We start from the raw sequence: 695,259 nt of genomic DNA on the forward strand, positions 1-695,259 counted from the left end.
CCTCGTGACCATCCACCCCTCCTTCCTTCTGCGGATTCGCGACCAAGAGGATGTCGCGCGCCAGCGTGCAAATTTCATCGCGGACCTGCACCGCGCTGTCCAATATCAAGGCAACTAGAACGAGTTGTTGCCTATAAATATTGCAACGCAAAAATATTCCGGATTTACTTGCCAAATCCCCTTGAAACCGGACCCATTGTCTGGAACCTTTTCAACAGTATCGCGTTCGGACGACGGCATGTTGTGACTGGAGATCAGCGATGGCAGAAACTCGGGACGAGTGGATAAAAAAACGTGCATATGCCCTCTGGGAAGAAGAGGGACACCCAACGGGACGGGATTCGATCCATTGGGAGCAAGCACGGGTCGAGCATGACGCACTCAAGGGGGCTTCAAAATCCTCAAACGGTAAGGAAGTGAAACCTCGGACGAAGCGGACGGTGGCGGCCAAGACGGCGGCACCGGCAGCAGCGGCTGAGGTCATGAATGGCGGTGAAGACAAGAAACCTGCCAAACGGGCGGCGACAAACACAAAAGCTAGCGGCATCGTCAAACCGGCTCCGAAGCGCCCAGCCGTACGCAAGTCGGCTTCCTGAAAGAGCAATATTCACATTTAACGAAAAGGGCGCCTTCAGGCGCCCCTGAGGCTGTTTTGTCATAAGTTTGAATTAGTTGCGTGATAGGAGGCTTATGGAGCGACAGCTTCTGCGCGGGGGGTGAACACAAGCCGAATGAAACGTCTGTCCGGACATCTTGGTAAAAAGCTGCGTCCACCTCTCGAAACGGGGAACAAGATTATCTTTCAGCTGTTTATGGGCAAACAGGGGAAGTTGCCGTGAACCGCCATTTCGCTTATGCCCTTGCTACCTCAGTTCCCGCGGCTTTCGGCCCGGTTTTTTTGGCACCGGTGTGAGGATGGAGATGTCGCTTCTTCTGGTCGCTGCCTTGCTTTATGTCGGTTTCGCACTGGGGCTTATCCTATTCGTCGACAATATAGTCGGCGTTTTCTTTCGCGACCCGCGAAAGCCCATTCAGCTTCGTTCCTTTGCTTCGAGCCGCGCTTTTGTCACCTCGCAAAAGCTGGATCAGGAATAACAAATATAAACAGCTTCATCGCAAGTAATCGGTCTCTTGCCCGGATAACGATATTTGCACCTCACTCTTTCCCTTATGCTCCAGGCCTCTATTTGGGGACATGGATCGGCAAGCAGCCCGGTGCAGACTATACCGAATAGGAATGAAAGCGATTTTTGATGGCACGGTTTGGGGGCCGCTGGCCGGAAGGCGATAGCGAAATCGGAAATTTGCTGCGCCGGAAGGGCTTAGATGCGGCCGGCGTCGGGCCAGTCGAAACATGGCCGAGTTCACTGCGGCATATCGCGGAAATGGTCGTCAACTCGCGTCAGCCGAAATTCGTCGCCTGGGGTCCCGAACTGGCCTTCATCTATAACGACGCCTATATCGCGATCTTTCCCGAACGGCATCCTGCCGCCCTCGGAAAACCGTTTCAGCAGGTCTGGTCGGATATCTGGCCGCAGTTCGAACCGATCGTGAAGGCGACGCTCAACGGTCAATCGCAGCTCTACAAGGAACTGCGCGTTCCCATGTGGCGCGAGGGGCAGACGGAAGATACCTGGTTCACCTTTTCCTACACGCCGCTACGGGACGACGACGGCAAGGTCGCCGGCATCCTCTGCGCGACCATGGAAGTGACGGACCAGGTGCTCGCCAAGCGCCGGGAGCGCATCGCCCTGGATGAGGCGCGGGAAAAATCAGCAACACTCGCTCTCGTCAACCGCGCCGGCTCGGCGATTACCGCTGAGCTCAATGTCGATCGCCTGACACAGATCGCCGTCGATGCCGGCGTAGCGTTGACCGGCGCCGAATTCGGCGCCTTTTTCTACAATGTCGACGACGGCGAAGGCGGCAGTTACATGCTTTATGCGCTGTCGGGGGTCGACAGGAAACATTTCGACAGGTTTCCGATGCCGCGTAATACGAAGGTCTTTGAGCCGACTTTCAGCGGCGAGGGCGTCGTGCGCTCCGACGATATCCTGCTTGATCGGCGCTATGGACAGAATGCGCCGTATTCAGGCATGCCGAGCGGCCACCTTCCCGTGCGCAGCTATCTCGCCGTGCCGGTCAAGTCGCGCGACGGCAACGTCATCGGCGGACTGTTCTTCGGTCACAGCCAGCCCGCACGCTTTTCAGATGCGGCCGAGGCAAGCCTCGTCAGCCTGGCTGGCCAGTCTGCCGTCGCAATCGACAACGCCCGGCTCATCCGCGCCGCAGAGATCGAAATCGCTCAGCGTCGTGAGGCCGAGGACCAGCTCCGCAAGCTGAACGAAACGCTTGAAATCCGTGTCGCTGCCGAAATTCTCGACCGCCAGCAGGCGGAAGCAGCCCTGCAGCAAGCGCAGAAGATGGAATCGATCGGCAAGCTCACCGGCGGCGTCGCGCACGATTTCAACAACCTGCTGCAGGTCATTTCAGGTAATCTTCAATTGCTCAGCAAGGACGTGGTGAACAACGGCCGAGCCAAAGAGCGCATTTCCAACGCGCTGTCCGCCGTCGAGCGCGGGTCGCGGCTCGCCAGTCAGCTTCTCGCTTTCGGCCGCCGCCAGCCATTGGAGCCGAAGGTGATCAATATCGGCCGCCTTGTCTCTGCGATGGATGACATGCTGCGCCGCGCGCTCGGTGAGGAAATCGAGGTGGAGACCATGGTTTCCGGCGGCCTTTGGAATAGTTTTGCCGACCCGGCCCAAGTTGAGAACGCACTGCTGAACCTTGCCATCAATTCGCGCGATGCAATGGATGGCGCAGGCAAACTGACAATCGAAGTGGGCAATGCCTTTCTCGATGATTCCTATAGCCGCACGCATCCGGGGGTCGCAGCCGGCCAATATGTGGTTCTTGCCGTCACCGACACCGGCTCTGGCATGCCGCCCGAGATCGTCGAGCAGGCTTTCGAACCGTTTTTTTCCACCAAACCGGAGGGCAAGGGCACCGGCCTCGGCCTTTCCATGGTCTACGGCTTCGCCAAGCAGTCCGGTGGCCATGTGAAGATCTATAGCGAGGCCGGCGACGGTACCACGGTGAAACTTTATCTTCCCCGCTCCTTCCAGAGCGAGGACAGAATAGCCACTGGCGACAATGTCCCCGCAACCGGCGGCACCGAGACGATATTGGTCGCTGAAGATGATGAAGGTGTGCGTGCAACGGTGGTCGAGATGCTGACCGACCTGGGCTATTACGTGCTGAAAGCCAAGGACGCCCAGAGCGCGTTGACCGTGATCGAGAGCGGCGCGCATATCGACCTGCTTTTTACCGACGTGGTCATGCCCGGTCCGCTAAAAAGCCCCGAGCTAGCGCGGATGGCCCGCGAGCGCTTGCCGAATATCGCAGTGCTTTATACGTCAGGCTATACCGAAAACTCGATCGTTCATGGCGGCCGGCTCGACCCTGGCCTGGAGCTCCTTTCCAAGCCGTATACACGGGAGGCCCTGGCGCGGAAAGTCCGCCACGTCCTCGTCAATCAGGCTCAACGCCGCCTGACCAATCCGGTGCCATTGCCGGCCAACGGACAGCCGCGTGACATCGTCCAGGCCAGGCTGAAGCTTCTCCTGGTCGAAGACGATACCTTCATCCGCATGGATACTGCCGAAATCCTGCGAGATCTCGGATATGACGTAATCGAAGCCGACAGCGGCGAACAGGGCATCGAACTGCTGCGTGGCTCGGAGGCGGGTATAGATATCATCATCGCCGATGTCGGCCTGCCGGGCATGTCCGGCCCGGCCTTCGCAGCGCTGGCGCGCGAAGCTTTCCCTTCGCTCGGTCTTATCTTTGCGACCGGTAACAGCAACCTTCCGGAGGCGAGCCGTTTTTCCGGTTCGGTGCTGCTGCCAAAGCCGTTTACGACCGCAGCACTCGACCGCGCGGTAAAAGTCGCCGCCCAACAGCGCCCCATCGCCTAGACCTGGGCCACCTGGGAACCGTCTAGTTCCGTATATTTTTGAAACAAGGCCTCGCGATTTGTGCAGCCGTCATGGCGAGCCCTCAGGTCGACCGACAGGGTGTCGCCGACATCGAGCCGATCGCCAGGGGGTGATAGGGAAACCGCGCAAATACAGCCTTGCTCCAGGTTTCGATCTCTTGGCCGCAGAGCGGAAAAGGCCGGAACTTTTACGAGAGCAGCCAGTTGAGCCTCATTTAAACCAGAGGAGGCAGTCATGCCGAAAGGTGACAAATCTGCTTACACAGACAAGCAAAAGAGGAAGGCTGAGCATATCGAGGAAGGCTATGAGGATCGCGGCGTTTCTCAGGACGAAGCCGAGCGTCGCGCCTGGGCGACCGTCAACAAGGAAAGTGGCGGCGGTAATAAATCCGGTTCGGGCCGTGGCAAGAAGGATACGCACGAGTCCTCCGAAAAGGGCGGCCGCATCGGTGGACAGGCTTCTGCATCCCGTTCGAAAGAAGAGCGCTCAGCATCAGCCAAGAAGGCCGCTGCCACGCGCAAGCGTAACGATCAACACGCCCAACACTAATAGACCTATTATCAGGGCAGAGCGGGAGGCAGTCCGGCTTGCCGCTCCTGCGAAGGAACTTCACCATGACGAAGAAGAAGAAAAAATGGTCACAGGGCGTGACCGAAAACAGCGACGCTATGGATCTCAAAGAAGGCGTCTTCAAATCCAACGATCCGAAGAGGATCGCCGATTCATTGAAGCAGGCGGCAGAGAGCAGCCATCGGCGCAAGTCCAGCCCCTTCCGCTCGGCAATGTCGATGCTGAATTTCTACGTCAACCGCGCCGGAGATCAATTGCCGAAGAAGCAGAAGGGCACACTTGACAAGGCGAAGGATGAGTTGCGCAAGGATTTCGGACGCGAAACCAGGCACTGAGGATCACGAGGGCAGATGACTTACGAACTTTATTACTGGGACGGCATTCAGGGCCGTGGCGAATTCGTGCGGCTGGCACTTGAGGAAGCTGCCGCCGACTATATCGACATCACCCGCCAGTCGGGCCGCGGACACGGCACCGGCGCGATGCTTGCCATCATGAAGAGCGACAGCGAGGCGCAACTACCCTTCGCCCCACCCTTTCTGAAGGATGGCGATCTCATTATCTCGCACGTCGCCAACATCCTCCTTTATCTCGGCCCTAAACTCGGGCTTGCGCCTGACGAGGAGGGGCTGCGTTACGTCGCAAATGGCCTGCAGCTCACCGTCACTGATTTCGTTGCCGAGGTGCATGACACACACCATCCGATCGCAACTTCGCTCTACTACGAAGATCAGAAGGAAGAAGCCAAGGCTCGGTCGGCCGCGTTCATCAAGGAGCGGATTCCAAAATTTCTCGGCTATTTCGAACGCGTACTGAAACAGAACCCGGCGGGTCCGGGCCATATTGTCGGCGATACGCTGACCTATGTCGATTTGTCGCTGTTCCAAATCATCGAGGGTCTCGTCTATGCCTTCCCGAAAGCGATGAGCAATTATCGCCGCAGATATCCTCTGCTTGCCGCTTTGCATGACAGCGTCGAGCAGCGCCCGAACATCGCCCGCTATCTGAAATCCGACCGTCGGCTGGCGTTCAACACAGAGGGAATTTTCCGTCACTACCCGGAACTGGACACGGACGTTTCCTGAGTTCTTCCCGCAATTTTCTTGGAACGATCGGGGGCGCCATCGGTTTTGCTTTTGATCCCGAATTCGACATGAAGGAAAGGAGAAGCAATGTCTTCCATCAAATCCGCAAAAATTCTGATCCTCGCCACCGACGGCTACGAGCGCTCCGAGTTGCGCGTGCCCTTGGACGAACTGAAGAAACGCGGCGCATTCGTTAAGATCGCTTCTATCAAGGAAGGTGAGATCAAGAGCTGGGACAAGACCGATTGGGGCGATAGCGTTCCTGTCGACATGCAGGCCAAGGATGTAAAGATCGAAGATTTTGACGCGCTGGTGCTGCCGGGCGGCCAAATCAATCCTGACAAGCTTCGTATAGACGACAACGCCGTGAGAGTCGTCCGCGAATTCGTCAAATCCGGCAAGGTCGTCGCCGCCATCTGTCATGCCCCCTGGCTGCTGATTGAGGTTGATGCCCTTCGTGGCCGCCAGGCAACCTCCTATTGGTCGATCAAGACCGATGTAAAGAATGCCGGAGCGACATGGAAGGACGAGAAGGTCGTTACCGACAAGGGCATCATCACCTCCCGCTCACCAGACGATCTTGAAGCGTTCGTCAACAAGATCGTCGAAGAGGTCGAGGAAGGCCGCCACGAGAAGCGCGCCGCCTGACGCTTACGCTCCTGTTAAACTCGAAGCCCGCGGTGTCAGATCACAGCCGCGGGTTCTTTTCGTCACCCGGGGACCGAGTGGCGCTCTAAAAAATCCAACATGCGATTTTCGTCTGCCCGAAGCCCGCGCAAGAGCTCCACCTCACTTTCTTCCAGTGTTTCGTCGGAACCTGAAAGTGCGATAATCGCCGGGTGAATATAGCTGGAGCGCGAAATCGCCGGCGTGTTATGCAGAGCCTCTGCTGCAGCCTCCGACATTTCCTTCACGCTCGGCCGCCGTCCCGCTGATTTGGCTTTGCGTGCCGCGCCGAAAGCGGCAAGCGAGCCGGCCCATGTGCGGAACGTCTTGGCCGAAATGGCGATGCCTGAAATCTCGGCCAGATAGGCATTCAGCCGACCGGAATCGATTGGCTTCAGCGCGCCGGTCTCATCCTTCCAGACGAAGAGCTGCCGGCCCGGCAGGTCCGCGATCTCCTCCAGAATTTTCTGCAGCCGTGGATGTTTGAGACTGCGTTGTACGCGCTTGCCGCCTTTGGCACGGAACTTCAGTTCGATGCGGCCATCGACGATCTTCAGATGGCGCTTGAGAAGCGTCGTCGCGCCGTAGGTACCGTTTTCCTTGACATAGGCCTGGTTGCCGACACGCAGATGCGCCTCGTCAAGCAGTGTCGTCAGCGCCGCGAGTACGCCGTCGATATCATCGGCGCCGGTGTCAAGATGGCGTAAGACCGTTCGCCTGATCTTCGGCAGCGCCCGGCCAAACTCTATGAGCTGATGGAACTTGCCGGCGCTTCGAAAAGACTGCCAATCCTTGTGGTAGCGATATTGTTTGCGTCCGCGCGCGTCATAGCCCGTCGCCTGCAAATGGCCATTCTCGTAGATGCAGATCCAGACATTCTCATAGGCCGGCGGCAACCCGAGCGCCTGTATGCGAGCCCTCTGGGATTCGTCGGTGAGTTTAGTACCGTCCGGGAGCTGATAGCTGAAACCCTTGCCTTTCCTTCGCCTGCGGATGCCCGGTTCGGTGTCGCTGACATAAACAAGGCCAAGCTCGGTGATGACTTCTGCATTCATTGCTGGTTATCGACCCGTCACCTACCCCGCCGGCCGAAGTGGAACCATCTGCGTCGTTCCGCCTTGGTTGCGTCTTCTGGCGGTTTGGTCTGTCCCCTCGGTGCAAAGACTGCGATGCTTTGGGCATAAACCATGACCGGGCTCTCCTGCTCATGGAGCTTGAAAGCGTCGTCCTCGGCACCTGTATCGAGCACGCGCGCCCATTTCTTCAGCCCATTGACCTCCGGCAGATGCACCTCGCAGTCTCCACCGGCATTGAAGACTAGGTAGAGATCGTCCATCTCCTCGGTGTCGGGAGAATGCGCACTTTTCGACAGATAGACTCCCAGTACTTGAAGTGCGTCATCGTTCCAGGCGCCGTCATCCATGAAACTGGCGTCCGGCTTGTACCAGGCGATTTCGATACGGCCGTCTTCGGTGCTGTCGCCCGTCAGAAAACGCTCTTGCCTGAGCACAGGATGCGCCTTGCGGAACGCAATGGCTTTGCGGCAGAAATCCAGAAAGGGGTCATCGAGACCATCCCACTTCGTCCAGCCGATCTGATTGTCCTGACAGTAGGCGTTATTGTTGCCGCCCTGGCTGTTGCCGACCTCGTCCCCGGCAAGGATCATCGGCACGCCTTGGGAGAGCATCAATGTTGCCATCATATTGCGGCGTCGGCGCCCACGCAGCCTGTTAATGTCCTCGTTATCGGTTGCGCCTTCGGCACCCATATTATCTGAATGATTGTCCGAATGGCCGTCCCTGTTATCCTCGCCGTTTGCCTCATTGTGCTTGTCGTTGAAAGAAACAGTATCCATCAGCGTGAAGCCGTCATGAGCCGACAGGAGATTGATCGATGACGTCGCACCGCGATCCGAGTGATTGAACTGGAGTGCGGAGCCGGTGATGCGCTGAGCGATTTCGGACACCATGCCGCCGTCTCCCTTCCAGAAGCGCCGTACATCGTCTCGAAACTTGTCGTTCCATTCGCGAAAAGGATGCGGAAAGCCACCGACCTGATAGCCACCGGCACCGACATCCCAGGGCTCGGCGATCAGCTTGACGCCCGCAAGGATCGGATCCTGACGGATGGCGCCAAAAAACAGTCCCTGCCGGTCGAATTCCAGATCCTGACGTCCAAGGGTGCTCGCAAGATCGAAGCGGAAACCATCGATATGCATCACGCCTACCCAATAGCGCAGACTATCAAGCACCATGCGCATGACCATGGGATGAGCGACGTTCAGAGTGTTTCCGGTGCCTGTCGTATCGAAGGTATGGCGCGGATCGTCGGGCGAAAGGATGTAGTAACTTGCATTGTCGAGGCCGCGGAAAGACATCGTCGGACCTTTCTCGCTGCCCTCGGCCGTATGATTATAGACGACGTCCATGATGACTTCGATACCGGCCGCATGGAACTTCTTCACCATGGTCTTGATCTCGGTGATCCTGTCACCCGATAGATAACGTGATTGCGGTGCGAAAAAGCCGAGCGTCTGATAGCCCCAGTAATTCGTCAGATTCTTCTCTTCGAGATAGCGGTCGTTAGGAAAGAACTGGATCGGCAGCAGCTCGATCGCGGAAATTCCGAGCTTGACGAGATGATCGATAATCGGATCGCTGCACATGCCGAGGAACGTGCCACGCAGTCTCTCGGGCACTTTCGGATGCAGCATTGTCAGCCCGCGGACATGAGCCTCATATATGATCGTCTCAGGCCATGGCCGCCTTATTGCTTCTTCACCCGCCCAGTCGAAATCGGGGTCCTGAACGACACCCTTGACCATATGAGGCGCACTGTCACGCTCATCGAAGGAGAGGTCGTCTTCGCCGATCGTATACCCATAAAGCGCGTCGTCCCATTTGAGGTCGCCAAGGATCTGCTTGGCATAGGGATCAAGCAGCAGCTTGTTCGGGTTGAACCGATGGCCATTCTTCGGATCGTAAGGGCCATGGGCGCGGTACCCATAGACCGTGCCCGGCCCGATGCCGGCAATATAGCCAGACCAGATGTCGCCTTCTCGCTTCGGCAGCGGCAGCCGGGCGACTTCCCTTTTCCCATCGGGAGAAAAAAGACAGAGCTCAATCTGTTCGGCATGGGCAGAAAAGACTGCGAAATGCGTGCCTGTGCCGGTGTATTCCGCCCCCAGCTCCGGTTTCAGGAAGTCGAGTTCGGAAAAGGAAAAGCTCATGACGCCCCCGCTTGATGAATGGCATGCGGGAAACGTCATTATGGTGCGAAAGTTCCGTAAACGACGATCTTTCGGGCCCGTCAGGGCATTAGCTGACCGCCATTGACCTCGATGATCTGACCGGTGATGTAGCCGGAGAGCGTCGGCGAAGCGAGGAAAAGATAGGCGCCGACACAGTCTTCCGACGTGCCGACAAAACCCATCGGAATAGACTTGCGCTGCAATTCCATCTGCTCGTCATTCGTATAGCGCTCATGGAACGGCGTTGCGATGACGCCCGGCGCGACCGCATTGACACGGATCTTGTCGGCGACGAATTCCTTGGCGTGACCATGAGTGATCGTCGAGACGAAACCCTTGGAAGCCGCATAGAGGATCGCGCCGTTGCCACCGCCATTGCGCGCCGCAATCGAAGTCGTATTGATGATGAAACCACCCTGCTTCTTCAGCCAGGGATGGGCAGCACGCGTTGCTGCAAGCACCGAGCGAGCGTTGAGATTCATGACCTTCTCATAATGCTCGTCGGTATATTCTGCAGTCGGCTTGCGGCCGAGCATGCCGCCGGCATTGTTAATGAGGCCGTCGAGATGGCCGAAGGTCTTAGCCGTCTCTTCGACGACGCGCTCCGTCTCCCCTTCCCGCGATACATCACCATGCACCAGATACACAGTGCCGCCGGCTGCTCTGATCTCATCGGCAAGCTTTTCGGCGGAGTCGCGGCTGGAATTATAGTGCACGCCGACTTTGACGCCCTGCGCGGCGAAAGCGCGGGCGACGGCCGCACCAATGCCCGTCGAAGCGCCAGTAATCAGCACCGCCTTGCCGGAGAGGTCGGGAATTTTTATGGATGCAAGCGATTGTGCAAGATCTGCCATGACGACGATAGCCTCCCAAAAACCAAGGACATAGGTGATGAAACGATATGGGCCAGTCTTAGCAGGCGAGATCGCAGAAGGGCAATGCACGAAAAAGCGAGATGGGGCAGCTGCGGAGCGGGTGCTGCCGCAGACCAACGACTCGCAAGCCCTTCAAGGCGAGGGATAGCGCCTTTGAGGGAAGGCATGCTCAAGCCTGAGATGGCCGCTCTTCCTGCCCTTGCCCTCAACGTTTCCGTTTGATCAGATGCTTACAACCGTGTCGCGCTGTCAGGCCTGGCGTCCTCTGCTTTCCCGCGACGCAGGCAGTGTCGTGCTTTCCCAATGCCACTCGACATTTCCGGGCACGAAACCGAGCTTGAGGTTTCTGCGACCAATAATTCGGCGACTTCCGGTGTTCGGCGCCAAGTGGTCGATATCCGTTAGAAAGGCGTCAAAACTCTCGCGCCAGCGTGGATCGATGTGGTGATCGGACGCAAGCATGCGTCGATACTGTTCCCGAAGGAACTTGTGCTTATGGTTTTTTGGCATGGCGCTCAGATGGGAATGCTGGGAGGTGGGAGCAATAGTGAGCGGGCCGTATAATTTGAGTTTGCGTTCGTTGTAAAGTGCCTCTTGTCGGCAAAGCAGATTAACCGTCACTTTCATCCGGCTCGTTGCGACTGGCGGAACCCGGACGTGAAGCGACATAGGCAGCGCAGGCCAGGATCAGCGCACCGGCAATGATCGCGGGCGGAACAGACGGCTTGGAGATAACGAGGAATATTGCGTATCCCGCCGACATCCCCATCAAGGCCAAGCTCTTGGACTTGCGGGAAATCGCGCCGTTCTCGCGCCAGTCACGCAGCGAGCCGCCAAATCGACTGTTCATCAGATAGGCCTCCAGGCGCGGAGATGACCGGCTGAAGAACCATGCGGCCAGGATCAGGAAGATCGTCGTCGGCATGAGCGGCAGAATGGCGCCGACAACTCCAAGGCCAAGCATCAACAGACCGAGGCAAAGGTAGACAGCCCGTCGGAACGAAGGGCGCGATGGACCTGGCGTAGCATTCAATTCACACACTCCTATCGGGTCGTAAGGCCCCGGAATAATCGGGCCTATTCGCTATCCATTCACGGAAGCATCAATTTTGACGTCGACGGTCGCCCAGCTGACGCGTAAGTTCGCCGAACCACACGACCACCTTGCGCAATATATCCAGACATCCGAGCGGAACCTCTTACCATGACGACCCACGATTTCGTCGCGACTGCCTTTTACAACGTTATTGGTACCTTGCCTCCTGCTTTGAAAATCATGAGCGGCGATACGGTCGTAACCCGCACGCTCGATGCAGGGGGGTACGACGAGAATGAGGTTCAACGGGCGCACGGTCCAAATCCCATGAACGGGCCGATCTTCATCGAAGGCGCCGAACCCGGAGATGCCCTCAGGGTCGAGATTTTGTACATGAAGCCAACACGGGATACGGGCTTCACGCGCAGTGTGCTGGCGGCAAATGTCATCGACCCCGAGGCGGCTCGCGATCTTCCGAGGTCCGAAAAGACGCTGTGGGACATCGACCGGCAAGCCATGACGGTGATGCTGAAGGAGCAGGTTGCCGGCATCGAAAACCTTGTCCTGCCGCTATCGCCGATGATCGGATGTTTCGGCGTGGCGCCGAGCCATGGCCAGGCGATTTCAACGGCGACCAGCGGCGCGTATGGTGGAAACATGGATTATCGCCTGCTCGGTCCAGGCGCGACGATCTGGTTTCCGGTCTTTGCGCCCGGCGCGTTGTTCTTTCTCGGCGATTGCCATGCGGTCCAGGGCGACGGCGAAATCGTCGGCACCGGCGTCGAAACGACATTCGAGGTCGCAGTCCGTCTGACCGTCGAAAAGGCAAGGCCGATGTCCTGGCCGAGGGCCGAAATTGCCGATGACATCATCACCATCGGCAATGCAAGGCCGCTGGATCAGGCTCTGCAGCATGCGACGACCGAAATGCTGAAGGTACTCGCAGCGGACTACGGCCTGACGAAGGTGGCGGCCAGCCATCTGCTCGGCCAGGTGGTCCGCTACGATATCGGCAACGTCTTCGACCCTGCCTATACGGTCGCCTGCCGGGTTGCGAAGAAATGGCTTCCGGCACGCTGAGCAATCGCCGGCCGCACAAGGGCCGCGATCGGGACCTCACCCAATCATTGATCCGGCAACCGAACTTCTGAGCCACGATGAAGGAGCCAGATAAGTCCACGCGAAAGCGATTTCGTCAGCGGCTTCGCCCGCGGCCTCAAGGTGATCGAAGCTTTCGGTGACATGCATCGGCGCCTGTCCATCACCGATGCGGCGAAGCTCACCGGCCTCGACCGCGCCACCGTGCGCCGCTCGCTGCTGACGCTCGCCGAACTCGGCTACGCCGATTACGATGGCAAGTTCTTTACGCTGACACCGAAGATCTTGCGGCTCGGGCATGCCTATCTGGAGGCGACACCGCTGCCGGTGCTGATCCAACCGCATCTCGATGCCCTCTCCGAGAAGGCGGGCCAGAGCGCATCCGCTTCGGTGCTCGACGGCAGCGAGATCGTCTATATCGCCCGCGCCTCGCAGCGCCGCGTCATGTCGATCAATCTCACGCCCGGCAGCCGTCTTCCCGCCTATTGCGCTTCGATGGGCCGCGTGCTGTTTTCCGCCCCTGAAGCCGAGGCACGGGCGGTTCTTTCCCGAAGCGAGCTGAAGGCGAACACGCCGAACACGAAGACCGATCCTGGGGAACTGATAGCCGAGTTCCGCAAGGTTCGCGCCCAGGGCTATGCTCTCATCGACCAGGAGCTTGAGATCGGCCTCTGCTCCATCGCCGTACCGGTCGAGAACGATCGCGGTCAGACGGTGGCCGCCATCAATATCGGCGCACCGGCCGCCCATGTGCCGGCGTCCGAGATGGTCGCGCGCTATCTGCCGCTGCTCAAGGAAACGCAAACCGCACTGCGCACTGTGCTGCGCTAAAGCATGAATTGCTCACGGCGCTTACGCTTGCTTACGCAAATTTTGTAAGCGCATTTCAATAATGGTTTCAATGGTTTATTGCTCCGCTTACGGACTTACGAAGATAGTGATGAACTCAGGTGGAGAGACGGCCGGTATTCCAGGGCTGTTGGCTATCCCCATGAGAGTTTGAGACGAGCCGTAATTTCGTAAGTTCGTAAGCGCAGCCGTTAAGTTGCTGATTTTGTTAGATAAGCGCGCTTACGACATTTGTAGATGCAGGGCAGCGCTTACGAAATTCGGCAAGGCCATGAGCCGTCACTCCGGCCGGCGCGAAATGCGAAAGACGCTGGCAGGCGGAATATTCAGGCGCACCCGGCCGAGCCTCTCCGCCCGCAGGCCCAATTCCGCAAGCACATCTGGAGGAACGGAACAGGATTGGCCGTAGGTGAACTGGTAGAAGGCACCGCCGCGTTCGAGCAGGCTGAATCCGCCGCCGACAATAGCACTGATAACCTCCACAGGCATGTTGCGGAACGGCAAGCCGCTGACGATTGCCGCCTGCGGCCCGAGATCTGCCTTGCAGGCGGCAAGCTCGCGCGCATCGCGCTGAAGTATCGTTACATCTGGAAAGCGGTGTCGCAGCGGAGCGATGAAGCGGGTTTCAAGCTCAACCAGCGTGAGGTTTCGCGCCGGCAGGCCGCGCTTCAGAAGCGTCTCGGTGAAAACTCCCGTGCCGGGGCCGAGTTCCAATACCTTGCCTGTGGAAGGTTCAATTTCGCTGGTCATCAGTCGCGCAAGCTGCCCTCCCGAGGGTACGATCGCGCCGATTTTCCTGGGTTCGGCGAGAAGCGCGCTAAAGAAGGCGGCCAGTGGCGGCTGTTGCATGCGGGTCTCCAGCATCGATCAGTCGATGGCCGATATTCCTTTTTAAAATGATGCGAGCATGACATGTGCCGGTGCCATGCAAAAGATTCACGCGGGCTGGACCGTCGATTCGAAGCTCATGTTGAAGCTTGCCCCGCCGCCGGCCGCATCCGATACCCAGACGCGCCCGCGATGTATTTTGACGATTTCGCGCACCAGATGGAGCCCGAGCCCGATACCCTGGCCGCGCCCATTGGCGCGCTGGAAGGGCTCGAAGATCCGCTCCCGGTCTTCGGCTGCAATGCCCGGGCCTTCATCGCTGACGGAGATCTGCGCCGGTCGCTCCACGGCGATGGTAATCGTACCACTCCTGCCGCCGTGCTGGATGGCATTCTGCACCAGATTGGCAATTGCTCGCTCCAGCCCCGTCTCGTCGCCGAGAATACGCTCCGGCATCGAGCGCAGCTCAAAATTCGCCTGATAGCCCGCGGCAATGATCAGTGGCGCAAGTTCCGCGGCCTGCCGACGCGCGACCGTCGCAAGGTCGATCGAGCAATCCGGCACCGGCTCCTGATTGAGCCGCTGGAGGTCGAGCAACTGCTGGGCCAATGTCGAAAGACGGGCGACATCTTCCAGCAGCCGGTTGGTCGCCTCCGTCGGCGGCATGGTTTCCAGCCGGTTCTGCAGGATAGCGATCGGAGTTCGCAGTTCATGAGCGGCGGCCAGCATGAAGCGCCGCTGCTTGTTGTGGTCGTCGTCCAGACGCTGCAGCGTCTCGTTCATGGCGATCACCAGCGGCGCCACTTCCTCCGGCACGTTTTCGAGCGGCAGGCGATACCCGCGCGTCGTCCCGTCGATTCCTTGGGCTGCCTGCGCCACCTCGCTCAATCCACGGTGAATGCCGCGCGCCACGAAGGGTGTGACCGCCAGTGTTATCAGACCCGTCAGCAGAATGACCGGCAAAACGACGCCGGAAGCGATCGCCACGAAGACGACGAGAAGCTTACCGGCCGGAAGGCTGCCCTGCCGGCCGACGATGACGAGCAACTCGCCGTGATCGGTCTTCACCTTCTGCAGGCGCGCAGCAATCGTCGCAGGGTTGTCCTCATCCCCGTTGAAACGCGCCTCAGCGATGTCGGTGCCTGAAGCGGCGATGGTGAGATATTGCGCAGGCACATTGCCGTCGGTCAGCACATGGCCCTGCTCATCGCGCACCAAAAACCAGAAATCGGCCGCCTTGTCGCGCTGGTAATCCAGATCTCTGGTATTGGTGATGCGCATCGAACCGTCAGGGTCCCATACAATCGACCCTGCCGCAGCGTCGATTGCATGCTCGTCGGGAGCGAATATTCCGCTCATGCCTGAAATCCAGAAGACGAAGGCAAAGGCGATTGCGATCAGCACCAGGGTCGCAGCCTGCAGCGCCACCAACCGGCGGATCAGCCGCCATTTCAGCGAATAGAACTTCATCGTCTTCATGACCGGGCCTGCCGGATCAGATAGCCTACTCCACGGATCGTATGGATCTCGACCCCCGCGCCTGCCGCATCGAGCTTGCGACGCACGCGCGAAACGTGCGCATCGAGCGCATTGGACTGGATCTCGTCATCCATGCCGTAGACGGCGTCTTCGAGACTGGAGCGCTCCACGGTGCGGCCGGCCCGTCGCATCAGTGCCTCCAGCACCAGCAATTCGCGGCGCGGCAATTCGAGCGCCATGTCGCCGACGCGCGCCTCACGGTTGCGCAGGTCGAAATGCAGCCGGCCGAGGCGCAGGCTCTCGATCTCGATATTGCCTGGGCGGCGCAAAATGGCCCGCAAACGGGCCATCAGCTCCTCGACCGCAAAGGGTTTGGCGAGATAATCGTCGGCGCCGAGATCGAGGCCTTCGATCCGGTCCTTCAGATCGCCGCGTGCCGTCAACATGATGACTGGAACGGCCGGCCGGATGCGGCGCGCGTCGGCAATCAGCTCAAGCCCATCACCGTCGGGCAGGCTGCGGTCGAGCAACAGGGCATCATAGCTGTTCAGCCGCACGGCCTCCTCGGCTGCCTCGATGGTGGAAACGTGGTCCGTGATGATATTGTTGCAGCGGAGCGCCGCTACAAGCACGGCGGCCATTTCCGGTTCATCTTCCGCCAGCAAGACGCGCATTTAACCGTCCAACTTCAAAAGCCGCTCTCTGCACAGGCAAGATTGCGTCAGCATGACGCGAAAGGCCAGACCGGTTTGGTGTTCAGTCGCCAAAAGGCTGGCCGAGCGCTTCCGTTCGCACTTCAAGCGCGCGGATGACAGCCGCCATATCCTCGCGCCCGAACCCCAGGCTTTCGGTTTCGGCATAAAGTGCATGGCAGGCATCGAGCAGCGGCGAGGCAATACCTGCCTGCCGCGCCGCCTCGGCCACAAGCCTGTTGTTCTTCAACACGTCAGCGATCGCCGCCTGTACTGTGAAATCCCGATCCACCAGCTTACCAATCTTGATGCGCGATATGCCGCTCGCCATCTGGCCGGCATCGACGACTGCCCTGAAAACTCCCATATCCAGCCCCTGCCTGCCGGCAAAATGGGCCGCTTCCGCCAACCCCGTGACCGACGTGATGAGAAAGATGTTGACGGCGAGTTTCATCAGGAGCGCATTCGGCACGGCACCGCAGACGACCACCTCCCGACACATGGGCATTAGCGACGCGCGGACCTGCTCGACCACACTGGCCTCTCCCGCAAGCATAGCCACAAGCTGGCCCTCCTCCGCCGGTCGGCGCGAGCCGGAAACGGGCGCCTCGACATAGCGACCGCCGGCCGCGCGGATATCCGCTTCAAACCCTTTCGAATAGGCCGGCGCCGTCGTTCCCATTTGGATGACCACATGCCCGGCGACACGTGCGGCAAAGTCAGGCGTGCCACGCCCGAGAACCGTGTCAATCACAGCTTCAGTCGCCAGCATCAGGATCACGGTTCCGGCCTTGCAGAACACCGCATCCACATCGGCAGCCACCTCAGCGCCGGCTGCCCGCAACTGCTCCGCACTTTCCGGCGAACGGTTCCAGACGATGAGATCCGTGCCTGCCCGTGCGAGATTGAGCGCCATCGGCGTGCCCATAACGCCGAGACCGATGAAGCCTGTTGTCATTGCTTTCGCCTCTCTGGATGCCCGAGGTACGAGTCTACGAGCAAATGAGATGTCTGTCTTGAAGGTTCGTGCGCAGGTGCCGGTTAGCCTGAAATTCTCCGGCGCCGCCGCGCGGATCGTCTCCATGAGGATTGAAAGCAGCAACGAGCGAGAGGCCGGCTGCACAGTGCGCAACCATCAGTCCGACTAGTCTCTTCGTCTCGCTCGTATCACCCCTTGAGTTATTGGAAAGCCGGCAAATTTCACCTACTTAACCGGATCAACTCGCCCAGTTCGCGTGTGGAGGAGATTTAAAGTGCAGTTTGCCAGTATCAACGGCGTAACGATCCACTACCAGCTCATCGGCGCGCCTGCTGATAGGCCGATTATCGTCTTTGCCAATTCACTTGGTACGGACTTCCGCATCTGGCGAGATGTGATCGTGCGCCTTGCCGGCGACTATGCCATTCTCCTCTACGATATGCGGGGCCATGGTCTCTCCGACATCGGCCAGGTGCCCTACGCCATGGAGGACCATGCCACCGATCTGGCCGGCCTGCTTGATCTGCTTTCGGTGAAGGACGCCGTCATCTGTGGGCTATCGGTCGGCGGCCTGATCGCCCAGTCGCTGTACCAGCGCCGCCCGGATCTGGTGAGAGCGCTGATCCTTTGCGGCACTGCCCACAAGATCGGCACCGCCGAAAACTGGAACAGCCGCATCGCCGCCGTCGAGAAAAGCGGCATTGCCGGCATCGTCGACATGGTGATGGAACGATGGTTCACGCCGGCTTTCCGCCGGCCAGAAAACATCGCTTATGCCGGCTATTGCAACATGCTGATCCGCCAGCCGGTTGAAGGTTATGTTGCCACCTGTGCGGCGGTCCGCGACGCCGATTTCACCGAGGCCGCGGGCAGGATCAAGGTGCCGACCATCTGCATCGTCGGCGATCAGGATGGCTCGACGCCGCCGGATCTCGTGCTCTCGACAGCCAAACTGATCCCCAACGCACGCTACGAAGTGATCAAAGATTGCGCTCATATTTCGCCCGTCGAACAGCCGGAAGCGCTGACGGCGATCATCCGCGCCTTCCTTTCATCCATTGAAGAAAAGAGCTCGTGAGCGACACCATGTCCGAACGCTTCAGGCAGCGGCACGACAACCCGCCGCGGTTGGCAATGGAACTGGTCGGCCATACCCAGGCGTCTAGGCACCTGATCGCCTTTGCAGGAAAGCGGTAACCGGCTATGCAGAGGTGTTGATTTCAGGAGTGATCCCGTGACCTTTTCCCTTTTCGATCTTTCGGGCCGCCGCGCGCTCGTGACGGGCTCCAGCCAAGGTATCGGTTATGCACTCGCCCTCGGACTTGCCGAGCATGGCGCATCCGTCATCATCAATGGCCGCAACGCTCAGAAAGCGGAGGCGGCGGCCGAGACGATCCGCGAAAAGAAATGCCATGCGGTCAGCGCCGCTTTCGATGTGACGGATGCGGAGGCCAGCAAAACCGCCATTGCTTATATCGAGGCAGAGATCGGCCCGATCGATATCCTGGTCAACAATGCAGGGATGCAGTTTCGTACGCCGTTGGAGGAGTTTCCGGTCGAAAAGTGGGACGAGCTCTTCCGCACCAATGTCTCCAGCATCTTCTACGTCAGCCAACCAGTGGCACAGACGATGATCGGCCGCGGCCGCGGCAAGATCATCAACATCGCGTCGGTGCAGGCTGAACTCGCCCGGCCAGGCATCGCGCCCTATACGGCAACCAAGGGGGCTGTGCGCAATCTCACCCGTGGCATGGCAACCGACTGGGCAAAGCATGGACTGCAGATCAACGCCATTGCGCCCGGTTACTTCAGGACACCGCTCAATCAGGCGCTTGTCGACGATCCGAAATTCTCCGCATGGCTTGAAACCCGGACACCGGCTGGCCGATGGGGCAATGTGGAAGAGTTGGTGGGTGCGGCCGTCTTCCTGGCGTCGGACGCATCGTCCTTCGTCAACGGCCATATGCTGATGGTCGACGGTGGGATTACGGCGTCGCTCTGAGGTTAATCGCCTCCACCGTCACCACCGCCGTCGCATCCATCATCTCCTCCATCATTGAGATCAAAACTCACCTCGATGCCGCCTTCGGCTTGGCCACGAACGGAACGCCCTGGGAAACGAAACTGCGCCCACCAGGGAGGATTCCAGGACAAGAAGACGGCAAATGCAACGATGAGGATGGAAACAGCCGAGAGGCCTATGAGGATCTCCGTGACTGGAGACATGTTCACTCCAAAGGTTGTTCAAGGAAATCATCTTAGTAATTTCCGCAGGAAACAAGACCAACTCGATCTTGAGCCCACCTCGATCCGCCACAACAAAGACGAGCTTTCGCTGCCGGCCACCTCCGACGCGGTTTCCCTGCCGTTCGTGGCTTGAGCACCGCCAAAAGCAACGAATTTGCATTTTCGGTCGCGCGAAACCATTTAAGATGCACGATCCCGCGGGAAATATCGCAACCTCGCATATGCCGGAACGTTTACAGAAAACGAACCATACCGGCTTGCATTCTGAGCCAAAAGCCGATTGCTTAGGAAAATCTACTTCTTCTTCGGTTAGCCGTTGGAAGAGTGCGAGGGGATATAGGCAAACCCGTGGAATTCTGCAGCTTCGCATCGGGAGCGATGGTGACTACGATGGCGGAGCGGGAAAGCTGGTTTGAAGGAAGATGAGTAACGATCTGTTTAAGGTAAAATTTTGGGGCGTACGGGGAAGCATTCCCGTGTCAGGCCCGGAATTCGACCGCTATGGAGGCAACACCTCCTGCATTGAAATCCGCTGCGGCGAGCACCGGATGCTGTTCGACGCGGGCTCTGGCCTGCGTGAAGCCGGCCTGTCGCTCATCGCTGATGATGTCCACGATGTCGATCTCTTCTTCAGCCACTGCCACTATGATCACATCATCGGCCTGCCCTTCTTCAAGGCAATCTACTACCCGTCGATCAACGTCAACATCTGGTCCGGCCATCTGGACGGCAACATGACCACGCGCGAGATGGTCGAGCAGTTCATCAGCCCGCCCTGGTTCCCTGTAAAGACCGATATCTGCCAGGCGACGATGAATTTTCGCGATTTCCACGCAGGCCAGACGCTGACCCCGCATGATGGCCTCGAGATGCAGACCTACATGCTGAACCATCCGGGCGGCGCGATCGGCTATCGCATCCATTGGAAAGGGCGCATCATATCGCTGATCTACGACATCGAGCATACGCCGGGTAGCTACGATCCGGTGGCGCTGGAGATGATGAAGGACGCCGATCTCGTCGTCTATGACTGCACCTATAATGAAGACGAGATGCAGCGCTTCAAAGGGTTTGGCCATTCCACGTGGCAGCACGGTACCGAACTTGCAAAAATGGCGGGCGCGAAGCGCTTCGCCTTGTTCCATCATGCGCCCTCGCGCACCGACGACCAGCTTGCTGTCATGGAAAGCCAGGCGCAGGCCGCCTTTGCCGGTGCCTTCGCCGCCCGTGACAATCAGGTCATCGACATCTGATCCTGCACGAGTGCGGCTGCCGGAACCCATTCCACCGCAGGATGGCCCGAAGTCGCCTCGAAGAGCTCGGCAAGGAAGTCCCACGCCGCCGCATCATGCACCAGATGATGCGCGAGCACGCCGATCGGTTCGCTGCTGCCCTCGAACCTGTCCTGCAATTCGGCAACCAGTTCGCCGATCAGGTCTACCATCGGCCGGCCGCCGCGCGTGCCGTGCCAGTCCATGAGATCGACATGGGAATTGACGATGGCGAGCGGGCTTTTTCCCTTGACGCGTCCGTAAGTCGAAAGGGATTCGAAGCCGAGCGCCGGCAACTGGGGAATGAGATCCTTGTCGATGCGGTTCCAGGGCGGAACCAGCATGGCTAGAAAGCGTGTCGGGTAAAGACCCTTCAGCTTCAGGAAGCCTTCGTAGAGCTCACCGAGAATGGTTTCTTCCAGACGCGCTCCGCCGAGTTCCTGCTTCTTGTCGTCGGGTCCAGCATGATTGTGATGCGCCCAGCCGTGAACCGCCACGCTGACATGTGCCTCATCTGCAAGCCGCTGAGCCAGCGCCTCTCCAGTCGATGCCGGGATGACCGCCAGCGTCACGGGGATGCCGTAGCGTTTCGTCTCGGAGAGTAATCGCTCCAGCGCCGCGGTCGGCTCGATCGCATCGTCATCCCGCAGCCAGAGCCGTGCGACGCGGCCAGCGTCGCGCCAGCGCTCCAGCTCCCGATACAACGGCTCGCGGATGCTGCTATCGATCATGTGCTGCTCCTGCATGATTGCGTAGGATCAAATCCAATTGATGTGACGCGCCGGCAAGTGAGCGCTCGTCGATGACGAAACGGCGGGCGGCGGATGCCATGGCGTCACGGCGCCCGCGCTCCTCCAGCAGTTCGGCAATGGCCCGCGCATAGGCTTCCGTATCGCCATCCGGCGTCAATAATCCGGTCATATCGGCCTCCACCACGGCAGGTACGCCACCAGTCGCCTGCGCCACGACAGGAAGGCCCGCCGCCTGCGCTTCGAGATAGGCAAGTCCATAGGCTTCACCGCAACCCGGCCACACATATATGCCGCTCTTCGAAAGCAGGTCGGCTATTTCTTCGGGCTCCCGCTGGCCGAGCCAGTCGATACGACCGGGGTCAAAACCGGCAAACAGCGCTTGCACATCGGTCTTTAGCGGCCCGTCGCCAACGATGCCGAGCGTCCAGGGCCGATCCTCGATCATGCGTAGTGCCGCTGCGAGCATCTTGTAGCTCGCCATCTTGTCACCGGCCCGCATCATGGCCACGGTTATCAGGCGTTGCGGATCGGGAGTGGGCGTTATCGCCTCGAAGAGCGCTGTGTCGATGAAAGGTCTTACCTCGGCGATACGCGCTTTAGGAAAGACGTCTTCCAATCCTTTCCGATCGCGTTCGGTAAAGGCGATGTTGATCGCCGCCTGCCGGATGGCGTCAGCTACCGGTTTCTGGAGGGAGGCCCAGCCCATCCCGTCGCGCTTGCGCGAATAAGAGGCTTCCGCCGTGACATAGGGAATGGCGAATTGCTCCGCGATGGTGGGACCGAAGAGATCCGGAGACTTGTAATAGGGATGGTAACAGAACCAGAGTTCCGGCTTCGGCTCGTCCCGCCATTTACCTTGCAGCCGTTGAAGCTCATCTTCCGCCGTCACCAGCACATCCGCCGCTTCCTCCGGCGTGCCGGCATGAACACGGAACCGGGACACGACCTCGACCGAATGGCCGGCCATTTCCAGCGCTCGGATCAACAGCCGCGCCATCAACCGATCGCCAGAGGGCACGGGATGATCAGGCGATTTCATCGGCGCGTAGAAAGCGATCCGCATCGCGACACTCCGTTTGTGACAGTGTGTTTCCAATCGGCGCTCGCGCCGCAAGCGAAAATTTCCGCTATTGTCACTATCCTTGAACGATGCAGGCAGGCATACCGAAGCGGTCGTGATTAGACGAGACGATAATTCCGCCCTTTTTCGTCTTCTCTAGTGCATTTGCGATTTGAGCTTCAAGAACAGGAATTGATGACGACGGTCTGGGCCACAGGGATTTTTTCGGAGCGCACGATCAGGAAGGCCAGGCTTGGTTCCGGCCTTGTCATGTTCGTCTTCATCATCCTGCATATGTCGAACCATGCGGTGGGGCTCGTTTCGCTGACGACGGCCGATGATGCGCGCCGGCTGTTTCTGGCGATCTGGCGCAATCCGCTGGGGACCCTGCTCTTTTACGGCTCGGTCCTCGTCCATATGACACTGGTGCTGCGGGGGCTCTATATGCGCCGCAGCCTCGTTATGCCGAAGAACGAGATGGCACAGATTGTTCTCGGCCTTCTGATTCCGCTGCTCCTCATCGATCATGTCGTCGGCACCCGCATCGTCCATGCGCTCTACGGCTATGCCGACAATTACGAAACGATCGTTCGCACGCTCTGGATCAACTCGCCGCAGAACGGCGTGCGCCAGACTTTCGCCCTGCTTGCCGTCTGGATCCATGGTTGTATCGGCATCCATTTCTGGCTGCGCTATCGGCCATGGTACGACAATTCCTCATCGCTCCTTCTGGCGACCGCCATCCTCCTGCCGGTGCTGGCGCTGCTCGGTTTCGTCGAGATGGGCCGCACGCTGTCCGATCCCTCGTATATCGAAGCCGAAGCCGGACATTACGAAGAAACGATCAATACCCGCTATGACAACGATCCCGAGGCACGCGAGCAAATCGCGACGATCCGCGCCGGGCTCTACGGCAGCTTCTCCGCGGCGCTTGCCCTCGTCATCCTGGCACGGGCGCGCCGCAGGCTAAAGGAGCGGGCGAATCAAGTCGCGGTTCACTATCCCGGCGGCGAAACCGTGCGCGTGCCGCGCGGCTTCACCGTGCTGGAAGCAAGCAGGCTTGGCGGCCTGCCGCATTATTCGGTCTGCGGCGGCAAGGGCCAATGCTCCACCTGCCGCGTACAGATTCTTGGCGACTTTTGGACCCTGCCGCCACCCGACAAGCTGGAGCAAACGACGCTGAAACGCATCAATGCGGCAGCTGATGTGCGCCTCGCCTGTCAGCTCCGCCCGGACAAGGACCTGACCGTCGCGCCGCTGCTCGTGCCGCAGACGGAGGCGGCCCTTCCGGCCAACAGCCAGGAAACCAGTCCCGGCCGAGAACGGGAGATCGCCGTGCTCTTCTGTGACATGCGTCATTTCACAGCGCTGACCGAAACCCGCCTGCCCTTCGACGTCGTCTTCCTGCTCAACCGCTATTTCGGGATCGTCGGCAAGGCGGTGGAACAGGCCGGCGGACGGCTCGACAAATTTATCGGCGACGGCGCCATGGCACTCTTCGGCCTCAACACCACGCCTGAGGAAGCCTGCCGGCAGGCGGTAGCAGCCGCGACCGCGATTGTTGCCGAGGTGGAGAAGCTCGCCGCCGAACTTTCCCATGAACTGCCTCTGCCGCTGCAGATCGTTATCGGCATCCACACCGGCCCGGCCGTCGTCGGCACGATGGGCTATGGACGCGTGCGCAGCCTGACGGCCGTCGGCGATACGGTCAATGTCGCAAGCCGCCTGGAGACGGCGGCCAAGGAGCTCAATGCTGCGATCGTCATTTCCGAGCCGGTCGCGATGCGCGCCGGCATTGACGCGAAGACGGTCGAAAGCTGCGAAATCAATGTGCGAGGCCGGGCACTCCCCTTGAAAGTCTATGTCATTCCGAGAGAGATAGCCGCCGAACCGATCAAGGAACGACAATGATGTCCGGCCAAGCATGGCTTACTGGCAAATATTGGAAGCGCCGCTTGCGAAAGGCGCGCAATGCGCTGGCCACGCGTTTCTTTGACACCCGTACCGGCCGCCGGCTGCTGATCGAGAATATCGGGCCGCGCGTCACCTCCATGACGGTCGACGCCGGCGATCACCTCATGAGTTTCTCACCTGCCGACTATATCGGCCGCAAGGTTTTCCGGAAGGGCCATTTCGAGCGCGAGGCGGTCGACCGGCTGCTCGTGATCCTGCGCCAGCGCGGCCTGCTGAAGAAGGACGGCGTGCTGCTCGAGATCGGCGGAAATATCGGCACACAGACCGTTTATTTTGCGCTGGCCCGCGCATTTGCCGGGATCGTCAGCGTCGAGCCGGACCCACGCAATTTTCGCCTTCTGGAACAGAATATTCGCCAGAACGGCCTTATCGACACGGTGCACCTCGTTAACTGCGCCGCCGGCGAAGATGAAGGCGAGATCGACTTTTTTCTAAACCACGCCAATCACGGCAAGAGCAGCGCAGTTCGCCAGAGCATCCGCGACCATAAGATCACCGTTCCGGTGAGGCCGGTGACCGGAATTCTCGATGGGCTCGGTATCGACCAGACTGCCATCAGCCTCGTCTGGATGGATATTGAGGGTTACGAGCCGGTAGCCTGCCGCTCGATGCTGCCGCTGCTTGCCCGCCGCGCCCCTCTTTATATGGAATTCACGCCGCTCTTTTACGGCCCGGAGGGCACGAAGGCCTTCATTCGCACGCTCGCCGGCTTCTACGAAGATTGCCTCGTGGTCTTCGAGGACGGCGAGAAGGAGATGAAAGTCCGTGATCTGCCGACAGAATTCGATCAATATGACGTGCTGTTCCTGCCTTAGACCGAAGACGAGCTATCGGGCGGACTGCATCACCAGCGATTGATGGCAATGCACGCCTGCGAGCACGCCTGAGGCGGACGCGAGCGTCGCATTGTGCATGGCGCTTGCCGCATCGCCGGCGGCAAAGACACCCTTGACGGTGGTTTCCTTGTTATCGCCGGTCCGGATGACCGGGCCGAACGGACCGTCGTCGAAGACACAGCCAAGTTGTTCGGCAATCGGGCTCGCCATCGCGGTTTTCGGAGCGACGAACATAGCGTCCAGCTGCACGACCCGGCCATCGGCAAGGCGAACGGCTTCAAGCTTGGGACGATCGCCTAACAATTCCACGACAGGGCTGCGTTCGATGCGTACGCCGCGAGACGTCAGCCGTGCGAGTTGTTCTTCATCGGGCTCAAACAGCGCTTGCGTGAAATAGGTCGTCTCTCCCCAGTCGGGAATAAGTGTGGCCGCATGTGCCGACAGCGGATGGTTTGCGAGCACACCGAGCTTGCCGCCGCTCACCTCATAACCATGGCAATAAGGGCAGTGCAGCACGGAGCGGCCCCATCGGTCCCGCAGGCCGGAGATGTCAGGCAGGGTGTCGCTTATGCCGGTTGCCACAACGACGCGCGCGGCCCTTTCCTGGCCACCACCCTTGATGTCGATCACGAATTCGTCGCCATCGGCACGCGCCTGAACAACTTCCCCGTCGCGAATGGTGATGTTCGGATAAAGCGAAAGTTGCCGCTTCCCCTCCCGCATGATCGCCGCAGGCGTCTGACCGTCCTGGCCCAGAAAGCCGTGCGACGCCGGCGAAAACCGATTGCGCGGCGTGCCTGCATCGATCAGCAGAACGCGGCGTCGCGCCCGGGCAAGCTGCATGGCCGCGGACAGGCCCGCGAAATTTCCGCCGATAACGATAGCCTCGAATGACATGGAGCCCTCCTTTGGCGCTGCCGCAATCACGACTCAACATAAGTTACATGAAATAACGCGGTCAAGCATCATGTTACTTGTCTTGTTACGATCCGCTTGTGATAATGGCCGCTCGATCGACAGGAATAGAATCATGCGCAATGACAGCCGCCTTTCACGCATGCTGCACGTGCTGATCCACATGGATCGCCATGAGCATTCCGCAACCTCCGAAATGATTGCAAAGATGCTAAACACCAATCCCGTCGTCGTCCGCCGCACCATGGCCGGCCTTCGAGAACGGGGCTATGTCCGTTCCGAAAAGGGGCATGGCGGGGGCTGGACGCTGGTGCGCCCCTTGTCGGAAATCACGTTGCTCGATGTCTACAACGCCATCGGCGAACCGCACCTTTTTGCCATCGGCCCGGCCGATGACCAGCCGAAATGCCTTGTAGAACAGGCCGTGAATGCCGCCCTTGAGGACGCGATGAAGGAGGCACAGGCGCTGCTCCTGCGGCGATTGAGCAGCGTGACGCTGGACGAAATCGCGGACGACTTCGAGGCGAAATTTTCAGCGCTGTCGGCTGCGTCCTATTCCTGCGCCTCATAAGCGCGGATCATGTCCTACGGTAGAGAAAATAGCGCCCCTCCTTGATGCCGCCGGGCAGAGGCAGGGGCAAAAGCTCGGGATGTTCCAGTGGCAGACCGCTGACGGCGATGCCATGGTGGGTAAGCACGCCAGCCATCAATTGCGGCAGCCAGGTCAGCGTCACGGCGTCGATCTCGTCATGGCCGGTGCCGATATCGGCATGGGCGAGCGCAGCATTGATCCCGAGGAACGCCTGGCCGGTATCGCGGATATTGCCCGTCACCATATTTTCGGCTTGCGGCGTGGAGGCGGAATAGGAGCGTATTTCCCAATCGAAGGCGATAATGCGGCGGTCGGGGAAATGCTCGCGCAGATGGTCGTAGGTGCGGCCGTTGCCGAGGCCGAATTCGAGCACCGGCCCCTTCACCCCTTCCACCAGATCGATGATGGCATTGAGAATATCGCGTTGAGCCGTCAATCGGCGAATGAAGCTGTCGAGGCGGCTCATCTTGTCCTGTCCGTCATAAAAATATGTCAGTGGTCCTAACATATCGATGCACTGTAAGTCGATTGCCGTAAACGCAAATTGCCGTTGCAGCGGCAACACGGGTCTGTGATAAACTCGGCTTCATGAACGAGATGTCCAACGACGCATTCTTCGCCAACGTGCCTGTTTTCAGTGACTTCGAAGGCGTGACCGATGAGAGCAATTACCAGCCGCTGCCCGAAGGGTGGGTGCTGGCAATGGCCGATATTGTCGGCTCGACGAAAGCGATTTCGGGTGGCCGCTACAAGGACGTCAACATGGCCGGCGCCAGCGTCATTTCCGCGGTACTGAACGCCGTCGGCAAAGGCGACTATCCATTCGTCTTCGCGGGCGACGGGGCGCTGATCGCCTTGCCGGCTTTGTTTGAGGAAAAAGCGCGAGCAGCGCTTGCCGCGACACAGGTCTGGGTGAAAGAGGATCTTGACCTCGATCTCCGTATCGCCATCGTGCCGATCGCCGATATCCGCGCGGAAGGTCTCGACGTGCGTGTCGCCCGCTATTCGGCCAGTCCCTATGTCACCTATGCGATGTTTTCCGGCGGCGGCACGATCTGGGCCGAAAAGAACATGAAGATGGGCCGGTATGGCGTCGAAAAGGCCGCACCCGGCACCCGTCCGGATCTGACGGGCCTATCCTGCCGCTGGAGCCCGATCGAGGCCCGCAACGGCGAAATCGTCTCGATCATCGCCGTCCCCGGCGAAGCTGGTCCCGGCCCGGAATTCCAGGCTCTCGTCACCGGCATCGTTTCGATCACCGCCGAGCAGAACCGCAATGGCCATCCGGTGCCGGAAGACGGGCCGGAGTTTGCCTTTTCGATGAAGGGCATCAATCGCGAGGTGAATGCGACGGCGCCCAAAGGCAAACGGCTGCGGCAAAAGCTGTTTATCTTCCTGCAGACCGGCTTGATCGTTTTCCTGCACAAACTCGGCCTCACCTTCGCTCATTTCAACGCGCGCCGCTACAAGAAGGACATCGCGGGCAATTCGGATTTCCGAAAGTTCGATGACGGACTGAAGATGACTATCGACGTCGATGCCGCTCATCTCGCCCGCATCGAGACGCTATTGAAGCAGGCGCAGGAAAGAGGCGTGGCTCGCTACGGCCTGCACCGCCAGTCATCGGCACTGGTGACATGCTTCGTGCCTACGCCACTGTCGCGCGACCACATGCACTTCATCGATGGTGCCGCCGGTGGCTATGCGGTCGCTGCCAGCCAGATCACCGGCAAGCAGCTTTCCGGCGCGCTCGTTACGCCTTGATGACGTGATCGGCCGAAAGGCCGAGGCGGCTTAAGACATTTCGGGTATCGACAATCAATTTGGCGTTCTTCAAGAGAACAGCATAGTCGATCATGTCGTGATCGGTCGCAATGAGAACCGCGTCATATGCCGCAATGGCTTCAGGCGTCAGGTCGATGGATTGCCGGCCCTTCAGCGCCTGATATTCACGGGTCGGCGGAATCTCCGCGACGAAGGGGTCGTGATAATCTGCCTTGCCGCCGCGCTCTTCTATGATTTCAATCAGGCGCAGTGACGGACTTTCCCTGATATCGGCGACGTTCTTTTTGTAGGCGAGGCCAAGCACGAGGACGCACGAGCGGCTGAGCGCTTTGCCGGCGCGAATATCCAGCGCCTCGGCCAGCTTGCCGACGACATAACGCGGCATGGCCGAATTGATCTCGCCGGCAAGTTCGATGAAGCGGGTCGGCAGCTCGTATTCGCGCGACTTCCAGGTGAGGTAGAAAGGGTCGATCGGAATGCAGTGGCCGCCGAGACCAGGGCCGGGATAGAAGGGCATATAACCGAACGGCTTGGTCTTGGCAGCGTCGATGACTTCCCAGACATCGATGCCCATTGCCGCATAGACGGTCTTCAGCTCGTTGACGAGCGCGATATTGACCGACCGGAAGATGTTTTCGGTGAGCTTGACCGCTTCCGCCGTCGCATTGGAGGAAACCGGAACGACGGTCGAAACGGCAGCACCGTAGAAAGATTTCATTAGCGACAGGGCCTGCGCGCCGTCGCCTGCAACAACCTTCGGGATCGTCGCGGTGTGGTAATGCTGGTTGCCGGGGTCTTCGCGCTCCGGCGAGAAACCGACGAAGAAGTCAGAGCCGGATTTTAACCCCGTCCCTTCAAGGATGACCTTCACGATATCGTCGGTCGTGCCGGGATAGGTCGTCGATTCCAGCACGACGAGCTGGCCCGGCCGTAGGTGGGCGGCGATCGACCGCGACGTCGCTTCCACGAAGGAAAGATCGGGATCGCGATGTTTGGTGAGCGGCGTCGGCACGCAGATGACGATCACGTCGCAATCCGAAAGTCCGGCGAAATCGGTCGTCGAGGAGAACCGCCCCGCATCGATCTCTGCCGTCAACGCCTCATTCGTCACCGCATCGATATAGGAGCGGCGGGTATCCAGCGCGACGATCTTCTTCGGATCGATATCGAAGCCGGTCACGGCGAAGCCGCTACGCGCCACGGCCATCGCCAGCGGCAGGCCGACATAACCGAGACCGATGATGCCGGCACGGGCGGTGCGCGTCTCAATCTTTTTTGAAAGCGTCCCGAAGGTGGAAGAGCGTGCGTCCAAGGCCATGCCTCTTGCGAAAAGTGAATCCGAACGCTGATCTAATGCATGATCGCGGCAAATTAAACCCGGCCTCTTTCATAGCGCCTGACTGTACCAAACTCCTGATTCATTAGCCGGCTGTGACGGAAATGACCCGGTAGCCCCAATTCGACAACCGGGGCGCACAAAAAAATTCCTGATGCCATTGTTTCGCACTTTCAGCGTGCCTATTTTGGCAGATGATAATGAACCACTTTGCAAAGATTGCTCGCCAGTTTCCAGGAGGTCGGAAGCCGGCGGGTGTCACAGCCGGCCGTCGGCAATCGTTGACACGATAATACCGCTCGTACATCCTGATTTCTTTGTGATCTGCTCGTCGTGAATGGGCAGGTCCGGGTAATTTTTGCCTTTCGGGATGGACGTGCGACATGAGGATAATACCGAGAATGAGCACGATCGAATCCAGCGTATCCTCCATTTTGTTGGACCGTGTTGCTGAATGGCTGACGAATTCTTCGCTGGCCGGAGACGACCTTGAAAATATTGTGCGGGGTTTCTGCGAACGGCTTGCGGCCGCCGGACTCCCACTTGCGCGCGTGCATCTGACCTTCTCGATGCTGCATCCGCTCTACGACGCACTGAGCTTCACCTGGAAGCGCGCGAGCGGCGTGACCATCGAAGGCTTCCGCATGCCGGCCGGCCAGAAGCCGGACCGTTTCCTGCAGAGCCCCTATTTCTATCTTCTCGACAACAATCTGCAGCATATCCGCCGCCGCATCATGCCTGACGGCCCGAGTGAATTTCCTATCTTCGAGGATCTCAGGCAGGAAAAGATCACTGATTACCTCGCCTTCGTGCAGCCATTCGGTGACGGCTCGGTGCAGGGCATGATGGGTTCATGGTCGACCGACAGCCCGGCCGGTTTCTCCGACGACATGATCGACGCGCTGCTGCGCATGCAGAACCATCTGGCGGTCGCCGCCAAGATGGCCGTGCTTGCAAAGCTCGCCAACAACATGCTGACCACCTATCTCGGTGGCGATGCCGGCAAGCGCGTGCTGAACGGCCAGGTTCGCCGCGGCGACGGTGAAACGATCCGTGCCGCTCTGGTCATGGCGGATATGCGCGAATCGACCATGTATGCCGAGAAGGAAGGCCGGCAGGCATATATCGATACGCTCAACCAGTTCTTCGATGCGATCGCGGCACCCTTCAACCGCAACGGCGGCGAAATCCTGAGCTTCCTCGGCGACGGTTTCCTGGCCGTCTATCCCTGCGGTCGCCACAAGGATCCGTCCAAAATCGCCTGCGAGGCAGCGCTTTCCGCTGTGCATCATGCGCAGGCGCGCGTTGCCGAACTCAATAAGGATCGCGAGGCGAAGGGGCTTCCGAAGATCGGCTACGGCATCGGCCTGCATGTCGGCAATGTCATGTTTGGCAATGTCGGCCTGAAGGACCGCCTTACCTTCTCCGCCTTCGGTTCTGCAGTGAACGAGGTGCAGCGCCTGCAGGTATTGACGAAGAAATACAGCCGCGAGGTCGTCGCGAGCCAGGCCTTTGCCGGCTATTGCGGCGGCGAATGGATCACGCTCGGCGAGGAAAAGCTGCGCGGAATCCGCCAGAAGGTGACGGTGCTGCAGCCGCGCGCGCCCGCATCTGCCATTCATGTCGACGACGGTTTCCGCGAAGCCGTTCAGAACGGCCTTTCGGAAGCCGAACAGGTCATCATGCTTCACCGCGACAAGAAACAGGTAAAACGTACGCCAATCGAGAAATTCATTCAGTAATTACGCGCGAACATTGCAGCCGCTTTAGCAGCTGCACCGTATATCAGAACCCTCGCATCACGCGCCTTTAATACAGGCGCCATGCGCCGCTTTTCCTCATGCCTGTCATCAACTGGACACCCCGTTTACGGTACGGTAGTGTGCCTTAACGGGAACACATAAAGACTGGGGAATTTCGTTGGTATGGCGTCAGCAGCCGATTTGTTGCGTATTGAGAATCTGGACGTCGCCTTCTCCGTTTTCGGCGACCGGCTGCGTGTCGTAAAGGAAGCCAATCTCCGCATTCTGCCAGGCAAAGTGACTGCCTTGGTTGGCGAAAGCGGCTCCGGCAAATCTGTTATCAGCCAGGCGATCATGGGCATCCTGCCGGCACCCGCTCACCCGAGCGGCCGCATCCTGTTTACCGACCCACTGGATGGCAAGGCGACGGATATAATCTCCCTGTCGCGTGACAGCGCCGAAATGCGCGACCTGCGCGGCCGCCGCATGGCGACCATCTTTCAGGAGCCGATGACGTCACTCTCGCCGCTCCACACGGTCGGCAATCAGATCAGCGAGGTTTTGCTGATCCACACGGACGCCGACAAGAAGGAAGCGCGCGAGCGAACCGAGGAAATGCTCGGCCTCGTCGGCTTTTCCAATCCGAAACGCACCTACGACATGTATCCGTTCGAGCTTTCAGGCGGCATGCGCCAGCGCGCCATGATCGCCATGGCGCTGATCTGCAAGCCGGCGCTGCTGATCGCCGACGAGCCGACCACGGCGCTCGACGTGACGATCCAGGCCCAGATCCTCGAACTCTTGCGCGATCTGCAGGCCAAGCTCGGCATGGCCATGCTGCTCATCACGCACGATCTCGGGGTCGTCGCCAATATGGCCGATGAAGTGGTGGTGATCTATCACGGCGAGATCATGGAAGCCGGCCCGGTCGAGGCAATCTTCCGCAATCCCCAGCATGCCTATCTCAAGGCTCTGATGGCCGCTGTTCCGCATTTCGATATGAAGCCCGGCGAGCGGCTGAAAGCCCTGCGGGAGGTTCCGGTCAATCTGGAATCGCTGATCGGCAAGAAGAAGCCGGTCGAAAAGGAAGCGCCCGGCATGCTCCTTTCCGTCGCCAACCTTTGCAAGACCTTCAAAACGCGCAAGCGTAGCTTCTTCGGCGGCCAGGAAGCCACCATCGTGCACGCTGTCGACGATGTCAGTTTCGATATCCGCCGCGGCGAATGTCTGGGGCTCGTCGGCGAATCCGGCTGCGGGAAAACCACCGTCAGCAAGATTCTGATGCGCGCGATCACACCTGATAGCGGTGCGGTCGTCTTCAACGACGGCAAGGATGTCATCGATGTCCTCTCCGTCAAGGGTTCGGAACTGCAGGATTTGCGCACCAAGATCCAGATGGTGTTTCAGGACCCGGTTTCTTCGCTTTCACCGCGCATGACGGTGCGCAATATCCTCAGCGAGCCGCTCGAAATCCATGATCGCGGCGACAGTGCCGACCGCAAGGCCAAGGTCGAGGCGCTGATGGGCGCGATCGGTCTCGACCGGCGCTATCTCAACCGCTATCCGCACAGCTTCTCCGGCGGCCAGCGTCAACGTATCGGCATCGCCCGGGCGCTTGCGCTCGGCCCCAAGCTCGTCATTCTTGACGAACCAGTCTCGGCTCTCGATGTCTCGGTGCAGGCTCAGATCCTCAATCTGCTGAAGGATCTGCAGAAAGAACTGGGGCTCACCTATCTCTTCATCTCGCACAATCTTGCCGTCGTCGACTACATGGCTGATCGCATCGCCGTCATGTGCAAGGGCCGTATCGTCGAGATCGCGCCGCGTGAGATCATCCTGCGCAATCCGGTTCACCCCTATACGAAGTCATTGCTTGCCGCCGTTCCCTTCCCGGATCTCGACCGGCCGCTCGACTTCAAGGCACTGCAGGAAAATGGCGCGGCCGACAAGCAAAATTGGGGCCGTGTCTTCAGGGCAGACCATGACGATGCCTCCGAACTCGCCTATGCCGATCTCGGCGGCGGCCATCTGGTGCGTGCCCGCAAGGGCGCCGATGCGAAGGAGCTGGTCTGATGGTGACGCGCCGTGTCTTTCTCGGCGGCCTGGTCGGCTCGACCATCGCCCCTTCGGTGCTCGTGGCTCAGCAGATCGCCGAGCCCGAATTTTTGAAGGCGAAGCTCGCCGACGGCAGCCTGCCGCCGATGGCCGAGCGCATTCCTGCGCAGCCGCGCATCATCAACCTCAAGGAGATGGGCCGCGTACCCGGCACCTATGGCGGTAGCGTGCGTACCATCATCGGCGGCGTGCGCGACATCCGCTACATGACCGTCTACGGCTATTCGCGGCTGGTCGGCTACGACACGAAGCTGCTATTCCAGCCCGATATCCTGCGTGACTTCACCTCGGAGAATGATACGGTCTTCACCTTTCGTCTGCGCGAGGGACACAAGTGGTCGGACGGTCATCCCTTCACGGCCGAAGCCTTCCGCTACTGGTGGGAAGACGTCATCCTCAACAAGGACCTCACGCCTGGCGGCGGCGCGCTTGAGCTGCGTCCCCACGGCTCCCTGCCGCGCTTCGAAGTGCTCGACGAACTGACAGTGCGCTACAGCTGGGACAAGCCCAACCCGGTCTTCCTGTCATCGCTCGCCGGACCTCTGCCGCTCGTTATCTACGGCCCCGGCCACTATTTGAAACAATTCCACAAGGGTTTTCAGGACAAGGCCAAGCTGGAAGAGCTGATGAAAAAGAGCCGCGCCAAGAAATGGGCCGACCTGCACATCAAGATGGCGCTCGCTTCACGGCCGAACAATCCCGACCTGCCGACGCTCGATCCCTGGCAGAACCGCACGGCTCCGCCGGCCGATCAGTTCATCTTCGAGCGCAACCCCTTCTTCCACCGCGTCGACGAAAACGGCGTGCAACTTCCCTATCTCGACCGCTTCATCCTCAACGTCTCGTCTTCCTCCATCATCGCCGCCAAGGCGGGTGCTGGCGAATCCGATCTGCAGGCGACTGGTATCGACTTCAACGACTACACCTTCCTGAAAGAGGCGGAAAAACGCTTCCCGGTGAAAGTCGATCTCTGGAAGATGGCACGCGGCTCGCGCGTGACGCTCTTGCCGAACCTCAACGTCGCCGACGAAACCTGGCGCGTACTCTTCCGCAACGTGCACTTTCGCCGGGCCTTGTCGCTGGCAATCGATCGGCATGAGATCAACATGGTCGCCTTTTACGGTCTCGGCAAAGCGAGTGCCGATACGGTGTTGCCCGAAAGTCCGCTCTTCAGGCAGGAATATGCCGATGCCTATGTGAATTTCGACCCCGACACGGCCAATAAGCTGCTTGACGAACTCGGCCTCGACAAGCGCGACAGCGACGGCATCAGGTTGCTTCCGGACGGTCGCCGCGCCGAAATCACCGTCGAGACTGCCGGTGAAAGCAATCTCGACACGGACGTTCTGGAACTCGTGCACGATCACTGGGCCAATGTCGGCCTGGCGCTCTTTACCCGCACTTCGCAGCGCGACGTCTTTCGCAATCGCGCCATGAGCGGTTCGATCATGATGTCGATCTGGTACGGGCTGGATAACGGAGTGCCGACAGCCGACATGTCTCCTTATGGACTAGCCCCCACGCTTGACGACCAGCTTCAATGGCCGCTTTGGGGCATGTACTATCTTTCGGCCGGCCAGGAGGGCGAGGCGCCCGATCTGCCGGAGGCGGCCGAGCTCGTGGATCTTCTCAACCAATGGGGCGCCAGCGCCAAGATGGAAGAGCGTGAGGTCATCTGGCACAAGATGCTGGCCCTCTATACCCAGCAGGTCTTTTCGATCGGCCTCATCAACAGCACGCTGCAGCCGATCCTCAGGTCCGCCAAGTTGCGGAATATGCCGGAGCATGCGCTCTACGGCTTCGATCCGACCTCGTTCCTCGGCGTCTACATGCCGGATACGTTCTGGTTCAAGGAGGCCTGAGCGATGATCCGCTATATCCTCTGGCGCATTGCCGCCATGGTGCCGACCCTGCTCGTAATATCGGCTCTGGTCTTCGTCATCATCGAACTGCCGCCCGGCGACTTCTTCGAAAGTCAGATCGCCGAACTGCGCGCCCAGGGCGAGACCGCAAACCTGCAGGAAATCGAAGAACTGCGCCATCAATACGGCTTCGACCAGCCGGAGATTGTGCGCTACTTCTACTGGGTCGGCGGCATGCTGCACGGCGATTTCGGCTATTCCTTCGAATATCAGCTGCCGGTTTCCGACGTGGTGGGCGACCGCCTGTGGCTGACGATCCTCGTCTCTTTCTCCACCATCCTTCTCACCTGGCTGATCGCCTTTCCGATCGGCATCTATTCGGCGACCCATCAATATAGTTGGAGCGATTACGGATTGACCTTTCTCGGCCTGCTCGGAATCGCCATCCCCAACTTCATGCTGGCGCTGATCCTCATGTATTTCGCCAATGTCTGGTTCGGGCTCTCGATCGGCCATCTGATGGACCAGCAATATCTCAATCAGCCGATGAGTTGGGAAAAAGCCAGATCGATCCTCGCCCATCTCTGGATTCCGGTCATCATCGTCGGGACGGCGGGGACAGCCGGCATGATCCGCCGCTTGCGCGCCAACCTGCTCGACGAGATGCAGAAGCAATATGTAACGACGGCGCGCGCCAAGGGCCTCCATCCGGTAAGGGCGTTGGTCAAATATCCGCTGCGCATGGCGCTCAACTTCTTCGTCGCCGATATCGGCTCCATCCTGCCGTCGATCATTTCGGGTGCCGAGATCGTCGCCATCGTCTTGTCGCTGGAAACGACGGGACCAATGCTGATCAAGGCGCTGCAGAGCCAGGACATGTACCTCGCCGGCTCATTCCTGATGTTCCTCGCGTTCCTGAACGTGATTGGCGTCCTGATTTCCGATGTCGCGCTCGGCTTCCTCGATCCACGCATCCGTCTGCAAGGCAGGAGCACCAAATAATGTCGCCCCTACCCGCTCCCGGTGCGCCGCTGCCGCATTATGTTTCGACCGCCCCGTTCGATCCGATCGCAACGGAGACGATGACCTCGGCCCAGTCGCGTATCCATCTCGCCTCGCAAAAGCAGCTCATGTGGTGGAAGTTCAAACGCCACAAGCTGGCGCTTGCATCCGGAATTTTCCTTGCCGCCATCTACCTTATGATCCTGATCGTCGAGTTCCTGGCGCCGTATGGGCTTCATACCCGCAACGTCGATTTCATCCACTCGCCGCCGCAGCGCGTCCATCTTTTCGACAGCGAAGGCAATTTTGTCGGCCCCTTCGTCTATGGCCGGCAGATGACGCTCGATATCGACACCCTGCATCGGCTCTACAGCGACAAGAAGAACGACATCCAGCCGATCCGCTTCTTCTGCCGCGGCGATGACTACAAGTTCTGGGGGCTTGTCTCTTTCGACTATCATCTGATTTGCCCGGCGATCGGCGGACAGATGTTCCTGCTCGGCACTGACCGGCTCGGCCGCGATGTGCTTTCACGCATTCTCTACGGCGCCCGTATCTCGCTGACCATCGGGCTGATCGGCATTGCCATCAGTTTCGTGCTCGGCATCGTCATCGGCGGCCTCGCCGGTTACTGGGGCGGTATCTTCGATCTCATCGTGCAGCGCCTGATCGAAGTGCTGCAATCACTGCCCTCGCTGCCGCTCTGGATGGCGCTTGCCGCCATCATGCCGGTAACGTGGAGCCCGATAGTCATTTATTTCGGCATCACCGTCATTCTCGGCATCATCGACTGGACGGGGCTTGCCCGCGCCGTGCGCTCCAAGCTTCTGGCATTGCGGGAAGAAGATTATGTCCAGGCAGCCCAGCTCATGGGTGCCAGCACGCCCCGTGTCATCGGCCGGCATCTGGTGCCGGGCTTCATGTCGCATCTCATCGCATCCGCGACCATTTCCATCCCCGGGATGATCCTCGGTGAGACGGCGCTCTCCTTCCTCGGCCTCGGCCTGCGGCCGCCGATCACCAGTTGGGGCATCCTGCTGACGGAGGCCAAGAGCGTGAGCGTCATCGCCTTCTACCCGTGGCTGCTGTTTCCGATCGTTCCGGTAGTGCTGGTAATTTTGGCGTTCAATTTTCTGGGAGACGGCTTGCGCGATGCGGCAGATCCCTACAAATAGCGTCGAGTTCGGCGGTGTGCTTCGCCTCCGCCGGATCGTGGCCTCCGACTTCCGGGGGTGGTAGAAGTATGTCGTCCACCTCAGAGGGCACACCTATGGCCAGACGTCTCGAAGATGCACGCATCCTCATGTACAGCCACGACACATTCGGCCTTGGCCACTTGCGCCGTTGCCGCACGATCGCTCATGCCCTCGTCGAGGATTATCGCGGCCTGAACATCCTGATCATCTCGGGCGCGACGATTGCCGGCGCCTTTGACTACCGCGCCCGAGTCGACTTCGTGAAAATCCCGAGCGTCATCAAGCTTCGCAACGGTGAATATACCTCACTCGCCAGCCATATCGACCTTCAGGATACGCTGAAGATGCGCGAAGCGAGCATTCGCCACACCGCCGAAACCTTCCAGCCCGATATTTTCATCGTCGACAAGGAGCCGATGGGCCTGAAGGGTGAGATTGAGGAAACGCTTGCCTATCTGAAGGCGCGCGGCACCACTCTGGTACTTGGTTTGCGCGAGATCATGGACGCACCGCATCTGCTCGAAGCCGAGTGGAAGAGAAATAGCGTCATGCAGAAGATCGATCAGTATTACGATAGCATTTGGGTCTATGGGCCGCCGGATTTCTACGATCCGCTTGTTGGCCTCGACGTGCCGCCCAGTGTCCGTCGCAAGATGGATTTCGTCGGCTTTCTGCAGCGCAGCGTTTCCAAGGGCAAGAACTCGGTGAACGCTCGCAAGGACGACTACATCCTGGTCACGACGGGAGGCGGCGGCGACGGCTCGGATCTCGTTCACGATGTCATGAACGCTTACGAGGCCGACGAGACCCTGAGACAGAAGGCGCTCGTCGTGCTCGGACCCTATATGCCGGCGGCCGAACGCGCAAAGCTCGTCAGGAAAGGCGAGAAAATCCCCTATATCGAAGTGATCGAGTTCGACAACCATATGGAAGAGCTGATCGACGGCGCCACCGCCGTCGTCGCCATGGGCGGCTACAACACCTATTGCGAGATCCTCTCCTTCGACAAGCCGGCGTTGATCGTGCCCCGCGTCGCCCCCCGCGAAGAGCAGCTTTTGCGCGCCCGCCGCGCCAGTGAGCTTGGCCTCATCGACATGCTGCCGCCCGAGCAATCAGCCGACCCAGCCATCATGGCTGAAACGCTCAAGCAGCTGCCGTCACGGCTGCCGCCGTCGAAAAGCGGCAGCAATATGCATCTTGAAGGACTGAACCAGATTTCCCGCACCGTTGGCCGATGGCTGGACAGCCGCGGACGCCATCTTTCGCTTGTCGGCGCAGAATAAAGAGCCGTCCTTTGCCGCCACGCCGCAAGATCCTCGTCGTGCTGAAAGGCTATCCCCGCCTTTCAGAAACCTTCATCGCTCAGGAATTGCTCGGTCTCGAAAAGGCCGGCTTCGACCTGACGCTGATTTCCATGCGCCGGCCAACCGACAAGAAGCGTCATCCCGTGCATGACGAGATCAAGGCGCGCGTCGTCTATCTGCCGGAATATCTGCACGAAGAGCCGATCCGCGTGTTGAAGGGCCTTTTCGCCGGCTTTTCCAAACCAGGTTTCGGCGCGGTGATGAAACGTTTCTTTGCTGATCTGCCGCGCGATATCTCCCGTAACCGCTTCCGCCGGCTCGGCCAGGCGCTGGTGCTGGCACGCGAATGGCCCGACAAGGGCGAATGGCTGCATGCCCATTTCATCCACACACCCGCCTCGGTGACGGAGTATGCGAGCATCCTGACCGGCACGCCATGGACATGTTCCGCCCATGCCAAGGATATCTGGACATCGCCCGACTGGGATATCAGCCAAAAGCTCAAAAACGCCCGTTGGGCAGTGACCTGCACGCGAGCCGGCTATGAGCATATGAAAACGCTTACGGACCGTAAGGATGCCGTGCATCTGAGCTACCACGGCCTCGACCTCGCCCGCTTCGGCCATTTCGCAGGCGAGCACTCCAACCGCAATGGCAGCAACCCCGCCGACCCGGCCTTCATCCTCAGCGTCGGCCGCGCCGTGGAAAAGAAGGGCTATGATATACTGCTGCGTGCCCTTGCCTTGCTGCCGAAAGAACTGAATTGGCGCATGGATCATATCGGGGGCGGCGAGGCGCTTCCGACACTGAAGAAGATCGCCGCTGAACTCGGCCTTGCCGAGCGCATCAACTGGAAAGGCGCACTAGCACAGGAAGACGTGCTCGACCATTATCGCCGCGCCGATCTCTTCGCGCTTGCCTGCCGCATCGCCGCCAATGGCGACCGCGACGGATTGCCGAATGTGTTGGTCGAAGCCTCCAGTCAGCGGCTCGCCTGCCTCTCCACCAATGTCTCAGGCGTGCCGGAACTGCTGAGCGATGGCGAGAACGGCCTGGTCGTGCCGGCGGAAGATCCGGCAGCCCTTGCAAAAGCACTCGAAAGGGCGATCCGCGATCCCGATCTGCGCAAGAGGCTGGGCGACGCTGCCGAGGAGCGCGTGCGCAGCCATTTCGATTATCACTCCAGTATCCGACAGTTGAGCTCGCTGTTCGAGGCAGAATGGCAGAAAGCGTCATGACAGCTCCCCGCATCTTCTTTTATGTCCAGCATCTGCTCGGCATCGGCCATATTGCGCGTGCGAGCCGTATCGCCAATGCGCTGGTGAAGGACGGTTTGGAGGTGACGGTCGTCACTGGCGGACTGCCCGTACCGGGCTTTCCGGGCGAGGGTGTCAGAACAGTCGAATTGCCGCCGGTCGTCGCCAGCAATGTCGGCTTTTCCGGCCTGGCCGATGCAGATGGACAGGCGGCGGGCGAGGAATTTCTTTCCGGGCGGCGCGACCTGCTTCTGCAAGCCTTCGAGGAAACGAAGCCAGATGTCGTCATCATCGAGGCCTTTCCCTTCGGCCGCAGGCAGATGCGCTTCGAACTGCTGCCGCTGCTCGATGCGGTCGAAAGGGCCAGTCCGCGGCCGAAGCTTTTGAGTTCCGTACGCGACATCCTGCAGGAAAATCGCAAACCCGGCCGCGACGAGGAAACTGTCAAACTCATCAAAGACCATTTCGACGCCGTACTCGTCCACGGCGACCCGGACTTCGTACGTCTGGAGGATACCTTTCCCCTAACCGCAGCGATCGCCGACCGGCTGCGCTATACCGGTCTCGTTGCTCCGCCGTCCGCGCCGGAACCGGCCGAGACGTTCGACATCATCGCGTCGGCAGGCGGCGGCGCCGTCGGGCTGGAACTGATCCGCGCCGCACGCGGTGCGGCAGCATTGCTGCCTGCCGATATCAGCTGGCTGCTGATTACCGGCCCCAATCTTCCCGCGGCCGATTTTTCCGCATTGTCGGAAGATGCGCCTGCCAATGTAAGGATGGTGCGCTTTCGCAAGGATTTCCCCTCGCTCCTGGGCGGCGCTAAAGTCTCGATCTCGCAGGCCGGCTATAACACGGTGGGTGATCTCCTGCGCACACAATGCCGCCCGATCCTCATCCCTTTCGTGGCCGCCGGTGAGACGGAACAGACGGTGCGCGCCGAACGGCTGCAGGCGCTTGGCGTTGCCGAAATCCTGCCGGAGGAGGGGCTGACGCTCGACGATCTCAAGGCTGCTGTCGAACGGGCACTTGCAGCACCATTGCGTCCTGCCACGTCCCTCGATCTCGACGGGGCTGCCAAAAGTGCAAGCATCATTCGTTCAATGATCGGTTGAAACCCTCGCCTATTCCAAAATTCCTGTGATATAAGAAAAATTCCGGCGAGAATCGGCGTTTCGACATCAGTCCGCTCCGCCTTGTTTTCGTTGCGATATCGGCGGTCTGACTGCATGGTCCTGTACTCGAAGATTCCCTCTTCCTCAGCATCAGGGTCGCTGTCCGGACTTTTCCAACAGTCTGACGGTTAGCCATGGAAAAAAGCCTCGCGCGCTACATTTGGAAGAACACGCGATTGCAGCAGCTCTGGATTCTGCTGGTCGTCGCAGCTTCCATGGTGCCCTATTTCCTGTCCTTCGACCTGCCGAAGCAGATCGTCAACGGACCTATTCAGGGTGACGGCTTCGAAGGACCGGGCGCAAGACAGACCTTCATGCACATCGCTTACGATATACCGCTCATCGGTCATGTCGAATTCTTCAAGGGCCTGGAGCTCAACCGCCTTCAGATGCTGATGGCGCTGAGCCTCGTCTTCCTGGCGCTGGTGGTGCTGAACGGCCTCTTCAAGTTCTATATCAATACGTATAAGGGCCGGCTCGGCGAGCGTATGCTGCGCCGCATCCGCTTCGAGCTCATCGATCGCGTGCTGCGCTTCCCGCCCGCCCATTTCAAGCGGGTGAAGTCGGCCGAAATCGCCACCATGATCAAGGACGAGGTGGAGCCGATGGGCGGCTTTACCGGGGACGCATTCGTCTCGCCCGCCCTTCTCGGCGGCCAGGCGATAACCGCGCTTGCCTTCATCATCATCCAGAATTTCTGGCTCGGCATGATCGCGGCTGCCATCGTCGGCGTGCAGGCGGTCGTCATCCCCCGCATGCGCAAGCGCCTGCTGGAACTCGGGCGTCAGCGCCAGCTGACCGCACGTGAACTCTCGGGCCGCGTCGGCGAGATCGTCGACGGTATCGGCACGATCCACGGCAACGACACCTCCAACTTCGAACGCGCCGATATCGCAACCCGCCTCGGCCGTATCTTCTCGATCCGCTACGACCTTTACCAGTGGAAATTCCTGGTCAAATTCATCAACAACTTCCTCGCCCAGGTCACGCCCTTCCTCTTCTACGCGATCGGCGGTTACCTGGCGCTGCAGGGCCGGCTCGACATCGGTCAGCTCGTCGCCGTCATTTCCGCCTATAAGGACCTGCCCGGCCCGCTGAAGGAATTGATCGACTGGGACCAGATGCGCCAGGACGTGCAAGTCAAGTATGCGCAGGTCTACGAGCAGTTCAATGTCGAACCGCTGATCGATAGCCGCATCCAGGAGCTCGCCACAGCGCCGGTCGCACCGCTGACGAGCGCCCTCGTCGTCACCAATCTCTCCGTCAGCGACGATAGCGGCGCGCGCCTCGTCGATCATGTCTCGGTCGAGATCAAGCCGAACGAGACGGTTGCGATCGTCGGGCCGAACGGGAGTGGCGCGGAAGCCTTCGCCGAAGCCCTCGGCCGTCTCGTCTGGCCGGATTCCGGCCGCATTACCATCGACGGACAGGATCTGTTGGATCTGCCGGAATCAGTCACTGGCCGGCGCATTTCCTATGCCTCTGCCGAGAGTTATTTCTTCCACGGCACGCTGCGCGACAATCTGGTCTACGGCCTCAAGCATGCGCCGATGAAAGAACCAGAATATGACGGCAAGGCAGCGCAGGAATACAAATGGCACGTTGCGGAATCGCAGAAGGCAGGCAACCCCACGCTCGATCTCAACAGTGATTGGGTGGACTACAACGCTGCCGGCGCCAACGGACCCGAAGATCTTCTGAAGGCGATCCGGCCGGTGCTCGACGCCGTGATGATGTCACAGGACATTCTGGATCTGGCGCTGCGCTCCACCGTCAATACCGAGGTTCACACGGCGCTCGGCAGCCATATCGTGGAACTCAGAACATCGTTGCGCGAACGCCTGACCGCGGAAAATCTCGACGCCATCGTCGTGCCATTCGATTTCGACACCTACAACACGCAGGCGACCGTCGGCGAAAACCTGCTCTTCGGTACGATGAAGCGGCCGCTGATGAACAACCGCCGGCTTGCCGGCCATCCCTATTTCCAGCAGCTCTTCCGTGAAACCGGGCTGAGTACCGACCTCTACACGATGGGGCTGGAAATCGCCGAAAACGCAGTGGAACTCTTCCACGACCTGCCGCCGGACCACCCTTTCTTCCAGCAGCTTACCTTCATGACGGCGGATGACATTCCGACCTATCAGGCACTGCTGCAGAAGCTCCAAGGCAAGCGTTTCGAGGATGCCACACCGGAGGACCGGGCAAGCATCATCCGCTTAAGCTTCGCCTATATCGAACCGCGGCATCGCTTCGGTCTCTTGACCCAGACGCTGACGGACAAGATCGTCAGCGCCCGTAAGCAGTTCCACGAGAACATCCCCAGCGATCTGGCCGAGCTGATCGAGCGTTATGACATCAATCGCTTCACGGCCTCGGCAAGTCTGATGGACAATGTGCTCTTCGGTCGCATCGCCTATCAGCAGGCCGATGCCTCCGACCGCATTCGCATTATCATGGGAGAACTCTTCGATGCGCTCGATCTTTATGACGACGTATTGTCAATCGGGCTGGAATTCGATGTCGGCACCGGCGGCAAGCGCCTGACCGGGGTGCAGCGTCAGAAGCTCAATCTCGCCCGGGCTCTGCTCAAGCGCTCCGACTACTTCATCTTCAACCGGCCGATTCCGGCGCTCGACCAGCGTATCCAGGACCAGATCACTCACAACATCATCGAAGGCCTGCACGAAGAAGGCAAGCGCCCGGCAATCATCTGGGTGCTGTCCAATGCCAAGCTGGCGGAAATCTTCGATCGAATTCTGCTCTTCGAGCGCGGCAATCTTGCTGAGGCGGGCAACTATCCGGAACTTTCCGAGAAAAACGGGATGTTCAAGGAACTGTTATCGTAATATTCTATTGGGGCGGCAGAGACGGCGCCCGCAAGGCGCTTGAGTTGGTTTTTAGCGCATGATCAAGGACCATGCGGCAGGGAGTTGTAACGCTCATGCTGTTGAGAGATGAAGTCGAAATGCTGCGGCGGGTGCCGATCTTCTCGAGGATCGCACCAGCAAAGCTCAAGCTTTTGGCTTTCACCTCCGACCGTATGACATACCGGGCCGGCCAAAACCTGTTTCGTCAGGGCGATGTCGGCGATGCCGCCTATGTGGTACTGTCAGGCACGGCCGATATCCTCGTTGCCTCTCCTGCCGGCGAGATCAAGGTCGCCGATGTCGAAGTCAATTCCATCGTCGGGGAAATCGCCATCCTCTGCGACGTCTCGCGTACCGCGACCGTGCGCGCCACTTCACCGCTTGAAGTCCTGCGCATCAGCAAGGAACACTTCCTCAAGCTTCTGAGCGATTTTCCGGAAATGGCGGTGGAAATCATGCGCGTGCTTGCTGACCGTCTCAACCACACGACCGCCGAACTGACCGCTGCGCGCGCTTCCAAGCAGCCGCAGATGGCGCAGTGAATTTAAAAATAGATTCCGAATGAAAAGGCCCGCCCGGTTTCCCAGGCGCGCCTTTCTTTATGTCTCCTGGACTATTCGCGCTGTTCCAGCGCCCTATTGAAGGCGAGAGCCGCCAGCGTGCAGATCGCTCCCGAGAGCAGGTAGTAGCCGACGAAGGTCAGGCCGAACTGGCTGGACAGGCTGAGCGCCACCAGCGGCGCGAAGCCGGCACCGACCAGCCAGGCAAGATCCGACGTGAATGCGGCTCCCGTATAGCGATAGCCGCGGCCGAAACGCGACGAGATCGAACCTGTCGCTTGGCCGAAGGAGAGGCCAAGCACGCCAAAGCCGATGATGACGAAGGCATCGTGGCCGCTGTTGCCGGCACCGATCAGAAGCGGCCCGACAAAGCTGAAGATCGCGATCAGAATGGCGCAGATCGCCAGTTGCTTCCGCCGGCCGATGCGGTCGGCGATCATGCCCGAGGCTATGATGGCAACGATACCGACCATGGCGCCGATGACCTGTACCACCATGAAGGCGCCGATCGGCTGGTTGCCGTAAAGGCTCATCCAGCCGAGCGGGAAGATGGTAACGAGGTGGAACATAGCAAAGCTTGCGAGCGGCACGAAGGCCCCGATAAGGATATCACGCCCGTGGACGCGCAGCACGTCGAGGATCGGCGCTGCTTCAAGCTCATGCTGCTCCAAGAGCGTGCCGAACTCCTTGGTCATGACAAGCCGAAGGCGGGCAAAGAGAGCAACGACGTTGATCGCGAAGGCGACGAAGAACGGGTAACGCCAGCCCCATGAGAGGAAGTCTTCCGAAGAAAGGTTGGCGACGAAGTAACCGAATAGGATGCTTGCCAGCGCAAAGCCGATGGGCGCGCCAAGCTGCGGGATCATTGCGTACCAGCCGCGATGATTCGGCGGCGCGTTGAGAGCAAGCAGCGACGCAAGGCCATCCCACGCTCCGCCGAGCGCGAAACCTTGGCCAAGCCGGAAGAGGGCCAACAGCGCAATCGCCCAGTAACCGATTTCATCATAGCCCGGCAGGAAGGCAATCGATGCCGTCGAGCCGCCGAGCAGGAAGAGCGCGATGGTGAGTTTGGTGCCACGTCCGTAGAAGCGGTCGATCGTCATGAAGACGACAGAGCCTACGGGACGAGCGAGGAAGGCCAGCGAGAAAATCGCGAAAGAATAGAGCGTGCCCGTCAGCCGGTCCGGCGCGAAAGGAAAGATGAGCTGTGGAAAGACGAGTACGGATGCGAGGCCGTAAACGAAGAAATCAAAAAACTCGGACATGCGACCGATCACCACGCCGATGGCGATGCTGCCGGGCGAAACCGGCTTGTCATCGTGAATGCGCCGCGCATCCCGCTCCAGCGATGATGATGATGGTCCTAAATGTGTGGCAGCAGCCATATGAAACGCCTCCCTCGTTTAAGGTGCCCTTTGCAAAGCACCTCAAGCTGATCTTGTTCCATATTTGCAGCTTATCAAGTCCCGATGACGCAAATAGTTGGCGCCGAATTCAAAAATCGATGCGATGGAAAAATCGCGTGATACCTGCGTCAACTTATTCCAGAGTTTTATTGGGCAAGGCCTTGCTTTTCGGCTATATACGTGGCGGCGCCGGAAAATTTCCTTCTGACTTTTATCAGGATTTGTGGGCGCCGTGGAAGCTGACTTCTCCCGCGGTGCAAAATGCATGTTGCACTGCGACCAAAGACCTCATATCGCTCATCGTGCCAGTGCTTTAGTCGGCAATCGAACGAAACAAAAAGAGCTTAGAGACGTGCCAAAACTGCAGAAGTTTTCCCGCCTTCTATTAATCTTGCCGCTGTTTTTTTTGGCAGGATGCAACATGGTGGTCATGTCGCCTTCGGGCGACATCGCAACCCAACAGCGCGACCTCATCGTCGTCTCGACGGTCCTGATGCTTTTGATCATCATTCCGGTGATCTTCCTCACGCTGCTTTTCGCCTGGCGCTACCGGCGCTCCAATACGGCCGCGACCTATGCACCGGAATGGCATCATTCGACCCGCCTCGAAATCGTGATCTGGTCGGCGCCGCTGGCCATCATCATCGCGCTCGGCGCGGTCACCTGGATTTCCACGCATAAGCTCGATCCCTACCGTCCACTTGACCGCATCGATGCGGACCGTGCCATTCCGGCCGATACCAAGCCGTTGACCGTCGAGGTCGTGGCACTCGACTGGAAGTGGCTATTCTTCTATCCCGACCTCGGCATCGCGACCGTCAACGAGCTCGCAGCACCGGTCGATGTGCCGATCAATTTCAAGATCACCTCCTCTTCCGTGATGAACTCCTTCTACATCCCCGCCCTTGCCGGCCAGATTTACGCTATGCCGGGTATGGAGACGAAGCTGCACGCCGTCATCAATAAGGAAGGCGAATATGATGGCTTCTCCGCAAATTACAGCGGCGAAGGCTTCTCACATATGCGCTTCAAGTTCCACGGCCTGAACCAGCAAGGCTTCGACGCTTGGGTGGCGCAAGTCAAGCAGCAGGGCACGATGCTGAACCGCGACGCTTACCTGAAACTCGAAAAGCCGAGCGAGAAGGAACCGGTGCGCTACTATGCCGGCGCCGATGCCGAGCTCTACGACGCGATCCTCAACATGTGCGCCACGCCCGGCAAGATGTGCATGAACGAGATGATGCACATCGACATGATGGGCGGCGGCGGTAAGGAAAGCGAAGAAAATCGCGAAAGGCTGACCTACGACAATCGCCATGCGGACGAAGGCATCGTTGCGCCTGCGGCGACCGTGCCCGCAACGGGCGCACCCGCACGCAGCGAGCCGGCCGAAAGCACCGATGGCAACAGCATGCAGAACATGCCCGGAATGGACATGCAGCATGACGGCCATTCGATGCCCGGTATGGGCGATGGCAGCGATCCGGCGCCGGCGCAGCTCAACAACAACAATTAACCTGGCGCTTTGCGTCGCAAGACATAATGAACGGGTTGTTCCATGTTTTCCAATCCTGACCTCCTGAAGTTCATCTTCGGCCGGTTGACCCTCGACGCGATCCCGTACCAGGAGCCGATCCTGGTCGTCACCTTCATCGGCGTCGCTATCGGCGCCGTCGCGGTGCTCGGTGCCATTACCTATTTTAAATTCTGGGGTCCGCTCTGGCGCGACTGGATCTGCAGCGTCGATCACAAGAAGATCGGCATCATGTATGTGATCCTGGCCGTCATCATGCTGTTGCGCGGCTTTTCGGATGCGATCCTGATGCGCGTGCAGCAGGCAATTGCCTTCAACGGCAATGAAGGCTACCTGCCGCCGCACCATTACGACCAGATCTTCACGGCGCATGGCGTCATCATGATCTTCTTCGTGGCGATGCCCTTCGTCACGGGTCTCATGAACTTCGTCGTGCCGCTGCAGATCGGCGCGCGCGACGTCTCATTCCCGTTCCTCAACAACTTCTCGTTCTGGATGACGACGGCGGGCGCAATTATCATCATGCTCTCGCTCTTCATTGGCGAATTCGCCCAGACCGGCTGGCTCGCTTATCCGCCGCTGTCGGGTGCCGACTATAGTCCAGGTGTCGGCGTTGATTATTATATCTGGGGCCTGCAGGTCGCCGGTGTCGGCACGACGCTGTCAGGCATCAACCTGATCGCGACCATCGTGAAGATGCGCGCGCCGGGCATGACCTTCATGAAGATGCCGGTCTTTACCTGGACGGCACTCTGCACCAACATCCTGATCGTCGCTTCCTTCCCGATCCTGACTGCAACGCTCGCTCTCCTGTCGCTCGACCGCTATGCCGGCACGAACTTTTTCACGAACGACCTCGGCGGCAATCCGATGATGTACATCAACCTCATCTGGATCTGGGGCCACCCGGAAGTCTACATCCTCGTGCTGCCGGCATTCGGCATCTTCTCGGAAGTGGTCGCGACCTTCTCCGGCAAACGCCTCTTCGGCTACGCCTCGATGGTCTACGCCACCTGCGTGATTATGATCCTCTCCTACCTCGTGTGGCTGCATCACTTCTTCACGATGGGTTCAGGCGCTTCCGTCAACTCCTTCTTCGGCATCACCACGATGATCATCTCGATCCCGACGGGGGCGAAAATGTTCAACTGGCTCTTCACCATGTATCGCGGCCGTATCCGCTACGAGGTGCCGATGCTGTGGACGGTCGGCTTCATGGTGACCTTCGTTATCGGAGGCATGACGGGCGTCATGCTTGCCGTGCCGCCTGCCGACTTCGTGCTGCACAACTCACTCTTCCTGATCGCCCACTTTCATAACGTGATCATTGGCGGCGTTCTCTTCGGCATGTTCGCCGGTGTGAACTACTGGTTCCCGAAGGCCTTTGGCTTCAAGCTCGATCCCTTCTGGGGGAAGATGAGCTTCTGGTTCTGGCAGATCGGCTTCTGGTTCGCCTTCATGCCGCTCTACGTGCTCGGCCTGATGGGCATCACCCGGCGGATGAGCCAGTTCGAAGATCCGTCGCTGCAGATCTGGTTCATCATTGCCGCCTTCGGCGTCGGCCTGATCGCGCTCGGCATCGCGTCCTTCCTGATCCAGATCGTCGTATCCTTCATGAAGCGTGAGGAACTGCGCGACGATAGCGGCGATCCGTGGGATGGCCGCACGCTGGAATGGTCGACCTCCTCGCCGCCGCCGGACTACAATTTCGCCTTCACACCGGTCGTACACGATCACGACAGCTGGTACGACATGAAGAACCGCGGCTACGAGCGTCCGCTCGGTGGCTTCAAGCCGATCCACATGCCGAAGAATACCGGTACCGGCGCGATTCTGTCTGGCATCAGCGTCGCGCTCGCCTTCGGCCTGATCTGGTACATGTGGTGGCTCGTCGTCGTCTCCGCCATCACCCTGCTCGTCGTCGCGATCGGCCATACGTTCAACTACAAGCGTGACTTCTACATTCCTGCGGACGAAGTCACCGAAACGGAAGGCAAGCGCACAAAGTTGCTTGCCGAACAGGTGTAAGAGACCATGAGCGATCATACTGTCGACACGGCCCAAAAGCCTGAATTCTACCTCACGGAAGACCATCATCCGGAGAACAGCACCAATCTCGGCTTCTGGCTCTATCTGATGAGCGACAGCCTGATTTTCTCGGTGCTGTTTGCCACCCATGCCGTGCTCGGCCGCAGTTACGCCGCCGGCCCGTCGCCTGCCGATCTCTTCGATCTGCCCTTGGTCGCCATCAACACCTCGATGCTTTTGCTCTCCTCCATCACTTATGGTTTTGCGATGCTGCAGATGGAGCGAAACGCAAAGGCGGAAACGCTGTTCTGGTTGGCAGTGACCGGCCTGTTCGGCGCGGCCTTCATCGGCCTTGAGCTCTACGAGTTCGTACACCTCATCCACGAGGGCGCCGGTCCGCAGCGCAGCGCTTTCCTGTCGTCTTTCTTTACGCTGGTCGGTACGCACGGTCTGCACGTTACCTCCGGCATCATCTGGCTGATCACGCTGATGGTGCAGGTTTCTATGCATGGCCTGCATGAAGCCAACCGCCGCCGTCTGATGTGCCTTTCCATGTTCTGGCACTTCCTCGACGTCGTCTGGATCGGCGTCTTTTCCTTCGTTTACCTGATGGGAGTTCTCGGATGAGTTCGCAAGCACCCGCACATGAGGATGCCCACGAGGCTCACCACGGCCACAGCCATGGACACCAGGCCGGCCACGGCAGTTTCAAGAGCTACGTGACGGGCTTCATTCTATCCGTCATCCTGACTGCCATCCCCTTCTGGCTCGTCATGGGGGAGGTCTTCGACAATCATGTCGTGACCGCCATCTTGGTGATGGTGCTCGGAGCCGTCCAGATCGTCGTTCATATGATCTTCTTCCTGCACATGAATACGAAGTCGGAAGGCGGCTGGACGATCATGGCACTGATCTTCACGATCATCATCATCGCGATTGCTCTCTCGGGCTCGCTCTGGGTCATGTATCACCTGAACACGAACATGATGCCGATGAGCCCCGAAATGATGAAGAACATGCCATAGCGGCAAAGGAACGGGCGGCGGCAATGCCGCCCGTTGCGGTTATCTATGACCGATATCTCTTCCGGCCAACAGAACAGGCCGCGTTCGGCCGTCACGCTTGCGATCCTTGGCATCGGCCTTCTCGCCCTCGCCGCCGCCTTGATCGCGCTCGGCACCTGGCAGGTCTATCGCCTTTCCTGGAAGCTCGATCTGATCGCCCGCGTCGATGCGCGCGTTCACGCCGAGCCCGTCGCCCCGCCGACTCGCGCCGACTGGGGCAAGGTCAATGGCGCCGATGACGAATACCGGCGAGTGACCGCAACAGGCACCTTCGAAAACGACAAGGAAACGCTGGTCGCCGCATCGACTACGCTCGGCGCCGGGTACTGGGTGATGACACCCCTCAGGCTCGCGGACGGCAGCGCGATCCTCATCAATCGCGGTTTTGTTCCACCTGACCGTCGCAATCCGGCTGCGCGGCCGGATCGCGAGCTCGGCGGACAGGCCAAGGTCACCGGACTGATGCGCATGACGGAGCCGAGGGGCATGCTGCTGCGCTCCAACGATCCGGCTGCCGACCGCTGGTATTCCCGCGATGTCGCAGCCATTGCCGAAAAGCGTGGTATTGCGGACGTTGCCCCCTTCTTCATCGACGCGGACGCGACACCAAATTCCGGCGGCTTGCCCGTCGGAGGGTTGACGGTCCTCGATTTCCTGAACAACCACCTTGTCTATGCGATCACCTGGTATACGCTGGCGCTCATGGTGGCGGGATTGCTGGTCTATATCGCACGGAGCGAAATCAGGGTCCGCAGAGCTTCTCCCTGAGTGATCTATTGCGCGATGCGGCTGATCGCCTCGGCAAGTTGCGCCTGTGAAAAAGGTTTACCGAGGCGCGGTATATCGGTGATGCCTGCGCCCTCGGGAATCTCGGCAAAACCGGTCGCGAGAATGATTGGCATGTCCGGCCACTCGCCTCGTATTGCGAGCGCAAGCTGCGAGCCTGTCATCCGCGGCATGGCGTGATCAGAGATAACGAGATCGACGTTTTCGTGGCGAAGAATGTCGAGCGCGTCGGCGCCGGCCGTCGCCTCGATCACGGTGTGGCCGAGATCCTCCAGCATCAGCGCTGTGTTCATCAGAACCAGCCCGTCATCGTCCACTGCAAGAATGCGCAGCGGTCGTGAGCTATTTGCCGCTGCAGACACGGATTGTCCGGGCTCTTCAACGGCGCTTTTGGCTTCCGTGACCGGAAACCATAGCTCGGCAGCAGTGCCTTCACCCAGCCGGCTGTTCAGTATGAGCCTGCCGCCGGACTGGCCGGCGAGTCCTTGCACCATGGAAAGGCCGAGGCCCGTTCCCTTGCCGACGCCCTTGGTCGTGAAGAACGGAGTTACCGCCCGTTTCAGCGTCTCCTCGTCCATGCCTTCGCCCTCATCGGTAACGGCGACGCGAACATAATGACCGGCCGCCATAGTGCCACCGTCGGGCACGATCTCTTCAGTGGCTTTGATCCTGATAATTCCGCCGCCGGGCATGGCGTCACGGGCATTGACGACGAGATTGAGCACCGCCGTCTCCAGCTGAGTCGGATCGGTAGCGATCGTCGGCAGGCTTTCGGGGAATTCGGTTTCAAGCGAGGCGATCGGGCCGATGGAGCGAGAGACCATCTCCATCATGCCACGCAGGAGCTCAGACACATCGATCCTCTCCACTTGCAGCTCCTGGCGACGGGAAAAGGCGAGCATGCGTTGGGTCAGCGCCGCGCCGCGCTGTGCGCCTTGTATGGCATTGTCGACAAGGGGCGACAAAACAGGATCCTGCGGCATGCGCTTCTTGAGGATTTCGAGGCTGCCCAGCACCGCCATCAGCAGGTTGTTGAAGTCGTGAGCGATCCCGCCGGTCAATTGGCCGATCGCCTCCATCTTCTGCGCCTGGAAAAGTTCTTCGCGGGTCCGCTCCAGCGCGCGCTGCGTCTCCAGCTTCTCGGTGATGTCGCGGGTGATCTTGGCAAAGCCGATGAGCCCGCCGGAATCATCCCTAATCGCATCGATCACGACGCTTGCCCAAAAACGTGACCCGTCCTTTCGCACGCGCCAGCCTTCGCGTTCGAACCGTCCGTCGCGGCTAGCGGTGGTCAGTGCCAGCTGAGGCAACCCGTTAAGGCGATCCTCATCCGTGTAGAATGTGGAAAAGTGCCGGCCGATGATCTCTTCCGAGCGATAACCCTTGATTCGTTCGGCACCGGAATTCCAGCTCGTCACGTTGCCCTCCGGGTCGAGCATGTAGATCGCGTAATCGGAGACACCTTGAACGAGAAGTCGAAACTGCTCTTCGCTGCGCTTCAACGCGTTCTCGGCCGCCCTGCGCTCCGTCAGGTCGCGGATGATCTTGGCAAATCCAAGCAGCTCGCCGGAGGCATGACGGATCGGATCGATGATGACGTGCGCACAAAAACGCGTGCCATCCTTGCGCTGGCACCAACCCTCTCCCTCGAAGCGTCCTTCCGTCGCCGCGATTTTGAGCGCCCGGGCGGGCAGACCGGCCTCCCTGTCGGCATCGAGATAGAACCGGGAGAAATGCTGGCCGAGGATTTCGGAAGCGCGATAACCCTTGAAGCGCTGAGCGCCGGAATTCCAGCTCGCCACGTAACCTTCAGGGCTCAACATGTAGATCGCATAGTCGGTGATCGCATCGACGAGCACTCGGAAACGCCCCTCATCCTCAAGAGAGGTATCATATCTATCCACAGCTTCCATCTGCCCCTCTAAACGAATTACCAGCGCATTATAACGCGGGTTCGCGGGGATGGTTCCAGAGAAGGGCTTCGAATTACCTCAGACGGCTTGGCTGTGCGGATAGAAGCGTTCCGCAATACGTTCTGCCGCCGAATAGGCCTGGGTGACGATCTCCGGCACGAGATCGATGTCCGGCAGGCTGCCGAGGCCGAGCGGACCGACCGCAAAAACCCCGTCGATCGACGAGCCGTCGTCCAGGAACGTTTCGCCGCAGGCATTGACCGCCAGGCCGAGCGCGAGCTCGTCAGGCATGGCGAGACGCGCTGCAAACAAGCTCTGAATCAGAGGAGCAGAAAGATCCGGCGCATGGCAGCGGCAATCGATGATGCGTTCGGCATGAATGACCTCCTCGCTCGAGGAACCGGACGGCGTGAAGAACAGCCCGCTGAGGCCCCGACGCCCGGCGCGGCCGCGCCTGAGCACCGTGCGGCCCTCGGCAAGCTCCCGCTTGAGGCGCAGATGCATGGCCTCCGGCAGACGGTTGCGGTGACTGTCATAGATTGCCCGCAGATGCCTGTTGAATTGGCGCTTCTGACCCGCCGGCAGCGATCGCCAGAGCGAACGGGCGTGCCTGCGAAGGCCGTTCATGACCGACTGCCAGCTTCGCCCGTCCTCTTCCGCTTCACGGCAGGCCTGGCGGATGAAGCTGACGATGTCAGGCAGGCTTTGCGGTAGCGCCTCGGCCGGGAAGACCGGATCGGCGGAGTTCGGCGTATGGCTCTGCGGCAGGAAACCGTGCCGCGAAATGATCGTTATCTGGCCGGTGTAACCGGCATCGCGAAGCTGCAGCAGTTGGTCCACGACGCGAATGCCGCTGCCGAGCAGAACCGTATGCGGCCGGGCGACCAGACGCTGCGCCCTGACCGGTGAAGCCTCCGGCTCTTCGTGGGGTCGAGGCAGGCCATAACCTGTCGCGAGAATCACCGTATCGAAAAGCGGATTGGACGGATTGGCACTTTCAAGCAGGAACCGGCTGCCATGGCTCCTGCGAATTGCCACGACAGGATCATGGCAGACTTGTACGGTGATGTCCCGGCGCGCAGCAAGCGCTTCCGAAAAGCGCTGGTAGACGTAGTCGCTGAAAATTTCCCTCGGCACGAAGATCTGCCGGAAGCCGGGGATTGCCGCCGGAACGGCGGCACGGAATTCAGCATTGCTACAGAGCCAGTCATTGAAATCGTCGGGATCGCCGAGTGAAACGGAGAGATCACGCACACGCGTGTTGAGAATGGTCGAGGACCTTACAGACGCCAACGCCTGTCCGCCATTGACCGTAGAGTTCGGATCGAACAGCTGAAGGTGAAATGGCGTGCGCACGGTGCGCATCAGTGCCACTGCCATCATCATGCCGGAAAAACCGCGACCGACGATCGCAATGCGCGGCACGGCTGAAATCTGGGCCGCCGCATTCGCCTTGCCGGAAAAAAGTCCCTGAACCGTCATCTCAACTCCCTTGCGGCTCATCCGCATGTGTCTCGATCAAGGTTTCAACGCAGGATGTCTGAAGTCATGCGTTGGGCAGGTTCATGCGGCTATTCAAAACGTTCGCCGCCAAATCTGGGTCGGAAAAGGCATCCTCGTCCCCACCCCATAGTCTATCAAACTAGTCGTGTATGAAAGCGCGAAAAGCACAAGGTGGCAAGAAGTTTATTTTACCACCCGCCTAACTCATTGATCCAAAACGGAAAACGCGACTGGCCTATGCGAGGATTTCGACAGTGAAGGAAAAGCGTGCGGTTTCGCCCGATGCAAGCACCTTCGTGTAGGGGCGGCCCTCCAGATCGTCCGGACCGCCGTTTTCGGCGGCCGTCCCATGCCAGGGCTCGACGCAGAGGAAGGGAGCGCCGGGCTTGGTCCAGAGCGCCAGATTGGGCAGGTTCTCAAAGCTGAAATGCATGGACGGACCGCCTTCAGCCTCATAACGCAACCCGGGGCCAGCGCCTTCCGGGAAAATCATCGCATCCTCCTCGAACATAGAATGGTCGAGCACGAGGCTGCCGGATTTGAAGGGTGAAGCAAGTTTCTTCGGCGATATCAGACCGCCTTCGAGCCGGACGAGTGCCGGCTCGGCGCCATTGTCCAGAGAGACTGTATGCGGCCTGTTCGCAGCATCCGGCAGCGGCCAGACGAAAGCCGTATGAAAGCCGAGACCGAAAGGCATCGACCTGATGTCGCGGTTGGTGACTTCGGCGGCAACGGTCAGCGCCTGACCTTCGACGCTATGGATAACGGCCAGCAGGAAATCGAAGGGATAAACCGCCTTCGTGGCCTCTGAAGCGGCGAGCTCGTAACGGCAGCTCGTTTCGGATGAGGATGCCAGCGCAAATTCGCTGCGGCGGGCAAAGCCGTGCTGGGCCATCGACGCGCTGTGACCGCCAACCTTCAGGATGTCATTCGGGGCCTTGCCCACCATCGGGAACAGGATCGGCGAACGGCCGCTCCAGAAGGCCGCGTCACCGTTCCAGATCCAGGAGCGGCCGTCGCTCGATGTCAGCGCCTGCATTTCGGCGCCGAGCGAGGAAACGTCGACGGTGAGAAATTGATTTGCGATCCGGACCGTGGATGACATCGAACGCCTCTTCGTGCTGGTTGGCGAGCGGACCATACATGCCTCGCAGGCGGATTTCCACCGGCGTTGCGCCGCTTCCAAATTTTCGTCTTCCGGCGAAAATTACGCCCACTGCGTGTAGGCCAGGCGCGTCAACGCAACGTCATCGGCCAATGCGAAGGAGGCTCACGTAAAAATAACCGACTGGTGAATTCTTTACTTGAACCCCCTGTTGGAATCGGCAAAAGTGGATGCGCTATCAATCCCTTCATGGATTTGCCGTCTTTCCGGGCCACCTGTGTCCGAGCACACATCTATTGGAAAAATACCGTGAGCAGCGATGCGTCCATACGCGCGATGAAGCCTTCGGCTTCGATGGCGCTTGCAACCGCGGCAGGGTGGGGCAAAGGCCTCTACACGCTGTTCCGCATCACCGTAATGGCCTTCCGTCATCCCTGGCAAGCAGGCCTCGCCATCGGCGCGACCCTGATCGCCTCCACCTTCCAGCTTCTGATCCCTCGCCTGCTCGGCCAGGCGGTCGACCATACGCAGGTGGCGCTTCACGGCGGCACAATCGGGCAGCAGGCGCAGGATGCGCTTCTGACGACGGCGCTGCTGCTGCTCGGCGCCAGCGTGCTGCGCGGCATCTTCACAATGATCCAGAACTACTACGGCGAAGCGGTCGGCCACCACTTGGGCTACGAACTGCGCCTCGCCTGCTACGAAAAGATCCAGCGTCTCTCCTTCTCCTTCCATGACAGCGTGCATTCGGGCGACTTGATCACGGTCGGCTTGCTCGATCTGGAAGGCGTGCGCATGTATTTCTCGACGGCGCTTGTGCGCGTCTTCCTGCTGACCATGCTGATCGGCATCGGCGCATACATGCTGCTCTCGACCGACGTCCTGCTCGGCCTGCTGGCGCTCTCCTTCGTGCCGTTCGTCGGTTGGCGCTCTTCTGTGACCCAGCTTCGCCTGCGCGCCACCTGGCTCGATTTGCAACAGCGACTTTCGGTGCTGACACGCATCATGGAGGAAAATCTCGGCGGCATCCGTGTCGTGCGCGCTTTTGCGGCCCAGGACCACGAACTGTCGAAGTTCGACGAGGCATCGAAGAATGCGCTGGAACTTGCCCACCAGCGTGTCGGCATCCGTGTCATCAATACCAGCGCCATGACCTTTTCCTTCTTTTTGGCCATGGGGCTGGTGCTGTGGGTCGGCGGCGGCAAAGTGCACTCCGGCGAGATCACCGTCGGTACGCTTGCCTCCTTCCTGACCTTCATGACAATTCTGCAAATGCCGGTGCGCCAACTCGGCTTGATGGTCAACGCCTTCGCCCGTGCTTCGACCTGCGGCACGCGCCTATTCGACCTGCTGGATCTTGAGATCGCCGTGCGCGACGCCCCCGATGCCAGGGAGTTAAAGGTGACGGAGGGTACGCTGCGCTTCGAGAATGTCAGCTTCGCCTATCCGAGTTCACCGATGCACGAAGTGCTGCATGGCGTGAGCTTCGAGGCGAAGCGCGGCGAGACGGTCGGCATCGTCGGGCCGCCCGGCAGCGGCAAGTCGACACTCGCGCACCTGATCCCACGCTTCTACGATGCGACCGGCGGTGCGATAACTATCGACGGGCAGGATATCAGTAAGGCGACGCTGCAGTCGCTGCGCCGCTCCGTCGCCGTCGTGCAGCAGGATTCCTTCCTGTTCACCACGACGATCGAAAACAACATCGCCTATGGCGATCCCTGGGCCAAGGAAGGCCGCATCGAGCGCGCCAGCGAAAGCGCGCAGTTGCACAACTACGTGCTCGGCCTGCCGACCGGCTACGGCACTGTTGTCGGCGAACGCGGCGTTTCGCTCTCGGGCGGCCAGCGACAGCGGCTTTCGATCGCCCGCGCGCTGATGCTCAAACCCGCCGTGATGGTGTTCGACGACTCGACCGCAGCAATCGACGCGGCAACCGAGCAGCGCATCCGCAGCGCCATGCGCCGCTACGCCGCCGATCGTGTGACGATCATCGTCGCCCATCGCCTGAGCTCGCTGATGCATGCCGACAAGATCCTTTTCATCGAGGACGGACGCATCGTCGAGCAGGGCACGCATGAGGAGCTCCTGGCGCTCGGCGGACGATATAAGGCACTTTACGATTTGCAGGTGCGACCGGGCGACGACGCTTTGAGCGCGTAAAAAACCGGCGCAGGAGGAAACGAGATGGCCGAGGAACTGGAAACCGAACGCCCCGACGTTCGCGAGGACGGCAGACGCCCGCCAAGGGCAGTCGTCGGCTCGCAGCGCGTCGAAGAGGAAATCTTCGGCAAGGTCTTCGATTCCAACATCGTCAAGCGTATCTGGGCCTTCGTGCATCCCTACCGGCGCGATGTCATCCTGTCGGTGATTTCCGTGCTGGTCTTCACCAGCATGCAGCTTCTCATTCCCTTGATCATCCGCTACGCCATCGACCATGGCATGCAGCCGGATGACAGCAGCCGGGCACTGGTCTTGGCGATCGTGGCCTTCCTGATCGCCATCCTCGTCAACTACTGCGCCAGCTATTTTCAGGAAACGCTGGTCGGCGGCGTGGCGGAAAACGTGCTCTTCGATATCCGCAGAGCGATGTTCTCGCATCTCCAGCGCGTGTCGCTCTCCTTCATGGATAAGACTGAGGTCGGCCGGCTGATGTCGCGCCTGCAGGGGGACGTCAATTCGATGCAGGAATTCCTGGAAACCTGCGTGCTGTCTGTCGGCGATATCTTCCTGCTCTTCGGCATCGTCTTCGTGATGCTCTATCTCGATTTCAAACTCGGCCTCCTGACGCTGTCCGTGCTGCCGGTACTCTTCGTCGTACGCCTGTTCTGGTTGCCGCTCGCCCGCAAATCTTTCATGGCTGCGCATGAGACGAATTCCGTGGCGAACGGCGCGTTGGCCGAGGCGATCCATGGTGTGCGCGCCGTTCAGAGCATGGACCGGCAGGACGTCAACTTCACACTTTATGACGATAAGGCACATGCCAACCTGCTGACACATCTGACGGCGGCCCGGTACGCGCAGATCATGGTACCGATCGTCGATACGCTGACGGGCATCGCCATGGCGCTCGTCATCGTCGTCGGCGGTGCGCGCGTGTTGAACCAGGCGCTCGACGTCGGCGTGCTCGTCGCCTTCCTCTTCTACATCCAGCGCTTCTTCGACCCTATCCGCTCACTCACACTGCAATATTCGGTCATGCAGCGCGCCATGGCCTCAGGCCAGCGGCTGACCGACGTGCTCGACGTGCCGATCGATATCAAGGATGCTCCGGATGCCAAGGTGCTCTCGCCCGACATGGACGGCTCCGTCGAATTCCGCGATGTCGTGTTCGGTTACAATCCCAAGCAGCCGGTGCTCAAGCATGTGAGCTTCAGGGTCAATCCCGGCGAGACTGTTGCCCTTGTCGGCCCGACCGGCTCGGGCAAGTCGAGCTGCATGTCGTTGATCCACCGCTTCTACGAAGTGCAGCAGGGACAGGTCATTGTCGGCGGCCATGATGTGCGCGAGTTGACGCAGGATTCGCTTGGCCAGCAGATCGCCATGGTGCTGCAGGAACCCTTCCTCTTCACAGGCACCGTTTTTGAAAACATCCGCTATCATAAGACGGAAGCCACCCGTGAACAGGTGATCGAGGCCGCCAAGGCCGTAGGTGCGCACGACTTCATCATGCGTCTGCCCCAGGGCTATGACAGCATGCTCGGCGAGCGCGGCGGCAACCTTTCGCTCGGCCAGCGCCAGCTTCTCTCCTTTGCCCGCGCACTGGTGGCTGACGCCAAGATCCTCGTGCTCGACGAGGCGACGGCCAATATCGACAGCTATACCGAAATGCTGATCCAGAAGGCGCTGGTGAAGCTGCTCGAAAACCGTACCGGCCTCGTCATCGCGCATCGGCTGGCGACGATCCGCGAAGCCGACCGCATCATCGTGCTGCAGAATGGCGAGATCGTCGAAAGCGGCAATCACCAGCAGCTCATGAAAAAGGGCAAGCTTTACTCGAAGCTCTATAACCTCAACTACGCTTCCTTCGACGATATTCCCGAGGACGTCTTGTGTAGGGAGCCACCGGTAATGTCCTAACGTCAAAAAAACGCCTAGTATTAATTTGACTATAAGGCCTCATGGGAAGGCAATTCAAGACATTCGGATAGATGCGCTTGCCTGCTTGTAAAACATTACTCATTTTCTATTAGCTTTAAATGCCCTGAGTCACGAATGCCACATTTCAACCTTTGTCGATTTTCCACCCTTTATTACGACAACGAGGATTTTTTTAGTTTCTTCGAAGAAAATACTTATTAACTTTCCGCCAGCGACAGTGCGTCAACAGGCCCCGATTAGTTGACCCGCACTCGATCAAAGTGTTCTGCCAAATTGGTGGATGATCGCTGTTTTGAGAATCTGGTGGCGCTCAGTGGCTTCCAGCGGGCTTTGCGCCTGGTTCCGTCAAAAGACGGTCTTATTTAGCTTGGAAGAAAGATGCTATCCATACGAAGGAAGCATTTTCCCCGAGGATACATCATCCACGTGCGCACGAAGGATTGCCGCTTCCACTGCTTGGTCCGTGCGCAAAACTCGCCGCAAAAGGTGCATATTCACAAGAATACCCGGCTCATTTCTGCTCGTCGCCAGCATCTCCATTACGAATGAGCGCTTGAATGAAATGCCGAAATAAATGTGACACTTCGTTCTACTCCAGGTCGGATCGAGAACTCTGCCGTCAGCATCCACAAGCCAAGCATGCTGAACCGGAACTGTTAATGCTGGTTCAAGTGCGTAGCCTTCAGCATAAAATACATCATCTCGCGCTGCTGCGTATGCGGTCGCATTGTAGAAACACGCCCGCTTCAGACCAATTTTCAACCACTCGGGTTTTTTTTCGCGCGGCAGGGCATATCGACCATACTTTGACAGCGCCGTCGCATGGCCGAATGTCGGCTCTGTGGATCTAAGAAATTCGATATGTCTACGCAGCTCCTCAGCCAGCCCATTCTCTGTCGTTTCCGTGTCTAGCAGCAAAGGGGCCTCCTTCTCGTTCGAGGATTGATAATCAGACGATTTACTTAGCCCCACAAGCAGCCACTCGCACATTTCTGCGAGATGAGCGTCCTGAGTTCCCGTTGCGCCGGCGAGGCGGCCCGTCTTGTGGTATGCGATTGACCAATTTGACAGGTGAATCCAGCCAACCGCTATTGACGGGACATAGATCCCGGCGTCCAATAGATGGATCAATAAGAGTTATCATTCATGAAGAAGGTAGACGACCGCCTCACCGCGGCCTCTCGGGTTACGCTTGACGTTGCAAGCGAGCGCCTCAGACAAGCGTTGGAGTCCGTCGGTGGCCGTTTCTCGAAAATCACCCGAGAGAACTGCGCTGATATCCTCTCGCTTTACCTCGCTGCCGGCGCCCCAACTGCGGGAACTCGATCAATTGGCGACGCCGATGGTTGTCGAAGACGTAGCCAAAATTAGCTGTCTCGACCAATCTCGCTTGGAGGCGTGCAGATACCGCTACCTCCTAGTACTTTCGCGGATATCCCTCAGTGGTTGCGACCACCCCCCGGCAGCCCCCTGCTCTAATTGCACTTAGTTTCCATCCTCCAGCGGCCGAGCCTGGCTGGCACATCATGCACTGGGCCAGATCATGGATGTGGTCTGAACCTGTTATAAGCTCAACCGTCGCCCGATGGTTCGGTTATCGGTTATCGACACTGCTCGACAGGTTTTTCCAACGTACCTAGTTTCGGTCCTTTTGGTCCATCTGATTTTTTTCTCAGATAACGGCCTCTGCTAAGCCGGCGATACGAAAAGTTTTTTTTGGAACACAGGAGTTGCATGCGCCCACTTCGACAGGACGACGTGGGCGACCGCGGCAGTAAACGATGGCCTTGTCGGCCTTCCTGGATGGACATCAGAAGCATTCCTCACGCGAATATGCTCGACCCTGGTTACCTCACAACCTTGGCATCCGCCCGCCGAACATAAAATTCCACCGGCGAAAATCAACTTGCTTCGATCAGCGCCATCATAGGGCCAAGGGCTCGCAAGAATGGTGGAACGTTGGGTTATTGGGATACCGCAGGCAAATCGGACGAATGGTACACGCCAAAGCATGTCTTCGAAGCGCTTGGGTGCCGCTTCGATCTCGATGTCGCTGCACCGCGAGACGCCACAACACATGTTCCGGCATCCAACTTCATAGCTGAAGGCGGCTTAGAGCGTGCGTGGTCGGGATTCGTTTGGATGAACCCCCCATTTGGAGGCCGGAACGGGTTGAAGCCCTGGCTGGACAAGTTCTTCCAGCATGGCAACGGGATTGCTTTGACGCCCGACCGAACCAGCGCGCCTTGGTTTCATGAGGCTTGGACGAAGGCGGACCAGGTGCTATTTACTCCTAAGCTTCGCTTCATCAGGCCGGACGGCACCGAGGGCAAATCTCCTTCGAACGGAACTGCGCTCTGGGCTACAGGAGAGCAAGCATCGGTAGCGTTGCTGAACGCAGCGGCTAAACGGCTTGGCATCCTAGCCAGCCCTTTACGGATAGTCTCTAGCGTCGTCTCTAATTAGAGGAACTGCCAAAACCTCCGCAGGAAAGCGCTAGTCGTCTCTGGAATCGCGAGACATTACGTGCGTGTGCCCCCGACTTTTGACCTGACACTCAGCATCAGCAGGAGGGCTCAAGCACAGGCTTGAGGATACTGATGACTAACGAGTTTCGACAGGTTGGCCCTGATGATAGGTGACGTCCGGCGGAGACGCTGGAATCGCGCTGAAAAGGCACACTCGTGCCCGATAACTTCTCGCGTTCCTTCGGCGCGTGCGAAAGGATCATGAAGGAGCGGTATTCAAGGCGGCAAGAGGGAGCCAGTTCCAAGCTCTCGTTCGAGGCGCACCGTAGTTCGGACTTGGCGGGGTGCCTAACGGAGCGCACGCAGTTCTCATCGCATGTGAAGCACGCCGGCTCAACTGCCTCTGGCCATATGATCGGAGATGATTTTCAAACGCACGTCAGTGGCTGTGTCGCGTCCTGCGCTGAGCTTGAGCGTTGCCAATTTCGGCCTTGCGGCTGCCAAGAATCCGGACAACCATTTAGTCATCGATGACGAGATGGAAGCAGGCAATGACAGATTTCCTTGAAAGTACTGCAATAAGAAAACTAACGAATGCACTGCTGACCTTCGAAAATGATTGCGAGTTTCCCATGTACGTCTATGGGAAATACGAGGATGCGCATCGGATAGTCTCGGGTCCGACCCTATCAGTTGCGCTCACGCACGCCCTTCCATTCTTGGCGAAGGGACTGGGTCATTCACGTGCAGTATACGGAGCGAGACAGATGCCGGAGTCCGGCAGGACTTACGGCTGCCTTGAAGTTGAATTTCCCGATGAGGATGAACGCCCGTCCGATGGCTACGCCGAACTCGGGATTCGTAGCTCAGTGACTTTCGATGACAAGATAGAAGTATTCGATGTTCTGTCCGAGTTCGATCACGCGGAGGGCTTACTTCGTTATCGCGCCCAGGAAATGGGTGATACCCCCAACGAACGGGCTTCTATCAAGGATGCCGTCGACGAATACGTAAAGGGCTGCCAACCAGCTGATGCTATGGGATCCCAAAGCGCGTTTCGACTTCAGGCAGGGACTGGACGATCTTTTCAAGGAGCGTGACTGGACGCCATTCATATCCACTGGCGCATTTGCCGTTCCAAACGTCGACATCTCGAACGTGGAAGTGATCTTCAAAGATATCGATGATGACTGGCTCGTGAAGTTTTTCTATGTCAACGGCGACGTCAGTGGCTGGGAACTTGAGTACGCAGAGCTTAAAAAGGGAAAGATGTTCATTCGACGGGATGGCTATAGCGCGCTCAGATCCGCGTCGCCTGCTTTCGATGGTCAGCAGCTTCCCCAAGTATACGATGCGCTACAGCATGCAATCGAGCAGTTTTCAAATCGTTGATCAGTTGGCGATTGCCTTTAAGCAAGTCGCCATGCCGACCTGGCGTACGGAACACAACTCGCGATCCTGCAGATCTGATAAGTAGTGTCAGAGTGAAAGACGTTCGAAAGTCGCCGCTAGGACCCAATGGGACTTTTCTCCACGCTAGCGCTATAAATCTGCCCGATCGCGCGCCCTAGGCTGGAATCGAATTCCGCATCAGTCATCGTTGCCTTGAGATCTTCCGTCAAGGCTCGTGAAAAGCTGGCGATCATGCCTTGGTTGTGGGTGAGCTTTTCGCAGGCTTCGATGCGACTGTAACCACCAGAAAGAGCCACCACGCGGACGACTGATTTGTGGTCGATCAGCGGTTTATAGAAATCGGGAACGGTTGGAATCGAGACTTTGATCATGACTTGCTGACCGGACGCCAAGCCGTCGAGTTCACGGATGATCTCATCCAGGAGGATTGCCTCGGCTCCCTGCTTTGTAGGGCTTTTGACGAGAACCTCAGGTTCGATAATCGGAATTAACTGGTGGTCGAGGATCCGTTTTCCGATTTCGAACTGTTGCCTCACGACAGAGGCGATTCCCGACCGGTCGGCATAAGCAATCACCGACCGCATTTTGGTTCCGAAGATTCCCCTTGAAACGGCACGCTCAAGGAGAGCGTCAAGGTCAGGTATCGGCTTCATCAGCTGCACCCCGTTCGCCTCCGCCGCCAACCCCTTATCGACCTTCAAAAATGGAACGATGGCCCGGTCTTCCCACAGGTACGACGGGACCGCTTTGCCGCCTACGTCGCCATCCATTGTTTTCTCAAAGAGGATTGCGCCGATCACCTTCTCGCCGGAAAAAGATGGCGTGGTCATGATCCGAACACGCATACTGTGAACCAAACGAAACATTTCTTCGTCGCCACTATAGTCGGAGTCTGCAATGCCATAGAGGCGCAGAGCGGCTGGTGTGGAACCTCCGCTCTGATCGAGAGCTGCGACGAAGCCCGCCTTGCTCGTCATCTGCGACATCATTCTTGCATCTGGTGCCATTATATCCCTCGTGTCATGGCGGTGATCGCCTAGACTTTAGTTCCGCCTGCACGTCCATGTTGATCGACCACCCCTTGGCCGATGCCCCGACGTTTGATCGTTGCTTGAAAGATCACCCACCCGTAACGCTCATATGCCGGGCGACAGCGGGCCGCTTGTGGGTGCGATCGATAATGAAATCGTGGCCTTTGGGCTTGCGGGTGATCGCCTCGTCGATCGCCGCATGCAGCAGGCCGTCGTCTTCGGTGGCGCGCAGCGCTGATCGCAGGTCGGCGGCGTCGTTCTGGCCAAGGCACATATAAAGCGTGCCGGTGCAGGTGAGGCGCACGCGGTTGCAGCTCTCGCAGAAATTATGGGTGAGCGGCGTGATGAATCCGAGGCGGCCGCCGGTCTCTGCGACGCGGACGTAGCGCGCAGGGCCGCCGGTCTGGTAGTCGATATCTTCGAGAGTGAATTGCCGTTCGAGACTGGCGCGCAGTTGTGAGAGCGGCAGGTATTGGTCCGTGCGGTCTTCCTCGATCTCGCCCATCGGCATGGTTTCGATGACGGTCAGATCCATTCCGCGGCCATGGGCGAAACGCAGCATGTCTGGTATTTCCGTCTCGTTGAAACCTTTCAGCGCCACGGCATTGAGCTTGATCTTCAGGCCGGCCTTCTGGGCGGCATCGATACCCTCCATGACCTTGGCGAAATCGCCCCAGCGGGTGATCTTTCGGAATTTTTCCGGATCGAGTGTGTCGAGCGAGACGTTGATGCGGCGCACGCCGCAGTCATAGAGCTCCTTGGCATGGCGGGCGAGCTGCGAACCGTTGGTGGTGATCGTCAGCTCGTCGAGGCCGGAGCCGATCTGCTTTCCGAGCTGGCGCACCAGATGCATGATGTTCTTGCGCACCAGAGGCTCGCCGCCGGTCAGGCGGATCTTGCGCACGCCCTTGGCGATGAAGGCGGAACAGAGCCGGTCGAGCTCTTCCAGAGTCAAAAGGTCCTTCTTCGGCAGGAACGTCATGTTTTCCGCCATGCAATAGGTGCAGCGGAAATCGCAACGGTCGGTGACGGAGACGCGCAGATAAGTGAGCGCTCGTCCGAACGGGTCGACCATCGCTGGTGATGGGTTGCCTTCTGAGCTTGATAAGTCTCTCGCAAACAACGTCACTTCCGCACTCCGGGAATCGATCGACTAAAATTACTGTGATCGTAGCGAGCTGCAACCATCCCAGAGTATAGGGTTGAAGAGCAGTCGGGTCGCTACCCTCTTGGCGAGATGACACCCCGCAGCAGATCATCCGACCGGAATTTTAGCCGCAGTCATAGGCGCGTGGTGAGATTCCGGAGCAAATCCCGCGCGAGGATGTGATATTGGATCTCTCATTTTTCGCTACGGATCTTGCGCAACAAATCTCTAGAAAATGTTCGAAGCGGGCGGCCCATCTCGTACACAACCGGAGTGTGAACCCGATTGTCTTTGAAGCGCGGATATTTCAGCGCCCGAGTGAGCAATGTGGGCACACGAGTAACTGTCACAACAAAATCCGCGTCGCTCAAATCACAGTCGGCCGCAAGAGAAGCATCGACTACGTGAATGACGCCTCCAAGCCGCTCTAAGGATGAGGGGCTCATGTTCTTTAGCGGGATCAGTCGCCAGTCCAGGCCGTCTTCCGACACATCAGCCCGCAGTTTTTCTGTAAAGCGCTCGATGTCAATTTCGTCACTTACAATGATGACGCCGTGAGCTTCGACTGGTTCGTGCCGAATGGCTTCCATGAGTTCCAGTTCCGTTTGGATCTGGACCGTTTGGGCTTTCTCCACAAGCTGGTCTTTCAGAGCTTCGCTTAGAGCGTACCGAAAATCGAGATCATAATTCTCAGCTGGAACCTCCAGAAATTCCCAATCGGCTTCGAATGTGAGCCGGAACGTCGTGCCGAAGGCTTTGCGGAAGCGCTCACCCATTTCACCACGCCTCGATCGCAGCGTATAAGTGACGAGGCAGTTCAAGCTCCGGCTCAAACGAAGAGCAGACCTCTCCGGTGCATTGATCCAGAGCGATAGCGCCGACGCAGTGACGATCTCGATCCGCGCATGGCTTGGTCGCGCCCTTTTTCCCCGGGGTGGGAATGCAACAATGCTCGGACCGAAAGCCTCCGTCAGACGGTCTTGAAGCTTATCTCGCTCGGAAGAGGTATCGACTACGATCAGCACGTCGCCGAGCAAACCCGCCTCTTCGTACCGCTCTAGCAGTGCGGCAAGAAGAGCTGAGCGACCAGTTCCCGCCGGCATGCTAACCTTGACCTCCGGGACACGAGCTTCTTTTCCAATGAATTTCACCACGTCTTCAACTACCGCACGATGGAAGTGCGAGGGTAAGTAATGGCCTCGTCGCTTCAGCAACTTCTTATCACGAGGCCATTTCACGCCGCCAACTGTCGTACGGGTGAAGATGGCGTTTGCGGTCTTCGCGCGGCTAAGATCTGCGCCTGTCATATCCGCCAGAGTGAAGTCGAAACCGCTGAGGTCTGCACAGCCGAAATCTATGTGTCGCAAGTCGACATTTCGGAAGTCTTTGGACGGATCCATCTCGGCTATCCGTACGAGATCTTCGAAGCTTGTAGCAGTCGAGTCACGAAGGAGTCGAAGTGATCGGGCGGCCTTAGGGTCAATCATTGATGTCATCCTGTCGCAGTTCCGCTTGGCTGAAGATCACTTCACCTGTCGTTTCGTCCAACAACGCTTTCTGAACGACGATCGCCATAAGTTTTTCCTTCAAACTTCCACGGTCCTCAGCCGGGAGATCAAACTCGCAGTTCACGTCCTTTGGTGACACCAAGACTTTGACGGTAACATCCGCCATAGTCGACGGAGGTGTCTCGATCTGACAAATCGGCGCAACCCCCAGAGCACGATGTCCGAGAGTATCGCCGCCGCCCGGATCTGTTACGATCCACATTCCCCCGGCCGTTGGCTCCAGCCCGGCGACCTTAGGGTTGTCGCCCAGGCGCTCGCCAAAAATTCGCCCTGTTGTCGATGAGACAGCAACCTGCGCACGGCGCAAGGACAACTCGACCTTCATATCGTCAAGCACGAGCGGCTGCTTTCCAAACCAAAGATCAGCTTGGACATCAAAGCGCTCGGGCGTGCTTCCCTGGTTCTCCGACAGAGTGAGCTCCACGCATCTGGGGAAGAAATCCTTCTTTCCGCTGTTAAAGTGCCTCGATGGTGCATTCGCGCTGGGCGTCTTCCTTGCTGGTAGCCCTGGTTCTCTTCGTGGGTCGATGGCAGACAAAAAGGCTTCCGCGGTGTGCTTCCAAGTGCACCCTTTCTCGGTCTTCAATCGCTCTCTAAGACGGATGGCATCTTGTTTCGCCAATGGCAGGTCCTTGGCGACTTCGACGATTGCCTCAGCTATCGCGTCTACATCACGCTGCCTACCAACCCCACCTAGCATATCAACCGAATGGATTTCGCCTCTTCCAACTTGGCTGCTGATAAACTTGAAAAGTCCCGTTTTCCTGCCGAGTATGAGGGGTACCTCGCAGCCGATCGCTTCCCAGCCAAATAATCCAAAGCCTTCATGAAACGACGGAACGATGGCCAGATTCGATTGCTTCAAAACGCTCACTACGGCGTTCGGATCGTCGTTGAACGGGCGAGGAACAATGTTAACGTGACGGCCTGCAATACGGCTGGCGAGTGTTTCGAGCTTCGCTTCGCGGATCCGATCTCCATCCACGCCGATGATGAATACCGTCGGGTCTTCCAAAAGCTTCACTGTCCAGGCGGCATCGCGAATCGCCTTTCCAAGTGCCTCTATTGGAAGCGCGGCCTGTTTGAGTGGCTCTTGGTCGGGAGTGAACCTCCCCGCGATCGCGATCCTCAGTTGATTGTTGAGGGCTGAGTTTCGCTCGAACTGTTCAGGAAAGCCGGGGATCAGCACATGCGGTTGTTTCCCCCCCAAGCTCCCAGCCTTCTCGGCCAGATAAGTGCCAACGCCGAAGACCGTTGCGTGAGGGGTTTCGAATAGTTGCTGCTGGCGATCGAAATTCAGCCCCGTTTTCTCGCCAAGACCACCACGAAGGTTTTGGTACTCTTCATATGCCATGTGGTGAATGAGAGCGACACGACCACCGCATCTTTCAGCCGCCTTCACGGCGACTGACCCGGTGACGATATCATGACCTATGAAAACCGAATCCTGCCGGGGATCGAAACCGTTTTTCGTAAGCCATTCTACGATTTCATAAGAGCTGGCGTCCGTCGGCCTCCCATTCTCGACGCCAGACACTCGCAGGACATGAACGCCTTTTTTCTCGGCATCGTGACGCTCGTCGTTGTTCACGTCAGTGACGACGCACACCAATTTGTGATCCAGCCGGAGTGCGGAAAGCCCTGAGAGAAAGGAATAGTTAAAGGAATTGATTCCGCCCTCGCGGTTACCCCAAGCTGTAGCCACAGCGACGATAAGCATGATGTTCCCCCAGCTGATTTCGCAACTTCTAGTACCCGGGCAATGAAAGACCGGTTAAGATTGGGCGCAATGTTTGACATGGGAAAAATAAATAAATAATGTCTGTTTTATCGAGAATGTTCATGGGGAGCCGAATGTTCGAGCCCGAGTTGGTCCGCGCGTTTGTGACGGTGATCGAGAGCGGCGGCTTCAGTCGGGCCGCTGAGCGGCTTAACGCCACCCAGTCGACAATCAGCTACCAGATAAAACGGCTTGAATCCCAAGCGGGGCGGACGTTCATCAACCGCACGACCCGTTCCGTCTCACTGACTGAAGACGGAGAGGTATTCATGGGCTACGCCCAAAAATTCCTCCGGCTCGTAGACGATGCAAAGCAACACTTCGGTGCGCCCAAGCTTGCGGGCACTGTTCGCTTTGGTGCCTCTGACGACTTTGCGACATATTGCCTGCCAGAACTCCTGGCCCGCTTCAGAAGAATTCATCCGGACGTCACCCTAAGCGTCGAGATCGGCATTAGCCGCAATCTGGTTGACCGCCTCTACGACGGCGATTTCGACCTGGTGCTCGGCAAGCGCGCTTTGGGGGATGACGGAGGCGAGCTCGTTTTTCGTGAACGGATGAACTGGGTCGCGGCTCACGACTACGATTTCAATCCCGAAGAGCCTGTCCAGCTTGCGGTGTTTCCCCAGCCTTGCATCTACCGTGCAACGGCATTGGAAGCTTTGGGCTCAGCCGGACGTCCGTGGCACATTGTTTACACCTGTCCGAGCCTTTCCGGCGTACGCGCTGCCGCCCTTTCTGGCTTCGCGATAACGCCCCTCGCCTCCGACTTTGTTTCGCCCGAGTTGCGGGTTCTTCCGGATTCGAGTGGGCTTCCGCCGATGCCTGAGATCGAGTTTGCCCTCTACTGGGGCAAAGGCGGCGATTCAGCGGCCGCGCGGGCGTTTGGCGATCTCATTCGCACTGACGCTGGCGGGCTTCAACAGGCCTTCAGGGTGGCTTCGTAACGGGACGTAATTTGCTGCGGAACCTGGTTTCGTGGGCTTCCGAATTGTGTAAACGCGCCTAAATATCGAGGACGATTTCCCCTCCGTGCGCCCTCGATACGCATGGCATAAAGAATTGGAAGCGGTCATCCTCGGTCAAGACCATATCTCTGTGGTCTGCATCGCCAGTGATCAGCCGCACCTGGCAGGTCCCGCATGTCCCGGTTTCACACGAACTACGCGGATGGAGCCCGTTCGCACGCAACACCTCGAGGATCGTCCTGTCAGCTGGCACATCAAAAACTTCGCCGGTAGAGACGCGCCTCACCTTGAAGGGCGCACTATTGACGTCGATCGCGCTGACCCCGGAGAAATCCTCGAAATGCAGCTGCGATCGGGGCCAATGTATGGTCAGCAACCGGAGCGTTTCCATCAGGGCGCTCGGACCGCAATAGTAAAGATGGGTGTTTGCAGGAGTAGCGACTAGCGGCCATAGATTGAACCTGCGACCGCGGACGGCGGAGTGATGGACGGTCAGGCGATCGGAGGGAACTTCGAGCAGTTCTTCCAGGTAAGCAGCATGCTCGGGTGCACGGCTGAGGTAAACCAGGTGGAAGTCAGGGTGGTGTTCGCGAGAGAGTTTTCTGAAGATCGAAATCATCGGCGTGATACCGACACCGCCAGCAATGAGGAGATGGCGGTCTCCATTCACGATCTCGATCTCGTTCGCCGGCTCCGTGGCTGATATCAACGTCCCCTTCACCGCGGCCTGATGCATGCTAGCCGAGCCGCCGCGGCCGGCGCGTTCGTGTTTCACCGCGATTGTATACCGATCTCGATCCAGCTCGTCGTTTGTCAGCGAATAGCTACGCACATCTCCGCTGGGTGTTTGCACTTTAATATGCGCTCCGGCGCGGAAGGGAGCGAGAACGCCCCCGTCTGGTCTGCGGAGTTCAAACTCGCAGATGTCTTCCGTCAAGTTGCGACGGGCGGTTACGACGAGATTCCGTTCACCAAGCATTCTACTGTCCTTAAACCTTGATCACATCGCCCGAACGAACCGAGCCGGCTTCAAGTACTTCGGCATAGACTCCCAAATCGGCGTGGCTGTAATGCTGCATGAGCAGGCGGGGCACGGGAAGATCACGCAAAGCACTGACGGGATTCACCTCGGTTGCGGCGCAGCGACGTGTTTTTCTCACGATCCGCAAGCGAGCGGTCCCGATAGAGAACTCCGTCCCGACCAAATCAAGCTCTGAGAATGGAGGCCACCCGTCGAAATAAATATTTGCCCGAAATCGCAGAGGGTCGACCGCTCTTCCCACCTTGGCTTCAAGGTCGCGGACTGATGCCAAATTGATCAGGGAAACCGCATTCATCAGTTCCTTCGACACAACGGACACGTCGGTAAAGCGGTGAACGCCTGCGTATGCGAAGATCGGGCGCTGTTGCACTCCGAGATCGAACATCGTCGCGAAGAAATCCACAGCAGCCGACACATCGGCGCTTTGATGGAGGTTCCCCTCGAACGCCGTGTGCCCCTGTATTTTCATCGTCAACTGACGGGTCGACGGATCGAGATAAGTCTGGAGACCGGCGAGGCGGTCTTCCTTCACCAGCACCAAAAATCGGTCTTTTGGCAGCGGTTGCGGGTTTACCGGATCAAATCCGCTGTCGTATCTCGCGAAACCAAAAACACGGTCATTCGGAAAGCCTTCGGCAACCTGCAGATCGACACCCGGAATACCCTGTGGGCTCAGGCCTTTGATCGGGTAGTAAAACAGGCTCTCTATATTCCCTTGCATTGCTACATCGACCTTCTGGGGGACTGAGTGCAGGAGCAACATTTGCTCCGCCTTTTCAAGGATGCTCTCGCGACAAGGCCGCGATTGGCGGTTCTGGCAACCGAGAGCGTTGACGTTTTTTCTAGAGGAACCTGTCCAGTCGTTCCATCAGAAGTTCAGGCACTTCTTCAGCGAGGAAGTGTCCGCACGGAAGCGGTTCTCCTTCGACCTTGTCGGCGCGGGTTTTCCACACTCCGAGGACGTCGAAAGAATTGCCGACGACTCCCCTCTCCCCCCAAAGAACGAGCAATGGCTGGGACACCCGCCTCTGACCGTCTTCGGCATCATGTTTGAGATCTATTCCCGCGGCTGCCCGGTAATCTTCACAGGCCGAATGTATCGCGGCCGGGTCGGAGAACGCACCGATGTATTCCTCCATCACTTCTTCGGGGAACGAGTCCGGTGTCTTGCACCACGCATTGAGCGTCTTCCGCAGGTAGTATCCGGGGTCCGAATTGATAAGCCGCTCCGGAAGATCGTAGGGTTGGATCAAAAAGAACCAGTGATAATAGGCGGTGGCGAATGCCTTGTCGGTTGCGCCATACATCGTATCGGTGGGCGCGATATCCAACAGGACCAGCTTCTCCACGACGTCGTCGTGATCGAGTGCCATGCGGTGGGCGACCCTCGCACCTCTGTCATGGGCGACAACGCTGAAACGGTCGAAACCAAGCTTTCGCATGACTTCCACCTGGTCCTTGGCCATGGCGCGCTTCGAGAAGTTTTCGTGGGCTTCTCCCCCGGCGGGTTTCTGCGATTTCCCGTAGCCGCGCAAATCCGTAGCCACGACAGTGAAGCGCCTGGCTAGCGTTGGTGCAATCTTGTGCCACATCACATGCGTTTGCGGATAGCCGTGGAGAAGAAGGAGCGGCGGGCCGCTCCCTCCAATCCAGGCTTGAATGGTGACGTCCGACGTGACGATCGACCGCTCTTCGAAGCCTTCGAAAATAGGCACGAAAAACCTCCCTGTTTTTTCGACCATTCCCATGACGGCTTACCGATTGACCTGCTCGTACGCGTGGCCAGCACGCAGAACAGTCGCATCGTCAAACGAGCGGCCGGTGAACATGAGCCCGACAGGCAAGCCCTTCACGTCATGGCAGGGTACGGAAATGGATGGATTTCCGGTCAGGTCGAAAGCAGCGCAGTTGCCGACCATGCTCATCGCCATCCGCACGAACGACTTGCGATCTTCCTCGGGACTCTTGGGAACGGAGTGAGCCGTCTGCGGAGTCGTCGGCATGACTACGAGATCGTACTTTTCGAAGACCTTGTTGTAGATCTTGGTGAGCGCGTTCGCGAGATTGCGAGCACGACCGTAGAATACGCCCTGGTATTGCTCGGCCATGTAAGCCGCTACCAGGATGCCAGCTTTCGCCGTCGGGGAGAAGTCGCCGCCATGGCTCTTGATCCCGCGTCCCATGGCCGACATCAGACGGGTGTCATACCAGCCTTTGTTCTGCAGGCTGTGGTGACCAGCGTAGAAAGTCGTCACGCCGCCCTCGCCCGCGATGGAGTTCCATATGAACGGCACATCAAGGTGCTGGGGAACTGAGATTTCTTCGACGGTCGCCCCCAGCGAAGGGAGGAGCCTGATTGCCTCGCGAACGGAATAGTTCACATCTTCGCCGGCGAAAGGCATTTCGAAACCTTCCTTGACGACCGCGATCCTGAGACCGCGGAGGTCACCCGTTAGCGCGCCGAGGTAATCCTGCACTTCGATCGACGACGGCTGACGGGGGTCGACGACATCGTGGTCCTTGCCAGCGATTACGGACAGCATGAGCGCCGAGTCCTCGACAGTGCGGGAATGCGGGCCGATGTGATCAAGAGTTTGGTCGAAGCCAAGGATACCCGTGTATGGAACCAGTCCGTGCGTGGGCTTATGGCCGACGGTACCTGTCCAGGCAGCTGGGATTCGAATCGAGCCGCCTTGGTCCCCGCCCATGGCGATGTCGACCAGCCCCGTTCCCACTGCAATGGCCGAACCACCAGAAGAACCTCCGGCGGTGTATTCGGGGTTTGCCGGGTTGAGCATGATCCCATTGGCGCTGGTATGACCCGCGCCAGAAAAGGCAAAATCATCCGTATTGAGCATCGCGGTGATGTGGCCGCCTGCTTCAAGAATTCGGGTGACGATGGGTGCGTCCATCGTGGGCGTGAAGTCATAGAGCACCCTGGATGCGCCGGACATCGGAATGCCCGCGACCGTAATCGTGTCTTTGATGCCGATAGTCTTGCCGCTGAGCTTTCCTTTGACACCGGGCAGCTGAACGGAGCACAGCCGTGTTACGGCATTATAGGGGTCATCCTTGGGCTCGGGACGAACACCGATCGTCCTGATGGCCGGGACGCTTTCCCGGATTGGTTCCGGCGTCTGCTCGAGCCGGTCATAAAGCGACATGTTCTCGCAGACGAGTTCGTACATATCGTCAACCTCAGCCTCCGTGAGCTGGAGGTGGCGACGGTTACCCAGTTCGATGATGTCTGCTCTGGATGGGCGGCGTACAGGCATTGTACTGTTCCTTCTCTGGTTTTTTCTGGTTGGTTAGATTGTCAGGAATGACTTCACGTCCTCGACATCGACATCGTGGCACTTGGCAGTGCGCACAATGCGTCCTCGGTCGATCACGTGGAGCGTCTCGGATAGGTTCAGAGCAAAGCTGAGAACCTGTTCGGAAAACAGAATGGCGATGCCAAGCTCCCGGCCCAGGCGGCCAAGCGTTCTGGCGATCTCCTTGGTGATGGAAGGCTGGATACCTTCGGTCGGCTCATCGAGAATGAGCAGCTTGGGCTTGGAAACAAGGGCCCGTGCGATAGCGAGTTGCTGCTGCTGACCGCCTGAGAGCAGCCCGCCTTTGCGGGACCGCATTTCGGCTAGAACCGGGAAAAACTCATAGACGAAATCGGGGATGCTCTTGTAGCGACCGGTCTCGAGGCCCGTGCTGATGTTTTCCTCCACGGTAAGGCTCGGAAAGATCATTCGTCCCTGTGGAACGTAGGCCATTCCGGCCCTGACGCGACGGTAGCTCGGTTCCTTGGTGATGTCGTTCCCATCGAAGATGATGTTACCGCTCCGAACCGGCATCATGCCGATAACCGATTTGAGCAAGGTGCTCTTTCCCATGCCGTTGCGACCGACGATGGCAGACGTCCCGGTTCCTTCGATGGTCAAGGTGACACCTCGAACGACGGTGCTTCCACCATAACTGACTTCAACGTTCGAAAGCTCAAGCATGGTGGTCATCTCCAAGGTAAACATCGATGACTAGCGGGTCGCGTTGGACCTGCTCGGCGGTCCCTTCGGACAGGACGCGCCCCTGATGGAGGACCGTGACTTTGGACGCTATCGAGGCAACGAATTCCATGTCATGCTCGATGACGATCAAGGTTCTGTCTGTCGCGATTTCTTTGAGAAGCTCAGCGGTCAGCTCGCGTTCGCGCGGAGACATACCTGCGACCGGTTCGTCCAACAGCAGGAGCTTGGAGTCCTGTAGCAGTAACATAGCAATCTCCAGCCATTGCTTTTGGCCGTGAGAGAGTTCGCCGGCATTTCTGGACAGGTCGGATGTAAGCCGCGCTCTATCCGCGACTTCAAGCACACGTCTTCGCACCTCGGCCGTACGGCGGTAGAAGAGCGACTGCCAGAGGCCATGGGTGTTCGGAAGCGAAATCTCCAGGTTCTCCGCTACCGTCAGATCTTCGTAGACGCTTGGAGCCTGGAATTTCCGTCCCACCCCGGCTCGTACGATCTGATACTCCGGCATCCCCGTGAGCTCCAAGTCACCGAACTTGATGCTGCCGGTAGTGGGGCGCGTCTTCCCGCAGATCATGTCGAGCAAGGTGGTCTTTCCCGCACCATTCGGCCCGATAACGACGCGGAGCTCATTTGGCGCGATGTTCAGGGAAAGGTCCTCGACGGCGCGAAACCCGCCGAAGGAGACGCCGAGGTTTTCGATAACCAGCGCGCCGGCGCGCGCAGCTATGGCATCCGTTCCAGCGATCATCATCGGCATGTCCATATTGCTGAAGGCTTGAATTGCGTCCGACATGGCTACGCCTCCTGCCGTTTGAAGAGCCGAGCTGCCAAGTCACGCCACAGGCCGGCGATCCCGTTCGGCATGAAAGCGACGACAGCAATGAAGCAGCCGCCGAGGAAGAACAGCCAGGCCTCAGGGAACTGCTCCGAAAGGTACGACTTGAGAAAGCCGACCAGGACAGCGCCGGCAACGGCACCAACCGCAGACATCCTTCCGCCGACGGCAGCATAGATGACCATTTCCACCGAAATGACAGTACCGACGATGGTTGGCGTTACCAAACCCACCTGCAGGGTAAACATCGCTCCGCCGATGGAAGAAAGGAGTGCGGCGAATGCGAAAACTGCGGCTTTCATCAGGGCCGTATCGTAGCCCGAGAAACGAACACGATCTTCTCTGTCGCGAATTGCGATGATGATCTTACCCAACCGTGTCTTCACCAGACCGATTGATGCTGCCATGGCCGCCAGCAAGAGCATCACTTGGATAGAGTACATCACAAGGACGGTCTCGTCCGAGAAGAGGTCGTAGCCAGCGATCGTGGAGAAATCGGTGATACCGTTAGCGCCTCCGGTCACGGCCTGTTGGCCGACCAGGAGGATACTCGCCGTCAGCGCGAGCACGAGCGTGACGATCGCGAAATAGACCCCGTTAACCCGCTTTCTGAAAAGGAGGAAGGCGAATGGGAAGGACAACAGAATCGGCACGGCAACAATCATGCAAATGGTGAATGCCAAGCTTTGGAATGGCCGCCACCAAAGCGGCAGCGTTTCGATGCCGCTCCACCCCATGAAGTCCGGCAGTTCTCCACCTGTCGCCTCCAGCTTGAGATATATGGCCAACGCGTAGCCACCGATGCCGAAGAAAATGCCCTGCCCCAGGCTGAGGATACCGCAGTAACCCCAGGTGACCACGATGCCGAGGGCGACGAACGCGAAGGCAAGGTACTTGCCCAGGTTCTGGAGCCAAAATGGATCCAGAATGAGGGGCGCGAACCCGAGAATCGCGGCAGTCAGAATCACCGAAACGAAATCGGCTTTGATTTTTGTCGGTTCCATGGCCTAGCTCCGCGTCTTGGGGCTGAACAGGCCACTTGGCCTGATGTAGAGCGCGAACACGACGAGAGCCAAAACGGCGACCTTCGCCATGGTATTGCTGGTCACGTACTCCAGCACGGTTTGGAACTGGGCGATTGTGAAACTCGATGCGACAGTACCAACGAGACTGGCGACGCCTCCAAAGACCACAACGACGAACGCGTCGACCACATATGCCTGCCCGGTTCCCGGGTTCGTTGAGCCAATCATCGTGAACACTGCCCCGGCGATACCAGCAAGACCGGCTCCAAGAGCGAAGACCGTTGCATCCACTTGGCCGGTGTTGATACCGACGGCAGAACTCATCGCCCGGTGTTGTGTTACTGCCCGCGCCCTCAGGCCGACCCGCGTTCGGAAGAAGAGCAGATAGACAAGGAACGCCACTACCAGCGTGAGTCCGACGATGAAAATCCGATTGATGGGCAGGTCGAGACCCGGCATTGGCTGCCATGCTCCCGCGAGCCACGGTGCCAATGGAACCGATACTTCCTGAGCTCCGAAGACTGAACGGTAGGTTTGCTGAAGGATCAGACTCAATCCCCACGTCGCCAGCAAGGTATCGAGTGGCCGTCTATAAAAAAACCGGACGAAGCCACGTTCCAGACCGTATCCCGCCGCAAAGCAAACTACAAATGCCAGCGGGATTGCGATGAGCAGATAGTAGTCCATCCATCCTTGGAGAAACTGCCCGAAAAATCGGGCAGTGAGATAAGTGGTGTAGGCACCCAAGGTCATGAGTTCGCCGTGGGCCATGTTAATGACGCCCATCAGGCCGAAGACGACAGCGAGACCGAGCGACATTAGCAGCAGGATCGTGAATAGGCTTAGCCCGTTGAACGCCTGCGTCAGAAAAATGAAAACGTTCATTCGCTTCCCTTTCTAGATTTAGCCAGACGCTTTTTGCTTCAGCTTTTCAGGAAGGGGTTTGGCTCCATCGGCTCGGATTCGAGGATGATGTCAAACTGGCCGTCGCTCCTGGAGCGACCGACACGGATGCGTTTGATCATGTGGTGGTTCGTCGGGTGAATCTTGACGAGACCCTCCGGTGCGTTGAACTCCAGGCCCGACGACGCCTCAACTACGGCCGAAACGTCGAACGAACCTGCTTTCTCGACGGCGAGCTTCCAAAGATAGACAGAGCTGTAGGCGCACTCCATCGGATCGCCGATGACACGGTTCTCGCCGTACTTCGCCTTGAAGGCAGCCACGAACCGCTCGTTTTCGGGGTTCTTCACGCTCTGGAAGTATCCCATGCAGGAGTAGATGCCTTCGGCGTTCTCCCTGCCAATGCCGTCGATCTCGTTTTCGGAGATGTTGTTCGAGAGGATATTCTGGACGGTGCCATCGAGGCCCGCTGCTTTCAATTGCTTGCAAAGCGCCACGTTGCTGCCGCCGACGACGATCGAGTAGATCCAATCGGGCTTTGCTTCCTTGATTTTCGTGACGATGGAGGAAAACTCACCGTGGCCAAGCGGAACGAAGTCCTCGCCCACAACCGTTCCTCCGAGCTCCTTAATCTTGTTCTTGGCGATCTGCGCGCAGGTCCTCGGGTAGTCATAGTCGGAACCGATGATGAAGAAGGTCTTTCCGTTCTGCTTGGACATGAACTCGACGGAGGGGATGACGGACTGGCTCGCTTCTTGGGAAGTGTAGAACACCCGGGGATCTTCCTCTCGACCCTCGTAGAAGGTCGGGTAATAGAGCAAGCCTTTGTATTGCTTAACCGCCGGAAGGATTGCCCGGCGCGACGCGGATGTGTAGCACCCGACTATCGCTGCCACCTTGTCACGCTGAAGCAGTTTACGAGCCTTCTCCGCATGGGTAGGGAAGTCGCTGGCACCATCCTCGATCACGGCTTCGATCTGCCGACCAAGGACGCCACCATTCGCGTTGATTTCGTCGACGGCGAATTTCTCCGCCTCCATCAGGGCCACCTCGGAAATGGCCAAGGTTCCCGTCAGTGAATGCAGCAGACCGAGCTTGACCGTGTCGGCAGCGCGGGCGATTTGGGGCAGAAGGCCAGTTCCCGCTGTCGCGGCGAAGACCGAGGCGGAAAGACCGGTTTTAAGAAGATTACGGCGAGTGAAGGTCATCGATATGTTCCCTTGTTGATCTTTTGATGCTCACGGTAACGACGACCTCGCTCGCAGCCGCGGGTGCGGCTTCGCTGCATGGACTGTCGTCCGCCCCGCTTCCCAGTTTTTTTGTTCGAGGCTGGATTTTGTGAAAGCAATGTGACGGTAGCGACGACCTATTTATTTAACAAATGATTTGTTACCATGGGTCCTATGAAGCAATCCGATAATTCCTTAAAGGTTGCATATTCACACTGCAGGGCACAGACAATGGACTTCGACCAGTTGCGGGCATTCGTCGTTATTGCGGAGGAAGGGCACCTCGGAAGAGCCTCCGATAAGCTCAACCTAACTCAATCCGCCGTCTCCAAAAGATTGAAATCGCTGGAAGATATTGCTGGAAGACCCCTTTTTCTGCGGTCGCGGGAAGGGATGACGATTACCGCGTTCGGCACTGCTCTTCTTCCACACGCACGGCACGCGTTGGAAGCCATGCGCAAAGTGCGGGATCTTGTGGTTCCCGCAAAAAGCGTAGTCAGGGGCATCGTCGATATCGGCACTATCATCGATCCAGAGAGCTTGAGGCTCGGGCCGCTCCTGAGGTTGATGGCCGAACTACATCCGGAGCTCACGGTGCGCGTTGTGCACGGCACGACTGGAGACGGGATCAAAGGGGTGTCTTCCAAGAGACTGGATGCTGCGTTCTGCCTCGGAGAGATCGACGACGCGCATTTAGCGACGATACCGCTTTCTACCGAGCGTTATGCGGTTGCGATACCCACACGATGGCTAGGCAAGCTTCCCCATAACACAGCCGAAGAAATCGCCGCGTTACCGTGGGTCGGCGTGTCGGAAGGCAGTTCGCAGATCGCTCTCTTTAAGAGGTTGTTCGGCCCGACCGGAATGCCGATCTTTGCCGCAGAGGCCGATCAGGAGTCATCTATTATCAGCCTTGCACGGGCAGAAGTCGGCGCATGTTTGATCAGGAGGAATTTGCTTTCTGACCCGACATTCGCGCAGGGGCTCTCGATCCTTCCGCAATTCGAATTATTCGCCCCGTTAAACATAATCGTACGCGCCGGGGACAGGAAGCGAGCGGAGATTGTTGCGCTCGCCGCATCACTTTCGAGAATCTGGAAAGCGGAAGCGGAACTCTAAGCGAGCGATGCACCCAGCTTGAGCACTGCCGCGATATTTCTGGCAGCCGAACGGATGTTCCATGGTGCCTCCGCCAACGCCTCGCTAAGCAGGCATGGCCGCGTCACACTTGCAAAAGTTCCCGCAACCCCACTTGTTAAAACCTGATCCGCCCCTGCTCCAAGCGAACCAGAAAGGATGACGACGGGGACTCCCATTTCAAGGGCGATCGAGCTCACGCCGACCGGGGTCTTCCCCATGACGGACTGCCCGTCGGTACGTCCCTCGCCGGTTATCACCAGATCAGCGCCTCTGATCTTCGACGCCAGATTGACAGCATCTGCGACGACCTTCCAACCCGGCCGCACATACGCATTTAAGGCGGCAATGAAACCAGCCGCTAGTCCTCCGCCTGCGCCACCGCCAAGTATAGCGCTAACATCCTGGCCGAGGTCACCGTTGGCGATAACGGCAAATCGTTGAAGCGAACGTTCAAGTGTCTCGACAATTTCGGCGGATGCACCTTTCTGCGGCCCGAACACGGATGATGAACCTTGGGGACCAAGCAGGGGAGCAGTAACATCCGTCGCAAGCTCGATCTTGCAGTTCTTCAGGCGCGGATCCATGTATCTGATGTCGATATGTTCGAGGATAGACAATGAGCCCCCACCCGGTGGCAAATCCTGTCCGAGGCTGTCTAGGAAACGGATCCCCAGAGCCTGAAGCGCGCCCGCTCCTGCGTCGTTGGTGGCGCTTCCCCCCACGCCGAGGATTATGTGAGAAGCACCCAGATCGAGAGCGTGTCTGACAAGTTCGCCAGTGCCGAACGACGATGCTCGCGCCACGTCTCGCTCCGCAGCCGCAACCAACTCCAGTCCGCTGGCGGCAGCCATTTCGATCACCGCAAGTTGCCGATCCTCGACAAAGCCGTAACTGGCCCAGATTTGCCTACCCAGCGGGTCGGTTACTGAAACCGTTTTGATGCGTCCACCCAGGACTGTGGTAACGGCATCGACGGTTCCCTCCCCTCCGTCGGCCATCGGAACCAAAATATAGTCCGCATCGGGAAAGACCTCTCGAAAGCCGGCTTCAACAAGACTTGCGACGTCGCCGGCCCGAACGCTCTCTTTGAACGAATCTGGTGCTATGACGAACTTCATCGACGTCCTCCCATGCGATTGAATGAGAGCTATCGCCGGACGTTCCGCTTGAAAATTGAATTTAGGGAAAGCGTGAGTTTCCGATCTGGCAACGGAGCGAAACCACGAAACTGAACCCTACCTAACTGGCTAGCTGGAGCGCCGGCAGATCTGCGAGCCACTTAGGCCGATGCATCCGAGCTGCGGTTGTCTTAGTTTCGCTCATAAACGAATGCTTTAGTTTAAGACGACGCCCGAGGGCACTGTCTCTGGGACAAAGTCTGATGGCAACCGGGACAAGGGCCGAAAATCTCTAGCGTCCAAATCATGTCGCCTGGAGAACCGCGGACGAACTAATCCGCGAGCGTTGCGTCGCTCAAGGCAGAGTAACGCAAAGGCCTCTGACCAGCCGCCCCCTCAGTGAAGCGTTCCTCGAGTTACGATCTCAAGCCTCGCTTCTAGACATGCCGCGATGAAGGCTTCTCGAGCGACGTTCTGCGATACCCGCCTCTCGATCGCTTCATGGCACGTCCTAAGCGCTTGCTCATACTTCTCGCCGTCCTTAAATGGCCATTCGTGCTCAAGAAAATCGGCCGCCTCGTTTGGGCTGTCAAACCGCCGCTCAAGGCCACTGTGCATCCGAACCTGCAAAGCGTTCGACCACGGCGCTACAGTAAGCTGCATCATCTTTCTCCTGAAAACCAACACCTGAGCGTTGGTAATCTGGGGGGCGCGGGAGTTCAATTCGCGCAAATGGATTACAGGAAAATGCGCGAGCGGGCTGGAAAACACAAGTATCGCGCAAAATGAGCTCACGGATACATCAATGCGCAACGGGCGACTACTACTACGGGGGAGCTGAAATTAAGCAAAACCACTCCGGTTTCTGATATTCTCGTAAATTCTGCGCGGCAAATTCAAAGCATCAATACTATCTATCTACTTCCTTTTGGTAGATCACTTCCTTTGCGATCGCTGAAACTCGGCGGCAATGTCGCCTGGTTCGCAACGAACATCGCAGATCTGATGCTACTCACGGTCGACACAATCCCATAATTTCTCAATCGCTTCTGCGGAATCAGAAAGCTTGGTTTCGATCCGCTTCTTCCCTGTTCTAAAGGTAAGTTTCGAGCTGTTTTTTACCGGCGCTTCAAGGCTCTCCTCTTCGGCACCAGCTTCCAAAGTAAGTATTTGTTCGTTTCGTACGCTGATGCCGCTCAACGGAAAAAGCTTGCCGTCAAAGGCTAACTCGCCCGTCACTTGAGCATCCGACCCGAAATTCCAATCTCTGTTGAAGATATTGATTGTGAACGCCTCGTTCTTGTTGGCGTAGAGCATTACCGCCGTCTTGCGATCGACCTGCTTGGTGACGAGACAGCCGCGATCAGGGTCGTCAGCCATAGCGGACCCGACCCACTCTCCCACCGCGAAGGCGGTGCCTGCTCCGTCCTTCCTCGCATCAAGGGCCGGTTTCCTCAAATCCGTCATTTTTGGCGGCGATCCATCGGATCTGAATTGGAGCAGATATGCCTCTCCTTTGCTGCTTGTCGCCTGACAGCTGATGGTCATCGGCCCTTTGTATGGATTGCTGTACCCGCACCCGCCTTTCACTGCCGTCGTGGTCGGCGGAACACCTTCAATCCCGAGGTTAAAGATGACCATGTCGAGATCTTGCAATTGCGTGTCGGCGTCCGGCTTCGCGCCCTCTAGGCCGGAAAAAGTAGCGACCGTTCCCTTGTCCCCTAACGTGACGGTGAAGCCAGTGCGTCCGTTGTTGTAGATCGAGTGAATGATCTGCGAACCGCAATGGTCGCTGAAGTCCCTGCCAGCCATGATTAGCTTTTCGCAGGAGCCTGTTAGGGCCGCCATGCCGTTCAGATTTGATAGATCCTGGGCTCGAGACGGCAGCGCACAGGAAGCAATCCCGAGAGCCAGCAGCGAAGTAGTTACTGAGAAGCGCATATGTTTTTCCGCCCTAATGCGACGCGGCATCAGCGGCCGTATCGATTGCGGAGACTAACACCAAAAGTTGAATCTAAAGTATATCGACCCGGCCTGATGTGACGCTCATCGACCCGTTGATCTCGTAAACAGTGGCTGCTCGCGATCGATCCAGCTCCGATTAGCGCCAACGCGTCTACGGAGCGTCGTCGGAGGCAACACTAGCTGCGTCGCCTCCGACATGTCTTACTCTGCAGCCTGGCGTAGCGGCGTAAAGCCGATCTGCCGGCGTTGGGGGCTTTCTTGTTTCAGCGTCCGTAACATCTCTTCGTATTCCATCTCGACCTCCGGGGTTACCGATGGACGGACTTCCTGAAGTGCCTTGGCGAAGTCTTCTTTCGACACTGTCGATGCGTCCAGCGATTGGCGGAGCGCAATCAACCCCGCGCGCCGCGTCAGATCTTCAAGATCCGCGCCAGTGAAACGTACCGTCTTGTCTGCAAGCTCATCGAGGTCGATGTCACCCGCCAGCGGCATCTTTCTCGTGTGAATACCGAGAATTTTACGGCGGGCCTTCAAATCCGGAACGGGTACGTAGACCAATTCGTCGAAGCGACCCGGTCTCAACAGCGCCGGATCAAGCAGGTTAGGTCGATTGGTTGCCGCCATGACGACCACGCCCTGCATGTCTTCCAGGCCGTCCATTTCGGCCAAAAGCGTATTCACGACACGCTCGGTCACCGCGGGTTCCCCCATGCCTCCTCCGCGCGCCGGGGCCAAGGAGTCTATCTCGTCAATGAAGATAACTGTCGGCGCAACCTGGCGAGCGCGTTCGAACAGCCTGGAGACCTGCTGTTCGGATTCGCCGTACCATTTCGACAGAAGATCTGAAGATTTGGTGGCGACGAAATTCGCTTCGGCTTCCCGCGCAACGGCTTTCGCCAAAAGAGTCTTGCCTGTACCGGGAGGACCAAACAGGAGGAAGCCCTTGGCTGGACGAATACCCATGCGCTTGAAGGATTGCGGCGCGCGCAGCGGAAGTTCTACCCCTTCCTTGAGCTTCATCTGCGCTTCGTCCAGGCCGCCGACATCGTCCCAGCGCACGTTCGGTGCCTGGATCATGATCTCGCGCAGCGCGGAAGGCTGAATTCGCTTCATCGCAGACAGGAAGTCATCTTGTGAAACCGTAAGCTTCTCAAGGATCTCACTCGGGATACCTTCCCTAAGATTGATGTCCGGCAGCACGCGCCGCAAGGCGTCCATGGCGGCCTCTCGAGCGAGTGCACCGAGATCGGCCCCGACAAAACCGTAGGTCGTCCTGGCGATTTCATCGAGATCGGTACCGTCCGCGAGCGGCATGCCACGGGTGTGAATGGCGAGAACCTCCCGGCGTCCGTTTTGGTCCGGCACGCCGATGACAATCTCGCGATCGAATCGGCCTGGACGCCGCAATGCCTCGTCGATGGCGTCGCGCCTGTTAGTCGCGCCGATAACGACAATATTCTGACGTGGCTCCAGGCCATCCATCAACGTCAAGAGTTGCGCGACGATGCGGCGTTCCACTTCACCCGTGACGTCCTCTCTCTTAGGCGCGATCGAGTCGATCTCGTCGATAAAAATAATGGAAGGAGCGTTTTGCGACGCCTCCTGGAAAACCTGCCTCAGCCGTTCTTCGGACTCTCCGTACCGGCTACCCATGATCTCAGGGCCGGCGATATGGTAGAAGTTCGCTTCGGTCTCGTTCGCAACCGCGCGGGCTAGTAGCGTTTTGCCCGTTCCGGGCGGCCCATAGAGCAGGACGCCCTTAGGTGGATCGATACCCAAGCGCTGAAACAGTTCAGGATGGCGCAAGGGAAGCTCGACCATTTCACGAACCTGATCGACGGAAGAACCAAGACCGCCGATATCGTCGTAGGTTACATCCGCTCGGCGCGCTTCCTTTGGTTCCTCAAATTGCGGACGAAGCTCGACCACTGTCTGCTCTGTCATCTGCACGATGCCGCGCGGCTGGGTCGAGACGACGACCAACCTAATTTCTTGTAGGCCGTAAGCCGGAAGGTTGAGGCGTGGGTCACTTATCCGCTGCTGCACAGATGTCGACACGACATCCCCCGCAACCATCGGTCTCTGGAGAAAAGTTCGCTGCAGCGCCTCACCCGATCCCTGGAGCACGAGGTTCTTCTGTGCCGGAGCTAGGACGACTTTGGTTGCTGGACGAGCCTCGGCTTTTCGGACTTCTATATGATCCCCGCTTGTAGCACCGGCATTGACGCGCTGCAGGCCGTCAAGCCGCACGATATTGAGCCCTTCATCATCGGGATATGGCCGCATCGCGATCGCAGCGGTGTGACGTTTGCCGATCAGCTCGATGAACTCTCCCTCACGTACGCCGATTTTTCCCATCGCGGCGCTCGAAAGTCGCGCGATGCTTCCACCCGCGTCCTGCGGCCTCATGTTCGCTACCTGCAGTGTGAGCACCTGGTCGTCCGAGGCAGACATGATCCCTCCAAAAACTGACAACGAAAAATGAGCAAGTTATATCAAAGCGCAATACGTCCAGCGCCCCACTGGTCGAGTGAGACCGAGCTATGGGACGCGAACGCATACTTTGGATCAAGGCGAAGAAGCTTGCGGCCAAGCCATTGAAACGAAAACAAGCCTGAGCGTTGCAACACCTCGATCCATTGCTTCGTAGGTGCCGAACGTTCTCAATTAAACCTATACGCGGGTATAATTACCGCCTTGAGCGGTTTCCGTTAGGCCGGTGGCCAATCGGACAGCATCCTGACTGTCTCGCCACCCGCCATCTCCATCGAGAACCAATCATGCTCAATGTACCCACCCCACCGTTATCGGGCGGCATCAAAACGACTTCGACTCATAACTACACGGCACCGCTAGTCGCTTTGACCTCGCTGTTTTTCATGTGGGGTTTCATCACCTGTCTCAACGACATCCTGATCCCGCACTTGAAGAGTGTCTTTCAGCTCAATTATACCGAAACGATGTTGATCCAGCTTTGCTTCTTCGGGGCATACTCGATCATTTCGCTGCCTGCAGGCGCGCTGGTGAAGCGCATCTCCTACAAGTGGGGCATCGTTACCGGACTTGGCGTCGCGGCTATCGGATGCGCGCTTTTCATCCCGGCAGCGACCTATCGCGTCTATGCGATCTTTCTCGGAGCGTTGTTTGTGCTCGCTACCGGCGTAACGGTTCTGCAGGTTGCGGCCAATCCATACGTGACTGTCCTCGGAAAACCGGAAACGGCCGCGAGCCGCCTCAACCTGACACAGGCATTCAATTCGCTGGGAACCACCCTTGCGCCGTTGTTCGGCGCTCTTCTGATCCTGTCGGCTGCTACGGCCGCCGTTACGAATGCCGCTCCCGAACAGCTCGACGCCCTCCGTTCGACAGAAGCGGCCGCGGTCAAACTACCCTACCTGATACTCGCCCTGGCATTCCTTGTACTCGCGATCGTTTTTGCAGCGTTGAAATTGCCCAACGTCCAGGAAGAGGAAATCGAGGGTGAACAACTGCCCGGAAACTCGGCGTGGGACTACAGGCATCTTGTACTCGGCGCTGTCGGCATTTTCGTGTACGTCGGTGCTGAAGTCAGCGTAGGCAGCTTCCTCGTGAACTTCTTCTCGGAGCCTACGATAGCGAACCTGTCGGAAGCCGACGCGGCTCATTACGTGGCCTATTTCTGGGGCGGAGCGATGGTCGGAAGGTTCATAGGTTCTGCAGTCATGCGCTATGTAAATGACGGAAAGGCCTTGGCTTTCAATGCTGTGATTTCGGCGCTGTTGCTAGCGATCACCGTCGCGAGCAGCGGGCACGTAGCAATGTGGGCAGTCCTTTCGATCGGCTTATTCAATTCGATCATGTTTCCGACCATCTTCAGCCTCGCCCTCCACGGATTGGGCAGGCATACCAGCCAGGGTTCAGGGATACTTTGCCTGGCAATTGTAGGCGGGGCGATCCTTCCGCTGGTCCAGGGCGGCCTTGCCGACACAGTCGGAATCCACCTGGCGTTCGTCATGCCAATCTTTTGCTACATCTACATCGCGTACTACGGCATTTCAGGTTCGCGCCCTTTCCCGCTGGCGAAGTTCTGAAGTCATGGGAGGATCCTTCGGGTCCTCCCATGCTCGCTGCAGGAGGTCGTTGGACCGCACATTCTTGGTGTCCTCCTGCAATCCGCCGTCCCTGATGGGAGCGCTATTTCTTCGCGGCAAGCTTCAGTAGATCCTGCTCGCAATCCGCGGCAATTCGATTGGCGAGCGATTCCAGCTGTTCTCTGAGATCGGTTGGGAGACCCTGCATGTAGAAATACAGAGTCAGGCGGCCGTTGGTCTGTGCCGCCGGACTACATCCCTTGAGCCAGAGAAATTTATCGACGAGACGTTCGGGTGAGAGGTCGCGGAACGGGCTATCCTGAAACAGCGGTCGGGCCTTCTCGATGATCGACTCGAATCCACGCGACGACAGAGCCGTGAAAAATCTCTTCGCGCGCTCCACGCTCGCCAGGTCTTTGCGTATGCCAGCACCGTGAGCTGCAAGCCTGTCGAACATCGTCCAGCACGTTGGGGCAAAGAACCAAATGAACTTGCTTGTTCCGGAGACGAATTTCAGCTTCGCTTCGTCTACCCCTAGGTTCATCGGCATGCGTCTGAGGATTGCGAGAAACTGCTCGAATTTGTCATCCAAGGTCTTTTTCTCGGCGAATTTAACGAAGTCGGTGCTGTTCAGCACGTTGGCGACGGCTGCCGCAGTTCTGTCGTTTGTCTTATCTTCATCCGCGTCGATGTTGCGGTTGATGCCATAGGCTTTCGCTATGGTGCGCACCGTTTCGGCACTGATCTTTGTTTCCAGCCGTAGAAGTTGGAGATAAACTTGATCGTGAGCAAGCCACCACCGATAGTTCTCAATCGTTGCCCAATAGGCCAACGGCTTTTGCTCCAACGCATGAAGGAGATCTGACTTCGAAGTCATGAGATACACGCCTGCTCCCGGTTATAGATGCCGTTAAGTTTGAGTGTGGAAGGCACGAGCGACCTGTAGATGGTTGAACGAGAAGGCAGCGCGTCAGGCAGCGGGTGCTCTGACCAACATCAAAGTCACCGCAACGGCCCCCAAAGCGACACCCGCGACCTGTGCGGTGCTCAGCCGCTCGCCAAACCATACCACCGCGATAACATTGATGATGACGAGCTGGGCGACCGACGAAAGCGATATTGCGAGGCCGAGTCCGTTATCCCGCATCAACCGGATCATCACCAGATTGCCCAGACAGTATAGTGCTAGCGCAACCACGAGCCACAAAAGGCTGGATGTGAGCACGTATACTTTCGAAGCCGATGCGCCCCCGATGAAAAGCGCGATCGCCACCCCCAACAGAATCAACATTTGGCCTCCCGTCTCTAATCCACGTGGAAGTGGTTTAGGCCGAGATCGTCAACATTCTACCTATGCCGGAGTATAGCTGCGGGCATTGTGCCGAAATGCATGCGTGTGCTTCCACGCCCGCTCGTATCGTTCAAGACCATCCCGTTGCACACGCTTATTGATCGCTACCATGCACCTAAACGGAGCTTTGTATGCGTAGAGATCATGACGATCATCCAGCCGATCGGTACTATACGGGATTTCCGCTAACCGTGATTGGCGGGGCTATGGTCGCCATTATCACGTACCTGATTATAGGCGAGCACATACTGGAAGATCGGCGCAATCAGGCGCGGGTCTTCGTGCCCATCGCCACGGAAGCCGTTATCGCCAGGAGGTAAACCTTGCGTACCAGGCTCGCGCGGCGGATTCAAAACAAGGAGAACGAAATGCACATCACCTACCATGTGGGGTTTCACGACGGCGGCATCGCCTATCGTCTAGGCGATGTCTGGTCGGAGCCTTTCCGCACCCACGACGCTGCCTTTCAAGCGGCTAAAGTCGCGGCGCGTCGGCAGCAGGTTGAAGGCGTCGATACCGAGATAACATACCAAACTCCGGATGGACTTTGGCACAGCGAATACGTTCGCGGCGGTGACCGCCCCGAAGCCGACGTCGTAGACGGCTGAATGAGCCGCATCGCGCAACGGGGTCGTTGCTTAGAGATGGTCCCTAACCATCTCTATTCTCCTGATGAGCTCGATAATCGAATTCGATCTCATCTTTTTCATCATGCTTCCCCTATGGAGCTTCACGGTGATCTCGCTCACGCCGAGCATGTAGGCGATCTGCTTGTTCAACAGACCTTGCGCGACGAGGTCCATCACCTCCCGCTCCCGAGGAGAAAGGGAGCGGACCATCGCAACAACTGCGTCGAGCCTGGCGGAAACTTCGCGCCGTGCGATGTCCCTGTCGATCGCGCGCTGGACCGCGATCAGCAAGGCTTCGGATTCGATTGGTTTCGACAGAAAGTCTACCGCGCCGGCCTTCATGGCGCGGACGGAGGTCGGCACGTCTCCGTAACCAGTGATGAAAATGATCGGCATCTGCTGATCGATTGCCAGCAGGTGCTCTTGGAGTTCCAGTCCAGAAAGATCCGGTAGTTGGACATCGAGAATGATGCATCCCGGACGGTCATCCAGTGGGTGGCGTAGAAACGCCTGCGTCGACCCGAACGTTATGCATTCGATGCCATCGCTTCTTAGGAGATCTGCAATGGCGTCTCGAAGACCGTCGTCGTCGTCGACAACGATTGCAAGAGGTTCCTCGGTCATGCGACCGCATCCTCTATCCCCTGCACGTCGACGCAAGGAAGTGTGAACTCGACAACCGCTCCGCCGGATTGCGAATTGTGCGCGCGTATCGTGCCGCCGAAGCTCTCGACTGTTTTTCTGCAGATGACCAATCCCATCCCCATGCCGTTCGGCTTTGTGGAGACCAGTGGCGTAAATAGGCGTTTCTCGACCGCTCCGTCGAAACCTGGGCCGTTGTCCGATATCCGCACACTAAGCCCGCCGTCGCGCGTACCCAACACCCGAACCCGTATCCGCCCCCCGTTCGTTCCAGACTGACGGAGCGATTGTACGGAGTTCATGATCAAATTTATGAGCACTTGCTGCAACTCAACTCGAATGGCTCTGACGGGACAACTGACACCCGAGCTATCGATTCCGACAGCAACGCCTCCGCGTAGCAGATCGTCCTGTAATAGCGACAGGGTGTCCCGGATGAGAACATCGATATCGATGTTCTCCGGAGTGAGGTTCTGGTTAGTCAGTCTTGCCTTTGTGGCTTTGACGATTTCCCCAGCCCTCCGAGCTTCGGTGACTGCCCTTTCGGCAGCGCCCGCTGCCGCTAGAACATCGCGACTAGGCCCAGACAACCACCTGAGGCATGTTTGAGCACTCATAAGCATCGCCGCGATCGGCTGATTAAGCTCATGGGCGATCGAAGCCGACATAGCTCCCACCGCTGCAAAGCGCGATGCGGCCGCCAGCTCGCTTTGCAGCTTTCGAATTTCCGCGAGCGAACTCTCTCTTTCGCTTATATCGACCATTGCAATGACCACACGGTCGTATTCTTCAGAGACCTCGGGGAATCGGATCGCCAGTAGGGCATGGCACACGTGACCGCCCGGGCCATGCATCCTCGATATCCCCTCGAATCGGGGCTTTCCATCGAGAAGCGCCTGAATGACAGCTACGAATGTGGCAGACGATGTCGGAATAAACCGGCCGAGGCTTCCGTTTAGCTCCTCCGGACAACCCGCATCGAGTAGATCCACAGTCGCTTGGTTCACCACCTTCGTGGTAATCAAGGAAGCGCAATGTTCGACGAAACCCGGATGTTCTCTCGAGTACCGCGAGATATCTGTGACGCCCAGCTTCCTCAACATCTCGACCCGATGCATCAACTGACTGTAGTCCTGCTCCCAAAGAGAAATGAGACTTTGATCGAAAATGCTTCGATATCGCCGTTCGCTGCCCAGCGCCTGGTTTCGCGCTTCCATAAGCATGGTTCGAGTTCGGTGATGTCGGCGGACAAGGATCGTGGTCATCCCGATCGAAGCCAATGCGGCACATAACCTGAGGCCGTTGAAGAACTCCGCATCAATTCCGAAGGTTGCGACAAACGATACGGACGAAAGAACGCCACATACGAACGAAACCCACAGAACGCCCTTCCCTTCCCATGCGTCGGCTAGCAAGAGAATAACTACAACATAGAGGACGGCGACTCCCGTCTCCGTGGACAGCGCGGTATCGACTGTGAATATTCCAGTCCCCAACGCAATAGACACGGCGGTCAACAGCGCCTTCATAGACAAAGGCCGGCTCTGGTCTATCTTTGTTTCGGTATCGAAAACAGTCATTTACATCCCCAGAGCGACCGCACGGCCGGAGCATTCGGAACCCGCGAAATCGGGAATCCGTGCCTGCCCGCTGCTCAGGACAAGTGCCGCCGGCAATCGGAATGAGTAGACCGGGGGCGGCACATTTTGTCTGAACTGCGGCGGCGTGTTTGGAACGAAGCATAATCACCGCAGAGATCGGGTCTTGGATTCTAGAACCCGTTTTTGGATTTTTTGCCGACCCGGTCCCGGATAGCGTCAGGCGGTAGCATTTAGGCCGAATTCATTGGGCCGGGGCGGGAACGGGAGCCGCAGCCGGTTGTGCGCCACCTAACGACTTGAGATAGGAGATTACGTTCTCGCGATCTTCCGGTTTGGGAACGGAAATTGTCATCCTGGTACCGGGGACCAATTTCTTGGGGTTTTCGAGAAAGGCGTCCAGGGTCTGCTCGTCCCACGTCAGATTTGAGGACGCAAGCGCCGGCGAATATTTGTAATCCGGAGCGGTTCCGGCCTTGCGTCCGACGACACCGCCCAGTCCCGGGCCAACTCGGTTCTGATCGTTATTGGCGTGACAAGCCGCACAACGCTTGAACACGTTCTGGCCCTTCTCGGCGTCGCCCTCGGCCGCCGCAGGGGCGGTGTGAACAGCGAACGAAACGAAAAGCGCGCAAGCTAAACCGTATGCATATTGCATCTTAAACTCCTTGGTATCGAGCGTATCGACCTGAGCGACAGCCATGAGCCGACGCGATGAAATCGTGATTATCCGAGGGCGATGGGAAGCTGCCTGACGCGCTTTCCGGTCGCCGCAAAAACGGCGTTCGCGACGGCCGGTCCAATTCCCGAGGTACCGGATTCCCCGACGCCAAAAGGGGCGTCTCCACTCTGGATCAGGTGAACCGTCACGATCGGAGCTTCGTCCATCCTCACGGCCGAATAGGTGTCGAAGTTTGTCTGATCGACGCGACCGTTGGTGAACGTGATTTCCCCGTACAGGGCAGCAGACAGACCGAAGATCGTCCCACCCTGGATCTGGGCTTTGACGGTGTCGGGGTTTATGATGCGACCGCAATCAACTACGCAAGTGACCTTGGTCACCCGGACCGCTCCATTTTCGCCGACCGTCACTTCGGCGATGTGGGCAAGGATTGTGCCTCCGAAGTCACGCAAAAGACTGATACCGCGGCCCGATCCGGCGGGCAGCGGCTTGCCCCAATCGGACAGTCGCTGAGCAGCTTCCAGAACGGCGAGTGCGCGCGGCTCCGCGTCGACGTGTTGTCTGCGATATTCCAGCGGGTCAATACCGGCTTTTGCCGCCAACTCGTCGATAAAACTCTCAACGATGAAGACGTTGTGCGTCGTTCCTACACCGCGCCAGAAGCCGGTCTGGAACGAATGGTCCTCATAGCGCACGTAGTCCACGTGTACGTTCTCGAACTTATAGGGACCTAAAGTACTTGTGACGGCATCGGGATCGAGCCCGTTCTGGACAGCGGCGGGAAGCCAACGGGCAAGAGGGGACGGACCGACAACTCGGTGGCTCCAGCTTGATATGCGGCCTGATGCATCAAGGCCCGCGCGCAGCCTATTGAAATAGGCAGGCCTGTAGAAATCGTGCTGGATATCCTCTTCCCGGCTCCAGATGATCTTGACTGGATAGTCTAGCTGGCGGCCGATCAGAACCGCCTGGGTAACGTTGTCGGCCTCTGCGCGACGCCCGAACGAGCCACCCAGATATTGGTTATGGATGGCGACCTTTTCGACGGGAAGTCCCAAAGCCGTGGCCGCGGCAACCTGGGCCCTTGTTGACGCCTGCGTTCCCAGCCACACGTCGCAGCGATCGTCATTTACGTGCACGGTGCAGTTCAAGGGCTCCATGGGCGCGTGAGCCAGTATTGGAAGTCGATAGTCAGCTTCCACCTTAGATGCCGCGTTCGGAAAGGCTGTGCGCTCATCGCCGATGGATACAGCAACAACGCCTTCGGCGTTCACGGCATTCTCGAGATTCTGCTTGTGCTGTTCGGTCGAGAACCCCGCATTCGGGCCGTCGTCCCATTGGATAACGAGGAGATCCAGCGCCTTTTTAGCGGCCGCCCAGTGATCCGCGATTACGGCTACGGCGTCGTCGATCCGGATGATCTCCCGAACACCCGCTACCTTACGAGCTTCGACATCATCGACGCTTTGCAGCCTCCCACCGAGGACGGGCGAGGCAGATACCGCCGCGATTTTCATGCCCGGCACTTTCATGTCGATGCCGTATTGCGCAGTTCCTTTAACCTTAGCCGGCGCATCCAGTCGCTTCTGAGGCGTTCCGATGAGTTTGAAGGAGGATATATCTTTAAGGGGCACGTTCTCGGGCACCGGCAGACGAGCCGCAGCTTGAACCAGGTCGCCGTAGATAGCCCTGCGCCCGCTGGCCTGATGAATGACGTACCCATCTTCCGCGTGACATTGAGCTGCGTCGACCTTCCATCGAGCCGCCGCCGCCTGGATCAGCATTACGCGGGCGGTCGCCCCGGCACGACGCATAGGTTCCCATGCAACACGCATCGAAAGCGATCCGTCAGTCTCCTGCCTTCCCATTATGGGATTCGCGTAAGTGTTCTCATCCGCAGGAGCGTGCTCCAGAACTACTGACGAGAGCGAGATCTCAAGTTCCTCTGCAATCAGCATCGGCACGGAAGTATACGTGCCCTGCCCCATTTCAACGTAGGGCATTATAAGGGTTACCGAGCCGTCGGTAGCCATGCGGATGAACGCGTTGGGCGCGAAGGGTTTAATCATTGCCTCTGCGGAGGCGGGATCGGCCAGCGAAACTCCCAAAAGCAAACCTCCGCCAGCGGCTGCAGCGGCAGAGAGAAACGACCTGCGGGTTAGATCAAGTGCGGCTGTCATCGAGCGCTCTCCGAAGAATTGGCCTGCGAAGCAGCGGCGTGCTTAATCGCCTCGCGAATGCGATTGTAGGTGCCACACCGACAGAGATTGCCCGACATTGCTTGATCGATGTCCGCATCGCTCGGATTGGCGTTTTCGTTCAGCAGCGCTGTTGCAGAGACCATTTGACCTGGCTGGCAGTAACCACACTGCACGACCTCGAGATCCAACCAGGCCTGTTGAATTTTTTCACCGGCCGCGAATCGATTGATTCCCTCTATCGTCACGATTTTTGACGTCCCAACACTCTCGATGGGGGTCTGACAGCCGCGGGTCGCAACGCCGTCCAACATTACGGTGCAACATCCGCAGAGTCCGGCTCCGCAGCCAAACTTCGTTCCGGTGAGACCAAGAATATCTCTCAAGGCCCAGAGCAGCGGCGTATCACCATCCGCGTCCACGACTTTGCTCTCGCCATTGACATTCAGGCTGTAGGGCATCCCATTTTCTCCGATGGTGCAGCGTTGATCCAAAAACGACGCACCCGCGTTCAACCGAAAGGGTTGTGGAGCCCGGGTGCAGACCCGGAGTTAGAGAGCTGTGGCGGGGCGAACAATCATCGAGATATGACAACTGAAGTCACAAATATTGAACAAGAGCCCAAACATTTGGACGTTTTCGTTCGTTGATGCCTTCGAAATTTCTTTCCGCATTGAGGCCGGATCGCGGCTCGCGGCCTATGCGTTGGCTCCCCCATCGATCTGTAAAACGCTGCCGGTGGCGAACCCATTGCGGACGAGGAATAGGATCGCATCCGCGATTTCATTCTCCGTTCCGACCCGACCGAGCGGAAGCGCTCGCCCCATGTCGACCATTGTTTCCTGGCGAACGTCCTGCTCGAGGAAGTCCCAAGTGGAGCTCTCAAAGGCACCCGGTGAAACCACATTCACCCGCATCGGCGCAAACTCCAGCGCAAGGGTGCGAGCCAAACCGTCGAGAGCTGCATTAGCCATCGCGATCGCAGCACCGCCTGGGACTGCCTTATATGCAGCGGATCCACTTACAAAGGTCATGGATCCATGCGTCGAAAGCCTGGATGCGAAATGTCTGGCGAGATAAATCGGCCCCCAAAGCTTGGCCCCGAGTGACCGGAGAATGTCCTCATCGCTGAGTTCGGGAAAGGGTTTGAAGGCGATTTCGGCGGCAGTCGATACAAGGTGGTCGATATGTCCGATCTCGTCCGCGAGCGCGGCCACCTGCGCTTCGTTGGTTATGTCAGCTACATGGGGGCGAACGTTTGGGCTGTAAGTCCGCGCCTTAGCAAGTCGTTCTTCCGAGCGGCCGACGACATGGACGATCGCGCCTTCCGCGGCAACTTTCCTCACGAAAGCTAGACCCGCGCCTGATGTACCCCCGGCGACCAAAATCTTCTTCTTTTCAAGCGACATCATTCCATCTCTCCTACTGTCAAGAAGCCCGAGTCCCAGCCTAGCGGCCGTGGATTTGAAGCTCCGGTTCGTTCAGCGGACAAGGGCAGAGCGAGTATCGGTTCAGTCTTGAAACAAACCGCAGTGGGTTGAAGATTTTGTGTTTTTTCGTTTCGGGCGACAAAGCGAAATCAAGTCTCCTGCATTCTCGGAGCGGCTGCGAATTCAACGAAGTGCCCGTTTATTCAAGACGTCCCCCAACGCTGTAGCCAAAGTTAAGCGGACGTCGATCGAATTTACGCACCAGCAAGCAACACAGGGATATTGAAAACAATTAGTCGATGTGCTAATTGTTAAATCATGGAAGATTTCATCGAGAAGGTATCCGCCCTGGCGAGTCCCAATCGGCTCCAGATACTCGAATGGCTCAAGAATCCAAAAAGCCACTTCGGGCCTGAGCATCCCGTGGACGAGAGCGAAGGCGTCTGCGGTTTGTATATCGCGGAAAAACTCGGCGTGACGCCGGCAACGGCGTCCGTCCATTTGAAGATCCTTACGCTCGCAGGATTCATCCAGCCCCAGCGTATCGGGAAATACACGTATTTCAAACGAATCGAACCCGCGTTCGACAAGCTGGCGCACGAGGTTTCGAGGATCTAACCGCGCACCGAGGGGTCGATGCGTCCAAACAACTAAACAGAAGAGGGACTGTCATGGGCACCGTGACGGCAGCTGCGTACTCGCGCGAAAATTTCGGCCGATGGACTGTCGTCATACTTGGCTTCGTGACCCTTGCCTTCTCTTTCACGGTGCGTGGCTCCTTGTCTCTGGCGATGCCGAATTGGCAAGCCGAGTTCGACTGGTCGCGGAGTTCGATCTCTGGGATCGCCGCGACTGCTATGCTGGTAATGGCAGCTGTTGCCCCGTTCGCAGGGAACATCGCGGACCGAAAGGGTCCAAAGGGACTGCTTACGTTCGGCCTGGCCGCGATTGGCTTTGGTATGATCCTCGTAATCCTCGCCGGACCGGGATCCCGCTCGTGGCTCTTGCCACTTGGTTTTGCTGGAATTGCGGCTTTCGGTTTCGGCTCGATCGCGCAACACGTTGTCGCCGCCGCGATCGCCCAGCGATTTGACCGGAACAGGGGTCTTGCAACTGGCGTAGGGACTGCGGGATCGACTGGCGGCCAACTGATGCTCATGCCCGTCCTGGCGGCGATGATGCAAGGCGGAGACTGGAGGTCGGCTTTTGTCCTCCTAGCCGTCGGCTGCTTCCTACTCATCCCCTTCACATTGGTGTTGCTTCGAGCTCCCGTCGATGCAGTTGGCGGCTCTGCCGAAAACCACGGCGGCGAAAGCGCTCCGTTCGGCCAGAGCTTTGTAACCCTGGCGAAGAGCCCCGTCTTCCATGCGATCTTCTGGAGCTACACGGTGTGCGGTTTCACCACGAGCGGTGTGATTGAGACGCACCTGATGCCGTACGCTTCGTTTTGTGGATTCGGCCCGGTTCCGAGCGCGACCGCCTACGGTGTGCTTTCCGGTTTGAATCTTGTTGGCATGATCGCCGCAGGCTGGCTCTCTGACCGCATGCACCGACCGCTTCTGCTTGCCGTGATCTACTTTGTCAGGGCAGGCACCTTCGTGCTGCTGGGCTTCATCGGTGACAGCTATCCGTTGCTCATCCTTTTCTCGGTCCTGTTCGGGCTTTTCGACTATTCGACCGTTCCAGTCACCGCAAGCTACGTCGCCAGCCGGATGGGCGTGCGGGTATTAGGCCTCTCCATGGGCCTCCTTTCGGCGGGACACGCCGTCGGCGGTGCCGCCGGGGCTTGGGCTGGCGGTCTGATCTTCGACTGGAACCAAGCTTACGGCATTGTCTGGCTTGTCTCCGCCCTCTCGTCCCTGGGGGCCGCTGCATTGGTCGTAAGCCTCAAGGATGGGAAGGAACTGGATACCCGCGGCCGTCCCGATCCACATATATCTGAAAGGACTGTGCCGTGAATTCATGGCCCAATAATCGAATCCTGGACCTTTTCGAAATTGAATTGCCTGTCATTCAGGCACCAATGGCAGGTGCATCTGATCCCGAAATGGCTATCGCTGTATCCGAGGCAGGCGGCCTGGGATCTCTCCCGAGCGCGCAATACTCAGTGCAGCAGCTCCGGGATGCGCTCACGTCCATTCGGGCGGCGACAAAGAAACCCATCAATCTGAATTTCTTTTCGCACACGATGCCGCCGCACGATCCAGTGGCCCAGATGAGATGGCGAGCACTGTTAGCACCTTATTACGTGGAATTCGACCTCGATCCCGCTACCACACCGCCTACCGCAGGCCGATCACCGTTTGACGAAGCCTATTGCGCCGTCGTCGAGGAGTTCAAACCCGAGGTGGTCAGCTTTCACTTCGGGCTCCCGCATAAGTCCCTCCTCGACCGCGTGAGAGCTGTCGGTTCTAAGATTATCTCCTCCGCGACCACCGTCGCCGAAGCGCGATGGTTGGAAGAGCGCGATGTAGATGCGATTATCGCGATGGGTGCGGAGGCGGGAGGCCACAGAGGAAACTTTCTGAGCCACGACATGTCCACCCAAGTCGGCACGATGGCGCTCGTCCCGCAAATCGTTGACGCGGTCGGGGTTCCCGTCATTGCCGCAGGCGGAATTGGCGACGGTCGCGGAATTGCCGCAGCATTCATGCTGGGTAGCGCCGCAGTCCAGGTTGGAACCGCCTATTTGTTCTGCCCCGAGGCCAAGATACCGCCAGTGCACTTGAGCGCGCTGAAATCGGCACGTGACGACAACACCGCAATCACAAACGTTTTCACGGGCAGACCGGCACGAGGAATCGTTAACCGCATCATGATGGAAATCGGACCGATGAACGACGCAGTTCCGGCCTTCCCAACCGCGGGAGGCGCGCTGGCTCCATTGCGCAGCCACTGCGAGCGGAGCTCAAATGGCGACTTCACCAACTTATGGGCAGGGCAGTCCGCGCATCTGGCCGGCCAACGTGCCGTCTCCGCTTCGGAGCTGACAGTCACGTTGGCAGCCTCTGCACTCAAGTTGCTGGTAGGCTCGTAAGAAAAACACGACCAAACCGTTCGAAAGTCCGCGAGATGGCGCGCCACCTGTGTGCGCCGGAGGCAAATCCATGACAGTCTTTCTTTCCTTTCCCGCCTCTTCGAGACGTCGAAAAGGCACCCTGCCCTCGCCTATTCTGATTGCCGTTGCCGGAGCAGCTTCGCTCGCTGTCGCCATGGGAATTGGGCGCTTCGCTTTCACTCCCTTGATGCCGATGATGCTGCACGATGGCGTGTTGGATATCGGCGGAGGCAGTTCTCTGGCAAGTTCCAATTACCTTGGCTATCTTGCCGGTGCCATGCTGTGCATGGGTCTTCCCAAAGTGTGGTCGAGTACGACGCTGATCCGGTTGAGTCTGCTGGCAACCATCCTGCTCACGCTTGCGATGGCCATCCCGCTGCAAGGCCTCTGGCTTGCATTCCGTTTTCTCGCAGGTGCCATCAGCGCAATCGCTTTCGTCTACACGGCGGGTTGGTCATTGACCGAACTATCACATCGCGAGGCTTCTCATCTTGGCGGGATCGTCTTTTCCGGCCCTGGGGCCGGCATCGCGTTGTCGGGTATTGTCGCGACGTCAATGATCGCCGCCGGCTGGACGTCGCAACTCGGCTGGGTGGGCTTCGCCCTGCTGGCGTTTGTTATCTCCGGTACGGTCTGGCCAGTGTTTTCGGTTCGCACCAGGGGACATGCACAGCCTGCGGTTCACCGAGAACCTGTCAAACAGCATCCCGCTGAAATGATGGTATTCGCGCTCGCCTACGGGCTTGCTGGCTTCGGCTATATTATCACGGCGACGTTTCTGCCTGTAATGGCCCACGAGGAACTGCCGCCATCCATTTGGCTGGACATGTTCTGGCCTATTTTCGGTCTCGCGGCTGTCGTCGGATGTTTCATCGCAACCCGCGTAGTCTCCCGTTTCGACCCGCGTCTACTTCTTGTCGGCGCGTACCTGCTTCAGGCCCTCGGGGTGATCCTTGTCCTCCCGTTTCAGACGGTAAGTGGATTTGCCATGAGCAGCCTGTTGGTCGGCCTACCTTTCACCGCGATCAATTTCTTTGCGATGAAGGAGGTTCAGCGCCTCAGACCTCATCACGTTGCCAGATTCATGGGAATGTTAACCGCGTTGTATAGCATCGGTCAGATTGCGGGACCTCCGATCGTGTCGCAATTCCTCAAGGCTACCTCGACACCGATAGAAGGATTTGATCTCGCGTTGACCGTTGCCGCGTGCGCGCTCGCATTGGGAGCGGCATTGTATGTGTTCATGTTCTTCGCGTGGCCAATGGGGCCTAATGCTCCGGAATCCAAAACACCGCAAATCCCATAAATGTCGAAAACGTAAAACGATCTGCCAACGCATCCAATAACGCGCCCCCGATCGCGACTACGGTTCGTGCCATTGCAACTTCTTATGGCGGGACACGTGCGGAAGCGAGTTTGGGCGTCAATTGGATTAGTAGCGGCGGCGGGATTGGTCAGCGCCGCCATCGCCTATAGTTGGGAACCGGCACTGCCGGAGATTGCGGAAGCGGGTCCTTTCGCGCCCGAGGCCATAGCGCGCGGCGAGATGCTCGCACGCGCTGGCTATTGCGGAACCTGCCACACCACTGATCCCACACGGCCGTTCGCTGGTGGGAGAGGCCTAGAAACCGGCTTTGGCACGATCTTCACGACGAACATCACACCGGACCGCGACACGGGAATCGGTGGCTGGTCCGAAGCCGCGTTCGACCGCGCCATGCGCGCAGGCGTCAGCCGCGACGGCTCACATCTCTTTCCGGCGTTCCCCTATGACCATTTTTCCGGGTTATCGGACGGCGACGTCAAAGCACTCTATGCCTACTTCATGACTCGCGCAGCGGTCAGCGCGAAAAACAAAGACGACACCATTCCGTTCCCGTTGAATATCCGCCTCCTTCAAGCAGGATGGAAGTTCCTTTTCTTCCACTCTCAGCGTGTGGACAGCGATGTCGCGGGCGGTATCGGTCGTGGACGCTATCTGGTTGAAACGCTCAGCCATTGCGGCGCATGCCATACGCCCCGTAACTCTCTCGGCGCGGAAAAAGCGGATGCGAAGTTTAGCGGGGCAAGTATCGACGGATGGTACGCGCCACCGCTGACATCTGCCAATCCGTCCCCCATCGCCTGGTCCGCGGAGGAATTGTACGCATATCTGCGATCGGGCGGCACTCCGTACCATGGCAGCGCGGGCGGTCCGATGTCACCGGTCATCCACGGGCTCGACGCACTTCCGGACAGTGACATCGAAGCGATCGCCGAATACATTGGTTCGTTGAAACCTCAGCAAGCCAAGTCGCCGGAGGAAGCTGAACGGAACGCGCTCGAGCTTGATCGCAAAACGTCCATCTCCACCATATCCTCAACAGGGGAGCGCCTGTACGCCACGGCTTGCGCGACGTGCCACTACAACGGTGCGGCTGGCGTCAACGTTGAGCGACCCGAACTGGGTCTGAATACAGCTGTCTTCGCTGACACTCCGGACAACCTCCTGCACGTCATCCTCGAGGGGATCAGCACCCAAGACGGTTTGAAGGGCGTGGCCATGCCCTCCTTCGCGAACGGTTTGAGCGATGCCGACATTGTTTCGATTGCCCAGTATCTCCGTTCCACCCGGACACCGCTGCCTCCTTGGCCGGACCTGGAAACGAAGGTGAAAAACATCCGAGCCTCAGGTACCAAACATGACTAGCGACGACACCGTCAGCATATCTTTTGAAATCAACGGCAAGGACGTCGCGATCGACGTCGAAGGCGACACCCCGCTCCTGTGGGTCATCCGCGACGAAATCGGGCTGACCGGAACGAAATTTGGCTGCGGAATCGGAATGTGCGGCGCTTGCACAGTGCATGTGGGCGGACGTGCGGTCCGTTCCTGCGTTACGCCAGTCTCCGATGTCGAGGGTGCGTCGATCACAACGATCGAGGGATTGGGAATGGAACAGCCCCATCCCCTCCAGGTGGCCTGGAAGGAGCTGCAGGTGCCTCAATGCGGCTACTGCCAGTCGGGCCAGATTATGCAGGCGGCTACTCTCCTTGCGGACTTTCCCACGCCATCCGACGAAGACATCGATCGAGTGATGGCCGGAAACCTCTGTAGGTGCATGACGTACCCGCGGATCAGGGAGGCGATCAAAAGCGCCTCCGAGCTCGCCAAACAGGGTGGTTCAAATGGCTAGACTCGGCGATCGGTCACCGTCCACGATATTACGGAGACGGTCGTTTCTTATTGGCTCCGCCGGCGCGGCGCTTGCCTTCGCGTTCGGCGACGTCGCCGACGCCTCGCAGGTGTTTCCGCCTTCGAAGCACGATACCGGCGATACATCGTTTGCTCCGACGATGTGGTATTCGATCGATCCTGACGGGATCGTGACCATCAACATCATTCGCGCCGAAATGGGGCAGCATGTGGGAACGTCTCTAGCCCGGATTTTGGCAGACGAACTCGAAGTCGACTGGACAAACGTCCGGATCAACCACGTCGACACAGATCCCAAGTGGGGGCTGATGGTGACCGGGGGAAGCTGGTCGGTTTTCCAGACCTACCCCATCTTCAGCAAAGCGGGGGCCGCAGGCAGACTCGCCCTGATCGAGCGCGGAGCCGAATTGCTCTCCGTTCCGGTGGATACCTGTGTCGCTCGGGACGGGGCCGTCGCGAGCGGCGTCAGATGGATCACGTACGGCGAGATCGTTAAGGCCGGAATCAATCGAAGCTTCACACCGGAGCAATTGGATGCGTTGCCAATAAAGGCACCGGCCAAAAGACGTCTTATCGGGAGAAAGGTTGACGCGCTCGACATCCCCCAAAAAATCGATGGTACGGCGCGCTACGGCATAGACGCCCACAAAGACGGAATGGTTTACGCCCGTCCGATCTTGCCCCCTACTCGTTATGGCTCGAAGGTTATCGCTGTCGACGATTCCGCCGCGCGAAACATCAAGGGCTACCTCTCGGCGGTTATTCTCAACGATCCTTCCGATACGGTGCCAGGCTGGGTGATGGCCATCGCCAAAACCTATCCTGCGGCGATTAAGGCTGCGGACGCGATCGTCGTACAGTGGGAATCCGGTCCGACTGCGTCGATTTCCGAAGCAGACCTCCAAAATCGGTCGCGCGAGTTGATCGCCGATCCTTCGACGGGATCAATTCTCGATACGGGCGATACCGATACCGAAGCGGTCTTTAAGACAGCGTCGAGGACGTTTGAGCAAACCTATACCAATGCTACCGCCCTTCACTTCCAGCTCGAGCCGACGAACGCTCTTGCGTTCGAGGAAAACGGAACCTTCGAGATCCACACGGGAAACCAATGGCAGACATTGATCCTTCCCACGCTTGCGATCGCTCTTGGCAGGTCTGAGCCGTCGATCGTGATGCGGAGTTACATGCTCGGCGGAGGGTTCGGACGTCGCTTGAACGGAGACTACGCCGTTCCGGCCGCCCTGGCCGCCAAGGCGTTGGGTAAACCCGTGAAGATGATCCTGACTCGTGAAGACGAATGTAGATTCGACTCCGCGCGATCGCCCGCGGTGCAGACACTGCGCATGGCTTTTTCCGCGGAAGGCGAAGTCATCGCCATGGAGCATCACGCCGCCGCCGGCTGGCCAACGGAGGTGCTGGCCCCCTCGTTCATGCCGATGGGCGGCAACGGAGTTCCCTACGATCCGTTCTCGATCAATGGCGCAGATCATTGGTACGAGGTCGGTGCTCAGAAGGTTCGTGCCATTTCCAACGACCTCGCGAAGAAAACCTTCCGTCCCGGCTGGCTCCGATCGGTCGGCCCCGGGTGGACAAATTGGGCCTTGGAGAGCTTCATGGACGAAGCCGCCCACGAGGTCGGCAAGGATCCTGTCGAGTTTCGACTTTCGCTTCTAAAGGCGGCAGGTCGAAACGCGGGCGTCGCTCCGAACAGCGTCGGAGGCGCGGCTCGCCAACATCACGTCGTGGAAACCGCGGCCGCACGTGCTGGGTGGGGAGAAAAGCTTCCCGCCAACCACGGCCTGGGAATCGCCACCAGTTTCGGTCAGGAGCGCGAAATGCCGACCTGGGTAGCTTGCGTCGCCCATGTCGAGGTTGACCGCACCACGGGCGAGGTGCGGGTTCACAAACTCACCTCTGTCGTCGACGCCGGGACGATCGTCGATCCCGGCGGAGCAATGGCCCAGGTCGAAGGAGCAACGCTCTGGGGTCTGAGCCTTGCGCTGTTTGAGGGAACTCAGTTCGTGAACGGACAGGTCGAGGACCGAAATCTGGACACGTACACGCCTCTGCGCATCGGCGGGGTCCCAAAGCTAGATGTCACGTTTGTCGAGACTTCCGAGCCCCCAACGGGTCTTGGCGAACCTCCTACCACGGTGGTCGGCCCAGCGATCGCGAATGCGATCTTCGCTGCCGTTGGCATTCGGTTGCGTCACATCCCAATTCGGCCCGACGCGGTCTTAAACGCCTTGTCGTCTTAATTAATCAAAAATCGAAGGAAACGATTATGACCCTATTGCTTTCACTGCTGATCGGCGTTGTCGCGGGATTGCGCGCCATGACCGCGCCCGCCGCCGTTGCATGGGCTGCTTCGCTTGGCGTAATCGACGTATCCAACACACCTCTCGCGTTCATGGGCTATCAGTGGACGCCATGGATCTTCACGGTGCTGGCAATCGTCGAACTGGTCACGGACCAACTGCCCAGCACCCCGTCTCGAAAAGTCCCGGTCCAGTTCGGGACGCGTCTCGTGATCGGTGCTCTGACCGGAGCGACGATTGGAGCTGCTGCGAATGATCTGTTGGTCGCACTCGTGGCAGGTGTCATCGGTGCGCTGGTAGGTACACTGGGTGGTGCCGCTGCCAGAGGTAAGCTTGCGGCATCTTTCGGCAAGGACAGGCCCGCGGCGATTATCGAAGATGCCGTTGCGATTATCGGCGCAATTCTGATCATGGCGGCCGCGTGATGCGGACCTTTGACGCGATCTTCGTCGGAGCGGGCCAGGCAGGCCCCTTCCTCGCGGCCCGTATGGCTGCCGAGGGGCAAAAAGTAGCGCTAATCGAGCGAAAGTATCTTGGCGGGACATGCGTGAACGCAGGCTGCATGCCAACCAAGACGATGGTTGCAAGCGCACGGGCCGCTTTTGTCGCCCGATCTGGTGACCGGTATGGTGTGAGGATTGGCGGCTCCATCTCGGTCGACATGGAAACCGTTCGCAGCCGTGCACATGCGGTGACCATGAATTCACGGAACGGGCTAAGAGACTGGTTCGCCGGCTTGGAAAACATGACTGTCATTTCCGGCCATGCCACCTTCGTGGACAGCCGGACTGTCTCGGTCAACGGCGAAGAACTGCACGCGTCACGCATCTTCATAAATGTCGGTGCGCGGCCGACAGTGCCTGCAATGCCGGGTATTGAGGATATCGATTATCTCACCAGCACTACCATCTTGCAGCTCGATTCCGTCCCTGCCCGTCTTGCTATCATCGGCGGCAGCTATATCGGTCTCGAGTTCGCGCAGATGTTCCGGCGCTTCGGCTCGGAAGTGACGGTAATCGAGAAGGGCCCGAGACTCGCCCCCCGAGAGGACGAGGACGTCTCCGCCGCTATCGCGGACATTCTGACCGATGAGGGGATTGAAGTTCACACGAACGCTAACACCATCTCCTTTGCGCGGGACCCGAGCGCGATATCGGTGCGGTTTGGCGACCCAGCCATCGCCATTTCCGTTACTCATGTCCTTGTCGCTACCGGTCGAAAGCCGAATACTGATGACCTCGGATTGGACAAAGCGGGCGTCAAGGTAGATTCCCGTGGGATAATCCCGGTAGATGACGAACTGCGTACCAACGTGGACGGCATTTGGGCCCTCGGTGACTGCAATGGCCGGGGCGCGTTCACCCACACCTCGTACAATGATTTCGAGATTGTTGCGGCCAATCTCCTAGATGGCCAGAAGCGTAAAGTGAGTGACCGGATCCCGGCATATGCTCTGTATATCGATCCGCCGCTCGGCAGGGTGGGTATGACGGAGAGCCAGGCTCGGCAAGCAGGCTACTCGATCCTGGTTTCGAAAAGGCCTATGGCCCGCGTCGGTCGAGCCAATGAACGTGGCGAAACGAATGGGTTTATGAAGGTTATTGCCGACGCTGATACTCAGCAAATCTTGGGGGCGGCGATCCTTGGTATAGAGGGCGATGAGGCCATCCACGGTTTCATCGACGCAATGCACGCCAAGGTCCCCTATCCGGTCCTGAAGTGGGCGGTACCCATCCACCCAACCGTATCTGAACTCATCCCTACGCTCCTTGGTGACCTTAAAGCGTTGGCACATAAGTAAGGGGCACGGAGGATGCTGGCACGCAAAGACTGGGAAACCTCCTCCGAGGAGGCTCTCGATTTTATCGAGGACGATCCATGGGCGTTGGTGATCAGCAACGCACGTGAGGTTCCTCTCGTCACCGCGACACCGATATTGCTGGATCGAGGTCGAGGCGAGATGGGAACCCTTGTCGGACACATCGCCCGTGCCAATCCCCAGGCGGACATCCTTCGCAACGGTGGGCGCGTGCTGACACTTTTCCAAGGGCCACGGACGTACGTTAGTCCGAGCTGGTATCCTGGCCGTAACATGGCTCCGACCATGTACTATGTAATCGTCGAGGTTGAGGGTGTTGTGACGCTACAGGACCCGGACACGATGAGAAAGTGGGTTGAGCGCCTTACCCATCGCTACGAGACGCACAATCCCGATGCCTGGTCAATGCATGAACTGTCCGAAGATGGCATCGCACGGCGAATGAAGGCAATCGTGGGCTTTGATATCGAAATCAGGGCGATCCGGGGTAAAGTCAAAGTCGGCCAGGACGAGCCGAGGCTAGACGCGCTTGCTGTTGCGTCGAAGCTCGCAGGCTCGGAGAACGCTGCCGATGTGCGTCTCGCGGAGCTGATCAAACGAAAGAAACCGCAATCCGGGTGAGGCGTTATCCGCCTAAGCTGCGGCAGGGCAGAAGGCGAAAGCAGGTATCGATGCAGGCTTAGCGGTACAAGAAGGCTGAAGCAGGCCATCTGAGACATTCACGGTGGAGCTTGAGTCGGCAGAAACCGCATGGGGTTCACTGGACTGGCGTCCTTTCGAACCTCAAAATGCAGCTTGGAAGTCCAGGTATCGCCGCTCGTTCCTGAGGACGCGATACGTTCACCACGTGCCACCTTCTGTCCGCGCTTGACGAATAAGGCATTGTTGTGCCCGTAAACGGTAACCAGCCCGCTGTCATGGCGTACCAAAATTGTTGCGCCGAGTTCCTTGAGCCCCTCGCCTGCGTAAATCACGACTCCGTTCTGGGCTGCTAGTACCGGCGTTCCCTCTGACGCCTGGATATCAATGCCGCTGCCTCGTACTATTGTGACTACGTTCTTGTCTTCCAACGCAATTGGCCATTGAAAATCGGCTTCCTCTGTGCCGGCAACAACGTCGGCAGTCTCCCATCCAGCATCAGCCTCATAGACAAAGTCTTGTTTTCCGTCTGGATTGACTGCACGATGATACAATCGTGTTAAAATGGATTGTTTTATAATCTCGTGACCGCTATTGCTCAGGGTCTCAGCTTCAGAGCGAGCAAGCATTTCAAAAATGTTTTCGCTATTGTCACGACGCTGTCGCAAAAGATCGAGGTCTTGGACAAATTTGCCAACATGCCACTTTTCTCGATAATTGGTTCCCCGACAATCCGGTTTCAAATCATACTTTCGCCCGTAGAAAAGCCAGTATTGCGCCTCGATCAAATTCTCGCACGGAACATTCAAGCTTGAGTTCAATGCATCGATGTACCATCTGAATTTGTCCTGGAAATTCTCAGATGATGGATAGAGATATACAGCCTGCATCGTTGCGAAATAGGTTCCTGTATTAGGACCATATCGCCGTTCTCTTTCTCTGGACGCGACAAATACCTTTTCTGCGAGCGCGTGACGCTCCGATAAGATCCGCACTTTCTCTAGGTTGCGTTCCCCGCCCGCGAGCGTCCAAAGGCGAACAGCGTCGTTAAACATTCCTCCAAAATAGTACTGATCGCCAACCAGTGTTAAGAAGCGTGTGTAGTCATTTGTCATTTCAAATTGATAATAAAATGCTCGATGTTTCGCATAACGCACAAAGTCATACCGTAACAACCACGTTGTTCCAAAAAAGAAGAATAACGCCATTGTAATAAATGCAATGCAGGTTCTCGTCGACCTCGTTGAGGTGAAGCCAACAATGACGTCGAAAAGCGAGCTGAAGAAGTAGATGAATGATAATATTATTACTACAAGTGCGATGTCATAACGGAACCGATGGGCCATAAACAGATAATAGGACTCAGGTTTGTCGAAGAACCCGCTCGTGCTTAAAGCGAGAATGGCAGTACCAAGTAAGCCGAGGGCACCGGCCACATATTTGACAAAGCTCATTGAGCTACATCCTCGCTAGGCGTTGGTACCTGCAGCGCTGGATATTCACTTCGTGTAATGATGTCATCGGAGGCGGACGCACCTGCTCCCTCCATGTCGGTGCTGCTCAACTTCCCGTTCCAACGTGCCGCTCTAACTGCGTTGATCATAGTCTGCAGATCGTCACGCAGGTTTTTATTTACGTGAAGGGTTATCCGGTCGACCGCATGTAGGGTTGATTGCCTTAGGCGCATATACTCAGCCGCAGTCGATGAGGGCTGTTCGTCGCATATTTCTTGTGTCTTCGAATTTGGCCTCGTGACGCAGCTCCGAGATAGAAGATCGGCTACAAGTGCCTGATAGTTGCCGAAATCTGCCCACTCCTTGAAAAGCGGACGTTTCATGCAGCTCACATCTGACTGTAATGTATTCGAACGCTCGTGCGCCTCAGCGAAAAGCTGCAGTCTCGTCGCTCGCATTAAACTAATATACTGTAGCGGGCAGCGAAACGCGGCATAACGGGTGCCTCCGACAGAAGGTGAATCTTCGTCAATAGTCCATGGCCCACCTGGGGCGTCGCCCCAATAGAGACCACGTACGTAGCTGTAAAGGTCTGTAAATTCTTGCTGGTTTCGTAGTATAGTATCGAGGTCGTCCGTCAGAATTTCCAGTACGAATATTTCATTCGCGCGGCTCTCAAAACCAGAATCCGTTTTTATATTGAATGCGCGCATCCAATTGGCTAAGCGCGCTACAATTTCACGTGCTTCAATAAGACGGCCTTCTCGAACGTAGACATCGACCGCGGCCATCTTTCTATCTGCCACCTCATCAAATAGCCTATTTAGGTTTGCCTTTTCTACCGACGCGGAAAAGTCTACATCCGTGTCACCCTTCGTGTCTGTATTGGTCGCAGGCTCGATGGTGGATTTCTCGACGGTATTGTGCTTCTCCAAAAAATCATTGAATGCACCGCCGCTGTTAATGGCCTCGTGGGGGTTGGAAAGACTTAGCCAACTTAGAAATACTTCATCGGACTTCCGGGTGTCATACAAATCCGTGAGATGGAAAAAATTCCAAAGACTGTTAAATCGCTCGTCCCCGGTAATTACTTTTGCGTTTCGCAGAGCAGAAACCACTGGCGACTCTACAATATCATCGGAATTAAACTTCCAGTGGTAGTACTGTGCCACGGCGAGAGGAAACTCATAAATCTGGTCCGCGATTATAACCTTATTATCTACTACATCGCTGTGAGAGAAGAAGGTATTTGCGAGACGCTGTTGTTGCGCAGTGTCCGCCAAACGTATCATCGAATAAAAATAACAAACCGCCAATATTAACAGAAATATAGTGAACAGTCCGAACTCGAGGACGCTAAATGGTTTCTTGATGTCTGGCTTAGACACGACCCCGTTCGCCAGGGCTGGCCCCTTCGGCAATGGAAGTTCTGTTGAGCCTTTGTCCTGCGCTGTTTCTCGTTCTTTAAGCAGCAAGTCTTGCTCGGAATTCCGTACGAAAGCATTTGGAGTAGTCGATTGTTCTCCGCGAATTAACCAAGCCGGCAGTGGCGCGTCGGGATTGCCCCAAGTCCAATCGATCCCGATATGATCGGTCGGATCGGGTGGGGGGTGCGATCTGCTATCCACTTCAGCCAGCTTGCGACTACGCCGCTTGCTTTGCGGTGGTGACGTACCACTGGCCGGTTCCGGTGGTTCCAGATCAATGTCCTTTCCGCCTGATTTCGCTTCGCGCTCTTTCACGACAACTACCCGAGTAGCATTGCAACTCTGGATGCCTCAGCGCAGCAAAAATCCTTTCGGTTCGTACGCCGCCTCCCTAATAAAAGGATAGCATAGTACTAAAGCCCGTCAATGTTCGGAACCATCTGACTGAAACAATCCAATCCATGGTCGAGCAAGCGATCAATATATTGTCTGATTTAATGCGGCTGCTCGCGCCACCTTGATGACACGTATCTTGTTTCCGATCTACAAATTGTATTTCTTATTGGCTAGTATGTTGGAGGGTGGTAGGCGTTATGCATTTGGATAACCCAAGTTCATGGTTCTGCCCTGGGTCGACTACACCGGGGGGCAATGGCAATTATTATCCAGCGTGTGAACTTCTGGTAGAGGACGCACGTAACTTCGATCGCAGTGGAAAGATTATTCTCTCAGACTTTTCGTTTCCTAGCGCTGATGCTGTCTATGACGATCGGTCAAGGACTATCTCCAAGCAGTTCCTGCGTGAGTACCTTTCTTATCTCGAGGTGCTCGTCCTTTACGACAAGCTCCTCGTCGTCAAGCAACCTTACGTCGTGACGGCCGAGGATTACGAAGACAAAAGCTCTCCGATCCACACGGGCTTTGCCTATTTTGACTACGCGGGCGACGCCAACTTGAGAGAATCTCTCGACAAACTGCGCGCGCAGGAAAGTTGGATCATAAATACGACGTTCGATTTACCCGATGTCGAGTTTCAGCCGACGGCCTACGCCGCTCAGACGCTCGCCTTATTTGGCATAAATAAATCCGATGACGGCCACATGCTTCACGCTGCGGATCTCTACGAAGCGGTGTTTCGCCTCGGACAGCCGTATGCCGCCTTTGAAGTAGCCCGGCACTTTTCGCTGCCCTTTTATGGCCCTAAAATTGAATATCACCCGCTTGTCCTTCAGATGGAAAAGGATGTCACAGTAGCGGAACGTCACATCGCTCATCACTTCAAGAAGCATTTGGATGCAGGCGCGGCCGCTGTCTTGTCTGAACTGCAAAAATATCAAGAGACCATTTCATTCAGCGCAAGCCCTATCGGAGCTCTGATACTGACTAAAGCTACCAAGCCGGCAGAGATGCTCACTGTCGCATTAGACTTGAGAGATACTTATGAGCCTTTCAGGAAGCACTGTCAGGAACTCGAAAACGCGCTTTTCAGCCCAGATACATCACCGCGTGACAAGCTCAAGATTGTTGCCGAGATAAACCGTATCCTTGAAAAGCTATGGGGCCGCGGAGAGGGTGGAATTGAGCGGCATATCAAATCTTCTGCCAATCTCGTGGACTACGCCATCGATGCTTCAGAAGGTGTATTCAGCGCCAAAAAGTCGATTGAACTTCTGGTGTCAGCGCCGGTCAAGCACGTTATCGATCGCATTCGGGATCGAAAATATCGTTTGCTGTTCGACGCAAAGAACAGCTTTCTCAAACAGAAATCGGTCGAGCAGGCTGTCGCGAAGCTTTTCTCGACGGGTAACAATTTGGCCGAGGTGAACTTTCAGGAGATCACTTGTGAGCACTGGTGGGGCTATCATCCCGATAACGTCGCTCACGACGATAGTGAGCCCGATCTCTTCTCATAAAGCGGGACGGCAGCAAGTTGCGGGGCGCTGTCTGGTCTTGAAACGACTGTGGCAGCCGGCCGTTTTTGGTCACCAGTGTCACCACGGACGTGCGTTGCCAGCGCGAAGCAGCCGTGCGATTGCAGGCCATTTCCCCATGCACTCAATGGCCCAATCAACAAACGGAAGTCAAAACTCACCTAGGCCGCAGGGTCCCTTGCTTGTAGCTGAGCTAGGGAGCCTCTGATCCTGCAGTCGAAGTCACTCGGGCTGGGTCGCATGTATTTCGGCTATGTAACCACCCGGAAACCCCACGATCGCCGACTTTCGCTTCCCGGCCAGAACGGGCGGAACTACGACGCTTGCACCGCTCGCGGTCGCTTTCTCAAGCGTAGTGTTCAAGTCATTGACCTCGTATCCGGCAACTTCCCAGCCGTAGGGGTATGGAAGATGGCCGTCTGTTGCCATGACGGCCAGTCTCCCGAAGTCCGACTCGATCCTGATCCGATGAAATGGCTTGCCGGGTTGCCCGATTTCGTTTCCATCCGCCTGTGTTTCATCGGAAACTACTCGACCATGAGAAAATGCGAGAAAACCGCGGACGAACGCGGCCAAGCGCTCTTTCGAAAGGTAGACCCGGTTTTCGGGCAGCGTTGCGAAAGGCTCGTAGGTAGGCGGGGTCTTGTGCCAGTAGAGTTGCATCTTCACGCCGCCTGGCCACTGGATCACAGCGTCCCGGCCGATGGGATCATCGAACGGCGCGACGATGACTTCCGCTCCGTCGCTGACCGCAGCGGTCACCGCCTTGTCAAGGTCTGTTACCAGATAGCCCGTCCTTTCGTGACCGAACGGATAAGGGATGGGGGAAGTGAAGCCGAAAAGAGAAACCGTTCCGGCAGGCGTTTGCAACAACTGAGATGTCGTACTGCTGTCCGTTGGCGTAACGGTGGCTATGACTTGCTTTGTACTCTTGCCGCCAAACGTCGCAAGAAAGCTCTCTGCGAATTTATCCACATCGTTCGGCGCAACGTAAACATGCGTCGTACTGTATTGTGATCCAACCCCGACCCGGGCGGTTGCGGCGGATGCGGTGTTGGTGGCGAGGAACGTGGCGCTAGCGACCATGCCCCAAATTAGCGCGGAACGAATAGCCGGCATTAAATCTCTCCATTGGCGAACCGACTGCCAGGCAGCACGTCGGCGTACCGCCACTACTTCTTGATGAACTCGAGCACGTCGGCGTTGAACTTCTCCGCCTGCGTTTGTGCGAGACCGTGCGGTGCGCCCGGATAAACTTTGAGTTCGGCGTCTTTGACGATCTTCACGGATTTCAACGCCGATGCTTTGATTGGTACGATCTGGTCGGCGTCGCCATGGATTATGAGAGTGGGCTTGTCGATCTTTTCGAGATCGGCGCTGTAGTCCACCTCAGAGAATTCGTGGATGCAATCGTAATGCGCCTTGATGCTTCCGAGCATGCCCTGGAGCCAGAACGAGTCACGGAGGCCTTCGTTAACCTTCGCGCCCTCAAGGTTGAACCCGTAGAACGGGATGGTGAGGTCTTTGAAAAATTGCGACCTGTCTCCGGCAGTGCCCTTTCGAATACCATCGAACGCCTCGATGGGGGTACCTTCGGGGTTTGCATCGGTTTTTAGCATCAGCGGCGGGACCGCACCAACCATAATAATCTTGGCCACTCGCTTCGTGCCGTGACGTCCGATGTAATGCGCGACCTCGCCACCACCCGTCGAATGTCCAACGAGAACGACATCGGTAAGATTTAGATGCTCAATCAGCTCCGCTAGATCGTCAGCGTACCGATCCATATTGTTGCCGTCCCAGGTCTGGTCGGAACGACCGTGACCGCGGCGATCGTGAGCGATTACGCGATAGCCCTGCAGCCCGAAATAGAGCATCTGGACATCCCAGGCGTCTGAGGACAACGGCCAGCCGTGGCAAAATACAATCGGCTGGCCCTTTCCCCAATCCTTGTAGAAGATGTTCGTTTTGTCTTTCGTCAAGAGGAAAGCCATTGTTGCTGCTCCTAGTTCTGGATGACTGAGTGCCGCGGAAAGCGGGCCGGGAAGAGATAGCCACGTTGCGAGCGCTCCACCTGCTAGCAGCGCATCGCGACGGGTGACATTGATGGAGTCCTTCATTTTCGCTGCTCCAAGTTTAAGCGTTGGGGACGGCTTTAGTGATTTCGGTGCTCCGGACCGTGACTTCCCCTAGCGCGCGAAGGCGTTTGTCGAGCTTTCTATGGAGATCCTCCCACGCCACCAGAACAAAGCCGCCGACCAGTCCGAGATGCTCGAAGAAAGCATTCATAGTCATTGTTCGCTCAGGACCTACGGGCAGCTCCCAGAATCGAGCCGCGAGAAAGGTCGCAATCAATGTGAAGACCGCCAGAAAAAGGGCGGCAAGCCAGCGATAGACACCGGTCAAGATCATCGCCGACATATTAAGCTCGAAGATGATCACGCCAGCAGCAATGAATGCTGCAGGCTCAAGGCCGAAATGCTCCATCTCAAGGATCGCACTTTCGAAGTCGAGCAGTTTGACGACAGGACCCTGAATGTAGGCGCTGCACAGTGCCACCAGACCCAGGAACCGAGCCACTTCTGTTGTAACGACGCGTCGGCGATAGCGGTGATGACGCGTCTCTAATCTTGAACGTTGCATGTGACCTCAAACGGCCCAGCAGGCGCAGCCGAGTGCACCCCAGAAACTCTTGAGGTCGGAAACAGGCGCTTTCGAGCCCCAGGCATCGGCATGGGCATGGCCATGGACATTGCAATCGTTGGCGCATCCGCACGAAGCAATCAGGCGGCGATGCAGCGAGTTCTTGCCGGCGCCTTCAGGCTCGCCCCAGGCGGCATAACCCTTGAAGCTGCGCACCGGCGACCAGTCGGGCATGGCGGGCGGGACCGGGTTTTCATCGAGGTTCGCGAAATCGCCTGATCCATAGACGATCCTTCCGCCGACCATGGTCAGGTCCGAGGTGAGGAAGGAGATCTCCTCTTCAGCGCAAGCAAAGAAATCCTTGTCAGGCACGATGAGGTCGGCGAACTGGCCCTTCTCGATGCGGCCTTTCTTGCCTTCTTCGTTGGAGAACCAGGTGACGTTTTCCGTCCACATGCGCAGCGCCGTCTCTCGGTCCAGGCAGTTGCGGCGCGGATAGATCGCCATGCCGCCGACAGTGCGGCCCGTTATCATCCAGGATAGGGAGACCCAGGGGTTATAGGAGGCGACGCGGGTGGCATCGGTGCCGGCGGAAACCTTGACGCCCTTTTCCAGCATGCGGGCGACGGGGGGGGTCGCCTCGGCAGCACCCACGCCATAACGCTCGACGAAATATTCGCCCTGATAGGCCATGCGGTGCTGCACGGCGATGCCGCCGCCGAGAGCTGCGATACGGTCGATCGACCGTTCGGAAATCGTCTCCGCATGGTCGAAGAACCAGTTGAGGCCTTCGAGCGGGATATCCTGATTGACCTTTTCGAAGACATCGAGCGCGCGGCTGATCGTCTCGTCATAGGTGGCGTGCAGGCGCCAGGGCCAGCGGTTCTCAGCAAGCACGCGCACGACCTCTTCCAGCTCGCCTTCCATTTCCGGCGGCATGTCGGGACGCGGCTGGCGGAAATCCTCGAAGTCGGCAGCCGAGAAGACCAGCATTTCGCCGGCGCCGTTATGGCGGAAATAATCGTTGCCCTGCTTGTACTTCACTGAAGCCGTCCAGTTCAGGAAGTCTTCCTTCTCCTGCTTCGGCTTCTGAGTGAAGAGATTATAGGCGAGACGCACGGTCATCTGTCCGTCATCGGCAAGCTTCTGGATGACGGCATAATCATCAGGATAGTTCTGGAAGCCGCCGCCGGCATCGATGACGCCTGTCACGCCAAGGCGGTTCAGTTCGCGCATGAAATGGCGGGTCGAGTTGACCTGATAGTCGAAGGGTAGTTTCGGACCCTTGGCGAGCGTCGCATAGAGGATGCCGGCATTCGGTTTGGCAAGCAGCAGGCCGGTCGGATTGCCGTTGGCATCGCGGGTGATCTCGCCGCCGGGCGGGTTCGGCGTGTCCTTGGTATAACCGACGGCGCGCAGGGCCGCACCATTCAGCAGTGCGCGGTCATAAAGATGCAGGATGAAGACAGGGGTATCCGGCGCGATCGCGTTGATCTCTTCGATCGTCGGCAGGCGCTTTTCCGCAAACTGGTGCTCGGTAAAGCCGCCGACGACACGAACCCATTGCGGCGCAGGTGTTGCCGCCACCTGGCGTTTCAGCATGTCCATCGCGTCGGCGAGCGAGCGAACGCCATCCCAGCGCAGTTCCATGTTGAAGTTCAGGCCGCCACGGACGACGTGCGTGTGGTTGTCGATGAGGCCGGGAAGGACGCGCTTACCCTTGAGGTCGACCACCTTCGTATTCGGCCCCTTGAGCGCCATGATCTCGGCGTCATGGCCGACGGCGAGGAACCTGCCGTCTTTGACGGCGACAGCACTGGCTGTCGGATTGGAGCGGTCGAGCGTGGTGATCAGGCCATTGTAAAGGATGCTATCTGCGGCACCGGACATTAGTCATTCCCCTGAATTGCTATCGTTGTTCGTCTTTTCAGTCGTCCCTCCCTGGCCATCCGGCATTTGCCCGAACATGTGAGAACTGATCTGGTCCCACCAGGAAACGGGAGATGGATGGGCCGCAAAGGCCAGCACCAGTGGCGGGATCTGTTCACCGACCAGAATGCCCAGCAAGCCGACAAGCGCTATTACGGGCGGTGCTGGGGAGCGAACATTGAGCACCCCGTATATGCATCCGACCAACACACCCACCGCCAGTGAAAGCAGATAAACCCGCATCTATACCTCCGTTGGAAAGGCCGCCCCTTGCGGGACGGCCTTCCTTGTTTACTTGCGATTGAGGCTGCTGATGAGGTTGCCGTAATCCGGGATATGTTTCGCGAAGAGGGCGGCCAGGCCCTCCATGCCATTGCGCCAGTCGCGCTGGAGTTCGCAAGCTACAGCGAACCAGTTGATCAGCTGAGCGCCGGCGTTTGCCATGCGGACGTGGGCGGAGTCGCGCGCAACCGGGCTGAAAGTTCCCGACGCGTCAACAACGACGAATACCTCATAGCCTTCAGAGAGGGCCGACAACGTTGGCATGGCAACGCAGACGTCGGTCACGATGCCGGCGACAATGATCTGCTTGCGGCCCGTTGCCTTGAGCGCCTTTAGGAATTCCGGATTGTCCCAGGCGTTAATCTCGCCGGGGCGGCGGATAACCGGGGCATCGGGAACGACTTCCTTGAGAGCCGGCAGAAGGGGACCGTTCGGACCTTCGTCCATGCTTGTTGCCAAGATGGTCGGCAATCCGAAATATTTAGCTGTGGCGGCGAGCGCCAGAACGTTGTTGCGGAACTCGTCGGGCTGAAAATCACGAACAAGCGAAAACAGGCCGGCCTGATGATCGAGCATGAGGACGACGGCGTCGTCCTTGCGGATGAAGCCAGGGGCTTTCGACATAATGAAATCCTCTTGAGATGATTTTAGGAGACACGGCTTCTTGCCGTGGGGCGAGCCAAACGTATGCGGGCACACGAGGGCGTTATTGAATTGGGGAACGGATCGTAGAAGGTTTTCAGCGGGCCAACGACGATCCACCCCCCTATTTTTGATCGGTGAACCGCATTGAGCTGGCTGCGTCGCTAGCCGGGAAGCTCTCATCTAGAGCCTCATCCAGAAGCGCGTTGATCTCTTCGGCAGACTGAGGCAGTTCCCCGCTTCTCCGCTGCGGCTTTTTTTTGGAGGCTGCATTTGAGTTTAGCGGGGAATTCTTTTCGTTTTTCGACATTGATCCATCTCCTGAACAGGCCTTTAACGGCCGCAGGCTAAGACCACACACCTGCGGAGAATTGAACGGATTCAACGGCCATGGAACGAGCCCTAGCGCCGCGCGATCCGCCACATCCCGGGCGTCATTCCGGTCGCGGTCGCGAACGCACGGGTAAAATGGCTTTGATCGGCATAACCGCATGCGGCGGCGACATCGCGTAGGGATGTCTTGCCCGCGAAAAGCAATCCCTTAGCTTTTTCAATCCTCTGAAGCTTGACCCATCCGGCTGGTGTCTCACCGGTCGTCCGTTCAAATGCCTTGACGAAACGCATTGGGGGCAAGCCCACGAACTCAGCGATTGTTTCCAGTGGAAGGACGGGGCACAGGGAAAGCAATGCTTCCTTGGCGGCGCGTAGCCGATCCGGTGTGAGGCGCTCTCCCTCAGCCTCGAACGGGCAATCTGCCAATCCGTATCGGTTCAGAATGTGCCATGACAGGGCTAGCATCACATGCTCGAAGAATAGGTCGTCAGCGCTCTCGCCGGTTTCGAGAAACGGTGCGATGATCTCGCAGAGATGAAGTAGCTGCGCATCCTCCTGAACAGCCGCGGTATTTATGCACGCCGTAGCGCGTCCACCCTCCCGCTCAACAAGCGTTCTCAGAGCCGCTCTGGGTAGATAGATGTGCGCCGTATCGAAAGAGCTCTCCAGGAGAGTTGTCGGGTCTTCCGAAAGATCGACGATCATCGTCGACGATCTGGACAAGCTTCCTTTGAACTGACTGGTGCTCCCAAGCCAGGTTTCGTGATGCGCCACACGCCGAAACTGCACTGCCACATTGTATGCCGGAAGGGGCTCGAGATGCAGGCTCCGCTCCTGACAGGGAAAACCGTGCCTGAGGCGAACGGCAGCGATATTGGAATTGCCTGCCGAGCGGGCCCCGACCAAAGCGGCTGCATCAAGATGGAACGCTTTTGCAAGCGCATTCCCGTAGGAAGCTCCGATATCAGCTCCGACGGCTTTCGGCTCGGACATGACGACCCCCATAGACTTGTCCAAATGTCTCACATCGACGGACCGGCCTCCACCTGTACGCGGGTATAAGTGGACAGCGCGCCAGCACCGAATTGATAAGGGGCAAGAAAGGAGAGCCCAAATGCATCACGGTGCCTATGGTGTTGAACTGGCGCGACGCTTCAACAAGGATGACGCGCCCTTTCTTAAAACCACGACCCTCAGATCAGCCCAACTTGCCGCGACGCGCGTCACGACCGGTTCCAAAGGTTCTGGCCTCACCGACTACATTCCGATCGAGAAGGCGTATATCGTTACGGTGAGACTTCAACCGATCGCTAAATTCGAGTCCTGGCGGGCCGGAAAACTGATGTTCAATGGCTCGTGCCCCGCTGGATCCATTAGCATCATGAATTTGCAGGATGAACCAAAGCTCAACCTGCCGACTTTCTACGACTGTGTGAAATTTTACATTCCGGAGGTGATTTTCCGCGAACTGGGCGAACGGGAAGACATGCCCCTCATCACCGACCTCCGATATTCGGTGTCAGCACCTGATCCGGTAATGTTCGGGTTTGCCAACGTCCTCGCTCCGCTCTTTAATAAGCCCGTCGAAGACCGGTCGCTGTTCTTCGACCACCTTTCGTTTGCGGCTTATCTTCATCTGGCGAAAACCTACGGAGGCGCGGAGCAGCCCCCCGTTCCTATCGGCACGTTGTCGGAGTGGCAACTTCGTCGCGCAACCGAGATGCTTGCCGCTTCCGTGGAAGAGGGTTGTGACCTACTCGCGCTCGCATCAGCTTGTGATCTTCCCCTGGAGCGATTCTTGCGGGCGTTTCGCAAGAGCACCGGAATGCCACCTCATCGTTGGCTAAGGGACTACAAGGTGAAGCGTGCGACTGAGCTTCTCCAGATGGGAAACCTTCCGATTTCGGAGATCGCCTATGCCTGCGGCTTCTCAGATCAGAGCCATATGACCAGGGTCTTCGTGTCGATGAAAGGATGCACGCCGGGCGCTGTTCGCCGTGCGGCCGGACTATCTGCTGAGTTCGATTCGTAGCTTATCGACGATCTCTTCGTCCTCAAGGACCGACGACCAATGGGTTCTGTATAGGCCCCGAGGATCAATGAGATAAGTCAAGGATGTGTGGGGCATGCTGTAGTTTCCGGCGCTTTCATCGACCCGGCGTGCAAATACACCAAAGTTCGCCTTGACCGCTTCGATGGCCTGCTGACTGCCTGTCAGTCCCGTGAAGTGCGGGTATCGTTCGGACAGGAACTCTCGGAGCACATCCGGCGTATCCCTGGCAGGGTCAACCGTCACGTATAAACCTCGAACGTCATTGGCCCCCTCGCCTAGTCTGTCTAGGGCCGACGATAATCGTCCCAACGTCCTCGGACAGACGGAGCGGCAGTTCGTGAACCCGAAGAAGAACAACATCCACGAGCCACAGTAGCTGAGTTCGCTGACTTCCTTGCCGTTGTGATCGGTCAGTGCGAATTCCACGTTCTCGACGAGCATTTTGCGGCCTACTGAATCTTGAAACGGAAGGAATGCGAGGCCCCGTAGGAGCTTGGGAACACAAGCATATTTTCGGATACCGCTATTTCGTCGCTGCTCGCTTGCGTTATCTCGGCCCCTGCTCCGGACGCCAGCTGCCTCGCGTCGCATGAGAAAGTCCAGGAACGCCCCTTCTCCATCGGGCCTATTGCGACCGATCCGGTTCCACGACGGTTCTCTAGGCGTCTTACCCGCAAATGCAGCGTGGCCTCCTCGGCGTCAAAGTATGCCTGTGAAATCTCGACGTCGTCTGCCACTTCGCGTACCGCAGGTGTTGCGAACCGGTCGCGGGACCACGGTTTGTTGTAGAGGGCCCATAGTCCGTCGGGAACATTCAGCCTGGCATATCCAAGCAGGACGTTGCCTGTTTGGGGTTCAACCAGGAGCCTGTTTCCGTACTCATCGAATTCAGTGTCGTTACGCGGATAATACAGGCCGCCGTTTTGCCAGGTCGGCGCGAAAAATCGGTCGGCGTATGCCATCAGGCCGGCCAATGTCTTCGCGTCTCCCATTTCAGACGCCCAGGCAGCAACCCATCCGAAATCACAGTCGTCGTTTACGACCGTTTCGCCCTTGATACTTGGCCTTGCTACCGACTTTACCGAGAGGAGCCCGGCATCGGCTTCGACGAGGTAGTCCTTCACTTGCGTGGGGTAGTTCTCCTTCACGAAATCGCGGTTCCACATGTTCATGAGAGTTCCCAGCCAAGCGTCGACCCACGCATAGGGTGCGCCGTTCTGCCTTGCGATCCGAGAATCTTCCGACAGCATGATATGATAGTGGCCGTTTTCTCCCGTGCGGCCGAACTCCTTCCATGCGGCCTCGTATTCCCTTGTCACCTGCGAGGCCCGATCGCCGCCATGCAGCAGGTCATGAAGACGGAATCCCAAGATCGCAGGCTGGTTGCAGATCTGGAATACGCAATTGGGCTCGCAAGCGACGCCGATGTACCCGCTTTTGACCATCAACGAATAGAGGTGCTCGTTCAGCGAATTCTGGTCGTACTTGAATTCCTTGGCATCTCCGCCCCAGAAGTAGGACCAGTGGCGGAAGGTCAACGAGCCCGGCTCGGCGTAGAAGTGATCGTCGAAAAGATAGTCGTAAAGTAGCGTAAGCGACTGGACGTACGCGCTATACATGATGTTGTCGCGCCCGACCGGGTCCCACTCCTCCTTGTACTTTCCCGCCAGATGGGCGTTGAAAACGCTCCCGCCACGGCTGACGTTGTGCCAATACATCCAGACCTCGGGCAGAAGGAGCTTCTCGATGAGGCGCTTGAAAATAGGCTGGAAGACCGCCGGCGCTGCCGGCAGTCGATGGTAGTGGGTTAGAGCAAGTGCATACGCCATGTACGAGAGCTGGAAACGATATCCACCGAAATCGTCCTGCCCGACGCCCCGCCCTTTCATCAGGGACCAGTCGTTGGGAAGTTGCCTGGATAGGTTATCGAAATGGCGCAGATGGCCCAGCTGCAACTCGTCCAAGCCCCGTTTGGCGTATTCGCTCATGCTATCTCTCCACCTGAAGTACCGCCTTGATCGTCTTGCCCGAAAGCTGGTGCGCGACCGCTTCGTTTATCTGATCGAAACGGTATTTCGTCACGAGTTTGTCGAAGGGGAAGCGACCCTGCGCAAAGAGATCGATCATCCGGGGAATAAAGATGTCGGGGATCGAGTTCCCCTCGACAAAACCGCGGACAGATTGCCCCTGCAACAATGTGGGGAACCAGGGTAATTCGAGCTTGCGGTCGACCGCCGGGGGAACCGCGACCAGGGCAAGAACGCCGAGCTTTCCAAGAGCAAGCAGTGAAGCCGTCATGAGGCCCGCGTTCCCGGCGCAATCAACAATGTAATCGAATCCTCCGGGCGCGGCGGCAATGAGTTCAGTTCCCAGATCAGGCGTCACCGACGTGTTGATCGGGTTTGTGGCACCGAGCTCGCGTGCGAGTTCGAGCCTGCTTGCCACCCGATCCACTACTGCGATCGTTCCACACCCGCTGACCACGGCCCCCAATACAGCAGCGAGACCGACCGCCCCGCCTCCGAGGATGGCTATGCTTGAGCCGGGTTCGGGACGGAGGCCATTCATTACCGTCCCTGCACCAGTCTGTATCCCGCAACCGAGAGGTCCGAGAATTTCGAGCGGCACGTCGTTACGGACCTTCACGGTGTTGCGCTCCGACGCCAGGGCATAGTGTGCGAACGAAGACTGGCCGAAATACCGGAGGGCGGCCGACGTCCCGTCCGAAAGCTTGGCTGCCCTCTCGGCCGGGTCGGTCTGAAAATTCAGATCAGTGAAATGCTCGCAGTACATCGGCTGACCGGATTGGCAATGTTTGCACGTTCCATCCGAGGCAGGAGCGAGTACGACGTGGTCGCCCTTTTTCAGTTTTGTGACCGCCGGACCTACACGAAGGACAACACCTGCTCCTTCATGACCGAAGACCGCAGGAAACGGCGCACCCAGCGTCCCATCGCGGCTAGCCAGATCGGTGTGGCAGATGCCGACACCCCGGATCTGAACGAGAACTTCATTTCCTACTGGCTCGGGCAGTTCGATCTCCTCGATCGAAAACGGCTCTTTCGCTTGCCTCGACACTGCTGCAACGGTCTTCACTGCGCTCTCCGGGTTTTCTGATGAGAAAATTTGTCTGCTCAAGACGCTAAAGCCGGAGAGCGCGCGAAATATTGGATGGTTTGGGCGTTCATTGAACGGGTGCCGCACCTTCAATGGTTCGGTGAATTGTTCAATACCTGTCGCGTGGCCTCCGCCAGTCTCCCGCAAGCTTCCTTGCCCCCACCCATAGAAAGGAAAGACATGCGGATCGTAAGAACGGCTTCTGTTGCCTGGAAAGGCGGAATGAAGGACGGCGTCGGATCAGTTTCCACCCAGAGCAAGGCCCTTGCCGATCATCCTTATGGCTTCGCCAGCCGCTTCGAAGGTGTCGCCGGGACCAATCCCGAAGAACTGATCGGTGCGGCACACGCCAGCTGCTTTACGATGGCGCTCGCGATGATCCTGGAACAGGCGGGGCATCCTGCAAAGCACCTGGAGACGACCGCGAAGGTGACGCTCGAGTCCGTCGATGACGGTTTCGCTATCACGGGGAGCGCGCTGTCCCTCAAGGCATCGGTTCCAGGTCTGGATGTTGGCACGTTCACCGAGCTCGCGACGAACGCAAAGCAGGGTTGCCCGGTATCCAAGGCGCTCAGCGTGCCCGTTACACTCAGCGTCGAGCTGGTCTGAGCGGAGCAGGAGATGGCCGGAAATACCGCAAGAACCTCCGAAACTGGCAAGGGTCTGTTCCAGGCCGTCGTCGATACAGGTGGAATCACCTTCCTGGCCGATGAGCCGACAGAAGTCGGTGGTCTGGGCACAGGTCCCGGTCCCTACGAGCTGCTATGTGCCTCGCTGGCGACATGTACGTCGATGACTATCCGTTTTTACGCACAGCGTCATGCGATCCACGTCGGGCCGATCGATGTAGTCGTAAAACATGCCAAAAACACTGACGGGAAGGACGTCTTCGATCGGAAGATCGAACTGGCCGACGTCGCAGGCCCGGCTCAGCGCGACGCGCTGCTAAGGGCAGCAAAGGGATGCCCTGTTTCCCGAACCCTGGAACAGGGCTCCATCATCAATACCGAACTCAAGTAACCCAAACGAGGAAACACCAATGAAAATCCTAATGGTTCTCACGTCCCACGACAAACTCGGCGATACCGGTAAGAAGACTGGTTTCTGGCTGGAAGAGTTTGCTGCCCCCTACTACACTTTCCTCGACGCCGGCGCTCAGATCACTGTCGCGTCGCCCAAGGGCGGACAGCCGCCGATCGACCCCAAGAGCGACACGCCAGAAGGCAAGACTGAGCTTACGGAGCGCTTCAAGGGAGACGCGGCAGCGCAGAAGGTTCTGGCAACGACTGTAAAGCTTGCTGACGTTTCGGCACGGGACTTCGACGCGATCTTTTATCCGGGCGGCCACGGCCCGATGTGGGACCTGTCCGAGGACCAGACGTCGATCAAGCTGATCGAGGACTTCTACAACGCAGGAAAGCCCGTTGGCGCTGTTTGCCACGCCCCTGCCGTGCTTCATCGCGTTGAAATAAACGGACAGCCACTGGTCAAGGGCAAGCGGGTCTCCGGCTTCACCAACACCGAAGAAGAAGCCGTGCACCTGACTAATGTCGTGCCGTTCCTGGTCGAGGACGAACTCAAGCGCCTCGGTGGCAAGTACGAGAAAGTCGAGGACTGGGGCGTTCTGGCGATCACCGACGGCCATCTCGTCACGGGACAGAATCCGGCATCTTCCGCCGAGGCCGCTCGGCAACTGCTCGCTCTCATGAAGTAATCCCAACGCCGACGGTGAACTCGTCGGCTTCCCCCTTGTCAATTTGAACAGGAGATCAGAATGCTGACCAAATCACCGTCGACTTATCCGGTCACACACCACCGCACCAAGACCATCAAGGACATCGATATCTTCTATCGAGAAGCCGGGTCGCCTTCCGCTCCGGCGGTGGTGCTGCTGCACGGTTTTCCAACTTCGTCGCATATGTTCCGGAACCTCATCCCTTTCCTGGCGGACGAGTACCACGTTATCGCACCCGACCTGCCCGGCTTCGGCCTGTCGGGCATGCCGCCGAGGGAAGACTTCGAATACAGCTTCGCCAATTTCGCCGACATCGTCGACGAGTTGCTGGAGACGCTCGAAGTGGACCGTTACGTCCTTTACGTGATGGATTATGGGGCACCGACCGGGTTCCGCCTCGCTCTGAAGCATCCGGATAGAGTAGCAGGCATCGTCACTCAGAACGGCAATGCCTACGAGGACGGGCTCCAGGGCTTCTGGGATCCGATCCGCGCCCTATGGAAAGAAAACTCTCCGCAAAACAGGGACGCGCTCCGCCCGTTCATGTCTCTGGAAATAACAAAATTCCAGTACCTCGATGGCGTCGCAGACCAATCACGCATCGATCCGTCGAACTGGATTGTCGACCAGCATTTCCTCGACCGACCTGGCAATGAAGAAATCCAGTTGGACCTCTTCTACGACTATCGGAACAACGTCGCCTTGTATCCCAAGTTCCAAGAATACTTCAGGGAATACAAGCCCCCAATGCTCGTCGCCTGGGGCGCTAAGGACAGCATCTTTCCGGCCGCAGGGGCGAACGCGTTTCTGCGCGACAATCCGGATGCCGAATTGCATCTTCTCGACAGCGGCCACTTCGCTTTTGAAGACAAGGCCGACGTCATCGTCCCGCTAATGAGGGATTTTCTGGGACGCGTGTACTAACGCGGCCTCAAATTCATTCGATTTCTCAACAGCACCGCGGGGTAACCTGCGGGCGCAATCTGCTGGAGTAAAGCAAGTGAGCACACAAAACAAAGTCGTCCTCGTGACGGGTGCATCTCAAGGTATTGGCGCTGGCATCGTCGCAGGTTACCGCAAGAAGGGCTTCAACGTTGTCGCCAACTCCCGAAACATCGACAGTAAGACTTATGGCGATGACAAGGGTGTTATCGCGGTCGCCGGTGATGTCTCAGACCCTGAAACCGCAAAGCGGATGGTCGAGGCTGGCGTCGACAATTTCGGCCGCGTCGACACCCTCGTCAACAATGCCGGCATCTTTATCGCAAAGCCGTTCACCGAGTACAGCGCCAGCGATTTCGAGCGGAAGATCGCCGTCAATGTAGCGGGCTTCTTCTACGTCACCCAGGCTTTTATCGCACGGCTCCTGAAGCAGGATACGCCCGGCCACGTGGTCAGCATCACCACGACGATCGTCGACCAGCCGATCAACGGCGTTCCGGCCGCCCTGGCGTCGATCACCAAGGGAGGTATCGACGCTGCCACGCGGTCGCTCGCCATCGAGTACGCGAAGAAGGGTATCCGCGTGAACGCCGTATCGCCCGGCATCATCAAGACGCCGCTCCACGCTCCCGAAACACATGAATTCCTGGCAGGTCTGCATCCGCTTGGCCGTATGGGGGAAGTCAGCGAGATCGTGGATGCCATCCTCTACCTCGAAGACGCGGGATTCGTTACCGGCGAAACGTTGCACGTCGACGGCGGCCAGCACGCCGGGCATTGGTGAGGTGTGACATGCCATACATCAACGTCAAGTTCACCAAGGGCAGCGCCACACCCGAGCAGAAGGCCAAGATCATCGAAGGCATGACCAATGTCCTGCGCGATGTGATCGACAAAGCACCAGCGGCAACCTGGGTCGTAATCGACGAGGTCGAGTACGAAGATTGGGGCGTCGGCGGACTGCCGGTGCTCGAATACTGGGAAAAGAGCGGCGTCAGCGCCTCAGCCAGCAAGAACTCTAACTGAGGTCAACTGGCAGGTTCAGCCTCAGCAGAGCGCCGCACGCGTTAGCGCGTGCGGTTTCGGTTCAACGGAGAACGATTCAATGAGTGACGCTCTGTCGGAGATCCGCGGAAACGAGATCGTTCGTGATCACACGTCCGCGCTGGCAGCCTTGGTTCGGTTCTATCGCGCCTTCAACGAGAGGGATATCGAGGCCCTGGAGGCGAATTGGGCGCAGTCGGACGAGCCTAGCATGGACAATCCGATCGGCGGGATTCGCCGAGGATGGGGATCGATCCGAGCCGGATACATGCGGCTTTTTCAGGGGCCTGCGACAGTAACAGTGACGTTTCGCGATTTCACGCTCCACAATGGAACCGACTACTGTCTGTTCGTCGGCCGTGAAGCGGGATCCTGTGAGACCCCGGACGGCATAATTGACCTCCGCATACGGACAAGCCGGCTTTTCGTCCGATCGCAGGGCAGCTGGCGGCAACTCCATCATCACGGTTCTATTGATGAACCCGCAATGCTCGCGGAATATCAGCGCGCGATTTTTGGCGCGAACGCCTAGACTCGAAGCAGCGGGGCCTGCTCCGCGATCTCGCAGAACAGAGGTGAGTTCGGGATGAAGTTCACTCTAGGCGACTTACTCGCCAAAGCCTCAAGAAACAGGCGGCCAAAATTCCATCAAGCGGCCGCGATATGTTTGCGTACCTCCGGGTCCGGAACGCCTGAGGCTCTTCTGATTACGAGTCGGGAAACGGGCAGGTGGATCATTCCAAAAGGCCACATCCGAAAACGGGAACAGACGTTCATCTGCGCGGAGCGCGAAGCCTATGAAGAAGCCGGCGTGCAGGGCAAGATCACGAGAGCGCCGCTAGGCCACTACACATACGTAAAGGATCGGGAGAAGCTGCTTTCGGTCGCGGTACACGTCCTTCGCGTTGAGACGGAAGTCTATTGGTTTGCCGAACGAAACGAGAGATCGAAAGTTTGGCTGCATCCCAAAAATGCGGCTTTGATGGTCGAGGAACCAGAGCTGAAAACTTTGCTCCGGTTCCTGGGCACCGACACTGAACAATCGCCGCTTCCAACAACTGAACAGCGCTGAGGTGAAAATGGCCGACAGAGCCGGCCATTTGGATCTTAGCTTTCCCACTTGGAATTAAGGATCGTGTCGACGAAGTTCCAACGCTGGTAGGTCGGATCCATCTTTTCCAGCACATCTGCCTTCACGTTACCCATCGTGGTCTCTGGCTTCTTGATCGTGCCGTAGCAGAATGCCGACAGAATGCCGTGCTTGAACTTGAGGCCGCGGGGATGGCATTTGCATACCTCCTCGCGTTGGTCCTTGGTGAAGTCGTCATATGCGATTCCAAGAACATCCATTTCTACGCCTGCTGTCACCAGGGCGACCGTCGGCCGCTTGTGCTGCGGAATCCCCGGCGTCGTGTGGAGCGCGATCGAATCCCAGACGTCGTCGACATCCCGCTCAGAGACGTCATAGGACTTGAGAAAGTCGCGGGCGGCGTTGGCACCGTCTACCTCAAACCGCTCTGTCTCGCTGGCGTAGGAATCGATGAGCCCCATGTCGTGAAACATCGCACCGATGTAGAGGAGTTCGGGATCGTATCTGAGCTTCTTGCGGTCGCCTGTCAGCGCGCCGAAAAGGAAGACGCGGCGAGAATGGTGATACAGGAGGTCGGTTTCGGTATCACGGACAAGCTCGGTTGCAGCCTTTGCCATCGTGCTGTCCGGGACCCTGATGCCTGCGATCGTCGATGGTGTTTCCGTCATGCTATTTTCTCCTTCTCTTGGGTTATTCAGTCGTGGATGCCCATTGCCTTCGCCACGCCTGCACCGTAGGCGGGATCGGCCTTGGCACAGTTCGAGATGTGCCGGCGTTTCACTTCTTCGCTGGCTCCGTCGATCGCTCGAGCCGTATTTTCGAAAAGCACCTGCTGTTGAGCCGGCGACATCATCCGGAACAGGTTGCCAGGCTGTGAGTAGTAGTCCTCGTCGGTGCGGTGATCCCAATGTGCCGCTGGACCATCGATTTCCAGCGGGGGTTCCGAGAAATCAGGCTGGTCCTGCCATTCGCCGCTGCTGTTCGGGAAATAGCTGGTCGCTCCGCCCATATTCCCATCGGTCCTCATTTGGCCATCGCGGTGGTAACTATGGACAGGGCATCTCGGGGCGTTGACGGGGATATGGTTGAAGTTGACACCAAGACGGTAGCGCTGCGTGTCAGCATAAGAAAACAGACGCGCCTGCAGCATCTTATCGGGCGAGAAACCGATGCCGGGAACGACGTTCGCGGGTGAAAAAGCGGCCTGTTCGACTTCCGCGAAGAAGTTGTCAGGGTTCCGGTTCAGCTCCATCACACCGACCTCGATGAGCGGGTAGTCGCCGTGCGGCCACACCTTCGTGAGGTCGAAGGGATTGAGGTGATAAGTCTTGGCTTCATCTTCCGGCATGATCTGAACGTACAGCGTCCAGCGGGGAAATTTGCCGTCCTCAATGCTGTAGTAGAGATCGCGCTGGTGGCTTTCGCGATCTTTTGCGATCACGGCTTCCGATTCCGCGTCGCTCAAGTTTTCGATGCCCTGCTGACTCTTGAACGTGAACTTCACCCAGTAGCGCTTGTTATCGGGGCTGATGAAGCTGTACGTATGGCTGCCGAAACCATGCATATGGCGGAATGTCTTGGGAATCCCTCGCTCACTCATCACGATCGTAACTTGATGAAGAGCCTCGGGGAGAAGTGTCCAGAAATCCCAGTTGTTCTGGGCGCTGCGCATCCCCGTGCGGGGGTCACGCTTGATGGCGTGGTTGAGGTCAGAGAACCGCAGTGGATCGCGGAAGAAGAAGACCGGGGTGTTGTTTCCGACGAGGTCCCAGTTCCCCTGCTCGGTGTAGAACTTCATCGCGAAACCGCGAATGTCGCGTTCCGCGTCGGCAGCGCCCCGCTCACCAGCGACGGTCGAGAACCGTACGAACATCGGCGTTTTTTTGCCGATTTCCGAGAAGACTTTCGCCTTGGTGTACTTCGTGATGTCATGCGTCACGGTGAAAGTGCCGTACGCTCCGGCACCCTTTGCATGCATACGACGCTCCGGAATGACTTCACGGTCGAAGTGCGCGAGTTTTTCTATAAGCCAGACGTCCTGAAGAAGTGCTGGGCCGCGGGGACCTGCGGTCAGGATATTGAGATTGTCCGCAACCGGCACACCGGCAGCAGTCGTTAGTAGTTTCGGGTCTTTCTTGTCTGACATGGTCCGTCGCTCTCGTTGCTTGCGATGCAAGCACGAAAGCAGGCGTGGGCCGTAACAGTCTTGAATAAAGCCAGCTGCCGTTGAACGCGAAGATTAGACCGATGGCCCGAATTAATTTCAGTGTCTTTTGGTTTTTATTAAGGTCTTTTGCGCTACCACAGGATGCATTACTTAGGTAACCGCCGTGACCACTGAACGAACGGATCTCATTGACAAAATAACGAAATCAGCACGGTCCCAGCTTCCGAACGGGTCCGTCGTTTCGCCGAACCCCGACCACCCTCTGCTGTTGTCTGGGCCCGACATTCTAGTAGGGTCCGAGGGCGTCCTTTTCGCGATTTTCGTTGCAAAGAAAAGCGAGACTAACCGTCCGAAGGAGCTTACGGCGCGCCTGACAGCGACACGCCTAGCATTGCCGGATCACGCGAGATGTCTGGTTGGCGGAGACGGCATACCGGCCGGCTACGGCGTACATTTTGACGGCGATATCGACCAGCGGCTTTCGCCCGCACATCTATCCGATGCCCAGGCTAAAGCTAACTTACCCCTAGCCAAATACACGGAGCTGAATCAAGCGCGCGCACTCGCTTTTTCCCGGTATGCAGCGCTCCAGCATATTCGACGCATGTGGGAGAGTTCAGCCCCTCGAACAGTGTCATTGGAAGCCAAGCCGGACCTTCAAGCGGACACGAAGCGATGGCATGGATCTCGAGGTATCAAAGAATATAAGGGCGTGCTGATCGGGTTAAAGAAAACGGAAGGCTCCAGGAACCTGCGATCCGCCTTGCACGAGTATACCGTGCAAGCCTTCAGCGAAAACTATGATCTAATCGAGGGCGTACCCCAACCACGACGACAGAAGTTCGATCTCGCAGCGATCGACGCCCTGCCGAAGCAACGTCTAGACCCCGACAAGCCAAACCGCGTCGCCGCCTTCTCTGGGTGGTTGTTCACCGACCGCTCAGAGCTCTCAAATCTTGATGAACTGGTACCCAGCACAGAGCGCCTTTACGCCAAGACGCTGGATCGTCTGGAAAAAATGAACCGGCGGAGATTTACGAGATGAGTTTCCACAAATCCCGTGTCGATACTATACGGGCACTTCTGGCGGGTTCCCCCGCGATCTCGAAGCACGCTTCGTTCGGGCCGATCTGCAGTGAGCTCGAAGAGGTCAAGAGCTTGATCGCGATTGCAAAGCTGAATCGCAGGCATCTGCTGGCGGTGCTTCATAGCAGCCGGGCTCTGGACGACGCGCTCAAGGCATTCCTGATCGGGCGAGGTCTCGGAACAAGCAAAAGTCTTGGTGGCTCCCTCACTGCCTTGGCTTCCGCTCCTCCGGGTAAATTAAGCGCTCCTTTCACGATGAGGACGGCATTCCAGAATTCGATTGTCAACGTTAGAAATCGCTACATGCACGAATCCGGTGCTTTCCCAGCCAACGACTATGAGATCCGCACTTTGCTCGGTGAGATCGAGAGCTGTGTCGGTGTGGTGCTATCTCTCGAGTAAACTCTCATCGAGCAAGTTCATGAAAATGCGCGCCGCGTCGTAAGATGACGCAGGGTTTTGTCCGGTTACGAGAGTTCCATCTGCGATAGCCAAAGGTCGAGCGACGCCGGCGGATTGATAAAATGCACCCAATTCCTTGAGTGCACTTTCAAGCGAAAACGGCATCTGATCCACGAGATCTGCACTGGCTTCCTCGGCATCCGAAAAAGCAGTTACGCGTTTGCCATGTACGAATGGCACGTTTCCGATGCGCACTCCGAGAAGTGCAGCGGGAGCGTGACAGACCGCACCGATGTATCTACCCGTCGTCGCGAAAGCATCCAGAAGCGCAATCGACTCTTCATTCAACGCGAGGTCCCACATCGGTCCGTACCCACCCGGGAAAAAAACCGCGTCAAACTCATCCGAGCGAAGATCGGCTAATTCAACGGTGTGAGCTAGAACCGTCTGAGCAGCCGGATCTCTTCTAAATCTCATGGTGGCCGCGGGGGCAACTTCCGGGTCGATACTTTGGGGGTCCAATGGTGGAAGCCCGCCGGCTGGCGACGCTACGGTCACGATCGCTCCGGCCGATACAAATACGTAGTAAGGAGCGGCAAATCCCTCGAGCCACAGACCGGTTTTTCGGCCTGTGGCTCCGAGATCAGAATGCGATGTCGCCACCATTAGAATGTGTGGCTTTCGGGCCATGAAACCTACCCCTTCGCGATTTGTTGCTTGCGGAATTCCTCAACGGGCAGTCCCCCCACGCCCCAACTGTCCATCTCGACTTCTTCGATCACCACGAAGGTCGCCGATTGAGGCTTGGCGAGGACATCGAGGAGCAGATCGCTCACACCCTTGATCAACTTCGCCTTCTGCTCGGCAGTCGTTTGAGTTGCACCGGGAGCGGTGCCTTCGCGGGTCACCTGGATTTTGACGTACGGCATCTTTTCTCTCCTCTAACGGTGCGGCGGAGCACCCGCCGCACCGACTGCCCCTTCGATTACCAACGGCCTGCGTGCTGGCCACCATCCACGTGCAGCGTCTCGCCCGTGACGAACCCGGCGTCCTCGAGGTAGAGAACGGCGTGTGCAATTTCCTCGACCTCGCCCATACGACCGACCGGATGAAGGTTCGAGAGGAAGCCATGATTTTCGGCGGGATGCATCGGGGTCTTGATGATGCCAGGAGATACGGCGTTCACGCGGATGCCCTTGGAAGCATATTCGATAGCGAGAGAACGCGTTGCGGCGTCCAGACCACCCTTCGTGAGGGACGCGAGAACCGACGGAACGCCGGAGATTGGCTGGTCAACGAGCGTGGTCGTGATCTGCACGATGTGACCGCTGCTGCGCTTCAACATTTCTGCCGCGGCGAATTGGGTTACGTAGAAGAAGCCGGACAGGTTTACGTCGAGGACGTTCTTGTAATCTTCGATTGTGTAATCGGTAAAATTCTTGGCAATGAAAATGCCGGCATTGTTGATCAACGTATCGACGCGACCGAAACGATCGACGGCGGTCTTCACCACTCGCTCGGCGACCGAACGATCCCCGATGTTGCCATCTACGGCGACGATATTGTTGTCTGCCGACTGCTTGATATTGCGTGAGTTCGCGACGATGGAATAACCGCGGTCGCGGTAGGCCTTGACGATGGATGCGCCAATGCCCTGCGATGCACCGGTGATGATAGCGACTTTGTTTTCGGCACTCATTTCAATTTCTCTCTATAAGACCGGGGCACACAGAGGTGCTCGCGGCGGCGACGCCGCCGGCTCTTCGGTCGGTTGTCTTGTCGGTTCATGGCGGGCGAAACATTGTCGCCTCGTCGAAGAGAGATTTACGCTCTTGCGAACCGCGTATGAATATGTAGCCTGCGTAAGTCAGTATTTCGCCAGGCGAAAAAATCCATGGACCGCATAGATGCAATGAAGGTCTTCGTTTCCGCACTGGACGAAGGAAGCCTTGCCGGAGCAGCACGGAAGCTCGACAGATCCCCCGCCGCTATAACCAGAGCGATCACGTTTCTCGAGTCTCACGTCGGAGTGCAGCTTCTCCACCGAACGACCAGGACAATGAAGCTGAGCGAGGCTGGGGAACGCTACGCGGCCGCCTGTCGCCGCGTCCTGACAGATCTTGAAGAGGCCGACCTCCTCGCAGCCGGCGAAACCAAGGCTCCTCGCGGCGTTCTTACAGTAACAGCGCCACTTATAAGCGGCGTCGGAATTCTCCGGCCGATCCTCGACGAGTTTCTCGACCAATACCCCGAAGTAAAGGCAAGGCTGCTTCTACTGGACCGAACGGTCAGTCTGGTAGACGAGGGAATAGATGTCGGTCTTCGCATTGCGCATCTAACCGACTCGAACATGGTTGGCATCCGCGTGGGAGAAGTGCGACGCGTGCTCTGTGCCGCGCCATCCTACCTTGAACAGAATCCCACGATCAAAAGTGTCGCCGATCTAACCGAACATAGTTGCGTTGCTCTCGCGCAGTTCGGACAGGATAGCTGGTCGTTCCCGGCATCGCAGAACGGCGGCGCGCAACGACTCGTTCATATCACTCCGAGGCTAGTGATCAACGGCGTCGCGGGCGTGATAGATTCAGCGGTAGCTGGGTATGGCGTTACCCGCGTGTTCTCGTATCAGATCGCCGACCATGTAGAGCGGGGCGAACTTAGGATCATCCTGAGAGACGACGAGCCCGCTCCTTTGCCGGTGCACCTCGTTGCACCAGAGGGACGCTTGTCCGTCCCGAAAGTGCGCGCATTCGTAGATCACGCGGTTCCTCGGTTGAGGGCCGAATTTTCCCGAAGATCGAAACTCTGCAATTAAAAAGGCGGCCTTTCGCTCGGGGGCGGACGAGCCGAGCGAAAGGCCGCGAGTGCCATGGCTTGGCGTCCATGGCAGGGGGAACCCAACGTCGACTATGAGGAAATCGGCGTGGTGACAGTATTAGTAGCTGATAGACACCATACCTTCTTGGATCTCGCGGAGCTTTTTTGAAGATTTCGGACCATTAGCGAGCGGAAGTTCCAACAAATCGGCTGAATTCTTCCAGATATTCCAGTAGCTGAAGTCTTGCCTTCTCGTCGGCAAGGCGACCGGCTGGATCGAATGCGTGCTGCGCGCGAGAAAGCAGAAAGCGACTTCTGGTAAAGATGTTCGTCTGAAGTGCTCGAAGCACCGGGAGCCAAGCCGTCTGGCTATTGATCGTGCCGAACCCCGTCGCCGATGCGCCGAGGATTCCGGTTGGCCTTCCTCTGAAAACGCGGTGTGCATCCGCATCCGGGGAGCTAAGCCAGTCGATCGCGTTCTTGAATACTCCGGGAAGGGAGTTGTTGTACTCGGGAGTGAAAAGCAGCAATCCATCCGCGCTCGCGATCAGGTCTTTCAACGCGGCAACTTTCGTGGGCGCAGCAATTTTTTCCTCGTCCGTGTTGTAGAGGGGAATGCCGTTAATTGTCTCCGGGATGATCGTCATTCCTTCCGGAGCAATCGAAACGGCTTCCCTCATCAAGGCTGTGTTGTACGACCCTGCCCTCAAACTACCTGATATTGCGATGATTTTCATGGTGCTCTCCTTTTGCTGTAACCAGGTCTAGCTGCGTTCGGCCACCCGGTCTTGGACGTGAGCCCCCCGCTTGGCATGCTCGGACGATGTTGCGAGATCGCCGTCGAACTGCGCGTTACTCGTCTGGTTCAACGATGTGGGATTCCGTTCAATATCAGCTCGATTTCAAGCGGTATCGCGGATTCACAATGCAGCCGACCTCAATAAGCGCGTCTAGGACAGATCCGAGATCAAATCTCGGAACACCGCGCCAGTCCGGTTTGCGAGCGAGTCGTCAGGAGGCGTAGGGATGGTTCCCCCCGCAAAAACAATCACTCTCCCAAGCAGATTTCGAGCCGCAGAAACGTTTGCCAGGCTCGAGCGCGCGGTCATCGACCAGGGACTGTGGGTTTTTGCAAAGCTCGATTTCACTGCTGACGCCGCCGAGGTGAACTTGGACCTGGGACCCACATTCGCAATTCTCATCGGGAACCCGCGAATGGGAACGCAGCTCTTGCTGGAGAACCAGCTGGCGGCTCTCGAGTTGCCCTTGAAGATCTTGGTATGGACCAACGCACGCGGGGAAACTTGGATCGCATATGACGACCCCCTGCACATTTCCCAACGTCACGCGGTCGACGTCACCGGCGAAAAGGCGATCACCAAAATGCAGCGGGTCCTCACGCGTGTGACCCAGATGGCGGCCGGCGATATCGAATGGTCAGAAATCGAAACGCGATAACGGTCTCCGGTGCGGACGAGACATCCGAAAGCTCCACTTTCTACTCACTGAAGGATACATCAATGAACCGAAACCAAGTCGAGCAGAGGCGCGAAGCGCCGCTCAACACGCCAACGGAGCTCTTGTCGAACGCGGTAACCGACCTCGCTGCGGCGTTGAACGGTCTGTTGGCTGATACCTTTGCGCTGTACCTGAAAACAAAGAACTTTCACTGGCACGTCTCAGGACCACATTTTCGAGACTACCATCTGATGCTGGATGATCAGAGCGGGCAGCTTTTGCAGATCGTCGACGCCATCGCGGAGCGCGTGCGCAAAATCGGGGGCACGACCCTCAGATCTATCGGTGACATTGCACGTCGCCAGCGGATCGCCGACAATGATGCCGACTTCGTAACGCCATCCGACATGTTGGCGGAACTTCGCGAGGACAATCTCGCCTTTATCGCCAGCCTCAAGCGCGCGCACGAGCTGTGCGACGACCACGGTGACATCGCGACTGCGAGCTTGCTGGAGGGCTGGATCGACGAAGCTGAAGGCCGCGTGTGGTTCCTTTTCGAGGCCACTCGGGGCGCTGATCGGTAGAGCTGGACCGTCGTGAGCACGCTAAGCACCACCGCCTTACCTGTTGTCCCTGTGCAGGCTATGATCACGCAAAGCAACGAAGAGGTCATCCGCTTTGCGACCCAAGGCCATGAATCGGGGACCACATCTGCGTTGGTAGCGCTCGTTGAGATCCGAGGAGGAGCCCCGCGCCCTCTCGGCTCACTGTTGGCGGTGCGTGAAACCGGGCTTTATTGCGGCTATATCTCGGGCGGGTGTGTCGAAGCAGCCGTTGCAACGGAAGCGATCGCCGCGATCCACGCTGGGCAAGACCGCATGCTCAAATTCGGCGAGGGGTCACCCTTCTTCGATATCGTCCTGCCGTGTGGCGGCGGAATCACCGTTGCGATCCATATCGTTCGTGACGCGAAGCCGTTGAGAACGGTCCTTGCCGAACTCAACGCACGAAGGTGCGCGTCGCTGGACTACGATGCTCGCCTGCAATCCTTGACCGCGGTGTCTGACATCCAGAGTGTCGGCTGGACCGGTGACGTGTTCCGCGTCCGGTTCCGCCCCAAGTGCCGCGTGGTTGCAGCTGGCCGGTCGATCGAGGCAGACGTTACCGCAAGGGTTCTGCAATCATCCGGATACGAGGTGATTTCAACGGGGCTGAGGGATGAGCTTGATTTGAACTGCATCGACCCGGATACCGCATTCATCACGCTCTCACATGACCTGGAAAACGAAGTTCCGCTGCTCGCCCGGGTCTTGAGCTCCACGATACCATTCTACCTCGGTGCATTGGGGGGAAAGCGGACGCACGCGCGTCGAAGCGAGATGCTACGCAGTCTCGGGTGCTCAGATATGGATATTAACCGGATCGTGGCTCCCATTGGCCTACTGCCACAAGCCCGAGATGCAAGTACGTTGGCCATTTCGGTTGCAGCCGACATCGCAGCTTCGCGGCACGCTCTCGTCCACATATGACCGAATCCCCAATCCCTTACATCCCGCGTCGCGCATGCCTCCATGCGGCAGGTGTTAGGCCAGTGGCGGCGGAGAATGTGCGCGTGAAATGGCTCTGATCGGCGAAGCCACATTCCTCTGCGACCTCGCGAAGCGACAACCTTGCCTCAAACAAATGGGCCTTCGAGATCTCGATCCTTTGGTTCTTTGCCCACTTCGCCGGAGACATTCCCGTCGTCCTCTCAAAGGCCTTTACAAACCTCACGGGTGTGAGGCCGACCTGCTCGGCTATATCGTCGGTGTTAACCGCATTAGCAGGCATCAACGAGAGCATCTCCTTTGCACGCTTCAGCCGATCAGGGCTGAGAATCTCGCCCAGCTGTTCCCAGGCGTTTTGCTTTCCACCGTAGTTCTGCATCACGTGCCATGCCGCTGCGGACGTCATGTGATCGAAGAGAAAGCGATCTGTGATGTCCGAAGGATCAAGTGCCGGAAGCATCATGGCGGCAAGTCTATTTAGGGTTTCGTCGACGTGTCCCGCTTTCGCGTGCAATGAAAGGGACGACGATCCGCCCTCGGCCTCGAGCATGCGACCAAGCGAAGCCTTCGAAAAATAGAACATGACTCTATCGAAGGGCTGGGGAAGATACCCGACAGGGTCGTTTTCGAGGTCAATGATTGTGACGCTTGCAGTTTGCAAGGATTGTTTAACGACAAGCGTCTCGCCGTACCACAGCTCGTACAGGGGCATTTGACTCATCTGAGTCATGACGAGAAATGCGTCTTCGCTAGCGATGCGGTCGGTTAGGCCGATACCGCTTGAAATTGCCTTTTGGCGCATTACCGAGTTTGTGCCGTCACTGACAACGAAGGTCTCAAGTGATGACTGCTTGGAGTCGATAAATCTTCCCCAAGCACGTTTTCCAAAGGTCGCCGCGGGCGATACATCCGACATCGTTGCGCTCCGAGTTTCTTCAAACGCGGATATGTAAACTTTGGGAGCCGGCGGCTTCCATCTATACGCGAGTATGGGACACCGAATATCTGGACTAAATCAGTTCGCCGGTTAGAAACTGGGCTCGTCCCATACCGAACGACCAGTCTTCGTCGCTGTTAGTTACAATTGTTACGATCAGGTCTTCTGGTCGGATACCCATGTGCGCGGCGAGTTTACTTGCGATGGACGCGTAGAGGGCTTCCTTTTTATGGCGTTCGCGTTGTCGCGAGACGATCTCAACCAGAACCCGCCGTGCGGAACGAACGAGGCCTAATCCGGTATCGAGAGCCTTGAACGAATCGGGCGCATATTCCGACAGCAACTGATAGCGATCAGTCTCGGGAACTTCGAAGCTTTGCACGACGGCTTCGTGGATAAGGTCGAGAAGGGTTTCCTTCTGGCGGGCAGGCCATCCAGCGGTAATGTGAACTTTGATGAGAGGCATAATTGGGTCCTTTGACGTTGATGTGCGTCTACTCAAAGAACCGCTAGGCGTTCGCATCTAGAGCAAACACCGTGTCCGTAGAACATTTCCATCAAATCAAAACGGTCGGGTGATATTCGCCGCCCGCTCCTGGGACACGCCGCTCCATCCAAGTCGCTCCCCTAGATTCCTGCGGTAGCGAGTCGCTCAATCCCCTGCTACGCAGCTCTCAGCCAAAGCTTTAGGACTGTCATGCAACTCAAGATGCCAACGCCGAACGGCGGCTTAGCCATTGAAGCTGTTCCCGGAAAGCCGATCATTTTCTTGGGACCAAATGGAACAGGCAAAAGTAGGCTCGGAATCTATCTTGATGATCTCGACAGCTCGAGCCCCTCACATCGTATCAGTGCCCAGCGCTCTCTCGAGCTCCCTGATGAGATATTCACCGATAGATACGACCGCGCCATCGAAATGCTTCGCCGAGATAAAAGCGTTAAAAGAACGCGAACCTCTCCGGGATCGATGGAATTCGACTACGATCAACTCCTGATCGCGCTATTTGCTGAACGACGCCGAGCACTCGAACAAGCACACGAAAAATCTCAGGGGAAGACAAAATCGGTCCGGCCGGTTACGGCAATCGACAGACTTCAGCTTCTTTGGACGGAGCTTGTACCCCATCAGAAATTGCAGTTCTCCGAGTCAACGGTGCTGGCGCTGAGGACGGACTATCACGATGAGGCCTACGAAGCGTCAGAGATGAGCGACGGTGAAAGGTTCGTACTTTACCTATTAGGACAAGTACTTCTCCTTGAGCACGCTGGTCTCATCATTGTGGATGAACCCGAGCTTCACATGAGCCGCGCGCTTTTGGGGCGTCTTTGGGACCTGGCCGAGCAATGCCGTCCCGATTGCGCTTTCATTTATATAACGCACGACATCGACTTCGCGTCGACCCGGCGGAATGCTCAGATGTACGCGGTATTGAATTACATGCCACCGACATACGAAGAAGTGCGCGTTCGAACTCGCACCAAGCTCGTTGAAGCGACCCCGCCGATTTGGACAATCCACGCACTTCCGTCAATCACGGATTTGCCGCGCGACGTGTTGGTGCGCATGGTGGGCAGCCGCAAGCCCATACTCTTTGTCGAGGGTAAAGCCGGCGGGCTGGACGAACTCCTGTACAAGTCTGCATACAGCGATTTCACGGTAATAGCGACTGGCTCGTGCGCCCAGGTGATCCAACTCGTCCGCAGTTTTCGTGGGCAGAGTTCCCTGCACTGGCTTCACTGCGCTGGGCTCGTCGATCTCGATAATCGGACGACGGACGAGTACGGAGCAATAGATGACGCGATCTATGCCCTCCCGGTTCAAGAGGTCGAAAATCTTTTGCTGGTTTCCGAGGTCTTCCTCGAGCTGGCAAAAGCCCTGTCCTTCGATGCCGACGACGCTGCTCGTCAACTCGAACGTCTCAAGATTGACGTACTTTCGTCCGCAGCAAGAAGAGCGGACGCCATCAGCCTCAAATACACAAGTCACCGCATTTGGGAAGCAGGTAAATCTATAGGATTGAAAGCGCAGACAATCGAAGAACTGGCAAAGCTACACTCCGACATAACCGCTCGTACGGATCCTACCGCAATTTACAACGACTTCAGAGCAAGCTTCGAGGCGGCACTCACCGAGCGCAATTACACAAAAATTCTCGCCTTGGACGACAACAAAAACGGCCTGCTCGATCTGCTCGGTAAGTCTTTGGGTTTGCAAGGAAGATCGGCGATAGAGAGCTTTATCACCAGAACGTTAAACTCGCCAGCAGGCGCGGGGCTCGTCCAGGCGCTGAGGTCTCAATTGCCGGGGATCGACGCAACGGCGCTTTAATTAATATCTCAAACCAAATTCCCCCAGACAGCCGTCATAGAAATTCTTTCGCGGCACGATAAAGAAATTGTGCGCTCACTGACGCCGCATACTCCTGAAAATCGTCGTCCTTTTTCTCGTCAGCGAAGTCGCTAACTCCCTTGATTACGAGGAATTTGGGGCGTGGTCGGGCACTTCCTTGCGCAGCTGCAGCTACCGAGTAAACCTCCATATCGACACCTAAGATTCCGCGATGTTGATCAAGCAGGGCGTCGAATGCTGGCTTGTGAGCAACGACGGCTGCGCCTGAGACAAGTGGACCAACGTGCGCAGTCAGATCGGTTCTCGGCCTGTTGCCGCTAGCAGAACGACGGACCTCACTGAGAAGAGCGCCGTCCTTCGCAAGCATCTTCATCAAAGACGCAGTGTCTGGGTCAAGATCCAACTGGTGCGGCGAGGGCAAAAATTTAGGTTCGCCATCCACCGAAACCACCTTGCCGCTTCCCCAGTCCCATGTGGGCTCCGCGATGATCAGGTCTCCGATGCTGACCTTGTCCGCTCTGCCGGCGCAAATTCCGACCATGGCCAGATATCTCGGCCGAAACTGATGGATAATCTTGGCGCTTAGGATTGCGGAAGCCGCAATACCCATCCTCGGTGCAGCGGCAGCAATTATGCTCTTCGTGCCATTCTGCGTGTTCAATGTACCAGATTGATAACGAGTTTCGTCATGCTGCAACCGAAGCGGCTCCCAGCTCAAAGGCAGACGTAGAACCGCTTCAAATTCCACGGTATCGAGTGCGGTGATGATCGCAAGATCGCACCCGTAAGTTTCACCATCGCTAAAATTACGGGAGCGGTTTGCCGCTTGGATGTAATTCACTTTGACTGAAAGCTGAGAAATCCACTGATCAGACGCCTCGCTGTAGTGAACCAGGGACCACAGCTGGTCTTGAAAAGTCGGTCCAAATTCGGCGACCACATCTTCAAAGGCGGTAAGCCCGACGATGTAGGTCGGGCGACGTAGCTGGCTCTCGCGTCCAAGTTCTCGGAGCAGATCAAGTCCCCCGCCTCTTCGGCTGACCTCTCCGAGACGTCGGGGAATATTTACGTCCAGGAGCATCAAATCGAACTGAGTGCGTCTCAAGTGCTCGAAAGCCGGCGCGGCAGCGATTACATGCGTGATCTCGTCTGCTGACACGCCGGCTTGCTCCAAAACGGCATGCACGCGATTGTATTTTTCATTGTTATCTTCGACGACCAGCACTTTCAATTTTCTATCTCCGTAGGAAAGCGATCGCCAATCAAGGTTCTCAACTGGCCCTTCCAATTGTCGGCATTCGAGCGGTAGTGGACGATGCCCAGATAATCCGGAAATCGCGATCGCAGTTCGGCTTCCAACTCCGCCAACGTCATGGCCTCCGACTCCTCGCCAAAGCGGCCGAATTGCGTGAGGACGATGACCGGGAGATGAACACCCTCTCTGAGAAGCTGCCTCAGTATTTCGCGCCCAGCAAAGGGGTGAGGACGTCCACCATCGTCTTGAACGGATCGGTCAAAGTTTGTCATGGTCATGTCGAGCAGCAGAAGGTCAAAGGACTGCTCAAGCGCGGCTCTGAGCCCCGTCTGGAACGATCGTGCGATGTTGGTACTTTCCGGGCGATAGGTCGCCGTCATGAACTCCGACACCCGGCTTGCCTTTTCTTCGTCATCCTCGACTATCAGAAGCTTCATTTAAGATTCCTCCGGTGGGAAGTAGTATCTCGACACTGAACTCGTTGTCCGCAGCGGCGACGTAAAGGTCGTGATCTCTGCGCAGATCGGTTCGCAGAAGCTTCCAGATCTTAGGATATCCAGACCCGCCCTCTTCCGATAGCAACTCCATTGCTCTTGCTTGACCGTAGTCGCGATTGATCTCGTCGACGCGCTTTCGCAGCTCCGTTCTGTCGTGATCCTCAGGCAAGTCGTTAGTCGCCTTGATGAAAAGATAGCCATCTCGGACCTCGACCGTCATGGAGATGCGCAACGTAGATCGATTCCTGGCTCCATGTGTTGCGGCGTTATCCAGGATCAGGAAGAACAGCCTCACGAAGATTGGCAGGCACCAACCGTTCATGACAATTTCGCGGTCCGACTGATAATTCTCACTGATAGAGAGATTTCTGAAGTACGTCTTGACCGTGTTCATACCGGCTTGAAACGCGATCGCAAGATCGAAATCCTGATACTCGTGATTGCTTGAAAGGGTAAACCAGCTAGCTACGCGATCGATGGCGGCGCGCATCTCCGTTTGAACCAACGTGATAGCATGGTCGAGATCAGGCAAAGCCTCCCCGAGTCCCTCGGCCGTCAGATCCTGGCTGAAGTTAGTCAGGCATTCGATCAACCCAGATAAGACGGAGGTCGTAAGGGCGAACCGGACCTGGACAAGGTTTCTTTGAGTACCGTCCCAGAAGACGGCAAAAACAGCGTCTACGAATTCGTCGAAGCTCTCCTTCGAGGACCATGTCGTAGCGTCTCCCGCCATGATCACTGAATCGGACAACGTGTATTTGAATAAGCCTTCCGGAGTCGCCTCGGACTGTATTCGGAGAAGTTGACGGTTTAGCCGGTCGATCTGGTCGTCGATCTTTCCGGAGAACCGATCTAGGAGGTCGGAGAGCCGTTGTCGCGCGGAAATGTCGGCTTCGTCAAGTCTCTCCAGCCAAAACTTGTTTTGGAGATACGAACCCTTATCGGTGTCCTTGTTGGTAATAAGATTTCGGGCGAGGAGAGGCCCTCGAATCTCTCGTTCGACGTAGCCGTGTCTGATATTGGTGCTGAGGTTTGAATTCAGTCCGAACTCCTTGTTCATCGTGAATTCGTCCCGAAGCGTGTAAATCATGCGCTTCAATATCGCGAACCGCTCGGTCGGGTTCGTTATGATGATGGTTCTTACCGGGTCGGTCTTTTCGCTTCGAACCTGTTCGAGAATGTCCAACAGCGTCTGCTCGAGTCCTTCGTTCATCAGTCGATAGCGATTCCAATCGTCGCGCATCGTCACGTCGATCGAACGACGTATCCCTTCCACGTTCACGTAGATCTTGCTTTGATCGAGACGAAGGGTCGTATCTCGTACGACCTGCTTCGTCCTGATTTCTCGAAGCTCGTCTTTAATTGCGGCCGGAGCCTTGCCTGCAGTGAGTTCACTAATCAGCAGCAAAATTGCGACACGCTCGTCTTCCACGGCGCGAGAAGTCTCAAGAGCGAGCGATTGATCGAGAACGTCAGGAACACCGACGAACCGTAGAAAATAGACGAGCTCGGGCACGGCGAAACGGTCGAGAACCTGGTCGAGTTCAGAGGCCTTGCGTACACCGTTAGCTCGAAGGACATCCTTGAAAGCGTCAGCTTTCTCCGCATCGTATTGTGATGAGAAGAGGCGCGAAAAAACATCAAAAACGATCGCGACGCTTAGTTTTCCCCGAGTGGGCGACGAAGAAAGCGGCTGGTCATGCCATAGCAGCAGTTCGGTTACCAACTCCCGGATCGGCAAGATCGCTCCGAAAAATCCGGAGCGAACCAACAATGTCGCCGTGATATCCGCCATCTGCGGGATTTGGCGATTTTGCCAGTAAGCGTTCGCCTGAAGCTTCAGTGCCTCCAGCTGGATGTTTCGTGGACCACTACGGGTCGATTGCTCTTCCAGCTTTTGAATTGCTTCGGCAACCTGTCGACGTCGGAGCAGAAAGATAGCATCGTCGACGCCGCTGCCGTTTTCAGGAGCCGTAGTCTGACTAAGGTCACAAAGCCGTGCCAGTAATTCGACATTGAGGCTTCGGGGGTGATTTAACAAATTCCGCTGGATCGCCCGTTCTCGCGCCGGCCCGGCGGGAAGTGTAAGCACAAGCGCGGCATGTTCGACGGTGCTTCGAAGACCAAGAACTGTTTGCACGTGAGTAGGCTCGAGAATTCTTTCATCGTGCGATTGGCGTTCCAGAATTAGTCGGAGCGACGCGGCCCAAGTCGCGTTACATGATGAGAGGATAATCTTCTGCAGCCGGGCACGCGCCTCAACCCCCTCCTCACTGAAATCCAGTATGGCTCCGAGGTCGGCTTTGATATCGTGAAACGGACTTTTGCTTTCAATTTCTGTAGAAGGCTGCTCCTCGGAACTTCGTAGCATCATTCTCGATCGCAGGAAAATTTCCAAGACTTCAATCGGGCTGCTCGATTGAGAGCCGAAGGCCGCGGCAATCTCTGCATGCTGGCCATTGATGTAATCGTTCTGTAGGGCGAGAACATGATGATCCAAATCGATTTCGATGTCCGCGCCGAAAGCACGAGCTATCCGATGAAGCTGCAGGTCTGGCAGGTGCTCGCAAAGGTCTGCAAGTATGCTCCTGAGATGTTCCTCTGCCCAGGATTCCAAAGTGGCACTCGCGAAGAGGCACTGCAAAGTTACTAGAAATACTTGATACCGATCGACCAGTGGAAGGACGTCGCTGTAATTGAGCATTTCCGCAGCGCCGTTTTGATCTATCTGCGGATATCGGCCGTTAAGTGCGAAAACAAGATCAGCAATCGGCGAAGGCTGCTTCGCCATCTCTTCCATTAGGCGTTCAACTTCACCGGCGGACACCCCTGCGCCGGTGCGATAGACATACCAGCTGATGATATAGTTGTAGAGAGCCGGATTCTCAGGCTGCCAAATAGCCTGGGTGTATCGACTCTTGCTGGCCGGCGCGCCGACAAGATCGAAAAGTCCGATGCGGTTCTCTACCAACCAAGCGGATTGGCCGAACAACGATTCCGCTTGAGTGAGGAGGCTTTCGAGTGCCCCAATTTCCCCGTGGAGAAAGGCCAGATCGACACGATCTCGAAGCTGCACGAACGACTTGATCTCCGAGGAATACGCTTTCACAAGGCTCGCTAACCAAGCGAACTCGCTCAAAAACGCCCCTATGTTGTGGAAGCCCTGTTTGGGTAACTCCGACGCTTTCTTCGGGAAAGGCGTCGGCAGCGCAAGGCCACGATATGCGGGGTGTCTAGCGAACATACCAGCAAGGCGATAGATCCTCGCCGGATGCTGCTCTAGCCGAAACCGTTTGAGACCCAGAGCAGTGTTCCCTTGGTTTCTGATCTTGGCTCTCACGCTTTCGAATTCGTCGACCGCTGTCGTGTTTCGCCGCGCTTTGGTGGCTCTCTGACTCAATTCCAACTCCCGAATCGGGACCCAGCCCCGACAATCAGGAGAATCTACAAACCGCAACCCAAGGTGCAACGTCGAACGATTTCTAACTGCAAACCTTACCGAACATTTTTTGGACTTTTAGCTCGCAGCCAAATCTTATGGGATTACCTATTGATCCAGGCGCGGCCCGCTAAGGGAAGCTTGCGCTTTTTTCGATCCACCAATTTCACGATCACGAGGCCCTACGAATAATCCGGACACCCAATCTACAAACAACCTCACCGTAGGCGATAGATGCCGGGATGTTGGGTAAAGGACCGAAATCGGAACTTCGTCGGTCGCGTATTGCGACAAGACCTCTACCAAACTTCCATCCTTTAGATGCGGCTCGACGATATAGTCGGCTAGCCGGATAATTCCGAGACCATCCAGGCCTAGCCTCAAATACGCTGAGGTCTCGTTCACAGCTATCTCGCTCTTCACGGGAACGGTTTCAAGCAACTGTCCTTCAATTCCGTAAGCCCATCGCTCCTGGCCCGGGCTTCCAGAAAAGTATCCCACCACGGCGTGCTCGGTGAGATCGGTAGGCGTCTCCGGCACGCCCTGTTTTGCAAGGTAGGCCGGGGCGGCACAGGTGATCCAACGGTAGGAACCGATCTTTCTCGCGATGAGGCTGGAATCCCCAAGCGAGCCGGTTCGGATGACGCAGTCTACCCCCTCCTGAATCAAATCCACCCGTCTGTCATTTAGGCCCAGCGCGATTTCGATGCCCGGGTATTCTTTCCTAAATTCAGCGATCCGAGGCAAGATGACAGATGTCGCGATAGACCCCGGCATATCGACCCTCAGCCGGCCCTTTGGGGCCTTGAGACTATGGCGCAGGCTCTGCTCGGTAGCCTCCACTTCAGATAGGATTTGACTGCACCGTTCGTAGTAGGCCCGACCGTCTTCAGTCAGGCCCAAGCTACGAGTTGTTCGTTGAAGCAGGCGAACGCCGAGATACTTCTCCAACCTTTGTAAGGTCATCGTGACGGAGGAACGAGGCACCCCAAGGGTTTGAGCAGCTTTCGACAGGCTACCCGTCTCCGCGACTCTGACGAAAACCTCCATTGCTTTCAGCCGATCCATCCACCACTCCGATTAAAACTCCGCTGTATCCGGGTCAGGACCTCGTCTACCGGTCGCGCTATCAAGGGCACGAATAGCCTCCATGTCATCGGGGTCCAGTGAAAAATCATAGAGAGCGATGTTTTCGCGCACGTGGAGCCTGTTGACGGAGCGTGTCAAGGGGACCAGACCCTCCTGCAGATGCCAGCGTAAAACCACCTGCGCGGGCGTCTTCCCATGTTTGAGAGCTACTCGTTGGATCACAGGCTCCTGGATTGAAGGAACGCCATTCTTCCACATTCCAAGCGGCGACCAGGATTCCGTGACGATCCCATGCCGGTCATGAAACCGCCTCACTTCCTTTTGCTGGAATCGAGGATGCAGCTCGATCTGGTTTACTGCCGGCACGACACCAGTTTCCCCGATAAGCCTGGCGAGTTGCTGAACCGAGAAGTTCGAAACGCCAATCGATTTGATCAGCCCCTCTCGCTTGAGATCAATAAGTGCTTCCCAGGTCTCGACGTAAAGATCCCTGACGCGAGACGGCCAGTGCAGCAGATATAGATCGATTACGTCGGTACCGAGTCTGCGAGTGCTTTCAGCGAATGCCTTTATCGTGGTGTTTCGGCCGTGGTTCGTGTTCCAGACCTTGGTAGTGAGGAAGAAGCTGGAGCGAGGCAACTCCGAGCGTCGAAGTGCATTTCCGACTTCTGTCTCGTTGTAGTAGGCCTCGGCGGTATCAATGGAACGGAAACCGGCTGAGATTGCCGTAGTGACAGCCTCTTCAGTCTGTTCCGGCGGGACCTGCCAGACACCGAACCCGATCGAAGGTATCCGGTGTCCATCCCGCAGCACGTGCGTATCTTTGGAGTTCATTCGTAAGCCCTCATTTTAGTTTCGGACCTCCAAATGGTCTCACCCGGCGCTGAACTCAAGGTATTATTGTTCATCTAATTTGAACATATCTGTCGATAAGAGCGCCATCCCGATTGAATTCTTGAACCGCCATATTCGCCTCATCCAACAATCATGAGGCATAAAATGTCCATCGAGCTAAAGCATGTAATCGTTCCGGTCGCGTCGGCGATGGTCCTCGCAGGAGGCTTCACCTGGCTGGGATTTAAGGACGCCAAACCTGCCCGAGCGCAAGAATCCGCCTCCGCTCCAAACGTGGAGGTTAGCCTCGCGCGGAAAGAGCAGATCACCGAGTGGAAATCCTTCTCGGGCCGAATTGAGGCAGTGGATGAGGTTGAAGTGAGGCCGTTGGTCTCAGGAGCAATCACCGCAATTCACTTCAGCGATGGCGACCTCGTCAAGAAGGACGCTCCGCTCTTTACAATCGACCAAGGTCCATATCGCGCGGAGCTCGATCGGGCTCTCGGTGAGCAAGCCGCGGCTGAGACCGCTGCGGAGTTTGCCCGTACGGATTTCGAGAGGGCGGAGAAACTCGTGCGAACAGCAGGCCTTTCTCAGCGCGACTTCGACCTTCGGAAACAGGCGATGCAGGAGAATGTCGCAAAGTTGCTGATCGCGAATGCGGCGGTGGCCTCTGCCAAGATTAACCTCGATCGTACGGTCATCAGGGCTCCGATCGAAGGGCGCGTCTCCAGAGCCGAGCTTACCGTGGGGAATGTTGTTCAAGCGGGCAATATGACCGCGCCGCTGACACGGATCGTATCGGTCTCCAAAGCATATGCGGCGTTTGACGCGGATGAGCAGAGTTATCTCACGTTCATGAAAGGACGGAACGGTCACCCGGTGGAGGTTCAGCTCGGCCTCGCTGACGAGGGTGAGTTTCCTCGCCGAGGCATAGTCGTGTCCGTCGACAACAGTATGGACGTCAAGACGGGAACGATCCGTGTTCGAGCACTCTTCGACAATTCAGACGGCGTTCTGATCCCGGGACTATACGCAAAGATCAGAATGCCCGCGGGCTCTCCCTCCGAAGCCGTCCTCGTTTCTGCGAAGGCAATCGGGACGGACCAAGACAAGAAGTACGTGTTCGTCGTCGATGACAAGAACACGGTTTCGTACCGGGAGATATACCTCGGCTCTGAACAGGGCACCTATCGAATAGTCCGTCAGGGCCTTGCCGAAGGCGACCGGGTGGTGGTCGCCGGCGCGCAAGCTGTCCGTCCCGGCGAGACTGTCACGGTTGAGCAAAGCGATGGAGACAACCAATGAATATCTCGCGATTCTTCATCGACCGCCCCATATTCGCGGCAGTCCTTTCTGTCGGGATTCTGCTTGCGGGTATCCTCGGTCTGACCCAGCTGCCGATCTCGGAATACCCCCCGGTGGTCCCTCCCTCTGTTGTTGTCCATGCGCAATACCCTGGAGCCAATCCCAAGGTAATGGCAGAAACCGTAGCCGCCCCGCTCGAAGAATCGATCAACGGGGTCGAAAACATGCTCTATATGCAATCGCAGTCGAGCAACGACGGCCACATGTACATCACCGTGACTTTCAGACTTGGGACTGACGCCGACAAGGCTCAACAGTTCGTTGAGAACCGCGTCTCGCAAGCTCTGCCTCGGTTGCCGGAGGATGTTCAACGGCTTGGCGTCACAACGATCAAAAGTTCCCCGAACATCACGCTGGCAGTCAACCTGACGTCGCCGAACCACCGCTATGACATCAATTACCTAAGCAACTTCGCCATCCTCAAGGTGAAGGACCAGTTGGCCCGTATCCCCGGCGTAGGCCAGGTGACGTTGTGGGGTCCTGGCGGCTACGCGATGCGTGTCTGGCTCGACCCGGAAAAGGTGGCAACACGCGGTCTGACCGCCACGGACGTCGCCGACGCGATCCGCGGGCAGAATATCCAGGTCGCAGCGGGTGTCGTCGGAGCGGCACCAAGCACGAACGACGCAGAACTCCAGATGTCGATCAATGCGAAAGGAAGGCTTCAGACTCCGGAAGAGTTCGGCGACATCGTCATCAAGGCTTCGGCGGATGGTGCAATCACGCGCCTACATGACGTTGCACGCGTGGAACTGGCCGCGGAATCCTATGGTGTAAGGGCGTTCCTGGACAACGAGCCAGTACTGCCACTTGCCATCATGGAAGCGCCAGGAGCTAACGCGTTGCAGATCGCCGACCAAGTCCAGGCCACCATGGAGGAACTAAAGAAGTCCTTCCCTGAGGGCATCGAATACGGCATGGCGTACAATCCAACCCGCTCGGTACGCGCTAGTATCGACGCCGTCGTTCACACGCTTTTCGAAGCCATCGTTCTGGTCGTAATCGTCGTCTTCCTTTTTCTCCAAACATGGAGGGCATCAATCATCCCATTGCTGGCGGTTCCGATCTCCATTGTGGGTACAGCAGCGGTTCTCCTGGCCCTTGGCTTCTCGATTAACGCGCTGTCCTTGTTCGGTCTCGTGCTGGCAATCGGCATTGTCGTCGATGATGCGATCGTCGTCGTAGAAAACGTCGAACGCAACATCTCCACCGGGCTAAGCCCGCGCGAGGCGACCTATCAAGCCATGCGAGAAGTCAGCGGACCTATTGTCGCCATCGCGCTGGTCCTTGCCGCAGTGTTCCTACCGCTCGCGTTCATGAGCGGTCTGACCGGTCAGTTCTATAAGCAGTTCGCCGTGACGATCTCGGTTTCGACCATTATCTCGGCCTTCAACTCTTTGACTTTGTCACCGGCCATGGCGGCACTTTTGCTGAGGGACCATCACGGGAAGCAAGACTGGCTGACACGTGCCATGCATGCCGTTTTTGGCGGCTTCTTTAAGCTTTTCAATCGCGGCTTCGACAAGGGATCAGAAAGCTATGGGCGAGCAGTAGGAGCGATCGCGGCAAGAAAGCTGATCGTCTCCGTGGTCTATATCGGCCTGATCGCTCTTACCGGCTATCTTATGAACATCGTCCCCGGCGGTTTCGTACCGGGGCAAGACAAGGAGTATCTCGTCAGCTTCACCCAGCTGCCCAACGGGGCATCTCTGGACCGAACGGAACAGATGGCAAAGAAAATGACCGAGATCGCATTGAAGCATCCGGGCGTCGCCCACGCATTCGCCTATCCTGGCGTCTCTATAAACGGGGTAACGAACAGCTCCAGCGCAGCCTTGGGTTTCGTCCTTCTGAAGCCTTTCGACGAGCGGCACGACCCGTCCCTCTCGGCCGATGCGATAGCTGCGGAGCTGAACGCGGAGTTCTCGAAACTAAATGGCGGTTATGCAGCGGTCTTCCCTGCTCCACCGGTCATGGGTCTCGGAACGCTGGGTGGCTTCAAGCTACAGATCGAAGACCGGGCATCACTGGGCTACGACGCACTGTACGAGGCAACGCAGAAGTTCATCAAGAAAGCAAAGGAAGCACCAGAGCTCGGCCCATTGTTCTCTACCTATGAGGTCAACGTACCCCAGCTCGACGTTGATCTGGACCGAGTAAAGGCACTCCAGTTGGGTGTATCGGTCACCGATGTGTTCAACACGCTTCAGGTCTTCATGGGCTCACTGTATGTGAACGACTTCAACAGCTTTGGCAGGGTCTACCAAGTGCGGGTCCAAGCCGATGCAAAATACCGGGCGCATGCCTCCGACATCCTGCAGCTCAAGACACGCAATGCGGACGGTGAAATGGTCCCGCTGGGATCGCTCGTAAATGTAAAGGAGACTTATGGTCCGGAGCTTGTGGTTCGTTACAATGGATATACGGCGGCCGATCTGAGCGGCGGCCCGGCACCTGGCTATTCCAGCGATCAGGCGCAGGCAGCAATTGAAAGAATAGCCGCGGAAACCTTGCCACCGGGGATGTCTTTCGAATGGACTGACTTGACGTACCAACAAATCATCGCAGGTAACTCGGCCCCGATCGTCTTCGGTGTTGGCGTCCTCCTGGTGTTCCTCGTTCTTGCGGCACAATACGAAAGCCTGACGCTTCCACTCGCCGTGATCCTGATAGTTCCGATGGGCATCCTGTCTGCCTTGGCGGGCGTATGGATGATGGGCGAAGACAACAACATCTTCACCCAGATCGGGCTAATCGTGCTCGTTGGTTTGGCTTCAAAGAACGCGATCCTCATCGTCGAATTCGCGCGCGAGCTGGAGCATAGGGGAGCTTCGCCGAGAGAGGCGGCCGTTGAGGCGAGCCGCTTGAGACTGCGGCCGATCCTCATGACTTCAATCGCCTTCATCGCCGGCGTTATCCCGCTGGTGGTGGCCACCGGAGCTGGCGCTGAGATGCGCCATGCGATGGGTGTCGCGGTTTTCTTCGGGATGCTGGGCGTAACACTGTTCGGTCTCGCGCTCACGCCGGTATTCTACGTGGCACTTCGATCGATAGGAAAATCGCGTTCCGCGGACACGGCGCAAGAAGACTCCCGAGAAGGAAAATCGATGGTGGTGAAGCTTCGCCCCTAAAAAATCAATATCATTATCGATGTCGCGGGGCCCCCTTTGCCGCGGCATCGCCTTCCTTAGGCATTAGGTTCGAAGAAGAAACGAGAAATCGAAGAGCTTCCATTGATTGCCCTTGATGCTTTGGCACCTCGGTTGCCTTCGAACGAGATCGATCGTCTGATCCGGTTACTTCCCCAAATCATCGTGCATTGCAATGTTGCCATTCGCCACCACGCGACACTAGCGGCGCGTGCATAGCGATAACGGGCCACGCCCCTCATGAGCTCTTTTCGACAGTCTCCTCTAATTTTGACTTGGTCGGAAACGCAGAAGCCCCACCGCAGTTCTGCGGGGGGCTTCTGGAGCCCGACAGGCCGCCCTGGGTCGGGCTCGCTACCTTCGAACGCTCAACCCAGCGTCCGCCCAAGGAAATCCTTAATCAAGGGAATGATTTCATCGGCGCGGTCTTCCAGCGCGAAATGTCCGCTGTCGATAAGGTGGAATTCGGCGTTCGGAATGTCCCGCTTGAACGCCTCCGCTCCCGGCGCAGGGAAGATGCTGTCATTTTTGCCCCAAGTGATCAACGTCGGAGGCTGCCGATCACGGAAGAACGCCTGGAATTGCGGATAGAGAGCGACGTTCTTGCGGTAGTCGTAGAAGAGGTCGAGCTGGATCTCAATATTTCCGGGCCGGTCCAGGAACTGCTGGTCATAAACCCAGTTAGCTGGATCGACCCGCGACTGATCGCTCACTCCATCAAGGTACTGAAACTTCGTTACGTCCAAAGACATCAACGGCCGAAGAGCATCGCGCGCTTCCTTTGAATTCGTTGCCCAATAGGCCTTGAGCTGATCCCAGAATGAAGACAAACCATCTTCGTAGGCATTGCCGTTTTGAACGATCATTCCGGTAATGCGCTCAGGATGGCGCAGTGCCAACCGGAACCCTGTCGGAGCGCCGTAATCCATCACGTAGATCGTATACGACTTGATGCCGAGCTTGGTGACGAGTGCGTCCACAATCTCCGCAAAGCGCTCGAAGCTGTAGGGAAACTCTTCGCGGGACGGCATCGAGCTGAGGCCGAACCCCGGATAGTCAGGCGCAACGACGTGGTACTTGTCCGCCAGAGCCGGGATCAGGTTGCGGAACATGTGCGATGATGTTGGGAAACCGTGAAGCAGCAGGACCGCGGGCGCATCGACCGGGCCGGCTTCGCGATAAAAGATATCCAGCCCGTCGATTTCGGCTGTCTGGTGGCGGATGACAGGGAAATTGTACTTGTTGATCGACATCGTTTCTCTCCGAAAGTGTGCGTCGTGCAAGAGCGCCTCGACTGGAGATAGATGTACAGAATTGCCGTTTTCGATTGAATAGACGCGATCTGAAAGTCAATATCTCGAATTATGCAAGAATCACCATTGCCGTCGTTAGGGCCAATGCGCAAATAGCGATGCCTACCGCCAAGTGCCGATGTGGCCGCTTCGCGAAATCCGCCTTCTCTAAAAGATAGCGTTCGAAACTGCTGTCGTGGTGTTGTGATTGCTGACGCATGGTATCTCCTGCGCCAGCAGATAATTCATGTCCGGTCTAAGGATTAGAGCCGCAAGCTTGAGCACTATGGTCACCGCTGATGAACAACCGTTCCACGATCATTAACGCCCTTCAATACGCTCCGATCCAAGAATGAGATTCCTCTGCGGGCCCACAAACAGAACAGGACCGCATCAGGAGAGACCGATGATCACACAGCAAACCGCTGAAAGCGCCAAGTCGACCGCGCCGCAGGTCGAAATTATCCGGCATTCGCCCGAGTATTGGAGGGTTAACCTGAACAACCCACCCCTCAACATCATGACGCCCCAGATGGTTTCGGAATTCTCGGCGATGGTGACAGCCGTCGAGACGGACGCAAATCTGAAGGTCGTGGTAATCGGCAGCAACAATCCCGACTACTTCATGGCTCACTATGATGTCCTGCGCGATGCCGCGGAGTCGATCAACATGAAGCCAGGCCCCACGGGGATGCACCCAGTGCCGGACGCATTCGTTCGTCTGAGCCGGGCACCAGTCGTCAGCATCGCATCCATTCGAGGTCGAGCGACAGGTTCCGGCAGTGAGATCGCCTTGGCGTGTGACATGCGTTTCGCGAGCCGGGAAAATGCCATACTCTCCCACTGGGAGGTCGGCGCGGGTTTCGTTCCGGGTGGCGGTCCGATGGCTCGGATGCCAAGGCTGATGGGCCGTGGACGCGCACTTGAGGTACTTTTAGGAGCCGACGATATCGACGCGGAACTGGCCGAACTGTACGGTTATATAAATCGCGCTATCCCAGACGAGTCGCTGGACCACTTCGTCGACTCCTTCGCGCGGCGCATCGCGTCCTTCAACAAAGAAGCGATCGTTCGTACCAAGAAGTTTGTCGACGATATTAGCCTTCCTTCGGACGCGGAAATGCAACCCGCGTGGGACGCATTCGTCTCCACCGTCGTCAAAGCGCCCGCCCAGGCCAAGCTTGGCGAATTGGTGAAACTGGGCCTTCAACAACCTAGCAATGTAGAGCGGATGCTCGGCTATTATGTCGGGCCGAGGGATTGAGAGGGCACGCCTCTCTTTCCCTGCAAACAATGCACAAACTCAAAACCAAACGCGCTCAAGCCGCACTTGCGGCCATCCCGGAACTGCGATCATTCGCAAACGCGATTCTCGGGCCGGTAGGATGCGTCGACAATCTCATCCACGGAAGCATTGTCGATTGCTGGGGTTCCCCCGAAACAAATACCTTTCGCTTTCATCTGTTTCGATCGTTGGTATCGGCGATCCGCGAGTATCTGGGACGCGAAACGAACAACGAAGGAACCGTGCCCTCCGCTTCGGAAAAAGGCACATCGATTTCGGACGTGCTTTCGGACCTCCCGTATGAACAGCGAGAAGCGTTTACATTGGTAGGCTTGGCAGGCTTTTCGGTCTCTGAAGCCGCGGCTCTCACCGGGCACAGCGTGACGGAGATGGATCGGCTTGCGAAGGAAGGGGCGAGGCTCGCCTATATGGCATGGAGACGAGTGATCCATTAGCTAGTTGCGCATCGCCTCGGGGATTTCTAGATTTGGCGAACATCGGACCCAGGAGACGGAACGGCTTGACTGAAATCGCATCTCGTCAGCTTCTGCAGGTGGATCTCGGCCTCGCTCTTTTCCGCGATGGTGATTCGGCCTCGAGCAGACTTACGCTTGAATTGTTAGACCCCACGATGTCGGGGCCCGCCTTGGCTCGCCTCGAAAACGAAATCGCCGTTTCGTCACACCTCATGCCCCCGTACGCCCCTGGCAACAGGGTGGAAACGTCAGCTGAAGACGTAAAGTCTCTGGTAATGGACGATCCAGGCGGGATTCCTCTTAGACAAGTCGTTGACGGACCGATCGACCTCCCGAAATTTCTCCGCCTGGCGATCGCCCTAACGCGCACGGTAGGTGATCTTCACGATAGGAGGATTGTCCACGGCGATATTCGCCCGGAAGCATTTCTTTTGGACGGCGAAACCCTTGCTTGCCTCATTGGATTCGGCTCGGCACGCCGGACTTCGGACCTACAGGAAACACCGCTGTCTCGGACCATAGAAGACTCACGTCTTCCTTACGTAAGTCCGGAACAGACGGGGCGCATGGACCATCAGCCCGACTATCGCAGTGATCTCTACTCGCTCGGCATCACCTTCTACGAGATGCTTAGTGGCAGGCTTCCATTCGTGGCATCGACAAGCACGGAGTGGATTCATGCACATTTGGCCCGGCAGCCGCTGCCGCTCGGGAGATGGGTGCCGAATGTCCCGGCCCCCATTGCGGCCATCATATTCAAGCTCCTTTCTAAACAGCCTTCGGAACGATATCAGACAGGCCGCGGTCTCCAGGCCGATCTCGAGAGGTGTCTCGCCGACTGGGATCAGCTCGGTTTTCTACAAGCATTTCCGCTTGGGGAACGCGATGCACGCGATCGGCTGCTGATACCCGAACGATTGTACGGGCGCGAAATCGAATTGAGCCGCTTGAAGAGCGAATTCCTCCATGTGAAAAACACCGGCCGATCCCGCGTTGTACTCGTGTCGGGCTACTCCGGTGTCGGTAAGTCCGCGTTGGTGAACGGCTTTCGAAAGACCTTGGAGACGGCCGACATCGTGTTTGCCGCGGGCAAGTTCGATCAGGTCAAACGCCAGGAGCCTTTTTCAACGCTTGTCGAAGCCCTTACAGACGTTATTACAGACATCTCGGGCCTTGAAGGTCCTGTTCGCGCGAACTGGTGCGCGCGCTTGAGCAGCGCCGTCGGAAATAACGGCAGCCTCATAGCAAAACTTGTCCCCGAGATAACGAAGCTGATCGGCGCTCAGCCTGAGCTTCCTTCTTTGCCTCCTGCCGAAGCCCAGGGGAGATTCCGCTTCGTACTAACGCGGTTCCTTGAAGCCTTCTCGAGACCGGGAAATCCGCTGGTGCTGTTCCTCGACGATCTCCAATGGGTGGACAGTGCGACCCTTGAGGTCATGGACCGCATTGTCACCTCGGCCGACGAAAACATCCTCCTGATCGGTGCCTATCGCGACAACGAAATCTCCGCGGGACACCCGCTATTCGAATGGCTTGCCAAGGTTGGAAGGAACGGCGACGAGCTCGAGAGCCTCACACCTCTTCCGTTGGATGAAGACGTCGTCACACAACTCGTCGCGGACGCGCTTGGATGCCCTACCGGGACGGCCGAGACATTGGCCAGGGTCATCCATTCAAAATCCGGTGGCAACCCACTCTTCGCTACCCAGCTTCTCACATCCCTGGTCGATGGGGGCAAGGTGTGTTTCGATCCCGTGGCAAGACAGTGGGTATGGAATGCGGACGACATTGAACGGGCAGCCACCGATGACATCGTCGAACTGATCTCCGCAAAATTGCTGCGACTTAGCCCGGATACGAGATCCGTCCTGAACACGATCGCATGCCTGGGGAACGTCGTATCCGACAGGTTGTTGCATTTCGCATTTGGTGAAACCGCCAAGCTTGATGGCTCTCTGAGGGAAGCCATCATCGCGGGCTTGTTGTATCGCAGAAAAGATTCCTACGCGTTCTTTCACGACAGAGTGCAGGAGGCCGCTTATCGGCTAGCGTCGCCGGCCGAGTTGATCGAAACGCACCTGGGTCTCGGGAGACGGCTTCACGAGACGATACCGCACGATCAACGAGAGGGCCTAATCTTCGATATCGTCAATCAGTATAATCGCGGTTTCTCGCTGATTGACGAGAAAAAAGAGAAGCTAGCGCTTGCGGAATTAAACCTGCAGGCGGCAAGGAAAGCCGAGCAATCCGCGGCCTACTCCGTTGCCCAGGCGTACCACGCGTTTGGAACCCGTCTCGCAGACCTCCTGACTTGCGGCCGCTCGCGCAGACTGTTGTTCGAATTCGAGTTGGGGCTAGCGGAATGCGAATTCATTGGCGGTCAGGGCGAACAGGCGCAGGCTAGATTAGATGCTCTCGCAGCCCGGACGGAGAACCCGGTAGATCGAGCTCGCATAGCCTATTCACAGATCACGCTTTGTACGGCCTTGGGGCAGTTAGGGAAGGCGATTGAAATCTGCCTGTCGTTCATGCGCGAAAACGGCGTGGACTGGGAGGCGGCCCCAACGCGCGAACAGGTGTTGGCGGAATTCGAACCAATTCGAGCAGAAATCGCAGAGCGACAGGTCGAATCCCGATTGTCGCTCCCGGACGTTGAGGAGCCTGCAATTCGCGGGCTGCTGGAAGTGCTGGCGGCGTCTTTGCCTCCTGCCTTTTTCTCCAACGAGAACTTGGTCTGCCTGATCCTGTGCCGCATGGCAAATCTGGCAAAAGCGGCGGGCAACACCGCCGCATCCCCGCTTGGTTATGCGTATCTTGGAATGGTGCTTGGGCCGTACTTCGGAGACTACGCCGCCGGTTATCGTTTCGGCAAGCTAGGCCACGAAATGTCGATGAGGCCCGGCTTCGAGCGTTTCAGAGGCAGGGTCGCCATGACGTTCGCCTACCACGTCCTGCCGTACTCGGAGCCGATCCGCGACGGCAGCGAGCTGTTGAAATCTGCGCTCCAGATTTCCCAGGAATCCGGCGATTTAACTTACGCCGGCTTTTCGACTTGTACGACTGTAAGCTCCATGCTCGCCGCCGGCGACAGCCTGGCGACTGTCGAGCGACGTGCGGGCTTCGGCCTTGAATTTGTACGATCGATCAATTTCGGTCTCATCGCCGATATCGTGACGTCACAGCTCATGATGGTCCGTTGCCTCCAGGGACTGACGTTTTCCCTGGATTCGTTTGACGACGGTGAGTTCGATGAGGGTAGCTTTGAGAGCCGCCTTATTGCGGAGCCTGGTCTATCGATCGCTCGGTGCTGGCATTGGATACGGAAGCTTCAGGCGAGCGTCATATCCTCCGACTTCAAATCGGCGGTGGCTTTCGGGCAGTTGGCAGAGCCCCTGCTTTGGACAACGGGCGGCCATCTTGAGCTGCCGGAGTTCTACTTCTACGACTGCGTGGCCCGCTCTCAGGTATTCACGACTTCGGCAAACGATGCTTCGGAGCAAATCGGTGTGGTCGAAACCCGGACACAGAAGCTCTCCGAGCTGGCACAGAATTGTCCGGAGAACTTTTCGGCCCAGGCCGCCTTGGCCGAAGCCGAATTGGCGCGCATCAAGGGGCGCAGTTTCGAAGCCCTAAAGGGCTACGACGCGGCGATCGAGCTGGCCGCAACTCACGGATTGCCTCATATCGAAGCTCTCGCCAACGAACTGACCGCGCGCTTCTGCACACGAGAGGGCCTATCGACTCTCGCAAAGGCCCATTGGGAGCGAAGCTATTCAGCCTATCGGAAATGGGGAGCCAACGGCAAACTCCGAGCTCTTGAGGTTGTCTTTCCTGATCTGCGACCGTCACAGACTTCGATCGCCTCGGCTATCGTAGACGTGGCGTCACCGTGGGGGAGCGTCGACCTCGAAACAGTCGTCAGGACGTCGTCGGCTGTTTCTGAAGAGACTGTTCATTCCCGAATGATCCGTACTCTGATGATCATCGCACTGGAAAGCGCGGGGGCCCAGAGAGGATTGTTGCTGTTGCCGCGCAACGACTCGATCTGGATAGAGGCTGAGGCCAAGGCAGAAGGCGAAGCGGCTGAAGTCACGTTCAGGCGTGAATTACTGTCGGGGGATGCCGCACCTGCAAGAAGTATTCGCGAGGCTTTCCGGTCCCATGAGCCCGTAATCTTTCAAAGCGATGGCGGTGAAGGACAGAATTGCGCGGCTCTAGCGCTTCCGTTGGTCGCCCGGGGCAAGGCAGTCGGGCTCTTGTACTTGGAAAACAAACTCAACTCTCATGCCTTTTCGCCGGCACGCATAGCGGTGCTCAAACTACTCGCGGCACAGACGGCAATCTCGATCGAAAACTCCTCGCTAGATGAAAAGGAATCACTGCTTAGGGAGGTTCATCACCGCGTAAAGAATAATCTTCAGCTCATCAGCAGCCTGTTGAACCTCCAAGCTAATCGCATCGACGACCCGTCGGTTGCCGAACTCTTCGCCGAGAGCCGCAATAGAGTACGCTCGATGGCTCTCGTTCACGAGAACCTCTACAGGGCGGGCAGTTTCGCACGCATTGCCATGGGCTCGCACATCCAGACTCTGTGCTCGCACCTTGCCCGCGCCTATGTCAGTCGCGAGAAGAGAATCTCGATAGAAGTCGAAGTAGATGACGTTGACCTTGATCTGGATCGCGCGATTGCGTGTGGCCTGATCGTAAACGAACTCGTCTCCAACGCACTGAAACATGGCTTCTCGGAATTACGCGAGGGTGTCGTCAATGTCGCGTTGCGCTGGGAAAAGCCGAATGATTACATACTGGTGGTGCGAGACAATGGCGTTGGCTTGTCGAGTGAGTCGGGGAATAACGACACACTGGGCTTACAGCTGGTTCGCGATCTGGTCGATCAATTGAGAGGTACAATGGAAGTTCGGAACGCCCCCGGTGCTGGTTTTACAATTCGATTTAGCGTGAACGCCACCGGGAGCAGGAAATGACGCCTGCTTCCGTTGTGGTTGTCGAAGATGACAGGATTGTCTCCCGGGATATCCAGCATCAATTGAAACGGCTTGGATATACGGTTGTCGGGACCGCGGTTTCCGGAGAAGAGGCGGTGTCAGAGGTCGCACGCACGAAACCGGATATAGTCCTGATGGACATTCGCCTCGAAGGCGACGTCGACGGCGTGGTTGCCGCGGACACCATTCGGGAACGCTTCCGCATTCCGGTGATATTCCTCACTGCGTACGCCGACGACGAGACGGTTTCCAGAGCGAGCCGATCCGAACCTTTCGGTTACCTTCTCAAGCCGTTCGAGGAGTCGCAACTACGAACCGCAATCGAGATGGCGCTCTACAAACACGCGGCCGAGCGTCGGCTCCAGCAAAGCGAACGACGTTATGCGACGACGCTGTCGAGCATTGGCGACGCAGTGATTGCTACCGATGCAAACGCCAGGATCACATTTATGAATCCGGTGGCGGAAGCATTGACGAAATGGCCTTTGGCAGACGCGGCGGACAAACCGGTTGTCGAAATCTTCCGTATCATCAACGAGGATACAAGGCAGACCGTAGAGGATCCCGTCGCAAAAGTACTGCGCCTGGGAACGATCGTCGGCCTTGCTAATCACACATTGCTCATCGCTCGGGATGGCAGCGAAATTCCGATCGATGACAGCGGTGCGCCGATCATCGATGACCATGGCGAAATATCGGGTGCCGTCCTCGTGTTTCGCGACATCAGTCATAAGAAGAAGATGGACGATGCCCTTAGGCAGGCCCAGGCGGACCTCGCGCTCGTCGCTAGGCTAACGCGGCTTGGAGAATTGGCGGCATCGATCGCCCACGAGGTCAACCAGCCCCTCACTGCAATCGTGTCCAACGCAGAGACGTGCCTCCGATATATCGAAGAAGCCAAAGCTGCTGCCGAGAGGATGGCGGAGAACAGCCACCGCGCTGGAGAAGTAGTCCGCAGCATCCGAAGCCTTGCTAGTCAGACACCGCGCGAATTGTCAGAGGTCGACCTCAACAAGGTGATCACCGAAGTAGTCGAACTCCTTCGTGGGGAGGTCCGCCGACACGCGGCGACGCTCGAAACCAACCTGCGCCCGTCCTTGCCGACCGTCGTCGGCGACCGCGTTCAGGTGCAGCAGGTTGTTTTCAATCTTGTGATGAATGCACTTGAGGCGCTGGATGCGGTCCCCGCGGAGGCGCGCAAGATCGTCGTCTCATCCTTCAATCTCCGTTCGGAAGAAATCCAGATCTCGGTCGCCGACACGGGGCCCGGCTTGTTGGTTGAAGAAGTCGATAAAATCTTCGACGCGATGTTTACGACGAAGCGGGAAGGTATGGGACTAGGCTTATCAATATGCCGTTCGATCGTCGAAGCTCACCGCGGACGGATCTGGGTTTCGGTCGACGAGAACGGAACACCGGGCGCGACGTTCAATTTCACGATCCCGGTAGCTCGCGATGAATGATAATGCCATCCAGAGAAAGCGCGCGGGGACACGCCGCGTCCTGATTGTTGATGACGACAGGGATATCCGCATCGCTTTGGAGGCCCTGCTCAAATCAATCGGCTTCGACATCGAGACGTTCGCATCGGCGGAAGACTTGATAGAACGTGGTAATATTGAAGATGCCGGGTGCCTCGTCCTGGACGTCCGACTAACCGGCCAAAGTGGATTGAGCCTTCAAAGTCATCTCCTGAAACACAAATTCGAAATCCCGATCGTATTCATCAGCGGGCATGCCGACATTCCGATGGCCGTGAGAGCGATCAAGTCCGGAGCCGTTGAATTTCTGACCAAACCTGTTCGTTCGCAGGACTTGATCGATGCAATCCATGTCGCCTTTGCGCGTGACGAGGAGAGGCGAGCCCGTGTCGTCGCCAGCGAACGTACGACTACGATGTATTCTACGCTAACGCCGCGCGAGAGGGACGTCATGGCCCTTATCGTGGAAGGGCACGGAAACAAGCAGGCGGCGTTCCTTCTCGGGATAAGCGAGCCGACGGTAAAGGCTCACCGCGGCCAGGTCATGCGCAAGATGAGCGTACAGACGCTACCGGACCTGGTTCGCCTTGCAGATGAACTCGGCCTCGGCAAGCGCAACGAGCGAACCCCTACCATCGTAGGGGGCGATCATACCGATATCCAATAGATAGCCTCTGCTACCCCGACTAATTTAGCGCGTAGATTCAAGCGTTGTTGGGGATTGAATTGGCAGCCCACGGCAGCCAGATGGCTAGGTACATTGGTTCGGTGAACGTCGAAAGCAGGCAGTCCGGTTCCGGTCACCTGTTCACCGCGACGCACATCGTATCCAAAGGCCTCGGTCGTGAGATGACCTCACCTATTCCCGTTGAGGCTTCATATATAGCGAGCGTTCAGATCAAACCGATCACCCGTCACGAGCTCTGGAAGTCGGGGAAACTTTCCAATTCAATCCCATACCTCAAAGATTCTCTAAGCGTCGTGCATCTCGCGGAAGAACCCCGGATCTATCTTCCGGAAGCATTCGAATGCTTGCAACTGCATCTACCCGAAAGCGCGCTTAGATCATATGCAGAGGCGAACCACGACACACGCACGACGGATATCGAGGTAAAGCCCGGAGAAATCGACCGCGTACTCGCACATCTTGCCCAGGCCCTTCTACCATCCCTCCACGACAAGGGGCGCGTTGGCGACCTTTATTTCGAACAACTAACCCTGGCGATGGTTTCACAAATCCTCAACGGTCATACGGTTCCGCAGACCCTGAAATCCGCTTCGTTTCTCTCCCGCGCACAACTTTCGAAGGCAAAAGAACTGATGGCTCTTACGCCACAGATTTCACTCCTGGACATCGCCCGCGAGTGCGATTTTCCAGCAAGCAGATTTGCCACGGCTTTCCGCGCTGCGGAGGGCGTTTCGCCAAGCCAATGGCAGCGCCGCGAACGCCTTGAACAGGCCAAGCAGCTTTTGACAGGTTCTTCCTTGTCACTGAAAGCCATTGCGGAAAGATGCGGATATGCCGACCAGGGGCATTTCACGCGCGCATTCTCATCAGGAACGGGAGTAACGCCCGGAGCATGGAGACGTGATCGATGAACCACCAAGCAACGCAAGCGGCGACAGGGGCACAGATCGCGAAGTTGTTCGGTGTCTCCGATTTCCAGACGCTAAGATCTTCCGGACTGCGATCCGAACAAATCACGGTAACCAGGCTTAGAAGTTCCAACGGCGGAACCGGGATGACCGATACCATTCCGGAGGAGAAGGCATCCGTCATCAGCTTCCAACTCGAAAATCTACAGCATCATGAGCTTTGGAAGAACGACAAGCTGTTCTATGCAGGCGGCTTTGCGGCGGATACAACAAGTGTAGTACATCTTTCCGAGAGTCCGAGGGCGTATCTCCCCGTCAGTTATGATTGCCTCCAGTTCCACATACCAGATCTCGTGTTGCGAGAGCTCTCGGAGCAGGAGGACTTCCCGACATTTGTCGGGTTGGGTGGAAAGGAAGCTAAGATCGACCCTCTCGCCGCGCATTTAAGTCGATCACTGTTACCCGCACTCGCAAACCCGGCGGCAGCCGGTCGGCTTTTCTTCGACCATGTTGGGGTCGCATACTGCATGCACCTCCTGCGCAATTACTGCGGAGACGCCAGACCGCCGAGTAAGAGTTCGAGTCTTTCGGATCGCCAGGTCCGCGTAGCGCAGGAATTTCTCGAAGCGGGCATGCAGGACGAGCCGTCGCTGATGATGGTGGCTCAAAACTGCGGCATGTCAGTGAGCGTATTTATCAAGGCGTTCAGGCAGTCCACCGGCTCCACCCCACATGAATGGCTGCGTATGAGGAGGATCGAAGTAGCGCGCGATTTGCTTGGCACAACAAGCGATACGCTTGCCGATATTGCCTATGCCTGCGGTTTTGCGGATCAGAGCCATATGAACAGACTATTTGTCTCGCTCACAGGAGAAACACCCGGTCAATACCGCACTAGAATGCGAGGCTCGCTTAGGTGATCTTCACCGCGGAAAGGGCAATACTAGACCTGCGTATAGCTTTCGCCTCAGTATATACAGTGTAACATCTACTCATGCTTCAAATCTCCTCCCTTGAAGCACCAAGCATAGAACCTCGGCGTCCTCCCCTCCACCGAGGTCTGCGGATCCCTGATCCGCCAGGCCGCCTCACTACGCTGGGGCGGCCTCTCATGCGTGTATCGGCAAGCTATACCCGAGCATAGGTCGCGCAAATCGCCGCCGTTGCTATGGTTCCGCCAACAGCACGGCACTAGGCTTGGAACCAGTCTATCCGTAGCTGAACGCACCGAGTAACTGCTGGGGAGAAACATGGGCCTTGGGGTTCTGCTCAACCAACGGGCATCGCACGACAGTCTTCCGCATGACCTGGTGTTAGCCTTGGGCGCTGCAACACTTTGCGTATGCGTATTTTACATAGATTCATTCACGAATATTGAGAGCGCGATAGCTGTTCTCTACGTCGTGGTATTGATGATGTCATCGCCAATCCTCAACGGAAGCGGCCTTGCATTGCTGGTGGTTTGGTGCACGTGTTTGACCCTGTTTTCGTTCGTTTACGGCCACGGAACGTCTTCGGACATTTCAGTCGTAGTCAGACTCATCGTTTCCCTTTCCGCTCTCTACCTCACGTTCGGACTTTTGGTTAAAAACGATGCATCGCGTATCGCATTGTTCCGCGCCAATTCTAACCTTCAAGCGAGCGAAGCTCGCTATCGGGCGATATTCGAACAGAGCCGCATCGCCTTATGGGAGCGAGATTACACGGGGTTAAGAGAATTTGTACTTCAGCTCAAGGAGGAGGGCGTGGAGGATCTGCGAAGTTATTGCGCCGAAAATCCAGCCGTCTTTCCCCAGGCAACCGCGCTGATCAAGACGATCGATGCAAATCGCGCAGCTATGGAACTAATCGATGCAACGGGCATCACCAATGCATCCGCGATCGTTCACGATTTCATAGCGCCGGACGATAACGCCTTCCTTGAGCTGATGACCACCATTTTCGAGGGGAGGAGATTTTTCGAAGGAAAAGGCACGATAACAACTCGCGCAGGAAGGGTTCGCCACGTTTTAATCAGCCTGGCATTCCCAGAGCGATCCGAGGATTTCAACCGAGTGGTTGTCGGCATGATCGACATCACGGAACGAGAAATAGCGGAGAAGGCGTTGGCAGAGGCCCGCGCAGATCTGATGGGTGCCTTGCGGCTAAGTGCCGTGGGCGCTTTGACCGCATCCTTGGCACACGAGCTCAACCAGCCTCTAGGCGCGATCGTAATGAACGCACAGACACTTGACCGCTGGATCGACAGAACTCCGCCCGACATCGAGTCGGCAAAACGCTCGATCGACCGGATCGTGCGCGACGCTCAGAGGGCGAGTAACATCATCGGAAACACTCGATCGAAGATACGAAACCAACCGCCGCTCCTGGAGAATTTCTGCCTCGCGACAATGGTGGAGGAAACCCGCGCACTTATGGAGTACGAGCTGCGGTCGGCAGGCGTTAACATGGAAATCGCCGTCAGAAACCGTATACCTCCCGTTTTCGGAAGCAGGATTGAGCTGCAGCAGGTGCTGATCAATCTCGTGACTAATTCGATCCAGGCGTTCGAGGGCTCCCAAGCGTCGCGACGTTCTATCAAAGTCGACGTTGAACAAGAGGCAAGCAACGTCCTGATTTCGGTCACGGACAACGGACCAGGTATTTCCCAGGCGGTCCGAGATAAGCTGTTCACCCCCTTCCAAACGACCAAGAAAAACGGGACGGGGATCGGTCTTTCGATATGTCGCTCCGCAATGGAAGCGCTTGGCGGTGGTCTGAAGGTTGCGACGGAGGGTGACGTTGGAGCCAGTTTCCAGATGCGGATACCTTTGCGAGCTTCCTATGTCGGCTGATCAATCGGATGGAGTGACTGTGCTGATTATCCACGGTGTCGACACGATACGAAATTCGCTGGAACGGATGCTGACGTCCAGAGGACTTCCGGTTTGCACGTACGCGACTCCCGCGGATGTCCGAGGTGAACTGCGCGATGCAAAGGGCTGCCTGTTGTTAGACGAGGCGTTCGCCAGCCACGACCATTTCGCCTCGCTGGCAGCTGCTTCGTTCTCGATACCCGTTGTCTTGATTTTGGCTGGTGAAGCCCGCTCCCGAGTATGCGTCGGCAGAGATGTCGTCGGTTCTTTAGCCCTGCCGTTGGTCGAAACGCAGGTCTTGGAAGCTGTGGCAAACGCTCTCGCGGAAGACGCCGGTCGACGATTGCAGCTCTCCATGCTCGAAGAAGCTCGCGTTTCCTTCGCGCAGCTTGATGCAGAGGAGCGTGCCCTCCTTACTCGGCTGATTAACGGAGGCGGCACCGAGCAGCCGGTGGCCGTATCGCAAATCGCTGTCCACAGGGGTCTTTTGCGGAAATTGAACGCCGGGTCGACCAGTGAGCTTTTCAGAAAACTCGAGCTGCTGAAGGAATTCCTCTGGGCAGACCGCGGCGCGCCTATTTGAGAAGCCGGAGAGTCTCGAGATCCGCATGGCAATCCCTCCCTCCTCTCAACCTCGCATCGCTGTCGTGGATGACGACCGCTCGATACGGGAAGCACTCCAGGACATGCTGCAATCATACGGCTACAGCTGCAGCACATTTGACTCCGCGAAGGCCTTTCTCGGTTTCGACAGTGCATCGGATTTTGACTGCATCATCCTGGATGTCAGCATGCCGGAAATCGACGGGCTAGAGTTGCAAGCTAGTCTCAGGACGGCCGGATTGAATGTTCCGATTGTTTTCGTGACTTCACATGATGATGACAGGACCAGGGACGCCGCACTCGCCGGAGGCGCTTTGGCGTTTTTAGGAAAGCCTGTTGACCTGGAACGGTTGCTCCATTTCATCAGTATCGCAATGTGCCGCTAGCATCAGCGAGCTGTCAGCGGTGTGTTTCTAGAGCCAGGTTTGCCATGAGCCTCCGAAGGGCGGCCGTAAGGGCAGTTCGCGATGTTTCTAGGAGTGAACAGGGCGTGGTTCGACGACGCAGAGCCGATGGACATATCCGGAATCTAAAAAGGGGTTCGCGGGGGAGCCTGCGAACCCCTCTACACGATTGGGGCGGGAGGTCTTAGAACCCGTCCCAGCCGCGTGCACGCATCAGCTGGGAAGATCAGAAACTACGCTGGAGACGCACGAAACCGTCCACGAAATCGTTGTCGTCTTCGTCGTGGTAATTGACCGCCACCTTGGTCGCGAGGTTGGAAACGATCTGGTAGTCAACTGTCAAGCCAGCGGTCCAGGCGTCACCTCCATGAAAACCCGAGCCGTCAGCGTCGAGATCGATCTTGCCGAAATACTGAAAGCCGGGTGTCACGGAAAGCTTGTCGTTGACAGCCAATTCATACTGAGTTCCGACGCTCCATTCGGAAGTCTCGTAGTAGTAGTTCGCGCCGCTAGCCCAGACGCCGTAAACAGTGAATACACCGGGGCCGACGTCCGCATTCACGATTGCGCGGACCGCGCCCTCCTCGTTATCCGTGTCATAGCCGCCGAGAACATAAGCGCTGAATGCACCCATCTTCGCCGATACCTGACCCGAAACACCGAAGTTGTTGGGGCCTTCGCCGGGCTTTTCGGCGTATCGGTCCTCAAGCTCGTCGAGCGATACGCCGACAGCGTAGCTATCCGTCTCGTACTGGTAACGAATTGCATTCCAACGTGTGTCGTTCGTGGCGAGCAAGTCGGTCTCGCCGCTCGGATCATCATCCCACCAGCTATACTGCATACCAACGCGCAAACCAGCGATGTCGATGTAGCCTTCGTTGAGGAAGGTCGACCCCTGCGAGGCGTTCTCGGCATTTGTGCGAAGCGTGATGACGCCCGTCAACGCACCCCACTCCGTGTCGCTTTTGGACGTGAAAGTCACTTGTCCACGGGTCCAGAGAGACCAGTCGGACGTGCCGGAAAGGTCAGGCCCGAACCGCGCCTCGGTACGGATGTAACCGCCGATCTTGAGACATGTGTCCGAGCCCGGGATATAGAAAAAACCGGTGCCATAAGCGTCGCACACCCGGACGTATTCTACCGGCTCGGGCTGTGCGGCGACTATCGCGTCTGCCGCCTGCACCCCCGACGTGGCCGCAAGGGCCGCGACCGATGCCACCAAAACCATCTTCAACTTCATCTTCTCTCCATTCGACTGCTGGTCAGTAATTAGTGTCGCCTTTCAGTGGCAAGCGCCGCGGAATCGGCTCTTCATCATCGTCCACCGCCCGCGTTGGATACGGCAGCATCGGGCGGGCGGGCAGGTATGTCCGCGTGACATTAGAGTTCACATGTTTTGAACATCACCGGACCTGAAAGCGGCGTCTCTCAGCGCGTAGACCGCGATGGGTTCCCCGATGCCCTTCAGCGGAAACGAGCCCATAAATTCGGTGAGTTCGAAACAGTCGGCGATTTCGATGAATGCCCTCGACATCAGCACCGAGCGGCCAAGCTCCTTCGTCATGCCTTCCAGTCTGCTGGCCACGTTGACGGCTGGTCCGATTACGGTGAAGTCCAGTCTGCTTCTGGATCCGATGTTCCCATACATCACCTCGCCGACATGGACGCCCATTCCATAACGAAGTACGTCGAGTCCGCGACCGCTTATCCTCTCGTTGAGAACGTTCATCCGATCCCGGGCTTCAGCGAGCGCGAGCATGAGATTCATGCAGGCGTCCGGCACGCTGAGCGGGAAAATCGCAAGCAAGCCATCACCGAGGAACTTGAGGATCTCGCCCCCGTGGCGAGTGATCGGCTCCGACATCGCATCGAAGTAATCGTTCAACAGTTCGATGACGTCATCACGGGGCCAGACATCGGAGATCGTCGTGAAGTCCCGAAGATCGCAAATGACGATGGCGGCATTCAGCGTCACCCCGCTCCCGCGCGTTGTCGCGCCGGCGAGGATCTGCTCGCTGGCATGGGGCCCTACATATGTTTCGAGAAGCGTTCGGGCGAGGCGATTTTTCACCCTGATTTCGCTGACAAGAGAGAATACCGGAAGGATATCCTTCAATGCCAACAGGTGGCCTTGCCGGAAACCGCGTTGGCGCTTTGTGGCGAAAGTCATGACATGCCGCTGGCCCAGGGTATGTTCGAGCGGCCAGGCGATGTAGTCTACGTATCCCTGATCGCGCAGATCACGCAGAACTGCCGGCAAAGTGTCACGCTTGGCCTCGGCAAGCCGCTGGCGGTACCGCGAAGAGCCGTCGTTTATGGCTTTGACGGGACTGCCGACGTAGTCGTCGTTTTGTTCGATCTCATAACCGAATGTCTTGATCTCGGCCTCGGTCAGCCCGTTCTCCCACATGATGCGTGCGCCGAGCCATTGAGGGTGATGAGTACGGATATGTATGGTGGCGCGGTCCACTGGGACCCCTGCCTCGGACAGCCGTTCGCATAGCTGCACAAGGATATTGTCGATGTAGCGCTCGCCACGGGTGTCGTTGACAAGCCAGTCAAGCACCGGGCTCTTGCGGATCGGCCAACGTCCGCCATGCTGTTCCAATTCGCTGCTCCAAATTGTGGCCCCCCTGGCTCACGCGTCCCCGGCCTATACTCGGGTATAGCTGTGCTTCGGGGGTGTGCGAGTATTACCTCTCTCGCTGCCGCCCATCCCTAGCTCGGGCGGCACTCAGGGCGTCGGGCCTGCCATCAGCCGGGCAGGCCCGATACAACCTATTCGGATTAGCTGGAGGCACTAACGTTGGCGAAGAGCATTCCCAAGCCTTCCGAAATGGTAGGATGAGCGAGGATCGCGTCGCGCAGGACCGGATAGGGAAGCCCTCCGAGCATCGCCATCTGAACGACGGACATCACTTCGCCCGCGTTGACGCCGAGCATGCTGAAACCGAAGATCTCGTCGGTGTCGGCCGAGACGATCGCCTTCATAAAACCTTGCCGTTTCGACATCGTCCGGGCGCGCGGGATTACGTCCATGGCGAGCTTAGCGACCCGGTACTCCAGCCCTTCCCGCTTCGCATCCTCTTCGTTGATCCCAACTCTCGCGAATTCGGGATCGATGAACACCACATAAGGAACGAGACGCCCATCCGTAGAGCGGAAGCCTTCTTCAAGGCTGCTCTTGACGACGCGGTAGTCGTCCAGCGACGCGTGCGTGAACATTGGGCTGCCTGCTACCTCGCCCATAGCCCATACGCCTTCCGCCGAGGTCCGTAGCTGATCGTCGACTTTGATAAAGCCACGTTCGTCTACGTCGATGCCTGCCAAATCCAATCCTATCCCGGCAGTTCGCGGGGTTCGCCCGGCAGCTACCAGCAGATGCGAGCCTTCGAATTCCCCCCCGTCGCCTGTTTTCACGACTACGCGCTGACCGGATGTCCCCTGTACCGTCAAATCCTTGCAATCAAGAGCGACGCAAATGCCTTCATTCTGAAGTACGTCTGTGATGCCCTTCGATGCGTCGAGGTCTTCGCGGGGCGCTAGCCTCGAGCCACGCTCGATAATGGTCACGTCCGCACCCAACCGGCGAAACGCCTGACTCATTTCCATGCCGATGTAACCGCCGCCCAATACGAGGAGCCGCGTCGGCAGATCGCCTAGTCGCAACGCCTCCTTGTGGGTTAGCGGCTGCGCCTCCTTCAACCCCGGTATCTCCGGTATCGTCGCTACGGTTCCGAGATTGATGAAGATCTGCGGAGCAGAGAGGCGGCGAATCGAGCCGCTTGCAACAACTTCGATTGTCTTGGGCGCGATGAATTTCCCAAAGCCGAGAACCAGATGTAATCCGCTCGCGTCGAAACCGGCCTGGTTTGTCGCAACCATTTCCGCCACGACCTTCGCAGTGCGGTCGCGAACGGCGGGGAGGTCTGTACGGACATTCTCGATGATCGTTCCGAAAGCCGAAGTAGTCCGTGCCTCATAGGCGACTTCCGCGCTTCGGATCAGCGTCTTACTGGGAATGCAGGCCACATTGATACACGAGCCGCCAATCATCCCCTCCTCGACGACCGCGACCCGCCTGCCCGCTCTGGCTTTTTCCATCGCGAGCGTCTTCCCGGCTTTACCGCCACCGAAGACAATCATGTCAAACGTTTCGATATCAGTCATAACGGCTCCATGTCACAGACTACGTGAAGCCAATCATCATAGGGCGGCTGGGATAGTATTGAACGACCTCGCAATCCTTTGACGCCGAGCCGTGCGCTGCTGTTGATTTCGTGAATTAGAACGCGTCGCGGTAGGCAAAGAGGCCGGGCGTCCCGCCGGTCATCAAGAAGAGAACATTGCTGCCTGGGGAAACAATGCCGGACTTGATATCTGTCAGAAGACCTGCGAACGCCTTGCCTCCGTAGACAGGGTCAAGCAGCAGACCCTCCTGTCTGGCCATCAATCGAACCGCGTCCACCATTGCCCTTGTTGGAATGCCGTATCCGTCACCAAAATGTGCATCCGAGAGATTAACCTCATTCGCCGTTAGCGCGGCCGGCCTGTGCAGGAGCTCGAGCGTTGCGTTCACCTTTGAAACTGTGTCGGCAATCGCCTTTTCTGCATTGCCGAGAACCGAATGGGCACGCACCGATTTTGGATCCTGGTCCAGCAGTATGGCACCAGCAAGCAAACCGGCATGCGTGCCGCCGCTCCCGTTCGGCAAGATTGTAAGATCGAACTCAACGCCGAGGTCTCGCGATTGCCGATGAATTTCGAATGCACATCTCGCGTAGCCAAGGCAACCCACAGGAGTCGACCCACCGAGCGTCGCGACAAATGCTTTTCTCTTAATCGCAGCAAGTTCAGCGACGCGCTTCTCGATGAACTCAATAGTGTTCGCTCCCTCCGGCAACGCATGAACCGTCGCACCGAAGAGCTCATCAAGCATCACGTTCCCGCTACGCTGGTATGCTTCCGAGTTATTGGGCACCATTTGCGTCAGAACCAGCTCGCAGGACAATCCACGGCGCGCCGAAGCTGCGGCTGCAAGTCGGGCAAAGTTCGACTGGACACCGCCAACGGCAATAATGGTATCGCAATTTTCGTTGGTGGCTTGTCCAAGTAGGAATTCGAGCTTTCTTAGCTTGTTACCACCACCGCCAAGCGTCATGTGATCGTCACGCTTCGCCCAGATCCGCGTTCCTCTTAAATCAGCTCCTAAGGCGTCTTCAATTCGAAAGAGGCGTTCAATTGGAGTCGCGTGCTCCATTAGCGTAACGCGGGGAAATATGTCGAAGGGATTACCCGAAGTTGGCATGGCGAAACCCGTTAATTCGAAAGCAGTTGCTGTCGGTGGTTGTGGGCTTAAAGTATAGAACGCCGCGTTATCTTTTTGTATTTTTCGCCGTAAATTCTGGGTCTTGATCCCTCATCGCTGCTGGTCTCTCCCCTAATTATGAGGGGTCGCTTTAATAAACGCTATAATATTCATAGTTGCATAACTGTTGCGACTTACGGTCCGGCCGACGACAGCGGGAGACCGGCGCATGGGTCAGAAAATGGCGAATGATCAAGTCGATGATCTGGACATTCAGGAGGAGCTACGAGGATGGAAGCAGCGATACATCGAGCTTCAGCAGCGTTATGAATGGCTTGAAGCCATGATCAACCACGTGCCTGATTACATATATGCGAAAGACCGAGAGGGTCGCTTTCTTTTCGCGAACGATGCCATTGTGGTGAACAATGGGTTTGCTCATGTCGATGACCTAATCGGCCTTACCGACGCGGATATCCACCCTAGTTCGACCGCCGAGGAAATTGCACTTGTGGAGCGCAGGGTGATCGAGACTGGTGAGCCCGATCTCGGGGTAGAGGAACGTCGCCTCAAGGGCGATGGTTGGCTCATGATGTCTCGCGTTCCACTGCGAAACCCCGACGGCGCGACAATCGGGGTTGTTGGTGCTTCCCGCGACATCACCGCGCGCAAACGGGCGGAAGCGCTCATGAACGCACAGTCGAAATTGCTGCATCAGGTAGCTCGAGGCGTCGATCTTGACGGTTTCCTTGCGGATGCAAGCGCCTCGCTCGACGAATTGGTCGGTCTTGGACAGGTAGTAATCATCCTCGATACCGGGGCCGATCCCGCTTCCGCGCCAGCGCGAGAATTTCCGATAAATTCACGAGATGGGCGAAGGCATGGCAACTTGATCGCACCGAATGGGATCCCGAATGAGCCGAACGTGGAGGAATTCCTCGAAGGAGTCGCCCAGACGATAGGAATCGCGATCGACCGCGACCGGGATGTGGCCAAAATAGCGTTCCTCGCAGAGCACGATGCTCTCACCGGGCTGCCGAACCGAGCAGTGCTCGATCGCAAGATAGAAGCGATGCTCCGGTCCTCGCCTTGGTCATCCGTCATTGTCGCCTTCGTCGACCTCGATAACTTCAAGCTTGTGAACGACAGTCTTGGGCATGCCGCGGGCGATCAACTTCTGCAGGTGATTGCCAGGAGAATTTCCACTCAAATCGGAAGCGACGGAGTTGTTTCACGTATCGGCGGCGACGAGTTCATCGTCGTCATGCAGGACGAGCCCGAGGTGGCGAGTGAAAAATTCCGCAGCATATTGGCAGCCACGGCCGAGCCATTGACTGTCGGCGGCGTCGAGATGCGGATCACCTGCAGCATCGGCGTTGCCTGTCGTGGGCTCCACGGGGAGACGGCATCCAAGCTGTTCGCAAACGCGGATATGGCGCTCTACAAGGTCAAGGAGCGCGGACGCAACGGTATGCAGATGTTCAGGTCTGAGATGGCGGACGAGGCTAGGGACAAGCTCGGCCGGATCGAGGAATTGCGTCGGGCGATCGAACTTGAGGAATTCGTTGTCTACTACCAGCCGCAAACAAGCGTCGCGACGGGTCGGATAACGAGCGTCGAAGCCCTTGTGCGTTGGCAGCACCCCTATCACGGATTGCTGGCTCCGGATCGCTTCATTCCTCTTGCCGAGGAAACCGGGCTTATCGTTGCCATCGGCGAGATCGTTTTAAGGAAGGCCTGTCGGCAGGCTATGGAATGGCAAAGGCGCGGGCTTCCACTCCGTGTTGCGGTAAACGTATCGGCCAGGCAATTTCTCGAGGCGACGCTAGTAGATCAGGTGGCATCGGTGCTCGCCGACACCGGGTTATCCGCGGAATGGCTCGAACTCGAAATTACCGAAAGCCTAATCATGCAAGACGCCAAGCGGGCGGTCGAGCGCATGCATGAGCTAAAAGTCCTGGGTATGAGTTTGTCTATCGACGATTTCGGCACGGGTTATTCCAGCCTGAGCACGCTCAAAAACTTTCCTATCTCCAGGCTCAAGATCGACCGTTCGTTCATAAGGGAGATTCCACATGATACGAGTGACATGGCGATCACGTCGGCGATAGTGTCGCTCGGAAGAATTCTCGGATTGGAGATCGTCGCCGAGGGAGTGGAGACCAACGAGCAGGCCGAATTTCTCGCACAATCCGGATGCGACATTTTCCAAGGATATCTCATCTCACGCCCACTCCACGCAGCAGGCTTGGATGCACTATTCGCAGCACATTCATCTTCGACACTGCACGCGCCGTACGGGCACCCCATTAGCCGCGACGCGGCTTAGCCGTCAATGTCAATAACTACGCGGCCCATCATCCACTGAATCAAGCCACTGCTGTTCGCCAGACTATCGGAGCGGGCGTCGTCGAGCTTGCGAATGCTATTGAGGAAATCCATTGCTGGATCATCGCCGAGAAAAACCGGTTCCAATGATGAGAGCACTTTTGGTTTCATTTTAAGTCCTTCCAAGAAAGCTTCGTCTCCTCGGAAGATCCAGCTTCCGCCCGTCTGTTCAGTCGCGGTGAACCAATTTCCAGCGGCGTGAGGCGGAGTAGTGCGCATGTTGTAACCGCATTAAGCCGGTCAAGATTGTTCGTTTCCGCGTTTTATTGACAGTCCGTAACCCAGCCAGTGTCTGCGGCGAGGCTTTTTGAGGGCTCGCGATCCCCATATAGACAACCATCAGAAAACTGCTTGACCGCGGTGGTGCAGCGAGTGGGGACATGCGACAGAGTAGCCGTTCGAAATTAGATAACGAGAGGGACAAGCAAAGCAGCATAAGGGTGTTCGAGCGCGAACTTTCCCTTATAATCGCGAGTTATGACCTCCAGTATTTTATGGCCGGTCACTTCCCCTCTTTAGGGCGACCCGGCTTCACCGAGAACCTGATCGCGACAAACTGGCCCTACGCGCTGCGAGCCAGATACGCAGAAACCGACATCTATGCTCAGAGCAAAATCGTCGCGTCGCTAAGAAAATCGATCGTTCCTGTGCAGCACGATCTATTGCACGCGAAAGTGGACGATGAGCAACTCGGGTCCACGGTCTGCGATATGTTCTGCGGCAGAGGCTTCCGCAGAACGGTCGGCCTGTCACTCTACGACGCAAACAGAGCTCAGTACCTCTTTGTCTTTTCGGGGCATAAACCAAGTATAACCGATGATCAAATTCGCGGAATTCTCCTCGACTCGCTGAGAGCGCTGGACAGATTGGGGGCTAGTTCCTCGCAGGCTGTGACGCTAACGCAGCGCGAGACTGAATGCCTGAAGTGGGCGGCTGCAGGAAAAAGCAGCGATGAAATCTCTGTCATACTTTCAATTTCGACGCACACGGTGAATGGCTATTTGAAATCCGCAGTCGCCAAACTGGATTGCGTTTCAAGAACGCATGCCGTGGCGGAAGCATCTAGGCTAAATCTCATTTGACGAGCGGCAACGAGATACGGGCCAATGCTTCGGCTTGAAGCCAGCGGGATACGCAGTTTCTACGAATAACTCACTGCCGGGTTTGGCTGTCGATAACGCGAAGGTCAAGAAAGCAACACAAACGGGCCACCAATCGTAATAAGCAGTGTTATCCTCGCGGCCGCCTTCCGATCACTCACCTGTAGCTTGGAGCGAGCTAATTGCGGCTCGACATAAGATATCAATGCCGATTGGCAGTGCGGCTTCGTCGACCCTGAATTTGGGGTGATGGAGGGGGAAAACGCTCCCGACCGCCTCATTGCGAATACCCAGTCGAAAATAAACGGAGGGCCTTTTGGCGCTGTAGAACGCGAAATCGTCTGCGGCCGTCCAGCCTGGCAACGGAAGAACATTCTCGGAGCCGATGATAGAGCCGGCGGCGTCGGCGAGAATTCTCGTCATTGCTGGATCGTTGATGACAGCTGGTTCGCCTGGTGTTAACTCAAACCGAACGATCGCCCGATGGGCCGCTGCGATTCCTTCAAGGATCTGCAGGATCCGTTCCGTCGCCATTTTCCGGGTGCTGTTATGCCCACTTCGGACTGTCCCCTTGATATGCACCGTGTCGGCGAGAACGTTGTATGCCCCGCCGCCCTGGATTCCAGTTATAGAAACCACCAGTGGGTCATATGGATCTATTTCGCGGGAGACTATCTTCTGCAATTCGGAGACCATCGTACATGCAACGGCGATTGCATCGACGCCTTCCGAAGGCTTGGCGGCGTGCGCCGGTGAGCCGGAAACGGTGACGTCGAAGATATCGGAGGCTAGACTGTAGGGACCCGCCGCCACTCCCATCTTTCCGGTCGGTGTGTAGGGGTCGACATGGATGCCGATGGCATTGTCAATATCGTCAAGCAGCCCCTCTTCGATCACGCGGCGTCCACCGAGAGGTTCCGCTTCTTCCGCGGGCTGAAAGATCAGTCTCACAACCCCGGCGAAGGAATCCCGGATGGAATGCAGGTGCATCGCCGCGCCAAATACCATGGCCGCATGGGCATCGTGCCCACACGCATGCATCACGCCATCGTTCTGCGACGAGAACTCGACACCAGAGGTTTCCACTATCGGCAGAGCATCGATGTCCGCCCGAATCGCGACCTTGCGATTGGAATTGGCCGCAGCCCCGACGATGTCGACGGCCAGACCAAACCCCGCGACTTCGCGGACATCTTCGATTCCATTCTCGAGCAAGAGCGATTTTAGGTAGCGTTGCGTCCCGCGTTCCTCGTTGGACAACTCCGGATTCCGATGAAGGTACCTGCGGACATCGACAACTCGCTGCGCGAGCGAGGTGTTGATCCTTTGAACCTCTCCCCCATCACTCCTTGACATGGATTTCCCTCGGGAAGTTCGTAAGCGTTTCACACCCCGTCTGGGTGACCAGGATAGTCTCGCTTACTTCGATGCCCCAGCCATCCATCCACATTCCCAGGATAGAATGCACGACGTTGCCAGGTTGCAGGATCGTCTTGTCGCCGGGCCGCAGGCTGATCGTGTGTTCGCCCCAATCCGGCGGATACGCGACGCCGATCGAGTATCCAATCCGGGATTCCTTCTTGAGACCGTACTTGGCGATCACGGCTCTCCACGCACCCTCGACGTCTTCGGCGAGAACGCCTGGACGGATGCTATCCAACACCGCGGACATGCCCTCGATCACCGCGTCCGATGTCGTCCTAACTTTCTCCGGCATTTTTCCGAGCTGGAGCGTTCTGGCGAGGCCGGCCGTATAGTGCCTGCAGGCTCCTGCAAGCTCGAGCGCGATCGTCTCGTTTTCCCCGAACCTGCGATCGCTCCACATGATGTGCGGTGCCGATGCGTTCTCGCCTCCGAGAATGGTGGGTGGCAACGCGGTGATGTCACCCGCGAAACCGGGCTGCGAAGCGACCTGCGCTTTTTGAATGGCCGCAATCGCATCGCATTCGCGCACACCGGGAACGATGACGTCATAGGCCGCCTGGACCGCGGCCTCCGCGATTCGCGATGCCTTCCTAAGGTATTCGATTTCGGACGGTGATTTCACGCTTCGGATCCAATTCACCAGAAGATCGGCATCCTGGAACTTCGCGTTTGGCAGTCCCGCGATTAAACGAGCGTGCGCTTTTGCGGAATAATAGTAGGCCTCAAGCTCGATGCCTATTGTCGCACTGCCCCAGCCGCGCTTTGCGATTTGCTCGGCGATCCAATCCATTGGATGGCGATCGGCTCGTTGGACGTAGTCTTCCGGGAAGCCGATGATGTTCGTCGGAGCCATCCACGCGGTCAGGAGGCCGCCGGCGGCGTCCATCGCGCGGCCAATCCACAACGGCTCCTCATCGGCGAGCGGCACAATGACGACTTGAGGTGTATAGAATGACCAGCCGTCGTAGCCCGTAATATAATGCTGGTTGGCAACATCGTTGACGATCAGAAGATCGTAATTCCGGCGCGCCATCTCCTTGCGGATGGCATCCAGCCTGCTCTTATACTCGGTTCGGGAAAACGGCAATTCGACCATATAAAACATCCTGGCTAAAGCAAAAACAACGCGAGGCCTGGTCTATTGGATTGAGGTCCAAAAGCTGGCCCAGGGGCGGACGACGGATAAAGGTGTGCTATCATAGAACCCGCTGGGGGCCCATCTTCCGGCACGTGATGCGCAGGATTGTCCGCGGGGATTGTGATGCCGGCATATATGATCCCATGGTCGGTGCTTCGGCCGCGCTCTTGTTGCCGCTATTGCGCGAAGCAAGCACCATAATAGGAACTGCGTTTTACCTGTCCCTGCAAATATGAGCGTTTCGGCGCTGGAATCCTGCAAAAGAACGCTCATTTTGCAGAATATCTGCACGTGACATCAGCGACGGTCTGTGCTCGTCACTTTCAACTGGACCTTGCCGAGGCTTCCTACGACGATCTAAAGGGGTCGTGGGCATCCCTTCCCTCCAAAACTCAAACTTATTGCGATCAGGTCGCCCGCACGACGAAGGGGTCCTATACAATCCTCAAGGGATGCATAGACATGGAAGCCGACGTCGCTTCGAGCACGCCGGGATTCAAATTTTAGGGCGCTCGTCCTCGACTTTTGCGCGCAAGACCCCCCGAGCTACCGGGTAACTCGTCCGCCGGCAGCCACGATGGCTTCTGCGGTGTCGACGTCTAAACCCGCCGCCTCTCCCAGCTCGACCTCGGCGATCGCAATCCCCGAAGCTTTTATGATTTCCTTTGCCCCCACGTCGCCGGTGAGGGTACGAAGCTCTCCGTAGAGAACACTCGGAAGTATCACCGGATGTCCCGGCTTGCCGTTGGATGTAGCGCGCACAATGCGGTGAGGCTTGCTTCCTTCGAATATCTTGATGAGCCGGTCGATGTCCGAGGGTTTGATCCGGGGCATGTCCGCCAACAAGATCATCACGCCGTCGGCATCAGCGGCCGAGACGCTGACGACACCTGCCGCCAATGAGCTGCCCATTCCGGACGCATATTCCAGGTTCTCTATGATCTGCAAGGGCAAGGCCGTCAGCGCAGCTCTCATCTCCTCTTGTCGATGGCCGACAACGATCGCGACTGATTTGGCCATCGATCGCAAGGCGCTCTCGGCCGCAACTCTGATCAGTGGCACGCCGTCGAATTCCGAGAGAAGCTTGTGATTGCCGCCACCCATTCGGCTTGAGGTGCCGGCCGCCAATATGAGGATGGCGACGCTAGAAGTGGCGTCGTCAGGAGAGATCATTGCGTTCACCAAACGATTGACGGAGACTACCGTGAATTGCTGTGCGCGCTTGCACCGTTAGAACTGGGCTAGCTACGCAAAAAATCAGGCTAGCCCAATGATGTCTCGGTATCTCATCTCCGGACGCAGGGATGCTGACAGAAGATTGTAAACAGCGGGTAAGCATCCGGAACTCTAGTGAACGCCCCAATACCAAGCCGCCCCATTGTCTTATTGGCAAACACGAACCGTTTCGGTGTGCCACCCACCATCGTAGGCATTCGCGACCTGACGATCTTCATACCAGCATCGCGGAGCCGGAGGTGGTGGAGGATCGATGTAACGCGGACCATTGTTTCCGTTTGCGAGCGCGCCGCCGATTAAACCGCCAATGATGCCGGCGGCAACGCCACCCGCTATCGCGCCGCCGTTGTTATGGTGATGATGACGGCTTGGTGGTGGCGGCGGACCATCGTCGTAGTGGCGTCTCCACTCCTGGGCAGAGGCGGTCCCGGTTGCAACAGCCGACACGATGAGTGCCGTGGCAGCCAGATACGAGGTAGAATATTTCATTGTCTTTCCATCGATAACACCGGAAGGGAAACTCGAAGGGATTGGCACCCTGTGAACTCCCCTAGAGCATTTGTTGGCCGTGGTGAGAACCCAGCTCGAGGTATAGGTTGTTCGCAGATCCAGCGAAGTGCTTCAGCGCATCGGAGTCGATGGCCTCTCCTTCGTTCCTCAAATCCGGCGATGCTTGAGCCAAGCCCGGTTATTAGCCTAAAATTGAGGCCTCGGCGATTTGCTGTTAAACGTCCGGAGATCGACGGCTGCCTCGCCGTTCACTTCAACTTATGAGACTATCGAAAAGGCAGCGGCGTCGCTTGGCGATCAAGAGGCGGTGGGGTGAACCAGGACGGAATCCCAACCCATGTTAATATCGGGTATCACTCGGACGTGATCATTGGGACACCCGATAAGTTTGACGAGAAGACCGGACTGTGAGGTTCATTCCCCTGACGTCGTTTCGGCCGCAGCCAAGCCGTTGGGTAAACCTTTGGGCAGTTTGATCATCTGCTCACCGTCCGCCTCCGTCGCTTAGAGCGCTACGAAGAAAACCACCGAAAAGCGGTTCCTAAGGTCTCGAGCCACGTGGCGCGGATGAAACACTTGCGCTCGCGCATGACAGAGATAAGGCGATGCAACCGCCAGGATTCATTCCGGGGTGACCACTATGTTGGGAAACAACGTCAATGATCCCTGGAAGCGCCGGTTGGCTCCGCCGAGGAGATCTTGAACAGTATTGCCCTCAGGGGGCGGGACGGTGAACAACGTGCTGATCTCACCGTCCCGTTCGACGTATGCTTCAAACGCCGGGAATGCATCCAGCGTGACGTCCCAGTCGATTTGGACGATGTCTCCGCCCTCACTTGGAGAGGACGTCAAGGTGAAGGTACCTTCGTAATCGATGTCCGCTGCCGCTGAAACGAGCGGATCGTATGCAGCGGCCTTGAGATAGAAAATCTGGGTGAACGGTACGCCAGGTTCGGGCTCCGAAATCGCTCCCCCCGCCCAAGCGCACCGGTCCAATTCGGCTCGCCCAAAGTCCAGGCGCTCACCTGTATCGATGTCGACTTCTGTCGTGCCTGACGTCCGGTGCTCGCCGATAAAGCTGTCTCTAAGCTGCCAACCTGCAGGAGACCTAACAAGATCGGCGATCGACTGCATACGGCAACTAGCAGAGATATCGGTGTCGAAACCCCTCTGATCCGTGAGGTAGCGGCACCTAGTGGTTTCCCGAGATTTAAAGGATTCAACCGGGCCACCTCCGGAAGCGGGATCGCCGTCAGTCCGGTGAACTCGCCATCAGGAATGGGAACGGTGTAGCCTGGAACTTCAGACGGAATGAATGCATTGAGCCATATCTTCATTGTTTTGCTCACCTTCCATCGTTGTAATGTCTTCGCGACATGGATTTAAATTGTCTGAAAGAGCCGCACCGTTCTGTGCCGCCTTCACAAGGGCGGAAGTGACGGAGGCACTTGGCACAACCACGCGATTACTTGATGTCCCGCTCGTGCCAAAGAACCCGAATGAAATGTCGAGGCGGCGATGCAGAATGGGCCGAGGCTCGTGCTACGCGGCAGCGTCGCGAGATCTGCATCGCTCCAATTTGCCGATATCGCGAGATTTTTGACAACAAGCATGCCGACGGTAACCAGAGTCAGCGGGTCCTTTGGTTGGCTGGCCTTGCCGCTGCTAAGCTCACCCGCTCCGTAACCGGAAAGCTGCCAATCTCGCCTCGACAGAAACATGTCGTCCCACCAAGGACGGTCAAAGCGAACCAGGCAATAGTCGAACTGGACGGAGAATTTGCTTGACGACGGTCTCGCCGATGTAGTTGAGGCGAGGACTGCCCCAGACGCTGAGACCCCATTGTCCGCCACCCGGCCCAACGACGGCCTCCAGCGACGTAGAACGCTTGGATTTTCGAAGGGGTCGTTCTCCAGCGCGGCGGTATCAACCGGAGGAGCGGCAGAAATCGCCGTGAGTAACCGTGACCGGATACCGCTCACTGCCGAAGAGAGAGGCCGAACCTGCAAATGATGCTGATTTCGAACGGCGGACCCGATAGTCGCAGCGCGACTCAGATCGAGGCCCCGTGGGTGCGACCGAAGATGCCCCTCCCGAGTGAGTTCCGTTTGCAGTTCCGCCTCGGTTGCAATGCGGACATACTCCGTCAGCTCGGGATGGGAGGGAGCATAAATCGGTAGGTGATCGTGACCGGGGAACGGATCAGCATCAAGAGCCCGTGCTTTCCGATACCAAATAGGAGGCTTCGGGGCATACCATGGGGGATCGGCTCGCTGTGGAGGGTCATCCCCCGCATCGACCTTGTACACTTGCCACACGTCGGATTCGTCGGCAAACCAGTCTACGGGAACCATTGATGTGGAATAATACATGTCATCGGTTCCGGCTGGCTGAGTTGAGCCGTCGGGGCTCGAAACTAAGACCAGTTCGTTGTTCGACAAAGCTCGCTGCGCCGCCACTTTTGCTGCATCGAAATTGGCCCGGCCCGCGCCGTCGGCGGGCGAGCCGCTGCTTCCGTCGACGACGCCACGGTACCAGCGCGAAAGCTTGCTGCCTCCCCGTGGCAGATAGGTGCCACCTAGAAGGGAACTGGCGGACGGGAGTTGGTCCGCAAGTTCCGCCGCCCGTTGGTGTGCGAGCAGGTCGCCAACGGGGCCGCCGCCATCAGGTCCGAGGAACTCCCTCGTGCTCAGCGGAAACCCAAGAGGGTCGAAGATCAGGAGCAGGCTTCCCGCCCCCCCATCTCCGCCCAGCGGAAATTTCGAGGCAAAAAACTGCTGCAGGGAGGAGGCCAAGTCATCGATTGTCGTCGGCATGGCGGCAAATCCTACTCCTGTGGCAGGCTCTCGTCGTCCTGCGGAGGGCAAAACGGGATGATCTCGCCAAGAAAGGCCACGATCTGCGCCCCGTTGATGAAAAGGGTGTCTCCCTCGAAGTACGCTCCGAAATCGTTACGGACATCGCTCCCGCTCTCGTCGCGAAAATCACCCTGGTAATGGGAGTCATTACGCGAATATCCTCCCGTGAGGGAAAGCGGTCCCCATACCGGAATGCTCACATTGCCGTTGATCGAGCTTCCGCCGCTGCTATCCGATCTTCCGTTAGCGTTCCAGTAGCTCTGGAGCGTGTCGCGGGTGGTCCCCCATTTGCTTGTCGTGATCCGAACGTTTCGAATAACTAGAACCGCGGTGGGGATCATTGGCAGTTTTCGATCTGCATCTTGCAATTGATCATCGATCTTGCCAGTGCTGATACATCCCTTCCGCTCACCCGGAATATACCAATTCTTCAACTGGAACAGGTCGGTGACCATCCATGGGCGCGCGATTTCACACAGCCCGTACTGCAGTTCGATTGACAAGTCTGTGGCATCGTCGCGGAATTTGCTGCCGTCGGAAGCGGTGCTGGAAAAGTTCGCGTGCGATTGGCTGTCCCATTCCGAATACGAACCAGCGAAACCGAATCCGCACACGCCGATACCCGCACTGCCGCTACTTGACGAGGAATTTCCAGCCCACTCGCCTGAATTCAGATTGTATCCGTGCTGCTCAAAATGGCTCCGGTAAGTGCGGGCATCGTGCTTCAAGGTCGTCCAGCCGATATCGTCTACCTCGATCTGTGCCCACTCGCTCGGGAAGATGAACGTGTAGGGCATTTTCGCTGCCTCGAGGCCAGCCAGTCCCGGAAGGTCCACCTGCCACGACTCACGAATTTGCTTTGCGCGTTCAATCGCGCCTTGTTCCAGAGGAATGCCGATCGCCGCCCGCGCGGCAAGCGCCGCCTCGACCTCGGCTGCGCCTTGTGTCTTCCATTTGTTGAAGGCCTGGTTGAGTTTTGCCGAAAGCGGGCCGAGCAATACGGACGCCGATGCGGCTCTTTCCGGGTCGTTTAATATTGTTATCTCCGCGGCGGCCTTCGCAGCGCGTGCTTCCGCATACGCTTGCTGATTCCGCTGGTAGCGGGCGTAGACAGGGGTGTCGTCGCCGTTCTCGTCGTAGAGAACTGCCAGAGCGGCATCGATACGCGCTTGTTCGGCGGCAGGTCGAGGTGGCGGCGGCTTTGCGGACATCGCGTCCAGTATCATGTTGTACTGGAAGCTCAGGTGCCGGCCGCCTCCCGAATAAAACTGTGTTGTACCGTCGTTGGTGACCAGCAGCAACTTGTCGAACATCGAGAACGTTTTAAACGCTGCCTCGTAGGCGCGTCGTGCGATCACACTTGTGGGTTCTCCAGGTTGGGTGGAGCCGTCTGGCGGGCGCTGCCCGGAACTTAACCCGGCGATACCTCCGATTGGGCTCCAAGGCTTCGCGAAGTCACTGGGACTTACCATAAGACCTGGCGACATCTGGCAATAGACATAACCGGTGGTTGCGGTGCCGTCCGTTCGAGTCGGCCGTGATTGCTTGATAAAGGTGATGATCTCGCTAAGTACGCTCGCGGCGAGTACCCGAGGTTCACTATCAATGCTCATTTCAGCACCCCTCAGTGGACGGTCGAAATAGTGGCAGTTGGCGTGGTCAGCCTCACGTGCGGCTATTGATCCAAGAAGACGCGTCGCTCCGCATCCCCAAGATTGGGGAGAAAATCGCGTTCTACTGAGCCCATTTCCTGAAGCAGGTCCCATGCGACTTTAACGTGACAATATGGCGTGCTAGATTGTGCGCATTAGTTGTGCTCATTTGTATCGGGTTCTGGGCAATGGTGGCTAGCAACGCGCTCTCCGATCTCATCGGAATGATCTACGACTGTTCGATCGACGCCGCACAATGGGACTCAACTTTGCGCCGAATGGCGTCCGTTCTGGGATACGATCGCCTCTTGCTGACTTTGAACGATCTACGCCAGGATCGCTTGTTGATTTGCCGAAGTGTCGGCTGGGACGCAAGGTGGCTCGAAGAGCGGAATAAACACCTCCCAGAAATTCACGGAAAGCTGGCGCACTGGCTCTTGCACAGGACCTCCCTGGACGGTCCCTTCGTTGCTACTCGGGAAATTCCGGCCCACGAACTTAGCAAATCCAGCTATTACAATAGCTGCCTTCGTCCCCAAGGAATCGGTGACGTGATGCACTGGTGCCTTCTTGTTACCCGGTCGCACTTTTCGGAGGTTGTGCTTACAAAACAAGCTGCGCAAGGAGCGATCACCGACGAGGAGATCGAGGTCAGTTCGTTCCTTATACCGCATCTGCGGCGGGCCATGACTATCGGCAATGCGGTGGACCTGCAATCGGTTGAGTTGAGCATGATGTCGGGAACCCTGGACGCGCTTAAAAGCGGCGTACTTTTTGCCGACGCGCGGAGAAATGTTCTCCTGGCGAACAGGACGGCGGCAACCTTGCTGCGGGAGAACACCATTCTGTGCCTCCGCGATGGTCGACTTAGCGCAGTCTGCAGGCGGGCCAACGATGAACTCAAGGCCGCAATCGAATTAGCCACCACTGGTGGCGATCCGGGCGAAGTCGGAATCTCCATCAACCTGACCGACACAGGCCAACCAATCTTTGCACATGTCCTTTCAATGACGGGCACGGAGCTCAGATCGAGGCTGAAACCATCGTCGGCCGTGGCCGTTTTCGTCGATGCCAATCGAGATGCGAGTACCATCCCACCTGCGTTCGCAGCCGCGTTTCGCCTAACACCGACGGAAGGAAAGGTCCTTGAAGAATTAACAATTGGGCATGCACCGGAAGAAATCGCAAGCGGGCTTGGAGTAGCCATTTCCACGGTGAGGACTCACATAAAGAACCTGTTTGTGAAGACCGGAGTGAGCCGCCAGTCCGATCTCATACGCCTTGCGATCCAATCGGTACCGCCAATCAAATTGACGAGTGACACAGCCACTGACCGAGCTTTTCCCTGATGCGGTTTGCCATTCCCGCCCAACTCTATCGTGCCGAGGCCAAACGCGCATTATTTCCTCGGCGAATTGATCCAGCCGCAGCATGGGCCATGTCGTACCCCCCATATCTCTGCGCAGCTCTGTGACATCGACGAGGACGGCCTATCCCATGTGACGGGCGGGAAGTTTGCCGCGATCATCCGGCCTCGGTCCAATTCAACCGAAGCCTACCGTGTCTGAGGGTTTAGCTTGGATACCAACGTGTATAGCGCCGGGTGAGGTTGCGGACATCGCCGGGTTGAGGCTTCGGCACGATCACGCGGGCCTGCTGGATCAGCGTGAATTCCAAGGCATCTTTGCCTTGAACAATCCTTCGCAAGTTCCCCAGGAACACACCCACGTCACCGAAGTAGTTCGGGTAGGTACGCACCAGGTTCTCGACGCGCGAGACTTCTACGGTGACGACCTTTGATCGCGTAAGACCATCCTCGATTTGCCGCTCGATTATCGCGAGACGCGCCTGAAGCGCCAATATTTCAGAGAACCTCTCGACGGCTACGGTGTGATCTTCGTTGTTATAAACGATCAAGAAGAACTTGCCGTCGCCATAAAGGTGCGTCTCTGCATAGGTGGTGGCTGTTCGAATATTCTCCAGCGTGGAGATCGCGTCGAGCTTCGCTTCCAATGCTTTGATTTCAGAAATACGGAACGGTCGGTCAGGCACGCCAGGACCGACCGGGCAACCCTCGACGTAGGCGAATTCTCCCGACATAAGCTTGAACAGACGCAGCCATTCGGCGCTGCCACGATGATGTTTCAAGTCTTCGCCGTTGAACAAACTCACCGCCTCTACTGCGGTCGCCCATGAGTGTTGAAGGCGTGTACGGATTTGAAATTCTACGCGGCGACCGGCGAAGACCGACTGCTCCTTCGTTCGGGGGCGGAACTCGAAAGAGACGTGGTGACTACGATAGCCATCCTCCTTGGGCTCATCGATGTAGGGCCACTGTCGCCTGTCATGATGAGGAAAATCTTCATTGATCTCGGCGAGCATCGATCGAACGCCAGCGATGTCGTCAAGAATGGCGCGGCAGCCTCCGATATCCTGCATGCGGTCCAGGTGGATGTCGGAGTCGCGGAGTTTCCGTCGAATACTGGCCATCCGTTTTGGCCGAGCCGCCATATCACCTTTGATGCCAATCTTCCGCATGCGATACGCGACAGAGAGATAAACAGAGCGCATCGGGAAGAAATGGCTGTCGCGCCATGAATTGGCGACGGCGAATACATGGTGGGCATCCCGCCAATCGACGTCGGGCGTCAGGCGAAGGTCGTCCTTCAGCCTTTTTCCTGCTGCTCGCACTTCATGCATGCTGAATTGAAGTTCGGGATAAATCGGCATGACGAATCAGTCCAAAGTGTCGCTCGGTATTTTAGCATTTGGCTATGGCGCAATCATCGCCCCGAAAGCGAAGTACACATTTCGATACTCCGAAAGTCCGCCATAGTGACGCCATAGAGTTCGGACCAATACCGCTTGTATAACGAGCGGATGCTGAAAAATGAGACTGCTGGCTCTTCTTGCTGTGGCCGTTTTGCTAACGATGGTTCAAGCCAAAGCCCAGGCTTATTCGTAATCGCCACGCGCGAGCACACACTTGTTTACACGACAGCAAGCGGAGAGCAATTCGCTTACCCCATCGCTGTTGGCCGTGAAGGGAAGCAATGGTACGGCACGACCCGCGTGGTGTCGAAGCGCGAGCATCCCGAGTGGCGGCCGACGGCCACTATGCGCCAGAAGAACCCACGGCTTCCAGCGGTCGTGAAGGCTGGCCCCGCAAACCCGGGGACACGAGTGATCGTCCAGCGGTAATCGCATCGGTAAGCGTCGCTGACCCAGCATTGTGTGCCGCGCGAAAACTTCAGACTATACCGTGGCCTACGAGTTCTCGGCCCTGTTGCAGACGAACGCGATCGTGTCGCGGTCCAGATTGCGCACGCACGCATGCTCCCCACAAGCCTTCGCTCTGGCCGCCCTCGTCGACCCAACCGGAGCGAATGAGCTTGCCACCTGCTTGAGAGTGGGGTGCAATTTTCTCTAATATAGCTGAACTCCAAAACTGAAACTGAAATAGTTCGCGATAAACGGGAATCATTTCCCAATTTTAGATCGCTTTTATTTTCCGCTTATCACAGTTTGTCCCATCAATTCAAACGTTTCATATGCTCGATACATGACTCCTCGCAGGTTGCGCTTTTAATCGGTAGCCGAGAATGTCTCGACCGCAGTGCTCGCGTAATTTACCCAAATGGGAGGGAATATGCGCAGGAAAAGTGGAGCAGTACAGCGCGTCGGCTTCCTCGCCGTTGCGATTGGGCTGATCGGTTTTTCTGGTTTCATCAACGTGCTCGGCTTTACCGGCCCGTTGTTTATGCTGGAAGTCTATGACCGGGTGATCCCCAGCGGCAGCTTGCCAACGCTCGTATCATTGTCGTTTTTAGCAGTAGGTCTCTATGGCTTCTCTGGCGTTCTCGACGTGGTGCGCGGCAGGATGCTGTCGAGAATAGCGGGTATCGTAGACCTGTCGCTATCGCGCCGAGTGCTCAGCGTTATTGCTGGAGCGTCACTTCGAACGCAAATGAATGGCGATATCCTGAGGCCTGCGCAGGAAATGGATCAGATCCGCATGTTCCTTAGCGGTGCTGGACCTGTTGCCCTTCTCGATCTTCCATGGGTGCCGGTCTATCTGGCCGTTTGCTTCTTTCTTCACCCTTTGATCGGCGGCCTTGCTGCATGTGCGGTCGTGATCCTGGTCGGGCTGACGGTTGCAACTGAGATCTTGGCGCGAGCACGGACCAAGCAAATCGCAGGTGCCGTAGCGACACGCAATCGGCTTGGCGAAGCAGCGCATCGCAACGCAGAAGCAATTTTGGCAATGGGCATGCAGAAGCATGTGGAAAGGCGTTGGACAGATGCGCACGGAGTCCTGACCGATCTGTACCGGCAGAACGGCGACGTCGCCAGTCTGTTTGCCACTACATCGAAGACGCTTCGGCAGGCCGTGCAGTCGGGGTCTTTGGCAGTCGGTGCTTATCTTGTCGTCCACGGCGACATGAGCGGCGGTATGATCATCGCCGCCTCGATCGTCGTCGCGCGTGCACTGCAGCCAATCGAACAGGTGATCAGCTGCTGGCGAGGCATGATCGCCGCGCGACAGGCATGGCAGCGGCTGCAAGAGGCTTTCAAGCTATTTCCCGATCCCGCGAAGCGAACCGACCTTCCTGCGCCTAAAATGTCGCTTTCGGCCGAAGGTGTATTCGCGGCACCTCCAGGCGAACGACAAAGGATGACGGTGCAGAATGTTAGCTTTGGTGTCCAGGCCGGAACGGTCGTCGGGATCATCGGACCAAGTGCTTCCGGAAAATCCTCCCTGGTTCGCGCCATCACCGGTGTCTGGCCTTTGGCACGCGGAAAGGTAAGCCTTGACGGTGCCAGTCTCGATCAATGGGCGGAGGAAAAGCGTGGCAGGCATATCGGTTACATGCCTCAAAGCTCCGATCTTTTTCCTGGCACGATCGCTGAGAATATCGGACGTCTTTCGGATATGCCCGATGATCGAATGGTGATTGCAGCGGCCAAAATGGCCGGCATACACGAGATGGTCGTAGCTCTGCCTGATGGTTACGAAACCGACGTGGGCGACGGCGGGCTTAACCTCTCCGCAGGCCAACGTCAGCGGATCGCTCTCGCCCGGGCTCTCTACGGCGATCCATTCCTTGTTGTACTCGATGAACCGAACTCAAACCTGGACGCGGATGGCGACAAGGCATTGGCGGATGCCATGTCAGCGGTCAAGCTCCGCGGCGGGATCGTCATTGTCGTCGCGCACCGTAACAGTGTGTTGGCACAACTCGACCTCCTGCTGGTGATGGAGAACGGTGTTGCCAAGGCCTTCGGCCGACGCGACGAGATTCTCAAGACGCTGCAGCAGCAAAAACCGCGAGTGTTGCGCCCGGCGACTTCTCCCAACCTGACCCTGATCGAAGGGGAGATGCAGTCATGACCAGCGATCCGACGACGCTTCTTCTTCGCTCGCTGCGCCGCAACCTTGTAGCTGGAACGATCAGCATCGCGGTCATCTTCGGCGGCATGGGTGGATGGGCAGCCACGACCGAGCTATCGGGTGCGGTGATTGCGAACGGTATCTTGGTAGTCGATGGGAATGTCAAAAAGGTGCAGCATCCGTCGGGCGGTATAGTCTCGGAACTTCTGGTAAAGGAGGGCCAGCCCGTCGTAGCAGGGGATGTGATCGTACGACTAGACGCTACGGTCGCACTCGCCAATCTTTCCGCCATATCGAAGAACCTCAACTACCTTTACGCCCGCCAGTCGCGCCTCGAAGCCGAGCGAGACAATCTTCCCCGTGTCGAAGTCCCCGCATTTCTTCTTCAGCGACTCTCGGGCGAAGAGGCCCGGGTGACGATGGTGAGCGAGAACCGGCTTTTCGAGGAGAGGAAGGAGTCGCGAGACGGTCAAAGGGCACGGCTGCGGGAGCAAATAGCGCAGCTCCGCGAGCAGATTAGCGGCCTCGACGTTCAACAGGAAGCTAAAGGGGAGGAGATCGGGCTCGTTGGCAAAGAACTGGAGGGCCTGCGTCGGCTGTTCGAGGTCGGTGGTATCACTATGAGTCAGGTCAACGCCCTGGAGCGCAATGCCGCGCGCTTGCGCGGAGAGCGCGGCCAATTGATCGCCTCAATGGCCGCAGCCCATGGCCGCATCGCGGAGATCGAGCTTCAACTTCTTCAGGTCGATCAGTCTATGCGTGCCGAAGTGGCAGCTGAACTGCGCGATGTCGAAAACGAAGAGGCAAAACTCATCGAGCAAGAGGTCACGGCTAGTGACCAACTCCGACACATTGATATTAGGGCCCCAGTCGATGGTGTTGTCCACGAATTGTCGATTCATACAGTCGGGGGCGTGATAACACCTGCCGAGACGCTCATGACGATCGTGCCGCAGCACGACAATCTTACCGTCGAAGCGCGTGTCGCTCCGAAGGACATCGATCAATTGGCGGTCGGTCAGGGGGCGAGGCTCATGCTGACTGCATTCAATAGAAACACCACCCCGGAACTGCAGGGTTCGTTGGTTCGCATTTCAGCGGATTTGGAGACCGACCAACAGACCGGGGCCAACTTCTACCGTGCCTCGGTTTCCATACCTCAAACCGAGCTTGAGCGCTTGAAAGGCTTGGCGCTGTTGCCTGGCATGCCTGTCGAAATCTTCATACGCACGGGCGACCGCACGGTGCTGTCCTACTTCGTAAAGCCCATACGGGATCACGCCAATCGCGTTTTCCGTCAGGACTAACAACTACCGAACATAGCGGTCTTTTCAAAGATCGCACCGAGACGCGGACGCGGCAAACGAGACCGTTTGTGGCTCAGGAATGCCGTGTCCGCAAACAGGCCGACGAATGGTTTGTCGGCATAATAGGAGCACGAAAATGGCTGATGTATACGGCACCCCCTTGGGCGACTTCCTGATCGGAACGACCTATATGGGGGTGGACCTAAGCGACAACATCTATGGCTACGGTGGCAATGACACCATCGTCGGCGGCGGCGGCAGCGATCAAATCTACGGTGGGGAAGGCGATGACACTATTTACGCCAGCTACCCTGAAATGGACGTCTCGGCTGGCGGCGTCGATGTCGTCTACGGTGAAGCAGGCAACGATACCATCTATCTCGGCCCCGGCTTCAATTCCGTCTTCGGGGGAGCCGACAACGATATCTTCGTGTCCTATGGCGTAGGAAACGGAAACTACGATGGCGGCAGCGGCAATGACGCTATCGTCCTCCTAAACTACAACGGCTGGGACGGCGGACACCCGTCGGAATCTCTGCTTCAGATCGGCACGATCACCGATGTCGAACTGATCCAGAGCCAGAGCACCCTCCCGTCGTATATCGTCCTCACTGGCGGCACTGTCGACTTCACTCATAGCACGATCATCGACTTCGACGGAATCCGCGGCGATGACACGCTTGGAGATACCATCTATGCGTCCCGCTTCTATAACAGTGCCACGAACACTTTTTCTGGCGCGATCGTCGATGGTCAGGGTGGCGATGATACGATCTTCGGTTCTATCTTGGGCGACACCCTTCGTGGCGGAACCGGAAACGACATCCTCCTCGGCGGCGCGGGTAACGATTCCCTCTATGGAGGCACAGGCGCGGACTGGTTTTGGTTCGAAGTAGGTCAAGGTATCGACACCATCTATGATTGGGCCGATGGTATCGACAAAATCGTCGTCGGCTCGTCCGTCACGCTCGTGAACCTCTATAACTCTGGCGGCTCCGCACTTCTGCAGTTCGATGATGGAAGCGCACACTATACCTACGCCCTTCTGAACGGTGTCTCGCCGACCGCGATCGACGGCTCCGATCTGCTCTTTGCATAAGAGGAATTGAAGAGGCCCAGATCGATTTCGAACTGGGCCTCTTTCGCGAATACTCCAGGATTTAACTGGGCCTCAAAAGCCAAATGCGTCTCGCCACTTGTCATTCCAAGCTGCGAAGTCCTTCGACGCTTTTCCAAAATTGCTGTTGTTCAGCATTGCGGATGCCGCTTTCAGCTCATCCGTATTGCTCCCATCCGACCTGCTGATGATCATCCCCGCCTCGATCAGTGAGGACTGGGCCGTCTTCAATCCCGTCATAAGGGTCTTACTGGTGCTGTTTCCATTTTTGTCCTCGATGTTCGAGATGATCGCGCCACCGTTTCCAAGCTGGAAGCCGATCACGAATTCGCCGTCGCCGAACTTGGATCTGTTGTCGCGGATCAGGCGCTGAATGGCATTGGCGATCGCATTGTCATCGCTGATACTGGGATTCTTCGCCTTTTCGGCTTTGACTAGCGAGGCAAATTTATCTCCATCGTCATTGATGAGCTTCTTGATGACGTCGGCGACGCCGGCATCGCTAGATTTGAAGCTCCCCGAATCCAGGAAATCAAGCGCGCTCGAGACAATCCCGTCATTGCTCTCTTTGACGTCGAGCAGCGCGTTGTTGATAGTCGACGCCGCCTGGGTCTTTACGGCGCTTGTTTGACTGGAAATGCCGTTAGCGATGGCTGCGATAGCGTCGGCAGCCGATTTCCCGGCTTGCTGTTTGTTGGGAAGCAGCGATGCGTTCGTCTGCTGCAGGATGAGCAGTGCCGCATTGTTCGCTGAAGAAATCGCGGTCATTTTCGTTCCTCTGGTACCGGAACTCCCTCCATCGGAATTCGCGACACGGAAGAGCTTGGGGCATCATGCCTGAGCAACGTGAGACGTTAGTTTTCACAACTTTGAATTTTGCGTGTTAACAAAACGCTTACTCCGCGAGCTAAATCCTGAACCCGATAGCTACGGACACAGGATAAAGTTGACGCGCGATGGACATTGCCCAACCGCCAATTGTTTTACAATCTCCGAAGATTCCTATGTTTTTAACCAAGCGTTTACCACCAAGCCCAGGTGACAGCGATAAAATTGGTTCGAGAACGGCCGGGGGCTAGGCGCAGGCCAGGTCGAATATGGAACTCAGAGGCCCGTCAGGCGCAAGCAACCCCAGGCTCGCCATCAGCAGCATGCGTGAATTCGTCGATATCAGCCTCAGATCGAGTGCCCGCTTCACAGCTTCCGCCTTTGTGCGGCAACCAAGTCTTGCCTGAGCATTGTCGAGATGCATTCGCACTGTGTGGATGGAAAGGTTCGTCATCCCTGCGATCGCCTTGGGGGCATGTCCTTGCGCAAGGAGGGACAAGAGGCGCTTGCCTTGAGGTGTCAATCGCGGTGAAGACACGGGATTTTGGTTGATGGAATGCACTTTGACGTGCAAACGCTGGCCGAGAAAGGCCAGGTCAGGTGCTCTCCTTTGAGAAAAGCGTCTCCAGTTCTCGTCATCTATGTGGTCGGCGGAGAAAGCCAGAACTCCGAATTCACCTTCGGCACTGAAGCACGGGATCGAGTACCCGCGTCGCCCAAATCCGAACTTATCGAGGTCTTTAAAGTAGCGCCTCAGAACTGAAGACGAGCGGTCCAACTGACCCCAATCAACTGGTAGCGCTGTTTTCCTTACTTCGATGACAGCAGGGTCAATCGATATGTATCCGCGTTCGAGATATCGTTCACGCCAGGCGGGATCTGCTGTGGTTAGGAGTATATTTTCGTCTCCTGAACCTGCCTGTCGCACAGTGTGGTAGGTAAGATGCGCGACGGCAAAGCGATCCCGAAGCTCGTAAAGGACCGCGTGCAGGTCATCGAGTCCGGTAGCTGAATCAATTGCTGACGACCCGAACGACAAGATTTCTTCTCGGTCCATGAACTCTCCCCCACGATTCAGAGGCCGATAAAGAATGCAATCATAGGTCAGTTTCAACCCTAAATTTTAACAAGAAAAAGCACGTTTTGATTGTCTAATTTAGAGCCATTCGACTGCTGTTTACCGTCCGAAACGTCGAAATATGTGTGGAATATCCAAACACGGTCGAACCGAACGGTAAAAATCACGGCGGCGACGGCGCTTCACAAGGTTCCGCCAGCTGCTCGAAGAGACCAATAAGTCGTTTGCAGCACTTCGAAATACCGTCCGTTCTTGGACATGGACCGCCTCAATCTGTGCCGTCAAACTTGAGCCCTCTTCGTGAGACCGAACCAGCATTCGTCCGAGGCGATCAGCGCGCAGGAGAAGCTAGTTCGGGTAACCCGATCTCAGCTGGCTGAACTGAGAAATAAGCACCGCAAGAAGGCAGAGAAACAAGAAGCGACCGAGTCTAGCAAATCATTTTCCATATGATGTTTAGTTTGGGCAACCGCTCAAGGCTGCAGCGATTCTGCCCGCCGCCTGACTCTGATCTCGATACGACGACGCTCCTTCACATCACCCGCCTGCCCTGTCGTCAGGATATCGCCAGGCATCACCAATTGGGCCGCAGACATCGGTAGGACAGTGGCTCCCTTCAGTTTTGGATCGGCCTTGAGCACGTTGGCAACGGCGATGGCTCTCGCAAGGCCAAGACCAGCGTTGTCGGCCGGTTGAAGGGTGGTCACTGGCATTTGGCCGCCGATCACGTTGATAAACGTCTTGTCGAGATTGGATGTGCCTCTAGAGATCGGCTGCTCGTCGGTGTGACCGATTACTTCGATGACATCTACCTGGTAGCGTTGAAGGTTGTCGGCGATCTGGTCGCCGATGGAGGTGCTAAGTTTCGTCTGAAACGCAGGTGTGAGCTCCGCGCTACCAGACGTAAAATAATACCCACCAGCTTCGGACAAATTGATAATCGGCGGCCACTCATGAGGCTTTATGCCGGCCTGGAGAAGCTTTTCCAATTGATCGGCAGCCCTGTCGAGTGGAATATTGTTCGCGGCGAGAACCTTCGCGACCGCGGCTAACGTCGCAAGATCCTCCGGACTGACGCCGTTCATCTTCAGTTGGTCGATGACCTGACGCGCGGAAACCAGTTCCCGCCATTCGCGCTCGAAGGCGGCGCGATCGGCCGCCGATAGGGGCGTTCCCAGTTTCGACTGCATCTCTACCAACTGACTCGAGAGTTCGCGGTTCTGTTCTTCCAGTTGGACAAGACGGCGCTCGGCATCAAGGCGTTGTTTTCGTTCAGCCGTGATCATCGCCGCCGCAACGAGCAAAAGGCAGAAGACCAACAGAAGCATTGATTCCGCCATCGTCAGCCCAAGGATCAAGCCACGATTGTAACCTTTGTGCTCGAGTTTTGGGCTCTCGCCTACCGTGCTGACCATTTGAACCACCGTCGCTTGGGCTCGCCCGCCGCCTCGTAGGATCCCTCGGCTAGTTCATTCTCAGAAAAGACGACCGGCATGGCGTCCGTTTCGACTTTGAAAGCATCGGTAGAAGCAAAGGCTGGCATAATGGGGACATTGTCCGGCTTTGGCTCCGCCCCAACAGCCGGAACGTCGCGCTCGCGTTCGAGCGCCTCGGCAATCCGATCCAGCTTGGTGTCGATGCTCGTGAGAGGCTTCAGGGCTTCATCGACCTTGGTAGACTGGGAACGCGATTCAGCAATGCCCTCCTCCATGCGCTTGAGGTGGGCCTCCGTCATCTCCCTAATGGCGTTGATGGTCGGAGTGAGCTCGACGCGAATCACGTCTTCAGGCGACTTGATCTCCTCCAGTCGGCTTCCCACGCCCTGAACAGCGACACCGAATTTGTCGATGATGGTGGATAATTTATCGGTGGTCTCGGTGAGCTTCCTCGTCGCCTCAGCCGCTTGGTCGGTCACCGACCTATTGTGGTCCTCGATGATCGACGACAGCTTCTTCGCCGCTTCCTGAATGGGGACGATCGCTTCCTTGGAAATAGCCTCGATGGCGTTCCTGATTTGCTCGCCGTTCTTCTCCGCCTGGCGGGCGATTTCCTCGAAACCTTCAGTCAGCATCTGGTTGCTCACGCGGCGGTAGTTCGAAAACTCGCGCGAACAGGAATCCAGCTCTGTCCGGACCCGGCGCGTCATTTCGGCCAGCTCGTGTCGAGCGCTCCTCTCGATATCAAGCGGATCACGGCGCATCTGATTGAACAGAATACGTAGTGTAACGCCGGCAATCGTTGAGGTCACCGCGATGCCAAAGTTCCGAACGATGGTTTCGATCGATGTCTCGCCCGCGAACAGGTAAAGCGACACGCCCAGGCTCGAGAGCGTGAACAGGAAACCCATATAGTAGAGATTGTCGCCAGCCTGCTCGTTATGCAGCCGAAACCCGCCGAACACGATCGATGCAAGGAAGTAGATCCCCATCAAGGCGAGCGGGACGACGGTAACTGCGAAAGTCGACCAAGCAGCGAGCTTTGCCGTCCAGATGAAGATCATGCCTCCGATAGTCACGCCGGCGAATAGGACAATTGGGGCATATTCTCGGAAAGCAGAGCGGCTGCCATCTTTCGTGGACATTACTCAAGTCCCTCCAAACGAGTGAAGCCGGCGAATTCTCCGTTGTTGCCCTCGATCCATGATTTCCAGAATGCTACCAGATCCTCCGTCTTGAACTTCTGCCCTGGACGCTGAAACGCCAGGATTTTAACGCTCACTCCATCCAGTGATGTCCTGAATTTTTCCCGCGCCGGGCTTGCATCGAACTTCGCGATCGAGACGCCATCACGGTAGCTGGAAAAGGAAGGCGTGTGTTCGATCATGTCCGATGCGACGTAGAGCGTTTTCGATGTCGCCGCCGGAAGGCGCTGGAATGCCTCGAGGTTGATCCGCTGGATACCTGCCATGATCGGAGAGAATTCACCTGTGGCCCCTGTGCCCAGTCTGCCCCCGATCTCATCGAGAGGCTTCTGAAATCCCTTCTCCCACCGTTCCTGTACAAGTCTGGGATTGCTGGTCCACTCGTCAGCCAACTCTCCGCTTCCGGGGTTGCACCCGTGGAAGGTATTCACCAGCTTTCCTTCCTTGTCCGTGAGCGCGTAAATGTCGATCGCGCCACCGACCGAGATACCTTCAACGAGCGAACGGAACTGGTTCTTGAGATCGAGCGAAGTGGGCTCCGATATCGGATCGGTGACGTCGAGCAATATGGCCGTCTCGCTTGTAGGCCCGGTCACCGGGCACAGAGACGCCTTATCAAGCGCGACATTCGACATCGCGCGGTATTTCAGCCATCCGAAAGCTCCGATCATACCCAGAGCGACGACCGAAAGCGCTACGGTGGCAATGATCGAACCGACGGAAAAACCGCCTTTCCTGGCGCGACTGTTACGCCGCCTGTTCCGTGCCAACGCCTGCCTCCGGGAAAAGCTTGTCTAGTCTGTGGTATTGTTCGACAGCGGCCTCGAACTCCGAACCGATCTTTCTGATCTGCTCGTTCAGTTCTGTCTGGGCGACCTGGATGCGTTCCGAAAGGACGCGGTCATCCCACTCTTCACTTGTCTTGGTCACCGGCGTCAGCCGCTCCAGTTTGTAAGGAGCAGCGAAGTACTGCGGTTCTGGATCGGTCCGCGCGTTTCGATTGGCGTCCCGGTAGATCGTCAGAAGGGCATTTGCAGTTCGTTCGAGCTGGCTCTGGTATTCAGCGAATAGACCAACCGTCCGAGTTCGATGGGCTATTATCGCGGACGATTCCTGGCGACGGGAACTGAGATCACGAACGATTTCTTCGATTTTCTCGTTATGCTCATCACGGATCTCGCGAAGATTGTCGATGAGATCCTGCTTTCCGCTGATGTAGTGGTCGCGAGCCGCATCGAGGCGTTTTTGAACGCCGGCGAACCCCGGGTATGGGTCGGTCAGCACACACCCGTCGATGAATGCCAGGATCGAAAAGAAAAGCCCGATTGCAAACAGCATCCATGAGTTCAGCTCAACCAAGCCCCACGGATTTTCGCGGATCCGCCGTATGACCTCCGCCCCCGCGCCCTCGAGGATAGTGGCGGATACCTCGCGGTAATGCGCAAGCGCAAGATTCACTGCGACCGCGACTGCCACGTAGAAAATCAGTCCGACGAGGCCACCGAGCTTCATCAACCAGGACCGATGCAAGAGGTTGCGTACGCAGAAGAACGCAAAGAGCAACGCGGCCCCAATATTCAGAATGGCAAAGACGATGGCTTCGGTAATGCCGCCGACAATGCCTTGCTCGCTTCCCTTGGCGAGGAAATTGCCGTTCATAACCACTTCGATCAGGACCAGGACTACGAGCAACGCGACCTTCACGCTCGTGGCTCCAGCGCTCGGCACCTTGGCAGCCCGGTCGAGCCGATGGTTTCGCTTGAAGGAGGCCATCTCGTCTTCGGCGATTTTGAGGTCGCGCCGAAGACCATGAAGCTCGTCGACACCGCTGGCGATCTCCGCCTTGAAGTCCGAGAGACTTGACGCGTTCGCCTGCCGAATTAGGCCGAACTGTCCCTCGAAATCGAGATTACGAAGACGGCCTTCGAACGTCTGGAACTGGTCCTCGAGGATCTGGTACGCGGACGCCTTCTCCTGTTCGACACGGCCCACGATCCGCTGTTCGATTTCATCGAGGGACTGCGCGGAAGCGGCGGGACGATTGGAGGCTCCGTTCTCCGCGCCCTTCTCCCGGACCTCGAGCGTCTGTGCCAGCTTCTCCGTATCGAGGGCCGGGAATATCTCCGTCGACGCACGGAAGTCGTGACTGGATTCTCGAACGTTGTTCCAGAGTTTGTTTAGTGCCTCAAAACGCAATTCGGTCCTCGCCGACACATGGTTGCGATTTTCTTAATTTTGCAATCCCTACCGCACTGGTTGTGCCCGGTCCAGCGGCGATTGAATACGTTTTTTGATAAACGCGGAGGACGGTTAATGTATGTCCTGGCCCGCCGATGAAGCTCGAGCGCGGCTTCCTGCAGCGGGAGCAGTGCACTGTATTGCCGCCCTCGGTCTTACACGCACGCGAAGCTTCATCGAAAATCAATATCAAAAAAAGTCCGTCAATGACCTCGACTTTCGCGTGTGGTATGAGCAATCGTTGATATTCAGCATGCCATCGAGAGTTGCCATGGCGAGGAGACGCCGATCCCGAAAGACACCCAAGTTTACACCAGCTCTGCTCTTTGTCGTGCTGGTTTTGGGCGGACTCGGCTCCTTGTTTGGCCACAAGGAGCAGACTGCATCGCAGCCTTCAGCTCCGGTCGCGCAGACGACAAGTAGCCCCGTTGAGACTCGGTCCGTTGCGGGAAAACAATTGGCATCGGCACCCGTCGAACCGTCCGTTGTCTCCGCGCCCATTGCGGAGCCGCGGAAGCCGATCGAAGTCATTCCGCAGCCTGACTCTATCACCGTTTTCGTAAAGGGGCGCAAAGTGGCTTTACGCGATGGCCCGGGCAAGCAGTTCGGGATTCTCGACAGATTCGACAGCGGTCGCGAAGTAACCTTGCTCCAAACACAGGGCGACTGGTCTCATATACGCGATCCTCTCACACAGCGGGATGGCTGGATTTCCACGAGTCTGTTGACCGAAGAGAAGCCACAGCCGGCAGAGCCAAAAGAAGAAGCGGCTCCACAGAAAAAGACCGAGCCGCCGACGGCTGCTACGTCAATACCGGATTCGCTTATCGTCCAACGGATCATTGCCGAGTCTATTGCGATGTATCCGAGCTCATGCGCCTGCCCGTATAACATTGACCGTGGAGGACGACGTTGTGGCAAGCGGAGCGCTTATAATCGCGGTGGCGGATATGCTCCGCTCTGTTTTCCAGGTGACGTTTCGGCGGACATGATCTCGAGCTTCAGGCAGCAGGCAAGCCGTTAGTGCTAAGCCGCGGGTACCTACGCCGTCTGACGGACCATAGCTCCGTCATGAGCTCCGAGGACACCCGTTAGTGCCAACAGGATAAAACGGTCGTTGTGGCGAGCAACACCTTCTATGAAGCCGCCTCCACGAGACGCCTATGTCCGGCGCGCCACCGATGGCATTCATGCCGGTGATGTCGAAACGCACGACAGCGCGATGCGCGTGGCAGAGGCGCGCTCGTCCCCGGCGGATCGTGACGGGACCAACGATGACCTCGGGGCGACCGCGTTCCTTGGCCGACACTTTTGGAACAGGAGGATCGAAAAGTGGTGCTGCGAACTGTGCGCATCCTCGGGCGCAGGCAAAACCAGGTTGCCCTCTCGCCCAATCGTCCGTCGGGGAACCTCACCTCCAGACTTCCTGGTCGTGAGAACCTCTAATGTTCTCTCCGTGGAGAAACTCCGGTTGCTCGTCCATAGAAAGCGGATCACAGAGTGGACTGCCAATCGCAGCCGATCGCAGGGTTATCCGACCGTCCTAGGAAATAGCCTGTCGCCTAACGCTATTTGAATAGCCTTGTAATCCAGGTTCGTATCCAGCTTAGAATTGCGCCAGACTGCGACCGATTTGCTTCCTTCAGGCGTCTATCGTAAGCCCGACCAGCTTCAATCTGCGCACGGGTCATCGCCGGAGCCCAATCAATGCTGCCGTTCGTGATGAAATAATGTGAGCGGCATGCAAAGTCGTGATTTCCGATAGACGGTCTTAACGTCACCGCGGGACCGTCAACTCTGATCGAAAACTCGGTAGGACCGAGCGGTGTGGAGACTTCCTCTCCACAGCCACAGCAGCAGTTGTGCAAGGCCACACGATATCTTTCCGAAATATAGATGATGCCGTCCTCCAACGTCTCCGGCATTTGCTCGACCATTTGCGGACGAAGACGGTTGATCTTCATTTCTCTGCCTCTCGATTGGAAATGAAGTTACCTTCCACCGTATACACGGACTGGATCTCATTGCGGCTATCCCGATAAAATCCCGCCCAGCGCTTCCAACGCAGCACAGCAAGTGTTGCATTAAGTGCGTTGAGGTCGGCGACTTGAATTGCTGCTTTGTAGATTTGGTCCTCTTCGTCGTCATCGTCGCCAAACGAGAGCAGCCGGGACACCTCTGACCACGGCATGCCTGGAGTGACAAGCGTTGATCGCGTTACTCCATCGAGGCGATCATCCTCGAGACCCAAGCCTATTCCGCAGTCGATAAACGTGATGCCCAGACGCTGGAGGCCGCGGGCAATCAGTTCGCGGGATCGTCCCTTGTCAACGCACACGAAAGCGAAGTCGAAGCCAGCCAACTCGTGGATATTCTCGTCAGTTACCTTGTACGCGTGAGGCCTGATCCCAGTGTGGATCGTCGAATAGATACGCGCGTAGTAGTCGACTTTCATCGGAAACGATGCTGTCAGCTCGGCGACCGGTGCTCCAGGGGAACGAAACAGGTTGTGGTTCAGAACCTGGTCGCCGTCGAAGGTGTAGATCTCCTTGATGTATGTCTTGGACAGCTGATCCAAGACATACGATCCGGTGCCACCGAGGCCTATGATCGCCACCTTCTCGAAAGCAAGTTTTCGGGAGACTTTGCCTAAACCGTAGCGAGAGGAACTGGTGTCCGGGATCGCGAAGGGATTATCAGGCAGCTGCGCTGAAATCTTCTCGCCTGTCCGTGCGTTTGCCGACGGATCGTAGGAACGAGCAGCACCTCCCAGATGTCGTTCGTACGTAACGATTTTCTCATAGTAGTCGACATATTTTCCTGTCGCTTCAGGCTTTGACGAGAAATAGTGATTAACCTTGATCGTTTCGGTCAAAGCGCAATCTGCGCTGTTGTTGATGATCGCCTCCATACGACTTCCGTCGCGGTTGCAAGGAGTATCACCAGCAAAATACATAGTATGCTCCCCGTCCGGCAATGGACTCACGGTATTGCCGTTGGGATCGAGGATGAGCCTGCAGACTAGCATGCCACGGGCCAGCGTTTTGTCCGGCCGCACATATGGCACATGATGGACGAGAAGGTATCCGTCACGGACCTCGAGAACGAAGCCCTCCTCATCCAGTCTGCGAAGATCGGCGTTACGATTTATCAGATCGACGGACATTGAAGACCATACCGTCTTTCACGTTGACGCTCTCGCCTTCGACGAGATCGCCTTCCGTGTGATCATGCTCACCTTTGAAGTAGGTGATCGTATACTGAAATTTCTCGAAGTCGGCGTCGGGATACGCAAGCTTCGCAATATCGCGATAGGTCTGCTTCTTCTCGTAAACGGTGCGCGGACGACCGTTGACGATAAGATCGTAGCTGTTGGGCGGCTTACCTTTTTTGTCTTCCACGCCATCAATGGACATGTGTCGTAACCCCTTTCCGATAAGGATTGTCGATAAACCTTGAAATTTGTTCCCAAATATGGAACGCTCTCTATATGGCACAAAGGAAATGTCTGCGCAATCCACGTCCCACATTTGGGAACTATTTTTTGCAGCTGGGACCGGAGCTATTAATTTCCCGATGCGACTCATGGGAATCGGAAATCTTGGCGAACTGGCGAAGTGTGCGGATGAAACAATCGCCACCGCAGCAAGAGCACTGTGGGCGGAATTGGCCGACGGATCCTGGAAAACCGATGCAGACCTTGCCGAGCACTATCCGACGGCGACGATCGACGGAGCGCAAGTGCGTATCCCGCTCGGCCCCGGACACCATGTTGACCTGTTAGTGAATTATCACGCTGAAATGATGCTCATTGAGTACGCGGGCGTAGCAGATAGCGCCCAACCGCGTCGTGCAACAAAGGGGAAAGCTGCATGACTATTCGACCAATTCGAACCGAGCATGACTACGAGACAGCGCTCAAGCAGGCGCGGCGGTTGATTACTCTCACCGATCAACAATCAATTGACGACCTCGAAATACTCCAGGCCTTAATCGAGCGATGGGAGCAATCTCATGATCAGCTGACCGAGACGTCTCCAGCCGATGCAATCAAGTTTCGAATGAGCCAAAAAGGCCTCAAGCCGCGCGATTTGGAGCCATACATCGGTAGCAAGTCTCGCGTATCCGAGATTCTGAACGGCCAGCGCCAGCCCACAGTCGATCAGATCAGGGCGCTACATACGCATCTCGGAATTCCCGTCGGCTCACTCATTGGCGAGATCAAGCACGAGCCAACGACTGGCCGATCCACGGCTTCGGTAGCGGCGATCGAGAAGCTCAGGAAGCTCGGCGTCATGAAGGGCCGCGAAACGATAGAGGCGTTTCTTTTTCGGGCTTGTGCGATTTCGCCAGCAGTTGCAATGCTCCGGAAGACGAGAACAGAGAGGACCAACGCCAAGACCGACTTCGGTGCACTGGAGGCCTGGTGCGCCGCGGTGATGCTCAAGGCAGAATCCTCTGGCGTTACGAAGAAGCCGATACAAGACGCAACAGCGACCGCGCGCGGGTTGGCGAAGCTGAGTACCTCGCCCCATTGGCACACTGAACTGCATTCATACCTTGGAAACATCGGTATCGTACTGGTTATTCTCGAGCATTTACCCGGTACCTACCTCGACGGAGCAGCAATGCGCAGGGCGGACGGGACGCCGATAATCGCCCTCACGCTACGCCATGACCGAATCGACAATTTTTGGTTCACGCTACTCCACGAGTACGCTCACGTGGTTTGCCATCTCGGTGGCGACAATCCGCTTATTCTAGACGATCTGGAGGTTAGAAGTTCGGACGCCATGGAAACCGAGGCTGATGAGTTCGCCCGCGATGCCCTCATTCCCCCTGAGCTTTGGTCGACGGTTGGTTCTGATGACTTCGATGGTGACGAGCTTGAGGCGTTTGCAGAGAAAGTCGGCGTGCATCCGGCTATTGTGGCTGGTAGATGGCAACATGACAACTCCGATTACCGCAAGTTCGCAAGGCTAGTGGGTAGGGGTCAGGTGCGAAAGCACCTTCTTGCTGACGGTGGCTAGAAGGTCGAACGGCCATTAGATTCAGAGATGAGTTGTGCGCAGTCCTGGCCCTGCTCCAGGCGGGCACGGACATTTGAGGATCTGAAATGCAAGACTGTCTAATCGGGAAGCGTCTGTGATGAGATCAAACGGGGTGACTTTAGAAGCAAGCTCGACCGTCCTCGCGGAACTCATGACGGGATGCATGCCGAAGCTTGCCGTCGCGGGTCCACCTTCAGACGTGCGTCTCGGATCCCGTCCTCGAGGGTACATCAAGCCGCGAAACCGGGGTCAGCGAGGGCGGGACGCGAGGTCTAAGTACCTGCTAGCTCCGCCCTGTCAGCTTCTCCCAAGCCTCGATGACGATACTCTGAAACCAAGCGAGACTCGCATCAGTCCGATGTCTCTTATGCGTTACAATCGAGAGCGCAAACGGTTCCATCGGAAATGGCGGCGGTCTATGTACGAGTCCGAACTTCTCGCCGTGCTCGAGCGCCATCCTCCTGGGCACCATGGAAATCATGTCCGACGCTGCCACAACGGGCATCGCTGTCATGAAGAGCGGGACGCTCGCGGCAACATTGCGCTTTTTCCTGATTGAAAGCAGTGAGCGGTCCGCCGTCCCATAGTGGTCGCCATTGAAGGAAACCAACAGGTGAGAAGCATCTGCGTAATCATCTAGGCTGAGATGGTGGGTCAGCGGATGGCCGACGCGCATAATCACTGCGTACTCCTCTTCCGAGAGCAACACGCTTTCATGGTCGTGAGGAAGAGAATCGAATCTTCCGATTGCCATGTCGACTGCCTCTGACCGGACAAGTTGGAGCGCGCCGGATCCTGTCCCAAACCTAATCGAAAATCGAGCATGAGGAGCATCTTCCAACAGGCGGGCATGGAGTATGGGCGTCAGTGGCGCGGCTATATAGTCCACCGTTACGATCCGAAAATGCCGCCGCGTTTCCCTTGGCAAAAAGTCGCTCGCCCCAAGCGCACGATTTGCCGTCTCGAGTATCTCATCGATCAGCGGTGCAAGTGCAGTTGCTACGCCGTTGGGTACGAAACCATCAGAGTGCCGAATGAACAGCGGATCGCCTATGACAGCGCGCAACCGCGATAACGCATGGCTTATCGCGGGTTGGCTCAAGCCAAGCTGATGGGCGACAACCGTCGCCTTCCGCTGTCGATATAACAGCCGAAACACCAGGAGAAGCGTAAAATCCAAACGCCGAAGTTTCGTGGAATCAATATCCATTATGCACCGAATTCAATTTTTTCGAACTTAACGGACCGTCATACTGCTTCCATCGACAACCAAACGGAAGCAACATGAGAAGGATTTTTGCAATGGTAGTCGCGGCAACTGTCGCCACAGGAGCAGCCGCCAACGAGACGCTAACGATCGAGCAAGCCCGCACGATCATCGCTCCCCTCTATGACGCTCTCAATCAGCCGGCGACCAAGGACGTTGACGCTCTTCTGAGGAAGGCAACGACCGACGATTGGATGACCTGCAGTGCGGAGGGCATCTGCCTCACAAGGGAGAAGTTGGTGGGCGCGTTCAAAGCACGCGGAGAAACCATTCCGGATCTCAAATGGGAAATCCGCGATATCATGATTTCGGGAAATCAGGTCATCGTTCGTGGTGAAGCCAGCGGAACACCGGCGAAAGACTTCATGGGTGTCGCAGCTACCGGCAAGTCGTTCAAGATCATGTCGATCGATATCCAGACTATACGGGGTGGGAAAATCGCGCACTCATATCACATCGAAGACTGGGCAGGTGCCGTTAGACAATTGACTGGCCATTGAAATCCGGACCTCAGCCCCTTACTCAAATGTGGAAGCGATTTGTGGTTTGGTTCCACATTTCTGAGTGACGACTGTTTACGGTCTCAGTCGAGCGCGGGCTCTTGAAAAACCCAAGTCGTTAGGTTCGAATAGTTACGTGCCGCTGGAGTGGGTTGGCACGCAAATTGCGTTTCTTCATGCTCAACTTGGTCACGGCAAACGTGGCGAACTGTTGGTGGAGAGAAGAATGCAGTTGCCAATCGTGCTACAGCGGCATTCGGCTGTTTCTTTGCAATCTCAGCTCATAGGCCAAATCAGAGAGTTCATTGTCCTGGATCGGCTGAAACCAGGCTCAAGATTACCTGGAACCCGCGCTCTGAGCGAGCAACTTCGAATATCACGAAACACCGTATTACTTGCGTATGACAGCTTGGAGATTGAAGGGTACATCAAGACCCTCGAAAATATCGGCACGTTCGTGGTGGGTAAGTCGCCCGATTTGGCACTGAGGGTAGAAGAAAGCCCCAAGTCTCTTAACCTTCTCGCCCATTCCAAGCCTTCCCGCCCCGCGGCGGTCACTGTCGCTCCGGCGAGTGCTCTAAAAAATGAAGTTTGCTATGATTTTGAGCTAGAGAGTTCGGATCCTGATCTTTTTCCCGCAGCGGTCTGGCGTCGCCTGATGAATCGCCACATGCGATCCTCCAAATTTAATCTGACAGGCGATACGAGCCCACTGGGCTTTGAAGCTCTACGTTCGGTTATTTGTGATTTCTTAGGCGCGTCACGCGGCATGCGGATCTGTCCTGAGCAGGTGATCATAGTGACAGGCATCCAACAGGCCCTGAGCATTATAGGTCATGTCTATGTAAACGAGCGAACACCAGTGCTTATCGAAGCGCCGGGCTGTGCAGCGACGGGAGACCTGTTCAGAGGATATGGCGCACAGATTTTGCCAGTGCCGATCGACCAAGACGGATTACTCGTTCACTCGCTCCCGCCGGTAAAGGAGGCCGTCATATTCACGACTCCAGCCAGACAGTTTCCACTCGGTACACCGATGAAGGAAAATCGGCGGAAAGAACTTCTTAGGTGGGCGAATGAGACATCGTCGCTAATCGTGGAAGCCGACTATGATAGCGACTTCGCCTACGACGGTTCCCCGATGCCGGCTCTCTACACTTTGGACGCCGGTGATTCCGTTATCCATGTCGGGTCGTTCGCCACCTCCCTGGGCTCGGGTATCCGAGTTGGCTACATGGTCGTGCCACCGAGGCTAATCGACGAAATCGGCAAAGCCGCGACTTTGTTCAACCACGGCTTTCCGTGTCACGGAGCAGCTTGGATTGAACAATCGATTCTTGCCGAATTCATCGCATCGGGAGCTTTCGACAAACATCTACGAATGGTGAGAAAAGCCTATCTTGAACGCCGGGATACCCTCATTTCGGAACTTTCACGACATTTCGGGCCCGTGGACGTCGGCGGCACTTCATCCGGTACCCACGTTGTCTGGAGGCCACCGAATGAATTGGGGGACGCAAAGACTATTCGGCAGGTGGGCATGTCCTGTGGTGTGGCCGTGTACACTTTGGAAGACGAGACAATTGCGGGCGCGGAGAACCTGCCAGAATGGCAGCGTTACTTGTTCCTTGGCTACGCAGCCATCAAGGCTCCGCGGATCAGGGCTGGCATATCGCTTCTCGCCAACACTCTTCGTTCACCGGCACCATCACTATCAATGGGGCCGGCACTCTAAGTCTCCCCGGTCGAGGTTTAGCTTGCCAACGGTAGCTGCGCGGAAGAACCCGCGATACCCAGATGCAATCGTACTTCATAGGAGATAACCGTGACTGCAATGAAGATAGGTGACTACGAACAGATCATTTCGACAATCGGACACTACCTCGAGGGCGCACGACTGGGCAAAGGTGATGTGATGCGCCCCGCTTTCCATTCCGACGCGACGATCTTCGGGTACGTCGGACCCGATTTCTGGGCAGGTCCGATACAATCTCTCTACGACTGGAATGACAAGAATGGCCCTGCTCCGGAGATTGTCTCCAAAGTTGTCGCTATTGACATCGTTGAGACGATCGCGGTCGCCAAAGTCGAGTCCGACAATTGGACCGGCTATCGATTCACGGATTTCTTCACACTCATCAAAGTCGACGGTGAATGGAAGATCATGAATAAGGTTTTCCACCTGCACGCATAGTGGGGCGTGGAGAGGTTCCTGCCGGCTGGCCGCTATGATCGATTCATTGCGGCTAGCATTTCTTCGACCCGCGTAAACTTTTCGCGCGGCTTCCCACGAATCTGACCGTTTTCTTGCTCGAGTTCATTTAACCTCGTCCAATGCCCATAGCTCGAGGCGTAGGCCGAACGCGAAGAAAGGATCTCGGCGATTGCGGGCGCACCCCGCTTTGCACGACGAGGCATATCTTTCATGTCTTTAAGAAGGCGGTCCACCGTAGCAACGCTACACGCCCGATTCGTGCCAATAATGCCGGTGGCTCCGCGTTTTATCCAGCCTGCGACATACACAGGAGAAGCGACGCCAGTGACCCGTCCGTCAACGTTCGGTATCGTTCCGGTATTGTCATCGAAGGGCAAACCCTTCACGAGTTCTCCCCGGTATCCGACACTGCGTATAATCAGCCCGGCGGGGATTTCGACCTGCTCGCTATTCCCGTCAGCGGACCCGCGCCGCTTGACGAATCTCATCCTCTCCGCCCGATGGTTTCCTGTTATTTCTTCCGGTGAATGGTAAAACTTGATCGCACATACTTTTGTCCCATGCCTTGATGTCGACGCCGATTTCAGAATCTCTAGGTTCTTCGCAGACACCGAACCAGGCGTTACAGGTTGGTCGACCTCAAGGTCATGCAGGTCCAAATGCACGCCCACTTCGGGAATTTCAGTTACCTCCCGCAACTCTTTTGGCGAAAATTTGGCTTCAACAGGTCCGCGGCGTCCGACCAGGACAACCTCTTTGATCTTGCTTGCCGCCAGTGCCTCGAGCGCGCTTGACGTGATGTCCGTACCAGAAAGCGCCTCTGTCGGCTTGAGAAGAATTCGGCAGACATCGAGGGCGACATTACCAAGCCCGACAACGATTGCGCGATCCTGGCTTAGGTCGAAATGCGTATCCTGGTAGTCGGGGTGTCCGTTATACCATCCGACAAATGCGTTCGCTGAATGGATGCCGGGTAGATCCTCTCCGGGAATTCCTAGCTTTCGATCGTCGGAGGCTCCGATTGCAAGCAGTACTGCGTCATAGTGGTCGCAGAGTTCATCGACGAGAACGTCTCGCCCAATCTCGATGTTTCCAAAAAAGCCCAGTCTCGGCGTTTGAGCAATTCTCTCGAAGACGTCGGCGACCGACTTGAGGCGCGGATGATCCGGGGCGACACCGTGCCGTACCAAGCCAAACGGTACGGGGAGGCGTTCGTAAAGATCGACATCGATATCCTGATTTGCGGCAAAGAGCGCTTCGACCGCGTAGAACCCGCTAGGCCCGCTTCCGACCACAGCAACTTTCATCGTATTGCCTCTCATCTTGATCAAAATCCCAGTTGCGCTCGGCGATCGGCTGCACTTGGCAATGGTGGTTGCTTACTAATGATCAAGGGCGTCGCCAGCGCCCGTTCAGCGTTGATCGACACCCAGATTTGCTGGTCATCACTCAGATCACCAGCTTCCGCTATCGCTGAGACCGGGCATGCGGGGATACAAGCTCCACAGTCCACGCAGGCATCCGGATCAATATAGATCCTTGATTCATCCCCATGAAAGCAAGAGACGGGACAGACGGTAACGCAGTCGGTAAACCGACAGGAATCGCAGTTCGCGGTCACTACATGTGGCATGCTTGTCCCCTTTCGCTATCCACCGGTCGCGGCCATGATGCGATCGATGGCCTTCGGATTCGTTATGAAGTCATGTCGGTGAGGTTTGATCAGCATCGCGCGGTCGATGGCGATGTCCAACTCAGAATCAGGTCGTCCCGCTCTCAGTAACGGGCGAAAATCGACTTTGTCATTCTGACCTAGACAAAGGAACATCGTTCCATCGGCAGTCAGCCTGACGCGATTGCAGCTCGAGCAAAAATGGTCGGACATGGGTGTAATGAATCCAACCGTGATCGTACCGTCAGCGGACTTCAGATACTTTGCAGGTCCGCCGGAAGTAGACTCGACATCTTGTAGGTAACGCGACCTCCTCAAACGCTCCCTCAATTCGCTGAGATCGAATTTGCCCGCAGAGCGTCCGGTTTGGCCCATCGGCATTGCTTCTATCAGACGAAGCACAAAACCAGATTTTTGGCAGAACTCGATCATCTCTTCGATAGTCGCCATATTGGTATCCGCCATGACCACCATGTTCACCTTTATGAGGCCGAACCCGGCTGCCCTGGCAGCTTCTAATCCCCGCAATACCGCACTAAGCACATTGCGACCCGCAATCTGCGCGGTCTTTTGTTCGTCAAGTGAGTCCAAACTCACGTTAAGTCGGGAAAGACCAGCAAGGCGAAGTGGCTTTGCATAGGTCTCCAGTTGCGTGCCGTTGGTGCTCATCGAGATGTCGTCCACGCCTAGTGAACTTAATCTGGAAACGAGATCAGGGAGGTTTCGGCGGGTTAGCGGTTCCCCACCCGTAAGGCGAAGGTGCCTCAGGCCCCTCCTCTTCAAGACACTGACAAAGCGAACGATTTCGTCGAACGTCAGCCAATCCGGAGGTTCAGTGAAGTCACGAAACCCCTTGGGAATGCAGTACGTGCAGCGGAGATCGCATCTATCGGTCACCGACAGTCGGAGATAGTCGATCTTTCGCCCAAAGCGATCAACCATCGCTGCCTGACGGGTCGACGCGCTGTGTTCACTGGACATTCGTACCATTACGGAGCCTCGCCATTGCGCTTAACGAAGGCAACATTTCCATATATGCGAATGCGATGAAGTGCCGCTTGCCACAAAAACGATAGAACCGGTTCAGCCGGTACCAACAAATAAACAAAGGCCGGTACTCGACCTTGCCAGGCCTTACCCTCCTACTTTGAAACTCCCGTCGACCGCCTTGAGGCAAGAAAGGAGCCGTCATGACGCAGCAGAATGGAGAGAAGCAGGTTCTCTTTGGGGGGTGCCCACACGACTGTCCCGACACGTGCGCTATGCTCTATTCGGTCGAAGACGGAAAACTTACAAACGTGCGGGGCAACCCGAGCCATCCAATAACCAAGGGTGGCCTTTGCGTTAAGCTGAATGACTTTGCAGACCACCACTACAATCCCGATCGCGTGCTTTATCCGCTCAGACGGGTCGGGCCTAAGGGTTCAAACTCCTTCGAACGAATTAGTTGGGAAACAGCGATCGATGAAATCCAGACCCGTTGGAAGGCCATCATCGAAAACGACGGCGCAGAGGCCATAATGCCGGTCAGCTACCTCGGCAATGAGGGACTGGTACAGGGTTTGAACGTCGGAGATGCTTTCTTCAACCGGATGGGAGCCACGGTCTGCGAACGCACCTATTGCGCGTCCGGCTCTTTGACCGCGTGGTTTCTTACCGTCGGACCCACCAACGGGCTCGATCCCGAGAGTTTTGCGTATTCCGGATACATTATCATCTGGGGCTGCAACACATTGAGCACCAACCTCCACCACTGGCCCTTTGTCATGAAAGCCCGGCAAAACGGAGCCAAGCTGGTCGTGATCGATCCGTACAAATCCCGGACGGCGAAACAGGCGGATTGGCATATCGCTCCCAAACCCGGCACCGACGGCGCACTGGCAATGGCGATGATTCATACGATCATCAAGTCCGGGCTGGTCGATCAGCAATATGTCGACAACTATGTCCTTGGATTCCCCGAGCTTCGCGACCACGCCGAGCATTGCACTCCAGAGTGGGCCGAGGAAATAACAGGCGTTCCCGCCGACGATATCACCAAACTCGCACGAGAGTATGGGTCCGCCCGTAACGCCTCGATCCGCGTTGGTGTTGCTTTGGAGCGTACAGCGGGTGGAGCGCAGGCCATTCGCGCCATTATAGCTATCCCTGCCCTCACCGGCGCTTGGAAGGACGTTGCCGGGGGGATCTACCAAGCTCCACTCTGGGAGTTTCCGGTCAACTTTCCGGCGATATGCCGTCCCGACTGGATACCAGAGGGAACCCGTGTCGTTAACATATTGAAGCTCGGCGAAGCCCTGACCGGGGAAAGCAACCTCGATCCGCCGATCAAGTCGATTATGGTGTACAACACGAACCCAGTCACCCAAGCGATGGATGTCGATAAAATCATCGCAGGCCTGAAACGAGACGACCTATTCACGGTAGTTGCCGATCATTTCATCAGCGATACCGCGGCCTATGCGGACATAATTCTGCCGGCGACGATGGCCGCTGAACATGATGATCTCATGTTCTCCTGGGGCCATTACTATCTTACCATCAATCAGAAAGCGATCGAACCGCCGGGAGAGGCATGCTCGAATGCAGAAATCTTCCGCCGATTAGCATCAGCGATGGGGTACGGCGATCCGGAGTTCCGCCGAAGCGACCTCGAACTCGTAGAGAATGCCATCGATTGGAGCGCCCCTGAGGTCCAGGGGATTTCGCTCGAACGGCTCCGGGAGGAAGGTTTTGCAAAACTCAATCTTGGACCCGCCGGCAGCAGGAGACCGCATGCTGAAGGCAAGTTCAAAACCCCGTCGGGCAAGTGTGAGATCCTGCTCGAGAACGTCACGAATTTTGTGGCTCCCCCCTTCCGACAGCTTTACGAAGCGATGCAGGGCGGAGAGCCTATCGAGCGTCTCCCCGGTTACACGCCGCCGTTCGAGAGCCCATTCTCCACGCCGGAGCTTGCAAAGCAGTATCCTCTAAACATGGTCGCCCCCAAAAGCCATGCATTCCTGAATACCAACTATGCGAACGAGCCCAAGAAACAACGGATGCAGGGTGATCAGTTCGTACTTCTCAACCCTCATGACGCGGCCTCTCGCGGAATTGGCGATGGACACAAAATCGAAGTCCGGAATGCGACCGGAGCTTTTGACGGGGTCGCAAAGGTGACCGAAGACGTGCCAACTGGTGTAGTGGTTGCTACCGTCGGCTACTGGCGCTCTGCCAATCCCAAGGGAACGGTGAACAGCGTCGCAGCGGCACGGTTCGGGGGAATGGGCCATTGCCCGACGTTTTCGGACAATCTGGTCGAAGTGTTTCCTCACGACGAAAGCTTGCTTGCGGCAGAGTAGCGGCCAACGACACTTATGAATCGAGGTAGAACAAGTCGCGTTCAAGGGGCCCTGCGCGACTTGCCTCGTTTTTCCACGCAGGCGGTTGCCGTCCGCCCGGCATTGTGTGTGTTTGGCATGGCGATCAGGTTAAATATGGGGTCCAGTGGCTCACTGCTTCGGCCGACCGACGTACCCGACCTGCAACTTTGATCGAAGACTTGTGCATGTGGCAGAGCAAGCCTGATGAAGACTACAGTAGCGAGTTCCGCTTCCGTGAATTCACGCAAGAAAGCGAAACAGACGGCATCAACCAGCCTTTCTGTTTTGCTGCTGCAATTGCTTGGGACAACAGGATCACGCCCCAAATCGAGCATGGCTGAACACCTACGGTCGCGTGCAGCAGGACAAGCGCCTCCTCAACCTTCGCAAAGCCGCGGAAGGTCTATCGCAGGCGGCCGGATCGCACTCGGAGCGTCGGACGACATTTGCAATTGGATTCCTATCTTCTGGGCGATAGCGCGTGCGACGCTGTCTCGGCACTTTCGGGAACGTTGGATTCCTCTAAGGCGCTCTCTCTGACCAGAGCAAGGTCGTTTTCGACGGCAGAATATTCTTCCTTACAGGAAAATTCAGCCTCGGACCGCGGAAGGTCGCGGGCCGGACCTGGTTCACGAGATCGTGCTGGCTGAAGAACTCGAGCGGCGACTGACGGGCGGCGGACGAGGGTCAGTCTCGTTACACTCGCGCAAGATACCTTAGACCTGACAGCAGCATCCGGTGACGATGCCCCCAATTTCGGTCAATCGGGGGCGGGATTAACTAAAGGAAGCCGATGGAGAACCACGGAACGAACGCAACAATCAGGAGACCGACGACAAGCGCGGCAAGGTATCCGAGGATTGGTCGCATCCCACTGTCCGGGTTAACCTTCCCGATCGCGCACGCGGCATAATAGCCGACTCCGAAGGGAGGAGCGAATAGACCGAGTCCCATAGAAAGAATGACCACCATCGAGTAATGCACTTCGTCAATTCCCATCTTCCGCGCGATAGGGAACAGAAGCGGGCCGAAAAGTACGATCGCGGGAATCCCTTCCAATACGCTCCCCAGAACGATGAAGGTCACAATCGACACGAGCAGGAAGGTGGTGCTTCCGCCGGGAAGCGATCCGAGCGTGTTAGCGAGATCGTAGGAAAATCCGGATTGGGTGAGCGACCACGCCATGCCTGTCGCCGCACCAATGATGATGAGGATCGACCCCGACAGCGCAGCGGTCTCAACCAACATAGGACGCAGACGATGCCAGTCGAACTGCCTATAGACCAACAAGCCCACGGTAGCTGAGTAGACAATCCCAATTGTCGAAACCTCGGTGGCCGTCGCCACCCCCTCGATGACGGCGGCTCGAATGACAAATGGCAAGGCGAGTGCGGGGATTGCGATGACGAGGCGCTTGAGAATGACGCGCTTCGTGCAGCGGATGACGTGCGACAGGTCTTCGTTTCTATAGCGGTACCAAATGACCGAGCATAGTCCGACGGCGAGTAGTAGCCCCGGTAGCATCCCGCCAGTGAAGAGCGCTGCAATTGAAACCCCAGTGACCGAGCCAATCGTAATGAGGACGATGCTTGGAGGGACAGTTTCCGTTTGGGCACCGGTCGCGGCAAGGAGTGCGACGAGATCGCCAGGATCAGAACCCCTTTTCTTCATCTCCGGAAAAAGCACCGGAGCGACGGCTGCCATATCCGCGGCCTTTGCTCCCGAGATTCCAGATACGAGGTACATCGCACCGACAAGCACGTAGGATAGACCACCCCGCACATGTCCAAGGAGACTCGCGAGGAAATCCACCATACTCCGTGCCATCCCTGTCATCTCAATAAGGAGACCGAGAAAGACGAACATCGGTACCGAGAGGAGGATCAAGTGGGACATGCCCTCATCCATTGTCCCAATAAGTACTTCGAGTGGCACCGTTGTCGTCAGGGAAAGGTAGGCGAATGTGGAAAGTCCGAATGCGAAGGCGATGGGCACACCGGCGAAAACCATCGCGGCTACGAGGCCCACAAAGAACACAAGGAGATTCAGGTTTCCAATTGCGACGAGTAATGGCGAGGCGGCGAAGAGAAAAAGTCCAATAAGCGCTACTAGCACAACCCCAATGAAATTCGACCTTGGCAGCAGCATCCGGGATAGCCCCAAGACACCGTGCAAAAGCATCAATCCGATTCCCACAGGAAGGGCCAGGGCTCGCCAGAAATTGGATATCTCCAAAGCAGGCGTGGTGATAATGATTTCGTTCTCGGCGTAGTGGAGTGCCGACGGAAACAAGACCGCGAGAAAGAGAACAGAAACTGCTACGGCTAACGTTTCAGCCATCGCCCTCGTCTGTGGACCAAGTTTCCCGACAATTGCCGTCATACGCATATGCTGGCTTCGCTGAGAGGCGATGACAGCTCCGAGCATCGAGAGCCAGAGGAAAAGGATCGACGCTATCTCGTCGGCCCAGACCAACGGGCTATGGAATACGTACCGGCTGACGACGCCGGTGAACAGGATACCAATCTCCGAGACCACCAGGGCAGCGGCTGCAGGCTCGGTGACCGCCACCAGCACCCTTTCAATGGACGGTATGAGCCGGGAGGATCCCACTGATCCAAACGTTTGACTCGATTTCTGGACTTCGCACTTCAATGACATGAGACTGGCGCTCCTTCAGACTAAAGGCAGGTGCCGGGGTCCTTCGAGACCACCGGCTGCGTGCATTTCCGACCGAAAAGCTAGGCCAGTTTGCCAGCGTACTCTTCTAGACTGCTCCAGGCGTCAGCGCCGTAGCGCTCGGCCCATTGCTGATAGTAGCCGGCATCGCGAAGGACCTGCTTGAAGGGCGCTGCCTCAACTTCGTTCACTTGAATCGAGAGTTCACCGAGTTGAGCGCGGTACTGCGCGTTGCGGGCTTCCGAGTCTTGCCGTTGGAGTACTGCGGCTTCATTGAAGTTGGTGGCAACGATCGCGCGAATATCTTCTGGGAGAGCTTCCCAGGCCCGACCGTTTGCCAGCAACCATGAACCATCCCACATGTGATTTGTGAGGCTGAGAAATTTCTGGACCTCGTAGAATTTCGCGGCGCTGAAGACCGCAATGGAGTTTTCCTGTCCCTCGACGATCTTCGTCTGGAGGGCGGAGTACACCTCGGCGAGGTTGACGCTCGTCGGCGAAGCGCCCAGAGCCTCGAAAAGTGACGTGTAAGCTCGGCTCACCGGTACGCGGATTTTGAAGCCCTTGAAATCTTCCGGCTTCGTGATTGCCCTCGTGCTACTGCTCGTTTGCCGGAACCCAGTATCCCAGCACTTGTCGAGCGCATGGAGCCCCGCCGAGGCAAACGCCCTGCGGACATGGTCTCCCAGGCTACCATCTAGGGCACTCCAGATCGTGGGATAATCCTTGAATGCGAAACCCACCCCGCTGATTGCCGCTAACGGCACAAAGCTCGACACTATGACACCTGCACCGGAATAGAATTGCAGCGCGCCCGAACGAACCTGCGAGATCATCTGGGTGTCGCCCCCTAAGGCGCTATTGCCGTACACCCCAATTTCAACTCTGCCGCCGGTTTCGTTCCGGATCTTTTCGGCAGCTTCTTTCGCTCTGCTATGAACCGGCAGATCTTCCGGATAGGGATGGCCCAGCCGATATCGGAACTCCGCGCCCTGGGCACGTAAGACAGCGGGGGTTGCGAGCGCGAGAGCTGCGATGCCACCCGTTTTCAGGATAGTTCTTCTATTCATCATCATTAGTTCACCTCTGGTTGGTTCTGACGTTGACCGCGCCCTCTAGCGGAGCGCTTCGGTCAAATTGCTTCAGGTTGGCTTTGTTGACTCCATCGATGCTCGGGAAGAGAACCGGTCGAACCAGTCGGCGAGCACAGGCCGTGATGAGCGCCATTGGAGCGCATCGAAGCGGAAATCGAGATATCCGAGAGCCGCAGCTATACTTATCTGACCCACTGTGAGGTCTCTACCTAGACTGGCGGCGGCCTCTTCGAGAGCGTCCAAGCCTTGCCTCATGCGCCGCGTCTGAGCTTCAGCCCACTCCTCCCAAACCCGGTTCTCAAGTCGGGTTTTCTCGAAGCGGATAAGCAATGCCGCATCAACGATCCCATCTGCAGTGGCTTGTTGCCGAAGGGCTTCCCAACGTTCACGGCCGATAGCCGGGAATACCGGCGATAGGGAATGCAAAGTGTCCAGATACTCGCAGATGACCCTCGAGTCGTAGAGTGGGCCGTACTTGACAGTCTGCAGAACCGGAATCTTCACCAGCGGGTTCGCGCCTGACAGCTCATCATGGGCCGAGGTTTTCAGGGGCACATGGGTGCCCACTTCGACAGGCCGCAGCTCAAGACGGTCGTGGAGACCGCGCTCATGCGCAAGAATCAAGACCTTCCGCGAGAACGGGGAGAATCTGGTGTAGAGCAGTTCCATTGCCTCAGCCGACATTGCGCAGCACCGGGCGAGGACGCTCATCGACTGTCAATTGAAAGATATCGGGGCGACTATAGTGACCGATGCCGTCAAAATCGTACCGTGCCCGGAGTAGATCGCGCTTGTCCAACTCAGCAAAGAGAATTGCTTCGCGATCCCAGCAAGCGTCTACAATGACGTTCCCGAGAGGACCCACTATGCAGCTTCCGCCCCGCGACATGATCGTTTCGGGTTCGTTGCCAAAGGGCGTTTCGTACTCAGTGGGGTAGTCGCTGCGCTTGCAGAACTGGTTCGCGGAAAGGACAAAGACACGACCCTCTTGAGCAATGTGCCGCATGCTTGGAAGCCAGGTCTCACGCCCGTCCGCGGTTGGTGCACAGTAGATCTCGACGCCCTTCGCGTACATCGTGGCACGCAACAGAGGCATATAGTTTTCCCAACAGATAACAGCTCCGACCTTGCCGACATTCGTATCAAAGACAGACAATGTCGAACCATCGCCTTGACCCCACACAAGGCGTTCGGAGCCGGTTGGCATCAACTTGCGATGCTTTCCAAGGAACGTGCCGTCAGGGGCGAAGAACATGACGGAGCAATGGAGCGTCGACCCATCTCGCTCGATGACGCCGATTACCAGGTTCACCGCTGAATGGGCAGCGATCTCCTTGAGCCGCTCGAAATCGGGACTCGAGATTTCGAGTGAGCTTTCCGCGTAGAGGCGGTACCACTCGCGACCTTCAGCAGAGCGGGCCCCAATCACCGCGCCGAAATCGAGGCCACGAGGATAAGCCGAAACAAATGCCTCGGGGAACACAACGAGTTTCGCACCCTGTTTGGCAGCGTCGGACGTCAGCGCCGCTACCTTGTCGAGCGTGCGAGCCCGATCGAAAGCCACCGGTGCGGCTTGGACAACTGCCACCGAAAGAACGGGATCGTTTTTGCTTTCATCGGACACGCGCAGCTCCCCTATATCTGGAAATTTGATGGTGGGAGTTTGCGGGCCGACTACCCCGTTGACAATTTCAATGTACCACAGTCAGCTTTGCGCATTACGCAAACCGGACTGATTGTGTGCACTGCAGCAGGAGACATCGATGGGACGGTCCAAGATAGTAGGCGCTCTACCCCGGATGCCGCTGCAGGTCTTGCAGTACGCGATTCAGATAGCCGAGCGCGGTTCGACACTAGCGGCGGCGCACGACGTCAACCTAACCTCTTCGGCGTTGAGCCGACAAATTTCGCAGTTGGAGCATGAACTCGGAATAACCCTTTTTGAGCGCCACTCGCGTGGAATGCGCCCAACGAGCGCCGGAGAGGTGTTTCTAGACGCCGCAAGACAGATGATCCGGCGAATGGAGCGACTTGCTGCGGATCTGGACGATGTCCACTCCCTAAGGCGCGGCCACGTGACGGTTTATGCCTCAGAAGCTCTGGTTCAGGATTTTCTGCTGCCGCTTGTGACAGACATGGCCGTTTCCTATCCCAACATCAAAGTGGAGATTGTCGTTGCCGCCGGGAGGCAAGCGGAGATGGCCTTGCTCGAAGAGCGCGCGGAACTGGCGGTCGTGTTCAATGCGCGAACCCATGCCGAACTGGAGATCGTTGCCGAGAACAAGAACAGTCTCGTGGCCATCGCCAAACGGGGCGGCGTGCTATCCGACCAAAAGGCGATAGCCGCGGAAGATCTAATCGAGGGTCACAGCCTTGCGCTTCCTCCCCGTAGTTATGCCACAAGGGTGGCTTTTGACACACTCCTTCCGCCTGAGAAGACGAGCTTCGTTCCGCATCTGACTATAAACTCTATAGCAGCCCTCAAACATTACGCTGCTTCCGGGGCCGGCGTGGCGGTCGTGCCCGAGCTCTCGGTGTGGCAGGGATCATCTGATCGCGACCGGTTCGACATTCTGCAGATTGTCGGGGCCGGCGAGATCGGAACCAGAGTGTGCCTTTGTAGGCATGGAAGCCGTCCGCTCAGTGCGGCGGCCTCCCATATGCTTGGTCAGCTTATGGCAGCATTCCCGAGCTATACTGAAGGCTTTTAGTGCCTGCCCACGGTTGCACCTCGGATCGTAGGCGGGCCGGCCATTCGGACCAAAACTCGCCGTGCTGCGCCGCAGCATCCTCTCGTGATCGACAGAGAACATTATAAATTCCAATAGCTTGCGCTTCTATCTCGAAAGGTATGGGCCGCAATTGGGCTTGCGGACCGGGTTAGGGCTATCTGACGGTTTGCGTGAAGCGCAAAGCTCGCCCAAGCACATTAGAGTTGTCCCGGTGAGGACTGGCAGCCATTCATCAGCAGCAACGGGTTGATGATGGTGGTCGTCTCAGATGTCGAAGTCATACAGTATTGCAGTGATTCCCGGCGACGGAATTGGCCGTGAAGTGGTCCCCGCAGCACAAGCGGTATTGGACCTTTGCGCTTCACGGTTCGGATTCTCCCTGGAATGGGAAGAGTTCGATTGGAGCTGTGAAAGGTATGTCAAGACAGGCTCTATGATGCCTGAGGACGGATTGGACCGGCTGCGACCGGCCGATGGGATATTCCTCGGCGCTGTCGGTTTTCCGGGCGTGCCCGACCATGTTTCTCTATGGGGACTGTTGATTCCCATACGCCGGGCGTTCGACCAATACATAAACCTGAGACCTGTGAAGTCCCTGAAAGGGGTGCCCGGCGCGCTTAGTTCGCCGTTTGCTGACAAGATCGACCTGTGTGTGGTCCGGGAAAACAGCGAAGGCGAATATTCCGAAATCGGTGGGCGCATCAATCGCGGCAGGGAAGACGAAGCTGCGATTCAGCAATCCGTCTTTACCAGGCAAGGCTGTGACCGTGTGATGCGATACGCGTTTGACCTAGCAGAACGACGTAGCCGCAGGGTCGCCTCTGCGACCAAATCGAACGGCATTATACATTCGATGCCATTCTGGGATGAACGTTTCGACGCGATCGCAAATGAGTATCCGGAAGTTGAGACAAGTCGCTACCACATCGACATCTTAACGGCCCATTTTGTGCGGCATCCAGAATGGTTCGATGTTGTTGTCGCGAGCAATCTATTTGGTGACATCCTGTCAGACCTCGGACCGGCCCTTGTTGGTTCGATAGGAATTGCTCCAGGCGCGAACATCAATCCCGAGCGCCGCCATCCTTCCATGTTTGAACCGGTTCACGGATCGGCACCCGATATCGCGGGACAGGGAGTTGCTAACCCAATCGGCCAGGTCTGGTCAGGCGCGATGATGCTGGAACACTTGGGAGAGCCTGAAGCTGCGCGCTGCGTCGAGGCGGCCATTGAGGAACTTCTCGCAGATCCGTCCGCGCCGAGGACGCGTGATCTCGGAGGCACTGCCATGCTGCGGGACGTAACGTTCGCGTTGAAGAGTATTATTTCACATTGAGGACTATCCAATGAAGAATATGCGTATCTTGGTGCTGGGAGCAGGTGGAATTGGGGGGTACTTTGGCGGAAGGTTGGCTGAAACCGGAGCGGACGTCACATTTCTCGTCCGCGAGAAGCGGCAGGTCGTACTGCGTGAGAAGGGCCTGCGTATAACGAGCCAGTTCGGCGACGCGGCATTGGAAGTGAAGACTATGCTTGCTACCGAACTGCAACCGGTTTTCGACGCAGTCATCCTCACCTGCAAAGCTTACGACCTCCAGGAGGCGATGGAAACAATCGCTCCAGGCTTGGCTCCTACAGGATTTGTGCTTCCCCTGTTGAACGGTATTGCTCAGATGGAGGCCCTTAACGACCGCTTTGGTAAGGACCGCGTACTGGGTGGCTCTGCCAAGATCCAGGTCACCCTGACGCCAGAGGGTGTTGTTCACCAACTGAACGATTGGCGCACGATCACGTTTGGAGAACAATCGGGAGAAATGAGCCCGCGCATTCTGGCGCTTGCAGATCTCTTTAAGGCCACTAAGGGCGTCGATGCCCACGCCGTCCCGGACATCATGCAGAGGATGTGGGAGAAGTTCGTTCATCTAGCAACCGCAGCCGCGATGACGTGTCTAATGCGGGCCAATGTCGGAGAGATTGTTCGAACCCCGGAAGGGGGAAAAATCTTCCTCAAGCTATTACATGACTCGGCAAAAGTAAGCGCCTCTCAGGGCTTTCCTCCAAGTCAGCAATTCATGCAACTGTATGAGGACACGTTCTCGCAGCGGGACTCTCTCTACACGACGTCAATGCTACGAGACATTGAACGCAAGGGTAAAACCGAGGTCGATCACATTCTCGGTTTCATGCTCAGAAAGGCACAAGAGGCAGAAGTTGATCACGAGACGATTCGTCTTGCGTACACGCATGTGAAGGCATTCGAACAGCGGCTCGCCGCTGGCCGGCTACAGTAACATCGCTCCGGCTGAACCAGCTGGCTCTTCGTCGCAAGAGCCAGCTCCATAACTTCGCCGGAAGCGATATCCGTCTTTGAACTACACCCCCACGTCAACGCCCGTCGGGGACATAATGTTGATTGGCCGAAAGGGCGGGTTGTCGTCTAGCTGGGGAAGCATACAACCTCAAAGCCAAACCCGCACCGAGGTGACTTTTTCGCGAAAGCGCGTAATTGTCTGTCTACCGTGACCATTAGGAAAGAGATAGCTCAGGTGACGTGTCCTGCTCTGACATCACGTCATCTGCTCTCTGTAATCGGTAATGCGCCTCGCCTAGAACGCTCCAGAGCTGATCAGGGATTGTCTTGCTATCCAGAAGCTCCGAGATGCCTTTGAATGCGAATTGAACTGCCTTTGTGCTTTCGACGAGCTCTGCAGGTTGGCATCTTGCGATAGCGGTGCAGGCACTCGCCAAATCTATTAGTCGTTGGATCTTCTCTCGTTGGTGGGCGACAGGGACTTCGGGCATGTTGGATTGAAAAGATATAACTTCACTTGTGACGTCCATCATGCTGTCACTCAGGTGTGCATCAGTGCGATCGAACCCGAGCTGTGTGCTCAAAAACCCGAGCGCCTCAAGTTCCCTCTGCTCATCAAGCTCCTGAGCGCTTTTGCGTTCCATAAACTGCGAGGCGTGGATGCGCTTCTCGTCACCTGTTCTGTCGTACAGCGGCAGGTCTGAACACACGCTCCCGGTCAACGTGATGACGACGTACAAGTACCCTTCCCCGCTGGCATACTCCAGAACATCGAAGAGATCGCTTGGAGCGAAGTCCGCGCCGACGCCGTTCTCATCGACGGCTTGGAAGAAGAAGCCCTGGTCGCCAAAGTGCCCGCCGGGGACCGGCCAGTCGATGGCGCGCGTCTGCCAAAGAAACCGTGCGGTTCGCGCAGTCAAATGCTGCTCGTGAAGAACCAGGGTCTCTTCTATTTTCATGCTCTGCGGTCCCCGCCACGTTCGGATATCAATGCGGATTTCTACCGCGCCACCAAAATGGTTGCCCGGAAATGAACGGACCGCAACCCCAAAACTGGACATTGCCAGAAGAAATCGCCGGACCTTTGAGCACTAGGTTTAGACCGGTCGCAAAGTCGGAGTTGCCTCTCGGATACGAGAGCCTGTGTCCGGCAAGCCTTACGTTCAGGGCGTCAGATTCAAACGTACACGATGATTGGCCTGAAACACGCATCTCAAGCAATTGATTTGTCGAGCGTCGGCTTAAACCGAGCGAGAGAGCATGCTAAGATGATCATGCCGTCTCGGAGAGTTCTGTCGCCGAGTGCTGTTCAGACTATGCCTAAAGGAACAGATTGTGGGCAAACAAAAGAACGAGTGGACGCGGGTTGACGCCGAAAAAGGTATCAGCCAGGTTCTGGACGCGGCTAAAAAGGCCGGAGTCCAGCGTGTCAGCGACACCGACGGGACTTTTGAGGTCCGATTTGTGTCATCGAAAGCCAAGATGACAGCGCAAGAATACCTCGTTCGGGGTGGTCCTCTCGAAGAGTAGGTGTTACCCATCGCACGGGAATTGCATTAATTAAAGAACTCCTAAGTTCTGTAAATCGCGCTCCCGAGACAATCGCGATAACCAGCCGCGCTCCCGCCGGATCACACGACTGCCTATCGGTCTTAGCTGAAGCGTAGCCCTTAGCGATTAATGCACACAGCACCCCTGAGAAAATATCAACCTATTAAATGAGCGTTAACTAAAACAGGACAGCCTGTCGCGAAAGCTGCAGGCGCAGCGCAGGAACGCGCGACATGTCAAGCGACACCTTTCTAGTAGATACGAACATTCTGAGCAACTGCCAGAAGAAGTCGCCAGATCATCAGTTGACGGACTGGCTCGCCCAGCAAGAGCAGATTGCGATACCCTACCCCGTCATCGTGGAAATCGAGCAAGGCATAGGCCATTTGTATCTGCGAAACCCAGTCCGCGCGCAGTTGCTCAGGTCCTGGTTCGATGGTTTGCTTGATACGGAATTTCTGTTCCCCGAGATGACTCCCGCCGTCGCTCGTCTCCAGGCGGCCCTATTTAGTTGCCGCCCCCTCAAGCATTTATGGTTCGTTGGTCCCGACAGCGACAAGCGCCCCGGAAACGATCTGGCAATCGCTGCTGTTGCGATCGCCCATCATCTGCCTATTGCGACATGCGATACGTGGGACTTCGGAAAGATTGCCGCCTTCTTTCCTTTGCCGGGCGTCTATAATCCGGTTACGGATGAGTGGGTCGTCAAACAGAGCATGGAGCACCGGCCAATGTCGAATGCCTTGACGGCATCGGGACCGTCTACCATTCGTTTCAAGGCCTCCTGAAAACATTGAGGCTTCCACTTTGCTTATATTAGCCTATTGACATTCACGTTTTGTTCTGCAACCTTCTGACCATGAAAAACACAACTCGCCCGCTCTCGATACGAATAGGTTGACCGCCACCGCGCCTCTCGGCGCTCGCGCAACCATATTTGCTATGAGAGTTTGTGATGAGTATCTTGCAGTCTACGGCTAGAACACGGCGATCAAGTCATCCTTCGGGCGACAAGACTTTCCGTCCTGCAGCTACGGTCAAATGTGTTGGCCGCCAAGTGTTTAGATCGCAGGTCGCAAGGGATGTTGGTTGTCTCCTGGACGTTGATCCGGAAGTCACGGCGTGGTCTTGCATGGCGACCACTTTATCCCTCGGTGATGACTTTCATGTCGCGGACTTCACCGTTACGACGGTCCATGGATACACACTTCTACTCGACGCGCCGGACCGCCGAAACGAACATCTTCATGAGACGATCGCCCAGGCCGCTCATGCCGGCGATCGCGGGTACAGGGTTTTCGATCTGGCTAGTCTCAGAGAGGGATACCGGCTCCAAAACGCCCGTGATCTGTTGAGATATGGCAATCATCAATGTCCACTTGGTGATCGAGTAAGGCTCCTAGCAGCACTGGAAGAGTATGGCTCGATGACCGTCTCAGAGTCCTTGAACGCCTTCAAGGAAACCTCACCGATGGCTGGCCTCGCCACCTTGGCGCTTCATGGATACATAGAAATCGAGCTGGACGAAGGCCCCATCGGCCCTGAGACCATCGTGCGCCGTCTGCGCCGCTAAAAGTTCTTTCTATTCAGGACCAGCTCCATGAAAAACAGAATTCCCGCGGCCGTCGCGCGACGGTCTTTGCCCAACATTATTGCTTTTTGCGCCATCCGGAACGCCCTTAGGCATGTCCTGGACGTCGAAGGGATCTCCTTTGTCGCCGCACTGATCGTCCCTCGAACAGAGGACTTCCATGTCTATGCTGTCACCACCAACGCGCTATGCCGCGGAGATGGAGAACCCTGGGCTTCCCCCGGCCAAGGGACCGATATCATCCTCATTGAGAACGAAGACGATTGCTCCAAGCTCGATGATCGACTTGACACGCTTTATCGGCACCGGAGAGTGGTTCTGCTGTTCGCATCAGACAAATTCGTCAACGAACGTGTCGGGATCGCTTCGGACGTGGTGGCCTATCTCCCCGCGCCGACCGTTGGGCACGTCAAAGGAGCAGTCCGGAAGCTGACCGGCGAGACTCCCAGCAATCGGGAAGCTGAATTCCTTCTCACTCAACCCTGGGAGCGGCTCCAAGACGCATTTCGTCCACAGCGCAGCCTTGGCCGTAGTCTGAGCATCCTTCGCCGCTTGCCGTCGGTGCCAGAGACGAATCCAGACGCCTCGGCGCAAGCCTCACCCTTCGCTTCCCCGGCAACAACTCAAGACGGCCCCACCCTTTCCGACCTCCACGGGTACGGTGCGGCCAAGGAATGGGGCTTTGAACTGGCAAGAGACTTTGCCGATTTCCGCGCCGGCAAGATCGATTGGCGGGACCTGGACTGCGGAGCCTTGCTTTCCGGACCGCCCGGGACCGGGAAAACCATTTTTGCGAAGGCGCTGGCGAAAACCTGCGGTGTACACCTGATCCTAGGTTCGGGAGCTCGCTGGCAGGCGGGAGCACATCTTGGGGACATGCTCAAGCAAATGCGGAAGTGCTTCGCGGATGCCGCGTTAGCGGCTCCCTCGATCTTGTTCATTGATGAAATGGATAGTTTTGGGGATCGCGAGAAGGACGATAGCGGGGCAACATACTGGATTCAAGTTGTCAATGCGTTGCTCGAGTGCATGGACGGGGCTGATCGCAATCGGGGCGTGGTCGTGATCGGAGCTTGCAACAATGCCAGCCGCGTCGACCCCGCCATCATGAGGCCCGGGCGACTAGATCGACACTTCCAAATCACTCTTCCAGACGCGCACGCCCGCCTGCAGATCATGCAATGGCATCTCGGGAGCACGACGGACTTTGATGCACTGAACTTCATGAGAAGGTCCGAGGGCATGACAGGTGCCCAGATCGAGAAAGTCGCTAAGGAAGCCCGCCGCCGAGCCCGCCGTGCAGACCGAGCAATTGCCGGCGAAGACATTGAAGCGAGCCTGCCGAGGAGAATGCCGCTCTCGAAGGACTATCAGTGGGCCGTTGCGGTTCACGAAGCCGGCCACGCGGTCGTCGGCTCAATCTTGGGGAACGATCCCCTCATTTCATTGGCTATCGAAGATAGCATCTCCCTTGAGACCAATGTTCACTCGCTTGGAGGCGCTTTGTTCGAAACCGCACCTGCTCGAAGGCAAACCAGAGCTTATTACCTCGGGCACATCGCTACCCTCTTGGGAGGCATTGCAGCGGAGTTGGTGGTGTTCGGCGATTTTGCCGATGGAGCCGGCTCCTCAATTCATTCGGACCTTCAGCTGGCGACGCAGTTTGCGACGATGGTGGAAGGGCCGCTGGCGATGGGATCGTCGTGGCTTTCGGATGGTGACACGAGCCCGCGAAGTCTCCTTGAAGCCAGATACCGCAACCCTCTTCTGGAACACCGCGTCGAGGCTTTGCTGGCGCAACAGATGAAGATTGCAGTCGAGGTTGTCAGGCAGAGGGAGGAAGTAGTGCGGCGTTTGGCTGCTGAGCTCGTGGAGCGGAGACAGTTGTCGGGGGATCAGGTGAGAGCAGTGATTAGGGAGGTCGCGGTCCGGTCTGATTGAGAAACGGCACAGCCGGTAGGTGCGTCTCAGCAGCGTCTCTGGACGATGCACCAGTACCGATTGAGAACCGAAACCACCGCGATATTAAAGCGGTCGTCGGCTCGGCCCAACGTGAGACTCTCCCGGATTTCGCAGGTGGTTCAAAATCTCTCCAGTCGAAGCCAACGATATCATCTCTGCCAATGCTTCCTGCAGCGCTTCCGGATCGTCGCATTGAAACTCGTAACCATCGCATATCACGGTGCACGGAAAGCCGAGCTCCCCGCGTGCCAGCTCGGCGAGGATGAATTCACTATCCTCTTGCCCCTCTTCCCAGTCCGGTGGTCTAGCCACAATCGCCTCGAAGGATGGCACCTTGTTTCCCGGCTCGCCGGGATCATGAGTGATGTACCCCCCGATGTCATAGAGCAATGCTCTGCAGACGATAACTTGCTCGTCAGTTCCCTCAAATATCTGTCGTGTAAACTCATCGATGACATCATTGATGGCAGCGTTATTGCTGGTCGCGATGGCACCCGATTGGAGCCCGTCTGCAAGCGAAGCTTTGAAATCGTAGGTCATTCGCCAGCCCTTTCGATCGCGGCCAAGATCGGGAGGTGGTCGATCGACGTTTTGGTTTTCGGACCGATCTCGCATATCCCCGGCAGTTCAAAGATCATAGTTCGGTCCTCAGCAAGGTGCCAACTGGAACTCCCGAAAAATGTCGATGAAAAGAGCATTTGGTCCAATATATGCCAGTAATGAGTTTTCCCCCCGGTATAGTAGTAGGTCCCCTGGGGTCGAGCTTCCCGACCATCTCTGGCGTATGGGACGGGGTCTATTAGAAACCTCCAAAAAGGATTGTAAAAGAGGAAATCTTCCTTCTGGGCCATGTGGACATGCCTTGTCGTCAGCAACTTTCTCATCGGCATGTCATTGGGTTCGTCGTTGAAATCTCCAAGCACAATTACAAGCTTTTCGGTGGCTCCGCCGCGGTGTCGTGCGATCGCATTCTGCAGGTAACCAGCCATTTCTGACCGAAGGCCGGTATCTGCGGGGTTGTACACCCTGCTTGGCCAGTGGAGAAAATAGAAGCGGACTGAATCTCCTCCCTGCAGCTTGATGTCGACTCGCTGAGCTATTTTACGGGTGTCTTTGCCATATCTGTGTATGACGCTCTTGAGACTTGAGGAGTTGAGACTCAGTGTTTCAGTATTGTAGGCAGCTGCCAAACCAAAATCGACCTTGCCACCTGACCGAACCAGCCGAAAGCCATCACGCTTCACCAGGGGCCGCAACTCGTTGATAAAGGCGTCCGATACTTCGCCCAGGAATAGTACATCCAACGCATGTCGCTCTTTCATTTCGTGGATCGCAGCCGCCACGTATGAGACATGTAGCTCCGTCGTGTCGAGAGCTTCAGACGCACGAACGTTCCACCAACCAATGCAATAAGATGCTGCCGCATCGTTCATATCAACTTTCCCGTGATCGGGTGGGTCCGATACGGTGTATTTCTTAAATTCTGGTGTCCAGGTGCAGGCAAAACGTGTACCGGTCCCTGGCCGCCGTACGTTGGTGTGCGGAATCTCCCTGTGCGCTATATTATACTTCCACGACCAGTTGCGGCTGGAAGCCGTCATACTCCTCAGGATATCCCGCCGGATTACATAGCACTCTAGTGCTGCCTACGCTGTAGTCACAGGCATGGTGGACATGGCCGTGAACCCAAAGCGTCGGTGTATGCGCCGCAATCAGGTCCTCTAGATCCGACGCGTAGCTGGCAGAGAGGATGTCGTACTTGTACTCGCCGAATATCGATTTAGCCGATGGCGCATGATGCGTCACGACCACGGTTTCTCCGTCGTGTCCTTGAGCGAGGGTCCTCGATAGGAAAAGCCTTGCTTCCTGATGTTTCCTGTAAGCATGCAGTGGCTTGAAAGCCTGATAGGGCGTCTTGGAGAATTTAATCCTCTTATAGTCATTCATCACTTGCTTGGCCGCATCCATTGCTAGAGCGGTGTCATCGCTGTGCAGACGGAAGTCGGTCCAGAGCGTGGTACCGAGAAAGCGAACACCGTCCAATATGACAGCGTCGTTCTCCAAAAAGTGGACGTTAGGGTATCTGGAAGCCGCTTGTTTGGCGGCCCGGATGCTCTCGACCAACGATGCCCCATAGAACTCGTGATTTCCGGCGACCAGAAGCACGGGCATCAAAGGAGCAACAGTTTCAGCTAGCCATTCGAGGCTTGGAACGATACCGTTATCCAGCACGTCGCCGGCGCAGACGAATACGTCGGCGTCAGGTGGATCGAAGGTTGCCTTTGCGCCTTCGAACTCGAGGTGCAAGTCTGAGGCGATCCATAGGCGCACGGGCGGTCTCCGGCTTGATTGTCGTGACGACAGCCAAGCCGGTATAGCTTGCACCGTCAACTTCTCTTCTCTGCACTACCGGTCAAGAGCTTCCATCGCGCGTCGCGATGCAAGCGGAAAGCGCCGACGAAGCGTTGCCTCCCAGCTACCTGGCTTGCTCCCGAGTGCATAGTTCAATGCAATCCCTGCCATGCGTGCGGACGTCGGTCATCTCAATTGCGAGGGAGGCCGCCTTGCCGTTACCAGCTGAGCACAGGCTCATCTCCAACCGCCATGTAACGCATCCTTCTTTCGCTATCGCCGATTTGGAACCAGGGAGTAGCCAGTAGGCAATCATGCGGAAGGCCGGGCTGGCTGTGCAAACGCATCGTCGGCTCTCTGTTCCTCCCAAGGCGCGCTTCGTCGTCGAAACAGTGGAAGACGGATGAGTACGGGTCTTCGTCCGCATCGCTTATCTGCAGCCAATACCCCCTAGCCCTCGAACTATTCGCCAGCTCGGCCACCGTCACGGGTCCGACCGGGTCGGCCCGAAGGCACAGCTTGCCGCCGTGGATGCCAATCGATGTGGACGCGAGCTGGCGGAGCGTCCAGCCTAGATCGTACTCGGCGGAATCGTTCGACAGCAGCCGCGAGTGCTCGTCTAGACGCTCGTAGGCGTTCTGTAGACTGTCGGTGATCGTGCCAAGCGTTTGTGCCTCTGTGAGCGCTTCGCTGAAAGCTATTCGTGCCGAGACGACGGCTGCCTCGTTGGAAACCTCCGGCCATGTATCCGGCCCCTTTAGCTCCTTGAGATATGCCTTCACGCCTGTTGTTCGACTAACGATAATCGGCGCGCACTTTGCATCCCTACCGATGGGAAACCATATGACGCCCTGCAGCGGCTTCAAACCAGATGATGCGTCAGAGCAATTATCCATCCTCGCTAACCGCTCCGCGCGAAACCGGAGTTCGTCAAGCGTCTCATCGATCGTTAACGTGTCGAGCTTGGGTGCTTTGTAGAAACCTTCGCCTGGGTAGTCGTAGTCGAACATCTCTAGTTTGTAGCGTGCGGAATCAATCGGCCCACCGTCCGACACGATGTGGATGATATACGCTTCGAACTTAGGCTTTTCCTCGAAGTCGACGTGATGCCAAACACCCGTGAAAATCACCCTGTCGGCTGCCGCCTTCCTAAGCCTTGCGGCGCGCTTGAGTATCGAAGCCCTGTAGTTGTCTACCAACGCCCTGAAATACGGGTTATCGCAGGGCAGGCCATTCATGAAGATACGTAGCGAGGTTCCCTCGACCTCGATAGCGGCGTCGGGCCCTGAGAACATCAGTTGACCATGATAGGTGAAACCGCCCCTTCTCCGCGCGGCCTCCTCGAACATTGCCGGGAAATGACCGCTCTTGAGTGTGTAAACATCTGACGCTTGGTACATCGGCATTCCATTTTCTAGGCAAGCGCAATCGTTCGTTAAACGGGCGCTTAACGAGGGACCGGATTGCCGGACGGGGAAAGATCGCTGTGTTCCGCAGGTGCGTGAACTCAACTCATGAGTAATGGTTGTCCGGATTTCCGAAGGGCGCAAGCGCCTTTTTCAGCTCCGCTGCATTCAAACAGCGACACCATCTCGGGACCGTTTGGTGTGGCATAAGCCACACCCTTGGAGGCTGAGGGAGAAGAATGAGATTTCCGCGGCCGTACCTTCCTACAAGGGTTGTCGAATTAGATGAGTAGCCCAAGCATTGAATTGAGTGGTCTGCTATGGGAAAGTTGTGTTCCAATCGCCGACAAATATGAGCGTTTCACTGACATGCTGAAAATTCAGCTCCATGACGACGAGACGTTGACGAGCTTCGTTTCACGTCTGGCGCGAGCTAACGGCGTTCAGCGAATGCGGACGTTCTGCATCGATCTTGGCATTGATGTACACAAGCTGAAGCTCGGCGATCGGGATCAACTGGTGATGATCGCTGATTTGACAGGAGTGCCTGTTGAACGCTTGATGTACAGCGCAGCCGAGCGGTCTGCGAAGAGAGAAGTCCGCCTGGGCAACGGTTGGGTACAGCCGTCCAGGCTAAATCGAACCTATCTGCGTTTCTGTCCGCATTGCATCGTCGACGACAATAACAGCGCGGCAGCATTCAAGGGCACTGCTGCATACTATAGAATGCAGTGGTTTCTTCCTCAGCTTACCACATGCGCGAAGCATTGTAGCCTGATAGTTGAGGCCGATGCCCCGAAGGGGCTCGAGACAAATAGCCACGATTTTTGCGCCATCCTCGAACGGCTGGGAGGCCAGGATCTCCTTTTGAAAGCGTCGATCCCCCGCACGCCGACAGCGTTCGAGACCCACCTGTTGAGTCGTATTTCAAGTTCCCCCTCCTCAGCCGGCCCACTGATCGACATCCTTTCTCTGGAGGCGCTCATTGTGATGAGCGAGAGACTTGGGATCGCGGCACTTCATGGGCGAGCGGGCAATCCCCGGAAGTTAACGTCCGAACAGATTCATACCGCTCGCTCGGCGGGCTTCTCGAGCCTGTCGAACGGTATGCAAGGGGTAAAGACCGTCCTCGACACCCTGGTCGACTGCGCACCATACGGTTCGCACTCGGCACATGGTCTCTACGGCACCCTCTATATGGCTCTCCAGCAGAGTTATGAAAATGCCGAATACGATGTGTTCCGCTCGACAATGGCCGAGCATGCGACTGCTACCGGAAGGCTCACGCCCGGCACGCGAATCTTCGATAACAAAGTCACTGTAGGTGCTGTAAAACTCCGCGACTTAGCCACGCGGGTGGGAGTAGACCCAGCAAGGCTGAGACGGGAAATGCGTAACCGCGGTACTCGATCTCCCGTTAGATCTGCGGTGAAATCGAACGATGCCCGCGATATCGAAGAACACTTCGCGTCACTTTGGACATATGCCGAGGCCCGGCGCTTTCTTGGATGCAATCTTCGTGGTCTCCATAGCCTGTTCGACGCGAAAATCATCGACAACGAAACGTACGGGCTTCAGCAAGGTTATTGCCACCGACAGGGCATCTACGAGCTGGCAGCGCGGATCAGGCAACGGGCTACAACTGCGGATGATCTGCACCTAGTGCCCCTTATGGACGCCACTCGCCCCGCGTCATCCTCAGTCGCCGAGGTGCTCAACTATATTCTGGCGGGAAAGCTATCGAGCGTAGCGATCAACGAGAGCCTCCCGATCTTAATGGGAACGAAAATTTCGGTTTCGGAGGTTCGCCAAGCTCACGTTCCCCACGGTTACCTCACAGCTGCAGACGCACGCGCTCATCTGCACCTAAGCCTTACAGGCTTCGCAGCCCTGATTGCGAATGGCATCCTGTCAGCCCGATCGCTGGGCTATCCGCGGCAGGATTGGTGGATACTTGATAACGCGGAAGTAGAGCGGTTTCGCGCGAGCTATATTAGCCTTCAGGAATGCGCAGCGATAACAGGTTTAAGTGCCAACGCCCTGAGCAATCGTGCGAAGCGTGGCGGCCTCGTTCTCGCTATCCCCATCGAACGCGCCGGCCAAGCCATTTATGATCGAAGGCACACTGAGATACTGTGCGGCCGAGAGGCCTAATTGCGCGAGAGATCTGGGACGAAGAGACTTCAGCGCCTGCTTTTCACTCAATAATACCAGGCACGCGGAGATGATACTGCGATCTCTGATGGCAACCGCCGTGCAACGAACCTCGCCTTTCAGAGAGCAGGCGATCTCCACGCGCTAGTCCAGCACGATGTCGCGGGCGTTTCATGGTCAAATTTTTGATAAAATTCTCAAAACGGGACATTACTATTCAATATTTCCGTCATGACGACACGTATTAACCATGAATCTACAATATAGGCTCGCGCTCGCAACAACTTGGGCCGATCCCGTTGACGTGAGCGACAGAACAACGTTAGAAGTTGCATCAGCTTGATACAAAAGGTGCTCAGTTATGACACGAACGACCATACGAATAGAGAATAAGGCCCGCCCTTAAACCTCTGTCTCGGTATGTTCGACCGTGACTGAGATCACGGCAGGCCAACGTTGAAGCGCAATGCTAACGGTTGGAGCCTGAATATGAAGTATCGCAAGCTGAATGGACATCCTTCCGCCCTGAACATTTTAGACCGCGGCAAATGCCGTCAAAAGTACCGCTTTGTTCACCGCGATCGGCACGCTGTTCTTTCCCACCATTCATCCAAGCAGGATCTGGCTCCGGACCGAATACGTCTGGCCAGCGTAGCTGTCGGCTAGTCGGCCGAAGCTAAACCTACCCAATTGGCTCTGGGCTTTGGAACGTCCTCACGGACGGGAAAGGCTTACGAATGGACATCGCGTCCGTGATCCAAATCTTGCACGAACGCCGCAAGGGGTTCGACATCCTTGCCCTCGAATACGAGCGCAAGACCAAATTCGCGATCCCGGTGGACAAGCCCAAGCGCGGCCGCTCGGTGGTGAAACTCGCCGTCGCCGATGAGGACGACGAGGCGTAGGAGTGGGCAAAATGCCCACTCCACTTCTCCCCCAACTTCTTTGGACTAAGGAGCACGTAGGTGAAGTCAGGTCGCAAATATGCCAAGATTATCGTAGGCGCTCGCGATATTACTTTGCGCCAAATTCCCAACAAAAAGCCGCCCGAGGAACGCATGAGCATTGTCTCGTGCCGCGTTCTGTCGAAGTTTCCCGACAACACCGCGCATCGCCTAGAGAGTGGCTCGAGGCGGCTGCGATGGACATGTTCGCAGCTAACCCCGACGTCGTTTCGATCCGTACCCAATTCGGGCCGTTAGCGTTTGTGTTGGATCGCATCGAGCACAAGCACTATGCCGACCTTTGTGTGGATTTTCGCAACGGTGCACGTATCCTCTACGCCGTCCGTGCGAAGGCCAACTTGGGCAACTTGCGCAAGACGTTGCAACACATCCGTAACCAATGCCTCGAGTTGTACGCTCACGAAATCCATCTTTTGACGGAAGACGAGATTTCTAAACCTAAGGTTTACTCCTCGCAGCAAAAAGTTCGCTCACGAAACTTGCGCAACGAGGAGAATAACCGGCACCTTCTAACCGTCCTAAAGGATCTTGGCGGCTCTGCCGTTATCTTCGACGTTTTCAATCACCTCGAAGCGAAAATGACTTTCGCGGATGTGTGGGAAGCTGTCTGGGCGCTGCTCGAGGACGGCCTGATCCGGCACGATCACATTGATCCGGACGCGTCGTTCATGACGCGTCTCTCCAAAATTCGTATGGCATAAAGGGGATCACCATGGCTCAGAAACGTCAGTCTGTTACTCGCTTCGCAATTGGTTCTGACGATCGCGTCTTACTGTTTGGTCGACCATACCGATTCGAGCGCGACTTCGAGGAGGGTATTGTCGTCCGATCGGATGACGACAAGCCCACGGACGTGGTTGCCCTCACCTGGCAGGACATCAACGGTCGTCTGCGCAAGTTTACGCTCACGATTGAAAAAGGCTACTATTCCGTCGCCAACGCGATCAAGCGCGCCTCAGAGAACAAGAAGCGCAAGCTATTCGAGCTGTCTCCTGAAGATGTTCTCCGATCGGTTATGGTACGCGCGTTTCTCGAGGCGGAGGCTGAAGACGAGGCGGCCAAGGAGGCCGCCTCGGTTGCGGTCAAACGTTCCGACGCCAAGATCAAGAGGTTCTATCGCAAATTCGAGATCGAGAATGCTCCCCTCCTGCTGGAGGCTCGGGTTTACAAAAAGGGAAAAGGTTCAAAGCGCGACGTCTTGGTAGGACCGCGTCAGTTTCGTCGGCTGATTGAGCGGTTCGAGAAGACCGATGCGGACGACACGGCCCTGGTTCGTCAACATAGGGGGCGCGTACCCTCCGGCAGCGAATTCACCGAGGAGCAACAGGAGCATTTCGCCACTTATGCAAATTACTATCTGAACTCGGACGAACCGACTGTCCGAGCGGCGTTCACTCGCATGGAAGCAGACCAAGCAGAAAGTATCGCGCAGGGCAAGCCATTCATCGAACTCTGCTCATACAGCACCTTTCTACGGATCGTTCGCGAAATCGATGACGTGATCGTCGATCTGGGTCGTAGCCGTGACAAACATCGCGTTGCACGAAAATACATCATGTCCGGGAAGGGTCTCAAGGTCGACTACCCAATGCAAATCCTCGAGATGGACGAGCATAAAATCGATCTGATGCGCATCTTAAAGAACATGAACCGTTGGAAGCTGCTGCATCCTGATGTGCAGGCCAAAATTGGTGAAATGGGTCGACCTTGGCTGTCGGTGGCGATGGACGCATATTCGCGCTCGGTCTGCGGAATGCGCTTGCTCGTGGGCGATCCCGACGGAGAGGAAGCGGTGGCAACGCTTGCAATGGCGGTCCGTAACAAGGAAGTGGAAACCGCTCTTTCGGGATACAGCATCGAATGGCCGCAGTGCGGAACCCCGGATGCGGTACATACGGATGCGGGTGCCGGCTACATTTCGTCCGAATTTCAGAAAGCTGTAATTGGGCTCACCGGAAAGCATCGAATTCCGCCCTCAAAACACCCGCACCTTCGCGCTCGCGTTGAACGCTTTTTCAGAACACTCAACTCTCGCTATATGCACATGTTTTCAGGACGCACATTCTCCAATGTGCTCGACCGAGATAACTACGACCCCAGGAAGTTCGCGCACCTAACTCATCAAAAGCTTGCCGAACTGTTAATCCAGTTGATTGTCGGGGCGTACCACAACACCCCTCACCGCGGCCTGAATGGTCAGACGCCGTTGGAGGTATGGTATCTTGGCTCCCAGCTAGAACGCCCTGTCCCTCCTCCACCGAATGAGCAGGACTACCGGGACATTTTTGGATTGCAGCTTACGCGTAAGATCGGGAGCCACGGCCTCACGTTCCTCTTCATCCCGTACTGGTCCGACGAGTTGGCAAAGGCTCAAGGTACAAAGTTCGGCGACGAGCTCAACGTAAGGGTCAACGACCAGGACCTCAGCGCCTTATCGTTTCAGGACCCCGCTGACGGATCTTGGAAAGACGCTTTTGCGACGCACGAGGGCTTCAAGAACGTCTCCGCAGCCGACTGGATGGAAACACTCGACTACTGCATGAAAAACAATGGCCCGCGCACGAGAAACTCGCGGCGTGCAAAAGAAATTCTTCTCCGGACTCTCAAGGATGTGCAGGCCGAGAGCGAAAGATCGCGTCTTGCGGCCGGAGTTGCGTCCCCGATGCTCAAGGCCAAGACGGTTGAGAACTTTGAGAAAACGAGGGCTGCCGCCTTTCATTTTTCGCGCCATCTCTGGTTCGACCGCGGGAACGAGGCGGATCCGATCACAGAGGAAGTCAATCCGGTCGATGGAAATGCAGATGAAGATACACCCGCCATCGACGTGATGAATCCGCAGGGAGAATTCAGCAAAGTTGGGCTTATCGAGCCCGGAACACCTGAACCGGTCGGGAGGTCGTCCACATCGAGAAAGGCCAAGAGCACTACGCCAATTCAGCCCGATGACGATGTTGAAGTTGACGACTCTCATATCGTTCTCCGCACGTCAGATAAGGATGATTGAGATGACGGAATACGTGCACACTCCCGCTAAAACGGGTCTCGACCACCTTCGCGCCAACGTCTCCCAGGCAGTTGCAGACAAGGCCGCCCTCATCAATAAGATCGATACCTGGCATGTCGACACCCGATATGACGATCTTTTTCGCTTGGAGATCGACAGAATGCTGGCCAGTATCATTGGCAACAACGCACAAGAGGGTTACGCCGTCGCAGTTGTGGGAAAATCGGGGGCGGGAAAAAGCCACACCATTGGCTTCGCCCTTGACAGACATCCTGCCTTCGCGCCGTTCGACGACGGCTACGGAAATCGAAAACAGATTTTCCTGAAGGTAAGAACGCCGGCAAAATGTAGTACGAAGGCCTTGGGAATCGAAATCCTCCTTCAGGCCGGCTATCCCATCAGAAGGACCACCATCACCGAGATCGAAGTCTGGCGGCTCGTGCGTGAACAGCTACAGCGCAGGGAAATCCGCATTATTCATCTCGACGAGACGCAACACGTTCTCAAGGAGAAAGATCTCCGGGGCCGCACCCACACGCAGAACACCATCAAGTCTCTCATGCAGAACATCGACTGGCCGATTTGGCTGATTATGAGCGGGATTCCCGATATGCTTCAGCTAGTGGAAAATGACACCGATCAGCAGATGGGCCGCCGAACGCGTGTTCTTCACGTAGGTGAAATGGACGATAGCGACATTCCCTTCTTGAAAGCAGTGATGAAGGCCGTGGCGGCCAAGGTAGGCTATAAGTTGGCATTCCCGATCACCGCCAACTTCATGAGCCGATTGCTTCACGCAGGCATTTATCGACAAGGTATGCTCATCCAGTTGATCAAAATGTCAGTGGAAAGCGCTATCTGGGACGAAAAAACGGCGAGAGACAAATCGGTCCTGCACAGCCACTTCGTCGATGGCTATCGACGCCTTTGCAACTGCGCCGACGGGACCAATGTCTTCCTCATCGAAAACTGGGCGGATATTGTTCGTGAGGTCGATGACGAAGGTAAGCTCTCACACGTGATCTAGATTTGGCGGTGTGACAAGTGAGCGGCACTGGGCACGATATGCCCCCTAGCGATTGGGCCGGTGACTATCCGTTGCGAGACGCCCAGCCATCAATCATTTTCAAAGTGAAGTCATATGAGTAGCTTGCTTAAAGTCCCCTTTTTCGATGACGAAACGTTTAACAGCTTCTTGTCCCGCATGGCGCGAGCAAATGGCCGACGGCGGCTGGAAGGTTTCCTGTATGATATCGGTCTGAACCCCGCGAAGCTAAACAAGGGCGCGCTCGATGAAATTGAAGAAGTTGCGCGCATGTTTTCGATGCCTTTGAACCTTCTTACCCACCGGGCGGTACGAGTGGCGGCTGACAAGTCCCTCGATTTTCTTGGCGAGCGCTTCAGTCCACTCTCCCTGCAGCGCGCTCATTTTCGAGTTTGTCCAAGTTGCCTCGCCCAAGATGATAAAGATGAGCGTAGGATGCCGGGGACCCGCCGTTATATCAGGAACGCATGGACGATACCGAGCGTGATGGCGTGCACCCGTCACTCTTGCGAGCTAGTTCTTCTTCAATCGAGATCAACGGACATCCCGGATTTTAACCTCGCATTGGAAGCCGCGGGTGATTTGCTCCGACTTGAGAGGGAAAATGGTGAACCTTTGCCAGCGACACCTTTCGAGCGTTTTGTGGATGATCGTCTAATCGGCAAGCGACAGCATGGCGAACTACTGGACCAGTTGCCGCTCCCGGTAGCTATCGATCTGTGCGAGCTTTTCGGAATGGCAGCGCGACATGGGCGAAATTTCAATCTGCGGTCGACAGGCCCAATGGACCTCAGGAATGCCGCGTCCCGTGGGTTCGACGTGTTTAATTCCGGCGAGCAAGGCATCTATAACCTTCTCGACCGCTTGGTGCAGGAAAAATCTGTGCACTCTACTCGCGGCGGCCGCGGCCTCTACGGTTCTTTATATTTCACGCTCGATAAGCCCTGGAGAGGGGCCGAGTACGACGGTATACGCGAGACCATACGCAAACACGCCCTGGACACACAGGCTGTACTTCCAACATCTCGGGTCTTCGGGAAAACAGACGAGTCTGACTGGCGATCTGTGACCAATCTTCATGCTGGCACGGGCCTCGGCGTGTCAACGATCAATCGATTGCTGGCAAAGCATTACGAAAAACCTTGGCATGGTGGCGCGGACCGGTTGGTTAACGGGAAGGCGGTGGAACGCCTGCTCGAACAGTTTCGTGACGCAGTCTACTTGCCGGAAGTAGCCAATCTACTAGGCTGGAATATTTCTGAATGCCGCCGCCTCGCCGCGCTCGGCATCCTGAAGCCGGTTGTGCCGAAAGTACAGGGTGGGACGATACCCAGATATGATCGAAAAGCAGTGATCGCTTTGAAGGCAAACCTCGTCGTAAGGTCCACCTCTATCGACAGCACATTGGTGTCCCTTAGACAGCTCTCGCAGACCATAGAGTCCGGCCGAGACGAGGTCTTGCGAGCGGTTTTCGACGGCCGTCTCACCCGCCTCAGCTATTCCGAAACGCCATACTTGCTGGAAAGCGTGAAGGTCCATCTGGTCGAGATCATGGAGGTTTTGCCCGACTTAGGGATTGCGAGAAGTTCTTTCATTCGACGGCTAGGTCTTCCCCTAGTAACGTTGTCACGACTGATTCATAACGGCATAATCCCGAGCTTTGGCCCGTCAAATCGCGTATTGAAGGCCGGCGCGATCGCTGCCTTCAACCGAACCTATGTAAGTTCCGCTCTTTTGAAGAGGGAAACAGGTCTAACCCGAGGCCAAGTTACCCGCCTTGTGAGCGTCGGCAGCCTGACATACGCGTTCCCCGTTGCAGAGGTGGGAAGCCACATATTTTTTCGGAGAGATGTGAGCAACCTTGCAAGCGACAATGGCTTGAAGGCTCTTCCGTTCGAGAAAGAACAATGAAGCCAGGCATTGCGGCTCTCGCTTTCAATCTGTCCCCTTGGCGGACTGAACAGCTCTGGCTCCGAGGCCAGTTTAGTTGATAGCCGGCGCGGACGACATCGACACCTCCGGCATTAATCTCCTCACCTTTGTGAGCGCTCGGCCAACCAAGCATTCGATGTCAAAACGATTGGGGGCGTCCACAATCGCGGGGTCTCCCCACAGTCCGAGATCGATCAGACCGTCGTCGACAGTTAGCTCGGCATCGATCCATCCGCAGGCAATGCGAGCGGCGTCCTCTGGTGTCTGCGCGCCTTTCCTTTCGGTTGCCGTAACAACCGTAAGAAAGTAGCCCTCGCGCCCATGGTAGGGCTGACGGACGAAATAAATACCGTCCACGAAATCAAGATCCGAACGACCAACCCTCGTTCCCCCTTCTTTGCCGACATGAACATAGAAAGCGGGATCGGTGATACCCAGATCAGTGATCGTGATGTCTGCGAGGTCAGCAGCAGAATCGGAAAGATCATTGAGATCGTAGATCGAGCCGCCGGCCTGGGCAAAACGCGTAGCGACATCATGCAATACCTGCAGTCTTCCGGACACCGACGGGTCAGCACTTTCAAAGGTCTTGATCACTGGAAAACGATCGGGGTGATAGAGGTTCGGCATCTTTGACTCCTAGCTGAGAATGTTCTCAGGATCGGTGTTTCGATGCAAGCGACAACACTGTCTTGGAAGCCACCTATGGTCGCGGGGCGCCGGTTTTTAGAGGCCCTGTCAGCGAAAGAAATAGATCTTCAAAATTTACTAATAAAATCAGTTATTTGGATGTTTGGGTCATTTGCTTTTGGTGTTTGGGTCGTCAGCATATGATTTTAAGTGCTGTTTTAACCGTCTAATTGGGTCGTTTTTTATGCCTCCCTACATCTTGGAAGAAACGGTGACGGAATCGGCGACCTGATGCCGGCAGTTGCAATGGTGCGTTTGATCCACCGAATTCGCGCTGAAGATTTCAGTGCAAAATATAAATTGAGGCCCTTACGCGTCGTTTCTTGGCTGACTTGCCTCAAAAGGTGCAAGTTTTGAACGAACAAACGCCGCCGTGGAGCATTTTATGTTCGATAGGGGCGATCTGCGACTAAGGAGAATGTCATGAAGAGAATTGTTAGCAGTCTGTTGATCGCGACGGCCCTTGTGGGCTCGGCTATTCAGCCTGCTGCCGCACGTGATCATCACCATCACAACAACACCGGCCGCATCATTGCCGGCGGCGTTGCTGCAGGCGTCGTTGGCGGCCTCATCGGTGGTGCCCTTGCCAACAGCGGTCCTCGTTATGTCGAGGGTCCTCGCTATTACGATGCAGGCCCGCCGCCACCGAGATGCTGGTATGAAGATCGTGATGTCCGCAACCGTTACGACGGCGGCTATCATACCGAAACCGTTCGGGTCTGCGACTAGCGCCCGAGACACCCGCTAGCGCAAATCATTGAAGCGGCGTTGATATGTTCAGCGCCGCTGCTTTTCGCTTTCTCGGCCGAGGTTACAATCGCTATCCCGGCTATGCTCCTCAAACATCGACGAAAACTGCCGATAACATTGCTCGTGGCTCATTCGGCCATGAGAAAAATCCTGCACCTGTCATTCGCCTGCACAGAGTCCCTCAGGCGCTCCGCGGCACAGCATCGTGCTGCTTGCGCGTCATCACCGTGGCGACGACGAAGACGAGCAACGCACCGGCAGCGAGGCAGGCAGCCAGGAAGAACATCGGCGCAATCGTGCTTCCTGTCTCGTCCTTGATCCAGGGCACGACGTTCTGCGCGACGAAGCCGCCGAGATTGCCGACGGAATTGATGGCGGCAAGGCCCGCGGCAGCACCTGCGCCCTTCAGGAAGCGGGACGGCAGGCTCCAGAAGACCGGCTGCGGCGCGAAGATGCCGGCCGCGGCAATGCAGAGGAAGATGAACTGCAGCGTGTTGTTGGGAACGAGCGCCGAAAGCACCAGGCAGGCCGCGCCGATAAGTGCAGGAATGACGATATAGGGCGTCTTTGCCTTCACCTTGTCGGCGGCAGCCGGGACCGCCCAGAGCGCGATCGCCACCAGCATCCACGGGATGATGTTGAGGAAACCGTTCACGGTATTGCTGACGCCGAAAGCCTTCACGATAGTCGGCAACCAATAGCTAAGACCATAGGCGGCCAGCGGAAAGGCGATGTAGCAAAGCGCCATCAACAGGACGCGCGGATCGATCAGGGCCTTGAAGCCGTTTTCGGCATTGTGATCCATGCCGGAATTTTCGGATGCCAACCGATTTGCGAGCCAGCTCTTCTCCTCGTCGCTGAGGAAATCTGCGTCTTCGGGCCGGCCATTGAGATAGAAGAAGGTGACGATACCGGCGACGACGGCCGGAATGCCGGTTGCCAGGAAGACCCATTGCCAGCCGGCATGGCCGAGAAAACCGTCGAGATCAAGCAGCATGCCGCCAACCGGCGCGCCAACGGCATTGGCAAGCGCACTGAAGATCATGAACAGCCCCACCATGCGGCCGCGATAATCCGCCGGGAACCAGAGCGTCAAAAGATAAAGGACGCCTGGAAAAAAGCCCGCTTCGCAGACGCCTAGGAGGAAGCGCAGGATGTAGAACATCGTCGCGTTCTGAGTATAGGAGAGCAGGATCGTGACAATACCCCAGGAAACCAGGATGCGCGCGAACCAGACACGCGCACCGAATTTATCGAGGAACAGGTTGCTCGGCACTTCAAAGAGGAAATAGCCGATGAAGAAGAGCGAGGCGCCAAGCCCATAGGCATATTCGCTCATGCCGAGCGCGTCGACCATTTGCAACTTGGCATAACTGACGTTTTGACGATCAATATAGGCAATAAGATAAAGGATTCCGAGGAATGGCATGAGCCGCCAGGTGATCTTCGAGATCAACTGCTGTTCGTTGACCATTGCAATTTCTCCAAATGATTGTTGCTTTTCTCTTTGATAGATAGCCGCGTCGGGGCAATTATCAATCATCGCGAACGGATAGGGACCGCCATTAGATTGACAAGCGATATCTCGCCAGTCATGCCTAAGAGCGGAAGTCATCCTTCCTGCCGTATCTCCAGAGAGATCATCATGACCTTGTTTTCCCCCCGCGATTTCCTGGCCAGCCTGTTTTCCGCAGCCGTGCGCGCCGCCGATCCGCTGACCGGCATAACCGCGCATCTGCCGAAAAAACCGAAGGGCAAGACGGTCGTGGTTGGCGCTGGAAAGGGTGCTGCGCAGATGGCGCGGGCGCTGGAAAGCGTATGGAAGGGGCCGCTCGAAGGCGTGGTCGTCACCCGCTACGGCTATGGCTGCGAAACGCGGTATATCGAGATCATCGAAGCCGCCCACCCGGTTCCGGATGCAGCCGGCCTCACCGGCTCCAGGCGACTGATGGAAGCAGTCGCAGGATTGGGCGAGGACGATCTCGTCATAGCCCTGATCTGCGGCGGCGGTTCGGCACTGCTGCCTTCCCCGCCCGAAGGCCTGACACTGCAGGACGAGATCCTGCTCAACGAACTGCTGCTCGCCTCGGGCGCGCCGATCTCGGACATGAATGTCGTACGCAAGCATCTCTCCACCATCAAGGGCGGGCGATTGGCCGCCACGACCAAAGCTCGTGTCGTCAGCCTGATCGTCTCCGATATCCCCGGGGACAACCCCGCTCATGTCGCCTCGGGTCCGACCGTTCCCGACAACTCGACCCGGCATGACGCGCTCCGGATCATCCAGCAATACAGCCTCAAGCTGCCGCAGGCGGCCATGGATCATTTGAGCTCTCCAAAGGCCGATGCACCGCGGCCGGACGACCCGATCTTTGCCCGTCACGCACATCACATCATCGCCTCGGCCAGCGTATCGCTCGAAGCCGCTGCCGATTCCGCCCGCGCGCAAGGCATTGCGCCGGCGATCCTTTCGGATTCTATCGAGGGGGAATCGCGCTATGTGGCACTGATGCATGCGGCAATCGCCCGGGAAGTCGCTGGACGGGACCGGCCGTTCAGCAGACCGGTCGTCATCCTCTCCGGCGGCGAAACGACAGTGACGTTGCGCACCGGGGGCGGCAAAGGCGGGCGCAACAGCGAATTCGCATTGGCCATGGCGCTGGCGATCGACGGTTATGACAGCGTTCACGTGCTTGCCGCCGACACCGATGGTATCGACGGCTCGGAAAACAATGCCGGCGCCTTTGCCGACGGCAGCACCGTCAAGCGGCTGCGCGCCGCAGGCTTTGGCCCGCGCCATTTGCTGGATACCAATGACAGCTATTCCGGCTTCAAGGCCATCGGCGACCTCTTCGAAACCGGCCCGACCGGCACCAATGTCAACGATTTCAGAGCCATCCTGATCGTCTGACCGCTCCCCATTGTGCGGCCCACCGATTTACCGATGCGTTCTCGGATAAGGATTCGGTTCCGGCGGCGTCCAGTTGGCGAGTGCAGCAGGATCGGGTTTCCATATTTCGACCTTCAAAGGATAGCAGGCGGCCACATCGCTTGAATGGCCTGTGCCGCAATCGCCGCCCGGGCAGGCCGATAAGACTCCCAGAAGATCGATCTCCGCGAAGAACTCGATGAAGTCTCCGGGCCGCACGGGGCTCGCCTTCATGAAATACTGGTGCGTGTCCCTGGTGAAGCCGGTGCACATGAAGACATTGAGCACGTCATGCACATGCATCTCGGCCTCCTCCAGCGGCATTCCGGTCTCGGCAGCAAGCGCCCGCGTCAGGTTCGAATGACAGCAGTGATGATAGTCGCTACCTTTCAGCAATCGGTTCGTATAGGGATCGCAGCGCGTGCCGATGACGTCGTGAATACCGGCGCCATCGTCGTCCCATCCGTACCAGCCAAGGCTGTCATAGGTGATGGTCGCCATGGGACGCAGGTAGGGAAGCGTACTCCAGAGACGATCACCGACGCCGACATGCGTAGCATGCAACGCCCGTGTCTTGCCGCTGAAAAAACGTTCCGAAAGGTCTGCAGCGTTCCATAGGTTGAGGTCACCGACCTGCGGCCCATCAATGCTGAGGATACGGAAGAAATGCCCCTGCGGAACCTGAAAGCTACTCGCCTCTCGCGGCGGCACAATCACCTCGCTTACCTTCGTCAGCGTCTGGCGGGCGGCCTCAAGCAGAGTAAGATCGGCGGACGGCAGCGTTTCGACGGGATAGACGACCACGGGCGGGGCTGACCGCCGCTCGTCAGCGTCCGCAGGAACTGGCACGATTGACTGCTTCGACATTCTGATATTCCGCTCGGCGCTGGCGATCTCCGGGTGTGGAGCCGGTGACGCGCAATAATTACTGAGCACTCTTAGCGAGGCTGGGGCATTGGGCAACTGAGATGATTCTTGCCCTCTGGCTAAGTTTTGCTTAGTCATCCTGCTATGAGAAACCTTCCCCTCGCATCACTGCGGGCATTCGAAGCCGCCGCGCGTCATGAAAGTTTCGTCAGGGCGGCTGCCGAACTGAATCTGCAACCCGCCGGCATAAGTCAGCATGTCAAGGCAATGGAGAATTGGCTCCGCATTTCCTTGTTTCTGCGCCATAGCCGCGGCGTGACACTGACTGCCGCCGGCAAGGAGTTCGGCGCAGCCGTCACGCATGCACTGGCACATATCGAAGTCGCGGCCCGGCAATTACGACCGGAGGCAAACAGCCGCCCTGTCAGCGTCGCGTGCATCCCTTCCATGGCGGTGCGATGGCTCATTCCGCAGCTGTCGAGATTGCGAGCCGCCTATCCGGATATCAAGATCAACATCGTCTACGCACTCGACGCCAAGACGCCGGAAGCCGCCGGTGCCGACCTGCTGATCTGCCATGGCATTAGGCCGAGTGCCGGCGCCACCAAGCTCCTGAATGCCGAAACCAGACCAACCTGCTCGGCGGAATTCCTCGCCCGGCATGGCCCCTTTCACAAACCGTCCGACCTGCTTGCCTGCGACATCCTGCACGACGAGACGACCGATGCCTGGGCGCGCTGGTTGTCGGCCGTCGGCATCCGTTCCGCACCGAAAGCTGGACCTGTTTTTGCCGACTTCAATTTCATGATCGGCTCGTTGATCAGCGGCCAGGGTGTCGGCCTCTGCCCGACTGCGCTGATCACAGACGAGTTAGTGGCGGGTGTGCTCGTTTCTCTCTTCGAACAGGCTTCAGATACCGACAAAGCTTACTGGCTCATCGAGGCAAAGGGCCTCTCGCGTGAAGCAAAAACGCTTCGCGATTGGCTGCTTACGACCAGGCAGGGCACTGATGGGTCGATCACACCTTTGCCTGCATCGGAATAGGTAGATCTTGAAGTGTCATGGGCCAGGTATTGCGACCGTGAGGTTTGGCGCGATGGAGCGCCCGGTCCGCCTCCTGCATGAGCACTCACCGTGCATTCTGTCGGCGGCGGCAACGCCGATGCTGACGCACAGACAAATGGCCGGAGCCGCATCTTCTCGCCATGCAGGAGATAGCCAAGAGGGTTCGACAAGTAAGGCGCGAGCCTGTCAGCCCGCACGATTGGTACGATTTTTCATGAACAGGCGAACGAAAGAAATAAATAGTCTATAGATTTAATGGATAATTCGACACCCTTCCTGTCATCGCTTCCTGACAAACCTCAAACGGGAAACATCAACGATGACACTGGCAAAAACACTGGGAGCGGTTGCGCTCGGCCTCATCTCCCTTGGCATATTCAGCAACGTTGCAGCGGCAGAGGCAGGAGCACCGCTGCTTGACAAAGTGCCGCCCGGGACGGTTCTGACGATCGGCGATCCCGTGACGCAGAAGGCTCTCGAGGTTTCCGGCCTCGTTAAGGAACTCACCTTCGAGGTCAAATGGGCAAATCTCAGCGGTGGTCCGCAGACCTCCGAAGCCTTCCGCGCACATGCACTCGATGTCGGCTCTGTGGCCGAGATCCCGTCGATCTTTGCAACCTGGAACAACCTGCCCGTCCGCAATATCGCCTATCGCGAACGAAAAGACCCGATTGCCAATCCGATCTATCGTTTCGGCATCGCGCCTGGCGTCGACGTCAAGTCGCTCGCAGATTTCCGCGGCAAGCGCATCGCCTTCAGTCCCGGCCAGGCCCAAGGCACACTCGTGCTTCGTGCGCTCCATGCCGCAGGCCTGACGAAGAAAGACGCGACACTGGTCGAGCTGCCAAGCACCGGCGACGTCTATCCGAAGGCGCTCGCCAGCAAGCAGGTCGATATTGCGCCGCTTGGCGGCGTCAATATCCGTCGCTACGTCAGCCAATATGGCTCCGATGGCGCGACCCTGATCGAGCACGGCCTGCGTGACGACCCCTCCCACCTTTATGCACCGCAATGGGTGCTGGACGATCCCGCAAAGGCAGCCGCCCTTGCCGAATATGTCCGCCTCTGGGCACGGGCAACCGAATGGGTCGATCAGAACCCCGAGATCTGGATCAAGGAATATTATATTGGCCAGCAGGGCCTCAGCCGCGAGGATGCCGAATTTCTCGTCACGCTCTCAGGCACCCAGGTCATTCCGGACAGCTGGGCAGACGTGAAGAAGCGCCATCAGGAAACCATCAACCTCCTGGCTGACGAGCTTGGCTACAAGCCCTTCGACGTCGAACAGATCTTCGACAACCGCTTCGAGAAAATCGCCGCAGGCGCCCTGCCAAGAAGCCAGTGATCGCGCGCCGTTCCATAGCGAAGAGAGGAGATCGCAAGCATGGCAACCACCTGGGATGCAGATAACGTCAAGACATCACTGAGATCGCGGCGCGAAAGCGCCGGCGTAACAGCCACAGCAAAACATCCAGCCTCCCGCGCCCGCCGCCGGCTCGGTCCCGGACGCGAGATACCGTTCGGACTTCAGATCGGCCCGGCATTGCTGATGCTTGTCTGGATTGCCGGATCGACATTCGGATGGATCGATCCGCGCATTCTCTCTGCCCCCTGGACGGTCGTCGAGGCCTTTGGACGGTTGATCGCAGAAGGTCGCCTGCAGGACAACTTCGTGACGTCTGCGACGCGCGCGCTGCTCGGGCTCAGCATCGGCCTCGTCATCGGCACGGCTCTCGCGGTCATCGCCGGCCTGTCCCGCATCGGCGAGGCGCTGATCGATGGGCCGATCCAGATCAAGCGCGCGATCCCCACGCTGGCGCTGATCCCGCTTTTCATCCTGTGGTTCGGGATTGGCGAAAGCATGAAGGTCACGACGATCGTGCTTGCCGTCATAATCCCCATCTACATCCACACTCACAACGCACTGCGCAGCATCGACAGCCGCTACGTCGAGCTCGCTGAAACACTGCGCATGAGCCAGAAGGACTTCATCTTCCAGGTCGTGCTTCCCGGCGCCCTGCCCGGCTTCCTCCTCGGTTTGCGCTTTGCCGTCACGCTCTGCTGGGTGTCGCTCGTGGTGGTCGAACAGATCAACTCCACCAGCGGCCTCGGCTACATGATCGATCTCGCCCGCACCTATGGCCAGACCGACGTCATTCTCGTCGGCCTCGTGGTCTATGTGCTGCTCGGCCTCGTCTCGGACGCTCTCGTCCGCCTGCTCGAACGGAGGGTCCTGTCATGGCGCCGCACTCTGGCCAACTGAAACCTGCCGTGCGCGTCGCAAATCTCGTGCGACGTTTTGCGGCGAAGACGATCCTCGACGGCGTGGAACTCGATATCGGTGAGGGCGAGTTCGTGGCCCTGCTCGGAAAAAGCGGATCAGGCAAGAGCACTTTCCTCAGAGCCCTTGCCGGCCTCGACCACGAGGTCAAGGGAACAGGGACGCTCGAAACGCCGGAAAAACTCTCCGTCGTCTTTCAGGATGCCCGCCTGCTGCCCTGGCGCACGATCATTCAGAACGTCACGCTCGGCCTGCGGGGTGAAACCGGACAAGAAGCCGGACGCAAGGCGCTCGCCGAAGTCGGCCTCGAGGGACGGGAAACAGCCTGGCCGAACCAACTTTCCGGCGGCGAGCAGCAAAGAGTGGCACTTGCGCGCTCGCTGGTGCGGGAACCGGCCCTGCTACTGGCCGACGAACCCTTCGGCGCGCTCGATGCGCTGACCCGGCTGAAGATGCATGATCTCTTGCGGGAGCTTTGTGCGACACACCGCCCTGCCGTCCTGCTCGTCACCCATGATGTCGATGAGGCAATCTCACTCGCCGACCGGATCCTGGTGCTCGACGAAGGCCGTTTCGTGGAGGATCTGCGCGTCGACTTGGCGGTGCCGCGCGACCACGGCGATCCGCGCTTTGCACAGATCCGAACCCGGCTGCTGAGCCGGCTCGGGGTTGATGCCCCCGGCCGCCGCGCCGCCTGAAACCAACGGAGATCGTCATCATGGCAAGTCAGAAGAGACAGATGCGGCTTGGCGCATTCATCATGGCAACAGGTCATCATATCGCCGCCTGGCGCCACCCGGATGCACAGGCCGATGCCGGTTTGAATATCGATCATTATCGCGACCTGGTTCAGACGGCGGAACGCGGCAAGTTCGACCTCGTTTTCGTTGCCGACAGCCCCGCCGGCTGGGAGCGCGCCAAGGATCCGGAAGCATTGCGCCGTACAGCGCAGGGCGCCCATTTCGAGCCGGTGACCCTATGGGCGGCGCTCTCGCAGGTCACAAGCCGTATCGGCTTTGTCGCGACCGCCTCCACGACCTACGAAGACCCCTATCTGCTCGCCCGCAAATTCGCCTCGCTCGACTATATCTCCAAGGGGCGTGCGGCCTGGAATGTCGTCACCACGGGCGCCGATGTCTCCAAGAATTTCTCTATCCCCGGCCACCCGGCCCATGCCGATCGCTATGCACGGGCGGAGGAATTCGTCGATCTGGTGAAGGGCTTGTGGGACTCCTACGAGGACGATGCCTTCATCCGCGACAAGGAAAGCGGCGTCTACCTTGATCCGGACAAGGTGCATCAGCTTGATCACAAGGGCCAGTTCTTCAGTGTCAGCGGGCCATTGAATGTCGGCCGCCCGGTTCAGGGCTATCCAGTCATCGTCCAGGCCGGCGCATCAGAGGCCGGACGCGAGCTCGCCGCACGCACTGCCGAGATGATCTTTACCGCCAACCAGACGCTGGAAGACGCTCAGGAATTCTACTCGGACGTCAAAGGACGTCTTGCCCGCTACGGGCGCAGCCCGGACGAGCTGCTGATCAGTCCCGGCATTTTCCCGGTGCTCGGGGGCACGGAAGCTGAGGCCAAAGCAAATTACGACTATATCCAGTCGCTCGTCCACCCCTCGGTCGCCTGGAATATCCTGTCACGCCACTACAAGGGCGTCGATCTCTCCGCTTATTCGCTGGACGATCCGGCCCCGCCGCTTCCTGACAGCACCGAGCTCAACAAGAGCCGCCTGAAACTGGTCACCGATCTGGTCTCCCGCAACAATATGACACTGCGAGAATTCTACCTGGCGGTCGCCACGGCTCGCGGGCATCGCACGGTGGTCGGCACGCCGGAGCAGGTTGCAGATGCGATGCAGAAATGGTTCGACAATGGTGCTGCCGACGCATTTAACATCATGCCGCCGATCCTGCCGACCGGACTGACCGACTTCGTCGATCAGGTCGTGCCGATCCTGCGCAAGCGCGGTCTTTTCCGGGAAGAGTACGAGGGCGCAACACTGCGCGAGAACCTTGGTCTTCGCCGCCCGCCGAATGGCTTGGCACTCAAGGCGCAGCAGGGCGAAGCGGCCCGGGCGGCCGGGTAATCCATCCATGCAGAAACACGGGACAGCCAGGCTCGCAGGAAGGCTCGGCCGCCCCATTCTTGATGATCCAACCATAGAGAACCGCAGGCGCATCGCATGAGCAATCCGGAATTCCTCTGGTACATCCCCAATGCCGTCAAACCCGGCCACCGCGGCGATTCTGCAGCAGAAAACCACAACAGCCTGGAAACGCTGACGAGCCATGCCAGGGCACTCGAAGAGCATGGCTGGAAGGGCGCACTCATCGGCACAGGCTGGGGCCGGCCGGACACCTTTACTCTGGCGACTGCACTCGCGGCACGGACAACAACTTTCGAGCCGCTGATTGCGATCCGTCCCGGTTACTGGCGGCCGGCGAATTTCGCCTCCGCGGCGGCCTCGCTCGATCATCTCACCGGTGGACGCGTGCGCGTCAACATCGTCTCCGGCAAGGACGATCTGGCGGCCTATGGCGACAGCGAGGGCGATCAGGCGCATCGCTATGCGCGGACTAAGGAATTCATGCGGCTGGTGCGAAAACTTTGGACGGAGGAGAATGTCACCTTTGCCGGCGAACACTTCGGGGTCACCGAATCCACAGTGGTGCCGCGCATTGAGGTGAAAGGCGAGCGTCGCCATCCGAAGCTCTATTTCGGCGGCGCATCGGAAGCGGCCGAGCGCGTCTCGGCCACCGAAGCCGACATCCAGCTCTTCTGGGGCGAACCGCTCGATGGCGTGCGGGAACGGATCGACCGTTTGAAGCGTCTCAGCCGCGATCTCGACCGCGACCTGCCGCCGCTTCAATTCGGGCTGAGGATTACGACGCTGATCCGCGACACGACTGAAGAAGCTTGGGCCGACGCGGAAGCGAAGGTCGCCAAAATGGCGGAGAATAGCGGTGCCGGCTGGCACGACCATCAGCGGGCCGTCGCCATCGGCCAGCAGCGCCTGCTCGACCTTCATCAGCGCGGTGAAGTGCTCGACGACAATCTTTACACCGCGCCCGGAAAATTCGGCGGCGGCGGCGCGGGCACGACCTGGCTGGTGGGTTCCGCTGAGGATGTCGCACGCTCGCTGCGAAAGTACCAGGCGCTCGGCATTACTCATTTCGTCCTCTCCGACACGCCCTATCTGTCGGAGATCAAGCGGCAGGGGAACCAATTGCTTCCTTTGCTGAAAGGCTCCGTGCCATCTGCTGACGCCCTGCCGGAAAGTCGCAAAGCCGATGCCAAGGTACTCACCTGAATGCATCCGGTCGTCTCCGACCGGATGCAAACTGCAGCAGATGATTGGACTGGCAGGCTTGAGACCGGCGCCTCAATGGGCGCCCGCGCCTCCGCCGGCCTGCGGTTTTTTCGTGAGAAGCAGAGCAACTGCTGCCAGCGCGAGCACCATACCAATGACGGCGAACGTATCGCTGAAACCCATGATCAGTGCCTGACGTTTGACGATTTGGCCAAGGGCGACGATCGCCTTCTGCGACGCGACGGCCGGATCGGTGACACCGTGCTGGGTGAAGTAGCCTGACAGCTGAGTCAGGCGGTCGCGGACCTCATCACGTGTCAAGGTGATCGACTGACCGATGATATTCGAGTGGAACTGCTCCCGTTTCGTCAAGATGGTGCCGAGCGAAGCCGTGCCGACCGCACCACCAAGGTTGCGCAGCATATTGGTGAGGCCCGAGGCAGCAGCGGCATCTGCAGGCGCAATGCCGGCCGTGGTGATCGCGGTGATCGGGGTCAGCACCAGTGCCTGGCCGATGGCGCGTACGATATTCGGAATCCAGAACTGGTCCCCGCCATTGTTGGCCGAGAGCGTGATGTTCATGAAGCAGCTGATCGCGAAGATCGAGATGCCGAGGAAGCCTATGTAACGCGCGTCGAAACGCTTCATCAAAACCGGCACCAGCGGGATCAGCAGCAACTGAGGCAGGCCGGTCCAGGCGAGCACGTTGCCAATCTGCTCGGCGTTATAGCGTTGCACCTGGCCGAGATATTGCGGCAGGATGTAGACGGTGCCGAAGAGTGCGACGCCAACCAACACATTGACCAGCACGCCGATGCCGAAATTGCGCTGAGTAAGCAGGCGCAGTTTTACGAGCGGCTTCTTGACCGTGAGCTCGATCCAGATGAAGGCGGCCAGGAAGACGAAGGCTACGATGCCGAGCTTGACGATGAAGGGCGAGGAGAACCAGTCGTCTTTGTTGCCTTCTTCCAGCACGGTCTGCAGAGCGGAAAGGCCGATTGCCATGGTGATGATGCCGGCCCAATCGCCCTCCTTCAAGAGATGAAGCTGCATCGGCTGCTTCTCCAGCGTCAGAGCGAGAGCCGCCACCATGATGAGGCTCGGGATGGTGTTGATGAAGAAGATCGTCTGCCAGCCGTAATTTTCCGTCAGGTAGCCGCCGATCGTCGGACCGATGGCCGGGGCGAACGTGACCGACAAGGCAAAGACGGCAAGGCCAAGCGGCTGCTGGCTCTTCGGCAGCTTGGTCAGCACCATGGTGAAGGCCATGGGGATCAACACGCCGCCGGCAAAGCCCTGCAGGCCGCGCAGCAGGATCATCGTGCCAAGGTCATGTGCGAAAGCACAGGCCATCGAAAAGAGCGGGAAGAGGATGGAATTGACGAGGATGTAGCGGCGGAACGAGAAAACGTTGCTGAAATAGGCCGTCAGCGGAATGACGACGATCTCGCCGATCAGGTAGGAGGTAGAGATCCAGGCGCCGTTATCGACACCCGTACCGATGCCGCCCTCGATATCGAGAAGCGAGGCATTGGTAATCTGGATGTTGAGGATCGCCATGAAGGCGCCGATCATGCCGGCGAGAACGGCAATCCACTCCCTCGCGCTGGCCCTGGTGCTGGTGCGCGGCTGCGGGATGGCACCTGATGTTGCTGCGATACTTGACATGACACGATCTCCTGCTCTCGCCGCTTAGAGGCTGCCGGCATCGGCTTTGGTGTCGATGCTTGGCTGGACGGACATGCCGGGACGCAGATCATCCTTTTCGGCGGCATTGCCATCGAGAACGATCTTGACCGGGATGCGTTGGACAACCTTGGTAAAGTTGCCGGTGGCGTTGTCAGGCGGCAGCAGGGCAAATTCCTGGCCGCTTGCCGGAGCCAGGCTGTCGACATGGCCGTGATAGGTGCGGCCGGGGAACATATCGACCTCGATAGCGACCGGCTGACCGGCGTGGACATCGGTCAGCTGCGTCTCCTTGTAGTTGGCGACGATGTAAGCAGCCGTCGTCGGCACCACAGCCATTAGCTGAGTGCCGGCCTGGACATACTGGCCCACACGCAGCGTACGGTTGCCGACCGTGCCGTCTACCGGTGCGACGATCGTCGCGTAGGAGAGATTGAGCTCAGCCTGATGCGCGACGGCCTGATCATGGGCAAGCGTCGCCTTGGCCTGGGCAAGCTCGGCATTCAGAAGATCGACCTGCTTGGTTGCGGCGTCGAGAGCCGCCGTGTCCCGAACGATCGTTGCCTGGGCGGCCGCAATTGCGGAAGCTGCCTGCTGGGCCGTCTGGACCGGCGCATAGCCGCTGGTGGCAAGATTGGTATAGCGTTTGTTGTTCTGCTCGGCGAAGGTCTCGTTGGCCTTATCGACATCGAGCGTAGCGCGGGCGGCAGCGATGCTCGACTGCTGGATATCGAGCGAGGCCTGCTTGGCATTGACAGTGGCCTCGGCAGCGGCAACATCGGCTTTCGCCTGATCGAGCGCTGTGCGGAAATCGCGATCGTCGATGCGGGCGAGCGGCTGGCCGGCCTTCACCGTTTCATTGTCGCTGACGAGGACCTCGGCAAGATAGCCGGAAACCTTCGGCGCGACCGTCGTGCTGTCAGCTTTGACATAGGCATCGTCGGTCGCGACCTCGAAACGGCCGACCGTCCAGTAATTGTGGCCGTAATAGGCGGCAGCGGCAATGATGGCGATGGCTGCCACCCCAATCAGCAGCGAGCGGCCGCCGCGTTTGCGGACCGGTGCTTCCGACGCCGGAGCGGAGGCGGGATTGTTGACAAGCGGCGTCTTGCCTGCGTCAAGCGTTGCAGGAGTGGTGGCGGCTACCGCTTCTGTTACCGATATATCGGCCGGGGCGACGTTGTTATTCAGGGCATGCAGCGTTTTGGCGGACATCGTCTCTCTCCTGGTGGAAGGTCGCTGTCGTCTCGGCCGCGGCCTTGAAATCTGGCTCAAGCTTAATTTAGGAAACTTGATGTTTTCCAAAATATGAGCTAAAAAAGAGAAGTCAACAGGAATTTGGAAAATTGCGATGGTCCAAAATCACAATATCGAGAAGAAGCCGCGCGGCCGGCCGCAGGTGCGTTGTGACGAGGATACGCGCAGTGTGCTTATCGAGGCCGCCAACAAACAGTTTCACGAGAACGGTTATGCCGCGGCCAGCATCGCCGCGATCGCCCAGGAAGCCGGCGTTTCGACGAAGACACTCTATCGCCTCTTTCCGACAAAGGCGGATCTGTTTTCCGAAATGGTCTCGGATCGCACCGGACGTTTCCTGCTGGCGCTCGACCCCGGCACACTGGCCACGGCCGGGCTTCGCCAGGGTCTGGAGCGCATGTTGATGGCCTATGGCATGCTGACGCTTTCGCAGGACACGATCACGATTACCCGACTCGTCATCGGCGAATCCGATCGCTTTCCCGAACTCGCCACCTCCTTTTACGAAAAGGCGATCGATCGCACCAATGCGTCGATGGAAAACTGGCTGCGCCGCCAGATGGAGCACGGGTTGATTAAGCTCGAGGACCCGCACGCTGCCTGCGGCATGCTGCGCGGCATGATGATCATGGAGCCCCAGCGCGCCGCCATGCTGCGCCAGTTGCCGGCGCCCAACATCGAAGAAATCGCCGCGAGGGCGAAAATGTGTGCCGATATTTTTCTCAAGGGATGCACAGCATAGGACAATGGGGAGCATCCACGCGAGAGACGTGGCCGCTGAAATACCGAGGAACTTCAGCTAGTGGTACAGATACCAATCGCCGGATTGCCCGGCGCAATATCATGAAATCTATGTCGCGCCGGAACACCGCCGCGGGGATCGCGACGGCATCCGGCGAATCTGCGCTACATCAGGCTGCGAGAACTCCCATCTTTTTTGCCGTCCAGGTGGCGATGAAGTCCATTAGCCCGGGCGACAGGCAATCGTAAGGCTCAAGCCCAACTTCCTTGAGACGCGAGCGTACGGCACCCATTTTGCCGGGGTCATATCCGCTTTCGATAATCGACGATACGAAGGCGGCAAAGCCGGGTGCCGCCCAGCCCTTCTCCTGGAACCGTTCGGGATGAACGAAGGAAAGGCCCTGAAAGGCATGGTCGCGCTCGACAGGTCCGTACATGTGGACCCCGCATTCGTTGCAGGCATGGCGCTGGATCAGCGCGGAGGCGTCGACAACCGCCAGCTTGTTTCCGTTCTCCAGAACCTCGACGTTCGCCGTTGGCGCGACGGCAACCACAGAAAAGACTGCCCCCTTCGGCTTCCAGCATTTCGTGCAACCGCAGGCATGGTTGTGGGCAATATCGCCCTTGACGCGGACTTTTACCGGATTGCTTGTGCAGTTGCATACAAGCGTGCCGCCGGCGAATGATGCATCGGTCGCCCGGTATCCCGAATCCACAATCGGGTGGATCGCTACATTGTTCATGCGTTGTCTCCTTCCCTTCCTGGGCCGAAGCGGGATGCCGCGGCCAAGCCTGTGGCATCGCACAAGCCCCTCGGCGGCCAGCGCGAGACCTCCTCCTGGAATGAGTATATCACCACGCCGCCGATATCGTCCGCTCCTCTTCTGCTGATGCGGGCGATCAGCACGGTATCGAAATCGACTTTGGGTCACCCAGCCGGCGGTCGGCGCGACGGTTCAGCCCAAGGCCTGGGCCCCGGAGAAATATAGCAGCCTATGTTGAGAAGATCGGCGGGGAAAGCGGTGGTCGCAATTGCCGTGCGCCGCTTCATCAGCCGTGCTCCCGCGCACTTCAAACGTGCCCTTTTGCGGTTAAGGTTTCGCGCGGTCAGGATGGGCAGCCTGAAAGGCCGGCAGCTTGGAGCACTTGCCATCGATATCGACGATGCGCCTGAAATCGGTCATGTTCACTCCCCAGCGGCGGGCATTGTAGACCTGGGGAACAAGACAGAGGTCCGCCATCGTCGGTGTATCTCCGACACTGAACTCTCCATCGGCTCCGTCAATTATGGCTTCCAGTTTGCGAAGTCCGTCCGTGATGAAATGCTTCATCCATTCTTCGCGGGCGTCGGCCTTGTCCGTTACGGTCATGAGATGCGCCACGACGTGGGTGTTGCATATGGGATGGATGTCCATGGCGACCGCATATGCGAAGGCGCGCACTTTCTGGCGATCGACAATATCCGGCGGCAGTAATCCGCACTCCGGGCGGAGCTCGGCCAGATACTCGATGATTGCCAGCGACTGGGTCAGCGTTTTCCCGTCGATTACCAATGCCGGCACGAACCCCTGCGGGTTGAGTGCCAGATATTCCGGCTTCCTCTGCGCTCCCTCCAACAGGTTGATGGACACTGTTTTGTAGTCGATCGCCAGGAGATTGAGCGCAATACGGACGCGATAGCTCGCCGATGACCTCCAGTAATCGTAGAGAATGACGTTATTCACTGCAGGCCAGCCCCCTGATACTTTTCAACCGTCTGCTCGATCGCTCCGAAGATCGAATGGCCCGCATGATCCTTCATCTCGATGCGGACCTGATCCCCGAACTTCATGAATGGGGTCTTCGGCGCCCCGGTTTCGATCGTCTCGATCATCCGTATCTCGGCGATGCACGAGTAGCCGTCCCCTCCGTCATCGACCGCCCTGCCCGGTCCGCCATCCAGTTTGTTGGACACCGTTCCCGAGCCGATGATCGTTCCGGCCAGCAGATTACGGGTTTTGGCCGCATGGGCGATGAGCTGGCCAAAATCAAATGTCATGTCGATGCCGGCGTTCGCTTTGCCCAATGCCCTGCCGTTCAAGCTCACAAGCAGCGGCAGATGCACCTTGCCGCCATCCCACGCCTTTCCGAGTTCGTCCGGCGTCACCGCGACCGGAGAAAATGCCGATGCAGGCTTGGACTGGAAGAAGCCAAATCCCTTTACCAGCTCGTCCGGTATGAGACCGCGCAGCGACACGTCGTTGACGAGCATCACCAGACGGATGGCATCGCGCGCAGCTTCCGGACCGGAGCCCATGGCAACGTCGCCGGTAATGACGGCAACCTCACCCTCCATATCGATCCCGTAAGCTTCGTCAGCCACCACGATCGGATCACGCGGCCCGAGGAACCCGTCCGAGCCACCTTGATACATCAGCGGATCGGCCCAAAAACTCGCCGGCATTTCGGCGCCCCGCGCCCTGCGTACCAATTCGACATGGTTGACGTAGGCCGAACCGTCGGCCCATTGGTAGGCCCGCGGCAAGGGCGATGCGGCGTCATGTTCGTGAAACCGGGTCGTCGGCTGGGCTCCGGTCTCGATGCCCTCGGCAATCAGTTCGAGTCTTGGGGCCACGTGCTCCCAATCATCGAGAGCCGCCTGCAACGTGCGGGCAATGTGACCGACTTCGGAATAGCAGGTAAGGTCGCGGGAGACGACAACGAGCCGGCCATCTCTCGTGGAGTCTTTCAACGTCGCAAGCTTCATGTCCCATTCCCGTCCCAGAGGATGCTTGGCCGATCTTCACTTGATGCCATCACTTGATACCGGGGGTTCCGTCGAATTTGCGTTCCAGACCGTTCCAGCATTCCAGGTAATCGTCCTGCAGCGTTTCAAGCTCGGCTGCGTATTTTGTCAATTGCTGCGGGTAACGGGTCTCGAACATGAAGGCCATGGTATCATCCAGCTTCACAGGCTTGAGCTCGGCATTGGATGCCTTTTCGAAAGCGAGCGCGTCCGGCCCGTGGGGGAGCATCATATTGTGTAGGCTCATGCCGCCGGGGACGAAACCCTCCTCCTTGGCATCATACTGGCCATGGATCAGGCCCATGAACTCGCTCATGATGTTGCGGTGGTACCAGGGCGGCCGGAAAGTGTGTTCGGCAACCAGCCAGCGCGGCGGAAAGATCACGAAATCGACATTCGCCGTGCCTGCATCCTCGGTGGGCGCAGTCAGCACTGAAAAAATCGACGGATCGGGATGATCGAAGCCGATCGCTCCAACAGGAGCAAACGTCCGTAAGTCGTATTTGAACGGGGCATAGTTTCCGTGCCACGCCACCACATCGAGCGGTGAATGGCCGATATCGGTGACATAGAACTTTCCGCACCACTTCACATGGACACGGCAAGGCTTTTCCTTGTCCTCGAAAGCGGCGACAGGTGTCTTGAAGTCACGCGGGTTCGCCAGGCAGTTCGCGCCGATGGGGCCACGGTCCGGTAGGGTAAATTTCGCCCCGTAATTTTCGCATATATAGCCACGCCAGACAGCCTGCTCGCCGCTGCGCAAGACCTTGAACATCATGCCGCGGGGGATGAGGCATATTTCCAGGGGCTCGACATCCATAATGCCCATTTCGGTGAACACCCTGACGGCGCCAAGCTGCGGCACGATCAGCAGTTCGCCGTCGGCGTTGAAGAAGTAATCGTCCACCATGTCCTGATTGAAGACATAGGCATGGGCTGACATGCCCACTTGGGTGTTGACGTCGCCTGCTGCCGTCATCGTCCTCACCCCCTGAAGAAACGTCAGTTTCTCGGTTGGCGCAGGAATGGGGTTCCAGCGGAGCTGCCCGAGGGGGAGCGAATGTTGGTCCAGGCAAGGCGCGGTTTTCCAGAGCGGATAGGAAACATTCGAGAAGCGGCCTGTGTGGCGCACACTCGGGCGAATGCGATAAAGCCAGGACCTTTCATTCGTCCCGCGCGGTGCGGTAAACGGCGAGCCGGAAAGCTGCTCCGCATAAAGACCGTAATTGCACTTCTGGGGACTGTTCTGGCCTTGCGGCAAGGCGCCGGGAAGCGACTCCGTTTCGAAATCGTTGCCGAATCCCGGCATATATTTCAGCTTGGTTGCAGTAGCGGCTTCACCTTCGGAAGCCTGGATCGAGGTCTGGTCCATGCTCTCTCCTCCCCGAAAACTCGGCGGCGCCGCGCATTTCTTCAGACGCGCGGCCAGCCCTAAGTTTACTCCGCCGCAGTCCCGATGACACCACGCTTGATCTGATCGGCCTCGATCGACTCGAAAAGAGCGCGGAAGTTGCCTTCGCCGAAGCCCTCGTCGCCCTTGCGCTGGATGAACTCGAAGAAAATGGGGCCGATGACGGTCTTGGAGAATATTTGGAGCAGGATTTTCGTCATGCCGCCATTCACCACGCCTTCGCCGTCGATAAGGATACCATGTTTCTTCATGCGCTCGACAGGTTCACTATGGCCGTTCACACGTTCATAGGACATGTCATAGTAGGTTTCCGGCGGTCCCGGCATGAAGCGCAGACCATTGTCGGCAAGCCTGTCGGTTGCCTCGTAGATATCTTCCGTTCCAACGGCGATGTGCTGGATGCCCTCACCTCTGTATTTCTTTAGATATTCCTCGATCTGGCTTGTGTCGTCCTTCGATTCATTGAGCGGAATGCGGATCTTGCCGCAGGGCGAGGTGATGGCGCGGCTCACCAGGCCGGTAATACGCCCGTCGATGTCGAAGAAGTGGATCTGCTTGAAATTGAACAGGTTGCGATAAAAATCCCACCACTTGTCCATGTTGCCGCGGAAGACATTATGCGTCAGGTGGTCGAGATAATAAAAACCGATCCCTTCGGGATGCGGATTGGGCTCGCCCAGCCAGTCGAACTCGGCATCGTAGACCGATCCCTTCGCGCCATAAGTCTCGACGAAATAGAGTAGCGAGCCGCCAATACCGACGATCGCCGGGACGTCGAGCGCCTTGTCGTCTCCTTCATAGGGCACGGCGCCTTTTGACAAGGCGTGATCGAACGCGTGTTTGGCGTCGACCACACGCCATGCCATCGAGGGAGCGCAGGGACCATGCTCTGCGACGAAACGAGCGGCATGACTGCCGGCTTCCGCATTCAGGAGATAGTTGATGTCGCCCTGGCGCCAGACGGTGATGTCCTTCGTCTTGTGCTTGGCGACCGGTACGTAGCCCATACGCGTGAAGAGTTCGCGCAGCTTCTCGGGCTCGGGATGGGCGAATTCAACGAATTCGAAGCCGTCGGTGCCGGCCGGGTTGTCGGCGGTAATTTCCGAGGGCGGCGCATCATGCGGAAAAGGACCCATTTTCTCCTCCTGAGGACTGGACTTCGATTGTGCAAAGTGTCGCCCAAAATCGATGCAAAGTTCTTGCATTCTTCATGCCGGAGGAAGAGATTATGCACGATTTGTGAGAATTTTGGAGATTTTGCGCAATGGATGAACAGCTCGACAAATTGGATTTGCGCCTGCTCCAGGAACTTCAAAAAGACGGCCGGTTGACCAACAACGAACTGGGGGAGCGGATCGCGCTTTCACCGTCGCAATGCTCGCGCCGGCGCACGAGACTGGAGTCCGAGGGATATATTCGCAGCTATCGGGCCTATCTGGATCAACAGAAGCTGGGTCTGGATATGCTGGTGGTCATTTCCGTGACGCTTGCCACCCACAACAGAGACAATGCCCGCAGATTTTCGCAGCTGATCAACGGCTTGCCGGAAGTTCTCGAAGCCTATGCGTTGACCGGTGAAATGGACTATCACCTGAAGGTCGCGACCCGCGGGCTCGCCGACCTCTCCAAGTTCGTCAACGACGTTCTGTTACCCCACGAGTCTGTGCAGCACGTGAAGACCTCGATCGTGCTCGACACGCTGAAAACATTCGAAGGCTTTCCGATACATATGCCGGGTCATTGGCATGGCGACAGCACACGCTGATCTGGCGCCAGGCATCAGAGCGGCAGCTCGGTCGAGAATTTCAGCTCCCGCAACACGAAGCTCGACACGACCGTACGCACATGCGGGTTGCGCATGAGGTAGCGGGTCATGAAGGCTTCGTAGCTTTCCACGTCTCTCGCCCTTATCTTCAGCATGTAGTCGAAGGCGCCTGACAAGGCATAACACTCCATGATCTCCGGCCGCTCCAGCACTACCGACGCAAAAGAGGCTACCGCCTCTTCATGGTGATCCTCCAGCGTCACATGCGCGATGACGCAGAGTTTGAGATCGAGCTTTCCGGGATCGAGCAGCGTCACGCGCTTTCGGATGACGCCATCGGCTTCCAACTCCTGAATCTTCCGCCAGGCCGAGCTTTGCGACATGCCGGCCTTTTCCGCCAGATCTGCCAGCGAAAGGCTTCCGTCGGCCTGGATGAGCTGCAAAAGCGTGCGACGAAAATTCCCAGGTTCTTTCATTTTGAGTATCACTCTCGGGAATATTTTCCACCATTATGGCAATGGCTGCCGGGAAAGAAAAGAAAATCCTCAAAACGTGGATCATAATAGCAAGAACAACACCAGGCCTGGGAGGATCAGTCTATGACCAAGGAAAGCAGCTACACCGCCAAACTGCCCGGTCCGAACGGTATATATTCTTATACCGCCGAAGAAGACGCTATATGGGGCGAGCTCTACCGACGTCAGATGAAGTTGCTTACCGAGACCGCCTGCCGCGAATATCTTGACGGCGTCAAAATGCTGGGGCTGGAGCCCGACAAGGTGCCTCAGCTTCGCGATGTGAACAGACGCCTGAACGAGACCACCGGCTTCGGCGTAGAAGGCGTGCCGGCGCTTATTCCGCCCTCGCGCTTCTATGAACTTCTGTCACAGGGCAAATTCCCGCTCGCAACGTTCCTTCGCCGTCGCGAGCATATCGACTATATCGAGGAACCGGACCTGTTTCACGAGGTTTTCGGCCACTGCCCAATGCTGACTAACCAGAGCTATGCCAATTTCGTCAGGCATTTCGGAGAAACAGCCGTCCGCCTCGGCAAGGGCTATTCGTGGCATTTGTTCCGCATCTTCTGGTTTACCGTCGAGTTCGGCTTGATCAATACGCCTCAAGGGCGCCGCTGCTTCGGCGCCGGCATCGTCTCGTCGCCAAGCGAAGCGAAGGCGGCAATGGAAGGCAAGGCATGCGAATTTCGCCCATTCGATCTCATGAACGTGCTGAGAACACCTTACCGGATCGATATCCTCCAGCCGATCTACTACGTCATCGACAGTTTCGCCGATCTTGAAGCGATTGTGGGCCAGGATATCGAGGGCATGATCCTGAAGGCGAAGTCACTCGGTGACTTCGCCCCCACTTTCGAAGCTAAAGCTTCGTGAAGCCACGATGAACGACGGCAAGAATGGAGCTCGGTCTTCCTCCACCGATCCTCAATCTTGGCGGCGCAAGCGAAGCTTGGCTTTTGTGAGCACAAGAATATCAATCGCTCATGCTTGGAGCGCTCGCACCGGACCGGTGGATTCGCGCAGGATGAGTTCGACCGGCCAAAGCTCGTGAATTTCCAGTGGTGAACGTCCGGCCAGGATCTGCAGCACGAGATCGGCGCACCGCGTTCCGGCTGCGCGCATCGACGAGCGCGTCGCCGACAGCGAAGGCACCATATTGTCGGCCGTCAAATAGGGAAAGACGTCGTCGTGAGCAATAACCGAGACATCGCTGCCGATCTGAAGCCCCAGCGAACGCGCGGCCCGGTAAATGCCGAGCGCCGTCATCATGGACCCCGCGACAAACGCTGTCGGCCGCTTTGGTTGTTCGAGAAATGAGCGGGCAAAGCGGAAGCCGAGTTCGTCGGTGAAATTGCCGTTGACGATCAATTGCGGATCGACTTCGATCCCGTGGCTCTGGAGGGCGCTGCGGTAACCGATGTCACGATGCAGAGCATAGGTCGCGCCCTGGCGGCCATTGATCATCGCAATCCTCGTGTGACCGAGATCGATCAAATGCGAAGTCGCACGGCGCACGGCTCCTTCATTGTCGATATCGAGCCAGGGGTGCGGCACGTCGATATCCGAACGGCCATGAACGAGAAACGGCATTCCCAACTCATGCAGCAAAGCGATGCGCTGATCGTTGGGTCGGGGCGAATGCACGATCATTGCATCCACCCTCTGGCTTTCCGCCAGCCGCCTGTAGAGCTGCATCTCGGCATCGGATTCGGGATTAGCCATCGGAATGACCAGAATATCGGTGTCTTCGGTGATAAGACGCTCCGCCATGCCAGCCATGAATTCCGCAAAGTGAAATTCGCCGGCGCGTCCCATGACAACGCCAATGGCGCCAACCCGGCCGGTTTTCAGTCTGACCGCATTGACATTCGGTCTATAGCCCAGCCGCACCGCTTCTTGAACGACGCGGGCGCGCGTCACCTCGCTTACCTCGGGATAGCCGCTGAGCGCACGACTGACAGTCGTCGGAGATAATCCAAGTTGTTTTGCGAACTCTTTGAGTTTCATTGACCGAAAAGACTTTCATCGCCTGCGCTGCCGGGCATCTATACCATCGGCCCCGCGAATTCCACATTCTATGCCGTCAATTATATTCTCTCAAACCGATTTCAATTTTATGCGCCGCCAGGATAGCTACATCTCCGGCTCGGGAAATCACGATTGATAGCTTTCCCGTTGATTTATAACAATTTTCTTTGCTTTTGCACAAGCATCGGTAGTCGTTTAGAACCCGCCTTGACAGGATCTCGACCTTCTGACACGTTTCCGTCAACCAAATCGATTTCAATTTGGTTTTTTGGGAGGAGAAAATGAAGTTTCGTTTCACCGCGGCTGCCGTCGCAGCTGCGCTTATTGGCGCGTCAGTTCCATCCTTTGCTGCCGAAATCAGCATTTCCGCGAGCTCCACAGGCAAGAACCTCGACCTGTTCCGCAAGCAGCTCGACGCCTTCGAGAAGGCCACCGGCAATACGGTCAAGATCGTCACCATGCCGCCCTCGTCCACCGAACAGTTTTCGCAGTATCGGCTCTGGCTTGCAGCCGGCAACACGGATGTCGATGTCTACCAGACGGACGTCATCTGGGCTCCGCAGCTGGCAGACCAGTTCGTGGACCTGAAGGATGCAACCAAGGACGTCGTCGGCGACTTCTTCCCGGCGATCGTCGGATCGCAGACCGTGAACGGCCGTCTGGTCGCAATGCCGCTTTACACGGATGCGCCGGCTCTTTTCTACCGCAAGGATCTGCTTGAAAAATACGGCAAGCAGCCGCCGAAGACCTGGGACGAGATGGAGGCAACAGCCAAGGAAATCCAGGAGAAGGAGCGCGCCGCCGGTCAGAAGGACATGTGGGGTTACGTCTTCCAGGGCAATGCCTATGAAGGCCTGACCTGCGATGCGCTGGAATGGGTGAAGTCCTCGGGGGGCGGCCAGATCATCGAGACCGACGGCACGATTTCCATCAATAACGAGAGGGCTGCGGCAGCACTCAATCGCGCCAAGGGCTGGATCGGCACGATTTCGCCGAGCGGCGTGCTTGCCTATCAGGAAGAAGAATCCCGCGGCGTCTGGCAGACCGGCAACGCCGTCTTCATGCGCAACTGGCCCTACGCCTATGCGCTGGGCAACGGCGCCGACAGCCCTGTCAAAGGCAAGTTCGACGTGACGACACTTCCCGTTGCCGCAGAAGGCGACAAGCCCTCCTCGACGCTCGGCGGCTGGAATCTCGCCGTCTCGAAATATTCGAAGAACCCGGATGCGGCAATCGAACTCGTCAAATTCCTGACGTCGAAGGAAAGCCAGAAGCAGCGCGCCATCGAGCTTTCCAACCTGCCGACCTTGTCAGCGCTTTACGACGACAAGGACATTGCCGCCGCGCAGCCGTTCATGCCGAACTGGAAGCCGATTTTCGAAAACGCAGTGCCGCGGCCGTCGGCTGTTGCGAAGGTCAAGTATAACGAGGTTTCTGCCAAGTTCTGGACCGCAGTGCACAATACGCTCTCCGGCAACGGTACCGCCGAAGAAAACCTCGAGCTTCTCGAAGCCGATCTGACGACGCTGCAAGGCAGCGGCTGGTAACCGATCGAGGCGGCAGTGTCGGATCTCCCGCCGCTGCCGCTTCCGATAACGCCGTCGTCGATTGTCTCATGAAGCGGATATCCCATGAGTGAAGTTGCAGTCTCCCAAAATCTGCAGACAGGTGCGCTCGCCAAGGCGCCCTCTTCGGATCTGAGTTCGGAACGTGTCCGTTCCGCCTGGATCTTCTTGGCGCCGACCCTTTTCATCCTCGCTGTCGTTGCCGGCTGGCCGCTGTTTCGCACCATCTATTTCAGCTTTACCAACGCATCCCTGACGAACCTTGGCGACGCCAGGTTCGTCGGTTTCGACAACTACCTCTCCTGGGTCACCCTGAAGAGCGGCCGCACGATCTATAGAGGGCTGCTGGCCGATCCCGCCTGGTGGGGAGCGGTCTGGAATACGGCAAAATTCACGCTGCTGTCGGTGACGATCGAAACCGCGCTTGGCCTCATCGTCGCCCTTGTGCTGAACGCGCAATTCGTTGGCCGCGGCATCGTGCGCGCCGCTATCCTCATTCCCTGGGCAATCCCGACCATCGTCTCCGCGAAAATGTGGGCTTGGATGCTCAACGACCAGTTCGGCATCCTGAACGACATGCTTCTCGGCCTCGGGCTCATCAGCCAGAAGATCGCGTGGACCGCTGATCCTCAGACAGCGATGATTGCCGTGTTGATCGTCGACGTCTGGAAGACGACGCCCTTCATGGCGTTGCTGATCCTCGCCGCCCTGCAGATGGTTCCTGCCGACATCTACGAGGCCGCCAAGATCGACGGCATCAACCCTGTCAGGGTGTTCTGGCGTCTGACCCTGCCGCTGATACGCCCGGCGATCATGGTCGCGGTAATCTTCCGCATGCTTGATGCCATGCGCATCTTCGACCTGATTTATGTGCTGACTCCCAACAACGCCCAGACCAAGACGATGTCAGTGATGGCGCGCGAAAACCTCTTCGATTTCGACAAGTTCGCCTATGGCGCGACCGCCTCCACCGTTCTGTTTCTCATCATCGCGTCGGTCACCGTGCTCTACATATGGCTCGGCCGCGTCAGACTCGGGGGGCGCGAACACTGATGCTGCTCACAGCCACAAAGAATACCCTCTTCTATCTGCTGGTCGCCGTCATCGTCATCATCGCGGTCTTCCCATTCTACTACGCGATCCTGACGAGTTTCAAAGCAGGTACTGCCCTCTTCGAGGTCACCTACTGGCCAAGTTCGATCTCACTGGAAAACTATACCGGCGTGCTGACGACGGGCAGCTTCATCCGCAGCCTCGGCAATTCGCTGCTCATCGCCTGCCTCGTGGTCGCCGCCTCTCTGCTGCTCGCCGTGACCGCGTCCTACGCACTTGCCCGTGTGCATTTCCGGGGCCGGGCGCTTTTGATGCTGACCGTCCTGTCCGTTTCGATGTTTCCGCAGATCGCCGTCCTGGCGGGGCTTTTCGAACTCATCCGCTGGATCGGCATCTTCAACACGCCCTTCGCGCTGATCTTCTCCTACATGATCTTCACCCTGCCTTTCACGGTCTGGGTGCTGACCACATTCATGCGCGATCTGCCGATCGAGATCGAAGAGGCGGCCATCGTCGATGGCGCCTCCCCTTGGGTCATCATTACGCAGGTGTTCATGCCGCTGATGTGGCCGGCGCTCGTCACCACCGGCTTGCTTGCCTTCATCACGGCCTGGAATGAGTTTCTGTTCGCTCTGACTTTCACCTCGTCGGATGCGCAACGGACGGTACCGGTAGCGATCGCTCTCCTTTCGGGCGGCAGTCAGTTCGAAATCCCCTGGGGCAATATCATGGCGGCATCGGTCATCGTCACCGTACCCGTCGTCATCCTTGTTCTTATTTTTCAACGCCGGATCATTTCCGGGCTGACGGCCGGCGGCGTCAAAGGCTGAGGAAAGCGCGACATGGCACAAATTAGATTAGACAATATCCGCAAGAGCTTCGGGGCGTTCGAAGTCATCAAGGGCGTTAGCATGGACATCCGCAAGGGCGAGTTCATGGTCTTCGTCGGCCCCTCCGGCTGCGGCAAGTCCACCTTGCTGCGTCTGATCTCGGGACTGGAGGACATCACGTCAGGCACGCTTTCCTTCGATGGTCAGCCGGTCAATCGCCTTTCCCCATCGAAGCGAGGCATCGCGATGGTCTTCCAGTCTTACGCGCTCTATCCGCATATGACGGTCTACGAAAACATGGCCTTCGGCATGAAGCTCTCCGGCCGGACCAGGGAAGAATGCAAGGCGCGCGTCGAACAGGCAGCCGGCATGCTGCAACTCTCGCCCTATCTGGAGCGCCTGCCGCGTCAGCTTTCCGGCGGCCAGCGCCAGCGCGTGGCCATCGGCCGAGCCATCGTTCGTGACCCGAAGGTCTTCCTGTTCGATGAACCATTGTCGAACCTGGATGCTGCGTTGCGTGTCGCCACAAGGCTGGAGATCGCCAAGCTTCACCGTGGCATGCATGACACGACCATGATCTACGTCACCCACGATCAAGTCGAAGCCATGACCTTGGCCGACCGGATCTGTGTCTTGCGCGACGGCGTTGTCGAACAGGTGGGAACGCCGATCGAACTCTATGAGACCCCGAATTCGATCTTCGTCGCCGGTTTCATCGGCTCGCCGAAGATGAACTTTCTCTCCGGTCCGTTTGCAGCACACTATGATGCCCACACGATCGGGGTCAGGGCCGAACATATCGAATTCGCCGATCAGGCCGCAGCTTGGACCGGTACCGTCATCCATTCCGAAATCCTCGGCTCGGACAGTTTCGTCTATCTCGACATCGGCTCTGCAGAGCCGCTTATCGTTCGAGAGACCGGGGTGTCCAGCCATCAGCCCGGCCAACAATTGGGCGTATCGCCGATCAACGGCCGCATTCACCGCTTCGACCAATCCGGACGCGCGCTCGAAAGAGTTCCTTTCAAGGGCGCTGCCTGAACACCCATCAAATAAACAGGATCTGACCGCCTCCCATCGGTTCCGGTCCGCTACTTGCTGCAAAGGAGCACAGTCATGGCCATTCGCACCGTCGTATGGGGTGAGAACATCCACGAGACAACCAATGAGATCGTCCGGGGCATATACCCTGAAGGCATGCACACGACCATCGCCAAGGCACTGAACACCGATCCGGCAATTTCGGCGACGACCGCGACACTGCAGGAGCCCGAGCACGGCTTGAGCGAGGCCCGGCTTGCCGAAACCGACGTTCTGACCTGGTGGGGCCACAAGGATCATGGCGCGGTCTCCGATGTGGTCGTCGAGCGTGTCGCCAAGCGGGTCTGGGAAGGCATGGGTCTCTTGGTGCTGCATTCCGGCCATTTCTCCAAGATCTTCAAGCGGCTGATGGGTACACCCTGTGCGCTGAAATGGCGCGAGGCGGGTGAGCGCGAGCGTTTGTGGACGATCAATCAGCGCCACCCGATCGCCGCTGGCATCGGTGAGCATTTCGAGCTTGAAAACGAGGAAATGTACGGCGAGCAGTTCTCGGTGCCGGAACCCTTGGAAACGGTGTTCATCTCCTGGTTCCAGGGCGGTGAAGTCTTCCGCTCGGGCCTGACTTGGCGGCGTGGCGCCGGTAACATCTTCTACTTCCGCCCGGGTCACGAAACCTATCCGACCTATCACGATGCAAACGTGCAGAAGGTGCTGATCAACGGCGTGAAGTGGGCCTATAACCCGCAAGGCGATCTGAAGAGCATCACCGACGCTCCAAATGTGCCGGTAGAAAAAGCACTGGAGCCGATCGTCGAACGCGGCCCGAGACTGCACCAAGCCGGCGAAGCCGGTTACCGCTGAGGAGAATAGAAATGCGTCTACTCGTTCTTGGTACGGGCATGATGGCCAAGAGCCAAGTTGCCGGCTTCCTCGCGATCGATGGTGTCGAAGTGGTCGGCGCCGTCGATACGGACCGGACCCGGCTCGATGAATTCGCCGATCATTTCAACATCGAAAAACGCTTCGGCACGCTCGACGAGGCGATCGCCTGGGGGAGATTCGATGCTGCCACAAACGTCACGCCCGACCGCGTTCACCACGCGACGAGCCTTGCGCTGATCGCGGCCGGCAAACACGTCTTCTGCGAAAAACCACTAGCAGAAAACTATGCACACGCCCTGGAAATGACGGAAGCCGCCGAGGTGGCCGGCGTCATCAACATGGTCAACCTCACCTATCGCAATGTCGCGCCGCTGCAGCGCGCCCGTGAGATGGTGCTGTCAGGCGAACTCGGCACGATCAAGCACGTGGAAGCCTCCTACCTGCAGAGCTGGCTGGTGTCGCGCGCCTGGGGCGACTGGCGCACGGAGTCGCGCTGGCTATGGCGCTTGTCCACCGGCCATGGATCGAACGGCGTGCTTGGGGACGTTGGTATCCATATCCTCGATTTTGCCGCCTATGGCGCCGCGACCGACATCGATCACGTCTTTGCGCGGCTCAAAACCTTCAACAAGGCGCCGGGAGGCCAGATCGGCGAATACATGCTCGATGCCAATGACAGCTTCACCATGTCGGTCGATTTCGCCAATGGTGCGCTCGGCGTAATCCATGCGACACGCTGGGCGACCGGTCACCTGAACGAGCTGAAGCTGCGCATCTATGGCGAAAAAGGCAGCCTTGAAGTCATCCACCGTCCCAATGGTTCAGATCTCCGGGGTTGCTTCGGCGAAGATATCGAAAGCGCCACCTGGCGTGATATCGATGTGCTGCCGGTTCTGACCAATTATCAACGCTTTGCCGAAGCGGTCAGGACCGGCAAGCAGGATGATCCTACCTTCCGCCATGCTGCCAATCTGCAGAAGGTCATCGACCTCGCGATCGTGTCGGAGAAAGAACGTCGGGAGTTCAATCTGCTGGCCGCTGACACCCCGGAGAGCACGGTCGGCGGCCAGGAGCCGGAAAGCAAGGGCGACGAGCAGGGACCCGCATTGGCACTCGTCGTATGACGGGTTCGTAAAATATCGAAGGCCCGAATGATTGGGCCTTCTTCGAACCGACAGAACTCGCTCTGCTTATTGCACGACCGGCAGCTAGGCTGCCTTCCCAGCCGCACTGACGCCCCGATATGCGATGAGATCCTCGATGGTGATCAAATGGAGGCCATGCCGTTCGGCAAACTGCTCAAGCTCGGGCAGACGCGCCATTGTACCATCATCATTGGCCACCTCGCAGATGACGCCAGATGGTGACAGGCCGGCAAGCCTTGCGAGATCGACAGCCGCCTCGGTGTGGCCGGGGCGAGAAAGCACCCCGTTCGGATGCGCCCGCAACGGGAAGATATGGCCGGGCCGCGCAAAATCCTCGGGGCGGGAATTCTCGTCGATGAGCGCGCGAACCGTCGCGGCGCGGTCAGCGGCTGAAATACCGGTTGTCGTTTCCGGGATATAGTCAACCGAGACAGTGAACGCGGTCTTCAGGAGCTCGGTATTGTTGGGGACCATCTGCGGGATCTGCAGTTCGTCCAACCGCTCACCTTCCATGGCCACACAGATGAGGCCACGGGCATAATTCATCATGAAGGCGATTGCCTGCGGGGTGATCGCTTCGGAAGCGATAACGAGGTCGCCCTCGTTTTCCCGATCGCGATCGTCGACGACGACCACGATCTCGCCCCGTGCAACCGCGGCGATCGCATCTTCGATTTTGGAAATAGCCATTTCTCTGCCTTTCAAGGGTTAGCCGCGTAAGCGGCATTCATGGCCTGTCAAAAGCCACCATTTTCCCTTGGGCGAACAAGCATATGAAACGCCGCGTGCCGAGCGGCGTCCTCTGCGTTGCTCTCTTCCATCCGGACTGTAACCGTCGGCTCCGGCATCTCACCGGATCTGCTGACCCTTCGCTTCCACGAAGGCGCTCGCGGGCTCCGAGTTGCCTCGATACCGCCGGTGGGGAATTGCACCCCGCCCTGAGAACATTGCTTATGTAAATGACGAATGGCTTGTTCTGCAAGAGGTTGGGTACAGATCACCTCGCGCGAATTGCCTTCCGGTGATGAAAGCACCGTTTCCTATTGTCGAACGGCGCTACGACATGATCAGTCCGCCGTCGACATTGATGGTTTGGCCGGTGATATAGGCCGCGTCATCGCTTGCAAGAAAGGTGACAAGGCCGGCGACGTCTTCGCCCGATCCGGCGCGCTTCATCGGGATGCCCTCGACCCATTCTTTCATGAGTTCGCCGGGTGCGTAGTTGCCGAGCAGCTTGCCCCATGCCTGGTCGTTATAGGCCCACATGTCGGTTTCGATTATGCCCGGGCAGAATGCGTTGACGGTGATACCATCGGTCGCGACCTCCTTCGCAAGGCTCTGGGTGATGCCGACGACGCCCATCTTCGAGGCGGCATAATGCGGCGTATAGATGAAGCCGTCGCGTGCCTGGCCGGAGGCGGTGTTGATGATGCGGCCGCCGCGACCATGTTTGCGCATGCGAGCGATCGCTTCCTGGGCACAGAGGAACACGCCCTTGGTATTGACCGCCATGACCTTGTCCCACTCGCCCTCGGTCATGTCCTCGATGCGGGCAATGGTGATGACACCGGCATTCTGGATGGAGACGTCGACAGCGCCGAAGGCCTCCTCAGCGGCGTCATACAGAGCTTTGACGCTTGCCTTGTCGGTGACGTCGCCCACAAAGGAGATCGCCTTTCCGCCATCAGCCTTGATCTGCTCGGCAACACCGTGCACGCTCTCCTCATTGGCGGAGACCACGAGATTGGCGCCCTCGCGCGCGAAACGTTTGGCAATCGCCGCACCGATGCCTCGGCTTGCGCCGGTAATGACCACGGTCTTGTTTTCAAAGCGTTGCATTCTCTTTATCCTTTAACTGGAGCGCGGGTGAGCGCCGTTTTGCATACCGGCGACACTTGCTTCCTCACGGAGACTTCAAACGGCTGCAGAAATGATCCCGGCGAATTCCGATGCCTTCAGCGAAGCGCCGCCGACAAGTGCCCCATCCACATTGCGAAGCCCGAAAATCACCGCGGCATTGGATGCCTTGACCGAGCCGCCATAGAGTATCTTGACCAAATGGCCGTCATCGCCCAGTCGCTCTTTCAGCATCTGCCGGATCGCGGCATGGACCTCCTCGATCTGCTCGCTGGTCGGCACCAGTCCGGTTCCGATCGCCCAGACGGGTTCATAGGCTATGACAAGATGTCGACTGGTAGCACCCTCAGGGACGGATCCACGCAGTTGTTCGCCGACCACTTCGAGTGCCCGGGCTTCGTCGCGCTCATGGCGTGTCTCACCGACGCACACGATCGAGATCAAGCCTGCCCGATGCGCGGCAAGCGCCTTCCCCATCACAATCTCGTCGTCCTCGCCGTTGAGGACACGGCGTTCGGAATGTCCGAGGATGACATAGCGAACGCCGAGATCGGCAAGCATCTCGGCAGAAATTTCGCCCGTATGGGCACCCGACGACTGCGCGTGGCAATCCTGCGCGCCGATGACCAGGTTCGAACCCTTTACCGCCTCCACTGCGCGATCGATCAGCGTGAAGGGCGGGCAGACGACGATATCGCACGTCGCCCCGCCCGTTAGTCCCTTCAGCGCCTCGATCTCAGCTTGGGAGGAGATGAGACCGTTCATTTTCCAGTTGCCTGCGATCAACCTGCGCATCGCATCACCAGCAGCAGAAGCCGCCGTCGACGAGCAGATCGACGCCCGTCACGAAGCTCGCGGCATTCGACAGCAGGAAGACCGCGGGACCGACCATCTCATCGACACTGGCCATGCGCTGCATCGGCGTCTGTTCTTCGAAGAGCTTGGTCTGATGCACCATTTCCGGTCGGGTGTTCATCGGCGTTGCGGTATAGCCCGGCGAAATCGTGTTGACGCGGATGCCGCGCCCGACCCACTCCATGGCGAACGACTTCGACATATGGATCACGCCGGCTTTGGAAGCGTTGTAATGCGCCTGACTAAGGCCCCGGTTGACGATGACGCCGGACATGGAAGCGATGTTGACGATGGAGCCGCGGCCGTGCTTCAGCATGGCGCGCGCCTCGGCCTGGCAGGACAGAAAGATGCCCTTCAGGTTGATATCCATCAGCGTCTGGTACTGATCCTCTTCCATTTCCTCGGCGGGATTGGCATTGGCAATACCGGCGGCATTGACGGCAAGCGAGAGGGCGCCAAGATCGGCCTCTGTTCGGGCGACGGCATCTGCCAGAGACCCTTTGCTGGTCACATCAGCGGCGATTTCGATCGAGCGGCGGCCGGCGGCCCGGATATGGCTGGCGGTATTGGCAAGGCCGTCATCGCTACGGCGATCGAGCAGTGCCACATCGGCGCCGCACTGGGCGAGACCGATGGCGATCCTTTGCCCGATGCCGCTGCCGGCACCCGTCACGATGGCGACCTGGCCGCTGAGATCAAATAGTTTCGGTGCGTTCAGAGAGATGTCGGACACCGCTCTTCCTTTCTGTCTTTGCCTAGATTGTCGCCAGTTCCATGACAGAGACGTCGTTGGCCTCGTCACGCTTCAAAATGCCTGCCTGCTTGCCCTGCGCCAGCACGAGAATACGGTTCGATATGCCGAGAACCTCCTCGAGATCGGAGCTCACGACGATGACTGCGACACCCTGCTTGGCGAGGTTGACGATGATGTCGTAAATGCCGGCGCGGGCTCCGACATCGATGCCGCGCGTCGGCTCGTCCAGCACAACGACCTTGGGATCACGCATCAGCCATTTGGCGATGACGACCTTCTGTTGGTTGCCGCCCGAGAGATCGGAAGCAAACTGTTCAGCACGTCCCTTCACGCCGAATTTCGCCACGGCCTTTTCGGCGAAAACGCGTTTCACGCCCGAGGTGAGCCAGCGCCCGCCAAGCTTGTCGAGATTGGCGTAGATGATGTTTTCGCTGATCTTATGTGCAACGACGAGGCCTTGGTCCTTGCGGTCCTCGGGAACCATCACGATGCCCCTGGCGATCGCATCCGCAGGACTGCGGAGCTTGAGTGCCTCGCCTTCCAGCCTGATCGAACCGGCGCTGACTGGATCGGCGCCGGAAATCGCCCGCACGAGTTCGGTGCGCCCGGCGCCGACAAGGCCGGCAATGCCGAGGATCTCGCCGGCGTGAACGTCGAAGCTCACATCGCGGAAGGAATCGTCCGGCGACGTGAGGCCGGACACCTCAAGCACGGGCCTGCTGGTCGGCTCTGGAAGGGTCGGGAACATGCGATCGAGCGAGCGGCCGACCATGCTTTCGACGATCGTGCGCACCGGCGTCGCGCTGTCGGCAAATTCGTGGACGCGCTCTCCGTCGCGAAGCACGACGATACGGTCGGTGATCTTCTTGATCTCTTCCATACGGTGGGAGATGTAGATTATGCCAACACCCTCGGAGCGAAGCTTGCGGACCTGCTCGAACAAGGCCTCCGTCTCTGCCCCGCCAAGGGCTGCGGTCGGCTCGTCGAGGATCAGGAGCTTTGCATTGAGTGCCAGCGCCTTGGCGATTTCGATGAGTTGCTGGTTGGCGGTCGAAAGACCAGCAACCTTTCGGGTCGCGGGGATGTGCAGGTTCAGCCGCGCGAGCTGCTCCTGGGCGCGGCGGATCATCTGGGTGCGGTCGACCACGCCATTCTTCATCGGCCATCGTCCGATGAAGACATTTTCGGCGATGGAAAGATGCGGCAGAAGCTGCAATTCCTGATGGATCAGCACGACGCCCTTGTCGATCGCCTCGCGTGGAGCGGCCGGGGCATAAGGCTGCCCCAGCCATGTCATCGAGCCCTCGGAAGGTGTACGCGATCCGGCAATGATGCCTGACAGCGTCGACTTGCCGGCGCCGTTTTCACCGAGCAGCGCCACCACCTCGCCGGAATAGACGTCCAGGTCCACGTTTTTCAGAACCTGGAGCGGCCCATAGCGCTTGGATATGCCCCTCAGGGAAAGAACCGGCTCGCTCACAGCACACCTCCTCGAAATTTCGGCTGATTACGGATGGTTGGCGATGAAGCCTGCCACGTTTTCCTTGGTCGTCAGCGTGGCGTCCATCAGTTGGACCGGCGGCACCTTTTCCTTGGCAGCCAGCTTGACCGCGTTCTCCACCGCATCGCGACCCATCTTCTGCGTCTGCTGTGTCGCGGTCACGTCGAACACACCCTTGCTGAGAGCCTCGAGTGCAGCGGTGTCGCCATCAAAACCACCGACCACGATCTTTTGCGATGGATTGGCGACCTTGATCGCTTGGGCCGCACCGAGCGCCAGTCCATCTGCCTGGGCGAAGACGATCGAGACATCCGAGTTCGACTGGAGCATGTTCTGCATGATCTGGAAGCCCTCGTCCTGGCTCCACATGTTGGAATATTGCTCGGCGACGACGCTCACGTCCGGATAGGCCTTCAAAGATTCCAGGCACCCCTTGGTACGGTCCAGTTCAGGTGTGGTGCCCTTCTGGCCATGGATGATGACCATCTTGCCCTTGCCGCCGGCCTCCTTAAGGATGTAGTCGCAAACCGCCTTGGCGGAGGCGACGGAATCGGTCGCCAGGAAGGTATCGCCCGGAGCGCCTTCGGCGTTGCGGTCGACGTTGACGACTGGAATGCCGGCCTGCTTTGCGAGCTTGACCGGCACACTGGCTGCAGCAGCGCCCGCTGGGATGTAGATCAGTGCGTCGATATCCTGGGTCAGCAGGTCCTGGATCTGGTTGACCTGGGTCGGGCCATCGCCCTTGGCGTCTACGGTGACGACCTCGATGCCGCGCTTCTTGGCTTCAGCTTCGACGGACTGCTTGATCTGGTTGAAGAAGTTTGCCTGCAAATTGGCGACGGCAAGGCCGAGCTTCTTGACTTCGGCCGCCTGGGCGGATCCGAGGCTGAGGCCAAGCAGGGCGGCAGACGCGAGCAGAGTGCGCGCAAATTTCATGTCAGTTCCTCCGTTGTTAGTGAACCCTCGGGTATCCTCCCCCTCAGGCAATAGCTCCGCTCCAAAACCCTTCGGAGAGGAATTTCTGGCGGCCCGCATCGTCTGCAGGCCGTATGATCAGGTAGCCCGCCGCTTACGGATCGTTTCCGCACCGACAGCGAGAACGATGACGACACCGATGATGACCTGCTGCAGGAAGGGCGAGACGTTGAGCAGATTGAGGCCGTTGCGAAGCACGCCGATGATCAGGACGCCGATCAGTGTGCCGCCAATGCCGCCCGCACCGCCCGACAGCGACGTTCCGCCGATGACGACAGCCGCGATCGTGTCCAGTTCGTAACCGAAACCGCTGGACGGCTGAACCGAGTCCAGACGGGCAGCAAGAACGATGCCGGCAAGACCTGCGAGCACGGCACTCGCCATGTAGACAAGAATAGTCACAAGCTGGACGTTGATGCCGGCAAGACGAGCAACTTCGGGATTGCCGCCCACCGCATAGAGCATGCGGCCCTCTGCGCGGAAGTGCAGGAAAATCCAGGCAGCGGCGACGACAGTCAGCATCAGGAAGACGGTTGCGGTCAGGATGCCGAAATGGCGGTCAATGGCCAGCATCATGAACCAGTCGGGGAAGCCGACGATCTGCTGGCCATCGGTGATCATGTTCGCCACGCCGCGAGCAGCCGACATCATCGCAAGCGTCGCGATAAAGGCGGGCACCCTGAACCAGGTGACCATGATGCCGACGATCAGACCGCTGATCATCGAGGCAATGAGGGCCACCACAATCCCGACGCCGAGCGGCAGGCCGGCGACATTAGCCGTCCAGCCCATCACCATCATCGCAAGCGCCAGAACCGAACCGACCGAAAGGTCGATGCCGCCGATCAGGATCACGAAGGTCATGCCAACAGCCATGATCCCGAGCACGGTGATCTGGTCGAGAATGTTCAGACCATTGCGGACGGAGAGAAATGCATCGGTGCTGAAGGTCAGGAACAGGCAGAGCAAAAGCAGTCCGACAAGCGGCCCGGTTGCTCCCGTGAGTTTACTGACCCACGCACCGGAGGGACGGCTATGCTCATTCACATCGATCGCCACCATCGATCCTCCCTAAAATTTAGGCCGGCGGCCAATATCTCTTCAAGGCAGAATATTTATTCACGGCTGCTGGAAAATTCATTAACGCCTTGCTAAGATGCTGTCAACCAGCTTTTCGCTTGATACAGGAACTTAGTGATCAACTAGGGACTTGACTAAGCTCGCTCTTGTGCAAAAATATAACTAGATGAATATTTATTCACAAGAGGAAACGATGGAGCCTTCCGAACTTGAACGTGTTGCTCGCCAGATACGTCTGCGCGATCTTCAAGCTGTATACGAGGCAGGTGCTGGCCACATCGGTGGCGAGATGTCGGTGATCGATCTCCTCACCGCGCTGTACTTCCGCGTGCTGCGTGTCTGGCCAGATCAGCCCAAGCACCCCGATCGCGACAGGTTCGTGCTTTCGAAGGGCCATACGGCCTGCGCGCTCTATGTCGCGCTCGCCAAGCGCGGCTTCATTCCGGAAGAGGAAATCTCGACCTTCCTGAAGCCGCATTCCCGGCTGAACGGCCACCCGAACTGTAACAAGGTCCCGGGTGTCGAAACAAATACCGGGCCTCTGGGACACGGGCTGCCGGTCGCCGTCGGCATGGCCAAGGCAGCGAAACTCTCGGGCGCGAAGTACCACACCTATGTCATCACCGGCGACGGCGAGATGCAGGAAGGCTCCAACTGGGAGGCCATTATGGCGGCATACCAGTTCCGCCTGGACAACTTGACGCTGATCGTCGACCACAACAGGTTCCAGCAGGGCGCTTCGCTCTCGGATACCAACGATCTCGCACCGCTTCGACCCAAGCTCGAGGCCTTCGGCTGGGAGGTCAGCGAAATCAACGGCAACGACATGCACGCGATCGTGCCAGCTCTCGAGCATCGCTCCGACCGACCCCATTGCATCGTTGCGCATACCAACAAGGGCCATGGCATCTCGTTCATGCAGGATCGAGTCGACTGGCACCACAAGGTTCCGAACAAGGAACAATATGAAACCGCATTGGCAGAACTGTCGGAGGCACTCTGATGAACGCGCCCGTAACCCCACCGAAGCTCTATGACTGCCGCGATGCTTTTGCCGCGACGCTCGAGCGCCTGGCAGCAGAGAATGAAACCATCGTCGCCGTCTGCAACGACTCGGTCGGCTCCTCCAAGCTCGGCGGCTTCAAGTCAAAATTCCCTAATCGCCTCGTCAACGTCGGCATTGCCGAACAGAACATGGTCGGCGTCGGCGCCGGTCTCGCCAATGGTGGGCGCCTGCCCTATGTCTGCGGCGCCTCGCCGTTTCTGACCGGCCGTTCGCTTGAGCAGATCAAGGCCGACATTTCCTACTCAAACGCTAACGTCAAACTCGTCGGTATTTCCTCGGGGATGGCTTACGGCGAACTCGGCCCGACCCACCATTCGATCGAGGACTTCGCGTGGACGCGCGTGCTGCCAAACCTGCCCGTCATCGCCCCCTGTGACCGGATCGAGACCGCCGCCGCTGTCGAATGGGCCGCAAGCTACAATGGTCCCTGCTTCCTGCGCCTGTCGCGCGTCGGCGTTCCGGATCTGCTGCCCGAAGGCCACAAGTTCGAAGTCGGCAAGGCGAACCTGCTGCGTGAAGGCTCAGATGTCACCCTGATTGCCAACGGCACGCTGACCCACCGCATGATAAAGACCGCCGAAATCCTGGCCGGGCGCGGCATCAAAGCGCGCGTGCTCAACATGGCGACTGTTCGTCCGATCGACGAGGCCGCTATCATTGCGGCGGCCAACGAGACCGGTGCGATCGTGACGGCGGAGGAGCATTCGATCTTCGGCGGCCTCGGTTCCGCCGTCGCCGAAGTAGTCGTCGACAACGCGCCCGTGCCGATGAAGCGCCTTGGCGTTCCCGGTATCTATGCGCCGACGGGTTCGGCCGAATTCCTCCTCGACGAATTCGGCATGGCACCGGCGGCGATCGCCGATGCGGCACAGGCGCTGATCAAGCGCAAATAATCTGATAGCGGTCTATTGAGCCGGGGCGCGCATCCGCCCCGGCCATTCGTTTGAGGAGAAGATGATGCGGGCTATTCTGGCGATCGACCAGGGCACTACCAATTCCAAGGCAGTTCTGGTTTCCGAAACCGGAGAGGTGCTTGCCAGAGGCTCGGCAGCCGTCGGCATCTCCTATCCGCAACCGGGCTGGGTCGAGCAGGATCCGCGCCGCATATTTGCCTCGGTCTGCGAAGCGATCGAGGCCTGTCTGAAGAAAATTTCCGACGTCACTGTTGAGGCGGTGGCGGTATCCAACCAACGTGAATCCGTCGCGGTCTGGGATGCCGAGACAGGCGAAGCGCTGGGTCCGGTACTGAGCTGGCAGTGCCGCCGCACTGCGCCGGATTGCGAGCGCCTGATCGCCGAAGGTCATCTCTACCGCGTGGAAGCGCTGACTGGTCTTCCCCTCGACCCGATGTTTCCCGGATCGAAATTCCGCTGGCTGCTCGATCGCGTCCCAGCCGGACGCCGCGTGCGTCTCGGCACGATCGACAGTTGGCTGATCCATTGCCTGACAGGTGGCAGCCGCCACGTCTGCGATGCCTCCAATGCCGCCCGCAGCCAGTTGTTCGACCTCAATAGGCAGGCCTGGAGCGAGGAACTCGGCCAGATTTTCGGCGTCGATATCGCCTTGTTGCCCGAGGTACTCGACAGTTCTGCCGATTTCGGCACGACGCGCAGCCTTCCCGGCATCCCCGACGGCACGCCGGTCCGCTCCGCCATAGGCGACAGCCATGCGGCGCTTTTCGGTCATGGTGCCTTCAAGCCCGGCGATGGCAAGGTGACGTTCGGAACCGGCTCCTCCGTCATGACGACATTGCCGCGCTTCATCGCGCCGCAAAACGGAATCACCACAACGGTTGCCTGGCGGATCGCCGGCGTGCCGACCTTCGCCTTCGAAGGCAACATCCTCGTTTCGGCCGCAAGTCTTCCGTGGATGGCCGGCATTCTGGGCCTTCCCGATGTGGCCGCCCTCGTCGACCTTGCGGCGACAGCCGAGCCGGGCGGACCGGGATTTGTACCGGCCTTCGTCGGCCTCGGCGCCCCCTACTGGAACTCCGACGCCCGTGCGCTCTTTGCTCAGATCAACTTTTCTACGACCCGCGCCCAAATGGCCCGCTCAGTGACGGATTCGATCGCCTGCCAAGTACACGACGTGATCGCCGCAATGCGCGCCCAGAGCGGCGGCAAACTCGGCGCTCTCTATGTCGACGGCGGCCCGAGCCAGAACCGCTTCCTGATGCAATGCGTGTCGAACCTGATCGAGCATGCGGTCATCCAGTGCGAGGCGCCGGAGGCGTCCGCTCTGGGCGCCGCCTATCTCGCCGGGCTTTCGCTCGGCCTGTGGAAGGATCTCGACGCGATCGAGGCGCTGCCGAGAAGCACCACAGTGATCCGCCCTGAAAAGATCGATCGCGCTGGCCTTCTCAATACATGGAATGATGCGCTGGCCCGCTCGACGTCGCGACCGACACCGGTTAAATGTGAATAAAAATTCAAGCCGGTATCGCCCATGTCCCGCCTCAACGAACTCCGCCTGATCTCCAGGGTTGCCCAGATGTACCACATCGAAGGGCGGCGGCAGGCGGAGATCGCAGAGCACCTGCGTCTTTCCCAGGCGACGGTCTCGCGAATGCTGAAGAGGGCCGAGGCCGAGGACATCGTTCGCACCAGCGTCATCCCGCCGGCCGGCACCTACAGTGAACTCGAAGGAGCGCTGCGACAGAAGTTTCAACTTCCGGAAGCGATCGTCGTCGAGTGCAGCGAGGATCGGGACGGCGCCATCATGGCCCGCATCGGTGAAGCGGCGGCTCATCTTCTGGAGATAACACTCGCGCCTGGTGAGATCATCGGGGTGTCCAGCTGGAGCCAGACCATCTTCAAGATGGTCGAAAACATCCATCCGCAGAAAAGCGCTCAGGTTAAATACGTCGTCCAGACTCTCGGCGGCATGGGCGACCCCTCCGTGCAGACACATGCCACTCAGCTCACCACACGTCTTGCTCGCCTCACCGGAGCCGAACCCAAATTGCTTCCCGTACAGGGCGTGACGACATCGAGGGAAGCCAAGCTCCTGATGCAGTCAGATCCCTTCGTTCGCGAAACCATGGATCTCTTCGGCAGTATCACGCTCGCCATCGTTGGCATCGGCGCGGTGGAGCCGTCCGAATTGCTTGCCCGCTCGGGCAACATCTTTTCGTCGCGGGAACTCGCCGATCTCGCCGAGGCCGGTGCCGTCGGTGACATATCTCTGCGTTTCTTCGACAAGGACGGCAAACCGGTGAAGACGCCGCTGGATGACCGTGTCATTGGCCTTCCGCTCGAGGACCTTGCGCGCGTGGATCGGGTCATCGCTCTGGCTGGCGGCGCGAAGAAGACGGCGGCGATCTCGGGCGCCCTTCGCGTTGGCGTCATCGATATGCTGGTAACCGACAAGTTTACCGCTCAACGATTGATCGACGCTTAGACTCCAGGTCAGGCTGCAGCGCGACCAATTCGCATCCCTGTCGCTCATTTTAGGCGCTGTGTAGTTATAGCATGCCGCGGGTCGACCAATTCGGCGGGTCGCGAAGTTGCGTTGCCAGACTGGCGAGGTTGTCCGGAGCGACGGTCTGAACAGCCTTTGCCGCGCGGCCTTTCGCCGACTTAATCTATCTTAATCGATCTTTGCCCATCTTTGACCGCACAGCATATTCAATCCGATAGACCCCCGTGCATGAAGAACGGGATTGTGAACATAGCGGTGAAACTGGCCTATCCGGAAATCGAGCACCTCCTCGGAGCCGGTCCAAAAGTCGATCCGAACGGAAAGACATGCACGGAAGGTGATGCAGCCGTAGGCCCGGTTAATCACCCTTCTTTCCTATTGCTTGTCCTTGTCCTCGGGGTGGCGATTGCTTGGCCGGAAAGGCCGGCGTTTTCGCAACAGGCCGATGGCGCAGCGCTCACCGTTACGACGGCAAAGCCTATAGAACGACAATGGTCGGAAACAGTGCCGGCCAGCGGCTGGCTCAAGCCTTGGCATGAGGCTATCAGTGCTGCGGAAGTCAGCGGCCTGCGCATAACGGATGTGCTTGTCGATGTGGGATCGGTCGTCGAGAAGGGCCAGCCCCTCGTGCGGTTTTCTGACGAAACCGTGCGCGCTGAGATGCGCAAGGAGGAAGCGGCTGTGGCGACTGCAAAGGCCGACCTGGCCAAAGCGGAAACCAATGCCGAGCGCGCGCGCTGGATGCAGGGAAGCGGTGTCCTTTCGGACGAAAAGATCAACGAATACCTGATCGCCGAACAGACGGCGGCGGCTGGCGCCAATTCGGCCGAGGCTTCGCTGGAAAGTCAGAGAATTAAGCTTTCCCAAACGACCATCGTCGCCGTCGACGACGGATTGATCACCTCGCGCTCCGCCCAACTCGGAGCCGTTGTCGCATCCGGCACCGAGCTGTTTCGCCTTGTGCGCCAACAGCGCGTCGAGTGGCAGGCCGAGGTTTCGGCGCGTTACCGCTCCTTCATGAAGGAAGGGCTGGCAGCGACAATTTCTAATCCAGGCAGCCAGCAAATCAAAGGAACGGTTCGGCTTGTCGCGCCAACGGTCAGCACCGATACAGGTCGGGCGCTCGTCTACGTTTCGCTGCCGCCCGAGGCGCATGCGCCCATCGGCCTTTACGCAACGGGGCAAATCGAACTCGGAAGCAAACCTGCTTTGACCGTGCCGGACACTGCGCTGGTTGCGCGCGATGGCATCAACTACGTCTTCACATTGGATGGAGAAGCGCGCGCGAGGCGCATCCGCGTCGAAACCGGTCGCCGCAATGTCGGCGAAGTGGAGATCCTTTCCGGGCTCGATCGCTCAGCCCAGGTCGTGACGACGGGTGGCGCCTTCCTGTCGGATGGAGCGCTCGTACGCGTGGAAGGAGCCGCACGATGAACTTCTCCGCCTGGTCGATCCGAAACCCGGTCCCCGCCGTCCTTCTGTTCGTCCTGCTGACCGCAACCGGCCTGATCGCCTTCGACCGGCTGTCGGTGCAGAATTTTCCAGACATGGATCTTCCGACCATTCAGATCAACGCCACGCTCGAGGGCGCTGCCCCGGCTCAACTTGAGACTGATGTCGCCCGCAAGATCGAGGATAAACTCGCCTCGCTGAGCCTTCTCGACCACATCGCGACGACGATCACGGACGGGACTGTCGCGATCAATGTGTCGTTTCAGCTCGGCAAGAACAGTGAGGAAGCACTGAACGAAGTGCGCAACGCGGTCGATAGCGCAGGCAGGGAGCTTCCGTCAGCCATGCAGGCGCCGAATGTGACGAGGGACACGGTCCAGGGGTCGACACTCGCCACCTACGCTGTGAGGTCCACAAGGCTCGACCAGGCCGAACTTTCCTGGTTTGTCGACAATGCCATGACGAAGGCGCTGCTTGCCGTTGCCGGCGTCGGAAGTGTCAACCGCGTCGGCGGCATCGACCGTGAGATCCATGTCGACCTCGACCCGCAGCTCATGAGCGCCCTCAATATTGGCGCGGCGACCATCTCTTCGCGCCTGAAATCCATGCAGTCCGACGCGTCGGGCGGGCGGGCAGAGATCGGGAACGCCAAACAAGCAGTCAGGACGCTTGGAGCCGTTTCCTCGATCGAGGAGTTGAAGAAGGTAGCCGTTCCGCTTCCGAACGGAACGCTTGCGCGGCTCGACGAAATCGGCACGGTCACGGACAGCTTTGCCGACCGTTCTTCGATTGCCTATCTCGACGGTGAACCAGTAATCGCTGTTCAGATCAAACGCTCGAATGGCTTTTCGGATACGGCCGTCGCAGCGTCGATCGAGAGGGCGATGAAGGACTTCGCCAAGGCCAATCCCGATGTCGAGATCGTCGAAGCCTACAGTACGGTGGCCCCGATCGTCGAAAATTATGACGGGTCGATGCATATGCTCTTCGAAGGTGCCATCCTCGCGGTTGTCGTGGTCTGGTTGTTCCTGCGCGACTGGCGCGCGACTTTCCTGTCCGCAGTGGCACTGCCTCTGTCCGTCATCCCGACCTTTCTCATCATGTATCTGGCCGATTTCAGCCTCAACACCGTCACGTTGCTCGCGCTTTCGCTTGTTGTGAGTATTCTCGTCGATGATGCGATCGTGGAGATCGAGAACATCGCCCGCCACCTGCAGATGGGTAAGCCGCCAAGGCAGGCGGCACTCGAGGCGGCCGACGAGATCGGCCTTGCAGTCATTGCCACGACACTGACGCTCGTGGCGGTCTTCCTGCCAACGGCTTTCATGAACGGTATTCCAGGTCTGATCTTCCGACAGTTCGGGATTACCGCAGCCGTTGCCGTTCTCGCCTCGCTGCTGGTTGCGCGCCTTTTGACGCCAATGATGGCCGCCTCCATGATGAAGAGATACCTCGCCGAAACCAAGGATGGGCGGATCATGCGCGCCTATATCGGCGTTATCAAAATGTGCCTGCGGCACCGCATACCGACGGTGATCGGCGTCCTGCTTTTTCTCGGCCTCTCTCTGGCGACGATTCCCCTGCTCAGTTCGGGCTTTCTGCCACCGTCGGAGGAAGCACAGACGCAAGTCACCATCACGTTGCAACCTGGCACCACCATCGAGCAGACGGACATGACCGCGCGGCGCGCCGCCGATATCGTCTCCCGCCTGCAGGACGTGACACGCGTCTTCACCGCCGTCGGAAGCGTCTCGTCGAGCGATCTTCTGGATTCCGCCACGACAATCAATACGGCGACTGCCTCGCTTGTCGTCAACTTGAAGAAAATCGACGAACGGAAGCGCAGTCAGCTGGACATCGAAAACGATATTCGACGGGCGCTCGACGTCCTGCCCGGTGCGCGGATCGAGATTGGCACAGGCGGCAATGGCACAAGGCTGGATATTACACTTGCCAGCGACGATCCCGGCGCCCTCGACAAGGCGGCCAACGCGCTGGAGGAACAGTTGCGGACCCTGCCGGGCATCGGCGCCGTGACGTCCAGTGCCTCGCTGCAAACCCCGGAAATCCAAATCATACCGGATCTCGATCGCGCTGCAGCTCTCGGGGTGACCACAGAATCGATTTCCGAGACGGTTAGAGTGGCAACCAGCGGCGACTATTCCCCGACTCTTGCCAAACTCAACCTGCCGCAACGCCAACTCGCCATCAGAGTGCGCTTTGATCCGGCCAATCGAACCACACTCGACCATATCGCCAATTTCCGGGTCGCCGGCAGCAGAGGCAGCGTCGACCTCGGCTCGATTGCCGATATTCGTATCGATGCGAGCCCGTCGGAGATCAGCCGCATCGATCGATTCCGGAACGTCACGATCTCGATCGAGCTCAATGGCCGCATCCTGGGCGACGTCTATCGCGAGGCTCAGGCGACGCCAGCGCTGCGCAATCTTCCCAACAATGTCAGGCTTGTCGAGCAGGGCGAGCTGCAACGCAGCTCCGAACTCTTCGAAAGTTTCGGCCTTGCCATGGCAGTCGGCGTGTTCTGCATCTACGCCGTTCTGGTCCTTCTCTTCCATGACTTCCTCCAGCCTTTGACGATCCTGGCAGCACTTCCGTTGTCGCTCGGCGGCGCCCTGCTTCCGCTCGTGCTGACCGGTACCAGTTTCTCCATGCCGGTTGTCATCGGTCTCCTGATGCTGATGGGGGTGGTGACAAAGAACTCCATCCTGCTGGTCGAATACGCAATCATGTCACGACGTGCGGGCCTCCAACGCTTCGACGCGCTTGTCGATGCCTGCCACAAGCGCGCCCGTCCAATCGTCATGACGACGATTGCGATGGCATGCGGCATGCTCCCCGTAGCGCTCAGCCTCAGTGGCGGCGACGCGAGCTTTCGCCAGCCGATGGCCATCGTCGTCATCGGCGGTCTGTTGACCTCGACTATCCTCAGTCTCGTGGTCATTCCCGTTATCTTCACCTTCGTCGATGATTTCCTCCATGTCCTCACGCGGATTGCAGGTGCAAAGCAAGGCCGGGATTTGCCGGCATGCGGCGAGTAGAAGGTATCGGCTCTATCCGAGCCGCTGTTGCGAAGAGACGCACCGAAGCTCGTACATAAGACCATGCAGGTGAGACGCCGTCTCACGGATGCGGCAAATCAGCATCGCCCCTTCTGATAGACTGTCGAGGAATGCCCAATCCGGCACCTGAGGTGCTGCCGACGCATGGACAAGGAAACATCCGGCATCAGCTTCACGGCAAAAACCGCCGACATCCAAGATGTCGGCGGTAACGGATCATTGCGAATTAAAACAGGATCTGCATGGCACATCAAGCGGCCGATGCATCAGTAGCCGGCCATCTTTGTTACGGCGACCATTGGCCGACGACCGTCGGTCGTTTGTCCGTCCAGGACGGAGGCAGGCCAATTTGCGAGCCCGCGAAGTCCTTCAGGCCGGGCGACCGGCCGAACCGCTCGCAAGCCGGATATTTTGGTCTTCCGCCGAGGCCGGACTTGATTTTCTGGGCAGAAGGGATTTTCGGCAGCCCCTTATAGGGCGTCTTGCCAGTGACGAGCATTTTTGAGAAGTCGCTTCCGAAACTCGACGCGAGTGAGTAGGCGTCGCCGATCTGGGAAACACGTGCACTCGTGGTGATAGCGTTGGCGCCCTTGGCCCAGACCATGGCGCCCACCTGCCTGCCGTCCCTTGTCGTCGCTTCAGCTTCGACCGCCAGGCCTCCGAGGCCTATTGGCAGTCGGGGAACCGGGACGGGAATGACGAACGATGCTCCGAGCGACGTCGCGGTCGACAGGCCGGCAGCCGTGGCGCTGGTCGCCACGATACGGGTGACGGTTGCGTGAACGACGACATCGGCGTTCTCCCTCTGGTCGACGACCTGGAAACGATCGCTGACGCCAACGCAGAGGGCGCGGCTGATCACATTGGCAACAAGGGCCTGGTCGGAAGGCTTCTTGATCGAAAGCGCAGCGGTCGGCGAAACCGTGGTTGGTTCGATATATATCGTCTTGTTCGCCACGAGATCGCCTGGATCGACTTTGAATTTCGCCTTTGTGAATTTGCCGTTGTTCGATGTGAGGCCGTCATAGGATGTTAGCGTGTTGGCCTGTTCGAGCGGCACCGCAGCGCAACTCGTGACAGCCGTTGACAACAGGCAGGCAAACAGGCCCGGCGCGATCCGCCCCCATTGGGGTCGAATGCCCGCCGGACGAATTCCGGAATGCGTCATTTGGTTCTCCTGTGGTTGATAAGGAAGGGAGGGACGGCACGGTTATTGCGTCGCTTGGGCGGACTGCGCGGCGGCGAGATCCGTAAAGATAGGCTTGTCCTTCCACAGACTGCCGCTCGCCATTTTCGCGTATCCGAGGTTGTAGACGGCGCGCATGTAGTCGGTATTGAACGGGTCGGTCATCGTGTAGGGAATCTGCGCATCGATAGAGGCGACGCGGAATCGAATACCGTTCTTCTGGGCGTAGACGTAGGTGGCCACCAGCGCACTGCGTGTCTGCGCCTTGATGAGAGCCGTACTCGCCCTCGCCATGACAGCAAGAGTATTGTTCGTCGTCGTCGAGAATTCAGGCATCAATGCGTTGTTGACGATGACATACATGTTGAGCTTGAGATCCTTGGGCCAGGCGTCATTCTGCGGATTGACCATCCATCCCTCCGGGATCGTCAGAACCTGCGACGATGCCCCCCCGTCTGAGTGCATTTCCTCGAACGCCTGTCCGCCGGCGGTGGCCTTGATCAGCACGGCCGGGAATATGCCGGGTATGCTGGCCGAGGCGATGATGACGTCCCGGAACAGCTTCAGCGCGTCGGGCCGGCCGCTGTTGGCGATGGCCCCCATGTTCCAGATGACCGCTCTTTGGGAATCGAGATTGGTGGTCAGGACAAAAAGGCGCCGTCCCCTACGGTACTCGCTTGCAATTTTTGCCAAAATGTCCGGCGTCAGATGGCGTTCGACCATCCGGCGAAGCGGCGCCTCTTTTAGCAGGCTCGGCCCAAGCAGGCCCTTCGGCAGGAAATCGGCATCGACCAGCGTCTTGGCGACGCCGCTCGTGTAGAGGTCGACGAGGGTATCGTCGTAGGTCCGGCCGAGGAAGGCATAGGGGGCAATCAACGCGCCCGTGCTGACGCCGCTGACGACGTCAAATTCCGGCCGTCCCTTGTCCGACCAGGCTTTCAGCGCCCCGACGCTGAAAGCGCCTGCAGCGCCGCCACCGGACAACACCAGGTAATTGGCATCCTTGCGCCTTGGGATCGTCAACCACGCAGAGCTGTCGAAGCGTGTCGAGTCCGCATAGATGCGGATGTCGCCGAATCCTTCGATATTGGCATTTGCCGCAGCCTTCGGTGTGTAGGCAACTCGGTCCGGCGCCATACAGCCGGCCAGAAGAGCCAGCGTGAAGATGGCTATCAGTCGAATCACGTTTGTAGCCCTGTCCTTCATTCGGCCTTGGCCAGCAGTGCGGCAAGACTGCCGCCGGCCGCGTCGACACGTCCTTTAGGATCGCGTCTGTTGGCATTAATCTGGATTCGCGATTGCCTTGGGTTTCATTATGTTAAGATACGCTGCATCGTCGGCGGCCGACCCGAAAGCGAAGTCATCGTCGAACACTGATATGTCAAAGGCGGCAGATTCTGAATCAATTGAGCCCGCGCTCGCGCATAGGTTCACGCGCACGGGCCTCACCGACTGCTCATCGAGAACCGGTCAAAAGATGTTGCAATCGTAGAATGACGAAGGACGGTATGGGGCCTTGCGGGATCCCACGGCTGGTGGATAGCGCCTGAGCGGCGTGTCTTGATCGTCCTGACGCTACACGAGCCCGTGTGGCACGGATCGATTTCGGCGTAAGCTTGCGACACCGTCCTTGATTTTCTATCCGAGACGGTGAAGACCCTTCTGCCACGGCTCGGAATTGCCCATGAAAGGTGGTTTCAGCGCAGATAGGTATCCGCCGATATGTTCGCCGCCCATTGGCTTGCTAAACAAATAACCTTGGAGTGTGGAACAGCCCATTTCCAGCAAGCACATTGCCTGTCGATGGGTTTCTACACCTTCTGCGGTGACTTTCATTTTAAGTTTCCGCGCCAGATTGAGCACCAGTTCAACGATTGCCAGGCTCGATTCATCCTCAAGCATGGTGTCGATAAAGCTTTTGTCGATCTTGATGATATCGACAGGCAAGCTCCGTAAATGAGTCAGTGACGCATAGCCCGTCCCAAAGTCATCGAGCGCAACAGCCAGGCCTTTTTTCCGCAAACGCTGGAGCGTTGTTGCAACGGTATCTTCCAAACCCTGCAGGAATACTGTTTCCGTCACTTCAAGCACCAGCTTGTCGAAGGGAATGCCTCTCGACGTAAACGCGGCAACAATCCGGCTTTCCAGATCACCTCTCATGAAATCGGAGGCACAGACATTCAGTCCGACCCGCCCGAAATCCAGCCCACGGTCCATCCAGGTGCGGATATCGGTCGCGACACGCTCGAGCATGCGCGTGGTGATGTGATGGGACACGCTTGAGTCCGTAAACGCCTCGTGAAACTGCGCAGCCGGCAGGATTGAGCCATCCGGGCGCTGCATTCTCGCAAGCGCCTCAAATGCCCACACTTGACCGTCAGCGCAGCGAACGAGTGGCTGATAGTGCGGCACCATCCGATGCTCATTGAGTGCCAGTTCCACCTCCCGAACGACCTGAATGCGATGGGCTATCGTCGAACGCAGGCTGGGCTTATATTGGACGTAGCTGCCGCGCCGTGTTTCCTTGGCGTGGTAAAGGGCAAAGTCGGCGTTTTGCGAAAGCGTCGCCGCATCCATTTCACATTCAGAAATCGCGCCGCCTAAGGTTATCATCGGATTTATCGTCGACCCGCCGACTTCCAGGGGGCGGCCGATATATTCGATCAGATGTCGCGCGAGTGACCGCATGCGCCCCGCGCTTGCGGGTCCCTCAAGAATAACGCAGAACTCGTCACCGCCGAGACGAAACACCTTTCCACGCCGTCCGAGGCGCTCGTCCAGACGTGACGCCACGCCTTTCAGCAACAGGTCACCTGTTGCGTGGCCAAGAATATCATTTACCTGCTTGAGACGATCGACATCGATCAGCAACAAACCGATGGATTGAACGTCCGCCGCTGCAAGCCTCTGCATATGCGCATTGTAGGCGGCGCGGTTTGCTAGTCCGGTTAACGGATCGGCGTTTGCTGCTTGGAGCAGACGTTGCTCGTAGCGCACTTTTTCCGAAACATCCTGAACAATGCCGAACAGACGTCTTGGCTCGCCTTGCAGATGCTCGATATCACTGACGACGCGAATCCATCGTTCCTGTCCTTCCGGCGTGATGATGCGATACTCCTTGTCAATGCCGGTTCCGGAGCCATTCAGGATGTCGCGGATCCTGCCCCGGACACTTTCACGTTCTTCGGGAGCGTAACAGGCAATCACCTCCTCCGAGGTCATGTGTTTGCCGATCGGCAGCCCAACCGTGCGGTATATTTGATCCGACCAGATGATCGCACCGGTATTAAGGTCCATCTCAAAGCCTCCGACCTTGGCAGAGCGCTCGGTCTGTTCAAACCGAGCCTGCTTGAGCTGGAGTTCACGTTGCTGCTCTTTCAGCAAGCTTTGCTGACGATGTTCCCGGATAAGCGCTACCACGACGCTCGCCAAACTATAGAGCTGTTCGATGTCGCGATCGCCGAAACGGCGGATCTTCGTGTCAAGGACACAAAAACTGCCGTAACAAGTCTTCCCTTCCGAAAGTGGAACCCCTGCATAAAACTGGACGGAAGAACTTGTGACGAACGTGTTTGCGTAAAAACGGGAGTCTTTGCTGGCATCTTCAACGACGAGCGGTGCCCCTGTTTCCACGACGTGGCCGCAAAAGGAATGCTCACGTGGCGCCTCTTTCAAAGGGAAGCCTTGCCGAGCCTTGAACCATTGCCGATGCTCATCGACGAACGAAATCAAAGCCATTGGCATATCGAACATGCTGCAGGCCAGGCGTACGATAGCGTCGAACTCCGTCGTCGGCGGCGTATCGAGAATGCTGGCCTCGTAAAGAAGGTTCAACCTCTCGTCTTCGGTAAGTGACATGCGACCTTACTCCTCGCAGTGCCGAGTGAGTGAGACCCTTCATGGATCATAGAAGCGGACGAACTTGCCGCCGACGGGGAAAACGACGATATCTCATGGCCGAATATCGCACAGCGACATTCACAGGCGGCATGTCACGAGTCTCTCGTTCCTATCCAATTCCTGAGATGATTTAGAATTCATCCCAATCAGACGTCAGCGCGACAGCAGCCGACCCGCGTTGGACGGATGCGGCGGGCGAGCTACGAACCACTTTGAAAGAAGTGGATGTGGCAGCGTGGCGATCCCCCTGCGTGAGCGTGGACCCGGATTTCGGTCCGTCCTCGAAGCGGAATTGCTCAAGAAGCGCGAAGAGAGCTGCGGCCTCTCGTGCGAGGCCATGGCTTGCAGCAGTCTGCTCCTCGACCATCGCGGCATTTTGCTGTGTACCCTGATCGACGGTATTAACGGCCTGGTTGATCTCGCCCAGCGCGGTCGATTGCTCGCGCGCCGCCTCTACGATCGCCGTGACGTTGGTATTGATTTCGTGGACCTGACCGGCGATTTCCTGGAGCGCGGATCCGGCATTCGTCACGAGAGCGACCCCGTTTGCGACATAAGAACCGGACGCTGTAATCAAGCTCTTTATCTCCTTCGCAGCCTTTGCCGACCGCTGCGCCAGCTCACGGACCTCTTGGGCAACGACGGCAAACCCCTTGCCGGCCTCCCCAGCCCGTGCCGCCTCGACCCCGGCATTGAGCGCTAAAAGATTCGTCTGGAAGGCAATCTCATCGATGACGCCGATGATATTGGAAATTTCACTTGAGGAAGTTTCGATCTGGTCCATGGCAGCTATCGCGTCACGCACGACCTGGCCGGAGTGCTGCGCATGGTCTCTGGTTCGCGCCACGAGTTTGCCGGCTTCCTCGGCACGGCGGCTCGAATCCTTTACCGTCGTCGTGATTTCCTCAAGCGCCGCAGCGGTCTGTTCGACAGATGCGGCCTGCTGTTCCGTGCGCTTTGCGAGATCGTCGGCAGCCGTGCGGATTTCGTTGGAGCCAGCCGAAATCGCCTTGGCATTTTCGGCCACCATTGCCATCGCGCCCTTCAGCTTCTCAGACGCGCTATTAAAGTCGACCCGGAGCCTCTCCAGCGAAGGAATGAAAGGTTTCTGAATCGTCTGCGACAGGTCGCCATCGGCAAAACTGGTCAGGCAACGGGCAAGTTGTTCGACATTTTCGACACGCGCCGTGACGTCGGTCGCGAATTTCACGACCTTGAAAACTCTGCCGCTCAAATCGAAAATCGGGTTATAGGAGGCTTGGATAAAAACCTTCCGTCCGCCCTTACCGACCCGCGTGAATTCATCAGCGACCAGTTGGCCGCTCGACAGCTTCCGCCAGAATTCCTTGTAAGCGTCCGACCTTGCGTAGTCTGCTTCGCAAAACATCGAATGATGTTTGCCCTGGATCTCCGCGAGCGAATACCCGAGAGCGCTGAGGAAATTGTCGTTCGCAGTTAAAACTTCGCCGGCAGGCGTGAATTCAATGATCGCCTGAGCGCGGGACAATGCGTCGATCTTACCCGCATCCTCGGCCGACTTCAGCTTCTGCACGGTGATATCGGTTGCAATCTTGACGACTTTGACCGGTTTTCCGCGCCGGAACACGGGATTGTAGGACGCTTCGATCCAAACCTCGCGTCCGCCCTTGCCGATCCGCTTGTATTGCTGCTGATCGAATTTCCCGGCTGACAGCTTCGTCCAGAAAGCTTTGTATTCCGCCGAAGATGCATAGGATGGATCGACAAATATGCTATGATGTTTTCCAACAATCTCCCCGAGCTCGTAGCCGAGCGCCCTGCAAAAGTTTTCGTTCGCAGTGAGAATCTTGCCCGACAAGTCAAACTCGATCATGGCTTGCGAATTCGATAGAGCGGCAAGAACCGCGACAGCATTTCCACCACGACCAAGAATACTCATGCGAAATCCCCCAGATTTCCCCGCTGCAATCCAGCTATACCGCTAATATTCGCCTATGATCATTAACGCAGATTTAATTGTAAGGTTGATGGTCCGCTCGTGAGGCCGGAATTGTTTGCAGCTGAACATACAGTCAGAACTGCTGTTTAACCCCGGACTTTGACGGTGCATATTTCTTTAGAATGAAAGGAGGCGCTGTGGTTCAGGTTCCACACGTTCAGCGCCACGGCGACGGAGGCAATCCGTCGAGCGATGCACTACAGTCAAGACAGTCAGAAGTCGCCGGCCAGGCGGCACGGATTACGCAGTGACATAGCGGGACAGATTTGGCGAAGGTCGCAAAGTGCTCGGACCGATAGACGACCTTCGCGCGCCGTATCGCGAGCGCTTTTTCCTGACGCTTCATCAGCCTGCGCGGTCTTAATCCTGGTGCGCGCTGACGATACTGGATAGCCAGTTGCGGGCTAGCCTTGAACCCTGCTGACTTCGGGCGTGAATATATAGCCGCCCAGGCGTACGGTCTTGATGAAGGTGGGATCCTTGTAATCGGGCTCGATTTTTTGCCGCACGCGACTGACATGCACATCGATGCTGCGTTCGACCGGGCCGGCAGAACCGGCATGAGTGCGGGCCAGGATCTCCTGGCGGTTCATGACCTGCCGCGGATTCTGGCAAAATACCAGCAGGACGTCGAATTCCGCCGTCGTCAGCGACACGTGCACGCCATCGCTATCGGTCAATTCACGCGTGACCGGATCGATCCGCCAGCCGGCGAAGGTCATTGCTTCCAGGATCGGCTTGACCTGCATTGCATAAGAAGACCGGCGCAGAAGTGCTCTTATCCTGGCCAGGAGCTCTCTGGAATTGAAGGGTTTCGTCACGTAGTCGTCAGCGCCCAGCTCCAGCCCGATGACTCTGTCGACTTCCTTGGTCAACGCTGTCAGCATCAGGATCGGCACCGTATTGGACGACCTGATCCGCCGACAAATGCTGAAGCCGTCCTCGCCGGGCAGCATGCCGTCCAGGATGATGAGCTGAAACTCCTTCTTTTTCAGGGCACGATCCATTTCGACCGCCGATCCGACCGCTTCGGCGCCATAACCCGCCTCTTTCATGAGGTCGATCAGCATGCCGGCAATATCGCGATCGTCCTCGACGATGAGGATTCGAGTTGTTGCCTGCGAAGGAGCGTTGAATGCGATGTTATTCATGATCAGAGCCCGAACTTAAAGAATTCCCTGCTGAAGATGGAGGCTTGTCAGTATGTCTCACATCGTTTTTCCAAGCTGCCGTTCCTGGCGAGCGCGACAGGCGCCCGCACACCAGTCTCATTGACCACCGACCCAACGATCAGCGGAGCGCTTTCGGATACCTCGAAGAATGATAGGGCCAATCGAGCATCTTGAATAGCGACCAGCGGCTTGTCGAATGAGAGCGACCTTGCCCCAGTACGCGCCTCCGACAACGTTCGTTCTGACCAGCTTTCGTGATCGGAGAGGGCCTGTTTGAGGGGCGGCCTTAGAACTTGTAGCCAACGAACATCATGACAGATGGCTGGATTTCCTTCTGGACGATAGGGCTTTTGCGCGCGTCACCGGTCAGGATCCCGAGTTCGGCCTGGCCGCGAATGAACCAGTTCTCGGATGCCAAATAGGTGACGGACGCAGTCAGATCGACACGCTTGAAGCCCGCGCCGGCATCATAGACTCCGAGGCCAGACCTTGCTGACTGCAGCGGAGTGACGCCGAAGTAGGATTTCATGTAGTTCTTGTCCGCCCAAGTGACCGAAGCCCCCGTAGAAAAAATGAACTTCCCGGCAAAACGGGAATATTCCGCACCGAACGTGCCAGTGAGACCATCGCTGCCGCCGATGATCTTGTCGATCCCGGCACTGAGTTCGACCGGTCCGAGCTGGTAGGAAATGACGCCGCCGACCACCGCACCGGTGTCGATGTCCCCCAGCCCCTCCAGATGATCGCTGTCGTCTTCATCACGACCGAATTCGATGCCGCCCTTGGCGCTGACCTTGATGTTATCGACCTTGTAAAGATCGACGAGCAGTCCGGTCGGGCCGATGTGAACGTAATCATTGAAGAACGATGCCGAAATTAAGGGGACAGGGACGACCTTGTAGTCCTTCGACCCCTCAAATTTAGGCGTATATATCGCCCCCGCGCCAAGGACCACGTCCCAATCGTGAAGCTTGCCGCGGACGCCGGCGGGTCGGCTTGATTCTCCCGGTGTGACAGCACCCCGACCTCCGTCGTCAAAGCCATTCACATCTGTGGCTTCTGCCACGCCGCCCATTGAAAGGGGCACAGCCAGCGAAGCGGCGATAACCAGGCAGTATTTTTCACTATGAATGACAATGTTTGCTCCCGCGGCGTTTCGGTGGCGCGTCACGCTGACACCGCGGCGAAAGTGCGGGGAAATCGTTTTGGAATGGATTTTGTGTTGTTAAGAAACATTTCCGAGCGCGCTGCATGAGGAGCCGCGCTGCGGATGTTCAGGTGCCTGAACAGGCATTTCAACGCGATATCCGCGGCGCACTCAATCTGAGCAGACTGCGCGCGCAACAATTCGGCGTACACCTTAACAACACTTAAAGCCGCTCCGTAAGCGAAACAGATAGTCCCAGGCAATTGCGTCATCGACACCCGACGACGCTTGAAATCGTTGCCTGGAGAGATTCATGTTTTCCCACCTGGAACCGCTACGGAAGACGGAGCGTCCCGAAACGGCCCCCTTTCCGGGATTAGCCGCAGCCAGCGCTCGCCCATCGGTTTCGATCATCCTCCCGACCCTGAACGAGGCGGAAAACATCGACCGCACGCTCCGCGAAATCGTCGATCATATCCGGGGCCACTTCGAGTTCGAAATCATCGTGGCGGACGGCGGGTCGACGGACGGGACATGCGAGAAAGTGGCGCGCTGGCAGAAAAACCACCCGGTTTCCCTCATCGCCAATGGTCGGGCCGGTGGATTGGCCAGGGATGTTCTGTCGGCAGCCGCACAGGCGAAGTTTTCGGTCGTCGTCGTCATGGACGCCGACGGAAGCCATCCGGCTTCGTCGATCCGCCAGCTTATCGCCCCCGTCGCTTCCGGCCGCTATGACATGGCGATCGGCAGCCGCTATGTCGATGGCGGGACAACGATCGGCTGGGCCGTTCACCGCCGTGCACTTTCGCGCCTCGGTGCTGCATTTGCCGCGCTGTTCACGGATATCAAAGATCCGTTATCAGGCTTCTTTGCCATTCGCCGGCCCTGCCTGTTGGCCGCAGGCGCCCACACCGAGGGTTTCAAGATCGGACTTGAGGCCATCCATGCGGGCGGCGACCGGCTCGATATTTGCGAGATACCGATCTCGTTTTCCGAGCGGCTGCATGGCAGCTCAAAAATCGGGGCAAGCCAGTTCATTGCCTATCTCGGGCAACTGGCGCGATTTTCAGGGGCGCCAATGATTTCAGGCTCGTTTCAACGCTTTATGATCGTCGGTATTGCAGGCTTCTTCCTGGACCTTCTGGTCGTGTTTTTTCGCAGGCGCTCGGCGCAGGCATCATGGTGGCTCACGTCTCAGGCTTTTGTGTCGCAACCGTCTGCAATTATTTCGGACATTCCAGCTTCTCCTTCGTGGATCGCCCGAAGAGCGGCACGCAGTTCACGCGATTCATTGTCGTTGCGGTGATGGCGCTGGCGCTGCGCGGCGGGTTCATCGCTACAGCAGCGGAACTCGGCCTTCCAATATTGCTGGCGGTGAGTGCCGGCATCATCGGTGGCGGCGTCGTCAGTTACATCGGCAATGAGTTCTACGTCTTCCGGGGCGCTTCCGCTCCTTCGCGCCCGGCACAATGGAAGATGGCGACTGTCGGCCTCGTCGCTTACATTGTCATCATAAGGCTGCTCTATCAGGGCGTCATCGATGTCATGCCGCAGGAAGCTTATTACTGGACCTATGCTCAGCATCCGGCCTGGGGCTATCTTGACCATCCGCCGATGGTCGCGTGGGTGATCGCGTTTGGCACTATGGTCTTCGGCGACACCGAATTCGGCGTCCGCGCCGGTGCTACAATGTCCTGGCTCGTGACTGCTTATTTCATGTGCCGGCTCACGAGCGATCTCTTCGGTCGCATGTCGGCTTTCCTGGCTCTGCTTCTGTTGTCGGTGCTTCCCTTCTTTTTCGCCATTGGCGCGCTGACGACCCCGGACGCTCCCCTGACGGCGGCGTGGTCGGCAGCATTGTATTTCTTGCAGCGTGCGATCATCGCAGATTACCCGAAAGCCTGGCTCGGGGCGGGCGTCTCAATCGGCCTTGGGATGCTGTCGAAATACACGATCGCCCTGCTTGGACCTGCCGCACTCGTCTTCCTGATCGTCGATCCTCGCTCCCGGCACTGGCTTTCGACAAAATGGCCATACATCTGCGCCGTCGTAGCGACCGCCCTTTTTTCACCGGTCATCGCCTGGAATGCCAGCCACGACTGGGCCTCGTTCCAGTTTCAGGGATCCAAGCGATGGATATCCGACGAGATTAACTTTTCGACCCCGACCTTTCTCTTGTTCGTCGCAACCTTGCTCGGCCCTCTCGGTCTCCTCCTCGCCGGTGCTGCCACCGGCAGGATCCTTCGGATTTCCGTCCGAATCGATGTGCACAGAACAACCGCCTTCCTCACTGTCTTTACGGTGGTGCCCCTTGCCGTCTTTGGCGTCTTTAGCTTGGTCCATATGGTCAAAATGAACTGGACCGGTCCGGTTTGGCTGTCCTTGCTGCCGGTCATGGCCAGAATTGTCGCCACTGCGATCAAAGATGGCAGCATGCCGCGTATGGTTGCCGCCGTGAAGGTCGGTGTAGTATCGAGCACCTTGGCTTTCGCGCTGTTGCTGCACTACCTGGCACTTGGACTGCCGTTTATCGGCTATTCGAGCAGCCTTCGTGGCCTGCCGGTCGCCTGGAAGGAATTTGTTGTCGTCGCGGAGCAGATCAAAGCCAAGGTCGCTGCCGAGACAGGCTACTTGCCGATGCTTGTCGGCATGGACAGTTACAGTATCGCCAGCGAACTTGGTTTTTACCGCGGCGGACGCACGGCTCTCACAGACATCACCAGCCAGAACCTCTTCGGACAAGACGGCTTGATGTTCGGCATCTGGGGATCCGCGCGTCCATATGAAGGCAGGGTAGCGATTATGTATGGGCTGAAGGAGGAGAGCGTCGCCGAGGACGGCATTGCGGCATGGTTCGATAGTATCGGCCCGGTAGAAGCGCGCATCGTGCAAAAAAATCAAAGCGACGCAGGCCGTTTTTTCTACAGAATTGGTTATGGCCTGCGCAGCCGTCCCTTGCCTTCTGCGCAGTGATTCTCTCTGGCCTCGCGGGTGCTATTGAGAACGCCTGCTCGTTCAGGAGCGGACGGCGCAATGTCGGCCCAGTGAGCGGCATCTCTCAAGATTCGGACACATTCCGACACAACACCCGTAGAGGGCGCCGTACATGCCGGAGCGCTCAGCGGTCGCTGATTGAACGCAAAAGACCGCGGCACACAAGACTTAACATAACGAAACCCACTTTTGAAACGCGGTCTGTTAGCTTCGCGGCCGGTATCCAATAGGAAACGTCGATGAGCGGCAAGACCCCAGCGTCCAACCTGCAATCGGTTCTCGTCTATATTCCAGGCCAACGAGGATCATATTTCGCGAGCGAAGTCTTGCGAAGCGGTGGCTTCGACGTCAGCAATGCCGCAAACAGGACGGAGCTGGAGCTCGCGCTGGAACGTCTCCCGTGCAGGATCGTCGTGACGGTCACGTCGGCGATCGGGGAGGTTCGAACTCTCTGCAATCTTCCTGTTGTAAACATCCAGGCCTTTGTGCTGCCCAACCACGACCCCGCGACAGCAGATCAATCGGCTCTCTTCGACCGGGAGGCGTTCCTCAAAAGGGTTCGGAGGAACCTCGGCTCTCCTGACGCGGCATTTCCGCCCTCCTCGACGGCGCGCTTCAACTAGGCGCGGGCGGGGCTTGCTTCCCCGCATTTTTTTGCTCGGCAGACCGGCTCCCCCGCCTTAACAAATAAAAACATCTCTCCGAGTGACATCGCTGGGCCTTGCCGCGCATAGTTGACGGATTGAGCTATATGCAAGCAGTTCAGCGACGTTTGTAAATGCTAAGGCTGAAAGTCGCGATGGCTCAGCGGATAACTGATTGTGACAACAGGAAAGCGCGGAATGATACTGGCGCGATTTTTTGCGGGGTCGATCCGCAGGCAGATTGCATTACTTGCGATCGGGCCGGTGGTGCTTTTCGCGATCCTCGGGACTATCAGCGAGCATCTGACGATCAAGGAACCGGAAAGCGTCTCCCAGGCGCGGTCCGTTGCAATGCGCATAGAACTCGTGGTCGACATGTTGCGCGCAGCAGAAACAGCGGGACAGACGTCGACTATCCTCGACACGGTCACTAAAACGGGATTGCTGGTCGAAGAAGTGCCAGCCGTCGAACTGCATGGCCCTGAACAGCCGGTAGAAGAGGATGACTTCCGCCAGGAGATAAAAAACAATCTCTCGCCGACAACAGACGTCATACTTCGTTCAGGGACGGCGACGGGTCATCTGACGCAGGTGCTCGTGGTTGCGGTTGATCACGATCGTGCCCTGGCTTTCTCACCGCCGCCTGCCGTGCATGACTCGCGCATCACCGATCGCGAAATCAGTGATCTTCTGGCGACGATGGCCCTCATCGTGCCGGTCATTCTGCTGTCCCTCTACGGAAGCCGGATGATCGCCTCGCCGCTTCTTCGATTTTCTCGCGCCGCGCAGGATCTCGATCCGGACAAAGGCTCAGAGCGCCCGTTCGAGGAGATTGGCTCACTGGAAGTCAGAGCGCTCGCGAAGTCGTTGAACGACATGCGAAGCCGCATACGTGCCATGATCGATGCGCGCACGCGCATGCTGCACGCAATTAGCCACGATCTCAGAACTCCGCTGACGCGTCTGCGCCTGAGGGCCGAGCGCTCCAGCGAACCGTTGCTGCGGGACGCGCTGCTGGCCGACGTTGACGCTCTGACACTCATGGTCGAAGAGACGCTGGTCTATCTGCGAAAAGACATATCCAGAGAGAACCAGCTCAGGGCGGACCTCCCGAGCATGATCGTGACGGCTTGCAATGACTTTGCCGATATGGGGTATTCGGTGGCATATCATGGACCCGAGCGCTTCGCCTATCCGTGCAAACCTCACGCGCTGAAGCGCGCGATCGCCAATCTTATCGACAACGGCACGAAATTCGCCGGACATGTCGATGTCGAGCTTCTCGTCAAACCAGATCGTACGGTCAGCATCTGCGTCACCGACGACGGACCCGGCATTCCCGCCGAGTTCCAGGCCAACGTCCTGGAGCCTTTCTATAAATTGGATTCGGCACGGAACGACCGGGGAGGATTTGGCCTGGGATTGTCCATCGTCCAGGATATTGTTCAAGCTCATTCGGGCACGCTCACGCTGGCCAACACCGTGCCGCATGGCCTGATCGTAGAGATCGGGCTGCCGCCTATTGAACCGATCGTCTCAACTTCCCGAGAAGAGACGCGCTCGCCGGGGGCCGTGAAAGTGTGAGCGATCGCAAGTGCCGAAATATGCAAGCTTGATCAACCGTGCCTGGCTAGCGACCGAGATCAGCCATCATGCGGTCTTTCGAAGACCGGCGATCCGCTTCAAGAACAGAGGCTTGCATCGAACGAGCACATGCTCGAAACGCCTCTTAACATCACTTCATCCACTTTCGCGAAAATCTGTGGCGTAGTTGGTTTCGTCCACTTGGAACCACCGATGATGACCAGAAAACCGGCCTCGGATAGGTCGTCGATACGTCTCCCTAAGAACTGGCTTCGCACCCGGTTTTCTTTTTCGATCGTCAAGCGAGAGACGATCAGCTTCGCAATATGCGCTCTCGTGCTTTTCCTGGCCGGGGCGAGCTGCATCCAGTTCGCGTTTCTTGCAACACTTTGCACAGGCTCGTGTCTTGCGTCGCTCGGCAGCTGGGATCGTCGGGGAACCAGCCGAAAACGGCGGGCGGCTGCCAACGATTATCTCTCGGCCTGTTTGGCCACGGCACTCTTCCTTGCCCCATGGTGTTATGTCGTCATCGTGGCCCTGGGGGATGTTTTCGGTTCCCATACCGTAATCCTGCGAAGCATTGGCTCTTCGTAAACGTCGCGTCCACCGCAACATCTTGTATCGAGCGTCCAAACGCTTGGCGCGGGTTCTGACGAGAGATCGCCCACATCTCTTAACAAGACTTTATCCACTTTTACCTGGCTGCGTGCCGTAGTCGCGTCCTGTCATTGGGAACAGCGATCATGGCCAACAAAGACCCGAGTGTGAAAGTGAAGCAGATTCAGCAATTTCAGGCGGGTGGCGATTATTCAGCCGATCGCGTGCCACTCGCAACAAAACGCATCCTGCATGTGCTGTTTGCGTCCGAACTTGCGGGATCGGAGCGATACTGCATCGATCTCGCAAACGGGCAAGCCGCACTGGGGCACGAGGTTCACCTTGTCGTACCGCGCGGCCTCCCGGTCGCCGAGCTCGTCAACCGACAGGTCGTGCTTCACCGTTTCACCATGCCGTTTCTGCGGTGCAGGCGCCTGCGACGGCTGATTGCAGCGGCAGGCATCGACACCGCGCATGGTCATCTAAGCTCCGGCTGCAAGGCGCTTGCGACTGTTCCTGATACCGTCACCAGAGTTGCCACTTTGCATGTCGGGTTCAAAGCCAAGCAGCACGCGCGGCTCGACGGGGTGATTTGTGTGAACCGGGCACAGTTGCCGCGCCTCGGCGCCTATACCGGCCATGCGGGTCTGGTTTGGAACTGGTTGCCGGAGGTCAAGCATGGCAAGGCTCTCGACCTGCGCTCCGAGTTGAACATCCCGCCTGGAACCAGGCTCGTCGGTGCGGTCGGTCGCCTTCATCCGAGCAAAGGAAACGACGTTCTGATATCGGCCTTTGTGCGGGCCGCACCTGCAGACGCTGCCCTGGTGATCGCAGGCGAAGGACCGCAGCGCCCAGCGTTGGAAAAGCTTGCAAAGGGCGACAGCCGCATCCATCTGCTCGGCCATTGCAAGAATGTGCCGGGGTTCCTGCGCAATCTGGATCTCTTCGTCTCGCCGTCACGAGAGGAATCGGCGGGGCTTGCCATTCTCGAGGCGATGCATGAGGGGCTGCCGATCATCGCCACGGCGACAGAGGGACCGTCAGAATATCTGCGCAAACATCCGGTGCGCTTCGTCGAGCCGGGTTCTGTCGAAAATCTGTCGGAAGCTCTGGCGGATGCGCTTGGATCCGATGGCGATAACCGTTTGGCGCGTATGGACTACGACATGGAGCCTTTCTCCCGGGCTGCAGGCGTTGCCAAGGTGCTGCAATTTTACATCGAGGTTGCGGCATCGCGACGCGACGCACGTCGCCGCGATGCCGGGCAATCGCACCACATCGACTGAGGCTCAGGTTGATGGCGATGATGACGCCGGTGCATGCGTAGTGATCGAGGAATGGCCTGCCGCCGGCGTCCCGCTCTCAACGCGTTGTATTTTGCGCCGAGCTCATCGAAAGCAGAGCCGGCCAACATCCGCCATCATAGGGTATTAAAAACAAATCGTGGAAAAGCGGTCCGATGCCGTCTACAAGTCTGTGGAATGAATGCAAAAGAGACAGAAGGTAAGCCATGAACGTTAAAACACCGAACGCGATTGATACCTATGTCGGCATGCGCATGCGCAGGCGCAGACAGCTTCTCGGCATGAGCCAGGAGCGGCTCGCCGAACAGATTGGCGTTACCTTCCAGCAGGTTCAGAAATACGAAAAGGGCATCAATCGCATCGGCGCAAGCCGCCTGCAGAAGATCGCCGATGTGCTGCGCACCTCGCCGGCTTTCTTTTTCGAGCAGGATGATTGGGAAGCGCCGAGCCTTGCAGGCCTTGATTTGTCTGCCCCTGTCGACCCGGTCGCAGAATTTCTGCGGTCGAAGGAAGGCCTCGTCCTCAACAGGGCCTTCATGAAGATCGAGGACCGACGCATTCGCGAGACGGTCATCTCGCTCGTCAAGGCGATGGCGCAGGCCGAAAGCGACGACGTTCCGCGGAACGCGTTGAGAATGGACGAACAGGAATCCCGCACAGAGTAAAGTGAATGCGGGCAATACTGTCCGATGTCCTCACATATGAAGAGCGTTCCCCAGGGCTTTCAGCGCCGCTTCCATGACCGCTTCGCTGCGCGTCGGATGCGCATGGATCGTGCCGGCGATATCTTCCAGCCGCGCGCCCATTTCGATCGCAAGCGCGAAGGCGGCCGAAAGTTCGGAGACCTCGGCGCCCACCGCCTGCAGGCCGAGGACGAGATTGGTGTCGGCCCGCGCCACCACCCGCACGAATCCCTCCTCAGCGAGCATGGTCATCGCCCGTCCATTGGCGCTGAAGGGAAACTGGCCGGTCCTGATATCATAGCCCTGGGCGCGTGCTTCTGACGGGGACAGGCCGGCGCTGACGATTTCCGGATCGGTAAAGCAGATCGCCGGAATGCAGCGCTTGTCCCAGGCGCGCTTCTTTCCGGCAACGATTTCCGCCACCATTTCCCCCTGCGCCATGGCCCGATGCGCCAGCATAGGCTCGCCGGTAACGTCACCGATGGCATAGATGCCGCGCATGGATGTGCGGCAGCGATCGTCGATCCTGAGAAAAGGACCGACGCGGTCGAGATCGAGCTCTTCGAGGCCTGAGCCTGCCGTCCTCGGACGGCGGCCGACGGTCACCAGAATACGGTCTGCGGCAAGCACCTGTTGCCGGCCGTCAGGCGTTTCGACGACAAGTCCGTCGCCAGCATCGGAAAGGCCGACAGCCTTCGCCCCGGTCAAGACGCGGATGCCGCGCTCGGTCATCTTGCGCATGACGGGCCGCACGAGATCGGCATCATATTGCGGCAGCACCTGCTGCGTCGCCTCGACCACCGCTACCTGTGACCCCATCTTCGCAAAAGCTGTCCCAAGTTCCAGCCCGATATAACCGCCGCCGACCACGACGAGATTCTTCGGCAATTCGCCCAAAGACAGTGCCTCGGTCGAAGAAATAACACGGCCGCCGAAAGGCAGGTTCGGGAGTTCCACGGCATCGGAGCCCGTGGCAATGACGACGGTCTCGGCACGAATGATCTGCTGGCCGATTTCCGTCTCAACCTCGACAGTCTTGCCGTCGCGAAAACGAGCGCGGCCGTGGACGATCTTCACGCGCGCCTTCTGTAACAGGCCGGAGACGCCACTCGTCAGCCGACCGACGATGCCGTCCTTCCAGGTGATCGTTCTCGCGAAGTCGATGGAGGCACCCTCGACACGGATGCCCATCGGGTTTTTGCCCGCCAGCATGCTTTGCGCAGCATCGAATTCCTCTGCCGCATGAATAAGCGCCTTGGAGGGAATGCAGCCGACCGTCAGGCAGGTGCCACCGGGCTTGCCGGCCTCGACGATGACGGTATCGATCCCAAGCTGGCCGGCACGCATGGCGCAGACATAACCACCGGGGCCGGCGCCGATGACGAGGAGCTTGCAGACAATCTCTTTCATGGCTCAGCCTTCGATGAAAATGAGCGCCGGCGTTTCGAGCAGCGTGCGAATACGCTGCACGAAGGTTGCCGCATCCCAACCGTCGATGATGCGGTGGTCGAAGCTGGAGGAGAGGTTCATCATCTTTCGCGGCACAAATTGTGTGCCGTCCCAGACCGGCCGTGTCGCGATCTTGTTGACGCCAATGATCGCCACTTCGGGATGGTTGATGACGGGCGTAGAGACGATGCCGCCGAGCGCCCCGAGCGAGCTGATGGTGATGGTCGAGCCTGACAGTTCGTCACGCGTTGCGGTGCCCGAACGTGCCGCTTCCGCCAGCCGGCCCATTTCAACTGCGCAATCGAAGATGCCCCGCGCTTCGGCATGGCGCACCACAGGCACGGTGAGCCCCGCCGGCGTCTGCGTGGCAACGCCGATATGCACGGCGCTATGGCGCGTGATGATGCCGGCATCATCATCGAAGGTGGCGTTGACATCGGGCTGATCGGAAATCGCCTTGACGAGCGCCCGCATGAGGAAGGGCAAAACCGTCAGCTTGGGATGCCCGGCCTTGCGGTCGGCATTCATGGTGGCGCGCAGTTCCTCGAGCGCCGTCATATCCACCTCCTCCACATAGGTAATGTGGGGAATACGTGAGGTCGAAAGCACCATCTTTTCGGCAATACGGCGGCGAAGACCGGTCAGTTTGATCTCCTCGGTCGCCGTCTTCTTTGCCAGGCCGGTACGCGCCGGAGCGGGCGCCAAACCCTGGTTCAGGAACTGTTCGATATCTTCGCGCAGGATACGGCCGGCCGGCCCCGTGCCCTGCACCTGCCTGAGGTCCACGCCGCTCTCGCGGGCAAACAGACGTACCGATGGCGCAGCGAGTGGCCTTTCGGCCGGCGGAACTGCCGGCGGCAGTGCCTTCCGAACGGGTTTCGGAGCTTCTGCTTGCACCGGCTCAACGGGCTGCGGCTGAGAAACGGCCTCGGGTTCCGCCTCTCCGGTCGCCGCTGCCGTCTCAATGCGCACCAGCGGCGCCTTGACGGCAATCCGATCGCCGATATTACCGGCAAGCCAAGTCACCGTGCCGTTAACGGGCGAGGGAATTTCGACGGTCGCCTTGTCGGTCATGACGGCGGCGATCACCATGTCCTCGCGCACCGGATCGCCTGTCTTCACATGCCATTCGACAACTTCTGCCTCGGCGACACCTTCGCCGACATCGGGCATCTTGACGATGAATTCGCCCATGGCTCAGGCCTCCATCACTTCGGCAAGCGCGCGTCCGACGCGGCCGGGTCCCGGGAAATAATCCCACTCCTGCGCATGCGGATAGGGCGTATCCCAGCCGGCGACGCGTACGACCGGGGCTTCCAGATGATAAAAGCAATGTTCCTGAACCAGCGACACGATCTCGGCGCCGAAACCCGATGTCAGGGTCGCTTCATGCACGACGACGCACCGCCCGGTCTTGGTGACGGATTTGACGATCGTATCGAGGTCGAGCGGCAAAAGGCTGCGGAGATCGATTACTTCCGCATCGATGCCGGCATCCTCGGCGGCGGCGAGCGCCACATGCACCATCGTGCCATAGGCAACGACCGTGACGGCCGAACCCGTGCGCCGCACTTCGGCCTTGCCGATCGGGATCGTAAAATGCCCCTCCGGTACCTCACCGAGTTCGTGCTTCGACCATGGCGTCACCGGCCGCTCGTGATGGCCATCGAAAGGTCCGTTATAAAGCCGCTTCGGCTCCAGGAACATGACAGGATCGGGATCCTCAATCGCTGATATCAGCAGGCCCTTGGCATCATAGGGGTTGGACGGCACCACCACCTTCAGGCCGCAGACATGGGTAAACAGCGCCTCCGGGCTCTGGCTGTGTGTCTGGCCGCCGAAGATACCGCCGCCGGTCGGCATGCGCACCACGATCGGGCAGGTGAAATCGCCGTTTGAGCGGTAGCGGATACGCGCCGCCTCCTGCGTTAGCTGGTCGTAGGCCGGATACATATAGTCAGCGAACTGGATCTCGACGCAGGGCTTGAGCCCATAAGCCGCCATGCCGATCGCCGTGCCGACAATGCCGGATTCGCTGATCGGCGTGTCGAAGCAGCGCGTCTTTCCGTATTTTGCCTGCAAGCCCTGCGTACAGCGGAAGACGCCGCCGAAGTAGCCGACGTCTTCACCGAAGACCACGACATTGTCGTCGCGCGCCATCGAGACATCCATGGCGCTGCGCACGGCCTCGATCATTGTCATCCGGGCCATATCAATACCCCGCCTTCTGCCGCTGGCGACGGATATGCGGCGGCATCTCGGCGTAGACGCCCTCGAAGATATCTCGCACCGAGGGCTTGCCGCCATCGTGCAACGTGCCGTGCTGTTCGGCCTGCCGCTGCGCCTCGATCACCTCGTCCATGATCTCGGCCTCAGCCTGTGTGTGGCGCTCCTCCGACCAGACGCCCCTGACGATCAGATGTTTCTTCAGCCGCAAGACGGGATCGCCGAGCGGCCAGGCTTCCGATTCCGTCTTCGGGCGATAGGCGCTTGGATCATCGGAGGTCGAATGGGCGCCGACGCGATAGGTGACGTATTCGATCAGCGTGGGGCCGAGATTGCGTCGTGCCCGCTCCGCCGCCCAGCGGGCGACCGCATGGACGGCGAGATAGTCATTGCCGTCGACGCGCAGCGCCGGAATGCCGAAGCCGAGGCCACGGGCGGCGAACGTGCCGGATCCGCCGCGGGCAATGCCCTGGAAGGTGGAAATCGCCCATTGATTGTTGACGATGTTGAGGATCACAGGCGCCTTGTAGGTGGAGGCGAAAACCAGAGCCGAATGAAAATCCGATTCCGCCGTCGAACCGTCGCCGATCCAGGCGGCCGCAATGCGGCTATCGTTTTTGATCGCCGAGGCCATCGCCCAGCCGACCGCCTGCACATATTGCGTGGCGAGATTGCCCGAGATCGTGAAGAAGCCGTGTTCCTTGGACGAGTACATGATGGGCAATTGCCGGCCGTGCAGCGGATCGCTCTCGTTCGAATAGATCTGGTTCATCATCTCGACCATCGAATAGTCGTCGGCGATCAGGAGGCCGGCCTGGCGATAGGTCGGGAAATTCATGTCTCCCTTCCGCAGCGCTTTACGGAAGGCGCAGCTGACCGCCTCTTCGCCGAGATGTTGCATATAAAAGGACGTCTTCCCCTGCCGCTGCGCCATCAGCATGCGGGCATCGAAGGCTCGCAGCTTCATCATGTTGCGAAGCCCGGTCAGCAGTTCCTCATCACTCGATGAGCCAGCCCACGGACCGACGGCCTCGCCGTCGCGGTTGAGTACGCGGATGATCGAATACGCGAGCTCGCGGATCTCCTCAGACGCGACGTCGACCGCCGGCCGTGGCACGGATCCGGCCTTGGCGATCTTGACGTTGGAAAAATCGGGGCGGCCGCCCGGGCGGACGGCGGGTTCGGGGACGTGCAGGCTCAAACTCGCAGATTCCACCATATGGTCTTTTTCCTCCCTTTTATCGGCCCCGCTCCTCTCCTCCAGAAGCCGGGCCTCATTGTTATAGGTTGCGGGCAATTACCATGCGCTGCACGTCGCTTGTTCCCTCATAGATCTGGCAGATGCGCACATCGCGGTAGATGCGTTCGACCGGATAATCGGCCATATAGCCATAGCCGCCGTGGATCTGGATCGCGTCGGAACAGACGCGTTCAGCCATTTCCGAAGCGAAGAGCTTGGCCATCGACGCTTCCGACAGACAAGGTTGCCCGGCCTCCCTCAGCGAGGCCGCATGGAAAACGAGCTGGCGCGCCGCCTCAATCCTGGTCGCCATGTCGGCGAGCCGGAAGGCGACGGCTTGATGTTCGGCAATCGGCTTGCCGAAGGCGCTGCGTTCGCGGGCGTAGTCGCGCGCCGCCTCGAAGGCAGCCTTCGCCATTCCGACGGCCTGGGCCGCAATGCCAATCCGTCCACCTTCGAGATTGGCAAGCGCGATCCGGTAGCCCTCACCCTCCTCGCCGAGCCTGAGCTCGGCCGGAATGCGCATGCCGGTGAAGGCAATCTGGCAGGTGTCTGAGGAATGGAGTCCAAGTTTTTCCTCAACGCGGATAACCTCATAACCAGGCGTATCCGTCGGCACGATGAAGGCGGTGATGCCCTTTTTGCCGGCATCTGGATCGGTGACGGCGAAGACGATGATGACCTGCCCGTTCTTGCCGGAGGTGATGAACTGCTTGGCGCCATCGAGCACATAGTCATCGCCGTCGCGCCGCGCTCGTGTCTTCAGGTTCGAGGCATCGGAACCGGCTTGCGGCTCGGTCAGCGCAAAACCGCCGATCCATTCGCCGCTGGCAAGCTTCGGCAGGAAGCGCTGGCGCTGCCCCTCATTGCCGAATTTCAGGATCGGCACACATCCGACCGAACTGTGCACGCTCATGATCGTCGAGCACGGCCCATCACCGGCGGCGATCTCCTCAAGTGCTGCGGCATAGGCGATGACGCCCGTATCTGATCCGCCATAGGCCTCCGGCACCAGCATGCCGAGCAGCCCAAGCTCGCCCATTTCCTTCAATTCTTCGCGGGGAAAGAGAGATTCCCTATCGCGTTTCGCCGCGCCCGGCGCCAGCCTTTCCTGAGCGAAGTCGCGGGCGAGATCGCGGATCTGCTGCTGAAGTTCGGAAAGGATCATCGGCTCCCCTTCCCTAGTGCCGCTCGATGGCGACGGCGGTTGCCTCGCCGCCACCGATGCAAAGTGCGGCCATACCGCGCTTCAGGTCATAGCGTTCCAGTGCCGACAGCAGCGTCACCAAAATACGCGCACCGGACGCACCGATCGGATGGCCGAGCGCACAAGCGCCGCCATGCACATTGACCCTGTCATGCGGCAGGTCGAGGTCGCGCATCGCGGCCATGGCCACGACGGCGAAGGCCTCGTTGATCTCGAAGAGATCGACCTCGGAGAGCCGCAGGCCGGCGCGATCCGAGAGCTTCTGTAAAGCGCCGATCGGTGCGGTGGCGAAGAGATTGGGTGCCTGCGAATGCGTGGCATGACCGAGGATGGTGGCAAGCGGCCTCAGATGGCGGCGATCCGCCTCCGAGCGGCGCATCAGAACGAGCGCGGCAGCACCATCGGAAATCGAACTGGAATTGGCGGCCGTCACCGTACCGCCGTCACGAAAGGCCGGCTTCAGGGTCGGGATCTTGTCAGGCTTCGCCTTACCCGGCTGTTCGTCGCGGCTCGCAACCTGCTCGGCCTTGCCGGACTTCACCGTAACGGGCACAATTTCGCTGTCAAAATAGCCTTCGGCAATCGCCTTCTGCGCCCGCGTCAGCGAGGTCATCGCATAGGCATCCTGCGCCTCACGCGTAAACTGATAGGCTTCGGCGCAATCCTCCGCGAAGCTGCCCATCAAGCGCCCCTTGTCATACGCATCCTCCAGCCCGTCGAGGAACATATGGTCCACGACCCGCCCATGGCCGAGCCTGTAACCCGCACGGGCACGATCAAGGAGATAGGGCGCATTCGTCATGCTTTCCATGCCACCTGCGACCGCCACCGAAGCGCTTTCCGCCGCCATGAGGTCATGGACCATCATGACCGCCTTCATGCCGGAGCCGCACATCTTGTTGACGGTGCTTGCGCCTGTCGCAAAGGGCAGCCCGGCATGGATCGCCGCCTGACGGGCCGGCGCCTGACCTTGTCCTGCCGGCAATACACAGCCGAAAACGACCTCCTCGATTGCGTCAGCGGCGACACCGCTGCGCTCGAGTGCTGCGCGGATTGCAGCTGCGCCAAGCTCAGGGGCCGCGGCATCCTTGAGTTCACCCTGAAAACTGCCGATCGGCGTACGGGCTGCACCGACGATGACGATAGGATCCTGCAGGGTCATGTTTCCTCCTTCGGGCCAGGCGCTCAGCGCGCGCCCATGCGCAATGCGCCGTCGAGGCGGATGACCTCGCCGTTCAGCATGCTGTTTTCCAGGATATGACGCACCAGCGCGGCAAACTCCGCCGGATGCCCAAGACGCGGTGGGAAAGGCACGCTCTTGCCGAGCGCCTCCCGGACCTCCGTCGGCATGCCGGCCATCATCGGCGTTTCGAATATGCCGGGGGCGATCGACACAGTGCGGATGCCGTGACGCGCAAGCTCGCGGGCGATCGGAAGCGTCATTGCGGCGACACCGCCCTTGGAGGCAGAGTAGGCTGCCTGACCGATCTGCCCGTCGAAGGCGGCGGCCGAAGCCGTATTGACGATCACACCCCGCTCGCCCTCGGCATCCGGTTGCGCAGCCTGGATAGCGGCGGCGGCAAGCCGGATCATGTTGAAGGTGCCGATGAGATTGATGCCGATCGTGCGGGCAAAGCTCTCCAGCCGGTGCGGGCCGTCACGCCCGATCACCTTTTCGGCCGGCGCCACGCCGGCGCAGTTGATAAGTCCACGAAGTGGGCCAAAAGCATCCGCGGCCGTGGCAATCACCGCCGCACCGTCCTCTTCATCGGTCACGTCGGCCTTGATGAAGCGCGCATCCTGTCCCAGCTCATGGGCGATCGCCTCGCCTGCTTCGAAATTAAGATCGGCGATCGTCACACGCCCCCCGGCATCGACAAGCATGCGTGCAGTCGCCGCTCCGAGCCCTGAGCCGCCACCGGTAACGATGAAACTTGCGCCGCGGATTTGCACGGATCGCTCCTCCCTGCCCGGCAGACATCTCCTCCAGAGTCTGCCCGAACAAGGATTCTATTCTCTCGCCCTATTGCAAGCGATGACAGAATTGCCCCATTATTTCGGCCAGTTTTGCCATATTGGTTAGCGGAGTGAAGCAGCGATGGCCGAAATCGAGCGACGTATGATCGCACCGGGTTTCGTCGAGGAAGCGCTCGACAGCCTGCGCCGCCTTGGGAAGCCGACGGCGCCTCTTCTGACCGAGCTCGGCCTGCCGCAGCGGATCGATCTACCGGTTTCAGCTGAAGCCTATGGCGCGCTGTGGCTGGCGATCGCCGCTGAACTCGACGACGAATTCTTCGGCATGGGCGCCCGACCAATGCGCAGCGGCAGTTTCACCCTGCTCTGCCATTGCGTGTTGCATGCGCCGACACTCGGCCACGCCCTGCGGCGAGCCTTGCGTTTCCTCGACGTAGTGCTGGACGATCCGCGTGGCACGCTCGTCGCCCGCGACGGGCTGGCTCAGATCGAGCTTCGCGACGCAGGCGAGCCGCGCTCGGCCTTCGCCTATCGTACCTACTGGATCATCCTGCACGGCATCATCTGCTGGCTTGTCGGCCGGCGCATCCCGATCCGGCTCGTCGATTTTCGCTGCGCAGAACCTGGCCAGGGTGCCGACTACCGGCTCTTCTTCGGCGCACCGGTACGCTTCTCGCAGCCGATCAGCCGGCTCGGCTTCGACAGCGCCCTGCTCGATCTGCCGATTTCGCGCAGCGAACAGGCGTTGAAGCAGTTCCTGCGGGGGGCGCCCGCCAATATCCTCGTGCGCTATCGCTATGATGCCGGGATCGCTGCCGCCGTGCGCCGTCGTCTCTCGCAGACCTCTCCCGCCGCCTGGTCGAGCTTTGAAACGCTCGCCAAGGACATGCGCATGCCGTCTTCGACACTCAGGCATCGCCTGCATGACGAGGGCCAGAGCTATGCCGGCATCAAGGACGATATCCGCCGAGATCTCGCGGTCAACATGCTTTTGAATACGTCGAAGACCATCGGCGAGATCGCCGTGCAGCTCGGCTATTCCGAACCGAGCGCCTTCTTTCGCGCTTTTCGGAAATGGGTGGGCAAGAGCCCCGATGCCTTCCGCCGGGAGGAGGCGAAATCGGCACAGTGGGAATAGGCTTCGTGGGAGCGGAGCTTTGAAGCGGCAGCAACCCGCGCTACATATTGTAGCGGGAGGAATGCCATGTTTGATTTTTCGCTGGGCGAAACCGCGGACGCGATCCGCGAGGCGACGGCGCGATTTGCCGCCGATACGATTGCTCCGCTCGCAGCGGAGATCGATGAAAGCAATACGTTTCCACGCCAGCTCTGGCCACAGATGGGCGCGCTTGGCCTGCACGGGATCACCGTGGAAGAAGAATTCGGCGGTGCCGGTCTCGGCTATCTCGAACATGTCGTTGCCATGGAGGAGATTTCGCGTGCCTCGGCTTCCGTGGGCTTGAGCTACGGCGCTCATTCCAATCTCTGCGTGAACCAAATCCGCCGCTGGGCCACAGCGGAACAGAAGCGACGCTATTTGCCAAAGCTGATTTCCGGCGAACATGTCGGGTCGCTTGCCATGTCCGAAGCCGGCTCCGGCTCGGATGTCGTTTCCATGCGGCTCAAGGCCGAGCGCAAGGGTGATCGCTACATCCTCAATGGCACGAAGTTTTGGATTACCAATGCGCCGCATGCCGATGTGCTCGTCGTCTACGCCAAAACCGATCCGACGGCTGGACCGAAAGGCATTTCGGCCTTCATCATCGAAAAGGGCATGCCTGGCTTCAGTGTTTCGAAGAAGCTTTCCAAGCTGGGCATGCGCGGCAGCGATACGGCGGAACTGGTCTTTCAGGATTGCGAGGTGCCGGCAGAAGCACTGATGGGCCGCGAAGGCGACGGCGTGAAGATCCTGATGTCCGGCCTCGACTATGAGCGTGCCGTGCTCGCCGCCGGTCCGCTTGGCATCATGCAGGCCTGCCTCGACGTGGTGCTGCCCTATGTGAGGGAGCGCAAGCAGTTCGGCAAGTCGATCGGCGACTTCCAGCTGATGCAGGGCAAGATCGCCGATATGTATGTCGCGCTGAATTCATCACGCGCCTACGTCTATTCCGTCGCTCGTGCCTGCGATGCCGGCCGCACGACCCGCTCGGATGCGGCCGCCGCCATCCTTTTTGCCAGCGAAAATGCCGTGAAAGTGTCGCTGGAGGCGATCCAGGCGCTCGGGGGCGCGGGATATACCAAGGAGTGGCCTGTCGAACGCTTCCTGCGCGATGCCAAGCTTTACGACATCGGCGCAGGGACCAACGAGATCCGCCGTTATCTGATCGGCCGGGAGCTCATCGCATCATGACGGTGATTACCTCGGCAATCGATCGCGACAGCGAGACCTTCAAAGCCAATAGCATCAAGAACAAGGGACTGATCGATGAGCTCTACGACCGCTCGGCCAGGACCCGCAAGGGCGGTTCGCAAGCAGCCCGCGAGCGCCATACGAGCAAGGGTAAGCTCCTGCCGCGCGACCGCATCCAGCTGCTGCTCGATGCCGGCAGTCCCTTCCTGGAGATCGGCACGCTGGCGGCGAACGGCATGTATAATGATGAGGCACCGGGTGCCGGCATCATCACCGGTATCGGCCGCGTTTGCGGCCGCGAAGTGATGATCGTCGCCAATGATGCGACGGTGAAGGGTGGAGCCTATTTTCCTCTCACGGTCAAGAAACATCTGCGGGCACAGGAAATCGCCATGCAGAACCGGCTGCCCTGTATCTACCTTGTCGACAGTGGCGGCGCCAATCTCCCGCATCAGGCCGAGGTTTTTCCCGACCGCGATCATTTCGGGGCGATCTTCTACAATCAGGCGCAGATGTCAGCCGAAGGCATTCCACAGATCGCCTGCGTGATGGGAAGCTGCACAGCGGGCGGCGCCTATGTGCCTGCCATGTCTGACGAAACGGTCATTGTGCGTAATCAGGGTACGATCTTCCTTGCCGGCCCGCCTCTGGTAAAGGCCGCAACAGGCGAGATCATTTCAGCCGAGGAGCTCGGCGGCGCCGAGACCCATGGCCGCCGCTCCGGTGTCGTCGATCACGTCGCCGAAAATGACGAGCACGCGCTGCTTCTCGTGCGCGATATCGTCGCCAATCTCAACAGCGTGAAATCAGTCGACATCGACATTCAGTCCCCTCGCGCACCCAAGCTCGATCCCGAAGATCTCAACGGCATTATCCCCGAGGATGTGCGCTCGCCTTATGACGTTCGCGAGGTCATCGGCCGCATCGTCGATGGTTCCGAGCTGCATGAATTCAAGCCGCTCTATGGCGGGACCCTGGTTTGCGGTTTTGCCCGTATCTGGGGCATGCCGGTCGCCATCATCGCCAATAACGGTGTGCTGTTTTCCGAAAGCGCGCTGAAGGGTGCGCATTTCATTGAGCTTGCCTGCCAACGCCGCGTGCCACTGCTGTTTCTGCAGAACATATCAGGTTTCATGGTCGGCGGCCGTTACGAGGCGGGCGGCATTGCCAAGGACGGGGCAAAACTCGTCACCGCGGTTGCGACTGCCACCGTACCCAAGGTCACTGTCATCATTGGCGGCAGTTTCGGCGCCGGCAATTACGGCATGTGCGGCCGCGCCTATCGCCCACGTTTTCTCTTCACCTGGCCGAACAGCCGCATCAGCGTGATGGGCGGCGAGCAGGCAGCCTCCGTGCTTGCCACCATCCGCCGCGATGCGATGGAGGCGCGCGGCGAAAGCTGGCCGGTCGAAGATGAAGAAGCCTTCAAGGCGCCGATCCGCGCCAGCTACGAGGCCGAGGGCAATCCCTACTACGCCACCGCGCGTCTCTGGGACGACGGCATCATCGATCCGCGCCAGACGCGCGACGTGCTCGGCCTTGCCTTTTCCGCCTGCCTGAATGCGCCGATCCCCAAAGGGCCGCGCTTCGGCGTCTTCCGGATGTGAGGTGGCGCGATGATGGAAAGCTTGCTCATAGCCAACAGGGGCGAGATCGCCGGCCGGATCATCCGCACGGCGAAAGCCCTCGGCATCCGCACCATTGCCGTTTATTCGGAGGCCGATGCCAGCCTGCCCTTTGTGGCGGAGGCGGACGAGGCTCTTGCCATCGGCCCAGCGCCTGCTCGCGAGAGTTATCTTTCGCAGGAGCGCATTCTGGAGGCTGCCCGCAGAACAGGTGCGGCCGCAATCCATCCCGGCTACGGCTTCCTGTCGGAAAACGCCGAATTTGCCGAAGCCGTCGAGAATGCCGGCATTATCTGGGTCGGCGCGCCCCCTGCCGCCATCTGCGCCATGGGATTGAAGGATGCTGCCAAGCAACTGATGCAGGTCGCCGGCGTGCCGGTTACGCCGGGCTATATGGGAGCGGACCAGAGCGGAGAAAGGCTTGTTGCCGAGGCCGATGCGACGGGCTATCCCGTGCTTATCAAGGCTGTCGCGGGCGGCGGCGGCAAGGGTATGCGCTGCGTCGATCGGCGGCAAGACTTTGCCGAACTGCTCGCCTCCTGCCGGCGCGAGGCGGCCTCGTCCTTCGGTGACGACCGCGTGCTGATCGAGCGGTATATCGCCAATCCGCGTCATATCGAGGTGCAGGTCTTTGCCGACCGTTTCGGCAATTGCGTCCACCTCTTCGAACGCGACTGCTCGCTGCAGCGCCGGCACCAAAAAGTGATTGAGGAGGCACCCGCCCCCGGCCTCGACGCCGCCACCCGCGCCTCAATCTGTGAGGCGGCGGTCAAGGCCGCGAAGGCAGTGAACTATATCGGGGCCGGCACCATCGAATTCATTGCCGATGCTTCGGAGGGTCTGCGCCCGGATCGTATCTGGTTCATGGAGATGAACACGAGGCTGCAGGTGGAGCACCCTGTCACCGAAGCCATCACCGGTGAGGATCTGGTCCTCTGGCAGTTGAAGGTCGCCGCCGGAGAGCCGCTGCCGAAGGGGCAAGCTGATATCCACATGGATGGCTGGGCTTTCGAGGCTCGCCTTTACGCCGAGAACCCTGCTGCCGGCTATCTGCCCTCGATCGGCCGCCTGGATCATTTGCGCTTGCCGCAAAATGTCCGGGTCGACAGCGGCGTCGAGGAGGGCAACGAGATCACCGCCTTCTACGATCCGATGATCGCCAAGATCATCGCTCACGGCCCAAATCGTGACGCAGCCCTCGCCAGGCTCGCGAGCGCCTGCGAAAGCATCGAAATCTGGCCGGTGAAATCCAATGCCGGCCTACTCGCCCGTATTGCCCGCGACGCGGATTTCCGCGCGGCAAAGCTCGATACGGGCTTTCTCGACCGTCACGGTGAGGCCCTGCTGCCGAAGGAACCCGACGAGACGACTGTCGACAGAGCGGCGACAGCCTTGGCAGCAAAAGACAGAACCGATCCCTGGTCGTCCCTCACCGGCCTGCGAATTGCGGGCACAAGCAATAGCCGCACGCGCGTCCGCATCGGCGAGCATCTCTATTGGGGGCATGTCCGCCCGGAGCTCCGCGCCAATACCGTCAGGTCCGGCGATACCGTAGTTCTCTTCGAGAGCGGCAATGCCTGGCCGATCGGCCTTCCCGTCGCCAGCGAAGTCGAAGCGCATCAGGGCGCCGGCGATGGTGGGATTCTTTCGCCGATGCCGGGCCTCGTCATTTCCGTCGACGTCGCGGAGGGCGATCGTGTTGCCAAAGGCGACAGGCTGCTGACGGTTGAGGCGATGAAGATGGAACATACACTGCGCGCGCCCTTTGACGGCACTGTCGGCAAATTGCCAGTCTCCGTGGGCGCCCGGGTTTCGGAAAACCAGCTCGTCGTCAGCGTCATGAAGGAAGAGCACTGATGGCCGGCCGCTACTTCGATGAATGGACAGTCGGCGACCGGGTTGCCCACGAAATCCGCCGCACGGTCACGGAAACCGACAACCTGCTCTTCACGACACTTTCCCATAATCCGCAACCACTGCATCTCGACGCCGATTATGCGGCGGGTACGGAATTCGGCCGCATCGTCGTCAACGGCACCTTCACCTTCGCGCTCACCATCGGCCTCTCGGTCGGTGACACCACACTCGGCACGCTGATCGCCAATCTCGGCTACGACAAAGTGGTGATGCCGAAGCCGGTGTTCATCGGTGATACGCTTCGTGTGGAAACTGAAGTGACGGAGCTCAGGCGCTCCAGCTCGCGTCCCGATGCCGGGATCGTCACGTTCAAGCATATCACGCTGAACCAGCGAAACGAGATCGTCTGCCAGTGCCTGCGCACGGCCATGCTGCAGGTGAAGCCGTCATGAGGCTGCGCTCGCTGCTATTCGTGCCCGGCGACAGGCCGGAGCGTTTCGACAAGGCGCTCGCCTGCGGCGCCGATGCCGTCATCCTCGATCTTGAAGATTCCGTTTCCGAGAAGAACAAGCCGCTGGCGCGTGACGCCGTGCACGACTTCGTCACGCGCCGCGCAACCGATGCGACGTTTGTTATTCGCATCAATCCCCTCACTACGTCAGCCTGCGAAGACGATCTCGTTGCGCTCGGCGATATCAATCTCTTTGCGATCATGTTGCCGAAGGCCGAAGGCGCAGCTTCTGTGCTCCAGCTCGCAGGCCGCCTGTCATCCGCTGTCCCCATCCTGCCGATCGCAACAGAGACGCCCGCGGCCATCTTTGAAATCGGCAGCTACAGGGGTGTCGCCTCCCATCTCCTTGGGCTGACCTGGGGCGCGGAAGATCTGCCTGCCGCCATCGGCGCTGCCACCGCCCGCGAGCCAGACGGGCGTTATACCGCCCCCTATGAACTCGCCCGCTCTCTGGTTCTGTTTGGCGCGCACGCCGCCGCGGTTCCTGCCATCGAGACCGTCTACCCCGACTTCCGCGATCTCGACGGTCTCGCAGCCTATGCTGCCCGCGCCCGGCGCGACGGTTTCTCGGGGATGATGGCGATCCATCCGAACCAGGTCGAACCGATCAACCGAGCTTTTACACCGGACGCGGCGGAGATCGCCTGGGCGGAAAAAGTCGTGGCTGCCTTCGCCGTTGCATCGGATACCGGCGTCATCCAGATCAACGGGCGCATGCTCGATCTGCCGCATCTGAAACTCGCAAAACGCATTCTGGAGGCTGGAAAACTATCGCATGTAGGGTGACTGGCATTAGGCCAGTCGGGCGATCTGAGAAACTGCAGGTGAAAGACCGGATAGGCGGGCTCGCTGACAACAGGAAGCGCCCAAGAAATAGGCAAAGCGATCTAAGTGTCGTGAAATGAATATTATAAGTCTTTTTTTGCAATTCAACGCACGGCTGTGTAAAGCTATTTCGCAGGTCGAATTCTTCTGAAAGCAGGTCGTTTCTGCTCAAGATTCCCGAGATCTTTGAAATCGCCCCAATAATAACGGCTATCAATAGAATTGAGTAGGCACATCGGCATTTCCTGTTTGAGCTATATTTCAGATGCAAGTGAAATATAGGCAATGCCATCAGTAGAACCCGGGAACATAAGGCACCGGTGTTCAGTAAAAATTAAACAAAATTGGACGGTGAATATTTTGTGACAGAAAATTTCTACTCTGTTCATGTCATAGAAACTTCATTGGTTAGCGCAAATCGAACCAGTTAATAGGGCGTGCGCTCAAGAGGGGGCGCGTCCTATTTTTCGAGGGTTCTCATGCAAGCCAAGCTTCTCGGCGCCGTAGGCGCCCTTCTCGCTTCAGCTTTCGTTGCTGCTGGTCCCGCCGCTGCTGCCGAAAAGACCAAGATCGACTTCTGGTTCGGCAACTCGGGCGATATCGCAAAGCGCGTTCAGGAACAGTGCGACCGTTTCAACCAGTCTCAGGGCGACTACGAAGTCGTCTGCACCAGCCAGGGCTCCTACGACGCGTCGCTGCAGAACACGATCGCAGCCTTCCGCGCCGGCAAGCAGCCGACCATCGCTCAGGTCTCGGACGCCGGCACGCTCGACATCATGCTTTCGGGCGCCTACTACCCGGCCAACAAGCTCATGAAGGACATGGGCTACAATGTTGACTGGAACGACTACTTCTCCGGCATCGCCGGCTACTACGCAACGTCGAAGGGCGAGATGTACTCGTTCCCCTTCAACTCCTCTACAGCTCTGCTCTATTGGAACAAGGACGCCTTCGCCAAGATCGGCAAGGACCATGCTCCGGCGACCTGGAAGGAAGCAGGCGAAGACTTCAAGGCTCTGAAGGACGCAGGCTATGCTTGCCCGCTCGGCTTCGACATCTCCAACAACGAAGTCTGGCAGTACATCGAGCAGTTCGAAGCCGTCAACGGCGAACCGATCGCTACCAAGAAGAACGGCTTTGAAGGCCTCGACGCCGAGCTGGTGTTCAACAAGAACCCGATGCTCGTGAACTTCGTCAAGGACCTTAAGGGCTGGTACGACGCCAAGGAAGCCGTCATCAAGAACAAGGCCGTTGGCCAGACCTTCGTTGAAGCCTTCGCTGCTGGCGATTGCCAGGTCATCCTCACCTCGGTTGGCGACCACGGCAACATCGGCCGTACCGCCAAGCAGGGCATGAACTGGGGCGTTTCGATGCTCCCGACCTATGGCGACGCGACCCGTCACAGCTCCTACGTCGGCGGCGCTTCGCTCTGGGTTCTGAAGGGTCACTCGGACGCGGAGTACAAGGCTGCCGCGGCCTTCTTCAACTTCATCGCAAAGCCGGAAGAAGCCCTCACCTGGTCGACCGTTACCGGCTACATTCCGGTTCGTAACTCGGGCTTCGAGTACCTGAAGAAGCAGGGCTTCTACGACAAGGCTCCTTATGCCGGTCGCGAACTTGCCATTCAGAGCCTGACCGCTTCGCCGGCTGGCGACACGGCTGCCAAGGGCATCCGTCTCGGTGGCCTGCTCCAGGTCCGTACCGAAATCGCTAACGGCCTGCAGGCAATCTTCGTCAACAATGCCGACGTACAGGCTTCGCTCGACTCTGCTGCTGACCGCGGCAATCAGCTCCTGCGTCGCTTCCAGCAGACCTATAAGAACGTTCAGCTTCCCTGATCGACTGATATGAGCCGCACCCGGACCGCTCTGGCGCGCCGGGTGCGTCTTTGTACATTCCCTACCGGCTGCGGCAGCGAGATCGCCGACCGCGCCAGAACCAAACCAGGGCGAAAACGACCACTCATGGAAAAGCGCGTCACTTTCTCCTCGACGACGATCGGCCTTCTCTTCGCATTCCCGATGCTGCTGTTGATCTTCGTCTTCTTCTATTGGCCGAGCGCGCAGGCGCTGTACTGGGCGTTCACGCTTGAGCAGCCATGGGGCGGCGGCAACGCCTGGGTCGGTTTTGACAATTTCAAGCAGCTGCTCAGCGACCCGATCTATTGGGACTCCGTTACCCGCAGCATGATTTTCGGCTTCAGCTCGACTGTTATCGCCATGGGTCTGGCGCTCATCCTGGCGCTCCTGACGGATCGTGAACTGCGCGGCCACAAGATCTACCGGTCGGTCTTCATCTGGCCCTATGCGATTGCCGCTCCCGCTCTCGGTCTTGCCTTCCGCTTTATCCTGGCGCCGGAAGCCGGTCTCTTGTCGGTCATCAACCATGTCTGGCCTGGCCTGTGGAACCCCGCTCTCGACGGCAAGGATGCCATGATCGCCGTGATCGTCGCCTTTTCCTGGAAATATATCGGCTACAATTTCATTTTCTTCCTGTCGGCCCTGCAAGGCATTCCGCGTTCGCTGATCGAGGCGGCCGCCATGGACGGCTCGGGGCCGTTGCGCCGCATGCGGGATATCCAGCTACCGCTGCTGACACCGACGCTGTTCTTTCTGCTCGTCATCAACATCACCGAGAGTTTCCAGGATTCCTTCGGCATCGTCGACGTGATGACCCAGGGCGGTCCGGCGCGCGCCACGGAACTCATGGTCTACAAGATCTATTTCGACGGCTTCAGAGGCCTCGATTATTCCGGTGCCGCAGCCCAATCCATCATCCTGATGGGTCTCGTCATCCTGCTCACCATTTTCCAGTTCCGCTTCATCGAGCGGCGCGTGCACTACAAGTGAGGTCGCGGACATGATCGAACGCACGCCAATATTCAACTTCGTCTGCTACACCCTGCTCGCACTCGGCCTGGTGATTGCGCTTCTGCCTTTCCTGATCGTCATCATCGCGTCGACGCTCGATCTCGAGACCGTCAACCGCGTGCCGCTGCCGCTGGTTCCAAGCAGCCATTTCTGGGAGAACGTGCAGACCGCCTGGGTTCGCGCGGATCTCGGCAACAAGCTGTTTCACAGCGTCATCTTCGCTGCCACGGTCGGTGCCGGCAAGGTCATCCTTTCCGCGATGGCAGCTTTCTCGATCGTCTATTTCCGCTTCCGCGGCCGCTACCTGATCTTCTGGATCATTTTCATCACCCTGATGCTGCCGCTCGAAGTGCGCATCGTGCCGACCTATTCGATCGCCGCCAATGCGCTTCAGCCCTTCCAGGCGATCCTCGACGCCACCGGCATCAGCTGGCTGATCGCGCAGGTTACCGGCATCCAGGTCAAGCTCGAATGGGGTCTTCTGAACTCCTATCCGGGTCTCGTGTTGCCGATGGTCGCCACCGCGACGGGCACTTTCCTCTATCGCCAGTTCTACCTGACGGTTCCGGACGAACTCGCCGAAGCATCGAAGATGGACGGCTCAGGTGCGATCCGCTTCTTCTGGGACGTGCTGTTGCCATTGTCTCGCCCGAACATGATCGCGCTTTTCACCATCATGTTCGTCTGGGCCTGGAACCAGTACCTCTGGCCGCTGCTGATCACGACCGACCCGAATTTCGGCATCGCCGTTACCCAGCTCAAGACACTCATTCCCTCCGAATTCGGCCTGCCCGACTGGAATGTCGCAATGGCCGGAACATTGATCATCATGTCGCCGCCGTTGATCCTCGTCATCCTTATGCAGCGTTGGTTCGTGCGCGGCCTTATCTCCACCGAGAAGTGAAAGGAACAAAGCCTTGGCACCGATCTTCATCCGTGGCGTGAAAAAGAACTACGGCAAGAACGCCGTCGTTCATGGCGTCGATCTCGAAATTCAGTCAGGCGAATTCATCGTCATCCTCGGTCCGTCCGGCTGCGGCAAGTCTACGCTGCTGCGCATGGTCGCCGGCCTGGAAGAGATCACCGGTGGCGAAATCGCCATCGATGGCCGCGTCGTCAACCAGCTCGAGCCGCGTGAACGCGGCTGCGCGATGGTCTTCCAGAACTATGCGCTTTATCCGCACATGAGCGTCGCCGAGAATATCGGCTATGCACTGAAGGTCGCCGGTATACCGAAGGCCGAGCGTGACCTCCGGATCGCCGATGTCGCCAAGGCACTCAGCCTCGAGCCTTTCCTGGAACGCCGGCCGGCCGCTCTCTCGGGCGGCCAGCGCCAACGCGTCGCCATGGGCCGCGCCATGATCCGTGAGCCGAAGGTCTTCCTCTTCGACGAGCCACTGTCGAACCTCGACGCCAAGCTGCGCATCGCCATGCGTGCGGAAATCCGCCGTCTGCATCGTCGGCTCGGCGCCACTTCGATCTTCGTGACACACGACCAGAACGAGGCCATGACACTTGCCGACCGCATCGTCGTCATGAACGCCGGCAATGTCGAACAGGTCGGCACGCCGGAAGAGGTTTATCACTATCCGGCAAGCCGCTTCGTCGCCGGTTTCGTCGGTACGCCGGCGATGAACCTGCTGGAAGGCCGCATCAATGAAAACGGCATCTTCATCTATGACGAGGGCCGAACAGTCACCCTTCCGGCCGAACGCGGCAAGCAGCTTGCCGGCCAGCGCGTCGTGCTCGGCGTCCGCGCCGAAGCCGCTCGCCTCGTCTCTCCGGATGCACCGGGCGCGCTCGTTGCGACCGCCGACTTCATCGAAGAGCTGGGCGCAAGCCGCGTCGTGCATGCCGATTTCGATGGCCTGCCCTTTGCCGTCGCCATGACCGGATCGGTCTCGTTGAAGACCGGTGACCGGATTGGCATCGCGATCGATCAGGATTCGATCCATCTCTATTCGACCGAGACCGGCAAAGTTCTCGTCGCGCCGGCGCGCAACAACGCCATGACCGTCAACGCCTGAGCCTGATACAGATGAAGAGCTTTCCGATCTCGCCACCGGCGGCCACCCGGTCGGTTAAACGTCACTAAGGTTTTGACGATTGGCGGAGGCCGTTGCAGGCGCTCGACGAGGTTGCTCTTGCTTGAAGTGGGATGGCTACGCGTTGCGTGTCTGCCGTCATTTCATTTTCGCTCGGATCGGGAACCTGTCGGCTAAATCGAACGCCTTCGACGGCTCTGATGGCGAACAACTGATGTTTCGCCTTGAGTGGAACCTTCACCTCCCCCGGCAAGTTTTGCCTGCAGATCACAGACGGAGGCGAGCATGCAGGTTCAGGACATAATGACGAGACAGGTGGTAACGGCAGCTCCGGATGCGAGCATCCGAGACGTCGCCATACTGATGTCTGAGATCGATTCGGGTGTCATCCCGGTTATCGACGGCGACTTGCTGGGCATAGTAACCGACCGTGATATCGTTATTCGAGCGGTCGCTGAAGGACTCGATACCAACCGCCCAGTCTCCGAGATCATGACGTCGGGAATCGAAAGCTGCCTTGAAACCGACGAGCTCCGCGAAGCCGCGAGCAGAATGTCGGAACTGCAGATGCGCCGTCTTCTGGTCTTCGATAACGCCGGCACGATCAAAGGCATCATATCCCTCGGTGATATTGCGCTTCTCAATGAAGAACTTGCTGGCGTCGCGCTTGAGGAAATCTCAGACGACGCCTCAAGACAGTAGCCGGCTCCTCCGACAAGCTCTGCAAGTACCGCGAGGTCCCTCCCTCACGGGATTCAGATGCTTTGCACTCGTTGCGGCTACTTCGCCGATCTACGAGAATATCTTCTTTGCACAGCGAGTCCCCTGCTGCTGGATCATGACCTGGAACAGGAAAAGGCGTCCAAAGCAAGTTCCTACCGCAAACAACGGAACAGTCGGATCGAGCCATCGTTATCGTTCCCAGCAATGGAGGACAAAATGTCTAACGTGTCACGAACAGGAAACGATGAGATCAACAACGCGACAAATCCGAACACGTTCGGGCGGTCGGTCGAGAGCAAGGCACAGATGGAAGATTCTGCGGCAGAAAGCTCAATGCGTCTTACAAGAGAACCGCTTGGTATTTACCGGCTTGAACCGATCGCGGCGGAAGACGATCCGAGATGGGAAAATGCCCCGAACCATGGCGTCGTTGTGGTCGCAGCAAGAACACCAGGCGACGCCCGGATTGTCGCGGCCGGGCGCGAGCTCGACTTCATGGAGGTCGACGCCGCTCCCGCCGAGGATGTGACCACGACAAATGCGAGTTCATTTCGTGACGACAAGCTTTACACGGTGGTCGAGATCGATCGGAATCGCACGGATGTCGTGCGAGGTGTAATTGAAGGCGATATCTCGGTTGATACGATCAGGCCTGTGCAGCCCGATTGAGCGGGTACAGATCCAGTGAAGCTGGGATTTGGGAATGCCAGCCTACTAGACCTGCATTCGATTAGACTCTGGTTCAATCCGCTGTTTCACCCAGCGTATCGGCGACATAGGCCCCGCGCATGCCCATGGGGACCGGTTTTCCCGTCGTCGTATCCTTCGCGGTCTGATGTTCGAGTTCGGCATTGAGTTCAGCCCCAACAACCAGGATGGCGACGGAAAGCCATGTCCACACAAGGAAGCCGATCAACGCGCCGAGCGTTCCGTAGGTAGCATTGTAGTTGGCGAAATGGTCGAGATAGACCGAGAAGCCAAGCGACATGAAAAACCAGGAAAACGTTGTCATCACAGCACCCCATGTCATCCACCGGAGACGGGCCGGCTCGCGGCTAGGGCCGAACCGGTAGACGGCCATGCTGGCAACAACAACCACGGCCAGCAGTAGCGGCCATCTGAGAACGAGCGCCATCTCTTCCTGAAAGCGATCCAGCCAGAGGAAGGAAAGCGCCACCGGCATCACAGCAACGAGTGCGAGAAGAACGATCGCCCCGATGATGGCGCATACCGTAAAGCAGAGCGCGATCAGGTTCAGGCGGATCAGACTGCGTTTTTCCCGCTCTTCATATGCGACATTCATGGCGTCGAAGAGTGCAAGCGTGCCGTTATGGGTGCTCCACAAAGCGATAGCCAGACCGATGAAAAAAGTCACGCCCAGCGCATTATCGCGTCGCTCGGTGAGCGAACGGATCTGATCCGACACGAAATCGAAGGCGCCGGGCGGCAGCATCATCGCCAGTTTTCCCAGATGTTCCGACATGGTGAGAGGATCTGCGAAAAGTCCATAAAGGGAGACCAATGCGGCAAGTGCCGGAAATAGGGCAAGAAGAAGATAGAAGGTCACACCGGCGGCAATCAGCGTCACTCTGTCGTCCGATACCTCATGCACGACGCGCCAGAATACATCTTTCAATCCTTGCTTCGGGATAGATTCCGGGACCGACGCGTGACGTCCATGATTGTCGCCGGCTGTCGATAAATCAGCCCGCATTGCCGCATCTCGGCAGATCTCGGCACGGCGCGTCGCAAGCAGAAGGCTGGCGAATGCGACGAGGTACAGGATCGCTGTTGATCTCTGGCTGAATCGAAAACTCATGCGCATCACCTCTCTGCCTCTGCTCGGCATACCGAGAAACGCGCGATCGGCCTGAAAGGTACAAATCCGAAGTCGGCATTGTCGAGGGCAACTGATCGTCTGCAGGACGCCCGTAGGAAACTTCGATTATGTCCCGTTGTTTTCGTCTGGATTGGAGGACCGCAGATGGCATCAATGACGAAAGAAGAGCTGTCCGAGCACCTGAAGAAACTGGATTTCTGCATGTTTTCGACCCGCGGAGCCTCAAACCGGATGACCACTCGTCCGATGAGCAGCAATGGCGACGTCGAATATGACGGGGATTCCTAGTTTTTCTTCCTATACCGACACCCGCAAGATATCCGAGATTCGGAAGGACAATGCGGCACTGCTGACCTTTACAGCACCGCCGCATCTGCTGGGGAAGCCAGGTATTTTCACAGCAGTCGACGGTAACGCTTCGCTTATCGAAGACACCTCGCAGTTCGGGATCATTGGATCCAAGGACTGGAACGATGGTTTCCGCGGCCTCTAATGTCTGAGGATAGTAGTCTGGCTGCAGAGCGCCGGCGCACCAACCGCCTGCCTACAGACGGGCGATCGCCTCCCCAAGCTCTTTGCGATGTTTTTCAAGCCGATCCCGAGCCTCGTCCCTTTGCGCCCGCAGCGCCTTGATCGACGTCTCCTGCTCCGTCAGGTCTTGAAGGAACTGCTGCTTGAGCGGCGTGTCGCCGACAGAGGCGAGCATGCCTGAAATCCTCGAGGATTCCGACGTTGCGTCTTCAATCTCCTGCATGACTGTCGACAGGTCCCTCTCCGCTTCCTTCTGTGCCTTCCTCGCCGTCACGATACCCTGAAGTTTCGAGGCGATTTCCGGCGCCGGCCCTTCATCGAGCCATTGCAGGATCACCGTGTCATCGATATCGGCAATCGCCTGCGTCTCGCTCTCGGCCATGCGCCATTCGATGGTCGTCGAAACCTTCTTTCCTGCGGGGACGATGACAGTTGCCCGCGCACCTTGCGGCGTCTCCTCCACGCCTTCGGACTTAACGAGCTCCCATCCTGCCATGCCCGGGTCTTCCGCGACGAACGTCCTGTCGGCATCCGCGCCCCAGACGGAGAAGGTCTTACGCAGCCGACGCTCCAGTGTGGCCTCGAGATAACCGTCCTTGACGATAACGGTTCGGAAGGAACTGGTGATGGCGCTGGCCACTTCCTGCTCGATCTTCTGATCGGCGGCAAACGTCGCCTTTTCTAGGCCGCCTGGCTTCACATTGCCGACGCGTGCGTCGCCGACATAACGCCCTTTCTCGTCGTAGACCGCCGCCACCGCCGGCGGTAGCGAGGTTCCGGTGTCGTTGGTGAGGACGAGGGCTGCATCCGGATGCCGCGCGCCTTCGCGATAGAGAGCGACGAACTCGGCCTTGATCTCGCGATCGAGGATCGGCACGGAAATCGTCTCACCGCTTTTCAGGTCGTACACGCCGGGAAGATCGAAGTTTGCGACCACGTCGCCCTCGTCGGCAGTCGCAGCGATGGTAGCGGCTGGAGCCGCCTCAACAGGAGCGGGGGCCTCGGTCAGCGGCTTGTTCGCCAGCGCGCCTCCAAACCTGTTCCGTTTGGCGCCTCCAATGTCCAGATTGGCGACATCCACTTCCGGGCGTGATGGCCATGCTCTGGCATACAGTCTCTGGCGAAGCGTCACGGGCTTGCCGGACGTCAGAGAAATGGAAACCCCGTGCCAATCCTCGCCGGACGCATTCTCAAGGACTGCCCAGGCTTGCAACCGCGCTTTGCCCTTAGCGTCAACAAGGATCCTGTAGGACGGCTTCCAGAGCGGGGTCGCCACGACATAGGAGATATCTATGGCCCCCGACGCTTTGCCTTCGAGCGCAATGGTGACGGCGCGAGTTCCCTGCACTCCGTCACTCGACAACCGTTCTGCGGCTCGGGAAATCATCTCGGCGTCTTTGGGATCGTCGAGCTTGTAAGCCATGGCGCCACCGATCTCGGCAATGTCGAAGGCGCCGCTGTCCAGCATCACGATCAGCCGCGCATGTTGCTTTTCGCTCGCAGGCTCCACTCCGACGATGCGGCCCTTCACTCCGTTCGCAGAGACAGGCGCTCCTCTGAGAGACCTTAACACACCGGCGGCCGAATCCAGATCCTGCGGCGTGATCGGAAGCACCTTGAATGTTTCGTCCACCATGTCTGGGCCGGTGGTCGAAAGGCTCCTTACGGGCGCAGGCCCCGATACGACGAGGGTCTTGAGAAAATCATCCATCTGATCTGTCGGCACGTCGATGACAGCATTGCCGTCCTCTCCGACATCAAGACTGCGCACATATTCAGCGACTCCGCCGGAGGACAGCCGGATCGACTTGATCGTCCCAGTTTGTGCAAATGCGGTTGTGGGCAGTACTGCGGTAAGTGCCGCACAGACAAAGGATGCGTATTTCATGGAGCCCCCTCGATTAATCCCGAGTGAGAATGAGCGTAAAAAAGGGGCGGCATTTCGGCATACGATTGCTTTCCCGCAAGCTCGCGCGCAGCCCTTGTCGAGACGCGACCAAGTCTCTGCCGGAGATCTCCATCTTCGATGGGATATCGGGAAAGATGTCGTGAAATTGAGAAGACGAACGCCTATATACGTCGCTCGAGTCTGTTTGAAAGGAAATCCGTCATGACTATCAATGGAAGCCTGCTCGTCGCGGGATCGGAAAAGCGCGGCACGCGCGGCGAGCTCTACGGTGTCGAAGCAGCCACGGGCACGGCCCTGCCCGTCTCGTTCGGCGGCGCCTCCGCCGAAGACGTCGAGGAGGCGACCAGGCTTGCATGGGAGGCCTTCGCTTCCTACCGGGAAACCGATCTGGAAACACGGGCTGCCTTTCTTGAAACCATCGCCAGCGAGATCGAAGCCATCGGCGACGAGCTGATCGTGCGGGCAATGGCGGAAACCGGACTTCCGCGTGGACGTCTCGAGGGCGAGCGCGCCCGCACGATGGGACAGCTTCGGCTATTTGCAAAAGAGGTCCGCGAAGGCCGGTTCCAGGAGCTTCGTTTCGACGGCGCGGATCCCTCCCGCAAGCCGGTTCCGAAGCCTGATCTGCGCCTGCGCAATGTTCCCCTCGGCCCCGTTGCGGTTTTCGGCGCATCGAACTTTCCGCTCGCCTTCTCGGTTGCCGGCGGTGACACGGCATCTGCGCTCGCAGCAGGATGCCCCGTCGTCGTCAAGGCGCATTCCGCTCACCCGGGCACATCGGAACTGGTCGGCCGTGCCGTTCAGCGAGCCGTCGCCAAGGCTGGCCTGCATGCCGGCACGTTTGCGCTTCTCTTCGATACCGGCTTCGAGGTCGGGCAGAAACTGGTGGCCGATGCCAGAATCCGCGCCGTCGGCTTCACGGGTTCGCGCCGCGGCGGCACTGCGCTGATGAAGATCTCTTCCGAGCGTAAGCAGCCGATCCCCGTCTATGCCGAGATGAGCAGCATCAACCCGGTCATCTTCTTCCCCAACGCGCTGAAAACCCGCGCGGCGGAGATCGCAACGACTTTCGTGAGCTCGCTTGTCCTCGGTGCCGGGCAGTTCTGCACCAATCCCGGCCTCATTCTCGCCATCGACAGCGAAGGCCTGGACACTTTCATTGCCAAGGCGCGGGAGCTTCTGCCCGATGTCGGCGCCCAGACGATGCTGACAGGCTCCATCGCCAAGGCGTTCTGTGATGGCGTTGCCCGCCTGGAAAAACATCCCGAGGTCCGGCTCGTCGCCAATGGCAAGCCCGGCAGCGAATTCGAAGGCGCGGCCGCTCTCTTCGAGACGACAGCCACTGCATTCCTTGCGCATCACGAGCTGCAGGACGAGGTCTTCGGTGCGGCCGGCCTTATCGTGCGCTGCCGTGATCTCGCCGAACTCGAGCGTGTCCTCGATGGTCTCGAGGGCCAGCTGACCGTTGCCCTGCACATTACGAGCGAAGACGAACAGGACGCCAGGCGCCTCGTTCCCAAGCTGGAAATGCTTGCCGGACGCCTGCTCGTGAACGGCTTCGGAACCGGCGTGGAAGTATCGCCCGCCATGGTGCACGGCGGCCCCTACCCGGCAACGGCCGACGGCAGATCGACCTCCGTCGGGACGCTCGCCATTTACAGGTTCCTGCGTCCGGTTTCGTATCAGGACTTTACGACGAACCTACTTCCAGCGCCGCTGCGTTGATCGAGCAGAGCGGCCGGACCTTGAACCCAGAGAACCGGCATCTGAAAATCGCACCACGGGCGCTCAGGCGGCCGTGGTGTGTGCATTGCAAAACCTCAGTCTCAAAATCGTCATTTTGCCGGTGACAGCGACGCCATTCTCTGCAAGAAAGAGTGCTGTTGAGAGACAGGGGCGCCGGTTCGCAAGAACTGGCTGAGAAGCACCCTTCGAACCTGAACCGGATAATGCCGGCGGAGGGAGTCGCTCGGGTCGCAGTCTGCTTCATCGCACGATCGTTCCCGCGCCTGCCCCGCCCGAAAGGGGTACTATGGAGAACAAGACACCCGGAGCTCTGTTGACGGCGATGCGCGCGAAGCCGCCGCTCGTGCAGTGCATCACCAATTACGTGGCCATGAACATCGCCGCCAATGTGGTGCTTGCGGCGGGTGCATCGCCTGCAATGGTCCACGCTGCCGAGGAAGCGGGCGAGTTTGCCGCAATCGCCGGCGCTTTGACCGTCAATATCGGCACGCTCTCCACCCAGTGGATCGACGGCATGCATGCCGCGGCAAGGGCTGCAAACGCAAGCGGCAAACCTTGGGTCCTCGATCCGGTTGCCCATTATGCGACATCCTTCCGCCGCAAGGCGGTTGCCGATCTGCTGGCGCTCCGTCCGACGATCATCCGCGGCAATGCTTCGGAGATCATCGCGCTTGCCGGTGGCGAGAGCCGCGGCCAAGGCGTCGACAGCCGTGATCCGGTTGAGCAGGCCGAAGCTTCCGCTCGGCTGCTTGCCGAACGGCATGGCGCGGTCGTCGCCGTCACCGGTGTGGTGGATTTCGTGACCGACGGAGCACAAGCGCTGCGCATCGAAGGAGGTTCGCCCCTGATGCCGCAGATCACCGCGCTCGGCTGCTCGCTGACCTGCCTGACCGGCGCCTTTGCCGCCACTATTCCCGCCGACCCCTTTGCAGCCGCTGTCGCCGCACTTGCTACCTTCGCGGTTGCCGGCGAAGAGGCGGCCAGGGATGCAGCCGGCCCCGGCTCCTTCTCCTGGCGCTTCCTCGATCAGCTTGCCGCGCTTGATGGAGCAAAGCTCGATGCAAAAGTGAGGATCAACGCTGCATGAAACGCTTCGATCTTTCCCTCTATCTGGTCCTCGATCCCGACCTCTGCGCCGGTATCGGCATGGTCGAGACAGCGCGGCTTGCCGTTGCCGGCGGCGCCACGATGGTGCAGCTTCGTGACAAGCATGGCGGGACGGCAAGGATGATCGAGACCGGCCTGGCGCTGAAGGAGATATTGAAGGGTACCGGCGCTTCGCTCGTCATCAACGACGACGTCGAGGCAGCCATCGCGATCGGCGCCGATGGGCTGCATATCGGTCAGGACGATATGGGACCTGCCGCCGCACGTGCGATGATCGGCCCGGACATGATCCTTGGTCTCTCTGTTGAGACTGAGGCGCTGGCTGGGGCAATCGACGCCGAAATTGTCGATTATGCCGGGATCGGGCCGGTATTCGCGACGCCTACAAAGACCGACCATAAGCAGCCGATCGGTTTCGATGGGTTGGCCAAACTGGTAAAGGCTGCGCCCGTTCCAACGGTCGCGATTGGAGGTCTGAAGAGCGAACACGCCGGTTCCGTCTTTGCGGCAGGTGCCGATGGGCTTGCGGTCGTCTCGGCGATCTGCGGCACATCTGACCCGAGGGCCGCGACAGTTCGCATTGCCGAGGAAATCCGAAAGGTCCGCCAATGATCCGCAACGTCCTGTCCATCGCCGGTTCCGATCCCTCCGGTGGGGCCGGCATCCAGGCCGATCTCAAGGCTTTCTCGGCGCGCGGCGTCTATGGCATGGCGGTGCTGACGGCACTGACGGCGCAGAACACCCAAGGTGTAACCGGCGTGCATCTCGTGCCGCCGCATTTCGTCGCCCAGCAGATAAAAGCGGTCTTCGCCGATGTAGGCGTCGATGCGGTCAAGATCGGCATGATCGCCAATGCCGGCATTGCCGAAGCGATTGCCGAAGCGCTGACACCTCATCGCGGTATTCCCGTCGTCGTCGATCCGGTCATGATCGCCAAGGGCGGAGCGGCGCTCCTCGACCCGCAGGCCGTCGATGCGCTGACGCGGCACCTGCTGCCGCTCGCCACACTGCTGACCCCCAATCTGCCGGAAGCCGCCGCATTGCTGGACGAAGAGGTTGCCGAAAGCCGCGAGCAGATGGCGTCGCAGGCCGAACGCCTGCGTACGCTCGGACCCGCGACGGTGCTGGTCAAGGGCGGCCATCTCGGCAGTGTCGAAAGCCCCGACGTGCTGTCGACTGCCTCCGGCCTGCACTGGTTCGAGGCGAAACGCGTCCCGACCAAAAACACACACGGCACGGGCTGCACCCTCTCCAGCGCGTTGGCCGCCGAGCTTGCAAAAGGCGCATTGCCGCAAATGGCCGTGGCAACCGCCAAAGCTTATCTTGCGCAGGCAGTCGCTGCCGCAGACGAACTGACGGTCGGTTCCGGCCATGGACCTGTCCATCATTTCCACGCCCTGTGGAAAAACATCGGGCTCTGAGCCGCATTACATTGCAAGCATTGTGAGACGGCCCCGGTCAAACCGGGCCGTTTTTCGTCTGCCTACCCTCAGTTGAACTATGTGGAGGAGAATATCGCCGTCATACATTCTGGCCAGATCGTCGAATGGGGACGGCGAAGGTGACCGACAATCCGCTGCATCCCCTATACCCGCTGCTGCTCTCTGCCGTGCCGGATCCGATGTGCGCTTCGACGATCCGCGGATGCGCCTGCAGCCGCAGGAAGTCGGTGATATCCGCCGCCGCTCTGCTGTGTCGCAGGAGGATGTCATGGAATACGAGCGCGACCACTTCATGCGCATGATCTAAGGAAGGCTTGCTGGCTTCGACCGTCGCCCTATGCTAGGGGACGGTCCCTTTCAGCGAGACGAAACTGCCATGCTTCCCTGGATCCAGCTCGATTCCGCGACCATTCCCGGCGAAGGCGGGCAATTGCGGCTGAAGCAGCGCGGATCCGAATTTTCGATCATGCTCGGCACCAATGAGCTGATGAACAGCCGCCTCAGCGGCTCGGAAGAAGCACTCGCCACCCTGTCCTTCGAGCGGATCAAATCGCACCCGAAGCCGAAGATCCTGATCGGCGGGCTTGGCATGGGCTTCACCCTGCGGGCTGCCCTTGCGGTCTTGCCCGCGGATGCCGGTGTTGTCGTCGCCGAGCTGATCCCGGAAGTCGTTGCTTGGGCACGCGGACCGATGACGGAGGTGTTCAAGGGCTGTCTCGACGATCCGCGCGTGTCGGTCCATCAGGGTGACGTCGGCGAGGCGATCCGCGCCGGAAAGGCCGCTTACGACGCGATCCTTCTCGACGTCGATAATGGCCCCGACGGCCTGACCCGCAAATCCAATGACCGGCTCTATGACTATGCCGGACTGAAATCCGCTCGCGAGGCGCTCCGCCCCGGAGGCGTGCTTGCCGTCTGGTCCTCGGGGCCAGATCCATCCTTCACCCGCCGGCTGAAGGAGAGCGGCTTTGCTGTCGAGGCGATCAACACGCGCGCCAACGGCAAGCGCGGCGGTGCACGACATGTCATCTGGCTGGCGATGAAGCCCGCCCGCTGATCCGGCGTCTCCGCAAGGCATGTCATCTCGCGTGGCCGCCGGGGAATAAATTGCGCCTTTCTCTCACAAGTCGACGGAAGCGCACTCAAGAGAGCTTGAGATTGATGCGATAATAATCGTATCCCATAGGTCATGGATCGCGAAGACGAGGAGGTCTCGCGGCCGCTCATCGGCTGGAGGCATTTCATGCCAGCCCTCGATTGGATACGAGTATGCGCCTTTTAGACTGCCATAATTTCCATGACTTCCGCCGTCTTGCCAGGCAACGCCTTCCCGGACCGATCTTCAATTATATCGATGGCGCGGCGGACGATGAGGTTACCTACAGGCGCAATACATCTGCTTTCGAGAGTTGCGATCTTCTGCCGAGCGTGCTGCGCGGCGTCAGCGAAGTGGACATGTCGGTTACCGTCATGGGCCAGAAACTCGCCATGCCGGTCTATTGCTCGCCGACGGCCCTGCAGCGGCTCTTTCATCACGAGGGCGAACGGGCGGTCGCGCATGCCGCGGGTAAATTCGGCACGATGTTCGGCGTGTCGTCGCTCGGCACGATCAGCCTGGAAGAGGCGCGTAAGATCAGCAGCGGACCGCAGGTCTACCAGTTCTATTTCCACCGGGACCGCGGCCTGAACAACGAAATGATGGCGAGAGCCAAGCAGGCCGGCGTGCAGGTGATGATGCTGACCGTCGACAGCATCACCGGCGGCAATCGCGAGCGCGACAAGCGCACCGGCTTTGCCATCCCCTTCAAGCTCAATCTGTCGGGCATGGCGCAGTTTGCCGTCAAACCCGCCTGGGCGATCAATTATTTCACGCATGAGAAATTCCGCCTGCCGCAGCTCGACAGCCATGTCGACATGGGCAGCGGCACGATGTCGATCAGCCGCTATTTCACCGAGATGCTCGATCCGGCCATGAACTGGGACGACGTCGCCGACATGGTGAAGACCTGGGGCGGGCAGTTCTGCCTGAAGGGCATCATGACGGTCGAGGATGCCAAGCGCGCCATCGATATCGGCTGCACCGGCATCGTGCTTTCCAACCACGGCGGGCGTCAGCTCGACGGTTCGCGCAGCGGCTTTGACCAGCTTGCGGAAATCGTCGAGGCCGTCGGCGACCGGATCGATGTGATGGTCGATGGCGGCATCCAGCGCGGTACCCATGTGCTGAAGGCCCTATCGCTCGGCGCCAAGGCCGTCGGCGTCGGGCGCTACTATCTGTTCCCGCTTGCGGCGGCTGGCCAGGCAGGCGTCGAACAGGCGCTGCTGCAAATGCGAACCGAAATCGAGCGCGGCATGAAGCTGATGGGCTGCGCCTCGGTCAGCGAGCTTTCGGCCGGCAATCTGCGTTTCCGCGCCTCTTGAGAACTGAATTCTGACCTCGCCGATCCTCCGCGCATGGCCGGATTTTGGCACTGAAAGATTAAGCGTTCACGAGCTCGGCGCAGACCTGGAGCGGTATGGGCGACCTGATCGACGGGATGCAGGACACCATCGGCGGCGGCGCTGTTCTTTGGCCGCCATGGCGACCGCTCTAAGGCGGCCAAGATGATCAGTAACGACCACCGGTAAATTTCGCCATTGAATGCCGCTCGTTCTGACGCTATATAACGTCATTATATATGGCATGGAGAGGAAAGATGGGCCTCGCACAATATGCAGATGGCGGTCTGTTTGCACCGCGCAAAATTGCCGATGCCTTCCGCACGACCAGCGAAGAGATCGCCCGCACCGCCGGGCTTGGCAAGGACGCGATCCAGCGCAAGGATCGGCTCCGCTCCGACAAGACGCAACGGCGCCTCCGCGAAATGATCGAAGTCGTCAACAAGGTCGAACCTCGCTTCGGCTCGACGTTGATGGCCTATGCTTGGTATCGCTCCGAACCTCTGTCAGGCTTTTCGGGCCAGACCGCCATGCAGTTGGTTCGCGACGGACGGGCAGACGACGTTCTGGACTACATCGATGCGATCGACGCTGGCATTCACGCCTAACCCCGGCCATGCACTACAAAGGAAAGCTCTATCGAGCGCTGAACCCTGTTTACGCGCGCGAGCCGCTCTCTGGGCGGGGTGCCGAACTCTATGGTGGCCGGTTCAATCCCAAGGGAATGCCGGCGCTCTATACGTCCCTGTCCGTTCTGACCGCGCTCCGGGAAGCCAATCAGGCCGGCAGCCTGCAGCCGACAACGCTCGTCGGTTACGAAGCTGATGTCGAGCGCATCTTCGACAGCAGGGATGAAATCGCCCTTGAGGAGCAGGGAATGGATGGCGCTGCGATAGCCGCGGCCAGCTGGCGTGATGAAATGAAAGCACGCGGAGAAGCCAGAACACAGGCCTTCGCGCGCAAGCTTGCGTCCGACGGCTATCACGGCCTCCTGGTCAGAAGTTTTGCTCCCGCCGCCAGAAATGATGATCTCAACCTGGTACTCTGGCGATGGAGTAAGACAGCTCCTTGCCGGCTGACGCTGATTGATGACGAAGGCAGATTGTCCTGACTGTTAAGCGTGATCAGCGCCAGCATATCCGCCGGCGCCGATCATAGTGGTGCCTCAGGCGGCGCGCGCCTTGTTCGGTCGCGCCCATTCCGGCAGCCAGTCGCCATGGCTGGCGAGCAGATCGTCGACCAGCGACCAGATCTGGTCGAGGTCGAGCTCGGCAGCCGTGTGCGGATCCATCATCGCAGCATGATAGATATGTTCCGGATTTTCCGTCATCAGCGCCTGGACCGTCAGTTCCTGGACATTGATGTTGGTGCGGATCAGCGCGGTCAGCTGCGGCGGCAGGTCGCCGATATAGGTCGGCTGAATGCCGGAGGCATCGACGAGGCAGGGCACCTCGGCAGCGCAATTTGCCGGCAGAGAGGTAATGCAGCCATTGTTGCGGACATTGCCGTAGATGACCGAGGGCTCTCCGGTCCAGACCGAATTGATGATCGAGGAAGCATATTCCTTCGATTCATTGACCTCGATCTTGTCGGCCGAGCGATAGGCTTCCGCCTGCCCCTTCCAGCGGGCGATCTGCTCAATGCAGCGCTTCGGATATTCGTCGAGCGGAATGCCGAATTTCTCGATCAGATCCTCACGGCCGTCCTTGATGAAGTAAGGCGTGTATTCGGCGAAATGTTCCGAGCTTTCGGTGACGAAATAGCCAAGCCGCGTCAGCATCTCGTAGCGCACCTTGTTCGGGCAGCGCGGATTCCAGCCCGGCTTCGGCGCACGGCCTTCGCGATAGGCGCGTACGAGATCGGGATAGAGGTTCTTATAGGAACCATCCGGCTGACGATGCTCGAACTTCAGGTAAAAGGCCATGTGGTTGATGCCGGCGGAGCGATAGCGGATCTCGTCATAGGGAATATCGAGATCATGGGCGAGCTCCATCGCCGTACCCTGCACGGAATGGCAGAGGCCGACCTGCTTGATATCAGGGAACTTCTCTGAAATCGCCCAAGTATTGATCGCCATTGGGTTCACATATTGCAGCATGATGGCATTGGGGCAGACGGCACGCATATCCTCGCAAATCTTCCAGAGATGCGGTACGGTCCGAAGACCCCGCATGATGCCGCCGACGCCGAGCGTATCGGCAATCGTCTGGCGCAAGCCGTATTTCTTCGGCACTTCGAAATCCGTCACCGTGCAGGGCTCGTAGCCACCGATCTGGAAGGCGACGACGACGAAATCGGCGCCCGACAGCGCCTTGCGCTGATCGGAATAGGTTTCCGCCTTCGCCGTCACGCCAAGCGTCGAAATCAGCTTGTTGACGACGATCGCGCTTTCCTCGAGCCGCTGCGGGTTGATGTCCATGAGCGCGATCGTGGCGCCCGACAGCGCCGGACGCTGCAGGATATCGCCGACGATGTTCTTCATGAAAACGGTGGAGCCAGCTCCGATGAATGCTATTCTGGGATTTGCCATATGAACCTCCGGCATTCTGAAATCATGCTACCTCGAAAGCGGCTTTGACGAGCCGTTCGGTGTAGGGTGTCTTGGGATTGGAAAGGACTTCGTTGACGGGTCCCTCTTCCATTATCTTGCCGTGCTGCATGACGATGACACGGTGGCAGAGGGCGCGCACGACCTTCAGGTCATGAGAAATGAAGAGGTAGCTCAGGCCTCGCTCGTCCTGCAGCTTGCGCAGGAGTTCGATGATCTGCGCCTGGACAGACAGATCGAGTGCCGAGGTCGGCTCATCGAGCAGGATGAATTCCGGCTCCAGTGCGATCGCCCGCGCAATGGCGATGCGCTGGCGCTGGCCACCTGAAAATTCATGCGGGAAGCGCGACAGGATATTGCCCGGCATGCCGGCGGCAATCAACGCCTCGCGGACCCTGTCCAGACGTTCGCCCTTGGTGGCGCCGAGCCTGTTGACGACAAGCCCCTCCTCGATGATCTGACCGATCGTCATGCGCGGATTGAGGGAGGAGAACGGATCCTGGAAGACGATCTGCATGCGTGAGCGCAAGGGACGCATTTCTGCCCGTGATTTGCCGTGGATCGGCTGCCGATCGAAATAGATCTCGCCATTATCAGTGTCGTTGAGCCTGAGAATAGCCTGGCCGAAGGTGGTTTTGCCCGAACCGGATTCACCGACGAGTCCCAGCGTTTCGTGTCGCCGCAGCGTCAGATTGAGACTGTTGACGGCAACCAGTTCGCGCAGTTCCGGCCTGAAGAAGCCACCATGGCGCAGCATGAAGGAGACGCGCACGCCACGGGCATCGAGAATGATATCCGATCCTTCCGGCAGCGGGTTTGCCTGGCCGCGGGGCTCGGATGCCAGCAGATGCTTGGTATAAGGATGCTGCGGATTGGCGAAGAGCTGCTCGGTGACATTGTGCTCACGCATCTCGCCATGCTGCATCACGTAGACATAGTCGGAGAACTTTCGCACGACCGTCAGGTCGTGGGTAATCAGGATCACTGCCATCCGCAATTGCGTCTGCAGATTGCGGATCAGGTTGAGGATCTGTGCCTGGACGGTGACGTCGAGCGCGGTCGTCGGCTCATCGGCGATCAGAACATCGGGATCATTGGCAAGCGCCATGGCGATCATCACGCGCTGGCGCTGGCCACCGGAAAGCTGGTGCGGATATTGCAGCAGGCGCGCCTCCGGATCGGGGATCTGTACCTGCTTCAAAAGCTCCAGCGCTTTGGCATTGGCCTGTTTGCGGCTCATCTTCCGGTGGACACGGATCGCTTCGACGATCTGGCTGCCGATCGTGTAGATCGGGTTCAGCGAGCTCATCGGCTCCTGGAAAATCATTGAGATGCGGTCGCCGCGCAGCCTGCGGCGAGCCTTCTCGGAGAATTTCAGGATATTGTTGCCGTCATATTCGACGCTCGAACGCGGCGAGATGACCGCACGCTTGGAAAGAAGTCCCATGACGGTGCGTGCCGTCACCGATTTGCCGGAGCCGGATTCACCGACGATGGCGATCGTCTCGCCGCGATAGAGCTGGAAGGAAATATCCTTCACAGCTTCGACGGTTCCATGCTCGACCTTGAAATTCACGCCGATATTGCGCGCATCGATAATGGGGCTTTCCTTGCGGCCGTCGTGATCGTGACGGACGGGCGGGGCAAAGGAACTAACGAGAGCAAGAGCCATCTTCGTCACCTCAATAGGGATCAACCGCATCGCGCAAACCGTCGCCTAAAGCATTGAAGGCGAAGACGGTAACAAGCACGAAGGCGACGGGCGAGAGAATCCAGGGATAGGTTCCGATGACGGAATAATTCGCCGTATCCTGCAGCATCAGCCCCCAGGAGATCAGCGGCGGCTTCACGGCAAAGCCGAGGAAGCCGAGGAAGGATTCGAGCAGCACGACGCTTGGAATGTGGATGGTGACGGCGACAATCACGTGGCTCATCACATTCGGTAAAATATGCTGGAAGATGATGCGCCGGTCGGTGGCACCAACGGCCATTGCTGCCCGCACATATTCGATACGCGCCAGCGCCAGCGTCTTGCCGCGCACCTCGCGCGACATCTGTGCCCAGCCAAGCGCCGACATGACGAAGATCACGAAGGCGAGGAAGATGTTGGTCGGCGCTGTGATCGGGATCAGCGATGTCAGCGCGAGATAAAGCGGAAGCTGCGGGAAAGCGAGCACCAGCTCGACGAAACGCTGCACCCAGACATCGAAGGCGCCGCCATAATAGCCAGACACCATACCGACGGTGGTGCCGACGACCGTGACGATGAAGACCACCGTCAGCGCGATCATCAGCGAGATGCGCGAGCCGATAATGGCGCGCGACAGCACGTCACGACCGAACTTGTCGGTGCCGAGAAAATGCACCGGCTGACCATCGACCGTGCCGAAGAAATGGCGGTTGGCCGGGATGAGACCGAGCAGATTATAGTCCGAACCCTTGACGAAGAAGCCGAGCAGACGCGGATTGTCATAATCCAGGCCGACGACCGGCTGGAAGGTAACCGGATCGAGCTCTTCGGAATCTGCCAGCGCGTAGACGCGTGGCCAGACGAGGTTGCCTTCCTTGTCGTGGATGCTGATCAGCTGCGGGGGCGCAAAGCCGACATCGGTCGCCTTCGGATCCATCGGCGCGAAGAAATCGGCAAAGACAGCCATGATGATCAAGAGGCCGACGAGGATCAGGCCGATAATGCCGGTCCAGGAGCGCCGCAGCCGGCGCCAGACCAGCGCCATATAGCTCTCATTGCCATGGCTGGTATTTTTGACCGTTTCCTCGTGTGGTGGCGGCGGTGTGGAAGAGTCGAAGGCAAACATATCAGGCTCCTCCATATTGACGGACCCGCGGATCGAGCATGGCAAGCAGCATATCGGCGATGATATTGCCGACGATCAGCGTGGCCGACAGCACGAGCATGAAGGTCGCGGTGACATAGACGTCACCGATCGCCATCGAGCCGACGATGGCCGGCCCGACAGTCGGCAGGGCGAAGATGATCGCGGTCTCGATCTCGCCAGTCAGCATGTAGGGAAGCACGACGCCCTGATACATGACGAGCGGATGCAGCGCGTTCGGAACGGCGTGGCGCATGACGACCGCGCCGCCCGAAAGTCCCTTGGCGCGCGCCGTCTCGACATATTGGGCATTCAGCGTGTCGAGCAGATTGCCGCGCATGACGCGCATATTGTAGGCGAGCCCGCCAAAGGTGGCGATCGCGACGACCGGCCAGACGTGGCTCACGAGATCCATGAATTTCGCCCAGGACCACGGCGCTCCGCCATATTGAGGCGAGAAGAAGCTGCCGATTTCCGTCACGTTGAACTGGAAGACGAGCAGATAGACGATGATCAGCGCCATCAGAAAGCGCGGCACGGTCATGCCGAGGAAAGAGATGCCCGAGAGCAGGCTGTCGATCCAGCTATATTGGCGGGTCGCTGCCCAGATGCCGAAGGTGATGCCGAGGATGGACGCGAAGATGTGGCAGACCAGCGCCAGGGCCAGCGTGCGCGGCAGGCGCTCGCCGACCACATCGGCGACCGGCTTGTTGTAGAACATGCTGTAGCCGAAATCGCCTTTGGTCACGATTCCCGTGATCCAGTTGACGTACTGGATGACCAGGGGCTGATCGAGGCCATGTTCGACGCGATAGGCTTGAGCCTGGGCATCGGCTTGCGCGAAGGAAGCTCCGCCTTGATTGATCAACTGGGAACGGATGTAATCGGCATAATCTCCTGGCGGCGCCTGGATGATGGCGAAGGTCACCACGCTCAGGATGAAGAGGACGGGGATCGCCGAGGCGATACGCATGAGCAGGAATCGTAACATCAGACGGTTCGCTTCTCCTTGCCGCCAGTCGCTCGTCTCAGCGCGGCCGGCTTGTTGATTCTGACCGGCCGCGCGCAGCACGCGCGACCGGAAGCTCTTGTCGTTCGGGAGGGAGCTCCTCGAGCATCTCCATTTTTCGAACCTTGGAGATGCTCTATCTCTTTGTTCTTACGCAATCCCGGACGCAAAACCGCTGCGCACTTTTGCTGGGAATTGCTCTTAGTTTATCGGACCCTTGTCCCCGGGCTTACCGGGAAGCTGTTGAGGGAAGAGTTCGTATTTGCCCTGCTTATTGGCAGCCACCCACACACGCTCGCGGATGATGGAATCCTCTGCCCAGTTGAACATCATGATCGGCGTACCCTCGGGAATGTTCGAGAAACGCTTGTTGATGATCAGCGCGCCCGGGTATTCGGTCAGGCCGACGGTATCGACGTGTTCGGTCGCCGTCTTCTGATACTGCTTCATGAGTGCCACGCGTTCATCATTGTCCTGGCTCGTGCGGAACTTGTTGACGATGTCGGCAAGCTCCTTTTCGTAAGGCAGGAGGTCGAGCTGATTATCCTTGCCGGCGCGGTGGTGCCAGCTGGTACGCGGGCCGACAGCGGCAAGCTGTTCGGTGTTCTGCACCACGGAGGCGAGCTCGGTTGTGTTGCGCTGAACCAGCCAGTCGAATTGGCCGGCATAGTGCGCGTTATCCCGCTTCGGTCCATCAAGAGCATTGATGATGATCTTGATGCCGAGCTTCTCCATCTGACCGACAACACCTTCGGCAAGGCTCTTGTCGGTCGTGTAGTCATTGTTGACGAGAAGCACGATCTCGACATTCTTGCCGCCAGCTGTTCCGGCTGGGAAGTTCACGAAGCCATCGCCGTCGGTATCCTTCAGGCCGACCTTGGCGAGCAGCGCCTTGGCACCCTTTAGATCGAAGGGATAGTAGACGGTCGAGTTGCGATCATAGAAGCTCGTGCCGGAGGAAAGGCCGCCTGCATAGATTGCCGTGAACGGTCCCTTGACGAGGGAATCGCCGATCGCCTTGCGATCGACCGCCATGGTCACGGCCTTGCGGAAGTCCTCGTTGCGGTTGAGTTCGCGGATCGCCTGGCTGCGGGCGTCTGGGTCACCCCAGCCATTGCCCGACAGGTTCATGCGCAGGTTATAGCCGATGAGGCGCGGGCCGAAGGCGAGACGCGCCGGAGCGGTCTTTTCGGCCGCACGCTTCAGCGAGGCCACGAAGTTCTCCGGCTGCTCAAGGTTCGAAAAGTCGGCAGAACCGGCAACGGCCTGCACGTCGCGGTCGGCCCAGGTCGAGAGCTTGTAGTGCAGCTCGTTGAGATAAGGCAGCTGATTGCCCTTCTCATCGACCTTCCAGTAGTAGGGGTTGCGGCGCATGACGATGATATCGTCAGGCCGGTATTCGACCGGCACCCAGGCGCCCATGACCGGCATGTTCATGAATTCCGGCGGGAAGGCGTTCTTGAACTGGTCGTAGGTGTTCTTCGAATATTTCGGATGCTGGAGTTTAAGGATATGCGACGGACCCGGGCAGAAGTTCGGATAGGCCATCGTATAGAGGTACTGTTTCGGGAAGGCTTCCTTGAAGGTCCATTCGACCGTGTAGTCGTCGATCTTTGTGAGTGTCGTTCCCTCGCCGAAGGCTTCCGGCGATGCGCCGCCACCGAGCGGCGAAACGTTCGGGTCGATGACTTCATCTTCCCAATAGAACATGAGGTCATCGGCGTTGAAGGGCGCGCCGTCGGACCATTTAGCACCCTCGATCAGGTGCATGGTCAGCTTGTGACCATCCTGCGACCATTCCCAGCTCTTGGCGAGGTTCGGCAGCGGCTCGGTATCCTTGGCTTCCACCTGGAAGAGCGGTGCCGTGCGTGTCAGGCATTCGGAGAGGCCGATATCGATGCCGCCCCAGCCCTGCGTCTGGCCGGCACCGTAGTTCCAGCCTTCCGGACGGCCGCCGATGACATGGCGCATCACGTCGCCATAGACGCCCGGACCGTCAGGCATGTTCTCGGTCTTGAAGACCATCGGTTCCTTGGGCAGGCGATCCTTGACCGCCGGCAACTTGCCACTATCAACGAAATTCTTCGTCACCCAGTCCGGCTCGTGATATTCGGGCAGCGCCTTGAACTCCAGAATGGAGTCGCGGGACACATATTTGATCTTGCCTTCCGCCGGGAAAGCCGGCGGTGCCGGCGGTACCGTCGGCTCGGACGCGTAGGCATTCAGGGCCACGACTGAAACGCCAAGCGCCAGTCCGGCCAGGATGCCGATCTTACGGAAATTCCTCATCGTCTCTCCCTCTTGTTCCGGAGCGCCTGCATGCGTCTCCGCTTCTCCTCAAACGACGATGAAGGAAGCCTGTGTACCGGTGGCCTTCCTCCCGAAGAGCCCCCGCAACCTCCCTCATCCTGACTTTAGACAGCCTGCTTCAGCGCCGCCTTTTCGACGCGAAGCTCCTCGATCGAGCGGACATTGCGGCGCGCAGCCCCTTCCCACTCTCGCGTCTTGACCTTGGAGTTTGCCAGCCTCTCCTTGGCGGCAGGAACGGCATCAGCATATTGCGGCAGCCAGCGGGCCTGAGCAACGACCATCTCGTCGACCATTTGCCAGACCTCTTCCGGCGTCGAGACGGCACCGACCAGCGGATCGTGCAGGACGGCGAGCTTCAGGAGATCGATATCGCCGGAAATCGCCGCATGCACCGACATGCGCTGGACATTGATCGACGAGATGCAGGTCGCCGCGCAGGCTTCTGGAATGGTGATACCGGAGACCATGTTGATGCCGAAGCGATCGACGAAGCCGGGCGACTCGATGATCGCGTCGGATGGCAGGTTGGTGATGACACCGGTGTTCTTGACGTTGAAGTGACCGCGATAGACCCGACCGGTTTCCAGCGCCTCTAGAATATGGCTTGCATGTTCGTTGGAGCGCTTGGCCGGATCGATCGGCTTTTCGGCCGAAGCGAGGAATTGCGGGAATTCCGTCTCGAACCAGTTGCGGGTCTCGGTCGAGTGACGCAGATAGCCGCCGGTCTCGCCATGGATCCAGTCCGACATATCGATCCAGCGGGTGATTTCGTCCGGCCGCTTGCGATACCAGGGCAGATATTCGGAGAGATGGCCGTTGCTTTCCGTCGAATAGACGCCGAAGCGCTTCAAGACGTCGATACGCAGCTTCTCCTGCTGCGAATAGACAGGGTGCGCCTCGAAAGCGGCGACCAGTTCGTCCTTGCCGATCTTGCGGCCATTGAGCCGCAGATCGACGAACCAGGTCTGGTGATTGATGCCGGAGCAGATGTAGTCAAGCTCGCTCTGCGACTTGGCGCCCAGTACTTCGGCAATCTGTTCGGCGCCATGTTGGACACCGTGGCAGAGGCCGACCGTATCGACCTTGCCATATTCGATGGCCGCCCAGGTGTTCATCGCCATCGGATTGGCATAGTTCAGGAACTTCGCGCCCGGTGCTGCGACCTCGCGGATATCCTTGCAGAAATCGAGAATGACGGGGATGTTGCGCTGACCGTAGAGAATCCCGCCCGCGCAGATCGTATCGCCGACGCACTGGTCGATACCGTATTTCAGCGGAATTCTGATGTCGTCGGCATAGGCTTCCAGCCCGCCGACGCGCACGCAGCTGATGACATAGCGCGCGCCTTCCAACGCCTTGCGGCGATCTGTCGTGGCCGTCACCTTCGTCGGCAGCTTGTTCGACTCGACGATCTTGTCGAGGATTGCCTTGATCATCTGGAGGTTATGCTCGCTGAGGTCGGTCAGCGCGAATTCGATGTCCTTGAATTCCGGCACGCAGAGAATGTCCGTGAACAGCTTCTTGGTGAAGCCGACGCTGCCCGCACCGATAATAGCGATTTTGAAACTCATATCCTTCACCTCGATCCGATCAAATGCTAGGCAGAAAGAAGGCAAAGGAGGGCCAGGCAGCACGCTTGCGCATGTCGGCTAAAAATACCGAAAAACGATGCTTGCGTTCCTCCCGGCCGTTCTTTCGACCGCAATCTCTTCCTCTTGTGGGAGCGGATTATGCGCATATTCGCAAGAGCGGCCAGAGAAGGATTATGCTTTCGAGGGTAATTTTGTGCTGCATGATTTGATCGCCAACGGCCAGTCGATGAGAACCGTTTCGCTGCCGCGCGGACGCCAGCGTCTGCATGCGATGCCGACAAGCGCCGGTTACGAGGTTCGTGAAAACGAGACCTATGATTGGGACGGCAGAAAGCGCGGTCTGACGCCCTTCACGGTGCTGCAACATACGATCAGCGGCACTGGCCGCCTGCGCTACCAGAATCGCAATTACAAGCTCCAGAGCGGCGACACGATGATGGTGCTTGTGCCGCACAATCACCGCTACTGGCTCGAAAAAGGCGAGCGTTGGGAGTATTTCTGGATTTCGATGAATGGCGAGGAGACGCTGCGCATCCACAAGATGGTGCTGGCGCTCGCCGGTCCGGTCCTCAAACTGCAGCAATCAACCATCGACCATCTGGCCGATTGCAGCCTGCGCCTCGTCAAAGGCGCAAATACGCCGGGCGCGGCCTCGTCGATTGCCTATGAGGCGGCGATGGCTCTTTACGACGATATTTTCGGCTCTTCCGCGTTCATGGCCGAGCAGAGCGCCATGCAGCCGGTGATCGATCATATCAATGCCAATCTGGAAAAATCGCTGCCGGTCAGCGAGCTCGCAGCGATTGTCGGCCTTAGCCGCGCACACTTCTCCCGCAGCTTCGCCGATAGCGAAGGTATCCCGCCGGCCGAATATGTACTGCAACAGCGCTTGCAGCGCGCCGCAAAACTGTTGACCAAGGCGGATTTCCTGCCGGTCAAGGAAGTCTCGATCATGTGCGGCTTCGAAGACGCAAACTATTTCGCCAAGGTCTTCCGGCGCGTTTATGGCATCACGCCGACCGAATTTCGCACGACCGGCATGTATGCGAGCATCGGCCGCAGTCGGTAGGTTCGACTGGAACGAAGCGTCTCGCGCGAGCGGTAAAAGCCGATTTCGGCAAAGCATTTGGGGATTGTTAATCAGAGGTACCTAATATAGAATCCCGACGCGCCGAAGTTGCACTATAGTTGGGTTCCACGGTTTAGGATTCAACTGGAGAAAGCCTTGGATATGCGAAGGAACCGTGCGGCTCGCTCGCCCCTCGAAGATACAGAGGCAAAAGCTCTGCGCCCCGTGGACAGGCTGTTGTTCTTCGATCGCGACTTTAATCCAGTCGAGGATTTGCTAGGCAATGCGCTGCCTGCTGCGGTCAAACCGGCGGCGTCGTTTTGGGAGCATTTTCCAGAGTTAGACAAGTCTGAAATCATGCTTGCCGTTCGTTCGATCGGCGACACTGCCCAACCCTTGCTTATCTCACCGGATCCGGGCACTCCAGGATCGCACGGCATCACGATATACCGGATCGGAGACTTGTTTGCTGTCGTTCGATCTGAGGAACGGAGTGAGGAGGACCTTGCAACCCTCTTGCATCTGGCCACTCACGATCCGCTGACCGGGCTTCCGAACCGACGCCAGTTCAGTGACGATCTCGCCACCTCACTGCGCGAGACGGCTACTTCGGACGAAGCTCTCTCTCTGATGCAGCTCGACCTTGACGATTTCAAACCTGTAAACGACACGCTTGGGCATCCAGCTGGCGACAAGCTTCTCCAGCTTGCCGCGAGCCGCATTCAAGGGTGTCTTACCAGCGACGACAGAGCCTACCGGCTGGCAGGTGACGAATTCATGGTTATTTCCATGGGCTCGGGGCATCCTGCAAAAGGACACCGGCTGGCAGAAACTCTGGTTGATGCGTTCAAAAAGCCATTCACGATAGACGGCATCGCGCTATTCGTCGGTGCAAGCATCGGCACATCTGCTGCTCCGCAGGACGGAATAAGTCCAGAGCAGCTCATGAAGGCGTCTGACGTCGCACTTTATGCGGCGAAGAAAGAAGGACGCGGCCGCGCAAAATCCTTCGATCCCTCAATGCTCGAGTCGCTGGAGCAACGCGAGCTTCTGCGCCGCAGCTTACGCATGGCCCTCGCCCAGCAGCAATTCTTCATCGAGTACCAACCCATCGTCGAAAGCGGCCGCATTTTCGGTTTCGAAGCGTTGCTGAGATGGCGCCATCCTTTGCTTGGAACGATTACCCCGGCGGCCTTCATTCCAATGGCCGAAGCCGATGGATTGATGCCGGAAATAGGGGCCTGGGTTTTGGAGCAGGCATGTCGCGAGGCGATGAAGTGGCCACAGAACTACACCGTCGCTGTCAATTTATCGGCCGCCGAATTCTTGACAAGCGGCCTCACCGACCGGGTATCCCATACTCTCGATTTAGTCGGATTGCCCCCCGACCGTCTGGAACTTGAGATAACGGAAAGCGTACTGCTGGAGCGAACCGTCAACAACATCGACACGCTTAATACTTTGAATGTGCTCGGGATACGGATCTCGCTTGATGACTTCGGAACCGATTATTCCTCCCTCAGCTATTTGAAGACATTCCCCTTCGACACGATCAAAATCGACAGGTATTTTATCACTGATCTCGAAAGCGACCTGAAAAGCCAGGCAATCGTCCGCTGCATCGTTAATCTCGCACATGACCTCCAGATGCGGGTAACTGCCGAAGGGGTCGAGACCCCTGAGCAGGCGAAATGGTTACGCAGCATCGGCTGCGACAGGCTTCAGGGCTATTTGATCAGCAGGCCGCTTTCGGTTGAGGCGATTGGCGAGTTCGTCACCCAGGCCGAGACATCATTAGGCCAGATGCTGCCATAGCGAAGAACCGGTTTTTCGCCGTGCTTTATCTATGGCATGCATTAACCTGGCGCCTGAGGCAAAACGAATGGAGGATGTATTGGAGGAGGAAGCATCCAGCGTCGATGACCATGCATTTGCGCCTATGGTATCGCTGGAAATGAGCATCGGGATGTTCAAATCCCAATGGCAGTTTTGCGACAGGATCACTGAATATCTCTCAGACATTCTCGGCCAAGGTCGCAGCGATCCGGCCCGCTACTCCAATTTTCTTTCCGTTGCGACGAACGAGCTCGTTGAGCTCGCCTTCCGTTCGACGAGCGCGTCGGGCAAGATAAGTTTCGATCTCTGCCGGAGCCCGACATTCAATCGGCTGAGGATTGCTTTCCCCTGCGAGAAAACGGACGAGGACACGAGTGCGAGAGCAAGCGAAGGCCAGCCGGTTCCCGGTGCCGGGTCCGAATTCTTGCTGAAGTCCGATGGGGAGGTTTTGCTCAACGATTTAGCGGCAATATTCCGCGCCGCCATCCGAATTGAGACAGACGGCGCGCTCGGGGTGCGAATCATCGCGGATTTTCCCTTGAACGAGGACTTCCGATGAGCCTGCTCCCCCTACCCTTTGCTGTTCATTTTGACCCGACAAATCAGGAGCTGGTGCTCTCTGGCAAGATGCGGCCCGAAAGCGCCGCTGCGATTGCCGATGCGCTTGAGCTGGTGCGGCAAAGTCTGGAAAAATACAGCGGCGTCGTTTACCTCAACGCCAAACGCCTGACACACATCAACATGACCGCTTTCGCGGCGCTGTCCGACGTTCTCAAGGCAAGCTGCCGGAAAAACCCGGAACGGAAGATCGTCATCATTACGTCGAGTGTCGTGGCATGGTCGACCTCGTTATTCCAAACGCTGGCGGCGGCAGAACCGAACCTGTCTGTCGAAGTCTACGATTCGGCATTCTATCCCGGCCAGACTTTTGTGGAGGACGAGACTTTCATTCCCATTCTGCGCACCCAGACGAAATTGACATGGAGGCATGAACGGGAACTGTTGCCTCGCCACGGCATGCGCAACGGTCTTGTCGTCGCGGATATCTGCTGCGGAATTGGTGATTTCGCGGCCTTGGTTCAGCGGGAATTCGCACCGACGCGCCTCGTCGCGCTGGACCATTCCGTGCGCAGCCTCGAATATGCTCGCCGGGTCGCTGCTGACTTCAACCTGCAGGCTATCGAATATACTTATGGCGATGCCTCGCAAATGCTCCTGCGAGACAATCAATTCGACTTTGTGACCTGCCGACATTCGCTGCAGATTTTCGACCGTCCCGAGATGCTCCTGCGGGAGCTGCACCGCATCTGCAAACCCGGTGGCCGCGTCTACATCACCAACGAAAAAAATTCCCATTGTCTGGGCGAGCCGCATGCGGAAACAATAAAATGGACCTACGAGGAAGTCGCCAAACTGTTCAGGCACTTCGACATGGATGTCGAGATGGGGCCCAAAAGCCGGCATCTCCTCGCCGATGCCGGGTTCGATGACATCAAGGTCGATTGCTTTATGGTAACGAACCTTGACGGAGATCCTCAGGACTTCGCAGATATGATAGAAGCATGGGAAAATGTTTACGCGGGTGAGATGGCCGTGCGACGGGGCGATTCATTGGATTTCATTCGCAGGTTCCGGCAAGGATTCAAAGACCACGTCTTTGCCGCTCTTCACCCTAAGGGTTACGCAGGCTGGCCGATCTGGGCCGCTTCCGGCCGAAAGCCGCTGTAATGGAAGGAAGATCATCGAATAGACCGGTCAGGCTAGGCTCGTTTCGGGCAAAGTTCATCCTGGTCGTCGGTGGCGCTGTTCTCTTTGACTTGCTGGTAAGCGGTGGACTGGCACTTTGGAACGTTCAGAGGCTGTCGCGCGACGCGACGCTTGAGGTCGGGCAGGGTCTTGAAGCTGCGAGCCAGGAATACGTCCGCACATATGCTGATTCTACCGCAGCACAGGTGAGTTTACTCCTGCGGCAGGTCCATAACGATGTCAGCGCCCTAGCAGGCGTGCTCCAGGCACAGATCGACGACCCAGAGCGCAATACTGAGGTCGGCGCGGCGGTTTCTCGTACATCTCCCGGCAGCGTCAGCCTCTCTTACGATCAGAACGGCAAGTGGGCTCAGAACGCTCCCGGCGCCGCATCGGTCGTCAGCGTCTGGGGTTACCTGCTCGAACAGGACCATAAGCCAAAACCGGACGTCGAGACCGATATTCAGACGAGCGCGGTTCTCGACCTTGTCGCACCGAGCTTGCTGCAACATGGTTCTTCAAAACTGCAGATGTACTATATCGGACCTAAAGAACGGCCAATCTTCCGGACGGCGCCTTATACCGACCAAGCTCAGACCTTCGACCGCCTTTATCCGGGCCACAACGAGGCGGATTTCTGGGACTTCTTTTTTCCCGGACTTTATGAGTCCTGGCAGGGGTGGGCTCGGGACAGCAAAACGCGACCGGTCGCGGACGATATAACCCAGACGGCGCCATATACGGATGCAATTACCGGCAAGCTGATCGTAAGCTTCTTTCATCCGCTGTGGACAGCCGACAGGAAGGATGTCGCCGGAACCGCAGGCGCGGATATCACGCTCGACCAGCTCGCTCAGATCGTCGAAAATGTGAAAGTTGCCCAATCCGGCTTCGGATTTCTCGCAATGTCGGACGGAAACGTTGTGGCGATCAACGGCACGGGTGAGAAAACTCTCGGTCTCAGTTCTGCGAGCGATACCGGCGGAACCGGAGTGACCGGACTGCAGCGCTCGCTGAAGCGAAGCTCTCAGCCTGCAATAGCGAGCCTGGCTCTCGACCGCGAACAGGGCATCCAACATTTGTCGTTGCAGCAGGACGGCCACGAAGTCCCATATATCGTTATCGTCAAGAAACTTCCTGCGACCAACCTCTGGTCCACGGGGCCGGTTCGGCAAGAGGCGATGTCGCTCGGAGTAGTTGTGCCCGAACGCGAAATCGACGCCTCCCTCTATGCAGCCCAGGCGAAGATTTCCGACGCGACGAACCGGATCGTAATCTACCAAATTCTGGCGATCTTAATGTCGCTGCTCGTGGTGACCATTGCGGTCTTTGCGGCATCGAAACGAATAACGAGTGGAATCAGCGCACTTGCCGATGCCGCCAAACGGATACAGGCGAAGGATTATTCGGTCAGGGTGGCCATAGCAAGCAAAGACGAAGTCGGCCAGGCCGGCGAAGCATTCAACCGCATGGCCGAACAGATCAGCTATCACACGGAAAATCTCGAGCAACTCGTCGAGGAGCGAACCGCTCAGATCGAAGATGCAAAGGAGGAGATTTCGACACTGAATGCACAGCTCCAGCGAGAAAACCGACGCCTCGGAACAGAGCTGGCCGTTGCCGAACGGATCCAACTCATGGTCCTTCCGCTGCATCAGGAGCTCGAGGCGTTTCAGACCCTCGAGATAGCGGCCTATATGAGACCTGCCGAAGAAGTCGGTGGCGATTATTACGACGTGCTGACGAGCGGGAGCCGGCTGAAAATCGGCATCGGCGACGTCACCGGACACGGACTCGAAAGCGGCGTGCTGATGTTGATGGTTCAGTCCGTAGCCCGTGCTCTGCACGAAGCAGGCAACACCGATGCTGTCAAATTTCTCACAGACCTGAACAGCGCCCTGTTTAAAAACATCGTGCGAACCAAAATCGACAAGCATCTCACTTTGGCGTTTCTCGACTACGACGGAAAGGAAATGGTCCTGTCGGGACAACACGAGGAAGTTGTCGTCGTGCGGGCGAACGGCGAGATCGAGCTTATCGACACGATGGATCTGGGGATACCGATCGGGCTGGAAGCCGATATTTCCTCGTTCGTCAAAACCCATGCAATAGCCTTCGAGAAGGGCGACATCATCCTCTTGCATACGGACGGCGTAACGGAAGCCGAAAACGACGACGGAGAATTGTTCGGCATGGAACGACTTTGCCGGGAAGCGCGTCGCTTGAAAGATCAGAGCGCTGACAAAGTAGTTTCTGAAATTGTGGCAGCATTAATGCTCTTTATCGGCGCCCATAAGATACACGACGACATCACGCTTCTCGCAGTGCGACATAGGTGAGACATGAGATCGACGGTCTACGGTATCGAACCCCTGGCCGGCGTCAGCCTGGATCCTGGTACTCGCCTTATTTTAACCGATGGGCCGCTTCAGCTCGGATGGAAGCATTCAGGAATGACCTCTGACTTCATAGCGGAAGTCATGTCTCTTCCATACTCCCGTTCAAGAAAAGACTATGTTCTGGCGCATCACGACATTGGATACCTCAGCAATGAACTCATAGAAAATGCCGTCAAGTTTCGACAGGCCGGTGAAATCCTTATCGAAGCCTGCATATTCGACGAACTTTTTTTCATAAGAGTGAAGAACCTGATCGATGGCGCCGCCTCGATGCGCTTTCAGCAACTGCTGGATCACATCCAATCGAAAAACGCAGAAGAACTGCTTCTCGAGCAGATCGAAATCAATGCAATGTCGGCAGGAAGCGGTTCGGGTCTGGGTTTGCTTACCCTTCTCAGCGACTATAGTGCAAAAATGGCATGGGCATTCGATGAGGATGATGACGAGCATATCATACTGACGACGACTGCGGCCGTGACGATGCCGCCCTCCTCCAATTTGTGAGCGAAGAATGGAAATCAGCGACGAGAACTTCCGCGTGTGGACGGAACAAAACGAGGTGTATTTCGATGGCGTGTTCCGGCTGGCAGGTCCGGACGCCTATGCGCCGATCCACTCACTGATATCAAGCCTCCTCCATGAGGAGCACAAGCAGGTGACGTTCAACCTGACCGGTCTGGAATTTCTCAATTCCTCCGGCATAAATCTCCTGGCGAAGCTCACAATCGAAGCCAGGAAGATGGACGACCTTCTGCTTGTTATCAAAGGCACGCATCAATATCCGTGGCAGGCCAAATCTCTCCCGAATCTAAAAAAGTTACATCCGCTTCTCGATTTGCGATTGGCATGATCGTCTTCGGCCACTCCGTTCACCGTCACGTCCGAACGCGAGCTCTCTGAAACGATCCGTGCCTTTACTTCGTCAGGCCATTGGCGATGAATCTCGCGTCGGCTCCTTAGCGTGCGTGAGAACCTCCCAACGTAGGTGTCATAGAGGAACTCCTTGCGGCTCCTCCATGGGACGTCGATCACAGATCAGGCGACAACGGGCAACGTGAGACCACAACACCGGTTACGACAAAGCTCTTGAAGCCGCCGTGTCGATTTCGGCCGATCCCCTTCGACTAAGACGGAGCGCCGTGAGCCAGTCAAAGGAGAGACAAGGATGGCCGCCATTGAACATTCCGAACACGTCGAACTACAGTCGCAGCACCTTAGCGTCGTAGGGGTGGTACGCACCTTGCAAGCCGTCTGGATGCTGCTGAACCTTCGGCGAAGGTACCGCAGAAGCCGGAACGAACTTTCGCGGTTTGACTCTCGCCTGCTCCGTGACATCGGCTTGGAGCCACCAGAGATCTCCGCCGGAAAAATCGGAGAATGGCTTCCTCTCCGCCCAAACGATCAGAGGGCAGGAACCGGGAGCCGCCCATCCCGTGCGGCAGGTGGCGGCGGCAGCTGATCCGCCGGCATGAGTTGCGTTTGCCTTCAGCTGCGCTGCTTCATTCGCCCCTCTTTCCGTAGTCGGCGCATGACCGCGCCGGCGATACGGATGCAGTCATACTGACGTATCCTCATCGATCGTGCGTCTCTAGGATTGATAGGTGGAGGTCCCCCTATCCGCTCGCTCAAGCGCAGCTGGAGATTCAAGAATGACGAACAAGCAAAGCTGCAGCTCTCCCCAGCAGAACCGTCAGAATCTTTTTGCTCTTTGTCGAATCGCGATCTCCAAATGCGACTAACATCGACAATCCATGGAGAACCTGATGCGCTACCTTTGTCTCTTCTACATCGATCAAACTCTTGCCGATGCCGCCAGCAAGGAGGAATGGGCCGAGATCGACCGCGAGTCCCTAGCTTCCAATGAAGAACTCAAACGCTCCGGCCACTATCTCGCCTCCAATGCTCTTGCGGACCCAAATACCGCAAAGACATTGCGCGTTCGCGCCGGCAAGACAAGTTGGAGTGACGGACCCTTCGCAGAGACTAAGGAGCATCTGGGTGGCTTCCTGCTTATCGAAGCGAAGAACCTTGCGGAGGCAATGGCGATCGCGGAGCGGGACTCGCTTGCCCGGATGGGGGCGATCGAGATACGAGAGACCGCCGGCTTTTAGATTGGAAGTGCCGGGCGGAAGTGACGACGCCTAAATCAGGTCGCGGATGACGATCAGGCTCCAGCGCTTCCCGGACGACCTTAGAGCGGTTGTGCGCGGACTTACGGCTCGGATCGGTGGGGAGATTGGTGTTTCCGAACCTGATCCGGCGCGAGGCTGATCGATCTTAGTTTCATCGATGCGTATCGACTCCGCCTCCATCCCGTCTGCTGGGTCACGGCAAGCTATTCTTCGCCTGACCCGCCACGAGGACCGCCGGCGGTCCCAGGTTCCTTCACAAGCGGATTGTAGCAAGCAATCGGCCTACCTCTTTTTTGGTAGGTCGAAGCCTATTCTGTGAAGTTGAACGCGATGCAACTTATGGCACCATAAACTCCTGTCACTCGTTTCAAAGGACGCCATCATGCCATCCATGGAAGATCCGAAATTGCCACGGAATACGGCGCGCAGACATTTTCTAGGTGTTGCCGCTGCCGCCGGTGCTCGGCTTGCAGTCGTGGCGGCCTTGGCGACGGCAGTTTCCAAGTCTCCCGCGAGCGCGATGGGGCGGCGTTGGGGGCGGGGCAACTCCGGTGGAGGCAAGAATGGCTCCGGCGGACACGGAGGTCCCGGTGGACACGGCGGCCCTGGTGGTGGAGGAGGTGGCGCGCAGTGCTTCCTGCGCGGAACGGCGATCCTCACGGATTGTGGTGAAAAGCCCGTCGAGGATCTGCGCGTCGGCGATCACGTCGTCCTTCCCGACGGAAGCGCCCGTCCGATCAAGTGGGTCGGCCGCCAAGTCTTCAAGAAGACCGGCGCGCGCTGGCATGACGGTGTCGTACCGATCCGGATCTCCCGCCACGCGCTGGACAGCCGCACGCCACATTCCGATCTCTACCTGTCGCCCGGCCACGCGCTGTTTCTGAACGGCGTTCTGATCCGTGTGAAGGACCTCGTCAACGGCACGACAATCGCACCTGTCATTCCAACCAACGACATGGCGATCGAATATTATGCCGTCCTGCTCAATACGCATGAGATCATTCTTGCCGAGGGCGCTGCGGCTGAGACCTTCCATCTCTTGGAGGGCAATCACGAGAACTTCTCCAATTTTGCGGAGTACGAGCGCCTTTATGCCGATGAACCCACAGCGATGACATCGTTTGCGCCGGTGCTGGGCGAAGAAGGCGGTTGGAAGCATCTGAAAGCGCTTCTCCTGCTTGGCGCTTCGCCATTGGTGCCGATGCGTGATCCCTTCGGGGATGCCTGTGAAAGGATAGACGCGCAAGCCAAGGAGCTTGCTCTGACAAAACGCTGATCTGCCGTAGCTGAGTGCGCTGTTCTTGTGGGTCATGCGCGACGACGCCGCTATTGAGGCGTTGTGGCTGGCGAAACGACATTCGCGCTTTGCTTCAGCGCGCGAATGCCTCGAAAGGGTTGAATTCTGTGAGTTGTCGGAGCATATCCTCGCCCACGCCTGCGGCTTTGAGCGATGGCAGAAGGCTCTCGACAAGATGCGTGTAGGGTCTCGGGGTTCCGCCACGGGGTTGTGCCGGATCATACCAGCCAAGGTCGTGGCTTATGAGCAGTTTCTCGCCCAGCCCGCTTTCGAGGGCGCGCATTACCATTGAGACCACCTCCTCGTCAGGCGCCCTTCCGACATGGTCGTATTCGATCCACGCACCTCGCTCCGCCAATGCGCGGTGAAGCCCGAAGTCCCTTTCCTCCTGCGTGTGAATGGATATGAAGCGCTCTGGTGCGCAGCCCTCTGACTGAAGGATGTCCAGCTGCTCCATCACGACCCTTCCCCGGATCGTATGCGAGCCGATCACCGCATTGGTCCGAACTGACGCTCTTGCCGCTGCGCGGAGGATACGGGCTTCGAGCGGCGTAATCCCATCGTCGCCGGCGCTGAGCTTGATCCATCCCGCCAGCACACCGGTATCCTCGATTCCTTGGGTAAGCTCACTTACCATCCATTCTTCAAGATCGCTTTCATCAGCCTCGGCTACCCAAGCGGGTATCCAGGGTTCGCGATAGTTGCCGGTCGGGACGACGATCGGAAAGTCGGTTGCTTTCGACACAGCGAGGTCTATGTCAGCACGTCTTCCAACGCCACCCGTCGTACACTCGACGAGCAGCGTAATGCCTTGTCTTTTGATCGCCTCAATCTGCGGGACCATCACCGCCACAACTGCGTCTATCTCCGCCTCGGCATAGCCGGGCTGGTCAGGGGTCCTCAGATCGACGAACACATGTTCGTGCGGGAGAATCATGCCGAGTTCGTCGCGGCCCTTCGGTCCCAAAGTTGTATAGATATGCTTCATCGTGAAGGCCTCCTCTCGCAACTGGCAGAACGGCAAGGCTTAAATGCATCTATCGATCCATCTGATCGCATAGGGCGGCAAGGTCAATCGTCGGCCGGATACTCAAGGCGATTGTGCAGCTCTACCGCTTCATTGCGGAGCCACCCCATTGCCCGCAACCTCAATGCCTGTATCCCGGCCGCAAAGCAATGCGGCAGCCTGATTGCCACTTCAGGGCCTATCGGTCGTAATGGAGCCTGACAAGATTCCCCCCTATCGTGACGCAAAACGTTCCGGTCTGAAGGTCGCGAGCATGGGATGCTCTGCGCCCGTCGCAACTTCGTAGGCGAGCAGTTCGCCGACGATAAGGCCGAGCGTCGCACCGCTATGACTGAAAGCGACGTAATAACCGGGAATAGCCTTGAGAGCACCGATTACAGGTTCTCCATCGCCCGGGATCGGCTTGCCGCCGACGCCGATGGAGGCGACTTCGAGCCTCGGATTGCCTTCCATCACCTTGGCAGCCTCAGCCAGAAGCGCCGCAACGACCGCATCGTCGATATCGTAGCCGCCATCCGCGCGTACCTTCACGCCCTCGTCCGCGGCCCAATCCGCATCCAGCGAGAAAGTGCCGCCTGGCGCCGGGCGAACGGCAACGCGCGGCGTGTTGAGGACAGCGCGCAAGGGATGGGCGCGCGGCTTCGTCTGCACCAGCAGGGCGATCGGGGTGTCGTCACCGATCGTCTGGCCGCTTGCCGCAACCATCTTCGGGACGGCCGGCCCCGTAGCGAGCACGACGGCATCGGCAGTGAAACGCGCGCCGCTTGCCGTTTCAGCCGCAACGGCTCGGCCGCCATTGACCACGACCGCTGCTTGCCCCTGGTCTGTGACGAGCCTTCCACCAAGGTCCGCGAATTCTTGGAGCAGCAAAGCGATCAGGCTCGGCAGATCGACCCATCCCTCACCCGGATTGAAAATCGCTCCCGCATCCGTGATGGCGCGCGCGTCCACACCCGGCGTCACACCGGCGATCTCTCCAGCCGAAAGATGCTGGGCGTCGTAACCGATCGAAGTCTCATACCGGTAGGCCGCGGCGATCTCGTTGCTTTCTCCTTCCATATCCCAGGTCAGGCCACCGTCGAAGCGAAGCCAGTTAACGTCTGGATGACGTGCCGCCAGAGTGCGGTAGCGGTCAATGCCGGCCATTCGCAGCCGGTGGTAGGGCTCGGAGCGCATGCGTGCCGAGTTGAGCCAGGAAAGCGACCGACCCGACGCGCCGTTGGCCGGCGGGCCGTCATTGATGATGGTGACGGGAACGCCGCGTCGGGCAAGTTGCACGGCGGTGGACACTCCAAAGATTCCGGCGCCGATGATGACCGCTGAGGTGATGGTGTTGTCGTTCATAGTCGTATCTTTCAATCTGTTGATCATGAGGTTCGAGGAAGGATGTCAGAATATTTCCCAATGGCCGCCGCGATCCCCGCGCAACCAAACACCCCCATCATATCGTTTGTGTCATCGTCATCTCCGTACGCTTGGGATCAGAGCACTTCGGCGAGAAAACGCTGAAGGCGGGGGCTTTTGGGATTGTCGAAGATCGCCTCTGGCGCGCCTGCTTCGACGACGCGGCCCTCGTCCATGAATATGACCTGATCCGCTGCGCGGCGGGCAAAGCCCATTTCGTGTGTGACGACAACCATGGTCATGCCCTGCTTTGCGAGTTCGGCCATGAGATCGAGCACGCCCTTAACCAGTTCGGGATCGAGCGCGCTTGTGACCTCGTCGAACAGGATGACCTCCGGTTCCATCGCCAGGGCGCGGGCAATCGCGACGCGCTGCTGCTGACCGCCCGAAAGTCCTCCTGGCCGGTGATGCTGGCGGCTCGCAAGGCCGACATCGGAAAGCCGTGCCTTAGCGATACGTTCGGCTTCTGCCTTCGGCAGGCCCTTGATCTTCGTCAGCGACAGCATGACGTTTTCGATTGCCGTATGGTCCGGAAAGAGATTGAAGTGCTGGAAGACCATCCCCACCCGCCGACGCAAGCGCTCCGGCTTCATGGCGAGGATGCTCTCGCCGTCAAGAAGAACGTCTCCACTCTTCGGCTCCACCAACCGGTTGAGGCAGCGCAACAGCGTTGATTTCCCCGAGCCTGATGGGCCGATAATACAGGTGACGGTGCCGGCTTTCACTGCAAGGTCGACGCCCTTCAGCACATCGAGTTCACCATAGGCCATGCCGAGCTGGCGAACGTCGAGACTGCCACCCTTGAAGGCCGGTCGAGGCGGACGTCCGATACCGTCGAGCTCGCTCACCTCCTCCAGGCCGCTGGTGATGATTGCTGGCCGCTGCTTACCGAGCCTCAGGCGATTGTCGATGGCATTGACGACATGGGTCAGCGGCACCGTGACAACGAGATAAAAGATGCCTGCAAGCAGAAGCGGCGAAAGATTACCGGTTATGACCGCCTGGTCCTGTCCTACGCGAAAAATCTCGCGCTCCGAGGCGAGCAGGCCAAGGAAGTAGACAAGGCTCGAATCCTTCACATTGCCAATGAACTGATTGACGAGTGCAGGCAGCACACGGCGCACACCCTGTGGCACGACAATCAACCGCATGCCCTGGCCGTAGCTCATGCTGAGCGCCCGGCAGGCTTCCATCTGGCCGCGATCAACGCTTTGAATTCCCGAGCGGAAGATCTCGCCTATATAGGCACCGGCAATCAGACTGAGCGCCAGGATGCCCAGCGGATAGGGCGAAGGACCGAAGAGCTCGCGCCCGATGCGAGCAAAGCCCTGGCCAATCAAAAGAATGGTGACGATAGCCGGCAGGCCGCGAAAGATATCCGTGTAGACGCGGGCGGGAATGCGCAGCCAAGCTGAACGAGAGATACCCATGATGGCAAGTGCCATGCCGACGGCAATGCCGAGCACCGTTGAGCTCGCTGCCAGGATCAGTGTGTTCTTCAGGCCGACCGTAACCATCGTCGGCAGGACTTCGACCATCGCGTTCCAGTCGAGGAAGCTGCGACGCAGATTTTCAAGCCAGTTCATCAAGTGGTCCCTTGCAAGAAAGGCCGGTCCAACCACCGAAGATCGGACCGGAAGGTGGCATCACTGCTTGGGAAGATAGGCATCTGGCATGGGTGTGCCCGGGAACCACTTCTCGTGGAGCTTTTTCCATGTTCCGTCCTGCATGGCGGCATGAAGACCCCGGTTCAAAGCCACGCGCAGCGCCTCGTTGCCCTTGCGCACGACGAAGCCGGCGGGCGCGTCGAAACTCGGGATGTTGACGGCGACCTTCAGCGCCGGGTAGCGCGCGGAATAGTCTTTGGCAGCTTCGTAATCGAGGAAATGTGCGTCGACCGTGCCATTATTGAGGGCTGAAACAGCAGAATTGTTATCCGGAAACTTTACCAGGTCTGCGTCTGCGAAGTTCTTTTGCGCGTAGATTTCCTGCAGCGTGCCCTGAACGACGCCGAGCCGCTTTCCCTTGAGGCCCGCAGCGTCGGCGATGCCGGCATCCGGGGTCAATACAGTCAGGTAGCCCGCCAGATAGCCATCGGAGAAATCGACGGTTTCCTTACGTTTTTCCGTGGTGCCGATGGCGGCGGCTGCAACGTCGAACCGGCGGTTTGCGACCGATGGCATAAGGGCCGAGAATTCCTGGCCGGTAAAGATTATTTGCTCCTTCTTAAAGCCCATGCGCTCGGCCACATCGATGAAGAGTTCGATGTCAAAGCCGGTAAAGCTGCCATCGGCTGTCGTGAAAGCGTAAGGTTTGGCGTCACCCATCGTGCCGACGCTGATGACGGTCGGATCGATCAGGCCGTAAGGATTGTCTCCGGCCAAGGCCGCACCCGCTGAAAGGCCGAAGGCGATCGCAAAGGCAGCGACGCGAATTCTCACGAAGGCGGCCATGACTGTGCTCGGAAATTTCATCGTTTCATTCTCCTCTGGTGGTATTTGCTGCGATATTTCACGACGCAGGGGTCCCATCCGGACGGCGGTAGAAACCGCGCGTCCGGCCCATGCATTCGCATACGTGGATTCAACGATATTATGTATGAGACCGGTCTCTTTTCGATTGAGACCGGTCTCTTTGTCTTTTATCAATTGTTATCTTCGCATTTGCTACGCGTCAATATCTCTTGTAAGGCTACGTCTCATGGATCCGAACTCATCTCAAAGGGCCTCCGTTACGGTGGCCGATGTCGCACGCAAGGCAGGCGTCTCGAAGGCGACGGCTGCGCGTGTGCTGGGGGGATACGGAACCGTCAGCGACAGGGTGCGCGACGCCGTCACGGTCGCTGCCCGCGCGCTCGATTACAGGCCCAACGAGCTTGCTCGAAGCATGACGACTGGGCGCTCCGGCACGATCGGCGTCGTGGTGGGCGATATCGAGAATCCATTCTTCAGCCTCGCGGTACGCGGTATCACCGACATCGCACGGCAAGCCGGCTTTACCGTCATCCTCATCAATTCCGGCGAAGACGTTTCCGCTGAAAAAGCCGCCATCCGCACGCTGGTTGCCAAGCGCGTAGACGGTTTGATCGTTTCGCCGGCCAAGGAAAGCGATGTCGAACACTTGCGTGAAGCAGCCCGCTCCGGCCGACCTCTCGCTTTACTTGACCGCGGCAGCGAAGCCTTCGAGGTCGACACGGTGATCGCCGACGACCGGCACGCGGCGGCGGGGATCACACGCCAGCTTATCGAACTTGGCCACCGCCGGATCGCCTATATCACCGCATGCGATACACCGGATCGTGTTTTCCACACGCCGAACGACATCAATACCGGCTCGGTGCGGCGGCGCGTCGAGGGCTTCCTCGATACATGCCGGGAGGCCGGACTTCCTGCGATGGAGCGGTGGGTTTACATGGGCGCGGTGACGCCCGAGCAAACACGCCAGATCGCAAAGCGCATGCTTGAGGGAAAGAATCGCCCGACGGCGGTCATCGCCTCGGACAGCGTGATTGGGCTGGAGATATTCAAGACGAGCCGGCTGATCGGGCTCGCAATCCCGCAGGAGCTTTCCCTTATCTCCTTCCATGACGCCGATTGGACGGCCGTCACATCCCCACCCGTGACGGTGGTGCGTCAGCCCGTATATCAGCTGGGCGAAACGGCTGCAAAGCTGCTCGTCGAGCGTCTGAACGGCAATGACACGGCTCCGCGCAAGGTCGTCCTGCGGACCGAAGTCGTCGAACGCGCGTCCGTTGCGAGGCTGCTCGAAGATTGATGCGAGCAGCTCATCATCGTTCGTCCAAGGGTACCGGCAAACAGTGGTGCCGAAATCCAAGCGTAATCACAAAGCGCCATCGGCTCTTTACGGAATGGATATATCAACCCATTTGGAGAATGTCGCCGCCTGGCCGAAATCCTGCCCTTCTCCGTTTCGCAGCTGCCATACTATTCCGTCTTCCATCCAAAAGCGGCTCCCTGATTTCGTAACCCGCAAGCCGCGATAGCCGATCATGAAGCCGTTTTGCGCCACCGCGTCGAGCAACGCTTGTCGCTCTGACCGTTCACTCGGGCCGGCGGACAGCCGGGACTGCAGCTTTACGAATTCGCTCCAGCTATAGCCGAACCGCCTCTGTGCTGCGCCATTGGCATAGACAAAGACGGGATCGGGCGCGGTATTATGTGCAAGGACCACAAACGAGGCATCGCCGTAGAGCCACTCCGGCCCCCGATCCCTGGGGAGAAGGTCTCGGCCGACAAGGCGCCGGAAGCTCCCAGTGAGAAGTTCAAAGAATTCGGGATCGTTCGGGTTCAATTCGCCGTTGAACTGCATCTCATTTCCTTCTCCAGTGGCGGCCACTTCACGAACCTGATCCGATCTAGTCACGGGATATGGCATCGATGCGGCAATCCGCACCGATGCGAACAGCTTAATTCGGCAGCAGGTAGTTCTTGCGGACATAAGATGGCTTGAAGCCGGCCTTCGTCAGGTTGGCAAAGGAGATATTCGGTTGATCTTCCCGAGGTTGGACCGTCTCCACCGCAAAGAGAGAGACGCCCTGTGCGAGGCCCTCGTTCAATCGAGCATTGATCAGCGCCTTTTGCGCACCGCGGTTCCGGTACTCAGCAGATGTCGTTCCGCCGCCTAACCAGGCGTATCCGTCTTCAATGAACATAGCCCCGGTTCCGATCGCCGTGCCTTCCAATTCCGCAATGAAGCAGGCCCAGCCTTTCTTGCCGATCAGGCATGACCACAGCGGCTCAAGCTCGGCCGGGAAACCAAAGCCTGCACACGTCAGCTTGCCAAAAATCGGCGCGTCATCGATACCGGCCAGGCGGGCGCGTACAGGCCCTTCGATTGGAAGCGGAGCGGATGGGGCAGGCCGTGTGAGTTTTACCCAGGCACCGTTTTCGACCAGCCCCTGATCCAGTATCCAGCCACGCAGCTCATTGGCGGCAGAGGTTTCGCGGATCTGGACATGCCGCCTGCCTGTTTTGGTCTTCATCCATTCAAATGCGAGATTGAGTTCGTCTCTTTCATTCAAAGCAAGAATGCGATTGAGCCCGACGGCAGGCGCCGTGGGCAGCGAAATGGCGCAGCCGGTGCCCACCGGCATGCAGGTAAATTCGACGCTGTCTTTAAATGGCTGCGGCGTAATCCTGGCCATATCAACGAAAGCCTTGGCCTCGATCACTTCTTCCCAGGCAATTCTGTCCTCTGAAATGCTCAATTTAGTTCCTCTTCCAAATGACGGGCCACGCCAGCCGCTGCGCAGCCCTGGCGGATTTTCCCGTCCCCTTCAGGAGCGCTATCGCAGGCGTCGAGATAGCCCGCATCGCACCCACCAATATAGTCTGCTGCTGGTTAAAAGAGGTTAAGAGCAACCATGGAGAGTGTAGCCAGGTTGTTCGATTGCGCTGCAGACGGCTGCGGCAATCGTCGCGCGCTCGTCGTCCGTCAGAAATAGATCGACATGACCAGATCCTGGTCGAAATCACCAAAGCCCTTGCCGAAAAGGTTCATACCACCTGGATTGTCGGCCTTTTCGTCGATGCCGATGCGGAAGCGGATCGAGTGATGGTCGGGGATACCGAGCGAGGCGATGGTCTGGGTCGAGACCATGGCGCCGTCGATCCAGGTGCCGGTCTCGTCGATCGTCCAGGTCTTAAGCTTGCCATATTGCGAGCCCGACAGCTTCCACCAGGAGGGCGAATACATGCCGCGGCGATCGCCGTAATCACCGGGCGAGGTCCAGTGCCCTGCCTTGATGCCATTAACCCAGATGGAAATGTCGGACGGCCAGTTGGCATTCGTGGCCGGCGTCTCGGAACTCAGCTCGGCCGAGAATTCCACCTTGCGGATTTTCTTGCCGGAAACCTTGGCATTGTTGGGAAACTTGTATTCGACATAACCGCGGGTGAACCACAGCAATGCCGCCTGCATGCGCTGCGGATCGAGGAACACCTCCTGCACATCGAGCATGCCGATGACGTTGTTGACAGAACAGAGGCCGCAAGGCGCCCCCACGTCGAATTCCGTGAAGAGACCGATCGGCATGCTGACTGTCACCACATCCTCGCTCGCCCTGGTACCATTGGTATCGAAACGGATCAGGATTTCGTCATAGATGCTGGAGCAGACCTTCTGATTCCCCTTCGTCGCCTTCATCGTCTGGGTCTGGATGAGACCGGCCTGCTCGAGCGACTTCAGATTGGTTGCCGTTGTCGATTGCGGCAAACGCATCTGCGCCGCAATGTCATTGACATTCAGCGGCCCCTTCTGGCGCAGCAGGTTGAGGATTTCGATACGCGTCGGAGAACCGAGAGCCTGGACAACGTCAACGTCCCTCATCGGATCGACCGTTAGAAGTTTCGTCTCCATACCGTAATACTGGTTCTCCAGTCTTTCTTGCTCGTTTCAGCTGATATCACGGCGTCGTGTCCCATGTCGCCGCCCTTTTTCATGAGCGCCGGTCCGCGCCTCGGGAGAGCTTTCGCGGACCGGCAGGGCCTTCTCACCTCGGCCCGGAAGCAAGTCTCTCATCATTATCCCTTGATGCCCGATGACAGCATGAGGGCCTGCGTTACGCGTTTCTGGAACAAGAGATAAGCAACGGCGACCGGCATGGCAGCGAGGATGGCAACTGCCATATCGCGCGCGTATTTGACGCCGAATGCGTCTCTCGTCTGAGTAATGCCGACGGTGATCGTCATCATATCGTCGGAGTTGGTCACGAGGAACGGCCAGAGGAAGGCGTTCCACGCCATGATGTAGGTGATGATGGCAAGCGCCGTGGTAATCCCCCAGTTCAGCGGCAGATAGAGCTTGAACAGGATCTGGAATTCGCCGCAGCCGTCGAGCTTGGCCGCCTCGCGCAGCTCCTTCGGCACGGAATCGAAGAACTGTTTGTAAACGATGACGACCACGGGAACGATCAGCTGCGGCAGGATGATCCCGCCCCAGCTATTGATCAAATTCAGCGTGTGCATCAGCACGAACTGCGAAATCACCAGCGCCTGCGAGGGCACCATGAAGCTTGCCAGAATGATGCCGTAGAGAAGCTTGCGGCCGGGAAAGACGATTTGCGACAGCGCATACGCGCACATGACGCTGATCAAGATGACGACAACGGTCACGGTCACCGAGGTGACGATTGAGTTTAGATACCACGTCGAAAGCTTCGTCTCGAAGAGCGCGTAATAATAGGCCGAGAAATTGAAGACGTCAGGGAAAAGGGTCGTCTTGTTGACTACATCCTGTTCCGGCTTGATGGATGTCACAATCGCCCAATAGATCGGGAAAGCCCAGGTGCAGGCGATCAGCAGCGTGAGGATCAGAAGTAGCGCGTTGCCGAGTGTCTTGCCGGGCATATCAGCGCTCCCTCACACGCAGGAGCTGATACTGCAGCACCGAGACGACGACGATGATGACGAACAGGATAACCGCGACTGCAGAGCCGAGACCGCCATGGTTCGATCGGAAGGCCTCGCGATAGACAAGCTGCAAGAGCACATAGGTGGAATTGAAAGGCCCGCCTTCGGTCAACAGATAGACCTGATCGAAGATCTTGAGCTGCAGGATGAGCTGCAATGTGAGCACCAGTGCGGTCACCGGCCAGATCAGCGGCCAGGTGATGCGCTTGAAACATTGCCAGCGTGTCGCGCCGTCAAGCATCGCGGCCTCGTAATAGTCATGGGGAATGTTGCGCAGGCCGGCGATGAAGAGCAGCAGGTTGAAGCCGTTGGTCCACCAAACGGTCACGAGCGCCACCATCGGCATCGCCCAGATCGGATCGCGGAAGACACTGATCCGTGAGCCGGTGAAGGCTTCGATGATGAACTGCGCGATTCCGAACTGCTGGTCGAGAACCCATTTCCAGATCTGGGTTACGACGGAAACCGGAAGAATATAGGGGATGAAAAAGAGCACGAGCACCAGGCTCTGCATCCAGCCTTTCAGACGCACGACCATCAGCGCCAGCCCAAGGCCGATCAGCGTGTTCGGGATGACCGTCAGCACAACAAAATAGCCGGTGTTCCAGACCGAGGTATAGAAGAGCTTTTGATGGAAGAGCCTCACATAATTGTCGAAGCCCACCCATTTTCCTTCGCCGACGAGCGGTGCGTCGGTGAAGCTCAAGGCGAACATTTTGTAGACCGGATAGGCAAAGACGATCGCATAGGCGATTAGGAACGGTGCGATCATGACAATCGCCGTCAGCGTCTTGCGCCGCTTTTCAGTGTTGACCACAGATCATCTCCCTGGACGAAGGGGGCTGGCCGGAGCAATCTCCGGCCAGCCTCTTCTTATTGCTGGCTCTGCAGCTCTTCTCGCATCTGATCGATCGCATCTTCAGGATCGAGCTGGCCGTTGAGTGCGGGAACCACGAAGTTCTGGGTTGCCTCGTAGATCGGGCCGGCAACACCTGCGAGCTTGGAGACCGGGTCGAAGACGGCGGTATCGGCAAGTTTCGCGTAGGTGGCGTTCGGCTGCATTTCCTTAAATTCCTTGCTGTCCGTCACCGGCTTGTAAGCGGGGATGTGGCCGGCACTTGCCCAGGAAATGGAGTGCTCGTTCATCCAGGCGATGACCTGCAGCACGGCCTTCAGCTTTTCAGGCGTGATCGGCTTGCTCTCGCTGTTTGGAACGGCGAAGGAATGCGAGTCCGCCCAGGTGGCCTGCGTTCCCAAAAGGTTGGGGATTTCGATGGCGCCCCATTCGAAGCCGAGCTCACCCTTCTTGGCGAGGTCGGTCATCGTCGGCACTTCCCAGACGCCGTTGACATGCATCGCAGCCTTACCCGAGGTGAAGAGCGCGATTGAGGCCTCATAGGAAATCAGCTTCGGCGAATAGCCTGACGAAACCCAGTTCGCCATGGTCTGCAGCGCCTTCACACCGGCATCCCCCGGCAGGATCTGGTCGCCGTCGATGAACTTGGCCCCCTGCTGAGAGAGCAGGGTATAGAAGACGCGCCACATGGAGCCGCCTTCATCCGTGTGCAGCGACAGCGGATATTCCACCTTGCCGGTCGCCTTGATCTTGTCGAGCGCGGCATTGAAATTGTCGAGACCGTCGAGACCCTTCGGCAGACCATCGTCACCGAGCAAGCCTGCTTCCTTCAGGATAGTCTTGTTGTAGTAGAGAACGATGGAATGGACATCGAAAGGAATGCCGTAGACCTTGTTGTCGAAGGTCGCCTGCTTCCAGGCCGCATCGACATAGTTCTCCTTCTTGATCCCAGCGGAAGCGAGTTCCTCATCCGTGAAGGGGCGCAGAATGCCGGTTGGAACGGCCAGCGGATAGCGCGACATGTGATAGGTCATGATGTCGGGCTGCTGGCCGACGGCAGCAGAGGTTTGCACCTTGGTGTAAAAGGGCACGCCCCATTCGAGCGTCGTGGCATTGATCTTGATATCAGGATGGGTATCGTTGAATTCCTTGATGAGCGCCTTCATGCGAACGCCGTCGCCGCCGCTCAAAAAATCCCACCAGGTAATGTCAGTCTGTGCGAATGCGGCTGCCGAGGGCAGCAATGCGATGGCCGCCGAAACGGCGAGTTTTACAAGTCTTCTCACGTTTGTTCCTCCTCTAAAGCATGGATTGGGCCACCCCGGTGGCTTCTCTCGCGAACCTCCTCCAAAGGCGCGCGATCACGTCTCCTGCATTCCTTCCCGGTTTCCGGATTTCAGCTCCGGACCCCGTTCAATCAGCTGAGCCTCCTGCCTTCGGCATCGAAAGCCAGCATTTCAGGCACTCTCAGAGAGAGGCTGATCTTCTCCTTCGGCTGAGGCCTGCTTTCGCGGCACTCGACCGTCATCTCCGCATTGGTTGCGGTCAGCACGTGAAGATAGCCGGTGCCGCCAAGCTCCTCGGTAAACTCGGCGGTGACAGGCAGCGTCAAGCCTCCGTCGCCAGCGCCAAGCCCGATATGCTCGGGCCGGACGCCGACATTGATGGCTGAGCCTTGAGCGACTGGCGTGCGCGTCGGCAGCTCGAAAACCTGGCCCGGCGCGTCATCGAGCTCGATGCGGGCAGAGCCCTGTCCGGCGCCGATGACTTTGCCCTTCAGGAAGTTCATGCCCGGCGATCCGATGAAACCGGCGACGAACATGTTTTGCGGATCGCGATAGAGCTCCAGGGGTGCGCCGACCTGCTGGACGATGCCCTCCTTCAAGACGACGATCTTGTCGGCAAGCGTCATCGCCTCGACCTGGTCATGCGTGACATAGACCATGGTGGCTCCGATCTGCCGGTGCAGGCGGGCGATCTCCATGCGCATCTTCACGCGCAATTCGGCATCGAGGTTGGAAAGCGGCTCATCGAACAGGAAGACGCGCGGCTCACGCACGATGGCGCGGCCGATCGCCACGCGCTGGCGCTGGCCGCCGGACAGCTGGCTCGGCTTATGCTGAAGATAATCGCCAAGGCGAAGGATATCGGCGGCCGCCTTCACCTTCTGCTGGATCTCCGCCTTCGGACGCTTGGCGATCGACAAGCTGAACGCCATGTTCTCGAAGACGGAAAGATGGGGATAGAGCGCGTAGGACTGGAAAACCATGGCGACGCCGCGCTTCGATGCCTCCCTGTGCGTGACATCTTCATTCTCAATGCTGATCTGTCCGCCGCTCGTTTCCTCGAGCCCCGCAATCATCCTTAACAGTGTCGATTTTCCGCAGCCGGAAGGGCCGACGAAAACGGCAAATTCACCCTGGTTGATCTCGATATCGACGCCGTGGATGACCGAAAAGGACCCGAACGACTTCCTGACGTCAGTCAGTTTTATTCCAGACATATATCCTCCCGATAGGCACTCCAGACGGGGCAGCCTCCTCCGCTGCCCCAATGGCCATCAGCTCACGCCGAAGCGACGGAAAGCAGGATGAAATGATAGGACTTCGCCGGCAACGATCCGGTGAGCCTGCCCTCATCTGTGACCTGGAGGCCGGATCCTGCCGTCGGCACGATACGGTTCTGATCCTCGACGGAGTTGCGGGCCTTCAGGTCCTCGCCCGCCATCGTGTGATGCTGGACGATCTTCGCGCCCTTGAAACCCTGCAGGGCGACATCGAGATCGATCGCCTCGTCAAGGCTGCGGTTGATCGCAAAGAGCGCGATGCTCTTGCCATCCTCCTGCAGCACCGCCGAGAGATCGAGATAAGGAACGTCCTGCGCTACATCGCAATCATAGGTCGGGCCGGAGGCCGAAACCGTCAGCGCCGTGCCGCGGCCGTATTTCGATGCGAACTGCAGCGGATAGTAGATCGACTGGCGCCAGGCCGGGCCTCCGGCCTTGGTCAGGATCGGAGCAATAACGTTGACGAGCTGCGCCATGCAGGCGATCTTGACGCGGTCGGAGCGGCGGATGAAGACATTGATCAGCGAGGCGACGAAGATCGCATCCTCGAGATTGTAGAGCTCTTCGAGCAGCGGCGGCGCTTCCGGCCAGTCCCAGTTCTTGTAGCGCTGATCGTCTTCCTTGCGGTCGTGATACCAGACGTTCCATTCGTCGAAGCAGATCTTCACGTCACGCTTGGAGCGCTTCTTCGCCTTGATGTAATCGATGACGCCGCCGATCGTGACGATGTAGCGATCGAGCTCGATCGCCTTGGCGTAGTAATTCAGCGTGTCGTTTTCCTCGTTGCCGAAATATTTGTGCAGCGAGATGTAATCGACGCTGTCATAGCTCGCATCGAGAACCTGTGCCTCCCATTCGGGGTAGGTCTTCATCTTGTCGTTCGACGAGCCGCAGACCACGGTTTCGAGCGTCTTGTCGAAATATTTGAAGGCCTTGCTGACTTCATTGGCAAGCAGCCCATATTCCGTCGCGGTCTTATGACCAACCTGCCAAGGACCGTCCATCTCGTTGCCGAGGCACCAGATACGGACATTGTGCGGGTCCTTGTATCCGTGCTTGGCGCGCAGGTCGCTCCAGTAGGTGCCGCCCGGATGGTTGCAATATTCCAGGAAATTGCGGGCGTCGTTCAGGCCACGCGAACCGAGGTTCATGGCGAGCATCATCTCGGTCTTGGCGAGTTTCGACCAGTCGGCGAATTCGTTGACGCCCATCTGGTTGGTCTCACGGGTCCGCCAGGCAAGATCGAGACGCGTCGGACGCTGGTCGCGTGGACCGATGCCGTCTTCCCAATGATACGCCGAAACAAAATTGCCGCCCGGATAACGCACAATCGGCATATCGAGATCACGCACCATATCAAGAACGTCGGTACGGAATCCGTCCTTATCAGCTTTTTCGTGACCCGGCTCATAAATACCGGTGTAAACAGCACGACCCATATGCTCCAGGAAGGAGCCGTAGACGCGCTTATCGACGGTCGAGATGGTGAATTCCCTATTCAGGGTCGCCTTAGCCCGCATTGATGTTCCTCGTTTATTGAATTTGATTTTTGAGCAAGCTATTCTGGGAGATTTTTTTTATCAAGTATTTTGTTTCATATCAGAAAATCAGTTTAAGTAGGATGCGAGGCGGGCGAAATCTGTGCGAAACCAGGGGTTTCGGGCCCAGTCGCCGTTCTGCGCCGGTCGTGAAAGCGATGATTAACTAACGAATCCCTTGCGCGGGAACAAATTCCGCTCCGCAACGTTTTGGCGCTCGCGACAGGAGGAGGAAAAACAGATGCCAAATGGCCAATGGAGCAAGCCGGTCGAAATCAAGTTCGACAACGCCGGATCTCGGACCGTCAGAGGCCCGTTCGACGCACTCATCTATCTCCACGACATGTGGCCGCGGCGAACGGGAGCGAAATTCGTCAAGGCAAGCAATGCCTGCAAAGGCGCCGTCGAAGGACGCGTTAGTCTGGAAACGGCAAGGGAAGATTTTCTCGCAGCGGCAGCAGAAGCGAGACTGAGCACACATTGAGCCCGAGGGGCGGACGTGCACATGCGGCGTCCGCTCATAGCATATTTCTCAGAAAGGAGGCGGCATGCGCGCCTTGCTGGTATCGTTGCTGACCCTGGCCGTGGCCGCCGGTTCGACAGGCCCTGCCGTATCTGCCGACATGATCCATGGTTATGAACGGCCCCATGTCGCCAAGGATCGACCGAAACCTGTCATTCGTGCACGCTATGTGCAGCGCCGGCATCTCGATTGCACGGATATGATTGTCGAATACCGATACATTCCGCGCACGGATTTCGTGACGGTATGCCATCGTATCTGAGGCCCGCCAGACCGGCCAAGGCTAGGTCAGATCGGCTAGTGCGGGCTGCGACGCCACTGTAATCCACCGGAGGTCGGGGATCCGTCGAGCAGATCGCCTTTGGACTCGGCTTTCGCGATCCCGGCTATTCCAGCCGCTTCTTCAAGAGCCACGTCGGCGAACCGCCTGGCGCCTACCGGCGCATGATCGCCGCATAGTCGCAGAAAGGCCTCGCTTCATCTTTTGCCACTTGACCGTGAGGCATTCGCGATTGAAGCGACAGCCATTCAGAACGCCCGCAACTCACGCGTCAGCGTCTGGAGTTGCTTGAAGCCCTCGTAGCGCTTTGCGTGAAGATCAGCGATCGCACCTTGCGCCGGCTCATAGGTCTTTTCAACGGCCGAGAGTTTCGTCATTGCCGCGCGCATATCGCTAAACAGCCCGTCCGCGACGGCACCGAGGATCGCGGCACCCAGCAGCACAGGTTCCTCGGCCTTCGTCGCGACCACCGGCTTGCCGCTCGCATCGGCAAGCATCTGACGGACAAAATCGTGCTGGCCGGCGCCGCCGCTGATAACGATGTTCTGGATGGTGACGCCCGTATTGGCCTGCGTGTCGATGATTTGTCTCAAGCCATAGCCGATGCCGGAAAGACCGGCGATGTAAAGCGAAACCAGACTGTCGAGACCCCTCTCCATGTCGAGGCCGGCGATGACGGCGCGGGCGTGCGGATCGGCGAAAGGCGCGCGATTGCCGAGGAATTCGGGAACGACATGCAGGCCTGCGACGAGTTTTACGGCATCGGAAGAGTACCGCGCCTTTTGCGCAGCCATATCAGCCAGAAGGACCGGCAGCGGAACGCCGTTGCGCTTCGACAGTTCCCCGGCCTCGCCGGCGGCCGGATGGAAGGAAAGCAGGTGATCGATCGCCGCACCTGCAGCACTCTGGCCACCCTCATTCAACCACATGCCCGGCACCATGGCCGAATAATAGGGACCCCAGACGCCGGGCACAAAAGCCGGTTCCGATGTCGATGTCATGGTGCAGGACGACGTGCCGAAAACATAACCGAGATTGGCCTGCGGACCGGTGCCGACGCCAACCGTTCCGATGCCACCAGCATGGGCATCGATCAGCCCCGCAGCGACAGCCGTTCCCGGAACGAGGCCGAATTCACCGGCGGCAGCCGCTGTCAGGCCCTGCCCGAGTGGCGAACCGGGCTCGACGATCGACTGGCCGATGCGGGTAAAACCTTCGTCGGCCAATACGCCGAGGCCGATCTCATGAAAGTAGGTCGCATCCCAACGTTTCTCGTGGGCGAGGTAGGTCCATTTGCAGGTGACCGTACAGGTCGAGCGCGAAAGGTCGCCGCTTGCCCGCCAAGTCAAGAAATCAGCGAGATCGAAGAACTGCCAAGCGGCATCGAAAACCTGCGGCCGATTTTCCTTCAGCCAAAGCAGCTTCGGCGTTTCCATCTCGGGTGAGATACGACCACCGACATAGCGCAGCACGTCGTGACCAAGCGCATTGATGCGTTCGGCCTGGGGGACGGCGCGATGGTCCATCCAGACGATGATGTTGCGATCCGGATCTTCGGACGGACCGACAGGAAGCGGCTTGCCGCCTTCGCCCAGCACGACGAGCGAGCAGGTGGCGTCGAAGCCGAGACCGGCTACCGAGCCTGGATCGATGCCGCTCGCATGAACGACTTCACGGACGGCAGCGCAGACAGCCGCCCAGATCTCGGTGCTGGACTGCTCGACAATGGAGCCCGGCGCATGAAACAGGGTGATATCCCGCTTGGCGGATGCAAGCATCCGGCCGTCAAGGTCGAATAGGCCGGCGCGGGCGCTGCCGGTGCCGACATCGACACCGATGACATGCTTGGCACCCGCTGATGGCGTGTGTGAAGTGTCGCTCATGATCTCTCGATTCAAATCGGCAGTTTCATGTTCCAGAGCATGTCCGTTTTCTTCGCATAGGCACGCTCTATATCTTTGTCTTCATGCAATTCGGGACGTAAATCGCGGCGCGCTTTGCTGCAATTGCCCTAGAGCAATCCGGAACCGGACCTGTCAACCTCAGAGGTCGACACTGTTCGGCAGGATCACCAGATCGCGGACGGTAACGTTGCGCGGCCGCGATAGCATGAAGAGCACGGCCTCGGCCACTTCCTTCGGCTGCATCAGGCTGCCATTGGCTAGCGCCTCTTCCATCTTGGCTTTCGGCCAATCATCCAAGAGCGCGGTGACAACCGGTCCGGGCAGCACCGCGCCGACGCGCACGCCATGCGGCGCGACCTGGCGACGGGTCGAATGGACGAAGGCCTGAACGGCAAATTTCGAAGCCGTATAGATCGGCTCCCAGACGACGGGCACCACGCCAGCGATCGAGCTTGTGAACAGGATGTCGCCGGACTTCTGCTCAATCATATGCGGCAGCACGGCGTGAACCGAGCGGAAGGCCGCATTGATATTGAGGTTGAGCATCCGGTCCCAGGCATCCGGATCGCCTTCGGCAACCGGCCCGCCGATATAGGCGCCGGCATTGGCGTGGAAAATATCGAGCCGGCCGGCCAACTCCAGAATGCGCGGCAGCATGGCCGAAACCTGCGGACCGTCGAGAAGATCGACGACGAGCGGCAGAGCGCCGTTACCGATCTCCCTGCAGAGAGACTCGAGCTTGTCCTTGGCACGGTCGATGAGCACGACGGTTGCGCCTTCGGCGTGCAGCGTACGGGCGCATTCCAGCCCAATGCCTGATGCCGCACCGGTAATGGCGGCAACCTTGCCTTTCATGAGATCAGTCACGTGAATACTCCTTGAGAATGCGGGTCAGGCGCGGCCGTGGCTGACACGGGACCGACGGGCAAGCGAATCGACGATGACGGCGATGGCGAGAACGGCACCTGTTATCATGTAGCGCAGTGACGAGCTCAGATTGAGAAGCGTCAGCCCGTTGGAAATAGCCTGAATGACGATGATGCCGAGGAGAGCCGAATAGGCGCTGCCACGCCCGCCGAACAGGCTGGTGCCGCCGATGACCGCCGCCGCAATGGCGTTCAGGTTGACATCGCCCGTGCCGGCCTGCTGGCTGGAGGAGGCAAGCCGAGAGGCGGAGAGAATGCCACCGATCGTGGCAAGCGTCGAGCAGAGCACGAAGGCGCTGAGATAGATGCGGCGCACATTGATGCCGGCGCGGCGAGCCGCCTCGCGATTGCCGCCGACGGCAAACATGGAGCGTCCCCATTTCGTCCGCGTCAGCGCATAGTTGAGGATGACGGCGATTGCGACGAAGAGGCCGAACATCCACGGCACGCCACGGCCGAGATTGAGATAGTAAACGGCAAATTCCAGCGCGGCGGTGAGCACGATCGCCTTGAGCGCAAGCGCGCCGACCGGTGGGGAAGAGAGGTTCGAAGCCTGCCGCTGGCGGCGCTTGCGCATCTCGTTGACGACGAGAACTACGCCCGGCAATAGAGCCAGAACGTAGGACAGCCAGTCGGGCATGACGAGGATCTGGCCGAAGCGGACGAGCGGCGAAGCGTAGGGCAGATTGATGCTTCCGGTTGGTCCAAGGATATAAAGCTGCATGCCGAGGAGCGCGAGCAAGCCGGCAAGCGTAGCGACGAAGCTCGGCATGCCAAGCCTGTTATAGAGAACCGCGTAAAGCGCGCCGACGATAATGCCGGCAACGATCGCGACCAGGATCGCCAGCGGGATCGGCCAGCCCATGTTGACCCAGAGCACGCCGAGGATGGCAGAGGAAAGACCACTCATCGAACCGACGGAGAGATCGATTTCTCCGAGCATCAGCACGCAAACGATGCCGAGCGAGATAACGCCGACGGTGGCACAGTCAAACAGCAGGTTGACGAGGTTGTTCGGTGCCAGAAACACCGGATTGAGCAGCGAGAAGACCGTCGATATGACGATCAGGCCGACGAAAACCGGCAGCATTCCGAGATCGCCCGAGCGTACGCGGTCGAAGAAGGCCTTGACCATGCCCATGACGTTGTCGTCGTGGCGGACGCGTTCGTCGCTGCGGTCGAGGGCAGCCGGCCGGCTGATTGTATCGGACATCTTCTGGCTCATGCGGGCCTCCCGCTGGTTTCGTGTGCAGCACCGGTCTTGCGCTCGATCCGCCGGGAAACGGCATTTTCGGTGGCACCGGTGATGGCGGCGACGAGTTCCTGATTGGACGAGTCGGGTGTGAAGACGCCATTGTTCCGACCGAGGCGCAGCACGACGATGCGATCGGCAACGGCGCGCACGTCTTCCATATTGTGGCTGATGATGATGACGCCGAGGCCGCGCTCACGGACGCGCTCGATCAGGTTCAGCACCTCCGCAGTCTGGGCGACGCCGAGCGCTGCGGTCGGTTCGTCCAGCATGATGATCTTCGGATCGAGCAACAGCGAACGGGCGATTGCAACCGTCTGGCGCTGGCCGCCGGAAAGCGAGGCGATCGGCTCGCGCACCGAGGGAATGCGGGCGGCAAGTTCCCGGAGCAAAGTCCAGGCACGCACTTCCATGGCTACCTCGTCGAGACCCCACGGAGAGATTTCATGGCCGAGAAAAAGATTGGCGACGACGTCGAGGTTTTCGCAGAGCGCGAGATCCTGGAAGACAGTGGCAATGCCGAGTTCCAGCGCCTTTCCGGGGCTGTCGAGCGTGACGTTCTGGCCGCAGAACTCGATCGTTCCGGACGAGGGCTGATGCACGCCCGCAAGCACTTTGATCAGCGTCGATTTGCCGGCGCCGTTATCGCCGACCAGCGCCACCACCTCGCCGGCCTTCACCTCCAGTTCGATATCGGTCAGCGCCGACACGGCGCCGAAATTTTTGGAAATATTGCTCAACCGGAGGATCGTCTGACCCTTCTCCGGCATATCCTTCTGATCCCTGCTCATGGGGCAGTCCTTCTTGCCATGGGGGCATCCGGCCGCAACGGGTGCGGCCGGAGTTTACTCAAGCGCGTTTAGTTGGTGATGCCAAGCTTCTTGCAGCCTTCGGCATATTCGCCGGTGCAGATCTGCTCGGGCGTCTGGATCTTCTTGTCGAAGATTTCGGCCTTGATGTTTTCTGCCGTCACGACGGCGGGGATGAAGAGCTGCGACGGCGTATTGTAGAGCGTCGTTTTGGCTTCCGGCTTTTCACCCTTGATCATCTGCACCGCAACATTGGCAGCCGCAGCAGCTACAATCTCCGATGGCTTGGAAATCGTGTTGTACTGGTCGCCGGAGATGATCAGCTGGAGGGCTGCGATCGTGGCGTCATTGCCGGTAACCGGGGGAACCGGCTTGACGCCGGCGGCCTTGAAAGCGGCAATCGCGCCACCGGCCGTGCCGTCATTGGCGGCAACGACACCCTTGATGTCGGCGCCGAAGCGGGTGATCTGGCCTGCAGCCCATTCCTGCGCCTTCGGCGGCGCCCATTCCGGCGTGTCAAACTCGGCAAGCGTCTTGTAGGCGGATTCCTTCAGGCCGCGGTGGATGCCGTCGCGGATGAGACCGGCGGCGGCATCGGTCGGCGAGCCGTTGATTTCCAGCACGCCTGCGCCATCGGCAACGCCTGAGGCCTTCAGATGCTCGACGAGCGATTTTGCGATCGCATAGCCAATGCCTTCATTGTCGAAGGAGACGTAATAGTCCGCCGGCTTATCCGGGATCGGGCGGTCATAGGCGATGACCTTGACGTCCTGGGACTGGGCGATTTCAACGAGGCCGGCTGCAGCAGCGGAATCCACAGGGTCAAGAACGACCACCTTGGCGCCCTGGGCGATGACCGAGTTGAACTGCTGCTGCTGCAGCGCCGCATCGGCATTGGCGTTCTGATAGATGACGGTGCACTTCGGGCACAACTTCTCCATCTCCGCCTTGAAACCAGGGAAATCGTGCTGCTCATAGCGCGTGGATGCCTGGTCGGGCATCAGGAAGGCGACGGTCGCGGCTTCCTGAGCCGAGGCGGCGCCGGCAAGACCCATGAAAACGGTCACTGACGCCATAAGCAAATTGCGATAATTCATTTTCTCCTCCTTGGTGTGATCGAAAGACAGGCCCAGGCATTGCTGGAAGTCACTACGGTTCGCCCGCTCGCCGCCGCCTTCGCCGCCACAAAAACGACGAACAAAGCATCCCTGCAAAGGCACAGCCTCTCCGCGGCTTCTTAGAAATACCTCCCTGCACCGGCTTTTCGAGCCGGCTTGTATCATCGATTGCGCTAGATTGCTCAATCGATGAAGCAAGAATTGCCACTTCTGTCGTTTGATGTCAAGTTACCGCAAACGGAGACGCGCATTTGAGCCAGGTGAAGCAGACCAAGCGGACGACGATTTACGATCTGGCAGAGCTTGCCGGCACATCCGCCAGCGCCGTCAGCGCCGTGCTCAACGGCAACTGGAAGAAGCGCAGGATCAGCAGCCAGCTTGCCGAAAAGATCATGCGGATCGCCGAGGAACAGGGTTATGCGCTGAACATGCAGGCAAGCCTGTTGAGGCGCGAAAAGTCCCACATCATCGGCATGATCGTACCGAAATACGACAACCGCTACTTTGGCTCGATCGTCGAAACCTTCGAGGACATGGCGCGTGCGCGCGGCCTCTTCCCAATCATCACCTGCACGCGCCGTGACCCGCAGTTGGAGGTCGAGGCGGCGCGCACCATGCTTTCCTATCAGGTCGAATGCCTGATCGCGACGGGTGCGACTGATCCTGACCGGATCACTGAAATGTGTGCGGCAGCAGGTGTGCGCAGCCTCAATCTCGACCTGCCCGGCGCCCTTGCTCCCTCGGTCATCTCGGACAATTTTGCCGGTGCGCGGGAACTGACGCGTCGGATATTGAGAAACAGTGAGCAGAGGCTCGGCAAGATGGAGCCGCTGCTCTTCATTGGCGGGCGCGGCAGCGACCACAACACGGCCGAACGTATAAGGGGCTTTCGCGAGGCCCATGCGGATCTCGGCGTTGCCGTGCATGAGGAAAATATCCTTGCCTGCGGGTACGCACCGGAAAAAGCTGAAAAGGCTTTGGACGAACGCGCTCTTGTCGGCCAGACCCTACCCAGGGGCATGTTCGTCAACTCGACGATTTCACTCGAGGGCGTCATGCGCTGGATCCGCCGCTCCGGTCACCTCGACGACCGCAGCCTTGTGCTCGGCTGTTTCGACTGGGATCCCTTCGTCACCCTGCTTGGCAACGGAATCGAGATGGTACGCCAGGACGTGCCGGGCATGCTGAGCAAAGTGTTCGAGCTCATCGAATCCGGAGCCGACAAGCCTGTCGTTATCCAGGTGCCACCGCTCATTCCGGAAGCGCAGGAAGCCTAAGCAGCGCTGTCCGCTACGATGCAGACGACAACCCTGTCTGGGAGGCGCCATCGGAAATCGCCAACGATCTAATGCCTCAAGGTAAGCGTCGACTTTCGCAATACCCTTGTTTTAGGGATGTTGACGCAGGGAAAATCGCTTTCTATGGGAAGCCGTCGACCCAGTGCGGCGGCAATAACAGGCGTTCGGTCATACGAGGTGACCGAACGCCTCTCCTTTGGGGATTAGGCCTATTTCACCGTTTCCGGAGTGAAGCGCGCGTAGAGCGCATGGCGATTTCCGGGATAGACGAAGCGCACATGCGTCACCGGCCCGGACTTGTTCCAGGTGCGTCGTTCGATGACGAGGCAAGCAGTTGCCTCGGGGATAGAGAGCATGGCGCCTTCCTCTTGGTCGACACCAACTGCAAATATCTTATGCTCCGCCGCACTCCACGGAACCAGGCTCAGAAGCCACGGGCCTGGGGCCGTTTCCTCGAAATCCTCGTCTGCAGCTTCCGGCACGGTTTGAAGATTGATCAACCGCTTTTCCAGGCAAAAAGGCTTCGATCCGGCATAGTGCGTGCAGATGACTTCGATCAGGCTGGAATTTTGTTGCAGGTCCAGCATCTGGCGGTCCTGCGCCTGCGCCTTCCTGCGGACACGCTTTGCGACCTTGTACGAATAGGCGAGATTGAGGGACTGGACCTCCGCCTTGATATCGTGAATCTCGAGCACTGCGGCCTGGGCTTGCGGCTGCATGACGAAGCTACCGGATTTCTTGCGGCGTTCGATGAGACCGGCCTTTACCAGCTGAGTCAGGGCCTTGTTTACCGTCATGCGGGAGCAATCGTATTGCTTGGTCAGCTCCACTTCGAAGGGAATGCGGTAGCCCGGCGGCCATTCGCCCGAAACGATACGGCCCTCGATATCACTGAGGATACGCTGGTGTAAGGTCGTTTCCTTGGGCTCACTCATCATTGCGCTCCGGGTTCCCTCCCGCTGTAGCGCCGGGGAAGCGCGGAGGAAAGGTCGTCATGCTGCCAAGAGCTCGTTCATCGCGGCGATGAAGCGTCGGTCGATCAGGTCGCGGCGCAGATGCCGGCCGTTTTCGACCTGCTTGCGGCCGAGCGCCCAGACGCTGTCGACTGCCACATCACCGGCAAAGATCCACTGATCGAGAATCTGGCCTTCGGAAAGATAGGGAACCGCTGTGGTATCAAGCGATACGATGTCGGCATAATTGCCTGCAGCAAGACCCGCCGGTGCCTTTAATGCCGCACTACCGCCGGCAAGTGCGTGTTCGAAGAGCGCTTGGCCGGTGGAACCGCCAGTGGTGGCGATGACATTGCGGGCGCGCAGCTCCAGACGCTCGGAATATTCGAGCTGGCGAAGTTCCCCGGCAATGGAAATCAGAATGTTGGAATCGGACCCGATGCCGAAGCGTCCGGCTTCGGACAAGAATAGCGGCGCCGAAAATGTCCCGTCGCCGAGATTGGCTTCGGTAATCGGGCAAAGGCCGGCGATGGCGCGGCTCCTTGCCGTGCGCCGTGTTTCGTCCGCCGTCATATGGGTTGCATGAATAAAGCACCAGCGCTGATCAACCGGCGCATTCTCGAGCAGCCATTGGACAGGCCTTGCGCCGGACCAGGCGAGGCAATCCTCAACCTCCCTGACCTGCTCGGCGACATGAATGTGGATCGGGCCGTTATCGGCAAGCCCGATGACAACGGAGAGTTCGTCCGGTGTGACGGCGCGCAGACTGTGCGGCGCAACACCGATCTCTGCGCCAGGAAGCCGGCCAATGACCTGCCGACAGCCTTCCATCAGCCGCGCAAAACTTTCGGCGGAGTTGATGAAGCGGCGCTGTCCTTCGATGGGCGCCGCACCGCCAAAGCCGGAATGGGCGTAGAGAACCGGCAGCAACGTCAATCCGATGCCGGTTTCGGCACTCGCCGCACCGATCCTTTCGGCCATTTCGGCGATATTCGTATAGGGGCTGCCATCCTTGTCGTGATGCAGATAGTGGAACTCGCCGACCCGGCAGAAGCCTGCTTCCAGCATTTCCATATAGAGTTTCGCCGCTACAGCTTCGACATGGTCCGGCGTCATCGACAGCGCAAATTTGTACATGACGGTGCGCCAGCTCCAGAAACTGTCATTGGCCGGGCCGCGCACTTCCGCAAGCCCCGCCATCGCCCGCTGAAAGGCATGGCTGTGGAGGTTCGGCATTGCCGGCAGCAGGACAGCATGACGCTCGTCATCCGCGTCAGGCGCGACATCCGTTTCGATTGCGGCAATGCGTCCGTCCGCAAGCGTCAGGCGCACATTCCTGCGCCAGCCTTTGGCCAGCAAGGCAGCCGCCGCATGAAGTTTCGTCATGATCGCTCTCCCGTTTCGCAATTGACCACTTCGCTTGTCTTTATGCGAAAGGCCATAAATTTCTACTTGTCACCCTTTTCATTATGTATATACATATTCAGCCATAAGGAAAGGCGTAAAGCTGATGAGTGGGAACAAATTTTCCGGATCGGGCCGCAATTCCAGCGCTCGCTCGCTATGGCGCAATGCACGCCTTGCGACCCTGCGAGAGGATCTGCCGGGCCTTGGCATTATCGAAAAAGGCGCCGTCGTCTGCGAAGGCGGGCGCATCCTTTACGCAGGACCGGAAGCCGAACTGCCATCCTGGCTGATCGAGGCGGCCGATATTACCGACCTCGAAGGCCGCTGGGTCACGCCCGGCCTCGTCGACTGCCATACCCACATCGTCTATGGCGGCAACCGCGCGCGGGAATTCGAGATGCGGCTCGAAGGCGCAACCTACGAAGAAATCGCGCGCGCCGGCGGCGGCATCGTCTCCTCCGTGAAGGCGACCAATGCACTGTCCGTCGAGGGCCTCGTCGAGGCTGCGCTGCCGCGGCTCGACACGCTGATCTCGGAAGGCGTGACCACCATCGAGGTCAAGTCCGGCTACGGGCTCAATATCGAGGCGGAACTGAAGATGCTGCGCGCCGCCCGCGCACTCGCAGACCAACGGCCGGTACGGGTCATCACCTCCTATCTCGGCGCCCACGCAACACCCGTCGAATATAAGGGACGGAACCAGGATTACATTTCCGATGTCGTCCTGCCGGGTCTGGAGCGGGCACGTGCCGAAGGCCTCGTCGATGCCGTCGACGGCTTCTGCGAGGGCATCGCCTTCTCGGTCGACGAGATCGCACGGGTCTTCGACAAGGCCCGCTCGCTCGGGATTCCCGTCAAACTTCATGCCGAACAGCTCTCCAATCTCGGTGGCGCGAAACTCGCGGCCTCCTATGGTGCGCTTTCGGCCGATCATCTGGAATATCTGGATGAGGATGGCGCGCGGGCAATGGCGGCGGCCGGCACGGTTGCGGTTCTGCTCCCGGGTGCCTTCTACGCCATCAACGAGAAGCAGAAGCCGCCGGTTCAGGCCTTGAGGCAGGCCGGCGTGCACATCGCCGTCGCCACGGACAGCAACCCCGGCACCTCGCCTCTCACCTCGCTGCTGCTCACCATGAACATGTCGGCGACGCTGTTCAGGCTGACGGTGGAGGAATGCATCGCCGGCGCAAGCCGCGAAGGCGCCCGCGCCCTCGGCCTGCTTAGCGAGACCGGCACGATCGAGGCCGGCAAGTCTGCCGATCTGGCGATCTGGGATATCGAAAGCCCCGCCGAGCTCGTCTACCGCATCGGCTTCAACCCGCTTCACGCACATATTTTCAAGGGCCAGAGGATCGACCGATGACCATTACCCTCCATCCGGGCTCCGTCTCGCTGCAGGATCTCGCAACGATTTACTGGACCTGCGTCCCGGCAAAGCTCGACCCATCCTTCGATGCCGGCATCATCAAGGCGGCAAACCGCATCGCCGAGATCGCCGCCGGCAATGCACCGGTCTACGGTATCAATACCGGCTTCGGCAAGCTCGCCTCGATCAAGATCGACAGCGCCGATGTGGCAACGCTCCAGCGCAATCTCATCCTCTCGCATTGCTGCGGGGTCGGTGAGCCACTGCCGGAAAATGTCGTGCGTCTCATCATGGCGCTGAAGCTCGTTTCGCTCGGCCGCGGCGCCTCCGGCGTGCGTCTGCAACTGGTGCGGCTGATCGAAGCGATGATGGCGCGCGGTGTCATCCCGGTCATCCCGGAAAAGGGCTCTGTCGGCGCTTCCGGCGACCTCGCGCCGCTTGCCCATATGACGGCCGTGATGATGGGCCATGGCGAGGCCTTCTTCGGCGGCGAGAGGCTGCACGGCGCAACCGCGCTTCTGAAGGCCGGGTTGCAGCCGATCGTGCTCGCCGCCAAGGAAGGTCTGGCGCTCATCAATGGCACGCAGACCTCGACGGCGCTTGCACTCGCTGGGCTGTTCCGCGCCCACCGAGCGGCACAATCGGCATTGATAACAGGCGCAATGTCGACTGATGCCGCCATGGGTTCGTCCGCACCGTTTCACCCCGATATCCATACGCTCCGCGGCCATCGCGGCCAGATCGATACGGCGGCGGCCCTGCGCGCGCTGCTCGAGAACTCGCCGATCCGCCAGAGCCATATCGATTGCGACGAGCGCGTTCAGGATCCCTATTGCATCCGCTGCCAGCCACAGGTCGACGGAGCCTGCCTCGATCTGTTGCGCGCAGTTGCCCGCACGCTGGAAATCGAAGCCAATGCGGTGACCGACAATCCGCTGGTGCTCTCTGACAATTCCGTCGTGTCCGGCGGAAATTTCCATGCCGAGCCTGTCGCCTTCGCCGCCGACCAGATTGCCCTTGCGATCTGTGAAATCGGCGCGATCGCCCAGCGCCGCATCGCGCTGCTCGTCGATCCCGCCCTTTCCTACGGTCTCCCGGCCTTTCTCGCAAAGAAGCCGGGCCTGAATTCAGGCCTGATGATCGCCGAAGTCACATCAGCCGCGCTGATGAGCGAGAACAAGCAGATGTCGCATCCGGCCTCCGTCGACTCGACACCGACATCGGCCAATCAGGAAGACCATGTCTCCATGGCCTGCCATGGCGCACGCCGGCTCCTGTCGATGACCGAAAATCTCTTTGCGATCATCGGCATCGAGGCGCTCACCGCTGCGCAAGGGGTGGAGCTTCGCGCCCCTCTCGCAACGAGCCCCGAGCTCAAGAAGGCCATCACCGCGATCCGCGCTACCGTGCCGTCGCTCGAAGAGGATCGCTATATGGCGAACGATCTGAAGGCGGCCACGGTGCTCATTGCCAGCGGTGGTCTTAACGCATCCGTTTCAAGCGATATTCTGCCCGCTCTGGAGGTCTGACATGTCCGTTTTCGAGGTCAAGCAAGGCACCTCGCCCGTCATCCTCGGCTTTCCCCATACCGGCACCGAGGTGCCGCCCGATATCTGGGCGCGCCTGAACGACAACGGCCGGCTGCTTGCCGATACCGACTGGCATATCCACCGGCTTTATGACGGACTGCTCGACAATCCGACCACGGTGCGTGCCACGTTCCATCGCTATGTGATCGATGCCAACCGCGACCCCTCCGGCACCAGCCTCTATCCCGGCCAGAATACGACGGGACTGATCCCGGAGACGGATTTCGACGGCAAGGCGATCTGGAAGGATGGCGCGGTCCCTGCCGAGGCAGACATCGCCAGCCGCTTACGCGATTTCCATGCGCCCTATCACGCCGCGCTTCTGGCCGAGATCGAGCGGGTGAAAGCCATCCACGGCATCGCCGTTCTCTATGACTGCCACTCCATCCGTTCGCATATCCCCTTCCTCTTCGAGGGCAAGCTGCCGGATTTCAATATCGGCACGGATACGGGCAAGACCTGCGATCCAACGATCGAGCAGGCGACCATCGCCATCGCATCGGCTGCGGCGGGCTACGACAGCATCCTGAACGGCCGCTTCAAGGGCGGCTGGACGACGCGCCATTACGGCAGGCCGGAAACCGGTGTCCACGCCATCCAGATGGAACTTGCCCAATCGACGCATCTTGCAAGCGAAGCGCCGCCCTTTGCTTATGACGGCGAAAAAGCCGACAACCTGCGCATTCATCTCAAATCCATTCTGACGCGGATCGAAGAGATCGCGCTCGGTCGAACACGCTAAAAAGGGAACATCATCATGACCGTAAACCCGCGCCACAATATCCGCGAAATCCGCGCCCCTCGCGGCGACCAGCTGAATGCCAAGAGCTGGATGACCGAAGCACCGTTGCGCATGCTCATGAACAATCTCGACCCGGACGTTGCTGAAAACCCGCATGAGCTAGTCGTCTACGGCGGCATCGGCCGCGCCGCCCGCACCTGGGACGATTTCGACCGCATCGCTGCCACGCTGAAGACACTGAACGAGGACGAGACGCTGCTGGTGCAGTCCGGGAAGCCGGTCGGCGTCTTCCGCACCCATAAGGATGCGCCGCGCGTGCTGATCGCCAATTCCAATCTCGTACCGCACTGGGCGACCTGGGATCATTTCAACGAGCTCGACAAGAAAGGCCTTGCCATGTACGGCCAGATGACGGCCGGCTCGTGGATCTATATCGGCACGCAGGGCATCGTGCAGGGCACCTACGAAACCTTCGTCGAAGCTGGCCGCCAGCACTATAATGGCGACCTCAAGGGCAAATGGATCCTGACCGGCGGGCTTGGCGGCATGGGCGGCGCTCAGCCGCTCGCCGCCGTCATGGCCGGAGCCTGCTGCCTCGCGGTCGAATGCGACGAAACCCGCATCGATTTTCGCCTGCGTACCCGCTATGTCGACGAAAAGGCTCACACGCTGGACGAGGCGCTGGAAAAGATTGAGCGCTGGACCAAGGCTGGCGAAGCAAAGTCTGTCGGCCTCGTCGGCAATGCCGCGGAAATCTTCCCGGAACTGGTGGTCCGCATGAAGGCCGGCGGCCCCCGCCCCGATATCGTCACCGACCAGACCTCGGCGCATGACCCGCGCAACGGCTACCTGCCGGTTGGCTGGACGGTCGCCGAAGCCAAGGCCAAGCGCGAAACCGATCCGAAGGCCGTCGAAGCTGCCGCCCGCGCCTCGATGAAGGCACACGTCGAAGCCATGGTCGCCTTCTGGGATGCCGGCGTGCCTACACTCGACTATGGCAACAACATCCGCCAGGTCGCCAAGGACGAGGGTTTGGAAAACGCCTTTGCCTTCCCGGGCTTCGTGCCGGCCTATATCCGCCCGCTCTTCTGCCGTGGCATCGGTCCGTTCCGCTGGGCTGCACTGTCCGGCGATCCTGAAGATATCTACAAGACCGATGCCAAGGTGAAGGAACTGCTTCCCGAGAACAAGCACCTGCACAATTGGCTCGACATGGCCAGGGAGCGCATCGCCTTCCAGGGCCTGCCGGCCCGCATCTGCTGGGTCGGTCTCGGCGACCGCCACAAGCTCGGCCTTGCCTTTAACGAGATGGTCAAGAACGGCGAGCTGAAAGCGCCCGTCGTCATCGGCCGCGACCACCTCGATTCGGGTTCCGTCGCTTCGCCGAACCGCGAGACGGAAGCGATGAAGGACGGCTCGGATGCCGTGTCCGATTGGCCACTGCTGAACGCGCTGCTCAACACCGCCTCGGGCGCCACCTGGGTGTCGCTGCATCATGGCGGCGGCGTCGGCATGGGCTTCTCGCAGCATTCCGGCATGGTCATCTGCGCCGACGGCACCGACGATGCGGCCCGCCGCCTCGGAAATGTTCTATGGAACGATCCGGCGACCGGTGTCATGCGCCACGCCGATGCCGGCTATGACATAGCCATCGATTGCGCCAAGGACAAGGGACTGCGCCTGCCCGCTATTCTTGGAAACTGAGCCATGAAAGTCCTGCGCGCTGCCGATCACAAGCGCATGCCGTGGAAGAACGGCGGCGGCGAAACTGTGGAAGTCGCGATTTCGCCCGAGGGCGCAGGACTTGCCGATTTCGATTGGCGGGTCAGCATGGCGACCGTCGCCTCGGACGGTCCCTTTTCCGTCTTCCCCGGAATCGACCGCACGCTGTCGATTCTGGAGGGCAATGGCATGCACCTCTCCATCGGGGGGCGTGCGCCGGTGTTCCTGACACAGGGAAACGATCCGCTTTTCTTTCCGGCAGATGTACCCGTTACCGCCGAATTGATCGATGGCACCATCACCGATCTCAATGTGATGACTCGGCGGGACAGGCTGCGGCATGATGTGCTTCGCCTCGTCATTGACGGGCGACGCGAACTGCCCCTGCCCGATGAGAACTCGCTTCTCCTTTGCCATCGCGGGCAAGCGGAGATAGACCTTGCGAAAGACAAGATCACTCTCGTCGCGGGCGATGCGCTGCTCCTCGAAGAGGCCGTTGGCGGATGCCTGCAATTACACGGCAAAGCCCTGCTTTACGCGATCACCATCGCGGCAATCTGACGGCGTTTTATCCGGCCGGAGCGCCATCATAATGTCTAGACAAAACAATGCGGGCATGCGTTAAATACATTTAATGGGCACCCAGCAAGGGCGCCTAAAATAATAGCAGGGAAATTAGGATCATGAAAAAAACTGGGATTTTTGCCGCCGCTTTTGCCGCGGTACTCGCCGCGACAGCCACTCACGCCGCAGAGACCAAGGTCGCGATCGGCATCTCCGGCTGGACCGGCTTTGCACCGCTGACGCTCGCCAAGGAAGCCGGCATCTTCAAGAAGCACGGGCTCGACGTCACCATCACGAAGGTGCCTCAGGCGAGCCGGCATCTGGCGCTTGCCTCCGGCGACATCCAGTGCGCTGCGACCACGGTTGAGACTTGGATCGTCTGGAATGCGGCAGGTGTTGCGACCACGCAAATCTTCCAGCTCGATATTTCGCATGGCGCCGACGGCATTGCCGCAAAGCCCGGCATCGAAAAGATCGCCGATCTCAAGGGCAAGTCGGTCGCCGCCTCCGCACCGGGCACGTCCCCCTATTTTCTGCTCGCTTTCATCCTCGCCAAGAACGGCTTGAGCATGAAGGACGTCAAAGTCGTCAACATGGAGCCGGGACCGGCAGCTCAGGCACTACTTGCCGGCCAGAATGATGCGGCTGTCACCTATGAGCCCTATCTTTCCAGCATTCGAAATGCGCCGGACAAGGGCAAGATCATTGCCACGACCCTCGACTACCCCGCCGTCATGGATACATTCGGCTGCACCACGGCGTTTCTCAAGGCCAATCCGGAAGCCGCCAAGGCGCTGGCCGCCAGCTATTACGACGCACTCGAAATGATCAAGACCGACAAGGACAAGTCCTTTGAGATCATGGGCAAGGATGTGAAGCAGTCCGGCAAGGAAGTCGGAGAATCGGCCGCCTATCTCGAATGGCAGGACAAGGCCGCGGCCCAGAACTTCTTCAAGACCACCTTCAAGAGCTTCAATGAAGAAGCAGCAGATCTTCTGCTGCAGGCTGGCGTCATCAAGGCAAAACCGGACCTTTCGACGCTCGCCGACCCTTCCTTCATTCAATAACAGGCATAAATGCCGGGGAGCGCCCACGCGAGCGCTCCCTGTTTTCCGGCAAGGCACCGCATGCGTCCACTTCAACCTATCAGCTCGGGCACCCGGCTGCTCTTCGGCTTGTTATTCTTCATCCTCTTCTTCGCGGCCTGGGGCTGCGCAACCCTCGGCGGCTATGTATCGAAGACTTTTCTCGCCGATCCGATCACCATGGTACGGGACGGCTATGACCTGCTCGTCAACCAGGGTTTCCTCTTCGATATCGGCATGACAGTCTGGCGCGTCGTTGGCGGCTTCATCCTCTCGGCGCTGGTCGCTGTGCCACTCGGTATCCTGATGGGCGCCTACAAGCCGGTCGAGGCATTGCTCGAACCCTTCGTCTCCTTCGCGCGCTACCTGCCGGCATCCGCCTTCGTCCCGCTGCTCATCCTGTGGGCCGGCATCGGCGAGACGCAGAAGCTGCTCGTCATCTTCATAGGCGCGGTTTTCCAGATCGTTCTCATGGTTGCGGTTGCCGTTTCCGGCACCCGCCGCGATCTCGTCGAGGCCGCCTATACGCTCGGCGCCCGAGATCGCGGGGTCGTGCGCCGCGTGCTCATTCCGGCAAACGCGCCCGATATCGCAGAGATCCTGCGCCTGGTACTCGGATGGGCGTGGACCTATGTCATCGTCGCCGAACTGATCGGGGCATCGTCCGGCATCGGCTACATGATCATCAACAGCCAGGCATTGCTTGCGACCGGGCAGATCATTTTCGGCATCATCGTCATCGGCCTGATCGGGCTCATTTCCGACTTCGCCTTCAAATGGCTGAACCGCTGGCTGTTTGCGTGGAGACTGGCATGAGCGAACTCGTCATCAGGGGCGTCAGCCGCACCTTTCCCGGCGTACGCGGCGGACAGCCGACACTTGCCTTGCAGCCGACCGATCTCGATATCCCCAAGAACGACTTCGTGACCGTGCTTGGCCCCTCCGGCTGCGGAAAATCGACGCTGCTGCGCATCATCGCCGGTCTCGACTTCCCCTCGACCGGCACGGTCACGCTGGAAGGGCGCGACGTGAAGGGACCAGGCGCCGACCGCGGCATGGTCTTTCAATCCTATACGCTTTTTCCATGGCTGACGGTGCGCGACAACATTGCCTTCGGCCTGCGTGAAAAGGGCATGGCGGAGAAGGAAAAGAACGAGATCGTCGCAAGCTATGTCGCCAAGGTCGGCTTGCGGGGCTTTGAAAATCATTGGCCCAAACAACTCTCCGGCGGCATGCAGCAAAGAACCGCGATTGCCCGCGCGCTTGCCAACAATCCTAAGATCCTGCTGCTCGACGAGCCCTTTGGCGCGCTCGACAACCAGACGCGCGGCCTCATGCAGGAATTGCTGCTCGGCATCTGGGAACGGGAGCAGAAAACCGTGATCTTCGTCACGCATGACATCGAAGAAGCCGTCTTCATGGCATCACGCGTCGTCACCATGACGGCACGTCCCGGAAAGATCAAATCGATCACGCCGGTCAATCTTCCGCATCCGCGCCATTATACGATCAAGGCGAGCCCGGAATTTTCAGAGCTGCGCCTCAAGCTGACGGAAGACATTCGCAGCGAAGCGATTGCGGCTGCCGAGCACGGATAACCGCTGACTTCCATATACAACTGACCTATTCCTCAAAAACCTTACCGCTGCGCGTTTCCAACCGATAGCGGTTTCCGGGATAGACAAGGCGCGCCATGGACACGACCTGGCTGGCCGACCAGGTGCGGCGACGGATGGCAAGGCATGGCTCATTCTGCAGAATGGTCAGGAGCTTGCACTCCCAGGTCCGCGGCGTCACCGCCTCGACGATATGTTCCGAACCACTCAAGGGGGCAGCCGCCGTCAGATAGGCATTCGGCGTCAGCGTCGAAAAATCTTGCGCCAGATAGTTGGGGGCGGCTTGCGGATTGACGAAGCGGTCCTCGATCTGAACCGGCACGCCGTTCTCGCTGTGGACGATCAGCGAATGGAAAACAGGCGCGCCGATATCGAGCTCCAAGGCGTCTGCAATGTCGGGAGAGGCCGTCTCTTCGGCCAAAACAATCACACTTGCCTTGTGAGCATGGCCGCGCTCGGCGATCTCGTCGGCAATGTTGCGCACCTCGAAAAGCGCCGAATGCCCCTTGCGTTCGGCCACGAAGGATCCGACGCCCTGAATGCGCACGAGCTCGCCTTCATTCGCCAGCTCCCGCAGCGCCCGGTTGGCAGTCATCTTGGAAACGCCGAGCTCCACCACCAGCTCGTTTTCAGAGGGGACGCGATGGCGCGGAGGCCATTCACCGCTGCGGATCCGGTCGAGAATAACCTGCTTGACGCCGGCATAAAGCGGGGCACTATCGTTTTCCGCCAACTCGCGCTTCATCTCGTTGGGACGCTTCATTGCCTATTCCCTTTGCAAAGATGGAATCTGCCTCTTAATCCGACTTTCCTCTTGCATATCACAAAATTTTTCATATGGTACCCTATACAACCTGCCGATCTGAAACTGAATAGTGGATCAAGGCGGGCAAGCCGGCGAAGATCGGCATTCATGCCGCAAGGTCTGTCCAATCTCAGAGGAGATCACATTAATGAAGCTCAGCACTGCTCTTCTTTCCTGCGCGATGACGGTAGCCGCCTTTGGCCCGGCCGCCGCCAAGGACTGGACGAAGGCGACCATCACGCTCGAAGGCGCCTACGCTCCCTGGAACCTCACCAATGCCGACGGCACGCTCGGAGGCTTCGAACCGGAACTCGCCAAGGTGCTCTGCGAACGCGCCAAGATCGAATGCACGCTGGTCGCCTCCGACTGGGATGGCATGATCCCGGCGTTGAATGCCGGTAAGTTCGACGTCATCATGGATGCGCTTTCGATCACCGATGAGCGCAAGCAGGTCATCGACTTCACCGTCCCCTATGCTGCGACACCGGCCGCCTTCGCCACCGCCAAGGATAGCCCGCTTGCCAACGCTTCCGGCACCGGCACAACGATCAAGATGACGCCCGGGCAGACCGGCGTGAAGGAAATCGAAGCCCTGAAGGAAGCCTTCAAGGGCAAGACGATCGGTATCCAGGCGGCAACGGTCTATGCAAAGTTCGTCTATGACAATTTCGGCAGCATCGCCGAAATCCGCGAATATAAGACCGGAGCTGACCGCGATCTCGACCTGCAGAACGGTCGTATCGATCTCGGCTTCGACGATGCTGTCTACTTCAACAACGCCTTCGAAGCCGCCAATGGCGCACTGACCTTCACCGGTCCGGAAATCGCCGGCTCGATCTGGGGTGAAGGCGAAGGCCTCGGCATCCGCAAGGCCGATACGGATCTGCGCGACAAGTTCAGCGAAGCGATAAAGTCCGCACTTGCAGACGGCACCGTCAAGAACCTTTCCATGAAGTGGTTCAAGGTCGACGTCAGCCCGCAGAACTGAGCTTTCAGCAGAAAGCCGTTCCGTGGTCTCCGCTTTCTGATCGGAGACCACGTGCTATTCTGACCCCGTCGTGATGACGAAGACAGCGCTGGGAAGGCCCATGGCGACACTCGAACTCATTGGTTTCGGTTCAACCGGATGGGGAGCGTTCCTCCTCCTCGGTGCGTTGCTCACGCTTTGCGTAACCGCCACGGCGCTCGCGATTGGCGCGGTACTCGGTGCGATCATCGCAGCCGCGAAGCTCTCAGGCAACGTCGTGCTCACCACGATCGGCCATGTCTATACCACGGTCTTCCGGGGTGTACCGGAGCTGCTGATCATCTATCTCATCTATTTTGGCGGCTCTTCGGCAGTGACCGCGATCGGCCAGTCGGTGGGCTATGAAGGTTTCCTCGGTCTGCCGTCCTTTGCCGCCGGTGCCCTTGCCGTCGGCATCATCTCCGGCGCCTATCAGGCGGAAGTCTATCGTGGCGCCTATCTTGCCATTTCCAAGGGCGAACTTGAGGCCGCCTCGGCAATCGGCATGCATCGTGGCCTCAGGTTTCGCCGCATTGTCATCCCGCAGGTCCTGCGCCTTGCCATTCCCGGCCTCGGCAATGTCTGGCAGTTAAGCTTGAAGGACTCGGCGCTGATTTCAGTTACCGGCCTTGCCGAGCTGATGCGATCGAGCCAGGTTGCCGCCGGTTCGACCCGGCAATATTTCCTCTTCTACATCGTCGGCGGCGCGCTCTATCTGATCCTGACCAGCCTGTCGGACCGCGTCTTCAACGGCGCCGAGCGCAAGGCCAATCGCAGTATGCCGGCTTCGGCCATGGGCCAGGCATAGGAGGAGCAGATGGATATCGCCTTCCTCTCCAGCACCATGGTCACGCTCTTGAAAGCCGTGCCGACGACGCTGATCCTGTTCTTCCTGTCGATCTTCTTCGGCGGGTTGCTGGCACTCATCATCGTCACCATGCGCGTCAGCGGCAATCCGATCCTCTCCAGCTTCGCCAAGGGCTATATCTTCGTCTTCCGCGGCTCGCCGCTCTTGATCCAGATGTTTCTGGTCTTTTACGGTCTCGCCCAGTTCAGTACCATCCGCAGCTCCTTTCTCTGGCCTTTCCTGCGCGAGCCGATGGTCTGCGCGATTCTTTCTCTGGCGCTCTGCACTGCCGGTTATTCCGCAGAGATCTTCCGCGGCGGCATCCGCGCCGTCTCGCCGAAGGAAATCGAGGCGGCCCGCGCCATCGGCATGTCCGGCTTCCTGATGGTGCGCCGTATCCTGGCCCCGATCGCTTTCCGACACGCGCTGCCAGCCTATTCGACCGAGATCGTGCTGATGATGAAGTCGACCGCGCTCGCCAGCCTCGTAACGGTCTGGGAAGTAACGGGTGTGGCACAGCGACTGATCTCGCAGACTTACCGCACAATGGAGGTCTTCCTATGTGCTGCCATCATCTACCTCGTTTTGAATTTCATCATCCTGCAGGCCATGTCCCTGCTTGAATACTGGCTGTCCCGACATCGCCGCGCCATTCCGCCGGCGCTGAAGGCCTGACCCGACTGAACGTGATTGGAGCTTCCATGCCCGGCGTAACCCGACTTTCGGTCCGCAATATCAGAAAGAGCTTCGGCACCCACGAGGTGCTGCGCGGCATATCGCTCGATGCTGAAGATGGCGATGTGATTTCGCTGCTCGGCGCTTCCGGCTCCGGCAAATCCACCTTCCTGCGCTGCATCAACCTGCTGGAGATCGCGTCCGATGGCGAGATCTGGGTCGACGGCGAACATATCCAGATGATCCACAAGAACGGCAAGACAAAGCCGGCGAGCCAGAAGCAGGTCGACCATATCCGCTCCGAACTCGGCATGGTCTTCCAGTCCTTCAATCTGTGGTCCCATATGACCATCCTGCAGAATGTCATCGAAGGACCGGTCCATGTCTTGAAACGGCCGCGGGCCGAATGCATTGCCGAAGCAGAAGCGCTCCTCGAAAAGGTTGGCATCGCCGACAAGCGCCACGCCTACCCGGCGCATCTCTCCGGCGGCCAGCAGCAGCGTGCAGCGATTGCCCGCGCGCTCGCCATGAAGCCGAAGGTCATGCTGTTCGACGAGCCGACATCAGCACTCGACCCGGAACTGGTCGGCGAAGTGCTGCGTGTCATGCGCGCGCTTGCCGAAGAAGGCATGACCATGCTCGTCGTCACCCACGAAATGAGCTTTGCCCGCAACGTCTCCAACCGCGTCGTCTTCATGCGCGAAGGGCTGGTCGAAAGCAGCGGAGCGCCGGACGAGATGTTCGGCGGCGGCGCATCACCAGCCTTCCGCCAGTTCATCGGCCATTTCGGAAGCGGACAATGACCATCACCATCGATCGGGTTGCCGGCTGGCGCGATATCGCTGATGTGGCCGAGGGCGAAACGCTTGCCCTGTCGCAGGCGGCATGGGATCGCATTAGCAACGCAAGCCGAATCGTCGAGCGGATCGTCGAGACCGGTGTCAGGGCCTATGGCATCAATACCGGCGTCGGCGCGCTATCAGATACGGTGGTCGACAGAGCGTCCCAAAGCCGGCTGTCGCGCAACATCCTCCTCAGCCATGCCGTTGGCGTCGGCGAGTTGCTGGCGCCGCGAGAGGTGCGTGCAATCATAGCCGCGCAGATCGCCAATTTTGCCCATGGTCATTCCGGCGTGCGCCCCGAAATCGTCCGCCATCTCGCCACGTTTCTCGAAAAGGGCTGCATTCCCGATGTTCCCTCCAAGGGTTCGGCGGGATACCTCACCCATAATGCCCACAATGCGCTGGTCCTGATCGGTGAAGGCAGCGCCCGCGTCAAGGGCAGGCCTATGAACGGCCGCGATGCGCTTACCGCCATCGGCCTCGAGCCTTTGGTGCTCGGTGCCAAGGAGGGCCTGAGCCTCGTCAACGGCACGACCTGCGCGACAGGGCTTGCAAGCGTTGCGCTCGCACGTGCCGAGCGGCTGCTCAACTGGGCCGACGCGATCGCAGCACTGACGCTTGAAGCCGCCGGCTGCCAGATGGCGGCCTTCGATGCAACTGTTCTTGCCCTGCGTCCCTCCAAGGGCATCGCCAACGTCGGAGCTTCGCTGCGCGCCCGGCTTTCCGGCAGCGGACTGATATCGGCCGCGCTCGGCAAACGGACACAGGATGCGCTGAGCCTTCGCGCGATCCCGCATGCCCATGGCGCAGCACGCGATGTCTTTGATGTCTCGGCCCTCGTCGTCGATCAGGAGCTTACCTCCGTCACCGACAATCCCGCCGTTTCAGGCACGCCCGAGAAGCCGGTCGTCTCCTCCGAAGCCCATGCGGTTGCTCCCGCTCTTGCACAGGCCGCCGACAGTCTTGCGACGGCGCTTGCGCAGATCTCCGCCATGAGCGAGCGGCGCACGGACCGTCTCGTCAATCCGCTAGTGAGCGGTCTGCCGCCGTTTCTCGCAAGCGATGCGGGCAGCAATTCCGGCTTCATGATCGCTCAGTATACGGCCGCAGCCCTTGCCAATGAGAACCGGCGGCTTGCAGCACCAGCTTCGACCGATGGCGGCATAACATCCGGCCTGCAGGAAGATTTCCTGGCGCATCCGACCGCAGCCGCCAACAAGCTTCTCGCGCTGATCGACAATGCCGAGTACATCATGGCGATCGAATTGATGGCTGCGGCGCAGGCTCACGAATTTCTTGTTGGTATCGCCCAGAGGGCGGCTGGTACGGATGTGATCTATCAGGCCGTACGCGCCGTCGTTTCTCCCTATTCCGACGACAGGCCGCTGTCGCGCGACATCGAGGCTCTGCGCGCACTGGTCCGCGAGACTGCGGCTCCGGCAATTCCCTGAGGAGACTTCAATGACCGCTCGCTTCGACGTCGCCGTTGTCGGCCTCGGCGCCATGGGGAGTGCCGCGCTCGCCTTTCTTGCCGCCCGCGGTGTCAAGGCGATCGGTTTCGATGCCTATTTTCCGGCCCATGCGCTGAGTTCTTCGCATGGCGACAGCCGCCTCATTCGGCTCGGCTATTTCGAAGACCCGTCCTATGTGCCGCTTCTCAAGCGCGCCTATCAGAACTGGCGGTCGCTTGAGGCGCGCCTACGCACCGATATCCTGACGATAACAGGCGTGCTGCAGATCGGCGCGCCCGACGGCAAGATCGTCTCCGGCACGCGCTCCTCCTGTGAGCTGCACGGACTTGCCCACGAAGCGCTCGACAAAGCAGAAATGGCCCGCCGCTTTCCGGCCTTCCAGCTCGATGACCACGAGATTGGCCTGCTTGATCCGCAGGGCGGCTATCTTCGTCCCGAAGCCGCAGTCATGGGCTACCTGAAACTTGCTGCCGAGGACGGCGCGGTGCTGCACTTCGGCGAAAAGGTGACGGCAGTCGAGCCTGATGATGCCGGTGTCACCATTGTTTCGGACACCGGCCAGTATCGCGTAAAAAAGATCGTGGTAGCGACCGGATCCTGGATTGCCGAACTTGTGCCGCAGCTCAGAAGGGCCGCCGTGCCGATCCGCCAGGTGGTCGCGTGGTATCAGCCGCAGGATGGCTTCGCGACGCAGCCGCAGCGCATGCCGTGCTTCCTGCGGGACGAGGGTGCGGAGGGCTCCTATTTCGGTTTCCCGGCAATCGGTGTCGATGGCGTGAAGATCGGCAGACACGCACATTTCCGCGAACCGATCGATCCCAATCAACCGAACCCGCCCGTCAACGAAGCCGACCTGGCCCTGCTCGACGGGTTTATCAGAAAGCGCGTTCCAGGCGCAGCCGGCCTTCGCGTGAAGGCAACGACCTGCCGTTATACGATGTTGCCAAGCGAGGATTTTCTTCTCGACCACATGCCTGGCGAGAAGAACGTTGTCGTCGCCTCACCCTGCTCCGGCCACGGCTTCAAGTTCACGAGCGTCATCGGCGAAATCCTGGCGGATCTTGCCATCGATGGACAGACCGACTTGCCCATCGACGCATTTTCCTTTGCCAGAATCTGAATCGGTTCCCGTGGCCGTCAGAAGCTGACGATGATCATAGCCAGTTCGGGACCGCGTGAATATGCAGCCTATCCGCAATTTCCCGCTTCTCGCGGTCGCTCCTCCGCCTAATCGGATCAGAAGATGCGGGGATCGTTCCGATAACGGTCAGGTACGGCTCCGGACGGCGGGGGATTTCCAGCGGCGGACTGTCGACGACCTCCAGGTCGAACAGGATGGTCCTCAATCGTGCGAGGCGCTGCTCGGCCCGGGGTTAGCACCTTCGTATAGCCCTTGCGCGCGACATGATCGAAGGTCATCTGAATGCAACGCTTAACCGTAAAAGGGTGTCGGTACTTTTCGCGGAAGCAGGTTCGTTCATACTTGGCAAAGTCAGCGAAGCAACGGATGCGCAGCGAACCAACCGGCTCTTCGCCGTCGTAAAAGACGAAATGCGTGGCCTGATGGTCATTACCATCGAAGATGAAGGAGGGCGAGATACCGTGCTCGTGGACAAAGCAGATACTTCTCACGATCATCGCATCCCGAATGGTCCGCGGTCGTTGCGACTTGACGCTTTTGACCCATGAAGGTGGATCTCAAAAGCCGATGATGTAAAGAGAACCCGCAGGATCTGCAGTCGAAGGATAGGCATGAAAGATCAGGAACTGAATTTAGCAATCGGCCGAAGATTACGCTCCGTGCGCGCTGCGCGCGGCTTCACCCAGAGCGAACTCGCAGCCCATATCGGTGTCGCGTTTCAGCAGATCCAGAAATACGAGAATGGTACGAACCGCCTGTCCGTCGCGGTCATGCTGCGGTTATGCGGCTTCATGAAGGTGGATGCCGGCTGGTTCGTCAACGGCATCGAAACCGAGGCGGGAGCTGGCATCGACGACGAGGCCACCTACCTTGCCGAGGAAATCGGGCGCATTTCCGACCCGAAGGTCCGATGCAATTTGAAGATGCTGGTCCACTCTCTGGCAGCCACCGATATGGCGAACTGACCCGTGCCGGCGCGTTTCCCCGATGAGGCTGCGCTCGGCATGAGCGGCCTCGCAACAGGTTTTGCGAGACCGCGCGTTTCTGCCAGCCTCAGGCGGCGTTCGGATAGCGGGCGGCGTACCAGGTCTTGAACAGACGGTACTGGTTTTCGAGATGGCGGCGCTGCGAATTACTGAGCTTGTCGGTCTCGTTGAAGTGCAGCGTGTATTCCTTCTCGCCGTTCAGCACCATCAGATACTTGTAGTGCAGAACGAGATCCGGACCCTCGTCATAGGTCGACAGAACCATCAGCGCCTCTTCGAGTTCTCGAGCGGCGCCGCGGGCGGCCGCATCGCCGTTGGCTGCCTGTTCGCAGAGCGAAACGAGATGCAGCACTTCCTTCGGCAGCGCGTTGCCGATGCCGGTGATGGCACCGCCTGCGCCGCAATTGACGAAGCCGTGATAGACGCCGGTATCGACGCCGACCATCAGCGTCAGCGCATCGTCGCCCGACGTGATGTTTTCGGCCGCATAGGTCATATCGCTCTTGCCGCCGAACTCCTTGAAGCCGACGAGGTTAGAGAAGCGGGAGCGCAGATCGAAGAACAGGTCGGCGCGCGTCGCAAAGCCATAGTAGGGGCTATTGTAGATGACGGCCGGCAGGCCCTTGGCCGCTTCGAGGATCGCCGAAAAATGGTCCCGCTGGGCCGAAACGGACGAACCGCGCGACAGGACGCGGGGGATGACCATCAATCCCTTGGCGCCGACGGCCGCCGCATGAGCGGCATGGGAAACGGCCGACTTGGTGTTGACGGCACCGGTGCCGACGATAACGGGAACACCCGCCTCGACGAGGCGCTTGACACCTTCCTGACGCTGTTCGTCGGTCAAGAGCGGCCAGTCGCCCATCGAGCCACAATAGACGACGGCGGACATGCCGAGGCCGATCAATTCCTTGCCCTTGCGGGCAAGCGCGTCGAAATTTGGGGTGCGATCGTCGTTGCAGGGCGTCATGAGCGCCGGGATGCAGCCTTGGAATACGGAACCAGTCATCGCCTATCTCTCGTTCTCTGGAAAACTCCCGGACAGCGGGGTTGATGAGGCATGTAGCACCTTGCCGACTTCTTGTCGACAAGAAAAATACAGAAAACGATCTTCGTTCAATGCTGAACGAGGCACTGCAGTGTTTTGGGGCGGCTAGAGCGCCAGCTTAGTGTTCTGGCGCGAATCGGCGGTAATATAGGAGCGGATTTGGCCGACGATCTGATCGGCGTGAGCAGATGCCAGCTTGTCGGCCAGCGTGACGTCGCGCTCGACGATCGCCCGGATCATCTCCTCGTGCTCACCGACATATTGGCGCGGCAGCACATCGTTGAAGGAAGAATAGTAGAGCCTAAGAATGCGGCGACCTTCATCCAGCAGCCGGGTGAAAAGCTCGACGTAATATCTGTTCCGACCGGCCTGGGCGATCGCGATATGGAAGTCGCGATTGGTCGAAATCATACCGAGCACATCGCGGTTGGTGACCGCCGTCTCGAAAGCCTTCTGCTGCACAAGGATGGCGGCGATATCGCTTTCGGCGTGATTGGCAGCCGCAAGCCGGGTGGTGACGCGGTACATCAGCGTCAGCGCGTCGAAAAATTCCGGCAGGCCGAGGAAGTCGATGTTCGAGACGATCGTCGCGCGGTTGGTGAGCGTGGTGATCAGACCTTCGGCGGCAAGCCGCACCAGGGCTTCACGGATCGGCGTGCGCGACAGCGCAAAGCGATCCGACAGCTGCTGTTCGTCGATCGGGCTGCCCGGCGGCAATTTCAGCTCGATAATCTCATTTCGAAGCGTCTCATAGACCGTCGATACGCCGGAGCCGCGCCTGTGCGTTTGCAGTTTTTCGGTCTCGTCCACGCGCTCATCGTCCTTTCAAGCAGCAGAGCTCATGCCCTTCTACTAGCGAATCCGCAAAGAGACTTCAAATCGAATATACTTTCTGTCGGCAGATGGAATTTTGAATGTTCCTCCACTTCGGCAAGGAGACGGACGGCGCCTATTCCTTGCGCTTGCCGACGCGCAAGGCGTCGCTCAATTCCATCCGCGCCGTGCCGATCAGTTGCTCCATGGCAAAACGCGCTGCGTCGGGCCGCCGCATGCGGATAGCATCAAGCACGTCCTGATGCCGGGCGATCGCGTAATCATGGCTCTGGCTTGCCCGGTTGGTCAGGCGGAAGCTTGCCAGCAGGGCGGCGCGGATGGCGGTGGCAAACTGGCGGAAGACCCAGTTGCCGCTGGCATTGATGATGGCGGTATGAAATTCGAGGTCGGCTTGGCTCCAGGCCTCATTGTCGCGGGCGTTGGCCGCCACCATGTCCTCGAAGGCTGCGGCGATCTGGGCGAGCTGTTTGGCTGTGGCGTTCGCAGCCGCCTGTGCGGCAGCCGCCGGCTCCAGCAGCTGGCGGGCATCGAGGAGCGAATCGTAAAAGCTGCGGTCGTCGCTGAATTCGAGCGTCGCATCGAGGACCATCGGATCGAGGTGATTCCAGTTCTCGCGCGGCAGCACAGTGGTGCCGGCACGCGTGCGGGAGCGGATCATGCCGAGCGCCGACAGATATTGCATCGCCTCCCGAAGACTGGTGCGGCTGACGCCATAGACGTCGGAGAGCTCGGCTTCATTCGGAAGCAGCGAGCCTTCGGCAATGTCACCGGACACGATCTGCCTGATGAGCTTTTTCAACAGCTCCTCGCGCACCGTGCGCCGTCCCTGTTCTGGGTTGGGTGACGTACTCCCCGTTCGCAGAAGTCCCGATCGCGTGCTCATAATGTCCCCCGTACCGCCGGTTTCGTTGTCACCATGAGCTGCGCCATGTTTTCCAATCAATGTGCAACCGCAGGCTCAGCGGGCTTCCCCAACAAATCTGATCATCACGCGCGACTGCCGCGCCCGGCGGCCGACGAGCGCATATTGTCGAGCAGGACAGCGATCAGCAGAATAAGACCGCGTACCACATATTGATAGAAGGCCTGAATGTTGAGCAGGTTCATGACGTTTTCCGCAATGCCCATGATCAGCACACCGACGATCACGCCGGTCATCGCCGCGCGGCCACCGGCAAGCGACACGCCGCCGAGCACGCAGGCCGAGATCACGGAAAGCTCAAGTCCGGTCGCGGCATTCGGCTGGCCGGAGGTGATGCGCGATGCGAGCAGGATGCCGGCGATGGCGCAGACGAGACCCTGCAGCGCGAAGATCCAGATACGCATATTGACGACATTGACGCCGGCAAGGCGCGAAGCTTCCGGATTGCCGCCGATCGCCAGCGTGTTCTTGCCGAAGACGGTGCGGTTCAGCACGAAGCCGAAGACGATGAAGAGCAGGATCATGATCCAGATCGGCGTCGGCACCGTCAGGAAACGCGACAGCGCCAGCTGGTAGAAGGCCGGATCGTTGATGCCGACGGCGCGCCCATCGGACGCGATCAGCGCCAGGCCGCGGACGATCTGCATGGTGGCGAGCGTGGTGATCAGCGCGTTGATGCGGAAACGGGCGATGACCACGCCGTTGACGACGCCGACGATGCTGCCGCAGATCAGGGCTGCCAGCAGGCCAAGCGGAATGGAGCCGATCGAGTTGGACACCATCACGGCGATCATACCGGAAAAGGCGACAGTGGAGCCGACCGAGAGGTCGAAGTCGCGTGAGGCAAGGCAGAACATCATGGTGCAGGCGACGATGCCGATCGTCACCACGGACTGCAGGAGGCCCAGCATATTGCGTTCGGTCAGGAAGCTCGGCACGGTCAGCGATACGATCACGAACGCGATCGCGAAGATCACCACCAGACCCTGTTCGCCGAGAAGGATTTTTTTCAACGCGTTCATACTGCTCTTCCTGAAATTAAACTGTGCCGGCGGCATTCTTATCGGGCAGCGCCGCGGTCAGAATGCTGCGCTCGTCGAAATCGGCACGCGCCACATTGGCGGCGACGCGGCCCTGGCACATGACCATGATGCGATCGGAAATGCCCATGACCTCCGGCAACTCGCTGGAGATGACGACGATCGCCATGCCGCCGGCGGCGAGTTCGTAGAGGATTTCATAGATCTCCGACTTGGCGCCGACATCGATGCCGCGCGTCGGCTCGTCGATAACAAGCACCTTGACGCCCTGTTCGGAGAGCCAGCGGCCAAGAATGACCTTCTGCTGGTTGCCGCCGGAGAGATTGATGATGTCCTGCTTGCGCGAAGGTGTGCGCACCCGAAGCTTGGCAATGAACTGCTCGGCGACCGAGGCTTCCTTCTTCGGGCTCAAGACGCCGAAAGGCGAGAAATGACGACGCGAGGAGATGGCGATGTTTTCCTCGATCGACCGGCCCTGAATGATGCCGTCGAATTTGCGATCCTCCGGGCAGAGCACCATGCCGGCGCTGATCGCCGCCTTCGGGTTGTTGGGGGAAACGACCACGCCGTCGATTGTGACGCTGCCTTGATGGCGATGGTCGGCACCATAAAGCAGCCGAGCCATCTCGCTTCGACCCGCGCCAATCAGGCCGAAGAAGCCGAGAATTTCACCCTTGCGGACGGAGAAGCTGATGGGTGTGCGAAGCTTGGAGCCCGAGAGGACCTTGACCTCGAGGCGCGGCTCGCCAAGCGGCCGCTCGCGCCAGCCCCAGATGTTGCTGATCTCGCGCCCGACCATTTCGGCAATGATCTGCTCGCGCGTCGTCTCAGCAACTTTGGGATGATGGGCGGCGAGCCTGCCGTCGCGCAACACCGTCAGGCTGTCGCAGAGACGGAAGATCTCGTCAAGGCGGTGGGAGACGTAAAGGATGACCGTGCCCTTGGTCTTGAGCTTGCCGATCAACGTGAAGAGAATTTCGCTTTCGCGCGAGGAGAGAGACGAAGTCGGCTCGTCGAGCGCGATCACCCGCGCATCGAGCATCACGGCCTTGGCGATCTCGACCATCTGGCGGGCGCCGATCGAAAGAGAAGACACTTTTGCGGAAGGGTCGACATCGATGCCGATCTCATCGAGCCTGGCGCGCACGGTCTCGATCAGTGTCTTGCCGTTGATGACACCGGCCTTGCCGGGAAAACGGCCGAGCCAGAGGTTTTCGGCAACGGTCAGTTCTGGAACGAGCTGCAGCTCCTGATGGATGACGATGACGCCGGCATGGAAGGCATCGCGGACGGAGCTGTATTTCTGCTCGACGCCATCGATGAGAATGCTGCCTTCATCAGCCGACTGATCGCCGGAGAGCACGCGGATCAACGTGGACTTGCCGGCACCGTTTTCGCCCATCAGCCCGTGCACGGCGCCCTTTTCGACACCGAAGGAGACGTTGGACAGTGCCTGGACGCCGGGATAGCCCTTGGAAATGGAATTGAATTCGAGGAAAGCCATCATTGCTCCGTCGAGAATGGGCCCGGCGGCGGATAGTGCCGCCGGGATGAAATCATCATCGGGGAATGACTATTCGATGCCGAGGTCCTTGCGAACCTTTTCGTAGTCGCCACGCAGAGCGAGGGAACCCGAGGTCAGCGTGACCTTTTCCGGCTCCTTGCCGTTGGCGATCCAGTCATACATGTTGAGCGCGGTCTCATAGCCGTGACGCTTTGGCGAGATGATGACCGTGCCGAAGAAGCCGGTTGCGGACGGCTTCTTGAACTCGTTAATCGCCGATTCAGCGCCACCGATGCCGACGCCGATCATGTTGTCGGCGGGAATGCCGACCGATTCAGAGGCGCGAACGGCGCCGAGTACGGCTTCGTCGTTGAGGCCGAAGGCGATCCAGTACTTCACGTCGGCATGCTTGTTGAGAACGGTGGTCGCAGCGTTGAGTGCTGCTTCCGTATCCGTCTTTGCCTGCGGCGCGTCATAGATGTTTTCGGCCGGGAAGCCGGCAGCCTTTAGAACCGAGATCGCGCCTTCGACGCGGTCGACGGCGGTCGGCAGTTGATCGTAGGAAACGCGGATCGCGCCGACATTCTTCATGTCCCAACCGCGCTTCTTCATTTCGTCGACGATCGCCTGGCCCACGCCTTCGCCGATCTTGGTAGCGGAAATGCCCATATGCGGCACGTCTTCAAGCGGCTTGCCATCGGCGCCGACCAGACGGTCGTCAACCGTCATCAGCTTGAGCTGGTTGGCGGCAGCTTTGGCGACAATGCCGGGGCCGAGCTTGACGTCAGGCGTGCAGATGATGAAGCCCTGGGCGCCCTGCGCACCGAGGTTGTCGATCGCCGACTGGACCTTCTCGCCATCTTCAGCGCCGATCTTGACGACAGTGAAACCCTTTTCCTTGGCGGCCTGATCGGCGAATTTCCATTCGTCCTGGAACCAGGGCTCTTCCGGCTGCTTCACGATGAACCCGATCTTGACATCCTCCGCCAATACGGAGCCGGCGGCCAGAACGGCAAAGGCGCCAGCGAGGACGGCTGCTTTGAAGAAGCGCATTATCTCTCTCCCTAAATCTCGATCTGCCGCTCACTCGGCAGCGACTACTGAATATGAACAAACATCATACCAGTCAATGTTTGTGTATGATTATTTCTGCGATTTCGCGGGTGAAAAGGCAGTTGAAGTCTACGACGCGGCGCCGTTGATCGATAAATTGGCGGGAAATAGGCTCTTGTTCATCTCTGAGCCCGAAAATAAATCCTATATATTGACATTCGAGCGACCAATAATAGGGTGCCGCCACAGTCCGGATCAGCCTCGATCTCGCGGAGAAGACGTCGCTTCATGGCCATTATCGATTTGCAGGGCGGCGCGCTTTCGGCCCGCATTTCTACGGCAGGCGGCCTGCTCCTTCATTATTCCTGGATGCGGGACGGCCTGACGATCCCACTTCTGCGGCCGGCAGCCGATGCTGCCGATGCACTTTCCTCTGCCTGCTATCCGCTCGTGCCCTTCGGCAATCGCGTCAGAGGCAACCGCTTCACCTTCAAGGGGCGCGACTATAGCCTGCGGCCGAACAGGGACTGGGATCCACATTACCTGCATGGCGACGGCTGGCTGGCGGAATGGGACCTTCTTTGCAGGGATAGCGGCAACGCGCGGATCGCTTTTCGTCATCGAGCCGACGGCACGCCCTATAGCTACCAGGCAGAGCAGAGCTTCGCACTGACGGCAGACGGGTTGGAACTTTCCATGCGGGTGGAAAATACCGGTGACGAAGCCTTGCCTTTCGGGCTTGGCTGGCATCCCTTCTTTCCCCTGACCGAGCGCACGACGCTTCTGGCAAAGGCCGAGCGCTTCTGGAGCGAAGCGGAGGGCTGGCTGCCGGGCGAGCCCGCCGAAATCCCCGCGGAACTCGATTTCTCGCGGGCAGCGGCGTTGCCTCAACACTGGATCAACAACGGCTTCGAGGGTTGGAACGGTATGGCGCGCATCACCTGGCCCGAGACGAAAACAGCGCTCGACCTGACGGCCGACCCCATCTTCCGCCACGCCGTCCTCTTCCTGTCGGACGAGCGTTTCGACCCGGGATTTCGCAGGGACTATTTCTGCTTCGAGCCCATGTCGCATCTCGCCAACGGGCACGATCTTCCTGGTCTCGGCGACCTCACCGTCCTGTGGCCAGGCGAAAGCCTCGCGGGCTCGATCCGTCTGAAGCCACAGGAGATCGGCTGATTATCACGCGCATAAAGAGGAAACAGACGATGCCAAACCGCCTTTCCGGAAAACGGGTCTTCATCACGGGCGCCGCCCAAGGGATCGGACAAGCGATCGCCGAGGCATTCGCGGCCGAGGATGCCCGCCTCTTCCTCGTCGATCGCGATGAAAAGTTGCTCGAGGAGACCGCTGCCGCCCTTGCTGCAAAGGGGGCCGTGCTCGGCTACCAGGCAGCCGATATCGCTGATGGTGATGCAATCAAGGCGGCCGTTGCAAAAGCGGCGGGCGAGATCGGCAGCATCAATGCCCTCGTCAACAATGCCGGCGTCAACGTCTTTGCCGAACCCTTACGGGCGACAGACGAAGAGTGGCAGCGCTGCTTCGACATCAATCTCAAGGGCGCCTGGCACTGCTGCCGCTCTGTGCTACCGCAGATGATCGCGGAAGGTGGTGGCGTGATCCTCAATATCGCCTCGACCCACGCCTTCACCATCATTCCCCACACCTTCCCCTACCCTCTCGCCAAACATGCGCTGCTCGGCATGACCAAGTCCCTCGGCATCGAATATGCGCCTCAAAACGTGCGTGTGAACGCGATCGCGCCCGGCTACGTCTCGACCCAGAAGGTCATCGATTACTGGAACGGCTTTGCCGATCCGGAAAAGGCACGGGACGAAACGATGAAACTGCATCCAGGCGGTCGCATCGCCACGCCGAAGGAAATCGCCATGGCGGCGGTTTTCATGATCTCGGATGAGTGCACCTTCATGAACGCCACCTGCCTGACGATCGATGGCGGCTTGAGCGTCATGCAGCACCAATAGGAGCGGCCCCTCCCCCTCTCCGTGGCCTCAGAGTGCAGCCGCTCACATCTATTGTCTAGTTTTTGCGCAGCAGCATTACTTGACACAATTTTGGGCGATCCATAGAGTTTTATCCATCTGGTAAAAAAGAGGGGAACTCATGAAAAATCAGATCATTATGTCTCGCCGCACGGTGCTTGCCTCCGGCATGGCACTCGGTGCAACCGCCTTTGCACCCAAGCTCTGGGCGCAGGAAAAACTGAAGGTTGCAGGCATTCACGCCTCGCCGGTCGAAAATGCCTGGAACTCCTGTCTGCACAAGGCCCTTCAGGACGCCGCTTCGGAAGGCGTGATCGAATATGTCTTTTCCGAAGGCGTTTCGGGCACCGACTATCCGCGTGCCATGCGCGAATATGCCGAGCAGGGCAGCGCCCTCATCGTCGGCGAGGCCTATGCCGTCGAGCGCGAAGCCCGCCAGGTTGCCGCCGACTATCCGAAGACCGCTTTCATGCTGGGCTCCAGCGGCGAGCCATCGGGCGACAATTTCGGCGTCTTCGGCACCTGGAACCATGACGGCGCCTATCTTGCCGGCATGCTCGCGGGCAAGATGACGAAGTCGGGCATTGTCGGCTCGGTCGGCGCGCTGCCGATCCCTGAGGTCAACATGCTGATGAATGCCTTTGCTGCCGGCGTGAAGGAAGTCCGCCCGGATGCCAAGCACCTCGTCGCCTTCATCGGCACCTTCTTTGATCCGCCGAAGGCACGCGAAGCAGGCCTTGCCCAGATCGATGCCGGTGCCGATATCCTGTTCGGCGAACGTATCGGCACGGCGGATGCCGCCAAGGAGCGTGGCATCAAGTCGGTCGGTTCACTGATCGACTATACGCCGCGTTATCCAGAGACCGTCTTTGCCAATGCCATCTGGGGCTTCCGTCCGATCCTCAATGCCGCAATCGCCGATGTGAAGGCCGGCAAGCCGACCGGCAACAACTACACCCGCTTCGGCCTGATGAAGGAAGGCGGCAGCGATATCGTATACGTCAAGGGCGTCGCACCGGCGGAAGCCGAAGCGGCCATGGAGGCCAAACGCGCCGCCATCAAGTCCGGCGCCTTTGAGGTTCCGATCATGCCCGAGGAGCCGAAGTAAGCCGGCATCTGCATGAACGGGATTGAGAAAAGCAAGGGCTCGATACCGGGCGGCGACGCGATTGCACTCGCCGCCCGGATCGGGACCGGTGCATTTGATTGCACCGAAGCGATGAAGGCTGCGATTTCCGCCGCCAGGGCGAAGGATGCGCTGGGCGCGATCTGTCATCTGGACGAAGATCTGGGTCTCGCGAATGCCGCCGTACTTGATCGCGAATATCGGGACAATTCCGCCATATTCTCCGTCCGGCCGTTTGCCGGCGTGCCAACGCTTGCCAAGGATCTCGGCGGCCCGTTCAAGGGTCTTCCAGTTCGCGCTGGTTCACGACTCTTCGACGGCATGCTCGATCCGTCTGCCGATTCCGATCTGGCAGATCGTTTTCGTCAGGCCGGTTTCAGCCTCTTCGGTCTCACCACCAGTCCGGAAGCCGGTCTCTCTCTCGCAAGCGAACCCATGCGCGGACCCGTCTGTCGCAATCCGCTCGATCCGTCCCGTACGGCGGGTGGCTCTTCCGGTGGCGCCGCCGCTGCGGTTGCTGCCGGGGTCGTAGCGATTGCCCACGCAACGGATGCCGGTGGTTCCATTCGCGTGCCCGCCGCCTGTTGTGGTCTAATCGGCTTGAAGCCCAGCCGCGGCGCCATTCCAGGCGGCCCGGGCTTCGGCAATCATCTTGGCGGTATCGCCAGTGAGCTGGCGGTCTGCCGCTCGGTCCGCGATGCCGGTGCTATCTTCGACGCGCTTCATGGAAGACCCGCCGGCCCTTACCCGGAGCCGGCACTCGACAGGAGCGAAAGACCCCGCCGGCGCATCGGCCTGCTGACCGATACCGGCAGCGACTTTCCGACCGAGGCTGCACGGCAGCAAGCCGTAGGGGCTGCGGCCCGCAGCCTCGAGGGGGACGGACATGAGATCGTCATCGTGGACTGGCAGCGGCTTGAAGCAAGTGTCATCGCGAGTGCCGCCATTTTCGCCGACATCATCGCAGTCAATCTGGCATGGCTCGTCGATAGCCTCCATCTTGACCTCTCGAAAGCCGAACCTCTGACGGCAGCCTTTGCCGTGCGCGGGGCCAGACTTGCGCCGACTGCGCTCTGGCAGAGCCTCAGCACCATGCCGCATGTCAGCCATGACCTCTGGCACCTGTTCGACGATATCGACTGCCTGCTGACGCCGATGCTTGCGACAGCCCCTCTGCCGATCGGCTCCTTCCCGACTGACCATCAGGATACCGACCTGCATCTGAACCGCATGGCGCGCTTTGCGCCACTCGCCTGTCTTGCCAATATTTCCGGCTTTCCGGCGCTGACACTTCCTTTTGGAAGCGATGCGGACGGAATGCCGCTGCCTGTGCAATTGCTGGCGCCGATGGGCCGGGAACCACTGCTGCTTGCCCTTGCCTCGCGGCTGGAAGCAGAGCAACGTTGGATCCACCCCCATGCCATTGCGGGACTTGCCTCATGACATCAGCTCCCGTGCTCCAGCTCGACGGCATCAGCAAGCGTTTCGGCGCGATCCAGGCCAATGACGATATTTCGCTGAGCCTCGCCAAGGGCGAAGTGCTGGCCCTGCTTGGCGAAAACGGCGCCGGCAAGACGACGCTGATGAGCATCCTCTTCGGCCATTATGTGCCGGATGCCGGCACGATTCATGTCGAAGGCAGTGAATTGCCGGTCGGCCGGCCGCGCGCGGCGATCCGCGCCGGCATCGGCATGGTGCACCAGCATTTCTCCCTGGCGTCGAATTTGACCGTACTCGAAAACGTCATGACGGGAACGGAAAAGCTCTGGTCGTTTAAATCGGAAAGGGCGGCCGGCCGCGCCAGGCTTCTCTCCATTGCCTCCCGCTTCGGTCTCGCCGTCAACCCCGATGCCCGGCTCGGCGACCTCTCGGTCGGCGAGCAGCAGCGCGTCGAAATTCTGAAGGCGCTCTATAACGACGCCCGAATTCTCATCCTCGACGAGCCGACGGCGGTCTTGACCAATATCGAGGCGGAGCGCCTTTTCCAGACGCTTCGGGAAATGGCCCGGCAGGGCCTGTCGCTGATCTTCATTTCTCACAAGCTTGACGAAGTGATCAGTGCAGCCGACCGCGTCGTCGTGCTGCGCGGCGGAAAGGTCGTCGCCGAACGGCTGACCGGTGAGACCAGCAAGGCCGAACTTGCCGAACTCATGGTCGGGAGGCGGGTGACGCGCCCGGTCCGCGAGGCGTCGACGCCCGGCGAGGTCGTCTTCGAAGCGGTCGGCGTCACCGTTCGCGACGGCAGCCAGGATCGGCTGAAGGATATCAGCTTACGGCTTCATGCGGGCGAAACGCTTGGCATCATTGGCGTCTCCGGCAATGGCCAGGCGACGCTCAGTCATCTTGTCAGCGGATTGGTTGGATGGAGCCGAGGCGATATCATGCTCTTCGGGCAGCCGGTCACCGAACTCAGTGTCAAAAATCTCATCGATGCCGGCATCGGCCGTATTCCGGAGGATCGCAACAAGGAAGGGACGATCGGCGAACTCGCGGTCTGGGAAAATGCCGTGCTGGAGCGCATCGCCTCGCCGCGCTTCTCTCGCCATGGGCTCGTCGACCGCAAGGCCGGCATGGCCTTCGCCCAGGAGATTATCGCCGAATTCGATATTCGCGGCGGCGGACCGGCAACGCGCACGCGACTTCTGTCGGGCGGCAACATGCAAAAGCTGATCCTCGGCCGCAACCTGCACGACAGGCCGAAGATCCTGATTGCGGCACAGCCGACACGCGGGCTCGATGAAGGCGCGGTTGCCGCCGTCCATGCCCGCATATTGCAGGCACGCAAGGAAGGCACGGCCGTGCTTCTGATATCGGAGGATCTGGACGAGGTGATCGGCCTTGCCGATCGCATCCAGGCGATCGTCAAGGGGCGCCTGTCGCCCGCCATCGACGCGCAAAGCGCAGATCCCCGAAAACTCGGCCTGATGATGTCAGGTGAATGGACGTCCGAGGCCCAGCATGCGTCTTGAACGCCGCGATCATCGTCCCCTTTATCTGGTCGTGGCAGCGCCTGTCGCTGCCGTCATCGCCGCACTCGCCATCGCCGGGATCCTGATCGCGTTCGCCGGTGCACCCGTTTTCGAGGCCTATCGGCGTATTCTGACCGGCGCCTTCGGCTCGCGGCTTTCGGCGACGGAGACGCTGACGCGGGCGACACCGCTGATGCTGACCGGCCTTGCCGCGGCCGTCGCCTTCCGCGCCCGGCTCTGGAATATCGGCGCCGAAGGCCAGTTCTATCTCGGCGCCATCACGGTTGCCGCACTCGGCTCCAAACTGCTGGCAGGCCTGCCGGCGGCACTTCTCATCCCAGTTCTGCTGATTACGGGTGCCGTCGCCGGCATGGTGCTGATCCTTGTACCGCTCTGGCTGCGGCTGCGCTTTTCCGTCGATGAGGTCGTCACCAGCCTGCTGTTGAATTTCGTCGCCCTGCTCTTCGTCTCCATGCTGGTCGATGGCGTCCTGAAGGATCCGCTTGCCTTCGGCTGGCCGCAATCGATACCAGTCAGCGATCATGCGCTGCTGTCGAAACTGGTGGCGCGCTCACGGCTGCATCTCGGCTTCATCATCGCCATCGTCATTGCATTTGCCGTATACTTCCTCCAGTCACGCACGGTCTTCGGCCTACGCTCGCGCGCTGCCGGTCTCAATCCTGCCGGCGCCGTCTTTGCGGGCGTGCCGCTTGGCATGACGCTGGTGAAGGTCGCCTGCCTTTCCGGTGGTCTGGCGGGTCTCGCCGGTGCGATCGAGGTGATGGGCGTGAAAGGCTATGTGACGACGGATCTCTCGCCCGGCTTCGGCTATTCCGGCATCATCGTCGCCATGCTCGCCAACCTGCATCCGATCGGAGTGATTGCCGCAGCACTCTTCACTGCCACGATGTTCGTTGGCGCCGACGGCATGAGCCGGGCGCTCGGCATACCGACCTATATTGCCGATGTGACAGTCGCAGTCTCTCTGCTCACCATGCTTATTGCCCTGTTCTTCACGCAATACAGGATCCGCAGATGACGGCGCTGATCGACATTGTCTCGTCCGCAGGCCTCTGGGCGGCAGTGCTGCGCATCGCGACCCCGCTGATCTTCGGCACGCTCGGCGCGCTTCTCTGCGAAAGGGCGGGCGTCCTCAATCTCGGCATCGAGGGCATCATGACCTTCGGAGCGATGATCGGCTGGCTAGCGGTCTTCCACGGCGCCGACCTCTGGACCGGTCTTCTGGTCGCAGCCTTCGCCGGCGCGGTCTTCGGCCTTTTGCACGCGCTTTTGACCGTCACGCTCGGCCTGTCGCAGCACGTCACCGGCCTTGGCATTACACTCTTTGCCTCCAGCCTCAGCTATTTCATCTTCCGCCTGGTCGTGCCGCTTGCCGGCACACCGCCAACGATCGCGCCCTTCCAGCCGCTCGATATCCCCCTTCTCTCCAGCCTGCCCTTCCTTGGCCCGGCCCTTTTTGCACAGACGGCGCCGACCTATCTGGCGATCTTCCTGGCACTCGCGATGGGTTATCTGATCTTTCGAACGCCGCTTGGCCTGACGATCCGCATGACCGGCGAAAACCCGCATGCGGCCGAAGCGCAGGGCATTGATCCGATCCGGGTCCGCTATGGCGCGATCATTGCCGGAAGCGCCTTGATGGCGGTCGGCGGCGCCTTCCTGACGCTCTCTGCCTTCAACAGCTTCTTCCCGACAATGGTCCAGGGGCGCGGCTGGATTTCCATCGCGCTCGTCGTCTTCGCCTCGTGGCGGCCAGGCCGGGCTCTGCTGGGCGCTCTGCTCTTCGCCTTCTTCGACGCCTTCCAGCTGCGGCTGCAGACCGTGCTCGGTGGGGTCGTGCCCTATCAGCTTTTCCTGATGACGCCCTATCTCCTGTCGATCGCGGCTCTTGCCGTGATGGCGCGACGCGCCCGCGTGCCGCAGGCGCTGATGCAGCCCTATCGCCGCGGCGAGCGGTGATCCCATCCTTGAACCACAACAGACCGGTGTCGCCATGTTTGACCTGATCATCAGAAACGCAAATCTTCCCGATGGCCGCAACGGCATCGACATCGCCATAGACAACGGCAAAATCGTCGAGGTGGCGGCCAGGATCGAGGCCAGTGCCGGCGAGGAAATCGACGCGACCGGCCGTCTCGTCAGCCCGCCCTTCGTCGATCCGCATTTCCATATGGATGCGACGCTCTCGCTCGGCCTGCCGCGCATGAACCGCTCCGGCACGCTGCTCGAAGGCATTGCGCTCTGGGGCGAACTTCGGCCAATCCTGACCCGCGAAGCCTTGGTGGAGCGGGCGCTGCGTTATTGCGATCTGGCCGTCTCGCAGGGGCTTCTCGCCATCCGCAGCCATGTCGATACCAGCGATCCCAGGCTGGTGACCGCCGAGGCGCTGATCGAGGTGCGCGAGAAGGTCGCTCCCTATATCGACCTGCAGCTCGTCGCCTTTCCGCAGGATGGTTACTATCGTTCGCCCGGCGGCGTCGACGCCCTGAACCGCGCGCTCGACATGGGTCTCGATATCGTCGGCGGCATTCCGCATTTCGAGCGCACCATGGCCGATGGCGCAGCCTCGGTCGCAGCTCTCTGCCGCATCGCCGCCGATCGTGGCCTGCCGGTCGACATGCATTGTGACGAGACCGACGATCCGCTGTCGCGCCATATCGAAACGCTTGCTGCCGAAACGGTCCGTTTCGGCCTGCAGGGACGCGTCGCCGGCTCACACCTGACCTCCATGCACTCGATGGATAACTATTACGTCTCCAAGCTCATTCCGCTGATGGCGGAGGCGCAAATCAACGTCATCCCCAATCCGCTCATCAACATCATGCTGCAGGGACGGCACGACACCTACCCGAAGCGACGCGGCATGACACGGGTGCGCGAACTGATGGACGCCGGCCTCAACGTCTCCTTCGGCCATGACTGCGTGATGGACCCCTGGTATTCGATGGGCTCCGGCGACATGCTGGAGGTCGGCCATATGGCAATCCATGTCACCCAGATGGCCGGCATCGACGACAAGAGGAAGATTTTCGACGCGCTGACCGTCAACTCGGCAAAGACGATGGGCCTTGAAGGCTACGGCCTGGAAAAGGGCAGGAACGCCGATCTTGTCATCCTGCAGGCGCGCGATCCGCTGGAAGCGCTCAGGCTGAAGGCGAACCGGCTGGCCGTCATCCGGCGCGGCAAGGTCATCGCGCGTTCGGCTCCGCGGATTGCAGAACTGCATCTTGCCGGACGCCCGGCAACGGTTGACGGGGCCACTTATGCGCCGATCGTCCCTGGCGCCTAAACCTCTCCTTGGGTGCGCGCGCTCAGCTCTCGCCTTTGACCTGGATGAGATAGGGCGGCGTCAGGCCTGAGGGCACGGCGGGCAGGTGCCGGAGGATTTCTGCAGGGGGCGAATGTCCCTCCTGCGTCTACTTCACCTTTGCGACATGGCAGGAGATCTAACGCTCAGGCTTTCTGCCAAAAACCGCTTGCGAGCCGCAAGGAGGGCGAGTGGTCGGTGATACCGGAGTGTTCCACCTCGATTGACCCGGACGGCGCCGAGATTGCCGGGCACTATCCTGCTTTGCTAACCACCCGCTCCGAACCCGCGGTAAGCCTGGAACCCTTCTGCGCCGGAAGACGTTTTCAATCCGTCTGCCCCGTCTCGAAATTCATCAACAATTCGCAGACCCACGGATCCGGATGACAACACAGCAGATCCTCGCCTTCTCCGTCATTGCTGTCATGATGGGGGTCTTCATCTGGGATCGGTTCAGATATGACGTCGTCGCATGCTGCGCTCTCGTTCTGTCCGTTGCTGTCGGTATCGTGCCGAAGGACAAGGCCTTTTCCGGTTTTTCCGATGATATCGTCATCATCGTCGGCAGTGCGTTGATCGTTTCGGCCGGCGTGGCGCGATCGGGCGTCGTCGATATGGCGATCAAGCGCTTCTTTCCGAATCTCAATACGCTGCATAGCCAGCTGGCCATTCTGATGATCGTCGTGGCGCTGCTTTCCGCCTTCATCAAAAATATCGGCGCCCTGGCTATTATGATGCCGGTCGCCTTTCAGTTCGCCAGGAAGTCGGGCGCCTCACCATCCAAATATCTGATGCCCATGTCGTTCGCCGCCCTGCTCGGGGGCCTGATGACGCAGATCGGCACGTCGCCCAATATCGTCGTCTCGCGGCTGAGAGAGGAGATGACCGGCAGCTCCTTCACCATGTTCGATTTCACCCCTGTTGGAGGAGTCCTGACGATTGCCGGCGTGATCTTCCTCATCTTCTTTCATTGGCTGGTGCCAAGCCGCACGAAACAGGGCCGCTCGATCGAGGAAGCGGTCGAGATCACGAATTATACGTCCGAAGCAATGGTGGCGGCCGAATCGCCGATGGTGGGAAAACCGGTCAGCGACCTCATCAGGCCCGGTGACGGCGAGGCGATCGCCACGTCCGTCTTGCGCGGCGCGACGCGCATGTCGCCCTTCCCCGATCTGACTTTGCGGGAAAACGATATCGTCCTGCTGGAAGGTCCGTCTGCCGCGATCGACCGCATCGTTTCGGCGGGCAAGCTGCAGCTCTCCGGCAAACCGATAAGGGAGAATGGGCAAACGCAGACGGAACTTATTTCCATCGAAACGATCATCGGCCAGGAATCGCCCTTGAAGGGTCGCTCCGCCAAAGAAATTGCGCTCGCCTATACGCGCGGTGTCAATCTGCTGGCCGTCAGCCGGCATGGTCAACGGCTGCAGGAGCGCCTTGCCAATCTGACGCTTGCTGCCGGCGACGTGTTGGTGCTGCAGGGCAGCCGGGAAAATCTGCCTGTCGTTATTCAGGACCTGGCGCTGCTACCGCTTGCCCAACGCGAGATCCTGCTCGGCACGCGCAGGCGGGCCTTCATTCCGCTGGTCATCCTGGCGCTTGCCATGGGGACGACGGCAATCGGCCTTGCGCCGGTGCCTGTGGCCTTCTTTGCTGCGGCACTCGCCATGGTCGTCTTCCGGGCGATACCTCTTGCCGATATCTACAAATCGGTAGACGGGCCGATCCTCATCATGCTGGCGGCGCTGATCCCAGTCTCGGATTCACTGCGCACGTCAGGCGGCAGCGATTTGATTGCGCATGGACTGGGCGAGGTTGCCAAGGGCTTGCCGGCGTGGAGTGCGCTCGGATTGATCCTGATCGTCGCGATGGCGGTGACGCCCTTCCTCAACAACGCGGCCACGGTCCTCGTCATGGCCCCCATTGCCGCCGGTTTCGCAACCGATCTCGGCTTCAGGCCAGAAGCCTTCCTGATGGCGGTGGCGATCGGAGCCGGCTGCGATTTCCTGACGCCGGTCGGCCACCAATGCAACACACTGGTCTTCGGGCCAGGGGGATACAGGTTCTCCGACTACCCGCGCCTCGGCCTGCCACTGTCGTTTCTGATCATCCTCGTCAGCGTGCCGGTGTTGCTCTATGTCTGGCCAGTCAGCTGATTGCTGATTTAAGACAGACCGGCTCAAGCGCCAACCGCGCCGGCCCGTCACGCCAGAGATCGGCAAACCACAGGTCCTCAGGCCAAGGATACACTCGCTTCTGTTTCACCGGGCGGCCGGTAGGAATCATGAGATCTACGGCCGCGGCTTGTCGGCCTGCGGGAGGGTTTCCGATGCCGATCGTTCCGCTGGATTCGAAGGGCTCCCGAAGCGCGTGTAGACTGCGCCTATGATAATACCGAGCACCAGGAGCGCGAGCACGTAGAAAATCATGCCGCGAATTGCAATGCGTGGAGTCTTTGCCATGGAATGCTCCTCTGTCACCACGATGAACGCCGCGGACTTGGCAGTGTTCCCCGCGAGGCAGCCACCCCAGGGCAAGACGATGCAAAGTGATAGTTTTCGGAATGCTCGCTCAGCGTATCCTTTTGCTTTAACCGCCACCAGCGCTGACGGGAGGCGGTCCCCCACACGGAAAATGACCTTCATCGCCGGCCGCAGAGCGTGCTCCCATATTCCTTTCCCGTACAGTGAGCGAGGAACGTTCCGAGCGGCCTGCCGTTCCTGCCTCCGAACTGAAACCTTATGGACCTGCCACCCGGTCACTATAAGAGCGGTGGGGATTTTCCGCCCTGCGACAAGGATTGCAGAGCGGCGATGCTCGCCCGCAGCCGGGGGGCTGCGAAATCCAGAAAGTGGCGCATCTTGAGCGGCATCTGCCCACGGGCGAGATGGACCAGGTGGATGGGGGCGGGCTCCGGTTCGAAGTCTTCAAGCACGAGTTTGAGCGTGCCGGCCGCAACCGCTTCTGCGACCTGATAATAGAGCAGCCTGGTGACGCCAGCGCCGCGGATGGCGGCCTCCGCAGCCGCTTCGGTCGTGGTGAGGGAAAGCCGCGGTGTAATTGCCACCTCGACTGACTTGCTGACGCCAGGCTTTCGAAACTGCCAGCCTGCAAACGGGCTCAGGACTTCAACACTGATGCAGGGTAGATCCCGGAGATCGGCCGGCTCCTTCGGAACCCTGCGACCTGCAAACAGAGCGGGGCTGCCGCAGACCACCCTGCGAACCGAACCGACGCGAGTTGCGACCATGGCGCTGTCGGGCAGATCGCCGATGCGCACCGCCATGTCGACATGCTCCTCGACGAGATCGATATTCCGGTCCGCCAGCATCAGCCGCACGTTGATTGCCGGAAAGGCAGCCAGAAAGTCGGTTACGACGGGCAGGACATGAAGGCGGCCAAATTGGACCGGAGCCGTTAACACCAGATCGCCCTTCGGCATCGCGAACTCGCCGGATGCCTGGCGTTCGGCCTCTTCAACCTGCTCAAGAATGCGCTTCACCGCTTCTACATAGGTAGCACCCGCATCGGTAAGAGCGATCTTTCGTGTGGTTCGGGTTAGGAGCTTGGTTCCGAGCAACGCCTCGAGCTCGGTGATCTTGCGGCTCAGTGTCGGCAGCGGAATTTTCAGCGACCGGCTGGCCGCAGACAGGTTTCCCCTGTTCACCACTTCCAGCAGCATTGACATCGCTTCGAACCGGTCCAAACCATTCTTCCATTTTTTGATAAAATCACTTCCAATAAAAGCATATTCTCTTTGGGAATGGAAATCGTCAAATTCTAGTCGACAAGCTAATCACGACTTGTCCAAAGGAGATCATCCATGTCCCGCATTTCCATCCCCACCAAAGACGAAGCACCGGAAGCAACTAAGCCGACACTCGATAGCATCCAGAAGGCGTTGGGTTTCGTTCCGAACATTTTTCGTCTGGTTGCCAACAGCCCAGCAGCGTTGGGCGCGTTCACCAGCTTTCAAGGTGCATTGTCGAAGACGCTCAACGTCAAGACGCGTGAACGGATCGCGCTCGCCGTCGCGGAGGTGAACGGATGCGGCTACTGTCTGTCGGCCCATACCTATCTCGGCCTCAACCTGGCAAAAATCAGCCCGGAAGAAATCGCGTTGAACCGCAAGGGTAGCTCCTCTGATGCCAAGGCAAACGCTGCGGTCAGCTTTGCGGCCAGGATTGCCGAGGCACGCGGCCACGTCTCCGATGCCGATCTCGCAGCCGTGCGCGCAGCCGGATTCTCTGATGCGCAGATCGTCGAAATCGTCGCGCTCGTCGCCGAGAATACCTTTACGAATTATCTGAACGAGGTCGCCAGGACAGATATCGACTTTCCGGCGGTTCCCGCTGCCAATGCGGCCTGATGGATGAGGAGCAGGGTTGACGCTCTGCTCCTCCCCGACACTTTGAGGAGACGGATCATGACCTACGGATTTCTCGAGATAGCCTCGACCCCCAGTGTGCGCGCCGCACAGGCGGAAATGGGTGTTCAGGACTTCTGGACCAATCTGCCGAGCGAACGCAGCTTCGACCGCTTCACGGAAAACGAGAGCGCCTTCATTGCGTCCCGCGACAGCTTCTACATTGCCTCCGTTTCCGAAACCGGCTGGCCCTATGTCCAGCACCGAGGCGGGCCGCAGGGTTTCCTGAAGGTTCTTGACGATCGCACGCTCGCCTTTGCGGACTATCGCGGCAACCGCCAGTACATCAGCACAGGCAATCTCGCCGCCAATGACAGGGTCTGTCTGTTCCTGATGGACTATCCCCGCCGGGCACGCTTGAAGATCTATGCGCATGCGGAAAAAATGGCGCTCGATGGCGATCCGACACTGACGGAGCTGCTTGTCACGCCGACCTATCGTGCCAAGCCCGAACGCCTCTTCCGCCTGCGGCTCGAAGCCTTCGACTGGAACTGCCCGCAGCATATCACGCCGCGTTATACCGAGGCGGAGATTGCCGTCGCCGTCCAGCCCCTTCGTCAGCGCCTGGCTGAACTGGAGGCAGAGAACGCGGCCTTGCGGGCGCAGGCCGTAAACTCTGCCGATACTAGTGGCTGAATGGCGAGAGCCCCATGCCTGGAAATCGCCGCCATGGCATACTCATCTGTTTCGGCCGGGCCGCTTGGCGTCAGTCCGAAACCGTCACGTCGATCCAGCGGCCGATCCCTTGGTTGCCATAGATATCGACATCAACCCAGACATTACCGTGGACGATCATTGCTGCAGCTTCCTGGGTCATGGAGCCATTGCGGAGCATGGCTTCGAGCGATTGGCGATTGGCGGGATCGGCAAAGAACGAGTCCGATTGGTCATCACTGTCGCGAATACCGTACCGGTGGAAGTTGGCTCGATCCTGCCGGATAATCTCCCAAGGCTGTGTGAGCCGCGTTCCGCTTGAATTGAAGAGATCAGCCTCACCGATATAGGCACGGTAGTGCTCCACCAGGCGGTTTGCATGACCGGCCGTCACATTCGACTGGGCAAGCGCAGGGTGGCCGGCAAACAGCACACTGACGATGATCGAAATGATTTTTTTCATGGCGCTCCTTTCAGGACACCAATATTGGGAGTTGAAGATGTTTGCCAGGCTCAAGGCCGGGAATGGTTAATGTGGCAAACGTCTTGGGCTCATCACCCGCAGCAAATGCATGCCCCTTGAGCTGATCGGCGCTCTGACCGTCTGTCGCCACTCGCCATCAATCCAAGGCAAAGCTTCGGGGCCGGCGCTGTCAACATGACTGAGCAGCGACTCTCGCCGCCGGCATGTACGGCAACAAGAGGCTGAACATTGGAATTCATGTGGCCCTCGCGGTTCTGTTCGTGGCGGCCTTTGCAAGAGGTCGCCGCCGCCTTACCCGATAGCGCCAAGACCTTGAAAGTCGAGGTCTCCATTCCCCGGTTGCAGACCGGTACCATCTGTTTCGACAGGCCTTATTACCATGGGCGCGACAGGCGGAGGAGAGTTCAGTCGAAAAAGCCCGCATCCTCTTCGCTGAGATATTTCCTGGCCCCTTCAGCGTCGATGTCGAGGCCGAGCCCCGGCGCTTCCAGCAGGTCCACCATGCTGTCCTTCACGATCTGAGGCGGCAAGCCGATGACTAGGTCCTCCCACCAAGGGTCGGAGGCGCTCGGATATTCGAATGCCACGTAATTTGCGGGCAAGGTAGCGCAGACATTGATCAACGCGCCGAGGCCCAGCAGTCCGTTGGCTGTGCCGTGCGGTGCCATCAGGATCGAGTGCATGTAGGCGTGCTCGGCGACCCATTTGAGCTCGGCAATGCCGCCAATATCGGCTGGATCGGGGCCGATGACGCGTACTGCCTGCGTCTCGATCAGTTCCTTGAAATTGTGCCGCAGGTAGATCTGCTCGCCAGTGTGGATCGGCGTCGAGGTGGAGGTTGTCAGTTCCCGATAGGCCTGCGGATTGACCCACGGCACGTAGTCGCCAGTCAGCATGTCCTCGAGCCACATCAAATTGTACTTTTCGACCGCGCGAGCGAACTTGATCGCATCGGGCAGCATCCAGCCCGGGCCGCAGTCAAGCGCCAGGCTGACTTTGTCCCCCAGCACCTCCTTCATCGCGATTACGCAGTCGAGCATGTGATTGAAACCGCGCTCGCTGATCACCCCTTGATCCATGGTACCGTGATAGCCGGCCTTCTTCTGCGTCACGCCGTAGTGGAAGTCCTCGATGGTATCCTTCATGTTGGAGTGGAACGAGATGCCTTGCTTGACCATGAAGAAGTTCTGCGGCTGCTCCATCATCCATCTGACGTCAGCGGCGTAATCCTCCGGCCGGTCGCCCGTGCGTTTCTGGCGAATCGAGCCGTTATAGACGCGTACCTTGTCCCGCACCTTGCCGCCGAGCAGTTTATAGACGGGTACGCCCGCGGCCTTGCCGGCAATATCCCACAGCGCATGCTCGATAGCGCTCACCGCCGCGCCGTACGGCTTGAAGGAGCCGCGCTGGCGGATCTTCAGCATCACTCTCTCGACGTCGGTCGGATCCTCGCCGATCAGCGCCTCGCGGAAATGCAACACAAAGGGCTTGAGATAGGACTTGGTGAATTCGACTTCACCCAGGCCATAGAGGCCCTCGTCGGTTACGATGCGGACGATCGGGTGTCTGCCGATGACAGCACAGCGGAGATCGGTAATCTTCATCTTCGGTCCTTCTTGCCTCAGCTCCAGGTGCGATCCCAGGAATATTCATCGTCCCAGTGATCCGTAGGCAGCCAAATGCCGCTGACACCCGGCTGCAGATGCTGCGAGATCACCTCGTCGACGACATCGTCGATCCCCAGGCCCGGCTTGTCCGAAACGGTAATGAAGCCATCCTTCACCAGCGGCTTCGGAAGGCCGGTGACGATGTCGTCCCACCAGTCGACATCGGCCGAGTGGTATTCGAGCGCCATGAAATTTTCGGTCGCCGTCGCAACATGTGCGGCGGCCATGGCCGCGATCGGACTTTCTGCCATGTGGATAGCCATGGCGACACCACGGTCCTGCGCCATGTCGCCGATCTTTTTAGTTTCGAGAATGCCGCCGCTGGTGAGCAGGTCAGGGTGGATAACGGAGACGCCGCCGCTCTTCAGCAGAGGCTCGAAGCCTTCCTTGAGGTATATATCCTCGCCGGTGCAGATCGGCACCGTGGTGGCGTCCTGCAGTTGTCGGTATTGTTCGGTATACTGCCATGGGATCACATCCTCGAGCCAGGCTGGGACATATTTTTCAATTCGCCTGGCAAGGCGAATGCCGTTCTGCATCGAGATATGGCCGATATGGTCGATCGCCAGCGGCACATCCATACCGATGACCTCACGGACCTCGGCGATATATTGCTCGAGCAGGTCGAGGCCCTTATCGGAAAAGTGCAGGGCGGTAAATGGGTGCGGAATGTTATGCAAATCGTACGCAGCATTGCGGGCGCGCCGTTCTTCAATGGTCTTCAGCGGCCCGCGACGGGGGTCGTCGCGGTATCCTTCCAGCGAGCCAGCCGGAAAGACGACCGCACCGGGCACATCGGCGATCTGCATCAGCCCCAGATCCATCTTGAGGAAGGTGAAGCCGAGCTCCATGCGCTGCTTGAGACGTCTCCCGGTCTCGGTGCCGCTCGGCACCGTCGCGTCGGTATCGCAGTAGACGCGCACTTTGTCCCGAAAACGGCCGCCGAGCATCTGGTAGATGGGAACGCCATAGGCCTTGCCGGCAAGATCCCACAAGGCGATTTCAACCGCCGATACGCCGCCGCCCTGCCGGCCGTGCCCACCGAACTGCTTGATGCGGCGAAACAGGCGGTCGATGTCGCAAGGGTTTTCGCCAAGCAACCGGCTCTTCAGCATCAGCGCGTAGGTGGCGCTGGCGCCGTCGCGCACCTCGCCAAGCCCGACGATACCCTGGTTGGTGTAAATCTTCAGCAGCACTGAGGTGAACGGCGCGCCGACAATTTCGGCTACCCGCATGTCGGTGATGCGAAGGTCGGACGGCCTGGAACGGGTGTTAATCCGATTGAGCGCCTCGTCGGCTCCATCTGCCTCTAGCATGGTTTATCCTCGTTCTGGTCGGAGGGCACTTTGGGATGGCATTGATGGTGGCTGGCTAGTCCAGCTCGATCTCGTGATCTTGAAGATAGTCGCGGTTCATTTCGACGCCGAGACCTGGCTTGGAGTTAAGCTTGAGGCTGCCGTTCGAAACGTCGAGTGGCCTATCGATGAGATGATCATATTTGCCCAGGTTCCACTCCGACGTTTCGAGCTTGTAGAAGTTGGGAACGGTCATCATCACCTGCGCGCCCGCAACCACGTTGATCGGCCCTGCGGCGTCATGCGGCGAGACGGGGATATAGTAGGCTTCGCACAGGGCAGAAATCTTCTTGAGTTCGGTAATGCCGCCGGTCCAGGTGACATCAGGCATGATGTAGTCGGCGAGCCTGTTTTCGAGCACCGGCACGAAATCCCACTTGGTGTGGCCGCGCTCGCCCCACGAGATAGCGGCGCTTACCTTCTCACGGACTTGCTTGAGCGCGTTGAGGCTCTCGGGTGGACAGGGCTCTTCGAACCAGTCGATCTGACCGGCTTCCTCAAGGCTCCGGCAAAGGCGGATGGCGGTCGGAACATCGAAGCGGCCATGCGCATCGATGAGGATGTCGATGTCAGGTCCCGCCGTTTCGCGGATCAGGGCGGTAAGCTCGGCGGCTTCGCGCTCGTCCTTGCGGGTCATGCTGCCATCGAGATAGCCGTCCCGCTGCTCGCGAGCCTGTCCGCCGGCGATGCGGCCCTGATGGGGAAAAGGATCGAACTTGAGCGCGGTGTGGCCCGACTCGACGATGTCTCTGATTTCCCGGACCACAGCCTCCTTGCTGGTAAACTTGCGCTGGTCGGGATGGGTGTAGAGCGAAATTTCATCACGAACCGGTCCGCCCAAGAGCTCGTAAATCGGCTTGCCAAGGACTTTGCCGCGAATGTCCCAGAGGGCGATGTCGATGGCGCTTACACATTCGACTGCCGCACCGCGACTGCCCATGTAGGTGAAGCTGCGGAATATCTTGTGCCACAGATACTCGATCCGCGCCGCGTCCTCGCCGGCAATAGCGGCACCGATCTGCCGCAAGATCGTGCAGAGGGCACGATTGGCGAGCCTTGTCGTAGTAGTGATCTCGCCCCAGCCGCTCACCCCCTCGTCGGTCGTCACTTCGACGAACAGGAATTCTCCCCAATAAGAAGCATCGGATTTGATGAGCCACGGCCGAACGCTGGTGATTTTCATCTCAACTGCCTTTAACTGAAGTGGTGGGGATAATGGTATTCAGGTTATGGGCTCTATCCTGCCCGAGCAGCATTACGCGCACGCATATGTTCGAGGATGTGCCGGCCGGAGCCCTCGACGTGGCGTGCAATGAGGTCGGCTGCCTCAGTCGCATGTCCTGCTTTTACATGCTCTATGAGCTCGCGATGCTCGCTCAGGATTGCGGCACGCCGGGCGAGCGTGAAGTCGAAACGCCGGCTCACGGCTCGCAGCACCTCGCGATGCTTCCACCAGAGCTCGGCGGCATGGCGGTTGTAGTGCTTTTGGTACATGACGGTGTGAAAGGCGGTGTCCAGCTCGCTGTGCCTGAACGGGTCGGCGAAGTTATTCTCTTCAATCAGGCCCTGGATGCGTTCGAGTTCAGCAATGTCCTCGACGGTGGCCATATTCACGAACCATTTCGTCAGTGCCGGCTCGATCAAGACCCCAATCTCGTAGATGTCCCGAACGAAATCCTGATCTATGGGCCTCACACGTGCCCCGCGATTGGGAACGAAGGTGACAAAGCCCTCCCCGCGTAACAGTTGCAGAGCCTCGCGCACAGGGTTGGTTGAGGTGCCGTGGCGTCGGGCGAGATCGGTGACAACAAGCCGCTCGTTGGCAGCGAGCCGCCCCTCGATGATGTCTTCCCTGATCAGCTGATAAAGCGAGGCGCCTTCGCTGGAGGCCCCCATAGCGTCGATGCCTTCGGGTGGTTGCGCTTTAAAATCACTTGTTTCGGCCAAGACTGTCCCCAGGAAATACACACAATATTCGGATATCACGCAAATTTTGCGGAAACAATGTACGATTTCTCTCATTGACAGACAATCTTCGATCTGAAAACGTATGATTAGGTCGAAGGGATACATTAGGGAAGGTCCCACGGCCGGGAGCAAAGACCGCTCGCCTCGACGCAGAGCGGCATGGGAGAGAACCTGGGAGGTTGCCTATGACGAGGATTTCACTCGGCCGTGCCGTTCTGCGCGGCACTGTTTCGACTGCTTTAATGGTATCGTTGATGTCCGCGTCTGCGCTGGGTGCGCCGGTCGATTTAAGCAAATGGTCGCCGGAATACGTTCGCTCCATCGCCGGCACACAGGATTTTGACACGGCCGGCGATTGCGCCAAGGTCACTCCGCTCGACTACAAGGGGCGACTGACTTTCTGGTATCAGGGCGTGTTCGAGGGCGATCCCGACCTCCTGCGGCAGTATTACAAGGACTTCTTCGAGACCTTCCGCAAAACCTATCCAAACATCCAACTTGAGGAACAAGCCCTCACTTATAATGACCTGCTGGACAAGTTCCGGACCGCACTTCTGGGCAATGCAGCGCCCATGGCGGTCCGCCTGCAAATCCTTGGCGGCACCGAGTTCGCCTCAAAGGGCTATCTGGAACCACTCAAACCCGAGGATGTAGGCTATTCGACCGAGGACTTCTGGCCCGGTGCGATGAAGGCCGTGACCTGGGAGGGCGTGACCTACGGCATTCCGACCAACAATGAGACCATGGCGTTCATCTGGAACGCCGACATCTTCAAGCGTGCGGGCCTCGATCCGAACAAGGCTCCGGCAACCTGGGACGACGTCGTCAAATATTCCAAGCAGATCCACGACAGACTCGGCGTTGCCGGCTACGGCCTCGTGGCACGCAAGAACGCCGGCAATACGCCGTACCGTTTCATGCCACAGCTGTGGGCCTTTGGCGGCGGAGTCTTCGACGAAGCTGCTGCCAACCCGACCTATAAGGAAGTCGAGCTCAATAGCCCGCAAAGCAAGGCGGCGTTGCAAGCCTCCTACGATATGTATGTTCGCGACAAGTCGGTTCCGGTTTCGGCGCTCACAAACCAGCAGGCCGATAACCAGCCCCTCTTCCTGGCCGGCCAGCTCGGCATGATGATCTCGCACCCGTCAGACTATAACGTCATGCTCGACCTGCAGAAGAAGACGACAGGAAGCGACAAGGAAAAAGCGCAGACCGTCATCGACAACATGCGCTACGGCCTCATTCCGACAGGCCCCGACGGCAAGCGTGCCGTCGTGTTTGGTGGCTCCAACATTCACATCCTGAAACCCGAATATGTCGAGGGCGGCAAGGTAGACGAGCCGGCGGCAAAGGCTATCATCTGCATGTGGACTAGCCCGGAATGGTCGCTGAAGATGGCCTATGCCGGCTCCAACCCGGGAAACCTCAACGGCTTCAAGACCAGATGGATGAAGGAGCGTCTCGATAGTATCAAGTTCCTTGATGTCACGACTTCGATGCTGCCATACGGCATCCCGTTCCCGGCGCTGCCACAGTCGCCTGAGATCATGAACATCATCATACCGGACATGCTGCAGAATGCCCTGACAGGAGCCATGACCGTCGACCAAGCAGCGGACGACGCGGCCAAGAAGGTCAAAGACCTGATGGACGGCGGTCTCTAGTCCAAGCCTGACCACGATCTGACCGGCTGCGCCGAGACTGCAGCCGGTTTCTTCCGAAGAACGAGGGCAGGCATAGTGACGATCTTGACTGGCAAGGCCGAGGCGCGCCGAAGACTGCAACCCGACAGGTTCGGCGTGCTGCGAAAGATTTGGGAGCATCGCGCCGACTACGCGTATGTGCTTCCTTCGATCGCAGTGATGCTCATCGTCATCGCCTACCCGATCTACTACACGATCGAGCTGTCGTTCTTCAATACACCGCCTGGCCTGCAGCTCCGGGACAAAATCTTCGTCGGTTTCGACAACTACATCGCCATCCTCACAAGTCCGGTGTTCTGGAAGGTCACCTCGAATACTCTTATCTGGACACTGGGATCCACCTTCATCTCATTTGTCCTGGGGTTTGCCTGTGCACTGGCACTCCATCGCGACTTTGTCGGCCGCGGCATTCTGCGCGCCATCCTGATCATTCCCTGGGTCATCAGCGCGGTCGCCGCATCCTATATCTGGAAGTGGATCTACCACTCGGACTTCGGGATCATCGGCGCGGTGCTGGTCGGCTTCGGATTGGCAGATCGGCCGCCGAACTTCATCGACAGCGTCAGCACGGTGCTGCCCTCGCTGATCGTCGTCAATATATGGCGAGAGTTTCCGTTTGCCATGATCATGATGATGGCTGGCCTGCAGACGGTTCCCGACCAGTTGCTGCGCGCCGCAAAAGTCGACGGAGCCAATGCGTGGCAGCGGTTCTGGCACGTCACCTTTCCGCACTTGAGAAACGTCTCGACGGTGACCGTCCTTCTGCTCGCGGTGGCCAATTTCAATTCTTTCATCATCCCCTGGATCATGACCGGCGGCGGGCCGTCGAATGCATCGCATATCTGGATCACCCACATTTACGAACTCGCCTTCGGCCGCCAGCGCTGGGGGGTGGCATCGGCCTATTCGGTGCTGCTGTTCCTGATCCTGATGTCGCTCGGCTATTTCTACGTCCGTGCGCTGAGCGGTAACGAAAAGAAGGATGGAGGCGAATGAGCGCGATTGCCGAGACTGCTCATCGAAGCCGGGCGCGTCGCCCTACGCGCATCGATGGATGGCGGTGGGGTGGACGCGTCTTCCTTGTGTTCATGCTGCTTTACACCGCATTGCCGATGATCTGGATGCTGATCACCTCGATCAAGTCAGGCTTTGCGGCCATGCAATTCCCGCCGCAATGGTGGCCGGACCAACCGACTCTGGACAGCTACCAGAAGCTGCTCGATCCGCAAAACAGCGTCGGCCAGGACTTCCTGCGCTTCTTCTGGAACAGCCTTTTCGTCTCCACTGCCACGACCATCCTTTCGGTAATCGTGGCAGTTCCTGCGGCCTACGCGTTTTCGCGCTTCACCTTCCCGGGCCGGAACTTTCTGTTCTTCGCTGTCCTCCTTCGCAACATGTTTCCGGCAGTGATCTTTCTCGTGCCGCTCTTCATCCTGATGCGCGCGATCGGGCTGGTGAACACGCATGGGTCGCTCGTCCTCACCTACCTCACATTCGGCCTGCCGCTGGCAATCTGGCTCCTGAAGGGCTTCTACGACAATATCCCGGTGCAACTCGAGCAGGCCGCACGCATCGACGGAGCAACGCGGTTCCAGGCCTTTGTCCTGATCGTGATGCCGCTCTCGGCGCCAGGCATCATCGCTACGGCGATCTATTCCTTCATCGGCGCGTGGAACGAGTACATCTACGCCTACACGTTCCTCTCCAAGAACGAGCAATTGACGCTGCCGGTCGGCATCCAGCGCTTCTTCTCGGAAAACACGACGGACTTTCCGGGCCTGATGGCGGCAAGCTTCATGATGAGCGTTCCCGTCGTGGTCCTGTTCCTCGTTCTTCAACGATACTTCGTCCGCGCCCTCACGGAAGGCGCAGTCAAGCACTAGGGAGTTGCCTGTGGCCCACGTGGTCCTCAAAGATCTGGTCAAGACCTATGGCGCCTTCAAAGCTGTCAACGATGTTTCGCTGACGGTCAATGACGGCGAATTCGTTGCGCTCGTCGGCCCTTCAGGCTGCGGCAAGACAACCACGCTCAATCTTGTGGCAGGGCTCATCCCCATCACATCGGGCGACATCGTCATCGGCGACCGGGTGGTCAACGACCTCGACCCCAAGGACCGGGACATTGCAATGGTGTTCCAGAACTACGCGCTCTATCCGCAGAAATCGGTCTACAAAAATCTGGCCTTCCCGCTGCAGATGCGCAAACTGCCACGGGACGAGATCGACAAGAAGGTCAGGGAAGCAGCGCGCGTGCTCGACATGACGCAGCTGCTAGAGCGCAAACCACGCGAACTTTCGGGCGGGCAACAGCAGCGCGTGGCGCTCGGCCGTGCCCTGGTTCGCGATCCGGCAGTATTCCTCATGGATGAACCACTTTCCAACCTCGACGCAAAGCTGCGCGTACAGATGCGCTCAGAGATCAAGCGTTTCCACCAGGACCTCAAGGCGACGATCATCTATGTGACGCACGACCAGCTCGAAGCAGTCACCATGGCCGACAGGATGGCGGTGATGAACGGCGGTTATCTGCAGCAATACGATACTCCGGCGCAGGTCTTTGCCCATCCGGTGAACATGTTCGTCGCCAGCTTCGTCGGCAGTCCGGCGATGAGCCTTGTCCCACTGGAGGCGTCAACGGCAGGCGGCGAGACCGTGTTGACCAGCGCGGAGGGCTGGCGCCTCGAACTCTCGCCACGCAACGCCCAGAAGGTCGCAAGGTCATCCACCAAGAAAGTCGTGCTCGGCGCACGCCACTCGACGATCAAGCTGCACAAGAGTGCGATGCCGGGAAGCGTCCCTGCCAAGGCCTACACGGTGGAGCCGACCGGAGATGTGACCTTCGTGCAGGCGTTCTTGTCCGGCGCCATCGTCAATGTCAGCGTGCCGCCGACCATTGCCGTCACGCCCGACGAACAGATCTGGCTCGAGTTCGATCAGGAGCGGATGCATCTGTTCGACGGCGAAACGGAAATGGCCCTCAAGGCCAACTGAGACCACGCGGATGCGCGTGAAACGAGGGCGTGGATGACTGCGAAGCTTAAAATCACGGCGATCAAGCCCTACCCGGTATGGGTAGGAACTCGCAACCAGATGCTGGTCAAGGTGGAGACCGACGAGGGCATCTTCGGCTGGGGTGAGAGCGGCCTGAGCGGTCGCGAGAAGGCCGTGACCGGCGCGATCGAGCACTATCGCGAATTTCTCATCGGTCGAGACCCGATGCAGGTTGGCCGGATTTGGCAGGAAATTTATCGCAGCCAATATTTCGAAGGCGGTCGTGTTCTGCAGGCGGCGATTTCCGCCATCGACATTGCCCTTCACGACATCAAGGGCAAGGCGCTGGGCGTGCCGGCCTACGAACTCTTGGGCGGCAAGCAGCGCGACCGCATCCCGACCTTCGCCTCGACAGGCGACGAGGCCGAGGGCGATGTTGCCATCGAACGCGCCCGCGAACTCCATGCACAGGGGTGGCAGGCGATCCGCTTCTTCCCCATCGGGCAAAGCAGCAACGACATCTTCGAGCCGCGGGAGTCGGTCGGGCCTACTGCACGCATGCTGAGCAAGGCGCGCGAGGCCCTCGGCGACGACGTCGTTGTCGGCATCGACTATCATCATCGGCTGTCGGTGGCAGAGGCGGCGAGCTTCTGCAACAAGCTCGGCCGTGGCGTGCTTGATTTTCTCGAGGAGCCGATACGAGACGAGACACCCGAAGCCTACGAATCCCTGCGCAGGATGACCGACATACCGTTTGCCATCGGAGAGGAGTTTGCCAGCAAGTGGCAGTTCCTGCCCTACATCGAGCGTGGCATCCATCAGTTTAATCGGCTCGATGTCTGCAATGTTGGCGGGCTCACCGAAGCGATGAAGGTCGCTGGCTGGAGCGAGGCGCACTATGTCGACCTGATGCCGCACAATCCCCTTGGACCGGTCTGCACGGCTGCGACCATCCATCTCGCCGCCGCGGTCCCCAATTTCGCTTGGCTCGAGACCAGAGCGCCCGAAGCAAAGCTAGGCTTCGACAATTCCGACTTCTTCCCCGTGCAACCACGGCTCGACGGCCCGGACTATCCGGTCAGCGACCTGCCGGGGCTCGGCGTCGAGGTCAACGAAGAAGCAATCAAGGCGGAGAGCTTTCGGTTCTGGGAAGCACCTCACCTCAAGCGCCGCGACGGTTCTGTCACCAATTGGTAGTTTCATCCACCGGAGCCTAAAATGACTCACACGCCCGATATTACGCGACCGCCCAGAGAGCTGATCGACGCACTGAAGGAGATCGGCGCCGCGACCATTGCCGGTACGCTCGGCCACATGGGCTTCCGCAATCCGCACATGGTCGGTCCCGTATCGCAGAGCCGCGGGAAGTCCATCGTCGGCCCAGCGCTGACGCTTCAATTCCTGCCGCAGCGGCCGGACCTTTTCAACGAGGGGGAATATGCAGATCCGGAGACGCAGTTGCACCGGCACGTGCTCTATCACGCGCAGGAGGGCGACGTGGTCGTGGTCGACGCGCGCGGCGACATGAGCTCCGGCGTCTTCGGCGATATGATGTCGACCTATTTCAAAGGAAGAGGCGGTGCCGGTATCGTGATCGACGGCTGCATGCGCGATCGGCCCAATGTCGAAAAGCTCGATCTCGCCCTCTGGCTGCGCGGCTGGACACCCAACTACCATGTGCAGACCAGCATTTATCCCAACGCCGTCAACGTTCCGATTGCCTGTGGCGGTGTCACGGTCATCCCCGGCGACATCATCGTCGCCGACGACGACGGAGTGGTGGTGCTTCCGGTCGCTATGGCCTCGAAAGTCATCGAGGAGTCGCAAAAGCATCATGAATGGGAGGAGTTCTCTCGGCTGAAGCTTATGGAGGGTGGGTCGTTGCAGCGCTACTATCCGCTGCATGACGATGCCCGCGAAGAATACGAAGAGTGGCGCAAAACAAAACGCCCGGGAATAGCTTAGCCGATGGATTACCTTAGCGGGCGCTGACTGATGTATCGCCGGCGTCTACATAGGAAGCACGGAGTCGAATTTCGCCGCCGGCTAATGCATTGACTGATTGAAAGTCGATGTGTGCCGATTTGAAATTTTTATGGCGTCCACTTGAAAGCAGAAGCTGGAAAAATCGGTGGCGTGCTCGCAGCGGGCGGAAGATCTCGCGCTTCCTCAGTCAAGACCTGTGGCTGTCCGGTTATTTTGCACTCGCAACGCGGCGGGTTGCGATCGCCAGCCAGGCGCATTTGCTGCGGCATGTGAAATGGTCAGCCGAAAACGACGAGGGGCATCGAATTTGAACGGGGCCGATCTGGGCGCGCAATGCTGCGAATAAGGGTTCCAATCTTATCCTGCTGTCCTTCGTGCGCATCTATGGCGACTTGTCTTGCATGATTCGAATGTCATGCTGTCTGCATGGTCTGCCTGCCTTTCTCGATTACGATGTATAACAGGCGCCTGCTCTTCTTCGCGGACTTCGTGCGGCGGCTCGGTGGCGCGGATGCAGGGGGAGAAAAAGGCGGCGTCTAAGGAGACTTCCCAAAAACTGCGCAGGGCAGCCCGCGCGTTCACCGTGGACGGCAGCAGGCGCTGCACGCGCCTGCCAGCGACGTGATGGATCTCTGGAGCGATTGCCCTACCCCTTCGAAAAAATATACGCCTCATAAATCTTGACTTAGATAATCATGTTATTTAGCGGTTTTATGCTGATGGTCTCGGCTCGCGGGGTCAGGCGACGATTAGTTAGGGGATTTTTGCATGAAATTCTTATTGGGTTGCACGGTCGTTATGACCGCTGTGGCAAGCGGTTCCGCGTACGGGCAAAGTGTCACCGAGTTGGCACCGATAGTGATCAGCACGAAGAAAGACGCCACTTCGACAATCGGAACCTTGCCGGAAGACTATGCAGGCGGACAGGTCGCCAAGGGCGCGCGCCTGGGGGCTTTGGGGAATCGGGATTTTATGGAGACCCCCTTTAATGTGACCGGGTATACATCCCAGACAATCGAAGACCACGGTGCGCAGACCGTGGGCGAAGTGATGGACAACGATCCGTCGGTCAGGAACACCCACTCGTCCGGGGGTATGTTGGATTCTTTCTACATCAGAGGCTTTCCGGTCGGCGAAGGCAACGCCGGCGAAATTGCGTTTGATGGGATCTATGGGATCGCACCCACCTACCGGGTTTTCACCGAGTATGCCGAGCGGGTCGAGGTGCTAAAGGGTCCGACAGCTTTCCTGTACGGCATCTCTCCCAACAGCGCCGTCGGCGGCACGATTAACATCGTTCCGAAGCGGGCGCTCGATGAGGATTTGACGCGACTAACGACAGATTACGCTTCCGACTTCCAGGGCGGGGTGCACGTCGACATGTCGCGCCGGTTTGGGGATGAACGGCAATTTGGCATTCGCTTGAACGGCAGCGTCCACGGTGGTGACACCCCGATAGACGATCAGACGCGCGACTTTTACGTCGGAGCCCTGGCTCTTGATTATCAAGGGGAAAATCTCCGGGCGACACTCGACGTGATCGGACAGCGCGAAACGTTCGACGCGCCTCAGCGTCCTTTCCTTCAAACCTCCGGCCTGATCGTGCCGGATGCACCTGACGGATCGCTCAACGTTCAGGAGCCGTGGGAGTGGTCGAAGAGCGCGGACCGCTCGGTTCTGGGCAGGGTCGAATATGATCTGACCGACGATATTACCTGGTTTGGCGCCGTGGGTGGCGGCAATTCTCACGTGCATCGCCTTTTTGGCCTGCCCACTATCCTGAACTCGGCCGGCGACGTCAGCATCACGCCACAGAATGCGGTGTTCGATGTCGACAGACTGACGGCAGAAACGGGTATCCGTGCCAAGTTTGACACCGGGCCGATCTCCCACACAATGACCCTCCAGGCGAGTTATCTCCACCAGAGCCTCGATCGTGCGATCATTTCAGGCACTGCTCAGATGAGCAATATGTACGACCCTGTCCGTCGTATCGAGCAGTTCGTCGCTGATCCCAGCTCAGTGCCGAAGGTTTCGGAAGCCAGCCTCTCCGGCATCGGCCTTTCGGACACTTTGTCGATGCTGGACGAGCGCGTGCAACTGACGCTTGGCGGGCGCTTCCAGCAGATCGACTCGAAGAACTTCAACACAGCAACAGGTGCTATCTCGTCGTCTTCGGATGAAGACGCCGTCACGCCGCTCGTTGGCCTTGTTGTCCGCCCCTGGGACGAGGTTTCCTTCTATGCCAATTACGCGCAGGGGCTAAGCATAGGCGATACGGCTCCCACCACGGCCATCAATGCGGGCGAAACACTCGCTCCGTACAAGACGACCCAATACGAGATCGGCACCAAGATCGACCTCGGGCAGATTGCCATGACCGTCAGCGCCTTCCAGATCGAGAAGCCCTTCGGCCAATTGGAGCCAAGCGGCAGCGGCCAGATCTTCACCGCCGGCGGGGAGCAGCGCAACCGCGGCGTTGAATTCAACGTGTTTGGCGAGGTGACGGATGACCTGCGCTTGCTTGGCGGCTTGGTGCTGATGGATGGCGAGCTGACGAATACATCGAGCGCTTCGACCCGTGGTAAGCGCCCGATCGGCGTACCCAAGGTCCAGGCCAATATCGGGGCGGAATGGGACGCGTCTTTCCTGGAAGGCCTGACGCTGACGGCCAATGTCATTCACACCGGGGAACAATATATCAATACGACGAACACGCTGAAGATCCCTTCCTGGACGCGCCTCGACCTCGGCGCTCGCTACAAGACGGAGATCGAAAAAAGGCCCGTCACCTTCCGGGCCTCCGTCGAAAACGTCTTCGACAAGGACTACTGGTCTGGGGTGGCAAGCTTCAGCACCATCGCCCAAGGCGCGCCGCGCACCTTCAAGGTATCGATGACCACGGACTTCTGAGGCGGTTGAAAGCAGCCAAGGCAGGCTTCACACTGCGTCATCGACGATCAGGTGAAGCTTGCCTTGAGAACATCTCTCGAGACGGCTTTTTACACGAAATGCCGTCTCGAGATTTCCTGGGGTCAGCACTTCAGTGACAGGACCGAACGCGTGCAGCGTTCCATGTGCAAGAATGGCGATCTTGTCGGCGAACTTCATCGCCAGATTCAGGTCATGGACCGCGATGATGACGAGCAGTCCTTTTTCCTTTGCCAGCGACTTTACATGCCTCATGACGTCGAACTGACGATGGAGATCAAGGGCACTCGTCGGCTCGTCGAGAAGCAGGACCGTCGGAGCGCGGACGACGCATTGTGCGAGCGCGACGAGCTGGCGCTGACCGCCGCTCAGTTCCGAAACATATTCGGACCCAAGATCGGCAATTTGCAGGGCGGCCAATGCCTGCTCGACCTCATGGAGATCGGCGTCGGCGAGCTTCCAGCCGCTGGTCTGCTTGCGCGCCAACAGCACAGCTTCGAAGACGGTCAAGGCCGCTCCGCTCACCTGATCCTGCGGCATATAGGCGATCGCTGTTTCGCGATCGTCGACACCCGCCAGGCGACATTCTCCGGCACCTGGAAGGATGCCGGCTATGCGGCGCAGAAGCGTTGATTTGCCGGCTGCATTGGCTCCGATCAGCGCGACGATTTCCCCTCCGTGGCACGGAGGCAATGACACGTCGCTGAGGACGGGACGGGCGCCGTAGACAGCTCCCAGGGCTTCAGTGCTGAGGACTACCACGTTTCGCGGCCTCCCTTCAGGATAAGATAGAAGAAGACCGGCAGGCCTACGACGGCGGTGATGACGCCGATCGGCAAGACCGCACCCGGCACGAGAACCTTCGCCACGGTGGAACTGGATGACATGATCAGGGCTCCGATCATGGCGCTGGCAGGAAGCAAGTGCCGCTGATCCTCGCCGACAAGCATCCGCGCAATGTGTGGCGCCACAAGTCCGACAAAGCCGATCGTTCCGACGAAGGCCACCGGGATGGACGACAAGAGCGATATCAGCACGAGCGTTTCCAGCCGAAGGCGGCGAACGGGGATTCCGAAGGATGCCGCTCGCGCCTCTCCGAGCCGAAGCGCCGTCAACTGCCAACGCCGATAAACAAAGACGGGAATGGTGAGAATCAGGACGCCGACCGTCACGGCAAGCTTCGGCCAGGTTGCCTTGGTCAGGCTGCCCATCGTCCAGAAGACGATGGCGGCAACAGCTTGATCATTTGCAAAATACTGGACGATTGCCAACGCGGTATTGAAGCTGAACACCAGCGCGATACCGAGCAAGACGATCGTCTGGACCGAGCTTCCACGCCGCAACCCTACGGAATGGATGACGAGGGCGGATCCGAGCGCCATGATGAAGGCGTTGACCGCGACGATATAGTCGCCGGCGACCGGTATGAAGGACAGCCCAAAAGCAAGAGCGAGCGCCGCGCCGAAGCTTGCTGCCGATGAAATGCCAAGCGTGAACGGGCTCGCGAGCGGGTTGTTGAGCACCGTCTGCATCTGGACGCCGGCGGTTGCCAGCGCCATTCCGACGACCACAGCCATGAGGGCTGACGGCATTCGAATGGACCAGATCACGACGCGCATCTGAGGCTGCGCATCCGCGGGCATCAGCACGGTTTTCAGCACATCGTCCAGTCCATACCAGGCCGGGCCGGTGGCGATGTCAGCGAGAAACACGAGGAGTGCCGCGGCAAGCAGCAGACAAAGGACGACATATTTTCTGAGGTTGGCGAGGCGATAGCGGCCGACCGCATCGACATGGCTGATGGTTGTCGTGGTTTCGGTCATGGCGCTTGGGTATCGAGGCTGACGGCATAGCCGGGTTGAAAGGAGATCGGCAGGAAGCGCTTGTGATATTCGGCAAATGTCCGGTCCGGGTCGAGATCGGCGAAGAGATCGGGATGGAGCCACTTTGCAATCCATTGGACCGCGATAAATTCATAGGGGCTGTTGTAAAACTGATGCCAGATAGCATGGAAATTACGCTTCGTCTGTGCCGTTGTCCCGGCATAAGCATCGCGCGTCGTGAACCATTCCAGCTTCTTCCTCGAGGCATCCAGATCTGCATTCGGGCCGACCGGAATCCAGCGGCCGCCGGGCACGTAGGCCTGCCAGTCGGCGCTGGTGACGATGACATGGTCGGGATTGGAGACGACCACCTGCTCAGGGCTCAGCTGTCCGAATGTCGAGGGCAGAAAATCGCTGCCGATATTATGGCCGCCGGCCAGATCTACATATTTGCCGAAATTCTCGGCGCCGAATGACAGGCAGCAGTCCTCGGAATATCCGCCGATGCGCTCGATGAAAACCTTCGGACGCTCCGGCTTGGTCCTGGCAAGCACATCCTCGACGCGAGCCATCGCCTCTCTGCGGAATGCAATCACGTCTTCTGCTCGCGCCTCGCGTCCCATGATTTTGCCAAGCAGCCGGATCGTGGGATCCGTATTCTGAAGCGGGTAATGCCGGAAATCGATGTAGAGAACCGGTATGTCGAGCGATGCGAGTTTCTCGATATACTGAGCGTCTTCGTTGGCCTGTTTGGCTTCAAGGTTGAGGAGAACCACATCGGGCTTCTTCACGATAGCGGATTCGATGTCGATCAGACTTCCTTCGTTTCCCTTGAAGGTCGGCAATTTCGCAAGATCGGGGAATTTGTCGAGATATTGCTTGTAGGTGGCGGGATCGGCTTCGATCAGGTCGTTACGCCACGCGACGATGCGCTGCAGCGGATCCTCCCTGTCAAGCGAGGCGACCAGGTAGAGCTGCCTGCCTTCTCCAAGCAGCATCCGGCGGACGGGAACATTAATCTGCACGTCCCGCCCGGCGATATCTTTGACGGTGATCGTGGTTTGCGACACTGAATCAGTGTCGGCTCGAGCAGTCAGAGCAGCAAGCGACGTCAGAAACAGGACGATCGTAAACGCGTAGAGGCGAAGGCGGGTCACAGGGGATCTCCAACAGGTAGGCGCGGGCGGGCGGAAAACCAAAGGCCGACGGCAGCAAACAGGGATGCTGCATAAAGCAGCGAGACGAGAGGGTAGACGCTTGTAAGTCCGAATATCTGGCTCACGCCGGCGCCGATGGCGATCCCCGCCACGGAAGCGATCTGTTGCCAGGACTGGGCGGTGCCTAGCACTGAACCCTGACGGCCATCGGCTGCAGCTGCAGAAACGAGCGCCACGAGGATGGGTGTCGTTCCGCCCAGCAAGCCGCCCCACAACAAATAGATGACAGCGAAATATTCAACGGAGCGCGTCAGGCCTGCAAGAGTGGTAAGCAACGAGCAGCCACCAGCAACAAGCGCCATCCAAACGAGGATGAAGCTTGTCGAACGATCGTTGAAAAACTGCGCCCAGAGCGGCGCTGCCACGACAAAGCCGAGCGCCAGAAGGCCGTAGCTGAAGCCGGTGACCCAGTAGGGTGCGTGAAACACCTCGTCCATGTACAGCGCGAAAGGCACCTGCAAGACCATTCGACTGGCAAGCATCATCCCGGTCAGTACCAACAGGCCCCAGACGGGTACTGTGGATCGGGCTTTGGAAGCTTGATCTTGCCCGATGCGATCGCGGGCGGCCCGGTTGGTCTCTCCAACGGGATGAGGCAGGATCGCAAAGGCGGTCACGGCACAGGCAGCACAGATGAAGCCGGCCGTCAGGTTGATCGCCGTAAAGGAGGATGCATCCAGGATGAGGCCACCCAGAAACGCACCGCCGAGCGAACCGACATTGGTCGCCACCTGAAGCCAGGTCAAAAGCACGCCGCGATTGCGGCCGCCCGTAACCTGGATGCCGTAGGCCTGGGCCGGCGCGATATAGCCGGCACAACATCCCTGCAGAAATCGCAGGAGCAGGATCAGCCAGACGTGCTGGGCAAAGGAAACAAGCAGCTGGGTAATCGCGAGCCCCGCAAGCGCTCTGACCATCATAAGGCGATTGCCGTAGCGGTCACCCATCCGCCCCCACAGCGCGCTGGTAAGAGAGACGCCCACCATGGGGCAAACATAGACCCCGATTCCAGCCAATGCGAACAATCCGCCGGAGGACGACAATTCCTCAATACGCAGCGGCCAGAACGGACCGCTCATCTCCATGGCGCCCATGGAAACGAACTGCAGACCAAAGAGAATAGCAAAGACCGACCCGAAGCCTCGGATAATTGCGATAGTCCCCGTCATGGCGTTTCCGTCAGCGGGTTCGGCAGTTCATGCTCCAGGCGATAGTTGCGATATCGCTCGAGATGCATGCGCAAGACAGATCGTGTCGGCCAGGGGCGTTTCAGAAACGCCTCCCGCTCTTCCAGCCAAAATGCGTCCGACAGCATGCGTGCTCGTACTTGATCAAAAGCATCTTCAGTCTGCTGTCTAAGGATCGCCCAAGCTTCGCTGAGCCCGAAGTGTTCGTTCACGCAAAGCGCCACTTCGTGAAGATGGCAGACGAAGCAGGCATCGATGACGAACGAGCGAACAAGAGCGATGTCGTCATTGAAGGTGGTCGGCAAGATGCCGGCGCGGCTGAACGGCTTCAGCGAATAACCTCGCGCCTCGAACAGCGGGGCGAAGCTTCGGCCATCACCGAAGTCGCGAATGAGCAGCCGCTGCGGGCGCCCAGACGGATCGAAGAGTACCGTGCTATTCTGCTGGTGAGCTTCAAAGGCGATACCATACAAAAGATACATGGCGATCGTTGGCCTGAGAACGACCTCGGCATAATTGCGAAAAAACTCTGCGGCAGCTGGCCGACCATTGCCCATGCACGCGATCAATTCGCAGATCAGCGGCCGACCATCGACGGGACTTGCCGCAAGCAAGGCGGCCACGGTGACGGGCATCAGACCGTCTTTTCGTGCGATTCCGTCCGCCTCGCGATAGACAACGGAGAGAAAACGGCCCGGATGTTCATCGCCGGTTTCAGGATGGTGGAGGATCGCGCCCAGTTCTTCGCGGAAGAACTCAAGATCGCCGCCAACGGCTTCATCGGCAGCGAGAATATCGGAGATGAGAGTACTGAGCCTCGGACCCATGTGAATGGACTTCGCCTGTAAGGTGCGCATTTCGCTCGTCATCCAGACTGCGACGGGCAATTTGATGAACGGCCTTGCGTCTTCCAGGTCCGGCAACATCGTGCGAAAGGACATGGAGGGGATTGTGGCGATCTCCGGTCCCTCGACTACAAGCACGCCGGAAGCGATCTCGTCGGCAAATTCACGGCGAACAAAATGGTCCAGGTGCCAGGCATGGATCGGCAAGGGCAGCCAGTCCGCGGGCGTTTGCCCTTTTTCGATCAAAGCTTTCGCCCAAGCCTCCCAGAGTTCCGGATAGTTGTCGCAGAACCAGTCGTTATAGCTGTCTACATGGGGCATCATCTCCACATAGGCCCAATCCTGCCGTAGCGCGGCTATCCGCAGATTGACGCGCGCACCGAACTCTGGCGACAGGGCCTCTACTTCCTGTGCCGACAGACCGGGCTTCGATTTCCAGGTCGGATAGAATGGATGTCCTTCCAATGATCCCCACTGGTCCAGCACCATGGCGGCCTGATGGACGGGGCGTGTACGGCGAAGATGGGCGATGAGGCCGGTGTCGCCGTCGGTTTCTATCTTCCGGCTGAGCGAAGCAATCCAGTCCTGGCGGTGACGACGGATCAGCGCGTCGTTCTGCACGCTGTTGTCGATGTCGGCGAGCAGGCGCGCAATCCCGTCCGAGGCAGGCTCAACCGCCCAATCCGATGAGCTTTCTGCAACCAGGTCGGCTGGTCCTTTCAGCAGTCGCCGCCTGCCCCTTTCATCGATGATTTCGATCGCACCCCGGTTCAGCATCGTATTCGCCGGCAACCGCCGCAGGTCTACGAAATAGAGAACCTTTCTCGCGGACCATAACGGAAGCCATGCCTGTCTGCCGTCGTCGGACCAAAGCAAGGCTTCGGGATTGAGGATGCGCTCGGCAAATAGGCATCGCACGAGTCGCGCCAAAGCATTATGCCGTGCCTGTTGGTGGAATTGCGAGTCGAGCGTTTCTCTCGCCCCCGCGTAGGACGTGACGATAGTTTCATTCATCCGATTGCCTCCGCCCATTTCACGGGAACAAAATTCAGAGGTGGCTGCGGCAGATTGCCGTGATAGGCCCGCGCCCAACGGTAGGTCGTTTCGATGGCGGGTACCGGCACATTGAGGCGCTTGCCTATTTCCAGGAGGAGGGCCTGACCGAAGGCAATGTCTTCATGAAAGGCGCGGCTTTCCCGATCGATGACAAGTCCCGGTCCGTCAGGGTTGGCAACGAGCGGTGCACGGATTCCGGCATAGGCGCTGTTCGTTCTCAGCAGGGAATACATGGTACTGTCATCGCCGATCTGGTCGCCATAGGCCTCGATCAACTCTTGCCGAAGCGGCTTTACGCTTGCCAGATCGACTTTGAGCCGCTTTTCGGCGGCATGTTTGAGCGCCTGATTTTCGGCATCGCAGGCTTCCAGCATTTCCGCGCCGGAGCGCGGGCAGTCGCTCCACCAGCAGATCGGCTCATCGAAGGGTTGTTCCTCCCACGGGGCACCGGGGCCGACCAGCCCGTAGAGGACAGCCGGATGCATCAACGCGTTGCCTGGGGTCAGTGTAATCTCGAGATAGTCGTCGAGGATAATGATCGGCGCTTCGTAGAGCCGACCGAGCATATCCGACAACTCTTGTTTGGCAGCAGCCACCTCGCGACGATGAAGCGCCGCATAGAGCTGAGCCTTCGCGCCGCCCATGCGCACTTCGCTGCCCGCCAGGAGATTGTGGGCGGTATGGGGAACGTCTTTCATCCCCCAGATCACGACGTTCTCGCGATCAGCGAACGCAGCCTCGGCCAGCCAGTCGAATCCGCAAAATCCCGGAACGGCTCCGACGAAGACCCGCTTATTGCCTGGCAGATGCGGCGCAATCTGCTGCAGGAGCGCGGGGCGCGCCTGAGCAGGCTGCGTCACGACGACCAGATCCGCATCGGCCAGTGCCGCCTGCGGATCGGTACCGACATGGTCGATCCGTCCCGTCAGAACGCTGCCTTCAGGCAGATTCGCTCGCCAGACCCGCTCTCCGCTCGACCATTTATCGGCAAGCTCGGCCGACGATGTCAAAACGGATACGTCCACGCCGTCGTTTTGTTTGAACAGGACGGCATTCAGATGGCCGGTTCGCCCGGCCCCGCATATTGTGACCTTCATGCCGCGCGCGCCTGCCCGGAAAGCCACGCATCGAGCTTTGCGGCAATCGACGGGTCGAACAGGCCGCGCTTTGCCATCCACTCGTCGTCGAAGACCGAACCGAGATATTTCTCCCCTCCATCGGCGACGGTCGTCACGACGGTCCCCTGCAATTTGCCGGAAGCGATGAATTCGAGAGCCTTATAGATCGCCCCGCCTGTCGATCCGCCAACCAGCAATGCTTTGCGACGCGCAATATAGCGGGCCGTTTCGAATGCCTGCTGATCGGTAACCTGTACGCCCTCGTCAATGCAGCTATAGTCGAGGACCTTGCCGACCTCATCGCCGGCCGGGGTGCCGGTTCCGGACTGGTAATAGGGATGTCCCGGTTGTCCGAACACGATGGAGCCGGCAGGCTCCACTGCGATCGTGCGAATCGCCGGCAAGCGCTGCTTCAGCCGCTGCGAAATGCCCGTCATCGACCCGCCGGTACCGACGCATCCCACAAACGCGTCGATGCCATCGGGAAGCTGCTCCATCAGTTCGTCAACATAGTCAGCATAACCTTCCGGATTGGCAGGATTGTCGGACTGGTTCATGAACATGGCGCCCGGCAGTTGCGCGCCGAGCTGCGCTGCCAGCCTCTGCCGGGCGACGACGGCGACTTCATCTTCCCTGAAGTCCCCTTCGACATAGCGGATTTCGGCGCCGATCGCGCGCATCATGCGGATCTTGTCGGGCGCGGCATGATGGTCCACGACGGCAATGAAATTCAACCCGAACTCAACCGCCGCCAACGCCAGGCCGATACCGGTGTTTCCCGAAGACGATTCGACAATCGTGCCTCCCGGGGCAAGCCGGCCGTCCTGCAAGGCGGCCACGACCATGCTGCGCGCCATGCGGTCCTTCATCGAACCGCCGGGATTGTTCTTTTCTATCTTCAAAACCAGGATGGAATTCCGGTTCGGGATCTCGATCGACATAACGGGGGTACGCCCAATCAATTGGGTCACATTCGTGGGAAGCATGGTGTCCTCTCCTAGTTATCGGGATAGATCGATAGTTCACCGGCTGCGCTCTTTGTTACGCACAGCCGCTTGGGCATCGGGTGGCGATGAAACTCGTTTTCGAGGAGATCCATCTGATAGCCGCCGGTATTGGCCCAGACGAGGAGGTCTCCGGCCTCCGGAACGTCGCGAAAGCCAAGCCAGCGATTGCTCAGGACGTCTTCATCGAGGCAGCTATGTCCCGCTATATAGGCCTGGAAGGGCTCGCCCGCGCGCGCCCGGTCGTTCTGGCGCAGCAGGATCGGATCCACCATGAATTCGGAAGCAAACCAGGTCTCGCAGGCGCTGAAACTGCTGCCTTCGACAAAAATCACACCATTTCCGTCGCCGAGATCCTTCACGCGCGTGATACGGAAAGCTGAAATCGCCGCTTGATCGACGAGGAACCGTCCCGGCTCCATGGCGAGCGTTAGTTCGTGCTGCCTGAGATAGTCATCGATCGTCTGGCCTGACGACAGTGGCGCGCCCAAAAAGCAGGCAAGCCACGCCGCCGCAGATTGCGGACCGCCGTAGGGATAGAAGGAAGCCGGAACCTTGCCCGTCCGAAAATCATCGGCGCTTTGGCGCTGCAGATGTTCTTCCCATGCCGTCTCAGACACATATTGGACCGGCAGACCGCCGCCGATATCGATCATTTTGGGAGAAAGCCCGATCGCGCGTGCTTCCTCCACCAGCTTGACCGCCTCCTCAAACGCAACCGCCCGATCTTGCCAGCGGTATCCGCTCAAATGGAAATGTATGCCGTCGAATCGAAAACGATCATCGGTGGCGACGCGCGACAGGCATGCTCGCACCTTGTCGGCAGCCATGCCAAAACGGCTTTTTTCATGACCTTTCGGCTGCAGTCGCAAAAGGACAGGCTGCTTGACCCCATCGTTTGGCAGGCGCTTCGATATGTCGGTCAGTTCCTCCGGACTGTCCACGCAGATGAGAGCACCGATGCGGACGAGTTCGTCATGAAATTGCGCCGTCTTTGCGGGACCGGTCGCCACAATGTCGTTGCCCTGAGCCCCGAGTTTTACGGCATCACGAAGCTCGTAAACACTTGACACGTCGATGCCTGCGCCTGCCCCGAGTGCGGCCTGCATCAGGCCGGAGGATTTGTTGACTTTCGAACCATAGTAGATCGCGTGTCCGATTCCCCGTTCGTCGAGAACGTGGCGCAGGGCTTCGACATTTGCGTTGAGCTCCGAAGGAAGCACGAGGTGAAGCGGAGATCCGTATTGCTCGGTCCATTTGTGCAGGCGCGGCGCGCTCGCGGTCAGAATGTCGGCAGCAAGAGGAGAGAGAATTGGAGACAGTTCCGTCCCCGTGACCGGGATGATGTGCGACGTCATCCAGCGAGCCTCTCCGAATTATCGAGTGGCTCGTACCACTGTCGAAGATCGTCAAGGTTCACATCGCACGCCGGGAGGTCATTCAGGAAAATGTGGCGGGTGGTTTTGATCGGGAATTTTTGTCGGTTGCGGGCCATGTCGTAAATGTCGGCCGGCGTGATCGTCTCACCGGGCCTCCAGGCTTCGACGCGTACGCTCCTATAGTCGAGGAGAACGGTTGGAACAGCACGCAGTCCAAGCCGGAACGCCACTTCCAAACGGTGATGGCCGTCCATCACGAAAAGCGCGTCCTTCTCCACCATGATCGGCACTGTCCAGCAACCGGCCGTGGAAATGAGGCCATGAACTTCATCAACCCTCCGTGCATCTGTTTCCTCGGTTGGAATCAACTTATGCGGGGATAGCAGACGGAACTTCATGGTTTCAGCCACCTTTCGTTGTCTTATTTGACCAAAATTGTGTCGAAAACTTGATGTTTATACTCATGTTATATCGCACCCTTAACGCGATCATGACAAATCTGTCAACGAGGGGTTTTTACTCTGCCTACCAATTTCCGCTGAGAGCGGAGCGTTACGGAGCATCAACGCGCTGGACTGCAACGGCTTTTGCGATTGCCTTTGCGATGGAAGCCGGTGCCCTGGCACCGCGCCATGTCACGACCTTCAGGTCATCATCCTGGAACAGAGCGCCTAAGCCGATTGGCTTGATCCCACGGTGTCCGGAGAGCGCTCATCAGGGCGCCTGCGCCAGGAACGCTGTCGGCGCAACAAGCCGACCGCCCGAGGATCCTGGCAGGACGGAGTTTGACGTGGGACTCGTCCCTCGTCCCCTTTGCAGTTGAAGGGATACGAACTACCGCCACTGTTATTTGCTTCGCCAGCGCAATCGATGTTGCCGCAGCTCGTCCTCGTGGAGACCAGTCTCTCGGAAAATTCACCGAAAACCGCTTCTCGCTGGCGCAACTGATCGGAGACTTCGCTGCGCTGGTCGTCGATCTGGATGATCCTGCCGACGCTTGGCAAGGTGGCAGCTCAGGCGACGCCCGCTCGCAGTTTCAGCGCCAGATCCGGGCTGTCCGAGGTCAGGCTGCCAATGCCGCGTTCCAGCCAGTGGCGGATGCCGGGCTCATCGTTGAGGGTCCAGACACAGAGCCGCTCCATCGGCAGCCGGCTGCGGATCAGATCCCATTCGGCTTCCATCAGTTCGTGATGGACGGCGACGATCTCCACCAGTCCGTCCACGCGGTCGATGAAGGCGGCAAGCCCACCCTGCTTCTCGGCCCAGGCGGCATTGACGGAGACGAGGCGGGAGACATCAGGCGCATGAAGGCGGCAATCCTCCAGCACGGACGTGTCGAAGGAGGTCAGGTAGGAGCGCTCGCCGACATCGAAGCGGGCAAGGTCGGCTGCGACGCGCGCGGCGATCCCGGGATAGGCCTTGCCGGTCTCGTCGATCTTGATCTCGACATGCAGGTCGATGCCCTTGTTTGGGCCGAGGACTTCGAGCACCTCGCCGAGTGTAGGAATCGCCTCGTCCGTACCCTTCAACAGCGTGGCCTTGCGGGCTTCGCCCGACAGGTTCTGCACCGGGCCTGAGCCTTCGGCAGTGCGCTCCAGTGTGGCGTCGTGGATGACGACGAGTTCACCCGAGCGCGTCAGGTGCACGTCGAATTCGATGGCGTCGACGCCAAGCGTGATCGCGTTGCGGAAGCCGGTGAGCGAGTTTTCGGGCCAGAGGTTGCGGGCGCCGCGATGGCCGGTGATGCGCGTCATGGAATATCCCTTCACTATATCATTTCAGAGCATTAGCGGATCGTCGGGTCGAGCTTGTCGCGCAGCCAGTCGCCGACGAGCGAGATCGACAGCGTCGTCAGCATGATGACGACGGAGGGCGCCAGCATGATCCACGGCGCGCGCGTCAGATATTCGCGTCCGAAGCCCACCATGTTGCCCAGGCTGGTTTCCGGCGGCTGCACGCCGAGGCCGAGGAAGGAAAGACCGCTTTCCATCAGGATGATCTCGGGGAAGGTCAGCGTCATAGAAACGATCAGCGTCGAGGCGACATTCGGCAGGATATGATGCAGGTAGACCCGCGAAGGCCTCGCACCGAGCTGCACCACGGCCGCCGCATAGCCCTGGGCGCCGGCGGCGATCGCAAGGCCGCGGGCGATGCGCGCATAGCGCTCCCAGCCGTAGAAACCCATGAGGCAGACGAGCAGCAGCATGGAGGAGCCGAAGAAGGCGAGCACTGCCAGCGACATGATGAGAAAGGGAAGTGCCGCCTGGAAATCGGCAAGCATCAGCACCAGATGCTCCACGAAGCCGCGGAACCGCGCCGCCAGGAACCCGAGCAGCGTGCCGAAGACGGCCGAGAGGATCGTCGCGCAGAAGGCGATGACGAGCGAAACGCGGATCGACTGGATGAGGCGCGAGAGCACGTCGCGGCCGAGTTCGTCCGTACCGAGCAGGTGCTTCAGCCCGCCCGGCCCCCAAAGCCGGCTGCCAAGATCCATGGCCGTGATGTTGAACGGCCGGATCGTATCGGCGAAGAGAGCGATCAGCACCATTGCCGCCAGCCACAGCAGGCCGAACGCCACCGAGATCGGCAGGTTGCGGCGCAGGAAGGAGACGAGGCGGTTGGGCTTTGCGGAAGCCGATGTTGCGGCGAGATCGACGGTTGCCATCGGTTTTCTCCTCAATGTGCGGCCGCATGCGAGCGAAGGCGCGGATCGAGCCAGCCGTAGAGCAGGTCGACGACGAGGTTCGAGACGACCATGGCGACGGCGATGATCAAAAGGATGCACTGCACGACCGCGAGATCGCGATTGGTGACCGAAACCACCAGCAGCCGGCCGATGCCGGGCCAGGAAAAGATCGATTCCACCACGACGGCACCGGCGATCAGCGAGCCGACCATGAAGCCGACGATCGTGACGATCGGCACCGCCGCATTCGGCAATGCGTGGTTCCAGACCACGTCGCGCCATGTCAGCCCCTTGGCCGAGGCGGTGCGGATATAGGGCTGGCCCATCACCTCGATCATGGCGCTGCGCGAAAAGCGGGCAAGGATGCCGATGCCACCGATGCTGAGCGTCAGCGTCGGCAGGATGCCGTGCATCCAGGTATCCTGCCCGCCGGACGGCAGACAGCCGAGGATGACGGAGAAGACCAGGACGAGCAGCAGTCCCATGACGAAGGAGGGAATGGTGAAGCCGAGCACGGCGAGCAGGATGACGCCGCGGTCCGAAAAACTCTGCCGGTGCAGCGCCGCATAGACGCCTGAGGGAATGCCGAAAATGAGCTTGAGGATGAGCGCAGGGATGGTCAATTGCAGCGTCGCCGGCACGCGTTCCAGCACCAGGTTGAGCGCGGAGGCCTTGTCGCGCATCGAGACGCCGAAATCGCCCGTGAAGATCGACCTGATATAGGCGAGATATTGAATCCACAGCGGCTGGTCGAGGCCCCATGCCTTGCGGAAGGCATCGACGGACTCCTTCGGCACGTCAGGCCCGAGCATGACAGTCGCAGGATCGCCCGACATGCGCAGCACGACGAAGGCGAAGGTGACGACCGCCATGACGGTGAGCACCGCACGGAACAGGCGCACGAGAACGAAACGGATCATGGAACCCTCCCTATGCCGCGACCGGCGTGGTTTCGCCCGCCACGACATGGCAGGCGGCAGTGCGCCCCTCGCCGATATCAACGAGTTCCGGCACGACGGAACGGCAGATGTCGCGCGCCAGCGGACAGCGGGGATGGAAGGCGCAGCCCGAGGGGCGATTGGCCGGGTTCGGCGGCTCGCCCTGCAGGATGACGCGGCCTTCGAGCCGCTTGCCGGGAACGGGCACGCTTGATACCAGCGCCTTCGTGTACGGGTGCTGCGGCGTGCGGAAAATGGCGTCGGAAGGAGCCTCCTCGACGATGCGGCCGAGATACATGACCGCTACACGGTCGGCGATGTTGCGCACCACCTTCAGGTCGTGGCTGATGAAGACCATGGCGATGCCGTTTTTCTCCTGCAGGTCCCGCATCATGTTGACCACCTGCGCCTGGATAGAGACATCGAGCGCCGAGACCGGCTCGTCGCAGACGATGAGCTTCGGCCGCGAGGCGAGTGCACGGGCGATCACCACGCGCTGGCGCTGGCCGCCCGAAAGCTCGTGCGGATAACGATCGGCCTGGTCGGCGCGCAGGCCGACGGCCCGCATCAGTTCCGCCACCCGGTCAGGCTGGTGCTGCCTGGGGATGAGCTTGTGGATATCCAGCGGCTCGGCGATCTGCCTGGCAATCGTCAGGCGGCGGTCGAGCGCGGCAAGCGGATCCTGGAAGACGAGCTGCATCTTCGAGCGCAAGGCGCGCCATTCCGCGGTGTTGCGCGCCGGCATGGGGCGCGCCTGAAAGCGAACGCTGCCTTCCTGCGCGTCGTCGATGCCGAGCAGCATGCGCCCGAGCGTCGATTTGCCGGAGCCGGATTCGCCGACGATGCCGATCGTTTCGCCCGGCATGACCGAGAGCGAAACACCATCGACGGCGCGCACCGGCGTCGGGCGGCCGAAGAGGCCGTGGCGGATCTGATAGATGCGGACGAGATCCTGGGCTTCGATGAGCGGCGTCATTGCAGCAGGCCTTCGGCGATACGGGATTTCACGCTCTCGGCGACAGCAGCGACAGGCACCGGCCGCGTGCAGGCAAGCTTGCGGCCGCCATCGAGGGAGACGAGCGGCGGGCGCTCGCTACGGCAGGCCTCCACGACGCGCGAGCAGCGCGGCGAGAAGGAACAGCCTTCTGGCAGATGTTTCGGATTGGGAACGGTGCCGGGAATGGGGATCAGGCGCTCGCGGCCGCCGTCGAGGCGCGGAATGGCGTCGAACAGGCCGCGCGTATAGGGGTGGCGCGGCTCGGAGAAGAGCTGTTCCACACTCCCCTCCTCGACGATGCGCCCGGCATACATGACGCAGACCCGCTCGCAGACCTGGCTGACGGCGCCGAGATCGTGGCTGATGAAGACGGTCGCCATACCGGTTTCGGCGCGAAGGCGGATCAAGAGATCGAGGATCTGCGCCTGGATCGTCGCATCGAGCGCGGTGGTCGGTTCGTCGGCGATCAGCAGATCGGGCTGACCGGCGAGCGCCATGGCGATCATCAGGCGCTGGCACTGGCCGCCGGAAAATTCATGCGGGTAGAGATCGAAGCGGCGGCGCGCGTCGGGAATGCCGACCATATCGATCAGCCGGAGCGCCTCGGCCTTTGCCGCCTCGCCCTTCAGCCCGCGATGGACCGACAGCGCCTCGGAAACCTGCCGGCCGATGCGCAGCACCGGATTGAGCGAGCTTGACGGATCCTGAAAGATCATCGCGATGCGGCCGCCGCGCACGCTTTCGAGCACCGCGCGCGATCCGCCGATGAGCTCGTTGCCCTCCAGCCGCACCGAGCCGGAAACGCTGGCCTTGCCCGGCAGAAGGCCGAGCGCCGCAAGCCAGGTGACCGACTTGCCGCAGCCGGATTCGCCGACGAGGCCGAGCGCCTCGCCTCTTGCGACATCGAGATCGATGCCGTGGAGAACCTGCACGCCGTCGAAGGCGACCGTGAGGTCACGCAATTCCACCAGATTGGAGCCGGTCACGCCCATCTTTCATCCCCGCTTTTTGCTTGCACCAAAAAGAGGATCTCCGGCAGCCCTTCCGCCGCCGGAGACCGCAGTGACGAGCCGATCAGATCGACCAGTTGGTGGCGCGGAAGTCCATGGCGAAGGCCGGAGCGGCCTTCCACTTCAGCGACGATTTCATGCCGGTGAAGACGGCATTCTGGTGCAGGACCTGATAGACCGGGTCTTCGCGCTCGGCGATTTCGAGCATCCGGGCGATCGCCTTCTTGCGCTGCGCCCGGTCTGTGGAGGTTTCCATGACGACGGAGAGCTTGTTCATCTCCTCGTTCGTCCACTCCTTCTTCTGCTGGGCGTCGCCATTCGGGCCGAACTGCACGACCAGCGGCGTGATCGGATCGTTGATCGTATTGGAGGCCGACCAGTCGCGCACGCCCTTCACACCTGCGGTATCGTGGATCTGCGCCCAGTTTTCCTTCATCTCGATCTCGACATTGAGGCCAACCTGCTTCCACATCTCGACCATGATCTGGCCGTTGGCCGTCTGGTTCGTGTAGTAATTGTTGAGCAGGCGGTAAGGGATCGCATCGCCCTTGTAATTGGCCTGCTTCAAGAGGTCCTTGGCGAGATTGGGATCGTAGGCCGGAGGCGCCCAGCCTTCGATGAACATGTCGGAGCCGCGGAAGGATTCGAACTGGAGGCCGGCCGGGACGACCGTTTTGCCGGCCCACAGCGCATCGACGATCGCCTGACGGTCGATGGCGTGCGTCATGGCTCGGCGCACCAGCGGGTTGGCGAGGATCGGGTTCTGGATGTTGAAGACCGAAACGCGGTGGTTCCAGATCGTCGCGTTCTGGATCTCATAGCCCGGAGCAGCCTGGACGGCGTCGATCTGATCCGGCGGCAGGTCGCAGGCGAAATCGTATTCGCCTGAAAGCAGGCCGTTGACGCGGGCTGCGACCTCGGGAACTTCGACGAAGCGGATCTGCTCGAGCGGCGGGCGGCCGCCCCAATATTCGTCGAAGGCGACGAGCGTCAGCGAAACGTCGGGCTTGTACTCGGAGACCATATAGGGGCCGGTCGTGACCGGCTTGCGCGACCAATCGGTGAAGCTCGCAGCTTCATCCCAGGCGCGGCGGTTGGTGATCTGGCTGCCGGCGGAATAGAGGCGGCCTTCCAGCGTCACGTCAGGCGTCGCGTTGTGCAGGCGCACGGTGTACTTGTCGATGATTTCGATGCCGGCGAGCGCCGGCCACAGACGACGGCCGGTGCCGGGCATGGAAGCCGGCAGTTCCTTGGCGGTCGTCGGCTTGTGATCGTCTTCGAAGATGGTCTTGCCGCCGGCAGGCTCCGTATTGCCGAACACGCGCTCCCTGGAGAAGGAGAAGGCGACGTCCTCGGCGGTCATTTCATCGCCATTGTGGAACTTGACGCCCTGGCGCAGCTTTAGTTCGAGCGTCTTGTCGTCGATGCGCTTCCATTCGGTGGCAAGACCCGGAACCGGGCCCTGGTTGCCCATCCAGTCGCGCAGGATGAGACCTTCCCAGAGGTTGGGGAAGAAGATGCGCTCGCCGACATTGGACTGCTCGTGATAGACGTCGAGCGAATTGTTGTTGGTGATCTTCTGCACGGCGATGGTGACGGAAGGACGCTTGGCCTGGCTGAAGGCCGTGCGCGGCAGAATGAGCGTGCCGGCGGTGGCGCCGAGCAGGCCGAGCGCGCCGCGTCGATTGATCGAAAGCATCGGAAACTCCTTGTGTCTTGACCGGCGGGCTCCCCGGCTCGCGGCCCTGGTTCTTAGGATCGGCTCCATGTCACCCGATTGACGGCTTCATGAAGTTTCGGTTACATCAGCCCCTCGCGGAAGCCGCGAAGAGCCATTCCAGCGCGCGAAAACATCCGCCCGCGCGAGATCAGCTGGCAGTCTCCACCGCCGGTTTCCTTTCAGAAGACGCCTGTTCCTTTTCAGAAGACGAAAGCGCTGCGAGCGCGAGCGCCAGTTCGCCGGCCCCTTCGACCGTCTGCAGAGCCCCGGCCGCCTTCAGCGCCTCGTGACGTCCGCTGCGCGGATCGGCCGGATCGACGAAGCCGATCGCCGCCATGCCGGCGGCCACCGCACCCCTAACCCCGAGTGCGCTGTCATCGATGACAAGGCAGTGACGCGGCTCGACGCCGAGCTTTGCGGCGCAGTGCAGGAAGAGATCCGGAGCGGGTTTCGGCCTCGCCACCATCTCTGCGCTGTAGATATGCGGGGCAAATTCGGCCCAGAGGCCGAAGAGACCGAGGCTGCGGCGCAGCCGCTCCAGATCGCTGTTGGATGCGACGCATTTGCGCAGCTTCAAATCCCCCACCAGCTTTTCCATGCCGGCCATCGGCTGCAGCGAGCGGGAGAATTCATCGTAGAGCGCGCGACCGGCATCGGCAAAGACCGGGTCGGGATCGGCAAGGCCCAGCTCTTCCCTGCAGAGGCGGCGGGCCGCCTCGCCCGAAAGACCGGTGAAGCGGCGGTGAACCTCGGCATGGCTCAAGGAAATACCGGCGCGCTCAAGGGCCTTCGCCAGCATGCCGCTCGCCATCGGCTCGCTGTCGATCAATACGCCATCGCAATCGAAGATCAGAAGTTCTATCGTCATGCCAACGGCATTACGTTACATTTGTTACATCTATGTGATGTTTGTAACCCCTGTGAATTCGGGACGAAGATTTATGGATTTTAGTGAGCTGAAAATCCGGGCGGCATGGCTCTACCACGTGGAGGGATTGACCCAGGCGCAGATCGCCGAGCGCATGAACCTCACCCGCCGCAGGGTCAACGAGTTTCTGGCCGCAGCTCTTGAGGAAGGCATCGTCAGGGTCAGCTTCGCCTCGCCGCTTGCCGCCGGCATGGAGCTCGAGTCGCGACTGCAGGAACGTTTCGGCCTGGAGGCGGCGATCGTCGTTCCGACGCCTGCCGATCCCCAGCTTCTGCACCAGGCGGTCGGCCGCGGTGCCGCCGCCTATCTCGACCGGCTGATCCAGGCCCGCAAGCCCCGCTCCATCGGCGTCGGCTGGGGGGCGACGCTCAGGGAAACCGTCATTCACATGACGCCGGCAAACGAGCCCGAGATCGAGCTGCGCTCGATGATGGGCGGGCTGACGCGCGGTTCGGAGATCAGCACGTTCGAGATCGTGCGCGCCTTCGCGCAGGTCCTGAAGGCGCAATGCCATTATTTCGCAGCGCCGATCTATGCGGAAAGCCCGCAATCACGCGAGGCGATCATCTCGCAATCGGTCTTCGAGCGGATCTTCCGGCAGACCTGCGAGGTCGATATTTCCTATCTGAGCGTCGGCGATATGACGCGGCAATCCCTGCAGGTGCGCTACGGCCTGCCGCCCGGAACCGATGTCGGCGACCTCATCGCCGCCGGCGCCGTCGGCGATCTGCTCGGCCGCTATATCGACGCCGAGGGCCGCCCCGTCGCCCATCCGCTGAACGCCCAGGTGCTCGCCCCCGATCTTTCCGACTACCGCAAGATCCCCTGCCGCATCGTCGCCTCCGGCGGCGCCCACAAACACGCCATCCTCAGCGCCACCATCCGCGCCGGCCTGGCGACGGCGCTGGTGACGGACGAGGAGAGCGCGAGGATGCTGCTGGCGGGGTGATGATGCGAAGTGCGCCCGCACGAGGATAACAGCTGGCTTGGGGGTCGCAGACAAATAGTTACCATCGCTCCACACGAAGTAAGGAAGAACTCAGTTAACTGCCAAACGACATGAGCCCCATTCTGCGAACGAACATGACGTGGCGCGAACGTTTCAGTGTGCGACGCCTGGTTCTCCGTGTGCCCTCACGATGGCGTCCGCTTCCTTGCCGTACAGCTCCTCGAAGTGATCGAAGGTCTTGGAGAAATAACCAATGCCCTGCGTCGCCGAGCGTAGCGCCCGCGCCAGATCGTCAAGTGCGCCGCCCGGAATAAGGGCCCGGAAGATGTCCCATCCCTTGGCGGTTTCATCCCGGTCGAAGCCGAGAACCTGACCCTTGAGAGCCGAGACGATTTGGACGAGGCTGCCGGAATAGATCGACGGAATGTGGATTTCGCTGCGGAAGACCGGTTGCATTAACACGGCCGATCCTTCGGAAAGCGCCTGTCGCACTCCCATTTTCGACGCAGTCCTGAAGGCGTGTTCCGAGCTGTCGACGGCATGGTGCTGACCATCGAACAGGGTCACTCCGACATCGATGACCTGGAAGCCGAGCGGCCCTTTCTCCATCGCTTCGCGCGCGCCTGCTTCGACGGCAGGGATATAGTTGCGCGGGACGACGCCACCCTTGACGGTTTCGCTGAAGGTAAAGCCCCGGCCGCGCTCGTTGGGGCGAATGCTCAGCTTCACATCCGCGAATTGCCCGGCACCGCCGGTCTGTTTGCGATGCCGGTAGTGAACCTCGGAGGGCTTCGCGATCGTTTCGCGGTAGATCGGGCTGGGCGTTCGATCGGTTACGTCGATGTGGAAGACGTCGGACAGGGTTCGGCAGAGATCGCGCAGATGTACCGGACCCTGGGCGCGGACGAGCTGTGCGCCAGTGCCTTCCTCCTGCAAAACGACAAGACCACGATCCGTCTCGGCAAGTTTTGCCAGCGTTTCGGAAAGCTTGTTTTCATCGCGTACGCTGCCCGGGACCAGGATCCTTTCAAGCATCGGCGTAGGTGGCTCGGTCCATTCGGGTGGGGCGACCGCCCCGTCCGATGTCAACAGCGACGGGACGGGCAAGTGGTCGGACTTGACCGTTGCGAAGACATCCCCCGGTGCAGGCACGATCGCCGAGCTGGACCGTCCGTTTGCGGGATCCTGCACGGCACCGAGGCTGGAGCCGCCCAGTAATGCGCCTTGCCGCAGTCCCTCACCAAACGCACGCACCAAAACCGTCTTGCCGATATTCTGACGATGGTAGGCGTGGAAGCCCACGGCGGTCAGCTTGTTTTCATCGACATTGCCCGCACGAGCCAGGCGCTGTCGAAGAACCCCCACCGGCGGCGCCTCGTGGCGCAGCGCCTTCATCAGCCTCATCATGCCGTTGCCGTGACTTGCGGCACCGATCAGGACTGGAATAATCCTGTTTTCCCTGAGAACCCGCGATGAAATGGCATAGAGAGCGTCGCTGGGCGGTTCCCGGTCTTCGATCAGTTCCTCGAGAAGCCAGTCATCGAATTCGGACAGATGTTCCAGGAGTTCGGTGCGCGCTTCGTGCTCGCGCTCGGCGGCGCTTTCGGGGATTGCGATCAGTGATGAAGTCTGCCCTTCCCGGTAGCGCCACGCCCGTTCCGAAATCAGATCACAACTGCCTATGATCCTGTCTCCCTCGCGGATCGGGATCTGGCGAAGCAAAAGCGTGTGGTTGGCGTAGTCTTGAAGCGCGGCGATCACATCTCGTAGCCGCCCCCTCGGTTCATCCATCCGATTGACGAAGAGGATGCAAGGCGTCCCCGAGGCTTCGACTACCCGCAGATAGGGCGCGGCGAGCACAGCCTCCTCGGGTGCCGATGAAACGCACAGGATGCAGGCGTCGCTGGCAAGAAGCGCGTGCTGCACGTGCGCCAACGCTTCGCTCAGTCCTGGCGCATCCAGCGCACACCACGCCTCGTTTCCAAAGGTGAATTCTGTGAGGTTCAATCCATAAGGGGACGTGGATTTTCTCGGCGCCCCCTCCAGGGAACCGAGCTTTTCCACGACTGTTGATTTTCCGGTCTGCGAGGGTCCAAGCACGGTAAAGCAGCGCATCGGCATTCCTCCAACTGCCATAAACACAATTTTCAGCCATCATAGGATGCCCTGAACCGCTGCAAGGCGCCAGAGGTGTTCAGTTTCACAACGCTTTGACCTGCAGACAGGAGCTCTTCTCGGATTTCCAACAGGGCTGCAGACGCATCCAAAACGATCCATCCAGAGACTCTGAAGCTACAATTAGCCATGAACTTGCGCGCTGCTGCGCCATCCGGGAAGCAGCGCAAGCTTACGTCGACTGGCTGTCTACGCCACTTGATGGCCGCCTGCGGCGGCGTTGCGCTAATACGTGGCCGCGCTGGGTGGGCGGCTTTCGCCCACTAGATTAAGATCCCTCTTCGCTGTACAGCGAGAAGGGTATTTTGGTCATCGAGCCCATTTCTTTCAGGTGCAATTATGACAAAAAAAGTTTATCTGGCCGGTCCCGAGGTCTTCCTTCCCAACGCCCGTGAGATGCTCGACCGCAAGGCAGCACTTGCCCGTGAGGCGGGATTTTTCCCGCTTTCGCCCGGCGATCTGGAAATCCCGCATACGAACTCGAAGCGCGAGCGGGCCGCGGCGATAAACGCGGTGGACGAGAGGATGATGATCGAGGCTGATGCGATCATCGCCAATCTGACGCCATTTCGCGGCATTGCCGCCGATACAGGGACGGCCTTCGAACTCGGCTTTATGTGCGCAAGCGGTAAGCCTGTATTCGCCTACACGAATGTGGCCCGCGATCACAGCGGACGAGTGAGCGATCTTTATGACGGGGCCGTCGCGTATGATGCTGAAGGTCGACTGCGAGACCCGAACGGAATTGCAGTCGAGGATTTTGGCCTGGCTGACAATCTCATGCTGCACGCCGGGATCGAGCGGCGCGGTGGCGTCCTCATCATCGGAGACGCGCGGCCGGATGCGCTCTATACGGACCTTGCCGCGTTCAAGACGTGTCTTGCCGTCGCCGTTGAGAAGCTGCGCTAGGGAGGTACCGCGCCCCTCACCCTCCGGGAGCCTGGTTCGGCGGCCCCCTCGACCCCTTTTCGGCGCAAAGTCCGAATTCTTTGATGCGAAGACAGATTGCATCAGTCCCCGTTCCCTTGCGTGTGGCCCGAACGTATCTATTGTCGACGAATGTCGGGCGGTTGGGAGTGTGTAATGTCGGCAGTGCCTTTCTCAAAGATTTCGACGCCGCTCAACGCGCTGCTGGCTGCAATCGGTCTCCTGGTCGTTGCCGCACTGACAACCGAGGGCCTGACTGGACAGGAGAGGCTTGCCTATGAGCTGCTCCTTGCGGCAATTTGGCTGGCCTATGTCCTCCAATTGAGCGGCACATTGCTTTCACGGCGACACCGCTTGTCGGGCAGCATGCCGGCCCTCCTGATCGATTTGCTCGCGGTTCTGGTTCCGGCTGCTGCATTCTTGTTCGTTGGCTCCCGTGACCGAAACCTTTTTTGCGCCATCTGGCTTCTCAAGCCGTTGCGCGACTCGAGTTTTTTCAGGCTGCTGGCAAAAGTGGTCGCGAATGAATCGCGCAATCTGCTTGGCGTGACATCGGTATTCGGCATCGTTCTTTTTGGCGCTGCGTTGGCCGGTTATATCATCGAGCGAGACGTCCAGCCCGATACGTTCGGCAGCATTCCGCAGGCGATGTGGTGGGCGGTCGTGACGCTGTCGACGACCGGCTATGGTGACGAAATCCCGCAGAGCCTTGCAGGCCGAGTTCTGGCCGGACTGGTGATGATGAGCGGGATCGGTATTTTCGCACTTTGGGCCGGCATCCTCGCCACCGGCTTCTACGAAGAGGTTCGCCGCCGAGACTTCGTTCGCAACTGGCAATTGGTCGCTGCCGTACCTCTGTTCCAGAAGCTTGGTTCCGCTGCACTGATCGAGATCGTTCGGGCGTTGCGACCGCGTATTGTCCCCGCAGGTGCCGTGATCTGCCGCAAGGGCGATGCTGGCGATCAGATGTTCTTCATTGTCGAGGGACGGGTCACCGTGGCGACACCCGACCATCCAGTGGAACTCGGTGCCGGAAACTTCTTCGGCGAGATGGCGCTGATCAGCGGCGAACCGCGCTCAGCGACGGTCAGCGCAGCAACCGAGGTATCGCTGCTGTCGCTCTACGCCGTGGATTTCCAGATGTTGTCGAGCAGTAGTCCGGAGATCGCCGAGACCATCCGAAAGACGGCGCTGGAGCGGCGGGGCGGGCCGCCGAAGGAATAATCCAACTTGATGCTGCGGCATTGCCGCGGTCGTCGTACTGAGAAATAGTCGCGGTCTGCCGACAGAGGAAAAGATCCAGACGGCTGTTGGGGGAGACGATCGAGGCGAGGCCGCTCCGGTTAGACATGCCGTAGAGGGAGCGCCAGCAGCGGTCGGGATAGGGACTCGCAATGGCGGCTCTCCTGCGGTTTCAATCGCACCTGTCAAACGGCTCGTTCCTGGTGTTCAGCGTGGCCCTGAAAGCGTCGCGCCGCCCAACGTCGTCAGCCGCCCCTTGGCCGCCTGCGGTCACCGTGATCCTGTCACCGCGACGGACCACCATCATCTGCCGCGCTTCGAAGTCCTGGCGGCCGATCGAGATAGAGCCTTCGACGATTGCGAATACGATCTTCAGTTCACGCGTGCTTGCGCCCTCGCCCGCGTGCCGCGCTCACCACGTCCCAGCGGGCGAGGTCGCTGGATTTTGTACAGTAGCAGACAGAAAGCGCTGTCCGTCGGTGCGTGGGAACAAGAACGCGATTCTCAGGTTAAGTGGAGGCAAATCCAACTTCAAAAGGAAAGACTATGGCAGAGAGTGAAACCCGCGACGTGTTCATCGTCGGCCTGAGGAACGCCCACGCGATGGAAAACCAGGCTCTCAGCATCATGAAGCCGCAGCTCAGCCGGATAGAGAACTATCCGGAAGTAGCCGAGAAGCTCGGCCATCACATCACCGAGACAGAAGGCCAGATCCGCCGCATCGAGGAGATTCTGGCAGGCCTTGACGAGGACCACTCGACGCTGAAGGACATGGCTCTGTCCATCACGGGTTCTATGGCTGCACTGGGGCATACCGTGGCGGGTGACGAGATCCTGAAGAATTCATTCGCCAATTTCGCGTTCGAGAACTACGAGGTCGCGGCATACAAGTCGCTGCTGACTGTCGCGGAAGCTGGAGGCTTCATGGCAGCCGTCGCCGGACTGAAGGCGAACCTTGCCGAAGAAGAAGCAATGGCTAGCTGGCTCGACTCACAGGTCACGCTGCTGACGCAGAAGTTTCTGTCGCTGCGGGTATCGGGCAGAACCGCAAAGGTCTGACTGTCTTCCAGCGAACGACGAAGGGCGCATTGCTCAGGCACGTTCGGAACCGAGCGCGCAGCATCTGCTTAAGGCTCCGCGCGCAAAGAACCCCGAAGACGGGCGAAGCTTTGCCGCTTCAGATCAAGGGATCTCTGGGCGGCCGTTCGCGACCTGCATCAAAGTCGTAACGACACTAACCTTAGGTGATCGGCAAGGTGACCATGGCGGTTCGCCCGGGACTTGAACTCTCAGAGAAGGACCTGCGGCGGGCACGCTGCTTCAACAGGCTGCTGTCGTGGATACCGCGGTTCAAGACCGGCCATCGATGGAACGCACGCCTCGTCCAGTCGCTGGTCACGGCTTGGCATAAACTCCGTCCCGACCTGAAACGGATGGGTTCACGGGTTTCGATCATTACCCTGACGGGGTCGCTGTCGATCCGTGTCACCCATCCTCGCGATCCTCCCCGCGCACTGGTCATTCATTTTCATGGCGGAGCCTGGGTCATGGGTGACGCACGTTTGGAAGATCGATTGGCCAGCTTGATCGCGGACGATTGCGCGATTGTGGTTGCAGCCGTGGATTTTCGCAATGCGGCAGACGACGACCTCGCGCGAACCCTCAAAGACTGCCTGGCGGCTGCCTCGTGGCTGGCGACCAATCTCGAGCGGTTTGGCGTCACGCACATCATCCTTTCCGGAGAGTCGTCCGGCGCCCACTTGGCGGTGGAGGCCTTCTTTCATCTTCGTTCAGCTGGACAGCAACGCGCCGTCATCGGATTCTACTCCATGTGTGGCGCTTTCGATCTCGAGGGGTCGCAAAGCCTTCGGGAAAGTTCTTCCGAAAGCCTGCTCATCGATGGACCTTCGGCGCTTGCAAATTTGCGCCGCTTGAGACCTTCGCTGCCTGAAGAAAAACGAAAAGGACCCGTGGACGGTGATTTCTACGACCTTCCACCGGCGCTGTTCATCGCCGGCTGCCTCGATCCGATTGCAGATGACAGCCTCGAAATCTGTGAATGCTGGCGACGCGCGGGAGGAGATGCCCGCTGTATCCTCGTTCCCGAAGCGGTCCACGGCTTCAACAGGATGCCGACCGCTCTCGCCGCCAAGACAAACAACTTCGCTCGTCACTGGATGAGGACGCTGGTCGAGGGCGCACAGAAGCCCGACCCAGGATGACATCTAGGAGGATGGACCGGTGTGGCGGCCCACCTTCAGATGCCGCCTTCGAATTGTCGAGCCGGCGTCAGCGGCTCGACGGAGAGCCCGCATCGCCGGAGCGGGCCGCTTTCTCGAAAATACGTCCGAGACGCTCGGCAAAAGCACGCGAATCTGCGGGTTTGTCACCATCAAGGATGCGGGCCTGATCGAATAGCAGCCAAGCGGCATCTTCCTTGAGCGGCGAATTATCCTCCAGGCCGGCAACCGCCCTGATCATCGCGTGATCCGGATTGATTTCCAGAATCGGCTTGGCCGCCTCCTGAAGCCGGCCGGCGCTCTGCAGGAATTTCTCCATCTGCCGATCGTAGCTTCCTTCGGTGGCGACAAGGCAGACCGCACTTTCCGTCAGACGGGCCGATGCCCTGACATCTGCGACCTGGTCGGCAAGCTTGTCCTTGACGAATGCTATGAACGATTCAGCACCCGCAGTCGTCTCCGGCAGCGAGGCCTTTTCGTTGTCCAGCAAAGGAAATTGCGACAGTTCGGCCGCGCCCTGGGTGATCGACCTGAACGTCTTGCCTTCGAACTCCGGTGCGTTCATGACCCAGAAGCTGTCGATCTGATCCGTCAGCAGCAGCACCTCGATGCCCCTGGCGCGGAATCCCTCCAACTGCGGCGATGCCCTCAACTGTTCAAGGCTGGCACCGGCGAGGTAATAGATGGCGCCCTGACCATCCTTGGCGTCCTTCACATAGTCGGCAAGCGAGCGATAGCCCTCGCCCGAAGCAGTCGTGCGGAAGCGCGAAAGGGCCAAAAGCTGGGTACGGCGCTCGAAGTCTTCGTAGATGCCTTCCTTCAAAACTGCGCCAAAATTCTTCCACAGCGTGAGGAAGGTATCTTCTTCGTTTTCCGCAAGCTTTTCGATCGCGGTGATGATCCGGCTGGTCACACCCTTTCTGATCGACGACAGGACAGGGCTTTCCTGGATCATCTCGCGCGAGACGTTGAGCGGCAGGTCGGATGTGTCGACCAGGCCGCGCACGAAACGGAGATAACGCGGAAGGAGCCCGGCATCGTCGGTAATGAAGACGCGCTTGACGTAGAGCTTCATCCGTCCGGTGCGCTCAGGGTCGAACAGGTCGAAGGGCTGCGAACCCGGAACGAACGCAAGGGCGCTGTATTCATGCCTTCCCTCCGCCCGGAAGTGCACGGTCAGTGCAGGCTCGTCATACTGGCCTGAGATCCCGCGATAAAAGTCACGGTATTCATCCTTGCTGACGTCATTTTTCGATTTCGTCCAAAGCGCGCTTCCGTCGGTGATCCGGACCGGCTCGCTTCCGGGCTTATCGACGATGCTGATTGCGACGGGCACATGACCTGACTGCTCCTTCACGATCTGCTCGATCGTCCAGCGGGACGTATACTTCTTCGCCTCCTCCGTCAGATGAAGCAGGATGCGTGTGCCGCGCGGTGGCGCCTCGGCGATATCGGCAGGGCTGACGCTGTAGTTACCCTTGCCGTCGGAAGACCAGAGCCAGGCTTCGTCCGAACCAGCGCGGCGCGAGACGACGTCGACGCGTTCGGCGACCATGAAGCAGGAATAGAAACCGACGCCGAACTGGCCGATCAATTGTGCCCCTTCGCCGGCCTTGCCGGATTCCAGACGTTCCATGAAGGCCCGGGTTCCGGACCGGGCGATGGTCCCGAGCGCTTCGATAAGTTCCTCCCGGCTCATCCCGATCCCGTTGTCCTCGACCGAAAGCTCCCGACGCTCTTCGTCGAGCGACAGAGTGATGCGGCTCTCGGGGTCGGATCCGGAAAGGGATGGCGTTTCGATCGATTCGTAGCGCAACTTTTCGCAAGCGTCGGCGGCGTTCGAAATCAGCTCGCGCAGGAAGACGTCTTTGTCCGAATAGACCGAGTGCACCATCATATGCAGAAGGCGGGCAACGTCGGCCTCGAAGACGTGGCTTTCGGCAGGCTTTTCTGCAGCGGTCGGCATGAGTGCGATTTCTCCTTCACGTTTGAAAATGGCGTCGATGAGGTGGCAAAGTCCGGCGCGAAATTCAAGAGGAACTTAATGGTTCACCATCTGCATGTCTTCGGGAAGCAGCTTCAGGAAAAAAGGGCGAGGTAGCAGCTTGGCAGACACTGACCAGCCGAAACGGCGCTTAATCCTATTGGTTTGACGGCGCCATCGCCGGCGGCCGGCAGTTCGTCGCCGGGGCGTCTGGGCGCTTCCCAACTCGGGCTCTTACGAACCCACCGCGCCTGTCACGCTCTTTTCACGCGACAGCCTACAACCTCCTGATTAATTTCTCCCCTCGAACGTGTTCCGCCTGTATCGCTGGGGTGTTGCGTAATGAAACTCGATATGTCGACTGAGATTGATCAAGTCGTCCTCATCTTCAAAGATCCCGGCAGACGGTTGATACTCCGCACCGTCCATGAGGCTGCGAACGCATTGATCAAAGAATGGCCTTCGGACGACGGCGAGGAGTTTCTGTCGGCGGTTAAAGCCTGTCTCGACGTCATGATCGGAAAAGCCAGCAGCACCGAATTGCGGAGCGCGATCCTACGGGCCGCCAACGAAGCTGGTGTGGCAGCGGTCGCCGTTCTTCATTGACATCTATACTCGGCGACAAGACGGACAGAGACGTCTCTCTTGCGCCAGCAAGGACAGGAGATGCCGGCTCGGCTGGCATGGGCAGCGGTTTGCCTTTCTGAGAAAATAGCTCGGCACCGGGAACTTTCGACGTAATGCGATCAGGTCGTACGGCTGAGGTTTTCCTGCGCTACGAACCTCCAAACGGTCTGACGGCCCGCTCAAACTTTTAAACTTGCCCGCTTCGACGGCTTCTTTCTACGAGCGTTAAACCCTCCGTGGCGGCTGTGCTGTACTGCGCCCAGGGGCCTAAGCACCTTCCGCTTTATTCTACCCGTCAACATGGAGGGGCGGCTGATACTGGCCATTAACCGTCGAATGCGGGATCATGGTGCAGCCGCTGTGAGTGGCGACCGGATGTGAGGTTGTATAGGCCCGAGACCGGGCCAGTTATTGCTATGGGCTCAGACCGCGGATCAATGATTTTCAGGCTCGTGCATCGACTGGGGAATGTCCCGTTTCCCATGAAGCACACGCCACACATCAACATGATGTTCTTGATCACGATAAAAGACGATATAGGGGTATCGTTTCAGTGAAACGCTGCGCAGGTCAGGCAATCCCAGCTCGTATCCATATCGTAGCGATCCCGATTCCGGATGCCTTGCGATCAGGTTATAAGCTGCTTCCAAGGCGTCAATAAAGTCAAGGGCGGCCTCGGTCCCAGCCTCGAGTACATAGTAGTCAACGGCCGCTTCGACATCACTGCGAGCCAATTCCCGAGGGACGACGGACTTGTTTGTCACTTGCTGTGCCGGCCGCGCACACGATCACGCAATTGCGTGAAATAGTGCCCATCGACGGGATCAGATTGTCCGGACGATGCTCCGTCAATCAACAGCCCGCGCAAAATAAGACGGTCCTGATCTCGCCGAATCAATTCGCGGATATATTCGCTGCTGGTCCCATACCCACGTCCCGCGACCTGCTCATCAACGAAGCTCTTAAGGTGGTCCGGGAGAGAAATGTTCATTGTGCTCATGTGAATACTCATAGCTCCAATGGCAAAATTTGGCAAGATACGCATTTTTGCCTTAGATAGGTTGGGACGAAGAGCATTGAGCTCAATAGATCCTAGCTCGCGGTCATTTGCGCGTCGGAGGTCGCACGGCGCGCGCCTCCAAAGGACCAGCATTCGAATGGCTGTTTGATTTTGCCTTCGAACCTGCCGGATCGTTCATTGCGGCAATGAACTGACGAGACGACATCACCATGTGAATCGACCCACCAGCATCCGGATGTGCATGTGGTTTAATCCTGCTTCAGGGCCAACTGCTCAGCGTTCGTTCTTGCGCTCGCGCAGCACGTCGAGGCCACGCCAGTGCGTTTCTGCGTTGGCCCCGATTTGATTAGCCTGCCATAGATTGTCCTCCAGGTCCGCTTGTTTAACCGGAAGGGCCAACGGATTGGATGCCGAGCGCCTGACAAACTCGTCGTCCGACACGGCTGACCTGCGGGTCAAAGCGTCCACGGCAGAGATGACCGACGACGCTTTCCAAGGAAGATCCCACAATGAGCGCGTCCGTAATTGGCGCACTGTCTCAGGTCGATGAACGGGTAAGAGACCATGATCACCGAGGCGACAGCCGACTTGGACGCGCCCATCGAGCCGGCGTGGCATCGGCTCCGTCTTTACAAGGTTGGATCGACGGCTTCCGGAGATGACGAGGCTGGCACGCCTCGCCCAATTCCTCTGCGGTATTCAATCATCAGGAGCCCAGCAAGGCCGTGATCTCGGCGCGAGAAGGCATGGCAGGAGCCGTGCCCGGCCGTGTTACCGCGATTGCGGCAGTTGCGCAGCCGAAACGGACGGCCTCGATTGGCACCCGACCTTCGGAAATCGCCGTCGCGAACCCGCCGAGAAAGGCGTCGCCGGCTCCGGTCGTGTCGATGACACTTCCCGCCGAAAAAGCGGGAATGAATTCGCTTTCCCCGGCGGTGTGATAGAGGGCACCGCGGGCACCCAGCGTGATGACCGCTGCTTTCGCGCCTCGAGCGACCAGGGTGCGCGCTGCTGCGCGTGCCTGCTCGTCGGTTTCGATCGCATGACCCACTAATTCTGCCGCTTCGACCTCGTTGGGAACGATGAAATCGCACAAGCCATAGATGCCGTCCGGTATGGCGCTGGCCGGCGCCGGGTTGAAGATTGTCGTTGCCCCTGCCCTCTTGGCTATCGACAGGCCGTGCAACGCCGCCTCCAGAGGTTGCTCGAGCTGTGTCATGAAGATGGCGGCGCTTTCGATCACCGCCCGATTCGCTTCGACATCTTCGATGCCGATCAGCCCTGCGGCGCCCGGCACCACGATGATGGCGTTGTCGCCGCTCATTTCGTCGACGAAGATGAAGGCCGCACCCGTCGAAACGCCTTCCATCTTCATAACATTGGCTTTGATGCCAGCCTCCGCATAGGCCGCAAGCGCCATCGCGCCGAACGCATCGTTACCGACCCTTGAAATGAAAGTTACCTTGCCGCCCGCCTTTGCCGCGGCTATCGCTTGGTTGGAGCCCTTGCCTCCCGGCCCGAGGCTGAAGGCCGACCCCATCAGTGTCTCGGCAATATGGGGTAGGCGCTTTGCCTTATAGGCGGTGTCGGCGGCAAAAATGCCTAAAATGACGATCCCGCTTCTCTCGCTCATCTCACGGCCTCTTCGGCTGGAATGACGCCCTTGGTCAGTAGGAAGCATCCATAGAACCGCAATTCCCCGGTCGCGATCACGCAATAAGCCCTTTTGGCAATGTCGTAGAACGCCATTCGTTCGACGGGATACATCGGCGACGGCTTGCCTTCGGCGCGGTCGACGATCGCCTGCACTTCCTGCTGAATCGGCGGAATCTCATCCGGCTTGCCAATCACTTCCATGCGGCCGATCGAAGGCTGGATCGGCGTGTCCAGAGGCAGGACGGAAAGGACCGCGTCGATCGCCTGCGGGGCCGGAATATTTTCCATGGTCAGCAGTCTGCCCAAACGCGTCTGCCGGGCTATCGAATCCGACGGAAAGTTCATGTCGGAGATGACGAGATAATCGCCATGTCCCATGTTGCAAAGTGCCTGAAGAATGTCGCCGTTGAGTTCGGCCCGAATTCCCTTGAGCATCGATCTTCCATCCTTTCTCCAGCCGGAGCGCCGGCCGTGCTTCAACTTCTGTGTTCGGCGACATCCGCCTTGGAGTGCCGCGCGCGCTGTCGCATGCACTAGGACGCCCTCACTCTTTGGATCTAGCACCGGGCTTTGCCTGAATCGGTTCCGATTTTCGGGCAGCTGCGTCCGGTTGCGGGCACGGTCCGCTCGAACCGCGCACGATCAGCGTTCCGTCCACCATTTCGTCTCCCGTGCCAGGCGGTTCCTCCAGAAGAAGGCGGACCGCGCGCCGCGCCAGCATGTCGGCCGGCTGGCGAACGGTCGTCAGCCGCGGCACCACCAGATTGGCGAGCGAAATGTCGTCGAAGCCTGTGACCGACAGTTTTCGCGGCACGTCGATCTTGAGGTCGCGGGCGGCGCGTAATGCGCCAATCGCCTGCTGGTCGCTGGCCGCAGCGATCGCCGTCGGTCGGCTTTGCGGCGGGCGCGAAAGCAGCTCTCGGGCAATTCTTTCGCCGGATTCGTAGTCGAATCTGCCATGGGCGATTTCCAGTTCTACGGGCCCGTCGGTCTTCCCGAAGCCGTCGATGCGGCTGACGAAAGCCTCTTTGCGCATACGCCCTGCTTCGGTGTCAGCGGGCCCGGCAATATAAGCGATGTGCCGGTGCCCAAGCCCATAGAGATGATCGGCAATCAGCGTGGCGGCTTGCGCGTGGTTGGTCGACACCAGGGGAAAGGCGCCGAAGCGCCGGTCCAGCGATATGATCGGCACGGAGGTCGAGAGATCGAGACCTGAACCGTCGCTCGAAGCCACCACGATGATGCCGCGCACCGACCGGTCGAGAAAAGCAGAAACATGGCTCTGCTCCGCCTCGCTGTCGTTATGCGAGCTTGCCAGCATCAGGCTATGAGCGCATTCGAGCGCCGCACGCTCGACGCTTGCCGCAAGCTGCGCAAAAAAGGGATTTGTGATGTCGGGAACGACGAGACCGATGATGTCGGTTCTGCTTGTGCGCAAGGCTCGTGCCGTCACATTCGGTCGGTAACCGAGCGCCGAAATGGCGTCGTTGACCCTTTCGCGCAGCATGGGTTTGACCGCGCTTTCCCCCGACAGAACACGCGAGACAGTGCCCACGGAGACGCCGGCATATTCGGCGACATCCTTGACTGTGGGCATCTTTGACATGTTCCAACGTCCCGCGACTATTTTACCGCTCCTGCGGTCATCCCGGCGATGATGTGCTTTTCAAGCACGACGCCGACAATGACCAGCGGAAGGATGCCGGCGGTGGAGAGTGCGGCCATCGACCACCAGTTGATGCCCTGGCTGCCTGTCTGGCTGGCAATCATCACCGGCAGCGTGTTCGTGTTGGTCGAGGTCAGCAGGGCGGCGAAGAAATATTCATTCCAGCACAGGATCAGCGCCAAAAGGAAAGCGGCAACCATGCCCGGCAGAACGAGCGGCACGATGATGCGGGCAAAAGCACCCCAGATCGACAGGCCGTCGACCAAGGCGGCCTCCTCCAGCTCCACCGGTATGGTGGCGAACTGGTCGCGCATGATCCATACGACGATCGGCAGAACCATCAGCGTATAGACGGCGATCATGCCGGCATAGGTGTCGAGCAGCGCCAGTTCCCGGTAGAGAACCAGGAATGGCAGGGCGAGGACGACGGGGGGCATAATCAGCTGCGATAGGAAGAAAAATGAAATGTCGGAATTGCGCATATGGCCGAATTTATAGGAGAAGCGGCTGAGGCCGTAGGCGGCGAGCGATCCGAGCACGACGGCCAGAGCGGATGCGGTGACGGAGATGATGACGCTGTTCCAGAGCCTACGCATGAACTCATCACGCACGGTCGAAATCTGAGAAATCGTGTCAGGAGAGAGACCGAGCGAGCGCCAGCCGAGCCAGCTGGGCGCGAAGTTGAACCAGGGGATCAGATTGCCGCGCATGACATCTGCGGCCGTCTTGAACGAGGTCGATACCGTCCAGAACAGCGGAAAGATGCAGACACACGCCCAGATGACGAGCAGGCCGTAGACGGCCAAACGCATAGCCCACCAGCGAATGCGTTGACCGCGCCCGTATTTTTCGAAATCGATGCGAACCATCAGAGCCTTCCTGTCATCCGCTTGACGATGCGGTCGGAGATTTTCATCAGCACCGTCATGCCAACGATGATGATCACCAGATAGACGAGCGCCAGCAGGGTCCCGTATCCGACATTCGAACGGTCGCGATATTCGCGATAGATGAAACTGGTGACGGAATCGGTCGCCCCGCCGGGCCCCCCAGATGTCACCGTGATGATGATGTCGGCAAGCTTGAGCTTGAAGATGATGCGGATCATTACCGCCGTCACCGACACAGGAAGCATAAGCGGGAAAATCACCTTCCAGAAGCGCTGCCATTTCGTGGCGCCGTCGACCTCGGCCGCCTCCAGCACCTCCCTCGATAAGGCCTGCAACCCGGCGAGCAGCATGATCATCATAAAGGGAATGAAGGTCCAGGCGTCCATGATCATGATCGAAAGGCGCGCCGTCAGCGGATCGCCGAAAAAGGAGGGGTTTTCCCAGCCGAGCCAGCGGGCCAGGCGTGCGATCGGGCCGAAACGGGTCTCCAGCATCGACTTGCCGACCATCCAGCTCACCGCGACCGGTGACAGCATCAAAGGAACGAGAAAAGTGACGCGCCAGAACTTTCGGGCGATGATTTCCTGGTTGAGGAGCAGCGCCAGGCCGAAGGCGATCGCGTATTCGACAGCAATCGCAAGGCAATAAAGGATCATGTTGAGCAAGGCGTTGGCATAGAACGGATCGGCGATCATCCGGCGCACATTGTCGAGCCCGTTGAAGCGCCGCCCGGCGGAAGAGGCGAGATTCCAATCCGAAAAGCCGATCCAGAGCGCAAAGAGGAGCGGGAAGACAACCATCGATACGACAAAAAGCGCCGCGGGCAGAATAAAGAGCGCCTTCTTGCCGGCCTCGCCATAGATGACGACGCGGGTGACGCAGAGAACCGCGGCCCAGACGAAATAGGCGTAAAGAACCGGTCGCCAGTTGGCAAAGCCCCAATCGGTCCAGCCAAGTTCATGGACAGCCTGCAATACAAAGGATGCAATGAACCATCCTGCGCTCAGCCACAGAGCCGCGCGGCCCCAGAAACGGCGGCTCGCGGAAATGGAGCCGGCTTCGACCGTGTGGAGCAGGTCGCCTTCGACTGTCGACATTGATATTCCTCGCCTGGACAAGATGGGCGCTGGCGGAGCTTTCAGTCCGCCAGCGCGTTTATGTCAATCGATCAGAGCCCGAGGCTCGTGCGATAGAGTTTCAGCTGGCTCTCGCGGCCGATCTGGTCGGTGATCTTTTCCCAGGCTGCGGCAATCGCATCCGCGGTTTCCTGCGCCGACTTGTATTGTCCGGCAAAGCCCTTCGCCAATTCGTCCTCCGCAACGGAGTAGTATTGGAAGATGCCGGGGATGCGCGGTTCAATCGCGGCGTTTGGATGATTGTAGCTGTCGGCGTTCGAGCCCAGATAATCCTCGATATAGGCGCGGTCGTAACCTGCCTTTTCCCATTCGTCATAGTTGAAGTGGGACTGACGATAGGGCTGGAAGCCGGACGGATAGGCCGACGTCCACAACGAAAGATCCTTGCCACCGAGATGGGCTGCAGCAGACCAGGCTGCCTTGCGCTTTTTCTCGTCGCTGGAAACCCGCTTGGTGACGTAGATGCCCCAGCCGAGATAGGCCATGTTGGGCGCCTCGTTATACTTGTCTTCCCATTGGCCGGACTTGCGGTTGTAGACGCGGTTGGAGCCGCGATTGATGCCGAAGCCGACCACATCGCCGACGACCGAAGTATCCGAGGTGCGAGCGCTGGAGCCGACGTCGCCCCACCACATCAGCATGGCGCCGGTGCCTGCCAGGAACTGCGAGAAGGCCGTGGTGCCGGGGTCCGCATTGATCTGATCGGCCGGGTAGGCCTTTGCCGCGATTAAATCCAGGACATCCTGGATCGCCTGGACCCAGGCGGGGTTGTTGACCAGCGGCTTCATGTTTTCGGGGTCGAAAAGCCATACCGGGTCGCCGGGATATTTTGCATAGGCCGTCGCACGGTTTTCGATGAAATAGAAGCCGAAGCCGCCCCAGCCCTTGAGCGGGTCGAGATAGCCGTAGGCCGGCTGGCTGGTCAGCGGATCGGTCTTGCCGATCAGCGCCTTGGACGCTGCGTTAACCTCCTGCCAGGTCTTCGGCGGCTCGGCCATGCCGCTGATCGAGCCTTCGCCGAAATAGTCCTTGCGATAGGCGAAGGTGTGGCAGTCGCCATCGATCGTGACGCGATAGGTCTTGCCGTCCCAGGTGCCGACCGGCGGCTTCAGGTAGCTTACCAGGTCGTCGGCTTCGACCTGCTTTGCAGCCCAATCAGGCATCTCGTCGAGAAGCCCGCGTCCGGCGGTGTCCCCTTCGAAAGGTGCGCCCATTTCAAGGATGTCGAAATCGACAGTGCCGGTCGCGATCGACTGCTGAAGGCGGGCGTTGTAATCGGCCTGGGCAAGGTCGATCCAGTTGATCTTGGCTCCGGTATAGGCTTCCCAAGGCTTAAGGAAGCCGCGGAACAGGAAGTTGTGGAGGTTCTGGTTGTTGAGCCCCATGAAGGTCAGCTCGACACCGGAAAACTCGCCCTGCTTGACATTCGCCTTGGTCGGGCCGAGGCAGAGCTCGCCGACTTTCTGCCAGTCCGCGTCCGTCGGCGAGCCTTTGCCGACGCCAGGGATCTGCAGGATCTGGGCGCGCAGATCATCAGCGGCGAATGCGCTGCCGGCAATTCCGCCCATCGCGCCGGACAGGCCGAGCAGAGCCGCCGCACTTGCCGTTCCGCGCAAAACGTCGCGTCGACTTGCATGACGGCGCATCAATGCATCGTAAATTTCAACTTTCATGACTTCCTCCTCCACGTTTGGTGCGCTGCCGTCAGCCAGTGTTCCGGATAAGCTCCGACCCGAATTTGGGACTGGTTTCGTGCAGAACTATCTGGTAAACAAGAAAATGAAACGTTTCATAATCCTTGTTCGAAACCGCTCCTCTCGGTCTCATCATTGAGCATTAGACGGGAAGCGGAAAAAGTCAACAAAAAATGAAACGTTTCATGAGGAGGTTTTGAGAGCCATTTCAGGTCGGGGCAGAGCGCGCTTTCGCTGAGCCTCATACTTTGGATACTGTCAAGAGGTTCATCCCCTGGAATGTGTGCCGGGGTGACCGGAAAGCGAGTGGGAGGCATATGGCTGAGGTCAATATTTCAGAGGCGCGCAAGGCATACGGCGCCTTAAATATCCTGCAGGGGGTCGATATAGAAATTCGCGATGGCGAGTTCGTGGTGCTCGTCGGCCCGTCGGGTTGCGGCAAGTCGACTCTGCTGCGCATGGTCGCCGGCCTGGAGAGCATTACCGGCGGCACCATCTCGATCGGCGGAACGATCGTCAATAATCTGCCGCCGAAAGACCGTGATATTGCGATGGTTTTCCAAAGCTATGCGCTCTATCCACACAAGACCGTTGCCGAGAACATGGTCTTCGCGCTGCGCCTGCAGAAGCAGCCGGCCGATGTCATCAAGCAGCGCCTGCAGGCGGCGGCCGAAACACTGGACCTCGTGCCCTATCTTGACCGCTATCCGCGCCAGCTTTCGGGTGGCCAGCGGCAGCGCGTGGCGATGGGACGAGCCATTGTCAGGTCGCCGCAAGTCTTCCTCTTCGACGAACCCCTGTCGAATCTCGACGCTAAGCTGCGCGTGCAGATGCGCAAGGAGATCAAGGAACTTCACCAAAGACTGAGAACCACGACGATCTACGTCACCCATGACCAGGTCGAGGCAATGACCATGGCCGACAAGATCGTCGTCATGCAGGGCGGCAGGATCGAACAGACCGGCACACCCCTGGAACTCTACGATCGGCCCAGCAACACGTTCGTGGCCACCTTCATCGGTTCGCCGTCGATGAACCTGATGAACGGTCGCTATAGGGCCGACGGTGCGGTCTTCGTCACCGAGACAGGCGATGAGATTGCGCTCGGTTTCACGCCGGAGGCGTCCGATGGTCAGGCTGTGAAGCTGGGCGTGCGGCCGGAACACCTGTCACTCGCCCCAAGCGGTTTGAGGACAACTGTCAACGTCACCGAACCCACCGGCCACGAGACGATGGTATTTCTGCGCTACGGCTCCGGGGAGCTTGTCGCGGTGCTGTCAGAACGTCACGATTTCGAGCCGGGGCAAGTCGTTACGATCGCTGCCCGGCCGGGCAAGCTTCATCTGTTCGACGCGGAGACCGGTAAGACGCTGCGACCGGATTGAGTAGCTGCTTATATCCGGCCGACATGCCGTGGCGGGTGAGGCCGCGCTTGATGCAGCCCGCGACGTGAACATCACAGCTGGTGCCGAAAGCGGCTATGCCTCCGAACCCGGTTCCATCACACAATGGCACCAGACAGCTAGGCCGGTTTCTAAGGCACTTAATGTGCGACAGAGAGCTTGTGTCGGTCCGGGATGGCGCATGATGGCATCCTGGCCCCGCAACTGCTCCCACGCGCCATGACCGGCGTGATCTTTCGACCCGCCATTCCTTCAATCAGATCCGTTCCATATCCTGTCTGGTTGGGGGCACGACGGGCGGACCGGAAATGATGATCTAGCGGTTCGGGCCTCGCTGCGTCCGCTAGCGTACAGACAGCCGTTTGCGCTCTCAATTCGCGCCGGCGCCCCGGAACTCTTGGTGGGGCCAGAACGTTGCACAGCCAAGTAAAACGGGGACAGGAACCTATGCCAAGCAATCGCAACGAATGGATAGCCGCTCGAGCCTATTCTCTTTGGGAACAGGCAGGAAAACCCTTCGGCCAAGACGAAGTTCACTGGCAACAGGCCGTGCTCGAACGCGACCTGCTCGAACGCACGCATGCATCCGCCGATGGTCTGGAGATTCTTGAGCGACCGAAGGCTGCACAGGCGACTGCCGCTGAACCCCGTAGCGTCCTGGTTGTCGAGGACGTGGCCCTGCTGCGCTATGACATCGTCGATATTCTCGATCAGGCGGGATACAAGACATTCGAGGCGGCCAATGCCGACGAGGCGCTCCTACTATTAAAGACCAACTCTGTTGATACGCTCTACACGGACATCGATATGCCCGGCAGCATGGATGGGCTCGGTCTCGTCGCGAAAGTGCGGTCGCAGTGGCCATCGACACGGGTGATTGTCACCTCCGGGCTGGTTAGGCTGTCCCACAAGGATGTTGAAGCAGGCGTTACGTTCGTCTCCAAACCAACTGCCGGCCCGGAGCTATTGAAGCTCATAGCGTAGTCGCCGGTGGCAAAGTCCGGCGCGAAAATCACAAGGGACATAATGTTCGCCATCTGCATGTGGTCGGGAAGCGACTTCAGGAAAAAGCGGGGTAGCAGCTCGCGCGCCGGCACCGACTGGCCGAAACTGCACCTACCCATGGGTTTGACGGCGCCATATCGCCAGCGGCCGGTGAAACGTGAAAGCCACCCGCCATCCCTCTGCCCTCGACAGCAATGACGCCCTCCCAGGCTGATTCCTCGATCGGCCGTCCGCTTGAGCGCCGTGCCTTTCCCACGTTGCCGAACATATATTTACGCCCATTCAGGAACCTCGCGCCTTTCAGCTTGTTCGAAAGTCCGCGGTGACCGAGCGAGGGACGAGATGAGCAGCACTGATCGGAAGCGGGATTCGGGATGATTAAATTCGTGGGAGCGATTTTCCTTGCCGCTCTGGTTCTTGCGGGGATCTATTTCTTCGCGATGACGCCTGAGGCACCGTCGCAAGGACAGCCATCTCCTCACGCGCTTGACCAGAGCAAGTAGACAGTCGGAACAAAACAGCCGCACCAAAGTTGCTTTTCAAAGGCGCAGATGCGCAATCCATCCAGAGAAGAGGGATCGCTACAGCCCGTGGCGAACTAGAGCGCGCTACGCCACTTATTGCTTCTCACCGCCCACTGGAGGACACCCGTGAATACCGCTAATCTTCAGCTCGAAGGCATGGTCATGGCCGTCGCATCGCTCTGCGAAGCCCTGGTCGACAAAGGTTTGCTGAACCACAAAGAGGTCGGCGCCGCATTTGAACGAGCCATGCAGGCAGTGGAACAGGATGACGCCCACAAGCTATCAGAAGCCAATCTGGCGGCCGCCGCGTTTCCGATCCGTCTTCTCAGCCTGGCAAATCAGGCGCATGAACGTGGAAAGAATTTCACCTTCTCAGACTACGCAGCCATTGTGGGGAAACTGACGTGATGTCGGTTCTTTTGGCTCGATGTTTGCGCTAGCGCGCATTAACATCGCTAGCGGATCGTCAGCCGGAAGCAGGAAGGTGCTCGTCGTCTTCTTGCGGGGTGCCGCTTGCGGGTGTCTCCTCTGGCGGACGACTTTCTGTCATTCGAGAGCCAAAAACGTCGCAAAGATCCCGGGGCAACAGTCCAATCGATCATTTCGTGATCACCGGCCGTCGTCCGCGAATGTCAGCCATTCCACTGATTGTTTGCGACGCCGTCAGCCGATTTCTCGGAATGTAATCGAATAGCGAAGCTTGTCGACCGGCGGGATGGAATGCTCCCATTCGCGACGGGCTGGACCGGCGAGGATGTAGGCGGACCCGGGTTCGGCGATTATCGAGGCGCGCTCCCACTTGCTGCCCGTGCGGCGGCGCAGTCTAAAGGTGCAAGGCGACAGCAGCGAGATGCCCACCACCCTGCCGAACACCTTCTTGTCCTTGTGCCAGCCGATTGGCGCACCCGGGGAATATTCGGTGACGAGCGCCTGTTGCAGTTGATCCGGCTCGATGCCAGCAAATGTTGCCGCAAGGCTGCGCGCCCGCAGAAGAAACGGCGGGATATCGTCTACACGGGTCACCCGCTCGGTGTCGAAGTCATATTTCCAGCCGTAGGAGATCACTCTGCGCTTGCCCTCGAAACCATGGAAGTCGAACGGCTTCAGTGGCAATTGCGGTATTACACGAAGGAGGTCCAACTGGTCGGACTCCGGAAGGATATCGCGCTCGTAGCGAAATCCCTCAGGCAGTGCCGGCGCGGCGGCCGCAAACAGGTCACCTTGCGCAATAGCCATGGTCGTTTCTCCTGTCCATCTGCTGTCTGGTTTTCAAAGCCTGCCCAACCCCCGATATAGTCGTCCCTGACGACGATGCATTCCCGTGTTCCTTATTTTCCTCGTCGGTGGTGGTTAGCCCAGCTGCTCGGCAATGATCGCCTTCAGTTCGGCGCGCGTCAGCAGGCACGGGTACGGCTTCTGATTCTTAGCCGGCTGATCGGCGCCTTCGCGCTGATCGCGCGCAGGCTCTGCCGACGCAGTGGCGCTGTTTGATGTGTTCAATTGGGATCCTTCGACGGCCACGCAGCGCGAAAGCAAGTCCGCGCACTCAGGGCGTCTGCGGTGGCGATGTACAATTATGTGAGTGATATCGAATAGATAAGATTGGCGGGACCGATTACAAGGGTATGGCTGCCCGGAACCGCGCCTAAAAAAGAAGGCGCTCAGCGCGATCCCGGGAGCTGCCACGATCACTCAAGGCCACTGGTCACCAAAGGGATCGCCAGTCGCATTCTCTGCGTCCGAACTGGAACATTCAACCCAGAGGGCCGTTGGGCCCGAGTTTAACGGAGGACGCCACATGTACCATCACGTCAAGAAGCTCATGTACACCGTTCGTGTGGATGAGCCTGATCCTCGATTCGGAAATATGCTCCTTGAGCAGTTCGGTGGCGCCAACGGGGAGCTGGCGGCGGCGATGCAATACTCGGTTCAAGGTCTGAACTGCGAGGATGCTGCTCGCAAAGACCTCCTGATGGATATCGGCACGGAGGAGCTCAGTCATTTAGAGATTGTTGGCACGCTCGCCAGAATGCACCTCAAACCGTTGAAGTCGGTCCGCGAGGAGGCGGAAGCCGATCCTCTGATCGCCATTGCCGGTGGCGGCGGCGTAAACCTCTTCAATTCGATGGGCAACCCGTGGACGGCCGACTATCTCAAGATCACCGGCGAGTTAGACGTGGACTTGCGAAGCAATATCGCAGCTGAAGCGCGCGCGAAGATCGTTTATGAACGCCTCATCGACTTCTGCCGCGACCCTGGTACCAAGGATGCCCTGCAATTTCTCATGACAAGAGAAATCACCCATATGCGAGCCTTCCAGCTCGCACTCGAAAGCTTAGGCAAACCTCCTCTCAGTGTTGGAAAGATTGCCCCTACACCAGGGTTGGTCGACCAGTTCTTCAACGACTCGACCGGCGAAGGCGATCTCGGCGAGGTCGATACTCGCGGTCCGTGGAACGAAGGAGAGCCTTGGAAATTCGTGGAGGCTCCGGCATTTCAGAGTTTAAAGGCTGCCGGGGACGCTGCACCGGCCATCGAAGCGAGAAGCGCACCGCCAGAAGGTTCCGAAGCGATCCAGACGGTTCTCGTGGACGAGCTTCGCGACTTGCTGCACGCTGAAAAACAATTGTTGAAGGCGCTACCCAAGATGCAGAAGGCAGCCCGCTCGCAGCAACTCCACACTTTGCTGCAGAAACATCTTGCTGAGACTGAAGCCCAGGTCGAAAGGCTGAACGAGTGTCTGCGAATACTCGGGGCCGCGGCAAGGGCAAAACCCTGCAAGGGAATGGCGGGCTTGGTCGAGGAAGGCGAGGAGGTTATGGCCGAAGGCAAGAAGAAAGAAGACGCTCCTGCAGACCTTGCTCTCATCGGAGCAGCGTTACGCGTCGAGCATTACGAAATCGCCGCCTACACCACCGCCCGCAATCTTGCCCTTCAACTTGCACAGCCGGCGGTCGCTCAATTGCTAACATTGTCACTGGGCGAGGAGCAGAACGCGGGTCATCTGTTGGATCAGGTTGCCCAACCGCTGATGTCGGCGGCAAGGATGCCTTCCAGCGTCCGTTGACGGGGCTGGAAATCGTGGCACCCGCGGAAGGCGTCAGCGGAACCGACCGCGGGATCGTATTGCCCCTCGCATCCGCAATCATCAGACCCGTCGGGGAAGAGGCTGGTCCGACACAACCGTTTGGGCGAGCCCCATACCAACCAAAGCGAGCGCCATGGAAAGCAGAGTGAGCATCAGCACGGTCGTGCGTCCCAGCCCGTCCGGTAGTGTGCCTGCAAAGGGAGCCGCGACAGCGCCTAGCGAGGGACCGATCCCCAGAAGGGCTCCATAATGGCGGGGTAGCAATTGGGCATGGGTATATTGAGGTGAGCTTCCGGACGCAGACACTTGCGATGCGGACCGGCTCCTTCAGGAACTCGAGCAGGTGATGTAGAAGACCAAAGTGGGACCCACTCCGCCGGCAGCATAGCATTGGCAATCGGTCGGGAATGTTTCTGATCGCATTTCTGCTAAAAGCTGTGAAGCAATCGCCCGCGATGTCGCCAACTGCCGAAGTGTAACGGGCGCAACGGGCTGGTGGCCTCTGGCTCATCAGACCTCTTGTCATGAAGGAGGAGCGCTAGAATGAGCACTGACCGCGAGACCGTGCGGTCCTATGATACGGTCGCGGCGGAGTATGCTGCCGAGGCCGCGGCGATGCCCGAATGGGTCGCGACAGAGATCGATGCGTTCGTGAGCGAGCTGGGTGGCTCAGGCAGGGTGCTGGAGATCGGGAGTGGTGGCGGGCGAGATGCACTTGAGCTTGAGAAGCGCGGAATTCGCGTCCGGCGCACGGACATTTCGAAGGGTTTCGTCGAACTGCTTCGCGAAAGTGGCTTCGAGGCCGACTTGCTGGACCCTCTGACGGGCGACTTGGCCGACCCGCAGCGTCCCGACACGCCGTACGACGGAATCTGGGCCTGTGCCTGCCTGATTCACGTCGCGCGCCCGGATTTTGGCACGGTGCTTAGACGGCTTGCCGAGGCGACCCGGACCGGTGGCAGACTGCATGTTTCCGTTAGAGAGGGCGACGGCGAGGATGTGTCCACACACGGCAGTGCTGCGGCACCTCGGCGCTACGTCGAGACGTACTGGCGCGAGTCTGCCCTACTGTCCGCGCTCACGGATGCCGGCTGGATCGTCAGCGAAATACGTCGATGCGCTGGAAAGCCCCATGATCCGTGGCTGAGCGTTCGGGCGAGTCGGGCATGACGCACAGTCCTTACGAAAATGGCTGATTTACGAACCAAAGCTCTCGAAATGAATCGAACTCCCGCCCGCTCTTCAAGCGGCATGATTCCGCACACTCAACCGTATCAGCGCCGGTATTCTCGAGGCGTTCACAAGCGCACTGAACTCAGCGTGCCCCAGCTGCCTGACTTGTCACGAATAGTGGCGACGTGGGGACCCGGGATTGATCGCGCTGCCTTGCGGTCAGAAAAAGCGGACGTCCATTCGGGACCGGAATAGACATAGATCGACTTGATGGGATTGCCGTCGACGCGGGCAATCGGCGCCGCAGCCCCTGCCGTCGAACCGAAATCGATGGAACCGGCGCTGAAGAACTCAAGCCCTACCTTCCTCAGGAGAAGGTTGACCGAATGGTAAGTCGCCCAGTCAATGCGGATCTCCGACACATCGGCCGCCTGCACCGACCCGATACCGGTGCCCAGGAACACGGCTGCTGCCGCAACTTTCGAAATGAACGAGATCATGGTCCCTGTCCGTCCAGCGACCGACGCCGCTTCGGCCGCCCTGCCCCAACACCTACGGGAGGCTGAAACCAGGATTAAGAAAATACATTTTATTGTCTATTGCATCTATAGAATTTATGTTCTTATTTTCTGCTGCAACATCTTTCACCGATAGGACTATCATCAATCGGAGCGAGATCATGGATGCTGCCGCGCAAAGAACACACCCTATCCGGCCGGTGGCCGCGCGTCTCGAAAGCGAAACAGAAGCGCTTTCTGTCGCGCGGCAATTGGCAGATAGATTCTCGGTAACGGCGGCCGAACGCGACGCAAACCGGCTGCTGCCGTTCGAGGAGCTTGACATCCTCGCTCGCTCCGGGCTGCTTGCGATAACAATTCCTGCAGAATACGGAGGTCTCGACGTCTCGAATGCCGTGCTTGCCGAAGTGACTGCTATTCTCGCTGAGGCCGACGCATCGATCGGACAGATCCCGCAGAACCATTTCTACATTCTGGAAGCGCTGCGCACGGATGGTATCGAGGAGCAGAAGCGGTATTTCTTCGGCCGGGCGCTCGCGGGCGACCGCTTCGGCAATGCGCTTTCCGAGCGCGGTACGAAGACGGTCGGCCACTACAATACCCGCATTGTCAGGGACGGGCCTGGTTATCGCATCAACGGCACCAAATATTATTCCACCGGTGTCCTGTTTGCCGATTGGGTCACCGTTTTCGCGCTTGACGAAGAGGACCGTCTCGTCATGGCTTTCGTGCCGAAGGGCACTGAGGGCGTCGAAATCATCGACGACTGGGATGGCTTCGGCCAGCGCACGACGGGCAGCGGCACGACGATCTTCAACGATGTCTATGTGCATGCCGATTCCGTCGTCTTGCATCACAAAGGCTTCGAGCGGCCGTCGACCATCGGCTCGGTCGGCCAGATCGTCCATGCCGGCATCGATCTCGGCATTGCGCGCGCAGCTTTTGCCGAGACGCTGGACTTCGTGCGCACGAAGTCACGCCCCTGGATGGACAGTGGCGTGGAGCGCGCCGCCGATGATCCGCTGACAATATCGAAGGTCGGGCAGATCGCCATCCGGCTGGAAGCTGCGACGGCACTCCTCGAACGTGCCGGCCGCAAGGTCGACGCGGCGCAGGTCGAGACGACCGAGGCGAACGTCGTTGAGGCAACGCTTGCGGTCGCTGCTGCCAAGGTGCTGACGACGGAGATTGCGATCGAAGCAACCAACACGCTGTTCGAGCTCGCTGGAACATCCGCGGTCAAGGCCGAACTTAATCTCGACCGGCACTGGCGCAACGCGCGCACTCATACGCTGCACGATCCAGTGCGTTGGAAGTACCACGTCGTCGGCAATTACCATCTGAACGGAGTGACACCGCCGAAGAACGGCGCGCTCTGATTTCTCTCCTCGACTAAAACCCCATTTCCGATAACGGAAATGGGGCTTCTTTCTTGAGTAAATGCGCCTGATCTCAACTGTAAAGGCTGACTTCGGGAATCCTGTCGTTCAGCACGAACTCGCCGACTTCCTTGGCCTTGTAGAAAACCGGATCGTGCAGCGTATGAGTGCGCACGTTGCGCCAGAAACGGTCGAAGCGATATTTCTCCGCCGTCGACCGCGCGCCGGTCAGTTCGAAGACGCGTGACGTAATATCGAGCGAGACATGGGTGGCGTGCACTTTGGCGGCATAGGCTTCCGCAGCCGCCTCGCCGCGCTCGCGTGCCGTGACGGCATGACCCTTTGCAAGCCCGGCCTGGACTGCCGCTGCTGCCGCATCGGCCAGCGCCGCAGAGGCCTTCAGCGTAGCGGTGAACTCGCCGACCCGTTCGAGAATATAGGGATCGTCGGCGGCACGCTCGACGCCTGACGTAACCCAAGGACGCGTCGTCGTGCGCACATAATCGATCGCAGCCTGAAGTGCGCCTTCGGCGCTGCCGAGATAGAAGTTGACGAAAACGAGTTGGATAAGCGGTGTGTTGAAGGTCGAGAGGACGGGCGGCGCTGCATCGGGAGCGGCCGGGGCACCGACGAAATCCTCCTCATAGACGGGGAAATCGTGGAATTCGACACTGCCGCTATCCGAAAGACGTTGACCGAAATTGTCCCAGTCGTCGTTTGCCTGGTAGCCCGACCGATTGGTAGGTACAGCGAAGCCGACGATCTTGTCGTCCAGCGTCGCATTGGCATTGATATAGTCGGACACGTGGGCGGCGGTGGAGAAGGACTTGCGTCCGTTCAGCACATAGCCGTTGCCGCGGCGGGTAAGAATAAGGCCCGGATCCCGAGGATTGACGGCGGCGCCCCAATAGAGGTTTTTCGCAACGGTTTCAGAGCCGAACGCGTTGGCGCGGGCTTTATCGAGTGCCCAGTAAATGTACTGGCTGTTGACGTAGTGATAGCCGAGAAGCTGGCCGATGGAGCTTTCACCACGCGCCAGGATGCGCACCAGCCGCAAGCCATCGACCCAGTTCAACCCGCCGCCGCCGATCTGTTGATCATGCAGGGCATTCAGCAGGCCGGCATTCTTCAGCTTGACGATCTCGGCCAGCGGTGGACGACCGTCACGGTCGAGCTCAGCTGCACGTCTGGAAAGATCGGCCGAGATTTCCTCGGCGCGGGCAAAGAGGTCCCCCCGCGTCGTGCTGCGGTTCTTCGCGAAGACGACATTGGACTGGCTCATGGGTAAAAACTCCGGCTTTAGAGATGGGGCCGGCGGGGCCGCACAACCCCGCCGGAAGATCGAGGCAGGCAGCTTAGAAAAGCTTGTCCGGAATCCAGCTCGCGGTTGCCGCATCGCTTGTGCTGAAGGCCGGGATTTTCTGCGCCAATTCCTCGATCGTCTTGACGCCGGCCGCACGCAGGCTTTCCTGCGTCAGCAGCGTCGGCTTGACCGTGATCTGATGAGGGATCTCCTGCCCGGCGATCTGCAGAGCCGCCGCGCGTACGGAAACCGCGCCGACGACGGCCGGGTTGGTCGCAACCGTCGCAACCCAGGGGCTGCCTTCTTCGGTGATTTCCTGAATGTCGGCGGTCGAGACGTCGGCCGAATAGATCTTCAGCTTGCTCGCGATACCGAGGTCGTTGGCAGCAAGCTTCACGCCGCGGGCAAACTCGTCATAGGGCGCAAAGACGACGCTGATATCCGGATTTGCGGTCAGCGCAGCCTTGGCCTGATCGGCCGTTGAGGTCGCGGTCGTGTCGCTGACATTGCCGAAGCGGGCCTTCTCGACCACACCGGAATTCTCCGACTTGAACCTCTCCCAGACCTCGTTGCGGCGGTCGAGCGGCGCGAATCCTGCGACATAGACATAACCGGCATTGAAGCTCTTGCCGTTGTCCTTCACCGCCTGCTCCAGTGCGCGCTCGGCGAGTTCGTGGTCGCTTTGCTCGACCTGCGGCACCTTGGGATTGTTGAGGTTGACGTCGAAAGCGACAACCTTGATGCCCTTGTCCAACGCCTGCTGGACGACATCACCGAGCGATTCCGGCAGGCCGTGGTCGACGACGATGCCGGCCACGCCAAGATTGATCGCCTGCAGGATCTGTTCGCGCTGTTCGGCGGCATCCTGCCGTCCTGGGAAGACGCGCAGGTCGATATCGAGGGCCTTGGCTTGGGCTTCTGCCCCGGCCTGATAGGCCTGGAAAAAGTCGCCGGCGGAGATATAGCTGATCAGCGCCACCTTGACGCCACCCTTGTCGAAGGGCGTAGGAGCGCCGCTCACGCCACCCGCAAGGGAAGGCTGGGCATAGAGGAAAGAGATTGCGGCGGCAGAGAGAGCAAGCCGTGCGAGGGATTTCATCGTCGCGGTCCTTCTGGTCGATCGTGAGCGTCGTCTGACAGGCAGGCAGTTCTCCTGCGACGCATGAAATTATTAGATATAAACTCTATGTTTTTAGTAGATTTAATGATCCGATTTTCGCGCTTTCCGGAGATTCTTTGTTCCCGACACCACGCGCAGGCGGCAAAGCGTGCCTGGAGGTTCGGGCACCTTGCAGGCCAATATTGCGGCTTGAAAGCAGACCTGGACTTGCCCGATGCCACTCCTTCATGTCGAAAACATCACCCGCAGTTTCGGGTCGACGCGCGCCCTGGAGGGCGCCCATTTTTCGATTGAGCGCGGCGAGATCGTTGCGCTGATGGGCGCCAACGGCGCAGGCAAATCGACACTGGTAAAGATATTGTCAGGTGTGCTCGCAGCCGATGGCGGCACGATCAGTCTGAACGACCGGCTCTTCTCTCCGAGAAGCCCGTCCGAAGCGGCGAGGGCCGGCGTGGTGACCGTGCACCAGTCGACCGACCTTGTCGGCGCGGCAGGTCTGACGGTGGCCGACGCCCTGTTGCTGCATCGCTTCGCCGAGCGGGGCACGCCTTTCTTTGTCTCACGGGCAAGCGTGCGGCGCCAGGCCCGCATCATGCTCGACGCCGCCGGCTTCTCTCTGCCGCTCGACCGAGATTTCGGCGATCTGACTGCCGCCGACCGGCAACTCGTGGCTATCGCTCGGGCGCTCGCCAACAAAGCCGACCTGCTGATCCTCGACGAGCCGACTGCAAGCCTTTCGGCAGACGAGAGCCGGCGCCTCTTCGACATCCTGCTCGGTCTGCGCGCGCAAGGTCTTGCAATCCTCTACATCTCGCACCGGACTGCCGATCTCGAAGCGATCGCCGACCGGGCGCTCGTCATGCGCGGCGGCCGCGTCGTCGGCAGCTTCAACCGCCCCATCGATTTTTCCAGCGCCATTGAAACCATGATCGGCCGCCGGCTGGAAGCGGCGCGGCCGGACGCCCGACCGGCGACCGGTCTGGCCGTTCTCGAAATGCACGATATCCGACTTCTGTCGACAAGTGCGCCCTTCGATCTGACGCTGCACGAGGGTGAGGTCGTCGCCATTACCGGCGTGCTCGGCTCCGGCAAGAGCCACCTGCTGTCTGCGATCTTCGGCGCAAGAGGATTCGCGAGTGGCGAGATGCGGCTCGACGGCAGGTCCTACCGGCCGAGATCGCCTGGCGACGCCATTGCAGCCGGTATAGCAATGGCCGCGGAAGACCGCCACCGCTCCTCCCTCATGCCTGCCGCTTGGCCCGGCAATTCGCTCGCCGCCACCATCAGCCTGCCGCATCTTTCCAAATGGTATCCGCACGGTCTCCTCCTTGGCGGCCGCGAGCGCCACGAGGCTGAACGGGCTATTTCCCGTCTCGGCATCAAAGCCGCCGGGCCGCTGGCCTCCGTCTGGACGCTGTCAGGCGGCAACCAGCAGAAGACGGTGATCGCCCGCTGGGAGGCGGAGTTCAGCCGGCTACTGCTGCTCGACGAGCCATTCCAGGGCGTCGATGTCGGCGCCCGCCACGATATCATCCAGGCGATACGGGCACGCACCGACCGCGCAACCCTGATTGCCACATCCGATCCCGAAGAGGCCTACGAGGTCGCCGACCGCATCCTGACCATCGACCGCCATAGCTTACTGTCTGATGTCATCGGTGCCGCCTCTTCTTCAGCCATACAGGGACTTTCCGCATGACGATCATCGACGAAAAAGGGCTTCCGACGGCTGTCGCAGGGCCGGAAAGCCGCAGCCCGGCCAGTCGTCTTCTGGCGCTCGGCAGCGTCCTTCGCGCCGGCGCTGTCTTCATCCTGCTCGGGCTGATGGTGATCGGTTTCACCTATGCCAAACCGGCCTTCATCAATATTGGCAACCTGATGAGTATTCTCCAAGCCGTATCTGTTGTTGCTATTCTCGGCGCCGGCGTCACCGTGACACTTGCTGTCGGCGGCTTCGATTTGTCGATCGGTGCGGTTGCCGCCTCCAGCGTCATGGCGGCAAGCTATGCCATGATCGTCCTGCATCTGAATGCCGTCGCCACCGTACCTTTGGTGCTTGCCTTCGGCGCGGCTATCGGGCTCGTCAATGCCTTCCTCATTGTGCGCCTGCGTGTGCCAGATCTGCTCGCCACGCTCGCCATGATGTTCCTGTTGTCCGGCCTGCAGCTCATTCCGACGGCCGGGCGCTCGATCTCAGCCGGCCTCGTTCTGCCCGACGGCTCCAAGGCGACCGGCGCCTATGACCCGGCCTTCCTGCTGATCGGCCGTTACAGCCTGTTTGGCACCCTGCCCGTTTCCGTCGTGCTGATGGCCGTCGTCGCGATCGTCCTCTTCGTGCTGACCGAGCGCACCCGCATCGGCCGGCTGCTCTTTGCGACCGGCGGCAATGAGGTGGCAACGCGGCTTGCCGGCGCTTCCACGACGCGGCTGAAGACACTCGCCTATGTCATCTCGGGAACCTTGGCAGCTCTTGGCGGTATCGTGATCGCCGCCCGCGTCGGCCGCGGTGACGTTTCCTCCGGCGGGTCGCTGCTGATGGACTCGGTCGCAGCCGCACTGATCGGCTTTGCCGTCCTCAACCTGCGCCGTCCTAACGTGCTCGGCACGATTGCCGGCGCTGTCTTCGTCGGTGTGCTGCTCAACGGCCTCACCATGCTGAACGCCCCCTACTACACCCAGGATTTCGTCAAGGGCATCGTGCTCGTCGGGGCCTTGGCGCTGACCTACGGCCTCGGCCGCAACACCGATCGCTGACAGCGGGATTTGGCCTCAGAAAATTTCCTGCGATCGCATGCTTTTGGAATAACGTACCTCTTATGCGCCTAAAATCTATATAGTTTATAGACTATCAGATTGAGAGGGTATCGTTATGAATGAAGGACTTGGAGGCGGCTTCGGACGCCGCGAAATCTTGAAGCTCGCGGCAGTTGCGGGAGCGACATTTGCAGGCGCGAGCATGCTGACTGCGCCCGCGACAAGGGCTGAAGACGAAGGCCTTACCCTGAAGGGCAAGCGCATCGCCATCAGCGCCACCGGCACCGACCACTATTTCGATCTGCAGGTCTACAATGCCCAGATCGAAGAGGTGAAGCGGCTCGGTGGCGAGCCGATCGCCGTCGATGCCGGCCGCAACGACGGCAAGCTGATCGCCCAGCTTCAGACACTTGTCGCCCAAAAACCAGATGCGCTCGTCCAGATCCTCGGCACGCTCAGCGTCATCGATCCCTGGCTCAAGAAGGCCCGCGATGCCGGCATCCCGGTGCTGACCGTCGATGTCGGCTCGACCAATTCGATCAACAACACGACGTCGGACAACTGGGGCATCGGCAAGGACCTCGCCCTGCAGCTCGTCTCCGATATCGGCGGCGAGGGTAATATCGTCGTCTTCAACGGCTTCTACGGTGTCACGCCCTGCGCGATCCGCTACGACCAGCTTGTCAACGTCATCAAGTATTTCCCGAAGGTGAAGATCATCCAGCCGGAGCTGCGGGACGTCATCCCCAACACGGTCCAGGACGCTTTCACCCAGATCACCGCGATCCTCAACAAATATCCGGACAAGGGCTCGATCAATGCCGTCTGGTCGGCCTGGGACATACCGCAGCTCGGCGCGACGCAGGCGATCGCTGCCGCCGGCCGCAACGAGATCCGCACCTATGGCGTCGATGGCAGCCCGGAGGTTCTCCAGCTCGTCGCCGACAAGAACTCGCCGGCTGGCGCCGATGCTGCCCAGCAGCCGGCAGAGATCGGCCGCGCGGCGATCCGCAACGTCGCCAAGCTGCTCGCCGGCCAGACCCTGCCGCGCGAAACCTATGTGCCGGCGCTGCTCGCCAACAAGGAAAACGTATCCGAGATCGTCAAGAAGCTTGGCATTGGTTGATATCGAACCGGACCTTGTGGCCGGCGCCACAAGGTCCGCCCCTTTCCGGAAAGCTGCATCATGACTGCATCCGCCCCGACGCAACAGGCCGAGAATAATGACGTCATCATTCGCTTCGACCGCATCGTGAAGCGCTTCGGAGGCGCGCAGGCGCTTGCCGGCGCATCGGTCGCCATACGCCGCGGCACCGTCCACGGCCTCGTCGGGCAAAACGGCGCCGGTAAGTCGACGCTGATCAAGCTGCTTGCCGGGCTGCATAAACCGGATGATGGCCGGATTGAAATTGAAAACAAAGCCTATGACCGGCTGACGCCGCATCTCTGCGACGAGCTCGGCATCCATTTCATTCATCAGGACCGGCTGCTGGTTCCGACATTCACCGTCGGCGAGGCGCTGTTTCTCGGGCGCGAAACGCGGCTTGCGGGAACGCCGTTCATCGACCGGCGGGCCATGCAGAAGCGCGCCGCCGAGCTTCTTGCCAATTATTTCGGCGTGGACCTGCCGAAGAATGCTCTAATCAGCGAGCTGTCGACCGCCGAAAGGCAAATCGTCCAGATCACCCGGGCGCTGCTGCATCAGCCGAAAGTGCTGGTTTTCGACGAACCGACCGCCGCCCTCGTCAGGCGCGAGGCCGAAATCCTCTTCCGTCTGATCCGCCGGCTGCGCGACGAAGGTGTGACGATCGTCTATATCTCGCACTACCTCAACGAGATCGAGGAATTGTGCGATCACGTCACCGTGTTGCGCAATGGCCTGGATGTGGCCTCGCTTTCGATCGGCGAAACCTCAGCCAAGGCGATCGCCAGCCTGATGATCGAACGCGATATTGCCGAGATGTTTCCCAAGCGCCGCGTGGAGCCCGGCGAAGACATACTGAAGGTCAGGGCGCTTTCGTCGCCGAACCGTTTCCATGATATCAGTTTCACCTTGCGCCGCGGCGAAGTGCTCGGCATTACCGGCCTTCTCGGCTCGGGCGCAAAGGACCTCATTCGCACATTGTTCGGGCTGGAACAGGCTGCCAGTGGCGAGATCGAGATAGAAGGACAAACGGGGCAGCCACGCAGCCCCGCAACAGCCGTGGACCGCCGGCTTGCGCTCGTTCCCGAGGATCGGCGCGGACATGGCGTGGGCCTCGATCTCAGCCTGTCCGAAAATATCACGCTTCCGAGCCTTGCCCGCTACAGCCGTTTCGGTTTTCTCAATCTGAAGCGCGAGCGCTCCGATACGACCGAACTCATCAAGCGCCTGCAGATCAAGACGACAGGCCGCGATGCCTTGGTTCGCACGCTTTCCGGCGGCAACCAGCAGAAGGTTGCCATCGCCAAATGGCTGAGCCGTCAGTCGGAAATCTATCTGCTGGACGAACCGACGGTCGGCGTCGATATCGGCTCCAAAGTCGAGATCTACGCGCTGATCGGCGAGCTTGCCGCGCGTGGCGCCGGCGTTATCGTTTTATCCTCTGACCTGCCGGAACTCGTCGGCATCACCGATCGCATTCTGGTGTTTTTCCGCGGACGGCTGATCCGCGAACTCGATTCCGCAAAGACCACAACGGATGAAGTGCTGTCCGTCTCGACCGGCGCTTCGGAAGGACTACGCCATGTCGGCTGACATTCAGTTTGCCACCCTCCCCGTCGCCTCGTCGGATCAACCGCCGCAGGCAAAAGGCAAAGCCGCTGTCGCAGTTCTCCGCTTCGGTTCTCTGCTCGCCTTTGCTGCAATCCTTTTGGTTTTCTCGCTGACGGCTCCCTATTTCCTGTCGGTCGGCAATATCGGCAATGTCCTCGGCCAATCCGCCATTTCAGGTGTTCTCGCGATCGGCCTGACGGTCGTATTGATCGCAGGCGGTTCGAATGTCGTCACCGGCGGCATCGATCTGTCACTGGCGGCGAATATGGGCTTGAGCGCTGCCGTTTACGCCTCGCTGATCCAGCTCGGCTACGGCGATCCCGTGGCGGTCACCGCCGCCTTGCTCACCGGGCTTGCGATCGGCTTGGTCAATGCGGCCGCCGTCGTTCTGGCAGGTATCGTACCGCTGCTTGCAACCCTTGCGGTGATGAACGTCGTCGCCGGGCTCGAACTGGTTCTCACGCAGAATACGGTCGTTCCCGCTTCCACCGATTTCCTGACGGCAATTTCGGCTTCCGACAGCGTCGGCATCCCGATCCTTGCCTATGTCCTGATCGCCTTTACAGCAATCGCGACGGCAATCGTGCAATATACGCCTGTGGGGCTGAGGCTCTATGCGGTCGGCGAGTTTCCGGACGCTGCACGCGCTGCGGGCCTGCCGCTCAAGCGCCTGCTTTCAAGTGCCTTCATTGCCAGCGGGTTCTGCGGTGGTTTTGCCGGCATCCTTTCGGTCTCCTATCTCAGCGGCAGCACGACCGGTTCGGGTGAAGCGCTGCTGCCTGTCGTCGTCATCGCGCTGCTCGGCGCAGTCTTCTCCCGTCGCCTGGTGCCGACCGTTCCGGGAACGCTGATATCGGCGCTTTTCGTCGGCTTCCTGACTAACGGCTTCCAACTGCTGAACCTGCCGAGCACGCTCGTCAGCGGCGTGCAGGGCCTTCTCATCCTGATCGTCGTGTCAGCCACGACATTGCTGCGCAAACGGGAGATCTGACATGTCCGCTCCGACTTTTGCCGGACGCTCGGCCGCGGGCTTCGCACGATATGGACTGATCGTGGCGCTCGTCGCGGTCTTCTCCGTCTTCTCGATCCTGGCGTCCACCTTCCTCACTCCTGGCAATCTCCAGAGCATTCTGGTGAACAACTTCACATTGCTCGCCATCGTCTCGATCGCGATGACCTTCGCCGTATCGGCCGGTGGCATCGATCTCTCCGTGGGCACGGCGGTCGATTTTGCAAGTTTCGCTTTCGTCTCCCTCGCGCTGGCCGGGCAGCCGGTGCCACTGGCCCTCCTGGCCGGTCTTGCCGCGGGCGCGCTTGTCGGCGCCTTCAACGCCATTCTGGTGTCTGCAATCGGCGTCGCGCCCTTCCTCGCGACGCTTGGCACATTGTTCATCGGGCGCAGTATCCAGCAATTGCTGACCAATGGCGGCAACCCCGTCTATCTGCCGCCCTCGGGCATTCCGCCCGCCTTCCGTTTCCTCGGGCACGGAACGATCGCGAATGTGCCGGTGCCCCTCATCATTGCGGCCGTCATCATCGCAGGTGCAGCGGCTGCCTTTGCCTGGACGCGGTTTGGACGCGTCGTGCTTTCGATCGGAATCCAGCCGAGCGTCGTGCGCTATTCCGGCATCGGGCTTGGTGCTCATGTCGCGGCGACATTCATTCTTGCCGGAACCACTGCCGCCGTTGCCGGCCTGATCCTGACGGCAACGGTGACGGTCTATATCCCTTCCTCCGGCAATGCGTTCCTGCTGAACGCCATCGGCGCCACCTTCATCGGTACAACACTGTCGCCGCTCGGCCGGCCCAATGTGCTTGGCACCGTTCTCGGCGTCCTGCTCCTCAGCATCGTCGCCAATGGCCTGCTGCTGACCGGCCTGAACTTCTACTGGCAACAGGTCGGCACCGGCATGCTCATCTTTGCCGTCCTCGCCTTCAGCTTCATCAACAGGAAAACCGTCGGCGCCTGAACCTCAACCCGCCGACAGATGCAGGAAATGTGACATGACCCGTGAAATCAGGCTCAACGCCTTCGATATGAATTGCGTCGGACACCAGTCACCGGGGCTATGGCGGCATCCGCGCGACAAGTCCTGGACCTACAAGAATCTGGATTATTGGGTGCATCTGGCAAAGACGCTGGAGCGGGGCAAGTTCGACGGTCTCTTCATCGCCGACGTGCTCGGCGTCTACGACGTGCTGAACGGCAACGTCGATGCCGCGCTCCGCCATTCGGCGCAGGTGCCGGTCAATGATCCGCTGCAACTTATCCCGACCATGGCCTACGAGACCGAACATCTCGGCTTTGGACTGACGGCCTCACTCTCCTTCGAGCACCCCTATACTTTTGCTCGGCGCATCTCCACGCTCGATCATCTCACCAAGGGTCGTGTCGGCTGGAATATCGTCACCTCTTATCTCAACAGCGGCGCCCTCAATATCGGCCAGCCGGCACAGACCAACCATGACGACCGCTACGACCTCGCCGACGAATATCTCGAAGTCTGCTACAAGCTCTGGGAAGGAAGCTGGGAAGATGACGCCGTCGTCCGCGACCGCGAAACAGGCATCTTCACCCATCCGGAAAAGGTCCATCCGATCAATCATTCCGGCAAATATTTCACTGTTCCCGGCATTCACCTGAGCGAGCCTTCGCCACAGCGCACCCCAGTGCTTTATCAGGCCGGCGCCTCCAGCCGCGGCAAGGATTTTGCTGGCGCGCATGCCGAATGCATCTTCGTCGCGGCACCTTCGAAGGCCGTGCTGAAACGCTATGTTGCCAATGTCCGCGAGGCTGCCGCGCGCGTCGGCCGCAATCCACGCGAGATTCTCGCTTTCAATCTCCAGACGGTCGTGCTCGGCGAAACGGATGCCGAAGCGCAGCGAAAGTTCAACGAATACCGCCAGCACGCGTCCTTCGAAGGCGCATTGACGCTGATTTCCGGCTGGACAGGCATCGACTTTGGCCAGTTCGGACCGGATGAGGTGCTGCGACACCGGCATACCAACGCCGTGCAATCGGCTGTCGAGACCTTCACGACTATCGATCCGGACAGGGAATGGACGGTGCGCGAAATGGCTGACTGGGTCGGCGTCGGCGGTTTCGGCCCTGTCTTCGTCGGCTCGCCGCAGACGGTCGCCGACCTGATGCAGGAATGGATCGAAGACACGGATGTCGACGGCTTCAACCTCGCCTATGCCATAACACCCGAGAGTTTTGAGGATGCCGTCGATTTGCTGGTGCCCGAACTGCAGAAGCGCGGAGTCTATAAGACCGAGTATCGGCAGGGGACGCTACGTGAGAAGCTTGGGCGAGCGGGGCCGCGCCTCGTCGCTCCGCACCCTGGAACCACCCATCGTGTGTTGTCACCCAAGTCCGAGATGGCCGCAGAATGATCAATGTCATTTGCGAGAAGTTTGTAAGATGCTCGATCGCCGCCTTGCAGCGTGTGACGGTCACCGCCGCATAGGCGGACGAATGTCACCTGCTGGACCGTGAACCTAAAATATTCGCTGCTGGTCGGCTCGAATTCCAGCCCCGCCTCCCTCAATCCGTCAGCGACTTCGGTAACCGCTTCGTCGATCGCCTTGAAGACCTTGTCTCGCTTGGAACGCTCTGCCGCCTCCCGGATCTCAAGGTACTTCCGCTATTCGGGCGTTGAAATGGTGCACGCTGTCTCGGTCATCTCTTCCCCTCCATCTGTCGCGGTTGGCGGGCCTGGCTTTCGCACTATGTCTACCGGAAACGCAGGAGATAGCGAATGAAGGTCCAAAAGTTCAGCATTTCGGACGCAAAGCTCGTCAAGTCGCCGGGACAGGATGCCGAAATCTATGTCGGAAATCTGGTCGACGAGAAGAACGGAGGCCCAGTCACGATCGGCTACGGCCGCTATGCCCCCGGACAATCGCTCACAGAAACGATGGCGGTGGACGACACGATGATCGTCCTCGAAGGACGGTTGTCCGTATCCACAAGCGGCGGCACTGTCACCGCGGGGCCCGGCGACATCGTCTACATGCCCAAAGGTCAATCCGTGACAATTACGACCGAAGGAGAGGGCGCGACGACGGCTTACGTCACATATCCGCACTGGGCTGAGGCTCACCAGAGCTGAGCGGGGAGCTATGTCCGCCCCGTTGGGCTTGTCCCAAAACTTTCGCGAAATCGGCGGGAAAAGTGAGAGCGCGAAACGTAGCCCGCAGCCTCGGCTGCAGCAATTGCCGTGGCCCCGGACGTGATTGCATGTTGCGCAGCTTTCAGACGCTCACGCCGCAAGATTGCCCGGAAGGAGGTGCCGTCCGTGGCCAATCGACGTCGCAGCGTTGACGCGCCGATCCCGAGCTTCTCCGCGACATCAGACACGCTCCACGCCTGCGAAGGGGCCGTCGCGATCAGCCAGGCGATATCGCCTGACAGGCTTTGTCTGAAGAGTGGTCGTGCCTGCGCAAGTGGGCGCAATAGCGCCAGGACCTCCGTCAGCCTGAGCCTTTTTATCGTTTCGCCGACGCTGAGATCGGCAATCGTGGATGCTGCGTGGCCAATCGTCTCGACGAGATCGGCGCTGAGCGGCACGGAGTCGAGATCGACGACACCACCGACGCGCTCTGCAGTCGACAGCGGTGGGACGCCCTCTGGCAGACAAGGCACGTCAAGCCGCAAGGCCGCATAGACGCCCGTTTTATCGTCCGGAATGTTGACCACGTCCATCGGCACACCGCCAGGTAATATGAAGAGCGAGCCGGCCGGAAAGGAGCGGGTACGATCGCCAAGCCACACGTCCTTTTGACCGTAGAGCACGACGCAGATCATCGGACAATCAAGTCGAAGAGCCGCCATCCGTTCGCGGTCGAAGCAGCAATAGGCGAAAAGCTGCCCGCCATAAGGATGCATCCCGACGTCGAGCCTTCCCGCCACCATCGGGCGGAGTCGATCGAGCAGGCGGTGGGAAAGCTCGGAACGTCGATCACGGATCATCATGTTCATAACCGCAATCTATAAGAAGGCTTGGCAAGAAAAAATACCGCGGGTGAGCGTTTCGGGCTCAAGCGATCACAAATCTGGCGCACAGCGTGCGAGGAAGGGCGCCATAAGAAGGATCTTCAAGACAAGGAGACCTTCGTGAAGACCTTCAAATTTTCCCTTGCGATAGCAGTGACGGCCGTGTCGCTGTCCTTCGCCTCAACGCCGACACGCGCTGCCCCGGACCTTGAACTCTGGCGCCTCGATTGCGGTGACATCGTCGTCAAGGATCTATCGATGTTTTCGGATACCTTCGCTTCTGCCGGCAAGAAAGGGGTGCTGACCGATAGTTGCTACGTGATCCGCCACGGCAGTGATTACCTGCTGTGGGACACCGGGCTTCCAGCCGACCTCATCGGCAAGGCACCGGCTGAGGATCAGCCGATCGGCGCTTCGCTCAAGACCGACATCCCGACGCAGTTAAAACAGATCGGCATCAAACCGGAGCAAATCGCAACCATCGGCATCAGCCACAACCATTTCGACCATGTCGGGCAGGCTGCGACCTTTTCGAAAGCCACGCTCATGATCGGCGCCGCCGATTGGCAGGCTTTTCACGACAATCCCCCACCCTTTGCGGTCGTACCGGATCTCGTCAAACCCTGGCTCGCCGGCAAGGCGAAAGTCGACCTCGTGACCGGCGACCGTGACGTCTTCGGCGATGGTTCAGTGATGATGCTGTCGATGCCTGGTCATACCAAAGGGGAAGCCGCGCTCCTGGTAAAGCTTGCAAAGACGGGGCCGGTCCTGCTTTCCGGCGATGTCGTGCATTTCGAGGATAATCTGGTTGCTCATGGCGTGCCGGGTTTCAATGAAAACCGCGCCGACACGCTCGCATCGATGGAACGCCTCGAGGCGATTACCGCCGGATTGCACGCAACGCTCGTCATCCAACACGATCCCACCCATGTTTCACGGCTGCCCGCTTTCCCCGAAAGCGCAAGATAAGCGACACGGTGCCATTGGCATATGCTCGCAATTGCCATCGGCGCCGACCGCCGGTGGCAGCAATCCGGTCGAGCTCCGCGAGCGGGTCGATCATCTTGCGAGGGGTGCAATTCCTTAGCGCCGCTCGATCTCAGCACCCCGGGCTGAAAATCGGTACCGCGCGACAGGTATCTCGCCACGGTATCGTCCGAAGCGGCGCCTCACCAACGACATTCCAAGATGAGATGCCGCTACAAAGTTTCAACTCTGCCCTCCCCTCGGCGCGCGCCAGGCGTCGAGCGGACAAGGAGTGTCGCGGTGCATGCGTGACCTCTGCCATCCGCTCGCAAAACCGCACAAATATCGCGTCTGATGAAAATCAATTTCATCAACGCGCATCCAGCCGCGTTTTCAGTTGACGCCCTCTGATTTTTGTCCCAACTTGAAGAAAATAAATTACGAAACCGGGAACATCGTTGGCATGAAAGTGGGAATGATAGGGCTGGGATTCCGGCTTGGCTATCTTGGCTATGTCTTCAAGGCGATCGACAGCAGCTTCGAAATCGTCGGTTACGTCGATCCGGATCCTGCCGGACTTCCCGGACTGACGGAAAAGGGCGTCTCTGTCGGCAAGGCCTATGGATCGCCGCAGGAGCTTTTGGGCTCCGAGAAGCTCGATCTCCTGATGATCGGCTCGCCCAACCACATGCATCTCGATCATATCCGCCTCGGTCTCGAGGCTGGCCTCAAGGTCTTCTGTGAAAAGCCGATCGTGACGACGATTGCCGAAAGCATCGAACTTGCCCATCTGATGGCGAAGTTCGGCCATGAGCGGCTGATGGTCGGTCTCGTGCTGCGCTACTCGCCCCTTTATAAGGACCTGCGCGCCATCCAGGCCGAGGGCAAGCTCGGCCACATCGTCTCCATCGAAGCTTCCGAGCATATAGAGCCCTATCACGGCGCTTTCTTCATGCGCGACTGGCGCCGTTATGAGCGTTATTCCGGCAGCTTCATGCTGGAAAAATGCTGCCACGACCTCGACCTTTATAATGGTGTCGTCGGCGCACGCCCTGAACGGGTCGCAAGCTTCGGCGGCCGCAAGAGCTTCATTCCCGCAAACGACCCGGCGCGCGAAGGCATAAACGATCTGGAACTCTTCCACCGCAAACCGAGCGGCTGGATGGGGTCCGACAAGGTGTTCGACAGCGACGCCGACATCATCGACTACCAGGTCGCGATCGTCGAATACGCCAATGGCGTCGGCATGAATTTCCACACCAATCTCAACGTTCCCGACCAGTTCCGCCGTTTCGCCATCATGGGCTCACGCGGCATGGCTGAAGGCGACTTCGTCCGCAGTTATCTCAATGTCCACGAGCAGCTGACCGGCAACAAGATAGTCGAAAAGAAATATGCCGCGACCGAGCTGTCGCAGCACTACGGCGCCGACGAGCAGATGGCAGCCGATATTCTCCAAAGCGTTCGAACCGGTCTGGAACTCCCGGTCTCGACCTTGAACGCATTGGAGGCCGGAATTCTCGCGCTCGCCATGGACGAGGCGAGGATGAAAAAGACGGTCGTCGATCTGCGTCCCATCTGGGACCGCTTCGATGAGGCGCTCCACACAAGGGCGGCTTGAGGAGGCGAGAAGATGGGTGTTCAACGCAGCACGGTCATCTTCGCCTGGCTCCTTCTTTTTCCAGCTGTCCTCTACGTCACGGTGATTGTCGCCTATCCGCTCCTCGACACCTTCATCCTGTCGTTTACCGACGCGTCGCTGAAGAAGACCACCAACTGGGTGGGCTGGGTCAACTACGGCAAGATCTTCAATTCGACCTTCGCCGAGGTCATCATCCGGACCTTCATCTGGACGTTTTTCTCGGTCTCGATCAAGATGATCATCGGCGTCTTCGGTGCCACGATGCTGAACTCCGCCGTGCCCGGCCGCGCGCTCTTTCGCGTGCTGACCATGCCGCCGTGGATCGTGCCGATGGCAATCGGCATCTTCATGTGGGGTTGGATGTATAACGGCCAGTTCGGGATGATTTCCGGCATGCTTCAGCGCTTCGGCCTCGCCTCCGGCCCTGTCGCCTTCCTGGCTGAAGGATCGACTGCCTTCTGGGCAACGATCATCACCGATGTATGGATCGGCGTTCCGATGGTGACGCTCTATATGCTGGCCGCCATGCAGGCGATCCCACAGGATCTCTATGAGGCCGCCTGGACGGATGGCGCCGGGCGCTTCTATCGATTCCGCCGCATCACTCTGCCGCTGATCGTGCCCTCGATGATCACCATGTCGATGCTGTCGCTAATCGCCACCTTCAACTCCTTCGACATTATCTGGATCCTGACGCGGGGCGGCCCGAGCGGCGAGACCACGACGATGATCATCGATACCTATCGCACCGCGATCGGGTCGAACAAATATGGCGAGGGTGCTGCACGCGCCGTGCTGATCTGCATCTTCCTGTCGATCTTCTGCGTCTGCTACTTCCGCATTACCAGCCGCCTTGCCTCCGGAGACAAGCGATGAAAACACCCCATCTGCTGATCAATCGGTATAAATGGTATGAAGTCGTCGGCATCTACGCCGGTATCATGGTGTTCCTCACCTTCGTTCTCGCCCCCTTCGTCGAGGGTTTTCTCGTCTCACTGAAACCGCTCAGCCAGCTGTTTTCCTCCCCCTACAGGTTCATTCCCGAAAACGGCTCGTTCGAGGCCTATCGGACGATGTGGGTCAGCGTACCGGGCTTTGGGCGCTATATCTTCAATTCCTTCTTCATCTCCACCGTCGTCACCATCGCCGTGCTGATCCTTGTCGTTCCGGCCTCCTACGCCTTCGCACGCTTCGAGTTCAAAGGCGCCGGATTGCTGCTCGGGGCGTTCCTGGCCGTCAACATGTTTTCGGGCGCTGTATTGCTCATTCCGCTCTTCCGGCTGATGCGCTCCTTCGGGCTGCTGAATACCTATTTCGCGATCATGGTCCCGGGCATCGCCTTCCTGATCCCTTCAGCGATCTGGCTCCTGCGCACCTATATGATGCGCATTCCGAGGGAATTGGATGAAGCGGCATTCGTCGACGGCGCCAGCCATTTCTATACGCTGCGGCGCGTCATCCTGCCGATCGCCATGCCCGGCATTACAGTGGTGGCGATTACTACCTTCATCGGATCCTACGCCCAGCAATTCATCTATGCCCTGACCTTCAATTCCAAGACCGAATTCGCGCCGCTGCCAGTCGGGCTCTTCGCCTATTTCGGCCGTCAGGAAGTCGTTTGGAATGAGCTTATGGCGGCAAGTTTCGTTGGCATCGCGCCGGCGATCATCGTGATTTTCTTCCTTCAACGGTATCTCGTCAGCGGTCTGACCGCCGGCGCGGTGAAACAGTAAGACAAAACCAGAACCACCAGAGAAAACGGGAGCTAAAAAGTGACAATCCAATTCAAGACCGGGCTGATCGCCCTCGCCCTGCTCGGCTCCACCGCGCTTGGTACCATGAATGCACACGCTGCTGACCAGGAAATCAGCTGGATCTATTGCGGCGACAAGATCGACCCCATCCATGAGAAGTACATCAAGGAATGGGAAGGCAAGAATGCCGGCTGGAAGGTCAAGCCGGAAGTTGTCGGCTGGGAACAGTGCCAGGACAAGGCGACGACGCTTGCTGCAGCAGGCACGCCGGTCGGCATGGCCTATGTTGGCTCGCGTACGCTGAAGGAATTCGCCCAAAACGATTTGATCGTTCCGGTGCCGATGACCGACGAAGAGAAGAAAAGCTATTATCCCAACATCGTCGATACCGTCACCTTTAACGATACGCAGTGGGGCGTGCCGGTCGCATTCTCGACCAAGGCCCTCTACTGGAACAAGGATCTCTTCAAGCAGGCTGGTCTCGACCCGGAAACGCCGCCGAAGACCTGGGCCGAAGAAATCGCCGACGCCAAGGCCATCAAGGAAAAGACCGGTATCGCAGGCTACGGTCTTCCGGCCAAGACCTTCGACAACACCATGCATCAGTTCATGCATTGGGTTTACACCAATAACGGCAAGGTCATCGATGGCGACAAGATCGTCATGGACAGCCCGGAAGTGCTGGCTGCCCTGCAGGCCTACAAGGACATCATCCCCTACTCCGTCGAAGGGGCAACCGCCTACGAACAAAATGAAATCCGCGCGATCTTCCTCGACGGCAAGGTCGGCATGATACAGGCAGGTTCGGGCGCGGCTGCCCGCCTGAAGGACACCAAGATCAACTGGGGCGTCGCAGCCCTTCCGCTCGGCCCTTCGGCTAAGGGTAAAGGCACGCTGCTGATCACCGACAGCCTCGTGGTATTCAAGGGCACGGGCGTCGAAGAAAAGGCGGCAGAATTCGCCAAGTACATCACGTCGCCGGGTCCGCAGGGTGAATACGAGCTTCAGGGCGGTGCGGGCCTCACCCCGCTGCGTCCGTCCCCCAAGGTCGACGAATTCGTCAAGGCCGACCCGTCGTGGAAGCCGTTCATCGATGGCATCGCCTTCGGTGGTCCCGAGCCGCTTTTCACCGACTACAAGGGCTTTCAGAATTCGATGATCGAGATGGTCCAGTCCGTCGTCACCGGCAAGGCCGAGCCTGAAGCCGCTCTGAAGAAGGCTGCAGGCGAGATCGAAGCCTTCAAGTAGGCCGATATCGAGGATCGCAGGTCGACGATCTGCGATCCTCACCGACCAATTCATGCGCGTTCAGGCCGGGACCGGAGACAGATTTTTGGGACAGCTTCAGCTCAACAAGGTTCAAAAATTCTACGGCGACTACGAAGTTCTCAAAGGCGTCGAGCTCGACGTCAGGAACGGCGAGTTTGTCGTCTTCGTCGGGCCTTCGGGATGCGGCAAGTCGACCCTCCTGCGCATGATCGCAGGTCTCGATGCGACGAGCAAAGGCGATATCGTCATCGACGGTGTCAGGGTCAACGACCTGCCGCCCGTCAAGCGCGGCATCGCCATGGTCTTTCAGTCCTACGCGCTCTATCCGCACATGACAGTTTTCGAAAACATCGCCTTTCCGCTGCGCGTCGAAAAGATGGAGGAGGAAAAGCTCAAGGCCAAGGTCGAGAATGCCGCACGCATCCTGCATCTCGACACACGGCTGCAGCAGAAGCCCGGCATGCTCTCCGGCGGGCAGCGCCAGCGCGTCGCAATCGGCCGCGCCATCGTCCGCGAGCCGAAGATCTTCCTGTTTGACGAGCCGCTGTCCAACCTCGATGCCGCCCTTCGCGCCGACATGCGCATCGAACTTGCCAAATTGCACCGGCAGCTGAAGGCGACGATGATCTATGTGACGCACGACCAGGTGGAAGCCATGACGATGGCCGACCGCATCGTCGTCTTGGACGCCGGCAATATTTCCCAGACCGGCGCTCCGCTTGAGCTCTACCACAAGCCCGCCAACCAGTTCGTCGCCGGCTTTATCGGCAATCCGAAAATGAATTTCCTGCCGGTGACCTGCACATCCGCAAGTGAGGCGGGGGCTACCATCGACTATCGCGGCCAGACGGCAACGCTGCCGGTGAAGCCCCGCGACGGCATGGTCGGCAAGATAATGACGCTCGGTATCCGGCCGGAGCATATTCAGCTCGCCGCTGGCGACATTTCGCTGACGGTTACGCCGAGCGTCATCGAACGGCTTGGCGCAAACACCGTCGCCTATGCGGCACTCGGCGGCGAAATGGAGAATTTCTGCGCCATGCTTCCCGGCAGTGTCGGCATCCGCGCCGATGCGGCTGTCGCCGTCGGTATCAACGCTGCTGATTGCCATCTCTTCGATGAGGAGGGGGTCGCCTTCGAACGTCGGGTCGAGCTCACCGATATCGACATGAACCTCTTGGCTTCGGCAACGGCCTGAAGAGACATCAACGAGGCGATATTACCAGACGAGCCCGCGGGCGGCGACGTCCTCGACGCGCGTGACGATGCCGTTGCGATGGAAGACCATCGTGTCGAACAGGTTCGAAACCACGCAGGTGTGGTTCGGAATGATGAAGAGTTTTTCGCCGATCTGCGGCCGTTGACCGCTACAGGCCGAAAGGTCAATGACGCCGTGCTCTTCCGAGAGGCTCGTTATCTTCGCCTCCGGATATCCGACGACGAGGCCGAAATCGGCAAAGCCTTGAAGATCGGAAGTCAGCGCCTTCGAGCCTGCGTCGATGACTGCGCGGTCGGAATTCGGCCGCGATACGACGGTCGCCACAACATGCATTGCGCAATCGGCCTGCGTGCAATGCCCCATCCGGACCATCTGTCGGTCATTGTAGATATAGGTGCCGGCGCGATGCTCCGTCGCCGATTTGACCAGATGCGCCTGAAAAAGACTGGGGGTGCCACCATTGCTGACGATCGGGCAGGCGATCCCCTCGGCCGTCAATTGTTTCAGTGTTGCCTGAATGAAAGCTTCGACGGCATCGGCTGATTGCGGCTTCGGATAGGTGAGAATACCGCCGAATGTCAGCCCGTCAGCGGCAGCGACGCGCTTGCCGAGCGAAGCCGCCTGCTCTGGCGTCTGGACGCCGCAGCGTGCGCCGCCGGTGTCGCATTCAACGAGGACGGTCAGCGGTTTGCGGCCGGAAAAATGTGCCGACAGGCCGTTCACCGTCACGTCGCTGTCGGCGACGACCTTGAGACCGGAAATGCGATCGTTTAGGGCGCCGAGCCGTTCGAGCTTCGCGGCACCGATGATATTGAAGGTGATCAGGATATCTTCGAAACCGGCTTCGGCAAAGACCTCGGCTTCCGTCACTTTCTGACAGTTAATGCCCTTGGCGCCGGCCGCAACCTGGGCCGCGGCAAGTGCGGGTATCTTATGGGTCTTGATATGCGGGCGGAAATTGAGCCCGTGCTCGTCCATGTAGGACTGGACCCGTAAAATATTGGCGGCCAGCCTGTCCTCGTCGATGATCGGTCGCGGCGTGGAAAGATCTGCGACCCTGTCTCCGGCCTTGGCGACGACGGCAACCCGGTTGTCATGCATCTCAGGCAGCTCCGCGTTCGGTTCCATGGGGATCGGCCACGATTGGCCAGATGGTCTTCGGCGCACGGCGATAGCGGGTGGTCGCCGGGTTGTTGGGATAGGGGGTTCCTGCCGAACAGTACAGGATTTCGGCGGCGATTTTCGAGAAGGATGCGAAGAAATGGTTGGTCGATTTGATCACCAGGATCTTCTGCTTGGTCGGATCGATGCCCATCACTGAAAACAGGCTCGGATCGAAGCTCTGCGCCCGCGTCGAATTGAGAATGATGTTTATGCCGTTCAAAACGATATGAGCCGCATCACCGAAAGGGGCGAGGCTCTCGCCGAACTGCATCTCGGCATTCTTCACCAGTTTTACAACCCTCACCGTCCCGTCGACGGGATTACCGGTTCCCGGTGCCGATTTTGCGCCGAAGCGCAGCGGAATTTCGGCGCCTTGGCCTGCAGCAAAACAGATCTGAACGGCGATCGGATCCCAGATCGTGCCGACAGCAGCACTCTCCACACCCCGAGCCAGAAGCTCTTCGAGGACGACGGTGGCATCGCCGGCGGTTCCGCCACCCGGATTGTCCCAGACATCGGCAATGACGACCGGCCAGCTTTTGGCGGCCATCGCCCGCGATACAGCTTCCTTCTCATCGATCTGCGGCATCATGAAGGTGCCGCGCTTGGAAAACAGCTCCATGCCGAGTTCGCGCGCCAGCGCTGCACCCTTTTGCGGATTATCGTCGGTGACGACAAGCAGCTTGGTGCCCATCTCGGGCACATCGCCGACCATGAAGCCGTGGATCACGGAGATCGACAGAATTTCAGGGTCTTGCCTCTCGATCCGCATGATCTTGTCGACGAAGGAGCGCATTGGATCGCGTGAGGTGGGGAAAACATCGATCATGCGGCAGTCGAACACCGAATTGACCGGGTTGACCCTGCCCTCAAGCGCGTCGACGGCAATGCGCCAGAGATCCTCGGCGCGATCGACGAAATCCGTATGCGGAAATTCCTTGAAATAGACGGCGAAATTCAGCGCTTCGAGGCGCTTCCTAGTCAGATGGCTATGCGGATCGAGTTCGGCGCAGATCAAGACGTCCGGCCCGACGATATCGCGCATGCGGGTCAGGAGGTCGCCTTCCGTGTCCTCATATCCCGCTGCCACCATTGCCCCATGCAGGCCCATCACCACGGCATCGACAGGCATTGCCGCGCGAAGCTGGTCGAGGATTTCGTCTCGCAGGCCTTCATAGGCTTGGCGGTTGACGAGGCCGGCGGGGTCGGCCCAGGCTGCCGTGCCCTCGATCAACTCCCAGCCTTTTTCAGCGGTGACGCGGCGGCCGACGGTGATTGGCGCAGTGCAGAGGGTGGGCGTTTCCGGATGCTGGCCGGGCGGCGCATAGAGAGACGCTTCAAAAGCGCGGCGATCCACGCAGATCGGGGAAAACGTATTGGTTTCGGTCGCCAGTGCCGCCGTGAAAATGCGCAAGTGGGTCAGCCTTGTTTTGCGCCGCCGCCTCAACCCATCGGGTTCGGCAGGTAGCCGGTAAATCCGCAGATCTTCCACCGTCCCTCGTGGCGCCTGCAATAATAGAGCGTCTGCCACTGCATGAGGTCGCGGGTGCCGTCGCTCTTCGTCAGGCTGCCGTCGAACTTCTTGCGGACAAGCGCCGTGTTGCCCTCGATCTCGATGTCCTCGAGCCTCGTGGTCGTGAAGATCGCGCTGCGCGTGTCCTCGGCGAAGCTCTGTGCCGCAAACTCCTTTGCCTGCCTCAGCCACTCGTCGCGATAGGCGACAAGCGTTGGAAACGCCAGACGCCACTTGTCGGGGCTGACCTCCTTGCGCCCATCAATGCCGATAAAGCCTTCCTCGATGAAATCATCTTCGACCATCGACCAGTCGGCAGCCAGAAAGGCATCGATGTCGCGGGGCACGAGCATCTCCCAGATAGCGTGCCGTGCGGCGTCGGAGGGCGGGAAAGGATTTTTGAAAGGATCACGCATATTCCGTCGCCAGATTTAAATTCTTTTCATAAACGGTGTTTTTCACTGGTCAAAATCCGCTTTCTATGGTCCCTTGTCAACTTATCAAGAAAATAATTTGCAGGGATCAGGAATGTCCATCAAGCGATATGGCACTGTTCAGACCGGCGCGGGCGGCAAGCCCTTGCCCTTCGCGCGCGCCGTCGAAGCCGATGGCTGGCTCTATGTTTCCGGTCAGGTGGCGATGGAAAACGGCGAGATCATCGACGGCAATATCGTCGCCCAGACGCATAAGACGATCGCCAATGTGCTCGCCATCCTCGACGAAGCCGGATATGGGGTCGAGGATGTTGTGCGCGTCGGCGTGTGGCTGGACGATCCGCGCGATTTCTGGTCCTTCAACAAGATCTATCAGGACTATTTCGGCGCCCATCCGCCGGCCCGCGCCTGCGTCCAATCATCGATGATGGTAGATTGCAAGGTCGAGATCGACTGCGTTGCCTACAAGAAGAAGAGCTGACTGACGACCGGCGGGAGGATCGGCTTGGACATCTTTTCCACATTGCAGGAAGACAGGGGCCGGCTTTCCGCCTCCGAGAGCCGCATCGCCGACATTGTCGTCAATGATTTCGAATTCGCCGTGAATGCCTCGATCATCGAGCTCGCCGAACGCGCAGAAGTCTCGCCGCCGACGGTCACGCGGTTCTGCCGCCGCCTCGGCTGCGACAGCTTTTCCGATTTCAAGGTGCAGCTTGCCCGCACCGCCCATGTCGGCGTGCGTTACCTGAAGCCGGAATCAAAGAGCAGCGATCCGGCCGATGTCGCTCAGGATATTATCACCAAGGCGCAGAACGCCCTTTTTTTGGTGCACCGCTCGCTGGATCTGGCCGCTATCGAAGCCGCTGTCGCGCAGATCGCCAAGGCGGAGATGATCTATGCCTTCGGTTCGGGCGGCAATTCCTCCATGATCGCCAATGAACTGCAAAACAGGCTCTTTCGGCTTGGCCTGCGCATCACGGCCAGCTCCGACCACGGCATGCAGTTGATGATGGCAGCAGCGGCAAAGTCCGGCGATGTGATCATCGGCTCGTCTTTTTCCGGTCGCAACGCGGAGCTGGTTCGGGCCTTTGCGCTGGCACGCGAAGCCAAGGTAAAGACGATTGCGCTGACACAGACCGGCAGCGCGGTCGCCAAGGCCGCCGATATCGTCGTACCGATCGATATTCCTGAAGGCACGAACATCTTCCGCCCGACATCGACGCGCATCGCCTACATCGCGACCGTCGATATCCTGGCGAGCCTTGTCGCTTACGCCGTCCGAGCGAAGGCGACGGTCACGCTGAGGCGCATCAAGCAACAGCTGGTCACCTACCGCGACGGCGACGACGACAAGCAACTACTCGGCGATTGATCAACAGAAGGAAGCAGCAATGACACGATCAGTGGCCATCGTGACCGGAGCAGCAGGCGATATCGGAGCGGCAATCGCTGGTCGGCTCGCCGACGATCATGACACTATCGTGCTCGCGGACATCGATCCCGACGCTGCGGCAGCCGTTGCCGGCGCATTGGGGCCAGCCGACCGCTTCGTCGTCGTCGAATGCGACGTGACCAGCGAGGAAAGCGTTGCGGCTCTTGCCGCGCGCACGGCCGGGCTCGGCAGTCTGCGCACGCTCGTCAACAATGCTGGTGCAGCGCGTGCCGTCAGCCTGCATGATACGACGCCGGAAATCTGGCGTGCCGACAATGCGCTCAACCTCGAAGCGGCATTTCTCTGTTTCCGCGCCGTCGAAGACCAGCTGAAGGCGTCGCGGGGCTCGCTGGTCAACATTGCCTCGGTCAACGGCACGAACGTGTTCGGCCATCCGGCCTATAGCGCGGCCAAAGCCGGACTTCTGCATTTCACCCGACTGGTTGCCGTCGAATACGGAAAATTTGGCATCCGCGCGAACGCCGTTGCCCCCGGGACGGTGAAGACGCGGGCTTGGGAAGTTCGCGCGGCCGCCAATCCCAATGTCTTCGAGGATGCGCGTCGCTGGTATCCGCTCCAGCGCGTGGTCGATCCGACGGACGTCGCCAATGCCGTCGCCTTCCTGGCAGGGGCTGCGGCGATCACCGGCGTCTGCCTGCCGGTCGACTGCGGCCTGACAGCCGGCCAGACGGAGCTTGCCCGTACGTTCTCCCAGTCCGAGCACTACTGAAAATCATAAAAGACACCGAGAGGAACGAGATATGAAACCGGCCGACTATCGCCTGGAAAGCAGCTGGAATCCCAATGGTGGGACGAATGGCGCCTTCACCTTCACGCTTTTCAATCTTTCCAGCAAGGCGCTTTCCGGTTTCACCCTTGTCTACACTTCGCTCACGCGGGTCATCGATGCCGCGGCATGTGGCAATGCCACTTTCCTGAGACGCAACGCCAATTTTCATGAATTCGAACCACCGGCCGGACTGACCCTGGCTGCGGGCGACCACTGGACCTTCACGGTCGCCGGCCTGCACCGTCCGGCGCGGCATTGTACCGATGGCGCCAAGTCAGCCTATCTGACGCTGTCTTCGGGAGAACATGTGCCGGTCGCCGTTTCCGATCTGCTTCTCGAAGGTCGCGTGAGCGAGCCTCCGCCCGCACTCCTGCCCGAGGGCCGCCTCGACCTGCCTTTTGCACTGCAGCCCTGGCCGGCCGAGATCGATGCAAAGCCGGGCGACAGTTTTCCGGTCGTTCTTTATCCGGAGGGTGCCAGAGCAGACGAATTGTCGGCAATATCTGCCTGCATTTCGCTAACCCGCCGCCTTTTCGAAAGCGACCATTCGGTTTTCAATCTGGTCGCCTCGCCGCAGGGGCGCGCGCTGACCTTTAGCAGGGAAGCGTCGCTCGATGCTGAGGCGTATCGGCTGACTTTCTCGGCCGATCGCGTGACACTATCCTATTCCGGCGCTGCTGGGCGCCAGTATGGATTAACCTCGCTCGCGCAGATGCTCCACGGTGCGCGGGCAAGCAAGGGCAAATTCCGCTTCCCGGTTTCCGGAACGATTTCCGATCGGCCCCGCTACAGCTGGCGCGGCTGCCATCTCGACGTTTCCAGGCAGTTTTACCCGGTTGACGACGTCAAGCGGCTGATCGACATCCTTGCCTGGTTCAAGCTCAACATCTTCCACTGGCATCTGACCGACGACGAGGCCTGGCGCCTGGAGATCAAGGCCTATCCGCAGCTGACGACGGCGGGCGTGTTGCGAGGTCCGGACGAGCCGTTGCTGCCGCAGCTCGGCAATGGCGCAGAGCCGGTCGGCGGCTTCTATTCGCAGGATGATGTCAGAGACATCGTCGCGCTTGCGAGCTCCCTCAATGTCGAGGTGGTTCCAGAGATCGACATCCCGGGCCACAATGCAGCGACTTTGGTTGCCCTTCCCGATCTGACGGACGGCCAGGAGGCACCGGAAAGCTACCATTCTGTCCAGGGCTATCCAAACAATGCGCTGAACCCGGCCGTGCCGCTGACCTACGAATTCCTGGAAAAGGTCTTCGACGAAATGGTCGAACTCTTTCCCTCTTCCTATATCCATATCGGTGGGGACGAAGTGGCGAACGGCTCCTGGCTCGCCTCGCCGCTTGCCATCAAGCTGATGGCCGAGGAAGGCATTTCCGGCACTTTCGGACTGCAGTCCTACTTCCTGAAACAGATCAAGGCGATGCTCGACAAGCGTGGCCGCAAGCTTGCGGGTTGGAACGAGGTCGCCCATGGCGGTGGGGTCGCGGCGAAGGACAGCCTGCTGATGGCCTGGGAAAATCCCCAGGTCGGTATTGAACTTGCCAAGCAAGGCTATGACGTCGTCATGACGCCGGGCCAGGCTTACTATCTCGATATGGTCCAGGCCGAGGCCTTCCAGGAACCCGGCGCAAGCTGGGCCGGCACCGTTCCGCCAGCCCACACCTATGCCTATGAGGCAGCCGGCGAATTTCCTGAAGAGCTGAAGCACAAGCTCAAGGGTGTCCAGGCCTGCATCTGGTCGGAACATTTCCTGTCACGCGGCTATTTCAACCGTCTCGTCTTCCCCCGTCTTCCGGCAATTGCCGAAGCTGCCTGGACGCCGAGGGCAGCCAAGGATTGGGACCGGTTCGCGGCGATCGTGCCACTGAGCCCAACGCTTTGAGATGGCAATTTCTGCCCCAATCTGTGCGACGATCGCCGATCCGAAACTTGTAGCGCCGTTCCCGGCGGTATTTTGGATTTAAAGAGGTTGAACAACCAGGACATAACCGACGAGAGTAGGATCGAGCCGCCCGGAATTTCTCTTCGGCAAGGATTTCGGCTACACGATACAGGCCTGTCTTCCAAAACACTTTCATGCCAGAGACGATCCATGGCGATCCTGGCGAGGGCGGGGCGATCCCCCTCCCGCCTGGCGCGCCCCAAACGCTGACGACGATAGTGAACCGCTTGATCCCCGACGTTTTCCGTAATCGCGCAATTCGCGTGAGCATGATTGCCATTTTCACGTTCGGATTTGCGGGCGCGACGACGACCCCTTATCGATCCGTGGTCGGAATCCTAGAGCTCGGCCTGTCGAACGAGGTTTACTCTGCGCTGATCTTCGCAGCCGCGGCCGTCAACGTCGTTGTCAGCATTCTTTTCGGCAATTTTGCCGACCGGCTCGGTGAATATCGCACGATGATGCTGGTTGCCGCGACCTTCGGCATTGTCGGTTATGGAGCGGTCTATTTTTTTCCGACTGAGGGGATCTTTGTCCTCAGCGCGCTTCTGCTGCTGCCGGTCTATGGTTCGCTGAACTCGTTGCTCTTTGCCAACGTGCGTGCCGCAGCCAGGGGAATGGCGCCTGGCGAGGTGGCGACCGTCAATTCGGGCGTCCGGGCCATGATCTCGCTCTCCTGGGTGCTTGTTCCGGGACTTACGGGTGTTTTATTGTCCTCTTCGCCCTCCATGTTACCGGCCTATCTCTTTGCCTGCCTGTCCTGCCTGCTCTGCGTCGGGCTCATCGGCCTCTTGCTGCCGCGGCAAAGCGGCACGGACGGTGCTGCTACGCACCATATCTCCTACCTTGCCGCACTCGGCCAGGTGATGTCTCCAAGGATCATCAGCCGGGTCATGGCGGTCGCGCTGATCAGCAGCACGCTACATGTAAACGACGCGATATTTCCCCTCGTCGTCACCGGCGCCGCTCACGGCACGGTCGCCGATATCGGAGTTCTAGTGGGGATCGTTGCGCTCTTGGAAGTGGTGTTCATTATCGTATGGTCGCGCATGCTGCGCATCGTCAGCCAGCTTGCAGCACTTTCGCTCGGGGCACTGATCTATGCGCTCTATCTGGCCTTTCTGGCCTTTGCCGATCAACCCTGGCATGTCTACGCCCTGACCATCATCAGCGGCATTGGCGCAGCGTCGCTGATCTCCATCCCGATCACCTACCTTCAGGATCTGATCGCCGAGCGACCGGGTCTCGGCAGCGCGTTGATCTCCGTCAACATCTTCCTCAGCGCCGGGCTGAGTGCGCTCCTTTTTGCGGCGGGAACCGCCGTCACGAGCTATTCCGGCACCGCGGTGGTCGGTGCTTTTTCCGGGCTTGCCGGGACCGCATGGCTGCTTTTTCTCGACCGGCGCCGGCGCTGAACCTAAATGCATAGTCCAGCCATTTGATGATGCGTTTTTTCTTGGGGGGAACCTTTCGAAGCAATACGGGATCAACCAGAAGACCGTAGTGCCGGCATACGTTCGTCATTTCCCGGGACCAGGGATTAAACACGTTCAGCCGAGCGAAAGGCGTCCAAGCGCGGCGGCTGGCATCGGATCGGGCACGTTGCGCCGGAGCAGCGATGTTTTCGGTAGCCGCACCGCGCCAGAAGCGAACACGAAGGCATAGGTGCATCTGTCCGACCGGCAGACGCAGAACGGGTTCGACGCTTGAGACGGACACATCGATAGCGCCATGAGCCGGACGGCCTGACACGGCCCGGCTCTTTCTCTGCGGTGGTGGTCCGCCCCGGTCAGGTCACCGTACTGAGCGTTCGCGCAATCGCATTGCGCCAGCCGACGATCCTCGCCTGCCTGTCGATATCAGTCATATCAGGCTCAAAGCTACGGTCGCTCGCCCAGGCGCGGGCAAAATCATCCTGGCCCGGCCAGACACCGGCCTTCGATCCGGCAAGCCAGGCAGCGCCCAGCGCCGTCGTCTCCAAGGTAGCTGCCCGGTCGACGGGGCTTGAGAGAATGTTGGCGAGGTGCTGCATGGTCCACTCGGAAGCCGACATGCCGCCATCGACACGCAGAACGGTTTCGATCGGATGATCGCCCCAATCGCTGCGCATCGCCACCAGCAGATCAAGCGTCTGGTAGGCGACCGATTCCAGGACGGCGCGTGCCAGTTCGGCCGGGCCGCTGTTGCGCGTCAGGCCGAAGATCGCGCCGCGTGCCTCCGGATCCCAATAGGGAGCGCCAAGCCCGGTAAAAGCCGGAACGACATAGACCCTTTGCTGCGGATCGGCTCTATCGGCCAGCGCGCCGGTTTCCGATGCTCTTTCGATGATGCCGAGACCGTCGCGCAGCCACTGCACGGCAGCACCGGCAATGAAGATCGATCCTTCCAGAGCGTAGGTGGTCTTGCCATTCAAACGGTAGGCGATGGTGGAAAGCAGCCGGTTCTTCGAGTGCACGCGGTCGTCACCGGTATTCAGGAGCGCAAAACAGCCGGTGCCGTAGGTCGATTTCACCATGCCCGGTTCGAAACAGGCATTGCCGATCGTCGCGGCCTGCTGGTCGCCCGCGACCCCGAGGATCGGGATATCAGCGCCGAATATGTCAGGATCGACCGTACCGAAATCGTCGGCGCTGTCCTTGACCTCCGGCAGTAGCGCCCGCGGGATGCGCAGGATCTCGAGAAGTTCGTCGTCCCATCGGTTCTCGGCAATATTATAGAGCAGAGTTCGCGAGGCATTGGTCGCATCGGTGACGTGCATGCGCCCGCCGGTCAGCTTATAGATGATCCAGCTGTCGATCGTACCGAAACAGACCTCCCCGGCTTCGGCACGGCCACGCAGTCCCTCGACGTTGTCAAGCAGCCAGCGCAGCTTCGTGCCGGAAAAATAGGGATCGAGCAGCAGCCCGGTCTTGGCGGTGAAGAGCTTTTCGTAGCCATCGACTTTCAGACGGTCGCACATCTCGGCCGTGCGCCTGTCCTGCCAGACGATCGCCTTGTGGAGCGGGCGGCCGGTGGCCCTTTCCCAGACGACCGTCGTCTCCCGCTGGTTGGTGATGCCGATGGCGGCAACCGCAGCCGGTGCCAAGCCGCTTTTTGATACTGCATCCCGCGCCGTCGAAAGCACGGTATCCCAGATTTCGTTCGCATCGTGCTCCACCCACCCGGTCTGCGGGAAATGCTGGGTGATCTCGGTCTGGGCCGACGACGCGATCCGCATCCGAGGGTCGAAAATGATGGCTCGTGACGATGTCGTGCCCTGGTCGATGGCAAGGATATGGCCGCTCATGACATCTGTTTCCTGCGCAGCAGCCATCGTTCCGCCGGAACGGCAGCTCTGTCCCCTTTTTTAGTCTGGAAGTGGTGTCGACTTTCCCGGCAGGCCGCCGGGAAAGTCTGATGGCTGCCGGGCTCACGCCCGGTCGATCAGCCTACTTCTTGGCTTCGGCCCAGCTCTTGACGAGCTCGTCATAGTTGACGGTGATGGGCTTTTCCTTCTCGTTTTCGATCTTCAGCTGCGGAGCGAGGTTGCCCTTGGCGACGGCGTCCTTGTTCCAATATTCGAGATCGTGCTCCTCGGCGAGCTTGGGGCCGATGTCGCCCTGCACCTTGGCGCGTTCGAGGCGCTGCAGCACCTTTTCCTGCTCGGAGCAAAGCGAGTCCATTGCTTCCTGCGCCGTCTTTGCGCCTGACGAAGCGTCACCGATCGCCTGCCACCACAGCTGTGCGAGCTTCGGATAATCAGGGACGTTCGTACCGGTCGGCGACCATTGCAGGCGGGCCGGCGAACGGTAGAACTCGATCAGGCCGCCAAGCTTCGGCGCGCGATCGGTGAAGGACTTATGATCAAGCGTCGACTGGCGGATGAAGGTCAGGCCCATGTGGCTCTTCTTCACGTCGACAGTCTTTGACGTGACGAACTGAGCATAGAGCCAGGCCGCCTTGGCGCGGTCGACGGGCGTCGACTTCATCAGCGTCCAGGAGCCGGCATCCTGATAGCCGAGCTTCATGCCATCCTTCCAGTAGACGCCATGCGGGCTTGGCGCGAAACGCCATTTCGGCGTACCGTCCGAGTTGACCACCGGCAGACCTTCCTTGACGAAGTCGGCGGTGAAGGCCGTGTAGGTGAACATCTGCTGGGCGATTTCACCCTGGGACGGGACCGGGCCGGATTCGGAGAAGGTCATGCCCTGAGCGGCTGCCGGTGCATAGGCCTTCATCCAGTCCAGATATTTCTGGATGGAATAGACCGCGGCAGGGCCGTTGGTGTCGCCGCCGCGCGCGACGCAAGAGCCGACCGGCCGGGAGTTTTCATCGACCTTGATGCCCCATTCGTCGACCGGCTTGCCGTTCGGGATGCCCTTGTCGCCGTTACCGGCCATGGAGAGCCAGGCATCGGTGAAGCGCCAGCCGAGCGAGGGATCTTTCTTGCCGTAGTCCATGTGGCCATAGACCTTCTTGCCATCGACCTCGCGGCCGGTGAAGAATTCGGCAATATCCTCATAGGCCGACCAGTTGACCGGCACGCCGAGATCGTAGCCGTATTTCGCCTTGAAATCGGCCTTGTTCTTCTCGTCGTTGAACCAGTCGTAGCGGAACCAGTAGAGGTTCGCGAACTGCTGGTCGGGCAGCTGATAGAGCTTGCCGTCAGGCGCCGTGGTGAAGGACTTGCCGATGAAGTCGTCGATGTCGAGGCCAGGATTGGTGACATCCTTGCCTTCGTTGGCCATCCAGTCGGTGAGCGAGCGGGCCTGCTGGTAGCGCCAATGGGTGCCGATCAGGTCCGAGTCGTTGATATAGGCGTCGTAGATATTCTCGCCCGACTGCATCTGCGTCTGCAGCTTTTCGACCACGTCGCCCTCGCCGATCAGGTCGTGGGTGATCTTGATGCCGGTGATCGCGGTAAAGGCAGGCGCCAGGACCTTCGATTCATATTCGTGCGTGGTGATCGTCTCGGAAACGACCTTGATGTCCATGCCGGCGAAGGGCTTCGCCGCATCGACGAACCACTGCATTTCCTTTTCCTGGTCGGCCCGCGGAAGCGTCGAGAGATCGCCGACCTCCTTGTCGAGAAAAGTCTTCGCCTCGTCCATGCCGGCATAGGCAGAACCCGCCATTGCCAGCAAAATGCCTGCTGTCGTCGTTAGTAGGTGCCGTCGCATAATATCCTCCCAGGGTTTGCGATTGCAGTTTTCACGTCTCAGGCGGCCAGTAACCCCCGGCCATCTGTATCACCTTGGCATCACACGTAGCGGAACACGCCGATGGCGTAGATCACGGAGATGCCAAGAGCCCACCAGAGGCCGGGTCCCACGAGACCCAGCCATGCAAGATGAATGAATGCTGCACCGAGCAGCGAAATGAAGAGCCGGTCGCCGCGCGTCGTCTCGAAGCGCAACAGGCCGATGCGCGGCGAACCGCCCGGCGAAAAATATTCCCACACGCTCATGGCGATGAGCAGTGCCAGGATCGTCAGAAAGAACAGCGCCGTCGGCAGCGTCCAGGCCATCCACGAAAAGGTCATCTCCGGTCCTCCTCAGACGCGGCCCAGGGCAAAGCCCTTGGCGATGTAGTTGCGCACGAAATAGATGACGAGCGCGCCTGGAATGATGGTCAGCACCCCGGCTGCAGCCAGCACGCCCCAGTCCATGCCGGCCGCAGATACCGTGCGCGTCATGATCGCAGAGATCGGCTTTGCGGCTGTCGTCGTCAGCGTGCGGGCAAGCAAGAGCTCAACCCAGGAAAACATGAAGCAGAAGAAGGCGGCTACACCAACGCCACTGGCAATCAGCGGCATGAAGATCTTCACGAAAAAGCGCGGAAAGGAATAGCCGTCGATATAGGCCGTCTCGTCGATCTCCTTCGGCACGCCGGACATGAAGCCTTCGAGAATCCAGACGGCCAGCGGCACGTTGAACAGGCAATGCGCCAAGGCAACGGCGATATGCGTGTCGATCAGACCGAAGGCGGAATAGAGCTGGAAGAAGGGCAGCGCGAAGACGGCCGGCGGCGCCATGCGGTTGGTGAGCAACCAGAAGAACAGGTGCTTGTCGCCAAGGAAGCGATAGCGCGAAAAGGCGTAGGCCGCCGGCAGCGCCGCCAGCACGGAAATGACCGTGTTCATCGCCACGTAGATGATGGAATTGATATAGCCGTTATACCAGGACGGATCGGTGAAGATGACGGCATAGTTCCTGATCGTCGGGTTCTGCGGCCAGAGCGAGAAGGCTCCGGTAATCTCGGCATTCTCCTTGAAGCTCATATTGACCAGCCAGTAGATCGGCAGCAGCAGGAAGAGAATGTAGATCGAAGTGACGACCCAGGAGAGGTTTCCGGCGGGCTTGTATTTCATTGTCGAAACCATGGATCTCTCCTTTCTCAAGCGTCGGCATCGCTGCTGGTCATGACCGTGTAGAAGATCCATGACAGCAATAGGATGATCAGGAAGTAGATGATCGACATCGCCGCCGCAGGACCGAGGTCGAACTGGCCGACGGCCATCTTGACGAGGTCGATCGACAGGAAGGTCGTCGAATTGCCCGGCCCGCCGCCGGTGACGACGAAGGGCTCGGTGTAGATCATAAAGCTATCCATGAAGCGCAGCAGCACGGCGATCAAAAGCACGCGCTTCATCTTGGGCAGCTGGATGTAACGGAAGACGGACCAGCGCGAGGCGCCGTCAATCTTGGCGGCCTGATAATAGGCGTCAGGGATCGAGACGAGGCCGGCATAGCAGAGCAGCACGACGAGGCTCGTCCAGTGCCAGACGTCCATGACGATGATGGTGATCCAGGCGTCGAGCGGGTCGCGCACGTAGTTGTAGTCTAGCCCGATCGCTTCCAACGTATGGCCGAGCAGACCGATATCGACGCGGCCGAAGACCTGCCAGATGGTGCCGACGACATTCCACGGGATGAGCAGTGGCAGCGCCATCAGCACCAGGCAGACCGGAACGCCAATACCCTTCTTCGGCATGTTCAGCGCAATGAAGATGCCAAGCGGAATTTCGAGCGCCAGGATGATGACGGAGAAGGCCAGGTTACGCTGCAGGGCGTCCCAAAAGCGGTCGGAGGTCAGGGTCTGCACGAACCAGTCCGTGCCGGCCCAGAAGAATTCGTTGTTGCCGAACGTATCCTGCACCGAATAGTTGACGACCGTCATCAGCGGGATTGCCGCCGAGAAGGCGACGAGCACCAGGACCGGCAGAACCAGAAACCAGGCCTTGTTGTTCCAGGTCTTTTCCATGTGCCTTAAGCCTCCCTGCCGACACGCCAGGAATCGGCGTAGATGCTGATGGCCGCGGGATCGAAACTGATCCGCGCGTCCTGCGGGATTTCCGCGTCCTCGGTCATAACGATCGCCAGCGGCTGGCCGGCGAAACGGGCGCGGACGATCTTCTGCCGGCCGATATCCTCGACCTTGAGGATCGACACGGGCATGCCATCGCGACCCAGCCGGACGAATTCAGGGCGGATGCCGAGTTCCACCTTGGCCGCCCGTGACGTGTCGGGCGCGTAGTCGAGATCGATCGTTTCCTCACCGACGCGGACGCTGGAGCCAGCGACCTTGGCGGGCATGACATTCATGCCGGGCGAGCCGATGAAATAGCCGACGAACGTATGGCTCGGCCGTTCGAAAAGCTCGGCCGGCGTGCCGATCTGGACGATCTCGCCATCGTACATGACGACCACCTTGTCGGCGAAGGTCAGCGCCTCGGTCTGATCATGCGTGACATAGACCATGGTGAAGCCGAACTGCTTGTGCAATCGCTTCAATTGCGAGCGCAGCACCCATTTCATATGCGGATCGATGACCGTCAGCGGCTCATCGAACAGGATGGCATTGACATCGTTGCGCACGAGGCCGCGACCGAGCGAAATCTTCTGCTTCTGGTCGGCCGTCAGCCGCTGCGCCTTGCGCTTGGCCCAGCCGGTGAGGTCGATCATCTCGAGGATCTCGCGTACTCGCCGGTCGACTTCCGGCTCGGCGACGCCACGGTTGCGCAGCGGAAAGGCGAGATTGTCGTAGACCGTCATCGTGTCGTAGATGACCGGGAACTGGAAGACCTGAGCGATGTTGCGCGCCTGCGTCGAAAGATCGGTGACATCGCGGCCATCGAAGAGGATGCGCCCGTGCGAAGGCTGCAGCAGCCCGGAGATGATGTTGAGCAACGTGGTCTTGCCGCAACCGGACGGACCGAGCAGCGCATAGGCGCCGCCATCATTCCACTCGTGGTCGACTTCCTTCAGGGAATAATCTTTTTCAGTCCTCGGATTTGGTCCGTAGGCGTGGCGGATATGGTCGAGCGTGATACGTGCCATTAAGACCTCCTATGCCGCCTGATTGCCGGTTGCGATTGCCCGTCCGTGCGGCCCGAAGGCCATGAGATGGCGGGTGTCGAGGAAGACGGCGATCTCCGTATCCGGGTCGATATCGTGGATGCCATGCGCCAGCATCACCCAGCGCACACCGTTGAAATCGACATGCACGAAGCTTTCTGAGCCGGTGATTTCCGAAATCTGCGTGCGGGCGACAAGCTTTGGCGAGGCCGCGGTCTGGGCTTCGAGCGACAGGTGATGCGGATGAAAGGCGATCGTCACCGCGCCGTCGGGTGTGCCGGCCAGATGCGGTGGCACGACGATCTCGGCGCCACCGGCATGATGGAAACTGCCGCCGGCCTTCGTTACATCGATGAAGTTCAGCGGCGGATCGGCGAAGGTCTTGGCGGTGATGAGGTCCACAGGCCGACGATAGACGGCGATCGTGTTGCCGAACTGCGTGACGCGGCCTTCGCTGAGCGTTGCCGTATTGCCACCGAGCAGCAGAGCTTCTGAAGGTTCCGTCGTCGCATAGACGAAGATGGCGCCGGATTGAGCGAAAATACGCGGCAGCTCTTCGCGCAGCTCCTCGCGCAGCTTGTAGTCCAGGTTGGCGAGCGGCTCATCGAGCAGCACGAGGCTGGCATTCTTGACAAGTGCGCGGGCAAGCGCGGTGCGCTGCTGCTGACCGCCGGACAGATTGAGCGGCGTCCGGTCGAGATAGGGTGTCAACTTCAAAAGCTCGGCTGCCTTGCGCACCTCGGTGTCGATCGACTTGGCATCGCGCCCGGCAATGCGCATCGGCGAGGCGATGTTTTCGTAGACGCTGAGGGCGGGATAATTGATGAACTGCTGGTAGACCATGGCGACATTGCGCTTCTGCACCGGCATGCCGGTGACATCGGCCCCATCGAAATAGACCGACCCGCTGGTCGGTCGATCGAGACCGGCCATCAGCCGCATCAATGATGTCTTGCCGGAGAGCGTCGGTCCGAGCAGGACGTTCAGCGATCCCCGTTCAAATGTCAGATCCGTCGGGTGAATGTGATATTCACCGCCGACCATCTTTGCGGCATTGCGCAATTCAAGCATTCCGGTTCCCGTGCCTCCTCAAGACGGGACCACATGCCATCCTACCCGGCAAGCTGCGCGGGCAAGGCGGCGATGTACTCCTCCAATATGTGCATTTGTTGCGTCGTCATGTGCAGTCCGGCCTTCGTTCTCCGCCACAGCACATCCTCTGCGGAAACGGCCCATTCATTGTCGATCAGATAGCGAACTTCAGCCTCGTAGAGATCGGATCCGAACGATCTGCCGAGGTCTTCGATCTTCTGGGCCTTGCCGAGAAGTGTGGTGGCCTTAGTGCCATAGCGACGCACAAGCCGGCGGGCATGGCCTTCGCTCAAGAACGGATAGCGAGCCTTGAGCTTGCTGACTTCGCCCTCATAGCCCCGCACCGGAAAGTCACCGCCCGGCAGATGGCTGCCCGCCGTCCACGGTTTTCCCTTGATGCCGATCGCCTCGCCAATCTTCTCCAGCGCATGTTCCGACAGACGCCGGTAGGTGGTGAGCTTGCCGCCGAACACGTTGAGCAACGGCGCCTCGCCCTCCTTGCCCTCGACCTTCAAGACATAGTCGCGGGTGGCTTCCTGTGCTTTCGACGCTCCATCGTCGAAGAGTGGGCGAACCGCCGAATAGGTCCAGACGATATCTTCGGGTCTGACAGGCTCCTTGAAATATTCGGACGCCGCATTGCAGAGATAGAGCGTCTCCTCCTGCGAAATCTTCACATCCTTCGGATCGGCGGTGTAGTCGCGGTCCGTGGTGCCGATCAGCGTGAAGTCATTCTCATAGGGGATGGCGAAGATGATGCGGTTGTCGGGGTTCTGGAAGAAATAGGCGCGCGGGTCCTCGAACTTCTTCTTGACGATGATGTGACTGCCCTGGACGAGGCGTACGTGGCGGGCTGCGTTCTGGCCGAAGGCGGAACGGATGACATGGTCGACCCAGGGACCGGCGGCATTGACGAGCATGCGGGCCTGATGGCGCCCGCCTTCGCCGGTTATCGTATTGATCGTGTCGATGTTCCAGATGTCCTTGCCCTGTGCATCCTTCTCCTGCCGGGCCGAAACCACCTTGGTGCGCGGCATGATCAGCGCGCCCTTGTCGGCGGCATCGCGGGCATTGAGCACCACCATGCGGGCATCGTCGACCCATCCATCGGAATATTCGAAGGCCTTCGCAAAGATCGCCTTCAGCGGTTTTCCCGCTGGATCGGTGCGCATGTTCAAGACCGACGTCGACGGCAACAGCTTGCGGCCGCCGAGATGGTCATAGAGGAACAGGCCAAGCCGGATCATCCAGGCCGGCCTTATCCCGCCCTTGTGATAAGGCAGCACGAAGCGCAGCGGCCAGATGATATGCGGGGCCATCGCCCATAGGATCTCGCGCTCCATCAGCGACTCCCGCACCAGGCGGAACTCGTAATGTTCGAGATAGCGCAAGCCGCCATGGATGAGCTTGGTGGCACCCGACGAGGTGCCGGAGGCGAAATCATTCATCTCGGCAAGCGCAACCGTATAACCACGACCGACCGCATCGCGGGCGATGCCGCAGCCGTTGATCCCGCCCCCTATGACGAAAATATCGTGGACTCGGCCCATGTTCCCCCTCTGCGAGCCAGGAAAAGCACAACGGTTCTCCCGACCATTGCGAAAGTAAATATGATTAAACCGAAAATTTTCCGAATGTCAAACGAATGTTATTCGCCGCCAAAATCAGCGATTGGCTTTCGCAGTTTCGACGAGCACGACGCCGCTCTGCTGACAGATATTGCGGATGGAAGGTGAATCGCATTGGTCGGTGATGAAGGTGTGAACCTGCGAAATCTGCCCGATGCGGACGGGGGCCGTCCGTTCGAACTTGGTCGAATCCGCAACCAGGATGACGTGTCTGGCATTGGCGATGATGGCTTGCGCCACCTTCACCTCTCGGAAATCATAGTCGAGCAAAGCGCCGTCCGGATCGATCGCGGAGGCCCCGATCACGGCATAATCGACCTTGAACTGGCGGATGAAATCGACCGCAGCCTCGCCGACAATACCGCCATCGGACTGGCGCACGACGCCACCGGCAATGACGACCTCGATATTGTCGATCAACCGCAACCTGTTGGCCACATTGATGTTATTGGTGATCACCATCAATTCATGATGATCGGAAAGCGCCTCTCCGACAGCTTCCGTCGTCGTGCCGATATTGATGAAGAGCGAGCTGTTGTTGGGGATGAGATCGGCTGCCGCAACACCGATCGCCTGCTTTTCCGTCGCGGCGATCTGACGGCGTGCATCATAGCGGACATTCTCCGTCCCGCGCGGGAAAGTTGCGCCGCCGTGAATGCGCGTCAAAAGTTGCGCATCGCAAAGATCGTTGAGATCCTTGCGGATCGTCTGCGGCGTCACGGCAAACTGTGTTGCCAGATCGTCGACGAGGACCCGGCCCGACGACCTTGCAAGCGCGATGATCTTCTCCTGGCGATCCGACAGAAACATGCGCCCTCCTTCGTTTGGTTTTCATCTTTAGCGAAACTTCGGTTCGAGGCAAACCAATCGCGCGGATGCATGCGTTTCTTTACAATATTATCGGATGCCGAAATCCCTTTGGATATTGCAAATCTCGCCCCGTCTCTGCCTTGTTGCTTGCTTAACGTGGCGTGCGATTCGCGACGGGCGGAGTACGCATGAGGGATAAAAGGAGAGTTCGATGACAGACGCCAAGAGCGGCATTACGGGACTACGGCCGCAGATTACGGTGATTGGCGTCGGCGGTGGCGGCGGAAACGCGATCAACAACATGATCGCCGAGAAACTGGCGGGCGTTGATTTCATCGCCGCCAACACCGATGCCCAGGTCCTCGCGACCTCCAAGGCATCGCGCCGCATCCAGCTCGGTGCGCACGTGACGGAAGGCCTCGGCGCCGGTTCCCTGCCGGAAGTCGGCCAGGCCGCCGCCGAGGAATCGCTCGACGAGATCATGGATCACCTGAACGGCTCGCACATGTGTTTCGTCACCGCAGGCATGGGCGGCGGCACCGGCACGGGTGCTGCACCCGTCATCGCGCAAGCGGCCCGCGCGGCCGGCATCCTGACGGTCGGAGTCGTCACCAAGCCCTTCACCTTCGAAGGCAACCGGCGCATGAAGATGGCCGAAGCCGGCATCGAGGCCCTGCGCCGAGCTGCCGATACCGTCATCGTCATCCCCAATCAGAACCTCTTCCGCATCGCGGACGCGAAAACCACCTTCGCCGATGCCTTCATGACGGCTGACCGCGTGCTTTATTCCGGTGTCGGCTGCATTACTGATCTGATCGTCAAGGAAGGCTTGATCAATCTCGATTTCGCCGATGTGAAATCCGTCATGCGCGGCATGGGCCGGGCGATGATGGGCACGGGCGAGGCCAGTGGCGAGGCGCGCGCGATGAAGGCGGCGGAAGCCGCCATCGCCAACCCGCTGCTCGACGATATCTCGATGAGGGGCGCCAAGGGAGTGCTGATTTCGATTTCCGGCGGCTCGGACATGACGCTGTTCGAAGTCGACGAGGCGGCAAGCCGCATCCGGGACGAAGTGCAGGACGACGCCGAAATCGTCGTCGGTGCGATTTTCGATCGGGGCCTGGACGGTACGTTCCGGGTCTCCGTCGTCGCGACCGGCCTTGACGGCGTTGGCCAGGCCGCCTCCACCGTTGCGGATTTCGCTCCGGGACAGGGTCAGACCCGCACGCTGCAGTAAACCTGACGGGACCGCATGATGGCGCAAGGCCGATGGCCTTGCGCAAACCGCCCTTAGATGGCCATCCCGATCACCTCTCCGGCCGCCCTTAGTCCGCTCTCCCACGCCCCATGCGCGGTCGAGAAGTCGGATTGATGTGTCGCCTCGCCGGCAAAAAATAGCCGGTCGCCCACCGGGCGCGCCAGCACCGATCGCGCGCCGGCATGGCCCGGTAGCGCGTGGCTATAGGAGCCGCGCACCCAATCGGCATGGCACCAGGACGAGGCCGCCAAGGGCCGCAGGTGGCGGCGGATGTCGTTTCCCAGCAGCGACGACAGCTGGTCGAGCGCAAAGGTGAAGGCTTCCAGCAGACCCGCGCTTTCGATGACGAAGGCGCCCTTGCCGCCGAAGAAGCCTTCGATGACGGGGCGGCCGAGCGGGCGAATGTAATAGCTGCCGGTCTCGGCGTTCCTGGCATCGCCGAGCAGATGGGTTTCCGCTTCGAGGCCATGATTGCCGTGAAGCCCGATGAAGAGTTTGTCGGCAAGGCCGAGCGGCAATTGGCCGGCGGCATGCAGGTGATCGTCAACCTCAGGCTCGAAGGCGATGGTGCCGCGGGCAAGAACATTGGTCGAGACCGTCACGATCGCCGCACCTGCCGTGACCGGGCCGCGGTCGGTCTCCAGCCTGACGCCCTGACCGGTCAGCGCGATACGGCGCACCGGCGTCGACAGGCGAAGGGTTACATCAGGAACCGCCGCCCCGATCAGGCTTCCATAACCTTCGAGCACCCGCCAGTTGGCATCGGTTGCGGCATTGTCGTAGGCAAGGAAATCGGCCGCCGACAGCCTCTCCAGCGGGGCACCGTTCAGATAGCCGCTCAGTGATTGACAATAGGCGTTCCATTCGCCACCAGGCTCCAGCGCGTCCGATGCCCTGTCGCTTGCCGGCGGATTGGCCCGCAGCCGTTCTTCAAGGGCCTCCCAGGCGGAGGCAGCTGCTGCACGCTCATCAGGCGAAAAACCAAGATCGCGCCACTGGTTCTGCCACGCCGTCGGCCCGCGTTCGATCGTGAAACCGGCGTCACGGCCGAGCGCAACAAGGGGATTGCGTTCGGCCGAGTGCAGCCAGCCGCAGCCCATATCGAGCGACATGCCGGAAAGTTCGACTGTCCAGGCCCGACCGCCGACGCGGTTGCTGGCTTCGAGGATGACGACTGAGCGTCCGGCATCGGCGAGGCTTCGTGCCGCAGCAATGCCTGCTGCGCCGGCACCAATAACAGCCACATCGTAGTTGATCGTCACCGCTTCGCCCCGCGCTTCGTCATCACGTTGATAGGCTTAAGCTTTACATGGGAGCCGCACCCGCTTCAATGCGCCCGAAAGCCTGCTACTATGCCGACATGACCTTCTTTGAAACCCTCGTTGCCCTTTTGGCCGTCGCCATCCTGCTCCTGCAGATCACCCGGCGCATGCACTTGCCCTATCCCGGCATTCTGGCCGCCGCCGGCGTCGGCGTGGCGATGCTGCCGGGTGCGCCGACAATTCCAATCGATCCGCCGACGGCGCTTGCTTTGTTCATCGCTCCCGTCCTCGTCGATTCCGCCTATGACTTCCCGATCGGTGCTGCGCGGCGCATGCTGCTGCCGCTGATCTTCTATGCCGTCATTGCCGTTCTGGTGACGACAGGCGTGGTGGTGTCGATCAGCATGCTGACGGTCGGCCTGCCGATCGCAGTGGCCGTCACGCTCGGCGCGATAGTTGCGCCGCCCGATGCGGCGGCAGCCACCGCCGTGCTTTCGAATCTGCCGGTGGATCGGCGTGTGGATGCTCTGCTGAAGGGCGAAAGCCTGTTCAATGACGCAACAGCACTGTTGCTATTTGGGGCAGCACTCACGGTCCAGGCACGCGGCGGCCTCGACGGCGCGACAGCCCTTCAGATCGGCTTTGCCGCACCCGGCGGCATTCTCTTCGGCATCGTCTTCGGCTTCTTCGTCTCGCGGCTCCGGCCCTTTACTGAAAACACCGTCGGCGGCACGCTGCTGCAATTCGTCTATGCCTTCTCGACCTGGCTGATCGCCGAGCATCTGCATCTCTCGGCCGTGCTGGCAACGGTTTCGAGCGCCATGACGATCGCGATGCTGTCGACGGTCGATGATTCCCCACGCATGCGGGTGCATTCCTTCGCGGTGTGGACGACCGTCGTTTTCCTGCTGAACGTCGTCGCCTTCCTGCTCATGGGCCTGCAGGCCCGCAACATCCTGGAATCCATGTCCGCAAGCGAACTCGAGCGAGCGCTCGGCTTTGCAGCCATCGTTGTGGGCGGTGTGATCCTTACACGTCTGGCCATGGCCTTCCTGCTGCACGCATACGTCATCTCGCGCCACCGGCGCGGCAAGCTGCTGTCGCCTTTCAGGCATGGGGAGACCTTTCTCGTCGGCTGGTCCGGCATGCGCGGCCTCGTGACACTCGCCACCGCCTTTGCCCTGCCTGCCGATTTTCCTGAACGGAACCTGGTCGTTCTGACGGCCTTTTCCGTGGTGCTCGCAACTCTCGTCATCCAAGGGGCAACGCTTGCCCCGATGATCCACTTCCTGAAGCTCGGACGGCAGGCTGAGGTCCATGAGGAACTGGAGGCCGCAAGGCGCTCGCTTGCGGAAGCGGCGTTCCAGCGACTGGAAAAGGAGGATGGCGCCGAGGCCGAGGCGATCCGGACAATCTGCCGGGATCACTGGAATGGGCCGGCAGAAGCCGGCGAGACGTCGCCGCTCACGCGACGCCGCAAGCTCACGATCGCCGCCGTGATCGCCCAGCGACAACGTCTTGAGGAATTGCGCGACAAGGATAAGATCGGGGCGACGCAATATCTCGAACTGCAGGAGGATCTCGACTGGAAGCAGCTCTCGGTCGGCTCCGACGAGGATCGGCGCATTACCGAGAGCTAAGGGTAGCCTGCAGATAAGGGCGACCTCTGCAGTCGCCCCAATGTTGCGCGCTATCTCCGTCAATGTCCGCAGCAAACGCCGCTGGCCTTATCCCCCTGATCGGAAGTGGCCGAACCGTGATTGTCACGGCTGTGCTCGTTGCGGGCTGCGGGGATGTTCATGGCGATGTTGCTGTCGAAGAAACCGTTCGGCTTCAGGGTAAAGCCTGCATATTCCACCGGCATGATCGGAAAATCCTCCGGCTTGCAGACATGCGTATGCCCGAAGGAATGCCACAGCACGATATCGGCGTTTTCGATATTCCGGTTGTTTTCAACATATTTCGGCAGGCCGTCACCACCTGCATGCACGTTCGGATAGTCGCCGGATGCGTATTTTTCCTTCGCGTCGAAAGCCGTCACCCAGATGTGCTTCTTGGCAAAGCCGCCGCGCTGAGCAACCGTCGATCCCTCCTGGGCGAGCATAAGGGGACTTGGCATGACCACCATTTTGTAGCCGGGCGCATTTCCCACGGAATTCTGCTCGTTGGGATTCTGGACCTTCCAATACCTACCGGTCTCGCCATTGGCGACGGCGGGACTGTCGAGCTCCCGTTTCAGGATTTTCGTCTTCGTCTCGAAGACATTACCATAGGGATTGTCCTCGCCCCAGGGGCGTGGCTGGAACTCGTGTTCGCTGACGGTGTTTCCGCCGCCATCGATATCCATATGCAGGCGCGCATTGAAGAAATGCTGGTGGGTGGGACCGCCGAGATTGGCGTCGACCATTCCACCCCAGGCATATTTCTGACCGGGCGCCACAGCCGCGGTCTGGATAATGCCGGTCAGCTTTGCTTCGAGCTGGATGGTGCCGTCCTGGTAGAGATACCAGTAGAAGCCGTAGTCGTAATTGCCGACCGTCGCGAAGAAGGAAATCACCAGCCGGCGCGATCGCCGGACCTCGAAGATACCGTTTCTGAACTCGTAGTGCTTCCAGAGGATCCCAAAATCCTCCTCATGCATGCAAACGGCGTTCTTCATCATCACCGGCCGGCCGAAATCGTCGGCCGACGGAATATCGAAATAATGTATCTGGCCGAGGCAATCGCAGCCGAGCTCGAGACTGTTGGCAAGCCGCCCCAGCCCGTATTCTCCGGCGTCGAAAGCGCTCTTCCAATAATGGTTGGTCGTCGGATCGGCATAGGGCACGACCATCTCTGTCACGGAGGCGCGGAAGATCACGGGGCGAAGCTTGCCGCCATTTTTGATCCCGAGCTCGTGCAGGACGAGACCTTCGCGAGGCGTAAAGCCGACACGAAACGACCAGTCCTGCCATTGCACCGTCCAACCATCGACCGAAAAGCTCGGTCCCTGCGGCTGCACGATGTTGAGCGGCTTCACGTCCTGGCGGACATCGGGAAACGCCTCCTGTCCATAATTCCGCTTCTTCCTCGGCACAGGAATGATGGTCTCGTCGTCGACGAGATCGACCACCTGATTGCTGATCAGGTCAACCACGGCGACGACCCCTTCGATCGGATGGGCGTAGCCATTGTCGCGGATATTCTCGCGCCAATAGGAGACGGCGCGAACGATGCGGGCGCCCTTTTCGAACTTCCGACCAAAAAAACCCGAGGAAAACGGGTCGATCTGGACGAGCGGGATATCTTCTTCGGTGATGCCGCGCTTCTTGACGGCGGCAATCCAGCGGGGGTCCGATTTGACCGTCGCCTCGACCGTCTCGAACTCGCAGAGCATGACCGGCGGCTGCCCGTAAGGCGCTGATTCAAGCGGCAGCCTCTTGTGCTCGACGACCGATTTTTTTGACAGGTCGACGATCGATTCGTGGACCTCGCCGGAGCTCGAATCCAGCGACAGGACAAATGCTTGCCGGGGAAGCTGCTTTCCTTCACGGTATATGGCCATATCGGATTTGGTCGGCTCCTCCAGACGAATGATCGGAAAGCGGATCGATTGCGGCAGTTGCTTTTCGTCCTTCAGAATAGCGACTGCTTCCGAGATCTCAGTCAGGCTCAACGGGTCGAGCGGATAGGCTTGCGTTTCTACAACGGCGTCCATTGTCAGTCCTTCATATGCTTTTGGATGGTGGCAGTGCGCAACCGGATGCACACTGCAGGGCTCAGCCGTCAGCGGCCGGAGCAGATGTCCGTTTCTGGCGTGCGATCACCATGGATGCAGAAGACAGAGCAAAATGCGTGTGCTTCGGCCGCCATCAGGATTGTGGCTGTCGTCAACACCATCAAGGTGATCAGCGACATCCGGTCGACGAGGGTCAAAGGTTGAAGTCTCGTCATTCGAAGGCCTTCCCGAGCGAAGCATAGAGTTCCGGCTTCACGGTCCTGATCCGCACCGCAAAAGCGGCCCCGATCAGGCCGGTCAGCACCACCAGCAGCGGGAAGGATTTGACGATGACGCTTTCAGATCCCGACAGGAGCGGCAGGTTGATGATGACGAGAACGATCGCGCCGAGAATACCGGCGAGCGCTAGAATCGGCGCCACCGTCGTCGTCCACAGGCTGTAACGATGCGGCAATCCTCGGAAGAACAGGACGATGGCCACGCAGACGAGGGCCTGGACAGAAAGGATCCCGAGAACGGCCAGAGCAGACATCCATGAAAAGACGACCGTATAGGGATCGGCGCCTGATGCGATGAAGCAGACGAGCGCAACAGCTGCAATGGCGCTCTGTACCGTGCCTGCAACATGGGGTGAACCATGGACCGGATGAACCCTGCCCAAAGCTCTGACCACCAACCCTTCGCGTCCAAGCGCGTAGAAGTAGCGGTTGAGCGTGTTGTGGAAGGACAGGATGCAGGCAAAGAGGCTGGTGATCAGCAGGACATTCATCACCTGCGACGACCATTGTCCGAGGACGGCGTCGGAGGCGACGAAATAGAAGCTTTCCAAGCCGCTGCCGGCAGTCGCCTGCACCTTCGAAGGGCCATAGAACTGGACGATGGCCCAAGTCGACAGCGCGTAGAAGACGGTGATCAGCAAAACGGCGGCATAGGTTGCGCGCGGGATTGTTTTTTCCGGGTTCTCCGCCTCTTCTCCGAAGATCGCGGTGGCCTCGAAACCGATGAAGGAGCCGACGACAAAGACGAGTGCGACGCCAAGGCCTGGCGAAAACACTGTCGCCGGGCTGAAGGAGGAGAGGCTGAAACCTTCCGGCCCACCGCCGGTCAGCACGATACCGATATCGAGAAGCAGCAGGATTGCCACTTCAGCCAGCATGCAGATGCCGAGGATCGTGCCTGAAAAGGCAATGTTTCGCTGGCCGCAGAGATGGACGGCGATAAGCGCGGCAAAGGACCAAGCCCACCACGGAAGCGTCACGATCGATGCCACGGCGCCGCTCATGAAGACACCGAACAATCCATAGATGGCGATCTGTACCGACGAATAGGTCAGAAGCGCCATCAGCGCACCGGCGACACCGGCCGGCTTGCCGATGCCCCTCGTGATGTAGGTGTAGAAGGCACCCGTTCCGCCGACATGCCGGCTCATCGCCGTGAAGCCGACCGAAAAGACGAGATAGAGTATCCCAGCCAGGACGAAGGCGCCCGGTACACCGGATCCATTGCCGAATGCGAAAGCAGCAGGCGTTGCGCCGACAACGGCGGTGAGCGGCGCTGCCGCCGCCACGACGAAGAAGACGATATGGGCAAGGCCGACGGAGTTTTTCGAGAGGCGATCGGGAGGATTTCCCAAAATGGTGTGCGTTGTCATGAGAACCCCTGTTTTTGATTTTCGTCAACACGGTAGCGGCGACCGATTGGCCTCAAAATTGCAGTTCATGCCAATGAATCGATAGTTTGCGCCATCACAGGCGGCGGGGAACAAAAACATGTCATCTGCCCAGCGAACTGGCACGCCCGTGCAAGCATTTGCGTCAATTCGTGCGTCTGTCTTGCTGCCGCTCATCGAACAAATCGACCGAAAATCCGGCAAGGCAGATGTTTTACTCGCCCTTCATGGTCTTCTGCGCAGCCAGCTTGACGATCCCTATGCCATGATCCCGATCAACCGATATGTGGCAATCTTCGAAGATGCGGCATCGATCGTCGGAGATCCGGCGATCGGGGCATTGCTTGGAACCCTGTTCAAGCCGAGCGATATCGGGCCGATCGGCGTGCTGTTTTCGATATCGAGCACGATCCGTACCGGCTTCGAACGATTGGCGAAATATGTAAATACCGTCCAGGGCGGCACCAATTCCGGTGTCTTTCAGGAAGACGGCAATCTGGTCTGGAGCTACCGCCTCGACGATCCCAGGCTCTGGCCGAGGCGGCAAGACAGCGAGTTCACGCTGGCTGCATCCTGCCAGCTCGTGCGCGCCTGTTTCGCCCGCGGATGGAAACCCGTCGAAGTCCATTTCGAACATCGGGCACCTCGCAATCCGACCACTTTGCAACGGATTTTCCGAGCGCCGTTGAAATTCTGCGAGTCTGCCAATCGCATCGTGGTTTCAGGGCAAGACGCCCGCCGCGTCTACCGGCAGGAGCAGCCCGACTTGGCGGCGGTCCTGGAGCGCCATATCGCGGATCTGAGCGGCACGCTCATCCAGTCGGATTCGGCCGTCGATCATGTGCGATCATTGATCGGGATCTATCTGGGGCACAAACCCATCACGCTCGCCGGGCTTTCGCAGGAGCTCGGCCTTTCGCCGCGAACCTTGCAACGGCGGCTTTCCGAGCAGGGGACGTCGTTGCGGGATCTGATGCGGGAATATCGCCAAAGCATCCTTGCGCTGCAGAAGCAGAATGGCGCCGTCAGAATGAAAGAGCTTGCGCAAATCCTGGGCTACGCGGACGAAACCGTGCTATGGCGCGCCCGCAAACACTGGGAATGCACCCCGCAGGCGGCAAACGATGCTGCGGCGGATTCATAAGGCCAGCCGCAGCGATCGAGACAATTCTGCCCGGCGCTCTCAACGGATACTGAACGGGAAATATTTCGCGTTGATCGTGTCGTAGGTATCGTTAGCCTCGATCTCCTCGAGCGCGGCGTTGAGCTTGTCCAGCAACGCCGTGTCGGTCGGGCGCACGGCGATACCGGCTCCGTCACCGAAATATTCGGTGTTCTTGATATCCTCACCCTTGAACGCGCAGCAGCTGCCTGCCTTGGTGTTTGCGAGCCAGTCGTAGACCGCGAGCTTGTCTTCCAGGATGATATCGACCTTGCCGTCTGCAAGGCCCTTGTAAAGATCCGGAGAGGCGTGAAACACGGTCGTTGCGACACCGCCGTAGAATTTCTTGGCGTAGGACTCCTGGGAGGTCGCTGCCGTCACGCCGAGGCGCAGTTTCTTCAGATCATCGGGTGACGTCCCGGCAATCTCGTCGTTCTTGCGCGCGATGAAGACCGTCGGGCTGTCATAATATTTCTGAGTGAAGGCAACCTTTTGCCGCCGCTCGGCGCTCATCGACATCGACGAGATGATTGCGTCATACTTGTTGTCCAGCAGGTTCGGGATCATCGCCGTCCATTCCTGGATGACGAATTCGCACTTCAATTTCGCCGTCTCGCAAAGGGCGTTGGCGATATCCACGTCGAACCCCTGAAGCTGGTTATTGGAATCGACATAGTTGAACGGAGGAAATGCGCCCTCGACGGCTATGCGGATGCTGTCGTTTTCGGCAGCCCGGACAACAGCAGGCTCAACAATACCGGCCACAACAGCGGCCGCGCAAGCAAATGCGAAGAACTTCGAACGAAAGACAGATCCAAATCGCAACATATCAATCACCTTGAGGTAGAGTTCGACTGCCAACCTTGCATCGGCAAGCGTTGCGCGATGAACAGCCAATCACAAAACGATTAAAAAGCTCATCATTTTGGGGCGTTAAATTTGATGCTGCTTGAAAAGCTTTTTGTAAACAATCGAGGTCAGTATCAGGGCGCTCGGGGAGAAGACTGCGTGCCTGCTGATCCGTCTTTAAGAATAGTGCCTCACAGATCGACCAGGACGTCGTCCGGGTCGATATTGGTGTTGCTTGCGATCAGCGGCCTGGCAATTCTTGGGCTTGTGTTTTTGGCAGCTATCTGGGCTGGCAAGGAAAGCGACGCAGCCGCCCTCGATCGACAGCGGCAGCTGGTCAACAGCCGCCTCCTCGATCAGGTCCGGCGCGTGTCACAGGACATCCAGCTGATGGGGGCAGGTTATGCCTCGCTGCTGCTGGCGGATTCGGCAGCAGCGAGCGGCAAGAGCGAACGCGCGGGCGCGACATCGGCTGCGACATTCGGGAAGATCGCGACAACGGTATTCGGCTACAACGCGGCATTCCTCGTCACCCCGGCAGGCGAGCTTGCGCTGCAGTCCGATCCCGAAACAAAACGCCGCTTCAAATGGGTGCGGCCGCTGCTTCAGCCGATGATCCAGGATCTGGAAGCAAAGCAGCACGGTGCGCCGCAGGGGCCGAGTTCTGATCCGGAACCCAGCCGGGTGGAGCTGATGCGACTTGAGGGCCGCCCTTCGGTCGCCGGCGTCGTCTCGGTCACGGGTTCTTCGAAAGCCGATCCGCAGGACGGCAATGGCGGCAACAGGCTATACCTCGTCGCGTTCCGCTTCTTGGACGGTGTCACGCTCGATACGCTGAGCCGAGAACAGGGTTTGGCCGGGGCTCGCTATGCACGAACCGCGGATCAGGAGCAGAATGAAGTTGCCTTCCAAATCGAAGCGACGGCGACAGGCGAACCGATCGGCTTCATCATCTGGAGGCCGGATCTGCCGGGCTCACGTGTCATCGGCCGGCTTGTTCCCGTGCTCTCCGTGGCCGGCCTTGTCATCGCAGGCCTCTTCTTCGCTTTGATGGGCCGTTTGCGCGGCAGCCTTAGAGAACTCAGCGCCAGCGAGCATCATGCACGGCATCTCTCCCTGCATGATGTTTTGACGGGCCTGCCGAACCGGGCGCTGTTTGCAGCCCGTTTCGAGCAATGCCTCGCGGCCATGAAATCTCCCGGCAAGCGCTCCGTCCTTGCTCTCGTCGATCTCGACAAATTCAAGGACGTGAACGACATCCATGGGCATGCCGCCGGTGACGAGCTGCTGCGCTGCGCCGTCGACAGGATGAATGCCCTGATCGAGTCAAGGGATACGCTTGCAAGGCTTGGCGGCGATGAATTCGCCCTGCTTCTTCCCGATGCCAGGGACGGCAACGATAGCCACATCCTGCTCTGCAACGCCATTATCGAGGCCCTGAGCAAGCCGTTCCAGCTTCGCGGCGGTGACGTCGTCGTCCGCATCGGATGCTCGATCGGAATTGCTCCCTTTGATGACGCGGCTGAGGCAACCAGCGAGATTTTGCGGCGTGCAGACGTCGCGCTTTATGAAGCCAAGACCAACGGGCGCGGCCGCCTGATCGAATATGACCCCTTGCTCGATCACCGGGTCGAAGCACGGGAAAATCTCAAGAACGATCTTCGCCTGGTGCTGGAGGGTCCTACGCATCTCCCCGGCCGCGAGAAGAGTGCCTCGTCAGGTGATCCGGGCCATCTGGAGGTCTTCTTTCAGGGCGTGCATCGTGGCGACGCTCATGGCAGGCTCTCGGGTGCGGAAGCTCTCTTGCGGTGGCGCCATCCCACCCACGGCTTGTTGTCGCCGGACAAGTTCATTCCGATTGCCGAGGAGGCAGGCATGATCGACCAGCTCGGCCAGTGGGTGCTGCGAAATGCGGCAAAAGCTGCCGCAACCTGGCCGGCCGACATGTCGGTTGCCGTCAACGTCTCGCCCTCGCAGATCCGCCATCGCGACTTCGACCGGCACGTGCTGTCGATCCTGGCGCAAACCGGCCTGCCGCCATCGCGCCTCGAGCTGGAACTGACCGAAGCCGCGCTCTTCAATATCGACGAGACCGCGCAAGGCACGCTCGGCAGGCTTCGATCCCGGGGAATCCGGATCGCGCTCGACGATTTCGGCACCGGCTTCTCCTCGCTCAGTCACCTCATTCAGTTCAACATCGACCGGATCAAGATCGACCGGTCCTTCGTACGGCTGCTCGGAACACAGGCCGAAGGCGCCGCCATCGTTTCGGCGATCCTGGGCTTGAGCCGCACGCTCGGGAAAGCGACGACGGCGGAAGGCGTCGAGACAGAGGGGCAGAGAGATTTTCTCGTCGCGGCCGGCTGCAACGACTTGCAGGGTTTCCTGTTCTCCCGCCCGATGCCCCTCTCCGACTTCCTGTCGTCGATGCACGCGACGGAAGCGCCAAGCCAGGCCATCCGTTGACGGTCTGGCGCTACTGCCGCCTGCCGATCATCCAGACGAGATAGGGCGCACCAGCGAAGGCGGCGAAGAGCCCAAGCGGCAACTCATAAGGGAAGGTCGCGGTACGGGCGCCGAGATCGGCGATCACCATCAGCACCGAGCCGATGACAGCCGATGCGAGAATCCGGCTGCCTGGCTTTTCGAAGCCGGCACGGTGAGCAATATGCGGCGCCATCAGACCGATAAAGCTCAAGGGACCGACGAGGAGCGAGGCAGCAGCCGTGGCGATGCCCGCCATCAGCACCATCATTGTGCGGGCGCCGACCAAGGGCAGGCCGAGTGCCATCGCGGTCGGCGCACCGAGCGGCAGAATCACCTGCCAGCGCGTGAAAATCAGGCCGATTGCGAGGATGACGATGGTGAGGCCAGCAAGGAACGCGGCCGTTCCAGGGGTTGCTGCAGCCGCCGAGCCACCGAGCCAGGCAAGGATCTGCCAGGCACGCTGATCGCCGATGGCAAGAAGCGCGCTCAGGATAGCCGAGCTGAAAGCGCTGACGGAAATGCCTGCGAGCAATAGGCGTTCTGGCGGAAGATGCCGGCGGGCAGCAAAGAGGGCGACGACGATGAGCACAAAAACGGCACCGCCGCCGGCGCCGAGGAAGAGCGCGGGCGCGCCGGCACCTGCAGAGACGCTGAGGGCAACGGCATAACCAACGCCGGCACCGCCGCTGACGCCCAGCACCTCGGGACTTGCCATCGGGTTGCCGGTCAGGCGCTGCAGCATGGCACCTGCCATTGCCAGCAGGCCGCCGGCAGCAGCCGATGCCACCAGCCGCGGCCAGCGCGCGGGCAAGAGCTCCCAGAAGAGATCGCCGCTCAACAGCGTCCATCCGTCAGGCAGGCGGGCAACGCAAAGGGCCGCCCAGGCAAGCGGCGGCAGCAGGCAGAGGATAAGGACGAGCCGCGACAGCGGCGCGCGGGAAACGAGAACGCTGTCGGGCGGGTGCGGCGGCTCGACGGCGCGCACCTGCGGCAATAGCCAGAGCAAGAGCGGGCCACCAATCAACGCCGTCACCGAGCCCGTCGGAAAGGTTTCGCCGGCCGAAGAGGCGACGAGCTGGACGACGCCATCGCACAGCCAGAGCAATAGCCCGCCGGCGACAGGCGACAAAAGCAGAATGCTGCGCGTCGTGCGGATGCCGAGCAGGCGGACCATCGCCGGAGCGGCAAGTCCGACGAAGCTGACGAGGCCGACGGCAGCCGCGACACCGGCACTGAGCGCCACGGCAAGGCTTGCAACGGCGATGCGCGTGCCGGCGAGTGCCACGCCGAGCGAGCGAGCGCTGCTGTCGCCGAGCCCGAGCAGGGTCAGCGGACGCAGGAGCAGGAGGGTGACGGCAAGGCCGAGCAGCAGCTCCAGGCCGAGCGTTACCGTCGTCGACCAGTCCTGCTGACTGAGGGAGCCGCCATTCCAGGTCACCAGCGACATCAGATATTCGCCCTGCGAGAGCGTCATCGCCGCCGACAGCGCGCTGCAGGTAATGCCGACCAGCAGGCCTGAAACCGCCATAGTGATGGGCTCGAAGGCACGCCGCCAACCGAGCAGGAAGACGAGAGCCATCGCAGCGGCGGCTCCGGCAAGTGCCACGAAGGCGCGGTAGCCATCGAGCACTTCGGGAAAGAACAACGTGGCTGCGACGATCGCAAGCTGCGCGCCGGAGGAGACCCCGAGCGTCGAGGGATCGGCAATCGGGTTGCGAAGCAGCCTCTGCAACAAGGCGCCGGCAAGCCCGAGAGCTGCGCCCGCCAGAATCGCGACCGCCCCGCGCGGCAGGATGGCATAGGCGAAGATGATCTGCTGCGTCGTCATCTGCGCCGCATCGAAGGGCAAGGGCGGCCAGTCTGCAAAAGGCAGGTGACTGAGTGCCGCCCACAGGAAGAGGCCGGCAGCGGCGCAAAAGGCGAGAAATGCGGCGGGGCGTGCGGCTCTCATCACGGCCCTTCTCCCGACGACAGCATCGCCGCCTTGAAAAGCCGCGTGAAACGGGCGGCAGCAGCGATTCCGCCATAGGGATTGATGTTGCCAAGCATCAGCACACGCCCGTCCCGCACCGGCCGCAGCGATTGCCAGATCATGTTGTCCTTCAAGCCACTGCGGGCTTCAACGGGGATATCGGAGATGATGACGATGCGCGCCTCAGGCTCGGCGGCGAGGTTTTCGATCGGAACCGGCGCGGCGAAGGTGTAGCGGGAGCGGTCGGCCCAGGCGTTCGGCAGGCCGAGCCGGGACAGGATATCGCCGAACATGCTGTCGGCGCCGAAGACGCGGACATGCCGCGCATCGCCGATATTGACGAGATAGGTCGGGCGCGCGGCAAATCTCTGCAGGCTGACGCGTGCCGCCTCGACAAGGGCTGCCTGTCCAGCCACGACTTCGCGGCCGTGCTCTTGGCGGCCAAGCTCCTTTGCGAGCGCCGAGACGGCATCGATCGCCTTCTCATAGGGCGGCTCGCCTCTGTTATAGAAGGGCAGCGACAGCGTGGGCGCGATCGCCCGAAAGCTCGCCTCGAACCTGGCATAGAAGGGCGAAATCAGGATGAGGTCCGGGCGTAAGAGACGCAGGAGTTCGAGGTTCGGCGATCCGCGCAGGCCGAGATCGGCAACGCTCTCGTCCAACACCGGCTCGACCGCATCCTTGCGGAACTGCACGAGCTCGGTCGCAGCCACCGGCATGACACCCAGAGCCACCAGCGTTTCCAGCATGGCCCAGTCGATCGCCGCGATGCGCTTTGGCAGCGATTGGAGCGCTTGCGCAAAGGCTTTGCCGGGAATAGCGAAAGCCGCCAGCAGGGCCAACGCCTGCCGACGGCCGATCGGATGGGGGTCCCATCGGTTTCCTGTTCGAGTGTCTCTCACCATTGAAAGGTCAGCTTGCCCATCACCGTTCTGCCATCGCCATAGGTGCAGCCGAAGGAGCTGCAGCTTGCAACATAATCCTTGTCGGCGAGATTCTTGACGTTCAGCGAGGCGGTCACATTGTTCTTCTTGTAATGCACTGCTGCATCGAAGAGGGTCATGGCGTCAAGATCGAGCGTGTTCTTGGTATCGCCGTAGCGCTGGCCAACATAGCGCACGCCGCCGCCGAGGCCGAAACCTTCAAGCGTCGTATCCTCGGGGATAGTGTAATCAAGCCATAGACTTGCCGCATGTTCGGGCACGTTATCAGGGCGATTTCCGTTATCGCCACCGCCGACGATTTCCGCCTGTATGTAGGTGTAGGCGGCGCGCAGGTCGAGCCCGTCTGTGAGGCTGGTGACACCTTCCAGCTCAATGCCCCTGACGTCCACTTCACCGATCTGTGCAGTCGTCGTCCCGATCGTCGTCAAGACATTCTTCTGCTTCAAATCGTAGGCGGCAACAGTGAAAAAGCCGTTCCAGCCCTCAGGCTGGTATTTGACACCCACTTCCACCTGCTCGCCCGTTGTCGGCCGCAGGATACCGCTTGTTGCCGTTACCGGCACCGGTTCGAAGGAGGTGGCGTAGCTGATATAGGGGGCAATACCATTGTCGAAGACATAGGTGAGGCCGGCCCGGCCCGTCAGCTTGTGATCGTCCTGATCGACAGGCCGGGATATGCCGGTGAGCCGGTTGGTCGATGTACCCTCGGTGCTTGCCCAATCCTGGCGAAGGGCTGCCGTTGCGCGCCAATGCTCATAGGCAAGCTCGTCCTGCACATAGATGCCCACCTGCGTCATGGTGGAATCGACATGGGTGCTGAGCGTCGGCGCAATCAGATTGACCGAGCCGTAGACCGGATTGAAGGCATCGAGCGGCGTAGCGCGCCAGAACTGCGTGCCGACATTGTTGTCGTAATGGCGGTAGTCCAACCCGAACAGCATCTTGTGCCTGATATCGCCGGTATCGAATTCTGCCAGCAGGTTGTTGTCGACGTTGAACGTGTTGAGCGACTCGTCCTGGATGGTGGCGTTGCGGTTGATCGTCCGACCGCCGGTAAGGCCGATCGTCGACATGCCGAGCGCCTGATAGTTCCAGTCGAAATTCTGGTAGCGAAGATTCTGGCGGAGGGTCCAGGTATCGTTCAGGCGGTGTTCCAGTTCATAGCCGAGATTGGTCAGCGTCCGGTCCGACTTGTCAAAGCTCTTGTCGCCGACGAAGAAATCCCGCGACAGGCGGTTGGCGCCCGAACCATTGAGGGTGAGCTGTGGCGGCAGGCTGGACGGCGTGCTCGGATTGTCGTGCTGGATGCTGGTCAGGATCGTCAGCTTGGTGTCGTCATCCGGCTGCCAGGTGAGCGCCGGAGCAATGAGGTAGCGGTCATTGTCCAGCTCGTCGACCTGCGCCGAGGCCATCCTTGCCAGTCCCGTCAGGCGATAGGCGAAATCGGAATTGCCGGGAATAATATCACCGAAATCGAAATAGGTGCCATAGGTGTCGTAGCTGCCGGCCTGCACGCCGACTTCGCCGAAGCGCTCGAAGACCGGCCGTTTGCTGATGAGATTGATCATCCCGCCCGGATTGCCCTGGCCGTACATGACCGAAGCCGGGCCGCGCAGTACTTCGATACGTTCGAGCTGGTAGGGGTCGACGGCTGGGGCACCGGCCGTGCGCATCATGCGCAATCCGTTAAGAAACTGGGCCTGGCGGCTGTCGAAACCGCGTATACGCGGTGAATCGAAGCGCGGATCGGCGCCATAGGGTTCGCCGACGACGCCGGGTACATAGTCGAGCGCCTGGCCCACGGTCTCGGCATTCTGCGACTTCAGCTGATCAGCCGTTAAGACAGAGATCGACTGCTGGGTTTCGATGAGCGGCGTCCCGGTCTTGGTGGCGGTCGCACTCGTCCTGGCGACAAAACCCTTTACCGGCTCCGTCGGGTCCTCGTCCTTGGAACCGCTGATGACGATCGGGGCGAGCGTCGTCGGACCGGCCTCCTGTGCGAGCGCCGGCAAGAGCGGCGTCAGAAGCGCGCTTGCGAGTGCCGTGGTCGAAGCCCATTTGCGAGCGCGAAGAAAAACAGTCATGGGGATTCGTTATATGGCTTAAAACTGGATTGATCTAATCAAGTTATTTTCGGACGTCCAATAAGCGGGGCTCGAATTTTCCATAAGCGCGGATTATGAAACTCATCTGATGTCATAGATTTGAATTCTTCCAGGAGAGAGAGAATTGGCACTGAGCGATCCCGGCTTCGAACTCCGGCACCTGCGATACTTCGTGACCTTGGTCGAGGAGCGGAATTTCGAACGTGCCGCTGTCAGGCTCGGCATCGCCCAGCCGGGTCTCAGCCAGCAGATCAGAAGCCTCGAAAAGATTGTCGGCACACCGCTGCTCGACCGAAGCCGCCGCGGCGTGCAGCTTACGCATTCGGGCGAGACCCTGTTTCAGGAGGCAAGGAAAGTCCTGGCTCAGACGGATGCGACGGTCGCTGCCGTGAACCGCGCCGGGCGCGGCGAAAGCGGGCGCATCTCGATCGGCTATGTGGCATCGGCCGCCTATTCCGGTGCCGTCGTCGGCTCCATCAGGGATTTCAAGCGTGATTATCCCTATGTGGAGGTCGAGCTGCAGGAAATGGAACTGCGCCAGCAGTTGCAGCGCATCGCCGACGGTCTGCTCGATTTCGGCTATATCCGTGCGCCGGCGCCGATTCCACCCGGTGTTTCCGTACAGATCGTGCTGCGCGAGCCGCTGGTTGTTATGATCCCCGACGACCATGAATTCGCAGAGCGCCCAATCGATACGCTGGCTCGATTGACGCAGGAGACGTTCATCACCCCGCGCCAGCCGCCGGACGTCGGCTTTCATCGCAACACGCTACAGGCCTGCCGGGAGGCGGGCTTCGAACCTTCCGTCAAAGCCATCGCACAGGACTTCACGGAAATTGCTGCCCTCGTCGGCATCGGCACCGGCATCGCGCTGGTACCGCAATCGATGAGCCGGGTGGAACTGCCCGATATCCATTACCGACTAGTCGGCGACGTAGCGGCGACGTCTGATGTAGCGATCGCCTATCGCAAGGGCGAAGGTTCACCTGCCATCAAGGCTTTCATTGCCCAGAACCGGCAGAAGATCAGCTGGCCGGCATCAGGCGAGATGGTCAAAGCGCCGGTGTCTGGCGAATTATCGGACACGACCCTGTCCGCATTGCGCCGTTCGCCGCTAGTCGGGTCCGAACTTGATCTGTCGAGACCGCACGAGGGAGGACGCAAAGTCGATCTGTGACGCAGATCCATCATTGTATCAGATACTCGCTTGTCTTACGTGTCTTACATCCTGAAGGAGGCAAGCAATGTCGAATGCCAGCCAATCAGAATCTGTCACTCTCCGGGTGCCTTCCGACGTGATTGCAGAAATCGAAGCCATCGCAAAAGCAAGCGATCGATCCCGCAGCTACATCATCGTTCGCGCCCTGCGGACGTATCTCATGAACGAGGGGGCCGACATCCTCGCCGCGATCAAGGGCCGCGAGCAGATCGCGGCCGGAGAGTTCGAGAATATGGATGATGTGATCGCGGACATCGACAGGATCGTTGGCGGAAAAGCTGCGTGACTGCCGTACGGCTTTCCAAGGATGTCGCCAGCTATATCCGCCGCGAAGGCGAGTATCTGCGGAAGCTCAACCCTGCCGCAGCCCGAAAGTTTGCGCTCGCGATCAAGAACGCGAAGCGGACACTGTCCGAATTTCCTCAATCCGGGAACCGATGCACGGCGGCCTGCAGATTACCGGGAGCCTGACGCTCGTGGTCGGGGATTATCTGCTGGACTAGCTCTATGATGGCGATAGCATGGACGTGATCCTGATCCGCCATGGACGGATGCTTGCACCGACGCCGGATCTCGACGTCGATAGCGATCTCTGATTTCAACATACTTCGATCGATCCTTCGTGGCGTCCGGGTGCGGACCTGACCGCGCGTTCGATCCTCCATGACAATTGCACGACACAATTGGAACAAGCGTGGAAACGCCTGTTACCCGCCTGACATTGGCGGGCTCTAAAGAGGCGGCAAGAGCATTTGCCTGCTGCCAGAAAGGTGCCGCGGGCTATAGGAGAGCGCCGGCATGAAAATCGTCCAGATCACCGACACGCATTTCAGCCCGTCGATACCGCATTTCAACGGCAACTGGCAGCCGCTTGCGGACTGGATCAACGCCAGCGGGGCCGATCTCGTCATCCATACCGGCGACCTCGCCGTCGATGGCGCCGACAAGGACGGGGACCTCACCTTCTGCATGGAACTGATGCGGCAAGTGAAGATCCCGATGCTGATCGTCCCCGGCAATCATGATGTCGGCCATCTGCCAGGCTCGCTGCAGCCCGTCGATGCCGTCAGGCTCAGCCGCTGGCGTAGTCTGGTCGGCCCCGATTACTGGCTCGAGGATGCCGGCAACTGGCGCCTGATCGGCCTCGACAGCCTGCTGATGGGCATGGAAAACGACGAGCAGGAAACGCAGTTTGAATGGCTGGAGAGAGCGCTTGCCACACGCGCTGGACGGCGCGTTGCAATGTTTGCTCACAAGCCGCTCTTTGTCGACACACCTGATGAAGGCGACACCGGCTACTGGAGCATCCGCCCGGCACAGCGTCAGAGGCTCTATGATGTGATTGCTGCCCATGACGTCGCGCTTTATGCCAGCGGCCACCTGCACTGGGCCTGGACAGGTCGCTTCAACAACACCTCACTCGCCTGGGGTCCAGCAGCCTCCTTCATCATCGGCACGATGGAGCGCGAGATGCCGGGCGAGAAGCTCGTCGGCGCCGTACTTCACGATCTAGGCGATGATGTCACGAGCGAGATTGTCGCTGTATCAGGCATGAAGGCGCATGTGCTCGATGACGTGGTCGCGGAAGTCTATCCGCACGAGGCTCACAAGGTGCAGAGGGAGCCGGCGCAATGAGTGCGCTTTCCCTTACGGCCATCGGGAAATCCTACGGCGACAACGCCATCCTGCAGAATATCAGCCTCGACGTCGAGCCTGGCGAATTCATCGCCCTCGTCGGCCCCTCGGGCTGCGGCAAGAGCACGCTTCTACGCATCCTTGCCGGCCTCGATCATGCCGATAGCGGCGAGATCGTCATCGGCGGTCGGGAAATGTCCGACGTGGCGGCCGCCGACCGCAACATCGCCATGGTTTTCCAGTCCTACGCGCTCTATCCGCACCTGACGGCCGGCCAGAACATCGCCGTGCCGCTTGCCATGCGGCGCTTGAGCCGTGTGCAGCGCCTGCCCTTCCTCGGCCCGGTCATGCCCGGCTACCGCGCCATCCGTTCCGGCATTTCCAAGGATGTGCAGGAAACCGCGAAAGCCCTGAAGATCGATCATCTCCTGGAGCGCAAGCCCGGCCAGATGTCGGGCGGCCAGCGGCAGCGCGTGGCGCTCGCTCGCGCCATGGTGCGCCATCCGAGCGTCTTCCTGATGGACGAGCCGCTGTCCAACCTTGACGCCAATCTGCGCGTCCATGCGCGCGGCGAGATCGTGGAGCTGCATCGCCGCGCCGGCGTGCCGACCGTCTATGTCACCCACGACCAGGCCGAGGCGCTTTCCATGGCCGACCGGGTCGCCGTGATGATCGGCGGCGAGCTTTTGCAATTGGCACCACCCCAGGTCATCTATGACGATCCCGCCCATATCGAAGTCGCCCGCTTCGTCGGCCAGCCGCGCATCAATCTCCTGCCGGCGCGCGCCGAGAACCGGACCGTCGCCTTCGGCGATATCCGGCTAGCGCTGGAAGACGACAATTCTGCCGGTACCGGCGTGATGCTTGGCATCCGCCCGGAATTCGTCCGCCTTGAAGCTGAGGGCGAGACATCGCTTTCCGCCCGCATCGAGCGCCTGGAATTCCTCGGTTCAGAGGTGATCCTGTTCTGCCGGCTGAATGCGATCGGCGAGACCGTGCTTGCCAAGCTTGCGCCTGATGATGCCGCAGGCCTTGCCGCCGGAATGGCGGTTGCCCTCTCCTTCGAGCCCGACAAGGCGATGGTCTTTGCAGCCGATGGGCGCCGCCTTCGCACGAGCGTCGTGCCCGCCGATGCCGCCAGGGAGAAGGCTCATGGCTAGTATCGCTGCCGGCGACATCCGCCCGATCGCATCGCCCGCAAAGCACGAACGGCGCGAGGCGCAGACCGCATGGCTGCTGGCTGCGCCGGCGATCGTCCTCATCGTGCTCTTCGTGCTCCTGCCGATCGTTGCCGTGCTCGTCCTTGGCTTTACCGATTTCGAACTCGGCGTCGGCAAGTTCCGCTTCGTCGGTTTCGAGAATTATGTCGAGCTCTTCACCGACCGCACCTTTCGAAAGTCGCTGTGGAACACCACGGTCTATACGGCGATCGTCGCGCCCGTTTCGATCCTGCTCGGCCTCGGTGTCGCCATGCTGATCGAGAGCGAAGGCTGGGGAAAGAGCTTCTTCCGCACCGCCTATTTCCTCCCCGTCGTCTCGCTGATCGTCGCCATGGCGACCGTCTGGCAATATCTCTTTCACCCGACGATCGGCCCGCTCAATGCGCTGATCGGTCTCGCCGGCTTGCCGAAGCCGAACTGGCTCGGCTCCTCGGCAACGGCGCTTTACAGCCTCTCCATCATAGGTGTGTGGCAGACGGTCGGCTTCAACATGGTGCTGTTTCTGGCCGGCCTGACGGCGATCCCGCGTGAGCTTTACGCCGCTGCCGAAATCGACGGCGCCAAATCCTCGCTCGACCGCTTCTTCCTCGTCACCTGGCCGATGCTCGGGCCGACGGCACTCTTCGTCACCACGATCAGCGTCATCAATGCGGTCAAGACCTTCGAGACGGTGAAGACGCTGACCGATGGCGGCCCCAACCACGCGTCCGAAGTCTTGCTTTTCACCATCTACCAGGAGGGCTTCGTCTACATGAAGGTCGGCTACGCCTCGGCCATGACCGCGGTCTTCCTCGCCATTCTGGTCGTCATGATGTTCCTGCAATACCGCTTCCTCGATCGGCGGGTACACTATTCATGAAGACGCGCTCCCGTTTCACCCTCGGTCGATTGATCCGCCTTGCTTTGCTTCTTCTCGGCGCGGTCGTCTTCCTCGCGCCCTATATCTTCATGATCTCGGCCGCCGGCAAATCGCAGGACGACATCTTTACGGCCGCGCTCTCGCTGATCCCGACGCATTTCTTCTACGTGCAGAATTTTACCAAGGCGCTCGACAAGGTGGCGATGGGCACGCTGCTCTGGAACGGCTTCGTCGTCTGCGCGCTGATCTTCGTCTTCCAGGTGCTGGTCGCGATCCCCTGCGCCTATGCCATGGCGAAGTTGAAGTTCCGCGCCGCTAGGCTGATGATGGTGCTGGTGCTGCTCGGCCTGCTGGTGCCGATCCATGCGACGGCCCTGCCGCTCTATGTCGCCTTCGACAGTTTAGCGCTGCTCAATGGCTACACGGCCCTGGTCGCCCCTTTCACCATCTCGGTCTTTGCGATCTTCCTGTTCCTGCAATTCTTTCGCGCCATGCCCGATGACCTGATCCATGCCGCCCGCCTCGACGGCATGTCCGAACTCGGCATCGTCTCGCGCGTCATCGTGCCGAATGCCTGGCCGGCGGTGACTGCCTTCGCGATCTTTTCGGTCGTGGCCCATTGGAACGACCTCTTCTGGCCGCTGATTGTCATCTCGAAGCCTGGCTACGCCACGCCGCCGCTTGGCCTGATGAACTTCCGCGCGGCGGAAGCCGGCGACGATTACGGCGCTCTGATGGCGGCCACCATCATCATCACCATTCCCCTCGTTGCTGCTTTCCTGCTCGCACAGAAACGCTTCGTCGAGGGCATCACCATGACCGGTCTCAAAGGCTGACCGGCTGAACCCAGGAGAACGAGCGATGAAGCATTTCACCCAGTTCCTCGCAGCAGCGGCTCTGTCCGTGGCGGCAGCAATGCCCGCCCACGCCGAAACGACGCTGACGATCCACTACCCGATGCCGGGCTTCTTCAAGGACGTGATGGACACGATCTCAAAGAAGTTCATGGAAGAAAACCCTGATATCAAGATCCAGTTCGCCGCCCCTTCGGCGACCTATGAAGACGGTATCCAACTGATCCTGCGCCAGGCCGGCACGTCGGAAATGCCCGACGTCACCTTCATCGGCCTGAACCGCCTGCGTATGCTGAACGAGCGCAATGTCGCCGTCGACATGACGCCGCTCGTCCAGAAGGAAGGCAACATGGCCGAGCAGGGCTTCTCGGACACAATCCTGAAGCTCGCCCAGGTCAAGGGCAAGCAGGTTGGCCTCGCTTTCGCCACCTCCAACCCGATCATGTATTACAATGCCGATCTCGTGAAGGCAGCCGGCGGCAATCCCGATACCCCGCCGAAGACTTGGGACGAAGTGATCGCGCTTGCCGGCAAGATCAAGGCGCTCGGCAACGGCGTCGACGGCATGGATTTCCGCTGGCAGGGCGATGACTGGATGTTTTCGGCCCTCCTCTTCGGCGCCGGCGGCAAGATGCTGAGCGACGACGAACAAAAGGTCACCTTCAACGGTCCCGAGGGCCAGAAGGCCGTCGAACTGATCAGCCGCTTCGTCAAGGAAGGCGGCATGCCTGTTTTCACCAAGGCAGCGGGCGAACAGGCGTTTGCAGCCGGCAAGGTCGGCTTCGAATTCCAGACGACGGGCGCGCTCGTCAACACGATCAAGAATGTCGGCGCCAAATTCGATCTGCGCACCGCCCAGATCCCGCTTCTCGACCCTGAAAAGGGCCACCTGCCGACCGGCGGCAACGCCGTCGTCATCCTTGCCAAGGATCCGGCAAAGCAGGAAGCCGCCTGGAAGTTCGCCAAGTTCGCCGCCGGCCCCTATGGCGCTTCGGTCGTCGTTCCCGGCACCGGCTATGTCCCGAACAATGAGCTTGCCGCCAAGTCGGCTGAATATCTCGGGGACTTCTACAAGAAGAACCCGCTCTTCCAGGCCGGCCTCAGCCAGATGCCGCGCATGATCCCCTGGTACGCATTCCCCGGCACCAACGGCGTCAAGGTCACCCAGACGATCGTCGACAACCTGTCACGCATCGTCGATGGCTCGGCTGAGCCGAAGGAAGCTCTCGACGACGCAGCCGCCGACGTCGAAGGCATGCTGCCACGCAGCTGATCTTGCAATGGATCGCGGGCTCAGGCCGCCCGCGGTCTCGCTCCGGAACCGTCGCATCCTGAAGATGCGGCGGTTTTCTCGTTTTGGAGGTTTCGCACGGTGCCGCCGGGGCGCAGGGCGTGCGACAGTTCCAGATGTCGGAGCGGCGCGTCGTTCTCGACGATATCGAGCAGCAGCGAAGCCGCCGTCGCGCCCATGCTGAGATCGGGCATTTCGATCGAGGTCAGCGTCGGGTTGATGAGCTTGCCGATGGCGATGCCGTCGAAGCCGGCGACCGAGATATCGTCGGGAACACACAATCCCTCGCGATGGATAGCGCCGATGACGCCGAGCGCGATCAGATCATTGGAGCCGATAATCGCGGTCGGGGAAAATGTCCGCAGGGCCTGGCCGAGATCCATCTGGTCATAGCCGTTGACGAAGGGCACCTCCACGGCCTCGAGCGAGGGGACGCCCGCTGCCTCCATCGTCTGCAGATAGCCGCGGTAGCGCAAAAGCGCGCGGTCCGAAGCCCTGAAGCTGCCCGATACATAGAGGATGCGCCGGTGGCCCATGGACAAGAGATGCTCAGTCAGCCGGCAACCGGCCGCATAATTGTTGACGGTCACGGCAGCCGGATATCGGGCCGTCGGAGAGCTGCCGAGCAGCACGGTCGGTGGCAGGTCCTGCGCCAATGCCGGGCTTGTCTCACCATTGCAGACCGTCAGGATCAGCCCGGTCGGCCGCTCGCCGAGAAGCCCTGCCACCGCATCTGCTTCCTGGTCGGGATCGTAGTTCGACTGGGCGATGAGAACGCTGTGGCCGGCGACCAGCATGCGGTTCTGGATGCCTGAGAGGGACGAAGCGAACACCGGATTGGTCACACTCGGCACCAGCACGCCAATAACAGGCCGGCGGCCATTGCGGGCAGAGGCTGCGACCGCCCGATAGCCGACTTCGGCGGCAGCTCGGCGCACGCGAAGTGTCGCCGCCTGGCTGACCGGGCCGCTGAGGTTCAGCACACGGCTTGCCGTCGCCATCGAACATCCGGCCCTAAGCGCAACCTGTTTCAATGTCGTCATCGCCGTTCTGTCCGTTCCCGTCGAGGTTTGCAGGCTCTTACGGGCGGATTGTCATGAAATGATGACGGGCCGCAACGCAGGGTCCGGGTTTCAGCCCCGTTTGGGCTTAAGGCCGAGAATCTGACGCACGCCGTCCTTTGTGAAGGGCTGCGTCAGCTGGCTGACGAAGCCGGGGGCGATCTGGCCCTTGATGCCGATATCGGTCGAGGAGGGGCGGTCGGGATTGAAATAGGTGCCGAACAGCTGGTCGAACAGCACGACATTCTCGCCGTAATTCGTATTGCCCTCGCGCAGATCCTTCGAATGGTGCCAGCGGTGAAGCCGGGGCGTCGAGAAGACGAAATCAAAAGGGCCCGTCCGCATGTCGACGTTGCAGTGCGTCAGGATGCCGATGAAGGCGGTAACCGCACCAAGCCACCAGAAGACCTGCAGCGGGGCACCGAGCAGGTAGAGCGGGATCTGGCTCAACGCGATCTTGAACAGGGAATCGATGACGTGGAAGCGGCCGGTATTGATCACCCAGAGGCGGGTGACGCTGTGATGCAAGGCATGGAAGCGCCAGAAGAACAGCCGTTCATGGGCGATCCGGTGCGCCCAGTAGAGGCCGAACTCGGCGATGATGACGGCAAGCGTTGCCTGGAGGATCATCGGCCAGGATGACGGCCAGAGACGGAACTGCATGGCGGCAAGCGGCTGCAGCAGTCCGGCGGCAAGCATCGGAAAGATCGCTGCCGAAAGTGCCGCCAACTGTACCAGCCCCTTGGTCAGAACCGTGTGGGCGATATCGTTGGCCGTCTCGCCATCCGCCTCGAGCCAGCGCTGCTCGTAGGGAATGATGCGCTCGAGGAGGAAGAGCAGGATAACCGCGGCCGCATAGACGGCCGAAAAGGCTGCCAATGGCTGCTCATTGGCGAAAGCGAAATAAGCACCCGTCAGGCCGGAGAAAAACACCAAGGGCCAGGACAGATAGGCAAGAGCCGCTTTTACGGCTGCGGCGACTTTCGACATCGATGTCATGTTCCCTCAAGAGCTCCGGTTCGAGCCAATCGCCCAATTCCTGCCCGGATCGTCCGCGGCTGTTTGCTGCATGGATCGATCCGGAAACGCCGTCGGCCCGGTATTTGCGCCAGTCATGCCATCGATCAGGACGATCGGCAATCGCTTGCCTCATCTGCCTCGTGGAAGGATGTGGTCAAGCTGTGGACGGAGGATTGCGAGAGGCATTGCGTGGCGCTGTCGATGTTCTGCACGTGGGCGCGACCACGCCGGCAGAGGACGGTTCTGCAAATTTTGCGTTGACCGCTTTCGATGGTGAGGCGACAGTTGCAGTCTGACGGCAAGGCGGAGGAAAACGATGGACGAGCAAGACGGCTGGCGCCACATGGCAAGCGCGCCGAAAGATGGTAGTCGGATTCTGGTCACGATCCGCGCGTCCGAACAAGGGCCGGCAGAAGTCGATCTCGCATACTGGTCGAATGGCGACCAATTCGCCGGAGAAGGCTGGCGCGCCTCTGATTCCTCGCCCGGGCACATCATCGAATATGCCGAGCCGGAATTGAAGTGCTGGATGCCGATGCCGTCAGCCAATCTCACTCGCACTTCGATGCCCTCTCCCTGGGAAGGCGACGACGCCCAACAGCTCGACGGGTCAGGGATCTGAGAACTCGTGGCCCTGTTGATTCGTCGCCGGCCTGGTCCGGCGACGGACCCGTACTATGCCCCTTCTCGATCGCAACAACAGCCCGTCGCGCATGAAGCGCGCGACGATGGCTTGCTCATTGCCGGCAGCCGCGTGGGCTCTTTCTAGCCCAAAACCGCGCTGACCGCTTTTACGGTGGCCGCGACGATCGAATCCGCCTCCTTCTCGCTCAGGCAAAGCGGCGGCGCGAAGCCGAGGATATCGCCCTGTGGCATGGCACGGCCGATGACGCCCTGCTTGAGGAGGGCGGCAGCGACCTGTGGGCCGATCTTTTTCGACGGTTCGAAGAAACGGCGATTGTCGCGCTCCTCGACGAATTCGATGGCGCAGAGCATGCCCTCGCCGCGGACCTCGCCGACATGGGCGTGGCTCCCGACGGCCTCGGCCATGGCCTTGCGGAAATAAGCGCCGACCTTGCCGGCATTCGTGACGAGATCGAGCTTGTCGATGAGTTCAAGATTGGCGACGCCGGCTGCTGCGCAGATCGGATGGGCGGAATAGGTCCATCCGTGGCCGATCGGACCGTTCTCGTCCGTCCCCTTTTCGAGCACTTTCCAGACCTTGTCCGAGACGATCGAACCAGAAAGCGGTGCATAGGCCGAGGTGAGGCCCTTGGCGATGGTGATGATGTCGGCTTCGAGCCCGTAGTGATTGGAACCGAACATGCTGCCGAGCCGTCCGAAGGCGGTGACGACCTCGTCTGCGATCAGCAGGATATCGTGCTTGCGGAGCACCTTCTGTATCGCCTCCCAATAACCTGCCGGCGGCGGAACGATGCCGCCGGTGCCGAGCACGGGCTCGCCGATAAAGGCGGCGATCGTGTCGGCCCCTTCGCGCTCGATCAACGCCTCCAGCTCCGCCGCGCAATGGGCCGAAAACTGCGCCTCGCTCATGGCCATGTCCGGCCTGCGATAATAATAGGGTGCCTCGGTGTGAATGACCTGCGAGAGCGGCAGGTCGAACTTCTTGTGAAAGAGTTCAAGACCAGTGAGAGAGCCCGTCATCAGCCCGGAACCGTGATAGCCGCGCCAGCGCGAGATGATCTTTTTCTTGTCTGCCCGGCCAAGGATGTTGTTGTAATACCAGACCAGCTTGATGTTGGTTTCGTTGGCGTCGGAACCGCCGAGCCCGAAATAGACCTTCGACATGTTCTTCGGTGCCCGCTCGACGATCATTCTTGCGAGCGTGATCGAAGCCTCCGTGCCGTGACCGACATAGGCGTGATAATAGGCAAGTTCCTTTGCCTGGGCGGCGATGGCATCCGCGATCTCTGTGCGCCCGTAGCCGACATTGACGCAGTAGAGTCCGGCAAAGGCATCGAGCAGCCGATTGCCGTCACGATCTTCGATGTAAACGCCCGAGCCGCCGGTCACGATCCGGTTGGGGCTCTCGCCGCGGGCGTGTTGGGCAAGATGGGTCGAAGGGTGGAAAAAGTTCTCGCGGTCCCATTTGTCGAGCTGGTCGTTCGTGAGCATCAATTCGTTCCTTTGCTGTTAGGCCCAGTCGCGGCAGACATATTTCATGTCCATGAAGGCGTGCATTCCGTGCAGGGCGCCTTCGCGGCCGATGCCGGATTGTTTCATTCCGCCGAAGGGGATAGGCGCGCCGGTAACTTTCGTCCGGTTTACCGCGACCATTCCATATTGCAGCGCCCGGCTTACCCTATAGATCCGTCGCGGATCGCGGGTATGCAGGTAGGCGACAAGGCCGTATTCGGTATCGTTGGCGCGCTGCAATGCCTCCTCCTCGCTGTCGAAGGGCGCAACGGCTGCCACCGGGCCGAATGTCTCCTCCCGCATGATCGATGCACAAGCCGGCACGTCGGCAAGCACCGTCGGCTGGAAGAAGAGCGGCCCCTTGTCATGCCGCCTGCCACCGATCAGCAGGCGTGCGCCGGCCCGCAGCGCGTCGGCTACCTGCTCCTCCTGCTTGGCGATTGCGCGGGCGTTCATCAGCGGGCCGATGTCGGGGTCGTCGAGACCCGCTCCGACCGTCAAGGCGCCGACACGCTGGGTGAACCGGCGGCAGAATTCATCATAGACGGTACCTTCCACGAAGAAGCGATTGGCGGCCAGACAGTCCTGGCCCGATGTTGCAAATTTCGCCTTGACCGCCTCGTCGACCGCCTTGTCCATATCGGCATCGGCAAAGACGAGAAAAGGGGCGTGACCGCCAAGTTCCAGCACGAGGCGTTTGACCGTGCCGGCCGAGCGGGCGTAGAGCAGCCGCCCAATTTCCGTGGAGCCGGTGAAGGAGAGCGCACGCACGCGCGGATCGACGAGCCAGGGTTCGACCACCGCCACCGCATCTCCGGTGACGACATTGAAGGTGCCGGCCGGAAAGCCCGCCCGTTCGGCGAGCTCTGCCAGAGCCAGTGCCGAATAGGGCGTCTCGTGGCTCGGATGGGCAACGACTGTGCAGCCCGCCGCAAGTGCTGCCGCAGCCTTTCGGGTCAGCATGGCGGACGGAAAGTTCCAGGGCGTGATAAGAGCTGCAACACCGACCGGCTCTAGCCAGACCTCCATCTCCGCATCGGGCAGATGCGACGTCACGCCGGGAATGTCGGGCCGTTTGGCCTGTTCGGCATAATATTCGACAAAGGAGGCCGCATAATCGATCTCGCCCTGCGCCTCGGAGATCGGCTTGCCCTGTTCGAGAACCATCAGGCGGGCGAGATCCTGGCGATGCGCCAGGATGAGCTCGAACCAGCGCCGCAGAAGATGCGAGCGCTCCTGAGGCAGTGCGCCGGCCCAGGCCGGAAAGGCGCGCGCGGCCGCCTCGACCGCCTCACCGCTTTCCTGTGCCGACAGGCTGGCGACATCACCAAGCCATGCGCCGGTCGCGGGATCGGTCACCGAGAAGGTCCGGCTGCTTGCAGAAGCCACCCAGCGTCCGCCGATATAGGCGAACTGGCGGATCAGTCGGTTATCCTCGAAGCCCGTAAGCGGTGATTTCGGAACGTCGGCGGAAATGGTCATGATCTGTCTCTTGCTGCGTTTGCGACCGCCCCAATCTCGCTCACGGGCCGCAGAGGAAGTGTCTTTTGGCAGCCTTACTGGCAGAGAAAGCATCTCTATTCATCGCCCGCGCCAGCGTTTTCGTCTGCCCATCCCGCAAGCAGGAGATCGAAGGGTAATGGTGCCTGCTCCTTGACCGGCTTGGTGACGATGTAGCTGTAATAGCGTGCAAGCCCCAGCGGTTCGTCCAGCAGCGTGTCCATCAGCCGCTGATAGCTGTCGACGTCGCGGGTGACGATCTGCAGCAGGTAATCGAAGCCGCCGCCGATCGCCCAGCAGCCGACAACCTCCTCCCGTGCCTTGACGGTGCGCTCGAACAATTGAAAAGCCTGCGATCGGTGACGTTCCAGTTCGACGGTGACAAAGACCGTAACGCTTGCGGCGACCGGCTTCAGGCTGATGTCGGCCCGATAACTGCGGATGATGCCCGCCTTTTCCAGCCGGTTCAGCCGCTCCCAGCAGGGGCTCGGTGAAAGGTTGATACGGCTTGCAAGCTCCGCCTTGGAGATGCGCGCCTCTCGCGAGAGCACCTTGAGGATCTCGATGTCGCGGCTGTCGAGCTTCAGCATGGCGAGGCGCCGCAATAGGCAGGCGTGATCAGGACCACTTCAGACCTCCATCACCGTCCCGGCAGCGGCTGCGGCACACAGCCGGCGGGCGAAGGTCGCGATCGCCGTATCCTGCGCGCCGGTCCCGGTGAGATCGCAGATGGTGATATCCGCCTGGCTGAGGCGGCCGGCAGCCAGTCCGCTCGCCACGGCGCCGAGTTCGGCAGGCTCTGCTTTTTGCCACAGGCCGGCGGCGACGGCGCTTCTAAGCTCGCCCAGCCTCTCGCACTGGCTGACGCGGTCGCAGATATAGGTGGTTGCTGTAACGAGCGCCTTCGGGTCGATCTCGTTCTTCTCCGACTGATCGGAGCCCATAGCCGTGATGTGAAGGCCGGGATGAAGCCATTCTGCCTTGAGGATCGGCTGCAACGACGGCGTGGTCGTGACGACCAGCTGGCTTTCGGCTAGCAGCCGCGCCGGATCTGCCTCGACCATGGCCTCGATGCCGAGCGTGCTTGCGATATCGTGGGCGCAGATTTCTGCCTTGGCTAGATCTCGGCCCCAGACGAGAACTCTGCCGAACGGGCGCACGAGATGGGCAGCTTCGATTTGCAGACGGGCCTGGACACCGGTTCCCATCACTCCGGCCGTCTCGACCTGCGAGGGCGCCAGATGGCGGGCGGCCACGGCTCCGGCTGCCGCCGTGCGGATATCCGTCAGGTAGCCATTGTCCAATAGCAGCGCTTCGACGAGACCTGTGGTGGCGGAGAAGAGGATCATCAGACCGTTGAGGCTCGGCAGGCCGATCTTCGGATTGTCGAAAAAACCGGGGCTCACCTTGATGGCGAATCCATCGAAGCCCGGAATATAGGCCGTCTTCACGTCGACCTCGCCGTTGACCGCAGGGATCGCCATCGACAGGATCGGCGGCATAATGACGTCACCCGTCGCCAATGCCTTGAAGGCGCCCTCGACGACGTCGACGACGTCGAGATCGAGACGAACCGCCTTGCGCAGTTCCGTCTCCGTCAGGATCATGATGTCATGCGCCATAGCGCCGTCCTTCCAGAAGAGTGCCGCCGAGCGTCACTGGCTTGCCCGAGACGATCCGGGTAAAAGTCGGCATGTCGAGATTGCGGCCGGTGAGGATGGTCGCAGCCGGTCCCTCGGGCAGCGCGACCTTGCCCGAGAGAACCGCGGCAAGGCCGACCACGCTGGCGCCCTCGGCTACCATGCACTCTTCGTGATAGAGCACCTGCATGGCGTAATAGATGTCCGCCTCGCCGACCAGCACCGTCTCGTCGAGAAGATCCCTGCAAAGATCGAAGGTGAGGCGGTTGTCGAGGCCGATGCCGCCGCCGAGCGAATCGGCAAGGCTTGGCACCTCTTCCACCTCCACCGGTCTGCCGACGGAAATCGAGGCCACCATCGCAGCCCCCCGGTCCATCGAAATGCCGATCGTGCGGACCTTCGGATTGATGGCCTTGGCCGCCAGCGCGACCCCGGCCGCAAGCCCGCCGCCGGACAAAGGGATCAGCAGCGAGGCGATATCGGGGCGATCCTCCAGCATCTCCAGCCCGATCGTGCCCTGCCCGGCAATCACATCGGCATGATCGAAGGGCGGTATCTCGACGAAGCCTTCTTCCGCACACAGACGGCTGCTTTCGGCCTGCGCGTCGTCCTGGCTCCGGCCGACGATGCGTATGTCTGCGCCGAGCGCCCGGATGCCGTCGACTTTGGCCCGCGGCACCAGCGACGACATGCAGACGACCGCCTTGATGCCCCTGGCGCGGGCCGCGTAAGCGACACCGCGGCCGTGATTGCCGGTCGAGCAGCAGACGACACCTCGCGTTTCGGCGGGCAGGCGGGCGATCGCATTGGCCGCCCCGCGGATCTTGAAGGCGCCGACTGGCTGGGCGATTTCCAGCTTCAGCAGAAAATCGCGTCCCGACTTCCGCGTCATGAAGACGGATGGAACAAGCGGGGTGCGGACCGCGTCTTTGGCGATCCGGGCGCGCGCCGCCAGCACGTCAGCAAGCGTGATCGGGTCGCGTCCGCTCATTGCGCCTCCGTGACCGCCCTTAAGAATTGCTGCGTGCGCTCCTTCTGCGGATTGCCGAAGATTTCGGCAGGCGTTCCTTCCTCGTGGATCCTGCCCTTGTCGAAGAAGCAGACACGGTCGGAGATCTCACGCGCAAAGCGCATTTCATGCGTCACCATCAGCATGGTCAGATCGTGCTCGGATGCGAGCCGGCGAATGACGGTCAGCACCTCCCCGACAAGTTCCGGATCAAGCGCCGAGGTCGGTTCGTCGAAGAGCATGATGCGCGGGCGCATGGCAAGGGCACGCGCGATGCCGACGCGTTGCTGCTGGCCGCCGGAAAGCTGGCCGGGAAATTTGTGGGCGTGGTCCGTCAGGCCGACGAGTTGAAGCAGTTCTTCCGCCCGCTCCTTGGCCTCGGTCCTCGACAGACCAAGCACCACGCGCGGCGCTTCCATGAGGTTGCGCAGCACCGTCATATGCGGAAACAGATTGAACTGCTGGAAAACCATGCCAAGCTGCTTGCGCATGCCACGCAGGTGGCTTTCACCGGCTGCCACCAGGGCACCGTTCTTCCGCTCGTGCCACAGCGGATCGCCGCCGACATAGACGGTGCCGCCATTGATCTTTTCGAGCGTCATCAGGATGCGCAGCACCGTCGACTTGCCCGAGCCCGAGGGGCCGATTATGGTGACTTTCTCGCCTGGGGAGACGCTGAAATCCAGGTCGTTGATGACGACGAAGTCGCCATAGGACTTCTTGACCTTGTCGAAGACAATGACTGGCTCGCTCATCGTAGCGGGATTCCTCTCTTCGGGAGGTTGATGTCGACATACCGCACGAGCGCGGAGGCGAGGATCGTCAGGAGCAGATAGATCCCGCCGACCATCGACAGCGGCACGAGATAGTCGAACGTCTGGTCGCCGATGATCTTGGCGACGTTCAGCATCTCGAGCACGGTGACGACCGACAGCACCGGCACATCCTTCATGATCGACACGAGATAATTGCCGAGTGCCGGGATGATCCGCGGAATGGCCTGCGGCAGGATGATATGGGTAAAAGACCGGTGCGGCGGCAGGTCGAGCGCCTTGGATGCTTCGTGCTGGCCGTGCGGCACCGCATCGATGCCGGCGCGATAGACCTCCGACGTATAGGCACTGTATTGGATGCCAAGCGCCAGCGCCCCGGTCATGAAAGCCGGCAGGACGATGCCGTAGTCGGGCAGCACGTAATAGAGGAAGAACAGCTGCACGAGCAGCGGCGTATCGCGGATGAATTCCGTGACGAAGGTGGCAGGCCAGGAAACGAACCGCGACGGCGCGCCCTTGAGGACGGCGAGGACCAGCCCGATCACCATGGCGACGAAAAAGCCGAGGATCGAGGCCTCGATGGTGACGACGAGCCCGCGCAGCAATATCGGCAGGATCGAGAGCGCAAAGGCCAGCTCGCCGTGGGTCGTATCCCATTCATATCCGAACAGCATCCGGCTACCTCCTCACGCCGCGCCAGCGGCCAAGCGCGTTTTCGAGCATGCGCATGGCAAGCGACAGGACAAGCGCCATGCCGAAATACATGAACAGGATGATCGTGTAGATCGTGGTGGAATCCTGATAGAAGTTGCGCAGCTGTTCGGCCTTGAAGGCAAGATCGGCGAGGCTGACGAGCGAGACGAGCGCCGTGTCCTTGAGGTTCTGGACCGCCAGATTGGAAAAACTGGGCATCATTTCCGGAACCGCCTGCGGCAACGCCACCCGGAAAAGCGTCTGACGCGAGGTGAAGTTCAGCGCAGTTGCCGCCTCGTACTGATTGCGGCTGACAGCCTCAATCGCGCCGCGAACCACCTCGGCACCATAAGCGCCGACGTTAAGCGCAAGCGCCAGAACCCCGGCTGCGACCGGCGGCAGACGAAGGTCGAGACCCACCATATCTCCTGCGATCGGCAGCGCGAAATAGAGCCAGAACAGCTGGACCAGAAGCGAGGTGCCGCGAAAGACCTCGATATAGACGATCGAGAAACCCCTGATGAACCAGTTGCCGGACAGCTTCCCGATGCCGAACAGGAACGAGAATAGTCCGCCGAGTATCGTCGAATAGACGGTGAGTTCGATGGTGATCCAGGCACCCTCCATGAGAGGGCCGAGATAGTCCGTCCAGTGCATCCGCAGCGTTTCCCGTCGTTTAAGGTGGCTCATATCGAAACGGCAGCGGCCGGAGCTTAGCGAAATCCGCCCCGGCCAGCCGTATCGACCGATGCAATCCGTGCGGATTACATAGCGCAGAGCTCCTTGGTCGTCTTGGCCGACGAACCTTCGATGTCTGCCGGGGTAAAGCCGTAGCTGGAGAGGATCTTCTTCCACTCATCGGTCTTCTTGAAGGCTTCGAGTTCCTTGTTGAACGCATCGCGCAGATCGGTGGAACTGGAGTTGAAGTTGAAGCCGCCCCAGCTTCGCACTTCCTTGCCATCGACGACCGGGTCTTTGAACTTATCGACGATCTGGACCTTGTCGCTCTTGCCGGCAAGTTCGCTTGCGGTCAGGCCGGTCGCCGCATAGGCATCGGCGCGGCCGGTCGAGACGGTCGAGATCGCGTCGGAATTGGCGGCGATCGTGACGATGTTGGCTTCCGGCACCCCAAGCGCCTGCATCATGTGAAGCTGGTCGGCACCGGCCATGATCGCCACCTTCATGCCTTCCTTGGCAAAATCGGAATAGCCGCTCAGACCCTTCGGGTTGCCCTTGGCGACCAGCAGGCCCTCGCCGTAGGACGTATTGGGCTCGGAATAGATGACCTTCTGGCAGCGTTCGGGCCGGATCGCCATCTCGCTCGCCGTCATGTCGAAGCGATTGGCCTGCAGGCCGGGGATCAGCGAGGAGAAGTTGGTAACGACCCACTGGATGTTATCGGCCGAAATGCCGAGCTTGCCGAGCACGGCCGTCGCAACGTCGGGGCCTGCTCCCTTTGCAGACCCGCTGGGGTCCATAAAGCCATAGGGAATTTCGTTGGCGACCGCGACGCGGATGAAGCCGCGATCCTGCACTTCCTTCAGCGTGACTGCACCCGCCACCGAGGCGCCGACGGAGACGAGGATTGCCGTCGCCAACGCCGCTTTGAACATGCTCCGTTTCATTCGTTTGCTCCCGTTTTTGTCTGCTGGTTCCACATGTGTTTTCTTATATTGTACACAACAGCATCTAGTTTACGGCCGTGTCAATATTTTTCTTGCAATTTCTTACCGAATATAGCCTCATTCCCGAGTACCTGTACACAAATCCAGCATTTGCCTAATTCGTTGACTTTCGGAGGACCGATGATCGCCAAGCGCCTTCCCTTCTCGCGGGACGAGTTTTCCCGCCGGCTCACAAAAACCCGTGCCGCGATGGCAGCAAAGGGGATCGACGTTCTCTTCGTCGAGGATCCCTCGAACATGGCCTGGCTGACGGGCTATGACGGCTGGTCCTTCTACGTGCATCAGGGCGTCATCGTCTTTCACGACGAGGACCCGATCTGGTGGGGTCGCAGGCAGGACGCGAACGGCGCTTACCGCACCGTCTGGATGGACGACGGCCAAGTGACTTTCTACGCAGACAATTACGTGCAGTCGACCGAGCGACATCCGATGCAGACGCTCGCGGCGATCCTGCGCGAAAAAGGGTATGGGGCCAAACGGGTCGGCCTCGAATTCGATAACTACTATTTCTCCGCCAAGGCCTATCTGACGCTGAAGGACGAACTGCCGGCGGCCGATCTCATCGATGCGACCGCCCTCGTCAACTGGCAGCGCACCGTCAAGAGCGGCGAAGAGATCGCCTTCATGCGCAAGGCCGCCCGCATTTCCGAAAAGATCGTCGACGGCATCGTCGAACGCATGCGGCCGGGACTGAAAAAGAACGAACTCGTCGCCGACATCCTCGGCGACGCCGTGCGCGGGACGGACGACGCCTGGGGCGATTACGCCGCAATCGTCCCCCTTTTGCCGAGCGGATCCGATGCTGCCGCCCCGCACCTGACCTGGGACGGTCGCGAGACGGAAAGCGGAACGGCTACCTTTTTTGAGATCGCCGGCTGCTACCGCCGCTATCACGTGCCCTTCTGCCGGACGGTCTTCCTCGGCACACCGCCGGCCTTTTTGCTCGAGGCCGAAAAAGCCCTCGTGGAGGGGTTGGAAGCAGGCCTGGAAGCGGCACGTGCCGGCAATCGCGCCTGCGATATCGCCAATGCCCTTGCTGCCCCGCTCGAACGCGCCGGCATCGAGCGCGGCGCGCGCTGCGGCTATCCTGTCGGCCTTTCCTATCCGCCGGACTGGGGCGAACGCACGATCTCGTTGCGCGAAGAGGATCAGACCGTGCTGCAGCCGGGCATGACCTTCCACTTCATGCCGGGGCTCTGGATGCAGGATTGGGGCATGGAGATCACCGAGACCATCCTCATCCGCGAAAACGGCGCGGCCGAGTGCCTGTGCGAGCGGCCGCGCAAGCTGTTCGTCAAGGATTGATGCATGTCGCTTGAAGCAACCCGATCGATTTTAACCGATCTCATCGCCTTTCCGACCGTTTCGGCAGACAGCAATCTGACGCTGATCGACTATGCTGCCGAACGGCTGAGCCATTCCGGTGCGCGTGTTTTTCTGATGAAGGACGCGACCGGCCTCAAGGCAAACCTCTTTGCCTCGATAGGCCCGGACTGTGATGGCGGTATCGTTCTGTCCGGCCACACAGATGTCGTGCCTGCCGATGAGAGCGAGTGGCAGTCCGATCCGTTTTCGGCGCGCGAGGCCGATGGCCTGATCTATGGACGCGGCGCCTGCGACATGAAGGGGTTCATTGCCGCAGCACTTGCCATGGCGCCCGACTATGCGAGCCTGAACCTCAAAAGACCCATTCACTTCGCTTTCACTTACGACGAGGAAGTGGGCTGTCTCGGCGGCCAGCAGCTCGTTTCCGAGTTGGCGCGCCGGGGGATCAAGCCTTCTGTCGCCATCATCGGCGAGCCCACCGACATGCGGATCATCGAGGGCCACAAAGGCTGCTACGAATATACGACCGAGTTTATCGGCCTGGAGGGTCACGCATCCAATCCCGATCTCGGGGTCAACGCGATCGAATATGCGGTGCGCTATATCGGTCGGCTCCTGGAGATCGGCGGCGAGCTTCGCCAATCTACGCCGTCAAGCCCCTTCACACCCCCTTGGACGACGATACAGACCGGACGGATCGAAGGTGGAAAGGCGCGTAACGTGATTGCCGGTCATTGCGCCGTCGAATGGGAAATGCGCCCGGTGCGAGGGGCCGATGTCGATTATGTGAAACGTCGCATTGCCACCTATTGCGAGGAAGTGCTTCTGCCCGCGATGCGTGCGGTTTCACCGTCAGCCTGCATCCATACCCATGTCGTCGGCGAGATCGACGGGCTGGAACCTGTGACCGACAACGAAGCACGCGCCATCGTTTCGGCTCTGACGGGCGCAACGACGGCCGATGTTGTCTCTTTCGGAACGGAAGCCGGGCTTTTCCAGAAACTTGGCATTTCCACCGTCGTTTGCGGTCCGGGCTCGATCGATCAGGCCCACAAGCCGGACGAATTCATCAGTTGCACGCAGTTGAAGGCGTGCCTGGATATGCTAAGCGGATTGAAGCAGAGGCTCACCACCTGAGGAAGGCGACGGTGCAGCCGTTGGAGGGTCAGCTCACCATGCAGGATCAGGGGACGAAAGTCGACGAGGCAATGGCGAGATCGGCAAAGCCGGCCGGAACCGATGAAACGCAGGTCAATGCTGCGCGCGAGCGCTTCCAGCGGATTTATTCGATCCTTAGAAGCCGTATCTGCATGCTCGATTATCCACCGGGCACCCGCCTGAGCGAGGAAGCGCTCGCTGCCGAATTCGGCATCAGCCGCACGCCGGTGCGCCGTGTTCTGGGCTGGCTGGAATCGCAAGGGCTTCTGCGTTCGGTTCAAGGCGTCGGTACGATCGTCACCGATGTCGAGATCGGTGCTTTCGCCCAGGTCTACCAGCTGAGAATGGAGCTTGCCGAGCTCGTGGGCAAGCTCTCGCCCGTCCCGCCGAGCGAGGAGACGATCCGCCTTTTCCACGAACTTGAGGCGCGTGGCGTCGAGTTGGTTGCCCGTCCGGATCCGCGAAATTTCGCCCAGCTCAACATCGATTTTTTCCACGCGCTCATGCGCCTGACCGAAAACGAACCGCTGCGGGAGATCTCCGAACGCCTGTATTATCAGACTGCCCGCATCTGGCTGAAGTCCATTTCGCATATGGATCTTGCCGAAGAAGTCGCAGTCTTCGCACGCGAGATCGCCGAAATCCGCACCGCTGTCGAAATCGGCGACGTCAGCGCTGCCGCCTATATCCGCCGCTCCCATATTTCCATGAGCTTCGTGCGCCTCAGCACCACATCCGCCCTGCGATAAAAGCAGGAATGCCGCAGGCCTTTTGCGCTGGCCAGGAGAAAGCTCGAGTCAGCTGGTTGCTGCAGTCTGATAGGATTGTTCCAAAAAAGGAATTTGGTATCGCCAGAGGCCGTGAAGGAACCTTTTCATCCGATATCGCTTAAGCAGCATGATCAAATTCATGCTCGTCAGCGGCTTCATATCGCTTGCAATCTACGGCGTCGGCAACGCGCAACCACTTGCGGCCGAGACCATCAATGACGCGTCGATCGGCGACATCTCCCCAGACCCTCCGAAAGAAAGATCGACGACGCCGGATCCGGCAATCATCCATCTTCAGGTTCTGCTGGACCGCGCCGGCGCCTCACCCGGCGTGATCGACGGCTTCTACGGTGAAAACGTCGTCAAGGCGATTGCCGGCTTCGAGATCATGCAGCGTCTTCCGGTTGACGGAAAGCCCGATCCGCAGATGCTCTCCCGGCTGCAGGACGATCAACAGGTGATCGGTTCCTATGTCATTGCGCAGGATGATGCCGCCGATCTCGTCGAGACCATTCCGAAGGATTACGCCAAGCAAGCGAGGATGAAACATCTCGGCTACACGAGCGTCGCCGAGCGGCTGGCCGAGCGCTTTCATATGGACATCGATCTTTTGAAGGCATTGAACCACGGCGCCCGATTCGATCCGGGCGAAACAATTTCGGTTACGGTCATTGGCGCGCCAAGAATGGGGAAGGTCAAGCATATCGAGGCTCGCCGCAAAAGCGGCGAGGTGCTGGCCTTTGCCGACGACGGATCTGTTCTTGCAGTCTACCCGGCGACGATCGGCAGCGAAGATAATCCCTCACCGACAGGTCACCACAAGGTAAACGGCGTCGCCCGAAATCCCAAATACACCTACAATCCCAAGATCAATTTTCAGCAGGGTCACAACAAGCAGCTCCTGAAATTGCCAAGCGGACCCAATAACCCGGTGGGGACAGTCTGGATCGACCTCTCCGAGCCGACCTATGGCATCCATGGAACGCCGGAGCCTTCGCTGATCGACAAGGCTGGTTCGCACGGCTGCGTGCGGCTGACCAACTGGGATGTCGAGGAGCTTGCCGGAATGGTGAAGCCCGGCGTCGTCGTCGACTTCGTCGACTGAGCGATTTTCCGACCGAACGGGAAGCGGGCGAAACACTTTGAAGAAGCCCGGCGCAAAGCCGGGCTCCGATTAAGCGGCCGTATTGGCCTCAGCAGCACTCAGCGCCAGATCGGTCACCTCGCCGGTCGAGGCATAGCCGGAGACGAGTTCGGCAAGCATCAGTCGGGCGGCTGGTATGTCGTTGCGATCCAGCGCTGCATCGAGTGCCTTAAGGCGTTTGGAAAGTTCCGGCCACGAGAGGAAATCCTCGCGCGCCTTCATGATGCGCGGATGCTGTGTCGTCTCAGGATTGTCTCCGATCAGCAGTTCTTCGTAGAGCTTTTCGCCGGGTCTGAGACCGGTGACCGAAAGCTCGATATCGCCTTCAGGATTATCCTCGCTGCGCACTGTCAGGCCGGAAAGATCGATCATCCGGCGCGCCAGATCGGCAATGCGCACCGGTTCGCCCATGTCGAGCAGGAAGACATCGCCGCCATCGGCCATGGCGCCGGCCTGGATGACGAGCTGAGAAGCCTCCGAGATCGTCATGAAGTAGCGGGTAATATCGGGATGCGTCAGCGTCACCGGCCCGCCATCCCTAATCTGCTGGCGAAACAGCGGCACGACGGAACCGGAGGAACCCAACACATTGCCGAAACGGACCATGGAAAAATTGGTGTGGGTGCGGTTCGCCGCCCGTTCGGCGGAAAGCGCCTGCAGCACCATTTCGGCAAGCCGCTTGCTTGCGCCCATTACGTTGGTCGGCCTCACCGCTTTGTCGGTGCTGATCAGCACGAAGTTCGACACGCCATATTTCTCGGCCGCCTGTGCGGTGATCAGCGTGCCCATGACATTGTTCTTGATGCCTTCTACGGCATTTTGCTCGACGAGCGGCACATGCTTGTAGGCGGCTGCATGATAGAGCGCCTGCGGGCGCCAGCTCATGATGATGTGCTCCATGCGGTCGCGGTCGCGCACCGAACAGAGGATCGGCACGATTTGCACCTTCTGCTGCTCGTACAGTTCCGAAAGCTTCTGCAGCTCGCCGTGGATCGCATAAAGAGCGTATTCGTTCTGCTCGACGAGGATGAGATGCGTCGGGCCGCTGCGCAGGATCTGGCGGCAGAGCTCGCTGCCGATCGAGCCGCCGGCCCCTGTCACCATCACGACCTTGCCGAGTGTGGCCTTGTCGAGCAATTCCTGGCGCGGGGCCACGGCCTCGCGGCCGAGCAGGTCTTCGATTTCCAGCTCGCGGATATCCGAAACGGCAATACGGCCCTGCGCAAGTGCCGTCATATCCGGCAGTGTGCGGACGTTCACCCGCGCCTTGCGGATCTGCTCGAGGATTTCGTTGCGGCGCTGGCGCGATGCCGATGGCAAAGCCAGAAGCACGTTATGGACATTCAGCGTCTGGACCAGTTCGGTCAGGTCGGACGGATCATAGATCGGCAGGCCGCCCATGATGCCGCCTTTGAGCTTCGGATCATCATCGAGATAACCGACGACATTGAGCTCTGAGCTGTTCGTCAGTGCAGCGGCCAGCTGCCGGCCGGAACTGCCCGCGCCATAGATCAGCACCTTTGCCATCGCGCCCTTGTGCAGGATGCGCTGATAGGTGTCACCAAGCCAGTAGCGGATGCCGAGGCGCGAAAGGCCGATTGCGATCAGCAGCAGGAAAGGCTGCAGGATGCCAACGGTGCGCGGAATGCCGGGAACGCTGAGCGCGGTGAAAATCGTGGCAAAGGCAACACCATAGATCGCAATCGCCTTCAGCACTGCCAGGAAAGCGGCAATACCGGCATAGCGGAAGATCGCCCGGTACATGCCCATGACGACGAAGATCGGCAGGGCCAGGCACAGCGATATGAGAACCGCGAGCCACTGTACCCCGGTCAGCACCGTCCATTCGTTCAGGCGGAAACAATAGGCAAGCCAGATGGTCAGAACACAAAGGCTGGAATCGACGATCAGCGCAAGAATACGCTTGGCCGGACGTGGCATCGCCAAGAGCGGCCCGACCAGCGCCTGCATCGACATCCAGGACTGGCTGGTCTTTGATCCGTCATGTGAAGGATCATCATGCATGTTTATACTGCCCATCCATCATTCCAGCCTGATTTCTTCTTGTCCTTTTCGACCTTAAGTGCAACCGAAATAATCGGTGGTCGCGCACGCAACCTGTTCATAACCTTAGCTTGTAGCCTCAATGGGTTATGCCCTTGCTGCCCAATACCTTGCCGACAGTCATTGCCAGGATGCGCATGTCCATGAAGAACGAGCGGCGCTGCAGATAATCGACGTCGAACTTCACCTTTTCGGGGATCGGCAGTTCGTCGCGTCCATTGACCTGCGCCCAGCCTGTCAGCCCCGGCAGCAGGGCATCGACACCTTCAGCCGTACGCAGTGCAATCAGATCGTCCTGATTGTAGAGCGCCGGGCGCGGCCCGACGAAGCTCATCTCGCCCTTCAGGATACACCAGAGCTGCGGCAGTTCATCGAGGCTCGACTTGCGCAGGAAGCCGCCGATCGGCGTCAGATAGCGGGAGGGGTCGTCGAGCAGGTGCGTAGCGACCGTCGGCGTGTCAATCCGCATGCTGCGGAATTTCGGCATCCGGAATATCTCGTTGCGGCGCCCCACCCGGTTCGACCAGTAAAGCACCGGCCCCGGTGAGGTCAGACGCACGCAAAGTGCCACGATCCCGATCGGAACGATCAGGATCAGGGATGCTGCCAGAGCCAGGAAAAGATCCACTGCCCGCTTCAAGTCCGTCCTCGCCTTTCGCACATTTTTTTGGCCTCCAACGGCTGCCTTGCCTACCGTCTCCGGCCAATTCACGTCAACGACCCTTTCCGGCCGCGAAGCGCATTAGGCGTTGTTTCTCAGTCAGTTGCGGCAATTTGGCCACCGGCCTTAGAAAAAGCACCTCATATAAGCCATTGAAACGACATAGATATTTTACACTTATGGAAGTTAAAATCAAATTCGTTTCCGCCACTGTTTTCCTCCCGCAAGGTGGATATGTCTTTCAACCCCTCTACTGACGGCACCGAAAATCGCTCCCTGGACCTATCGCCCGTGCTGATGACAGTCACGATAGGCAGATATCATGCAGGTGCCCTCAGGCCCTCTGCGCAACCGACTGTTCTGGCGTACCAGCGCCATTAGCATCGGACCAAGCGAGAACTCTCCTCGCGCCCCCTTGCGTGCTAGGTCACGCAGGTAGCCGCCAGGCGAGTTGATATGGGTTGCCCGTTCCAGCATACAGGCGATGACGATAGCAGCGTTTTCGCGGCCGAGGCTCCCGCAAGCTGTCTCATAGGTTTCCGGGGTTATCCCGAGCATGGAACGCACGGTGACGGCAGCGGTCACCAGATCTCGCCAACCCGTGATTGGTCCTCCTTGAACGTAATCGTTGATTTGCGGGCAGGCCTGCAGAACGAGGGCAAGAGGGAAGATTTTCTGGCGTCCGGTTGAGTGAACCTTTTCCGTTGCTGGTGGGAGCGCGTCCTCTTGCACCGTCGGAGAAGATTCTAATTCAAGAGAGTCTTTATCTGAATTCTGTATGTGCGGTTCATTTTGGACCACACTGGCGCTCGTTTTTTTGGAATTATCGAAGCGGGTCAACAAATTGACCAGTTCGGAGCGAAGGTCTTCGAGCTTCAGGCGCACGCCATCCAGATCGGAAGCGTCAGGATTGCGGGGCAGGCATGCGAGGTGGCGGGTATAGGTAGCCTCGATATCGTTCCAGTTGCCGGGAACGCCTTCGTCGAGCGCGGCATCGATGAGTTTGCGAACATCACGGCGGCAGATCGTCAGACGCTCACGCGCACGCCGGAGTGCCATTCGGTCCGCCTCGATCTTTTGAGCCATGGCGGCGAGTTCCTCGCTGCGGGCAAGAAGCGGCGCCAGGCTGAAGCCATAGGCATCTTCTACCTCACCAGAGGTCTTGCGACGGGCAAAACGCTTTCCATTGGCGCTGTCCTTGCGGATAACGAGCCCGGCATCGACCAGGGCGGCCAGGTGTCGGCGCAACGTGGTGACGGCAATGCCGTGCGCGCGCACCATCAATTGCCGGTTGGACGGAAAGACGACCATGCTCGCCTCACCGGAGAGATGGCTTTCGGGATAGAAAGAAAGAAGTGCGTTCAGCACAGCGAGCGTGCGGTCGGAAATGCCGAGCAGCGGACGTGCTTCGCAGACGTTGCGGAAGACCTTCCACTTGTCGACAGACCTTCCTGTTTTAACCGATTCGGCCTGGAGCTGACCTCTCATTAAGGCAAGCGACATCGGCCGCCGCCCGAAAGGCGTCGTGACAAATCCCGTATCCATTGTGGTTCACCTTATACAAAGGCAAATTATCAGCGCCCGCCAAAACGGCGTTCAAAAACCTTGACAGCGATTCCGGGAAGTGCGATTCTCTGGGTGCTAAACGAGAGAAGAGGGCTTCCGGATGTTTTGTTCGGGGGCCTTTTTCTTTGCCTATTGGCTCCTTTTCCTAACAGTCAAATCTTATCAGCAGGCCTTAGCCTGCCAACAGTTATCGTTGTGACCTGACGGCGCCGAACTCCTCGAAGAGTTCATCCAGCCGGGTCGTGAGATACTCGGCAAATTCAGGCACCATGAGTTCATCAAAGGTGATGCGTGTCTTGTTGCCGGAACGTTCGATTTGCGCTGCCCTTTGTCCTTGCCGCGTTTTCCAGATCTCGCCTGTCGCCTTCTTGGCATCGCGCACCGTCATCTTCGACAGCAGACGCTGCAAGCGCTGGTCGCTGTCGAGATTGGCAAAGGCTTCGTCCTCGATGATCGCTTCAACCTTCTTGGGCGCGGAAGAGACGGCATCGACGAGAGCCAACCACCTGGCGCGGCCTGCCTTCGGTGCCGGGCCGATCGCCAGGATCAGGGTCTGCGGCACGCCACGGGCGACAGAGATGTAACGACTGAGATCGGCCTTGTCGGTCGACAGTGCCGCCATAATGACATCACGTGGGTAACCCGCTTCTTCCAGACGATGGGCAAACAGCGCCTTTTCGATGAAGGAGAGATCCTGTCGGTCGAGATTTTCCTTGCCTTGGGCAATCACCAGTTCGTTGTCGCTCAAGTTCTGAACGATTGCCTTGACCTTGAGCCCGAGCTTTGCGGCCGCACGCAGGCGGCGACGGCCGTAAGCGATCTGGTAGTGCCCCTCCTTTTCAGGGTCGGGACGCACCAGGATGGGCACCTTCTGGCCGTGCTCGGCAATGCTTTTTGTCAGCGCATCGAAATCGGCATCGCGCTCGACCGGGATACGGTCGCTGATCGAGGAATTGGAAATATCGGAAGGGTCGATGTCCAGAACGTGAAAACCGGAGGAAATCTGCGCCTGCAGCCGGCCGGCAGCACGCGCCGCTTCGGTCATTTCCTGCAGTGATGCACCCATCGCCGAGACGGCGCCGGTGCGCACGCGGTCCGGATTCTTCTCGACACCGGCAGATGGCGTCGGCGTATCGGCCTTGCGCATGAAGATCGAATTGACGGTATCGCGTCGGCTCATCAATTCTCTCCTTTCCAGTCGGATGCCAGCAAGCCGAAAGAGCGTTGTTGGGAGCTCCCAACGCGCTTATGGGCTGCCGATCGATGAAGGGATGTCTGGAAGGTGCTCAAACGGCGGTAACCTCTGTTGGGAGTTCCCAACAGGACGGCCGTCCCACAGAAACCTGAAAGATCGCCGTCGACCAGGCAGAACGTCATATGCGCCCCCATGCCTGTCGGATCAGCGTCTCGACCTCTCCATTGACCGCATCGAGGGCTTCCATCGCGCGGTCGTAAGTCGAGCGCGTCAGATTCTCGCGACCGATCTCATAAAGGGTCTGCTTGGTGAGGCCGGCATCGGAGACCGCTGCCGACTTCACCATCGCATTGATCATCACGTGATCGTCAAACAGATTGCGCAGGAGGGCCGCCACCTTCGTCTGCGGCGCATCCTGAGGCTCGTATCGAGTGAGCAGATAACGAATGAAATCGTAATTGAGCTCGCCGCCGGCTTCGCGCACGACGGAAAGAAGGTCATGCGTCATCAGCAGGAACTGGCTCATGGAAGCCACATCCAGCATCTGCGGATGCACGGTGACGATCATCGAGGTCGCGGCGCAAAGGCCGCTCAGCGTCAGATAGCCGAGCTGCGGCGGGCAATCGAGGACCACGACATCATAGTTTTCGGCGACATCGTCGAGCGCCTTGGCCACGCGCATGAAGAACACGCCCTCGCCATCCCGGGAGCCGCGCATCAGCGCGCGCGGCGTCGTGTGCTCGAATTCCATGAGTTCGAGATTGCCGGGGATGAGATCCAGACCTTCGAAGTAAGTATTGCGCACGACTTCCGAGAGGGGACGCCGCTCCTCATCGTAGCGGATTGCTGCATAGAGTGTCTCGTTGGAACGGACGTCCGTCTCCGGCATGACGCCGAGCATCGCTGACATGCTGGCCTGCGGGTCGAGATCGAGAGCGAGCACGCGGTAACCCTGCAAAGCAAGATATTGCGCCAGATGCACCGATGTCGTGGTCTTGCCCGATCCGCCCTTAAAGTTGGTGACGGCGATGACCTGAAGATGTTCGTTCTCCCTGCGGCGTGGCAGGAAATCATGCGCCTCACGCCCACGAGCGGAGGCGGCAAGCAGGGCGCGCAGCTCGTTAAGCTGACGCAAAGAATAGAGGCGCCGGCCATTGCTGCCGACATCGGGCTGCGGGCCTTCGCCGGCAAGCGTCATCTTCCGCAAGGTCGAATCCGAGACGCCGATCAGCTTGGCCGCCTCGCCGGAGGTAAAGCGGCGCAGTGTCTTGCTCGCAGTCGGCGGAAACAGGGCTTCGCTGATCGCCTGCAACTGCGAACTGATCGTCGACGCATGGGCGCCGATCGTCTCATCGACGCTACGTTGAAGGGTCCGAGAAGTCCTTTGTGGCTTGCTCACGCTCTAATCTTTCATCACGGAAAAACACCAGAAACGGCTGTTTATCCGTGACGATTACCGATCACAGCGATTCTGGCAAGCTACTCCAGCAGAACAAGGCTTTAACGGCGGCGGTCACGATCATGAGTTTACGACAGAAGGATTACAATTTCCTCTGATATCTCCGTCAGTTAACAGAAATTCGATTCGCCTTGCAAAGCTGTGCCATCCTCACACCATTTTTGTTATCGATGCGGCCAAGCCGATGTTTTGATCCCGCAGACGCTCCCTGGCGCATCCCATTGAGAAGAATCAGCTATTACCGATTCCTAATCTTTGCGGCAAAGGATCTGATGACGAAAGGGGGCGAGGGCCTCGTTGCTGGGGCGCCGACGAAGGCGAAGGGCGCTATGTTTCGAAATCCCGAAGACGAGTTTTCACCTGGTGGGAACGCGATCTCATCGAAAGGCTGTCTGATACCTTTGTCGATGGTTTGCCGTACCAAAATCGAACAGAGATGTAGCGGAATCAATCTGTGTATTTGATTCCGTTTCGATGAAAGACGTGAGTAAAAACAGACCGTTAGGGTCACGCGAAGTACACTGCCTAAGCACGCGAAATGTGCTCTCTCAAGCCCTTCTTCATCGATCAGATTTATAAAGGATCTAGGATGTTTCCGCAATGACTGGCATTGCTCTATCCCCAGCGGGCCGCAGAAAAGAGTGATGGCGCCTGCCCTAGCCGCTGAACGTGTAGCTGGCAATCGAGGACGGCTTCATCTCGATTGAGAACCCGGGCCGGGTCGGCGGCATATAGGCTGCGCCCTTAATGATGCAGGGGTCGAGGAAATGTTCGTGAAGGTGGTCGACATATTCGATGACACGGCCATCCTTGGTGCCTGACACCGCCACGTAATCGATCATCGACAGGTGCTGCACATATTCGCAGAGCCCGACGCCGCCGGCATGCGGCCAGACCGGCAGGCCGAATTTCGCCGCCACCAGCAGCACGGCCAGCACCTCGTTCAGGCCGCCCATGCGGCAGGAATCGATCTGGACGATGTCGATCGCGCCTTCTGCGATGAACTGCTTGAACATGATGCGGTTCTGGCACATCTCGCCGGTGGCGACCTTCACCGGGGAAATGCCCTCGCGAATCTTGCGGTGGCCGGCGACATCGTCGGGGCTCGTCGGCTCTTCGATAAAGAAGGGCTTGGCAAAGGAAAGCTGCTTGACCCAGTCGATCGCCTGGCCGACCTCCCAGACCTGATTGGCGTCGATCATCAGATAGCGGTCCGGGCCGATCACCTCACGGGCAATCCTCAAGCGGCGGATATCGTCCTCAAGGTCGCGCCCGACTTTCATCTTGATGTGGTTGAAGCCGGCATCGATCGCTTCCTGGCAGAGCCGGCGCAGCTTCTCGTCCTCGTAGCCGAGCCAGCCGGCCGAGGTCGTGTAGCAGGCATACCCTTCCTTTTCGAGCGTGGCGATGCGCTCGGCCTTACCGGCTTCGGCCTGTCTCAGGATGGCGATAGCCTCATCGCGCGTCAGCACGTCGGTGAGGTAGCGGTAATCGACGATATCGGCGATTTCTTCGGCAGACATATCTGCAACCAGGCGCCACACTGGCTTGCCGGCCTCCTTGGCAATCAGATCCCAAACGGCGTTGACGATCGCGCCGGTCGCCAGATGGATCGCGCCCTTTTCAGGGCCGATCCACCGAAGCTGGCTGTCGCTTGTCAGATGCCGCCAATATTTGCCTGGGTGAGCGATCACGTCTGAAAGTTCCGTGCCGACGACGAGATGCCGCATCGCCTTGATCGCCGCGCAGCAGATGTCGTTGCCCCGCCCGATGGTAAAGGTCAGGCCGTGGCCGGCAAGCCCGTGCTTGTCGGTTTCGAGGATCACATAGGCGGCGGAATAATCCGGATCCGGGTTCATCGCATCGGAACCATCGAGACTTTGCGAGGTCGGAAAGCGAAGATCGAAAACGCGGAGGTCGGTGATGCGGGTCATGATGTTCTTCCCGTTGAGGGGCCGGCATCCTTCCTTAGAAGAAGCCGGCCATACGAAGCTCAGATCGTCCAGCCGCCGTCGATAGCGTAGGCCTGGCCGGACGTGTAGGTCGCACCGGCGAGGTAGACGGCGAGATCGGCGATCTCCTCCGGCGTGCCGAGGCGGCCCATCGGCTGCCGGGCGATGAAGGCGGCGCGCGCCGTATCGTAATCGCCCTGTGCGCGCATGCGGTCCTGCAGCGAGGGACTTTCCACCGTGCCGGGGCAGATGCAGTTGCAGCGCACGCCCTGCGTCACGTAATCGGCAGCGACCGATTTTGTAAGCCCGATCACGGCTGCCTTGGTCACGCCATAGGCGAAGCGGTTCGGCACGCCCTTGATGCTCGAGGCGACCGAGGACATGTTGATGATCGCGCCATCCTTGCGTTCCAACATGCCCGGCAGCACGGCGCGGATGGTGCGGATCATCGCCTTGACGTTGAGATCGAAGGCAAATTCGAGATCGGTATCCTTCATCTCCAGCACCGAGCCGTTATGGACAGTGCCGGCGCAGTTGAAGAGTACATCGACGGCGCCGATTTCGGCCACCAGCGCCTTGACTGCCTCGTCATCGAGCACGTTGAGCTTCTGGGTGGAAACCTTGCTCTCCGCCGCAAGGGTCGCCAGCGCGTCGGTATTGATGTCGGTTGCGTGTACTTTGGCGCCGACCGCGGCGAAGGCAAGTGCCGTGGCGCGGCCGATACCCTGACCGGCTGCGGTGATGAGAACGGTCTTGCCGGAAAGATTGCTTGTCATGTCATGGCCTCTGTGGATTTTTCGCGCGCAGGCGGTGGCAGTGAAATTCTATCTGAAAAGGGTCGGTCGGGATGGAGGCTGCGCCCGATCGGACCCCGTTCAGGCGGGGACGCAGCGTCAGGCGGGCGATCACGATATCCATGCGCTGCACGGCCTTCCTCCCTTTCCCGTTATCTTATTTTTGTCTCGCCTTGGCGAGCCTTTCCGGGAGTTGCGATCGTTCGGCGTGAGAATAGGCCGAACAATGTCCTCATCCTTAATTTGTCTGTTTATAGACAAACAGACGATAGCCGCATGGTCAAGCGAGAACTTTTGCTTTTCCGTCCGCCCGTCTGTGTATATGCAGAGTGATATTCACAGGAGGGAAGAATGGAGACCGAAGAGGCAGATCGCTATCGCGCTCCGGCGCTCGACAAGGGCCTCGATATTCTCGAACTTCTGGCAAGCGTCGATAGCGGCCTGACGCAGGCGGAAATTGCCAAGCGGCTGGAGCGCAGCCCGAACGAATTCTATCGCATGCTCGACCGTCTCGTGAAGCGAGGTTATGTGACGAGGCTCGATGGCGACCGTTATTCTCTCACCCTGAAACTCTTCGGACTGGCGCAGCTGCATGCGCCAGTGCGCAGGCTTGCCTCCTATGCGACGCCGCTGATGCGCGATCTGGCCCAGCGCTCGCGCCAGGCAAATCATCTTGCCGTCTTCGACCGGGGCGCTGCCGTCGTCATCGCCCAGCAGGAGGCGCCGGACTATTGGGGACTGTCGATCCGCGTCGGTTCCCACATCAGCCTGTTCGATACCGGCTCCGGCCACGTCCTGCTTGCCTTCCGCAGCGACGAAGAGCGCGAGATGATGATCTCGGAACATGTGCGCAGCCGCAAAGATGCCGATCTCGGCGACGAATTTTTTAAGCGGCTGAACCAGATCCGCGAGCGCGGCTATGAAATGATGGCAAGCGCCCAGACAGCCGGCGTTTATAATCTCTCGGCACCGATTCTCGGGCCGGACGGACGCAGTATTGCGGCGCTGACTTGCCCCTACATCGCGCTGGTCAATGCGCCGGCAGCGCCCGATATCACCCGGGCGATCGGCATGGTGCAAAATACGGCGGCCGAGCTTTCGGCGCTAGCCGGCGCGACGATCACCATGCCCGCTTAAAATCTGCCAGAATTTCTATTTGAATAATCCATTCACCAAAGATAGTTTCCGCCAACCACTCTTTGGAGGAGAAGAGCGTGTTCATAGACACTCATCTGCATGTCATCGACCGGTCGGCGCTGAATTATCCCTGGCTTGCCGACGTGCAGGCCCTCGACCGCGATTTTCTCTACGAGACCTATGTGACCGAAGCCAGACGCTGCGGCATCACCAAAGTGCTGCACATGGAGGTGGATGTCGATCCGGTCAACATGCAGGCGGAAACCGACTATATTCGCCGCCTCGGCGATCTGGTGGCCGGCGCCATCGTCTCCTGCCGGCCGGAAGAAGATGGCTTTGCCAGCTATCTGGAACGCCAGAAGGCTGATCCCTTCGTCAAGGGCTTCCGCCGCGTGCTCCATGTGGTGCCCGACCATGTCTCGGAGGGTCCGCTCTTCCGGGAAAATATCAGAAGGCTCTCCGGTACCGGCCTGACCTTCGACCTCTGCACGCTGCCGCACCAGGTCGGCAAGGTGGTGGGGCTCACTGACGCCGCACCCGACGTTCAGTTCGTGCTCGATCATTGCGGCAATCCGGATATCAAGTCGAACGCCTTCGAGCCCTGGAGCCGAGGTATAACCGAAATCGCCCGCCGGCCCAATGTCGTCGCCAAGATTTCCGGTATCGTCACCAATGCCGATCCGGAAAGCTGGACGGCGGAAAACCTGCGGCCCTATATCGAGCACGTCATATCAAGCTTCGGCTGGGACCGCGTGGTCTGGGGCAGCGACTGGCCCGTCTGCACGCTGGCGAACGGCCTTTCGACCTGGGTCGCAGCCATCCAGGCGGTGCTGTCGGGCACTGCGGAAACGGAGCGTTCGAGGCTCCTTCACGGCAATGCACAGCGTCTGTGGAAGCTCTGAGTTTCTCCCAGGTTCGCGCTTTTAAGGTACAATTCTGCCGGATTCTCGCTTGAAGCGATTTGTCAGCACGTGCAATCGGCAGGGGTTCTCGGATGCCGCGATGTTTTGACCGCCTAAACTACATCCAAACAATTGCTAGGTTGAACTAACTCGGCTAAAAGTTGTTGTTGCCGGGCGTGTAAGTTGTTGGTCCGGTTTTCGCAGGAGGGAATATCAAATGAAAGAAGAACCGCATTCCGTGGACGTTCACGTCGGCAAGACGATCCGTATACAGCGACTGCTGAGAAAGGTTTCTCAGACGGAACTGGGCGATCGTGTTGGCGTGACCTTCCAGCAGATCCAGAAATACGAAAAGGGCTCCAATCGCGTCTCTGCCAGCATGCTCGTCGAAATCGCCGGCGCGCTGAACGTCGATGTCAGAACCTTCTTCGACGATCTGACGGCGCCTGCCGCCAACGCAAACGATAATCCCGCTCCGAGCGAAGAATTCGTCATTTCGCGTGAAGGCGTCCAGCTCAACGCTGCCTTTTTCTCAATCAAGAACGAGCAGCTTCGTAAGAAAATCCTCAAGCTCGTCCAGGCGATTGCCAGTACCGAGCAGGCGGACATCGACGCCGCGGAATAACGCGTCGGCCTGATTTTCTAGCGCTCAGTCGCACCCTGCAACAGGGCTAATGGCGATCGATCACGATCAGATTTTCGCCAGCGTCCTTCATTGCGATCTTGGCCTTACTGCCGACGAGTTTTTCGAGGTTCGCATCGAGCTCCCTATCCGGATCGATGCCGTCCCAATCGATGACGACCTGCAGCAGCGCCATGTTTGTCAGGTGCGTGAGGTTGCGCAGCTGAAGTTTTTCAGCCTCGTCCTTGGCTGCCGACAGCAGCCGGAAGAGTCTTGCGTATTCTCTGCCTGTACCCTGGTCCTTTTTTTCGAACATTGTTCCCGCCCTCGACAACAGTCATATCCCCATGCAGAACACCTTGGGCTTGGAACCGTTATTCGAGCGTTACAGGCTGCATCTGCTGCGTGACTTCGGTCTGCAGCAGCTCGAAATGCGAGGTCGCGGAAAAGCTCCAGTCACGCTTCGTTGACGCAAACTCGCCCTTTTGCAGCCATTCCAGCACGAGCCTTGCGTCGGTGCGTTTGCGTTCGACGCGATTGGCGCGGATCGCAGTCAGGATCTGATCGCGTCGCGGTTTACGGGCAAAGTGGGACGCTTCGACCGCCTTGGCATAGGTCCGATCGGAGAAATGCAGGAAGCGCCCAGCAAGCAGCAGCTTCTTGCGCTCGCTGACGGTAATCTCCCCCTTGGCATGGAGGCGTTCGATCGTCGGCTCGAAATCGACCCAGGGAACCGAAAGCGGCAGCCAGCCGAGCTCCTGCGGCGCATGGACGAGCGCCACTGCCTCGTCATCGATGAGATTGCCGGATTCGTAGTCGTCGAAGATCGAGCCGATGCCGACCATGCCGAAGGCGGAGCATTCGGCGGCGCGAAGCGCCCCCATGCTGGAGCCGCCGGCAACGGCAACGCCCGTTTCCAGCGCAAAGAGGATTTCCTTGTGCCAGACGGATGGCAGATCGCCGAAATAGCCGTCGATCAGGCCGATTGCGGTCGCTCCCTCCCGCACGGCCTTCAGGATATCGCCGCAGGCGGCAGGCGGGCGGAAATCGATATCGGGATGCCGCTTGCGTGCTTCCGCAATCTCGCTTGCAAGGCTCGGGCCGACGAAGAGGATCTTCATGCCGCGGCCTGCCTGATGACGTTGACGGCGCGCAGGCCGAGTTGGATGTACTGTCCGGCAATGTCGACCTCGAGGCCCGGCACGATAACGCGCACGACGGAAACCGGAACGGTCGGATGCGATAGCGGCACGGCGATGATCTGGGTAATGCCCGCAGCCCTCAGCCGGCCGGCAATGTGGCGGATCGTATCCTGGATCGTTGTCGGGCGCTGCGGGCGTATGGGGAAGGGTTTCAGCGCCGCATCATTGTTGCAGAGATCGACGACCTGGCGCATGCCGGCGCTGCGGTCGATCCGCTGGTAGATCTTCGGCGAGAAATCGTCGCGGCTGCCGGCAATCGCCGTCAACCGGCTCTGGGCGGCTTCGGTGATGGCGCGAAGAGCTGCGCGCACCGGTTCAGGATGGCAGCCGCAGCCGCCGCAGACCTGCGCCCAGCGCGCATCGACGCGGTCCGAGAGATTGCCCGGAATGATGACGGCAAGAAAAGCCGGAACACCGATATCGGTGGTCATGTCGATCAGCAGCAGGCGCATACCGGCTTGGCGGATGCGATCGACCATGACGTCGATCACGGCATCGCCGAAGGCGAGCGGGTCGATTCTGTTCTGCTTGAGCTGTTCAGGGGATTTGAGCTGGGTCAGCGCCCAGGCGTCGCGCTCGACGAGTTCGCAGAGCCCGTGCAACACCGCTTCGGCCGGCGTATTGCCCGACGCCAGCCCGTCGCTCGACTGCTCGAAGCCGGGGGGACGCTCGCCGCGATGGTCGAGGCCGACCAGCCACCAGGGCACGAAAGTGCTGCCGCCTGAGAGGAGGTCGAAGCCGGAGTACCAGGGGATTTGACCGTCGCCGATCTCGTCGGGCGCGCAGCGCGCCACGCTGTCGAGGTCGATCATCGAAGCCCGTTCGGCCTTCATGGCTTCGACGCTTGCATGTGTCAGGTCGGCCGGCGCGATTTCGGCAATACGGGTCTCGATCGCCTCCATGGCCGCCGAGGTCATGGCTGCTTCCTTGTCGATACCCTTGCCCTGGAACACCGACAGCGTATGGCTATTCGGCCGTGTGGCGAAGGCAACGGGGATATTCAGCACGTCGAGCCCGGTCAGCAGTCCGACGCGGGTGATGCCGAATTCGCGCAGATACGGTTTGATTGCCGCAAAGGTCTGCGCCGGGGTGATCGACCGGTCATGATAGCTGTTGACGCCTGCCGATGATCTGGCGAGGTCAGCGGCAAGCGTTTCAAGGTCGGCCAAAGCAGACATGCTGATCGGACCCTTAGCGGAACCTTAGCGCATGCGTCAGACTTTCAAGGCCATTTGCCGAAACATTGAGTTCGTCCTGCTTCATGGCTGCCTTTGCAGCAGCGGAGAAACGGAGTGCGGGGGCCTGGATTGCAGCGCTGGCTTCAACGGTTTTCATGATCTCTCTCCAAATGATAGGCGGCTGGCCGCCGTTAACCATTCGAAAAGAACATTGCCTGCGTCATTTAAGCGTTACAGGCTTCGTTAAAAGGCTTTGTATCAGGGAAGACCAGCGAGTTGCAGGCCCTTTATCAAGGGTTCCGTGAAGGCCGGATCGCGGTCGGGGACGAAGTGGCGGATCTCTTCGCTGCGGAAATCGGGGAAATTTTCCAGCACGACCCGAGCGTAATTCCTGGCTTTTGCAGCATCGCCCGCCATGGCATGGGCGGCCGCGAGCAGGCGCGCTGTCGCCTGTTTTGACCTTACCGGCTCCAGCGCATCGATCGCCTTTTCATATTCTTCGCGCACGAAATGGATGCCTCCGAGATTCCAGTAATAATAGTCCGGCGGCAGGGGATTGAGCTTGAAGGCGGCGCGGCTGAGCTCAAGAGCCCGATCAAAATCGCCGTCATGGGAAAGCGCGTCGGCAAAATCGGCCAGGATGTCGGCATCGTTGGGATTGAGATCCTGGGCCTGCTGGAAGGAATCGAGGCTTTCTTCGAAGCGGCGGCGGTAAAGTGCGACGAAGCCGAGCTCGCGATAGGCCCGGCCACTGTTCGGATCGGTCTGTCGCGCCATTCTTGCCGCACTATAGGCTTCGTCCAGCAGATCCCGCTCATGCATGCCGCGGATCAGCCATTCCATGCCGAGTGCGCGAGACATGCCGGCATGGGCAGGCGAGAAATGTTCATAGCGGCTCAGCGACGACTTGAACCATTTGCGCGCCTGGCGCAGATGCTGCAGATCCGTCTGGGAAATCAGCCGCTTGCCTTCGAGATAAAGGCGATAGGCAGAAGCCGGCACGTCCCCGAGCGGCATCGCCAGCTCGGTGCGTTCGATCGTATCGGCAAGCGTCATGACGATGCGCCGAGTAAGCTGGCTGAATGCTTCACTGATCTTCTGCATCGCGAAAGGAATTTCAACCGCCCACAGCACTTCGGAGGTCGCCGTGCGCGTCAGCCGGCAGGTGGCATAGACATCCTCGTCGCGGCCCTGGATCGTCACATAGACGGCATAGTCGAAGCACAGGTCGAGCGGCCCGACAGTCGTACGTGTCGGGTCCAGCGCGCGGCTTACCATTTCCAGGCTCGTATGAGCGGCAATCACCTTGAAGCCGCGTTGCTGGCTGAGGCCGATCGTAACATCTTCGAGCAGCGCCCGCCCGACCCGCTCCATCAGCGGATCGGTGAGGATGCTTTCGGGCGGCAGGATGACGATGCGCGGCTGGCCGGCCGGATCGATCAGCAGTTCCGACGCCGGACGCGGATGTCCCGCCGCCGCCGGCTGTGCGGCGGCCAGGATACCAAGTTTGCGTGCCAGTGCGGTTGTCGCCTCGTCCGGCTCAATGTCGAAATCGTCCTTGAGTTGGCTGCGGCATCTGAGATAGGCCTGACGCGCCGCCGGCAGGTCGTTCATGCGGGAATGGGCGCGCATCAGTACGCGGCAGGCGATCTCATTGGCCGGGTCGAGTTCGATCAGGCGCTTGGCAAAGGCGATCTGCTCTTCGTCCGGCCGCTCGTCGTCACGTTCCAGCATGCGGACAAGATGGGCCGAGCGCGCTTCGTTAATCCGCTGGCGCTCGAAAGTTAGCCAATCCTCGGCACCCTGCGTTGGAGACTTGACGCTTTCGAGCAGTTCGCCAAGCAGAATGCCGCTTTCGTCCGGCCCTAATACATCCTTCTGCTTGAGGATATTGAGGTCGACCTCCCAGCCGGGCGCAAGGCCTAGATGGGTGCGCGTCGCGATGAGCAAAGGCGGCAGGCGTTCGGGAATGCTCTGTTCGATGCGCGACAGAAGCTGGCGAAGGCTGCCGGCCCGTTTTTCGGGAAGTTCGGATTGCCAGAGCTGGCATCGAATGGTTTCGCGATCGACCAGCGGTTCCTGCGACAGCGCTAACATCGCCAGCAGGAAATAGGACTTTTCCGGCAAAGGAAGCTCTGTCCCGGCGGCCAACAATCGCGGCCTGCCGAGCAGACATAATCTGTTCGCTCTCACTTCCCCGGCTGACCCGTCCATTTGGGCTCTCACCTTCAAAAGCCGGAACGCTCAAGAGCACCCCGACCGATTGCCGGATGTTAGAGGGAATAGCGCGCGACGGGAAGCGCTTTTGCTACCCTGGATTAAGATTTTCATCAAATAATACGGTCTCGACCAATGCTTGCTGCCATCATTATTTACGAAAGCTGCATTCAAGGCCGACTATTGTGGTATTTCGGAACATCATCGCACCATGCGGTTCGGCGCGCTGCGACCTATTTCTCCAGTGCAGCGGCTTCCTCGACCGATCGTAGAGCCCCTCCTTGGTTCTCCACCGGAGCATATCTTCTGCGCCAACCCTAGGACGAAGGTACGACGTGAGTGAGACGGTGACGTAAAGATCGAAATCAGAGAGCGAGGCCCTTGATATAGTCGATCGATCGCTTGGCAAACCGGCGCCAGTCGGAGGGGTTGTCGTGCTCCGTGACGATGTGCTCGGCCTTCGTCCGGCGAAATAGCGGCACGAGCTTTGCCCAGTCGATGATGCCGTCACCGGTCGCAGCCCAGCCGTCATCCTCCTTTGTGCCTTTGGGCGCCATGTCCTTCATCTGGATGGCGATGATGCGGTCGGCGAATGTCTGGAGCTCTGCTGCGGGGTCGGCACCGGCCCGGATGATCCAGCCGCAATCGATTTCGAACCGGACATTCTTTTCTGCGCTCTCGAAGATCAGATCAATGGGGCGTGATCCATCGGCAAGCGGCCGGAACTCGAAATCATGATTGTGCCAGGCGACCTTGAGACCATGCGACGCAGCGCGATCGGCGCCCTCGGAGAGCGTCTTCCCGAGATCCCTCCAGTAATCGGCTGTCGTGCCCCGCTCTTCCGGCGCCACATAGGGCGGGATTAGGATCGTCGCTCCCAGGGCGAGCGCGATATCGATGAAGCGCTGCGGCTCCTCGATCAACCCTTTCAGCGGCATGTGGAAGCAATGGCATCTCAAGCCGGCATCGTCGAGCGCTCGGCGACAAGCTTTCGCGTCTGCCTCATAGGCCGGCAGCCATGGTTCGATCGCGTCATAACCGAAGGCCTTCAGCTCCGGAAACTGGGTAAAGAGCGGCGGGAAATTGCGTGACGAATAGAGCTGATAGGAAATCGGATACGTCATTCTTCCTCCCCTTGCTTGGCTATTGTCCCGGCCTGCGCCTCAGCTCCGGCCAGTGGTGCTTTCCCGAATCACCAGATCCGGTTCGATCTGCGTAACGCGCGGCTCCGGCAGACCGTCCTTGGCGACGACCAATTTCATCAGCCGTTCCACGGCAAGTTCGGTGACGACGTCGACGGCATAATTCACGCTGGAGATCGGTGTCGCCGCATGTTCGGCGAATTCGATATTGTCGAAACCGATGATGGCGATATCCTTCGGCACCTGCACACCGTTCTTCTGGCACCAGCGCAGCGCGCCGATGGCAAGCGAGTCATTGGCAGTGAAAATCGCCGTCGGCGGGTTTGGCGCATTCATCAGCGTATCCATCGCCCAATATCCCTTTATGACCGAATGGCCGAGGGGGTCGGCCGTCAGTTTGGGGTCGAAGGCGATGCCGGCTTCCGTGAGAGCCTGCCGGTAGCCGTCGCTCTTTTCGACATTGCCGAGCGGATTGGCGCTGTCGATGATGCCGATGCGCTTGTGGCCGGTATCGATCAGATGGCGTGTCGCCTTATAGGCGCCGCGCCGTTCGTCGACGCAGACGGCATCGATGCCGGCATCGGGATCACCGACAAGCAGGACGATCGGATAGTTCGATTGCCGGATTTTCCGGATGTGATCGAGGCGCCGATGGCTGCGCGGGTAGATCAGCATGCCGTCGACCTGGCGCGAACGGAACATTTCGAGCGCCTTGATTTCCTGCTCAGGATCATTGTTGGAGGTGGCAAAAAGCGTGCCATAGCCGCGCTCGGCAAGCGCCAGCTCGATTGCCTGCGCCGTGCGTGTCAGTGTCGGGTTGGTGATGTCGGTCAGGATAAGGCCGATGGTCTTCGTCTCGCGGCTGACCAGCGACTTGGCAATATGGTTCGGCAGATAGTTCAGCGCATCGGCGGTCTTGCGTATCAGCTGGCGCGTCTCGTTGGGAATGCGTGGGCTGTCGCGCAGCGCGAGCGACACGGTGTTCACGGAAAATCCGGTCTTGTCAGCGATATCTTTGAGGCGAACGCTCGATCTGCTCATGGTCTCTGCAATATTCCGAGATGCTTAACCTCGTCTCCATAGCGCCCGGCCGTGGAAAGCGAAAGGGCAGCCGCATGTTTCACACGGCTGCCCTCCCCTCATTTTCCTTCGGCATGCAGCCGCTTGATGCCCTGATACTGCAGGCAGTCCGGATGCATCTCCATCAGCTCGATGCGGTTGCCGTCCGGGTCCTCGATCCAGGCTTGACGGTTGCCGTCGAGACCCTCCTTGATCTCGGCCGTCAGCTTGATGCCGGCCGCCTTGATGCGCTTGGCGGTCGCATCGAGGTCGTCGATCGTGAAGCACATGTGGTTGACGCCATTGGCGTTCCAGCCCGGCGCCCGGCCAGTCTCGGCACCTGGAAAGATCTCCAAATAGTGGTCGTCGGTGATGCGCAGATAGACGAGCCAGGTTGAGCCGTCATCGTTCTTCAGGCGCAGCATTTCCGGAAAGCCCAGGCGTTCGCGATAGAACTCGAGCGATGCGTCGAGATCCTTCACCTTGATCGCGACATGACCGTAGCCGGTAATTCCAAGCATTCTTCCTCCTCTCGGCGGCTCCAAGAGAGCCTGCCGTCCAATACCACATGCCAGTTAGCCGGTTTTAGTTTAACGCTAATACAGAATCACAATTGATCCGATCGGAAAGAATTGTCAACAGCCGGCAAGGCCTCAATCCCACTTTGGTCCCCAGTCCGGATCGACGACGCGTTGATTGCGGTCGATGGTCTCGATCCGGGCAATCTCCTCAGGCGAAAGCGTGATCGAACTTGCCTTGAAGTTCGAGCGGATGCGCTCCGGCCGCCCCGAAGTCGGGATGGTGCAATAGCCCTTGGCGAGCTCGAAGGCGATCGCCACCTGTTCGGGCGTCGCATCGTGTTTTTCGCCAATCGAACGCAGCACCGGCTCGCCGGAAAGTACGCCACGGGCAATCGGCAGATAGCAAGTGACGAGAATTTCCTTTTTTTGACAATAGGTTGCGAGCTTCTTGTTCTGCAGGATTGGGTTCAGCTCGAACTGGTTGTTCGCGATCTTGCCCCTCCCGAGCAGCGCTTCCGTCTCTTCCAGGAGGGCAATCGTGAAGTTCGAAACGCCAATCCGCTTGGTCAGGCCGCGGTTCTGCGCCTCGACGATCTGGGTGATATAAACCTCGAGCGGTATGCGGCCGTTGGGGGCCGGCCAGTGGATCAGCGTCAGGTCCACCTGATCGACCTTCAGCGCTTCCAGGCTCTTTTCCAGCGAAGGCACAAGCGCACCCGGGCCAAAATTATCAGTCGAGATCTTTGTCGTGAGAAAGATCTCATCACGCTTTAGACCGGAACGACGCAACGCCTCGCCGACTTCGAATTCGGTGTCATAGGTCTGAGCAGTATCGAGGTGCCTGTAGCCGGTTTCCAGCGCACAGAGGATGGCATCGACGCCTTCCTTGCCGTTCCTCCCGAACGTCCCAAATCCCATCAACGGAATAACCTGATGTTTTTTCAACTCCTTTTCCTCCATATCGCGTCGCTCCACCAAGCGTTTTTTGAGCGTTGCAACAGCTCGCGGTCGTGTCTAGCGAAAAACGCCTGTTGACCTCGGGCGAATTTTGATCATAGTTTAACGATAATACAAGCCTATTTCTGGCAGCGATCGGTGTGGGAGTGCCGGTCTCGGGAGGAAGTGATGCAGTTACGCTGGAGCAGGATGGCGCCCCAGCTGGCTCTCGCGCCGGCTGTCGCCGTCACCCTTGTCGCATTTATCGGTGCCATAGGCTGGACCGTCTGGCTGTCGTTGACGCGAAGCCGGCGTCTTCCAGAATATGATATCGACTGGAGCGAATGGACCCGCCAATACGAACGTCTGTTCAACGACACCGGCTGGACGATCTCGCTCCAGAACTTGATCATCCTCGGCGTCGGCAGTGCGCTTGCGATTGTCTTCGGCTTTGTCCTTGCGGCGATGATCGATCGCGAATGGCGCGGCGAAAGTTTTTTTCGCACGGTTTTCCTTTATCCGCTGGCAGTATCGCTGATCGTCACGGGCGCTGCCTGGCGCTGGATCTTCAATCCGCAGCTCGGGCTCGAGAACTTTCTGCATGGGCTCGGCTTCACCTCTGTCAGTTTCAACTGGCTGGCAAGCCCGGACACGGCCATGTATGCCATCATTCTCGCCACGATCTGGCAGAGTTCGGGTTTCTACATGGCCCTGATGCTATCGGGCCTGAAATCGATCAATACAGAGATTTGGAGTGCGGCTCGCCTCGATGGCGTCAGCTTCTTTCGCCTCTATCTCGAAATCGTAATTCCGATGATGAAGTTCACCTTCATCACCTGCGCCATCCTGCTCTCGCTCGGCGTCATCAAGGCCTATGACGTGATCGTCGCCATGACCAATGGCGGCCCTGGCAATTCGACCTGGGTGCCGGCCTATTTCACCATCAATGCGCTCTCGGCCAAGAGTAATATCGGTTACGCCTCGGCAGCGGCCATCACCATGCTCGTCATCACCGCGGCCATCTTCCTGCCCCTCGTATTGATCACTGCCTGGCAGCAGCGTCGTGCGAATGGAGGTGCGAGATGAACATGCTGACGCAGGCCGCGACACTTCAAGATGCCGTGAATGCCTCGCCGCGCCCGGCAGGTCCTTTCTTTCCACGTAAAAAGAAGCGCATTCCGGGCCGCTCCATCGCCATTCTTGTGCTTCTGACGATCTGCGCGCTGTTCTTCTGTGTGCCGCTCTATGTGGTCGTCGTCACCTCATTCAAGACAATGGACCAGATCCGCGAGGGGGCAATCTTCTCGCTGCCGCATGTCTGGACGCTGGAGGCCTGGGACCATGCCTGGAACAAGGCCTGCTCGGGCATCAACTGCAACGGGCTGAAGGTCGGTTTCTGGAATTCGGTGCTGATCCTCTTTCCCTCGCTTATCTTCTCGATCGGGCTGTCGATCGTAACCGGATATGCGCTGGCGCTTTGGAACGTGCGCTGGGCCAATGCCTTCCTGTTCCTGCTCTTCATCTGCGCCTTCGTACCCTTCCAGGTGATCATGTATCCCCTGATCCGCATCACCGCGACGGTCGGCATCTATGGCACGCTCTGGGGGATCGCTGCAGTCCATGCCGTGCTTGCCATGCCGGTGCTGACGCTGATCTTCCGCAATTACTACAAGGATATTCCCCAGGAGATCATGCGCGCGGCGATCATCGATTCCGGCTCCTTCTGGCGGATCTTCTTTGAAATCATCCTGCCGATGTCCGGCAATATCCTCATCGTCGTGCTTATCCTGCAGATCACCTCGATCTGGAACGACTATCTGATTGGCGTCACCTTCGGGGGTCTCGGAACACAGCCAATGACGGTCATCCTCGCTAATCTTATCACGGTTTCGACTGGCGTCGTTGCCTATAACGACAATATGGCGGCGGCGCTTTTGACCGCCATTCCACCCCTCGTCATCTATTTCCTCGTCGGCAAATTCTTCGTTCAGGGAATTACCGCCGGCGCGATCAAGGGTTGATCCATGCCGCGTGTTTCCTTCGAACATATCGTCAAGTCTTTCGGCGCCATAACGATCCTGAACGACCTGAACCTCTCGGTTGATGACGGCGATTTCCTCGTGCTGCTCGGGCCGTCCGGCTGCGGTAAGACCACGCTTTTGAACCTGCTTGCTGGGCTTCTGGAGGTTAGCGATGGGCGCATCATGATCGGTGAGCGCGACGTAACCGATCTGGATCCCAGGGATCGCGGCCTTGCCATGGTCTTCCAGTCCTACGCGCTCTATCCGACCAAGACCGTCTACGGGAACCTGAAGTTCGGGCTGGCGGCAAGCAAGCTCGACCGGGCCGAGATTGAGCGCCGCATCACTGTGGCCGCCAAACTCCTGCAGATCGAGCCGCTGCTCAACCGCAAGCCGGGTCAGCTGTCTGGTGGCCAGCGCCAGCGCGTCGCGATCGGCCGCGCCCTCGTCAAGCAAGCGGGCGTTGTTCTGTTCGACGAGCCACTGTCGAACCTCGACGCGAAGCTGCGCACGGAAATGCGACTCGAGATCAAGAAGCTGCACGACACGCTGAAGCCGACCGTCGTCTATGTCACACACGACCAGATCGAGGCGATGACCATGGCAACAAGGATCGCCGTCATGGATGGCGGTGTCATCCAGCAGTTCGGCACGCCGGACGAGATCTACGGCAGGCCCGCCAATCTCTTCGTCGCCGGCTTTATTGGTGCACCGGCGATGAACCTGCGCAAGGCTCGGCTGACCGTAAACGGTGGTAGCGTCCAGGCGGGCTTCGATACGGGAGATGCCATTGATCTTGGCGACTATGCCTTTTCGAAGAAGCCGGAAAGCGGTGCGGAGGTCGTTGTCGGCCTAAGGCCGGAGCATTTTGTCGTTGCCGAACAGCCGATTTTTAATCCCGCGGCCAGCTTCGAATTGCCGCTGCGCCAAGCCGAGCGCACCGGCTCTGATGCGACCGCCTATCTCGGCTTCGGCGAAGAGCTTCTGGCACTGCGCGTCGATCCCGATCGCGCCGCCGGCTTTAGGCCGGGACAGCCGGTGCGAGCAGAATTTCCGCGCGGCAAGGCGAATGTCTTTAGTGCTGAGACCGGGTTGCGATTGTGAATGAAGAACCGATGGGAGGAATGGAAATGATGAACAGGATTATTGCCGGCATCACAGCCGCATTGCTTGCAGGCGCCGCCCCCATGGCCGCGCCCGTTACCGCAAACGCAACCGAGTTGGTGATCTACCACACCTGGTCCGCGCCTCCGGAGGTGGCAGCGCTGAACGTCTTGAAGAAGAACCTGGAGGCCAAGGGTCACACCTGGACCGACATCGCCATTCCCCATGACACCGGCTCCAACGTCAACCTGATGAACCTGGTCGCCGGCGGCAATCCACCGAACCTCTTCATGGAGTCCAACCCGGGCGTCTATCGGGACCTCACCAAACAGGGCTTCGGCCGGCCGCTGACAGATTTCTTCAAGGAGCATGGCTATCCGGACAAATACCCTGACGCGGTTGCCCATTCCATGGTCGTCGATGATAAGGTGATCAAGGTGCCAACGGCGCTGCATATCGACGGCATGGTCTATTACAACATGGACGTGGCCAAGAAGATCGGCGTCGATCCGGCCGCTTGGACGTCGCTCGATCAGATGTTTGCCGATTTCGATAAGATCAAGGCGGCAGGTATTATTCCGCTCGCCGTCGGCGGTCAGCAATGGCAGGTGGGCTACCTCACCCACGCACTGGCGGCAACGATCGGCGGACCGGATTTCTTCAACAGGATCTATGGCGAAAAGCCCGATCCGGCCGTCTTCGACACGCCGGAATTCAAGCAGATCTTCGAATATCTGCGCAAGTTCCAGCAGGCAGCCGATATGGGCTCGGCCAACCGCGAATGGAATCTGACGACCAATCTCGTCATCACCGGCAAGGCCCTGATGCAGATCCATGGCGATTGGATGAAGGGTGAGTGGCTGGCGGCCGGCAAGACGGCAGGCAAGGATTTCGGCTGCATCCAGATACCTGGCGCCAAGGCTGTGGTTGCGACCGTCGATAGCTGGGGCCTGCTCGGTGGCCAGCCCGCGGACAAAGACAAGGCCGAGCTCGACTTTGCCTCGATCGTCGTCGACCCGAACGTGCAGGCGGAATTCGCCACGGCGAAGGGCTCCACACCTGTGCGCCTCGATGCGCCGCAGGACAGTCTCGATGCCTGCTCGAAGGAGGTGTTGAAGATCCTCGCCGATCCCAAGCATCAGGTGCAGAATCCACATGCAATCAGTGATGCTGATTGGGAAAATTCGATCTGGGACGTCGTCTTCAATTTCTGGAGCGATCCGAACATGAGTGTCGATGACGCGATCTCCAAGATCAAGGAAAATTACCAAACCATCCTTGGTTGATCCTTTCCGGAGGGCGGTCCGTTTCAGATGGTCGGACCGTCCCCTCCTGCCGCCCTCAAAATGGAGAGTTTGATGGACAAGCGTTTGCTTGATGAAGATGCCGTGATGCAGATCTGCTTCGTCACGGACGATGTGGAAAAGTCCGCCCGCTGGTTTTCCGACCTGACCGGCAAGCCTGTTCCCGCCGAGGGCAAGGCTGCCGATCCCGAAGAAGCCAAGGCGATCTATGATGGCAAGCCTGCCGAAGTCGGCTGCCGCATCATCATGTTCAAATTCGCCAATATTGACGTGGAATTCCTGCAGCCTGGTCCGGAAAAGAGCGCCTGGCGCGACCTCCTGGAAGAGAGGGGTCCCGGCTGTCACCACATCGCCTTCAAGACCAAGAACCTGACGAACCGCAATCGTTACCTCGAAGATAAGGGACATCGTCTCCTGCAGCGGGGTGAATTCGACGGCGGCCACGGGCGCTACGCCTATTACGACACCGTGAAGGATCTCGGCGTCATGATCGAGCTTCTCGAATTCAACTCGGACATGGAGCCCCAACCCCGGCGCGAGCCGGCTTGAGGCCTTGTCGGCTGGGTCGGTCAGAAGGCTTGGGCAACCCGGGGCAATGGCGTCGCACGTTCGGAGGCAGCATCTAGGAAATCGAGGCCGATATCGAGCACCGGTGCGCTGTGTGTCAGCCAGCCGACCGAGATCAAATCGACACCCGAGGCGGCAATGGCCGGTGCCGTTGCCGGCGTCACGCGGCCGGAGGCTTCGGTAATGGCGCGGCCGGCGACGATGCCGACGGCCTCACGAAGCTGATCGGGCGTCATGTTATCGAGGAGGACGGCATCGACCCCCTCGCCCATCGCCTCGCGCAACTGCTCGAGCGTGTCGACCTCCACTTCGATTTTGATCATATGGCCGACGCCGGCCTTGGCACGTTGGATCGCTTCTGCCACGCTGCCGGCAATGGCGACGTGGTTGTCCTTGATCAGCACGGCATCATGAAGCGCAAAGCGGTGGTTCATCCCGCCGCCGGCCCGCACGGCCCATTTTTCCAATGCCCTCAGGCCTGGTGTCGTCTTACGGGTGCAGACGACAGAGGCTCTGGTGTTGCGGATCGCCGCGACGATGCCCGCCGTCACAGAGGCGATGCCGGAGAGATGACCGAGAAAGTTCAGGGCCGTGCGTTCGGCCGTCAGCAGGCCGCGCGACGGACCCTCAATGGTGGCAATCACACTGCCGGGCTCAACGGCTGCTCCATCGGGCAGATGCCGGCGCAGCGTGATGGCGGGATCGACGAGCTGGAAGGCGAGCTCTGCGGCATCGAGGCCGGCGACCACGCCCGGCTGACGGGCGGCCATGACGACCGTCGAGCGATGTTCTTCCGGGATGACCGCTGCCGAGGTGATATCGCCGGCAAGGCCGAGATCCTCGGCAAGGGCGGCACGCACCAAGGGCTCGACAATGACGCGCGGAAGGGAAGCGAGGTTCATCTCAGGCACTCCTTGCAAGGGGATGGGAAGCGGTCGCCCGGGCAATCTCGAGGGCGTCAGTCAGCGTCATTTTCCGCCGCACGGCTTCCGCCCGCTTCAGCGGAAAATCGGTGCGCGCATGGGCGCCGCGCGATTCTGCCCGAAGGCTGGCGAAAACGGCAATCAACAGCGCGACGATCGCAGGATCGGAAGCCGGTCCCTCTCCTTCCACGAGCGGCAGCAGGCTTGCAACCGCGCCGTGGATGGCAGCTGCATTGCGCAGCACGCCGAGATGGCGCGAGACGATCGGCTTGACCAGGGTGGCATCGGCTCTTGCCGGCAGTGTTCTTCGGGCTTCAGGCATTGCGGGTTTTTCGCTTGGGAGGGCGAGGATATCGCGCGCGGCACGCATACCCATGACGACGGCTTCCAGCAGTGAATTGCTGGCGAGCCGGTTTGCCCCATGCAGCCCTGTCGATGCAGCCTCGCCGGTAACCCAGAGCCCGGCAACGGTGCTGCGGCCGGCAGCATCGGTCGCCACTCCGCCCATATGATAGTGAACGGCAGGACGCACGGGGATCAGCTGACGCGAGGCATCGATGCCGGCCTCCCGGCAGAGCGCGTCGATAACGGGGAAACGGGCGGCGAAACGATTGCCAAGAGCCCCCCGCGCATCGAGGAACACCTTGCCGCCGCGTGCGAGTTCGGCGCTGATGGCGCGGGCCACAACATCGCGCGGCGCCAATTCAGCGCCCGGCACGCCGGCCATGAAGCGGTCGCAGCTCTCATTGACGAGCACCGCGCCTTCACCACGCACCGCTTCACTCACCAGCGCCAGTGGCCGGCGGCGGGAATCAAGTGCAGTCGGGTGAAACTGCACGAATTCCATATCGGCAAGCTCCGCGCCGGCGCGCGCGGCAAGCATGATGCCCTGCCCGAAATTGCCGGTCGGATTGGTCGTCGCATCATAGAGCCCGCCGATGCCGCCGGTTGCCAGCACGATCCGCCGTGTTGGTAGGATGAGGGTGCCATCCTTGCCGGCGCAGGCGAGGCCGGTGACGCCGTCCTTATCCGTCAGGACACGGCGGGCCTCCAGCCCTTCGAGCACGGTGATGGAGGGTGTTGCGATAACGGCTGCGACCAAGGCGCGGACGATTTCGGCACCCGAGCCGTCGCCTTGTGCATGGACTATACGGCGGCGACTATGGGCCGCTTCCAGCCCCAGCGAAAAACTGCCATTCGCCGTCTTGTCGAAGCGGACCCCTGCCCGCTCCAGCGCGGCAATTGCTGCCGGCGCATCGGCGACGATGCCGGCAGCGACGATGGGATCGCAAAGCCCGTCACCGGCAGCGAGCGTATCGGCCAGATGCAACTCGGCGCAGTCATCGGCGCCGAGACTGGCGGCAATGCCGCCTTGCGCCCAGGCGCTCGACGTTTCAGCGCCGGGAGCCGCACGGGTGACGATGACAACGGGCTCGGGCGCCAGCGTCAGTGCCGTCATCAGTCCCGCAAGGCCGCTGCCGACGATGACGGTGCGGCCGGTGAGTTGGTCAGCAATCTCGCTCATATTGCCAGCATCCTCTCGACAGCCCGGCGAGCAGCGACAGCGACCGCGGGATCGACGGTCACTTCGTGGCGATTTTCCTCCAGTGCCGCGCGAATATTGGAAAGCGTGATCCGCTTCATGTGCGGGCAGAGATTGCAGGGGCGGATGAATTCGACATCGGGATGGTGCACGGCGACATTATCGCTCATCGAGCATTCGGTCAGCAGCACGACACGGGCCGGCTTCTTCTGCCCGACATAATCGGACATGACGGCGGTGGAGCCGGCGAAGTCAGCCTCAGCAACGACATCCGGCGGGCATTCGGGATGGGCAAGCACCGTCACGCCGGGATGGTTTTCCCGCAGTTGGCGTACATCCTCGGCAGTAAATAGCTCATGCACCTCGCAATGGCCGTGCCAGGCGATAATCTCGACATTGGTTTCCTTGGCGACATTCCGAGCAAGATACTCGTCCGGGATCATCAGCACCCTGGGCACGCCGAGCGATTCGACCACCTTCTTGGCATTGCCAGACGTGCAGCAGATATCGGAGGCGGCTTTGACGGCTGCGGACGTGTTGACGTAGGTGATGACGGGAACGCCCGGATGGGCCTGGCGCAGCAGCGCCACGTCCTCTGGCGTGATGGATTCGGCAAGCGAACAACCGGCGCCGAGATCGGGGATCAGCACGGTCTTGTCCGGATTCAGGAGCTTTGCCGTCTCGGCCATGAAATGCACGCCGGCCAGCACGATCACGTCGGCATCGACCTCGATGGCCTTGCGCGCCAAAGCGAGGCTGTCGCCGACGATATCGGCCACGCCATGGAAGATCTCCGGTGTCTGGTAATTATGCGCGAGGATGACGGCATTGCGCTTGCGCTTCAGTTCCAGGATCGCATCGACATCGTCCTGAAAAGTCAGCCATTCGGCTTTGGGAATGACGCGGCTGACGCGATCATAGAGGGAAGACGCGGATGCAACGTGGTTCATGGCCGGCTCCATCAATTATGCTCGATTTGAGCATATCATGCGCGCTAGAGATATTCTCACAGTGAGCATATGTCAATTGCGGGAGAGCGGTAATTTCGTTCCGGCGAGCGCGCGCTCCTCGAGAATGGTCTGGCGGAAGCGGAAAAGCTTGGCCGGCCGGCCGCCGGTCTCGCTCGTCGCCTCCCCGGTTTCTTCCACCAGTTCCTGCGCTTCGATCAGGCGGCGGAAGTTCTGCTTGTGCAGCGTCAGGCCGGCCAGAGCTTCGACGGCCCGCTGCAATTGCAGAAGGGTGAAGCTTTCGGGCATAAGTTCGAAAACGACCGGGCGATATTTGATCTTGGCGCGCAGTCTTGCAATGCCGGTCGCGAGAATCCGCCGGTGGTCGGCAAACATCGGCCGGCCGAGACTGTCGGCCTTGCCGCAGCCGGCCTCGGCAACGAGGCCTGCCTCGTAGAGCAGCTCGTAGCGCTGCAGCGTTAGATCCTCGTTCCAGCCGCCGCCATCGAGGCCGAAGGTGAAGTCGGCGCGGCGATGACGGTATTCGCGCCTGACGGGGTCGGCATCGGCCCATAGGCGCAGCCGCGCGATCAGTTCATCAAGAATTTCCGGCCGCCCATCGCGATGATCCTCCCAGGGGAAATATTCATACCAGCCGTGCCAGCCCGGCCGGCCGGCGCCTGACTGCTCGTTGACGAGGCCGAGATAGCTGATCGAAATGGTGCGACCGCCCTGGATATCGTTGTTCCGGTCGCGGTCGGCGAAAGTGTAAAGCTGCTCGAGAAAGCCAACGGGATGGGCGGTCTGCTCCTGGATCCATTCACGCAGACCCGATTGCAGCGTGCGATGACCCATTTCGAAAGGGCCTGACGGCAGGGCATCGCCGTTACGGATCGTCATGACGCGCGGCTCGTCGCCCGTCACAGCGACAAGAACCGCGATCAATTCCGCATGGGCAAAGCCTATCGTCACCGGCGCCTGAGAATTTGTTCCTGATGGATCTATTCTCTGACACAGGGCGGCACCGATGCCAATCACAGGCTCGCACCCTCCCCAGCAAAGAGCGTCGCGTTGAATTGAGGATTACCAAAGTTTGGTATATATTGGTAGCGACGAGGAGGTTTTCGTGTCCAAAAACACATCCGTTGCTTTGGGTGATCATTTTGCAGGCTTTGTCGAACGGCAGGTTAGTGAAGGCCGCTACGGCTCGGCGAGCGAGGTCATTCGTGCCGGCCTGCGGCTTCTGGAAGAGCACGAGGCCAAAGTGAAAGCGCTGCGCGACGCGATCGGCACTGGTATCGATAGCGGCCAAGCCGAAGATTTTGAATTCGACGCATTCCTCGACCGGAAACGCCGGACCCGGACGAAATGAAAGGCCACGTCCTTTCCAAGGCCGCCGTCGCAGATCTTGACGATATCTGGGACTACACCTTCGACAACTGGGGCCAGGAACAGGCGGAGCGCTATATCGACGATATTCGCAACGCCTGCGAAGGTCTGGGATCAGGCGCCAGGAGCGGACGGCCGATCGACGATCTCTGGCCCGGCGTGTTTAAGCTCGCCGTCAATTCGCACTTCCTGTTCTATCGAGTGCTCCAAGACGGCCGAACCGGTATCGTCCGTATCCTGCACAAGCGCATGGATGTGGAAGCGCGGCTTGGTGAGACGCCTTTGCATTGACGGCGTTTTTCCGCATGAACGGCGACCCGCAGGCTCTCACCTCTCCGCTTCCAGCCGATGCAGAAAATTGCGCAACTCGGCCTCGTCGATGCCGACGAGGTGGCGCTTTTCCGGATAGACGCCGGAGCGGATATCCTCGACCAGTTCACTGAAGGCCGCGACACGTTCGCGCTGCAGCCGATCATATTCGGCGGCGAAGTTGCGATAGACCTTGGCATGGCGCGGTGTGTGGTCGCGGTTGGAGCCGAGCACGTCATCGGCAAAGAGATATTGCACATCGCAGCCACGGCCGGCTCCCATAGAGATCATTAGCATCGACGTGTTGTTGGAAATCGCCGCTGCTACGTCGCTTGGAACGACCTCGATCTCGGCCGCAAAGGCGCCTGCTTCTTCCAGCGCCTTCGTCTGGCGCCAGACGTCGAAGGCGCTTGCCGCCGTCTTGCCGACGGCGCGGAAGCCGCCGGTCCAGGTTGCCTTCGACGGGATTAGGCCGACATGGCCGCAGACGGGTATGCCCTCGTCGCGCATGCGGCGGATGGTCTGCAGGCTAGCCGCGCAATAGACGGCGTCACCTCCCGCCTTCAGAACCTTGAAGGCCTCGCGCATGTACTCGTCCGCCGAGACATGATCGCCATATTCGAGGCCAGGGATGGCAAAGGCAGAGGGTGCGGCTTCGCGAAAGACCGGTCCCAGCAAAGCGGGCGGCACCGAGACCATGTCGATGCCCGCCTTTTCGGCCGCTTCCGCCTCTTCGAGCGAGGTGACGCGCAGCATGGTGAGTTGACGCTTTCCCTTGAGCGCCAGCAGATCGGCGACCGTGGCGCGATTATGTTTTTTCATCGCAGTATCCTTTGGATCAGCATGCGGGCGTTTTCAGGCGGCGAGCAGGGTCTTCAGCTTGACGTTGCTGGCGGTCAGCGCGGCGGGATCGGGATGGGCGCGCGCGGCAATCAGCATTTCCGCCAAGCGGATATCGCGGGCAACCGCATTGCGCGGACCGATGCCGCTTGCAGCAAGGAGGCGCCCTTCAGCATCGAGATGGAAAAGGATGAAGGCCCCCGTGCCGAGATCGCGGCGCAGAAGGGCCACAGCGCCCTCGGTAAGCCCGGCAATCTGCAATGTCATGTCATATTGATCCGACCAGAACCATGGTACGGCGGACATGGCCTCGTTGGCGCCGAGCATATTGGCGGCGGCAAGCGTGCCCTGCTCCTGCGCATTACGCCAGGATTCCAGCCGCACCCGCCGGCTGCCGTAGATCGCCAGCGGAAAGGAGCAGCAGTCACCGGCGGCAAAGATATCGGGTGCGGAGGTGCGCAGCCGGTCATCGACGGCAATGCCGTTGTCGATTGCAAGCCCCGCGGCCTCCGCGATTTCGACATTCGGCCGCGCGCCGATGCCGACAAGGGCCAAATCGGCCTCGATCGTCTCGTCGGACGAAAGCCGGATGACGACCCTATCGTTCTGTTCGGTCAATGCTTCGATGGACGTGGCGCAGCGCAGGTCGACGCCTTCGGCGCGATGACGTTCGCTGATGAGATGCGCGATATCCTCTGGAACGCCGCGCTTCAGCACCCGCTCCAGCCCTTCGATCAGGACCACATCGGCGCCGAGCTGACGCGCGGTTGCCGCGACCTCCAGACCGATGAAGCCGCCGCCGATGACGGCAAGCCGCTTGCCGGGCTGCAGCATGGCGCGCAAGGTCACTGCATCATAATGGGTTCGCAGCGAGCGGATATGCCTGCTGTCGGCGGGCGCATTCGGGAAGTCGCGGGCGCTGGCACCGGTTGCAAGAAGCAGCCTGTCATAGCAAAGGTGGCTGCCATCCGACAGCGCGACCCTATAGGCGGTAGCGTCGAGGCCGGTCGCTGTTACTCCGGTCAACAGGCGGATATTGCCTGCAGCATAAGCCTCGTGTGCGGCTATGAACCTCGGATCGATGCTGCCCGAAAGCCCGTCCTTGGAAAGCGGTGGCCGCTCATAAGGCGGGTGCCGTTCGGAACCGACGAGCGTGATCTCGCCGTCAAACCCCTTTTCCCGAAGTGCAAAGGCAGCACGCCCCCCGCATTCTCCTGCCCCGATGATCACGAAATGGGTCATGACGTGCCTCAGATCGCAATGAAGACGGCGCCGTCTTCGATCTTGACGGGATAGGTCCTCAGGTTGACGCAGACGGGTGCCCCCTTGGCCTCGCCTGTCCTGTAGTTGAAGCGGCCATTATGCTTCGGACATTCGATGATCTCGTCCATGACCAGTCCGTCCGCGAGATGGACTTGCTCATGGGTGCAGAGCCCGTCGGTGGCGAAGAACGCGTCATCCGGGCTGCGATAGACCGCAAAGGTGCGCCCGCCATGGTCGAAGCGTATGACATCCTCCTCGTCGATCTCGTCCTTGCCGCAAACCTCGATCCAGTTTCCGCTCATCTTTTTCCTCCTTCGATCCTGTTATTGGGCTGCAGGCGCCAGGTCGGCGTGGAATTCCTCGCGATAGGGCCTCGCCGTCGCCGGCAGCTCTCGCTTCAGGAAATAGTCTTCGTTGCGAAGCTGGCGCAGGAAGGCGGGGATCATCTCTTTGTAGCCGGACCAGATCGATGGATTGGGTGCCGGCAGGTCATGCTTGATCATCGCGTGCAGCTTCGGCAGCGCGTGATAGGGCACCATCGGGAACATGTGATGCTCGACGTGATAGTTCATGTTCCAGTAGATGAAGCGGCTGATCGGGTTCATGTAGACCGTGCGGCTGTTGAGCCTATGGTCGATGACGTTGTCGGCAAGCCCACCATGCTGCAGGAGGCCGGTCAGCACGTGATGCCAGGCGCCATAGAGGCGCGGCAGACCTATCAGCATCAGCGGCAGGATCGAACCGAGGTAAAACGCGAGCGCAATGGTGACGAGGTAGATCGTAAGCCAAATGCGGGCGATGCGGATCGCCTTCGGCTGCTCCATCTCAGGAACGAAGATCTTCTCAGCCGCGCTGATGACGCCGGCGGCATTTCTGACCATGTCGATGACGGCATGCCAGGCATCGAGAATACCGAAGAAATTCAGGGTCAGGCGGAGGAGATCCGGCGGGCGCATGACGGCGATCTCGGGGTCGCGGCCGACGATGACGGTGTCGGTGTGGTGGCGGGCATGGCTCCAGCGCCAGGTCACCGGATTGCGCATGATCATGAAGCAGGCGATCTGGTAGACGACATCGTTCATCCAACGCGTCTTGAAGGCGGTGCCGTGGCCGCATTCATGCCAGCGGCTGTCGGAGGCCGAGCCGTAGAGTACGCCGTAGGCGAGGAAGAAGGGCACGGCGAACCAAGAGCCCCAGAAATAGATGCTGAGGGCAGCGAACCCGAGCATGCTGCCAAGCCAGAGGCCTGTATCGCGGATCGCCTGATGGTCGGAGCGCTGCATCAGCACCTTCATCTCTTTGCGGGCAATATCGGTATGATACCATTCCGCGGCCGCGAGACCGGTTTCGATCGCCGTCCTGCCGCTCTCCCCCAAGAGGCTGTAATCGCGCTTTGTTGCCTCGCCAGCCATGCCTTCCTCCTCACCAGTTCTTGGTTCGGAGAATAGGTTGACTTCGCAAAGCCCTCAATGCAGGCTTGATATATTCTCTCAAAAGCCATCAGAAATGGCTTTCACTATTGATTGAAAACTATCAGGACCACCATGCGCCGCGCGACCATTTCCGATCTTGCCCAGGCCTCCGGCGTCAGCGTGGCGACCGTCGATCGCGTGCTGAACGGCCGCCATCGGGTGCGGGAGGAAACGGCGCGGCGCGTCTATGATGCGGCCCAGTCGATCGGTTATCATGCCGTCGGCCTGATCCGGCAGCGCGTCTTCGAGGATCTGCCGCAATATCGGCTGGCCTTCCTGCTGCAGAAGCCGACACAGCCCTTTTATCAGGCTTTCGCGCGTGAGATTGAAACCGCCGCCCGCAACGTCACGACCGCCCGCATCCAGACGCAGGTGGAATATCCGACGGCCGCAACACCGGCGGCGATCGTCGAGAAGATCAAGCTGCTTGGGGCAAGGAACCAGGCGGTGGCGCTTGTCGGCCCGGATTATCCCGCAGTCACGGCTGCCGTCGAGGAATTGAAGGAACGCGGCATTCCGGTCTTTTCACTGCTCTCGGATCTCGCGACCGGTGTCAGGGACGCCTATGTCGGCGTCAACAATCGCAAGGTTGGCCGCACCGCTGCCTGGATGATTGCCAAGGCGGCGCGCCGGCCCGGCAAGGTCGCCTGCTTCGTCGGCAGCCATCGTTTTCATGGTCACGAGTTGCGCGAGATAGGTTTCCGCTCCTATTTCCGCGAGGAAGCGCCTGACTTTGAGGTGGTCGAAACGCTGATCAATCTCGAAACGCCCGATATCACCCATGAGGCGACGCTGACGCTTCTGCAGAAACATCCCGATCTCGTCGGTCTCTATGTCTGTGGCGGCGGCATGGAGGGGGCAATCTCGGCATTTCGTGAAGAGGGGATCGGCGGCCGCATCGTGCTCATCGTCAACGAGCTCACCGTCGACAGCAAGGCCGGCCTCGCCGACGGCATCGTCACCATGGCGATCGGCACGCCATTGCCGGCGCTGTGCAAGGAAGTGACATCGCTGATGATGGGTGCGCTCGAACAGGGCGAGATCGCCGTTCCCGGCCAGTCATTCCTGCCTTTCGAGATTTTCCTGTCCGAAAACATCTAAAATGAGGTGATTCTATCATTCACGCGGAAAATCTAGCAGAGATGATAGAGTTTGATGCCGTGCAGCCGATGGAATAGCAGGCGAATTCCAATAGAGGTTCGATGAGACATTCATAGTGCTTCTTACGCACGAGGGGCAAGCAGGAGATTTCGCATGGCATCCATCCGTTTCGCGCTGAACCACATGGCAGCGCCTTCGCTGTCGATCGAGGATTTCTTTGCGCTTGCGACCTCGCTTGGCATTGATGCGGTGGAGATCCGCAATGATCTCGCCGGCAATGCCATTCTCGATGGCACCAAGCCCGAGGTCATCAAGGCAGCGGCCGACCGTCACGATGTCGCGATCATCTCCATCAATGCGCTGCAGCGCTTCAACGAATGGAACGCGACGCGCGAGCGGGAAGCGCGCGAGCTGATCGATTACGCAAGGGCTGTCGGTTCGCAGGCTTTGGTGCTGGTTCCGAAGAACGACGGCACGGGAACAGCCGATGGCGAGCGCCAGGACAATCTGCGTCAGGCGCTGACGGCACTCCGCCCTATGCTCGATGCCGCCGACATTGTCGGTTTGGTGGAGCCGCTCGGCTTCGAAATCTGTTCGCTGCGCTCCAAGGCCGAAGCAGCCGATGCGATCGAGACGTTGAATGCGCAGCCGACCTTCCGGCTCGTGCACGATACATTCCATCATCACCTAGCCGGCGAGACGCCTTTCTTCCCGCATCTGACCGGGCTCGTGCATATTTCCGGCGTCAACGATCCCGCCGTTTCCGTCTCCGACATGCGCGATCCGCACCGTATTCTGGTTGATGGCGATGACCGGCTCGGCAATGCCGCCCAGATCCGAGCATTGCTTCAGGCTAGCTACAAGGGTCCCTTCTCCTTCGAGCCTTTCGCATCCGAAGTCCATGCACTGAAGGATCCTGGCACTGCCCTGAAGGCGAGCATGGACTACATCACAGCAAAGGTTTGAGAAGGCTACTCGCGACCGCGGAAGCGACGCTGATAGGCAGGGTCGTAGAGCGAGCTTTCGCGGAAATCCTCCGATCCGAGCGAGCGGCCGACGAAGATGATGGCCGTGCGCTCGATCGGCTCGGCCGCCACCTTTTCCTCGATATCGGCAAGCGTGCCACGCAGGATACGCTCGTCCGGCCAGCTGGCCTTCACCACGATGGCGACCGGGCAATCGGCGCCATAGAGCGGCGTCAGTTCCGTAACGACCTGAGCCAGTGCGTGGATGGCCAGATGGATAGCCATCGTTGCCCCCGTCGCACCGAACTTCGCCAAGGTTTCCTCATTCGGCATCGGCGAGGCGCGGCCCGATACACGCGTCAGCACGAGGCTTTGTGCCACGGCGGGGATCGTCAACTCGCGGCCGAGTGCGGAGGCTGCTGCCGCAAAGGCCGGGACGCCCGGCGTCATCGTATAGGCGATGCCATGCTTCTCCAGCCGGCGGACTTGCTCGGCGACGGCACTCCAGACGGAAAGATCGCCGGAATGCAGTCGCGCCACATCCTCGCCGGCATCGGCGGCGCGGAGATATTCGGCCTCGATCTCATCGAGAGACATCGGCGCGGTATCGATGAGGCGCGCGCCGGGCGGGCAATATTGCAGAACCTCGGGCGAGACGATGGAGCCGGCATAGAGGCAGACTGGGCATTTACCGATCAGGTCGCGTCCGCGCACCGTGATGAGATCCGCTGCACCCGGTCCGGCGCCGATGAAATGAACCGTCATTCTTTTATTCCTTGACCCAACGCCACTGCGTGACGGGCATGGCCGGTCGCCAGCCGCTCATGCCGCCGACAGGTGCGGCGCGGGTGATTTCGATCTTCGTCAATGCGCCGCCGCGCGCTCGGTATTCGGCCAAAAGCACCGCCTCCATTTCCAGCGTGACAGCATTGGCAACGAGCCGCCCTCCCCGCTTCAGCGCTGCGATTGCCGCATCCATGACGCCGGCCTCACTGCCGCCGCCGCCGATAAAGATCACATCCGGTGCCGGCAAGCCGGCGAGTGCCTCGGGTGCGGTGCCTTCGACAAGGGCAAGCTGCGGCACGCCGAAACTCGCGGCATTGCGGGCAATGAGAGCGGCCCGTTCCGGCGCCTGTTCGATTGCGATTGTTTTCAGGGACGGATCGGCCAGCATCCATTCGATACCGACGGATCCGGATCCCGCGCCGATATCCCAGAGGAGCTCGCCATGGCGCGGCGACAGCGCCGAGAGCGTGACGGCGCGGATCTCCCGCTTGGTAATCTGACCGTCATGTTCGAAGAGCGCGTCGTCGAGGCCCGAAGCATAGGGCAGGATTCGTGCCCCCGGCCCCGCCGCAATTTCGAGGGCGCACACATTCAGCGGGTCGATACTATTGAGATCGAAACCTGATGCCGTCGTGCTGCGGATGCGCTCCCGCCCGCCGCCGAGCGCTTCCAGCACCGTCAGCCGCGTCTCGGCAAAACCGCTATCGACAAGCAGATCGGCGAGTGCCTGAGGGCCCTCCTCGTCCGAGGTCAGCGCCAGAATGTGCCTGCCGACATGCAGATGCGGGCGGATGAGATCGAGTGGGCGTCCATGCAGCGAGACACAGGCTGCCTCCTGCAATGGCCATCCGAGCCGTGCCGCAGCCAGACTGAACGCGGAGGGGGCGGGGATGGTGCGCATTTCTTGCGCCGCGATGCGGCGCGATAGCGTAGCACCGACGCCGTAGAGGAAGGGATCGCCTGAAGCCAGCACGACCACGGGCGTGCCGCGCCGAGCCTCGATCGCCTCGACCGACTGTTCGAAGGGGCTCTGCCAGGCAAAGCGTTCGCCGGTGATCAATGTACCGGCAAGTTCAAGATGGCGCGCGCCGCCGAAGACGGCCGGTGCGGCAGCAATCAGGCGCTTTGCCTCCTCGCCGAGCCCGTCTGGACCATCTTCGCCGATGCCGATAAGAGTGAGCCAGCGTGGGACGGAGGGGGAAGTGTCAGACATGGAGAAGACCCGTATCCTGATCCTCGGCGGAACCAGCGAAGCACGCAAGCTTGCCGCGGGCCTTGCCGCGCGCGAGGACCTCGATGTCCTGCTGTCGCTGGCGGGCCGCACGCAGGCTCCCGCCAACCAGCCGGTTCCCGTTCGCGTCGGCGGCTTCGGCGGCGTGGAAGGCCTTGCGAGCTTCCTGGCGGAAGGAGGCTACGACCTGCTGATCGACGCCACCCATCCCTTCGCTGAACGCATTTCGGCCAATGCCGCCATTGCTGCTGAACGCACCGGTATCGATGCGCTCGCCCTCGTTCGCCCTGAATGGGTGCCCGAACCTGGCGATCACTGGCATATCGTGGCCGATATTCCGGCGGCGATTGCCGCACTTGGGCCGGCCCCGCGCCGCGCCTTCCTGGCGACCGGCCGGCAGGGCGCTCATCATGCCGAAATCGCCCCACAACATTTCTATCTGGTTCGCAGCGTCGATCCGGTCGATCCGCCGCTTGCCCTTGCCGATGTCGAATATGTCCTCGAGCGTGGCCCCTTTACGCTCGAAGGCGAAATCGAGCTGATGCGGCGGTATCGTATCGATGCTGTCGTCACCAAGAATAGCGGAGGTACTGCGGCCTATGCGAAGATCGAGGCGGCCCGCCTGCTTGGGCTCAAGGTCGTCGTGATTGCGCGCGCGCCCGCTGCCATTATGACGTCGGTCGAAACGGTGGAAGCGGCGCTCGAGGCAATCGATCATCTCGTCTCCCCGGCCATGAAGCGCGGCGTATAGATCAGGTCCGGCCGTCCCTCGCGGGCGATCACCCGCGTCTCCTGCGAACCGATGATGACGCAGGTCGCCATATCGGCAATCAAAGCATCGGCAGCGTCCAACGGCTGCACCGTGATCTGCTCGTCGGGCCGGCCGGCCGCACGGCCGAAGATGACGGGTGTCGTGGCTGGCAGATGACGGCGCAACAGCTCGAAGGCGGTGCCAAGCTGCCAGGGGCGAGCCTTGCTGATCGGATTATAGAGGGCGATGACGAAACCGGCTTGTGCCGCAAGAGCCAGGCGATTTTCGATGACGGCCCAGGGCTTAAGATTGTCCGAGAGCGACAGGGCGCAGAAATCATGGCCGAGCGGAGCGCCGACACGGGCGGCAACCGCAAGCATTGCAGTGATGCCGGGCAGGACTGTGAGATCGACTCCACGCCATTCCGCGGGCCCGCTGTCGATCGCCTCGCAGACGGCAGCGGCCATGGCAAAGACACCGGGATCGCCACCTGAGACGACGCAGACATCCGCACCTCCAACAGCAAGCGTCAGGGCGGCCTTTGCCCGGTCCAGTTCCTCTCTGTTGTCGGAAGCATGGCGGCGCTGGTGGGCGCGCAGCGTCAGCCGGTCGAGATAGGGTCCATAGCCGAAGAAATCGCTTGATGCTTCGACGGCGGCCATCGCCTCCGGCGTCATCTGCTCCGGATTGCCGGGACCGGTGCCGATTACGAACAGGCGCCCGCTCATCGGCCTGCCTCCCAACCGGGCACCAGCACCAGCGAGAAATAGGGCGCGTCGTCCTCGTCCCGCTCAGTGAGCTTTACCATTGCGGCATTCGCCATGGTGCCGCGTTCGACATAGAGCGCGTCGCCGAGACGGCCGGCAGCCTGCAGCGCCCGGCGGATCTTCGGCAGGTTGCGGCCGACCTTCATGATGACGGCGGCCTCGGTATCGGCGAGGCGGCGGGTTAGTTCCTGCTCGCCCATCGTGCCCGGCAGGACGGAGAGCACGTCGTCGCCTTGAACGATTGGCATACCCGCCAGCGACCAGCAGCCCGACATGGCGCTGATGCCGGGAATAACCTCGGTCGGGTAGCGCTGCGACAGGCGCACATGCAGATGCATGTAGGAGCCGTAGAACAGTGGGTCGCCTTCGCTGAGCACCGCGACCGTGCGGTCTGCGTCAAGATGAAGGGCAACGGCATCGGCGGATACGTTGTAGAAATCCGTGATGCGGCTCTGGTAGAGCGGATCGTTTTTGTCGAGCTCGGTCGTCACTGGATAGTAGAGCGGCAGCAGCGCGGTGCCGGGTTTCAGCAGGTGCTCGACGATCGCCTTGCCATTGCCGCCCCTGCCCTGCTTTGCGAAATAGGCAATCACGTCGGCGCCCTTGATGGCGCGGACGGCCTTGACGGTCAGAAGCTCGGGATCACCGGGTCCGGTGCCGACGCCGATCAGACGGCCGCTCATAGGCCGGGCCTCGAAAGCGCGTTGATGGCGGCTGCCGTCATGGCGCTGCCGCCGAGCCGGCCGCGCACGATGGCATAGGGAACGCCATAGGAATTTTCCGCAAGCGCATCCTTGGATTCGGCAGCCCCGACGAAGCCGACCGGCATGCCGATGATCGCCGCCGGCTTCGGCGCGCCGTCGCGCAAAAGTTCGAGAAGATGGAAGAGGGCCGTTGGCGCATTGCCGATGGCAACGACGCTGCCGGCGAGCCGGTCGAGCCAGAGATGGATTGCGGCGGCCGAGCGGGTATTGCCCGTCTGATGGGCAAGGTCATGCGTGCGCGGATCATGCAGGGTGCAGATCACCTCGTTCTTCGCCGGCAGGCGGGCGCGGGTCACGCCATGCGCCACCATCTCCGCATCGCAGAAAATCGGGGCGCCGTCCTGCAGGGCGATGCGCGCAGCGTGAACGAAATCGGGGGAGAAGACGAAGTTCTGCGCCGCCTCGACCAACCCGCAGGCATGGATCATGCGCACGGCGACGTCGGCCTCTTCAGGCGAAAAACGCGAGAGATCGGCTTCGCTGCGAATGATCGCGAAGGAGCGCTCGTAGATCGCGTCTCCGCTGCGGATATAATCGTAGTCTGGCATTGCTATTCCTGTTGCAGCGCATCGGCGAGACCGGTGGGGCCGAGCCTCTTCAGGCAATCGGCACTCGACTCGCCGGCGCCTCTCTTGTCTTTGATCAGGCGGGCGAGCCTCTCTATAGCGAAATTGATCCCGCCGCCAGCAATCCTTGCAGCCGGTCTGTCTGCCGCGAGCCCGTCGACGACAAAGTCGTAACCGTCGCCCGACCCGACGATCGCGAGATCGGCGCGCCGATGCGCGCAACCTTTCGCACAGCCGGAAAGATGAAGCTTCAGCGAGCCGTCGAAAAGCGCCGGAATTTGGTCGAGCAACTGGCTGGCAAGAGCCTTTGTATCGTAGAAAGCCAAGGCACAGGCCCCTTCCCCAGAGCAGGCAGCGATCTGCTCGGTTGGCTCGTTAGCAGTCACGCTAACGCCGTAACCGATGGCCGCTTCTTGAAGAGCCGGCATTGCCGTCTCGGCCAGACCAATCAGGAAGAAACCGCGATCCGGAGCCAGCCGGATTTCCCTTGCGCCGGCACTTTCGGCAGAGGTGAGGAAGGAAATCAGATCAGCGGCCATCGCCTGTCCGAACTTCAGGCGCACCCCTAGTATCGTGCTGCCGTTCCGCAGTTCCGTGACGCCGACGAAGGACGATTTCGTCGGCGCGGGACGGATAGACCGGATGCTATCGAGCTCAGGAAAATGGGCGCGCAGCATTGCTTTGTCGATGTCGCGGGCGCGTGTGCGCCTGCCATTCACAATCAGCATCTGCAACAGATCGCCGACCGCATTGACAGCGGCGTCCGCACTTCCGAGGACTAGTGGTGTGGCACCCTCTTCGTCGCCGGCTATCGAAACCAGCCATTGCCCTGTCGGCTGAGCGACGACGCGGATATCGGCGATGAGAGCGGAAAGGGAGAATCGACCGCCCCCGTCGATGAGGATGGAGAGTTTCGGCGCAAGATGGGGAGAGCTGAGAAGGTCGCCGAGCTTGATGCGCAGCATCACCTCCATGTCGGCCGCGTCGGCGATCTCGTCGGCATCAATGCCATGAAGCGGCGAAATCTCAATTGCCACGCCATCAGATATAATGATCCCGGCGGCATCGATCTCCGCCGCCAGCGGACTGACGGATTCAGTTTGCAGACCTCGAATCTGCAGATTGCCGCGAGCGGTGATTTCAACAACACCGTTTCCATGCCGTGCCGCTGCCGACGCCAGATGCCGGAACTGGGAGGTCGAGAGGGTGCCGCCAGCAGGTCGCAGGCGCACGAGCAGGCCGTCGCCAGTTTGCATGGGTGCGGCGAGCGCCGGGCAGGCGCCGCGTTGCATGCCCACGATATCAGGTCTCTCTGCTTTCAAGATATTGCCGGCTGTGCTGCGCATTCATCCATCCTTTGGCCCATGTCTTACAAGATCGCGCCGGATGCAGCAAAGCGAGATCGGTTCGTTGACCGGAACAATCAGTCGTCGAAATCGCGTCCCTTGCGCAGGAGATAAATGTCCATGATCCAGCCATGCCGCGCCCGTTCTTCGGCCCGGAGCCGGAGGATGTCGTCGGCTATATCGCCGAGCCGGCCCGAGCGGATCACTTCGTTCTCAGTGCCGAGATAGGCGCCCCAGAAGATCTCAGCATCGGGAGCGTCAGTCTTCGAAAAGGCCTGTTCGCCATCGAGCATGACGATGGTGCTCTCATGCGTCAGTCCCGTTTCGGTCAGTCGCCGGCCGGTGGTGATCTCGACCGGCTTGCCGACGAGATTGACGGGAATGCGGTGGCTTGCCGCCAGCGCCTGGATGCTGGTGATGCCGGGAACGACGCTATAGTCGAAGGCGCAGGTATCGGTATTACGCACGCGTTCGATGATGCGGATCGTGCTGTCATAGAGGCTCGGATCGCCCCAGACGAGGAAGGCGCCGGCACCAGTTTCCGGCAGATCGGCAATCAGGCCCTCATAGATTTGGGCGATCGCGGCGTGCCAGTCGTCTACGCTCTGGGTATAAGTTCGGTCCTGGATTGAGCGCTTCGGCACCTCGAATTCAACGATGCGCACACCGTCGCGGGTCAAATATCGATCGCAGATCTCCCTGCGCACGTCGGCAAGATCCGACTTCGCGGCACCCTTGGTCGGGATGAACACCACGTTTGCCGCGTTCATGGCGTTAATCGCCTGGATGGTCAGATGTTCGGGATTGCCCGTTCCGATACCGATGATGTGGATATGCCGCACGCTTTCTGCCTCGCGATTTCCAGCGGTTTGTGCCGCCAAAGCAAGCCTTTGGCAAGGGCGAACCCGGGAGTTGGCCGCGGCCAACTTTCTATCTGCGCGGTTAGCGAAGCGTTTATTGTCGCTAGCCCCGAATCATGTCATCTTCGATACGCTTTTTGACGCTATGTTGATGGAAAAGCGCTTTAAGAAGGGGCAGGTGTTTTGGACAACATTAGCGTATCGACGACGGACGTTCGCATCGAACGGCACGCTACGCAGCTCTCGCGCCAGCTTAAGCTGCTGCGAGAAAGGCTCTTCCCGCCGCTTTCGCAAAAGACGCTCCGGACATTTACCTCCGGCGAGGCAGCGCAGATGATCGGCGTCTCCGATGGCTATCTTCGCCAGCTTTCCTTGGATGGTAAGGGTCCGCAGCCGGACGTCTCGCATAATGGCCGGCGCTCCTACACCCTTGGCCAGATCAACGAGTTGCGCCAGCATATGGCGAAGGTCAAGCCGAAAGATGCGCTCTCCTATCTGCCGTGGCGCCGCGACAGCGAAAAGCTGCAGACGATTGCGATCACCAATTTCAAGGGCGGCTCGGCCAAGACCACGACAACCCTTTATCTGGCGCAGCATCTGGCGCTGGAAGGCTACCGGGTCCTGGCGATTGATCTCGACCCGCAGGCTTCGCTCTCCTCGCTGCTCGGCGTCCAGCCCGAGTTCGACCTCGGCGATGGCGACACGCTCTATGGCGCGATCCGCTATGATGCGCAACGGCGCCCGTTGAAGGATATTATCCGCAAGACCTATTTCGACGGCCTTGATCTCGTCCCCGGCAATCTCGAACTCATGGAGTTCGAGCATGAAACGCCGCGAGCTTTGAATGATCGCCAGAGGCCGGAAGAGCTGTTCTTCCGCCGCGTCGGCAATGCGATTGCGGAAGTCGAAGGCAACTACGATATCGTCGTCATCGACTGCCCCCCACAACTCGGCTATCTCACGCTCGGAGCCGTCTGCGCCGCCACCTCCCTTCTCATCACCATTCATCCTCAGATGGTCGATGTCGCCTCCATGTCGCAATTTCTGTTGATGACCTCGGATCTTCTCTCCGTCGTGCGCAAGGCCGGTGGCGACCTGCAGCATGATTTCATCAAATACGTCGTCACCCGTCACGAGCCTTTCGACGGGCCGCAATCACAGATCGTGGCACTCTTGCGCAATCTCTTCGGTGACGATGTGCTGACGGCAACGATCCTGAAATCGACGGCGATTGCCGATGCGGGCCTGACGAAGCAGACCCTCTATGAAATTGAAAAGGGGCAGGTTCGCCGTTCCACCTATGACCGGGCACTGGAATCGGTTACCGCCGCCAATGGCGAGATTCTTGCCAGCATCCACAAAGCATGGGGCCGCACATGAGCAGACGAGATCGATTGAAGGGTTTGTTCACCGATACGGCGCAGGAGTTGGCCGCGGCCAACTTCGAGGAGACGTCTGTGCGTGGAGCGGCCGGTCCGGTACGCACCATGGCACTGACACTCGGCCGTATGGAGGAAGAGAGCAGGGCGATGGAGGAAGCCCTGTCGTCTGGCGAACATATCGTCGAACTCGATCCGGAGCTAATCGATTCCTCCTTCATTCGCGATCGCCTCGGGGATGAGCCCCTCGATCTCGAGGACGAGCTCGTGCAGTCGATCGCCGAGAACGGCCAGGAAGTGCCGATCCTCGTGCGACGCAATCCGCATCATGACGGGCGCTATCAGATTGCCTATGGCCACCGCCGCCTTCAGGCCGTTAAACTGCTCGGCCGCAAGGTGCAGGCGGTCATCCGCAAGCTCGACGATACAGATCTCGTCATCGCCCAAGGCATAGAAAACTCCGCGCGACGCAATCTCTCCTATATTGAGCGAGCCGTCTTCGCGCTCAATCTCGAACTGAAGAAGTTCGATCGTCCCGTCATCATGAAGGCACTTTCAACCGACAAGACGGAATTGTCGAAGCTCATCTCCGTCGCGAAGGCCATTCCTGCCGATATCATCCAGGCCGTAGGTGCGGCGCCCGGCATCGGCCGCAGACGGTGGATGGCGCTTGCCCAGGACTGGACCGACACCACCACCGGGCGTCTAACGAAGCTGATTGCATCCTCCACCTTCAATGCGGTCGAGAGCGATCGCCGCTTTGAGCTGATCATCGCCGAGCTTTCAAAGAAGGAAGAGACCAAGCCGCGAAGCACGGAATATGACTGGAAGCCTGCGAGCGGCGGCAAGATCGCCGGACGCATCAAGAGTTCCGGAACGTCCTTCACGATTGCCCTGAAGACAGGCGACGCATCGGATTTTGGCGCATATCTCTCAAGCCGCCTCGACGAGCTTTATGAAGCCTACAAGGCCGAGAAGCCAAAGACAGGGAATACGCTGTAGCGCAGTGCGACGTATCGGAGCGGGAATGCAACCAAGCGCAAGCTCGATTTCCGCCTCCGAATGATCGGCGAAGCGATTGCCGCCGTGCTGTCGTCGATAGCCCACATGATCCCGTAGAAATAACGGCTTGAGCTTTTAGGAAATGCCGTTGCCCGCACGTTTTCATCATGCGATAACCGACGGAAGCAAATGCTGGTTTCCCTTCCTTTAGCGAGAATCAATTAAGCCGAACAATGCGCTATGATATTGACGCCAACACGCTCCAGATGCTGCTTCCGGCCGTTGCCGGGGCCGAGGATGCTTTGGCGCGGCTCGATGAGCGGGCGGCGCGCTCGCCGGTAGGGCAGGGCTTTGCGGCGCGCAGCCATTTCTTCGATGCAGCCGGCGCGCTGTGGGTGGCGGGGGAACTTGTGCATGTGGAGGATCTCGTCCTGCACGATGCGCATATGGACAGCCGCGCGCCGAGCCATGAGCTGACGATTGCCCATTCCGTCCTGCGGACACGGCGGCGGATCGAAACCGCCGATCCTGGTTGGGCGCTCTCCCCGGCAGGCCTCGGCGTGCTGACCGCCAGCACGCTGGAAGGGGAGGAGAGGGCGCCGGGGGCGGGAACGAACGCGCCGATCGGAGAGGCTGACGACGAGGACGACCAAGCCCCACTTGCAGCCGAAATCGCCGAGCTTGACGCCCTGCTCGCCCGCTCGCAAAGACTTCTCGACCGGCATGCGGGGAAGGCCGTCGTGGAACCGCCGACGGAGGCTGTGCCTTCGCAGCGCAATGACGACCCGCTCGGCCTATTCGGTGACGACGAATGGAACGAGGAAGAACGGATTCAGGAATGGCGTGGTCTGATCCCGCTCGTAGAGGAACTGCCCCCTAGCCTGGCGACCGCCATCCTCTTCGACGCCTGGGAACGGATCGAGCCGCTGCGCCGCCAGCATTGGCTGGGCGGCCTGCTGATTGCCAGCAGCCTGCGGGCGCGAGGCAAGGTTGCCTCGCATCTTTTTTCTTTCCATACCGGGTTGAAGCAGATTCGCCACGAGCGCCGGCGGGCGCGTAATCGCGTCACGCGCCTGCAGGCCTTTCTTGATGCCATGCGGGAGAGTGCCGTCGTTGGCCTTAAGGAGATCGACCGCCTATCGTTGGCGCGAACGCAGATGGAGCTGCGCTTTCGCGGTCGCCGCTCGAATAGCAGTCTGCCGCAGCTTGCCGATTTCATCCTCTCGCGTCCGATGGTGTCGGCCGCCATGGTCGCGCGTGAACTTGGCGTTACGCAACGTGGCGCGCTCAATCTGATCAATGAGATAGGCATCCGTGAAATCACCGGTCGCGGCCGCTATCGTGCCTGGGGCATAATCTGAACCGCGTGGGCCACAGCCGCGAGCCGCGCTACGCGCATGAGCTCTGCTGGGAAAGAGCATGAGCCTGCATCCGCTCGATCAGTCCGCGCCTTTCAAACCCGAAGACTTACCGCCACAAGACCGGCTGATGACGAGAGGCCTAGCACCGCCAGCGCAATGCAGCGGTAGCGACGGGCGAATCCCATAGAGAAAGCTCCTCGTCAGTGAGGAAAGCGAGCGTGATGGAAAGCCCCTGCATGTCGAGTGAAGTGGCATAGGTGCCAACAAGCGAGCGCTCGACTCGCAGGCCGTACTCCGACATGATTCGAAGGGCAGAGTTGTAGGCAAGATAGAGTTCAGCGGGCGGCGTGCCTCCAAGTCCGTTCACCAGGAGCAGTGTTTTATCTGTGCTGCGGCTGGTATCGTTGAGGATAGTCTCGCTGAGATACCTGACAATAGTGTCAGCGTCGGAGAACCGCTCTCTCGAATGACCCGGCTCCCCATGAATGCCGACGCCCATCTCTACCTCGTTCGGCTCAAGCACGAAGGTTGTGCGCTGGGTGTCCGGTACCGCGACACCGGTCAGGGCAACGCCCATCGACCGGATGCGTGAGGAGAGGCTATCACCAAAGGCTTTTAGTTCTGAAAGGGATCGACCCTGCTCGGCACCCGCTCCGAGGAGCTTTTCAATGATAAGCGTACCGGCAACCCCGCGTCGCCCACGACCGTCGCCGCCCCTCGTCGTTTCGATGTCGTCGCAGGCGAGGACCATTTCAATTTTATGCCGGTCTGACGCCATTTCTGAGGCCATTTCGAAGTTCATGACGTCGCCATCGTAGTTCTTGACGACGAGCAGGCAGCCAGCACCGGTGTCTGCTTCCTCTATCGCACTGACGATCTGGCTCGGCGTGGGCGATGTGAAGATATATCCGACACAGGCCGCATCGAGCATGCCGCGACCGATGAAGCCGATATGCATCGGCTCATGGCCCGCCCCGCCGCCAGAAATGATAGCGACCTTGCCAGGAACCAGCTCACGGCGGCGTATGCATTTGCGGCCTGCGCCGAACACAACGAACTCCTGATGGGCGCGCACGAAGCCTTCGATACTCTCGGCGACCATAGTCTCTGCCGTGTTCATGAATTTCTTCATCAAGCCCCTCCCAAGGCGATGATCATGCCAATGCTTGTGCCTGTGCCACAAGGGCTTGGTTAATCCGGCAGCCCAGAAATTGCTGCGATCTTCTGCACCAGATCCGAAATCGCTTCCTCAAGCAGCCGATTGCGTCTCTCGTCGCCGAAGTCGGGCACCATCAGCGAAAGGTGCCGCAGTTTTTCCGAGGCGCCAAGTTCCGGCAGCTTGCCCGGATGGGCCGTTTGATATGCATCCAGAAAGCGCTCCTGTTCAGCGGCACTGAAATGACACACCCGGAAGATCGTGGCGAGGTGGCGGGCTGGAAGCGGCGTTGCATAAGTCGGGCTTGTTATCTGCGTGACGAAACTGCGATGCTTGCCGAGTTCCGTCGCAAGGCGCTGACGTGTTCCGGAAGGCCTGTTGTCAATGATCTGCGCCAGAATGGACTTATAGGCGATAATGGCGTCTTCCGTGTCTTCGCGCGCCATCCTATTCTCCGGCTGCCTTTGTCCCATCTGCCCTCAGGCCGACGATTGCCGATCTTATCGCGGGAAGCTGAGCAGGCGCCACGGAAAAATGCCGTATGCCTGCGGCAAGCAGCTTCGCGGTGAGGGACGGATCCCCCGCCATGTCGCCGCAGATGCTGACCGGTTTGCTCCCGGCGAGTTTTATAGCCTGAGTCAGCAGACGCAGTACGGCCGGCACCGCCTTGACCTGATAATGCGCGAAGTCGGCGTCCTCGCGTGGCGATGCGACGAGATATTGTGCAAGGTCGTTCGTCCCGAACGAAAAGAAGTCAGCGCTTTCGAACTCATCCAGCATGAGCGCGGCCGCCGGGACCTCCACCATCATCCCGATTGGGGGTATGCGATGAGGGACGGCTCGCCGAGCAAGCTCGCCAGCCTCTTCACGGTAAATCTGCCTAACGTCGTCGACGTCGGATGGAAACATCACCATCGGCAGCATGATATGAAGATTGCCGAAAACTGCCGCGCGTAGCAGCGCGCGGGCTTGAACACGTGCGATCTCCGGCCGGGCGAGCAGAAGACGGATACCGCGCAGCGATGGTGCTTCGGCAAGTCCGGCGAGCGGCTTGTCGCCGCCTACATCCAGCATGCGAATTGTCGTTGACCTGCCGTCTGCCCAATCCAGCAGGCGGCGGTAGATCACGAACTGCTTTTCTTCGTTCGCGGCGTCCCCAAGCGATGTCAGGGCAAATTCGGAGCGCATCAACCCGATGCCGGCGGTTGTCGCAGCATTGACCGCATCGACTTCGTTGGGAGCGTTGACGTTGATTGCCAACAGGACCGGAGAGCCGTCGGCCGTGCGCAAGGTGCCGTTGTCGGCTATCGATGCCAAGCCCAAGGGGCGATGATCGGGCGAAGCCAACTGCTCGCTCCGCTCGCTTATCTGAAGCGTGATGATACCTGAATCGCCATCAATCCCGATCTGCTGCCCCTTCTCCGTCGCGAATTGACCGGCACCAATGACCATTGGCACCGAGCGAGACCTGGCAAGCAGGGCGACGTGGCCGACGGCACTGCCGGCATAAAGAGCGATACCCCCGCCTGCCGACCAGTCATGTGCCAGGAAACGACTGGGCTCCATGTCTTTTCCAACATAGATGGAGCCAGCCGGAAAGTCGTCGATCGGCGCGCCGGTAAGGATGGAAAGGACGCGATTTTTGACGTCGAGAATGTCGACCGCACGCGCCTGCAAACGCTGTTCCTCCGCGCCTTCCAGCTCGCGGATATAGTCATCGAGTGTTCCGATCCAGGCAAATTCGATATTTTCGCCGGCATCGATCCGCGCGCCGACCATCTCCATCAACGTCGGGTCCTGCAGCACTTCGATCTGAAACTCGATGATCTCGCCACTTTCGGGATCTGTCCCGGCTGCAAGATCGCGTAATTCGCGGATGGCCTTGTCGATGGCCTCGCCTAGGGCTGCATGGCTGGAAAGGCTTGGTGCCGGCGACGCGGCGGCGGGCATCGGCTGAGCGACATAGACGGGTCCCATTGCAATGCCTGGCGACGCACTAGTCGCTTTCAATTTAGGCGGTGCGACCATGCTTCTTTTCCTCATCGAAGTTACGCTCGACGAGACCCTTCAACGCGCGAACCGCTTCCTCGGCAAGTATTCCCTCTGCACGAATCCTGAGCAACGACCCCTTGCGGATCCGGGCACCCATGATCTTGATGATGCTCTTTCCATTCAGCCAGACATCACTCCCGTTGATCGCGACTTCGATCGAGCAGGGAAAGGATTTTGCAAGCCGGGTGAATGTGACCGAGGGCCGCGCATGCAACCCTACACCGTGCTTGACCTCGACTTCCGTCTGGCAACTGGTGTGGATCTGCTCACCCTCGCGGCTTTCTACGCGCAATCCACCGTTCATGAGGGTGATAGCTCCTCTGCCGTCGCAACGACCTTTGTCAACGATGCGCCGCCGGAAGCCTCGGCTGCCGCGATTACAGCCCCCTCCACGACGGGCGCGTTGCAGATCGTTACCTGCTTCGACCGTGGCAAGCCAAGCATCTCAACCGCCATTTCACTGTTGGTCTCGGCTCCCCCAAGATCAACGAAGACAGCGACGCCTGCCTCAGACCAGGCCTCCTCGATGGCTTTGAGAATACCGCGGGCATCGGTTCCGAGCTCGCCGTGACTGTTGCCGCCCGACCAGGCAAGCGGCACGCTGTCGCCCACCATCTGCTTCACCATATCTGCAGTACCACGCGCAACAAGCGGCGAGTGGGAAACAATCACAATCCCAACATTGGGGCCTTTCCCACTCATACCGGTCGGTACTCCTCGAGGTAGCGGCAGATCGCAGTTGTCAGCAGCGCACAACTTGAGGCACCTGGATCGACATGGCCGATCGACCGGTCTCCGAGATAGGAAGCACGCCCGCGCATGGCCCTCATCGCTGCGGTCAGCTCGGCTGAACGTTCTGCATGGCGTGCGATGTCCGTCCAAGGCAATCGATGAGCGAGCGCGTCCTGGACCGGATAGAGAACATCGAGAAGCGTCTTGTCTCCGGGGTGGGAGCGGCCACGACGCGCGACAGCGTTGATCGCCTGTTTCAGTGCGGAAGAAAAGTCTTTCTCTTCCTCTGCGGCACGGAGCTCACGGCCCATTTCCATGAGCAGCGTTCCGTAAAGCGGGCCTGCCGCTCCGCCGATGCTCATCACGAGCGTAAGGCCAATTTTCTCGAGCGCATCAGGCAACGGGAGGCTTGAGACCGAGGCGTTCTCGGCACTCACCGCTTCGCAGCCCCGCCGCATGTTCGTTCCGTGATCGCCATCGCCGATGGCGCGATCAAGAGCGCATAAGTGCTCGCTGTTTGCGGCGATCGTCGCACGGCAAGCTTCAATCAATCCCATGAGAAGAACCGGTTCTGCCAGCACCTAAACCTCCCGCCTCCAGAACTCATACGAGCGTTGCGACCACCTCGAATACGCCCGCCACGGCCACGGCACCCGGATCGGCGACGCCTTCGAGATCCTTTTCGCCAACGTAGGAGGCACGACCGGCCTTTGCCTGTCGCATCGCTCTTGTCGACTCAGCACCTGCCGTTGCCGCCCTTGCCGCGGCTTTGACACCCTCCGATGAAAGGGCCGCCAGCGCGGGAGAAAGGGCGTCGACCATTGTGCGGTCACCCACAGCCGCGCCTCCATAGAACGTCATCCGATCAAGTCCGGCAAGCAGGGCAGCAGCGATATCATCCTTTTCGGCCATGGACTTGGATGCGGCCGTGAAGAAGATCGACAGAAGGACGCCGCTGGAGCCTCCCATGCTGGTGCTCAGGATCTCGCCGATGGAGGCCATCGTCGCGGCAGGATCTTTCAGCGGAAGCATGTCGATGCGGGCAAGAATGCTGCGGGCTCCGGTCGCGACGGTCGAACCGGTATCGCCGTCACCAACCCGGCCATCCAGGTGATTAAGCTCATCCTCCAGCGAAATCAGATGCTCGCAAAGTGCGGTCAGCAGACGACGGTTGTTCCTATCATCGCTGGCGGGTACCGCTTCGCTTTGTATCGGCGCCCGTTGCGGTGCGGCAAGGATAGCGAGCTCGTGTCGCTCCGCTGCGGGCGGCCAGGCGTGGGGTTCGACGGCAGCCCTGAGAGCGGCCTCACGCTCGGCGTCCAGTCGAATGAGGGATAGGGAAAAGCCGTTCATGTTGAGAGCGGTCATCATCGGCGCCGGTCCAACGATCAACCGAACACGGCTGGCGATCGGTGACGACAGCACAGAATTGGCGATGACACCCATTTCAAGCGGTGGCACGGCGCCCAGGTTGTTGATTAGCAGCGCATGATCTTGTGCAGCATCGAGCTTCGCCGCCAGTCGCTCGGTCATGGTCGCAACCAGATTGGCAATCGGCTGCAGGGAAATGCGCTCGACCCCCGGCTCGCCGTGGATACCGAGACCAAGTTCGCCTTCATTGGGACCCAGTCGATCCGCATGCGTTTGGCCCGGCACGCTACAGGTTGAAAGCGACATGCCGAGCGAAACAATGCTGCCCGCTGCGGCGGTCGCAAGGCTCGCCACCATCTTGAGATCGGCGCCTGCTTCGGCGTGATAGCCAGCGATCTTGTGCACGAAGAGCGTACCGGCAACGCCGCGGGGCTGGATGAGACCGGGGATCGCGATATCGTCGGCAACGATGACCATCTCGACATCGAAACCTTCGGCGCGCGCCTTTTCGGCAGCGAGACCAAAATTGAGGCGATCGCCCGTATAGTTCTTGACGACCAGCAGAACGCCCTTGGGCCCGGTGACGGCGCGGATCGCCGTCAGCACCGCATCGACGCTCGGCGAGGCAAAGATTTCGCCAGATACAGCTGCAGTCAGCATGCCCTTGCCGACGAAGCCCGCGTGCGAAGGCTCATGCCCCGCGCCCCCGCCGGAGATAATGGCGACCTTCGACTTGTCCCAGTCGGCACGCAGGATGACCTTTATCTCCGGGAACGCGTCGAGACGGGCAAGACGACCGGCGCCGCTTGTCTGGATCAGGCCATCCAGGGCTTCGGTGACGATGGTTTCCCGGCGATTGAAGAAATGTTTCATGGAGAGGGCCCGTCTTTCATGCCAGTAAGTTCGTTTCTTTCAGTTGCTTATCCAAGGCGTTGGCCGCTGGCATCGAAATAGAGCGGATCGCGCAGCGTCAAACTTATTCGATCACCCGGCCGGATCGCCAGATATGGATCGGCAAGCGTAACCAGCTTGTGATCTCGCACCTTTATATGAAGGTGGTTCTGGTCCCCCAGATGTTCGATCCAATCGATCTTCGCTTCAGCATTCTGATCGACGAGGATGTCGAGATGTTCGGTTCGCGCGCCTATCGTCTTCGTTCCCGGCGGCGGATTGGCGCCGGGAATAAGATCGGTCGGCAGAAGGTTGATGTGTGGCTGACCCAGGCGCGCAGCGACGTGAAGGCTGGCCGGATTGCCATAGATTTCACGGGGCGTTCCGATTTGCAGCAGCCGTCCCTCCGAGACAATGCCGATCCTGTCCGCCATCGTCATGGCTTCGACCTGGTCGTGAGTTACATAGAGCAGCGTCGAGCCGAGTTCCTTCTGGATGCGCTTCAGTTCCAGACGCAGTTCCCCACGCAGTTTCGCATCAAGCGACGACAGCGGTTCGTCCATCAGGTAGATGGCGGGCTGGCGCACCAGCGCCCTACCAATTGCGACGCGCTGCATTTCGCCGCCCGACAGGCGCGTCGAACGATTCTCCAGCTTGTGGTCGATCCTGACCATGCGCGCAATTTCGCGGACGCGACGGTCGATCTGTTCGTTTGTCAGCCTGCGCACCGGCGCTCGCAACGGAAACGCAAGGTTGTCGTACACCGTCATGTGCGGATAGAGCGAATATTGCTGGAAGACGAAGGCAACATCCCTCTCGGCCGGTGCTTCGCTTGCGACGCTTCGACCGCCTATTTCAATTCGACCGCTGTCTGCGCGCTCCAGGCCGGCAATGAGGCGCAGCGTCGTTGTCTTGCCAGCGCCGGTCGGCCCAAGCAGAACGACGAACTCGCCGTCGCGGATGAAAAGGTTGAAATCAGAAAGAGCCTGTGTATCGCCGAAGCGCTTGTTGAGGCCCTTGAGAGCGACGTCAGCCATGACGCTCCTCCGAATAAAGCGCCGAGGCGATGGCACGGCCCGATTGGCAATCGAACAGGGCAAGCTTGGCCGGATTGAACTCAAGGCCAACTGTCTCTCCGATGCGGAAGTTGCGGTTCGCCGGAACGCGTGCCTTGATGATACCGCTCGAGGTTTCTATCGCCACCACCTGATTGGTTCCGAGATATTCGCTGCCGTAGACGGCGCCGCGCAATGGGGAAGTATCACTGAAGCGGATGTGCTCTGGCCTGACGCCAAGTGCCAATTCAGTCTCCGTCAGATCCTGGCGCACCTCCGGTATGCTGACAACGACGCCATCCAGGGAGACGGATTGGTCGCCGCTGCGCAGGCCTGAGGTGAAGCGCATGAAATTCATCGGCGGTGAGCCGATGAAATCGGCAACATACATGGTGGCCGGCTTGCTGTAGATTTCCTGCGGCGTCCCGAATTGCTCGATGACGCCGTGGTTCATCACGGCGATCTTGTCAGCCATCGCCATCGCCTCATGCTGATCATGCGTCACGTAGACGGTCGTCGCGTGGATGCGGTTATGCAGTTCGCGCAACTCGTGGACCATCACCTCGCGGAATTCGGCGTCCAACGTCCCAAGCGGTTCATCCATCAGGAAACACTTCGGGCGGCGTACGATAGCGCGGCCGAGGGCAACGCGCTGACGGTCGCCGCCCGCGAGTCCGGAAACTGATCGGTTCAGAATATGATCGATCTGCAGCAGCCGTGCGGTCTCTTCCACGCGTTGGCGGATCTCAGCCTTAGGCATGCCTTGCGACAGCAGCGGAAAGCCGATGTTCCTGCGCACGTTCATGTGGGGATAGAGCGCAAAAAGCTGAAAGACGAAGGCAATATCGCGGGCGCTGGCGCGGTTGAAGGTGACGTCCTCCCCATCGAGATAGATCTTGCCGCTAGTCGGCAATTCCAGGCCGGCGATCATTCGAAGCGTCGTTGTCTTGCCGCAGCCCGAAGGGCCGAGCAGAGCCAGGAACTCGCCGTCATGGATGGCGAAGCTCGAATCCCGCACAGCCACGAAGCTGCCGAACTGCTTGCGGAGATGTTCTATTCTGATGTCCGCCATGGCTCACTCCGGAAACTTCGAGACGATGATGAACATGGCAGTGCCTGCCAGCAGCGTTACAAGCGAATAGGTATAGAGCATGAGAAAAAACGGCTGGAAGAGCATGAGGAAACCAATGGCAATCAGGGCGGTCGCGATGCTCTCCATGGGTCCCCTGCGCAAAAAGAAGGGTCGTTTCGGGCGCGGGGCAGGGCGCGGGGTCTCGATGAGATTGGTCATTTGCGAACCGCTCCGAAAGTGATGCCGCGCAGGAGCTGCTTGCGCAGGAGTATGGTAAAGACGAGGATCGGGATCAGGAAAATCGTCGTTCCCGCAGCAACCGCGGGCCAATCCTGGCCGCCTTCGCCGATGATAGTTGGGATGAATGGCGGTGCCGTCTGGGCTTCACCCGAAGTCAGCAATGCGACAAAGGCATACTCGTTCCAGGCAAAGATCAGGCAGAAGATCGCGGTGGCGGCGATGCCGGTGGTTGCCTGTGGCAGGACGACCTTCCAGAATGCTTGCAGCCGGGTGTAGCCGTCGATCATCGCAGCCTCTTCATACTCGCGTGGGATCTCGTCGATGAAGCCTTTCAGCAGCCAGACAGCAAGCGAAACGTTGACCGCCGTATAGAGCAGGATCATGCCCAGCGCCGTGTCGGAGAGGCCAAGCTCGCGGTACATTAGATAGATCGGTATGGCGACCGCGATGGGCGGCATCATGCGCGTCGATAGGATGAAGAAGAGAAGGTCGTCGGCGAGCGGCACCTTGAAGCGCGAAAATCCGTAGGCGGCAAGGGTTCCCAACGATACGGCCAGGAACGTCGAGCCGAAAGCAATCACCAGAGAATTGGCAAAGCGCGGCAGGAAATTCGAGGGTCCCGCAATGACCATGTTGCGCTTACGGGACACCTCATCACAGGTGCCGGTCGGTGCAGGCAGGGAGGCAATATATTCGGGCGTCTGGCGCGTTCTCGTCGTCAGCAGATTGCAATAGCCCTCCAACGTTGGCTGGAAGATGACCTTCGGAGGGTAGCTGATAGAATCCGGGGGAGATTTGATGCTGGTCAAGAAGATCCAGACGAGCGGGATCATCGTAATCAAGGCGTAGAGGATCACGATAGCGCCGGCAATCCTCTTGCTGGTCGGGCTCGGCTCGACGACTGAATGGGCTGAGGTAACTGAGCTCATCGCTGCTTTACCTTGTTGAGTGCCTTGACATAGATGTTGGCGAGACCGAACACGGCAACGAAGAGGACGATGGCAAATGCCGACGCCCGTCCGGTTGCCCAGCTCTCGAAGGCGGCCCGCTTCAAGGTGATGGAGGCAACTTCGGTAGTCGAGCCCGGGCCACCACCTGTCAGCAGCGTCACCATGTCGAACATCTTGAAATTCTCGATACCGCGGAACAGCACCGCAAGCATGATGAACGGCAGGGCCATTGGCACGGTGATCGACCAGAATTGCCGCCAGGCGGAGGCGCGGTCCACTTCGGCTGCTTCATAGATATAATCGGGGATGGAGCGCAGACCTGCCAGGCAGATCAGCATGACATACGGCGCCCACATCCACGTGTCGACGATGATGATCGCCCAAGGGGCCAGCGACACGCTGCCGAGCATCTGGATGTCGGCTGTGGGGATGCCAGTGACCAGGGAAACGGCATAGGCGAAAAGACCGATCTGCGGCTCGTAGAGGAAGCGCCAGAAATTGCCGACGACAGCCGGGGACAGCATCATCGGGATCAGGATAAGCGTCGTCCAGAAGGCGTGGCCGCGAAACTTGCGGTCGATCAGATAGGCGAGCGTAAAGCCGATGACGGTCTGCAGCAGGATCGTCCAGAAGACGAAATGCGCCGTCGTCTGCATCGCCTGCCAGATGTCGGGATCGGTCAGTACCCGCTCGTAATTGCCCAATCCGACGTTCTGGACCGGCGCGTTCGGACGGTTGGCGCGATAATTCGTGAACGATAGATAGATCGCCCAGATTAGCGGAAAGATGTTGATGGCGAGAAGCAGGATGATGGTGGGCGCGATAAACACCCAGGCGATCACTCGATCCGACAGTCCGCGGACGCGGCGGGCAACCGATGTCGGCGTCGCCCTGGCAGTCGCATCTGCAGCTTTCTCGACCATGGAGGAAGAGGAAATGTTCAAGGTGTCACCTGGTCTTCGCGTATATGAGACATGTGGCGGCTCGGCAGTCTTGGCGAGCCGGGCCGCCATTCTGGCAAGAAGGTTGCGCGTCCAGCCGGACACTAGATCTTGCCATCGTCCTCGAAGACTTCGGTCCAGTCCTTCACCAGGCCATCAAGCGCCTCTTGCGCGGTGCCGTTGCCGGCCACCACATAATTATGAACGAGCTTCTGCATGTCCTGTAGAAGGGTCGCGTAGCTTGGCTCGGCCCAGAAATCCTTCACGATCGCCATCGAGTCCAGAAACGCCTGGGCATAGGGCTGGCTGGACGCAAAGTCAGGAGCGTTCACCACGGATTTCAGGCAGGAATAACCGCCGAGCTGCCACCATTTTGCCTGCACATCCGGCTGGGCGAACCATTTGATATATTGCAGGGCGGCGTCCTTCTTGTCGGAATAGGAAACAACCGAGATGCCCTGTCCACCAAGCTGAGCGAAATGTTTCTTTTCAGCAGGATTTGGGAAGAAGCCAATCTTGTCTCCACCCACTTTCTCGTCCTTGTACAGGCCAGGCCAGGTGAAGGCAAAATTCATCTGCATGGCGACCTGGCCGGATTTGAAGGCATCGGCAGATTCGACCATGTAGACATTAGAGCTGCCGGGCGGAGTGCAGCAATCATAGAGCGCCTTATAGAATTCCAGCCCCTTCACCGCATCGGGAGAATTGACGAAACCTTCCATCTCATATGGCTTGTCCGGGTTGTCGTACTGGAATCCCCAGTCATACAGCACGTTGGTCACGCCCATCGTGATGCCTTCGGAACCGCGCTCGGTATAGATCGAAGCGCCGTAGACGGTCTTCCCGTCGATTTCGCGCTTCTGGAAGAACTCGGCGATCTCTTTCAGTTCGTCGTAGGTCTTAGGCGCTGCGAGCTCCCGCCCGTATTTTTCCTTGAATTCCTTCTGCAATTCAGGCCGCTCGAACCAGTCCTTGCGATAGGTCCAGCCTACGACATCGCCCATGGCGGGCAGCGCCCAGTAGTTCGGCGTATTCTTCGGCCATTCCGAATAGCCCACCACTGTCGCCGGCACGAAGTCATCCATCTTGATGCCTTCCTTGTCGAAGAAGTCGTTAAGCTTGACGTAGTGGCCGTTTTCCGCCGATCCGCCGATCCACTGGCTGTCGCCAATGATCAGGTCGCAGAGCTTTCCGTGAGAGTTCAATTCGTTGAGAAAGCGGTCGGCATAACTCGTCCACGGGACGAACTCGAACTTCATTTCGGTGCCAGTTTTGGCGGTGAAATCTTTCGAGAGCTCAACAAGCGCGTTGGCCGGGTCCCAAGCCGCCCAGCAAAGTGTCAGTTGATCGGCTTTTGCGAGATTGGGCAGCGCCGACGACATGACAAATGCCGAGGCCAGCCCGAGAAGGGCTTTCGATTTCTTTTGCATATGTTCCTCCCAGAACCAAGGCCGGCTCCCCGCCGACATGCAAGTCCACCAATTTCAGAGACTGCCTACATGAACTCCTCGACCCTCATGTTTAGCAATATGTTTAGTAATAGACAATTTTATAAACATTGCAAGCGACAATCTCCGCAGCCAATCATCCATCCCGTGACGATGCAGCCCGGTGGTGCTTCGTGACTTGAAGTCAGGACGAAGCTATGGGCAGGAGGAAACGCGCCGGGTATGCTCAATCAATTGGAAGGGGATCGGCTGGTGTCTGCACGGATGGATCACAGCGGGGACATACAGCAGGCGAGAGCCGGCCTTTCGGACGTACTTGGGGCCCGGTCTGTCGGTCGTCTTTTGTGGTTTGAACCCGCGCTCACAGCAGTCCGGGACGGCCACAATTTCTCCTCTCCCAGCAACCGCTTCTGGGGGGTGCAGCACCTTTCCGGCTTACGTCGCGCCTCCTGCGCGCCGATGAAGAGCGGGAGTTGCTCCAGTACGGACGCGGCATCACTGCCGCCGTCTCTGGGAATCTGTCGGCTGGCCGACCCCTAATCAAAGTGGTCTGACGTTTTCCGCCTTTGACTTTCCGGTCTTGCGATCCTGCCCGAGATCGTAGGAGACGCTCTGGCCTTCCTTCAATGTATCGCCATATTGGAGCGCGGAAACATGTACGAAAACATCAGGTCCGCCAGCTTCCGGCGTGATGAAGCCGAAACCCTTATCGCTGTTGAAAAATTTGACCTTGCCAGTCGCCATGAAAATCCTCGCTTGTTTGGGCTTTGCCTCATGGCAATTTAGCGATCAGCCATCGCCTGAGCAAGCCTAAGCGATGGCAACCAGGACATGCGTCCTTATGCACCGACGAACGGACCTCGCAGGGCGCTCGATACCCCATTAGGCGTCAGAATTCGCCGAGCGTGCCGTTGATATCGCCGGCACCACGTTCTTCCTCACTGGCGAGATCGCCGGCATCTGCCGCAAGTTGAAGGGCGGCCTGCGAGACCATGCCATATTCGCCCGGATGACTTGACAGCGCACTCTTGGTGATGGAATGTCAGTAAAGCGGTTTACTAAAGCGGTTTACAAATTGGCGCAGCAACGAACCCCGGGCCTGAAGGATGTCGCGAAAGCGGCCGGCGTGTCGGTGACGACCGTCTCCCGCATGCTCAACGGCTCGCTGGATCTGCCCGCCCTCACCAGGCAGCGCATAGAAAATGCTATCGCTTCCCTCAAATACCAGCCGAACCCGCACGCGCGCCGATTAAGCCGTGGTCGCTCCGATACGATTGGCCTTGTCGTCCCCGATATCGCCAACCCATTCTTCGCAACCATGGTGGCGGCGGTTGAGGAGGAGGCCAACGATCGCGGGCTTGCCGTTTCGCTTTACGCGACGCTGAACCGGACGGGCCGTGAAGTCGCCTATCTCCGGCTGCTCGAGCACAATCACGTCGACGGCCTGGTTTTCGTCACCAACCACCCCGACAACGGAGATCTAGCGGCTCTCATCAATCGGACAGGCAAGGTCATCGTCGTCGACGAAGACGTTCCGCTTGCCACTGTCCCGAAGCTCTTCTGTGACAACTTCCAGGGCGGCCATCTAGCGGGACGCCATTTGGCGGAATTTGGTCATCGCGACGTGCTCTATGTCGGCGGCCCGGATGCGATGATCAGCACGCAACGGCGCTTCGACGGATTGCGAAAGGGCCTGCAGGAGCGTTTCGGCGAAGATAGCTCGATCAGCCGCTACAGCGGCGAATATACGATCGCCTGCGGGCGGGACATGGCTCGCCGCTTCCTGGAAGAAGGAATGCCGGCAACCGCAGTCTTTGCGAGTTCCGACGAAATCGCTATCGGCATGATCGAAGTCCTAAGGGAGAAAGGGATATCGATACCCGAGGACCTATCAATCATCGGCTTTGACGACGTCAGCCCGCTGCACCTCTTTGCGCCCCCTTTAACGGCAATCCGTCAGCCGGTGCGCGCCATCGGCCGGCGCGCCTTGTCCCTTCTTCTCGAAACAAACTGGCAGGAGAGCAAATCGCTCGCCACCGAGGAACTCGTGCCAGTCGAAATCGTCGTGCGGAACTCCGTTGCGCCGCCGTCGACCCATAATAAGCAACGAGAACAAAACCAGAGGATGAGAACATGAACCAGATCAGACGTCGGGCGTTTACCGCCGCTCTTGCCTTTACCGCGCTTGCCGGTGCCACGCTCGGAGCCTCGCTTGCCCAGGCGGCCGGCAAGACCTATGCGCTTGTGCAGATCAATCAGCAGGCGCTTTTCTTCAACCAGATCAATGAAGGCGCGCAAAAAGCGGCGGATGCTGCCGGCGACAAGCTCGTCATTTTCAACGCCAATAATGAAGCGGCCGCACAGAACAGCGCCATCGAAAATTACATTCAGCAGAAGGTCGATGGCCTAATCGTCGTCGCAATCGACGTCAACGGCATCATGCCGGCCGTAAAGCAGGCCTCGGATGCCGGCATTCCTGTCGTTGCCATTGATGCAATCCTGCCGGATGGTCCGCAGAAGTCGCAGATCGGCGTCGACAACGGCAAGGCCGGCGCCGACCTCGGCGCCTATTTTCTCGACTATGTGAAGAAGAACATGGGTGGCAAGGCCAAGGTCGGCATCGTCGGCGCGCTGAACTCCTATATCCAGAACCTTCGTCAAAAAGGCTTCGAGGATGCCATCAAGAGCGACGGCATCGAGACGGCAGGCGTCGTCGACGGCCAGAACATCCAGGACAATGCGCTTGCGGCTGCCGAAAACCTGATTACCGGCAATCCGGACATGACTGCGATCTACGCAACCGGGGAACCGGCCCTCCTCGGCGCCATCGCCGCTGTCCAGAGCCAAGGCAAACAGGACAGTATCAAGGTCTTCGGATGGGATCTGACCGCGCAGGCGATTTCGGGTCTCGACGACGGCTACGTGATTGCCGTCGTCCAGCAGGATCCTGCCGGCGAAGGCAAGGCCGCGGTCGAGGCTCTTGCCAAGCTGACAGCAGGGCAGAGCGTCGAAAAAAGCATTTCCGTTCCGATCACGATCGTAACGAAGGAAAATGTCGAGCCATACCGGGCCGTCTTCAAATGATGAGTGACAACCGGCCTGTTCATGCCGGATCCGGGGAGGCGCAAGCCTCCCCGCATTCATCCGGCTCGTCCGCCCGGACGCCTGCTGTTTCACTGCGCGGTATCCGCAAGACGTTCGGCTCGCATCAAGCGCTGCGCGGCGTCGATCTCGACCTCTTTCCCGGCGAGTGCCTTGGTCTCGTCGGCGACAATGCGGCCGGTAAGTCAACGCTTACCAAAATTATCTCCGGAACCTATTTGCCCGATGAGGGAACGATTTCGCTCAACGGCGAGGAGGTCCACTTTTCGGGACCTGCCGATGCCCGCGATCGCAACATCGAGATGGTCTTCCAGGATCTGAGCCTGTGCGACCATATCGATGTCGTCGGCAATCTGTTTCTTGGGCGTGAACTCACCAGAGGTCCGTTCCTCGACCGTCAGAAGATGATGAGCGAGGCGCGCAGGATGCTGGATGCGCTGGAAATTCGCATTCCGCGTCTTTCCGCCAAGGTGGAGAAGCTGTCGGGTGGCCAGCGCCAGGCAATTGCGATCGCCCGAGCAGCGTCATTCAATCCCAAGGTCCTGATCATGGACGAGCCGACCTCGGCCCTTGCTGTCGCCGAAGTCGAAGCCGTGCTCTCTCTGATCAATCGGGTTAAGGCAAAAGGCGTGTCCGTCGTCCTCATCACCCACCGCCTGCAGGACCTATTCCGGGCCTGCGACCGGATCGCCGTTATGTACGAGGGAACAAAGGTCGCCGAGCGTGATATCGCCAAGACCAATCTCGAGGATCTCGTCAAGCTCATCGTCGGGGGAGAAAGACATTGACTGTCTACACCGAACGCGCCAAGGGCTCGCCGATGGCAGACTTCCTGAGCGAAAACGCCCAGGTCCTGTCGATCGCCTTCTTCTTTTTGGCATGCCTCGTCTTCTTTTCGCTGACGACAACCACGTTCATGACGACGGGCAACATCCTGAACATCGTGCGCCAGGCTGCACCGATCCTCGCCGTTGCGATCGCTATGACCCTCGTCATCGTGACCGGTGGCATCGATCTGTCTGTCGGCTCCATGTTGGCTCTGATCAACGCCGTCGCGGCCATTGCGCTCGCCACCGGCATTCCCTGGCCGGCCGTCTGCCTCGGCATGCTGGCCCTCGGCGGCATTATCGGCCTTCTTCAGGGCTGGTTCATCGCCTATCAGAATATTCCCGCCTTCATCGTCACCCTTGCCGGGCTTTCCATCCTGCGCGGCGTGGCGCTCTATCTCACGCAGGGCTATTCCATCCCGATCAACAACGAGCCAGGCTTCTTCTATCTGGGCCGCGGCGAACTGGCCGGCTTTCCCGTCCCGGCGCTCATCGCAATCCTGGTCGCAATCGCCGGTTATGTCATCATGGCCGTCACCAAATACGGACAGCAGATCGTGGCGGTGGGATCCAACATGGAGGCCGCTCGCCGGGTCGGCATGCCCGCCAAATGGATCGTCGCCTCGGTCTATCTCGTCTCCGGGGTCGCCTCGGCATTGGCCGGCCTGTTGATCGCGGCCCGTCTTGGTTCCGGCTCGTCTAATGCGGCTGTCGGCTTCGAACTGCAGGTCATCGCGGCCGTCGTGCTTGGCGGCACCTCGCTGATGGGCGGGCGCGGCACGATGATCGGAACCGTCCTCGGCACGATGACCATTGCTGTCATCGGCAACGGACTGATCCTGATGCATATCTCGCCCTTCTTCACCCAGATCGTTACCGGCGCGATCATCCTTGTCGCCATCTGGCTGAACACCCGCATCTTCACCACCAACTTCCGCTTGGCAGGCAGGAGGAAGAGCTGATGGCGGTCAACGAGCTTTCGCCGGGTCACGTGCGCTCCGGCAACGTGATGACGGTCCAAGGGCCGATCCCGGTGGCGGACATGGGCGTCACGCTGATGCACGAGCATATCCTCAACGATTGCCGTTGCTGGTGGCATGCGCCGAAAGAACCCGAGCGGCAATATCTGGCCGAGGGTTTCGTCTGCATGGAGATCCTCAGCGAGCTCAGGCAGGATCCTTTCGTCAACAAGCACAACATCACGCTCGACGACGAGAAGCTTGCTGTGACCGAGCTTAAGGATTTTGTCGGTCTCGGCGGCCAGACGATCGTCGAGCCGACATGCCAGGGCATCGGCCGAGATCCGCTGGCCCTGCGGCGGATCTCCGAGGCAACGGGACTGAACATTGTCATGGGAGCCGGCTTCTATCTCGGCTCTTCGCACCCGGAAAAGGTTGCGGGCATGTCGGTCAGGCAGATCGCCGACGAGATCGTGTCCGAGGCGGTGATAGGCGCTGACGGCACTAATGTCAGGATCGGGCTCATCGGGGAGATCGGCGTGTCCTCGGATTTCACCGCCGAAGAGGAAAAATCGCTGAGGGGGGCTGCCCAGGCGCAGGTGCGCACCGGTCTGCCCCTGATGGTCCACCTTCCCGGCTGGTTTCGCCTGGGCCACAGGGTGCTGGACGTCGTCGCCTCCGAGGGCGGTGATCTCAGGCACACGGTGCTCTGCCATATGAACCCGTCGCATGACGATCTCACCTACCAATCGGAACTCGCCGCCCGCGGCGCATTTCTCGAATATGACATGATCGGCATGGATTTCTTCTATGCGGATCAGCAGGTGCAATGCCCGAGCGACGAGGAGGCGGCGCGCGCGCTCGTCAAGCTCGTCGAGATGGGACACACCGACCGTCTCCTCCTGTCCCACGACGTCTTCCTGAAGATGATGCTCAAGCATTACGGAGGCAACGGCTACGCCTATATCCTGCGTCACTTCCTGCCGCGCCTGAAGCGCCACGGTCTTGACGACGCGATGCTAGACATTTTCATGCGCGCCAATCCGCGATCGGTCTTTCAGGCGAGAGTCTGAGTGCAAACCAGAAAAAGAAATGGAAACATCATGACAAAGAAGGTTCTTCTCGTCGGCGAAAGTTGGGTCAGTTCGGCCACGCATTACAAGGGTTTCGATCAGTTCGGAAGCGTGACCTTCCATCTCGGCGCCGAACCGCTCGTCAAGGCGCTCAAGGGAAGCGCATTCGAACTCACCTACATGCCGGCCCATGAAGCGGTCGAACAATTCCCCTTCGACATGGCGGGGCTTGATGCCTATGACGCGATCATCCTGTCCGATATCGGTGCCAATTCACTGCTTCTCCCGCCTGCAGTCTGGCTGCATTCGAAGACCGTTCCAAACCGCCTGAAACTCATCAAGGCCTGGGTCGAAAACGGTGGCGGCCTGTTGATGGTCGGCGGCTATTTTTCCTTCCAGGGAATCGATGGAAAAGCGCGCTGGCGCCGCACGCCGGTCGAGGATGTTCTGCCCGTCACCTGTCTGCCCTATGACGACCGGGTCGAAATTCCCGAGGGTACGACGCCTGTTCTCGTCAAGTCCAGTCACGAGACCGTCGCCGGTCTGTCAGGTGAATGGCCGCTGCTTCTCGGCGTCAATGAGGTGGAGGTGCGCGAGCGCGACGATGTGGAAGTTATCGCGCGCCTGCCTGACGAGGAGGGCGGTCATCCGCTCCTGGTGACCGGCCGCTTCGGCAAGGGCAGAACAGCTGCCTGGACGTCGGATATCGGTCCGCACTGGCTTTCACCCGCCTTCTGCGAATGGGAAGGCTACGGGCGCCTTTGGAAGAACATCCTCGGCTGGCTGACGGAGGCGAAATGACCCCTCACTCGCCGGCAAGGATGCGGGCGAGTTCCGCCTTGCTTGGGAAGGCCGAGCGCGTACCCCGGCGACCGACGGTGATGGCGGCGGCTGCGGTTGCGTGATGGATGGCCCTGACGTCGAGCGCGGTGGAGCGGAGCGCGGCCGAGGCAAGTGCCACCGCCATGAAAGTGTCGCCGGCGCCGGTCGTGTCGACGACCTCCGTGGCAAGGGCAGGAACGGTTGCAAGCACCTGAAGTCCGCTTGCCAAGATAGCCCCATCGCCGCCGAGCGTCAGCACGGTCTGCGACACGCCGGCTTCGGCCAGGCGACGGATCGCAGCCTTGCCGGAGGATCCGGTCAGGCTTTCGGCCTCGCCCCTGTTGAGAAAGGCGATGTCGATAAGCGGCCAGAGTTCGGCAAAATAAGGCCGGAGCGGCGAGGGATTGAAGGCGGTCTGCAGGCCACGGGATCTGGCCTCGGTGAGAATGCCGCGGGTGACGTTTTCGCTGAGATTGCCTTGCAGCACGACGAGGTCGCCGTTGATGGCATCGCCAAGCGGGGCAAGCGCCTCCGACAAGGTCAAGGCTTCGGCCGATTCCGTTGTGGTAACGATGGCGTTTTCGCCATCCGGCGTAGTGAAGATGATGGAGAAATCGCTGGAGCGGCTCGGGCTGCCCAACAGATGGGCGTCCAATGTCTCACCGGCTAGCTGCTCGCGGATCGTCTGGGCGCGGAAATCCTCGCCGACAGCCGACACGAGCGTCGTCGGAAGGCCGGTGCGGCCCATGACGATGGCCTGATTGGCTCCCTTGCCGCCAAGGTCGCGGGTTTCCTCCCGACCAAGGATCGAGGCGCCCGCTTCGGGCATGGACATTACGGAAATGGTTTCGTCGACGGCGACGTTACCGATGACATAGGCACGCATGGCTGGCTTTCGGAAAGGAAAGAAAAATGCAGCAGATATCGGATAAGGCCACAAGCGCCATACGGGAAATATTCGGCACTGACAAGGCGTTGATCGGGATGATCCATTGCCCGCCTTTCCCGGGTGCTCCGCGCTATCGGAGTGCCGCGATGGAGACGATCTATGACACCTGCATGCGCGACGCGGATGCGCTCGTCAAAGGCGGCATCCACGGATTGATCGTCGAAAATCACGGCGATATTCCCTTTTCCAAGCCAGAGGATATCGGCCACGAGACCGCAGCCTTCATGTCGGTCGTGACCGACCGCATCGCGCGTGCCGCCGGCGTGCCGCTTGGCATCAACGTGCTTGCCAATGCGCCGATCCCGGCCTTCGCGATCGCGGCGGCAGGCGGTGCGCGCTTCATCCGCGTCAATCAATGGGCGAACGCTTATGTCGCCAATGAAGGCTTCATGGAGGGCCGGGCGGCGGAGGCCATGCGCTACCGCTCGGCTCTGCGCGCCGAGCATATCAAGGTGTTTGCCGACAGCCATGTGAAGCACGGCGCGCATGCCATCACTGCTGACCGCACGATCGACGAATTGACCCGTGACCTGGCCTTCTTCGATGCGGATGTGGTGATTGCCACCGGCCAGAGAACAGGCAATAGCGCGACGATGGAAGAGATCGAGGAAATCGGCGCCGCCACCCATCTGCCGCTGCTCGTCGGCTCGGGTGTGACCAAGGAGAACATCGTCGAGATCCTGAAACGCACCAACGGCGTCATCGTCGCCTCGTCGCTCAAGGAGGGGGGCGTCTGGTGGAACCCTGTGGAGCCGGCACGCGTCGCAGCCTTCGTCGAAGCCGCAAAACCCGGCCTGGAGGCGTAAGGATTATGGGCAGCACCCTCTCGCAGCAGATGCTCGACGAGAACCGTGACGTGTTCGAAGCCATGGTGAACCATCGTTTCGTCGAGGATATCAAGGCTGACCGTCTTTCAAACGAGGCATTCGAGCGATACCTTGTCTTCGAAGGCGCCTTCGTCGACACGGCGATCGCTATCTTCTCCTATGCCACCGCCAAAGCCGAAACCATTGCCCAGAAGCGCTGGCTGATCGGCGTTCTGGATGCGCTCGCAAACCAGCAGATCGCCTATTTCGAAAAGACCTTCGCAGCACGCGGCATCGACCCTTCGCGCTATGATACCGGCCGGTCCGATGTCGCGGCATTCCGCGACGGCATGCTGGCAATTGCCCGCGACGGCGGTTTTCTCGACACAATTGCTGCCATGTTTGCCGCCGAATGGATGTATTGGACCTGGTCGACGGCGGTAAGCTCGACCGCAATCAGCGATCCCCTGCTCAAGGAATGGGTCGCCCTTCACGCAGAACCCGAGTTCGAGGCGCAGGCGCGCTGGCTGAAGGCTGTTCTGGACGAAGCGGGTGAGACAATGGATCCTGCCGAACGCAAGCGGTTGAGCGCCATTTTCGGCCGTGCTCAACGCCTGGAGATCAATTTCCACGAAGCAGCCTATTCCTGAGAAGTCGTGCGATGACTGCAGATGTCGACATCGATGTCGCGCGGCTGCTGGGTCGCCTCGACCAGTTTGCCGAGATCGGCGCGACCGCATGCGGCGGCGTCAATCGCCAGGCTCTGACCGCGCTCGACCCGGACGCACGGGCGCTGCTGGCAGACCTGGCGAAAGCGCGGGGTTTTGATGTTTTTCAGGATCCGTCGCCCAATCTTTTCATTCCGGCAGGGACGACCGCGCGTCTTGATCGGCAGTCACCTCGATAGCCAGCCAGCTGGCGGCCGCTTCGATGGCGCCCTCGGAACGCTCTCTGCCTTCCAGGTTCTCGAAAAGCGTATAGGATGCGGGTATCGCCACTTCGTCAGCGGCGCTTGAGGCGCGAGACCAATGTCATCGAGCGGCGGATGGCCGTGAGTGCTGCTCCCACCGCAATTGCGCCGAGACCGATCGTCAGGATCTGGTTCTGCCCGCCCCATAATGGCTCGAGAAGGGATGCCAATCCCGCCGCCGTGATCGTCGCCATCCGGTGCTGCTTGGCCATCGGGCCGGAGAAGTCGCTGGGATTGCCGGTGGCGCGGCCGAGTTCCCGGACATAAGCTGTCAATACAGCGAACGCTCCGGCCGCCCAGCCGAGTCCCGGCATGCCGATGCCATATCCGACGCCGGCAAATATCATCAGGTCGGCGACGCGATCCGGAAACTCGTTCCAGAAAGGACCGTCAGCCTCTCCCTTTCCGCCTTCGACCGCGACCATGCCGTCGAATAGATTACAAAGAAGGCGTGCCTGGCAGAATAGAACCGCCAGCAGCAGGCAGCAGGCACGCGGCAAGCCCGTTGTCTGTCCCGCCAGATAGAAAGCAACGCCGGCGATTGCTGCCGCCAGCATGCTGGCTTGCGAGATCCGGTTCGGCGTGATGGCTCGCGCGGCCATCCATCGCGCAATTGCGCTCGCCCAGCGCGTATTGCGGCTCGCCAGCGGCCTCCTGTCTCCTGTCTCCATCATGTGTCGAAACCTCGTCGTGCGGAGATCGAATAATTGTAGATCGCTGCGTAAGTCGTCGATACCAGCAGCGGCAGAGCGATGGTCCGGAATATCTCCGGTGTGCTGCTGACCGCATGGATTGTCACGAGAATGCTTGCCGAGCCGAGGCAGGCGATCAGCGGCGGCGCCCAAAATCGTGTCGAACCGCTGAAGCGGCTCGAAAGCCAGTCGATTACCGATTTCAGGAAAAGCGTCAGGCAGGCGGATATCGCACCCTGCACGAGACCGGCAAGGAGCGGCGCTGGCATGACATGAGCGCGATTGGCGAAGATGGCCCAGCCGCCCATCGCCAGAAAGGCGAACAGGACGTGGACCACGCCGCTGCGCAAAATACGTTGCAGCACGACAGGCATCAGAGCGACCACCAGTAGCGGGTAAGATGGAAGAAGATGGGTGCCGAAAAGACGACGGAATCCAGCCTGTCGATCAATCCGCCATGGCCTTCGATGAGATTGCCCCAGTCCTTGACACCGCGGTCGCGTTTGATCGCCGACATGACAAGCCCCCCGAAGAAGCCCATCAACGTGATGACAAAGGCGAGAATCCCTGCCTGAAGCGGTGTGAAAGGTGTAATCCACCAGAGGCCGGCTCCGATCAGGGTGGCGCTGATGATGCCGCCGGCAAAGCCCTCGACTGTTTTCGACGGCGACAGTCTGGGTGCAATCTTCGTGCGTCCGAACAGTTTGCCCCAGACATATTGCAGGACATCGCTGAGCTGGACGACGATCACCAGAAAGGCGATTAGCAGCACATTGCGGCCCTCATATCCCGGTATTTTCAAGGTCAGCAAAGCCGGAACATGGGACGCGCAAAAAACGCAGATCATCAAGGCCCACTGGACTTCCGCGATGCGAACGAGAAAGCGCTCGGTGTCGCCTCTCAATACCGAAATGATCGGCATCAGCAGGAAGGCATAGACCGGGATGAAGATCGAAAAGATGCCGTATTGTTCAGCCCAAAGGAGAAAATACTGGATCGGAACGACGACGAAGAAGGCTGCCGCTAGCGCCCAGTGATCCGCCCTTCTTGTATTGATGAGGGTTACGAATTCGCGAAGTGCTGCGAATGAACAAAAGCCAAACAGGATCAAAACGCCGATACGGCCCGCTATGAAAGCAAGGCCGATCAGGACGACCATGACCCACCACGCCTTGATCCGCGCGTTGAGGTTTTCGACGGCCGCATTCGAACCGTTCGGCGAGAAGCGTTGCTGCAATATGTAACCGATGACTGACGCAACGATCAGAACACCGAAGATCCCAGCAACAAGCGTCATGAGATCGGAATTCGCGCCACTCATTCACCACCGCCCACAGTGTTCGGAGCCAAGGCCAGGAGAGCGGCCTGCATCCGTTCGAGAAAATCATCCTTGATTTCGCCCGGCGCGATCTGCAAAGCGCTGCCGAAGGTAACTGTGCAGATCAACGGTATCGGGACGATCTCACCCTTTGGCATTACGCGGTTCAGATTGCTGATCCAGACCGGCACGAGATCGACGTCAGGGCGCGCCGCAGCTAAGTGATAAATCCCGCTTTTGAACGGGAGGAGTTTTGCATCGGACTGGTTTCGGGTTCCCTCCGGAAAGAGAATGAGGGACGAACCGGCATCGATGGCCGAGGCCATCTGCGTGACGGGATCTTCCGTCCGCTTGTCCCGCTCCCTCGCGATCAGCACCGCATTGAAGACATCGCTGCCGATGAAGCGATTGAGCCGGGACTTCAGCCAGTATTCGGCCCCTGCGACCGGACGGGTCCGATGACGCAGTCTTGGCGGCAATACCGTCCAGACCAGCACGAAATCGCCGTGGCTGGAGTGGTTGGCGTAGTAAACGCAGGGGCGGGAAGGCAGCCCTGCCTCGGGCCACACGGCGCGGACCGCCGTGACTGCGCGGGCGAACAGGACAATTACCGTCGCCGCGGCCGTTGTAAGCAAAGCCTTCATTCACCGCTCTGTCGATGTTAGCCGGATCATTAATCGAAACTCTAGCATTGTCATCGCCCGAAGGAAGGGGCTTTGCACGTTGTCAGCCGAAAGGCGTAGACGAGTTGTCGGGCTCCGGCCGAAGTGAATGGACATCAAGGTCGGCGATCCGTTGCGATAATCGAGATGTACGACGAGCTCGCCCGAAAAAGCGGAACCCGGTCACAGGCAGTCGACTCCCAGCTTCTGCTGTGCACTACGTTGAAACGCCTGCGGCGGACCCTCTCGACGTGTTCGCGTGAGGGTAGCTTCCCGCACGTTCAGTGCAGGGCGCGCCGCCATGCAGCAACGCGCGACGACTCCGCTTTCGGATGCACCCGGCTAAATGATCAAACCGGAGATGATTGATCGCGCCGTCGATATTGCGGCTGAAAAAGCCTGATCGGGCCGCGCCCGAAATCTTGCCGCAATCGCGCGCATCCGCAGGTGCCAGGAACCAATGCGGGTGCAGGCCGCTCGACGCGAAAACGGCCGGGCATCACGCCCGGCCGCTCCCTTTAGGGTGAGCACCCGGCCTGCCATCCTGTCACAGATCACAGACCAGGCGCCCTTGCGCTTCCATTGCCCCCAGAAGCGCAGTCCTTATTCCCGCTCGCCCGTGAAGTTGAGCAGAAGCTGGAAGATGTTGACGAAGTTCAGGTAGAGCGAGAGCGCGCCGAAGACGGCCAGCTTCTGGTTCGATTCCTGATCATAGTTTTCCGAATACTGTTCCTTGATGTTCTGCGTGTCGTAGGCTGTGAGGCCGACAAAGACGACGATGCCGATGACCGAGATCGCGAATTGTAGGGCGGACGAGCCAAGGAAGATGTTGACGATACCGGCAATGATGATGCCGAACAGGCCCATCATTAGGAACGAACCCATCTTCGAAAGGTCACGTTTTGTCGTGTAGCCGTAGAGGCTGATCGCGCCGAACATCGCAGCGGTGATGAAGAAGGTCTGCGCGATGCTCGTCTTGGTGAAGACCAGGAAGACGGAGGCGAGGGACAGACCCATAACGGCGCAGAAGGCCCAGAAGGTCATCTGTGCGGTGCTTGACGACATCGACTGGATGCGGAACGAGAAGAAGAAGACAAAGGCGAGCGGCGCCAGCATCACCACCCACTTGAGCGGCGTCTGGAAAATCGGCACGTAAAGCGCCGGCGTCGAGCCGACGATAAAGGCGACGATGCCGGTTATGACGAGGCCGAGCGCCATGTAGTTGTAGACGCGCAGCATGTGCTGGCGCAGGCCCTCATCGAAAAGGACCTGCGTATTGGCGGCGGAGCCGGTACCATAGCGGGGATTGATCGGGTTCATGACTGATCTCCTCGGTTAAACTAGTAGAGTGATCGGGCAAGCCGTTCGGCTGCCTGATCGAGATTGGTGCCGCCATTGTCGGCGATCAGCGCGTAGGCAACGTCACCGATTTGCCAGTAGGCGGCTTCTGTCTTTTCAAGTGCGATATGGCTGACCGGCTTCACCTCGAAGGCGCCAGGCCGGACAGCGAAGAGCGACAGGCGCTTGCCGTCGACTTCCTCGATTGCCATTTCGACACTCGGTCCGAATTGCGACGGGAAGATCTGCACATCGGCAACCTTCCAATCCCCAGGCAATTCGGGCATTACGATTGCGGTCGCAGCGCGGATATCCTCAGCACTGTAGGCCGGGGCCGTCTGCGACGGGATGGTTTCACGAAGGGCTGCCGTGCGATACGCGCGCACTGCATCCTCGACATAGGCAGGTGCCGGAACCGAAGCCGCGACTTCAGTTGCCGTAAAGGCGCCGAAGGAATTATGCGCCACCCAGCCGGCAGCCAGGAGAATACCAACAGCCGCGATACGCTGCACCGAGTGCAGGATGCGGCCGTAGGAAAGGCCGCGTTCCAGCCTGCGGGCGGCGTCGCGCGTCTCGGCGCGGCCAAAGGCACTTTCGCCTGCCAGCGCCAGGCGCAACTCGCCTTTCACGCTGAGATCGGCCATGACCTTGGCGGCGATCGCGGGGTTCTCGGAAAGATAGGATTCCACCTGGATCCGTCGTGCGACATCGAGCTCGCCGTCTACATAGGCGTCGAGATCGGCATCGATGATCGGGTCAATCGCCTTCATTGCCGTTCCCTCCGACTAGTTTCAGATGCGCACTGCGCGGCGTCTTCTCTTCGAACTCGCGCAACTGGGCGCGGGCACGGGAAATGCGCGACATCAGCGTGCCGACCGGGATGCCGAGCGCATTGGCCGCTTCCTGATAGGACAGGTCCTCGATCGCCACGAGATGCAGCGCTTCGCGCTGCTCCTCCGGCAGATCGAAAAAGGCATTGCGCACCTGCTGCAAGCGCACCGCATGTTCCTGTGCGGCCGGCAGCGACTGTTCCGCTTCGACTGCCGCCTCATCATGGCGGCGCGTCAGTGAGCGGGCCTGCCGCACGCGGTCGATATGGGCATTGTGCAGGATGGAAAGCAGCCAGGTGCGCAGGTTTCCGCCGCTGCGGAAGCTCTTGCGCTTCTCGAAGGCCCGGATCAGCGCATCGTGGACCAGATCCTCCGCCTCGTCCGAATTGCGCACCAGCGAGCGCGCGTAGCGGCGAAGCGCTGCGAGCTGACCGATGACATCGAAGGGGCGTTCTTTCCGTTCCATGATTGAGTATACGAAAGCCTCGCAGATTTTATTCCGCGCCAATGTAGATTTTTTGGAATCGGCCCGAAGAAAGCCCGTCATTTTGTGGCAAGGCCAGAATTTCCGCCGTTCGCCACGGCGGAAGTGAGTGTTTTGCCGGTGGAAGCAAGGGATCAGCCCTCAGGCATGATCCCCGGCTGATCGGCAGGAAATTTCGCAATGTCCTGGACGCTGATGTTGAGATGCTGGGCAACGAGTGCTGCCGGCGTATGGGTCAGCCAAGATGAAAGCCCGACTTCCTGATATTCGGCGACCTTGAATACAGCGACGAATTGCAGGTCGGTCTTGCCGGTATTCTCGATGATATGGCCCTGGCTCCTTTTGACATAGCCGATGTCGCCGGGCCGGAAATCGGCGGTCTGGCTGCGCGGGCCGGCATCGAACACCGTCATGCGGCCTTCGCCCTTGATCCAGTACTGCCATTCGTCGGCATTCGGATGCCAGTGCATTTCGCGCACTGCGCCCGGCTTGATCGTCTCGATCGCCGCAGCGATCGTCTTGGAGACCTTGAAGCTGGAGCTGTCGGCCAGCTGGATCGTGCCTGACGCGTTCTGCTTCAGCGGCGCCGATGCCGTCAGCCTGTAGGTGAAGGGGTAGGGCGGCAGGCCCGCGGAAGAAACGGCTTCCTGGTCAGCCGAAAGCGGACCCGGTTCCGTGCCCTGAAAGATCCAGAGGTCCTGCAACGGGATGTTCTTGAAAATGTCCTGCGGCACGCCAAAGTTCTTGGCAAGCAGCTCAGGCGATGTATGCGCCAGCCAGTCGGTCAAGAGCAGCGTGCCATATTCCGACTGGTCGCCCTCGTCGAAGACGATGACGAATTCGCAGCCTTCGGGTCCAAGGCCCTGCAGGGAATGCGGGTAACCGGCCGGAAAATACCAGAGATCGCCGGCCTCTACGTCCTGGACATAGGCGCGGCCCTGCGGATCGAGCACGGTTACACGGCAGCGGCCGTTGGTCATGATCGCCCATTCGGCAGCCCGGTGCCAGTGCATCTCGCGGATGCCGCCGGGGCCGAGCCGCATATTGACGCCAGAGACGGCCTCGGAAATTGCGAAATCGGACTTGGTGACCTGCCGTGCCCAACCACCATTCTGGATGCGCTTGGCCGCATTGTTGAAGGAGCCCCAGAAGAGCTGCATGTCCCCGACATCGGTTGCCGGCGGGTTCTCGAAGGAAGGAAATTGGTCGTTGATCGCAGGATTCTTCGGGCCGGGATCCGAAAGCCCGGCGGGATTGGCGTTGACAGCACCCTCGGCCGGCTGGTCGGGATTGCCGAAGCTTGCCGCGCGGGCGGCACCCGCTGCAAGGGCCGTTCCACCCATCGCTCCGAGGGCAAGCACTGTGCGTCTTGAAAGAGGTTCCATGATTTACTCCTTTCACGTCGATTGAGAGGGATTTATTCCGGTTGGACTTGCGCCTGGGTTTGGGCGCTGGCAGGCCGTCTTCGACTGACGAATTGGTTCAGCTTTTCCAGGTAGAGGTAGACGACCGGGGTCGTGTAGAGCGTCATCACTTGGCTGATGAGCAGACCGCCGACCATGGCGTAACCAAGCGGTTGGCGCAGCTCAGAGCCGGTGCCGTGCCCGAGCATTAGCGGCAGGCCGGCAAGAAGTGCTGCCGATGTCGTCATGATGATCGGGCGGAAGCGCAAGAGGCAAGCCTGGCGGATCGCATCTTCCGGTGACAGCCCTTGCTCACGCTGAGCTGCGATTGCGAAGTCGACGATCATGATGCCATTTTTCTTGACGATGCCGATCAAGAGGATCACGCCGATCAGCGCGATGACGGTAAAGTCGAAGCCGAAGGCCCAGAGCATGGCGAGAGCACCGAGACCGGCTGAGGGGAGCGTCGACAGGATCGTCAGCGGATGGAAATAGCTCTCATAGAGCACGCCGAGGATCAGATAGATCACGGCAATTGCCGCAAGCACCAGCAGCGGCTCGCTTGCAAGCGAGCTCTGATAGGCCTGCGCATTGCCCTGGAAGGTGCCGATGACGGTTGCCGGCTTGCCGAGATCGGTCTCCGCCTTGCTGATCGCGGCAACCGCCTGACTAAGTGCGGTGCCCTTTGTCAGGTTGAAGGAGAGCGTGACGGCCGGGAACTGGCTCTGGTGGTTGACGGCAAGCACGGCCGTCGGTTCCGTCGTCTGCTTGACGAGCTGGTTCAAGGGCACTTCTTCGCCGGTCAATGGCGATTTGATATAGAGGCCATTGATCGCCAATGGCGAATTCTGGAACTGCGGAGCAAGTTCAAGAACCACATGATAGCTGTTCAGGTCGGTGAAATACTGGGTGACCTGGCGTTGGCCAAAAGCATCGTAAAGCGTGTTGTCGATCGTCTGCGGCTGGATGCCGAAGCGCGATGCCTGGTCGCGGTCGATTGTAAGCGTCACGGTGGCGCCGCCATTCTGCTGGTCGGTAGCGACATCTGTCAGCTCCGGCAGCGTCTTGAACTTGGCAAGCAGCTTGGCCGCCCAGTCGTCGAGCTCTCCGGCGTCGCCGTCCTGCAACGTATATTGGAACTGGGTGGCTGATGCCCGTCCGCCGACATTGATATCCTGCGCCGGCTGCAGGAAGAGCTCCGCACCCTGCATTTGAGCGAGCTTCGGGCGAAGCCTGTTGATGATCTCGCCTGCCGAGGCATCGCGCTGTTCCTCAGTTTTCAGCGTGATGAACATGCGGCCGGTATTGACGGTCTGGCCGGCTCCGCCGCCGACGGCCATGCCGACGCTTGCAACACCCGGATCGCTGGCGACGATGTTGCCGGCCTCGATCTGATGGCGCGACATTTCCGCGAAGGAAATATCCTGAGAGGATTCGAGGATGCCGGTGATGAGGCCGGTATCTTGCGTCGGAAAGAAGCCCTTGGGAATGTTGATAAACAGGAAGGCGGTTGCCGCAAGCGAGGCGAGGAAGGCTGTCATCGTCAGCCGGTGGTGGCGCAGCGCTATGGCGAGCGTGTAACGATAGGCGGCAAGAAGTCCGTCGAACGCCTTTTCGCTGATGTTGTAGAGCCTGCCATGGCGAGCGTCGTTTTCCGGCTTCAGGAAGCGGGAGCTCATCATCGGCGTGATGGTCAGCGAGACGAGGGCCGAGACGATGATGGTCATCGTCACGGTGATTGCGAATTCCCGGAACAGCCGGCCGACAATACCACCCATCAAGAGCAGCGGAATGAAGACGGCGATGAGCGAGATGCTGATCGAAATGATGGTGAAGCCGATTTCACGCGCGCCGTCGATCGCCGCTTGTTTCGGCGTTTTGTCCATCTCCATATGGCGATGGATGTTCTCGACCATGACGATAGCATCGTCGACGACGAAACCGACAGCAATACTCAGGCCCATCAGCGAGAGGTTGTCGAGGCTGAAGCCCGCGACATACATCAATGCCAGTGTGGCAAGAAGTGCCAAGGGCACTGTCACGCTCGGAATCACCGTCACCCAGACGTTGCGCAGGAAGATGAAGATCACCATGACGACGAGGGCGATGGTGATGATGAGCGTCGTCTCGACGTCTGCTACCGATGCGCGGATCGTCGTCGTCCGGTCGCTGAGAATAGACAGGTGGATGGCGGCCGGCGCGATCGCCTGCAACTGCGGCAGTGCAGCGCGGATCGCACCGACCGTATCGATGATATTGGCGCCCGGCAGCTTGAAGATTGGCAGGAGGATTGCCCGCTTGCCGTCGGCCCAGGCGGCCAGCTGATTGTTTTCCGGCCCGTCGATCGCCTGGCCGATATCGCTGATGCGCACTGGCGCGCCGTTGCGATAGGCGACGATCGCGTCGTTCCAGGGGGCCGCCTTTAAGAGCTGGTCGTCGTCGTAGATCGTATAGGTGTGTTCCGCACCCTGCACGCTGCCCTTCGGCGCGTTGCTGGTGATGCCTGTTACGGCGCTGCGGATGTCCTCGAGCGAAAGCCCCATCTCGGCGATCTTGCCGGGATCGATCTGCAGGCGCACCGCCGGCTTCTGCTGGCCGAAGACAAGAACCTGCGAAACGCCATCGAGCTGGCTGATATGCTGGGCAAGCACGCTCTCGGCAAAGTCGTCGATTTCAGTGAGCGGTAGCGTGTCAGACGTCATGGCCAGCACCATGACCGGCGGATCGGCCGGGTTGACCTTGCGATAAGTCGGCGGCGAAGGCAGGCCCGTCGGCAATTGCCCGCCGGCTGCGTTGATTGCCGTCTGCACGTCCTGGGCAGCGCTGTCGACGTCGCGCGAGAGGTCGAATTGCAGGGTGATCGCGCTCGAGCCGAGCGTGCTCGTCGAGGTCATCTGGGTGACGCCGGGAATCTGGCCGAATTGCCGCTCCAACGGCTGGGTCACGGCAGATGCCATGGTCTTCGGATCGGCGCCGGGAAACTGCGTCGAGACCTGGATTGTCGGGAAATCCACCTGCGGCAGAGGTGCCACCGGCAGCAGAGGATAGGCGACGATGCCGACTCCGAAAAGAGCTGCCATCAGCAGCGAGGCGGCGATAGGCCGTTCGATGAACCAGGAGGAGATCGACATGGCCTACTCCTTGCTGACGGCTTGCGAAGCGGCCGCCTGTTGGATGCTGACAGGGGTGCCCACATCCAGGCGATACTGTCCCGACGTGACCACCTGTTCACTCCCCGAAAGGCCCTTTTCGATGACGGCGCGACCATTCTCGATCGGGCCTGGGGTGACCTTGCGCACGGCAGCCGCGCCGGCAGCGTCGATGATGTAGACGAAGAAGCCGTCTTCTCCGCGCTCAAGTGCTGCAGAGGGAATGGTCACGGCCTTTCGCAACGTCTGCTGCTTGACCCTCAGCATTACGAACTGGCCCGGCCACAGTGCATCGTCCCTGTTTTCGAAGGTCGATTTGATACGGATCGTGCCGCTTGCCTGATCGATGATGTTGTCGATCAGCGAGAGGGTGCCCAAGGCAAGCTCTCGCGACCGATCCATCGACATCGCCGTCACCTCGACCGGGCCAGCCTTCAGCGCGGCGCGCACGGCGTCGAGATCGTCCTCGCGCAACGTGGAGACGACCGTGATCGGCTGTGTCTGGGTGATGGTGACGATCGGTGTCGTATCGGTCGTGTGGACCTCGTTGCCGCCGTCGATCCGACGGATACCGGCGCGGCCGTCGATCGGTGAACGGATCTGCGTATAGGACAGCGAAACGTCGGCATCCTCTTTGGCGGCCTGATCTTGCGCAAGCTGGGCCGCAGCACTTGCCACCTGCGCCTGCTGCTCTTCCAGGGTTTCCTGCGTCACGATCTGCTGCTGCGACAGCCTCTGATCCTTGGCGAGCAGATACTGGGCATTGGCGAGATCGGCCTCGTCTTGCTTGATCTTGGCGGCAGCCTGATCGACGGCTGCCTGGAAGGGGCGCGGATCGATGACGGCGAGAAGATCACCCTTCTTGACGGCCTGTCCTTCCTCAAACATCACGCTCTGTAATTCGCCGTCGACGCGCGTCGTGATATTGACCGTATAGTTGGCCTGCACCGTGCCGAGGCCGTCGAGATAGACAGGCACGTCGGTGATGGCAGGGGTCGCGACATCGACCGGTACGGCCGGCGTGCCGGGCTGCGAGGCGGCAATGGTCGGCTCGGTTCCTGCCAACCAGAAGGCTGCGGCCGATCCGCTCGCAATGGTGAGAATGGCTGCGGCAGCTAAGATCGTCGGTTTGCGGCGACGACGGGGTTCAATCACGGTGCGGATGGATGTCACTGCCGGCTCCATGGTTAAGAGTTGATCGCGCTATGAGGACCGCGGCCTGGGCGGCCTGTATCTGTCTTCCGAATTGGCGGGCTGGCTTGAAAGCTCAGGCTGCTGATTGTCTGCAGGCTGAGCGGCTTACCTGTCTCCAGCCGATCAATTCTGGTGGGAGAAGGCTATGTCCGGGCAGGCATCGGCGCATCTATACGCAGGTCTAGTCACCGTTCCCCATTGGTATGGGTCCGGGAAAAAACCGCGCGGAAAAGCGGGCGCGAAGAAACATTCGCTCCGAGTTTCTCGGACCAATCAAGTATAAATCGAGTGTCGTCCGGTCAGCCGGTTATGGCCGGCTGCGGCTCGGCGACCGGCGGTTTGCGGCGGAAATCGGGATGCAGCGGCCCAAAGGGCATGGCACCCATGCAGATGACAAGGGCAATGCCGGCAATCGCAAAGCAGAAGGAGAGGATGAAGACATCCGCGTAGGCAAGGATGCTCGCCTGGGCATGGACTGCTGTTGCGACTGTGGAAAGAGCCTTCAAGCTCCCATGATGACCGGTTCCGAATAGCGTCTCGAGCTTCGCCAAAGCGTCGTGGAGACTGTCCGAGGACGGGGAAATGGGACCGGTCAGAATATTGGAATGGTATTGCTCGCGCTGCCGCAGCCAGGTGTTCAGAAGGCTCTGCGCCAGCTCGACGCTGCCAAGCCGGACGACCTGGATATAGGCGGAAACCGCTGTGGAGCGTTTCGGGTCGGAATTGGCAATGAGGTACACGACCGTCGCGAAGAAGGCGAAGGATTGCCCCGCCGTATGCAGGAGCACGACCGGCAGGAAATTAAAAGGCGCCCATTCTTTTGTGAGGTTTGATCCCCAGAGCGAGCCGAACGCCATCGCAGCCAACCCCATCATGATGCAGAGGCGCGCATCGACCCGGCGCAGCAGGAAGATCGCAAAGGCGATGAACAGGAAGACCGGGATAACGGCGCCGAAGATGTAGAGCTCGGAGATGGCGATCGGCCGCAATCCGACGACCGTCTGCAGGAAGCCTGGAATGGAAATCGAGGCGCCGGAACTCGAAAAGGTAAAAGCGATTATGATCGCATAGCCGATGCCGATGTTGCGCGACAGGATCACGCTTGCGTGCGCCCAGGGATTGGTAACGACGCTTTCGTTGATAAGGAAGCCGATGAAGAGGATCGTGCCGCCTGCGAGCAGCGACGTGACGATGCCGGAATTGAACCAATCCAGCCGGTTGCCCTGGTCGAGACCGACATAAATCATCGTCATCGAGCAGCCGAGCAGCATCATGCCGCCCCAGTCGGCGCCTTCGAGCAGGCCGATATTGATCTCTTCCCTGGGAGCACCGATGACGAGGAGGAGCGCGATGATCGGCGTGACGATCACATCCTGCCAATAGACCCACTGCCAGCCGAGATAGTCATCATAGATGCCGACGAGGACGAAGCCGAGATTCTGCGATAGCGGAACCCGAAGCGCGTAGATCGAAAGGCCGATCAGCCAGTATTTCATATCGAGATTGCGGAAGATCACCATGATGGTGGCCGGAATGAAGACGCCGAGCAGAAGGGCTCGTGCCGCATGCAGCGCAAAAAGTGCGCCGCCGTCATGGACCATCGGAATCATGAGCGAAATGCCGGCATAGACCAATGTCGTCGGGATCATCACCCGGCGCACGCCGAAGACCGTGGCAAGCCACGCCACTGCCGATGAAATGAGGATCTGCGGGGCGTTCGCGACAGTGCTGAGCCAGGACGCCTCGTCGAAGCCAAGCGAATAGGCGCCGCGGATATCCGGCAGACCGACGGCGAAAACGCGCGTGTCGAAGCCGACAACGAAGGAGGCGAGCAACAGCGCCGCGACGATGAGAAGCGGACGGCTGGTCGTCGTGCCGCTGGTCAGCGGACCGAAGGCGCGCGGAGCCGCGCTCATCGGTCCAGGTCCGGCTTGGTATCGACCGTCACGACGGCCGACATTCCGGGCTTTAGGCGATCCACCAGCGGCTGGTCAGGGTCGAAGACGATCTTGACCGGCATGCGCTGGACGACCTTGGTATAGTTTCCGGTCGCATTGTCGGGCGGCAGCAGCGCGAAGATCGATCCACTTGCCGGAGACAGGCCGATAACCTTGCCATGCAGCGTTTGGCCGGGGAAGGTATCGATGGTTACGTCCGCAGATCGGCCGGGAGTGATCCGGGAAAGCTGCGTCTCCTTGAAATTGGCGGTGATGTAGACGCTCGGAAGCGGAACTTCCGACACGAGGTTCGTGCCGGCCGAAACGAAATCGCCTTCGTGGACGAGCCTGCGGCCGATGACGCCGTCGAAAGGCGCATAGATCCTGGAATAGCCCTGATGTATCAGGGCAGTATCCAGTGAAGCCTGGGCGGCATTGACCTGCGCCTGCAGCAGTGGATATTGCCCGTTCAGAACGTTTAGCTGGGCCTTTTGCTGCTCGATCGAGGCTGCCGTCGATTTGACGGAGGCCTGAGCCTGCAGATAGGCGGCCTGGGCCTGCTGCAGCAGTTGTTGCGAGGTCGCCCCGCCAAGGCTGGTCTGGCGGTGGAACTCCTGTTCGGTCTGGGTCTGCTGTGCGAGCGCCGAAGCGTTCTGCGCTTCCGCCACCTGCACGACGGCCTTTTGCAATTCGATCTGGTTTGCGAGATTGGCAAGTGAAGCGTTTGCGGCGGCAAGATTGGCCTTCGAGACACCGACTGCCGCATCATATTCCCGCGGATCGATTTCTGCGAGCAACTGGCCCTTGGTCACCGTCTGATAGTCGGCGACGGGGGTGCTCAGGACGATCCCGCTGATCTGAGCACTGAGCGTCGAGACATCGGCGCTGACCACGGCATCGTCGGTCGATTGATGCGATGCGCCTGCCACCCAGCGGTTCCAGTCGACGCTGACGATCGCCACTCCGCAGCTTACGAGCGCGATGGCAAGAAGGGGAATGGCAAGCCGTTTCCATGAGGCCACGGCTGCCGGGGAGGGCGCAGCCGGTGCAGCAGGGGCTTGCGGCGGCGCAGGCGAACGGGCGGGGTCGGACGGACTGAGGCTGGTAATAGCGATCTGATTGGCCATGGCGAACCTCACTTCTTGCTGCGGTCTGTGGAGATCTTTGCGCGGACGCGAACCGGGACCGGTGTGAACGACACGTGGCCGGTGCCATGGACTTGCAGCCAATAGCCAAGTGCCATGAAGACCGCGCCGCCGATGAGATTTCCGAGCGTCACCCAGACGAGATTATGGACGGCGGCGGCAAGTGTGATGTTTGCGGGGTGCTCGCCCATCAGCGCCATCGAGAAGGTGAACATGTTGGCGACGCTGTGTTCGTAGCCGGCCGCCACGAAGATAGTGATCGGCCAGAAGATCAGCATGATCTTGGCTGCTGCATTTTCCGTGCGTCCAGCCATCCAGATCGCCAGGCAGACCAGCCAATTGCAGAGAATGCCGCGGGCGAGAAGCTCCAGCGATCCTGCAGACATCTTGGCTGAGACTATCGAGAAGAACGCCTGGCTTCCGTCGCCGAGCAGCACGCCGCCGCCGGCGAGATGGAAAAGGCCGGCAAGCACCATGGCGCCGATCAGGTTGCCGATCCAGGCCGCGGCCCAGACAAGCAGCATATCGGCAGCACGGCTGCGCCGGGTCAGAACCGCAAGCGGCATATACATCGCCGTTCCTGTGAAGAGCTCGCTGCCGGCAAAGACGACGATGGTCAGGGCAGAGGAGAAGACGACCCCCATGACGAGATGCGCCCAGGCGGGATCGGCATGCGCGCCGGCGGTAAACATGATGATATCGCCGAAACCGATATAGGCGCCGGCCATCGCCGCCCCAATCAGGAAGGCAGGAAAGTGGCTCCGGACTTCTTCGGCTTTCTCTTCGCCGGACTGGGCAAAGTGATTGATCGAATCCTGATACATGGCAGCACCTCGCATCTCTACATGATCGAACCGAGCTCTTCCCGGATGCTCGAGACGTTAGTCGCCCACGCTCCATGACTGAATCATACCTACGTCTAGGCTGGCCTGCCGGTCGGTTCAGCTTGTGCCTCGCAACGCTGGCAGCCGAGGCGCTTGTGCCCTGCCTGCGATTGCTGATCGCCGCAAAAAAAGGGCCGCCTCCGGAATCCGGAAGGCGGCCATATGCGGATCCTCGGGCAATCCGCGGCTTCTGGCGGAGGGGAGGGACACCGTGAAGCCGTAACCGAGATTTTTATCGCCTGTCAGGAGGAGGCCTAAGGCGATGGAGAGAAAGATACGCTGATTGCGAAGTCCGCGGAACTAAACTTACGTATTGGCCCGACTAAACCAGCAGGTGATTTTATCCCGTCGGCCTGCATCCCTATTCTTTTCCTCGATCGGCGAGCCTCGTCGACGACATCAGACGGCATCCGGCCTCCTCTGAACGGGGCTGCGCCGCCGATAGCGATCTTCAACCCGAATAGGACCTGTCATGAAAATCACTGTTTTTTCTCTCATCGCAGCCGGCATGCTGGCCGCCCCTGTCGTCGCAAACGCCGCCCAGGCCGATGTCGGCAAGCTGGATTGCGACGTTTCCAAGGGCATTGGTGTCATCGTCGGCTCCAAGCAGGACATCGACTGCACCTTCACCCCGAGCGCTGCCGGCGACGCCAGCCAGCATTACGTCGGCACGATCACCGATTTCGGGCTCGACGTCGGTACCGTCGAAAAAGGCCGCATGGTCTGGCTCGTCTTTAACGCTACGCGTCAACCGGTTGCCGCCCTGGCGGGTAATTATGCCGGTCTGACGGCCGATGCCAGCGTCGGCATCGGCGGCGGCGCCAATGTGCTGGTCGGCGGAACGAGCAAGACCATCTCGCTGCAGCCGGTTTCGCTTGAAGGCGATGTCGGCGTCAATCTGGCGGTTGGGGTTACGGCTTTGAAGCTGCAGCTGGCAGAATAATTGCAATCGGGTCGGTTTTTGCCGCTGGGTAGAAGCGACCTCGGATATGCTTGATAATCAAACCGTCCTTCACCTTCGCCAATCTGACGCTTGGCACCCATAGACGATCCTTGTGCCTTTCATGCGGCTCCTGCTTTCGAGCTGATGAAAGGCGCAAGCCTTGGCGCTGATCTACTAGCAAATGTGCGAGTTGGCGCACCCAAAAGCTTTGCGCATGATCCGACCGTTCTCAAGGGGCGGAGCATGGGGGCGCGCAAGAGATCGACTTCGTAAGCCGCAATTGTGCTTCCGCCTTCGACGAAACCATCGATTTCGCGAGGAGCTTGCGCTGTGGCATCGCATTTCTCGGTCAGAATTGTCGCGCGCGGTTCGGGCCGTAGCGCGTTGCATTTGGCAGCCTACTGCCATCGTACGCGGATGGAATTCGACCGAGAAGCGCGAACTGTCGATTATTCCCGTAAGAAGGACCTCCTGCACGAGGAATTTGCTATCCCCCCTGATGCGCCGCAGTGGCTGCGGTCGATGATTGCCGGTCGGTCTGCTTCTGGCGCGTCTGAGGCCTTCTGGAACGACGTTGAATCCTCCTCGAAGCGAGCAAATGGGCAGCTCGCAAAGGAGATTACAATCGGTTTGCCAATCGAGCTCTCAGCGGCGCAGAACATCGCACTGATGCGCGATTTCGTGGCGACTTACGTCACGTCGAGGGGCATGGTGGCAGATTGGGTGTATCATAACGCGCCTGGCAATCCGCATGTGCATCTGATGATAACGCTGCGGCCGCTGACGGAAGACGGCTTTGGCCCAATTTTGGTTCCAGTGCTCGGAGATGACGGTCAACCGCTCCGCTATGGTGCGGGCAAAATCGTCTACCAGCGCTGGGCAGGCGGTATTGAGGAGTTCAATACCTTCCGCGACGGTTGGTTTGCCGAGCAGAACCGACATCTCGCTCTTGCAGGGCTCGACCTCCGGGTTGACGGCCGTTCCTTCGAAACGCAGGGAATTGAATTGGTCCCAACCATCCATCTCGGCGTTCGCACCAAAGCGATTGAAAGAATAGCCGCGGGATCAGGTCGGCCCGTTTCGCTCGATCGGGTTGAGTTGCAAGAAGAGCGGCGCGCCGAGAACGCAATGCGTATCCGGCGCCGTCCCGAACTCGTGCTTGACCTGATCACTCGAGAAAAAAGCGTCTTTGATGAACATGATGTCGCCAAGGTGTTGCATCGCTATATCGATGACGACCGCCTGTTCCGAAGTCTAATGGTGCGGATTGAGCAGGGCGCGAATATCGTCAGACTCGACCAGGAACGAATTGACCTTGGGACGGGGCTGCGTACTTCGGCCAAATACACCACGCGCGAGATGATCCGGCTGGAAGCGGAGATGGCAAGCAGAGCGACCTGGTTGTCGCAGCGCACGTCGCACGGCGTCATGGGAAGAGTTCTGGAGGCGACTTTTTCGCGGCACGCGCTCCTGTCAGACGAGCAGAGGACAGCGCTCGAACATATTGCCGGGAATGAACGGATCGCCGCGGTGATCGGACGCGCAGGCGCTGGCAAGACGACCATGATGAAGGCCGCCCGTGAGGCGTGGGAAGCGGCCGGTTACCGTGTCATAGGGGGCGCGCTCGCCGGCAAGGCGGCGGAGGGGCTGGAGAAAGAGGCCGGCATCGGCTCCCGCACCCTCTCGTCCTGGGAACGGCGCTGGAGCCAAGGGCGCGACCAGCTCGATGACAAGACGGTCTTGGTTCTCGACGAGGCCGGCATGGTATCGTCAAGGCAAATGGCGTTTTTCGTGGAAGCGGCGACCAGAGCCGGCGCGAAACTCGTGCTTATTGGTGATCCCGAGCAGCTCCAGCCGATCGAGGCGGGTGCCGCCTTCCGAGCGATCACCGACCGCATCGGCTATGCCGAACTCGACACGATCTACCGCCAGAAAGAGCAATGGATGCGCGACGCCTCCCTCGATCTTGCTCGCGGTAATATCGGTAGGGCAATCGACGCTTATCGCGCCAATGACAAAATCATGGGCTCTGAGCTGAAGGCGCAAGCCGTCGCTAAACTGATATCGGATTGGTCGCGAGACTACGACCCGGACAAGACGTCGCTCATTCTGACGCATCTGCGTCGCGACGTCCGCACCTTGAACGAAAAGGCGCGCGCCGCATTAATCGGACGCGGCATCGTCGCCGATGGTCTGCCATTCGAGACAGCGGACGGAAAACGAAATTTCTCCGCCGGCGACCAGATCGTCTTTCTGAAGAACGACAGCGCACTCGGCGTTAAGAACGGCATGTTGGGCAAGGTGGTAGAGGTCTCGCCCGGGCGCATCGTCGCCAGGATTGGTGCCGGGGCCGATCTCCGACAGGTCGTCGTGGAGCAGCGCATCTATGGACATGTCGACCATGGCTACGCCACGACCATTCATAAGAGCCAGGGTGCCACTGTCGATCAGGTCAAACTTCTCGCCTCGCTCTCGCTCGACCGGCACCTGACCTATGTGGCGATGACACGCCATCGCGAGGATCTCAGCCTTTATTTTGGCCGCCGTTCGTTCGAAGGAGTCGGCGGATTAGAGGCCATCCTGTCGCGCATGAACGCGAAGGAAACGACGCTCGACTACGACGGCGGCCCCTTCTACCGGCAGGCGCTCCGTTTTGCCGAATGCCGAGGTCTGCACCTCGTCCGGGTCGCAAGATCGCTCCTTCACCATCGGCTCGATTGGATGATCAGGCAGAAGCAGACGCTCATGAGCCTCGCCACTCGTTTGTCCACCGTCGGCGCAAGGCTTGGTGTCGCAAGAACCGGATCGACGGCTCAACTTGTCAGGGCGCATACAGCCGCAAAGCCGATGGTATCCGGCATAACGGTCTTCCCCCAGTCGATGGCACAAGCCATAGAGGCCAGGCTCAACGCCGATCCCGGCCTTAAGAAGGAGTGGGAGGATGTCTCGTTTCGGTTTCGTCTCGTCTATGCGCAGCCGGAGGCTGCATTCAAGTTGGTCAATATCGACGCGATGGTCCGGGACGCACGGGTGGCTGCGAATACCATATCAAAGATCGCGAACTCCGCTGAACTATATGGCGCTCTCAGAGGCAAAACGGGGTTGTTGGCCAGTAAGAGCGACAAGCGTGATCGACAAACCGCTCTTCTCAATGTTCCCGCCCTGTCTCACTCTCTGGAGCGCTTTGTGAAGATGCGCGTTGAAACCGCGCGAAAGGCCGAGATGGCGGAGTGCGCACAACGCCAGAAATTGTCGGTTGAAATCCCAGATCTGTCGCCGAATGCGAGGGCTGTTCTCGAACGCGTTCGCGACGCGATCAATCGAAACGATCGCTCCGCCGCTCTGGAATATGTGCTCGCGGACAGAATCGTAAAGGCAGAGCTCGAAAGGTTCGCACGCGCTGTTTCTAAACGGTTCGGAGAGCGTACTTTCCTCGGAATAGCGGCGAAGGATGCTGACGGCGAAACATTCAAGATCCTAACCGCCGGAATGAATAATGCGCAAAAGCTGGAGATTAAGGCTGCCTGGGCCTCAATGCGGACCGCTCAACAACTGTCTGCGCATGAGCGTACTGCGGTAGCACTTAAGCAGGCGGAGGCAATGCGACAGACGAAGAGCCAAGGACTATCCATGAAATAACGGATTGCTGGACGCAGTTCGTAAAGTCAATCAATGGCAATCTTGCCGAGCTCAACTGATACTTCGACCACGACCGCAGTGGTTGATGAATTTTTTATCGCCCCGGCCGCACCAGCGATCGCGCGATATCGATGATGTCGTCACGGCCGGCGGTCGGATCCTCCCTGTTCCACGCGACACCGAGCCCGATCTTGAAATCGACGCCCCTCACCTTCTTAAGCTCAAACCCGCGGTTCGGCAGATCCTGCGTCCATTCCGGCACGAAGCCGATGCCAAGGCCGGCCGAGACCAGCGACACCAGTGAGAAGGTGTCGTCACAGGTGTAGGCGACATTGTCGGTCAGATCGTGCTCCTCGAACTTTTCGGCGAAATAGCGCTCGCTGTAGGAGAGGTTCTGGCGGGAAAAGGAGATGATCTTCTCCGAGCGCAGATCCTCGAGATCGATCTCGCTCTTGCAAGACAGCGGGCTCTCCTTGGCCACCGCCAGCAGATAGCGCTCATGGGCAATCGAGAAGAAGCGCAAGGAGCCGATATTCTCCACCGGCCTGATGAAGCCGAGATTGATGCGGCCTGCCTCGATATGGCGGATGATGTCGTCGGTGGTGCCGCTTTCGATATGCATGCGGATGTCAGGGTATTTGCGGCCGATGCGCGACAGGAAGGACGGCAGCACGCCGATCGTGGCGGGATAGACGGTACCGATCGCAATCTTTCGCGCCGACCTCCCGGCAACAGACCGGGCGATCTCTCTCGACAGATCCACTTCGCTCAGGATCCGCACTGACCGCTCGTAAAAGGCCGCCCCTGCCCGCGTCAGTTCCACCCGCCGTGTCGAGCGGAGGAAGAGCTGCACGCCGAGTTCCTTCTCCAATGCCAGGATCGCATCTGAGAGGCCAGGCTGGGTGATGCTCACCTTGGCTGCCGCGCGACCAAAATGCAGCTCCTCTGCCACCGCAACGAAGTAGGATAGCTGGCGTAGTTCCATTACCGACACCCTCCCGTGAAGACGCGCTTCAAAACGACTTAATTTGGGACTGTCAGTCCGTCGATTGTCAAGCCCCAAATATGCGTTTCTCGTGGCATGGATGTTCGAGAAACGATCGGCTGGAATCTCAGACGTCTGCGTGTAGCCAAGGGGCTTTCGCAGGAACGCCTTGCTTTTGAGTCTGAGATTGACCGCTCTTACGTCGGGCGGGTGGAGCGAGGGAAGGAGAACGTTACCGTTTCGACCTTAGAGGCTTTTGCGCAAGCCCTGGAGGTGGACGTCTCAGCTCTGTTCGCCCCAATCGATCCCGGCACGCAAAAACCGACCGCGCTTCGATCCGGCAGAAAACGAAAGCGATCATGAATTTCGGTAAGCATTTTTGCCCACGCACAGGAAATCAAGGCGAGATCACCGACCGATCTTTAAGCCGAGTAGCTTTGGTGAAGCGCCGCAGATTGCACAGCTGATCATTTGTCAACGTATCACGTTCGGCGGTTGCTTATGACAATTGCATGACAGACTATGGGCTCCGCTGATTTGCAGGGAACATAGAAAATGAAAGAGAAGAAGCGGGTCTACGAGGCTCTCGTGGACGGCGCCATGGAAGGCCTTGTGGGTGATGCGCTCTATGATTTTGTCCGCAACCGCTGCCCGAAGGCTTCCAGCAAGAAGATCGTTCGGGCCTCGCTGCTGGCGCTGAGCGATCCGCATCTAAAGGATCGCAATATTCTCGATGTAATCTACGCGTTGGCCATCAAGCATCGGCTGGATGACACCACCATGCAGGATGAACATGACGAGAAGGCCGTGGTGCCGGGGACGTCCTCCGACGCGGCCGGCAAGCACCTGCCGCCGCTTTCCTGATATCGCAAGGATGCGAAATGCCCGGGAGATCCGGAAGGGGCACGAGACTGTCACGTGGCGCTATCGGAGAGCTCTTCGAGAATAGGGCAGTCCGGACGATCATTGCCGTGGCAAGCGTGAACGAGATGCTCGAGCGCGTGCCGCAGTTCCGTCAGCTCTCGGATCTTGCGATCGATTTCCGAAAGTTTCGCTTCGGCGATCCCCTTGACGTCGGCGCTTTCCCGGTTCTTGTCTTCGTAGAGTGCTAGCAGCTGACGGCATTCTTCCACCGAGAAGCCGAGCCCGCGTGAGCGCTGCAGGAAGCGTAGTTTGTGAACATCGGAGGCTGCATAGTCGCGGTAGCCATTTCCGCCCCGGTCGGGGCGGATCAGGCCAATATCCTCGTAGTAGCGGATGGTCTTTGACGGCAGTCCGGACCGTTCTGAAGCTTCACCGATATTCATCACCTGTTCCTTACAGTTTTTCTGCCTTCAGCCTCAGTGCATTGCCGATGACCGAAACGGACGACAGGCTCATGGCGGCTGCCGCAATCATCGGCGAGAGCAGCAGGCCGAAGACCGGGTAGAGCACGCCAGCGGCCACCGGGATGCCAAGCGCATTGTAGCCAAAGGCAAAAGCGAGATTCTGGCGGATGTTGCGCATTGTCGCCTCGGCTAGCCGCCTTGCACGGACAATGCCGTTGAGATCGCCCTTCACCAATGTAATGCCCGCACTTTCCATCGCAACATCGGCACCCGTGCCCATGGCGATGCCGACATCGGCGGCCGCAAGTGCGGGCGCGTCATTGACGCCGTCACCGGCCATGGCAATGACCGCGCCTTTGGCGCGGAGTTCGTCGACCAGCGCCTTCTTGTCCTCGGGCAGGACGTCGGCTCGCACCTCGTCGATCCCAAGGCTTTTTGCGACCGCGCGCGCCGTGCGTTCATTGTCGCCGGTCGCCATGATGATCTTCAGGCTGCTGTCGTGCAGCGCCTTGATGGCGGTTGCCGTTGTCGGCTTGATGCGATCGGCAACCGCAACGAGGCCTGCCAGCCTGGCGTTGAGGGTGACGAACATGACGGTCTTGCCGTCCCCGCGCAGCGCCTCGGCCTTATCGGATAAGGGCGATGGATCGATGCCGAGATCGGCGAGCATGGCGGCATTGCCGAGTGCAACGAGCGTACTGCCGACCGTGCCCTGCACGCCTTTGCCCGTCTTCGCCTCGAAGCCTGTGACGGCGGTCAAGGCAAGGCCGCGGTCTTCCGCGGCCGAGACGATTGCCTCGGCGAGGGGGTGTTCGGAGCCGCGTTCAAGGCTTGCGGCGAGTGCCAACAGATGTGCTTCGTCAACACCTGATGCTGGCGCCACATCGGTCAGCCTGGGCTTTCCTTCGGTCAGCGTGCCGGTCTTGTCGACGATCAACGTATCGACCTTGGAAAAACGCTCGAGCGCTTCCGCATCCTTGATCAGAACGCCTTCCTGTGCGCCGCGCCCGGTGGCGATCATGATCGACATCGGCGTTGCAAGGCCGAGCGCGCAAGGGCAGGCAATGATTAGAACAGCGACAGCAGCAAGCAACGCGTTGGCGAGCCGCGGCTCCGGCCCGACAAAGGACCAGACGAGGAAGGCTGCGACGGCGGCGGCAACGACGGCCGGAACGAAGATCGCTGAAACGCGGTCGACAGCGCCCTGGATCGGTGCGCGCGAACGCTGCGCCTTCGCCACCATGTCGACGATGCGCGACAATGTCGTATCGGCGCCGACCTTTTCGGCAGTCATGATCAGGGCGCCGTTCTTGTTCATCGTGCCGCCGGTTAGTGCGTCGCCCTTTGCCTTTTCAACCGGAAGCGGTTCGCCCGTGATCATCGATTCATCGACGGTCGATTGCCCGTCGGTGACCGAGCCATCGACCGGAATACGTTCGCCGGGGCGCACGCGCAACCGGTCGCCGGCCTGGATCTCATCGACAGGCACGTCGCGCTCAGCGCCATCGGCATCGATGCGGCGCGTAGTTTTCGGCGCAAGATCGAGCAAGGCCCGAATTGCAGAGCCGGTGCGTTCGCGGGCCTTCAATTCCAGCACCTGCCCAACGAAGACGAGCGCCACGATGACGGCAGCCGCCTCGAAATAAACAGGGACGGAGTCGCCGTGACCCCGGAAACTGTGCGGGAAGAGGTCCGGCGCCAAGGTCGCAACGACGCTGTAGAGATAGGCCGTGCCGACGCCGAGGCCGATCAGCGTCCACATATTGGGGCTGCGGTTGACGACCGATGCCCAAGCCCTGCGGAAGAAGGGAAGGGCTGCCCAGAGGATGACAGGTGTTGCCAGCAACAGTTCGACATAGCTCGCCAACGGCTCGCCAAGCGCTTCACGCGGCCACGACAGGCCAAGCATCAGGCCCATCGTCAGGATCAGGAGCGGAATCGAAAGAACGGCACTGACCCACAGACGCCGGATAAAATCCACGAGTTCCGGATTGGGACCTTCATCTTCAGGCGGAATGCCCATCGGCTCCAGTGCCATGCCGCATTTCGGGCAGTCGCCGGGACGGTCGCTGACGACCTCGGGGTGCATCGGACAGGTGTAAAGTGTGCCCTTCGGCATGGCGGCTGCCGCAGGCCTTTTCCCTTGGCGATAGGTTTCGGGATCGGCCTCGAACTTTGCCTTGCAGCCGGCCGAGCAGAAATAGAACTTTTCGCCCTCGTGCTTCAGGAAGTGTTTCGCGTTCGAGCGGTTCACAGTCATTCCGCAAACCGGATCCTTGGCGGTCAAATAATCTTGCGGTGCCCCCTCGAATTTCTTGCGGCAGCCCTCGCTGCAGAAGTGATAGGTGTGACCGTGATAATCCAGGGAAGGTTTTCCGGCGTTCGGATCGACCGTCATGCCGCAGACGGGATCGCGCACCACCACGTCTTCAGCCTTTTCGTGGTGGCCGCAACCGCATCGCGCGCCGTCGGCATGGTGATGATGCCCGTGATGATCGTGGCCGTGGTGATGATCGTGCTTGATGTCCATAAACTGCGCCTTTCATGCCTTTCTGGCATCCAGACGGACTTATGAACCTTCCAGCAACTGGAAGGTCAACAGGTTTTTTCACCAGTTCAAATTTTCCGTTTGCCGTCAGACGGGCACGATCAGTGCCGCCGGCTGGTCTCCGAGAAGTGTGGCAAGCGAGATATTCGTTCCAGGCTCCAGCATCTTGCCGGTCAGGAGATCGGCCTTGAGGCCATGAAGGGGAGGGGGCACGGCAATGACCGTGTCCTCCCAGAATTCCGGTCCGGCAAAGAGGACGCCGGGGTCGAGCCAGCCGAACATCAGCCGAGGCACGACGGTGATGGAGAAGTTGTCGTGATGCAGGCGAGCAAAGGCGACGACATGATCTCTCCTGGCGCCGTCGACGGCAAGCGGTTGGTAGTCGCCTTCGGCAAAAAGCCGGCCCTGCTCCATCCGCAGCCCCAGGCCAAGCTGGACGATGCGCTGTTTAAGCGCCTCCGCCTGCAGCCGTGCGAGTGCGCCGCCTTCGGCAAGCCAGCCGCTCAATGTCTCGAAATCTGGGAGGCGCCTGTTATCGGGGTCGACGAAACTGAAATCGAAACCCTCTGCTCCCTGATAGATGTCGGGAACACCGGGCGCCGTCAGCTTGATCAGCGTCTGCGACAGGCTGTTGACGTAGCCAGCCTCGACGAAGGGCTGCAGGACGCGAGCAAAATCCTCGGTGAACGCGTCGTTGTCGGTCGAGACGAGCGCTGCTGCATAGGCGCAAACCGCGTCCTCGTAAGCGCTATCGGCTGAGGTCCAGTCGGTGCGCAGCTTGGCCTCGCGAATGGCCTTTTGCGTATAAGCGGTGAAGCGCTCACGCAGCGCTTCCGCATGGCGGCGGTCGAAATCCTCGGGCCAGGCGCCGGCAAGCGCCTGATAGAGCATCCATTCCAGGTTAGGCTCGGGGGCTGGGCCATTCGGCAGCTCGATGCGGTGGCTCTCATTCAGTCGTTGCCACTGTTCGACAGCGTCGGCAAAGACGCCGGCGCCTTCGCTCAAGGCATAGAGCCTGGCACGAGCGTCCTCGCCGCGTTTTGTGTCATGCGTCGATGTTGCAGAAAGACCTGAGGGTTGGGAGCGCGCGCGCGCTTGCATGAATTGGTGAAACGTTTCGACGCCGCCCGGCACCTGATCCGGCTCGCCGCCGACCTCGTTGAGCGCCAGCAGCCTGTTGTGGCGATAGAAGAGCGTATCCTCCATTGCCTTGGCCATAATGGGGCCGGAGAGCTGCTGGAAGCGAAGGCGGAACTCGCGGGCAGCGTCGCCTGCCACCCCGCCGTCGAGGACGGTCCTGATGCTTTCGAGCGGCTGCGCATGGTCCAGATGGCTGGCCGCCGCAACAGCGGCCGTTTTGAGAAGGTCTGCGTCCTGCGCATCGAGCGGGCCGTCGATGCCGTAGGTACGGTAGACGGAAAAGGCAATCAGCAGCTCCCTGATCGCCTCGGTGATTTCCTCGGCCGTCAACTCAGAAAAGATGCTGCTGGCAATTTTTGTCAGACGGGATACCTCGCCGGCGAAGTTCTGCTCGACCATCAGCCGCTTGGCCGCACGCCGCCCTTGTGCAAAATCACCGTTATCGCCGGCCAGCTTTCGATAGGCATCGTCGAGCTTTTGCAAACCCTCTTTATCGACGAAAAGCTCGCTGAGGCCGGTAATGAACTCATAGCCGGTCGTTCCCTGTACCGGCCAATCGGCCGGCAGCTCCTCTCCGGCGCCGAGGATCTTTTCAACGACGATGTAGGTCTCGGCGCCGACAGCCTCGCGCAGCCGTCGCAGATAGGGTCCGGGTTCCGCCAGTCCGTCGATATGATCGAGGCGCAGGCCCTGCACCTGACCCTGCCGCACCAGATCGAGCACCAGCCGATGGCTCGCTTCGAACACGTTCGGATCCTCGACCCTGAGGCCGACCAGTCCCGTCACTTCGAAGAAGCGGCGGTAGCTCAGATGTCGGGCTGCCTCCTGCCAGGGCTGCAGCTCCCAGTGCTGTCCTGCATGCAGACGCATCATGAACGCTTGGTCCTGGGAGAGCATGGACAACCTGTCCTTCAGGCGGGAGATATCGCCGGCCTCGAAGATCAGGTCGCGAAAGCCGCGATGCAGGTCGGTGTCGCCGGAGGAGCCGGCAAGCTCTGCCATGCCGGTCAGGACCGGGTCGTCCAGCTGCTCGGCCAACAGGGCGTAGCTTTGCATGCTCAGCGGGAAAAGCGTGTCGTAGTAGCCGATCGCGAGGTTGCCATGGGTCTCGTCGATTGCAATTTTCAGCTCGCCATCGGCAAGGCACGCATCGAAGCTCTTGCCAAGCTGCGGCAGCGTCAGCCGTTCGCGCCAGTCGATATCGAAATAGCGTGCAAACGGGCTTTGCTCTCCGAACTCGAGGGCGCTTCGCCACCAGGCATTTTCAAGCGAAGCGGCCATGTGGTTCGGGACGATATCGAGAATCAGGCCCATGCCTGCCTGCGATAGCGCCGCCGTCAGGCGATCAAAGCCCGCCCTGCCGCCAAGTGCCGGGTCAATCTCGTTAGGATTGGTCACGTCGTAACCGTGGGTCGATCCCGCCGTGGCGGAAAAGATCGGCGAGGCGTAGAGATGGCTGATGCCAAGCGACTTCAAATAGGACACCAATCCGCAGGCGCGGTCGAAGGTCATGCCATTGCGGAACTGGACCCGGTAGGTCGCGGAGGGAACGGTCATGGGTCACTTGCCGTCTGGAGGGAAGGACACCTGCAAACGGTTGCGAAACGCTTTTGTTCCCGTCAGTCGACGAAGACACCGACGCTCGCCGCCCGCCCCATGGAATCGATCACCGTCAGCTTGGAATAGCCGCCGCCGTCAGGCATCCAGCTTTGCGTTCGACGGCGGGAAAGATCGGGGAGCGGTTTGCCGTTGGCAAGCCAGCGGAAGGGTGCGCGGCCGCCCTGCAGCTTCAGCATCAGCGGCGTAAGATCGCCTGCCTTTGCTCCAAGATCGACATGGGCACCCTCCGGCGGATAGACGATCTGGGGCGACGGTTCGCGACCTGAGGCGGCAAGCAGTCCGCTGGCATTGATCGCAAAACGCCGCTGGCTGATCGGCAGATCGGTCTGGGCGATGCGCATGGCGCCTGCCGGCGGGCGCGGCAGCGGTGTCGTGGCGATGCCGGATTTTGCAAGCGCCTCGAAGAGGATTGGTGCGGCCGTGCCATAACCTGTCAAACCGGGAACAGCGCTGTTATCAGGCCGCCCGACCCACACGCCAAGCACATAGCGTCCGTCATAACCGATCGACCAGGCGTCGCGGTAGCCATAGCTCGTGCCGGTTTTGTAGGCGATGCCACGCTGCGGTGCGCCGGCCGGCGGTATGACGCCTGAGAGTATGTCAGCGACATTCCAGACGGCGACCGGCTCCAGCAGCGGCTCGCCGTCGATCTTACCCGGCGCGTTCGTAACACCATCGCCGATCCGAACCGGCTGGCCGCGATTGGCAAGGGCCGTATAGAGCTGCACGAGATCCTTCAGGGTGATCCCGATGCCACCGAGGCCAATCGCCAAGCCCGGCGTCTCGTTCGACGGCAAAACAGGGCGCACTTCCGCGCGGCGGAAACGCACCATAAGGCGAGAGGGGCCGACTGCATCGAGCAGCTTGACGGCCGGCACGTTAAGGGAGAGCTGCAGGGCCTCTCGCACGGTCACGTCGCCCTGGTAGCTCATGTCGAAATTACGCGGCCGGTAGCCGAAGAAATCGGCCGGCCGGTCCTCGATGATGGTTTCCTGGCTCACCAGTCCCTGCTCGAAGGCAAGGCCGTAGATGAAGGGTTTCAGTGTCGAGCCGGGCGATCGGCTGACGCGCGTCATGTCGACCCAACCGGAGCGGCTGGCATCGAAATAGTCGGCCGATCCCACCTCGCCGACGATCTCGCCGGTCTCCGCATCCGTCATCACCATGGCGAGCGATAGTTTTGGTCCAAGTTTCATCGTTGCGGCACGGGCGACGGATTCGAGGCCGGTCTGGACCTGCTTCTTCAGCGTCGTCTGGTGCTGGATCGCTTTCGGCTCCTTGCGCAATGCAGCTTCCGCGACATGGGCGGCGAGAGCTGGAAGCTGCAGCCTGCGGGCGGGAATGGGAACACCCTCGGCGCGCTCGGCCTCGCCATCGCCGACAACCTCGGCGACGGCAATCCGATCGAGCACCCGCTTGCGCGCCGCTTCCGCTGCCTTCAGGTTCCGGTCCGGGCGACGTTTTTCGGGCAATTGCGGCAGCGCGACCAGAAGCGCCGCTTCGGCCACCGTCAGCCGCTTCGGCTCCTTGCCGAAATAAGCGAGGCTTGCGGCGCGCACCCCTTCCAGATTGCCGCCATAAGGCGCATGGGTGAGATAGAGATCGAGGATCTCAGTCTTCGAAAGCCGCCTCTCGATCTGAACGGCGCGGGCGATCTGCAGGAGCTTTGCCGAAAACGACCGGTTCTCGCGCGGCTCGATCAGCCTTGCCACCTGCATGGAGAGCGTCGAGGCGCCGGACACGATGCGGCCGTTGCTGACGAATTGCAGTGCGGCACGCCCGAGCGCCCAGATATCGATGCCGGAATGCTCGTAGAAACGCTGGTCCTCATAGGCGACCAGCATGCGGACGAATTGCGGATCGACGTCGGAAACCCCGGTCTTCAGCCGCCAGCGCCCCTCTGGCGTCGCAAAGGCACGCAGCAATTGCCCGTCCGCATCGAGCACTTCGGGCGAGACCGCTTCTGCCTGTTCAAGCGGCGGCGGAAAGGCCCGGTCTGCGGCATCGAGCGCAAAAAGACCTGCGCCGGCAATGAAGATGCCGGCCGCAGCGCCGATCGCAAATTTCTGCCACCGCCTCATTGTTGAGCCGCGACGACCTCCATCTTGCCGGTCGCCGTGCGGGCCGACAGATCGGGACGGTACATATCCTCGACAGTCGCTGCCGGATGGTCGTAGACGCCGGGGGTCACCGCGCGCACCACATAGGCGACGTTGAAGTCACGCGCTGAATTTTCGTCGCGGTTGAAGGCAGCGACGAAGCGGTCGTAGCGGAATTCGGTATGGGCGGCCGACATCTCGCCAACCCAGTCGAAATTCGTCATCTGGGCACTGTCGACGAGGCTCGGATTATCGATCTCGAAGCCTGCCGGCAGGAGATCGGTGATGACAATGCGCGAGGCCCAGTCATTCTGCTCGGTGACATGCAGCACCACGACATAGCGCTCGTTTTGCTGCGCCTCGCTGACGACAGCCTCCTCGCCATCGAGCGTGTAGTAGCTTCGCTCGATGGTAAAGCCGTTGCCGCCGGCCGGCAGCGGCTTGACGGGGGCGGCGACCGTGGTGACGACGGCCGAGACCGTGTCACTCGTGGCGCTCGTCAAGGTCAGCGGATGGTCGATCAGCGCGTCACCCGTCATCTTCGCCATATAGGCGCCGGTTCGCTGAGCTCCGTTGACGTTGATCTTCAGATCGTCGTCGCCATTCTGCAGGGCACGCGCTGCCAAGAGCATCCAGGCCTGTTCCTGGGTGCTCGTATATTTGCTGCGGTCCCATTCGCGGGCGACTGCCTTGGCAAGGTCCGGAATGACCGGCGGAACCGGCCGGCTTTCGGCGGCAAGCGCCAGGATCGCTGCGCCATCGCGCAGTACCGACCCATAATCGGTGCGCGAGAAGTTCACGCGCGTCACCATCGACTGTTTCGACATCTGCAACGCATCGACGAAAATATTCTTCGAGCGTGTAGCGTCCCCATAGAGCGCAAGTGCTGCAGCAATATGGGCCTTGGCGAGTGGTGTGGGGAAGTCGTTGATCATCGTGTCGGCATAGTAGCGCAGGTCGCTGACGGCAGCCTTCTTGTTGCGGGCAAGCACGTAGAGGGCGTAGGCGATCTCATCGCCTTTGCCCTTCACGTCCGTCGTGTAGGAGAGTGAATTCTGGAGATTTTCCAGCGCCTGCACCAGGGCGCGGTCCGGTACGTCATACTTCTGCTCGCGCGCCCGTGTCAGGAAGTCGGTGACGTAGGAATCGAGCCAGAGATCGCCGGAATCCGGTCCCCAGAGGCCGAAGCTTCCAGCATAGGCCTGATAGGAGAGCAGTTTGTAGATGGCATCCTGCACGCGCTTGTGGATATCGTCATCGGTCTCATCCATACCGGCCTGCTTGGCGACTTCGGCCAGATAGAGCAGCGGCAGCGCGCGGCTCGTCGTCTGTTCGGCGCAGCCGAAGGGATAGCGATCCAGCGTCATCAGCAGTGCCGGGATGTCGAAGGCGGCCGAGCGAGTGACGTTGACGCTAATCGAGGCGCCCGGAAGCACGCTGTCGGCCAACAGGTTCTTGTCGACGGTCAGGCTCTTGCCGGGTTTGAGCGCAATGACGCGGCGCACGGTGACCGGCAGCGACGATGGCCTGACCGGCACATCGACCACCTGGTCGAGTGACAGACCCTGATTGTTCGACAGATTGATCGCCACGCTGCCATCGCCCGGCGCGCCCCCGACAAGCGTCAGCGTCAGGTTGGACTTGGCGCCGGCTTGAAGCTTCAGCGTCTGCTCGGCAGGGCCGTCAATGCGGAGCGCCTCGTTACCGATCAGCGTCAGCTTGTAGTCGCCGGCCGGCGCGTCGGTATTGGCGATGTCGAGCCTCAGATTGGCCTTGTCTCCGGGCGCCAGGAATTTCGGCAGGCTTGCGGTGACGACGACAGGGTCGCGGATGATGACGTCCCTAGCGCTGTGGCCGACGCCGGTCTTCGTCCAGGCGAGTGCCATTACCCGGGCTGTACCGTTGAACTGCGGAATGTCGAAGCTGACTTTTGCCTTGCCTTCGGCATCGAGCTTGACCGGACCGGAGAAAAAGGCAACGAGCTTTTGCGTCGGCGGGCTTGCCTGCAGAGCAATGGCGCCGCCGTCGCCGCCGGTGCGCAGCTTGCCGGTGGCGCCGAGCGAACCGTCGATCAGCCGCCCGTAAAGGTCGCGGATTTCAAGCCCAAGCTGGCGCTGGCCGAAATACCAGTCCTCAGGGTTCGGCGGCTCGTAACGGGTGAGATTGAGGATGCCGACATCGACGGCGGCAACCGTAATATAGGCCTCCTCATTCGCGCCGGCGCCGGCAACCTGCAGGCCGATATCCAGCGGTCCGCGCGGCAGCATCTTTTCCGGTGTGTCGATCTTGACCTGCAGCGCGCGTTCGGCCGGATCGACCTTAAGCCATTTGATGCCGATCGAGCGCGCCGGCATATGCGTGTCGAGGGAATCGCCCGGGCGGAAAAGCGTCGCGGTCACATAGGCGCCGGCACCCCAGTCTGCTGTGACGGGAATATCGACCTCGCCACCGGTCTCGCCGATCGTTGCGTTCTGCACGGCAACCAGCTTTTCCGTGCCGGCCGTGATCATCAACTCGCCGCCGTAACGCGACGTCACCTTCAGCTTGGCCGTCTCGCCGACCTTATAGCTGTCCTTGTCGAGGGCGATCTCCAGGCCATCCGGCGTTTCCGTTGAGGTCGAGGCGACGAACCAGCCGGCATCGAATTCGACGCTGGAGGTCGGGCCGTCGGCATCGGCGCTTTCCACCTCGAGCCGGTAGCGGCCCCATTCAACGGGCGCCTGGATCTTGCCGCCATTTTCAGCCGTCGCATCCACCGAGCCGGAGGCGACCTCTTCGGGCGTATAGGTGGGTTCGTATTTCCAGGCCGTGCCTTCGCGATACCACTGATAGTCGCGGCGCAGCTTATAGAATTTCCAGCGCAGGCCCTTCATCTCCTGCTTCTGGCCTTGTGTGTCGAGGCCGATCACCGTGAAATTCGCGAGAGCATTCTCCGGCAGGTCGCCGTCGAATTCAGGCTTGATGCCGATTGCCGTCGCGTCGGTCTTGACCGGGATCTCCAGCGAGCGCTCGATGGCACGACCACCTGGCTCCTGCATGCGCAGATAGACGGTGGCATTCAAAAGTTGGGTCGTGGCCGGCAGCTCGCCGATCGTCAGATCCGTTGAGGCCTCACCGTTTTCGTCGAGTTCCGGCAGACCGTCGATCGGCTGGCGCGAATCCTCGCTCGCCTCCTCGTCTGCAAGCCCGAACTGGTATCCGGGATAGCCCGCGCTCGTCCGCGTCGGCTTGACGACGACATCGCCCTCGATCGTCAGGCCCGCCGCCGGTGCGCCATAGAGATATTTGCCGGAAATGGTGATCGTGGCGGCCGTGTCCGTGCCGATCTCCTTCGCGTCGGTCTTGATCTCCATGTCGGTGCGGTCGGGAACGAAATCGTCGACGAGGAAGGTCTTGGTGGCGATCGCCGCCCCCTTTGGATCGGTATAGACGTTCATCGTCCAGGTGCCGCGCATGGCGTTTTCCTGCGTTTGCAGGTCCACCTGATAGCCGCCGAGATTGCTCGTCTGGCTGACGATGCGCCGGTCTTCCACGCCATCCGGCCGTGAGAAGATGAAGGTGAGCGGCAGGTTCTCGATCGCATTGCCGTCCGTATCGCGGGCGAGGGCAGCCGCATGCACTGTCTCGCCGGCGCGGTAGATGCCGCGTTCGGTATAGGGCAGGACGTCGATGGCGCCCGGCGCGGCGCGGCCGGTGACGCCACGGTCGGAAAGGTCGAAGCCGGCGCGCGTCATGTCGAGGAAGACATAGTCCGACGTGCCGTTTTTTGCGCTGATGACGGCAGGCGTGAGTGCGGCGGTGCCGCGCATCAGACCGGCCGTGAAGGTAGCGCGGCCGTTCTGATCGGTCGTGGCGGTGCCGAGCACCTCATTGTTCTTGGCAAGCAACTGCAGCTCGACGCCGGCCATCGGCTTGGCAGACGCAAGCGAGCGGGCAAAGACGTTGAGCCCGTCAGTGCCGGCATAGGTGGTGATGCCGATATCGGAAACCAGAAACCATTGTGTAGCCTGCGAATCCCATTCCTGCACCGGACCGGTCGGTGGTGTTGCGACCATCACGTAGATGCCGGGCTTGCGCTCGGGCAGCGCTTCGTCGACCGGGAAGGAGGTGACGACATCCTTGTTGAGCTCGTTGGCGATCTCGATCGATCCCTGCCAGACGAGTTCGCCGCTCTGGTCCTGAATATTCTCGGCACTGTAGCCGTCAAGCTGGGTCAGGAACTGCGAGCCGGTGAGGAGTGGCGCGATGCCGCGATCGCCGATGCGGTAGAGCTTCAGATTGGCAGACGCCATATTGACGGAGACGATCGGGATGCCGCGGCGCGCCGTCGACGGCAGCACGAAGCTGTCGCCGGTAAAGCGCACCATCTGGCTGCGATCCTTGATATAGACATCGATCGTGACAGGTGCTTCCAGGACTTCGTCGACCGAGGAGGGCAGGCCGGTACGGAAGCCGATCTTGTAGGTCTCGCCGTGGGTCAGGCCTTCGACACAGATCTGCTTGTCCTTGGCTTCCAGCGCCTTGGGTGCAGCGCCGTTCAGCGTCACGAAGGGCGTATAATCGACAGTCTTGACCAGCGCTTCGGAGAAGGTGACGCAGGCGCGCGGTGTGGCGCTATCGGCATCGACCGTATGTTCGGTGATACGGAAGCCCTGCGTCTGCTTGAGCTCAAGGTAATCCGCCTGCACGTCCTTGACACTGACGAGTGCAAGGCTCGCCTTGTAGGCATTCAGTGCATCGCGATAGTTGGCATTCTTTTCCAGGGCCTTAGCAAGCACGGCCAGCGCGTCGGCACGCTTATTGGTGCTGCGCGTCAGCTGGTACCCGTTCAGTGCGTCGATCACCGCCTGACCGAAGACGCCGCTATCAGGGGCGCCGAGCGAGGTCGCGGCCCGCGCCGTCTCGACCCAGAGGTCGCCATCGTCAGGCGTGATCGACAGGGCACCATGGAAAGCCTTCAGCGCATCGGAAAGATTGCCGCCGGTGAGATCCAGGCGCGCGCTTGCCGTCAGGCTGTCTACGCCCTGGCCTTGCTGGTCGTCGGCGAGCGCCAGATCATTACGGAAATTGCGGGCCTGCTGGACGAGATCGTCGGAGAGGAAAGGCAGACGGGGGGCAGCGCCGATATCCGGTTCTTTCGGCGCGGCGGCGGTCGTTTCGACTATCCTGCCGGCAATCGCGCCGGGAGCGGCGTTCATCGTCTTGAAATCGGATTTGAGGAAACACCACTTCACCCTGGGATTATAGGTGAAGGCCTTGCAGCTCCTGTCGCCGATGCAGGCGGCCTTGCACTGATCGAGCGAGAGGTTCTGCTCGGTGCGCAGGTCGAAGCCGAAATAATCGGCATCCTTGACGGTCACGATATCGCGCTTGGCGTCGGCTCCAAAAGCTGACGGGCCTGCGAAAATCATGGTTGCGGCAATGACGAAAGAAGCGAAGAACGAGCGCGCAGACATTGGTCCCCCCGGATGCTGGCTCTGAACCGGCGGCACTCTCCTCACTCCTCGGGAAATTGTCAACTCACCTTACGGACTGCTCCGGTTTCGCACACCAGCTTTCGTGGAATCGTCACATCGGCGTGAGTGAACAGCTTGTGATTTGCGGCTCTTCCATCGATCGGCAAGGATTTTGGCACGTTACCCGGAGGTAGTCGCCATGCGCATGTCCACGTCAGGCAAGGCCCTTGCCGCGCTTTTTGCAACCGCTGCCCTTTCGCTCGGCCTCGGTTCCGTCGCCACCCGAGCGGCGGAAGATGCCGTTGTCATTCCAGCGCCGACCATCGATGAGGCCGGCAAGTCCGGCACGGAGACGGCCGTCTTCGCCGGCGGCTGCTTCTGGGGCGTCCAAGGCGTTTTCCAGCATGTGAAGGGTGTTCAAAGCGCCGTTTCCGGCTATGCCGGCGGCGACGCGGCAACGGCCCAGTACGAGACCGTCAGCACCGGTACGACGGGCCATGCCGAATCCGTCAAGGTTAGCTTCGATCCGGGGCAGGTTAGCTACGGTAAGCTCCTGCAGATATTCTTCTCCGTCGCCCACAACCCGACGCAGCTCAATTTCCAGGGACCGGACAAGGGAACCCAGTATCGCTCGGCACTGTTCATCTCCGACCCCGAGCAGCGCAAGGTGGCCGAAGCCTATATCGCTGAGCTCGACAAGGCGCATGTCTTCAAACAGCCGATCGTCACTAAGATCACCGACTATACCGGCTTCTATCCGGCTGAGCAGTATCACCAGGATTTCCTGACGCTGAACCCGACCTACCCTTATATCGTCTATAACGACTTGCCGAAGATCGAGAACCTGAAAGAGATCTTTCCGGCCGACTACAACAAGGATCCGGTTCTGGTGCTCAAGGCCAAGGGCTGAGACGTCGCCAAGAGCCGTTTGAAAGGCGGCTAAGCCAAGCCGCCTTCTTGATGATAAAGCCACATATTTAGAATTTATCAATCTTAACAAAAACTTAATTCAGAAATATCGCGTTTCATGCCGGAACATATCGTCGCATCGCCCGTTAAAGCTGCGAGCCTCGCCGAAGCAATCATTCTTCAACGAGGCGGAGTCTCCTGAAGTGAAGCGTAAGGGGGATCTGTCATGGCCACAAATGTCGTGCGTAGCTGGCAACGGGAACATCTCATGGAACAGCGAGTGCTGATTGTCGAAGACGAGCCGCTGATCGCGCTTGATCTCGAAGTGACGATCGAGGAGATGGGCGTGCATGTGGCAGGCCTTGCAGCAGATCGCGAGGCTGCCCTCAGGCTCGCTCCGCTTGCCGACATCGCCTTCGTCGATGTCAATCTCTCTGATGGCGCAACCGGCCCGGACATCGGCCGAAGGCTCGCGGAAGACCACGGCATTTCCGTCGTCTTCATGACCGCCAATCCGGAGGTGGTTGCGGACGGCGTGCGCGGCGCGCTCGGTGTGGTGCAAAAGCCTGTCATGCCTTGGGTGGTCGAACAGCTCCTCAGATATGTCACCGCCCGTCGTGCCGGAATCCTGGCGGTGGTGCCGCCGCAGATGACGGCGTTTGCTTAGTTTCGTCTAAACTGACTTAACAGCTAGACCTGCGGTCCGACCGTGAATTCCCGCGTGCGCGATGTTCAGGACAAGCTATACCAATATCGCGACGGGATGTTTTGAACGTTGACTTAACGGTGAGGATACGCTTGAAGCGGGTCATGACGAGCTTCGAACAAGTCACACTTCGTTCGGGTTCAGGTTTGTGAACGTCGGGAGCGACCATGTCCGAGAAGCGCTTTGATGAGGAAATAAATCTCTTCGTTTTGGCTTCTTTCCTCAGGAAAAATGCTCTCGTAATTGGTGCATGTGCGGTTGTCGGCATCATCGGTGGAAGTATTCTTGGCAGCGAAGCGCCACCGGTTGTTGAGGCGTCTGCGCAACTCGCTCTTGCAAAGATAAGCAGGCCCGGTCCTGATGGTTCCGTTGTCATGGTCCCAGCAGAATCGCGAGATCGGTTTATGTTTCGGATGCGTTCGCCAGGTGCCTTTGACTTGGGCCTTGCTTCGAGCTGTTCCGAGAAAGGCATTGCCACACACGAGCAACTGGCGGGAAGCATTAAAATCACCGCCCCCTCAGCGCCCGATGACGTTATCTCGATATCGTCCAGTGCATCAAGCGCGGGCCTCGCCGAGCGTTGCGTGACGGCTGTCATACAGCAGATTCAAGAACAGCAATCAAACTTGGTGGCCCAAAGCCAGGCCGGCGTTAAGGCGGAGATTGCAGCTAGCGAGAAACAACTCGCAGACAATCTTAAAGTCATGGAGTCCTCCCAGGGATCGGACTGGCAAAAGGCGATTTATTTAGCCACGCGCGACGATTCCAATTTTCTTCGCACGAAAATTATGGACCTCAATTCGCGGCTGCAGTTAGATGAGCCGGTGAAACTTTTGTCTCCGGTCTATGCGTCGCCGCCCTCTGTTGCCTCAGATCGGCTGAAGCGAATTCTCATTGGACTGGGCGGTGGCTTTGTTGTTGGCGCCTTTTTGGCGATTGCAAAGACCATCTACAATTCACGACGACGCATAAACCAAGCCTGAATCTCCGCGTGTCATTGACCAAAGCGTATTTCCGGGTGCTGTTCAGCCTTCGGTAGTCGAAGTGTGAAATTTTCCGCGCACGAATTGCACACCCCGCGAAAGGAACTTCTTACTCAAGAAACCGAAAAGTTGTGCATTCAGGCTATGGCTACGAAGAGCCCGAAGGATTTCCTTATTCTGGTTCACGATATTTGCGAGGCTGCGATTGGTCGTTCCACCCATCCGCATTTTGACCATCACGCCAGGCACATATTGCGAGCTGATTCGATGGCGCTCCAGAAACCGCATCATCAACTCAACATCGGCCGCAATGCGATAGTCGAGATCGAATGAACCAAAACGCTCATAAACATCGCGGCGAACGAAGAAAGTCGGATGAGGAGGGGCCCATCCTTTTTCGAAAGCGGTCGGCACAAAAGGTGAGGACCGCCAGTGGCGTACCACAGTTTGAGGATCGTTTTGCTTGACGTAGCAGAGGTCACCGTAACACGCTTCAAGCTGCGGGTCGTTTTCGAATGTCTTGGCTACCTTGGCCAACGTGCCAGGCAGGTAGAAGTCATCCCCATTGATAAAGCCGATGATATCGCCTGTCGCCAATGCGATACCTTTATTCATCGCATCATAGATGCCGGCGTCTTCTTCCGAGACTAGTTTACTGATGATCTCCTTGCGTTCTTTGATCCTATCAAGCGTCCGATCCTTTGAGAGGCCGTCTATCACGATGTATTCCAGATTGGAGTAATCCTGGATGGCAACAGACTCGATGGTGTCGGCAATCGTGTCTTCATTGTTGAAGACGACAGTAATGACGGAAATCTTCGGCTCACTCATTTGCGTTCTCTGAATGATCGACCGAAACTGAAACATCAGACGTGCTCGGCCGTTGTCTGTTATTGCACTTGATTGCAGGTGTGGCGAACAAGTGAGGTGAAGTCAGAAACGAATCGGAGAACTCGTTCGTTGGACATCGCCAGTGCTAAGTCCCCGCTCGTGTCGATCATTGCGGCCGTATGCGGGCGGACAGCGGCCAAGGCATCTGCTAGCGAATGTGCATCGTAGCGGTTGAAGTAGGTCGCAGCTTCACCCGCCTGCTCTCGATTCACATTGAGATCTGACAGGATCAGGGGCACGCCCCATGATAGAGCCTCTTCCACAGTGGTGCTCCAACCCTCGAACAGCGAAGGATTTAGGAGCCCCACGCTCGCAATGCCGAGTGGTGCGAGATCCTGATAGGGGATCAGCCCCAGCAAACGAAAATTCTGCTCAAGCCCATCCTCTTCGATGGCTGCCTTCAAACTTGGGAAATATGCTGGATCACGTGGATCCGATTGATTGCCACTCGCCGCGATCGTGATCTCGCGTCCCCGCTCACGGAGGATTTTCAGCGCTTCAAGTACGAGAAGATGATTCTTATGCTTCCAGAATTGATTGGGCAGGAAGACGTAGTGCTCCGGTAGCCCGTACTTATCGGCGATTGCCCGCGCCACACTATAGTCAATCTTGCCTTTTGGTGGCACGGCAAAGCGAACGACATGCGTGCGCCCTCGTGCTGCGGGATAGAAGTGTTCACAAGACAGTTTGGAATCTTCGCTGCTCAGCATGATCGAGCGATGAGCCATAATCTGGAGCCGAAATCCGATGTCACGTTTCCAGTAGCCAAACCTGCTGAAAAGATGTGGGAGATAACGATGCTGGAAATCCGGAAACCACGCAATGGCAGGTAGGCCGAGGCTGAAGCCAAAAAATTGCGCCACTTCAAAGACGACATCGATGTGATGTTTATTGAACACCGCTCGGATGCTTCTATCTGTACCGGTTGCAAGACTGAGTATTAGCGACCGAAGGCTTCGAGATTTGTTGAACAATGGGTGGCGGATGACCGTTACGCCGTCCAGGCTTCCAAATGGCGCTACTTCGTCTTCCTTAACATCGGTTCCAAAGAAAACGATGGGACAAATCTCGTCCTTTCGGTAACGGGCTAAAAGCGTAACGAGGTTCAGCAAATAATTGTAACCGCCGGTCCAGTTATGACCGCTGATCATGGTGAAGGCGATTGTAATCATCTTGCTGTGCCAGCCTCCGACTGGAACCAGCCGACGTATGCAGAAAGTCGGTCCTTCAAATCGCTGCGCAGATCAAAGCCGAGAGCTTTGAGCCGTGTCGAATCCGCTACCAGGCTTTGAGGATCGCCCTTTCTCGCCTCACCGGAAAAAATGATGTTCGGCCGATAAGCTTCTCTCTCGAACCAAGCGTCCACAACCATCTCGACAATCGAACGAACGCTTGTGCCGGTACCCGTGCCGACATTGACAACCGTACGAGACTGGTTGGCCTGCGCCTCGATCAAGGATAGCGCGCGCGCAACGTCCCCTACCTCGATCCAGTCTCGGAGTTCAGTGCCCTCGCCGCCAAGACCCAACCGGTCCGGATTTCTTTCGAGCTGAGAACAGACGTCCCATAGCAGCTGCTTGCGCAGCCCTTCTCCATAAACCGAAAAGAGCCTAGCGATCGCGATCTTTAATCCATATGTGTCGCAGTAGGACTGGCACAGGGATTCCATTATGCTTTTGTGATGTCCGTAGGGAGAAAACGGCTTCGTAATAGTTGTTTCCGCGATTGGGCCCTCGTGATTGGCGCCGTAAACCGCAGCGCTCGAAATAGCCACCAGTCGGCAATCAGGCGCTTCCAGTCGCAGCCACTCAAGGAGTTCGGCCGTTGAATTGACCGTGCGGTGAAAGTCCTCGCGGGGATTTGCGATCGCGACGCCAACCGATGAACCGCCGCCAAGATGATACACGATGTCTGGTGTACCAGACTTTCGTTGTATCAGCCGAAGATTGAGGCCATCAATCTCACCATTGTGCCAAAGCGTCAGCCCCCACCGTTCCGCATGCAGAGGAGGCCAGATACCATGGCCAAGACCGCACACGACATGCCCGTTTTCCGAGAGATGCCGCGCCAGATATCTGCCGATAAAACCGTGAGCGCCAGTGATGAGTATTCGAGCCATTCTTTTTTATCTTGGCCTAGTGGCAATGAAGGAATAAAGCCGTCCGGGTCGGTTGTCGAACGCCTGCGCAATACGTGACAAAACGGCCCACACCGGGCCGAAACGCACGATTGAGGAAGCAGCGCCTCCGACGAATGGCAGCCTGGCTGCGATACGCGCGCCCAATTCTCTTTTTAGTTCATTCTTGGTGTACGGAGCAAAATTTATCTCGCTTTCGAGAGGTGCCAGGACTTTGTCCATGCCAAACCCGGCGGAAACGATAGCATTTTCGTAGTCCGCCAGAAGGAAGGCATTCTCTCCACCATACAGCTTATGAAGAGGATGCTGGTCCAGAAATACCGGCAGATCGTTTTTCGAGGAGATGACGTGTTCTCTTACGGCGATCAGACGACCACCGGGCTTCAGGACACGAAAGAACTCCCGGCACGCTGCCGCCAGATCCGATGTGTGGTGTAAGACGGCTCTTGCAAAGACGACGTCGAATGCCTGGTCGGGAAATGGTAATTTCTCAGAGAACTCTTCCACCGCTTGTATCGGCAGTTTCGTTTCCCGAGCGAGTTGCTTGATCGCTCCGGAACCTACGAGGGCGCTTGTGTCGGGCTCAAGGGCAGTAACAGTGAACCCGTCTTTGGCCAGCGCAAAGCTCGCAATACCTCTTCCTGCACCGATATCGACGGCACTGCCCGGCTGGTCGGGAAGAAATTTGCGAATAGCTTCCCATTCGTCGCTCCTCCAATAGCGTTCGGCTGCGTTCGATAGAGGATCGTCGTAATATGCATCGATAACAAGCTTTTGCTGGTCGGGCTGTTCCCGGAGCCATTGGACGGCTTGCTCCCATGTATCCAGATGCTGCGATGTCATCATCTATCCTGGGTTAAGACTGCTTCCGGCGTAATACGGCGAATGACACGAGCCGGGTTGCCTGCGATAACCGCGTAGGGTTCTAGGTCGCGCGTTACAACGCCCTGGGCACCAATAACTGCACCTTCGCCGATTGTCACGCCCTTCAAGGTACTGGCGCCAAAGCCCATCCACACTTTGTCTTGGATCACGACTGGTTTAATCGCGGCGCTGGGTCCTTCCGGTCTGAGCCCAGTCCCGAACGTCATTTATTCGCAGGTCCCACTCCAGCGAGTCGTAATCTGCGATCGTTTTGGCCAGGAGATGATAGCGTTATTTGCAATTTCGATGCGTGGATGGCAAACCATATGGCTTTATCATTCTGGATCTGCGAACACTACCCGGCAGTTTTCGTAAAACCACTGCCGTAACGCATCGGAGCGACGTTGCAAAAAATCCTGTGATGCTCTTAAGTGACTGAATCAGGATCTCTCCCATGTTGGTTGAACCTTGAGACCCATCCGGGGAGCTCAATATTTGGAGTTTTAGTTTACGCCTGCTTCAGGTGGGCCATGTTTTCGACACCACCTGGATTTTGAGTGCTCGGACGCCATTTGAAGGCGCAAGACATTGCCATGGTTAATGGGACAACCAAGATCAATCCGCCTGTGACCATTGCTGTCTGCAATGCGGTGGATAGCATGATGAAGACGCCATAATGGCCGAGAGCCAAACCGGAAATGGTCGCGGCCGTCTTGCCTCGCTTAATGATCAGCTCGATATCGAGCCATCGCGCGAAAAAACCTGCGAGAAGTGAGACGACAAGGACGCCGGCCCAGGAAAAATCTGCCCACGCATCGGCAATGAACATCGCGGTTGTGGTCGATCCCATTACTCCGCGATGGACAGCACCTATAAGCAGATAGGTCGGCGGAGAAGACTCTGATTGGAGAAAGCTAACCAGCCAGCTGAACTGGCTACCCCAACTATGTGGAAGCACGCCGGGAATTGCCGCGAAATATTCCAACAGGCTTTCATTGACTATCATAAAGACGCGATAGAAGAGGAAATCTAGAGTTTCGCCGACACCGCTGATTTCTCGGATGGCGACTGCCGTCATCGCCCCGAACAGTACAATGCAAATGACGATAAAACCGAGAGCCGCGCTAAGGCGTACCTGGAGTGATCGTCGAAGATGCTCTATAACCATAAGTTGCAATATGAAAATTGCCAGTGGTGCCTTGCTCAAAGTCGCTGCCTTTTCGAAAAGCACGACGGCAATAAATGCTAGGGCCACGGGTCGGAGCCAGATGGACCGCTCTCTCAATGCTACGAAACAGCAAAATGCCACAAATGGGAACAGGTTGGAGTTAAAGAGATTCAGTAGATAGAAGTGGCTGCCCCCGAATTCACGGCGCATCGCTATCTTCTCGAACTCACCTGCATCTGATTGAAAGTAGGTGATCACCTGCGGAATACTGTTTTCGATGACGATAAAAAACGCCAGAACCAGCACGCCAATCGCGGCAATAATCTGAAGCCTCTCAGAAAAGCCCTTTGAAACCCGTACAGTCTGGAGGCTCCAATTGCCAATTGCTTCGCGCATTTGCTGGTAATTGACCCCAAAAACTTTATCAGAGAGCGCTATTCCGACGCATATACAACAAAACGATAGTGCGAGAGCTACATCCAGAGTGGCAATGACGTCTTCATACGGAGCAGCCGAGAGTATCTTTTCGAAAAATTTGGTCTTTGGGCCCCATACTCGCGTGTAATAGAGATAAAGCGGTCCATGCAGAACGAGCATTAGCCCAAGTAGCAGCGAGGAAATGGTAAAACTTACCCCAATGCGCCGGAAGTAGAATACTGCCGAGAGAGCGACCGCGACCGAGAAGACGAGGCTAGTCCACATTTGTTGCCTTTGCAGTTCGGTGACGGCGGACTGGCATCAGTTTTCGGGTCCAGCGACGCAACTGCATGAGTACCTCGTGCAACATCATGCCATTGGGATAGTTGGTATGAGGGACTGGCGGCGCCAGCATGTAGGACTGGAGCTGTTGCTCAGTCAGTCCCAGCTTTTTAGCGACGAATTTGGTTTCCCTGCGCGCATCTCTTTCAAGTATGATTGGCTTTGAGATCTCTGCCAATGCGTCATCACGTGTCATCTGTCCAGCTACGATTAGGCTCGAAAGATGCAGTCTCCTCTTGTCGAAGTTGAACTTCGCCGGCAGGTAAATGTCCTGGTAAAATTTCGTGAAACGAGACTCGCTGTGCTTGCTGCCATAGTCACGCCAGCCGTACTCTCGGCGCAGTTCTTCCTGTGCTTTCTCCTTGTCGTAATCGAAATAGTTCAGCGGGCGATGAATCGTCAGCTGCTTTCGTACTCGTGTCATCCACATATATTCTGGAAAGCTCATGAAGGGGTAGGTGGTGAGTGTCATGGAGCCGAAGCGCTTTTGAATCGCGCGCGCATGTGTCCCGTCAATGGAGGGGTAGCCAAATCCGGGAGGCACGACGGACTCGGATGCGAAGTTGACGCCACTTAGAAAATGTCGAATACCAAACTTTGTAGCGGTTCGGTAGAGGGTCGAAAAAAACGCGTGATCCTGCGGGATATCCTGATTGAGTACGGATGCTTTTAGGAAGGAGACCTGAAGATCCCGCATTTCCTGCCATTCGACTACGTAGGTATGAAGGTCGAGGTCGAGCTTCCGCACCAGTCTTTCGATGTTATGGACGGCAGGCTCGGAATTCCAGCCACCATCGATGTGAACAGCGAGCAAGCGAAGGCCATGCTTCCGCCCGGCGAGATGCGCGAGGAAGGCGCTGTCGATACCGCCGCTGAGGCCCACCATTGCATCATAGGGCTTATTCTTGCCTTCCTGCTTCAGCATTGCAACAAGTCGTTGCATCCTGAGATCGCCCTCGGGACCGGGCCACCATTCATGCGGTTTTCTAGTGAGCGCATCGCGGCAACAATTGCACTGTCCGCTGGCGTCGAACTCGATCGCGGGATTGGAATCGTCCATAATACAGAAGGAACATATCCGTTGCGTTTCACGCATGGGCGTCGCGCTCCATTCCTTCAAGCATTTCCGGATCGGGATAGTTGACCAGAACCGCACGCAATCGGCCGACAAAGGTGAAGGTGCTACCTGATGCCGCCGCCGAGGCGCCTGCGCGCAAACCTTCAGTCAAGTGATCATAATTTCCTGCGCCGCCGAGCGCGACGACGGGCACACTTAATCTGCTCGTCACGGACTTAATAAGCTCGAGGTCGTAACCCGATCGTTTTCCGTCGAGCGTTAGGGATTGAAGGATGATTTCACCGACACCAAAATCTTGGAGCCGCAGGCAAAACTCCACCGGATCCTGGGGCACATGGGAATTCGGCTGGACACACGTTGCCGCAGAACCGCGTCCTTTCACGTCGACGCAGGCAACAAGCGCCTGGCTTCCCATATCTGCGGCAATCGCCTTCAGCAACTGCGGATCGCCGGCGCGGCTTCCGAGGACGAATTTTTCGACGCCGAAGCGGTTGAGCTCTTCGCATTCCTCCAGCCGGCTTATTCCGCCGCCGTAGGCCAGCGGCATGAAACATTCGGTTGCAAGTTCGCGCATGAAGCCGATATCAGGCCCGCGACCTTTCTTGGCGGCGTCAATATCGAGAATACATATCTCATCGACCTCCTTCTCGTTGAACAGTCGCACGACATTGAAGGGATCGCCAACATACGTCCGTTCGCCAAACTCAACGGTTTTCACGAGCCGATGTTTTTCATCAATCAGCAGAACAGGTATGAGCCTTTTTCTCATTACATCTTCCCGAAGGCCTCAAGCACTCGCATGCCGAAGCGGTGGCTCTTTTCCGGGTGAAACTGCACACCGCTTACATTTCCGGAGCTCACGGCACAGCACATCTTGCAACCGTAATCGATCGTCGCCGCGACGTCTTGAGGTCTGTCGCATCGCACATAATAGCTGTGATCGAAATAAAAGCGCTCGCCATGTATCGCCGGATCGAAAAGATCGCTCACACGAGCAGGCTTTACCTCAAGCCAGCCAATATGCGGCACCTTAAGGGGGGATTCAGGTGGCAGCGTGATCCGAAGTACATCCGCAGCGACCCAGCCCAAGCCGGGCTGAACACCTTCGTCGCTTCTGCGCGCCAGCAACTGCATGCCAAGGCAGATGCCAAGAACAGGGATTTGCCGCTTCAATGCCGCTTCGTTGAGTGGGTCAATGAGTCCCTTATTCCGCAGAGTCTGCATGGCTTTGTCGAACGCCCCGACGCCTGGAAGAATGAGCTTGGAGGCATTTCTGATCTTCTCCGGATCGTTGCTTGTTTCAGCATCGATCCCGAGATAGTCCGCCATATTGATGATCGCACCAATATTACCGACACCGTAGTCCACTACAGTGATCACTCAAAGCCCTCTCTTATGTTTTGTAAGGCCAGGCAATCGGTCAAAATACCGAACTGTGATTGCGCTTCTAACGGAGCTGTAAATCCTGGACAAGATAATACGTCCGGTTTTTGACGACATGGCTGTGAGTACAATCGCCATTCCAACAATGCCGAAAAACAGGACATAGGCGAAGCCGAGCAGAAACCAGTTATCAATCCAGTCGAACTCGGCCTGATAGAAAACCAGCGAGAGAACGGAACCAACGACGGTCGGACCGACCGTACTCGCAAACATCTGCTCGCCGCCGAATGTGGTGAAAAAGCGACGTCGGATCATGACCAGCGTAAGGACGGAGCGGATAATGGTCGCTACCAACAGGCCGGTGCCTGCTGCAATAGGGCCGAAATATCCTATAAAAACAATCGAAAAGATGACTGTCATTATAGAATATGCCAGCGATACGATGGTCACAATCGCGTTTTTTCCCATGCTTGCGGCATAGTAGAAAAATACATTGTAGCTACAACCGATCACCCCCCCCAGAATAAGAACCTGCAACAGATGGCCAGCAGCGTCAGCAGTTTCTCTACCGACCCAAAGCGTGAGGAGGGGTCTTGAAAGAATTGCAATTGGCGACAGCATGATCGCGCCGAATGCCGCGTTCACCCAGGAAGAGGCAAGGAAAAAATCAAATCGCTCAGTTTCACTGCTGACGGACATGCTACCGAAGCGCGGAAAAAGCACTTCGCAAGCTCGTATTGTCGCAATATAGCCGGCCTCCTGCACCCGATTGCAGATATTATACTGTCCAACGACTGCAGCAGGTGCCATCGACGCGAGCACATACCGGTCCATTTGATTACCGAAAATTCCGGCAAGTTGAGATATTCCCTGCCACTTTCCGAAATGCAGGAGCGCGTTTAGTTCGTCGCCTACTTTTGGACCTACGTGTTCGTCACGGAAGATATGACGGGTAATAAGCAGCCATCCTAGCGTAGAAAGCACAAGACTACCCGCGAAGCCAAGCAGATAACCGTTCAGAGTTGGGACAAACCAGGTACATCCCAAAGTGACTAAAATCGTCACAAACGAACTCCAGGCGGAGGCCTTTGCGACGTTTTTGAAATTCTGGCGGCCCACGGAAATGGCCTGCAGAACCAGAGAAATCTGCTGGGCGAAAATACCAGTTGCCGCGATCAGGAACGGCATTGTGAAGTTCTGAGAGCTGGAGGCGTCGCTGCTCGTCAGGCTTTTCATGAGCCATGGGCCGATAAGTACAAGACCAGCGCAACTGATCGCTGATGTGATCAGACAAGTCTTCAATGCAACGGCCGCCACATGAAATGCAGCACTATATTCGCCACGTCCTGTTCTCGTCGATGTCTCGCGGACTGTTGCCTGGCCGAGGACGGTGCCGATGAGCGTGAGGGGCGCAGTGACTGCAATGACAATGCCGGCATTGCCGAAATTGTGCAATCCTATCCACCGAACGACAAAAGGCACCGTGGCCAGATTCGCAATTAGCGTGAAGACGAAAGCCACCAGATTCCAGCTGGAGTTACCGAGGAGGCTTGAGCGCGCTTCTCCCCGGTCGCCGGATCGTGGCTTGCTCACGCAGCAAATCCCCTGACCGTGTCGGCCACGTAACCGAGTTGTTCTTCGGTCATCTCGGGGAATATCGGAATTGACAGGATCCGCGATTGGTTATGGAAGGCATTGGGAAAGTCTTCCGCGTGATGGCCCAGATGTTCGTAAGCGGGGAGAAAGGGGAGCGCGACCGGATAGTTTATGACCGTCTGTACGCCATGTTCGTTCAGGTGAGCGGCGAGGGCGTCACGACGTTCATGTTTGACGACGAAAAGGTGGTAGACGTGTGTTCTGCCGGGCGCATTTTCTGGCAGCTCTAAGCCGCCAACATTGCCGAGCGCCGCGGCATAGCGCGCTGCAACCTCTTGGCGCTTTGCAGTCCATTCTGCGAGGCGAGAAAGCTTGACCGACAGAATGGCAGCCTGCAGTCCGTCGAGTCGGCTATTGATGCCTTCGATCCGGTGCTCACCCTTTGTCAGGCCGCCGTGACGGGCAAACATCGCCATTTTGTCGGCGAGGGATTTGTCCTTGCAGGTGATGGCTCCGGCATCCCCCATGGCTCCAAGGTTTTTCCCCGGATAGAACGAATAGGAGGCCGCGTCGCCGAAGCTTCCAACCATTTGTCCGTCAACTTCCGCAAGGTGCGCTTGAGCGCAATCTTCGATAACCCAGAGGCCATGCTTGCGGGCGATTGCCATTATCTCACCCATGTTGGCTGGCTGCCCATACAGGTGGACAGGGATAATGCCGACGGTGCGCGGGGTAATCTTTTCTTCGAGCTTCGCGGTGTCGATCGTGAAGGTTTTTGCATCCGTGTCACAAAAGACGACCTTGCCGCCGGCTTGGGTAATAGTCTCACTGGTGGAAATCCAGGAATGAGCGGTCGTAATGATCTCGTCGCCGGGCTTTACACCAAGCGCGTGCATCGCAATGTAGAGCGAATCGGTGCCATTTGCGCAGGAAACGCAATAAGGCGCGCCGACTGCTGCCGCAAATTCGTCCTCGAACTTCTGAACGAATGGGCCTCGGATGAAGGCCGAGGATTTGATAACCGCGGCAATCGCTGCATCGATGTCGTCCTTTATCGACAGATATTGCAGATGAAGATCGGCGAACGGGACTTTCATGATATCGCTCTCGGTAAGTCGATTGATGTTGATTATTTCAATTCCTGGCAGATCCGGTGTCGTTCACATGGCGCACAAACCGCGCCGGATTGCCGGCATAAATGCCGGAAACCTCGATATCACGGGTCACCACCGCTCCGGCGCCGATAACCACATCGTCACAGATGTTTACCGGCAGGATTGTAGCATTCGATCCGATGGCTACACGATTTCCGATGCGTGTCTCTTTCCAGAGTGTCCGATTTCCTCTCGCCGGTCCGCCGTGGGAGAAAACATCGTTGATGAACATCACGCCATGACCGACGAAGCAATCATCGCCGATCTGCACAAGTTCGCAGATGAAACTGTGCGACTGCACTTTCGTGCGAGCTCCGATCTGAACACCCTTCTGAATCTCGACGAAGGGCCCCACGAAACAGTCGTCTGACAGCGTGCATTCATACACGTTGGCGGGTTCCACGATCGTCACGCGGTCGCCGCAAGCAACATCCCTGATCTGCGTCTTCCAGAGTGTGGGCGAATGATCCGTCACGAGAATCGGTTCCCCAATTTAGAATACTTGACCTCCAGAGGTAGGCTGACTTCCTTCTGCGATGCAATCGATTCATAGAGCGCCATAATGAGCTCCAGGCTCTGTCGGCCTTCGTGACCGTCGACAAGAGCCTTGCTGTTATTCATCAAACAATCAACCACGTGCTCGTAATAGGCTTGATGGCCGAAGCCATAGACGTTTGGTGGATTGACTGAATATTTTTCCATAACCTCGGCATCTGCGGGATCGTTGTCGCCGAATTGCCAGGTGCGGATGTTGTTGACCGCAAAACCTGCAATTTCGACCGACCCTCCAGCACCAAGGACTGAGATAGAGCCCTCGATATCTTTGGGGCGAGTGGCGGAGGTCGCCTCGATAATTCCCAGCGCACCGTTGCGGAATTTCAGCGTCGCGACAGCCGTATCCTCGGCTTCGATATTGACAAGGGCTGTTGTCGCGCGGGCGTGTACACTTTCCACTTCGCCCATAAACCAGGTCAGCATATCAATATGATGGCTTGCTTGGTTCGCGAGCACGCCCCCGTCGTAAGCCCATGTGCCGCGCCAGCTGTCCTGATCGTAGTATCTTTGGTCGCGGCACCAGCGGACACGGACTGTTCCAAGAACGAGCTTGCCGAAACGGCCGCCATCAAGCGCCTCGCGTGCCTTCACTACAGGGACGTTGAAGCGGTTCTGCTTGACAACGAACAGGCGTACGCCATTGCCATCGCAGGCCTTGATCATAGCTTCCGCATCCGTGAGCGTCAGTGCCATTGGCTTCTCAACGACGATATGTCGCTTATACTTGGCCAACGCGATCACGTGCTCAGCATGCAGACCGCTCGGCGTTAACACCGAGACAACGTCAATCTGCTCGTTCTGCATCATCTCGTCAAACGAGCGGTAATATGGCACGCCGAAACGTTCGCCGAATTCCTTCGCCTTTTCGATGACAACATCGCAAACCGCAGCCAGTCTTGCGCCTTTAATCTGCTCGAGGCCAAGCAACTCAGAATGTCTTTTTGCGATTCGCCCGCAACCAACAATAGCGAAATTTATCACGATCTGTTCCCTGGTGATCTTAGTCAGTTGTTATTCGGTGCTCACCCTGACGTCAAACCCATGACGCTTGAGGAGGGCGTGTCGCTGAGCTTCCACTAGATCGTACGAGACCATCTCAGTGCACATTTCTCTTGCAGAAATCTGCGGAACCCACCCTAGCAGGTCGCGGGCTTTACTGGGGTCCCCAAGGAGGGTCTCCACCTCTGCCGGGCGGAAATATCGGGGATCGATCCTGACAATAATGTCGCCTGGCTTCAGTGCGGGCGTACTATCGCCGGAGATGGATTCCACAATACCTTCTTCCCGCAATCCGCTGCCCTCAAAGCGTAGCTTAATGCCCAAATCCTCCGCGGCCCATTCAATGAATTGGCGCACGCTATATTGCTTGCCGGTAGCGATAACAAAGTCCCGTGGGTGCTCCTGCTGGAGCATCATCCACTGCATGCGGACATAATCCTTTGCATGTCCCCAATCGCGTAATGCGTCAAGGTTGCCCATGTAAAGGCATTTCTCAAGACCCTGCGCGATATTCGCCATCCCGCGCGTGATCTTCCTCGTCACGAATGTCTCACCACGACGAGGGCTCTCGTGGTTGAACAAGATGCCATTGCACGCGTACATCCCGTAGGATTCGCGATAGTTCACGGTGATCCAATAAGCGTAAAGCTTGGCAACTGCGTATGGGCTGCGGGGATAGAAAGGTGTCGTTTCTTTCTGTGGCGTCTCCTGAACGAGTCCATAAAGTTCACTGGTGCTGGCCTGATAGAAGCGGGTCTTCTTTTCGAGGCCTAGAATCCGGACCGCCTCCAACAGTCGGAGCGTTCCCAAGGCGTCGGTATCGCCGGTATATTCAGGGCTCTCGAAGCTCACAGCCACATGGCTTTGCGCGCCGAGATTGTAGATCTCGTCAGGTTGCGTGTCCTGAATGATGCGAATCAGGTTGCTCGTATCCGTCAGGTCACCGTAATGCAGCTTGAAATGCATGTTTTCGTTGTGCGGATCCTCGTAGATATGATCAATCCGCTGGGTGTTGAACGAGCTCATGCGCCGCTTGATCCCGTGGACTTCGTATCCTTTCGAAAGAAGGAGTTCTGCAAGATAGGAACCGTCCTGGCCGGTGACGCCTGTTATAAGTGCAACTTTGCTCATGATGCGACCTTCTCTCGGGACAGGAAATCTTCGTAAGCTAGCCTCAGGCCTTGTTCGAGGCTGATTTTCGGCGACCAGCCGAGATTTCTAGCGACTTCACTGTCCATCAGTTTTCGGGGTGTGCCGTCCGGCTTGGTTGAATCGAGATCGATCTCGCCAGTGAAACCGATAATCCCTTTGATGATCGTTGCAACTTCGAGGATCGACACGTCGCTTCCATAGCCGACATTGATATGAGTTTGTCCGGCGGGGACCAGTCTCTTGTAGTCATTATAGGGCAGACTCATGACGTGGACACTTGCCGCGGCCATATCGTCCACATAGAGAAACTCCCTCAAAGGAGTGCCGCTGCCCCAGAGCGTTACAGTTGAGGCTCCAGTCACCTTCGCCTCATGGAAGCGCCTTATCAAGGCGGGAATGACGTGGGAGTTCTGGGGATGATACGAATCTCCGATGCCGTATAGATTGCTCGGCATTACGGATCGATAGTCGACATTATGGCTGTCGCCGTATTGGCGATTGTAGCTCTCGCACAACTTGATTCCCGCGATCTTTGCAATGGCATAGGGTTCGTTGGTTGGTTCCAAAGGGCCCGTTAGAAGTGCGTTTTCTTTAATTGGCTGATCTGCGAGTTTTGGATAAATGCAACTCGACCCAAGCAGCAACAGCTTTTTAACGCCAGTTCTGAACGCTGCGTCGATGATATTCAGTTCAATCATCAAGTTGTCATAGATGAAGTCTGCCGGGTAGGTATTGTTCGCATAGATGCCGCCAACCCTAGCTGCCGCTAGATAGACCTCATCAGGCCGCTCTTTTTCGAAGAAGAGCCGAACATCAGCCTGTTCAACGAGATCGAGATCCTGATGCGCTGCCGTAATGATTCGATCTGCGGGATGACCGTCAGCCAGGAGACGCCGTACGATAGCCGACCCGACCATGCCTCTGTGTCCCGCTACAAATATCTTTGGAAAATTGACCATATCGCGCGTGATGTTTCTCAGTTAATTTACGAGTTGCCGTGCTCACAACTGAGAATTTCCCAGTCCTCTAACTCGGAGTACTCTTAAACGAGCTCATTGAGTGTTCTTTCAGAAAATGTCAATCAGTCCAATTATGCACGTTAAGGTGGAGGTTGCCCACGCGATCCAGAAGCTCGCGGAGCGCAGCGGCGTCCAGCATCTGCTCGGCTAGCAGCTTCTTCAGCTTGGCATTCTCATCCTCGAGCGCCTTCAGACGCTTCGCCTCGGAGACCTCCATACCGCCGTATTTGGCTTTCCAGTTATAAAATGTCGCTTCCGAAATCCCGTGCTTGCGGCAGAGCTCAGCCACCTTCGCGCCAGCCTCCTGCTCCTTCAGCACCGCAATAATCTGCTCTTCCGTAAATCTCTGCTTCTTCATGCGTCCGTCCTTAATCAGGCCGGACTCTAATCCAATCTCGAGGAAATTACCCGTGGCAGGTCAAGGGCCATACGCATACGAAAGGGCTTTCCGGGTCTGTGGTTGATCGTGCAGGAGGCGCTGAAGCGTGATGTGTGGGTACCTGTTCGTATTACGCGGCGGCGCTCCGATCAGGGTGATCTGGCTGATGGCGGAGCCTGTCTTTCTACAAAGTAGTTAAAACGGAGGACGTTTCATCTGGGGCTCGGCAGCCGATGGAAACGGGTGTGATCATCCTGCTCAGCTCGGCTATGGTTTAGAGACCAGCCGTCGATCAAAGGGTGACGGTTTCGCCCGTCACGACGTTAATTGCCGGAAGACCTTTTAATAAGCCAAGAGACTCCGCGTAAGTTTTGAACGCCAAGCTTCCATCCCGATTGCGAACTTCGCGCATGCGGCACGGCCACTCATGACGCCGTGTCAACTTTGCGTCCAGTTTTTCGGAAAATGCAGCATCGATGAAAAAGGCGTTTGTGCCCGCTCTGTTGGTGCCAATGAACTCGTAGCCTTTTGCCTCGAGTAGGTGCCGGAATGCGGAGAGTGAAGCTCCCCAGTACATCCCCGAATAATGCTTGCTGAGCCTTAGGAACGATGGATCGTATGGGACGCTGAGAGGCACCTCGCCAAAGGCCTGATTGTATTCAACGATAACGATCGCTGCCTTCTGAGGGATTTTTTCCAACACCCAATAATCAACGCCGTCGATGTCGACGCTGAGAATTCCGAGGTCTCCTTGGTATCCTGCCGACGAGATCAAGCCTGCGATATTGTCTCTGTCGATAAAGGCCGTTCTGGTCTGCAGGTCGTGCTTGTAGGCAATATCATCGGAGCGAACGGACGCCATGTTAGCTTCCGAGCCGTCGATGATTAGACCAGACCAGTAGCGTGACATGAGCAGGAAACGAGTGTTGCTTTCCCGGTAATCCTCGACGCCGAACTCAACGAATGTGGTTGCGTCGGGCTGGATGACGTCGATGAGCCACGAAATGATCCCGTCCTCTCCCCATTGGGAAAAAACAGAGAATTCGGCATCAGCCAATGTGTCCAGCGTGCCCCGATGAAGGATCTGATGCGCGCGGCTTTCCCCCTGCAGTACGAGCATCTTTTCGAGCCCGACCAGCCGGCGTGTCTGAAACATGAAATCTCGGAATTTACGGCGGAGGCGGGTCTTCATCCATTAGGCTCGCTGATCGGGGAGGGCACAAAGCCATCCGTAGGGACATCTGTCTTGACGACTGCTCGCGCACCAATAATTGCGCGATCTCCGATTGTCACGCCCTTCATTATGATGGCGCCCATGCCAATCCACACATCATTCCCAATGCGAATCGATTTTGTTTTTACGCCAGGATTTTCACGGGGATGGCCGGAAGTAAGGATTTGCTTCGTCTGCTCGAAGCGTAAATGAGGGTCGGTTGGATGGCTGTCGCTGTCATGGATCGCAACTGAATGGGATATCAGAACCCGATCACCAATAATGATTTCGCTGGCCGACCATATTGTTGAAAGCGGGCCGAGGTAAAACCAGCTCCCTACCTCAATTCTTCCTCCAAAGCCGAAAGTCAACAATTCCCCGCGAATCATGCCGTTCTCGCCGACCCGAATTGCTGTCCTATCGTTGCGAATATTGAAGACCCGGCCTTCGGAGCTCAGCTTCGTAGAGTTTGCGATGAGTGCATCATGTCTGGCGGCAGAAGTCACCAAGCTCGCAAGCAGCCACTCACTAAATTTCAGCAGATATTTGGGTAACATTTCCGCCCTTTGCCATCATGCCAGAACGATCATTATCGCCAGCGCTGATTTTTAGTGATACGCGACTTCCAACTGCAAGCAATCCAACGGTCATAAAATGCGTGTCTTTCAGAATTTCGGCCTATACCCCGCATACATGCGAAGACTCAATAAACTGGCGTCCTCGGCAAGCTCTTTTTCTGAAAGATTGCAAGTTTTCCTGTCGGATTCGTTCGGAGCTTGCCACCTGCTGAAGCCCGTAATGGACGGGGACAGAGATGCATTCTTCACAACTGGCGACGATCCGATCACGCAACGGCTTTGGGCGCAGGAACAAGGGATGCAAGCGTCCACGACCCAAGAACAGATTCTGTTAAGCCAGATAGAGCACCATAAAACTGAGATTTTTTACAATCTGGATCCAGTTCGGTACGGCAATGACTTTCTCAAGAAGTTGCCGGGATCTGTGAAGAAATCGATCGCATGGCGAGCTGCGCCATCTGGCGGTATTGACTTGGGTGCTTACGATCTTCTCGTTTGCAATTTCCCTACAATCCTAGAGAGCTACAGAAGCCGCGGGTGGCGGGCCGAATATTTTGTCCCAGGACACGATCCCGCGATGAACGAATACGCTGCGAACGATGGTCGACCTATCGATGTTCTTTTCGTCGGTGGTTATAGTCGCCATCATCGCAAGCGCGCAGAAATCCTGGAAGCGGTCTCCGAGCTTCGCAAGGATTTTCGGATTGTCTATCATCTGGACCGATCGCGGCTCACGCGGCTCGCTGAAAGCCCGATCGGCTGGCTCTTGCCGTTGGCGGAGCATCGACGTCCAAATGGCATTAGAGCGCTCAGCCAGCCACCGGTCTTCGGTCGGGACTTGTACCACGCGATATCCAAGTCAAAGATAGTGCTCAACGGAGCTGTTGATATGGCCGGGTCAGATCGTGGAAACATGCGTTGTTGGGAGGCGCTGGGCTGCGGAGCCCTTATGGTTTCCGACGACGGCAACTACCCCGAAGGCATGACCCCTGAAATTAGCATCGTCACATACGAGGATGCGAGATCAGCCACAGCATCAATACGTAGCATTCTCGGAGATGAGGCCAAGCTTCGCAGAATCGCTCGAGCCGGGAACGAAATGGTCAGGAGCCGATATAGTAAACAGACCCAGTGGGAAAAATTTACGCAGCTATCAGGGGCGTAGTCTTGAGGCATTTCGCTTGCGTTGGCTAAAGCATAGTCTGCTGCCGTCCTTCAACTCGGACTGACAGGAATTGGCTCGACCGCAGACATTGAGAGCTTCTTGCAGCAATCATCGAACTCGCCGGACCGGGATTGCCAAGGTGTGGCTATGCGAGGAAATAGATCGTGGCGATGAGAGACTGCAATTCTAAATTTTTGCCTCTGCTTTTGTTGTCTTTTTCGTTCTAATTCCCTCACCTAGAGCAGATCCTGCGATCGATGAATCGATTGTGAGGTGACGCGGCGCAGCGAAGCTGATTCAACATCCACAACGAAGAGGTGGATGATGGCACGAGCACTGAGCGACGATCTTCGATTACGCGTATTGAAAGCGTCTGCGGCGGGCATGTCTGCGCGGCAGGCCGCCGCCCGGTTCGGGGTTGGGATTTCGACGGCGATCCGGTGGATTGCAAGGGCCAGCAGTGGTGAGCCGACATCACGGCCGCAAGGTTGGCGAAGGTCCTCGAGCTTGGATGCGCATGAGGCGTTCGTTGTCGAGATGATCGACGATCGCAAGGACGTGACGCTGGATGAAATGGTCGAGCGTCTGTGCGTTGAGCGGCAGGTCGGCATCAGCCGGAGTGCGCTCGGTGCTTGGCTGCGAAGCCGCGGGTGGACGTTTAAAAAAAGTCCGCACATGCATTGGAGCAGGATCGACCAGATGTCTTGAAGCGGCGGCGAGCCTGGTTTGATGGCCAGCTCGATCTCGATCCAGAAAAGCTGATCTTTATAGACGAGACCGGTCTGTCGACCAAAATGGCGCGCCTGCGCGGACGCGCAATGCGAGGCGAGCGTTGTCGAGCAGGTGTGCCGCATGGCCATTGGAAGACTACGACTTTCACTGGAGCGTTGCGCCTCAGCGGAATGACCGCCCCCTTCGTCTACGATGGCGCGATGAACGGCAACGTCTTCCTTGCTTATGTCGAACAGGTGCTGCTGCCCACCCTGAAAATCGGCGACGTGGTTATTATGGATAACCTGCCTGCGCACAAAACAGCCGGTGTCCGCGATGCCATCGAGCGCGCCGGCGCCAAACTCATGTTCCTGCCGCCCTACAGTCCTGACTTCAATCCCATTGAGAACGCATTCTCCAAATTGAAAGCCATGTTGCGGGCTCGGGCGGAGCGAAAGATCGACGCTTTGTGGGATGCGGTGGGCGCCTTGATGCCTCGCTTCACGACGGCAGAATGCGCCAACTACTTCAAGGCCGCAGGATATGACCCAGATTAAACAGGATCTGCTCTAGCACCTGGTTTCTATTTCCCGATCTGGTCCGCAACAATGCGACTAGCCTCGATTCTGAGCCGCTTGCGATCGACGCCTTGGTGTAGATTTCGGCGGTCTGTATATTCGTCGTAACCCCACGATGGGGGCCGCCTTGCGCCGACGTGCTCGCCCGTATCGCTGATACACCAATCGTAAGCGGCAAGGAGACCCCATCTGGCGGTGCTGATGCTGTGCAGGGTATCTCGGACATACGGCTTCTCTGACTGTGAGGATCTATGTCTGGGCCTGCGGCTAGCCTTGGATTGATGCGGATGATTGAGGCTGTGCCCGATCGTCTTGACGGCGCGCCGCGACAGTTGCGGCGGTTTTGGTCTGACGAGTTCAAGGCGACTGCGGTGGAGCAAGCCTGTCAGCCGTGTGTGAACGTCTCGGCAGTCGCACGGCAAATCGGGATACTGCCGTCTCAGCTCTATCGCTGGCGCAGAGAACTGTTGGGCAGTGATGAGCCTGGGAAGCAGCGGAGAAAGAGTATCCGCAGGGCGTTGTATCCGGCCCCGACCCCATCGTGGACATCATCATTGGCGATGTTATCGTGCGGGCAGGCGGGCATGTCGACGAGGCTCATCTGCAGCGCGTTATCCGAGCGGTTCGTTCGGCATGATCCCCGCGGGTGTAAAGGTGTTCCTCGCCAGCCATCCCATCGACTTCCGCAAAGGACCGGACAGCTTGCTGTCGCTGGTGCGCGACGCCGGCAGTGACCCGTTTAACGGCTCGCTTTATGTCTTCCGAGCGAAGCGGGAAGACCGGGTCAAGATCGTCTGGTGGGATGGATCAGGGGTCTGCCTTTACTCCAAGCGACTGGAGAAGGCGCAGTTCTGCTGGCCGCGGATCGGGCACAACCGGGTGCAGCTCAGTCATGCCCAGCTCATGGCGCTCGTTGACGGCATGGACTGGAAGCGGGTTCGCTCTGTGGCAGTGAAGCCGCCGGAGATTGTTGGGTAAAGGCCTGCGGCAAAGTGAATCAACCGCCTGAAAGGGCAGGAAAACTGGAGCAGAATGTGCTCTGGTAGGCCTCATGACGCCGCCCGATTTCCAGCTCCCGGATGATGTAGAGACGCTGAAAGCCATGGTCCTTGCCATGGCCGACAAGGCGGCGCGGGCCGATGCTCTCGAGAGCGAGGTTGCAGATCTCAAGCAATGAAACGCCGATGCCGATGAGCGCATGAAACGACTGACGCAGATCCTGAAAGCCTTCGACCGTGCCCGCTTTGGCCGGCGATCGGAAAAAGCTCGGACCTTCAGGCATGGATGACGAGCAGCAGGCTTTTGTCTTCGAGGAGATCGAGACCGGCATCGCGGCGATCCGAGCCCAGGTCAACAAGGCGCAACCCATCCCGATAGCAAACGTCCGCCGCGGCCACGCAAAGGCTTCGCGCCCCACCTGGAGCGGGTCGAAGTGGTAATCGAACCGGCTGAACTACCCGAACATGCCGGCAAGCAGAAGGTGCTGATCGGAGAAGACCTCTCTGAGCGGCTGGACGTGATGCCGGCGAAGTTCCGGGTCATCGTCACCCGCTGGCCAAAGTATGCCTTCAAAAACGAAGACGGTGTCATCCAGACATCTGCGCCCGCGCACATCATCGAGGGCGGCATTCCAACGGAAGCGCCTCTGGCCCAGATCGCGGTATCCAAGTATGCCGACGGCCTTCCGCTCTATCGGCAGGAGGCGATCTATGCCCGCGACAAGGTCGAACTCGATCGCAAGCTCATGGCCCAATGGATGGGCAAGCTCGGCTTCGAACTCGACATCCTGGCCGATTATATCCTTGCCGAGATTAAAAAGGCGGAGCGGATCTTTGCTGACGAGACGACGTTGCCAACGCTCGCGCCGGGATCCGGATCAGCAAAGACGGCTTGGTTATGGGCCTATGCCAGGGATGACAGACCCTTTGGCGGCAGTGGTCCGCGGATGGTCGCCTATCGCTTCGAAGATAGTGCTGGCGATCGTGTCGCCCGGCATCTGAGTGGCTATCGCGGTATTCTTCAAGTTGACGGGTATGGTGCCTACAACAAGCTCGCTCGATCTGACGGCGGGAATGACGGTATGGTATTGGCCGGCTGCTGGTCCCACAGCAGGCGCAAGTTCTACGAGCTCCACGCCTCGGAAAGCTCAAAGATCGCCACCGAGACGGTGGAGCTGATGGCAAAGCTCTGGCAGGTCGAAGAAACAGCCCGAGGGCATAGCCCTGACGCCCGTGTCGACGCGCGTCAGCAGACATCCGCCGCTGTCGTTACCGAGCTCTTCGACCTTTGGCAGAAGACCCTGCCGCGGGTCTCAGGCAAATCGAAGCTCGCCGAGGCGATCCGCTATGCCACCTCGCGTCGCGTCATCTTCGAACGCTTCCTGACCGACGGCCGCATCGAGCTCGACTCCAACATCGTCGAGCGCGCGATCAGGCCCCAGACAATTACGAGAAAGAACAGCCTCTTCGCCGGTAGCGACGGCGGTGGCAGGACCTGGGCGACAATCGCCACGCTCCTGCAGACGGCCAGGATGAACAACGTCGATCCGCAAGCCTGGCTTACCCAGACGCTTGAGCGCCTTGCGAATGGATGGCCCAGCAGCGAAATACACTCGCTCATGCCGTGGAACTACACGCCCTGAACGGCCCCGCCTTGGCGCTTACCACCAATCACTCGGCTCGAGGGGTTGTTGCCGCGCAATTGGTGTCGGCGTCCGATGGTGGCGTTAGCGTCATAAGCGTCGATCGCATCGCCAGAATACGTATCCAACTCGATGATATTGAACCTTCGATCTGGCGCAGGGTCGACGTTCCGCTCACGATGAGCTTGAAACGCCTCCACGACGTCATTCAGGCGGTGATGCTGTTTGAAGACTATCATCTATTCGAGTTCGAAGCTGGCGGGCGCTGCTATGATGTGCCGGATCCGGAAGACCTCTATGAAAGAAAACTTTCGCGGCTCGAAACACATCCGCATCGCAGCGCTCATCGAGCGCGGGATCGCCACTTTCAAATACACCTACGACTTCGGAGATAACTGGCAGCTCACCATTACGGTCGAAGTAGTGGAGGATCGCAATCCCGCACTTGAATATCCGCGCTTCATCGATGGCGAATGCAGAGCACCGCCTGAGGATGTTGGCGGTACCTTGGGCTTCGAGGAATTCTTGAAAGTCATGTCGAAACCTCAAGACCCTAAGCGTAGAGAGTTCGTGCGTTGGTATGGTGGCCGCTTCGATCCCGTCGACATGAGCGTCGATATCGTTCACGACCGTGCCGCTAAGCTTGCTCGCCGCCGAACGCTTGGAAAGGCGAGCTTTGCGAAGAGCCAAAACAAACAGCACTGATCAAACTTGAGCAAGAAACGAGGGATCATGGGCTGCCGCAACTCCGCCCTATATACGCTGAAATACGTGGCATCGATGCTCGATGAGGACGAAGACTTCTTACGGGAATGTTCGATTGAGATGTTCTCCGAGGATGGCTGCTTATCTGCATATGACGACTATCCGGCTTCAGAGCTCACCGAACACATTGTCTTGTTTACTGAGATGGGTATCGAAAACATTCGGCACATTATTCGCAATCTTCGCGGAGTGCCTAACCCACCGGAGAAGCACCTCACAGAGCGAAACCGAAAAAAGCCGAGGTTGTTACGGTCCTGACCGGATGGTTACTCTGTTAGTCGTCTTTCGTGATTTCTAAGCCACAACCATCCCGAAAAGTTGTGCGCGTTAATATCTCCATAGCGTTGTAGCTCTGACTAAGCTACATCGTGGGGGAAGCTTCAAAGTGAATGGTTCGCTGCGGCAGGTGCGCCTATCAGCAACTTAAAGGGGGAATAACTTCTCGCATGGATGGCATCGGTCCGCAGCATCATGACTCCGGTCTTCGTGCGCTTTGCGGTATCGCTGCGTTCTATCGGATAGCCGCTGATCCAATCCGCCTTCAGCACGATCTGGCGCTGAAGGGACGTGCAGCCGAAGCCATCGACATCCAGCGAGCAGCAACGATTATCGGTCTCAAGGCGCGTGTCGTGGAGAGAGTCACGGAGCATCGCCTTCGATCAATGCCGGTTCCGGCAATTGTCAGAATGCGCAGCGGCTCCTTTCAAGTGCTCGGCGGTTTGAATCCCTCCGGAAGGTACAGGCTCGTCGATCCGATAACGCGTGTTGATCGCGAAATTGCTCCTTCAGATATATTGGCGGAAATCGGCTCGCGTGTGATCCTCGTCGGCCGGAGGATCGGAGGGGAAGGATCCGATCCCAGAGAGTTCGGTTTCAAGTGGTTCGTGCCATCCATCTGGCGATACCGCAAGCCCCTGGCGCATGTTCTGCTTGCATCGCTCTTTGTGCAGATATTTGCGCTCGTCACACCCCTGTTCTTTCAGGTCGTGGTCGACAAGGTCCTGACACATAAAGGGTATTCGACGCTTTTTGTTCTGGTCGCAGGCATCGCGATCATTGGCCTCTTTGATGTCATGCTTCAATATCTCAGAACCTATGCGTTGGCGCACACGACGAACCGGATAGACGTCGAACTTGGGCAACGGCTGTTCCATCACCTGCTGCGGCTGCCTCTCGGCTATTTCGAGACGCGCTCGGCAGGTCAGACCGTTGCAAGGGTACGCGAGCTTGAAACGATCCGCGCATTTCTGACTGGCCAGGGGCTTTTCTCAGCGCTTGATGTCATTTTCACCTTTGTGTTCATCGCGGTTCTCTTCGCTTATTCGTGGAGCCTGACGCTGATTGTCATTGCTGCGATCCCGATCTACATCCTGATCGGTATGACCGTCAGGCCGCCGCTTCGCGAATTCGTCAAGGAGAAATTCAACCGAGGTGCTGCGAGCCAGCAGTTTCTCGTCGAAGCGATCGTCGGCATCCACACGGTCAAATCCGCTGCAGTGGAGCCGGTAATGCAGGCGCAGTGGGAGGAGAAGCTTGCTGCCTATGTGCGGACAGCTTTCGATACGACGCTGCTTAGCGCTGGCGGACAAAACGCCATCCAATATGTCAGCAAGCTCTCGACAGCAGCTCTTCTGCTCTTCGGCGCGAAGGCTGTCATCGATGGCGATCTATCGGTTGGCTCGCTTGTCGCCTTCAACATGATTGCCGGTCAAGTCGCCCAGCCGGTCTTGAGACTTTCCCAGCTCTGGCAGGACTTTCAGCAGGTGCAGATCTCCGTCGATCGGCTCGGCGACATTCTGAATACCCCGATGGAGCGTCCGCCCGGGATTCGCTTGTCCTTGCCAACCCCAAGGGGGCATATCGAATTTCGTAATGTCACCTTCCGCTATCGGCCTGGCTCTCCGGAAGTTCTGAAAAACGTCTCGCTCGAGCTCCGACCCGGAGAGGTGATTGGCATAGTCGGGGCCTCCGGTTCTGGAAAATCAACACTGACAAAGCTCGTCCAACGCCTCTATCTTCCGGAAGAGGGGCAGGTCCTTCTCGACGGAGCGGACCTTTCGCAACTCGATCCCGCCTGGCTTCGAAGCCATATCGGAGTGGTTCTCCAGGAGAACCTTCTGTTCAATCGTACGATTCATGACAACATCGCTTTCTCAAACCCGGCAATGCAACGGGCTCAAGTCATTGCCGTCGCCAAGCTCGCCGGCGCCGATGAATTCATCACAAGGCTACCGCAGGGCTATGACACGATGATCGAGGAGCGCGGCGCAAACCTCTCCGGTGGCCAGCGCCAGAGGATCGCTATTGCCCGGGCTCTCGCGACCAATCCGCCGATATTGATCTTAGACGAGGCAACCAGTGCGCTTGACTACGAAAGCGAGAGGATCATTCAGGCGAATATGGGGCAGATCGCCAGCGGTCGAACGGTGATCATCATCGCGCACCGGCTTGCCGCAATCCGGCCATGCAGCAGAATTGTCGGCATAAAGGACGGCCGGATCGCCGAGGTCGGCAGCCATGACGAATTGCTGGGGCGTCCAGATGGGCTCTATTCGCGTCTTTGGGCCTTGCAGAACGACAGGGGAGCGGCATGAGCGCAGCGGCGAACGCCTCTCGCTATTTGGGTCTTCCGCGACGGCCGGCAACGCGCGGAGATCACGAATTTCTGGCGCCCGCCCTCGAAATACTGGAAACACCACCATCGCCCATACGCATGGCGCTGATCTTGATCATTTGTTTGTTCACCACGGTTGCGCTGGTCTGGTCGTATTTCGGCCGCATCGACATTATTGCTGCAGCGCAAGGCAAGATCCAGCCGACCGGCCGCGTCAAGGTCGTGCAGCCGTTGCTGACGGGCAAGGTGAAAACACTTCCGCCACAAAACGGCGACCACGTGCGCCGCGCCGATATTCTGCTCGAACTTGATCCGACGGATGCTCTCGCAGACGAGAGAGACGCCGCAAAAGGCCTTGCCTCTGTTAAGGCGGAGGTTCAGCGACGCAGGGCTGCCATCCAGTTCGTGCGATCGCAACCGGCGGCGGGATCGGTTGCGGAAATCAGCTGGGAAAAGGATACCGGCCTTGAGCTGCAGCAGCGCGAGAACGGCATTCTGCGCGGCGATATCGAGAAATATCACGCGACCATCGCCTCACTCGGCGCGCAGCAGCATCAGAAGGAAGTGGAGCGTGAACGGCTCAAAGTGACAGTGGCCGCGCAGGAATCTCTCGTTGAGACCCTCAAGGAACGTGTGGCTATGCGCAACATGCTTGCTTTGAAGGATGCCGGCACAATGGCAAGCGTCATCGATGCAACAGAAACAATGAAGGAACAGGTGACGCAGCTGGCGATACAGCAGGGGCAGCTTGCCGACGCCGAGGCCGCTATTGATGTCTTCGCAAAAGAGAAACGGAAAGCAGAAGGCGCGTTTCTGAGTGATCAGCTTGACAGGCTTGGCGATGCCGAGCGCCGCGTGGACGAATTGGAGCAGCGTCTGGCGAAGGCACAGAATTCTCTCGATCAGATGACGTTGCGCAGTCCGATTGATGGAACGGTGCAATCCTCGTCTGTCACCGGGCTCGGGCAGGTAGTCACCGTTGGCCAGGACCTAATGCGAATCGTACCGCAAGACAGCACGCTCGAGCTTGAAGTCTATATGCCGAACAAGGACATTGGCTTCATCAGGGTGGGCCAGGAGGCGGTCGTAAAACTCGAGGCCTTTCCCTTCACCCGCTACGGGACCGTTTCAGCGGTCGTCGTGAAGGTCGCAGCGGATGCCATTCCGGAGCCAGACGCAAGCCGTCGTGAGGGTGACCCTATCGCAAGGCAGTCAGGAGCAGCCTTTGGTAGCGCGGAGCGAATGCAGAATTTGGTCTTTCCGGTCACGCTGCGCCTCGCAGGCGATCACATCCAAGCTGACGGTGCGGACGTCAAATTATCTCCAGGCATGGCGGCTGTCGCCGAGGTGCGCACGGGCCAGCGCAGAATATTGGAGTATGTGTTTTCCCCGTTAGTTGAGATAGCTGACGAGGCGCTCCATGAGCGATAAAGGTATTAGCTACGAATGTCTTGCGGCTGCAGTAAATCTGCTCGTGTTTTGAATAATTATAGAACTTATCTTGGATTTGAGGGGCTGAAAGGCGTGTTTTCTGCAAATTATGTTCTTGAAGTGATTTGCCTTTTGACTCAGCGCAAGAAGCAAATTGCCAGGGCTGCCGGCGTCACTGTGTGTCCGGACTTAACTTCAATTTTCAGCCGAGTGTCACGCGTGTGGGGAGATGAGCCGACCCAGGACGCGGTAAGGCGGTATAAGCAAGCGGTGATTTCATGACGGGCATTGTTACTCCTACGAAGAACGTCAACTTGACGGGGGATCAGAAAATTGACGGGCTTCTCAGCGGCTACGCCTGGGACGGTACGATCACCTATGCGTTTCCCACAAGCTCGATTTCGTACTCCTATAGTGGCGAGAAGGATTACGGCTTCTCCGCGATTTCCTCGCAACAGCGCTCTGTTGCCTTGTTCTTTATGGAGCAGTCCTACGGAAACGCGGCAAATGACGGCTTCTCGGTAGAGGGATTTACCAATGCCGATTTTGTGGCCGGCAGCGCGGACTCCGCGTCGGTGCGGTTTGCACAATCTTGGCTTCCCTCGACTGCATGGGCGTATACCCCAAGTCCGGATAGTGCCGCTGGCGATATATGGTTCGGGACGACATATGCCGGTACAGCCGATGATTATCGCTATCCGGAGTTCGGCAACTACGCAGGCCACGCGCTGGCACATGAACTGGGTCACGCTCTCGGTCTGAAACACGGTCATGAGCCGTACCAAGGCAATTCGCTGGTGGTGCCCGGTGCCTACGATTCCGTCGAATATACGATCATGACCTACCGCACATATGTCGGAGACAGTGCAAGTGGGTACAAATACGAGCATAATGGCGCGCCACAGACCTTCATGATGCTCGATATCGCCGCCCTGCAGGAAATGTACGGGGCGGATTACACGACCAACAGCGACAATACCGTCTACAAGTGGAAGCCGAACGAAGGCGTGACCTATGTGAATGGAGTCGCGGCCATTACTCCGGGCGCGAACAGGATCTTCGCAACAATCTGGGACGGCGGCGGCATCGACACCTATGATCTAAGTGCCTACACCACCAGCCTTCAAATCGACTTGCGACCAGGGGGATACTCGGTCTTTTCGCAACTCCAGTTGGCTTACTTGGGAGGTGGCGCGAATGGTGGCGATGCTCGCGGCAACATCTTCAATGCGCTTCTCTATCATGACAACCTGGCATCGCTGATCGAGAATGTTCAGGCAGGCTCCGGTAACGATACGATTGTCGGTAACGAGGTGAACAACGCCCTTTGGGGCAATGCGGGAAATGATACGCTTACGGGCGGCGCCGGCGACGACACATTGAACGGCGGTGCTGGACTGGACCGGATGTCGGGTGGGGTGGGTGACGATACCTATATCGTCGACGTTGCAAACGACGTCGTAACCGAGAACACGGACGAGGGAACGGACACGGTCAGGACGGCGCTTTCGAGTTACACCCTCAGCGTTAACGTCGAGAACCTGACTTATACCGGCACCACGTCGTTCATGGGTACCGGCAACGCCGCGGTCAATGTGATCACTGGCGGTGCAGGCTCCGACACGCTGGACGGCAAGGCGGGAGCCGATACGCTGATCGGCGGTGCGGGCAACGACACCTATGTTGTCGATGATCTGGCCGACGTCATGACTGAGGCTGCCAACGAAGGCACGGATCTCGTCAAGACGGCGCTTTCTGCCTATGCGCTGACCAACATTGCCAATGTGGAGGACCTGACCTTCACCGGTAGCGGCAATTTTGCCGGGACGGGCAATATACTGGCCAACACGATCACCGGGGGCGCCGGCAACGACGTTCTGGACGGTGGTGCGGGTCACGACAGGCTGATCGGCGGGGCCGGCAATGACACGCTGATTGGCGGCGCCGGCGACGACACGCTGGATGGCGGCATGGGCGCTGATGCGCTTTCCGGCGGTACCGGCAACGACATCTATTGGGTTGACAATGGCGGGGATACGGTCACCGAGGCTGCCGACGAGGGCAGCGATACGGTGTACGTGCAGTCGGTCTACTTCGCGAGCTATACGCTCGGCAGCAATGTCGAGAACCTGACCGTCTCCGGCATGACGACTTTCACCGGCATCGGCAATGCGCTGAACAATATCCTGACGGGCGGGGCAGGGATCGACACGCTGAAGGGTGCGGCAGGCGATGACACCTATGTCATCGGCACCGGTGATATCGTCATCGAGAATGCCGGCGAGGGTATCGATACCGTAAAGACGGGGCTAGCGGCTTACACGCTGGGTGCCAATGTGGAGAACCTGACCTACACCGGGTCAGCCGCCTTCACCGGTACCGGCAATGAGCTGGACAATATCATCAAGGGCGGAGCGGCCGCCGATAAGCTGACCGGGGGTGCCGGCAACGACACGCTGGATGGCGGGGCAGGCGCCGACACGCTGATTGGTGGTGCCGGCGATGACACCTATATCGTGGATGCCGCGAGCGACGTGGTCACGGAAGCAGCAGGTGCGG

Annotated in this window: 616 protein-coding genes, 12 pseudogenes and 2 riboswitches (1 of these 630 only partly in view); of the genes and pseudogenes, 300 read left to right on the plus strand and 328 right to left on the minus strand. The window is 59.0% G+C overall.

Going from position 1 to position 695,259, the window contains the following annotated elements; translation table 11 throughout:
* From JNB85_RS00845 to JNB85_RS00880, 8 genes and pseudogenes are all read left to right on the plus strand, one after another.
* Positions 1-118 carry the 3' end of a UdgX family uracil-DNA binding protein gene (locus JNB85_RS00845; RefSeq protein WP_220332501.1) on the plus strand. It extends 524 nt beyond the left edge of the window, so only the last 118 of its 642 coding nucleotides appear in the window; the start codon falls outside the window, past its left edge; the stop codon is at positions 116-118.
* A gap of 142 nt (positions 119-260) precedes the next feature.
* Positions 261-446 (plus strand): annotated as a pseudogene (locus JNB85_RS31040) (DUF2934 domain-containing protein); the annotation flags it as partial.
* 469 nt (positions 447-915) lie between these two features.
* Positions 916-1,095 (plus strand): hypothetical protein, encoded by a 180-nt coding sequence (locus tag JNB85_RS00855; protein WP_420852247.1) that lies wholly within the window; start codon positions 916-918, stop codon positions 1,093-1,095.
* Positions 1,096-1,253: 158 nt separating this feature from the next.
* Complete coding sequence (locus JNB85_RS00860; RefSeq protein WP_220332504.1) at positions 1,254-3,977, plus strand: hybrid sensor histidine kinase/response regulator; 2,724 nt, start codon at positions 1,254-1,256, stop codon at positions 3,975-3,977.
* Positions 3,978-4,232: 255 nt separating this feature from the next.
* Complete coding sequence (locus JNB85_RS00865) at positions 4,233-4,547, plus strand: plasmid stabilization protein (RefSeq protein ID WP_220332505.1); 315 nt, start codon at positions 4,233-4,235, stop codon at positions 4,545-4,547.
* 65 nt (positions 4,548-4,612) lie between these two features.
* Positions 4,613-4,903, plus strand: a complete 291-nt coding sequence (locus JNB85_RS00870) for a DUF3175 domain-containing protein (protein ID WP_220332506.1) — start codon at positions 4,613-4,615, stop codon at positions 4,901-4,903.
* Between the two features lie 15 nt (positions 4,904-4,918).
* On the plus strand, positions 4,919-5,653 hold the full coding sequence (locus tag JNB85_RS00875) for a glutathione S-transferase (RefSeq protein WP_220332507.1): 735 nt from the start codon (positions 4,919-4,921) through the stop codon (positions 5,651-5,653).
* 87 nt (positions 5,654-5,740) lie between these two features.
* Positions 5,741-6,301 carry a DJ-1/PfpI/YhbO family deglycase/protease gene (locus JNB85_RS00880; protein ID WP_220332508.1) on the plus strand — a complete coding sequence of 187 codons (561 nt, stop codon included), beginning with the start codon at positions 5,741-5,743 and terminating at the stop codon, positions 6,299-6,301.
* A 62-nt stretch (positions 6,302-6,363) separates the two neighbouring features.
* On the opposite strand, the gene JNB85_RS00885 is transcribed toward JNB85_RS00880, so the two are convergent.
* From JNB85_RS00885 to JNB85_RS00905, 5 genes are all read right to left on the minus strand, one after another.
* On the minus strand, positions 6,364-7,374 hold the full coding sequence (locus JNB85_RS00885) for a DNA topoisomerase IB (RefSeq protein ID WP_220332509.1): 1,011 nt from the start codon (positions 7,372-7,374) through the stop codon (positions 6,364-6,366).
* Positions 7,375-7,391: 17 nt separating this feature from the next.
* On the minus strand, positions 7,392-9,548 hold the full coding sequence (glgX, locus tag JNB85_RS00890) for a glycogen debranching protein GlgX (RefSeq protein ID WP_220332510.1): 2,157 nt from the start codon (positions 9,546-9,548) through the stop codon (positions 7,392-7,394).
* A gap of 80 nt (positions 9,549-9,628) precedes the next feature.
* Positions 9,629-10,423 (minus strand): SDR family NAD(P)-dependent oxidoreductase, encoded by a 795-nt coding sequence (locus JNB85_RS00895; RefSeq protein ID WP_220332511.1) that lies wholly within the window; start codon positions 10,421-10,423, stop codon positions 9,629-9,631.
* A 270-nt stretch (positions 10,424-10,693) separates the two neighbouring features.
* A complete protein-coding gene (locus tag JNB85_RS00900) occupies positions 10,694-11,071 on the minus strand; it encodes a hypothetical protein (RefSeq protein ID WP_220332512.1) in 378 nt (125 codons plus the stop codon).
* Positions 11,055-11,477: a YbaN family protein gene (locus JNB85_RS00905; RefSeq protein ID WP_220332513.1), complete on the minus strand. Its 423-nt coding sequence runs from the start codon at positions 11,475-11,477 to the stop codon at positions 11,055-11,057. Before JNB85_RS00905 ends, JNB85_RS00900 begins: the two co-directional genes overlap by 17 nt.
* A 171-nt stretch (positions 11,478-11,648) precedes the next feature.
* Between JNB85_RS00905 and JNB85_RS00910 the strand changes: the two genes are divergently transcribed.
* Positions 11,649-12,560: an acetamidase/formamidase family protein gene (locus JNB85_RS00910; RefSeq protein ID WP_220332514.1), complete on the plus strand. Its 912-nt coding sequence runs from the start codon at positions 11,649-11,651 to the stop codon at positions 12,558-12,560.
* 90 nt (positions 12,561-12,650) lie between these two features.
* Positions 12,651-13,409, plus strand: coding sequence for an IclR family transcriptional regulator (locus JNB85_RS00915; protein ID WP_220333076.1), 759 nt, complete (start codon positions 12,651-12,653; stop codon positions 13,407-13,409).
* A gap of 297 nt (positions 13,410-13,706) precedes the next feature.
* Here the strand turns inward: JNB85_RS00915 and JNB85_RS00920 are convergent, their stop codons facing one another.
* From JNB85_RS00920 to JNB85_RS31045, 4 genes are all read right to left on the minus strand, one after another.
* Positions 13,707-14,276: a class I SAM-dependent methyltransferase gene (locus tag JNB85_RS00920; RefSeq protein ID WP_220332515.1), complete on the minus strand. Its 570-nt coding sequence runs from the start codon at positions 14,274-14,276 to the stop codon at positions 13,707-13,709.
* Positions 14,277-14,363: 87 nt separating this feature from the next.
* Positions 14,364-15,734: a sensor histidine kinase gene (locus JNB85_RS00925; RefSeq protein ID WP_220332516.1), complete on the minus strand. Its 1,371-nt coding sequence runs from the start codon at positions 15,732-15,734 to the stop codon at positions 14,364-14,366.
* Positions 15,731-16,408 (minus strand): response regulator transcription factor, encoded by a 678-nt coding sequence (locus JNB85_RS00930; RefSeq protein WP_220332517.1) that lies wholly within the window; start codon positions 16,406-16,408, stop codon positions 15,731-15,733. Before JNB85_RS00930 ends, JNB85_RS00925 begins: the two co-directional genes overlap by 4 nt.
* A gap of 82 nt (positions 16,409-16,490) precedes the next feature.
* On the minus strand, positions 16,491-17,501 hold the full coding sequence (locus JNB85_RS31045; RefSeq protein WP_338050302.1) for an NAD(P)-dependent oxidoreductase: 1,011 nt from the start codon (positions 17,499-17,501) through the stop codon (positions 16,491-16,493).
* Here JNB85_RS31045 and JNB85_RS00940 point away from each other — a divergent pair.
* From JNB85_RS00940 to JNB85_RS00950, 3 genes are all read left to right on the plus strand, one after another.
* Positions 17,434-17,574: a hypothetical protein gene (locus JNB85_RS00940; protein WP_220332519.1), complete on the plus strand. Its 141-nt coding sequence runs from the start codon at positions 17,434-17,436 to the stop codon at positions 17,572-17,574. The two genes, JNB85_RS31045 and JNB85_RS00940, sit on opposite strands and share 68 nt — an antisense overlap.
* A 105-nt stretch (positions 17,575-17,679) precedes the next feature.
* Positions 17,680-18,483 carry a 3-oxoadipate enol-lactonase gene (pcaD, locus tag JNB85_RS00945; protein ID WP_220332520.1) on the plus strand — a complete coding sequence of 268 codons (804 nt, stop codon included), beginning with the start codon at positions 17,680-17,682 and terminating at the stop codon, positions 18,481-18,483.
* 156 nt (positions 18,484-18,639) lie between these two features.
* Positions 18,640-19,407 carry an SDR family oxidoreductase gene (locus tag JNB85_RS00950; RefSeq protein ID WP_220332521.1) on the plus strand — a complete coding sequence of 256 codons (768 nt, stop codon included), beginning with the start codon at positions 18,640-18,642 and terminating at the stop codon, positions 19,405-19,407.
* 2 nt (positions 19,408-19,409) lie between these two features.
* Here JNB85_RS00950 and JNB85_RS00955 read toward each other — a convergent pair whose 3' ends face one another.
* Positions 19,410-19,631, minus strand: coding sequence for a hypothetical protein (locus JNB85_RS00955; protein WP_220332522.1), 222 nt, complete (start codon positions 19,629-19,631; stop codon positions 19,410-19,412).
* Between the two features lie 443 nt (positions 19,632-20,074).
* Between JNB85_RS00955 and JNB85_RS00960 the strand changes: the two genes are divergently transcribed.
* The gene (locus JNB85_RS00960; RefSeq protein ID WP_220332523.1) at positions 20,075-20,905 is read left to right on the plus strand and encodes an MBL fold metallo-hydrolase; all 831 of its coding nucleotides are present in this window, start codon (positions 20,075-20,077) and stop codon (positions 20,903-20,905) included.
* On the opposite strand, the gene JNB85_RS00965 is transcribed toward JNB85_RS00960, so the two are convergent.
* Together JNB85_RS00965 and JNB85_RS00970 are read right to left on the minus strand one after the other, a co-directional pair.
* Positions 20,887-21,654: a polysaccharide deacetylase family protein gene (locus JNB85_RS00965; RefSeq protein ID WP_220332524.1), complete on the minus strand. Its 768-nt coding sequence runs from the start codon at positions 21,652-21,654 to the stop codon at positions 20,887-20,889. The two genes, JNB85_RS00960 and JNB85_RS00965, sit on opposite strands and share 19 nt — an antisense overlap.
* On the minus strand, positions 21,644-22,738 hold the full coding sequence (locus JNB85_RS00970; protein WP_220332525.1) for a glycosyltransferase family 4 protein: 1,095 nt from the start codon (positions 22,736-22,738) through the stop codon (positions 21,644-21,646). Before JNB85_RS00970 ends, JNB85_RS00965 begins: the two co-directional genes overlap by 11 nt.
* A gap of 192 nt (positions 22,739-22,930) precedes the next feature.
* Here JNB85_RS00970 and JNB85_RS00975 point away from each other — a divergent pair, with 192 nt between their 5' ends.
* Positions 22,931-24,646, plus strand: coding sequence for an adenylate/guanylate cyclase domain-containing protein (locus tag JNB85_RS00975; protein WP_220332526.1), 1,716 nt, complete (start codon positions 22,931-22,933; stop codon positions 24,644-24,646).
* Positions 24,646-25,524: an FkbM family methyltransferase gene (locus JNB85_RS00980; RefSeq protein ID WP_220332527.1), complete on the plus strand. Its 879-nt coding sequence runs from the start codon at positions 24,646-24,648 to the stop codon at positions 25,522-25,524. The genes JNB85_RS00975 and JNB85_RS00980 overlap by 1 nt, the downstream gene beginning before the upstream one ends.
* A gap of 12 nt (positions 25,525-25,536) precedes the next feature.
* On the opposite strand, the gene JNB85_RS00985 is transcribed toward JNB85_RS00980, so the two are convergent.
* Positions 25,537-26,442, minus strand: a complete 906-nt coding sequence (locus tag JNB85_RS00985) for an NAD(P)/FAD-dependent oxidoreductase (protein ID WP_220332528.1) — start codon at positions 26,440-26,442, stop codon at positions 25,537-25,539.
* Positions 26,443-26,575: 133 nt separating this feature from the next.
* Here JNB85_RS00985 and JNB85_RS00990 point away from each other — a divergent pair, with 133 nt between their 5' ends.
* Positions 26,576-27,031 carry an Rrf2 family transcriptional regulator gene (locus JNB85_RS00990; protein WP_220332529.1) on the plus strand — a complete coding sequence of 152 codons (456 nt, stop codon included), beginning with the start codon at positions 26,576-26,578 and terminating at the stop codon, positions 27,029-27,031.
* Between the two features lie 7 nt (positions 27,032-27,038).
* On the opposite strand, the gene JNB85_RS00995 is transcribed toward JNB85_RS00990, so the two are convergent.
* Positions 27,039-27,518: a class I SAM-dependent methyltransferase gene (locus tag JNB85_RS00995; protein WP_220332530.1), complete on the minus strand. Its 480-nt coding sequence runs from the start codon at positions 27,516-27,518 to the stop codon at positions 27,039-27,041.
* A 122-nt stretch (positions 27,519-27,640) separates the two neighbouring features.
* On the opposite strand from JNB85_RS00995, the gene JNB85_RS01000 reads away from it, so the two are divergent.
* On the plus strand, positions 27,641-28,816 hold the full coding sequence (locus JNB85_RS01000) for a DUF3095 domain-containing protein (protein WP_220332531.1): 1,176 nt from the start codon (positions 27,641-27,643) through the stop codon (positions 28,814-28,816).
* Here JNB85_RS01000 and JNB85_RS01005 read toward each other — a convergent pair.
* A complete protein-coding gene (locus JNB85_RS01005) occupies positions 28,806-30,149 on the minus strand; it encodes a nucleotide sugar dehydrogenase (RefSeq protein WP_420852248.1) in 1,344 nt (447 codons plus the stop codon). The genes JNB85_RS01000 and JNB85_RS01005 overlap by 11 nt on opposite strands.
* A 425-nt stretch (positions 30,150-30,574) precedes the next feature.
* Between JNB85_RS01005 and JNB85_RS01010 the strand changes: the two genes are divergently transcribed.
* The 10 genes from JNB85_RS01010 to JNB85_RS01055 all read left to right on the plus strand — a co-directional run bounded on the left by JNB85_RS01010 (position 30,575) and on the right by JNB85_RS01055 (position 45,234).
* The gene (locus JNB85_RS01010) at positions 30,575-31,915 is read left to right on the plus strand and encodes an adenylate/guanylate cyclase domain-containing protein (protein WP_220332533.1); all 1,341 of its coding nucleotides are present in this window, start codon (positions 30,575-30,577) and stop codon (positions 31,913-31,915) included.
* A gap of 183 nt (positions 31,916-32,098) precedes the next feature.
* Positions 32,099-33,988, plus strand: coding sequence for an ABC transporter ATP-binding protein (locus JNB85_RS01015; RefSeq protein ID WP_220332534.1), 1,890 nt, complete (start codon positions 32,099-32,101; stop codon positions 33,986-33,988).
* Entirely contained in the window at positions 33,988-35,892 is a 1,905-nt protein-coding gene (locus tag JNB85_RS01020; RefSeq protein ID WP_220332535.1) for an ABC transporter substrate-binding protein, read from the plus strand. Before JNB85_RS01015 ends, JNB85_RS01020 begins: the two co-directional genes overlap by 1 nt.
* A 3-nt stretch (positions 35,893-35,895) precedes the next feature.
* A complete protein-coding gene (locus JNB85_RS01025) occupies positions 35,896-36,894 on the plus strand; it encodes an ABC transporter permease (protein ID WP_183742611.1) in 999 nt (332 codons plus the stop codon).
* Positions 36,894-38,069 carry an ABC transporter permease gene (locus JNB85_RS01030; protein WP_220332536.1) on the plus strand — a complete coding sequence of 392 codons (1,176 nt, stop codon included), beginning with the start codon at positions 36,894-36,896 and terminating at the stop codon, positions 38,067-38,069. The genes JNB85_RS01025 and JNB85_RS01030 overlap by 1 nt, the downstream gene beginning before the upstream one ends.
* 95 nt (positions 38,070-38,164) lie before the next feature.
* Positions 38,165-39,373, plus strand: coding sequence for a glycosyltransferase family protein (locus JNB85_RS01035; RefSeq protein ID WP_220332537.1), 1,209 nt, complete (start codon positions 38,165-38,167; stop codon positions 39,371-39,373).
* Positions 39,374-39,384: 11 nt separating this feature from the next.
* A complete protein-coding gene (locus JNB85_RS01040; protein ID WP_220332538.1) occupies positions 39,385-40,632 on the plus strand; it encodes a glycosyltransferase family 4 protein in 1,248 nt (415 codons plus the stop codon).
* Complete coding sequence (locus JNB85_RS01045; protein ID WP_220332539.1) at positions 40,629-41,762, plus strand: glycosyltransferase family protein; 1,134 nt, start codon at positions 40,629-40,631, stop codon at positions 41,760-41,762. Before JNB85_RS01040 ends, JNB85_RS01045 begins: the two co-directional genes overlap by 4 nt.
* 194 nt (positions 41,763-41,956) lie before the next feature.
* A complete protein-coding gene (locus tag JNB85_RS01050) occupies positions 41,957-44,671 on the plus strand; it encodes an ABC transporter transmembrane domain-containing protein (protein ID WP_220332540.1) in 2,715 nt (904 codons plus the stop codon).
* A gap of 95 nt (positions 44,672-44,766) precedes the next feature.
* Positions 44,767-45,234, plus strand: coding sequence for a cyclic nucleotide-binding domain-containing protein (locus JNB85_RS01055; RefSeq protein WP_220332541.1), 468 nt, complete (start codon positions 44,767-44,769; stop codon positions 45,232-45,234).
* Between the two features lie 71 nt (positions 45,235-45,305).
* Here the strand turns inward: JNB85_RS01055 and JNB85_RS01060 are convergent, their stop codons facing one another.
* The gene (locus tag JNB85_RS01060; RefSeq protein ID WP_220332542.1) at positions 45,306-46,637 is read right to left on the minus strand and encodes an MFS transporter; all 1,332 of its coding nucleotides are present in this window, start codon (positions 46,635-46,637) and stop codon (positions 45,306-45,308) included.
* Between the two features lie 373 nt (positions 46,638-47,010).
* Between JNB85_RS01060 and cyoA the strand changes: the two genes are divergently transcribed.
* Genes cyoA through JNB85_RS01085 form a run of 5 tightly spaced genes read left to right on the plus strand, consistent with a single transcriptional unit; the run spans position 47,011 to position 52,052 of the window.
* Positions 47,011-48,174 (plus strand): ubiquinol oxidase subunit II, encoded by a 1,164-nt coding sequence (gene cyoA / locus JNB85_RS01065; protein ID WP_220332543.1) that lies wholly within the window; start codon positions 47,011-47,013, stop codon positions 48,172-48,174.
* Between the two features lie 42 nt (positions 48,175-48,216).
* Positions 48,217-50,220, plus strand: a complete 2,004-nt coding sequence (gene cyoB, locus JNB85_RS01070; protein WP_220332544.1) for a cytochrome o ubiquinol oxidase subunit I — start codon at positions 48,217-48,219, stop codon at positions 50,218-50,220.
* 6 nt (positions 50,221-50,226) lie between these two features.
* Entirely contained in the window at positions 50,227-50,847 is a 621-nt protein-coding gene (gene cyoC, locus JNB85_RS01075) for a cytochrome o ubiquinol oxidase subunit III (protein WP_220332545.1), read from the plus strand.
* Entirely contained in the window at positions 50,844-51,245 is a 402-nt protein-coding gene (cyoD, locus tag JNB85_RS01080) for a cytochrome o ubiquinol oxidase subunit IV (protein ID WP_220332546.1), read from the plus strand. Before cyoC ends, cyoD begins: the two co-directional genes overlap by 4 nt.
* A gap of 45 nt (positions 51,246-51,290) precedes the next feature.
* The gene (locus JNB85_RS01085) at positions 51,291-52,052 is read left to right on the plus strand and encodes an SURF1 family protein (protein ID WP_220332547.1); all 762 of its coding nucleotides are present in this window, start codon (positions 51,291-51,293) and stop codon (positions 52,050-52,052) included.
* 5 nt (positions 52,053-52,057) lie between these two features.
* Here JNB85_RS01085 and JNB85_RS01090 read toward each other — a convergent pair whose 3' ends face one another.
* The 3 genes from JNB85_RS01090 to JNB85_RS01100 form a co-directional block, all read right to left on the minus strand.
* Positions 52,058-53,983, minus strand: coding sequence for a hybrid sensor histidine kinase/response regulator (locus JNB85_RS01090; RefSeq protein WP_220332548.1), 1,926 nt, complete (start codon positions 53,981-53,983; stop codon positions 52,058-52,060).
* A 78-nt stretch (positions 53,984-54,061) separates the two neighbouring features.
* Positions 54,062-55,465, minus strand: coding sequence for an FAD/NAD(P)-binding protein (locus JNB85_RS01095; RefSeq protein ID WP_220332549.1), 1,404 nt, complete (start codon positions 55,463-55,465; stop codon positions 54,062-54,064).
* A gap of 256 nt (positions 55,466-55,721) precedes the next feature.
* Complete coding sequence (locus JNB85_RS01100) at positions 55,722-56,591, minus strand: aldose 1-epimerase family protein (RefSeq protein ID WP_220332550.1); 870 nt, start codon at positions 56,589-56,591, stop codon at positions 55,722-55,724.
* Positions 56,592-56,900: 309 nt separating this feature from the next.
* On the opposite strand from JNB85_RS01100, the gene JNB85_RS01105 reads away from it, so the two are divergent.
* Positions 56,901-58,754, plus strand: a complete 1,854-nt coding sequence (locus JNB85_RS01105) for an ABC transporter ATP-binding protein (protein ID WP_220332551.1) — start codon at positions 56,901-56,903, stop codon at positions 58,752-58,754.
* 24 nt (positions 58,755-58,778) lie between these two features.
* Positions 58,779-60,671 (plus strand): ABC transporter ATP-binding protein, encoded by a 1,893-nt coding sequence (locus tag JNB85_RS01110; protein WP_220332552.1) that lies wholly within the window; start codon positions 58,779-58,781, stop codon positions 60,669-60,671.
* Between the two features lie 402 nt (positions 60,672-61,073).
* On the opposite strand, the gene JNB85_RS01115 is transcribed toward JNB85_RS01110, so the two are convergent.
* Positions 61,074-61,610: a hypothetical protein gene (locus tag JNB85_RS01115; RefSeq protein WP_220332553.1), complete on the minus strand. Its 537-nt coding sequence runs from the start codon at positions 61,608-61,610 to the stop codon at positions 61,074-61,076.
* A gap of 1,041 nt (positions 61,611-62,651) precedes the next feature.
* Between JNB85_RS01115 and JNB85_RS01120 the strand changes: the two genes are divergently transcribed.
* The 3 genes from JNB85_RS01120 to JNB85_RS01130 all read left to right on the plus strand — a co-directional run bounded on the left by JNB85_RS01120 (position 62,652) and on the right by JNB85_RS01130 (position 64,552).
* Positions 62,652-63,158 carry a DNA N-6-adenine-methyltransferase gene (locus JNB85_RS01120; protein WP_220332554.1) on the plus strand — a complete coding sequence of 169 codons (507 nt, stop codon included), beginning with the start codon at positions 62,652-62,654 and terminating at the stop codon, positions 63,156-63,158.
* 553 nt (positions 63,159-63,711) lie between these two features.
* A complete protein-coding gene (locus JNB85_RS01125) occupies positions 63,712-64,260 on the plus strand; it encodes a hypothetical protein (protein ID WP_220332555.1) in 549 nt (182 codons plus the stop codon).
* 58 nt (positions 64,261-64,318) lie between these two features.
* On the plus strand, positions 64,319-64,552 hold the full coding sequence (locus JNB85_RS01130) for a hypothetical protein (protein WP_220332556.1): 234 nt from the start codon (positions 64,319-64,321) through the stop codon (positions 64,550-64,552).
* A 116-nt stretch (positions 64,553-64,668) separates the two neighbouring features.
* On the opposite strand, the gene JNB85_RS01135 is transcribed toward JNB85_RS01130, so the two are convergent.
* The 4 genes from JNB85_RS01135 to JNB85_RS01150 form a co-directional block, all read right to left on the minus strand.
* Complete coding sequence (locus JNB85_RS01135) at positions 64,669-65,580, minus strand: fructose bisphosphate aldolase (RefSeq protein ID WP_220332557.1); 912 nt, start codon at positions 65,578-65,580, stop codon at positions 64,669-64,671.
* 112 nt (positions 65,581-65,692) lie between these two features.
* Positions 65,693-66,679, minus strand: a complete 987-nt coding sequence (gene moaA / locus JNB85_RS01140; protein ID WP_220332558.1) for a GTP 3',8-cyclase MoaA — start codon at positions 66,677-66,679, stop codon at positions 65,693-65,695.
* A 266-nt stretch (positions 66,680-66,945) separates the two neighbouring features.
* Complete coding sequence (locus JNB85_RS01145) at positions 66,946-68,151, minus strand: pentapeptide repeat-containing protein (protein ID WP_220332559.1); 1,206 nt, start codon at positions 68,149-68,151, stop codon at positions 66,946-66,948.
* A 79-nt stretch (positions 68,152-68,230) separates the two neighbouring features.
* A complete protein-coding gene (locus tag JNB85_RS01150; RefSeq protein WP_220332560.1) occupies positions 68,231-70,039 on the minus strand; it encodes a glycosyltransferase family 4 protein in 1,809 nt (602 codons plus the stop codon).
* A gap of 134 nt (positions 70,040-70,173) precedes the next feature.
* Between JNB85_RS01150 and JNB85_RS01155 the strand changes: the two genes are divergently transcribed.
* Positions 70,174-71,046 (plus strand): LysR substrate-binding domain-containing protein, encoded by an 873-nt coding sequence (locus tag JNB85_RS01155; protein ID WP_220332561.1) that lies wholly within the window; start codon positions 70,174-70,176, stop codon positions 71,044-71,046.
* A 58-nt stretch (positions 71,047-71,104) separates the two neighbouring features.
* Here the strand turns inward: JNB85_RS01155 and JNB85_RS01160 are convergent, their stop codons facing one another.
* From JNB85_RS01160 to JNB85_RS01200, 9 genes are all read right to left on the minus strand, one after another.
* Positions 71,105-72,046 (minus strand): PDR/VanB family oxidoreductase, encoded by a 942-nt coding sequence (locus tag JNB85_RS01160; RefSeq protein WP_220332562.1) that lies wholly within the window; start codon positions 72,044-72,046, stop codon positions 71,105-71,107.
* A gap of 10 nt (positions 72,047-72,056) precedes the next feature.
* Entirely contained in the window at positions 72,057-72,872 is an 816-nt protein-coding gene (locus tag JNB85_RS01165; RefSeq protein ID WP_223216388.1) for an MOSC domain-containing protein, read from the minus strand.
* 79 nt (positions 72,873-72,951) lie between these two features.
* Positions 72,952-73,857 carry an alpha/beta fold hydrolase gene (locus tag JNB85_RS01170; RefSeq protein ID WP_223216389.1) on the minus strand — a complete coding sequence of 302 codons (906 nt, stop codon included), beginning with the start codon at positions 73,855-73,857 and terminating at the stop codon, positions 72,952-72,954.
* 6 nt (positions 73,858-73,863) lie between these two features.
* On the minus strand, positions 73,864-75,384 hold the full coding sequence (locus JNB85_RS01175; protein ID WP_220332563.1) for an amidase: 1,521 nt from the start codon (positions 75,382-75,384) through the stop codon (positions 73,864-73,866).
* A 33-nt stretch (positions 75,385-75,417) separates the two neighbouring features.
* Positions 75,418-76,107, minus strand: a complete 690-nt coding sequence (gene urtE / locus JNB85_RS01180) for an urea ABC transporter ATP-binding subunit UrtE (RefSeq protein ID WP_220332564.1) — start codon at positions 76,105-76,107, stop codon at positions 75,418-75,420.
* On the minus strand, positions 76,100-76,876 hold the full coding sequence (urtD, locus tag JNB85_RS01185; RefSeq protein ID WP_220333079.1) for an urea ABC transporter ATP-binding protein UrtD: 777 nt from the start codon (positions 76,874-76,876) through the stop codon (positions 76,100-76,102). Before urtD ends, urtE begins: the two co-directional genes overlap by 8 nt.
* Positions 76,877-76,923: 47 nt before the next feature.
* On the minus strand, positions 76,924-77,967 hold the full coding sequence (urtC, locus tag JNB85_RS01190) for an urea ABC transporter permease subunit UrtC (RefSeq protein ID WP_220332565.1): 1,044 nt from the start codon (positions 77,965-77,967) through the stop codon (positions 76,924-76,926).
* 3 nt (positions 77,968-77,970) lie between these two features.
* Positions 77,971-78,873, minus strand: a complete 903-nt coding sequence (gene urtB, locus JNB85_RS01195; RefSeq protein WP_220332566.1) for an urea ABC transporter permease subunit UrtB — start codon at positions 78,871-78,873, stop codon at positions 77,971-77,973.
* 38 nt (positions 78,874-78,911) lie between these two features.
* Entirely contained in the window at positions 78,912-80,099 is a 1,188-nt protein-coding gene (locus tag JNB85_RS01200) for a transporter substrate-binding protein (protein ID WP_220332567.1), read from the minus strand.
* 252 nt (positions 80,100-80,351) lie between these two features.
* Between JNB85_RS01200 and JNB85_RS01205 the strand changes: the two genes are divergently transcribed.
* Positions 80,352-81,239, plus strand: a complete 888-nt coding sequence (locus JNB85_RS01205) for a LysR family transcriptional regulator (RefSeq protein WP_220332568.1) — start codon at positions 80,352-80,354, stop codon at positions 81,237-81,239.
* Here JNB85_RS01205 and JNB85_RS01210 read toward each other — a convergent pair.
* From JNB85_RS01210 to JNB85_RS01225, 4 genes are all read right to left on the minus strand, one after another.
* Positions 81,236-82,378 carry a glycerate kinase family protein gene (locus tag JNB85_RS01210; protein ID WP_220332569.1) on the minus strand — a complete coding sequence of 381 codons (1,143 nt, stop codon included), beginning with the start codon at positions 82,376-82,378 and terminating at the stop codon, positions 81,236-81,238. The two genes, JNB85_RS01205 and JNB85_RS01210, sit on opposite strands and share 4 nt — an antisense overlap.
* A gap of 396 nt (positions 82,379-82,774) precedes the next feature.
* The gene (locus JNB85_RS01215) at positions 82,775-83,041 is read right to left on the minus strand and encodes a DUF982 domain-containing protein (RefSeq protein WP_220332570.1); all 267 of its coding nucleotides are present in this window, start codon (positions 83,039-83,041) and stop codon (positions 82,775-82,777) included.
* A gap of 345 nt (positions 83,042-83,386) precedes the next feature.
* Positions 83,387-84,319, minus strand: coding sequence for a hypothetical protein (locus tag JNB85_RS01220; RefSeq protein ID WP_220332571.1), 933 nt, complete (start codon positions 84,317-84,319; stop codon positions 83,387-83,389).
* 225 nt (positions 84,320-84,544) lie between these two features.
* The gene (locus JNB85_RS01225) at positions 84,545-86,797 is read right to left on the minus strand and encodes a CDC48 family AAA ATPase (RefSeq protein WP_220332572.1); all 2,253 of its coding nucleotides are present in this window, start codon (positions 86,795-86,797) and stop codon (positions 84,545-84,547) included.
* Between the two features lie 323 nt (positions 86,798-87,120).
* On the opposite strand from JNB85_RS01225, the gene fucP reads away from it, so the two are divergent.
* Positions 87,121-88,413 (plus strand): L-fucose:H+ symporter permease, encoded by a 1,293-nt coding sequence (gene fucP, locus JNB85_RS01230; protein WP_220333080.1) that lies wholly within the window; start codon positions 87,121-87,123, stop codon positions 88,411-88,413.
* A gap of 103 nt (positions 88,414-88,516) precedes the next feature.
* Here fucP and JNB85_RS01235 read toward each other — a convergent pair whose 3' ends face one another.
* Positions 88,517-89,290 (minus strand): hypothetical protein, encoded by a 774-nt coding sequence (locus JNB85_RS01235; protein WP_220332573.1) that lies wholly within the window; start codon positions 89,288-89,290, stop codon positions 88,517-88,519.
* 93 nt (positions 89,291-89,383) lie between these two features.
* A complete protein-coding gene (locus tag JNB85_RS01240) occupies positions 89,384-89,704 on the minus strand; it encodes a hypothetical protein (RefSeq protein ID WP_220332574.1) in 321 nt (106 codons plus the stop codon).
* A gap of 191 nt (positions 89,705-89,895) precedes the next feature.
* On the opposite strand from JNB85_RS01240, the gene JNB85_RS01245 reads away from it, so the two are divergent.
* Both JNB85_RS01245 and JNB85_RS01250 read left to right on the plus strand, forming a co-directional pair.
* Positions 89,896-90,084 carry a hypothetical protein gene (locus JNB85_RS01245; protein WP_220332575.1) on the plus strand — a complete coding sequence of 63 codons (189 nt, stop codon included), beginning with the start codon at positions 89,896-89,898 and terminating at the stop codon, positions 90,082-90,084.
* 48 nt (positions 90,085-90,132) lie between these two features.
* On the plus strand, positions 90,133-90,372 hold the full coding sequence (locus tag JNB85_RS01250; protein WP_220332576.1) for a hypothetical protein: 240 nt from the start codon (positions 90,133-90,135) through the stop codon (positions 90,370-90,372).
* Between the two features lie 30 nt (positions 90,373-90,402).
* Here JNB85_RS01250 and JNB85_RS01255 read toward each other — a convergent pair whose 3' ends face one another.
* The 6 genes from JNB85_RS01255 to JNB85_RS01280 all read right to left on the minus strand — a co-directional run bounded on the left by JNB85_RS01255 (position 90,403) and on the right by JNB85_RS01280 (position 96,925).
* Positions 90,403-91,017 (minus strand): response regulator transcription factor, encoded by a 615-nt coding sequence (locus tag JNB85_RS01255; RefSeq protein WP_220332577.1) that lies wholly within the window; start codon positions 91,015-91,017, stop codon positions 90,403-90,405.
* Positions 91,014-92,615, minus strand: a complete 1,602-nt coding sequence (locus tag JNB85_RS01260; RefSeq protein WP_220332578.1) for a sensor histidine kinase — start codon at positions 92,613-92,615, stop codon at positions 91,014-91,016. The genes JNB85_RS01255 and JNB85_RS01260 overlap by 4 nt, the downstream gene beginning before the upstream one ends.
* Positions 92,616-92,877: 262 nt before the next feature.
* Positions 92,878-93,336 carry a c-type cytochrome gene (locus tag JNB85_RS01265; RefSeq protein WP_223216390.1) on the minus strand — a complete coding sequence of 153 codons (459 nt, stop codon included), beginning with the start codon at positions 93,334-93,336 and terminating at the stop codon, positions 92,878-92,880.
* 23 nt (positions 93,337-93,359) lie between these two features.
* Positions 93,360-95,495: a xanthine dehydrogenase family protein molybdopterin-binding subunit gene (locus tag JNB85_RS01270; protein WP_220332579.1), complete on the minus strand. Its 2,136-nt coding sequence runs from the start codon at positions 95,493-95,495 to the stop codon at positions 93,360-93,362.
* Positions 95,492-95,974: a (2Fe-2S)-binding protein gene (locus JNB85_RS01275; protein ID WP_220332580.1), complete on the minus strand. Its 483-nt coding sequence runs from the start codon at positions 95,972-95,974 to the stop codon at positions 95,492-95,494. The genes JNB85_RS01270 and JNB85_RS01275 overlap by 4 nt, the downstream gene beginning before the upstream one ends.
* A 237-nt stretch (positions 95,975-96,211) precedes the next feature.
* Positions 96,212-96,925 (minus strand): SDR family oxidoreductase, encoded by a 714-nt coding sequence (locus tag JNB85_RS01280; protein ID WP_220332581.1) that lies wholly within the window; start codon positions 96,923-96,925, stop codon positions 96,212-96,214.
* A 336-nt stretch (positions 96,926-97,261) separates the two neighbouring features.
* Here JNB85_RS01280 and JNB85_RS01285 point away from each other — a divergent pair, with 336 nt between their 5' ends.
* The 10 genes from JNB85_RS01285 to JNB85_RS01330 all read left to right on the plus strand — a co-directional run bounded on the left by JNB85_RS01285 (position 97,262) and on the right by JNB85_RS01330 (position 107,958).
* The gene (locus JNB85_RS01285) at positions 97,262-97,561 is read left to right on the plus strand and encodes an ArsR/SmtB family transcription factor (protein WP_220332582.1); all 300 of its coding nucleotides are present in this window, start codon (positions 97,262-97,264) and stop codon (positions 97,559-97,561) included.
* A 53-nt stretch (positions 97,562-97,614) separates the two neighbouring features.
* Positions 97,615-98,901 (plus strand): MFS transporter, encoded by a 1,287-nt coding sequence (locus JNB85_RS01290; RefSeq protein WP_220332583.1) that lies wholly within the window; start codon positions 97,615-97,617, stop codon positions 98,899-98,901.
* A complete protein-coding gene (locus JNB85_RS01295; protein WP_220332584.1) occupies positions 98,898-99,980 on the plus strand; it encodes an NAD(P)H-dependent flavin oxidoreductase in 1,083 nt (360 codons plus the stop codon). Before JNB85_RS01290 ends, JNB85_RS01295 begins: the two co-directional genes overlap by 4 nt.
* 70 nt (positions 99,981-100,050) lie before the next feature.
* The gene (locus JNB85_RS01300; RefSeq protein ID WP_220332585.1) at positions 100,051-101,307 is read left to right on the plus strand and encodes a YbfB/YjiJ family MFS transporter; all 1,257 of its coding nucleotides are present in this window, start codon (positions 100,051-100,053) and stop codon (positions 101,305-101,307) included.
* 144 nt (positions 101,308-101,451) lie between these two features.
* A complete protein-coding gene (locus JNB85_RS01305) occupies positions 101,452-102,690 on the plus strand; it encodes a c-type cytochrome (protein WP_223216391.1) in 1,239 nt (412 codons plus the stop codon).
* The gene (locus JNB85_RS01310) at positions 102,683-103,177 is read left to right on the plus strand and encodes a (2Fe-2S)-binding protein (protein WP_220332586.1); all 495 of its coding nucleotides are present in this window, start codon (positions 102,683-102,685) and stop codon (positions 103,175-103,177) included. Before JNB85_RS01305 ends, JNB85_RS01310 begins: the two co-directional genes overlap by 8 nt.
* On the plus strand, positions 103,170-105,458 hold the full coding sequence (locus JNB85_RS01315; RefSeq protein WP_220332587.1) for a xanthine dehydrogenase family protein molybdopterin-binding subunit: 2,289 nt from the start codon (positions 103,170-103,172) through the stop codon (positions 105,456-105,458). The genes JNB85_RS01310 and JNB85_RS01315 overlap by 8 nt, the downstream gene beginning before the upstream one ends.
* 26 nt (positions 105,459-105,484) lie before the next feature.
* Positions 105,485-105,943, plus strand: coding sequence for a DUF4126 family protein (locus tag JNB85_RS01320; protein WP_220332588.1), 459 nt, complete (start codon positions 105,485-105,487; stop codon positions 105,941-105,943).
* Entirely contained in the window at positions 105,943-107,319 is a 1,377-nt protein-coding gene (locus JNB85_RS01325; protein ID WP_220332589.1) for an FAD-containing oxidoreductase, read from the plus strand. Before JNB85_RS01320 ends, JNB85_RS01325 begins: the two co-directional genes overlap by 1 nt.
* Positions 107,320-107,331: 12 nt before the next feature.
* Entirely contained in the window at positions 107,332-107,958 is a 627-nt protein-coding gene (locus JNB85_RS01330) for an FMN-binding negative transcriptional regulator (RefSeq protein WP_220332590.1), read from the plus strand.
* A 98-nt stretch (positions 107,959-108,056) separates the two neighbouring features.
* Here the strand turns inward: JNB85_RS01330 and JNB85_RS31050 are convergent, their stop codons facing one another.
* Both JNB85_RS31050 and JNB85_RS01340 read right to left on the minus strand, forming a co-directional pair.
* Complete coding sequence (locus tag JNB85_RS31050; RefSeq protein WP_338050295.1) at positions 108,057-109,430, minus strand: peptidoglycan DD-metalloendopeptidase family protein; 1,374 nt, start codon at positions 109,428-109,430, stop codon at positions 108,057-108,059.
* The gene (locus JNB85_RS01340) at positions 109,427-111,172 is read right to left on the minus strand and encodes a hypothetical protein (RefSeq protein ID WP_220332591.1); all 1,746 of its coding nucleotides are present in this window, start codon (positions 111,170-111,172) and stop codon (positions 109,427-109,429) included. The genes JNB85_RS31050 and JNB85_RS01340 overlap by 4 nt, the downstream gene beginning before the upstream one ends.
* 278 nt (positions 111,173-111,450) lie before the next feature.
* Here JNB85_RS01340 and JNB85_RS01345 point away from each other — a divergent pair, with 278 nt between their 5' ends.
* Positions 111,451-112,770, plus strand: a complete 1,320-nt coding sequence (locus tag JNB85_RS01345; RefSeq protein ID WP_220332592.1) for a hypothetical protein — start codon at positions 111,451-111,453, stop codon at positions 112,768-112,770.
* 240 nt (positions 112,771-113,010) lie between these two features.
* Here the strand turns inward: JNB85_RS01345 and JNB85_RS01350 are convergent, their stop codons facing one another.
* From JNB85_RS01350 to JNB85_RS01385, 8 genes are all read right to left on the minus strand, one after another.
* Positions 113,011-113,907 carry a VOC family protein gene (locus JNB85_RS01350; protein WP_223216392.1) on the minus strand — a complete coding sequence of 299 codons (897 nt, stop codon included), beginning with the start codon at positions 113,905-113,907 and terminating at the stop codon, positions 113,011-113,013.
* Positions 113,908-113,960: 53 nt separating this feature from the next.
* Complete coding sequence (locus JNB85_RS01355; protein ID WP_223216411.1) at positions 113,961-114,782, minus strand: alpha/beta fold hydrolase; 822 nt, start codon at positions 114,780-114,782, stop codon at positions 113,961-113,963.
* 142 nt (positions 114,783-114,924) lie between these two features.
* Entirely contained in the window at positions 114,925-115,431 is a 507-nt protein-coding gene (locus JNB85_RS01360) for a DoxX family protein (protein WP_220332594.1), read from the minus strand.
* Positions 115,432-115,437: 6 nt separating this feature from the next.
* A complete protein-coding gene (locus JNB85_RS01365; protein ID WP_220332595.1) occupies positions 115,438-117,321 on the minus strand; it encodes an amidohydrolase in 1,884 nt (627 codons plus the stop codon).
* Positions 117,322-117,324: 3 nt separating this feature from the next.
* Positions 117,325-117,603: a XapX domain-containing protein gene (locus tag JNB85_RS01370; RefSeq protein WP_220332596.1), complete on the minus strand. Its 279-nt coding sequence runs from the start codon at positions 117,601-117,603 to the stop codon at positions 117,325-117,327.
* 48 nt (positions 117,604-117,651) lie between these two features.
* Positions 117,652-118,266, minus strand: a complete 615-nt coding sequence (ycaC, locus tag JNB85_RS01375) for an isochorismate family cysteine hydrolase YcaC (RefSeq protein WP_220332597.1) — start codon at positions 118,264-118,266, stop codon at positions 117,652-117,654.
* A gap of 142 nt (positions 118,267-118,408) precedes the next feature.
* Complete coding sequence (locus JNB85_RS01380; RefSeq protein WP_220332598.1) at positions 118,409-118,594, minus strand: hypothetical protein; 186 nt, start codon at positions 118,592-118,594, stop codon at positions 118,409-118,411.
* 92 nt (positions 118,595-118,686) lie between these two features.
* Positions 118,687-119,610 (minus strand): helix-turn-helix domain-containing protein, encoded by a 924-nt coding sequence (locus tag JNB85_RS01385; protein ID WP_220332599.1) that lies wholly within the window; start codon positions 119,608-119,610, stop codon positions 118,687-118,689.
* A 121-nt stretch (positions 119,611-119,731) separates the two neighbouring features.
* Here JNB85_RS01385 and JNB85_RS01390 point away from each other — a divergent pair, with 121 nt between their 5' ends.
* The gene (locus JNB85_RS01390; protein WP_220332600.1) at positions 119,732-120,649 is read left to right on the plus strand and encodes a helix-turn-helix domain-containing protein; all 918 of its coding nucleotides are present in this window, start codon (positions 119,732-119,734) and stop codon (positions 120,647-120,649) included.
* Here the strand turns inward: JNB85_RS01390 and JNB85_RS01395 are convergent.
* The 3 genes from JNB85_RS01395 to JNB85_RS01405 are packed head-to-tail and all read right to left on the minus strand — an operon-like array spanning position 120,626 to position 123,766.
* Positions 120,626-121,111 (minus strand): SCO family protein, encoded by a 486-nt coding sequence (locus JNB85_RS01395; protein ID WP_220332601.1) that lies wholly within the window; start codon positions 121,109-121,111, stop codon positions 120,626-120,628. The genes JNB85_RS01390 and JNB85_RS01395 overlap by 24 nt on opposite strands.
* Positions 121,112-121,119: 8 nt before the next feature.
* Complete coding sequence (locus JNB85_RS01400; protein WP_220332602.1) at positions 121,120-122,658, minus strand: linalool dehydratase/isomerase domain-containing protein; 1,539 nt, start codon at positions 122,656-122,658, stop codon at positions 121,120-121,122.
* 1 nt (position 122,659) lies between these two features.
* Positions 122,660-123,766 (minus strand): NAD(P)-dependent alcohol dehydrogenase, encoded by a 1,107-nt coding sequence (locus JNB85_RS01405; protein ID WP_220332603.1) that lies wholly within the window; start codon positions 123,764-123,766, stop codon positions 122,660-122,662.
* Between the two features lie 201 nt (positions 123,767-123,967).
* Here JNB85_RS01405 and JNB85_RS01410 point away from each other — a divergent pair, with 201 nt between their 5' ends.
* From JNB85_RS01410 to JNB85_RS01445, 8 genes are all read left to right on the plus strand, one after another.
* The gene (locus tag JNB85_RS01410; RefSeq protein WP_220333085.1) at positions 123,968-124,396 is read left to right on the plus strand and encodes an OsmC family protein; all 429 of its coding nucleotides are present in this window, start codon (positions 123,968-123,970) and stop codon (positions 124,394-124,396) included.
* A gap of 12 nt (positions 124,397-124,408) precedes the next feature.
* On the plus strand, positions 124,409-124,807 hold the full coding sequence (locus tag JNB85_RS01415; RefSeq protein ID WP_220332604.1) for an OsmC family protein: 399 nt from the start codon (positions 124,409-124,411) through the stop codon (positions 124,805-124,807).
* A gap of 19 nt (positions 124,808-124,826) precedes the next feature.
* The gene (locus JNB85_RS01420) at positions 124,827-125,501 is read left to right on the plus strand and encodes a type 1 glutamine amidotransferase domain-containing protein (protein WP_220332605.1); all 675 of its coding nucleotides are present in this window, start codon (positions 124,827-124,829) and stop codon (positions 125,499-125,501) included.
* A 60-nt stretch (positions 125,502-125,561) separates the two neighbouring features.
* Complete coding sequence (locus JNB85_RS01425) at positions 125,562-126,446, plus strand: alpha/beta fold hydrolase (protein WP_220332606.1); 885 nt, start codon at positions 125,562-125,564, stop codon at positions 126,444-126,446.
* Between the two features lie 76 nt (positions 126,447-126,522).
* Entirely contained in the window at positions 126,523-127,248 is a 726-nt protein-coding gene (locus JNB85_RS01430; protein ID WP_220332607.1) for an SDR family NAD(P)-dependent oxidoreductase, read from the plus strand.
* An 8-nt stretch (positions 127,249-127,256) separates the two neighbouring features.
* Complete coding sequence (locus tag JNB85_RS01435) at positions 127,257-127,490, plus strand: tautomerase family protein (RefSeq protein WP_220332608.1); 234 nt, start codon at positions 127,257-127,259, stop codon at positions 127,488-127,490.
* Between the two features lie 79 nt (positions 127,491-127,569).
* The gene (locus JNB85_RS01440; protein WP_220332609.1) at positions 127,570-128,040 is read left to right on the plus strand and encodes a YybH family protein; all 471 of its coding nucleotides are present in this window, start codon (positions 127,570-127,572) and stop codon (positions 128,038-128,040) included.
* 54 nt (positions 128,041-128,094) lie between these two features.
* Positions 128,095-128,580, plus strand: a complete 486-nt coding sequence (locus JNB85_RS01445; protein WP_220332610.1) for an NUDIX hydrolase — start codon at positions 128,095-128,097, stop codon at positions 128,578-128,580.
* 35 nt (positions 128,581-128,615) lie between these two features.
* Here the strand turns inward: JNB85_RS01445 and JNB85_RS01450 are convergent, their stop codons facing one another.
* Both JNB85_RS01450 and JNB85_RS01455 read right to left on the minus strand, forming a co-directional pair.
* Positions 128,616-129,266 (minus strand): HD domain-containing protein, encoded by a 651-nt coding sequence (locus JNB85_RS01450; protein ID WP_220332611.1) that lies wholly within the window; start codon positions 129,264-129,266, stop codon positions 128,616-128,618.
* A 26-nt stretch (positions 129,267-129,292) separates the two neighbouring features.
* On the minus strand, positions 129,293-130,744 hold the full coding sequence (locus JNB85_RS01455) for a catalase (RefSeq protein WP_220332612.1): 1,452 nt from the start codon (positions 130,742-130,744) through the stop codon (positions 129,293-129,295).
* A gap of 184 nt (positions 130,745-130,928) precedes the next feature.
* Between JNB85_RS01455 and JNB85_RS01460 the strand changes: the two genes are divergently transcribed.
* Together JNB85_RS01460 and JNB85_RS01465 are read left to right on the plus strand one after the other, a co-directional pair.
* The gene (locus JNB85_RS01460) at positions 130,929-131,810 is read left to right on the plus strand and encodes a hypothetical protein (protein ID WP_220332613.1); all 882 of its coding nucleotides are present in this window, start codon (positions 130,929-130,931) and stop codon (positions 131,808-131,810) included.
* Entirely contained in the window at positions 131,807-132,253 is a 447-nt protein-coding gene (locus JNB85_RS01465; RefSeq protein ID WP_220332614.1) for a hypothetical protein, read from the plus strand. The genes JNB85_RS01460 and JNB85_RS01465 overlap by 4 nt, the downstream gene beginning before the upstream one ends.
* Here the strand turns inward: JNB85_RS01465 and JNB85_RS01470 are convergent.
* From JNB85_RS01470 to JNB85_RS01480, 3 genes are read right to left on the minus strand one after another with little or no spacing between them, the layout of a single operon-like run.
* Positions 132,239-132,943 carry a type 1 glutamine amidotransferase domain-containing protein gene (locus JNB85_RS01470; RefSeq protein ID WP_220332615.1) on the minus strand — a complete coding sequence of 235 codons (705 nt, stop codon included), beginning with the start codon at positions 132,941-132,943 and terminating at the stop codon, positions 132,239-132,241. The genes JNB85_RS01465 and JNB85_RS01470 overlap by 15 nt on opposite strands.
* A 5-nt stretch (positions 132,944-132,948) precedes the next feature.
* The gene (locus JNB85_RS01475) at positions 132,949-133,182 is read right to left on the minus strand and encodes a tautomerase family protein (protein WP_220332616.1); all 234 of its coding nucleotides are present in this window, start codon (positions 133,180-133,182) and stop codon (positions 132,949-132,951) included.
* 56 nt (positions 133,183-133,238) lie between these two features.
* Positions 133,239-133,952, minus strand: a complete 714-nt coding sequence (locus JNB85_RS01480) for an SDR family NAD(P)-dependent oxidoreductase (RefSeq protein WP_220332617.1) — start codon at positions 133,950-133,952, stop codon at positions 133,239-133,241.
* A gap of 195 nt (positions 133,953-134,147) precedes the next feature.
* On the opposite strand from JNB85_RS01480, the gene JNB85_RS01485 reads away from it, so the two are divergent.
* Positions 134,148-135,068: a LysR family transcriptional regulator gene (locus JNB85_RS01485; RefSeq protein ID WP_220332618.1), complete on the plus strand. Its 921-nt coding sequence runs from the start codon at positions 134,148-134,150 to the stop codon at positions 135,066-135,068.
* 184 nt (positions 135,069-135,252) lie between these two features.
* Here the strand turns inward: JNB85_RS01485 and JNB85_RS01490 are convergent, their stop codons facing one another.
* Positions 135,253-135,807 carry an NADPH-dependent FMN reductase gene (locus tag JNB85_RS01490; RefSeq protein ID WP_220332619.1) on the minus strand — a complete coding sequence of 185 codons (555 nt, stop codon included), beginning with the start codon at positions 135,805-135,807 and terminating at the stop codon, positions 135,253-135,255.
* Between the two features lie 289 nt (positions 135,808-136,096).
* Here JNB85_RS01490 and JNB85_RS01495 point away from each other — a divergent pair, with 289 nt between their 5' ends.
* From JNB85_RS01495 to JNB85_RS01505, 3 genes are all read left to right on the plus strand, one after another.
* Entirely contained in the window at positions 136,097-136,528 is a 432-nt protein-coding gene (locus JNB85_RS01495; protein WP_220332620.1) for a DUF302 domain-containing protein, read from the plus strand.
* A 62-nt stretch (positions 136,529-136,590) separates the two neighbouring features.
* Complete coding sequence (locus JNB85_RS01500) at positions 136,591-137,112, plus strand: Dps family protein (protein ID WP_220332621.1); 522 nt, start codon at positions 136,591-136,593, stop codon at positions 137,110-137,112.
* Between the two features lie 60 nt (positions 137,113-137,172).
* Entirely contained in the window at positions 137,173-138,057 is an 885-nt protein-coding gene (locus JNB85_RS01505; RefSeq protein ID WP_220332622.1) for an XdhC family protein, read from the plus strand.
* Positions 138,058-138,073: 16 nt separating this feature from the next.
* On the opposite strand, the gene JNB85_RS01510 is transcribed toward JNB85_RS01505, so the two are convergent.
* Together JNB85_RS01510 and JNB85_RS01515 are read right to left on the minus strand one after the other, a co-directional pair.
* Positions 138,074-138,991 (minus strand): helix-turn-helix domain-containing protein, encoded by a 918-nt coding sequence (locus JNB85_RS01510; protein ID WP_220332623.1) that lies wholly within the window; start codon positions 138,989-138,991, stop codon positions 138,074-138,076.
* Between the two features lie 94 nt (positions 138,992-139,085).
* Positions 139,086-139,478, minus strand: coding sequence for a tautomerase family protein (locus JNB85_RS01515; RefSeq protein WP_220332624.1), 393 nt, complete (start codon positions 139,476-139,478; stop codon positions 139,086-139,088).
* Positions 139,479-139,709: 231 nt separating this feature from the next.
* Between JNB85_RS01515 and JNB85_RS01520 the strand changes: the two genes are divergently transcribed.
* Positions 139,710-141,341 carry a DUF4435 domain-containing protein gene (locus JNB85_RS01520; RefSeq protein ID WP_220332625.1) on the plus strand — a complete coding sequence of 544 codons (1,632 nt, stop codon included), beginning with the start codon at positions 139,710-139,712 and terminating at the stop codon, positions 141,339-141,341.
* 34 nt (positions 141,342-141,375) lie between these two features.
* Here JNB85_RS01520 and JNB85_RS01525 read toward each other — a convergent pair whose 3' ends face one another.
* From JNB85_RS01525 to JNB85_RS01545, 5 genes are all read right to left on the minus strand, one after another.
* Complete coding sequence (locus tag JNB85_RS01525; RefSeq protein WP_338050303.1) at positions 141,376-142,587, minus strand: phosphorylase family protein; 1,212 nt, start codon at positions 142,585-142,587, stop codon at positions 141,376-141,378.
* Positions 142,588-142,589: 2 nt separating this feature from the next.
* The gene (locus JNB85_RS01530; RefSeq protein ID WP_220332627.1) at positions 142,590-143,054 is read right to left on the minus strand and encodes a response regulator; all 465 of its coding nucleotides are present in this window, start codon (positions 143,052-143,054) and stop codon (positions 142,590-142,592) included.
* Positions 143,029-146,514, minus strand: coding sequence for a hypothetical protein (locus tag JNB85_RS01535; RefSeq protein ID WP_220332628.1), 3,486 nt, complete (start codon positions 146,512-146,514; stop codon positions 143,029-143,031). The genes JNB85_RS01530 and JNB85_RS01535 overlap by 26 nt, the downstream gene beginning before the upstream one ends.
* 147 nt (positions 146,515-146,661) lie before the next feature.
* Complete coding sequence (locus JNB85_RS01540; RefSeq protein ID WP_220332629.1) at positions 146,662-147,621, minus strand: LysR family transcriptional regulator; 960 nt, start codon at positions 147,619-147,621, stop codon at positions 146,662-146,664.
* A 12-nt stretch (positions 147,622-147,633) separates the two neighbouring features.
* Positions 147,634-148,476, minus strand: coding sequence for an aldo/keto reductase (locus JNB85_RS01545; RefSeq protein ID WP_220332630.1), 843 nt, complete (start codon positions 148,474-148,476; stop codon positions 147,634-147,636).
* 165 nt (positions 148,477-148,641) lie between these two features.
* Here JNB85_RS01545 and JNB85_RS01550 point away from each other — a divergent pair, with 165 nt between their 5' ends.
* Together JNB85_RS01550 and JNB85_RS01555 are read left to right on the plus strand one after the other, a co-directional pair.
* The gene (locus tag JNB85_RS01550) at positions 148,642-149,784 is read left to right on the plus strand and encodes an efflux RND transporter periplasmic adaptor subunit (protein ID WP_220332631.1); all 1,143 of its coding nucleotides are present in this window, start codon (positions 148,642-148,644) and stop codon (positions 149,782-149,784) included.
* Positions 149,781-152,975: an efflux RND transporter permease subunit gene (locus JNB85_RS01555; RefSeq protein ID WP_220332632.1), complete on the plus strand. Its 3,195-nt coding sequence runs from the start codon at positions 149,781-149,783 to the stop codon at positions 152,973-152,975. Before JNB85_RS01550 ends, JNB85_RS01555 begins: the two co-directional genes overlap by 4 nt.
* Positions 152,976-153,361: 386 nt before the next feature.
* Here the strand turns inward: JNB85_RS01555 and JNB85_RS01560 are convergent, their stop codons facing one another.
* Entirely contained in the window at positions 153,362-154,246 is an 885-nt protein-coding gene (locus tag JNB85_RS01560) for an alpha/beta fold hydrolase (RefSeq protein ID WP_220332633.1), read from the minus strand.
* 445 nt (positions 154,247-154,691) lie between these two features.
* Here JNB85_RS01560 and JNB85_RS01565 point away from each other — a divergent pair, with 445 nt between their 5' ends.
* From JNB85_RS01565 to JNB85_RS01610, 10 genes are all read left to right on the plus strand, one after another.
* Complete coding sequence (locus tag JNB85_RS01565) at positions 154,692-155,549, plus strand: enoyl-CoA hydratase/isomerase family protein (RefSeq protein ID WP_220332634.1); 858 nt, start codon at positions 154,692-154,694, stop codon at positions 155,547-155,549.
* Positions 155,550-155,578: 29 nt separating this feature from the next.
* Positions 155,579-156,025 carry a hypothetical protein gene (locus JNB85_RS01570; protein WP_220332635.1) on the plus strand — a complete coding sequence of 149 codons (447 nt, stop codon included), beginning with the start codon at positions 155,579-155,581 and terminating at the stop codon, positions 156,023-156,025.
* Between the two features lie 65 nt (positions 156,026-156,090).
* On the plus strand, positions 156,091-161,031 hold the full coding sequence (locus JNB85_RS01575) for an AAA family ATPase (RefSeq protein WP_220332636.1): 4,941 nt from the start codon (positions 156,091-156,093) through the stop codon (positions 161,029-161,031).
* Positions 161,028-162,515, plus strand: a complete 1,488-nt coding sequence (locus JNB85_RS01580) for an ATP-binding response regulator (protein ID WP_220332637.1) — start codon at positions 161,028-161,030, stop codon at positions 162,513-162,515. Before JNB85_RS01575 ends, JNB85_RS01580 begins: the two co-directional genes overlap by 4 nt.
* Entirely contained in the window at positions 162,508-163,200 is a 693-nt protein-coding gene (locus JNB85_RS01585) for a response regulator transcription factor (RefSeq protein WP_220332638.1), read from the plus strand. Before JNB85_RS01580 ends, JNB85_RS01585 begins: the two co-directional genes overlap by 8 nt.
* A 59-nt stretch (positions 163,201-163,259) precedes the next feature.
* The gene (locus tag JNB85_RS01590; RefSeq protein ID WP_220332639.1) at positions 163,260-164,132 is read left to right on the plus strand and encodes a helix-turn-helix transcriptional regulator; all 873 of its coding nucleotides are present in this window, start codon (positions 163,260-163,262) and stop codon (positions 164,130-164,132) included.
* Entirely contained in the window at positions 164,129-165,049 is a 921-nt protein-coding gene (locus JNB85_RS01595; RefSeq protein WP_220332640.1) for a helix-turn-helix domain-containing protein, read from the plus strand. Before JNB85_RS01590 ends, JNB85_RS01595 begins: the two co-directional genes overlap by 4 nt.
* A 330-nt stretch (positions 165,050-165,379) precedes the next feature.
* On the plus strand, positions 165,380-166,963 hold the full coding sequence (locus tag JNB85_RS01600; RefSeq protein ID WP_220332641.1) for a sensor histidine kinase: 1,584 nt from the start codon (positions 165,380-165,382) through the stop codon (positions 166,961-166,963).
* Positions 166,953-167,567 (plus strand): response regulator transcription factor, encoded by a 615-nt coding sequence (locus tag JNB85_RS01605; protein WP_220332642.1) that lies wholly within the window; start codon positions 166,953-166,955, stop codon positions 167,565-167,567. Before JNB85_RS01600 ends, JNB85_RS01605 begins: the two co-directional genes overlap by 11 nt.
* Before the next feature lie 25 nt (positions 167,568-167,592).
* Positions 167,593-167,973 (plus strand): response regulator transcription factor, encoded by a 381-nt coding sequence (locus JNB85_RS01610; protein WP_220332643.1) that lies wholly within the window; start codon positions 167,593-167,595, stop codon positions 167,971-167,973.
* 244 nt (positions 167,974-168,217) lie between these two features.
* Here JNB85_RS01610 and JNB85_RS01615 read toward each other — a convergent pair whose 3' ends face one another.
* The 4 genes from JNB85_RS01615 to JNB85_RS01630 form a co-directional block, all read right to left on the minus strand.
* The gene (locus JNB85_RS01615) at positions 168,218-169,231 is read right to left on the minus strand and encodes a porin (RefSeq protein ID WP_220332644.1); all 1,014 of its coding nucleotides are present in this window, start codon (positions 169,229-169,231) and stop codon (positions 168,218-168,220) included.
* A 147-nt stretch (positions 169,232-169,378) separates the two neighbouring features.
* Positions 169,379-170,599: an adenylate/guanylate cyclase domain-containing protein gene (locus tag JNB85_RS01620; RefSeq protein ID WP_222858536.1), complete on the minus strand. Its 1,221-nt coding sequence runs from the start codon at positions 170,597-170,599 to the stop codon at positions 169,379-169,381.
* Between the two features lie 179 nt (positions 170,600-170,778).
* Positions 170,779-172,161 carry an FAD-dependent oxidoreductase gene (locus JNB85_RS01625; RefSeq protein WP_220332645.1) on the minus strand — a complete coding sequence of 461 codons (1,383 nt, stop codon included), beginning with the start codon at positions 172,159-172,161 and terminating at the stop codon, positions 170,779-170,781.
* Between the two features lie 115 nt (positions 172,162-172,276).
* Positions 172,277-173,299: a D-cysteine desulfhydrase family protein gene (locus JNB85_RS01630; protein ID WP_220332646.1), complete on the minus strand. Its 1,023-nt coding sequence runs from the start codon at positions 173,297-173,299 to the stop codon at positions 172,277-172,279.
* Between the two features lie 229 nt (positions 173,300-173,528).
* Here JNB85_RS01630 and JNB85_RS01635 point away from each other — a divergent pair, with 229 nt between their 5' ends.
* Entirely contained in the window at positions 173,529-175,628 is a 2,100-nt protein-coding gene (locus tag JNB85_RS01635; RefSeq protein ID WP_223216393.1) for a putative bifunctional diguanylate cyclase/phosphodiesterase, read from the plus strand.
* On the opposite strand, the gene JNB85_RS01640 is transcribed toward JNB85_RS01635, so the two are convergent.
* Positions 175,625-175,906 (minus strand): hypothetical protein, encoded by a 282-nt coding sequence (locus tag JNB85_RS01640; RefSeq protein WP_220332647.1) that lies wholly within the window; start codon positions 175,904-175,906, stop codon positions 175,625-175,627. The two genes, JNB85_RS01635 and JNB85_RS01640, sit on opposite strands and share 4 nt — an antisense overlap.
* Positions 175,907-176,127: 221 nt before the next feature.
* Here JNB85_RS01640 and JNB85_RS31055 point away from each other — a divergent pair, with 221 nt between their 5' ends.
* On the plus strand, positions 176,128-176,769 hold the full coding sequence (locus JNB85_RS31055) for a helix-turn-helix transcriptional regulator (protein WP_220332648.1): 642 nt from the start codon (positions 176,128-176,130) through the stop codon (positions 176,767-176,769).
* 171 nt (positions 176,770-176,940) lie between these two features.
* On the opposite strand, the gene JNB85_RS01650 is transcribed toward JNB85_RS31055, so the two are convergent.
* The 7 genes from JNB85_RS01650 to JNB85_RS01680 all read right to left on the minus strand — a co-directional run bounded on the left by JNB85_RS01650 (position 176,941) and on the right by JNB85_RS01680 (position 185,567).
* On the minus strand, positions 176,941-178,143 hold the full coding sequence (locus JNB85_RS01650; protein ID WP_220332649.1) for a M20 metallopeptidase family protein: 1,203 nt from the start codon (positions 178,141-178,143) through the stop codon (positions 176,941-176,943).
* Positions 178,130-179,308: a M24 family metallopeptidase gene (locus JNB85_RS01655; RefSeq protein WP_220332650.1), complete on the minus strand. Its 1,179-nt coding sequence runs from the start codon at positions 179,306-179,308 to the stop codon at positions 178,130-178,132. Before JNB85_RS01655 ends, JNB85_RS01650 begins: the two co-directional genes overlap by 14 nt.
* A 588-nt stretch (positions 179,309-179,896) precedes the next feature.
* Complete coding sequence (locus JNB85_RS01660; RefSeq protein ID WP_220332651.1) at positions 179,897-180,523, minus strand: nucleotidyltransferase family protein; 627 nt, start codon at positions 180,521-180,523, stop codon at positions 179,897-179,899.
* Between the two features lie 210 nt (positions 180,524-180,733).
* Positions 180,734-181,075, minus strand: a complete 342-nt coding sequence (locus tag JNB85_RS01665) for a hypothetical protein (protein WP_220332652.1) — start codon at positions 181,073-181,075, stop codon at positions 180,734-180,736.
* A 642-nt stretch (positions 181,076-181,717) separates the two neighbouring features.
* Positions 181,718-182,230: a hypothetical protein gene (locus JNB85_RS01670; protein ID WP_220332653.1), complete on the minus strand. Its 513-nt coding sequence runs from the start codon at positions 182,228-182,230 to the stop codon at positions 181,718-181,720.
* 287 nt (positions 182,231-182,517) lie between these two features.
* Positions 182,518-183,912 carry a hypothetical protein gene (locus JNB85_RS01675; protein WP_220332654.1) on the minus strand — a complete coding sequence of 465 codons (1,395 nt, stop codon included), beginning with the start codon at positions 183,910-183,912 and terminating at the stop codon, positions 182,518-182,520.
* Positions 183,913-183,923: 11 nt separating this feature from the next.
* Positions 183,924-185,567 carry a hypothetical protein gene (locus tag JNB85_RS01680; protein WP_220332655.1) on the minus strand — a complete coding sequence of 548 codons (1,644 nt, stop codon included), beginning with the start codon at positions 185,565-185,567 and terminating at the stop codon, positions 183,924-183,926.
* Between the two features lie 227 nt (positions 185,568-185,794).
* Between JNB85_RS01680 and JNB85_RS01685 the strand changes: the two genes are divergently transcribed.
* Complete coding sequence (locus JNB85_RS01685) at positions 185,795-186,955, plus strand: helix-turn-helix transcriptional regulator (protein ID WP_220332656.1); 1,161 nt, start codon at positions 185,795-185,797, stop codon at positions 186,953-186,955.
* A gap of 223 nt (positions 186,956-187,178) precedes the next feature.
* Here JNB85_RS01685 and JNB85_RS01690 read toward each other — a convergent pair whose 3' ends face one another.
* Positions 187,179-188,336: a RelA/SpoT domain-containing protein gene (locus tag JNB85_RS01690; RefSeq protein WP_220332657.1), complete on the minus strand. Its 1,158-nt coding sequence runs from the start codon at positions 188,334-188,336 to the stop codon at positions 187,179-187,181.
* Between the two features lie 222 nt (positions 188,337-188,558).
* On the opposite strand from JNB85_RS01690, the pseudogene JNB85_RS30535 reads away from it, so the two are divergent.
* From JNB85_RS30535 to JNB85_RS01705, 4 genes and pseudogenes are all read left to right on the plus strand, one after another.
* A pseudogene (locus JNB85_RS30535) lies at positions 188,559-188,795 on the plus strand (L,D-transpeptidase); the annotation flags it as partial.
* Positions 188,796-189,255: 460 nt separating this feature from the next.
* A complete protein-coding gene (locus JNB85_RS01695; protein WP_220332658.1) occupies positions 189,256-190,998 on the plus strand; it encodes a type I secretion system permease/ATPase in 1,743 nt (580 codons plus the stop codon).
* Positions 190,995-192,305 (plus strand): HlyD family type I secretion periplasmic adaptor subunit, encoded by a 1,311-nt coding sequence (locus tag JNB85_RS01700; RefSeq protein WP_220332659.1) that lies wholly within the window; start codon positions 190,995-190,997, stop codon positions 192,303-192,305. The genes JNB85_RS01695 and JNB85_RS01700 overlap by 4 nt, the downstream gene beginning before the upstream one ends.
* A gap of 136 nt (positions 192,306-192,441) precedes the next feature.
* The gene (locus tag JNB85_RS01705) at positions 192,442-193,404 is read left to right on the plus strand and encodes a calcium-binding protein (RefSeq protein WP_220332660.1); all 963 of its coding nucleotides are present in this window, start codon (positions 192,442-192,444) and stop codon (positions 193,402-193,404) included.
* 72 nt (positions 193,405-193,476) lie between these two features.
* Here the strand turns inward: JNB85_RS01705 and JNB85_RS01710 are convergent, their stop codons facing one another.
* The 6 genes from JNB85_RS01710 to JNB85_RS01735 all read right to left on the minus strand — a co-directional run bounded on the left by JNB85_RS01710 (position 193,477) and on the right by JNB85_RS01735 (position 200,165).
* Positions 193,477-194,190 carry a hypothetical protein gene (locus JNB85_RS01710; RefSeq protein ID WP_220332661.1) on the minus strand — a complete coding sequence of 238 codons (714 nt, stop codon included), beginning with the start codon at positions 194,188-194,190 and terminating at the stop codon, positions 193,477-193,479.
* 307 nt (positions 194,191-194,497) lie between these two features.
* A complete protein-coding gene (locus tag JNB85_RS01715) occupies positions 194,498-195,307 on the minus strand; it encodes a helix-turn-helix transcriptional regulator (RefSeq protein ID WP_220332662.1) in 810 nt (269 codons plus the stop codon).
* A gap of 494 nt (positions 195,308-195,801) precedes the next feature.
* Entirely contained in the window at positions 195,802-196,743 is a 942-nt protein-coding gene (locus tag JNB85_RS01720; protein ID WP_220332663.1) for an OmpA family protein, read from the minus strand.
* Entirely contained in the window at positions 196,728-197,909 is a 1,182-nt protein-coding gene (locus JNB85_RS01725) for a septation ring formation regulator EzrA (protein ID WP_223216394.1), read from the minus strand. Before JNB85_RS01725 ends, JNB85_RS01720 begins: the two co-directional genes overlap by 16 nt.
* A complete protein-coding gene (locus JNB85_RS01730) occupies positions 197,909-198,739 on the minus strand; it encodes a hypothetical protein (protein ID WP_220332664.1) in 831 nt (276 codons plus the stop codon). The genes JNB85_RS01725 and JNB85_RS01730 overlap by 1 nt, the downstream gene beginning before the upstream one ends.
* Entirely contained in the window at positions 198,717-200,165 is a 1,449-nt protein-coding gene (locus tag JNB85_RS01735; protein WP_220332665.1) for a hypothetical protein, read from the minus strand. The genes JNB85_RS01730 and JNB85_RS01735 overlap by 23 nt, the downstream gene beginning before the upstream one ends.
* Before the next feature lie 121 nt (positions 200,166-200,286).
* Between JNB85_RS01735 and JNB85_RS01740 the strand changes: the two genes are divergently transcribed.
* Positions 200,287-201,231 (plus strand): SH3 domain-containing protein, encoded by a 945-nt coding sequence (locus JNB85_RS01740; RefSeq protein WP_220332666.1) that lies wholly within the window; start codon positions 200,287-200,289, stop codon positions 201,229-201,231.
* Positions 201,232-201,775: 544 nt separating this feature from the next.
* Here the strand turns inward: JNB85_RS01740 and JNB85_RS01745 are convergent.
* From JNB85_RS01745 to JNB85_RS30540, 3 genes are read right to left on the minus strand one after another with little or no spacing between them, the layout of a single operon-like run.
* Entirely contained in the window at positions 201,776-202,171 is a 396-nt protein-coding gene (locus tag JNB85_RS01745) for a ubiquitination-like system serine protease family protein (protein ID WP_220332667.1), read from the minus strand.
* Positions 202,168-203,373, minus strand: a complete 1,206-nt coding sequence (locus tag JNB85_RS01750) for a ThiF family adenylyltransferase (protein WP_220332668.1) — start codon at positions 203,371-203,373, stop codon at positions 202,168-202,170. The genes JNB85_RS01745 and JNB85_RS01750 overlap by 4 nt, the downstream gene beginning before the upstream one ends.
* Positions 203,348-203,623 (minus strand): multiubiquitin domain-containing protein, encoded by a 276-nt coding sequence (locus JNB85_RS30540; RefSeq protein ID WP_223216395.1) that lies wholly within the window; start codon positions 203,621-203,623, stop codon positions 203,348-203,350. Before JNB85_RS30540 ends, JNB85_RS01750 begins: the two co-directional genes overlap by 26 nt.
* Positions 203,624-203,792: 169 nt before the next feature.
* On the opposite strand from JNB85_RS30540, the gene JNB85_RS01760 reads away from it, so the two are divergent.
* On the plus strand, positions 203,793-204,083 hold the full coding sequence (locus JNB85_RS01760) for a hypothetical protein (RefSeq protein ID WP_220332670.1): 291 nt from the start codon (positions 203,793-203,795) through the stop codon (positions 204,081-204,083).
* Positions 204,080-205,237, plus strand: coding sequence for an ImmA/IrrE family metallo-endopeptidase (locus JNB85_RS01765; RefSeq protein ID WP_220332671.1), 1,158 nt, complete (start codon positions 204,080-204,082; stop codon positions 205,235-205,237). Before JNB85_RS01760 ends, JNB85_RS01765 begins: the two co-directional genes overlap by 4 nt.
* Before the next feature lie 304 nt (positions 205,238-205,541).
* On the opposite strand, the gene JNB85_RS01770 is transcribed toward JNB85_RS01765, so the two are convergent.
* Entirely contained in the window at positions 205,542-206,468 is a 927-nt protein-coding gene (locus tag JNB85_RS01770) for a LysR family transcriptional regulator (protein ID WP_220332672.1), read from the minus strand.
* Positions 206,469-206,560: 92 nt separating this feature from the next.
* On the opposite strand from JNB85_RS01770, the gene JNB85_RS01775 reads away from it, so the two are divergent.
* The 3 genes from JNB85_RS01775 to JNB85_RS01785 all read left to right on the plus strand — a co-directional run bounded on the left by JNB85_RS01775 (position 206,561) and on the right by JNB85_RS01785 (position 209,219).
* Positions 206,561-207,025, plus strand: a complete 465-nt coding sequence (locus JNB85_RS01775; RefSeq protein ID WP_223216396.1) for an ester cyclase — start codon at positions 206,561-206,563, stop codon at positions 207,023-207,025.
* Between the two features lie 226 nt (positions 207,026-207,251).
* Positions 207,252-208,760: a MocR-like pyridoxine biosynthesis transcription factor PdxR gene (gene pdxR, locus JNB85_RS01780; protein ID WP_220332674.1), complete on the plus strand. Its 1,509-nt coding sequence runs from the start codon at positions 207,252-207,254 to the stop codon at positions 208,758-208,760.
* 99 nt (positions 208,761-208,859) lie between these two features.
* Positions 208,860-209,219, plus strand: a complete 360-nt coding sequence (locus JNB85_RS01785) for a nuclear transport factor 2 family protein (RefSeq protein ID WP_223216413.1) — start codon at positions 208,860-208,862, stop codon at positions 209,217-209,219.
* 32 nt (positions 209,220-209,251) lie between these two features.
* Here the strand turns inward: JNB85_RS01785 and JNB85_RS01790 are convergent, their stop codons facing one another.
* From JNB85_RS01790 to moaA (JNB85_RS01800), 3 genes are read right to left on the minus strand one after another with little or no spacing between them, the layout of a single operon-like run.
* A complete protein-coding gene (locus tag JNB85_RS01790) occupies positions 209,252-210,547 on the minus strand; it encodes an FAD-dependent oxidoreductase (RefSeq protein WP_223216397.1) in 1,296 nt (431 codons plus the stop codon).
* A gap of 20 nt (positions 210,548-210,567) precedes the next feature.
* Positions 210,568-210,873 carry an indolepyruvate ferredoxin oxidoreductase subunit alpha gene (locus tag JNB85_RS01795; RefSeq protein ID WP_220332677.1) on the minus strand — a complete coding sequence of 102 codons (306 nt, stop codon included), beginning with the start codon at positions 210,871-210,873 and terminating at the stop codon, positions 210,568-210,570.
* Positions 210,874-210,888: 15 nt separating this feature from the next.
* Positions 210,889-211,902 carry a GTP 3',8-cyclase MoaA gene (gene moaA / locus JNB85_RS01800; RefSeq protein ID WP_220332678.1) on the minus strand — a complete coding sequence of 338 codons (1,014 nt, stop codon included), beginning with the start codon at positions 211,900-211,902 and terminating at the stop codon, positions 210,889-210,891.
* 200 nt (positions 211,903-212,102) lie between these two features.
* Between moaA (JNB85_RS01800) and JNB85_RS01805 the strand changes: the two genes are divergently transcribed.
* Positions 212,103-214,256 (plus strand): molybdopterin-containing oxidoreductase family protein, encoded by a 2,154-nt coding sequence (locus JNB85_RS01805; RefSeq protein WP_220332679.1) that lies wholly within the window; start codon positions 212,103-212,105, stop codon positions 214,254-214,256.
* Positions 214,257-214,462: 206 nt separating this feature from the next.
* The gene (locus JNB85_RS01810) at positions 214,463-214,618 is read left to right on the plus strand and encodes a hypothetical protein (protein WP_220332680.1); all 156 of its coding nucleotides are present in this window, start codon (positions 214,463-214,465) and stop codon (positions 214,616-214,618) included.
* Positions 214,619-215,057: 439 nt separating this feature from the next.
* Here the strand turns inward: JNB85_RS01810 and JNB85_RS01815 are convergent, their stop codons facing one another.
* The 4 genes from JNB85_RS01815 to JNB85_RS01830 form a co-directional block, all read right to left on the minus strand.
* The gene (locus JNB85_RS01815; RefSeq protein ID WP_220332681.1) at positions 215,058-216,938 is read right to left on the minus strand and encodes a TRAP transporter large permease; all 1,881 of its coding nucleotides are present in this window, start codon (positions 216,936-216,938) and stop codon (positions 215,058-215,060) included.
* 80 nt (positions 216,939-217,018) lie between these two features.
* Entirely contained in the window at positions 217,019-218,032 is a 1,014-nt protein-coding gene (locus JNB85_RS01820; RefSeq protein ID WP_220332682.1) for a TRAP transporter substrate-binding protein, read from the minus strand.
* Positions 218,033-218,098: 66 nt separating this feature from the next.
* On the minus strand, positions 218,099-218,719 hold the full coding sequence (locus tag JNB85_RS01825) for a glutathione S-transferase family protein (protein WP_220332683.1): 621 nt from the start codon (positions 218,717-218,719) through the stop codon (positions 218,099-218,101).
* A 4-nt stretch (positions 218,720-218,723) separates the two neighbouring features.
* Entirely contained in the window at positions 218,724-219,674 is a 951-nt protein-coding gene (locus JNB85_RS01830) for a carbon-nitrogen hydrolase family protein (RefSeq protein WP_220332684.1), read from the minus strand.
* A 139-nt stretch (positions 219,675-219,813) separates the two neighbouring features.
* Between JNB85_RS01830 and JNB85_RS01835 the strand changes: the two genes are divergently transcribed.
* The 3 genes from JNB85_RS01835 (at position 219,814) to JNB85_RS01845 (ending at position 223,073) form a co-directional block, all read left to right on the plus strand.
* Positions 219,814-220,761 (plus strand): LysR family transcriptional regulator, encoded by a 948-nt coding sequence (locus JNB85_RS01835; protein ID WP_220332685.1) that lies wholly within the window; start codon positions 219,814-219,816, stop codon positions 220,759-220,761.
* A gap of 289 nt (positions 220,762-221,050) precedes the next feature.
* Positions 221,051-222,118, plus strand: coding sequence for a tartrate dehydrogenase (locus JNB85_RS01840; RefSeq protein WP_220332686.1), 1,068 nt, complete (start codon positions 221,051-221,053; stop codon positions 222,116-222,118).
* A gap of 10 nt (positions 222,119-222,128) precedes the next feature.
* Positions 222,129-223,073 carry a 2-dehydropantoate 2-reductase gene (locus tag JNB85_RS01845; RefSeq protein WP_223216398.1) on the plus strand — a complete coding sequence of 315 codons (945 nt, stop codon included), beginning with the start codon at positions 222,129-222,131 and terminating at the stop codon, positions 223,071-223,073.
* Between the two features lie 235 nt (positions 223,074-223,308).
* Here the strand turns inward: JNB85_RS01845 and JNB85_RS01850 are convergent, their stop codons facing one another.
* Complete coding sequence (locus JNB85_RS01850; protein ID WP_220332687.1) at positions 223,309-224,052, minus strand: hypothetical protein; 744 nt, start codon at positions 224,050-224,052, stop codon at positions 223,309-223,311.
* A gap of 825 nt (positions 224,053-224,877) precedes the next feature.
* Between JNB85_RS01850 and JNB85_RS01855 the strand changes: the two genes are divergently transcribed.
* The 3 genes from JNB85_RS01855 to JNB85_RS01865 all read left to right on the plus strand — a co-directional run bounded on the left by JNB85_RS01855 (position 224,878) and on the right by JNB85_RS01865 (position 228,176).
* Positions 224,878-225,432 (plus strand): PIN domain-containing protein, encoded by a 555-nt coding sequence (locus JNB85_RS01855; protein WP_220332688.1) that lies wholly within the window; start codon positions 224,878-224,880, stop codon positions 225,430-225,432.
* A 344-nt stretch (positions 225,433-225,776) separates the two neighbouring features.
* The gene (locus JNB85_RS01860) at positions 225,777-226,217 is read left to right on the plus strand and encodes a hypothetical protein (protein WP_223216399.1); all 441 of its coding nucleotides are present in this window, start codon (positions 225,777-225,779) and stop codon (positions 226,215-226,217) included.
* Positions 226,218-226,244: 27 nt separating this feature from the next.
* Positions 226,245-228,176, plus strand: a complete 1,932-nt coding sequence (locus JNB85_RS01865; protein WP_220332690.1) for an AAA family ATPase — start codon at positions 226,245-226,247, stop codon at positions 228,174-228,176.
* Positions 228,177-228,260: 84 nt separating this feature from the next.
* Here the strand turns inward: JNB85_RS01865 and JNB85_RS01870 are convergent, their stop codons facing one another.
* From JNB85_RS01870 to JNB85_RS01885, 4 genes are all read right to left on the minus strand, one after another.
* A complete protein-coding gene (locus JNB85_RS01870) occupies positions 228,261-228,737 on the minus strand; it encodes a hypothetical protein (protein ID WP_220332691.1) in 477 nt (158 codons plus the stop codon).
* Positions 228,734-229,630, minus strand: a complete 897-nt coding sequence (locus tag JNB85_RS01875; protein ID WP_220332692.1) for an endonuclease/exonuclease/phosphatase family protein — start codon at positions 229,628-229,630, stop codon at positions 228,734-228,736. Before JNB85_RS01875 ends, JNB85_RS01870 begins: the two co-directional genes overlap by 4 nt.
* Before the next feature lie 130 nt (positions 229,631-229,760).
* Entirely contained in the window at positions 229,761-230,528 is a 768-nt protein-coding gene (locus JNB85_RS01880; protein WP_220332693.1) for a metallophosphoesterase, read from the minus strand.
* 239 nt (positions 230,529-230,767) lie between these two features.
* Positions 230,768-231,955, minus strand: coding sequence for a hypothetical protein (locus JNB85_RS01885; RefSeq protein WP_220332694.1), 1,188 nt, complete (start codon positions 231,953-231,955; stop codon positions 230,768-230,770).
* 285 nt (positions 231,956-232,240) lie between these two features.
* Between JNB85_RS01885 and JNB85_RS01890 the strand changes: the two genes are divergently transcribed.
* The 6 genes from JNB85_RS01890 to JNB85_RS01915 all read left to right on the plus strand — a co-directional run bounded on the left by JNB85_RS01890 (position 232,241) and on the right by JNB85_RS01915 (position 241,034).
* Positions 232,241-234,109 (plus strand): TniQ family protein, encoded by a 1,869-nt coding sequence (locus tag JNB85_RS01890; RefSeq protein WP_220332695.1) that lies wholly within the window; start codon positions 232,241-232,243, stop codon positions 234,107-234,109.
* Between the two features lie 737 nt (positions 234,110-234,846).
* A complete protein-coding gene (locus tag JNB85_RS01895; protein WP_220332696.1) occupies positions 234,847-235,014 on the plus strand; it encodes a hypothetical protein in 168 nt (55 codons plus the stop codon).
* A gap of 236 nt (positions 235,015-235,250) precedes the next feature.
* On the plus strand, positions 235,251-235,775 hold the full coding sequence (locus tag JNB85_RS01900) for a PDDEXK family nuclease (protein ID WP_220332697.1): 525 nt from the start codon (positions 235,251-235,253) through the stop codon (positions 235,773-235,775).
* An 11-nt stretch (positions 235,776-235,786) separates the two neighbouring features.
* Positions 235,787-238,078 (plus strand): hypothetical protein, encoded by a 2,292-nt coding sequence (locus tag JNB85_RS01905; protein ID WP_220332698.1) that lies wholly within the window; start codon positions 235,787-235,789, stop codon positions 238,076-238,078.
* A 1-nt stretch (position 238,079) separates the two neighbouring features.
* Positions 238,080-239,105 carry a TniB family NTP-binding protein gene (locus JNB85_RS01910; RefSeq protein WP_220332699.1) on the plus strand — a complete coding sequence of 342 codons (1,026 nt, stop codon included), beginning with the start codon at positions 238,080-238,082 and terminating at the stop codon, positions 239,103-239,105.
* A 114-nt stretch (positions 239,106-239,219) separates the two neighbouring features.
* Complete coding sequence (locus tag JNB85_RS01915) at positions 239,220-241,034, plus strand: TniQ family protein (protein WP_220332700.1); 1,815 nt, start codon at positions 239,220-239,222, stop codon at positions 241,032-241,034.
* A gap of 72 nt (positions 241,035-241,106) precedes the next feature.
* Here the strand turns inward: JNB85_RS01915 and JNB85_RS01920 are convergent, their stop codons facing one another.
* A complete protein-coding gene (locus JNB85_RS01920; protein ID WP_220332701.1) occupies positions 241,107-241,685 on the minus strand; it encodes a hypothetical protein in 579 nt (192 codons plus the stop codon).
* Positions 241,686-242,168: 483 nt separating this feature from the next.
* Here JNB85_RS01920 and JNB85_RS01925 point away from each other — a divergent pair, with 483 nt between their 5' ends.
* Positions 242,169-242,474, plus strand: a complete 306-nt coding sequence (locus tag JNB85_RS01925; RefSeq protein WP_183742577.1) for a hypothetical protein — start codon at positions 242,169-242,171, stop codon at positions 242,472-242,474.
* 202 nt (positions 242,475-242,676) lie between these two features.
* On the opposite strand, the gene JNB85_RS01930 is transcribed toward JNB85_RS01925, so the two are convergent.
* Entirely contained in the window at positions 242,677-243,969 is a 1,293-nt protein-coding gene (locus tag JNB85_RS01930; RefSeq protein WP_220332702.1) for an MFS transporter, read from the minus strand.
* Positions 243,970-244,140: 171 nt separating this feature from the next.
* Between JNB85_RS01930 and JNB85_RS01935 the strand changes: the two genes are divergently transcribed.
* The gene (locus tag JNB85_RS01935; RefSeq protein ID WP_220332703.1) at positions 244,141-245,406 is read left to right on the plus strand and encodes a glycerate kinase type-2 family protein; all 1,266 of its coding nucleotides are present in this window, start codon (positions 244,141-244,143) and stop codon (positions 245,404-245,406) included.
* A gap of 27 nt (positions 245,407-245,433) precedes the next feature.
* On the opposite strand, the gene JNB85_RS01940 is transcribed toward JNB85_RS01935, so the two are convergent.
* Positions 245,434-246,291 carry an urea carboxylase-associated family protein gene (locus tag JNB85_RS01940; protein ID WP_220332704.1) on the minus strand — a complete coding sequence of 286 codons (858 nt, stop codon included), beginning with the start codon at positions 246,289-246,291 and terminating at the stop codon, positions 245,434-245,436.
* 144 nt (positions 246,292-246,435) lie between these two features.
* On the opposite strand from JNB85_RS01940, the gene JNB85_RS01945 reads away from it, so the two are divergent.
* The 6 genes and pseudogenes from JNB85_RS01945 to JNB85_RS01970 all read left to right on the plus strand — a co-directional run.
* Positions 246,436-247,335, plus strand: a complete 900-nt coding sequence (locus JNB85_RS01945; protein WP_220332705.1) for a LysR substrate-binding domain-containing protein — start codon at positions 246,436-246,438, stop codon at positions 247,333-247,335.
* A gap of 340 nt (positions 247,336-247,675) precedes the next feature.
* On the plus strand, positions 247,676-248,701 hold the full coding sequence (locus JNB85_RS01950) for an ABC transporter substrate-binding protein (protein ID WP_220332706.1): 1,026 nt from the start codon (positions 247,676-247,678) through the stop codon (positions 248,699-248,701).
* A gap of 39 nt (positions 248,702-248,740) precedes the next feature.
* Entirely contained in the window at positions 248,741-249,619 is an 879-nt protein-coding gene (locus JNB85_RS01955; protein WP_220332707.1) for an ABC transporter permease, read from the plus strand.
* Positions 249,595-250,335, plus strand: a complete 741-nt coding sequence (locus JNB85_RS01960) for an ABC transporter ATP-binding protein (RefSeq protein ID WP_220332708.1) — start codon at positions 249,595-249,597, stop codon at positions 250,333-250,335. The genes JNB85_RS01955 and JNB85_RS01960 overlap by 25 nt, the downstream gene beginning before the upstream one ends.
* Before the next feature lie 20 nt (positions 250,336-250,355).
* Complete coding sequence (locus tag JNB85_RS01965) at positions 250,356-251,732, plus strand: LLM class flavin-dependent oxidoreductase (RefSeq protein ID WP_220332709.1); 1,377 nt, start codon at positions 250,356-250,358, stop codon at positions 251,730-251,732.
* A gap of 96 nt (positions 251,733-251,828) precedes the next feature.
* Positions 251,829-252,890, plus strand: a pseudogene (locus tag JNB85_RS01970) (LLM class flavin-dependent oxidoreductase); the annotation flags it as partial.
* Positions 252,891-253,028: 138 nt separating this feature from the next.
* Here the strand turns inward: JNB85_RS01970 and JNB85_RS01975 are convergent.
* On the minus strand, positions 253,029-254,624 hold the full coding sequence (locus JNB85_RS01975) for a DHA2 family efflux MFS transporter permease subunit (protein WP_220332711.1): 1,596 nt from the start codon (positions 254,622-254,624) through the stop codon (positions 253,029-253,031).
* Positions 254,625-254,648: 24 nt separating this feature from the next.
* Positions 254,649-255,857, minus strand: a complete 1,209-nt coding sequence (locus JNB85_RS01980) for an HlyD family secretion protein (RefSeq protein ID WP_220332712.1) — start codon at positions 255,855-255,857, stop codon at positions 254,649-254,651.
* Between the two features lie 136 nt (positions 255,858-255,993).
* On the opposite strand from JNB85_RS01980, the gene JNB85_RS01985 reads away from it, so the two are divergent.
* Positions 255,994-256,641 carry a TetR/AcrR family transcriptional regulator gene (locus tag JNB85_RS01985; protein ID WP_220332713.1) on the plus strand — a complete coding sequence of 216 codons (648 nt, stop codon included), beginning with the start codon at positions 255,994-255,996 and terminating at the stop codon, positions 256,639-256,641.
* 169 nt (positions 256,642-256,810) lie between these two features.
* Here the strand turns inward: JNB85_RS01985 and gfa are convergent, their stop codons facing one another.
* The 5 genes from gfa to hppD form a co-directional block, all read right to left on the minus strand.
* The gene (gene gfa / locus JNB85_RS01990; RefSeq protein ID WP_220332714.1) at positions 256,811-257,383 is read right to left on the minus strand and encodes an S-(hydroxymethyl)glutathione synthase; all 573 of its coding nucleotides are present in this window, start codon (positions 257,381-257,383) and stop codon (positions 256,811-256,813) included.
* Positions 257,384-257,731: 348 nt separating this feature from the next.
* On the minus strand, positions 257,732-258,364 hold the full coding sequence (gene maiA, locus JNB85_RS01995) for a maleylacetoacetate isomerase (protein ID WP_220332715.1): 633 nt from the start codon (positions 258,362-258,364) through the stop codon (positions 257,732-257,734).
* The gene (locus JNB85_RS02000; protein ID WP_220332716.1) at positions 258,361-259,386 is read right to left on the minus strand and encodes a fumarylacetoacetate hydrolase family protein; all 1,026 of its coding nucleotides are present in this window, start codon (positions 259,384-259,386) and stop codon (positions 258,361-258,363) included. The genes maiA and JNB85_RS02000 overlap by 4 nt, the downstream gene beginning before the upstream one ends.
* Positions 259,387-259,435: 49 nt before the next feature.
* A complete protein-coding gene (hmgA, locus tag JNB85_RS02005; protein ID WP_220332717.1) occupies positions 259,436-260,797 on the minus strand; it encodes a homogentisate 1,2-dioxygenase in 1,362 nt (453 codons plus the stop codon).
* 65 nt (positions 260,798-260,862) lie between these two features.
* The gene (hppD, locus tag JNB85_RS02010) at positions 260,863-261,972 is read right to left on the minus strand and encodes a 4-hydroxyphenylpyruvate dioxygenase (RefSeq protein ID WP_220332718.1); all 1,110 of its coding nucleotides are present in this window, start codon (positions 261,970-261,972) and stop codon (positions 260,863-260,865) included.
* A 128-nt stretch (positions 261,973-262,100) separates the two neighbouring features.
* On the opposite strand from hppD, the gene JNB85_RS02015 reads away from it, so the two are divergent.
* The gene (locus tag JNB85_RS02015; protein WP_220332719.1) at positions 262,101-262,601 is read left to right on the plus strand and encodes an Lrp/AsnC family transcriptional regulator; all 501 of its coding nucleotides are present in this window, start codon (positions 262,101-262,103) and stop codon (positions 262,599-262,601) included.
* A gap of 14 nt (positions 262,602-262,615) precedes the next feature.
* Here the strand turns inward: JNB85_RS02015 and JNB85_RS02020 are convergent, their stop codons facing one another.
* On the minus strand, positions 262,616-263,077 hold the full coding sequence (locus tag JNB85_RS02020; protein WP_220332720.1) for an Lrp/AsnC family transcriptional regulator: 462 nt from the start codon (positions 263,075-263,077) through the stop codon (positions 262,616-262,618).
* A 123-nt stretch (positions 263,078-263,200) separates the two neighbouring features.
* On the opposite strand from JNB85_RS02020, the gene JNB85_RS02025 reads away from it, so the two are divergent.
* Positions 263,201-263,992: a phenylalanine 4-monooxygenase gene (locus JNB85_RS02025; protein WP_220332721.1), complete on the plus strand. Its 792-nt coding sequence runs from the start codon at positions 263,201-263,203 to the stop codon at positions 263,990-263,992.
* 108 nt (positions 263,993-264,100) lie between these two features.
* Here JNB85_RS02025 and JNB85_RS02030 read toward each other — a convergent pair whose 3' ends face one another.
* Complete coding sequence (locus JNB85_RS02030) at positions 264,101-265,126, minus strand: substrate-binding domain-containing protein (protein ID WP_220332722.1); 1,026 nt, start codon at positions 265,124-265,126, stop codon at positions 264,101-264,103.
* Positions 265,127-265,428: 302 nt separating this feature from the next.
* Here JNB85_RS02030 and JNB85_RS02035 point away from each other — a divergent pair, with 302 nt between their 5' ends.
* The 6 genes from JNB85_RS02035 (at position 265,429) to JNB85_RS02060 (ending at position 271,642) form a co-directional block, all read left to right on the plus strand.
* Positions 265,429-266,694, plus strand: coding sequence for an ABC transporter substrate-binding protein (locus JNB85_RS02035; protein ID WP_220332723.1), 1,266 nt, complete (start codon positions 265,429-265,431; stop codon positions 266,692-266,694).
* A gap of 84 nt (positions 266,695-266,778) precedes the next feature.
* Positions 266,779-267,765 carry a carbohydrate ABC transporter permease gene (locus tag JNB85_RS02040; RefSeq protein WP_220332724.1) on the plus strand — a complete coding sequence of 329 codons (987 nt, stop codon included), beginning with the start codon at positions 266,779-266,781 and terminating at the stop codon, positions 267,763-267,765.
* Positions 267,765-268,595 carry a carbohydrate ABC transporter permease gene (locus JNB85_RS02045; protein ID WP_220332725.1) on the plus strand — a complete coding sequence of 277 codons (831 nt, stop codon included), beginning with the start codon at positions 267,765-267,767 and terminating at the stop codon, positions 268,593-268,595. Before JNB85_RS02040 ends, JNB85_RS02045 begins: the two co-directional genes overlap by 1 nt.
* Positions 268,596-268,607: 12 nt before the next feature.
* Positions 268,608-269,636, plus strand: coding sequence for an ABC transporter ATP-binding protein (locus tag JNB85_RS02050; RefSeq protein WP_220332726.1), 1,029 nt, complete (start codon positions 268,608-268,610; stop codon positions 269,634-269,636).
* 75 nt (positions 269,637-269,711) lie between these two features.
* Positions 269,712-270,497, plus strand: coding sequence for a ThuA domain-containing protein (locus JNB85_RS02055; RefSeq protein WP_220332727.1), 786 nt, complete (start codon positions 269,712-269,714; stop codon positions 270,495-270,497).
* An 11-nt stretch (positions 270,498-270,508) separates the two neighbouring features.
* Positions 270,509-271,642, plus strand: coding sequence for a Gfo/Idh/MocA family protein (locus tag JNB85_RS02060; protein ID WP_220332728.1), 1,134 nt, complete (start codon positions 270,509-270,511; stop codon positions 271,640-271,642).
* An 84-nt stretch (positions 271,643-271,726) separates the two neighbouring features.
* On the opposite strand, the gene ribB is transcribed toward JNB85_RS02060, so the two are convergent.
* From ribB to JNB85_RS02095, 7 genes are all read right to left on the minus strand, one after another.
* The gene (ribB, locus tag JNB85_RS02065) at positions 271,727-272,353 is read right to left on the minus strand and encodes a 3,4-dihydroxy-2-butanone-4-phosphate synthase (RefSeq protein ID WP_220332729.1); all 627 of its coding nucleotides are present in this window, start codon (positions 272,351-272,353) and stop codon (positions 271,727-271,729) included.
* A 115-nt stretch (positions 272,354-272,468) separates the two neighbouring features.
* Positions 272,469-272,613: riboswitch (FMN riboswitch) on the minus strand.
* A 106-nt stretch (positions 272,614-272,719) separates the two neighbouring features.
* Positions 272,720-273,502: a glucose 1-dehydrogenase gene (locus tag JNB85_RS02070; RefSeq protein ID WP_112971686.1), complete on the minus strand. Its 783-nt coding sequence runs from the start codon at positions 273,500-273,502 to the stop codon at positions 272,720-272,722.
* 75 nt (positions 273,503-273,577) lie between these two features.
* Positions 273,578-274,315: a triose-phosphate isomerase gene (gene tpiA, locus JNB85_RS02075; protein WP_220332730.1), complete on the minus strand. Its 738-nt coding sequence runs from the start codon at positions 274,313-274,315 to the stop codon at positions 273,578-273,580.
* A gap of 4 nt (positions 274,316-274,319) precedes the next feature.
* Positions 274,320-275,108 carry an SDR family oxidoreductase gene (locus tag JNB85_RS02080; protein WP_220332731.1) on the minus strand — a complete coding sequence of 263 codons (789 nt, stop codon included), beginning with the start codon at positions 275,106-275,108 and terminating at the stop codon, positions 274,320-274,322.
* Positions 275,109-275,130: 22 nt separating this feature from the next.
* Positions 275,131-276,609: a sugar ABC transporter ATP-binding protein gene (locus tag JNB85_RS02085; protein WP_220332732.1), complete on the minus strand. Its 1,479-nt coding sequence runs from the start codon at positions 276,607-276,609 to the stop codon at positions 275,131-275,133.
* Positions 276,610-276,636: 27 nt separating this feature from the next.
* On the minus strand, positions 276,637-277,566 hold the full coding sequence (locus JNB85_RS02090; RefSeq protein ID WP_220332733.1) for a sugar ABC transporter substrate-binding protein: 930 nt from the start codon (positions 277,564-277,566) through the stop codon (positions 276,637-276,639).
* Positions 277,567-277,683: 117 nt separating this feature from the next.
* Positions 277,684-278,667, minus strand: a complete 984-nt coding sequence (locus JNB85_RS02095) for an ABC transporter permease (RefSeq protein WP_220332734.1) — start codon at positions 278,665-278,667, stop codon at positions 277,684-277,686.
* A gap of 211 nt (positions 278,668-278,878) precedes the next feature.
* Here JNB85_RS02095 and JNB85_RS02100 point away from each other — a divergent pair, with 211 nt between their 5' ends.
* The 7 genes from JNB85_RS02100 to JNB85_RS30900 all read left to right on the plus strand — a co-directional run bounded on the left by JNB85_RS02100 (position 278,879) and on the right by JNB85_RS30900 (position 287,976).
* The gene (locus JNB85_RS02100) at positions 278,879-279,688 is read left to right on the plus strand and encodes a transketolase (protein WP_220332735.1); all 810 of its coding nucleotides are present in this window, start codon (positions 278,879-278,881) and stop codon (positions 279,686-279,688) included.
* Positions 279,688-280,644, plus strand: a complete 957-nt coding sequence (locus JNB85_RS02105; RefSeq protein WP_220332736.1) for a transketolase family protein — start codon at positions 279,688-279,690, stop codon at positions 280,642-280,644. Before JNB85_RS02100 ends, JNB85_RS02105 begins: the two co-directional genes overlap by 1 nt.
* A 64-nt stretch (positions 280,645-280,708) precedes the next feature.
* Positions 280,709-282,175, plus strand: a complete 1,467-nt coding sequence (locus tag JNB85_RS02110; protein WP_220332737.1) for an FGGY-family carbohydrate kinase — start codon at positions 280,709-280,711, stop codon at positions 282,173-282,175.
* A 21-nt stretch (positions 282,176-282,196) separates the two neighbouring features.
* Positions 282,197-283,150: a sugar-binding transcriptional regulator gene (locus JNB85_RS02115; RefSeq protein WP_220332738.1), complete on the plus strand. Its 954-nt coding sequence runs from the start codon at positions 282,197-282,199 to the stop codon at positions 283,148-283,150.
* Between the two features lie 399 nt (positions 283,151-283,549).
* Positions 283,550-284,605, plus strand: a complete 1,056-nt coding sequence (locus JNB85_RS02120; protein WP_220333089.1) for an efflux RND transporter periplasmic adaptor subunit — start codon at positions 283,550-283,552, stop codon at positions 284,603-284,605.
* A complete protein-coding gene (locus JNB85_RS02125; protein ID WP_220332739.1) occupies positions 284,602-287,682 on the plus strand; it encodes an efflux RND transporter permease subunit in 3,081 nt (1,026 codons plus the stop codon). Before JNB85_RS02120 ends, JNB85_RS02125 begins: the two co-directional genes overlap by 4 nt.
* A gap of 165 nt (positions 287,683-287,847) precedes the next feature.
* Entirely contained in the window at positions 287,848-287,976 is a 129-nt protein-coding gene (locus JNB85_RS30900; protein ID WP_262928170.1) for a hypothetical protein, read from the plus strand.
* Positions 287,977-287,989: 13 nt separating this feature from the next.
* On the opposite strand, the gene JNB85_RS02130 is transcribed toward JNB85_RS30900, so the two are convergent.
* The 6 genes from JNB85_RS02130 to JNB85_RS02155 form a co-directional block, all read right to left on the minus strand.
* On the minus strand, positions 287,990-288,871 hold the full coding sequence (locus JNB85_RS02130) for a DUF3313 domain-containing protein (RefSeq protein ID WP_220332740.1): 882 nt from the start codon (positions 288,869-288,871) through the stop codon (positions 287,990-287,992).
* Positions 288,872-288,913: 42 nt separating this feature from the next.
* Positions 288,914-290,095 (minus strand): patatin-like phospholipase family protein, encoded by a 1,182-nt coding sequence (locus JNB85_RS02135; RefSeq protein ID WP_220332741.1) that lies wholly within the window; start codon positions 290,093-290,095, stop codon positions 288,914-288,916.
* Positions 290,096-290,527: 432 nt separating this feature from the next.
* Positions 290,528-292,747 carry an EAL domain-containing protein gene (locus JNB85_RS02140; protein ID WP_220332742.1) on the minus strand — a complete coding sequence of 740 codons (2,220 nt, stop codon included), beginning with the start codon at positions 292,745-292,747 and terminating at the stop codon, positions 290,528-290,530.
* A gap of 172 nt (positions 292,748-292,919) precedes the next feature.
* Positions 292,920-294,707: a methyl-accepting chemotaxis protein gene (locus JNB85_RS02145; protein WP_220332743.1), complete on the minus strand. Its 1,788-nt coding sequence runs from the start codon at positions 294,705-294,707 to the stop codon at positions 292,920-292,922.
* Positions 294,708-295,171: 464 nt separating this feature from the next.
* Entirely contained in the window at positions 295,172-295,918 is a 747-nt protein-coding gene (locus JNB85_RS02150; RefSeq protein WP_220332744.1) for a response regulator, read from the minus strand.
* 307 nt (positions 295,919-296,225) lie between these two features.
* Positions 296,226-297,014: a MipA/OmpV family protein gene (locus tag JNB85_RS02155; RefSeq protein WP_220333090.1), complete on the minus strand. Its 789-nt coding sequence runs from the start codon at positions 297,012-297,014 to the stop codon at positions 296,226-296,228.
* A 385-nt stretch (positions 297,015-297,399) separates the two neighbouring features.
* Here JNB85_RS02155 and JNB85_RS30905 point away from each other — a divergent pair.
* The 4 genes and pseudogenes from JNB85_RS30905 to JNB85_RS02170 all read left to right on the plus strand — a co-directional run.
* Positions 297,400-298,002: pseudogene (locus tag JNB85_RS30905) on the plus strand (glycosyltransferase); the annotation flags it as partial.
* Positions 298,003-298,265: 263 nt separating this feature from the next.
* Positions 298,266-300,059: a glycosyltransferase family 39 protein gene (locus JNB85_RS02160; protein WP_220332745.1), complete on the plus strand. Its 1,794-nt coding sequence runs from the start codon at positions 298,266-298,268 to the stop codon at positions 300,057-300,059.
* Positions 300,060-300,319: 260 nt separating this feature from the next.
* A complete protein-coding gene (locus JNB85_RS02165) occupies positions 300,320-300,703 on the plus strand; it encodes a hypothetical protein (RefSeq protein WP_220332746.1) in 384 nt (127 codons plus the stop codon).
* Between the two features lie 219 nt (positions 300,704-300,922).
* Complete coding sequence (locus tag JNB85_RS02170) at positions 300,923-302,308, plus strand: ATP-binding protein (protein ID WP_220332747.1); 1,386 nt, start codon at positions 300,923-300,925, stop codon at positions 302,306-302,308.
* A 98-nt stretch (positions 302,309-302,406) separates the two neighbouring features.
* On the opposite strand, the gene JNB85_RS02175 is transcribed toward JNB85_RS02170, so the two are convergent.
* A complete protein-coding gene (locus JNB85_RS02175) occupies positions 302,407-302,775 on the minus strand; it encodes a hypothetical protein (protein ID WP_220332748.1) in 369 nt (122 codons plus the stop codon).
* Between the two features lie 276 nt (positions 302,776-303,051).
* On the opposite strand from JNB85_RS02175, the gene JNB85_RS02180 reads away from it, so the two are divergent.
* Entirely contained in the window at positions 303,052-304,191 is a 1,140-nt protein-coding gene (locus JNB85_RS02180) for a glycosyltransferase (RefSeq protein WP_223216401.1), read from the plus strand.
* Between the two features lie 224 nt (positions 304,192-304,415).
* Entirely contained in the window at positions 304,416-304,874 is a 459-nt protein-coding gene (locus tag JNB85_RS02185; RefSeq protein WP_183826891.1) for a helix-turn-helix domain-containing protein, read from the plus strand.
* 30 nt (positions 304,875-304,904) lie between these two features.
* Here JNB85_RS02185 and lpdA read toward each other — a convergent pair whose 3' ends face one another.
* From lpdA to JNB85_RS02220, 7 genes are all read right to left on the minus strand, one after another.
* Positions 304,905-306,302 (minus strand): dihydrolipoyl dehydrogenase, encoded by a 1,398-nt coding sequence (gene lpdA, locus JNB85_RS02190; protein WP_220332749.1) that lies wholly within the window; start codon positions 306,300-306,302, stop codon positions 304,905-304,907.
* Positions 306,303-306,305: 3 nt separating this feature from the next.
* On the minus strand, positions 306,306-307,535 hold the full coding sequence (locus JNB85_RS02195; protein ID WP_220332750.1) for a dihydrolipoamide acetyltransferase family protein: 1,230 nt from the start codon (positions 307,533-307,535) through the stop codon (positions 306,306-306,308).
* Positions 307,536-307,538: 3 nt separating this feature from the next.
* Complete coding sequence (locus tag JNB85_RS02200) at positions 307,539-308,552, minus strand: alpha-ketoacid dehydrogenase subunit beta (protein WP_220332751.1); 1,014 nt, start codon at positions 308,550-308,552, stop codon at positions 307,539-307,541.
* 1 nt (position 308,553) lies between these two features.
* Entirely contained in the window at positions 308,554-309,786 is a 1,233-nt protein-coding gene (locus tag JNB85_RS02205; protein WP_220332752.1) for a thiamine pyrophosphate-dependent enzyme, read from the minus strand.
* 61 nt (positions 309,787-309,847) lie between these two features.
* Positions 309,848-310,975, minus strand: a complete 1,128-nt coding sequence (locus JNB85_RS02210; RefSeq protein WP_220332753.1) for an acyl-CoA dehydrogenase family protein — start codon at positions 310,973-310,975, stop codon at positions 309,848-309,850.
* Positions 310,976-310,988: 13 nt separating this feature from the next.
* Positions 310,989-312,176 (minus strand): acetyl-CoA C-acyltransferase, encoded by a 1,188-nt coding sequence (locus JNB85_RS02215; RefSeq protein WP_220332754.1) that lies wholly within the window; start codon positions 312,174-312,176, stop codon positions 310,989-310,991.
* Positions 312,177-312,199: 23 nt separating this feature from the next.
* Positions 312,200-312,967 carry a 3-hydroxyacyl-CoA dehydrogenase gene (locus tag JNB85_RS02220; RefSeq protein WP_220332755.1) on the minus strand — a complete coding sequence of 256 codons (768 nt, stop codon included), beginning with the start codon at positions 312,965-312,967 and terminating at the stop codon, positions 312,200-312,202.
* 145 nt (positions 312,968-313,112) lie between these two features.
* On the opposite strand from JNB85_RS02220, the gene JNB85_RS02225 reads away from it, so the two are divergent.
* From JNB85_RS02225 to JNB85_RS02280, 12 genes are all read left to right on the plus strand, one after another.
* Entirely contained in the window at positions 313,113-314,126 is a 1,014-nt protein-coding gene (locus JNB85_RS02225) for an AraC family transcriptional regulator (protein WP_220332756.1), read from the plus strand.
* Positions 314,127-314,192: 66 nt separating this feature from the next.
* Positions 314,193-315,338, plus strand: coding sequence for an isovaleryl-CoA dehydrogenase (locus tag JNB85_RS02230; RefSeq protein WP_220332757.1), 1,146 nt, complete (start codon positions 314,193-314,195; stop codon positions 315,336-315,338).
* Positions 315,335-316,945: a carboxyl transferase domain-containing protein gene (locus JNB85_RS02235; RefSeq protein WP_220332758.1), complete on the plus strand. Its 1,611-nt coding sequence runs from the start codon at positions 315,335-315,337 to the stop codon at positions 316,943-316,945. The genes JNB85_RS02230 and JNB85_RS02235 overlap by 4 nt, the downstream gene beginning before the upstream one ends.
* 9 nt (positions 316,946-316,954) lie before the next feature.
* Positions 316,955-318,820, plus strand: a complete 1,866-nt coding sequence (locus JNB85_RS02240) for an acetyl/propionyl/methylcrotonyl-CoA carboxylase subunit alpha (RefSeq protein ID WP_220332759.1) — start codon at positions 316,955-316,957, stop codon at positions 318,818-318,820.
* Positions 318,820-319,272 carry a MaoC family dehydratase gene (locus JNB85_RS02245; RefSeq protein WP_220332760.1) on the plus strand — a complete coding sequence of 151 codons (453 nt, stop codon included), beginning with the start codon at positions 318,820-318,822 and terminating at the stop codon, positions 319,270-319,272. Before JNB85_RS02240 ends, JNB85_RS02245 begins: the two co-directional genes overlap by 1 nt.
* A complete protein-coding gene (locus JNB85_RS02250; RefSeq protein WP_220332761.1) occupies positions 319,269-320,117 on the plus strand; it encodes an HpcH/HpaI aldolase/citrate lyase family protein in 849 nt (282 codons plus the stop codon). The genes JNB85_RS02245 and JNB85_RS02250 overlap by 4 nt, the downstream gene beginning before the upstream one ends.
* Positions 320,118-320,635: 518 nt before the next feature.
* Positions 320,636-321,994: an extracellular solute-binding protein gene (locus JNB85_RS02255; protein WP_220332762.1), complete on the plus strand. Its 1,359-nt coding sequence runs from the start codon at positions 320,636-320,638 to the stop codon at positions 321,992-321,994.
* A 126-nt stretch (positions 321,995-322,120) separates the two neighbouring features.
* Positions 322,121-323,005: a carbohydrate ABC transporter permease gene (locus tag JNB85_RS02260; RefSeq protein ID WP_220332763.1), complete on the plus strand. Its 885-nt coding sequence runs from the start codon at positions 322,121-322,123 to the stop codon at positions 323,003-323,005.
* 10 nt (positions 323,006-323,015) lie between these two features.
* Positions 323,016-323,930: an ABC transporter permease subunit gene (locus tag JNB85_RS02265; protein ID WP_220332764.1), complete on the plus strand. Its 915-nt coding sequence runs from the start codon at positions 323,016-323,018 to the stop codon at positions 323,928-323,930.
* A gap of 13 nt (positions 323,931-323,943) precedes the next feature.
* Positions 323,944-325,053: a sn-glycerol-3-phosphate ABC transporter ATP-binding protein UgpC gene (gene ugpC, locus JNB85_RS02270; protein ID WP_220332765.1), complete on the plus strand. Its 1,110-nt coding sequence runs from the start codon at positions 323,944-323,946 to the stop codon at positions 325,051-325,053.
* A gap of 303 nt (positions 325,054-325,356) precedes the next feature.
* Entirely contained in the window at positions 325,357-325,773 is a 417-nt protein-coding gene (locus JNB85_RS02275; RefSeq protein ID WP_220332766.1) for a CBS domain-containing protein, read from the plus strand.
* A gap of 237 nt (positions 325,774-326,010) precedes the next feature.
* On the plus strand, positions 326,011-326,463 hold the full coding sequence (locus JNB85_RS02280) for a hypothetical protein (RefSeq protein ID WP_220333092.1): 453 nt from the start codon (positions 326,011-326,013) through the stop codon (positions 326,461-326,463).
* A gap of 73 nt (positions 326,464-326,536) precedes the next feature.
* Here JNB85_RS02280 and JNB85_RS02285 read toward each other — a convergent pair whose 3' ends face one another.
* On the minus strand, positions 326,537-327,613 hold the full coding sequence (locus JNB85_RS02285) for a YihY/virulence factor BrkB family protein (RefSeq protein WP_220332767.1): 1,077 nt from the start codon (positions 327,611-327,613) through the stop codon (positions 326,537-326,539).
* Between the two features lie 277 nt (positions 327,614-327,890).
* Between JNB85_RS02285 and JNB85_RS02290 the strand changes: the two genes are divergently transcribed.
* Positions 327,891-328,127 (plus strand): pyridoxamine 5'-phosphate oxidase family protein, encoded by a 237-nt coding sequence (locus JNB85_RS02290; RefSeq protein ID WP_220332768.1) that lies wholly within the window; start codon positions 327,891-327,893, stop codon positions 328,125-328,127.
* A 51-nt stretch (positions 328,128-328,178) separates the two neighbouring features.
* Here JNB85_RS02290 and JNB85_RS02295 read toward each other — a convergent pair whose 3' ends face one another.
* The gene (locus JNB85_RS02295) at positions 328,179-330,053 is read right to left on the minus strand and encodes a DUF4139 domain-containing protein (protein ID WP_220332769.1); all 1,875 of its coding nucleotides are present in this window, start codon (positions 330,051-330,053) and stop codon (positions 328,179-328,181) included.
* A gap of 222 nt (positions 330,054-330,275) precedes the next feature.
* Here JNB85_RS02295 and JNB85_RS02300 point away from each other — a divergent pair, with 222 nt between their 5' ends.
* The 9 genes from JNB85_RS02300 to JNB85_RS02335 all read left to right on the plus strand — a co-directional run bounded on the left by JNB85_RS02300 (position 330,276) and on the right by JNB85_RS02335 (position 337,919).
* Entirely contained in the window at positions 330,276-331,799 is a 1,524-nt protein-coding gene (locus JNB85_RS02300; RefSeq protein ID WP_220332770.1) for an aldehyde dehydrogenase (NADP(+)), read from the plus strand.
* 157 nt (positions 331,800-331,956) lie between these two features.
* Positions 331,957-332,055: riboswitch (TPP riboswitch) on the plus strand.
* Between the two features lie 51 nt (positions 332,056-332,106).
* A complete protein-coding gene (gene thiM, locus JNB85_RS02305; protein ID WP_220332771.1) occupies positions 332,107-332,907 on the plus strand; it encodes a hydroxyethylthiazole kinase in 801 nt (266 codons plus the stop codon).
* Entirely contained in the window at positions 332,904-333,539 is a 636-nt protein-coding gene (gene thiE / locus JNB85_RS02310; protein ID WP_220332772.1) for a thiamine phosphate synthase, read from the plus strand. Before thiM ends, thiE begins: the two co-directional genes overlap by 4 nt.
* Positions 333,536-334,348: a bifunctional hydroxymethylpyrimidine kinase/phosphomethylpyrimidine kinase gene (gene thiD, locus JNB85_RS02315; protein WP_220332773.1), complete on the plus strand. Its 813-nt coding sequence runs from the start codon at positions 333,536-333,538 to the stop codon at positions 334,346-334,348. The genes thiE and thiD overlap by 4 nt, the downstream gene beginning before the upstream one ends.
* Positions 334,349-334,550: 202 nt before the next feature.
* On the plus strand, positions 334,551-334,676 hold the full coding sequence (locus JNB85_RS31180) for a hypothetical protein (protein WP_420852249.1): 126 nt from the start codon (positions 334,551-334,553) through the stop codon (positions 334,674-334,676).
* A gap of 69 nt (positions 334,677-334,745) precedes the next feature.
* On the plus strand, positions 334,746-335,426 hold the full coding sequence (locus JNB85_RS02320) for a spermidine synthase (RefSeq protein WP_220332774.1): 681 nt from the start codon (positions 334,746-334,748) through the stop codon (positions 335,424-335,426).
* Positions 335,427-335,638: 212 nt separating this feature from the next.
* The gene (locus JNB85_RS02325; RefSeq protein ID WP_220332775.1) at positions 335,639-336,790 is read left to right on the plus strand and encodes an alpha-hydroxy acid oxidase; all 1,152 of its coding nucleotides are present in this window, start codon (positions 335,639-335,641) and stop codon (positions 336,788-336,790) included.
* A gap of 275 nt (positions 336,791-337,065) precedes the next feature.
* Positions 337,066-337,416, plus strand: coding sequence for an MbcA/ParS/Xre antitoxin family protein (locus JNB85_RS02330; RefSeq protein ID WP_220332776.1), 351 nt, complete (start codon positions 337,066-337,068; stop codon positions 337,414-337,416).
* Positions 337,417-337,424: 8 nt separating this feature from the next.
* Positions 337,425-337,919 carry an RES family NAD+ phosphorylase gene (locus tag JNB85_RS02335; RefSeq protein ID WP_220332777.1) on the plus strand — a complete coding sequence of 165 codons (495 nt, stop codon included), beginning with the start codon at positions 337,425-337,427 and terminating at the stop codon, positions 337,917-337,919.
* A gap of 54 nt (positions 337,920-337,973) precedes the next feature.
* Here the strand turns inward: JNB85_RS02335 and melA (JNB85_RS02340) are convergent, their stop codons facing one another.
* The 6 genes from melA (JNB85_RS02340) to melA (JNB85_RS02365) all read right to left on the minus strand — a co-directional run bounded on the left by melA (JNB85_RS02340) (position 337,974) and on the right by melA (JNB85_RS02365) (position 347,080).
* Positions 337,974-339,338 carry an alpha-glucosidase/alpha-galactosidase gene (melA, locus tag JNB85_RS02340; protein ID WP_220332778.1) on the minus strand — a complete coding sequence of 455 codons (1,365 nt, stop codon included), beginning with the start codon at positions 339,336-339,338 and terminating at the stop codon, positions 337,974-337,976.
* A 22-nt stretch (positions 339,339-339,360) separates the two neighbouring features.
* On the minus strand, positions 339,361-341,028 hold the full coding sequence (locus JNB85_RS02345) for an ABC transporter ATP-binding protein (protein ID WP_220332779.1): 1,668 nt from the start codon (positions 341,026-341,028) through the stop codon (positions 339,361-339,363).
* Positions 341,029-341,038: 10 nt separating this feature from the next.
* Positions 341,039-342,172, minus strand: coding sequence for an ABC transporter permease (locus tag JNB85_RS02350; RefSeq protein WP_220332780.1), 1,134 nt, complete (start codon positions 342,170-342,172; stop codon positions 341,039-341,041).
* 1 nt (position 342,173) lies between these two features.
* The gene (locus tag JNB85_RS02355; RefSeq protein ID WP_220332781.1) at positions 342,174-343,181 is read right to left on the minus strand and encodes an ABC transporter permease; all 1,008 of its coding nucleotides are present in this window, start codon (positions 343,179-343,181) and stop codon (positions 342,174-342,176) included.
* A 219-nt stretch (positions 343,182-343,400) separates the two neighbouring features.
* Complete coding sequence (locus JNB85_RS02360) at positions 343,401-345,488, minus strand: ABC transporter substrate-binding protein (protein WP_220332782.1); 2,088 nt, start codon at positions 345,486-345,488, stop codon at positions 343,401-343,403.
* A 125-nt stretch (positions 345,489-345,613) separates the two neighbouring features.
* The gene (gene melA / locus JNB85_RS02365; protein ID WP_220332783.1) at positions 345,614-347,080 is read right to left on the minus strand and encodes an alpha-glucosidase/alpha-galactosidase; all 1,467 of its coding nucleotides are present in this window, start codon (positions 347,078-347,080) and stop codon (positions 345,614-345,616) included.
* A gap of 214 nt (positions 347,081-347,294) precedes the next feature.
* Between melA (JNB85_RS02365) and JNB85_RS02370 the strand changes: the two genes are divergently transcribed.
* From JNB85_RS02370 to JNB85_RS02415, 10 genes are all read left to right on the plus strand, one after another.
* Entirely contained in the window at positions 347,295-348,170 is an 876-nt protein-coding gene (locus JNB85_RS02370) for an AraC family transcriptional regulator (RefSeq protein WP_220332784.1), read from the plus strand.
* A 162-nt stretch (positions 348,171-348,332) separates the two neighbouring features.
* On the plus strand, positions 348,333-349,985 hold the full coding sequence (locus JNB85_RS02375; RefSeq protein ID WP_220333093.1) for a putative bifunctional diguanylate cyclase/phosphodiesterase: 1,653 nt from the start codon (positions 348,333-348,335) through the stop codon (positions 349,983-349,985).
* A gap of 79 nt (positions 349,986-350,064) precedes the next feature.
* The gene (locus JNB85_RS02380) at positions 350,065-350,565 is read left to right on the plus strand and encodes a hypothetical protein (protein WP_220333094.1); all 501 of its coding nucleotides are present in this window, start codon (positions 350,065-350,067) and stop codon (positions 350,563-350,565) included.
* Complete coding sequence (locus JNB85_RS02385; RefSeq protein WP_220332785.1) at positions 350,562-351,734, plus strand: class I SAM-dependent methyltransferase; 1,173 nt, start codon at positions 350,562-350,564, stop codon at positions 351,732-351,734. The genes JNB85_RS02380 and JNB85_RS02385 overlap by 4 nt, the downstream gene beginning before the upstream one ends.
* Entirely contained in the window at positions 351,734-354,091 is a 2,358-nt protein-coding gene (locus JNB85_RS02390; RefSeq protein ID WP_220332786.1) for a SpoIIE family protein phosphatase, read from the plus strand. Before JNB85_RS02385 ends, JNB85_RS02390 begins: the two co-directional genes overlap by 1 nt.
* Before the next feature lie 3 nt (positions 354,092-354,094).
* Positions 354,095-354,655: a slr1658 superfamily regulator gene (locus JNB85_RS02395; RefSeq protein ID WP_220332787.1), complete on the plus strand. Its 561-nt coding sequence runs from the start codon at positions 354,095-354,097 to the stop codon at positions 354,653-354,655.
* A gap of 7 nt (positions 354,656-354,662) precedes the next feature.
* Positions 354,663-355,001 (plus strand): slr1659 superfamily regulator, encoded by a 339-nt coding sequence (locus tag JNB85_RS02400; RefSeq protein ID WP_220332788.1) that lies wholly within the window; start codon positions 354,663-354,665, stop codon positions 354,999-355,001.
* Positions 355,002-355,406: 405 nt separating this feature from the next.
* Positions 355,407-355,610, plus strand: a complete 204-nt coding sequence (locus tag JNB85_RS31185; RefSeq protein ID WP_223216418.1) for a YjiS-like domain-containing protein — start codon at positions 355,407-355,409, stop codon at positions 355,608-355,610.
* A gap of 304 nt (positions 355,611-355,914) precedes the next feature.
* On the plus strand, positions 355,915-356,262 hold the full coding sequence (locus JNB85_RS02410; protein WP_220332790.1) for a YciI family protein: 348 nt from the start codon (positions 355,915-355,917) through the stop codon (positions 356,260-356,262).
* 403 nt (positions 356,263-356,665) lie between these two features.
* Complete coding sequence (locus tag JNB85_RS02415) at positions 356,666-357,559, plus strand: Hint domain-containing protein (protein ID WP_220332791.1); 894 nt, start codon at positions 356,666-356,668, stop codon at positions 357,557-357,559.
* Positions 357,560-357,653: 94 nt separating this feature from the next.
* On the opposite strand, the gene JNB85_RS02420 is transcribed toward JNB85_RS02415, so the two are convergent.
* The 4 genes from JNB85_RS02420 to JNB85_RS02435 form a co-directional block, all read right to left on the minus strand.
* On the minus strand, positions 357,654-358,568 hold the full coding sequence (locus JNB85_RS02420) for a phosphotriesterase family protein (protein ID WP_220332792.1): 915 nt from the start codon (positions 358,566-358,568) through the stop codon (positions 357,654-357,656).
* Positions 358,569-358,820: 252 nt separating this feature from the next.
* Positions 358,821-359,951, minus strand: a complete 1,131-nt coding sequence (locus JNB85_RS02425) for an NAD(P)/FAD-dependent oxidoreductase (protein ID WP_220332793.1) — start codon at positions 359,949-359,951, stop codon at positions 358,821-358,823.
* Between the two features lie 137 nt (positions 359,952-360,088).
* Positions 360,089-361,597, minus strand: coding sequence for an amino acid ABC transporter permease/ATP-binding protein (locus JNB85_RS31020; RefSeq protein WP_220332794.1), 1,509 nt, complete (start codon positions 361,595-361,597; stop codon positions 360,089-360,091).
* Between the two features lie 60 nt (positions 361,598-361,657).
* On the minus strand, positions 361,658-362,464 hold the full coding sequence (locus JNB85_RS02435) for an ABC transporter substrate-binding protein (RefSeq protein ID WP_223216420.1): 807 nt from the start codon (positions 362,462-362,464) through the stop codon (positions 361,658-361,660).
* A 247-nt stretch (positions 362,465-362,711) separates the two neighbouring features.
* On the opposite strand from JNB85_RS02435, the gene JNB85_RS02440 reads away from it, so the two are divergent.
* The gene (locus JNB85_RS02440) at positions 362,712-363,785 is read left to right on the plus strand and encodes a LacI family DNA-binding transcriptional regulator (RefSeq protein WP_220332796.1); all 1,074 of its coding nucleotides are present in this window, start codon (positions 362,712-362,714) and stop codon (positions 363,783-363,785) included.
* A gap of 87 nt (positions 363,786-363,872) precedes the next feature.
* Here JNB85_RS02440 and JNB85_RS02445 read toward each other — a convergent pair whose 3' ends face one another.
* The 8 genes from JNB85_RS02445 to arfA all read right to left on the minus strand — a co-directional run bounded on the left by JNB85_RS02445 (position 363,873) and on the right by arfA (position 372,383).
* Positions 363,873-364,340: an MEKHLA domain-containing protein gene (locus tag JNB85_RS02445; RefSeq protein ID WP_220332797.1), complete on the minus strand. Its 468-nt coding sequence runs from the start codon at positions 364,338-364,340 to the stop codon at positions 363,873-363,875.
* Positions 364,341-364,437: 97 nt separating this feature from the next.
* Positions 364,438-365,238 (minus strand): GNAT family N-acetyltransferase, encoded by an 801-nt coding sequence (locus JNB85_RS02450; RefSeq protein ID WP_220332798.1) that lies wholly within the window; start codon positions 365,236-365,238, stop codon positions 364,438-364,440.
* Positions 365,239-365,465: 227 nt separating this feature from the next.
* Complete coding sequence (locus tag JNB85_RS02455; protein WP_220332799.1) at positions 365,466-366,389, minus strand: ArsR/SmtB family transcription factor; 924 nt, start codon at positions 366,387-366,389, stop codon at positions 365,466-365,468.
* A gap of 164 nt (positions 366,390-366,553) precedes the next feature.
* Complete coding sequence (locus JNB85_RS02460; RefSeq protein WP_220332800.1) at positions 366,554-367,378, minus strand: carbohydrate ABC transporter permease; 825 nt, start codon at positions 367,376-367,378, stop codon at positions 366,554-366,556.
* 1 nt (position 367,379) lies between these two features.
* Positions 367,380-368,213 carry a carbohydrate ABC transporter permease gene (locus JNB85_RS02465; RefSeq protein WP_220333095.1) on the minus strand — a complete coding sequence of 278 codons (834 nt, stop codon included), beginning with the start codon at positions 368,211-368,213 and terminating at the stop codon, positions 367,380-367,382.
* A 101-nt stretch (positions 368,214-368,314) separates the two neighbouring features.
* Positions 368,315-369,583 carry an ABC transporter substrate-binding protein gene (locus JNB85_RS02470; RefSeq protein WP_220332801.1) on the minus strand — a complete coding sequence of 423 codons (1,269 nt, stop codon included), beginning with the start codon at positions 369,581-369,583 and terminating at the stop codon, positions 368,315-368,317.
* 131 nt (positions 369,584-369,714) lie between these two features.
* Positions 369,715-370,800, minus strand: coding sequence for an ABC transporter ATP-binding protein (locus JNB85_RS02475; RefSeq protein WP_220332802.1), 1,086 nt, complete (start codon positions 370,798-370,800; stop codon positions 369,715-369,717).
* Positions 370,801-370,862: 62 nt separating this feature from the next.
* Positions 370,863-372,383: an arabinosylfuranosidase ArfA gene (gene arfA, locus JNB85_RS02480; protein ID WP_113321110.1), complete on the minus strand. Its 1,521-nt coding sequence runs from the start codon at positions 372,381-372,383 to the stop codon at positions 370,863-370,865.
* Between the two features lie 259 nt (positions 372,384-372,642).
* Here arfA and JNB85_RS02485 point away from each other — a divergent pair, with 259 nt between their 5' ends.
* The 3 genes from JNB85_RS02485 (at position 372,643) to JNB85_RS02495 (ending at position 373,383) form a co-directional block, all read left to right on the plus strand.
* The gene (locus JNB85_RS02485; RefSeq protein WP_220332803.1) at positions 372,643-372,885 is read left to right on the plus strand and encodes a DUF982 domain-containing protein; all 243 of its coding nucleotides are present in this window, start codon (positions 372,643-372,645) and stop codon (positions 372,883-372,885) included.
* 64 nt (positions 372,886-372,949) lie between these two features.
* Positions 372,950-373,186, plus strand: a complete 237-nt coding sequence (locus tag JNB85_RS02490) for a hypothetical protein (RefSeq protein WP_220332804.1) — start codon at positions 372,950-372,952, stop codon at positions 373,184-373,186.
* Positions 373,187-373,278: 92 nt separating this feature from the next.
* Positions 373,279-373,383 carry a helix-turn-helix domain-containing protein gene (locus tag JNB85_RS02495; protein ID WP_338050305.1) on the plus strand — a complete coding sequence of 35 codons (105 nt, stop codon included), beginning with the start codon at positions 373,279-373,281 and terminating at the stop codon, positions 373,381-373,383.
* Between the two features lie 69 nt (positions 373,384-373,452).
* Here JNB85_RS02495 and JNB85_RS02500 read toward each other — a convergent pair whose 3' ends face one another.
* The 5 genes from JNB85_RS02500 to JNB85_RS02520 all read right to left on the minus strand — a co-directional run bounded on the left by JNB85_RS02500 (position 373,453) and on the right by JNB85_RS02520 (position 379,192).
* On the minus strand, positions 373,453-375,087 hold the full coding sequence (locus tag JNB85_RS02500) for an FGGY-family carbohydrate kinase (protein ID WP_220332805.1): 1,635 nt from the start codon (positions 375,085-375,087) through the stop codon (positions 373,453-373,455).
* 159 nt (positions 375,088-375,246) lie between these two features.
* On the minus strand, positions 375,247-375,975 hold the full coding sequence (locus JNB85_RS02505; protein ID WP_220332806.1) for an SDR family oxidoreductase: 729 nt from the start codon (positions 375,973-375,975) through the stop codon (positions 375,247-375,249).
* A gap of 24 nt (positions 375,976-375,999) precedes the next feature.
* On the minus strand, positions 376,000-377,259 hold the full coding sequence (locus tag JNB85_RS02510; protein ID WP_220332807.1) for a sugar ABC transporter permease: 1,260 nt from the start codon (positions 377,257-377,259) through the stop codon (positions 376,000-376,002).
* Positions 377,256-378,077, minus strand: a complete 822-nt coding sequence (locus JNB85_RS02515; protein ID WP_220332808.1) for an ATP-binding cassette domain-containing protein — start codon at positions 378,075-378,077, stop codon at positions 377,256-377,258. The genes JNB85_RS02510 and JNB85_RS02515 overlap by 4 nt, the downstream gene beginning before the upstream one ends.
* Before the next feature lie 68 nt (positions 378,078-378,145).
* A complete protein-coding gene (locus JNB85_RS02520) occupies positions 378,146-379,192 on the minus strand; it encodes an ABC transporter substrate-binding protein (RefSeq protein WP_220332809.1) in 1,047 nt (348 codons plus the stop codon).
* A 272-nt stretch (positions 379,193-379,464) separates the two neighbouring features.
* On the opposite strand from JNB85_RS02520, the gene JNB85_RS02525 reads away from it, so the two are divergent.
* Positions 379,465-380,490 (plus strand): LacI family DNA-binding transcriptional regulator, encoded by a 1,026-nt coding sequence (locus tag JNB85_RS02525; protein ID WP_220332810.1) that lies wholly within the window; start codon positions 379,465-379,467, stop codon positions 380,488-380,490.
* Positions 380,491-380,720: 230 nt separating this feature from the next.
* Here the strand turns inward: JNB85_RS02525 and hutC (JNB85_RS02530) are convergent, their stop codons facing one another.
* Positions 380,721-381,446: a histidine utilization repressor gene (gene hutC, locus JNB85_RS02530; protein ID WP_220332811.1), complete on the minus strand. Its 726-nt coding sequence runs from the start codon at positions 381,444-381,446 to the stop codon at positions 380,721-380,723.
* 57 nt (positions 381,447-381,503) lie between these two features.
* Entirely contained in the window at positions 381,504-382,850 is a 1,347-nt protein-coding gene (locus JNB85_RS02535) for a formimidoylglutamate deiminase (protein ID WP_220332812.1), read from the minus strand.
* 124 nt (positions 382,851-382,974) lie between these two features.
* On the opposite strand from JNB85_RS02535, the gene hutI reads away from it, so the two are divergent.
* The 8 genes from hutI (at position 382,975) to JNB85_RS02575 (ending at position 391,537) form a co-directional block, all read left to right on the plus strand.
* The gene (gene hutI, locus JNB85_RS02540; protein ID WP_220332813.1) at positions 382,975-384,234 is read left to right on the plus strand and encodes an imidazolonepropionase; all 1,260 of its coding nucleotides are present in this window, start codon (positions 382,975-382,977) and stop codon (positions 384,232-384,234) included.
* Complete coding sequence (gene hutH / locus JNB85_RS02545) at positions 384,231-385,766, plus strand: histidine ammonia-lyase (protein ID WP_220332814.1); 1,536 nt, start codon at positions 384,231-384,233, stop codon at positions 385,764-385,766. The genes hutI and hutH overlap by 4 nt, the downstream gene beginning before the upstream one ends.
* 1 nt (position 385,767) lies before the next feature.
* A complete protein-coding gene (gene hutG / locus JNB85_RS02550; protein ID WP_220332815.1) occupies positions 385,768-386,568 on the plus strand; it encodes an N-formylglutamate deformylase in 801 nt (266 codons plus the stop codon).
* 15 nt (positions 386,569-386,583) lie between these two features.
* Positions 386,584-388,272, plus strand: a complete 1,689-nt coding sequence (gene hutU / locus JNB85_RS02555; RefSeq protein ID WP_220332816.1) for a urocanate hydratase — start codon at positions 386,584-386,586, stop codon at positions 388,270-388,272.
* Between the two features lie 3 nt (positions 388,273-388,275).
* Positions 388,276-388,851 carry a HutD/Ves family protein gene (locus tag JNB85_RS02560; RefSeq protein WP_220332817.1) on the plus strand — a complete coding sequence of 192 codons (576 nt, stop codon included), beginning with the start codon at positions 388,276-388,278 and terminating at the stop codon, positions 388,849-388,851.
* A gap of 122 nt (positions 388,852-388,973) precedes the next feature.
* Positions 388,974-389,921 carry an ABC transporter substrate-binding protein gene (locus JNB85_RS02565; protein ID WP_220332818.1) on the plus strand — a complete coding sequence of 316 codons (948 nt, stop codon included), beginning with the start codon at positions 388,974-388,976 and terminating at the stop codon, positions 389,919-389,921.
* Positions 389,922-389,981: 60 nt separating this feature from the next.
* On the plus strand, positions 389,982-390,755 hold the full coding sequence (locus tag JNB85_RS02570) for an ABC transporter permease (RefSeq protein WP_220332819.1): 774 nt from the start codon (positions 389,982-389,984) through the stop codon (positions 390,753-390,755).
* On the plus strand, positions 390,752-391,537 hold the full coding sequence (locus JNB85_RS02575; RefSeq protein WP_220332820.1) for an ABC transporter ATP-binding protein: 786 nt from the start codon (positions 390,752-390,754) through the stop codon (positions 391,535-391,537). The genes JNB85_RS02570 and JNB85_RS02575 overlap by 4 nt, the downstream gene beginning before the upstream one ends.
* Before the next feature lie 25 nt (positions 391,538-391,562).
* Here the strand turns inward: JNB85_RS02575 and hutC (JNB85_RS02580) are convergent, their stop codons facing one another.
* Complete coding sequence (hutC, locus tag JNB85_RS02580; RefSeq protein WP_220332821.1) at positions 391,563-392,318, minus strand: histidine utilization repressor; 756 nt, start codon at positions 392,316-392,318, stop codon at positions 391,563-391,565.
* A 190-nt stretch (positions 392,319-392,508) separates the two neighbouring features.
* On the opposite strand from hutC (JNB85_RS02580), the gene JNB85_RS02585 reads away from it, so the two are divergent.
* From JNB85_RS02585 to JNB85_RS02620, 8 genes are all read left to right on the plus strand, one after another.
* Positions 392,509-393,348, plus strand: coding sequence for a transporter substrate-binding domain-containing protein (locus tag JNB85_RS02585; RefSeq protein ID WP_220332822.1), 840 nt, complete (start codon positions 392,509-392,511; stop codon positions 393,346-393,348).
* A gap of 100 nt (positions 393,349-393,448) precedes the next feature.
* Positions 393,449-394,174: an ABC transporter permease gene (locus JNB85_RS02590; protein WP_220332823.1), complete on the plus strand. Its 726-nt coding sequence runs from the start codon at positions 393,449-393,451 to the stop codon at positions 394,172-394,174.
* A gap of 9 nt (positions 394,175-394,183) precedes the next feature.
* A complete protein-coding gene (locus JNB85_RS02595) occupies positions 394,184-394,888 on the plus strand; it encodes an ABC transporter permease (RefSeq protein WP_220332824.1) in 705 nt (234 codons plus the stop codon).
* Positions 394,889-394,914: 26 nt separating this feature from the next.
* Entirely contained in the window at positions 394,915-395,691 is a 777-nt protein-coding gene (locus JNB85_RS02600) for an ABC transporter ATP-binding protein (protein WP_220332825.1), read from the plus strand.
* Entirely contained in the window at positions 395,688-397,181 is a 1,494-nt protein-coding gene (locus JNB85_RS02605) for an HAL/PAL/TAL family ammonia-lyase (protein WP_220332826.1), read from the plus strand. Before JNB85_RS02600 ends, JNB85_RS02605 begins: the two co-directional genes overlap by 4 nt.
* A 10-nt stretch (positions 397,182-397,191) precedes the next feature.
* Entirely contained in the window at positions 397,192-398,322 is a 1,131-nt protein-coding gene (gene solA / locus JNB85_RS02610) for an N-methyl-L-tryptophan oxidase (RefSeq protein ID WP_220332827.1), read from the plus strand.
* 284 nt (positions 398,323-398,606) lie between these two features.
* Positions 398,607-398,891: a hypothetical protein gene (locus tag JNB85_RS02615; protein ID WP_220332828.1), complete on the plus strand. Its 285-nt coding sequence runs from the start codon at positions 398,607-398,609 to the stop codon at positions 398,889-398,891.
* Between the two features lie 63 nt (positions 398,892-398,954).
* Positions 398,955-399,308 (plus strand): helix-turn-helix domain-containing protein, encoded by a 354-nt coding sequence (locus JNB85_RS02620; RefSeq protein ID WP_220332829.1) that lies wholly within the window; start codon positions 398,955-398,957, stop codon positions 399,306-399,308.
* Between the two features lie 88 nt (positions 399,309-399,396).
* On the opposite strand, the gene JNB85_RS02625 is transcribed toward JNB85_RS02620, so the two are convergent.
* From JNB85_RS02625 to JNB85_RS02650, 6 genes are all read right to left on the minus strand, one after another.
* Positions 399,397-400,338, minus strand: a complete 942-nt coding sequence (locus JNB85_RS02625) for a dihydrodipicolinate synthase family protein (RefSeq protein ID WP_220332830.1) — start codon at positions 400,336-400,338, stop codon at positions 399,397-399,399.
* A 144-nt stretch (positions 400,339-400,482) separates the two neighbouring features.
* Positions 400,483-401,187: a GntR family transcriptional regulator gene (locus JNB85_RS02630; protein WP_220332831.1), complete on the minus strand. Its 705-nt coding sequence runs from the start codon at positions 401,185-401,187 to the stop codon at positions 400,483-400,485.
* Between the two features lie 139 nt (positions 401,188-401,326).
* Positions 401,327-402,094: a FadR/GntR family transcriptional regulator gene (locus JNB85_RS02635; RefSeq protein WP_220332832.1), complete on the minus strand. Its 768-nt coding sequence runs from the start codon at positions 402,092-402,094 to the stop codon at positions 401,327-401,329.
* A 104-nt stretch (positions 402,095-402,198) separates the two neighbouring features.
* A complete protein-coding gene (gene araH / locus JNB85_RS02640) occupies positions 402,199-403,155 on the minus strand; it encodes an L-arabinose ABC transporter permease AraH (protein ID WP_220332833.1) in 957 nt (318 codons plus the stop codon).
* A gap of 16 nt (positions 403,156-403,171) precedes the next feature.
* Positions 403,172-404,677 (minus strand): L-arabinose ABC transporter ATP-binding protein AraG, encoded by a 1,506-nt coding sequence (gene araG, locus JNB85_RS02645; protein WP_220332834.1) that lies wholly within the window; start codon positions 404,675-404,677, stop codon positions 403,172-403,174.
* A gap of 69 nt (positions 404,678-404,746) precedes the next feature.
* Positions 404,747-405,730, minus strand: a complete 984-nt coding sequence (locus tag JNB85_RS02650) for an arabinose ABC transporter substrate-binding protein (RefSeq protein ID WP_018115414.1) — start codon at positions 405,728-405,730, stop codon at positions 404,747-404,749.
* 288 nt (positions 405,731-406,018) lie between these two features.
* On the opposite strand from JNB85_RS02650, the gene JNB85_RS02655 reads away from it, so the two are divergent.
* The 9 genes from JNB85_RS02655 (at position 406,019) to JNB85_RS02695 (ending at position 417,312) form a co-directional block, all read left to right on the plus strand.
* Positions 406,019-406,909 carry an aldose 1-epimerase gene (locus JNB85_RS02655; RefSeq protein WP_220332835.1) on the plus strand — a complete coding sequence of 297 codons (891 nt, stop codon included), beginning with the start codon at positions 406,019-406,021 and terminating at the stop codon, positions 406,907-406,909.
* A gap of 29 nt (positions 406,910-406,938) precedes the next feature.
* A complete protein-coding gene (locus JNB85_RS02660; protein WP_220332836.1) occupies positions 406,939-407,715 on the plus strand; it encodes an SDR family oxidoreductase in 777 nt (258 codons plus the stop codon).
* Positions 407,716-407,854: 139 nt separating this feature from the next.
* Positions 407,855-408,841, plus strand: a complete 987-nt coding sequence (locus JNB85_RS02665) for a BMP family protein (RefSeq protein ID WP_220332837.1) — start codon at positions 407,855-407,857, stop codon at positions 408,839-408,841.
* Between the two features lie 12 nt (positions 408,842-408,853).
* Positions 408,854-410,302 (plus strand): amidase, encoded by a 1,449-nt coding sequence (locus JNB85_RS02670; protein WP_220332838.1) that lies wholly within the window; start codon positions 408,854-408,856, stop codon positions 410,300-410,302.
* Positions 410,299-411,828 carry an ABC transporter ATP-binding protein gene (locus JNB85_RS02675; protein WP_220332839.1) on the plus strand — a complete coding sequence of 510 codons (1,530 nt, stop codon included), beginning with the start codon at positions 410,299-410,301 and terminating at the stop codon, positions 411,826-411,828. The genes JNB85_RS02670 and JNB85_RS02675 overlap by 4 nt, the downstream gene beginning before the upstream one ends.
* Positions 411,818-412,867 carry an ABC transporter permease gene (locus tag JNB85_RS02680; RefSeq protein ID WP_220332840.1) on the plus strand — a complete coding sequence of 350 codons (1,050 nt, stop codon included), beginning with the start codon at positions 411,818-411,820 and terminating at the stop codon, positions 412,865-412,867. Before JNB85_RS02675 ends, JNB85_RS02680 begins: the two co-directional genes overlap by 11 nt.
* Positions 412,864-413,808: an ABC transporter permease gene (locus tag JNB85_RS02685; protein WP_220332841.1), complete on the plus strand. Its 945-nt coding sequence runs from the start codon at positions 412,864-412,866 to the stop codon at positions 413,806-413,808. Before JNB85_RS02680 ends, JNB85_RS02685 begins: the two co-directional genes overlap by 4 nt.
* A 34-nt stretch (positions 413,809-413,842) precedes the next feature.
* A complete protein-coding gene (locus tag JNB85_RS02690; protein ID WP_220332842.1) occupies positions 413,843-415,138 on the plus strand; it encodes an amidohydrolase family protein in 1,296 nt (431 codons plus the stop codon).
* Between the two features lie 401 nt (positions 415,139-415,539).
* Positions 415,540-417,312, plus strand: coding sequence for an SLC13 family permease (locus tag JNB85_RS02695; protein WP_220332843.1), 1,773 nt, complete (start codon positions 415,540-415,542; stop codon positions 417,310-417,312).
* 135 nt (positions 417,313-417,447) lie between these two features.
* Here the strand turns inward: JNB85_RS02695 and JNB85_RS02700 are convergent, their stop codons facing one another.
* Positions 417,448-417,618: a hypothetical protein gene (locus JNB85_RS02700; RefSeq protein ID WP_183827084.1), complete on the minus strand. Its 171-nt coding sequence runs from the start codon at positions 417,616-417,618 to the stop codon at positions 417,448-417,450.
* Positions 417,619-417,917: 299 nt separating this feature from the next.
* Complete coding sequence (locus JNB85_RS02705) at positions 417,918-418,862, minus strand: LysR family transcriptional regulator (protein WP_220332844.1); 945 nt, start codon at positions 418,860-418,862, stop codon at positions 417,918-417,920.
* 117 nt (positions 418,863-418,979) lie between these two features.
* Between JNB85_RS02705 and JNB85_RS02710 the strand changes: the two genes are divergently transcribed.
* Both JNB85_RS02710 and JNB85_RS02715 read left to right on the plus strand, forming a co-directional pair.
* Positions 418,980-419,525 (plus strand): carboxymuconolactone decarboxylase family protein, encoded by a 546-nt coding sequence (locus JNB85_RS02710; RefSeq protein ID WP_220332845.1) that lies wholly within the window; start codon positions 418,980-418,982, stop codon positions 419,523-419,525.
* Between the two features lie 57 nt (positions 419,526-419,582).
* A complete protein-coding gene (locus JNB85_RS02715; RefSeq protein ID WP_220332846.1) occupies positions 419,583-420,218 on the plus strand; it encodes a pyridoxamine 5'-phosphate oxidase family protein in 636 nt (211 codons plus the stop codon).
* A 70-nt stretch (positions 420,219-420,288) separates the two neighbouring features.
* Here the strand turns inward: JNB85_RS02715 and JNB85_RS02720 are convergent, their stop codons facing one another.
* The 5 genes from JNB85_RS02720 to JNB85_RS02740 form a co-directional block, all read right to left on the minus strand.
* The gene (locus tag JNB85_RS02720) at positions 420,289-420,699 is read right to left on the minus strand and encodes a hypothetical protein (protein ID WP_220332847.1); all 411 of its coding nucleotides are present in this window, start codon (positions 420,697-420,699) and stop codon (positions 420,289-420,291) included.
* 425 nt (positions 420,700-421,124) lie between these two features.
* On the minus strand, positions 421,125-422,324 hold the full coding sequence (locus JNB85_RS02725) for a mandelate racemase/muconate lactonizing enzyme family protein (RefSeq protein WP_220332848.1): 1,200 nt from the start codon (positions 422,322-422,324) through the stop codon (positions 421,125-421,127).
* A gap of 17 nt (positions 422,325-422,341) precedes the next feature.
* Positions 422,342-423,703, minus strand: a complete 1,362-nt coding sequence (locus JNB85_RS02730; protein ID WP_220332849.1) for a mandelate racemase/muconate lactonizing enzyme family protein — start codon at positions 423,701-423,703, stop codon at positions 422,342-422,344.
* A 55-nt stretch (positions 423,704-423,758) separates the two neighbouring features.
* Positions 423,759-424,925, minus strand: a complete 1,167-nt coding sequence (locus JNB85_RS02735) for a mandelate racemase/muconate lactonizing enzyme family protein (protein ID WP_220332850.1) — start codon at positions 424,923-424,925, stop codon at positions 423,759-423,761.
* 53 nt (positions 424,926-424,978) lie between these two features.
* Positions 424,979-425,689: a GntR family transcriptional regulator gene (locus JNB85_RS02740; protein WP_220332851.1), complete on the minus strand. Its 711-nt coding sequence runs from the start codon at positions 425,687-425,689 to the stop codon at positions 424,979-424,981.
* 206 nt (positions 425,690-425,895) lie between these two features.
* On the opposite strand from JNB85_RS02740, the gene JNB85_RS02745 reads away from it, so the two are divergent.
* From JNB85_RS02745 to JNB85_RS02775, 7 genes are all read left to right on the plus strand, one after another.
* Positions 425,896-427,374 carry an ABC transporter substrate-binding protein gene (locus JNB85_RS02745; protein ID WP_220332852.1) on the plus strand — a complete coding sequence of 493 codons (1,479 nt, stop codon included), beginning with the start codon at positions 425,896-425,898 and terminating at the stop codon, positions 427,372-427,374.
* A 75-nt stretch (positions 427,375-427,449) separates the two neighbouring features.
* Positions 427,450-428,409: a carbohydrate ABC transporter permease gene (locus tag JNB85_RS02750; RefSeq protein WP_220332853.1), complete on the plus strand. Its 960-nt coding sequence runs from the start codon at positions 427,450-427,452 to the stop codon at positions 428,407-428,409.
* Positions 428,406-429,296, plus strand: coding sequence for a carbohydrate ABC transporter permease (locus JNB85_RS02755; RefSeq protein WP_220332854.1), 891 nt, complete (start codon positions 428,406-428,408; stop codon positions 429,294-429,296). Before JNB85_RS02750 ends, JNB85_RS02755 begins: the two co-directional genes overlap by 4 nt.
* A gap of 10 nt (positions 429,297-429,306) precedes the next feature.
* Positions 429,307-430,404, plus strand: a complete 1,098-nt coding sequence (locus JNB85_RS02760) for an ABC transporter ATP-binding protein (RefSeq protein ID WP_220332855.1) — start codon at positions 429,307-429,309, stop codon at positions 430,402-430,404.
* 33 nt (positions 430,405-430,437) lie between these two features.
* Positions 430,438-431,601 (plus strand): mandelate racemase/muconate lactonizing enzyme family protein, encoded by a 1,164-nt coding sequence (locus tag JNB85_RS02765; protein ID WP_220332856.1) that lies wholly within the window; start codon positions 430,438-430,440, stop codon positions 431,599-431,601.
* Between the two features lie 21 nt (positions 431,602-431,622).
* The gene (locus JNB85_RS02770; RefSeq protein WP_220332857.1) at positions 431,623-432,369 is read left to right on the plus strand and encodes a ribonuclease activity regulator RraA; all 747 of its coding nucleotides are present in this window, start codon (positions 431,623-431,625) and stop codon (positions 432,367-432,369) included.
* A 789-nt stretch (positions 432,370-433,158) separates the two neighbouring features.
* The gene (locus JNB85_RS02775; protein WP_420852250.1) at positions 433,159-435,303 is read left to right on the plus strand and encodes a TonB-dependent receptor; all 2,145 of its coding nucleotides are present in this window, start codon (positions 433,159-433,161) and stop codon (positions 435,301-435,303) included.
* A 27-nt stretch (positions 435,304-435,330) separates the two neighbouring features.
* Here the strand turns inward: JNB85_RS02775 and JNB85_RS02780 are convergent, their stop codons facing one another.
* From JNB85_RS02780 to JNB85_RS02855, 16 genes are all read right to left on the minus strand, one after another.
* The gene (locus JNB85_RS02780; protein WP_220332859.1) at positions 435,331-436,083 is read right to left on the minus strand and encodes an ABC transporter ATP-binding protein; all 753 of its coding nucleotides are present in this window, start codon (positions 436,081-436,083) and stop codon (positions 435,331-435,333) included.
* Positions 436,077-437,144 carry a FecCD family ABC transporter permease gene (locus JNB85_RS02785; RefSeq protein ID WP_220332860.1) on the minus strand — a complete coding sequence of 356 codons (1,068 nt, stop codon included), beginning with the start codon at positions 437,142-437,144 and terminating at the stop codon, positions 436,077-436,079. Before JNB85_RS02785 ends, JNB85_RS02780 begins: the two co-directional genes overlap by 7 nt.
* Positions 437,141-438,301: an ABC transporter substrate-binding protein gene (locus JNB85_RS02790; protein ID WP_220332861.1), complete on the minus strand. Its 1,161-nt coding sequence runs from the start codon at positions 438,299-438,301 to the stop codon at positions 437,141-437,143. Before JNB85_RS02790 ends, JNB85_RS02785 begins: the two co-directional genes overlap by 4 nt.
* Positions 438,298-439,530: an MFS transporter gene (locus tag JNB85_RS02795; RefSeq protein WP_220332862.1), complete on the minus strand. Its 1,233-nt coding sequence runs from the start codon at positions 439,528-439,530 to the stop codon at positions 438,298-438,300. The genes JNB85_RS02790 and JNB85_RS02795 overlap by 4 nt, the downstream gene beginning before the upstream one ends.
* Positions 439,527-441,407, minus strand: coding sequence for an IucA/IucC family protein (locus tag JNB85_RS02800; protein WP_220332863.1), 1,881 nt, complete (start codon positions 441,405-441,407; stop codon positions 439,527-439,529). The genes JNB85_RS02795 and JNB85_RS02800 overlap by 4 nt, the downstream gene beginning before the upstream one ends.
* A complete protein-coding gene (locus tag JNB85_RS02805) occupies positions 441,404-442,546 on the minus strand; it encodes an NAD/NADP-dependent octopine/nopaline dehydrogenase family protein (protein WP_220332864.1) in 1,143 nt (380 codons plus the stop codon). Before JNB85_RS02805 ends, JNB85_RS02800 begins: the two co-directional genes overlap by 4 nt.
* Positions 442,543-443,553, minus strand: a complete 1,011-nt coding sequence (locus JNB85_RS02810) for a cysteine synthase family protein (RefSeq protein ID WP_220332865.1) — start codon at positions 443,551-443,553, stop codon at positions 442,543-442,545. The genes JNB85_RS02805 and JNB85_RS02810 overlap by 4 nt, the downstream gene beginning before the upstream one ends.
* Positions 443,554-443,564: 11 nt before the next feature.
* On the minus strand, positions 443,565-444,929 hold the full coding sequence (locus JNB85_RS02815) for a Y4yA family PLP-dependent enzyme (protein ID WP_220332866.1): 1,365 nt from the start codon (positions 444,927-444,929) through the stop codon (positions 443,565-443,567).
* Positions 444,926-445,348, minus strand: a complete 423-nt coding sequence (locus tag JNB85_RS02820) for a ParB N-terminal domain-containing protein (protein WP_220332867.1) — start codon at positions 445,346-445,348, stop codon at positions 444,926-444,928. The genes JNB85_RS02815 and JNB85_RS02820 overlap by 4 nt, the downstream gene beginning before the upstream one ends.
* A gap of 615 nt (positions 445,349-445,963) precedes the next feature.
* Positions 445,964-446,704, minus strand: coding sequence for a glycerophosphodiester phosphodiesterase family protein (locus JNB85_RS02825; RefSeq protein WP_220332868.1), 741 nt, complete (start codon positions 446,702-446,704; stop codon positions 445,964-445,966).
* Positions 446,705-446,736: 32 nt separating this feature from the next.
* Positions 446,737-447,615: an ABC transporter permease gene (locus tag JNB85_RS02830; protein WP_220332869.1), complete on the minus strand. Its 879-nt coding sequence runs from the start codon at positions 447,613-447,615 to the stop codon at positions 446,737-446,739.
* Between the two features lie 11 nt (positions 447,616-447,626).
* Positions 447,627-448,556, minus strand: coding sequence for an ABC transporter permease (locus JNB85_RS02835; RefSeq protein WP_220332870.1), 930 nt, complete (start codon positions 448,554-448,556; stop codon positions 447,627-447,629).
* 10 nt (positions 448,557-448,566) lie between these two features.
* Positions 448,567-449,550, minus strand: a complete 984-nt coding sequence (locus JNB85_RS02840) for an ABC transporter ATP-binding protein (RefSeq protein ID WP_220332871.1) — start codon at positions 449,548-449,550, stop codon at positions 448,567-448,569.
* Positions 449,547-450,563 carry an ABC transporter ATP-binding protein gene (locus JNB85_RS02845; RefSeq protein WP_220332872.1) on the minus strand — a complete coding sequence of 339 codons (1,017 nt, stop codon included), beginning with the start codon at positions 450,561-450,563 and terminating at the stop codon, positions 449,547-449,549. Before JNB85_RS02845 ends, JNB85_RS02840 begins: the two co-directional genes overlap by 4 nt.
* 82 nt (positions 450,564-450,645) lie before the next feature.
* Positions 450,646-452,280 (minus strand): ABC transporter substrate-binding protein, encoded by a 1,635-nt coding sequence (locus tag JNB85_RS02850; protein ID WP_220332873.1) that lies wholly within the window; start codon positions 452,278-452,280, stop codon positions 450,646-450,648.
* A 169-nt stretch (positions 452,281-452,449) separates the two neighbouring features.
* Entirely contained in the window at positions 452,450-453,169 is a 720-nt protein-coding gene (locus JNB85_RS02855) for an HAD family hydrolase (protein ID WP_220332874.1), read from the minus strand.
* Between the two features lie 73 nt (positions 453,170-453,242).
* On the opposite strand from JNB85_RS02855, the gene JNB85_RS02860 reads away from it, so the two are divergent.
* Positions 453,243-454,178: a sugar-binding transcriptional regulator gene (locus JNB85_RS02860; RefSeq protein WP_220332875.1), complete on the plus strand. Its 936-nt coding sequence runs from the start codon at positions 453,243-453,245 to the stop codon at positions 454,176-454,178.
* A gap of 153 nt (positions 454,179-454,331) precedes the next feature.
* Here the strand turns inward: JNB85_RS02860 and JNB85_RS02865 are convergent, their stop codons facing one another.
* Positions 454,332-456,293 carry an elongation factor G gene (locus tag JNB85_RS02865; RefSeq protein ID WP_220332876.1) on the minus strand — a complete coding sequence of 654 codons (1,962 nt, stop codon included), beginning with the start codon at positions 456,291-456,293 and terminating at the stop codon, positions 454,332-454,334.
* A gap of 399 nt (positions 456,294-456,692) precedes the next feature.
* On the opposite strand from JNB85_RS02865, the gene JNB85_RS02870 reads away from it, so the two are divergent.
* From JNB85_RS02870 to JNB85_RS02885, 4 genes are all read left to right on the plus strand, one after another.
* Positions 456,693-457,262: a nucleoside 2-deoxyribosyltransferase gene (locus tag JNB85_RS02870; RefSeq protein WP_220332877.1), complete on the plus strand. Its 570-nt coding sequence runs from the start codon at positions 456,693-456,695 to the stop codon at positions 457,260-457,262.
* A gap of 174 nt (positions 457,263-457,436) precedes the next feature.
* The gene (locus JNB85_RS02875) at positions 457,437-458,504 is read left to right on the plus strand and encodes a cyclic nucleotide-gated ion channel (protein WP_220332878.1); all 1,068 of its coding nucleotides are present in this window, start codon (positions 457,437-457,439) and stop codon (positions 458,502-458,504) included.
* Between the two features lie 564 nt (positions 458,505-459,068).
* Positions 459,069-459,581 (plus strand): ferritin-like domain-containing protein, encoded by a 513-nt coding sequence (locus tag JNB85_RS02880; protein ID WP_220332879.1) that lies wholly within the window; start codon positions 459,069-459,071, stop codon positions 459,579-459,581.
* 185 nt (positions 459,582-459,766) lie between these two features.
* Positions 459,767-460,744 (plus strand): alpha/beta hydrolase, encoded by a 978-nt coding sequence (locus JNB85_RS02885; RefSeq protein ID WP_338050298.1) that lies wholly within the window; start codon positions 459,767-459,769, stop codon positions 460,742-460,744.
* A gap of 67 nt (positions 460,745-460,811) precedes the next feature.
* Here JNB85_RS02885 and htpG read toward each other — a convergent pair whose 3' ends face one another.
* A complete protein-coding gene (htpG, locus tag JNB85_RS02890) occupies positions 460,812-462,728 on the minus strand; it encodes a molecular chaperone HtpG (protein ID WP_220332880.1) in 1,917 nt (638 codons plus the stop codon).
* Positions 462,729-463,088: 360 nt separating this feature from the next.
* On the opposite strand from htpG, the gene JNB85_RS02895 reads away from it, so the two are divergent.
* Positions 463,089-463,352 carry a DUF982 domain-containing protein gene (locus JNB85_RS02895; protein ID WP_220332881.1) on the plus strand — a complete coding sequence of 88 codons (264 nt, stop codon included), beginning with the start codon at positions 463,089-463,091 and terminating at the stop codon, positions 463,350-463,352.
* 455 nt (positions 463,353-463,807) lie between these two features.
* Here the strand turns inward: JNB85_RS02895 and JNB85_RS02900 are convergent, their stop codons facing one another.
* The 9 genes and pseudogenes from JNB85_RS02900 to JNB85_RS02940 all read right to left on the minus strand — a co-directional run bounded on the left by JNB85_RS02900 (position 463,808) and on the right by JNB85_RS02940 (position 471,415).
* Positions 463,808-464,137: a type II toxin-antitoxin system RelE/ParE family toxin gene (locus tag JNB85_RS02900; RefSeq protein WP_220332882.1), complete on the minus strand. Its 330-nt coding sequence runs from the start codon at positions 464,135-464,137 to the stop codon at positions 463,808-463,810.
* Positions 464,134-464,373, minus strand: coding sequence for a type II toxin-antitoxin system ParD family antitoxin (locus JNB85_RS02905; protein ID WP_220332883.1), 240 nt, complete (start codon positions 464,371-464,373; stop codon positions 464,134-464,136). The genes JNB85_RS02900 and JNB85_RS02905 overlap by 4 nt, the downstream gene beginning before the upstream one ends.
* A gap of 294 nt (positions 464,374-464,667) precedes the next feature.
* Positions 464,668-464,877, minus strand: a pseudogene (locus JNB85_RS02910) (HD domain-containing protein); the annotation flags it as partial.
* Positions 464,878-465,100: 223 nt separating this feature from the next.
* A complete protein-coding gene (locus tag JNB85_RS02915) occupies positions 465,101-466,027 on the minus strand; it encodes a ribokinase (protein ID WP_220332885.1) in 927 nt (308 codons plus the stop codon).
* Positions 466,024-466,485 carry an RbsD/FucU family protein gene (locus JNB85_RS02920; RefSeq protein ID WP_220332886.1) on the minus strand — a complete coding sequence of 154 codons (462 nt, stop codon included), beginning with the start codon at positions 466,483-466,485 and terminating at the stop codon, positions 466,024-466,026. Before JNB85_RS02920 ends, JNB85_RS02915 begins: the two co-directional genes overlap by 4 nt.
* A gap of 109 nt (positions 466,486-466,594) precedes the next feature.
* Positions 466,595-467,656 carry a LacI family DNA-binding transcriptional regulator gene (locus JNB85_RS02925; protein ID WP_223216402.1) on the minus strand — a complete coding sequence of 354 codons (1,062 nt, stop codon included), beginning with the start codon at positions 467,654-467,656 and terminating at the stop codon, positions 466,595-466,597.
* Positions 467,657-467,673: 17 nt separating this feature from the next.
* Positions 467,674-468,585: a carbohydrate ABC transporter permease gene (locus JNB85_RS02930; protein ID WP_220332887.1), complete on the minus strand. Its 912-nt coding sequence runs from the start codon at positions 468,583-468,585 to the stop codon at positions 467,674-467,676.
* The gene (locus tag JNB85_RS02935) at positions 468,585-469,703 is read right to left on the minus strand and encodes a carbohydrate ABC transporter permease (protein WP_220332888.1); all 1,119 of its coding nucleotides are present in this window, start codon (positions 469,701-469,703) and stop codon (positions 468,585-468,587) included. The genes JNB85_RS02930 and JNB85_RS02935 overlap by 1 nt, the downstream gene beginning before the upstream one ends.
* Before the next feature lie 71 nt (positions 469,704-469,774).
* The gene (locus tag JNB85_RS02940) at positions 469,775-471,415 is read right to left on the minus strand and encodes an extracellular solute-binding protein (protein ID WP_220332889.1); all 1,641 of its coding nucleotides are present in this window, start codon (positions 471,413-471,415) and stop codon (positions 469,775-469,777) included.
* A gap of 338 nt (positions 471,416-471,753) precedes the next feature.
* On the opposite strand from JNB85_RS02940, the gene JNB85_RS02945 reads away from it, so the two are divergent.
* The 3 genes from JNB85_RS02945 (at position 471,754) to JNB85_RS02955 (ending at position 474,776) form a co-directional block, all read left to right on the plus strand.
* Complete coding sequence (locus tag JNB85_RS02945; protein ID WP_220332890.1) at positions 471,754-472,821, plus strand: ABC transporter ATP-binding protein; 1,068 nt, start codon at positions 471,754-471,756, stop codon at positions 472,819-472,821.
* A 465-nt stretch (positions 472,822-473,286) separates the two neighbouring features.
* Positions 473,287-473,823, plus strand: coding sequence for a response regulator (locus tag JNB85_RS02950; RefSeq protein ID WP_220332891.1), 537 nt, complete (start codon positions 473,287-473,289; stop codon positions 473,821-473,823).
* A 671-nt stretch (positions 473,824-474,494) separates the two neighbouring features.
* Positions 474,495-474,776 (plus strand): hypothetical protein, encoded by a 282-nt coding sequence (locus JNB85_RS02955; RefSeq protein ID WP_220332892.1) that lies wholly within the window; start codon positions 474,495-474,497, stop codon positions 474,774-474,776.
* 255 nt (positions 474,777-475,031) lie between these two features.
* On the opposite strand, the gene JNB85_RS02960 is transcribed toward JNB85_RS02955, so the two are convergent.
* On the minus strand, positions 475,032-475,604 hold the full coding sequence (locus tag JNB85_RS02960) for an alpha-ketoglutarate-dependent dioxygenase AlkB (protein ID WP_220332893.1): 573 nt from the start codon (positions 475,602-475,604) through the stop codon (positions 475,032-475,034).
* A gap of 114 nt (positions 475,605-475,718) precedes the next feature.
* On the minus strand, positions 475,719-475,868 hold the full coding sequence (locus JNB85_RS02965) for a hypothetical protein (protein WP_220332894.1): 150 nt from the start codon (positions 475,866-475,868) through the stop codon (positions 475,719-475,721).
* A gap of 298 nt (positions 475,869-476,166) precedes the next feature.
* On the opposite strand from JNB85_RS02965, the gene JNB85_RS02970 reads away from it, so the two are divergent.
* Complete coding sequence (locus tag JNB85_RS02970; RefSeq protein WP_220332895.1) at positions 476,167-477,435, plus strand: DUF892 family protein; 1,269 nt, start codon at positions 476,167-476,169, stop codon at positions 477,433-477,435.
* Between the two features lie 564 nt (positions 477,436-477,999).
* Positions 478,000-478,626: a class I SAM-dependent methyltransferase gene (locus tag JNB85_RS02975; RefSeq protein WP_220332896.1), complete on the plus strand. Its 627-nt coding sequence runs from the start codon at positions 478,000-478,002 to the stop codon at positions 478,624-478,626.
* A 173-nt stretch (positions 478,627-478,799) separates the two neighbouring features.
* Here the strand turns inward: JNB85_RS02975 and JNB85_RS02980 are convergent.
* Positions 478,800-479,129, minus strand: a pseudogene (locus tag JNB85_RS02980) (aliphatic sulfonate ABC transporter substrate-binding protein); the annotation flags it as partial.
* Positions 479,130-479,308: 179 nt separating this feature from the next.
* Between JNB85_RS02980 and JNB85_RS02985 the strand changes: the two are divergent.
* Entirely contained in the window at positions 479,309-480,526 is a 1,218-nt protein-coding gene (locus JNB85_RS02985) for an SfnB family sulfur acquisition oxidoreductase (protein ID WP_220332897.1), read from the plus strand.
* A gap of 73 nt (positions 480,527-480,599) precedes the next feature.
* Here JNB85_RS02985 and JNB85_RS02990 read toward each other — a convergent pair whose 3' ends face one another.
* Both JNB85_RS02990 and JNB85_RS02995 read right to left on the minus strand, forming a co-directional pair.
* Positions 480,600-481,808 (minus strand): acyl-CoA dehydrogenase family protein, encoded by a 1,209-nt coding sequence (locus tag JNB85_RS02990; protein ID WP_220332898.1) that lies wholly within the window; start codon positions 481,806-481,808, stop codon positions 480,600-480,602.
* Between the two features lie 73 nt (positions 481,809-481,881).
* Positions 481,882-482,928, minus strand: coding sequence for a substrate-binding domain-containing protein (locus JNB85_RS02995; RefSeq protein ID WP_220332899.1), 1,047 nt, complete (start codon positions 482,926-482,928; stop codon positions 481,882-481,884).
* A gap of 235 nt (positions 482,929-483,163) precedes the next feature.
* Between JNB85_RS02995 and JNB85_RS03000 the strand changes: the two genes are divergently transcribed.
* The 8 genes from JNB85_RS03000 (at position 483,164) to JNB85_RS03035 (ending at position 492,573) form a co-directional block, all read left to right on the plus strand.
* Entirely contained in the window at positions 483,164-484,648 is a 1,485-nt protein-coding gene (locus JNB85_RS03000; protein WP_220332900.1) for a sugar ABC transporter ATP-binding protein, read from the plus strand.
* Complete coding sequence (locus JNB85_RS03005; protein ID WP_220332901.1) at positions 484,645-485,703, plus strand: ABC transporter permease; 1,059 nt, start codon at positions 484,645-484,647, stop codon at positions 485,701-485,703. Before JNB85_RS03000 ends, JNB85_RS03005 begins: the two co-directional genes overlap by 4 nt.
* Positions 485,704-485,818: 115 nt before the next feature.
* Positions 485,819-486,829: a sugar ABC transporter substrate-binding protein gene (locus JNB85_RS03010; protein ID WP_220332902.1), complete on the plus strand. Its 1,011-nt coding sequence runs from the start codon at positions 485,819-485,821 to the stop codon at positions 486,827-486,829.
* Positions 486,830-486,889: 60 nt separating this feature from the next.
* On the plus strand, positions 486,890-488,440 hold the full coding sequence (locus JNB85_RS03015) for a sugar ABC transporter ATP-binding protein (RefSeq protein ID WP_220332903.1): 1,551 nt from the start codon (positions 486,890-486,892) through the stop codon (positions 488,438-488,440).
* Positions 488,430-489,449, plus strand: coding sequence for an ABC transporter permease (locus tag JNB85_RS03020; protein WP_220332904.1), 1,020 nt, complete (start codon positions 488,430-488,432; stop codon positions 489,447-489,449). The genes JNB85_RS03015 and JNB85_RS03020 overlap by 11 nt, the downstream gene beginning before the upstream one ends.
* A 1-nt stretch (position 489,450) precedes the next feature.
* Positions 489,451-490,428, plus strand: a complete 978-nt coding sequence (locus JNB85_RS03025; protein ID WP_220332905.1) for an ABC transporter permease — start codon at positions 489,451-489,453, stop codon at positions 490,426-490,428.
* 34 nt (positions 490,429-490,462) lie between these two features.
* Positions 490,463-491,854: an LLM class flavin-dependent oxidoreductase gene (locus JNB85_RS03030; RefSeq protein ID WP_220332906.1), complete on the plus strand. Its 1,392-nt coding sequence runs from the start codon at positions 490,463-490,465 to the stop codon at positions 491,852-491,854.
* 365 nt (positions 491,855-492,219) lie between these two features.
* Positions 492,220-492,573, plus strand: a complete 354-nt coding sequence (locus JNB85_RS03035) for a cupin domain-containing protein (RefSeq protein WP_220332907.1) — start codon at positions 492,220-492,222, stop codon at positions 492,571-492,573.
* An 8-nt stretch (positions 492,574-492,581) separates the two neighbouring features.
* Here JNB85_RS03035 and JNB85_RS03040 read toward each other — a convergent pair whose 3' ends face one another.
* Positions 492,582-493,442, minus strand: a complete 861-nt coding sequence (locus JNB85_RS03040; protein WP_223216403.1) for a helix-turn-helix domain-containing protein — start codon at positions 493,440-493,442, stop codon at positions 492,582-492,584.
* Positions 493,443-493,577: 135 nt separating this feature from the next.
* Between JNB85_RS03040 and JNB85_RS03045 the strand changes: the two genes are divergently transcribed.
* From JNB85_RS03045 to JNB85_RS03070, 6 genes are all read left to right on the plus strand, one after another.
* Entirely contained in the window at positions 493,578-494,426 is an 849-nt protein-coding gene (locus JNB85_RS03045; protein ID WP_220332908.1) for an N-acyl homoserine lactonase family protein, read from the plus strand.
* Positions 494,427-494,886: 460 nt separating this feature from the next.
* Positions 494,887-496,044 carry a Gfo/Idh/MocA family protein gene (locus tag JNB85_RS03050; RefSeq protein ID WP_220332909.1) on the plus strand — a complete coding sequence of 386 codons (1,158 nt, stop codon included), beginning with the start codon at positions 494,887-494,889 and terminating at the stop codon, positions 496,042-496,044.
* Between the two features lie 12 nt (positions 496,045-496,056).
* Complete coding sequence (locus JNB85_RS03055) at positions 496,057-496,941, plus strand: carbohydrate ABC transporter permease (RefSeq protein ID WP_220332910.1); 885 nt, start codon at positions 496,057-496,059, stop codon at positions 496,939-496,941.
* Positions 496,938-497,798 (plus strand): carbohydrate ABC transporter permease, encoded by an 861-nt coding sequence (locus JNB85_RS03060; RefSeq protein ID WP_220332911.1) that lies wholly within the window; start codon positions 496,938-496,940, stop codon positions 497,796-497,798. The genes JNB85_RS03055 and JNB85_RS03060 overlap by 4 nt, the downstream gene beginning before the upstream one ends.
* A 105-nt stretch (positions 497,799-497,903) precedes the next feature.
* Entirely contained in the window at positions 497,904-499,067 is a 1,164-nt protein-coding gene (locus tag JNB85_RS03065; RefSeq protein WP_223216423.1) for an ABC transporter substrate-binding protein, read from the plus strand.
* Between the two features lie 85 nt (positions 499,068-499,152).
* Positions 499,153-500,286: an ABC transporter ATP-binding protein gene (locus JNB85_RS03070; RefSeq protein ID WP_220332913.1), complete on the plus strand. Its 1,134-nt coding sequence runs from the start codon at positions 499,153-499,155 to the stop codon at positions 500,284-500,286.
* Between the two features lie 21 nt (positions 500,287-500,307).
* Here the strand turns inward: JNB85_RS03070 and JNB85_RS03075 are convergent, their stop codons facing one another.
* The 3 genes from JNB85_RS03075 to JNB85_RS03085 are packed head-to-tail and all read right to left on the minus strand — an operon-like array spanning position 500,308 to position 503,400.
* Entirely contained in the window at positions 500,308-501,408 is a 1,101-nt protein-coding gene (locus tag JNB85_RS03075; RefSeq protein WP_220332914.1) for a D-TA family PLP-dependent enzyme, read from the minus strand.
* A gap of 1 nt (position 501,409) precedes the next feature.
* The gene (locus tag JNB85_RS03080; RefSeq protein ID WP_220332915.1) at positions 501,410-502,885 is read right to left on the minus strand and encodes a M81 family metallopeptidase; all 1,476 of its coding nucleotides are present in this window, start codon (positions 502,883-502,885) and stop codon (positions 501,410-501,412) included.
* A 29-nt stretch (positions 502,886-502,914) separates the two neighbouring features.
* Positions 502,915-503,400, minus strand: a complete 486-nt coding sequence (locus JNB85_RS03085; protein ID WP_220332916.1) for a hypothetical protein — start codon at positions 503,398-503,400, stop codon at positions 502,915-502,917.
* A 112-nt stretch (positions 503,401-503,512) separates the two neighbouring features.
* Here JNB85_RS03085 and JNB85_RS03090 point away from each other — a divergent pair, with 112 nt between their 5' ends.
* The 5 genes from JNB85_RS03090 to JNB85_RS03110 all read left to right on the plus strand — a co-directional run bounded on the left by JNB85_RS03090 (position 503,513) and on the right by JNB85_RS03110 (position 509,003).
* Positions 503,513-503,899, plus strand: coding sequence for a RidA family protein (locus JNB85_RS03090; RefSeq protein ID WP_220332917.1), 387 nt, complete (start codon positions 503,513-503,515; stop codon positions 503,897-503,899).
* Positions 503,900-503,923: 24 nt separating this feature from the next.
* Entirely contained in the window at positions 503,924-504,790 is an 867-nt protein-coding gene (locus tag JNB85_RS03095) for a MurR/RpiR family transcriptional regulator (RefSeq protein ID WP_220332918.1), read from the plus strand.
* Positions 504,791-504,809: 19 nt separating this feature from the next.
* Positions 504,810-505,580, plus strand: coding sequence for an SDR family oxidoreductase (locus tag JNB85_RS03100; RefSeq protein ID WP_220332919.1), 771 nt, complete (start codon positions 504,810-504,812; stop codon positions 505,578-505,580).
* Positions 505,581-505,611: 31 nt separating this feature from the next.
* On the plus strand, positions 505,612-507,528 hold the full coding sequence (locus JNB85_RS03105; RefSeq protein WP_220332920.1) for a beta-N-acetylhexosaminidase: 1,917 nt from the start codon (positions 505,612-505,614) through the stop codon (positions 507,526-507,528).
* Between the two features lie 278 nt (positions 507,529-507,806).
* Positions 507,807-509,003 (plus strand): MFS transporter, encoded by a 1,197-nt coding sequence (locus JNB85_RS03110; protein WP_220333099.1) that lies wholly within the window; start codon positions 507,807-507,809, stop codon positions 509,001-509,003.
* Between the two features lie 374 nt (positions 509,004-509,377).
* Here JNB85_RS03110 and glpK read toward each other — a convergent pair whose 3' ends face one another.
* The 9 genes from glpK to JNB85_RS03155 form a co-directional block, all read right to left on the minus strand.
* Positions 509,378-510,874, minus strand: a complete 1,497-nt coding sequence (gene glpK, locus JNB85_RS03115) for a glycerol kinase GlpK (RefSeq protein WP_220332921.1) — start codon at positions 510,872-510,874, stop codon at positions 509,378-509,380.
* A 142-nt stretch (positions 510,875-511,016) separates the two neighbouring features.
* Entirely contained in the window at positions 511,017-512,747 is a 1,731-nt protein-coding gene (locus JNB85_RS03120) for an ABC transporter substrate-binding protein (protein WP_220332922.1), read from the minus strand.
* Positions 512,748-512,827: 80 nt separating this feature from the next.
* Positions 512,828-513,109: a DUF2160 domain-containing protein gene (locus tag JNB85_RS03125; protein ID WP_183742052.1), complete on the minus strand. Its 282-nt coding sequence runs from the start codon at positions 513,107-513,109 to the stop codon at positions 512,828-512,830.
* A 12-nt stretch (positions 513,110-513,121) separates the two neighbouring features.
* Positions 513,122-513,949, minus strand: a complete 828-nt coding sequence (locus JNB85_RS03130; RefSeq protein WP_220332923.1) for a carbohydrate ABC transporter permease — start codon at positions 513,947-513,949, stop codon at positions 513,122-513,124.
* A gap of 14 nt (positions 513,950-513,963) precedes the next feature.
* The gene (locus tag JNB85_RS03135; RefSeq protein ID WP_220332924.1) at positions 513,964-514,830 is read right to left on the minus strand and encodes a carbohydrate ABC transporter permease; all 867 of its coding nucleotides are present in this window, start codon (positions 514,828-514,830) and stop codon (positions 513,964-513,966) included.
* Between the two features lie 5 nt (positions 514,831-514,835).
* A complete protein-coding gene (locus JNB85_RS03140; RefSeq protein ID WP_220332925.1) occupies positions 514,836-515,906 on the minus strand; it encodes an ABC transporter ATP-binding protein in 1,071 nt (356 codons plus the stop codon).
* A 9-nt stretch (positions 515,907-515,915) separates the two neighbouring features.
* A complete protein-coding gene (locus tag JNB85_RS03145) occupies positions 515,916-516,995 on the minus strand; it encodes an ABC transporter ATP-binding protein (RefSeq protein WP_220332926.1) in 1,080 nt (359 codons plus the stop codon).
* A 41-nt stretch (positions 516,996-517,036) separates the two neighbouring features.
* A complete protein-coding gene (glpD, locus tag JNB85_RS03150) occupies positions 517,037-518,566 on the minus strand; it encodes a glycerol-3-phosphate dehydrogenase (RefSeq protein ID WP_220332927.1) in 1,530 nt (509 codons plus the stop codon).
* Between the two features lie 114 nt (positions 518,567-518,680).
* The gene (locus JNB85_RS03155; RefSeq protein ID WP_183827560.1) at positions 518,681-519,454 is read right to left on the minus strand and encodes a DeoR/GlpR family DNA-binding transcription regulator; all 774 of its coding nucleotides are present in this window, start codon (positions 519,452-519,454) and stop codon (positions 518,681-518,683) included.
* Between the two features lie 211 nt (positions 519,455-519,665).
* Between JNB85_RS03155 and ftsZ the strand changes: the two genes are divergently transcribed.
* Positions 519,666-520,691 (plus strand): cell division protein FtsZ, encoded by a 1,026-nt coding sequence (gene ftsZ, locus JNB85_RS03160; RefSeq protein WP_220332928.1) that lies wholly within the window; start codon positions 519,666-519,668, stop codon positions 520,689-520,691.
* 53 nt (positions 520,692-520,744) lie between these two features.
* On the opposite strand, the gene JNB85_RS03165 is transcribed toward ftsZ, so the two are convergent.
* On the minus strand, positions 520,745-521,968 hold the full coding sequence (locus JNB85_RS03165) for a flavin monoamine oxidase family protein (protein WP_220333100.1): 1,224 nt from the start codon (positions 521,966-521,968) through the stop codon (positions 520,745-520,747).
* A 104-nt stretch (positions 521,969-522,072) separates the two neighbouring features.
* Between JNB85_RS03165 and JNB85_RS03170 the strand changes: the two genes are divergently transcribed.
* Positions 522,073-523,614 carry a cation:proton antiporter gene (locus JNB85_RS03170; RefSeq protein WP_220333101.1) on the plus strand — a complete coding sequence of 514 codons (1,542 nt, stop codon included), beginning with the start codon at positions 522,073-522,075 and terminating at the stop codon, positions 523,612-523,614.
* Positions 523,615-523,673: 59 nt separating this feature from the next.
* On the opposite strand, the gene JNB85_RS03175 is transcribed toward JNB85_RS03170, so the two are convergent.
* The 3 genes from JNB85_RS03175 to JNB85_RS03185 form a co-directional block, all read right to left on the minus strand.
* Positions 523,674-525,671 (minus strand): primary-amine oxidase, encoded by a 1,998-nt coding sequence (locus JNB85_RS03175; protein WP_220332929.1) that lies wholly within the window; start codon positions 525,669-525,671, stop codon positions 523,674-523,676.
* A gap of 68 nt (positions 525,672-525,739) precedes the next feature.
* A complete protein-coding gene (locus JNB85_RS03180) occupies positions 525,740-525,907 on the minus strand; it encodes a hypothetical protein (RefSeq protein ID WP_220332930.1) in 168 nt (55 codons plus the stop codon).
* Complete coding sequence (locus tag JNB85_RS03185; RefSeq protein ID WP_220332931.1) at positions 525,904-527,343, minus strand: APC family permease; 1,440 nt, start codon at positions 527,341-527,343, stop codon at positions 525,904-525,906. The genes JNB85_RS03180 and JNB85_RS03185 overlap by 4 nt, the downstream gene beginning before the upstream one ends.
* A gap of 118 nt (positions 527,344-527,461) precedes the next feature.
* Here JNB85_RS03185 and JNB85_RS03190 point away from each other — a divergent pair, with 118 nt between their 5' ends.
* Positions 527,462-528,505, plus strand: a complete 1,044-nt coding sequence (locus JNB85_RS03190; protein ID WP_220332932.1) for an AraC family transcriptional regulator — start codon at positions 527,462-527,464, stop codon at positions 528,503-528,505.
* Positions 528,506-528,544: 39 nt separating this feature from the next.
* Here the strand turns inward: JNB85_RS03190 and JNB85_RS03195 are convergent, their stop codons facing one another.
* Entirely contained in the window at positions 528,545-529,351 is an 807-nt protein-coding gene (locus tag JNB85_RS03195; protein WP_220332933.1) for a transporter substrate-binding domain-containing protein, read from the minus strand.
* A gap of 288 nt (positions 529,352-529,639) precedes the next feature.
* Between JNB85_RS03195 and JNB85_RS03200 the strand changes: the two genes are divergently transcribed.
* On the plus strand, positions 529,640-531,838 hold the full coding sequence (locus JNB85_RS03200) for a putative bifunctional diguanylate cyclase/phosphodiesterase (RefSeq protein WP_338050306.1): 2,199 nt from the start codon (positions 529,640-529,642) through the stop codon (positions 531,836-531,838).
* 10 nt (positions 531,839-531,848) lie between these two features.
* Here the strand turns inward: JNB85_RS03200 and fhuB are convergent, their stop codons facing one another.
* The 3 genes from fhuB to JNB85_RS03215 are packed head-to-tail and all read right to left on the minus strand — an operon-like array spanning position 531,849 to position 536,859.
* The gene (gene fhuB, locus JNB85_RS03205; protein ID WP_220333102.1) at positions 531,849-533,810 is read right to left on the minus strand and encodes a Fe(3+)-hydroxamate ABC transporter permease FhuB; all 1,962 of its coding nucleotides are present in this window, start codon (positions 533,808-533,810) and stop codon (positions 531,849-531,851) included.
* Complete coding sequence (locus JNB85_RS03210; RefSeq protein ID WP_220332935.1) at positions 533,810-534,736, minus strand: iron-siderophore ABC transporter substrate-binding protein; 927 nt, start codon at positions 534,734-534,736, stop codon at positions 533,810-533,812. Before JNB85_RS03210 ends, fhuB begins: the two co-directional genes overlap by 1 nt.
* Positions 534,730-536,859, minus strand: coding sequence for a TonB-dependent siderophore receptor (locus tag JNB85_RS03215; RefSeq protein WP_220332936.1), 2,130 nt, complete (start codon positions 536,857-536,859; stop codon positions 534,730-534,732). Before JNB85_RS03215 ends, JNB85_RS03210 begins: the two co-directional genes overlap by 7 nt.
* A 145-nt stretch (positions 536,860-537,004) precedes the next feature.
* On the opposite strand from JNB85_RS03215, the gene JNB85_RS03220 reads away from it, so the two are divergent.
* From JNB85_RS03220 to JNB85_RS31190, 3 genes are all read left to right on the plus strand, one after another.
* On the plus strand, positions 537,005-538,057 hold the full coding sequence (locus JNB85_RS03220) for a LysR substrate-binding domain-containing protein (protein ID WP_338050299.1): 1,053 nt from the start codon (positions 537,005-537,007) through the stop codon (positions 538,055-538,057).
* Between the two features lie 67 nt (positions 538,058-538,124).
* Positions 538,125-538,385 (plus strand): CopG family ribbon-helix-helix protein, encoded by a 261-nt coding sequence (locus tag JNB85_RS03225; RefSeq protein WP_183726342.1) that lies wholly within the window; start codon positions 538,125-538,127, stop codon positions 538,383-538,385.
* The gene (locus JNB85_RS31190; RefSeq protein WP_220332937.1) at positions 538,382-538,570 is read left to right on the plus strand and encodes a type II toxin-antitoxin system RelE/ParE family toxin; all 189 of its coding nucleotides are present in this window, start codon (positions 538,382-538,384) and stop codon (positions 538,568-538,570) included. Before JNB85_RS03225 ends, JNB85_RS31190 begins: the two co-directional genes overlap by 4 nt.
* Here the strand turns inward: JNB85_RS31190 and JNB85_RS03235 are convergent.
* Positions 538,522-538,704: a hypothetical protein gene (locus JNB85_RS03235; RefSeq protein WP_220333111.1), complete on the minus strand. Its 183-nt coding sequence runs from the start codon at positions 538,702-538,704 to the stop codon at positions 538,522-538,524. The genes JNB85_RS31190 and JNB85_RS03235 overlap by 49 nt on opposite strands.
* A gap of 193 nt (positions 538,705-538,897) precedes the next feature.
* On the opposite strand from JNB85_RS03235, the gene JNB85_RS03240 reads away from it, so the two are divergent.
* Genes JNB85_RS03240 through JNB85_RS03260 form a run of 5 tightly spaced genes read left to right on the plus strand, consistent with a single transcriptional unit; the run spans position 538,898 to position 543,940 of the window.
* On the plus strand, positions 538,898-539,734 hold the full coding sequence (locus JNB85_RS03240; RefSeq protein WP_220332938.1) for a metallophosphoesterase family protein: 837 nt from the start codon (positions 538,898-538,900) through the stop codon (positions 539,732-539,734).
* A complete protein-coding gene (locus tag JNB85_RS03245; protein ID WP_220332939.1) occupies positions 539,731-540,894 on the plus strand; it encodes an ABC transporter ATP-binding protein in 1,164 nt (387 codons plus the stop codon). Before JNB85_RS03240 ends, JNB85_RS03245 begins: the two co-directional genes overlap by 4 nt.
* Positions 540,887-541,813 (plus strand): carbohydrate ABC transporter permease, encoded by a 927-nt coding sequence (locus JNB85_RS03250; protein WP_220332940.1) that lies wholly within the window; start codon positions 540,887-540,889, stop codon positions 541,811-541,813. The genes JNB85_RS03245 and JNB85_RS03250 overlap by 8 nt, the downstream gene beginning before the upstream one ends.
* Positions 541,810-542,649 (plus strand): carbohydrate ABC transporter permease, encoded by an 840-nt coding sequence (locus tag JNB85_RS03255; protein WP_220332941.1) that lies wholly within the window; start codon positions 541,810-541,812, stop codon positions 542,647-542,649. The genes JNB85_RS03250 and JNB85_RS03255 overlap by 4 nt, the downstream gene beginning before the upstream one ends.
* Before the next feature lie 25 nt (positions 542,650-542,674).
* A complete protein-coding gene (locus tag JNB85_RS03260) occupies positions 542,675-543,940 on the plus strand; it encodes an ABC transporter substrate-binding protein (protein WP_220332942.1) in 1,266 nt (421 codons plus the stop codon).
* A gap of 20 nt (positions 543,941-543,960) precedes the next feature.
* Here the strand turns inward: JNB85_RS03260 and JNB85_RS03265 are convergent, their stop codons facing one another.
* Positions 543,961-545,001 (minus strand): substrate-binding domain-containing protein, encoded by a 1,041-nt coding sequence (locus JNB85_RS03265; protein WP_220332943.1) that lies wholly within the window; start codon positions 544,999-545,001, stop codon positions 543,961-543,963.
* Positions 545,002-545,091: 90 nt separating this feature from the next.
* On the minus strand, positions 545,092-546,009 hold the full coding sequence (gene olsE / locus JNB85_RS03270) for an ornithine lipid hydroxylase OlsE (RefSeq protein ID WP_220332944.1): 918 nt from the start codon (positions 546,007-546,009) through the stop codon (positions 545,092-545,094).
* Between the two features lie 346 nt (positions 546,010-546,355).
* On the opposite strand from olsE, the gene JNB85_RS03275 reads away from it, so the two are divergent.
* A complete protein-coding gene (locus JNB85_RS03275) occupies positions 546,356-546,661 on the plus strand; it encodes a hypothetical protein (RefSeq protein ID WP_220332945.1) in 306 nt (101 codons plus the stop codon).
* Positions 546,662-546,804: 143 nt separating this feature from the next.
* On the opposite strand, the gene JNB85_RS03280 is transcribed toward JNB85_RS03275, so the two are convergent.
* The 9 genes from JNB85_RS03280 to ehuB form a co-directional block, all read right to left on the minus strand.
* Positions 546,805-548,175 carry an aspartate aminotransferase family protein gene (locus JNB85_RS03280; RefSeq protein ID WP_220332946.1) on the minus strand — a complete coding sequence of 457 codons (1,371 nt, stop codon included), beginning with the start codon at positions 548,173-548,175 and terminating at the stop codon, positions 546,805-546,807.
* Positions 548,176-548,193: 18 nt separating this feature from the next.
* Positions 548,194-549,678: an NAD-dependent succinate-semialdehyde dehydrogenase gene (locus tag JNB85_RS03285; RefSeq protein ID WP_220332947.1), complete on the minus strand. Its 1,485-nt coding sequence runs from the start codon at positions 549,676-549,678 to the stop codon at positions 548,194-548,196.
* 95 nt (positions 549,679-549,773) lie between these two features.
* A complete protein-coding gene (locus JNB85_RS03290; RefSeq protein WP_220332948.1) occupies positions 549,774-550,286 on the minus strand; it encodes an Lrp/AsnC family transcriptional regulator in 513 nt (170 codons plus the stop codon).
* A gap of 39 nt (positions 550,287-550,325) precedes the next feature.
* Positions 550,326-551,318, minus strand: a complete 993-nt coding sequence (locus JNB85_RS03295; protein WP_220332949.1) for a cyclodeaminase — start codon at positions 551,316-551,318, stop codon at positions 550,326-550,328.
* A complete protein-coding gene (eutB, locus tag JNB85_RS03300; protein WP_220332950.1) occupies positions 551,308-552,327 on the minus strand; it encodes a hydroxyectoine utilization dehydratase EutB in 1,020 nt (339 codons plus the stop codon). Before eutB ends, JNB85_RS03295 begins: the two co-directional genes overlap by 11 nt.
* The gene (gene ehuA / locus JNB85_RS03305; protein ID WP_220332951.1) at positions 552,324-553,100 is read right to left on the minus strand and encodes an ectoine/hydroxyectoine ABC transporter ATP-binding protein EhuA; all 777 of its coding nucleotides are present in this window, start codon (positions 553,098-553,100) and stop codon (positions 552,324-552,326) included. Before ehuA ends, eutB begins: the two co-directional genes overlap by 4 nt.
* Complete coding sequence (ehuD, locus tag JNB85_RS03310) at positions 553,097-553,792, minus strand: ectoine/hydroxyectoine ABC transporter permease subunit EhuD (RefSeq protein WP_220332952.1); 696 nt, start codon at positions 553,790-553,792, stop codon at positions 553,097-553,099. Before ehuD ends, ehuA begins: the two co-directional genes overlap by 4 nt.
* Before the next feature lie 4 nt (positions 553,793-553,796).
* A complete protein-coding gene (gene ehuC / locus JNB85_RS03315; RefSeq protein ID WP_220332953.1) occupies positions 553,797-554,468 on the minus strand; it encodes an ectoine/hydroxyectoine ABC transporter permease subunit EhuC in 672 nt (223 codons plus the stop codon).
* A 107-nt stretch (positions 554,469-554,575) separates the two neighbouring features.
* Positions 554,576-555,436, minus strand: a complete 861-nt coding sequence (ehuB, locus tag JNB85_RS03320) for an ectoine/hydroxyectoine ABC transporter substrate-binding protein EhuB (RefSeq protein ID WP_220332954.1) — start codon at positions 555,434-555,436, stop codon at positions 554,576-554,578.
* A gap of 180 nt (positions 555,437-555,616) precedes the next feature.
* On the opposite strand from ehuB, the gene JNB85_RS03325 reads away from it, so the two are divergent.
* The 4 genes from JNB85_RS03325 to JNB85_RS03340 all read left to right on the plus strand — a co-directional run bounded on the left by JNB85_RS03325 (position 555,617) and on the right by JNB85_RS03340 (position 559,855).
* Positions 555,617-556,801 carry a M24 family metallopeptidase gene (locus JNB85_RS03325; protein WP_220332955.1) on the plus strand — a complete coding sequence of 395 codons (1,185 nt, stop codon included), beginning with the start codon at positions 555,617-555,619 and terminating at the stop codon, positions 556,799-556,801.
* A 3-nt stretch (positions 556,802-556,804) separates the two neighbouring features.
* Positions 556,805-557,959, plus strand: a complete 1,155-nt coding sequence (gene argE / locus JNB85_RS03330; RefSeq protein WP_220332956.1) for an acetylornithine deacetylase — start codon at positions 556,805-556,807, stop codon at positions 557,957-557,959.
* A gap of 11 nt (positions 557,960-557,970) precedes the next feature.
* Positions 557,971-558,729: a GntR family transcriptional regulator gene (locus JNB85_RS03335; protein ID WP_338050300.1), complete on the plus strand. Its 759-nt coding sequence runs from the start codon at positions 557,971-557,973 to the stop codon at positions 558,727-558,729.
* A 148-nt stretch (positions 558,730-558,877) separates the two neighbouring features.
* Positions 558,878-559,855, plus strand: a complete 978-nt coding sequence (locus tag JNB85_RS03340) for a L,D-transpeptidase family protein (RefSeq protein WP_220332957.1) — start codon at positions 558,878-558,880, stop codon at positions 559,853-559,855.
* A gap of 69 nt (positions 559,856-559,924) precedes the next feature.
* On the opposite strand, the gene JNB85_RS03345 is transcribed toward JNB85_RS03340, so the two are convergent.
* From JNB85_RS03345 to JNB85_RS03375, 7 genes are all read right to left on the minus strand, one after another.
* A complete protein-coding gene (locus JNB85_RS03345) occupies positions 559,925-561,871 on the minus strand; it encodes a polysaccharide biosynthesis protein (RefSeq protein WP_220333104.1) in 1,947 nt (648 codons plus the stop codon).
* A 166-nt stretch (positions 561,872-562,037) separates the two neighbouring features.
* Positions 562,038-562,598 carry a sugar transferase gene (locus tag JNB85_RS03350; protein WP_220332958.1) on the minus strand — a complete coding sequence of 187 codons (561 nt, stop codon included), beginning with the start codon at positions 562,596-562,598 and terminating at the stop codon, positions 562,038-562,040.
* A gap of 303 nt (positions 562,599-562,901) precedes the next feature.
* Entirely contained in the window at positions 562,902-564,164 is a 1,263-nt protein-coding gene (gene repC / locus JNB85_RS03355; RefSeq protein WP_220332959.1) for a plasmid replication protein RepC, read from the minus strand.
* A 208-nt stretch (positions 564,165-564,372) separates the two neighbouring features.
* Positions 564,373-565,365, minus strand: coding sequence for a plasmid partitioning protein RepB (repB, locus tag JNB85_RS03360; RefSeq protein ID WP_220332960.1), 993 nt, complete (start codon positions 565,363-565,365; stop codon positions 564,373-564,375).
* Positions 565,366-565,558: 193 nt separating this feature from the next.
* Positions 565,559-566,779: a plasmid partitioning protein RepA gene (repA, locus tag JNB85_RS03365; RefSeq protein ID WP_220332961.1), complete on the minus strand. Its 1,221-nt coding sequence runs from the start codon at positions 566,777-566,779 to the stop codon at positions 565,559-565,561.
* Between the two features lie 716 nt (positions 566,780-567,495).
* Positions 567,496-568,773 (minus strand): L-fuconate dehydratase, encoded by a 1,278-nt coding sequence (locus JNB85_RS03370; protein ID WP_220332962.1) that lies wholly within the window; start codon positions 568,771-568,773, stop codon positions 567,496-567,498.
* A 59-nt stretch (positions 568,774-568,832) separates the two neighbouring features.
* Positions 568,833-569,567, minus strand: a complete 735-nt coding sequence (locus tag JNB85_RS03375; protein WP_220332963.1) for an SDR family oxidoreductase — start codon at positions 569,565-569,567, stop codon at positions 568,833-568,835.
* 369 nt (positions 569,568-569,936) lie between these two features.
* On the opposite strand from JNB85_RS03375, the gene JNB85_RS03380 reads away from it, so the two are divergent.
* The 3 genes from JNB85_RS03380 to JNB85_RS03390 all read left to right on the plus strand — a co-directional run bounded on the left by JNB85_RS03380 (position 569,937) and on the right by JNB85_RS03390 (position 572,249).
* Positions 569,937-570,722 (plus strand): IclR family transcriptional regulator, encoded by a 786-nt coding sequence (locus JNB85_RS03380; protein ID WP_220332964.1) that lies wholly within the window; start codon positions 569,937-569,939, stop codon positions 570,720-570,722.
* 77 nt (positions 570,723-570,799) lie between these two features.
* Positions 570,800-571,624 carry an amidohydrolase family protein gene (locus tag JNB85_RS03385; protein ID WP_220332965.1) on the plus strand — a complete coding sequence of 275 codons (825 nt, stop codon included), beginning with the start codon at positions 570,800-570,802 and terminating at the stop codon, positions 571,622-571,624.
* Between the two features lie 217 nt (positions 571,625-571,841).
* Positions 571,842-572,249, plus strand: a complete 408-nt coding sequence (locus JNB85_RS03390) for a helix-turn-helix domain-containing protein (RefSeq protein WP_220332966.1) — start codon at positions 571,842-571,844, stop codon at positions 572,247-572,249.
* Between the two features lie 46 nt (positions 572,250-572,295).
* Here the strand turns inward: JNB85_RS03390 and JNB85_RS03395 are convergent, their stop codons facing one another.
* The 9 genes from JNB85_RS03395 to JNB85_RS03435 all read right to left on the minus strand — a co-directional run bounded on the left by JNB85_RS03395 (position 572,296) and on the right by JNB85_RS03435 (position 580,510).
* The gene (locus JNB85_RS03395; RefSeq protein ID WP_220332967.1) at positions 572,296-572,562 is read right to left on the minus strand and encodes a hypothetical protein; all 267 of its coding nucleotides are present in this window, start codon (positions 572,560-572,562) and stop codon (positions 572,296-572,298) included.
* A 58-nt stretch (positions 572,563-572,620) separates the two neighbouring features.
* Complete coding sequence (locus tag JNB85_RS03400; RefSeq protein ID WP_220332968.1) at positions 572,621-573,367, minus strand: TfuA-like protein; 747 nt, start codon at positions 573,365-573,367, stop codon at positions 572,621-572,623.
* Complete coding sequence (locus JNB85_RS03405; RefSeq protein ID WP_220332969.1) at positions 573,364-574,626, minus strand: YcaO-like family protein; 1,263 nt, start codon at positions 574,624-574,626, stop codon at positions 573,364-573,366. The genes JNB85_RS03400 and JNB85_RS03405 overlap by 4 nt, the downstream gene beginning before the upstream one ends.
* Positions 574,627-574,639: 13 nt before the next feature.
* Positions 574,640-574,783, minus strand: a complete 144-nt coding sequence (locus tag JNB85_RS03410; RefSeq protein ID WP_220332970.1) for a hypothetical protein — start codon at positions 574,781-574,783, stop codon at positions 574,640-574,642.
* A gap of 101 nt (positions 574,784-574,884) precedes the next feature.
* Positions 574,885-576,840 carry an AfsR/SARP family transcriptional regulator gene (locus JNB85_RS03415; protein ID WP_220332971.1) on the minus strand — a complete coding sequence of 652 codons (1,956 nt, stop codon included), beginning with the start codon at positions 576,838-576,840 and terminating at the stop codon, positions 574,885-574,887.
* Positions 576,841-577,208: 368 nt separating this feature from the next.
* Positions 577,209-577,967 carry a sugar phosphate isomerase/epimerase family protein gene (locus JNB85_RS03420; protein ID WP_220332972.1) on the minus strand — a complete coding sequence of 253 codons (759 nt, stop codon included), beginning with the start codon at positions 577,965-577,967 and terminating at the stop codon, positions 577,209-577,211.
* A gap of 39 nt (positions 577,968-578,006) precedes the next feature.
* On the minus strand, positions 578,007-579,026 hold the full coding sequence (locus JNB85_RS03425; RefSeq protein ID WP_220332973.1) for a LacI family DNA-binding transcriptional regulator: 1,020 nt from the start codon (positions 579,024-579,026) through the stop codon (positions 578,007-578,009).
* 98 nt (positions 579,027-579,124) lie between these two features.
* Positions 579,125-579,565 carry a VOC family protein gene (locus JNB85_RS03430; protein WP_220332974.1) on the minus strand — a complete coding sequence of 147 codons (441 nt, stop codon included), beginning with the start codon at positions 579,563-579,565 and terminating at the stop codon, positions 579,125-579,127.
* Positions 579,566-579,697: 132 nt separating this feature from the next.
* Complete coding sequence (locus JNB85_RS03435; RefSeq protein ID WP_223216405.1) at positions 579,698-580,510, minus strand: aldo/keto reductase; 813 nt, start codon at positions 580,508-580,510, stop codon at positions 579,698-579,700.
* A gap of 180 nt (positions 580,511-580,690) precedes the next feature.
* Between JNB85_RS03435 and JNB85_RS03440 the strand changes: the two genes are divergently transcribed.
* The 5 genes from JNB85_RS03440 to JNB85_RS03460 all read left to right on the plus strand — a co-directional run bounded on the left by JNB85_RS03440 (position 580,691) and on the right by JNB85_RS03460 (position 585,479).
* Entirely contained in the window at positions 580,691-581,587 is an 897-nt protein-coding gene (locus JNB85_RS03440; RefSeq protein ID WP_223216406.1) for a carbohydrate ABC transporter permease, read from the plus strand.
* Positions 581,584-582,522: a carbohydrate ABC transporter permease gene (locus JNB85_RS03445; protein WP_220332976.1), complete on the plus strand. Its 939-nt coding sequence runs from the start codon at positions 581,584-581,586 to the stop codon at positions 582,520-582,522. The genes JNB85_RS03440 and JNB85_RS03445 overlap by 4 nt, the downstream gene beginning before the upstream one ends.
* Before the next feature lie 3 nt (positions 582,523-582,525).
* On the plus strand, positions 582,526-583,626 hold the full coding sequence (locus tag JNB85_RS03450) for an ABC transporter ATP-binding protein (RefSeq protein WP_220332977.1): 1,101 nt from the start codon (positions 582,526-582,528) through the stop codon (positions 583,624-583,626).
* Between the two features lie 26 nt (positions 583,627-583,652).
* Entirely contained in the window at positions 583,653-584,912 is a 1,260-nt protein-coding gene (locus tag JNB85_RS03455; RefSeq protein WP_220332978.1) for an ABC transporter substrate-binding protein, read from the plus strand.
* Between the two features lie 72 nt (positions 584,913-584,984).
* Positions 584,985-585,479 carry a VOC family protein gene (locus JNB85_RS03460; RefSeq protein WP_220332979.1) on the plus strand — a complete coding sequence of 165 codons (495 nt, stop codon included), beginning with the start codon at positions 584,985-584,987 and terminating at the stop codon, positions 585,477-585,479.
* Positions 585,480-585,499: 20 nt separating this feature from the next.
* Here JNB85_RS03460 and nadC read toward each other — a convergent pair whose 3' ends face one another.
* The 4 genes from nadC to JNB85_RS03480 all read right to left on the minus strand — a co-directional run bounded on the left by nadC (position 585,500) and on the right by JNB85_RS03480 (position 589,882).
* A complete protein-coding gene (gene nadC, locus JNB85_RS03465) occupies positions 585,500-586,399 on the minus strand; it encodes a carboxylating nicotinate-nucleotide diphosphorylase (protein ID WP_220332980.1) in 900 nt (299 codons plus the stop codon).
* 1 nt (position 586,400) lies between these two features.
* Positions 586,401-587,945 (minus strand): L-aspartate oxidase, encoded by a 1,545-nt coding sequence (locus tag JNB85_RS03470; RefSeq protein ID WP_220332981.1) that lies wholly within the window; start codon positions 587,943-587,945, stop codon positions 586,401-586,403.
* On the minus strand, positions 587,942-588,913 hold the full coding sequence (gene nadA, locus JNB85_RS03475; protein ID WP_220332982.1) for a quinolinate synthase NadA: 972 nt from the start codon (positions 588,911-588,913) through the stop codon (positions 587,942-587,944). Before nadA ends, JNB85_RS03470 begins: the two co-directional genes overlap by 4 nt.
* A gap of 72 nt (positions 588,914-588,985) precedes the next feature.
* A complete protein-coding gene (locus tag JNB85_RS03480; protein ID WP_220332983.1) occupies positions 588,986-589,882 on the minus strand; it encodes an NUDIX hydrolase in 897 nt (298 codons plus the stop codon).
* A gap of 154 nt (positions 589,883-590,036) precedes the next feature.
* Here JNB85_RS03480 and JNB85_RS03485 point away from each other — a divergent pair, with 154 nt between their 5' ends.
* Entirely contained in the window at positions 590,037-590,282 is a 246-nt protein-coding gene (locus tag JNB85_RS03485) for a type II toxin-antitoxin system ParD family antitoxin (protein WP_220332984.1), read from the plus strand.
* Entirely contained in the window at positions 590,279-590,590 is a 312-nt protein-coding gene (locus tag JNB85_RS03490; protein ID WP_220332985.1) for a type II toxin-antitoxin system RelE/ParE family toxin, read from the plus strand. The genes JNB85_RS03485 and JNB85_RS03490 overlap by 4 nt, the downstream gene beginning before the upstream one ends.
* A 36-nt stretch (positions 590,591-590,626) precedes the next feature.
* Here JNB85_RS03490 and JNB85_RS03495 read toward each other — a convergent pair whose 3' ends face one another.
* The 4 genes from JNB85_RS03495 to JNB85_RS03510 are packed head-to-tail and all read right to left on the minus strand — an operon-like array spanning position 590,627 to position 594,123.
* On the minus strand, positions 590,627-591,430 hold the full coding sequence (locus tag JNB85_RS03495) for a 3-methyl-2-oxobutanoate hydroxymethyltransferase (protein WP_220332986.1): 804 nt from the start codon (positions 591,428-591,430) through the stop codon (positions 590,627-590,629).
* Between the two features lie 33 nt (positions 591,431-591,463).
* The gene (locus JNB85_RS03500) at positions 591,464-592,690 is read right to left on the minus strand and encodes an NAD(P)/FAD-dependent oxidoreductase (RefSeq protein ID WP_220332987.1); all 1,227 of its coding nucleotides are present in this window, start codon (positions 592,688-592,690) and stop codon (positions 591,464-591,466) included.
* Positions 592,691-592,698: 8 nt separating this feature from the next.
* Entirely contained in the window at positions 592,699-593,013 is a 315-nt protein-coding gene (locus tag JNB85_RS03505; protein ID WP_220332988.1) for a MocE family 2Fe-2S type ferredoxin, read from the minus strand.
* A gap of 21 nt (positions 593,014-593,034) precedes the next feature.
* Positions 593,035-594,123: a fatty acid desaturase family protein gene (locus JNB85_RS03510; RefSeq protein WP_220332989.1), complete on the minus strand. Its 1,089-nt coding sequence runs from the start codon at positions 594,121-594,123 to the stop codon at positions 593,035-593,037.
* Positions 594,124-594,255: 132 nt separating this feature from the next.
* Here JNB85_RS03510 and JNB85_RS03515 point away from each other — a divergent pair, with 132 nt between their 5' ends.
* Positions 594,256-595,284: a LacI family DNA-binding transcriptional regulator gene (locus tag JNB85_RS03515; RefSeq protein ID WP_220332990.1), complete on the plus strand. Its 1,029-nt coding sequence runs from the start codon at positions 594,256-594,258 to the stop codon at positions 595,282-595,284.
* A gap of 153 nt (positions 595,285-595,437) precedes the next feature.
* Positions 595,438-596,250 carry a TIM barrel protein gene (locus JNB85_RS03520; protein ID WP_220332991.1) on the plus strand — a complete coding sequence of 271 codons (813 nt, stop codon included), beginning with the start codon at positions 595,438-595,440 and terminating at the stop codon, positions 596,248-596,250.
* Between the two features lie 5 nt (positions 596,251-596,255).
* On the opposite strand, the gene cobM is transcribed toward JNB85_RS03520, so the two are convergent.
* Both cobM and cbiE read right to left on the minus strand, forming a co-directional pair.
* Positions 596,256-597,014, minus strand: coding sequence for a precorrin-4 C(11)-methyltransferase (gene cobM / locus JNB85_RS03525; protein ID WP_220332992.1), 759 nt, complete (start codon positions 597,012-597,014; stop codon positions 596,256-596,258).
* Positions 597,015-597,018: 4 nt separating this feature from the next.
* Positions 597,019-598,248, minus strand: a complete 1,230-nt coding sequence (gene cbiE / locus JNB85_RS03530) for a precorrin-6y C5,15-methyltransferase (decarboxylating) subunit CbiE (protein WP_220332993.1) — start codon at positions 598,246-598,248, stop codon at positions 597,019-597,021.
* Here cbiE and JNB85_RS03535 point away from each other — a divergent pair.
* The gene (locus JNB85_RS03535; RefSeq protein ID WP_220332994.1) at positions 598,247-599,017 is read left to right on the plus strand and encodes a cobalt-precorrin-6A reductase; all 771 of its coding nucleotides are present in this window, start codon (positions 598,247-598,249) and stop codon (positions 599,015-599,017) included. The two genes, cbiE and JNB85_RS03535, sit on opposite strands and share 2 nt — an antisense overlap.
* Here the strand turns inward: JNB85_RS03535 and JNB85_RS03540 are convergent.
* The 5 genes from JNB85_RS03540 to cobF all read right to left on the minus strand — a co-directional run bounded on the left by JNB85_RS03540 (position 598,981) and on the right by cobF (position 603,302).
* The gene (locus JNB85_RS03540; protein WP_220332995.1) at positions 598,981-599,745 is read right to left on the minus strand and encodes a precorrin-3B C(17)-methyltransferase; all 765 of its coding nucleotides are present in this window, start codon (positions 599,743-599,745) and stop codon (positions 598,981-598,983) included. The two genes, JNB85_RS03535 and JNB85_RS03540, sit on opposite strands and share 37 nt — an antisense overlap.
* The gene (locus JNB85_RS03545; RefSeq protein ID WP_220332996.1) at positions 599,742-600,467 is read right to left on the minus strand and encodes a precorrin-2 C(20)-methyltransferase; all 726 of its coding nucleotides are present in this window, start codon (positions 600,465-600,467) and stop codon (positions 599,742-599,744) included. The genes JNB85_RS03540 and JNB85_RS03545 overlap by 4 nt, the downstream gene beginning before the upstream one ends.
* Entirely contained in the window at positions 600,464-601,096 is a 633-nt protein-coding gene (locus tag JNB85_RS03550; protein WP_220332997.1) for a precorrin-8X methylmutase, read from the minus strand. The genes JNB85_RS03545 and JNB85_RS03550 overlap by 4 nt, the downstream gene beginning before the upstream one ends.
* A 2-nt stretch (positions 601,097-601,098) precedes the next feature.
* A complete protein-coding gene (gene cobG, locus JNB85_RS03555) occupies positions 601,099-602,460 on the minus strand; it encodes a precorrin-3B synthase (RefSeq protein ID WP_220332998.1) in 1,362 nt (453 codons plus the stop codon).
* 77 nt (positions 602,461-602,537) lie between these two features.
* Entirely contained in the window at positions 602,538-603,302 is a 765-nt protein-coding gene (gene cobF / locus JNB85_RS03560) for a precorrin-6A synthase (deacetylating) (RefSeq protein ID WP_220332999.1), read from the minus strand.
* Between the two features lie 201 nt (positions 603,303-603,503).
* Between cobF and repA (JNB85_RS03565) the strand changes: the two genes are divergently transcribed.
* From repA (JNB85_RS03565) to JNB85_RS03575, 3 genes are all read left to right on the plus strand, one after another.
* On the plus strand, positions 603,504-604,700 hold the full coding sequence (gene repA, locus JNB85_RS03565) for a plasmid partitioning protein RepA (RefSeq protein WP_220333000.1): 1,197 nt from the start codon (positions 603,504-603,506) through the stop codon (positions 604,698-604,700).
* Positions 604,697-605,701, plus strand: a complete 1,005-nt coding sequence (gene repB, locus JNB85_RS03570; protein WP_220333001.1) for a plasmid partitioning protein RepB — start codon at positions 604,697-604,699, stop codon at positions 605,699-605,701. Before repA (JNB85_RS03565) ends, repB (JNB85_RS03570) begins: the two co-directional genes overlap by 4 nt.
* Before the next feature lie 233 nt (positions 605,702-605,934).
* Positions 605,935-607,062: an RHE_PE00001 family protein gene (locus tag JNB85_RS03575; RefSeq protein ID WP_220333002.1), complete on the plus strand. Its 1,128-nt coding sequence runs from the start codon at positions 605,935-605,937 to the stop codon at positions 607,060-607,062.
* A gap of 139 nt (positions 607,063-607,201) precedes the next feature.
* Here JNB85_RS03575 and JNB85_RS03580 read toward each other — a convergent pair whose 3' ends face one another.
* The 13 genes from JNB85_RS03580 to JNB85_RS03640 all read right to left on the minus strand — a co-directional run bounded on the left by JNB85_RS03580 (position 607,202) and on the right by JNB85_RS03640 (position 618,952).
* Entirely contained in the window at positions 607,202-608,194 is a 993-nt protein-coding gene (locus JNB85_RS03580; RefSeq protein ID WP_220333106.1) for a dihydroxyacetone kinase subunit DhaK, read from the minus strand.
* Positions 608,195-608,253: 59 nt separating this feature from the next.
* Positions 608,254-608,664 (minus strand): hypothetical protein, encoded by a 411-nt coding sequence (locus JNB85_RS03585; RefSeq protein ID WP_220333003.1) that lies wholly within the window; start codon positions 608,662-608,664, stop codon positions 608,254-608,256.
* Position 608,665: 1 nt separating this feature from the next.
* The gene (locus JNB85_RS03590; protein WP_220333004.1) at positions 608,666-610,246 is read right to left on the minus strand and encodes a putative PEP-binding protein; all 1,581 of its coding nucleotides are present in this window, start codon (positions 610,244-610,246) and stop codon (positions 608,666-608,668) included.
* The gene (locus JNB85_RS03595) at positions 610,230-610,574 is read right to left on the minus strand and encodes an HPr family phosphocarrier protein (RefSeq protein ID WP_220333005.1); all 345 of its coding nucleotides are present in this window, start codon (positions 610,572-610,574) and stop codon (positions 610,230-610,232) included. Before JNB85_RS03595 ends, JNB85_RS03590 begins: the two co-directional genes overlap by 17 nt.
* Positions 610,571-610,972 carry a dihydroxyacetone kinase phosphoryl donor subunit DhaM gene (gene dhaM, locus JNB85_RS03600; protein ID WP_220333006.1) on the minus strand — a complete coding sequence of 134 codons (402 nt, stop codon included), beginning with the start codon at positions 610,970-610,972 and terminating at the stop codon, positions 610,571-610,573. The genes JNB85_RS03595 and dhaM overlap by 4 nt, the downstream gene beginning before the upstream one ends.
* Entirely contained in the window at positions 610,969-611,559 is a 591-nt protein-coding gene (gene dhaL / locus JNB85_RS03605) for a dihydroxyacetone kinase subunit DhaL (protein ID WP_220333107.1), read from the minus strand. Before dhaL ends, dhaM begins: the two co-directional genes overlap by 4 nt.
* A 46-nt stretch (positions 611,560-611,605) precedes the next feature.
* Entirely contained in the window at positions 611,606-613,246 is a 1,641-nt protein-coding gene (locus JNB85_RS03610) for a dihydroxyacetone kinase subunit DhaK (RefSeq protein ID WP_220333007.1), read from the minus strand.
* Between the two features lie 47 nt (positions 613,247-613,293).
* Positions 613,294-614,301 carry an ABC transporter ATP-binding protein gene (locus JNB85_RS03615; RefSeq protein WP_220333008.1) on the minus strand — a complete coding sequence of 336 codons (1,008 nt, stop codon included), beginning with the start codon at positions 614,299-614,301 and terminating at the stop codon, positions 613,294-613,296.
* Positions 614,294-615,391, minus strand: a complete 1,098-nt coding sequence (locus JNB85_RS03620) for an ABC transporter ATP-binding protein (protein WP_220333009.1) — start codon at positions 615,389-615,391, stop codon at positions 614,294-614,296. Before JNB85_RS03620 ends, JNB85_RS03615 begins: the two co-directional genes overlap by 8 nt.
* 3 nt (positions 615,392-615,394) lie before the next feature.
* Complete coding sequence (locus JNB85_RS03625; RefSeq protein ID WP_220333010.1) at positions 615,395-615,610, minus strand: hypothetical protein; 216 nt, start codon at positions 615,608-615,610, stop codon at positions 615,395-615,397.
* Positions 615,607-616,560 carry a carbohydrate ABC transporter permease gene (locus tag JNB85_RS03630; protein ID WP_220333011.1) on the minus strand — a complete coding sequence of 318 codons (954 nt, stop codon included), beginning with the start codon at positions 616,558-616,560 and terminating at the stop codon, positions 615,607-615,609. The genes JNB85_RS03625 and JNB85_RS03630 overlap by 4 nt, the downstream gene beginning before the upstream one ends.
* Positions 616,557-617,525, minus strand: coding sequence for a carbohydrate ABC transporter permease (locus JNB85_RS03635; RefSeq protein WP_220333012.1), 969 nt, complete (start codon positions 617,523-617,525; stop codon positions 616,557-616,559). The genes JNB85_RS03630 and JNB85_RS03635 overlap by 4 nt, the downstream gene beginning before the upstream one ends.
* Before the next feature lie 101 nt (positions 617,526-617,626).
* Positions 617,627-618,952 (minus strand): ABC transporter substrate-binding protein, encoded by a 1,326-nt coding sequence (locus JNB85_RS03640; protein ID WP_220333013.1) that lies wholly within the window; start codon positions 618,950-618,952, stop codon positions 617,627-617,629.
* A gap of 282 nt (positions 618,953-619,234) precedes the next feature.
* On the opposite strand from JNB85_RS03640, the pseudogene JNB85_RS30575 reads away from it, so the two are divergent.
* Positions 619,235-619,482 (plus strand): annotated as a pseudogene (locus JNB85_RS30575) (uracil-DNA glycosylase family protein); the annotation flags it as partial.
* Between the two features lie 28 nt (positions 619,483-619,510).
* On the opposite strand, the gene JNB85_RS03645 reads toward JNB85_RS30575, so the two are convergent.
* Positions 619,511-619,714: a cold-shock protein gene (locus tag JNB85_RS03645; RefSeq protein ID WP_220333014.1), complete on the minus strand. Its 204-nt coding sequence runs from the start codon at positions 619,712-619,714 to the stop codon at positions 619,511-619,513.
* A 331-nt stretch (positions 619,715-620,045) separates the two neighbouring features.
* Here JNB85_RS03645 and JNB85_RS03650 point away from each other — a divergent pair, with 331 nt between their 5' ends.
* Genes JNB85_RS03650 through JNB85_RS03675 form a run of 6 tightly spaced genes read left to right on the plus strand, consistent with a single transcriptional unit; the run spans position 620,046 to position 625,732 of the window.
* Positions 620,046-621,107 (plus strand): LacI family DNA-binding transcriptional regulator, encoded by a 1,062-nt coding sequence (locus JNB85_RS03650; RefSeq protein ID WP_220333015.1) that lies wholly within the window; start codon positions 620,046-620,048, stop codon positions 621,105-621,107.
* On the plus strand, positions 621,104-622,054 hold the full coding sequence (locus JNB85_RS03655) for an ABC transporter substrate-binding protein (protein WP_220333016.1): 951 nt from the start codon (positions 621,104-621,106) through the stop codon (positions 622,052-622,054). The genes JNB85_RS03650 and JNB85_RS03655 overlap by 4 nt, the downstream gene beginning before the upstream one ends.
* Positions 622,051-622,860: an ATP-binding cassette domain-containing protein gene (locus JNB85_RS03660; RefSeq protein ID WP_220333017.1), complete on the plus strand. Its 810-nt coding sequence runs from the start codon at positions 622,051-622,053 to the stop codon at positions 622,858-622,860. The genes JNB85_RS03655 and JNB85_RS03660 overlap by 4 nt, the downstream gene beginning before the upstream one ends.
* Positions 622,857-623,861, plus strand: coding sequence for an ABC transporter permease (locus tag JNB85_RS03665; protein ID WP_220333018.1), 1,005 nt, complete (start codon positions 622,857-622,859; stop codon positions 623,859-623,861). Before JNB85_RS03660 ends, JNB85_RS03665 begins: the two co-directional genes overlap by 4 nt.
* Positions 623,861-624,931, plus strand: coding sequence for a phosphotriesterase family protein (locus tag JNB85_RS03670; protein WP_220333019.1), 1,071 nt, complete (start codon positions 623,861-623,863; stop codon positions 624,929-624,931). The genes JNB85_RS03665 and JNB85_RS03670 overlap by 1 nt, the downstream gene beginning before the upstream one ends.
* A 30-nt stretch (positions 624,932-624,961) precedes the next feature.
* Positions 624,962-625,732 (plus strand): glutamine amidotransferase, encoded by a 771-nt coding sequence (locus tag JNB85_RS03675; RefSeq protein ID WP_220333020.1) that lies wholly within the window; start codon positions 624,962-624,964, stop codon positions 625,730-625,732.
* A gap of 4 nt (positions 625,733-625,736) precedes the next feature.
* On the opposite strand, the gene JNB85_RS03680 is transcribed toward JNB85_RS03675, so the two are convergent.
* Positions 625,737-626,639 carry a PfkB family carbohydrate kinase gene (locus JNB85_RS03680; RefSeq protein ID WP_220333021.1) on the minus strand — a complete coding sequence of 301 codons (903 nt, stop codon included), beginning with the start codon at positions 626,637-626,639 and terminating at the stop codon, positions 625,737-625,739.
* A gap of 26 nt (positions 626,640-626,665) precedes the next feature.
* Between JNB85_RS03680 and JNB85_RS03685 the strand changes: the two genes are divergently transcribed.
* The 3 genes and pseudogenes from JNB85_RS03685 to JNB85_RS03695 form a co-directional block, all read left to right on the plus strand.
* A complete protein-coding gene (locus JNB85_RS03685) occupies positions 626,666-627,508 on the plus strand; it encodes a BtpA family protein (protein ID WP_220333022.1) in 843 nt (280 codons plus the stop codon).
* A gap of 5 nt (positions 627,509-627,513) precedes the next feature.
* Entirely contained in the window at positions 627,514-628,158 is a 645-nt protein-coding gene (locus tag JNB85_RS03690; protein WP_222858542.1) for a TenA family protein, read from the plus strand.
* An 11-nt stretch (positions 628,159-628,169) separates the two neighbouring features.
* Positions 628,170-628,479: pseudogene (locus tag JNB85_RS03695) on the plus strand (Zn-dependent hydrolase); the annotation flags it as partial.
* A 31-nt stretch (positions 628,480-628,510) separates the two neighbouring features.
* On the opposite strand, the gene JNB85_RS03700 reads toward JNB85_RS03695, so the two are convergent.
* From JNB85_RS03700 to JNB85_RS03760, 13 genes are all read right to left on the minus strand, one after another.
* Positions 628,511-629,152, minus strand: coding sequence for a CDP-alcohol phosphatidyltransferase family protein (locus JNB85_RS03700; protein WP_220333023.1), 642 nt, complete (start codon positions 629,150-629,152; stop codon positions 628,511-628,513).
* Positions 629,149-629,544, minus strand: coding sequence for a hypothetical protein (locus tag JNB85_RS03705; protein ID WP_220333024.1), 396 nt, complete (start codon positions 629,542-629,544; stop codon positions 629,149-629,151). Before JNB85_RS03705 ends, JNB85_RS03700 begins: the two co-directional genes overlap by 4 nt.
* Complete coding sequence (locus JNB85_RS03710) at positions 629,544-630,491, minus strand: phosphatidate cytidylyltransferase (RefSeq protein WP_220333025.1); 948 nt, start codon at positions 630,489-630,491, stop codon at positions 629,544-629,546. Before JNB85_RS03710 ends, JNB85_RS03705 begins: the two co-directional genes overlap by 1 nt.
* Positions 630,488-631,132, minus strand: coding sequence for a lysophospholipid acyltransferase family protein (locus JNB85_RS03715; RefSeq protein WP_220333026.1), 645 nt, complete (start codon positions 631,130-631,132; stop codon positions 630,488-630,490). Before JNB85_RS03715 ends, JNB85_RS03710 begins: the two co-directional genes overlap by 4 nt.
* Before the next feature lie 621 nt (positions 631,133-631,753).
* Positions 631,754-632,470: a Bax inhibitor-1/YccA family protein gene (locus JNB85_RS03720; protein WP_183747631.1), complete on the minus strand. Its 717-nt coding sequence runs from the start codon at positions 632,468-632,470 to the stop codon at positions 631,754-631,756.
* 20 nt (positions 632,471-632,490) lie between these two features.
* Positions 632,491-633,258, minus strand: a complete 768-nt coding sequence (locus JNB85_RS03725; RefSeq protein ID WP_220333027.1) for an anti-sigma factor family protein — start codon at positions 633,256-633,258, stop codon at positions 632,491-632,493.
* Positions 633,245-633,784: a sigma-70 family RNA polymerase sigma factor gene (locus JNB85_RS03730; protein WP_220333028.1), complete on the minus strand. Its 540-nt coding sequence runs from the start codon at positions 633,782-633,784 to the stop codon at positions 633,245-633,247. Before JNB85_RS03730 ends, JNB85_RS03725 begins: the two co-directional genes overlap by 14 nt.
* 152 nt (positions 633,785-633,936) lie before the next feature.
* Positions 633,937-635,187 carry an oxalate decarboxylase family bicupin gene (locus tag JNB85_RS03735; RefSeq protein ID WP_220333029.1) on the minus strand — a complete coding sequence of 417 codons (1,251 nt, stop codon included), beginning with the start codon at positions 635,185-635,187 and terminating at the stop codon, positions 633,937-633,939.
* Positions 635,188-635,219: 32 nt separating this feature from the next.
* Positions 635,220-638,336 carry an efflux RND transporter permease subunit gene (locus JNB85_RS03740; RefSeq protein ID WP_220333030.1) on the minus strand — a complete coding sequence of 1,039 codons (3,117 nt, stop codon included), beginning with the start codon at positions 638,334-638,336 and terminating at the stop codon, positions 635,220-635,222.
* Positions 638,337-638,339: 3 nt separating this feature from the next.
* Positions 638,340-639,527 carry an efflux RND transporter periplasmic adaptor subunit gene (locus tag JNB85_RS03745; RefSeq protein ID WP_220333031.1) on the minus strand — a complete coding sequence of 396 codons (1,188 nt, stop codon included), beginning with the start codon at positions 639,525-639,527 and terminating at the stop codon, positions 638,340-638,342.
* Between the two features lie 320 nt (positions 639,528-639,847).
* On the minus strand, positions 639,848-641,464 hold the full coding sequence (locus tag JNB85_RS03750; RefSeq protein WP_220333032.1) for an MFS transporter: 1,617 nt from the start codon (positions 641,462-641,464) through the stop codon (positions 639,848-639,850).
* Positions 641,461-642,612 carry an HlyD family secretion protein gene (locus tag JNB85_RS03755; protein ID WP_220333033.1) on the minus strand — a complete coding sequence of 384 codons (1,152 nt, stop codon included), beginning with the start codon at positions 642,610-642,612 and terminating at the stop codon, positions 641,461-641,463. Before JNB85_RS03755 ends, JNB85_RS03750 begins: the two co-directional genes overlap by 4 nt.
* 8 nt (positions 642,613-642,620) lie before the next feature.
* A complete protein-coding gene (locus JNB85_RS03760) occupies positions 642,621-643,454 on the minus strand; it encodes a formate/nitrite transporter family protein (RefSeq protein ID WP_220333034.1) in 834 nt (277 codons plus the stop codon).
* 532 nt (positions 643,455-643,986) lie between these two features.
* Here JNB85_RS03760 and JNB85_RS03765 point away from each other — a divergent pair.
* Together JNB85_RS03765 and traA are read left to right on the plus strand one after the other, a co-directional pair.
* Entirely contained in the window at positions 643,987-644,457 is a 471-nt protein-coding gene (locus JNB85_RS03765) for a DUF992 domain-containing protein (RefSeq protein WP_220333035.1), read from the plus strand.
* A 330-nt stretch (positions 644,458-644,787) separates the two neighbouring features.
* Positions 644,788-648,096 carry a Ti-type conjugative transfer relaxase TraA gene (gene traA / locus JNB85_RS03770; RefSeq protein ID WP_220333036.1) on the plus strand — a complete coding sequence of 1,103 codons (3,309 nt, stop codon included), beginning with the start codon at positions 644,788-644,790 and terminating at the stop codon, positions 648,094-648,096.
* 94 nt (positions 648,097-648,190) lie between these two features.
* Here traA and JNB85_RS03775 read toward each other — a convergent pair whose 3' ends face one another.
* Positions 648,191-649,081, minus strand: a complete 891-nt coding sequence (locus JNB85_RS03775; protein ID WP_220333037.1) for a LysR family transcriptional regulator — start codon at positions 649,079-649,081, stop codon at positions 648,191-648,193.
* 96 nt (positions 649,082-649,177) lie between these two features.
* Between JNB85_RS03775 and JNB85_RS03780 the strand changes: the two genes are divergently transcribed.
* Together JNB85_RS03780 and JNB85_RS03785 are read left to right on the plus strand one after the other, a co-directional pair.
* Positions 649,178-649,444 carry a helix-turn-helix domain-containing protein gene (locus JNB85_RS03780; protein ID WP_183747667.1) on the plus strand — a complete coding sequence of 89 codons (267 nt, stop codon included), beginning with the start codon at positions 649,178-649,180 and terminating at the stop codon, positions 649,442-649,444.
* A gap of 192 nt (positions 649,445-649,636) precedes the next feature.
* Positions 649,637-649,945: a hypothetical protein gene (locus JNB85_RS03785; protein ID WP_220333038.1), complete on the plus strand. Its 309-nt coding sequence runs from the start codon at positions 649,637-649,639 to the stop codon at positions 649,943-649,945.
* A gap of 50 nt (positions 649,946-649,995) precedes the next feature.
* Here the strand turns inward: JNB85_RS03785 and cueR are convergent, their stop codons facing one another.
* From cueR to JNB85_RS03810, 5 genes are all read right to left on the minus strand, one after another.
* The gene (cueR, locus tag JNB85_RS03790; protein WP_220333039.1) at positions 649,996-650,388 is read right to left on the minus strand and encodes a Cu(I)-responsive transcriptional regulator; all 393 of its coding nucleotides are present in this window, start codon (positions 650,386-650,388) and stop codon (positions 649,996-649,998) included.
* A gap of 10 nt (positions 650,389-650,398) precedes the next feature.
* Entirely contained in the window at positions 650,399-652,939 is a 2,541-nt protein-coding gene (locus JNB85_RS03795) for a heavy metal translocating P-type ATPase (RefSeq protein WP_220333040.1), read from the minus strand.
* A 105-nt stretch (positions 652,940-653,044) separates the two neighbouring features.
* Positions 653,045-655,654 (minus strand): malto-oligosyltrehalose synthase, encoded by a 2,610-nt coding sequence (gene treY / locus JNB85_RS03800; protein ID WP_220333041.1) that lies wholly within the window; start codon positions 655,652-655,654, stop codon positions 653,045-653,047.
* Positions 655,655-655,716: 62 nt separating this feature from the next.
* Positions 655,717-657,798, minus strand: a complete 2,082-nt coding sequence (gene pbpC, locus JNB85_RS03805) for a penicillin-binding protein 1C (RefSeq protein WP_220333042.1) — start codon at positions 657,796-657,798, stop codon at positions 655,717-655,719.
* Entirely contained in the window at positions 657,795-663,272 is a 5,478-nt protein-coding gene (locus tag JNB85_RS03810; protein WP_220333043.1) for an alpha-2-macroglobulin family protein, read from the minus strand. Before JNB85_RS03810 ends, pbpC begins: the two co-directional genes overlap by 4 nt.
* A gap of 205 nt (positions 663,273-663,477) precedes the next feature.
* On the opposite strand from JNB85_RS03810, the gene msrA reads away from it, so the two are divergent.
* From msrA to JNB85_RS03825, 3 genes are all read left to right on the plus strand, one after another.
* A complete protein-coding gene (gene msrA / locus JNB85_RS03815; RefSeq protein ID WP_420852252.1) occupies positions 663,478-664,182 on the plus strand; it encodes a peptide-methionine (S)-S-oxide reductase MsrA in 705 nt (234 codons plus the stop codon).
* Between the two features lie 225 nt (positions 664,183-664,407).
* On the plus strand, positions 664,408-664,848 hold the full coding sequence (locus JNB85_RS03820; RefSeq protein ID WP_220333045.1) for a response regulator: 441 nt from the start codon (positions 664,408-664,410) through the stop codon (positions 664,846-664,848).
* A gap of 206 nt (positions 664,849-665,054) precedes the next feature.
* Entirely contained in the window at positions 665,055-665,870 is an 816-nt protein-coding gene (locus JNB85_RS03825; RefSeq protein ID WP_220333046.1) for a hypothetical protein, read from the plus strand.
* A gap of 42 nt (positions 665,871-665,912) precedes the next feature.
* Here the strand turns inward: JNB85_RS03825 and JNB85_RS03830 are convergent, their stop codons facing one another.
* The 17 genes and pseudogenes from JNB85_RS03830 to JNB85_RS31195 all read right to left on the minus strand — a co-directional run.
* Positions 665,913-666,701, minus strand: a complete 789-nt coding sequence (locus JNB85_RS03830; protein WP_220333047.1) for a glycosyltransferase family 2 protein — start codon at positions 666,699-666,701, stop codon at positions 665,913-665,915.
* 59 nt (positions 666,702-666,760) lie between these two features.
* Positions 666,761-667,933, minus strand: a complete 1,173-nt coding sequence (locus JNB85_RS03835) for a glycosyltransferase family 4 protein (protein WP_220333048.1) — start codon at positions 667,931-667,933, stop codon at positions 666,761-666,763.
* Complete coding sequence (locus tag JNB85_RS03840) at positions 667,930-668,880, minus strand: NAD-dependent epimerase/dehydratase family protein (RefSeq protein WP_220333049.1); 951 nt, start codon at positions 668,878-668,880, stop codon at positions 667,930-667,932. Before JNB85_RS03840 ends, JNB85_RS03835 begins: the two co-directional genes overlap by 4 nt.
* Positions 668,881-668,886: 6 nt before the next feature.
* Positions 668,887-669,741 (minus strand): class I SAM-dependent methyltransferase, encoded by an 855-nt coding sequence (locus tag JNB85_RS03845; protein WP_220333050.1) that lies wholly within the window; start codon positions 669,739-669,741, stop codon positions 668,887-668,889.
* A 529-nt stretch (positions 669,742-670,270) separates the two neighbouring features.
* A complete protein-coding gene (locus JNB85_RS03855; protein ID WP_220333051.1) occupies positions 670,271-671,632 on the minus strand; it encodes an O-antigen polymerase in 1,362 nt (453 codons plus the stop codon).
* Entirely contained in the window at positions 671,622-672,785 is a 1,164-nt protein-coding gene (locus JNB85_RS03860) for an N-acetyl sugar amidotransferase (RefSeq protein ID WP_220333052.1), read from the minus strand. The genes JNB85_RS03855 and JNB85_RS03860 overlap by 11 nt, the downstream gene beginning before the upstream one ends.
* The gene (locus JNB85_RS03865) at positions 672,778-673,536 is read right to left on the minus strand and encodes a HisA/HisF-related TIM barrel protein (RefSeq protein WP_220333053.1); all 759 of its coding nucleotides are present in this window, start codon (positions 673,534-673,536) and stop codon (positions 672,778-672,780) included. Before JNB85_RS03865 ends, JNB85_RS03860 begins: the two co-directional genes overlap by 8 nt.
* Complete coding sequence (gene hisH / locus JNB85_RS03870) at positions 673,536-674,147, minus strand: imidazole glycerol phosphate synthase subunit HisH (protein ID WP_220333054.1); 612 nt, start codon at positions 674,145-674,147, stop codon at positions 673,536-673,538. Before hisH ends, JNB85_RS03865 begins: the two co-directional genes overlap by 1 nt.
* A complete protein-coding gene (locus JNB85_RS03875; protein WP_220333055.1) occupies positions 674,148-675,743 on the minus strand; it encodes a lipopolysaccharide biosynthesis protein in 1,596 nt (531 codons plus the stop codon).
* Complete coding sequence (locus tag JNB85_RS03880; protein ID WP_220333056.1) at positions 675,740-676,843, minus strand: DegT/DnrJ/EryC1/StrS family aminotransferase; 1,104 nt, start codon at positions 676,841-676,843, stop codon at positions 675,740-675,742. The genes JNB85_RS03875 and JNB85_RS03880 overlap by 4 nt, the downstream gene beginning before the upstream one ends.
* A gap of 37 nt (positions 676,844-676,880) precedes the next feature.
* Complete coding sequence (locus JNB85_RS03885; protein ID WP_220333057.1) at positions 676,881-677,375, minus strand: acyltransferase; 495 nt, start codon at positions 677,373-677,375, stop codon at positions 676,881-676,883.
* Positions 677,372-678,436, minus strand: coding sequence for a Gfo/Idh/MocA family protein (locus JNB85_RS03890; protein WP_220333058.1), 1,065 nt, complete (start codon positions 678,434-678,436; stop codon positions 677,372-677,374). The genes JNB85_RS03885 and JNB85_RS03890 overlap by 4 nt, the downstream gene beginning before the upstream one ends.
* Before the next feature lie 30 nt (positions 678,437-678,466).
* Positions 678,467-679,585 (minus strand): GDP-mannose 4,6-dehydratase, encoded by a 1,119-nt coding sequence (gmd, locus tag JNB85_RS03895; RefSeq protein ID WP_220333059.1) that lies wholly within the window; start codon positions 679,583-679,585, stop codon positions 678,467-678,469.
* Positions 679,582-680,565: a GDP-L-fucose synthase family protein gene (locus tag JNB85_RS03900; protein WP_220333060.1), complete on the minus strand. Its 984-nt coding sequence runs from the start codon at positions 680,563-680,565 to the stop codon at positions 679,582-679,584. Before JNB85_RS03900 ends, gmd begins: the two co-directional genes overlap by 4 nt.
* A 160-nt stretch (positions 680,566-680,725) precedes the next feature.
* Positions 680,726-680,983 (minus strand): annotated as a pseudogene (locus tag JNB85_RS03905) (transposase); the annotation flags it as partial.
* A 313-nt stretch (positions 680,984-681,296) separates the two neighbouring features.
* Positions 681,297-682,196, minus strand: coding sequence for a hypothetical protein (locus JNB85_RS03910; RefSeq protein WP_220333061.1), 900 nt, complete (start codon positions 682,194-682,196; stop codon positions 681,297-681,299).
* A gap of 44 nt (positions 682,197-682,240) precedes the next feature.
* A pseudogene (locus JNB85_RS31195) lies at positions 682,241-682,345 on the minus strand (DapH/DapD/GlmU-related protein); the annotation flags it as partial.
* Positions 682,346-682,871: 526 nt separating this feature from the next.
* On the opposite strand from JNB85_RS31195, the gene JNB85_RS03920 reads away from it, so the two are divergent.
* From JNB85_RS03920 to JNB85_RS03960, 9 genes and pseudogenes are all read left to right on the plus strand, one after another.
* The gene (locus JNB85_RS03920) at positions 682,872-683,960 is read left to right on the plus strand and encodes a glycosyltransferase family protein (RefSeq protein ID WP_220333062.1); all 1,089 of its coding nucleotides are present in this window, start codon (positions 682,872-682,874) and stop codon (positions 683,958-683,960) included.
* 324 nt (positions 683,961-684,284) lie between these two features.
* A protein-coding gene (locus tag JNB85_RS03925; protein ID WP_220333063.1) for an IS630 family transposase occupies positions 684,285-685,228 on the plus strand; the annotation gives its coding sequence in 2 pieces (ribosomal slippage) (positions 684,285-684,621 and positions 684,621-685,228; 945 coding nt in all).
* A gap of 308 nt (positions 685,229-685,536) precedes the next feature.
* Positions 685,537-685,983, plus strand: a complete 447-nt coding sequence (locus tag JNB85_RS31200; protein ID WP_220333064.1) for a transposase — start codon at positions 685,537-685,539, stop codon at positions 685,981-685,983.
* Positions 685,883-686,227 carry an IS66 family insertion sequence element accessory protein TnpB gene (gene tnpB, locus JNB85_RS03935; RefSeq protein WP_223216408.1) on the plus strand — a complete coding sequence of 115 codons (345 nt, stop codon included), beginning with the start codon at positions 685,883-685,885 and terminating at the stop codon, positions 686,225-686,227. The genes JNB85_RS31200 and tnpB overlap by 101 nt, the downstream gene beginning before the upstream one ends.
* Positions 686,228-686,300: 73 nt before the next feature.
* Positions 686,301-687,890: pseudogene (tnpC, locus tag JNB85_RS03940) on the plus strand (IS66 family transposase).
* A pseudogene (locus tag JNB85_RS31060) lies at positions 687,839-688,595 on the plus strand (plasmid pRiA4b ORF-3 family protein). The pseudogenes tnpC and JNB85_RS31060 overlap by 52 nt, the downstream one beginning before the upstream one ends.
* 506 nt (positions 688,596-689,101) lie before the next feature.
* The gene (locus JNB85_RS03950) at positions 689,102-691,249 is read left to right on the plus strand and encodes a type I secretion system permease/ATPase (protein WP_220333066.1); all 2,148 of its coding nucleotides are present in this window, start codon (positions 689,102-689,104) and stop codon (positions 691,247-691,249) included.
* Positions 691,246-692,700 carry an HlyD family type I secretion periplasmic adaptor subunit gene (locus JNB85_RS03955; protein ID WP_220333110.1) on the plus strand — a complete coding sequence of 485 codons (1,455 nt, stop codon included), beginning with the start codon at positions 691,246-691,248 and terminating at the stop codon, positions 692,698-692,700. The genes JNB85_RS03950 and JNB85_RS03955 overlap by 4 nt, the downstream gene beginning before the upstream one ends.
* A 278-nt stretch (positions 692,701-692,978) precedes the next feature.
* A partial coding sequence (locus JNB85_RS03960) for a M10 family metallopeptidase (protein ID WP_220333067.1) occupies positions 692,979-695,259 on the plus strand: 2,281 nt, incomplete at its 3' end.

The organism is Rhizobium mesosinicum, assembly GCF_019511345.1.
GTDB lineage: Bacteria > Pseudomonadota > Alphaproteobacteria > Rhizobiales > Rhizobiaceae > Rhizobium > Rhizobium mesosinicum.

Bases quoted from the DNA above. Each gene is read 5' to 3' on its own strand.
- JNB85_RS02255 (WP_220332762.1), top strand. From the start codon at position 320,636: ATGCAAGCCAAGCTTCTCGGCGCCGTAGGCGCCCTTCTCGCTTCAGCT.
- hutU (WP_220332816.1), top strand. From the start codon at position 386,584: ATGACCGTAAACCCGCGCCACAATATCCGCGAAATCCGCGCCCCTCGC.
- JNB85_RS03645 (WP_220333014.1), bottom strand. From the start codon at position 619,714: ATGGCGACTGGCAAGGTCAAATTTTTCAACAGCGATAAGGGTTTCGGC.
- JNB85_RS01570 (WP_220332635.1), top strand. From the start codon at position 155,579: ATGCACAAACTCAAAACCAAACGCGCTCAAGCCGCACTTGCGGCCATC.
- JNB85_RS03060 (WP_220332911.1), top strand. From the start codon at position 496,938: ATGAAAACACCCCATCTGCTGATCAATCGGTATAAATGGTATGAAGTC.
- JNB85_RS02360 (WP_220332782.1), bottom strand. From the start codon at position 345,488: ATGAGGAATTTCCGTAAGATCGGCATCCTGGCCGGACTGGCGCTTGGC.
- JNB85_RS31020 (WP_220332794.1), bottom strand. From the start codon at position 361,597: ATGAACTGGCTTGAAAATCTGCGTCGCAGCTTCCTCGACTGGAACGCG.
- JNB85_RS01255 (WP_220332577.1), bottom strand. From the start codon at position 91,017: ATGACCGAGGAACCTCTTGCAATCGTTGTCGACGACGACGACGGTCTT.
- JNB85_RS02285 (WP_220332767.1), bottom strand. From the start codon at position 327,613: ATGAGTTTTCGATTCAGCCAGAGATCAACAGCGATCCTGTACCTCGTC.
- JNB85_RS01415 (WP_220332604.1), top strand. From the start codon at position 124,409: ATGGCCGGAAATACCGCAAGAACCTCCGAAACTGGCAAGGGTCTGTTC.
- JNB85_RS00930 (WP_220332517.1), bottom strand. From the start codon at position 16,408: ATGCGCGTCTTGCTGGCGGAAGATGAACCGGAAATGGCCGCCGTGCTT.
- JNB85_RS03125 (WP_183742052.1), bottom strand. From the start codon at position 513,109: ATGACCTTTTCGTGGATGGCCTGGACGCTGCCGACGGCGCTGTTCTTT.
- JNB85_RS01565 (WP_220332634.1), top strand. From the start codon at position 154,692: ATGATCACACAGCAAACCGCTGAAAGCGCCAAGTCGACCGCGCCGCAG.
- JNB85_RS01200 (WP_220332567.1), bottom strand. From the start codon at position 80,099: ATGACCTTCACTCGCCGTAATCTTCTTAAAACCGGTCTTTCCGCCTCG.
- JNB85_RS03065 (WP_223216423.1), top strand. From the start codon at position 497,904: ATGAATGCACACGCTGCTGACCAGGAAATCAGCTGGATCTATTGCGGC.
- JNB85_RS01925 (WP_183742577.1), top strand. From the start codon at position 242,169: ATGAAGAGAATTGTTAGCAGTCTGTTGATCGCGACGGCCCTTGTGGGC.
- JNB85_RS00960 (WP_220332523.1), top strand. From the start codon at position 20,075: ATGAGTAACGATCTGTTTAAGGTAAAATTTTGGGGCGTACGGGGAAGC.
- JNB85_RS03495 (WP_220332986.1), bottom strand. From the start codon at position 591,430: ATGAAAAAACATAATCGCGCCACGGTCGCCGATCTGCTGGCGCTCAAG.
- JNB85_RS01910 (WP_220332699.1), top strand. From the start codon at position 238,080: ATGACGGAATACGTGCACACTCCCGCTAAAACGGGTCTCGACCACCTT.
- tnpB (WP_223216408.1), top strand. From the start codon at position 685,883: ATGATCCCCGCGGGTGTAAAGGTGTTCCTCGCCAGCCATCCCATCGAC.
- JNB85_RS02395 (WP_220332787.1), top strand. From the start codon at position 354,095: ATGAGATCGACGGTCTACGGTATCGAACCCCTGGCCGGCGTCAGCCTG.
- htpG (WP_220332880.1), bottom strand. From the start codon at position 462,728: ATGCCGACCGCTGCAGAAAAGCCTGCCGAAAGCCACGTCTTCGAGGCC.
- JNB85_RS03390 (WP_220332966.1), top strand. From the start codon at position 571,842: ATGAAAGAAGAACCGCATTCCGTGGACGTTCACGTCGGCAAGACGATC.
- hppD (WP_220332718.1), bottom strand. From the start codon at position 261,972: ATGGGTCCTTTTCCGCATGATGCGCCGCCCTCGGAAATTACCGCCGAC.
- JNB85_RS01700 (WP_220332659.1), top strand. From the start codon at position 190,995: ATGACCAGCGATCCGACGACGCTTCTTCTTCGCTCGCTGCGCCGCAAC.
- JNB85_RS03265 (WP_220332943.1), bottom strand. From the start codon at position 545,001: ATGACGACATTGAAACAGGTTGCGCTTAGGGCCGGATGTTCGATGGCG.
- JNB85_RS02415 (WP_220332791.1), top strand. From the start codon at position 356,666: ATGCCATCCATGGAAGATCCGAAATTGCCACGGAATACGGCGCGCAGA.
- JNB85_RS02635 (WP_220332832.1), bottom strand. From the start codon at position 402,094: ATGAGCACGCGATCGGGACTTCTGCGAACGGGGAGTACGTCACCCAAC.
- JNB85_RS00985 (WP_220332528.1), bottom strand. From the start codon at position 26,442: ATGTCATTCGAGGCTATCGTTATCGGCGGAAATTTCGCGGGCCTGTCC.
- JNB85_RS01945 (WP_220332705.1), top strand. From the start codon at position 246,436: ATGAGAAACCTTCCCCTCGCATCACTGCGGGCATTCGAAGCCGCCGCG.
- JNB85_RS01950 (WP_220332706.1), top strand. From the start codon at position 247,676: ATGACACTGGCAAAAACACTGGGAGCGGTTGCGCTCGGCCTCATCTCC.
- JNB85_RS03025 (WP_220332905.1), top strand. From the start codon at position 489,451: ATGTCCGCTCCGACTTTTGCCGGACGCTCGGCCGCGGGCTTCGCACGA.
- JNB85_RS01840 (WP_220332686.1), top strand. From the start codon at position 221,051: ATGTCGAAGTCATACAGTATTGCAGTGATTCCCGGCGACGGAATTGGC.
- JNB85_RS02565 (WP_220332818.1), top strand. From the start codon at position 388,974: ATGAAAAAAACTGGGATTTTTGCCGCCGCTTTTGCCGCGGTACTCGCC.
- JNB85_RS01410 (WP_220333085.1), top strand. From the start codon at position 123,968: ATGCGGATCGTAAGAACGGCTTCTGTTGCCTGGAAAGGCGGAATGAAG.
- JNB85_RS03590 (WP_220333004.1), bottom strand. From the start codon at position 610,246: ATGGTCGCACCGCCTAAATTGAAAGCGACTAGTGCGTCGCCAGGCATT.
- JNB85_RS01160 (WP_220332562.1), bottom strand. From the start codon at position 72,046: ATGCTTGGTGAACGGAATCTCGTCGTAACCGCCCGTCGCAACTTGACG.
- JNB85_RS01280 (WP_220332581.1), bottom strand. From the start codon at position 96,925: ATGATGTCGCTTGAAAAGAAGAAGATTTTGGTCGCCGGGGGTACATCA.
- JNB85_RS03440 (WP_223216406.1), top strand. From the start codon at position 580,691: ATGCAGTTACGCTGGAGCAGGATGGCGCCCCAGCTGGCTCTCGCGCCG.
- JNB85_RS02720 (WP_220332847.1), bottom strand. From the start codon at position 420,699: ATGAAAAAAATCATTTCGATCATCGTCAGTGTGCTGTTTGCCGGCCAC.
- JNB85_RS01315 (WP_220332587.1), top strand. From the start codon at position 103,170: ATGGCTAGACTCGGCGATCGGTCACCGTCCACGATATTACGGAGACGG.
- JNB85_RS01000 (WP_220332531.1), top strand. From the start codon at position 27,641: ATGAACGAGATGTCCAACGACGCATTCTTCGCCAACGTGCCTGTTTTC.
- JNB85_RS02795 (WP_220332862.1), bottom strand. From the start codon at position 439,530: ATGACGGGGACTATCGCAATTATCCGAGGCTTCGGGTCGGTCTTTGCT.
- JNB85_RS02860 (WP_220332875.1), top strand. From the start codon at position 453,243: ATGGATTTTAGTGAGCTGAAAATCCGGGCGGCATGGCTCTACCACGTG.
- JNB85_RS03760 (WP_220333034.1), bottom strand. From the start codon at position 643,454: ATGTATCAGGATTCGATCAATCACTTTGCCCAGTCCGGCGAAGAGAAA.
- JNB85_RS02680 (WP_220332840.1), top strand. From the start codon at position 411,818: ATGCGTCTTGAACGCCGCGATCATCGTCCCCTTTATCTGGTCGTGGCA.
- JNB85_RS03785 (WP_220333038.1), top strand. From the start codon at position 649,637: ATGAAAGAGAAGAAGCGGGTCTACGAGGCTCTCGTGGACGGCGCCATG.
- JNB85_RS01680 (WP_220332655.1), bottom strand. From the start codon at position 185,567: ATGAGCATTGATAGTGAACCTCGGGTACTCGCCGCGAGCGTACTTAGC.
- JNB85_RS03030 (WP_220332906.1), top strand. From the start codon at position 490,463: ATGACCCGTGAAATCAGGCTCAACGCCTTCGATATGAATTGCGTCGGA.
- JNB85_RS01020 (WP_220332535.1), top strand. From the start codon at position 33,988: ATGGTGACGCGCCGTGTCTTTCTCGGCGGCCTGGTCGGCTCGACCATC.
- repB (WP_220333001.1), top strand. From the start codon at position 604,697: ATGAGCAGACGAGATCGATTGAAGGGTTTGTTCACCGATACGGCGCAG.
- JNB85_RS02250 (WP_220332761.1), top strand. From the start codon at position 319,269: ATGAGGCTGCGCTCGCTGCTATTCGTGCCCGGCGACAGGCCGGAGCGT.
- JNB85_RS02150 (WP_220332744.1), bottom strand. From the start codon at position 295,918: ATGAATAACATCGCATTCAACGCTCCTTCGCAGGCAACAACTCGAATC.
- JNB85_RS01015 (WP_220332534.1), top strand. From the start codon at position 32,099: ATGGCGTCAGCAGCCGATTTGTTGCGTATTGAGAATCTGGACGTCGCC.
- JNB85_RS01670 (WP_220332653.1), bottom strand. From the start codon at position 182,230: ATGCAGTCGATCGCCGATCTTGTTAGGTCTCCTGCAGGTTGGCAGCTT.
- JNB85_RS01665 (WP_220332652.1), bottom strand. From the start codon at position 181,075: ATGAAATATTCTACCTCGTATCTGGCTGCCACGGCACTCATCGTGTCG.
- JNB85_RS01480 (WP_220332617.1), bottom strand. From the start codon at position 133,952: ATGAGTGCCGAAAACAAAGTCGCTATCATCACCGGTGCATCGCAGGGC.
- cyoB (WP_220332544.1), top strand. From the start codon at position 48,217: ATGTTTTCCAATCCTGACCTCCTGAAGTTCATCTTCGGCCGGTTGACC.
- JNB85_RS01705 (WP_220332660.1), top strand. From the start codon at position 192,442: ATGGCTGATGTATACGGCACCCCCTTGGGCGACTTCCTGATCGGAACG.
- JNB85_RS02160 (WP_220332745.1), top strand. From the start codon at position 298,266: ATGGTGGCTCACGTCTCAGGCTTTTGTGTCGCAACCGTCTGCAATTAT.
- JNB85_RS03855 (WP_220333051.1), bottom strand. From the start codon at position 671,632: ATGTGGACTAGCCTCGTCTTCTCGGTCGCGGTCGCTCTCTCGGCAGTA.
- JNB85_RS02350 (WP_220332780.1), bottom strand. From the start codon at position 342,172: ATGTTTGCCTTCGACTCTTCCACACCGCCGCCACCACACGAGGAAACG.
- cyoD (WP_220332546.1), top strand. From the start codon at position 50,844: ATGAGTTCGCAAGCACCCGCACATGAGGATGCCCACGAGGCTCACCAC.
- ehuD (WP_220332952.1), bottom strand. From the start codon at position 553,792: ATGCTGTTCGGATATGAATGGGATACGACCCACGGCGAGCTGGCCTTT.
- glpK (WP_220332921.1), bottom strand. From the start codon at position 510,874: ATGAGCGGCCATATCCTTGCCATCGACCAGGGCACGACATCGTCACGA.
- JNB85_RS01245 (WP_220332575.1), top strand. From the start codon at position 89,896: ATGCGTAGAGATCATGACGATCATCCAGCCGATCGGTACTATACGGGA.
- JNB85_RS02215 (WP_220332754.1), bottom strand. From the start codon at position 312,176: ATGACCCTGCAGGATCCTATCGTCATCGTCGGTGCAGCCCGTACGCCG.
- JNB85_RS00940 (WP_220332519.1), top strand. From the start codon at position 17,434: ATGTCTGTCTTGAAGGTTCGTGCGCAGGTGCCGGTTAGCCTGAAATTC.
- ycaC (WP_220332597.1), bottom strand. From the start codon at position 118,266: ATGTCGAAAGCCCCTGGCTTCATCCGCAAGGACGACGCCGTCGTCCTC.
- JNB85_RS03640 (WP_220333013.1), bottom strand. From the start codon at position 618,952: ATGCAAAAGAAATCGAAAGCCCTTCTCGGGCTGGCCTCGGCATTTGTC.
- JNB85_RS02970 (WP_220332895.1), top strand. From the start codon at position 476,167: ATGTACCATCACGTCAAGAAGCTCATGTACACCGTTCGTGTGGATGAG.
- nadA (WP_220332982.1), bottom strand. From the start codon at position 588,913: ATGAACCACGTTGCATCCGCGTCTTCCCTCTATGATCGCGTCAGCCGC.
- JNB85_RS02295 (WP_220332769.1), bottom strand. From the start codon at position 330,053: ATGAAATACGCATCCTTTGTCTGTGCGGCACTTACCGCAGTACTGCCC.
- JNB85_RS02090 (WP_220332733.1), bottom strand. From the start codon at position 277,566: ATGAAATTTGCGCGCACTCTGCTCGCGTCTGCCGCCCTGCTTGGCCTC.
- melA (WP_220332783.1), bottom strand. From the start codon at position 347,080: ATGAGTTTCAAAATCGCTATTATCGGTGCGGGCAGCGTCGGCTTCACC.
- JNB85_RS01835 (WP_220332685.1), top strand. From the start codon at position 219,814: ATGGGACGGTCCAAGATAGTAGGCGCTCTACCCCGGATGCCGCTGCAG.
- moaA (WP_220332678.1), bottom strand. From the start codon at position 211,902: ATGGTACGAATGTCCAGTGAACACAGCGCGTCGACCCGTCAGGCAGCG.
- JNB85_RS01440 (WP_220332609.1), top strand. From the start codon at position 127,570: ATGAGTGACGCTCTGTCGGAGATCCGCGGAAACGAGATCGTTCGTGAT.
- moaA (WP_220332558.1), bottom strand. From the start codon at position 66,679: ATGGTCGACCCGTTCGGACGAGCGCTCACTTATCTGCGCGTCTCCGTC.
- JNB85_RS01900 (WP_220332697.1), top strand. From the start codon at position 235,251: ATGGACATGTTCGCAGCTAACCCCGACGTCGTTTCGATCCGTACCCAA.
- JNB85_RS02375 (WP_220333093.1), top strand. From the start codon at position 348,333: ATGCGAAGGAACCGTGCGGCTCGCTCGCCCCTCGAAGATACAGAGGCA.
- JNB85_RS01640 (WP_220332647.1), bottom strand. From the start codon at position 175,906: ATGCGCACTACTCCGCCTCACGCCGCTGGAAATTGGTTCACCGCGACT.
- JNB85_RS03140 (WP_220332925.1), bottom strand. From the start codon at position 515,906: ATGGCACGTATCACGCTCGACCATATCCGCCACGCCTACGGACCAAAT.
- JNB85_RS01165 (WP_223216388.1), bottom strand. From the start codon at position 72,872: ATGTTGCTCCTGCACTCAGTCCCCCAGAAGGTCGATGTAGCAATGCAA.
- JNB85_RS01240 (WP_220332574.1), bottom strand. From the start codon at position 89,704: ATGTTGATTCTGTTGGGGGTGGCGATCGCGCTTTTCATCGGGGGCGCA.
- JNB85_RS01965 (WP_220332709.1), top strand. From the start codon at position 250,356: ATGGCAAGTCAGAAGAGACAGATGCGGCTTGGCGCATTCATCATGGCA.
- JNB85_RS03730 (WP_220333028.1), bottom strand. From the start codon at position 633,784: ATGGAACGGAAAGAACGCCCCTTCGATGTCATCGGTCAGCTCGCAGCG.
- JNB85_RS03920 (WP_220333062.1), top strand. From the start codon at position 682,872: ATGCGTGTCTTTCAGAATTTCGGCCTATACCCCGCATACATGCGAAGA.
- JNB85_RS02655 (WP_220332835.1), top strand. From the start codon at position 406,019: ATGGCCATTATCGATTTGCAGGGCGGCGCGCTTTCGGCCCGCATTTCT.
- JNB85_RS02920 (WP_220332886.1), bottom strand. From the start codon at position 466,485: ATGCTCAAGGGAATTCGGGCCGAACTCAACGGCGACATTCTTCAGGCA.
- JNB85_RS01815 (WP_220332681.1), bottom strand. From the start codon at position 216,938: ATGTCATTGAAGTGCGAAGTCCAGAAATCGAGTCAAACGTTTGGATCA.
- JNB85_RS03510 (WP_220332989.1), bottom strand. From the start codon at position 594,123: ATGGCTGGCGAGGCAACAAAGCGCGATTACAGCCTCTTGGGGGAGAGC.
- JNB85_RS01580 (WP_220332637.1), top strand. From the start codon at position 161,028: ATGACGCCTGCTTCCGTTGTGGTTGTCGAAGATGACAGGATTGTCTCC.
- JNB85_RS01960 (WP_220332708.1), top strand. From the start codon at position 249,595: ATGGCGCCGCACTCTGGCCAACTGAAACCTGCCGTGCGCGTCGCAAAT.
- JNB85_RS01310 (WP_220332586.1), top strand. From the start codon at position 102,683: ATGACTAGCGACGACACCGTCAGCATATCTTTTGAAATCAACGGCAAG.
- JNB85_RS02195 (WP_220332750.1), bottom strand. From the start codon at position 307,535: ATGGGCGAATTCATCGTCAAGATGCCCGATGTCGGCGAAGGTGTCGCC.
- JNB85_RS02700 (WP_183827084.1), bottom strand. From the start codon at position 417,618: ATGGCAAAGACTCCACGCATTGCAATTCGCGGCATGATTTTCTACGTG.
- JNB85_RS01805 (WP_220332679.1), top strand. From the start codon at position 212,103: ATGACGCAGCAGAATGGAGAGAAGCAGGTTCTCTTTGGGGGGTGCCCA.
- JNB85_RS01325 (WP_220332589.1), top strand. From the start codon at position 105,943: ATGCGGACCTTTGACGCGATCTTCGTCGGAGCGGGCCAGGCAGGCCCC.
- JNB85_RS03835 (WP_220333048.1), bottom strand. From the start codon at position 667,933: ATGATTACAATCGCCTTCACCATGATCAGCGGTCATAACTGGACCGGC.
- JNB85_RS01980 (WP_220332712.1), bottom strand. From the start codon at position 255,857: ATGTCCGCCAAAACGCTGCATGCCCTGAATAACAACGTCGCCCCGGCC.
- JNB85_RS01600 (WP_220332641.1), top strand. From the start codon at position 165,380: ATGGGCCTTGGGGTTCTGCTCAACCAACGGGCATCGCACGACAGTCTT.
- JNB85_RS01920 (WP_220332701.1), bottom strand. From the start codon at position 241,685: ATGCCGAACCTCTATCACCCCGATCGTTTTCCAGTGATCAAGACCTTT.
- JNB85_RS02335 (WP_220332777.1), top strand. From the start codon at position 337,425: ATGCACTACAAAGGAAAGCTCTATCGAGCGCTGAACCCTGTTTACGCG.
- JNB85_RS01785 (WP_223216413.1), top strand. From the start codon at position 208,860: ATGAAGATAGGTGACTACGAACAGATCATTTCGACAATCGGACACTAC.
- JNB85_RS02725 (WP_220332848.1), bottom strand. From the start codon at position 422,324: ATGAAGATTACCGATCTCCGCTGTGCTGTCATCGGCAGACACCCGATC.
- JNB85_RS03615 (WP_220333008.1), bottom strand. From the start codon at position 614,301: ATGGCTGACGTCGCTCTCAAGGGCCTCAACAAGCGCTTCGGCGATACA.
- JNB85_RS02030 (WP_220332722.1), bottom strand. From the start codon at position 265,126: ATGAAACTCAAAGAGTTCGCAAAACAACTTGGATTATCTCCGACGACT.
- JNB85_RS00980 (WP_220332527.1), top strand. From the start codon at position 24,646: ATGTCCGGCCAAGCATGGCTTACTGGCAAATATTGGAAGCGCCGCTTG.
- JNB85_RS03245 (WP_220332939.1), top strand. From the start codon at position 539,731: ATGAGTGCGCTTTCCCTTACGGCCATCGGGAAATCCTACGGCGACAAC.
- JNB85_RS02435 (WP_223216420.1), bottom strand. From the start codon at position 362,464: ATGGCCGCCTTCGTGAGAATTCGCGTCGCTGCCTTTGCGATCGCCTTC.
- JNB85_RS01365 (WP_220332595.1), bottom strand. From the start codon at position 117,321: ATGTCCGGTGCCGCAGATAGCATCCTTTACAATGGCCTGATCACCACG.
- JNB85_RS02125 (WP_220332739.1), top strand. From the start codon at position 284,602: ATGAACTTCTCCGCCTGGTCGATCCGAAACCCGGTCCCCGCCGTCCTT.
- JNB85_RS02770 (WP_220332857.1), top strand. From the start codon at position 431,623: ATGACTCACACGCCCGATATTACGCGACCGCCCAGAGAGCTGATCGAC.
- JNB85_RS01765 (WP_220332671.1), top strand. From the start codon at position 204,080: ATGACTATTCGACCAATTCGAACCGAGCATGACTACGAGACAGCGCTC.
- JNB85_RS03520 (WP_220332991.1), top strand. From the start codon at position 595,438: ATGGCATCCATCCGTTTCGCGCTGAACCACATGGCAGCGCCTTCGCTG.
- JNB85_RS01890 (WP_220332695.1), top strand. From the start codon at position 232,241: ATGAGTAGCCCAAGCATTGAATTGAGTGGTCTGCTATGGGAAAGTTGT.
- ftsZ (WP_220332928.1), top strand. From the start codon at position 519,666: ATGACAGACGCCAAGAGCGGCATTACGGGACTACGGCCGCAGATTACG.
- JNB85_RS03575 (WP_220333002.1), top strand. From the start codon at position 605,935: ATGCGCTATGATATTGACGCCAACACGCTCCAGATGCTGCTTCCGGCC.
- JNB85_RS01205 (WP_220332568.1), top strand. From the start codon at position 80,352: ATGGACTTCGACCAGTTGCGGGCATTCGTCGTTATTGCGGAGGAAGGG.
- repC (WP_220332959.1), bottom strand. From the start codon at position 564,164: ATGGATACGGGATTTGTCACGACGCCTTTCGGGCGGCGGCCGATGTCG.
- JNB85_RS03105 (WP_220332920.1), top strand. From the start codon at position 505,612: ATGAAACCGGCCGACTATCGCCTGGAAAGCAGCTGGAATCCCAATGGT.
- JNB85_RS03655 (WP_220333016.1), top strand. From the start codon at position 621,104: ATGAACCAGATCAGACGTCGGGCGTTTACCGCCGCTCTTGCCTTTACC.
- JNB85_RS02460 (WP_220332800.1), bottom strand. From the start codon at position 367,378: ATGCCCGGCAAGACACTCGGCAACGCGCTACTTCTGATCCTCACGCTG.
- JNB85_RS01265 (WP_223216390.1), bottom strand. From the start codon at position 93,336: ATGGCTGTCGCTCAGGTCGATACGCTCGATACCAAGGAGTTTAAGATG.
- JNB85_RS02940 (WP_220332889.1), bottom strand. From the start codon at position 471,415: ATGAAAGTTGAAATTTACGATGCATTGATGCGCCGTCATGCAAGTCGA.
- thiM (WP_220332771.1), top strand. From the start codon at position 332,107: ATGGAGAACAAGACACCCGGAGCTCTGTTGACGGCGATGCGCGCGAAG.
- JNB85_RS01125 (WP_220332555.1), top strand. From the start codon at position 63,712: ATGACAGATTTCCTTGAAAGTACTGCAATAAGAAAACTAACGAATGCA.
- JNB85_RS00970 (WP_220332525.1), bottom strand. From the start codon at position 22,738: ATGCGGATCGCTTTCTACGCGCCGATGAAATCGCCTGATCATCCCGTG.
- JNB85_RS01675 (WP_220332654.1), bottom strand. From the start codon at position 183,912: ATGCCGACGACAATCGATGACTTGGCCTCCTCCCTGCAGCAGTTTTTT.
- JNB85_RS02200 (WP_220332751.1), bottom strand. From the start codon at position 308,552: ATGGCCCGGATGACAATGATCGAGGCCGTGCGCAGCGCCATGGATGTC.
- JNB85_RS02130 (WP_220332740.1), bottom strand. From the start codon at position 288,871: ATGACGCATTCCGGAATTCGTCCGGCGGGCATTCGACCCCAATGGGGG.
- JNB85_RS00875 (WP_220332507.1), top strand. From the start codon at position 4,919: ATGACTTACGAACTTTATTACTGGGACGGCATTCAGGGCCGTGGCGAA.
- JNB85_RS01085 (WP_220332547.1), top strand. From the start codon at position 51,291: ATGACCGATATCTCTTCCGGCCAACAGAACAGGCCGCGTTCGGCCGTC.
- JNB85_RS01435 (WP_220332608.1), top strand. From the start codon at position 127,257: ATGCCATACATCAACGTCAAGTTCACCAAGGGCAGCGCCACACCCGAG.
- JNB85_RS03675 (WP_220333020.1), top strand. From the start codon at position 624,962: ATGACAAAGAAGGTTCTTCTCGTCGGCGAAAGTTGGGTCAGTTCGGCC.
- JNB85_RS01550 (WP_220332631.1), top strand. From the start codon at position 148,642: ATGTCCATCGAGCTAAAGCATGTAATCGTTCCGGTCGCGTCGGCGATG.
- JNB85_RS03515 (WP_220332990.1), top strand. From the start codon at position 594,256: ATGCGCCGCGCGACCATTTCCGATCTTGCCCAGGCCTCCGGCGTCAGC.
- JNB85_RS02945 (WP_220332890.1), top strand. From the start codon at position 471,754: ATGGCTGAGGTCAATATTTCAGAGGCGCGCAAGGCATACGGCGCCTTA.
- JNB85_RS02870 (WP_220332877.1), top strand. From the start codon at position 456,693: ATGACAAAAAAAGTTTATCTGGCCGGTCCCGAGGTCTTCCTTCCCAAC.
- JNB85_RS02715 (WP_220332846.1), top strand. From the start codon at position 419,583: ATGACCTACGGATTTCTCGAGATAGCCTCGACCCCCAGTGTGCGCGCC.
- JNB85_RS01010 (WP_220332533.1), top strand. From the start codon at position 30,575: ATGAGCACGATCGAATCCAGCGTATCCTCCATTTTGTTGGACCGTGTT.
- JNB85_RS03735 (WP_220333029.1), bottom strand. From the start codon at position 635,187: ATGGAACCTCTTTCAAGACGCACAGTGCTTGCCCTCGGAGCGATGGGT.
- JNB85_RS30540 (WP_223216395.1), bottom strand. From the start codon at position 203,623: ATGTCCATTGATGGCGTGGAAGACAAAAAAGGTAAGCCGCCCAACAGC.
- JNB85_RS01745 (WP_220332667.1), bottom strand. From the start codon at position 202,171: ATGAAGATCAACCGTCTTCGTCCGCAAATGGTCGAGCAAATGCCGGAG.
- JNB85_RS01710 (WP_220332661.1), bottom strand. From the start codon at position 194,190: ATGACCGCGATTTCTTCAGCGAACAATGCGGCACTGCTCATCCTGCAG.
- JNB85_RS01935 (WP_220332703.1), top strand. From the start codon at position 244,141: ATGACCTTGTTTTCCCCCCGCGATTTCCTGGCCAGCCTGTTTTCCGCA.
- JNB85_RS02345 (WP_220332779.1), bottom strand. From the start codon at position 341,028: ATGGCTCTTGCTCTCGTTAGTTCCTTTGCCCCGCCCGTCCGTCACGAT.
- JNB85_RS02615 (WP_220332828.1), top strand. From the start codon at position 398,607: ATGATCGAAGGTCATCTGAATGCAACGCTTAACCGTAAAAGGGTGTCG.
- JNB85_RS01635 (WP_223216393.1), top strand. From the start codon at position 173,529: ATGGGTCAGAAAATGGCGAATGATCAAGTCGATGATCTGGACATTCAG.
- JNB85_RS02500 (WP_220332805.1), bottom strand. From the start codon at position 375,087: ATGAGCGACACTTCACACACGCCATCAGCGGGTGCCAAGCATGTCATC.
- JNB85_RS02685 (WP_220332841.1), top strand. From the start codon at position 412,864: ATGACGGCGCTGATCGACATTGTCTCGTCCGCAGGCCTCTGGGCGGCA.
- repB (WP_220332960.1), bottom strand. From the start codon at position 565,365: ATGAGCCGACGCGATACCGTCAATTCGATCTTCATGCGCAAGGCCGAT.
- JNB85_RS01050 (WP_220332540.1), top strand. From the start codon at position 41,957: ATGGAAAAAAGCCTCGCGCGCTACATTTGGAAGAACACGCGATTGCAG.
- pdxR (WP_220332674.1), top strand. From the start codon at position 207,252: ATGCAGTTGCCAATCGTGCTACAGCGGCATTCGGCTGTTTCTTTGCAA.
- JNB85_RS01595 (WP_220332640.1), top strand. From the start codon at position 164,129: ATGAACCACCAAGCAACGCAAGCGGCGACAGGGGCACAGATCGCGAAG.
- JNB85_RS01095 (WP_220332549.1), bottom strand. From the start codon at position 55,465: ATGACGGTTCAGGGACTTTTTTCCGGCAAGGCGAATGCGGCGGCCCAG.
- JNB85_RS01175 (WP_220332563.1), bottom strand. From the start codon at position 75,384: ATGCCTGTACGCCGCCCATCCAGAGCAGACATCATCGAACTGGGTAAC.
- JNB85_RS03085 (WP_220332916.1), bottom strand. From the start codon at position 503,400: ATGCGTGATCCTTTCAAAAATCCTTTCCCGCCCTCCGACGCCGCACGG.
- JNB85_RS02745 (WP_220332852.1), top strand. From the start codon at position 425,896: ATGACGAGGATTTCACTCGGCCGTGCCGTTCTGCGCGGCACTGTTTCG.
- JNB85_RS03955 (WP_220333110.1), top strand. From the start codon at position 691,246: ATGAGCGCAGCGGCGAACGCCTCTCGCTATTTGGGTCTTCCGCGACGG.
- lpdA (WP_220332749.1), bottom strand. From the start codon at position 306,302: ATGAAAGAGATTGTCTGCAAGCTCCTCGTCATCGGCGCCGGCCCCGGT.
- JNB85_RS02990 (WP_220332898.1), bottom strand. From the start codon at position 481,808: ATGAGCCAGTCCAATGTCGTCTTCGCGAAGAACCGCAGCACGACGCGG.
- JNB85_RS01540 (WP_220332629.1), bottom strand. From the start codon at position 147,621: ATGGATCGGCTGAAAGCAATGGAGGTTTTCGTCAGAGTCGCGGAGACG.
- JNB85_RS03375 (WP_220332963.1), bottom strand. From the start codon at position 569,567: ATGACAAGCAATCTTTCCGGCAAGACCGTTCTCATCACCGCAGCCGGT.
- JNB85_RS01135 (WP_220332557.1), bottom strand. From the start codon at position 65,580: ATGGCACCAGATGCAAGAATGATGTCGCAGATGACGAGCAAGGCGGGC.
- JNB85_RS02015 (WP_220332719.1), top strand. From the start codon at position 262,101: ATGGATGAACAGCTCGACAAATTGGATTTGCGCCTGCTCCAGGAACTT.
- hutI (WP_220332813.1), top strand. From the start codon at position 382,975: ATGAGTGGGAACAAATTTTCCGGATCGGGCCGCAATTCCAGCGCTCGC.
- JNB85_RS03505 (WP_220332988.1), bottom strand. From the start codon at position 593,013: ATGAGCGGAAACTGGATCGAGGTTTGCGGCAAGGACGAGATCGACGAG.
- cbiE (WP_220332993.1), bottom strand. From the start codon at position 598,248: ATGTCTGACACTTCCCCCTCCGTCCCACGCTGGCTCACTCTTATCGGC.
- ribB (WP_220332729.1), bottom strand. From the start codon at position 272,353: ATGGCTATTTCCAAAATCGAAGATGCGATCGCCGCGGTTGCACGGGGC.
- JNB85_RS02935 (WP_220332888.1), bottom strand. From the start codon at position 469,703: ATGTCGACAGTCGAAGGCGACCTGCTCCACACGGTCGAAGCCGGCTCC.
- JNB85_RS02950 (WP_220332891.1), top strand. From the start codon at position 473,287: ATGCCAAGCAATCGCAACGAATGGATAGCCGCTCGAGCCTATTCTCTT.
- JNB85_RS03430 (WP_220332974.1), bottom strand. From the start codon at position 579,565: ATGCTTGGAATTACCGGCTACGGTCATGTCGCGATCAAGGTGAAGGAT.
- JNB85_RS01390 (WP_220332600.1), top strand. From the start codon at position 119,732: ATGCATCACGGTGCCTATGGTGTTGAACTGGCGCGACGCTTCAACAAG.
- JNB85_RS03460 (WP_220332979.1), top strand. From the start codon at position 584,985: ATGGACAAGCGTTTGCTTGATGAAGATGCCGTGATGCAGATCTGCTTC.
- JNB85_RS01615 (WP_220332644.1), bottom strand. From the start codon at position 169,231: ATGAAGTTGAAGATGGTTTTGGTGGCATCGGTCGCGGCCCTTGCGGCC.
- JNB85_RS03500 (WP_220332987.1), bottom strand. From the start codon at position 592,690: ATGACCCATTTCGTGATCATCGGGGCAGGAGAATGCGGGGGGCGTGCT.
- JNB85_RS01370 (WP_220332596.1), bottom strand. From the start codon at position 117,603: ATGCGGGTTTATCTGCTTTCACTGGCGGTGGGTGTGTTGGTCGGATGC.
- arfA (WP_113321110.1), bottom strand. From the start codon at position 372,383: ATGCGGGCTAAGGCGACCCTGAATAGGGAATTCACCATCTCGACCGTC.
- JNB85_RS01975 (WP_220332711.1), bottom strand. From the start codon at position 254,624: ATGTCAAGTATCGCAGCAACATCAGGTGCCATCCCGCAGCCGCGCACC.
- JNB85_RS00910 (WP_220332514.1), top strand. From the start codon at position 11,649: ATGACGACCCACGATTTCGTCGCGACTGCCTTTTACAACGTTATTGGT.
- JNB85_RS02800 (WP_220332863.1), bottom strand. From the start codon at position 441,407: ATGAATGAAACTATCGTCACGTCCTACGCGGGGGCGAGAGAAACGCTC.
- JNB85_RS03345 (WP_220333104.1), bottom strand. From the start codon at position 561,871: ATGTCGATGCAGGCGCTGGTCGGGCCGCTCTTGGCGATGCCACGTCCG.
- JNB85_RS01795 (WP_220332677.1), bottom strand. From the start codon at position 210,873: ATGCCACATGTAGTGACCGCGAACTGCGATTCCTGTCGGTTTACCGAC.
- JNB85_RS02930 (WP_220332887.1), bottom strand. From the start codon at position 468,585: ATGGTTCGCATCGATTTCGAAAAATACGGGCGCGGTCAACGCATTCGC.
- JNB85_RS03215 (WP_220332936.1), bottom strand. From the start codon at position 536,859: ATGACTGTTTTTCTTCGCGCTCGCAAATGGGCTTCGACCACGGCACTC.
- JNB85_RS02825 (WP_220332868.1), bottom strand. From the start codon at position 446,704: ATGACGCGCATCACCGGCCATCGCGGCGCCCGCAACCTCTGGCCCGAA.
- JNB85_RS01770 (WP_220332672.1), bottom strand. From the start codon at position 206,468: ATGGATATTGATTCCACGAAACTTCGGCGTTTGGATTTTACGCTTCTC.
- JNB85_RS03860 (WP_220333052.1), bottom strand. From the start codon at position 672,785: ATGCGTGAAACGCAACGGATATGTTCCTTCTGTATTATGGACGATTCC.
- JNB85_RS01100 (WP_220332550.1), bottom strand. From the start codon at position 56,591: ATGTCATCCACGGTCCGGATCGCAAATCAATTTCTCACCGTCGACGTT.
- JNB85_RS01775 (WP_223216396.1), top strand. From the start codon at position 206,561: ATGGTAGTCGCGGCAACTGTCGCCACAGGAGCAGCCGCCAACGAGACG.
- JNB85_RS02230 (WP_220332757.1), top strand. From the start codon at position 314,193: ATGTTTGATTTTTCGCTGGGCGAAACCGCGGACGCGATCCGCGAGGCG.
- JNB85_RS01285 (WP_220332582.1), top strand. From the start codon at position 97,262: ATGGAAGATTTCATCGAGAAGGTATCCGCCCTGGCGAGTCCCAATCGG.
- JNB85_RS01715 (WP_220332662.1), bottom strand. From the start codon at position 195,307: ATGGACCGAGAAGAAATCTTGTCGTTCGGGTCGTCAGCAATTGATTCA.
- JNB85_RS02985 (WP_220332897.1), top strand. From the start codon at position 479,309: ATGGATGCTGCCGCGCAAAGAACACACCCTATCCGGCCGGTGGCCGCG.
- JNB85_RS02020 (WP_220332720.1), bottom strand. From the start codon at position 263,077: ATGAAAGAACCTGGGAATTTTCGTCGCACGCTTTTGCAGCTCATCCAG.
- JNB85_RS02105 (WP_220332736.1), top strand. From the start codon at position 279,688: ATGAACGCGCCCGTAACCCCACCGAAGCTCTATGACTGCCGCGATGCT.
- JNB85_RS02690 (WP_220332842.1), top strand. From the start codon at position 413,843: ATGTTTGACCTGATCATCAGAAACGCAAATCTTCCCGATGGCCGCAAC.
- JNB85_RS02400 (WP_220332788.1), top strand. From the start codon at position 354,663: ATGGAAATCAGCGACGAGAACTTCCGCGTGTGGACGGAACAAAACGAG.
- urtE (WP_220332564.1), bottom strand. From the start codon at position 76,107: ATGCTTGAGCTTTCGAACGTTGAAGTCAGTTATGGTGGAAGCACCGTC.
- JNB85_RS01210 (WP_220332569.1), bottom strand. From the start codon at position 82,378: ATGAAGTTCGTCATAGCACCAGATTCGTTCAAAGAGAGCGTTCGGGCC.
- JNB85_RS02960 (WP_220332893.1), bottom strand. From the start codon at position 475,604: ATGGCTATTGCGCAAGGTGACCTGTTTGCGGCCGCCGCGCCGGCACTG.
- JNB85_RS01760 (WP_220332670.1), top strand. From the start codon at position 203,793: ATGGGAATCGGAAATCTTGGCGAACTGGCGAAGTGTGCGGATGAAACA.
- JNB85_RS01725 (WP_223216394.1), bottom strand. From the start codon at position 197,909: ATGTCCACGAAAGATGGCAGCCGCTCTGCTTTCCGAGAATATGCCCCA.
- JNB85_RS02170 (WP_220332747.1), top strand. From the start codon at position 300,923: ATGATACTGGCGCGATTTTTTGCGGGGTCGATCCGCAGGCAGATTGCA.
- urtD (WP_220333079.1), bottom strand. From the start codon at position 76,876: ATGATCGCTGGAACGGATGCCATAGCTGCGCGCGCCGGCGCGCTGGTT.
- JNB85_RS01555 (WP_220332632.1), top strand. From the start codon at position 149,781: ATGAATATCTCGCGATTCTTCATCGACCGCCCCATATTCGCGGCAGTC.
- JNB85_RS02280 (WP_220333092.1), top strand. From the start codon at position 326,011: ATGTCTAACGTGTCACGAACAGGAAACGATGAGATCAACAACGCGACA.
- JNB85_RS03820 (WP_220333045.1), top strand. From the start codon at position 664,408: ATGGCCACAAATGTCGTGCGTAGCTGGCAACGGGAACATCTCATGGAA.
- melA (WP_220332778.1), bottom strand. From the start codon at position 339,338: ATGGCAAATCCCAGAATAGCATTCATCGGAGCTGGCTCCACCGTTTTC.
- JNB85_RS01695 (WP_220332658.1), top strand. From the start codon at position 189,256: ATGCGCAGGAAAAGTGGAGCAGTACAGCGCGTCGGCTTCCTCGCCGTT.
- JNB85_RS02475 (WP_220332802.1), bottom strand. From the start codon at position 370,800: ATGTCTGGAATAAAACTGACTGACGTCAGGAAGTCGTTCGGGTCCTTT.
- JNB85_RS01895 (WP_220332696.1), top strand. From the start codon at position 234,847: ATGGACATCGCGTCCGTGATCCAAATCTTGCACGAACGCCGCAAGGGG.
- JNB85_RS02225 (WP_220332756.1), top strand. From the start codon at position 313,113: ATGGCCGAAATCGAGCGACGTATGATCGCACCGGGTTTCGTCGAGGAA.
- JNB85_RS01685 (WP_220332656.1), top strand. From the start codon at position 185,795: ATGGTGGCTAGCAACGCGCTCTCCGATCTCATCGGAATGATCTACGAC.
- JNB85_RS01150 (WP_220332560.1), bottom strand. From the start codon at position 70,039: ATGCTTATCGTCGCTGTGGCTACAGCTTGGGGTAACCGCGAGGGCGGA.
- JNB85_RS02385 (WP_220332785.1), top strand. From the start codon at position 350,562: ATGAGCCTGCTCCCCCTACCCTTTGCTGTTCATTTTGACCCGACAAAT.
- JNB85_RS03405 (WP_220332969.1), bottom strand. From the start codon at position 574,626: ATGTCTGCTTTGGCCGACCTTGAAACGCTTGCCGCTGACCTCGCCAGA.
- JNB85_RS03420 (WP_220332972.1), bottom strand. From the start codon at position 577,967: ATGACGTATCCGATTTCCTATCAGCTCTATTCGTCACGCAATTTCCCG.
- JNB85_RS03075 (WP_220332914.1), bottom strand. From the start codon at position 501,408: ATGCATGACAACCGGGTTGCCGTCGTCGCCAAGGCCGGAGACAGGGTC.
- JNB85_RS01915 (WP_220332700.1), top strand. From the start codon at position 239,220: ATGAGTAGCTTGCTTAAAGTCCCCTTTTTCGATGACGAAACGTTTAAC.
- JNB85_RS03755 (WP_220333033.1), bottom strand. From the start codon at position 642,612: ATGGCCAATCAGATCGCTATTACCAGCCTCAGTCCGTCCGACCCCGCC.
- JNB85_RS03235 (WP_220333111.1), bottom strand. From the start codon at position 538,704: ATGTTGAAATCAGAGATCGCTATCGACGTCGAGATCCGGCGTCGGTGC.
- JNB85_RS01690 (WP_220332657.1), bottom strand. From the start codon at position 188,336: ATGCCGATTTATCCCGAACTTCAATTCAGCATGCATGAAGTGCGAGCA.
- JNB85_RS03170 (WP_220333101.1), top strand. From the start codon at position 522,073: ATGACCTTCTTTGAAACCCTCGTTGCCCTTTTGGCCGTCGCCATCCTG.
- JNB85_RS03690 (WP_222858542.1), top strand. From the start codon at position 627,514: ATGGGCAGCACCCTCTCGCAGCAGATGCTCGACGAGAACCGTGACGTG.
- JNB85_RS03450 (WP_220332977.1), top strand. From the start codon at position 582,526: ATGCCGCGTGTTTCCTTCGAACATATCGTCAAGTCTTTCGGCGCCATA.
- JNB85_RS01235 (WP_220332573.1), bottom strand. From the start codon at position 89,290: ATGACTTCGAAGTCAGATCTCCTTCATGCGTTGGAGCAAAAGCCGTTG.
- msrA (WP_420852252.1), top strand. From the start codon at position 663,478: ATGTCCACGTCAGGCAAGGCCCTTGCCGCGCTTTTTGCAACCGCTGCC.
- JNB85_RS03260 (WP_220332942.1), top strand. From the start codon at position 542,675: ATGAAGCATTTCACCCAGTTCCTCGCAGCAGCGGCTCTGTCCGTGGCG.
- JNB85_RS03295 (WP_220332949.1), bottom strand. From the start codon at position 551,318: ATGGCGCATGACATCATGATCCTGACGGAGACGGAACTGCGCAAGGCG.
- gmd (WP_220333059.1), bottom strand. From the start codon at position 679,585: ATGAGCAAAGTTGCACTTATAACAGGCGTCACCGGCCAGGACGGTTCC.
- JNB85_RS01145 (WP_220332559.1), bottom strand. From the start codon at position 68,151: ATGGATCCGTCCAAAGACTTCCGAAATGTCGACTTGCGACACATAGAT.
- JNB85_RS01870 (WP_220332691.1), bottom strand. From the start codon at position 228,737: ATGACCTACGATTTCAAAGCTTCGCTTGCAGACGGGCTCCAATCGGGT.
- JNB85_RS01510 (WP_220332623.1), bottom strand. From the start codon at position 138,991: ATGTCGGATGTATCGCCCGCGGCGACCTTTGGAAAACGTGCTTGGGGA.
- JNB85_RS31050 (WP_338050295.1), bottom strand. From the start codon at position 109,430: ATGAGCTTTGTCAAATATGTGGCCGGTGCCCTCGGCTTACTTGGTACT.
- JNB85_RS02260 (WP_220332763.1), top strand. From the start codon at position 322,121: ATGGAAAAGCGCGTCACTTTCTCCTCGACGACGATCGGCCTTCTCTTC.
- JNB85_RS00900 (WP_220332512.1), bottom strand. From the start codon at position 11,071: ATGAAAGTGACGGTTAATCTGCTTTGCCGACAAGAGGCACTTTACAAC.
- JNB85_RS03135 (WP_220332924.1), bottom strand. From the start codon at position 514,830: ATGGAAAAGACCTGGAACAACAAGGCCTGGTTTCTGGTTCTGCCGGTC.
- JNB85_RS02275 (WP_220332766.1), top strand. From the start codon at position 325,357: ATGCAGGTTCAGGACATAATGACGAGACAGGTGGTAACGGCAGCTCCG.
- JNB85_RS02845 (WP_220332872.1), bottom strand. From the start codon at position 450,563: ATGGGCGTGACCGGCTCCAATCTGGTGGAATTGCGTGACCTCACGGTC.
- JNB85_RS01955 (WP_220332707.1), top strand. From the start codon at position 248,741: ATGGCAACCACCTGGGATGCAGATAACGTCAAGACATCACTGAGATCG.
- JNB85_RS01885 (WP_220332694.1), bottom strand. From the start codon at position 231,955: ATGCCGATGTACCAAGCGTCAGATGTTTACACACTCAAGAGCGGTCAT.
- JNB85_RS01630 (WP_220332646.1), bottom strand. From the start codon at position 173,299: ATGCCAACTTCGGGTAATCCCTTCGACATATTTCCCCGCGTTACGCTA.
- JNB85_RS03175 (WP_220332929.1), bottom strand. From the start codon at position 525,671: ATGGACGCCGTTGTAGAAACGCAAGCCTATCCGCTCGACCCGTTGAGC.
- JNB85_RS03775 (WP_220333037.1), bottom strand. From the start codon at position 649,081: ATGGAACTACGCCAGCTATCCTACTTCGTTGCGGTGGCAGAGGAGCTG.
- JNB85_RS01055 (WP_220332541.1), top strand. From the start codon at position 44,767: ATGCTGTTGAGAGATGAAGTCGAAATGCTGCGGCGGGTGCCGATCTTC.
- JNB85_RS00975 (WP_220332526.1), top strand. From the start codon at position 22,931: ATGACGACGGTCTGGGCCACAGGGATTTTTTCGGAGCGCACGATCAGG.
- JNB85_RS03715 (WP_220333026.1), bottom strand. From the start codon at position 631,132: ATGAAGGCTTTGCTTACAACGGCCGCGGCGACGGTAATTGTCCTGTTC.
- JNB85_RS01060 (WP_220332542.1), bottom strand. From the start codon at position 46,637: ATGGCTGCTGCCACACATTTAGGACCATCATCATCATCGCTGGAGCGG.
- JNB85_RS00990 (WP_220332529.1), top strand. From the start codon at position 26,576: ATGCGCAATGACAGCCGCCTTTCACGCATGCTGCACGTGCTGATCCAC.
- JNB85_RS01225 (WP_220332572.1), bottom strand. From the start codon at position 86,797: ATGTCTGCCTCGGACGACCAGGTGCTCACACTGCAGGTAGCGAACATG.
- JNB85_RS02535 (WP_220332812.1), bottom strand. From the start codon at position 382,850: ATGACGAAACTTCATGCGGCGGCTGCCTTGCTGGCCAAAGGCTGGCGC.
- JNB85_RS02625 (WP_220332830.1), bottom strand. From the start codon at position 400,338: ATGACTGGTTCCGTATTCCAAGGCTGCATCCCGGCGCTCATGACGCCC.
- JNB85_RS02390 (WP_220332786.1), top strand. From the start codon at position 351,734: ATGGAAGGAAGATCATCGAATAGACCGGTCAGGCTAGGCTCGTTTCGG.
- JNB85_RS01155 (WP_220332561.1), top strand. From the start codon at position 70,174: ATGTTCGAGCCCGAGTTGGTCCGCGCGTTTGTGACGGTGATCGAGAGC.
- JNB85_RS02095 (WP_220332734.1), bottom strand. From the start codon at position 278,667: ATGGTGGCGATCGATGTGAATGAGCATAGCCGTCCCTCCGGTGCGTGG.
- JNB85_RS03155 (WP_183827560.1), bottom strand. From the start codon at position 519,454: ATGTTTCTGTCGGATCGCCAGGAGAAGATCATCGCGCTTGCAAGGTCG.
- dhaL (WP_220333107.1), bottom strand. From the start codon at position 611,559: ATGGGATTGATTGAAGCTTGCCGTGCGACGATCGCCGCAAACAGCGAG.
- JNB85_RS02155 (WP_220333090.1), bottom strand. From the start codon at position 297,014: ATGGGCGGCGTGGCAGAAGCCACAGATGTGAATGGCTTTGACGACGGA.
- JNB85_RS02145 (WP_220332743.1), bottom strand. From the start codon at position 294,707: ATGAGTATTCTTGGTCGTGGTGGAAATGCTGTCGCGGTTCTTGCCGCT.
- olsE (WP_220332944.1), bottom strand. From the start codon at position 546,009: ATGTCGAAAGTCGCCGCAGCCGTAAAAGCGGCTCTTGCCTATCTGTCC.
- JNB85_RS01790 (WP_223216397.1), bottom strand. From the start codon at position 210,547: ATGAAAGTTGCTGTGGTCGGAAGCGGGCCTAGCGGGTTCTACGCGGTC.
- JNB85_RS01300 (WP_220332585.1), top strand. From the start codon at position 100,051: ATGACAGTCTTTCTTTCCTTTCCCGCCTCTTCGAGACGTCGAAAAGGC.
- JNB85_RS03455 (WP_220332978.1), top strand. From the start codon at position 583,653: ATGATGAACAGGATTATTGCCGGCATCACAGCCGCATTGCTTGCAGGC.
- JNB85_RS03225 (WP_183726342.1), top strand. From the start codon at position 538,125: ATGTCGAATGCCAGCCAATCAGAATCTGTCACTCTCCGGGTGCCTTCC.
- JNB85_RS02875 (WP_220332878.1), top strand. From the start codon at position 457,437: ATGTCGGCAGTGCCTTTCTCAAAGATTTCGACGCCGCTCAACGCGCTG.
- JNB85_RS02100 (WP_220332735.1), top strand. From the start codon at position 278,879: ATGGAGCCTTCCGAACTTGAACGTGTTGCTCGCCAGATACGTCTGCGC.
- JNB85_RS02455 (WP_220332799.1), bottom strand. From the start codon at position 366,389: ATGGAGACGAAACTTCTAACGGTCGATCCGATGAGGGACGTTGACGTT.
- JNB85_RS01850 (WP_220332687.1), bottom strand. From the start codon at position 224,052: ATGAAAATAGAAGAGACCCTGGTTCTTCACGAGCAGCATTTGACTGCG.
- JNB85_RS03120 (WP_220332922.1), bottom strand. From the start codon at position 512,747: ATGCGACGGCACCTACTAACGACGACAGCAGGCATTTTGCTGGCAATG.
- JNB85_RS00925 (WP_220332516.1), bottom strand. From the start codon at position 15,734: ATGAAGACGATGAAGTTCTATTCGCTGAAATGGCGGCTGATCCGCCGG.
- JNB85_RS00860 (WP_220332504.1), top strand. From the start codon at position 1,254: ATGGCACGGTTTGGGGGCCGCTGGCCGGAAGGCGATAGCGAAATCGGA.
- JNB85_RS02515 (WP_220332808.1), bottom strand. From the start codon at position 378,077: ATGAGCAGGGATCAGAAGGATATGCCGGAGAAGGGTCAGACGATCCTC.
- fhuB (WP_220333102.1), bottom strand. From the start codon at position 533,810: ATGAGAGCCGCACGCCCCGCCGCATTTCTCGCCTTTTGCGCCGCTGCC.
- JNB85_RS03865 (WP_220333053.1), bottom strand. From the start codon at position 673,536: ATGAGAAAAAGGCTCATACCTGTTCTGCTGATTGATGAAAAACATCGG.
- JNB85_RS03545 (WP_220332996.1), bottom strand. From the start codon at position 600,467: ATGAGCGGCCGTCTGATCGGCGTCGGCACCGGACCCGGTGATCCCGAG.
- JNB85_RS03470 (WP_220332981.1), bottom strand. From the start codon at position 587,945: ATGAGCGAGATTGCTGACCAACTCACCGGCCGCACCGTCATCGTCGGC.
- JNB85_RS01025 (WP_183742611.1), top strand. From the start codon at position 35,896: ATGATCCGCTATATCCTCTGGCGCATTGCCGCCATGGTGCCGACCCTG.
- tpiA (WP_220332730.1), bottom strand. From the start codon at position 274,315: ATGCGCAGGTTGATCGCAGGCAACTGGAAAATGAACGGTCTCATCTCC.
- JNB85_RS03240 (WP_220332938.1), top strand. From the start codon at position 538,898: ATGAAAATCGTCCAGATCACCGACACGCATTTCAGCCCGTCGATACCG.
- JNB85_RS03445 (WP_220332976.1), top strand. From the start codon at position 581,584: ATGAACATGCTGACGCAGGCCGCGACACTTCAAGATGCCGTGAATGCC.
- ehuB (WP_220332954.1), bottom strand. From the start codon at position 555,436: ATGAAACGGAGCATGTTCAAAGCGGCGTTGGCGACGGCAATCCTCGTC.
- JNB85_RS01170 (WP_223216389.1), bottom strand. From the start codon at position 73,857: ATGGGAATGGTCGAAAAAACAGGGAGGTTTTTCGTGCCTATTTTCGAA.
- JNB85_RS02000 (WP_220332716.1), bottom strand. From the start codon at position 259,386: ATGAAGCTTGCGACGTTGAAAGACTCCACGAGAGATGGCCGGCTCGTT.
- JNB85_RS01485 (WP_220332618.1), top strand. From the start codon at position 134,148: ATGGACCGCATAGATGCAATGAAGGTCTTCGTTTCCGCACTGGACGAA.
- JNB85_RS01330 (WP_220332590.1), top strand. From the start codon at position 107,332: ATGCTGGCACGCAAAGACTGGGAAACCTCCTCCGAGGAGGCTCTCGAT.
- JNB85_RS02815 (WP_220332866.1), bottom strand. From the start codon at position 444,929: ATGACGTCGCACATCATCCCGGTCACGGGGACGGAACTGTCTCCAATT.
- JNB85_RS01855 (WP_220332688.1), top strand. From the start codon at position 224,878: ATGTCAAGCGACACCTTTCTAGTAGATACGAACATTCTGAGCAACTGC.
- cobM (WP_220332992.1), bottom strand. From the start codon at position 597,014: ATGACGGTTCATTTCATCGGCGCCGGACCGGGTGCAGCGGATCTCATC.
- JNB85_RS01045 (WP_220332539.1), top strand. From the start codon at position 40,629: ATGACAGCTCCCCGCATCTTCTTTTATGTCCAGCATCTGCTCGGCATC.
- JNB85_RS03035 (WP_220332907.1), top strand. From the start codon at position 492,220: ATGAAGGTCCAAAAGTTCAGCATTTCGGACGCAAAGCTCGTCAAGTCG.
- JNB85_RS02585 (WP_220332822.1), top strand. From the start codon at position 392,509: ATGAAGCTCAGCACTGCTCTTCTTTCCTGCGCGATGACGGTAGCCGCC.
- JNB85_RS00865 (WP_220332505.1), top strand. From the start codon at position 4,233: ATGCCGAAAGGTGACAAATCTGCTTACACAGACAAGCAAAAGAGGAAG.
- dhaM (WP_220333006.1), bottom strand. From the start codon at position 610,972: ATGAGTGGGAAAGGCCCCAATGTTGGGATTGTGATTGTTTCCCACTCG.
- JNB85_RS03830 (WP_220333047.1), bottom strand. From the start codon at position 666,701: ATGAGTGAGCCGAAGATTTCCGTCATTACTGTCGTCTTCAACAATGAA.
- JNB85_RS03680 (WP_220333021.1), bottom strand. From the start codon at position 626,639: ATGCGTGCCTATGTCATCGGTAACGTCGCCGTCGACGAAACCATTTCC.
- JNB85_RS01930 (WP_220332702.1), bottom strand. From the start codon at position 243,969: ATGGTCAACGAACAGCAGTTGATCTCGAAGATCACCTGGCGGCTCATG.
- JNB85_RS01505 (WP_220332622.1), top strand. From the start codon at position 137,173: ATGATCACGCAAAGCAACGAAGAGGTCATCCGCTTTGCGACCCAAGGC.
- JNB85_RS02880 (WP_220332879.1), top strand. From the start codon at position 459,069: ATGGCAGAGAGTGAAACCCGCGACGTGTTCATCGTCGGCCTGAGGAAC.
- JNB85_RS01495 (WP_220332620.1), top strand. From the start codon at position 136,097: ATGGTTCCCCCCGCAAAAACAATCACTCTCCCAAGCAGATTTCGAGCC.
- JNB85_RS02915 (WP_220332885.1), bottom strand. From the start codon at position 466,027: ATGAGCGAGAGAAGCGGGATCGTCATTTTAGGCATTTTTGCCGCCGAC.
- JNB85_RS03210 (WP_220332935.1), bottom strand. From the start codon at position 534,736: ATGGTGAGAGACACTCGAACAGGAAACCGATGGGACCCCCATCCGATC.
- JNB85_RS03340 (WP_220332957.1), top strand. From the start codon at position 558,878: ATGATCAAATTCATGCTCGTCAGCGGCTTCATATCGCTTGCAATCTAC.
- JNB85_RS02835 (WP_220332870.1), bottom strand. From the start codon at position 448,556: ATGATCCGTTTCGTTCTCGTGCGCCTGTTCCGTGCGGTGCTCACCGTC.
- JNB85_RS01450 (WP_220332611.1), bottom strand. From the start codon at position 129,266: ATGACGGAAACACCATCGACGATCGCAGGCATCAGGGTCCCGGACAGC.
- JNB85_RS02510 (WP_220332807.1), bottom strand. From the start codon at position 377,259: ATGAGCCAGAAGATGTCCGATACAATCAGCCGGCCGGCTGCCCTCGAC.
- JNB85_RS02240 (WP_220332759.1), top strand. From the start codon at position 316,955: ATGATGGAAAGCTTGCTCATAGCCAACAGGGGCGAGATCGCCGGCCGG.
- JNB85_RS02730 (WP_220332849.1), bottom strand. From the start codon at position 423,703: ATGCTAGAGGCAGATGGAGCCGACGAGGCGCTCAATCGGATTAACACC.
- JNB85_RS01030 (WP_220332536.1), top strand. From the start codon at position 36,894: ATGTCGCCCCTACCCGCTCCCGGTGCGCCGCTGCCGCATTATGTTTCG.
- JNB85_RS02465 (WP_220333095.1), bottom strand. From the start codon at position 368,213: ATGATCGCACCGTTCCTAATCGCCTATGCGATCGTCTTTGCCTATCCG.
- JNB85_RS01290 (WP_220332583.1), top strand. From the start codon at position 97,615: ATGGGCACCGTGACGGCAGCTGCGTACTCGCGCGAAAATTTCGGCCGA.
- hutC (WP_220332821.1), bottom strand. From the start codon at position 392,318: ATGAAGCGTCCCAACGAGATGAAGCGCGAGTTGGCGGAAAACGATAGT.
- JNB85_RS02650 (WP_018115414.1), bottom strand. From the start codon at position 405,730: ATGCGCTTCTTCAAAGCAGCCGTCCTCGCTGGCGCCTTTGCCGTTCTG.
- gfa (WP_220332714.1), bottom strand. From the start codon at position 257,383: ATGAACAATGTAGCGATCCACCCGATTGTGGATTCGGGATACCGGGCG.
- thiE (WP_220332772.1), top strand. From the start codon at position 332,904: ATGAAACGCTTCGATCTTTCCCTCTATCTGGTCCTCGATCCCGACCTC.
- JNB85_RS03825 (WP_220333046.1), top strand. From the start codon at position 665,055: ATGTCCGAGAAGCGCTTTGATGAGGAAATAAATCTCTTCGTTTTGGCT.
- JNB85_RS01740 (WP_220332666.1), top strand. From the start codon at position 200,287: ATGTCCTGGCCCGCCGATGAAGCTCGAGCGCGGCTTCCTGCAGCGGGA.
- JNB85_RS03550 (WP_220332997.1), bottom strand. From the start codon at position 601,096: ATGCCAGACTACGATTATATCCGCAGCGGAGACGCGATCTACGAGCGC.
- cobG (WP_220332998.1), bottom strand. From the start codon at position 602,460: ATGCGCAGCACAGCCGGCAATATCTTGAAAGCAGAGAGACCTGATATC.
- JNB85_RS02850 (WP_220332873.1), bottom strand. From the start codon at position 452,280: ATGCTTTCGATCAATCGACGCGGCGCGCTCGGCCTGCTCGGCGCCACC.
- JNB85_RS02110 (WP_220332737.1), top strand. From the start codon at position 280,709: ATGCGGGCTATTCTGGCGATCGACCAGGGCACTACCAATTCCAAGGCA.
- hutG (WP_220332815.1), top strand. From the start codon at position 385,768: ATGTCCGTTTTCGAGGTCAAGCAAGGCACCTCGCCCGTCATCCTCGGC.
- JNB85_RS01560 (WP_220332633.1), bottom strand. From the start codon at position 154,246: ATGTCGATCAACAAGTACAATTTCCCTGTCATCCGCCACCAGACAGCC.
- JNB85_RS00880 (WP_220332508.1), top strand. From the start codon at position 5,741: ATGTCTTCCATCAAATCCGCAAAAATTCTGATCCTCGCCACCGACGGC.
- JNB85_RS02210 (WP_220332753.1), bottom strand. From the start codon at position 310,975: ATGATCCTTTCCGAACTTCAGCAGCAGATCCGCGATCTCGCCCGCGAC.
- JNB85_RS01360 (WP_220332594.1), bottom strand. From the start codon at position 115,431: ATGCAACGTTCAAGATTAGAGACGCGTCATCACCGCTATCGCCGACGC.
- JNB85_RS02995 (WP_220332899.1), bottom strand. From the start codon at position 482,928: ATGAAATCCCTCGCACGGCTTGCTCTCTCTGCCGCCGCAATCTCTTTC.
- JNB85_RS02115 (WP_220332738.1), top strand. From the start codon at position 282,197: ATGTCCCGCCTCAACGAACTCCGCCTGATCTCCAGGGTTGCCCAGATG.
- JNB85_RS02320 (WP_220332774.1), top strand. From the start codon at position 334,746: ATGCTTCCCTGGATCCAGCTCGATTCCGCGACCATTCCCGGCGAAGGC.
- JNB85_RS02895 (WP_220332881.1), top strand. From the start codon at position 463,089: ATGAAACTCGATATGTCGACTGAGATTGATCAAGTCGTCCTCATCTTC.
- hutC (WP_220332811.1), bottom strand. From the start codon at position 381,446: ATGAGTGAGCCCAAGGAAACGACCTTACACCAGCGTATCCTCAGTGAT.
- JNB85_RS02440 (WP_220332796.1), top strand. From the start codon at position 362,712: ATGGATCCGAACTCATCTCAAAGGGCCTCCGTTACGGTGGCCGATGTC.
- JNB85_RS02925 (WP_223216402.1), bottom strand. From the start codon at position 467,656: ATGTCAAAGATGCCCACAGTCAAGGATGTCGCCGAATATGCCGGCGTC.
- treY (WP_220333041.1), bottom strand. From the start codon at position 655,654: ATGACCGTTCCCTCCGCGACCTACCGGGTCCAGTTCCGCAATGGCATG.
- JNB85_RS02560 (WP_220332817.1), top strand. From the start codon at position 388,276: ATGAAAGTCCTGCGCGCTGCCGATCACAAGCGCATGCCGTGGAAGAAC.
- JNB85_RS02425 (WP_220332793.1), bottom strand. From the start codon at position 359,951: ATGAACGACAACACCATCACCTCAGCGGTCATCATCGGCGCCGGAATC.
- JNB85_RS01250 (WP_220332576.1), top strand. From the start codon at position 90,133: ATGCACATCACCTACCATGTGGGGTTTCACGACGGCGGCATCGCCTAT.
- urtB (WP_220332566.1), bottom strand. From the start codon at position 78,873: ATGAACGTTTTCATTTTTCTGACGCAGGCGTTCAACGGGCTAAGCCTA.
- JNB85_RS03285 (WP_220332947.1), bottom strand. From the start codon at position 549,678: ATGACCATTTCCGCCGACGTTCCGAAATCACCGCTTACGGGCTTCGAG.
- JNB85_RS01465 (WP_220332614.1), top strand. From the start codon at position 131,807: ATGAGTTTCCACAAATCCCGTGTCGATACTATACGGGCACTTCTGGCG.
- hutH (WP_220332814.1), top strand. From the start codon at position 384,231: ATGACCATTACCCTCCATCCGGGCTCCGTCTCGCTGCAGGATCTCGCA.
- JNB85_RS03195 (WP_220332933.1), bottom strand. From the start codon at position 529,351: ATGTTGCGATTTGGATCTGTCTTTCGTTCGAAGTTCTTCGCATTTGCT.
- JNB85_RS00995 (WP_220332530.1), bottom strand. From the start codon at position 27,518: ATGAGCCGCCTCGACAGCTTCATTCGCCGATTGACGGCTCAACGCGAT.
- JNB85_RS01260 (WP_220332578.1), bottom strand. From the start codon at position 92,615: ATGACTGTTTTCGATACCGAAACAAAGATAGACCAGAGCCGGCCTTTG.
- JNB85_RS01940 (WP_220332704.1), bottom strand. From the start codon at position 246,291: ATGTCGAAGCAGTCAATCGTGCCAGTTCCTGCGGACGCTGACGAGCGG.
- JNB85_RS01475 (WP_220332616.1), bottom strand. From the start codon at position 133,182: ATGCCGTACGTCAAAATCCAGGTGACCCGCGAAGGCACCGCTCCCGGT.
- JNB85_RS00855 (WP_420852247.1), top strand. From the start codon at position 916: ATGGAGATGTCGCTTCTTCTGGTCGCTGCCTTGCTTTATGTCGGTTTC.
- JNB85_RS02040 (WP_220332724.1), top strand. From the start codon at position 266,779: ATGAGTGAAGTTGCAGTCTCCCAAAATCTGCAGACAGGTGCGCTCGCC.
- JNB85_RS00895 (WP_220332511.1), bottom strand. From the start codon at position 10,423: ATGGCAGATCTTGCACAATCGCTTGCATCCATAAAAATTCCCGACCTC.
- JNB85_RS02695 (WP_220332843.1), top strand. From the start codon at position 415,540: ATGACAACACAGCAGATCCTCGCCTTCTCCGTCATTGCTGTCATGATG.
- cyoC (WP_220332545.1), top strand. From the start codon at position 50,227: ATGAGCGATCATACTGTCGACACGGCCCAAAAGCCTGAATTCTACCTC.
- JNB85_RS01820 (WP_220332682.1), bottom strand. From the start codon at position 218,032: ATGATGATGAATAGAAGAACTATCCTGAAAACGGGTGGCATCGCAGCT.
- JNB85_RS03840 (WP_220333049.1), bottom strand. From the start codon at position 668,880: ATGGCTCGAATACTCATCACTGGCGCTCACGGTTTTATCGGCAGATAT.
- thiD (WP_220332773.1), top strand. From the start codon at position 333,536: ATGATCCGCAACGTCCTGTCCATCGCCGGTTCCGATCCCTCCGGTGGG.
- glpD (WP_220332927.1), bottom strand. From the start codon at position 518,566: ATGGGCCGAGTCCACGATATTTTCGTCATAGGGGGCGGGATCAACGGC.
- JNB85_RS03685 (WP_220333022.1), top strand. From the start codon at position 626,666: ATGCAGCAGATATCGGATAAGGCCACAAGCGCCATACGGGAAATATTC.
- JNB85_RS01380 (WP_220332598.1), bottom strand. From the start codon at position 118,594: ATGTCGAAAAACGAAAAGAATTCCCCGCTAAACTCAAATGCAGCCTCC.
- JNB85_RS03585 (WP_220333003.1), bottom strand. From the start codon at position 608,664: ATGGCGCGCGAAGACACGGAAGACGCCATTATCGCCTATAAGTCCATT.
- JNB85_RS01585 (WP_220332638.1), top strand. From the start codon at position 162,508: ATGAATGATAATGCCATCCAGAGAAAGCGCGCGGGGACACGCCGCGTC.
- JNB85_RS03910 (WP_220333061.1), bottom strand. From the start codon at position 682,196: ATGAAGACCCGCCTCCGCCGTAAATTCCGAGATTTCATGTTTCAGACA.
- JNB85_RS01520 (WP_220332625.1), top strand. From the start codon at position 139,710: ATGCAACTCAAGATGCCAACGCCGAACGGCGGCTTAGCCATTGAAGCT.
- JNB85_RS02755 (WP_220332854.1), top strand. From the start codon at position 428,406: ATGAGCGCGATTGCCGAGACTGCTCATCGAAGCCGGGCGCGTCGCCCT.
- JNB85_RS02840 (WP_220332871.1), bottom strand. From the start codon at position 449,550: ATGACGCCGCTCATCGAAGCCCAGGATCTCGTCCGCATCTATCAGATC.
- JNB85_RS03275 (WP_220332945.1), top strand. From the start codon at position 546,356: ATGGACGAGCAAGACGGCTGGCGCCACATGGCAAGCGCGCCGAAAGAT.
- JNB85_RS03705 (WP_220333024.1), bottom strand. From the start codon at position 629,544: ATGCCTGTCGTGCTGCAACGTATTTTGCGCAGCGGCGTGGTCCACGTC.
- hmgA (WP_220332717.1), bottom strand. From the start codon at position 260,797: ATGGACCAGACCTCGATCCAGGCTTCCGAAGGTGAAGCCGCTACTGCA.
- JNB85_RS02420 (WP_220332792.1), bottom strand. From the start codon at position 358,568: ATGAAGCATATCTATACAACTTTGGGACCGAAGGGCCGCGACGAACTC.
- JNB85_RS01750 (WP_220332668.1), bottom strand. From the start codon at position 203,373: ATGTCCGTCGATCTGATAAATCGTAACGCCGATCTTCGCAGACTGGAT.
- JNB85_RS01545 (WP_220332630.1), bottom strand. From the start codon at position 148,476: ATGAACTCCAAAGATACGCACGTGCTGCGGGATGGACACCGGATACCT.
- JNB85_RS03130 (WP_220332923.1), bottom strand. From the start codon at position 513,949: ATGGTTTCGACAATGAAATACAAGCCCGCCGGAAACCTCTCCTGGGTC.
- JNB85_RS01445 (WP_220332610.1), top strand. From the start codon at position 128,095: ATGAAGTTCACTCTAGGCGACTTACTCGCCAAAGCCTCAAGAAACAGG.
- JNB85_RS01385 (WP_220332599.1), bottom strand. From the start codon at position 119,610: ATGTCCGAGCCGAAAGCCGTCGGAGCTGATATCGGAGCTTCCTACGGG.
- JNB85_RS00965 (WP_220332524.1), bottom strand. From the start codon at position 21,654: ATGATCGATAGCAGCATCCGCGAGCCGTTGTATCGGGAGCTGGAGCGC.
- JNB85_RS03660 (WP_220333017.1), top strand. From the start codon at position 622,051: ATGATGAGTGACAACCGGCCTGTTCATGCCGGATCCGGGGAGGCGCAA.
- JNB85_RS01035 (WP_220332537.1), top strand. From the start codon at position 38,165: ATGGCCAGACGTCTCGAAGATGCACGCATCCTCATGTACAGCCACGAC.
- JNB85_RS01320 (WP_220332588.1), top strand. From the start codon at position 105,485: ATGACCCTATTGCTTTCACTGCTGATCGGCGTTGTCGCGGGATTGCGC.
- JNB85_RS01720 (WP_220332663.1), bottom strand. From the start codon at position 196,743: ATGGTCAGCACGGTAGGCGAGAGCCCAAAACTCGAGCACAAAGGTTAC.
- JNB85_RS03810 (WP_220333043.1), bottom strand. From the start codon at position 663,272: ATGTCTGCGCGCTCGTTCTTCGCTTCTTTCGTCATTGCCGCAACCATG.
- JNB85_RS03395 (WP_220332967.1), bottom strand. From the start codon at position 572,562: ATGTTCGAAAAAAAGGACCAGGGTACAGGCAGAGAATACGCAAGACTC.
- JNB85_RS02035 (WP_220332723.1), top strand. From the start codon at position 265,429: ATGAAGTTTCGTTTCACCGCGGCTGCCGTCGCAGCTGCGCTTATTGGC.
- JNB85_RS03090 (WP_220332917.1), top strand. From the start codon at position 503,513: ATGTCCATCAAGCGATATGGCACTGTTCAGACCGGCGCGGGCGGCAAG.
- JNB85_RS03185 (WP_220332931.1), bottom strand. From the start codon at position 527,343: ATGACAACGCACACCATTTTGGGAAATCCTCCCGATCGCCTCTCGAAA.
- JNB85_RS02325 (WP_220332775.1), top strand. From the start codon at position 335,639: ATGCGCCTTTTAGACTGCCATAATTTCCATGACTTCCGCCGTCTTGCC.
- JNB85_RS01500 (WP_220332621.1), top strand. From the start codon at position 136,591: ATGAACCGAAACCAAGTCGAGCAGAGGCGCGAAGCGCCGCTCAACACG.
- JNB85_RS01400 (WP_220332602.1), bottom strand. From the start codon at position 122,658: ATGAGCGAATACGCCAAACGGGGCTTGGACGAGTTGCAGCTGGGCCAT.
- JNB85_RS02595 (WP_220332824.1), top strand. From the start codon at position 394,184: ATGGATATCGCCTTCCTCTCCAGCACCATGGTCACGCTCTTGAAAGCC.
- JNB85_RS03425 (WP_220332973.1), bottom strand. From the start codon at position 579,026: ATGAGCAGATCGAGCGTTCGCCTCAAAGATATCGCTGACAAGACCGGA.
- JNB85_RS02205 (WP_220332752.1), bottom strand. From the start codon at position 309,786: ATGGTGGAATCTGCGAGTTTGAGCCTGCACGTCCCCGAACCCGCCGTC.
- JNB85_RS03765 (WP_220333035.1), top strand. From the start codon at position 643,987: ATGAAAATCACTGTTTTTTCTCTCATCGCAGCCGGCATGCTGGCCGCC.
- JNB85_RS02600 (WP_220332825.1), top strand. From the start codon at position 394,915: ATGCCCGGCGTAACCCGACTTTCGGTCCGCAATATCAGAAAGAGCTTC.
- JNB85_RS01470 (WP_220332615.1), bottom strand. From the start codon at position 132,943: ATGGCCCGAAAGCCACACATTCTAATGGTGGCGACATCGCATTCTGAT.
- JNB85_RS03380 (WP_220332964.1), top strand. From the start codon at position 569,937: ATGGAGACCGAAGAGGCAGATCGCTATCGCGCTCCGGCGCTCGACAAG.
- JNB85_RS03000 (WP_220332900.1), top strand. From the start codon at position 483,164: ATGCCACTCCTTCATGTCGAAAACATCACCCGCAGTTTCGGGTCGACG.
- JNB85_RS02135 (WP_220332741.1), bottom strand. From the start codon at position 290,095: ATGAAGGACAGGGCTACAAACGTGATTCGACTGATAGCCATCTTCACG.
- JNB85_RS01625 (WP_220332645.1), bottom strand. From the start codon at position 172,161: ATGACTGATATCGAAACGTTTGACATGATTGTCTTCGGTGGCGGTAAA.
- JNB85_RS02330 (WP_220332776.1), top strand. From the start codon at position 337,066: ATGGGCCTCGCACAATATGCAGATGGCGGTCTGTTTGCACCGCGCAAA.
- JNB85_RS03415 (WP_220332971.1), bottom strand. From the start codon at position 576,840: ATGGACGGGTCAGCCGGGGAAGTGAGAGCGAACAGATTATGTCTGCTC.
- JNB85_RS02620 (WP_220332829.1), top strand. From the start codon at position 398,955: ATGAAAGATCAGGAACTGAATTTAGCAATCGGCCGAAGATTACGCTCC.
- JNB85_RS02575 (WP_220332820.1), top strand. From the start codon at position 390,752: ATGAGCGAACTCGTCATCAGGGGCGTCAGCCGCACCTTTCCCGGCGTA.
- urtC (WP_220332565.1), bottom strand. From the start codon at position 77,967: ATGGAACCGACAAAAATCAAAGCCGATTTCGTTTCGGTGATTCTGACT.
- JNB85_RS03490 (WP_220332985.1), top strand. From the start codon at position 590,279: ATGAAAGGCCACGTCCTTTCCAAGGCCGCCGTCGCAGATCTTGACGAT.
- JNB85_RS03050 (WP_220332909.1), top strand. From the start codon at position 494,887: ATGAAAGTGGGAATGATAGGGCTGGGATTCCGGCTTGGCTATCTTGGC.
- argE (WP_220332956.1), top strand. From the start codon at position 556,805: ATGTCGCTTGAAGCAACCCGATCGATTTTAACCGATCTCATCGCCTTT.
- JNB85_RS03250 (WP_220332940.1), top strand. From the start codon at position 540,887: ATGGCTAGTATCGCTGCCGGCGACATCCGCCCGATCGCATCGCCCGCA.
- JNB85_RS01865 (WP_220332690.1), top strand. From the start codon at position 226,245: ATGAAAAACAGAATTCCCGCGGCCGTCGCGCGACGGTCTTTGCCCAAC.
- JNB85_RS03700 (WP_220333023.1), bottom strand. From the start codon at position 629,152: ATGATGGAGACAGGAGACAGGAGGCCGCTGGCGAGCCGCAATACGCGC.
- JNB85_RS01845 (WP_223216398.1), top strand. From the start codon at position 222,129: ATGAAGAATATGCGTATCTTGGTGCTGGGAGCAGGTGGAATTGGGGGG.
- JNB85_RS02055 (WP_220332727.1), top strand. From the start codon at position 269,712: ATGGCCATTCGCACCGTCGTATGGGGTGAGAACATCCACGAGACAACC.
- JNB85_RS03780 (WP_183747667.1), top strand. From the start codon at position 649,178: ATGGATGTTCGAGAAACGATCGGCTGGAATCTCAGACGTCTGCGTGTA.
- JNB85_RS02165 (WP_220332746.1), top strand. From the start codon at position 300,320: ATGAGCGGCAAGACCCCAGCGTCCAACCTGCAATCGGTTCTCGTCTAT.
- JNB85_RS03535 (WP_220332994.1), top strand. From the start codon at position 598,247: ATGGAGAAGACCCGTATCCTGATCCTCGGCGGAACCAGCGAAGCACGC.
- JNB85_RS01270 (WP_220332579.1), bottom strand. From the start codon at position 95,495: ATGACAGCCGCACTTGATCTAACCCGCAGGTCGTTTCTCTCTGCCGCT.
- JNB85_RS03055 (WP_220332910.1), top strand. From the start codon at position 496,057: ATGGGTGTTCAACGCAGCACGGTCATCTTCGCCTGGCTCCTTCTTTTT.
- JNB85_RS02410 (WP_220332790.1), top strand. From the start codon at position 355,915: ATGCGCTACCTTTGTCTCTTCTACATCGATCAAACTCTTGCCGATGCC.
- JNB85_RS01515 (WP_220332624.1), bottom strand. From the start codon at position 139,478: ATGCCTCTCATCAAAGTTCACATTACCGCTGGATGGCCTGCCCGCCAG.
- JNB85_RS03720 (WP_183747631.1), bottom strand. From the start codon at position 632,470: ATGAACCCGATCAATCCCCGCTATGGTACCGGCTCCGCCGCCAATACG.
- JNB85_RS01395 (WP_220332601.1), bottom strand. From the start codon at position 121,111: ATGCTCGTCGAGAACGTGGAATTCGCACTGACCGATCACAACGGCAAG.
- JNB85_RS03400 (WP_220332968.1), bottom strand. From the start codon at position 573,367: ATGAAGATCCTCTTCGTCGGCCCGAGCCTTGCAAGCGAGATTGCGGAA.
- JNB85_RS02355 (WP_220332781.1), bottom strand. From the start codon at position 343,181: ATGTTACGATTCCTGCTCATGCGTATCGCCTCGGCGATCCCCGTCCTC.
- JNB85_RS02810 (WP_220332865.1), bottom strand. From the start codon at position 443,553: ATGCTTCCCACGAATGTGACCCAATTGATTGGGCGTACCCCCGTTATG.
- JNB85_RS03005 (WP_220332901.1), top strand. From the start codon at position 484,645: ATGACGATCATCGACGAAAAAGGGCTTCCGACGGCTGTCGCAGGGCCG.
- JNB85_RS03145 (WP_220332926.1), bottom strand. From the start codon at position 516,995: ATGCTTGAATTGCGCAATGCCGCAAAGATGGTCGGCGGTGAATATCAC.
- JNB85_RS01425 (WP_220332606.1), top strand. From the start codon at position 125,562: ATGCTGACCAAATCACCGTCGACTTATCCGGTCACACACCACCGCACC.
- JNB85_RS03540 (WP_220332995.1), bottom strand. From the start codon at position 599,745: ATGAGCGGGCGCCTGTTCGTAATCGGCACCGGTCCCGGCAATCCGGAG.
- eutB (WP_220332950.1), bottom strand. From the start codon at position 552,327: ATGAGCGGACGCGACCCGATCACGCTTGCTGACGTGCTGGCGGCGCGC.
- JNB85_RS03710 (WP_220333025.1), bottom strand. From the start codon at position 630,491: ATGAGTGGCGCGAATTCCGATCTCATGACGCTTGTTGCTGGGATCTTC.
- JNB85_RS01875 (WP_220332692.1), bottom strand. From the start codon at position 229,630: ATGAACGATGCGGCAGCATCTTATTGCATTGGTTGGTGGAACGTTCGT.
- solA (WP_220332827.1), top strand. From the start codon at position 397,192: ATGACCGCTCGCTTCGACGTCGCCGTTGTCGGCCTCGGCGCCATGGGG.
- JNB85_RS02605 (WP_220332826.1), top strand. From the start codon at position 395,688: ATGACCATCACCATCGATCGGGTTGCCGGCTGGCGCGATATCGCTGAT.
- JNB85_RS03900 (WP_220333060.1), bottom strand. From the start codon at position 680,565: ATGGTCAATTTTCCAAAGATATTTGTAGCGGGACACAGAGGCATGGTC.
- JNB85_RS00955 (WP_220332522.1), bottom strand. From the start codon at position 19,631: ATGTCTCCAGTCACGGAGATCCTCATAGGCCTCTCGGCTGTTTCCATC.
- JNB85_RS00920 (WP_220332515.1), bottom strand. From the start codon at position 14,276: ATGCAACAGCCGCCACTGGCCGCCTTCTTTAGCGCGCTTCTCGCCGAA.
- cueR (WP_220333039.1), bottom strand. From the start codon at position 650,388: ATGAATATCGGTGAAGCTTCAGAACGGTCCGGACTGCCGTCAAAGACC.
- JNB85_RS02855 (WP_220332874.1), bottom strand. From the start codon at position 453,169: ATGACGATAGAACTTCTGATCTTCGATTGCGATGGCGTATTGATCGAC.
- JNB85_RS03740 (WP_220333030.1), bottom strand. From the start codon at position 638,336: ATGTCGATCTCCTCCTGGTTCATCGAACGGCCTATCGCCGCCTCGCTG.
- JNB85_RS01825 (WP_220332683.1), bottom strand. From the start codon at position 218,719: ATGGAACTGCTCTACACCAGATTCTCCCCGTTCTCGCGGAAGGTCTTG.
- araG (WP_220332834.1), bottom strand. From the start codon at position 404,677: ATGGCTTTCCTCGAATTCAATTCCATTTCCAAGGGCTATCCCGGCGTC.
- JNB85_RS01605 (WP_220332642.1), top strand. From the start codon at position 166,953: ATGTCGGCTGATCAATCGGATGGAGTGACTGTGCTGATTATCCACGGT.
- JNB85_RS02060 (WP_220332728.1), top strand. From the start codon at position 270,509: ATGCGTCTACTCGTTCTTGGTACGGGCATGATGGCCAAGAGCCAAGTT.
- JNB85_RS02140 (WP_220332742.1), bottom strand. From the start codon at position 292,747: ATGTCACTTACCGAAGACGAGAGGTTGAACCTTCTTTACGAGGCCAGC.
- JNB85_RS03630 (WP_220333011.1), bottom strand. From the start codon at position 616,560: ATGAGCTCAGTTACCTCAGCCCATTCAGTCGTCGAGCCGAGCCCGACC.
- araH (WP_220332833.1), bottom strand. From the start codon at position 403,155: ATGAACGCGTTGAAAAAAATCCTTCTCGGCGAACAGGGTCTGGTGGTG.
- JNB85_RS01655 (WP_220332650.1), bottom strand. From the start codon at position 179,308: ATGGTCGAATTGCCGTTTTCCCGAACCGAGTATAAGAGCAGGCTGGAT.
- JNB85_RS03795 (WP_220333040.1), bottom strand. From the start codon at position 652,939: ATGGACATCAAGCACGATCATCACCACGGCCACGATCATCACGGGCAT.
- JNB85_RS30900 (WP_262928170.1), top strand. From the start codon at position 287,848: ATGGACAAGGAAACATCCGGCATCAGCTTCACGGCAAAAACCGCCGAC.
- JNB85_RS02290 (WP_220332768.1), top strand. From the start codon at position 327,891: ATGGCGACGTCGAATATGACGGGGATTCCTAGTTTTTCTTCCTATACC.
- JNB85_RS00885 (WP_220332509.1), bottom strand. From the start codon at position 7,374: ATGAATGCAGAAGTCATCACCGAGCTTGGCCTTGTTTATGTCAGCGAC.
- JNB85_RS02045 (WP_220332725.1), top strand. From the start codon at position 267,765: ATGCTGCTCACAGCCACAAAGAATACCCTCTTCTATCTGCTGGTCGCC.
- JNB85_RS02670 (WP_220332838.1), top strand. From the start codon at position 408,854: ATGAACGGGATTGAGAAAAGCAAGGGCTCGATACCGGGCGGCGACGCG.
- JNB85_RS02665 (WP_220332837.1), top strand. From the start codon at position 407,855: ATGAAAAATCAGATCATTATGTCTCGCCGCACGGTGCTTGCCTCCGGC.
- JNB85_RS03180 (WP_220332930.1), bottom strand. From the start codon at position 525,907: ATGACGAGACTTCAACCTTTGACCCTCGTCGACCGGATGTCGCTGATC.
- JNB85_RS02785 (WP_220332860.1), bottom strand. From the start codon at position 437,144: ATGACCGAAACCACGACAACCATCAGCCATGTCGATGCGGTCGGCCGC.
- JNB85_RS03595 (WP_220333005.1), bottom strand. From the start codon at position 610,574: ATGAACGGTGGATTGCGCGTAGAAAGCCGCGAGGGTGAGCAGATCCAC.
- JNB85_RS03015 (WP_220332903.1), top strand. From the start codon at position 486,890: ATGACTGCATCCGCCCCGACGCAACAGGCCGAGAATAATGACGTCATC.
- JNB85_RS01810 (WP_220332680.1), top strand. From the start codon at position 214,463: ATGTGGCAGAGCAAGCCTGATGAAGACTACAGTAGCGAGTTCCGCTTC.
- JNB85_RS02235 (WP_220332758.1), top strand. From the start codon at position 315,335: ATGACGGTGATTACCTCGGCAATCGATCGCGACAGCGAGACCTTCAAA.
- JNB85_RS02025 (WP_220332721.1), top strand. From the start codon at position 263,201: ATGACCAAGGAAAGCAGCTACACCGCCAAACTGCCCGGTCCGAACGGT.
- JNB85_RS02660 (WP_220332836.1), top strand. From the start codon at position 406,939: ATGCCAAACCGCCTTTCCGGAAAACGGGTCTTCATCACGGGCGCCGCC.
- JNB85_RS03410 (WP_220332970.1), bottom strand. From the start codon at position 574,783: ATGAAAACCGTTGAAGCCAGCGCTGCAATCCAGGCCCCCGCACTCCGT.
- JNB85_RS03280 (WP_220332946.1), bottom strand. From the start codon at position 548,175: ATGCTCACGAACGACCAGCTCGACAAATGGGACCGCGAGAACTTTTTC.
- ehuC (WP_220332953.1), bottom strand. From the start codon at position 554,468: ATGCACTGGACGGACTATCTCGGCCCTCTCATGGAGGGTGCCTGGATC.
- JNB85_RS02775 (WP_420852250.1), top strand. From the start codon at position 433,159: ATGAAATTCTTATTGGGTTGCACGGTCGTTATGACCGCTGTGGCAAGC.
- JNB85_RS03620 (WP_220333009.1), bottom strand. From the start codon at position 615,391: ATGGCGGACATCAGAATAGAACATCTCCGCAAGCAGTTCGGCAGCTTC.
- JNB85_RS03020 (WP_220332904.1), top strand. From the start codon at position 488,430: ATGTCGGCTGACATTCAGTTTGCCACCCTCCCCGTCGCCTCGTCGGAT.
- JNB85_RS02710 (WP_220332845.1), top strand. From the start codon at position 418,980: ATGTCCCGCATTTCCATCCCCACCAAAGACGAAGCACCGGAAGCAACT.
- JNB85_RS02245 (WP_220332760.1), top strand. From the start codon at position 318,820: ATGGCCGGCCGCTACTTCGATGAATGGACAGTCGGCGACCGGGTTGCC.
- JNB85_RS02185 (WP_183826891.1), top strand. From the start codon at position 304,416: ATGAACGTTAAAACACCGAACGCGATTGATACCTATGTCGGCATGCGC.
- JNB85_RS01860 (WP_223216399.1), top strand. From the start codon at position 225,777: ATGGCGACCACTTTATCCCTCGGTGATGACTTTCATGTCGCGGACTTC.
- JNB85_RS02675 (WP_220332839.1), top strand. From the start codon at position 410,299: ATGACATCAGCTCCCGTGCTCCAGCTCGACGGCATCAGCAAGCGTTTC.
- JNB85_RS01350 (WP_223216392.1), bottom strand. From the start codon at position 113,907: ATGCCGGCTATTCGTTCCGCGCTAATTTGGGGCATGGTCGCTAGCGCC.
- JNB85_RS03950 (WP_220333066.1), top strand. From the start codon at position 689,102: ATGGATGGCATCGGTCCGCAGCATCATGACTCCGGTCTTCGTGCGCTT.
- JNB85_RS02570 (WP_220332819.1), top strand. From the start codon at position 389,982: ATGCGTCCACTTCAACCTATCAGCTCGGGCACCCGGCTGCTCTTCGGC.
- JNB85_RS02520 (WP_220332809.1), bottom strand. From the start codon at position 379,192: ATGAATTATCGCAATTTGCTTATGGCGTCAGTGACCGTTTTCATGGGT.
- JNB85_RS01355 (WP_223216411.1), bottom strand. From the start codon at position 114,782: ATGGCTTTCCTCTTGACGAAAGACAAAACGAACATCTTCTACAAGGAT.
- JNB85_RS02905 (WP_220332883.1), bottom strand. From the start codon at position 464,373: ATGAGCACAATGAACATTTCTCTCCCGGACCACCTTAAGAGCTTCGTT.
- JNB85_RS02180 (WP_223216401.1), top strand. From the start codon at position 303,052: ATGGCCAACAAAGACCCGAGTGTGAAAGTGAAGCAGATTCAGCAATTT.
- JNB85_RS02735 (WP_220332850.1), bottom strand. From the start codon at position 424,925: ATGAAAATCACCAGCGTTCGGCCGTGGCTCATCAAATCCGATGCTTCT.
- JNB85_RS01610 (WP_220332643.1), top strand. From the start codon at position 167,593: ATGGCAATCCCTCCCTCCTCTCAACCTCGCATCGCTGTCGTGGATGAC.
- JNB85_RS31200 (WP_220333064.1), top strand. From the start codon at position 685,537: ATGATTGAGGCTGTGCCCGATCGTCTTGACGGCGCGCCGCGACAGTTG.
- JNB85_RS03610 (WP_220333007.1), bottom strand. From the start codon at position 613,246: ATGAAACATTTCTTCAATCGCCGGGAAACCATCGTCACCGAAGCCCTG.
- JNB85_RS03845 (WP_220333050.1), bottom strand. From the start codon at position 669,741: ATGACATCGCAGCATCTGGATACATGGGAGCAAGCCGTCCAATGGCTC.
- JNB85_RS03190 (WP_220332932.1), top strand. From the start codon at position 527,462: ATGTCATCTGCCCAGCGAACTGGCACGCCCGTGCAAGCATTTGCGTCA.
- JNB85_RS01345 (WP_220332592.1), top strand. From the start codon at position 111,451: ATGCATTTGGATAACCCAAGTTCATGGTTCTGCCCTGGGTCGACTACA.
- JNB85_RS01420 (WP_220332605.1), top strand. From the start codon at position 124,827: ATGAAAATCCTAATGGTTCTCACGTCCCACGACAAACTCGGCGATACC.
- JNB85_RS02975 (WP_220332896.1), top strand. From the start codon at position 478,000: ATGAGCACTGACCGCGAGACCGTGCGGTCCTATGATACGGTCGCGGCG.
- JNB85_RS02590 (WP_220332823.1), top strand. From the start codon at position 393,449: ATGGCGACACTCGAACTCATTGGTTTCGGTTCAACCGGATGGGGAGCG.
- JNB85_RS00870 (WP_220332506.1), top strand. From the start codon at position 4,613: ATGACGAAGAAGAAGAAAAAATGGTCACAGGGCGTGACCGAAAACAGC.
- JNB85_RS01985 (WP_220332713.1), top strand. From the start codon at position 255,994: ATGGTCCAAAATCACAATATCGAGAAGAAGCCGCGCGGCCGGCCGCAG.
- ehuA (WP_220332951.1), bottom strand. From the start codon at position 553,100: ATGAGCGAGCCAGTCATTGTCTTCGACAAGGTCAAGAAGTCCTATGGC.
- JNB85_RS01110 (WP_220332552.1), top strand. From the start codon at position 58,779: ATGGCCGAGGAACTGGAAACCGAACGCCCCGACGTTCGCGAGGACGGC.
- JNB85_RS01275 (WP_220332580.1), bottom strand. From the start codon at position 95,974: ATGCCCTACAGCCTGAATGTCAATGGCGAGAGCAAAGTCGTGGACGCG.
- nadC (WP_220332980.1), bottom strand. From the start codon at position 586,399: ATGAACCTCGCTTCCCTTCCGCGCGTCATTGTCGAGCCCTTGGTGCGT.
- JNB85_RS02830 (WP_220332869.1), bottom strand. From the start codon at position 447,615: ATGGCAACCGTCGATCTCGCCGCAACATCGGCTTCCGCAAAGCCCAAC.
- JNB85_RS03580 (WP_220333106.1), bottom strand. From the start codon at position 608,194: ATGAAGAAATTCATGAACACGGCAGAGACTATGGTCGCCGAGAGTATC.
- JNB85_RS03255 (WP_220332941.1), top strand. From the start codon at position 541,810: ATGAAGACGCGCTCCCGTTTCACCCTCGGTCGATTGATCCGCCTTGCT.
- JNB85_RS02445 (WP_220332797.1), bottom strand. From the start codon at position 364,340: ATGCAGTTCAACGGCGAATTGAACCCGAACGATCCCGAATTCTTTGAA.
- JNB85_RS01490 (WP_220332619.1), bottom strand. From the start codon at position 135,807: ATGAAAATCATCGCAATATCAGGTAGTTTGAGGGCAGGGTCGTACAAC.
- JNB85_RS02805 (WP_220332864.1), bottom strand. From the start codon at position 442,546: ATGAAGGTCACAATATGCGGGGCCGGGCGAACCGGCCATCTGAATGCC.
- JNB85_RS03010 (WP_220332902.1), top strand. From the start codon at position 485,819: ATGAATGAAGGACTTGGAGGCGGCTTCGGACGCCGCGAAATCTTGAAG.
- JNB85_RS02300 (WP_220332770.1), top strand. From the start codon at position 330,276: ATGACTATCAATGGAAGCCTGCTCGTCGCGGGATCGGAAAAGCGCGGC.
- JNB85_RS02490 (WP_220332804.1), top strand. From the start codon at position 372,950: ATGCGCGCCTTGCTGGTATCGTTGCTGACCCTGGCCGTGGCCGCCGGT.
- JNB85_RS03670 (WP_220333019.1), top strand. From the start codon at position 623,861: ATGGCGGTCAACGAGCTTTCGCCGGGTCACGTGCGCTCCGGCAACGTG.
- JNB85_RS01660 (WP_220332651.1), bottom strand. From the start codon at position 180,523: ATGATCTCTCCTGACGACGCCACTTCTAGCGTCGCCATCCTCATATTG.
- JNB85_RS03370 (WP_220332962.1), bottom strand. From the start codon at position 568,773: ATGACCCGCATCACCGACCTCCGCGTTTTCGATCTTCGCTTTCCGACC.
- JNB85_RS03325 (WP_220332955.1), top strand. From the start codon at position 555,617: ATGATCGCCAAGCGCCTTCCCTTCTCGCGGGACGAGTTTTCCCGCCGG.
- JNB85_RS02265 (WP_220332764.1), top strand. From the start codon at position 323,016: ATGATCGAACGCACGCCAATATTCAACTTCGTCTGCTACACCCTGCTC.
- JNB85_RS02070 (WP_112971686.1), bottom strand. From the start codon at position 273,502: ATGCAACGCTTTGAAAACAAGACCGTGGTCATTACCGGCGCAAGCCGA.
- JNB85_RS02485 (WP_220332803.1), top strand. From the start codon at position 372,643: ATGCCAAATGGCCAATGGAGCAAGCCGGTCGAAATCAAGTTCGACAAC.
- JNB85_RS03625 (WP_220333010.1), bottom strand. From the start codon at position 615,610: ATGACCAATCTCATCGAGACCCCGCGCCCTGCCCCGCGCCCGAAACGA.
- JNB85_RS03880 (WP_220333056.1), bottom strand. From the start codon at position 676,843: ATGAAAGTCCCGTTCGCCGATCTTCATCTGCAATATCTGTCGATAAAG.
- JNB85_RS01455 (WP_220332612.1), bottom strand. From the start codon at position 130,744: ATGTCAGACAAGAAAGACCCGAAACTACTAACGACTGCTGCCGGTGTG.
- JNB85_RS01905 (WP_220332698.1), top strand. From the start codon at position 235,787: ATGGCTCAGAAACGTCAGTCTGTTACTCGCTTCGCAATTGGTTCTGAC.
- JNB85_RS02050 (WP_220332726.1), top strand. From the start codon at position 268,608: ATGGCACAAATTAGATTAGACAATATCCGCAAGAGCTTCGGGGCGTTC.
- JNB85_RS01650 (WP_220332649.1), bottom strand. From the start codon at position 178,143: ATGTCAAGGAGTGATGGGGGAGAGGTTCAAAGGATCAACACCTCGCTC.
- JNB85_RS03750 (WP_220333032.1), bottom strand. From the start codon at position 641,464: ATGAGCGCGGCTCCGCGCGCCTTCGGTCCGCTGACCAGCGGCACGACG.
- glgX (WP_220332510.1), bottom strand. From the start codon at position 9,548: ATGAGCTTTTCCTTTTCCGAACTCGACTTCCTGAAACCGGAGCTGGGG.
- JNB85_RS03040 (WP_223216403.1), bottom strand. From the start codon at position 493,442: ATGAACATGATGATCCGTGATCGACGTTCCGAGCTTTCCCACCGCCTG.
- JNB85_RS03725 (WP_220333027.1), bottom strand. From the start codon at position 633,258: ATGAAGGCGATTGACCCGATCATCGATGCCGATCTCGACGCCTATGTA.
- JNB85_RS02820 (WP_220332867.1), bottom strand. From the start codon at position 445,348: ATGAAGTTCCGTCTGCTATCCCCGCATAAGTTGATTCCAACCGAGGAA.
- JNB85_RS03290 (WP_220332948.1), bottom strand. From the start codon at position 550,286: ATGCTGAAGCTCGACAGCCGCGACATCGAGATCCTCAAGGTGCTCTCG.
- JNB85_RS01215 (WP_220332570.1), bottom strand. From the start codon at position 83,041: ATGCAGCTTACTGTAGCGCCGTGGTCGAACGCTTTGCAGGTTCGGATG.
- JNB85_RS01220 (WP_220332571.1), bottom strand. From the start codon at position 84,319: ATGCGCTTCTCAGTAACTACTTCGCTGCTGGCTCTCGGGATTGCTTCC.
- pbpC (WP_220333042.1), bottom strand. From the start codon at position 657,798: ATGAGGCGGTGGCAGAAATTTGCGATCGGCGCTGCGGCCGGCATCTTC.
- JNB85_RS31185 (WP_223216418.1), top strand. From the start codon at position 355,407: ATGCTGCTGAACCTTCGGCGAAGGTACCGCAGAAGCCGGAACGAACTT.
- JNB85_RS01090 (WP_220332548.1), bottom strand. From the start codon at position 53,983: ATGGAAGCTGTGGATAGATATGATACCTCTCTTGAGGATGAGGGGCGT.
- JNB85_RS01530 (WP_220332627.1), bottom strand. From the start codon at position 143,054: ATGAAGCTTCTGATAGTCGAGGATGACGAAGAAAAGGCAAGCCGGGTG.
- JNB85_RS02765 (WP_220332856.1), top strand. From the start codon at position 430,438: ATGACTGCGAAGCTTAAAATCACGGCGATCAAGCCCTACCCGGTATGG.
- JNB85_RS03100 (WP_220332919.1), top strand. From the start codon at position 504,810: ATGACACGATCAGTGGCCATCGTGACCGGAGCAGCAGGCGATATCGGA.
- JNB85_RS02865 (WP_220332876.1), bottom strand. From the start codon at position 456,293: ATGCGCTGCTTTACCGTGCTTGGACCCTCGCAGACCGGAAAATCAACA.